Genomic DNA, 683,841 nt, shown 5'->3' on the forward strand with positions numbered 1-683,841 from the left:
GCGGCCAGTACCGAACACGAGACAGATTTGTATGAACGTCAGTGCGATGTGTTTCTCAATCCGCACGATCCGGCGGTCATCGAAGAGGCGCTTAAACAGGGCATCCCGCAAAACGTTATCGACGCAGCCCAACGGTCGCCGGTGTACAAAATGGCGATGGACTGGAAGCTGGCGCTTCCGCTGCACCCGGAATACCGTACCCTGCCGATGGTCTGGTACGTACCGCCGCTATCGCCCATCCAGTCATACGCCGACGCGGGCGGGTTGCCGCACAATGGCAATATTCTGCCGGCGGTGGAGACGCTGCGTATTCCGGTCCAGTACCTGGCCAATATGCTCAGCGCGGGCGATACCGGCCCGGTCATTCGGGCGCTAAAGCGGATGATGGCGATGCGCCACTACATGCGCTCGCAGACGGTTGAAGGCGTGACGGATACCCGCGCCATTGACGAAGTCGGTCTGAGCGTACAACAGGTTGAAGAGATGTATCGCTACCTGGCGATTGCCAATTATGAAGATCGTTTTGTCATTCCCACCAGCCACCGGGAAATGGCGCGCGATGCCTTTCCGGAGCGCAACGGCTGCGGCTTTACTTTTGGCGACGGTTGTCACGGCTCGGATACCAAATTCAACCTGTTCAACAGTAGCCGTATTGATGCCATCAATATCACCGAAGTACGTGATAAAGCGGAGGGGGAATAATGCAAATCCTCAAAGCGATTGGCCTGTTGATGGAGTATCCGGACGACGAGTTGTGGGAATGTCGGGATGAAGCGCTTGTCCTTATCCAACACGATGCGCCAATGCTGGTCGACTTCACTCGCGAGCTGCTTTATGCGCCGTTACTGGATAAACAAGCAGAATGGTGTGAAGTGTTTGACCGCGGGCGCGCCACTTCATTGCTGTTATTCGAGCATGTTCATGCGGAGTCCCGCGATCGCGGCCAGGCGATGGTCGATTTGTTAAGCCAGTATGAAACCGTGGGCCTGCAGCTCAACTGCCGCGAACTGCCGGATCACCTGCCGCTCTATCTGGAGTACTTAAGCGTGTTGCCGGAAGCGGAAGCGCGCGAGGGATTACAGAATATTGCCCCTATTCTGGCGCTGCTGGGCGGTCGTTTGAAACAGCGAGGAGCGCCGTGGTATCAACTGTTTGACGCCCTGCTGACGCTGGCGGGCAGTACGCTTACAAGTGACAGTGTCACCAAGCAGATTGTTCAGGAATCGCGGGATGATACCCGTCAGGCACTGGACGCCGTCTGGGAAGAAGAGCAGGTGAAGTTTATCGAAGATAACGCCACGACCTGTGACAGTTCACCGTTACACCATTATCAACGACGCTTTAGCCAGGACGCGGCGCCGCAGTACGTCGACGTCAGCGCGGGAGGCCCGAAATGATACAGTACCTGAACGTCTTTTTTTACGATATCTACCCCTATATTTGCGCCACGGTCTTCTTCCTCGGCAGTTGGCTGCGCTATGACTACGGACAATATACCTGGCGCGCGTCGTCCAGCCAGATGCTGGATAAGCGTGGGATGGTGATATGGTCGAATCTGTTCCATATTGGCATTCTGGGGATCTTTTTTGGCCATCTGTTTGGGATGCTGACACCACACTGGATGTATGCCTGGTTCCTGCCGATTGCGGTAAAACAGCAGATGGCGATGATCCTCGGCGGCGTGTGCGGCGTATTAACGTTGATCGGCGGCGCGGGATTACTGTGGCGTCGTCTGACCAATCAGCGTGTGCGGGCGACATCCACTACACCTGATATTATCATCATGAGCATTTTGCTGATTCAGTGCCTGCTTGGCCTGAGCACCATTCCGTTTTCGGCGCAATATCCGGATGGCAGCGAAATGATGAAGTTGGTGGGCTGGGCGCAAAGTATTGTCACCTTCCGCGGCGGGTCTTCGGAAATGCTGAGCGGTGTGGCGTTTGTTTTCCGCATTCATCTGGTGCTGGGAATGACTATTTTCCTGCTCTTCCCGTTCACCCGTCTGGTTCATGTCTGGAGCGCGCCGTTTGAGTATTTCACCCGTCGCTACCAGATTGTTCGTACCCGCCGCTAATTCTCTTTGCCCGGGGGTACGCTTACCGGGCAAAGAAAACACATGGGCGTCGTCATTCGGCAACGCACAGGCTATGATGATTCTTCAGTCAAAGGAGAACATCAATGAAACCGCAGATTTACCATGTTGACGCCTTCACCAGCGAACCCTTTCGCGGCAACTCTGCTGGCGTTGTCTTACATGCGGATACGCTAAGCGACGCGCAGATGCAGCTGATTGCCCGTGAACTTCGTCACTCGGAAACCGCCTTTTTGCTAAAAAGCGAAGAGAGTGATGTGCGCATACGCTACTTTACACCGACAGTAGAAGTCCCCATCTGTGGTCATGCCACCGTGGCCGCGCATTATGTTCGGGCAACGGTACTGGGGTTGGGAAACACCACCGTCTGGCAAACCTCGTTAGCGGGCCGTCATCGCGTTGAAATTCATGCCGAACACAACGACTATCGCATCACGCTGGAACAAGGTCAGCCCTCTTTTGAACCACCGCTAGTCGGAGAGATTCGGGCTGCCATCATCACCGCACTGAACCTGACTGAAGATGATATCGTGCCGGGAGCGCCAATTCAGGTGGCTTCAACAGGACATGCAAAAGTGATGATCCTGCTCAAACCAGACGTTGATATTGATGCCCTTTCTCCGAATCTGGCAGCCCTGACGGCAATCAGCCAGCAAATTGGCTGTAACGGCTTTTTTCCTTTCCAGATTCGTCCGGGAAAAAACGAAACCGATGGGCGAATGTTTTCCCCGGCGATAGGAATTGTGGAAGATCCGGTAACGGGAAACGCCAATGGCCCGATGGGGGCATGGCTCGTCCATCATGGCCTGATGGCGCATGACGGTAAAACGCTGCAGATTCAAGGCCATCAGGGGCGCGCTTTAGGCAAAGAGGGTACTGTTGATGTTACCGTCACCATTCGCGATAACCAGCCGGAAAACGTCACCATCTCCGGCCAGGCGGTCATTCTGTTTCATGCCGAATGGGCCATTACTTTTTAATCTTTGTCAGGCCCGCAAACCCTCGCGGCAAAAAATTATTTTCCCGCCTCCGGATGGGTATCAAATGCAGCCATTACCGCGGCCAGCTCCGCCTCGGTAAAACCGTGCTTTACATCATTTACGCCGAGACCAAACTGCTGCTGAAGTAACTGATACAACGACGGTACATCCGGTACATTGACCTGGTCAACGGCATGTCCCTGGTGGTAACGTGTGAAGTGGAAATTCGTTAATGTCAGCTTGCCGCCATCAGGCAAATGGCGGCACATCAACAAATGATGACGAAAATGGGATTGCGGCCAGTGAGCCGACCAGAAATTGCCCATCACATGATCGCTCTGCTGCTGCACCCCCAGATCAAAACAGTACATCGACTGCCAGTGCTCATGGTGGCGGAATTGTAAAATCCATGTGCTCCCCTCCTGCATCAGACGGTATTCGCCATGCGGCGTTTGCTGAGCAATTTCAGCCTGCAGACGAAGCGGCGCGGTTAGCGTTTGGCCGCCAAACCCCACGTCAGCGATCCACTGCTCATCCTCAACATCAACCAGCAGCAAACGGTGCGTGCGCGGCGGTAAACTGGCAGGATGAGACAGAATGACCCGCCCCAATAAGCTTCGGACGTTAAAACCGATGTCGCGTAACGCGCGTTCAAACAGGCCATTCAGTTCAAAACAGTATCCACCGCGTCGGGCATAAAGCAGTTTCTCCTCTAATGCCGTCTCATCGAGCTGTATTTCACGAGGCAGTAGCACATCCAGATTTTCAAAAGGAATCGCGCAGTTGTGCGCTAAGTGAAGCGTTCTGAGCGCTTCAACCGTAGGAACCCCCAACGGCTGACAATGTAATCGCGTAAAATAAGCATGTAAAAAAGAGGTCATCTGAGGCTTCCATTAACATTAATGCTTGCGTTCGGCACACAGGCTGAGGCGGATATCGCTGCGCAACAGGATACCCTATCCGTGGAATAGCGTTGGATACTTTTGAAAAAAATAAGACAGGCCGGCTGTCGCGCCGGAGGTACGTGGAATTTTGGCGTACAAACGGAAATCGGGTTCTGAGAATCTCTTTGCGACACGCCGCCAAAATAGCGGCGTGTTAAAATTTTTAACGCCGGCTCAGCGAGTCTGATTTCTAACAAAACTGGCTAAACATAAACGCTTTTTAATAATTGTCCAAATAGTTATGGTAGCGAGCTTTTATGTCGGCCGCCCATTGCGCTTTCGCCTCCTGCATGTTGCTGGCCCGAGCGATATAATATTCTAAACACGGAATGGCGCCTAATGCCTGAGGTAAGGCATTATATGCTGCCATTCGCTCTCTGACGGTTTTATATTTTTCATCAATATCATAATCATAGTACGCTGGCGCTTCAAAAAAGCCCTCTTCCAGTCTCATACAAATCTCTTCAAAGGTCCCCTCAACCTCAACGGTATGCTTGCCATCCGATATCCTGACGATTGGCTTACCTTCAGCTATCAGCGAGAGTTGTTCGAATGTTAACATCCGACCATCAGAAAGCTCGACATCTATAGTAAACAGTCCATCACGTACAGCATCTGCAAGGTGATTATGGATATTCCCTGCATTGGCACAGAACTCCGCAACTTTAGGCGTAACATTACAATAATGTTCAATTACTCTTGTAAATCCGTAGGCTAATCCTGCTGTAAGCACATACAAGATGCCTTTCATGATTTTTGTTGATAATTTATTTTCATAATCTCCTGCAGCAACATGAGGTAGCTTATTTCCTGATAAAGCTCTGGCATAGGTAGAAACTGATGTATGTGGCATATCCTACTCCTTCAAATTTTGCTCAATAGCTTTATATGTCCTACTCCTCTCTCATTATGACGATATGTCAATCAACAAAATTGCTCAAAGGCATACATTTTCAGGAGGAAATGAGAATAACAGGCGCAACGGCCTGATCTTATGCTGCTTCAATATCGTCAGGTGGTTTATCGTTCGAGGTCATATCTATGACCATAAATCCCTGCAGGGATTAACCCTGATTAATTATTGCGCAACGCAATCACTGCGGATTTGTGCTGGCGTCTTATCTGGCTGAATCGTGACCACACCGCACCACATCTGACCACACAAATAAACTCGACATCCTCATTTTGTTCTTTCCGTATGTTTTGCGTCATTTAACAATTGCAGGTAGGATGCTCCGCCGGCGGTTTTATCCCTGTCACAGAATCAGGGAAAAGCGGCATTCGCCATTGCAGGCAATCGATTGGTGAGCGCCCGTCGCGGCATAAGGAATTTTTCTGTCAGGACAGGCTATAACAGGTAACGTAATGAAAACACAGACTACGCACGCCGCAGAACAACATGCGGCGAAACGACGCTGGCTGAACGCCCATGAAGAGGGGTATCACAAAGCGATGGGGAATCGTCAGGTTCAGATGATTGCTATCGGCGGCGCGATTGGCACCGGTTTATTTTTAGGTGCAGGCGCCCGATTGCAAATGGCCGGACCGGCACTGGCGCTGGTCTATCTGATATGCGGCATTTTTTCTTTTTTCATTTTACGCGCGCTGGGCGAACTGGTATTGCACCGCCCTTCCAGCGGGAGCTTCGTCTCTTACGCCCGTGAGTTTTTGGGTGAAAAAGCGGCCTATGTCGCAGGCTGGATGTACTTTATTAACTGGGCGATGACCGGGATCGTCGATATCACCGCAGTGGCGTTATATATGCACTACTGGGGCGCATTTGGCGACGTTCCGCAATGGGTGTTCGCGCTCGGCGCGTTAACCATTGTCGGTACCATGAACATGATCGGCGTAAAATGGTTTGCCGAAATGGAGTTCTGGTTCGCGCTGATAAAAGTACTCGCCATTGTTATCTTCCTGGTGGTAGGCACGATTTTTCTCGGTACCGGTCAACCGCTTGAGGGTAATGCCACCGGTTTTCACCTGATTACAGATAATGGCGGCTTTTTCCCGCACGGCCTGTTGCCCGCGCTGGTACTGATTCAGGGCGTGGTGTTCGCTTTTGCGTCGATTGAACTGGTCGGTACCGCCGCTGGGGAGTGCAAAGATCCACAGACGATGGTGCCAAAAGCCATCAATAGCGTGATCTGGCGTATTGGTCTTTTCTATGTAGGATCGGTCGTATTGCTGGTTTTACTGCTGCCGTGGAACGCCTACCAGGCGGGGCAAAGTCCGTTTGTCACCTTCTTTTCTAAACTTGGCGTGCCTTATATCGGCAGTATTATGAATATCGTGGTGTTAACCGCCGCGCTTTCCAGCCTGAACTCCGGGCTTTACTGTACGGGGAGAATTTTACGTTCAATGTCGATGGGGGGTTCCGCGCCGAAATTCATGGCGAAAATGAGCCGTCAGCATGTGCCCTATGCGGGTATTCTGGCGACTCTGGTGGTTTACGTGGTCGGCGTGTTCCTGAATTACCTGGTCCCCTCCCGCGTGTTCGAGATCGTTCTTAATTTTGCCTCGCTCGGCATTATCGCGTCGTGGGCGTTTATCATGGTGTGCCAGATGCGTTTACGCCAGGCGATAAAAGAAGGCAAAGCCGCAGACGTCAGTTTTAAACTGCCCGGCGCGCCTTTTACCTCCTGGCTAACGCTGCTGTTTTTACTAAGCGTGCTGGTACTCATGGCGTTTGACTACCCGAATGGAACTTACACTATCGCCTCGTTGCCGCTGATCGCTATTCTGCTGGTCGCCGGCTGGTTTGGCGTGCGACGTCGCGTGGCGGAGATCCATCGCACTGCGCCAGTGACGGCGGATTCGACAGAGAGTGTCGTATTGAAAGAAGAAGCAGCGACATAACATTACCCTTCCCCGGCAGCCCCAGGCCTGCCGGGTTTAATGCGCGTTGCCGCCAACACCGCATCGCGCCCAATGCTTAGTCAGCCTTAATCAACTGCGCCACATCATTGCTGTTAATTTCCCGCTGGTTGCCTTCCTGATCGGTATAACTGGTCATCCCCGTCTCTTTATCTAACTGTGGCTTACCCTGAGTTACGATCGTTTGCCCATTCTTCGTCGTCATTACATAGTTGGTTGTGCAACCCGCAAGCATAAAAAACATCATGCCCAAACCTGAGCATATAAATAACTTTTTCATATTTTCCTCGTGAATATAATGAGTTAACTACAGCAAAAAGGCAGTGTAATTCTCACAGAATCATCAGGCTATCGGCGGGGTGTAACGAGGCGTATCGGTGCGTTTAAAGAGATGACTGGAGGGGTTTCCCCCTCCATACCCTATTTACAAAGCAATGCGAATAACATCATCCGGCTGCGTCGCTTCCTGCTCACGTGTCGATTTCTGCTTCACGCTGACGTAGAGCGTTTTACCGTCTGCCGATAGCGCCAGGCTATTCGGGTACGTCGGCGTATCGAACGTTTTAACAACGTTATAGGTCTTCGCATCGATCACGCTGACCTGACCTGCCTGACGATGTGTCACATACGCCTCGTTACGTGTCGGGTTAAACAGGACGGCCAAAGAAGCAGGCGCCGCGATTTTGGCAAGAATATTGCCATTACGGGTATCGACAACCAGAACCTCAGTCGCCTTCGAGTCGGTGATAAACGCGCGATGACCTGCGGTATCGAGACTCAGGTTAATAAAGAAGTGTTCTTTACCGTCATCCAGCAACTTCTTACGACTGAGAATTTTATTGCTGGCGGTATCGATGGTGATAAATTCGCCATCCGCATTGGTGGTGTACAGGCGTTGCGCTTTACTGTCGAGCGCCAGACCCGTACTCATTTTGCCGGTATTTTCGATCGTCGTTTTCAGTTTGATGGTTTCGCCATCCACTACCCAAATAGCACTCTCTTTACCAACACCGCTAATGTAGATCGTGTTGGTAGACGCATCGGCAACCAGCTCACGGGGCTGTAACGGACGAACCTCTTCAGTACGTTTGCGCGCATCAAGTACCAGACGACCTTTTACATCACCCGTTTTGGCATCAATCGCGGTAACAGCGCTGTTAATGGTATTGCCAAACCACAGCGTTTGGGTCGCGGCATTGATGGTGGCGCCGAACGGCTTGAGATCGTTATGAATCGCTTGCGTGATTTCCAGCGTCACCGGGTCGAGACGATAAACTACGCCGCCTTTATCCAGTTTACGGCTTTGCGATGTAGCCAGCCAGAGCGCGTTTTCTTGCTGACTCCAGGCCATCTCATAAGCGCCTTTGCCTACCGCTTTACGCAGCATGTCTTCCGCCGCCAGCGTGCTAAATGAGGATGCGACGAGGAGCGAACCTAACAATAAAGAACCACGCAGGCGCGGCGAAAAAAGATGACGTAAGTGCATGACGACTCCCTTTGATAAAAACGTGTATAGCTGCTTCACACTACTTCGCTGCGCGGGATCTTCGTTCCGCACTTATTATAAGTTGAGAATAATAATCATTATTTATCAGAAAGTGGAGCTTTTCCTCGCCTGCGAATGTCATGGCTCTTAAATACCGCACATTTTCTTAACTTAATGTGCGATTAAAATTTCAAAACTTTACATATTGACTACGCTTAATGTCACGTTTTCCGTTGATACGCTTACATTTATCCGGCATTTTCATGAAAATTATTTCCGTTAGACAGCGACTTTATCCCGCCCTCTTATTGCCTCTGACCTTCTCCCCGGTCCTTCAGGCCGCCAGCGCGTCCAATGAACAAACCATGATAGTCACCGCAACGCCGCAAACCGTATCCGAACTGGATACACCTGCCGCCGTTAGCGTCATTGAGGGAGAAGACATGCGTCTGGCGACGCCGCGCGTTAATTTATCTGAGTCTTTAACCAGCGTCCCGGGATTGCAGGTGCAGAACCGGCAGAACTACGCGCAGGATCTGCAAATCTCTATCCGTGGATTTGGCTCGCGTTCCGCCTTTGGCGTGCGCGGCATTCGTCTGTATGTTGATGGCATTCCCGCCACCATGCCGGATGGACAAGGCCAGATTTCGAATATTGATATTAACAGCATACAAGACGTTGAAGTGTTACGCGGCCCCTTCTCAGCGCTATACGGCAATGCTTCCGGCGGCGTAATAAATGTCACCACCGAAACCGGGAGACAGCCGCCCACCCTTGAGGCCAGCAGCTACTACGGCAGTTATGGAAGCTGGCGCTATGGGCTAAAAGCCACGGGCGCGATGGGTGACGGCACACAGCCTGGCGACGTGGATTACACGGTATCAACTACCCGTTTCACCACCCACGGCTACCGCGATCACAGCGGCGCGCGAAAAAATCTGGCTAATGCCAAACTGGGCGTGCGCCTTGACGATGTCAGTAAACTCTCGCTGATTTTTAATAGTGTGGACATTAAGGCGGACGATCCCGGCGGACTCACCGAATCTGAATGGAAAGCCGATCCGCAACAGGCGCCGCGCGCTGAACAGTACAATACGCGTAAAACCATCAAACAAACTCAGGCAGGATTGCGTTATGAACGTCAGCTCAGCGCGCAGGATGATATCAGCGTGATGGCCTACGCCGGAGAGCGGGAAACCACGCAATACCAGTCTATTCCCCTGGTGGCACAGCTAAAACCAGCCCAGGCTGGCGGCGTAATTACACTGCAACGCCACTATCAGGGCATTGATTCCCGCTGGACTCACCGGGGAGAATTAGGCGTGCCGGTCACCTTCACTGGCGGAGTAAATTATGAAAATATGAGCGAAAACCGCAAAGGTTACAATAACTTCCGCCTCAACAACGGCACCCCTGAGTTCGGGCATAAAGGCGATTTACGGCGGGATGAGCGTAACCTGATGTGGAATGTCGATCCTTATCTGCAAACCCAGTGGCAGCTTACGCAAAAACTCTCGCTGGATGCTGGCGTGCGCTACAGTTCCGTGTGGTTCGATTCTAACGATCACTATATCGCGCCCGGCAATGGCGATGATAGCGGCGACGCCAGCTATCACCACTGGCTACCCGCTGGATCGCTAAAATATGCGTTAACTGACGCCTGGAATCTCTATCTTGCTGCCGGTCGCGGATTTGAAACTCCCACTATCAATGAGCTTTCTTATCGCGCTGACGGCCAAAGCGGGTTCAACTTTGACCTCAAACCGTCGACCAATGATACGGTGGAAGTCGGCAGTAAAACGCGGATTGGCAATGGCTTGTTGACCGCCGCGTTATTTCAAACCGATACCGATGATGAAATTGTTGTCGCCAGCAGTATGGGAGGACGCACTACCTACAAAAACGCGGGCAAAACGCGCCGCCAGGGCGCAGAACTTGCGTTGGACCAGCGCTTCGCCGGCGACTGGCGGGTGAAAGCATCATGGACCTGGCTGGATGCGACCTATCGCAGTAACGTTTGTCAGGAGCAAAACTGTGATGGAAACCGGATGCCCGGCATCGCCCGTAATATGGGATTCGCCTCATTAGGTTTTATCCCGGATGAGGGGTGGTACGCCGGAACAGACGTTCGCTATATGGGCGATATCATGGCCAATGATGAAAATACCGCCAAAGCGCCTTCGTATACCGTTGTTGGACTAAATACAGGGTATAAATTTAATTACAGTCAGCTTACCGTCGATATTTTTGGGCGAGTAGATAATCTATTTGATAAAGAATATATCGGTTCGGTGATCGTTAATGAATCTAATGGCCGATATTATGAGCCAGCGCCAGGACGTAACTATGGCGTGGGGATTAATCTGGCATGGCAATTTGAATAAATATCCGGCAATAGCGGGGCATCCCCGCTATTGATTAGTCATAGTTTCATGAAAGTTACATGAAGTACTGATTTTTAATCGTCGCTACGTTTTGTTGCAAAACGTTCTGTAGGCAGTGGCGACTGGCTTCTTTATCACCAGTCACTAACGCATTAAGCAATTTTCTGTACAGATTAACGCCGTTTTGATAATCATCAAGTTTAAAATTATCATATAAAAAATGCAGACTTGGCCCCAGGCGTACCCATAATTGCTCGATCATGGCATACAGCGTTGGCATATCCGCGTAGTGGTAGATCTCAAAGCGGAATGCGCGGTTGGCCAAAAGAATTTTCTCCATAACGCCACTTTCCAGCGCCTGTTGAAATTCATCTAATAGCGCATTCAGCGTCTGCTCGCGATCCGGGGTAATCTTACCCGCAGCGGCGACCACCGCCATCTCCTCCAGGGCAGTACGAATCGTATTAATTTCCAGCAAACTTTCCAGCGAGATCTCCGGCACCATAAACGCCTGTGCTGGCGCCACCGCCAAAGCACTGGAAGAGACCAGCCTTAACAGGGCCTCACGCACTGGCGTAATACTGACGCCTAACTCTTGAGCGATATTTTTAGTGATAAGCCTTGCGCCTGGTTTTAATGCGCCAATAGACAATTGATGCTTTAACCGATTTTCAACCTGTGTGGTCAGGCTTATATGTTGTGTTTTTTCCGTACCCGGCATTTTCCTTCCTTCACCTCTTGGCAGAACAACATCGCAATCGAGTCCCGAAGAAGTTTCGGAACTTAATTGTAAAAAAGATAATCCAGGCCTGAACGGCCAAATAAATAAAAGTGATAATTTACTTGCGTGATATTCTCATCTTTTACAACAATACAGGTTTCTTTATGGCAACCGTTTTATCTCCGTCATTCCTTCATGTATCGAGATTTTTGACCGGTTCAGGCCGCTGAGGGAGATAAGCTGCCCCACCGCGATCTGAATGATGAATATAAGTAAAGCCGCAATTTTAAAATTTGCACATTTTTATGGCGACATAATGCCGCCATTTTTTCTTTACGCATCGTCCGCTAAACGTATCACGACTTTGCCAAAGTTCTTCCCCGCCAGCAGCCCCATAAACGCTTCTGGCGCATTTTCCAGCCCATCAGTAATCTGCTCCCGATAATGTATTTTCCCTTCTTTGATCCAACGCCCCATTTCTTGCTGAAACTCATGTATCCGGTGACCATAGTCCTGGTTGATGATAAAACCTTGCAGACGAATACGCTTTTTAAGTAATGTCGCCATCAGCAGAGGCAGTCTGTCTGGACCGTCCGGCAACGCTGTCGCATTGTAGCCGCTGACCAGACCGCAGAGCGGAATCCGCGCCGACGTATTCAGTAGCGGTAAGACGGCGTCAAAGACTTTACCACCGACATTCTCATAATAGATATCGATACCCTGCGGGCAGGCCTGCGCAAGCTGTTGTGGGAAATTATCAGCGTGATGATCAAGGCACAGATCAAATCCCAAAACGTCTGTCGCATGACGGCATTTTTCCGCGCCGCCAGCAATACCCACGACCCGGCAGCCCTTCAGCTTGCCAATTTGCCCAACCGTTGCGCCTACGGGGCCGGTGACGGCGGCGACAACCAGCGTTTCGCCCTCTTTCGGCTGGCCGATATCCAGTAACCCCATATAGGCGGTAAACCCCGGCATTCCTAAAATACCCAGCGACCAGGAAGGATGTTGCGGATTATCACCCAGCTTTACCAACCCTTCGCCATCTGAAATGTCATAATCCTGCCAACCATTGTAACTCAACACCCATTCGTCTGGTCGGTAATCAGGATGGTTTGACGCGACAACGCGACTGACCGTACCGCCAACCATAACGCAGCCAGGTTCAACTGGCGGCGCATAAGAGGGTTCATCGCTCATGCGGCCACGCATATAAGGATCGAGTGATAAAAAAACGGTACGCAATAGCACCTGCCCTTCACCGGGCGTCGCGACGTCATCTTCTTCGAGGCGGAAGTTATCCATCTGCGGCGCGCCGTGGGGACGCGAGGCCAAAACCCAACGACGATTTCGGTTGGTCTGTTGCTTCATTCTATTCTCCTCATGCCTGGCATAATCCATCAATAATAGTCGAACATTAGCTTTCTGAGGGAGTTAAACACTCTCAGATATCAGGCGGCTTTCACCGCGGCGCGCTTTTATGAACGACTTTCTTTCCCCTCTCGCTAAATATGAATTCTTGCGCTAATTCGTTGATTTATGCCGCCTTCAATAGTATTTCTAACACTATCGTAAACATTCCCTGGGGTTCCCTATGACGATTCGCTTTGCCGATAAAGCAGACTGCGCCGCGATTACCGAAATCTATAACCATGCGGTATTACATACTGCGGCCATCTGGAACGATCGGACGGTCGATACGGATAATCGCCTTGCCTGGTATGAGGCCCGTCAATTACTGGGCTATCCGGTGCTGGTAAGCGAAGAAAATGGCGTGGTGACTGGCTATGCATCATTTGGCGACTGGCGCAGTTTCGACGGTTTTCGCTATACCGTCGAGCACTCGGTTTATGTTCATCCGGCGCACCAGGGGAAAGGACTGGGGCGAAAGCTGCTCAGCAGACTGATCGACGAAGCCCGACGCTGCGGCAAGCATGTGATGGTGGCCGGTATTGAGTCACAGAATGCCGCCTCGATACGCCTGCATCATTCGCTGGGATTTACCGTTACCGCGCAAATGCCGCAGGTCGGCGTAAAATTTGGCCGTTGGTTAGATCTTACGTTTATGCAGCTCCAGCTTGATGAACACGCCGCGCCGGACGCTTGCTGATGAACCAGTCGCTGACGCTTATTTTTTTGATCGCCGCCGGCGTCGGGCTGGTGGTACAAAACAGTATTATGGTGCGTATTACGCAGACATCATCGACGATTCTGATCGCTATGCTGTTGAACTCGCTGGTAGGGATCGTTTTATTTGTGACGATATTGTGGTTTAAGCAAGGCGCTACGGGCTTCGGCGAGCTGGTCGCCAGCGTGCGCTGGTGGACATTGATCCCCGGTTTGCTGGGGTCATTTTTTGTATTTGCCAGCATTAGCGGGTATCAGAACGTTGGCGCCGCGACGACTATCGCGGTACTGGTCGCCAGCCAGTTAATCGGCGGGCTGGCGCTGGATATCGCGCGTAGCCACGGCGTCACGTTACGCGCAATGGCCGGGCCGGCGTTTGGCGCGCTGTTGCTGGTCATTGGCGCATGGCTGATTGCGAAGCGCCAGTTTTAAGGGGTTACAGGATCGTGCCGCCTTTGGTGAGCTGCTCGCGGCGCGCGTCCCGATCTTCTTGATATTGCCTGCCGTGATGCGCGATAGCCGTGCGTAAACGCTGCTGCTGCACATAACGATCTTCGCGACGTAATTCAGCGTCATCGCTCAAGGCAATCAGCAATTCATTCATATGGGCAATTACGCTCTCCGCGATGGCGGCATCCACGCGGGCGCTCACTTCCTCCAGGTGCGACATAAGCTCTCCTACTCTTTATTCTGTAATAGCATGATTCGCCTATTATACGCGTTATTGTCGCCCGATGCGGTCATTCGCCGCCGCCATCCTGATTTAACTTACGTCAAGTGAAAACACGGGGCTTAATAGACCGAGAATTCGCGCCTTTTTGCCTTTCTTCCGCCGTTTGCTTGCGTATAGACCCCGTAAAGTAGACGCGTGAAGAAGTCTAAGGGATAACAACGTGGCAAAATCTCTCTTGCGCAGCGGCAATCTGGATGATTATCAGGCCGTGGGCGGCGGCGGTCAGGCCGTATTTGAATCAGCATTGCAAATTCGCGAAACGCTTCGTCTGCGTAAACAGCAGGCGATGGTTGACTGTCTGGCGATTCCGCAACTTAACGATAATGGCGATCGGGTTGACTGGTATTCGCCGATTGAAGGTCAGGCGATAGCGTGGAAAGCGGCTGACGAAGAGACACGTTCTCGGGCTTTACGTTATTTAGCCAGCACTTTTGAAAGCGCGGCTGCACTCAGTCGCAAAAGTCTGCAATCCGGTAAAACAGCGCTCCAGCTATTTGGTTCGCTACTTGAGAAAGCGACGCAATTTCCCGGCGAAAATCATGTTTTCCTGGTTAACGGCAAACCGGTTATCACCTTCTGGGGATTCGTTAATCTCAACGAAAATACACGCGATGATGTGCTGGACTGCCTGCGGGTAACCGAGGCAATCCCCGACATCCCTCTGGTCGAGCCGGAGCCCGAAGAAAAGCCGCTGGTAGAGGCGGCGTTTAGTCAGGCGGATGAACCTTTGTTAACGTCTGTCATTGAGCCGCCGAAAATGCCGGAGGAACCTGTTGCGCCGCCCGTTATCGTTAGCGAGCCGAAGTCGGCCACTCCCATCCCGGTCGCTGAGGCGAAAAGAGCTCGCCGTCTACCGCTGTGGAGCTTACCTGTCGCTGCCGTGGTTATCGCCGCCGTCGCCACGCCTTTTTTCTGGCCATCTTCATCCGTTGACGGGGCCTCTCCTGTTCGCGCCGCGCCTGTCGCTACCGCGAAAACTGACGTTACCCCCTTGCCTGAACTCACCGCGCATTTGCCGCTGCATCGCGCTGAGGTGACGCCCGCCCCCAAAGCGGCGCCGTTGCCGGAAGCGCCTGTTATCATTGCCGCTATCCCCAAAGACGCGCTGGTGATGGACAATACGCAGATGAAGCTTGGAACCACGCGCTTTTTAAACGGTAGCTGGCGCGTCAGTGTGGATGTCAAAGATCCGATTACCGGCAAGCCGCCCTCTCTGCGTTATCAGATCCAAAATAACAAAGGCATCGCGCGCGTAGTACATGGCGATAACGTGGTTTGTCGGGCGGAAATTTTCTCTGGTCTGCATCAAACGGGCGAGCTGATGATTAAAAGTCGCGGCAATGCGCGCTGCACCGACGGTTCACGTTATCCGATGCCGGAAATTACCTGTAAAGCTGGCGTCAATGACGTCGCAACCTGTACCGCCCGTTATGGCGACCACGCGGCAATTCCGTTGACGTTTAAAAAGATAGGTGCCTGATTTTATGTTGGTCAATCTGTGTGATTACAAACAGAGCGTCACGCTCATTGCAAACAGCGGCGTCCAGTTTCTTGATTTTGGCTTAACGCCGCAAGAGTCGGCCCACTACGGACGTTTTGTGCGCAAAACGGCAAACGGCCCGCTACTGCGCCTCGATTTTGATCTGACCAGCGGGCGCTACACGTTGCCAGGACGTGCTGGCGGCCAACCCGAAGTCGTGAAACCGGAAAGCACTCAGACGCTGCACTATTCTCTGGAAGTACTCGACGGAATCTGGCTTCCCCTGCCGTTCCTGCGTTTTAATCCGCCGCGTACCTTTATTGACGGGCCGGATAACTGGGCGCGCATTCAGGTACGTAAACTCAGCGAGCCAGATAGCGCCGGAAACACACACCGCATCACCCTCGCCTTCGACAGTCAGCTGGCAAAAAATATGCCTGCGGCGTTGGCGCCTTGCGAAAACGATCTGCTCAATGGCACACGTTTTGCGCTCGCCTGGCGCGATGAAGAAGTTGCCGATTTTCTTGACCAGACATGGATTGACGGCTGGCTGCGCGAGTCGTTTCTTCAGTATGCCTCACAGGTGGAAAACCGTTCGGAACAGGCCATACAACAAGCGCTGCGTAGCTTTGAGTATCAGGCGCACTGGTTGAATTTACTGACGCTGTTAGGCGAACAGCTTACGGTGCCGGAAGTAAAGTTTGTGACACATACGTTAAGCACGCCCGCAATCCCGGTCGATCTGATTCTGGATGTCGGCAATACGCATACCTGCGGCGTCTTGATCGAGGATCATGGCGACGCGAATGACGGCTTACGCCAGACGGCAGAGCTTCAGGTGCGTTCTTTAAGCGAGCCGCAGTATCTGAACGATCCTTTATTTACCAGCCGGGTAGAATTCTCGGAAGCACGCTTTGGCAAGCAACACTTTTCTGTCGAAAGCGGACGAGACGACGCCTTTGTGTGGCCTTCCATTGTGCGTGTGGGCGACGAGGCTCGCGCCCTTGCTATGCAGCGTGTGGGCACCGAAGGCAGCAGCGGCATCTCCAGCCCACGTCGCTACCTGTGGGATGAAACCCCCGCCTTGCAGGACTGGCGTTTTAGCCAGATCCACGGTAAAACGCAGCGCGAACCGCTTGCCACCGCGTTTCCGCTGATGAATCTGATGAACGATGACGGACAGCCGTTATTCCGCCTGCCGCATGAAGAAAGGCTACCGGTTTTTTCGCCGCAATACAGCCGTAGCACCTTGATGACGCATATGTTGTGCGAAATTCTGGCTCAGGCGCTGGGGCAAATTAACAGCGTCGCCACCCGGCTGCGGCTCGGCTTTCCCGCCTCGCCGCGCCAGCTACGCACCCTGATTTTAACGCTGCCTTCCGCCATGCCGAAACAGGAGCGAGAAATTTTCCGCCAGCGAATGTTTGAAGCGCTGGCGCTGGTCTGGAAAGCCATGGGCTGGCATCCGCAGGATGAGGATTTCACCACGCCTAAGCAGCGTGAAAAAAGCGTGGTGCCGGTACCAGAAATACAGATGGAATGGGACGAAGCAAGTTGCGGCCAACTGGTATGGCTTTATAACGAAGCCATTTCGCATTACGCCGGGCGTACCGAATCCTTTTTTAATGCGCTCGCCAGACCGGATCGCCAGCCTGAACCCGGCGTCGTCCCCGGGCGCGCGTTGCGCGTGGCATCGATTGATATCGGCGGCGGCACGACGGATATGGCGATCGTTCACTATCAGTTAGATGACGGCGTGGGGGCCAATGTAAAAATTACGCCTCATCTCCTGTTTCGCGAAGGTTTTAAAGTCGCCGGGGACGATCTGCTATTAGATATTATTCAGCGTTGCGTACTCCCTTCCCTGCAAACGGCGTTGCAACGGGCAGGCGTTACGGATGCCGCCGCCCTGCTGGCGACCTTATTTGGCGATTCGGGACGAATTGATACTCAGGCCATTTTGCGCCAGCAAACGGCGCTGCAATTATTTATGCCGCTGGGCCATGCGGTACTTTCCGCCTGGGAGCAAAGCGACATTAACGATCCGTTTGCTGGTTTACATGCAACATTTGGCGATCTGCTGATCCGCCGCCCAACAAGCAACGTGATGAACTATATCCAGCAGGCGATCGATCATGCCTTACCGTCTGGTTCGCCGACATTTGATATATTCAATGTGCCGTTGCAAATTCAGTTTAGCCAGCTTCAGGAGGCTCTGCTGGCCGGTCAGTTTACGCTGACAACGCCGCTTCATGCGGTCTGCGAAGCGATCTCCCACTATCACTGCGATATCTTGCTGGTGACGGGGAGACCGACCTGCTTACCCGGCGTACAGGCGCTCATCCGGCACTTACAACCGGTGCCGGTTAATCGCATTGTGTGGATGGATAAGTATCAGGTACATGAATGGTATCCCTTCAGTCAACAAGGGCGTATCGGCAATCCAAAATCCACTGCCGCGGTGGGCGCGATGTTATGCAGCCTGGCGCTGGACTTACGTCTGCCGCGTTTCAATTTTAAAGCGGCTGATATCGGCGCGTATTCGACTGTGCGTTATCTCGGCGTACTGGATAATACCGTTAATACCCTTCGCGATGAAAACATCTGGTATCACGAGATCGATTTGGATAAACCCGGCGCAACGCTGGACGCACGCCTGCATTTTCCGCTACGCGGCAACGTGACGTTGGGTTTCCGTCAACTGGCGAACAGTCGCTGGCCTGCGACCCCACTCTATTGCCTGAGCATTAATTCCGCCGAACTGGCGAAAACCATCGCTGGCGACGGCGTACTGAATGTGCGACTGAAATTACGCGGCAGTAGCAAAGATAGCGCCCCGGAATCGTTCATATTAAGTGATGCCTGGCTTCAGGACGGGACGCCGGTCGCCGCCGATGCGCTGACATTAAAATTGAATACGCTGGCTGACCGTCGCCACAGCGGCAGCCACTACTGGATAGATAGCGGGAGTGTATACCTGAAATGACAAAACCGTTAAACGCCACCCAGGCTGTTATCGAGTGGGTTAACAACACGCGCCGTTACGCAACGCGGCTGGATGACGAAGCCGACGCTCTGCTGGCGCAACTTACGCTTGTCGCAGCGGATGAGTCAGCGCTCAACGCCGCCTGCGCATCACATGGCTGCGTTGGTCTGTACGGGTATGCGCAATCCGCAAAAGCGCATCTGTTAACGACGCTATGCGGTAACGAGAATGGCAAGCTGGAAATTATCACGCCGGACCGTGACTATGATTATTTCAGCCACATCAATCCGGGTCATGCGCCAGCGAATATGGCTATTCGCTTTACGCGCGACATTTTTTCAAACGAGAACGGCTGGCCGTTGCGCCTGCGCTTGATCAGTGAAGCTGAACTGGTGCAGATCTTTATTGCCTGGACCAGCTCGTCCCCCGTTTGTCGCCAGGTCGAAAAATCCATTATCACATCACGCCTGGAGAAATGGCAATCGCTTCGCCAACCGCAGCCCGTCCCCGGCGTTACCGCTGAAGAGGTAGCGACCATCGCGAGTTTCTGGCGCTCTTGCCTGCCGTCCGCCAGACAACATATTGATGATGCGACATGGCAACACTTTGCCTCGCTCTTGCCTGCGCTGGATCTCACGACACGGGCGCACGCCTGGGCATTACTGTGGGGAGAGCAGCCGGAGATCACCCAGCAATGGCTGGCGCTGGCGCATATGTTGCAACAAACCGGCCATGCCGGGGAACTGGCGGCGCCGCTCAGCCTGCTGGTCGATCATTTTGGCTTACCGGCGGAAAACTTCCTGACGCAAATGGCGCTAACCGCCAGCGATACGCAAAGCGATGTGGTGGTGCATCCGGTTAAGGAAGGCCGACTGCTCAATGCGGTCAGCCTTTCGCTTGATTCTCTGGCGCTGCTTACCCGCGAACTGGTGCTAACCGTTGAAAATAGCGTACTGGATAACGTTGATTTACTGGATATTCCGGTCGCGCCAGACAGTCATCCTCATCCGTTATGGCGGGCGAAATTAGGCTGGATGCTGGCCCATTACCGTCAGCAGATACAGCCCGATGTTCTGGTGATTTGCAATGCTCTGGCATCTCGCTCGCAAACGTCCACCGCCGCTCGTCACTTACTGGAGTGGGTTAACGCCACGCAACCGCAGCATGAATCAGCGTTACCCGGCGTCGTCTGGGCTATTACTCCACAGGATGCCCGTTTTGCCACCCAGCAAAATCTGGATGAAGCCGTCCAGCAGTTGATGGGTAAACCTGGCGTGCATTGGGGAACGTTGCAGGCGCTGGATAAACACAGTATGCAGCGTTTGGTGGAGTGGTTATCGCAGGCGACATCGGCACCACAGCGACAGGCGCGCTTACAGGCGTTACGCGCACAACTGCGAGGCCGCGTGCGCGATCTGTTACCGATGTTTGATGACGCGCGGCTACCGGTTGAAACCGTGATCCGGCGTCTTCAGGCCCAGGCCGCCAGACATGGCGACCTGCTGGCCGGGCTGTTACCGCCGGTACAGAATTTCGAAGCGTTGCTGCGCACCCGACAGTCGCGAGAAGAACAGGTCAGCGGTTTATTTAATGACGCGATCGATCTCTTTGCCGACGAACCAACGCGCGCTTCAGCGTCAGAAGGTCATGAAACAGGCTACCAGGCGCACAAAATGTGGATCAATCATCTGCGCCAGTGGGCCCATTGCCGGGATAATGCGCAGCGTCTGGGACTGGAACCGCAGATGCTCAACGCCGTGGCGGAGATTTTAATTACCGCCAGCTATCGCCTCGGTTTACCTCAGCAGTTACAGAAAACCATGCAGCGCGAGGAGGTTAGCGGCGCGCAGCTTCATGCCATCATTGGTAACTTCATCGCCTGGCTCGGCTACGCCAATATCGAGGAGGCCCAACGCCCGGCCAGCCGCGTTCAGAAAGGCGCAGCCATTTTCGCCGCAACACCGCGTTCGACAATGTTGCGTCTAACAAAGCTTGACGAACAGCCCGTTCACGCCGCCAGCCGCTATGTCTATGACTGGCTTGTTGCGCTGTATACCCTGGCCAATGAGAACGCAGGATATCGGCATCCGCAGGACGTTACCAACGTAGACAGAGAGCAATTACTTGCCCTGATAGCCTGACCTGGCGGAAAAACCATGCCCGGTAACCTGTATCGGGCTTGAGGTCAGAAAAGCGAAAACAGCAATGCGACGGGGAAACTTATCGGCCATGTCGCGCCAACCAAAAAGGCGCTCAGGAAACGAATTCGTTTTTTGTCATGAGTCAAAAACCAGGTGATCAGGGATGATATCACCGCCATGACGGCGTAAAAAATTAATATCTTTTGAAAGAGGGTCATATCAGGCATCCGCGCCAACCAGAGGAAAAAACGCGCGCAATATGCTCTTTTTATTTGACACACATCAAGGTTTATCAGCCTTAACAGCAAAACGTTCTCAATGCACGGCTCCGCTCACAGAATATCCTGTTTACGTATTATTGCGGATCTCGCCAACCCGTACTATACCCATAGGGGTTATGATGAAAGGTGGCGAAAATGAATGTTTCCAGTAAAACCGTCGTGCTGATTAATGTCTTTGCTGCTGCAGGACTTTTGGGTCTGATCTCGTTGAGATTCGGCTGGTTTGCTTGAGGTGTTCAACCTTTGAGTACTTGCTGCGCATGTTGGCGGGGAGGTCCCCCTCTCCGCCGACACCCGCCTATTTTTTCATGATTTTTCTGAACAGTAAATGATCCTTAATGCTTAACCATGATGTGGCGGACAAGGGTGTAGTCTTCCAGACCATACAATGACATATCTTTGCCGTATCCCGACTGTTTTTGCCCTCCATGCGGCATCTCGCTAACCAACATGAAATGGGTATTAATCCAGGTACAGCCATACTGCAATCTGGCGCTAAGCCGGTGCGCCCGCCCGACGTCCTGAGTCCAGACGGAGGATGCCAGACCATAGCGAGAATCGTTGGCCCACCTCAGAACCTGATCTTCATCATCAAAGACGGTTATACTGACCACCGGGCCGAAGACCTCGCGTTGCACGATGGCATCTTCCTGTTTTGCGTCTGCCAGCAACGTCGGAGCGAAATAGTAACCTTTACCTTCCGTTTGACTTCCACCAGTAATCACACGGATATGGCTGAGGGCCTTCGCCTCCTCTACTGCCGCTGTGACGCGCTTCAGGTGCGCCAGCGAACTTAACGGCCCCAGCTCTGTCGACTCATCCTCCGGCGCGCCCATTTTCAGGCTGCTCACCGCATTCCCTAGCTTTTCGACCAGCGCATCATAGATACCGCGCTGCGCGTATATACGACACGCCGCAGTACAATCCTGTCCGGCATTATAGAAACCAAAAGTCCGGACGCCCTGCGCCACCGCATCCAGATCGGCGTCATCAAAAACAATCACCGGGGCTTTACCACCGAGTTCCATATGCGTACGTTTTATCGCTGGCGCAGTATGGCGCAGAATATGCTCCCCGGTCGCGATAGAACCGGTTAAAGAGACCATGCGTACTTTTTCATGGCCGGTCAATACATCGCCAACAGTCTGCCCTCGTCCGAACAGGACATTGAGCACCCCCGGCGGAAAGATATCCTTCGCCAGCGCGGCAAGTTTAAGCGCCGTCAGCGGCGTGATTTCAGAAGGCTTAATCACCACGCAGTTACCTGCCGCCAGCGCTGGCGCCAGCTTCCAGGCCGCCATCATGAGCGGATAATTCCACGGCGCGATAGAGGCAACCACGCCAATCGGATCCCGGCGGATCATCGACGTATGTCCTTCCAGATATTCGCCCGCCGCCAGCCCACTCAAACAACGGGCCGCGCCGGCAAAAAAGCGAAAGACATCCACGATTGCCGGAATTTCATCATTAATTACGCAGTGCAAAGGCTTACCGCAGTTTTGCGATTCAAGCCGGGCGAACTCAAGGGCGTTTTGCTCGATGCTGTCCGCCATTTTTAACAGACATTCCGCCCGTGCTTTGGGTGTGGTCTGCCCCCATTCGGCAAACGCGCTATCGGCGGCCAGCACTGCGGCGTCAACCTGCGCGGGCGACGCTTCCGCAATCTCAAGTATGACCTCGCCTGTCGCCGGGTTATAAACAGACTGCCTTTCTCCCTCGCCGTCCACCAGCACGCCATTAATCAGTAATTGATATTGCATAGCATTTTCCCATATCGTCATTAATCGATTTCCGGCGAACGGGCCGCCGCTTTCCTAAAAATAGACGGCGCGCCAGATGCTCACCCGGCACACTCGGGAAATTTAGTCAGGTTGTGAGCTGACACGCATTCCACCTCACACAAGGCTTTTAGCGCTCAGCATCTCGCGAATCAGGCTGCCAAGCTGTTTTACGGCCTGTTCTTCCCGTTCTCCCCAATGCCATGCGGTGTTAAAACGAAAGAAACGCGTCCAGGCGCCGGACGTTGAAAACATTTTCCCCGGCGCGATACTGATAAGGTGTTCAAGCGCTTTGGCGCTAAGTTCACCGGCATCAAGCTGCTCAGGTAGCTCCAGCCAAAGAAAATAACCGCTATCGTTATGGTGAATTTTTACTTCCGCCGGGAGATGGCGCAAAAGGGTTTGCCAGGCTTGCTGTTTACGTTCGGCAAGCTGCCTTCGCAATCGACGCAGATGCGCGTCATATCGACGTGTCGAGAGATAATCCACTAACGCCAATTGCATGGGGGAACTGGTGGATAATGTGCTCATTAACTGCAAACGCTGAATTTGTCTGGCATGGCTTCCTCCCGCAACCCAGCCAATGCGAAAACCGGGAACCAGACATTTGGAAAAAGACGAACAATGCAACACGGTATCGTCGCGATCCCATGCTTTGGCAGGCAGAGGTTTCTCGCGGCCAAAGTAGAGTTCGCTATAAACATCGTCTTCAATTAGCGTCACGTTATGGTGCGTGAGTAACGCAACCAGCCGCGCTTTTTTCTCAGCACTCAGCGTGAACCCTAACGGATTCTGGCTGTTGGTCATTAACCAGCACGCTTTCACCGGATATTCCTGTAACGCCTGTTCCAGCGCCATAAGATCGATACCTTCTTTAACATCGGTGGGTATCGACAACGCTTTCAGGCGCAATCGCTCCAGGGCCTGTAGTGCACCGTAGAAACAGGGGTTCTCCACCACCACCCAGTCTCCCGGCGCCGTCACCGCCTGTAAACTAAGATTCAACGCTTCCAGCGCGCCGGCGGTAATGACAATCTCGTCAGGAGAAACGGTAATCCCCTGCTGCGCGTAACGGCGTGCTATCGCATAGCGCAATTCTGCATTACCTGGCGGCAAGTTTTCGATGACGCTCATTGCCGTCGCGGTTTTACTGACCTGCGCCAGAGAGCGGTTCAATTGCGGCAAGGGAAACAGACGCGGATCGGGAAACGCTGAGGCAAAGGGCACCACAGAGGTATCACGGCTCGCCTGCAGCATCTCAAAAATATAGGTATTGATATCTACGGCTTCATCCCGAATAACGTGCGCTGCCGTCGCGACTGACCGACAAACCGGATGCGGCGCGACATAATAACCAGATTGCGGACGGGCGATAATCCGTCCCTGACTTTCCAGCAACTGGTACGCATGACCGACAGTCATAAAACTCATGCCGCTACTGGCGACCTGCTCCCTCAGCGAGGGTAATCGATCGCCGGGTTGCCAAACGCCAGAGGCGATTTGTTCTCTAATTTGCTCCGCCAGACGTTGATATTTTTTCATTATTCGATCTCATTGAGCGCTGCTTGCAGGTGGCAACCGCAGTGTATATCAGTTGTTAAAATTAACAATGATTTGCTAACTGTTATGGTGCTTTCCAACAGGCGTAATGATTAGATTTCGCAACAAAACGCCGTTTCAGGGTCTCTGCTTAACGGGAAAGTCAAACCAGGTGTTCGGGTATGGTTCATGAGTAAGAGAGAAGTGCCACCATTCAGTATCCAGTGGCGTAAAACCCGCATCACGCATCAATGTTTGTAATAACAACCTATTTGCGCGTTGCTGAGCGGTAAGTATGACATTATCGGGATGGGATAACGGACTAAAACAGTCAAAGCCGGTACCAAAATCCAGACTATTATCTGGCGAGCGTTGCGCCGCGGACGCAGTACAATTCACCAGTGGTCGTCCGGGATCGTATATTGGTATTTTACTGTCAAGTGGAACAATCGTTAGATCAAGCGTACTTCCCCGACTGTGGCCGGATCTGGCGGCAAGATAACCTTCCTCGAACAGACGATTTTTCTCTACCTGCGGATAAAATTCGTTTTTCATTTGGTTTTGAGAAGGATCTTTGGCCCACGCGATAAAGTCGTTCACTGCGCTTTGCGGACGGTAGCAATCATATATTTTTAAGGTAAGTCCGAAGGGGCGTAAACGATCGGCGACCTGCTTCACTGCGTTCGCGGCTGGTCGTGTTAACAGGCAAACAGGCGCGTTATAGCCTTTAATGGGGCGACCAATAAAGTTATGGGAACTGAAGTATCGCATGTCTACCTGTACGTCGGGGGCGACCGTAGTAATATCGACAAAGTCTTTTGGCTGGTGGAGATCAATATGGTTTTCAGCTGACATTGCCTGAACGGACAACAGGCTGAACAGGAGGAAAGAAGATACGCATTTTACCATATGTTACACCTCGCGAGAGTCACAGGGGTGATTATGTATTTGAGCAGGTAAAGATTAGCGGACACCGCTTAAACAGATGGTTAAAATAAACATCATTCCCCCTGTAATCTGTGCCTTATCACAAACGGAGAGGTTATATTTTGCTTATATGACCATGACGCCGCCTGTTCTATACCCAAATAATTCGAGTTGCTTAAAGGCGGCAAGGGAATGAGTCTCAGGAGCACAGATAACGATGTGTTTTCACAAAGGCGAGTCTACCTGACCAGAAAGGTCATTTGATAATCAGTAGTACAGTTGTTGTCGCCTTCCATAACTAAATAACATTGTTTCGCCAAAGATAAGACCACTATATAGTCAGGAAGGCAATTAGTGAGGAACACGTCGATTGTCGGCGATAATGCACTGAAATTACGATTCACTGCAGTTGTGCAAACACATAGAATCCCCCTCGAACCGAGATAATTCGGTCTGCTGGTCATAGCCATTATTCAGTAAGACCGCAGGTTGCAGCGGCGGATCACGGGCGTGAAGAAAAATCCTGTGCCCCAAATTTTTTGGACAAGCGCTGAACCTGCCGTATACTTTTACTTAACGTACACTCCGCCATAAAAATAAACCCTGCGATGATACCGTAATGCCATAGGCATAACTTAAGGATATGCCATAAATCAAGCGAAGCATGATTTAACTTCTCAGTAATTGCGATAGTCTGTACAAATATTATGGGGTGAAATAATAAGATGCCTAACAAAAATATCCCTGCCACGATCATGGCAAGTAACTGAAAAAAAGCCCATCCGATAACGAAACGGTAAAGTAACAGCAATAATAGCCGTCCACATTTCCTTAGCCATTCTGACTGCAAAATGCCCCAGGATGCTGTCTTTTCGTGAATTTCACCATCTGATTTCTTCATTTTGAGCCTCCTCGCAGGTTTTTATAATTTTATCGCCCAACTGGAAATAAAGCCGTCAGCTAATCGTTACAACAAATATAATTAAGACAAAAACTAAAGAGTAAGGTATTTATATCATAAGCACTATCAGTATTGGCCTTCTGCCCTACCGCTAAACATCTCATTGTTGTTAGCCTAATAATACTTTTAGTTTAACTTCTTATAAGACAATTTCTACACGGTTGAGCAACTATTTACTTTCTCTAAAAATAATATAGTGCGTAATTAATCATTACTCATAGTACATGATGATGTGAGAATTAAGAAAACCGTTTTACTTTCATTCGTTTTATCTGACATATTTCATGGCCAGGAGGCGTGGGCATGACTAAAGCTACGGGTCGATTTGAACAATTGAACAATAATGTTGACGGTTCAGGACAAAGCAAAAATCAGGTGTTTCACCGATAGGCAAACCGATGGCAACATGGGATAATATTTCGAATACCACCTATTCCAGTAATGAAGTCTCATATAATCACTTGTGGTCTACATTATGCCAATTACTATCGGGAGAGGGTTTCTAAAGAGTGAGATGTTTTCTCAAAGTGCCATCTCTCAACGCTCCTTCTTTACGTTACTATGGGAAAAGATTAAAGATTTTTTTTGTGACACGCAAAGATCTACTGCCGATCAATATATAAAGGAATTATGTGATGTTGCCTCTCCGCCTGACGCGCAACGTTTATTTGATTTATTTTGTGCGTTATATGAATTATCATCACCGTCATGCAGAGGAAATTTCCATTTTCAGCACTATAAAGATGCTGAGTGTCAATATACAAATCTCTGTATTAAAGATGGCGAAGATATTCCGTTATGCATTGTGATACGTCAGGATCACTACTATTATGAGATAATGAATAGTACAGTTCTCTGTGTTGATACTCAGTCTGCCCACCTGAAAAGATATTCTGATATTACTATAAAAGCTAGCACTTATGTTTGTGAAGAGCTATGTTGCTTGTTCCCTGAGCGGTTACTACTCTCGCTATCCGGCGGTATAACATTTCCCGTTGACCTAAAAAATATAAAAGAGACGCTTATCGCCATGGCAGAAAAGGGTAATTTATGTGACTGGAAGGAACAGGAAAGAAAAGCCGCCATCTCCTCCAGGATTAATCTGGGCATTGCCCAGGCAGATGTACCACCTATTGACGACGCTATCAAAAACAAAATAGCCGCAAAGGTTATTGAGAATACTAACTTAACGAATGCAACATTTGAACCAAATTATGTACAAAGCTCAGTTACTCAAATTGTTTATTCATGTTTGTTTAAGAATGAGATACTAATGAATATGCTGGAAGAAAGTTCCTCTCATGGCCTGCTATGTTTAAACGACCTTGCTGAATATGTAGCGCTACAAGTTCATAACAGCCTTTTTTCTGAAGATTTATCTTCACTCGTTGAAACAACAAAAAATGAGGCTCATTACCAGAGTTGACCACACCATAAATAGTATGGATTTACAATCCCCTGGCAATACCAAAACCCTCTAATACAATAACTTTAAAAATATGCTTCCAGGGAATGATGGATTTACTATGGAACGAATTGGCTCGTTATTTTTATAATTGACATACTGAGTATAAATATATTTTCTCATACAACTTATCGCACTTATTGACAAACCGTTTTCGCTAATTTGAAGTGTTGAATAATAACTCAAAGAAATTATTGGCATCATAGCCTCACGACGTAACTGGAAGGTGGCATGATGCTTACAAAAACGTTATCAGTAGTTTTACTGACCTGTGCGCTGTTTTCAGGCCAGTTACTGGCGAAACAGCAAGACCACGCATTCGTATGGTTTGCGACGGGAGGGCACCAGCTTAGACACGAAGCCGACAGCGATGAATTACGGGCGGCAGCGGAAGAATCCGCGGAAGGCTTGCGCGAGCACCACAACTGGCAGAAATCGCGCAAACCAGAGAGCTATTTTCGTTAATTAAACGCCCCTGCGCTTCGGCAGCGTTTTCATCAGCGCTTCAGGGCTCACTGAAGCGACAACGCTGCCGGGCTGGGGCATTTTTAAGATGTGGTTTTTAATTTTGCCAATGACATGCATTTCGCAAGGGCGGCAGTCGAATTTTAGCGTCAGTACCTCATCGCCATGCACCAACTGCATCGGCGTGGCTTTCCAGCTCTTAATATTTCCTTTCGCCTGCTTTGGACAAAGGTTGAACGCAAAACGCAGGCAGTGTTTGGTGATCATGACCGGTACCTCGCCCTTCTCCTGATGCGCCTCATAGGCCGCATCAATCAATTGTACGCCGTAACGGTGATAAAATTCCCGCGCTTTGTGGTTGTAGACATTAGCGAGAAAGCTGAGATGCGTTTGCGGGTAGACCGGCGCAGGCTGCGCCACGGGTTTCCGACGACCTCGTTGATAATGGGCCAGCCGCGCCGCGTCAAGCATATCAATCGCCTCCCGACGGAACTGATTGAGCAGGCTATTTGGCACGAACAACGCCGCCGGTAATGTCACCTGCATATCACGCGCGTAGTAAGGCGTCTGTCCCAGCTTCGCCAGTCCGGCTTTTAGGTTATTCAACGCTTTTTCAGAGTTGTTGGCTTCCTCAAATACCCCGTCAAGCGTATGCGTGATGCAGACACCGTCTTCACTGGTCAGTGTCAGAATAAGCTGTTCCTGCCAGCCGCCCAGCATGATATCAACCGCCACACGGCGCTCACTGGAGGTTTTTGTCAGCGCTTGCTGCCAGTTATGATCCAGATTACGATTCAACGGATGATGCGGACGGACTTTATGCAGGTCGGCAGGCATATCATTTGGCCAAACGCGGTAGCGGTTATGACCGGTTTTCTCCACCGTATTGGCGCGAAAACCCACCACTTCACGCTTAATCAACACGTTCAGACCATCGCCATTCGCCAACGGCTCCGTAGCTTCTACGTCGAGATAATCCTTCGCCACATTCAGCACCTCGCCTACCGGCAAGCCAATAAATTTTGGTGAATCAAATGCGCCAATATCACCTTTACGCGCGTTAACAAAATAGTCGGTGCTGCCGCGATGGAAAGTTTTCTCCGTGGAGGGAACAAAAAAGTGTTCGGTCCGACCAACCGACGCACGCGCCAGATCGCGACGTTGCTCGATAATCGCGTCCAGCATCTGACGATAATGCGCGGTGATGTTTTTGACATAGCTCATGTCTTTATAGCGCCCTTCAATCTTGAAGGAACGTACGCCTGCATCGATCAACGCGCCGAGGTTAGCCGTTTGGTCGTTATCTTTCATCGATAGCAAATGTTTTTCGTAAGAGACCACCCGCCCCTGATCGTCTTTTAACGTATACGGTAAGCGACAGGCTTGCGAACAGTCGCCCCGATTCGCGCTGCGCCCGGTTTGCGCATGAGAGATATAACACTGCCCAGAATAAGCGACACACAGCGCGCCATGAATGAAGAACTCAATCGTGGCGTCAGTAGCCTGATGAATAGCCGCTATCTGACTCAAATTAAGCTCGCGCGCCAGTACAATCTGTGAAAAACCGACATCGGCAAGAAACTTCGCTTTTTCCACGCTGCGAATATCACACTGTGTACTGGCGTGAAGCTCAATCGGCGGGATATCCAGTTCCAGAATGCCCATATCCTGCACAATCAGCGCATCCACCCCGGTGTTGTACAAATCGGTGATTAACCGCTGCGCGGGCTCCAGCTCATCATCATGCAGAATAGTATTCAGCGTGACAAAAATCCTGGCGCCGTAACGGTGAGCAAACGGAACCAGATCGGCGATATCGCGCAGACTGTTACTGGCGTTATGACGTGCGCCAAAACCGGGTCCGCCGATGTAGACGGCATCTGCGCCATGCAAAATCGCTTCGCGAGCAATTGCGGCGTCACGGGCCGGACTTAACAATTCGAGATAGTGAGGTTGCTGGCGCATACAGTCGTTCTTATCCAATAGAAGCGAAATGGCGGCTATTGTAGTCAGAAGCGCAAACTAACGAAATAGTTTTCCCGCTTAATCACGTGGGTAATGGATCAGCGAGTGAAAATGAACCGTCTGGTCACTGCTGTTGCGATAGGTATGCGCCGTATCGCCGGCAAAACGCAAACCTTTACCGGCGTCTATGGTTTGCCATACCCCACCAGTACACATGTCCAGCCGACCCTGAATCACCACCACATGTTCGATAACGCCGGCTTTATGCGGCGTTGATTCGCTGACCGTGCCAGGCGCCAGCAATAGAGAAAAATAGTCAAAACAGAGTTCAGGGTCCCACGGAAACAGCGGTGTGATTACCATCGCTTGCTGCTGGGGATCGAAGGTTGGCGGAAATTCGGCCTGCGGCGGCGAAATAAACATTGAGAATGGAACGTTCAGGCCCGTCGCAATTTTCCACAGCGTTGCGACTGTCGGACTGGATTCATTACGCTCTATCTGCCCCAACATGGCTTTTGAGACGCCGGAGATCTCCGCCAGACGCGATAAACTCCAGCCTCGCTGATGGCGTAACGTTCTTAACGTGGTCGCCAGATAGTGTGTCAGGTTATCCATTTTCCCCCCCTGTAAGGCCATAGCGTATCACTTGTACGCTATAACGCACAATGCTACATTGACTGACCGTTATAACGCACAAGAGGCGATCATGCGTCTGTTATCACTGCCGTTACCTACTGTATTATCTGGTCTGGTCGCCGTTCTGGTCGGCTATGCAAGTTCCGCCGCCATTATCTGGCAGGCGGCGCTTGCCGCTGGCGCAACACCCGCAGAGATCGCCGGCTGGATGACCGCCCTCGGTATAGCCATGGGCATAAGCACACTAACGTTAACCTTGTGGTATCGTGCGCCGGTTTTAACCGCCTGGTCAACGCCTGGCGCCGCTCTGTTGGTGACAGGGCTTCAGGGATTATCGTTGCCAGACGCCGTGGGCATATTCATTGTCGCCAATGCCCTGATTGTGCTGTGCGGCGTCACGGGATTGTTTGCGCGTTTGATGCGGATAATCCCCCATTCTCTTGCCGCCGCAATGCTGGCGGGAATACTGCTACGCTTCGGCCTGCAGGCGTTCGGGACGCTCAACGGAGAGTTTGTCATGTGCGGCGGTATGCTATTGGCGTGGCTACTCTTTAAAGTATTCGCGCCCCGCTATGCCGTTATTGCTGCCATGGTGATGGGAATAACGGTGGCGCTCATCCAGGGTAAGGTGGCGATGAGCGGTATTCATTTCGCGCCGGTGTGGCCCACCTTCGTTCCCCCCCACTTTTCATTCGCTCAAAGCCTGAGCGTCGCGGTACCGCTCTTCCTGGTGACGATGGCATCGCAAAACGCCCCCGGCGTCGCCACAATAAAGGCGTCTGGCTATCAGCTTCCTGTCTCTCCGTTAATGATTTTTACCGGATTGCTGGCGCTGCTGCTTTCGCCATTTGGCGTTTATTCTATCTGCATTGCCGCCATTACAGCCGCCATTTGTCAAAGCCCGGACGCACACCCCGATCCAACGCGTCGCTGGTTAGCGGCCGCCGCCGCAGGCGTTTTTTATTTACTTGCCGGGTGGTTTGGCGGTTCGATAACCGCGCTGATGGTCGCCCTGCCGGTTAGCTGGGTGCAAATGCTGGCTGGTCTGGCACTGTTAAGTACGATTAGCGGTAGCCTGTATCAGGCGCTTACCCACGAAAGTGAGCGTGACGCGGCAGTTATCGCATTTCTCGTCACCGCCAGCGGGCTAACGCTGATGGGCATCGGATCGGCATTCTGGGGGTTGATCGCTGGCGGGATAGGCTACGCAGTATTAACGAGAACGCGCCGCCCATCGTTGTCTAGCTGATGGTGACCGCTAATCTGCCGGGGTTTGCGCCATCTTGCGATGGCGCCGCAGAATTATTTTTTGTTAACGTCAAACATAGAGGTATCCGTCGCCATATCATCCACGACCTGTTTCAACGTCTCAAACGCCATTGGCGTACTGGAGTTACTCAGGTCTTTACCTTCACCCTGGCGTACTACCTTGACGACCGGCTTGTTGGTCGCGGCATCTATCAGCTCACCTTCAAAATAGAGGTGGGTATCCATGGTCCGGTGGCCCGTCGCCATTTGCGTGCCCGCCACAATCAGCGCTACAGGGATCACCTCATAGAATTGCAGCCCTTCTTTGCTGGTATCCACGCCCGTAATCGCCCCGCGGAAAATCAAACTGCGCGGCCCTGGCGTCGTGACCAGCGGTTTGCGCTGTTCAATTGCTGATTTTACTTTAGTGTTCGTATAAGCCAGCAGTTTATCAAGAACTTGCTGCCCGACCTGGGTCGTTGGTTTGGGGACGGGATAGTATGTTATCGGATTGTAAACAATACTATCATAGTTAGAGTCATTGAAATGTGGATCTACCCAGCGCAACACCGGTTTCCCCGTGGCGGAGGTAGTTTCCTGCAGGTCCGAATAATTTTTTAAGAATCCAGAATACTTATCCGGCTGTGTGACTTTAGACGCACAGCCGGATAACGCCAGCAAGCCAGTAAGCACTGCAACTTTAAATAAAGTATGAGTACGCATGAAACGATCCCTTTAGTCTTCGCAATGATGCAAAGGAAATAATAGCAAAACGAAATCATTCTGGATGCACTAAAAATGGTAACGACAGCACAATTTGAACGCGGCGCCCGACAAAAAAATGCCGAACGCTGCGAGACTTACAGAACTTGCATCGCTCAGGCCGTTTTTCTCGCCAGCATCGTAGCAAAGCGCAGTTTGATACGGTTGCCGTTTTCGTCCGTGCGGTGAAGCTCGCCGACATCTTCGTTGTATTTCAGCATGTCCCATCCTTCGTAATAGCGGCGTAATTCGCCTTCTTTAAAAGCGAACGGGAATCCCACCGTACAGGGAAAGTCCGGCGTATCCATTGCCGCAACAATCAAATTATACCCGCCGGTTTTTGTGCAGCGTTGCATATTGGCAATTAAACCGGGAATGGTTTGCGCCTCAAGAAACATCATAACCACTGTCGAGAGAATAAAATCGTACTCGCCGTCAAAGGTCAGTGTATTCAGATCGACAATGTCGGTTTGCAGATTATCCAGCCCCTCTGCCGCTTTAATACGCTCAAGGTTAGCCATACTGGCCGGATTTTTATCCCACGCGGTAACGTCATAACCGTTCGCGGCCAGATACAGACTATTACGGCCATTGCCACATCCCAAATCCAGCGTTCGGCCTGGCGCGACAACCTTTGCCGCCGCCAGCACATCCGAATGCGTGCGGGTTAATCCGTATTTCTCAGTAAAATAATTTTCGTCACGAACGGTCATTTTTTTCCTCCGTTTTCAACAGTGCAGCGCGCTCAGTGCGAATAAGCAACGTCCCCTGCACCAGCAATAGAAATGTACGAACCAGCAATAAGGCGATAATAGCGTTAGTGAAAATAAACAGCGGGACGGCCAGAATATGGAAAAGCCCTGATTCACTACCGTGACCAAGATGTAACCCCGTGGTCGCCAGCGCGGAAACGCCGAACGAAAAACTCCAGAAGGAAGCATTAAACGGTTGTGATAAATACCAGGGCATTAATCGCAGCATAAATAAAAGCTGTAACAGACCGTAGCCGAATAACATTTTCGCCAGCGTGTCGCCCTCCCCGCCATTGACGCTCAGCCAGGCGCTACAGGCGACCAGCGCGGGCGCCAGTTGGATACCCAGCGACGTACGCAGCACCGCCGGTAATTCGCCGCAGCTACGCAGTCGCTGCAAAATAACCGGCTCCAGACTTAACCACGAAAAGACGCCTGCGCCTAAAAACACCAGTCCTGCATCATTGTAACCGAGCGCTCCACAGGCCATAGCGCTGATAAAATTATTCGCTACCGTGGGCAGATAAAGTCCTGGGGTTGTCGCTTCTTCCGGATGCGCTCCGCGCCAAAGTCCCGCCGTCTGCCAGGCGGCATACGCCAGTTGTATGACGACCCCCACGCTGAATAGCGCAACGGCCAACGGGCGATACCAGGGAACGAAACCGATCGCGACCAGCATCGTGGTGGCGGGAAACAGGCTGACAAAACTGCTCATTACCGGATGTCGCACCTCAGCCATCACGCTATGGGGAAAGCGCACCAGACGGCTAAGGAACGCCAGGGTCAAGAGTGCCCAAATAATCATCGCCAGGATCACCATGATGTCGCCGGGCCAGTGGCTTATTGCCCATATCTGGCTGGCATAACGCCAGGCGAATCCCATACCGATAGTGCCAAGGACGATGCCAAAATAGCCCGCAGGCAGATTGAGCACGCGATCGCTCTGCTTGTGATTACGCATTTTGTTTAATTTATAAAGTATATTTGAAATGCATTTTATGGAATTTCTGGTTGTTTCGCCAGTACCTTTGCTACGGTTATCTTAATCGTTCACACGGAATTTCCCTATGACCAAATATCGACTGAGTGAAGAACCTCGTGCTTTTACTTATCAGGTAGACGGTGAGAAGAAAAGCGTCTTATTACGACAAGTTATTGCCGTAACGGATTTTAACGATGTTAAAGCCGGAACCTCCGGCGGCTGGGTTGATGCCGATAATGTGCTGTCACAACAGGGGGATTGCTGGATTTATGATGAAAACGCGATGGCCTTTGCGGGCACGGAAATTACGGGTAACGCGCGTATCACGCAGCCGTGCACGCTCTACAATAACGTGCGAATAGGCGATAACGTCTGGATTGATCGCGCTGATATCAGCGATGGCGCGCGGATAAGTGACAACGTCACCATTCAGTCCTCTTCCGTGCGCGGAGAGTGTGCGATTTATGGCGATGCCCGCGTGTTAAACCAGTCAGAAATTCTCGCCGTTCAGGGACTAACGCATGAACATGCGCAGATTTTACAAATTTACGATCGCGCCACCGTGAACCATTCGCGGATTGTCCATCAGGTACAGCTTTATGGCGACGCCACTATCACACACGCTTTTATTGAGCACCGGGCGGAGGTCTTTGATTTCGCGCTCATCGAAGGCAACAAAGACAATAATGTCTGGATCTGTGACTGCGCCAAAGTCTATGACCATGCGCGGGTTATCGCCGGCACAGAGGAAGATGCTATCCCTACCCTTCGCTACAGCTCGCAGGTAGCGGAACATGCGTTAATCGAAGGCAACTGTGTGTTAAAACATCATGTGCTGGTAGGCGGACATGCTGAGGTACGCGGAGGCCCGATTTTACTGGACGACCGCGTGCTGATTGAAGGCCAGGCCTGTATACAGGGCGAAATTCTGATTGAGCACCAGGTCGAGATTAGCGGACGGGCGGCGGTGATAGCCTTTGACGGCAATACTATTCATCTGCGCGGCCCAAAAGTGATCAATGGCGAGGATCGTATTACGCGTACCCCCTTAGTCGGTTCCCTTTAATCCGCATCAATAATGCGGGCATACATATTAACGTCGTGATAGTCGCCGTTAAGATACTCCGCCTGCTTCATACAGCCTTCCAGCGTAAAATGGTTGCGCCGTGCGACTGCGTTACTGGCCTGATTATCAACGCGGCATTTAATGACGAAGCGCCGAATATCGCCGCGCCGGGCATAATGTGTCATCAGCGCCTGTAATGATTGCGACATTATCCCTTGTCCCTGGAGGGACTCATCCAGCCAGTAACCGATATAGGCGGCTTTGTTTACCGGTTCAATGACATTAAATGAGAGTACGCCCGCCATCTCATTCTGGCAGAAAATCAGGTACATTTTGGCGTAACCACGCTGGTGCAACAGCATATTACCTTGCACATGCTTACGCGTTTCCTCCTGCGACGTGACATATTGCGGCCAGTCGAGCGACTGTTGTAGCCACGCTTTGTTTTTGAGTACCAGTTGGTGCAGCGCCGGAACATGACTTTCATCTGCCGCTTGTAGTTCCAGCGTCGTGCTAACAGGAATAATTTCCACCATCGCGTTGCCCTTCTTCGTTGTTGGTCGTAATCACATAAATAGCCTGGTTTACCGATAACCCGCAGGTGATATGAGCGTTTTTATTGTATCGCCATCACATTATTTTTTATTGGCCATATTTAGCGTATTTCCGCGTGACACATTTCACACTTATCCAACCATTCTCCGCCTATAAAACGCTCAACGACTGATTGTTTTATCACCACGGAGACGCCAATGACCTTTTCTGTGCAGGAAACGCTTTTTTCTTTACTGCGGCTAAACGGGATTTCAGGACATGAAAGCAGTATTGCAAACGTTATGCAGCACGCGTTTGAACAGCAGGCCAAAGACGTCTGGCGGGATCGCTTAGGCAATGTCGTCGCCCGTTATGGCAGCGACAAATCCGACGCGCTTCGCCTGATGATTTTTGCGCATATGGATGAAGTCGGTTTTATGGTACGCAAGATCGAACCCTCCGGCTTTTTACGTTTTGAACGCGTGGGCGGCCCGGCGCAAATTACTATGCCCGGTTCGGTCGTGACGCTTGCCGGACGTTCAGGCGATATCATGGGCTGTATCGGTATTAAAGCATATCACTTCGCGAAGGGTGACGAGCGCACCCAGCCTCCCGCGCTCGATAAACTCTGGATTGATATCGGCGCAAAAGATAAAGCGGATGCCGAACGAATGGGTATTCAGGTGGGGACGCCAGTAACCCTTTACAACCCGCCGCACTGTCTGGGCAACGACCTGGTATGCAGTAAGGCGCTGGATGACAGACTGGGGTGTACGGCGCTACTGGGCGTCGCCGAGGCTCTCGCCTCCACACCGCTCGATATCGCGGTGTTCCTGGTCGCGTCGGTACAGGAAGAGTTCAATATTCGCGGGATTGTTCCCGTTTTACGACGCGTGCGCCCCGACCTGGCGATTGGTATTGATATCACCCCATCCTGCGACACGCCTGACCTGCAGGATTACTCGGATGTGCGGGTCAACCACGGCGTCGGCATCACCTGTCTGAACTATCACGGACGCGGTACGTTGGCGGGACTGATTACGCCGCCGCGTTTGCTGCGGATGCTGGAGACCACCGCGCACGAAAATAATATTCCCGTACAGCGAGAAGTCGCGCCAGGCGTCATCACCGAAACCGGCTACATTCAGGTTGAACTGGACGGTATTCCCTGCGCCAGTCTTTCTATTCCCTGCCGCTATACCCACTCGCCAGCCGAAGTCGCCAGCCTGCGCGACCTGGCTGATTGTATCCGTTTACTGACTGCGCTGGCCAACATGTCGCCAGAACAGTTTCCCATTGAGCCTGAAACAGGCGCTACACAAGAGGCACGACCATGATGAAAAAGATCCTTGTGGCATGTGGTACCGGCATGTCGACATCAACCATGATTGCACAAAAACTGCAGGACTTTCTCGCGGAGCAAGGCATTGCGGCAACCACGGCGCAATGTTGTCTGAATGAGATCCCGTTGAACTGTAACGGTATGGATCTCATCGTAACGTCCATGCGTACGCACAGTGACTATGGCATCCCGACGCTCAACGGCGCCGCCCTGCTGACAGGCATCAACGACGACGCATTAAAACAAGAAATCAAGGCGCTGTTAACACAATAAAGGGGGCATTATGTTTGATTACATCCTGTCTCTCGGCGGCACCGTTTTTGTGCCCATCATTATGATTATCATCGGCTTAATCTTTCGTATTCCCTGGCTGCAGGCGGTGAAAGCCGGGGTGACGGTCGGCATCGGTTTTGTCGGCATGGGGTTGGTGATCGTCATGGCGATCGACAGTCTCAGTCCGCCGATTAAAGTGATGATTGAGCGTTTTGGCCTGACGCTGCATGTGTTTGACGTCGGCGCCGGGCCCGCATCCGGCGTCGGCTATGCGACGGCCATCGGCGCGATGATCATTCCCGTTATCTTTCTGCTCAACGTCGGTATGCTGGTGACTCGTCTGACCAAAACCATGAACGTTGATATTTATAACTACTGGCACTACGCCATTACCGGAACGGTCGTCCAGTTGATGACCGGCAGTCTGATTTATGGCGTACTGGGCGCGATTTGCCACGCCGCCTTGTCGTTGAAAATGGCCGACTGGACGGCGAAACGGGTACAGAACATTGTGGGTCTGGAAGGGATTTCTATTCCGCAAGGGTATGGCTCCAGCTCCGTGCCGTTGTTCGTATTGCTGGATGCGATATACGAAAAAATACCGTTTATGAAAGGACGCAATATTGATGCTCAGGAGATCCAAAAACGGTATGGGATGGTTGGCGACCCGGTGATCATTGGCGTTGTTCTCGGGCTGATCTTCGGACTTGCCGCAGGCGAAGGCTTTAAAGGGTGCGCAACCTTAATGATTACCGTGGCGGCGATTATGGTGCTGTTTCCGCGCATGATTCGCCTTATCGTTGAGGGATTAATGCCCATTTCCGACGGCGCACGTAAGTTCTTCCAGAAACACTTTAAAGGGCGCGAAGTCTTTATCGGTCTGGATACCGCAGTGACGTTAGGCCACCCGACCACCATCGCGGTTGGACTGCTGTTAATTCCCATCATGTTAATTCTGGCGAGCATACTGCCGGGCAATAAAGTCCTGCCGCTGGCTGATTTACCGGTTGCGCCGTTTTTTATCTGCATGGCCACGGTTATTCATCGCGGCGATCTGATTCGTACTCTGCTCAGCGGCATCATTGTCATGATTACCGTTCTGCTGATCGCCACCCAGTTCGCACCGTACTTTACCGATATGGCGCTCAAAGGCGGCTTTAGCTTCGCCGCTGAAAACGCGCAAATTACCGCGCTGTCGGTGGGAAATATGTTTGGCTGGTCAATATCTGAATTGATGTCGCTGGGCATGATTGGCGTGGTTATTGTGGTCGGCATTGTCGCCAGCATCATACTTGTCTTACGTAAACGTGAACTACCGGAATAAGGAGCAACCCAGAATGAGTTGGCTAAAAGAGGTAATAGGAACGGAAAAAGCCGTTATCGCCATGTGCCATTTACGGGCGTTGCCGGGCGATCCCGGGTTCGATACCAGGAAAGGCATGAACTGGGTAATTGACCGCGCCCATGACGATTTAATGGCGCTACAAAATGGCGGCGTGGATGCGGTGATGTTCTCCAACGAATTTAGTCTGCCTTATTTAACGAAAGTCAGACCGGAAACGACCACCGCGATGGCAAGAATCATCGGTCAGTTAATGAGTGAAATTCGCGTACCGTTTGGGGTAAACGTGTTGTGGGACCCTGTGGCCTCGTTTGATTTGGCAATGGCGACCGACGCAAAATTTATTCGCGAAATTTTCACCGGCGCTTACGCCAGCGATTTTGGCGTCTGGGATACGAATGTCGGCGAAACCATTCGCCATCAGCATCGCATCGGCGCAGGCCACGTGAAAACGTTGTTTAAGGGGTCAGTTTGGATATCGAAAATTATTGTACGTTAAGGTTATTTTTTGACCTTCCTACTTTAGCTGGCCTCAGCCGACGAAACTTGCCGGAAGCCGGTATCCGGTTACTCTTCCAGATATAATCGCCTGTCAGATTGATGTGTTCCCAGCCTAGCGGGGACAAATGCGACAGCAGTTGCTCGTTGATCTTCACCCCTTTACGCTTCAGGGCATCGACCGCTCTTTCCATATAGACGGTATTCCACAGCGAGATAGCTGCCGTCAGCAGCGTCAGTCCACTGGCGCGGTAACTCTGATTTTCCGGTTTTCGGTCCCTGATTTCACCCAGCCGATGCAGGAATACCGCACGCGCCAGCGCGTTACGGGCTTCTCCTTTATTCAGTCCCGCCTGTACCCGCCGACGAAGTGCCGGATCGCGGAACCAGTCGAGCATAAACAGCGTTCGTTCAATACGGCCGATTTCTCTCAGTGCTTTGGCAAGTCCGTTTTGCTTGGGGTAGCTGGCTAGCTTTTTCAGCATCAGGGATGCTGTCACGGTTCCCTGCTTTATCGAGGTTGCCAACCGCAACACTTCACGCCAGTGAATTTCGATCTCTTTCAAATTCAGGCTGGTCGTTGATATCAGTGACTGAAGTGCCGGGTACTGGTCTGCTTTCCCTTTGATAAACAGTTTCTTGTCGTGGAGATCCCTGATTCGCGGACAGAACGCAAAGCCCAGCAGATGCATCAGGGCAAAGACATGATCTGTGAAACCCGCGGTATCGGTGTAATGCTCCCTGATTTCCAGGTCGCTTTCGTGGTACAGCAAACCATCGAGAACATGGGTTGAATCCCTGACCCGACTGATTATGCAGGTGTAAAACGGGCTGTATTGATCCGAAATATGGGTATAAAACTGACGTCCAGGCTCCTGCCCATATTTCGGGTTAACCTGCCCTGCGTAGCGGCCTGAGCTGCCTGTTCTGAAATTCTGTCCATCTGATGATGACGTTGTCCCGTCTCCCCAGAATGCCGCCAGTGGTCTTTTCCCCTGCGCATTTACCAGCTCTGCAAGAGCGGCTGAATAGGTTTCATCGCGGATGTACCATGCCTGAATATCTTCGAGTGATGATTTGGTGCTCCCGGGGCAGGCTTCTGCCATTTTGGTCAGGCCAAGATTGATGCCATCCGCAAGAATGGTGGTGAGGAGCAGGCGGGTATCGGGACGGGTAATATCATTTTTTATATGCGAAAAATGTCGGGTAAACGTTGTCCAGCTGTTTACCTCATCGAGGATTTCCGTGATTTTAGGACGCGGTAGCATGCTGTAAACCAGTTCTGCCAGCGGTGAAACCTGCACCGGAACACAGTTATCCAGCGGAGAGATTTTTACGCCTTTGTCGGATATTTCCACATCGGGCAGTTCACCAAGGGCAGCCATGGCATTGACCTCTTCAAGTCTGGACTGAAGCAGGGTCATACGGCTGGTAATGTACTCATGATAATCAGCAGATACGGGCAGCGGCAGCGCCGGAGTGAGTTTGTCAAAGTCCTTTTCGGGTATGAGGTAATCATCAAAATCTTTGTAGCGGCGCGAGCCTTTAACCCAGATATCCCCGGAGCGCAACGCCCCCTTAAGCTCGCTGAGCGCACAAAATTCATAGTACTGCCGGTCAATACCCGCAGGTGTAATAACCACCTTGCGCCAGCTTTCAGGGACAAACTCAAGCGGCGCTGTCGCCGGAACTTTACGTGACTGCTTCCGGTACATATCCTTGATCACAACCAGCGCATCAGCCAGAGGTTGCGCTGCCGGGGTGGCGACTAACTGTAAAGCGGACAACATGCGCGGGGCATATTTCCGTAATGTGCTGTATTTCTCAGTAATAATATGCAGCGGGTCAAAATTATTTTTTCTGGCGAGATGGCGTGTTTCCTCCAGACTGGCGACAAATTCAGGCCACGGGAGTATGTTTTCTATTGCGAGCCATGGATCGCCACCGGAATCGCGGGCATCAGACAGTGCCTGACCGACATCGATGTACTGCCTCAGTTTGGACTGGATCAGCTTTCCGGTCTGCTGAAGGCGCTCAGCCTGTGTTCTTTTGGCTTTGCTGAAAAGGCTGTTCAGCATTCGCTCATGCAGCTCAATCACTTCGTCTGTCAGTGTGGCTCTGGCTTCTTCCAGCACGCACACCAGGATCGCATGACGGCGGGCTGCTGAAAATCGGGTCAAATCCCGGCTACTCATCTTTCGGCCTTCCCGCGCCAGTTTCAGCAACCGGTTCTGGTGAATGGTACGATCTATACCTTCAGGTAGTGCCAGCGATTCAATGCTGCTGAGCCGATCGAGGTGTTGCAGCACGTTCTTACCATTGATTTTACCCGGCGGTTGCAGAAGCCATGTCAGCCAGGAAGGCTGATTATCTGATGACTCAAGTAAACGATCCAGGGCATCCCTGTGAGCCGGAGTTAACGGGGCATTCAGGGTCTGAAATACGATTTTATCGCCGCCAGCCATGGCCTCCGCACAGGTACGTTCCACGACATCAATCGCGGGGATTATCACGTTGTTCTGCCGGAGCCAGACCAGTAACTCTTCGGCCAGGAGAATACCTTTATCGGTGCGCGTCGCCATCGGCAACAGGTGTGTAATACAGTCCTGCTGTATTTTACCGGTGAACGCCTTTACGCCAAGATAGCGGTACAGTTCGGTTAAATGCTCACGCCGTGTCGTATCCCTGCCGGAAAGGTAAGCAGGCCAGAGATCCCCGGTAAGCTTTAGCCTGCTGGCGATATGCTTCAGCAGCGCATCAGAGGGTGGGATTTTTTTATCCGGGGCAAAGCCGACATTTTTCAGATAGCAAAGAAGGACGGCAAAACCAAAACGGCTGGCAGGTTTACGGTGGGCACTGATAAGTGCCAAATCATGTTCACTGAAATACGCCATTCGGGTCAGCGTTAACTCATCATCCGGTAATGCCAGTAATGATTCTCTTTCCGACAGAGAAAGAATCTGCCTCCTTGCCATATAGTTTCCCTCGTAAATTATTTGATGCGGTATTTTTAACAAAAATGGTTATCGCATAAGGGTACACCCTGACGCTACAACCAAAACGTGACGGCACACAATGAATGACATAACCTATATGCGATAGAGTAAATGCAATAATCTAAATGCGATAATGCGGTGGAAAAATGTTCATCAGAGCTTATTTGAGGGCATCGACGGAAGATCAGTTCGCCGATCGGGCAAAAGAGATGCTGGAGCAGTTCGTTCAGGAACGGGGGCATAAAATTGCCAGCTACTACCGGGAAAATATCAGCGGTACAAAACTTGACCGCCCGGAACTGAAACGCTTACTGATGGACAGTCACCGTAATGATATTTTGCTGGTCGAGCAGATAGACCGCCTGACCCGACTGAGTAACAGCGACTGGATAACGTTGAAAAAGCAGATAGAACAACACGAACTGCGGATTGTCAGCCTGGATGTCCCCACCTCATGGCAGGCGCTGTCAGATAAAGACCCTTCACAGGCAGACCCAATCACCCGCGCCGTGATAACTGCCATTAATAACATGCTTATCGATCTGATGGCCGCGATGTCGCATAAAGACTGGCTGAGCCGCCGCCAGCGGCAAAAACAAGGAATTGAACGCGCACATACGCTGGGTAAATACCGGGGAAAACAGGCCGATCAGGAACGGCATCAAAAAGTCCTGTACTACCGGCAGGTCAAGAAACTGAGTATCCGTGAAACGGCAGATGCAACAGGGTACAGCCCCTCCCAGATATGCCGCATTCAGGCACTGCACCGACAGTCAGAATCGTGAGATTTTGGTTACGCAGGTATGCAGAGCAGAATTTATAATCTATTTCATTCAGAGTGATTAAATGGATTACAGAAGCTAAAAGGTCTCCTTTTTTCAACATGAAAGCAGAAGACCCTTATTATATTTATTAAAAAAGCAATTGAGTCAGATAACCCATAAGTATGGCCATACCCAGGATAACCGTCAGAAACGCCACTATCATGGGCATTCTGAACATGGATTTAAGCAGGATCACCTCTGTTAAACTGGCTCCTGCACTACCGATGATCAGTGCCATTAACGCCCCGAGTCCCATTCCTTTTGCCATCAGTACCGATGCAAGCGGTATCACTGCTTCTGCCCGAATATACAGAGGAATACCCACAACAGCGCTGAGAGGAATGGCTAACGGATTATCCGTACCCGCATGAGCGGCAATCCACTCTGAGGGGATAAAGCCATAAATAAATGAACCAATGAAAACACCCAGTAAAAGATATGGCAGAACATCCTTAAACTGCTGTATGGCATCTTTCATTGCTAACTTTATTGGTGCGGAGGAAGTATTCTTTGTGAAATTTACACTCCCCACAGTCTCGCCACTGCAACAGCTAACAACCGGTTGTTCAGATGATATTGATGTGCAACACGCTGCTACGCTTTGCGCGTTCTTTACCGTCTTTAAATTAATTATGGGTTTTGCTGATGAAGTACAGCAGCTCGTTTTTGCAGGCGATTGTGTCGAATTAGTGCTGCAACAACTGGAACTCGCCGAAGTTTTTGCCGAAACTTCGGAATCATCGCATTTAGTGGCACAACTACTTGATGTTGAGTTTTTATGATCAACAATATGGCGTTCAAATCCCAAAGAATCCAATACGATACTGGCAAGGACTGAGACTGCGGCAGCGATGAAGGCGTACAGCAATGTCACCTTCCAGCCGAAGGTCACCCACATCAAACCCACGATAATGGGATTAAGTAGCGGTGAGACAAACAAAAAAGTGAGTGTCGGGCCGAACCCTGCTTTTGCCGACAACAACCCGCGTAACATCGGGATGGTTGAGCAACTACAGAAAGGGGTAACTGCGCCCAGCAGTGAGGCCAGCAGGTAACCTTTACCTTTTCGCGCCCCCATCATCTGCTGGATTTTATGGTCCGGGATCTTTTGTCGAATCAGACTCACACCGGCACTGATGACAATAAACAGCACTGATAGCTCGACGGCCAGGAACAGAAACATCCCTGCGGCATCTTGCAGCATAGACAACCAACTATTCATGATAAACCTCCTTGATAAAATCTATATTTCCAGAATAATCGAATTGTGTTTCTGGTCAAGATATTTCTGGTAATATCGAAATATCAATTCGTCAGAGGGATGTAACATGCAACTGGAAGAAGTCGCCAAGGCATTGAAAGAGTTAGGTCATCCGACCCGTTTGTTCATATTTAAGCATCTTGTCAAAGCCGGAGAACAAGGTCTGCCCGTGGGTGATTTACAAAAACAGCTTGGCATTCCTGCATCAACGTTAAGCCACCATATCTCAGCACTGGTATCGGTAGGACTCGTCAAACAGAATCGGGAAAGTCGCACGCTTATGTGCGTCTCTCAATACGAAATTCTGGAAGCGATCATTGAATTCTTGCGTGAAGAGTGTTGCGTAAACAGCAAAAACTGATGAAACAAGACTCCGCTGGAGTAAATAGCTAAGTAGTTAAGCGCTCATACCGTCATGATTGACGCGTGCTGCATCGGCTCGCATGAATCTAATCATGCTAATTTCATGAATCTATATGGAAAATTAAAAAATGAATACATTAAATAATATAGTTCCAGATTTATTCGATGCTGCGGTCATAGAGGAAAAACTGGGGGTACCGGCAGTATCTCACCCCCCTCGTATACTCATGCTGTATGGCTCTGTTCGTGAGCGTTCCTACAGTCGCCTGGCCACCGAGGAAGCAGCTCGTTTGTTAACTGCTATGGGTGCAGAAGTTCGCATCTTCAATCCATCAGGCCTTCCCCTTCCTGATGATGCTCCGGAGTCACATCCAAAAGTCATGGAGTTACGTGAACTGGTTCGCTGGTCTGAAGGGATGGTGTGGTGCTCTCCGGAACGGCACGGAGCGATGACCGGTATTATGAAGGCACAAATTGACTGGATACCGTTATCGGAAGGTGCGGTTCGACCATCTCAGGGGAAAACGGTGGCTGTCATACAGGTATGTGGAGGTTCCCAGTCATTCAACACCGTCAATCAGATGCGTGTTCTTGGTCGCTGGATGAGAATGATCACTATTCCGAACCAATCCTCGGTGGCAAAAGCCTGGCAGGAATTTGATGAAGGTGGACGAATGAAACCATCATCATATTACGACCGCATCGTGGATGTGATGGAAGAGCTGATGAAGTTTACCTTGCTGACCCGGGGAAATGCAGCCTATCTTGTTGATCGTTATAGTGAACGAAAAGAATCAGCAGAAGCACTTTCCAGGCGAGTAAATCAGAGCAAGATTTGAAGTTGGTATGGCGAACAATGACAGCATTAGCATCAGCCAGATCATTCTCAACATTCCTGATGGCGAGCGGGTCCATCTGCAGGAAGAAATGGCAACTTAATGATTAAGGGGGCAAATGCCCCCTTAATGTTTATTTCAGTCGTTTACCTGTTTCATCAACAACTTTTTCACCATCTTCCTTGGCGAATGCCCCTTTTTGCGCATCTGTCAGGATATCCAGCACCACTTCAGACGGGCGGCACAGGCGGGTACCCAGCGGCGTCACCACAATCGGGCGGTTAATCAGAATGGGATGTTGCAGCATAAAGTCGATGAGCTGATCGTCAGTAAATTTATCTTCCGAGAGCCCCAGTTCTTCATAAGGTTCAACGTTTTTGCGCAGCAATGATCGTACCGTGATCCCCATATCAGCGATGAGTTTGACCAGTTCATCGCGTGAAGGTGGGGTCTCAAGGTAGAGAATCACGGTCGGTTCAGTACCGCTGTTACGGATCATCTCCAGCGTGTTACGCGAGGTGCCGCAGGCCGGGTTGTGATAAATGGTGATGTTGCTCATATCAGTTTCTCATTACAAAGTGACAGAGAGACGTAGCGCCAGCGCAGCCAGCGTTACAAACAGCACAGGCAGGGTCATGATAATCCCGGTGCGGAAGTAATATCCCCACGTGATTGTCATATTCTTCTGTGAAAGTACGTGCAGCCAGAGCAGCGTTGCCAGGCTACCAATAGGGGTAATTTTCGGTCCCAGATCGCAGCCAATGACGTTGGCATAAATCATCGCCTCTTTGATAACACCGGTCGCGGCGCTGCCATCAATCGACAATGCGCCAACCAGTACGGTAGGCATATTGTTCATAATGGAAGACAGGAATGCGGTCAGGAATCCGGTGCCAAATGTCGCAGCCCACAGTCCCTTATCTGCCAGTACGTTCAGCACGTCGGAGAGATAATCCGTCAGACCGGCGTTGCGCAACCCATAGACCACCAGATACATCCCCAGCGAGAAGATCACAATCTGCCAGGGCGCGCCGTGCAGCACTTTACCGGTATTAATCGCATGACCTTTTTTAGCTACCGCAAACAAAATGACTGCACCCACTGCTGCAATCGCGCTCACAGGAATACCGAGTGGCTCGAGGACAAAAAAACCGACTAACAGAAGGATTAAGACTATCCAGCCGGTTCTGAACGTCGCCGGGTCTTTAATGGCTTTTGCCGGTTCTTTCAGTCGCGCCAGATCATAAGTAGGCGGGATATCCTTGCGGAAAAACAGATGCAGCATCACCAGTGTGGCAATAATCGCAGCAATATCTACTGGCACCATTACCGAGGCATATTCAGTGAATCCCAGATGGAAGAAATCCGCCGAAACGATGTTGACCAGGTTCGAGACGATAAGCGGCAAACTGGCGGTATCAGCAATGAAGCCAGCCGCCATCACGAACGCCAGTGTGGTGCTTTTACTGAAACCCAGCGCCAGCAGCATGGCGATAACGATAGGTGTCAGAATAAGCGCCGCGCCATCGTTGGCGAACAACGCCGCCACCGCCGCCCCAAGCAATACGATATACGTAAACAGCAGGCGACCACGACCATTCCCCCAGCGGGAAACGTGCAGTGCCGCCCATTCGAAAAAGCCGGACTCATCCAGCAACAGACTGATGATAATGACGGCGATAAACGTTGCCGTCGCGTTCCAGACGATATTCCACACCACCGGAATATCAGCAATGTGTATCACACCCGACGCCAGAGCCAGTACGGCACCCAGCGTTGCGCTCCAGCCAATCCCTAATCCTTTCGGCTGCCAGATAACCAACACGATGGTCAGGATAAAAATGGCTCCTGCCAGTAACATAAAACCTCCTGACAGGGCAGCAATGCTGCCCTGCGTGATGACAATAAATTAACCAGCGAGTTGTTTGAGTTTGTCGATGCCGGTCGGCTCTGACGCCAGTACAGGAACAAGTGCGACACGGCTGGCGTGCCGGAGTTTAACGCTCTCGATCTGCGGACGTTCTTGTTGTGCTCGCAGACGAAGCAGCGGCGAACGGGTATCCGCGATGGAAAGGCTGTTATTGATAATCCAGCCCCAAGGGTGAATGCCTGCACGCTCAAGATCGGCCTGTAAATTTGCCGCCTCAAGCACGGGCGTGGTTTCCGGCAGCGTCACCAGTAACACTTTGGTTCGCTCCGGGTCCTGAAGTTGCATCATCGGTGTGGTGAAATCCCCCTTATCGCCCATTTTCTTCGCAATCTCGCGGTGATACGCGCCTGTAGCATCCAGCAGCAATAGAGTGTGCCCGGTCGGTGCCGTATCCATCACCACGAAGCGCTTACCCGCTTCACGAATCACCCGTGAAAAGGCCTGGAAAACGGCAATTTCCTCGGTGCAGGGTGAGCGTAAGTCTTCTTCCAGCAGGAGTTTCCCCGCTTCGTCCAGTTCTTTTCCCTTTGTTTCAAGAACATGCTGACGATAGCGTTCCGTTTCCTCTTGAGGATCGATCCTGCTGACCTGCAGGTTGTTAAGGCTACCGTTCAGGGTTGTGCTGAGATGCGCCGCAGGGTCAGATGTTGTCAGATGGACATCAAATCCCATTTCGGCCAGCCTGACGGCAATGGCTGCAGCCATCGTGGTTTTCCCCACGCCACCTTTACCCATCAGCATGATCAGGCCATGCTCATTACGGGCAATATCATCGACCAACGCAGAAAGTGACGGAATGTCAGGGCGCTGTTGAACGTATTCTTCAGGTGATGACGCAGCTACAGGCTGAGTAGAGAGAAGCCCGCTGAGTGCAGACACGCCGACCATATTGACCGGCTGGAGGAATAACGTGTCAGTGGGCAGACCGGAAAGTTCAGAGGGAAGATTGGCCAGCGCCTCCTGTTCACGGTCCCATATTGCAGCAGCCAGTGTATCGTTTGCCGCTTCAGTTTTAGGCAGAACGCCATTAATAACCAGGCACTGATTTTTAAGGCCGATTGCGGCAAGTTCCAGATGAGTCCGGGCGACTTCCTGCAACGTGGATTTTTGCAGACGAGCAACTAATACCAGTCGGGTACGCTTTGGATCAGACAACGCTTCAACGGCATGGGCATACTGTTCACGCTGCTTTTCCAGCCCCGCCATTGGGCCGAGACAGGACGCGCCCTCGGGATTGCTGTCAATAAAGCTACTCCAGGCGCCCGGCAACTGAAGAAGGCGAATGGTGTGACCCGTCGGCGCGGTATCAAAAATGATATGGTCAAACCGCGTCAGCAGAGAGGCATCTGTCAGTAATCCGGTAAATTCATCAAAAGCCGCAATCTCTGTTGTGCATGCACCTGACAGTTGTTCGTTGATGCTGGAAACAACGTCATCAGGCAGGACGCCTTTAATAGGGTCAACGATTCTGGCCCGGTACTGTTGTGCAGCGGCCTGAGGATCAATCTCAAGAGCCGACAATCCAGGAACAGAGGCTATTGGCTGAATGGTATTGCCAATCGTCTGGCTAAACACCTGGCCTACGTTTGAGGCCGGATCGGTACTGACCAGCAGTACCCGTTTCCCCTGTTCTGCCAGACGGATCGCCGTGGCGCAGGAAATAGAGGTTTTACCAACGCCTCCTTTACCAGTAAAAAACAGATAAGGGGGGATATTCTGTAAGAATTTCATATGTCCTCCTGACATACTTAACAACAAGAAGTATTACCACCACAGCAGCTTGTTGGCGCTAATCCCACTTTCTCCAGTGGAATGCTAAACCAGCGAGCCAGCTCAGCGCGTTTCGGGTAACGCCCGGCCATCACTGTTTCGCCATCCAGTAACAACAATGGCAAACCTTCTGCCCCGGAAGCCTCAATAAACGCTTTGACCTTCTCGTTCTGTACAAAGCTCATCGGCTGTTGTGCGAGATTGAAACGCTCAATTTGTACACCACGTTGTTTGAGCCATTGCACATCCGCAGAAAAATCGACCAGAGCCTGATCAACATCTGTACCGCAGACGCCGGTGCTGCAGCACATCGCCGGGTCAAATACCGTTAACGTTTTCATTTCAATACCTCATATTTGATAAAGCATATATGTTAAGGCAAATTTTTTAGATGCAGACAGCCTTACTGCTACCGGAGCAGTTAACTGAAGCCAGCTTGCGGGCGATGGCCTGAACGTCGTCCTGTTGGCTTAACCAGGCCTGCTCAATAATCTGAGCAGCCCATGAAGGAATATGTGGTGATAAGCGGTAGTGAACCCATTTTCCTTGTTTACGATCGAGAAGAATTCCACTTTCCCGCAGCATTGCAAGATGACGGGAGATTTTGGGCTGCGATTGATCCAGTGTCATGCAAAGATCACACACGCACAACTCTCCCATCTCCCTGAGCAGCAACACGATACCCAAACGGGTTTCATCGGACAGGTTTTTAAATAACTGAAGTGGTGTTAGTTGCAACATTTCCCTCTCCTTTGTAGAAAACAAGTATCCCTCTACTCTGATATTAAGTCAAACAACACATAACCAAAAACATATGTGATAAATCTCACTATTACCTTAAGGTTGGTGCGCTAACTCGGAGGTCAGATGCAAGATTGAACACCAGAGACTGGTATTGACTTCTTATCTGTTTCCGCTGGGGTGGGAACACATCATATCTAAGGGGGGAGGAGATAACGTCTGGAGTTCCAATATTTAATCGAGGGTTTTGAGATTAATTTTTAGCCTTAACGTACAATAATTTTCGATATCCAAACTGACCCCTTTAACATCGTTCCGGAAGCGGCGGTGTATCTGGGAAACCGCGATGTCTGTTCAATTGCGAAATCGACCGTATTTAACAATAACCCCGATGCCCTGTGCGTCTCGGGGCTGACGGCGGGCGCTCGCACGGATAGCGCCATACTGAAGCGAGTAAAAGAGACCGTCCCCGACACGGTCGTGCTGGCGAATACCGGGGTGTGTCTGGAAAACGTCGAGGAGCAGCTCTGCATTGCCGACGGATGCGTAACGGCAACCACGTTTAAAAAAGACGGCGTCTTCGCCAACTTTGTCGACCAGGCGCGCGTGGCGAAGTTTATGGAGAAAGTACGCCATATCCGACAATAAAATGGGGATAAGCAAAACGCTTATCCCCTGCAGAGAGCGATAACTCTTCTGCCGATCTCCGTCGCCTTCGCCAAAAGACACGCCGGGGATCGGTTTCAGAGTAACCCGAACCGGCAAGGAGTCAACGATCGATGATTAATGATGTTAAGTGGGTTCAGGCGCAACGCCATGCCAGCGACTGGCGACACGCGCTAGATATCGCCGTCCGTCCGCTGATTACCTTCGGCGCGGCGGCCCCCTGCTACCTGGACGGTATTATTGAGAACACCCTTAAATGGGGGCCATATTATCTTATCGCGCCGGGGATTGCGCTGCCCCATGCCAGACCGGAGCAAGGCGCCAACCATAATCAAATCAGCGTCACTACGTTATCAACGCCGGTCGCTTTCGGCAATGCGGATTGCGATCCCATCTGGCTGTTGCTTTGCGCCAGCGCCACGGATGCCGAAGCACATATTCGCACCATTCAACGCATCAGCCAGTGGCTCGACTCGCCAGAAAGCGTCGCGATGCTGCAAGATGCGCCAAATGATGCCGCGCTTTTCGCGCAATTAACCGCATTGCGCTGATGGAGGTTTCGATGATCCTGCACCCTTCACTGGCCTCCGCCGATCCGCTGCGCTATGCCGAGGCGTTGACCGCTTTACACGATGCGCCCCTCGGCTCGCTGCATCTGGATATCGAAGATACCAGTTTCATCAACAATATTACCTTCGGTATGAAAACCATTCAGGCAGTCGCACAATACACTCGCCATCCGCTCTCATTTCACCTGATGGTCTCATCGCCGCAACGCTGGTTACCCTGGCTTGCAGCTATCCGCCCCGGCTGGATCTTCATTCATGCCGAAAGCGTGCAAAACCCCCCGGAGATTCTGGCGGATATTCGCGCTATCGGGGCGAAAGCAGGACTGGCGCTTAACCCGGCAACGCCGCTATTGCCTTATCGTTATCTGGCATTGCAACTGGATGCGCTGATGATCATGACCAGCGAACCCGACGGGCGCGGGCAGCAATTTATCGCCGCGATGTGTGAAAAAGTTAACCAGAGCAGAGAGCATTTCCCTGCTGCGGAATGCTGGGCGGACGGCGGTATTACACTTCGCGCCGCACGGCTGCTTGCAGCCGCAGGCGCACAGCATCTGGTGATTGGCCGGGCGTTGTTCACGACGGCGAACTATAATGTGACGTTGTCACAATTCACCGCGCTATAAAGGAGTCATATGCTGATGAGCCAACAGCGCCCCGACCGTATCAAACAGATGTTGCATTACCTTTGGCAACACAGGCACCTCTCAACACAGCAAGCTATTGAGCTTTTTGGCTATGCAGAGGCAACCGTGCGCCGGGATTTTCACTATATTGCCAGCCGTTATCCCGGTATGGTTCGCGGCCATGGTTGTATTGACTTCGACGACAGTACGGAAGATAAAGAATATGTTTTCGACGTTAAGCGAACGTTACAAAGCGAGGCGAAACGCGAAATCGCCGCCCTCGCCCGCACGTTCATCAAGGATGGAGACTGCTTTTTTCTCGACTCCGGCTCCACCTGTCTGGAACTGGCAAAATGTCTGGTCGACGCCAAAGTAAAAGTCATTTGCAATGACATCAAAATCGCTAATGAACTGGGTGGCTTCCCACACGTAGAGAGCTACATTATCGGCGGACTGATCCGCCCCGGCTACTTTTCGGTGGGCGAGAGCCTGGCGCTGGAGATGATTAACGCCTTTGCCGTTGAACGCGCCTTTATCTCCTGCGATGCGCTGTCGATTGAAACGGGCATCACCAACGCTACCATGTTTGAAGTGGGCGTTAAAACGCGCATTATTCAGCGCTCACGCGAGGTCATATTGATGGCCGATCACTCAAAGTTTGATACTGTAGAACCCCATGCGGTGGCGACGCTGTCCTGTATTACTACCATTCTTAGCGACAGTGCGCTCCCGTCTGCTATCGCCCGACGTTATCAGCAAGCAGGATGCCGTCTCATCATGTCAGACCCCTCATCAGGAGCGCGTTAATGGACATCAGGCAAATGAACAAAACCCATCTGGAGCACTGGCGCGGATTGCGAAAACAGCTCTGGCCTGGTCACCCGGATGACGCCCATCTGGCGGACGGCGAAGAAATTCTGCAAGCCGATCATCTGGCATCATTTATTGCGATGGCAGACGGGGTGGCGATTGGCTTTGCGGATGCCTCAATCCGCCACGATTATGTCAATGGCTGTGACAGTTCGCCCGTGGTTTTCCTTGAAGGTATTTTTGTTCTCCCCTCATTCCGTCAACGCGGCGTAGCGAAACAATTGATTGCAGCGGTGCAACGATGGGGAACGAATAAAGGGTGTCGGGAAATGGCCTCCGATACCTCGCCGGAAAATACAATTTCCCAGAAAGTTCATCAGGCGTTAGGATTTGAGGAAACAGAGCGCGTCATTTTCTACCGAAAGCGTTGTTGAGGGAAATCATACAGGAAAAGGTCGGGGATAGTACCCGACCTTTATATTACTGGGGCAGCTCTTTTTCAGTTAACAAGCGTGTCGTTTTCACTTGTTCAATATTCCTGGCGCCACCCAACATCATGTTAATTGTCAGCTCTTTGTTTAGCTGTTCAATCACTGATGCCACACCCTGAGCGCCGCCAAGATTAAGACCGTATAATACAGGCCGGCCAACCGCCACAATATCCGCCCCGCTGGCTAACGCTTTGAATACGTGCGAGCCACGGCGTACTCCACTGTCAAAAATAACAGGCACTCGCTTGTTGACGACTTTTGCAATCGCAGGAAGCATATCGAATGAGGACGGCCCGCTGTCTAATTGACGGCCACCATGATTAGAAACCCATATTCCTGCGGCCCCAGCCTGGATAGCAATTTCAGCATCCTCCGGCGACTGAATGCCTTTTACGATAACCGGCAGACCGGAAATACGATGTACATAGGCAATATCCTCCGGCGTAAAGGCTTGTTTAGCCTGCGCGTAAATTTCACTTATCCCTGCCCCTTTTCCGGTTTTTGAACCATCGTCATTTTTTCTGGCGAACATTTCCAGGTTTGCAAAGCCCAACGGGAACTGGAAGTTATTTTTAATATCTTCTTCCCGATAACCGCCGACAGGCGAATCTACGGTCAGAATAATTGCTTTAGCGCCATGCTTTACCGCTTGTGCAAGAATAAATTCGTTAAATTGATTATTCTTACTCATATAAAGCTGGAAGAAGAACGGATTTTTCCCGGAAACGTTAGCCACCTCTTCGATGGTCTTGTTGCCATAAGTGCTCAACGAGAAAATCGAACCGACCTGCGCCATGCCTTTCGCCGTCGCCAACTCTCCGGAGGCGTGGGCCAGGCCCTGCGCCGCCATCGGTGCCTGGATTATAGGCGTTTTAAGCGGAATACCCAGTAGCTGCGTTGATAAATCGATCTCTTTTAACTCAATGCCCTGTAATACGCGCGGCATAATATATTTTTTGTCAAAGCTTTCGGTGTTGCTGCGAAGGTTATTCTCATCTTCGGCTCCACCGCGAATATAACCAAATGCCCCTTTCTCCATTCTGGCCTGAACGCGCGCTTCCAGGGAGGCTACGTTCGTCATTTTTATTGCTTTTTCGTCCGTGCTGGCTTTGTACTCTTCAGCATAAGCCAGGCCTGATGTTGCCAACATTACCAGCGAGGCCACTACCCGAATGAGGTGATGAGTTTTCATCATTATTCCCTTTATTGCTTAACCGCTTCTGCCTGGATTTTTATATCGACAACTTTCGTCATCCCCATATCGACCAGATAATCTACCCCCCATTGGGTGCGATCTATTTGCGTGACAAAATCACCACCGCAAACCTGCGCCTTGAATATCGGGCTCATATAACAGCCAAACTTGGTGGTGGTTAAGGTGACGGGCTTCGTTACTCCCTTCATTGTTAGCAAACCGTCAATAGAAACCGGTTTATTATCTTCAAAATGCCATTTTGTTGATTTAAATACCATTTCTGGATATTTTTCCGCATCCAGAATATCGCTACTGCGGATATGGTTATCAAACGCATCCACCCCGGTATTTAAGGCGCTTACGGGAATCGTTACGCGCATCTCTGCGACTTGCTTTTCCGGCTGATATTTCAGTTCGCCGCTAATAGCATAAAACCCGCCATGATTGGTTGAGGTCTGGAAATGATCGATATTAAATACCGCATTGGTATGCGTATTATCAAATTTATATACATCTGCATGAGCAGCACTTAATAAACCCAGAGACAGGACAGCACCAAGAAAATTCTTTTTCATTATATTCACTTTATATCTTAAATAAGGTGAAGTTATCTTAATGTTCCCTGTCCGCAGGATCGAGAGGGATAAACAGGAAGGACTGTTGCAAAAATAGAACGATGGAAAGGCCGTGTCACAAAAACAGCGGCTCACGAATGAGTTTATGTCAGGGCTATTTCCGCAACCTGTACCGCCTTTGTGGCGGTACAGAAGGCAAACTGTCTAACGCATGATACGATCGTCAACATAACGGCGCTTATCCGGCGCGGGCGGGAAATACTGATACAGCCAGGTTTCGCTGATAGCCTCCCCCTGGCAGCGCAGGAACATACGCATATCCACCGGTGCCGTAGAATCCGAGGTCGGATACCAGTCAAACTGGATACGATAACCGTTGAAAGGCTCAACGTAGAGGATCTCAATCTGCTTCGCCTCACCGCTGGAGAGCGTAATTACCGGCTCAATGCCTTTTGGCGCGGCCGCTTTCAGATCGCCGCCGACAAAATCAATAGCAAAACGGCGCGCCCATTTATCCGGGTAATGTTCGCCCGGCGCCCAACCCTCGGGAAAGCCACCCATCCCTGTACGGGTCGCCATGACCCGCGCAAGCGGCGATTGTACCGGCGGCTGCGCGCTCCAGTACAAACGATAATTAAACGCCAGCGTATCCCCGGCTTTGATCGCTTTTTCCGGCTGCCAGAAACAGACCACATTATCCAGAGTTTCGCCAGTGGTTGGGATCTCCATCAGGCTAACCGCGCCTTTCCCCCACTTATTGCGCGGCTCCACCCACAGGCTCGGACGTTTGTTGTACCAGCCCATGACATCCTGATAATGCGAGAAATCGCGATCGAGTTGCAGCAGGCCGAACCCTTTTGGGTTATCGTCCATATATGCATTGAACTGCAATTTCTGCGGATTATTCAGCGGGCGGCAAATCCACTCGCCGTTACCCCGCCACATCGCCAGCCGATCGGAGTCGTGAATTTGCGGGTGAATGGTGTCGCATACCCGACGTTCATTATTCCCACAGCTAAACATACTGGTCATCGGCGCAATGCCAAGTTGCTTTATATCTTTACGGGCGTAGAGATGGTTTTCTACATCCATGATCACCTGCGTTTTTTCGCAATGGATCACAAATTTATACGCGCCCGTCACGCTAGCGCTGTCCAACAGAGCGTAAACGGTAAACGTAGTATCGCCCGGCTTCGCGGTGTCAAACCAGAATGCGGTGAAGTCAGGGAACTCTTCCTGACCGTCAGTATAGGTATCTATCGCCAGCCCGCGAGCCGACAGGCCATACTGATAAGTATCATCTACCGCCCGGAAATAACTGGCGCCCAGGAAGGAGACGACATCGCGCCGCGCCAGTTCCGGCGCTTTAAAGACACGGAAACCGGCGAAACCGAGATCGCTCTGCCCTTCCAGTTGCGTCGTATCAACGCCGGCATCGTTGTATTTAAACAGTTCCGGGCGAAAATGAATCTCGCGAGCAAGATGCGTCGTCGTATCAACGGAAAACATGCGTACGCGACGACGGAAGCCCATCCCTACGTGGAAAAACTGAATATCGAGCTGCCGGTTGGCAACACCGTTCCAGAGTGAATGCGCCGCGTCATACTGAATGCTGTTATAGGCCTGCGGCGTCAGATTGGCGAGCGTATCCGGCAAGGGTCCCGGCGCGCCACCCCAGGGCTTTTTCGCTAACGCCTGGGCCATTGATTGCAGACCAGCAAAATCAAAACGGACAATTTTACCATCCGCAATATCGGATTCCGCGGCAAACGCCGCCTGAGAAAAGAGTGAAGCAATACCGCTGGAACCGCACACGGCGGCCATTGCCATTGAACCTTTAATAAATCGTCTACGATTCATACCTGAAAATGAGTCCTTCTGGTCTTGTGAATGGTCCCGCGCTGGTTTTTTCAGCAGCAAGAATGTGCCCGTTTCTGACCGCTCACTCTAGACAAAATTCATTAATAATCCAATTGTTGGTCGCCTGGAAACTGTGCAAAAGCGTAAATATTTTATGTCGATAAGAACCGACCGAATCGGATGTAAACCTCACGCAGCATTCTTCAGGTTATGAAAAGTTTATTCCAGACTAACGTGATGTTTCATGACTCGTTTAAACAGCGCCAGACGCGCACGCATAAAGCGGTTTTCCACTTTAAAACCGGCAAGTTTGTTCAGCCCAATCCGCAACAGACGATCTCGCCCCCGAATGCTGGCGGGCCAGCGAACCGGGCCGTGCAGCACGTCGCGCGTGCGGCTGGCATGACGAGCGAAATTCACCCAGTAATCCGCCACCTGCGAGGCAAAGGCCAGGTCATTCTCATTCACATAATGGCATGTGGGCTCAGCCCGCGTTAACGTATCGAATACATACGGTATTTCATTGCCATGACAGGCGCCATTCGCGTAGGTGTTATGCTCCGCCTCGGCGACATAATCAAACCAGTAACGCCAGCACGGTTCGCCGATCCGCTGCTGCGCTTGCATGACGACATAACCCAACGTGGTAAATACCATATCCCGACAGACCTGCCGCCCTAGCGCTTCGTCGCCTTTCACTCCAGGATAAAGCAGCCGGATTAACCCCAGACCAACACGCCGCTCACGGCGCATTTTTTGAATTTGACCGGCAATATCGACGCCAAAAACGGCCAATACGCTGGCTTCATCGCTATTCGAGCCGATCATCACCGGTATTGGATGCTGTTTCGCCGCAAAGAAGGTTTCCAGCATCGGATGCGGCAGCACGACGTCGCCGGAAATCGGCGTCGGCGCAATTTTAAAAGGCGCGTCCAGCGGCCAAAACGTCTCTGCCGGTAAAGCGCGTAGCTGTTCGGCAGTGGCATGGGCTAAACCAAGATGTTCCGCCAGCGCAACGCCTTTTTTTAGCGCCACCTCGCGGGGCGTATCTGGCAGCGTATAACCACTCTGAATAATCGCTTTATGAAAAAGCCCCTTCGCCAACGGCGAAGCCATCAACGACAGCACGCTGCGGGCGCCGGCGGATTCGCCAAATAACGTCACATTCTGCGTATCGCCGCCAAATGCGGCAATATTGTCCTGCACCCAACGCAGCGCAGCGATTTGATCGAGTAAAGCGAAATTATGAATACACTCCGCCCCTTCGCCTTCCAGCGCCGGATGCGCGAAAAAGCCCAGATGGCCAAGCCGATAATTGACCGTCACCACGATCGCGCCGCGCTTCGCCAGCGCTTGACCGTCATAGGGCGGCAAACTTCCCGCGCCAATAGTGTAACCGCCGCCGTGTAGCCAGACCATGACCGGCAACGGTTCATGACGTACGGCGGGAGCCCAGACGTTCAGGTAGAGACAGTCTTCGGAAAAATTTCCCGGATCGCCGCCGCCGAGTTCACGACACCAGGTAATATCCTGCCAACTGGCGCAGGAGAAACAATCCGCCTGGCGCACATCCTGCCAGGGCGTAACAGGCTGCGGCGCACGCCAGCGTAGCTCCCCTGTTGGCGGCGCGGCATAAGGTATACCGCGCCAGATATGGATTTCTTCCTGTACGACGCCCACGATTTTACCGTGACGCGTCGCCACCAGCGGGATGGAGGGATTCAACATAACGCCTTCCTTTTACAGTATCCTCACAGCCTGTGAAGCTTACCGCTTTTAAAGCAGACCGCAACGGCGTTTACTGCGTTCTTCCGCTTCCTGATATAACGAAAATTCATCCCGTACAGCACATCCCAGCGCCTGTTCAAAGGCGTCGCGGCTGGCATTGCCGTGGCTTCTGGCCAGCGTTTCATTTCCCAAATTCGACTGAAAAATGCCGGCTGCGCTGACCGGAAGAAAATCTTCATAGGTAATCGGCTGCGCGATCACCCAACCGCGCTCAATAAGCGGCTGCGGATCGTCGCCAGGATGGATCGCCTGACGATGCGCCTCGCCGGAAGGCGTTAAGCGATAACGGAACCAGGCAAGCCCCTGCTGGCGAAGCAGAAATTCGCTATCCGGAAAGGCGTTAAAGACCTCCCGCAAATGGAGTTGATGCGTGAAGTTGTCCTTACCCGTTCCCGCCTTGTGCAACAGTTCGTCATATAATCGACGACCTTTTGGCGTCAGCGCGACGCCACGTTGCTCAATTTCGCCGAAGCGCGCCGTGTGCGTACCCTGCTTTTCATCAACGAAGAGCACCTGCTCTTCCAGAGCTTTGAAACTGGTTTGCCGCAACAGAATAGGCACTTCGCGGCGAGGCGGACCTTCGATAAGAATTTTAGGCGTAATGCCGCACTCCGGCATCATGGCCTGTACCCGGTCGATATCCAGAGTACGCGGCGTCAGATGGTTAATGTGGCATCCCGGAAAACAGACCACGTCGGCAATTAAACGATGCTCACGATGCAGGCTGCGGTACGTTTCTTCATCAACGGTAGCCTGACGATGCCAGCGAAAAGTCTCCAGCGTTTCACGGACGAACTCTTCGGCCTGAGCAGCACTAAAACCGCCCTGCTCGTCGTACTCATCCAGCAATTGTCGGCAGCGCGATGTAAAAATATCCCGCTGCGATAAGATTTCCGCCGCCCGCTGGCGTAATGCCGCGTTTTCAATAAGCTCCAGGCGTAATAGCGAAGTGAACATGCGAAAGGGATTACGCGAGAGCGAAGCCTCGTCAATGGGACGAAATGCCGTGGAGTGCACAGGCACGCCCGCCTGAGAGAGATCGTAATAACTTACTGGGTACATCCCCATGATGGCGAATATCCGACGCAAGGTAGAAAGTTCTTCTGCGGTGCCAACACGAATGGCGCCATGTCGTTCCACGTTCAATCGCGCCAGTTCATCGGCATTAGCCAACTGCTCATGCAGTTTGGGATTATTTTCCAGCACCGCCAGATTCACGTCAGCCACAAGCTCCAGTAACGTACCGTACTGCGGAACTTCCTGCTGGTACATTGCCGACATTGCCTGCGAAAAGTGTTCCCGAATCTCATCTGCCGTGATGGTGTTCGCCATAATGTCATGCCTCCAGTGAATGTTACCTGGAGTGTAGAAAACCTCATCCATTCCGGGGAGAAGAATTTATAAAGTGTGATCCGACCTGAATTCATTATGCAGAACGGATTGACATGAGCTGGCATATCCCCGACCAGATCGCGGCTTAACACGCTTAACGGCAGTTGAATCATCAGTAAAATAAAACAGTTGTAACTTGAAATGGTAAAATGTTAATAATATTTTGCTATCAGGTTATCAAAAACAAACAACTTTACTTGTCACCCGCACGGCTCTGTTTTTAACATCGCTTATGGAAAAAAATGGTCTGTTTAGTCAGCGCATTCGGTTGCGCCACCTTCATACATTTGTCGCCGTTGCGCAACAGGGAACTCTGGGGCGCGCGGCTGAAACTCTTAACCTGAGCCAGCCAGCGCTTTCTAAAACGCTGAACGAACTGGAACAACTCACCGGAACCCGTCTGTTTGAACGCGGGCGACTGGGCGCGCAATTAACGGTTCCTGGCGAACAATTTTTGACTCACGCGGTAAAAGTATTAGATGCATTGAATACCGCCGGGCAGGCGCTGAATCGCAAAGAGGACGCCAGCGCCGATGTGGTGCGTGTTGGCGCGCTCCCCACCGCTGCGCTGGGTATACTCCCGGCGGCTATTGGGCGGTTCCATCAACAGCAAAAATCGACCTCGTTACAGGTCGCGACCATGAACAATACGATGTTGCTTGCGGGTCTGAAATCAGGCGAGATCGATCTGGGTATTGGCCGCATGTCAGACCCGGAATTAATGGGCGGTTTAAATTACGAACTGCTGTTTTTAGAATCGCTTAAATTAGTGGTACGCCCCGGTCATCCCCTGTTACAGGAGACGATCACGCTCAGCCGGGTTATGGAATGGCCGGTAGTCGTCTCGCCAAAAGGCACGGTACCGCGCCAGAATGCGGAAGCCCTGTTGCAAAGCCAGGGGTGTAAAATGCCTGCCGGATGTATCGAAACGCTATCCGCATCGTTATCACGACAACTGACCGTAGATTACGATTACGTCTGGTTCGTCCCCTCTGGCGCGGTTAAAGAAGATCTTCGCCAGGCGACGCTGGTCTCATTACCCGTGCCGACCCAGAGCGCAGGCGAACCGATAGGTATTCTTACGCGAGTTGATATCCCGCTCTCAACTGGGGCGCAAATGCTGATTGCGGCGATCCGTAAATCGATGCCGCTGTGATAGCGGCTGTCGGAGAATAAACGCGCCCGCGGCTAAAATAGCCCGCTGGCGCGACGCTTACTAAAGGAAGGATGATCGCATCGTCGCGCCAGTATCCTGTAAACGAAACGCATCAACGGCTTGCGTCAAGCGGGCAGCCTGTTCTTCAAGCGAAGCTGCCGCCGCGGACGCCTCTTCGACCAGCGACGCGTTTTGTTGCGTAACCTTGTCCATCTCAGAAATCGCCTGACTGACCTGAACAATACCGCGACTTTGCTCATCAGAGGCTGCCGCGATATCGAGCATAATATCGGTGACGCGTTTGACGGCATCCACAATCTCATTCATGGTGCTCCCCGCAGCGATAACCTCTTCAGATCCTTGTTCAATCAGGCTGACCGATGCGCCGATCAAGCCTTCAATCTCTTTTGCCGCCTGCGCGCTGCGACTGGCGAGGGTACGAACCTCACTGGCGACCACCGCAAAACCGCGTCCTTGTTCCCCGGCGCGTGCCGCCTCGACCGCCGCGTTCAGCGCCAGAATGTTGGTCTGGAAAGCGATACTGTTAATGACGGCGGTAATTTCCGAGATTTTTTTCGAGCTGGTGGAAATATTCCCCATCGTTTGTACGACCCCGGAAACCATCTGGCCTCCGCGACTGGCTTTACCGGAAGCATCTTCCGCTAGTTTGCTGGCGTGATGCGCATTATCCGCATTCTGCTTAACGGTTGCCGTCAACTGTTCCATACTGGCCGCGGTCTGTTCAATGGCGGCAGCCTGCTGTTCAGTACGAGAAGATAAATCCGTATTACCGGCGGTAATTTCGCTGGTGCCTCGATAAATTTCCTCCGCCCCCTGACGCACCGCCCCTACCGTTTGTTGCAACGCATGCTGCATCTGCTGAAGATGATGACTCAGGCGACCTATTTCACTGCGTCCTGTGGGTTCGTCAGCCATGGTCAGATCGCCCGCCGCAATGCGTTCGATACGTGACGCAGACTGCTGCAAGGGTTGTATCACCGTGCGACGCAGCACCATGAAGGTCATTAACGTCAATACCAGCGCCAACGTAAATGCGCCAATCATAAACATCATACCGAGCCGGGTACGTTGGTAAGCCTGCTCGCTAAGTAGTCTTGCCCGCTCGGTGCGCAGTTCAATCGCTTTCAACAGGACATGGTTATATGCTGCATCCAGTTGTTTTGCCTGCTCGTTTTCATGATTAATGATCGCTTCGAACATGCCATTTTTGGCAAATTTCAGCATCGGTTGCAGGCCGTTGATATAGGCGGTGTAGCGGGCGTTTAACTCGTTATCTAACGCGTCATCGGCGGGTGTTTTCACCGCTCTGGACATATAAGCGTTAAAGCCGTCCTGAGACTGCTTGATCCGCGTTTCCGCAGCGGCAATATTGGCTTTCATTTCATCCATTTCAGCAATCCGGCTCGCCGCGCCAGCGTGGATCATATTGATACGTGCGGTACGTAAGTGGTTAGCGCTGTTGGATAATCCCATCCGTACCTGAATCTCGTCCGTGACATCACGCTGATCGCGATCGGCCTGTAACAGAAAATAGCCTGCCAGCCCGGCGCTCAAAGCAAAAAGAAGAAGGATGCCACCGAGAATGGAGGAAAACAGCGGAACCAGCCGAATATGATGCAGGAAGCCCAGTTTATGCGAGGCTTGCATCGAGAATGTGTTGCCCATGACCGTCGACTCTCTTGTAGGTTTTATGCGTAAAACACGCCCGTTAGATAGTCATCGGCACTTCGTGACGTTTGCTTATCGCGAAAAGCATCGCCTTCGTCACATTTTCACAACATTCATTCCAGAAAATTCAGAAAAGCGCCAGCGGAAAATCCGCTGGCGGATGAATCAGTTATCGCTAAAGTGGATAACAGTACGGATGGATTTACCCTGATGCATCAGTTCAAAGGCATCGTTAATCTGCTCCAGCGGCAGGCGGTGAGTAATAAAAGGATCTAAACGGATTTTACCGTTCATCGCATCTTCGACCATCCCTGGCAGCTGCGTGCGCCCTTTCACGCCGCCAAAGGCGGAGCCACGCCAGACGCGACCGGTCACTAGCTGGAAGGGACGGGTTTTGATTTCCTGCCCTGCCCCCGCTACGCCAATAATAATGCTTTCGCCCCAGCCTTTATGACAACATTCCAGCGCTGCTCGCATCACGTTAACGTTGCCGATACATTCAAAACTGAAATCTACGCCGCCATCAGTAAGCTCAACAATAACGTCCTGGATCGGTTTGTCGTAATCATTCGGATTAATAAAGTCCGTAGCCCCCATTTCGCCCGCCAGCGTAAATTTTTCCGGATTCGTGTCGACAGCTAAAATACGCCCGGCTTTAGCCTGAACCGCGCCCTGAATAACCGCCAGCCCAATACCGCCTAAACCAAAAACGGCAACGGTGTCGCCCGCTTTCACTTTAGCGGTGTTATGGACGGCGCCAATACCAGTCGTCACGCCACAGCCCAACAGACACACTTTATCCAGCGGCGCCTGCGGGTTCACTTTCGCCAGAGAAATTTCCGCGCAAACGGTATATTCGCTGAACGTGCTGGTTCCCATATAGTGATAAACGGGTTCGCCGTTATAAGAAAAGCGGGTAGTGCCATCCGGCATCAGCCCTTTTCCCTGAGTGGCGCGTACGGCCTGACAAAGGTTAGTTTTACCGGACTTACAGAACTTACACTCGCCGCATTCCGCCGTATACAGTGGAATAACATGATCGCCGGGTTTCAGGCTGGTGACCCCCTCGCCGACCTCGACTACCACGCCGCCGCCTTCGTGACCCAGGACTGCCGGGAATACGCCTTCCGGATCATCGCCGGAAAGGGTAAAAGCATCGGTATGGCAAACGCCGGTATGAGTGATTTTGACCAGAACTTCGCCTTTTTTCGGCGGCGCAACGTCAATCTCGACAATTTTTAACGGCTGACCGGGACCAAAAGCAACTGCTGCACGTGATTTCATATATCTCTTCCTGTTACGGTGAGGGAAATTGTTATTTTAGATAAGCGCGAAGAAGATGGCCGATTTCCGCCATCCGAACCGCGCGCTGATCTGGCGTGGTCTCCCCGCTGACCAGCTCATCTTTCAGATGGATTTCAACCATTTCACTCATCAGGCCATTAGACGCGCCGCGCACGGCGGCAATCTGTTGCAGAATCGCCAGACAAGGTTCGCCAGACTCAAGCGCCCGCTCCAGCGCTTCGACCTGCCCGCGTATGCGACGAACACGGGTAAGGATACGTTTTTTATCTTCAGGTGAATGCGGCATTCGACCTCCATATACTATAGGGGGGTATACTATCAGAATTTTATGTTTATGTAATTGTAAAATTACACACAATATAAAAATCAATAGCTTATAGATTTCCGGCATAGACCATCAAGAATCAGTTCACATTCAGCATATTCAGCTCATGGGAACTTTTTCAGGCCACAGACAATAAACACCAAAGCTTTCTTTCTAAGCTGCAATGTTCTGCCCGACTGGGGCACAGAGGTAATGCCGGTAAATCCAGTCCCATTACCCAGAAGTAAATATTTGCTTAATAGTTTTTATTTACTCACCAGGTGGTAATGAATAAAGGTTATGATATGCAGATGTCAGTCTTGTAAGAACGTAACATCACAACTGCGATACACCGCCGACGGGTAGCGAAAATATCTCAACCCTGTGTCTTTCCAGGCTTAGTCAATGTGGACAAAAAATCAAATGAGCGTTATTTGAAAGATTTTTAATACCCAAAAGCGTCATCATTATTGTTAATTTGAAATCAATCTCAGGTAATAATCCATACCTATTTCGATTTGTAAACATGGTGCTCCTTTTGTTGTTCAACATGAAAATCGGTACGGTTCCGGTGCAAGTCAGTCATCATCACTTTCAAAATCAATCCGCCATATTAGCAACTCTCATGAGGAAATAAAATTTATAAGTTGCTATAGTGCAAATGGAGCCTGTTTTTCCAATGCACAGATGCTAGCCAATGCCTCAGGGAGGCCTGTTATAGGTTACTATGGGAAAATAAATAAGTTAACAGCCAGTCTGGATAATAGCGGTCGTATATTCCGCCCACAGCATAAGCTTGCGGCCAATATTTGTTATGTAGGTAATCGGCTTCTGAGCGCTCCAGTTCAACTTGGGTTTGGCCTGAAACATCTGCTAACCTGTCACTCAAATGGTAATGTCAGATAAAGTGTCATGCCATGTCCTTCCCGGCATTGCTATTCCACAGCCTACAGATATGGGCGCTCAGTTCTTTCCTCAATCGTTGCTATGGGAAGTTCTGCCGTCATTTCACGCTCTTGCCAACCAGCATTTTATTAAAGCCTGACTTTTACCAGAGTAATTTCATAAGAGTGCCCATCTTCTGGTCTAAAAATAATAAATCTATTGTTATTTTTAGTAAAGGATTTCGACAAAATAAAACTATCATGATATCTGGCCAGGACGTAGTACCAGCCTCCATCATACAATATCATTTCGTATTCTTTCTTTAATTGTGGTTTATAGATCCCAACAAAAAAAGAAAATATAAAAAAATATATAATAAAACCAAGCATAACTATAGTGAAACAATGCCTTCGCACCCAACTGAGTTGCGTAAAACAAATCACTGGCATCAATTTACTATAAAAACGCATCCCCACCGATAAGCATAAAGCCACCAGTAAAATGATAAAAAAAAGCTCCCACAAAAACGATTCTGTTAAGAGAGAAAACTCGATAACAATTGGAATAAAGAACAAAACCGCTCCCAAAAAAAGACGTAAAAAGCTAAGGTCGTGGATACGTGCTTTTTGCTTTACTAGAAAAAATAATAGAATACCCACTCCCCACGCTATTATGAATATAGCCATCAGGCTAATCGCATGGAATAGACTTCGGGCAATGTTGTCAGGGCCGACGCCTACATACCACCACGGGAAACCATAGTACGCGGAGACGCCCCAGCCATAAAAATAGGCGCTTCCCCATCCCAAACCACCTAAATAGGCCAAAAGCATCGAAGAGTTTTTAATAATTGAATCATCATTCATTATAGTTAACTCACTTAAGAAATATTTAATATGAAAATAGAAATCAAAATGTCACATAAAACACTAGCACTTTAGCAATAATAGTCGGATGATAAGTTTGTCTGTTTTTCCTGAGTATCAAGCCAGCTCATACTCACGCCAGCACACTAAAATCAGGAGTGGCTTCTTTTTTAGATCTTTGCCTTAGCCAAGCGCACACTCAATAATGATAGCAGTCAGATAATATGTACCAGGCATTAACCTCACGTTGTTGATGATATATTTACTTCGTTGAAAAACAATAAACATTGTATGTATTTTATTGGCGACGAAAAACTGTTAAAGAAGCGTAATTCCATATACACCATTTACCTGATTACTTTTCTTGCTAATATTTGCTAATTAATTATTTGCTAAAGCGTGTTTAATAAAGTAAGGAGGACACTATGCCATTGAGTGTTGGACAGGGTTATTTCACATCATCTATCAGTTCTGAAAAATTTAATGCGATAAAAGAAAGCGCACGCCTTCCGGAATTAAGTTTATGGGAGAAAATCAAAGCATATTTCTTTACCACCCACCATGCAGAGGCGCTCGAATGTATCTTTAATCTTTACCACCATCAGGAACTGAATCTAACACCGGTACAGGTTCGCGGAGCCTACATCAAACTTCGAGCCTTAGCGTCTCAGGGATGTAAAGAACAGTTTATTATAGAATCACAGGAACACGCCGATAAGTTGATTATTAAAGATGATAATGGTGAAAATATTTTATCTATTGAGGTTGAATGTCATCCGGAAGCTTTTGGTCTTGCCAAAGAAATCAATAAATCACATCCCAAGCCCAAAAATATTTCTTTGGGTGATATTACCAGACTGGTATTTTTTGGCGACAGCTTGTCTGACTCCTTAGGGCGTATGTTTGAAAAAACACATCATATCTTACCCTCCTATGGTCAATACTTTGGCGGAAGGTTTACTAATGGATTTACCTGGACTGAGTTTTTATCATCTCCACACTTCTTAGGTAAAGAGATGCTTAATTTTGCTGAAGGGGGAAGTACATCGGCAAGCTATTCCTGCTTTAATTGCATCGGTGACTTTGTATCAAATACGGACAGACAAGTCGCATCTTACACCCCTTCTCACCAGGACCTGGCGATATTTTTATTGGGGGCTAATGACTATATGACACTACACAAAGATAATGTAATAATGGTCGTTGAGCAACAAATTGATGATATTGAAAAAATAATTTCCGGTGGAGTTAATAATGTTCTGGTCATGGGGATTCCCGATTTGTCTTTAACACCTTATGGCAAACATTCTGATGAAAAAAGAAAGCTTAAGGATGAAAGCATCGCTCACAATGCCCTGTTAAAAACTAATGTTGAAGAATTAAAAGAAAAATACCCCCAGCATAAAATATGCTATTACGAGACTGCCGATGCATTTAAGGTGATAATGGAGGCGGCCAGTAATATTGGTTATGATACGGAAAACCCTTATACTCACCACGGCTATGTACATGTTCCCGGGGCTAAAGACCCTCAGCTAGATATATGTCCGCAATACGTCTTCAACGACCTTGTCCATCCAACCCAGGAAGTCCATCATTGTTTTGCCATAATGTTAGAAAGTTTTATAGCTCATCATTATTCCACTGAATAAAGTTCCATCGGCTGCGGTACGCCTTGAGCAAAACACAACTCAATATCATAGTGCCGGTGGCATGAAAATATGATGCTATCTTTGCTGCCGATTGGTCAATAAGTGATACATAGTCTATGTTCAGTAAGACAAAAATGGATAGAGTCGATAAATCGCCACCGTAACTAAAATACTCACTATCACACTGACAATAAAGTATGTTTTGAATGGCTGCTTTTGCGTTTTATGACGGAAGAGTTGTTGACCAACAATCGCCCCAGGCCACCCACCGACAACCCCAAACACCAACAAAGTGGATTCCGGCACTCTGCGCCAGGTTTTACGTGCCGCCGTTTTGTCTATACCGTAGATCGCCAGCGTTAGCACATTGGCGAGCAGGAACCACATCGCGACGGGATGCGATGTAAAAATGCTTCCGACCGCAGCGAAGATCAGGAGTAAATAACAAAAGCGGTTAAGATACATATCATTATGTCATAGCAATAATTAGGGGCATCGGAGCCCATTATACGCGATACATGCGCCTATGTGATGTAGAATTTTTTTCACTCAGCCAACGAGTCATTAAGGATTCATTTTTAATTACCATGGTAATCATAAGGTAATTAACGGCTGTGAACACGATTAAAATGGGTAAAGCCACCGAAAATGTTATCACCTTAATCGTTGCCAGGATAACTTAATGAAGAACCCTCTTTATTGCTGTTTGTTATCCGGTTGGCAGTCTCAGTTTTGGATTTATTAATCGTATTTATATTTATTACATAAGATGTACGATGTTAATTTGAGAATTTTATCTCAACAACCGTATATATTCAGATATTTCTGAATTAAGATTATCATCGATTAAAACAAGTTAACGTTTTGATAAACATAACAACATCGTCAAAAATCCTGATTTGTTGTCGTTTGTTCATGAGACAAATAATTTATATGCTTGCAAATATAGATAGCACGCAAATCAACTTAGCTCAAAAAATGTATTTGACAAGAAAAGATAAGTCTTTATATTGGCCCTGGATAGAGTGGTAAGATGATAATTAGAGACATGAAAGGCACCGTCACTGAAGCATTTATCTGCTTATCATGTAAATATGTATGCGTAAATGGAGCATAAACTATGTCCAGTATACTAATGTCTATGGTATCTTTACATTTTCACCTTTCATGGTGTCGCTGCACTCATATCCAGTTGATATCTCATGGTATATTCAATCCATTCCCTTTGATGATTCCTGTCAAACCTCCTGATTAAATTAGTTAACAGCGATGGAATACATAACGTTAAGTACTTTACGCCTGCAAATGTCAGGCTCACGCCCTAATGCTTAATTTATAATACGCATTACCTTACTACAGGAAATAGATAGCATGTTATCCAAAAAATTTGGCTTATCGATGATAGTGTTGGGAATAATGTCGTCTTCAGCGTTTGCTGATAGCATCGTTGAAGGGAGAACACTCAATGTCGCAGTATCACCAGCCTCTCCCCCTATGTTATTTAAAAGTGCTGATGGCAAATTGCAGGGGATAGATCTGGAGCTTTTTTCGTCTTACTGTCAGTCACGGCATTGTAAGCTAAACATCACCGAATATGCCTGGGATGGAATGCTTGGCGCAGTGGCGAGTGGTCAGGCAGATGTAGCATTTTCGGGAATTTCAATCACAGATAAACGTAAGAAAGTTATTGATTTCTCTGAACCTTATTACATCAACTCTTTTTATCTGGTCAGTATGGCCAATCATAAAATAACGCTCAATAACCTCAATGAATTAAATAAATATTCTATTGGATACCCTCGAGGAATGGCTTACTCCGACCTTATCAAAAACGATCTGGAGCCCAAAGGATACTACTCGTTAAGTAAAGTAAAATTGTATCCAACCTATAATGAGACGATGGCTGATCTAAAAAATGGCAATCTTGATCTGGCTTTTATAGAAGAGCCGGTTTATTTTACCTTCAAAAATAAGAAAAAGATGCCGATAGAAAGCCGTTATGTTTTCAAGAATGTTGATCAGCTTGGCATTGCCTTTAAGAAAGGCTCTCCCGTGCGCGATGATTTCAACTTATGGCTTAAAGAGCAAGGGCCACAAAAAATATCTGGCATTGTCGATAGCTGGATGAAATAGTAAGCTATGTCATCAGGTAATATGCTGGCTATCTTTTATTTCCTATTGGAAGGGATTGGTAATACGCTGCTTGTAACATTTACCTGTTTTCTCTCAGCGTTTTTGTTCGGGCTTACAGTCGCCGTATTACGGCGACTATCCCCCCTTCCACTACAGAAGATACTCGACGTACTGGTCTTTATTCTTCGGGGAATTCCAATACTTATTGCTGTTTTTCTTGTTTATTTTGGATTGCCATCGATTGGCATATATGTTTCACCTCTGGTGGCCATGAACCTCAGCGTCGGCTTAATCAGTGGGAGCTATCTTGCCGAGGTGTTCAGAGGGGCGCTTAAATTAGTTGAGCCATACGAAATTACGGTAGCGAAAGTAGCAGGAATGCGTCAATTACAGGTTATAATAAATATTGAACTGCCACAGATGTTGCGATTTTCTGTGCCCGGTATTATCAATGAGTTTTCTTCTGTATTAAAAGCGACGCCCTTTGCTTATACTGTAGGTATCGCTGAAATAACGAAGCAGGCAATGTCACTGACAGCCATCACGCTGAACGGGTTACAGATCTATACTCTTGCCGGGGTATTATATTTCATTATTTATAAAGTTTTTACTCTTCTGGCCGGAGTGTTTGAGAAAAAATATCGCATCAGTTGAACCATAAAAATAGAGGTGATACTCATGGCTTTACTGAAACTAAAAGAGATAAGTAAGGAATATTCAGGAAAAAAGGTTCTTGATACGGTTAGTCTGAAAATTCAATCGGGAGACATGAAAGTAGTCATGGGGCCATCAGGTTGTGGAAAAACGACGCTTTTACGCTGTCTGCTTCGATTAGAAGAACCTGATTATGGCAATATTTATTTTCACGGGAAAAATATTTACGACAAAGAATTTACTATTCTTGAGTTCAGAAAAAAAGTTGGTTGTGTCTTCCAGAATTACGCTTTGTATCGCCATCTTAACGTCATGGATAATATTACCCTTGCCCTATGTAAAGTGTTTGGCATGCCGGGACAACTAGCCCGGGAGAAAGCCTTACATGAGCTACAAAAACTTGATATGGCCTCGCATAGCGCGAAATACCCTTCGCAATTATCGGGCGGGCAGCAACAGCGCGTCGCCCTGGCCCGTACAATGGTCACCGACCCAGAACTCATTATTTTTGATGAGCCGACGTCTGCGCTTGATCCGCTCATGACTCGTGAAGTCGGAATGTTGATCAAGCAACTTCACGACAATGGCGTCACTATATTATGCGTCACTCATGATATTCGCCTCGCCAGATTACTAAGCGATAACGTAACGTTTCTTAATCATGGCAAGATTCGTGCAGAAGGCGCTTTTACCGATCTTGCCTTACGAGAAACGGATCCAGATATCCACTGTTTTTTTAGCGAGGCACAACGATGATCGCTGGCTGGTCTCTCTTCTTTAATGACCTGACTGAACAACTGCCACTTGTTGTGGACGGTATTAAAGAAACCTGTAAACTTGCGCTGATTGTTTCCATCACCGGTTTTTTGTGGGGAATTATTATTTTCTTTCTGAGCCTGAGCCATCGCCCCGTGGTAAAAGCCATAACTCGACTGTACATGGATTTCTTTATCGGTACGCCACTCATTCTTATTCTATTTGTTATCTATTATGGTTTACCTCAATCTGGCATTCACCTGTCCTCTTTTACCGTGGCGGTTACAGGTTTTACCTTGAATGTCGGCGCATATAATGCCGCGTACATGACAACGGCCTATAACGCATTGAATAAGTATGAAACGGAGGCAGCAGTCGTTCAGGGGTTGAACAAACGGCAGGTCTTTTTGTGGATTATACTGCCTCAGGTATTGCTGTCTTCCATTCCAGCCTTAACGAATCAGGTGATTAATAACCTTAAAGACAGCACCATCGTTTTTCTTATCCAATATACTGAGTTTTTCGCGCGAATTCAGGAGGTTGCTGCAACCAGCTTTAAATTCTTCCATGCTTACCTTTTTGCCGCCATAGTGTATCTTATTGGCGTTACCTTTATCGTCGGTTTGACCCGGTTTTTAGAGCATAGACTGCTTCGCCATTACGGTCAGGGTTACTGAGTTGTACTGCACTATTCTGATTAATTCACCACTGACATTATCAAAGTTATTTTTATTTAGCGTTGATTAAGATTTTAACCTTCATTATTGCGTTAGATGTCCATTCTGGTCTAAGTCTTACTCCATTGAGGATATTATGGCGCTACCACAACTATCAATATGGCAGCCCGGCGATGGGTTAAGAAAAATAAAGTATAAATATCATGTTTGTCTCATTGTCATATTCTCCGTCCTTATACGGTTGCTGTTTTTAACTGACCGCTACCTTTGGTGTGACGAAGCGTCCAGCGTGCTGATTAGTCGACATAGCGTAGATAATCTGCTCTTCCATGCCGCTTTTGACGTGCATCCTCCGCTTTATTATCTGTTACTGCATGACTGGATGATATTATGGGGTGATAGCATTGCAGCGGTACGCTCTCTCAGTCTACTCTTTGGGATCCTGACAGTTGTGCTGGTTATCGCGCTTACGCGATGGCTGGCAAATGAACGTACAGCCTTATTGGCGGGATGGTTCGCCGCCCTGATGCCGATGGCAGTCCATTACAGTCAAGAAACGCGCATGTACGCGTTAATGGGAATGCTAACGCTCGCTGCCGCGTTAGCATTGATGATGTGGATAAAAACACCCACCCATAATCGCTATCTTGTCGCGTATGCTTTACTTATGACGTTCAGCTTTTACACCCATTATTTCACCCTATTTACACTTATTGCCCACTGGATCGCAGTAACAATATTATCCTGCCAAAGCCATAAAACGGCCTGCTACCTTAAACTTCCTGGCTGGTGGTTTGCTAACCTGGCGATTGCTGTCGCTTATCTCCCCTGGTTGCCCGTATTGTTTAATTTACTGACTCATCTGGCGCAGTTGAGAGCCGGTAATGATATCGGTTGGATTCCCCCCGTAACATGGCGTGACCTGCCTGCGATGTACTGGCATTTTTTTACCGGAAACAACGGACAGGGTTTTCCGTCGTTCATTCTGTGGCTGGCTGTAGGAGGTTTTATCGGTACTGTGGGGCGAATATCTTTATGCAACGGAGAATATGAAAGATATCAGCTGATATTATTTTGTAATCTGGTCATCCCTGTAATGCTGGTCTTCATCATTTCCTGGTGGATGCCGTTATTTATCGATCGTTATTTCTTCTTCTCATCGCTGAGCATTCCTCCCCTGCTCGCGGTATTACTTACCCGCGCAAAAAAAGCGGTTTGTGGCTTCTGGTTTATCTTATTCACCTTATTATTCGGCTATGGTTCATATCATAATAACCCTGAGCACATAGACGAGTTTAAACCACTGGTAAACTATATTAATACCCGTCACCAGCCTAATGATGCCGTGGTAGTCAGTAAAATGTTCGATTATTTAAGTTATGTGTATTATAATAAGCGAGATTATCGTACGTTTCTTTATACACCGCCTAACGCTCATGGAACATCAGGCAGACCGAATGCCTATGGCTTTGGTTCACTGTTTTATGCGCAAGCCGATCAGACATATATTGATACTCTGACAACGCTTTCAAAAAGTTACCATCGTGTCTGGTTGGTAAGCGGCGGTAACTTTAGTCAGGATTATCCCTTGCCGTCAGAATGGCAAAATATCGCAAACTTCAGAAGTGGTAGATTTCAGGTACAGTTATTTGTAATACCGACTCAACAGGCGCGTCAAATGCAATGATTACCGTTTTTTATCCAGTGCAGTGATAAACAGTACTGCCACTGCCAGACCGCCTAAAAGTAAGGTCCAGCCAAACGCTTCAAAAACCTCAATCATATCGCCTCCAGGTAGGTGATATTAAATAAAGATGGCTATCTCAGCGTAACATTTAAAATATCAATTAATGTGCAATAATCGCTTTATGTGTTTGAATAAATATTGTTCTTCCTGCATTTAATTGCATTGTTATTATCAAAGGGCTTAATACGCGTACATCAACGATTATTAATTATCAGCTTATAATAATATGACTGTTCAATTCATTTATCAGCTATTATTATCCTCTATATTCTTTAAGATAGCCGCTTAATTCATAATATCTCCTTTATTCATCGCATTAAATTACTCACTCACCTGATTAATGCTTGCCTAACGATTGCTTCGTTGTTTTAATTCCAGCGCGAAATTATTTAGTGAGAGAACAATGAAGCATACACAACAATCAGGCGCAAAAGTCTATAACCCATTCACGCTTAGCTTATATGACTGGTGGGTACTCAATATCTCAAACAAATATGCATGGAAGTGTCCTACTGATACGCGACTACTTCCTTTCTTCCTGCATCACATGGGCGAGACTCACCTGGATATTGGCGTAGGTACAGGTTATTACCTGAAACATGCACCTGCGACTCATGCCATTTCGCTGATGGATTTAAATCCGGATAGTCTGAAAATAGCCGCCAGCCGAGTGGGTAATACGAAAATCCGCGCCACACTACAACACGATGTTTTCGACACGTTCCCGGCGGACTGGCACGGGCGCTTCGATTCCGTTTCGATGTACTATCTTCTGCACTGCTTACCCGGTGAGATGACAACAAAAGCGAAGGCAATTAAAAATGCCGGTATGGCGCTTAAACCCGGCGGCACACTTTTTGGCGCCACGATTCTGGGCAAAGAGGTTCCTCACAATGCTTTTGGTAAGAAATTAATGGCTGTTTATAACAAGAAAGGAATATTCAGTAATACCAATGATTCAGCCGATACGTTACGCAGCGTGTTGGACGAGCATTTCGCTAAGGTGACTTTGGAGCAACATGGCGCCGTTGCGCTATTTTCCGCCACTATGCCACGTTCATTGTAAGTGTAGGCACTTCCGGGCGGTCGGCAGCGCGATCATGTGGGTTTAACCCGTTGATTAAACATTGGATTACGGAATAGTAATTGTTTATTTTATTTGTCATACAAATAAGTATAATACCCGCTTCCGATGTAGACCCGTCCTCCTTCGCCTGCGTCACGGGTCCTGGTTAGACGCAGGCGTTTTCTGTATGGAATACGCCATCCCCTCTGATAGATGCCTTGTTTGCCTAAAGCAGTTAACCCCGCCTGTAGCAAACGTCATACAGGACGGTCAGTTACGCTTACGCGGCATCATCCGTAACAGCGTATTGTCTTTCCAGAAATAGTGATGCATCAAAGCAGCGATGGCATGAAGTCCAATAACAAAATAGCCCAGATTCGCCAGCGTGACGTGCCAGGATTTCAGCATATCTACGCGTTCAAAGTTAGCTTCGGCGGCATGCGGCATAGTAATGCCAAATGCGACCCAGGGATTGCCGCGGTTATACATCATGACCAGACCAATAACAGGCAGCACGATAAATAACAGGTAAATCACCAGATGTCCTAAATGCGCCATTCCGGTCATCATCGGTTTTGGACGAGGAACAATGGGCGGCGTGGGATATTTCAGCCGAATAATCAAGCGCGCCACCATTAAAAGCAAAATAGTGATACCACATGAAACATGCGTCATATTAAACCAGGGCCGATAACTACGAGGCGCAAAACCGCGTAGTTCCATCGCGGCGTAAGCCACAATAACCAGAAAAAAGACTAACCAGTGAATACCAATTTGCAGGCCGGAATACTTATTGCCCATAGCGCGTCCTGAATGAAAACCGTAAAGCGACAACATAACCAGCTTTTATAAATAATTCATCAAATTTATGAGATGGTGGTCGCACTTGCCCGTTCACCCTCGCAAACGGGCGATTTTTAGCGTAACGCTCTCTGTTCTAACGCACTGCGCAGCGTCGTATCTGCCTGCAATACCTGCCATGCGTTTTCAATATCGCGTGGGATATCAACGTGAATGATAAAATCTTTACCACGCGGTCCATACCCTGTTTCATCGTCACGCAAACGTGGCAGCTCACCGGCAATCAGAGACAGATAACGCTCCACCGTCCAGATGCCCTCTTCAACATTGGCAAAACGTGTACCGTCATTAAGGTGGCGCAGTACCGGAACAAAACCAGGAAAACTCAGCCAGCGCGGCGCATCGGTGTCGTCGTTTGTCACGCGCCGAAACGCCGCGATAGTGCGCCGCTGCATGGTGGGGTCTTGCACAACGATAGCCGTGTTAATGTTTTCTTTCGCCTGACGGATCAGTGCGCAGGAGAAACGGGCATTTTCGCCGCAATTAGTTGACCGATCTTCCAGCCAAATTTTCTCAGCCGGAATATGCCAGAACTGGTTCGCGATATCCGCGAGGATCGCGGCTTCAGCGCGTCCGGTTGTGCGAATAGTGTGGTAGCGCGGATGCCGGGCAATCACGGCGTACAAAAACGGCGTCGAATGACCTATACCGCCGCTAATCAGTAAAGGAACGCCTTGCGCTTTGGCGATGCGACAGGCCGCGTCGATAGTGGGGATCACCGCATTGCCCGCCAGGACGACGCAATCCGACGAATAAGGTTGTTCGCCGGAAAAATCATTTTGCGCCAGCCACTGTCCGACGGTATTCACCGCCAGCAATGTTTCCGCAGAGAGCGCCGGAAATGGCGTTGTATTCATAATTCCTCCTTTTTGTTCCGAACTTGTACCGGATCGCTTTGAAAGACGTCGTCGCCTGGCTTTTTAGGCCGTAATCTGATCCATGGCCTGTAAAATACGCTTATCAGAAATAGGATAAGGCGTACCGAGCTGTTGGGCGAAATAACTGACACGCAGTTCTTCAATCATCCAACGGATCTCTTTAACATCATCATCTTCGCGACGCGCTGGAGGCAATTTATTTATCCATTGTTGCCACGCCTGCTGGACGCTTTCGACTTTCAGCATTTGCGCCCGATCGCGGTGCGGATCGACAGCCAGTTTCTCCAGCCGCTTTTCAATTGCCTGCAGATAACGCAGCGTATCGCCGAGACGTTTAAAGCCGTTGCCAGTCACAAAACCACGGTATACCAGACCGCTCATCTGCGCCTTGATATCGGAAAGCCCCAACGCCATGCTCATATCCACCCGCCCTTTCAGACGCTTATTGATATTGAATACGGTCGTCAGGATCCGCTCGACCTGCTTCGCGATATCCACCACAGTATCATTCAGCTCGGCGCGTACCTTTTCGTGCAGCGCGGTGAAACCTGCTTCGCTCCACACCGGTCCGCCGTTGGCATCTATCAGCTTATCTACCCCGCAGGCGATACAGTCATCAATCAACTCCAGTACTTTGCCGTACGGGTTAAAGTACAGCCCCAGCTTGGCTTTATTCGGCAATTTCTCATGCAGATACTTAATCGGTGAAGGAATATTGAGCAACAGCAGACGGCGTAAACCGCACCACATCGCCTGTTGTTGTTCCAGCGGATTATCAAACAATTTGATAGCGACGCTGTCACGCTCATCCACTAACGCCGGCCACGCCTTCACTTTATAATTACCGCGTTTCTGTTCGTAGCTTTCCGGCAGCTCGCCGAAACTCCAGATATGCAGCCCGCTCTGCTCGATGCCGTCATCCGCCACCGCCGAGAGCGTCTCCTGCACTTTGCCTTTCAGCGCATTTTTAAGCTCGGCGAGCGAACGCCCTTCCTGCAGTTTCTTGTTTTTGTCATTCACCACGCGAAACGTGATTTTCAGATGCTCGGGCACCTGATCCCAATGCCAGTCTTCCCGATCGACCGTGACGCCGGTCATCCGGCGCAGTTCACGCTCCAGAGCGTCCAGCAGCGGCAGCTCCAGCGGCGTTACGCGACCTAAAAACGCTTCAGCATAGTTTGGCGCCGGAACAAAGTTGCGACGTACCGGTTTTGGCAACGATTTAATCAGCGCAATAACTAATTCACGGCGCAGCCCTGGGATCTGCCATTCAAAACCGCTCTCGTCAACCTGGTTAAGTAGCGGCAACGGAATATGGACGGTCACGCCGTCAGCATCCGCGCCCGGTTCAAACTGATAGCTCAAACGCAGCTTGAGATTGCCCTGGTGCCAGAAATTCGGGTAATCCAGTTTGCTGATTTTTTCCGCGCCTTCTTTAATCAGCATACTTTTTTCAAAGTTGAGCAGATCCGGCGTCTCGCGGCTGATTTTTTTCCACCAACTATCAAAGTGGCGGGCGGAAATAACGTCATGGCTAATACGCTGGTCATAAAACTCAAACAGGGTATCGTCATCCACCAGGATATCGCGGCGGCGAGATTTGTGCTCAAGTTCCTCGACTTCCGCACGCAATTTTAGATTCTCACGGAAGAAGGCATGACGGGTTTGCCAGTCCCCCTCCACCAGCGCATGGCGGATGAACAACTCGCGACACAACGCCGGGTCAATCTGGCTGTAATTCACCTTGCGCGCGGCGACAATCGGCAGACCGTAGACAGTAACCTTTTCCGTCGCCATCACCGCGCCTTGCGCCCGCTCCCAGTGCGGTTCGCTATATGAACGTTTAATCAGGTGCTGGGCTACCGGTTCCACCCATTCTGGCTCAATGCGGGCAGCGATGCGCCCCCACAGGCGGCTGGTCTCCACCAGTTCTGCGACCATTGTCCATTTCGGCGGTTTTTTGAATAAACCGGAACCGGGGAAAATAGAGAATCGGGCGTTACGCGCGCCGGTGTACTCTTGTTTATCGGCATCTTTCATCCCGATATGCGACAACAGCCCCGTTAACAACGCAACGTGAATTTCCCGGTACTCTGCGGGTTCGCTGTTTACCGGAATCCCCAGTTCTTTTACCACCTGACGCAGTTGGGTATAGATATCCTGCCACTCACGCACGCGTAAATAGTTCAGATAGTCGGTGCGACACAGACGGCGGAATTGATTCGACGACAGGGCCTTTTGTTGCTCGCCGAGGTAATTCCACAGGTTAACAAACGCCAGAAAATCGGATTCCTTATCATGGAAACGCCGGTGTTTCTCATCGGAAGCCTGCTGCTTGTCCACAGGGCGTTCGCGCGGGTCCTGAATAGAGAGTGCGGAAGTAATGATCATCGCTTCGCGCACACAGCCATGTTTTTGCGCTTCCAGAACCATACGCGCCAGGCGCGGGTCGACCGGCAGCTGAGATAATTGTCGGCCCAGCGGCGTCAGCTTATATGCCGTTTGCTGTTCGTCGGCGGTAATCGCCCCCAGCTCTTCCAACAAACGCACGCCATCCTGAATATTGCGCTTATCCGGCGCTTCGACAAACGGGAAGGCGGCAATGTCACCCAGCCCCAGGGCGGTCATCTGCAAAATAACCGACGCCAGGTTGGTACGTAGAATTTCCGGGTCGGTAAATTCCGGACGTGACAAAAAGTCATCTTCCGAATACAGACGAATGCAAATCCCTTCCGATACGCGTCCGCAACGCCCTTTACGCTGGTTGGCGGAAGCCTGTGAGATCGGTTCAATCGGCAGGCGCTGCACTTTAGTGCGGTAGCTGTAGCGGCTGATGCGCGCAGTGCCAGGATCGATCACATACTTGATACCCGGCACCGTCAGCGAGGTTTCCGCCACGTTAGTCGCCAGCACGATACGGCGTCCGCTGTGCGACTGGAAAACGCGGTTCTGTTCGCTGTTCGACAAGCGTGCATACAGCGGCAACACTTCGGTATGCCGTAAGTTCAGCTTGTTCAGGGCGTCGGCGGTATCGCGGATTTCCCGCTCTCCGCTCATAAAAATCAGGATATCGCCGGGACTTTCACGCCCCAGTTCATCAACAGCGTCGAAAATTGCCTGTAGCTGATCGCGTTCAGTGTCGTCAGCCTCTTCCACGATGGGGCGATAACGAACCTCTACGGGATACGTTCGGCCAGAGACTTCAATAATCGGCGCGTTATTAAAGTGGCGCGAGAAGCGTTCCGGGTCGATGGTCGCAGAGGTAATAATCACTTTCAGATCGGGGCGACGCGGCAGAAGCTCTTTCAGATAGCCGAGCAAGAAGTCAATATTCAGGCTGCGTTCATGCGCTTCATCAATAATGATGGTGTCATACTGCATCAATAGTCTGTCCTGCTGGATTTCCGCCAGCAGGATACCGTCCGTCATCAGTTTGACCATGGTGTTGCTACTGACATGATCGCTGAAACGAACTTTATAGCCGATGCAGCCGCCTGGCTCCGTTTGCAACTCTTCGGCAATGCGGTGAGCGACGGTGCGCGCCGCCAGGCGACGCGGCTGAGTATGTCCAATAAGTCCTTTAATCCCGCGTCCCAGCTCCATACAAATTTTCGGCAACTGGGTGGTTTTACCGGAACCGGTTTCCCCTGCTACGATCACCACCTGATGATCGCGGATCGCTTCCAGAATGTCCTGTTTCTTCTGGCTAACAGGCAAATTTTGCGGATAAGTGATTGAGGGGCGCGCCGCTTCGCGGAGGGCGACTTGCGCCGCAGCCTGTTCAATTTCTTTCGCCATCGTCTGGAAAATGGCCTGTTGCGCATCAGGATTTTTTACTTTCTTTACGCCATGCAGGCGGCGCGCAAAGCGCTGTTTGTCGCGCAGCATCAGTGCATCCAGCCGCTGCTGTAACACCTGAAGCGTCAACGTAGATTGTTCAGTCATAAAGCTCTTGGGCAGCATTCTGCCTGTTTAAAATCGTTTTAAATGATAGGTATAGAGTACCACATTGGGGCTTTTTTTGTGTTGTTCAATAATTTCGAACAAAGGGTTCGATATATTGCGCTATCCCTGCGACATATTTGTGAATAAAGTGTCAACAAGCAACGGGGCACGCCCCTTCAAACACATAAAAGGAAACACCCATGAGCAAGGTATTAGTTCTTAAATCCAGTATTCTGGCAGGGTACTCTCAGTCTGGTCAGTTGACTGACTATTTTATTGAACAATGGCGCGAAAAACACGTCGCAGATGAAATTACTGTCCGCGATCTGGCGGCCAACCCTGTTCCGGTGCTGGATGGCGAGCTGGTGGGCGCGATGCGTCCGGGCGATGCGCCTTTAACGCCACGTCAGCAGGACGCTCTGGCGCTGTCTGATGAACTCATTGCTGAACTGAAAGCCCACGACGTCATCGTTATTGCGGCGCCGATGTACAATTTCAATATCCCGACGCAGCTGAAAAACTACTTTGATCTGATTGCCCGCGCCGGTATCACTTTCCGCTATACCGAAAAAGGCCCGGAAGGTCTGGTAACCGGTAAACGCGCGGTGGTTCTCTCCAGCCGCGGCGGTATCCATAAAGACACCCCGACGGATTTGATTGCGCCTTACCTGAAAGTGTTCCTTGGTTTTATCGGTATTACCGACGTGAATTTTGTCTTTGCCGAAGGCATCGCCTACGGGCCGGAAGTGGCGGCTAAAGCTCAGGCCGATGCAAAAGCCGCGATTGACAGCGTCGTGGCCGCTTAAATATTTTTGCCTCCCGTTTCGACGGGAGGCAACGTCTCCGGTTCGTAGCGCAAATATCCTACCACGCCGCTACTGCCGCCATCGCTGGGATGCGTTACCCCATCATTGACTTCAACGCAGGCGAAATCAAAAGGCGACACATTTTCGATGCACGCCACATTGACCCCATATTGATCGGGATTGGATCGGCGCTGATGAAAAGTATATATCCCGCATACCGAACAGAAAAAATGCACCGCCTTGCCCGTATTGAAGCGATATTCGGTAAGCTTATCCTGCCCTTTTAGCACTTTAATACCCGATAGCGGCGCAGACACTGCCACCGCTCCGCGCATCCGGCAAAACGAACAGTTGCAGCGCCTGGCGGTATGAAAGCCATCGCTAAGTTGAACGGTAAACACGACGCTGCCACAATGGCAAGCAGCAGATAATTTTTCAGACGTCATACCTGGTTACTCTCGCGAATAGTGATACCAGTCGACAGTATAGAAATAGCCTTCCGGTTCGCCTAATGTAAATACGACCTCCGTATTCAAAAATTACCCATATAAAAATGCATTTTGCGGTAAAAAAATTGTCGGGAAGCGGTTATTTACGCATCCATTTGCCATTAATTCCCTGGACATATTCTCCCGGCCTGGCGCGCTCAACCAGTTTTTGCCCTGCCATCTTCGCCACCTCGTCCACGGGAAGATGATTGCTATCCGCTAACTGCTGATAACTGGCGCGGCGGGCATGATTAATATCAAGCACCAGTTTCTGGGTTTCGGCATCATTCTTTAAGGCCACCAGATAGCCATTCAGCGTTTCCCCGACCCGGCCCTGCGTGCGCGCTTCGTCCAGGGTTAAGGCCCATACAGAAGGTGTGAGCAAGCTCAGCGTCAGCACCCATAGCATTAAATACTTTTTCATTATGGCCTCAGAATAGATCGCTGCGTGATTTCAGGAGTTCTTCAACATCTTTATCGACTTTGATATGTATTTCATGCTCGATCTTTACATTCATGTTGATGGTAATCGGCTGTTCCGGCGCGGCGACTTCAATACGTGGCGTGCAGCCCACCACGATAAATGACGCAAGCGCTGACAGCATGGCAATACTCATTTTCATTATTTATCCTCACAGTCCTTGTCTTTCCGGCAAGGAGGTTGCGGCAACGCTGTATTTTGTTCAAGCCATGCCTGTAAATTGTCGCCAAAACGCAAACTGCGCCACAGCGTAAACACATTTTCTTCATGGGTATAGTTCAAGTTAACGATCGCGGTTTTACCATCTACCCGGCTTTTGCCGGTAATAGCCGCCTGCATCGTTAGTACGCCCAGGTTATCAACGTTAATTTTCGTCCACGAATGCGTAATCTCCATATAACGTAGCCAGTTGATCGCCGAGCCTGCCGTGACATTATCCTTCACCACCGCATCCGCAGTATCTTTATCGATACGCAACGTCATTGGCCCAGGATTCGTAAGCCAGCCATCTTTGATTATCCATTTTTCATTGTTCAGCCATAGCGGCAGCGCGCCGCTAACCGGACCAGACATGGCGAATTGCTTTGGATTTATGGCGCTAATCAATTCGCTGGATGAAATATTTTGCACCCGTAAAAGCGCCGGGTCGTGCTGCGGCATTCGCAACTGTTTCATAATGATTTGACCGCCCAGCACGTCTACGCTGACATCGCTTAGCAGTAATGGATTCGACTCGCTCCAGGGATAACCACCCTGTAAATCGGCGGTGATATTTTTCGCCGTGACCTGGTTGACTATCCCGGCAATACGCAGCGAGACGGGCCCGCGCGTCCCCAATTGCCACGCACCGTTGTGGAAGCGAAATGGCAGAATGAAATCGACGCCGTTGATTTTGTTATCCGGCATCCAGGCGCTACCGCCTTTTAACACGCCGTGTCCACCCGCTTCAAACCCCTGCCCCTGTGCGGCGGAAAAAGCCACCTGCGCATACAGTGAGCCTTCGCGCAGCGTCATTTTCCAGTCCGGTGGAAGCAACGGCTGGAAAACGATAAGCGACTGCTTCGGCCACCAAGCCTGTCCACGAAGGCGTTCGCCATCCCAGCGCCCATTCAGCCGTACCGGCCCTATCGCCCCCGCCCGAAGGTCGCCTTTAAACTGGAACAGGGTTGGCTCTCGCCCTTCAACGCTAAAATTAAGGGTAGAAGGCGGCAGCACGCTCCCACTGGTAAATACGGTTTTCCCCGCCACCAGAGACAGCGCGCCCTGTAGCGACGGCGTTGTGGCGTCGCGAACCCAGACAATAGGTTTATTCAGCGCCAGTCTTGGCGATGTGACAGTCATTGCGCCATAGTGCAACTGATCAAAACCGGTGGACAAACTGGTCAACCTGATGGTGTTATCATGCCATTCGCCCTGTCCGGCAATATCCCAGTGGGCGCGCATTGGCGTAAAGCTTCCTTGCCCCCAATAGCGCCACCGCCAGCGACCAGCATCAGGGAGAAAATCATTGGCCAGGCCATCAAGATGAAGAACGAAATCGCCCATCTCATTTTCGTGCGCCCGTAAAATAGCCTGTAATCGGCCATCAACGCCGCGCGGCGTCACCTTAACGCCCGCCAGCGGCCAACGAATTTCATCAATATCTAACGCATCAATCACCCGCCCGCGCGAGCGTAGCAATGCGCCAGGTGCAAAGGTGAGCTGCGGATCGGCCAGACTGCCGCGGAACATAGCGGGCAATACGGCATAAAAGATTAAATCCTTCTGTTTAGCCTCGCCGGTAAGCTGTAGAGGCATCTCACTGCTATCCATGCTGAGTTTTCCCGGGCCGATAGTCAGTACAGCGTTCGCTTTACCGGCATCGCCCTGGGTCAGAATATTCAGGCGTCCACTGACTTGCGCATTATCCGGCCCGGCTTGCCAGTTATCGATATTAAAAGCCAGACGTCCGCTCAAGGGGAATCCCTGATATGGCCAGTTCCAGCGGCCATCGCTGATGGTAAGCCGCTGACGCGTTACCGCCCAGGGGAGATCGAGAATCGGGTCAGGATTACCTCGCGCCATCACGATGAGCTGTCCGGCGTTATCACGCCACTCCAGTTCCGCATCCACCAGCGACGGTTCCTGCGGCAGACGCAAGGTCGCTGCCGCATGACCGCTGACCGGCAGGCCATCCGGTACCAGCGGCAACACAAATTCCCCCGCCAGGCTAACGGGAGGCTGGTTGGCCAGCGCGGCGATCTCCAGTTGGCTCACCGTCAATGCCTGACCGCGTAGCTGCCCTTGAAATTTTACTTTTGCGCCCTGATAACGTATCTGCTGAATGACCGGCGTCATGGAGATCGCCAGCTTGCCCTGCCATTCCGGCCAAGGCGCGAGAATGACATTATCGATGTTAATCCAGGTATTGGGCAGCATTGACTGCCACTGCGCCAGCGTACGCGGCGCGGCGGGAGAAGCTTCCGTAGCGGGCAGTTTCGCCAGGCACGCGGCATCCAGTTTGAGGCTTTTAATATTCAGCAACCAACGGCTGGGATGCGTCAGTTCCGCCTGGGTAATATGCGCTAACGAACAATCATTGACCAGATAGCGAAGATCGGGAATCACTAACCCATGACGTGTCAGGCGTGGACTTTGTTCCAGAGCGATACGGGTACCGACGGGTAGCCAAATTCCCGCCAGAGTGGGAACCCACAGCCCGAGGGTCATCAGTAGCGTCAGTGGGATAAGAATCAGCAGTAACAGTAGCGCAAGGGCGGCTTTATATTTACCCTTCATGGGCCATTAATTTCCTGATTTAACGAAAAATTCAGTCGGCTATCTCTTTATTTTGGCATGATTGCCCGTACATAGCCTAATAGTTCATGTTGCAGGGGCGCCCTCCGGCTATTTGAGGCGTTGTGGAGAATGATAACCTAAAATTATTCATTATATGTATGACTATCAATTATTTTTGATTTTTTGTAAGATAATTTTAAGCATATTTGTGTGATTCTAACATCACTGGAGAAGGTCATATGAAACTCGCCGTCTATAGTACCAAACAGTATGACAAGAAATATCTACAGCAAGTGAACGAAGCGTTCGGTTTTGAACTGGAGTTTTTTGATTTTCTGCTGACCGAGAAAACAGCGAAAACCGCCAATGGATGTGAAGCAGTGTGTATCTTCGTGAATGACGACGGGAGCCGACCGGTACTGGAAGAGCTGAAAAAACACGGCGTGAAATACATCGCGCTGCGTTGCGCCGGATTTAATAATGTCGACCTGGATGCCGCTAAAGAGCTCGGTTTGCAGGTGGTCCGCGTGCCGGCTTATTCTCCGGAAGCCGTCGCTGAACATGCGATTGGCATGATGATGACATTGAACCGCCGTATTCACCGCGCTTATCAACGCACCCGCGACGCTAACTTTTCCCTTGAGGGACTGACCGGCTTTACCATGCACGGAAAAACCGCTGGCGTCATTGGTACCGGTAAAATCGGCGTCGCCGCGCTGCGTATCCTGAAAGGCTTCGGAATGCGTTTACTGGCGTTTGATCCCTATCCCAGCACCGCCGCACTTGACCTCGGCGTCGAGTATGTGGATCTGCAAACGTTGTTTGCCGAATCAGATGTCATTTCTCTGCACTGCCCGCTCACGCCGGAAAACTACCATTTACTGAACCATGCGGCATTCGATCAAATGAAAAATGGCGTTATGGTCATTAATACCAGTCGTGGCGCGCTGATTGATTCCCAGGCGGCTATCGAAGCTCTGAAGAATCAGAAAATCGGCTCGCTGGGGATGGATGTGTATGAAAACGAACGCGACCTGTTCTTTGAAGACAAGTCAAACGATGTTATCCAGGATGATGTTTTCCGCCGTCTGTCGGCCTGCCATAACGTACTGTTTACGGGGCACCAGGCATTCCTGACCGCAGAAGCGCTGATCAGCATCTCTGAAACCACGTTACAAAACTTAAGCCAGCTTGAGAAGGGCGAAGCCTGCCCGAACGCGCTGTTCTAATCCTGTCGCTCCCCTGCGCTCAGGGGAGCATTTTCGGATAACCCCTGAAGATCTATCCGGTCATATCATTACTATAGTCAGTGTTAACTATCAGATTACAGAGAATATCAATGAAGAAAATCGTCACGCTGGTCGCCCTGAGCATCATAATGGCAGGGTGTGTGAGCAGTGGAAAAGTGTCCGTCAAACGCGAGCAACTGGAGCACCACCGCTTTGTTCTGGAAAGCGTAAACGGTAAAACGGTCACCGGCCCGGAGCTCAGCTTTGGCGAGGACATGACGGTATCCGGCAAAATGTGCAATCAATTCACCGGCGAAGGAAAACTGTCTGACGGCGAATTAAAAGTGAAAAATTTAGCGATGACCCGAATGATGTGCGCCGATCCGCAGCTTAATGCGCTGGACGGCACCCTCAGCGAGCTCTTCAGCAAAGGCGCGCAGGTCGATTTAACTGCGAACCAATTAACGCTGGCGACGGCAGAAACAACGCTAATGTATAAACTGGCGGATTTAGCGCACTAAGCCATTAAGTGAAAAGTTATACGCGTCAGGCGAAACGCCGCGCTTAGTAACTCCCGCAGTTTCCGGCGGCAAGCGACTGTTCGCTACAACGTTTGCCGTTGGGTAGCGCGCACATACCAATTACTGAACCATCAAGCTGCCGGGCCGCTGAAAGCGAACCGCCAATCATAGCGCAATTCGCTTCGCCGGCGCTGGACATCGCCGCTTTCATCCCTGGCGAAACATGTGCCGCGGTTGCCTGCTGAACAGGTTCGCTACTGCAAGCCGACAATAATAACGCGGCACATCCCACCCAAAACGCTGCGCGCATTTCTCTCCCCTCTGTTTATTCATCCAAACGACACCGCCCTAAATAATAGGCAGCAGAAACTGACGCGTCGAGAGGCAAAGCGCGCATTTATGCGCTTCATTAACATTTATTGGCAATTTTTTACGTCTTTTCGGCAAGAAATCGCCATTCTCCTCCCGCCAGGGACACAAAAGCGAAAATGGGGCTTGAAGGGCTTTGCTAAAATAAAAGGATAACTACAGGATGCGCTCACGATTATGCGTGTCCCTCTTTTTTGCGCAATGTAAGGGTGTCATATGCAAACAATTGACGGTAATGGCGCGGTAGCGTCGGTGGCGTTCCGTACCAGCGAGGTTATCGCCATTTACCCGATTACGCCCAGTTCAACAATGGCTGAACAAGCGGATGCCTGGGCCGGTAATGGGCTTAAAAATGTCTGGGGCGATACGCCGCGTGTGGTAGAGATGCAGTCGGAAGGCGGCGCGATCGCCGCCGTTCACGGTGCGTTACAAACCGGTTCGCTTTCTACGTCATTTACATCATCGCAGGGGCTGCTGCTGATGATTCCAACGCTGTATAAACTGGCGGGGCAGCTCACGCCGTTTGTACTGCACGTTGCCGCGCGCACCGTCGCCACACACGCGCTTTCTATTTTTGGCGACCATTCCGATGTGATGGCGGTCCGCCAGACAGGCTGCGCGATGTTATGCGCCGCCAGCGTTCAGGAAGCGCAGGATTTTGCGCTGATCGCGCACAGGGCTACGCTGAAAAGCCGCGTTCCGTTTATTCATTTTTTTGATGGCTTCCGTACATCGCATGAAATCAACAAAATTATACCGCTAACGGATGAAACCATTCTGAACCTGATGCCGCAGGCGGAGATCGACGCTCACCGCGCCCGCGCGCTGAATCCGGAACATCCGGTGATTCGTGGAACTTCAGCGAATCCGGACACCTACTTCCAGTCTCGCGAAGCGACCAACCCGTGGTACAACGCCGTTTATGATCATGTTGAAGAGGCGATGAAGGCATTTGGCGACGCTACGGGCCGCCACTACCAGCCATTTGAATATTATGGCCATCCCCAGGCTGAACGCGTCATCATTATGATGGGCTCCGCCCTCGGCACCTGCGAAGAGGTCGTGGACGAGCTACTGATACGCGGAGAAAAGGTCGGCGTTCTGAAAGTCCGTCTGTTCCGCCCCTTCTCCGCCAAACATTTGTTACAGGCATTACCGGAAACCGTTCGCGCTATCGCCGTGCTGGATCGCACCAAAGAGCCTGGCGCGCAGGCCGAGCCGCTTTATCTGGACGTGATGACCGCACTGGCGGAAGCCTTTAATAATGGCGAGCGCGAAACGTTGCCGCGCACCATTGGCGGCCGTTATGGGCTATCATCCAAAGAGTTCGGCCCGGCGTGCGTACTGGCGGTCTTTAATGAACTCAGCCGCGCGAAACCCAAACCACGGTTTACGGTGGGCATTTATGATGACGTTACTAACCTCTCGCTGCCATTACCGGAAAATACCCTGCCCGGCAGCGCTAAACTTGAAGCGTTATTTTACGGCCTGGGAAGCGACGGCAGCGTATCCGCCACGAAAAATAATATTAAAATTATCGGTAATTCTACGCCGTGGTATGCGCAAGGTTATTTCGTTTATGACTCTAAAAAAGCTGGCGGGCTCACGGTATCGCACCTGCGCGTCAGCGAAAAACCCATTCGTTCCGCTTACTTAATTGCTCAGGCGGATTTTGTCGGCTGCCATCAATTACAGTTTATCGATAAATATCAGATGGCGGAGCGTCTGAAGCCCGGCGGTATCTTTCTGCTTAATACGCCGTACAGCGCCGACGAGGTCTGGTCGCGTCTGCCGCAAGAAGTTCAGGCGGTGTTGAAACAGAAAAAGGCGCGTTTTTACGTGGTTAACGCGGCGAAAATCGCCCGCGAATGTGGACTTGGCGCCCGCATCAATACCGTCATGCAAATGGCTTTCTTCCACCTGACGCATATTCTTCCGGGCGATAGCGCCCTGGTTGAGTTGCAGGGCGCGATTGCCAAAAGCTATAGCAGCAAAGGTCAGGATCTGGTTGAGCGTAACTGGCAGGCATTGGCTCTGGCGCAGGAATCGCTGGCGGAAGTACCGTTGCAGGCGGTTAATCCGCACAGCGCGCATCGCCCGCCGGTCGTCTCCGACGCCGCGCCGGATTTCGTGAAAACCGTTACCGCCGCCATGTTGGCGGGCCTTGGCGACGCACTGCCTGTTTCCGCGCTGCCGCCGGACGGAACATGGCCAATGGGCACCACCCGCTGGGAAAAACGCAATATCGCCGAAGAGATTCCTGTCTGGAAAGAGGAACTGTGTACACAATGTAATCACTGCGTCGCCGCCTGCCCTCACTCGGCGATTCGTGCGAAAGTCGTTTCCCCGCAGGCGATGGAGAACGCGCCAGCCAGTCTGCATTCGCTGGACGTGAAGTCCCGCGATATGCGCGGCCAGAAATATGTGCTGCAGGTCGCGCCGGAAGACTGTACTGGCTGTAATTTATGCGTAGAGGTCTGCCCGGCTAAAGATCGGCAAAATCCACAGATCAAGGCGATTAACATGATGTCGCGCCTGGAGCATGTGGAAGAAGAGAAAGTGAATTATGACTTTTTCCTCGACTTACCGGAAATCGATCGCAGCAAACTGGAACGAATTGATATCCGCACATCGCAGCTTATTACGCCGCTGTTTGAATATTCCGGCGCCTGTTCCGGCTGCGGTGAAACGCCGTATATTAAACTGCTGACTCAGTTATATGGCGACAGAATGTTAATCGCTAACGCCACGGGGTGTTCCTCTATTTACGGCGGTAACTTACCCTCAACGCCTTATACCACCGATGCCAACGGACGCGGCCCGGCATGGGCGAATTCGTTATTTGAAGATAACGCGGAATTTGGTCTCGGTTTCCGTCTGAGCGTGGATCAGCACCGGGCGCGCGTCATGCGTTTACTGGCGCAATTCGCCGATCGCATTCCGGCGGAATTAAACGATGCGCTGCATGCCGAAGCAACGCCTGACGTTCGGCGTGAGCAGGTCGCCGCATTACGCCAACATCTGAAATCGGTTGCGGGCGCAGAGGAACTGTTAAAGGATGCTGATGCGCTGATAGAAAAATCAATCTGGCTGATTGGCGGCGATGGTTGGGCATACGACATCGGCTTTGGCGGTTTAGACCATGTGTTAAGCCTGACGGAGAATGTCAATATTCTGGTTCTGGATACGCAGTGTTATTCCAATACTGGCGGCCAGGCGTCGAAGGCGACGCCGCTTGGCGCCGTCACTAAGTTTGGCGAACATGGCAAGCGTAAAGCCCGTAAAGATCTTGGTGTCAGCATGATGATGTATGGTCATGTTTATGTCGCGCAAATCTCGCTGGGCGCGCAGTTAAACCAGACGGTGAAAGCCATCCAGGAGGCCGAAGCCTGGCCAGGACCGTCGCTGATCATTGCCTATAGCCCCTGTGAAGAACATGGCTACGATCTGGCGCTAAGCCATGACCAGATGCGCCAGTTAACGGCGACCGGTTTCTGGCCGTTATACCGCTTTGATCCCCGCCGTGCGGATGAAGGTAAACCGCTGCTGGCTCTGGACTCTCGGCCACCGTCAGATGCGCTTGCGGAAACGTTGCTTAATGAACAGCGTTTCCGTCGCCTGAATGCGCAACAGCCTGAAGTAGCTGAACAATTATGGCGAGATGCCGCATTGGATTTGCAAAAACGCTATGACTTTCTTGCCTTGCTGGCAGGAAAAGCGGAAAAACCCGGCGCAGATTAAAAAATATTCTAAGGATTAACCTGGAAACAAAAAAAGCCCGAACATTCGTTCGGGCTTGTCAATTTATACGCTGGAAAGCAAAGGTTAACGCAATGGCCCAGCGACAAAATGAATATGTGACAATAAAGGCATATAACAGGCGTAGAATATCGTAACCGAATGATATTGTATAATTTTTATTTCGTATAATACCCCCAAAAGCATTCGTATAAATTATATCTATTTCACTGCAAATTATTTCATTAATTATTGAATTAAACGGTAACATCTCTTTTTAGGTCTTTCCTGACAAGGCATAAATAACGTTTTAACGTCAACTCGCTGATTATTTACGGGGAATGCGCTTAATATTACGCCGTCCTCCCCTGTTGGTAGTCCCCGCAGAGTATCGTGGAGCAGCACCTAAAATGTGACGTATGTCATTGTACATAAAGTGCCTTTAGGGAGTAGAATTTCAGTGGATACTTAAACAGGAGGTTTTATGAACAGAACGATTCTTGTACCCATCGATATTTCAGATTCAGAATTAACTCAACGCGTGATTTCACATGTTGAAGCCGAAGCAAAGATTGACGACGCTAAAGTGCACTTTTTGACTGTAATCCCGTCTTTGCCCTATTACGCTTCCCTGGGACTGGCTTATTCAGCAGAGCTTCCCGCAATGGACGATTTGAAAGCCGAAGCCAAATCTCAACTGGAAGCGATTATCAAGAAATTCAACCTTCCTGCGGACCGCGTGCAGGCGCACGTTGCAGAAGGCTCTCCTAAAGATAAGATTCTGGAAATGGCAAAAAAATTACCGGCCGATATGGTGATTATCGCCTCGCATCGCCCGGATATTACTACCTATCTGTTGGGTTCCAACGCCGCAGCCGTTGTGCGTCATGCGGAATGCTCCGTACTGGTGGTGCGCTAAATACCCGAGCCCGCATAAGAGAGTGCGGGCTCAAATCAATCATCATCATCGCCTAGTGACTGACACTTTTTGAAAACAGATTGATTACGATTACGCCGCAGATAATAAGCAACATGCCAATAATAGCCGGCATATCCAGTTTTTGGCCAAGAAATAACCATCCTATCAATCCAATAAGAACAATCCCTACCCCAGACCAAATGGCATAAATGATACCAGCAGGGATGGTTCGCATTGGGATGGTAAGACACCAGAACGCAATACAATATCCGATGATAGTAACGAGGCTCGGTACCAGACGCGTAAAACTATCTGATAATTTTAATGAGATCGTGGCGATAACTTCTACCACGATGGCGATAAATAGAAAGATTACAGCTTCTTTAGTCATACATCTCTTCGTTCCAATATTTTTCGGGTCGTGATGATATCTTAAGTAATACGGATGACAGAATAAAGACGCTTTTGAACCATTGCGTATCTTGCCATAAAAACGTGCTGGCATTCGTCGCCGTAATCCGTACCATACGCGACATACTTTTGCCTGCTGGCTGTTGACGGCAGGAGCGAACCGGCATTTATCGCCAGCCAAATGGGGCATGAAACTGCGCAGATGGTGTATGAAATTTACGGTATGTAGATTGATGACATGAACGACGAACAGATAGCGATGTTGAATGCGCGGTTATCGTAGTTGCAAAGTTTGCCCCCAATTTGCCCCATTTAGTACCAGAGAACTGAAATAATGCAAGAAATTCAAAAGAATACAAAGAAAGAGCAATACAACCTCAACAAGTTGCAAAAGCGCCTGCGCCGTAACGTTGGCGAAGCGATTGCCGATTTTAATATGATTGAAGAAGGCGATCGCATTATGGTTTGCCTTTCTGGCGGCAAAGATAGCTATACGATGCTGGAAATTTTACGTAATTTGCAACAAAGCGCCCCGATCAATTTTTCACTGGTCGCCGTCAACCTCGATCAAAAGCAGCCAGGTTTCCCGGAACATATCCTGCCAGCCTACCTTGAGCAGCTGGGCGTAGAATATAAAATCGTCGAAGAAAACACCTACGGCATTGTGAAAGAGAAGATTCCGGAAGGAAAAACCACCTGCTCGCTGTGCTCGCGTTTGCGTCGGGGTATCCTGTATCGTACGGCGACTGAACTGGGCGCGACCAAAATCGCCCTGGGCCACCACCGCGACGATATTCTGCAAACCCTGTTTCTGAATATGTTCTATGGCGGAAAAATGAAAGGGATGCCGCCGAAGCTGATGAGCGATGACGGCAAACATATCGTGATTCGCCCGCTGGCTTACTGCCGCGAGAAAGATATTGTCCGTTTTGCTGAGGCCAAAGCCTTCCCTATCATTCCTTGTAATCTGTGCGGTTCGCAACCCAACCTGCAACGCCAGGTGATTGCCGACATGCTACGCGACTGGGATAAGCGCTATCCTGGACGGATCGAGACGATGTTTAGCGCCATGCAGAATGTCGTGCCGTCTCACCTTTGTGACACTAACCTGTTCGATTTCAAAGGAATCACTCACGGTTCCGAGGTCGTCGACGGCGGCGATTTAGCGTTCGATCGTGAAGAGATTCCCTTGCAGCCCGCTGGCTGGCAGCCGGAAGAAGATGACACCTCCTTAGAGGCGTTGCGGCTTGATGTTATCGAAGTGAAATAATCTGCAGGCGTCTCAGCACTCCGCTGAGACGCCATACTATCGATCATTTTAATAGCCGTACCCGGCATGACTTGCCTTTGATCTTCCCGTTTTGCAACTGCTTCCAGGCTTTTTGCGCTACCGCTTGACGTACGGCGACGTAAACGTGCATTGGATGCACATTAATTTTGCCAATATCCGCCCCGTCTAATCCAATATCGCCGGTCAGCGCGCCCAAAATATCTCCCGGACGCATTTTCGCTTTTTTGCCGCCGTCAATGCATAGGGTAGCCATCTCTGCGGCCAGAGGGAGTAACGACTGCCGGGCGGGCGCATTCAGCCAGTTCAGTTTAAGTTGCAGCATTTCTGAAAGAATATTCGCCCGCTGCGCCTCTTCCGGCGCGCAGAAACTGATCGCCAGGCCGCTGCTTCCCGCACGCGCCGTACGGCCAATACGATGGACATGCACCTCCGGGTCCCAGGCCAGCTCATAGTTAACCACCAGTTCGAGCGATTTAATGTCTAACCCTCGCGCGGCAACGTCGGTGGCAACCAGAATGCGCGCGCTGCCATTTGCAAAACGCACCAACGTCTGGTCGCGGTCGCGTTGTTCCAGATCGCCGTGGAGCGCCAACGCGCTTTGTCCTACCGCATTAAGCGCATCACAAACGGCCTGACAATCTTTTTTGGTATTGCAAAACACCACGCAGGACGCTGGCTGATGCTGGCTAAGCAACGTTTGTAGCAGCGAAATTTTTTCATGCGCCGACGTTTCGAAGAACTGTTGTTCGATAGCCGGTAGCGCATCTACCGTATCGATTTCAATACGTATTGGCTGCTGCTGTACACGACCGCTAATCGCCGCAATGGCCTCAGGCCAGGTTGCTGAAAACAATAACGTCTGGCGCGTCTCAGGCGCAAAGCGGATCACCTCATCAATGGCGTCACTGAATCCCATGTCCAGCATTCGGTCTGCTTCATCCATTACCAGAATGTGCAGCGCATCCAGCGATACGGTTTCTTTTTGTAAATGATCCAGCAAGCGCCCCGGCGTCGCGACAATGATATGCGGAGCGTGCTGAAGCGAGTCGCGCTGTGCGCCAAAGGGTTGCCCGCCACACAAGGTCAGAATTTTGGTATTTGGCAAAAAACGGGCCAGGCGACGTAACTCTCCGGCAACCTGATCCGCCAGCTCCCGCGTCGGACAAAGCACTAACGCCTGTGTCTGGAACAGAGTGACGTCAATTCGATGCAAGAGTCCAAGACCAAACGCCGCCGTTTTGCCGCTACCGGTCCTGGCCTGCACACGCACATCATTTCCCGCCAGAATGACGGGTAACGCTGCGGCCTGAACAGGCGTCATCTCAAGATAGCCCAGCTCAGTAAGGTTATTGAGCTGGGCGGCGGGCAAAACATTCAGGGTTGAAAAAGCGGTCACAATTTACTCTCGCGGTAACGACTCATAGTCAGCAGGCGCGTATCCTCGCAGATCCGGGCGTTTGATGCGACATTTTAATCGGTTCTTCGTCCGGCGGCGGGTCGGGCATCGGCTGAGGACGGGGAAGCGGCTCAGGAATGGGAACAGGGTCAGTGGGAATCGGGTCCGACAAGGACGAGTGTAGATATAATAAGGTCAAAAGACAGCTCATATTACCCTCCAGAATGTCATTCAGACTCTTAAAGGGTAGACGCAGATAGTCTACAGGCAAAAAAAAGCCGACTAATCTAAGTCGGCGTCGTACGAATCAATTGTGCTATGCAGTAATTCAAAAAAGGAAGTAAGACAATATGGAGCGCAACGCCCATCGCTTGACGTTGCATTCACCTGCGAGAGAGATATTGCCCCGAATAGGTAGATGGTTTATTGACTTCGCTCAAATTTCTCGGCGTTTTTTCATACGAAATGGTCTGAAAAGCGCTTTTGTTACAACCATTTACTGCGGTGCAACCATAAAGTAACACCACCGATCAGGACAACTAACAGAATACAAAACAGAGAAAAGCCGAACCGCCATCCGCCGCCAGGAATACCGCCCAGGTTAACGCCAAATAATCCTGTTAAGAAGGTGCTGGGCAGAAAAACCATCGCCATAAGCGACATGGTATAAGTTCTGCGCGCCAGAGACTCCTGCATCACCTGGGCAATTTCATCCGCCATGATGCCAGTACGCGCGATACAAGCGTCAATTTCATCCAACCCCCTTCCCAGCCTGTCGGCGATATCCTGCATTCTGCGCCGGTGATCGTCGCTCATCCACGGCAGCCGTTCACTCGCAAGCCGGGCATAGACGTCGCGCTGCGGCGCCATATAGCGGCGCATAACAATTAGCTGTTTACGTAGCAATGCGAGGAAACCGCGCGGTGGGATTTGCTGGTCGAGAAGATTATCTTCCAGATCGATAATTTTATCGTGTAGCTCTTCAATAAATTCACTGGCGTGATCGGTTAACGCATCGCACACATCTACTAACCAGCCGCCGCAATCTACGGGCCCGGTGCCCTCCTGCAAATCACTGACCACATCGTCCAGCGCCAGAACCTTTCGCTGACGGGTAGACACAATGAATCGCTCGTCCATATATAAACGCATTGCTACTAATTGATCCGGGCGTTCGTCAGTACTGCCATTAATACAGCGCAGCGTAATGAGCGTCCCTTCCCCCATACGACTTACGCGCGGGCGCGAGCTTTCACCAGCCAGCGCATCACGCACGTTATTGGGGAGTAAAGGCGTTGAAGCCAACCAGCGGGCGCTGTCCGGGTGGGTATAATTAAGATGTAGCCAACAAGGATGCTGACTATCGATCACATCATTATCTTCGAGCGGTTTTACTCCACCACGACCATCCAGTAGCCATGCGAAAACGGCATCCGGCACGTTCACATCCGATCCCTTAATGGCTTCCACAGCGCCTCCACGTTACAACTCTCATGCCGTTAGTCTAGCTTTCGGGAAAGGTTAAGCAATCTCTCATTTTCTCATTGCGCAAAAAGAATGACGGGAACGTGCGAAAAAAGCGCCTTAGCAACAGGCGCTTACCAAACATGTATTATCAGGCCTGGCCGCGCCTGGTGATGGTCGAAAGAGGTGATACATGAGAGAGCGACAGCGCATGTTCACTGTAACCCGGCTGGCTTAAACGAAATTTGTCGGTTTTAGTCTGTAACTCGATCACCTGCGCCTTTAAAACATTCGAAGAAGCAGATAACGCTTCAACCATTAAAACATTGCTATGGGTTGCGCTTTCCAGATCGCTCAACGCCAGGGTTATCTGGTTAATGCCTTTTTCCTGCTCCCGCGTGGTGGTGGAAATTTCACTCATCAGCACGTTTAATTGCCCGGAGCCGCCAACAATCTCCTGCATATTTTTTTCAGCCTCCTGCACTATGGCGGCCCCCTGCCGCACATTGTCATGCGTAACGTCGATCAGCGCCTTGATATTTTTTGCCGCCTCAGCGCTACGATGCGCCAGATTACGCACTTCCCCGGCCACCACGGAGAAACCTTTTCCATGATCGCCCGCCCGCGCAGCCTCTACCGCCGCGTTAAGCGCCAGAATATTAGTCTGGAATGCGATACCGTCAATCAATGAAATAATCTCCGTCATCTGCGAGGCACAGTCGGTAATAGAACGCATATTTTCTGTAACCCGCACCATTAATTCACCGCCTTTACGGGCGCATTGGGTTGCACAATCCGCCTGTATGCTCGCCATTCGGGTATTATCCGCATTGTTTTTGGTACTCGCCGCCATTTCATCCATACTGGCGGCAGTTTGAATTAACGAGGCCGACTGCTGTTCCGTCTTTACGGATAGCGACATACTGCGCGCCGCCAGTTGTTCGGAAAGGGTCATTGCCGTTTGCGAAGAGGATCTGATTTCACGTACCAGCGCGGAAATATTATCCGACAGACTATTAATCCCGGGGATGAGTCGCCCGGCGCAATTATTGCCAAATTCGGAGATATGAATAGACAAGTTTCCTGCTGCGACCTCTTCAATACTTTTCTTCACGGTATTAATTGGCACTACCAGATAGCAGGTCATATACCACCAAAGCAGTAATGTCGAGATCAGATAAATGATATTACACGTAATTAAAATAGGGAGATCGTGCAGAAAAGCTATTTGTAAAGTATCCACCAAAAGAAACGTACATACCATGAATAGAATAATGCATGTCCTGACGCTGATATTTCTCAACATTTTTGATGGCCTACAACCAGGATAGGAGACAGGTTTTATTTTTATAGCATTTCAGATAGCTATTGCCATTCGTTTCTTTGACATTCTCCATATTCAATACCAGACCATCGTCATTTCCCTTAGTGCAACAGGTAAAATCACCTATATTCGCTATGCCAGGATATTCATCCATCCATATTGACAAGTGATGTACTTATCACCATTTTCTGCTTAATAGTTAAGTCGAAAGCGAGTATATTTTAATAGACGCTTAAATAAGCGAATGACTGTTTCTCCGTGTTATTACCGCGGACAGCGTTATCGCCCGTTCTCTTGCAGAATCCCGAGCGTTTGGATGAGGCGTTATATCAGGCATAAAATCGGGTTCGCGCGAGCTTGCGCTGGCGGTCCTGTCCGCCAGCGGCAACGATTTACCGACTACGCTTCGCATGGCGCTCCCAGTTATCCTGTTTAGCCTGCACCGTTTTACGTAACGCGACATAACATGCCCCGCCGCCGCCATGGTGCGGCAGCGCCGAACAATAAGCCTGTACATCTTCAAACTCTGTCAACCAGCGGGCCACATAGCTTCGGACGATATTGGCATGTGACTTCGCCTCTCGCCCTTTACCATGAATGATCAGGACATTACGCAACCCCTCTTTCTGCGCCTCCAGGATAAAACGAAACAGCATTTTTCGGCACGTTTCGACCGGCTGGCGTAACAAATTGAGGCTGGCCTGCTGAGGGTATTTCCCACTGCGTAACTTGTCGATGACACCCTGCTGCAATCCTTCCCGACGAAATTCCAGCGGTTCATTCAGCGGCAGAATATCCAGAAAGCCCGTCGTCAGGAAATTATCAAGCTGAAGCGTGTCGATACGCTGGGGCGTTTTAAGATTACGCGTTGGCTGCCAGTGTACATCAGTATGGCGTTTCAGCGGCTGGACATCCTCCATGGCGTCAAGAAACAGCGCTTTATCGTCAAGGTTCATGGTTCATCCTCCAGCGTTTTTGCGACTGCCGTTATCATAACCGTGCCCTGTTATACCGACAACGGTTTACAGTTATTTCCAATAACAGCGACAATGTCAGGCAATTAACCGTCTCGCCAGGCTCCCTTTTTCTCCGCCAACGATATTACTGGCGCTAAATGTGTTATCCCTGACTATCTTTTAAGGAGTATGGTTGCGGGTATTCCTGGCATGATATCTTGTCTCTTACGTTAGGCTAAGACGATGTGAGAGAACGGATGCTGAGATTACTTGAAGAGAAGATAGCCACGCCATTAGGTCCGTTATGGGTGGTTTGCGATGAGCAGTTTCGACTGCGGGCCATTGAGTGGGAACAGTACCGCGATCGTATGGAGCAACTGCTAAATATCCACTACCGTCACGAAGGCTATGAACGCGTTTCTGCGACTAACCCCGGTGGACTCAGCGATAAGCTTGCAGATTATTTTGCAGGCAATCTCGCCGTAATTGATACCCTGGAAACCGCCACGGGGGGCACACCTTTTCAACGGGAAGTATGGCAGGCTTTGCGCACTATCCCCTGCGGGCAGGTGATGCACTATGGTCAACTGGCGGCGCAACTGGGACGACCGGGCGCCGCACGCGCAGTCGGTGCTGCGAATGGCGCTAACCCCATCAGTATTGTTGTTCCCTGTCATCGCGTCATTGGGCGTAACGGCACTCTGACCGGATACGCAGGCGGCGTGCAGCGAAAAGAGTGGCTATTACGCCATGAAGGCTATCTTTTATTATGAATATACAGGCAAAAAGTGCCTTATCGGTCACACTTTTATGTAAAGCAACAACAAATAAATTACGTGTTTTCAAATAGATAAAAGTATTCATCAAACTTATACTTGAATTATTCCTTCTCCGGGATAGCTCAGGCTTACGCGCTCACCAAAAAGATGTTAAAATTGACAAATATCAATTACGGCTTGAGCAGACCTATGATCCCGGAAAAGCGAATTATACGGCGCATTCAGTCTGGCGGTTGTGCTATCCATTGCCAGGATTGCAGTATCAGCCAGCTTTGCATCCCGTTCACACTTAACGAGCATGAGCTTGATCAGCTTGATAATATCATCGAGCGCAAAAAGCCCATTCAGAAAGGGCAAACTCTGTTTAAAGCAGGTGATGAACTGAAATCGCTCTATGCTATCCGCTCCGGAACGATTAAGAGCTACACCATTACCGAGCAAGGCGATGAGCAGATTACTGGATTCCATTTAGCAGGCGACCTGGTGGGTTTTGACGCCATTGGCAGCGGTCATCATCCGAGCTTTGCACAGGCGCTGGAAACCTCAATGGTATGTGAAATCCCCTTTGAGACGCTGGATGACCTGTCCGGCAAAATGCCTAACCTGCGTCAGCAAATGATGCGTCTGATGAGCGGTGAAATTAAAGGCGATCAGGATATGATCCTGTTATTGTCGAAGAAAAACGCCGAAGAACGTCTGGCTGCGTTTATTTACAACCTGTCCCGCCGCTTTGCGCAGCGTGGTTTTTCACCGCGTGAATTCCGCCTGACGATGACCCGTGGCGATATCGGCAACTATCTGGGCTTAACGGTCGAAACCATTAGCCGTCTGCTGGGGCGTTTCCAGAAAAGCGGTATGCTGGCGGTGAAAGGTAAGTATATTACTATTGAAAACAGCGATGCGCTGGCGGCCCTCGCCGGTCATACCCGCAACGTCGCTTAAACGTCAGCTAAACCATTGATGTTATCTTCTGCCATATCGTTAAATTTTTCTCATTTATTGATCTGGCAGAAGCGCTTCCTCTGTTTCATTCACCATATTTGAGTTACTCTTTAGTTACAAACTGCGATGACAGTTGTAAGGAGACCCTGTATGGCTATGTATCAAAATATGCTGGTGGTCATCGATCCCAATCAGGACGACCAACCCGCATTACGGCGAGCAGTTTATTTGCATCAACGGATTGGCGGCAAAATTAAAGCTTTCCTGCCTATTTACGATTTCTCGTATGAGATGACCACCCTGCTTTCTCCTGACGAACGCACCGCAATGCGTCAGGGCGTAATAAGTCAACGCACAGCCTGGATACGTGAGCAGGCGAAATATTATCTTGAAGCCGGTGTCCCCATTGAAATTAAAGTGGTCTGGCACAATCGTCCCTTTGAGGCCATCATCCAGGAGGTTATCGCCGGCAGTCACGATCTGGTGTTGAAAATGGCGCATCAGCACGATCGACTGGAAGCGGTCATTTTTACCCCTACCGACTGGCATTTGCTGCGTAAATGCCCAAGCCCCGTGTGGATGGTCAAAGATCAGCCGTGGCCAGAAGGCGGCAAAGCCCTGGTCGCCGTGAACCTGGCAAGCGAAGAGCCCTATCACAATGCTCTCAACGAAAAGCTGGTAAAAGAGACCTTACAATTGGCGGAGCAGGTTAATCATACCGAAGTACACCTGGTCGGCGCCTACCCCGTTACGCCAATCAATATCGCCATTGAGCTGCCGGAATTTGATCCCAGCGTGTATAACGACGCCATCAGAGGCCAGCATTTACTGGCGATGAAAGCGCTGCGCCAGAAATTCAGCATCGATGAAAAAGTTACGCATGTAGAAAAAGGTTTGCCGGAAGAAGTTATCCCGGATCTTGCCGAACATCTCCAGGCGGGGATCGTTGTGCTTGGCACCGTTGGACGTACCGGACTCTCGGCCGCGTTTTTGGGGAACACGGCCGAACAGGTCATTGACCATCTGCGCTGCGACCTGTTAGTCATTAAGCCTGATGAGTATCAAACACCGGTTGAACTGGACGACGAGGACGATTAATCCCTCTTCCGTCCTGCCGGATGGCGCGGCCATCCGGCCAATACCTCATTCCTGTTACTCATCTCCGCCGAGGAAATAGATCCCCAAAGGAATCGCCAGCAGAATAGTGAACACCAGACTGTAAACGAAAATCATTGCCGACTGAATGGCATACATAGAGCTTGTCCACTCGGACAGTGGAATATGATACTGCTCAATCACACCGCCGATAGTCGCGCGCGTTACCACCGATGCCGCAACGATAAACACTGCCAGCAGGCATAACAGAAATTTTTTCCCCTTCGCCGATTTCAGCTTCATCATGATCATAGTATTGTCCTTTACAGATGACTTTGTTACCTGATAGCAACAATACCATGACAATCACGCGATGTCTGCCCTATAAAACGTGACATTGTATTTACATAAAAAGTAAACCGCTGAGATTAAAGCTGATAGCACTATTTCTTCTTTTTACTTATCGATGATCTACGCGTTTATCCTGGGTAAAATACCTGTTAATCAGGTCATTCTGAGCTGTTATCGTAGGAAGGAGCGGAAAACAATAATGTTCACTGAATTTTTTCTCAAAAACGCATTTAATCTGGCGATACTTTTCAGTTGCGGTATGGCGTTGCTGGTCGTGAGATTTTGGCTCAGCCGTAACGTACAGTGGAAGAAAGGATTCACGTTCCATGCGGCACAGTTTTTTATTTATGCAATTATTATTGGGACCATCGGGAGCATCCTGAATAATGCTATTGAAGATTATAATTTGCGTTTTATCTCTTCCGGGATCATTGATTTTATCTGCACCTCGCTCATTGCGCTTATTCTGACGATAAAACTTTTCCTGATTATTAACCAATTTGAAAAAGCACAGGTCAATAAAGGTAGAGATGTCACCAGTACCCGTATTCTGGCACGGGTCATAAAAATAACCATTATTGTCGCGATTGTCTTACTGTATGGCGAACATTTTGGCATGAGTCTGTCCGGTCTGCTGACCTTTGGCGGTATCGGCGGTATCGCTGTTGGTATGGCGGGCAAAGATGTCCTGAGCAATTTTTTCTCCGGTATTATGCTCTATTTCGATCGCCCCTTCAGTATCGGAGACTGGATTCGTTCTCCTGACAGAAATATCGAAGGTACGGTCGCCGAAATCGGCTGGCGAATTACGCGAATTAACACATTCGACCACCGCCCGTTGTACGTGCCTAATTCCGTCTTTTCATCCATTAGCGTTGAGAATCCGGGACGGATGACCAACCGTCGAATAAAAACGGTTATTGGGTTACGTTACGAAGATGCCGACAAAATTGGCCTCATTGTTGACGCTATCAGAAACATGTTGCAGGCGCACAGAGATATCGATCAGAAACAGACGCTGTTGGTCTATTTTAATGAATTCGCCGACTCTTCGCTGAATATTATGGTGTATTGCTTTACCAAAACAACAGTATGGCAGGAATGGCTTGCCGTACAGCAGGATGTTTACCTGAAAATTATTGCGATTGTCCAGGAAAACGGCGCTGACTTCGCCTTCCCAAGCCAGACGCTCTATATCGATAATCCGGAGGCCGCGCCTGCGATAAAATAAAAGATAGCCGGTGCCCGATAACGCTTATCGGGCACCGAGGCTTCCCTGTCCGAATGACGGGTTGTTAGCGCCTTCCTTACGGTGATCAACGGCTCTTTTCATTCACCGTCATGGTAAATTCAAGCACCTCATTCGTGTCGTTAACGTAGGCATGAGGCATGTCGGTTCTGGCTACAGCGGAGCAGCCCTCCCGAATAATAAAGCATCTACCGTCGACTGTTAATGTCAGTGTTCCCTGATTAACAAACAGTAATTCACAGGTGTCTGCCGGATGCCCTGCCGATTCAAACTGTTCACCAGGATGCATTATCCATTGCCAGAGTTCCAGCATATCCGGCCCGCTGGTTCCCGCCATCAGTTTTGCGCTGCCGCCTTTCTCGCCGCGCCACAACACCGGAATAGCATCCCGGTCGATAAGATGGACCATCGGCTCGCTGGCGACGTTGACAAAATCCGCCACGGACACTCCCATTGCCGCCGCGATCTTACATAACAGCGCAATGCTTGGATTGGCTTTACAGCCTTCAATTTCCACCAGCATTCCTTTACTGACGCCGGAACGCCGCGCAAGCTCATCCAGCGACATCTTTTTTTGGCTACGAAATTGTTTGATACGTTGGGAAACAGCTTCATTTATCGTGCTGACGTCGGCGCCCGCCGTGGTCGATAAGTTGACTTTTTTGGTCATTGGTCGATATCATAGAAGAAAATAGTCATTACAGGATTATGCGATGTCTTCTATGTTACCGTCAATCAGCCCGGAACTGGCCCGTATCGCTCCCGGCTTTCGTGCATTAAGTATTAATGTTATTGCCGCTCCGGTTCGCGATGCGCAGGTCGGAGAAATCGCGCTAAAAGAGGCCTGTCAGGCCGTAATTAACGGCCAACCGGCGTGGGCACAGGCGCATATAGACGCCTGGAATGCGGTGTTTAAAGCATTCGGCGCAAAACCAAAGCGCACCCCCTGCTCGGCTGAAGCGCTACGAAAACGCGTGTTGAAGGATGGAACAATGGCGGCGCTGGACCCGGTCGTTGATCTTTATAACGCGGTGAGCCTACGCTATGCCGTACCGGTAGGCGGCGAAAATAGCGCGGCTTATTGTGGATCGCCGCGGCTGGTTTTCGCAGACGGAAGTGAAACATTTGATACCCTGAAAGAAGGACACCCCGTCACCGAGTCACCAGAACCGGGCGAAGTTATCTGGCGCGATGACAGAGGCGTCACCTGTCGGCGCTGGAACTGGCGTCAGGGAGTACGTACCCGACTAAGCGCTTCAGATAAAGCGATGTGGTTTATCCTTGAAAGCTTGCCGGAAATGCCGGTTGATGAATTGTACGCGGCAGGAAACATGCTGACTGACGGCCTTGAAAAAATGATGCCAGGTTTACGTTTTGAATCCACGTTGATGGGTGTTTGATTGATATTGCGTAACAGGAGAAATACCATGTCGCTGTTTCTGACAAGTTTTATTTTCGAAAAAAAAGAGTACGACGAAGAGTTTTATCAACTGGATGGCTGGATTGAGCGCTATACACAGACTATTGATGGCTATATTGGGATGGAAAGCTATACCGATGCCGCCAGCGGAAGAATGGTTAATAATTATTACTGGCAGACCCGCGAATCAATGGAGCTATTGATAAATAATTTACAGCACCAGCAGGCCAAATCACAAAGTCATAAGTGGCTTTCCGGTTACCAGACGATTATTGCAGAAATTCAGGGGTGCCATAACGTTAACCTGCCCCATCCGCTGGCATCATTTTCAGTTCCTTATGCGTGATGCAATAGTATATGTGTTAAATGTGGGGGCACTACAGGAGGATGCCTGCGCCCCTGCATTGCCGGTTATTCGGTTCTCTGTGCAGGGACGGTGCTGATATAAGTGATTAGTAAACAGGAAGATGAGTGATATCTCGTGGTACAATAACACGCGTAACCACATTATTTTCATCGCACTCTATCAACGCTCTGGCAAAAATACTGAGCTCATTAATTTTCAGCCCGGAATTATCCAAAAACTGGCGGCAAGCGTAGTCAGAAACAAAGGTTATGCCGGGATGAATATCATGTTCCCGAATAAAACGGGCCTGAGCAAATGGCGTATCCATACTCAGCACATATACCGCCCGGTTTGAGTGGCTACCCGCTGATTTAAGGCGGTTACTATAGTCTTTTACCTGCCATTCACAAACCGGCGTATCCAGTGACGGGACGACAATAATCCGCTTTTTTATCCCCGGGATACAGTAACCCGGTAATAAATTATGGCTCACCAGCCCCTTTGTGCAGGGTAATGGTTCGCCTTCAGCCAGTATACCGGGTTTGAGGGTCAGTTGCGTTTTGCCAAAGGTGACAGCGTGTTCCTGACCCAATGAAATATAATCTTGTGTTGTTGCTGGTGTCATAAAAACTTCTCCTTTTAACGTTTGTATTCTTTTAGCCATAATAATTATTTAGCAATCTACTAAAGAACCAAGTGAACATCCATAATAAGAGCAGTGAGATAAAAGCCAACCCATTATTCATTGCTGTTTTTACTCTACTTTTTTATTGTCCCGGAGATAGTAAATTTATCTTTAATCAATTCCCCAAAATATTTATATGTCAATTTCAACTCTCCATTTGAACCTCCATTATAAGTTACCGTCTGAAGATACTCTCCGGGATTACCCCCGGCTTTGATATCGCATCGACTATTCCAACTTCCTGTTGGAAAATGCCCACACTGGAGATTGAGATTAGATATGGGGTTATTATTTATATCTTTAACAATAATTTTCACAACAGCACTCTCTCCTGGCATCAGTAAAGATTTATCTGCACTAATGACAGATAAATCTTTACTCAATTTAACTATACGTTTTGTTTCAATAGAATGGATTTCAGAAACCATCGGCACAGGCGTATATCCTGGTGCTGAGACCATATCTGTTTCGTTATAATGCTCAATTCTTATCTTCGAACCTACATTATCCTCGCTGATAACAATTTCATATTTACACGGCTTTTCACGTAGAAGCTCATGCTGTGAGTCATCTTTCTCAACGCGATAATACGTACATACTGTGGTAGCCGTTTCATTAGCTTGATATTTTTCAGTATCAGGATCACTGACTCTCCCAACCATTCTTGATTTTAAAAGCATGCCTGGTATAGGTATATATGATTCAGCATATCCAGAATCCCCATTCAATTCCAACCCATAATCACTCAACGGCGAACCAGGCCTGTGCCCAACGCTCGGCGCCGTAGGAGGAGAAAACATCCCGACGGTTGTCGCGGACGTTGTCGACGAATCCGCCAAGACGCTTATCGGCGCAGCCGCCAGAAGCAGGCTATAGATAATAAGATTATGTTTCGACATACGCACTGTTGATCCTTTTTAAAACATTAATTCGCATCAGATGCTGCGGTAGAACTCTTGGCATTTTCTTTATCAGAAATAATTCTGACGCGGATATATTTATTCTGAAGCGGTTCCCCGTTAAGGCTATAAGGGATAAGCCAGGTGGCCTTTGTCGCCCCCGGTACGGATTTCCAGGATTTCATTTCATCCGAGATTTCCCACTGATAATTAAACGCATCAGTACAGTCCGTGTTATTTACACAAAGTGTTCTGGCTCGCATTTCCGTTCCGACGACTGGCGCGGTAACACTTCCGTTGTCCTCTTCAGTACCCGGCGTAAAAAGCACCTCCACAGAAGTGACCTTCTGCGCAATGCTGTCTGACTGCGCTTGCAGCAGTACGGTCCCCTTCACCGGATGTTTATCGTCTGGTCCGCTTGCTTCAATATGTAATTTGAGCGGGCGGGTATCATCGCCGATATGGGTCACCAGAACCCGTTCAACCCAATGACCATCACGCTCTGTACCACCGAGCGCTTTAAATGCCAGACCCGGCGTATCTGATTGATACTTAATATTACGTGGTTTGAGCGACGCCCACTCCTCTTCAGAACGCTCGCGCACGTAGTGCCACTCAATAACCTTCCCCTCTTCTCCGGCAGGAAGCGGCGTACTGACAACAAAGTTGCCGTCCTCAACCTGAACATCGTCATTGATAACATTTATCCAGGAACGGAAACTGGTCTCATCCTGTGTCACCCTTACCGGGATACGCTCGGAGGTCACGCGAGTACCCCGGCTGTCAGTCACCGTTAAATAAAGGCTATACTCCTGACCGTCGGTCACCGTCAGCGGAAGTTGTGGAAGGATAAGGCCGCTGCCCAGACTCCCCTGAAGCTGGAGCCCGGCGAGAAGCTCCGCATCACCCGACCACTCAACCTTCTCAACCGGGTAACGGCTATCTACCGTCGCCATTAATGTCACCAGCGTCCCGGACAGGCCTGACACCGGCATTGCCGTAATGCGGATTTTGCTGGCCTGCTCCCGATACGCCATGACGATATCGTAATTACGATCAACAAAGGCACGCCGGTTAGTCGTATTCGACGGCGCCCCAACGTTGCGGTAATCAAGCTGTTCATGTAACGGCGTACCGAAGGAATAATTGACTCTCAGACCGCCCTCTGCCTGCGATCCGCCATTACCGGCGTCCCGATATCCTGCTCTGACCTCAAGCAAGGGGACAGGATTCCAGACCAGAGCCGCACCTGCGGCGCGGGGATTCCGGCTTAACGTACCGTTACCCAATAGATCAACTTTATCCCCGTAATACTGTTCATATGTCAGCTCGCCACTGAACCAGGGAAAATCGGGGAGCGTGCCTTTTGTTCGCAGATCAAAGCCATATGCCGGACGCTCATCATGTAACTCATGCGCTGCTGACGTTTTCCAGCCGGTGAGAGGGAAATAATAGTTGCCGGAAAAGGCCATACTGTCTTTATAGACTTCCCCGCCAATGCCGCCACGTAAGTGGGAATAACGGATGTCGGCATCCAGAAACGTATTGACGCCGAGCAGCCATCCATTGACCTCCTGGCGGTAACCGACACCAACGTTAACATAAGTGCGTCCATCGAAACTGCTGTTGTCGTGGTCGCGAAAGCCAAGCTGGCCAAAGAGTAAAGACGATGTTGTTTCCTGGACAGGAATAAACATATCGAACTCTGATGAGCGATATTTCGCGCCATCTTCAAGATTGACGCCACCACGGAAAATAATCTCCGGAAAAGCGTTCTTTATCCCCTCGTTCACCAGATGATTAGCGGCTTGCCCTGGTAACGCCTTGATTTTTCCTTTGGCATAATCCTCCAGCGTCCCCTCCTGCAGGTGCGGAGAAATAGACGATGCCGTCCCCGCAATCCACGACTGAATTTCACTATCGCTATCAGCAATGACCGGGAGTGGAATCTGACTGGTAACAATGGCCCAGGTTATATATTTAGTAATGGGTTTTTTAGAAAAAACCACTGTATTGTCTCCTGCTATATCCCCCTGCCTGGCAGGGGGAGCATTTAAATAAGATGTTTATTTAGCGATAACCATCAGCGACGGATAGCGCGTTTATTCTCCGGCGTGGCTTTCGTCGTTTTAGGCGTAACGTGGACACGGAACAGTTTATTCTGCTCGGTTCCCTTAATAATATATTTATGTTTTTCAGCGTTGGTATTATTCAGATCGGTGAACTTATCTGGTGTCCCGGCATCCGCCATCTGCCAGGTAAAGTTATAATTACTGACATCGCACTCAGCCGCCGCTGTGGTGGCACACTCCAGTACCGCTTCAAGGGTGCCGCCCACCACTGGGGTGTTGGCGTCATTGGTACCGTTGAGTTCATCAGTTGGTTTACCACTTTCATTCACCACATTGATAGTGACAGAACGTAGCTTATTAGAAATTGTACCGTCTGCGGCGGAGTCGCCGCCCACCCCAGAAGATGCAGAAGTTAATAAGACAGTGGCAGGCAAGAATGCACTATCCGGCGTCCCCGTTGCCGTCTTAATTCGGTAAACGATTTTAATTTTTTTACCACCTGCATCAGCAGGAATGGTAAAAGCCGTCCCGGTTGCCGCCGGGGTTCCAGAAGGATCGGCGGCCTCATTATCCACCAGATACCATTTAATATCGTCGGCATTATTCATTTTATCCAGCGATAAGGGATCCCCATCCTCATCCCTAATAAAAACATCCGCTATCTGGAGGGTTGAACCGGTCGTCAGTTCCCCAGACACTTCTATTTTTTTTGCATTAGTAGTTGCCACAGGACGGTGACCAACAGAAGCAGGTGTAGCAGAAGAAGCCATATCATTGGCTCTGGTATTCGCCACCGCCTCTACTGAGACCACGGATGCACAAATTGCTAACGTTAATAAAGATCTTTTGAAGTACAAAACAATTCCCTTTTATTAAATCATTAGAAATAATTACGAGATTTATAATCTCACGGGCTAAAAATTCAGGGTTATTCAATCATTTTAACCGCCTGTGAAATTATGCCCTTCGCCATGCTAATTACTTAGCTTTACTGGCAAAATCCGATCTCCAAGTGTAAAGTTTATTCAGAAACGTCAAGCAATTTAAATCTTTCTTGTTTTGCCAGAAAAGCTAACAACCACCCACCAGTTTAATAACACAGTATATCAAACACCTTAAATGTTTATATTTTCGGCTTCAATAAAGAGGAATGATGATGAAAAAAGCCATAATAATCTCAGTATTAGAGCAAATAGAAAAAAATCTTGAAGAGAGGATTGATATTGAAAAGCTGGTTGTTATAACAGGTTATTCGCGAAGGAGTTTGCAGGATTTTTTTAAAGAAAAGTGTGGCGTCTCTATCGGAAAATATATCAGACAACGCAAGTTGAGCAGAAGCGCCACTCTGCTAAAGCTGACCTCTCAGTCGGTCACAGATATCGCGTTCAGAATGGGGTTTGATTCAGTGCAGTCCTATAGTCGAGAGTTCAAAAAAACATTTGGCGTCAATCCCAATAACTATCGCAAGGCTGATTTCTGGGATCTCAGAAACCTACGGCCTCCCTACTGGCTTGACTGTGATGAGCATTATCAGTTCGAAATTTGTCAGCTTACGTCAAAAGAAATTTTCGGATTTCAAACATCTCATCAGATCGCAACAAATGACCTTCCTAAAAAAGCGTCGCCTATAAAATGGAAAATCATTCATGAGACGCTCAGAACGTGGGGCGAAAATGTGTATTGTCTCTCGTCTTTTAAGCCGGATAATACCAAAGACCAGGTCATCGCCGTAAGCAGTTTTTTTGGTATGGAACATAATTCCGTCGATGGAGGAAAAATACCCATGTCGAGGGTAATAAAATGTGGTAAATATGCAAAATTCCATTTCGTTGGTCATAAGGAACAATATCAACAATTTTCCAATACAATATATATGTGTATATTGCCAAAACTGAATCTTATCAGGAGAGAAGGAGAAGATATTGAATACTTCCATTTGGCATCCGTCCAAAAGCAACAGAGTAATGAATCCATTGTCGATCTTTATTATTACATCCCTGTACTGTAATGACTTCGTACCATCCACGCATTTCATCTGAAAAGTCTTCTCTTTTCAGAACGGTAATAAAACTCTCAGTATTGATTCTGGTAAAATAAGTGACTATTAAATATAGTTAACGTTTTGAAAGAATTTAAAAAAAATAAATTGCGTGCACGCGACACCGGGGACAGATTTCTGACAGTACTGTACGGTGTAGTGATCAGGTAATATTGGCTACAGTTTACGGTAAAAGCAAAGTCCATACTTTAACTATTAATGGGAGTATGCTGGCCGGGCGGCTTGCGGGGCCTTCATGCTCCCACATTTACAATGTTGGTATGATTACATTCTCTCTATATTTTACTGTGCTAACCTTTTATCTCGTTGAGATAACGTTTAATTAAAATGCTCTCTTTTTGATGTACATTATAAGAGGAGACATTATTCATATTTTCGAAATCAGGGCAGACGATATGTATACAACCATCAGAAACACAACGCTAGCAATGGTAGCGTGTTTTTCGTATATCGCACATGCCAGTACCCACCCTCCTCTTATTATCACCAGGGGAGCCGGAGGAGACGCCTCCGGAGCCGCAGTCATTCATAATAATTGGCGGCATGGCACTCCTGACCTGGTCAATCTTACCGATATCCCCATAGATAAAATCAGACCAGAAAAATACCGTTGCGTACTGATTATTGGGCAAGGAGCTATAAAAGAGATGCTTCTTGCGAACAATGCCTCAGCAATACTTTCCGGAAAAACGGTTGGTCTGTATAGTCATCTGATCGATCAGAACACGCTCAGATTACTTCGGCAATTGCAGAACAAAGTGAGATTCAATCTCTTTTTTACCCGCTCGCAGATAACTCTACTAAAACTAAGGAATATTTCAGAATATAATTTTTTGAGTTCTAAAGTAAATAATGTCTGGGGACAAGACTCACTAGCAATTGAAACAGTGGCACCTGACAGGGGTAATATACCGGAAAAAGCGCTTCCCCTCAAAACAACAGATTATGTGATCTGGCTGGGTGGAAACTATACTACTTCCTCTGGTACGCAGCGTATCTTCACAAACGATCAGATTGTTGTAGCCCTGAAACCACTACATAATGTTATTTCATCAAATGCATCGATTGCTATTATGCTTTCACCACGTTTTTTTGATAATAGCATGAGTAAAGAAGCAAAAGTTAAACGACTGAAGGCAGTGCTTAACACCTTTTCGCGAAACAGGGTCACATTTTATATGAATAAGGAGATGCTTGCTAATCTGAAAGAATTTGATTTACCTGTTCAACTATCCCCTTCTTACGCAGAGCTGATGCGAATGCCCTGGGCCAGCGCTACCCGGCATTTTGCCTCTGTGGATCAATATAACCTGTTTGCTGATCTCATACCCAAAGTCACGCCGTTTCTTCTTGAACCGAATGATGCCGATCAAGCTCTCTATGCGACGGATTATCTTAATACCCGGCGTGTAAGTCTGACCCAAAATATTCTTAACCATGGTTGTGACTAAATAAAACGCGCAGAATCCGGGATAGTTAGCAATCCAAAACAGACCGTTAGCCATGAGTACTGTTTATCTTCACTATACAGGGAACAACCAAATAACTGACGACACAAATCAAGCCGAGACCCGGAATTCGGCTATACAGGCGCTCTATTCAATTCAGGCCCAGAAACAGTCCGGTACCCATACTGGACACGGCCTCTCAACTGCTTTAGCGCATTACCAGTCCAGCTTCGATGCGCCTTCTGTCGTCTGCACTATTTCACTGGTTTTAATAACGCGATGATAACCATAAGCATCAGCGTATTTCGTCATTCCGGTTGCGGTGTCAACCTCCGGCTTACCCTGCGTTTCAATAATCTCTCCCGTCCGGGTCGTCATGGTATAGGTCGTTGTACATCCGGCTAGCATCAACACTGATAAGCTAAGTACCGTAATAAGACTACATTTTTGCATTTCTCGTTTCCCTGACACCTCTATTTTTGATGTACTTTACCGAATACCGCAACGGCAAGATGGATGATTAGGGCTATTGCTCCCTGTTTGCCCGTATCTGACTGGCTCAGGTTTTTTGATGCGCTGCGTTAATCCGGCAGTAATCGCTCCAGCACATCCCCAGCCAGAAGCACGCTCTCCTGAAGACGCTCCAGGCCATACCCCGCTCGCGCCTTGGCGGAAAGTCCCGCCATTAGCGTCCCCATAAAGTCCGTCGTCCGGTCAGCCTCTTGCGGATACCGCATGGCGACATAAGTGCGAATCAGGTTTTCAGCAGCGATGTAAAACTCGCAGGCGGCCTCTCGTGCCGGTTTATCGTTACAATGAGCGCCCTCCAGAACCAGACACCCAGTGGCATCAGGATCGGCAGCGTAACGTCTTGCCGCTTCCATCAGCACATCGATAAGGCACTTCGCGGTCGGGCGATCGTGACGCAAAAGCGCCCCGAGCGGAATCGCGTCGGTCATCCTGTAACGCTTTAATACGCGAGTATACAGCCCCAGCTTGCTGCCAAACGCCGCATAGAAACTGGGAGGATTGATCCCGAACGCTTTTGTCAGATCCGCTACGCTCACCGCGTCGTAGCCGCGCGAATGAAATAAGTGTTGAGCGGTTTCAATGGCTTGCTCCGGATCGAACTGGCGAGGGCGACCCGGCGTTCGGCTATGTTTTGTAGTCATTACTACATAACTCCTTGACGGCATGATTTCAGTACGCATATTGTAGTGGTTACTACAATATCATAAAGGACATCCTGATGACGCTATTTCGCAACAAATCTGTACTGGTTTTAGGGGGAAGTCGTGGTATCGGCGCGGCTATTGTACGACGCTTTAGCGCTGACGGCGCATCGGTCGTTTTCAGCTACGCCGGATCGCGTGAAGCTGCCGAAAAACTGGCAGCGGAAACCGGAAGCACCGCCATTCAGACGGATAGCGCCGATCGTGATGCCGTCATCAGCCTCGTGCGTGAGTACGGACCGCTGGATATTCTGGTCGTCAATGCGGGCGTGGCTCTCTTCGGCGATGCGCTGGAACAAGATAGCGATGCGATAGATCGTTTGTTCCGCATTAATATCCATGCGCCTTACCATGCGTCAGTCGAAGCAGCCCGCCACATGCCGGAAGGTGGACGCATTATTATTATCGGTTCCGTGAATGGCGATCGGATGCCCGTACCGGGAATGGCCGCGTACGCCGCCAGTAAATCAGCCCTACAAGGGCTGGCGCGCGGCTTAGCCCGTGATTTTGGCCCCCGCGGGATTACAATAAATGTAGTGCAGCCAGGCCCCATTGATACCGACATCAATCCGGAAAATGGCCCAATGAAAGAGCTGATGCACAGTTTCATGGCGATCAAACGACACGGAAGACCTGAAGAAGTGGCTGGAATGGTGGCATGGCTTGCCGGTCCGGAAGCCTCTTTCGTCACCGGTGCGATGCACACCATCGATGGTGCCTTCGGCGCCTGACGGCCAGGCGAATATCATATGGTTGCCGTCTACGCTCCGGCAACCGTGTTAGAAGCTGTTCATGCGAGAAAACATCCGCAAGCGCCGGGATCAATCGTGGATTTTAACGCCAAGACAACCGCGAACAAATTCAGGATTAAAATGCTTCACCGCTTCGCCAACGTAGCCTAAATCAAGGGCGTTGATTTGAGCCATTTCGTTATCCGTTAGTGAGAAATCCCAGATAGCAAAGTTCTCTTCAATACGTTCTTGTCGAGTGGATTTAGGAATAACCGTGACGCCACGCTGCACGTTCCAACGCAGGACAACCTGCGCGATGGTTTTTTGATGGGCATCGGCAATCCTTTGAAGCATGACATTTTCATACGGTTTATGTCTCCCGCCGCCTAACGGCGCCCACGCTTCAGGCTGAACGTTATAATGCTTCATGGTTTCCAGCGCGGCGGGTTGTGCAAAGTATGGATGCAATTCGACCTGGTTTACCATTGGCGTAATTCTGACGGTTTCACAGAAGTTGGCTAACACATGCGCATAGAAGTTGGACACGCCAATGGCTTTTAGTTTACCGGCTTCATAAGCGTCTTCCAGCGCGCGCCACGCACTAAAATAATCGCCCATTGCCTGATGCAATAAATAGAGATCAAAATAATCTAACCCGGATTTTTTCAGCGACGCTTCAATACCTGCTTTGGCCAGATCGTAGTTAGCCATATCTTGCACCCACAGTTTAGAAGTAATAAATAACTCCTCACGGGTACACAGACCTGTCGCGATGGCTTTACGAACAGCGTCACCAACGGCATCTTCATTGCCGTATACCGCAGCGGTATCGATAAGACGATAACCGCTGCGAATAGCGCTTAACACTGACTGCTGACATTCTTCTTTGTCGGTTACCTTAAAAACGCCAAAACCCACCATAGGCATTTTAAGGTTGTTACTTAATATTGAATATTCCACGCTAAAGCACCCTTTCGTCGTAAAGACGCCATGATAAGAGCAAAATACAGGTACAATGAGTATTGTTAAATCCGATTATATTTATACAAAAAGTTCATTAATAACAGTTGTACAGATTTTTTATTGCATCCAAACGTTCCGTGCTTGCTATATCCTCGCCGTGTAGCACCTGTTTGATAATGCCTTTTACTTATGCGTCAAAAACCAGTACCGTCATTTTGACCGTCTGTGAAAAAGTTTTCTGAACAGGCAATGCGATATCCGGAATAATATTTTTTAGCGAAGAGGCTCCGGCTGGCTCAGCGCCGTTTTGCACCAGTCATAAAAAGCGCGTACCGCAGGCGGCAGAAACCTGTTTTGCGGATAGACCAGCGCAAGCGGCAAATCGTAAGAATGGTTGTCCATGCAGGTCACCAGCGCCCCGCTGTGCAGATACGGCGCAACCAGATAGCTGGCGACGCGAATTAACCCCAGTCCCTGTATTCCGGCCTGAATATAAGCGTCCGTATCATCGACAACCAGCGTCTCCTGCACCCGTATCGCGTAATCCTTCCCTTCACGCGTAAAAAACCAGTCGGTGGTACGCCCGGTGCGGTGGTTCAGGTAGCCGACCGCATGGTGTTTTTGCAGATCATCTAAATTTTCAGGGCTACCGTAACGCTCAATGTAAGTGGGCGATGCTGCTATCACCCAGTTAAAGCTGGCAAGTGGACGGGCAACCAGCGTGGTGGAATCATCGATTCTGCCGGCCCGAATCACGCAGTCATACCCTTGCAGGATAATATCCTCCACGCTATCGCTGGAACAAAGTATCAGCTCCAGCTCCGGATACTGGCGCAAAAAGGCCGGGAGCATGGGAATAATGCAATGCCGGGCGAGAGATTGCGGCATCCCCACTTTAAAACGCCCTTTGGGTTGTGCCGCCCGGCCGGGAAATGACGACTCCATGGCCGCGATATCTGCCAGTACTCTTTTGCACTCTTCGTAGTAACGCCGCCCCTCTGCGGTCACGCTAAGTTTGCGGGTTGTACGTTGCAAAAGCTGAATCTTAAGCCAGGATTCCAGTTCTTTAACCACCCGCGATACCGTTGAGCGCGGCACGCCCAGCACTTCGGCGGCTCTGATAAAACTATGGGTATCCACCACGCAAACATAGACCTGCATCGCTTCCAGCTTGTCCATTTTCCCCCCGCCAATTATCCCATTTATCAGAACAGTCTAACCCGTCTTCGGCGTCTTATCGAACGCAGAACCCTGCCGTAATCTCTATCTACAGGTGAATCAACACAGAGAGGTGCAAATGAAACAATCCAATAATCAGGTGGGTGAAAAAGTATTGGTGCTGGGTGCGGGACAACTGGGGGCGTCAGTGCTGGCGTCGTTGGTTCCGGCGGTCACACAGCGTAATGGTTCCGTTAGCGTTATTGTGTCAGGGCGATCCAGGGATAAACAGAGCAAACGACGTTCCAGCATTCATCAACAACTGGCAGATGCCGGTGCGCGGTTTATCCCGGTCGACATCGCAGGCAGTTCGGTTGCAGCGTTAAAAGATCAATTCCACGGTTTTGATACGATCATCAATTGTATGGGGTTTGTCGCCGGTGCGGGTACCCAGATAAAAATCACCCGCGCGGTACTGGAGGCGGGCGTTAAGCGCTATTTCCCCTGGCAGTTTGGCGTGAATTACGATGTGGTCGGCAAAGGCAGTGGCCAGCCGGTGTGGGACGAACAGTATGACGTCAGGACGCTTTTGCGCGAGCAAAACGTCACAGAGTGGGTGATTGTTTCAACTGGTATATTTACCTCTTTTCTCTTCGAACCAGCCTTTGGTGTGGTCAACTTAGCCAAAAAAACCATCAATGCCCTCGGCGGATGGGAAATGCAGGTCACCGTCACGTCGCCTGCGGATATTGGTCGCCTGACCACTGAAATTTATCTGCATCAGCCGCGTATCACTAACGAAGTCGTCTTTGTCGCGGGGGAAACGACCTCTTATGCAAAACTGGCGGAAACGGTCGAACGCGTGACGCAGCAAACCTTTACCCGAGGCGTATTGACGCTACCTGACTTACAGGAGCAGCTCCGTTTACATCCGCATGATCCAATGCTGCGCTATCGCGTCGCCTTCGCGCGTGGTGACGGTATGTGGTGGCCGATGAGTGACACCTGGAATGCACAACATCATCTGCCGACACAGGATATTGCCGCCTGGCTGAAAACACAGCAATGAGAACGGCGGCATCAGGCGCTCGCTTAATCCCCATGCCTTCTGCCAGCATCAGGCGGCGGGCTTGGCTACCTTGAGTTAACAAGAAACCAGTACGCATCAGTGCTTCACGATATACATTGTACGGCTATAGGCCACATCTTCCGGGTTAGTAATGGGGTATCCCTTTACCCACGGTTTAATTAACCGGCCATTGGTATACTGATAAATAGGCGCTATAGGCGCTTGTTCCGTTAAAATTTTCTCCGCTGCATTGTAATCCGCGTTACGCGCTTCGGCGGTATTTTCCATCGTCGCTTGCGTCAGGATTTTGTCATAAGTCGGATTAGTAAAGCGTGAAATATTCCCCGTATGCGTGGACGTTAATAAGGATAAGAAAGTCGACGGTTCGTTGTAATCACCCACCCAGGAGGCGCGAATAACATCAAAATTACCGGTATTCCGGCTGTCGATATACGTTTTCCACTCCTGGTTTTGCAATTTCACATCCACCCCCAGATTTTTCTTCCACATTGACGCCACCGCAATCGCGATTTTCTGATGGTTTTCTGAGGTATTGTAAAGCAGAGTTAATTTAAGCGGCTTCTGCGATCCGTAGCCTGCTGCACGCAGCAATGTTTTCGCCTGGGCGTTAAGTTCTTCCTGGCTCATTTGTTCAAACGGTGAAGGATCGGGCTTAAATCCTGCCGTGACATCCGGTGTAAAATGCCAGGCCGGTTTTTCACCGGTACCTAAGACTTTTTCCGCCATCAAACGGCGATCAATGGTCATACTTAGCGCCAGACGAACGCGGGAATCCGCCGTCGGCCCTTTCTGCGTATTAAACGCATAATAATAAGTCCCTAATTGCGGCGGCGTATAAACTTGCCCTGGAATATCCTTCAATAATTTCTGGTACATATTTTTAGGGAAAGATTCGGTGATATCAATATCACCGGCAAGATAACGTTTCGTCGCAGCCGACTCCTGGTTAATGGGTAAAAATGTCACTTTTTGCAGTACCGTTTTCGCGTTATCCCAGTAATGCGTATTAGGCACGACCACCAGTTTTTCATTTACCACGCGCTCTTTAAGCACATACGCGCCATTGCCAATCAGTTTTCCCGGCTTCATCCAGTCTTTGCCGCTTTCAACATTCGCTTTTTGGACCGGATAAAAGGCAAAACTGGCGGTCAGACTGGCAAACCAGGGCAACGGCTTGTCAAGCTGAACACGCAAAGTGTGCGCGTCCACGGCACTGACGCCAAGCTGATCCGGCGTGACTTTACCGTCGATAATGGCTTGCGCATTAGTGATGCCAGCCAGAGCGGCAAACCAGGCGAAGGGGGAAAGCGTTTTGGGATCAACCAGGCGTTGCCAGCTATAGACAAAATCCTGGGCGGTCACCGGCGTTCCATCGGCCCATTGCGCATCATCCCGCAACGTAAACGTCCAGATACGATTATCATTGCTCTTCCACTGGCTGGCGACGCCAGGGATAATTTCACCCTTTTCGTTCTGGTTAACCAGCCCTTCAAACAGATCGCGGATCACCTGAATTTCAGGCAGCCCAACGGCTTTCGCTGGATCTAACGAAGCGGGCTCATCTTTGATATGACGCACCAGTTCTTGTTTCTCTGCCAGTACCGTTCCGCCGGGAACATCCGCAGCATATGCCAGGGAAAAGCTGCTAACCAACAGCGCACAACAGGTTACTGAAACAGAATGCCTCATAGAAGTTCCTCAAAGATGAGTTAAATGACAACGTAATTATTTGTTTCAGCAGAAAGAAATGCAATTATCTTCCGCCAGAAAGTTGATATCGCGCCATACAAGAGGGTAAATAGAAACCATTTGATAATCGGCGGGTTTTACACAACACTACGATGATTACCCTACTGGTCTCAGCTTCGGGAAACGCGTATGACTGTCACCCGCCCCCGTGCCGAGCGCGGCGCATTTCCGCCAGGCACTGAACATTATGGACGTTCGCTACTAGGCGCGCCGCTAATCTGGTTTCCGGCGCCTGCCGCCAATCGCGAAAGCGGTCTGATACTGGCTGGCACCCACGGGGATGAAACCTCATCCGTGGTGACGCTCTCCTGTGCGTTACGCACCTTAAATCCAACCCTTCGCCGTCATCATGTCGTACTTGCCGTTAATCCTGATGGCTGTCAACTGGGGTTAAGGGCAAATGCGAATGGCATTGATCTAAACCGTAACTTTCCCGCCGCCAACTGGAAAGCGGGTGAGACAGTTTATCGCTGGAATAGCCGCGCGCAAGAGCGTGATGTCGTGCTGCTAACCGGCGACCATCCCGGCTCAGAACCGGAAACCCAGGCGCTTTGCCAGTTAATTCATCGACTCCAACCCGCCTGGGTCGTCTCTTTTCACGATCCGCTAGCCTGCATTGAAGATCCACGTCGCAGCGAGCTAGGCGAGTGGCTGGCCGATGCTTTTGCGTTGCCGCTGGTGACCAGCGTAGGTTACGAAACGCCCGGTTCGTTTGGCAGCTGGTGCGCCGACCTCAACCTGCACTGCATTACCGCCGAGTTTCCCCCTGTTTCCGCCGATGAAGCCAGCGAAAAATACTTGCTGGCGATGTCGAATCTGCTTCGCTGGCATCCTAAAGATGGAGTTGACCCGTCGTAAAGCGTAGCGCGGGCTCAACATCAACCGCCAGCCATGTTGGGCCATCAAGATCGGCGAAGCTCACCTGCGGCATAAGCGGCAGCGCGGCGCTAATCGCTCTTGATGTACAGAGCATACAGCCCAGCATCAGGCCGAATCCTTGCTCCCGCGCCTCCGTTGCCAGCGCCAGCGCCTCAGTCAGACCGCCGGTTTTATCCAGCTTAATGTTGATCATATCGTAGCGCCCCGTCAGGGCTTTCAGACTACTGCGAGTATGGCAGCTCTCATCTGCACAGATGGGCAACGGATGAATAAAATTTTCCAGGGCGGCGTCATCCTGCGCGGGCAGCGGTTGCTCCAGCATCGCGACATTCAGATCCGCCAGTAACTGGCAACGCGCCGCCAGCCCCTCCGGACGCCACGATTCATTGGCGTCCACAATGAGCGTCGCCTCCGGCACCGCCGAGCGGATCGCCACCATACGTTCGCTAATCAGACGAGCATCGAGTTTAATTTTCAGCAACGTCGCCCCTTTTTCCCATAGTGCCGCCGCACTGGCTGCCATCTGTTCCGGCGTGCCTATCACTACCGTTTGCGCGGTAGTAAAAACCGGGGCCAGCGTCACGCCGAGCAGCCCGGCAAGGCTTTGCTGCTGCTGGCGGGCCTGCAAATCCCATAAGGCGCTATCCACCGCGTTGCGCGCCGCGCCTGCCGGCAACAGTTTCTGCAATGCTTCGCGAGTCAGCCCGTTTTCCAACTGAGGCACAATACTCATGATTTGCGCCATGACCGAGGCATCACTTTCACCATAACGTGGATATGGCGTACATTCCCCGATGCCTTTTACGCCCTCTTCTTCCAGTTCGACAACGACAACATGCGCTTCGCTTCGGCTACCACGCGCAATAACAAAAGGCGTATGTAACGGCCAGGTTTCCTCATATACCTTAACAGATCTCATCTCTTCCCCTCTGATAGCGCCGGACGCGGCTTGCTACAAATAGTATTTGCCGTGTTAATGAATAATGACTTAAACTGGATTTCGATGTTAACTATAAGTAAATAGGAACATAATTATGTCACAGACTGTACATTTCCAGGGTAACCCGGTCACCGTTGCCAACGTTATTCCGCAGGCTGGTAGCAAAGCACAGGCTTTTACTCTTGTCGCAAAAGATTTGTCTGACGTTTCCCTCAGCCAATATGCAGGCAAACGCAAAGTGCTGAATATTTTCCCAAGCATTGATACTGGCGTATGCGCCGCATCAGTTCGTAAGTTTAATCAACTGGCCACAGAAGTGGAGAATACCGTCGTATTGTGCGTTTCTGCTGACCTGCCTTTTGCACAGTCGCGTTTTTGCGGCGCGGAAGGCCTGAGCAACGTTATTACGCTTTCCACTCTGCGTAATAACGAGTTTCTGAAAAACTACGGCGTCGAAATCGTTGACGGCCCGCTGAAAGGTTTGGCGGCGCGCGCAGTCATCGTGCTTGACGAAAACGACAACGTTATTTTCAGCCAGTTGGTGGATGAAATCACCCACGAGCCGGATTACGACGCCGCGCTTAATGTCCTGAAGGCATAAGCCAGCGACTGCTGGCGCTACGTTTGTCAGTGCTACAGGCGGTGCTCTTTTGTCACAAGAAGGCCTCTATCCGGAGGCCTTCTTTTTTTCTACTCTTCACCCTTCTTCTGGCTCAGACCATATTCACGCAGCTTATTGGCAATCGCGGTGTGCGATACCCCCAACCGTTTCGCCAGTTTACGCGTACTCGGATAGCTACGATAAAGCTGGGTCAGGACAGAACGTTCAAAACGACTGGTAATGTCATCCAGCGAGCCTTCCATCGCATCCTCGCCGACTGCCACCGTCGCGGCATCGTAGTCAGGCAGCAGGATATCCTGCGGACGCAGCTCATACCCTTCCAGTTGCGTCAGCGCCCGGTAAATCGCATTTTTAAGCTGGCGAACGTTACCCGGCCAGCCGTAACGAGTGAGGACCGTACTCAGATCGGCAGACAGTTTCGGTCGCGGAACGCCCTGTTCGTCGGCAAAACGCGCCACGAACAGTTCGGTCAACGGCATAATATCCTGCGGACAATCGCGCAACGGCGGCAAATTAAGCGTCAGAACGTTAAGTCGATAATAGAGATCTTCGCGGAACAGTCCTTTTTGCACCAGCTCCACCAGATTTTTCTGCGTGGCGCAGATAACGCGGACATCAACATGAATTTCGTGATCTTCGCCGACGCGACGGAACGTACCATCGTTGAGAAAACGCAGCAGCTTCGCCTGCATACGCGGCGACATTTCGCCAATTTCATCCAGCAGCACCGAACCGCCATTCGCCTGTTCAAAGAAACCTTTTTTACCTTCCGGCGCATGGCCAAATAGTTCGCTTTCTACCGCATCTTCCGGGATTGAAGCGCAGTTGAGCGCCAGATACGGTTTCGCTGAACGAGGGCTTGCCTGGTGACAGGCATAGGCGAAAAGATCTTTGCCGGTTCCCGTATCGCCGGTAATCAGCAGCGGCGCGCTGAGCATCGCCAGTTTGCGCGCCTGCTCAACGACGTGCTTCATCTTTGCGCTCACGGCAATAATCTGACTAAACGCGCTCAGATCCTGCGTGGACAAATTCTGTAGCTGCTGCCCCATACGAATCGTGGAACGCAACATCACTACCGCCCCGGTCAACACGTATTCGTCATTTTCGTTTTGTAAATGTACCGGCGTAATCTCCATCAGGAAGTTTTGCCCGTTGATCACGACATGTTCGTTATGGGAGCTTTGCGGGTTACCGTCCAGCCAGCGCTGAAAATTGAAGCCGTTGATTAATTGTGCGGCGGTATGGTGCCGCATTCGCTCCTGGCTCTGGGCAAAAAGCTGACAACTCGCCGGGTTCGCCATCTCCACTTTACTCTTCATATCCAATGAGAGCACCGGCTCCGGCAACGCCTCAAGCAGCGCGCTCAGGGCCAGATGTTCACGTTCGGACGGCATCCAGGGAACGGTACGGACATCCGTTACGCCGGAAATACGGCGGATTTCGGCCATCAGGCTGCTAAAGTCGGTGAATTCCAGCTCAGCAAAATTAAGATAAATTCGCCCAATGGGATCAATCTCGATTCCGCGTAAATCAATGCTACGTAACACCAGTAAATCAAGTAATTCGCGGGTCAGACCAAGTCGGTCTTCACAAAAGACTTCCAGACGCATGGGAACCTTCACCTGAATAATGAACCATTAAATAGATGATAAGCCACTATTCGGCTGGCAGGAAGGATTCTGTCAACAAATATTGACAGCATGGCGGAAAAACGGGCGCTGCGGCGTAAAGCCAGGCCGTCAGCGCCATGTGAAAGGTCATTTCTCAGGCGACGACTTACTCTTTTGCAGCGTCTCTTTTAGCTGACCGATAAGCTGACGACGAAAATCACCGAGACGTGGTTTATCGTTATCGATCCACGGCAATGGTCGACATAGCTCCATCGCTTTTATTCCCAGTCGAGCGGTAAGGAGACCTGCGCCAATCCCCTGCGCCGCACGCGTGGACAAGCGTGCGGCCAGATCCTGAGACATCCAGTCCATACCGACTTCACGCACCAGCTCACTGGCTCCCGCAAACGCGATATTCAGCAACACCAGACGGAACAGACGAAGGCGGCTGTAATAACCAAGTTCAATGCCATACAGCGTTGCGATGCGGTTAATCAGGCGTAAATTACGCCAGGCAATAAACGCCATATCCACCAACGCTAACGGGCTGACGGCGATCATCAGAGTCGATTCCGCGGCGAAACGGCTAATCTCACGTCGCGCCTGCGCGTCAAGTACCGGCTGTACCAGATGCGCATACAAGCCGACGATTTCCCTGTCGTTTTGCGTTTCGTGAATAGCGGCATACCAACGTTGTAATGCCGGATGTGATTGATCAATCCCCGCCTGCTGCGCCAGTTTTTCGCAAAATGCGCGACCTTTCCCGACGCTATGGCTATGTAACAGTTCACGCGCTTCATCGCGTTCATGCGCCCGCTGGCGCAAGCGCCATAATCGCCGCCACTCCGTGACCACCGATCCCACGCCAGCGCCAACGATCAGCGCGCCTGCGGCACAGCCGCCTAAAGCGACCCAGTCCTGAGTTTGCCAGGCATTCATTGTCCACTGTACGCCTTGCCCGACCACGCTCACGCCAAACAGCGCCAGCCCTCCCATCACCATTTTACGCCACAGGCTGCGTTTGGGGCGCAGCGCGGCATCGACCGCCGCTTCTGCCGCGCCTTCGTCTTCCGGGGGCTCATCGATAGCCGCAGGCGCAAATGTACGCGACTCCGCTTCGCTGAAAGTTTGCTGCGCTTTGAAGGCCGACGTAGACTCCTCCTTTAGCGGTTCTGCAAAATCAATACGCGGTTTTAACGGTTCGCTCATCGCAGCTTATCTCCTATTAAAAACTCCAGCGCAGTGTCCAGACGAATATGCGGTAACGGTTTATCAACATCCATCACCTGCGGACGAAAGGCTTCGAACTGAAAACCCTGACTATCCCAAAACGCTTGCCCCGGCAAACGCGAAGGCACTTCGCCGGGGTACACGGTTAACGGCGCGCCGTCACTCAAACGGTTTCCACGTAAAGCCGGGATTTTTTCACCGTTGACCTCAATCACGCCGCTGGTGGTCGCCTGTACCGACGCCAGCCCCAGGCAATCCATACTAATGCCTTCAAACGCGGCATTTTGCCAGGCATCCTGAATAAGCTGCTGGAGCAAGGCCACCATATTGGCATGTTGGTCGAGGGTGACATGGTCGGCTTTCGTCGCGGCGAACAGCAATTTATCAATCACCGGCGAAAACAAGCGGCGAAACAGAGTCCGCTGGCCATAGTGAAAACTTTGCATCAGCTGCGTTAAAGCGAGACGCATATCATTAAACGCCTGCGGCCCGCTATTAAGCGGTTGCAGACAGTCGACCAGCACAATCTGGCGATCAAAGCGTAGAAAATGATTTTTGTAGAACCCTTTGACCACTTTTTCGCAATAGTAGTTAAAGCGTTCGCGCAGCATTCCAGCGTTGGTCTGCTTATCCGCCTGCGCCAGTTTTGACTCGCCGAAGGCGTCCACATCCGGCCACGGGAAAAACTGCAACGCTGGCGCGCCCGCCATATCGCCCGGCAAAACAAACCGTCCAGGTTGAATAAAATGCAATCCCTGCGATTTACACTGATGCAAATAATCCGTCCAGGCGGCGGCAATCTCCGCCAGCCGATTTTCATCGGCGGGCGCCAGCGGATCGAGCCCGTCGCAAAGTTGCCGCCATTTTGCGGCCCACTCAGCGCGTTGCCCTTGTAACAAGCCGTTCATCTGACGGGACCAGCTTAAATAATCCTGAGCCAGCATGGGCAGATCGAGTAACCATTCCCCTGGATAGTCCACAATCTCCAGATACAATGTCGAGGTATCTTTAAAATGGCGCAGCAGCGAGTCGTTGGAGCGATAGCGCAACGCCAGCCGAATCTCACTGACGCCGCGCGTCGGTGTGGGCCATGCGGGAGGATTGCCATAAAGCTGAAGTATCCCCTCGTCGTAGGTAAAACGGGGAATACCAAAATCACGTTGAGGCACGCGCTTTACGCCAAGCAGGCGTTCTTCACGTACCGCGCTGAGCAACGGTAAGCGCGCGCCCGCGTGGACATTAAGCAACTGGTTAACCATCGCCGTGATAAACGCTGTTTTACCGCTGCGGCTCAACCCGGTTACGGCAAGACGCAAATGCCTGTCTACCCCACGATTGACCAGCGCGTTGAGTTCAGTTTTAAGTCGCTTCATTGACATCCTGTTGAGCCTGAAGAGAAGAAAAAATAATAACGAGCCTGCGTTATAGATATGTGCAAAAACGTTATTATCAACTACCCGGAGAGATCAACAACGGCGCATTAAGCGCCGCGGTTAGTATGAGTATTGAGCAATAGATTATCTATTTTTTTACTTTCGGCATATCAAGACGACTGATGCCGCCCATATTCATCGCGTGCGTATACCCCATATCAAGCAACATTTGTTTTGCCATGCCCGACTGTCGTCCGGAGTTGCAATATAACTTTACCGTATCGTTCCTGTCTGGAACTACCGTTTCGATATGAGATTTAATCTCCTTCAATGGGATATTAATCGCGCCCTGAATATGCTCACGCTGATATTGTTCCGGAATGCGGACATCTATCCAGTATTCTGCGGCATAAAGCGGCATGGCTACGAATAACGCTAACGCAAATATTCCTTTTTTCAACATACTTCCGTCCTGACACGTAATGTATTTCGCACACACTATACGCCAGAGCTTAACGAAATATTATGACCAGACTCGCTATTTGTAACGCTGCGAAATTTTATTCGCCGCCTTACGAAGTACTGGCTCCAGCGCAAACGCCAGCAACATTTTTAGCGGACGACGGGCGACGGATTTTACCGCCCATCCCGCCACGCCGGCAGGCCCGTAGCGTAACGCGGTCAACAGAACCAGCTTACCTGCTATTTTGAAGCCGGGCTTCACCTTCTGCCCGGCGCGTTGCCAGCGAGTATTCATCTTCACCTTCCCGATATATCAGTTACAGTTGACGGAAACGACTACGCAGTGTGAACGTATCTGACGTGACGTAGCGTTCCATTTCTCGCAAACGCTTTTCGCCTGCGGCAAGCTCTCTGTCTACGGTATCCAGCAGTTCGCCGCTGGTCGGCTGCGGTTTGCCTGCGGCCAGATTATCCGGCATAGGGTCCAGTACAAAAGACAGAACGATATAGGCCACTACGGTAAAAAACGCCAGCCCAAAGAAAATCGACAGCACGACCAGAATACGCACCAGTTTTACCGGTACATCAAGGTAGTCGGCGATCCCGGCGCAAACGCCACGCACCATGCCCTTTTGCGGCATACGCCATAGTTTTTTATTCAGATTGATTCCACCCATTAGCGCTCTCTCCAGTTCGGATGCTCTGCATCAAGAATGTCTTCCAGCGCCTGAATGCGCTCGCGCATACGTTGCGCATCGTCTGTGAGTTGCAGTAAGCGTTGCTGCTCGCTTTGCGACAGTTCTCCCCGACCGGCGCGGTTGCTGTAATGCAGCCACAGCCAAATCGGTAACACAAACAACACAAAAATGGTTAACGGGATGGCCAGAAATAGCGCGCTCATGCGTTCTCCTTACACCTAAAGCTGATGAGCGACGGCGCGTATCGGCGCCGCCATTGTCATTATTGATTATCTTGCTTCATTTTGGCTTTCAACTGCGCAAGCTGCTCGCTGATTTCATCATCGGCTTTCAGGTTGGCAAACTGTTGGTCCAGCGATTGCTGCTTACCAAAACGATGACTTTCCGCTTCCGCTTCCATTTGATCGATACGACGTTCAAAGGATTCAAACCGCGCCATGGCTTCATCCAGTTTGCCGCTGTCAAGCTGACGACGGACATCGCGGGAAGAACTCGCCGCCTGATGACGCAGCATCAGCGCCTGCTGGCGAGCGCGTGTTTCGCTGAGTTTGTTTTCCAGCTCGCCAATCTCTTTCTTCATGCGCGCCAGCGTGTCATCCACCAGCGTGACTTCCTGTTCAAGCGTAGCAATTAAATCGGTCAGCTTTTGTTTTTCAATCAATGCGGCGCGCGCCAGATCGTCTTTATCTTTGCGCAGGGCCAGTTCCGCTTTTTCCTGCCACTCGATCTGCTGAGCCGTAGCCTGTTCAATACGACGGGATAACTGTTTCTTTTCCGCTAAAGCTCGCGCGGAGTTCGAGCGAACCTCCACCAGCGTATCTTCCATCTCCTGAATCATCAGGCGCACCAGCTTCTGCGGATCTTCCGCTTTTTCCAACAACGCATTGATATTGGCGTTCACGATGTCGGCAAAACGAGAAAAAATACCCATAATTCAATCCTCACATAATGTTCTGATAACGGGCGATGCCCTGCTACATGATTAATACAATTTGCGTGCCAACTTTTCATGTCACTGATAATAAAGAAATTGTTTCGTTTTACCTCGCCAGCAAAAAAGGATAAAGTGGTGAAAAACACTAACAAGTGGCGATTTTCATCATGGCTGAATTTAAAGATAACCTGCTCGGCGAGGCAAACCGTTTTCTTGAAGTACTGGAACAAGTCTCCCGGCTCGCGCCGCTGGATAAGCCAGTGCTGATTATTGGCGAACGCGGGACGGGTAAAGAACTTATCGCCAATCGCCTGCACTATCTCTCTTCACGCTGGCAGGGGCCGCTTATCTCGCTTAACTGCGCGGCGCTTAACGAAAACCTGCTGGACTCCGAACTGTTTGGTCATGAAGCGGGTGCTTTTACCGGGGCGCAAAAACGCCATCCCGGTCGCTTTGAACGCGCCGATGGCGGCACGCTGTTTTTGGATGAACTGGCGACAGCGCCGATGCTGGTACAGGAAAAGCTGCTGCGGGTGATTGAATATGGCGAGCTAGAGCGCGTCGGCGGCAGCCAGCCGTTACAGGTTAATGTGCGATTAGTATGCGCCACTAATGCCGATTTACCCGCCATGGTGAAGGAAGGGACATTTCGTGCCGATCTGCTCGACAGGCTGGCTTTTGATGTTGTACAACTGCCGCCGCTGCGCGAACGCCAGAGCGATATTATGCTGATGGCCGAGCACTTTGCTATTCAGATGTGTCGTGAGCTACGTCTGCCCTTATTTCCCGGTTTTACCGATCGGGCAAAAGAAACGTTGTTGCATTACGCCTGGCCAGGTAATGTCCGCGAGCTGAAAAACGTAGTCGAACGTTCAGTGTATCGCCACGGCAGTAGTGAACAACCTTTGGATGAAATTGTTATCGATCCTTTTCAACGCCATCCCGCTGAACCGCCCGCGCCCGCCCTGCCAGCGGCATCCGTCACGCCTGACCTGCCGCTCAAATTACGTGAGTTTCAACTGCAACAGGAAAAAGCGCTGCTGCAACGTAGCTTACAGCAGGCGAAGTTTAACCAGAAACGAGCCGCCGATTTGCTGGCGCTCACCTACCACCAGTTTCGCGCCTTGCTTAAAAAGCATCAGCTTTAGCTATTTCTCCGGCTAATTGACGACATTTACGCCAGTTATCCACCGACATTTTTACGTGGCGGGCCGAAGTGCGATACACTTTGCAAATTGAACTTCAAAAACTTAACTATTATGCGCCTGGTTTTATCGTCTCTGATCGTGATAGCGGGTCTACTAAGTAGTCAGGCTACGGCTGCGACTGCGCCCGAACAAACTGCGAGTGCAGATATTCGCGATAGCGGCTTTGTGTATTGTGTCAGCGGGCAGGTCAACACTTTTAATCCGCAAAAAGCGAGCAGCGGCCTCATCGTCGATACCCTGGCCGCCCAGTTATATGATCGCCTGTTGGATGTCGATCCCTATACTTATCGTTTAGTCCCAGAGCTGGCAGAAAGCTGGGAAGTGCTGGATAACGGGGCAACGTACCGTTTTCACCTGCGCCGCGACGTTTCCTTTCAAAAAACAGCCTGGTTTACGCCGACCCGAAAACTCAATGCTGATGATGTCGTCTTTACCTTTCAGCGGATTTTTGATCGTCGGCATCCGTGGCATAACATCAACGGCAGTAGCTTCCCCTACTTTGATAGCCTACAGTTCGCCGACAATGTAAAAAGCGTGCGTAAGCTGGACAATAACACCGTTGAGTTTCGCCTGACGCAGCCAGACGCCTCCTTTTTATGGCATCTGGCTACACACTACGCTTCCGTCATGTCCGCTGAGTACGCCGCGCAGCTTAGCCGAAAAGATCGTCAGGAACTGCTAGACCGCCAACCGGTCGGCACCGGGCCTTTCCAGCTTTCGGAGTACCGTGCCGGACAGTTTATTCGTCTCCAGCGCCACGATGGGTTTTGGCGCGGCAAACCGCTGATGCCGCAAGTGGTAGTGGATTTAGGCTCCGGCGGTACCGGGCGTTTATCGAAATTACTGACCGGTGAATGCGATGTTCTGGCCTGGCCCGCCGCCAGCCAGCTAACTATTTTACGCGACGATCCGCGTTTGCGCCTGACGTTGCGCCCGGGGATGAATATCGCCTATCTGGCCTTTAACACCGATAAGCCGCCGTTGAATAATCCCGCAGTGCGCCATGCGCTGGCCTTATCGATCAACAACCAGCGTCTGATGCAGTCGATTTATTACGGCACGGCGGAAACCGCAGCCTCCATTTTACCGAGAGCCTCATGGGCTTACGATAACGATGCCAAAATTACGGAGTACAATCCGGAAAAATCGCGCGAACAGCTAAAAGCGCTGGGCATTGAGAATCTTACGCTGCATCTCTGGGTGCCGACCAGTTCTCAGGCCTGGAACCCAAGTCCGCTAAAAACGGCGGAGCTTATTCAGGCGGATATGGCGCAGGTTGGCGTAAAAGTGGTCATTGTGCCGGTTGAAGGTCGTTTTCAGGAGGCGCGCCTGATGGATATGAATCACGATCTGACCTTATCCGGCTGGGCCACGGACAGCAACGATCCGGATAGCTTTTTCAGACCGCTGTTAAGCTGTGCGGCCATCAATTCGCAAACCAATTTCGCCCACTGGTGTAACCCTGAATTTGACAGCGTGCTGCGTAAGGCACTGTCGTCGCAGCAGTTGGCTTCGCGCATAGAAGCGTATGAGGAAGCGCAGAATATCCTGGAGAAAGAGCTGCCGATACTGCCGCTGGCATCATCACTACGCCTGCAGGCTTACCGCTACGATATTAAAGGGCTGGTGTTAAGCCCGTTCGGCAATGCGTCTTTTGCCGGCGTCTCCCGCGAAAAACACGAAGAGGTGAAAAAACCATGATTATCTTCACCCTGCGTCGGTTATTGCTGTTGCTGGTGACGCTCTTCTTCCTGACCTTTATCGGCTTTAGCCTGAGCTATTTTACGCCGCATGCGCCGCTACAAGGCGCATCATTATGGAATGCCTGGGTTTTCTGGTTCAACGGTCTGCTGCACTGGGACTTTGGCGTGTCCAGCATTAACGGCCAGCTGATCTCCGAACAGCTTAAAGAGGTGTTTCCCGCCACGATGGAGCTGTGCATTCTCGCCTTTGGTTTTGCGCTGATGGTCGGCATCCCGGTCGGGATGCTGGCGGGCGTGACGCGTAGCAAATGGCCGGATCGTTTTATCAGCGCGCTGGCACTATTAGGTTTCTCAATTCCGGTTTTCTGGCTGGCGCTTCTGCTCACACTGTTCTTTTCGCTCACGCTGGGGTGGCTGCCGGTATCCGGGCGATTTGACCTGCTTTATGAAGTTAAACCGGTTACCGGTTTCGCCATCATTGACGCCTGGATTTCAGATTCGCCATGGCGTGATGAAATGGTGATGAGCGCCATACGGCATATGGTTTTACCGGTGCTCACGCTCTCCGTCGCGCCGACCACAGAAGTGATCCGCCTGATGCGAATCAGCACTATTGAGGTCTACGATCAGAACTACGTTAAAGCGGCGGCCACGCGCGGCTTATCGCGCTTTACGATTTTACGCCGTCACGTGTTGCATAATGCGCTGCCGCCGGTCATTCCCCGTCTTGGTCTGCAGTTTTCAACCATGTTAACGCTGGCGATGATTACCGAAATGGTTTTCAGCTGGCCAGGGCTGGGACGATGGTTAATTCACGCTATTCGTCAGCAGGACTATGCCGCTATTTCCGCTGGCGTGATGGTCATTGGCTCGCTGGTTATTGTGGTCAATGTGATTTCCGATATTTTGGGTGCTATGGCTAACCCTCTGAAACATAAGGAATGGTATGCCTTACGATAGCGTATACAGCGAAAAGCGCCCGCCAGGCACCCTGCGCACTGCCTGGCGTAAATTTTATAGCGACGCGCCTGCGATGGTGGGTCTGTATGGATGCGCCGGTCTGGCGTTGCTGTGTATTTTTGGCGGCTGGATCGCGCCCTATGGTATCGATCAGCAATTTCTGGGCTATCAGCTACTGCCACCCTCCTGGTCACGCTATGGCGAAGTCTCCTTTTTTCTGGGGACTGACGATCTGGGGCGCGATGTGCTGAGCCGCCTGTTAAGCGGCGCGGCGCCCACGGTCGGCGGCGCGTTTATCGTAACGCTGGCGGCTACGCTATGTGGATTAGTCCTCGGCGTAGTGGCAGGCGCGACCCACGGTTTACGCTCTGCCGTACTGAACCATATTCTGGACACGCTGCTTTCCATCCCTTCGCTCTTGCTGGCGATTATCGTTGTGGCATTTGCCGGCCCACATCTGTCACACGCGATGTTTGCCGTCTGGCTGGCCCTGTTGCCGCGAATGGTACGTTCCGTCTATAGCATGGTGCATGATGAACTGGAAAAAGAGTACGTCATTGCCGCCCGTCTGGATGGCGCGACAACGCTGAATATTCTGTGGTTCGCCATTTTACCGAATATTACCGCCGGTCTGGTCACCGAAATTACCCGGGCGCTGTCGATGGCGATTCTGGACATCGCCGCGCTGGGATTTTTAGATCTCGGCGCGCAGCTTCCCTCTCCTGAATGGGGCGCCATGTTGGGGGATGCGCTGGAGCTAATCTATGTCGCGCCGTGGACCGTTATGCTACCCGGCGCGGCGATAACGCTCAGTGTTTTACTGGTAAACCTGCTCGGAGATGGGATTCGTCGTGCGATTATTGCGGGGGTGGAATAATGCCGTTACTGGATATCCGCAATCTCACCATTGAATTTAAAACCAGCGAAGGTTGGGTAAAAGCGGTCGATCGCGTCAGTATGACATTAAGCGAAGGTGAAATTCGCGGCCTGGTAGGTGAATCGGGTTCCGGAAAGAGCTTGATTGCTAAAGCTATTTGCGGCGTCGCGAAAGACAACTGGCGAGTCACTGCCGACCGTATGCGTTTTGATGATATCGATCTGCTGCGCCTCTCCTCACGTGAACGGCGTAAGCTGGTCGGACATAATGTGTCGATGATCTTCCAGGAGCCGCAGTCGTGCCTTGATCCTTCCGAACGCGTCGGCCGCCAGTTAATGCAAAATATTCCCGCCTGGACCTATAAAGGCCGCTGGTGGCAGCGTTTAGGCTGGCGTAAACGGCGTGCAATTGAATTACTGCACCGGGTGGGAATTAAAGATCATAAAGACGCGATGCGCAGTTTTCCCTATGAACTGACCGATGGTGAGTGTCAGAAAGTTATGATCGCTATCGCGCTGGCGAATCAACCGCGACTCCTGATCGCTGATGAACCCACCAACTCAATGGAACCAACGACGCAGGCGCAAATTTTTCGCCTGCTGACCCGACTGAATCAAAACAGTAATACCACCATTCTGTTGATTAGCCACGACCTGCAAATGCTGAGTCAGTGGGCTGATAAAATCAACGTTTTATACTGCGGCCAGACGGTAGAAACCGCGCCAAGTAAAGATCTGGTGACGACGCCACATCATCCTTATACGCAGGCGCTTATCCGCGCGATTCCGGATTTTGGCAGCGCGATGCCGCATAAAAGCCGTCTGAATACGCTGCCAGGCGCGATCCCGCTACTGGAGCAGTTACCGATAGGTTGTCGTCTGGGGCCACGCTGCCCTTACGCGCAACGAGAATGCATTATCACGCCACGCTTAACCGGCGCGAAAAATCATCTCTATGCCTGTCATTTTCCGCTGAATATGGAGAGAGAGTGATATGGTGGAAACTCTGCTTGAAGTGCGCAACCTGAGTAAAACCTTTCGCTACCGGACAGGATGGTTTCGTCGCCAGACCGTCGACGCCGTGAAACCATTAAGCTTTACGCTTCGTGAGCGTCAGACCCTGGCCATTATCGGCGAAAACGGTTCCGGCAAATCCACGCTGGCGAAGATGCTGGCCGGCATGATTGAACCCACCAGCGGCGAGCTTCTTATTGACGATCATCCCCTGCATTACGGCGACTATTCGTTTCGAAGCCAACGTATTCGAATGATTTTTCAGGACCCCTCAACGTCACTGAATCCACGTCAACGTATTTCGCAGATCCTTGACTTCCCCCTGCGCCTTAATACCGATCTGGAGCCGGAACAGCGGCGCAAACAGATTGTCGAGACGATGCGTATGGTGGGGCTATTGCCCGATCACGTAAGCTACTACCCGCATATGCTGGCGCCGGGGCAGAAACAGCGTCTGGGCCTGGCCCGCGCGCTGATTTTACGCCCTAAAGTCATTATCGCGGACGAAGCGCTGGCTTCGCTTGATATGTCCATGCGCTCGCAGCTCATCAATCTGATGCTTGAATTGCAGGAAAAGCAAGGCATCTCCTATATCTATGTCACGCAGCATATCGGCATGATGAAGCATATTAGCGATCAGGTATTAGTGATGCATCAGGGGGAAGTGGTTGAACGCGGCAGCACCGCCGATGTGCTCGCCTCTCCGCTACATGAGCTTACCCGCCGTTTAATCGCAGGCCATTTTGGCGAGGCGCTGACCGCTGACGCATGGCGAAAGGATCGCTAAGCGAAACAAATACCCTCAGTTCGATTCTCTGAGGGTGTTCATGCGACTGCCCAACAGCAATGTTTCAACCTCTTCTAACGCAACGGAAGGAAATAACGTGCCCTGGGTTGCCCAAATGCCTGCCGTTTTTAACACCGGCAAATAGCGTGTGTTTTCCTGGCCCCCCACCACGATCTTGTCACAATAACGCCGGATATGTTTGACAAGCAGCGGAAACGTCATTTTTTCAATTTGTGAGACAAAAAAGCTGCGATCAAGTTTTACGCCGCTAAAACACCCGCAAACTAATGGCGCAGCAGTTGCATTCCCTACGCCCAGGTCGCCCAGCCATAATGGATTAGGTTGCTTATGAAGCGCGTGTATTAAAGGATCGATTAAGGCGTTATCTTGACATGAAAAATGTTCAGCGACCTGCAGCTCCACAAATAGCATGGCGTGTAGTAATGCGCGAATATCTTTATCCTGAAGGACAAGCTGCGCCATACCCCGATCAATATTTACGATACAGAATAGGCCGTGGCGTAGAAACCAGCCATGTTTGGCCGCGATTGTCCGCAACAGATCAAGCAGAAAACGGCGCTTCTGCGAATTGTCCCATGACGAGATAACAAACTCAGGGTGTAGCGGACGAGCGGGCGACGATGCAAAATGGGTAATAATTTCGACACCCAGTAAATCCCCCTCCATTGCCCTTATCGGCTCTGCCATAAAAAAATAGCGCATGTGACCACTCCACTTGATCTTAACTCCCTGATAATGCGCTTTTAACGCAAATCAATCAATAAAAACGATCAATATATAAAAAATGATCGAAAAAAACAATATATGTTAACTTCATGATAACTTGCTAATTTTATGTTTTGAGAATGTTCTTCTATTGCTATAAGGAAATTTACATACTATGCCGAACAACGCTAATACGACGGCATGAGACCATCCGTAAAGTCAGGTTTTTCTTGTCAGGCAGAGGGGAAAAATCAAGGCGAGTTAATGGTGTTGCACCATCGCATGGCATTTCACCCACTATGGCAGCGCGGCATCGCCAACCCTAATGGCGAGTTGCATCTCCGCTACAGGCTGTCCAGATCCCCCGAACGACCTTGAAGCGAATAGCAACTCTCAATAATTGATCGGCAAATCTGTAGCGAATGAGCCCCCGGCGATTCGCAGAAAAGAACTGAACTAAATGCTATTTTTTTAATTCATTCTTTAATACCTTAGCCACAAGAGTCCCTTCCTCAGGCGCGGCTAGTTTAAAACGTCTTCCTGGCGCAGGTGTCTGTTCTTCCTCTCCGATTAACGCATCAAGATCCGCAATAAGTGACTTATAATATTCAATATCTTCAGTATCTCCTTCGGTCTCGGCCCGCTTTAATTTTATCATGTGATGGGCCTTAATTTGCTCTTCCAGTTGCCTTGTTGCAAGAGAAACGCTTCGCTGTTGCCGGGATTCTTGTGACAGCACCATTTGATCGCCATCCACAAAGAAAAGAACCCCTTCTTTAATCAGAATATTACCTAAGATATTTATATCATGCATAAAAACCCCCCGGGATTTAAGAAGCTCCTCCGCCATTCGATAGTTATCTTCATCTTCAACATCGAACTCCTGACCTTGAATATATTTTGAAACTAAAACCGTAACGTCTTTACCATTAATATTCATGATGGCCGAACGAGAAAAATTCTTGTCGCCATTGGCCATATTCAAATACTTACTGACACGCTCAGGATGACAATTACGATGTTCCTGAGAGTTAACATCCACTTTTATTCCCCGCTCATTAACTGGAATCTTAACAACAAAGTCATCATGTAACCGATAGACTGTCCCATAACTTCCGCTACCTATTTTATTTTTTTCAATATCACGCATGCGAATATTTTTCTGAAACTCCGGCGAGTTAATAAACGCCTCTATTGCCGCTGGTTGTGATGCATCCGTCTGATCAATAGCGCCGCTCTCATAACCAGACGCCGTGGCGGGCGTGGTCAGGAAGTCTATCAAACGTTGCTCAAAAGCCTCATAGATTCCATTACTACCTGCCTCGCTCGGCGGTAGATTATCATTACCCAAAGCGGCAAGCGTAATTTCCCCGTTATTATAATTAAACATCGTTTCTTTTAAAAAATCGACGCAACGTTCAGAACACTCCGTCTCGGTCACTAATACTCCATCGTAAAACATCTGTAGTAGTAACATATTTTCTTGATGTGCTAATACCTCTACAGTGTATTTATCTATTGTTTCAGGCCTGGAGACATCAATAAGTTTAATATATCCAAGAAGGGGGCGCCATCGTGTACAGTCTTCATCTCGCTTCGAAAATGGTCCTGGAGAGAAAGGCCCTTTAATATCGGGATGCTCTTTTTTTTGGCACAGTAGATTATAGATTTCTCTATAATCAGAAATTAAACTTCGCCTGGTAAATATATTCCTGAAAAAATCTATAAATTTCTCACACGTTGAAAAAACATGTTCTCTTTTATTATCGATGATATCTCTTAAATACCTTTCTGATATCTGGCAACTATGATTTCCGATATGAAATGTAAACGGCATATGTCTCATCCTCTGAAAATTTATTATAATACACATGCAAACATATAAAAACCTGATTTGTAACTACTGTAATCACCTGATTTCCAAAATTTTTCATATTCAGTATTACTCTGCATCAATAAATAGAGAAAACCTTCAGCACCTAAAAAAGAAATTATTTTTGTTAAGCATTTGCTGGTTAAAATTACATGTCCATAACATCGCTAATAGGTGAGGTAAACCATTTGGATGAATATTCAGGCTTCCTACAGAACCTTTATTTGTCTGGTGGAAAGCGCATCGCTATCGTACTTGCTGTCCGTCCCGGTGTCTCTGGTTGGATGAGGCGAACCTTACACCAGCTGGTATACTGCACCGTAGGGCCTGTCCCATTAGACTCTTTGATTTGCCAGTTTGGCCCCGGGGAGTGCTCAAAATCCTCAGGGACTTCGTTACCGTGTGGTTTTAGAACGTCACCTGCCGGTGATAGCGGCGGAAAAATAGCGTGACACACGGGGCCAGGAGTGGGATATAATTTCAGACTAATTTCGAATAATGTTGAAAAGTTGCTGTTAACCATTGTTCGTAAAAGCAAAAAATAAGCAATGACTATAAGGATTAAAGCTATGGGTTTTCTTTCCGGTAAGCGCATTCTGGTCACTGGCGTGGCCAGTAAACTGTCCATCGCCTACGGTATCGCACAGGCGATGCACCGCGAAGGAGCTGAACTGGCGTTCACCTACCAGAACGACAAACTGAAAGGCCGCGTAGAAGAATTTGCTGCCCAGCTGGGTTCCAGCATCGTTTTACCGTGTGATGTCGCTGAAGATGCCAGCATTGACGCTATGTTTGCAGAGCTGGGTAACGTTTGGCCGAAATTTGACGGTTTCGTACACTCGATTGGTTTCGCGCCTGGCGATCAGCTGGACGGCGATTATGTTAATGCGGTTACCCGCGAAGGCTTTAAAATCGCTCACGATATTAGCTCTTACAGCTTCGTTGCCATGGCGAAAGCCTGCCGCACCATGCTGAATCCGGGTTCTGCGCTGTTGACCTTGTCTTATCTGGGAGCGGAGCGCGCCATCCCGAACTACAATGTCATGGGTCTGGCGAAAGCCTCTCTGGAAGCCAACGTGCGTTATATGGCAAATGCAATGGGGCCGGAAGGCGTTCGCGTCAACGCCATCTCTGCGGGCCCGATCCGCACGCTGGCGGCGTCCGGTATTAAAGACTTCCGTAAAATGCTGGCGCATTGTGAAGCCGTTACGCCAATTCGTCGCACCGTGACCATTGAAGATGTGGGTAACTCAGCGGCGTTTCTGTGTTCCGATCTCTCGGCAGGCATTTCTGGCGAAGTCGTCCATGTTGACGGCGGGTTCAGCATTGCGGCAATGAATGAACTGGAACTGAAGTAAGCGCATTAAGTTTATTAGCGGGCGGCACGGCTGTGCTGCCCCATTCCCCTCACTCACCACTCATCTCGTTATATAGCGTTCTGATATTTGTTATCACCTAACAATCTTTCATCCCTTTCCCGCATACGCCAGGATAATCCAGCATAAACGATCCGACGCCGAATCATTATCGATCGCCATTTCATCCTCGGGAAACCCTATGGAACAATGCCGAAAAGCGGGTAAAAGCCACTGGTATCATGAAACACAATCCACTATGTCGTCACAAACCCCGCTTTCGCTAATGCCGGAAGCCGCGTATGTTAACGATCGTTTTTTACTGGATTTAACGGTAGCAGAAACCGCGTTGACGCCTTTTGAGTCATGGTTAAAGCCCGCTCGCCAGTTGGCGGATGTCTTATTTCCCCGCACGGTTCTCAACGACCGGCTTCATACGTTTAGCACCTATGAACGTATGAGCACCGCGCTGACCGCCGCTCAGGTATTTGGGGTTCAGCGTTTGTGCCGCTATTATGCCGCGCGTCTGGCGCCGCTACCTGGCCCTGATGCCTCAAGAGAGAGCAATCAACGGCTGGCGCAAATTACGCAATACGCTCGTCAGCTTGCCGGCTCCCCCTCCGTTATCAATACGCGAGCCCGCGAACAGCTTGCAGAGGTGGGATTAACCGCCCGGGATACCGTACTCATCAATCAGATCATTGGGTTTATCGGTTTTCAGGCGCGAGTAGCGGCGATATTTCAGGCGTTTTGCCGTCTGCCCGTGCGCGAGCTGCCCGGCCAGGAGATGCAGCGCTTTGCCAGGGCCGCGCGGTTTCAAAACCCCCAGACAACATGGCGGCCCGCCGCCAGTCTGGTAGAATATTCTCCCGCCCATACCAAAGTTCGGCGGCAATATTCGTCTTCACAATGCCAAATAATGGCGCCGGTACTCATGCGCGATCCGTCTTCATTCGCGTTACTCGAACGCATACTGACCAGCACATTACACACTGCGTCGCTCCCTTCTTTACTTCCACTTATCACGCTCCTCACATCACGTATCAACGGCAGCGCCGCCTGCTTTAACGAACAGGCAACCCAACCTGGCGCGTGGCGCCGCGCTGTTATCACGTTACGCCAGGAAGACGATGACATCGCTCGTTGGGAACTTGAGCCTGCGCTGACACAGGCGATACAATGGCTCACCAGAGCGCCCGATCGCTTTAGCGCCGCGCATTTTTTCCCGCTACTCACCAGGGGAGTTTCATCGGAGCAGGCCATTAATATGTTAGGCTGGTGTGGCGTGTGCGGATGGTTAAATCGTTTAAAAATCGCGTTGGGCGAAACCTATTAACTCATCCATTACTGAAAGAGCGCTTGCTGCGCCAGGCAGAATCGCGTAAAACTGTCAGCCGCTCTTTTGGCTACGAAAATAGACGAATATGTTTCAGGACAACCCGCTGCTAGCGCAGCTTAAACAGCAACTGCATTCCCAGACGCCGCGCGCTGAAGGGGTCGTAAAAGCCACGGAAAAAGGCTTTGGCTTCCTTGAGGTTGACGCGCAAAAAAGCTATTTTATTCCTCCGCCGCAGATGAAAAAAGTGATGCATGGCGATCGTATCGTCGCGGTCATCCACACGGAAAAAGAACGAGAGTCTGCCGAGCCGGAAGAACTGATCGAACCGTTCCTGACGCGCTTTGTGGGAAAAGTTCAGGGTAAAAATGACCGCCTGTCCATCGTGCCGGATCATCCGTTGCTGAAAGACGCGATTCCCTGCCGCGCCGCGCGCGGCGTTCAGCATGAGTTCAAAGAAGGTGACTGGGCGGTTGCCGAAATGCGCCGCCATCCGCTTAAAGGCGACCGTTCGTTTTACGCCGATTTAACGCAGTACATCACCTTTGCCGACGATCACTTTGTTCCCTGGTGGGTTACGCTTGCCCGCCACAACCTGGAAAAAGAAGCGCCGAACGGCGTAGCGACGGAGATGCTTGACGAAGGGCTGGAGCGTCAGGATCTGACCGCGCTGAATTTCGTCACTATCGATAGCGCCAGCACTGAAGATATGGATGACGCGCTATATGCTGAGGAATTAGCGGACGGCAGACTCCAGCTTACGGTGGCTATCGCCGACCCTACCGCCTGGATTGCCGAAGGCAGTAAGCTGGATAACGCCGCGAAAATTCGCGCCTTCACCAACTACCTGCCGGGCTTCAATATTCCTATGCTGCCGCGTGAGCTGTCTGACGATCTGTGTTCGCTGCGCGCCAACGAAGTGCGTCCGGCGCTCGCCTGTCGCATGATCATCGCCGCGGACGGCACCATTGACGATGATATCGCCTTTTTTGCGGCCACCATCGAATCGAAGGCCAAGCTGGCGTACGACAATGTCTCCGACTGGCTGGAAAATAACGGCACCTGGCAGCCGGAGAACGAAGGCATTGCCCAGCAGATTCGTCTGTTGCACCGTATTTGTCTAAGCCGCAGTGAGTGGCGTCATCATCATGCGTTAGTCTTTAAAGACCGCCCGGATTACCGCTTTGTGCTTGGCGAAAAAGGCGAAGTACTGGATATTGTGGCGGAACCGCGCCGTATCGCTAACCGTATCGTAGAAGAGTCGATGATCGCCGCTAACCTTTGCGCCGCGCGCGTACTGCGCGATAAGCTCGGTTTCGGTATTTACAACGTACATACGGGCTTCGATCCCGCGAATGCCGACGCGCTGGCCGCGCTGCTGAAAACGCATGGTCTGCATGTCGATGCCGAAGAGGTGCTGACGCTGGAAGGCTTCTGTAAACTGCGTCGCGAACTGGATGCGCAGCCCTCCGGTTTCCTTGACAGCCGCATTCGTCGCTTCCAGTCTTTTGCGGAAATCAGCACCGAGCCGGGGCCGCATTTCGGTCTTGGTCTTGAGGCTTACGCCACCTGGACCTCTCCCATCCGTAAGTATGGCGATATGATTAACCATCGCCTGCTGAAAGCGGTCATCAAGGGGGAAGCTATTGCGCGTCCGCAGGAAGATATCACCCAACAAATGGCGGAACGCCGTCGCCTGAACCGCATGGCGGAGCGCGATGTCGGCGACTGGTTATATGCACGCTTCCTTAACGATAAGGCGGGGACAAATACCCGTTTCGCGGCAGAAATTATTGACGTCAGCCGCGGTGGTATGCGCGTGCGACTGGTCGATAACGGCGCTATCGCCTTTATCCCTGCCCCGTTCCTGCACGCCGTTCGCGATGAACTGGTATGCAGCCAGGAAAACGGTACGGTACAGATTAAAGGTGAGACGGTTTATAAAGTGACGGATGTCATTGATGTCACTATTGCGGAAGTTCGCATGGAAACCCGCAGCATTATTGCCCGACCGGCAGCGTAACCACGTTGAGCTCGCTTAACGGCCTTTGCTGAGAAGGCAAAGGCCGTTTCTTTTCTTCTTCTCCCTTCCGTCATGCTCTAAGTTTAATCTTATTCAAGCGCCCCATTTCTTGTTATTTTTAGCTGGCGACTATGCTTTTTCCAGAATCTGGATTACATATGAATACATAGATAAAACAATACGTTCAGCCATAATTACCCTTATTTATAACATGGCTAACCTTTCTTTTCGGGCACCTGGCGCTTAAATGGGATGGTACGCATGATGAAACAGATTCAGGAACAAACGGCGCTAAATCCCCTTCACTCTCACTGGCGTCTGGCTGATGACCGCAACGTGCTGTATCTCTCCCCGACAGGTGAAACGGATACAGAAAAAACGGTCGAGCTATCGCCGGAACAAGCCGGGCGTATCCGGGAAATAACGGCGATTACGTCCAGTCTGCTGATAACGTTGTTGATAGAAAAACAGGTTACCGCTGTGCACCTGGTAGGCCGTAAGATTAATAACCGTGAATGGGCTGGCAGCCTGGCAACCTGGCCTGATACGCCTGCCGTCGCGCCAACGCAGGCGCAGGAGCTCTCTTTTGCCGAGCAAATCGTATCAGAAGCCAACTCAGTCATTGCGATACTGGATAGTCGGGGAAAAATCTGTCGATTTAATCGGTTATGCGAAGAGTACACGGGCTTAAAAGAGCGAGATGTCATTGGTCAAAGCGTCTTTAAATTATTTATGAGTCGCCGGGAGGCGGTTGCCTCCCGACACTACATTGAGAATTTTTTTCGCAATGGCAATGCCTATGAAATCGAACGCTGGATAAAGACTCGTAAAGGCCAACGCCTGTTCTTATTTCGTAATAAATTTGTCCATAACGGTAGCGGAAAAAACGAAATTTTCCTGATCTGCGCAGGCACGGATATCACCGAAGAAAGGCGGACTCAGGAGCGTTTACGCATACTGGCGAATACAGACACCGTCACCGGCCTGCCCAATCGCAATGCTATTCATGAATTTATTAATCATGCTATTGCCTCGGCTGGCGAGTCGCAGGTGGGTATCGTTTATCTCGATCTGGATAACTTCAAGAAAATTAATGACGCCTATGGGCATATGTTTGGCGATCAGCTCTTACAGGCCGTTTCGCTGGCGCTGTTGAGTTGTCTGGAGGAAGATCAATTGCTGGCCAGACTGGGGGGAGATGAATTCATTGTCCTCGCTGCCCATACGTCTCAGGCCGCGCTGGAAGCAGTAGCCTCACGAATCCTTACCCGGCTGCGGCAACCGTTTCGCATTGGACTCATTGAAGTTTACACGGGATGTGCCATTGGCATTTCGTTGGCCCCCCGGCACGGACAGGACAGCGACAGTCTCATTCGCACTGCCGACACCGCAATGTATAACGCCAAAGAAGGCGGCCGCGGTCAGTTCTGCGTTTTTTCGCCGGAAATGAATCAGCGCGTATTTGACTATCACTGGCTGGATACAAACCTGCGAAAAGCGCTGGAAAACGACCAGTTACTTATTCACTATCAGCCCAAAATTACCTGGCGCGGCGAAGTACGTAGCCTGGAAGCGCTGGTACGCTGGCAATCGCCGGAACGCGGATTAATTCCGCCGCTGGAGTTCATCTCATACGCCGAAGAGTCAGGACTCATCGTCCCGCTGGGCCGCTGGGTGATTCTGGATGTAGTTCGCCAGATTGCGAAATGGCGCGATAAGGGGATTAACTTGCGCGTAGCCGTTAACTTTTCGGCGCGACAACTGGCCGACCAGACGCTTTTTACTGCGCTTAAACAGGCTTTGTACGATCTGAATTTTGAGTATTGCCCGATCGATGTCGAGCTAACGGAAAGCTGCCTGATCGAAAACGACACGCTGGCGCTATCGGTTATCCAGCAATTTAGTCAGCTCGGCGCCCAGATTCATCTGGATGATTTTGGCACAGGGTATTCTTCGCTTTCTCAACTCGCCCGGTTCCCTATTGATGCCGTTAAACTGGATCAGGCTTTCGTCAGAGATATCCATAAGCAACCGCTGTCGCAATCTCTGGTTAGGGCGATTGTCGCGGTGGCTCAGGCGCTAAATTTACAAGTGATTGCCGAAGGTGTAGAAAATGCTAAAGAAGATGCCTTCCTGACAAAAAACGGCGTCAATGAACGACAGGGCTTTTTATTCGCCAAACCTATGCCCGCCGTTTCTTTTGAACGCTGGTACAAACGTTATCAGACGAAAAAAATGCGTTAATGGCGACGATAATAGGGAGAACAGCCTGTGCAGACAGGCATAGCCCTATTTTTCCCTTCTCTTTTCAGATTAATTTCTGCATCATGAATTGAAACCTTTTCTGACATTAAGGATGACAAACATGTCTGATATCGAAGCACAACGAATTGCCGCACGCATTGATACCGTGCTGGATATCCTTGTTGCTGGCGATTACCACTCGGCCATCAATAACCTTGAAATATTGAGAGCAGAGCTGTTAGATCAGGTTAAAGACGGTATCTCGCCATCCCAGGCTCCCGGGTCGCCCTGGGAAATCTGATAGCGATTATTTGTCCGGGATGGCCGTTAGCCCTTCCCGGCTCTCTGACTGTCTGTGACTCCTCTTAACGAATAAAATTAATACTATGAACTCCCGACAACAATCAATTTTGCAAATGGTGGTTGATAAAGGCCAGATGAGCGTTGCTGAACTGGCGAAAATTACCGGCGTATCTGAAGTCACGATTCGTCAGGATCTGAATACCCTGGAAAAGCAGAGCTATTTACGCCGTGCGCACGGTTTCGCCGTTTCGCTTGAGAGCGATGACGTAGAGACTCGCATGATGACGAACTACACGCTAAAACGCCGACTGGCGGAGTTCGCCGCCTCGCTGGTCAGTCCAGGGGAATCCGTTTTTATTGAAAATGGCAGCAGCAATGCGCTATTGGCCCGGACGCTGGCGGAACAAAAAGATGTCACGATCATCACCGTGAGCAGTTATATCGCGCACCTGCTCAAAGAGACCCCTTGCGAAGTCATTCTCCTCGGTGGAATCTATCAGAAAAAAAGTGAAAGCATGGTAGGGTCGTTGACGCGACAGTTTATCCATCAAGTGCATTTCAGCAAAGCATTTATCGGTATTGATGGCTGGCAGGCTGATACCGGCTTTACCGGACGCGATATGATGCGATCGGATGTGGTTAACGCTGTTCTGGAAAAAGGCTCAGAAGCGATTGTCCTCACCGACAGCTCCAAATTTGGCTGTGTGCATCCCTATCCCCTGGGCCCGCTCTCTCGCTTCCATCGTGTCATTACGGATTCCAAAATTTCCGCCAGCGATCAAATGCAGTTAGAACATGCGGGGCTGCTAGTCAATGTTATTGGCTCATCCGTTTAAAATATTTCCCGATGGTTTGCCCTATGGCAAATCATCCTCTCTCTAAGACTTTTCTGACATCCCAATTAAGACTATTTACCTGTTGTAACGAGCGTAACGTCGTAAAATTAATATTAGCGAAATAACAGGAAGTGACTATCACCTGCGTGATATACCCCTGCGCAATCAGGTTTTACGGAAAATCTCTTAACAGGTTTTATTTTAACTATAGTTATAGTGAGCTTAATTCCGTGAATCGTTAATTCAGGAGAGAGTATTATGTTTATGACGAGCAAAAAAATGGCCGCTGCTGTGCTGGCAATCACCGTAGCAATGTCTCTGAGCGCCTGCTCAAACTGGTCCAAGCGCGATCGCAACACGGCTATTGGCGCAGGTGCGGGAGCGTTAGGCGGCGCAGTGTTAACGGACGGCAGTACATTAGGCACCCTGGGCGGCGCGGCGGTCGGCGGCGTGATTGGTCACCAGGTTGGAAAATAATCCAGACGTTTAAATATTGAACGGCTCAAAATAATACGTTTATTCTTTTCAGGTCTGGATTACAAAAATAGACAAAGTTGACTTTTACGCCACGGTAATTTACAACCGTGGCGTTTTCATTAGCCGCCAGCTAATTTTACTTTCATTCCTTTAGCTTCCAGCAATGATTTTATCAAGTCGCGTTTATCACCCTGAATTTCAATAATCCCTTCTTTTACTGCCCCGCCACAGCCGCATTTTTTCTTCAGTTCAGCCGCCAGTTTGGTTAATTCCGCATCATTCATCTCGATACCGGTAATCAAACATACGCCTTTACCCTTACGGCCACTGGTTTGACGCTGAATGCGAACGATACCATCCCCTTTGGGACGAACCGGCTCCGTTTTAGGTTCTTCAATGCGCCCCGTCTGTGTTGAATAAACCAGACGACTATTGGAATCGCTCATTATGCCTCCCGTTTCAGTGACGCGTTAATATCCTTCAGCGTTTGCGCCGGATCTACCGATTGCGTAACCGGGCGGCCAATCACCATATAGTCGACGCCAGCGGATAATGCCTGTTCGGGCGTCATAATGCGTCGCTGGTCGCCTGCCTCGCTGCCTGCGGGCCGAATGCCCGGCGTCACCAGCTTAAATGCAGCGCCAAAGGCCTGTTTAAATCTGACAGCTTCCTGAGCGGAACAGACCACGCCATCCAGCCCGCATTGCTGCGTCAGGCGCGCCAGCCGCTCCGCATGTTCCGCCGGTGACAACGTCACGCCCAGATCGTGTAGATCGCTGGTTTCCATACTGGTCAACACGGTCACGGCAATGAGCAACGGCGCATCTTTACTGAATGGCGCCAGCGCGTCGCGCGCTGCGGCCATCATTCTCGCCCCACCAGACGCGTGAACGTTTACCATCCAGACGCCCAGGTCTGCCGCTGCGGCGACTGCCCGGGCCGTGGTGTTGGGAATATCATGAAATTTTAGATCAAGAAAGACATCAAACCCACGTTGCTGGAGATCCCGAACGAGTTGTGGACCAAACAGCGTGAACATCTCTTTGCCCACTTTTAAGCGACAATCGCGAGGATCGATTTTGTCGACAAACGCCAGGGCTTTATCGCGTTCATGGTAATCCAACGCCACAACGACAGGCGATTCAGTAATAGCGCAGGAAGAAGATGAAGCAGTAAACGTCATGACCAGACCTTCTTGATGATGGGCACCGGAAGTGGCGCAAATTGGATAAACGGCGTGCATTCTACCTGCGGCGCAGGGAAATTAACAGGTTCGATTGACAACCTGATAAGCCCTGGCCGCCGATGCCAGCGTCGTTTCTAGCTTTACGTCATCAAGTATGTTGTAACTAAATTGAAGCTTTTTTTATATACTACTGCCCATCAAGTCCGCGAATAGGTTTAATGGTCGACCATGCCCGGCAGGACGGACAGTGCCAGTACAAGGTATAGGCGGTAAAACCGCATTTCTGACAACGATACCGCGGTTTACTGCGCACCTGCTCGCCAACCATATCACGCAGTACCATCAGGCTTTCTTTCGCTCGCCCTTCTTCCGCCTCGTTGAGATGGTAATCCATCAGCTTATGGAACACCCGCATGGTAGGATGTCGCTGTAGCTGACGCGTGATATAGACTTGAGCTGCGTCACTACCTTCACGTGCTTCCAGAATATCGGCAAGCATTAACTCAGCGCCAGCACCGGTATTCTCCTCAACGGCGCGACGTAAAAACTCCGCCCACTCGGCATTTTTACCGAGCTGTTGATAACAGGTTTGCAGCATCTCCAGCGTTTCGCTGACCAGCTCTTTATCCTGAACGATCACACGTTGCAGGCTTTCGACCGCTTTGGCGTAATCCCCTCTCGCCATATAAACGCGCCCCATCATGATAGACACCCGGGCGCTATTTTTATCTGCGGCGGCACCTTTTTTCAGCAACGCCATCGCGCGATCCATGTCGTCGTTGCCCATCTGCTGTAAAGCTAACTCACAGTAAAAATGGGCGATTTCGATACGCTGTTTATCTTTGCCCAGTTTCACCAGCCGTTCTGCTACTTCGATCGCCTTTTGCCAGTCGCTGGTTAGCTGATAGATTTGCAAGAGCTGCTGTAACGCGCCTACGCGAAATTCCGTTTCGTCGGTAAGTTGGTTAAACATATCTTCCGCGCGGTCATATAAACCGGCGGCCATATAGTCGCGCCCCAGTTGCTGAACAGCCAGTAAACGCTGTTCATAGGTCAATGAAGCGCTTTCCATGAGCGTTTGATGAATACGAATGGCGCGATCGACTTCGCCGCGTGAGCGAAACAGATTACCGAGAGTGAGATGAGCCTCAACGGTGCCCGTATCCTCTTTAAGCATATCGAGGAACAGATCCACCGCTTTATCTTGTTGGTTACTCAGCAGGAAGTTAACCCCTGCGACATAATCGCGCGACAGGCGGTTAGCTTCATCCTGTTTTGTTTGTTGCGCACTTCTGCGACCCATATACCACCCATAGGCAGCGGCTACAGGCAACAGCAGAAATAACAACTCCAACATAAATGATTATTCCTTTACAACCGACGAATCGGCAGGGACCGCAACGTCGGTTGCTGGCGAGAGCTTGTTTTCCAGGCGTTTAATTTTACGTTCAGCGCGGGCAAGGGAAACGCGGACCCGCAGCCAGAACAGGCCGCAAATCAGCCAGCCAATCGCAAAACCGACGGCGAACAATACAGCAAGCAACGTGGAGATACGATACTCCCCTTGCGCCAGCAGGTAGTTAAACGTCACCTGTTGATCATTCTGCGCGCCCAGCGTCACCGAAATAACAAAAATCGCCAATACCAGTAAGAAAATGAGTAAATATTTCACATTACTTCCCGTTATGTGGTTTGCGCGAATAAATCGTGTCCAACTTACCGCATCCAGCCTTCTAAATTACCATTTTCCCGCCTCGCGCGAAATGGAAATGCGCCCGCCATCAGATGATTTAAGGGCAATAGTCAGAAAATCAACCGTTGTCAGCTTTCCTGCTCGCGTTCAGCAATTTCTTGCGCTTCTTCACGAGGCGGCATAAGCGGCCCGCAAATTCGCTGCGCCAGCCAGGTCGCCAGGGTAACTAATAGCCAGGAGATGAGCGTGGCGACCACTAAATCTCGCGGCCAGTGCATTCCCAGAAGCAAACGGCTGCCCATTACGCCGGTCGCCCAGACTAACAAAAACGCGATGGTGAAAGTCCGTCTGCGCGGCCATAACAGACCCACGGCCAAAAGCGCCCAGCTCGCTGCAAACATGGTGTGTCCGGAGGGAAACGCAAAGCCCGTCTCTTTTTGCCAGTGCTGACGCAGGAAAACGGGGATGTTCTGTTGCCCGGCCAACTGCTCTTTCACTAAATGTCCGCGTTCTGTACGCTTTAAAGTGTAGAACTCATCGACGGGAATATGGTGCGTTTTTTCAAGCCAGACCACAAATGGCCGCGGCTCCTGTACGCGCTCCTTTACCCATGACTTCACGCCCTGCCCGACGATAATCGCCCCGCCGAGAATCGCAAACAGCATAATGGCGGCGCGCAGGCGAAATCGCAGGCACCATAAGAACCATCCACAAAGAATCACATGCGTGATAACGCCCCAGGGTTTGGTCACGGTTTCCGTTATCCAGAATAGCGTTTTTAGCCACCAGACCTGATGTCCTGGCTGCCACTGCCAGCCTGATACCCATACGGCAAGCGGCATGATAAGCAACAGGGCGGCGCCTGCCGCGGTGCGCCTCGCAATTGAAAGCATGGATGCTCCTTTTATAAGTAAGTATCACAATCATAACTGAAAATTCTCGCCGGACTGGAAAATTGACAAATTTGTGCCATTCCTGAGCAATTACGTGGTAGTGATTAGGTGATGACCGCTGCCTTATGGCAAAATAGCGGGATACAGGCCAACAGGCGACGACACCGCAGGCGTCAGCATAATCTGGAGAAATACATGCAGCTTAAACGTGTGGCAGAAGCCAAACTGCCAACCCCATTGGGTGACTTTCTGATGGTGGGATTTGAAGAACTGGCAACCGGACACGACCATGCCGCGCTGGTTTTTGGCGATATTTCAGGTAAAACGCCGGTACTGGCTCGCGTTCATTCCGAATGTCTTACCGGGGACGCGCTTTTTAGTCTGCGCTGTGATTGTGGTTTTCAACTGGAAGCCGCGCTGACGCATATTGCGGAAGAAGGACGCGGTATTCTGATTTACCACCGTCAGGAAGGCCGCAATATCGGCCTGCTTAATAAAATTCGCGCTTATGCGTTACAGGATCAAGGCTATGACACGGTGGAGGCCAATCATCAGCTCGGCTTTGCCGCCGATGAGCGTGATTTCACCCTGTGCGCGGATATGTTCAAATTACTGGGCGTAGATGAAGTTCGCCTGCTGACCAATAATCCGAAGAAAGTCGAAATACTGACCGAGGCGGGAATTAATATCGTGGAACGCGTTCCGCTCATTGTGGGTCGTAATCCAAATAATGAGCATTATCTCGATACTAAAGCGGCCAAAATGGGCCACCTGCTAAGCAAGTAAGCCACCGGTATTAAAGCGCGGGCCTGCCTGTTTACGGCAGGCCCGATAAACGGCTTTAGTTCAGCATATTTCTAATGACATAGTGCAAGATGCCGTCATTCTGGTAGTAAGTCAGCTCGGTGGCGGTATCAATGCGACAGCGGCAAGGCACCGTTTCTTTGCTGCCGTCCGATCTCGTTAACGTCACCGGAATGGTCGCGCCAGGGCGTAGGTTTTGCAGATCCGCGATATCAATCACCTCTTCCCCGGTCAGTCCCAGCGTTTTACGCGTTACGCCCTGTGGAAACTCCAGCGGCAGGATCCCCATCCCAATCAGGTTTGAGCGGTGGATACGTTCGAACGACTCGGCGATCACCACGCGAATACCTAACAGCCGCGGACCTTTTGCCGCCCAGTCACGGCTCGATCCCGACCCATACTCTTTCCCGGCAATTACCGCCAGCGGCGTTTTTTCCTGCTGGTAGAGCATCGCGGCATCATAAATCGACATCGCTTCCGTACCCGGTAAATGCCGCGTCATCCCACCTTCGACGCCGGGCAGCATTTCGTTGCGAATACGAATATTGGCGAACGTACCACGCATCATCACTTCATGGTTGCCGCGCCGTGATCCATAGGAGTTAAAATCCTTCCGCTCAACGCCGTGGTTTTGCAGATAACGTCCGGCGGGACTGTCCGGCTTGATACTGCCGGCCGGGGAAATATGGTCGGTCGTCACCGAATCGCCCAGCATCGCCAGGATACGCGCGCCGTGGATATCTTTGACGGGAGCAGGCTGGGCCTGCATTTCATCAAAGAAAGGCGACAGGCGGATATAGGTTGAATCCGACTGCCAGCCGTAGGTATCGGACGATTCAACCTGAATCGATTTCCATTCTTCCGTGCCCTCAAACACTTCCGCATACTCTTTACGGAACATATCTGATGATACCAGTTCAACGGCGCGAGCAATTTCCTGCGCCGAAGGCCAGATATCCTTCAGGTATACCGGATCGCCTTTACGATCGTACCCCAGAGGGTCTGTCGCGAGGTTAACATTCATGTTTCCGGCCAGCGCATACGCGACCACCAGCGGCGGCGACGCCAGCCAGTTCGTTTTCACCAGCGGATGGATACGCCCTTCAAAATTTCGGTTACCGGAAAGCACGGCCCCTACCGTCAGATCGCCTTTTTTAATCGCGGTCTCAATAGGCTCCGGCAACGGACCGGAGTTCCCGATACAGGTCGTACAGCCATAACCGACCAGGTTAAAACCGAGCTCATCCAGATAAGGCGTAAGTTTGGCCTGCGCCAGATAGTCAGATACCACTTTTGACCCCGGCGCCAGAGAAGCCTTGACCCACGGTTGACGCTTCAACCCCAGCGTTACTGCCTTTTTCGCCAGTAATCCCGCCGCCATCAGCACGCTGGGGTTCGAGGTATTCGTACAGGAGGTGATGGCGGCAATGACGACAGCGCCATCCGGAAGCTGATATGGCTGTCCGTTCATCGTATAGTCAACCGGCTGGCGATCTCTTTGCGCGGTATTCAGCTCCAGCTCGGCGCTGGCGGCAAAGGCTTTCGGCACATCGCCTAACGCCACGCGATCCTGCGGGCGTTTCGGCCCGGCCAGGCTGGCCTCGACATCGCCCATATCCAGTTCCAGCGTACTGGTAAATACCGGTTCGTCACCGGGATTACGCCACATTCCCTGCGCCTTCGCGTAGGTTTCAACCAGCTCGACCAGATCGTCGCTACGTCCGCTTAATCGCATATATTCCAGGGTGATGGCGTCAATGGGGAAGAAACCACAGGTGGCGCCATATTCCGGCGACATATTAGCGATAGTCGCGCGATCCGCCAACGGCAGCGAATCCAGACCGTCACCATAAAATTCAACAAATTTACCCACGACGCCATGCTTACGCAGCATTTGCGTGACGGTGAGCACCAGGTCAGTGGCGGTGATCCCCTCCCGAAGCTTACCGGTTAACTTAAAGCCGACGACATCCGGGATAAGCATCGACACGGGCTGACCAAGCATCGCTGCTTCCGCTTCGATACCGCCCACGCCCCACCCCAATACGCCCAGACCATTAATCATGGTCGTATGGGAGTCAGTCCCCACCAGCGAGTCCGGGTAAGCAATCCACTCCCCGTCCTGTAATTCGCTCCAGACGGCTTTACCCAGGTATTCCAGGTTAACCTGATGGCAAATGCCGGTGCCGGGCGGCACCACGCTGAAACGGCTGAATGCCTGCTTTCCCCATTTCAGGAACATATAACGCTCATGGTTACGTTCCATTTCCAGCCGCACGTTTTCTTCAAACGCATCGTCATCGCCGAAATGATCGACCGTCACAGAGTGGTCAATAACCAGATCAACCGGCGATAACGGGTTCACTTTCGACGTATCGCCGCCGAGGCGTTTAACGGCTTCACGCATCGCCGCCAGGTCGACAACGGCAGGCACGCCGGTAAAGTCCTGCATCAGGACACGGGCGGGCCGCCAGGCAATTTCACGATCGGCATGGGCATTTTTAAGCCAACCGGCCAGCGCCTGAATATCTTCATCAGTCACAGACTCGCCGTCCTGCCAGCGCAACAGGTTTTCCAGTAACACTTTAAGTGATTTGGGCAAACGGACGATATCGCCCAGGGATTTGGCAGCCAGCGGCAGACTGTAGTAATGATACGTTTTATCTTTGGCCTGCAATGTATCCTTACTGGCTTCTCGTAGGGTTGACGACATAGCTCCTCCTTAAATGACAGGGTTGCGTTACCCTGATTCTCCACAGGGTTGTATTAAAGATAACACAAACAAAATGTAACGTTTTGATAACAACCCAAATTGCTAAAAGAGGAGAAACCTAACAGGCGAGGAACGAAGATGAAAAAGCCCGATAAATAACGCATTATCGGGCTTTGACGAGATTAGACGGCAATCCAGATTAACTCGGCCCAGAACAGTAGCGATAATATAAACGCGCCAGTCCATGACCAATACTTTATATTTGACGTTAACATAGGCGACACCAACTGTGTTTAATCAATACTGAGAAGCGCTCAGCACACGGTTGCTGCGGTGTAATAAGACAGCGTTAATAAAACAGTAACGCCAATAAAAAGACGAATATTATTTTTGTGACACCTCGTCAGCAAAAGCATCAATAAATGCCCGCTGCTGCGGTGTGAGCGTCCAGTGTTGCGGAACAGACCGAAAAACGGTCGTATCCGGGGTGTTATCATCGTCACCAGATTGAATCGGGGGCGCGACCACGCGCTCGCGTTCCGACGTAATGCTCACTTAGCCCCACCAATGCCAGATAACAAGCGCTACCACTACCCAGAACAACGCAGAACCCACAAAAACCGCCAGCCATGCTTTACGTTTGAGCTCAGGGTCGCGGCGCGGTTCCTGGTTTTCAGAAGGCATTACTAACCTCATGCTATCGGTATCACTTATCATTTCAGCACCAAACAATCGGTACAATTAATCATCAGATGAGACAAATCCTAAATAAACTTTAGTCAAAAATCCAGTCAATTTACGAATCGTTGCCAGTGAATAAATCAATCTTTTGACTCAAGATAACTATTTGGAAAAAGAAACTGGCGGGACGGGTAATTCAACACTATTTTGCTGATCATTACCCGCAATACTTCGAGGGATATTGCAAAAGGCGGCTTTGTCTGCCATGCCACTACGACACAAACCGACGGTGATATTACTTTTCAGGCAGCTTTATATCCTGAAACATCGCTTCAATTTCTTCATTAGAACGCAACGCCACCGCCGTATCCACCACGTCACGCGTCAGATGCGGCGCAAAACGCTGGATAAAATCATACATATAGCTGCGTAAAAAAGTACTACGGCGAAAACCAATTTTTGTGGTGCTGTGGCTAAAAATATCGTGCGCGTCAATCCGCACTAAATCAGGATCGGCAAGCGGATCGACCGCCATGCTGGCAATGACGCCAACGCCCAGCCCCAACCTGACATACGTTTTAATCACATCCGCATCGGTTGCAGTAAAGACGATCCGCGGCGTTAACCCTGCGCGATTAAAAGCGGTATCCAGTTCGGAACGGCCGGTAAAGCCGAAGGTATACGTCACCAGCGGATACTGCGCCAGCGCTTCAATCGTTATGGAAGACGTTGCCGCCAATGGATGATCCGGCGTCACCACTATCGAACGGTTCCAGTGATAGCATGGCAACATCACCAGATCGTCATATAAATGCAGCGCTTCCGTGGCAATCGCGAAATCGGCGTTCCCTTTCGATACCGCTTCCGCAATCTGCGTTGGCGACCCCTGGTGCATATGCAGCGAAACGCGCGGGTAACGCTCGATGAAGCCTTTAATCACGCCTGGCAATGCGTAACGCGCCTGAGTATGGGTAGTGGCAATATAGAGCGAGCCTTTATCCGGCCAGGTGTGCTCGCCGGCGACCGACTTAATGGCATCGACTTTGGAAAGCACCTCACGCGCAATACGAATAATTTCCTGTCCTGCGGGCGTCACCTGAGTCAGATGCTTACCGCTGCGGGCGAAAATCTGGATGCCAAGCTCATCTTCCAGCATCCTAACCTGCTTGCTGATCCCCGGCTGGGAAGTATACAACCCCTCAGCGGTAGAGGAGACGTTAAGGTTATGATTAACCACTTCAACAATGTAACGAAGCTGCTGCAATTTCATAATACATCATCCAGATTAGCGCCATCAGGCCATCGTTTATCTGCAGACTTAATCGGGCTGCTAATACGATTTAATAATAAAAAAGGTGTTAACTATAACCACTATATCATTTATATCTGAACTGTATAGCCAGCGCGATAAAATAATAAGCCCGCTATACCTAAAATAATTCGAGTTGCTTAAAGGCGGCAAGGGAGTGAGTTCCCAGGCGCATAGATAACGATGTGACTGGGGTGAGCGACAAATCTGCCGGGAGCAGATTTGAACGTCGCGTGCGACGGCCCGTCAGGACGAAGCCCATGGATGGGCCGAGTAATCCGTAGCCAACACATAAGCCACTTTAAATATGAAGGGTATATAAAAAAGGGCCGCTTACGCGGCCCGCTTGACTATAGTGACGACAGGCAGGGGTTATTTCTTGCCTTCAACCCACTTGCCGTCGACGAAGAACGCTGACCATCCCGTCGCCTTCCCGTCTTTTTCCGCCGCAACGTACTGCTGTTTTGTTTTGCGGCTAAAGCGAACAACGGTTTTATTACCTTCCGGGTCCTGCTGCGGCGCATCCGCCAGATAACGCAGTTTTTCCGGCAGGCGATCGCGGAACCGGTAAAGCTCCTCGACTAATGGCGCGCGCGTTTCGCGTGATTTCGGGAACGTATTGGCCGCCAGGAATATCCCTGCGGCGCCATCGCGCAGCACAAAGTACGCGTCCGATTTTTCACACGGCAGTTCCGGTAATGGAACAGGATCTTCCTTCGGCGGCGCAACTTCGCCGTTACGCAAGATCTTACGGGTATTTTTACATTCGTCGTTAGTACAGGCCATGTACTTACCAAAACGCCCCATTTTCAGGTGCATTTCGGAACCACATTTCTCACACTCAACGATCGGGCCGTCATACCCTTTGATGCGAAACTCGCCTTCTTCAATCTCGTAGCCGTCACAGGTCGGGTTATTACCACACACATGCAATTTACGCTTCGGATCGATCAGATAGCTGTCCATCGCCGTACCGCACTTCTGACAGCGCCGCTTGGCGCGCAGGGCGTTGGTTTCGGCGTCGTCGCCTTCCAGCACGTTCAGAACTTCATTTTCCGGCACCAGGTTAATGGTCGTTTTACAACGCTCTTTAGGCGAAAGCGCATAACCTGAACAACCAAGGAAAACCCCCGTACTGGCAGTACGAATTCCCATTTTACGGCCACAGGTTGGACAGTCGATGCTGGTCAGCACCATCTGGTTAGGACGCATCCCCCCTTCTTCCGGATCTTTCTCGGCTTTATCGAGCTGCTGAGTAAAATCGCTGAAGAAGTTATCCAGTACCGCTTTCCACTCGGCCTGGTGATTTGCAACCTGATCCAGACTATCTTCCATCTGCGCGGTAAAATCGTAGTTCATCAATTCGCGGAAGTTTTCTTCCAGCCGATCGGTGACGATTTCACCCATTTTTTCCGCATAGAAGCGACGGTTTTCAACGCGAACATAGCCGCGATCCTGAATGGTCGAGATAATCGACGCATAGGTAGACGGACGACCAATACCGCGCTTCTCAAGCTCTTTAACCAGAGAAGCCTCGCTAAACCGGGCTGGCGGTTTAGTAAAGTGCTGAGCAGGCGTCAATTCAAGTAGCGTCAGCGCATCGCCCTTATTCACGGCAGGCAATGTGCGATCTTCATCGCCTTTACGCAGCGCCGGCATCACTTTTGTCCAGCCGTCAAAGCGCAAAATACGCCCACGCGCTTTCAGACGGAATTCGCCTGCGCCAACGGTAAGCGTAGTAGAGTCATATTGTGCTGGCGTCATCTGACAGGCGACAAACTGACGCCAAATTAGCTGATACAACTTCTGCGCGTCAGCCTCCATGTCTTTCAGCGACTCCGCCATGACAGCAACGTCGGAAGGACGGATCGCTTCGTGCGCTTCCTGAGAGTTTTCTTTGCTGGCGTACTGGTTCGGGTTATCCGGCAGGTATTTCTTGCCGAAATTATCGCCAATATAACCGCGCACCATGTTGACCGCATCCTGACTCAGGTTGGTGGAGTCGGTACGCATATAGGTGATGTAGCCCGCCTCATACAGACGCTGCGCCATCATCATGGTTTTCTTCACGCCAAAGCCCAGCCGGGTGCTGGCCGCCTGTTGTAGCGTGGAGGTGATAAACGGCGCGCCAGGTTTGCTGCTGGTCGGTTTGTCTTCACGCTCCAGTACGCTATAGCGCGCTTTTTCCAGCAAGCTGACGGCGGCAAGCGTCTGCTCGCGATTTACCGGCCGGAATGGCTTGTCGTTCTGATGCGTCACCTGTAGCGGTAGTGCCTCGCCAGACGGCGTCGTCGTATTAGCGTCAATTTCCCAGAACTCTTCCGGAACAAACGCTTTAATCTCGCGCTCGCGTTCAACGACCAGACGGACCGCGACAGACTGAACGCGACCTGCCGACAAACCACGGGCGATCTTTTTCCACAGCAGCGGCGAGACCATATAGCCTACCACGCGATCCATAAAGCGGCGCGCTTGCTGGGCGTTGACCCTGTTAATGTTCAGCTCGCCCGGCTGTTCAAACGCCTGGCGAATGGCATTTTTGGTTATTTCGTTAAAGACTACGCGACTGTAGCGCGCGTCATCGCCGCCGATCACTTCCCGCAGGTGCCATGCAATGGCTTCCCCTTCGCGGTCAAGGTCGGTTGCGAGATAGATGTGGTCGGCTTTTTCCGCCAACTGTTTCAGTTCAGAGACGACCTTCTCTTTACCGGGCAGCACTTCATAGTGCGCATCCCAGTTGTGCCACGGGTCAACCCCCATACGGTTGACGAGAGCGCCACGTTCATCCTTTTTGGGCTTTTTAGCCGTTTTGGTGGAGGTAGAGTCGGCGCTCTTTTTAGCTGCTGAGCCACTGGTCGGCAAATCACGGATATGACCCACGCTGGATTTCACCACGTAGTCATTACCCAGATACTTGTTGATCGTTTTGGCTTTTGCCGGGGACTCAACGATGACAAGAGCTTTACCCATATTCACCTTTACCTAAGTTGATTCTTCCAGGAATGCGTCGCACGTTGATTCACCTTCCACTGGCGACGAGACAACGATATATGGTCTCTGCGTCTGCGGATATCAACCCCTTGTACTGGCTTTGTGTACGAAATGTAACCCTCAGGTGACTGAGTTAACAGGCTTTTTTGCACACACGCGCTATAGCACGACGGAATTTTGGTCGAATGTCAAGCAATTCTGTTGCCAGATTGACGAAAGCGTCACACTGTACCTGATAAAATTCGATACGCAACTTTATTAGCATGCAAAAACAAATCTTGCCAGTGAACGCAACATGACAAATCCATCAATTTGCTGTGAGAATATTTGCCCATCAGAAGTGCTCAGCGTAGACTAATCTCCTTGTTTAAGGAGTAAAAAATGCATAAAGAGACGCAACCTATCGATCGCGAAACACTGTTGCTTGAAGCCAACAAAATTATTCGGGAACATGAAGACACGATGGCAGGTATTGTCGCCACCGGCGTAACGCAGAGAAATGGCGTGCTGGTTTTCAGCGGCGATTACTTTTTAGACGAGCAAGGGTTACCGACCCCTAAAAGCACCGCGGTGTTTAACATGTTTAAACACCTGGCGCATGTGCTGTCTGAGAAGTATCACCTGGTTGATTAATCCATGCCGGATGGCGCTGAATGCCATCCGGCAATAGCGGTTTACATCAACGGCTTTTGTCCACGCTGCCACCAGCGCAGCAGCAGCCGATCCGCGCTTTCCGCCGCGCTGCCGGTAACACGATCGATCAGTTTTTTACGCTGCATATAGCGCACATTCAGCACCTCACGCCCTTCCATCAGGCCGAGGATAACCTCATCGCTGGTGTTAATCTCATCAACCAGTCCTTTCTCCAGCGCCTGCTGACCGTACCAGTGTTCGCCCGTGGCGACCTGTTCAATGTCCAGAGCCGGACGCATCCGCTGCACAAACTCTTTGAACAGATGGTGCGTTTCGTTGAGATCTTCACGAAACTTCTGCCGCCCTTCTTCCGTATTCTCGCCTAACAAGGTCAGGGTACGTTTGTACTGCCCTGCGGTATGCAGTTCAATATCAATGTCTTTACTTTTGAGAAAGCGGTTAAAGTTCGGGATTTGCGCGACAACACCAATTGACCCCACAATAGCGAACGGCGCCGCGATAATTTTTTCCGCCACGCAGGCCATCATGTAGCCTCCGCTTGCCGCGACTTTATCCACCGTCACGGTCAGCGGAATATTTTTATCGCGCAGGCGCTGCAATTGCGATGCCGCCAGGCCATAGCCATGCACAACGCCACCTGGGCTTTCCAGACGCACAACCGCCCGATCGCCGGGTTTCGCCACCGCCAGCACCGCCGTGACCTCTTCGCGCAACGCATTAACTTCGTGAGCGTCCATACTGCCTTTGAAATCTATCACCCATACGCGCGGTTTGTCCGATGTCGCAATGTCCCCCAGCTTCGCTTTCGCTTTGGCGGCTTTAGCCTCCTGCTTATGCTTTTTTTTCTGCGCTTTATGCCACAGTTTTTGCTGATGGCCATCCATCAACGCCGCAGCAAGGTCATCCTTCATCTCCTGATACTGCTCGCTCAAATTGGTCACGCGCAGCTCGCCGCGCTGACGTTTGCGTTGCGTAGCATTCACGATCAGCAGCACAATGACGGCAATGGCCACCACAACGGTGACGATTTTTGCCAAAAATAAGCCATATTCAGACAACAATTCCACGACTCCCACCTTGATTAAATAACGCGACTTGCGCTCAGTGTACAACAGGCATCGAAGTCAGTCTCTCTTCATCCGTATGCCTGTTGAGGAAGAAAAAGTATGACAAGACGTTCATTTTACGGCGTTATCGCCCCTGTCTGATTGAAAAAAAAGGCGCTTTCAGGCATAAACCCGAAAAGTTAACGCGAAGATAAGACAACCTGGCAGGACGGTGCACCACGCCGTTGAGGAGTAGCCATGCATTACCAACCGAAACAAGATCTATTGCAAAACCGCATTATTCTGGTCACTGGCGCCAGCGATGGCATTGGGCGGGAAGCCGCGCTCACGTATGCGCGTTATGGCGCAACGGTGATTCTGCTGGGACGCAACGAAGAGAAACTGCGTCGGGTCGCGCAGCACATTGCTGACGAACAACATGTTCAACCACAGTGGTTTACGCTCGATCTGCTGACCTGCACCGCTGAAGAGTGCCGGCAAGTGGCCGACCGCATCGCCGCGCACTATCCCCGCCTGGATGGCGTCCTGCACAATGCCGGGTTACTGGGGGAAATCGGCCCAATGAGCGAACAAGATCCGCAGATCTGGCAGGATGTCATGCAGGTAAACGTTAACGCCACCTTTATGCTCACCCAGGCGCTGTTACCGTTATTGCTGAAGTCCGATGCCGGCTCGCTGGTCTTTACGTCATCAAGCGTTGGCCGTCAGGGACGCGCCAACTGGGGCGCCTATGCCACCTCGAAGTTTGCTACTGAAGGAATGATGCAGGTGCTGGCGGACGAATACCAGAACCGTTCTCTGCGTGTTAACTGCATTAACCCGGGCGGCACGCGCACCAGTATGCGCGCCAGCGCCTTTCCAACGGAAGATCCACAGAAATTAAAAACGCCTGCCGATATTATGCCGCTTTACCTGTGGCTTATGGGCGACGACAGTCGCCGTAAAACCGGTATGACCTTTGACGCCCAACCGGGCCGTAAACCAGGAATCGCCCAATGAGTGATGAACGTTATCAGCAGCGCCAGCAAAAGGTAAAAGATCGGGTTGACGCCCGTGTCGCCCAGGCACAGGAAGAGCGCGGTATTATTATCGTGTTTACTGGCAATGGTAAGGGCAAAACCACAGCGGCTTTCGGGACTGCCGCCCGCGCCGTAGGACACGGTAAAAGCGTAGGCGTGGTGCAATTTATTAAGGGCACCTGGCCCAACGGCGAGCGTAATCTGCTGGAACCGCATGGCGTCGAATTTCAGGTGATGGCAACGGGATTTACCTGGGAGACGCAAAATCGCGAGGCAGACACCGCAGCATGTATGGCCGTTTGGCAGCATGGGAAACGGATGCTGGCCGATCCGCTGCTTGATATGGTGGTACTGGATGAGCTGACCTATATGGTGGCGTATGACTATTTGCCGCTGGAAGAGGTCATAAGCGCGCTAAACGCGCGCCCTGGTCACCAGACGGTGATTATTACAGGTCGCGGCTGTCACCGGGATATTCTTGATCTTGCGGATACCGTCAGCGAACTGCGTCCGGTTAAACATGCTTTCGACGCGGGCGTAAAAGCCCAGATGGGAATTGATTATTAACCGTAGGCCGGATTAAGGCGTTTGCGCCGCCATCCGGCACAAACCCTCTTATCTGATGATTCTCGGCCTATAAACCACGGTAGAGATTACCCGTTGTTATTACGCCCACCGGAGCGGCGTCCGCCAGCTATCTGGCTGTGGCGTTTTACCGCCCGACGGATTTGGTTCGCTTTCATACGACGACGGTCTTTTTCGACGGCAACCTTCGACGAGGTTTCCGGCGGGAGCTCTACCAGACCACGCAGATAGTTCGTTTGCGCGAGGTCGAGCTCAGTCCAGCCACCGCGCGGCAGGCCTTTCGGCAGCGGGATATCGCCGTAACGAACGCGGATCAAACGGCTGACCTGAACGCCTACCGCTTCCCACAGTCGGCGAACTTCGCGGTTGCGCCCTTCCGTCAGCGTCACGTTATACCACTGGTTAATGCCTTCGCCGCCGCTGAATTTAATGGTCTTAAATGCCGCCGGACCATCTTCCAACTGTACGCCACGGCTTAAATCACGCAGTTTCGATTCATCCACCTGACCGAACACGCGCACGGCATATTCACGTTCAACTTCACGACTAGGGTGCATCAGGCGGTTCGCCAGTTCACCGTCGGTGGTAAACAACAATAGCCCGCAGGTGTTGACATCCAGACGTCCTACCGCAATCCACCGCGCGCCGCGCAGTTTCGGTAAGCGATCAAAAACGGTTGGCCGCCCTTCAGGGTCATTGCGGGTACACAGTTCACCTTCTGGTTTGTAATAGGCCAGAACGCGGCAAATTTGTTCCGCCGACTCTTTCACCGAAATCAGGTGACCGTCAATACGGATTTTCAAACCGGGAGTGACTTCAACACGATCGCCAAGCGTGGCGATTTTACCGTCAACGCTGACACGTCCCGCTTCAATAATGGATTCGATTTCACGGCGAGAGCCGTGGCCAGCGCGCGCCAGCACTTTTTGTAACTTTTCGCTCATAGAGCTTCCTTCAGGTGTCGCCTTCACAGGCGTCGAACAGGAGAATGAACGGCGCGTTGCCGCGCCATTTTAAGGCCGCGTAGTATACAGGCTTACGCCCTTATAAGAAAGGTGTAACGTCGCCGACGCCTTCGCGCAGCACCACCGGGGAGTCATTGGTCAAATCGATTACCGTGGTAGGCTGTTGGCCGAGGTAACCGCCGTGGATGATCAGATCCACCTGCTTCTCCAGCCGATCTTTAATCTCCTCCGGGTCCGACTCGGTAAAATCGCTGCCAGGCAGCATCAACGACGTCGAGAGCATCGGTTCGCCCAGCGTATCCAACAACGCCAGCGCAATCGGGTTTGACGGTACGCGCAGGCCGATAGTTTTACGCTTTTCCTGCAACAGACGGCGCGGCACCTCTTTTGTCCCCTTCAGGATAAAGGTGTAGTTACCCGGCGTATTGTTTTTCATCAGACGAAACGCCACGTTGTCGACGTAGGAGTAGGTCGACAACTCGGACAAATCGCGGCACATCAGCGTGAAGTTGTGGCCGTCCGGCAGATGACGGATGCGGCAAATGCGCTCCATTGCGCCTTTGTCTTCAATTTTACAACCAAGGGCATAGCCGGAATCGGTTGGATAAACAATAACACCGCCTTTACGCACAATGTCGACGGCCTGATTAATCAGCCGTTGCTGTGGGTTATCCGGATGGATATAAAAAAACTGGCTCATACTTCCCTCACTGTGATATTTGCGGCTGTTCCCATGTCTGCCATACGCCTTCAACGCCAGCGGGCAGCCAGAGTTTACGCCCCAATTCAATCCACGGGCAGGGCTGATGGAAATCAGATCCAAGCGATGCCCATAAATGATGCTGGCGCGCAAGCGTCGCCAATTGGGTGCGTTCATTGGGCGATTGTTGGCACTGTGCCACTTCCATCGCGTCGCCGTGATGGTCGGCAAAATGCGCCACTAATCTTTTCAGCCACTTAGCGCTAAGGTCGTAGCGTCCCGGATGGGCCAACACCGCCTTACCGCCAGAATGATGAATGACATCAATAGCTTGTTCTATTGTACACCACTGCGGCGGAACGTAACCGGTTTTCCCACGCGCGAGATATTTTTTAAAAACATCCGCCATGGTCGTGGCTTTGCCGCACTCCACCAGAAAGCGGGCGAAGTGGCCGCGCGTCACCGCGCCGCCATTGGCCAGTCTCAATGCCCCTTCCCACGCGCCGGGAATATGGGCTTTTTCCAGACGCTCCGCAATGAGCCGACCACGCGCCTGACGCCGCTGTGTCTGCTGCGCCAGAAAATCGCGCATTGCCGGGTGCGCAATATCAATATTCAGACCCACAATGTGAATCTCATGATTCTCCCAGACCGTTGAAATCTCCACGCCGGGAATAAGATTCAGGGCCAGCCCGCAACGTGAAATTTCTTCTCTTGCCGCAGGAATCGCGGCTGTGGTGTCATGATCGGTAATCGCCAGCGTGCCGACTCGCATCTCTACCGCACGGTGTACTAATGTTTCTGGCGTCAACAGTCCATCGGACGCCGTGGTATGACTGTGCAGATCGTAAATCACTGCGTAATTCGTGTCGCTCAAGGCGGCTCCCATAGAGATAAAGGTATGTCATGTACATCATAACGGTTCCGGCAAATATACTGAAATAGGTGTTGACATTATTCCATCGAACTAGTTAACTAGTACGAAAGTTCACATGAAGAGGGTATCTAAAATGGCAGCGACATTTGCATTACACGGTTGGTGGCGCACTTCCTGATAGCGGGCGGTGTATGAACAGCTGTAATCAGCCAAACGATACCCGGCCCGCCTGTTAAGCGGGCTTTTTTTTGAACAAAATAATGAGAATAACCATGCAAACACCAAAACCCACGCTCGAACTATTGACCTGCGATGCCGCCTACCGGGAAAACCCAACGGCGCTTTTTCATCAGGTCTGCGGCGATCGCCCGGCAACGCTGCTGCTGGAATCCGCGGATATCGACAGTAAAGACGATTTAAAAAGCCTGCTGCTGGTAGATAGCGCGCTGCGCATTACCGCTTTAGGTGACACTGTCACTATTCAGGCGTTATCTGATAATGGCGCCTCGTTATTGCCGCTACTGGATACCGCCCTGCCCGCTGGCGTGGAGAACGAAGTCCTGCCTGCCGGTCGCGTTCTACGCTTCCCGCCCGTCAGCCCATTATTAGATGAAGACGCCCGTTTATGCTCTCTGTCGGTATTTGATGCGTTCCGCCTGTTACAGGGGGTGGTGAACATACCGACGCAAGAGCGGGAGGCTATGTTTTTCGGCGGTCTGTTTGCCTACGACCTGGTCGCTGGCTTTGAAGCGCTGCCACACCTTGAGGCTGGCAATAACTGCCCGGACTACTGCTTTTATTTAGCGGAAACGCTGATGGTGATAGATCATCAGAAAAAAAGCACCCGTATTCAGGCCAGTCTGTTCACCGCCAGCGACCGGGAAAAACAGCGCCTCAACGCCCGCCTGGCGTACCTTAGCCAACAGTTAACCCAGCCTGCGCCGCCGTTGCCGGTGACGCCGGTGCCGGACATGCGCTGTGAATGCAATCAGAGCGATGACGCGTTCGGCGCGGTGGTACGCCAGTTGCAAAAAGCCATCCGCGCGGGCGAGATATTTCAGGTGGTGCCGTCGCGCCGCTTTTCACTGCCCTGCCCGTCGCCGTTGGCTGCCTACTACGTGCTGAAAAAGAGCAACCCCAGCCCGTATATGTTCTTTATGCAGGATAATGATTTCACGCTTTTCGGCGCGTCGCCGGAAAGCTCGCTGAAATATGACGCCGCCAGCCGTCAGATTGAGATTTACCCCATCGCGGGTACCCGTCCACGCGGTCGCCGCGCCGATGGTACGCTGGACAGAGATCTCGACAGCCGTATTGAGCTGGACATGCGTACCGACCATAAAGAGCTTTCCGAACATCTGATGCTGGTCGATCTGGCGCGCAATGACCTGGCGCGCATCTGTACGCCGGGCAGTCGCTACGTTGCCGATCTGACCAAAGTTGACCGCTATTCGTACGTGATGCATCTGGTTTCCCGGGTAGTGGGCGAACTGCGTCACGATCTCGACGCGCTGCACGCCTATCGCGCCTGCATGAACATGGGCACCCTGAGCGGCGCGCCGAAAGTACGCGCCATGCAGTTGATTGCCGATGCGGAAGGACAGCGCCGCGGCAGCTATGGCGGCGCGGTCGGTTACTTCACCGCCCACGGCGATCTGGACACCTGTATTGTTATCCGCTCCGCGCTGGTGGAGAACGGTATCGCCACCGTACAGGCGGGCGCCGGAATCGTGCTGGACTCTGTTCCGCAGTCTGAAGCCGATGAAACCCGTAATAAAGCGCGCGCCGTATTGCGTGCTATCGCCACCGCGCATCATGCACAGGAGACCTTCTGATGGCTGATATTCTGCTGCTCGATAACATCGACTCGTTTACCTGGAACCTGGCAGATCAGCTACGGACCAACGGTCATAACGTGGTGATTTACCGTAACCATATTCCGGCGCAGACGCTTATCGATCGCCTGGCGACAATGAAAAATCCGGTGCTAATGCTCTCCCCCGGTCCGGGCGTTCCCAGCGAGGCAGGCTGTATGCCGGAGCTGTTGACTCGACTACGCGGCAAGTTACCGATCATCGGCATTTGTCTGGGGCATCAGGCGATTGTCGAAGCTTACGGCGGTTATGTCGGTCAGGCGGGAGAAATCCTGCATGGCAAAGCCTCCAGCATTGAACATGACGGTCAGGCGATGTTCGCCGGTCTGGCGAATCCGCTACCGGTCGCGCGTTATCATTCGCTGGTCGGCAGTAATGTTCCTGCCGGGCTAACCATTAACGCCCATTTCAACGGCATGGTGATGGCGGTACGTCATGATGCGGATCGCGTTTGCGGTTTTCAATTTCATCCTGAGTCCATCCTGACGACACAGGGCGCGCGTCTACTGGAGCAAACATTAGCCTGGGCGCAGCAAAAGCTGGAGCCGACCAACACCCTACAGCCGATTCTGGAGAAACTCTATCAGGCGCAAACACTGACGCAACAAGAGAGCCATCAGTTGTTTTCGGCGGTCGTCCGCGGCGAACTTAAGCCTGAACAGCTCGCCGCCGCGCTGGTGAGCATGAAAATTCGCGGCGAGCATCCCAATGAAATTGCCGGCGCCGCCACTGCGTTGCTGGAAAATGCCGCCCCGTTCCCGCGCCCGGAGTATCTGTTTGCGGATATCGTTGGTACCGGCGGCGATGGCAGCAACAGTATCAATATCTCTACCGCCAGCGCCTTTGTCGCAGCGGCCTGTGGACTGAAAGTGGCGAAACACGGCAACCGTAGCGTGTCCAGCAAATCGGGGTCATCCGATCTGCTGGCGGCGTTCGGTATTAATCTGGATATGAACGCCGATAAATCACGTCAGGCGTTAGATGAACTGGGCGTCTGTTTCCTGTTCGCGCCGAAATATCACACCGGATTCCGTCACGCGATGCCGGTTCGCCAACAGTTAAAAACGCGAACCCTGTTCAACGTACTCGGCCCGCTGATCAACCCGGCGCATCCGCCGCTGGCATTGATTGGCGTCTATAGCCCGGAACTGGTGCTGCCGATTGCGGAAACCTTACGGGTACTGGGCTATCAGCGCGCGGCGGTGGTACATAGCGGCGGCATGGATGAGGTTTCGCTCCATGCGCCGACGATTGTCGCGGAGCTGCATGACGGCGAAATTAAAAGCTATCAACTGACGGCGGAGGATTTTGGCCTGACGCCTTACCATCAGGATCAGTTGGCTGGCGGCACGCCGGAAGAAAACCGTGACATTCTGACGCGGTTATTACAAGGTAAAGGCGATGCCGCGCATGAGGCCGCCGTCGCCGCCAACGTGGCGATGCTGATGCGTCTGCATGGTCAGGAAGATCTCAAAGCCAACGCGCAAACCGTGCTTGATGTTCTGCGCAACGGCACCGCATATGACAGAGTCACCGCACTGGCGGCAAGAGGGTAAATAATGCAAACCGTTTTAGCGAAAATCGTCGCAGACAAGGCGATTTGGGTAGAAGCCCGCAAACAGCAACAGCCGCTGACCAGTTTTCAAAATGAGATCCAGCCAAGTACACGCCATTTTTATGATGCGCTCCAGGGCGCGCGTACCGCCTTTATTCTGGAGTGTAAGAAAGCATCGCCATCAAAAGGCGTGATTCGCGATGATTTCGATCCGGCGCGTATTGCCAGTATTTATCAACATTACGCCTCGGCAATCTCGGTGCTAACCGACGAAAAATATTTTCAGGGGAGCTTCGATTTTCTGCCGATCGTTAGCCAAAGCGCGCCGCAGCCGATTCTGTGTAAGGATTTTATTATCGATCCCTATCAGATCTACCTTGCCCGTTACTATCAGGCCGATGCCTGTTTACTGATGCTCTCGGTTCTGGATGACGAACAGTATCGCCAACTCTCCGCCGTCGCGCACAGTCTGAAAATGGGCGTGCTCACGGAGGTCAGTAATGACGAAGAACGGGAGCGCGCGATAGCGTTAGGCGCAAAAGTGGTAGGTATCAACAATCGCGATCTGCGCGATCTGTCGATTGATTTGAATCGCACCCGCCAGCTGGCGCCAAAACTGGGCCACGGCGTGACTGTCGTCAGCGAGTCCGGGATTAACACCTATGGTCAGGTACGCGAACTGAGCCACTTCGCCAACGGTTTTTTAATTGGCTCGGCGTTAATGGCGCATGACGATCTTAACGCCGCCGTCCGTCGCGTGCTGCTTGGCGAAAATAAAGTCTGCGGCCTGACCCGCGCCCAGGACGCTAAAGCGGCCTGTGACGCTGGTGCAATATATGGCGGGTTGATTTTTGTGCCCTCATCTCCGCGCGCGGTTAGCGTTGAGCAGGCGCGAGAAGTGATAAGCGGCGCGCCATTGCAGTATGTCGGCGTTTTCAAGAACGCTGATATCGCCGATGTTTGCCAGAAAGCCGCCGTCCTGTCGCTTTCTGCCGTACAGCTACATGGCAGCGAAGACCAGGCGTATGTCAACGCGCTGCGCGAGGCGTTGCCGCGCAATGTGCAAATCTGGAAGGCGCTGAGCGTTAGCGATGCCCTTCCCGCACGCGATTATCACCATGTCGATAAATACATTTTCGACAATGGGCAAGGCGGCAGCGGGCAGCGCTTCGACTGGTCACTGCTACAGGGGCAACCGCTGGATAATGTATTACTGGCGGGCGGGCTGGCGGCCGATAACTGCGTCCAGGCGGCGCAAGTCGGCTGTGCCGGTCTCGATTTTAATTCAGGTGTGGAGTCACAGCCGGGCATCAAAGATGCTCGTCTTCTGGCCTCAGTTTTTCAGACACTGCGCGCATATTAAGGAAAAAACATGACAACACTTCTCAACCCCTACTTTGGTGAATTCGGCGGCATGTATGTGCCGCAGATCCTGATGCCTGCGCTGAACCAGCTTGAAGAGGCCTTCGTCAGCGCGCAAAAAGATCCTGAATTTCAGGCGCAATTCGCCGATCTGCTAAAAAACTACGCGGGACGCCCCACCGCGCTGACGAAATGCCAGAACATTACCGCCGGTACGCGTACCACGTTGTATTTAAAGCGCGAAGATTTACTGCACGGCGGCGCGCACAAAACCAATCAGGTACTGGGTCAGGCGCTGCTGGCCAAACGGATGGGTAAAAGCGAGATTATCGCTGAAACCGGCGCCGGTCAGCACGGCGTCGCCTCTGCGCTCGCCAGCGCCCTGCTGGGTCTGAAATGCCGTATCTATATGGGCGCCAAAGACGTTGAGCGCCAGTCGCCGAACGTCTTCCGTATGCGTCTGATGGGCGCTGAGGTCATCCCGGTTCATAGCGGCTCCGCTACGCTAAAAGATGCCTGTAACGAGGCGCTGCGCGACTGGTCCGGTAGTTACGAAACCGCGCACTATATGCTCGGCACGGCGGCAGGACCGCATCCCTATCCCACCATCGTTCGCGAGTTCCAGCGCATGATTGGCGAAGAGACGAAAGCGCAAATCCTCGACAAAGAGGGCCGTCTGCCAGATGCCGTTATCGCTTGCGTCGGTGGCGGCTCAAACGCTATCGGGATGTTTGCGGATTTTATTAATGATACCAGCGTCGGGCTAATAGGCGTTGAACCTGGCGGTCACGGTATTGAAACCGGCGAGCATGGCGCGCCGCTTAAACATGGTCGCGTTGGCATCTATTTCGGGATGAAAGCGCCGATGATGCAAACAGCGGACGGGCAAATTGAAGAGTCCTATTCCATTTCCGCCGGGCTCGATTTCCCATCCGTTGGGCCGCAACATGCGTACCTGAACAGCATCGGACGCGCGGATTATGTCTCCATTACCGATGATGAGGCGCTGGAAGCCTTCAAAACGTTGTGCCGCCATGAGGGAATTATCCCGGCGCTGGAATCCTCCCACGCGTTGGCGCACGCTCTGAAAATGATGCGCGAGCAGCCGGAAAAAGAGCAACTGCTGGTGGTCAATCTCTCTGGCCGCGGAGATAAAGACATCTTTACCGTACACGATATCCTGAAAGCGCGAGGGGAAATCTGATGGAACGCTACGAAAAGTTATTTACACAGCTCAACGATCGCCGGGAAGGCGCTTTTGTCCCCTTCGTGACTCTGGGCGACCCTGGCATTGAACAGTCACTGAAAATTATCGACACACTGATTGACGCTGGCGCCGACGCTCTGGAGCTGGGGGTTCCCTTCTCCGATCCTCTGGCCGATGGCCCTACCATCCAGAATGCGAACTTACGCGCCTTCGCCGCTGGCGTCACGCCGGCTCAGTGTTTTGAAATGCTGGCGCTGATTCGTGAAAAACACCCAACCATTCCGATTGGCCTGCTAATGTACGCGAATCTGGTATTCAATAACGGCATAGATGCGTTCTATGCCCGTTGTGAACAGGTTGGCGTAGATTCCGTGCTGGTCGCAGATGTCCCGGTTGAAGAGTCGGCCCCCTTCCGCCAGGCGGCGTTACGGCATAATATCGCGCCGATCTTCATCTGCCCGCCAAATGCGGATGACGATCTTCTGCGCCAGGTCGCATCTTACGGCCGCGGTTACACCTACCTGCTTTCGCGTTCGGGCGTCACCGGCGCAGAAAACCGTGGCGCATTGCCGTTGCATCATCTCATTGAGAAGCTTAAAGAGTACCATGCCGCGCCTGCGTTACAGGGCTTCGGTATCTCCTCGCCGGAACAGGTGTCTGCGGCCGTGCGTGCCGGGGCGGCTGGCGCTATCTCCGGCTCAGCCATTGTCAAGATTATCGAGAAAAACCTCGCGTCTCCCGAACAGATGTTGGCGGAGCTCAGGTCCTTTGTCTCAGCCATGAAAGCCGCCAGCCGCGCATAACGGGTTAAGCCGTCAGCATAACGCTGGCGGCTTAATGAGTGGCTGGCGCCGAACCAGAATCACGATTCAGACGTACATCATCAATCTTTTTGGTGTTATTCCCCGTCCAGCTTTCAAAAAGTCTGAAGTCAATTTTTGCTAAGAAAACTCCTAATCACGCCGAAAAATTTAGCGTTTTCACGTCAATTTCCCCCGCCTTTATGTAAAGAAATGTCAACAAACAATGCATTAACGTTTCTATGGCTGCAGATAGTGACGCTTGTTATTAATAACAATGCAAAGCATTTTCTGTTAAATCGCTTATTCTAAAAGAAAATATAGAATATATTATCTCTAAACCATTTTTTGTGCGTTATTTACGCGGTAAATCACAACTATTTCCGTCAATTTGACTAATCGGTTTAACCAACTAATTTTAATAGGGTGTCGACACGGTTAAAACCGATTTTTTCAGCAAGCAACGAGACAGGAGAAATAATATGGCCGAACATCGTGGTGGTTCAGGAAATTTCGCCGAGAATCGTGAAAAAGCATCTGAAGCGGGCCGCAAAGGCGGTCAGCATAGCGGCGGGAATTTCAAAAACGATCCGCAACGAGCTTCTGAAGCCGGTAAAAAAGGTGGTCAGAATAGTCACGGCGGACGTAAATCCGATAATTCCTGATTTACTGTAATGTAAATACAACACATGCTTTTATCAAGCAATCTGCGAGTCTTCTGGCTCGCAGTATTTTGCCCAGGAGAATTAGATTTATGAATATCAAAACCGTTGAAGACCTTTTTATCCATCTACTTTCAGATACCTATAGTGCAGAAAAACAATTAACCAAGGCTCTTTCTAAACTAGCCAGAGCCACGTCCAATGAAAAATTAAGCCAGGCCTTTCAATCTCATCTTGAAGAAACCCAGGGTCAGATTGAACGTATTGATCAGATCGTCGAATCTGAATCTGGCATTAAACTGAAAAGAATGAAATGCGTCGCTATGGAAGGGCTGATCGAAGAAGCCAATGAAGTCATCGAAAGTACGGAGAAAAACGAAGTACGCGATGCAGCGCTTATCGCCGCGGCGCAAAAAGTCGAGCATTACGAAATCGCCAGCTACGGCACGCTAGCCACCCTGGCCGAGCAGCTCGGCTATAGCAAGGCATTAAAACTGCTCAAAGAAACCCTCGACGAGGAAAAACAAACTGATTTAAAACTTACCGATTTAGCAGTCAGCAATGTTAATAAAAGTGCTGAACGCAAATCGAAATAATATTTTTAATTATCAGCTTGCATGATTCCGATTTTATTATCGGAGCAGATTATCACGCATTGAGGAATGTAAAATGAATTATACTGAACATTATCATGACTGGCTTCGTGACGCCCATGCCATGGAAAAACAGGCAGAATCGATGCTTGAATCTATGGCCAGCCGTATTGAAAATTATCCTGATATAAAAGCCAGAATTGAACAACATATTAGTGAAACCAAACATCAAATTACCATGCTCGAAGAAGTATTGGACCGTAATGGCATTTCCCGTTCGGTGTTGAAAGACTCCATGAGTAAAATGGCAGCAATGGGGCAATCTATCGGTGGCATGTTCCCTTCCGATGAAATTGTCAAAGGCTCAATTAGCGGTTATGTTTTCGAGCAGTTCGAAATTGCTTGTTATACCTCCCTGCTGGCGGCGGCAAAAAAAGCTGGCGACACTGCCTCAATTCCGACGATTGAAGCCATTCTGAAAGAAGAAATGCAAATGGCTGACTGGCTGATCAAACATATTCCGCAGACAACGGAACAATTTTTACTGCGATCTGAAGCAGATGGCGTTGAAGCCAAAAAATAAATAATAAGCAGGAGGCAATATGTTTCGACACGTAAAACAACTTCAATATACTGTGCGAGTGAGCGAACCTAATCCTGGATTAGCGAACCTGCTGCTGGAACAGTTTGGCGGCCCGCAGGGCGAACTGGCGGCCGCCTGCCGCTACTTCACGCAAGGTTTAAGCGATGATGATGCCGGTCGTAGAGAGATGTTAATGGACATCGCCACCGAGGAGCTGAGTCATCTGGAAATTATCGGCTCACTGGTAGGAATGCTTAATAAAGGCGCTAAAGGCGAGCTGGCGGAAGGCATCGAAAGCGAAGCGGAACTTTATCGCTCGTTGACGCAGAATGGTAATGACAGCCATATCACCTCTCTGCTGTATGGCGGCGGCCCTGCGTTGACGAACTCCGGCGGCGTACCGTGGACTGCGGCTTATATTGATACTATCGGCGAAGTCACAGCCGATCTACGCTCAAACATCGCGGCAGAGGCGCGAGCGAAGATTATTTATGAACGCCTGATTAACCTGACCGACGATCCTGGCGTAAAAGACACGCTCAGTTTCTTAATGACCCGTGAAGTCGCGCACCAGCTCTCTTTTGAAAAGGCGCTGTATTCGATTCGTAACAACTTCCCGCCGGGTAAATTACCGCCGGTAGAACAGTATACCGACGTGTACTACAACATGTCGCAAGGCGACGATCCGCGAGGTAGCTGGAATAGCGATGAGAACTTCAACTATGTCGCAGAACCGATGCCTGCTGTTGATGGCGGCGATGGCCTGGCGACAGTGAAATTGCCGCGCGAGCAGATGGCGCTGCTCAAAGCGATGGCAGAAAGAACGAAATCGGACCCCACCGTTGATCCTCTCACTGGCGCAGAACTAGGCTGCGGCGAACCGAAAGAAGACAAGTGAGTTCCGACAAGTAAAATCCGTGTGTCATGTCCTTTTTTGACCCCGCCTGGCGGGGTCTTTTTTCGTCACAACATCACGCGATTAGAAACGATAGCCTGCCGAGAACATAAATACCCATGGGTCCAGACGCACGCTGTCATGATGCTGAACGCCGCCCATTTTATAATTGGCGGTAGTATCAATATCCATGTACCAGACAGAGGCGCCAATTAACCAGTCGCGGTTAATCAGGTAATCTACCCCAACTTGCCCTGCCGCGCCCCAGGAATCCTTAAAGCTCAGATCGGACAGCCCGGCATTTTTACCATTATCGTTAAAGTCGTTATCGAAGAAGGTGGTGTAGTTCACCCCCACGCCGACATAAGGACGCACTTTGCTGCTGGAATCGCCGAAGTACCACTGCGCCATTAACGTTGGCGGTAACAGGTGAACCGTGGCGATATCACCCGTCGCGCCCGTACCCACCTTATGGCGGAACGGCGTGGCCGCCAGCAATTCAACCCCGATATTGTCCGTCGCCATGTAAGTGAATGTCAGGCCGAGTTGCGTGTTATTACTCACATCAAACCCGTTTAAATGCCCCAGCGTACCACCCGCCCCTTCTGTAGGTCTGACGGTTGCCGGACCTGCACGCATAAAGAATTCTCCGGCTTCGTGCGCGAACGCGCTGCCTGAGAGAAGAGTTGTTAACGCCAGTGCCGCCACTGTAAATTTTTTCATACCCGCTCCATCGTTATGGTTATAAAAGCGTGATGAATATACCCACAATGAAGTAATAAGTGATCTAACACAGATCACATTTGTTCTTATAATTTAACATTTATTGATCCAGATTAATTTAGAACTTGTATTGAAAATCCTGGTTATAGGAATTCAGATCAATTTTGACATATTCACGCTATGCAAATATTTGTCTGCTCCTGTTGCCCTGGCGATAAAGGCTGGCTAAGGTAATCAATGTCCCGCAATGGCGCGTGGCGTTAAGATTCGCGAACACTGCGGGACAGATTAATTTCCGTTGTAATCTATTGATACGTGAGTTTTTTGCAGGTGAATCATGAGCGTTCTTAACCCATGCATGACATGCGGTGCCTGTTGTGCCTATTTTCGTGTCTCCTTTTATTGGGCGGAAGGCGACGACGCCAGCGGACGCGTTCCGGCATCATTAACCGAGCCTGTTACTCCTTTTTTACGTTGTATGGCCGGTACCAACCAAAAACAGCCGCACTGTAAAGCGCTAATTGGCACGCCGGGTGAAAACGTCAGTTGCGCTATTTATGAAAACCGCCCTTCAACCTGTCGCGAATTTTCGATATCGGGCGAAGGAGGCGAAGTGAATGAGGCGTGCAATCGCGCCCGCGCGCGATACGGATTACCGCCGCTTTACAAAGATATGCTTTTCCATACAACTGCTGATGCTGCCACTGTAGAGTTATCCAGGGTACAATTGCCCGCAAATTAACACCTGCAAAACTCAAGGAGAGTGCATGTCTATCACGGCGAAGTCCGTTTACCGTGACGCCGGAAATTTTTTCCGAAATCAATTTATTACTATCTTGCTGGTTTCGTTGCTGTGCGCATTTATCACGGTGGTCTTAGGTCATGCCTTTTCACCCAGCGATGCGCAAATCGCGCAACTCAGTGAAGGAGAACATCTGGCAGGCAGCGCTGGCCTGTTTGAGCTGGTACAAAATATGACGCCAGAGCAGCAGCAGATCCTGTTGCGCGCCTCTGCCGCCTCGACGTTTTCCGGGCTTATCGGCAACGCTATTCTGGCCGGCGGTATCATCCTGATGATTCAGTTAGTTTCAGCGGGACATCGGGTTAGCGCGCTGCGCGCTATCGGCGCCAGCGCCCCTGCATTGCCTAAACTGTTTATTCTCATTTTTCTGACTACCCTGTTAGTGCAAATCGGTATAATGCTGATTGTCGTTCCGGGGATTATTATGGCCATTGTGCTGGCGCTTGCGCCAGTGATGTTGGTTGAAGAGAAAATGGGCGTGTTTGCCGCAATGCGCAGCAGTATGCGTTTAGCCTGGGCTAACATGAGACTGGTCGCGCCCGCGGTGATAGGCTGGTTACTGGCTAAAACATTGCTATTGCTGTTCGCGCCCAGCTTCGCTGTACTGACCCCAAATGTAGGCGCTGTACTGGCGAATACGTTGAGCAATCTGATTTCCGCAGTATTGCTTATCTACTTATTCCGCCTGTATATGTTGATTCGCCAATAATCCGCAATGCGCCGTTACGCGGCGCATTCGACGCTCGTTGATGATGGAATCGAAGAATGAAGCAGTTTCTGGATTTTTTACCGCTGGTTGTCTTTTTTGCGTTTTATAAACTTTATGACATCTATGCGGCGACCTCCGCACTGATTGTCGCGACGGCAATCGTGCTGATTTATAGCTGGGTGCGCTATCGGAAAATAGAGAAGATGGCGCTGATTACCTTTGTTCTGGTTGCCGTCTTCGGCGGTCTGACGCTCTTCTTCCATAACGATGAATTTATTAAATGGAAGGTGACGGTTATTTATGCGCTGTTCGCCGGCGCGCTGTTAATAAGCCAGTGGGTGATGAAAAAACCGTTAATCCAACGTATGTTAGGTAAAGAACTGGCGTTGCCGCAGCAGGTCTGGTCAAAGCTGAACCTGGCGTGGGCGCTGTTTTTTATTGCGTGCGGTCTGGCTAACATTTATATCGCCTTCTGGTTGCCGCAAAATATCTGGGTCAACTTTAAGGTCTTTGGACTCACGGCGCTGACGCTCATTTTTACCCTGCTGAGCGGCGTCTATATCTACCGGCATCTGCCACAGGAAGATAAATCATAACCCTCCCGTGACTTATCATCGCCAGACTGCGAACGCCTGGCGATATTTTCTCCGCCTTTACGCCCTGCGCTTTCCCGTCAGTACTTTTATTCCCACTATTCTCCACACAAAATTCATAGTAGCATCGCGGCTGTAATTTTTTCTGATAGTCGGTTTTACAATGACAACAATGGATAATACTCCTCAGGGCGAGCTGGTTTTACGTACATTGGCCATGCCTGCCGATACCAATGCGAACGGCGATATTTTTGGCGGCTGGCTGATGTCGCAAATGGATATTGGCGGCGCGATACTGGCCAAAGAGATCGCGCACGGTCGGGTTGTAACCGTACGCGTGGAAGGAATGACATTTCTGCGTCCCGTCGCGGTTGGCGATGTCGTATGCTGCTACGCGCGCTGCGTTAAACGCGGTACGACGTCTATTAGCATAAATATTGAAGTCTGGGTGAAAAAAGTCGCGTCAGAACCGATTGGGCAGCGCTACAAGGCCACCGAGGCGCTGTTTATTTATGTTGCCGTCGATCCGGACGGTAAACCTCGCCCGCTCCCGGTTCAGGGTTAAGTATACCCGCTTACGCCGCCAGCAGGTGATGGTATATTCCTGGCTGGCGGCGCCAGAGATTACTCAATCTGCGCCGTACCGTTCAGACGGAAGATAATATTGACCACCAGCCCGGAACCCGGCTTGCCTGCTTCATAGCGCCATTTTCGCATCGCATTCTTAACTTCACGCTCAAACATATTGGCTGGCTGCGCGGATAGAATCTGTACATTTTCCACTCGCCCAGCAGAGGTCACATCAAACTTCACCTTTACGCGGCCTTCAATACGTAACGCCTGTGCTCGCGCCGGATACTGCGGCTGGTTACGGCTCAGAGCGCGAGGTCCCGTGGGCACGCTCACCGCCGGCTTGCTGGTCGCCGACGCGGTGCTGCTTGTTGGCCGCGCCGGGGCGCTATTTTCAAACGGTGAGGCAGGACGCGGCGCAGCCGGTTTGACTTCGCGCTTCGGCTGCTCTTCAACCTTTTTCACCGGTTTCGGTTTTGGCTTGGGTTTTGGCTTAGGTTTGGGTTTCTCAATCACCACGGGCGCTTCTTTAGGCGGTTCAGGGATCGGCTCTGGCTCCGGTTCGGGTTCAACCACCGGCTCCGGCGGCGGCTGAACCGCCTGGGGCGGCTCCAGGTCGGCGGGTGAAACCATTGTCACCGTGATAGGCTGCGCTGGCGCAGGCAATTCAATAACCTGATGTACCGAGGTATAGAGCAAACCTGCCACTACAGCACCATGAATGCCTACGGAAAGGAGTGTCGGCCAGGGAAAGCGACGAGGTAAATCAAGGGTCATTGAAGTCATAATCGTTTCAGTTGAAAAACCAGAGCTGAATTTTAAATGCAAATAGCAATCATATTCAATAAGGCATTGCCGATAGCGGCATTTAAAAGATGATATCGCGCAAAAACACCACACAAAATGTGCATGTTTAACAAAGTCGGTATCTTTACATTGCAGTTAAATGCCCTTTCCAATAACGTAATCAGCAACTTTTACCGATTAAGGAGCTCTACCCGTGCTGTATGTTATTTACGCTCAGGACAATGCCAACTCGCTTGAAAAACGCCTCTCGGTACGGCCCGCGCATCTGGCGCGCCTGCAACTTCTGCATGATGAAGGGCGATTATTAACTGCCGGGCCGATGCCCGCAGTGGACAGTAACGATCCTGGGGTAGCCGGATTTACCGGGTCAACGGTCATTGCTGAATTTGAATCTTTAGAAGCAGCGCAATCCTGGGCTGATGCGGATCCCTACGTCGCAGCGGGCGTCTATGCACAGGTTTCGGTCAAACCGTATAAGAAGATCTTTTGAAAAGGATGGCCTGTTGGGCACCGCATACGGTGCCCTTTCTGGCTCACACACCGTGAATCGCAAAGAGTAATGAATTACGCTGACGATTAAAGATGCATTTCCTGATAGTATGGATACGCATATTACGGCGTGATTGCCCTTCAAGCCAACGCGCTTTACGGCGGCTCGCCTGACGTAGCATTCGCCAGCGCCCCACTTCCGTTCTACTACGCTTCATGTTTACGACTCTCACTGTAACAGAAGCGCCATTATACCCCCTCGCCGGATGCAGACCAGCGCTTTTCCCGTGTTTTTATTTGCCATGTGAATCCTGACGCGTAAACTCTTAACAACACGCTTTCTAAAGGATTTTTAAAGTTATGACAACCTTCTACACCGTGGTGAGTTGGCTGGTCATTTTGGGATACTGGGTTCTCATTGCCGGCGTCACATTACGTATTCTAATGAAACGGCGCGCAGTTCCCTCCGCAATGGCCTGGTTGTTAATCATCTATATCCTTCCGCTGGTCGGGATCATCGCCTATTTGTCCGTGGGCGAATTGCATTTAGGCAAACGTCGCGCCGAGCGTGCCCGCGCCATGTGGCCGTCTACCGCCAAATGGTTGAATGACCTCAAAGCCTGCAAACACATTTTCGCGCAAGAAAACAGTAGCGTCGCATCGTCCTTGTTTAAGCTGTGCGAACGACGTCAGGGGATTGCGGGCGTCAAAGGCAACCAGTTGCAATTGCTTACCGACTCCGATGATGTCATGCAGGCGCTTATTCGCGATATCCAACTGGCGCGGCATAATATCGAAATGGTGTTTTACATCTGGCAGCCAGGCGGCATGGCGGATCAGGTCGCTGAATCGTTAATGGCCGCCGCCCGCCGCGGCATCCACTGCCGGCTTATGCTGGATTCCGCGGGTAGCGTCGCTTTCTTCCGCAGTCCCTGGGCGGCCATGATGCGTAACGCTGGCATTGAAGTCGTAGAAGCGCTGAAGGTGAATCTGATGCGCGTCTTTTTACGCCGTATGGATCTTCGCCAGCACCGTAAAATGGTGATGATTGACAATTACATCGCCTATACCGGCAGTATGAATATGGTGGACCCGCGTTTTTTCAAACAGGATGCCGGCGTTGGGCAATGGGTCGATTTGATGGCGCGGATGGAGGGCCCCGTGGCGACAGCAATGGGGATTGTTTACTCCTGCGATTGGGAAATCGAGACGGGTAAACGCATTCTGCCTCCCCCGCCGGATGTGAATATTATGCCGTTTGAGCAGGCCAGCGGGCATACCATTCATACCATTGCTTCCGGTCCTGGTTTTCCGGAAGATCTCATTCACCAGGCACTATTAACCGCCACCTATGCTGCGCGCGAATATTTAATTATGACCACGCCATATTTCGTCCCCAGCGACGATCTGCTGCACGCTATTTGTACCGCTGCGCAGCGCGGCGTGGATGTCAGTATTATCCTGCCTCGCAAAAACGATTCACTGCTCGTCGGCTGGGCCAGTCGCGCCTTTTTTAGTGAGTTACTGGCGGCGGGCGTGAAAATCTATCAGTTCGAAGGCGGGCTGTTACATACTAAAAGCGTGCTGGTCGATGGTGAACTGAGCCTGGTCGGTACCGTGAATCTCGACATGCGTAGCCTGTGGCTTAATTTCGAGATTACGCTGGTCATTGATGATACGGGTTTCGGCGCCGATCTGGCTGCGGTACAGGACGATTATATTTCGCGCTCCCGCCTGTTAGATGCGCGTTTGTGGGTAAAACGTCCGTTATGGCAGCGTATTACCGAGCGATTGTTTTACTTCTTTAGTCCATTGCTGTAAAACGTGACCAACATGAGTAAACAGGTAGTCACTATGGAAATGGATCTGAACAATCGCCTGACTGAAGACGAAACGCTTGAGCAGGCTTACGATATTTTTCTTGAGCTGGCGGCGGATAATCTTGATCCGGCTGATATCATTCTGTTCAATTTGCAATTCGAGGAGCGCGGCGGCGCGGAGTTGTTTGATCCCGCTGAAGACTGGCAAGAGCACGTCGATTTTGACCTGAATCCAGACTTTTTTGCCGAGGTGGTGATTGGCCTGGCGGATACCGAAGACGGCGAAATTAACGACATTTTTGCCCGCGTTCTGCTGTGCCGGGAAAAGGACCACAAGCTGTGCCATATTCTCTGGCGCGAATAAGCGGTTCAGGCCGGATGGCGTCTGATTGCGCCCTCCGGCAAACCTGTTTAATCCGGTAGCTTACTGCCGCATCGGTTACAATATTGCGCGCTATGTTCATGCTGGCTTTGCTGGCACTGCGGACATTTTCGCTGCCAGTGACGTTTTTGAAACGCGCTGCTCATGTGCGTGGTAATCAGTCCTGTAGGAATCGCAATCACCGAATAACCAATCAAAATAAGCACCGACGCGACAATACGTCCCAGCGGCGTATGCGGCGTAATATCACCGTACCCCACGGTTGTGACTGTCACTATCGCCCAATACACCGAGGCATTAAGCGTCGTGAAGCCATATTTCGGTCCTTCAATAAGATACATCAGGGCACCGAAAATAATCATCACGATCGCAATAAATGAATAGAACAGAATAAGCTGATGACGCGCGCTAATAATGGCGCTCCAGAATACGCGCAGGGATGGCATAAAGCGTAGCAGTTTAAGAATACGCAGCACGCGAATCGCTCGCATAGCACGCCAGGCAAACATATAGTTCAGGCTAATTTCCGGCCACAGCCACATGACGTACAGCGGCAAAATCGTCACCAGATCAATAAATCCCCAGAAACTAAAAACGTATTTTGCCGGTTCGGGCCAGCTAAACAGTCTGAGCAAGTATTCACCGGTAAATATCAGGGTAACGCAGAGCTCCAGCCAGACAAAAATATGCCATTCATCAAATGTCAGGTGATATTCCGTTCCTACGCCTGATTCAACAAAAATGACCAGTACGCTAAGCAGCGCAAACAGCGCGCATAACCCTTCAAAACGGCGACCTGAGCGCGTAGTCAAATCGAACAGATTATGATAAAGACGACGGCGAACCGACGACAAAGAAAGTGACACGGTAACCTCACCTAAAAGAAGGGCTGACGAATTGTCAGCCCTTGCGATTATAACGGGTCTACTTTAAGGCAGGAAACGGCATGGCGAAAACTCCCTTCCAACACCGGTCGCGTTTGCGCGCATTCTGGCCCGGCTAGCGGACAGCGTGTACGGAACACGCAGCCGGAAGGCGGGTTAATGGGCGAAGGTAATTCGCCCTCCAGCAATTGTATCTTCTTATTTCGCTCCAGATCGGGATCGGGAATCGGTACCGCCGACATCAGCGCTTTGGTATAAGGATGCAGTGGATTATGGTACACCTCATCATAGGTGCCCAATTCTACCGCATGACCGAGATACATCACCAGGACACGATCGGATATGTGCTTTACGACCGCCAGATCGTGCGCAATAAAAATCAACGACAGCCCCATCTCTCGCTGTAACTGCTGAAGCAAATTCACCACCTGCGCCTGAATAGAAACGTCCAGCGCCGACACCGGCTCATCGCAAATAATGAGCTTAGGTTCCAGGATCAACGCCCGGGCGATACCGATGCGCTGGCACTGTCCCCCGGAAAATTCATGGGGATAACGGTTGATGAGATTCGGCAGCAGCCCCACTTTCAGCATCATGGCTTTCACGCGGTCACGCACGTCCTGGCGCGAAAGCTTAGGATGATAAGTGCGCAGCGGTTCAGCGATAATTTCGCCAATCGTCATTCGCGGGTTGAGTGACGCCAGCGGGTCCTGGAAAATCATCTGGATATCGCTGCGCACCTCGCGCCACTCATCCGCTTTCATGCCCAACAGATCTTTTCCCAGCCAGGCGACTTTACCATCTGTCGCCTTCACCAGACCAATAATGGCGCGCGCAAACGTCGACTTGCCGCAGCCGGATTCGCCCACCACGCCCAGCGTTTCGCCTTCATACAGGCGTAGCGTAACGCCGTCCACCGCTTTCAGGGTTTTCGGCGGTTGCCAGAACCACTGCTTCCCTTCTTTGATATCAAAATGTACTTTCAGATCGGCGATTTCGAGGAGAACTTTACGTTGTTCAATCACAGCATTCATAGCAGTTCCTCCACCGGTTTAAAACAGGCGCGCAAGCGACCAGGACTAAACGCTTCAAGTGGCGGCGCATTATTGCAGATCTCCATCGCATGAGGACAACGCGGCTGGAACGGACACCCTTTAGGCAAACGCAATAAATTGGGAGGATTGCCCGGAATCGTCAGCATTTCCGCCCCCTCGCTATCCAGACGCGGCACCGCATTAAGCAGGCCTATCGAATACGGATGAACGGGCTGATAAAAGACATCGCGCGCCTTACCGTATTCCATGGTACGCCCGGCATACATTACCAGGACCTTATCGCAAATACCCGCGACCACGCCCAGATCGTGGGTAATCATGATAATGGCGGTATTAAATTCGCGCTTTAGCTCATTAAGCAAGGTCATAATCTGCGCCTGCACGGTAACATCAAGCGCGGTGGTAGGCTCATCGGCAATAAGCAGTTTCGGCCTGCACAACAGCGCCATCGCAATCATCACACGTTGACGCATTCCGCCGGAAAATTCGTGCGGGTACATTTTCATCCGTTTGCGCGCTTCCGGCATTTTTACGGCATCCAGCATTCTGACGGACTCTTCAAAAGCTTCCGATTTGCTCATTCCTTTATGCAGCATCAGGACTTCCATTAACTGCTCCCCAACGCGCATATAAGGATTTAGCGAGGTCATCGGGTCCTGAAAAATCATCGAAATCTGTTCTGCGCGCAGCGTATTCAGTTCGCGCTCAGGTAGATTAAGAATTTCACGTCCGTTAAAGGTCGCGGAACCGCCGATTCGACCATTCGTCGCCAGCAGTCCCATTAATGCGAACGCCGTTTGCGATTTCCCCGATCCAGACTCGCCAACAATACCTAACGTTTCTCCAGCGCGAAGCGTAAAGTTCAGATCGTTGACCGCCGTCACATCGCCATCAGGCGTAGCGAACGTAACACGAAGATCGTTTACCTCCAGCAGTACATTCGCCGGTTGCGGCGCCTGAGTTGCGGTTTCTGATAAGCTCATGGCTGTACTCCTTAACGATCTTTCGGGTCGAGGGCATCACGCAGGCCATCGCCAATAAAGTTAAAACAGAATAACGTCACCACGAGAAAGCCAGCCGGAAACAGCAGCAGCCACGGTGAGACTTCCATTGAATTTGCGCCATCGCTCAATAACGCTCCCCAACTGCTTAACGGTTCCTGCGTCCCAAGCCCCAGGAAACTGAGGAAAGACTCAAACAGAATCATGCTGGGCACCAGCAACGATGCATACACTACCACTACGCCCAGGACGTTAGGCACAATATGGCGGATCACAATGCTGGCAGTCGACACACCACCCACCTGCGCGGCTTCGATGAATTCTTTACGTTTAAGACTTAGGGTTTGGCCACGCACGATACGCGCCATATCAAGCCAGGAGACCATGCCGATGGCGACGAAAATCAACAGAATGTTCTGCCCAAAAAACGTCACCAGCAAAATCACAAAGAACATAAACGGGAACGAGTTGAGGATCTCCAACAACCGCATCATCACAGAATCAATTTTGCCGCCCAGATACCCGGACAGCGAGCCATACAGCGTTCCGACAATGACCGCCACCAGCGCGGCGGCAATCCCGACCATCAATGAGATACGCCCGCCGATGGCAACGCGCACCAACAGATCGCGCCCGGAAGAGTCAGTGCCGAAATAGTGGCCGGACGCCATATCCGGCGCGCTGGACATCATGCCCCAGTCGGTATCGAAATAGGTAAATTGCGACAGCATAGGCGCCACTGTCACGAACAGGGCTATCAGAAACAGGACAATAAGACTGGCCACCGCCGCACGGTTATGCATAAAGCGTCGGCGGGCATCTTGCCAAAGGCTGCGACCTTCCACCTCCAGCTTTTCACTGAAATTTTCCAGCGTCTCGCTGTTTTTCTTACTTAACATCATCGCGAGCTCCAGTATCAATAGCGAATTTTCGGGTCGATAACGGCATAGAGCACATCGACAATGGCGTTAAATAATATGGTCAGCGCCCCGACTAGAATGGTCAAACTTAACACCAGCGAGTAATCGCGGTTGAGCGCGCCATTAACGAAAAGCTGCCCAATGCCCGGTAAGCCATAAATAGTTTCAATCACCATTGAGCCGGTAATAATGCCGACAAAGGCTGGCCCCATATAGGATAAAACCGGCAGCAGCGCAGGTTTTAACGCATGGCGGAAGATGATTCTGCGCATCGGTAATCCTTTTGCCCGCGCGGTACGAATAAAGTTCGAATGCAGAACTTCAATCATTGAGCCGCGCGTAATACGAGCGATGCTGGCAATATAGGCCAGTGAAAGCGCGACCATCGGCAGGATCATAAATTTTAACGCCCCGCCGTTCCAGCCGCCGCCAGGCAGCCATTGCAAGGTTATTGCAAAGACCATCACCAGTAGCGGCGCTACCACAAAACTGGGGATAACGACGCCGGTCATGGCAAATCCCATCACCGTATAATCCCATCGCGTATTTTGCTTTAGCGCGGCAATCACGCCAGCACTGACACCAATAATGACCGCCAGCAAAAAAGCGGCAGCGCCAAGTTTCGCCGAAACGGGGAAGCTGGCGGCAACCAGATCGTTGACCGTGTAATCTTTGTATTTAAACGATGGTCCAAAATCGCCATGCGCCAGCTGCTTCAGGTAGCTGAAGTACTGCGTCATGATGGGATCGTTCAGATGATATTTTGCTTCAATATTGGCCAGCACTTCCGGCGGCAATGCGCGCTCGCCAGTAAAAGGGCTACCCGGCGCGAGGCGCATCATAAAGAAAGAGATGGTAATAAGAATAAACAGCGTCGGAATCGCTTCCAGACAGCGGCGTAGAATAAATTTCAACATTGCCCGTACCTTCTGGCCTGTGCCTTTACTTCCCGGACGTGACAAACAGATCCGCCAGGGAAAGTTATAGTGCGATGAAAAAAGACACCATGGGACAACCGCAGTTGTCCCATGTCTTGCCATTAATGTTTGATAATATATAAGTTTTTCACATAAATATTATCCAGCGGGTCTTTACCGGTATACCCGCCCACCCAGGGTTTCACCAGGCGCGCGTTAACGTAGTAATACACCGGCACAATAGCCGAGTCTTTATCTAACTGCTGCTCCGCTTTAGCGTAGAGTTCGCTGCGTTGCGTATCGTCCGCCACTTTCAGCGTGTCGGCAATCAGCTTATCAAACGCCGGGCTCTTATAATGCGCGGTGTTATTTGAACTGTCGGACAACATGGTATTCAGGAACGAGGTCGGTTCATTATAATCTGCGCACCACCCGGCTCTGGCAACATCAAAGGTGCCCTGATGACGGGTATCCAGGAAGGTTTTCCATTCCTGATTCTCCAGATTCACATTGACGCCCAGATTTTTCTTCCAGATAGACGCCACGGCAATGGCCAGTTTTTTATGCAGATCGGAGGTGTTATACAGCAGGTCGAATGTTAAGGGCTTATCCGCCGTAAAGCCGGCTTCAGCCAACAATTTCTTCGCTTCTTCATTACGCTTTTGCTGGGACCATTTGAACCACTCAGGCTCTACCAGTTTTGCGCCATCGGTATACGGCGGCGTGTAGCTATAAGCGGGTAAATCGCCCTGATTTTTAACCTTATTAACAATAATGTCGCGATCTAACGCCAGTTTCAGCGCGGTACGCACGCGGACATCGTTAAACGGCGCTTTTTGATTATTAATTTCGTAATAATAGGTACACAAATAAGGGTCTACGCGGACTTCATTCGGGATCTCTTTTTTCAGTTTCTGGAATAATTCGATCGGCATATTGTTATAAGTCATATCGATCTCGCCGCTGCGGTAGCGGTTGACATCCGTCACCTCCGAAGAGATCGGCAAATAAGTTACCTGATTGATGACGGTTTTGGCGTTATCCCAGTATTGCGGGTTACGCTCCAGCACGATACGTTCGTTCACCACCCAGTTTTTTAACTTATAAGCGCCGTTAGTGACAATATTGGCCGGTTGCGTCCATTTATCGCCAAATTTTTCGACCGCTGATTTCGGTACAGGAGACACTGAAGGGTGGACCAACAATTTGTAGAAATAAGGCACCGGCTCACTTAAGGTCACTTCAAAGGTGTGATCATCAAGCGCTTTTACCCCCAGATCGGTGGCGGGTTTTTTACCGGCGATAATGTCATCGATATTAGCGATATGACCGTATTGCAGATAGCTGGCGTACGGCGATGCCGTATTAGGATCGGCCAGGCGTTGCCAGCTATAAACGAAATCATGGGCGGTGACGGGCGTACCATCTGACCATTTCGCATTTTCACGTAGATGGAATGTCCAGACTTTAAAATCTTTATTCTCCCATTTTTCCGCGACGCCCGGTGAAGGATGCCCCTCGACATCACTAATTAATAAGCCTTCAAAGAGATCACGGCTGACGTTCGATTCCGGCACGCCTTCAATTTTATGCGGGTCGAGAGACTGCACTTCTGATCCATTATTACGTACCAACGTTTGCTTGTCGGCTAACTGAACACCGGCGGGCACGTCTGCCGCAGTCGCGGCGCTGGCGGCGATGAGCGCAGTGAGTATTCCCGCTGCAATTAAACTTTTTTTCGTGATGTTAGACATTGTGTTTGTACTCCACTCATTATAATTACTGGTTTTTACCAGCCTGTTTAATCCCGTCAGGGCTCCTGTACAGCACTGGTGGTGTACTGCCAGGTCTGTCACTGCTTTTGCTATCACCGACTTTATTTATTCTGACGATTCGTTCGATCGCCTTTCGTCGATTCGGTATACGACGTACCTGCCCACGTCGCATGTTATTTCTGACAACCATCTAAATGAAAATAGTTATCAACAATGTGAAATCTTCTGCAAAATGTTTGGCCGAAAAGTATCAAATGCGTTTCTGAACCGCCAATTCATTTTACAATTTTGTTAACCAATTCTCTTTTATGGAAAATTTCCTGCCCAGAAAAACAGTTAAGGAATGTTAAAAAGCTTTAATTTGTTCTTTATAATCAATAAGTTGAAAGAAAGTCGTCTCGCTGTCACATCGTAGGATATACCTGCGCCAGAAAACACACACAAATTTAACAAATGCTCATTATTTAGCACATTCATCTACGATGGAGCTGAAACAACTAATAACATTTCAATAATCCTTCATCAAGCCCCAGAGTATGGTGTGAATAAAATAACAGACCTACCGCTTCTCACGGACTCAGTAATGTTGATAATAGTTTGATTAATAAAAATAAATATCGTTAGATTATATTAGTATTTTTTATCATTAAAACGCTGAATGCTTATCAAAGTAAGAAGTGTTACGTGGGAATGTCACTGGGAATGTCACTGGGAATGTCACAAGGCGGCCCCCTTAGGGCGCCGCCTGTAAATCAACAGGTGGGAGTTTAGTTGAGCAAGCCGGGGAAAATGCCTTTTATTCCTGTGACAATAAATTCGATGCCGAGCGCCATTAACAACAACCCCATGATTCGGGTAATAACGTTGATACCGGTTTGCCCCAGCAAACGAACCAGCCACGGCGCCATACGGAACACGCCCCAGCAGCAAAGCGCAAAAAGCGCAATGGCAACTGAAAAGCCAAGCAAATGCGCGATGCTGTGATAACGCGTCCCCCAGACGATAGTGGAGCTAATCGCCCCTGGCCCCGCCATTAACGGCAGCGCTAACGGCACAACGCCAATGCTCTCGCGTATGGCCGTCTCTGACTTTTCTTGCTTGTTTTGTTTATCTTCCCCCAGCTTCCCGCTGATCATCGACATTGCAATGGTGACAACCAGGATACCGCCCGCAATTCTGAACGAGTCAATAGAAATACCAAACAGCTGCAGGATGCCATCGCCGAGGAATAAGGAACTCCACAAGATAATCGCAACCGACAGATTCGCGGTGAGGTTAGTTTTATTACGCGCCGTGGCCGTCTGGTAGCTGGTCATGCTGATGAAAACGGGGATAATCCCCACCGGGTTAACCAGCGCAAAGAGCCCGATAAAGAACTTAAAGTAAACAGGAAAATCAAAAAGCGGTTGAATCACGGTTAGCTCCGAAGCGTTAGCCGGATGAAGTCAATGTTCGTTAATGATCAAAACGCGCAGAAGATACGCCTTTTATTCGCATAGTTCACCTCTTATCTACACCTAATTTCATCCATTCATCGCTGTTATTTATATGTACTCGTTATGCTAATCCACTTACTCTTCATGACAACGATCTCTTAACAATTTACATAAAAGGCTAAAATGGCCTGCTGAAAGGTGTCAGCTTTGCGTAATCTTGATTTAGATCACACAATCGCTACTCAGAAGTGAGTAATCTTGCTTACGCCACCTGGACGTAACGCGTTAGAGTTAAATGATACTAACGCAGAAGCTCTTTTAGTAAATCAGAGCGAAACGGACGTTAAGTAACCACCTGAATTTCAGGCATTTATACAAAGTATCGTCGATCTGTCTATACTCACGTATCGCGCAGATGATTTACTAAAAAAGTTTAACATTATCAGGAGAGCATTATGGCTGTTACTAATGTCGCTGAACTTAACGCACTCGTAGAGCGTGTAAAAAAAGCCCAGCGTGAATATGCCAGTTTCACTCAAGAACAGGTCGACAAAATCTTCCGCGCCGCCGCTCTGGCAGCCGCTGATGCCCGCATTCCGCTGGCCAAAATGGCCGTCGCCGAATCCGGTATGGGTATCATCGAAGACAAAGTGATTAAAAACCACTTCGCTTCTGAATATATTTACAATGCCTATAAAGATGAAAAAACCTGCGGCGTGCTGTCTGAAGACGACACCTTCGGGACCATCACCATTGCTGAACCTATCGGCATTATTTGCGGTATCGTTCCAACCACTAACCCAACCTCTACCGCGATCTTCAAATCGCTGATTAGCCTGAAGACCCGTAACGCCATCATCTTTTCTCCGCATCCGCGTGCTAAAGAAGCAACCAACAAAGCGGCAGACATCGTTCTGCAAGCGGCTATCGCTGCCGGCGCGCCGAAAGATCTGATTGGCTGGATCGATCAACCTTCCGTAGAACTGTCTAATGCGCTGATGCACCACCCGGATATTAACCTGATCCTCGCCACTGGCGGTCCAGGCATGGTTAAAGCTGCATACAGCTCCGGTAAACCGGCAATCGGCGTAGGCGCAGGTAACACCCCGGTTGTCATTGATGAAACCGCTGATATCAAACGCGCTGTGGCGTCTGTTCTGATGTCTAAAACCTTCGATAACGGCGTAATCTGTGCTTCTGAACAGTCTGTTGTCGTTGTTGATTCCGTCTATGATGCCGTTCGCGAACGTTTCGCCAGCCACGGCGGCTACATGCTGCAGGGCCAGGAGCTGAAAGCGGTTCAAAACATTATCCTGAAAAATGGCGCTCTGAACGCCGCTATCGTCGGTCAGCCAGCCTACAAAATCGCTGAACTGGCAGGCTTCTCCGTACCAGAAACCACCAAGATTCTGATCGGTGAAGTTACGGTCGTTGACGAAAGCGAACCGTTCGCACACGAAAAACTGTCTCCGACTCTGGCGATGTATCGTGCGAAAGATTTCGAAGAAGCGGTAGAAAAAGCAGAAAAACTGGTCGCTATGGGCGGTATCGGTCACACCTCCTGCCTGTACACTGACCAGGATAACCAGCCAGAACGCGTTGCTTACTTCGGTCAGATGATGAAAACCGCGCGTATCCTGATCAACACCCCGGCCTCTCAGGGTGGTATCGGTGACCTGTACAACTTCAAACTCGCACCTTCCCTGACGTTGGGTTGTGGTTCCTGGGGTGGTAACTCCATCTCTGAAAACGTTGGTCCGAAACACCTGATCAACAAGAAAACCGTTGCTAAGCGAGCTGAAAACATGTTGTGGCACAAACTTCCGAAATCTATCTACTTCCGCCGTGGCTCTCTGCCCATCGCGCTGGATGAAGTGATTACTGATGGCCACAAACGTGCGCTCATCGTGACTGACCGCTTCCTGTTCAACAACGGCTACGCAGACCAGATCACCTCTGTGCTGAAAGCGGCTGGCGTTGAAACCGAAGTCTTCTTCGAAGTTGAAGCCGACCCGACGCTTTCCGTTGTTCGCAAAGGCGCTGAGCTGGCTAACTCCTTCAAACCAGACGTGATCATCGCGCTGGGCGGCGGTTCCCCGATGGACGCCGCGAAAATCATGTGGGTCATGTACGAACATCCGGAAACTCACTTCGAAGAGCTGGCGCTGCGCTTTATGGACATCCGTAAACGTATCTACAAGTTCCCGAAAATGGGCGTGAAAGCGAAAATGATCGCCGTCACCACCACTTCCGGTACCGGTTCTGAAGTCACACCGTTTGCGGTTGTGACCGACGATGCAACCGGTCAGAAATATCCGCTGGCTGACTACGCCCTGACCCCGGATATGGCGATTGTCGACGCCAACCTGGTGATGGATATGCCGAAGTCCCTGTGTGCGTTCGGTGGTCTGGATGCGGTAACTCACGCCCTGGAAGCTTACGTTTCCGTACTGGCTTCTGAGTTCTCTGACGGTCAGGCTCTGCAGGCTCTGAAACTGCTGAAAGAAAACCTGCCGGCGTCTTACCACGAAGGGTCTAAAAACCCGGTTGCGCGTGAACGTGTTCACAGTGCAGCGACTATCGCCGGTATCGCGTTTGCCAACGCCTTCCTCGGTGTATGTCACTCCATGGCGCACAAACTGGGCTCTCAGTTCCACATTCCGCACGGTCTGGCGAACGCCCTGCTGATTTGTAACGTTATCCGCTACAACGCGAATGACAACCCGACCAAGCAGACCGCTTTCAGCCAGTACGATCGTCCGCAGGCACGCCGTCGTTACGCTGAAATTGCTGACCACCTGGGCCTGAGCGCGCCGGGCGACCGTACCGCCGCTAAGATTGAAAAACTGCTGGCATGGCTGGAAAGCATTAAAGCTGAGCTGGGTATTCCTAAGTCTATCCGTGAAGCAGGCGTACAGGAAGCTGACTTCCTGGCACACGTTGACAAACTGTCTGAAGATGCCTTCGATGACCAGTGCACCGGCGCTAACCCGCGTTATCCACTGATCTCCGAACTGAAACAGATTCTGCTGGATACCTACTACGGTCGTGATTTCACCGAAGGTGAAGTTGCAGCGAAGAAAGACGTCGTTGCCGCACCGAAAGCAGAGAAAAAAGCGAAAAAATCCGCTTAATTCGTTATCTGTTTTAGCATGACAATAACGGCCTCAATTGAGGCCGTTTTTTTGTTTTACCTGTTTATCTGATGCCTGAAGGCGCTATGCTGATCATCTGGCCTACGTGCTCACGGCACGCCCTTCGTCAGGAGGCCTGAATAATGACCTCCAAAGCGCTACAGGGCGTTTTATAAGCCGATCTTTACCTCAGGTATCATATGTGCCGATGACGCTCCTGAATCGCCGTCAGTGAGCCCTCCTCCAGCGCGTCCTTATAATGCTTACGGCAAACTGAAACGTAGCGTTCATTCCCGCCAATAACCACCTGTTCGCCTTCGTTATAAGGCCTGCCGTCCTGATCAAGGCGCAGAACCATACTGGCTTTACGACCGCAGAAACAGATAGTTTTTAATTCCACCAGCTTATCTGACCATGCCAGCAAGTATTGGCTGCCGACAAAGAGCTCCCCACGAAAGTCTGTTCGTAGCCCATAGCAAAGTACTGGAATATCTAATTTGTCGACAACCTCGGATAATTGATAAACCTGCTGGCGAGTCAAAAACTGGCTTTCGTCGACTAACACGCAATGTATTGTCTGCCGCGCGCTCTCGGCACGAATCTCTTCAAACAAGGATGTATTTTGGTTAAACAATTTTGCCGGCGACGACAAACCGATACGAGAGCTGACTTTGCCTGCGCCGAAACGATCGTCGATTTCCGCCGTATATACGACGGTACGCATCCCGCGTTCCTGATAATTGTATGAAGATTGCAGCAGTGCAGTCGACTTACCCGCATTCATTGCCGAATAGTAGAAATATAGCTGTGCCATTGGTCGCAGGACCTCACCTGAGTGAAATAAAGATTGGCGGGATTGTACCATAATTTACCGACGCGACGGCGCGGCTCGCGCTCCGGTGAGTATTAAGAATTGTACAAACATCGCTCACTATACCCAAAATAATTCGCGTTGCTTAAAGGCGGCAAGGGAGTGAGTCCCCAGGAGCATAGATAACTATGTGACTGGAGTGAGCGAGCGTAGCCAACGCATAAGCAACTTGAAGTATGAAGGGTATATACACATTCCTTCACAAATTATGCCGTTAAAATTCATCAACAATGCTTATCATCACCCGCCAATATGAAAACCTTGTACTTATTGTTACCGTTACTCATACCCGGTGCAAAGTAATAGGGTTTTCTTGTAAGGAAATCTAATACAAGAGATTGATATCTCAGCAATGAGATCGTATTTCATCATGATAAAATGTGACCTGACTCCTAAATTTTTAGCGACAGACGGTGAGTATCCCCCCTGCCAATAAGCTCTTTTTTGTGCGGCGCCTCAAGGAAAATTTAAGTTGAGATAATTAAAACGTGTGCTTAATAAAGCGTAATTTTGAATTCCTTACATTCCTGGCTATTGCACAACTGAATTTATCGCTCTATTATTAGCTCAACAAACCACCCCAATATAAGTTTGAGATTACTACAATGAGCGAAGCACTTAAAATTCTGAACAACATCCGTACTCTTCGTGCGCAGGCAAGAGAATGTACTCTGGAAACGCTTGAAGAAATGCTGGAAAAATTAGAAGTTGTCGTTAATGAGCGTCGTGAAGAAGAAAGCGCTGCTGCTGCTGAAGTGGAAGAACGCACTCGTAAACTGCAACAGTATCGTGAAATGTTAATTGCCGACGGCATTGACCCGAATGAACTGCTGAATAGCATGGCTGCCGCTAAATCCGGCACCAAAGCTAAACGCGCAGCTCGTCCGGCTAAATATAGCTACGTTGACGAAAACGGTGAAACTAAAACCTGGACTGGCCAGGGTCGTACACCGGCTGTAATCAAAAAAGCAATGGAAGAACAAGGTAAGCAACTGGAAGATTTCCTGATCAAGGAATAATTTACTTCCTGGATGCTTAAAATCCCGCCGCTGGCGGGATTTTTTTTGCCTGAGTTCTCCGCTGACGACCCCAGGCATAAAAAAGCGCCGGATTTACCAGCGCTTCTGTTAAAAAATTTATAACGTATCGTTACTTCTTAATACCCATTTCTTCTTCAAGCCAGGCTTTAAATTCAGCACCCAGCGAATTATGACGGATGCCATATTCAACGAATGCCTGCATATATCCTAACTTATTACCACAGTCATGGCTTTTACCCTTCATGTGGTAGGCTTCAACCGTTTCTTTTTCGATCAGCATATCGATAGCATCGGTCAACTGAATTTCATCCCCGGCGCCCGGAGGGGTTTTCGCCAGCAACGCCCAGATATCCGCGCTCAACACATAACGCCCGACAATCGCAAGGTTAGACGGCGCGACATCCGCTTTTGGTTTTTCAACCACGCCAACCATCGGCACACTTTCGCCCGGCGCCAGCTCAACGCCTTTACAATCGACCACGCCGTATGCGGTCACATCTTCTACTGGCTCAACCATAATCTGGCTATTGCCGGTTTCGTCGAAACGGCGGATCATTTCAGCCAGGTTATCCTGAGACAGGTCGGACTCATATTCGTCAAGAATAACGTCTGGCAGAATAACAGCGACAGGTTCGTTTCCGACAACGGGATGCGCGCACAATACGGCATGGCCCAGGCCTTTTGCCAGCCCTTGACGTACCTGCATAATAGTGACATGCGGAGGGCAAATAGACTGAACCTCCTCCAGAAGCTGACGCTTAACGCGTTTTTCCAGCATCGCTTCCAGCTCAAAACTGGTATCAAAGTGGTTTTCAATAGAGTTTTTAGACGAGTGCGTAACAAGCACGATTTCAGTAATGCCAGCAGCGATACATTCGTTCACGACGTACTGAATTAATGGCTTATCAACCAGCGGCAGCATCTCTTTCGGGATAGCTTTGGTCGCTGGCAGCATCCTGGTTCCCAATCCCGCGACCGGGATAACGGCTTTTTTGACTTTCGAATTAAGGGCAGCCATTTAAAATTCTCCTGGACTGTTCATGTATTGAACGTGTTCATTAATCTGTATCGTGTTCCAGTATATCAGTACCAGAACAAGCCTCAGGTCCAAAAAGGACTTATATTGGTATAATTAAGACAAATACTTATAAATCTGCCGCAGATAGTAACACTCGTCGGGAAAGGCCGGTAAAGCAATTTCCGCTCACTCTTCCGTTTGGTCATTCCGCAGACAACATCAATCGCAGACGCCCTCCTGCGCCCCATATTTGACACTGCCACGAGTCGCAACGCTGGCTTAATTGGTTAAGGTAGGCGTTACCCAATGTTCCTAGCGGCACGCCGCTGCTAATTTGAACCTGATGAGCGCCCGTATTTAAGGTGGCGTTCAATCCGGCGGAGACGAGAATCAAATTTTTGAGCTCACTGTGATAGTAGCCGACAAATAGCGGGAATTGCCCAGGTAAATTGGCTTGTCTGAGCAGATGATTTACCTGTTTTAATAGCGCGCCTAACTCCGGTAAACGGTGCTTTTGTTGGCCGAGCTGATCCTGCAATAAGCCGTTAAATAGCGCCCGCAGCAACAATGCGGCTAACACGCCGTTATCGCCCGCCCGGGTGACATCCAGGCAATAAAATGCCAGTTCGTTATCAGATAGCGGCGCAATATCCAGCACCAGTCCAGGCTGATCGGCGGAGACGAGCTGCCGGTAATTAATGCGGCAATGAGAAATCACCTGCTGTACCGGGGGCTGCAATTCCTGCAACAATTGCGCTGCGGCGGTTGGATTACTCACCATTGCATCCCAGTCACGAAACAGGCGTTCTTCTTCTTCAACCCGCGAGTTAAACATATTAGGGTATAAGCAAGCGAATACGGTTTCCCGCAAGCGGTTGAGATCTTTTACCGGCTTCAGCAAGACATCTTCAACCCCAAGGCGTAACGCTTTGGCGATATCCGCCATATTTTCTGTTGCGGAAATAACCAGAATAGGCGTCTGGTCTCCGCGATTACGTAAGTTTTCTACCAGTTTGAGACCGTTCATTCTCGGCATCGCGATATCACATATCATGAGATCAGGGGTAAAACGCCCCATCAACTCCAGGGCATCCACCCCGTCGCCTGCCAATGCCGTTGTCGCTCCCAAAGAGGAAAACCACGAATCCAGAAGCGAGCGAAATACAGGCTCGTCTTCAACAATAAGAATCTGTTTTCCGACCAATGGCTGCGTCATGTTCTCTCCCCTGACTGGCTTTAATCAATAGTGGCATGGTATTGCCGCTTGCGCCTGTCAGAATTTGCTTAAGTGATCGTAAAAGGTACATTAAACGTCGGTACGCACCAAGGGTATAAGTTCGTCCATCTTTTTCTCTACGGCTAACTGACCCGCCGCAATAGCGGCATGGGCGCGATGAAAATCCAGCGTTGAGATTTGCGGACAGAATGGTTGAATGAGAATATCAGGCGGATCGCCAGCCATACGGTTACGTTTAAGACGATTTTCCAACACCTGGATGGAGGTTGTCATGATTTCCATTGCCCCAGGCGAACTCACGCCACGGCGTGAAGTCAGGCTACTGAAACGTTCTTTTAAACGCTTATGCCAGGGCAGCGCATCATCGCTCTCTTCATTGATATTCCCGACATTTACAGAGAGCAAATCTTGCTGCATGAGGTGGGCATCATGTTGCAGGTCTACCGCAATAACGATATCAGCCCCCAGCGCCCTGGTTAACGAAACAGGTACCGGATTAACGACTGCGCCATCTACCAGCCAGTAACCGTTATGCTCAACCGGAGACATCAGCCCTGGCATACTGCACGACGCGCGTACGGCAAGGTGTAGATCGCCTTCAGTAAACCATAGCTCTCGTCCAGTGCTAAGATTCGTCGCGACTGCGCCAAAACGTCTTGAACAGTGGTCAAAATCCGTGACGGGCATAATATCCCGATAGTGATTAAATACGCGTTCGCCGCGAAGCAACCCTCCTCTGCCCCAGGATACATCCATCAGGCGTAAAACATCCCAGTAGCGGAATGAACATACCCACTGTTCAAGCGCCGATAATTTATTACAGGCATACGCGGCGCCGACCAGTGAACCTATTGAGCATCCTGCAACGATATCAATATCAATGCCTGTTTGCTTGAGGGCTTTGATGACCCCAATATGAGACCATCCTCTCGCTGCGCCAGATCCCAGCGCCAGCCCTATTTTCATTTTTCTCATCGTACTTAACGACTTCCCCTGGCTTCAAGACGTAGCAACATCGCCACTGCTCAGTTAACATAATGCCACCCTGGCGTTCAACGCCGTTTTTTATATTCAGGGAGATTATTGTGTCTCAGCCTTGTCCCTGTGGTAGCGCTGACGAGTATAGCCTATGTTGTGGTCGTATTGTGTCCGGAGAACGAGTAGCACCCGATCCGTCACATCTCATGCGCTCTCGTTACTGCGCTTTTGTGATGAAAGACGCAGATTACTTAATTAAGAGCTGGCATCCAACCTGCAATGCGGCCGCGTTTCGTGATGATATCATCGCCGGATTTGCCAATACCAGGTGGCTCGGCCTGACTATTTTTGAACATACCTGGTCAGAAGCAGAAAATACAGGGTATGTTAGTTTTATCGCGCGTTTTTCCGAACAAGGGAAAACCGGGGCGATTATCGAACGTTCTCGTTTTATCAAAGAAAACGGTCAGTGGTATTATATTGACGGTACCCGCCCGCAGTTGGGTCGAAACGATCCCTGCCCGTGCGGTTCAGGCAAAAAATTTAAAAAGTGCTGCGGCCAGTGACGCCTGACAGTATCGATACAGCAAACACTCTCAACAGGATTTTTCCGGCAATGCAATCACTACAACGTAAAGTTCTGCGTACTATTTGTCCCGATCAAAAAGGCCTTATCGCGCGGATTACCAACATTTGCTATAAGCATGAGCTTAATATTGTGCAAAACAATGAATTTGTGGACCATCGCACCGGACGCTTTTTTATGCGGACCGAGCTGGAAGGCATCTTCAATGATTCCACTCTTCTGGCCGATCTGGACAGCGCCTTACCGGAAGGCTCTGTTCGTGAACTCAATCCCGCCGGACGCCGTCGGGTAGTGATTCTGGTTACCAAAGAGGCGCATTGTCTGGGCGACCTGCTGATGAAAGCCAACTATGGCGGGCTGGATGTTGAAATCGCCGCGGTCATTGGCAACCATGAAACGTTACGCTCGCTGGTTGAACGTTTTGAGATCCCTTTCGAACTGGTCAGCCATGAGGGATTAACGCGTGAAGAGCATGACACGAAGATGGCGGACGCCATTGATGCCCATCAACCGGACTATGTGGTGCTGGCCAAGTATATGCGTGTTTTGACGCCAGGTTTTGTGGCGCGCTTCCCGAACAAAATTATCAATATCCACCACTCATTCCTGCCGGCGTTTATCGGCGCGCGTCCTTATCATCAGGCCTATGAGCGCGGCGTGAAAATCATCGGCGCTACCGCGCACTATGTGAATGATAATCTGGATGAAGGCCCAATCATTATGCAGGACGTGATTCATGTCGATCACACTTACACCGCAGAAGATATGATGCGTGCCGGGCGCGACGTTGAGAAAAACGTATTAAGCCGCGCGCTGTATCAGGTTCTGGCACAGCGAGTCTTTGTTTACGGCAATCGGACGATTATTCTTTAATCGTCAGTAATATGAATTGATTAGCTTTAATCCGTTACGGATGAAAAGTACGCAAACAGTTCATTTCAGGCAAAGGAATGCTTTACAGCGGCGTGTCATTTGATATGATGCGCCCCGCTTCCCGAAAGGAAGCGGGCCAGTATTAAGCATTACCCCGTGGTGGGGTTCCCGAGCGATCATAAGGGAGCTGACTGCAAATCTGCCGTCATCGACTTCAAGGTTCGACTCGAGCAATAGTGAGAGAACGTTGCCGCAGGCAACGGCCCGAAGGGTGAGGAGCTTTAGCTCCGAATAATCCTTCCCGCTATAGAATGCAAGCAGCATAATGAATTTATCCCGTGGTGGGGTTCCCGAGCGGCCAAAGGGAGCAGACTGTAAATCTGCCGTCATCGACTTCGAAGGTTCGAATCCTTCCCCCACCACCATTATTCACTACATCGATGTAGTTAACTCGATGAGCAATGCAGAAGTTTGCACTTGTCGGGGAAGGGTGAGAACCTTCGATTAAGGTTCGACTCGAGCGAAAGCGAGAGAACGTTGCCAACGGCAACGGCCCGTAGGGTGAGGAGCGAAGCGACGAATAATCCTTCCCCCACCACCATCTTCAAGCTTTACCTACAATTTGAATTACCCCTGGTGGGGTTCCCGAGCGGCCAAAGGGAGCAGACTGTAAATCTGCCGTCATCGACTTCGAAGGTTCGAATCCTTCCCCCACCACCATCACTCCCGTCGCGTATCTTATCCCCGTTAAGCATAGTGTCTCATATCTCTCTGTACGGGAAGGATGAGAAGCTTCGACTAAGGTTCGATTCGAGCGCAGCGAGAAAGCGTTGCCGCAGGCAACGACCCGAAGGGCGAAGCGCGCAGCGCTGAGTCATCCTTCCCCCACCACCATCACTTCCGTCGCGTATATTATCCCCGTTAAGCACAGTGTCTCATATCTCTCTGTACGGGAAGGATGAGAAACTTCGACCAAGGTTCGATTCGAGCGCAGCGAGAAAGCGTTGCCGCAGGCAACGACCCGAAGGGCGAAGCGCGCAGCGCTGAGTCATCCTTCCCCCACCACCATCACTCCCGTCGCGTATCTTATCCCCGTTAAGCATAGTGTCTCATATCTCTCTGTACGGGAAGGATGAGAAGCTTCGACCAAGGTTCGATTCGAGCGCAGCGAGAAAGCGTTGCCACAGGCAACGACCCGAAGGGCGAAGCGCGCAGCGCTGAGTCATCCTTCCCCCCTCATCCTCTGCTAAACACATCTATTCCAAATCACGTTATTCACATCCGAAAGCCTCTGCCTTCAGATCTTTTTCAACACCTACACCCAATTTCCTCACTACAAATGCATAAAGGTTATTGCTATGAATTCACGCATTATCATTACTGGCGGGCCCGGCGCGGGTAAAACTACGCTGATTACGGCTCTGGAAAAAAGTGGTTTCCACTGTCAGCCCGAATCCGGGCGTGCTGTTATCAAACAACAAATGGACATAAACGGCGATGTGCTGCCGTGGCGTTCTCCGGCGCGATTTGCAGAAGCCATGCAGGCAATGGATATTAATGCCTGGTATCAGGCCGAACAGTCCGATCTTCCCCTCTTCTACGACCGTGCGCTGCCGGATATTGCTGGCTATCTTACGCTGGTGGGCGAACCAATACCCAACCGGTTACATCGTGCTATTAACCAATTTCGCTATGCCACTGACGTTATTATTCTCCCGCCATGGAAAGCGATATATAAGCAGGATAACGAACGAACACAATCGTGGGAGGAAGCGGTACGGACATATGAGGCAATGAGAGAAATATATCCACGTTATGGTTATCGGCTCCACTTGTTGATGCCTGCATCAATTCAGGAGCGCGTAAATCGGCTTCTGGGGCTTATTAACGTCATATTACCCAGCCGAAAATAAGGCGCCGAGCTGTTCAACGTGTGCTTATCCCCGCTCACGCAGGGAAAAATGGGCAAGAAGTGCGAAAAAACGGGCAGGAAGTCAGCCTCCATGCCCGTGCTATTTTTTTCTGCTATATTGCTGAATACATCTCAGTATTACAGTAACTTAAGCTTGCCAACGCACAATCAGTGACGCGCACGTACAATCTGGTATTTGCGGGTCAGGTACTCGACCGGCACGCTCCAGATATGCACCAGGCGCGAGAATGGGAACAACAGGAACAGCGTCATCCCCAGTACCAGGTGCATACGGAAGATAAAGGCTACACCATCCAGATGTGCGGATGCGCCACCGTGGAAGGTCACAACTGACTGCGCCCACCCGACCAGCTTCATCATTTCACTCCCGTCCATATGCTGGGCGGAGAACGGAATGGTCAGCAGACCCAGCGCGCACTGAATCACCAGCAATGAGAGAATCAAAATATCTGCACCGGTAGTGGTGGCGCGGACACGTGGACTGAACAGACGACGCTTGAGCAGTAAAATACCGCCAACCAGCGTCAGCACTCCGCAGGCGCCGCCGGCAATCATCGCCATCTTCTGCTTCACGTCGACCGGCAGAAAAGCTTCATACATCCAGTGCGGCGTTAACATGCCCAGGAAATGACCGGCGAAAATACCCAGAATCCCAATGTGGAACAGGTTTGACGCCAGGTTCATTCCTTTGCGATCCAGCATCTGACTGGAAGCCGCCCGCCAGGTGTACTGGCCGTAGTCGTAACGTAACCAACTACCGATCAGAAATACCGATCCGGCAATGTACGGGTAGATATCAAAGAAGAACATATTCAGGAAGTGCATTAGTGCTGTCCTCCGGTGGTGATATTCAGATATTGCGGCGCCACGGCACCGGCAAAACGACGCTGGTGAGCGGAGATCTCCGACTCGCCACACCCCTGATCGGCGAAGAATTTCACCTGCTCTTCTTCCCAGACCGCATCCAACGCCTGTGGGGTATCATCACGTGCTTCATTCGCAATTTTTTCAGCCACTTTGTCGCTGTCGATAACGGTATTCGCCAGTTTTAACAGCAGATCGAACAGCACCGCATAACGGCTGTCACGCTGTTGCAAACGTGCGCTGAGCAGCGCCAGAATCGGCGCGATATCCTGTAAACCCCCTAACGCTTCGCTTTTCGGCAATTGCGCAAGGTATTCCAGATACAGCGGCAGATGATCGGGAAGTTCGCGGCTGTCGAGCTGCAAACCGTGCTGCTCATACTGTGCCATCAGGTCAACCATCGCCTGACCGCGATCGCGGGATTCCCCGTGTACATGTTCAAACAGCAGCAGTGAAGTGGCGCGACCACGGTCAAACAGTTCGCTATAAGCGGCCTGTACATCCAGCAGGTCCTGCGCGGTTAAATCGCGCAGGAAAACGCCCAGAGTCTGGGCATCCTCTTTATCCAGGTTCTCAGATGACGCGAGCGCATCGAACAACTCCTGCTGATGCTGCCACAGGGCAGCATCCGGGTACTCGAGCAGACGCGAAACAATGACGAGTTCAATCATGCGTGCGGCTCCGTTTTGCTGGTCACATCAACAGCGTCGATGCGGCGGCTGTTGAACAGATTGAATTTGGTATCAGACCCGTGGCAACCATCGCCGAAGGTAAAGCCACAACCGCTTTTCTCCGGGAATGCGTCACGCGCCAGTTCACGATGGCTGCTTGGTACCACGAAACGATCTTCGTAATTAGCGATCGCCAGGTAACGATACATTTCCTGCGCCTGGGCTTCGCTTAAACCCACCTCTTCCAGCGCGCGGGTATCCACTTTACCGTCTACGGTTTCCGCACGTTTGTAGTGACGCATCGCCAGCATCCGTTTCAGCGCCAACAGTACCGGCTGAGTGTCGCCAGCGGTCAACAGATTCGCCAGGTACTGCACAGGGATACGCAGACTGTCTACATCCGGCAGAATACCGTTGCTGCCCAGTTCACCCGCGTCGGCGGCAGACTGAATCGGTGACAAAGGCGGTACGTACCAGACCATCGGCAGCGTGCGGTATTCCGGATGCAGCGGCAGCGCCAGCTTCCAGTCCATCGCCATTTTGTACACTGGCGATTGCTGCGCCGCATCGATCACGCTCTGCGGCACGCCGTCCTTCAGCGCCTGCTCAATGACAGCCGGATCGTTTGGATCGAGGAACACGTCCAGTTGACGCTGGTACAGATCTTTTTCGTTTTCCGTACTGGCGGCGCTTTCAATGGCATCTGCGTCATACAGCAGTACGCCGAGATAACGGATACGGCCCACGCAGGTTTCGGAGCAAACGGTCGGCTGACCAGCTTCGATACGCGGGTAGCAGAAGATGCATTTTTCAGATTTGCCGCTCTTCCAGTTGAAGTAGATCTTCTTGTACGGGCAGCCGGTAATACACATCCGCCAGCCGCGGCACTTGTCCTGGTCGATCAGCACGATGCCATCTTCTTCACGCTTATAAATCGCGCCGCTCGGGCAGGTCGCCACGCACGCCGGGTTGAGACAGTGCTCGCACAGGCGCGGCAGGTACATCATGAAGGTGTTTTCGAACTGGCCGTACATCGCCTTCTGCATGTTTTCGAAATTCTGATCTTTGGCGCGTTTTTCGAACTCGCCGCCCAGAATCTCTTCCCAGTTTGGCCCGCTGGTAATTTTGTCCATCCGCTGGCCGGTAATCAGCGAGCGCGGACGCGCGATCGGCTGATGTTTGCTTTCCGGCGCGGTATGCAGGTTCTGGTAGTCGTAATCAAACGGCTCGTAGTAGTCGTCGATGCCCGGCAGATGCGGGTTAGCGAAGATTTTACCCAGCAGCAGCGCCCGGTTGCCCATGCGCGGCTGTAGTTTGCCGTTGATTTTGCGGATCCAGCCGCCTTTCCATTTTTCCTGATTTTCCCAGTCATTCGGAAAACCAACGCCAGGCTTACTTTCTACGTTGTTGAACCACGCGTATTCCATACCTTCGCGACTGGTCCAGACGTTTTTACAGGTGACTGAACAGGTATGACAGCCGATGCACTTATCGAGATTCAGCACCATGCCGACTTGTGAACGAATTTTCATTTTACGCTCTCCTGTACCTGGTCATTGCCTTCGCCATCCAACCAGTTAATGTTCTTCATCTTACGTACCACCACAAACTCATCGCGGTTGGAGCCGACGGTGCCGTAGTAGTTAAAGCCGTAGGCTAACTGCGCATAGCCGCCGATCATATGGGTCGGTTTCGGCGTAATACGGGTCACCGAGTTATGAATACCGCCGCGCTGCTGGGTAATTTCCGACCCCGGCAGGTTTACGATACGTTCCTGCGCGTGGTACATCATGGTCATGCCCGCCGGTACACGCTGGCTGACCACTGCGCGTGCGGTCAATGCGCCGTTGCTGTTGAAGACTTCGATCCAGTCGTTATCTTCAATGCCCAGATCTTTGGCGTCGGTTTCGCTCATCCACACAATCGGGCCGCCACGCGACAAAGTCAGCATCAACAGGTTATCGCTGTAGGTCGAGTGGATACCCCATTTCTGGTGCGGCGTCAGGAAGTTGAGCGCCTTCTCCGGATTACCGTTGGATTTACGCCCCATCACCGCTTTCACCGAGCGGGTGTCGATCGGTGGGCGATACACCAGCAGACTTTCGCCGAAGTCGCGCATCCACTGGTGATCCTGATACAACTGTTGACGACCAGACAGCGTACGCCACGGGATCAGCTCGTGAACGTTGGTATAACCGGCGTTATAAGAAACATGCTCATCTTCCAGACCAGACCAGGTCGGGCTGGAGATAATTTTGCGCGGCTGGGCCTGAATATCGCGGAAGCGGATTTTCTCTTCTTCTTTATTGGTTGCCAGATGCGTATGGTCGCGACCGGTAAACTCGCTCAGCGCCGCCCAGGCTTTCACCGCCACCTGACCGTTGGTTTCCGGCGCTAACGTCAGGATCATCTCTGCCGCGTCAATCGCCGTGTTGAGCATCGGCTGGCCTTTCGCCGGACCGTCCGCTTTGGTGTAATTAAGCTTACGCAGCAAGTCCATTTCGCTCTGCGTGTTCCAGGCAATCCCTTTCCCGCCGTTGCCGATTTTCTCCATCAGCGGGCCGATAGAGGTAAAGCGTTCGTAAGTCGCCGGGTAATCGCGCTCAACGGTCATGATGTGCGGCGCGGTTTTCCCTGGAATCAGATCGCATTCGCCTTTTTTCCAGTCTTTCACGTCCAGCGGCTGCGCCAGTTCAGCGGCAGAATCGTGCTGGATCGGCAGCGTCACGACGTCAGTCTCTTTACCCAGGTGGCCTACACAGACTTCGGAGAATTTCTTCGCAATGCCTTTGTAGATTTCCCAGTCGCTTTTCGATTCCCAGGCCGGATCTACGGCGGCAGACAGCGGATGAATAAACGGATGCATATCCGAGGTATTCATATCGTCTTTTTCATACCAAGTGGCGGTCGGCAGTACGATATCGGAGTACAGGCAGGTGCTCGACAGGCGGAAGTCCAGCGTCACCACCAGATCCAGTTTGCCGTCCAGGCCATTGTCACGCCACTCCACTTCTTCCGGCTTCACACCGCCCTGTTTACCCAGATCCAGCCCCTGAATACCATGCTCAGTACCCAGCAGATATTTCAGCATGTACTCGTGACCTTTACCGGAAGACCCAAGCAGGTTTGAACGCCAGATGAACAGGTTACGCGGGTGGTTTTTACCGTTTTCCGGCTGCTCGGCGGCAAAGCGAATCGAACCCTCTTTCAGGGATTTGACGGTATAATCTACCGGCGTCATACCGGCTTTTTCCGCTTCACGCGCAATGTACAGCGGGTTGGTACCTAACTGCGGTGCCGACGGCAACCAGCCCATACGCTCGGCGCGCACATTGAAGTCAATCAGATGGCCGCTATAGCGGGATTTGTCCGCCATCGGCGACAGTAATTCCTCGGCGGTCACCGTCTCGTAGCGCCACTGGCTGGAGTGGTTATAGAAGTAAGAGGTGCTATTCATGTGACGCGCCGGACGCTGCCAGTCAAGGGCAAACGCCAGCGGCTGCCAGCCGGTCTGCGGACGCAGTTTTTCCTGGCCGACGTAGTGCGCCCAGCCGCCGCCGCTCTGACCAACGCAACCACAGAACACCAACATATTGATCAGCCCGCGATAGTTCATATCGAGGTGATACCAGTGGTTCAGACCAGCGCCAACGATAATCATTGAACGTCCGTGCGTTTTATCCGCGTTATCGGCGAATTCCCGGGCGATACGGATGATCTGCGCCCGCGGCACGCCGGTGATCTGCTCGGCCCATGCTGGCGTATACGCTTTGGTATCGTCATAACTGGCGGCACAATTTTCATCGTTCAGGCCGCGTTCCAGACCATAGTTCGCCATGGTCAGATCGTAAACGGTGGTGACCAGTGCGGTAGAACCATCGGCCAGTTGCAGACGTTTTGCCGGCAGTTTATGCAGCAGGACGTTATCCAGCGCCACATGATTAAAGTACTCTGAACCTTCGCCGCCGAAATACGGGAAGCCCACGTCAGCAATCTCATCCTGGCTGCCCAGCAAGCTGAGCTGCAATTCAGTTTCTGCACCGGTAGTCCCGTCGCGCTGTTCGAGGTTCCATTTGCCTTTTTCGCCCCAACGGAAACCAATTGAACCGTTTGGCGCCACCATTTCACCGTTGCTGTTGATAGCGACGGTTTTCCATTCCGGGTTATTTTCCTGCCCCAGCGAATCAACGAGATCGGCAGCGCGCAGCATACGACCTGCGGCATAATAACCATCACGCTCTTCAAGCATCACCAGCATTGGCATGTCGGTATAGCGGCGGACATAATCGGTGAAGTACTGGCGCGGGTTGTCGAGGTGGAATTCGCGCAGCATGACGTGGCCCATCGCCAGCGCCATCGCCGCATCGGTCCCCTGCTTCGGTGCCAGCCATAGATCGCACAGTTTGGCGATTTCGGCATAGTCCGGCGTCACCGCGACGGTTTTGGTGCCTTTGTAACGTACTTCGGTAAAGAAGTGGGCATCCGGCGTACGGGTTTGCGGCACGTTAGAGCCCCAGGCGATAATATAGCTGGAGTTGTACCAGTCAGCGGATTCCGGCACGTCGGTCTGCTCGCCCCAGGTTTGCGGGGAGGCTGGCGGCAGGTCGCAGTACCAGTCGTAGAAGCTCAGGCAGGTACCGCCAATCAGCGAAAGATAACGTGCCCCGGAAGCGTAGGAAACCATCGACATCGCCGGGATGGGTGAGAAGCCCGCGACGCGGTCAGGGCCATAGGTTTTCACGGTGTACACGTTGGAAGCGGCGATCAGCTCGTTCACTTCCTGCCATGAGGAGCGAACAAAGCCGCCACGACCACGCGCCTGTTTGAAGCTTTTGGCTTTATCGGCATCTTCAATGATGGAGGCCCATGCCTCTACCGGATCGCGATGCAGTTTTTTCGCCTCGCGCCACATCTTCATCAGACGTTTGCGCATTAGCGGATATTTCAGTCGGTTAGCGCTGTAGAGATACCAGGAGTAGCTTGCGCCGCGCGGGCAGCCGCGAGGTTCATGGTTTGGCATATCAGGACGGGTGCGCGGGTAATCGGTTTGCTGTGTTTCCCAGGTCACCAGACCATTTTTGACATAAATTTTCCAGCTACAAGAACCGGTGCAGTTCACCCCATGGGTTGAGCGCACAATTTTGTCATGCTGCCAACGTTGGCGGTATCCGTCCTCCCAGTCCCGGTTTGTTTCGAGAAGCTGGCCGTGCCCATCGGCAAAGGTTTCGCCCTTCTGCTTGAAGTAGCGAAACCGGTCCAGGAATTTACTCATCGGGTTTCTCCTGTGTGGAACCTTACGGCTCTCTGATAAATCGACATTGCTTAACTAAGGGCGAAGGTAACGCGCTGAATGGGCGTGAGAATTGATAACGATCAAGGCGGACAGGGATGCAAATGGCGCGCAAACCTCCTGCATACTCCTTTGGGAGGAGGAGTTTTATTTATATATATTACTGATTTAATTACATAAAATTAAATTTACGCACGACATGAATGTTAAATTTTCAACAAGTGGGTATTAAGGGGTATCCCCCTGGATGACCGATAAAGATGTGCGTGGTCAGCCCTGTCGCGCCTCACTTCTTGACTATAAGTATGTTGTAACTAAATGCGGGTAAAAAAAGCGCGGTCTAACGCCGCGCAAAGGATAATCAAAAGTTACTTTTTATTTTTAGAATGACGTCCATATACCGCCCAGGTAATAACGACGCAGGCGATATAGAAAATAAGAAAGACTTTCATCGCGCCGACTGGCGAACCGGTTAAGGCTAAAGATGAACCAAACGCTTTCGGAATAAAAAAGCCGCCAATCGCGCCAATCGCGGAAATAAAGCCCAGCGCCGCCGCCGTATCGGTCGCCGCTTCACGCATGGCTCTTTCTTCCGACCCGCCTTCCGCTTTTACCCGGTCCATTGTCAGTTTACGGAAGATAACGGAGATCATCTGGAAGGTAGAACCACTCCCCAACCCAGCCGTCAGGAACAGCGCCAGAAATACCCCGTAGAACGCGATAAAGCTACCGCCAACGCCGCCAGTAGGTAATGTCAGGAACAGCAGACCGCTGAAAATCGCCATCAGGACAAAGTTGATAAGCGTGACGCGAGTCCCCCCCAGACGGTCAGAAATTGCGCCGCCTGCCGAACGCGCCAGCGCGCCGATAAACGGACCGAAAAACGCATAATGCAGGATCTGCACATCCGGGAATTGTGTTTTAGACAGCATAGCGAACCCCGCGGAGAAACCGATAAACGATCCGAAGGTCGCCAGATACAGCAGACTCATGATCCACAGATGACCACGTTTGAGCACCGGCAGTTGCTCTTTTAGCGAGGCCTTAGACGTCGCCAGTTCGTTCATGCCGAACCACGCCGCCAGCGTAAAAATGGCCAGGAAAGGCACCCAAATCCAGGCTGCGTTCGCCAGATAGAGCTGAGAACCGTCCGGCTGCTCTACACCGTGGCTGCCAAAGGCGGCAAAGATAGAGAGCGAAACCACCAGCGGCGCAACCAGCTGCATCACACTCACGCCCATATTGCCCAGACCACCGTTCAGACCCAGCGCGCCGCCCTGCTTTTGTTTAGGAAAGAAAAAGCTGATGTTCGCCATACTGGAGGCAAAGTTCGCGCCGGCAAAACCACACAGCAAGGAAATAATAATGAAAGTGCTAAATGGCGTACTGGTATCCTGAACGGCAAAGCCTAACCATACGCAGGGCACGATGAGGATACCGGTACTGAACGCTGTCCAGCGACGTCCGCCAAATAGCGGCACCATAAAGGAGTAAGGCACCCGTAGCAGCGCGCCGGAAACAGATGGCAGCGCAGTCAACATAAAGAGCTGATCGGTCGTAAAATTAAATCCCACTTTCGGCAGGTTCACCGCCACTGCGCTGAATAGCATCCAGACGCAAAACGCCAGCAGTAAACACGGGACAGAAATCCACAAATTACGGCTGGCGACACGATGGCCGCGCTGCTGCCAGAATGCCGGATCTTCCGGACGCCATTCCGTGATAACAGCGCCAGTTGCCCTTTCCGGGGCGGATGAGTGACTCATAGACACCTCTGATTCTTGATTTGATGTCTGCCACATTAGGGTTTACTGCCGAAGGTAAGTTGATATAAATCAAAGGAAAAGTCGTCATCACCGGCGACTAAAAATAGTTATTACCCTTAATGAGTAGGCTATTTTGGTAAAAAAGCTGTGGTTTTTCACCATGCTGTGTCTGTCTACTCCTTCCCGTCGCAGATACCTCTCTACAGCGGCAATTAAGGAGTAACTCGTTATAGGTATGGGTATACTCCGCTGTATCGTTGAGAATAGCGGCACAGCCGATTGACGCCCCTCTTTTTTGCTACGTTTTTTCGGCGACATTACCCCGAAGAAAGAAGGTAACATGTTTAAACGGTGTTTCTCTCCTCTTACGCTGGTTAACCAACTGGCGCTGATTGTCATGCTCTCTACCGCTATCGGCGTGGCGGGGATGGCGGTTTCCGGCTGGCTGGTTCAGGGCGTACAGGGTAGCGCTCATGCGATTAATAAAGCGGGTTCATTGCGTATGCAAAGCTATCGACTACTGGCCGCTGTCCCGCTGGATGCTAAAGATCAAAAGCTGCTGGATGAGATGGAGCAAACGGCATTCAGCCCTGAACTGACCCGCGCCGCTGAGCGAGACGGGCAGCAGAAGCAGCTTAAAGCGTTGCAGGATTACTGGCATAACGAACTCTCGCCAGGGCTACAGCACGCGCAAAACGCGCACGTGGTCGCAGAAGATGTCACGCGCTTTGTGGCGGGACTGGATCGCCTGGTGACGTCGTTCGACCATACTACTGAATTGCGTATCGAACGCGTGGTATTAGTTCACCGGGTAATGGCGATCTTTATGGCGCTATTGCTGGTATTTACGATTATCTGGCTACGTGTTCGCCTTTTGCAGCCCTGGAAACAGTTGTTATCAATGGCGCGCGCCGTCAGTCAGCGCGACTTTACCCAACGTGCCAATATCAGTGGACGCAATGAGATGGCCGCGTTGGGTTCTGCGCTCAATAATATGTCTGAAGAACTGGCCGAAAGTTATGCGGTACTGGAACAGCGCGTACAGGAAAAAACAGCCGGTCTGGAACATAAAAACCAGATTCTCTCGTTTTTGTGGCAAGCCAACCGCCGACTGCATTCACAGGCTCCGCTATGTGAACGTCTTTCACCGGTACTGAATGGCCTGCAAAATTTAACCCAGTTGCATGATATTGAGCTGCGAGTCTATGACCTGGAAGATGAAGATAATCATCAGGAATTTACCTGTCAGTCGGACATCAGTTGCGATGATAAAGGCTGCCACCTTTGCCCACGTAGCGCCCTGCCGATGATTAACGGCGGCACCACCTTAAAATGGCGGCTCACCGACTCTCACACCCAATACGGTATTTTGCTGGCGACGCTGCCCTATGGACGCCATCTCAGCCACGATCAGCAACAGTTGGTGGACACGCTGGTTGAACAGCTTACCGCGACTCTGGCGCTCGACAGGCATCAGGAGCGCCAGCAGCAGTTGATTGTCATGGAAGAGCGTGCCACCATTGCCCGCGAACTGCATGATTCTATTGCCCAGTCGCTCTCTTGTATGAAGATGCAGGTGAGCTGCCTGCAAATGCAGGGCGACGTGTTACCGGAAAGCAGCCGTGAGTTACTCAGCCAAATTCGCAATGAGCTGAACTGCTCCTGGGCGCAACTGCGCGAACTGTTAACCACTTTCCGCTTACAGTTGACGGAACCCGGGCTACGTCCGGCGCTGGAAGCAAGCTGCCAGGAGTTCAGCGCCCGGTTTGGCTTTACGGTAAAACTGGATTATCAGCTTCCCCCCCGCCTGGTGCCGTCACACCAGGCGATACACCTGTTGCAAATTGCCAGGGAAGCCCTCAGCAACGCCCTTAAACACTCTCATGCCGACGATGTGGTGGTGACAGTGACGCAATGTGGCAAACAGGTCAAACTAAAAGTGCAGGATAATGGCTGCGGCGTCCCGGAAAACGCCGAACGCAGTAATCACTACGGCATGATCATCATGCGCGATCGGGCGCAAAGTTTGCGCGGCGATTGCCAGGTACGCCGACGCGAGACTGGCGGAACAGAGGTCACTGTTACTTTTATTCCAGAAACAAACTTCACAGAAACCCAGGGAGATACCCATGAATAATCAGGAACCGGCAACCATCCTGTTAATCGATGACCATCCGATGCTACGCACGGGTGTAAAGCAGCTTGTGAGTATGGCGCCCGATATCAGCGTGGTCGGAGAAGCCAGCAACGGTGAGCAGGGTATTGACCTGGCGGAATCGCTCGATCCCGATCTGATCCTCCTTGATTTGAATATGCCGGGAATGAATGGTCTCGAAACGCTGGATAAATTACGCGAAAAAGCGCTGTCAGGACGTATTGTCGTTTTCAGCGTATCCAACCATGAAGAAGATGTCGTCACGGCGCTAAAGCGCGGCGCGGATGGTTATCTGTTGAAAGACATGGAGCCGGAGGACTTGCTCAAAGCGTTACAACAGGCCGCCGCCGGCGAAATGGTATTAAGTGAAGCGTTAACGCCGGTACTGGCGGCCAGCCTGCGGGCCAACCGCGCCACCACCGATCGCGATGTAACGCAACTCACCCCGCGTGAGCGCGATATTCTGAAGCTCATCGCGCAGGGATTGCCAAATAAGATGATTGCCCGGCGTCTGGATATCACCGAAAGTACGGTCAAAGTGCACGTGAAACATATGCTCAAGAAAATGAAGCTGAAATCGCGCGTGGAGGCCGCCGTCTGGGTACATCAGGAACGCATCTTTTAATTATTGCTCCTGGAACGGTTGCCAATGCGGATTATCGTCCGGCATCGTGATAAACGGTTCAGTCAGCGCGAGCGTGATCTCATTGGAAGAGACACGCTGACCTTTTTCATCCTCAACCACCACCGATAAACGCCAGCGATTTGCCGCGCCTTCGCGGTGATCCCAGGCCGGCATAATGATTGTCCAGCCCTCGGTACTGCGGGTGTCCGTTCCTGCCGTCAAACTTAATGCCTGTGTATCGCCCTGCCAGCTCAAATGACGAATACCGTGCACGCTGCGCACCTGCAATTTTAACGCAACCGTCTCACCAGGCGTAAGATCCCAGGGCGGCGTCGCCAGAAAAACCGTTAACGTTTTACGCTGCCGATACTCCATTGTCGGCAGCGAGTTACGTTGCGGCGTATCATAGCGGCTACCGCGTAATGACTGGCTTTGCGCCACTTCACTGGCGGCAAGCTGCTTTTTGAGCGGCACGCCGAAGCGGTAGTTAAGCGTCAGCCCCAGGTTATTTTGACTGACCCCGCTCTCGCCCTGTTTGTGCTGGGCGGTCATGGTAAGCAAAGGTACTGGCGTATAGTTGAGACCCAGTTTTAACGCGACAGGATTGTGATACCCCGTTCCGGAGTCAAACAGATCCACGCTATCGCCAAAGTACTGCTCCAGACTAACGCTGGTATTGATATGCTGGTAAAACGGCAGGCGCATTTGCGCGTTGATATCATATCCGCGCGCCATTCGCTGTTCTAAGGTCGCCGTATGCGTCTGCCAGTCGGCAAAAGGCTGATAATAGTTGGCGGATAAACGCAAATATTCTCCCCACGCCTCCGCGCCAAAGCCGGCGCGCTGTAGATTTTCATCCAGCAGATTATCGTAAAAGGTATTATAGCCAAGAAGCCAACCATCCTGCGCCCAGCGCTGTCCTACGCCAATGTTGCTTACCAGTCCGTCAGTCTGTTGCGTAAGACCAAGCTGGCTCCAGGTCAGATAGCGCTGTTTATCCTGTAAAGGGATAAACCAGCTTCCGCGACTGCCGTTAAAATGACCTTCGTTATCGACGTTAATATCCACGCTGGCGCTGCCCCAGGCTGATAGCCAGCTTTCAAGCTGCTGGTTAACCTGCTCGCTGACCACATCGCGTACCTGTCCGAAAGCGAATTGCCGCGCCTGTTCACCGGTATCCAGATCGTTATTTTTCATGCTGGCTTCGCCAAACGCTTTGGCCATCTCGGCAAAATGCTTTTCCCCTTCGTGGGATTCCGGCATCATGCCTAAATCCGGCAGATGGTTTTGCGTGAAAGGGTCTTGCGCCTGCGCACAGATCGTACCGCTGGCAGTCAGCAAGAGAAGCGAGAGTGAGAATGAACGAAAAACAATACGGCTCAACGTGTCGGCAACTTCTACAACAAAAGATAAGAGGAATGGCATCAGAGTAAACCATAACGTGTCCGGACAGGTTTTGCAGCCTTTTCTCGTGCTTCCAGGAATATCCTTATTTTTTCCGCAGAGCGTCCCGGGATTTTATCCACGCATTTGGCGGTACCCGGTTCCCGAGGTAACATAACGCCATTGCCGACAAAATTTCTCAAGGAGAAGGGTTATCCATGCAAAATATCGTCATTATCGCTAACGGCGCCGCCTACGGCAGCGAATCATTATTTAATAGCTTGCGTCTGGCCATTGCGCTGCGCGAGCAGGAAAGCCATCTCGATTTACGCCTGTTTTTGATGTCAGATGCCGTAACCGCAGGGTTACGCGGTCAAAAACCAGCCGAAGGCTACAATATTCAGCAAATGCTGGAAATTCTGACCGCGCAAAACGTACCGGTAAAATTATGCAAAACCTGTGCGGACGGACGTGGTATCACTCCCCTGCCGCTGATTGACGGTGTGGAAATCGGAACGCTGGTCGAGCTGGCGCAATGGACGCTGGCAGCGGACAAAGTGCTGACATTTTAAATCTGTACGCGGGAAAAGCTCCCGCGTCAGGATAGACTTCCGGCAAGAAAATCAGGCTAACACGCGAGTAATACCGCGTTTATTTTTTCTTATGCCATTTATCATCCTCGCCTTTTTCATAATCGTTTTTAACCGCCGCCCAGGCGACTTTGTGTGCGGTTTCCTCGCGGCTGGCGTCATCACGACGATCGGCTTTATCTTTATATTGCTCCCAGGCGCTATTAAACGCTTCTTTGTAAATGTCCTGGGCATGGGCTGGAAGAACATTCCGCACATTATCGGGTAAATCACTTTTGGCTTTATACGGCATCAGCGCCTCCGTCTTCAGGGAAAACATTAAGTGTGGTAAACAATGCGTTATTACGCCAGTCGAGGAGGATTTTTGCTTTTTACGGAAATTAACTTTTTGTTATTTAAACACTGTTAAAACAAGATGCTTGTTTTACTGACCTTGAAAGAAAAAAATCGTCTACGCCGTAAAACTACGTAAAAAACCACTAAAAAAATACAAATTTCTGCTATTTTTACCTTCTTTACTCTTTCCAAAATATTAACACCTGCACAAGGGAGACCCTCATGACACATGCCTGTGAGGCGGTGAAAACCCGCCATAAGGAGACTTCGCTTATTTTCCCGGTTCTTGCGCTGGTAGTGCTGTTCCTTTGGGGAAGCAGCCAGTCACTACCAGTGGTTATTGGCATCAATATCCTTGCACTTATTGGTATTTTAAGCAGCGCATTTAGCGTGGTCCGTCATGCCGATGTATTAGCGCATCGACTCGGCGAACCCTATGGATCGCTTATTTTAAGCCTGTCCGTCGTTATTCTTGAGGTGAGTTTAATTTCCGCGCTGATGGCTACCGGCGATGCTGCGCCAACGCTTATGCGCGATACGCTCTACTCTATTATTATGATTGTCACCGGGGGACTGGTCGGTTTCTCGTTGTTGTTGGGCGGGCGTAAATTCGCAACGCAATATATGAATTTATTTGGGATTAAGCAGTATCTTATCGCGCTGTTTCCGCTAGCGATTATTGTGCTGGTTTTTCCAATGGCATTGCCGCAAGCCAATTTCTCTACCGGTCAGGCATTATTGGTCGCGTTAATTTCCGCCGCGATGTACGGCGTATTTTTGTTGATTCAAACCAAAACGCACCAGAGCTTATTTATCTATGAACATGAAGATGAAGGCGATGATGACAATCCACACCACGGTAAACCCTCCGCGCACAGTAGCGGCTGGCATACGGTCTGGTTACTCATTCATTTAATTGCGGTCATTGCCGTTACCAAAATGAATGCCAGCCCGCTGGAGGCGTTGCTGACCAGCATGAACGCCCCGGTCGCCTTTACCGGTTTCCTGGTCGCGCTGTTAATTCTCTCGCCGGAAGGACTGGGCGCGCTGAAGGCGGTACTGAATAATCAGGTTCAGCGGGCAATGAATCTGTTCTTCGGATCGGTGTTGGCGACGATTTCATTAACCGTGCCGGTCGTCACGCTCATCGCCTGGGCGACAGGTAATGATCTGGTGTTTGGTTTAGGCGCGCCGGAAATGGTAGTGATGGTGGCCTCGTTAGTGCTGTGCCATATTTCGTTCTCTACCGGACGCACCAACGTGCTAAACGGCGCGGCGCATCTGGCTTTATTTGCCGCCTATCTGATGACGATTTTTGCCTGATATAAAAAAGCCGGATAGTATCTTATCCGGCCTACACAAGCTAAAAACCGCAATCAGTTCTCGGTATCCAGCTCGTCGAAGCTTTTCACCAAATCATCAATCGCTTTTATCTGGGTCAGGAACTGCTCCAGTTTCGCCAGCGGCAGCGCGGAAGGACCGTCGCACTTCGCGTTAGCCGGGTCCGGATGCGACTCCAGGAACAGGCCCGCCAGACCGACAGCCATACCGGCGCGCGCCAGCTCGGTCACCTGACCTCGACGACCACCAGAGGCGGCGCCAAATGGGTCGCGGCATTGCAGCGCGTGGGTGACGTCGAAAATCACTGGCGAGTTGCCGGAGACCTTTTTCATCACGCTAAAGCCCAGCATATCCACCACCAGGTTGTCATAACCGAAGTTCGCGCCGCGGTCGCACAGAATCACCTTATCGTTACCGCCCTCATGGAACTTATCCACGATATTGCCCATCTGACCCGGGCTTACGAACTGCGGCTTTTTCACGTTAATCACAGCGCCGGTTTTCGCCATCGCTTCCACCAGGTCGGTCTGGCGCGCCAGAAACGCCGGGAGCTGAATCACGTCAACCACATCAGCCACAGGCTGCGCCTGGCTGGCTTCATGGACGTCAGTGATCACTTTTACGCCAAATGTCTGTTTGAGTTCCTGGAAGATTTTCATCCCTTCTTCCAGGCCCGGCCCACGGTAAGAGTGAATAGAGGAACGGTTGGCTTTATCAAAAGAGGCCTTGAACACGTAAGGAATACCCAGCTTCTGGGTAACGGTTACGTAGTGCTCACAAATGCGCATTGCCAGATCGCGTGACTCCAGCACGTTCATACCGCCAAACAGCACAAACGGCAGGTCATTTGCCACCTTAATGTCGCCAATGTTAACCACTTTTTGTTTCATAGGATCGCCTTACACTTATAGGTAAAATGTCGGTTAATTAATGTAGAACAATTTGCTTGTGCGCAATGGTGTTGATCTGCGCACGAATCATTTCGCTGATCGGGTCTTCCGGACACTGTTCAACGAAGTAGCTTAAATCAGTCAGCGCAACGTGTTCACACTCAAGCTGCGCGTAGATCAACCCGCGGTCACGGATTTCGTAAGGATCTTCCGGGTTAAATTGCAACAATGCTTCGCTAACGCGTAGCGCCAGCTCCATTTGCCGTTCCTCCATCAGCGAGGATTTCAGCGTATCCAGTAGCTTACGAATCACTTCGGCGTTATCCGCCTCGTCCAAATCTTCGTTAAACAACTCGGCGACCGGACTAATATTGCCTTTTAACCAGACTTCCAGAGTATGTTCATCAAGCGTTTCACCGTTGAATGGGTTAATCAGCCACATTTCCCCTTCCAGCGATTCAATACGCAAAATCAACTGCGTTGGGAAGATAACGGGCACCAACGGCAAATCAAGACGGTTTGCTATCCATAATAAAATAGCGCCCAACGATACCGCGCTCCCCTGGCGTTTTTTCAGGACTTTATCGAGCCATAAAGCATCAGAAAGACGGTAGACGCCGCGGGAATCCGTGAACCCCCACTCGCCGTAAAAAAGTGCCAGCAATTTTTCCAGTTGCTCATCCTGAGACAGGAGCTGGCTAATTTCTTCCTGCGCCAGACTGACCAGACGTTCCAGTTCGTCGTAGACAAACTGCGTGGGAAAATCCAGGCGAATCATCTCTGATGCCAGGATCATGCCATCACACAGCGGCGCATTGTTAAATTCGAAATCAGCTAACGACCTCATGACTTACCCCAGTAACGGTATTTTTGTGGTGGCGAGTTTAATGATGATGTACAGCACCACCAGCGCCAGCGGGAAAGCGATAAAACGCGCCTGCTGGCTGCGCGCCTGACGATAATCAAGCGCAATAAAACCCAAAACGATGTAGATGATAACGCCAAACAGTTTTTCAGTCAGCCATGAGCCCGACTCCGTGAATGGCAGGATGTGCGTTTTAACGATTAACCCAATACCGCTAAGCAGTAACAGGGTATCTATGACGGGAGGCACGATTCGTGTCCAGCGCGCGGCGGCCAACGCATGGCCGCAATAGCGCCACCAGTAACGAGCGACAAACAAACTGACGGAGAGCGCAACACAGATAAGATGAAGCGTGAGCAACATTGCAATTGTCATGGCGTAAAACGTCCGCAGGTCACGCGTTCATTACCACCATAATCACGACACGTTTCTACATCCGAGTAACCAGACCGCCTGAAAACCGCTCTTACCGCTTCGCCCTGCTGCCAACCGTGTTCCAGCAGCAGGAAGCCGCCGGGCGTTAACATCTGGCGGGCGTTATCGATAATATGCGTAAGATCCGCCATACCGTTTTCGTCCGCCACCAACGCTGAGCGCGGTTCAAAGCGTACATCGCCTTCGCTAAGGTGCGGGTCCTGCGCGTCAATGTAGGGCGGATTGCTGACAATCATGTCGAACTGCTGCCCCGATAGCGCGCTGAACCAACAACTTTGCAGTATACGCACATTCCGGATAGCCAAATGTTCCGCGTTGCGTATCGCCAGCGCAACCGCATCAGGCATACGATCGACCGCAGTCACCTCGCAATCCGGTCGCTCGCAGGCCAGCGCCAGCGCAATCGCGCCGGTTCCGGTGCCTAAATCCAGAATACGACAGGTTTTTACCGGCAATCGCGCCAACGCCTGTTCCACCAGACATTCGGTATCCGGGCGCGGGATTAGCGTGGCGGGAGAAACGAAGAGCGGCAGCGACCAGAATTCGCGTAAGCCCGTCAGGTACGCAATAGGTTCGCCCTGTTTACGCCGCTGCAGCAGGTCCGCGAGCTGTTGTTGCTGGACGTCGGTAAGCGGCGTTTCGCCAAAGGCCATGATATACGTCCGCCCCTTGCCCGTAACGTACTCTAGCAGGATCTCGGCGTCGCGCCGGGGGCTGTCGCTGTCCCGGAGCTGGTTTACCGCCTCATGCAGCCAGTGCTGAAAATCCATTATTCCTGCTCGGATAAGGCGGCTAACAGGTCAGCCTGGTGTTCCTGAACAATCGGCTCAATCAGCATATCCAGCTTACCTTCCATCGTTTCATCAAGGCGATATAACGTCAGATTAATACGATGATCGGTCACGCGCCCCTGCGGGAAATTATAGGTCCGGTTACGATCGCTGCGATCGCCGCTGCCAAGCAGATTGCGTCGCGTTGACGCCTCGGCCTGCTGGCGTTTTGCCGTTTCGGCGGCGTGAATGCGCGCCCCGAGCACCGAGAGCGCTTTCGCTTTGTTTTTATGCTGCGAACGTTCGTCCTGGCATTCCACCACGATGCCGGTCGGCAAGTGGGTAATACGGATAGCGGAGTCGGTGGTGTTAACGTGCTGACCGCCCGCGCCGGAAGAACGAAACGTATCAATGCGCAGATCCGCCGGGTTAATATCCGGCAGCTCGGCTTCCGGCAGCTCCGGCATCACGGCGACGGTACAGGCGGAGGTATGGATACGCCCCTGCGACTCGGTCGCCGGAACACGCTGTACGCGGTGTCCGCCGGACTCAAATTTCAGCCGGCCATACACGCCGTCGCCGCTGATTTTGGCGATGATCTCTTTATAACCGCCATGCTCGCCTTCGCTCATGCTCATGATCTCCACGCGCCAGCGGCGCGCTTCGGCATAACGGCTGTACATGCGGAACAGATCGCCGGCAAACAGCGCGGCTTCGTCGCCGCCGGTGCCGGCGCGAACCTCAAGGAACGCGTTTCGTTCATCGTCCGGATCTTTCGGCAGCAGCAGTACCTGTAACTGTTGCTCCAGTTGTTCGCTTTTTTCTTTCGCTTCGCGCAGTTCTTCCTGCGCCATTTCTCGCATTTCAGGATCGTCGAGCATCATCTGAGCCGTCTCGATATCGTCCTGAACCTGTTGCCAGTCCGTAAAACAGCGAGAAACGTCGCTTAATTGCGCATATTCGCGCGACAATGCGCGAAAGCGGTCCTGGTCGGCGATAATTCCCGCATCGCCCAGCAACGCCTGAACTTCCTCATGGCGTTCGTGCAGGGCTTCCAGTTTGGCAACGATAGAAGGCTTCATAGGCGTAAATTCACCCTGTAAAAAAGTGTGGTGTGTGCTGCTACTCCAGCCCGAGGCTGTCGCGCAGAATATTCAGGCGTTCGTCATCCCCGTCACGGGCAGCCTGTTGAAGTGATTTCGTTGGCGCATGAATCAGGCGGTTGGTCAGTTTCCATGCCAGATCCTGCAAGATGGCTTGCGCATCACCGCCCTGTTGAAGGGCCGACAGCGCTTTGGTAGTCAGTTCGTCACGAATCTGCTCCGACTGACTACGGTATTCCCGAATGGTCTCGCTGGCCCCCTGGGCGCGTAGCCAGGCCATAAACTCGCTGGCTTCCTGCTCAACAATCGTTTCCGCTTCCACCGCCGCAGCCTGACGCTGCGCCAGATTATGCGAAATGATGCTCTGTAAATCATCGACGCTATAAAGATAAGCGTTCGCCAGTTTGCCGACTTCCGGCTCAACGTCGCGCGGTACGGCGATATCCACCAGCAGCATCGGCTGGTTGCGACGGCTTTTTAATGCGCGCTCCACCATGCCTTTACCGATAATCGGCAGCGGGCTGGCGGTCGAACTGATAATAATATCGGCATCCTGCAAACGGGCGTCGATATCGCTGAGCGAGATAACCTCAGCGCCTACCTCATCCGCCAGGGCTTGAGCGCGCTCGCGGGTTCGGTTGGCGATAATCATCTTTTGTACTTTATGCTCGCGCAGGTGACGCGCCACCAGTTCAATGGTTTCGCCCGCGCCAACTAACAGTACGGTGACCGTCGACAGCGATTCAAAGATTTGGCGGGCGAGCGTACAGGCGGCAAACGCGACGGAGACGGCGCTAGCGCCGATATCGGTTTCAGTCCGCACTCGCTTGGCGACGGAAAAAGACTTCTGAAACATTCGCTCCAGCGCGCTGGCGTTAAGGTGGCCTTTTTGCGAATCCGCAAACGCTTTTTTCACCTGACCGAGGATTTGCGGTTCGCCCAGCACCAGTGAATCCAGACCGCTGGCGACGCGCATCAGGTGGCTGACGGCGTCATTATCCTGATGCCAGTACAGACTGTTGCGCAGATCGTCCTCGTTCAGGTTATGGTAATCGCATAACCAGCGGATCAGCGCTTCTTGCAGGTTATCCTGCTCTTCCACGCTCAGATACAGCTCTGTACGGTTACAGGTTGACAGCACGACCCCGCCCTGCACCATTGGCTGCGCAAGCAGGCTGTCCAGCGCCTGATCAAGCGTGTCCGGCGAAAACGTTACGCGTTCTCGCAGCGATACAGGTGCCGTTTTATGGTTAATACCGAGCGCTAAAAGGGTCATGTCTGCGGGAGTAGTACCAGCGTTGATATGGTTAGTCTGCTTGCATCATACAGGATGCGCGTGGTCAATAAAAGAGAGAGCCCCCTTTTGGAGTAATTGGCAGCGCTCGCTAATTTGATGATTTAAGACAACTTGAAAGTAGACGATGTCACCAGGCGGCGCTAGCATTAAAGGCTATAACTGTAACCGATAGCAAAAATTTGCCGAATCGCGGCGCGAACGTTTTTACAGCCTGCAGGTTCAGTTTTCAGGCCTGATAAGCGTAACGCCATCAGGCAATTATTGCACCGTATCACAAGGATTCGTCATCACTATGACCCTGCCCGATTTTCGCCTGATTCGTCTACTGCCGTTAGCAAGCCTGGTTCTCACCGCCTGTACGCTTCCTGGGCATAAAGGCCCGGGCAAGAGCCCGGATTCCCCTCAGTGGCGCCAGCATCAGCAAGAGGTGCGTCATCTGAATCAATACCAGACGCGCGGCGCCTTTGCTTACATCTCAGATGATCAGAAAGTCTATGCGCGCTTCTTCTGGCAACAGACCGGACAGGATCGCTACCGCCTGCTGCTTACCAACCCGCTGGGCAGCACCGAGCTGGAGCTTAACGCCCAGCCGGGCAACGTCCAGTTGGTGGATAACAAAGGCCAGCGTTATACCGCCGATGACGCCGAAGAGATGATCGGCAAACTCACCGGGATGCCGATTCCGTTAAACAGCCTGCGGCAGTGGATCCTCGGTCTGCCTGGCGATGCCACTGACTACAAACTGGACGACCAGTACCGCCTGAGCGAAGTGAACTATCGCCAGGATGGTAAAAACTGGAAAGTGGTTTACGGTGGCTATGACAGCAAAACGCAGCCTGCCATGCCTGCCAATATGGAGCTTTCAGACGGCAGTCAGCGCATTAAGCTGAAAATGGATAACTGGATTGTGAAATGATGACCCATTGGCCTTCTCCGGCAAAATTAAATCTGTTTTTATATATCACCGGACAGCGAGCAGACGGCTACCACACGCTGCAGACGCTGTTTCAGTTTCTGGATTATGGCGACACACTCCACATCGAACCGCGTCACGATGGCGAAATCCATTTATTAACGCCGGTTAACGGCGTTGAAAATGAAGACAATCTGATCGTCCGCGCCGCGCGGCTGTTGATGAAAGTCGCCTCGGAGAGTGGACGCCTGCCCGCCGGAAGCGGCGCGGATATCAGCATTGAGAAGCGCCTTCCCATGGGCGGCGGTCTGGGTGGCGGCTCGTCTAACGCCGCGACCGTTCTGGTGGCGCTCAATCATCTTTGGCAATGCGGGCTTTCCATTGATGAACTGGCGACGCTCGGCCTGACGCTCGGCGCCGACGTCCCGGTCTTTGTTCGTGGCCACGCCGCGTTTGCCGAAGGCGTAGGCGAAATATTAACGCCGGTGAATCCGCCGGAAAAATGGTATCTGGTCGCGCACCCTGGCGTAAGCATTCCGACGCCGGTTATCTTTAAAGATCCTCAATTGCCGCGTAATACGCCAAAAAGGTCAATAGATACGTTACTAAAATGTGAATTCAGCAATGATTGCGAGGTTATCGCAAGAAAACGTTTTCGCGAGGTTGATGCGGCGCTTTCCTGGCTGTTAGAATACGCGCCGTCGCGCCTGACTGGGACAGGGGCCTGTGTCTTTGCTGAATTCGATACAGAGTCTTGTGCTCGCCAGGTGCTTGAGCAAGCCCCGGAATGGCTCAATGCTTTTGTGGCGAAGGGTGTCAACCTCTCCCCATTGCATCGAGAGTTACTCTAACGCATTCGGGTTTCAGGAAGATGGCGAAATGACGAGTCGCCGGTCATATATGCCGTATTTGACCGGTGTGAGGCATCGATACCAGCGCACATGAAACGTGAATGAAGACGAGTAAGCCGGGCAAGCTGAGCTTCGGTGACAACGTCACCTTGTTCCAGACGTTGCATCGCGCTCTTTAATACACCGCCTGGATAGGATTTTGCCTGGCCCGCACAGTTTTCGGCAGATTCTTTCCACCAATGGACGCATGCCTGAGGTTCTTCTCGTGCCTGATATGAAGCTTTTTGCTGGTAACGCCACCCCGGAACTAGCACAACGTATTGCCAACCGCCTGTACACTTCTCTCGGCGACGCCGCCGTAGGTCGCTTTAGCGACGGCGAAGTCAGCGTACAAATCAACGAAAATGTACGCGGTGGTGATATTTTCATCATCCAGTCCACTTGTGCCCCAACCAACGACAACCTGATGGAATTGGTCGTTATGGTTGATGCCCTGCGTCGTGCTTCCGCAGGTCGTATCACCGCCGTTATCCCCTACTTTGGCTATGCACGTCAGGACCGTCGCGTACGTTCCGCCCGTGTGCCGATTACCGCAAAAGTTGTCGCTGACTTCCTGTCCAGCGTCGGCGTTGACCGCGTTCTCACCGTAGATCTGCATGCTGAACAGATCCAGGGCTTCTTTGACGTTCCGGTTGATAACGTGTTCGGTAGCCCAATCCTGCTCGAAGATATGCTGCAACTGAATCTGGATAACCCGATCGTGGTTTCTCCGGATATTGGCGGCGTGGTTCGTGCCCGCGCTATCGCTAAGCTGCTGAACGATACCGATATGGCTATCATTGATAAACGTCGTCCGCGCGCGAACGTTTCTCAGGTGATGCACATCATCGGTGACGTCGCTGGCCGTGACTGCGTGCTGGTTGATGATATGATCGATACCGGCGGTACTCTGTGCAAAGCAGCAGAAGCATTGAAAGAACGTGGCGCTAAACGCGTGTTTGCCTACGCGACGCACCCGATCTTCTCAGGCAATGCGGCAAACAACCTGCGCAACTCCGTCATTGATGAAGTCGTTGTCTGCGACACCATTCCGCTGACCGACGAAATCAAAGCGCTGCCGAACGTGCGTACTTTGACCCTGTCAGGTATGCTGGCCGAAGCGATTCGCCGTATCAGCAACGAAGAATCGATTTCCGCCATGTTCGAGCATTGATCGAACCCGGATCTGAAACCCGCTGCGGCGGGTTTTTTTGTCTGTAACACCCTTTTGTATGACTTATGCCTCCTTCACCTGCCATTTAGTTGACAGATGATGCGCTCATGGATGAAACATTATTGTGAACAAATTATTTTCCTCACATGTGATGCCTTTCCGCGCTCTCATCGATGCTTGCTGGAAAGAAAAATATACCGCCTCCCGGTTCACCCGTGATGTGATAGCCGGGATCACCGTCGGGATTATTGCTATCCCGCTGGCGATGGCGCTGGCAATTGGCAGTGGCGTTGCGCCGCAGTATGGCCTCTATACCTCCGCTGTCGCCGGGATCGTGATCGCGCTAACCGGCGGCTCGCGCTTTAGCGTTTCCGGCCCTACCGCCGCGTTTGTGGTGATTTTGTATCCGGTGTCGCAACAGTTTGGTCTGGCGGGCCTACTAGTCGCCACGCTGATGTCGGGCTTCTTCCTGATCCTTTTCGGCCTGGCGAGACTGGGGCGATTGATTGAATATATCCCGGTGTCGGTCACGTTGGGTTTTACCTCAGGGATTGGCATTACCATCGGTACCATGCAGATTAAAGATTTTCTTGGTCTGCAGATGGCCCATGTGCCAGAGCACTATTTGCAGAAAGTCGGCGCGCTGTTTATGGCGTTGCCCACCGTCAATATTGGCGATGCCGCCATTGGCGTGGTAACGCTGGGAACGTTGATTTTCTGGCCGCGTCTCGGTATTCGTCTGCCAGGACATCTTCCCGCACTACTGGCCGGTTGCGCCGTGATGGGGATCGTTAATCTGCTGGGCGGCAATGTGGCGACTATCGGCTCACAGTTCCATTACGTTCTGGCTGACGGCACTCAGGGCAACGGAATCCCGCAGCTCCTGCCGCAACTGATGCTGCCGTGGAGTCTTCCTGGCTCCGATTTCACGCTAAGCTGGGATTCACTGCGCGCGCTGCTGCCAGCGGCCTTCTCGATGGCAATGCTGGGGGCAATCGAATCATTGCTCTGCGCCGTCGTGCTGGACGGCATGACCGGCACCAAACATAAAGCTAACAGCGAACTTATCGGCCAGGGGCTGGGGAATATGGTCGCGCCGTTCTTTGGCGGCATCACCGCCACCGCCGCGATTGCCCGCTCTGCCGCCAACGTCCGCGCTGGCGCGACCTCTCCCGTCTCAGCGGTAATTCACGCTATCCTGGTCATTCTGGCGCTACTGGTCTTAGCCCCGCTACTCTCCTGGCTGCCGCTTTCCGCGATGGCGGCGCTACTGCTGATGGTGGCATGGAATATGAGTGAAGCCCATAAAGTGGTGGATCTGTTACGCCATGCGCCGAAAGACGACATCATCGTTATGCTGCTGTGCATGTCATTAACGGTTCTGTTTGATATGGTCATCGCCATCAGCGTGGGGATTGTCCTTGCTTCCCTGCTGTTTATGCGCCGTATTGCGCGAATGACTCGACTTGCGCCGGTCAATGTTGATGTGCCTGAAGATGTGCTGGTGCTGCGTGTTATCGGTCCGCTCTTTTTCGCCGCGGCGGAAGGGCTGTTTACCGACCTTGAGTCACGTATTAAGGGCAAACGTATCGTCGTTCTGAAATGGGACGCAGTACCAGTGCTGGATGCAGGCGGGCTTGATGCTTTTCAGCGTTTTGTGAAGCGTCTGCCGGAGGGTTGCGAATTGCGTATCAGTAATCTGGAGTTCCAACCGCTGCGCACAATGGCGCGTGCCGGTATCAAACCTATTCCTGGGCGTCTGACCTTCTTCCCAAACAGGACGGAGGCGTTAGCGGATTTACTCAGTTAATGGACAATGCCCGGTGGCGATAACGCTTACCGGGCCTGAACCGGTTAGCTATGACGACGATTGTCGCTACGGCGGCAACGTTTGTCATAGTGACGTACCCACCAATATTTGTCGCTCACCTGCTCATGCCCCCCTACACGAGCCCCCGCCAGCCAAAGAACTGCACCGACAAAAATGCTCAGTATTGCGCCATGCGCAAAAAATTGCGGCAAATTAAACTGCGGCAGTTGGTTTAAAATAGAGTAACCCACGCCGACAACCATCACGACCAGCCCCAACCCCATCAGCACGTTACCGAATAACGAAGCGTTTTTGCGTTTCATATGTCACCTCCGGAACTTTTGGGTTGTTTTTAGGAAATCCCCCTAAACTTTATGTGTAAAGTATAGACAACACTTCCATTTGTAAGTGCGGGTGTGATCACAAATGTAAAGTTTCATTTAACAAAACTTTACAAATAACACTCTGAACAGTTTACATTTTTAATAATCAATGCTGGCAATTATTTAATTTACTTCAGAGTGTCGCTGTGTTTTGTCAAGCGGGCAGACAGACAGTAAACTACGCGCCAGTTATGGATCTACTCAGGACAAAAAACGTGGCAATTAAATTGATTGTTGGTCTGGCGAATCCCGGTGCGGAATATGCCGCGACGCGACACAATGCAGGCGCATGGTACGTCGATTTACTGGCGGAGCGCCTGCGCGCGCCGTTGCGTGAAGAGCCTAAATTCTTTGGCTATACCTCACGCATCACGCTGGAAGGGGAAGATGTTCGCCTGCTGGTACCCACCACGTTCATGAACCTCAGTGGTAAAGCAGTTGGCGCAATGGCCAGTTTTTACCGTATTCAGCCGGACGAAATTCTGGTCGCTCACGACGAGCTGGATCTCCCTCCGGGCGTGGCGAAATTTAAACTTGGCGGCGGCCACGGCGGCCACAATGGTCTGAAAGACATCATCAGCAAGCTGGGCAATAATCCCAACTTTCACCGCTTACGCGTTGGAATTGGTCATCCAGGCGATAAAAATAAAGTTGTTGGTTTCGTGCTGGGTAAACCCCCTGTTTCTGAACAAAAATTAATTGATGAGGCCATTGACGAAGCGGCGCGCTGTACGGAATTGTGGTTCAAAGAGGGTCTGGCCAAAGCAACAAGCCGTTTGCATACCTTTAAGGCGCAATAACCAGTGATGTGCGGCATTTTTGCCGCACGCCGTGTATAATAGGCGAAGTTATTTCCATTTCTGCAATCTGTTTTCTATAACAGGTTGATTATTAAGATATTAAGGTGAGTTAAATCATGGGATTCAAATGCGGTATCGTCGGTCTGCCCAACGTCGGGAAATCCACCCTGTTCAACGCGCTGACAAAAGCCGGTATTGAAGCGGCAAACTTTCCGTTCTGCACTATCGAACCGAATACCGGTGTCGTGCCGATGCCCGATCCGCGTCTGGACCAGTTGGCTGAGATTGTTAAACCGCAGCGCATTCTACCAACCACGATGGAGTTCGTGGATATCGCCGGTCTGGTAAAAGGCGCATCCAAAGGCGAAGGGTTGGGTAACCAGTTCCTGACCAATATCCGTGAAACTGAAGCTATCGGTCACGTGGTTCGCTGCTTTGAGAACGACAATATCATCCATGTGGCGGGTAAAGTAAACCCGGCAGAAGATATTGATGTTATCAATACCGAACTGGCGCTGGCTGACCTCGATACCTGCGAGCGCGCTATCCATCGCGTACAGAAGAAAGCCAAAGGCGGCGATAAAGACGCCAAGGCGGAACTGGCCGCACTGGAAAAATGCCTGCCGCACCTGGCCGAAGCGGGGATGCTGCGTTCGCTGGACCTGACGGACGAAGATAAAGCGGCTATCCGTTATTTAAGCTTCCTGACGCTGAAGCCGACAATGTATATCGCTAACGTCAATGAAGACGGTTTTGAAAATAACCCGTATCTGGACCAGGTTCGCGAAATCGCCGCCAAAGAAGGTTCGGTCGTGGTTCCGGTGTGTGCCGCCGTCGAAGCTGATATTGCTGAGCTGGATGATGACGAGCGCGACGAATTTATGGCTGAACTGGGTCTGGAAGAGCCGGGGCTGAACCGCGTTATTCGCGCGGGTTATCGCCTGCTGAACCTCCAGACCTACTTTACCGCCGGGGTGAAAGAAGTTCGCGCATGGACCATTCCGGTTGGCGCAACCGCGCCGCAGGCAGCAGGTAAAATCCATACCGACTTCGAAAAAGGCTTTATCCGCGCCCAAACTATCGCCTTTGACGACTTTATTACCTATAAAGGTGAACAAGGCGCGAAAGAAGCCGGTAAGATGCGAGCGGAAGGCAAAGATTACATCGTTAAAGATGGCGATATAATGAACTTCCTGTTCAACGTCTAAATAACATTTGTTGTCTTATGAGGTTTCATTGAACCTCATGACAGCGGTAAAACCCTATAAAATCCACGCCATTGCGTGGATTTTTCATTTCACAATGTCTCAACTCATCTCGTAACAATGCTGTCAAAAATGAGTACGACATTCTTCCATCTTCATTTTAAGTAAATACAAGAACGGTATAATAAATAAACAAGGCCCCGTTATGCTCACCGATACGCAATGCCGCACTGCCAGGGCCATAGTGTGAATGTTGTTTCGTCTAAGGTTTTGACTCTATACCAGCGAAAAGCTTTTTAGAAAGGTATAGATACCGTATGGCCTGTTTGGGTTAACTCATATCACAGTATCGTACATAGCGTCAGATCTTGTTCAGGTGTTCCCCCCTACACTCACCACCGGGGCTCTTAGGGCAACTGCATGAACTACAAAATTATAATCATTTTGCAATTCTGAAACTAATTATAATTTGCGATTGCACTGCCATTAATTTAATACGCATAATGAATGAATAAAAAATCATTAAAATCGTAGACTGTAATACTCCAGAATCGCGTGAAGGAATTCATATTAAAATATTGAGATGTTTTTTTAACAAAGAATCAACCCTGTTTGCTCTGTGACTATAGAGAAATACCGAAAGTTTTATTTTAGATCAAATCCAACCGGCTGGACGCACCATCATCAATTTTAGATTGACATTCATTAATAATAGTAGAATAGTGACCATAGAAATTTCGGTAGATATACAGGATGATGCCGTGGATAGTTTTATTTATAATTTAATCATTTTCTTATTTATTGCCTTTTTGATAGCATTTTTTATATTCACACAAAGAATAAAAGCTAAAGCAATAGATAAAATTGACAATAGTTTGACGCTTTACAGCATTATCTTTAACAAGGGCGTTCAGGACCATGTCACATCTCCTCAGAATATCATATCACATTTAAAAATCGATCGTTTTTACCCGTTGGTCACTTACCTCCCTGCAATCCCACTCTTTTTTCTTGTTTTATATTGCCAGGAAGGCTTGTCATTAGCAATATTAACAATTTCCATCATAGCATTACTTTCATTTGCTGCATTGAGTCTTACAATGTCACTTGATATATATGAAAATGCTATTGTTCATAATACTTTGCTAAGGAAAAGAGTCTTTTTATTTAGCCAACTTGACTCTATTGATGAAAAAATAGACTATGACGGTGTTCCAAACACAAAAGAAGAAGCGCTAATGTATCCAAGATATTATGCCATAGTAAAAAATGGGCGAGTCATCTTTTGCATACCGAAAACACTTAGCAATTACTCCAGTTTCAAAAAAAATTTCAATCAATCGTCTATTTTTATAAAAGAAATAATAGGCAACGAATATTAACCAGATAATTAACTCATTATTTATCAGGAAGGTATAAAATGTTTCAGAATTCAGGCGAAGTGATTATGTACTTCGGTTGTTTTTTATTTTCCTTACCATTTATTCTTGTTTTAATTAGAAAAGTGCTTTTTTTTGTTGGGCTACAATATAATTTTCTTCATAGCCACAAAGCAGGTGTCGCTTTTGGATTGCTACTTATATATGGACTTATCATCGCATACATAGGGCAGTCGTATAAAGACAGGATCTGCAATGATGTGATGCTTTCTTATTATGAACAAGGTATAAATTATTCTGAGCTAACGCCATCGCAGAGGATAAATATATTATATGCGAGTATTCATATGCCTATAGATTTCAAAAAAGGTAACGACGTCTCTAAGTACTTACCTGCGTTAGAAAAATATACATACCAATCAAAAATATATAAACATAAATCAATAGAAGAGGCCAAAGAAGAGACAAATCAATTTATGAAAACATTCACACAATAATTATACACACTGCATACCAAGCCACAAGTGCGGTAAACACATCGACCTTTGGTGTATTGGTGTACATTAACACTAAGAGCCTATCCCACCAGGCGTTATTGGCGCAGCCAGTTTGGACACGGACAGCGCGCAAAAACCGGAGCGTACACGTAGTACGTGAGGTTTGACTCGCTACGCTCGCCCTTCGGGCCGCCGCTAGCGGCGTTCAAAACGCTAACGCGTTTTGGCGAGCACTGCCCAGGTCCAAAATGGCAAGTAAAATAGCCCTAATGGGATAGGCTCTAAGCGTCAATCCCTCTTACACAGTTATAGCAGCGCACCAGGTACAATGCATTGATACTTAAAGACTGGTGTAGAAATTCATAATTGGAAACATCGAAGATTCAGAGTTTTCGTCAGAGATCGGGCCAGAGTCAATCTGGCCGGGATCTCAAAAATGCATGGAGCTAAAACGAGTCTATTTACAGTAAGTTCTTTTCTTAATTACCAGTCGACATTCACTGTATGGTTATAAAAAGGATGCTGATCCTTTAGCGGCGTCTCATAACTTGGGATCGCATCATAATCATCTTTTCCCCGAACGGAATACCTTCCCGCTTCGATATCAAAACGATGTTTGAGCCATCCCGCGACATGACTTGCGAAAGCCTCTTTTCTTCTTAATGGCCAATCGACAGAAGCCAAATTAACATCTAATAAGTACCGCCCTTCTTTATTAACCTTGATCATTCCAGCCTGCAGTAACGCCCGTACCACCTGGGATTGGTTATCATGAATCCAGACCCAGGCATTTCCAAATTCCATTGCATAGCTATCATTTAAAAAATCTTTTTTTGAAAATAATTCACTTACATAATCATTGATAGAGTCAGCATAATTTTTTACTTTAGATGCAGATAAATCAAAAAAAGATTCAAATTCGAAAGTATTGTCATTAATACAGGACAGTAACGCACCCGGTTCCGAGAGCTGGGTCCATGATTGTAAACTCTCTACAGCTATAATGAATTTGAAAGTATTTCTTCCAATGACACCCCGGTCAATTAAAGTTAAAATATCGTGAGCTACGGTAGGGATATCTTCTGCAAACGGGACGATTATTCCCGCACCACTTATTTCGCTTGATCTAAAATCAAACCCTGGGGTACTTTCAATGTTTTCCGGAATACCATACTCTTTAATATGATTAAGGAAATTATTAATATCGCCACGATATGGCCATCGCCATTCGCGTTCATGTGTCCAGTCAATCTTACCTGGAACATAAGTAACATATCTATATTGTTCAATCAGAGGAAGAGCCGTTTCATCAAGAATGCGTTCCCCATATCTGCCTTGCGAGCATCGAGCATTGTTATGCTGATCCAACCCATATATGACTGGCCTTGCCCCATAATTAAACATTTGCTCTTTAGGTAAAACGATTGCATATAAACCAATATTTTCATTTCGTTCTAATCGGCGAACACCAGTTTCTAAATAAGCTGCAATCGGCATATCTGTAAAGCATACCACCGGGGAATCACCATATACGGTTCGTTGCCCATTTCGGTATGACCAGGACGAGAAAATTTTATGACTGCGTAAAGATAATCGAAGTAAATATTTAGCATCAATGAAACATGCGTGGTGCTGATTATTAAAACCACAGTGCTCAGGCAAATAAATATGGCTACCGGTCTCTAAATTAACGTCCCGAAAAAAATGAATCAAATAATCGGATAAGTCAAATCTGATGTTATTTTTCATGGGACGCCCTCTTTCAAACAGTCTCTTTTTTGCATTCCTTTAAAACCAGCACCACTATTTTATATAAAAATCATCGCGAAGTATGCTTCTTTTAACGATGACATCAAATCCTCCCCCCTTTTGCATCAACTTACGCATCCCTGAAATGGCGAGAACAGGCTAAATCTACCCGAGGTCACTCGCTAAAAACCTCATCCCGGAACAAGCTCAACCGTCCTTCCCCGCCGCGGCCCTTTCGCCGAAAAACCGATAATGGGTATAAATATACCGCTATAAGCTATACCCACACACTTCACATTGTTTCTTATCGTTAATCCGATACGCTTTTTTCACATTATTTCTGGCGGTATACGCCGGTGCAAAGTGAATCGGGCTCGTTTCCGCGCTCGCGCGTAACACAATGATTTACCTTGCTGGCGGAACGTCAACGGACCCGCAAAAGCGCCTTATGCCCCTGGCGGAGCGTGGTGCAAAAAGGAGAAAAAATACGCGTTATGAATAACGAGGAGACCTTTTATCAAGCCATGCGTCGTAAGGGAGTGACCCGACGCAGCTTTCTCAAATTCTGTAGCCTTGCCGCCACATCGCTGGGACTGGGCGCCGGAATGACGCCAAAGATCGCTTGGGCGCTGGAGAATAAACCGCGGATTCCGGTGGTCTGGATTCATGGACTGGAATGCACCTGCTGTACCGAATCCTTTATCCGTTCCTCGCACCCGCTAGCCAAAGATGTGATCCTCTCGCTGATTTCCCTCGATTATGACGACACCCTAATGGCCGCCGCCGGCGCACAGGCCGAAGAAGTCTTTGACGATATTACCACTCGCTACGCCGGGAAATACATTCTGGCGGTGGAAGGCAATCCGCCGTTAGGAGAGCAAGGAATGTTCTGTATCAGCGGCGGCCGCCCGTTTATTGAAAAACTGAAGAAAGCCGCCGCAGGCGCCAGCGCTATTATCGCCTGGGGAAACTGCGCCTCCTGGGGTTGCGTCCAGGCCGCCCGCCCCAATCCAACCCAGGCAACGCCTATCGATAAAGTGATCACCGACAAGCCGATCGTGAAAGTCCCTGGATGTCCGCCAATCCCGGATGTCATGAGCGCCATTATCACCTATATGGTGACGTTTGATCGTCTGCCGGAACTCGATCGCATGGGCCGTCCACTGATGTTCTACGGTCAGCGTATCCACGATAAATGCTACCGCCGCGCCCATTTTGACGCCGGTGAATTTGTCGAGAGCTGGGATGATGATGCCGCCCGCAAGGGATACTGTCTGTACAAGATGGGCTGTAAAGGGCCAACCACCTATAACGCCTGCTCCTCCACTCGCTGGAATGACGGCGTCTCCTTTCCTATCCAGTCCGGTCACGGATGTCTGGGATGTTCAGAAAATGGTTTCTGGGATCGCGGCTCGTTTTATAGCCGCGTGGTGGATATTCCCCAGATGGGTACCCATTCAACCGCCGATACGGTGGGGCTGACCGCGCTGGGCGTGGTCGCGGCGGGCGTTGGCGGTCACGCTGTCGCCAGCGCGCTCAACCAACGTAAACGCCACAAACAACAGTTAGCGCAAGCCGAACAACAGCCGGACAATGAGGATAAACAGGCATGAGTAACCAGTATCAAACCCAGGGTTATACCGTTAACGACGCCGGCCGTCGTCTGATCGTGGACCCGATTACCCGCATCGAAGGGCATATGCGCTGCGAAGTGAACATTGATGAGCAAAACGTCATTACCAATGCCGTTTCCTGCGGCACAATGTTCCGCGGGCTGGAGATCATTCTGCAAGGCCGTGACCCGCGTGACGCCTGGGCGTTTGTTGAACGTATTTGTGGTGTATGTACCGGGGTACATGCTCTGGCATCGGTGTACGCTATCGAAGATGCGATTGGTATCCAGGTGCCGGATAACGCCAATATTATACGTAACATCATGCTGGCTACGTTGTGGTGTCACGATCATCTGGTCCATTTTTATCAGTTAGCCGGTATGGACTGGATTGATGTTCTGAATGCGCTGAAAGCCGATCCGCGCGCCACCTCGCAGTTGGCGCAAAGCCTTTCCGCCTGGCCGATGTCATCGCCGGGCTACTTCTTTGACGTACAAAATCGATTAAAGAAATTTGTCGATGGCGGCCAGCTTGGGATATTCCGTAACGGCTATTGGGGACATCCACAGTACAAAATGTCGCCAGAGGCTAATCTGATGGGGTTTGCCCACTATCTTGAAGCCCTCGACTTCCAGCGCGAGATCGTCAAAATCCATACCATATTTGGCGGTAAGAACCCCCATCCTAACTGGATCGTCGGCGGAATGCCGTGCGCGATCAATCTCGATCAAAGCGGCGCGGTTGGGGCTATCAATATGGAGCGCCTCAACCTGGTGCAGTCGATCATCACCCGCACCGCCGACTTCATTAACAACGTGATGGTTCCGGACGCGCTGGCTATCGGCCAGTTCAATAAAGCATGGAGTCAAATTGGCACCGGTCTGTCGGATAAATGCGTGCTGAGCTACGGCGCATTTCCGGACATTGCCAACGACTTCAGCCAGCAAAGCCTGTTAATGCCGGGCGGCGCGGTGGTCAATGGCGACTTTAAAAATGTCATGCCGGTAGATTTGGCCGATCCGCAGCAGATACAGGAGTTTGTGGATCACGCCTGGTACCGCTATCCGGACGATCGGCTGGGGCGTCATCCTTTTGACGGCATTACCGATCCCTGGTACAACCCGGGTGATGTCAAAGGCAGCGATACGCATATCCAGCAGCTCAACGAGCAGGAACGTTACTCCTGGATTAAAGCGCCGCGCTGGCGGGGTCATGCCATGGAAGTCGGCCCGCTTGCCCGAACGCTTATCGCGTACCACAAAGGGGATGCCGCCACCATAGAGTCGGTAGATCGCATGATGTCCGCCCTTAAACTGCCGCTCTCCGGTATCCAGTCTACGCTTGGCCGTATTTTATGCCGCGCGCACGAAGCGCAATGGGCCGTCGGTAAGCTGCAGTATTTTTTCGACAGGCTTATGACCAACCTGAAAAACGGCGACCTGGCCACCGCCAATACCGAGAAATGGGAACCGGCCAGTTGGCCGCAGCACTGCCGCGGCATCGGTTTTACCGAAGCGCCTCGCGGAGCGTTGGGACACTGGGCGTCAATACGCGATCAGAAGATTGAACTCTATCAGTGCGTGGTCCCCACCACCTGGAACGCCAGCCCGCGCGATCCTAAAAAACAGATCGGCGCCTATGAAGCGGCATTGATGGGAACGCAAATGGCGATTCCCGACCAACCGTTAGAAATCCTGAGGACGCTGCACAGCTTCGACCCCTGCCTCGCCTGTTCAACCCACGTGCTCGGCGACGACGGCAGCGAACTGATTGCCGTCCAGGTACGCTAAGCGTTAAGGAAAAGAACGATGACTGGAAAGCTATCTCCACGCGTCGGGGAGGCGCGTGATACTGCCGTCAGCCACTATGTGTTTGAAGCGCCGGTACGCCTGTGGCACTGGCTAACGGTGGCCTGCATGTTGGTACTGATGGTAACAGGCTACTTCATTGGCCGACCGCTGCCGTCGGTGAGTGGCGAGGCGACCTATCTGTTTTACATGGGCTATATCCGGCTGATCCACTTTGCCGCCGCGATGATCTTTACCGTGTTACTGCTGGGGCGAATTTATTGGGCCTGTGTCGGCAACCGCTATTCGCGAGAGCTGTTTATCGTCCCGGTCTGGCGTCGCAGTTGGTGGCAAGGCGCTTTCTCCGTGGTCCGCTGGTATCTGTTTCTGGAGAAAAAACCGGGGAGCGACATCGGACATAACCCTGTCGCGCAGGCCGCGATGTTCGGCTATTTCCTGTTGTCGGTATTTATGATCCTCACCGGTTTCGCTCTGTTTGGCGAGCATAGCCAGTACGCCATCTTTGCGCCGTTCCGCTATGTAGTTGAATTTTTCTACTGGACCGGCGGCAACTCCATCGATATTCACAGCTGGCACCGACTGGGCATGTGGCTGATCGCCGCCTTCATCGTCGGGCACGTTTACCTCGCTATCCGGGAAGACATTATGTCCGACGATACGGTGATCTCCACCATGATCAATGGCTATCGCAGCCACAAATTCCCCAAACCGCACGACAAGGAGCCCTCATGAATGCGCAACGTGTAGTGGTGATGGGATTAGGAAACCTGCTGTGGGCCGATGAAGGATTCGGTATCCGGGTCGCGGAGCGTTTGTATGCCCGATATCACTGGCCTGAAGAGGTAGAAATTGTGGACGGCGGTACGCAAGGGCTAAACCTGTTAGGTTATGTTGAGCAAGCCAGCCATCTCCTGCTCCTTGACGCGATCGATTACGGCCTGGCGCCGGGCAGCCTGCGAACCTATGCCGGCGAGAAAATCCCCGCGTATCTCAGCGCCAAAAAAATGAGCCTGCATCAAAACAGTTTTTCCGAAGTTCTGGCGCTGGCCGACATCCGCGGGCATCTGCCCTGTCACATTGCGCTGGTCGGCCTGCAACCGGCGCTACTGGACGACTACGGCGGTAGCCTGAGCGAAATAGCTCGCGGCCAGCTACCGGCGGCGGAACAGGCCGCCCTGGCGCAACTGGCCGCCTGGGGGATCGTACCGCAGGCAAACGAGGTCGCACGCTGCCTGAACTATAAATGCCTGTCGATGGAAAATTATGAGGGAGTGCGCATACGTCAGTATCAGACACGTCTGGAGGGCAAAAGAAGTGGCGAATGACACCCCGTTCTCTGCGCTATGGCAACGCCTGTTAACCCGTGGATGGCAACCGGTAGAGGCTTCCACGGTAGACGACTGGATCAAACGGGTTGGAGATGGCGTCATCCTGTTAAGTAGCGATCCGCGGCGTACGCCGGAAGTCAGCGATAACCCGGTGATGATTGCCGAACTCCTGCGTGAGTTCCCGCAGTTTGACTGGCAGGTGGCGGTGGCCGACCTTGAACAAAGCGAAGCTATCGGCGATCGCTTTAATGTTCGTCGGTTTCCGGCGACGTTGGTTTTTACAGACGGCGAGCTACGCGGCGCGCTCAGCGGCATTCATCCCTGGGCTGAACTGCTCACGCTGATGCGTTCGATGGTTGACACTCCCGCAGCGCAGGAGACAGCACAATGAGCAACGCCTTTTTTCATCTGCTGGGGCCAGGTACGCAGCCTGATGACGCCAGTTTCTCGATGAATCCCTTACCGCTCACCTGTCAGGTCAATGGCGACCCAAGTATGGCGGCGCTGGAGCGCTGCGCTCACAGCCCGGCGGTGATGGCATTGTTGACCGATCTGCGAGGTCAGCTTGCCCGGCGCATTCCGGAAGTCGGCGACGTGCTGGGATGGGAGTTATCTCCCCTGAATGCCGATGATCTCTCATTCCTCAATACGTTATTGGGCGAAGGCGAAGTCTCGGTACGCATTCAGCATCCGGACGGGAGTGAAAGCGAGATCCAGGAGACCATCTTCTGCGGCCTGTGGCGGGTACGCCATCTGCATAACCGACGTCTGCTGACGGATCGTCTGGAAGCAGGTAGCGCGCCCCTGACATTGTGGCAAGCGGCGACTGCCGATACGTTGCCTGACGACTCTCTGCTGCCTCCGCCTGTCGCTGGCCTGATGAATGGACTGCCGCTGGCCCATGAATTATTGGCGCACGTACACGATCCAGCGTTGCAACCTCACAGCATCAATTTGACCCAACTGCCGCTCAGCGAAGCCGATCGTGTTTTTCTGGCGCGTTTATGCGGACACGGGAACATCCAGATTCGCATCTCCGGGTATGGCGAAAGCCAAATCAACGCCACAGCATTGCGCCATCTCTGGCATGTGCGCTGTCTGGACGCCCTTAAAGGGCCGTTGCTCGATAGCTATGAGATTTGTCCTTTGCCGGAGCTGGTACTGGCGGCCCCGGAAGATCTGGCCGATTCGCGCCAGCGCCTGGATAAAGTCTGCCGATGGCTGGAGACGCGCTAACGCTCTCAACAGGAACGTCACCGGTGTCCGGTACTGATTAGCTTTTTACTCTCTTTCTGCCTACAGGAGTTAGCATGTGGGATGTCATTGACTTATCGCGCTGGCAGTTTGCGCTGACCGCGCTGTATCACTTTTTATTTGTTCCTCTTACGCTTGGGCTGATTTTTTTGCTGGCCGTCATGGAGACGATCTATGTGGTGACGGGGAAAACCGTCTACCGCGATATGACGCGTTTCTGGGGCAAGCTCTTCGGGATCAATTTTGCTCTCGGTGTGGCTACCGGCCTGACCATGGAGTTTCAGTTCGGGACTAACTGGTCGCTCTATTCCAACTATGTGGGCGATATCTTCGGCGCGCCGCTGGCGATGGAAGCGTTACTGGCCTTCTTTCTCGAATCCACTTTTGTCGGCCTGTTCTTTTTCGGCTGGCAGCGGCTGAATAAATACCAACACCTGCTGGTCACCTGGCTGGTGGCCTTCGGCTCCAATATTTCAGCATTATGGATTCTGAATGCCAATGGCTGGATGCAGTATCCTACCGGCGCTCATTTCAACATCGATACGTTACGGATGGAAATGAGCAGCTTCAGCGATCTGGTCTTTAACCCGGTGAGCCAGGTGAAATTCGTCCATACCGTCATGTCCGGTTATGTCACCGGCGCCATGTTTATTATGTCCATCAGCGCCTGGTATCTGCTACGTGGCCGCGAGCGTGAGGTGGCCTTGCGCTCGTTTGCTATCGGCTCAGTATTCGGCACCCTGGCCATTCTGGGAACCCTGCAACTGGGGGACAGTTCGGCCTACGAGGTCGCCCAAATTCAGCCGGTGAAACTGGCTGCGATGGAAGGCGAATGGCAAACCGAACCCGCGCCCGCGCCGTTTCATCTGATTGCCTGGCCGCAGCAGGAACAGGAGCGTAATGCGTTTGCCGTGAAGATCCCTGCTCTGCTGGGTATTCTGGCCACCCATTCGCTGGATACGCCGGTTCCGGGGTTAAAAAACCTGATGGACGACGCTCTGCCGCGCCTGAAGCGTGGCCGGGAGGCCTGGCTGCTCATGCAGGAGATAGCGCAAGGCAATCGCTCGCCGCAGGTACTGAATGCGTTTCACGCCGTTGAGGGCGATCTGGGGTACGGCATTCTGCTGGCGAAATATGCCCCGGATATGAACCATGTGACGCCGGAGCAGTATCGTGCGGCCCAGCGTGGCGCTATTCCTCAGGTGGCGCCGGTGTTCTGGAGTTTCCGTATTATGGTCGGCTGCGGTTCGCTGCTGTTAGTGGTGATGTTGATTGCGTTGATACAGACGCTGCGAATGCGTATCGACCAGCATCGCTGGGTATTGCGTATGACGCTGTGGAGCCTGCCGTTACCGTGGATTGCCATTGAAGCCGGTTGGTTTATGACGGAGTTTGGCCGTCAGCCCTGGGCGATTCAGGACATTCTGCCGACCTGGTACGCTCACTCCGCGCTGACGCCGGGCCAGTTGGCCTTCTCAATGGGGCTTATCCTCGGACTTTACACCCTGTTTTTAATCGCGGAAGTCTATCTGATGCAGAAGTACGCGCGTCTTGGGCCGAGCGCCATGCAACATCAACAACAAGCGCAACAACAGGGATAAAGGAGACAATCATGTTGGATTATGAAACGTTGCGGTTCATTTGGTGGCTGCTGATCGGCGTCATCCTGGTGGCATTTATGGTAACTGACGGGTTTGATATGGGGGTCGGTTGCCTGCTCCCGCTGATAGCGCGTAACGATGACGAACGCCGGGTGTTGATCAATAGCGTCGGCGCCCACTGGGAAGGAAACCAGGTATGGTTGATCCTCGCGGGCGGGGCATTATTCGCCGCCTGGCCACGGGTCTATGCCGCCGCGTTTTCCGGTTTTTATGTGGCGATGATCCTGGTGCTGTGTGCCCTCTTCTTTCGCCCGCTGGCCTTTGATTATCGGGGAAAAATCGCCAATGCCCGCTGGCGCGCGCTGTGGGATACCGGTCTGGTTATCGGCAGCCTGGTTCCCCCAGTCGTATTCGGCATCGCGTTCGGCAACCTGTTTTTAGGCGTGCCGTTTGCCTTCACGCCGCAGCTTCATGTTAACTATTTTGGCACCTTCTGGCAGTTACTCTCGCCCTTTGCCCTACTGTGTGGATTATTGAGTCTGTCGTTGGTGATTATGCAAGGAGGCGTCTGGTTACAGTTGAAAACGGAGGGCGTTATTCGTCAACGGGCTCTGTCGGCCACCCGCCACAGCGCGCTGCTGATCGTGATCTGCTTCCTGCTGGCCGGTTACTGGCTGTGGGCCGGCGTTGATGGCTTTGTCTTACTCACGCAGGATGCCAACGGTCCTTCCAATCCGCTCTTAAAAGGCGTGGCGATACTCCCTGGCGCATGGATGAACCACTTTATACGCTCGCCGCTACTGCTCATCATCCCGTTGCTCGGTATGATCCTGCCGATTCTGGCTTTCTATGCCTGCCTTCGCGGTCAGACTATTCGTGGATTTCTGTTCGCTTCCCTGACCCAGGCCTGCGTCATCTTTACCGCCGGCATAACGCTATTTCCTTTTGTGATGCCGTCGAGTGTTAGTCCTCTCTCCAGCCTGACGGTGTGGGACAGCACCTCCAGCCAGATGACGCTCGAAATCATGCTGGTGATTGTGCTGATTTTTCTGCCGATCGTACTGCTCTATACGCTATGGAGCTATTACAAAATGTTGGGGCGTATCAACCTGGAGACCCTCCGCCGCAACGATCATGAACTTTATTAGGGAGCGGGAGCGATGTGGTATTTACTGTGGTTTGTCGGCATTCTGCTGATGTGCTCACTGTCGACACTGGCGCTGGTATGGCTTGAGTCGCGTCAACAATAAAGAGGTAAACCGGGGCCAGCGCCGTCTGACTCCGGTTATTTTTATCTTTTTACGCGCCTGGCGAAGACGTTTCCCCGCCGACAGGACGACATAACATTGATACATGTCGTTATCATAACGTTTACTTTTAGAGGTGCGTCATAATTATGACAAATAGCCGCCTTGCACATATTGCGCATATTTAAGCAAATAATTGCATAATTAGTGATATATCACCTCTTATAACGGATAGTTAACCACTTCTCATCCAAAAACATAACGAAAATCCAACTGCCTGCCATTTTTGATCTGAGTTAATTGTTTAAAAAAGTGTTAAATTTATCGCTACATGGTGTGATCTACTATGTACCACGGTCAATTAAAGAACATATTACTTTTATCACTAAGGTTTATCATGGATAAGTTATCTTACGCTTCAGATAGCAGCACATCTGCCTGGAATACCTACCTGCAACAAATCGAGCGTGTGGCCCCTTATCTGGGCGAGTTATCCCCCTGGGTGGATACTCTGCGCCACCCAAAACGCGCTCTGATCGTCGATATTCCGGTACAAATGGATGATGGCACTATTCGTCATTTCGAAGGATATCGCGTGCAGCACAACCTCTCCCGAGGTCCGGGTAAAGGCGGTGTTCGCTACCATCCTGACGTTGATCTCAATGAAGTGATGGCCCTGTCAGCATGGATGACCATCAAATGTGCCGCGCTGAATCTGCCGTACGGCGGCGCCAAAGGCGGCATCCGCGTCGATCCGTTCTCGCTGTCGGAAGGTGAACTGGAGCGTTTGACCCGCCGCTATACCAGCGAGATCGGCATTATCATCGGGCCGCAGAAAGATATTCCTGCGCCGGATGTCGGCACCAACGGTAAAGTGATGGCCTGGATGATGGATACGTATTCCATGAATCATGGCACGACGGTCACTGGCGTCGTCACCGGTAAGCCTATCCATCTTGGCGGTTCGCTGGGCCGTGAAAAAGCGACGGGGCGCGGCGTTTTCGTCAGCGGGCTGGAAGCCGCGCGTCGGGCGAATATCGCCGTTGAAGGCGCTCGCGTTGCGGTTCAGGGTTTTGGTAACGTCGGCAGCGAAGCCGCGCGTCTGTTTGCAGGCGCTGGCGCCCGTGTCGTGGCGATTCAGGATCATACCGCGACGCTGTTTAACGCCACCGGTATTGACATGAAGGCGCTCACGGCATGGCAGACAGAACACAAACAGATAGCCGGTTTCCCGGGCGCGGAAACTATCGCCAGCGATGCGTTCTGGCGTCTGGAGATGGATATTCTGATCCCGGCGGCGCTTGAAGGTCAGATAACTCGTCAGCGCGCGGAAGCCCTGACGTGTAAGCTGGTGCTGGAAGGGGCTAACGGCCCGACCTATCCGGATGCTGATGATGTTCTGGCCAGCCGTGGTATCCTTGTGGTGCCTGACGTGGTCTGTAACGCAGGCGGCGTAACCGTCAGCTACTTCGAATGGGTACAAGATATGGCCAGCTTCTTCTGGAGCGAAGAAGAGATCAACGCGCGCATGGACAAAATCATGACCGACGCTATCGTCCATGTCTGGGAGAAAGCGACTGAGAAATCCTGTTCTCTGCGCACCGCAGCCTATATTGTCGCCTGTGAGCGCATTCTGTTGGCCCGTAAAGATCGCGGTATCTATCCGGGTTAAGGCGACAAATCATTACGCTAAAATCCACGTCCCGGCGTGGATTTTTTGTCTGTATACCCCGTTTTCCACGCGCGCGCCGATAAATTCTGTCTCAATAAAATGTCTGTTTGTTCGCAAAATAGCGGTTCAATCACGCGTATCTGGTCATCGTAGACTAAGGTTTTGTCATGGTAAATGCCGTTGGCTTTGGCTCACCGCTAAGGAGATAACTTGATGATACCCCCAGAGATTCGCCGTTCTGTTCTACTGCAGAAAGCCATAAAACTAGCGCTGGCAGGGACGCTGCTGACGTTTGCATCGTTTTCGGCGACTGCCGCAGACCCGTCTTCCGACACTGAAACTCCGCAGCCGCCGGATATTTTGCTTGGCCCGCTCTTTAATGATGTCCAGAATGCAAAACTCTTCCCCGATCAGAAAACCTTTGCTGACGCTATACCTAATAGCGATCCGCTCATGATTCTTGCGGATTATCGTATGCAGCGGAACCAGTCCGGCTTCGATTTGCGCCATTTTGTTGATGTTAACTTCACCCTGCCGAAAGCGGGTGAAAAATATGTCCCGCCTGCCGGGCAGTCATTGCGTGAACATATTGATGGCCTGTGGCCGGTGCTGACCCGTTCAACTAAAAACGTCGAAAAGTGGGACTCGCTCTTGCCGTTGCCTGAATCCTATGTCGTGCCGGGTGGTCGATTCAGAGAGATTTACTACTGGGACAGCTACTTTACGATGCTGGGGCTGGCGGAAAGCGGGCACTGGGATAAGGTGGCGGATATGGTGGCGAACTTTGGTTACGAAATTGACGCCTGGGGGCATATTCCTAACGGCAACCGTACCTACTACCTGAGTCGTTCGCAGCCGCCTTTCTTTGCGTTTATGGTTGAGTTACTGGCGCAACATGAAGGTGACGATGCGCTGAAAGAATACCTGCCGCAACTGCAAAAAGAGTACGCCTACTGGATGGAGGGCGTTGAGACATTGCAGCCAGGGCAACAAAACCAACGCGTCGTCAAACTGGAGGACGGCAGCGTTCTCAACCGCTACTGGGACGATCGGGATACGCCCCGCCCTGAATCCTGGGTTGAAGATATCGCTACCGCCAAAAGCAACCCCAACCGCCCGGCAACGGAGATCTATCGAGACCTCCGATCTGCCGCCGCCTCCGGCTGGGATTTCAGCTCCCGCTGGATGGATAATCCGCAGCAGCTCAGTACCATCCGTACCACCACGATTGTCCCTGTCGATCTTAACGCTCTGCTGTATCAGCTGGAGAAAACCCTCGCCCGCGCCAGCGCTGCGGCGGGCGATCGGGCCGAAGCCTCGCAATATGACGCGCTGGCCAACGCGCGGCAAAAAGCCATTGAAATGCATCTGTGGAATAACAAAGAGGGTTGGTATGCCGACTACGATCTGCAGAACAATAAAATCCGTGACCAACTCACCGCTGCCGCGCTGTTCCCGCTCTATGTAAACGCCGCCGCGAAAGATCGCGCCGCGAAAGTGGCGGCGGCGGCCCAGGCGCATCTGCTACAGCCTGGCGGGCTGGCTACCACCTCGGTTAAAAGCGGACAGCAATGGGATGCGCCAAACGGCTGGGCGCCGTTACAATGGGTCGCTGCCGAAGGATTGCAAAATTATGGGCAGGATGACGTGGCAATGGAAGTCACCTGGCGCTTTTTAACCAATGTGCAGCACACCTACGATCGCGAGAAAAAACTGGTCGAAAAATATGATGTCAGCAGCACCGGAACCGGCGGTGGCGGCGGCGAATATCCACTTCAGGACGGCTTTGGCTGGACCAACGGCGTGACGCTGAAAATGCTCGATCTGATTTGTCCGCAGGAAAAACCGTGCGATAGCGTACCGTCTACTCGTCCGGCATCGTTAAGCGCAACGCCGACAAAAACGCCGTCTGCAGCGACGCAGTAACGCGTGTTTATAGTAGGTTGACCCGGTGCTGACCGGGTCAACGCTTACACGTTCTGCAGCGGTTAGCCGCGTCGCAGAAGGCGGAAAATCACCAGCACCACGATCGCGCCCACCACGGCGACCAGGAAACTGTGCAGATTAAAGCCGCTGATACTGCCGCCAATACCAAACATCGTCGCCAGCCATCCGCCAACGACCGCCCCGACGATACCGAGAATACAGGTCAGGATAAATCCCCCGCCATCGCGCCCCGGCATAAGCAATTTGGCGATAACGCCGGCAATCAAACCAAAAACAATCCAGGCGATAATTCCCATTTGCGAACCCTCTTTCCAGTAAAAACGTTTTAAGTATAGGCAAAGTCGAGCGTCGCATTTCTGAACACTGATTTATCTCGCGGACATAAAAATTTATTTATCGCTATTAAGTTCTTTCTACTGATGCCGATAACCCAACGATAGTCTGCGTATCAGGGGTTATTTCGTGTGAGTGGTTACAATGAGCAGTTCCTGAAAAAAAATCCATTAGCGATATTAGGCGTGCTACGGGATTTAAATAAAAATCAGGTTCCACTGCGTATTTCATGGGCGCATGGTCAATTCATCAGTAAAATTTTGGCGGTAGACCCGGAAAAACTCATCGTGGATTACGGCAGCCAGGAATATGAAAATAGCGCCGTATTACGTGCCGGGCAGGTAACCATTATCGCAGAAACGCAGGGCGCAAAAGTCGAGTTCACGTTGCCGCAACTCGTTACAGGCGAATATCAGCGGCTGCCGGCCTTTATCACGCCCCTGCCGTCGTCACTGTGGTTTGTCCAGCGCCGGGAGTATTTTCGTATTGGCGCGCCGCTGTATCCGCCTTATTACGGCGTCACCACGCTACCGGACACCCGTACGTTACGTTTTCGCCTGTTTGATCTTTCCCTGGGCGGCATGGGCGCGCTACTGGAATCCGCCATCCCCGACGGACTAATCGAAGGCGCGCGCTTTTCGCAGGTTGAACTGAACATGGGGCCATGGGGGATTTTTCACGTTGACGCCCAGCTTATCGCCATCAGCGAGCGTAAGGTGATTGATGGGAAAAATGAAACGATCACCACTCCCCGCCTGAGCTTTCGTTTCCTTAACGTTAGCCCGGCGGTGGAGCGGGAGTTGCAGCGGATTATTTTTTCGCTTGAGCGCGAGGCCCGAGAAAGGGCGAATAAAGTGCGAGAATAATCTTCACGCTAAACTACATGGCGTCCAGCGCCTGCTGAAGCTTCCAGATATAGCGCGGCGCCTGCGGCGCGGGATGATTATCAACAACATGTTCAAAAAACTCGTCCGCATCCAGATCGTTAATTTTTTCTATCGCCTTCTTCCTGTCGGATGAAAAAGTACGCAATAACGCGCCTGCGCCGTTAGCATAAGAGACGACCAGCGCATATTGCATCACCTGCGGATCTTTGATGCCGGCCAGCGGCCCATTTTCCAGAATGCTCAGATACGCCGCGCCCATTGAGATGTTACGCTCAGGGTTTTTCAGCTCGCTGGTGGTCGGTTCGCCACGCCAGCCCATACGACGGTAAACGTCGCGCCCGGAGGTCGACGCCTTTAACTGCATCAGGCCAATCGCATTGGACTTACTAACCGCGTTAGGGTTGCCGCCGGATTCAATGGCGATAATCGCGGTGATTAAATGTGGATCAACCCCCCATGCCGCCCCGGCTTTTTCACTGATGGGCATCCACTGCATCGCACGCTTTACAGGCACTTCGGCATTCCACGGCGGATTCCTGTAATCCTGTTTTGAGCTACAGCCAGCCAGTATTACTACCAAAAAAGCAAACCATCTTAATTTCACGTCATCTATCCTTATAGCCGTAACTTATCTGTCGAAGAGGTCATACCGCCCCGGCCAGGCACTTAGGTTGCCTCCCTGGCGTGCATCCAGAAACGTCGCACAACGAGGGACATCGCCTAATATATGCGGCATGATATACATTTGCATTCTATTGTCAGCAAGGAATTACCATGTCTCTGTTTCATTTAATCGCCCCCTCGGGCTACTGTATTAACCAACAGGCCGCGTTACGCGGCGTTCAGCGCCTGACTGACGCTGGTCATCAGGTGGAGAATGACGAGGTGATTCGTCGCCGCTTTCAGCGTTTTGCCGGTACGGACGCGGAACGGCTGGCCGATGTTAATTCGCTGGCCTCGCTAACGTCGCCGGATACAATCGTCATGCCGGTTCGCGGCGGCTATGGCGCCAGCCGCTTGTTGGATCGTATCGACTGGCAGGCGCTCGCCTCCCGGCAACAGCGCGATCCCTTACTGATTTGCGGTCATAGCGATTTTACGGCAATTCAGGCTGGACTCCTGGCGCAGGCCAATGTCATCACCTTTAGCGGTCCTATGCTGGCGGCAAATTTTGGCGCCGAAACGCTGAATACGTTCACCGAGCAACATTTCTGGCTGGCGCTACGCAAGGCGCAATTTACCGTAGAGTGGCAAGGTGACGGCCCTCAGTGCGATGTACAAGGCACCTTATGGGGCGGAAATCTGGCGATGTTGATTTCCCTTATCGGTACGCCCTGGATGCCGACTATCGATAAAGGAATTTTAGTGCTGGAAGATGTCAATGAGCATCCTTTCCGGGTGGAGCGTATGCTTTTGCAACTGGAGTACGCCGGAATTTTAAACCGCCAGAGCGCCATCGTTCTCGGCAGCTTTAGCGGCGCGGCGCCCAACGAGTATGACGCCGGCTATTCTCTGGAGAGCGTCTACGCGTTTTTACGTTCCCGTCTGTCCGTTCCGCTGATTACCGGTCTCGACTTCGGGCATGAACAGCGTACGGTGACGCTCCCTATCGGGGCAAACGCGACGCTTAAAAATACGCGCCAGGGGACTCAACTCACTTTATCTGGTCATCCTACGCTGCAATTGTAAAAAAAGTCCCCGACAGGCTAAGTAAAACGCTGCCCTGGCCGTTATTATGTTAATGTTAAATAATACGAAGTCGTGTGAGTCAGGAGATATAAAACGTTGGATGCTGCAACAATTATTAGTCTATTTATTTTAGGTTCCATCCTTGTAACCAGCAGTATCCTGTTAAGTTCATTCTCATCGCGACTGGGTATCCCGATTCTGGTCATTTTCCTCGCCATTGGGATGTTAGCGGGTGTGGATGGCATTGGCGGTATTCCTTTCGATAATTATCCTTTCGCTTATATGGTCAGTAACCTGGCGCTGGCGATTATTTTACTCGATGGCGGCATGCGCACCCAGGCCAGCTCTTTCCGGGTAGCGCTGGGCCCCGCGCTGTCGCTGGCGACGCTCGGCGTACTGATCACGTCGGGGTTAACAGGTATGATGGCCGCCTGGCTGTTTCATCTGGATCTTATCGAAGGTCTGCTTATCGGCGCGATAGTCGGTTCCACTGACGCCGCAGCGGTCTTTTCTCTGCTTGGCGGCAAAGGGCTAAACGAACGTGTAGGCTCCACGCTGGAGATCGAATCGGGAAGTAACGACCCGATGGCCGTTTTTTTGACCATTACATTAATTGAGATGATCCAGAAACATGAAACCGGCCTGGACTGGATGTTTGCCGTCCATATTATCCAGCAGTTCGGTCTCGGTATTGTTTTTGGCCTCGGCGGCGGTTACCTGCTACAGCAGATGATCAACCGTATTTCTCTGCCCAGCGGCCTGTATCCGATGCTGGCGCTCAGCGGCGGTATTCTGATTTTTGCTTTGACGACCGCGCTTGAAGGCAGCGGCATTCTCGCGGTCTATCTGTGCGGATTCCTGTTAGGAAACCGTCCGATTCGCAACCGTTATGGCATCCTGCAAAACTTTGACGGACTGGCCTGGCTGGCGCAGATCGCGATGTTCCTGGTCCTGGGGCTGTTGGTGACGCCTTCCGATCTGTGGCCGATTGCCGTCCCTGCGCTTATTCTCTCCATCTGGATGATTTTCTTCGCCCGCCCACTGTCGGTGTTTACCGGCCTGCTGCCATTTCGCGGCTTCAATCTTCGGGAGCGCATTTTCATCAGTTGGGTCGGACTGCGCGGCGCAGTGCCGATTATTCTCGCCGTTTTCCCGATGATGGCCGGGCTTGAAAACGCTCGCCTGTTCTTTAATGTCGCTTTCTTTGTGGTACTGGTGTCGCTGCTCCTGCAGGGAACATCGCTGTCATGGGCGGCGAAAAGAGCTAAAGTGGTCGTGCCTCCGGTTGGCTGGCCAGTATCGCGCGTGGGGCTTGACATCCATCCTGATAATCCGTGGGAGCAATTCATCTATCAGTTGAGCGCCGACAAATGGTGCGTCGGCGCGGCGTTGCGCGACCTGCATATGCCGAACGAAACCCGCATTGCCGCGCTATTTCGCAATAATGAACTGTTTCACCCCACGGGTAGCACTCGCCTGCAGGAAGGCGACGTACTCTGCGTGATTGGCCGGGAGCGCGATCTGCCAGCGCTGGGCAAATTGTTTAGCCAGTCGCCGCCGGTTTCGTTAGATCAGCGTTTCTTTGGCGATTTTATCCTCGAAGCGAACGCGAAATTCGCCGACGTGGCGCTTATCTACGGGCTGGAAGAAGGAACGGAATACCGGGATAAACAACAAACTCTGGGTGAAATCATACAGCAGCTGCTGGGCGCTGCGCCGGTCGTTGGCGATCAGGTGGAGTTTGGCGGCATGATTTGGACGGTAGCTGAAAAAGAAGATAACGTGGTACGCAAGATTGGGGTACGCGTCGCCGAAGACGAAGCAGAATAAGGTCGCCGGACAACGTCGACCCGCCCCCGGTGGACCGGTCGACGCCTTAGCCTGAGTTAGGTTACGTTGTCACAAACGGCACGCGCGGCGCTACGGCGCACAGTAGCTCATAGCCCAGCGTGCCTGCCGCAGAGGCGACATCATCGACCTTAATTTCTTTGCCCCATAATTCAACCGGCGTGCCGATTCCCGCCTGCGGACACGGCGTCAAATCCACCGCCAGCATATCCATTGAAACGGTGCCTACTGTTCTGGTACGGATACCGTCCACCAGCACGGGCGTCCCGGTCGGCGCATGGCGTGGATAGCCATCGGCATAACCCGCCGCGACGATGCCAATGCGTTGTTCCTGAGTCACAGAATACCTTCCGCCATAGCCTACCCTTTCACCCGCGCTCAGCGTCTGCACGCCAATAATTTCGCTACTCAGCGTCATCACGGGTTTTAGTCCGGTATCGGCAATATCCCGCCACTGTCCTGACGGCGACGCGCCGTACAAAATAATGCCCGGCCTGACCCAGTCATAATGCGCCTGGGGATGCCACAGCGTCGCTGCCGAATTTGATAACGAGTATGAACATTGAAAGCCTTCCGTCGCCAGCGCAATACGCCTCATCGCCTCCCCGATACCTTCCGGATGATCGGCCTGAGCAAAATGTGACATCAGGGTCATTTCACCGACATTGCGCATTGCCCGCAATTGCTGCCAGACGGTCTGCGCCCGCTCAGGCTGAAAACCGAGTCGGTTCATGCCGCTGTTGACTTTGACATAGATATCCAGCGGCGCGTTAAGCCGCGCATTTTGCAGCGCTTTCAACTGCCAGTTACTGTGGATGCAGGTGGTCAGCCGATAAGTGTCATACGCCTCCAGGTCTTGCGCATGGAAAAACCCCTCCAGCATCAATATCGGCCCTTTCCACCCGCGCTCACGCAGGGTAATCGCCTCTTCAAGGTTGAGCATAGCGAAACCATCTGTGGCGCCCAGCGCGCTCCAGACGCGTTCAATACCGTGGCCGTAGGCGTTGGCTTTCACTACCGACCAGACGCGCGCCTCTGGGGCCGCCCGGCGCACAATAGCCAAATTTTGTTTCATTACCTGTAAATCAAGGCTGGCCTGTATAGGGCGGGTCATTTCACTTCCTTTATCAGTTATGCGCGCTATGCAAACGTTGCGGGGGGGTGGGCGTAAAATCGGAACGGTATCGCGCCACGCTCAGATCGTCGTAGGGTATCGCTGGCGTGCGACCCGACAAGATATCGCTTAACAACTGGCCTGAACCGCAGGCCATCGTCCAGCCTAAGGTGCCGTGTCCAGTATTAAGCCACAGATTTTTATAACGGGTGCGTCCTACTACCGGCGTGCCGTCCGGCGTCATGGGGCGCAGGCCGGTCCAGAATGTGGCCTGCTCAATATGACCGCCGCGCGGAAAGAGATCGCGCACAACCATCTCCAGCGTCTCGCGGCGCGGTTGCAGTAATTCGGTATTAAAGCCCACGATTTCCGCCATTCCCCCCACGCGAATACGCTTATCAAAACGCGTAATAGCGATTTTGTAGGTTTCATCAAGAATCGTCGATACCGGCGCGCCGTCTGGCTCGACGATTGGGATGGTTAATGAATAGCCTTTCAGCGGATACACCGGGATATCAACAATGCCTTTAAGCATCGCCGTCGAATACGATCCAAACGCCATAACATACGCATCTGCTTTAATGATCTCATCGGCGCATTTCACGCCGTAAATCTGATCATTTTCGTACAGTAATTTTTCCACGGGAGTATTAAAGCGAAAGGTTACGCCCGCCTGCTCCGCCATGCGCGCCAGACGCTGGGTAAAGAGCTGACAGTCCCCGGTTTCATCATTCGGTAAGCGCAGTCCGCCGGTTAATTTATGCGCAACCTCAGCCAGAGCGGGTTCAACTTCCGCCAGTCGGCTGGATTCCAGGAGCTGATACGGCACCCCGGCATCTTCCAGCACGGCGATATCACGGGTGGCGTTCTCATACTGTTGCGCGGTGCGGAAGAGTTGTAGCGTTCCCCCCTGGCGGCCTTCATATTCGATACCGGTCGCGGCGCGTAGCGTTTTCAGACAGTCGCGACTATATTCCGCCAGGCGCACCATGCGGCCTTTATTTTCCATATAATGCCGGGTATCGCAGTTACGCAGCATTTGCCACATCCACTTCAGTTGAAATGGGGTGCCATCCAGACGCACCGCCAGCGGCGCATGGCGCTGGAACATCCATTTTATCGCCTTCAGCGGTACGCCAGGGGCCGCCCAGGGCGCCGCATATCCCGGTGAAATTTGTCCGGCATTCGCCGCGCTGGTTTCTTGCGCCGGGCCGGATTCGCGATCGATGACGGTGACATCATGCCCCGCCTGACTCAAGTACCAGGCGCTGGTCACGCCAACTACGCCACTCCCCAGGATGACAACTCGCATAGCCACTCCGTTAATAGTAAAAGAACAATCTTCTGATTACATCTTGATAACCCAGATGAAAATATTATTCAACATATGACTTTTTTATGGTGACGTGCTTCACATATACCCTAAAGACAAGCGATCCCACTGGTTTGGGATCTCCTGCTACGCGGCATGGCTATACAGCATAAAATGATGCCAATACCCGATTTTTTGCCGTTCAATGTGGAGGAAATCGCAAAGAAAAGTTTTCACGATCAAGTCGTTTTTTAACATGGTGTTCTATGCTTGAAAGGAGGCGCTCCATACAGAGAGCGTCGCCAACAATGAGGGTGCGCGAATGGCAACGATTGATTCCATGAACAAGGACACCACACGTTTGAGCGATGGACCCGACTGGACATTTGATCTGCTGGATGTCTATCTGGCAGAGATAGACCGCGTGGCGAAACTCTACCAACTGGATACTTACCCGCACCAAATTGAAGTCATCACTTCCGAACAGATGATGGACGCCTACTCCAGCGTCGGGATGCCGATCAACTATCCGCATTGGTCGTTTGGCAAAAAGTTCATTGAGACGGAACGTCTGTATAAGCATGGTCAACAAGGACTGGCTTATGAAATTGTGATTAACTCTAATCCCTGCATTGCCTACCTGATGGAAGAAAACACCATCACCATGCAGGCGCTGGTCATGGCGCACGCCTGTTACGGCCACAACTCCTTTTTTAAAAATAATTATCTCTTCCGGAGCTGGACGGATGCCAGCTCTATCGTCGACTACCTGATTTTCGCCCGAAATTACATTACCCGCTGTGAAGAACGCTACGGAGTGGATGAAGTAGAAAAACTGCTCGACTCCTGCCACGCGCTGATGAATTACGGCGTCGATCGCTATAAGCGCCCGCAGAAAATCTCGTTGCAGGAAGAGAAAGCGCGACAAAAAAGCCGGGAAGAGTATCTACAAAGCCAGGTGAATATGCTGTGGCGCACGCTGCCAAAACGCGAGGAAGAAAAAACTGTCGCCGAAGCACGCCGCTTTCCCGCTGAACCGCAGGAAAACCTGCTCTATTTTATGGAGAAAAACGCCCCGTTGCTCGAGCCGTGGCAGCGCGAAATTCTGCGCATCGTGCGTAAAGTCAGCCAGTATTTTTATCCGCAGAAACAGACGCAGGTCATGAACGAGGGCTGGGCGACCTTCTGGCACTACACCATCCTGAACCATCTGTATGATGAAGGCAAAGTGACGGAACGCTTTATGCTGGAGTTTTTACACAGCCATACCAATGTCGTATTTCAGCCGCCCTATAATAGCCCCTGGTATAGCGGAATTAACCCCTATGCGCTCGGCTTTGCCATGTTCCAGGATATCAAACGTATTTGTCAGTCGCCCACGGATGAAGATAAATACTGGTTTCCGGATATTGCCGGTTCCGACTGGCTGGAAACGCTGCACTTCGCCATGCGCGATTTTAAAGATGAAAGCTTTATCAGTCAGTTCCTGTCACCAAAAGTGATGCGTGATTTCCGTTTCTTCACGGTACTTGATGATGACAGGCATAATTATCTGGAGATCTCCGCCATTCATAACGAAGAAGGTTATCGGGAGATTCGATCAAAACTGTCGTCACAGTATAACCTGAGCAACCTGGAGCCGAATATTCAGGTCTGGAATGTGGATTTACGCGGCGACAGATCGCTGACGTTGCGTTATATCCCGCATAACCGCGCGCCGCTGGATAAAGGCCGCAAAGAGGTGCTGAAACATGTGCATCGGTTATGGGGCTTTGATGTGATGCTGGAGCAACAAAATGAGGATGGCAGCGTAGAACTGCTGGAGCGTTGTCCGCCGCGCATGAACATGCTGTAATCGAGATGCTGCCCGGTAGTGTTTGCGCTTACCGGGCATCGCGGGATTATCGTCCCTGAATCGCTAAATCGCCGGGCAGATTTTTCTGCATCCGATGCCAAATCTCACCGCTGTCATGCCCGTAACGTCGCACCGTTTCATACACCTGGTCGTGCGCGCCCTGCTCGCATAACGACGATAATTTATGATAGAAACCCAGTGCCAGACTGCGCGCTTCCGGATTGGCGAAATAGTGGCGACCAATGCGGGTGTATAACCCTTTCATGCCGTTCAGGATCAAGCCGTAAATAGGATTGCCGGAGGCGAATGCCAGACCACGAAAGATGTTATAGTCCAGATCGGCGAATGCATCGGCATGGTCGGCCACTTCGTGGGCAGTGGCCAGCACTTCCTGCGCCTTATCCGGGTGTTGACGCAATGCGGTACGAATAAAGATAGTAGAAATATTGGTACGCACCGACAACAAATTGTCGATCAGTTGCGGAACGCTTTCATGGTCAAGGCGGGCCAGCGTTTCAAGGATATTCAGCCCTGACGTTTCCCAAAAATTATTAACCTTTGTCGGTTTGCCATGCTGAATGGTCAGCCAGCCATCTCTCGCCAGCCGCTGTAACACCTCGCGTAATGTCGTGCGCGTCACGCCGATCAGTTCGGAGAGTTCTCGTTCTGCCGGTAAGATCGTGCCAGGAGGAAAGCGGTTATTCCAGATACTTTCAATAATATACTCTTCCGCGAAACCCGCCGGGCTCTGCGCCTTAATGACCATAGTGAGATTTCCATTACACAGCAAAACATAGTTGCACTCATCATACCAGACGGGCGTAACACCTGATAGCGGACGCAATGAAGAAAAAGGGGATCAAGGCACCATTTCTGATATCGCCTGCCAATATCGTTAAGGACTTGCTTGCATTCGTCGCGCTCGCTACTCTCTGTGTTTAAACATAAAAACGCTATTTCATTTTTCTAGGTAAGGAAAAATTTCATGGAGATCTCATGGGGTCGCGCCATGTGGCGCAACTTTTTAGGCCAGTCGCCCGACTGGTACAAACTGGCACTACTTGTCTTTTTAATTGTTAACCCATTCATTTTCTTAGCTAATCCCTTTGTTGCCGGTTGGCTGCTGGTGGCAGAATTTATCTTCACCCTGGCGATGGCGTTAAAGTGTTACCCCCTGCTGCCCGGCGGGTTACTGGCCATTGAAGCCGTTATCATCGGCATGACCAGCGCCGCCCATGTACGTGAAGAGGTTGCCGCCAACCTGGAAGTCTTGCTGCTGCTGATGTTTATGGTGGCAGGCATCTACTTTATGAAGCAGTTATTGCTGTTTATTTTTACCCGTCTGTTACTCAGTATCCGCTCGAAGATGGTTCTGTCGCTGGCCTTTTGCGTCGCCGCCGCGTTCTTGTCGGCTTTCCTTGACGCGCTTACCGTCGTTGCGGTGGTGATCAGCGTCGCCGTCGGTTTTTACGGGATTTACCATCGTGTGGCCTCATCGCGCGGCGAAGAGAACGATATGCTGGACGACAGCCATATCGATCCGCATTACAAAACGGTGCTGGAGCAATTCCGCGGATTCTTACGTAGCCTGATGATGCATGCGGGCGTGGGGACGGCGCTGGGCGGCGTCATGACCATGGTCGGGGAGCCGCAAAACCTGATCATCGCTAAAGCGGCTGGCTGGCATTTCGGCGACTTCTTTTTGCGGATGTCGCCTGTCACCGTCCCGGTACTGGTATGTGGACTGTTAACCTGTATGCTGGTCGAGAAAATGCGCTGGTTTGGCTATGGCGAAACGTTGCCCGAAAAAGTCCGCGACGTTTTACAGCAATTCGACGATCAAAGCCGTAAGAAGCGCACCCGCCAGGATAAAATTAAACTAATAGTCCAGGCGATTATTGGCGTCTGGCTGGTTACCGCCCTCGCCCTCCATCTCGCGGAGGTGGGACTGATTGGTCTGTCGGTCATTATTCTGGCCACCGCGTTAACGGGTGTCACCGATGAACACGCCATCGGCAAAGCGTTTACCGAGTCGCTGCCGTTTACTGCGCTGTTAACCGTTTTCTTCTCTATTGTGGCGGTTATTATCGATCAACATCTTTTCGCGCCGATTATTCAGTTCGTCTTGCAAGCCTCTGAACACGCGCAGCTAACGCTGTTCTATCTCTTTAACGGCCTGTTGTCTTCCATCTCAGATAACGTCTTTGTCGGCACCATTTATATCAACGAAGCGAAGGCGGCAATGGAAAACGGCGCAATCAGCTTAAAACAGTTTGAGCTGCTAGCTGTGGCCATCAATACCGGTACTAACCTGCCATCAGTAGCGACGCCAAATGGTCAGGCGGCATTCTTATTCCTGCTGACCTCCGCGCTGGCGCCGTTAATCCGTCTCTCCTATGGCCGTATGGTCTGGATGGCGTTACCGTACACTATCGTACTGACCCTGATAGGGCTACTGTGCGTCGAATTCACTCTTGCGCCGGCCACCGAATGGATGACTCAGGCAGGATGGTTAGCAACGCTTTCGTAACGTTTGGCCGGGCAATACACCGCCCGGCTCCGATTTTTGCCTGATAATTATCCAATTACACATTATTTCATTTCCCGCTAGTGGCGCACGAATTGAATTGGTTTACACTGCGGTCTCTACGCATGTTGCAGGGAAATTATTATGTTGCGATTTTTAAACCAGTGCTCACGGGGTCGGGGCGCATGGTTACTGATGGCGTTTACCGCCCTGGCGCTGGAAATGGTGGCGCTGTGGTTCCAGCACGTCATGTTACTTAAACCTTGCGTGCTATGTATTTACGAACGTTGCGCCCTGTTTGGCGTGATGGGCGCGGGTCTGGTCGGCGCAATAGCGCCGAAAACGCCGCTGCGATACGTGGCAATGGTTATCTGGATTTACAGCGCCTGGCGGGGTCTACAACTGGCGTATGAACATACGATGATTCAGTTGCATCCCTCGCCGTTCATGACCTGTGACTTTATGGCGCGCTTTCCAGACTGGTTGCCGTTGGGTAAATGGCTGCCGCAGGTGTTTGTGGCATCCGGTGATTGCGCCGAACGCCAGTGGTCGTTTTTAACGCTGGAGATGCCGCAATGGCTGTTGGGGATCTTTGCCGCTTACCTTGTGGTGGCGATAGCCGTCGTCATAGCCCAGGCATTTAAGCCTAAAAAACGCGACCTGTTCGGTCGTTGATACACACGCTCCTTCGGGAGCGTTTTTTTTGCCCGAAGCGTTGTTTGCCAGTGATTAAAAGGTGTATATTAAATACATCTTTTAATCACCACATCAGGGAGATGTCTTATGTCCCACTTACGCATCCCGGCAAACTGGAAAGTTAAACGCTCTACCCCCTTTTTCACCAAAGAGAATGTTCCGGCGGCACTGCTCTCTCATCACAACACAGCGGCAGGCGTTTTCGGACAACTCTGCGTGATGGAAGGCACCGTGACCTACTATGGCTTTGCGAATGAAACCGCGACAGAACCCGAAGTGAAAGTGGTGATTAATGCCGGGCAATTCGCCACCAGTCCGCCGCAATACTGGCATCGGGTAGAGCTGAGCGAGGATGCGCGGTTCAACATTCATTTTTGGGTAGAGGAAGACCATCAGGGCGAGGAAATGTATCAACAGAAAAAAGCCTGACATCGGTAAACCAGTCACCACTGGGCGGCGTCCCGCCCAGTAGCCAGGTGATTAATGGCGCTAATTAAACGCTAGAGTAGTTTAATTTTAACGTGGTAGCCCTCAAGCCCTTTCATCGTTTCTCGCGGCACGAACTCTATTTCGGAAACCTCTTGCCCGGTTTTCTTCCGTAGTTCGGCGACCTTTTTGCTAATGAGTGCCGCGATTTCCTCTTCTGCTTTATGTGTCAACTCTTCGCTGTTCATTGATTTCCTCCTTTGAACTCGCAAACGGCTAAGCGCAATAAGACAGTGTCGTCATGGACGCGCTACTATTTTAACGTACAAAAAATTATAGGCTATCTTTCTGAGGATTATCAGGATGTTTCGCTTTAGAAGATGTAAAAAACCGCCTGGCACAGACGGTGCATCAGGCGGTTGGTTAATAGCACAAGACGCTATCTACGAGGATCTTCAACCTCATTCTGGGTATCCGGGTCGAGAGGATCGTCTCCCTCTGGCGTATCCGGAATATTTTCACCAGGAAGCGGCTCATCCTCTGGTAATGGATCGACTAAATCAGGACGTTCAGACATAAAGCCTCCAACGAACCATAGTTATTAAAGATACCCTACAGCACTACTTTTGGTTTTTCTTTGGATTTTTTCCTTCGTCTTCGGGTGTCTTATCAGGCTTCCTGGGCTGATCCTTTGAAACGCGCAACGGTTGGTTATTCATGGGGTAACTCCTCAGGATAGGCAGCGATATACTGCTTTGAAAGTATAGAGTCGCCACCATACGTGCGCGAGCGCAGCGACAAGGCGCGTCAGGGAGGAGTAGAAGGCAGTGATAACGCCAGGTGACGGAATTTGCACGCAATTCCTGATTTCAGGGGGCGCCCGGCGTAAATTAAAGAATTGTAAACAATCAGCCGTTTTGCCGAAGACTTATTCTGCCCACGACGGTTTATTTAAAATATGATCCTGCCAGTCCCGTACTTCAGATTCTTTAACCGCGATATGACGGACAGAAATTCGCTCGCCATGCATAGCAGCTTTCGATCCAGTCAGCAGCGGATGCCACGTCGGCAAGGGCTTACCTTCCGCCAACAAACGGTAGGCGCAGGTCATCGGCAACCATTCAAAGTCTGGCAAGTTTTCGCGAGTGAGTTTGATACAGTCGGGTTCAAATTCAAAACGGCGCTCATAATGACGGCACTGGCACGTTTTAATATTTAATTGCCTGCACGCCACGTTGGTGAAGTAGATTTCATCTGTATCTTCATCCATCAGCTTATGCAGGCAGCATTGACCGCAGCCATCGCACAGCGACTCCCACTCGGCATCGGTCATTTCATCCAGGGTTTTACGTTGCCAGAAAGGTGTATCGCTCATTAAAGTATCCGCCATTGCACTAAAGCTGCACCTTATAACCAGTCTGGCCTGCAGATGCAAGTTTTACCGCCGCTGAAGGCGGCAAGCAGATTTTACAGAACGCGGGTAGACAATGTTTCGCCATTAAAACGAATGTCCAGCTCATCGCCGCTCAATAATGGCCCCACGCCTGCCGGCGTGCCGGTTAGCACCACGTCCCCGGCTTTGAGCGTAAAATAGCGGCTCATATAGGCGATAAGGGGCACAATAGGATGAATCATATCCGCGGTCGACCCTTGCTGGCGAACCTCGCCATTAACGTTAAGTCCGATAACCGTATTTTGCGGATCGCCGCAGAAGGCCGCGACAGGGATGAAGCCTGAAATCGGACATGCGTTATCAAAACCTTTGGCTTTTTCCCAGGGCTGTCCGGCCTTTTTCATTTTCCCTTGAATATCGCGCAGGGTTAAATCAAGCGCCACGCCATAACCGGCTATCGCTTTACATACATGATCTTCGGTCGCCTGGCGGAGCGTTGCGCCAATCAGCACGGCAAGCTCAACTTCATGATGAACAGCGCCCATATCCGCCGGAATCGCCAGCGGCTGGCGAATATCACACAATGCGGTTTCCGGCTTGATAAAAAGCACGGGTTCTTCCGGCGTCGCGCTGCCCATCTCCTTGATGTGATTTGCGTAATTACTGCCCACGCAGACCACTTTACTTACCGGGTAATCAAGCAAGGCACCTTGCCAGTTACGATGTTGATACATATTTTCCCCTAAGATCATGATGGAATTCAGGCGCGGCGCCGAATACCGTTTAACGGTCAGCGTGCGACGTATTTTGTCCCACCGAAGAAAGATGTTGTTTCAGCAAATCTTCCGGCGGCGGCGGCAATTGTAAATAATAGCCCTGCTCGCTTAACGCCTGTTTTACTTTTTCGAGCTCGGCATTGACTAATTTTTTACGTCCATCAAGCGGCAGCATCATCGCTAACTGCGGCTGACCGAATCCTTTCATCAACGCTTCAGGCACCCGTGAAAAATCGTCTTTTTTTTCGACATACAAATAGGTTTGATCGCGCTTGCTACTTCTATAGATCACACAAAACATACTTTTACTCTGAATTAACGGGATGGTGACTTGCCTCAATATAATACTGACTATAACATGCCTTCTGGACTTCGGAATATCACTCCGTATCGGAGATGATAAATAGCAAATTGAGTAAGGCCAGGATGTCAAACACGCCAATCGAGCTTAAAGGCAGTAGCTTCACCTTATCAGTGGTTCATTTGCATGAAGCGGAACCAGAGGTTATTCGTCAGGCGTTAGAAGACAAAATAGCGCAGGCTCCTGCGTTTTTAAAACACGCCCCTGTCGTTATTAACGTTAGCGGTCTTGAAAGCCCGGTAAACTGGCCGGAACTGCATAAGATCGTGACCTCAACCGGCTTACGCATTATCGGCGTGAGCGGCTGTAAAGACGCCAGCCTGAAAGTAGAAATCGATCGGATGGGTCTTCCTTTACTGACTGAAGGTAAAGAGAAAGCGGTTCGGCCTGCGCCCGTTGAGCCGGCAACGCCCAGCGAACCGCCGCAAAACGCTAATCCCATCACAAAAACGCGATTAATTGATGTTCCGGTTCGTTCCGGTCAGCGCATTTATGCTCCACAATGTGATCTGATTGTTACAAGTCACGTCAGCGCTGGCGCAGAGCTTATCGCTGACGGCAATATCCATGTCTATGGCATGATGAGAGGTCGCGCGCTGGCAGGGGCGAGCGGCGATCGGGAAGCGCAAATTTTTTGTACCCATCTGACGGCAGAACTGGTCTCTATCGCAGGTGTTTACTGGCTGAGTGATAAAATCCCGGCAGAATTTTATGGCAAAGCGGCGCGCCTGCGTTTAGCAGACAACGCTTTGACAGTTCAACCGTTGAATTGATCCCTTTTTAACAAGGAATTTTTATGGCACGCATTATTGTTGTTACTTCGGGTAAAGGGGGCGTTGGCAAGACCACCTCCAGCGCGGCCATCGCTACAGGTTTGGCCCAGAAGGGAAAGAAAACTGTCGTCATTGATTTTGATATCGGACTGCGTAACCTCGATCTGATTATGGGGTGCGAACGTCGTGTCGTTTACGATTTTGTAAACGTCATTCAGGGCGATGCGACACTGAATCAGGCGCTGATCAAAGATAAGCGTACTGAAAATCTCTTCATTCTTCCGGCGTCGCAGACCCGGGATAAAGACGCGCTAACGCGCGAAGGCGTCGCTAAGGTACTGGACTCACTGAAAGCGATGGACTTTGAGTTCATCGTTTGCGACTCGCCGGCGGGTATCGAAACCGGGGCGCTGATGGCGCTCTATTTTGCCGATGAAGCGATCATCACGACTAACCCTGAAGTCTCTTCTGTCCGTGACTCGGACCGTATTCTGGGTATTCTGGCATCGAAATCTCGTCGCGCAGAAAATGGCGAAGAACCGATTAAAGAACATCTCCTGTTGACGCGCTACAATCCAGGCCGCGTCAATAAAGGCGACATGCTCAGCATGGAAGATGTACTGGAGATTCTGCGTATTAAACTCGTCGGTGTGATCCCGGAAGATCAATCCGTACTGCGCGCATCGAACCAGGGCGAACCGGTGATTCTTGACGCCACTGCGGATGCGGGTAAAGCCTATGCAGATACCGTAGATCGTCTGTTGGGAGAAGAACGTCCTTTCCGCTTCATTGAAGAAGAGAAGAAAGGTTTCCTCAAACGCCTGTTCGGAGGATAAATTATGGCATTACTGGATTTTTTTCTCTCGCGGAAAAAGAGTACCGCTAATATTGCAAAAGAGCGGTTGCAAATCATTGTCGCGGAACGTCGCCGTAGCGATGCCGAACCGCATTATTTACCGCAGTTACGTAAAGATATTCTTGAGGTCATTTGTAAATACGTACAAATCGATCCGGAAATGGTTACCGTCCAGCTTGAGCAAAAAGATGGTGATATCTCCATCCTTGAACTTAACGTAACGCTGCCGGAAGCCGAAGAGTCAAAATAAGCTCTTTTATGGGAAAATTCCTGGATTAAAAAAGGCAGAAGAATCTGCCTTTTTTATTTTTTTACATTATTCCGAATACGGACATTTATTTCACTGGCCGTTTTCCCGGCAATTACCGTCGTTAACGCGGATACTCCTGCAACAGAAGAGTTAACTTCTCCGCCATCAGTTCGGCGCGCCAGCCGGAAATCAATTCCGGTTGCCCATTTTGCGGTTTTAATTTCCAGTGCCAGTTAAGCAACTGATTAATCTGCCGACGCGATGCCAGTAGCTCGCCGCTGACGTGATGCGACGCGCTCACCTCCGCCACCAGCGCTTTGATGGCCTTAAACGCTTTGCGATAGCCCGGCATGTCCATCAGATTCAACAGGGGTTCCGGCAATGCCTCTTCCGGTAGCGCCTGTGCTTTCGCCACCAGCGATATCAACGTCTTGCCGTGAAAACGAATCTCGCTGCCGGAAAGCCCCAGGCTATCCAGCTCACCGAGACTGCCCGGCATATAACGCGCGACCGCCCACAGGTTTTCTTCACGCACAACAAAGTTCACCGCCATATCGCGCTCACGCGCCTTACGTAGCCGCCAGTCAGCTAAAAGTTGCAGACAGGCTAACTGGCGAGTACGCAGTTGCCAGGCATTGGTGATATCCCGCCATGCCTCTTCCGGCGCCTGAATCTCCTGACGGCGCTGCTGCATCAACCGACACTCATCAAGCGCGGCAGGCAGCCATCCTGCGGCTTCAGTTTCAATCATCAGCTTTTTGGCGATCGGTAACAGATACCAGACATCCGCCGCCGCGTATTCACACTGACGTTCGCTTAAAGGCCGGGCTAACCAGTCGGTACGAGACTCGCTTTTGTCCAGCGCCACGCCCGTATACTCTTCTACCATCGACGCAAAACCCCACGACAGCGGACGCCCGCAAAACGCCGCCAGAATTTGCGTATCAATCAGGGGTTCCGGCAGTTCGCCAAACGCATTCAGAAATACTTCCAGATCTTCGCTACCCGCGTGCAGAAATTTGGTGATTCCCGTATCGCGCAACACCGCTTTTAACGGCGACCAGTCGCTGATGCCGAGCGGATCGATCAGGGCGACATTTGCCCCGTCAAATAACTGGATCAATCCTAACTGCGGGTAATAGGTGCGGGTACGGACAAATTCCGTATCTAAAGCAATAGCCGGACATGCGCGGACAGCCTCACACAGGCTCGCCAGCGCATCGTCCGTTTCAATCATTTGGTAATTCAAATCGTGTTCTCTTTGGTTCGCGCCAAAAAAAACGCCGGCTTAACCGGCGTCTCTCGTTAGCTGACTTAACGCTCAGGCTTTATTGTCTACTTTGCCACGGGCTTCGTCACGCAGTTCTCGTCGTAAAATTTTCCCAACGTTAGATTTTGGTAATTCCTCGCGAAACTCGACCTGTTTGGGCACCTTATATCCGGTCAGATGGCGACGGCAGAAGGTGATCAACGCATCGTCAGTCAATGCCGGATCTTTCTTAACCACAAAAAGCTTCACCGCTTCGCCGCTACTACCGGAAGGCACGCCAACCGCCGCGACTTCCTGCACGCCAGAATGCTGCATCACCACATCTTCAATTTCGTTTGGATAAACGTTGAAACCAGAAACCAGAATCATATCTTTCTTACGATCGACAATCCGCAGAAAGCCGTCTTCATCCATAACCGCAATATCGCCCGTATGCAGCCAGCCATCTTTAATGATTTCATCCGTCGCGTCAGGACGCTGCCAGTATCCCAGCATAACCTGCGGGCCTTTCACGCAAAGCTCTCCGGCCTCACCCGGCGCGACTTCGTTGTCATCGTCATCCACCAGTTTGGCTTCTGTTGACGGTACTGGCAGGCCGATACTGCCGCTGTGATAATCAATATCATGCGGGTTGACGCTCACCAGCGGGGCGCACTCGGTCAGCCCGTAGCCTTCCAGCAGGTATTGCCCGGTCAGCTTTACCCAACGTTCCGCAACGACGTTTTGCACCGGCATCCCGCCGCCGGCTGACAGATGCAGCGAAGAAAAATCCAGCTGTTGAAACTCTTTATTATTGAGCAGGGCGTTGAATAGCGTATTAACGCCAGTCATCGCCGTAAATGGATATTTCGCCAGCTCCTTGACCAGGCCGGGGATATCACGCGGATTGGTAATCAGCAGGTTTTGCCCACCCAGCTCGATAAAAAGCAGACAGTTCATGGTTAAGGCAAAAATGTGATACAGCGGCAGCGCGGTCACTACCAGCTCTTTCCCCGGGTGCAGCAGCGGCCCATAGGTCGCTTTCACCTGCTCCAGATTCGCCAGCATATTGCGGTGGGTCAACATCGCGCCTTTCGCCACGCCCGTCGTACCGCCGGTATATTGCAGGAAAGCCAGATCTTCAGCGACAACCTCGGGTTTGACATACTGCATACGGTAGCCATGCTGTAGCGCGCTGCGAAACGAGATCGCATCTGGCAAGTGGTATTTTGGCACCAGACGCTTGATGTATTTCACGACAAAGTTAACAACCGTACCTTTGGCGGTAGAAAGCTGGTCGCCCATCCGCGTCAGAATAACGTGCTGTACCGACGTTTTCTCGACTACTTTTTCCAGCGTATGGGCAAAGTTAGAAACAATAATGATTGCCGCCGCGCCGCTATCGTTAAGCTGATGCTCAAGTTCGCGCGGCGTGTACAGCGGGTTAACGTTCACCACAATCATGCCAGCGCGTAAAATACCAAATAGCGCGACAGGATACTGCAACAGGTTTGGCATCATCAGCGCCACACGGTCGCCTTTTTTGAGTCCCAGCCCTTGTTGTAAATAAGCCGCAAATGCCCGACTACGTTCTTCTAATTTACGGAAGGTCATTACCTCCCCCATATTGACGAACGCAGGCTGATCGGCATAGCGCGTCGCCGCATGTTCAAACAGTTCAACCAGGGATTGATAACGGTCAGGGTTGATCTCCGCCGGAACATCAGCAGGATAACGGTTAAGCCAAACCTTCTTCAATGCATCACCTCTAAAATGAGTGTTCGTCGTCATCACAACCCCAGTTAATAAACAAGTCGTTAACATTATATTAACTCAGCGTACCAGTTTATTAATTACGCAACTGAAAGGTTGCGAAGCGCGTCACTATTTATTTTTATTATGTCTCTATGAATGCAGAAACAGCGGACCAGCCGCTGTTTCTTTTATTGATAAAACAAAGAGTTACTCTGTTACTATCGTCTGAACCTCTGCGGGTCCAGGGTTATACCACCCCCAACCGCCATAGCCATAAGGCCAGGCGCGTCCGCCGTAAAACCACGGATCGATCGGCTGTGGAGGCATGACGACCTGCTGAACAAGATGCCAGCGTTTATAGCCGGTAGCCTGCATCAGCATAAATTTATACGGCGTATTGCCGATTTTACCGTCAACCGTGCCGGTTATCGGGCCGACAACGGTAACTAACTGGCCACGGAAGTCCACCGGGTCCAGAAAACCGTTCACATCGGCAAAAATTCTGCCGCGCGAGGCTTCGCCCAGAACAGGACGCGCGCCGCTGTCGAGCGGTACGGTCGCGATTTCAAGCCGGGTTTTTCCCTGCTGATTTTGCACCGCCACAACTTTGCCGCCAAAACGCGCCTCTTGCCCGATATAGAGCTGCGGCGCATTCATCACCCGCACCAAATCCTGCTGCGGCGTCGGACTCGAACCTTTAATGGCATCCGGGATAGTCACGCAACCGCTCAGCATAAGCGCAAAAGCGCACGCCAGCGCCCCTTTTATTAACCGTTTTTGAACCGCCATGATGCGACTCCTTTTTCTCGACCTCTATTCCACCCTACAGCATAAAGTATGGGGGGTAATAGTAGTGAGAGTCATTCCTTGCCGGGAAGTTTCTTCCACGCCACTTCGTTACGCAAATAAACCGGCTCGGCATGTTCCACGGCAACGGTCTCTCCTGCCGCCAGCTTTTGACTGGCGATGGGCAACATATCTTCCGCTGCCGGGAGCGACACCTCCCCATCATGAAGCGTCAGGCCGCACTCCTTCGCCAGATCGGGCCATGCGGACCAACCCGTTCCTACGGTCGCCCACTCGCCGGAAAGCTGTTTCAACCGCTCGCCGACTCGTTCCGGTTTCAGCACCGCTTCCGTCTCTTCGCTCTGCCAGACGCCCTGCGCATCACGCTGGTATTCCGCCCAGTACACTTCGCCCATCCGCGCATCAATCGCGGCGAGTACGCGGGTCGCGCCGGTTTTACGCCACGCGCCCTGCGCCATCGTGGCAAGCGTCGAAACACCGATCATCGGCAGATTTGCCCCTAACGCCAGCCCTTGCGCAATACCAATGCCGATACGCACGCCGGTAAAGCTGCCCGGGCCGCGCCCAAACGCCAGCGCATCTATCTCATTGAGCGAGACGCCGCTGGCGGCCAGAATCTCCTGCACCATGGGCAGGATACGTTGAGTGTGTTCTCGTGGACAAAGCTCAAAGTGAGCATTGATAGTACCGTTGTTCCACAGGGCGACAGAACAGGCCTCTGTGGCGGTATCGATAGCCAGAATTCGCATGAGGTTTCGTGCTTAGATCAATAAAATAGCGCGCATCTTACCATACTCCGTAACAAATTACTCGGCGGATGGAATCGCAAGAAAGCGAACGGCACGGGCGATATCACGCGTGCGCGGCGCAGGAGGCAGGCTGGCGAGAAACGTGGCGCCATAGGGCCGCATCACCAGCCGGTTATCACAAATCACTAACACCCCGCGATCGTCCGCATCGCGAATCAGCCGCCCCACCCCCTGCTTCAGTGTAATCACCGCGTCGGGCAGTTGAACCTCATCAAACGGATCGCCGCCGCGCAAACGACAGTCTTCCATTCGCGCTTTTAACAGCGGGTCGTCCGGGGAGGTAAACGGCAATTTGTCGATAATAACCAACGATAACGTATCGCCGCGCACGTCCACCCCTTCCCAGAAGCTGCTGGTGGCGACGAGCAGCGCGTTGCCGGCGCTAACAAATTGCTGTAACAGTTGGCCTTTACTGGTTTCCCCTTGCAACAATACCGGCAGCGTCATGGTGGCGCGAAACTGCTCCGCCAGATCGCGCATCATGGCGTGTGAGGTGCACAGCATAAAACATCGCCCGTTATTGGCTTCGATAATCGGCCTGAGCATAGCCGCCAACTGTCGCGCCGCGCCGGGCTGGTTGGTTTGCGGTAGGTTACGCGGTACGCAGAGTAACGCCTGGCGCGTATAGTCGAATGGGCTGGGCAGCAGCATGGATTCTGCCTGTTCAATTCCCAGACGGGCGGTAAAGTGGTGAAGATCATCATTTACCGATAACGTGGCCGAGGTAAAAATCCAGCTACCGGGTTTCTGTTCCATCACCTCTTTGAATTTGTCCGCCACGGTGAGCGGCGTCAGCGCCAGGGTGAAATGGCGCGAGGTGCACTCATACCAGTAGCTGTATCCCGGCTGATTGATCTCTTTTAAGCGTTTCAGCCGTGAACGGTATAGCGTGGCGCGTTCAAAAGCCGCATCCAGCAGCGCCGAACGGCCCAGCGACAGCTTCGCCACGTCGTAACAAAGCTCCAGCGTATCATCCAGCAGTAAAAATGCCCGTTGGATACGCGAGTCGGCTAACAGTTCACGCAAATTTCCCCGGTAGCCGGGCTCCCCCAGTTGCAGACGAAAATCCTGGGCGCTCTGGGCAAGGCGATCGGCGCATTTTTGCAACTGTTGAGTGTCTTTCAGTTCCGTCCGGTAGGCGATGGTGATGTCTTTTGCTAAATCCAGCAACTGACGGCTGGAGAGCGATTGTCCGAAATACTGGCTGGCGATGTCAGGCAGTTGGTGGGCTTCATCGAAGATCATTACTTCAGCCTGAGGGATAAGTTCGCCAAACCCGCTCTCTTTAACCACCATATCCGCAAGAAAAAGGTGGTGGTTTACAATCACCACATCCGCGTCCATCGCCTTTTTACGCGCTTTCACCACAAAGCACTCTTTGTAGAGCGGGCAATCGCTGCCAAGGCAGTTGTCGTTGGTACTGGTGACCAGCGGCCAGGCCTGGGAATCTTCCGCCACGCTGACGCAGGTGCTGATATCGCCATCCCGCGTCTGATTTGACCAGGAGCGCAGCAATATCACGTCGCTTAACGTTTGTACCGGTAAATCGCCGCCCGCCAGCGCTTGTTGTTCCAGACGCTCCAGGCAGAGGTAGTTTGAACGTCCTTTCAACAGGGCCGTCTTACCGGTAAACGCCAACGCTTTTGCTACCGTCGGCAGATCGCGGCTGTAGAGTTGATCCTGCAACGCTTTCGACCCGGTCGAAATAATGACTTTTTTCCCGGCGCGCAACGCCGGAGCGAGGTAAGCATAGGTCTTCCCGGTTCCGGTGCCGGCTTCAACAACCAGAGGCTGCGCATTTTCAATCGCTTGTGTTACGGCAACCGCCATTTGTCGCTGTGGTTCGCGCGGTTTAAAGCCGGTTATCGCTTTGGCCAGTTGGCCATCTGCTGCAAAATCGTCCGTCACACTGCCCCCTGTTAATTTGCACAGGGGATTATGTCAGGGTAGAAAGGCTTACGCCAGTTACAGAGGTGACGGCGGCGCCACATTGTGGCAGTCTTGAGCCATTCAAATGGAAAGCAAATGAGGAATAAGTGATGTCTATCGTGCGTATTGATGCCGAAGATCGTTGGTCAGACGTGGTGATCTACAATAATACGCTGTGGTATACCGGCGTGCCGGAAAACCTGGACGCCGATGCTTTTGAGCAAACGGCGAATACTCTGGCGCAAATTGATGCGGTGCTGGAAAAACAGGGCTCCAGTAAGTCACGTATTCTGGATGCCACTATTTTCCTGAGCGATAAAGCGGATTTTGCCGCCATGAATAAGGCGTGGGATGCGTGGGTCGTCGCAGGCCATGCGCCGGTACGCTGTACCGTACAGGCCGGGTTAATGAATCCGAAATATAAAGTTGAGATTAAGATTGTCGCGGCGGTATAAGCCGGTTATTCGTCTTCATCCTCAAAACGCGCCACTATCCGTTCGCCGGTATGGTTGGCGCGAAGTTCGCCCGCCACCTGGGCAATCGCTTCTCCGCTACTCATACCTTGCGACATCAATTCCTGGATACGTTCTACGGCTTTTTGCTGTTGTTCATGACTGAGTGAAGGTAAACCTGCAAACATGATTAACTCCTGCTAAATTGTTAGCGCTAATTATTTCACGCTACCCGGCGGTAAGCCAGTAGTGTTGTAACGAGTCAGGAATGATGAAGACGTTATCTCCCACTGTTATCACCTTACCCTGGCGTCCGGACGCCGCTGAACACTATTTTGCGCCCGTAAACCATTTGCCCTGGGCGATGCTGCTGCATTCAGGTGATGCTATTCATCCCTATAACCGCTTTGATATTCTGGTCGCCGATCCTGTCACCACACTGACCACGCGCGCGCAGGAAACCACGGTATGTACTGCGCGCACGACTACCGTCACTCTCGACGATCCGTTACACGTTTTGCAGACTCAACTGGAGGCGCTGCCTTTTCATCCTCAGCCTGACCCTGACTTACCCTTTCAGGGCGGCGCGCTGGGTCTGTTTGGTTATGATTTAGGGCGGCGTTTCGAAATTCTGCCCGATACTGCCGCGCGCGATATCGCTTTACCCGATATGGCGATTGGCCTTTACGACTGGGCGCTGATTGTCGATCACCATAAACAGGTAGTGTCGCTGATAAGCTATCACGATGCAGACGCCCGATATCGCTGGCTCACCAGCCAGCGCGCGCCGACCCGCACGCCCTTCAGGCTTACCTCAGCCTGGCAATCCAATATGACGCGTTGCGAGTATGGCGAGAAGTTTCGTCAGGTGCAGGCCTGGCTGCACAGCGGGGACTGCTATCAGGTCAATCTTTCCCAGCGTTTTCAGGCGAGCTACGAGGGTGATGAATGGCAGGCTTTCGAACGCCTTAACCGCGCCAATCGCGCCCCGTTCAGCGCCTTTCTTCGTTTACATGACGGCGCCATATTGAGCCTTTCTCCCGAGCGTTTTATCCAACTGGAGAATGGTCATATCCAGACGCGCCCGATCAAAGGTACGCTTCCACGGCTTAACGATCCGCAGGCGGATCGTCAGCAGGCGCAGAAACTGGCCAACTCAATGAAAGATCGCGCTGAAAATTTGATGATCGTCGATTTGATGCGTAACGATATTGGCCGGGTCGCCGTACCGGGTTCGGTGAAAGTGCCGGAACTGTTCATCGTCGAACCATTTTCTGCCGTTCACCATCTGGTTAGCACCATTACCGCCCGTTTACCGGACTCGCTTCATGCCACCGATCTGCTGCGCGCGGCTTTCCCCGGCGGCTCCATTACCGGCGCGCCTAAAGTGCGGGCGATGGAAATTATCGACGAACTGGAGCCGCAGCGACGCAACGCCTGGTGCGGTAGCATCGGTTATCTGAGTTTCTGCGGCAAGATGGATACCAGTATTACTATCCGCACCGTCACGGCAACGCAGGGCCAACTCTATTGCTCAGCCGGCGGCGGTATCGTGGCCGATAGCAACGAAGAAGCGGAATATCAGGAAACTTTTGATAAAGTTAATCGTATCCTGCACCCACTGGAGAACTAATACGTGGATACCAGCCGTCTGACGCTCGATCATTTCTTATCGCGCTTTCAGCTTTTGCGCCCGCAGATGACTCATGAAACGTTAAATCAACGTCAGGCCGCCGTACTGATCCCTGTGGTTCGCCGCCCCCAGCCGGGGCTGCTGTTGACCCAGCGGGCTATTCATTTGCGCAAACACGCCGGACAGGTCGCCTTTCCCGGCGGGGCCGTGGACAGTACCGATGCTTCGCTTATCGCCGCAGCGCTTCGCGAAGCGCAGGAGGAAGTCGCCATCCCGCCGCAAGCCGTGGAAGTGATTGGCGTTTTACCGCCGGTAGACAGCGTGACCGGTTTTCAGGTCACCCCGGTGGTCGGCATTATTCCGCCAAATCTCCCCTGGCGCGCCAGTGAAGATGAAGTGTCTGCGGTGTTTGAAATGCCGCTGGCGCAAGCGTTGCAACTGGGGCGATATCATCCGCTTGATGTTTACCGTCGCGGCAATTCGCACCGCGTATGGCTCTCCTGGTATGAGCATTATTTCGTCTGGGGCATGACCGCAAACATTCTTCGTGAGCTGGCGCTGCAAATTGGCGTAAAGCCCTGACTGTACACAACGCCATTCACGTTGCCTCAAGGCGGTAACAATCGCCTCCCCCAAAGAGGCAGCCTGAAGGGCAACGTGTATATACTTAACTTTACGTGCGCAAGACACGACTTGAGATTACTGTCGCAATATTAGTAAAAACGCGGTTATTCATTAGTTTAATTCATGTGAATAGTTAAGCTGATGCCAGCGTTCCCTCTTACACTATGCGCAGTTATAACATCGTAACCGGAAACCCCGGTTGCCCTGTCAGGAGTATTATCGTGATTAGCCTATTCGACATGTTTAAGGTAGGGATTGGTCCCTCCTCTTCCCACACTGTTGGCCCGATGAAGGCCGGTAAACAGTTCGTCGATGACCTGGTCGAAAAAGGATTACTGGATAACGTTACCCGCGTCGCTGTCGATGTCTACGGCTCGCTGTCGCTGACGGGGAAAGGTCACCATACCGATATCGCCATTATTATGGGTCTGGCGGGTAATGAACCCGCTACCGTGGATATTGATAGTATCCCCGGTTTTATTCGCGACGTCGAAACGCGCGAGCGTCTGTTACTGGCCCAGGGACGTCACGAAGTCGACTTCCCGAAAGATGACGGAATGCGTTTTCACAACGGCAATTTGCCGCTGCATGAAAACGGGATGCAGATCCACGCCTGGCATGACGACACGGTCATTTATAGCAAGACGTACTATTCCATCGGCGGCGGCTTTATCGTTGATGAAGCACATTTCGGCCAGGAAGCGACGAATGAGGTTACTGTACCTTATCCGTTTAAATCGGCGAAAGAAATGCTGGAGTATTGCAACAGCACCGGCCTTTCACTCTCCGGCATGGTGATGCAAAACGAACTGGCGCTGCATAGCAAGAAAGAGATTGAAGAGTATTTCGGTCACGTCTGGCAAACCATGCAGGCTTGTATTGATCGCGGTATGAATACCGAAGGCGTTCTGCCGGGGCCGCTGCGCGTACCGCGTCGCGCCTCCGCGCTGCGTCGTATGCTGGTTTCCAGCGATAAGCTTTCCAGCGATCCGATGAACGTCATTGACTGGGTGAACATGTTTGCTCTGGCGGTGAACGAAGAGAACGCCGCAGGTGGTCGCGTCGTGACGGCGCCAACCAACGGCGCGTGCGGCATCGTGCCTGCGGTACTGGCTTACTACGACCATTTTATTGAGTCTGTCAGCCCGGATATTTACACCCGCTACTTCCTGGCGGCAGGCGCTATTGGCGCGCTGTATAAGATGAACGCGTCTATTTCCGGCGCGGAAGTCGGCTGTCAGGGCGAAGTCGGGGTCGCCTGTTCGATGGCGGCGGCAGGCCTTGCTGAACTGTTGGGCGCCAGCCCGGAACAGGTTTGCGTTGCCGCTGAAATCGGCATGGAGCATAACCTGGGGCTGACCTGCGACCCGGTTGCCGGTCAGGTGCAGGTGCCGTGTATTGAGCGTAACGCCATTGCTTCGGTTAAAGCGATCAACGCTGCGCGTATGGCCATGCGTCGAACCAGCGCGCCGCGCGTCTCGTTGGATAAAGTCATCGAAACGATGTACGAGACCGGAAAAGACATGAACGCCAAATACCGTGAAACGTCGCGCGGCGGGCTGGCTATTAAAGTCCAGTGTGATTAAACGCCGTTTCCCCTCCCTTCGCCCATCTGCTACGGATGGGCGAAATTTTTATCTCTTCCTCGTCGACTCCACGTTTCCCCACTACACTTGCTGTGTCGCGGTTGGCTTTTGTCGCCAACGCTTATTGGGCGGCCCGCATGCAAACAGCACAACGGATCATCAATCATTATCGCCGTAATCGTTTCATTGTTTGCACGATTTGTGCACTGGTCACGCTCATTCTTACGCTGAGCATCCGATTTATTTCGGAGCGGAACTTAAATCACCATCGCACGGTGGCATTCGCGAATCATGCCGTTGATGCGCTGGATAATGTGCTGCATCCTCTCCTGGTCGGACGAAACATACTGCTACCCTTACTTGAGCTTCCGTGCGCGACCGCGCATTTGCCGTTGCGTAAGCAAGCCGCCCGCCTGCAAACCATTCGTTCTATCGGGCTGGTAAAAGAGGGAATTCTCTACTGCTCAAGCATTTTTGGCGCCCGTAACACTCCCATACGCCAGCTTCAGCCCGATCTTCCCGCAGCTGGCGATCTGCTGCTACTTTCCACGGACCAATCGTTACTCAAGGGAAGCCCGATCCTCATTCAGTGGTATCCCGCCTCTGCCGATGGCCAGGATGGCGTGATGGAAATTGTGAATATTGACTTGCTGGCGACTATGCTACTTGAGCCGCAGCAGCCGCAAATTACCAGCGCCAGCCTGACGGTCGGCAAACGGCACCTGTTATATGGTCGGGGCGTGGTCGATACTCTTCCGGAATTAAAAAAAGATGAAGAGCGTTACCAGCTTTCATCGCGGCATTTCCCTTTTACTATCAGCGTCAGCGGGCCGTCGGCAGGCGTACTGGCGTTCAAACATCTCCCGACACAGTTACCGCTGGCCGTATTGCTTAGCCTGTTGATCGGTTATATCGCCTGGCTGGCAACGGCCAGCAGAATGAGCTTTTCCTGGGAGATTAATCTGGCCCTTGCCGAACGGGAGTTTGAGCTATTTTGTCAGCCGTTGCTTAATGCCCGCACGCAGCAGTGTACCGGCGTTGAGATCCTGTTACGCTGGAATAACCCGCGCCAGGGCTGGATCTCACCGGATGTTTTTATTCCTATCGCCGAGGAGCATAACCTGATAGCGCCGCTGACCCGCTATGTGATTGCGGAAACCATTCGGCAGCGGCACTACTTCCCCATCAACCATCAGTTTCATATCGGCATCAATGTGGCGGCAAGCCATTTCCGACACGGCGTGCTTCTCAAGGATCTTAATCAGTACTGGTTTAGTGCGGAACCTGTTCAGCAACTGGTGCTGGAGCTCACGGAACGCGACGCGTTGCTTGACGTTGATTACCGCCTGATGCGCGAGCTGCATCGTAAAGGCGTGAAGTTAGCCATCGATGATTTTGGCACAGGAAACAGCTCGCTCTCCTGGCTGGAAAAACTGCGGCCGGATATTTTGAAAATCGATAAATCCTTCACCGCCGCCATCGGTACCGATGCGGTCAATTCAACGGTGACCGATATTATTATCGCGCTGGGGCAAAGACTGAATATTGAACTGGTTGCGGAAGGGGTCGAAAACCAGACGCAGGCACAGCATTTGCGCCAGCATGGCGTGCAAATGTTACAGGGCTATCTCTATGCGAAGCCGATGCCCATTAGCGAATTTCCACAGTGGCTGGCGGGCAGCGCGCCGCCGCCCGCCCGGCATAACGGACAGATTATGTCCGCGATGCCGCATCTATAGACTTGATTCCTGCGTGTGACGTCATTCCTCTTCGTCGTGGGCAGGCTGTTCTTTAACAATTCGAACCAGATCGACACGATAGTCGTTGGCCTCGACAATGGTGATCCGCAGGGGCGGAACATCAATGACATCGCCAACACGAGGAATATGGCCATTAGCGGCGATCACTAACCCCGCGACCGTCGCAATATCGCCCTCTTCGTTCACCAGATGGTCAACTTCCAGCGCCTGCTGTAGCGCATGGAGATCGGTGCCGCCCTTCACTATCCAGCCCTCGGCATCGGCAACGATTTCCGGCGTTTCATCGGCATCCGGGAACTCACCGGCAATCGCTTCCAGCACATCCAGCGGCGTAACCAGCCCCTGCACCACGCCGAACTCGTTAGTGACGATAACGAAACTGCCGCGCGCGCGACGCAAAACGCCTAACAGATTGATAGGATCAAGCGTTTCCGGCACCACTATCGCCGGGGAAGACGCGGCGATAGCCGCAACGTCCGCGCCCTCTTCCAGCGCCACCAGCAACTCTTTCGCGCGAACGATACCGATAATTTCATCCAGCTCGCCCCGACATACCGGGAACAGGCTATGCGGAGAAGAGAGTAACTGCTGACGGATTTCAGCTACGCTGAGATTCGCATCCACCCAACTAATTTCGCCTCGCGGCGTCATAATGCCGCGCAGGGAGCGCGACGCCAGAGTCAGTACGCCGTTAATCATGTAGCGTTCTTCTTCGGCGAAGGCGCCTTCCGACACCGATATCGCGGCCGGGCTATCCGTCTCATGTTGCGTACTCGCCTGGCGTTTACCGCCCATCAGACGCAGGATAGCGTCCGCAGTACGCGCGCGCAGCGGCAACGTGGACTGATGACGAATAAAGTTGCGGCGCGCAATCTGGTTAAACACCTCGATAACTATCGAGAAACCAATTGCCGCGTACAAGTAGCCTTTCGGAATATGGAAACCAAACCCTTCCGCCACCAGGCTCAAGCCGATCATCAGCAGGAAACTCAGACAGAGCACCACCACCGTCGGATGCTGGTTGACAAAACGGGTCAGCGGTTTTGACGCCAGTAGCATCACCGCCATCGCAATCACCACCGCCGCCATCATAACAGGCAGATGGTTTACCATACCTACCGCCGTAATCACGGCGTCCAGCGAGAAGACCGCATCCAGGATGACAATCTGCGTGACTACCACCCAGAAGCTCGCATAGCCTTTACCGTGTCCGGTGTCATGCTCGCGGTTTTCCAGACGTTCATGCAGCTCGGTGGTCGCTTTAAACAGCAGGAATATACCGCCCAGCAGCATAATTAAATCGCGGCCGGAGAAGGTAAAATCCCAGACGGTAAAGAGCGGCTTTGTTAAGGTCACCAGCCACGAAATAATGGACAGCAGCGCCAGACGCATAATCAGCGCCAGCGAGAGCCCGATAAGACGCGCTTTGTCACGCTGCTTTGGCGGCAATTTATCGGCGAGGATCGCGATAAAGACCAGGTTATCGATACCCAGAACAATTTCCAGGACGACGAGCGTGAGTAAACCCACCCAAATTGAGGGATCCATTAATAATTCCATGACAAGCTCCTGCTTAAGGAATGACTAAACGGCGCCCACAACATCTCAAAGGATGCAGGCGGTAACGCAATAAACAAAGTAAGGCTATGGCAAGATATGCCAGATTGACAGGCGCAAAACGGCCAAAGAGTGAAATGACGTCGGTGACGATCCATACAACGGGCTGCTGCCCTGTACCCCATTCTAATTAAACGGAAGCTAAACATAACAGAGACAACTGGTTTTTGGCAAAGATTTACCTTCCTTTGCAAAGAGATGTAACCAGGATATTTTACACTTCGAAATTTCTCATTATCGAAAACAAAATTACGGATCTCCATCACACAAAATATTTTTTTCGATATCTAAAATAATTCACGAAAATCATGCGTTTTTCGTTGTAACCCTCATCTGAATCGATTCGCTTGCGGACGGCGATTCAAAAAATACATCTGTCAAGTTGATGTGTTGACAATAATAAAGGAGGTAGCAAGTGACCATTGCTATTGTTATAGGCACACATGGTTGGGCTGCAGAGCAGTTACTTAAAACAGCCGAAATGCTGTTAGGCGAGCAGGAAAACGTCGGCTGGATCGATTTCGTTCCAGGCGAAAATGCCGAAACGCTGATCGAAAAGTACAACGCTCAGTTGGCTAAACTCGATACCAGTAAAGGCGTGCTATTTCTCGTTGATACATGGGGAGGCAGTCCGTTTAATGCTGCCAGCCGCATTGTCGTCGATAAAGAGCGCTATGAAGTTATTGCCGGCGTCAACATCCCGATGCTGGTCGAAACGTTTATGGCTCGTGACGACGATCCGAGCTTTGACGAGCTGGTCGCACTGGCGGTAGAAACCGGTCGTGAAGGCGTAAAAGCGCTGAAAGCGAAACCGGTAGAAAAAGCCGCGCCAGCGCCAGTCGCCGCCGCGCCAAAAGCGGCCACGCCGGCAAAACCGATGGGCCCGAATGATTATATGGTTATCGGGCTTGCCCGTATTGATGACCGCCTCATTCACGGTCAGGTCGCTACCCGCTGGACCAAAGAGACCAATGTCAGCCGTATTATTGTTGTGAGCGATGAAGTCGCGGCGGATACCGTACGTAAAACGCTGCTGACGCAAGTTGCGCCGCCGGGCGTTACGGCGCATGTGGTTGACGTCGCGAAGATGATTCGCGTCTACAATAACCCGAAATACGCCGGCGAACGCGTGATGCTTCTGTTTACCAATCCTACCGACGTCGAGCGCATCGTTGAGGGCGGCGTGAAAGTCACCTCCGTGAACATTGGCGGTATGGCCTACCGTCAAGGTAAAACGCAGGTGAACAACGCCGTTTCCGTCGATGAAAAGGATATCGAAGCCTTTAAAAAGCTCAACGAGCGCGGCATCGAGCTTGAGGTGCGTAAAGTTTCCACCGATCCGAAACTGAAAATGATGGATTTAATTGCCAAAGTGGCGAAATAACCGCCGGCATTTAATTAGCTTTCACACTTAAGATAGCAATAGGAGAAGTACAATGGAGATTACCACTCTTCAGATTGTGCTGGTGTTCATCGTCGCATGTATCGCAGGTATGGAGTCGGTACTTGATGAATTTCAGTTCCACCGTCCGCTGATCGCCTGTACCTTAATCGGCGCCGTTCTGGGGGACATGAAAACCGGTATTATCATCGGCGGTACTCTGGAAATGATCGCTCTGGGCTGGATGAACATCGGTGCTGCCGTTGCGCCTGATGCCGCACTGGCGTCCATCATCTCTACCGTTCTGGTCATCGCCGGGCATCAAAGCATTGGCGCCGGTATCGCGCTGGCGATTCCGCTGGCGGCGGCAGGCCAGGTACTGACCATTATCGTTCGTACCATCACCGTGGCATTCCAGCACGCGGCGGACAAGGCGGCTGAAAACGGCAACCTGACGGCGCTCTCCTGGCTGCACGTTTCTTCTCTGTTCCTGCAGGCAATGCGTATCGCTATCCCGGCGGTTATCGTTGCCATCTCCGTAGGCACCAGCGAAGTACAGGGGATGCTGAATGCGATTCCTGAAGTCGTCACAGGCGGTCTGAACATCGCCGGCGGCATGATCGTCGTGGTTGGTTATGCGATGGTTATCAACATGATGCGCGCAGGCTACCTGATGCCGTTCTTCTACCTCGGTTTCGTCACCGCGGCTTTCACAAACTTCAACCTGGTCGCACTGGGTGTCATCGGCGCAGTGATGGCTATTCTTTACATCCAGCTGAGCCCGAAATACAACCGTGTAGCGGGCGCGCCTGCAGCGGCTGCTGGCAATAACGATCTCGATAACGAACTGGACTAACAGGTGAGCGAAATGGTTGATATGACTAAAACTACCACCGAGAAAAAACTCACTCCGAGCGATATTCGCGGCGTATTTCTTCGTTCTAACCTGTTCCAGGGGTCATGGAACTTCGAACGTATGCAAGCGCTAGGCTTCTGCTTCTCTATGGTGCCGGCGATTCGTCGCCTGTATCCGGAGAATAATGACGCGCGTAAACAGGCGATTAAACGTCACCTGGAGTTCTTTAACACCCATCCTTACGTTGCGGCGCCGGTACTGGGCGTGACCCTGGCAATGGAAGAAAAGCGTGCGAACGGCGCAGAGATTGACGATGGTGCTATCAACGGTATCAAAGTCGGTCTGATGGGACCGCTGGCAGGCGTCGGCGACCCTATCTTCTGGGGTACCGTCCGTCCGGTATTCGCGGCGCTGGGCGCAGGTATTGCAATGAGCGGCAGCCTGCTTGGTCCGCTGCTGTTTTTCATCCTGTTTAACCTGGTGCGTCTGGCGACCCGTTATTATGGCGTAGCTTATGGCTACCGCAAAGGCGTCGATATCGTTAAAGATATGGGCGGCGGCTTCCTGCAAAAACTGACTGAGGGGGCGTCAATCCTCGGCCTGTTTGTCATGGGGGCATTGGTTAACAAGTGGACGCATGTGAATATCCCGCTGGTGGTCTCCACCATCACCGGTCAGGATGGTCAGACCCGCGTTACCACCGTGCAAACCATTCTCGACCAGCTGATGCCGGGTCTGGTTCCGCTACTGTTGACCTTTGCCTGTATGTGGCTGCTGCGTAAGAAAGTTAACCCGCTGTGGATTATCGTGGGCTTCTTCGTCATCGGTATCGCCGGCTACTCCGTAGGACTGCTGGGTCAGTAAGGCTGTTGTACACTACCGGGGCCAAACGGCCCCGTTTTTTTATTTCTCTGGAGGATAAATGACTATCACGGACCTGGTGCTGATTCTCTTTATTGCCGCATTATTGGCTTACGCTCTCTACGATCAGTTCATCATGGCCCGTCGCAATGGCCCCACTCTGCTTTCTATAGCCCTGCTCCGCCGCGGTCGCGTAGACAGCGTTATCTTCGTTGGGCTGGTCGCCATCCTTATTTATAACAACGTAACCGGCCACGGAGCGCAGATGACCACATGGTTATTAAGCGCGCTGGCGTTAATGGGGTTTTATATATTCTGGATCCGCACGCCACGGATCATCTTTAAACAACGTGGCTTTTTCTTCGCCAATGTCTGGATAGAATATAACCGTATTAAAGAGATGAATTTATCGGAAGACGGCGTACTGGTGATGCAATTAGAACAACGACGCTTGCTTATCCGTGTACGCAATATCGACGATCTGGAAAAAATATATAAACTTCTTATTGAAAATCAATAGATTAAGATATATCCTCAACTATGTTTTTCGAATTTTATTTCGAATCATAATATAGCTAAGGCTATATTTTCTATTGACCAATTGTTATTTAATTTAACGTTTTATTGATGAATAAATCTAAATGAAAATCGTTTTCAATTAGAAGGCAAATAATATTTTATCGCTGTTGTTTTATATTCTAAAAATATGTTAATGTTGCGCCGTCAATTGGGGAGTAGCCGATTTCCAGACTCCGGAAATGTACGCGTCAACATACTCGTTGCGAAACGTGGCGCGTACGGACCAGCAGCCGCTGGTCAGGCGAGACCATAGGCGCATCAACTGCTGTGTATTTCGTCACAGAATGGCGACATGCATGTTTGCTGGGGGCAGTGATGTGTTTAATGGATACCCCGGTCAGGACGCTGTCATGCACTTTACTGCTACTGTTCTTCTCGCTTTCGGCATGTCGATGGATGCTTTCGCGGCATCAATTGGCAAAGGCGCCACCCTACATAAACCCAAATTCTCAGAAGCGTTGCGTACCGGTCTTATCTTTGGCGCGGTTGAAACGCTGACCCCGTTGATCGGCTGGGGGCTGGGGATATTGGCGAGTAAATTCGTTCTGGAATGGAACCACTGGATAGCCTTTGTTCTGCTGATCTTTCTGGGCGGACGCATGATCATCGAAGGTATCCGCGGCGGTAGTGATGAAGATGAAACACCGTTACGTCGCCACAGCTTTTGGCTATTAGTCACGACGGCTATCGCGACCAGCCTCGATGCGATGGCGGTTGGCGTCGGTCTGGCGTTTTTGCAGGTAAACATCATCGCTACCGCATTAGCTATCGGTTGCGCCACGCTTATCATGTCCACCCTCGGAATGATGATCGGTCGCTTTATCGGCCCAATGCTGGGTAAGCGTGCTGAAATTCTCGGCGGGGTCGTACTGATAGGAATTGGCGTCCAGATCCTCTGGACGCATTTTCACGGTTAACGGTTACGCTGCCAGAGATGAAGGTTGAAATCCGTCTGGCAGCTAAGTCCGGCGCTGGCAGCCAGTTGTTCCCACACGTCTGGCCTGGCGCGCCAGGCAAATGGCGTCATTTGCAACAGTGCTACAGCCGCTTCGGCGGTGAGCTGCATGTGATAAGCAAGGCGGGTACTCTGCTGCAATGTGAATCCGTCGAGCTGCTCGGTATACGGCGCATGTAAACGCACCTCATCATAAATGAGCCCTTTTAGTTCCATCAGATGATGCGGCCCCGGCGTGGCGGTAACGACCCAACCACCAGGTTTCACCACGCGCGCCAATTCCTGCGCCTTACACGGGGCGTAGATTCTGATCACCGCATCCATTGACGCATCGGCAAAGGGCAGTCGATGGCTTGACGCCACACAAAACTTCACCTGCGAATAGCGTTTCGCCGCCGCTTTGATCGCCGTTTTAGCAACGTCCAGTCCAAACGTGGTGACTCCCGGCAACGCCTCGGCAAAAGCATGAGTGTAATACCCCTCGCCGCAGCCGATATCCAGAATCGCCGTGGCCGACTGATCCAGCCGCTCGCGCAACAGGTTAATCACGGCATCGCGCAGCGGCTGATAATGGCCTGCATCAAGAAACGCTCTCCTCGCCTGCATCATTTCGGCGCTGTCGCCCGGATCGCGCGAACGTTTATGCTGTACCGGCAGCAGATTGATGTAACCCTCTTTCGCCACATCAAACTGATGGCGCTGTGGACATATAACGCTGTTATTAATCTGCGTAAGCGGCTGATGGCAAAGCGGACAGGTAAACGACATGACAACTCCGGACTGGGGCGCTAAAGGGCGCAAGTGTAACGCGAATTGCGCCCCGGGAAAATCCTTTACGAACCCGGAACCGCAACGTGGCTGCCATGCATCACCAGAAGGTGATCTGAATCGGCTGGCATACCGTCTGGCTCAACATTTTCCAGCCGCAGCACATCGCCCATGATCTGGCTGAATACGGGCGCAGATACCGCGCCGCCATAATAAGCCCCGTTTTGCGGATTATTAATCACCACCACCAGCGCAAATCTGGGGTTACTTGCCGGCGCGACGCCTGCGGTATATGCCACATATTTATCGACGTATTTACCATCATCGCCAATTTTTTTCGCCGTCCCGGTTTTGACCGCAATACGGTAGTCTCTTACTGCGGCTTTTGTTCCGCCGCCGCCAGGCAACGCGACGCTCTCCATCATATGTTCCACCTCGTGCACCAGTTCTTCCGGCATTACCCGCGTGCCGATCACGGGCGGATCAACTTTGGTGATCGATAACGGACGGTAGATACCAAAGCTGCCAATCGTGGCATAAACATGCGCCAGTTGCAGCGGCGTCACCATTAATCCATAGCCAAAAGCGAAGGTAGCGCGATCTAAATCACTCCAGTAACGGCGTTTCGGTAATAACCCGCTGCTCTCTCCGGTGAGACCCAGTCCGGTAGGCACGCCGAAACCAAAGCTTTTATAAGTATCCATTAATTTCTGCACCGGCATCGCCAGAGAAAGGTGAGAAACGCCGGTATCGCTGGATTTTTGCAAAATGCCGGTTAATGTCAGTTCCGGATAGTAACCGACGTCGCGGATACGGTGTCCATCGAGAGTAAAAGGATGGGTATCGATAACGCTGTCCGGCTGCACGATGCCCTGCTGTAACGCAGTCATAATGACCAATGGCTTCACAGTAGAACCGGGTTCGAAGGTGTCGCTAATCGCGCGGTTACGAAAATCGTCCAACTGCGCGCCTTCACGGTTGTTCGGGTTGAAATCCGGGTAGCTCGCCATCGAGAGAATTTCACCCGTTGGGATGTTAATCAATACGGCAGCGCCGGATTCCGCTTTGTTCCAGATGACGGCGTTATCCAGCGCATCTTCGGTAACCGTTTGCAGACGTTCATCAATGCTAAGCTGAAGTTCATGAGCAGGAACCGGATTCACTTCCGTAATGTTCTCAATAACGTGACCAAATTTATCTTTACGCACCAATCGGGAGCCCGGTTTTCCCGTCAGTTGCGCGTTAAAGCTCTTTTCAATACCTTCTATTCCCTGCCCGTCGATATTGGTAAAGCCGATCAAATTGGCCGCTACGTGTCCGGCAGGGTAAAAACGGCGCGACTCTTCCCGCAGGTTAATACCCGGTAGATTCAGTTTATCTATCCATTCGGCTTGCTGGGGTGAAACCTGGCGCGCAAGGTAGATAAAACGGCCTGCCGGGTTACTGTTTACCCGTTCCGCAAGCGTACTGAGAGACAGATGCAGGGCGCTGGCCAGCGCCTGCCAGCGCTCATTGTAGCCAACGCCGCCTTTGCTTATGATAGTCTTCGGATCGGCCCAGACAGCATTAACCGGAACGCTCACCGCTAAGGGTCGCCCTTCTCTGTCGGTGATCATGCCGCGTGGAGAGGCCGTGGTCACTTCACGAAGCGAGCGCATATCTTCTTGTTTCACCAGTTTCGACGGCGTAACAATTTGCAGCCATGCCACCCGCCCTAACAACAATGCCATACTGAGCAGAATGGCAGTGCAAAGTAGTGCAAAACGTATGGGCGTAAAATTACGGGTATCGCCGTCGCTTTTCTTTTTCACCTGATCTCCAGCCGAATCATTTTTCAGGTGATTGATTTAACGGGAAACGGCCGGAAAAACCAGAAAAAACAATGCTAATAACATCGCGCCTTTGCAACAAATCGCTAACGAGAGCGCATCCAGACACATTTTGAAGGATATTGAATTAAAAAGCCCCGCTTTTAGCGAGGCTTTATATCTGAGGCTGACGCGACAAACGCATCAAATCAGTGGTGTCGATCAGATAGCTGTTACGTTAACAGCAGCCGGACCTTTCTGGCCGTCCTGAATTTCGAACTCAACGTTCTGGCCTTCAGCCAGAGTTTTGAAACCATTGCCCTGGATAGCGGAGAAGTGTACGAACACATCTTTGCTGCCGTCAGCCGGAGTAATGAAGCCAAAACCTTTGGATTCGTTGAACCACTTAACTTGACCTTTAATCTTTGCCATTTGCAAAATTCCTTAGAGTGTTTTCTTTGCCCGTAGGCATAACATAGATAAAACTGAGACATTACTGCTTGAGGCACTAATATAAGGTTCGGCAGAGAAGCGGTATTCAACGTCAACGTGTTTACTCAGGACTTCTTTACTGAAAATGCCACACATAAACAGAACTGTACCTCGTTTAACCCAAAGCCTGTTATCACATACAACGTTAATTATGGCAAGCCATTTTTAAACGTGTCTCGATCCGTCGCACAAATTACGAGAACCTTCACAAATTGACAGCACGTTTATGCAACAAAATTGCGAAAGATATATCCTCACGCGCTGACGGACTCCTGACAACGTCACTGCTGAAAAGCCATTTTTCTACCATAGCTCAATAACTTCGCTTCTTCCAGTGCATCAAATCACATTTAAAAGCTGTATTTTTCATATCACTTTTTATGCTGAGTTATGCATAAATTGTCACAATGATAAAAAACACCTTTTAATCAAAATAATAGAAAAGAAAAGCGATTTTCGACACCGCTTTTTGTGATGTTCTGCGTCTTTACAGAATGCCTTAAAATAATGAACAAACAATGACAATCCATAAAGAGAGAGAAACGTTTCGCTTTTAATAGAGAATGAGCGGTATCACAAAATTGACATATGTCCATTTGTTATACATATAAAACTATGTTGCATATAAAGCCATATATTAGGTAAGGTGTTGATGCTGTAGTATCAGTTGCAAACGGCAACGCGGAGAGATCCGACGGGGAAATGGGGCGTATGGCACTGGCGCCATTTGCGCCCCGGTAAGCATTATCGTTCAGCAACCAGACGAATGATGTCCTCATCCTCTTTCGGTTCGCTTGCCGCTGTTGCGGGTTCCGCTTCTTTTTCTGGTTCGTTTGCTTCGCAAAGGCGGCGTAACAACGCGTTTTGCCGCTTCTGTTGATCCAATAACGCTTCGAGCAGTTCTATCTGCTCGTTGGCACGGGAACTTGCCCGGTTGACAAAGAACCAGAGCGCCAGCCCCACCACCAAAACCACCATTGATACTATTAAAGATGCAAGAGAAAACGCACCAGAGTTTAAAACGTCGTTCATTTCACCACCTCGATGTAGAGACGTCATTCTACCACTGCTACACGGGAAGGAAATCTCTGGTGTAAAACGTTTACCAGGGAATAAATTTATTGATGGCGCAAATACCGCTGAAAAATTGTACATCCTGATCGCACATGATATTAAACACCTGCGCCCACAGCAACAGGCATACTACCACCACGATGCCGAGAACGACCCATCGAAATTTTTTCACTCCACTCTCCGATTTTACATCTTATGTCGCTAAATTATCATGAGTTACTTAAACCAGGAGTAACTGTAGCGGCATTATATGTTTTTAGGAATGATTCACTTGTTTCAATCAATGTACACGCTACTCTTATTCTAACTAAAAAAGAAAAGAGGTAGTAATGCGTTTGATCATTCGCGCAATTGTATTGTTTGCCCTGGTGTGGATAGGCCTGCTGATGAGCGGCTATGGCATCCTGGTGGGAAGTAAAGTGAACGCTGCGGGGCTGGGTTTACAGTGCCATTACCTGACCGCACGCGGCACCAGCACGGCGCAATATCTCCATACCAACAGCGGCATTATCGGCTTTTCCGACTGTCCCATTTTCAGAAAAATCGCCACCGTGGTGGATAATGGCTAAGCGGCAATAAATAATTTCACAGTGAAACTATCACCAATAATTCCCCTATATTGGCTGTTGTTCATAAGTACTGTTAAATAATATTTTAATAACCGTTAAATAAGCCGACAGATATTATCTACTTTTACGATTTCATCCCACCCGATGTTATAAAAAAAGCAGCTACATTTTTCGTAGCTGCTTTTTTTTAACGTCATGCTAATAACGTTGCTTAGAAGGGATAATCGTTGTAACCCATTTGTTCAGAAATTTTACGCGCGGCGGCGTGTAACATAGCCACATATTCCTGTAGGCGTTCTTCTGAAAAACGCAGCGTCGGGAACGAAATGCTTAACCCTGCGATGACTACGCCAAAACGGTCAAATACCGGTACGCCGATACAACGTAATCCTTCTTCCTGTTCTTCGTTATCTTCACCGTATCCTTGCGCACGCACTTCATCCAACAGCGGCAGCAACGCTTCAGTGCTGGTAATCGTGCGTCCCGTGCTTTGCTTATACTCTACGCCGTCGAGAATCTGCTTAACCTCATCACGGTCGCGCCAGGCCAGAAGCACTTTACCGATGGCCGTACTGTACAGCGGATTACGACGCCCAATACGTGAGTACATCCGCAGATTGTACATAGAGTCAATTTTATGGATATAGACAATGCTGTCTTCATCCAGCGCGCCAAGATGGATAGTTTCTTTTGTCAGACGAGACAGTTCGCGCATCTGAATGTCCGCACTGCGGATGAGATCAACATTTTGCAAAGCTCGCGCGCCCAGCTCAAACAGCTTTAGCGTCAGAGAGTATTTTTCAGACTCCCCCTCCTGAGCCACGTAGCCCAGCGTTTTCATGGTTTGCAAAAAGCGATAAACGGTGCTTTTCGACATCATGACGCGCTGCGATAGCTCGGTAATCCCTATTTCACGCTCTTCACCCAGCGCCTGCAGAATGCCGAAAACTTTCAGCACAGAAGATACAGAATCAGGCTGCTTATCCAGATCTGCGTTTGCCATTTATCACCTCATTACGAGCGTTTTATAAAATTCAGAACGAGTTTTTATTATAATTTCACGCCAGGTCGCCCGCAATCCATCTTTGCTTACTTCGTTACAAATCTGCGACATAACAACTCAGTATTAATGCTAACATTATTATTCAGCTCATAATTCCCCTTATTACAAAATACTTATGGAAAAAACACGGGCCGATGGCCTGCCCCTCCCGCAGAGATACGGCGCTATCCTGACGATTATTATCGGTATTTCGATGGCGGTTCTGGATGGCGCAATCGCTAATGTCGCGCTGCCAACCATTGCGACTGATTTACATGCCTCCCCTGCCAGCTCTATCTGGATTGTCAATGCGTACCAAATCGCCATTGTCGTCTCACTGCTTTCCCTGTCTTTTTTAGGCGACATGTTTGGTTATCACCGGATCTATAAATGTGGTTTAGTGGTATTTCTGCTTTCATCATTGTTTTGCGCGCTTTCAGACTCGCTGCAGATGCTGACGCTGGCGCGCATCGCGCAGGGATTTGGCGGCGCGGCGCTCATGAGCGTAAACACGGCGCTGATTCGTCTTATCTATCCCCAGCGTCATCTGGGACGAGGCATGGGAATTAACTCTTTTATCGTCGCAGTCTCTTCCGCCGCGGGTCCGACGATCGCCGCGGCGATTTTATCCATCTCATCATGGAAATGGCTGTTTCTGATTAATGTCCCGTTAGGTATCATCGCGTTAATTCTGGCCATCCGCTTTTTACCAGCAAACATCGCCCATGACACTAAGCCGCGCTTTGACTTACCGAGCGCGGTAATGAATGCGCTCACATTTGGCCTGCTGATTACCGCATTGAGCGGCTTTGCCCAGGGACAGTCGCTAACGTTGATTGGCGCAGAGCTGCTCGTTCTGGTCGTGGTCGGGTTTTTCTTCGTGCGCCGCCAGCTTTCTTTGCCCGTCCCTTTGTTACCCATCGACTTGTTACGCATTCCGCTTTTTTCACTCTCGATCGGCACGTCAATTTGCTCGTTCTGCGCGCAAATGTTAGCCATGGTCTCGCTACCTTTTTATCTGCAAACCGTGCTGGGCCGTAGCGAAGTAGAAACCGGCCTGTTATTGACGCCCTGGCCGCTGGCAACGATGGTGATGGCGCCGCTGGCGGGATACCTGATAGAACGTCTTCATGCCGGTTTGCTGGGGGCGCTGGGAATGGTGATAATGGCAGCCGGGTTGTTTGCGCTGGTCATGTTGCCAGGCACCCCCTCCGATCTGAATATTATCTGGCCGATGATCCTTTGTGGCGCAGGGTTTGGCCTGTTCCAGTCGCCGAATAATCACACCATTATCACTTCCGCGCCGCGTGAGCGCAGCGGTGGCGCCAGCGGGATGCTGGGCACGGCGCGACTGTTAGGCCAAAGTACTGGCGCCGCGCTGGTAGCGCTGATGTTGAACCAGTTTGGCGATAGCGGTACGCATCTTTCTCTGCTCGCAGCGGCGATCCTGGCGACTCTCGCGGCGGTGGTGAGCGGTTTACGTATTACGCAACCACGCGTTCAGGCGTAAAAAAAGCGCGTCATTCGACGCGCTTTTCATACTTGCCAGTGGGCTTATTATTTCAGGTACTCACCGCTACGCAGCGCTTCAATGCGTTTATCCAGCGGTGGGTGCGTCATAAACAGCTCGCTTAACGATTTCGATTTACCGTTAATACAAAACGCCATCATGCTGGTCGCTTCTTGCGGCTCGTAGCTGGTTTTCAGGCGCTGCAACGCGGCAATCATTTTTTCACGGCCAACCAGCTTCGCCGATCCCGCATCGGCATGAAACTCACGGTAACGGGAGAACCACATGGTGATGATGCTCGCCAGAATACCGAAGACCAGTTCCAGCACCGTCGCAACGGCGAAATAGATTAGCGGATTACCGTTACTTCCTTCGCCTTCATCGCGGTTGCCGCCCAGAAAACCAGCAGCAATTTGCGCGATAATGCGCGAAATAAAGATAACGAAGGTGTTAACCACCCCCTGAATCAACGTCATCGTCACCATATCGCCATTGGCAATATGGCTGATTTCATGCGCAATGACGGCTTCCGCTTCGTCAGGGCTCATGTTTTGCAACAAACCGGTGCTCACAGCGACCAATGAGGCGTCACGGCGTGCGCCCGTCGCAAACGCGTTAATGTCCGGCGCATGGTAGATAGCAACCTGCGGCATGGCGATACCGGCCTGGCGCGCTTGCGTTGCTACGGTGTTCATCAACCAGCGTTCTCTTTCATTGCGAGGCTGTTCAATAACTTCCCCTCCTACGGATTTTAACGCCATCCATTTGGACATCAGCAATGAAATAAAAGAACCGCCAAAACCAAACAGCAGCGCCATGATCAGCAAGCCTTGCACGCTGCTCGACTGTATCCCTGTCAGGCTCAGAACCAGCCCGAAAACGACCATCACGGCCAGGTTCGTCAGCAGGAAGAGCGCGATTCGCATCATAATTTTCTTTTAACCTCAATTTAACAAAGCGCACTATGCGATTACCCACATCGTATGGGTCTTATGGCTATTTTCAAGCATCACCAGGCGGTAAGTCACGAGAAAAACACAACTTTACATTTTGTAGCATTATCCTGACGACTTCTGCGCTTGTTAAAAAAAAACAGGCACAATTTTTTGTGCCTGTTTAGCGTTACTTATTGGCTGCCGCCTGCTCCGCTGGTTTTTCTTTTTCAAGATGCGCCAGGTCCAGAGCAATCTTCACCGTTTCATCAAGGTACGGGTCCGGCTCCTGGTAATCCTTTGGCAGATCGTCCAGTTTCTTCAGCAACGGTTTACCCTCACGTTTAAACCGATCGTTAATACGCGCCAGACGCAGAGCGTCTTCTTCATTGTTCTCTTTCTCACGCTGCGCATAATTCAGAGAGACGATGTTGCGCTTATCCTTCATGGCATTGAAACGTGCGATATCCTTCATGATGTACTGAAACTCAGGATCTTTGGCGATACGCGCGTTGTGTTCTTTCAATAATTCCGGGCCAAACGGGGCCAAATCGTCCGATTTCACGTATTTCGCCGCATCAATGCTATCCCACGGCAAGGCGTTATCTTCAAATTTTTCTCCGGTTTCCGTCTCTTCATTGCCGGTCGGCATGATGATATCCGGCGTGACCCCTTTACGCTGCGTACTACCGCCGTTGACACGGTAAAACTTCTGAATGGTGTACTGCACCGAACCCAGCGCAGGCCATTCCGGGCGAAGCATCTGATCGTAAATTCGGTTTAGCGAACGATATTGCTGTACCGTACCTTTACCGAAGGTCGGCTCACCGACAATCAGCGCGCGGCCATAATCCTGCATCGCGGCAGCGAAGATTTCCGATGCCGAGGCACTGAAACGATCGACCAGCACCACCAGCGGGCCTTTGTAGTAGACCACGCCGTCGGTGTCGCTATCCTCACGCACTTTGCCGTTATTGTCGCGCACCTGAACTATCGGACCAGAAGGGATAAACAGACCGGAAAGCGAAACGGCTTCCGTCAGCGCCCCACCGCCGTTTGAACGCAGATCGATAACGATGCTGTTAACGTTCTGTTTTTCCAGCTTCTGAAGCTGAACTTTGACATCATCGGTCAAGCCAACATAAAAGCCTGGAATATCCAGTACACCAACTTTTTCCTTGCCGACGGTTTTCACCGACATTTTAACCGCGCGATCTTCAAGACGAATCCGTTCACGCGTCAGCGTGATAATACGCGTTTTCGTCCCTTTGCCAGCCGGCAGTATTTCCAGTCGAACCTTGCTGCCTTTCGGCCCTTTGATCAGCGCCACCACATCGTCAAGACGCCAGCCAATAACGTCGACCATCGGTTTTCCGGCCTGCCCTACGCCGACGATACGATCGCCGACGCTAATCGACTTGCTCTTCGCTGCCGGGCCGCCGGCAACCAATGAGTTAATGACAGTATAATCGTCATCCATTTGCAGCACCGCGCCGATACCTTCCAGAGACAGGCTCATTTCGGTATTAAACTGCTCGGTATTGCGGGGAGAAAGATAATTCGTATGTGGGTCGATTTCACGCGCAAAAGCGGTCATCGCCAGCGAGAACACATCTTCACTGTTGGTCTGCGCCAGGCGGCGAATAGCGAATTTGTAGCGACGCGTCAGCGTTTCGCGAATTTCTTTGTCGCTCTTGCCGGTGAGTTTCAGACTGAGCTCATCGAATTTCACTTTACCATCCCACAGCGCATTTAGCTCAGCCTCATCTTTCGGCCAGGGCGCTTTACTGCGGTCCAGGTTAAACGTATCGTTTCCGGTGAAATCCATTGGCCGTTCCAGCACTTTTAGCGCGTACTGGTAACGTTCAAACCGGCGCTTTTGCGCCAGGTTATAAAGATCGTAAAAAACATCCAGCTTACCCGTGCGCAGCTCATCGCCCAACACGGTTTTCTTTTTCGCAAACTGCTCGACATCGCTCGCCAACAAAACGTTGTGGCTATAGTCGAGAAGATTCAGATAGCGATCAAAAATCTTTGCCGAAAATGCCTCATCCAGATCGAACTGGCGATAGTGGGAGCGGGTAAAACGCGACGTTACGCGCTCGCTCACCGTCGCATGTTGCGTCTCTTCCTTTAGTACGGGAATTTGATCGGCACGCGTAATATCTTCCACGGCGAAGGACTGGCCTGCTAATGCAAGCAGGCCAGCTAACGCGGTAAGCCTAAAAAAAGTGTTCATGCCAGGCCTGGCCTCCGTTTCAGAACACCAGGTGTTCTGCGCGTACAATCAAAGACATACCCGAATTCAGCTGTACACGGACACCATCTTTGGTGATTTCTAATACGGTGGCATCCATCGCATTATTACCCGCTTTCACCTTGAGGGACTGCCCTACGGTCAATACTGAAATATCAGAAACCGGCGTGTGCTTCTCTTCGCGAGGCGCACGCGGCGCTTTCGTCGTCGGTTTATCAGCGCGAGGTTTACGTTCAGCGCCTTCTTTACGACGCGCTACCGGGCGAGGTTTACGCTCGCGTCGCGGCGCGTCTTCTTTTTCGCCAGCCGCCGCGGCAGCTTCGCGTTTTTTCGCTTGCTGCTCTGCGCGCTGCGCCTGAACACGGGCTTTGGCTTCTTCAAGCTGCTTACGCGCATGTTCGACATGCTGTTCTTCCAGCTCGCCGCACGGATTGCCATCAAGGTCGACGCGCGTTGCGCCCGGCTTAACGCCGTACAGGTAACGCCAGCTTGAAGTATAAAGACGTAAAGCGGAACGAAGTTGCGTTTTGCTGAGGTTCATTTCGCCCCCAACTCGCTCTACCAGATCCTGAAAAATACCAATTTTCAGCGGGCGAGCTTCGCCTTCCGCACTAAAACAGTGAGGAAAACGCTCGGCCAGAAACGCGATAACTTCTTTACTGCTATTCAACTTAGGTTGATTTTCCATGAAATTTCCTGATTACAACGGACGTAGCCAACAAGCAGCAGGCATGAACAGGCGTCATTATAATGACGCCATCAGTAATTGCTACGTTATCCGTTGATTATCCTGCAACGCTCGCAAAGAATTTTTTGTAATCCGTCGTTGCAAGCACGGTTTCAAGCTGTGCGACCAGCGTACGCAGGCCGTGTTCATCTTCTTCGGTAAAACGGCCAAACGCTGTGCTATCTATATCCAGCACGCCGATAATCCGTTCGCCAACCGTGACAGGCAGCACAATTTCGGCGTTGCTGGCGGCATCACAGGCAATATGGCCGTCAAACGCATGAACATCATCAATACGTTGAACCTTATTCTGCGCTACCGCTGCGCCACACACGCCGCGACCAACCGGAATCCGCACACAGGCGATTCGCCCCTGAAACGGCCCCAACACCAGCGTATCGCCTTCGAGGAGATAAAATCCCGCCCAGTTCACCTCGGTAAGGCGTTCGAACAGTAGCGCGCTGGTATTCGCCAGCGTGGCCAGAAAGCTGGTTTCACCTGCCATTAACGACTGAAAATCGCGGTTTAACGCCGCGTATAGTTCTGTTTTGCTCATTATATAATCACTTCGTGGTCTTACTCCTAAACACAGGCTATTAAAATAAGCATTAAATGCGTTCTTGCTCAAGATTATTCCTGTCATGAGTTAAGATTACATTATTCTAACACTTTGATTCACGATACATGGCTCTGAACACCTCACACGTCACGCCAACAAAAAAGCTAACGATCAGGTCAATTAGCGAAGCGCTGCCGCGCAGCCACTACCAGCGCTGCCCTGAATGCGACATGCTGTTCAGCTTGCCGGAGATGAGCGCTCATCAAAGCGCTTATTGTCCTCGTTGCCAGGCCAAAATTCGCGATGGGCGCGACTGGTCGCTGACGCGGCTGACCGCGATGGCAGTAACCATGCTGCTATTGATGCCGTTTGCCTGGAGCGAACCGCTACTCCATATCTACCTGTTGGGCGTACGCATTGATGCCAATGTGATGCACGGCATCTGGCAAATGACGCAGCAGGGCGATCCGTTAACCGCCGCAATGGTGCTCTTTTGCGTGGTGGGCGCGCCGCTTATTCTGGTTTTTTCAATTGCTTATCTGTGGTTTGGCAGCCTTCTCGGCATGAATCTGCGTCCAGTCCTGCTGATGCTGGAAAAACTGAAAGAGTGGGTGATGCTGGACATCTATCTGGTTGGTATTGGCGTTGCCTCTATCAAAGTGCAGGACTATGCCTTTCTGCAGCCGGGCATCGGGCTTTTAGCGTTCGTTTCGTTGGTGGTTCTTAGCATTCTGACTATGATTCATCTGAATGTGGAGCAACTATGGGAACGATTTTATCCGCAGCGCCCTGCTCAACGTGCGGACGAAAGATTGCGCGTCTGTCTTGGCTGCCACTTTAGCGGCTATCCGGATGCGAAAGGACGCTGCCCGCGTTGTCATATTCCGCTACGGTTACGCAGAAAACAGAGCATACAGAAGTGTTGGGCGGCCTTGCTGGCGTCTATTGTCTTTTTGCTGCCGGCAAACCTGCTGCCTATCTCGGTAATCTACATTAATGGCGGGCGTCAGGAAGATACTATCCTGTCGGGCATTATGTCGCTTGCCAGCAGCAATATCGCCGTCGCCGCCGTCGTTTTTATCGCCAGTATTTTGGTGCCGTTTACCAAAGTCATCGTGATGTTTACGCTACTGTTGAGTATCCATTTTAAATGCCAACAGGGACTGCGGACGCGAATTCTGTTGCTGCGTCTGGTGACATGGATAGGCCGCTGGTCGATGCTTGATCTTTTCGTTATCTCGTTAACCATGTCTCTGATTAATCGCGATCAGATTCTGGCTTTTACTATGGGACCGGCTGCGTTTTATTTCGGCGCAGCGGTAATTTTGACTATTCTTGCAGTGGAATGGCTGGATAGCCGCTTACTTTGGGATGCACATGAGTCAGGAAACGCCCGCTTCGAAGACTGAAGCGCAAATTAAAACCAAACGCCGTATTTCACCTTTCTGGCTGCTACCGCTTATCGCGCTAATGATCGCGGGGTGGCTGGTATGGGATAGCTACCAGGATCGCGGCAATAGCGTGACTATCGATTTTATGTCGGCGGACGGTATCGTACCGGGCCGTACTCCCGTGCGTTATCAGGGAGTAGAAGTCGGCACCGTGGAAGATGTCAGTCTGAGCAAAGATCTGCGCAAAATTGAAGTTCGCGTCAGTATCAAATCAGATATGGAAGATGCGTTGCGCGAAGAGACGCAATTCTGGCTGGTGACGCCCAAAGCCTCGCTGGCGGGCGTTTCCGGCCTGGATGCGTTGGTCGGCGGGAATTACATCGGTATGATGCCAGGTAAAGGCAAGCCCAGAGATCATTTCGTCGCCCTGGATACACAGCCTAAATACCGGCTTAGCAACGGCGATCTGATGATTCATCTCAATGCGCCGGATCTCGGTTCGCTTAATAGCGGTTCACTGGTCTATTTCCGTAAAATCCCTGTCGGACGGGTGTATGACTATTCGATTAACCCTAACAAACAGGGCGTGACGATTGACGTTCTGATTGAGCGACGGTTTACCGATCTGGTGAAAAAAGGCAGCCGTTTTTGGAATGTCTCCGGCATTGACGCCGATCTCAGCCTGAGCGGCGCGAAGGTGAAACTGGAGAGCCTCGCGGCCCTGGTCAATGGCGCGATTGCGTTTGACTCACCGGACAATTCCAAACCCGCCGCCCAGGATGACACGTTCGGCTTATATAAAGATTTAGCCCACAGCCAACGAGGGGTAATCGTTAAACTTGAGCTGCCCAGCGGAGACGGTCTGAAAGCGGAATCTACGCCGCTAATGTACCAGGGACTGGAGGTGGGTGAGCTTTCTAAACTGACGCTCAACCCTGGCGGTAAAGTCACCGGAGAGATGACCGTCGATCCCAGCGTTGTTCCGCTGATGCGGGAAAATACGCGTATTGAGTTACGCAATCCCAAACTGTCGCTGAGCGACGCGAATATCAGTTCGTTGTTAACCGGAAAAACCTTCGAGCTGGTGCCGGGCGACGGCGAACCGCGCAGTGAATTTGTGGTGGTGCCGGGTGAAAAGGCCCTGCTGCATGAGGCGAATGCCTTAACCCTGACGCTGACGGCCCCGGAAAGTTACGGTATCGAACCGGGCCAGCCGTTAATTTTACATGGCGTAAAAATTGGCCAGGTCATTGAGCGCAACTTATCCAGTAAAGGCGTGTCATTCATCGTCGCGATTGAACCGCAGCACCGGGATTTGGTACAGGGCGACAGTAAATTCGTGGTCAACAGCCGGGTGGATGTCAAAGTCGGCCTTGACGGCGTAGAGTTCCTCGGCGCCAGCGCCAGCGAGTGGATTGACGGCGGAATTCGTATTTTACCCGGTACGAGCGGGAAGATGAAATCCACCTACCCGCTCTATGCTAACCTGGAAAAAGCGCTGGAAAATAGTCTCAGTGACTTACCGACTACCACCCTGACGCTGACAGCCGAAACGTTGCCGGATGTCCAGGCAGGTTCCGTCGTGCTGTATCGAAAATTTGAAGTAGGCGAAGTCATCACCGTTCGCCCACGCGCCAATACCTTTGACATCGACCTGCATATTAAGCCGGAATATCGCCACCTGTTAACCAGCAATAGCGTGTTCTGGGCGGAAGGCGGCGCGAAGGTGCAACTTAACGGCAGCGGCCTAACGGTACAGGCCTCGCCACTCTCCCGCGCGCTGAAAGGGGCCATTAGTTTTGATAACCTGAGCGGCGCCAGCGCCAGTCGGCGCAAAGGCGATAAACGCATTCTTTATGCTTCAGAAACCTCCGCTCGCGCGGTAGGCGGACAAATTACGCTGCACGCGTTCGACGCCGGAAAATTGGCGGAAGGGATGCCCATTCGTTACCTCGGTATTGATATCGGCCAGATCCAGACGCTGGAATTGATCACCGCACGTAATGAAGTGCAGGCAAAAGCCGTACTTTATCCGGAGTATGTACAGACATTTGCCCGCGCCGGGACACGTTTTTCCGTTATTACGCCACAAATTTCCGCGGCGGGCGTCGAGCATCTGGATACGATTCTCCAGCCCTATATTAACGTTGAGCCAGGACGCGGCGCGGCACGGCGCGACTTTGAACTGCAGGAAGCCACGATTACCGACTCACGCTATCTGGATGGGTTAAGCATCGTCGTGGAGGCGCCAGAAGCAGGCTCGCTTAATATTGGTACCCCCGTCCTGTTTCGCGGTATCGAAGTGGGAACCGTCACCGGAATGTCCCTGGGGTCGCTCTCCGATCGCGTGATGATCACCTTGCGCATCAGTAAGCGTTACCAATATCTGGTGCGTAATAACTCCGTATTCTGGCTTGCCTCCGGCTATAGTCTCGACTTTGGTCTGACAGGCGGCGTGGTGAAAACGGGGACATTTAATCAGTTCATCCGTGGCGGTATCGCCTTCGCTACTCCACCAGGTACGCCGCTGGCGCCAAAAGCGCAAGCCGGTAAGCATTTCCTGTTACAAGAGAGCGAACCGAAAGAGTGGCGTGAATGGGGTACCGCTCTGCCACGTTAAACACCCGGCTCCGGCGTACTCGCGCCGGAGCGTTTTATGCTACACTGCGCGCCTGTTTTTTTGCCGGCGATACACCTGTGGCTCAACACGCTGTCTATTTTCCTGACGCTTTTCTGACGCAAATGCGTGAAGCAATGCCTTCCACGCTCTCTTTTGATGAATTTATTTCGGCCTGCCAACGCCCGTTGCGCCGCAGTATACGCATCAATACGCTTAAAATCTCCGTGGCTGATTTCCTTGCCCTAATCGCGCCCTACGGCTGGTCGCTCACGCCAATTCCGTGGTGTCATGAAGGATTCTGGATCGAGCGCGATGATGAAGAGGCATTGCCGCTTGGCAGTACCGCTGAGCATTTAAGCGGCCTATTTTACATTCAGGAGGCCAGTTCGATGCTGCCGGTCGCGGCCCTGTTCGCCGATGATAATCATCCGCAGCGGGTCATGGATATGGCAGCGGCGCCTGGCTCCAAAACCACGCAGATCGCTGCCCGCATGGGGAACCGCGGCGCCATTCTGGCCAACGAATTTTCGGCCAGCCGCGTCAAAGTTCTGCACGCTAATATCAGCCGATGTGGAATCGCCAATACCGCACTGACGCATTTCGATGGCCGCGTATTTGGCGCTGCGTTACCGGAGATGTTTGACGCTATCCTGCTGGATGCGCCCTGCTCTGGCGAAGGCGTAGTACGTAAAGATCCTGATGCGCTAAAAAACTGGTCGCCAGAAAGCAATCTGGATATCGCGGCGACACAGCGGGAACTGCTCAACAGCGCTTTTCATGCTTTACGACCCGGCGGCACGCTGGTCTACTCCACCTGCACGTTAAATCGCCAGGAAAACGAAGAGGTCTGCCTCTGGCTGCAAGAGACCTACGCCGACGCCGTTGAATTTTTGCCGCTGGGTGATCTGTTTCCTGACGCTGACCGCGCCCTCACCCCGGAAGGCTTCCTGCACGTCTTCCCGCAAATTTACGACTGCGAAGGATTCTTCGTCGCACGTCTGCGTAAAATGTCATCCCTTCCAGCCATGCCCGCGCCGGGGTATAAAGTGGGGGCGTTTCCTTTTACCCCCCTCAAAGGCCGCGAAGCATTACACGTTACCCAGGCGGCCAACGCCGTCGGACTGTTATGGGATGAAAATCTCCATCTTTGGCAGCGTGAAAAAGAGGTCTGGCTGTTCCCGGCAGAGATTGAATCACTGATCGGAAAAGTCCGTTTTTCCCGGCTCGGCATTAAACTGGCTGAAAGTCATAATAAAGGCTATCGCTGGCAACATGAGGCGACGATAGCCCTTGCCTGCCCGACTCATGCTCACGCATTCGAACTCTCTGCGCAAGAGGCGGAGGAGTGGTATCGCGGTCGGGATATTTATCCGCAAACACCCCCTGCCGCTGATGATGTCCTGGTGACGTTCCAGCGTCAGCCGCTTGGTCTGGCAAAACGTATCGGCTCAAGAATAAAGAACAGTTACCCGCGTGAACTGGTGCGGGATGGCAAACTCTTTACTGGTAATAGTTAAAAGGCGCACAAAAAAACCGCACTTTTTGACTGGCGCTTTTGCGTACGTTGACTACGCTGAAAAATGGACGACTAAACTGGTCGTACCACAATTAGCGTATTAACGGAGAGCACGATGATGAAAACCAGTGTGCGCATTGGCGCTTTTGAAATCGACGATGCCGAATTACATGGCGAATCGCCGGGGGAGCGAACGTTAACTATCCCCTGTAAATCCGATCCGGATTTATGTATGCAACTGGATGCCTGGGATGCCGAAACCAGCGTTCCCGCCATTCTCAACGGGGAACATTCCGTTTTGTTCCGTACTCATTACGATCCTAAATCTGATGCCTGGGTCATGCGTCTTGCCTGACTCAAAAAGAACCCGTCGCCAGGCGGGTTATTTATTCTTCCTTTTCTCATTTCCCCCCTGCGCTAACCTCTCCTACACTATCGTGTAAAGTAGTTAACATTGAGGATGTAATGTTCGCGCTGGTACTTTTTGTATGTTACCTGGATGGAGGATGCGAGGATATTGTCGTGGACATCTACGATACCGAGCAGCAATGTCTTTATTCGATGGACAATCAACGGATTCGCCATGGCGGCTGTTTTCCGGTAGAGGATTTTATCGACGGCTTCTGGCGACCTGCGCAGCAATATAGCGATTTTTAACCCTGGTCGCTGATACCGCTATTGTATCCGCGCTAACGTCAATTGCCCGCCAAATACCGCGCCCGTATCAATATAGTGTACGTTGGCGAAATCCATGCGCCGGCGCAACGGCGTATGGCCAAACCAAAAATGATCGGCTCCGCTAATCCCACCGCGCTTATTTATGAGCCGTTCGCGGCTCCAGAGAACCTGATGTAAGTCGACCTTTTTTTGCCATTGATAGGTTGACGCTGGATAATCAGCATGAGCGATCACATGCGTGCTATGGCGGCAGCGAACTTCCAGTATCCAGGGCAGTCGCTGACAAAGGATAAAAAGCGCTTCAGCTTGCGCAGCGTGTTCAGCGGTCAGGCGGGTAAACCAGTCGCCACCATTCATCAACCACAGCGTCGACTGCGATGAGGCCCGCGCATCCAGCGCCATTTGTTCATGATTGCCGCGAACCGCCGTCATCCAGGACTCACGCAGTAAAGCCAGGCAACCCAGGCTGTCCGGGCCTCTATCAATGAGATCGCCCACAGAAACTAACAAGTCTTGTTGCGGATCAAATCGACACTCACGTAACCTTTTCATTAACATTGAAAAACAGCCGTGAATATCGCCAACCACCCAGACATGCCGCCAATTCTTTGCCTCTATTCGCTGATAAATCTCTTCAGGCCGCATCATGTTTTTCCTGTCGTTCATTATCCAGGACAGATATAAAAAGATAGCGTGTGCAGATTTTTTTGCTTAGTAAGCGTGCGCTGTTGTAAATAGCGAATTTCACCATTAGCGAGTAAATGCTTTGTTATCATCGCAATAAAATATAACTGGCTGCGCCAGGGGAGGGTTATCCCCTGGCGCAGCGAGCTACTCACTATCGCCTGTTCACCTTCAATACTCTTCCTCCTTAAAAACATATCGGAAACATAAACCACATCGCCTCAGCACACGATATAGCACACTCTTTAGCGGAGTGATCCTCAAGGCAAACCAGCGCCAATGCAGGTGTCGTTACCGTGGCGACCATCGCCCCCACAAACAGGCGCAGCACAATTTTTTTTAAAGGCGGCATAACCTCTCCTGACAGTTAACAGACCATTAATCCTTATCGAGACATCATCCGTGCGCGGGTATCATAAACTTAACAACACGCAGCGTTTCAAAAAAAGCTGTCTGGTTATACCGGCATTTAGAGTAATAACAATTATTTTAAGTTTTAAGTGTATCCATTTGATTTTTATATTAAAATAAATATGACGACGTTTTGTTAAAAGCGTCGCCATAAAAAATGAATATATAGTTTCAGAAAATCTGCTATTAATTCATATGGTTAATAGCAGTATTGTATTTACTACCTTCAGGAGGCATTCTGAAGATACTTATTCGCAATATTTTCTATAGTTAACTGAAATTGTTGTGGCGTTGGCATCGTCCCCTTATTAAACAGCGGCGTAACCTCTTTCATAACGATTTTCTCAGCATACGCTTTAAAAGATACCTGCTGATTATGATTTATAAACATATGCGGATATTTAATACTCGCTGCAGCAATGAGGGGGACGACAAAAGGATTCGCCCCTGCCCCACCTGGAGTAAATACGCCATTTTTTATCTCCCCAGGTAGCCCCGCATTCTGCGCAGCCTCTCCTATCTCTTTCAGAAAGGGGGTAATACTGACCCCTTTACTGATGAGTAATTTACAACAGTGATCTTTATTATTACTGTACACGGCTGATAATATGGCTTCGCATGTCTGACGAGCATAGGCCGGATCTTTACTCGCATTACCTTTGATATCCAGGCTATTGAGCTTTTGCAGCATAAAATCTTTAACAGTTTTACTGGTTAATACTGCCCTACCCTCAGAGGCGCTCCCACGATGAAAATGGGTAGTCGGTATGTCTGTTTGTTGATGCAGGCTAAAACGATCTGACAGACTCGTCGACAGGCTGATAAAGCTATTTCTAACGGCAGTAATACTTTTCGCAAAAATGTCCTTCTCCGTTGTTTTTTCTTTTACTGGTTCAACGTCACTTCTATGGATTCTGTAGTGCTGGGTGGATAGTGTTATGTTAGTCACGGTAGTTCTCCTTTTAGATAACTATGCATAGCTACACTTTGTTTATATTTCTTGCTTTCAAAAAATAGCCACCTTCTCCACAACCATTTTTACTCATTGATATTTATAAATTTTATTTTCCTGATGGATTTTGTTCTTCTGTCACTTAGCCTGTTTTTTTTCGGCGCAAGGTGATCGACTTTTATCGAGGAACATTTTTATCGGGACAATCCTGAACAGGTAAAACATCACTTCAATTCAACTGCTGCGTCACATAAAACATTCATGAATATTATTATTTATGCTGATGTTATTACGATTTTGCCCCCATTCGCAGGCTGGCTACCAATTATCCTGCCAGCGAGTTAGCCGCTTTTTCAAAACCTATAAAGTCGCCACGCCAAACCTCTCCGTCACTGTAATCCTTATCTAAACATCAATTAATTAACTGATTTTTATATATTATGACTTTTCATGACGTTCAGAAAAACTACAAATGAAATGGATTGACGCATCTATTAGTGGTCAAAAAAACGCGCTACGAGAAATAATCAGTAACAATTGCAACACTATTCCAATCATAACGTAAACTATATGATACCAGGCGATTATTATTGCTTTTAGGTAACATCTTTGTATGGCTGCTTTTAAGCAACAATACTCTAACACAACATATAACATTATAACTTACAATAGGTTAACAAATGGAATTACAGCTTATGCTTAACCACTTTTTCGAGCGCGTCAGAAAGGATGCAAATTTCAACGCATTTCTAATCGATCTGGAATATAATAATATCGCTTATTACATCTATTTTGTTGCTACCGGCAATGTGAAAATTATCACTCATGCAGGCCACTTCATTTCTATTAAAAGCAATAGAAAGCTGATTAAAGTCAATTCAACACCGAATACGCAATTAATAAAATTGACTTCAGATAAACACTTTTCGGGGGAGCATTCCTATGAAAAATACTGTACTGATCTGGCAACGGCAGGCGTTTTTAAATGGATTGTTGAATTAAACCAAAAAACTCGACAATACTGGTCGAAAGACAACCAATTATTATATATAGAAAATGTGGTCATGCCGCTTTAACAAGCCAGGGTAATAATAGCGTCAGTCGTGACATCCGGCGTGTTACGACTGCGGGTTATCCAATTTAGAGACCATAATGAGAGTCTGACTGCGAGAGTTACCCTGTGCAGTCCGACCGACGCAGCAACGTTTGACACGATTCTCGACAACAGCATCTCCTGGTGCAGGAGAAATGATATTCAAAGCGATATAGACTAAAAGCTCAAAATATTTGCCTTCTATTTATATTCTATCTAATTAATACCCTCCAGGAAGTGTGGCATAATTGCAGAATCTGTCAGGATTCCGGGAGCATACCGGAGCGTAATCGAAAAAACATCTGGAGATGTATGAGCAAGGATGAAATCAGTTATCAAATTCTTTACCGGTACTCTCTGGAAAAGCTATACAGTACTCTTACCAGAAGAGTAGATAACGTGCTGTCATTCGCCCTCGTTTTTCTCGGGGTCGGCGTCACCATAAACGTCGGGAGTCCCTTTATTCTGGGGCCAGGCATTGTGGGTATCGCCATACTAAAAAGAGTACTCCGCTTCGGCACGCGATCAGCACAGGCCGACCGGCAGTCCCGCGCCTGGCTGAAACTTTTTAATACTCAGCACCGCTTTCCTTCAGATAAAACACTGTTCCTTGCCTTCACATCGCTTGAGCAAGACGCGAGTGAAGTATGGTCCATGCTTATTGGTCCTGCCATCGTCATGACTGAGACCGCCCTCGGAAAAACGCCCATTGAGCCATTGACGGCGGGTGAAAAACTCTGTGCATTTTTGAGCGGCGCGACGAAATCCCAGCCAGCAGATCGCAATTGAACTGTCTTCTAAACGCCTGTGCCATACCACAGAGATTCAGTATAAAATTAATTAATGGAGTACTAACGCTGTCAGCAGGTTTCTCTGAGTGAAAGATTCGTATTATACGCACAGCCCAGTTTACAGTTTATATAACAGCGCAATATGTTTTTGTATCCGCACCATACCGCCTACAAGCGGCTGTCTGAGTACCTCTAGCCGTGCCAGGGGGTATTAGCTCAAATGTGAGCTGACAGCCAAACCTAATCTGACTGTCCGCCCTGTGCCAGAAGCGGACGCTGATCATGGTGTGTACAGGCCAGCAATACGATATATTTTAAAGCTACCTGATTGCAGCTTTCATAAAGCCAAGGTATTCAAATGCAGCAAAGCTATAAACCAGGCTTAATTAAATAATGCCTTTGCGAACCTACTTTAGGAAAGTCCGGTAGCGACATTTGAAGTATATAACCCTGTTTTTCATAAAAAGGGAGAGCCTGGAAGCTAAAGGTATCTACAAGTCCATGAACACAGCCTTTCCGCAAACCTTCTTTTTCGGCCATCTCCATAAGTTTACTACCCAGACCGTTGCTCCTTGCAGATTCACTTACCCAAAGATAGTCGATGCAGAGCCACGGACCTTTTCTGTCAGCAATTAATCCGCCTACCATTTCGCCGCTTTCGTTTCTGCAGTAGACCCCAAGCTGCCCATTTTTACTAAAATCGACGAACTGAGCATTGTAGCTTCTTAATCCGGCTAATAGTTCTTCTTTATCAAATTCAGTAACTTGATGTGTGATTTGAATGTTCATACTTATCCAATTGAACAAGTTTGCATTTGGAATATAACGTTATAAATAAGTTAATTAAATGTATCAATAGAAAGTTTGTTTTTACTCCTGGGGGCAGGCCACGTCCGCTACTCGCTTAAAGCAGACTGTCAGCTGGAGTCTGAGCCGGTACAATTAATGTGCCACTGGTTAGAAATCAGTAATACGATTTTATCAGGCTGGTGCTCTGGCCTGTCAGGATTTGAGGTATCTACCCGGTTTACCAGCCCCCTGTATTTGGCACCAGTGGAACCCACTTCCCGATCCAGGATATCCAGTACCCACCACCGAACCTCTTTCCCCAAAAGACATGAGCAACCTCAAGCGCCTTGTCTGGATGATAACCACGGTATGAAGTTTGATAACACGTGGAATCAGGGCGTATGGTTCGCTCTCCGTTCAGCAACTGGACGCCCTTCTCCCCAGCCTTTCAGCGTTGAAGATTTGCCAGCGCTGGGTGAAGAGTATAGGCGAATTATGAAAATCATTTCTGCCGTTTATACTTCGAAAAAGACGTTATCAAAAAGGTGGTTCGCAAGCGCGGAGTTATTAAACCTTTACTTAACGAAATACGGTTTAAGTTGCTTGAATTGCAGCAGAAAGAAAACGACGGCTTGCTGATGCTGGACAAATTAAGCAAGCATGGCATCAATGGACTGATACGCCGTCAATAAAAGGAAGGGTGCATGGACGATCCCGTCACATCACCAATCACAACAGAAGAGCACAAAACAACATTTCACAGTGTAAAGGATAAAACACGATGCCATTTTCAATCAAAAACATATGTTCAGGTCCAAAAGGACATTGCCCAGAAATCTCCAGCCCTATACAGGACAAGCCAGTACCGAGGAATTGCACACTGACCTCAACAACATGCGATATACAGAGCTATACAGTATTCAGCAGATGGTCCTGCAGTTATGAAATGCGCCCACCCGGTGCAGAAGAAAGAACCCCACGACTAAAATTCTCAGCGACGGAGCTCTCATGGCTATCTAAAACAATAGAAACAGAGAGGCGCAACACAAAAGAATGAGCCTGTCAGTAATTCTGTGTAACTGCCCAGTTATTAAAGGTGATCGCTCAGGCGGTCACCGAACTCGATAATAAAACGGCTCATCGCCAGCCGCCAGTTCTGGATCGGCATACTCCATTTTTTGACGCATCCTTGATCGCCAGATAAATAACTTTTCGTACTGAGTCATCCGTCGGGAACACCTTGCGTTTCTTAATCGCGGCACGGATCACGCAGTTCAGGGATTCGATTGCGTTTGTGGTGTAGATGGCCTTGCGGATATCCGGCGGATAACTGAAGAGCGTATTGAGGTTTTCCCAGTGCGCACGCCAGCTTTTGCTGATTTGCGGATATTTATCGTCCCGGGCTTTCGCGAACGCATCCATCGCCATCAGTGCCGCCTCTTCGGTCGGGGGCTGATAGACCATCTTCCGGCCGCTGGTGACGGCTTTGTAGTCTTTCCAGGCTACGTATTTCAGGCTGTTACGCACCATATGGATAATGCACAGCTGGATATGGGTTTGCGGGAAGACGCTGTTTATCGCATCCGGGAAGCCCTTCAGACCATCCACACAGGCAATCAGGATGTCCTGAACGCCCCGGGTTTTCAGCTCCGTCAGCACGCTTAGCCAGAACTTTTCGCCTTCATTTTCGGCCAGCCACATACCCAGTAACTCTTTCTGGCCTTCGGTGTTGATACCCAGTGCCAGGAAGACGGCTTTGTTGATTACGCTGCCATTCTGACGGACTTTGACGACAATGCAGTCCATATAAACAATGGGGTACAGCGCATCCGGTTGCCGGTTTTGCCTCTCAGTGACCTGCTCTTTTACGGCGTCGGTGACTTTAGATATCAGCGAGGGTGACACATTGGCGTCGTACATCTCTTTGCAGGTGGCGACGATTTCGCGGGTAGTCATGCCTTTGGCGTAGAGGGATAAAATTTGGCTGTCCATCTGCGTAATGCGCGTCTGGTGCTTCTTAAGCAGCTGTGGTTCGAAGGTGTTTTCACGGTCACGCGGTGTGTTGAGTTCTATCTCGCCGTCATCGCACAACACCGTTTTGGACGAGTAGCCATTACGGGTGTTTGAGCCTGTTTTGGGCGCATTTTTCTCATACCCGGGGTGGTCAGCCAGCTCCGCATTGAGCGCCGTTTCGACGGTTAATTTCGTCAGCATACGGGAAAACGAATTGAGGTCGGCTTCGGTTTTAAGGCCTTTAGCCAGTTCAACCGCAAGGGCTTTGAGTTTCTTTTCGTCCATAATTGCCTGTCTCCGTTACTGGAGTGAACATATCAAAAACAGGCAATTACACAATTTTACTTACAGTCTCAGTTCAGTCACATTATTGATGAGCGACTGTACGTTAAGCAAATCAAGACCGGGATGAAAATCGCTCTGCCACTTTCGCTCAACCTTCCTTCCATGGGTTTACGCCTCAGTATGGTGATTGAGCGTTGCCGTCTGGTAAGCCGTAGCGAATACCTTATCAGCGCTGGCATACGCAAAAACAGCCCGAACGGGAGTATTCATCCTGATAGCCTGACTAAAAAATTTGTTGCGGCACGAAAATTGACCGGAATAAATTTCAGTGAAAACCCACCGCCGTTTCACGAGATCCGCAGCTTATCCGGACGACTGTATAAAGACGCTTACGGCGAAGGGTTTGCTCAGAAACTCCTGGGACATACTTCAGAGAACACAACAAAAATATACCTTGATGGACGTGACGAAAAGGCATACATGATGCTCTGATTTTCTGTTTTAAAAATGTTAAATCAGGTTTTATCGTGGTATAAAGAAAAAAGACCGAATACAGAAATTCGGACATATTTCGGGCCATTTTGCGTATAAATCCCCCGACCAAACAAACTCACTGCCCAATACATCACTCCCCTCTTCCATTGGGGGACTCTCGATGCCAAATGCCCATGTAGACGAAGGCTTAATAGTGATGCCAACAAAAGCGATCGCGAAAAGTTGAACAGGTGGCTAGTTTCAGATTAAACACATTGGTTAGTCATCCTGAACAAGTAAAATCCGCCGCAACTGGCAACCATTCAATACTCGCACTATCGAACGATCGCCAGCTTGCCGCAGCCCGTTCTTGCATACGATGTGGCTGCGGTTCCATTACATCAGGAATGTGAAAATCGGGATAAACCTGCCACTTAACCTGAAGCAGGTCTTCATAGCGGGTGGTATACCGAGGCGAAAGCATTTCTCGCTTCATAGCCCACGGTTGCGGCATCCCCCACCCGGCGAAGTACAGCGTCCCCTTCCCGTCTTTTGCGTTAAGATGGTCCAGTACTTCCATCAGCTTCGCACTACCGGCGCGCGGCGCGTTATGTAAAATCACAGATTATCCTGCGATCGTGAAAATTCCCCCTGTCGCCGTCGGCGTATTAGCCGCCGGGGGGAGTAGCCAGGTACCTTTCCACGTCAGCCTGGAATGTGAGTCCGGCGCCGTATCCAGCCCCCGTCCAACCATTAGTGCCGCCAATGTCGCAATGGGGTTTGTCGTTAATCAACCAACCGCCGTGGCGGTGGCTCGTCGCCTGGGGATAACCGCATCCGCAGGCGGTCTGTCGTGGCTACTGGACGCCCATTATGGCGACCCCGGCGTAGCTTCCGGAGTGGGAATTCGCATCTATAACGATGCCGGTACGCCGATTAATCTGTTGCCCGATCGTATCAGGACGGGCATCGGCAACGCCCGAGGCTGGTATGGCTATAAAGATTTAACCACACGGGTATCATCCGGTTCAGTAGAAATCTACAGCGGTGATTTTACTGCCTCACTTGAGGCGATCGGCGGACAAACAGTAACAGCAGGAAGCGTTAATGCGCAATTACAGGCATCGCGTCGTAGTGTGTCTGGCATCTATATTACGTTATAAACTGTTTTGCTCTGGTAACCCATTATGTTCTGCGGCTACGTAATGGGTTTTACAAGCTCTGGTGATGAATCTGACTCAGAACAAATTCTTCCAGGTAGCCGTACGGCCAGGAGAAGTAATTTAGAAGCGGATCACAATTTTGTTAATTGATTATATTTTATCCCAAATGGCGCCAGTATTAAGGTCGCCATATAAAAACATTCTATTACAACGAGTTATCTCCTCCTGCCTCCGCCCCGGCGCAAAGCTATAGTTTTTTCTATCTCCTTGTGAAACAAACAATTATTCTTGCTATGGCGCTGATTAACAATCGTTCGCGGGCAACGTACATTCAGCGAGTTTCAGAGCTTCCTGACGGAATTCAGCCGGTGCTGTTTCTGGGGCTTCTTACTGGTTGATACAGATCCTGCCTCTTACTTGAGAATTTACTCATTTAGCCGTATGTCCATTATGGGTGGATAAGATCATTTATCATCGTAAGGGTTGAAAGCGATAAGTTAAACTTGTCCTGGCTCAACAAGGGACCCGACTAATGATGAGCTCTTCATCTTCAAGGCGTTTTATGCCTTCCAGCAAGAATAGACATTAAATCGACAACTGCTGCCAGGTCTTACAGGCGCAGTGGACAATCGTGTGGTAACAGCCTGAGTCATTTATTATTTTTCTCATTCAGCATAACTGCGTCTTCTGATAGAGAAATTTTTATCTAAACATATAAAAAACACAGTGAAGAAAACGCTACTTTTTTCTAGCTAAAAAGCTAAATTAATTTTTTTACGGAGAGGATCTTATGCGCAAGGTGTCGATATCTATATTATTCATGCTAGTTTCACTGACTTGGGGGACTACATGGTTGGCCATGCGAATTGCCGTTGAAACTATCCCTCCAGTGTTTGCAACCGGAATGAGGTTTATGTTTGCAGCACCTTTTTTAATCATCATTGCATGGTTAAGAAAAAAAACACTGTTGTTTCCTCCCGGACAACGATTATTCCAGTTTGTGATATGCATCTTTTATTTTTGCATTCCTTTCTCACTAATGATTTATGGTGAAACCTATGTCAACTCTGGGCTTGCCGCCATTATCTTTGCGAATATGCCTGTGGCCGTTTTGATAGCATCGGTTTTGTTTCTAAATGAAAAAGCGAAACTAATGCAGATCGCGGGCTTAACTATCGCAATCACTGCATTGACGGGGATACTTCTTGAAGAAACGAATACAAGTACAGAGAGTCACTGGCAGGGTATCACTGCGCTTATTTCTGCTGTGTTAATCCATGCCATAATATATACACAATGTAAGAAAAGAAGTTGTACTGTCTCTGTTATCACATTTAATGCGCTCCCGTGCCTTTTAGCTGGGTTGATACTTTCTGCGACAGGATGGTTTTTTGAAAGACCACAAGTATCAACCTTCTCAGTACACTCAATATTAGCTACCCTGTATCTCGGGGCTTTTGCCGGAGTTTTTGGTATCCTGTGCTACTTTGCACTTCAGCAAAAGGCTAATGCCTTCCAGGCTTCGCTTGTATTTCTTATCTTTCCGCTGATTGCGGTAAGTCTGGAAGACTATATTTATGGATATGCTATTTCAACACACTCAATGCTGCTTATTATACCATTAGTTATCGGGATATTTCTTACTCTTGTCGCCAGAAATATCCCTGTAACCAGCAGATGCCGGGATAACTCATCACAGAAATAATCGATTTATAATAACGCAAATAATTCCTGATGCCTTACTGAGCTCCGGCTAATGCGGGGTGGATAAGCTGGAATACAGACCCGGTAATACACAGCGATTATATTAACAAGCAATGTAATAAAGGAGTTTTTTATGTTCATGTTTCTGCCATTCTTGCTTGCACTGAGCGTGGCAATGGGGGCCATAAACAGAAAGGATAAAGTCAGCTACATTCTGTGGGCCGTTTTACTCATCGTCACTATTTTATCATTCATTCATCATATGACCAATTCGCTGACTTTGTCATTTTAAGGAGTGTGTATGAAAACGCATCATCATCCAACAACATTTGTTCATCTGATTAATCAGATGGGACTCCTTGGGATATGCGTTGCTCTGGTTGTAGCCTTTTATTATCAACTCGTTAGGCATGAGCTGCCTTGTCCAATTTGCTTATTACAGCGGGCTGGCCTCATCATCACCGGTTTTGGCTTTTTATTTAACCTCTGCTTTGGTCTACGAGGTATACATTACGGGATGGTAATTATTGGCAGTATCCTGACCGGAGTTATGGCATCCCGGCAAATATGTTTGCATATCATGCCCGGTGACACAGGATATGGTTCTGCATTTTTTGGATTACACTTTTATACCTGGACTCTGATTACGTCAATTCTCATTATTATTGCTGTTGCGGTAGTTCTGGCAATCAGTAGCATGAATGTTGCATTTCGTTCATTGAATATTAATCCGAACCTGTTCAGTATTGTCGGTTGGGTATTTCTATTACTGATTACTGCCAACCTTATTTCAACTGTACTGGAATGTGGCGGAGGGGAATGTGCTGCTAACCCGGTCACATATAAGCTACTGTCGAAACAGGATATTGCCTTTCTGAAAACAGGCCTCCTGACGAGGGCAGTTCTCCGGTTATGACGCACTTTTAAAATGACTGATTGGTAAATATATAGCAAGCACCTGTCTTGTAGAAATTGGAATGGTTATGGGCTAACACGGAAGTTACAGTAACATTGAAATGTTGCAATAACAGGAATCAAACTTACAACCTTCGCATTACGAATTAGTAGAATCACATTTAACTAACTGTTTCAAATACACATTTCCGCATTCCCATTGCTCAACTCAATGGCACATGATGTTAGAAATAGAATGATGCTTCACCATGTTTGACACAAAAATGGCACACCCTATAAAGCATCCACAGCACATATTTGGGTGGCACGCACCGTGGAAATACTGCATTACCCTAACACAGGGAATTTTCTGTACAGCGTCGACAGCCCCGCATCATAAATAATCGCTACCTGCTGTCGCGGTACTCCTGCCCTAATAAGGCACCCTGCCTGCGCCCATTGCTCCGGCGTCAGTTTTGGCCTACGGCCACCAATGTAGTGGCACTGTAGTGGCACACTGGGTACTGAAGCAATGGCCACAACTGGCGCTTGATGCTATCAGCCAGATAACCTTCCAGATGGATAACAAACATAGCAGCTATCCTGCCTGTATCGGAATTGTAAAACCAGACGTTGACCATCTTCATCAAGGTTAAAGGAACAAAGAGCTCTTTAAAGTAACTCTTTGTTCCATTACGATAGTTTAAATATGATGTTCTGAATGGGCCTTCACTACATGAACAGGAAAGGCTCAGGATAACCACTTCTCAGACATTAAAAGCAAATGAGAAAACCAAGGGGGCCTAAACCTGCCGCCAGGGAACAAACCTTTGCACAGTCTGCAGTGCTACCACCGTCCCCTATGCACCCCAGGGCGAACGCTGGCTGGGCAGCAGACGACAACAGCAGAAGAGTTGTTATGAATAAAACTTTACGTGATTTAATAAGAGAAAACATATTATTACCCTCATAGTAAGCAGTATTAAATAAGCCGGGATATATCTGATGTTCAATCAGTCCCTCATATAGGGTTAGCACCATAGCGAGTCGTTTTCACAAAAAACACAGACTGTTGAAACTTTATTTATCACTTTGACATTTGCAATACATGACACATGATTAGCTTCAGCCGCCATTATAGGGAAAGCTCCATTTCCATACTCATTTACTCACTTCTCCCTGCGGAAAAAGAAATGCAGTATAGCCAGCGTGATGCTTTTGCTGAAACCAGGCGCGAGCAACACGGCAATGATGATCGGCGTCAGAATGAGTTCGGAATCAGCATTGGCAAACAAGGCGCACAGTCGTTAATACCCACCAGCAGTTCCGGCAGGACTGCGACAATGTCGTAAGAGAGGCCTTCAGCCAGGCAAAACAGCGCTACGGTGCGCCCCGGCTTGCTGAGGAAGTGAACCTGGGGCCTGAGGTACAATGTAAAACGATAGCGTCCAGCCTGCGCCGTCAGGGTCTGCGGCGATCTCAGTCCGGAACAATTTGAAAACCAGAACCTCGCTTAAGGCTGTGTCCACAATACGCGGACAGGATCAAAACTGTTAGTGTGGCTGGCTTACAAGAATGAAGTGAAGTTGATTGATATAACAAACACTCCTGATAATGTTAACTGGCCTGTTCCTCCGGGGGGGCGAGCCAGCCATGATTTGAAAAGCACATGAAATCACTTTCACATGAATTAATTTACATTGAAAATAAAATATAATAGTGCTTATCATTTTTATTTAAGTTAAATATTTTATAAATGGTTTTTATTTACTCACCTGATGGTAATGAATAACGTTTAATATCTATAGTAAAGGATGCTGTAACCGTAAGGATAGTGTGCCACAATTTAACAGGTAAAATATTATGAAACACGTTAAGAGCGTATTTTTAGCAATGGTTTTAATATTACCATCTTCACTATATCCTGCTCTTACAATAGCGGCAGACTCTCAAGATCATAAAAAAGAAGAAACAATTAAGCCAATGCCTAAAAAGTGGTGTAATCTTTGGCCTGCTGACATACCCTTCCCTGAAGATTGGTTTAAAATGTGTAGAGGTTATTGAGTATAAATTTAATATACTAGCCAGTAACCATATCAGTTATGACAGACAGGCCTTCTTCATATTTGCTATAAATAAGGCCTGAGCTTTCCTGACAAATTATAAACTACTGGCTGGTTTCTCCGGCCAGACAGGCTTTAAAGTATCAACACGGTTTACCTGTACCCGGTACTTTCTCCATGCCAGAAGAGAAGCTTTTTCTTTATTGGTTGCTTCGTCCAGATCCACTGCATCCTGTAACGGCGCGATTTTTTCAGACGCTATTTGCAGGAGTCTGTTTTTCGTTCCTTCAGCTTCACGAAGTCTGGCTGCGGCCTCCGCAGCTTCATCATTCATCCAGACCTGAGCCTTACTATCCCATTTTTTGTATCCACCACCTGGTGAAACTGATGTGACGTTTTCAGGTAGCGGACCAAGATCGGAGATATAAACCTGATTGCCGGTTGTTGTGTCGTAAACCGTCTCGCCGCGGTGATCCTCCTGCAGACTCCACGTTTGGGTTTCAGCGTCAAAAACAGCAATATGACTGGAGGGAATATCAGGAGGGGCTATATCAGTACAATTTGCCGGGCGACGCTGTCCGGGGGGGACCTGACCACATCCGGCCCCCATTGCAGGTAATGCAACAGATGTAATTTTCCGGTCTTCTCCGGCGCTTTTATTGTGCTGAAAAATTGCCAGTAACGCAGCCCGTGTTGCATTATAAACCGCGTCGGTGCCGTCAATAATCAGCGGAACGCGCATCGTCGGGGCGTGAACCAGCCACGGATGTTTACTGTTACCCGTTTCAATAACAAAGGCGGTGCCGACGGGCTGTTCCCCCAGGTATTCACGGATGATATTTTGCTGTACCCGTTCCTGTAATTGCGACCCGAAATATGCCGTAATAGCAGCATCCACACCGCCGTCCATAAGACCAAAGGTTTCCGCATTACCGTCTGCGTCCACAATAACGACGTGTCCGTGTGGACCGATATACATGGTGTGCTCGTGTCCTCCGATATAAACTGTATGCGCATGGTCGCCAGCGGCCTGTGTCCACGCACCACCTCCAGGCTGAAATGAAGTGTGATTGGAATCTCCCCAGTATGAATTGATATAACCGCCGAACTGGTTAGTATGATTGCCCGTGGTATTAACGCCCCTTTTCGGAGTCAAACCAGTTCTTACGCTCTTTTGGAGTCATTTTATTCGGGTCCTGATGTTCAGCAGCCTGGGAAACGGGCGTTTCCATCAGTACGCGGATCACATCCGTCAGGAGATACAGCTTGTTTTTTTCATTGCTTCCCAGTGCCAGGGGAACGCCCGAGAGGCGACTGACAACCGTCTGTCGATGTAACCCTGTAATAGCGGCAAGCTGACAGATATTGCATTTGAGGTTCTTCAGTTCGTCATCCATTTTTACCTCTGGGGCTGTTTCTTAGCGCGCCCTCCCCCGGAAAAACAAAATATAATGAACAAAAAACATACAAACCATCATCTTTTAAAAATAAATGACATTAAAACAGAGGGTTACAACATGATGATGATGCATGAAAAATCAAAAATGCGCCAAATCCCGCGCCGCTGCCGTCCCGTGGCAGACCGCCCCGCCGGGAGTACCTTTTTAAAATGCGAACAATTATCAACAACTACCACTTAATGATTATTTATTTCATTTTGCGATATTGATTATCATTTTCAATAACAACACACAGAGAACATAAATGAAAAACATCATCACTATTATCGTAGCCATTATTATCGTTTTTTATGCAGGTATGTGGTCGCAGAAATTCCTGATGGAAGATGAGTGCCTTGATTCAGGTGGTTCATACAATGAAAATGGAATTTGCAATATTGCAGGCAGTCATCAGGATGTTCCCCCTAAGTAAGCAGAATGCTTTTTAAATTCGTTACCCACCTCTACAGATAAGGAGGCGAATGGTCACTAAAAGTAAAATCCATTGCAGAAGAATTTCCGGAAAGTTGTTATTCCAGCACCCCGACAGGTTATTCAGACAGATTTCAGCTATATCAAAACTGAGTGAGTACTTATCAGTTTCATCTGGTGAAAAACCTGTTCTTATTCATCTGGTTCCATCTGATGATATGTAGTCACTTTTTTACAGCAATATTACAGGGGGAGTTTCAATGCCTCCTGTAATTATTTGACTCTCTCACCGAATCATATACTCGTTCACACGTCATTCCTGCCCGGTAGCGCTCGTCAGCGATTCCAGCATAATGTTTAGCTTCTTCTGCAATATCTCCGAGCATGTTGGCAAGCATTCTGGCGTCGGCGTTGGTTGTTTTGCTTCTGACTGCAGCGGCAAGATTTGCGGTGTGCTTTGCGGCGTCCAGGCGGGTGGCAAGTTTTTTTGCTTCGGTACGCAGCTGGCTAACAGTGGCAGACAGGCCAGCAGCAGTGGCAGCAGATTTAGCGGCTTGCGCTTGTGCATCTTTCACAGCCTCATCACGGGCAATAACGCGGCCCTGTTCAATAATACGGGCGGCGGTCTGGGCGTTGACTTCCTGAGAGGATTCAGCGCTGTCGCGATCTGCCCATTTTTTTTGCCAGCCCCTGTCACTCCAGACATTACCGGCGATAAACGCACCAGCCATCAGCAAAATAAACACCAGCTGCAACCAGTATCTTTTCAGAAGAGCAGATAACAGACTCATACCAGCACCGATTTTGCTTTCTCAAAGCGCTCCCGCCGATCACCGATGCCGTTCCGCCCTCCGTTGATGATCTGCGTAACTCGTACCAGGTCGCCGGAATATTTCAGACACCCTTTAGTCACAAAAAGCCACGCTGCGGATCGGGCGGCATGACGTTCTAGCTCAAGCTGTCCTGGATTCGCCACTAGATCCAGTTTCAGTGCAACGCCACATCTGGTGTAATTCTCCAGCCCGGTAATCCTGATCTTCGCCGAACGTGGTGCGAAAGCTTTCTTGCCGTTCATGGCGTTCGCGATCCGGACTGGTACGAATATGTGCCTGATAACACCCCAACAACCCATTAAGAAAATGCAGCAAGGCTTAGTCAGGCGGGCAAATGTCTGCGGGATATTGAGGCAGGGAGATTTCAGTGTGATGAAGAAAAACAGCAACCGACAGGCGAACTGGCAGATGAACCAGCAACGCCTGAAGCAGTGGAACAGGACACAACTGAACATCATCCGGACCCACAGCCGCTGGAGAATGAACCACCTGTAAGCCAGACAGAAGCAGGCTACCAGAAAATACGGGCAGAACTGCACGAAGCACGTAAAAACATTCCACCCAAAAACCCGGTTGATGTTGGTAAACAACTGGCAGCCGCGCGCGGTGAATATGTCGAAGACATCAGCGACCCGAACGATCCGAAGTGGGTTCATAACAATTACAGCGCCTCAAATCAGGGTGAAAAAGAAGAAGTGGTGCCGGAGGAAAAACAACCAGCAGCAGAGCCGGAGGCTGTCACCAGAAACGCGGACGGGACTTTCGATGTATCAGCGCTATTCCCGCCCCCCTCAAACCAGACCGAAAAAACGGAAGCCAGAACAGAAAGAGATGGAGAAACGCCGAAAGAGAGCAACCAGCAGGAAACGGCTGGCGATACAGGACAGGAAATTACAACGGACGGTGGATCAGGTACAACTTCATAGCGCAAAACCACACGCCAGTGGCGCTTATTGAAAAACTAAAAGGAACGGACTCATTCACTGTGTCCGCATGGATTGATCGCTATGAGGTTTTATTACAGCGCCGGAGTCTGTCGGTTAATACCTACAAGATTCGCAGTAATCAATTAGCGACCGTACGCGAAAAAATGGGAGAAATAATACTGGCAGAAGTAACAACCCGGCACATTGCCAAGTTTCTTGAGTCGTGGATAACCGAGGGAAAAAACACTATGGCGGGAGCAATGAGATCAGTTCTATCTGACATGTTCAGAGAGGCTATTGTCGAAGGGCATATTGTGAAAAACCCGGTGGAAGCAACCCGGATACCAGAGATTAAGGTTGCCAGGGAACGCCTGCAACTGGAAACATATAACGCCACGCGGACGGCGGCAGAATATCTGCCTGTGTGGTTTCCTCTTGCGATGGATCTCGCGCTGGTTACTGGCCAACGCCGTGAGGATATAGTTAACATGAAGTTTAGTGATATCGTTGATGGTCGCCTACACGTAACCCAGATAAAGACAGGAATGAAGATAGCATTCCCCCTATCCCTGACCCTTCAGGCGCCAGGGTTACGTCCGGGACGGTTATCGATCGCTGCCGACTGGTAAGCAGAACCGATTTCATGATCAGTGCCGGAATCAGGAAAAATAGCCCGACCGGGAATATTCACCCGGATGGGCTGACAAAGAAATTTGTAAAAGCCAGAAAAATTTCAGACGTTAAATGTAGTGATAACCCACCGACATTTCACGAGATCCGTAGCCTGCTCGGGCGGTTGTACAAAGACGAACGCGGCGAGGAATTCGCTCAAAAACTCCTGGGCCACACCTCAGAGAACACCACGAAACTCTATCTCGATGAACGCGATAATAAAGCTTACGTGATGCTCTGATTTTGTTGTAAAAGAAATGTTAAACTGGATTTGGATGTGATATAACCAAAAAGACCGGAATACAGAAATTTGAGGAAATTTCGAGGGGAAACACATAACCCATTGATTTATAATCCAAATAAAAAGAGACCGAATACGATTCCTGTATTCGGTCCAGGGAAATGGCTCTTGGGAGAGAGCCGTGCGCTAAAAGTTGGCATTAATGCAGGCTAAATCGCCTTGCCCTTTAAGAATAGATGACGACGCCAGGTTTTCCAGTTTGCGACGAAGGTGATTGAAAAAACCTGGCGTTTTGTCTGTTATCAGAGATAAAAAAACCGTAAGCCTTTTCGTGAAGGTTTACGGTTTTTTATTAAAAATCAGTCAGCTATTGGATGGATCACAAAGCTTTTGCGCACGTTCGATAAACGGCGCCAGACTCATTTTCTCACCGGGCTTCGCCGGGTTATCGATTTGAATGACGGCAATAGGCTGAGCGCGCGTTTTACCCTCCGCTACTTGCTGTTCGGCAATGGCATTCAAGGGATACTGCACCAGCGTACTGGGGTTGATCACATAGAGCGCCTGGCCAGGCCGACAGGTCAACATGACCTCTTCCCGATTAAACGCCCACTTGTCTTTTCCTACTTCAAAACGACTTACGGTAATCACCTGCGGCGCCGCCAACGCTACGCCCGAAGTGGCCAGCAGAAGCGCCGGAAGGAGTATTTTTTTCATTCGTTATGCCAGTCCATCAGAAAGGTTCGAGGGTTGCAAACAGGCTGACGATCGCCAGAACTATGCCTCCAACTCCCCATTCAATTTGCGTCATCCTGACAAACCATAGGTCAGTCCGGGGATTTTCCTGTCGCATACGTGGTACGAAAACATACCGATTCGTCAGCGCAATTGCTACCATAAGCACGACCAGCGCACATTTTAACAAAAGCAACTGTCCATAGGTGGTCTGCCAGATAGCGGTAAATCCCGTGATAAATAGCGTGTTGCCAATGCCTGTGAGCAATACGCCCGCCACAAAAAAGTGACCATAACGAGAAAAACGCATCATGGCGCTAATAGCATGTTGACGCCAGCGTCCCTGAGCCATGCGCATACAATAAACCACTGGCAACAGCCCACCAAACCAGGCTGCGGCACAGAGTAAATGCAGAGCATGGTTAATCTGCTGTAATGTTCCCACTACACCGTCGCGCATCGTCGCATGTCCAACGCCTGCCAGCAGGATAAACTGAGCAACGGTGAGAATAAGAAGCCGTCGTTGCATTTTTACCGGCGCAATGACTACCACCGCCAGCGTGACCAGCGCGAGGATAATTTGCCATATCCAGACCGCGCCAAAGCGGGTTTGCAGTACCGCGCCCCACACCGAGACGGAAAAAACATCGGGCCAGCCGCCGCCCATCAGTCCGCCCTGAATCGCCAGCATAAAAGCCGCGCTGATAACGCTCCAGGCGGCGGCATGTCGTTGCAGATGTAAAAATCGACGCGTCATTAAACGACGAATTGATGCGGGTGCCAGCCAGGCGCCGTAAAGCGCGCAGCCGTAGACCAGCATCAAACTAGCAAAATGAATAAATCGGAGAGTTATCCAGACGAATGTCAGCATCATTTATTTCACGCTGAAGGTGTATTTCCCTTTTGTTTTATGTCCATCCACCGACACAACGTGCCAGTCTACCGTGTAAGCGCCAGATTTTAACGGCTGCTCAAGCGGGATAATCAACTGCGTTTTATCCTGTTCATTTCGCTTTGCCGGGCGCGTTTTGATGAGCTCTTGCTGAGGGCCAGTAATGGTTGCGCCGCTGAACCCTGGCTCAATCCCTTCAGAAAAGTTCAGGGTCAGCGCCTGTGGCGAGGCCGTAACGGCAGCATTCGCCGCTGGATACTGATGCGTCAGGTGCGCATGTGCCCAGGCCGCTGGCGTCGCAAATGTCGATGCCAGCAGCAGTAAAGCTAAACGTCGCGATGGTGCAGAAGAAGCCATATTCACTATTCCTTTTTGTTATACCTACGTTACAAAGAATAACCTTCAACAATCAATGAGTCGAGGATCATCATTTCCATCTTGCCATTACCGCGGACTCTTAGTACCTTCTGGCGGCAACAAAAAAGGAGACGCGTATGAAAACGAATCTGGCTCAGCTTGAACAAGCGGAAATGGATAAAGTCAATGTGGACCTGGCGGCAGCCGGGGTGGCATTTAAAGAGCGCTACAATATGCCAGTTGTCGCGGAGGCGGTCGAACGTGAGCAGCCAGAGCACCTACGCGCCTGGTTTCGCGAGCGGCTGATTGCCCATCGTCTGGCTTCCGTATCACTATCCCGACTCCCTTACGAACCCAAAGTTAAATAAAAATTATATAACGTTACACTTCCTTACATGCAGACGACTACATTATAAGGTGATTCTTAACCTATGCTTTTTAGAATGGCTGTAGAGACTATGAAAAGGAAGTCATTATGTCCTCCTGGAAAATTGCTGCTGCGCAGTATGCGCCCCTGAACGCCTCGCCGGCGGAGCATGTCGCCCATCATCTGGAATATATTGAGCTTGCGGCTCGTCAACAGTGCGAACTGCTGGTCTTTCCGTCACTGTCGCTATTAGGCTGCGACGAAAGGAATAAATCGTTGCCCGCCCCGCCTGACGAGGCGCTTTTACAGCCGCTCACTCATGCGGCCGATACCCACCATATGACTATCATTGTGGGTATGCCTGTTGAGCATAACTGCCGCTTCGTAAAAGGCATCGCTATTTTTGCCCCATGGCTAACGTCGCCGCTCATGTTTCACAAAAGTCATGGCGCCTGTATTGCCAGGCAGCGAAGCGCTATCAACGTGGTGGATGAGCAGCCAGAAGGTGGTGATATAGATCCCTCATTTACGTTATTCACAACCAGTCAATGTCTTAACGAACCTGAACTCCATGCTTCTACCTCACGCTTACAACGTTTTTCGCATAAATATGCGCTGGCCGTACTGATGGCCAATGCCTGTGGAAGTAGCGCGCTGTGGGATGAAAGCGGGCAACTTATTGTTCGTGCCGATTGCGGTTCGCTATTACTGACGGGCCTGCGCACAACGGAGGGTTGGCAAGGCGATATCATTCCATTACGCTAAGGTCTTTCGGTGAGGAATGAATCATGTTGCGGATTATAGACACGGAAACCTGCGGGCTGCAGGGCGGGATCGTAGAGATAGCCTCTGTTGATGTCATTGATGGCAACATTGTCAATCCCATGAGTCACCTGATACGCCCCGATCGCCCTATTACGCCGCAGGCGATGGCAATACACCGTATTACCGAAGCCATGGTCGCCGATAAGCCGTGGATTGAAGATGTCATACCGCTTTATTACGGTAGTGAGTGGTATGTCGCTCACAATGCCAGTTTCGACAGACGCGTATTACCTGAATTGCCGGGTGAGTGGATCTGTACCATGAAGTTGTCGCGACGCCTGTGGCCGGGAATAAAATACAGCAATATGGCGCTCTATAAATCGCGCAAACTAAGCGTACAAACGCCACCGGGGCTGCATCATCACCGGGCGCTTTATGATTGCTATATCACCGCCGCCTTGCTGATTGATATTATGCGAACCACCGGCTGGACCGCGGAAGAGATGGTCAATATCACGGGCCGTCCTGCGCTGTTAACCACTTTCTCGTTCGGTAAATACCGCGGTAAGGCGGTATCTGAAGTCGCAAAACGCGATCCGGGCTATTTACGCTGGCTTTTTAATAACCTTGATAATATGAGCCCGGAGCTTCGCCTGACGCTTAAACACTACCTGGACGATGTTCAGGCTGGCGAGCAACGCAGCAATGGAACACCACAATAACCCGCGACGCTCACAAGCCATTGCGGGCGCGCGTCTATGCGCTATGTAAGGTTCCCTGCGCCAGGCCGATTAAAAAGGCGAACTCCAGCGCGACGCCTTCGTAGGATTTAAACCGCCCCGACTTACCACCGTGCCCGGAGTCCATATCCGTACATAACAGCAGCAGACGTTGGTCCGTTTTTAGCTCGCGTAATTTTGCCACCCACTTCGCCGGTTCCCAGTATTGCACCTGGGAATCGTGCAATCCTGTCGTCACCAGCAGGTGCGGATAGTCCTGCGCTTTGACATTGTCATAAGGACTATAGCTTTTCATATAGTCATAATACTCAATATCCTGCGGGTTCCCCCACTCTTCAAACTCTCCTGTCGTTAGTGGGATCGACTCATCCAGCATCGTGGTTAATACATCAACAAAGGGTACCTGGGCAATAACGCCGTGAAAAAGCTCGGGACGTTCGTTGATAGCGACGCCCATTAGCATTCCGCCCGCGCTCCCGCCCATCCCATAACACAGCGACGGCGAACCGTAACCCAGTTTTAATAAGGCATCGCAGGCATCAAGATAGTCATTAAAAGTATTCCGCTTTTTGAGGAATTTGCCATCTTCATACCACTGCTGCCCCAGCTCACCGCCGCCGCGAACGTGTACGATTGCGTAAACAAAGCCACGATCCAGCAAGCTCAGTCGGCTGCTGCTGAAGTCGGCGTCAATACTGGAACCGTAAGATCCGTAGCCGTAAACCAGAAGCGGATTTTGCCCTTTACGAAAATACTTCTGATGATAAACCAGCGATACCGGCACTTCGACGCCGTCGCGCGCGGTGATCCACAGGTGTTCGCTCTGATAACAGCCAGAATCAAACCCAGGCACTTCCGTCTGTTTAAGTACCCGTCGTTCTCCGGTATCCATATCCAGTTCAAACAAGGTATCTGGCGTCGTCATTGAAGAATAGCCGTAACGCAGCCGGGAGGTCTCAGGTTCGGGATTATAGGCAAGCCACGTCACGTAAGCCGGATCGTCAAAGGCGATGCCTATCACTTCACGGGTTTTACGGTTAATTTGCCGCAGGCTGGTAAGCCCCCGTTGACGCTCTTCGACCACTAACCAGTCGGTAAACAGGGTAAACCCTTCCAGCATAATATGCTCGCGCGGAGGGATCAGCTCTTCCCAGGCGTTTTCATTGCGCACGCGGGTACGGTACAACCCAAAGTTTTTACCGTTCCGGTTAGAACGCAGGTAAAACTTATGTTGATAGTGATCGAGACTATATTCATGGTCTTTGCGACGCGGTAAGAATGAAAACGGCTCGGCATCGGCCAGTTCCGCGTCAAGTAATAGCACTTCGCTAGTGGTGGCGCTGGCAAGATGAATCACCACATAATGCTGCGAAGTGGTTTTATGCAGGCTGACATAAAAGGTATCGTCTTTTTCTTCATATACCAGTTCATCTTGCGATGACGGAGTGCCAATCGTGTGCCGCCAAACCTGATAGGGCAGCAGCGTCTTCTTATGCTTACGCACATAGTAAAGGGTCAGGGAATCATTGGCCCAGACAAACTCAGGCGCAACGTTATCCAGCAGTTCCGGATACCAGTTACCGCTTTCGAGGTTACGAAAACGCAACCCATACTGACGACGGGATAAATAATCTTCTGCCAGCGCCATGATGGTATTATCCGGCGTAATGGCAAGCCCGCCGAGCGTATAAAATTCGCTGTGCGCGGCCCGCTGGTTCGCATCGAGCAAGGTTTCCCACACATCCCACTCTTCGCTTAACGCCGATTGTCGTTGATAGATGGCATATTCGCAGCCGGGTTCATAGATATAACGGTAGCGATAGCCATTTTTCACATACGGAGCGGAAACTTCTCTGGGCGGGATGCGATCGATAATTTCTTTTAGAATGCGGTCCTGTAACGCCTGCTGAGAGGACATGACCTTCCGGCCATACTCATTTTCCTGATGCAGGTAATCAAGGACTTCCGGCTGCGAGCGAGTGTCATCTCGCAGCCAGTAATAATTATCAATGCGCGTATCGCCATGTACGGTCATGGCATAGGGAATTCGATTGGCTTTTGGCAACATGTCGTTTTTTCTTTTGCGTTAATATTTGTTATATATCACGCGGCAAACACAGCGGCGTAGCATGGTAGTCCCGGTCGCTCACCTCGGTAAGCGCCTGAGATGTCACTGCTTCGCCGCTATCTTGCAACATGAATGACGTAAACTATCCATCCTATAAGGGTGGCAAAAGACACGCATGATGCAAGCGAAACATGTTACTTAATGGCAGGTTATCAGCCTGGTAGCGCCTGTTTTTGCTGCTGCAAGTCCTGCTCGATACCGTCCCGAACCTCCTGAGGAATTTTTAGTGCGTCTCCTAACGCATTCAGATAGCTACGTTCCATAAAGTGGTCAATATCAATGGCGGCGCAGCTCAGGAAGTAGATTTCCAGGGCTTCTTCTTCATTACGAACGCCCTGTGCCAGACGTTGTGGATCAAGCGGCTGCTCAATAGCTTTCTCGATAAACACACGCCCTTGCTCTTCCACACCTGATTCTCGCAGTTGGTGCTCAATCGCCGCGCGTTCTTTGGCATCAATATGCCCATCGCTTTTTGCAGCAAAAACCAGCGCCAGGATCAGTCGCTCAGTGCGAACATCCAGCGGCGTACTTTGGCTGCCGAATTGCGGCTCCCCCTGATGCGCAGCGCGTACTTTATCTTTGTACTTATTCCACAATACGGAACCCGCCACCGCGCCGCCGCCCACCAGCAAAGCGCCAGTACCGTATTTAGTTAATAATTTGCGCGAAGACTTATTGGCGACCAACAGTCCAGCCAGACCGCCCAGCGCGCCGGGAACCAGCAGTTTATTTAACCCCTGTTCACCGGAAGACGATGCGGAAGCGCCTTTTTGCCCAAGAAGTGATTGTAATTGGTTCAACCAGTTAGCCATAGTACCCCTCAAATACAGACCAATAATGGTCAAGCGTACCTGAGGGGATGTCAGGAATTGTCTGTTCCGGCAAAAGAAGCGCAAATTACGCTGCTAGCGGGGCTTATATTCCGCCTTGCCGGCTTTGCAATCAACGATAACCTGATAATGAATATCGGCACTTTTACCGCGAACGGTTAGCGGAACTGTCCATTTATCATTTTGACCTACAACGTCCTGCACATTAACCCACGCGACCGGGTCAGCCTGCCCGACCTTTTTTTGGTCGTCGGCCCACCGCACGATACGATTTTGCTGGTAGTCGCGCTTCACGCTTGCCGCAATCCCGGCGGCATCCAGCCCTTCGCACTGCGGAAACTTAACCGATTTACTCTCGGTGGATGCCGCAAATGCCGATACGCTGGCGGATAACAACAGCAGGCTCAACAACGCTCCTCTTTTATTCATACTTTTCTCCTTAGCACAATGATTCAGGAAAAGCATGGTACAAAACGCCGGGAGCGCAAGTGTGGGTTCAGGCGGCTTGCTTTTTCGTTTTACTCGCGGCGTCCTTTTCAACCGCCTGCGGAGAAGGCAACTTACCGGTTTTGAGGATCGTGCTTAACACCTCTTTGTGTTCCGCCAGCCACAGAGACAACGCCTCGCGCTGCCCATCTTCCAGCACGACTGGCGACTGCTCAAGCCAGGTATCAAGAAGATCGGCAGTATCGAGCATTTTGTCCCAGGCGTCGGCTTCCTTTTTACTGGTAAATGACATCTTCTCCTCACCCTCGCGAATGACTACGTATTTAACTTCAACCGCCATTTTGCAGCCCCTTATTTACCTGTGTTTATATACAGTGTATTGCAAGGCAGCAAGAAAAGCAATTTATTCGAAAAGACATACGCAAACGTTTTCGTATATACTGCGCGCAGGTAAATAAGGGGACAGAAATATGACGCTATTAGGCACTGCGCTACGTCCGGCAGCAACGCGGGTGATGTTATTAGGGGCAGGTGAATTGGGAAAAGAGGTGGCGATTGAATGCCAACGCCTGGGGATCGAGGTTATCGCCGTCGATCGCTATCCTGATGCTCCCGCCATGCATGTGGCTCACCGTTCACACGTCATTAATATGCTGGACGGCGAGGCGCTACGTCATGTGATTACAGAGGAAAAACCGCATTATATCGTGCCGGAAATAGAAGCGATCGCCACCGATACGCTGCGCGAGCTGGAGGGCGAAGGGCTGAATGTCGTGCCTTGCGCCCGTGCAACGCAGCTCACGATGAACCGCGAAGGGATCCGTCGCCTGGCCGCAGAAGAATTAGGACTGCCGACATCGACGTATCGCTTTGCCGACAGTGAGGCCAGTTTTCATGATGCGGTAGCCGCAGTGGGTTTTCCTTGCATCGTCAAACCGGTCATGAGCTCTTCCGGCAAAGGCCAGAGCTTTATCCGCTCGGCCGAACAGCTCGCGCAGGCATGGGAGTATGCTCAACAGGGCGGACGCGCTGGCGCGGGTCGCGTGATTGTGGAAGGTGTGGTTAAATTTGATTTTGAAATTACGCTGCTCACCGTTAGCGCCGTCGATGGCGTGCATTTCTGCGCGCCAGTCGGTCATCGTCAGCAAGATGGCGACTATCGCGAATCCTGGCAGCCACAGCAGATGAGCGAACTGGCGCTGAAGCGGGCGCAAGAGATTGCGCGTCATGTGGTACTAGCGTTAGGCGGTCATGGTCTGTTCGGCGTTGAACTCTTCGTCTGTGGCGATGAAGTCATTTTCAGCGAAGTCTCCCCTCGCCCGCACGATACCGGAATGGTGACGTTGATTTCTCAGGATCTTTCTGAGTTTGCGCTGCATGTGCGCGCCTTTCTGGGAATGCCCATAGGCGCTATTCGCCAGTATGGTCCCGCTGCCTCGGCCGTGATTCTGCCGCAGCTTACCAGTCAAAATGTGACGTTTGATAATGTACACGCGGCGGTAGGAGCCGGAGTACAGGTACGGCTGTTTGGTAAGCCTGAGATCGACGGCACTCGTCGTCTTGGTGTAGCGTTAGCGACAGGTGAAAACGTTGAAGAAGCGGTGATAAGAGCGAAAAAGGCCGCCAGCCGCGTGACGGTAAAAGGCTAATGCGCCATCGCCTGATGGCGACGTTAGCGCATTTTTATCAGACCTGCCTGATCGCCACTCGTAAGCCCGATAAGCAAGCGCCATCGGGCATTTAACGGCTTACTGCTTCGCGCCTTCTACCGCTTCGCGCGCCAGTTTGGTGATGCGATCGTAATCACCCGCTTCCAGCGCGTCAGCCGGCACCAGCCAGGAACCGCCGATGCACAACACGCTTTTCAGCGCCAGATAGTCACGATAGTTTGCCGGAGAGATGCCGCCGGTTGGGCAGAAACGTACCTGAGAGAACGGACCGGCAATCGCCTGCAACGCTTTGGTGCCGCCATTTGCTTCCGCCGGGAAGAATTTGAACTCTTTCAGACCATAGTCCATGCCCAACATCAGTTCAGAAACGGTGCTAATACCGGGAATCAATGGGATAGTGCCTGCCGTCGCGGCTTTCAGCAGTGGCTCAGTCAGTCCCGGGCTAATCGCAAACTGCGCGCCCGCTTCCGTCACCTCCGCCAACTGCTGCGGATTGAGAACGGTTCCGGCGCCGACAATCGCTTCCGGCACGTCTTTAGCGATAGCGCGAATAGCATCCATCGCGCAGGCCGTACGTAAAGTCACTTCCAGAACGCGAACGCCCCCGGCCACCAGCGCTTTAGCCATCGGCACCGCGTGCTCCAGTTTATTGACTACAATGACCGGGACAACCGGGCCGGTGGTCAGGATTGCTTCTGCACTTGTTTTCCAGTTTTTCATCGGAATTCTTCTCTCGCCTGATTACTAGTGTGTCATCTTAAAAAGTGATACAGGTTGCGCCCTGCTCCGCACCCGACAGCTTTTCGCGCAGCGCGCCAAACAACTCACGCCCCGTTCCGACGCGCGACGCGCTCAGGTCAGGAATATGAGGCTGACGAGCGGCAAGTTCCGCCTCGTCGACCAGCAGAGTTAACTCACCTGTCTGCCCATTCACGCGAATGATGTCGCCATCGCGCACTTTTGCCAGTAAGCCGCCATCGTAGGCTTCCGGCGTTACGTGGATAGCTGAAGGCACTTTACCCGAAGCGCCTGAAAGTCGTCCATCAGTAACTAACGCGATTTTGAAACGGCGGTCCAATAATACACCAAGTGGCGGCATGAGTTTATGTAATTCTGGCATTCCATTCGCTTTTGGTCCCTGATGACGCACGACAACGACACAATCCCGGTCAAGCAGGCCCGCGTCAAACGCAGGCAGCACATCATGCTGACTTTCAAATACCATGGCAGGCGCTTCAATGATCTGGTTTTCAACCGGTACCGCAGACGTCTTCATTACTGCGCGCCCCAGATTACCGCTTAGCACCTTAGTACCGCCGTGAGGAGAGAACGGCTTATCAAAAGAGGCAATGACATCGTTATCCAGTGACCTTTCCGCGCCTTCACGCCAGTCCAGCTCGCCGTTGTTGAGCCAGGGCTCCAGCGTATAGCGTTTCAGGCCGAAGCCTGCGACAGTATTAACGTCTTCGTGCAGCAATCCGGCATTGAGCAGCTCACGCATCAATACCGGTACGCCGCCCGCCGCCTGGAAGTGGTTAATGTCCGCCGGACCGTTCGGATACAGACGCGCCATCAACGGAACCACTTCCGACAAATCCGAGAAGTCATCCCAGTTGATCAGAATGCCCGCCGCGCGCGCCATTGCAACCAGATGCATGGTGTGGTTGGTGGAGCCGCCGGTAGCCAGCAGCGCGACAATGCCGTTCACCACGACTTTTTCGTCGATCATTTTACCGAGCGGCATCCACGTATTGCCGTTGCCGGTAAGACGTGTTACCTGACGTGCGGCAGCGGCAGTCAATGCCTCGCGCAGCGGCGCATCCGGATGCACAAACGAAGAACCCGGCAACTGCATTCCCATAAACTCCACCACCATCTGGTTGGTGTTGGCGGTGCCGTAAAATGTACAGGTGCCCGGCGCATGGTAAGAGGCGGCTTCCGACTCCAGCAGCGCCATTCTGTCTACTTTTCCTTCCGCATATAGCTGACGAATACGGACTTTTTCTTTATTCGGCAGGCCGCTCGCCATCGGGCCTGACGGAACAAAAATCGCGGGTAAATGACCAAAAGAGAGCGCGGCCATCGCCAGCCCCGGAACGATTTTGTCGCATACGCCGAGGAATAACGCGCCGTCAAACATATTGTGAGAGAGGCCTACTGCTGCCGACATCGCTATCACTTCGCGGCTGAGTAATGACAACTCCATGCCATCCTGCCCTTGCGTAACGCCATCGCACATTGCCGGTACGCCGCCTGCGACCTGACCTACCGCATTCACGGAATGCAGGGCCTGACGAATAATCTGCGGATAATGTTCATACGGTTGATGCGCAGAGAGCATGTCATTGTAGGAGGTAATAATGGCGATATTATTGCGCAACATACTTTTCAGCGAGGCTTTGTCCTCTGGCTGACAGGCGGCGAAGCCATGCGCCAGGTTGCCGCAGGCCAGTTGAGATCGGTGGACCGTGGCGGTTTTCGCCTGCTCAATGCGGGCAAGATAGGCTTTTCGGGTCTGCTGCGAGCGTTCGACAACGCGCTGTGTTACGCGTAACAAATTAGGATTCATAGAGGCTCCTGAAATTTATCTGTCCGGCTACCGGGTTTACCATGCGTTTCATCAATGTGGAAAGACAGTGAAATACATGATGTCCGGTGATAATGGGGCAAAATCGTTTCAGGCAGTGTAATAAAAAAAGCCTCGCAGGTGAATCCACACGAGGCTTAAAAGTGCAAAAATGATTCTACAATCTGTGTTAGATCATGTTACCGGTAAAATACCACCTAAGAGTGAGTGGCAAATTTACTCAAACTCATTCCACGAACGACCGTCACGGGTAATCATCGCCACGGACGCTACCGGTCCCCAGGTGCCCGCCTGATACGGCTTCGGCGCGTCGTTGTCCATCGCCCATGCTTCGGTAATGGAGTCCACCCACTTCCAGGCTTCTTCCACTTCGTCACGGCGGACAAACAGCGCCTGAATGCCACGCATCGTTTCCAGCAGCAGGCGCTCATATGCATCCGCCAGGTGCGTCTGATTAAAGGTCTCGGAGTAGCTCAGATCAAGCTTCGTGATCTGCAGATTATGCTTATGATCCAGCCCCGGTACTTTGTTAAGCACCTGAATATCTACGCCTTCATCCGGCTGCAGGCGAATCGTCAATTTGTTCTGCGGCAGGTCTTGCCAGGACTCTTTAAAGAGATTCAGTTCAGGCGTCTTGAAATAAACCACGACTTCAGAGCACTTAGTTGGCAGACGCTTGCCGGTGCGCAGATAGAATGGCACGCCCGCCCAACGCCAGTTATCGATGTCGACGCGGATCGCGACGAAAGTTTCGGTGTTGCTGCTTTTATTCGCGCCCTCTTCTTCCAGATAGCCCGGCACCTTTTGCCCCTGCGCAAAGCCAGCGGTGTATTGACCACGAACCGTTTTTTCACGCACGTTGGAGCGATCAATACGGCGCAGCGATTTCAACACTTTGACTTTTTCATCGCGAATACTGTCGGCGCTCAGGTCAGACGGCGGTGACATGGCAATCATGCAGAGAATTTGCAGCAAGTGGTTCTGGATCATATCGCGCATCTGACCGGCCTGGTCAAAGTATCCCCAGCGCCCTTCAATCCCCACCTCTTCCGCTACGGTAATCTCAACGTGATCGATAGTGCGGTTATCCCAGTTATTAACGAATAACGAGTTGGCAAAACGCAGCGCCAGCAGGTTGAGAACCGTTTCTTTACCCAGATAGTGGTCGATACGATATACCTGGCACTCTTCAAAGTATTCGCCGACCCGATCGTTAATCTCACGCGAGGTCGCCAACGAAGTACCCAACGGTTTCTCCATCACGACACGCGCCGGTTTGGCGTTGAGTTTAGCCTCCCCTAACCCTTTGCAAATAGCGCCAAAGGTGCTGGGCGGCATCGCAAAATAGTTAATGGTGGTGCGGTTTTTTTGATCCAGCATATCGCCCAGGCGACTAAACGCAGGCGTATCGTTAACGTCAAGATTACAAAAATCCAGACGGCCGCTCAGCGTATCCCACAAGCCTTCATCAATTTTTTCCTTCATGAAGGTTTCCAGCGCTTCACGCACAACGTGGGTATAAGCTTCTTTATCCCAGTCCGCGCGCCCCACCCCAATGATCCGGGTATCCGGATGGATCTGGCCGGCTTTCTCAAGCTGATACAGGGAAGGCAGCAGTTTCCGGCGCGCCAGGTCGCCTTTCGCGCCGAAAATGACCAGGTCACATGCCTGGGCTGTTTGCGTTACCGCCATGTCATTCTCCTCAGTTAATCTCCTGGTACTTTAGCCAGGATATCGTTGTAATTTTATTACACAGCACTGTACTGCTTTTACGAGATTACGGAAACCGTAAACGCCTTTTCATGGATGAACCGGCGTTTGATTGGCAATATAATCGGCAAAACGCCTAATAAAATTGTCGCTTTTCCACACAAGCTGGAACTTAAAATCCGACGTCGGTCATGTAATGAAAAAAAACGACACCTTTTTTAGCCATTTTGCCCCCTTTGACAGCCGCCAGGAGTAATATCTAACAAAACGCGCTCGGTTTCGCGCATCATTGAAATCGCTAATACCCATGAGCCTTGCTAATCATGAATATGCTGGAAAAAGTCCAGTCTCAACTGGAACATTTAAGCAAATCTGAACGAAAAGTCGCCGATGTTATTCTGGCCGCCCCAGGCAGATCGATTCACTTAAGCATTGCCATGCTGGCCCAGGAAGCTAACGTTAGCGAGCCAACGGTGAACCGTTTCTGTCGCAGCATGAATACCCGCGGCTTTCCTGATTTTAAACTGCATCTGGCGCAAAGTCTGGCAAATGGCACCCCCTATGTTAATCGCAATGTGGATGAAGATGACAGCGTCGAGGCCTATACAGGAAAAATCTTCGAGTCCGCTATGGCCAGTCTCGACCATGTTCGCCAGTCGCTGGATAAATCGGCCGTCAACCGCGCGGTCGATTTACTGACCCAGGCAAAAAAAATCGCCTTTTTTGGTCTTGGTTCCTCCGCCGCGGTCGCGCATGACGCCATGAATAAGTTTTTTCGCTTCAATGTGCCGGTGATTTACTCCGACGATATCGTGCTGCAACGGATGAGCTGTATGAATTGTAGCGATGATGACGTCGTCGTGCTCATTTCGCATACTGGCAGAACCAAGAGCCTGGTGGAACTGGCGCAGTTGGCGCGGGAAAACGATGCGATGGTGATCGCCCTGACCTCCGCTGGAACGCCGCTGGCGCGCGAAGCCACGCTGGCCATTACCCTCGACGTACCGGAAGATACAGACATTTATATGCCCATGGTCTCTCGACTTGCTCAGCTGACCGTGATAGATGTGCTGGCAACGGGATTTACTTTGCGTCGCGGGGCAAAATTCAGAGATAACTTGAAGCGTGTCAAGGAAGCGCTCAAGGAATCGCGTTTTGATAAAGAATTACTCATCAAGAGTGATGACCGCTAAAAGCAATAACAATGTTCTACCCTTTTCGTCATCCGGGGACGTTCATTTTATACCGTTAAGGTTTCAGAACGACCGGATCAATGTTCACGCAACACCAAGTTGTTTTAGTCAACGGAGTATTACATGTCCAGAAGGCTTCGCAGAACCAAAATCGTTACCACGTTAGGCCCGGCAACTGACCGCGATAACAACCTTGAGAAGGTTATCGCCGCGGGCGCAAACGTCGTACGTATGAACTTCTCTCACGGCTCGCCGGAAGATCATAAAATGCGTGCTGATAAAGTCCGTGAGATTGCCGCCAAACTGGGGCGTCATGTGGCTATTTTAGGCGACCTGCAAGGGCCAAAAATTCGCGTTTCCACTTTTAAAGAAGGCAAAGTGTTCCTCAACATCGGGGACAAATTTCTGTTAGACGCTAACCTGGGTAAAGGCGAAGGCGACAAAGAAAAAGTCGGCATTGATTACAAAGGGTTGCCGGCAGACGTCGTTCCTGGCGATATCCTGCTGCTTGACGATGGTCGAGTGCAGTTGAAAGTGCTTGAAGTCCAGGGCATGAAAGTCTTTACCGAGGTCACCGTCGGCGGCCCGCTGTCTAACAATAAAGGCATTAACAAGCTCGGCGGCGGGCTTTCTGCTGAAGCGCTGACCGAAAAAGACAAAGCCGATATTCAAACCGCTGCGCTGATAGGCGTTGACTATCTGGCCGTCTCCTTCCCGCGCTGCGGCGAAGATCTGAACTACGCACGCCGCCTGGCACGCGACGCCGGCTGCGACGCGAAAATTGTGGCTAAAGTCGAACGCGCCGAAGCGGTATGCGACCAAAACGCCATGGACGATATCATTCTGGCCTCTGACGTTGTGATGGTCGCACGTGGCGACCTGGGCGTTGAAATCGGCGATCCGGAGCTGGTTGGTATCCAGAAGGCGCTGATTCGCCGTGCGCGTCAGCTAAACCGTGCAGTCATCACCGCAACGCAGATGATGGAGTCGATGATCACCAACCCGATGCCGACCCGCGCGGAAGTGATGGACGTGGCGAACGCCGTCCTGGATGGCACGGATGCAGTTATGCTGTCTGCCGAAACCGCAGCCGGTCAGTATCCTTCTGAAACCGTTGCCGCAATGGCGCGCGTCTGCCTGGGCGCAGAAAAAATCCCCAGCATCAATGTGTCTAAACACCGTCTCGACGTGCAGTTCGACAACGTTGAAGAAGCTATTGCCATGTCTGCGATGTATGCGGCAAACCATCTGAAAGGCGTTACCGCGATCATCACCATGACGGAATCCGGTCGTACCGCGCTAATGACTTCCCGTATCAGCTCCGGCCTGCCGATTTTCGCCATGTCGCGCCATGAACGCACGCTGAACCTGACCGCGCTCTACCGCGGAGTAACGCCGGTGCATTTTGACAGCGCGGCTGATGGCGTTGTCGCGGCACATGAAGCTGTTAATCTGCTGCGCGATAAAGGGTATCTGGTTTCCGGCGACCTGGTTATCGTGACCCAGGGCGATGTCATGAGCACCGTCGGTTCAACCAATACCACGCGTATCTTGACCGTGGAGTAAAACTCCCCCACGCCTGTTCATCAGGTAGTACAGGGTTTGTCAGCATAAAGCCTCTCTTACGAGAGGCTTTATTTATTTGATGGGATAAAGATCTTTACGCTTATACGGCTGAATCTCGCCTGGCTTGCGGGTTTTGAGCAGCTTCAGGATCCAGGTGTACTGTTCCGGATGCGGGCCGACAAAAATTTCGACCTCTTCGTTCATCCGTCTGGCGATAGTGTGGTCGTCAGCCGTGAGCAGATCGTCCATTGGCGGGCGAATCTGGATAGTCAGGCGATGCGTTTTACCATTATACACCGGGAAAAGCGGTATCACGCGTGCGCGGCACACTTTCATCAGCCGACCAATCGCAGGCAGCGTTGCTTTGTATGTCGCAAAGAAATCAACGAATTCACTATGCTCCGGGCCGTGATCCTGGTCCGGCAGGTAGTAACCCCAGTAGCCCTGACGAACAGACTGAATAAAGGGTTTAATCCCGTCATTTCGCGCATGCAAACGTCCGCCAAAACGCCGACGCACGGTATTCCAGATATAGTCAAAAACCGGATTACCCTGATTATGAAACATCGCCGCCATTTTTTGCCCCTGAGAGGCCATCAGCATGGCCGGAATGTCGACGCCCCAGCCATGCGGTACGAGAAAAATGACTTTTTCGTCGTTACGACGCATCTCCTCGATAATCTCCAGACCTTCCCAGTCAACACGCTGTTGAATTTTTTTCGGACCGCGCATCGCCAACTCAGCCATCATCGCCATTGCCTGCGGCGCGGTGGCGAACATCTCATCGACAATCGCTTCGCGTTCAGCTTCGCTACGCTGCGGAAAGCACAATGACAGATTAATTAGCGCCCGGCGACGAGAACTCTTCCCCAGCCGTCCGGCAAAACGCCCCAGCGTCGCCAGCAAAGGGTCGCGGAATGATGCCGGCGTTAATGCGATCCCCGCCATTGCCGCAGCGCCCAACCAGGCGCCCCAATACTGCGGATAGCGAAAGGATTTTTCGAATTCAGGGATATACTCACTATTATTTTTTTTGGTTTCCATGCTTTTCCAGGGTCTGCTGACGCGAAAAGGAATTGTGAATAGTGTAGCGACGTCTGCGCCGCACACAAAACAAAAAAGCCGGCACACATCGCGTACCGGCTCTGTCAGCGCATTTGTTAATCGAAGCGCAGTTGTGGCAGAACCTCTTTCACCTGTGCCAGGTATTCACGACGATCTGACCCCGTCAGACCTTCCGTGCGCGGCAATTTTGCTGTTAGAGGGTTAACGGCTTGCTGGTTGATCCATACCTCATAATGCAGATGCGGCCCTGTGGAACGCCCGGTGTTACCAGAAAGCGCAATACGATCGCCACGTTTCACTTTTTGCCCCGGTTTCACCAGCAGCTTACGCAAGTGCATGTAACGTGTGGTGTAGGTGCGTCCATGACGAATCGCAATGTAGTAACCAGCAGCGCCGCTACGTTTAGCGACCACGACCTCGCCATCCCCCACCGACAGCACCGGCGTACCCTGCGGCATCGCAAAGTCAACGCCACGATGCGGCGCAACGCGTCCGGTAACCGGGTTCAGACGACGCGGATTGAAGTTGGAGGAGATGCGGAACTGTTTGGCGGTCGGGAAGCGTAAAAAGCCTTTCGCCAGGCCAACACCGTTACGGTCATAGAATTTACCGTCAGCGGCGCGAATGGCGTAGTAATCTTTACCATCGGAACGCATACGCACGCCCAACAACTGACTCTGTTCACGCTTGCCATCCAGCATCTCGCGCGACATCAGAACCGAAAATTCATCGCCCTTTTTCAGCTTGCGAAAATCCATCTGCCACTGCATGGCTTTTATCACTGCGCTGATTTCGCTGCTGGTTAAACCGGCCTCTTTCGCGCTGGCGACAAAGCTACCCCCTACCGTGCCTTTCAGCAGACTGTTAACCCAGTCCCCCTGCTGCATTTCACTGCTCATTTTAAAACCGTTGGCAGTGCGATCGTAGGTACGCGTTTCACGGCGGGAGACTTCCCATGTCAGACGCTGTAAATCGCCATCGGCGGTCAGTGTCCAGGAAAGCTGTTGGCCAATTTTCAGATTGCGCAGCTCCTTATCAGAAGCGGCAAGTCGGCTAATATCGCTCATATCGATGCCGTACTGATTCAGAATGCTGCTTAACGTATCGCCTGTGGAGACGACGTATTCATGGACGCCGACTTCGCCTGCGGTTTTATCGTCCAGCTCATCCTGAGGAATAGCTTCATCTTCCTGCGCGGCCTGATCGATGGGTTCGCTGGCCTCCGGTAAGAGGGAACGAATCTCGCTTTTCTCCAGTTCAATAGTTTTAACGATTGGTGCGGATTCTGGGTGGTAAACATAGGGCCGCCATACGGCGACGGCCAGTGTCAGAACGGTAAGTGACCCCAGCATAACGCGGTGGGGTCGGGGCAGATTATTAAATGCCAGGGCGACAGAGCGGGCTATCTGTTGCACGTATTCACTTCCTCGTTAATCTCCTTTCAGGCAGCTCGCATACTGGTTGGCCAATTGGCTTAAAAACGCTGAATAGCTTGTTTTACCCAGTTTAATGTTCGTCCCGAGGGGGTCCAGTGTTCCCATTCGAACGGATGTCCCTCTCGCCACGGCTTCCACGACCGCTGGCCTGAATTGTGGCTCAGCAAAAACGCAGGTTGCTTTTTGCTCAACCAACTGTGTTCTTATTTCATGTAAACGCTGCGCGCCAGGTTGTATCTCAGGGTTCACGGTAAAGTGACCGAGCGGGGTGAGTCCGTAGTGTTTTTCGTAGTAACCGTAGGCGTCATGAAAAACGAAATACCCTTTCCCCTTGAGCGGCGCGAGCTCGTTACCGACCTGTTTATCGGTTGCGGCTAATTGTGCCTCAAAATCCTTCAGGTTGGCGTCGAGTTTGGCTCGACTTTGCGGCATAAGTTCCACTAATTTTTCATGGATTGCAACCGCTGTAGCCCGCGCTATCTCTGGGGAGAGCCAAAGATGCATGTTATATTCGCCGTGATGGTGATGTACGTCACCTTTTTCCTCATCGGCGCCCGTATGCGCATGTTCATCCTCATCATCATCCGCGCCCTTCATGAGTAACGGTTTTACATCGGCAAGTTGCGCAATGGTAACCTGCTTATTATCAGGGATATTCCTGACCGACTTCTCCATAAAGGCTTCCATTTCCGGGCCAACCCAGACGACTAAGTCCGCGCCCTGTAAGCGTTTTACGTCTGATGGACGCAATGAATAATCATGCTCGGAAGCCCCATCCGGAAGTAATACTTGTGTATCCGTAACGCCATCAGCAATGGCGGAAGCGATAAACCCAAGCGGTTTAAGCGAAGCGACAACGGCGGCGTCGGCAGCCTGGGTTGCACTCCCCCAAAGCGCGGCGGATAATGCTGCGAAAAGAAGCGTATTTTTCTGTAACATAATGCGACTAATCATCGTAATGAATGTGTGAAATGTGATATTATAACATTCTATCACTTCTGCAAGCCTAAAATTAACATGACAAGTTTAGTTTCACTGGAAAACGTCTCGGTCTCATTTGGTCAACGCCGCGTCCTCTCTGACGTGTCGCTTGAATTGAGCCCCGGAAAAATTTTAACGCTTCTCGGTCCTAACGGCGCGGGGAAGTCAACGCTTGTACGCGTGGTTTTAGGACTGGTAGCCCCTGATGAAGGGGTGATCAAGCGCAACGGGCAACTCCGTATCGGCTATGTCCCGCAAAAGCTCTATCTCGATACCACGCTTCCGCTGACGGTAAACCGGTTTTTACGTTTACGTCCGGGCACGCAAAAAACGGATATTCTCCCGGCGCTTAAACGCGTTCAGGCCGGACATTTGATTGACGCGCCCATGCAAAAACTCTCCGGCGGCGAGACACAGCGCGTACTGCTGGCGCGTGCTCTGCTTAACAGGCCGCAGTTGCTGGTACTTGATGAGCCGACGCAAGGCGTGGATGTCAACGGCCAGGTCGCGTTATACGACCTTATCGATCAGCTGCGCCGTGAACTCGATTGCGCCGTGCTGATGGTGTCGCATGACCTACATCTGGTCATGGCAAAGACGGATGAAGTGTTATGCCTGAACCATCATATTTGCTGTTCCGGCGCGCCGGAAGTGGTGTCTATGCATCCGGAATTTATCTCTATGTTTGGCCCGCGAGGCGCGGAGCAATTAGGGATTTATCGCCATCATCATAATCATCGCCACGATTTACAGGGCCGTATTGTACTGCGCCGGGGAAATGGTCACTCATGATTGAATTATTACTGCCCGGCTGGCTGGCCGGGATGATGCTGGCGTGCGCCGCTGGTCCTTTGGGCTCATTTGTGGTCTGGCGTCGGATGTCCTATTTTGGCGATACGCTGGCTCACGCGTCGCTTCTGGGCGTGGCGTTTGGCCTGTTGCTGGACGTTAACCCCTTTTATGCGGTAATCGCCGTTACGCTGCTGCTGGCCGCCGGTCTGGTATGGCTGGAGAAGCGTCCTCACCTCGCGATTGATACCTTACTGGGCATTATGGCGCACAGCGCCTTGTCTTTAGGACTGGTCGTGGTCAGCCTGATGTCCAACGTCCGCGTTGATTTAATGGCTTATCTGTTTGGCGATTTACTGGCCGTCACACCGGAAGATCTTATCTCGATCGCTATTGGGGTCGTTATTGTGCTGGCCATTCTCTTCTGGCAGTGGCGCAACTTGCTGTCAATAACTATCAGTCCGGATCTTGCCTTTGTCGATGGCGTGAAGTTACAGCGCGTGAAGCTACTATTGATGCTGGTAACAGCGTTAACCATTGGTGTGGCGATGAAGTTTGTCGGAGCGCTGATCATTACGTCGCTGCTGATTATCCCCGCCGCAACCGCGCGTCGCTTTGCCCGTACGCCGGAACAGATGGCGGGCGTCGCCGTTGGTGTAGGTATGATAGCGGTTACAGGTGGACTGACCTTCTCAGCCTTTTATGATACCCCGGCAGGGCCATCCGTAGTGCTGTGTGCCGCGCTGCTGTTTATCTTCAGTATGATGAAAAAGCAGGCAAGCTAAGCGTGTGTTGCCCGGTGGCGCTGCGCTTACCGGGCCTACAAAATCGCCCAGGTCTGATGAGCGCAGCGACTTCAGGCGCTAAGGCATCTCTGGCGGCGTGATCCCGAAATGGTTCCAGGCGCGCACCGTTGCCATACGCCCACGCGGCGTGCGCTGCAAAAAGCCTTGCTGAATCAGATACGGCTCCAGCACATCCTCAATGGTTTCACGCTCTTCGCCAATCGCCGCCGCCAGGTTATCCAGGCCGACCGGTCCACCGAAGAATTTATCAATAACCGCCAGCAGCAGCTTGCGATCCATATAGTCAAACCCTTCCGCATCGACGTTCAGCATATCCAGCGCCTGCGCGGCAATTTCCGCTGAAATAGCCCCGTCATGCTTCACCTCGGCGAAATCACGCACACGTCTGAGCAGGCGGTTGGCTATACGCGGCGTACCGCGCGCCCGACGCGCCACTTCCAGCGCGCCGTCATCGCTCATCTCAAGCCCCATGTGCCTTGCGCTGCGCCCGACGATGTGCTGCAGATCGGGCACCTGGTAGAACTCCAGGCGCTGCACAATACCAAAACGGTCGCGTAGCGGGGACGTTAACGACCCGGCGCGCGTCGTCGCGCCAATGAGCGTAAACGGCGGCAGATCGATCTTAATTGAACGTGCGGCAGGCCCTTCGCCAATCATAATATCCAACTGGTAATCTTCCATCGCCGGATAGAGTACCTCTTCCACCACCGGTGAAAGCCGGTGAATCTCATCAATAAACAGCACATCATGCGGTTCAAGATTGGTGAGCATAGCCGCCAGATCGCCTGCTTTTTCCAGCACCGGGCCGGACGTGGTTCGGAGATTGACGCCCATTTCATTGGCAACGATATTCGCCAGAGTCGTCTTACCTAACCCTGGCGGGCCGAAAATCAGCAAGTGATCTAGTGCGTCGCCACGCAGTTTTGCCGCCTGAATAAAGATCTCCATCTGGGAGCGCACCTGCGGTTGGCCGACATATTCCGCCAATAACTTCGGGCGAATGGCGCGATCGGCGACGTCTTCTGCGATCGTGGCGCCTGCTGAAATCAGGCGATCTGCTTCTATCATCCTTTACCTCATAACGCGGCGCGTAACGCGTCGCGAATCAGTGTTTCACTGCTTGCATCCGGACGGGCGATCTTGCTTACCATCCGACTGGCTTCTTGCGGTTTATAACCCAGCGCCACCAGCGCAGCAACTGCTTCTTGTTCTGCATCTTCCGAGGTTGGGCTGGCCGGCGACGTCAATACCAAGTCGACCGCTGGCGTAAAGAGATCGCCATGTAGCCCTTTAAAGCGGTCTTTCATTTCGACAATCAATCGTTCGGCAGTTTTCTTGCCGATACCCGGCAGCTTCACCAGCGCACCAAGCTCTTCGCGCTCAACCGCATTGACGAACTGTTGCGCCGACATGCCGGAGAGGATCGCCAGCGCCAGCTTAGGCCCGACGCCATTCGTTTTAATTAGCTCTTTAAATAGCGTGCGCTCTTGCTTATTGTTAAATCCGTACAGCAACTGCGCATCTTCACGCACCACGAAGTGGGTGAAGACGATTGCCTCCTGCCCGGCCTCCGGCAGCTCGTAAAAGCAGGTCATAGGCATATGTACTTCATAGCCTACTCCCCCTGTCTCCAGCAGCACGATCGGGGGTTGTTTTTCGAGAATAATGCCTCTGAGTCTGCCTATCACATGACGCTCCTGCGTAAAGGGCTGAAAAGATAATGCACTATCATAAAAAAAGACTGGATGTTTATCCAGATGAAAAACACGTTATTCGCCTATCTCAATGGCCTTCCCTTCGAATCGGTCGCGCAACACCACCGGGTGCCGTCGCGCCCCATGATGTGGAGATATAATAAGTGTCTATAATAAATATAATTCAATAACATTTTCTGTAAGAATAATAAATAAAAAGTCCAGATACGCATTATCACTATAGCTTGAATTTCCTCCGGTGAAAGCACATCCTTTATAAACATTTTTAATCATCTTGTTATTTAATCATTCAGGACAGAAATTCAATGTTATTGAAAAATATTGTCATAGGTACATTAATGGCTATTCCTGCGCTGGCGTCAGCTAATAGCCTCACGGAAACACGGGAAAGAATGGCCATTGAGCAACAAGCTATCGCCTATACTGTCAGCCAAAAGTGGGACAAGCTGGACGCTATGTTTCAGGAATACAATACCGGATTCCCGACAACCAGCGGCGGAACTCATAAACTGGTTATCGCATGGGGAGGGATCTATAATCTTTTTTCAGTAGATGTTTCCGACAATGGTATTTCTGGCGTGGCAAAAGAGTGGCTTAAAGCAAACCCCAAATCCACGGGTGCAAGGCTGCTGCAAGCAATGGTTTTTGATGCTAAAGCCGTGAATTTACGCGGTGAAGGTGCGGCCAGCACGGTGGACTCTGATATATGGCCGAAATATAAGAAGCTGATGATTCAGGAAAAAGAGTATCTGTTAAAGAACAAAGATATTGCCGACAAAGATGTGACATGGTATCAGGAAATGGAAATGGTCGCACGCAATCTTGAGGATAAAGAGTTGCTCTATAGCACTTTGGAAGAAGCCAGCAAAAAATATCCCGCCTATCAAAATATTTATATCGAGGCCATGGTCGCTCGTTTGCCTAAATGGGGTGGTTCTCCGGAAGAAGTCGAAAAAATCGCCAGAATGGCCGCAGAAAAAAACAAAAATCAATCGGGACTTTCTTACTACGCTTATATCTGGAGTAATGCAATCCATTACCAACCTGAATTAATGGCTTTACTGAATAAACGTCAGATTGTCTCCTGGGACGATATGCTGCAAGGTTGGAGAGATCGCTACAAACAGTTTCCATCAACCCGCACGCTTAATAATATTCTGATAAGCTCCTGCATTGCCCGCGATAAAGACTCCTTTGTGAAAGCAGATAAAATGATTCAAGGGGAAACGGAGCGGGATACCTGGCCACAAGGGTTAAATTATCGGGAATGCCAGCAGTCCTTCCAATAATTGCCAGATTACCATCACAGTTTAATGCACAGCATTAATTGAATTAAGCCGCCTCAGCCGTTATATGCAGAGGTGGTTTAATGGAAAATGTCCTTCAACCTCTGGACCATGAACGAGATAAACGGTACCGTTGTTAATCACTTCCTTACCCTTTACAACAATAATAATCAGCGATTGATGAACAGTACAAACTCGATATTTTTTGCATTGCAACCTAACCTTTTGCACTTTCGCCTCCTGTTCCCCCTGGCGCTTAATATAACGCAGAGTCAGCCAAATATTTGCGCCAACCACTCTTGCCAGATCACACCTCAAATGCCTATTAAAAACAAAAGCAATAAGCATGAAGAGAAACACAACCAGACAATAACATAGACTCAAGAAAAATATATGGCGATACAAACAATTATATAATATGGAAAGGACAGTCCACTTATTCCCTGCATTCGTCTATTTTCCCTTTCACTTTCACCTCTGGAAAGAGGTAAAAACATTATCACCGTAAATTATAATATTCATGATGGATATTTATTGATAATAATATCTTGTCATTATGTGAGTATAATGCTAATTATCCAATAGCGTAAAATAAAGGATATTATTTTAGGTAATAATGGAACGTGAACATGAAAAAACATTATTCTGTCCAATATGAAACCGGGGATATCGTCTTTACCTGTATAGGTGCCGCGCTTTTCGGCCAGATATCCACCGCTTCACAGTGCTGGAGCAACCATGTTGGGATTATTATTGGTCATAATGGTGATGACTATCTGGTGGCGGAAAGTCGCGTCCCCCTCTCAACCGTCACCACGCTGTCACTGTTTATACAACGTTCAGCCGGACAACGTTACGCCGTTCGCCGTCTGCGCGGCGGCCTGACGGTCGAACAGAAACTCGCCATCATGGAACAGGTTCCCGCCCGGCTGAATAAGTTTTATCACACGGGGTTTAAATATGAGTCATCGCGCCAGTTCTGCTCGAAATTTGTGTTTGATATCTATAAAGAAGCATTGTGTATTCCGGTAGGCGATATTGAGACATTCGAAGAATTGCTTCACAGCAATCCTGATGCGAAACTCGCCTTCTGGAAGTTCTGGTTTTTAGGTTCAATCCCGTGGGATCGTAAGACGGTGACGCCCGCCAGCCTGTGGCAACATCCCAATTTAGAATTAATTAGCGCCTGTGGAATTGAAACCCCTCAACGCGAGGCTGAGGGAGAATGATTTAGCGCAACCTTCCCCGCGCCAGATTGAGTCGGCTCTCGCTCATTTGCATCGCGTTCTGGCTAACGTGGCAATGCGTAATGGCGATAGCCAGCGCATCCGCGGCATCGGCCTGCGGGTTAGCGGGCAGTTTGAGCAACGTGCGCACCATATGCTGTACCTGGCTTTTTTCCGCGCTACCAATACCGACGACGGTTTGCTTCACCTGACGCGCCGCGTATTCAAACACGGGCAGTTCCTGATTGACCGCGGCGACAATCGCGACGCCGCGCGCCTGTCCCAGCTTGAGGGCTGAGTCGGCATTTTTCGCCATAAACACCTGTTCGATAGCAAAATAGTCCGGCTGGAACTGCGTGATGATTTCCGTCACGCCTGCGTATATGAGCTTCAAACGAGACGGCAAATCATCGACTTTGGTGCGAATACATCCGCTGCCCAGATAGGTCAGTTGTCTGCCTACCTGGCGGATAACGCCATAACCGGTAATGCGCGAGCCGGGGTCAATACCGAGAATAATCGACACGCTATCCCCCCTGCCCGCCGGCGTTTAACAGCACCATTACAGGGTCGCCGCCACCTCATCAGAGATCTCACCGTTATGGTAGACTTCCTGGACATCGTCACAGTCTTCCAGCATATCGATCAGACGTAGCAGTTTCGGCGCGGTTTCCGCATCCATATCCGCTTTGGTTGACGGGATCATGGACACTTCGGCGCTGTCCGCTTTCAGACCCGCCGCTTCCAGCGCGTCACGCACTTTGCCCATCTCTTCCCAGGCAGTGTAAACATCAATCGCGCCATCATCATAGGTCACAACATCTTCCGCGCCAGCTTCCAGAGCGGCTTCCATGATGGTGTCTTCATCGCCTTTCTCAAAGGAGATGACCCCTTTCTTACTGAACAGGTACGCCACTGAGCCATCGGTACCCAGATTACCGCCGCACTTGCTGAAAGCATGACGCACTTCCGCTACGGTACGGTTACGGTTGTCACTCAGACACTCAATCATAATGGCCGTGCCGCCAGGACCATAACCTTCATAGATGATGGTTTCCATGTTCGAGTCTTCATCACCACCCACACCGCGAGCGATGGCACGGTTCAGAGTGTCGCGGGTCATGTTGTTGGCCAGCGCTTTATCTACAGCCGCGCGCAGACGCGGGTTGGCATCCGGATCGCCGCCGCCCAATTTAGCTGCCGTTACCAGTTCACGAATAATTTTAGTGAAGATTTTACCGCGCTTGGCATCTTGCGCAGCTTTACGATGTCTGGTGTTGGCCCATTTACTATGACCTGCCATAAATATTTCCTCAAAAAAAGCGCGCCTTTTCAGGCGACGTTAATGACAAACTCTTCAATCGCTTGCCGGTTACTCCAGGACTTGGTAAGCGCCGCCGCGTCAGGCGCATCAAGCCACTGGTACGTCAGATGTTCAGTGAATATCACCTGCCGCTCATGCGGTAACGCAAGGCAGAACCAGAATTCTGTATTGTGCATGACGCCCGGCGCATAGCGATGACGTAAATGTGAAAAAATTTCAAACTCCACCGTACGTTGGCAGTCGATTAAGGTCAGTTGCTCTGCCGCAACATCAATCGTGACCTCCTCTTTGACTTCACGTACGGCGGCCTGCAACGCGGTCTCCCCTTCTTCTATGCTGCCAGTCACTGACTGCCAAAAATCCGGGTCGTCGCGTCGCTGCAACATTAGCACCCGTTTCGTATCCTGCGCGAAAATAACCACCAGGACCGAAACGGGGCGCTTGTACACTTTATCCTTCACGCGACCTCGTTGTTGGCTGTTGAGTGACGCCGCGCATTGATGAGACTCGCCCTTGCGGGCCGCCGCGATATCACGCGAATGATGTCGTGTACATTGTTCATATCAGTTATTCTCGGCTTTCTTCACAACCTGAATCCCCAACTCCGTCAACGCTGCCTGGTTGGCGAAACTCGGCGCTTCGGTCATCAGACACGCGGCGGCGGTCGTTTTCGGGAAGGCGATAACATCACGAATATTGTCGGTGCCGGTCAACAGCATGGTCAGACGGTCCAGACCAAACGCCAGGCCCGCATGCGGCGGCGTACCGTATTTCAACGCATCCAACAGGAAGCCGAACTTCTCGCGCTGCTCCTGTTCATTGATACCGAGAATACCAAATACGGTTTGCTGCATTTCACCGTTGTGAATACGCACCGAACCGCCGCCCACTTCATAGCCGTTAATCACCATATCGTAAGCGTTAGCGACGGCTTCTTCCGGCGCAGTTTTCAGTTCAGACGCCGTCATGTCACGCGGGGCGGTGAACGGATGGTGCATCGCGGTCAGACCGCCTTCGCCGTCGTCTTCGAACATCGGGAAGTCAATCACCCACAGCGGCGCCCATTTGTCTTCGTCGGTCAGGCTCAGGTCTTTGCCCAGTTTCAGACGCAACGCGCCCAGCGCATCGGCAACCACTTTTTTGTTATCTGCGCCGAAGAAGATCATGTCGCCGTCCTGCGCGCCGGTACGTTCAAGGATAGCGTCGACAATGTCGGCGGTCAGGAACTTGGCCACCGGACTGTTAATCCCGTCCAGACCTTTCGCGCGCTCGTTAACTTTGATATATGCCAGGCCTTTCGCGCCGTAGATCTTAACAAAGTTACCGTAATCGTCGATCTGCTTACGGCTAAGCTGTGCGCCGCCAGGCACACGCAGCGCTGCCACGCGGCCTTTCGGATCGTTAGCCGGGCCCGCGAAGACCGCGAACTCTACCGATTTCAGCAGGTCAGCGACATCTACCAGTTCCATCGGGTTACGCAGGTCTGGCTTGTCGGAACCGTAGCGACGTTCCGCTTCGGCAAACGTCATGACCGGGAAATCCCCCAGATCCACGCCTTTCACTTCCAGCCACAAATGGCGCACCAGCGCTTCCATCACTTCGCGCACCTGTGGCGCGGTCATGAAGGAGGTCTCGACGTCGATCTGAGTAAACTCCGGCTGACGGTCAGCACGTAAGTCTTCATCACGGAAGCATTTGACTATCTGATAGTAACGATCGAAACCGGACATCATCAGGAGCTGTTTGAACAGCTGCGGCGACTGCGGCAGCGCGTAGAATTTACCTTTGTGCACGCGCGAAGGCACCAGATAGTCGCGCGCGCCTTCCGGCGTGGCTTTGGTCAGCATCGGCGTTTCAATATCAAGGAAACCGTGATCGTCCATAAAACGACGCACCAGGCTGGTAATTTTGGCGCGAGTTTTCAGGCGCTGCGCCATTTCCGGACGACGCAAATCCAGATAGCGGTACTTGAGACGCGCCTCTTCGGTATTAACGTGGTTAGCGTCAAGCGGCAGTGAGTCTGCGCGGTTGATGATAGTGAGAGAGGACGCCAGCACTTCAATTTCGCCGGTCGCCATATCCGCATTGACGTTTTTCGCGTCACGCGCACGCACGGTGCCCGTAACCTGAATGCAGAACTCATTACGCAGTTCAGAGGCCAGCTTTAACGCGTCCGCACGATCCGGATCGAAGAACACCTGCACAATACCTTCGCGGTCGCGCATATCGATAAAGATCAGGCTGCCAAGATCACGACGACGGTTGACCCAACCACACAGAGTCACCTGCTGCCCCACGTGGGACAGACGTAGCTGTCCGCAATATTCTGTACGCATGAGATATCCCTTAACTTAGCCGCAGGCGGATTGTTGCCTGCCATGTAGGCGACGAAGTCGCAGCTTTAGCTGTATGTCACAACTGGATGAAAAAAGGCGGCTATTATACTGGAAATTCTGCCGCACGATAAGAGTCAATCCAGCATGGGAGCGATAACTTGCCCGTTTCATGCGGTATCGACGCCTGGTTCATACTGACTGTACCCGGGTTTTTCACGCGGGTATTGCGTATGCTCACAAAAATTAACAATATTTATCACCGCTTTCCTCTTTAATCGCGCTTAAGGTGTAGTGAAATCCGCTATTTTTAGGAGAGTGATTATCATGCTGAAACTCAACGCGACCACAACCGCCCTGGTGGTTATTGATTTACAGGAAGGAATTCTTCCGTTTGCCGGCGGCCCGTATACGGCAAATGAGGTGGTCGCCCGCGCCGCGCGGCTGGCGGAAAAGTGTCGCGCCAACGGCTCGCCCGTGGTTATGGTACGCGTTGGATGGTCTGATGATTATGCCGAGGCGTTAAAACAGCCGGTGGATGCCGCAACGCCTGCGCACGCATTGCCGGAAAACTGGTGGACCTGGCCTACGGCATTGGGTAAAAAGGACAGCGATCTGGAAGTGACTAAACGCCAGTGGGGCGCGTTTTACGGCACCGACCTGGAATTACAGCTTCGCCGCCGGGGTATCGACACCATCATATTGTGTGGGATCTCAACCAATATCGGCGTCGAATCCACAGCGCGTAACGCCTGGGAGTTGGGGTTTAACCTTATTATTGCCGAAGATGCCTGTAGCGCCGCCAGCAGTGAGCAGCATCAGAGCAGTATGACGCATATTTTCCCGCGCATTGGCCGGGTACGCAGCGTAGAGGATATTTTAAACGCCTTATGATCTACATTGGCTTGCCGCAATGGTCGCACCCGAAATGGGTGCGGCTCGGCATCACCAGTCTGGAAGAGTATGCCCGCCACTTTAATTGCGTAGAGGGCAACACCACGCTTTACGCGCTGCCGAAAGCGGAAATTGTCGATCGCTGGTATGCGCAAACTACGGACGATTTCCGTTTTTGCTTTAAATTTCCCGCGACCATTTCTCACCAGGCCGCGCTGCGCCATTGCGACGATCTGGTACAGGCGTTTTTTACCCGCCTGGCGCCGCTGGAAACGCGTATTGGCCAATACTGGCTGCAGTTGCCCGCCGCCTTTGGACCGCGCGATCTCCCCGCCTTATGGCAGTTTCTTGATGCGCTCCCCGCCACGTTTACCTATGGCGTAGAAGTTCGTCATCGGTGTTTTTTTGACAAAGGTGAGGATGAACAGCAGCTCAATCGCGGGTTACACGCGCGCGGCGTAAACCGCGTGATCCTGGATAGTCGTCCGGTACATGCCGCCCATCCCCACAGCGAGGCCGTCCGCGACGCGCAGCGAAAAAAACCCAAAGTCCCGGTACATGCGGTCGTGACGGCTAGCCATCCGATGGTGCGTTTTATCGGTAGCGATAATATGGCGCAAAACCGTGAGTTTTTCGCCGCCTGGTTGCAGAAACTCCCGCAGTGGCGGCAGACCACCACGCCTTTTCTGTTTTTACATACTCCGGATATCGCGCAGGCGCCGGAACTGGTGAATACGCTTTGGCATGATTTACGCAGCGTCTTACCGGAAATCGGCACTGCTCCGTCCATTCCACAGCAATCTTCTCTTTTCTGAAAATGCCCCCTATCATAGACAGTGCCATCAGCCATTTTAAAAGGGAGTTTGTATGGTAAGCGCGCTGTATGCCGTTTTGGGTGCGTTATTATTAATGAAGTTCTCTTTTAATGTCGTTCGCTTGCGAATGCAGTACCGTGTCGCCTATGGCGACGGCGGTTTTAGCGAATTACAAAGCGCCATCCGTATTCATGGCAACGCGGTGGAATATATTCCTGTCGCGCTGGTGCTGCTGCTGTTTATGGAAATGAACGGCGCCGAAACGTGGATGGTGCATATCTGCGGCATCATTTTAATCGCCGGTCGGCTGATGCATTATTACGGTTTTCACCACCGCCTGTTCCGCTGGCGGCGGGCGGGGATGAGCGCGACCTGGTGCGCATTGTTGCTGATGGTGCTGGCAAACCTGTGGTATATGCCCTGGGAGTTGGTTTTCTCCCTGTATTAGCGCACAATACGCGCCTTTATTTTTCCCGGATGTATACGTTATGTCTCACCGTGACACGCTTTTTTCTGCGCCTATCGCCCGTCTCGGCGACTGGACTTTTGATGAACGAGTAGCCGAAGTTTTCCCCGACATGATTCAGCGTTCGGTACCAGGCTACTCCAACATCATCTCCATGATCGGCATGTTAGCTGAACGCTTTGTGCAGCCGAACACGCAGGTCTACGATCTGGGCTGCTCGCTGGGCGCCGCGACGCTGTCTGTTCGGCGTAATATCCGCCATGAGCATTGTCGGATTATCGCCGTCGATAACTCCCCGGCCATGATTGAACGCTGCCGCCGTCATATTGATGCGTATAAAGCGCCTACGCCGGTTGAAGTCGTTGAAGGCGATATCCGCGATATCACTATTGAAAACGCCTCGATGGTGGTGCTGAATTTTACCCTGCAATTCCTTGAACCTGCCGAACGCCAGGCATTGCTGGATAAGATTTACCAGGGGTTGAATCCCGGCGGCGCGCTGGTACTGTCGGAAAAATTTAGCTTTGAAGACGCGAAAGTGGGCGAGCTGTTATTCAACATGCACCACGATTTTAAACGCGCTAATGGGTACAGCGAACTGGAGATCAGCCAGAAGCGCAGTATGCTGGAAAACGTGATGCTCACCGACTCGGTGGAAACACATAAATCGCGCCTGCGTAAGGCGGGTTTCGAACACAGTGAACTGTGGTTCCAGTGCTTTAATTTCGGGTCGCTTGTCGCGTTAAAAGCCGGAGTTGCCGCATGATCGAGTTTGGTAACTTTTATCAGCTCATTGCTAAAAATCATCTCTCCCACTGGCTGGAAACATTGCCCGCGCAGATTGCCGCCTGGCAACGCGAGCAGCAGCATGGCTTGTTTAAACAGTGGTCGAACGCGGTAGAATTTTTACCGGAAATGACGCCCTGGCGGCTGGATTTACTGCACAGCGTCACGGCTGAAAGCGAAACGCCGCTCAGCGAAGGTCAGCTAAAGCGTATTGATACATTGCTGCGTAATCTGATGCCGTGGCGTAAAGGCCCGTTCTCGCTTTATGGCGTAGATATTGATACCGAATGGCGCTCCGACTGGAAGTGGGATCGCGTACTGCCGCATCTGTCAGATTTAACCGGCCGGACGATCCTTGATGTCGGCTGCGGCAGCGGCTATCACCTGTGGCGGATGATTGGCGCGGGCGCACATCTGGCGGTCGGCATCGATCCTACACAGCTTTTCCTCTGCCAGTTTGAGGCGGTGCGTAAACTGTTGGGTAACGATCAGCGCGCGCATCTGCTGCCGTTGGGCATTGAACAACTCCCGGCGCTGAAAGCATTTGATACCGTCTTCTCGATGGGGGTGCTTTATCACCGTCGCTCGCCGCTGGAGCATCTGTGGCAGTTAAAAGATCAGTTGGTCAACGAGGGTGAACTGGTACTGGAAACGCTGGTCGTCGACGGCGATGAAAATACCGTTTTGGTGCCGGGTGATCGCTATGCCCAGATGCGTAATGTCTATTTTATTCCTTCCGCGCCGGCATTAAAAAAATGGCTGGAAAAATGCGGCTTTATTGATGTGCGTATCGCCGATGTCTGCGTCACTACCACCGAAGAGCAGCGCCGTACCGAATGGATGGTTACCGAGTCGCTGGCCGATTTCCTCGACCCGAACGATCGCAGCAAGACGGTGGAAGGCTATCCCGCCCCGCAGCGCGCGGTGCTGATTGCGCGTAAACCGTGATGGATTGTCGAATGATCGTTACGTATAGCACCGTTTCTCCAAAATAGTTCAAGTTGCAGCAAGGCGGCAACGCAGCAAATCCCCGGGAACGTAGGTAGCTACGTGACCGGGGTGCGCGAGGCGGCCAACGCTGCTGCGGCTTGAAATATGAAGGAGAAAAAAAGGCCCCTGTTGAATTGGCAGGGGCCTGGTACGAGCAAGCATCATATTGGGCGACATGATGCAACGGTAAAAATCATTTGGCCTGATGGCGAACAATGATTCCTTTCATTTCAGCGACCGCCGCACCCTCTACCCTATAGCGAGAATACTCGTCCGCCTGTATATCGGCAGACATCGATAACCCCTGATTGCGATAGCGCATCGGCGAAGGCAGTAAGACTCCGGCGGAACTGTGTACTTCCCGTACTCCGGCATCGAGGAAATTCTGCAGGTTATTTGCACGAACCCCCGCACCAGCCATAATGGTTGGAGCATCCCCCTGGGCAATAAGTTCCATAATTATTGATAAACCTTGCGCCGCATCGGCTTTTTGTCCGGAAGTCAGTACTCTTGCTACGCCTGCGTCAGCCAGATTCTTTAGCGCATTGAAGGGATTAGCGCACATATCGAAGGCGCGGTGGAATGTCACCGCCAGAGATCCGGCCGCCGCCATTATTTTTTCCATTCGCGACATATCGACATCCCCATCAACGGTCAACACGCCAGTAACCAGCCCGGGAAACCCCAACTCTCTGACGAGGCGGATATCTTCCAGCATGGCGGCAAATTCGCCGTCAGTGTAGTAAAAATCCCCGCCGCGAGGACGAATAATCGGATGTACGGGAATCGTAATATGCTCGCGCACGCTGCGTAAGACGCCGAAAGAAGGCGTAAGCCCCCCTTCTTTCGGCGCGGCGCACAGTTCGATACGATCCGCGCCGTTTCGCTGCGCGGTGAGCGCGCATTCCATGCTGTAACAACAGATCTCAAGTAACGCCATATTCACTCCGCTCGGCAGGTTAATGGGCCGCCTGTTCGCTGGCGACAATCGCTTCAATCGACCATGGATGAAATTTTACCGTGACGCGGCCATCGGTCACGGCCAGCGTAGGGTTTGGCAAACGTTCATGCTCGCCCTGTGGCGAACTGGTTTTAACCACGATCCCCGGCTGACTAAGCCCCTCATCCGACAACAACGCCAGCGCCCTCGCGTTCAAGGTCTCCGGCTCGCCGGGCAGCACGATTTCAATATGCTCCCACCCTTCGTGTGGATAGCGTTTTTCTCCCGGCCACGGTAATTCAATAACAGAAAACCGCCAGTGTTCCACACATACCGGTTCATGCAGTTTAAACAGACAAATCGGCCTGCCGTTGATGATATTTTCCGACAGTAGCTCGCCGCATTGTTCAAAACCGCGACGCCAACGCTCCGCCGTCGTATTCTGGTGACAGCGCAATGAAATGTGATCGGCCTCAAGGGCGCTAATCTGCAGACCAAGGCGAGTGGAAAGTTCTCTGAACGCCAGAGTGAATCGCGGTAAATCTGCGGAAATATCATGCAGTTCATCAATGTGTTGCCAGTTCGCCATATCAGGACGCTCTTCTTGCTGTGAAAACCGCTAATTTACGCTGTTGCGCCCCGGCAACCAACCTTTGATTTGGTTGGGCGTTTATTGAATGCTTATGCAGATTATTGTTGCGTATATTTCAGGCGACGCGCCGCGCGCGCAATGCTGACGCCAACGGGCATTTGCAGTATACTCCCGCCCTAATTCTTAAACTGGCGCGGGCAATACAGCCCGCTTCATAAACGTAAGGTATTCCGGTGAATATTCAGGCTCTTCTCTCAGAAAAAGTTAGTCAGGCCATGATTGCTGCAGGCGCGCCTGCAGATTGCGAGCCCCAGGTTCGTCAGTCAGCCAAAGTTCAGTTCGGCGACTATCAGGCCAACGGCATGATGGCAGTTGCGAAAAAACTGGGTATGGCCCCCCGACAACTTGCAGAGCAGGTGCTGACTCATCTGGATCTCAGCGGCATCGCCAGCAAGGTTGAAATCGCCGGCCCTGGCTTTATCAATATTTTCCTCGAACCGGCTTTTCTCGCTGAACAGGTGCAGCAGGCGCTGGCCTCCGATCGTCTGGGCGTTTCTCAGCCGACTCGCCAGACGATTGTCGTCGACTACTCCGCGCCCAACGTCGCGAAAGAGATGCACGTCGGTCATCTACGCTCCACGATTATCGGCGATGCGGCAGTGCGCACGCTGGAGTTTCTGGGCCATCATGTTATTCGCGCTAACCACGTCGGCGACTGGGGTACCCAGTTCGGTATGCTTATCGCCTGGCTGGAAAAACAGCAGCAGGAAAACGCGGGCGACATGGCGCTGGCGGATCTCGAAGGATTCTACCGCGATGCGAAAAAGCATTATGACGAAGATGAAGCGTTTGCCGAGCGCGCGCGTAACTACGTCGTCAAATTGCAGAGCGGTGATGCCTATTTCCGTGAGATGTGGCGTAAGCTGGTTGATATCACGATGACGCAAAACCAGATCACCTATGATCGCCTGAACGTCACTTTGACGCGTGACGATGTGATGGGCGAAAGTCTGTATAATCCGATGCTGCCGGGCATCGTCGCCGATCTGAAAGCCAAAGGCCTGGCGGTTGAAAGCGAGGGCGCAACGGTGGTTTTCCTTGATGAGTTTAAAAACAAGGAAGGCGACCCGATGGGCGTCATTATTCAGAAGAAAGATGGCGGTTATCTGTATACCACTACCGATATCGCCTGCGCCAAATACCGTTACGAAACGCTGCACGCCGACCGCGTGCTCTACTACATTGACTCCCGTCAGCACCAGCACCTGATGCAAGCCTGGACCATTGTGCGCAAAGCCGGTTATGTGCCGGATTCCGTTCCGCTGGAACACCACATGTTCGGCATGATGTTGGGTAAAGACGGTAAACCGTTTAAAACTCGCGCGGGCGGTACGGTGAAACTGGCGGACCTGCTGGATGAGGCGCTGGAGCGCGCGCGTCGTCTGGTGGCGGAGAAGAACCCGGATATGCCGGCTGACGAGCTGGAAAAACTGGCTAACGCCGTCGGTATTGGCGCGGTGAAATACGCCGATCTGTCAAAAAACCGCACCACTGACTATATCTTCGACTGGGATAATATGTTGGCTTTCGAAGGCAATACCGCTCCTTATATGCAGTATGCCTATACGCGTGTGCTGTCTGTTTTCCGTAAAGCGGATATCGACGAGCAGGCGCTGGCGAGCGCGCCGGTTATCATTAGCGAAGATCGCGAAGCGCAGCTCGCCGCCCGTCTGCTGCAGTTTGAAGAAACCCTGACGGTGGTCGCGCGTGAAGGTACGCCGCACGTCATGTGCGCGTATCTGTATGACGTCGCCGGGCTGTTCTCCGGCTTCTACGAGCACTGCCCTATTCTCAGCGCCGAGAATGACGCGGTTCGCAATAGCCGCTTAAAACTGGCGCAACTGACGGCGAAGACGCTGAAACTGGGTCTGGATACGTTGGGTATCGAAACCGTAGAACGCATGTAAACGCGCCGTCGTTAACATCATCAGGCCTGACTCCGGGTAACGGACTCAGGCCTTTTTATTGCCACAGCGGTATATCTGTAACAAATCACAAGGAATGACACATTTCTATAGAGAGATGGAACATCTTTTACCTGTGCTGGCGCTGACCGCCCCGTATCATTAGGCGGCGGATTGTTCAGGTACAGGTAATGACTTTTAAAGACTTTGATGCGGAAGAGAAACTCTTCCTGAGACGTGTGATTGTGGCGTTTGGTGTAGTGGTTGTCTGCTTTGGTATCCTGATCTTCAACCTCTATAACTTGCAAATCCGCCAGCACCACTACTACACCACCCGTTCGAATGAGAACGATATCAAGATGCTACCCGTCGCGCCCACGCGCGGCATCATTTACGATCGCAACGGCATTCCGCTGGTGCGTAACGTAACCTGGTATGATATCGCGGTTACGCCCTATAAAATTGCCGATATGGATGCGCTGCTAAAACAGCTCACCCCTATTGTTGATCTCTCCCCCGATGATATCGCCGACTTTCGCCATGCGCTAAAATCCAGTAGCCGCTATCGTCCGGTGGTGCTCAAAAACGCGCTAACGGATGTTGAAATCGCACGCTTTGCGGTCAATCAGTTTCATTTCAACGGCGTCACGATCAATAGCTATCAGGATCGGCAGTATCCTTACGGCGCGGAGCTGGCGCATGTTCTCGGTTACGTGTCAAAGATAAACGATAACGACCTTAAAGCGCTGGATAAAAAAGGGCTGGCAGAGAATTACGCGGCGGACCATAACATCGGTAAACAGGGGATTGAGCGTTACTACGAAAACGATCTTCATGGCAAAACCGGTTATCAGGAGGTCGAGGTGGATAATCACGGGCGTATTGTCCGCCTGCTGAAAGACGTTCCTCCCATCGCGGGTAAGAACATTCACCTGACGCTGGATCTCCATTTACAAGAGTACATTGAAAGTTTGCTGGCCGGGCAGCGTGCTGCCGTACTGGTTGAAGATCCGCACGATGGTTCAGTGCTGGCGATGGTATCTATGCCCAGCTACGACCCGAACCCCTTTGTAAAAGGCATTAGCTATCAGGATTACGGCAAACTGCTGCACGATAAAAATCTGCCGCTGATCAACCGCGTGACGCAAGGGCTTTATCCCCCGGCGTCAACGGTTAAACCCTATATGGCGATGTCCGCGCTGTTATGCGGGATTATTACGCCGCAAACCACCTTCTTTGGCGCGCCAACCTGGACGCTTCCCGGCACGCAGCGGCATTACCGGGACTGGAAAAAAACCGGACACGGTATGCTGGATGTCACTAAAGCGATTGAGGAATCTGCGGATACCTTTTTCTATCAGGTCGCTTATATGATGGGTATTGACCGTATCGACACGATGTTGTCTCAGTTCGGCTATGGCAAACCGACGGGTATCGACCTTAATGAAGAGTATGACGGGCTGCTTCCCAGCCGCGCATGGAAACAGCGGGTCCATAAAAAAGCCTGGTATCAGGGCGATACCATCTCTGTCGGCATCGGCCAGGGCTACTGGATTGCCACCCCCATCCAGATGGTAAAAGCGATGGTGGCGCTCATCAACAACGGTAAGGTGATTGCCCCTCACCTGTTACTCAATGAAGAGAGCGGCAAAACGGTGGTTCCGTATCGTCCTTCAGGAACACCGGCACAGATAGCCGATCCGGCGTCGCCATACTGGGGACTGGTGCGTCAGGCGATGTATGGCATGGCGAATGCACCCAACGGAACGGGCTATAAGTTCTTTCACACCGCGCCCTACGGCATTGCGGCCAAAAGCGGCACGTCGCAGGTATTTAGCCTGAAAGAAAATCAGACCTACAACGCGAAAATGATCCCCATTCGCCTGCGCGATCATGTGTTTTATACCGCTTTTGCACCGTATAAAAACCCTAAGGTCGCTATTGCCTTGATTCTGGAAAACGGCGGAAGCGACGGCGTTACCGCCGCGCCCATCATGCGAAAAATCCTTGACCACCTGTTTGATCCACAGGCTGATACCACGCAGCCGGGTCAGGCGCCATAGTCAAATAAGCAAAGCGCCATCAGACAAGGATACGGCCGGAATATCTGCATACATCAGAAATAGTTACGCAGATATTCCGTCAAACACAGCATTGCCATCGCCTGCCCGTAAGGCATAGAGGTCAACGGAATATGACGGTAAAAATCGAGATCGTGGCCCATGCCAGTGCCAAATGACGTTTGCAGCAGTTCGCCTTCCGGCGAGATATGTTTCACTATCCCCCGAATAGCTTTTTCCGCCACCTGCGCATAGTGCCGTTCGACATAGCGTTTGCGCACCGCTTTAAGAATACCGTAGGCAAAACCCGCCGTCGCCGACGCCTCAAGATAAGAGTGCGGATCGTCAAGCAGCGTATGCCACAAACCGCTTTCATCCTGACATTTCGCCAGCGCGGCGATCTGCGCATTCAGTACCTGGACCAGATAACGGCGCACGGCATTATTTTCCGGCAAGTCCAGCAGTTCAAGAAAATCCGGGATCACAATGGTCAGCCAGCTGTTGCCGCGCGCCCAGCGAGCGTTAGCGAAGTTATGATGACCGTCATAGCTCCAGCCGTGGAACCACAGCCCCGTCTCTTTATCCATCAAATTCTGCACGTGCAGCAGGAACTGATAGGTTGCCTCTTCCACATATTCCGGCCGGTTCAACAGTTTACCGATTTTCGCCAGCGGCAGCACCGTCATCATTAGCGTGTCGTCCCACATCTGCTGATGATTTTCCTCCGCCAGCGTGATGTGCTGCATTCCGCCGTGATCGGTACGGGGCATTTCATTCATCGCCCATTCGGCCCACGTTTCCAGCCACGGTAAATACGCTGGATTACGCGTCTCTTCATAGCGATACGCCAGCGTTAAAAATGGCGCCATCGTATTAACGTTTTTCGTCGTCGCGCCTTCCGCAAAACGATCGGCAAACCAGTCATCAATGATCTTACGCATCGTCTGGTCGCCGGTCTGTTGGTAATAGTGATACATTCCGTACAGGCCCACGCCGTGCGTCCACTCCCATCCGGCCCAGCCTTTAGTATCGATCACGCGTCCATCGTCCAGTCGCAATAAAAATTCGCCTGTCTCATCTTTAATATTGACCAGGTTATGCGTCACCTTTTGCACCAGGGCTTTTAGTTCATCTCTGGCGATAAAATGCTCAGGCTGACGCAATAGCGGACTGTGTTTGACTGGATAAACCATCATTTGCTTAACCTCTGTGTAATGTCGAATTCAGTGCTGCGTGCAGTTTTACCGCCGACGCAGTCGATTCGCTACAGTAAAAGCTAAGCTGGGCGGAAACCTTTTTGTTTCTGCCATTGCCAGAGCGTAAATGGCAAAAACGCAAAGAGTCCGGCAACCTACCTCACCATTTTATAAAACAGCGTTTCTATTTATTCAAAAAGAGAGTCAGGTCTGCTACCTGGCAAAGAAAGGGGCGGTTAGCGGTAGTTCACAATCACCTGATTGCTCCGCACTTTTAACGCCGGGATAAGTCGGCCGCCGCCGGGGACTTCCCAGACAAAGCGGAGCGGCTCGACTGCGGGAACATGAGCAAAACCGTGGGTCGTGCCACTCTGACCATCAAGTTCTACGCAACGGGACTGGGAACATAAACGTACCCGTAAGCCCGCGGGAGTCGGGCCATTCAGTTCATAACGCCAGGCGACCAGCGTCATCACACCGGAAACCGGCTGGCGCGCCGACAATGGCGAAGACGATGCGGAAACACCCCGGTAATTTAAGGTTACACCCATACCGCTATCCTGCCACGCGCCTTCGCCTGCGGCCTGAACCGTCAGGGGAAAGAGCAACAACGCCAGCCATTTACGCATTATTTTCCTCCAATGGTCGCCGTCATGCGGATATGACGGTTATCGGAAAGCTCAAGGTTCGACAACACCACCAGCTGCGGTAAACTGCGCCGCAAAAAGCGGGACAATAATGGACGTAGCGCATGGTTAACCAGTAATACCGGCGGCGCACCAAGCATTTCCTGGCGAGAAAGCGCTTCTTGCGTCTGCGCCAGCAGGCGATCCGCCAACCCAGGCTCAAGTCCACCGCCGCCCTGCAATGCCTGAAGCAGCAAACGCTCCAGCGCGGTATCCAGGCCAATCACCTGCACTTCTTCATTACCGGGGAACCACTGTTGCGTAATCGCTCGCCCTAATGCCACGCGTACCACGGCGGTTAATTCATGCGGATCGCTTTGTAACGGCGCATGTTCCGCCAGCGTTTCCAGAATGGTGCGCATATCGCGAATAGGGACTTTTTCCGCCAGTAAGTTTTGCAGGACTTTGTGTAAAGTCGTGAGGGTCACGACGCCGGGGACCAGATCTTCCGTGAGTTTAGGCATCTCCTGAGAGACACGATCCAACAGTTGCTGCGCTTCCTGGCGGCCAAACAGTTCGGCGGAGAATTGGCCAATCAAGTGGTTAAGGTGCGTCGCCACAACGGTACTGGCTTCAACGACGGTAAAGCCCTGAATTTGTGCCTGCTCTTTCAGGGCGCTTTCAATCCAGATGGCATCAAGGCCAAAAGCTGGATCGACGGTTTTCTCGCCCGGTAGCGTTCCCGCCGCCGTGCCGGGGTTAATAGCCAGCCAGCGTCCCGGATAGGCGTCCCCGCTGCCGATCTCTACCCCTTTCATCAAAATACGGTAGCGCGCAGGCTGTAAATCCATATTGTCGCGAATATGGACAACTGGTGGCAGGAACCCCATATCCTGCGCGAATTTTTTACGAATGCTGCGAATACGTCCGAGCAATTCGCCATCCTGTTGAAAATCCACCATCGGGATCAGGCGGTAGCCCACTTCCATTCCCAGTGAATCCTCAAGCTGTACGTCATTCCAGGTGGCTTCGACCACCGAGTTATTTTCCGGCATTTTTACCGGCTGCGGCTCCTCTGGCGCTTTTTCTTCGCGCCCGCGCAGCCACCATGCTAGGCCGAGCAAAGCGGCGGTAAAGAGTAAAAATACCAGGTTAGGCATTCCAGGCACCATGCCAAGCAGCCCCAGCACCGCCGCCGCCAGCAGCATTACCCTTGGATTACTGAACAGTTGGCCAACCATCTGCTCGCCTACATCCTGATCGGTACTGACGCGGGTCACAATGACGCCCGCCGCCGTGGAGATAACCAGCGCCGGGATCTGGGCGACCAGGCCGTCGCCAATGGTCAGCAGAGTGTAGCTTTCCGCCGCGCTGCCTATGCTCATTCCGTGCTGCAATACGCCGACCAGCAGCCCGCCGACCACGTTAATGACCATGATGAGAATACCGGCGATGGCGTCGCCGCGTACAAATTTACTTGCCCCGTCCATCGAACCGTAGAAGTCGGCTTCCTGAGTGACTTCCGAACGCCGTTTTTTGGCCTCGTCTTCACCAATCAGACCGGCATTAAGATCGGCGTCAATCGCCATTTGCTTACCGGGCATACCATCCAGCACAAAGCGCGCGCCGACTTCGGCAATACGTCCGGCGCCTTTGGTGATGACCATGAAGTTGATAATGACGAGGATGATAAAAACCACAATCCCGATCGCGAAGTTACCGCCGACCAGGAAATGACCGAACGCCTCCACCACCTTTCCCGCCGCCGCCGCGCCGGTATGCCCTTCCATCAAAATAATGCGCGTTGAGGCAACGTTAAGCGCCAGACGCAGTAGCGTGGTAAACAGCAGAATGGTTGGAAACGCGGCAAAATCCAGAGTGCGCTGGGTAAACATCGCCACCAGCAGCACCATGATCGATAGCGCAATATTAAAGGTAAACAATAAGTCGAGGATAAAAGCAGGCAGCGGCAGCACCATCATCGACAAAATCAGCAGAATGAGGATCGGCCCGGCAAGAATTTGCCATTGCGTCGATTTCAGGTTGCTGGGCAGGCGCAGCATCGCGACCAGATTAGCCATCAGTATTCTTCTCGTTCATAAAATCCAGCGCTTCTGGCACCGGAAGGTTCTCAGGTTGTGGAGGACGTTGCCCGCCCGCAAGCCGCCAGCGTTTAAGCTGCCAGACCCAGGCCAACACTTCCGCAACGGCAGCATATAACTGCCCGGGAATTTGCTGACCGATTTCGGCGTGGCGATATAATGCCCGCGCCAGCGGCGGCGCTTCTAAAGTGGGAACCCGATGTTCAGCGCCGATCTCGCGAATGCGCAGCGCTATTAATCCAGCCCCCTTCGCGACCACTTTCGGCGCGCTCATTTTGTTTTCGTCATACTGCAGCGCCACGGAATAGTGCGTCGGGTTAGTGACAATGACGTCCGCTTTCGGCACATCTTCCATCATGCGGCGCTGCGCGGCGGCGCGTTGCATCTGGCGAATTTTGCCCTTAACATGCGGATCGCCTTCGCTCTCTTTAAATTCGTCGCGAATGTCCTGCCGCGACATGCGTAATTTTTTCAGGTGGCTAAAGATCTGGAAAAACACGTCAAATCCCACCATCGGAATCACGCCCAGTACCACCAGTAACGCGCAGAGTCCAACCAGATCCAGCGCATTCCCCATTGCGACGATCGGCGACTCCGCCATCAGGCGCATCATTTGTGGCCAGTGATACCAGAGATAAAAGCCGGTAACGCAGCCGACCAGCGTGGATTTCAACACCGCTTTTAGCAGTTCCGCGCCGGTCTGCGCCGAAAACATGCGCTTAATTCCCGGCAGCGGGTTTAATTTAGAAAATTTTGGCTGTAGCGACTTACCGCTAAAAATCAGGCCGCCAAGCATAACCGGCGAGATAAGCGCCACCAGCACCACGCCCGCGATGAGCGGTAGCAACGCCATCATCGCCGCTTTAATCAGCAAAATTATCTGCCCCAGGATCAGGTTAGGATCGTTCACCATACGGTGATCGAAGTGCAGGCCTGCTGAGAGCATTCCCGCCAGTTGCCGCGCTAACGACTCGCCGCCGAACCAAATAATACAAACGCCCACCAGCAATATCAGCAGTGAGGTCAGTTCTCTGGAACGGGGGATCTGCCCTTCTTCCCGCGCTTTTTCAAGTCGGTGGGGTGTGGGGGCTTCTGTTTTGTCGTCGTCGCTCTCTTCTGCCACGCAGCAAACCCTGGATAGATTGATAAGCGAGAATGATGCCAGAACCGATTTACGCCAATGGGCAGAGTAAGCGGTAAAAAAGGCGGGGTTTATGGCGTTAATAGAGATAGCCGGATACGATAAGAAAGTCTCGTATCCGGCCGGGTTGACGGATTCGAACCCGATAAGCGCAGCGCCATCAGGTCAAAAAAGCTTAAAACCCAAGACTGTCCAGCAGGTCGTCCACCTGATCCTGACTGGCGACGACGCCAGCTTTCGAGGTATCTACCTGCGGGCCGTTGAGTAAGCTTTCGTTCTCGCGTTTTGGTCGTGCGCTCTGTTCCGGGATGTTTTCCAGCAGTACCATTAATAACTGGCGCTCAATCTCCTGAATCACGTCCATCATGCGTTTGATCACCTGACCCGTCAGATCCTGGAAATCCTGCGCCATCATGATGTCCAGCAGTTGCGCGTTAGTAAAGCTGGTATGGCCCGGGACATCCCTGAGAAACTGGCGCGTATCCGTCACCAGTTCACGGGCGTCGGCAAGCTCGATCGGATTGTCAAACCACTCGTCCCAACGTTGGGTTAGCGCTTTCGCCTCTTTCTCCATCGCATCCTGATGCGGCTGCGAGGCTTCGACACTGTTTAGCGCGCGTTCCGCCGCCTGCGCCGTCATCTGGACGACGTAATCCAGACGGTCGCGCGCATCAGGGATCGCCTCCGCCGCTTCGGCAATCGCCTGGTCCAGCCCCAGCTCACGCAGGCTGTCGCGCAGCATTCGGGTCAGACTACCGATGCGCGCAATGATGTCTCCTGCTGAACCTTCATCAGCAGGCTTGATAGATGGTTGCATCATCATCGCATCCTCACATGCCCAGTTTCTCAAAGATTTTGTTGAGCTTCTCTTCCAGAGTCGCTGCGGTGAACGGTTTTACGACATAACCGCTGGCGCCAGCCTGTGCGGCGGCGATAATATTCTCTTTTTTGGCTTCCGCCGTGACCATCAACACGGGTAACGCCGACATGGCGCTATCGGCGCGAATGGTTTTCAGCAGCTCCAGGCCATCCATGTTCGGCATGTTCCAGTCGGAGATAATAAAACCAAAGCCGCCCGCCTGGAGCTTGTTCAGCGCATCGACGCCGTCTTCGGCCTCTTCCACATTGTTAAATCCAAGCTCTTTTAAGAGGTTGCGCACGATACGACGCATGGTCGAAAAGTCATCCACAACCAAAAATTTAAGCTCTTTATCCGCCATAAAATACTACTCCTGGTTCAAATACGTATCGCCTGTCCGGCACTGATTTTCGCCAGCATCTGCTGGCTTACCTGGCTAAGATCGACCACTTCGCTTACGCCACCCATATTGATGGCCTCGCGCGGCATGCCGAACACCACACAACTTGCTTCGTTTTGCGCAATGGTCCAGGCGCCAGCCTGGTACATCGCTAACATTCCAGCGGCGCCATCGTTGCCCATCCCCGTAAGAATGACGCCTACGGCGTTGCGCCCCGCGTGTTTCGCCACCGAATGAAACAGCACATCCACGGAAGGCCGATGCCGGTTTACCGGCGGGCCATCATGAATTTTGATTTGATAATTCGCCCCGCTACGCGCCAGCTCCATATGCTTGTCGCCGGGTGCAATGTAGGCATGACCTGGCAATACGCGTTCGCCGTCCTCGGCCTCCTTAACGCTGATTTGACAGAGTTTATTCAGGCGCTCGGCAAACGAGCGGGTAAAGCCAGGCGGCATATGCTGCGTAATAATCACTGCCGGACTGGAAAGCGGCAGCGGTTGCAGCACATGTCGGATAGCTTCAGTACCGCCCGTTGAAGCGCCGATAGCAATCAGTTTTTCCGAACTGAGCAGCGGACCGGCTTTTAAGGTTGCCGGGGCCGCCATCGGTTTATGTGCGGCGATGCGGGCCCGCGCGGCGGTACGCACTTTTTCGGCGATCATCTCGCTATACGCCAGCATACCTTCACGAATACCAAGCTGCGGTTTGGTGACAAAATCGATGGCCCCCAACTCCAGCGCCCGTAGCGTCACTTCGGAACCTTTCCCGGTCAGCGAAGAGACCATCACCACCGGCATCGGTCGCAGGCGCATCAGTTTTTCCAGAAAATCGAGGCCGTCCATACGCGGCATCTCAACGTCCAGGGTCAATACGTCCGGATTAAATTTTTTGATGAGATCCCTGGCGACCAACGGGTCCGGCGCAGTCGCCACCATCTCCATATCGCTATGGCTATTAATAATTTCAGTCATGATTTGGCGCATTAGCGCGGAATCATCAACTGACAATACCCTGATTTTACTCATGCTTTATCCTTACTTAGCGCATACACCGTCTGTCCGCGCAGGCTAAACTCGCGCACGAGGTTGCTAAAGTTTTCTGAGTGACCGGCAAACAACAGTCCGTCAGGTTTAAGGAGTGGAACAAAACGGCGCAGAATGTCCTCCTGAGTCGTTTTATCAAAATAGATCATGACGTTACGGCAAAAAATCGCGTCAAAGGGACCGGGTACGTTGTACTGCTTTTCCAATAAATTAACGGAGGAAAATTCAACATAATTGGCCAGTTCCTGACGCACGCGCACCAGTCCTTCATGCGGCCCCGTACCGCGCATGAAGTAACGTTGTAGCTGCTGCGGCGATAACGTTTTCAGTTCGCTGAGGCGATAAATACCGCTTCTCGCTTTTTCCAGCACTTCAGTATCAATATCGCTGGCGAATACTTTCCAGCGACCGGGGGCCATCCCTAACGCATCCGCCAGCGTAATGGCGATACTGTAAGGTTCTTCTCCTGTCGATGCCGCCGCACTCCAGACGCGGTACTCGCCGTGGCGGCGACGCGCATGTTCCGCAAGGATGGGAAAATGGTGCGCCTCGCGAAAAAAAGCGGTCAGGTTGGTAGTCAGAGCGTTGATAAAAGCCTGCCACTCAGCGCTGTTTTGATTAGCCTCCAGCATACTGAGATAACGGCCAAAATCATCCAGTCCCAGGGCACGCAGCCGACGGACCAGGCGGTTATAAACCATATCCCGCTTATGGTCGGCCAGCACGATCCCTGCGCGCTGGTAGATTAATTGACATATCCGACGAAAATGCGCGTCGGACAGCGCGAGGCGCTGTGTCATCTGTAACAATACTGACGTTTGCCCGGAGGGCAGAGATGATGTCATAGCGCCTTCTTAATCACATTCAAAGTACAACGGGCGCGCCCTGCGGCAGCGCCATGCTTCCCGTATTACACATTTTTTGCTTTTATCTATGCGAACCAGACGAAATGTATCGGCGGGTTCGCAAATTAATCGAGAACCGACAGCGCACGTCGATCAGAAGGTTTCCCAGTTCGCATCATCCCCGGCGGCTACTGACCGCGGCGTATTGCCGGACTGAGCGTCCACTGACAAACGCATCTCAGGTTTATTTGCCACCAGCGGTCGCGATGCCAGGCGGAAAGCCGATACCGCCTGGGTCAGACGGCTGGCCTGCTCTTCCAGCGCGGCGGCGGCCGCTGCGGATTCCTGAACCAGCGAGGCGTTCTGTTGCGTTACGCGATCCATTTCGGAAACGGCCAAAGCGACCTGATCGATACCCCGGCTTTGCTCATCCGAGGCGGAGGCGATTTCGCCCATGATATCCGTGACGCGCGTAACGGCATTGACGATGTCAGTCATGGTTTCCCCGGCGCTTTCCACCAGCACAGAACCGGTATCGACACGCGAGACGGAATCTTCAATCAACGCTTTTATTTCTTTCGCCGCCTGGGCGCTGCGGCTGGCCAGATTACGCACCTCGCCTGCCACGACCGCAAAACCGCGCCCCTGCTCTCCCGCGCGCGCCGCTTCTACCGCCGCGTTCAGCGCCAGAATGTTAGTCTGGAAGGCAATACCGTCGATAACGCTGATAATGTCAGCGATTTTTTTCGAACTGTCGGCAATTTCGTGCATGGTGTTTACTACGCCGTCGACCACTTTGCCGCCATGGCGTGCGGTCTCGGAGGCGCTTTGCGCCAGTTGCGAAGCCTGACGGGCGTTATCGGCGTTTTGCTTCACGGTGGCCGTCAGTTGTTCCATGCTGGCCGCCGTCTCCTCCAGAGCGGAGGCCTGCTGTTCGGTACGGGAAGAGAGGTCGGTATTACCGGCGGCAATTTCACTGGTGCCGGAATAAATCGCATCCGAACCTTCACGAACCTGCGTTACGGTGTCAATCAACGAGCGTTGCATATGTTCAACCGTTCCCGCCAGTTCGCCAATTTCATTACGCCCTGAGACGGTGAGCGTTTTCGTCAAATCGCCGCTGGCAATTTCACGGATATGAGTAATCACTCGCGCTAATGGGTTAAGCAGGGCATGACGAATGCCGAACCAAACCACCATCAAAATCAGCACCAGCACGACCGCAAGCCCCCCCAGTTGCCATTGCGCAAAACGGTAGTCATGAGCGCTTTGATCAAATGTCTGGCGGTACAGGCTTTCGCTCACCCGGGCGTAATTGCCCAGCGCCTCGCCCAACGCGTTTTGCATTCCCTGGGTTGGCTGGGCGAAGTAGGCATCCATATTGCCATTGTCCAGAAACTGAATAAGTTCGGCTAATGCGGCCTGATAGCGCTGATATTTTTCATCGACGTTCGCGCTGGCCTCCGCCATCGCTGGCAATGGCGTCATGTTTTTGAAATTGGCGTAATGCGCCGCCGCCTGTGCGAGGGTCGTTTTTGCATTCTGGAGTAAATCCGTTTTGGCGCTGCTCTGCTGGTTAGAAGCGTCCATCATCATGCGTGCGGCGGAACGGCTCAGGTTAATGCGCGTTTGCAGCATTAAGTCCCATGTCGACGTGAGTTCGCTTTGTTGCTGGCGTAATTCGTTAGAAATAACAAAACCTTGCTGGTTATGCTGTAATGAAGAAAACAGCAAACCACCGGAAACAAGCTGTAGCAGTGCGAAAACCCCCAGCACCATCATCAGCATTGTGACAACGCGGATACGGTTAAACATAAGGCACCTTCCTGATAACGAGTTATCAACGTTATCGGCACCTGCGGTGATAACTTTACTTTTGCAAAAAGGAAATACGCTGTTCCGGAAGACGACATTGCCAATGACAGTGTCGCAGCGGCGATGCCGGCGCAAAATGCAGGGGCTGGGCGCGGGCGATGAAGAGGCACTCTCACCGCTGGCGGAAGCATAACGGTGAATATTGCCGGATGGCGCGACGCCATCCGGCAACGTTATTACGCGACGTGTGATGCTGCGATATCCAGCAGCGCCATCTCTTCGCTGTTAAGCAGTTTTTCGATATTCACCAGAATCAGCATACGCTCGCCGAGCGCGCCCAATCCCGTCAAATATTCTGTTGACAAGGTCACGGCAAATTCTGGCGCCGGACGGATCTGTTCCGCCGTTAACGACAGTACGTCAGACACGCCGTCTACCACTATCCCGACGACGCGTTGCCCCAGATTCAGTACGATCACTACCGTATTGTCATCGTACTCTACGTCGCCTTCGCAGAATTTCACGCGCAGATCGACAATGGGGACAATCACGCCGCGCAGGTTAGTCACCCCTTTTATAAAGGCCGGTGTATTGGCGATGCGCGTCACCTGGTCATAGCCACGGATCTCCTGCACTTTCAGGATATCGATGCCGTACTCTTCATTTCCCAGTGTAAACACCAGGAATTCCTGACCTGACGGCTCGCCGGCCAGTTTGCTTACATTACTCATACCGGTCATATTATTCCCTTCTCACTCAATCAGGCGGCTGTGATCGCCATACGTTGTTCGCGGTTTAAACCCTGCAATGCGGAAACATCAACAATCAGCGCGACGCTGCCGTCGCCCAGGATCGTCGCGGCGGAAATCCCCGGTACCTTGCGATAATTGCTTTCCAGATTTTTGACCACCACCTGGTGCTGACCGATGAGCTGATCGACCAGCAGCGCGTAACGGCGTCCCGCGCTTTGCAGGATCACAACAATGCCCTGCGTGGCTTCGGTTTTCGCCCCGTCCACGTCAAACACTTTCCACAATTCGACCAGCGGCAAATACTCGCCGCGAACTTCCAGAACCCGTTCGCCGCCCGCCAGCGGATGAAGATCCTCTTCACGCGGTTGCAGCGACTCCATCACCGCATTTAACGGCAGGATAAAAACTTCCCCCGCCACGCGAACCGACATCCCATCGAGGATGGCCAGCGTCAGCGGCAGCAGAATACGAATCGTGGTGCCGGAGCCTTGTTTTGACTGGATCTCAACGTGACCGCCCATCTCCTGAATGTTACGTTTCACCACATCCATGCCAACGCCGCGACCGGAGACATCCGTGACCTGTTCCGCAGTTGAGAATCCCGGCGCGAAGATCAACATGCCTACTTCATCGTCGGTCATGTTTTCATTCACCGCCATCCCCTGCGACATGGCCTTCGCCAGGATACGCTCACGGTTAAGCCCCGCGCCGTCATCGGTCACTTCAATACAAATATTCCCGCCCTGATGTTCTGCGGAAAGAATCAGATTGCCGACAACATTTTTCCCCGCCTCAAGGCGTTTTTCCGGCATTTCAATCCCGTGGTCGAGACTGTTGCGCACCAGGTGCGTCAGCGGGTCGATAATGCGTTCGATCAGGCTTTTATCAAGTTCAGTGGAGCTCCCCACCAGCGTCAGCTCTACCTGCTTGCCCAGTTTGCCCGCTAAATCGCGTACCAGACGCGGGAAACGGCTGAAGACGTACTCCATAGGCATCATACGAATCGACATCACCGACTCTTGTAAGTCGCGGGCGTTACGTTGTAACTGACCCATACTGGTAATGAGATCGCCGTGGTTTACCGGGTCCAGCTCGTTAGAACGCTGGGCCAACATTGACTGGGTAATCACTAACTCGCCGACCAGGTTTATGAGCTGATCCACTTTCTCTACCGCCACGCGAATGCTGGTGGACTCGCGTTCACGCGCAGGTTTTTCACGCCCCGCATGATGTTCATGGGCCGCGCTTTTGGCGGCTGGCGCAACGACTGCCGGAGGCGCTACCGGCGCTACCTCGGTTTTCTCTTGCGCTTTTTCCACGGGCGCGGCGACCACTTTTTCAAAAGCGATCTGATCGGCCTCGATGACAAAACAGAGCACCGCGACAATGTCATCTTCCGCGACGCTGCCATCCAGAGTTGCCGACAGTGAATCCGCTCCCTTAACGACATCCGTCAGAGTAGCCAGATTGCCCAACTCTTCTTCAAGCAGATCGACCTCATTGGCTTTCAACCGTGAAAGTACAATGCGCAGTTTACTCTCGTCACGAGGCGATTCAGTTTCGGCTACGCTCTCTTCCTGGATCGCCGCGCTTAGTGCCGCGGTTTCTACGACCGCCGGCGTGGTTTCGCCTTTCGCCTCCAGCGCCAACTGGCGTAGCGCATTGCAGATATATTCGAAGCTTGCGGCATCCGGCTCTTCGGAGTTTTTATAGGCGTCGAGCTGTTCCTGCATAATATCTTTCGTTTCCAAAAACAGGTTGATAATGTCGGTATTGAGCTGCATTTCACCGCGTCGGGCTTCATCCAGCAGGTTTTCCATTAAATGTGTGGTTTCCTGCAGAATAGTGAAGCCGAATGTGCCCGCGCCGCCTTTAATGGAGTGCGCCGCGCGAAAAATGGCGTTCAGTTGTTCAGCGTCCGGGGATTCCGGCACCAAATCCAGCAGATGCTGCTCCATATCAGCCAACAGCTCGTCAGCTTCATCAAAAAATGTCTGATAAAAATCGCTAATATCCATGCTCACGCTATCACCTCGGTTCCGCTTTTGGCGATGTGGGTACGCTTGCCGGCGGGGCTGCCGCAGGCTGTTGTAATACACTTACCGGCTCATTCTGGCTTTCAGCGTTTTCATGCAAAATGGCCTGTTCCGCCTGTTTGTTTAACACCAGCAGGCTTATACGGCGGTTGATGGCGTCATCAGGACCGCGATCGCTCAGCCGCATCGTGGCGGCCATGCCAACCACCCGTAATACTTTTCCGTTATCCAGCCCACCGGCGACCAGTTCGCGACGCGAGGCATTGGCGCGATCGGCGGATAACTCCCAGTTGCTATAGCCTTTTTCGCCGTTCGCGTAGGGAAAGTCATCGGTATGGCCGGCCAGGCTAATGCGATTAGGTATACCGTTTAACACTGGCGCAATCGCACGCAGGATATCGCGCATATACGGCTCAACTTCGGCGCTGCCGGTTTTAAACATCGGGCGGTTCTGGCTGTCGATAATCTGGATGCGCAACCCCTCCTGAACTAAATCAATTTTCAGATGCGGACGTAACGCGCGCAGTTTGGGATCGGATTCGATCAGTTGATCCAGATCGCCGCGCAGTTTGTTTAAGCGACTCTGCTCCATCCGTTTTTTCAGCTCGTCGATATTCGGCTGCTTTTCCACTTCACCCTGCTGTTGGGTGTAATCATCGCCGCCGCCTGGTATCGGGCTCTCGCTATTGGCAATCCGATTCCCCCCCGTTACCGCGGTGGCCAACGGCGTACGAAAATATTCGGCAATCTGAATTAATTCTTTAGGGCTGGAGATGGAAATCAGCCACATCACCAGAAAAAAAGCCATCATCGCCGTCATAAAATCGGCGTAGGCAATTTTCCAGGAACCGTGCGCCCCGCCGCCGTGCGGTTTGTGCCTGCGGCGTTTTACGACGACAATGGGATGAGCCTGATTTTTCATGCTTCCTCAGTCGTCTGCTGCTGGTTTGGGTTTCTCACTGCGCGAACGTGTTCTTCCAACTCAATAAACGATGGACGCTCACTGGAATAAAGCGTTTTACGACCAAATTCCACGGCAATCGGCGGCGCATAGCCGTTCAGATTAGACAGCAGTGTGATTTTTACGCACTGCATCATCTTGGTGGTTTCGGCGCTCTTCTGGCGCAAAACGGTCGCTAACGGTGAAATGAATCCATAAGCCAGTAAAATACCGAGGAACGTACCTACCATGGCATGGGCAATCAGCGCCCCCAACTCCGCTGCCGGACGATCGGCTGAAGCCAGAGCGTGAACCACCCCCATTACCGCCGCGACGATACCAAAGGCAGGCAGCGAATCCCCCACCATCGCCAGACTGTTGGCCGGGACTTCCGCCTCGCTTTCATGGGTTTCAATCTCTTCATCCATCAACGCTTCAATTTCGAACGTATTCATGTTGCCGCTGATGATCAGGCGCAGATAATCGACAATAAAATCAAGCATTACCGCATCGGCCAGAATACGCGGATAACTGGCGAAGATTTCACTCTCTTTTGGATTTTCAATATCGCGTTCAAGGGAGAACATCCCCTGCTGGCGTGATTTGGCCATCAGGCGATAGAGCAACGCCAGCAAATCCATGTACATAGATTTTGTGTATTTCGAACGACGAAATAACAACGGGATCGCTTTCATCGTGCCTTTGATGGCCTTCCCGTTGTTGCCGACAATGAACGCCCCTATCCCCGCGCCGCCAATGATGACCAGTTCAGCAGGTTGATAGAGTGCCCCAAGGTGTCCGCCGGTCATGACATAACCGCCGAAAACTGTACCGATAACCACCAGGTAACCTAATAAGATAAGCACGACATCATCCTTCCGCTGTTGACTATGACAGGATGCGCAGTCGGGCGATTAACGCGAAGGCAAGGCAAAAAAAAGCAGCGGTAATGACTTACCGCTGCTGGAGTGTTTGTCCACACCGTTTCGGTTAAACAGCCTGTTCGATCTGTTCATCCAGCAGTTGTGGAATAATATCGGCAGCATCTCGGGAAAGTTTACGTCTTTTTACTGCGCGGGATGGCGGCTGGCATAAACTACACGCAAAGCTGCCCGCGGGCTGATGCGCATGGGTAATAAAGTTCCCACCGCAGCAGTTACAGCTCGACAATTCAAGCAACCCACTTTCAACAAAACGCACCAGCGTCCATGCGCGAGTCAGCGCCAACAACGGCCCTTCAGGCGGTTGCGGACACTGCTCAAGGTAAAGCCGATAAGCTTTAATCACCGCATCCACACCGCTGCATAAACCGGTCTTCAGTAAAAATTGCCAGGCGTTGCAGAACATGGAGGCATGAATATTTTGCTCCCAGGTCATAAACCAGTCTGTCGAAAATGGCAGCATCCCTTTAGGCGGCGGGCTACCGCGTAATTCTTTGTACAGCCTGATGAGGCGACCACGGCTGAGCTGTGTTTCGCTTTCCAGCATTTGTAGACGAGCGCCAAGATTAATCAACTCCATCGCCAACTGGATATCGCGAGCTTCCTGAACAATGCTTTTTTCACTCATTATCATGCCCTTTTCTTACGCGCCGTATCGTCCACTTCATTGAGCAGACGCGTTGAAAGCATGATACCTGTGTGAATCTGCTGTAAATCATCGACACGCGAATCCTGAGTCAAACGGGTGATCGTCTGATGATCGTCAAACCGGAAATGACAAACTAACTGGTTCGTCTCCGCCAGTTTGACCATCTGCGGCAGGGTCAACGCGCCCAGTGTGTTTGCCATCTCTTCGTTGATACCGAGGCGGAACATCGCAGATGCTTTGTCCTGGACGATCAAACGCTGTGCAAGGAGTAAATATGACAAATTGATGTCATAAATGTGTTTTAGCAACTCGGATGTATGCATTGTTCCCATCCAGAATAACCAACTTTATTTTTGTGCGACGTAGCCGCACCCCGTGATGTCGCCGGGAAGGCCCGGTAAAAGAAGCAAAAAGGTCAAATGCATAGCAGCGCTCAGACATTATGGACATTGTGACGTATAACGCAGCCTCCCACTGAGATTCGCCTTACACGTTTACATCAATTTTTACAAATGCCTAAGATTTTTCCTAATTCGACGCAACTCTACTCGTCAGCTTCGTGACATACAACGGAGCGGGACGGCGATTTTAGAAAATATGTGATGTAGATCACATAATTTAACGGAATACTTACGATAAAACCATCAGCATGGCTTTTACTTTGTTTAATTAATAACCTAATGTTCACTTTTTCTATTCCACACTGCTGAATAGGGGTACGTCAACACCAAATTCTTTTTTGTTTCTCTCTGTTAAAATAACGCCAGGATAATAGATAACAGGCTATTATTTCTATTTTAGAAACGCTTTTATTTTACCTTTAGTAAACAGTAGCTTAAATATTAAACGTTATTAATTAATCTCGTCACAGCATACGCCCTCCTCTGTTAAAAATAAGCTCATTTGATTTAACTTTTAGCTTTCCTTGTTCACCCGTTTAAATAAAGCATCCTGGTAGTGTGTAAAAAGTGTCTTATGCCACGATTCTTTACATAAGAATAATTAATGATTAATTATGATGTCCTTCACATTAATGTGGCATTAGCGCATTGCAGAAATGCGATAAACAGAGTAAAGCTAAAGCACAATCTCATATTCTTGCAATCAAGGAGCGAGTTATGAGCTACACCCATATTCTTGTCGCCGTTGCCGTCACCCCGGAAAGTCACCAGCTACTGGCTAAAGCGGTCTCTATCGCCCGCCCTGTCCAGGCGAAAGTAAGCCTGATTACTCTCGCTTCCGATCCTGAACTGTATAACCAGTTCGCCGCGCCCATGATGGAGGATTTACGCGCGGTTATGCATGAGGAAACCGAGAATTTTCTTAAGATGCTGGGGGAAAAGGCGGATTATCCGATTGAACAAACTTTCATCGCATCAGGTGAGTTAAGCCAGCATATTTTGGCTGTGTGCCGCAAACACCATGTTGATCTGGTCATTTGCGGCAACCATAACCACAGTTTCTTTTCGCGCGCGTCCTGCTCGGCAAAAAGTGTCGTCAGCGCCAGCCAGGTAGATGTGTTGTTGGTGCCGTTAGCGGGCGACTAGTCGCCGCTCGCGATATTTCAGGCCAGCTTAGGGAACGTCGCCACGTTGTTCTGCTGCTGACGCTCAGGGCTACGCGGCGTGACCTCCTTTAGGTCATGAATAAAACGTTCCTGCCAGCGGTTAATGTCATTTTTAACGATCACGTCCAGCATTTCCGCATGGCGCGAAATACGCTCGGCAAGGGGCATCGTTAACGCACGATTGAGCGCCGCCGCCACGTCATCCCGATCGTAAGGATTGACGATTAACGCCGACGTCAGTTCATTCGCCGCGCCGGCAAACTGTGACAGTACCAGTACGCCAGGATTAGCGGGGTCCTGCGCGGCGACAAACTCTTTCGCCACCAGGTTCATCCCGTCACGCAACGGGGTGACGAGCCCGACGTCTGAATAACGGAATATCTTCATTAACAGTTTACGGTCGAAATGCTGATTCAGATAATAGAGCGGCGTCCAGCCCAATTGTCCATATTTCCCATTAATCCGGCCTGCTTCCGTCTCAAGCTGGTGGCGAATATCCTGATATGCCTGTACTTCGCCGCGTGACGTAGGCGCAATTTGGGTATAACGAATTTTTCCCCGATGCTGCGGGTAGTTTTCCAGTAGCGCTTCATACGCCAGAAAACGTTCCGGCAGCCCTTTCGAATAATCCAGCCGCTCAACGGAAAAAATATTCTTCACATTTTTCAGTTCCGCCTTGAGCTGCGCCAGTTTAGGCGGCAACGGCCCGGCAGCCTGCAGAGCAATCTCATCGGGCTCAATACCGATAGGATACACTTCTGTCTGGAAGTCTTTACCCCACGCGATATGCTGCTTGCCGCTGCGAGTCGTGACTCGCGTTTGACTCGAAAGGCTATCCAGAAAAGCCAGGCGATCATTTTCGGTCTGGAACCCTAGCAGATCAAAGTCACACAACTGCTCCAGCAGTTCATCATGCGGCGGTAAGGCGTTAAAAATCTCCGGGGTCGGGAATGGAATATGCAGGAAAAAACCAATTCGGTTGTTCACGCCGCGTTTACGCAGCTCGCTGGCGAACGGTAACAGGTGGTAGTCATGCACCCAAATGATGTCGTTCTCTTTAATGAGGGGCAATAACTTATCCGCTAATAACGCATTCACCCGCATATAGCCTTCCCATGCAGGACGCTGAAACTGTACCAGGTCCAGACGATAGTGGAACGCAGGCCAGAGAACCGCATTGGAAAATTGACAGTAATAATCTTCGTAATCTTGTTCACTCAGGTTAAACGATGCCCAGGTAATATTACCTTTTGTCACCTTTTTTAATGGCTCATCCTCGTTACCTGTCTCGCCACTCCAGCCGAACCACAACCCGCCAGCCGCTTTTAGCGCGCCAAGCACGCCAACGGCGAGGCCGCCGGCGCCGCCTTTATTATCCGGGGGGGCAATTCGATTAGATACTACGACTAAACGACTCATAGCCATCTCTCCTGTTATTCATTACTTGTTGTTCTTGTTGTGGATAATTGATTTGCTCCAGCCAGCGCCAGACATCGGGTACGCTTTCCAGCCGCCATGCCGCCTGGGTTGCCCCGACGCCCACTTTTACGGAAATTCCGCCAGCGTGATTCACCACGCCAAAGCCAGCCTCATCGGTCAAATCGTCGCCCACAAAAACGGGAATCCGTCCCGCAAAGGGCGCCTCCTGCATAAAGGCAGCAATGGCTTCGCCTTTATTGGTTCCCTTAGGTTTGATTTCCACAACACATTTACCAGGCTGCAACGCCAGTTGCGGCCAGTGCTGCGTAACGTGTTGCGCAAGTGCCAACAGCGCCGCTTCATGTTCCGGAGCCTGACGGTAGTGCAGCGCAAACGCCATCCCCTTCGTCTCCAGCTCCGTTCCGGGCAGCGCTACAAGCGTCGAACGTAATAACGCCTCCACCTCACGGACTACCGCTTCAGGAAGGCGCACGATATGGGTTTTACCATTGATGTCACGACGCTCTGCCCCGTGAACGCCAGCGAGCGGAAAGCGAAAAGGCTTCGCCAAAGCATCCAGCTCAGTCATTGAACGCCCTGAAATCAATGCCAGTGCCCCTGCGTTGTGCGCCGCGAGACGGTCTAACAACTGAAGGATTTTATGCGGTACCACTACCTGATCGGGATGAGGCTTTATCTCTGCCAATGTGCCATCAAGGTCAAAAAAATACGCATAGTTCGCAGTGAGTTCGGGGGATACGGTTAACGGTTCTGCCACCCTGGTCTCCTCCTTATCATCATATTGAGACTCACAAACGGTCTCATTAGTCATGTAAGTATAGACAGTGTGACGCTGCTCGCCATTTAGAAAGACCATCGCCAGCCGGGGTAGCGGCTGGCGATGACGTGAAGCTATACTGTTTAGTTGAGTGTTAATTCATCAAATCGTACGCTTCGCTTTTTGCTTATAATGGTCGAAGATAACTGCTGCCAGAAGGATTCAGCCGCGAACCACGTACTGTGCAAAAGGTGAAATGTTGAGCAGGTTCATCGCGTTCTCCACCGTTCCTGATATCAGTACGCTCGCCACCACATATGAGATTTTTCCGAGGCCGCCTCTCAGGAAAACGCCCCCTAATACGCACGCAGAAATAACGATTAACTCATAACCCAGGGAAGTCATTGACCTGCTTTAGCGTTTTTTATGTAGGGTAAAATCAAACGATTTTTGTTAGAGAAGACGTAAAACGGTGCACTGTCTTTCATTCATTAGATAAATGCTGATGGCGGGAATAGTTTTAGCGGAAAATGACATAACCCAGAGCGAATTCATCAGCCAAAAGGCAGGAAAGCCAGCCCATTAATCCATAACATCAGCCAGCTAATCCTTATGGCCCTGGGTGAATAACGATTACCAGGGATAATAGATATGTTCAGCCTGTTCGCGAACCGGCGCATCGTCTCCCAGCAGTCTGGCGGAAAGGGTTAGCCCGAAATCAAAGACATGACCCAAGCCTTTGCCGCTAATTAAATTACCATCTTCAACAACGGGCGCATCCACATAGACACCTTCCGGAACCGCTTTCCACAGGTCGCCGGAACAGACATAACGACGCCCCTTCAGCAATCCGTGAGCACCCAGCACCCTTGCCGCCGCGGAACAGATAGGACAAATAAATTTGCCTGCCGCATCATGACGCGCAACGAAAGCGATCACCGCCGGATTAGCCGTCAGATTAGCGCTCCCCTGCGGACCGCCCGGCAGCACTACCGCATCAAAAAGCGCCTGCTGGCGTTCACTCAGCGTGCTGTCCGCAACCATAGGAATATCATGGTAACTCACCACCGCCCGTGATTCAGCACACGCCAGCGTTTCGACGTCGATATGCAAACGTCGCAGAATATCAAGAGTAACAATGGCCTCTGCTTCTTCAAATCCTGGCGCCAACAGCACCGCGACCTTTTTCATTGACTGCTCCTTGTTAACGAGTCACCCAGCAAAACTGCGCTTAACCGAATAACGTGCTCGTATGATTAATGACATTAAAAATGATCTACCGCAAAATCGGCTAGTTTATAAAAACAGGCATATTTGCTCTCAACCGTTTATGCGTGTGATATCCAGACTGACTAATGTTTATTTTATTGAAATTAACATACTTAAAAGGCTTAACCCATGATCTGAAACAATGTTTCATAAATTACAAATCTATATAATATCATTTAACTTTCAAATGGTTGCAACTGTTCCTCATCCAAAATCATTACACCTGAAAAAATCACACCGCTGAAAATGTAAAAAAAGATAAACAATTGCATTTAAGGATTTTCTTATTTTTATTGACGCGCTATTCTCATTACCGATCGATAAACAGGAAATGAGATCGCATAAGGGACTGGCGGAACGGAGTTCTTCTGCTAAGAGTATTTATTGTGCATAGAGGTAAGAATGTGACAACGGCCCGTTGCATTCTCGTCTGTCATGCACATCAACACTTTCTGGAAATAAGGATATTGTTATGGCAGCTGTAGGAATGGTTCAAAAGCTCAACACGCCAATGAACCTTGAGTTTTACGCATCAAATCTTTACCTCCATCTAAGCGAATGGTGTTCTGAACACAGTTTAACAGGCACCGCCACCTTTCTTCGTACCCAGGCGCAAGGCAACGTGACGCAAATGATGCGCATGTTTAATTTTATGAAAAACGCCGGCGCCACCCCTATCGTTAAAGCCATTGACGTTCCGGGTGAAGAGCTCTGCTCTCTGGAAGAGTTGTTCCAGAAAACCCTGGAGGATTATCAGCAACGCGCCAGCACGCTGTCGCGTCTGGCAGATGAAGCGAAAGCGCTGAATGATGCCTCAACGCTTGATTTTCTCCATACCCTGGAAAAAGAGCAGCAGCAGGATGGCGTACTTTTACAAACTATTCTCGAAGAAGTTCGCAGCGCTAAACGAGCAGGGCTATGCCTGGCGCAAACCGATCAGCATCTCCTTAACGTCGTGACCTATCAGCATCACTGATAGCGGCACCCCGAGCGACAATATTGAGACGTTATTAGCCGGATAGCAACGCGAAGCAGCTTATCCGGCCTACACCGTTTCTGATCTGTTTGCCAGAGGTGGTGCCTGTCGCTACTGGCGTATTATCGGCACATCATGCCAGCCGACAGGCGCGAAACGCCTCTGTCTTGTCCAGGCATTACCCCAGCATCTCACGTACAAACGCTTCTATTTCTTTATTCTGGCCGTTTTCAAACAAACATTGCTGGAAACGCGGCCCTGAAACCGCCGTTTTAACCAGTTCAGGATCGATAGCCCGTAGTGTATCCAGATAATTCTCTTTGACGACCGCGGCCTTAACCTGATTCAAAATGCCCGCATTGCGTACCTGCGGCGCTTTGCGCTCAGGCGGATACCCCTCGCCTTTACGCCCGGTAAACGCTTTTTCAAAGATGAAACGCACGTTCAGCTCAGCGCCCCAGCCAAAGCCTTTCGCAAATGGCAGGGACAACGCATTGCCGTTGTTGATCTGCGCAAACAGAAAAGCATCTGCCGGATCGATGCAATAGCCACAAATGACACCTGGATGAATATTTAACGACATCAGCGCGCCCTGACCGGTGCCACAGCCAGTAACCACAAAATCAACCGCGTTTGCATTAAGCAGAATACTCGCCATGATGCCTAAATGAATGTACGTCAGGTGATGGTCATTTTCGTCGCACATGCCAACGTTAAAAACGGGAAATCCCTTTTCATTGGCGACGGCGCTAAGTTCGTTATAAATGATGGCATTTTTGCTGGCCTGGCTATTTTCCATCATCAGTGCAATTTTCATCGTGTTCCTCCTGAATGCAGACGGTCGCGTCTGCGTAAATCATGACGTTTTGCCCACACTACACACTTAAGAACACGCATTCAAATTTAATGAAACCAAGTTTCATTAAATGAAGAGACGCTCACACATTTTCTGTTCCCGCTGTAAACCCCCTGCCGTTACCTTTAATCAAGGCGAATCCGTAAGTTATTCCAGCCATTGACGGTGCAAGACACGAGGTAGCATGGTCTGATACCGAACTGTCGGAGCGATTTTATGAAGCCTCTTATTTTTACTCTTTCACTGCTAGCCCTGACGGGATGCACCATTACTCGACAAGCGCAGGTCAGCGAAGCCAGCCCGATAAGCGGCATCGTGCGCTTGACGTATAACCAGCCGCTATTTTTTACTTCACGGACAGATGACTATGTATCTCACGGGACCGCAACACGCGAATGCCAGCAGATGGGCTATGCCGATGCCGTTTCGTTTGGTCAGCCGGTAGGAACCTGTAGCATTTATGCGGGCTCGTTGTGTCTGAACACCCGATTTACCCTCTCCTGGCAGTGCCGGGGCGTTGCCGTCCCGCAAATCATGCCGCTTTATTATTAAGGCGGCTGGCTTAACGCCGACACCATGTACAATGGAGGAGAGTGCAAGGTCGCTATTGCCAGCATGAAGGTGCTGGCTTTCCTTTATTTTTATACCCTATACACTGGCGTTAATGCGTTTTATTCCCATTCGTATTTTTAATAATTAAATTTAATATTTTACCTTTTGCAAATAATAAAATAACAAATTATAGTGGCGCCACATTACCGTATATCTTTTGCTATTTGTGGAGCGGAACCATGCTGAAAACAGAAATGATCGACAAACTGAATGAGCAAATGAATCTGGAGTTGTACTCCTCCCTGCTCTATCAACAAATGAGCGCGTGGTGTAGCTATCACAGTTTTGAAGGCGCGGCCGCATTTCTTCGTCGCCATGCGCAAGAAGAGATGACGCATATGCAGCGCCTGTTTGACTACCTTACCGATACCGGAAGCCTGCCGCGCATTAATAGCGTTTCTTCGCCCTTCGCTGAGTACACCTCACTGGATGAACTGTTCCGCGCGACCTATGAGCATGAGCAGCTTATTACGCAAAAAATTAATGAACTGGCTCATGCCGCAATGACCAGCCAGGATTATCCGACATTTAATTTCTTGCAGTGGTATGTGGCAGAACAGCATGAAGAAGAAAAACTGTTCAAATCTATTATTGATAAATTAACGCTGGCGGGAAAAAGCGGCGAAGGGCTTTATTTCATTGATAAAGAACTCTCCACCCTGGATACGCAAAATTAATCCAGCACGTCCTTACACGGTGAGACGCGCTCTCACCGTGGCGTATTAATGGCGGCAGATTTTACTCTCATGCGTTGAAAAACCGTCCTCCACCGCAATAAACTTTCCTTTCGCCGCCAGAAACGCGACCAGTTCCGCCGCCGTCATATCTGACGCTGAACAGGTGTGAAATCGTGCCCGCTCGCCAAAGCGCGCTTTTATTGCCGCCTCCAGCGAGGTATGCGTGTACTGCTCGCCAGACTCAATCATCATGTTGAGTACTTCGTGACCGTGAATGGAATCCATAACCCCTCCTGAATAAAACTCGTAGCCTAATGTGTCCGTGTGCGAGCGACTTTGCGCTAGCGCAGGTTTGCGGCGGTTGCCCGCGTCTCCTCCCATATTCGCTTTTATGCCCGGAACTGTAAATTTTACAGTACACCCATTGTAACGACCATTTGACGAAAATAGCGTAATGCCTTACCCTGCGCCGCGGATATCACCGTTCTTTGTTACCGGGGTAGTAGAAAGCGTGAAAAACAGAACTCTGGGCAGTATTTTTATCGTGGCAGGCACCACTATCGGCGCCGGGATGCTGGCAATGCCGCTGGCAGCGGCTGGCGTTGGTTTCAGCGTCACGCTGGGATTGTTGATTGGCCTGTGGGCGCTGATGTGTTATACCGCGCTACTATTACTGGAGGTATATCAACACGTTCCGGCGGATACCGGACTGGGCTCGTTGGCAAAACGCTATCTTGGACGTTACGGACAGTGGCTTACGGGATTCAGTATGATGTTCTTAATGTATGCGCTCACCGCCGCCTACATTTCCGGAGCCGGAGAATTACTGGCATCCAGTATTAATAACTGGCTTGGCGCCACGCTCTCGCCCGCTGCCGGGGTGCTGCTGTTCACCTTTGTTGCCGGTGGGGTGGTGTGTGTGGGCACCTCGCTGGTCGACCTTTTTAACCGCTTCCTGTTTAGCGCAAAGATCATTTTTCTGGTCATCATGCTTGCGTTGCTCACGCCACATATTCATAAAGTAAATCTTCTTACGCTTCCTTTACAGCAGGGGCTGGCATTGTCCGCCATACCGGTCATTTTCACCTCGTTTGGTTTTCACGGAAGCGTACCGAGTATTGTGAGTTATATGAACGGCAACATTCGCCGGCTGCGTTGGGTCTTTATGACGGGTAGCGCCATTCCGCTAGTGGCCTATATTTTTTGGCAGCTCGCCACGCTGGGAAGTATCGACTCGCCGACATTCAGAGTGCTACTGGCCAGCCATGCCGGGTTAAATGGCCTGCTGCAGGCGCTCAGAGAAGTGGTCGCTTCGCCACATGTCGAACTGGCGGTCCACCTGTTCGCCGATCTGGCGCTGGCGACCTCTTTTCTGGGCGTAGCGCTAGGATTATTTGATTACCTGGCCGATCTATTCCAGCGCCGCAGTACGGTGTCCGGACGCCTGCAAACCGGGCTGATTACCTTTCTGCCGCCGCTGGCGTTTGCGCTTTTCTACCCACGTGGATTTGTGATGGCATTAGGCTATGCCGGCGTAGCGCTGGCAGTGCTGGCACTACTCATCCCTGCCATGCTGGTCTGGCAATGCCGTAAACAGAGCCCTCAGGCGGGATATCGTGTGGCAGGCGGCACGCCAGCGCTGGCGCTGGTGTTTATCTGCGGCATTGTCGTGATTGGCGTCCAGTTTTCGATCGCACTGGGGTTCCTGCCCGATCCAGGTTAACGCCAGGCAAAGATTACCGGGCCCGGACGCCGTCCAGGCTCGATAATCATCACGCTATGGCCGTTTACGAGCCATTAATGCAGGCAGCACTGCTTAAATTTTTTGCCGCTCCCGCATGGACAAGGATCGTTACGCCCCACTTTCACCTCTGCTTTTATCGGCATCTGTAGCGGCGTCGTGTGCGGATGCGCCATCCACCAGGCATGCAGCTCAAGCGCCGCGATACGGATAGCGTCAACGCTTTTATCGAACGCTTCCGGGCTCATTTTATCCAACAGCGCAAAGTTTTCTTCCGTGCCGTGTAAGGCAATCGCTTCCAGCGCCGGTTTTAGCGTATCCGGCAAGTCAGACCAGTCGGACAGCGACACTCCGCGCATGTAACCAAAGCACCATTCTTCAACAATCGTTAATTCATGGCCATCAACTTCTCGCAGGCCAAACAGCGGCTCGAACTGTTCTGGATAGTCTTCAAGCCGGGCGGCTGTGTCCGCCATGTGCTGGAACACCAGATCCATAAATCGCGTCATTTCTTTTTCAGATGTCCAGCGCGGTACGTACGCGGGTCCCCCCCATATCGCGACCAGCCACTGTTCCGGGTCGATGGGACGCGGAGAACTTAGTACCGCAGTAATCAGACCGTCCAGCTCCGCGACATCCAAAATGGCCTGATCGGTATTGTATTTCGTCAGCACATCATCCAGCCATTCCAGCTCGTTCTCGTTTAATGGTTCCATTTTCATAACGCTTTTCCTCAGTGATGACTTCCGCCTGTAGGCCTCTTACATTGCAGCGGATAAAAATAATTTTTTTGCAGGCAGTTGGATGGCAACCATCAGGGGCCAGATTAACACGAAATGAGGAGGATTCCGGAAGTTAACGCACAAAAGGAGGATCAGGGCGCAGATTTTCCGCCAGGAAGCGCTCGCCCCACACAAAAGCGAGAGATGGGTTTCTCGCTATATTATACTCATGCTAACTTATACCACCGCCGCGGACAGATAAAACCGCCCTCTCAAATAGAGCTTATTTTCAGTAAAAAAGTGTTTAATGAGTTCGTCTACCGCTTCTCTGTCAGCAGAAAAGGTTATTTCCATAAACAGCGTATCGTACCCTATTTTGATATTTTTTTTCTTACAGTAAACACGGATCTCATCCTGCACACTCAGCAACGGCAGGCTAAATGTGTATAGCGGTTGCGGTTCTTTTTTCGCCGCTTTCTCAAAAACTTTAGTGACCAGATCCCCAAGATCGCGCTCTGACCGGGCACCGTTATTAAAATGCAATAAATTACGTCTTTTTACCACCCAGCCTCCAGCCAGATACCGCCAACAATAACTCTCACTTCAATGTGTGAGGCACATAATCACATCCAGAATCAGCTCCAGATAGTATTTCAAATAAACAGCCCGCACTATAGCGCATACTTTTTTCAGACACAGTTTACAGGGATACTCTCTTTATATCCACGCGCACGGTTGCCTTAATCATGTCTTCCGCGATAACACAGTTTGTCAACCTATTCTATATAACCAAGCTTAAACAGAACCTTACCAGCCAGTGATATCAGCTCAGGATTTTCAGGATAAAAACGCAGTAACGGCAAAAATACCGCCTCACCGATAATGCTCCGGCTATTAGCATGGTTTGGGCGCAATCCCCAGATATTCTGATAAGTCATCGGCACGACCTGCCCATTCATGGTTGTGTTACCGATATACAGCATAATATGCCCTGGAATATAGACCAGCGTAGTAAACGGTTTTCCGTATCTGGTGAGATAATCGATCCGCATTTGGGGACTTTTATGACTAAGATCGACCACCCGTCCAGCAGCCTCTACCTGCGCGGATGAATGTCTGGGCAGGAATATGCCAAACGGCATTAACAGGCTGCGGACTTCGGCTGAACAATCATTATAAAAGTTAAAATTTCCCCAACCGTAGGGGGCGCCGTGCATTGCTTTCATTAGCACGGCGATATTTTCCGGCGTCATTTTCCACGGCATAGCCGTAAACTCGTTACCGCTTAGCCAGACCCAATGGATAAACGCGCGACCGTTGCTGCCGCGAACTGGCGCCGCAATCAGGAACTGGCCCGCCCGTTGATGTCGGAACGGTAAAATAGTGCCCGGTCGCCCGGTGAAATAATAGACGCCTGCGACATGGACAGAAACCGGCGCGTTGATAAATGCCCCCAGTTGCTTATGAGCAAGCAAAACCCACTGTGTTATAAATTTCTGATCCGTACTGGCAATATCTTCACTATGAACCCAGCCAGTTACCGCTGGTGAAACGACATATTGCCAGCGTTGGTCTTTGCTCTTCGTCAGCGTATAGACCGGCGTACCGGGACGCAGCGAAGACATTTGTAAATTATCAAACGGATACCCCTCGCCTGCCTGACGGGGATCGTTAAAGAGCGGGTCGTCCGTTGGCAGCGCTCTGACTAAACTTTCTCTGACCATAATGCCTCGCCGGGAGGCATGATAGATATTGTCAATCTGCGTATCCGTATTCCCTCTAACCTCCTCTTTCCAGCGAGAGGTATAAAGTCTGAAGTTTTCCCCCCAATAAGCACTGCCGTCGCTAAGAAACTGCTTAATACTGGCATCCCGGGCCTGTGCTGCATTTTTTTTCAGCAATGCGGTAATATAAAAACCATTCCACGGCGAGTGCGCTTCACTGTCCATTCCGAAATAATGAGATTTTAGTGCGTGAAAGTAGCGCTGTTGGGTAGCACTATCAATAACCGGAATAGTGTAATCAGCCGAGTCCGGAGGTATCCATTTATCAACCGACTGTGAATAATCCGCTAACGGAAAGCGTGTTTTTGTCGGGTCAATATAGCTCCCTGCGACAATTTCATCTTTGGCTGTTGATCGGTAGGTCGTCTGGTGGCAAGAGGTGAGGCACAATGGTATCAATAAAACGGCCCAGGTTTTCTTTTGCATCATCATCTCCGTAAAGCGGGGAAAGCATAATATAGAGACTGACCAAAACCGCCATTCACGAAAACCCGAAATTATCTGTAGTTGACCTGTTATTAAGACAATATTGCAAAACGTGATTAAAGCATGAAGCGGATCACATTACCTAGTGATGAATATTAGTTCGCTATCTACCTTTAATTAAATTGTGCAGAAAACACCCCTGAACAGTTATATACTCGTTTAATTTGCATAAATACTCCACTGGCCCGCCCCTGTTTTTTTCAGACAATACATATTGTAGCGCGTCAGTTCTACTTTTTTTATATACTCTGCAAAGTCGTTTTCATCGACGTAGCCAATAAAATTACGCGCATCACATGTTGAAGAGGAAGGCTCTCCTGGAAGAGAGTAGGTTACGATTGCACTCTCAGGCTCATACAAAATAAAAAAAAGTAAAAAAGCGCAACCTACAATCCCAATATTAATGAAGCTAATAAATAATTTTGCATTATCGGTATATTTCACTGGCAGACCTACTCTCTTTAATAAAGCAGGCATAAAACATATCAGCATTTTTTATAGAGATTAATGGATTTTATCGGCTGATTTACCCGACGTTTAGTATTTACCAGGCATAAGTTCTTGCGGGTCGGTAGCACATAACTGTTGTACTGGCAGAAATGCCGCTACCGATGTTTTTTACTGTATATCGCACTGGAGAGTTCACGCTCGCGGTCGGCATACAAACTGAAGGCACAAAAAAACCACCCGTAGGTGGTTTCACGACACTGCTTATTGCTTTGATTATTCTTGTCTTTCCCATGGTACCCGGAGCGGGACTTGAACCCGCACAGCGCGAACGCCGAGGGATTTTAAATCCCTTGTGTCTACCGATTCCACCATCCGGGCTCGGGAAAAATTGGAGGCGCGTTCCGGAGTCGAACCGGACTAGACGGATTTGCAATCCGCTACATAACCGCTTTGTTAACGCGCCAAATTTTTTGGCCTTTCAGCCAGCATCCGCTTTACGCCAATGCTTTCAAACTGGAGCGGGAAACGAGACTCGAACTCGCGACCCCGACCTTGGCAAGGTCGTGCTCTACCAACTGAGCTATTCCCGCAGTATCAAGCAACTTTGTTAATCACTTGATTTTGTTATCGTCTGGCAATCAGTGCTGCCGTTCGATGCGTTGCATTCTACTTACCTGACGCACTGAGTCAACGATATTTTTCGTCACTCACGATCGTTTGCTGAAATTTGCGGCGAAACGATCACTGATCAAGCAAATCTCCACGTGCAGCGCTCAAATATTGCAACATGGACCACAATGTTAGCACCGCTGCGACAAAGAAAAGCGCGATCCCGGCATACTCTACCCAGATATTCGGACGCCACAAGAGCCACGCCAGCGCCACCATCTGCGCGGTAGTTTTGACTTTACCGATCCAGGAGACCGCTACACTACTGCGTTTGCCCAGCTCCGCCATCCATTCACGCAGAGCAGAGATAATAATTTCGCGGGCTATCATCGTCGCCGCAGGTAACGTCACCCACCAGCTATGATAATGCTCGGTGACCAGCACCATGGCGATCGCCACCAGCACCTTGTCGGCGACGGGGTCGAGGAAAGCGCCGAAACGCGTACTCTGGTTCCAGCGTCGCGCCAGAAAGCCGTCAAACCAGTCGGTAATCGCGGCAATACAGAAAATCAGCGCGCTGACCATCGGCGCCCAGGCGAACGGCAAATAAAACACCACGACAAAGAATGGAATCAGGATGACGCGAAACAGCGTGAGCAACGTAGGGATATTAAATTGCATAGTGACGGGTAACTATCTGTTGTCAGTGAAATTACCCCTATGTTGCTACAGTGGCCTCAATGTTTCAACGACCAGAAGATCTTTTCTGCCAGACCTTGCGAAATACCCGGCACTTTTGCAATTTCTTCTACGCTGGCGTTACGTAGTCCTTGCAAACCGCCCATATATTTCAGCAGCATCTGGCGACGTTTAGGCCCAACGCCTTCAATAGTTTCCAGCGTACTGGTATTTTTAACCTTCGCGCGTTTTTTACGGTGCCCGCCGATCGCGTGATCGTGCGACTCATCGCGAATATGCTGAATAACATGTAGCGCCGGCGAGTCCGGCGGCAGGCTAAACCCCTCGCCTTCCGGTTCAAAAAAGAGTGTTTCCAGACCGGCCTTTCTGTCCGCGCCTTTGGCGACGCCAAGCAGCAAAGGGCGATGCTTATCCCAGGGGACATCCAGCTCAGCAAAAACGGCTTTCGCCTGGGCGAGCTGCCCTTTTCCGCCGTCGATCAGAATAACATCCGGAATCTTACTTTCTTCTATAGCCTTGCCATAACGCCGACGTAGCACCTGATTCATCGCCGCGTAGTCATCACCCGGCGTGATACCCGCGATATTATAACGACGATACTCGGCGCGTAACGGCCCGTTAGCGTCAAATACCACACAGGATGCGACCGTTTGCTCCCCCATGGTATGGCTGATGTCAAAACATTCCATCCGCTTGATCGCAGGAAGTTTTAATACCGCCGCCAGCGCGGTCAAACGCTGCGTGATGGTGGACTGCTGCGAAAGTTTAGTGATTAAGGCCGTTGCCGCGTTGGTCCGCGCCAGCTTGAGATAACGGGCGCGATCGCCACGCGGTTTTGTCTGGACATGAATACGCCGTCCGGCAAGTTCCGACAACGAGTCGGCCAGCAGCGTTTTATCACTCAGATTAAAATCGAGCAGTATCTCGCCCGGTAGCGTGCGCATCTGGCTACCCTGCAGGTAAAACTGCCCGACAAAGGTTTCCACCACTTCGCCCAGTTCCGTACCGCCAGGCACTTTTGGAAAATAGCTGCGGCTGCCCAGCACCTTACCCTGGCGAATAAACAACACATGCACACAGGCCATACCCGCATCAAAAGCCACACCGATCACGTCGAGATCGTCGCCCGCATTGGAGACAAACTGTCTCTCCGTGACCCGGCGTACCGCCTGGATCTGATCGCGAATACGCGCCGCCTCTTCAAATGCCAGATCCTGGCTGGCCTTTTCCATCCGGGCAATCAGCTGTGTTAAGACCTGGTCGTCCTTGCCGGACAAAAACAACCGGACATACTCCACCTGTTGCGCATACTCCTCCTCGCTGACCAGTCCTGCAACGCAGGGGCCTAAGCAGCGGCCAATCTGGTATTGCAGGCAAGGACGCGAGCGGTTGCGATACACGCTGTTTTCGCACTGGCGGATAGGGAAAATTTTCTGTAACAGCGCCAGCGTTTCCCGCACGGCATAGCCATTAGGAAATGGGCCGAAGTACTCGCCTTTCGCATGTTTGGCGCCACGGTGCATCGCCAGACGCGGATGGGTATCGCCGCTCAGAAAAATAAAAGGATAGGATTTATCATCACGCAACAACACGTTGTAACGCGGTTGATACAACTTGATGTAATTATGCTCAAGCAGCAGCGCTTCCGTTTCGGTATGCGTTACCGTGACATCAATGTGTTGAATTTGCGCAACTAGCGCTTCGGTTTTACGCGAAGCCAGGTTGCTGCGAAAGTAGCTGGAAAGACGCTTTTTCAGGTCTTTTGCTTTACCGACATAAATAACCGTACCGCCGGCGTCATACATACGATAGACACCGGGTTGGCTGGTAACGGTTTTCAAAAACGCCTTTGCGTCAAATATTTCACTCACTGGCTTGTTAACGTCTCCGCATTACACAGGCCATGGCGGATTGCCAGGTGAGTCAGCTCAACATCACCATGAATGTTTAATTTACTGAACATACGATAGCGATAGCTGTTCACCGTTTTAGGACTGAGATTCAGCTGTTCTGAAATCTCATTGACCTTCTGACCCTTGGTGATCATCAGCATAATCTGCAACTCGCGTTCAGACAAACTGGCGAACGGCGTTTCCGTTTTTGCAGGCTCAATCTGACTGAGCGCCATCTGCTGAGCGATATCGGAGGCGATATAACGTTGTCCGGAATACACCGAACGAATAGCGCTCACCACCTCCTGAGGCGCAGCGCCTTTGCTGAGATAGCCAGCTGCGCCAGCCTGCATCACTTTGGCGGGCAACGGGTTTTCCGTATGGACGGTCAGCATGATCACTTTGATATCCGCTGTCGAGCGGGCAATTTTACGCGTCGCCTCAAGGCCGCCAATACCGGGCATGTTCATATCCATCAGCACGACGTCAACGGCGTTAGTACGGCACCATTTTACCGCATCCTCTCCGCAGCACGCTTCACCGACAACTTTAATGCCCTTTATATCTTCAAGAATGCGTCGTATCCCTGCGCGCACCAGTTCGTGGTCATCAACAAGAAGAACGTTGATCAAAGGAATATCTCCAGAATAGGGATAACGCTACTGATAGTTAATCGCCCTTATATTAGCTGGTTTTATCTCAACTTTGAAACGTAAAAAAACACCGGGTATTCGATTTTGCTCTCGTTTTTGGAAATTATGTTGTACGTCGTGTGGCAACTGCCAACGTTGTAGCCCCTTCTGACGGCGCTGTCCCGGGCTGCTATTTCATAATGGTGACAAAAATTTCACGTTCCGCTGTCTAAACACTAATTAGGGAATCAACTTTGTAACAATAATTAACGAGTAAAATACGCGTAATAAACAAAGAATGAAGAAAATATATGCATCACGCGGCAACGTTTATTTTGTGGGTAACCCCTCCGCTTTTTGATCAAAAAACAACCACTGCTATTTTTAGCGTAGCTTATGGTATACTCCGCCGCCTTAACATCTGCTATCGCACATTTTCACTGAAACATAACGAGGAAAATAAATGAGTACGCCTGATTTTTCCACCGCTGAGAATAATCAAGAACTGGCTACTGAAGTCAACTGCCTGAAAGCCATGTTAACGCTGATGCTGCAGGCGATGGGCCAGGCCGATGCAGGGCGCGTGATTCTTAAAATGGAAAAACAGATCGCGCAGATGGATGATGAAGCACAAGCGGCGGTATTTTCCAGTACGGTTAAGCAAATTAAACAGGCTTACCGCCAGTAGTAAAAAACCGGCTGTTAGCATCGCTTTCAGCCGGTTTCGCGTCTGGCGCGAAGCATCGTCAGCACGTCATATCAGACCTGTCGCCGCAGCGTAGCAGGCAATCTGTGTTTTATTTGGCGCATTGAATTTCTTCTGCATGTTTTTCTGATGGAAGTTAACGGTATTTTCAGAAATCGACAGAATAATGGCGATCTCCGATGAGGTCTTCCCTTCCGCCGTCCACTTCAGAATCTCTTTCTCACGTTTACTGAAACGCATCTCAGGCGCCATCACCATGTCGTCTTCAAATCTTGTCAGCGCCGAAAGACTCTCCCGCGCCAGCAGTTGCAACCTCAGCTCCACTTCATCGTAGGTAAACGAGGAGCAGCGTAAACTGCTACGAGAGAAAGATAAAAAGCCCAGCGCCCGGTTCGGCAACATCACACACTGGGTTACGCCTCTGCGTAATCCGAAACGCTGGGCGGCATCCCACATCGCCTGCGCTTCATGAAATAGCACGTCATCCCAATGTAAATGACCCTGCCTGAAATTTTCCGGCTTTAATACCGGATCGATCGCAAAATAGTTTTCGGACTGGTAATGCGTTACCCACGCCGGAGGATAAGTGGTACGAAGCGATATTTTAGGCCGGGTAAAGGGGACGGGATGACGAACACACAGGGCATAATAATCAAATTCCAGCCGCTGTGTCTGATATTGCAATTCAGTATAAACATCCTCTGCTGCCGCCATCTCCTGAAAGCGTAACAACATTGCGCGTCGCCAGGTGAAGAAATCATTTTCCTGCATATTTTATGGTCACGCCTTTGATATTGATAATCATTATTATGAATAGCTTAAATTAACACATAAATAGTATTTATATATAAGAAATATCGGACGAAACGTAGAATACTTGAGCGGCATTACAGTTTTTTGGCTTCCGCCAGAGAGCGAGGTTAATAATCTGGCAGAATGACTTCATAATTATTCATTGCGCTCGCCCAAGGCGCGGCTAATTCGGGCGAGCGTTGAAAAGGTATTATTTCACTAAAAATTTCTCAAGGAACTGGCGGGTACGCGGATGCTGAGGATCGGCGAACAAGGTTTTCGCCGGCCCCTGCTCGACGATTTGCCCCTGATCCATAAATATTGCCCGGTCAGCCACGTCACGCGCAAAGCCCATTTCGTGAGTAACGATCACCATCGTGCGCTTTTCCTGCGCCAGCTGGCGAATCGTATTAAGCACCTCGCCGACTAATTCAGGATCAAGCGCCGACGTGGGCTCATCAAACAGAATCACTTCCGGGCGCATCGCCAGCGCGCGCGCAATCGCTACGCGCTGCTGTTGCCCGCCCGACAGGCGGCGCGGATAACGGGTCTCTTTACCGGCCAACCCGACTTTGGCTAACAGTTCCCGCGCCAGCGCCGTCGCCTCGGCTTTCGGCTCTCCCTTTACAATCACCGGACCTTCAATGATATTTTCCAGCACGGTACGATGCGGGAACAGGTTAAAACTCTGAAAAACAAAGCCGATATGCTGACGTAGCTGGCGAATCAACCCTTTTTGCTGGCTGAATGGGCGGGCGGTATCGATGATAATATCGCCCACTTTAATGGTGCCCGCTTCCGGTTGTTCCAGCAGGTTAATGCAGCGTAATAACGTTGTCTTCCCTGAGCCGCTCGGGCCGATAATGGCGACGACTTCTCCGGGCTTTACCTCAAGGTCGATACCGTGCAGCACCGTTTGACCATGAAATTTTTTGACCAGGTTGGTGACTTCGATCGCACTCATTTTGGCTCTCTCTCCTGGCGGTTAAGCTGGTTTTCAAAATAGTTTTGCAGTGCCGATAAGACGGTCGCCATTACCCAGTAGATTAACGACGCGGCCAGATACATGGTAAACACCTCCAGCGTTCGCGAGGTAATTAACTGCGCCTGGCGGAACAACTCCGGCACCTGAATCGTCGCGGCGAGCGACGTATCTTTCACCAGGCTGATAAAGCTGTTGCTCAACGGCGGAAGCGCGACGCGAGCCGCCTGCGGCAAAATAGCGCGACGTAGCGTTTGCCACGGCGTCATGCCAATGCTCGCCGCCGCTTCCCATTGCCCCTTGTCGATAGCCGAGATCGCCGCGCGCAGCGTCTCGGACGTGTAAGCCGCGGTATTGAGCGATAAACCAATCATCGCCGCCGGGATAGGGTCCAGCTCAATCCCAAATTGCGGCAGGCCGTAATAGATCATAAATAACTGGGCGATAAGCGGCGTACCGCGAAAAATCGAGATATAAAAGCGCGCCAGCCAGCGAACCAGCCATAGCGGAGACATCCGCATCAGCGCCAGCACAAATCCCAGCAGCAGACCAAAAAACATACCGCCAATACTCAGTTGCAGGGTAAAGACGGCGCCTTTAAGCAAATACGGCAGCGATTCAATAACCAGTTGGATACTTTCTTGCATTCGCGTTGATTACCTGGAGGTTATACATGAGGATGGTAGGCAAACAGCGCAGGCGCCCCACCGGTGTGAATAAAGAGAATCGGCCCGTCATCGTTAAAGCGTTTCTGGCTGATGCCGTCTATCAGACCCGCCATCGCTTTGCCGGTATATACCGGATCCAGCAACACCCCCTCCAGGCTCGCCAGCAGTTTCACCGCCTCCATCCCCGCGTCATTTGGCACGCCGTAACCCGGGGCAAAATAGTCATCCCATAAATGAATATCCGCCGTCGCCGTCAGCGCCAGCTGACCGGCAATAGCCTGCTGCAAGGCAATCACTTTGGGTTTCTGCTCGGCGACAGAACGTGAAACGGTCACGCCAATCAGTTCGACGTCAGGCATCAGATGTTCCAGCCCGACAGCTAACCCGGCGTGCGTTCCGGCGCTGCCGGAGGCCACCACCACCGAAGAGAGCCCGACAACTTCTTCACACTGCTGGGCGATTTCCAGGGCGCTCTCTACGTATCCCATTGCCCCCAGCGCGCTGGAGCCGCCGACCGGAATCACATAGGGCCTGAACCCTTGCGCTTCAATGCGCGTCGCCAGCGTTTGCAGCTGCGCATCCGGATCGGTTAGCGCATCGCACATCTCAACTTGCGTATTAAATAAATCCAGTAACAGGCGATTACCATTCGTCAGGTAATTTTCCTCGGTGGTACCGATTGGATTTTCCAGCAAGGCGACGCAATGCAGTCCCAATTTGGCCGCGACTGCCGCCGTCTGACGGACATGGTTCGACTGAATCGCCCCTGCGGTTATCAGCGTATCCGCCCCTTCTCGCAGCGCGTCGGCCACCAGAAACTCCAGCTTGCGCAGTTTATTGCCGCCCATTGCAATGGGCGTAACGTCATCGCGCTTAATGTAAATCTCACGGCCAAGATAATCAGACAATCGCGGCAGGTATTCGAGCGGGGTCGGCGCGCCAATAAGCTCCAGGCGAGGAAAGCGCGTTAAGTGATGTAGTGGCATTGAGCCTCCGGTAACGTTGTGGTGTGTTCTTTTTATTATGCACGTTGATCTAACGGAAATAAAAAAGGCGCCGATTCACGCGCCTCCGTTTGCTGACATAGTATGAGGTTGATATTGCCCGGCGGCGCACTGCCTGCCAGGCAACGTAGAGCATTATTGGGTCACGTCAGCGCCAAACCATTTTTCGGAAAGCGCTTTTAAGGTGCCATCTTTTTGCATTTCCGCAATGGCGTTATCTACCGCCTTCAACAAGTCTTCGTTGCCTTTACGTAACGCAACGCCGGACTCCTGACGCGAAAACGCATCACCGGTGACGGCCAGCGTACCTTTGGTTTTTTTCACCAGATCCAGCGCCGCCAGACGATCGACTAAAATCGCGTCAATACGGCCTACGCGCAGATCCTGATATTTTGTAGGATCATCGTCATAGGTACGGATATCCACGCCCTGCACATGTTGACGTAGCCACTCTTCATAGTTAGTCCCCAGCCCAACGCCGACTTTTTTGCCCTGCAGATCGGCCGCCGTTTTGATCGTGCCTTCATTGCCTTTTTTCACCAGCGCCTGAACGCCGGAGACAGTATAAGGCGTAGAGAAATCATATTTTTTCTTGCGGACGTCTGAAATCGTGACCTGGTTTATCACTACATCAATGCGTTTAGAGTCCAGTGACGCCAGCATTCCGTCCCATTTGGTCGGCTTCAACGACGCTTTAACGCCCAGATGTTTTGCCAACGCCTCGGCGAAATCGACTTCAAAACCGGTTAATTTGCCGTCGTCGCCCTGAAAGCTAAACGGCGGATAGGTACCTTCCAGCCCTACCAGCAGCGTGCCGCGTTCTTTAACTTTGTTCAGCAAACCCTCATCGGCAAAGCTCTTCGCGCTCATTCCCGCCACCAGAGCTACAGCCATTACTCCCATCAGTGCCTGACGTCCCAGCAGTGCTAATTTCATAGTAACCCCGAATATTGCCGTTAATGACCATAGACTGTGTCCCGCCATGGCGCATCGTCACGTCTCGCGAACCTTTGGGGGACTCAGCCTAATGTAGAAGGTTTGCCACGTTTCACCAACACGACTCTGCTACATCTTATGCTTTTTTAATATATATCAGAACTGGCGGTAAAGGGGGATTTCTGTCTGGGCGCAATCTGCTGATGCGCTTTATATTGCTGGTATTTACGTAGTGCGATACGGTAATTATTGGTGCTGGTTTCCGGCAACCATGGTGCCAGGCTTTCATCGAGAAAACCGTCCTGCAGCAGATCGTGGGAAATGTTTTGCTCGCTGAGGTAATTGCCAAGACGTCGTAAACGCACGACATATTCCCGCACCGTGCCATGACTCATCTCGGTTTGTTCAAACAAATACTGTTTGAAACCGATAATATCGAAAAAATCACTCTGCTTTTTGCAGTGCAAATCGCCGCAAAAGCGACACAGCGCCACCCACTCCTTCTGCTCCCGCTGCCAGGCAGCGTCGTCAAGTAGCATATCCAGTTGTGAAATAGCGATTTTATTAACGATCTTGCCACGGCGAACCAGCGTAATGCGGTCGAGCAGTTTGTGACAATGCGCGCAATGCGTCTGGCTGTGTTTAAAGTCTTTAAGATAGCGGCTCAGGGGCCGCCTTTTAGGTTGCTGCACCGTCATGAGAACTCCTGGTAGTCTATACGTTGTGCGGCACTTTTCGGGTGCGACCATGCGCGACCTATAACTTACCCAGTTTGGTGCGTAATCGTTTGATGGCCTGACTATGCAACTGGCTGACCCGCGATTCGCCAACTTCCAGTACCGCGCCAATCTCTTTGAGATTGAGCTCTTCCTGGTAATACAGCGTTAACACCAGTTGCTCGCGTTCCGGCAGCGATTCAATCGCATCCATTACCCGCTGTCGCAGGTCGCCCTCCAGCAGTTGATGTAACGGGTTTTCCTGTTGATGTTCTTCAGTCACCAGTTCGATGCTATCGCCATGCTCTTCCCGCCACTCATCGTAAGAGAAAAGTTGGCTGTTGTTGGTATCGAGCAACATCTGACGATACTCCGCAACAGGGATGCCAAGACGTTCCGCCACTTCGGTTTCCGTCGCATTACGCCCCAGTTCCTGCTCCAGTTGTCCCATCGCCTGCGCCACTTCGCGGGCATTACGCCGGACGCTACGCGGCACCCAATCGCGGCTGCGTAATTCATCCAGCATCGCCCCACGAATACGCTGCACTGCGTAAGTGGTAAATGCCGTTCCTTGCAAAGCGTCATATCGGTCGACCGCATTTAATAACCCGATGCCGCCCGCTTGTAGCAGATCGTCCAGTTCCACGCTCGCCGGCAATCGCACCTGCAGGCGCAATGCTTCGTGACGCACCAGCGGTACATAACGCTGCCACAGCGAGTGTTTATCCATTACACCTTCAGCGGTATACAGTGAATTCACGATAAACAGCCCTGCGTTAAATGAGTTATCGGCATGATTATCCGTTTCTACAGAGGGTTCTATCGAAGGAATAAGGCTATAAAAGAAGGGTTATTTCACTTATGTAACCTGTAGCACCTTTTTAGCGGCTCAAAGAGCAGAATAAAATCAGCCAGATAGGATAAACGGGATGCGCAAGCGCCCACCCCGAATAAAACTATGTCAGAAGATGAATCATCGACAGATCGTCGCCAGTACGCACCGTTTCTATATGGCGATGAAAATTCGCCGCCACCTCGCTGTTATGCTGGCTGCGGGAGTGAAAGCTATACACAATATTAGTAACGTCATCCCACTCAAGCCGCCCGCGCTCATGCACGCTGGCTGCCGTTAATAGCTTAATAAAGGCATATTCCGCCACGATAATATACAGCGCGCGTAACGGGTCGACATTCGGCTGGTTGGGGAAATTATTTTCCCAAATTTTATAGAGAATTAAATTTCTGAAAGCCCAGTTCTTCTGCTGCTCATCCGCCTGTAAACAGCGCGCTAATGAGGACTCAATATCGCTAACCTTCTGCTCCATTGAAACACCCTCTTCCGCCGTCAGCACCCGCAGAAGGCACTGGATATAGTGATCGAGGATAACACTGCCACGATTAAGCGGGAGCGAGCGGAAATAGTTCTGCATCTGCAATACCAGCGAGGTTTTTACCTTGCTGTCCGGCGCGATATTCATCAACTCCTGCGCCAACACGCCGGTCTGCAACTGTTCAAGTAACGCGGCATACACCTGTTCCAGTTCGCCCAGCGCGGCATCATCAATTTTGGCAAATTTCTGTGCATACATGACGAATTTAATCAACGCATAGAGCGCGGCTTCCGTACTGCTGTTGGCATGGTTGATCAGACTCAGGCAAAACAGATTGAGTAACTTTTGCTGCGCTGGGAATAACGGCGCAGTATTGAATGTCTGCTGAATGATTGTTTTTTCGCTGAGTGCCATTGCGTCAGGATCGTTTAAAATGCGGGACGTCACCTCCGGGCAGGCAAGACTCAGAGAGTTACGCACCTCATTTTTATAGGTATGATGCGCCCGCGGGAAAGAGGAACAGGTATGACTTAATGCCTTTGCGCCTAACGTTTTTTGCACCCGGCACAGACGGTCCTCATCCAGATAAGGGCAATTCCCCAGCGCCGAAGGCAGCTTAATTTCGCCCCAGTGGCTGTTGTTCTTTTTCAGCAGGATAATATGGTCTTGCGCGATGGTACGAATCGTCGCGTCTTTACTGGCGAGATACTTTTTAACCGTCGTCTTATCCAGCGTGATTTTCCAGCCTTTACAACAGTGGTCGCGACAGGCCGAGCCAGAACAGGAAAAGCGGGTGACAAAGGCAGGTTCAGTGACGGTGATTTCTTTCATTACACAGGCTCCGGAATTAAAAAAGGCAGCTTTCGCTGCCTTGATTGTGTACCACGTGTCGGTGAATCAATCGCCGGATTAACGCAGTAAAGAGAGGACGTTTTGCGGAACCTGGTTCGCCTGCGCCAGAACGGAGGTACCGGCCTGCTGCAGAATCTGCGCGCGAGACATGTTGGAAACTTCGGTCGCGTAGTCGGAATCTTCGATACGGCTACGGGCAGAAGTCAGGTTGTTTACGGTGTTGCCCAGGTTGGTAATAGCGGAGTTGAAACGGTTCTGTACCGCACCCAAGTCAGAACGTAACGTGTCAACCTGTGCCAAAGCAGCATCAATTTTCTGCAGCGGGTTTTCGGTGGTTGTAGCAGCCGCTTCCGCCAGATCAGGCTGTGCTTTAAAGTTGTGACCTTCGGCTTTACTTGCAGCGTAAGTTTTACCACCAATAGAAACAACTTCGGTTTTGCCGTCTGCGCCACCCAGTTTGTTTAGTGCAGTTTTGGATGTACCGTCATCTGCAGTGTATTTCGTAGTATTAATACTTATGGAACCATCTTTATTTTGAGTTGCAGAATAGTAATCATCGCCTACCTTAACTGCTAAACCACCATCAATAGTTTTACCGTTATTATCAGTATAAGACATCTTAACAACAGATGCTGTGCCGGTAACACCTGCTGCTGTCAATGCGGCTTTAGCCTCTGTCAAATCAGCATTTGCAACTTGTACATTTTTCACATCCTCAGTTGCTGTCGCAGGTAGTCCACCTGTAAGCGGGGAAGTCGCACCGCCAGCAAGAGTCACCTCACCGTTCGTCTTATCAACGGAAACTTCATAATAGCCATCTTTACCAGTTCCCCCCGTAACGGTAACTTTGGCGTAATATTTTCCAGTCGTATCATCAAATTTTAAATCGCCATCAATTTTCTGGTCAGTACCACCAAGACCAGTAGCCGAGGCTTTAAAAGTACTATTGTCTAAAGCAATCGTAGTATCGGCATATCCTGTAACAGTTGCAGCCGTATCGCTGACCTTATATTTTTGTTGCACATTCAGCGTATCCAGACCCAGGGTCTGAGAGTTGATCTGCTTCAGATCGATATCGATAGTTTCACCGTCGTTCGCGCCAACCTGGATGGTCAGGGTGTTGTCCTGCGCCAGGACTTTCACGCCGTTGAACTGGGTCTGGCCAGAAACACGGTCGATTTCGTTCAGACGCTGGGTGATTTCAGCCTGGATGGAGTCGAGGTCAGACTGGGAGTTGGTGCTGTTAGCAGACTGAACCGCCAGTTCACGCACACGCTGCAGGTTGTTGTTGATTTCGTTCAGCGCGCCTTCAGTGGTCTGCGCAATGGAGATACCGTCGTTAGCGTTACGGGAAGCCTGAGTCAGACCTTTGATGTTCGCGGTGAAACGGTTAGCAATTGCCTGACCTGCCGCATCGTCTTTCGCGCTGTTGATACGCAGACCGGAAGACAGACGCTCGATAGCGGTACCCAGAGCAGACTGGGATTTGTTCAGGTTATTCTGGGTCAACAGCGACAGGCTGTTTGTATTAATGACTTGTGCCATGATCTTTTCCTTATCAATTACAACTTGATGTTATTGGGCTGTTGCCCACGGTTTCTCACCGTAACCCTTGTATCGGCACCTGAATTTCGAACTTTAGAAAATTTTTCACTTCCCCCGATCTTTTTCTTAGGCGGCGAAATAGCCGCTTTATGCATCATTATTCCGCGCATTATTTTTGCAAAATTATCATTAAACTTTGCCTCCAGATTGCCGATAACGCGCTTAACTACTGTTTGCAATCAAAAAGGAAGAAGGCATGGCTTCAATTTCATCATTAGGTGTGGGATCAAACTTACCGTTAGACCAGTTGTTGACAGACCTGACAAAAAACGAAAAAGGACGCTTAACGCCAATTACCAAACAGCAGAGCGCGAATTCGGCAAAGCTAACCGCCTATGGCACATTGAAAAGCGCATTAGAAAAATTCCAGACGGCAAATACCGCGTTAAATAAAGCGGATTTATTTAAGTCTACCGTGGCGTCCAGCACGACAGAGGACCTCAAAGTCAGTACTACCGCTGGCGCTGCCGCAGGGACTTATAAGATTAACGTAACCCAGCTTGCCGCCGCACAGTCGCTGGCGACAAAAACCACCTTCGCAACTACCAAAGAGCAGTTGGGCGATACGTCGGTCACGTCCCGGACAATTAAAATTGAACAGCCGGGACGTAAAGAGCCGCTGGAAATTAAGCTGGATAAAGGCGACACCTCCATGGAGGCGATCCGTGACGCCATCAATGACGCCGACAGCGGTATCGCCGCCAGTATCGTTAAGGTCAAAGAGAACGAATTCCAGTTGGTGCTTACCGCCAATAGCGGTACCGACAATACGATGAAGATCACGGTGGAAGGCGATACAAAACTTAACGATTTACTCGCTTATGACAGCACCACCAATACCGGCAATATGCAAGAGCTGGTGAAAGCAGAAAACGCGAAGCTGAACGTAAACGGCATCGACATTGAGCGTCAGAGCAATACCGTAACCGACGCCCCTCAGGGAATTACGCTCACCCTGACGAAGAAAGTGACCGACGCGACCGTGACGGTAACGAAAGATGATACCAAGGCGAAAGAGGCGATTAAATCCTGGGTGGATGCCTATAACTCGCTAGTGGATACCTTTAGCTCGTTAACCAAATATACCGCCGTTGAGCCGGGCGAAGAAGCCAGCGATAAAAACGGCGCGCTGTTAGGCGATAGTGTGGTTCGTACTATCCAGACCGGGATTCGGGCACAATTTGCCAATAGCGGCAGTAATTCTGCGTTCAAAACAATGGCGGAAATTGGCATCACCCAGGATGGGACTTCCGGCAAACTGAAGATTGATGATGATAAGCTGACCAAAGTACTGAAAGATAACACAGCCGCAGCGCGTGAGCTGCTGGTGGGCGATGGTAAAGAAACGGGGATCACCACCAAAATTGCCACCGAAGTGAAAAGTTATCTGGCGGATGACGGCATTATTGATAATGCGCAGGACAACGTTAACGCCACGCTGAAAAGCCTGACAAAACAGTACCTGTCCGTTAGCAACAGCATCGATGAAACCGTTGCCCGTTACAAGGCCCAGTTTACCCAACTGGATACCATGATGAGTAAGCTGAATAACACCAGTAGTTATTTGACCCAGCAATTTACAGCTATGAACAAGTCCTGATAACAGAGGTCACCATGTACACCGCGAGCGGTATCAAAGCTTATGCGCAAGTCAGCGTGGAAAGCGCCGTGATGAGCGCCAGCCCGCATCAGTTGATTGAAATGTTGTTTGATGGCGCGAATAGCGCTCTGGTGCGCGCTCGCCTGTTTTTAGAACAAGGCGATGTTGTCGCGAAAGGTGAAGCGTTAAGCAAAGCCATCAATATTATCGATAACGGGCTGAAAGCCGGCCTCGATCAGGAAAAAGGCGGTGAGATTGCGACGAATCTTTCCGAGCTATACGACTATATGATTCGCCGTTTACTGCAGGCTAATTTGCGTAACGACGCTCAGGCCATCGAAGAAGTGGAAGGGTTACTCAGCAATATTGCAGAAGCCTGGAAACAGATTTCACCGAAAGCATCTTTCCAGGAGTCTCGTTAATGACCTCAACCGTGGAGTTTATCAACCGTTGGCAGCGTATTGCGCTGCTCAGTCAATCGCTGCTTGAACTTGCGCAGCGAGGTGAATGGGATCTCTTACTGCAACAAGAGGTCTCCTATCTGCAAAGTATTGAAACGGTGATGGAAAAGCAAACTCCACCGGGCATTACGCGAAGTATTCAGGATATGGTCGCCGGATACATCAAACAAACGCTGGATAATGAGCAGCTCCTGAAAGGGCTGCTGCAACAGCGACTGGATGAACTGAGTAGTTTGATCGGACAATCCACCCGCCAAAAATCACTCAACAACGCTTATGGGCGTCTTTCCGGTATGTTACTCGTGCCAGATGCGCCTGGCGCCTCATAATATTTTCCCGTCTCGTATGAAAATTCTTCCATACTCCAGAGGTCGGCTAAACGACTTCTGGAGCACGGAAGATGAAAAACCCCACGTTATTGCAGTACTTCCACTGGTATTATCCCGACGGCGGTAAACTCTGGTCTGAGCTGGCGGAACGTGCTGATGGGCTGAATGATATCGGTATCAATATGGTCTGGCTACCGCCCGCCTGTAAAGGCGCCTCCGGCGGCTATTCCGTAGGCTATGATAGCTACGACCTGTTTGACCTCGGCGAATTTGACCAAAAAGGAACTATCGCGACAAAGTACGGCGATAAACGCCAGTTACTGACGGCGATAGACGCGCTCAAAAAAAATAATATTGCGGTGCTGCTCGACGTCGTCGTGAACCACAAAATGGGCGCAGACGAAAAAGAACGTATCCGCGTTCAGCGCGTGAATCAGGATGACCGCACGCAAATCGATGACAACATCATTGAATGCGAAGGCTGGACGCGCTACACCTTCCCTGCCCGCGCGGGCCAGTATTCCAACTTTATTTGGGACTATCACTGTTTCAGCGGCATTGATCACATCGAGAATCCCGACGAAGACGGCATTTTTAAGATCGTCAATGACTATACCGGCGATGGCTGGAACGATCAGGTTGATGATGAGCTGGGTAATTTCGACTATCTGATGGGTGAAAATATCGATTTTCGCAATCACGCGGTTACGGAAGAGATTAAATATTGGGCTCGTTGGGTCATGGAACAAACCCACTGTGACGGCTTTCGCCTGGACGCGGTAAAACATATACCCGCCTGGTTTTATAAAGAATGGATTGAGCATGTACAGGCGGTTGCACCAAAACCGCTGTTTATTGTCGCAGAATACTGGTCGCATGAAGTAGATAAACTGCAAACGTACATCGATCAGGTCGACGGGAAAACCATGCTGTTCGACGCGCCGTTGCAGATGAAATTTCATGAAGCCTCGCGCCAGGGCGCGGAGTATGACATGCGCCACATTTTCACCGGCACGCTGGTAGAAGCCGACCCTTTTCATGCGGTGACGCTGGTCGCTAACCACGATACACAACCGTTACAGGCGCTGGAAGCGCCGGTAGAACCCTGGTTCAAACCATTGGCCTATGCGCTGATCCTGCTTCGTGAAAACGGCGTGCCGTCGGTGTTTTATCCCGATTTATACGGCGCCAGCTATGAGGATAGCGGCGAAAATGGCGAGACCTGTCGGGTCGACATGCCGGTGATTAACCAACTGGATCGGCTGATCCTCGCTCGTCAGCGTTTTGCGCACGGTATACAAACACTCTTTTTCGATCATCCTAACTGTATCGCCTTTAGTCGCAGCGGTACTGAAGAGAATCCAGGCTGTGTGGTTGTACTTTCCAATGGCGACGACGGTGAAAAAAACCTCCTGCTCGGCGACAATTACGCTAACAAGACCTGGCGTGATTTTCTGGGAAACCGCAGTGAGCATGTTGTAACTAATGATCAAGGCGAAGCGACGTTCTTCTGCAACGCTGGCAGCGTCAGCGTGTGGGTCATTGAGGACGTGTGATGAGCGTTCCCGGCGGCAGAGCGCTGCCGGGAAGCGAAATTACGGCAGCGGCGTCGGCAGCGGCGTTTTTTCTAACGCAGCGGCGCACTCCGGCGTCGGACGAGCGACCCGTTGCAGCGTCATGCCATCATATTCCAGGGTATTCCCGTCGCGCTCAATCTCATAGAGCTCACGCTTAACCGTAACATTGGTTAAGTCATCGGAGAGCATGGTCAGCTTGCCCGGCAGAGCAATAACGCGCTGCCACTGGCGGCAGTCCAGCGTGTCGCCTTCTTTAGTCACTACCAGGCTGGCGATAGCTTCAGGGCTCACCAGCTTACGTTGCGGGCCTTTTGACTGCCAGTACCCTTCCAGACCGGCCGGCGCGGGCGTTTTCACCACATCATTATAGTTTTCCACCTCGGCGCATCCGGCCAGAACCAGCAATGCGCCAACGATCGCTACTTTTTTCATCATTCATCCTGCATCAGAAGAAAGAGGAATTGTGGCATTAAAGCCCTGACGCCGCCAGCCTTTCCAGGCGCTGGCCGCAATTTGATCCAGTCGGTATTACCGCTTATTAGGTGTAGGCAAATTCTGTGATCGGTGTAGTATGCGCACTTCTTGTTTCACACCTTCTGAGTTCAGAGGCTAAACACATGTCATGGCAACACTTCAAGCAAACCTGGTTAATTAAATTCTGGGCGCCGGCCCCTGCGGTGATCGCAGCCGGTATTCTCTCTACCTACTATTTTGGCATCACCGGCACGTTTTGGGCCGTGACGGGCGAATTTACCCGCTGGGGCGGGCAAATTTTGCAGCTTTTTGGCGTTCATGCCGAACAGTGGGGCTACTACAAGCTGATTCATCTGGAAGGTACGCCGCTGACGCGTATCGACGGCATGATGATCCTCGGCATGTTCGGCGGCTGTTTCGCCGCGGCGCTGTGGGCCAACAACGTAAAACTGCGTATGCCGCGCAGCCGAATCCGTATCGTACAGGCGGTGGCCGGAGGCATTATCGCTGGCTTCGGCGCGCGTCTGGCGATGGGGTGTAACCTGGCCGCCTTTTTTACCGGGATCCCGCAGTTCTCCCTACACGCGTGGTTCTTTGCGCTGGCGACCGCTATCGGCTCCTGGTTCGGCGCCCGCTTTACGTTGCTGCCGATATTTCGCATACCGGTGAAAATGCAAAAGGTCTCCGCGGCTTCGCCACTGACGCAGAAACCGGATCAGGCAAGACGGCGTTTCAGGCTCGGTATGCTGGTCTTTATCGGCATGATTGGCTGGGCGTTATTAACGGCAATGCATCAGCCGAAACTGGGGCTGGCGATGCTGTTCGGCGTCGGGTTTGGGCTGCTGATCGAGCGCGCGCAAATCTGCTTTACCTCGGCCTTTCGCGATCTGTGGATCTCCGGACGCGCCCATATGGCGAAAGCGATTATTTTCGGCATGGCGGTCAGCGCCATTGGTATTTTCAGCTACGTGCAGTTGGGCGTTGCACCTAAAATTATGTGGGCTGGCCCGAATGCGGTCATTGGCGGACTGCTGTTCGGTTTTGGCATCGTGCTGGCGGGCGGCTGCGAAACCGGCTGGATGTACCGCGCCGTAGAAGGCCAGGTGCATTACTGGTGGGTGGGCCTCGGCAATGTCATCGGTTCAACCATCCTGGCTTACTACTGGGATGATTTCGCGCCCGCGCTGGCGACCAGTTGGGATAAAGTTAACCTGCTGAACACCTTTGGTCCGCTGGGCGGTCTGGTGGTCACCTACCTGTTATTATTTGCCGCGCTGATGTTAATTATCGGCTGGGAAAAACGTTTTTTCCGCCGTGCGGGGCTGACGCCTGCTAAGGAATCTGTATGAAAAATATCGTCCCTGATTACCGTCTGGATATGGTTGGCGAACCTTGCCCGTACCCGGCGGTCGCCACTCTGGAAGCGATGCCGCAGCTAAAAAAAGGGGAGATCCTGGAAGTGGTGAGCGACTGTCCGCAATCCATTAATAATATTCCACTGGATGCGCGCAATCACGGTTATACGGTGCTGGATATCCAACAGGATGGCCCGACAATTCGTTATCTGATTCAAAAATAAGCGCATACTCCCGCTGTACGTTACGGCGGGAGACCTTTTTACGGCATAACCGGCAAAAATCTACAACGCATAAAAGAAATCAGACAAGGTCGTCTTGTGCGCCGTGGCATAAATCTATTATATAACGTATACCGTTTTAATTTTGTCTGAGCCGATGAAAAATCCAGGGTTATTTTAAGCAAAACATAAAATAATTATTATTTTCCCTCTACGTCATAAAAGACTATCAGGTATTTATATTTTTACTCACTGACATTATCAGGTGATCATTTATTTATGCACAGCAGAAGCCAAAAAAATGATAAAAATTATTTTCATCTCCATTATTGGAGTCGTCTGTCTTGCCGCTGCCCGTTACTCACCCGTCACAGTAGTCAATGCACATCCGAGCGCCATTGCCCGCTGTCTCGCTGATAATCTGTCCCCGTATGGGTATATACTGGATCTCCATGAAACAGATATTCCAGGCATTAATAAAGAATTTACCGTGTATTATCGCAACGGCGCATATATTGCAGGAACATTCTGGATTGCAAACTCAATGACAATCGCGTCAGAACGAATAGTAGGAATGAATGGCGTCAGTAAACAGGCGTACCCTATTTTTAATAAGTCCCTGCAACAATGTGCAACCCGCTTATCAATAAAATGAGCGCGCCTCGCAAAAAACAAGCCCACATAATCACGCACTGGTTGCATGGGCGTCGCGTCCCCCGCCGCTGACTTAGGTAAGCGCCCGGGAGTTCGCTGCGGATGTGTTGTCAACCCTGGCTTAAACCTGCATGGACATGACTTCCTGGTACGCGGCGACCAGCTTATTGCGCACCTGAATCCCCATTTGCATGGAAACGGACGCTTTTTGCATATCAGCCATCACGTCATTAAGCGCAATGCCCGGCTCACCCAGAGTGAATTTTTCCGCCTGAACGCGCGCCGCCGTCTGTCTGTCGCTAATACGATCCAGCGCAGCATGTAGCTGGCCGGCAAAACTCACCGTCGACTGCGAGTGCGTGTCTTGCCCGCGCGCGGCCATCGCCGTCGCCTGTAACTGGCTAATAACCCCTTCAATCCCCTGTATTGCTGCCATGCTATTCCCCTGGATGATTTTTTACGCAGCAGAGATTACCAGTTTGTCAATAAGATAAAGGCGTTAAATAACGATAAAAAACCTCGGTTTTTAGCGCATAGAAAAATTCGAAACCACAAATAATGAGACCGTCAATTTTTCGAGTTTGCTGACCCGGGAGTGAGTCTTGTTCCACTTTGCAAAAAACGCCGTCCACGATCAGTCACGAGGTGCGAGATGAGTGCGACTGCATCGACTGCAACCCAACCTAAACCTCTCGAGTGGCTTAATCGCCTACGCGCGAATCCCCGAATTCCGTTAATTGTGGCGGGTTCCGCCGCCGTGGCGATCGTCGTTGCGATGGTGCTGTGGGCCAAAACGCCCGATTACCGCACGCTATTTAGCAACCTTTCCGATCAGGACGGCGGCGCGATCGTCGCGCAGTTGACCCAGATGAATATCCCCTATCGCTTTGCCAATGGCAGCGGCGCGATTGAAGTGCCCGCCGACAAAGTGCATGAACTGCGTCTGCGTCTGGCGCAGCAGGGGCTGCCTAAAGGCGGCGCGGTAGGCTTTGAACTGCTTGATCAGGAAAAATTCGGTATCAGTCAGTTCAGCGAGCAGGTGAATTATCAGCGCGCGCTGGAAGGTGAACTGGCCCGGACGATCGAGACGCTGGGTCCGGTAAAAAGCGCCCGCGTTCACCTGGCGATGCCAAAGCCGTCGCTATTTGTGCGGGAACAAAAATCCCCTTCCGCCTCCGTCACCGTCACACTGGAACCGGGCCGGGCGCTGGATGAAGGACAAATTAGCGCCGTGGTACATCTGGTTTCCAGCGCTGTCGCCGGTTTGCCGCCAGGAAACGTCACTCTGGTCGATCAATCCGGTCATCTGCTCACGCAATCCAATACCAGCGGTCGCGACCTTAATGACGCGCAATTAAAATTTGCTAATGATGTGGAAAGCCGCATCCAACGCCGTATCGAAGCCATTCTGTCGCCTATCGTCGGGAACGGTAATGTTCACGCTCAGGTAACCGCCCAGTTGGATTTTGCCAATAAAGAGCAGACGGAAGAGCACTACAGCCCGAACGGCGATGCGTCGAAGGCCACCCTGCGTTCACGTCAGTTGAATATTAGCGAACAGGTAGGCGCGGGCTATCCCGGCGGCGTGCCTGGCGCGCTGTCGAACCAACCAGCGCCGCCTAACGAGGCGCCGATCGCCACGCCGCCGACCAATCAACAAAACGCGCAGAATACGCCACAAACCAGCACCAGTACCAACAGTAACAGTGCTGGCCCGCGCAATACGCAGCGTAACGAAACCAGTAACTACGAAGTGGACCGCACCATTCGTCACACCAAAATGAATGTAGGCGATATTGAGCGTCTCTCCGTAGCTGTCGTGGTGAATTACAAAACGCTGGCGGATGGCAAACCGCTGCCATTGACCGCCGATCAGATGAAACAGATCGAGGATTTAACCCGTGAAGCGATGGGTTTTTCTGATAAACGCGGCGATACGCTAAACGTGGTGAATTCACCGTTTAGCGCAGTGGATGACACCGGCGGCGAACTGCCCTTCTGGCAACAGCAGTCCTTTATCGATCAGTTGCTCGCGGCAGGTCGCTGGTTGCTGGTACTGGTGGTGGCCTGGATTCTGTGGCGCAAAGCGGTACGTCCGCAGTTGACGCGCCGTGTTGAAGAAGCGAAAGCGGCGCAGGAACAGGCGCAGGTTCGCCAGGAAACCGAAGAAGCCGTGGAAGTACGCCTTAGCAAAGACGAGCAGCTCCAGCAACGCCGGGCTAACCAGCGTCTGGGCGCCGAGGTGATGAGCCAGCGTATTCGCGAAATGTCAGACAACGATCCGCGCGTGGTGGCGCTGGTCATTCGCCAGTGGATGAGTAACGATCATGAGTAATCTTAGCGGTACCGATAAAAGCGTCATTTTGTTGATGACCATTGGCGAAGACCGGGCGGCAGAGGTGTTTAAGCACCTCTCCACCCGCGAAGTGCAGGCGCTAAGTACAGCGATGGCTAACGTGCGTCAGATCTCCAACAAACAACTGACGGACGTACTATCAGAGTTTGAGCAAGAAGCGGAGCAGTTCGCCGCGCTGAATATCAACGCCAACGAATACCTGCGCTCCGTACTGGTTAAAGCGCTGGGCGAAGAACGCGCCTCCAGCCTGCTGGAAGATATTCTGGAAACGCGCGATACCACCAGCGGTATCGAAACGCTCAACTTTATGGAACCGCAGAGCGCCGCCGACCTGATTCGCGACGAACACCCGCAGATTATCGCCACCATTCTGGTCCACCTCAAACGCAGTCAGGCCGCCGATATTCTGGCACTGTTTGACGAACGACTGCGTCATGATGTGATGCTGCGTATCGCGACATTTGGCGGCGTACAGCCGGCGGCGCTGGCGGAATTGACCGAAGTGCTGAATGGCCTGCTCGACGGTCAGAACCTGAAACGCAGTAAAATGGGCGGCGTAAGAACCGCGGCGGAAATTATCAACCTGATGAAAACGCAGCAGGAAGAAGCGGTTATTACCGCTGTGCGCGAATTCGACGGCGAACTGGCGCAGAAAATCATCGACGAGATGTTCCTGTTCGAAAATCTGGTGGATGTGGACGATCGCAGTATCCAGCGTCTGTTGCAGGAAGTGGATTCCGAATCGCTGCTGATCGCTCTGAAAGGCGCCGAACCGCCATTACGCGAGAAGTTCCTGCGCAATATGTCCCAGCGCGCCGCCGATATCCTGCGCGACGACCTTGCCAACCGTGGCCCGGTTCGTCTGTCTCAGGTGGAAAACGAGCAGAAAGCGATTCTGCTTATTGTGCGTCGTCTGGCGGAAACCGGCGAAATGGTGATTGGCAGCGGCGAGGATACCTATGTCTAATGAATTGCCGTGGCAAGTCTGGACCCCCGACGATCTCGCCCCGCCGCCGGAGACGTTTGTGCCGGTTGAGGCTGATAACGTGACCTTGACAGACGATACGCCGGAGCCCGAACTCACTGCCGAACAGCAGCTGGAGCAGGAGCTGGCGCAGCTAAAAATACAGGCCCATGAACAAGGTTATAACGCCGGGCTGGCGGAGGGACGGCAAAAAGGACACGCGCAGGGATACCAGGAAGGGTTAGCGCAGGGGCTGGAGCAAGGACAAGCCCAGGCGCAGACGCAGCAGGCACCGATTCATGCCCGTATGCAGCAGTTAGTGAGCGAGTTTCAGAACACGCTTGACGCGCTCGATAGCGTTATCGCCTCACGGCTGATGCAAATGGCCCTGGAGGCTGCGCGTCAGGTCATCGGCCAAACGCCGGCGGTGGACAACTCGGCGCTGATTAAACAGATCCAACAACTGTTGCAGCAAGAGCCGCTCTTTAGCGGCAAGCCGCAGTTGCGCGTGCATCCGGACGACTTACAGCGGGTGGAAGAGATGCTGGGCGCCACGCTCAGTCTTCACGGATGGCGGTTACGCGGCGATCCAACGTTGCATCACGGCGGGTGTAAAGTCTCTGCCGATGAGGGCGATCTGGACGCCAGCGTCGCTACTCGCTGGCAAGAGTTGTGTCGCCTGGCGGCGCCGGGAGTGCTCTGATGACCACGCGTTTGACCCGCTGGCTTACCGCGCTCGACAACTTTGAAGCCAAAATGGCGTTATTGCCGGCGGTGCGTCGTTATGGACGTTTAACCCGCGCCACGGGCCTGGTACTGGAGGCCACCGGTCTCCAGCTTCCGCTGGGCGCCACCTGCATTATTGAGCGCCAGGACGGCCCTGAAACCAAAGAGGTGGAATCGGAAGTCGTCGGTTTTAACGGCCAGCGTCTGTTTTTAATGCCGCTGGAAGAGGTCGAAGGCATTCTGCCCGGTGCCCGCGTTTACGCCCGTAACGGACATGGCGACGGTCTGCAAAGCGGCAAACAGCTACCGCTCGGCCCGGCCCTGCTTGGTCGGGTGCTGGATGGCGGCGGTAAACCGCTCGACGGACTGCCTGCGCCGGATACGCTGGAAACCGGCGCGTTAATCACGCCGCCGTTTAACCCGCTACAGCGAACGCCAATCGAACATGTGTTGGATACCGGCGTACGCGCTATCAACGCGTTGTTAACCGTAGGGCGCGGTCAGCGTATGGGACTCTTTGCCGGTTCCGGCGTTGGTAAATCGGTTCTGCTTGGCATGATGGCGCGCTACACGCGGGCGGACGTGATTGTCGTGGGACTTATCGGCGAACGTGGCCGCGAAGTTAAAGATTTTATCGAAAATATTCTCGGCCCCGACGGTCGCGCGCGTTCGGTGGTGATTGCCGCCCCGGCGGATGTCTCGCCGCTGCTGCGGATGCAGGGCGCCGCCTATGCCACCCGTATCGCCGAAGATTTTCGCGATCGCGGACAGCATGTGTTGCTGATTATGGATTCGCTGACGCGCTATGCGATGGCGCAGCGTGAGATTGCGCTGGCAATCGGCGAACCGCCAGCCACCAAAGGTTATCCGCCTTCGGTGTTCGCAAAGCTGCCGGCGCTGGTCGAGCGTGCCGGTAATGGCATCCACGGCGGCGGCTCTATCACCGCGTTTTATACCGTGTTGACCGAGGGGGACGACCAACAAGATCCCATTGCCGACTCGGCACGCGCAATCCTCGACGGACACATTGTCTTGTCCCGCCGTCTGGCGGAGGCCGGGCACTATCCGGCCATTGATATCGAGGCGTCAATCAGCCGGGCGATGACCGCGCTCATTACCGAGCAGCACTATGCGCGGGTACGGCTATTTAAACAGTTGCTTTCCAGTTTCCAGCGTAACCGCGATCTGGTCAGCGTCGGCGCTTATGCCAAAGGTAGCGATCCAATGCTTGATAAAGCCATTACCTTATGGCCGCAACTGGAAGCGTTTTTACAGCAAGGCATTTTTGAACGGGCCGACTGGGAGGACTCTCTGCAGGCGCTCGATTTAATTTTCCCGACGGTGTGATAAAGCAGGAGGGCGACGATCATGGCACAACATGGCGCTCTGGAAACACTCAAAGATCTGGCCGAAAAAGAGGTAGATGATGCGGCGCGTTTACTGGGCGAAATGCGTCGCGGCTGCCAACAGGCGGAAGAACAGCTCAAAATGCTGATCGATTATCAGAATGAGTATCGCAGTAATTTGAACACCGATATGGGCAACGGCATCGCCAGTAATCGCTGGATCAACTATCAGCAGTTTATTCAGACACTGGAAAAGGCGATAGAGCAGCATCGCCTCCAGCTTACGCAGTGGACGCAAAAAGTCGACCTGGCGCTGAAGAGCTGGCGTGAGAAAAAGCAGCGACTTCAGGCCTGGCAAACCTTACAGGACCGACAAACCGCGGCAGCGCTGTTAGCTGAAAACCGCATGGATCAGAAAAAAATGGATGAATTTGCTCAGCATGCAGCAATGAGGAAACCCGAATGATCACCCTGCCCCAACTGATCACCACCGATACCGACATGACCGCGGGTCTGACGTCAGGAAAAACCACCGGTTCAGCCGAGGACTTTCTGGCGCTCCTGGCGGGCGCGTTAGGCGCAGACGGCGCACAGGGCAAAGACGCCCGCATCACGCTGGCCGATTTACAGGCGGCAGGCGGCAAATTATCGAAAGGGTTACTGACCCAACATGGCGAGCCGGGCCAGGCGGTGAAGCTTGCCGACCTGCTGGCGCAAAAAGCGAATGCGACGGATGAAACGCTTACCGATCTGACACAAGCGCAGCATCTACTGTCTACGCTAACGCCATCGTTGAAAACCAGCGCTCTGGCCGCATTGAGTAAAACGGCGCAGCATGATGAGAAAACGCCCGCGCTGAGCGATGAGGATCTTGCCAGTCTGAGCGCCTTATTCGCCATGCTGCCCGGACAACCTGTCGCGACGCCTGTCGCCGGAGAGACGCCGGCTGAAAATCACATCGCCTTGCCGTCACTGTTGCGCGGCGACATGCCATCGGCGCCGCAGGAAGAGACACATACGCTCTCTTTTAGCGAGCATGAAAAAGGGAAAACCGAGGCGTCGCTTGCGCGCGCCAGCGACGATCGCGCCACGGGGCCATCACTGACGCCGCTGGTGGTCGCTGCCGCCGCGACCAGCGCGAAAGTGGAGGTGGATAGCCCGCCCGCGCCAGTAACGCATGGCGCGGCAATGCCGACGCTCAGCAGCGCCACGGCGCAACCGCTACCTGTCGCCTCAGCCCCGGTACTCAGCGCGCCGTTAGGCAGCCATGAATGGCAGCAAACGTTCAGTCAGCAGGTCATGTTATTTACGCGTCAGGGACAGCAAAGCGCGCAGCTTCGATTGCATCCGGAAGAGTTAGGTCAGGTGCATATTTCGCTCAAGCTGGATGACAATCAGGCGCAGCTCCAGATGGTATCGCCGCACAGCCATGTCCGCGCCGCGCTGGAAGCCGCCCTGCCCATGTTGCGCACCCAGTTGGCGGAAAGCGGCATTCAGTTGGGACAAAGCAGTATCAGTAGCGAAAGCTTTGCCGGACAGCAGCAGTCTTCGTCGCAACAACAGTCTTCCCGCGCCCAACACACGGACGCGTTTGGCGCTGAAGATGACATAGCGTTAGCGGCGCCGGCCTCGCTTCAGGCCGCCGCGCGCGGCAATGGCGCAGTGGATATCTTCGCCTAACGCCAGAGGTAGCATGATTATCCGCGTCTTTTCCACGCTTTGTCGTGGACAGGACACGGGATAATCAGCCAATAAGCAGTACCGAAACAGGAAGCCCGTATCAGATGACTGACTCCGCGATTAACAAAAAGAGCAAACGCTCGATTTGGATACCTTTGCTGGTGTTGATTACCCTCGCCGCCTGCGCGACCGCCGGTTATAGCTACTGGCGTATGCAGCAGCAACCGACCACGAACGCTAAAGCGGAACCGGCTCCGCCGCCCGCGCCGGTATTTTTTGCGCTGGATACGTTTACCGTCAATCTGGGCGATGCGGATCGCGTGTTGTATATCGGCGTGACCCTGCGTCTGAAAGACGAAGCGACGCGCGCGCGATTAAATGAATATCTGCCGGAAGTGCGCAGCCGTCTGCTGTTGTTGTTTTCCCGTCAGAATGCCGCCGAGCTCTCAACAGAAGCTGGCAAACAAAAACTGATTGCCGCCATTAAAGAGACGCTGGCCGCGCCGCTCGTTGCCGGACAACCAAAACAGGTCGTCACTGACGTGCTTTATACAGCTTTTATTCTGCGGTAACGATATGGGCGATAGTATTCTTTCTCAGGCTGAAATCGATGCGCTGTTGAACGGCGACAGCGACACCAAAGACGAACCCACTCCCGGTATCGCAAGCGATAGCGATATTCGCCCTTACGATCCCAATACCCAGCGTCGCGTCGTGCGTGAACGCTTGCAGGCGCTGGAGATTATTAACGAGCGTTTCGCACGCCAGTTCCGGATGGGATTATTTAACCTGCTGCGCCGCAGCCCGGATATTACCGTGGGCGCCATACGTATTCAGCCGTATCACGAATTTGCGCGTAACCTGCCGGTACCGACCAACCTGAACCTGATCCACCTGAAGCCGCTACGCGGCACCGGGCTGGTGGTGTTCTCGCCGAGTCTGGTGTTTATTGCCGTCGATAACCTGTTCGGCGGCGACGGCCGCTTTCCGACCAAAGTCGAGGGCCGCGAGTTTACCCATACGGAACAGCGTGTCATCAACCGTATGCTGAAACTGGCGCTGGAAGGCTATAGCGACGCATGGAAAGCCATTAATCCGCTGGAAGTGGAGTATGTGCGTTCCGAAATGCAGGTGAAATTTACCAATATCACCACCTCGCCGAACGATATCGTCGTTAATACGCCGTTTCATGTGGAGATCGGCAATCTGACCGGTGAATTTAACATCTGTCTGCCATTTAGCATGATCGAGCCGCTGCGTGAGCTGCTGGTGAATCCGCCGCTGGAAAACTCGCGCCATGAAGATCAGAACTGGCGTGATAACCTGGTCCGCCAGGTTCAGCACTCTGAACTGGAGCTGGTAGCCAATTTTGCCGATATTCCGTTACGTCTTTCCCAGATTTTGAAGCTGAAACCCGGCGATGTACTGCCGATTGAAAAACCCGACCGCATTATTGCTCATGTGGACGGCGTTCCGGTACTCACCAGCCAATATGGCACCGTAAACGGACAGTATGCGCTACGCGTAGAACATTTGATCAACCCAATTTTGAATTCGCTGAATGAGGAACAGCCCAAATGAGTGACATGAATAATCCGTCCGATGAGAATACTGGCGCATTGGATGATCTGTGGGCTGACGCGTTAAACGAGCAAAAAGCGACCACCAATAAAAGCGCCGCCGACGCGGTTTTCCAACAGCTTGGCGGCGGCGATGTCAGCGGTGCTATGCAGGATATCGATCTGATTATGGATATCCCGGTTAAACTGACCGTAGAGCTGGGCCGCACGCGAATGACCATTAAAGAACTGCTGCGTCTGACGCAGGGGTCGGTCGTCGCGCTGGACGGGCTGGCGGGCGAGCCGCTGGATATTCTGATTAATGGCTACCTGATTGCCCAGGGTGAAGTGGTCGTTGTGGCGGATAAATACGGCGTACGTATCACCGATATTATTACGCCATCCGAGCGTATGCGTCGTTTGAGTCGTTAATGATGAAGACAGAGGCCACGGTTTCTCAGCCCACCGCGCCAGCCGGATCGCCGCTCATGCAGGTGAGCGGCGCATTAATTGGCATTATTGCGCTCATTCTGGCGGCGGCCTGGGTGATTAAGCGTATGGGATTCGCACCAAAAGGAAATAGCGTCCGGGGACTCAAGGTGTCAGCCAGCGCCTCGCTTGGCCCACGCGAACGCGTGGTGATTGTCGAGGTCGAAAATGCGCGCCTGGTACTGGGCGTGACCGCCTCGCAGATCAACCTGCTGCACACCCTGCCGCCCGCGGAGAATGACACGGAAGCACCCGTTGCCCCACCGGCGGATTTCCAGAACATGATGAAGAGCTTACTCAAGCGTTCCGGGAGATCCTGATGCGCCGTTTGTTATTCCTTTCTCTGGCGGGTCTGTGGCTTTTTAGTCCCGCCGCCGCTGCGCAACTGCCGGGGCTTATCAGCCAACCATTAGCGGGCGGAGGCCAAAGCTGGTCATTATCCGTCCAGACGCTGGTTTTCATCACCTCGCTGACGTTTCTGCCGGCGATTTTACTGATGATGACGAGCTTCACGCGTATCATCATTGTTTTTGGCCTGTTGCGTAACGCGCTGGGCACGCCCTCGGCACCGCCAAATCAGGTGTTACTCGGACTGGCGTTGTTTTTGACCTTTTTTATTATGTCGCCCGTCATTGACAAGATTTACGTGGATGCTTACCAGCCGTTTAGCGAGCAGAAAATTTCTATGCAGGAAGCGCTGGATAAAGGCGCGCAACCGTTACGCGCGTTCATGCTGCGCCAAACCCGCGAAGCCGATCTGGCGCTGTTTGCCCGTCTGGCCAATAGCGGTCCGTTACAGGGACCGGAAGCAGTACCGATGCGTATCCTCCTGCCCGCTTATGTCACCAGCGAATTAAAGACGGCGTTTCAGATCGGTTTTACGATTTTCATCCCTTTTTTGATTATCGACCTGGTGATCGCCAGCGTACTGATGGCGTTAGGGATGATGATGGTGCCGCCAGCGACAATCGCCCTGCCGTTTAAGCTGATGCTGTTTGTGCTGGTCGATGGTTGGCAATTGCTTGTGGGGTCGCTGGCCCAAAGCTTTTACAGTTAGAGGCGCAAAATGACTCCTGAATCCGTCATGATGATGGGGACCGAGGCGATGAAAGTCGCTCTCGCCCTGGCTGCGCCGCTGTTACTCGTCGCGCTGATTACCGGCCTCATTATCAGCATCTTGCAGGCCGCGACTCAGATTAATGAAATGACGCTGTCGTTTATCCCTAAAATCGTCGCGGTATTCATCGCAATTATCGTTGCCGGCCCGTGGATGCTCAACCTGCTGCTGGACTACGTACGCACTCTGTTCAGCAATTTACCTTATATCATCGGATAAACAGAACGATGATACAGGTTACAAGCGAGCAATGGCTATACTGGCTGCATCTCTATTTCTGGCCTTTGCTGCGCGTACTGGCGCTGATTTCAACGGCACCCATTCTCAGCGAGCGCGCTATTCCCAAGCGGGTAAAACTGGGGTTGGGAATAATGATTACCCTCGTTATCGCGCCGTCGCTACCGGCAAACGATACGCCGCTTTTTTCTATTGCCGCCTTATGGCTGGCGATGCAACAAATTCTGATCGGTATTGCGCTGGGATTTACCATGCAATTTGCCTTTGCGGCGGTGCGTACCGCAGGTGAGTTTATCGGTCTGCAAATGGGGCTTTCCTTTGCCACCTTCGTCGACCCGGGCAGCCACCTGAATATGCCGGTTCTGGCGCGTATTATGGATATGCTCGCCATGCTACTGTTTCTCACCTTTAATGGCCATTTGTGGCTTATTTCGCTGCTGGTCGATACCTTCCACACTCTGCCCATCGGTAGTAACCCGGTGAACAGTAATGCATTTATGGCGCTCGCCAGGGCCGGAGGGCTCATTTTCTTAAACGGACTGATGCTGGCATTGCCGGTCATTACCCTCCTGCTTACGCTCAACCTGGCGCTGGGGCTATTAAACCGCATGGCGCCGCAGCTCTCGATATTTGTTATCGGTTTCCCGCTTACCCTCACCGTCGGCATTATGCTGATGGCCGCGCTAATGCCATTAATTGCGCCGTTTTGCGAATATTTATTCAGCGAAATTTTCAATTTGCTTGCTGATATTGTTAGCGAGATGCCGATAAATAATAACCCATAATTTTTATCCTGTTTTACTAAGGTTTATCCGAAAATAAATTTTAAAAAACATTCACCAGGATATATCCACTGCCCCTTATTTGTTTTTACTTCACTCACATAACGCAACATTCACTTTACTTTAAGATGATTCCTGGCAAATTATATGTAACTTTACGGGATAGTAAGTTCGCCTGAAAAACCGCGTAAGCGTTGTCTAAGGTGACTATTCGTGTTCCGTCTGATTATGGTGAGTTATTCAGGTAAGGGGAATTATCGTTACGCATTGAGTGAGGGTATGCCATGTCAACGATTATTATGGATTTGTGCAGTTACACCCGGCTAGGGTTAAGCGGGTATCTGGTCAGCAGAGGGGTGAAAAAAAGGGAAATCAACGACATCGAAACCGTTGACGAACTCGCTATCGCTTGTGGCGCGCATCAGCCTTCGGTGGTGTTTATTAATGAGGACTGTTTCATTCATACGCCTTCAGACAGTCAACAAATAAAGCAAATCATTAATCAACATCCTGACACGTTATTTATTGTTTTTATGGCAATTGCTAATGTGCATTTTGATGAATATTTATTAGTAAGAAAAAACTTATTGATTAGCTCGAAATCGATTAAACCTGACTCGCTGGATACCCTTCTTGGCGATATTCTGAAAAAAGAGTCGGGTATTTCAGGAACCATAAATTTACCAACATTATCGTTAAGTCGAACTGAATCCAGCATGTTGCGAATGTGGATGGAAGGTCAGGGAACCATTCAGATTTCTGACAGAATGAATATTAAAGCAAAAACAGTATCCTCCCATAAGGGGAATATAAAAAGAAAGATAAAAACGCATAATAAACAAGTGATCTATCACGTAGTACGGCTGACAGATAACGTCACTAACGGCATTTTTGTTAACATGCGCTGAGACATCCGGACTGGCAATGTACCTCCAGTCCGGCTCAATTAGTCCTGCTCCGCCTTCTCGACAAAAATACCATCCTGGTGACCTGACTCATTGAAGAACCAGATGCCGAGCGGGTAATCCTCCAGCGAAACCAGGTACATTGTGCCTTCACTAAATTCTTCCACTGCCAGTACCACGCCCGGTCGGCGGGGACCGCCGTCCGTTTTAACGGTTACCCGATCATTCACCTTCATCATTTTCCTCCTGTCGCTTTGTGCCAGTGTAGAACAATTTTCTGCGTCTGACAGCGCCTTGCCGGCGTGTTTGCTGGTTTTCTCAACGGTCTATACTTAGGCTGTCAGGAACCCGTGAGGTAGTGAAGATGAAAACGGCAAAAGAGTACAGTGATACGGCCAAGCGCGAAGTGAGCGTCGATGTAGATGCGCTACTGGCGGCCATCAATGAAATCAGCGAAAGCGAGGTTCACCGTAGCCAGGAAGATCCTGAGCGGGTGAGCGTAGACGGACGGGAATATCATACATGGCATGAATTAGCTGAAGCATTCGAGCTGGATATTCATGATTTTAGTGTAACAGAAGTAAACCGTTAAGAATGGCCGAAAAAAATCCCGGCCCTACGGGTCGGGATCAAACTTGCTTATGCAAGAAGCACTTGAAAATTCGTTACACCAGGAAATCTGATGTGAGATTTACCTTATCTGCAATTTTTTTGCATGACAAGTAAATATTTTTTACATGAATGATTAAGCGCGCTAATAGTTCGGTAGCAAAAGTGTGACAACGCATGTGCTGCCTGGAAGCGACGGGATCGGTTCCAGTTAGCGTTCGACTTCTTTCGGGTGTGCTTTAGGACTTTTCCTGGAAATAAGCCCGCCGTTGCAACGGAAAATGAGGAAAAAATGCTCTCAATCCATGACCCCTTGCTGATTTTTACCGATCTGGACGGCACATTGCTGAACAGCCACACGTTTGAGTGGCAGCCCGCGGCTCCCTGGCTTACACGCCTGCATGAAAGCGGCGTGCCCGTGATCCTCTGTAGCAGTAAAACCGCGGCTGAAATGCTCCAGCTCCAGACGACGTTAAATCTACAGGGACTGCCGCTGATTGCGGAAAACGGCGCGGTGATCCAACTGGACGTTCACTGGGAAGACCATCCCAACTATCCCCGCCTGATAGCCGGTATTTCTCACAACGAAATCCGCCTCGTCCTGCATAAGTTGCGTGAAAAGGAACAGTTTAAGTTCACCACGTTTGATGACGTTGACGATCAGGTGATAAGCGAATGGACGGGCCTAAACCGGGCACAGTCTGCCCTAACCCGTCTGCATGAAGCGTCGGTGTCGCTGATCTGGCGCGATAGCGATGAACGCATGGCGCAGTTTGTCGCCCGTTTAAATGACCTGGGACTGCAATTTGTCCATGGCGCCCGTTTCTGGCATGTGCTGGACGCCTCCGCTGGTAAAGATCAGGCTGCCAACTGGCTGATTGAAGCATATCGTCGGCAGTGGCGCGCGCGTCCTCTGACGTTGGGACTAGGAGACGGCCCCAATGATGCGCCTTTACTGGATGTGATGGATTATGCGGTTGTCGTCAAAGGGCTAAACCGGGAGGGCGTACATTTGCGTAACGACGATCCTCAGCGCGTCTACCGTAGCCAGAACGAAGGGCCGGATGGCTGGCGCGAAGGAATGGACTATTTCTTTTCCCGCTCCTGAGTCGCGTCGCTGGCGCAAATACGGTTACGTCCGGACTGTTTGGCGTAATAAAGCCGTTTGTCGGCCAGCGACTGCAACTGCTCAAAATCATAGTCGCCGTATTCCTCCGCGCTACTGATCCCCATTGACGCGCTGATACGAAGCGTCGTGCTTTTCGTCACCAGAATCTCTTTGTCATTAATGCGCTGGCGTATGCGTTCGGCAATCTGCAGCGCCTGCGCTTTCGTCGCGCCGGGCAGCACGATACAAAACTCTTCGCCCCCTACCCGTCCGGCGATGTCGTGCGCTCGAATGGTGCTGCCAATGAGCCCAGCGGCATGGGACAACACGCGATCGCCTGCCTGATGACCAAAGCGATCGTTAACGCTTTTAAAATAATCTAAATCCAGCTGTATCACAGAAAATGGCTGGCGGGCTTCCCGATAGCGCTTTGCCAGCCTGGACGCTTTTTCAAACAGCGCGCCACGGTTATATAGTCGGGTCAGCGGATCGTGCCATGCCTGCCATTGCAGCGAATTTTGCAGAACAAACATATTTTTGACCATATGTCGAATAACGCCCCAGGAGATCAACAGCATCGCCGTAAAAAGCACCCATAACAGCGTCAGCGCGATACTAATACTGCCAAAATTCCCTTGTATGCCTTCACGTAATGTATGCACGCGCAGCAGGACACCATCAAAATGATCCAGCCGCTCCCAGCTTACATAATGCGTTCCTAAACGCAGCCCGCCCAGGGTATCTTTTTCTATTTCACGCGCCAGTAAGGCGCGCTCACGGTCATTTAACGTATTCGCGGTTTGTTGTTCCGGCGCGGAGTCCGTCAACAAACGGAGATGGTTATCGTATAGCTGATATTCCCCTTCAATATCCTTTTCGGCCGCATCGCGCAGGAACCGCTGTAATGACGCGACGGGAATATCCATTGCCAGTACGCCATACCAGTAATTATCGTGATCCAGCGGTAGACTGGCTGTCACTTTTTTCTGCTCGTCAGCAACATAGGACTGTGCGGAGGTAAACCACCGCACGCCGCGCTGTGGGTTACGCCGTTGGCTTTGCTCGATAAACCAGGGCTGGGTCACGTACTGATAGTAACGGGAGACAATATCGCTACCGTACGCCGTAGGGAGAGTTGAGAGGTAAAACCCTGAGCGAGAAACATACATCGTCTCCAGCGTCAGCATGGCGGATGAGCGCGCCAGACGCGCCAGATACCCTAACTCCAGCGTGGCGGTTAATTCATTTGCCAGGTCACGACTCTCCCGCGAAAGAAGCGTCGTCCGGGCGACAAATTGATCGGAAACGCCATATAACGGCAATGTCCGCCGCTTATCCAGCTCCAGTTGCCAGAAATGTCTGACGCGTCGTTGCTCAAACTGCGTCACCGCGCTTTGCAATGCGGAAAAAGCCAGCGGCGCCACCAGCGCTTCATGCATACCGTTGCGTAAAAAGATCAACCTGTCCATGTTGAATTGCAGTTGGCGGTCAAGGACATTCGCGACGCTCCCCAGATGATTGCGCTGACTGGCGACATACGCGTCTTTCAGTATCATCACTTCCCGCCAGGTAAGTAGCGTCGAGAACAGCATCACGATCAGAAAACAGGTGTTGACGACATGACCGGGACCAAAACGCCGCGCCAGCTTTTTAAACCAGCCTTGATTGTCTAACAGTGTTTCGTGCGGCACCCTGGTAACTCCTGGTTATTGATACAACTCCCCCTGATGGCTTACGGTAGCCAGACCTCATCAAGGGATACCACTCAATCCTGGCATAACCAGGTAGCAGCATGTCGCAGCGCGACGACTCTTTTTCTCCACAGCAAAACGCCCGGCATTAACCGGGCGTTTTGTCATCGGGCTTCGTCCCGCCCGCGCCTTTCCTTGCCTGGCACGAGCTCATTCTCATGGAATGCCTCCCGCTTTACGCCAAAACCATCATACCAGCGACACTCTACCATTCCGCTGGAATAACCGGTGACGATCATCCGGGGCCCACCCTCTTTCACGGTAACTTCCTCACTGACAGAAAAGACCATACCTGCCTCCTGTATCAGATGAAACGTTTTCACCTTAGACGAGGATGGGCAATTTTGCATAATTCATTGTAGAAAATCAGTGCGAAACACCGCGAATTTTCGCCACACCTTTCACCAGCGCCACCACAATGGCGCCGATAATAAAGCCGAGCACCAGATTCAGCCCCGCAGGGATCGTATGCGCCATGAAAGCCCCCTGCTGCTGCGCAAAATGTTCAATGGCATGGTGTAGCGGCACAATACCGTGTACGACAATCCCGCCGCCGACCAGAAACATCGCCAGCGTACCGACAATGGATAATGCTTTCATTAACCAGGGCGCGATAATCAGCAATCCTTTACCGACGCCCTGCGCCAGCACGCTACGCTTTTCCGCCAGCCAGTACCCCATATCATCCAGTTTGACAATAATACCCACCAGGCCATACACGCCAATGGTCACAACCAACGCAATCCCCGCCAGCACCAACACCTGATTAAGCAGCGGCGCCTGCGCGACAATCCCCAGGGTAATGGCCACAATTTCAGCGGACAGAATGAAATCGGTACGGACCGCCCCTTTTACTTTATCTTTTTCAAAGGCCAAAGGATCTTGTGCAGCCAGCGCCTCAAGACGTTTTTGCCGCTCCGCCGGGTCTTCTTTGTGTTTTCGCGCCTCAAAGGTATGCAGGACTTTTTCTACCCCTTCAAAGCAGAGAAACGCGCCGCCTAACATTAATAAAGGCGTGATGGCCCACGGGATAAATGCGCTTATCAGCAGCGCCAACGGCACCAGAATAACCTTGTTGATTAATGATCCTTTCGCCACGCTCCATACCACCGGCAGCTCGCGATTAGCGCGAACGCCGGTCACCTGCTGCGCATTGAGCGACAGGTCATCCCCCAGTACGCCCGCGGTTTTTTTCGCGGCCAATTTGCCCATTACCGAAATATCGTCCAGCAGCGTGGCGATATCGTCGAGTAATGTCAGTAAGCTACTTCCTGCCAAAATGATTTCCTCGGTCTTTTCTTCTAAGACGTTAAGTATGTAGCAAAATGCGTAATGCCGAAACCGGCGGCGCGGGTCAACGCCTTTTTATTCCAAAAGGACAATTATAATGCTCGCCAGCATAATAATTTTGACGTTTACTATATCCACCCTTTTTATTTCACCGTGAGTGATTATGCGTTTCCGGCAGTTATTACCTCTTTTTGGCGCGCTTTTTGCCTTGTACATCATTTGGGGGTCTACCTATTTTGTTATCCGCATAGGCGTTGAAAGCTGGCCGCCGCTGATGATGGCAGGCGTACGTTTTCTCTCGGCGGGGATGTTGCTCATGGCGTTTTTGCTGCTGCGCGGCGAAAAACTTCCGCCGCTGCGCCAGACCATCAACGCCGCGCTGATTGGTCTACTGCTGCTGGCGGTGGGTAACGGCCTGGTGACGGTGGCGGAGCATCAAAACGTGCCATCGGGCATTGCTGCCGTCGTGGTCGCCACTGTCCCGCTATTTACGCTGTGCTTTAGCTACTTTTTTGGTATTAAAACGCGCAAATTAGAATGGGTGGGGATTGCCATTGGACTTGCCGGGATTATTCTGCTGAACAGCGGCGGCAACTTAAGCGGCAATCCGTGGGGCGCGATTTTGATCCTGATAGGTTCGATGAGCTGGGCATTTGGTTCCGTTTACGGCTCGCGCATCGCCCTCCCTGTGGGCATGATGGCGGGCGCGATTGAAATGCTGGCGGCGGGCGTGGTATTGCTTTGCGCGGCATTTCTTTCCGGCGAAAAGCTCGCCACGCTGCCTGGCTTATCGGGGTTTATGGCCGTCGGCTACCTGGCGTTGTTCGGTTCTATTATCGCCATTAATGCCTATATGTACCTGATTCGCAACGTCAGTCCGGCGCTGGCGACCAGCTACGCCTATGTGAATCCGGTTGTCGCCGTGTTGCTTGGCACTGGCCTGGGCGGCGAGAGGTTATCGCCCGTTGAATGGGCCGCGCTGGGTGTGATTGTGTTTGCCGTAGTGCTGGTGACTCTGGGTAAGTACCTGTTTCCCGCCAGGGCGGTGGTCACGCCGTGTAAAACGGAAGATTCACGCCAGTAGATGAATCCCCTGGGTGTCGATCTGCGCGCTGGCGCCGCCGCCGCAGATCCACTCTTCCAGGCGCTCCGCCAACGCCGCGTCGCTCAATTTCGCTCGCCCGCGCAAGGCGCACTCCCAGACGATCAGCACCCGCCAGCCAAGCGCCTGTAAACGCTGAATATCGCGCTCATCGCGCTCAACGTTCTTACCGATTTTTTCCAGCCAGAAAGCCGTTCGCGTGGCCGGTACTTTGAACAGATAACAGTGGTGATGATGCCAAAAGCAGCCGTGAGTAAAAATCACACAATCATAGTCATTCACCACAAAGTCCGGCTTGCCCGGTAATGTCGCGTCCTGAGTATGAAACGTAATCCCCTGCGCGCTTAGCAGGCCGGCAAGACGTTTTTCAATAGCCGTATCGCGGGTCGCTATCGCGCGCATATTTTTACTGCGCGTGGCTTTATCGTGAACGTCCGCCATCTACCGTCTCTCTCTGACGCAGCGTCACCGCCTGGTGAATTTTGGGTTCCAGCAGCTTTGCTACCGCGGCAAATACCGGCACCACCACGGAGTTGCCAAACTGGCGATAGGCCTGCGTATCCGAGACAGGTATCCTGAACTGGTACGTTTGAGGCGCCTCAAATCCCATTAAACGCGCGCACTCTCTCGGCGTGAGTCGGCGGGGACGATGTTGTTGGTTGCCAGCATCGTCGAAATTCACTTCGCCTTTCGCCATATCCCAACCACGATCGATCAGAATTTCGGCGCCATCTTTGTAGTAGCGAGCAGATAACGTGCGCGCCACACTTTCCGGATTGTCAGGATAAACCATGCCATAGCCAAAACCGTTTCCCCGCGCCTGGTGCTTTTTCGCGTAGCGATATAAATATTTCCACAGCACCGGCGTCAGGATATATTTGGCTTCGACGACGGGCTCCAGCAGTTCTGCCAGCGTCGGACGGCGCGGTGGATAACAACGGGCGATATTGCGTAACGTAAAATCGGTTTTCAGGTTTAAATCGCGACGGAAGCCCACCAACACAATACGTTCCCGATGCTGAGGAAGAAAGTGCTGCCCGTCGATAATTTTCGGATCGTCCGGGCCATTGTCAGCGGCATCCGCCACGTCATATCCCAGTTCATCGAGCGTTTGCATAATAATGCGGAAGGTGTTGCCCTGGTCGTGACTTTTAAGGTTTTTCACGTTTTCCAGCACAAACAGCGCGGGGCGGCGAGCGTCGATAATTCTTACGACATCAAAAAATAACGTCCCCTGAGTCTCGCAGGCAAAGCCGTGGGCGCGGCCCAGCGCATTTTTCTTGGAAACGCCCGCCAGAGAAAATGGCTGACAGGGAAAGCCCGCCAGCAGGACATCATGTTGCGGAATATGCTGGCGAATGTGTTCCGCCGCCTCATCATCGCTGACCCCTTCCCGGTGGCTCAACGTGATATCGCGGATATCTTCATTAAAGCGATGTTGCAGCGGATCGCAAAAATAGTTCGCTTTATATGTCCGTACCGCGTGCTTATTCCATTCGCTGGTAAACACGCACTGTCCGCCTATCGCTTCAAATCCGCGGCGAATGCCGCCGATGCCCGCGAAGAGATCGATAAAACGAAAGGCGTAATGTGGATGATGCGATGGCGGCGTCGGCAACTCTGTTTTAAGACAGGTGAGTTCATTGTCGCTCAAACGATGCCATGCCGCGTTCATTATTACGCGCTTTAAGATGGCCGGGCTCCAGTGCTGCTCGCCCAGGCCGTTAAGGTGCGCCACCAGCGTTTTAACATCATAGATTTCCAGCAATTGACTCAGCATCGCCTGGATCTCGCTTCCGGCGTCGTCGGCGATGAGGTTCCGGGCGTGTGTTACTGAAATATTTTCCTGCATACATTTAACCGGCCAAAAATAATTGCCGACAGACTAACATAAAATGACGCGGTTTACGTTTCAGCGGCAGGGGTTACTGATGCGTAGCAAACATCTGGATGACCGCCTCATCCCGTGTTTCATAGTCGCCTTTCAGCTCAGCGCTCAGTTTCGCCATGTACGACACCAGAAAATCCGCATTACGCTGCGCCAGGCACTTGCCCCGTTCAGTCTGCATCGTCAGCGGCAGTTTCAGCAGCTTGGTTTGAAAATGGTCGAGCGCGAATTGCTTATCGTTAAGAGGCCGTCTGTCGGCAAAGGGATCGTCGGCATCAAACAGCGCGACGCCCAGCGCGCCGGAGACCGCGAAGACCCGCGCCAGACCAATGGCGCCCAACGCCTCCAGCCTGTCTGCATCCTGCACGATTTTTGCCTCTGGCGTGGTGGGCGCAATTTTTGCGCTGAAACTATGCGCTTCGATAGCATGACAAATGCCCGCCAGTTTTTCTGCCGGAAAGTCAGGAAAATCCCGCAGAAAAATACGCCGGGTTTCTGCCGCCGCCAGAATGGAAGAACGATGCCGCTGCGGATGATTTTTCGCCAGGCTGACGATGTCATGGAAATAACATGCCGATAGCACCACCAGCCAGTCGACAGGACTGTTTTCCCCGAGCGTTTGCGCGGTTGCCCAAACACGACGAAAATGGAAGATGTCATGGGCGGCATCCTGTTCCTGGTGGTGGTGACGTAGCCAGTCTTCAAACTGCGATTGCCAGTATCCTGAGTCCATACGCCCTCTCTTTATAGCAGACCATTTTTATTACATGCCTGAGCACAGGGTTCGCTATCCTGACATATCCGCCACCACTTTACATCCTTGCGTGCTTGCGCGTTTCTGGCTGAGTGTCGGCGGGATACCCCCTGTTTTTGCGAGGCCGGGTGTACCAGGCAATACTCCCCAGAATAAGCCAGACGACGCCCAGCGAAAGCGCGTTAAGCCATTTTTCCGTTGCGCTGCCAGGAGTGCTGATTGGGCCGAGAACCGGCTCGGTTTGTATGGCGGACATCAGCCACACGCAACGCGCCATCGCCCAGATGAAGTAGCCGCAAAAGGTATAAAAAACCCATAACGCTAATTTACCGCCCATGCTACGGGTGGCGTTGTCCTCCCTGGTACTCAAACTTTACTCCGCTTTTGTGATGTAAGTCATATGACATTAATTACATTATAATGTGATATTAATCACATTTCGACCATGGAATACCTCATCCACCTGTTCTGGCTATTCATTCCACAAATAGTTTATTCTCAGTTAATGTTACGTCTGGCGCTGAACCTGCTGTTAAATAAGGGAATGGTGATTGAATCGCACTCTGATGCAGAATAACCTATAACCAGAACAACTTATTTTTACGCACCGCGATAGCGTTTTATTTTATTAGCATTAAATGTCAGAATGATTCGGTTATTAGCCTTTTATCATTTATTTTATCATTACCCACATTACCGGCATTTATGCCGGTTTTTTTTATGCTTTTTCATAATCAAAGCATCAAATGCATATAAAAAACAAATTATATTCACGCCAACAGCCATCAAACCAAAACACATAACCCATTGATAAAAAATGATAATTATAGAATATATATTCTTAATTACTTATATACTCTGTATTATAAAAAACCAAACAGAAACAAATTGAAATATTTTAAATACCTTTGTTACATGTTATTTTTTAAATTCCATGAACTCCATAGAATAGTATCAATTTGTAGTTTTGTTGAAGTGGCTACATATTCATATAAATTATTATCATAAGGGAATACATAATGAACAGAAAAGTTCTGGCACTGCTTGTCCCGGCGTTATTAGTGGCAGGCGCAGCAAATGCGGCTGAAGTTTATAATAAAAATGGCAACAAACTCGACCTGTACGGCAAAGTTGATGGTCTGCGTTACTTCTCTGACGATGCAGGCAGCGACGGCGACCAGTCCTACGCCCGTATTGGCTTTAAAGGCGAAACGCAGATCAACGATATGCTGACCGGCTATGGTCAGTGGGAATACAACATGCAGGCGAGTGGCACTGAAGGTAACAGGGATACGTCCTGGACTCGTCTGGGCTTTGCCGGTCTGAAATTCGGCGAGTACGGCTCTTTCGATTATGGCCGTAACTATGGTGTTATCTACGACGTTGAAGCCTGGACCGATGTGCTGCCGGAATTCGGCGGTGATACTTATACCCAGACCGATGTATATATGCTTCAGCGTGCTAACGGCCTGGCCACCTATCGTAACACCGACTTCTTCGGCCTGGTGGAAGGCTGGAACTTCGCGCTGCAATACCAGGGTAATAACGAAAGTGGCAATAACGGATTTGGCCAGGAAGGCTCCGGTAATGGAACTAACCGCGGTACAAATAAAGAAAACGGTGACGGTTTCGGCCTCTCTACCTCTTATGACTTTGACTTCGGGTTAAGCCTGGGAGCTGCTTATTCAAGTTCTGACCGTACCGATGCCCAAGTAGGTAATGGATATGGTGATGGTCATCGTTACTATGGCAACAATGATGCCGGCGGTGAAACTGCCGAAGCCTGGACCGTAGGTGTCAAATATGACGCCTATAACGTATACCTGGCGGCGATGTACTCTGAAACCCGCAATATGACCTCTTATGGAGACAGCGACTATCACTCTGCAGACGGTAAGTTGGGTGGCGGCGGTATCGCTAACAAAACCCAGAACTTTGAAGTGGTTGCGCAGTATCAGTTCGATTTCGGTCTGCGTCCGTCCATCGCCTACTTGCAGTCTAAGGGCAAAGATTTAGGCGGCCAGGATATGGATAGCCATGGTAACTATCGTTACACCGACAAAGATCTGGTTAAATATGTTGACGTTGGTATGACTTACTACTTCAACAAAAATATGTCCACCTACGTTGATTATAAAATCAACCTGCTGGACGAAGATGATGACTTCTACGCAAACAACGGTATTGCAACCGATGATATCGTAGGTGTTGGTCTGGTCTACCAGTTCTAAGACGCCTTATGTTAGTCAAGCCCGTGCTTAGCGCGGGCTTGTTATTATAGGGCAAGAATTAAATAACGGATAACGGCGCAAAGACAGGTGACCTGGTTTCATTGGATAGATGAGGACAACGTCGCTTTTTTCAGGCGCTGTCTGCAAGAGAAATAACACCTTTGGGGAAAGGTAAATGCCACTATAGATGATGGATGTCAGCGTCTATAGATGATAATCATCCGGGCATAAAAAAGCTCCTGTACGGAGCTAATATGAATTATTTTCTAAAATCTAGCGGAACCTGCCCTGAGCGAATGTATAATCCAACATTATCAAAAGTGATCATGGTTGACTTACAAAAAATACATTTCGCGCCAAACGGGTTTTGCTCAGTAACATCGAATGTCGATGTTCTGTATTGTGAACCATGGCAACATGGACACCGGAAGTGAATTTTATTAGTAATATCAGTTGCCTTAAAGCGCCACAACGTTAACCGCTGATGGACCTTTTGGTCCCTGCTCTACTGAAAACTCCACTTCCTGATTTTCATTCAGAGTGCGGAATTCATTACTTTGAATGGCTGAAAAATGCACAAACACATCTTTGCTGCCATCTTTAGGCGTAATGAAACCAAAGCCCTTTTCAGGGTTAAACCATTTTACTAAACCAGTGATTTTCGTCGTCATAATATTGTTACCTTTCGAATGAGCCCTTGGGCAAAATGGCCTGAAGAAAATTATCAGAGAGAAAAAAACCTAAAGGAGATCTCAAGAGGAACAAATGATGAGAAATATTACAATCACTACTTCAGATAAGTTTGTATCAAACCGCACAACCATTAACGCACGGTTAACAGAACATAGCAAGCTTTAGTTTTGTTAAAAAAATATTAATTGTTTTTTTAGCATTATCACGCTGATTGCCATACTCTTTTTATCCATGCCCGGCGCTACGGCTGAAACCTGGCGTAAATAAGTGACGTCTCACAACGCCTACCTGGCAATAAACGCGCCACATTTCCTGATGTCGTAAACCAGGATACATGCGCCTCATCGTGAGAGGTTCCTGTGATCTTGTGCGACCAAAACCGGTTAGAGAACGGGGATGATTTGGCAACTATCTCATGCATTGATCGCACAAGTTACTTAACACGCAGTAGATCAGAGTATCTTGTGGTGTACCGAGGCGAAAGCATTTCTCGCTTCATAGCCCACTGTTGCGACATCCCCTGCCCAGCGAAGTACAGCGTCCCCTTCCCGTCTTTTGCGTTAAGATGGTCCAGTACTTCCATCAACTTCGCACTACCGGCGCGCGGCGCGTTATCGTCGAAAAGGTTGAGTTGCGCTACGCCCTGACTGAAGAAGTCACCCAGCATCACCCCCGCTTTCTGGTAGCGATGGCCGTCGCGCCAGATTTTATCCAGGCATTTCACAGCCGCATTGATAATGTCGCGTGAATCCTGCGTGGGGGTGAGAAGCGTCACCGCGGCGCTGTTACCGTAGTAGGGCTCGTTCAGGGCAAAGGGTGATGTTTTGACGAATGTTGAAATGAAACGGCAGTACTGGTGCTCGCCGCGGAGTTTTTCTGCCGCGCGCGCAGCGTAGCTGTAAACAGCCTGGCGCATTTCCTCATAGTCTGTGACCCGCTCGCCGAAAGAGCGACTACAAACGATTTCCTGCTTTGCCGGCGCAAACTCTTCGAGCTCCAGACATGGCTCTCCGCGAAGCTCTCTCACGGTACGCTCCAGCACGACATTGAAGTGTTTCCTGATGATCCAGGTACTTTGTTCAGAGAGATCGAGAGCAGTCTTGATGCCCAGGGCATTGAGCTTCTTACTGATGCGCCTGCCGACACCCCAGACATCCTCCACGGGTATCAGGGCCAGCAGCCGACGCTGGCGATCGATGTTCGACAAGTCAACCACCCCGTCGGTCTGGCGCTGCCACTTTTTCGCAGCATGGTTAGCCAGCTTGGCAAGGGTTTTCGTCTGGGCAATGCCTACACCGACAGTCAGGTGCGTGCGCTTCAGGACCGTCGCTCTTATCTCACGCCCGAAATCTGTCAGATCCCGGCAGTTTCGTACCCCCGTCAGATCACAAAAGGCCTCATCAATGCTGTAAATTTCTACCCGCGGCACCATCTCCTCGAGTGTGGTCATTACCCGGTTCGACATATCAGCGTAAAGCTCGTAATTACTGCTGAAGCAAACAACACCGGATCGCCGGAAGCGTTCTTTCTGTTTGAAGTATGGCTCACCTGGTGCGATACCGAGCTGTTTCGCCTCGACGCTACACGCGATAACGCAGCCATCATTGTTTGATAACACCACCACTGGTCGGCCACATAAATCAGGACGAAAGACCGTTTCGCAGGAGGCGTAAAAGCTATTAACATCGCAGAGCGCGAACATAATCAACTGACCGCTTTAATGATAAAGGTCACCACCCCGAATATGTCGAGCGTGTCTTCACTGCCGACAGGTATAGGTCGATAGGCGCCGTTCATGGGGATTAACTGCACTGTCGGGCGCAACTGCAACCGTTTTACGGTGAACTCTCCTTCAATTGCCGCAATTACAATGTCACCGTGGTCAGCGTTCCGTGAGCTATCCACCACCAGCAGGTCGCCGTCGCTGATGCCTGCTTCAATCATTGAATCACCCGTGGCTTTGACAAAATATGTTGAGCTGGGATGAGAAACGAGCAACTCATTAAGATCGATACGCTGCTCAATGTAGTCCGCTGCGGGGCTGGGGAATCCACACGGCACTAAGTAACTGAAAAATGGGAGAGGAATAATTTCGCGCAACTCTGTAGGTCTGAAAAATTCCATAATCCATACCTCGAATACTGTTTTTATATACAGTAGTATTATTTAAACATGCGCGCAAGATACTGGAGTCGCTGCGGCTGTTGAAATCTTCGTCGCTTCGTTTGTAAGTTTCTCTCTCAGTTCAAATTATGCGTTTTGTAAATTTTCCGGTTGTATTGTCATGTGTGCATATTTTAGCCAGTCTGGAGGCCACATTTTCTGTACAGCGTCGACAGCCCCGCAGCGTAAGTTATCGCCACGCGCCAGCGCGTTTCCCTGACAGCAATTAATCTTTCGCCCTGCGCCCATGTCTACAGGGGAACATGTCGGGCAACAGGCCGGGTGCGACGATGACCGAGGACGACGGCGTTAAGTCGCCGCGAGTGACATCACTGTGAATCCCGATGGGGTACAGCGAGCTTCATGAATTTACTAAAAATATAACAGACACAAAAAATAGTTTTATTTTTCATTATGATTAATATCAGTTTGCATATTGGAAATAAGAATAACTGACCAGAACACCATGATAAACACTGACAACAAATTAAAAGCGTAGTATTTTTGATTTACGGCAACAAAATTAATAAGAGTCATGGCAGCTAAAAAACTCTTTTTCTTTTCCTGTACAAATAAGATAAAAATCGCTTCATCCACCACCGCAAGAATATGTATATTATCTGTTATTACTATTTCGATAACACAATATCAAATTAAATATATCTCTATTACCTATCCATTAGTGTAATTTTCTTAAACTGAAAATTTATCATTTACAGCCCAAACTCTTACGCATTTTTTCTTTTAATGGCTCGGCTACTTCTGGACGTAATTTTGAGTATAAATTTTGTACATTTTCACAGCCAGCAGGTTGGCCTGATGATAAAGGTTCTATTTTCGTCAGGATATTCCACAAAATATAAATTGCAAATGCGATTAGCATTATACTTAAAAAATAAATACGGATACCCCGAGCATTAAACAACGCAGGGACATTTGATGTTTCTTGTTTAACGGATGGCACATAATTTACGACTGGAGCAGCAACCTCAGGAATAACAAGTTGTTTTCCATACGGAACGAAGTATGCAGAAATATGCTCTGGGCTATAACGCTGTTCAACACGTTTCCACTCATCTGACGGAATGAGTAAGAACGATAATGTATCACTAAAAGTGCTGTTCTGATATACCCGCAAAGTATATCCATTATTAGCCAATATATGCTCAATGCGCACCAGCTCTGCATCAAAACCATCACTTCCCATTGGGTAGTGATGAAACACATACTGCGCATCAACCAAATTTATCGTTGCTGTTTCAATCTCACTATCATAATCGAATTTGACCGTGACAGGCTTCTCTCCCTGATTATCTGAAAGTGCCTCAAGCAGGCTAAAAGTTCCCTCTTTCCAGTCAATATTAATTCCGTAGATACTCATAAACAGCGCCTGGTAGTCCTCTAATGCAGACTCAGACAGCCACGGCTCTTTATGTTTCTCCAAAAAAAATTTACGCCTTAAAGAGGCTTGTTCATCATCATTGGCAGCAAAAAAATCAAAAAACTCATCCTGTTCTGGTAATTGCATCGTGGTTCCATCCAGTATTTTATTAATCAAAAATCGATCCCAGCAGCTAATTTCCCCTGCTGTCTATGATAGAATAGAATATGTGATCTCAAAGCGTCAAGATGACAAGACCAAACGAGCACGCATCCATTCAATAAATGAATAAACCCTGTTAATACAAATAGTTTTAAAAATGATTCATCTGGACAACTGAAATTATCTTTATACTGATAGCAGTACAGCCATTTCTGTAAGTTTAAATGACAAATAAAAAACACGGACAAATCGTTTTACGTTATTTCCAATATTTTTCAATGTCTGCCCTCTGTTTTTTTACGTAATCTCTATGTTGTCGCGACGGGAACAATAATAGCGAATTCGCGTATGACGTTTTAGGGGCATTCATAAAAGAGTTTTTTGAAAAACATGAAGGGAGATGAACGGAAAAAGGTTCGTTAAGGCTGGATGCGATCACGTTCGCTTACGGCGAACGTAACCCTTTTTACCTGGCTGCATTTTTCTTCTTCTTTTCGTCCTCAACATGCTTATCAACAGGTGAGTCTTTTAAGCGATTGTTTTGCATGATGTCATCTTCAAGCGATTTTAGATAGCTTGCATCAGTCAGCAAGGCTATTGCCAGCGTTTTCGCATAAAATTGCGCGTGGCTTCGTGTCGTAGGATTTACCGCGTAGGTTCTGGCAAGCTCATGTCCAGGGGAGGCGGTATCACCACTGAAAAAGATTTCGCCTCTTTTCCTCCATCCTCCAGCAATCCATTTCCTTTAAGATACCCTTACAAGATCCGTGTGAAGCAACGGCAGTTAAACTGTTTTGTCACCAGAGATGTGAGATGGGCGTTGCAAAAGAGTGTGAGCTTGTGAGCTAAAGAAGATAAAAGTGGATGCCCGACGCGCAGCAAAATGGTAAAAAACAGCATCAGTAGTAAGAAAAATCGAGCGAGTGAAAGAAATTTTAATGCAGGGATTTATGTATGACGAAATCAAAAACGCTTTGTCAGTGATTGATTTTGTTGAATGATTGGCGGAGAGAGGGGGATTTGAACCCCCGGTAGAGTTGCCCCTACTCCGGTTTTCGAGACCGGTCCGTTCAGCCGCTCCGGCATCTCTCCGTATATTGCAATGATGCCAGGTAATTTGGCATTTTAACAGACCCTATTCGGGTAATTTTGTTCAAGTGACGAGTTTACGAGCAAAACGATGATTAAGTGGCCCTGGAAAGCACAAGAAATAACCCAGAACGAAGACTGGCCGTGGGATGATGCGCTGGCTATACCTCTTCTGGTAAACCTCACCGCGCAAGAACAGGCTCGGCTTATTGCGCTAGCCGAACGTTTTTTGCAGCAGAAAAGACTGGTAGCGCTACAGGGATTTGAGCTCGACTCGTTAAAAAGTGCACGTATTGCGTTAATTTTTTGCTTACCGATCCTGGAGCTCGGTATTGAGTGGCTTGATGGTTTTCATGAAGTGCTCATTTATCCCGCGCCCTTTGTGGTAGATGATGAATGGGAAGATGACATAGGTCTGGTGCACAGCCAGCGTGTCGTACAGTCGGGGCAAAGCTGGCAACAAGGGCCCATTATTCTGAACTGGCTGGATATCCAGGACTCGTTCGATGCTTCGGGTTTCAATCTCATTATTCATGAAGTCGCGCACAAACTGGATATGCGTAATGGCGATCGCGCCAGCGGCATCCCTTTCATCCCGTTGCGCGATGTGGCTGGCTGGGAACACGATCTCCACGCGGCAATGAATAATATTCAGGATGAAATCGATCTTGTTGGCGAAAGCGCTGCCAGTATAGATGCCTATGCCGCCACCGACCCTGCTGAATGTTTTGCCGTGTTGTCAGAGTATTTTTTCAGCGCGCCAGAACTGTTTGCTCCACGTTTCCCGGCACTATGGCAGCGTTTTTGCCAGTTCTATCGCCAGGATCCTTCTCAGCGCTTACGGGTAAGCGCTGCCGAAGGCGACTACGGCGAGGAATCCGAACATTAATTCCTCACTTTGTGGGTTAATTAACCAATTGAATTGGCGCGTTAATTTTACTGTTGACACGTTATAGCCGGCCCAGTATTATGCGCCTCGTTGAAACAATTCCTCTGTAGTTCAGTCGGTAGAACGGCGGACTGTTAATCCGTATGTCACTGGTTCGAGTCCAGTCAGAGGAGCCAAATTTAGGGAAGCAGACGTTCACTGACGTCTGCTTTCTGCATTTATATCAACTGATTAACCCCTTCTTCAGGTTCACTCTCATTTACTAAAAACCACTCGAAGCTATACCCTTTTGCTGGTAAAGCTGGTTCGATTTGCGTTTTACCAGCACGCGGAGGGAACCGTCATGTCACTGACTGATACTAAAGTAAAAAATGCCAGACCAGCGGAAAAGGCCGTCAAGATCGCTGACGGGTTTGGCCTCTATCGATTCAAAATACTGGCAGTCAGGCTATCGCTTTAATGGCAAACAGAAGGTGTTTTCTATTGGGGTTTACCCTGCGGTTTCTCTTGCTGATGCCAGACAACGCCGTGACGAGGTCAAAAGGCTGCTGGATCAGGGGATTGACCCGAACGCAAAAAACAGGCTGATGAAAAAATCCTTCAGGAAAAGCGCGATAAAACCCGCTCGTTCCGTGTCGTCGCCAAAAGCTGATGCACCATAATTCTGCCTATGATATTGACGGAAATCTTTTCGCCTGCACCAGAAATTTATCTGCCATTTCCGCTACCGGCGTCAGACTGCCTGTATCAACCATTTTCACAAAATATTTCACGTCTAAAGTTCATTCTACTCCCTGCCCTTAATCTCTACGGCGTTATGTCTCAGAATTATTTGCCAAGTGCCTGCCAGTTTTTCACGTTTCATCAGACGCTGGTACATAGCCATTGCGGTAAGGTCACAGCATTTGACTTGTGCAATTACAGACAAAGTTGCGCCATGCCGGAGCAAAGTAGGAATTAGATCAAAACTTCAACGCTTTGTTGTTTTTGTCAGCAAACAAACGCGCAACCTTATTTCCCCCTTTGACAAGCCGATCGCACATCGTTACTATGCGCCCCGTTCACACGATTCCTCTGTAGTTCAGTCGGTAGAACGGCGGACTGTTAATCCGTATGTCACTGGTTCGAGTCCAGTCAGAGGAGCCAGATTTTAGTTTCGGGACATCCTGGCGAGTCCGGAGACGTTTAAAAAACAAGAAATTATCTTTACCCGGTTGATCTGATAAGGTTTGCCGGGTTTTTTGACATCCATAGTTTTTGGGGCTTAATCGGGCCTCACGGTTCGTTGAGTAAATGGAGCCCCCTCCTATGGCATTAACCGATACCGCTGGCGGCACGCAGACCGATCCGGGTACAGGAAAACCGTCAGAAAATCCACCCGCCGCTCCCAATAAGCCCACTCCACCGAAAGAAGAAACGCCGCCCGGCGCGCCGGAGAAATACGCGTTCACCGCCCCTGAAGGTCAGGAACTCGATACCAGCGCGCTGGCGCAGTTCGAACCAGTGGCGCGTGAACTGAACCTGACGCAGGAGCAGGCGCAGAAGCTGGTGGACGTCTATCCGAAAGTGCTGGCGGGAGTGCAACAACAGCAAGCGGAGTCATGGCAGAAGCAAACAGAAGACTGGGCGGAGGTGGTAAATATCAGGCTGCATTACCTTCCCCCTTACAGTCCAAACCTGAATCCGATAGAACGAATGTGGAAATTAATGAACGAACATGCCCGGAATAATCGCTACTTCAGCAGTACGCGAGAGTTCAGGGACGCAATATCTGTCTTTTTTAACCAGACGCTGCCGGATATAGCGGACTCACTGACATCCCGAATTAAAGATCACTTTCAGGTGCTCACTCCCGCATCTTGAGGTTTATTGGGTATATAATCGTTAATAATCATCAGCGCGTTATTATCAAATTAAAAACAACGCGCTCGTAATACTTAAATTATTCTTACTGGTAACTGAAGAAAACTCTCTCCTGCCAGAATATGCTCCTCGCATCCTTTACATTAACTCTTTGTTTCTATAGCATGAAATAAGTTTCAGGGAGTTATTATTCATACAAGGAGAACATCTTGAAGAAAATATTCATAACAATTATAGTTTCATTATATTGCGCGAATATATGTGCAAAACAATCCCCCAGTACAGAATCCAAACCCGTTAATTTCATCGCCCAAATTGAAAATATCGATTTTAATAAAACCGCCATTAGCAGTGACCTGAAACTTTTACTCGCCGACCGTTATTATTTTAAAGATAAAACACCCTGTAATACTAATACCCTTTCTGCGCGCGCAGAATCAATGGGACTGACGACAGAAGAATATATTAATAAAATACGCAGTTTAAGACCGGCTATTCTCGATGACCGTTATTTTTACCTGACGGTCGATCAGTGCGATGCTGGCGGCACGCCCATGCTGACTGGAATCGAGCTATGTACCGAAGCGCTGTGCGGTGCCGAATACATGAAAAGATCGTCTGACTTGTGGCTGGATGATGAACTGCAACCGACGGTTAAACGTCAGGCAACAACAGTAGTCCATATGCCTCTCCCCTATGACAAAGAGAAAAAATTATGGAAAGTCACCGGCTGGTATCTGGAATCCTCAGAAGAAACAGGGGAGGTGATGCAGAGTAAACAGATAGCCTTTGAAGGCTATACCAACGAAGAAAACTTCGCTAACCGACAACGTGTTTCTGTATTTAAGTCTTTCTATGAAAGCGGCAATCTCAAAAGTATTTATCATTATAATGCGCAAAATAAGCGTGACGGAAAAGCTGAAACTTACTTTGATGAAAAAGACAAAATAGCGGAAACGCTGACGTTTAAAGATGGTCAACCCGAAGGGGAATACATCGTATACCATGAAAACGGAGCCGTTGAAAGTAAACGTTACTTTGCCCAAGGTAAAATTAAAGATGGCGAATGCCCACATTTTTATGATAACGGCGTTTTAAAACAAAAACACAGCTATTTAAATCAGAAACTGGAAGGCCCGGCATTTGAATATTTCCCTGATGGGAAAATAAAGGAGAAATATTCATACAGTAAAGGCACCATTGTCGGCACCAGTACGGAATATTATTCTACCGGTAAAATTCGTGGTGTTTACCACAGAAATAACCAAGGTGAAAACGACGGAACGTTCGAACAATACAGTGAAGAGGGCAAACTCCTTTCTAAAGCGACCTATAAAAATGGCAAACAGCTTTCTGCTCAGAGCTGGTATGGAAATGGGCATCCCAAAGAAGAATCCTCTTTTGATAGTGAAGGCCGTAAACATGGTGCGGTCAAAGAATGGTTCAGCAACGGAAAGCCTGCCTCATCCAAAATGTATAAACATGATGTGTTAGACGGGGATTCCGAAAAGTGGTACGAAAATGGTCACCGCGAATCAGTCTATCCCTATAAAAACGGTATGCTAAATGGGGACGCTAAGCACTGGAATGAACAGGGCAAACTCACCTATACCACCGAATATAAAGACGATAAAAAGCAGGGAGCCGATCGCCGCTGGAGCGAACGTACCGGTAAACTTGTTGAAGAGGTTATGTTTGCTAATGATGAAAGAAACGGCCTGAAAAGAGAGTTTAACGATCGTACGGGTAAGGTCTTAAGTGCGCTGCCCTATGTCGATGGCGACAAGGAAGGTACAGAAGAAGCCTATGATGAAGACGGCATAAAATACATCCGTTGTTACCACAACGATGAAGAGCTTTCAGAGCTATATGCGCCGACTGACCTCACCAATAAGGCAAAGCAGGGTGACAGCACTGCGCAATATCATTTAGGTAAGTATGAGTTTGAATGCACAAACTACGATGCGGCGATGAAATGGTTAACTCAGTCCGCAGAGCAAAATCATCCCGGCGCGCTTCTCTTTTTGGCCTATGCGTACAACGACGGTGATGGCGTAGCGCAAGACAGCAAAAAATATCTCTCCTATTTATTCAAAGCGGCAGAGCTTGGCGAAAGTGATGCGCAGTTAGAAGTGGGATATTTAAATCTTATCGGCGAAGGAATGCCGAAAAACCTGCCGGAAGCCTATAAGTGGATTAAAAAATCCGCTGACCAGGGAAATGCTCAGGCGCACTATAACCTTGGACTCATGTACAGGAATGGTGATGGCGTTGAGAAAGACCTCAACAAAGCCAAACTTCATCTTACAGCGGCGGTAAAAGGCGGCGTCAAACCTGCACTGGCAGCCTTAAAGGAATTAACGCCTCAAACTAAGTAAATATGACTTTGCTGTAAAGAGGCTATTCAAACGGAACTGAAAGGATACACGTTGCTATGAAATTTAAATTCGCCACATTACTCACAGCCGCCACGGTTTTTTACTCTTATCAGAGCGTTGCACAAAGTCAGCAATCGCCTGATGTCTGGTCAGTTGTCGAACAGAAACTGCAAAATGCCGTCCCTTTAAATGAAAACACTACTTTTAAATCGCAGGCAGCCTGGTTTGAATTACACAGGGAACTGTTTATGTACGGCCCGATGAGCCGTGCGGATGCATTACTGAAAAAGCTGGACACACAATCGAATGATGCGAAGTTTTCGCTAAACCATGAGGCCTCGTGGATCGCTGAAAATAATAGCCCGGATGCCGCGATGGTTTTCCTGTCCAAAATTGGTCTCGATAAACCGTCGAGCATTACCGCCTACGAGAGCTACGTTGATGGCTGGGTTAATCGCAAACAGCCTGAAAAAGCCTTAGCCCTTCTTAGCAAAAATGCCGACGCGAGGAATTTTTATTTAGCCACGGTTTTAGAATCCTGGCACTCAGAGCCTGATAAAACCGCCACTATTTATAATGAAAATTACGCTGATAAAATTGTTGTTCCTTATACTCAGCTAAAAATGCTGCTTATTATTGCGAAGCAGTACCATGCCAAGGGCGACACCGCAAAGGCGTTGGTTTACGCAGATAGCGCGCTGAAAATGTTTGATACGGCTATTGCTCAACAACCGAGTGCTGAAGCCTACCGTTATCAAGAGTATCTCGACCTGATGGAGATCTATTACGCCACGGGTAATAAAGAGAAGGCGATGGCGTTGTCTGCGAGATTGCGCAAAGCAACCGGCAATAAAGGAAGCTATTTCCAGTATTCATTACCGGGATTGCTCTCTTTTTATAAGAAAAACGAGCTGACACAGAATTATCAGGAGACGCTTTCAACCTATGTGACGCAGGTCGATAAAATATTCAATTTTGCCCCTTCGCCGCGCATTGAAATGGAGCTGATTGATTTATTAAGCAAGCTTGATGATGTTGCGCTGATGAATAAGCGTATCGATTTGCTGATGAGCGCGCCGGAATATACCTGCTACGACGACAGGTATTGCTACGAGTACAAAATCAAAGCGCTGAAGAATCTCTTTCAGCATAAGCAGAATGCTGTGGCGGAAAAGCATATCGCAACCCTCTCCGCCGAGGCGCAAACCCTGACGTTCGCCGAATGGGAAGATGCAACAAATGAAATGGGTGAAGTACTCAAAGAAATTGGTCATCCTGAGGCAGCGCAAAAATTAGCCGTCAGCGCCGAGGCGATTTACCTCAGCCAGGCAAAAGCCTGGCCTGATGAAGATATGTCGCGTTCCTTTCAAAGACTTGCGGAGCTTTACGGCTATGGCAACGACACGGTGAATGCCAAACGGGTGTTACACCAGCACGTTCCCTCTCTCGAAGAGGAGGCGATGATCGACCACTACATGAATGCAAAACAGTGGAGTCAGGCAAGGGAATTGATGATTAACGCAGATAGGGTCGATAATAAAAACCTGATGCTGTTACGCCAGATTTGTTCTGAAAACACGCCCGAGTGTCAGGAACATATTACCTTTACGCTGAAAAAATTAACCACGCAGGCGTCGATTACCCGCCAGGACGACACCGGTAATCAGCAGCTTTATCAGATTGGGAATATTTTTCACAGATTGGGTATCATACCGGGAGCGGAACAGCAGGCGCTGATTCAGGCGTTGTATAACAAGGCCGCAGAGACTAAAAAAGCCACGCCTTAATCGATTTACCCGCCCGGCCACCTTTCTCACATGCGGGAAGGCGGCGGGCGGGAAAAATCAATCGCGGAAGTTTTTGAACTGGAACGGCTGGCCCAGATTGCCGCCGCGCATCAGCACCATCGCTGCCTGCAGATCGTCGCGGGATTTACCGGTCACACGCACTAACGTAAATTCGAATCCAAACCCACAGAGATTACCGCAAGATATTAATGTTGACCCAACACCGCCTGCCGGAAGACCCGCGCTGGAACGCCCTGCACGAGGAGTTCAGCTTTGACGACGACGACAACCTGCTGGGCATGAACATGCCGCCCGAAGGTGGCGAGCATCAGGCGAAAGTCAAAGGCGACCGCCTGCTGCTACAGGGCAGACCACCACTATGAGTACGACGAGTTCGGCAATCCCATCGCTGACCGCTGGGGCAAGGCGCAGTGCCGGGAGCACCGATTTGAATGGAACGGCGAGCACCGGCTGGTGCGCTTTACCGACGTGCGCCACTATGATGATGAAGGCTTTCCGCGCCACTCGTGGCGCTATGAGTTCGATAATGGCGTGACCACCCTATATCCCTGTCCGACGCGAAAATCCTCAGTATCAAGCCTTCTGATAACCCCTTTAAGCTGATCGATTCTCACGGTCGGTATCTGCTTGTTAATCCGGGCTTGTGGGTCAGGCGCTCAAGGAGCGTGAAGTGTGGCGCAATGTTTTCGCCTTCCGGCGCGTTTCCTGGCATAGACGCGGTTATCGGCGACAGGTATCCGGCGATGGTGATGAAGCTCGCGGCACAATAAGGCCTTAGCGGGATGCAGAATCGCCTCCCGCTAAGGCTTCATTCAGCCGCTTTCCATATCACATAAATACGCCTCTTCCACTCCTGTCCAGCAGCAGGCGACAGCTCATTTCGTTAGCGAAACGGTGGCTCATTAAACGTGCGTAATTTACGTGAGTGCAAACGATCACCTTCTGCGCGTAGTAAATCAATAGCACGAATACCAATTTGCAAATGTTCTGAAATAGCCCCCTCATAAAACCGGTTTGCCTGCCCGGGCAGTTTAATTTCACCGTGTAAAGGTTTGTCAGAAACACAAAGCAGCGTGCCGTAAGGCACGCGGAAGCGATAGCCCTGGGCTGCAATCGTCGCGCTCTCCATATCAATCGCGACCGCGCGGCTAAGGTTGAATCGCAGCGCCGATGCGGAATAACGAAGCTCCCAGTTACGATCATCCGTGGTGACGACTGTTCCCGTGCGCAGTCGCTGTTTCACCTCTTCGCCGGGCATTCCGCTAACCGCTTTGGTAGCGTCGTACAGCGCACGCTGTACTTCCGCAATGCTTGGAATAGGAATATCAGGCGGCAGAACAGCATCCAGCACATGATCATCGCGTAAGTAGGCATGGGCCAGCACATAATCACCAATCGCCTGACTTTCTCGTAACCCTCCACAGTGCCCAATCATAAGCCAGACGTCAGGCCGCAACACGGCCAAATGGTCGCAAATCGTTTTAGCATTTGAAGGGCCGACACCGATATTTACCAGCGTAATCCCCTGCCCATCTGCCGTTACCAGGTGCCAGGCGGGCATCTGATGCTTCTTCCAGGCCAGATCGGAAATAGCCTCTTCCGGCGCTTCCGTTTCTGCCGTGATCCAAATTCCGCCGGCACAGGAAAGCGCGATATAGGGACTGTCAGGATCAAGAATTTGGCTGCACCCCCAGCGCACAAACTCATCGACATAGCGGGTGTAGTTGGTAAACAAAACGAAGGGCTGAAAATGTTCAACCGGCGTACCGGTATAGTGCCGTAACCGGGCCAACGAGAAGTCAACACGACGCGCGTCGAAGTGCGATAGCGGATAGAATTCGCCGGGGTGGAACAGACCGTCTGCCGTCTCATCGCCAATCTGCGCCAGTTCTGTGGTAGGAAAATGGCGCGTTAGCCCGGCGCTCATAGAACGATCCAGCGTCAGAGCCGAGCCATCGATCACATAAGGATACGGGATCTCATGGTGCGAGGCCTCTACCGCAATATGCGCGCCATAATCATGGTAAACGAGGTTAAGCTGTTCCAGAAGATAAGCGCGAAATAGCGCAGGCCGCGTAACGGTAGTGGTATAACAGCCAGGATGAGTAAAGCGTCCAAAAGCGCGTGTTTTAGGCGGGTTCGGTGTCGCGCCATCCCAGCTTACAGACAGCGAAGGATAAACAAACAGTCCGTTAAGCCTGGCGTGGGGATCGGGCAGCGTACCGTTATCAACATAGTCAGCGATGGCTTCACGGAGCGCGTTAACCGACTGCTCGTATAGCTCCTCCAGGCGATCCAGCGCCTGCTCGGGCGTTAGGTTTGTGCCTTTATTTTCCATATTATTCTCCTTAGCGTTCACAGGTGAGGCACGTCATTCGATAGTATGACAGCAAAGGAGGAAACTAAAGGGGTTAGCGTAGGGGTGGCGACAGTAAACATGAACCCTTTAAAAAGAAAAGAGAACTATCTTAGCGCCACCATCATCGCTCAAAAAGAAGGGTACTGGTACAGCCATTTGTTAAGTTCATTACAATTAGTCATATAACCATTTCCCGGCTTTTGCTGACTCGATCAGCATGCTGATAGTGAAATCTGGGACGGGTACAGGTTCCGTTTTCTTGAACGGATGCCATGAAAAAGGGTGATTAGGAAAATAGGTTTCTATTCTGAAGTTACCTCGCTCGACATTGAGTTTCTCGAAGAATTTATTCATGAGATCTTCGGCTTCAAGTTCATCAATGCTCAGATCAGTATCAAGGTCAATCTCTGGTGTTAATTCCACTTGCTTAATGTTGAACAGATATGTGCCAGCATAAGGCCGTACAAGCTCGTAAACTTGCTGTTCAATATTGTCTACCATAACTTATCATTGCCCCGAGCAATGGTATTGTAGTCGCGTATAGTGAGATATGTTATTTGTGACACATCTGCGGCAAGGATAATTTCCCCGATCAAAGGAATGAAACGTCCAACAAACGGCGCAATGTTACGAACCATAACACGTCTGGCTGTCCACGGGGTGTAACCGCCTAACCATGTCGGAAGGAATATTCCAAAGGGAAATTTTGACTTTTTAAACACTGCACGTGCAGTCCTGGACGCGTATGATGTGCCTTTAGTCGCTCCAGCGGGTTTCGCCCTTGTCCAAAGATTATTACGACCTGATGCCAAAGCAACAACAGCCCCGAAATCTGCAACACCAATCCCAAACTGGCTTGCGGTATTCTCACAAAAAATCATAACAGAAGTTCGGCAGCAGTCAGATTGGATTTTCCTGCATAGAAGTATGTTCCATTTAGTTCTTCTACTGTATCCATTAGAAACTCTATAGTTACTATTTTGGTTTACTTATTGTACGTCCTTGTTTCGAATGAAAGAAATCAATCTTTTGGGAAAGAACGGATCAAGATCACTGGAAATATCTGAAATCAGATGAAAGAGACAGTCGCGATTCCCACCAGGGGCATCACCTGGCAAGCTTGTGTAATCGCTCCGTTTGAACCGAACACATCTATATGTCAGCATACTGATACGGGTTTGATCTTGCGGATAGCGGTATCGGTTAATGCCATACGTGGGGGCTCCATTTTCTCAGCGAACCGCGAGGCCCCGATTAAGCCCCTAAAAACTATGGATGTCAAAAAACCCGGTAAACCTTCTCAGGTCAACCGGGTAAAGATAAGTTCTTGTTTTTTAAACGCCTCCGGACTCACCAGGATATCCCGAAACTAAAATCTGGCTCCTCTGACTGGACTCGAACCAGTGACATACGGATTAACAGTCCGCCGTTCTACCGACTGAACTACAGAGGAATCGTGTGAACGGGGCAAATATTAACGAGGTGCCCCTGGCTTGTCAAAGCCTGTTTTCACAAAAAAAGTTCGTTTGCTGCTTTATTCCACACTTCGGTTAAAATTCACCGTTTCCTGATGATTTTCACAGCAAAAAGCGCTTACTCCCTCTTTACGCGCGGGTATCTCCACAGCCAGCGCCCGCTTATCAGACGCCAGTAAAACAGTGCGCCACGCACGGCCCAGTCAAGAAACATCCCCAGCCAAACCCCTACAACCCCCATACCCAGCACAATACCAAGCGTATACCCTGCCACAACGCGACAGCCCCACATCCCCAGCATCGATACCCACATCGCAAATCGCACATCGCGCGCGCCTTTAAAACCCGACGGCAACACCCACGCGGCCGCCCAAATTGGCATAAAGGCAGCATTAAGCCAGAGCAGAACTTTCACTACCTCTTTTACGTCCTGCTCCTGGGTATAAAATGAGGCAAACAGACCCGCAAACGGCGCCGTCCCCCAGGCAATTGCCGTAAGTACGATAGTCGACATCCAGAATACATGGCGCAGTTGACGCTCTGCCTGACCAATTTGCCCGGTACCAAGACGCTTACCGGTGATAATAGTCGACGCCGAACCAAGGGCGTTACCCGGCAGGTTGATAAGCGCCGCCACGGAAAAGGCAATAAAGTTACCCGCAATAACGTTAGTGCCCATTCCGGCGACAAACATTTGCGTCAGTAGCTTGCCACCGTTGAACAGCACTGATTCAATGCTCGCCGGAATACCGATACCCATCACTTCCCAGATAATGCCGAAATTCAGCGGCTTCAGATAGCTTTTCAGCGGAATGCGCAGCGCCGGATTAAAACCAATCATCAGCACCCAAATAATCGCTACCGCGCCGATGTAGCGCGAAATGGTTAATCCCAGCCCCGCGCCGGCAAAACCCAGCCCTTGCCAGGAGAAAGCCCCGTAAATCAGGATGCTGCTGATAATAATATTGAGAATGTTCATCCCGCCGTTAATCATCAACGGGATTTTCGTATTCCCTGCCCCACGCAGCGCGCCGCTACCGATTAGCGCAATTGCCGCAGCCGGATAACTCAGCACCGTCAGTTCAAGGTACGTTAACGCCAGCCCCTTTACTTCTGGCGTCGCCTCGCCTGCGACAATATTAATAATTTCACTGCCGAAATAATGAATGACCACTGCCAGCACAACGGCAAATAGCGTCATAATCACCAGCGACTGGCGCGCCGCCGCCCTTGCGCGTCGCCTGTCGCGCTTGCCGAGGCTAAAGGCGACCACCACCGTAGTACCAAGATCGATAGCCGCAAAAAAAGCCATAATTACCATATTAAAACTGTCGGCAAGCCCCACGCCCGCCATTGCTTCCTTGCCCAGCCAACTGACGAGAAAAGTACTGAGCACGCCCATTAGCAAAACACAGGTATTTTCCAGAAAAATAGGGATAGCAAGTGGGGTGATTTCACGCCAGAACAACACTTTGTAGCTCTTGCGTTTGGCATACCAGGGCGTACGGACGACAGCCTGGCGTAAGGCAGTGGAGACGTTCAAAATGGACCTTAAAGAAGAGAGTTGAAACCACATTTCAATAATGAGCGAGAAATCGTAAGGCTGCAAAGCTTTTTGCAGAAAAAATGTCTGCAAATGCAACAAAGTGATGAGATAACCCGCAATCGAATCTGTAAGAGGTTAAATGGGGTTTGACAAAAATTTTTCCGCCGCTAATATACGACCCCACACGATTCCTCTGTAGTTCAGTCGGTAGAACGGCGGACTGTTAATCCGTATGTCACTGGTTCGAGTCCAGTCAGAGGAGCCAGATTTTAGTTTCGGGACATCCTGGTGAGTCCGGAGACGTTCAAAAAACAAGAACTTATCTTTACCCGGTTGACCTGATAAGGTTTACCGGTTTTTTTGATACCCATAGTTTTTTGGGACTTAATCGGGGGCCTCACGGTTCGTTGAGAAAATGGAGCCCCTGCCATGACACTCACTACTAATACAGATACTCCAGCCCATGAAAACCAGCAATGTGGCAGGATATTTAAAGGCCAGACCTGCCTGCGCTAATGTTGACCGGCATTCCGGAACGGCGCTCCAGCACCTCATTAACCCGCGAAGTATCAACGTCATCCCCTTTGATAAACGTGCGCAGCACTGGCGTAACGGGCAATGGAACTTTTTTGTCTGACTCAAATTCAGCACGGTTACGAGAAAGCGGTTCGTGTACCTCCAGCCAACGACTGCCATCCGGCTCTACCGAAAATTTAACGGGCCTGTCGATAATCTGAACGCGGGTTCCTACAGGAACATGGTCGAATAAATATTTAATATCGTCATTGCGTAAACGGATACAGCCCTGACTGACGCGAAGGCCGATGCCAAAGTTAGCATTAGTGCCATGGATGGCATATAACCTGCCGATATATATTGCGTATAGCCCCATAGGGTTATCCGGCCCCGCAGGCACCATCGCGGGCAGCGTTTTTCCCTCTTTAGCATATTCCCGGCGCGTATTAGCCGTTGGCACCCAAACCGGGCCATCTTGTTTGCGTTCAACCGCAGTTACCCAGTTGCGCGGCGTTTCACGGCCAGCCTGACCAATACCAATGGGTAGCACCTCAACCGTATTCGTGCCTGCGGGATAATAATAAAGGCGCATCTCGGCGACGTTTACCACAATACCTTCACGAACGGTGTCAGGCAGAATCAACTGCTGCGGCACTACCAGTGTGGAACCAGACTGAGGTAAAAACACATCCACGCCGGGATTCGCTTCAAGCATATTACTCAGCCCCTGACCGTAGCGGGCGGCAAATGACTCTAAGGGCTGAGTATTGTTCTGTGGTACGGCGATTGTGACAGGCTGTCCTACCAGACGACTGCCTTCGGGCGGCAACGGATAGCTTATAGCCAGCGAGAAATGGCTTACCAACAAGACGAAAAACGGAAAAAAAGGTGTGATACGACGCATTATATCCCTTCCTTTGTCGCGGCAGGTGTGCGTTAAGTATAGCTTTTTTCTCACATGGCTGGTGTTGTGCGCCCGGGTTATGTTGCGTTTGCGTTCCCCTCCGGCAGGACAATATTACTGGCCGCCAACTCCCCCATGTTGTGGAACATGGCGCACGCGGCTTCCACGATCGGCATCGCCAGCGCCGCGCCGCTTCCTTCACCTAACCGCATCGCCATATGCAAATAGGGTTCCATAGACAAATGCGCGAGCGCGATGCGGGCGCCCTTTTCCGCCGAAAAGTGCGACGGGATCAGATAAGGTCTCACCGCAGGCGCAATCTGACAGGCCGCCAGCGCTGCCGAGTAGGAAAGAAAGCCATCCAGCAATACGGGTAAGCCACACCTTGCCGCGCCAAGCATCACGCCGGTCATCCCGACCAGATCAAAACCACCCACCTTCGACAACACATCAATGCCGTCGCGCGGATTGGGCTGATTAATCGCAATCGCCCGCCGCACGACGTCCACTTTATTATCGATGCGGGAAGGCGGAAGATTCGCGCCAATCCCCACCACCTCTTTTGCATCACTTCCTGTAAAAACGCTGACCATCGCGGCGGCTGGCGTAGTGTTCGCCATTCCCAGCTCCCCTACGCCAAATAAGGTCACGCCGCGTTGCGCCAGGTCGCAGGTGTAGCGGGAAACCTCCAGCAAAAGCGCCTCAGCCTGCAAGCGACTCATCGCCGGGCCAACGGCAATATTTCCGCAGCCGCGCGCGACGCGCATATTAACTACGCCAGGAATAGGTTCGGCATCAATACCGACATCAATGACATGCACCTTCGCACCGGCCTGAGCGGCAAGCACGCATACGCCGGTTGTTCCCCGCGTCATATTCGCCGCCTGAATCGCCGTCACGATTTTGGGCGAAACCGCTACGCCTTCATCCCAGACGCCATGGTCGGCGCACATCACCAGCACCGCCTTTTCACCTACCTGCGGCGTACCGTTAAGACCCGGCATACCCGCGAGCTGAACGGCTAAGGTTTCCAGTCTGCCCAGGCTGCCCGGCGGTTTGAGCAGGCCGTCAATATGTTGCTGCGCACGCGCCATCGCCTCGGCGTCCGGCGCAGGAATGTCACGGAGTAAAGCGTGTAGTGTCTGCATAAGATGTCTCGTCCGTAATAATCGGCTCATAACAGAGCCAGCAGAAAGATCAATTCGCCAAGTTCGATCGCCGCGCCCAGCGTATCGCCGGTTTGACCGCCAAGCGTACGTTTAAGCAACTGGCCAAGGATGAAAATCGCCGCGCATGTGACCACCATTGCGGCCAGTCCTTGCATACCAGGCAGTAATACCGTGGCGATGATTATCGCCAATCCCAGAGTAATGCAGGTTTGCCGTCCGCTGACTTTACCGATAAATACATTGCCAAGCCCCTCTTCACGGGCGTAGCGATGACGGTACATCAATAAAACGGCGCTGCCGCGTCCGGCCGCACAGGCCGCTGCCAGCGCCGCCAACATTGGCGTTCCACGTAACGCCAGTTCGCTGACCACCAGAATTTTTGTCAGGAGCACAAAAATAAGCGCCAGCCCGCCATGGGTTCCCAGACGACTATCGCGCATAATCTCCAGCATTCGCTCACGGCGGCGCGCGGAAAAAATGCCATCGCAGGTATCGGCCAGCCCATCCAGGTGAAAACCACCGGTCAGCAGCGCCAGCGCCAGAATACAGAACAACGCCGCTAGCGGAATACCGCACCAGGGTTGCAGGAGGATGAAAATCAGGCCGCTTACGCCCCCCAGAATCAACCCGATAAAGGGAAACATCACGATCCCACGCGAATACTGCTCGAAATCCAGTCCCTGCGACCAGCGTGACGGCACGGGCAAGCGGCTAATAAAAGCGAGCATGGCCCAAAACAGCTTACTCATTTAATTTTGACTCCAATACCTGAGACCACCAGCCAGACCTCATCCGCCGCTGCCGCCAGTCGTTGGTTGACCCGACCGGCAATATCACGAAAATGGCGCGCCAGGCGGTTTTCCGGGACGATCCCCATTCCCACTTCATTTGTCACCAGTACCACTTTCGCCGGGCAGCGCTGGCAGGCTGCAATTAAAATCTGAATTTCATCGTCAATGGCGCGCTCCATCGCCGCGTAATCCCACTGTTCGGGATCGTTTTCGCCTCCCAGCGCAAACAGCAGATTCGTCACCATGGTGGTAATACATTCCAGCAAAATCGCGTCGTCAGGGGCAAGATCCGCGGTAATCAACGTATCAAGATGCCGCCAGCATTCTGCGGTCCGCCAGTGTGCCGGCCTGCCATCTTTATGATGCTGAATTCTCGCCGCCATCTCGTCATCAAGAATCTGCGAGGTGGCGATATACAGTACCTGCGGCGCATCGCCAATTAAGGCTTCAGCATGACGGCTTTTACCACTACGCGCCCCGCCCGTCACCAGAATCATCATACCGGCTCCTGATGCTGTTGCATGATGGTATAAATTTTATCAATATCAATATGTTGCCGCATCGCTTCCGCCAGCAGATCAAATTGCCGCGCTTTATGCTCCGCATAACAAAAAGTCGTTTCCCACGGCGCAAGTCCTTTTCGCGCCCGTAACCCATTGACCACCGCACGGGTAAACGCATCGCTGTCAAACAGGCCGTGAAGGTAAGTGCCAAACGCCAGTCCGTCGGCGGTGACCGCGCCATCCGCCACAGAGCATCCATTTTTCTGTAACGTCATGGCCGTACAGCATCCTTCCTGCAGCACCGTTTCCCCCATGTGAATTTCATAACCGCGTACCGGTAGCCCCGCCGCGGCAGCCAGCCAGCCGGGCAGCTCGCCTGACATTGTCGCGTTAACCTGCGTCGTGGTTTTATCCTGTGCAAAGCGAGTGATCGTATTAAGCAGCCCCAGGCCCGGCTGCGTACCCAGCCCCGACTCCACCTCATCCACAATGGTGTCGCCCAGCATCTGGTAGCCGCCGCAAATCCCCATCACCGGCACGCCCTGCCGATGTGTCTGCAATACCGCATCCGCCATCCCGCTTTCACGCAGCCAGGCGAGGTCGCTCAGCGTATTCTTACTGCCCGGCAGGATCACCAGATCAGCGTCAGTCAACGCTTCCGGGCGGCGAATATAGCGTATGCGCACATCCGGCTGCGCCGCCAGAGCGTTAAAATCCGTAAAGTTAGAAATATGTGGCAGTTGCACAATGGCAATAGTGATATCACGGGGGGCGTTACCGCGATATTTATCGTTTTGCAGCGCGACGCCATCTTCATCTTCCAGATCCACATCCAGCCACGGCATCACTCCCAGGACCGGGACGCCGGTAAGCGATTCGATTTGTTCGATACCGGAATAGAGTAGCGCCACGTCGCCGCGGAATTTGTTGATAATGACGCCCTTTACTCTGTCACGCTCCTGTTTATGCAGCAGCGCCAGCGTGCCATAAATAGCGGCGAATACGCCGCCCCGGTCGATATCCGCCACCAGAATAACCGGACACTGGGCCATTTCCGCCATTCCCATATTGACGATATCGCGATCGCGCAGATTGATTTCCGCCGGGCTTCCGGCGCCTTCCAGCACAATAACGTCATATTCCTGCGCCAGGCTGTTATAGACCGCAAGGATTTGCTCACGCAAACGCGGTTTATAGTCATGGTAACTAACCGCATCCATATTGGTCGCCACTTTCCCCATCAGCACGACCTGCGCCTGGCGATCGCTGGTCGGTTTGAGCAGCACCGGGTTCATACGCACATCTGGCGTGATCCCCGCGGCTTCCGCCTGAAAAATTTGCGCCCGCCCCATCTCTTTACCATCCGGCGTAATACCAGAATTAAGCGCCATATTTTGCGATTTAAACGGCGCGGTACGCAGACCATCCTGATAAAAAATGCGGCATAAACCCGCCGCCAGCACACTTTTGCCGACGTCGGATGCCGTCCCCTGCAACATAACTGCCTGCGTCATGACGCCTCCCTGAATGCGCACTTTTGCATTCGATGAAAAAACTCCGTTTCTGTTTTACACAGCGGCAGTCCCAGTTGAGTATGAAGTTTGACCAGCCAGGGCTGGGTTAGCCCCGCGTGTTCCATCGCTTCCGTACACGCGAAAACCTCGCCAGGCGCGCCATGCATCAGGATCTGGCCCTGGCGTAATACGTATACGGCATCGCTAATTTCATAAATAAGATCGATATCATGGCTGGAGATAATGACATGATTTCCCTGCGCCACAATCCGCCTGATGATAGCAAGCATCTGAGTGCGCCCAGCGGGATCGAGACCAGCAGTGGGTTCATCCAGCAATAGATAGCGCGCCTGTAGCACCAGCGCTCCGGCGATAGCCACACGTTTTTTTTGCCCATGACTCAAACACTGAATGGGCTGATGGCGAAAATGTTGGGCGTCAACCAGCGTTAGCGCCTCGTCGACGCGGCGCGTGATTTCCGCCTCCGGCACCCCCAAATTACGTAAACTAAACGCAATGTCGCTATCGATATCAGTATAAAAAATCTGCTGTTCAGGGTCCTGAAAAACCGTCGCAACTTGCTGGCGCAGCGCCAGTAGTCCGCGCTTGCTGTAATCCAGCGGTTTTCCCTGCCACAACACGGCCCCTTTTTGCGGACGCAACAGGCCGCTCAGGTTCATAAAAAGCGTAGACTTCCCACAGCCGTTCGCGCCCACCAAACCGGTAACAGGCGAAAGCGAAAAATCCAGATTTAACCCTTTAAGTACCGGCTCATCCTGATAACGAAACCACAGGTCTGAAGTGGCAAGCATAATAGTCCTTACAGGTGAAAATCACCCTGATACAGTTTGATATCCAGCGTGGTAGTCATTTGCTGATAACGCATTAACACCCGCGTAAACAGGAGTCCAGTTAGCATTGCCAGAGATCGATAGCCGTTCGGCAGGCTGCAATAACCAAAACGCAGCGTTTGCGAGCGACGAATTGCCGCCGCCTCATCCAGAAGAATAAAGAGAAAGCGCCACGTTAACAGGATTTGCTCGGTAAGCAGGCGTGGAATATGCGCGCGCTTAAGCAAGCTAATTAACTGCGGAAACGGTAGGTTCATCACCAGCCACAACGTCGCGGACAGCGCCGTCAGGCTACGCCAGAACGTTTCATTCGCCGTAACCACGCCCGCACGGGTAATCCCGATCCAGTACGGCCCGACAGATATGCCAGCCAGCAGCATTTGCGGCTCGCGGCTGATGCTGAAGATAATCGTTATCACGCCGACCAACAAAAATCCAAAAGGTATCGCCATCCATCGACACCAGCGCCAGAGGGATATGCGCAATAGCCAACAGCTCAATCCGGCAATGATCAGCAGCTCAATGCCCTGCCCTACAGGCGGCAGAGCAAACGCCAGTATCATCATCGCCAGCCACAGCAAAAACTTGCGCTGCGGCGCAACGTGTGCCCAGCGGCTTTGATAGCTGAGTCGATCAAGCCCGGTCATCACGGCGTTGTTTACCTTTGCAATACCCCAGGATATAAAAAATCACCGCCGCGCCAAGAGAGCCCTGAAGGGTAAACAGCAGGCTTTCAATTTCACCGCTGGCAGGTTCATATAACGGCTGAAACCAGGGTTTATACTGCGGCGCAATAGCCTGAATCTGGCTTTCCGCTTCGCCGTCTGAACCGCCATATTCACCGCCGTGGTTAATAAAAAACGGCAGAATCACCAGCGCCACCACCATCGCTAACAACATCAACGTTTTTTTCATTTTAATGTCCTTGTACGGTAATCACTTGCCGTTTGGTTAACTGGTCATAAATCATGACGGTTAATAAACCTTCGGCAATGGCGACAGGAATCTGTGTGAGGCAGAAAATCCCCATAAACTTCACAACAGACCCTGTCGCTCCGGCATGGGGATCGGGAAACGCAACGCCAAGCTGGACTGAAGTCACAAAATAGGTCGCCAAATCCGCCAGCATCGCGCACAGAAAAACGGCGACATCACGGCGCAGTCCGGCACGGCAGGCCATTTTCCACACCAGATAACCGACAACCGGGCCAATCACCGCCATCGACATTCCATTTGCGCCAAGCGTCGTCAGGCCACCGTGCGCCAGCAATAGCGCCTGAAACAACAGCACAACCGCGCCGAGAATCGCCACCACCCCGGGCCCGAACAAGATAACCGCCAGACCAACGCCGGTCGGATGTGAACAACTCCCCGTTACCGACGGAATTTTGAGCGCGGACAGGACAAAAATAAACGCGCCGCACAGCGCCAGCAGTACCTTCTGATGATTATCCTCCTGCACAATACGCCGTAAGCGCACCAGCCCATACCACAAGCAGGGTAAAAACAGTAACCACCAGGCCAGCGCCCACACTGGCGGTAAAAAGCCCTCCATGATATGCATCGCAAACGCCTGTTGCGGGACAACCATCAGCAATAGCGCTGCAGCCAGTCCACTGAAAGACAACTGTCGAAGCTGCTGTTCAAGTTTCATTCTGCATACTCCCACTGTTTATTGACCAGAATGGTCGAAAAATAGGGCAACGGTCGATCATCGTTGACCTCGTGGAGATGGCGCCAGCACTGCTCGCCGGGCAGCGTGGCCTCGGACATCATTAAGGCGCATTCCAGCAGGCCAGCCTGCGCCAGCAACGCTTTAATACGAGCGAACCGGCCATACACTTTCATCAGCACCAGGCTATCATGCTGTTGTAGCGCCTGGGCTATTTCCGCTTCCGGCGCGGTACAAGAAATAACCGCCAGCGATTGCTGTTCTATGGCGAGCGGCATTTTCGCGCGGGCGGCTATCGCGGCGAAGGACGTGACGCCGGGGACAATCTCCAGCCACTCCGGGCAGCCGATACGCTGGAGTAAAAAAATCCAGGTACTGAATAGCATCGCATCGCCCAGGGTAATAAAACCGACCTGTTTACCCGCTTTCACCTCTGCGGTAAGCGCGGCGGCAACCTCGTTCCAGACCGCTTCTTTCTCGGCGCCGTCAGCGCTCATAGGGAAATGGCAACAACGTACTTCCGTCTGCTCGCCGAGATAGTCGCGCACAATCGACAGCGCCAGACTATCGCCCCCCTTACGACCGGCGGGCGCATACAGAATGTCCAGCGAGCCAAGAATCCGCGCTGCGCGGACGGTTATCAGGTCGGGCGCGCCTGGCCCGGTACTTAATGCGTATAATTTACCGTTCATGCCGCCTCCTCTACCGCCATGTTCAGCGCCTGGTGCAAATGCGCGACAAACATCGCCCGGATAGCCGGGTTTTCTCCCAGCCCGCTCAGCCACGGCGTCGCCGGAATGCCCGCCGCGTTAAAGCGCATTTTCCATGAGTCGCCGTCGTCTGAAGCCATATCATTAATGGCGTGATCGCCCGCCACCAGCATTAATGGCATCAAATGTACGCCGGTGACGCCTTCGTCACGCAGGCTGTCGATCAGGATGTCGACCTCCGGGTAGCTTTCTACGGCGCCGACGCGCGCCGGGAAGCGCTGCGCGGTCATCATATGATCGAGACAGGCATAAGCTGCGAATGCGTGATGGCTGGCGCCGTGGCCCATAAAAACGACTTTCTCCGTTTGTCTGAGCGATGGCATCTGTTGTCGCAACGCCTGCATTAGCTGCACATAATCGTTATGGCTGCTCAGCAGCGGCACGCCCAGCGTCAGGCGAGTGAATAACGGACGCAAGAGTTGTACCTCACGGACAATTTTTTCATATTCGACGCCGTTAATAATGTGCAACGACTGAATCGCCACGTCCTGATATCCCTGTGCGGCAAGCTTTTGCAAAGCCTGTAATGGCGTATCGATGTCGATACCGTCACGCTGGCGAAGCTTGCGAATGATCATTCCGGAAGTGAAGGCGCGAAACAGGTCGCGATCGGGACAGGACGCCGACAGATCACGTTCGCACGCCACAATGTTTTTTTCACAGGTGTCGTGATAGCTGGTGCCAAAACTGACCACCAGAAGCGCTTTTTTCATTTTTACTCCTTAGCTGCGGCCAGCCAGCGCGATAAACGCTGCGCAAAGGCGGCCTGGCTTTCCAGTAACTCATCACCCGTCACAAGCGGCGTCGGGCGCGCAATAACGATGCAAGGAATGCCCGCATCCAGACAGGGCTGAACTTTTTCCTGATATCCCCCCTCCGCGCCGGACGCTTTGGTAATGACCACGTCGGCCCGGCACTGGTGGTAAAACGCGGCGTTAAAATCAGCGCTGAACGGCCCACACAGAGCGAAAATTTCTCCAACGCCGAACCCCAGTTCGCTGCAGCGTTGAATCACCTCCGCCACGGGCAGTACGCGCGCCAGCAACGTTTTTTCCGCCAGCCCGGCACGCCAGACGGCCAGATCTTTACTGCCGGTCGTCAGTAACACGCGCGGACCAAAACGCCTCGCTATCTCGCAGGCATCGGCAATACTGCGCGCCGTATAGAGAAGCGGATGCGTCAGATTGCTAAGCTGCTCCGGACGCTGATAACGACTTAACAACACGCCTGCCGTTTCACAGGCGCGAAGGAGGTTATGGCTGACCATTTCTGCATAAGGATGCGATGCATCTATTACCCAGCGAGTACGGTTTTCTTTTAGCCAGGCGACCATCTGCCCGTACTCCAGACGACCACAGCGCACCTGCCCTTTAATGTCGCCCGCCAGCGCTTTTCCGGCTGGCGTCGCCACGGATAAGGTGTACGCGACGTTCGCCGCATCCAGTTGTCGGCATAACGCGCGCGCATCGCTGGTGCCGCCCACCACCAGCACATCCCCCTCATTCACAGCGTGTAACCTCGCGGCGTTATCATCAGCCCATCCTGAACATAGGTCGTTTTATTACCGACGATGACCAGACTGGTCATATCTACCGGTTCAAAATCCATATCGCCGAGCGTAGTCAGCCATTTTTCCTCTTTCTTACGTCCGGCGGATTTCACCACGCCAACCGGCGTTTGCGCGCTTTTACTGGCGGCAAGCAGGTCAAACGCGCGCGCCAGATGCCCTTCGCGGCCGCGGCTGCGCGGGTTGTAAAAACAGATAACAAAGTCTGCCTCTCCGGCGGCAACAATACGTTTTTCAATTACCGGCCACGGGGTCAGCAGGTCGCTGAGGCTGATATGACAGAAGTCGTGCATCAGCGGCGCACCCAGCAGCGAGGCGGCTGCGATACTGGCGGTCATCCCCGGAATAAGGCGAACCTCTACATCCAGCTTCTGCTTGCTCACCAGCTCCAGCACCAGTCCCGCCATGCCGTAAATACCGGCGTCGCCGCTGCTAATCAGCGCCACGTTATGCCCGGCCTGCGCCAGCTCAATCGCCGCCTGGCAGCGTTCAATCTCTTTGCACATCCCGGTTTTGATCACCTGCTTATCGCCGGTAAAGGCTTTCACCAGGTGGGTGTAGGTTTTATAACCGACGACGATTTCCGCCGCCTGAAGCGCCTCAATCGCCTCCATCGTCATCATTGCCTGCGAACCGGGGCCAATACCAATTACGCTCAACATCAGTGTGCAACTCCTAAAGTAATAGTGACGCCCTGTTCTCGCAGGGTCTCGCCTAACAATTGTCCCTGGCTTAATAACCACGCTGCCGGGCCGGATACGCTGCCAACGCCCACCGTTTTTCTGACGAAGCCAGAACCGGGAAAATGGTGTTCGAATTCGCGTAACGCTTCGGCGGTAAAGGTTTTAAAAGGCACGCGGCAGCAGGAGGCGAGCTGAATAAGCCCCGGCTCCCCTTTTTTGAGCGTGACGCTGCCAATCGCTTTTAACGCCAGCGGATCGAGTTTCTGCGCTTCAAGCTGGCGCGCCAGTAATGTCGCTAACAGGGGAAATGGCGTATCGCGGCGGCAGCCAATTCCCGCCACCACGCGCTGGGGCACCAGTTTCCAGTGCAGTACGGGAAGCTCAGGGAGGTCATTACGCAAAGAGACGCAGATAAGCGCATCCAGTTCAGGCAATCGCTGCAAATCATCAACAGGGATAAAACCACGAATATCGCACTGGCCGATCTCTTCCGTTAGTTCGGCATCCCACCATAACCCCACCCGTTGATGACTGACCAACATCTGGTTAACGGTTTTTACCGCCGTGCGAAGATCGGACATGCGGGCGTTAAGCTGGAAAGCTAAGGTGTCCAACGCGGACATCTCATTGACATCCGTTGCCGTGGTAATCACCGGATCGGCGCCTAACATTCCTGCCAGGTAGCGCGTCAAGGCATTGGCCCCGCCCGCATGACCGGAAAGCAGGCTAATGACATGCTGACCACGTTCATCAATGACGACCACCGCCGGATCGCTGAACTTGTCGTTCACTAACGGCGCCAGGACACGAACGGCAATGCCGGTCGCGCCGATAAAAATAAGCGCGGTATAAGTGGTAAAAGCCTGCCGGGCGGTATTAGCGAATCCGCCATCGAAGGGAATAAATCCCTCTTCCCGCAGTTTTTCACTGGTAAAGCAGGTTAACGGCAGCATCGCGGAGAGTCTCTTTGCCAGCGCCACGCCGCCGGGCGTCAGGCAAAACAACGCAATGGATTCAGGCTTTACGGTATTCATGGCTAAAGTCCGCTGCATAAAGTCTTGAGTAGTGATACTCCTTACCCAGAAAATTCCCGACCAGGATTAGCGCCGTCTTACGGATGCCAGCATCACGTACTTTGTCGCTAATATCCGCTAACGTGCCGCGAACGGTCTGACTTTCCGGCCAGGTAGCCTTATAGATGACTGCGACAGGCGTAGTTGCCGGATAACCGCCGGCAATGAGACGTTCCGCCACCCGATGAATACGCTGAACGGAGAGATAAATCGCCATTGACGTCTGGTGACTGGCGAAAGCCTCCAGTTGTTCGCGCGCCGGTACTGGCGTACGCCCTTCCAGACGGGTAATAATGAGACTCTGCGATACCTCCGGTACGGTATATTCCACACCCAGCTCTGCCGCAGCGCCGAGAAACGCGCTGACGCCAGGCACTACCTGCCAGTCGATACCACGGCGAGTTAACTCTTCGCCTTGCTCACGCACGGAGCCGTACAGCGAAACATCGCCCGTTTGCAAACGCACCACCGTTTTTCCCGCTTTCACGCCCGCGGCCATCAGCTCGATAATCTGCTCAAGATGCAGTTCGGCGCTGTCGTAGCGTTCTGCCTGCGCGGGGCAGTAATCCAGCAGTTCGGTATTGATCAGCGAACCGGCATAGATAACTACCTGCGCCTGTTGCAGCAGGCGGTAGCCTTTAAGCGTGATCAGCTCGCGATCGCCCGGCCCGGCGCCGACGAACCATACACAGCGTGGATCAAATGTCTCTGACATGGTTTTCTTCCTTCTGACAGGCGATAACAAAAACAGGATTGTTCGGTTTGAAATAGTGTCCCGCCCCCAGCGGCGTTAACGATGAAAGCTGAAGCTGTACACAGTCCATTCGACATGCGCCGATGTGGGCAATATGCGCCAGCGCGCTATGGAGGTTTTCCTGCAAGATAAAGGTCATCACCAGACGGCCACCGGGATGCAGATGACCCATCGCCCAGTCAATCAGCGCCGTCAGATGCCCGCCGCTGCCGCCCATAAACACCGCATCGGCTTTCCCGGTTATGGTCATTGGCGCTTCGCCGGGGAGAATATCGATATTGCCGCAGGCAAAGCGCTGACGATTCTCATCAAGCAGCCGTAGCGCGGCAGGATTACGCTCGATAGCCGTCACCTGCAACGAAGGAAATTGCAGCGCCGCTTCAATTGAGACGCTTCCCGTTCCCGCCCCGACGTCAATCAGGTGACTGGCGCGGTGGAGCTCAAGTTTCGACAGTGCCAGCGCCCGTACCGCCTCTTTGGTCATTGGCACGTTCTCGCCGCGCAGAAAAAGCTCATCTTTCATCAAGGATCACCACTGCATTCATTTCATAGTCGGCGTTGACCGCACTGACGGGTAGCCAGTGGATCCGCTCATTTTCCATCGCCAGATTTTCACCAATCACCATTAAGCGATGCCCTTTACCGCGCGCGACCAGTTCCCGGGCGATTTCCCGCGGCCCGCAGCGGGCATCCGTGACCATCGCCACTTTGCGATGGCTCGCCAACTGATCGAAGCTGACGCAACGACCGTGGCTACTGGTCAACCACATGTCATTCATATCAATTCCAGCCTGTGCGCACAGATACTGTACGGCGCTGATGCCAGGGATAATGCGAACCTGTTCGATACCAAAATGCGCCACCAGGCGTGTACCGATGCCATAAAACAGCGGATCGCCGGAGGCCAGCACCACGATCCCTTTATCCCAGCGGGCGGCAATCCAGGACAACAACGCGCCAATATCCGCGCCCAGCGTAAATCGTTCGCCGCCAAACGCCGGAAACTGCGCCAAATGCCGTTTACCGCCTGCCAGCGCATCGGCGTGGTCTATCGCTTCCAGCGCCGCAGGCGTCATCAAATGCCGTCCAGCGGGCCCCATTCCCACGACCGTTAGCATTGCAGCTCCTTAGCAATCTCGTCGACGGGACGATTACTGCCGAGAATATGGTTATCAAAAGAAAACAGGATGGCGTCGCAGACAGGCGGCGTTTTGGTAAAACGCAGCATCTGCATGACTCGCAAACAAATACGCCTGGCAAGATGGTTATAGATATGCCCGAAGCCATATGCTTCAATGTGCTCCATTGCCGCTTCAGTGGTATCGCAATCGCCGACCAGGGTGAGTAACTCCAGCGGCGCGCCCAGTAAAGCTAAATGCGCGACCAGCGTTTCCATGCGCGCATCGGCAATATGGCTATGGGTATGAAAGATCCCGGCGGCGATTTTGATCAATTTTCCAGGATGCCCCACCAGCACTATCTGGCAAAATCCCAGCCGTACCGCCTCTTCAATCATGTAGCCGACAAAATTGCTCATGGTGACGACCGCCTGTGTGTCGACGCCCATTTGTTCGCGAACAAACCGTTCGCCGTGGTTGCCCGGCACGAGTATCACCCGCGTTAATCCTGACGCCCGTTTGATCTCCAGTTCCAGCGATAGCGAGCGTTTCCAGCTTTCTTCCGACATCGGTGTCACAATGCCGGTAGTGCCAATAATGGAAATGCCGCCAAGAATGCCAAGCCGCGAGTTATACGTTTTTTGCGCCCGCGCTTCGCCTTCCGGGGCAAAAATCTCCACATCGGCCCCACGCGCTGGGCCTATCGCTTCGCGCACCGCAGATTCAATGGTATGACGCGGCGTACGATTGATGGCAGCGCTCCCGAGCGGTAGTCCAACCCCTTTACGCGTTACCGTACCAATACCTTCGCCGCCAGTGAGCGTAATCTCACCGCTGTCGTTGAGCGTAACGCGGGCAAAAATCAGCATTCCGTGCGTGGCATCCACATCATCGCCGCCATCTTTACGAATTGCGGCTATCGCCTGCTGGCCTTCAATGTGCGGCGACTCCACGTTCAGGCATAGCGTGACGCCCGACGGCGTGACGATGGAGACCTGATGAATCAGATGTTGACGCAATACCATCAGCGCGGCGACTTTTGCCGCCGCCGTCGCGCAGGAACCGGTGGTATATCCTTTACGTAACGCTTTACCGTGGTGCCAGACCGGCGCGTCAAAAGAAAGCTCGCTCATCAGGCCTCCCGGAGATGATAGAGCAGCGCATTGACGATAGCGGCAGCCACGTTACTGCCGCCTTTACGCCCTAACGCGGCAACCGCGGGGAAATGGCTATGGGTGAGCGCCTCTTTGGACTCCGCCGCGCCGACAAAGCCTACCGGTACGCCCACCACGCCGCTCACCGTCACGTTATGTTCAAGCAAACGGAACAGGGCCGTCGGCGCATTACCGAAAACAAAGAGCTTGTTTTTCTCCTCCTCGGCGATAGCGATATCGACGGCGGCCATTGAACGGGTAATCCCCTGCGTTTGTGCGGCGCGCACCACGCGCGGATCGCTGATATAACAGCGACACTCGCCGCCAAACGTCGCCAGTAATCTTTTATTAATGCCGGACAGCGCCATCGTGGTATCGGTATAAATAATGCACGGATGGCGTAACGCATCACAAAGCTGTTCCAGCGCATCGGCAGAGAACCACAAAATGTCCAGCCAGTCGAAATCGGCGGTGGTATGAATAACCCGCTTGATAATGGCCTCATGGAGCGGACTGGCGAAACGGTAATCAGGACGCGTTTCGCGAATAATGTCGCTAATAATGGTGAAACTGTTGGCCTCAATGGTTTGGGGCTGCTGGATATAATGCATACTGTCGTCCTCAGGCCACGCCAGATAACCCGCACCGCGCCGCAATAAACAGCGCCAGCGCCAGGGTTGAAGCGACCCACATCAATCGAATCGTTCGGGAAATATCGTCCACGGAAATATCGCGCTGCGCGTCGCCTATCCAGGGCTTGTCCACACGCTCGCCAAAGTAGTTATTTGGGCCGCCGAGCTGGATACCTAAGGCGCCGGCCACACACGCTTCCGACCAGGCGCAATTTGGGCTACTGTGGTTATAACGGTCACGCCAGCCAATACGCAGCGCACGCCAACCACTCAGGCGACACAGTCCTGCCGCAATGCCCAGCAACAGCCAGCTCAGTCGGGCGGGAAGATAGTTCGCTACGTCGTCCATACGGGCGCTGACCATACCAATCGCCCGGTATTTTTCATGTTTGTAGCCCACCATTGAATCCAGGGTATTGACGGCTTTGTAGGCCATCGCCAGCGGCGCGCCGCCGAGAAAGAGGAAAAAGAGCGGCGCGATAATGCCGTCAACGGTGTTTTCTGCAACCGTTTCCACCACGGCGCGATTGATCTGCGCTGGCTGAAGTTGCGACGTATCGCGCCCGACGATCCAGGAGAGTTTTATTCGGCTTTCCGCAAGGTCGTTCTTCCGTAACGGTCGTTCAACCTCCTGCGCGGCGTGGGCCAGAGAGCGTCCGGCCAGCGTGGTAAAGATCATCCAGACTTCGACGCTCCAGCCAAACCAGGGGTGAATCCGCTGCGCCAGCGCCAGTACGCCCCATGCCACGCCCCAGGTCGCCCCGACAACCACAACCCACATTACGCCGCCGCCAATCCGCAGCGCTTTATCGCCGGGACAATAGCGACGCACAATACGCTGCACAAACGTGATTAAACGACCTATCCAGCGTACCGGATGGGGCCAGTGTTGAGGGTCGCCGATGATAAAATCCAGCACCCAGGCGATACACCAGGCAAGAATCGTCATAATACGCGCCTCGCCGCCGCCAGCCAGTGCTGCAACATTTCCGGACGCTGGGCGAAATGGACGTGCAGATAGCTGGCAAACGTGTTGCCTGTCTGCCAGCCGCCAGTCCATTCCTGTAACACGCGGCCATCGCGAACCTTACGACAGGCCATAACGGCGGGTGTTTCGGGGATAAAATCTGAGTAGTGAAATTCATGGCCGCGCACTATCTCGCCAGGCGCCGCCAATAGCGTTGGCTGCATAGCCTGCGCCTCACAGTAGCCAAAGCGGGTAAGTCGCTTACCCATTTTGCTGTGACCGGGGATAATATTCGCCATCTGATGAATTTCCCCGCCGCTATCCTCCAGAGTGCTCCCCAGATACATCAGACCACCACACTCCGCGTAAATCGCCACGCCGCGCTGATGCGCCGCCCGCAAATGTTTTAACATCACCGTATTTGCCGCCAGATCCGCGGCGTATAATTCAGGATATCCACCGCCCAGCCAGATCATCTGACAATCAGGCAATGCGCGGTCATGCAGTGGGCTAAAACGCACAATGTTAACGCCGGCACGCTCCAGCAAATCGATGTTATCGGGGTAATAAAAGTTAAAGGCCTCATCATCCGCCAGAGCAAGCGTCAGCCCTGCCCCCGCTGTGTTATCGGGGCGTTCAGGCCACATTCCCGCCGGAAGCGCTGATAACACGCTCAGCGAGAGTAGCGCATCCACATCCACTGTTTGTTCCAGCGAGGCGGCAAAATCATGCCATGATTGCTGATTGACGAGGGATTCTCTGGCGGTAATCAACCCCAGGTGGCGTTCAGGTAATGCGACGCCGTCGCAAGGAGGGACATACCCCAGTACCGGCAGTGAGCAATAATGTTCAATGGCATTTTTGAGGAGCTGATAGTGGGCGTCGCTAGTGACGCGATTCACAATCACGCCCGCGAGGTTGAGGGTCGGGTCGAAGTGCTGAAATCCCATAACGGTAGCCGCAAGCGACGTTGAAACAGCCTTGCCGTCCACCAGTAGGATGACCGGGCAACCAAGCTGTTTGGCCATCGCGGCTGTGCTGCAGTAATTGGGGTCGACGCCATAGCCGTCATACAGCCCCATGACGCCTTCAATGACAGCGATATCCGCCTGCCGCATTTGTTCGCAAAATAAGGCGTTGAGAACAGGAGGAGGAAGAATGAAACTGTCAAGATTACGGGACGCCACGCCACAGATAGCGGTATGCCAGCCGGTATCAAGGTAATCTGGCCCAACTTTAAACGGCTGTACGCGCAGCGCGCGTTTTTGCAGCAGCCTCAACAAACCAAGCGTCACCGTGGTTTTGCCGCAACCGCTTCCTGTGCCTGCAAGAATAAATGCGTGATGCCTTGCCGCCATTACCCTGATCCTGTTCAGGGTGGTAGGGGTATACAGGTACGCGCATGTTCAGTCTTTCGACTGTACGCGTCTTCGCAACCCACTTCCCACCGAAGTTGTTGGTTATCACCGACAGGCAGGTCTTCTGGCTTAGCGTCCTCCTCGCCCGTCCTTCCCAATCTTGCGATCAGTGGTCTTTACGGGGTCGTCAGCATCACAGCAGCGGGGGCTGCGGGGGATTTTCACCCCCTTCCCTACCACAAATGTGGCAAACCTGTTGGTTTACGTTATGGCTGTACGGCACACCCATAACGGCAATTAATAATGTGCTACGTTTTACATTTCTGTGAGCAATAGCCTGAGCGGTTGCTCATCTGACGTTAATCTACTCATCCTTATCGGTATATTGACTATAAAACGTATCGACAAAGCGTAATAAAACTTATCTTTCCTGACACTGTACTTCATCACAAAAATAAAAACTGGTGCAGTTTATGCCCTAAATTTTATTATTTTGTTGCGCTATGACAATTTATTGTTACACCAGATAAATTTTCTTTCTGAAATGATTAAGATACAAAAGACTATCAAAAATCGGCAATAGCAAAATATTGCTATTCATAACGATGGAGGATGAGAATTCTCATTTATCTGCTGGCGATAAGCCTGCGGCGTAACCTGATAGGTCTGGCGGAAGACTTTGCAAAAATAGCTGGTTTGCGAAAAGCCTAAATTACGCGCAATACTGGCAATACTCCAGTCACTATGGCAAAGCAATTCTCTGGCGCTAACCATTCTCTGGCGGTTTACCCACGCATTAAATCCGATTCCCTGATATTTCTTGAATAGCTTACTGAAGTAATAGGGGCTGAGATAGACATGTGAGGCGACATCCTCAAGACGAAGATCGTCGGACAAATGCGCATCAATATAGCGAAGCGCTTTTTTCATTTTACTGTCATGCGGAGTGGGACCACGAGTGGTTTTATTTGCCTCCGATTGCTGCGGATTGTCTTTGATAACCACGAAATTGAGCTGTTTTTTCAGGCAATTCTCAACAATCAGTTTAAGAAGATCGGCGGAAGCGATAACGCGTGAATAGTCCATCTCTGGCACATTCCGAAATTCATTCAAGAGCTCAGGGTCAGCCTGCCAGCGATCGTCAACATTAAGAATGTTTACCAGCTCCACGTCATTACTTAAACGAACCTGCCCGCATAAAACAAAGCCAACTAAATGCCCTGCGATTACCAGCGGAATAGAAAAATCCGTTAGACCGGCATGACAACGATAAATACAGGGTTGATCGGACTTCGATGCCTCCAGTCCCCCGCAGCGATCGCTCATACGACAACGTGTACTATGCTGGGGATGCTGCCGCATCAACTGACAAAACGGCGTGAAATTGAATAGCTCAGATATTTCATCACCATGAATATTGACAACCACAACCGCCAGACCGGTGGCTTGTGCAAAATCCTGTGCGATTTTATTAATGAGTTCTGAGTTCAGAGCGCTCGCAGAAATCATGATAAAACCCCTCAGTTAATTTATTGTTATAAACAAAACACATTATTTACATTCACTTTTTATTAGCATTATCCTGGCCCTGATAAAAAGTACAATGACAATATCAAAAGTCTCCCATTGCTGGGAGACGTTTTGATCAGTTCGTGAAAGCAGATCACGAAATTATCTCACCTGTTTTTACGATACATCATTGCTGTGAATCTGGTTCGCATTTTCTTACAGTTCACAGCGGTTACAAGGTAAATTCTTACCAATAAAATAGCGATATATGGCTGCTCCGGCACAGGCGCCGATAACAGGCGCGACAATCGGCACGATAAAATAAGGGATCTCTCGCCCACCGCTCATCGCCATGTTCCCCCACCCCGCTAACCATGTGAACAGTTTGGGACCGAAATCACGCGCCGGGTTCATTGCAAAACCGGTAAGGGGTCCAGTAGACGCGCCGATAACGGCAACCAGTATCCCAATAAGCAAAGGCGCAAGCGGCCCTTTAGGAATGCCATTGCCATCATCCGTCAATGCCATGATCATGCCCATCAGAATCGACGTAATGACCACTTCCACCAACGCAGCCTGCCATACATTTAGCGCTGCGGCCGGATAGGTACTGAAAATGCTGGCTAATTGCAAACTTTCGACGCTACCGCGCACCATATGATGCGCAGTCTCAAATTCAGTAAAAAGGCTACTATAAAGCACATACGCCAGCAGAGCGCCGCCAAAAGCGCCGGCAAACTGGGCAATAATATAAGGCAATACTTTCTGTTTGGGGAAGCAGGCAAACAGCCACAGCGCAATCGTCACCGCAGGGTTAAGATGTCCGCCGGAGATTCCGGCAGTAAGGTAAACGGCCAGTGAAATTCCAAGCCCCCAAATAATGCAAATCTCCCATAATCCGAGGCTGGCGCCTGCGACTTTGAGCGCGCTCAAACAACCGATACCAAAAAACAAAAAGAGTCCGGTGCCTAAAAATTCCGCACCACATTGCGCCTTTAGAGAATCATTCATGTGACACCTTCTGAGCAAAGTTCGTGTCCTGGCCAGCGCAAGTTTCGGCTGGCGGTAGAGTACAGCTAACCTCACTATAAAAAGTGCCGCCTGTAAATTGTTGGCAACCTGCGAACCTGTCTCCCGGAAAAATCGTGTTGCGATAGCAAAATTTTGCTTTTCCGATATTTTTAGCAGCCCATCATACGGGAGATTCGAGCTATAAAATACGCCTGTGAAAATAATAAAATATTGCACAAGCCAACTTATCAATTTCGAATAAGCATCACATTTTGCGTCTTTCGCCATATCAAATAAAAATACTCTAGTCACTAACAAAAATGTAAAAATGAAATAATAAAAACAAAATAATCATATAGACAATAATAAATTAAATGTAATTTATCAATAAGTTATAAAAGCAAAAGACAATTTAGTCATATTGCTTTCCCATTATTTTCTGATGCTCAACAGCAAGTCAGCCATTCTTTTTCCTCGCATCTTCTTATAGTCCCAACTATCGGAACACTCCATGCGAGGTCTTTATGCAACAAGAAGCACTAGGAATGGTAGAAACCAAAGGCTTAACCGCAGCCATAGAGGCCGCTGATGCAATGGTTAAGTCAGCCAATGTGATGTTAGTGGGCTATGAAAAGATTGGCTCCGGGCTGGTAACCGTCATCGTGCGCGGCGATGTTGGCGCGGTCAAAGCGGCCACCGATGCAGGTGCCGCAGCCGCACGCAACGTGGGTGAAGTGAAAGCCGTACACGTCATCCCACGCCCTCACACCGATGTAGAAAAAATCTTACCGAAGGGAATTAGCCAATGAGCAGCAATGAGCTGGTGGAACAGATCATGGCGCAGGTGATTGCCCGTGTGGCAACGCCGGAACAACAGGCCATCCCTGGTCAACCCCAACCTATACGAGAGACGGCTATGGCAGAAAAAAGCTGCAGTTTAACGGAATTTGTCGGGACCGCCATTGGCGATACCCTGGGCCTGGTTATCGCCAACGTCGATACCGCCCTGCTGGACGCGATGAAGCTTGAGAAGCGCTATCGTTCCATCGGCATTCTCGGCGCCCGCACCGGCGCAGGCCCGCACATTATGGCGGCGGACGAAGCGGTGAAAGCCACCAACACCGAAGTGGTCAGCATTGAGCTGCCGCGCGATACCAAAGGCGGCGCGGGCCACGGTTCGCTGATTATTTTAGGCGGTAACGATGTATCCGACGTCAAGCGCGGTATCGAAGTCGCGCTGAAAGAGCTGGACCGCACCTTCGGTGATGTTTACGGCAACGAAGCCGGGCATATCGAGCTGCAGTACACCGCTCGCGCCAGCTACGCGCTGGAAAAAGCGTTCGGCGCACCGATTGGCCGTGCCTGCGGCGTCATCGTCGGCGCTCCGGCTTCCGTCGGCGTACTGATGGCCGATACCGCCCTGAAGTCAGCCAACGTTGAAGTCGTGGCGTACAGCTCTCCGGCGCACGGCACCAGCTTTAGTAACGAAGCCATTCTGGTGATTTCCGGCGACTCCGGCGCGGTCCGTCAGGCGGTGACCTCCGCCCGCGAAATCGGCAAAACCGTCCTTGCGACCCTCGGTTCTGAACCGAAAAACGATCGCCCGTCCTACATCTGATACCCACGAGGCTGATTCATGAGATCGAAAAGATTTGAAGCACTGGCGAAACGCCCTGTGAATCAGGACGGCTTTGTTAAGGAGTGGATCGAAGAAGGCTTTATCGCAATGGAAAGCCCGAACGATCCGAAACCGTCGATTAAAATCGTTAACGGCGCGGTGACCGAGCTGGACGGAAAACCGGTTAGCGAATTCGACCTGATCGACCACTTTATCGCCCGCTACGGCATCAACCTGAACCGCGCCGAAGAAGTGATGGCGATGGATTCGGTCAAGCTGGCTAACATGCTCTGCGATCCGAACGTCAAGCGCAGCGAAATCGTCCCGCTAACCACCGCGATGACCCCAGCGAAAATTGTTGAAGTGGTTTCGCATATGAACGTGGTTGAGATGATGATGGCGATGCAGAAAATGCGCGCCCGCCGTACTCCATCTCAACAGGCGCACGTCACCAACGTTAAAGACAACCCGGTGCAAATTGCCGCCGATGCCGCCGAAGGCGCATGGCGCGGGTTTGACGAACAAGAGACGACGGTTGCGGTAGCGCGCTATGCGCCGTTCAACGCCATCGCGCTGCTGGTTGGTTCTCAGGTAGGTCGTCCGGGGGTACTGACTCAATGCTCGCTGGAAGAAGCCACCGAGCTGAAGCTCGGCATGCTGGGCCACACCTGCTACGCCGAAACCATCTCCGTTTACGGCACCGAGCCGGTCTTCACCGACGGTGACGATACCCCATGGTCGAAGGGCTTCTTAGCCTCTTCCTACGCCTCTCGCGGCCTGAAAATGCGCTTCACCTCCGGCTCCGGCTCCGAAGTGCAGATGGGCTACGCCGAAGGCAAATCCATGCTGTATCTGGAAGCGCGCTGCATCTATATCACCAAAGCCGCGGGCGTTCAGGGGCTGCAAAACGGCTCCGTAAGCTGTATCGGCGTACCGTCTGCCGTGCCGTCAGGTATTCGTGCCGTGCTGGCGGAAAACCTGATCTGCTCGTCACTGGATCTGGAATGCGCCTCCAGTAACGACCAGACCTTCACCCACTCCGATATGCGTCGTACCGCGCGCCTGCTGATGCAGTTCCTGCCGGGTACCGACTTTATCTCCTCCGGTTATTCCGCGGTGCCGAACTACGACAACATGTTCGCCGGTTCCAACGAAGATGCGGAAGACTTTGACGACTACAACGTTATCCAGCGTGACCTGAAAGTGGACGGCGGTCTGCGCCCGGTTCGTGAAGAGGACGTTATCGCCATCCGTAACAAAGCCGCCCGCGCGCTGCAGGCCGTGTTTGCCGGAATGGGACTACCGCCGATTACCGATGAAGAAGTTGAAGCCGCGACCTATGCCCACGGTTCGAAAGATATGCCGGAGCGTAACATCGTCGAAGACATCAAGTTCGCCCAGGAAATCATCAATAAAAACCGCAACGGTCTGGAAGTCGTTAAAGCGCTGGCGCAGGGCGGGTTTACCGACGTGGCCCAGGACATGCTCAACATCCAGAAAGCCAAGCTAACCGGCGACTATTTGCACACCTCCGCCATTATCGTCGGCGACGGACAAGTGCTCTCTGCGGTTAATGACGTCAATGACTATGCCGGTCCGGCAACAGGTTATCGCCTGCAGGGAGAACGCTGGGAAGAGATTAAAAACATCCCTGGCGCTCTTGATCCCAACGAGATTGATTAAGGGGTGAGAAATGGAAATTAATGAAAAATTGCTGCGCCAGATAATTGAAGACGTGCTCCGCGATATGAAGGGCAGCGATAAACCCGTCTCGTTTAATGCGCCTGCGGCATCCACAGCACCACAGACCGCTGCGCCTGCGGGCGACGGCTTTCTGACCGAAGTGGGCGAAGCGCGCCAGGGTACTCAGCAGGACGAAGTCATTATCGCCGTCGGCCCGGCATTTGGCCTGGCACAGACTGTTAATATCGTCGGCTTACCGCATAAGAGCATCCTGCGCGAAGTCATTGCCGGTATTGAAGAAGAAGGTATCAGGGCGCGCGTGATTCGTTGCTTTAAATCTTCCGACGTGGCGTTCGTCGCCGTTGAAGGTAACCGCCTGAGCGGCTCCGGCATTTCCATCGGCATCCAGTCGAAAGGCACTACGGTTATCCACCAGCAGGGACTACCGCCGCTCTCCAACCTGGAGCTGTTCCCGCAAGCACCGCTGCTGACGCTGGAAACCTACCGTCAGATTGGTAAAAACGCCGCCCGTTATGCGAAACGCGAATCACCGCAGCCGGTCCCTACGCTGAATGACCAGATGGCACGCCCGAAGTACCAGGCAAAGTCGGCCATTTTGCACATTAAAGAGACCAAGTACGTCGTGACGGGCAAAAACCCGCAGGAACTACGCGTGGCGCTTTGATAAAGGATAACTCCATGAATACCGACGCAATTGAATCGATGGTTCGGGACGTATTGAGCCGCATGAACAGCCTGCAGGGCGATGCGCCAGCCGCGGCTTCGGCGGCAGGCGGCATGTCCCGCAGCGCAAAGGTCAGCGACTACCCGCTGGCGAACAAACACCCGGAATGGGTGAAAACCGCCACCAATAAAACGCTGGACGACTTTACGCTGGAAAACGTGCTGAGCAATAAAGTCACCGCTCAGGATATGCGTATTACCCCGGAAACCCTGCGCTTACAGGCGTCTATCGCCAAAGATGCGGGCCGCGACCGGCTGGCGATGAACTTTGAACGCGCCGCCGAACTGACCGCGGTACCGGACGATCGCATTCTTGAAATCTACAACGCCCTTCGCCCCTATCGCTCGACGAAAGAAGAGCTGCTCGCTATCGCCGACGATCTCGAAAACCGTTATCAGGCGAAGATTTGCGCAGCTTTCGTTCGTGAAGCGGCAGGGCTGTACGTTGAGCGTAAAAAACTCAAAGGCGACGATTAAGGATTTCGTATGCGATATATAGCTGGCATTGACATCGGTAACTCATCAACGGAAGTCGCACTGGCGCGGCAAGATGAGACTGGCGCACTAACGATTACACACAGCGCGCTGGCGGAAACCACCGGGATCAAAGGCACGTTGCGTAACGTGTTCGGCATTCAGGAAGCGCTCGCCCTCGTCGCAAAGCGCGCGGGGATCAATGTCAGCGATATTTCGCTCATCCGCATTAACGAAGCCACGCCGGTGATTGGCGATGTGGCGATGGAAACCATTACCGAAACCATCATCACCGAATCGACAATGATCGGCCATAACCCAAAAACGCCGGGCGGAGCAGGCCTTGGTGTGGGTATCACGATTACGCCGGAGGAGCTGTTAACCCGCCCGGCGGACTCGTCCTATATTCTGGTGGTATCGTCAGCCTTTGATTTTGCTGATATCGCCAATGTTATCAACGCCTCAATGCGCGCCGGATACCAGATTACCGGCGTCATTTTGCAGCGCGACGATGGCGTACTGGTCAGCAACCGGCTGGAAAAATCGCTACCGATTGTCGATGAAGTTCTGTACATCGACCGCATTCCGCTGGGGATGCTGGCGGCGATTGAAGTCGCCGTGCCGGGAAAGGTTATCGAAACCCTCTCCAACCCTTACGGCATCGCCACCGTATTTAATCTCAACGCCGATGAGACGAAAAACATCGTCCCGATGGCGCGCGCGCTGATTGGCAACCGTTCCGCCGTGGTGGTTAAAACGCCATCCGGCGACGTCAAAGCGCGCGCAATACCCGCCGGTAACCTGGAGCTGCAGGCTCAGGGTCGTACCGTGCGCGTGGATGTTGCCGCCGGTGCCGAAGCTATCATGAAAGCGGTGGACGGCTGCGGCAAGCTCGACAACGTCACCGGCGAGGCCGGGACCAATATCGGCGGCATGCTGGAGCACGTACGCCAGACCATGGCCGAGCTAACCAATAAGCCCAGCAGCGAGATTTTCATTCAGGATCTTCTGGCCGTTGACACCTCGGTTCCGGTGAGCGTCACCGGCGGTCTGGCCGGGGAGTTCTCGCTGGAGCAGGCCGTCGGCATCGCCTCAATGGTGAAATCAGACCGTCTGCAGATGGCGATGATTGCCCGTGAAATTGAGCAGAAGCTTAATATCGACGTGCAGATCGGCGGCGCTGAGGCTGAAGCCGCCATTCTGGGCGCGCTGACCACGCCGGGTACCACCCGACCGCTGGCGATCCTCGACCTCGGCGCGGGCTCCACCGATGCCTCCATCATCAACCCTAAAGGCGAAATCATCGCCACCCATCTCGCCGGAGCAGGCGACATGGTCACGATGATTATTGCCCGCGAACTGGGGCTGGAAGACCGCTATCTGGCGGAAGAGATCAAAAAATACCCGCTGGCTAAGGTCGAAAGCCTGTTCCACTTACGCCACGAGGATGGCAGCGTCCAGTTCTTCCCGACGCCGCTGCCTCCTGCGGTGTTCGCCCGCGTCTGCGTGGTGAAACCGGACGAACTGGTGCCGCTTCCCGGCGACTTAGCGCTGGAAAAAGTGCGCGCCATTCGCCGCAGCGCTAAAGAACGCGTCTTTGTCACCAACGCCCTGCGCGCGCTGCGTCAGGTCAGTCCAACCGGCAACATTCGCGATATTCCGTTCGTGGTGCTGGTCGGCGGCTCGTCGCTGGATTTCGAAGTTCCGCAGCTGGTCACCGATGCGCTGGCGCACTACCGCCTGGTCGCCGGGCGAGGAAATATTCGCGGCAGCGAAGGCCCAAGAAACGCGGTGGCCACCGGCCTGATTCTCTCCTGGCACAAGGAATTTGCATATGGACAGTAATCACAGCGCCCCGGCCATCGTCATTACCGTTATCAACGACTGCGCCAGCCTCTGGCACGAAGTGCTGCTGGGTATCGAAGAGGAAGGCATCCCTTTCCTGCTTCAGCATCACCCGGCTGGAGATGTCGTTGACAGCGCCTGGCAGGCGGCGCGCAGCTCGCCGCTGCTGGTCGGCATCGCCTGCGATCGCCATACGCTGGTCGTACATTACAAGAATTTACCCGCATCGGCACCGCTTTTTACGCTGATGCATCATCAGGACAGTCAGGCCCAACGCAACACCGGTAATAACGCGGCACGGCTGGTCAAAGGGATCCCTTTTCGGGATCTCCATGCTTAATCACAGGAGAACGGCAGTATGAATAACGCACTGGGACTGGTTGAAACAAAAGGGCTGGTCGGCGCCATTGAAGCCGCCGACGCAATGGTGAAATCCGCCAACGTACAGCTGGTGGGCTACGAAAAAATTGGTTCTGGCCTGGTTACCGTCATGGTTCGCGGCGATGTCGGCGCGGTTAAAGCAGCCGTAGATGCCGGCAGCGCAGCGGCAAGCGTCGTGGGTGAAGTGAAATCCTGCCACGTTATCCCGCGTCCGCACAGTGATGTTGAGGCCATTTTACCGAAATCAGCCTAATCGATGGCGAATAAGGAGCACCGCGTGAAGCAATCACTGGGATTACTTGAAGTTTGTGGTCTGGCACTGGCTATCAGCTGCGCCGATATCATGGCGAAATCCGCTTCTATCACGCTGCTCGCCCTCGAAAAGACCAATGGTTCAGGCTGGATGGTGATTAAAATTACCGGTGATGTGGCCTCCGTGCAGGCGGCCATCACCACCGGTGCGCAATTTGCCGAACAGCGGAATGGTCTGGTGGCCCACAAGGTTATTGCCAGGCCCGGAGAAGGGATCCTGCTCGCAGAGACACCCTCCCCCTCCGTCATTGAACCTGAGCCTGAAGCGTCAGAGATAGCTGATGTCGTTTCTGAAGCGCCAGCCGAAGAGGCCCCGCAGGAATCAGAACTGGTCAGCTGCAATCTGTGTCTGGATCCAAAATGTCCGCGCCAGAAGGGCGAACCTCGTACGCTTTGCATTCATTCCGGCAAGCGAGGTGAAGCGTAATGGATAAAGAGCTTCTGCAATCAACGGTCCGTAAAGTTCTCGACGAGATGCGCCAGCGGCCTATTCCGCTGGGCGTCTCAAACCGTCATATCCACCTGTCCGCGCAGGATTATGAGCGGCTGTTTCCCGGCCATCCCATCAGCGAAAAAAAAGCGCTACTGCAGCCGGGACAATATGCTGCGGAGCAAACCGTCACCCTGGTAGGGCCGAAAGGACAGCTCAAAAATGTGCGCCTGCTCGGCCCGCTGCGCTCGGTAAGCCAGGTAGAAATATCGCGTACCGATGCCAGAACACTGGGGATTGCCGCGTCGCTGAGAATGTCCGGCAACCTGAAGGGCACACCTGGCATCCGCCTGGTCAGCCCCTTTGGCGAACTGGAGCTACCTTCCGGGGTTATCGTCGCGCAGCGGCATATTCATATGTCGCCGCTTGATGCGCTGATCCTGAAGGTCTCCCACGGCGATAGGGTTTCGGTAGCGATTGAAGGCGACGAGCGCGGGCTGATTTTCAACAATGTGGCGATTCGCGTTTCACCGGACATGCGCCTCGAAATGCACATTGATACCGATGAAGCCAACGCCGCTGGTGCCGATAACCCGCAGGCCTTTGCCCGGCTGGTAGGCCCGCGATGAACGGCGAAACTCTGCAGCGCATTGTCGAGGAGATTGTCTCCCGACTGCAGCGCCGTGCCCAGAGCACGGTAACGCTGAGCGTTGCGCAGCTTCGCGATGCCGACTGCCCAGCGCTGTTCTGTCAGCACGCGTCGCTGCGCATCCTGCTCGTCGACCTGCCGCTGCTGGGTCAGCTTGCGGATGCAGAAACCGACGATGCCGCCGCCCGGAAAATTCACGACGCGCTGGCGTTTGGCATCCGCGTACAGCTCAGCCTGCACAGCCAGCTGCTGCCGGTTATCCCGGTAAAAAAACTGGCTCGTCTGCCGGTGGTATTCACCGATGAGCGCGGACTGCCGCTGGTTCTGCATGCGGGTTCGGTGCTGAGCTATCGCGATGTCGCGCTGCTAAACCGGGGGCGTCTGGTTATCCACCGCAAATGCATCGTGACCGCCCTGGCGCGCGAAGCAGCTAATGCGCGGAATATTCAATTAATTAAGCAGGAGTAAATCATGCATCTGGCACGAGTCACGGGCGCGGTTGTCTCCACGCAAAAATCACCTTCTTTGATTGGGAAAAAGCTGCTGCTGGTGCGTCGGGTCAGCGCCGATGGCGAACTCCCCGCCTCGCCCACCTCCGGCGATGAAGTGGCCGTGGACTCCGTCGGCGCGGGCGTCGGCGAACTGGTTTTGCTCAGCGGCGGCTCCAGCGCCAGGCACGTTTTTTCCGGGCCAAATGAGGCCATCGACCTCGCCGTTGTCGGCATTGTAGATACGCTTTCGCGTTAAGGGGCGGTTATGGCGATTTATACCCGAACAGGTGACGCTGGCACCACATCACTGTTTACCGGCCAGCGGGTGAGCAAAACCCACCCGCGGGTTGAAGCCTACGGCACGCTGGATGAGCTGAACGCCGCGCTGAGCCTGTGCGCCTGCGCCGCTGCGGATGAAAATCACCGCACCTTACTCGAGGCCATCCAGCAGCAACTTTTTTGGTTTAGCGCAGAGCTGGCCAGCGACAGCGAGCAGCCGTCGCCCAAACAGCGCTACATCAGCAGCGAAGAGATTTCGGCCCTGGAAGCCGCTATCGATCGGGCAATGGCCCGCGTCGAACCGCTGCACAGCTTTATTTTACCCGGACGCTGCGAAGCCGCGAGCCGATTACATTTTGCCCGCACGCTGGCGCGCCGCGCCGAACGCCGTCTGGTTGAACTGGCAACTGAAGTCAACGTACGCCAGGTGCTGATGCGCTACATCAACCGCTTATCGGACTGCCTGTACGCCCTGGCCCGCGCGGAAGATAGCGATGCGCACCAGGCCAACATCATCCGCGAAGTTAGCAAGCGCTATCTGGCTGCCAGCCAGCCGACCCGCAGCAAGGAGACAACGCCCGTGGCCCTCTCATTCCACGATCTGCACCAGCTCACCCGCGCCGCCGTTGAACGCGCGCAGCAACTGCAGGTTCCGGTAGTCGTCAGCATCGTTGACGCGCACGGCACGGAAACTGTGACCTGGCGGATGCCGGACGCCCTGCTGGTCAGCAGCGAGCTGGCGCCGAAAAAGGCCTGGACCGCAGTGGCGATGAAAACGGCGACCCATGAGCTGAGCGATGTCGTTCAGCCGGGCGCCGCGCTTTACGGTCTGGAAAGTCATTTACAGGGAAAAGTGGTCACCTTTGGCGGCGGTTACGCCCTGTGGCGCGGCGGCATATTAATTGGGGGTCTTGGCATCAGCGGCGGCAGCGTTGAGCAGGACATGGACATAGCACAGACCGCCATCGCGGCTATTAACGTGGGAACTCATCAATGAATACTTCTGAACTCGAAACCCTGATTCGCACCATTCTTAGCGAGCAATTAACCACGCCGGCGCAAACGCCGGTCCAGCCTCAGGGCAAAGGGATTTTCCAGTCCGTGAGCGAGGCCATCGACGCCGCGCACCAGGCGTTCTTACGTTATCAGCAGTGCCCGCTAAAAACCCGCAGCGCCATTATCAGCGCGATGCGTCAGGAGCTGACGCCGCTGCTGGCGCCCCTGGCGGAAGAGAGCGCCAATGAAACGGGGATGGGCAACAAAGAAGATAAATTTCTCAAAAACAAGGCTGCGCTGGACAACACGCCGGGCGTAGAAGATCTCACCACCACCGCGCTGACCGGCGACGGCGGCATGGTGCTGTTTGAATACTCACCGTTTGGCGTTATCGGTTCGGTCGCCCCAAGCACCAACCCGACGGAAACCATCATCAACAACAGTATCAGCATGCTGGCGGCGGGCAACAGTATCTACTTTAGCCCGCATCCGGGAGCGAAAAAGGTCTCTCTGAAGCTGATTAGCCTGATTGAAGAGATTGCCTTCCGCTGCTGCGGCATCCGCAATCTGGTGGTGACCGTGGCGGAACCCACCTTCGAAGCGACCCAGCAGATGATGGCCCACCCGCGAATCGCAGTACTGGCCATTACCGGCGGCCCGGGCATTGTGGCAATGGGCATGAAGAGCGGTAAGAAGGTGATTGGCGCTGGCGCGGGTAACCCGCCCTGCATCGTTGATGAAACGGCGGACCTGGTGAAAGCGGCGGAAGATATCATCAACGGCGCGTCATTCGATTACAACCTGCCCTGCATTGCCGAGAAGAGCCTGATCGTAGTGGAGAGTGTCGCCGAACGTCTGGTGCAGCAAATGCAAACCTTCGGCGCGCTGCTGTTAAGCCCTGCCGATACCGACAAACTCCGCGCCGTCTGCCTGCCTGAAGGCCAGGCGAATAAAAAACTGGTCGGCAAGAGCCCATCGGCCATGCTGGAAGCCGCCGGGATCGCTGTCCCTGCAAAAGCGCCGCGTCTGCTGATTGCGCTGGTTAACGCTGACGATCCGTGGGTCACCAGCGAACAGTTGATGCCGATGCTGCCGGTGGTAAAAGTCAGCGATTTCGATAGCGCGCTGGCGCTGGCCCTGAAGGTTGAAGAGGGACTGCATCATACCGCCATTATGCACTCGCAGAACGTGTCGCGCCTGAACCTCGCGGCCCGCACCCTGCAAACCTCGATATTCGTCAAAAACGGCCCATCTTATGCCGGGATCGGCGTCGGCGGCGAAGGCTTTACCACCTTCACTATCGCCACGCCAACCGGTGAAGGGACCACGTCAGCGCGTACTTTTGCCCGTTCCCGGCGCTGCGTACTGACCAACGGCTTTTCTATTCGCTAACTGAGGTCGCGATGAATACCTTCTCACTACAAACGCGGTTGTACAGCGGTCAGGGCAGCCTGGCGGTGCTCAAGCGCTTTACCAATAAGCACATCTGGATAATCTGCGATGGCTTTCTGGCGCGCTCTCCGCTGCTGGATACCCTGCGTAACGCGCTGCCCGCAGATAACCGCATCAGCGTCTTTAGCGAGATAACGCCGGACCCCACCATCCACACAGTGGTTCAGGGCATTGCGCAAATGCAGGCTCTGCAACCGCAGGTGGTGATTGGTTTTGGCGGCGGCTCGGCAATGGACGCGGCGAAAGCGATTGTCTGGTTTAGCCAGCAGAGCGGGATCAACATCGAAACCTGCGTGGCGATCCCGACCACCAGCGGCACCGGCTCGGAAGTGACCAGCGCCTGCGTAATTAGCGACCCGGATAAAGGCATCAAGTATCCGCTGTTCAACAATGCGCTGTATCCGGATATGGCGATCCTCGACCCGGAGCTGGTGGTCAGCGTACCGCCGCAGATTACCGCCAACACCGGCATGGACGTGCTGACCCACGCCCTGGAGGCCTGGGTGTCACCGCGCGCCAGCGACTTTACCGACGCGCTAGCGGAAAAGGCCGCCAAACTGGTGTTCCAGTATCTGCCCACGGCGGTGGAAAAAGGCGACTGCGTGGCGACGCGCGGGAAAATGCACAACGCTTCAACGCTCGCCGGGATGGCCTTCAGCCAGGCGGGGCTGGGGCTTAACCACGCGATAGCCCACCAGCTTGGCGGACAGTTTCATCTGCCGCACGGGCTGGCCAATGCGCTGCTGCTCACGACGGTGATCCGCTTTAACGCGGGTGACCCGCGCGCCGCCAAACGCTATGCGCGGCTGGCCAAAGCCTGCGGTTTTTGCCCGGCAGAAGCCAATGACGTTGCGGCAATCAATGCGCTGATTCAGCAAATCGAACTGCTTAAGCAACGCTGCGCCCTTCCCTCACTGGCCGTTGCGCTTAAAGAAGGAAGATCCGACTTTTCCGCACGTATTCCGGCGATGGTGCAGGCCGCGCTGGCGGATATCACGCTGCGCACCAACCCGCGCCCGGCCAGCGCCGAGGAAATTCGCGAGCTGCTGGAGGAACTGCTATGAGCGCCGCCATCAATAGCGTTGAAATGTCCCATAGCGCCGATGAAATTCGCGAGCGCGTCCGCGCAGCGGGCGTTGTCGGCGCGGGCGGCGCAGGTTTTCCCGCTCACGTCAAACTACAGGCGCAGGTAGAGATTTTTCTGGTGAACGCCGCCGAGTGTGAACCGATGCTCAAAGTTGACCAGCAACTGATGTGGCAGCAAGCTGCGCGCCTTGTGCGCGGCGTACAGTACGCCATGACGGCAACCGGCGCGCGCGAAGGGGTGATAGCCCTGAAAGAAAAATACCGCCGGGCCATCGACGCCCTCACCCCACTGCTGCCAGACGGTATCCGCCTGCATATCCTGCCGGATGTTTATCCTGCGGGCGATGAGGTGCTAACTATCTGGATGGCAACCGGCCGCCGGGTCGCCCCGGCTGCGCTACCGGCCAGCGTCGGCGTGGTCGTCAATAACGTGCAAACGGTGCTGAATATTGCCCGGGCGATCGAGCAGCAGTTTCCGGTCACTCGTCGCACGTTGACCGTGAACGGCGCGGTCGCCAGACCGTTGACCGTTACCGTTCCTATCGGCATGTCACTGCATGAAGTGCTGGCGCTGGCGGGCGGCGCAACGGTCGACGACCCTGGTTTTATTAACGGCGGCCCGATGATGGGTGGTCTGATTACCTCTCTTGATAACCCGGTGACGAAAACTACCGGCGGCCTGCTGGTGCTCCCAAAAAGCCATCCGCTTATCCAGCGCAGGATGCAGGACGAGCGCACAGTGCTTTCCGTCGCGCGCACCGTCTGCGAACAGTGCCGACTCTGTACCGATCTCTGCCCACGACATCTGATCGGCCACGAACTCTCTCCGCACCTGCTGGTGCGGGCGGTGAACTTTCATCAGGCTGCCACGCCGCAACTGCTGCTGAGCGCCCTTACCTGCTCGGAATGCAACATTTGCGAAAGCGTGGCCTGCCCGGTCGGGATCTCGCCGATGCGCATCAACCGCATGTTAAAACGCGAGCTGCGGGCGCAAAACCAGCGCTACGAAGGGCCGCTGTATCCAGCCGACGAGATGGCGAAATATCGCCTCGTGCCAGTGAAGCGGCTGATCGCCAAACTGGGACTAAGCCCCTGGTACCAGGAAGCGCCGCTGGTTGAAGAAGAGCCGTCAGTAGAAAAAGTCACTTTGCAGCTGCGCCAGCATATTGGTGCCAGCGCAGTACCGACTGTTGCCGTCGGCGAGCGCGTGACGCGCGGGCAATGCGTTGCCGATGTCCCGCCTGGCGCGCTCGGCGCATCCATTCACGCCAGCATCGACGGCGTTGTATCGGCCATCAGCGAACAGGCCATCACGGTTGTAAGAGGTTAACCATGTCTCAGGCTATAGGAATTTTAGAACTCACCAGCATTGCCAAAGGGATGGAACTCGGCGATGCGATGCTGAAAAGCGCCAACGTCGATCTACTGGTCAGCAAGACCATCTGCCCGGGGAAGTTTTTACTGATGCTCGGCGGGGATATCGGCGCTGTCCAGCAGGCCATTGAAACCGGTACGTCGCAGGCCGGCGAGATGCTCGTCGACAGCCTGGTGCTGGCAAATATTCATCCCAGCGTACTTCCGGCCATCAGCGGCCTGAACAGCGTCGATAAGCGTCAGGCGGTCGGCATCGTCGAAACCTGGAGCGTGGCGGCCTGCATTAGCGCCGCAGACCGGGCGGTGAAAGGCTCAAACGTCACCCTGGTGCGGGTGCATATGGCCTTCGGTATCGGCGGTAAATGCTACATGGTGGTGGCGGGCGACGTTTCTGACGTCAATAACGCCGTGACGGTTGCCAGCGAAAGCGCGGGCGAGAAAGGGTTGTTGGTTTACCGTTCGGTGATCCCACGCCCGCATGAAGCCATGTGGCGACAGATGGTGGAGGGATAATGGAAAGACAACCGACAACGGATCGCATGATTCAGGAATACGTGCCGGGAAAACAGGTCACCCTCGCGCACCTGATTGCCAATCCCGGCAAAGCTCTCTTTAAGAAGCTGGGCCTGCCGGATGCGGTGTCCGCCATTGGCATCCTTACCATCACGCCGAGCGAAGCCTCGATTATCGCCTGCGATATCGCTACCAAATCCGGCGCGGTGGAGATTGGTTTTCTTGACCGCTTTACCGGCGCGGTGGTGCTGACTGGCGATGTTTCCGCCGTGGAATATGCCCTTAAGCAGGTGACGCGCACACTGGGCGAGATGATGCAGTTCACCACTTGCTCGATCACCCGGACGTAACGTCATGAAGCGTCTGATGTTTATCGGTCCCAGCCAGTGCGGCAAAACCTCGCTGACCCAAAGCCTGCGCGGCGAAGCGCTCCATTATAAGAAAACCCAGGCCATTGAATGGTCGCCGATGGCTATCGACACGCCGGGCGAATACCTGGAGAACCGCTGCCTGTACAGCGCCCTGCTGACCAGCGCCTGCGAGGCCGACGTCATCGCCCTGGTGCTGAATGCCGACGCCCAGTGGTCGCCCTTTTCTCCGGGTTTTACCGCCCCGATGAACCGCCCGACGATTGGCCTGGTCACCAAGGCCGATCTCGCCGAGCCGCAGCGTATTTCGCTGGTTGCGGAGTGGCTTACGCAGGCTGGCGCACAGCAGATTTTTATTACCAGCGCGCTGAATAACTCGGGTCTCGACGCCGTGCTGGATTTTCTGAATTCGAAGGAACCTTTATGTCTTACAAAATAATGGCCATTAACGCCGGTAGCTCATCGTTAAAATTTCAGCTGCTGGAGATGCCGCAGGGCGACATGCTCTGCCAGGGACTGATTGAACGTATCGGTATGGGGGATGCGCAGGTGACAATTAAGACGCACAGCCAAAAATGGCAGGAAACCGTCCCCGTTGCCGATCATCGCGATGCGGTAACGCTGCTTCTGGAAAAGCTGCTGGGTTATCAAATCATTAACAGTCTGCGGGACATTGACGGGGTGGGCCATCGTGTGGCGCACGGCGGTGAGTTTTTTAAAGACTCGACGCTGGTCACGGATGAAACGTTAGCGCAAATCGAACGTCTTGCTGAACTGGCCCCGCTTCACAACCCGGTAAACGCGTTGGGTATTCACGTTTTTCGTCAACTGTTGCCTGATGCCCCTTCCGTAGCCGTGTTTGATACGGCATTTCACCAGACGCTGGATGAACCCGCCTATATTTACCCGCTTCCCTGGCATTATTACGCGGAACTGGGGATTCGCCGTTATGGCTTTCATGGCACCAGCCATAAGTATGTCAGCGGCGTTCTGGCGGAAAAGCTGGGCGTACCACTCAGCGCATTACGGGTGATTTGTTGTCATCTTGGAAACGGTAGCAGCATCTGCGCCATCAAGAACGGGCGTTCGGTCAATACGTCGATGGGCTTTACGCCGCAGTCAGGCGTGATGATGGGCACCCGTAGCGGAGATATTGATCCCTCTATTCTGCCGTGGATAGCCCAGCGCGAAAGCAAAACGCCGCAACAGTTGAATCAGTTATTAAATAATGAGTCAGGCTTGCTGGGCGTTTCTGGCGTGTCGTCTGATTACCGCGATGTCGAACAGGCAGCCAATACCGGTAACCGGCAGGCTAAACTCGCTCTCACTCTGTTTGCCGAACGCATTCGCGCCACCATTGGCAGCTATATTATGCAAATGGGAGGACTGGATGCGCTGGTATTCACTGGGGGCATTGGCGAGAACTCAGCGCGCGCCAGATCGGCGGTGTGCCATAATTTGCAATTTTTAGGCTTAGCCGTTGATGAAGAGAAAAATCAGCGTAATGCGACATTTATCCAGACGGAGAACGCCCTGGTGAAAGTCGCCGTCATCAACACCAACGAAGAGTTAATGATCGCACAAGACGTTATGCGCATTGCGCTACCGGCCACGGAAGGGCTTTGTGTACCAGCCTGAGAGGGTTAAACGACGCATTGCGGCAAGTCATGGTAATAATGCTTTTACCATGACACTATGCGCGCACACTATTCGTACCTGAAAGGTGATAACGTGGCTGTTGCGCAATGCCCCGCCTCATGCGGGGAACTTATCCAGGGATGGATTCTGGGCAGTGAGAAACTGGTCTCCTGCCCCGTTGACTGGTACAGCACCGTAGCAGTCACGGCTGCGCCGCCGTTGGTAAACGAACGCCCATTGTCGCGGGCGATGGTGGAGCGCGTTCTGGCGCACTGGCAGTATCCTGCGCACTGGAGTAATGAGATTCGCGTCGATGTGCGTTCGTCAATTCCCGTTGCCAAAGGCATGGCCAGCAGCACCGCAGATATTGCCGCTACGGCAGTGGCAACGGCGCATCATCTTGGCCATTCGCTGGATGAAACTACCCTTGCACAGCTTTGCGTCTCAATCGAACCCACTGATAGCACCGTTTTTCATCAGTTAACGCTGTTTGATCATAATAATGCGGCCACGCAAATCGCCTGCGAGCCACCGCCGCCAATCGATTTGCTGGTACTGGAAAGTCCGGTCACACTGCGCACGCAAGATTACCACCGTCTCCCTCGCCAGCAGAAATTAATAGCAAGTTCACCAACCTTGCAGCAGGCCTGGAATCTGGTGCAGGAAGCCTGTATAACGCAAAATCCGCTCCAACTGGGTGAGGCGGCTACGCTTAGCGCTATCGCCAGCCAGACGCTGTTACCTAAGCCAGGATTTACCGCCCTGCTGTCGCTGGTCGAAGAGTGTGATTTATACGGATTGAACGTGGCACATAGCGGTAGCGTGGTGGGTCTGATGCTGGACCGGAAACGTCATGACATTGCGCGCCTGAAAGGTAAGCTGGCAGAGAAAAAACTTACCCGACACTGGCCAAAACAACATTTACTCAAGATGGTCACAGGCGGAGTCAAACTGCAGTGAGAGCCTGATATACGCTCCCACTGCCGTAGCGCATTATTCGGCTTTTACATCGGCGTGTTTCATTTCGCCCATCGCTTTCAGCTTTTTGGAAATGTCGCGACGCTCTTTGGAGATTTCGGCATTTTTAATGATGTAGTCATCAACGCGATCTTCATAGTCGCTTTTCATACTGGCGATGATACCCTGAATCGCCTCAACGCTCATACCTGGCTTGATGTAGTCGCTCAGGTTGTCCAGCAGCAGCACACGCTTCTGGTTGTCACGGATCTTCTTCTCAATGTCCTGAATTTCACGCTGCAGTTTATTTTTACGACGGAACAGACGAACAAACTCCAGCACGTCCTGGAAAGAAGGCTTGGTTGTTTCCATTTTTACACCCCTGATAATGTGAGATTCGGATTCGTTAAGCAACTGCTAGTGGATAAACATTACGTTTATCCCCGTCATACTTCAAGCCGCCAGAGGAAACACCGTTACGTCGCCGTCTGGGGAAACCTGAAGGTTCGGGGATAAAATCGTTGCCAGTAGCACTCATTTTATCCTTATATTAGTATCATACTCTTAATCTTTGCTGAATCGAAGCAGCAACAAATTCATTCGCCCCATCTGCTTTTTATTTGCGCAAAGCCCGGCAGATCAAGTGTGAAAGCAGTTCCAACTGTCGGGCCGTTTCCATACTTAGCCAAACATAGCCGTGGATGGGGGTTTCAGCCACCGCGTCGCCCTGCTGCTCGTTCATTAGCTGCCGCAACTCGGCAGCAATATCATTCAGTTTACCGGTGTTTGCCAGTACCGGCTGCGGGTTGCCTTCAAACAACGCGTGGGCGATCGTTAGCAAGGTTTGCTGCGTCATCTGCTGGGTTTCACGCAATGTGTGCGCGTTAAGCATCACAAAATGGCTGGCGCGCGTCGCCCAGTGGGCATTGATTTGTAATTCAAGCATACAAACCAAGTTGCGGTTGATGGTCTGAATGGCCTCGAAAATAGATTTTTGTATCCGGGTTTCTTTACTGGCAGGCGTTATCAGCCCGCGCATTTTGACGACATCGTTCAGCAACCGTTGCAAATGTTTATCCAACCGGGGGCGCTCCAGCAAATTCGGCGACAGCGCTGCCTGATACACCCGATTATACGCCGTGACGCAATGCGCCAGTTGGATGCGCCAGTGCAAAAAGGCGCGCTGTGGCCAGATGCCGGTAAACAACATCGCCAGTAGCGACCCCAAAATCACATCCCCGCCACGCCATAATGCCGTATCCATATCACCAGCGGGAGCACCGACAACAACGGCAAGCGTTATGCCTATCAGTAGCGCCTGATACGGTTTTTTCCCTAAGGCCAGCCAGCCGCACAAAAACATCGCTATCGCACACCACACCAGCATCAGCGGTAAGGAAAAGAGCTCCAGGCGTAACGCCACCAGCCCTAACGCCGCGCCCAGGATCGTACCGCCTATGCGCTCAAAAGCACGAGGCACTACATTTCCCCAGAATGAGATGGGCCCCATAATCACTACTAACGTGATTAGCGGCCATGTGCCCTCGGGAATAGAAAACAGACGAACCAGCAGAAAGGTAAGAATGAACGCCAGGGCGATACGTATGCCATGCACGATGCGATAATGACGGTACAACCGTATTTCAAAAGGGCTTAATGACTTATCGGCACGCACGCTTGCGCTCCTTACGGGAATGGCAAAAAATGCATTGTACCTGCTTTATAGCAAAAATAGCGCACTGGCGGACGGAACACATTATCCGTCCGCTCTTTTCAGCCAGGAAACCAGTCGATCACTTCCGCTGTACCGGAATATACATTTCAATATCCCAGTATCCATCTTCCATGCCGTTATTCAGATAGGTTTCAAAACAGGGCGCAGAGGCTATCTGATAAGCGCTATCCTGCTCGAGGACATCAAAAAACCGTTCCCACGGCTTCGCAAAGTCACGGTCTTCCACACGCGCGACAGCAGTGGCATATTCGCCGCCTTCAATGGCGGTCACGATTACGCCTTCGCTATTGTCCGGCAGGATGAAATTCTCTGCCACGGACACCACGGTATCGCAGCGGAGTTTTTCCGCAGGTACGACATCTGGATTGTCGTAATAGACGGCAATCCATTCAACTGGCACGATCCGCTGTCGATCCACCCACGTCATCAGTTGTTCAAAACCCTGCTTCACGGTGTGTTCCCATGGACCGACCATGTGGAAGCCGGCTATCTTGCGTTTTTGTTCCTGCCTGATTTCGTAATCCATGCTGCCTCCGTTACTTTATCATGCTGTATGTATATACAGTATAATTGCGGCATTTTACGGTCACAAGGACAGAGTGATCATTTTGTGAGCAACCTCGCGCTCCCGCCCTTTTGACACTTCAGGTGACGGTGAACGGTATGTGACAACGGCTTACGCTTTATGCTGAAAATAGTCGCTCAGACGAGAGAACATACCGCCTTTACCCACCGATTCCAGAGTGACCAGCGGCCACTGAGCGATCAGTTTATCTCGATCGTAGAGCTCTATTTCACCTACCCGCTGATGAGCGGCGATTGGCGCCTCCAGATCTTTTCTATCCAGCACATATTTTGCTTTGATATGCGGAATTTCCGCTTTAGGCAGCGCCATCCAGAAGTCCTGTTCCGTACCCAGCGCAATCTTTTCTTTATCTCCATACCAGATTCGCTCGCTGCCCACTTTTTTACCGCTGTGCAAAATCTGCACCGTCGCAAAGTTTTGCTGGCCCCACTGCAACAGTTTTCGCGCCTGTTCCTCACGGCCTTTCGAACTTTTCGCCCCCATCACGACGGCGATAAGTCGACGCTGCCCGTCCACCGCCGATGCGATAAGATTAAACCCCGCCCCCGATGTGTGTCCGGTTTTAAGCCCATCAATATGCATGGTCTTATCCCACAACAAGCCGTTGCGGTTCTGCTGTGTGATGCCGTTCCAGGTCAGGCTCTTCTCGCTGTACATGTGATAAAATTCAGGTTCACCGTGAATAATCGCCCGGGAGAGTACGGCCAGGTCATACGCGGAGCTATGTTGTCCCGGCGCATCCAGACCGTGGACGGTTTCAAAATGGGTATCCTGTAAATTGAGTTTTTTCACATAGCTGTTCATCATCGCCACAAACTGCGGCTGCCCGCCCGCGATATAATCCGCCAGCGCCACACAGGCATCGTTACCGGAATCCACGATTAAGCCACGGCTTAAATCACGCACCGACACGCGATCTCCTTCTTTTAAAAACATCAACGAGGAGCCGACAAACACCGGATTATCCTTCGCCCAGGCGTCGCGCCCAACGGTGACGATATCGTCAGGGCTGATACGATGACTATCGATGGCGCGATCGACGACGTAGCCCGTCATTAGCTTGGTAAGGCTGGCGGGATTACGTTGCTGGTGTTCATTACCGGCGGTAAGAACCTGTCCCGTAGTGTAATCCATCAACACCCAGGCGCCTGCATCAATGGCTGGCGGTTGGGGAGCAAAACTTACGGCATCGGCCGCAAGCGCAGGAGAAAGGTGCATCGCGAATAAAGAAGCGGCAATAAACAAACGGCGTTTCAACAGCATGTCCTCAGGATGGTCTCAATTTGCCGTTCTTTTTACGGAAGTTCAGTTAAACAAACATGGATAAATTGCAAGAAAATGTGACACAAGGCACATTTTCTTGCTGACATTATTTTATGGATACGCTCAGACGGCGGACTTATCCCCGCGCGGCGCGGTACGATGACGATGATAGCCGTCAACCATGCTACGGAAAATTTGTCCCGGCGTGTCGCCAAGAGTACACAGATAGAGATGCGCGCAAATAAACAGTAAGCCGATGATAGCAAGCGCCATATGCAGCACCAGCATCACAGGGCCCAGACCCGCAACCTGCGGATAGAGACACAGCAAACCGGTGATGATTAACAGCGGTACCAGCGCGTACATAATCGCCAGATATGCCAGTTGTTGCAGTGGATTGAACTTATTCTGCTCTGTTGCCGCGAACGGATGCGCTTCCCCTTTCATAATGCCAAAAAGGTAAAAACGCGTCTGGCGTATGCAGCGCGTTACCAGTCCGGAAAAATTTACCCGATAGTGACGCCCGTTACCTGTGGTGAGGTTGATCAGCACAAACCCGACCCAGAAAGCCAGTAAGGCAAAACCACACCAGGTATGCACTTGTACCATTAGCGCTACAGGGCCGAGAGAAAAATGACCAAATAAACCGCTTAACAGTAATAAAACAAACAGTAACGCATTTCCCCAATGCCAACGGCGAATCGCCAGCGAGTAGAGATAGTCACGATGCTCTTCGCCGCCTGCCGTTTTTGGCGCCAGCATCCGGCGCAATAACGCATGGATAACCAACCCAACAAGCATGAGCAGCACCACGACGCCTGCGTAAATTAACCACAGCGGCCAATAATCTGGCGCATAATGTAGTTCCGCTCCCCAGATAGTATTCATGCTTTACCCTCCTGATGGACTTCTTTACGACGGTACAGACTGACCGCGCCGCTACGCGCCTCCTGCTGGCGATAGACCTCTTTCTGACCGACCCAGCGCTGGATCTCGCTCTCATCCAGTCTGCCGAATTTCAGCGCGTCCGTTGGGCAAACGGATACGCACGCCGGAGACTGGCCAGCCGCCAACCGCGTGTCGGCGCAGAAGTTACACTTGTCGGCGACACCGGTTTGCGGATTCAAATAGCGCACATGGAAAGGACACGCGGCAACACAATAATCGCAGCCAATACAGCGCGATTTATCCACCTGCACGATCCCGTTTTCATCACGATATGACGCTCCGGTAGGACAAACGCTGACACATGGCGCATTTTCACAGTGCTGACAGGAGACGCGGACAAATTGAAAATGGGTTAGTGCGTTGGATGCCTGTTCAGGGGCGCGAATTTGTACCTGTACGCGGCTAAATCCCTCCGGTACGTCATTAAGCACTTTGCAGGCAACGGTACACGCCTGGCAGCCGATACAACGTTTTTCATCATGCAGCATGACGTACTGATTCGTTAAATGATTCATGGTTCCCTCCTCCCTCATGCCCGGCTCAGCGTCACGCCTGCGGTATGCACTACCGTACCGGATACCGGACTCGTCACGTGCGGCAGTAAATTTCCGCAGTGGATACCGTGTGTCGTCGCCGCCGTTTTGGCCCCAGCTTTAGCGCCAAATCCCATATAGACAAAAAGCGTGTCCGGGCGGATACCGGGCGTCACCAGCGCCTTACCTTTCTCTTTACCCGTGGCATTTTCCAGCCAGATCTCATCGCCGGTCTTAATGCCTTTTTCTTGCGCCGTTTGCGGATGAACCCAGACCGCGTTATCCCACATTAGCTCGCTGAGTAAAGGTACGTACTGCGTCGCGCCATTGGTATGCACGGCCACCTTGCCCTGAATGAAGTAAAGCTCATTCTCTTTTTTCAGCGCAAAGTCACGAACGCGCGGAACGCCGTAGCCAGGGAGCAATTCCTCCAGGGTTGCGGAATAAAGTTCGATTTTGCCGGAGGGCGATTTGAAGCGAAGCTGTTCGCCATAGGTGTTGTCACTGTCCGTCGCGATAGCGCTGGGGTAACGCGCCGTAAACTGACGAACGGATTCTGGTTCGCGTAATAGCAGCGAAACGCCCCATTCGAGATACCCTTTCTGTCGCAGTTCCTTCGCTAAGGCATGGTCGCCGTTCAACTGATAGAGTTGGCGCGTCTGCATATCCTGCCACGGATAGTACTGCCCTAATCCCAACTGCTCGCCAAGTTCTTTCCAGATTTGCCAACTCGGACGCGCCTCGCCAATCGGCTCTACGACCTGTTGGCGCAGAGCGTAAGCCGGGTGCAGTCCCGACATATCGGATACCTCTTCGTCCCGTTCGAGATAGGTGCATTCCGGCAGCAGATAGTCGGCATATGCCGCGCTCTCGCTCAAATAGACATCGCAGCTGACCACCAGATCCAGTTGCTCAACGGTTTTTACCAGGTCCGAACGACAGGTGACGGTCTGGAAAGGATTATGCCGCGACATAATCCACGCCTTTATCGGGTAAGGCTTCTGGGTTAACGCCGCGTCAATAATGCTTTGCACCACGCCGCCGCCAGCGGCGATATATTTAAACTGCGGTGCGACCAAATCGATGCGTTGCGCCGTCGGTTTCGGCATATTTTTAATGTTGAGTTTCGCCAGCGTTGGCGCGACCTTTTCTCCGGCCAGTTTATTGTAAACAGACGCGTTTTTTTTCTGATATAGCCCGCCTTCGCGCTCAATATTACCGAGCAGCACATTAAGCGTAAAAATCATACGCCGCATATCGATCTCTTCCTGCGAGAACGTCGCGCGATGACCAGGACTGACAATAGCGTGAGGCGCGCAGGCAGCCAGTTCGCGTGTCACCCGGACAATAACGTCGGCTGGGACATCGGCCTGCGCGGCGGCCCATTCCGGCGTCGTCTCTTTTACCGCCTGTGCTAACTGTTCAAATCCGCTGGTATAACGCTCAACAAAAGACGCATCGTAGAGCTGTTCATCAATCATGACATGGCACATCGCCAGCAGAACCGCTAAATCCCCCCCGGGACGAATAGCGTGCCACTCATCCGCCTTGCTGGAAAATATCGACAAACGCGGATCGAAGCTCACCATTTTGGCCCCCTTCTCCTGCGCGGTCATTAACTCATGGGTATCGGCAACTTCAATCCCTTCATACAAATTGTGGCCAAACGAAACCAGATAGCGCGTGTTAGCGATATCCATCGCCAGATCGCCGCCCATCATCACTTTTGCCGCAATGGCTTTCCCGGCAGGGCATGTTGAGGCGTGAGTAAAGGTATTAGGCGAACCAAAGGCCGTAGCCAGATGGAAAAGATGGCTGGAGAGCGAGCCCGATTTGGAAGAGAAAGCCACGCTCTCGGGGCCATGCTGCGCTTTGATGGCATTCATTTTCGCCGCGATTTCCTGGTAAGCCTGTTGCCAGCTAATCACCTGCCATTCACCGTCGCCGCGTGGCCCGGTGCGTTTCATAGGTTTTACAATCCGTTGCGGGTCATTGACCAGGCTGACGCCGCTCCCGCCCCTGGCGCATATGCGCGTCCCCTGCTGCGGCGCAGAAGGATTGCCCTGGATAAAAACGGTCTTGTTATTGACTACCTGCGCCTGAATAGGGCAACGAAAGGAACACATTTCGCACAAACTTGGCGTTAGCGTGGTTTTACCGTTAATGCCGGCAATCGGGTTGCGCGCCAGCGCCCCGGGCGGAAAAGCGCCCAGCGCGCAGGCAGAGCAGCCTATGCCTACCCCCTGCAAAAAAGAACGACGACTAATGCTCATATAACCTCCTGTTATTAGATATAGCTGAAGATTATATTTAATTTGTATTATGAAATGTCGGCTTCAATCACAATTTGAAATAGTTGTTAAAATGAGCATGCCAACACGATAAAACCTTTTATTTTATAAATATTTTACATTTCCTGAACACGCACATGGACTGTCATCGAATAATCAGCAGAATTACCAAACAACCCGCTGTTAATTATAAAAATGATACAATTCCAATAACACGTAATAATATTTAAAAGAAAACGATTATTTCCTGAAAAGCGATTTCACGCGCTTTACGCAGTTCTTTTTCATACGCGCCGGAACGTCCGCCGACGATATCCCAAATGCCGGCGAAAAACGCTGGTTGAGCATCGAAGCGGGTTTACTTTTGCGTGCATACGGGCTCCGTTACCCGACCCGCTCTCTTATGCCTGGATTTTTCCGCAGATACGCCAGCGTCCCACAATACGGTGACATGATGACAGGATGGACACTTTCTGAAAGAAACCTGCCAGATAGCATGGTGAATTGTGATCTCCATCGCCATACCGACATATGAAGCTTACTTTTAAGGCGTTAAAAATCCAGACCGTTTTTCCATAATGATGTTGATAAGGAATTCTAATGAAGATATCATCAGGCGCAATTAATTTTTCTACTATTCCTAACCAGGTTAAAAAATTAATTACCTCTATTCGTGAACATACGAAAAACGGGCTCGCCTCAAAAATAACCAGTGTTAAAAACACGCATACATCTTTAAATGAAAAATTTAAAACAGGAAAGGACTCACCGATTGAGTTCGCGTTACCACAAAAAATAAAAGACTTCTTTCAGCCGAAAGATAAAAACACCTTAAACAAAACATTGATTACTGTTAAAAATATTAAAGATACAAATAATGCAGGCAAGAAAAATATTTCAGCAGAAGATGTCTCAAAAATGAATGCAGCATTCATGCGTAAGCATATTGCAAATCAAACATGTGATTATAATTACAGAATGACAGGTGCGGCCCCGCTCCCCGGTGGAGTCTCTGTATCAGCCAATAACAGGCCCACGGTTTCTGAAGGTAGAACACCACCAGTATCCCCCTCCCTCTCACTTCAGGCTACGTCTTCCCCGTCATCACCTGCCGACTGGGCTAAGAAACTCACGGATGCAGTTTTACGACAGAAAGCCGGAGAAACCCTTACGGCCGCAGATCGCGATTTTTCAAACGCAGATTTCCGTAATATTACATTCAGCAAAATATTGCCCCCCAGCTTCATGGAGCGAGACGGCGATATTATTAAGGGGTTCAACTTTTCAAATTCAAAATTTACTTATTCTGATATATCTCATTTACATTTTGACGAATGCCGATTCACTTACTCGACACTGAGTGATGTAGTCTGCAGTAATACGAAATTTAGTAATTCAGACATGAATGAAGTGGTTTTACAGTATTCAATTACTACACAACAACAGCCCTCTTTTATTGATACAACATTAAAAAATACGCTTATACGTCACAAAGCCAACCTCTCTGGCGTTATTTTAAATGAACCGGATAATTCATCACCTCCGTCAGTGTCAGGGGGCGGAAATTTTATTCGTCTAGGTGATATCTGGCTGCAAATGCCACTCCTTTGGACTGAGAACGCTGTGGATGGATTTTTAAATCATGAGCACAATAATGGTAAAAGTATTCTGATGACCATTGACAGCCTGCCCGATAAATACAGTCAGGAAAAAGTCCAGGCAATGGAAAACCTGGTTAAGTCATTGCGGGGTGGCCGCTTAACAGAGGCATGTATCCGGCCAGTTGAAAGTTCGCTGGTAAGCGTACTGGCCCACCCCCCCTATACGCAAAGTGCGCTTATCAGCGAGTGGCTCGGGCCTGTTCAGGAACGTTTTTTTGCCCACCAGTGCCAGACCTATAATGACGTTCCCCTGCCGGCTCCTGACACATATTATCAGCAGCGCATACTGCCTGTGTTGCTGGATTCGTTTGACAGGAACAGCGCCGCCATGACCACTCACAGCGGACTCTTTAATCAGGTGATTTTACACTGTATGACAGGCGTGGACTGCACTGATGGCACCCGCCAGAAAGCTGCAGCGCTTTATGAACAGTATCTTGCTCACCCGGCGGTGTCTCCCCACATCCATAATGGGCTCTTCGGCAATTATGACGGCAGCCCGGACTGGACAACCCGCGCTGCAGATAATTTCCTGCTGCTTTCCTCCCAAAATTCAGACACGGCGATGATGCTCTCCACTGACACGCTGTTAACAATGCTAAACCCTACTCCTGACACCACATGGGACAACTTTTACCTGCTGCGAGCCGGAGAGAACGTTTCCACTGCGCAAATCTCTCCGGTAGAGTTATTCCGTCATGACTTTCCGGTGTTTCTCGCCGCATTTAATCAGCAGGCCGTGCAGCGACGCTTTGGGGAACTGATTGATATCATCCTCAGCACTGAAGAGCACGGGGAACTGAACCAGCAGTTTATTGCCGCCACGAACCAGAAACATTCCACCGTAAAGTTGATTGATGATGCCTCAGTGTCGCGTCTGACCAGCATTTTTGACCCCTTGCTTCCTGAAGGCAAACTCAGCCCGGCACACTACCAGCACATCCTCAGTGCTTATCACCTGACTGACGCCACCCCACAGAAGCAGGCGGAAACCCTGTTCTGTCTCAGTACCGCATTCGCACGCTATTCCTCCAGCGCCATTTTCGGCACTGAGCATGACTCTCCGCCGGCCCTGAGAGGCTATGCGGAGGCGCTGATGCAGAAAGCCTGGGAGCTGTCTCCGGCGATCTTCCCGTCCAGCGAACAGTTTACCGACTGGTCCGACCGTTTTCACGGCCTCCATGGCGCCTTTACCTGTACCAGCGTTGTGGCGGATAGTATGCAACGTCATGCCAGAAAATATTTCCCGAGTGTTCTGTCATCCATCCTGCCACTGGCCTGGGCCTAGTCCAGCCTCAACCCGCATGAAATTAAGGGACACAGCGTTGTGTCCCTCTGTACATAGACCCGTTTTAGTCCATGCATTTTTTGAGATCCCGGCCAGATTGCCCCTGGCCTAAATTCCATACAGTACTAAATCAGAATCAGTAATTTCAGATGGACCGGAATATGGTTTACCATAGAGGGAGCGTAGTTTAGTGTCGCTGATGGTCATTTTAGTATTTTGTACTCAATGATTTTAATGTTTATGTACTCACCATCGCATGTACGAACATTAGCAACAATATCAATTGGTGTACAAATACAATCAATCAACGACAAAATAAAAGAATAAAATATTTCATATACAGATAACATCAGGCGTGTACATCAAGTGACAGTTAAAAACGACAGCATACAGAGCACATTCCTCTTCCACGATTACGAAACCTTCGGTACGCATCCGGCCCTCGACAGACCTGCGCAATTCGCCGCGCTCCGTACGGATAACGACTTCAACGTTATTGGCGAGCCGGAGGTGTTTTATTGCAAACCCGCCGATGATTATCTACCGCAGCCCGGCGCGGTGCTGATTACCGGCATCACGCCGCAGGAAGCGCGTGAGAAAGGAGAAAACGAAGCCGCTTTCGCCAGACGCATTCATGCGCTGTTTACCGTTCCTAAAACCTGCGTTGTGGGCTACAACAATGTGCGCTTTGATGATGAAGTCACGCGCAATATTTTTTATCGCAACTTTTACGATCCCTATGCCTGGAGCTGGCAGCATGATAATTCACGTTGGGATCTATTGGATGTCATGCGCGCCTGTTATGCGCTGCGCCCGGAGGGAATTAACTGGCCGGAAAACGACGACGGCCTGCCCAGCTTTCGTCTGGAACATTTAACCCAGGCGAACGGGATCGAACACAGCAACGCGCATGATGCGATGGCGGATGTCTACGCCACTATTGCGATGGCGCAACTGGTGAAAACACGCCAGCCGCGACTGTTTGATTATCTTTATAGCCACCGCAGTAAACATAAACTGGCGGCGCTGATTGACGTTCCGCAGATGAAGCCGCTGGTGCATGTCTCCGGCATGTTTGGCGCGTGGCGCGGTAATACAAGCTGGGTCGCGCCGCTGGCGTGGCATCCTGAAAACCGTAACGCGGTGATCATGGTCGATTTAGCAGGCGATATTTCTCCTCTTCTTGAGCTGGACAGCGACACCCTTCGCGAGCGGCTTTATACGGCCAAAGCCGATCTTGGCGATCACGTCGCAGTGCCGGTAAAGCTGGTGCATATCAATAAATGTCCGGTACTGGCGCAGGCGAATACCTTGCGCCCGGAGGATGCCGACCGGCTGGGAATTAACCGCCAGCACTGCCTGGATAACCTGAAAGTGTTGCGTGAAAACCCGCAGGTCCGCGACAAAGTGGTGGCGATTTTTGCCGAAGCCGAACCTTTTGCCGCCTCGGATAACGTTGATGCCCAGCTCTATGATGGTTTTTTCAGCGATGCCGATCGCGCAGCCATGAAAATCGTACTCGAAACCGAGCCGCGTAACCTGCCCGCGCTGGATATTACCTTTGTCGATAAGCGCATTGAGAAGCTGCTGTTTAATTACCGCGCACGCAATTTTCCCGGTACGCTGGATGACGCAGAGCAGCAGCGCTGGCTGGAGCATCGCCGTCAGGTGCTGACGCCGGATTTTTTACAACAGTATGCCAATGAATTGCAGATGCTTTCTCAGCAGTATGCGGAAGATAAAACGAAGCTGGGGTTGCTGAAATCACTGTGGCAGTACGCAACCGAGATTGTGTAATTGACCAATGCCTGACGGGCATTGTTAATCCAGAGCGGATAAATAGTGACATCGCCATCCGGCAAACGTGCTGGATGACAGACAAAAAACCGGAGGCACTGCCTCCGGTTTTACTATTGCCGATAATACGCGCGATTACGCGACGTCTTCGTACTGTGGAACCGGGTTGCGGAAGCTTTTAGTTACGCACGCCAGATAAATCAGCCCGATACCCGCCCAGATCAGGCCCAGTACCATTGAGCTCTCTTCCAGGTTAACCCACAACGCACCAACCGTGAGCGCGCCGCACATCGGCAGGAACAGATACTGGAAGTGATCTTTCAACGTTTTATTACGCTTCTCACGGATCCAGAACTGCGAAATCACCGACAGGTTAACAAAGGTAAACGCGACCAGCGCACCAAAGTTAATCAGCGCCGTCGCCATCACCAGGTCAAAATTAATCGCCAGCAGCGCGATCGCCCCGACCAGGATGATGTTCATCGCTGGCGTACGCCATTTCGGATGAACGTAACCGAAGAAGCTTTTCGGGAATACGCCGTCGCGCCCCATTACGTACATCAGGCGCGCTACGCCTGCATGCGCAGCCATACCGGAAGCCAGCACGGTGATAGTAGAGAAGATCAGCGCGCCCACCTGGAAGGTTTTACCCGCCACGTACAGCATGATTTCCGGCTGAGACGCATCCGGATCTTTAAAGCGAGAGATATCCGGGAAGTACAATTGCAGGAAATAGGTTGCAAAGATGAAGATCAGGCCGCCAATCAGCGCGGTCAGGAAAATCGCACGCGGGATCACGCGCTCAGCATCTTTGGTCTCTTCCGACAGGTTACTGATGCCGTCAAAGCCGGTAAAGGAGAAGCACAGGATCGTCGCTCCCGTAATCATCGGGATAACGTGCGCATCGCCGGACCAGAACGGACGGGTGCTCGCCAGCGTACCGGCGCCTTCGCCTTCAAATACGCCATAAACCACCATGCCCAGAATGACCGCAATCAGCACCACCTGTAGCACTACAATCACGGTGTTGAAGTTAGCGACCGATTTGAGGCTGCGCAGGTTAAAGGCTGTCATAAAGGCCACCAGCGCCACGACAAACACCCATGACGGAATGGAGGGCACCAGCGCTTCAAAATAAATTTTCGCCAACAGAATGTTGATCATCGGCGCGAACAGATAATCGAGCAGAGAAGACCAACCCACCATAAAGCCAACGGTCGGGCTGATGGATTTCTGGGCATAGGTGTACGCCGAACCCGCGGAAGGGTAGCGACGCACCAGTTTCCCGTAGCTTAACGCCGTAAACAGAATCGCGATTAACGCGAATGCATACGCCGTCGGTACGTGACCGTCAGTGAGGCCTGAAACGATACCAAATGTATCGAACAGCGTCATCGGCTGCATATAGGCAAGACCCATCATTACAACCGGAACTAACGTAAGCGTTTTACGTAATTCCACGCGAGAGGTGTTTGGAGTAACGTTATGCGACATGGTCATTCTCCTTTACGGCGAATGCCGTCGCGTAAGCAAAAAATTGCCCCATTTTCTGGATTCCTCAGCGACAACAACTGTCGATTTTTAAGTAAGTATCTATCCGGTACGAAGCCCGGCCTCTTGGTATTGAATGATGTGTTTGAAGCAAAAAAATAACCGACGCGTATTAAAACGTCGGTTAGTGTCATTTTTTGCAAGCGGCGTATTCTGCCCTAAATTGAAGTGAAATGACAAGAGAATGCGAGCGCGTTCAAAAAATTATTTTTCATAAGCGATTGATTTTTAAACCGGCGATTTTGCATACACCCCAGCAATAGCATTATTTGCTAAAATTTCATCCCGCCACCAGCCGCTGGCCAGCCCGGCGGTCTGTTCATTCCAGCCAACCCACACCGGTTCATAGACGATTTGCGCCACAACTTTCTTCTCTATAAGCGCGCCGCTTTCCAAAAATCGCTGCGCCAGATAACGCGGTAAATAGCCGCATCCCAGGCCACTAATTTGCAGCTCCAGCTTGGTTTTAAAATCAAACACGGTAATCGCTTCCTGAGCGTCGAGCAGTTCAGACCCTATTGATCGCGAGGAATGGACGCTATCGCCAACCACAATCGCGCGAAAACGTTTGATCGTCTGGCGGCTAAGCGGTTCCTCTTCATGAACCAGCGGATGATGCGGAGCGACAGCAAACACCAGTTCAAGATCGCCCAGTCTTGCAAAGCCAAAGCCGGTGTCAGGCGGCGGCGCGCGCATGGCGCCAACGATGATATCCGCCCTTCCCTGCGTCAGCGTCTCCCATGAACCGCCGAGAACGCCATTGACAAATTTAAGGCGCGTCACGCTGTGGCGTTGATAAAAAGCGTCGATAAGCGGGGCCAAAAGAGAAAAGGGAAAGGTATCATCCACACCGATGACCAGTTCGTTCTCCCAGCCTTCATGCAGTTTAATCGCCTGCTTTTCCAGCTCGCGAACGGTGTGCAGCACTTCACGGCCTTTTTCCAGTAGCATCTTACCGGTTCGCGTAAATCGCGCGCGATGCCCGCTACGGTCGAGCAATTGGATATTAAGATCGTTTTCCAGCTTATGAACGGTATAACTGAGGGCGGACGGCGTTTTAAATAATTTTGCCGACGCCGCCGCGAAGCTGCCTTCTTTTTCTAACGCATCAAGAATAATCAGAACGTCCAGCAGTGGTTTCATACTCGTCCCCTTGCGCTATATGGCGACCACCTGCTGGACAGCGACTCACTCCATCGGCATCACCAGCGGATCGGGATATTGATATTCAAATCCCAGCTCATTACAAATCCGGCTACCGTCGATAATCTTCCCTTTGCCGTTGTCCGGTGCGTTACGAAAATGCGGCGGCGCCATTCCCAGCAAGCGCGTCATTTGCGGATAAAACACGTTGCGGGCTGGATGCGCCGGCGCACATATATTATAGATGTGCCCCCCTTTTGGCGCCTGTAGCAAGAGGGTAATTGCGCCAACCACGTCTTCAAGATGCACCAGATTGACCCCGTGTTGACCATCCGGCGCGGTTTTTCCGGCAAAGAAACGACCGGGATGGCGTCCAGGCCCGACCAACCCCGCCAGCCGCAGAATATCTACTGACGTGCCCGGCAGATTATGCAGCCAATCTTCCAGTTCCTTCAGGGTACGCCCGCTGGCCGTGACCGGATTACGCGGCGTATTCTCTTTCACCACGCCTTGCGCATCGCCGTAAACAGACGTCGAACTGGTAAAAATAATACGCGGGATACGATAAGCCAGCGCGCTGTCGACCAGCTCCTGCATCGCCTGCAGATAAAAATCCTCTCCTGGACCGCTACGGCGCGCGGGCAGTGTTATCACCAGCGCATCGACATCCAGCAGAGCGTCAAGATCGTCCGCCTCACAGACCAGCTCCGGCTCCAGACGCAGCGGATAGCTTTCAATTCCACTCATACGGGCCGCTTCCACCCCGTCAAGGGTGGTTTTGCTGCCGGTAACCTGCCAGCCTCTCGCTGCCAGCGACATTGCCAGCGGCATGCCTAACCAACCTAAACCGACAATTGCGACCTTTTTCATCCATTTTCTCCTGACTTTAACGCCTTATACATAAGGCTACGCCAGCCCGCCGTGACTGACAATTCATACTATAAATGCGAAATGAAAAAAGCGCTTGCTTTAAGGCGTAAAAGTGGTTTAGGTTAAAAGGTATCAAATGAATAAGCATTCATCGGAATTTTTATGACACGCGTTCAATTTAAACACCACCATCATCACCATCATCCTGACTAGTCTTTCAGGCGATGTGTGCTGGAAGACATTCAGATCTTCCAGTGGTGCATGAACGCATGAGAAAGCCCCCGGAAGATCATCTTCCGGGGGCTTTTTTTTGGCGCGCGATACAGACCGGTTCAGACAGGATAAAGAGGAACGCAGAATGTTAGACAACACCCGCTTACGCATAGCTATTCAGAAATCAGGCCGTTTAAGCGATGATTCACGAGAATTGCTGGCCCGCTGCGGCATAAAAATTAATTTACACACTCAGCGCCTGATTGCGATGGCGGAAAACATGCCGATTGATATCCTGCGCGTGCGTGATGATGACATTCCGGGTCTGGTGATGGATGGCGTGGTCGATCTCGGCATTATCGGCGAAAACGTGCTGGAAGAAGAGCTACTCAACCGCCGCGCGCAGGGCGAAGATCCACGCTATTTAACCCTGCGCCGTCTTGACTTCGGCGGCTGCCGTTTATCACTGGCAACGCCGGTTGACGAAGCCTGGGACGGCCCGGCGGCGCTGGACGGTAAACGTATCGCTACCTCTTATCCGCACCTCCTCAAACGCTACCTCGACCAGAAAGGCGTCTCTTTTAAATCGTGTCTGTTAAATGGTTCTGTCGAAGTCGCGCCGCGCGCAGGGCTGGCCGACGCTATCTGCGATTTGGTCTCTACCGGCGCGACGCTTGAAGCTAACGGCCTGCGTGAAGTCGAAGTTATCTACCGCTCTAAAGCCTGTCTGATTCAGCGCGACGGTGAGATGGCACAGAGCAAGCAGCAGCTGATCGATAAATTGCTGACCCGTATTCAGGGCGTGATTCAGGCGCGCGAATCGAAATACATCATGATGCACGCGCCAAGTGAACGCCTGGAAGAGGTTATCGCCCTGCTGCCAGGCGCTGAAAGGCCGACAATTCTGCCGCTGGCGGGCGAGCAACAGCGCGTGGCGATGCACATGGTCAGCAGCGAAACGCTGTTCTGGGAAACCATGGAGAAACTGAAAGCGCTTGGCGCCAGCTCGATTCTGGTACTGCCGATCGAGAAGATGATGGAGTGATCTGACGCCTGATGGCGCTGCGCTTATCAGGCCTACGTAATGCGTTGATATTTTGGGTTCTGTAGGCCAGATAAGGCGGAACCCTGTGATGGAGTAAAGACCATGAGTTTCAATACCCTGATTGACTGGAACAGCTGTAGCCCTGAACAGCAGCGTGCGCTGCTGACGCGTCCGGCGATTTCCGCCTCTGACAGTATTACCCGGACGGTCAGCGATATTCTGGATAATGTAAAAACGCGCGGTGACGATGCCCTGCGTGAATACAGCGCTAAATTTGATAAAACAGAAGTGACAGCGCTACGCGTCACCCCTGAAGAGATCGCCGCCGCCGGCGCGCGTCTGACCGACGAATTAAAACAGGCGATGGCCGCTGCCGTCAAAAATATTGAAACGTTCCATTCCGCGCAGACGCTACCGCCTGTAGATGTGGAAACCCAGCCAGGCGTGCGTTGCCAGCAGGTTACGCGTCCCGTCGCGTCTGTCGGTCTGTATATTCCCGGCGGCTCGGCTCCGCTCTTCTCAACGGTGCTGATGCTGGCAACACCAGCACGCATTGCGGGATGTCAGAACGTGGTTCTGTGCTCGCCGCCGCCCATCGCTGATGAAATCCTCTATGCGGCGCAACTGTGTGGCGTGCAGGAAATCTTTAACGTCGGCGGCGCGCAGGCGATTGCCGCTCTGGCCTTCGGCAGCGAGTCCGTACCGAAAGTGGATAAAATTTTTGGTCCCGGCAACGCCTTTGTAACCGAAGCCAAGCGTCAGGTCAGCCAGCGCCTCGACGGCGCGGCTATCGATATGCCAGCCGGGCCGTCTGAAGTACTGGTGATCGCCGACAGCGGCGCAACACCGGATTTCGTCGCGTCTGACCTGCTCTCCCAGGCTGAGCACGGTCCGGATTCGCAGGTGATCCTGCTGACGCCTGATGCTGACATTGCCCGCAAGGTGGCGGAGGCGGTAGAACGTCAACTGGCGGAACTGCCGCGCGCGGACACCGCCCGGCAGGCCCTGAGCGCCAGTCGTCTGATTGTGACCAAAGATTTAGTGCAGTGCGTCGCCATCTCTAATCAGTATGGTCCGGAACACTTAATCATCCAGACGCGCAATGCGCGCGATTTGGTAGATGCGATTACCAGCGCAGGCTCGGTATTTCTCGGCGACTGGTCGCCGGAATCCGCCGGTGATTACGCTTCCGGAACCAACCATGTCTTACCGACCTATGGCTATACTGCTACCTGTTCCAGCCTTGGGTTAGCGGATTTCCAGAAACGGATGACCGTTCAGGAACTGTCGAAAGCGGGCTTTTCCGCTCTGGCATCAACCATTGAAACATTGGCGGCGGCAGAACGTCTGACCGCCCATAAAAATGCCGTGACCCTGCGCGTAAACGCCCTCAAGGAGCAAGCATGAGCACTGAAAACACTCTCAGCGTCGCTGACTTAGCCCGTGAAAATGTCCGCAACCTGGTACCGTATCAGTCCGCCCGCCGTCTGGGCGGTAACGGCGATGTCTGGCTGAACGCGAATGAATTCCCGACAGCGGTGGAGTTTCAGCTCACCCAACAAACGCTTAACCGCTACCCGGAATGCCAGCCAAAGGCCGTGATTGAAAACTACGCGCAATATGCTGGCGTAAAGCCGGAGCAGGTGCTGGTCAGCCGCGGCGCGGATGAAGGGATCGAGCTGGTGATCCGCGCCTTCTGTGAACCGGGGAAAGACGCCATTCTCTACTGTCCGCCCACTTACGGTATGTACAGCGTCAGCGCCGAAACCATTGGCGTAGAGCGCCGGACGGTTCCCGCGCTTGAAAACTGGCAGCTGGATCTACAGGGGATTTCCGACAACCTTGACGGCACAAAAGTGGTGTTCGTTTGTAGCCCCAATAATCCTACCGGACAACTTATCAACCCGCAGGATCTGCGCACGCTGCTGGAGTTGACACGCGGTAAAGCGATAGTCGTCGCCGACGAAGCTTATATTGAGTTTTGCCCGCAGGCCACGCTGACAGGCTGGCTGGTTGAATATCCTCATCTGGTTATCCTGCGCACATTGTCGAAAGCTTTTGCGCTGGCGGGTCTGCGCTGCGGCTTTACACTGGCTAATGAAGAGGTGATCAACCTGCTGTTAAAAGTGATCGCCCCTTATCCGCTTTCTACGCCAGTGGCGGATATCGCCGCCCAGGCGCTGAGCCCGCAGGGAATAAACGCAATGCGCGATCGCGTGGCGCAGACAGTGCAGGAACGTCAGTATCTGGTGAATGCCCTGCAACAGACCGCCTGCGTAGAACACGTCTTTGACTCTGAAACCAACTATATTCTGGCGCGGTTTACCGCCTCCAGCAGCGTGTTTAAATCCTTATGGGATCAGGGCATTATCTTACGCGATCAGAATAAACAACCTTCTTTAAGCGGCTGCCTGCGGATTACGGTCGGCACCCGCCAGGAAAACCAGCGCGTCATTGACGCCTTACGTGCGGAGCCAGTATGAGTCAGAAGTATCTTTTCATCGACCGGGACGGAACCTTAATTTCCGAACCGCCGAGCGATTTTCAGGTAGACCGCTTTGATAAACTGGCCTTTGAGCCAGAGGTGATTCCCGTATTGCTGAAGCTGCAAAAAGCCGGTTTTAAGCTGGTGATGATCACTAACCAGGATGGACTTGGCACGCAAAGCTTCCCGCAGGCGGACTTCGACGGACCGCACAACCTGATGATGCAGATTTTCACCTCTCAGGGCGTATGCTTTGATGAGGTGCTGATCTGCCCTCACCTGCCCGCAGACGACTGCGACTGCCGCAAGCCCAAAGTGAAGCTGGTGGAGCGTTATCTTGCGGAACAAGCGATGGATAGCGCCAACAGCTATGTGATTGGCGATCGTGCGACCGATATCCAGCTCGCTGATAACATGGGCATTACTGGTTTACGCTATCACCGTGAAACGCTGAACTGGACGATGATTGGCGAACAGCTAACGAAACGCGATCGTTATGCGCATGTGGTCCGCAACACCAAAGAAACACAGATTGATGTCAGCGTCTGGCTGGATCGCGAAGGCAACAGCAAGATTAATACCGGCGTCGGCTTCTTTGACCATATGCTCGATCAAATCGCCACCCACGGCGGCTTTCGCATGGAGATTACCGTTAAGGGCGATCTCTATATCGACGATCACCACACGGTAGAAGATACCGGACTGGCGCTCGGTGAGGCATTAAAACTGGCACTCGGCGACAAGCGCGGTATCTGCCGTTTTGGCTTTGTACTACCGATGGATGAATGTCTGGCGCGCTGCGCGCTGGATATTTCCGGTCGTCCGCATCTGGAATATAAAGCTGAATTTACCTACCAGCGTGTGGGCGATTTGAGCACAGAGATGATTGAACACTTTTTCCGCTCACTCTCTTACACGATGGGCGTCACTCTGCATCTCAAGACTAAAGGTAAGAACGATCACCACCGTGTCGAAAGTTTGTTTAAAGCCTTTGGTCGGACGCTACGCCAGGCTATTCGCGTGGAGGGCGATACATTACCGTCCTCGAAAGGAGTGCTGTGATGAACGTCGTCATCCTTGACACCGGCTGCGCCAATTTAAGCTCGGTAAAATCCGCCGTGGCGCGCCACGGTTACACCCCGGTGGTCAGCCGCGAAGCGGAAATCGTATTACGCGCTGACAAACTCTTTCTGCCCGGCGTCGGCACGGCGCAGGCCGCTATGGATCAACTGCGCGAACGTGAACTGATCGACTTAATTAAAGCGTGTACTCAGCCGGTACTGGGTATCTGCTTAGGGATGCAACTGCTGGGTCGTCGCAGCGAAGAGACGCGCGGCGTGGATCTGCTGAACATTATCGAACAAGACGTGCCGAAAATGACCGACTTTGGTCTGCCGCTGCCGCACATGGGCTGGAATCGCGTGTATCCGCAGGCGGGCAACCGGCTGTTTCAGGGCATTGAAGATGGCGCCTATTTTTACTTTGTTCACAGCTACGCGATGCCGGTCAACCCGTGGACTATCGCCCAGTGCAATTACGGCGAGCCGTTTACCGCGGCGATACAGAAAGATAATTTCTTCGGCGTACAGTTCCACCCGGAACGTTCGGGCGCGGCGGGCGCACAGTTGCTGAAAAACTTCCTGGAGATGTAATGATTATTCCGGCATTAGATTTAATTGACGGCACCGTGGTGCGTCTACACCAGGGCGACTACGCCCGGCAGCGGGATTACGGTAACGATCCCCTGCCCCGTTTGCAGGATTACGTCGCCCAGGGCGCCGGGGTGCTGCATCTGGTAGATCTGACCGGCGCTAAAGATCCGGCTAAGCGACAGATACCGCTGATTAAAACCCTGGTCGCGGGCGTGAACGTGCCTGTTCAGGTCGGCGGCGGCGTGCGTACCGAAGAAGACGTTGCGGCATTACTGAAAGCTGGCGTTGCCCGTGTGGTCATCGGTTCAACGGCGGTGAAATCCCCTGACGTGGTGAAAGGCTGGTTTGAACGTTTTGGCGCGCAGGCGCTGGTGCTGGCGCTGGACGTTCGTATAGACGAACACGGCAACAAGCAGGTGGCGGTTAGCGGCTGGCAGGAAAATTCCGGCGTCTCGCTGGAACAACTGGTGGAAACCTATCTCCCCGTCGGCCTGAAACATGTACTGTGTACCGATATTTCTCGCGACGGCACGCTGGCGGGCTCTAACGTGTCACTGTATGAAGAAGTATGCGCCAGATATCCGCAGATCGCCTTTCAGTCCTCCGGCGGTATTGGCGATATCGATGATATTGCCGCCCTGCGCGGCACCGGCGTGCGCGGCGTGATTGTCGGACGCGCTCTGTTAGAAGGGAAATTTACCGTTAAGGAGGCCATCCAATGCTGGCAAAACGTATAATTCCGTGTCTGGATGTTCGTGATGGTCAGGTGGTGAAAGGCGTACAGTTTCGCAACCATGAGATCATTGGCGATATCGTTCCGCTGGCCAAACGCTATGCCGACGAAGGCGCGGACGAACTGGTGTTCTATGACATTACCGCCTCCAGCGATGGTCGCGTAGTCGATAAAAGCTGGGTGGCGCGCGTTGCCGAGGTGATCGACATTCCGTTTTGTGTAGCGGGCGGTATCCGGTCAATTGACGACGCCGCCAAAATTCTCTCTTTCGGGGCGGATAAGATCTCTATCAACTCCCCTGCACTGGCTGACCCAACGCTGATTACCCGTCTGGCTGACCGTTTTGGCGTACAGTGCATTGTCGTCGGGATTGATACCTGGTTTGACGACGCCACGGGGAAATATCATGTTAACCAGTATACCGGCGATGAAAACCGTACCCGCGTGACGCAGTGGGAGACGCTGGATTGGGTGCAAGAGGTACAACAGCGCGGCGCGGGGGAAATCGTCCTGAATATGATGAACCAGGACGGCGTGCGTAACGGTTATGATCTGACGCAGTTGAAAAAAGTCCGTGACGTTTGCCGCGTGCCGCTGATCGCCTCCGGCGGCGCGGGCACGATGGAACACTTTCTTGAGGCATTCCGTGATGCCGATGTCGACGGCGCGCTTGCCGCCTCCGTTTTTCACAAGCAAATCATCAATATTGGCGAATTAAAAGCGTACCTGGCAGGCCAGGGCGTGGAGATCAGGATATGTTAACAGAGCAACAACGCCGCGAGCTGGACTGGGAAAAAACCGATGGCCTGATGCCAGCCATCGTGCAACATGCGGTATCCGGCGAAGTATTGATGCTGGGCTATATGAACCCACAAGCGCTGGACAAAACCATTGAATCCGGCCATGTCACGTTCTTCTCACGCACGAAACAGCGTTTATGGACCAAAGGCGAAACCTCAGGCCATGTGCTGAATGTCGTCAGCATTGCGCCGGATTGCGACAACGATACACTGCTGGTGCTGGCAAACCCTGTCGGGCCGACCTGCCACAAAGGTACCAGTAGCTGCTTTGGCGACGCCAGCCATCAGTGGTTATTCCTGTATCAACTGGAGCAGCTACTGGCAGAGCGCAAAACCGCCGATCCGGCCAGCTCTTACACGGCGAAACTGTACGCCAGCGGTACTAAACGTATTGCGCAAAAAGTTGGCGAAGAAGGTGTAGAAACCGCGCTGGCGGCCACCGTCAATGATCGTTTTGAATTAACCAATGAAGCGTCTGATTTGATGTACCACCTGCTGGTGCTGTTGCAGGATCAGGATCTCAACCTCACCACCGTGATCGACAATCTTCGTAAGCGTCATCAATAAGCGTAATAAACCGGGCAATGCCCGGTTTTTTAATGAGAAATTTTACCTGTCGTAGCCGACTACCATCCGGCAAAGAAGCTTACAAGGCTTTTGGCTTATAGCTACGTAGCGCATTGCGTCCCAGCACAATCCCGGCACCGATCATCCCACCCAGCAATACAGCCAGCACAAGGGTAATGGCTTTTTTCGGGCTATCGCGACGGACCGGCAGCGTCGGCTTCATCACATAACGATAGACGTGCACCGTATCGGCAGTCACTTTCAGATTTTTAATGTCCAGCAGTGTCTGCTTCGTCTGGAAATAGGCCGGAGAAAAGACCAGTGGACGCGTCGCTTCGTTCTGTATCATCGATTTTAGCGCATCGCTCCCCAGCAGGAACATCGTGTCCTGGGTAACATCCTGGGTTTGCTGAATCTGCGGCTGCGTGATTTTGGCCTCATCCGCATAGCGCAACGCTTCTTCGATTTGCTTAATACGCAGATCTTTTTGCTCCTGCGCCACAACTTCCTGCGTCTCAAGGGACTCCTGCAACGTTTTGGTTTGCAGCGTGATGTTATCTTTCAGGTCAACTTCCAGTTCCTTAGCGACCTCTTCATCCACCTGTTGGATATATTCCGCCAGCCGACGCTGCGCCCCTTCAGCGGTAGTACTCACATAAGAAACCGAGAGTGGCAGCGCCTGCCCTTTTACCGACTGTTCAATGGTAAGCTTTTCCCGCTCTTTCTGATTATCCAGCACTTCCGATAATGCGGAAAACGCAGAGCTAAAGCGGCTTATAAAATTCGCCTGCACTTCAGAGATTTTGGGGGCATTCCCACCATACAAGACGTTGAGCGCGTTGGTATAGGTGGCAACCTGCGCGGCATCAGGTTGGGTAATAATCGCCGTGGATGTCCATTTTTCTTTGGCTATCATCAGGTAGCCTACAGCCAGCAAAATGGCGATAATAACGGCTACAATAATGGTCATCTTCCCACGCCATAACTGTAGCAATAACTCAATCAAATCAATCTGTTCCGGATCGTTCCCACGCCCGGAAGACGTATTACTATCCACTGTCATAGATACCCTAACTAAAAAAAGGATGAAGCTGGAGACAGTGTAGCCATAAAGCAAATATATGCCATAGGATTAATGATAAAAATCAGACATTATTTCCATTTGGTCAATAAATCATCGGGACTCATCAGCCCCGATTGCCTTATTAATCACTACCGAAAAGATCGCGGGTATACACTTTTTCAGCGACATCCAAAAGCTCTGCCGCCATCCTGTTGGAAATAATGACATCCGCCTGCTGTTTAAAGCAGTGCAAATCACGTTCAAGACGTGAGTTAAAGAAAGTATCTTCTTCCATTACCGGCTCATAGATGATGACCTCTACGCCTTTCGCTTTAATGCGCTTCATAATCCCCTGAATCGATGAGGCGCGGAAGTTATCGGAGCCACTCTTCATAATCAGGCGATAAATGCCCACCACTTTAGGCTTTCTGGCGAGGATAGCGTCGGCAATAAAATCTTTACGCGTACGGTTTGCTTCAACGATAGCGGAGATAATATTATTAGGCACCGACTGATAATTGGCCAGCAACTGTTTGGTATCTTTTGGCAAACAATATCCGCCATAACCAAAAGAGGGATTATTATAATGATTGCCAATACGCGGGTCGAGGCACACCCCTTCAATAATTTGTCGGGTATTTAATCCTAACGTTTCAGCATAGCTGTCTAATTCATTAAAATAAGCGACTCGCATAGCGAGATAAGTATTGGCGAAAAGTTTAATAGCTTCCGCCTCAGTGGAGTCCGTAAACAGCGTTGGAATCTCCTGTTTAATAGCGCCTTCCTGGAGTAATGCGGCAAATTCTCTGGCGCGCTCAGACTGTTCCCCAATCACGATACGGGAGGGATAAAGGTTATCGTAAAGGGCTTTACCTTCACGTAAAAACTCCGGAGAGAAAATGATATTTTCTGTCGCAAACTTCTGACGCATTGCCGCCGTGAAGCCAACCGGCACCGTAGACTTAATAATCATCACGGCTGCGGGGTTGATGCTGATCACATCCTGAATGACCGATTCCACACTGGACGTATTAAAATAGTTGGTTTTGGGATCGTAATCCGTAGGCGTAGCAATGATGACGTAATCTGCATTCTGGTACGCATCAAACTTATCCAGCGTTGCCCTGAATCTGATGTTATCTTCCTTTAAAAATTGCTGAATTTCTTTATCAACAATCGGAGATATCCGATCATTTAACAGTTCAACACGGGAAGGAACAATGTCTAACGCCACCACATCATGATGTTGTGCAATAAGCAAACCATTAGACAAGCCAACATAACCCGTCCCGGATATCGTGATTTTCATTATTCGCTCTCAGAATTAACTTAATTATGAATCATGATGTATTTCGCATCCTGATAAGATATTAAAGTTTTAACGCCTGAGTATATAAAGTGCAACGCAGACGAAAACAATTCAGATTATCTTCATTACGATAAACACAGATTATTAAGTTAATATTAAGCAAAAGCGATAAATCAATAAGAATAGAGATAAAAAAAAGCCCGGTATTAAACCGGGCTTAAACATTTTTGCAGAAATTATTCCAACCATTCGGTATGGAAAATGCCTTCTTTATCAGTACGTTTATAGGTGTGCGCACCAAAGTAGTCACGCTGCGCCTGAATTAAGTTAGCTGGCAGTACTGCGGCGCGATAGCTGTCATAGTAGGCCACTGCCGCAGAGAATGTCGGCACCGGAATGCCGTTCTGCACCGCGTAAGCCACAACATCACGCAGCGCCTGCTGGTACTCATCAGCAATTTTCTTGAAGTAAGGCGCTAACAGCAAATTGGCAATACCAGCGTTTTCTGCGTAAGCATCGGTGATTTTCTGCAGGAACTGAGCGCGAATGATACAGCCCGCACGGAAGATCTTAGCAATCTCGCCGTAGTTAAGATCCCAGTGATATTCATCAGACGCGGCGCGTAGCTGCGAGAAGCCCTGCGCATAGGAGACGATCTTGCCAAGATACAGCGCGCGACGCACTTTCTCGATAAATTCCGCTTTGTCGCCTGCCGGTTGCGCTTTCGGCCCGGAGAGCACTTTAGATGCGGCAACACGTTGTGCTTTCAACGAAGAGATGTAACGCGCAAAGACAGATTCGGTAATCAGCGACAGCGGTTCGCCCAGATCCAGCGCGCTCTGGCTGGTCCATTTACCAGTCCCTTTGTTGGCGGCTTCATCAAGAATGACATCCACCAGGTAGTTTCCGTCTTCATCTTTTTTAGTGAAGATGTCTTTAGTGATGTCGATCAGATAACTGCTCAGCTCGCCGTTATTCCACTCAGTAAAAGTGTTCGCCAACTCTTCATTGCTGAGGTTCAGGCCGCCTTTCAGCAGGGAGTAAGCTTCAGCGATAAGCTGCATATCGCCATATTCAATACCATTGTGGACCATCTTGACGTAGTGACCCGCACCATCGGCGCCGATATAGGTCACGCACGGTTCGCCATCTTCTGCCACAGCAGCAATCTTCGTCAGGATCGGCGCCACCAGTTCATAGGCATCTTTCTGACCGCCAGGCATGATAGATGGCCCTTTCAGCGCGCCCTCTTCACCACCGGAAACACCGGTACCGATAAAGTTAAAACCTTCCGCAGACAGCTCGCGATTGCGACGGATTGTGTCCTGGAAGAAGGTGTTACCGCCATCAATAATGATATCGCCTTTTTCCAGATACGGTTTCAGCGAATCGATAGCTGCATCGGTACCTGCGCCCGCTTTCACCATTAACAGGATACGACGAGGCGTTTCGAGGGATTCAACAAACTCTTTCACCGTGTAATAAGGCACCAGCTTTTTGCCGGGATTCTCGGCAATCACTTCTTCGGTCTTTTCACGGGAGCGGTTGAAAACGGAGACGGTATAACCACGGCTTTCGATGTTGAGCGCGAGGTTGCGCCCCATCACTGCCATACCGACGACGCCGATCTGTTGCTTGGACATTACATACTCCTGTCAGGTGTGGAAGTTATATATATTTCACCATTATGTGCTACAAATTTTACAGCGTAAAGCATATTAAATACTTGTCCATTAATAGCACATTATGGTTCGGCGGATATTTTCCCGCCTAGTTAACTTAAAATACCACGCGTAAAATTCTTTTAACAAAAGACCTAAAGTTAGCATCTGCATAAAAAACCGCAAAAACTATAATCATACTTACCAGTGATACAATAGTAAGCTTACTCATAAAGTCAAACCAGTTGGAAGCTTTAAAGAAAATTATTTGTTCCCTTGCAAAATAAAAAACAGCAAAAATAACAAATGAGAATATTAAAGGTTTCAGTACAAAGGACAAGTACTTTTTTAATGCATTAAATCTACCAAACATTTTACCATATAGATATAATGGCTTTGCAATTAATGTAATTAATACATTGGATATAATCGTGCCTATAATAATACCAGGAAGACCAATATAAAAAGCTAAGAGCGCGGAAAAAAATAAATTACTCCCCCCCTCAAGCAAAGGATAATATACGTCCCCAAAAAAGCCAGTTGCGTTTTTAAAAATATCACAAGGAATCCTAATGACACTTATAAATACATTAACAAGCATTAATATAACAATACCATTACCTAGTATGAATTTTTCGCCTATCCAGTTGGTAATAAAGTCATTAACCAAAAAATACATATTCAAAGAAATGAAGGTAGCCAATGCTATAAATACTGTGTTAAATTGTTTTGCAATACTGGTAACTTCATCATCATTTTGATTGATTAAAAAATTACCCACACTAGCTGTAATAGCATTAACAAAACTGGACATAAGCACAGTCACAACCTGGAAGACCATCATATAACTTCCATAAATCGTGACGTAGCTTAAATTAAGAAATTTTGAAACTAGCAAATAATCAGTATTTAAAACTAATACACCACCAATCTTATGAAAAAACATGTTTTTTATTTTTATTTTTAATTCATTTTTTAATATTGTTTTTTCATCATCGCTAATAGATTGTGGAACTACCTTAAAATAGATGTCGTTATTAATAATATTTTTAAATATAAAATACTGTACTATCACACCAATAGTTTCAACGAGCAAATAAAGTAAGAAATTATGTGTGGTGACTAATAGCAATATTTGCAGCGCAATAATTAATATTTTCCCGCCACCCTGTATTTTACGGACGACTGAATATTGCTGATTTGCAGTTAATAGAGTTGAATGCTTTGCATAAGAATAAGTTAAAGATGTATTTATTACAAAAAATGCCCAATAAATAAAAACGTGACTTACTGCATTAACAGAATCGATGAAAAAGTAAATACCAAAGCCAATTACTATACCTATCAATAAAACTAAAAGCGAGATATATCTATAGATTGCAGACAGCAATAAAGTTAAGTATTTTATTTTTGCATAATCCCCCTCACTCAGCGGCTTGTATAAAAGGCTTGCTGCAGCCACCCCTATGCCAAGCTCGGCGAGATTTAAATAAGCAGTCAGTTGTGTAAATAACAACATCACACCTGTTAAGTCAGCGCCCATCTTAGAGACAAATATAGTTCGAAGATAAAACCCTAGCGCAATAAGAAAAAAAGTAATAAATAAATCAACTTTAAAGTTGTTAATCGCTTTTATAGTTCGCATTTTTACTTTCCGGATGTAAACTTAAAGTAAATAAATATTCGTGGGAAGTTACAGGATTACATCAATTATTATTAGCCCCATAATAATTAATATTACCAGGAAGGTAAAATAAATAATCATATCAATAATTATTTATACTGTCCGAAAAGAACATAGTGAAAACCTTATATTTATTAGAAATGGAAACCAACAACAATCAAACACACTTAATATTTATTGGCTTTATACTACGAATTGGTTAGAGAATATCCGAAAAGTTAGCCCTCCATAAAGAAGGGCTGCTTTTTATGAATTGAGTAGCTGAAGAATTTCTTTCGTTCGCGCTTCCATCAGCGGAATATGGCCGCGTGATTCCACATTCAGGCGCACCACCGGTTCGGTGTTTGACGAGCGCAGGTTGAAACGCCAGTCCGGGAACGACATGCTGAGGCCGTCCGTGCGGTCCACCGCCTGCGCCTCTTCCGCAAAGTGCGCTTCCACCCGCGCCATGGCCGCCGCCGGCTCCGCCAGCCTGCTGTTGATTTCCCCGCTCGCCGGGAACGCCGCCATCCGGTCGCGGACCAGCTCACCCAGCGACTGCCCCTTCAGGCACACCAGCTCCGCCACCAGCAGCCACGGGATCATCCCGCTGTCGCAGTAGGCAAAATCACGAAAATAGTGATGCGCGCTCATTTCCCCGCCATAAATGGCATCCTCCGTACGCATCCGCTCCTTGATAAAGGCATGTCCGGTTTTTGACATCACCGGCGTCCCGCCCGCCGCCGTCACCACTGCCTCCGTGTTCCAGGTCAGGCGCGGGTCGTGGATAATCTTCGCCCCCGGGTGTTTTTCCAGAAACGCTTCCGCCAGCAGCCCGACGATGTAGTACCCCTCGATAAACTGCCCTTTCTCATCGAACAGGAAGCAGCGGTCGAAGTCGCCGTCAAAGGCGATGCCCATGTCCGCCCCGTGTTCAATAACGGCCTTACGGGTGTCGTCGCGACACTCCGGCAGCAACGGGTTGGGAATGCCGTTCGGGAAGGTGCCGTCCGGGGTGTTGTGGATTTTGATGAACTCCACCGGCGCGCCCAGCGCCTTCAGGCGTACTTCGATGGCGTCAATGACCGGCCCCGCCGCCCCATTGCCGGCGTTAAACACCAGCTTCAGCGGGGTGAGATTTTTAACGCTGATATAGCCGAGCAGGTGGCCGATGTAGGCGTCGCGCAGGCTGATTTGTCTGTAGCTGCCGCGCGCGGCCTCGTTCACCGGCGGGAAGTCGCCCGCTTCCGCCAGACGCTGAACGTCGCGCAGACCGGTGTCGCCGCTTATCGGGCGGGCGCCCTCGCGCACCAGCTTCATACCGTTGTAGTCCATCGGATTATGGCTGGCGGTCACTTCAATACCGCCGTCCACGCCGAGGTGGAAGGTGGCGAAGTAAATCTCTTCGGTGCCGGACATACCGATATCCAGCACGTCGACGCCCGCGTCCTGTAACCCTTTCGCCAGCGCCAGCTTCAGCGCCTCGCTGGTCAGGCGCACGTCGCCGCCCAGCACGATGGTTTTCGGTTTTAAATATTCGCCGTAAGCGCGGCCAATCCGCCACGCGATATCTTCATTGAGCTCTTCGCCCAGCCTGCCGCGAATGTCGTAGGCCTTGAAACAGGTTAATTTTGTCATGTTCTTACCCTTCTTCAGGCAACAGTTAGCCCTGACCGTAAATGGCCAGCATCGTTATTGTTATTCATTGCCGGATGGCGCGTTGCGCTTACCGGGCATAATTGCAGGCGTCAGACCCGCCCGTAACGGTCCTCGAACCGCACCACGTCGTCCTCTTCGAGATACGAGCCGGAACGCACTTCAATTAAATCGAGCGGTATTTTTCCCGGATTTTCCAGGCAGTGAGTCGCCCCCAGCGGAATATAGATGGACTCGTTTTCACCGAGCAGCTTAACCTCGCCGTTGATGGTGACTCTGGCGGTCCCCGCCACCACCACCCAGTGCTCGGCGCGGTGATGGTGCATCTGCACCGACAGTCCTTCCCCCGGCTTGACGGTAATACGCTTCACCTGATAGCGCTCGCCCGCGTCGATGGAGTCGTATTTGCCCCACGGACGGTAAACCTCACGGTGCATGTGGTGCTCATGGCGTCCGTCGGCCTTGATCTTCTCCACCACCTTTTTCACGTCCTGCACCGCGTGGCGATCGGCAATCAGCACGGCGTCTTTGGTCTGCACCACCACCAGATCCTTCACGCCGACGGTGGTCACCAGGCCGGATTCGGCGTAAACGTAGCTGTTTTCCGTTTTATGGCTGATGACGTCGCCGTGGTGGACGTTTCCCTCCGGGGTGTGGGCGCTGATTTCCCACAGCGAGGACCACGAGCCGACATCGCTCCAGCCCGCGTCCATCGGCATCACCACCGCGTCCGCCGTCCGCTCCATCACCGCGTAGTCAATGGACTCTTCCGGACAGGCGAGGAAGGCCTCTTCATCCACACGAATGAAGTCAAGATCCGGATCGACGCCGCGCATCGCCTGTTCACAGGCGGCCAGAATATCGGGGCGGAACTTTTTCAGCTCCTCCAGATAGCGGCCGGCGCGGAACAGAAACATGCCGCTGTTCCAGTAGTAATCGCCGCTGGCGACGTAGGCCTGAGCGGTTTCCAGCCCCGGCTTCTCAACGAACTGCGCCACCTCAAAAGCCACCGCATCCGTCGCGCCCGGCACGACATCACCACGCCGGATATAGCCATAGCCGGTTTCCGGTTTAAAGGGAACTATCCCAAAAGTAACAAATTTGCCCTTATTAGCTAAAGGAGCAGCTTTTTTTATAAGATTACAGAAAATCCTGTCATCCTTAATAATATGGTCAGCGGCTAGAATTAAAATCAAAGGGTCCTTATCAGGAAAACGTTGTTTAACCGCCAATGCTGCAAGAGTAATAGCAGGAGCTGTGTTACGCCCATGAGGCTCAAGGATAATATTATTAGAAAGCTTTCCAATTTCTCTTAATTGCTCTGCTACAATAAATCTATGTGCTTCATTGCATATTACGATAGAGTTTTTATAATTTAAGTCATTGAGGCGAGCAAAAGTAGCTTGTAGCATTGTTAGTTCGCCAGACAATTTTAAAAATTGTTTTGGAAAAAGCTCTCTTGAAAGAGGCCAGAGTCGACTACCAGTCCCACCAGCTAAAATTACTGGGATCATATACACACCTATATTCTTTAAAGCATCTTATCATTTTTTATTTATCGTTAAGAAGCCGTTTTTATACATTAAAAATAATATAATGCTTTTTATATGCCATAAAAAATGACGAGATAATATTTTACGATTATTAAATTGAGCCAAATGAACACCAACATACTGGGGTAAATACAAAACCGAAGTATTGTAAATTTTATTTGCTCGCCAACATATATCTATATCCTCACAATACATAAAGTATTTTTCATTAAATCCATTTAGCTTAGAGAAAAACTCAGCTTTAAATATAAGAAAAGAACCTGCTGCCCAATCAACATATAAAGGTTCATTTATCCCGGCTTTATCAATTGAACATTTATTTTTTCCAAATAAAAAGGAATGGATAAAATCCATTACACAAGGGAATTTCCTAATGGAATTGTCATATTCCTTTTTATCAAAATCTCTATATAAATTAACTGTGGCCACGTATGCATTAGACTTATCGCATTCATAAACAGCCTCCAACAATACATTAGCATCTATAAAAACATCAGGATTCATTACTACGAAAAAATCATCCGTCTTTATATTGTGCGCTATGGTATTAAATACTTCATTATTATTTTTACCAAATCCTTTTTTAACACTATTTTTTAAATAAGTTATGTTATTAACATAGCAAAACTCTTCCAAACCTTTTTCACCTAAGTTATCTTTTATAATAATTTTAACAAGACTATTTTTAGTTAAATTTGATAATGTCCCTAATTTCTTTATAATCTCATAATGCCCATGCGAGACTATCGATATATATATCATTTTAAATCTCTTATTAATAAGGAAGAGTACAAGTCGCCATATAATGCAGCCATTTTTTCATCAGAAATATTGAAATAAATTTCATCACTTATATCACATATCTTTGATATATATAACGGCAGTTTCAATTTATTATTCCCTCCGGCCAAACTAAAAAATTCAATTGAGTTATTCTTTAATAAGCTTGCAACTTCCCTATGAGGGGGAATATCACTTACATATAAAAAGCAACCAGCAGAGACTGCCTCCAACAATGCCAAGGGAAGACCTTCAGATAAAGAAGCTGAAACAAAAAAATCAGATAACTGATAGTATTCTAAAGGAGACTCAATTTTTCCTGTAAAAATGTATCTATTGTCTATAAAATGGCTCTTTTTACAAAAATCAAATAATGGACCATCACCAATAATAATAAATCTATCATTCTTACCTAAAGATAAATGTTCTAAAAGGTAGGATACATTCTTTCTTTGAGATAAGGAACCACAATATACGTATATATTTTCTACATCATAGAAACCATATTTTTTTCTTAGTAAGATTTTTTTATCAGTCGAAACGGGATGGAATTTATTAATATCAATTCCATTTTGGATTACAGAAACATTTTTTGTTATTTTTGATTGGTATAGTTTTGTAGCAACCGATTCTGAGCATGCAACTAAATGAGTAAAACTCTTCAATAACAACAAATGTGCGTAATATAACAAATTGCCTTTGAGGAGACCAAAAAGCGGTACGTAATCCTCATTCAATCTATTATGGATAGTTGATATTTTTATGCCGTTTAAAAAAAACATAAAAACATCCGCTGTAATACCATGTGAATGAAAAACATCATGTGGATTTTTTTCTATATATTTTTTTAAAAAATAAATTTTACTAACTTGGTTGCCACCCGGAACCATTATAATCTTAACGCCACGCTCTAATAATTCTTGTGAAATTTCTTCATTTATATCATCTGTTAAACAAAAAATAGTGTAATTAAAACGAGAACTATTTTTAACTATACTACGAACTACATTTACAGGTCCAAGATTCTGGAGTCTCGAAATTAGGATTCCTACTTTAATTTTTGACACTTCACTTTATCCAAATATAAAAAGAGAGAGTTTCGGATGTACGTTTGAAATTAACAAATCATATCCCATTTGTATGAAAGTTAATAATAAAAAGAAAACAAAACCTACCGAGATATTTCTTTTATAAAAAATACAATATACGATTAATATGCTTTCACCTAGTGTTAAAAATGATGAGAGACGTCCTGAAAGTATAGCCATCTCACTTAACCCAACCATTGCTAAAACACCTAAAACATATAAATTATATAATATAACCACCTTATCCTTTTCATTATTTATATTTATTTTAATATATTTTTTCATTAAAAAAACTATCATTACCCCTTTAATAAACACTGGATTAGTGAAAATATTAATTCTATAATCATATTCTTCCCACCCAATATAATTTGCAACAGCATCTGGCAGAAGATTATAATGAATAAGGGTATTTAATATAAAGTCGAGCCCATGTAAATAAGAAAATATTAAGGCAACCAGAAAAAGAGAAAATATTTTTTTTAACGATAAATATCTTTTTCTTACAAATGGGTAGCAAATAGCAATTATAATTGCTCCAGAATGAATCAGCGATGCAAGCAGTATCCCTGTGATCACATTTCGATTCTTCTTATATGTCACAATTGTGTATAGAGACATACTCACAGCTAATCCAGCTCTTATTTGTATCATATCCCTAACAATAAAAGCATGACTTAAATAAAAGACTAGAGATAATATTGGTATAATACTTGCTTTTTTAAAAGAAAAATAAGTAAACATCAAAGATAACGATGCTATAAAGAATAAAAAAAACTGAAACGGTAGATCAAATGTTTTAAAAAAAGATGAAAGGAAAAGATAGCCAATCTCTCCATGAATATCTTTTATCGCAGATAACGTAAAATTGTATAATGAAGGAACTTCATTATACATTTTATTATACTCAAGATAATCACTATCATTAACTCTAAGGCCTGACATTAATATCATCAGGACGACAAGCATAAACATGATACTATCATTTATATTTTTATTTTTTTTAGTATATGCGAGGGAAAATAATAGCCCAACACTTAGAAGCAAAAAAAATAATATATTCATACTGAATCACTTAGAGTACGCTCTAAAAAGTTATTAATTTCTCTTATAAATGTTGAATCCTTATTATCGTCCCCATAAAAACATAATAAAGAGTCTATTCCCTTTGATGCAAACTTGGTTGTTACTACAGGGATTCCTTTTTGCACGGCCTCAAGAATCTTAATTTTAATCCCTGTACCCGTTGTTATAGGAGCAATAACACCTAAACATGCAGAACAAAGCTCGTTAAATTCAATAACATCCAACTCTCCAGAAAAATATATCTCACCTCTAACCTTTAACATCTTTATTTTTTCTTGAGATGCTTTACCTGTTACTATTACTTTTATTTTTTTATTAAGGTGAGGATATATATTTTTAACAAACCAGTTTAGTCCATGATAATTTTGAGCAAACTCTATACTTCCTGGAATTAATAGAAATGGAGTCTTATGATTTATTTTTCTTTCAATTTTTTCAACATATAGATGATTAGAGGCGAGAGAACAAAGTTGCTTGATATTATATTTATCTTGGTACCACTCTTTGTCTTCTTCAGTTAAAAAAACAAACTCATCAATTTTTACACGATTTAAAATATTAACTTCTGTAAATTGCAATTTAATATAGTCATTAAGATAACACAATCTCCTTAACATTCCCCTTTGGGATTTAAACATTTCTCTAAAAAAATCAATAGCTACATCATGTATAACACAACGAACTTCCCCCTTAACATCACGAGGTAAAGCATGTAATGCCCATAATGATTCTACAACAACTATTGATGGCTTTTCAATTTCAAGAATATCTTCTATTCTATTGCGGATGTTTTTATCTGAAAATAATTGTTCATGTCGAGTTTTAATATTAAGTAATGATTTTATTTCATGCACAACCGTCCTTTTATTACATCGAATTTTGTATCGTTTAATTCTCTGAAAGCGTTCGGAAATTACCTCATCATTTTTGTTGATGCTATTTTCAAAGTTTAGCTCTACTAATATAATTTTATTTCCAAGCGCTACCATTTCATCCAACCGACCTAAAACCGAACTTTTATATCCATTATTTGTTGGAAAAACTGGAGCTGTAGTAATCACAAGTGTTTTATACATAAATATACTATCTCTTTAAAATAAAGATGAATCAACCTTGCTCCAACATCATATAGAATAACTTATTATTATTGATAGGCATGGTCATAATGACTCATAAAAAATGATTGCTGAGTTGAAAATATTACAATCATATACCTAATAAAATATAGCGTTGTATATTAAAACAAGAAACTCAATTGAGCAATTTCAAAATAGATTGCGTCTATAATCTCCCTAAAATACTTTAATAAAACATTTGTAATAATTTAATGATAAATTATTATCATTCTACTTATTACGCAACATTGATAAATTTTGGTAAAATAGTGTCTTTTTCCGATAGTATTTTATCAATATTAATCGGCCAATTAATGTTTATCGTTGGATCGTTCCAAACGATACCTCTTTCATGGATAGGAGAGTAATAATTCGAAGTTTTATAAAGAAAATCTGCACTATCGCTTAAAACAAGAAAACCATGAGCAAAACCTTCAGGTATCCACAACTGCCTTTTGTTTTCAGAAGAAATATTGACACCAACCCATTTACCAAATGTTTCGGAATCTTTGCGTATATCTACGGCAACATCAAAAACTTCTCCTGCTATACAGCGTACAAGCTTCCCTTGAGCATAAGGTTCAACTTGATAATGTAAACCACGTAACACACCTTTAGTTGATTTTGAATGATTATCCTGAACAAATTCAATCTTTCGACCAACCGCTTCCTCAAATACTTTCTGATTAAAACTTTCCATAAAGAACCCACGTTCATCACTAAACACTTTAGGTTCAAAAATTAATACATCAGGAATTTCTGTTTTAATAACGTTCATTTTATTAATAACCTTTAATCATGTTCAGGAGATACTGCCCATAAGCATTCTTCGACAACGGTTTAGCCAGATTTTTAATCTGCTCCGCATCAATAAACCCTTTTCTATAAGCGATTTCTTCCGGGCAGGACACTTTTAGTCCCTGGCGTTCTTCGATGGTTGCAATAAAATTACTGGCCTCTATCAAACTCTGATGCGTCCCTGTATCCAGCCAGGCATAACCGCGCCCCATCATAGCGACAGACAATCTTCCCTGATCCATATAGATACGGTTAATATCCGTGATTTCTAACTCACCGCGAGCGGAAGGCTTAAGATTTTTCGCCATCTCCACCACGCTATTATCATAAAAATACAGCCCCGTTACCGCGTAATTACTCTTCGGTTGTAACGGTTTTTCCTCCAGACTAACGGCTGTGCCACTTTGGTCAAACTCAACCACACCGTAGCGCTCCGGATCGTTTACATGATAAGCAAAGACGGTAGCACCACTTTCTTTATTAACGGCAGCTTCCATTAACTTTGGTAAATCATGACCATAGAAGATATTGTCACCTAGTACTAATGCACAATCATCATTACCAATGAACTCTTCACCAATAATAAACGCCTGTGCTAAGCCATCCGGGCTTGGCTGTACTTTATATTGAAGATTCAGCCCCCACTGGCTGCCGTCTCCCAGTAGTTGTTGAAAACGCGGCGTGTCCTGTGGCGTACTGATGATCAGGATATCCCGAATGCCTGCCAGCATAAGCGTGGAAAGGGGATAGTAAATCATCGGTTTATCATAAATTGGTAGCAATTGCTTACTTACCGCCATGGTCACCGGATAAAGACGGGTGCCGGAGCCCCCCGCTAAAATAATGCCCTTACGCGTTTTCATTTCCATTTCTCATTCATAGAAAATGCCCTGATGGGCATTTAAATTTATCAGATGGTTGTCGTCGTAAACATTTCAGTCAGCATGCGCTTAACTCCTAATTCCCATTGCGGCAGAATAAGGCCAAAATTACGCTGAAACTTTTCAGTATTGAGACGCGAATTGCCAGGTCTGCTCGCCGGCGTCGGGTAGGCGCTGGTCGGCACAGCATTAAGCTCAGTCAGCGCAAGCGTTATCCCTGCTTTGCGCGCCTCGTCAAAGACTAAGGCCGCGTAGTCATGCCAGGTTGTGGTTCCCCCGGCAACCAGATGGTAAAGACCTGCAACTTCTGGTTTATTTAACACCACACGGATCGCATGGGCCGTGCAGTCAGCCAGTAATTCCGCACCGGTTGGCGCACCGTACTGATCGTTAATGACTGAAAGTGTCTGACGCTCTTTCGCCAGACGAAGCATTGTCTTTGCGAAATTATTGCCCTTACCTGCATAAACCCAACTGGTGCGGAAGATAAGGTGCTTAGGGCAGTTATCCTGCAGGGCCTTTTCTCCCGCCAGTTTGGTTTTGCCATAGACATTCAGCGGCGACGTAGCGTCCGTTTCCTGCCATGGGATATCGCCGGTACCAGGAAATACATAGTCGGTTGAATAATGCACTACCCATGCGCCAGTTTCGTTGGCCGCTTTAGCGATGGCTTCCACACTGGTGGCGTTAAGTAACTGCGCCAGTTCTGGTTCAGACTCTGCTTTATCTACTGCAGTATGTGCGGCTGCGTTAACAATCACATCGGGACGAAGCTTACGAACGGTTTCGGCAACGCCTTTCGGATTACTAAAATCACCGCAAAACTCTTTTGAATGGACATCCAGGGCAATCAGATTCCCTACTGGTGCCAGAGAACGTTGCAACTCCCAGCCTACTTGCCCTGTCTTACCAAAAAGTAAGATATTCATTACTGGCGTCCTTCATAGTTCTGTTCTATCCAACTCTGATACGCCCCACTTTTAACATTGTTTACCCATTGAGTATTTGCAAGGTACCATTCCACTGTTTTACGAATACCGCTTTCAAAGGTCTCCAGCGGTTTCCAGCCTAATTCGCGGCTAATTTTACCTGCATCAATGGCATAACGACGATCATGGCCCGGACGATCCGCGACATAAGTGATTTGTTCACGATAAGAAGTCGCTTTGGGTACAATTTCATCCAGCAGATCACAGATGGTAAATACCACATCGAGATTTTTCTTCTCATTGTGTCCACCAATGTTATAAGTCTCCCCTGCCTTGCCTTCAGTCACTACCATATGAAGCGCGCGAGCGTGATCTTCTACATATAGCCAATCGCGAATCTGATCCCCTTTGCCATAAATTGGCAAAGGCTTTCCTTCCAGTGCGTTCAAAATGACCAACGGAATCAGTTTTTCAGGGAAGTGATAAGGGCCATAGTTATTAGAACAATTGGTAACGATCGTTGGTAGACCATAGGTACGCCGCCAGGCACGGACTAAATGATCGCTGGATGCTTTTGACGCAGAATAGGGGCTACTTGGCGCATATGCCGTCGTTTCAGTAAATAACGGCAGCGTAACGCTGTTTTCAACTTCATCAGGATGCGGTAAATCGCCGTAAACTTCATCAGTGGAAATATGATGAAAACGGAAATTATTTTTTTTATCTTCGCCAAGCGCAGACCAGTATTTACGCGCAACTTCAAGAAGTACATAGGTGCCGACGATATTGGTTTCAATAAATGCTGCCGGCCCGGTAATCGAACGGTCCACATGACTTTCCGCAGCCAAATGCATCACCGCGTCCGGCTGGTACTGCTCAAAAATACGCGTTATTTCAGCGGAATCACAAATATCCGCGTGTTCAAAATTGTAGCGATTACTTTCAGAAATATCAGAAAGGGATTCAAGATTACCGGCGTAGGTTAATTTATCAATATTAACTACAGTGTCCTGTGTATTCTTAATAATATGGCGGACAACAGCTGATCCAATAAAACCTGCCCCGCCAGTAATAAGTATCTTCACTTTTCTATTCCATAAGGCGTATTTAATGTGGTATTTAATTTGCCAATAAAAATTAATTGCTCAAGTCGTTACACACGCTACCGCCCCTGGCTCATCAGCTACCAGTGCACTGCATACATATCGACTTGTTACAAACCTTGCCCAGCAGGGCAAAGCTCACTAAAACTTAAACGCTAATTGTCTTATTAATTGCATCCGGAAACAAGGATTAATCTTATAAAATCAGCATTAAAATGCTCCAGATAACCCCTTGTTACTTAAGCCCTTTATACAAAACTAAAACGGCAGTCAACACTCGTTTCAGCCAACTTGCCGCTTCGAATGTTCACTGCCGTTATTATGTTTATCACCAACCATTTATCACGGTTGTTAATACTTATTCATGCAGAAGCTGCTCTATGCTCTTACGGAACTTCGCTCCTTCTTTCAGGTTGCGCAGCCCGTACTTCACAAATGCCTGCATGTAGCCCATTTTTTTACCGCAGTCATAGCTGTCACCCGTCATTAGCATCGCGTCAACCGACTGTTTTTTCGCCAGTTCAGCAATGGCATCGGTGAGCTGGATGCGGCCCCAGGCGCCCGGTTCGGTTCTTTCCAGTTCCGCCCAGATGTCGGCTGAAAGCACATAACGGCCTACCGCCATCAAATCGGAATCCAGCGTCTGCGGCTGATCCGGTTTTTCGATAAACTCCACAATCCGGCTGACTTTGCCTTCATTATCCAGAGGTTCTTTCGTCTGGATAACGGAATACTCCGATAAATCACCTTTCATGCGCTTCGCCAGCACCTGGCTGCGACCCGTTTCATTGAAACGCGCCACCATCGCCGCAAGGTTATAGCGCAGCGGATCGGCGGTAGCATCATCGATAATAATATCCGGGAGTACCACAATGAAAGGGTTATCGCCCACGACCGGACGCGCGCACAGAATAGAGTGCCCCAGCCCTAACGGCTGCGCCTGGCGAACGTTCATAATCGTCACGCCCGGTGGGCAGATAGATTGCACTTCCGCCAAAAGCTGGCGCTTAACGCGCTGCTCAAGAAGTGATTCAAGTTCATAAGAGGTGTCGAAGTGGTTCTCAACGGCGTTTTTAGACGCGTGAGTCACCAGCACGATTTCTTTGATCCCTGCAGCCACAATCTCATCGACAATGTACTGAATCATTGGCTTGTCGACGATCGGTAGCATCTCTTTTGGGATTGCCTTGGTGGCAGGCAACATATGCATACCCAACCCCGCTACCGGTATAACTGCTTTCAAATTCATCATTGTTTCTTCCACCTGTAAAATGGTTGCTGAATTATAGCTCTTTAGCTTGTTTTCGCCAGCATGAATTACTCTGCTGCCAGGGATAATGATGGCACGCTCTACATTACGTCTTAGTCGGCACCATGACATTAAGTATGAACAACTTTTTCCCAGGAATTTTCGTAAAAATAGCGGTACTTACCCTCCCCGCTTCGGCAGCGAAAAATTCACTGCTTCGACATTCACGGTTTGGTGATTAATCCTGTCGATATCCACGGAACTCTGCCCGTTTTCATTGATGGCATGAACATTAGCGAGGGAAAGCAGCGTGTCCTGGCGGGCCATAAATTGACCACGGACATCTTTACGCAAATCGAAATGCATTTTTAACGCCGGGCCAATCGCTGAAGTTTGCATCACGTTGATATTACGCAGAAAGAGGTGCTGCGGTTGATTATGCAGTTCCAGCGTAGCACGCGTCATCCGTACATTGGTGATGGCGACAAAAGAGGGGGCGTTGCCGGAGGAAATTTGAATGCCGCGTAATTTATAAGCAACCTGGCGATTATCCAACCGAATAGCGTTTAATTTAAAGTTTTGCGGAATTGACAGGTATTTTCCTTTAACGACGCCATAGCCGATGAGCATCCCGGCACTATTCGTCATATCAATATTATCAATGACGAAATTATCACAGCCATAAATTGCGATCGTTGCGTTATCAATACCCGCATTTTTACTGAAATCGGGCGTGATGTTTTTGGCTTTGACATTGCGAATGACGAAATGTTTGCCATTTTCTACGTGCACAAGCTGTCGGCAATCAGATCCGGTAATATTGGCCACCACAAAGTTTTTTACTGCCTGGTCTTCAGGATAACTGTTGTCATAGGTGCTACCCGCCAGCCCGATGCCGATCCCCCAGTTGATTTTGCCATTGGTACAATCAATGCGTTCGATGACATGATCGGAAATCAGGATGTCGCGGTCGTGAATCGCGACATTCCACTCAATGGCGTCCCCCTGCAAATCGCTAAAGCGGCTATGCGTAATCCGCGCGCCGTCCATTTGGTTATGAAATCCCTGGCGGAGAATGGCGTAGTTGGCGTGGGTAACGGTGATGTCATCGATAATGAGATTACGCATCACCTGCGGTTCCTTACCACCGATGAAAATTTGCGCGACGGGGCCAAAGCCGCTCATCGCCACGCCTTTAATCACACAGTCCGACCCGCGAACATCCAGCGTCACATTGTGCAGACTGCCGCCCTGCTCCCCCACCACCTGACACCCGTCCTGCAAAATAAACCGTCCCCGGCCATTCCCACGCACCGCGCCCTGTACCCGCAGCGTTTTTCCCGCCGGAATCGTTATCGCCGCATTGATATTTTCACACACCCATCCTGGCGGTACGACCACGGTCTGTCCGTCGGCGAAGGCCTGTTTGAACGAGGCGATACCGTCATCCGCCGGATAATCCTTAATATCGACGGTCTCGCGAGGTTCACGCGCCTGTACCGGCAAGGCGCGCAGAAAAGGAAGAACAGCAAGCGCAGAACCTGCCGTCAGGAGGGTACGTCGGGAGAATTTAGTCGCGGGCATACCACCTCGTTTATATCGTTTGTAGCAGGCTGGCTAACTGGCGATTAATCGCCTGCTGATTAAAATCTTGCGCCACTTTTTCACGGGCGCGCGTGATCACCGACTCCAGCGTGTCATGGTCAATCCAGCTGAACTCAGCGAGTCGGGCCGCCAGCGCCTGCGCATCGTTTTCCGGCACCAGCCAGCCGGATTTGCCGGCCTCCACCAGTTCCGGAATACCGCTATGCACGGTAGATACCACGGGAATCCCTACCGCCATCGCCTCCATCAGCGCTACCGGAATACCTTCCATATCGCCATCCGTACCGGTAATCGACGGCAGCAAAAAAACATCGGCGTCATCCAGCATCGCCTTCACTTCATGGCTCGGTTTAAACCCCGGCATCTCAATGACATCCTCTAGCTGATACTGCTCGATGAGCGTGCGCAGCCGACGTTCCCACGGGCCAATGCCCAGAATGCGGTAGCGAAACGCCACGCCCTGCGCTTTCAGTTGCCGACAGGCTTCAATCGCCACATGCAGGCCTTTTTTCTCAGTCAGGCGCGCGACGGAAATCATCTCCAGCGGCATCCCTGGCGCTTTCACCGGACGATGGGTAAAACGCGTCATGTCGACGCCCATGCGCGAAACGGCAATCTTCTCTGGCGGACAGCCCATACTTTTCAGGCGACCAGCCCACAGGTCGCTGATGGGCAGCATCAGATCGCCACGACGAAACAACTGCTGATACTCCGGCGTGTAATGACTGAGCACCTCGCGGCTGGAAATATCAATCCCGTGGAAAATAGTCGCGATTTTGCCGCGAAGCACGCCCAGTTCGCGCAGTTTGGCCGCCGTCACGCCCGCCGGACCAAAGTGCGCGATGAACACATCCGCCACAAAAGGTTGGCCCGCCTGCGCGCAAATCGCGGAAAGGATCAAATTGCGTGATTCATCGCCGTAGCGGGTAAAATTGAGCGCTTTCCAGGTCGCCGCCCGATGCAGCCCCGGCAGCGTTTTACATGCCCGGTAGCGCAGCTTCGCCAGCCGTCCCTGGGGCTCATCCTGTAACCAGCGGGTTTTCGCCGCCAGGCCATACTTCTCCCAGGCGGCGTGAGTATGTTGGGTATCGCCTTTTTGTAACGCGACAATCTCGACCTCATGGCCCATATCAATAAACGCAGTAATCTGATTCAGCACAAAGGTTTCCGATGAGAGTGGAAATTTCAGCAGAAAAAAGCTGACTTTCATTGTTCCTCCCGAATTCTGTCGAGAACGGATTTGATCATCGTGAACCCTTTCGCCCGCTCCTCGGTGACGGCGTTAGCCACTTTTGCCTTTAGCGCAGGCAATTGATTGAGCGTATCGGCCACCACGCTTTGTAATGAACCGTTCAGCAAGTGACGGATATCGATGGCCAATTCCGCCAGGCCTAGCTGCTGCATAATCCCGGCGGATTTATGTTCATAATTAATGGCGATAGCGGGCGTGCCAAAATTCATGGAGATAATGGCGGAATGCAGGCGCGTCCCGATGGTCAGTACGCAGGAGGCGAGGATCTTTCCGATTTCCACGTCATTGAGTTCGTCCATCGCGATATGGAAATGCTCTGAGTCGTTTACATACTTCGCCATCCGTAACGCAACCATCCGGTCATCGCGGTTATAGCGATCGATACTGGTGCAGGTTGACAGCGCCAGTACCTGATAACCGTCCGCAATCAGGCGATTCACGACCTGGGCAAATGCCTGCTCATAGGCCTGCTGAGTGGTGCCCAGGCGTTTATCAAACGGCTCCAGATCGCGCAACGTAATCGCGACGGTTTTGCGGCGCGCGGTGACGTCCAGCCAGTGCTGCACAGCATAACTGGCGACAAACTCGTCGTGACGGCGTTCGACTAACCAGGCGGTATCCACCCCCTGCTCCACTTTCCGGGTATCGATCTGCGCGGCGGTCATCAGATCGCGGCTGACGGTTTCACGCAGGATCAGCGCACTGGTGCGCCCAAAAACATAATTGGCGAGCTGGTTAAAGTCAGGGTTCTGGAAAGGGCCGACGCTATGTCCCACCATATAAATTGGTTTGTTCGCCATAAACGCGCACAGCGGATATTCAAAGTGAGTCAAACCGTATAAGTCGACATAGTTTGAACCGCCCACCTGAATGACGGCGTCATACTGCGCAATAAATTGTGCGAATTCGGCAAATTCCGGCGCGATAGCAAAATTACGCAGCGATCCTTCCTGGGCGACTTTAGACAATAAAATTTTATGCTGAAAACGACGGCGTAATACTTTTTTTACCCGACCGTTAAGCCCTGCCGCCGCCTGCTGTTTCTGGCTTAACTGATACAGCGGGTCGGCAATAATCGGGCGCCCCTGCAACCAGGCGGAACTCACCGGGAAACGACTCATTACATCCATTTCCGCCTCTGGCGCCTGTTGACGGATGGCATCAAGCAAACCGCGCATAATGGCACTATCACCACGGTTGCCGCATGTGTGGTTGCCTAAAATTAATAATTTCATAAATAGCCTCTTATATCCCCGTCATCCGACACGTAATAACTTTTTCAGTTTTGCACTGCCAACAAGCTGATTTTTTATTTCCATCACCAGCGCATTGCGTGAAAAAATAATCATTAAAATAAAACTCAAAATACCGACCATAACCTGTAGTGCGAATACCCCCGACAACGGTAGATAACCGTCGACCAGCTTTCCTGCGCCGTAGCTGGTAATAAATGTTGGCAATGAGAGATAAAACGGTAGCCACAGGCTGAGAATATACTGACGATAGCTGGAGCCGAGTACCGGCTTAATCATCACGAAATAGCTCAGAATGGTGTTGATGATTTGCACCACCAGGAACCCCAGCGTCACGCCAATCGCCCCCGCCAGATGGCCGCCAATGAGAATTGCCGGGATAAACAGAAACGTTTTAAAGATGTTGAACTTAAAGCTGATATCCACGCGCGCTTTTGCCATCAGCAGCGAACCAATCGGGTTGCCGACCGAGCGCAACAGCCCCACCACGCACAGCAATTGCAGGATCGGGATAATGCTGTTCCACTTCTCGCCAAACACTAACGGCACAAAATTGTTCGCCACTACCATCAGGCCCAACAGCGCGGGAAAATTGATAATTCCCACCACGGAAAGCAACTTATAGAAGTTGACGCGCAGCTTCTCGGTATCGTCCTGGATTTTGGCGAATGCCGGAAATAGCACGCGAGTAATGATGGGATTAAGCTTCGCCGGCGGCACAACCGCCACGTTGTACGCGAGGTTATATCCCCCGGCGACGCTTGCGCCGAGAATTCTCGCCAGTACCAGCGTCGATAAATTCGTGTTGATGTAATTGACGATACTGTCCGCCGTCAGCCACGCGCCAAAACGCAGGTTCGTGGACACCGATGCCAGCGAAAAATGCAGCCCCGGACGGTAAATCTTGCGGCCAAAGTAACCAAACAGCAGCGTTCGCACCGCGCTGTTCACCAGATAGCCGAGAATCGCGGTTAACGCCAGCGGCCAGTAATGGGCGCTAATCACCGTAAAGGTGAACCCCGCCAGCACGGAGGTCGTTTCGATCATGCCGATCTTATTGAACTCCAGCTCTTTTTGCATCAGCGCGCGGAACTGCTGCCCGTGAGGGATCACGATGAACGCCAGCGACAACGTTTTGATTAACGGCGCGAGATCCGGGTTATGCAAAACATGGGCAATCGCATCGCTCAGCCAAAAGACCACCGCAAATACCACAATCCCAAGCCCAACGTTTAGCCAGTAAAGCGTGGTCAGCTCCAGATGCCCAATCGTTTTACGCTGGATAATCGAGTTCGCGATGCCAAAGTCCGAGATCGTGTCGGCCAGCGCGATAATCACCAGCGAGACGGTCAACAGGCCAAACTGGTGGTTGTCGATGATCCGCGCCAGCACCGTCATCTGAATTAACCCCAGACCGATAATCACTATCGTGGCGATAGCCGACCATTTAGCGCCGCTGATCGTTTTTTGTCGTAAACTCATTCTTTTCTCCAGAACCTGTTCACAAGGCGTCATTGGCGCAGCCAGATTGAGCACTGCCCTGGTGCAATATGGCAAGTAAAATAGCCTTGTGGGTCAGGTTCTTAATACGCCGCTTTATTAACAAACCCTTTAAAAATCGTCAGAAAAACGATTTTGATATCGAACCAAATACTCCATTCGCGGATGTATTCCAGGTCGAATTCCACGCGTTTTTCCATTTTCTCCAGCGTATCGGTCTCACCGCGCCAGCCATTAATTTGCGCCCAGCCGGTGATGCCCGGCTTCATCTTGTGGCGTAGCATGTAACCTTCAATCAACTGACGATACTGTTCGTTATGCGCCACCGCGTGCGGGCGAGGACCGACGATGGACATCCCGCCGGTTAATACGTTGATAAACTGCGGCAATTCATCCAGCGAGGTACGACGCAAAAAGTTACCTACCCGGGTGACGCGCGGATCGTTTTGCGTCGCCTGGGTAACGACCTTATCGTTCTCCATCACCTTCATTGAGCGGAACTTCCAGACTTTGATCGGCTTGCCGTCCATCCCGTAGCGCGTCTGACGGAAAATCACCGGCCCGGGCGAGCTCAATTTGACCGCCAGCGCAATGCAGCACAGTACCGGTGAGATGAGCAGCAGAATCAGCGACGCCAGCACGATATCTTCTGCCCGTTTAAGCAGACGGTTAATCCCTGATAGCGGCGTGTCATACAGCGGAACGACCGGAACGCCGCTCATCTCCTCCACGCGCGAGTGGAGAATATTAAAGGTGAACACATCGGGAATAAGGATCACCGAGCAGGTGGTGTCGGCCAGCTCGCGCACCAGTTTTTTCACCATGGCGCCGTCGCTCATTGACATGGCGATATAAACATTGTGAATTCGCGAGGCTTTCGCATCGTCAATTAACTGCTCGAAGTTCCCGGCCCAGTCAGCAGAGACGCCGCCCGGTTTAGGATCGTGATAGACGCCCACCACCTCAAAACCCAGCCACGGCTCATTACGGAAGCTATCCAGCAACGCCTGGCCCGCAGGCAAATCTCCGGCGACAGCGACCCGGCGAGTGTTATAACCACGATTGCGTAGCCAGCCCGCGCCGAAACGAATAAATGAACGGCATAACACTAAGCCCAGGCTGGACAACGCATACCAGGCCAGCCAGGTGGCGAGGCGGTTGTCAAAGTCATCATTAAACGCCACCAGACCGGCGCTGAAGATCAGGCTCAGCGTCCAGTTTTGCAGTAACAGCGTTAACTCTGTCGACATTTTGACGCCGCGCCAGGAGCGATAAAAATCGGTCATCCCGCCCAGCATTTGAAAAACAACCAGCGTAATCAGCGCCACCAACAGGTGCATGTACAGGAATGGCAGTCCACTGACTTCACAGATGAACCACAGCCCGCCAAACATGATGGTGATATCTGAAAAGCGTTGCACCATAGAGATTAACGATGCATTGGTTTTGGCTCGTTCGCGCTTTTTTAGATTTGTCATCGTTGTTCCTGTGATTGGCCCCTTACCCGCAGGCGGTAAGGGGAGATCTGACGTTACTGATTCAGCAGCGCCAGCAGAGTGCGTGTTCGCGCTTCCATCAGCGGTATATCGCCGCGTGATTCCACATTCAGGCGCACCACCGGTTCGGTGTTCGACGAGCGCAGGTTGAAACGCCAGTCCGGGAATGACATGCTGAGACCGTCCGTGCGATCCACCGCCTGCGCCTCTTCCGCAAAGTGCGCTTCCACCCGCGCAATGGCTGCCGCCGGCTCCGCCAGCCTGCTGTTGATTTCCCCGCTCGCCGGGAACGCCGCCATCCGGTCGCGGACCAGTTCACCCAGCGACTGCCCCTTCAGGCATACCAGCTCCGCCACCAGCAGCCACGGGATCATCCCGCTGTCGCAGTAGGCAAAATCACGGAAATAGTGATGCGCGCTCATTTCCCCGCCATAAATGGCATCCTCCGTACGCATCCGCTCCTTGATAAAGGCGTGCCCGGTTTTTGACATCACCGGCGTCCCGCCCGCCGCCGTCACCACTGCCTCCGTGTTCCAGGTCAGGCGCGGGTCGTGGATAATCTTCGCCCCCGGGTGTTTTTCCAGAAACGCTTCCGCCAGCAGCCCGACGATGTAGTACCCCTCGATAAACTGCCCTTTCTCATCGAACAGGAAGCAGCGGTCGAAGTCGCCGTCAAAGGCGATGCCCATGTCCGCCCCGTGTTCAATAACGGCCTTGCGGGTGTCGTCGCGACACTCCGGCAGCAACGGGTTGGGAATGCCGTTCGGGAAGGTGCCGTCCGGGGTGTTGTGGATTTTGATGAACTCCACCGACGCGCCCAGCGCCTTCAGGCGCGCTTCGATGGCGTCAATGACCGGCCCCGCCGCGCCGTTGCCGGAATTCACTACCAGCTTCAGCGGGGTGAGATTGCTGACGCTGATATACCCCAGCAGGTGGTCGATGTAGGCGTCGCGCAGGCTGATTTGTCTGTAGCTGCCGCGCGCGGCCTCGTTCACCGGCGGGAAATCGCCCGCTTCCGCCAGACGCTGAACGTCGCGCAGACCGGTGTCGCCGCTTATCGGGCGGGCGCCCTCGCGTACCAGCTTCATACCGTTGTAGTCCATCGGGTTATGGCTGGCGGTCACCTCAATACCGCCGTCCACGCCAAGGTGGAAGGTGGCGAAGTAAATCTCTTCGGTGCCGGACATACCGATATCCAGCACGTCGACGCCCGCGTCCTGTAACCCTTTCGCCAGCGCCAGCTTCAGCGCCTCGCTGGTCAGGCGCACGTCGCCGCCCAGCACGATGGTTTTCGGTTTTAAATATTCGCCGTAAGCGCGGCCAATCCGCCACGCGATATCTTCATTGAGCTCTTCGCCCAGCCTGCCGCGAATGTCGTAGGCCTTGAAACAGGTTAATTTTGTCATGTTCTTACCCTTCTTCAGGCAACAGTTAGCCCTGACCGTAAATGGCCAACATCGTTATTGTTATTCATTGCCGGATGGCGCGTTGCGCTTACCGGGCATAATTGCAGGCGTCAGATCCGCCCGTAACGATCCTCGAACCGCACCACGTCGTCCTCTTCGAGATACGAGCCGGAACGCACTTCAATTAAATCGAGCGGTATTTTTCCCGGATTTTCCAGGCAGTGGGTCGCCCCCAGCGGAATATAGATGGACTCGTTTTCACCGAGCAGCTTAACCTCGCCGTTGATGGTGACTCTGGCGGTCCCCGCCACCACCACCCAGTGCTCGGCGCGGTGATGGTGCATCTGCACCGACAGTCCTTCCCCCGGCTTGACGGTAATGCGCTTCACCTGATAGCGCTCGCCCGCGTCGATGGAGTCGTATTTGCCCCACGGACGGTAAACCTCGCGGTGCATGTGGTGCTCATGGCGTCCGTCGGCCTTGATCTTCTCCACCACCTTTTTCACGTCCTGCACCGCGTGGCGATCGGCAATCAGCACGGCGTCTTTGGTCTGCACCACCACCAGATCCTTCACACCGACGGTGGTCACCAGGCCGGATTCGGCGTAAACGTAGCTGTTTTCCGTTTTATGGCTGATGACGTCGCCGTGGTGGACATTTCCCTCCGGGGTGTGGGCGCTGATTTCCCACAGCGAGGACCACGAGCCGACATCGCTCCAGCCCGCGTCCATTGGCATCACCACCGCGTCCGCCGTCCGCTCCATCACCGCGTAGTCAATGGACTCTTCCGGACAGGCGAGGAAGGCCTCTTCATCCACACGAATGAAGTCAAGATCCGGATCGACGCCGCGCATCGCCTGTTCACAGGCGGCCAGAATATCGGGGCGGAACTTTTTCAGCTCTTCCAGATAGCGTCCGGCACGGAACAGAAACATGCCGCTGTTCCAGTAGTAATCGCCGCTGGCGACGTAGGCCTGAGCGGTTTCCAGCCCCGGCTTCTCAACGAACTGCGCCACCTCAAAAGCCACCGCATCCGTCGCGCCCGGCACGACATCACCACGCCGGATATAGCCATAGCCGGTTTCCGGCAGATCCGGCACGATACCGAAGGTCACCAGTTTGCCCGCGTCGGCATAGGGCATGGCGCCGCGCACCGCGTCGCGGAAGGCCTCTTCATTGGCGATCGCATGATCCGCCGCCAGTACCAGCATCAGCGGATCGCAGTCCGTATGCTGACGCGTCGCCGCCAGCGCCGCCAGCGCAATCGCCGGCGCGGTATTGCGCCCGGCGGGCTCAAGAATAATGTTCTCCGTCAGCTTATTGAGCTGGCGGAGCTGTTCGGCAACGATAAAACGGTGCTGTTCGTTACAGATCACCACCGGGCTTTCGCACTCCACGCCGTTCAGACGGCAAATGGTGGTTTGCAGCATGGTGAGATCGCCTTTCAGGCACAGAAACTGTTTTGGATAAAGCACGCGAGAAAGCGGCCACAATCGGCTACCGGAGCCACCGGCCATCACAACCGGGTAAAGTTTTGTCTGACGCATTATCATCCCCGAATATCTGCAATAAATTGGCGTAGCACGTTCTCTTTATTGAGCGTGCGTTCGGCGTATTCACGTGCCGTCATGTTGTTTTTCGGCATGGCGAGCGCCTGGCTAATCCCGTCGACCAGCGCGTCGGTCGATTCCGGTTCCACGCAAACGGCGATGCCCGGATAGCGCGCGCAAAGTTGTCCTAATTCGGTGTGCGGCTCAGCGGTAATCACCGCATTACCGCCGACCGCCAGAATGTTAGTCAGCTTGGAGGGCAGTACCGCATCCGCTGCGCCGCGCTTTTGCACCACCAGATGGCAGTCGCCCATTTTCAGCAGCGCGGGTAAGGCGTCGTAAGGCTGCAGCGGGAGGAATTTAATATTTGCCAGGCCGCGTTCGCGGGCCATGTTCTCCATCCGCGCCTTGCCGCCCCCCTGGCCGACAATCGCGAAAATCAACGGTCGATCGCGTAATCGTTCCGCGGCGTCAATTACCTTTTCCAGCCCTTGTTTTTCGCCGATATTGCCGGAATAAAGCACAATTTTTTTGCCCTCTGGCAAGCCAAGCTGCTGACGCAAAGCCGTCACGTCAGCGTCATTAACGTCCTGAAAGCGCGCCACTTCCGACCAGTTCGGAAAAAAGAGGATTTTTTCCGCCGCGACGCCCTTTTCCCGCGCTTTATTCATCATGGAGCGAGAGATGGTCGAAACATTATCAACGTTACGCAGCGCGCTGCGTTCAAAGGCCGTCGCTAACCGCGCTACGCTGCCGCGCTTGCCTTTTCCCGCCATTCCTAAGCCGAGCATGGCGTCCACTTCGTAATCCTGAATATGCAGTACGGTACGCGCGCCGGAGAGTGTCGCCAGCAGACGCATTCCCGGCGTACAAAAGAGCGTCGGTACAACGCCGATAATCCGATCCGGCTTCCAGCGACGCTGCGCCATCAGTGGGAAAAAACTGCTCAATGCAAAGCTCCCCAGATGAAGCAGTCGTTTTAAGGTGGAGGGCTGTTTCGGCACATACAGCGGGCAGCGCCAGACGGTAACCTCGCCCTCTTCCCGGCGATAGCGCCAGGCGGAATAGCGCTCACCGACCTTCCACTGCGGGTAGTACGGCGGCGCAGTAATGACCCGCACCTCATGGCCTTCCTGCGCCATCCACGCCACCATTTCGCCGGTATATTTGCCGATACCGGTCAGTTCCGGCGAATAGTTAATGCCATAGACCAGGATCTTCATAGGCCCACCGCCGGCGCGTCAGGAGAGAAGTAGGCCCGACTGTTCTCATGAACATTGTCGCTTGCCAGAAGCTGTTCCGGCGTCAGCCAGCGGTAACTGCCATGCTGCGCGTCAGGCAGGAGTAAATCGCTCTCCGCCACGCGCAGACGAAAGCCGAGCACGATGTAGTGAGTTGAAAAATCCTCACCGGAAAAGTTGTCGTCATAGAAGTGCTGCCAGACGCCATAAAACGTCCCTGCCGCCAGCGGCAGACGCACGCCCAGTTCCGCCTGCGTCAGGCGTGCAAAGGCGGCCTCCAGCGTTTCGTCTTTGCGCACCCGTCCCCCCGGCACAAACCAGTAGCCCTGCGCCGGACGGTTGAGACGCTGGCCCAGTAAAATTTCCCCCTGGCCGTTTTCCACAATGAAATCGAGGGAGATGAGGGGCGTGGCCCGCACCACGGCGGCGAAATCTTCCTGACGTAAAAACATTGTCACCCCCGGAACCGTTGCTGATTCTCAAGGAACCACTGGTAAGTACCGGCAAGCCCTGCCTCCAGTGAAATTTCGTGATACCAGCCAAGCTGATGCAGGCGCGTGACGTCGAGCAATTTACGCGGCGTGCCGTCCGGCTTCGCGGCGTCGAACACCACCCGGCCCTGGTAACCCACCACCTTTGCGATGGTCTGCGCCAGCTCGCTGATGGTGCAGTCCACGCCAGTGCCGACGTTAATGTGCGACAGCATCGGGGCGGTGTTCTCCTGCCACACTTCGCGCGCCAGCTCCATCACGTGAATACTGGCCGCCGCCATATCGTCAACGTGCAGAAATTCACGCATCGGCGTGCCGCTGCCCCACACCACCACCTCCGGCGCGTGGCTCTGCGCAGCCTCATGAAAGCGGCGCAGCAGCGCCGGGATCACATGTGAATTGTCCGGATGGAAATTGTCATGCGGGCCGTACAGGTTGGTCGGCATCACCGAACGGTAGTCGCGACCGTACTGCCGGTTGTAGGACTCGCACAGTTTAATCCCGGCGATCTTGGCGATGGCGTACGGCTCGTTGGTCGGCTCCAGCGTTCCCTGCAGCAGCTCGCTTTCCGCCATCGGCTGCCTTGCCAGTTTCGGATAGATACAGGACGAACCGAGAAACAACAGTTTGTTCACGTTGTGCAGGTGCGCGGCGTGAATAATGTTGCTCTCTATCATCATGTTTTCATAAATAAAATCCGCCGGATACGTGTTGTTGGCGACAATGCCGCCCACTTTCGCCGCCGCCAGATAAACCTGGTCGATACCCGCCCCGGCAAAGAACGCCTGTACCGCACGCCCGTCGAGCAGATCCAGCTCATCGCGGGTGCGCAGCACCAGCTCCACGTCGCCGCGCTGCGCAAGCTGCCGTACAATGGCGGAGCCCACCATCCCGCGATGGCCCGCCACAAAAATTCGTTGCTTATTCATTCTCAGGACTCCAGCGCGATGGCCACCTCGTAACCGTGAGATTTCAGCAGTGAGTGTTTTTTCGCGGCCTCCAGATCGTTCGCCACCATCTCGGAGACCATCTCCGACAGGGTGATTTCCGGTTTCCAGCCCAGTTTCTCATGCGCTTTGGACGGGTCGCCCAGCAGGGTTTCCACTTCCGCCGGACGGAAATAACGCGGATCAACGGCCACAATCACATCCCCCGGTTTCACGCCCGGCGCATCGTGTCCGGTAACGGATACCACGATCCCTTTCTCATTAATGCCTTCGCCTTCAAAGCGCAGTTTTATCCCCAGTTGCGCCGCCGCCAGCTCCACAAACTGGCGCACGGAATACTGCACGCCGGTGGCAATCACGAAATCTTCCGGCTGCTCCTGCTGTAACATCATCCACTGCATCCGCACGTAATCTTTCGCATGACCCCAGTCGCGCAGCGAGTCCATGTTGCCGAGATACAGGCAGGACTCCAGTCCCTGGGCGATATTGGCGATGGCGCGGGTGATCTTACGGGTGACGAAGGTTTCGCCGCGACGCGGGGACTCATGGTTAAACAGAATGCCGTTACAGGCGTAAATACCGTAGGATTCACGGTAGTTGACGGTGATCCAGTAGGCGTACAGTTTCGCCACCGCATAGGGGGAACGCGGGTAGAACGGCGTGGTCTCTTTCTGCGGGATCTCCTGCACCAGACCGTACAGTTCAGAGGTGGAGGCCTGGTAGAACCGCGTTTTCTTTTCAAGACCGAGGAAGCGAATAGCCTCCAGCAGGCGCAGCGTGCCCATCGCATCCACATCGGCGGTATATTCCGGCGACTCAAACGACACCGCCACGTGGCTCATTGCGCCCAGGTTGTAGACCTCATCCGGCTGCACTTCCTGTAAAATGCGGGTCAGGTTGGAGGCGTCGGTCAGGTCGCCATAATGCAGATGAAATTTCGGGTTGCAGCTGTGCGGGTCCTGATAAATATGGTCCACGCGCTCGGTATTAAACGATGACGCGCGGCGCTTGATACCATGCACCTCATACCCTTTTTCCAGCAGAAATTCTGCCAGGTAAGACCCATCCTGTCCGGTTACGCCAGTAATGAGAGCGACTTTTGACATTTTCATTTCCTCAAATAGTCCCGTTAGGGAGTAACTTTCTGAACGCGCTGGCGCGTTACCACTGCGGGATTGCCCCGACAAATCGCATTTGCCGGTAATGATTTAAATACGCTGCTGCGCGCGCCGACGACGGTGCCATGACCTATCATCACGCCGGGCGCGACAAAAACATCGGTTGCCAGCCAACATTTTTCGCCAATAACAATCGGCGCGGCGTTAATATCGAAATGGGCGCTGGTATAATCATGGCTACCGGTACACAAATACCCTTTTTGTGAAATGACCGCATGTGCGCCAATATTAATTTCACCCAACGTATATAACACCGCGTCGTCGCCTACCCAGGCATAATCGCCGACGGTTAATTTCCACGGATAGGTAATTTTTACTGACGGTCGAATAACCACATTCTTTCCAATTTTGGCGCCAAACAGACGCAGCAAAAAGGCTCGCCAGCGATACAATATTTGCGGCGACCCGGCGAATAATGTCGCCTGTACCGCCCACCATAATTGTACTTTTAGCGCATTAGCGCCGCGGAACCCCTTCGGCACCGTAAAGCCGCTAAGATCCTGCATAATAACTCCCGGTGATTAGACTTTGTTATACCGCGCTTTTGTTTTACCCGTCGTTTTCAGACGTAATAAATAGGATAATTGCGCCCAAAAACCTGGCACACGTAATATTTTTCGCTGTACATTTTTTGCATCCTGACATAATTCCAGATTATTCGAGGTTGACACGCCGCCCATCGAAAATTCAGATACCAGTCCGTTAATTCGCCGAAAAGGATAGCCTGCTTTATAAAGACGGGCCGCCAGCGCATAATCTGAAGAGACATGATATTGCAGATCATAAGGATACTTTTTTAACGCTGCCGTCGGGAAAAATATCGCCTGATGGCTGGCTGGCAAACTATGGTAGATATAATACCCGGGTTTAGCCTTCCGGCGTATTTTATGCCCGCCGCCGAAATCCAGCAGCGCGTCGCCAATATACATCGCCTCGCCCTTTTGCCGCGCCAGTTGGCGGACAAACAGCGCGGCATCATCATGGAACGCATCACCGGAATTAAGAAACAGGGTATAGCGCCCCTGCGCCAGCGCAATGCCTTTGTTCATGGCATCATAAATACCGCGATCCTTTTCACTGATAAAACGCAGGTTAAACTCACCGTGACGTTTTTGCAGAAATTCGCGCGTGCCGTCCTCCGAACCGCCATCCACTACGATCCATTCAAATGACAGACCCGGATCGCGCGCCAGATTGCGCAGCGAGCGCCAGGTTTTTACCACCCCTTCGTAATTGCGAAAGGCGACGGTAACGACGCTTAAAAACATGCCACCACCCCGTTATGAAATTTTTAACGCCTTGCGCAAAATGAACGGACAGACGATTAAAAAAGCATATTCCGGGCTAAATATTGAACCGGTAAAAAACAGCGACACCGGCGTAAAAAGATAGAGCTGCACCCGAAAATTACGATTATCGCCAAACGCATTTAGCGCCATTTTTAAAACTTTCCCCATATACCACAGCGTCATTAGCACTGCGAACCAGGAAAAATAAATAATCAGCAGATACAATCCATTGTCTATGGTTTTCCCGACATCCGCACCGTTAAAGATTCCGAATGATGCAACATATTCATAAAGTGAGCCAAATCTGACTACACCATCAATATGGGTCAAGGAATATCCGACCATGACTAACGGGCCCACAATACGATAATAAGAAGATGAGCCTTCCGTCCCTAAATCGCCAAGTCGTGTCGCGATATAAGGAAATGCAATAATTACCCCAACCAAAAACAGGGTTAATGAGACCAGCGCCAGTGGAAGTTTTTTCTTTATCGCATCCTTATTCAAATATTGGAACGCCCACTCCAGAAGGTAAAACAGGATAAAGGTCATTACCCCTGAAAATGATCCTGATAATATTATCCCTGCCAGAATCATAGCATCGCTTTTCGGTGTTTTGATACCAAACTGTTTGATGCTCAGCCAAATTGAGATTAGTGCCAAAGCGAAAAATGCCGGTTCAAAATAAAGCGCAGTGGTACGCTTACCGCCAAATTTTATGAAGTTCAGTACGTAGCTATTACTGTAAATGAGATATTTCGAAATTCCTTCCATAATACTGCTGCCGCCGGTAAGGATAATTTGCGCCATCTCAACCGCGGCGAGCGCGACCACTATACCCACCACCAGATAAAAAAAACGCAAAATCTTTCGGTGGTTATGCGCGGAAATGGTTTTGAATCGGATACTCCAGACCATCCCGATAATGACCACAATATAGACAAACAGCATCGTGGATGTGACATATTTACCGGCATTCAGCGACTGGCCGAACAGGAAGTTAAATGCCGTAAGCCCCGCGCCGATGCCTAAGGCGATCATTAATTTTTTTACGCTAATGCGTTCCACAAATAACAGCAGCAACAGCGGTAAAAAAGTGACGATGGTAATGGGAAAGCTTTCCCCCAGTTGGCCAATCTTGACATTGACCAGTAGGTAGATCAGCGGCAGCAGCAGATAGCTACAGATTCTGATAGAACGAGACATACTCCTCCAGCATCTGTTGACCGCTGTACGCGACGCGGCTACGCATACGAAAGGCGTCCAGCGTGGCGCCAAATACCGCCTGAGCAATCTCTGGCTTACGCCGCTGCGACAGGCGCAGTACATCTGTAGCGGCAAAGGTCTGGCCGCCGGATTTCGCCAGCACCTCCTGCGCCGCCTCGCTGTGGGTGGCGAGCACCGGTACACCGATCGAGAGCGCTTCACACAAGATCAGCGGATAGTTATCGACCCGCGAGCTAAAGACCAGCGCATCCATCTCATTGAGCGCGCTCATTAATTTGCGCTTATCGGTTTCAAAACCGTGATTAACAACGTTTTGGCCGGTAAAAGGCGAAAATTTACCAAAGGTATGCAGTTCAATTTTTTCGCCCAGCGCCATCATGTCGTGTACCAGACGCTGGTCAGTTTTGCCGTCGTAACGCAAGTCATGCGCCACAATGGCAATTCGCGGTTTGCCCGGATTCAGCGGCACAGGTGATAGCTGCGCGAGAATCGCCTCGGTCGCCAGATCGATACCGTTGTTAATAATCTGGCAGCGCCCCGCGCCATAAACGCTGTTAAAGGCCTCGGCCACGTGCTGGCTCGGCGAAATAAACCGGCAGCCCAGCCGCAGCATGTCCCGAAAGCGCTGACGTTTGCCGTCAATAAGCTGGTGCGCCCGATCCACCCTGACCGGCGGATAATTGCTTAGGGTCGGACATTTTTGGCAGCCGCTTTTCCAGCCCTCGCAACCGTCGGTGAAGGCGCAACGCCCGGTAACGCTCCAGTGATCGTGCAGCGTCCAGACCAACGTGACGTCCGGTTTTTGCGCTTTGACTTTTTCGCAAAACGTCACGATGTCCGCCAGGTTTAGCCAGTAACTGTGGAGAACATGAAAATGCAGCACCAGCGGGCCGGATGTCTGGATAACCGTGCGGTAAAGATTGTCGAGATTGCCAAACAGATCGCGATTCAGGAAACGAAATAGCGCGATATTGGCGATTGCCGTGCCGCGCGGCGTCTGTTTTATCACCTGCGGATAGCGGTGGTGACTGACGCTTTTTTTTCCGCCTTTGCCATAACCATAAACAAAATGCGACGTCAGCCCTTTTTGCAGCGCCCGCAGATGGAGATCCAACGCCACTCCCGCCGCGCCGCCTTCCGCCAGCCGTACATTAAATTGCAGAATATTCATGTGCTGACCTTCACCCGTGCTTTTTCTCCCACCACCAGCGCATGGTCCGGAATACTGTCAAGCACCACGCTACCCGCGCCAATCGTGACGTGATTACCAATAGTAATATCGCCAAGCAGGATGACATTCGCCCCCAGCTCAACGCCGTGACCAATCACCGGACAAGCCAGGCTGTCCGCGCCGCGATTGCCAATAGTGACGCCGTGGCGAATGGTAAAATCGTCGCCGGCGACGACATGTTTGTTAATCACTACCGCGTAACCATGATGGATAGTGAACCGCCGACCAATGGTCGCGGCGGCCTGGATTTCATACCCGAACAGGCATTCCGTGATCACGCGATACAGCACCAGCACCGGCGCGGCCCACAGATTATTCAGCACATTCTTTTTGCGCCAGACGGAACAAAAATGAGCGATACGGTAGGCCAGCACCATGCAACAGGGGCGTAAGCTCCAGCTATTCGCGCGTAAGTCTTCCAACATCGTTATCGCCCCCGCAGCCCGGCCGCCAGGCGTTTGCTGTTACGCACGGAGAGCAACGTCAGCAACGTGCGCCAGGTCATTCGCTTATTGCGAATTTGGTACAGGGTAAAAAGCTGGTATTTTTTGCTGGCGCGATCGAATTTATCTTTGTGCTTACGATAAAAATGGAAATAGCCGGAGAACTTTTTCGGCGAAGAGGTAATCTGCATCTCGCCGTGGTTGATATGTAAAATTTGCGTCGCCTCTTCGACTTTCCACGGTTCGCCATACTCCACCACCATGCGCAGAAAAATGTCGTAGTCCTGCGCCGCCTTGAGTTCGGTATCGAACAAACACGCTTTAAAACGCCAGGCCCAGGTAAAAACCTGATTGCCAATAATATTGCGCTTGTAGAATAAGCGGCGCGAATAAGGGGATTTCGGATACAGCGGCAGGCTGGCAGGCTGAGAGTAGACCTCGCCCTCGCACACATAGTCGTTGGCATACAAAAAGGCGTGCGTAGTCAACTGGTGTTTATGGGCCAGAAACACGCTCAGACGGTTTGGCGTCCATTCATCGTCATCATCAATACCGGTAATGTAGTGCCCTTGCGCCTGCATAATGGCCTGGTTGCGAACCGCGCAGGCGCCGGTATTCCTGGCGTTATGAGTATAACGAACGCGCGGGTCGTTCAGCTCCTCAACAAATTGTTGTAGCTGCTGATAAGACGAGGAGCAATCATCCACGATGATCATCTCCCAGTGACGGTAGTCCTGACGTAGTACTGATTTAATCGCCCGGATAGCCAACTGCTGCCTGTTCCAGGTTGGCATATAAATTGAGATCAGCGGATTGTCTGTTGTCATGCTTATTCCCCAGATAGTTTTGCCGCATGGCGCTACGCTTGTCCGGCCTACAGTCTCAGGCCGCGCCATCCGGCACGCCTTATTTTTTATTTGGAATCTGACTGGTATTCATACTCGTAATAGCCATAATCCTGGTAGCCCGTCGCCCGGCGGAAAATGGAGTTGAGAATGACGCCTTTGACCTGAATGCCATTCTGGTCAAAACGGCTCAGACTGGTTTCCACCTCTTTTAAGGTGTTGACGGCATAACGCGCCACCATCAGCGTCGTCCCGGCGTGGCGACCCACAATCGCGGCGTCCGTCACGGCCAGAATCGGCGGCGTGTCGATTAATACCAGGTCGTAGCGGCTGCTTGCCCAGGCGATCAGCTCGCCGAAGCGCTCGCTCATCAGCAGTTCCGATGGATTAGGCGGCACCTGACCGCGCGGAATAAGATCAAAATTAGCAATCGCCGTGGGTTTCGCGCAGGAGGCTATCTCACCTTTGCCCGCCAGAATGTCAGATAAGCCGTCCACGTTATTGGTGCCGAGCAGTTCATGGGTGTAGCCCTTGCGCATATCGCAGTCGATCAGTAATACCCGTTTATGCGTCTGGCTGATGACGGCCGCCAGGTTGGCGCAAACAAAGGTTTTACCGATAGAGGGGCTGACGCCTGTGAGCATGAGTACATTATTTTGCGCCTGCATCATGGCGAAATGCAGGCTGGTGCGCAGGCTGCGAATCGCCTCAATCGCCAGATCGGTCGGATTGCCCACCGCCAACAGTTGGCTCTGCTTATAACGCTTAATCCCTTTAATGGTTTTGACGCTATCGCGCGCTTTTTGCCATTCCGACAGCGGAATACTGGCATAGACGCTGATTCCGTGCTCCTCCAGCGCCTGCGGGCTTTCAATACCGCGATTAAACAGCGAGCGCAGCAGCACGCCGACAATCGATAACATTAATCCCAGAATAATGCTGCCGAGAATAATCAACGCCTTTTTCGGCTTCAGCACGCCCGGCTGGGTAATCGCCGGGTCAACGATGCGCACGTCGCCAACGGTGCTGGCTTCGGTGATTTTCAGCTCCTGCTGTTTATTAAGCAGTTGCATATAAACCTGCTGGCCGGACTCCACATCGCGGGTCAAACGCACAATCTCCTGCTGGGTTTTCGGCATTGCCGTCACCCGCCCGTTCAGTTTGGCTTTTTCATCTTCCAGCGCTTTACGTTTTTCCAGCAGGGTGCGGTAAGCCGGATGCGCTTTGGTAAAGAGCTTGGAAATTTCCGCCTCTTTAAACGTCAACTCATTCAACTGGGCGTCGATATTAACCATCGAATCGAGCACCGCCTTCGCCTCCAGCGGTAAATCCACCGAGTCTTTATCCTGGCGGAAAGCGTTTAGCTTGTTTTCCGCCACATCCAGACGGCTGCGGACTTCCGGCAGTTGTTTTGCCAGAAACGCCAGGCTCTTCCCCGCCTCTTCAGATTTCCGCGCAATATCCTGTTGCAGATAGTTACGGGTAATACTGTTGAGAATTTCGCGGATCTGGTCGCGATCCTCTCCCGTGAACGTCAGGCTCAGAACGCCGGTATCTTTGCCGGTTTCCGTTACGGTGAGGTTATTTTGCAGGTTATTAATCATGCCAAGCGTTGAGAATTTACTCACCGTAAATTCCGTATCAGGACGGGCGTCAATCGCCTCTACCCGCATCGTCACGCCGTCTTTATTGAGTGGCTGGCCCACAACGCCCTGCGCGCTAAATCCGCCGTCGCTAACCAACTGATAACGTTTGTCGCCCAGCACTTTGAGGGTGAAGATCTGTCCGCTCATCGTCTCTGGTCGGGTGAATGTCGTGACTTTCACCATTTCATTCTGACGTCCCATCAGCCGTTCCCACCCGGCGCCAAACAGCGGAAAGGTGTTTTTGGTGACGGCAATATCCAGATCCAGATCGTCAACGGTCTTCCCCAGCACCAGGCGCGATCGAATGAGCTGAATTTCCGCATCGGAAGCCGGCGGCTTATTCGCTAATGCGCTGTTGATATCCTGTACCAGCGAATTACCGGCGTTTTGTTCAATCTGCACCAGCGCATCGGCGCTATAGATGGGCGTGGCGAAGAACGTATAAATTACCGCGCACAGCGCAAATATGGCCGTCGTCCCCAACACCCACCAACGCGCTTCAATCACCGTTCCGACCAGGCGCCCGATATCGATTTCATCGCTACCCGTAACCGCCGCAGATTGTTTTACTTTTTCTGTCATGGTTTTCCCTGCTCTGCATTCAGTGCCTGCGCCCACTGGCGGGCAGACCTTTCCAGTAATGTGTACACCGCCTCAAACGCATCGCGGCTTTTGCGATACGGGTCCGGTATTTCACGCTCGCTGTCCCAATGACCAAACAGCATTACCTTGCCGCGCATTTCCGGCGCAATGTCGCACAGGGCGGCGATGTGACGTTTCTCCATCGTCAGAATCAGGTCATATTCCCGGCACAGACGCGCGGAAATTTGCCTTGCGCAGTGATTTTCCAAAGACAGATCGTGGGCGCTCGCCACGCTCGCCGCCGCAGGATCGGCGCCTTTGCCGACCAGCGCGCCTAACCCGGCGGACGCTACCGTCAGCGAAGGATGAAAGCGCTTTAGCAAACGTTCTGCCGTCGGGGAACGGCAAACATTCCCCACACAGACCACTAAGATTTTGTTAAACATAACGATTACCAGGAATGAATGTCGCTGGCCGTATCCGTCATATAACGGACACCGCTAATGGTCGGCAGCAACTGATTGATCAGACGGTTCCAGCGAGCAACCGGCGCGGTCGTGACGTACACCACATCGTAAGGCTGAAGTCGGAATTCCGTCGCCATCACCAATGACGTGGCGTCAGACATATCAAGCTGGTAGATATTGGCGATCTTGCCGCCGCGTCCCCCCTCGCCTTTCAACGGACGAATCACAAAAATGCCGCTGGCGTTGGAGGTGGTCAGATCGATGCCTTCCGCATTGCCTAATGCTTCGGTGAGCGTCATGCCGCTGAAATCCATTTTGAGGGTGCTCTGTTTTTTCACTTCGCCCATGACAAAGACTTTCAGATCGTCATTGCGCGGCACATACAGAATGTCGCCAGGGTAGAGCAAGCGGTTCTGGCTAAGATCGCCATTTTGCATCAGCGCCTGTAGCGAAATGCGCTGTTCTTTGCCGTTGTGCGTCAACACGACGTTGCGCCAGTCCGCCATATCGGTCAGGCCGCCCGCAGCGTTAATCGCATCCAGGACGGTTAGCGGTACGTTAGTAATGGCCTGCTGACCGGATTTATTCACCTGGCCGGAGATGTACGCTTTTTGCGAGCGGAAAGCGGCGATATTGACATCCACCTGCGGGTCCGCGATGTACTTCGCTAAACGCCCGGTAATATCGCTGCGAATCTCTGACAAAGTTTTACCGACGACGCTAACCTTGCCAATGTAGGGATAAAACATGGTGCCGTCCGGCTGTACCCAGTTGCCGGTATCGCTTGAGCTACGGTACTGGCCCGCTGGCGTGGTCAATTCCGGGTGATCCCAGACGGTGACATTCAGCACATCGCCAGGCCCGACGCGATACTGATAGCTGGCGATCTCCTGGTCCAGCGACATATTCGGTTGCGCGACATTGGGCCGCGGGCGTAATTGCTCAACCAGCCGTGGCGTCAGCGGATACACATTGACCATCCGGTCGAGATCAAAGTCAGCGTCTTGCTGTTTGATCACATCTTTCCCCATCGTAGACATATTGCTGCCCGGAAGTACTGTGCAACCACTTATCAAGCTGAGCGACGCCAATAATGGCATCAATTTCATTTTGGATTTCATCATTGATTATTTATCACTTTGGCAGAGTCATTATCCTGTGCAATTTAAATAGCGGCTTCGTCCGTGCACATTTACCTTGCAGTTAATGGCAGAGAAAATTAACTGGCATCATTCTGAAAAAAAATCAATTCATCCGCAGGCTATTGACAGAATAATAAAGGCTTATATTCAGGCTTTCAGGCACGCTACCGCCCCTGGCTTCTTAGCTACCAATACACTGATTATTCTAAATTTTCGCATTCCCCTCCGATTTCATCCTCGTTCAGATAAAAATCTTCAGCGAAATAAAGGTTACGTATTAATAGTTTTCTCGATGTCGTGACAGGATATTTAAGAGCGCTATCTTAATCCTGCAAGAATTGTTGCAGCTAACCTAATGACAGGCAAGGTAACAAACCCGCCATTCTATATTTTTAAGATTAATATTAAATGAATTAACAGATGATTTTAGGATTTTATTGATGTTGACAATATTTATTTACTTCACTCCGCCTGCGATATTTCCTAAATATATTCTTGACATTATTTAGTTTCCGACAGAAACATTACGGCTATTTTAAAGTTATTTTATAGCCGCGTAACAAAGATAAATTGCTCTGCGGCATTGCATTTTTCCGCCGTATTATCCATGATCGAATTGTGACAATTGTCATATTACAGAAGGTATTGCTCTTACTATGGAATGGATTGCCGATCCGTCAATCTGGGCCGGACTGGTAACGTTAATCGTTATCGAACTTGTTCTCGGCATTGATAACCTGGTCTTTATTGCCATCCTCGCTGAAAAACTACCGCCGGGGCAGCGCGACCGCGCGCGCATTACCGGCCTGATACTGGCGATGATCATGCGCCTGCTGCTGCTGGCGTCAATCTCGTGGCTGGTCACCTTGACTAAGCCGCTCTTTAGCGTACAGGCGTTAAGCTTCAGCGCCCGCGATCTGATTATGCTGTTCGGCGGCTTCTTCCTGCTCTTTAAAGCCACCATGGAGCTCAACGAACGGCTGGAAGGGAAAGATAGCGCCAACCCTACCCAGCGTAAGGGGGCGAAATTCTGGGCGGTGGTCGCGCAAATCGTGGTGCTGGACGCTATCTTTTCTCTCGACTCCGTGATTACCGCCGTGGGGATGGTCGATCACCTGGCGGTCATGATGGCGGCCGTGATAATCGCCATTAGCCTGATGCTGCTCGCCAGCAAGTCACTGACCCGATTTGTGAACAACCATCCCACCATTGTCATTTTGTGCCTTAGCTTCCTGCTAATGATCGGCTTTAGCCTGGTGGCGGAAGGGTTTGGTTTCCACATTCCGAAAGGGTATCTGTATGCGGCTATCGGCTTCTCGGTGATGATCGAGGCGCTCAACCAACTGGCTATTTTTAACCGCCGCCGTTTTCTTTCCGCTAACCATACGCTGCGCCAGCGCACAACGGAGGCCGTGATGCGGCTGATTAGCGGTAAAAAAGAGGATGCCGAACTGGATGCGGAAACCGCCGCGATGCTGGCAGACCATGACGACAGCCAGATTTTTAATCCGCAGGAGCGCAGGATGATTGAGCGGGTGCTGAATCTCAACCAGCGCACCGTAAGTAGCATCATGACGTCGCGTCACGATATCGAGCATATCGATCTCAACGCGCCGGAAGCGGAAATCCGCGCTCTGCTGGAAAAGAACCAGCATACGCGTCTGGTCGTGACGGGTGAAAATGAACAGGAAGATTTACTCGGCGTCGTCCACGTCATCGATCTGTTGCAACAATCGCTGCGCGGCGAACCGCTCAACCTGCGGGCGCTGATTCGCCAACCGCTGGTTTTCCCGGAAACATTGCCGCTGCTGCCTGCGCTGGAGCAGTTCCGTAACGCCAGAACCCATTTTGCCTTTGTCGTAGATGAGTTTGGCTCGGTTGAAGGCATTGTGACATTAAGCGATGTCATGGAGACTATCGCCGGTAATCTGCCGAATGAAGTCGAGGAAATTGACGCCCGCCACGATATTCAGAAGAACCCGGACGGTTCCTGGACAGCAAACGGCCATATGCCGCTGGAGGATTTGGTGCAGTACGTGCCGCTACCGCTGGATGAAAAACGGGAATACCATACGATTGCCGGATTATTGATGGAATATTTGCAACGCATACCGCAAACCGGTGAAGAGGTTCAGGTGGGCGATTATTTGCTGAAAACATTGCAGGTAGAAAGCCATCGAGTGCAGAAAGTGCAGTTAATTCCGCTGCATAACGGCGAGCCAGACCAGGAGATGTAACGTCTGTTCGCCTGCCCCGGCCTGCTTACCAGGCAGGCCGGAGGCGCGTTAGCCTCGCCATCCGGCTCTGCCCTTTGGCCAAAAACTACAGCTTATTCAGCAGCTTCTTCACATCTTTACCGTTGCGGGTATCTTTATTGCGATCCGCCCAGTCATTGAGCCGACGCTTCGCCTCATCCTGTAAATGCTTACGCAATAACTGATCCACTTGCAGGGTATAGTTCAGCTCCTGCCACTTGCCATAGACGCGCAACGGCACCGGCGTCTCTTTCAGGAAGGTGATCAGGTTGCTATCGCCGTTCCAGCCGCCCAGCACACGCAGATTAAATTGTGTATCACAGCTCTGCTTAACCAGATCCAGCGTTCCGCTGCCGGTTAACGCCAGCATAGAAGATTGCCCGACCATGTCGTCGAGTGTCAGCGTGCCCTTATTTAGCGTCAGATCGGTCGTGAAGCGATCCAGTCGGGTCGCGTTGTCCATATTTTCCTGCGACTGCTGCGCGTCGCCGCCGCTTCGCTCTACGGCCTGCTGCACCAGTTGCTGGAAATTCATTCCTTCGAGGCGCGTATTGCTCATGTCAACATGCGCTTTTCCTTTCCAGCTGTGGCGAAATGCCTCCGCGTCAATATCCGCCCCGGAGAAATCGCCAACCAGCGACATCTTACCGGTCAGGCTAATCGGATAATTGAAGGCTTTCAGGATAGTCCCAATCTCAACATGGTTGAGGCGAGGGTGGAATTCGATGCGCGGACTGGCGGTGCGGGCGTCCAGCGTGCCGGGCAGCGACATCTCTCCGTCGGCCAGTTTCCCCTGCAACTCGGTGATATCCAGCAATCCGGCCTGATTAGACATCTTCGTCGAAACCTGGGTAAAGTCCATTCCCCGCCAGCGAACTGAATCCGCCTGTAAAACAATCTCCGCCGTAAAGCTTTGCAGCCCCTGATAAGGCGGCGCACCAACACGCGACGCGATAACTGGCCTGGTCAGGGGGAGCGTATTTTGCCCCTGCGACACCGCGCCGCCCGTCTGTGCCACGGCGCTATGATGCGGCAACAGGTTGTCCAGATTAAGCTTGCTGGACCGGAGGTCAATTTGCCATTCCGGCTGCTCCGCCAGCGTTACCTGAACATGCCCGGTCAGCGAACTGTCATTCGCCGTTAAATTTAAGTGGTTAAATGAAAGACGTTTTTGCGCCTCCTGCCACTGCGCCTGCAATTGTCCCTGCCCCTCAATCCCCTGCGCCGGTAGATCCGCGCCCTGCAATTGCCAGCGCAGTTGCTCAATACCCGCGGTTAAATTATGCGGATAATCGGAAGCATCCACCGTTCCGCTGAACGATAAAGCAAGATCCCGCTGATCGCGGTTCACGCGTCCCGAAAAATCAAACGTGCCGCGATGCTCGGCATCTTGTTCCATATTCAGACGAATATCGCGCACCGTGACCTGATCATCATTTTCATGCTGGAAAACCAGCACGCTGTCGGCAACGCGCAGGCTACGAATATCAAACGACCAGCCGCGATCTTCCGCTACGTCCGGCAAGGTATTATCTTTCGGCGCGACCGGCGCATCATCACTGCGTACCGCTTCCGTTTGCGGCGTCAATTGAATCACCCCGCCTTTCAGCATCACCTGCTTAACATGAAGCTGATGACTCAACAGCGGCCATAAAGCGACATCCAGGCGCATATTGTCAGCCCGCACCAGCGGTTCGCTGGCGCCTCGCGCCGTTAGCGTCATTCGCCCGGAAAGGATGCTGAGTTGCGGCCATACGTGCCAACGCAGCGGCCCGTCCAGTTGCAACTGATATTCACTACGCGCGGCAACCTGCTGCACCATATAGGCGCGGAAATCATTCGGATTGACCAACAATACCAACGCAGAGAATCCGGCCACCAGCACGACCAGGAGAATCATCAGCGTCGTCAGAAATCGTCTCATGCTACCCTCAATGGACCGGCAGTATTGCGCCGAATGGCTCAGTCTTTATCAATCCGGCTGGCAACAGCGCCCTGCTGATCGCGATATTTGGCATCCTGACGGCGGTTATAAGGCCGCGCCGCCGGGCCGGACAGCGGCTCAAAGCTCAGCGCGCCGATGAGCATACCCGGACGCAACGCCAGCGGCAGCTTCCCGGAGTTGTAAAACTCAAGCACAATGCAGCCCGACCAGCCGGGATCGATACGGTGCGCCGTCACATGCACCATCAATCCCAGACGCGCCAGCGAGGAGCGACCATCCAGCCAGCCCACTAAATCCGGCGGCAGGGTAACGGATTCAAAGGTGACGGCCAGCGCCAACTCGCCCGGATGCAGATAAAATGCCTCGCCGTCCGGCAAAACGATTTCATCGCTCATCACGCGATCCAGCGCCGCGCTGACCTCGTCTTTCGGCCCGCTCAGATCGATAAACGCCGCCGTATGGCCACGGAAGGTTCGAAATTTATTGCCAAGACGTACATCGACCGTCGCGCCGTTAATGCGCTCTACGGGAGGTCGCGGGGTGATAGACAAACGGCCTTCATCCAGCCAGGCTTCAATATCTCGGTCGCATAAACGCATGGCACTTTCTCCTTTCGCGCATCAAGCCCTTAAATCAAGCACATCAAGGGCTAACCAGGTTATCACTGAACGGTACACAATTCGCCAGATTTATTCAAAGAACTGGCTGATTTTCGCTTTCAGAATATCAATAGCGATGCGGTTTTTACCGCCGCGCGGCACGATAATATCCGCATATTGTTTGGAAGGCTCAATAAATTGCAGGAACATCGGACGCACCGTTTTCTGATATTGCGCCATCACCGAATCCATTGAGCGACCACGCTCGTTCACATCGCGTTTGATACGGCGCATCAAACAGATATCCAGCGGCGTATCGACAAAAATAGAGAAGTTCATCTCTTCACGCAAACGCGCGTCGGTCAGTAACAGAATACCTTCAAGAATAATCACTTTCTTCGGTTCTACGCGAACCGTTTCCTGCATACGGGTATGCTCAACATAACTGTATACCGGTAATTCAATCGCCGAACCGCGCTTGAGCGCCTGAAGATGCTGAAATAGCAGGCTGTGATCCATCGCATTCGGATGGTCATAGTTAGTTTTTACGCGTTCTTCCATCGACAGATGGCTTTGATCTTTGTAATAACTGTCTTCGGGAATAACGCCAATATGTTCGTCACCCACTTGTTCACGCAATTCGCGGTAAAGGGTACTGGCAATAAGACTCTTGCCGGAAGCCGATGCGCCAGCGATACCGATAATGACGCACTGATGAGACTGATCAGTCATAAATTTAGCGACCTGATTAACCTGGATGTAAGGAAGGGGGGCGCCGAAACGCCAAACGCGGCAATTATAGGGATTTCAGCAGCGCGATACCAGTCCGGCGCTATGCCACGGTGAATTTGTTGGCGGCGCATTCGACGTCGCGACGTAAAAGCGTTCAGTTTTAACGCGGGCAGCGGTTTTATCGACCCGTCTGGAGGAGGAATACGCCGGGAGCCACAATTTATATTCAGCCAGCGTATAAATCATTACGCGTTTATACTAGCATAATCACAGAGTAAACTGACGCGTCCGGTATTCCGCGACGTTACCGGCGATTCGGATAGAGTGGTAATGAGTAAACCATCCCAACATGTTTTCGTTACCGTCCCCCACCCGCTATTGCGTCTGGTCAGTTTAGGCCTGGTCGCGTTTGTCTTTACGCTCTTTTCGCTCGTATTATCGCGTGTCGGCACCCAACTCGCGCCGCTGTGGTTCCCCACCTCCATTATGATGGTCGCGTTTTACCGCCATGCGGGCCGTCTGTGGCCAGGGATCGCGGTCGCCTGCTCGCTCGGCAGCATCGGCGCCTCACTGACTTTATTTCCTGCCGCCTCGCTTAACTTTAGCTGGACGGCAATAAATATTATCGAGGCGGCCACTGGCGCGATACTGCTGCGAAAACTGCTCCCCAGCTACAACCCCTTACAAAATTTGAATGACTGGTTTCGTCTGGCTATCGGCAGCGCCGTGATTCCGCCGCTACTCGGCGGCCTGTTATTTTGGCTAATAGCGCCGGAAGCGGTCGCCTCGAAAGCGTTTCTGATTTGGGTATTATCGGAAGCCATCGGCGCGCTGACGCTGGTGCCGTTAGGTTTACTGTTTAAACCACACTATCTGTTGCGTCATCGCGACCCGCATCTGTTGCTGGAAACGCTATTGACGCTGGTCATTACGCTGGCGCTAAGCTGGCTCGCTATGCGCTATATTCCGTGGCCGTTTACGTGCGTTATCGTCCTGTTGATGTGGAGTGCGGTGCGCCTGCCGCGAATGGAGGCGTTTTTAATTTTTTTAGCTACCGTTATCGTGGTCTCGCTCATGCTGGCCAATGACCCCACGCTGCTCGCCACGCCGAAAACCGACGTGATGGTCAATATGCCGTGGCTGCCTTTTTTAATGATCCTGCTGCCTGCCAATATGATGACGATGGTGATGTACGCGTTTCGCACGGAGCGTAAACATATCACCGAGAGCGAATCCCGCTTTCGCAACGCGATGGAGTATTCCGCCATTGGTATGGCGCTGGTCGGTACGGAGGGTCAGTGGCTACAGGTCAATAAATCTCTGAGCCATTTTCTTGGCTATAGCCAGGATGAATTACGCACGATGACATTTCAGCAATTGACCTGGCCGGAAGACCTGAATAACGACCTTGAACAGCTAAACATGCTGGTGCGCGGCGACATCAACAGCTATTCCATGGAAAAACGCTACTACACCCGCAACGGCGATGTCGTCTGGGCGCTGCTGGCCGTCTCACTGGTTCGTCATAAAGACAATAAACCTCTCTATTTTATTGCTCAGATTGAAGACATTAACGATCTCAAGCAAAGCGAGCAGGAAAACCAGCGGTTGATGGAGCGTATTACACAGGCGAACGAGGCGCTGTTTCAGGAAAAAGAACGGTTGCACATCACGCTTGACTCTATCGGAGAAGCGGTGGTGTGTATTGATGTCGCGATGAATATCACCTTTATGAACCCGATCGCCGAGAAGATGAGCGGCTGGCGGCAAGAGGATGCTTTAGGCGCGCCATTATTAACGGTTCTGCGCATTACGTCAGGTAATAAGGGGCCGCTGCTGGAGGATATTTATCGCGCCGACAGGTCGCGATCGGACATGGAACAGGAGATAGTGCTCCATTGTCATAACGGCGGTAGCTACGATATTCATTACAGTATCACGCCGCTCAGTACGCTTGACGGCGATAAGATTGGTTCGGTTCTGGTTATCCAGGACGTTACCGAATCACGAAAAATGTTACGCCAGCTCAGCTACAGCGCAACGCATGACGCCCTCACCCATCTTGCCAACCGCGCCAGTTTTGAAAAGCAGCTTCAACAGCGCCTGCAAACAATACAGGAATCGCCTCAACATCATGCGCTGGTGTTTATCGATCTGGACCGTTTTAAAGCGGTTAACGACAGCGCGGGACATGCCGCTGGCGATGCCTTATTGCGCGAGCTCGCGTCACTGATGCTCAGTATGCTTCGATCCGGCGATCTCCTGGCCCGTCTGGGTGGCGATGAGTTTGGCCTGTTGCTGCCGGATTGTAATAGTGACAGCGCGCGCTTTATCGCGACGCGGCTTATCAACGCCATTAATGAATATCACTTTATGTGGGAAGGACGCCTGCATCGGATCGGCGCCAGCGCCGGGATCACAATGATAAATGAACATAACTGCCAGCTCACAGAGGTCGTGTCTCAGGCCGATATTGCCTGCTACGCCGCGAAAAATAGCGGTCGAGGCCGTCTGACCGTGTACGAACCGCAGCACGCATTAACCTCCTCAAAGGGAATGATGCCGCTGGAAGAACAGTGGCATATGATTAAAAATAACCACCTGCTGATGCTTGCCAGAAACGTCGCGCCGCCGCGTACGCCGGAGGCCACCAGCTTTTGGCTGGTCTCACTCAGGCTGTGGACCAGCGAAGGGGAAGTGTTGGAAGAGCGCGCGTTCCGGGCAGGGTTAGCCGACCCCGCGCTGCATCACGCGCTTGACCGACGGGTATTCCATGAGTTTTTCCACCATGCGGCGACCGCCGTCGCCAGCAAGGGATTAAGCGTTGCGCTGCCGCTGTCCGCCGCAGGATTATACAGCGCGACCCTTATTGATGAGCTGCTGGAACAACTGGAGCATAGCCCACTACCGCCACGGTTATTACACCTGATTATCCCGGCTGACGTTATCGTTAAGCAGGCGCAGACCGCCGCTGCGACTCTGCGAAAACTGCGGCAACGCGGCTGCCAGGTTATTCTCAGCCATGTCGGGCGCGATTTACAGCTGTTTAATTTACTGCCCCCGCATATCGTCGATTATTTACTGCTGGATAGCGACCTTATCGCCAACGTTCATGAGAGTTTAATGGATGAAATGCTGACCTCGATCATCCAGGGACACGCCCAGCATCTGGACATCAAAACGCTCGCCGGGCCGGTACAAAACCCACAGGTGCTGGATACGCTCTCCCGTATTGGCGTGGATCTGATTTATGGCGACACTATCGCCGAAGCGCAACCGCTGGATTTATTACTGAATACCAGCTATTTCGCTATCCATTGACGGTTGCCAGCCGTGGGTATACCAGATATGCAGTAGCGCGTAGGAACGCCACGGTTTCCAGCGCTCCGCGTAGCGACGGATCTGCGCGGCCGTCATCCCGGCGAAGCGCTGCTTAATTAAGTAATCATCGGGTAAAAAGATATCTTTTGCCTGCCAACCGCGCAGGGCGAAATAGTTCGCCGTCCAGCGGCCAATTCCCGGAAACGTTTGTAAATTTTTAACGCTCTGCTCAATATCCGGCGGCGCGGCGAGCGCCAGTTTTCCCGCCAGCGTCGCCTGCGCCAGATGAATCAGCGCTTCGGCGCGCCGCAGCGGCATCCCCAGAGCTTTAAGCGCCAGCGGATCGGCCAACGCCAGCGTTTCCGGACCGGGAAAACAGACATAATCGGGCGCATCCGGCAACGCCTCGCCATAGCGGCGCGCCACTTTCGCCGTCAACCTGGCCGCCATCGCAACACTCACCAGTTGCCCCAGTATCGCCCGCACGCCTTGTTCAAACGTATCAACCGATCCCGGTAAACGCAGCCCCGGTCTGTCCTCGCCCAGTGGCCCCAGCACGGCGGCAACCTGCGCGGGCTGGCAGTCAAGATCAAACAGACGCGAAACCTTCGCCAGACACGCCGGCGCGACGGGAAGTAATCCGGCGCTCACGCTGACCTGCACAGTGTGGGTGGGCAGATGGGGGCTCACGATGATCAGTCCGCGATGCTCGCCCACCACCAGGCTGCGCGCATAAAAGCCCTCGCCTACCGTTTCCACGCCGTCCACCGCACGCGCGGCAAGAAAGCCCAACATCCACGACCAGTCGTAAGGCGGCTGCCAGCTCAGGGTAAACATACTTTTCTCCTTTATTTGACCTTTCAGCATAAACGCTAATCGCACGTAACGCCTTGCTTTCATATTCCAGTTGTCGCCGCGACGACATTTCGCTAAAGTCACGCCCCTTCTTCACTGGCATGGGGATTTTAAGGTGTTTATCGGATTTGATTACGGTACGGCAAACTGCTCGGTCGCCATTATGCGCGACGGGCATCCACAGTTGCTGACAATGGAGAATAACAGCGCATTACTGCCGTCTATGCTGTGCGCGCCGACGCGCGAAGCGGTGAGCGAGTGGCTGTATCGCCATCATGATGTGCCGGCAACGGACGAAGAAACCCAGGCGCTGCTACGCCGCGCGATACGCTACAACCGCGAGGAAGATATTGAGGTTGGCGCGCAAAGCGTACAGTTTGGTCTGGCGTCGCTGGCGCACTATATTGACGATCCCCAGGAGGTCTGGTTTGTCAAATCGCCGAAATCCTTTTTAGGCGCCAGCGGCCTGAAACCGCAGCAGGTCGCGTTGTTTGAAGATTTGGTCTGCGCCATGATGGTACATATTCGTCATACGGCGCACAGCCAATTGCCGGAGGCCATTACCCAGGCAGTGATCGGTCGCCCGATCAACTTTCAGGGACTGGGCGGCGATGACGCGAACCGCCAGGCGCAGGGTATTCTGGAGCGGGCGGCAAAACGCGCCGGTTTTCAGGAGGTGGTATTCCAGTACGAACCGGTCGCTGCGGGCCTGGACTACGAGGCTACGCTGCGGGAAGAAAAGCGTGTGCTGGTCGTGGATATTGGCGGCGGCACCACCGACTGTTCCATGCTGCTGATGGGGCCGCAGTGGCGTCAGCGCGCCGATCGTGAAAACAGCCTGTTGGGGCACAGCGGTTGCCGCGTGGGCGGAAACGATCTGGATATCGCGCTGGCCTTTAAAAATCTGATGCCTTTGCTGGGCATGGGCGGCGAAACCGAAAAAGGTATCGCCCTACCGGTGCTGCCGTGGTGGAACGCCGTCGCGATTAACGACGTCCCGGCGCAAAGCGATTTTTACAGTAGCGCGAATGGTCGTCTGTTGAACGATTTGGTTCGCAACGCGCGTGAAGCAGACAAGGTCGCGTTGCTGCTCAAGGTCTGGCGTCAGCGGCTTAGCTACCGCCTGGTACGCTGCGCGGAAGAGAGCAAAATCGCCCTTTCCGGCCAGGCGGATGTTACGGCGAGGCTGCCATTTATCAGCGACGACCTGGCGGTCGCTATCAGCCAGCAAGGACTGGAAGCGGCGCTGGATCAACCGCTGACGCGCATTCTGGAACAGGTGCAACTGGCGCTGGACAGCGCGCAGGAAAAACCGGATGTCATCTATCTGACCGGCGGCAGCGCCCGTTCGCCATTGATTAAAAAAGCGCTTTCCGAACAGCTACCGGGCATACCCGTCGCTGGCGGCGATGATTTCGGCTCCGTCACCGCAGGACTGGCGCGCTGGGCGGAGGTCGTTTTCCGCTAAGCGCCTCGCAAGCCCAGCGCTGATGGATTGACATTATTTTTGATGTGGCTTAACGTCAGGAGTGAGGGTAAGGGAGGATTCCTCCTCCCCCTGGTGTCTTAGTAAGCCTGGAAGCTAATCACTAAGAGTATCACCAGTATGATGACTAACTTCATCATAACCCTTTCCTTATTTTGGCCCCTTCCTCGGGAGGGGCTTTCCCGTTTCAGCGTCCTGCTGAAATCGGTGGCTTACCTTCATTGCCGTGCCGCCACTTTACCGCACTCCGGCGCGTTAACGATTTTCACCGATGAGAGTTGCGTAGCGCCTCGCAAAGCGGGTCGCCATTCAGAATAATCCCGACCGTGTTCCATAATTCCTCCATTTTTCTCCCTTCCCTGCTGACTACAATAGAGGGAGCAACATTCCGCAAAACGTTTCAGGATGAGAAACTTATACCGATGAAAGGCAGTAATACTTTCCGCTGGGCAATCGCGATTGGGGTTGTAGTGGCCGCCGCCGCATTCTGGTTCTGGCATAGCCGTAGCGAAAGCCCGACCGCCGCGCCGGGCGTCGCCGCGCAAGCGCCGCATACCGCCGCCGCAGGTCGCCGCGGTATGCGCGACGGCCCTCTGGCGCCGGTACAGGCCGCGACCGCGACCACGCAGGCCGTACCGCGCTATCTGAGCGGGCTGGGTACCGTGACCGCAGCGAATACCGTTACGGTGCGTAGCCGCGTGGATGGTCAACTCATCGCCCTGCACTTTCAGGAAGGTCAGCAGGTCAACGCAGGCGATCTGCTGGCGCAAATCGATCCCAGCCAGTTTAAGGTCGCCCTGGCGCAGGCTCAGGGACAGTTGGCGAAAGATAACGCTACGCTGGCGAATGCGCGTCGTGATCTGGCGCGCTATCAGCAACTGGCAAAAACCAATCTGGTTTCTCGTCAGGAACTGGATGCGCAACAGGCGCTGGTCAACGAAACCCAGGGAACCATTAAAGCGGATGAAGCCAATGTCGCCAGCGCGCAGTTACAGCTCGACTGGAGTCGTATCACGGCCCCGGTCTCGGGACGCGTGGGTCTGAAACAGGTGGATGTCGGCAACCAGATTTCCAGCAGCGATACCGCAGGTATTGTCGTCATTACGCAAACGCACCCGATTGATCTCATTTTTACTCTGCCGGAAAGCGATATCGCGACCGTGGTTCAGGCGCAGAAAGCGGGGAAAACGCTGGTCGTAGAAGCCTGGGATCGGACTAACTCGCACAAATTGAGCGAAGGTGTGTTGCTCAGTCTGGACAACCAGATTGATCCCACAACGGGAACGATCAAAATTAAAGCGCGCTTTACCAATCAGGACGATACGCTGTTCCCCAATCAATTTGTGAACGCCCGGATGCTGGTCGATACCGAACAAAATGCCGTTGTGGTGCCTGCCGCGGCGGTGCAAATGGGCAATGAGGGCCACTTTGTGTGGGTGCTGAACGACGAAAATAACGTCAGCAAGAAGCGGGTAAAAATCGGTATTCAGGATAACCGAAACGTGGTGATCAGCGCTGGCTTGTCGGCAGGCGATCGCGTCGTTACCGATGGTATTGATCGGCTGACGGAAGGCGCAAAAGTCGAGGTCGTTGAGCCGCAAACCACCGTGGCGGATGAAAAATCCCCTTCCCGCCATGAAGGTCAAAAAGGAGCGCGCGCCTGATGCAGGTATTACCTCCGGGCAGCACGGGCGGCCCCTCGCGTCTGTTTATTCTGCGCCCCGTGGCCACCACTCTGCTGATGGCGGCGATTTTACTCGCCGGGATTATCGGCTATCGCTTCCTGCCCGTCGCCGCTTTGCCGGAGGTCGACTACCCCACTATTCAGGTTGTTACGCTCTACCCTGGCGCCAGCCCGGATGTCATGACCTCCGCCGTCACCGCGCCGCTTGAGCGCCAGTTCGGCCAGATGTCAGGACTTAAGCAGATGTCGTCGCAAAGCTCCGGCGGCGCATCGGTGGTAACGCTACAGTTTCAGTTGACGCTGCCGCTGGACGTTGCCGAGCAGGAAGTACAGGCGGCGATTAACGCGGCCACCAATTTATTGCCTTCCGACCTGCCAAATCCGCCGATTTATAGCAAAGTCAATCCGGCGGACCCGCCGATTATGACGCTTGCCGTCACCTCAAACGCGATGCCGATGACCCAGGTAGAGGACATGGTAGAAACCCGCGTGGCGCAGAAGATCTCGCAGGTCTCCGGCGTCGGGCTGGTGACGCTTGCCGGCGGGCAGCGCCCTGCGGTACGCGTAAAACTGAATGCTCAGGCTGTCGCCGCGCTCGGTCTGACCAGCGAAACGGTCCGTACCGCAATTACCGGCGCCAACGTCAACTCGGCGAAAGGCAGTCTGGATGGCCCCGAACGGGCGGTGACGCTTTCTGCTAACGATCAGATGCAGTCTGCCGACGAATACCGCAGGCTTATCATCGCATATCAAAACGGCGCGCCGGTACGGTTGGGCGATGTCGCCACCGTCGAACAGGGGGCGGAAAATAGCTGGCTCGGCGCATGGGCGAATCAAGCGCCGGCTATCGTGATGAACGTTCAACGCCAGCCCGGCGCCAATATCATTGCGACAGCGGACAGCATTCGCCAGATGCTGCCCCAGCTTACCGAAAGCCTGCCGAAATCGGTGAAGGTCACGGTCCTGTCCGATCGCACCACCAATATTCGCGCTTCCGTGCGCGATACCCAGTTTGAACTGATGCTGGCGATCGCGCTGGTCGTCATGATTATCTATCTGTTTTTACGTAATATTCCCGCCACAATTATTCCCGGCGTCGCCGTACCGCTGTCGCTTATCGGCACCTTTGCGGTGATGGTATTTTTGGATTTTTCCATTAATAACCTGACGCTGATGGCGCTCACTATCGCCACGGGTTTCGTGGTGGACGATGCGATTGTGGTGATCGAGAACATCTCGCGCTACATCGAAAAAGGAGAAAAACCGCTGGCGGCGGCGCTCAAAGGCGCGGGCGAAATCGGCTTTACCATTATTTCCCTCACCTTTTCACTGATTGCGGTGCTGATCCCGTTGCTCTTTATGGGCGATATTGTTGGTCGACTGTTCCGCGAATTTGCGGTGACGTTGGCGGTAGCGATTTTAATCTCCGCCGTCGTCTCTTTGACGCTCACGCCCATGATGTGCGCGCGTATGCTCAGCCAGCAGTCTCTGCGTAAACAAAACCGCTTTTCCCGCGCCTGCGAGCGGATGTTTGACCGCGTGATCGCCAGCTACGGACGCGGATTAGCGAAAGTGCTCAACCATCCGTGGCTTACATTGAGCGTGGCATTCGCCACGCTCCTGCTCAGCGTTATGCTGTGGATAGTCATCCCGAAAGGGTTCTTTCCGGTACAGGATAACGGCATTATCCAGGGGACGCTGCAGGCGCCGCAATCATCATCGTATGCCAGTATGGCGCAACGTCAGCGCCAGGTGGCGGAGCGGATATTACAGGACCCGGCGGTGCAAAGCCTGACGACTTTTGTTGGCGTAGACGGCGCTAATCCCACGCTGAATAGCGCGCGCCTGCAAATTAACCTCAAGCCGCTGGATGCGCGTGATGACCGCGTGCAGCAGGTGATCTCCCGGCTGCAAACCGCCGTGGCGACGATTCCCGGCGTGGCGCTGTATCTCCAGCCGACGCAGGATTTAACCATCGACACGCAGGTCAGCCGCACGCAGTATCAGTTTACCCTGCAGGCCACGACGCTCGATGCGCTCAGCCACTGGGTGCCAAAACTGCAGAACGCGCTACAGTCGTTGCCACAGCTCTCTGAGGTAAGCAGCGACTGGCAAGATCGGGGATTAGCGGCCTGGGTGAATGTCGACCGCGACAGCGCCAGCCGTCTGGGTATCAGCATGGCGGATGTGGATAACGCGCTCTACAACGCGTTCGGACAACGCCTGATTTCAACGATTTATACCCAGGCGAACCAGTACCGCGTCGTGCTGGAACATAATACCGCCAGCACGCCGGGCCTGGCGGCGCTGGAGACGATTCGCCTGACGAGCCGCGACGGCGGCACCGTACCGCTCAGCGCGATTGCCCGCATTGAGCAGCGCTTCGCCCCGCTCTCCATCAATCATTTAGATCAGTTCCCGGTTACGACATTTTCGTTTAACGTGCCGGAGGGCTATTCGCTCGGCGATGCGGTGCAGGCGATTCTCGATACGGAAAAAACGCTCGCCCTGCCAGCGGATATTACAACGCAGTTTCAGGGCAGTACGCTCGCCTTCCAGGCGGCGCTGGGCAGCACCGTCTGGCTTATTGTCGCCGCCGTGGTGGCGATGTATATCGTGCTTGGCGTGCTGTATGAGAGTTTTATCCATCCGATCACGATTCTCTCAACGCTGCCTACGGCGGGCGTCGGCGCGCTACTGGCGCTGCTCATCGCCGGTAGCGAGCTCGATATTATCGCCATTATCGGCATTATTTTACTGATCGGCATCGTGAAGAAAAACGCCATCATGATGATTGACTTCGCCCTCGCCGCCGAACGCGAACAGGGGATGAGTCCGCGCGACGCTATCTTCCAGGCCTGTCTGCTGCGTTTTCGACCGATTCTGATGACCACGCTGGCTGCGTTGCTCGGGGCATTGCCATTAATGTTGAGTACCGGCGTTGGCGCGGAATTACGTCGCCCGTTGGGGATCGCAATGGTGGGCGGCTTACTGGTCAGTCAGGTATTAACTCTGTTTACCACACCGGTGATTTATCTCCTGTTTGACCGCCTGTCGCTGTACGTGAAAAGCCGCTTTCCGCGCCATAAAGAGGAGGCGTAGATGCGCTTTTTCGCCCTTTTCATCTACCGCCCGGTCGCCACCATTTTGATTGCCGCCGCCATTACGCTGTGCGGCATTCTGGGCTTTCGTCTGCTGCCGGTCGCCCCGCTGCCGCAGGTCGATTTCCCGGTGATTATGGTTAGCGCCTCGCTGCCGGGCGCCTCGCCGGAAACCATGGCTTCGTCGGTGGCGACGCCGTTGGAACGTTCTTTGGGACGCATTGCAGGCGTCAATGAAATGACCTCCAGCAGCTCGCTCGGTAGTACGCGCATTATTCTCGAATTTAATTTCGATCGTGATATTAACGGCGCGGCGCGCGACGTGCAGGCCGCCATTAATGCCGCGCAAAGCTTGTTGCCAGGCGGAATGCCCAGCCGCCCGACTTATCGCAAGGCCAACCCGTCCGACGCGCCGATTATGATTTTAACGCTCACCTCGGAGAGCTGGTCACAGGGCAAACTGTATGATTTCGCCTCTACCCAACTGGCGCAAACCATCGCGCAAATTGACGGCGTCGGCGATGTTGACGTCGGCGGCAGCTCCCTGCCCGCAGTACGTGTAGGCTTAAACCCGCAGGCGCTCTTTAACCAGGGCGTCTCGCTGGATGAGGTCCGCGAAGCGATCGACAGCGCCAACGTACGCCGACCGCAAGGCGCAATTGAAGATAGCGTCCACCGCTGGCAAATCCAGACCAACGACGAACTGAAAACCGCCGCCGAATATCAGCCGCTGATTATTCACTATAACAACGGCGCGGCGGTACGCCTGGGCGACGTCGCCAGCGTCACCGACTCGGTGCAGGATGTCCGTAACGCCGGGATGACGAACGCTAAACCCGCTATTTTGTTGATGATCCGCAAGCTGCCGGAGGCCAATATTATTCAGACGGTCGACGGCATCCGGGCAAAACTGCCGGAACTGCGGGCAATGATCCCCGCCGCTATCGATTTACAAATCGCCCAGGATCGTTCGCCGACGATTCGCGCGTCGCTGCAAGAGGTAGAAGAGACACTGGCTATCTCTGTTGCGCTGGTGATCCTGGTGGTGTTTTTATTCCTGCGCTCCGGGCGCGCCACGCTAATTCCCGCCGTCGCCGTTCCCGTTTCGCTCATCGGCACCTTCGCCGCCATGTATCTGTGCGGCTTCAGCCTCAACAATCTGTCGCTGATGGCGCTGACTATCGCGACCGGATTTGTCGTTGATGATGCCATTGTGGTGCTGGAAAATATCGCCCGCCATCTGGAGGCGGGAATGAAACCTTTGCAGGCGGCATTACAGGGTACGCGAGAAGTTGGGTTTACGGTCATCTCCATGAGTCTGTCGCTGGTGGCGGTATTTCTGCCGCTGCTGTTAATGGGCGGCCTGCCAGGACGATTATTACGGGAATTCGCCGTTACCCTCTCGGTGGCGATTGGCATTTCGCTGGTGGTCTCGCTCACACTGACGCCGATGATGTGCGGCTGGATGCTTAAATCAAGCAAACCGCGCACCCAACCGCGTAAACGGGGCGTTGGCCGTTTGCTGGTCGCCTTGCAACAGGGTTACGGCACGTCGTTAAAATGGGTGCTTAACCATACGCGTCTTGTCGGGGTGGTTTTTCTTGGCACCGTTGCGCTGAACATCTGGCTTTATATCGCCATCCCTAAAACATTCTTTCCGGAGCAGGACACCGGCGTGTTGATGGGCGGTATTCAGGCTGACCAAAGCATCTATTTCCAGGCCATGCGCGGCAAGCTGCAGGATTTTATGAAAATTATTCGCGACGATCCGGCGGTGAATAATGTCACTGGTTTTACCGGCGGATCGAGGGTGAATAGCGGCATGATGTTTATTACGCTGAAGCCGCGCGGCGAACGCAAAGAGACGGCGCAGCAAATCATTGATCGACTGCGGGTCAAACTGGCAAAAGAACCTGGCGCCAGGCTGTTTCTGATGGCGGTACAGGATATTCGCGTCGGCGGGCGGCAGGCTAACGCCAGTTACCAATATACGTTGCTGTCTGACTCTCTGGCGGCGCTGCGCGAATGGGAGCCGAAAATACGCAAAGCGCTCTCGGCCCTGCCGCAACTGGCGGACGTAAACTCCGACCAGCAGGATAACGGCGCGGAGATGAACCTTATCTACGACCGCGACACCATGTCACGGCTGGGTATTGATGTTCAGGCCGCAAACAGTCTGTTAAATAATGCTTTCGGCCAGCGGCAAATTTCCACCATTTATCAGCCGATGAACCAGTATAAAGTGGTGATGGAAGTCGATCCGCGCTATAGCCAGGATATCAGCGCGCTGGAGAAAATGTTCGTTATCAACCGTGACGGAAAAGCGATTCCCCTCTCTTATTTCGCCCAATGGCGGCCCGCCAATGCGCCGCTGTCGGTGAACCATCAGGGACTTTCCGCGGCGTCCACGATTGCCTTTAACCTGCCGACCGGCACATCGTTATCGCAGGCGACAGAGGCCATTAATCGCACCATGACGCAGCTTGGCGTCCCCTCGACGGTACGCGGCAGTTTTTCCGGAACGGCGCAAGTCTTCCAGCAGACCATGAATTCACAGCTTATTTTGATAGTGGCGGCGATCGCTACCGTCTACATTGTGCTGGGGATACTGTACGAAAGCTACGTCCATCCGCTGACCATTCTCTCTACTCTACCATCGGCGGGCGTTGGGGCGCTTCTGGCGCTGGAACTCTTCAATGCCCCTTTCAGCCTAATCGCCCTGATAGGGATCATGCTATTAATTGGCATTGTGAAGAAAAACGCCATTATGATGGTCGATTTTGCGCTTGAAGCGCAACGAAGCGGCGGCCTGACGCCGGAACAAGCCATTTTCCAGGCCTGCTTGTTACGCTTCCGTCCAATAATGATGACCACGCTGGCGGCGCTGTTCGGCGCACTGCCATTGGTGTTATCTGGCGGAGACGGTTCGGAATTACGGCAGCCGCTGGGGATAACCATTGTCGGCGGTTTGGTCATGAGCCAGCTCCTGACGCTCTATACCACGCCGGTGGTGTACCTCTTTTTCGACCGTCTGCGGCTGCGTTTTTCGCGTAAAAATAGCAAACCGGTAGTAGAGATATGACAGAACTTCCTGACAACACCCGCTGGCAACTCTGGATTGTGGCATTCGGCTTTTTTATGCAGTCGCTGGATACCACCATCGTCAACACTGCGCTACCCTCCATGGCGAAAAGCCTGGGGGAAAGCCCGCTGCATATGCACATGGTAGTGGTGTCATATGTTCTTACCGTCGCCGTGATGCTCCCCGCCAGCGGCTGGCTGGCAGACAAAATCGGCGTGCGTAATATTTTCTTTGCCGCCATCGTGCTGTTCACGCTGGGTTCGCTGTTTTGCGCCCTCTCCGGTACGCTTAATCAACTGGTATTAGCGCGGGTTTTACAAGGCGTAGGCGGCGCGATGATGGTGCCGGTTGGACGCCTGACGGTCATGAAAATCGTGCCGCGCGCGCAATATATGGCGGCAATGACCTTCGTCACCCTACCGGGACAGATCGGGCCGTTACTCGGCCCCGCGCTGGGCGGGGTGCTGGTGGAATATGCTTCATGGCACTGGATCTTTCTGATCAATATCCCGGTGGGAATTGTCGGCGCTATGGCGACCTTTATGCTGATGCCAAACTACACCATAGAGACCCGGCGCTTTGATCTGCCGGGGTTCCTGCTGTTAGCTATCGGCATGGCGGTACTCACGCTGGCGCTGGACGGTAGTAAAAGCATGGGGATTTCGCCCTGGACATTAGCCGGACTTGCTGCGGGTGGCACGGCAGCCATTCTGCTCTATCTCTTCCATGCCAAAAAAAACTCAGGCGCGTTATTCAGCCTGCGATTGTTCCGCACGCCCACGTTTTCACTGGGGTTGCTGGGCAGTTTTGCCGGGCGTATCGGCAGCGGTATGCTGCCGTTTATGACGCCGGTCTTTTTGCAAATTGGTCTTGGTTTTTCACCGTTTCATGCCGGTTTGATGATGATCCCCATGGTGCTGGGCAGCATGGGAATGAAGCGGATTGTAGTGCAGATAGTTAACCGTTTTGGCTATCGTCGGGTTCTGGTGGCGACTACGCTCGGACTGGCATTGGTTAGCCTGTTGTTTATGTCGGTCGCGCTGCTCGGCTGGTATTATCTCCTGCCGCTGGTACTGCTTTTGCAGGGAATGGTGAACTCGGCGCGCTTTTCTTCCATGAACACCTTAACGCTAAAAGACCTTCCCGATACGCTGGCCAGCAGCGGCAATAGCTTATTATCGATGATTATGCAGCTCTCGATGAGTATCGGCGTCACTATTGCCGGAATGCTGCTGGGTATGTTTGGCCAACAGCATATCGGGATAGACAGTAGCGCCACACATCACGTCTTTATGTACACCTGGTTATGTATGGCGGTTATTATCGCGCTACCGGCGATAATTTTTGCCCGCGTGCCGAACGATACACAGCAAAACATGGTCATTTCACGGCGTAAAAGGAGCCTGTAATGAAAGTCTGGCGGCCCGGAATCACCGGCAAGCTGTTTCTGGCGATCTTCGCCACCTGCATCGTGCTGCTGATCAGTATGCATTGGGCCGTGCGCGTCAGTTTTGAACGCGGATTTATTGACTATATCAAACACGGCAACGAGCAGCGGCTACAAATGCTGGGCGATGCGCTGGGCGACCAGTACCAGCAACACGGCAACTGGCGTTTTTTACGCAACAACGATCGCTTCGTTTTCCAGATTTTGCGTTCATTTGAGCATGACAACGACCGCGATAAACCCGGCCCCGGTATGCCGCCGCACGGTTGGCGCACCCAATTCTGGGTCGTCGATCAAAATGGCCGGGTGCTGGTCGGCCCACGCGGTCCGGTGCCGCATGACGGTACTCGTCGGCCCATTCTGGTCAATGGCGCCGAAGTCGGCGCGGTTATCGCCTCTCCTGTCGAGCGGCTGACGCGCAATACGGATATTAATTTTGATATGCAGCAGCGGCGCGCCAGCTGGATGATCGTGGCGTTATCAACGTTGCTGGCCGCGCTGGCGACATTTTTGCTGGCGCGTGGCCTGCTCGCCCCGGTCAAACGGTTGGTCGAGGGTACGCACAGACTGGCGGCGGGGGATTTTACCACGCGCGTGACCCCAACCAGCGCCGATGAGCTGGGAAAACTGGCGCAGGATTTTAACCAGCTTGCCAGCACGCTGGAAAAAAACCAGCAGATGCGCCGCGACTTTATGGCGGATATTTCCCACGAACTGCGCACGCCGCTGGCGGTATTGCGCGGCGAACTGGAAGCCATTCAGGATGGCGTTCGCCAGTTCACGCCAGAATCGGTTACCTCGCTACAGGCGGAAGTCGGTACGCTTACCAAACTGGTTGACGACCTGCATCAGCTGTCGTTGTCTGACGAGGGCGCGCTGGCTTATCAAAAAACGACCGTCGATCTTGTTCCCCTGTTGGAAGTCGCTGGCGGCGCGTTCAGAGAGCGCTTTACCAGCCGGGGGCTAACGCTACATTACGCGTTGCCGGATAGCATGACCGTCTTCGGCGACCCGGATCGCCTGATGCAACTGTTTAATAATCTACTGGAAAACAGTCTGCGCTACACCGACAGCGGCGGCGGCCTGCATATTTCCGCCGAACAACGCGACAAATCATTATTCCTGACCTTTGCCGATTCTGCACCGGGCGTCAGCGATGAGCAGTTACAAAAGCTTTTTGACCGTTTTTACCGCACGGAAGTGTCCCGTAACCGCGCCAGCGGCGGTTCTGGACTGGGGCTGGCGATATGCGTCAATATTGTACACGCGCATAACGGTCATCTTCACGCCGCTCATTCGCCTTTTGGCGGGGTTAGCATTACAGTAGAGTTACCGCTGGATCGCGATTTACAGAGAGAAGTATGACTGAATTACCCATTGATGAAAACACGCCACGCATTTTGATTGTTGAAGATGAACCCAAGCTGGGTCAGCTGCTTATTGACTACTTACGCGCGGCGAGTTACGCCCCCACGCTCATCAATCATGGCGACAAGGTACTGCCGTATGTGCGTCAAACGCCGCCGGATCTAATCCTGCTGGATCTGATGCTGCCGGGTACCGATGGTCTGACGCTATGCCGGGAGATTCGCCGTTTTTCCGACATCCCCATTGTGATGGTCACGGCCAAAATCGAAGAGATCGACCGGCTGCTTGGGCTGGAAATCGGCGCCGATGATTATATCTGTAAGCCTTACAGCCCGCGCGAAGTCGTGGCCCGCGTGAAAACCATTTTGCGCCGCTGTAAACCGCAGCGCGAACTCCAGCAGCAGGATGCCGAAAGCCCGTTAATGATTGATGAAAGCCGCTTTCAGGCCTCCTGGTGTGGTAAAGCGCTGGATTTAACCCCCGCTGAATTCCGTCTGCTAAAAACCTTATCGCTTGAACCGGGTAAAGTTTTTTCCCGCGAGCAGTTGTTAAACCACCTCTACGACGACTACCGTGTGGTGACCGATCGTACTATCGACAGCCACATTAAAAACCTGCGCCGTAAACTGGAATCGCTGGATGCCGAACAGTCATTTATACGCGCGGTCTACGGGGTGGGATATCGCTGGGAAGCGGATGCGTGTCGCCTGGTATAATGATTATTGGCATAACAATAACAAGGTCGTAAGACGATATTTTCCGCCAACGCTATTCTGGCGGAATTAACACACTGCCCTCTTTCATTTGGCCGAGCGGTATCCCGAAAACCACGACGAACGCGATCGGGGACAATAAATTATTTGGCCGCTCTTTTTAGTTTACCGATATACTGTGAGTAGTTTTTTAAACTTATTGCGCATTAATTCATTAAGTGAATCTAAAAATACATAAACATAATACCAGCTTAATTATACATGGATTTTTATGACAGAAACGTCATCTCACCGCTATAAACCACGCAATATAATAAATGCGCCAAATGTAAAATCGTCTATTTTTTCCCGGAGCCAACAACGCGGCGACAGCGAAATTACCCAGCGCTGGTTAAGCAACCATTTTTATCGTTGGATCATTGGTGACTTTCCTCATGTTTATCCTGTGCGCTCCGTCGCCGATTATGCCGTTTATTTTAGCGCTGATGCAGAAATCCCCGCCTGGCTGGCGCCAAAGCTGGGTGGCGATGAGCGCTTTTACTACCTTAACGTTCAGCACCCGCAACTTGTGGCGATGGAAAGAGATTTAGTGGAATTTCTTTCGCGTCAGGAAGGAACGCGGCTGGAAACTAAACTACAGCGTATCAACTGCTTTACCGTGCTGGCAATGCGCGAAGCGGAGCATCAAAAAATGCAGCGCCTGCGTGAACAAGGTTGGTATCCCTCCAACAGCGAGGCGCTAAAACCGGTGATGACGGTGAATAACGGCGTACTGGTTGAGCTTGATGCAACAAACCCCGGCCTGCGCAGTGAGATGGCGTATGAATCCTGGCATATGCAACACTGCGTCGGAGATTTTGATAATAAAGGCGCGCTTTCCGGCGGCTACGGCGATTACTACGCCCGGCAAATTGAACAACAGAAACTTCGCCTGTTCAGCCTGCGCGACGGCAATAATATTCCCCACGTTACAATAAGCCTGGTGGTTGGTAATAACGGCCTGAGCATTGATCAGATTAAAGGTAAGCAAAATCGCCATCCTATTAAGAAATATGCTAACGATGTTTTATCTCTGTTACGCCATCTGCAACCACCTCCTGAGCGCCACGCTGATTGCGAAGGGATGGGAATAGTTTATGAATCGACGCCGGAATATTCAGGTTGGAAATTTATTACGCATATTCATGACCTCAATTTTCTGCTCAATGTGCTGCATGACAATTTTCATTTAATGGAACACTTCCCCACTCCCCCGGTAGCTTTACAGTGGCTGCTGCTGCACAGCGCCCCGGAGGCACTGCGCTACCTTCAGGTTGTTGATCCTAACGTGGCGACGGCTGCGGAAATGCTGTTTCCACGACATGAATGGCACCCTACGCTTGCCGGAAAAAACACCAGTAGCGAACCTTTCGAAATTGAAAGCCTGACGCTACAAACCACGCGCTACCTCCCTGTCATCAAGGAGGTGCAATAATGTTCTGGATTGTTCTTATTATAGCCGCCCTATTTTTTAGCTGGCGCAACTACAAAAAAAACAAACCGCTGATTGCGGCCCGTATCGCCGAGGAGAAAGAAAAAGATCGCCTGAAAGACCTGCGTCGCGATACCCGACGGCGGCAATGGGCGCTGGCGCTAGCTGATATCCTCGCCCGGCGCAACGGGCTACCGATCAAAGGCGTTGAGCTGGTATTTAAACTTGACGATGACAAACGCCGCTATCTGGCGCAGCAGGTAAAAAAAGAGCTGGGCTTGAGCGAAAACCTCGACGGCGCGGCGTTACGCCACAAGGTTGAGGATATCTTACGCCGCTGGCCTGCGGGCATCGGCAGCTCGCCGCGCACGTTTTATCATCATCTGGCGGCCCAGGGCCAGGTCCGCGACGCGCTGGCTTTCGACTGCATGCGCACCGCCTTTCTGACCCGCTGTATCGCCGGGCTCGGCTGGTGCGACGTACATCAGGCCTGGCTGGTGTTATTACTTAACGCCCAGCGCGCTCAGGACTGTTTTGATTCCTGGGAGGATTACGCCACCGCCTACGTTCGCGCCCGCCGGGTATGGCTCACGCTACGTGACACGCCAACAGCGCTTGCCGGACGGGATTTACAGGAAGCCACCAATTATTTGCAAGACCCGGTCAGCCGCTGGCGACAACTGCCGTGGAATGAATTCAAAATTTTCGAGCCGATTTAAAGGACGCTTTATGGAACAGGATGATCGTCTGCTCAACGCTATGTTTGAGATGTGCAACCACAAAAATCCCCTCAATGACGGGCAACGAGAGTGGCATATCGCCGATATTTCCGGCCTGCTGCGCGAAGAACGCTATGACGAACTGGACGAACGCTACAACCAGGCGCTGACGGAGAGCTTTACCAGCCGCGAAGCGGAAAAGCGCTATTTCTTCGCCTGGAATCAAATGGACAACCCTTTTTACGATATGGACACGCTGGTTGAGGCTGGGCCGCAAGGATTAGCGCTGATCAAAAACTGGCAGCGCGCTCGTCCCCGCTCCACTCACGCCTGGCTTGCCGAGGCGCAATACTGGAATCACCGTGCGTGGCTGTATCGCAGCTATGGCTGGGCGAGAGAAACCACCCGAGCGATGTGGATCTGCGCCGCCGCCTGCAACGAACGGATGGTCATCGCCGTGCTCAATGCTATCGACTGTGAACCGCGCCAGTGGATGGCGGCGGCCCTGACCAGCACCAACTCCAAAGTCTTCGGCCAGCCCGACTGGCTGGTTGAGTTCCTCGAGGGCGCGGATGTTGCCGGGCAGCCATTAATGGAAGATCTGGCTGAATATCATCGCCATTCACCGCAGGAGGTGGATGCGCTGATGGCCCATTCCGGGCTGTCGTTTGCCGACGCGGTTTGCCCAAATTTGCCGCGCCCGTCCGTGCTGCCGGAGTGCAATGACGATGCCGGGCAAAAATACTGGCTCGCCGTCTGCCTGGCTATTTTCCCGACGGCATTTTACGTGCTGGATGAATATATCCCGTTTCGTATGCCACGCTGGAGAGGGTCTCACGAGGAAATCCGCGAATTTCTGGAATCAAGCGTATGCGATCACCTTTCTGCCGCAGAACGTGAACATCTGGAGCTATTAATCTGGTGGGACGATCACCGCGATCTGCGCATTAAAGAGGTTGACTCCCCGGCAGAACAGAAACGCATTATCGCCAAAGCCGAAGAGATTAGCCTGCGAGCGCATATCCAGGAATCTCGCCACAACGCGCTGGAGTGGCTGCGGGTCTGCTATAGCGATCTGGACGATAATGACGCGCTCTGGCGAACCCTTCAGCGTTCGATCGTGGAAAAAGTTAAACTCAACAATTACTTCTCTGATGACACGATAAAGTTCGCCCTGCGCGATTTTCCTGACACCTGGTGGATGTATAATTTTCTCTGTCAGAATGCGCAGCAAACGGAATTCGCAGTGCCGAAAATCCGTCGTGGCTACTTTCAGTACGCCGGGCTATTGGGTTTCGAAAAGGATGAGGCGCAAGGCCTCGCCTGGCTCGATAGCGTCGCCGACATTCAATATAACCATAGCTGGCGGGCGGCGATTAAAAATTTCAACTGGTTCGGGCTCCCGGAACATTTCGTGCCGCTGGCAGAGCTGGGCGCACAAAGAAATATACCCGCCGCGCTAAACCTGCTGGGCCTTGAACACAATAATAAAGAGAACAACGGCCTACTACCTTACGATCCTGCCATCGCGTTAGGGTATTTTCAGCGCGCGGCGGAGATTTTGCACCGGCAGTTAGCGCTGCGCGAGAGCACCCCGTACAAATTAATAGATAACGGAGGCTATACCGACTATGAAAATGACCTGCAAAATATTCATTTCAGCATTGGCATCTGCAACCAGCGTCTGAGTAAACAAGAACCTGATACCGAAAAACGTTCCGCTTATGAAAAAGAACTGCTCGATAATCTCTGGCTGGCGCATCAGTACGGGCATAAAGAGGCCTGGGGCTTGTTCCTGCTGAATATTTTTGAAGTGAAGGATATTACGCTGGCGCATAAGCATCTGGAACTGGTGCAACAAGAAGCCAACAAAGGCACGCTACACGCTATGGTGACCCTATCGCGCCTGCATGGTAATAAACACGATCGAACGCTGTTTAATATGAGGCTAAGCGCACGCTGGGCGCATTTTGCCTTCACGCTTTACCCGGATAATGAAATCGTTATGGACTGCCTGGACCACCTGCATTTCGATTCTTTCTGGAAACGCTTCCGTTTCGCGTGGTATACCGTCCGCATCCCGAATTCAGAGCTGCCGGGACAGGTCAACTCAATGGTGTAAGGTGGTTTACTCCCCTCTCCCACGGCGCTACAATGCCCGCCCTTAAAGTGAGGACTCTCCTCAAGCCGCCTCATCAGGTGAGGCGGATCTGACCTGTCATCAGAACGAGAAAATGATGTTTAAACCAGAACTTCTTTCGCCGGCGGGAACGCTGAAAAATATGCGTTACGCTTTCGCTTACGGTGCCGATGCCGTCTATGCGGGCCAACCACGCTACTCTTTACGCGTGCGTAATAACGAATTCAATCACGAAAATTTGCAGCTTGGCATCAACGAAGCCCACGCGCTCGGAAAAAAATTCTACGTGGTGGTGAACATCGCCCCGCATAACGCCAAGCTCAAAACCTTTATCCGTGACCTGAAACCCGTCGTCGAGATGGGCCCGGATGCGCTGATCATGTCCGATCCAGGGTTGATTATGCTGGTACGCGAGCACTTCCCGGCAATGCCGATTCACCTGTCGGTACAGGCTAATGCCGTAAACTGGGCGACGGTAAAATTCTGGCAGCAGATGGGGCTGACCCGTGTGATTCTCTCCCGCGAGCTGTCACTGGAAGAGATTGAGGAAATTCGCCAGCAGGTGCCGGATATGGAAATAGAAATTTTCGTCCACGGCGCGCTATGCATGGCCTATTCCGGCCGCTGCCTGCTTTCCGGCTACATCAATAAACGCGATCCGAACCAGGGCACCTGCACCAATGCCTGCCGTTGGGAATATAACGTGCAGGAAGGAAAAGAAGACGTTGTCGGCAACATCGTGCATAAGCACGAACCGATTCCGGTACAGAACGTTGAGCCGACGCTCGGTATCGGCGCGCCGACGGATAAAGTGTTTATGATAGAAGAGGCCCAAAGACCGGGCGAATACATGACCGCGTTCGAAGACGAGCATGGCACCTATATCATGAACTCAAAAGATTTGCGCGCTATCGCCCACGTGGAGCGCCTGACGAAAATGGGCGTCCACTCGCTGAAAATCGAAGGCCGCACCAAATCCTTTTATTACTGCGCCCGTACCGCGCAGGTCTACCGTAAGGCCATCGACGACGCCGCCGCGGGTAAACCCTTCGACCCTACGCTGCTGGAAACGTTGGAAGGTCTGGCTCATCGCGGCTATACCGAAGGTTTCCTGCGTCGCCATACGCACGACGATTACCAGAATTACGAGTACGGGTACTCCGTTTCCGAACGCCAGCAATTTGTCGGCGAGTTCACCGGCGAGCGTAAAGGCCAACTGGCGGCCGTGGCGGTGAAAAATAAATTCTCCGTTGGCGATAGTCTGGAGCTGATGACACCGCAGGGAAATATCAATTTCACCCTGGAACAGATGGAGAACGCCAAAGGCGACGCTATGCCGGTGGCACCTGGCGATGGCTATACCGTCTGGATGCCCGTCCCGCAGGACGTTACGCTGGATTACGCACTATTGATGCGTAATTTCTCAGGCGAATCAACGCGTAACCCCCATGCTAAGTAGTTAATTGCGGTTATTTTTTCATGGCGGGAAGATTCTTAGAAATTGATCACATACCGCTTCGCTCAATGCGGGTATTATTTAACGCGCTGAAAAACATAACCCATAAATGCTAGCTGTACCAGGAACCACCTCCTTGGCCTGCGTAATCTCCCTTACGCAGGCTTATTTTTTGCGTATAATCCATAAAAAAGTGGTACTTCCCGCCATATCCAAAATTGACCACACTAACCAAAGCGCAAATGGGCGCTTAGGTTTAGAGACCTCCCCTATCCATTGCCAGCCAGCAAGTCACAATCCTCCCCGCATCCGGTCGGACTCAGGACTTAGCATTGTGACGTTAACGTTTAAAATCAGTGAATTAAATCAATAACTACTTTGTGAGCACTTACACAAAAAGTTTCCAGGTTATTAAATTAAGGTTAAAAACTGATAATTTAAGCGTGTAAAAATATGGCACGTTTTAATGCCGCTTTTACAAGGATTAAAATAATGTTTTCCCGGATTAGAGGTTTGATTTCATGTCAAAGTAATACTCAAACCATCGCACCTACGCTCAGTCCACCTTCATCAGGCCATGTAAGTTTTGCTGGGGTTGATTATCCTCTATTACCACTAGATCACCAAATCCCCTTCCCACCGTCACGTATAATCGGTATCCAGAGTTATTCCTTTATCCTGTAAAATGTGATACAGATTCTCCATTGATCTAATAACAACCTCAATTTCACATTCAAGTTTCTCTACAGAACTTTCATTTAGTGAGAAGTTGAGAGCCAATAATAATGATTGTGAGTTATTATCATAACACAAATGTGGTCCATTATTCTCTGCAAACCATAAATTAGCATTGAGAAATTCAAAAGCAAGATTATTATTATCCGGAGGTCTTCCGCAAAAACCGTATATCATTATATACTCACTGTTAGTGCTTGTTAGTAAGATACGGTAACGGTTATCTATAATAAATGAGCATAATCTGTTTTCGTCAAAGACAATTGAATCGGTATTTAATTTTAGTGAAAACTGTCTTAATAAGCGATCGGCTCTTGAATACATAACACCCCATACTCTATCTAAAGCGTTCCTATATAAGTCATAAGCCTCTGGTCTGGACGCTTAACACCCCGTGTCATCGTCGGAATTCGTCTTTTCCCTATGACTTGCTGTGTTTGCTCATTTATGGCCAGGCTGGCCGGGTTCTGATGCCATTTGCGCTAAGGTATAGTCCGGCGCATATTCCCATCATACCAATTCCCCCCATGCCAAACGATGCGCCTAAAACCGTCAGGGCGGTAGTATATGCAGTACCACTACTGACACTGGCGACAGCCCCTGAGCATACCCCACTGAAAACACCTGTAAACAATGCCGTGGTTCCCAGGCACATTAAACATCTGGGTTTATTGCCGTAAGCGTTAAAATCAACGATTTCAGCTACCGGTTTTTCGTCATTACCCCGTTCAGAAGGAGCGAGCAATGGCGTTTGCGCATTCACGCCTGAAGTGACATTCATATAAACCTCTTCATGCACATGCCTGTTTATGTTTATGAGAAAAGCGATACATCAGGCAACGGTACGACTATAGGACACCGCGCTAAGCCATCATCTAAATAGGTTTTATTTGATATATAGTAGCGTGCTTCTAATAGTGCGCCGTGTTTCTGCTAAAGAGTCTAAAGAACATTTCGATTTTATGCTATTAAAAAGTATGTTTGGTAATAAATATCAGGTTTTTATCTGATATTATGAAGTTTGAAATTAATACTGATAACTGACGTATGTTCGTCTTGTTAATTCTCCGTTTCGTTATTAAAGGCGCTATATCGGAAAGCGTCTGACTACCCCTTGAGGTTTCCTTGCACTCTTACAAGCGATACTCAATGCGCATACCGGCATCTCTCTTGTCGCCATTTGCCTTAAACCATGCTTCGCTTACCGCTGCGTACAGTAGGAAGAAAAACGGTAAAGCAATAAGTGCGCAACATTTCAATTTTCATCCTGTTCTGACCTCGCTTTTTCATTTCTGCTATACACTTTCTGGAGATTGTTGTTCAACCTATTAAGGCATAACGGATGGCTAACTTTCCCGCCAGCTTACTGATCCTCAATGGCAAAAGCGCTGATAACCAGCCGCTACGTGAGGCCATTACTCTACTTCGCGACGAAGGCATACAGATTCACGTTCGGGTAACCTGGGAAAAAGGCGACGCGCAGCGTTACGTTGATGAAGCCCGTAGACTGGGCGTTGAAACGGTGATTGCCGGCGGCGGAGACGGTACCATTAATGAAGTGTCGACCGCGCTCATCCAGATCCGCGACGGCGTAGCCCCTGCACTGGGCCTTTTGCCGCTCGGCACTGCCAACGATTTTGCCACCAGCGCCGGTATTCCTGAAGCGCTGGACAAAGCGCTGAAACTGGCGATTGCCGGAAACGCGATGGAAATTGATATGGCCAGGGTCAATGATAAAACCTGTTTTATCAATATGGCGACGGGCGGTTTTGGCACCCGCATTACCACCGAAACGCCGGAAAAACTTAAAGCCGCGTTGGGCGGCGTCTCCTATCTTATTCACGGTCTGATGAGAATGGATACGCTGACCCCTGACCGCTGCGAAATACGTGGCGAAAACTTTCACTGGCAGGGAGATGCGCTGGTGATCGGCATCGGCAACGGTCGTCAGGCCGGCGGCGGGCAGCAATTATGTCCCACCGCGCTGATTAACGACGGACTGTTACAGCTACGGATTTTTACCGGCGAAGAACTGCTGCCGGCGCTGTTTTCCACACTCACGCAGTCAGATGACAATCCGAATATTATTGACGGCGCCTCAGCGTGGTTTGATATTCATGCGCCGCATGAAATCACGTTCAATCTGGATGGCGAACCACTCAGCGGGCAAGAATTTCATATTGAGGTGCTGCCTGGCGCATTACGCTGTCGGCTGCCGCCAGACTGCCCGTTGCTACGTTAATAACACCAGTCGCTGGCCGGATGCGCTCACATCCGGCTTTTCTTCGTTAAACTCAGGCGATGGTGACTTTGCTATCCAGATAGACATCCTGTACGGCGTTAATCAACTTCACGCCGTCAGCCATCGATTTCTTAAAGGCTTTACGTCCCAGAATTAGCCCCATTCCACCGGCTCGTTTGTTGATCACCGCGGTACGAACCGCGTCGCCGAGGTCAGTGTCGCCGCCGTCCGCGCCGCCGGAGTTGATAAGCCCGGCGCGTCCCATATAGCAGTTCGCCAACTGGTAACGTACCAAATCAATCGGGTTATCGCTGGTCAGTTTGCTGTACACGCGGTCGTCGGTATAGCCGAAGTTGACCGCTTTATAACCGCCATTATTCTCGGCCATTTTCTGTTTCACGATATCCGCGCCAATCGTAGCGGCCAGATGGTTGGCTTGCCCCGTCAGGTCAGCGGATACATGGTAATCGACGCCGTCTTTTTTAAAGGAAGAATTACGCAGGTAAGCCCACAATACGGTCACCATACCCAGCTCATGCGCACGCTCAAAAGCGGCGGAGATCTCTTCAATCTGGCGACGGGACTGTTCCGAACCGAAATAGATCGTCGCGCCTACCGCCACGGCGCCCATATTGAACGCCTGCTCAACGCTGGCGTACAGGGTCTGATCGTACTCTGTCGGATAGCTCAATGTTTCGTTGTGATTCAGTTTGACCAAAAACGGAATACGGTGCGCATAGCGCCGTGAAACCGAGGCCAGTACGCCGTAGGTAGAGGCCACGCAGTTACAGCCGGCCTCAATCGCCAATTCAACAATATTTTTTGGGTCAAAGTAGCGCGGGTTGGCCGCAAAAGAAGCGCCGGCGGAGTGCTCCACTCCCTGATCGACGGGCAGTATCGAAAGGTATCCTGTTCCCGCCAGGCGTCCAGTATTATAGAGCGTCTGCATATTACGCAGAACGGCTGGTGGACGATTATTGTCAATCATCACCCGGTCAACGTAATCCTTGCCGGGTAGATAAAGCTGATCGGAAGGAATGGTCATACAACGATGCTGTAAAAGGCTGTCGGCGTCTTTGCCAAGCAACTGCGCAATATCAGTCATAGCTATGCTCCCGTAAGTTCCGATAGGGTATCGGAAGGTGAATAGTCCTGCCCCGCAGATTGCGGGTCGCAATAAGCCTGGTACTGACCGACCATTTTTGCCAACTTTAGCGCATTTTTTCGGCGCTATCTGCTGACTCGATTCACGTCCGAAAAAGTGTTAGATCGGTCAAAATTAATGCTCAATGGTATTTAAAAGGTATTATTAAGTGGTATTGTCGTGGCGTACCTTACCTGTCATGAAGGATTCAAAAATGAAAACGACCTTTAAACTGTCGTTCATGATGTTCGTGGAGTGGTTTATCTGGGGCGCCTGGTTCGTCCCCCTGTGGCTATGGCTAAATAAAAGCGGGTTTTCCGCCGGTGAAATAGGCTGGTCTTATGCCTGTACCGCCATTGCGGCGATCCTGTCGCCGATTCTGGTCGGCTCCGTTACCGACCGTTTTTTCTCAGCGCAAAAAGTCCTGGCGGTACTGATGTTTGCAGGCGCCGTGCTGATGTATTTCGCGGCGCAGCAAACCACCTTTGCCGGATTCTTTCCGCTGCTCCTGGCCTATTCATTGACCTATATGCCGACCATCGCGCTGACAAACAGCATTGCCTTCGCTAACGTACCGGACGTTGAACGCGATTTTCCACGCATTCGCGTTATGGGAACCATTGGGTGGATTGCCTCCGGCCTCGCCTGTGGATTCTTGCCGCAAATGTTAGGCTATAACGATATTTCCCCCACCAACATTCCACTGCTCATAACCGCCGCAAGTTCAGCGTTGCTGGGCGTATTTGCGTTCTGTCTGCCAGACACGCCGCCAAAAAGCACCGGCAAGATGGATATTAAAGTGATGCTGGGGCTGGATGCGCTGGTTCTGCTGCGCGATAAAAACTTTCTCGTTTTCTTCTTCTGTTCCTTCCTGTTTGCGATGCCGCTGGCCTTCTACTACATCTTCGCTAACGGCTATCTGACAGAAGTGGGAATGAAAAACGCCACCGGCTGGATGACGCTCGGCCAGTTCTCTGAAATCTTCTTTATGCTGGCGCTACCCTTTTTCACTAAGCGCTTTGGTATTAAAAAGGTATTATTACTTGGTCTTATTACCGCCGCGATCCGCTACGGCTTTTTTGTCTATGGCGGCGCGGAGACGTACTTCACTTACGCCCTGCTGTTCCTCGGTATTTTGCTGCACGGCGTAAGTTACGATTTCTACTACGTCACCGCCTACATTTATGTCGATAAAAAAGCGCCGGTTCATATGCGTACCGCTGCGCAAGGGCTTATCACCCTCTGCTGTCAGGGATTCGGCAGCCTGCTGGGCTATCGTCTCGGCGGCGTGATGATGGAAAAAATGTTTGCTTATCCGCAACCGGTTAACGGTCTGACATTCAACTGGGCGGGCATGTGGACGTTTGGCGCAGTGATGATTGCCGTCATCGCGCTACTGTTTATGATTTTCTTTCGCGAATCGGACAAAGAGATCACTGCTATTGACGATCGCGATATTGCGTTGACACAAGGGGAAGTAAAATGAAAGCAGAACGTATTCTCGGTGCTCTTTACGGGCAAGCGTTAGGGGATGCGATGGGAATGCCCTCTGAGCTGTGGCCGAGAACGCGCGTCAAAGCGCATTTCGGCTGGATTGACCGCTTTCTGCCCGGGCCAAAAGAGAATAATGCCGCCTGCTATTTTAACCGCGCGGAGTTTACGGATGATACCGCAATGGCGCTCTGCCTGGCCGACGCGCTACTCGAATGCGAAGGCAACATTGATCCCGAGATTATTGGGCGTAACATCCTCGCCTGGGCGGAACGCTTTGATGCGTTCAATAAAAATGTACTCGGCCCGACGTCAAAAATTGCGCTGAACGCGATTCGCGACGGCAAACCCATCGCGGCGCTGGAAAACAACGGCGTGACTAACGGCGCGGCCATGCGCGTTTCGCCGTTGGGCTGCCTGTTGCCGCCAACTAACCTGACAGCCTTTATAGCAGAAGTAGCGTTAGCCTCCAGCCCGACGCATAAATCCGATCTGGCGGTGGCTGGCGCCGTGGTTGTCGCCTGGGCCGTCTCGCGAGCGGTTAACGGCGACACGTGGCAAAGTATTGCCGACTCGCTCCCCGCCGTCGCCCATCAGGCGCAGACAGCGCGTATTACCACGTTTAGCGCCTCGCTATCGGCACGTCTGGAACTGGCGCTAAACATTGTCCGCCACGCCGACGGCGTCGAATCTGCCAGCGAACAGCTCTATCAGATCATCGGCGCGGGAACCAGCACCATTGAATCGGTTCCCTGCGCTATCGCCATGGTGGAGCTGGCGAATACCGATCCTAACCGCTGTGCCGTGCTGTGCGCTAACCTCGGCGGCGATACCGACACTATCGGCGCGATGGCTACCACCATTTGCGGCGCGTTGCACGGGGTAAGCGCCATTAACCCCCAGTTAAAGCAAACGCTGGACGAGGTTAATCAGCTGGATTTTGCGCGCTATGCCGTTGCGCTGGCGAGTTATCGTCAACGGCGGGAGGCACTATGAACGGCGCACGGTTGCTGACATTATTACCGACCCTGCATACCCGGCGTCCGCTCACCGTTATCGGCGCGGCAGTAATCGATATCATTGCCGACGCCTGGACGTTGCCGCGTCGCGGAGGCGATCTTGAACTGCAACAACAAAGCGTCAATGTCGGCGGCTGTGCGCTGAATATTGCCGTGGCGTTGAAACGGCTGGGGATTGACGCCAGCAATGCGCTGCCGCTGGGCCAGGGCGTGTGGGCGGAGAGGATTCGCCGCCGTCTGGCAAAAGAGGGATTATCCAGCGTGATTGACGCGGTTGAAGGAGATAACGGCTGGTGTCTGGCGTTAGTCGAACCGGATGGCGAACGCACGTTTATGTCTTTTAGCGGCGTGGAAAACCAGTGGAATGCGGACTGGCTGTCGCAGCTCAGGACACCGCGGGGCAGTCTTGTCTACCTGTCCGGCTATCAACTGGCCTCGTCCTGTGGCGAGCCACTGATCCAGTGGCTGGAAACCGTCGACGATGTCACGCCTTTTATCGATTTTGGCCCACGAATCGGTGATATTACAGACGATGTAATGGCGCGCATTATGGCCTGCCGACCCATCGTCTCCCTCAATCGCCAGGAAGCCATCATCGCTGCGGAACGCGCCGGGCTTGCGACCGATACGCGCACTTTCGGCGAAGCATGGGTAAACCGCTTTTCCGCGCCGCTGGTGGTGCGCCACGATAAAGACGGAGCGTGGTATTTTAGCGCGCAATCTTCCGGCGTTGTGCCAGAGTTTCCGGCAACCGTGGTGGATACCATCGGCGCAGGCGACAGCCATGCTGGCGGCGTGCTGGCAGGACTGGCGTCAGGCTGGCCGCTCGCGGATGCCGTACTGCTGGGAAATGCGGTGGCAAGCTGGGTGGTCGGGCATCGCGGCGGCGACTGCGCGCCCACGCGCGAGGCGCTACTCCTCGCACACAAAAACGTATAGGTCGCTACGACAATAACTGATGCTGTATTCAATAGGCCGCTGCTGCTGATCGAGCGCCACCTGCTTAATCACCAGCACCGGCACTTTACCATCCATTTGAATATGCGACTGAAACTCATCATCCGGCATCCGGGCGCTGACGCGGGATCGGGTACGCTGAGGGTAAATGTGCTGGCGACGAAAATAGTCATACAACGAAATGCCAATCGCGTCGACATCATGAATCAGATGCGCGGGCACCCAGGACTCTTCAATCGATACCGCATCCTCATCAACATAACGAATGCGTTTGAGTAAAAAGACGTCGCTGCCTGCGGGGATCGCCAGATGCTGCGCGACCTCATCCGGACAACTTACCACGCGTTTGTTAACCCATAGCGTATCCGGTTTTTTGCCGCGCAAGACAACCTGCTGAGAAAATCCCCGCGCCTCTTTCAGGGAATATTCAAAGATATTATTGACTTGCGTACCGTAGCCGCGGGCGCGCGTGACGACACCCTCTTCTTCCAGCGCCTGCATCGCTTTCCGTACCGTGATACGCGAGACGCCGGTAAGCTGGCTGAGATCGCGTTCGCCAGGCAAAATATTACCGTGCTCAAGAATACCGCTGCGCACGGCATCCTTTACCGTCTGGGCAAATTTCATGTATAGCGGCGTATTATCCGCCGCTGAAATTCGTTCATTCAGTTGCGCGATGAGCCGGGTATGCGCTTGTTCCATTTATCTTTCCTGACGACGGGTCTGTAGGCAGTATACTACCACCACGCGTGGAAATGATGTACCGGACCAATGCCCTTCCCCACTTCCAGCGTGTCCGCCTGCGCCAACGCCGCCGAAAGCCATGCCTTCGCCTCGTTTACCGTCTCTCCCCAACAGCGATGCCGGGGCCGTAACGCCGCCAGCGCCGCCGACAGCGTACAGCCCGTCCCATGCGTATTTTTGGTGTTCACACGCGGCGCGCTAAAACGTTGCTCGCCCTCACGGGTAAAGAGCCAGTCCGGGCTTTGCGCATCCTCTAAATGCCCGCCTTTCATCAATACCGCTTCACACCCCATCGCCAGTAACGCCCGCCCCTGCGCCAGCATCTCCTGTTCCGTACGCGCATGGGGCGCATCCAGCAACGCTGCGGCTTCCGGCAAATTAGGCGTAATCAGCGATACCTGCGGCAACAGCCGGACGCGTAATGTTTCTATCGCAGAGGGCGAGAGCAGCGGATCGCCGCTTTTCGCCAGCATCACCGTATCCAGCACCACATTACGTACATGATGACGCTGTAACCGTTCCGCCACGGTCTCGACAATATCGGTTTCCGCCAGCATCCCGATTTTCGTGGTATCAATGCGCACATCGCTGAACACGGAATCAAGTTGAGCGGCGACAAAGCCCGGCTCTATCCGGTACACCGACTGTACGCCACAGGTATTTTGCGCCACCAGCGCGGTGATGACCGAACAGCCATACGCGCCCAGCGCGGAAAAGGTCTTGAGATCCGCCTGGATACCGGCCCCGCCGCTGGGATCGGTACCAGCAATCGTCAGCGCGTTAATTCGTTGCATTGGCCGCCTCCACATCCAGATGATAGAGCGCATCAAGAAAAGCCGGGATGAAGCTACCCGGTCCTTCGCTACGCTCTGCCGCGGCCTGTCCAGCCAGTTTCATCCAGCAGCAGGCCGACGCGACATTGTCCAGCGCGGCGCCCGGTAACGCGCAACTGGCGGCGACGACCGCCGACAACGCGCAGCCGGTGCCTACAATGCGAGTCATTAACGGATCGCCGCCGGGAATGCTCAGCGTGCGCTGACCATTAGTGACGTAATCTATCTCTCCGGTAACCACAACGATGCAGTCTATCTGACGCGCCAGCGCCTGCGCCGCAGGCAGTGCGGCCAACGCCGCCTCGGTGGTATCTACGCCACGTCCGCCCAGCGCCATGCCGGATAACGCCAGGATTTCCGAGGCGTTGCCGCGTATTGCCGCCGGGCGCAGGGACAAGAGATCCAGGCAAAATCGCCGACGAAATTCCAGCGCGCCCACCGCGACAGGATCAAGGGTCCACGGCGTTTTGGCATCATAAGCGCTTTCTACCGCCGCACGCATCGCGTCAGCGCGTGAGGCGGTTAATGTTCCGACATTAACCAGCAAGGCGTTGGCGATGGCGGCAAACGGTCTGGCCTCGACAGGATCAATCACCATGGCGGGTGAAGCGCCCAGCGCCAGCAACGTATTGGCGGTAAACGTTTGTACGACGTCATTCGTCATACAGTGCGTAAGCGGGGAGAGCGCGCGAAAGTGTTTTAACGTATGCGCCGCAAGCGTGCGGCAGTGCAGGTCAGGCTGCATGGTTCAGCTCCTGCCCGCGTGAAGAAGAGACACGAGCAGTGTCAGACTTCCCTACGCTGGCATTATCCAGATCAGGTGGTACGGGTATTTCTCAGCCTTCACAAAGAAGGGCACCCCGAGTCGTCAAGCCCCACCGTGTTAAGCGGGGTTTCGCTATTAAGCATACTGTCTGCGCCAGACAATGTAAATTTACAGCCAGCCGCGGACGATAATTTCAGCGTTATCAGATAGTTCTCAAAACCTATTCGGTTCTGGCAAACTTGCTGGCGGATATGTTGCTGCACGACGCTTTCGTTTACACTTTTTACGAAAAGGGGCGTGAGATAACAAAATAGCGCTTGTCAGATACGCCACCAGCAGAAATGATACACACGATGTTAACTGACCCGCATATGTGGAGGGTAAAAATATGAAAAGTAAGTTGCTGCCTTGCGCGCTGTTGCTTGCAACCAGTTTTGCATGGGCCGCCCCCGCGACAACGGGCATTGATCAATATGAGTTAAAAAGCTTTATCGCCGACTTCACCCACTTCAAGCCCGGCGATACCGTTCCGCAAATGTACCGCACCGATGAGTATAATATTAAACAGTGGAAATTACGTAATCTGCCCGCGCCAGATGCCGGTACTCACTGGACCTATATGGGCGGCGCGTATGTACTGATTAACGATACCGATGGAAAAATTATCAAAGCCTATGATGGCGAGATTTTTTATCATCGATAAAAAAAGCCCCCTCATCCAGAGGGGGAAATACAGCCCCATGTTACTTTTTTATTAGCCCTTAATCACTCTATCCCCTTCAAACTGCCTTTTTGTTGACTGCCTTCACTACCCGATTCGCTCTGGATCTCGCCCTTTTGAAACTACCGCATACCACATTAAAATTTATTGCAGAAAGATTGTCATCCCGGTCACTTATTATTGTAAGTGACCGGAAGTTCATTCACCTATCGCGCCATATATCTTAAATGTTTTTCATATATATTAATCGTATTTCACATAGATCAGCGCAGTCGCTTTTAGATCGCCTGGTTTTATATTGTCTCGGTCATAAACATAATAACTGGCGATAATAGGGATTGTTATCATATCACTGTTGAGCGGCGTGCCTACTTGATCCACTTTCCATAACGTTGAAGCATTACCCTGCTCTGCTGTATTTGAAATATTCACCGTTTTTCCACCGCTCTCCAGTATAAATCCGACGCCATTATTCACAGCACCACGCAACACAGAATAGCTATCTGGTATTAAATCACTGCTGGAGAGATAAACCGTCATTTTACGCGATGTTTGTTTAGCATTACCAAAAAGATTATCACACTGGAGTCGAATATTATCCGCGGCATTTTTGTTGCTGACCTTGCCTGTGTTATATAATTCAGAAAGCGCAATATTCGGTAGCGTGATCGTCAGATCTTCAGGTTTGCAGGTTGTCTGCTTGCGATCGTAGGACACAAACAGATCAAATGAATATAACCCTGCACCTCTAAGATAACTATTATAATCTGCGGCACAGGCATTCCAGCCTCTTCCTGCTAGCAGGCACCCTAAAAACCGCAAACCGGCCGTAAACTGAGTTGCAGAAGAAGCGCTTGTTATTGATACCACCCCGTTGATTAGGACACTGTTCCCACTACCGGCAGAAATATTTACATTCGCCCCAGAGGAAGCGGGTTCAACCGTTACCGTATAGCCCGTTGTAAACGGCATTGTGAGAGTATTATTATCTGCCCAGGCGATTTTTAACTTCAGTTTTACTGTATCATTGTATAATCCCACGATGATATCGGAAGGATCCATACGCGTTATCTTATAAGTCCCTGAACAAGTTGTATCGTTAAAATTATGGCTATAAGTTGCGGACTGATTAGGGTTAATCGTAAAATCCTCACGAATAATTAAATTATCCTGATAAGTAATTTCTCCCGTACAGGCTGCGTATGTTTCAGGTAAAATCAATAACATCACGATAAAAAGAAAGAGTTTCATTTCACCACCTCACCACTACCGACAAATATAAACTTTACTTTCATCAACCGTTTTACCAAAGGTGATTGAACATGAAAGCCCCTGCTCTTTATCTACTGGTACACTGACTTCGGGCGGAATATCATTCGTTCGAATAAATAGCTGACTACCTTGTCCAACAATGCCCACATTATGACCATGATGATCTACTACATCATAACCAAAAATAAGAGGCGAGCCATCAGGACGCTGCGCTTTAATAAACCATGGTTTACGCTGGTCGGTATCAAAATTCACTAGCACGACGGCCCCTCGGTACGGGGCGGCAACTTTACGGTTACCGCGTAATTCCGTTTCACTGCTACTTTGCGACACATCAAGCATAAGATGGTTTTCGCGATATGGCGTAAGGTTGTCATAAACCACCGTTCCTTTTTTATTGGTGGTCCGATATTTTTGGCCGTTAACGTAGGCTCCTTCAAGTCCCGGAGCCTGCATAATCGCAAAGGTATCTGAAAGCCGGCTGGATAAATTCAACCCGCCACTCCAGGCTACAACCCCACCGGAAATACTTCCGCCGGTCTGAGTATAATTGGACGACTGGCTGTAACTACCATTAAGCGTTGCAACGGGCGTATTCCAGGTTAAATTCGTCCCCGCAGTGGTCTCACTATCGTGTCGCTGATGACTAACATTCACGCCGTAATTAAATTGATCGCGACTGCCTGCCGTACCGGTTAAACCAATATTGTTTGAGGTAAATCCATCATCATCAAAGGTCGTCGAGTTCGACACATTCAGATGACGCCGCGGGGTAGTAATACCGTCCCCCCAGTCAAAGGGAATTGAAATAAACAGGTTAAAACGTTTATCTTCATTATGATCCTCGTCGTAAGTCTGACTGGCGGATAACGTATAATTAATTTTCTGGAACGTATTGGAATAGCTTATTTGATAATCTTTACTGGTGCCGCTACGTCCCCAGTAATCACGCCATAATGCACTCAGTGATACTGCGCCCCATCCTTCTGGCAAGGATTGGCTCACATTAGCTGAAAACGTATTTTTACGCCCAAAATCGTTTTGATAATAATCAGCAATATCGTATACATCATTCTTATCGCGACGATAGTTATTTTTATTATTGGCCCAGACATGATCGTTAAATGTGCGGTAATCCTGTGATGAATACCGATACGCAGCCAGACCAAACCGAGTTAATGTTTGGGTCAGGTATTTATTATAAGCAATCTGATAACTCTGACCATCAAATACATCGCCATTATCCTGTTTACTGTGCGCTCGCGTAGCGTCAAGCGAAATGGCGCCAATCCGGGTATTCCACCCCGTGCCGAGGGTAAACGCATTATAATGGTTCGATAGCATCGTACCGCCATAAAGCGTCAACAGGTTATTAAGGCCATACTGATAACTGATTTGTGTAAAATCGGCCTGATTATCGGCGCCTTCAATATGACTACGGCCGGCGGAAAAATCATACTTAGAGACGCCAGGCTGCAACATGTTCGGTACGGAAGCGTAAGGCACCAGCCAGGTATTTATCGAACCATCCGCCTCACGCACGGTGACATCAAGATCCGCGCCACCGCCCGCGAGTTGCAGATCCGCAATGGAAAAGGGGCCAGGAGGAACCTCTTTCTGATAAACAACGAATCCGTTCTGTTCGATGGTTACCAAAGCGTTAGTCTGTGCAATCCCCTGCACCAACGGCGTAAAATTCTGTTTCGAGTTTGGCAACATTTGCATATCGCGAAACAGGCGAACGCCGGTAAATCTCACAGAATCAAAAATCTCTGACGAGGTATACTGATCCCCGGCGCGTAATGTGCCGAGGAGCTCAGCGATACCGCGCTCCAGATACAATGTGTTGCTTTTCCACTCACCGCTGCTGCCATCGGTTTTATTAAATGTGGTATCCGCATGCGCTTGCCAGCCCAACAGATTGAAACCGCTATTGAACCGAACGTAAGTACTTTCACTACTGCCAGAATTCTTATAGTCACTGTAATACTGGCTGGCATAGTAAGAAGTATAAAATGCATTGATGCCGCGATCCCAGTTTTCAGGCAATACATAACCCGCCTCGACCTCATTTACATAGGCCTGGGGAACGCTCAAATCCAGCCGAAAAACTCCAATATTAAAAGTATAGCCACCGCTTCTCACGACATCTTTTAACGCAATACAATCCGTTGCTCCCTGCGGTTGCAGACCATCGCTTATCACTCCAATATTTTTCAACAACTCAGTTGAAATACACGTGCTACCGGGTTCATCGGCAACAATGATATCGTATTTACCTCGCCATTGATTGTTGACATAAATATCCAGTTCGTACTGTCCCGGAATTGGCTTATTCTCATCCAGATGGAAATTTGTTATTTTTTGATCTCTCATTCCCCCCACCATAAAATGGGTATCAAACGTTTCCGTCGCGATAGCCTGCGTTTGCCAGGTAAACAGAGTCAATAAAACAAGCGAAGCGATGGGCGTCATCCTTAGCATGATGAACTCCTGTTTATTTTACATTGATTTTGCTACTAATATAGTTACCATTATCATCAATAATTGTTACTTCATACTGGCTTGTTGACGCATATTTCATGTTAATATTTTGCGTCGATAGCGGTGGCAGCATGATAGTTTGATCATTAATCTTAGTATTTCCTGCTTTTACATCCGTCACGGTAATCCAGTTTGCAGTATCATTTTTCATGATGACAGTTTTATTACTGCGAAATAAACCAATCCGCTGAAAACTGTCTTTGGTTACGGCGGCAATTCGACTGGGGCGCCATATTAATTTTATTCGATTCTGCATTGCGAATTTAAGCACATTTTTACCGGCGTTTTCCTGGCTGTTTGGTGGAATATCAAGCACATTCAGATAAAACAGACTTTCTTTGTTGTCCGGTAAGCTATTAGGCATTTTCTTGATTTTGATCTGCTGACCAGACTCAGCGGCAACGCGCACCACTGGCGGCGTCAGCATAAATGGCACCTGAATTTTTTCTGGCGGTAATGAAGTGTTACCGTCATCAATCCAGGACTGTACCAGCGAAGCTTGCTCGCCCTGATTCACCAATTGTACAACGACTTCTTTCTTCTCTGCCGGGTAAATCACACGCGTACCATAAATAACAATACCAGCATGCGCAGGCAAAATTATGGCAGATAATAATACTGCAGATAATATTTTCATATTTACACGGCCTTGCTTATAAAAAACCGGCGACGAACGCCGCCGGTTGAATAAATTAGTCAGTAACAACCGTTAAAGTCAGTGTTGAGCTAACATCACCAGAAGCAACATCACCGTCTAAACGCGCATAGCGTGCTAAAAAAGTCAGGTCGTATTCACCGCTGCTATTTGGAGCTAGTGTCACCCCCGTCTCTGGATCAATCTGATTATCCGTACTTCCGTAGTAAACCGCAAAACCGACACCTTTGGCAGACCCGTTATTAAATGTGATATCGTGGCTATCAAATTGCGTTGAAGAGAAGGTAATACGCGGCGCTACACCCTGTTGACATTTTATTTTCAACGGCATCTGAGTTTGATTAGTTACTGCGTCATAAATCTGACCCGGGGTTAAATTAATTATTTTATCCGCACCAATTTCATTCAGTCTAATTTCAGCGGTGTTCGTACCCAAAAATTGACAGGTAGTACCAACCACCTTTCCGTTAATATTCAGAACGCCTGAATCATACTCATCAGCAGCAAAAACCCCAGCGCTCATAAATACAGCAGACAATACAGAAGCAGCAATAAGTGAACGTTTCATAATCTCTTCCTTAATGAAGTAATTTCTATTTGTTAAGAGTTATTAACCCTTGCAACGAAAATTCTCATAGACAGGAAGTTATCGCAATGTAAACACGATGTTTTGTTGATTTAAAACAATTTACAGATTGCAATATAATTGCAACAAATAATCATTGCTTATCATTATTTTGTAAACTTATTAATTTCCGAAATTTACTGCCCTTAAACATAAACACAACAAATAAAAAAGCCCATATCATTGATATCAATGATATGGGCCTGCGGAATTAATAAGAATTAGTCGTAATGATTAACAACAATCTGTCGGGTGCTATCACCAGGCACCGTGTATAGCTGCGTTGTCACACCTCTCATCGGCGTAGCGGCGGGTGTTTGCAGCGTTGAAACGTGGATAGTGTTGCCGCAACGCTGCTGCAACTGTGCGTTTACCACTTCTGTACTGCACGTTGGCGCGGTCACTTTTCCACTGATGGTTAATGTTGCGGTGTCGGAGGCAAAAACGGGTACGCTTATCCCATAAGCCGAAACTATAATTCCCATCAGCAAATATTTTTTCATAGTGAGCAATTGTTCCTCTGGTGAACGTCAAACAGTATGCAGGCCGTCCTGATGAGCAGTATGAACGTATCGATACCTTAAAACCAATTGAAAAAATAAATCAGTAGGATAGGTATGATCAATTCAAATAATGTTTTTGCCGATTATTTCAGATAAACACCTGTCTGTTTAAGCAGGAATTAACAATGCGGGGGCTATTATTTTATTAATACATTCACTGCATCAATATATATTAATGCAGTGAATGTCATATTCTCTTTGGAATACGTCAGGAGGATTACACCGCGCGGAAGGCGATTTCTCCCGGAATCACTTCACCCTGCCAGTAAAGCTGTGCCGCAACGCGATCGGCCAGTTCGCGATAGATCGCGGTAAACTCGCTCTCCGGACGGCTAACCACCGTCGGCGTACCGCGATCGAGATCTTCACGCAGACTAATATGCAGCGGCATCTGACCCAGAAGCTGAGTATGGTATTTTTCCGCCAGCTTCTGCGCGCCGCCCGTGCCGAAGATCGGTTCGTGATGGCCGCAGTTGCTACAAATATGCATACTCATATTTTCCACAATGCCGAGCACCGGCACTTCCACCTTCTCGAACATCACGATACCTTTTTTGGCGTCGATCAGCGCGATATCCTGCGGCGTAGTCACCACCACCGCGCCGGTAACAGGAATGTTCTGCGCCAGCGTTAGCTGAATATCCCCGGTTCCCGGCGGCATATCCAGTACCAGATAATCCAGATCCGGCCACAGCGTCTCCTGCAACATCTGCATCAGCGCCTTACTGGCCATTGGGCCGCGCCATACCATCGCGTTATCGTCAGTCACCAGATAGCCGATCGAGTTGGTCGCCAGGCCGTGAGACATAATCGGCGCCATATGCGTACCGTCTGGCGATGTTGGGCGCTGATCTTCTGCGCCAAGCATGGTTGGGATCGACGGACCGTAAATATCGGCATCGAGAACCCCGACCTTTGCGCCTTCAGCCGCTAACGCCAGCGCCAGGTTTACCGCCGTGGACGATTTCCCCACCCCGCCTTTACCGGAGCTCACGGCAATGATGTTTTTCACGCCATTAATGCCAGGCTGATTTTTGACGCGTTTCAGCGTCGCAATGTTGTACGACAGTTTCCAGTCGATCGCTTTTGCGCCCGTAATACGTAACAGATCGGCGCTGCATTGCTCTTTTAATACCTCAAACGCGCTGTTCCAGACGAACGGCATGACCAGCTCAACGTGCAGCGTATCATCCATCCAGGCGACGTGGTGCAACGCCTTAAGCGTGGTGAGGTTATGCTTCAGGGTTGGGTGCTGAAAATTCGCCAGCGTCCCGGCGACCATCGCTCGCAGGGTATCTGGTGATTTGGCCTGGGATTGTTCGTTCATCCCGACTCCTTTTGTAGTTCTGAAAAGTACGATTGTAACTTTGTAGTTTACTCCAGCGGTAACAATTATTCATTTACGGATAAATGCCCTTATCGATTGGCGCAGTAATTACCATTTTGGTACTATCAAAGCCCTTTTTTACAACAGAAGAAGTAATACCCACTATGACTCAAGTCGCGAAGAAAATTCTGGTAACGTGCGCGCTGCCGTACGCCAACGGCTCTATCCACCTCGGCCATATGCTGGAGCACATCCAGGCTGATGTCTGGGTCCGTTACCAGCGAATGCGCGGCCATGAGGTTAACTTCATCTGTGCCGATGACGCTCATGGCACGCCGATCATGCTGAAAGCGCAGCAGCTTGGTATTACGCCGGAGCAAATGATCGGTGAAATGAGCCAGGAGCACCAGACCGATTTCGCCGGTTTTAATATTAGCTACGACAACTACCACTCAACGCACAGCGACGAGAATCGCGAGCTGTCCGAGCTGATTTATACGCGCCTGAAAGAGAACGGTTTTATTAAGAACCGCACCATCTCTCAACTCTACGATCCGGAAAAAGGCATGTTCCTGCCGGACCGATTTGTGAAAGGCACCTGCCCGAAATGTAAATCCGCAGACCAGTACGGCGATAACTGTGAAGTGTGCGGCGCGACCTACAGCCCGACCGAACTTATCGAACCGAAATCCGTGGTGTCCGGCGCGACGCCGGTAATGCGTGACTCCGAGCACTTTTTCTTTGATCTGCCGTCATTCAGCGAAATGCTGCAGGCGTGGACCCGCAGCGGCGCGCTGCAGGAGCAGGTGGCGAACAAAATGCAGGAGTGGTTTGAATCCGGCCTGCAACAGTGGGACATTTCCCGCGACGCGCCGTATTTTGGTTTCGAAATCCCGAACGCGCCGGGCAAATATTTCTACGTCTGGCTGGACGCGCCGATTGGCTATATGGGCTCCTTCAAAAATCTGTGCGATAAGCGCGGTGACACGACCAGTTTTGATGAGTACTGGAAAAAAGACTCCGACGCCGAGCTGTACCACTTTATCGGCAAAGACATCGTCTATTTCCACAGCCTGTTCTGGCCTGCCATGCTGGAAGGCAGCCACTTCCGTAAGCCGACCAACCTGTTCGTTCACGGTTACGTGACGGTGAACGGCGCGAAGATGTCTAAGTCTCGCGGCACCTTTATTAAGGCCAGCACCTGGCTGAAACACTTTGACGCCGACAGCCTGCGCTACTACTACACCGCGAAGCTTTCTTCACGCATTGATGACATCGACCTGAACCTGGAAGACTTTGTCCAGCGCGTCAATGCCGATATCGTCAATAAAGTAGTCAACCTGGCCTCGCGTAACGCCGGTTTTATCAATAAGCGTTTCGACGGCGTGCTGGCGGCTGAACTGGCCGATCCGCAATTGTATAAAACCTTTACTGACGCCGCTGCGGTGATTGGCGAAGCATGGGAAAGCCGTGAATTCGGTAAAGCTATCCGTGAGATTATGGCGCTGGCCGACATCGCTAACCGTTATGTTGACGAGCAAGCGCCGTGGGTGGTGGCTAAACAAGAAGGCCGCGACGCGGACCTGCAGGCCATTTGCTCAATGGGCATCAACCTGTTCCGCGTGCTGATGACGTATCTGAAACCGGTACTGCCGACGCTTTCTGAACGCGTTGAAGCCTTCCTGAACAGTGAGTTGAACTGGGATGCCATCGAACAGCCGCTGCTCAGTCACAAGGTCAACACCTTTAAGGCGCTCTACAATCGCATCGACATGAAGCAAGTTGAAGCGCTGGTTGAAGCGTCTAAAGAAGAGGTGAAAGCCGCAGCCGCGCCGGTTACCGGCCCGTTAGCCGACTTCCCGATTCAGGAAACCATCACCTTTGACGATTTCGCCAAAATTGACCTGCGCGTAGCATTGATTGAAAACGCTGAGTTCGTGGAAGGCTCCGACAAATTGCTGCGTCTGACGCTGGATCTGGGCGGCGAGAAGCGTAACGTCTTCTCCGGCATTCGTTCCGCCTACCCGGACCCGCAGGCGCTGATTGGCCGCCAGACGGTAATGGTCGCCAACCTCGCGCCGCGCAAAATGCGCTTTGGCGTCTCCGAGGGAATGGTGATGGCCGCAGGACCTGGCGGGAAAGATATCTTCCTGTTAAGCCCTGATGACGGCGCGAAGCCTGGCCAACAGGTGAAATAAGCAACAAGCCGGAGCATGCTCCGGCTTTTTTAACCGCTTAATCCTGACTGGCATATCACCCCATCCGCGTGTTTTAACTTTTTCCTTAATAAGCAATAGCGTTAAGACTCCATATCCGGACTGCTAAATAACGGCTAAAAGTCATATTCTATCTCTCCCTGATACATTGCTATTACTGGGTTAAATTAATTCATTGAAATTATTTTAAAAACCCAATCATTATATAAAATGGAGTTTTAGATGAAAATTTCTGGCAAGTTATTGTCCGCGGCTTTGGCTTCCGTACTGGTGTTCTCTCTTGCTGGCTGTGGCGATAAAGAAGAATCAAAGACCTTTAACGCAAACCTGGCGGGGACAGAAATTTCAATTACCTACACCTATAAAGGTGACAAAATCATTAAGCAGACGTCTGAAAGTAAAATCAGCTATGCCACTGTAGGCGCTAAAACGAAAGAAGATGCCGCCAAAATTCTCGATCCGCTGAGCGCGAAATATAAAAATATCGCCGGAGTGGAAGAAAAATTAACCTATGAAGATACCTATGCCCAGGAAAACGTCTCTGTGGATATGGAAAAAGTGGACTTTAAAGCGTTACAGCAAATCTCAGGGACGATGGTGTCCGGCGATACCAGCAAAGGTATCAGCATGAAACAAACCCAGACGCTGCTGGAAGCTGCTGGTTTTAAAGAAGCGAAATAACTGGCAGGCATAATGTATTGCATCGACTGGTAAAGTCGCTCAGGGCGCTGCTTCGGCAGCGTCTTTTCTTTATGAATTCCGAAAAAAGACAGCCTCGCTGTAAGTCCCCTCGCCAAAGCCTATAATCCCTGAATTCCTGGCCACACCAATACTTAACGACAAGGAATTGTTATGCAGGTTCTACGTCTTATGGCACTGCCACTATTCGCGCTCTCTCTATCGGTTAGCATAACTGGCTGCGATCAGAAAAACGATACTCTCCAGGGAAAGCAAAATAACATGACAGCGTTTATCAAGAAGATAGCCGCTAGCAAAGAGTCAGAGGAAACACAACGCTATGTAGGTAATCTCAACGGTATTGAAATCAAGTTAACCTATTACTACAAAGGGGATATCGTTTTACGTCAAATATCTGAACATAAACTACTTTATAAGACCCTGAAAGCCAATAATAAAGAAGAAGCACAAAAAATGCTGAGTCAAGTCGGCGAAGCTTATCAGGGTATGCCGGGTTTGACTGAACGAATCGACTATTATGATAGCTATGCTACGGAATATGTGGATATTGATTTTACCCAGGCAAAAATAAGCGACCTCTGTAAATTGCCAGGATCATCAATTGACAACTGTTCCGCGTACTATCTGTCAATGATTCGCTCGCAGAAACTGTTGGAAGAGAGCGGGTATCATAGAATCAATTAGTATAATAATGCGTTTTCCCGGTCAGACAGGACGCTGCCGGGAACAATACCGCAGAATTACTTCGCCGCGTGTTCACGGGCCGCCAGACCGCGCAGAAAATAACGCATAAACTGATCGCCGCATTCGCGGAAGTTCTTATGGTCCGGCGCGCGCATCATCGCGGTGATCTCTGGCATTGAGACACGAAACAACTGACCGGTAAGTATCGCCAGGATATCATCTGTTTTTAGCGAAAAGGCAATACGCAGCTTTTTCAGCACAATATTGTTGTTGATACGACGTTCCGCCGTCAATGCAGGCGCCGCCTCATCTTTGCCGCGTTTTTCATAAATGAGGCCATTGAGAAATGAGGACAACACGATATCCGGGCAACGCTGAAACCCCTCTTCCTCTTCTTTGCGCAACCAGATTGCAATCTGCTCCGGCGTAGCATCAACGTTACCCAGCGCCAGGATACGCGCCAGATCGGTATTATTAGCTTTTAAAATGTAGCGCACGCTACGCAGAATATCGTTACTCAGCATGAGGCCTTCGGTCGTTTCTATGGCAAAACGATATTCTAACAGTCTTTTACAGGCCAATCGCCTCTTTTAAACTTTTCAGATAGCGACGGCTTACCGGCACCGTCAGGCCGTTGCGTAAAATCAGCTCTGCCTGCCCATTATCCTCCAGCCGAATTTCCTGCAAATGGGCCATATTCACCAGAAACTGACGATGACAACGCAGTAGCGGCGTCCGGCTTTCCAGCGTGCGCAGCGTCAGCTCGGTAAACCCCTCTTTCCCTTCACTGCTGGTCACATAAACGCCGCTCATACGGCTACTGACAAAGGCGACATCATCCATTTGCAACAAATAGATCCGGCTGTGTCCGGTACAGGGAATGAATTTAAGCGCCTGCTGGTTTTCCGGCAACAACGAAACATCCTGTTTACTGCGCTCCTGACGCAGACGATGTAACGTTTTTTCCAGCCGTTTCTCCTCTATCGGCTTGAGCAGATAATCAAAAGCGTGTTCTTCAAAGGCTTTGATGGCGTATTCGTCAAACGCGGTTAAAAAAACGATATACGGGCGGTGTTCCGGATCAAGCATTCCTACCATCTCCAGTCCACTGATACGCGGCATCTGAATATCCAGAAACAGCACATCAGGTCGCAACTTATGTACCGCGCCAATCGCTTCTACCGCGTTCGCGCACTCTCCCACAATCTCAATGTCATCCTGCCCCTGGAGCAAAATCCGCAGATTTTCCCGCGCTAACGGCTCATCATCCACAATCAGCACTTTAATCATGCGTCCTCCTCCAGTGGAAGTCGTAATGTAATTCGGGTAAAACAGTCCGGCTCGCAGGCCACGCTAATACCATAATCATCGCCAAAGTGTTCGCGCAGACGTTTATCCACCAGACTCATCCCCAGCCCGCTACTGCCGGCGGAAGGCTGATACAGTCCCGCATTATCCTCAATATCTAACATCAAATGCTGCCCTTCGCGCCGGGCGCGAATAGCGACGTTGCCGGTATCAAGCAGTTGCGACGTGCCATGTTTAATGGCGTTCTCAACAATCGGCTGTAATGTAAACGCAGGCAATTTCTGACGTGAAAGCGTCGATGGAACATCAAGCTGTACCTGCAGACGCGACTGAAAACGCGCTTTTTCAATTTGCAGATAAGCGTTTACGTGTTCAATTTCATCCGCCAGCGTGACGATTTCCGACGGGCGTTTTAAATTTTTGCGAAAAAAGGTCGACAAGTACTGCACCAGTTGGCTGGCCTGTTCGCTGTCGCGGCGAATCACCGCTTTAATGGTATTGAGCGCGTTAAACAGAAAATGCGGGTTCACCTGCGCGTGCAACAGCTTGATCTCTGACTGCGTCAGCAACGCCTTCTGCCGTTCATACTGCCCGGCCAGGATCTGCGCGGATAAAAGCTGCGCAATACCCTCTCCCAGGGTACGGTTAATTGAGCTGAACAGTCGGTTTTTCGCTTCGTACAATTTAATGGTGCCCATGACTCGCTGATTTTCGCCACGCAGCGGGATCACCAGCGTCGAACCGAGTTTACACTGCGGGTGTAGCGAACAGCGATACGGCACTTCGTTGCCATCGGCATAAACCACCTCTCCGGTTTCAATTGCTTTCAGCGTATAACCTGATGAAATGGGTTTGCCCGGTAGATGGTGATCGTCGCCAATACCAGTAAAAGCCAGCAGTTTTTCGCGATCGGTGATGGCGACGGCGCCAATATCCAGCTCCTGATATAACACCTGCGCCACCTTCATACTGTTCACTTCGTTAAATCCCTGACGCAGAATCCCCTCCGTTGACGCGGCGACCTTCAGCGCGGTAGCAGAAAATGCCGAAGTATATTTTTCGAACATGGCGCGCTTATCGAGCAAAATACGCATAAACAGCGCGGCGCCAACGGTATTCGTCACCATCATCGGCGCGGCAATATTACTGACCAGATGCAGGGCATCGTCAAACGGCCTGGCTATCAGTAAAATGATCAGCATCTGCACCAGTTCGGCAACACACGTAATTGCTCCCGCCGTCAGCGGGCTAAACACTTTGTCCGGGCGTCCGCGACGTATGAGAACGCTGTGTACCAACCCGCCCAGCAGCCCTTCGACGATGGTGGAAATCATACAGCTCAGCGCCGTCATGCCGCCCATAGAATACCGATGTAACCCACCGGTCAGGCCGACCAGCCCGCCGACGACCGGCCCGCCGAGTAGGCCGCCCATCACCGCGCCAATCGCGCGGGTATTGGCAATCGAATCTTCGATATGTAGCCCAAAATAAGTGCCCATAATGCAGAAGATAGAAAACGTGACGTAACACAGAAGCTTGTGCGGCAGACGAACCGTGACCTGCATAAGCGGGATGAACAGGCGCGTTTTACTCATTAGCCACGCAATGACCAGAAACACGCACATCTGCTGAAGCAGCAGCAACACCAGATTAAACTCGTACATACCCGCAAACCACACTTCAATTAAAAGCGCGTAACATACATTGAGTACGAGTAACTTTCTTTGAACTGTTGCATAAAAATATGAATTCGTGAATACGATCACTTAAACGCCGCGCCGCAACCCGCTACTTCGCGTTTTAATGCATAAAAAACAGGCAAAACTTCCTGGTTCCTAAAAGAGCGTCTAAAGTTAAACCGGGACCTCGCGAGCAAGGGTGAAACGATGGCGCTTTACACAATTGGTGAAGTGGCTTTGCTTTGTGATATCAATCCTGTCACGTTGCGCGCGTGGCAGAGACGTTATGGACTTTTAAAACCACAGCGAACGGATGGCGGTCATCGTCTGTTTAACGATGCCGATATCGACAGAATCCGCGAAATCAAGCGCTGGATAGATAACGGCGTCCAGGTCAGCAAAGTCAAAGTGCTGCTCAGTAGCGACAGTAGCGAACAACCTAACGGCTGGCGCGAACAGCAGGAGATCCTGCTGCACTACCTGCAAAGCAGTAATCTGCACAGTTTACGGTTATGGGTCAAAGAACGCGGTCAGGATTATCCTGCCCAAACATTGACCACTAACCTGTTCGTCCCACTGCGGCGACGATTACAGTGCCAACAACCCGCCCTTCAGGCGCTGCTCGGCATTCTTGACGGTATCCTGATCAACTATATTGCGCTCTGCCTGGCGTCTGCGCGTAAGAAACAGGGAAAAGATGCGTTGGTGATCGGCTGGAATATCCATGATACCACCCGCCTGTGGCTGGAAGGTTGGGTCGCCAGCCAACAGGGATGGCGAATCGACGTGTTGGCGCATTCGCTTAGCCAGTTCCGCCCGGAACTTTTTGACGGCAAGACGTTACTGGTATGGTGCGGAGAAAACCAGACGCTGGCGCAGCAGCAGCAACTCCTGGCATGGCGCGCCCAGGGACACGACATTCATCCCCTTGGCGTTTAAACAGCAGCTAACAAATTCGCTTTAATGTATACTCCTTTTATTAACATAAGGAGTACATAATGCGCGTAGCGAAAATCGGGGTGATCGCCCTTTTCCTGCTGATGGCTATTGGCGGTATCGGCGGCGTGATGCTGGCAGGTTACAGTTTTATTTTGCGTGCCGGGTAAGCGCGCGCGTCAGCCTTTCAAACAGGCGATCGATAATGATCGCCGCCAGCGCCACCAGCAGCGCCCCCTGGATAACATAGGCCGTATTAAAGCCGCTAAGCCCGATAATGATCGGCGTGCCTAACGTACTGGCCCCCACCGTTGAAGCGATGGTCGCCGTACCAATATTGATAATCACCGAGGTTCGGATGCCCGCCAGAATCACCGGCGCGGCCAGCGGCAGCTCAACCTGATACAACTGTTGGCGACGGCTCATTCCCATACCGCTGGCAACGCTCATCACGCTGGCAGGCACCGCGCCCAGCCCGGCCAGGGTCGCCTGCAGGATGGGCAACACCCCATACAGGATCAAGGCGATAATGGCCGGTTGCTGACCAAAACCCATGACGGGTACCGCGATCGCCAGTACCGCGACCGGCGGAAAGGTCTGCCCGACGGCGGCGATAGTCTCCACCAGGGGACGAAACTCTTTCCCACTTTCTCGCGTGACCGCCATCCCTGCGCCGACGCCCACCACGACGGCAAACAGACTTGAGATGCCCACCAACCAGAAATGGGCGAGCGCGAGGGCGGCAAAACTCTCCTGTTGGTAGACCGGGCGCGGTAAATCGGGAAACAGCGCGGCGAAGAACGGCTGGCTATAAGGCAATCCAAACAGCAGAAGCAAGAACAGAACAATAAGCCAGAGAAGCGGATCACACAGTCGTTTCACGGGGGGACGTCTCCGAAAGCAGATCGCGGAAATGGAGCGTACCGCAGGGCTCGCCCTGCTGATTCGCCACCGGCAGGACGTCGCACCGACGGGCGACAAACATCGATAGCGCATCGCGTAGCGTCATCTCTTCCACCAGCGCGTCGCCGCTGAGCTGTTCATGCCGACGTACATAATCGCCTACGTTACGTAACGAAAGCAGCCTTACGCCCAGCTCGCTGCGGCCAAAAAATGCCTGCACGAAATCATTTTCCGGCGAGGTCAGCATAGAAAGCGGCGATCCCTGTTGGATAACGTGGCCCCCGTCCATCAGCACCAGATGGTCGGCGAGGCGTAGCGCCTCGTCGATGTCGTGCGTCACCAGTACGATGGTGCGCCCCAGCAGCTGATGAATGCGGGTCATCTCCTGCTGCAATGCGCCGCGCGTTACCGGATCAAGCGCGCCGAAAGGCTCGTCCATCAGCAATACCTGCGGATCGGCAGCCAGCGCCCGCGCAACGCCGACCCGCTGCTGTTGCCCGCCGGAAAGCTGATGCGGATAGCGATCGCGCAGCGCGCTTTCCAGACCCAATAATGCCATCAGTTCGTCAATACGATCGTTAATCCGTGCACGCGACCACTTTTGTAGTTGCGGTACGGTGGCGATATTTTGCGCCACCGTCCAGTGGGGAAAAAGGCCGATAGACTGAATGGCATAGCCCATGCGACGACGCAGTTCAAGCACCGGCAGGCTGCGGATCTCTTCCCCGGCAAAACGGATCGTTCCGCTATCATGCTCTACCAGCCGGTTAATCATCTTCAGAGTGGTCGATTTTCCCGAACCGGAGGTGCCAATTAACACCGAAAAGCTGCCTTCGCTAAAGTGCAAATTGAGGTCGCTAACAGCCTGTTGATCGCCGAAGGTTTTACTAACATGGTTAAATTCAATCATCGGTTGCTCCCTTCAAAAACGCGATCCATAAATCAAACAGCGCGTCGATCACTACCGCCAGCGCAATCACCGGAATGACGCCCAACAGGACTAAATCAATGGCGCTGCTCAATAGCCCCTGAAACACCAGCGCGCCGAAACCTCCCGCGCCAATCAGCGCGGCGACGACGGCCATTCCCACTGTCTGGACCATGACTACCCTCAGGCTACGTAAAAAGACCGGCAGCGCCAGCGGCAGTTGCACATGCCTGAAGCGCTGGCCGCTACTCATTCCCATGGCTCTTGCGCTCTCCAGCACATCGCGCGGCACCTGATTGAGCCCGGCGACCACGCCGCGCACCAGCGGCAATAACGCATAGAGCACCAGCGCTATCAGCGCAGGCGTCATGCCGGTTCCCGCGACGCCGAATTCGGCAAGCCACGGAAACTGTTTCACCAGCCCGGCCAACGGCGCGATCAGCAGGCCAAACAGCGCGACGGAAGGAATAGTCTGGATCACATTCAGTACGGTAAACACCGGCCCCTGGCGTGAGGCGGAAAAATAACACCAGACGCCCAACGGTAGTCCGATCGCCAGCGCCGGCAGCACCGTGCCCGCCAGTAACATTAAATGTTGCACCAGCGCGGCATCGAAAACATCCTGGCGGTTGGTATACTCTTTCAGAAGCGAGAGGTTGTCGAACGTGCCTGAAAACAGCAGCGCCAGCGGGACAATGACAATTTGCGCGTGCAGCAACCAGCGCCACAGCGGCCCAACGGTAATACGGCGGATCGCATCGCTACAGGCCAGCAGCATCAGACCGAGGCCCAGCCACAATCCACTTCCCAGACTGGTACGCGCCAGCGGGCTGCCCTCCTGCGCCAACTGGGTCGCCGCCCTGCCGACTCCCCACAGCATGACAATAAAAAGCGTCTGCGCCATCATCAGCGTCAGTACGCTACCGCGTTTACCGGGTACAAAGCACAACGTAAACAGCGCGCATCCCGCGCCAGTCAGCATCCAGATGGTCGCCGGCCAGATCTCCCATAACTGGCGCCCCTCGCCGCTCACCAGACGATTCGGGGCGTAATTAATGAAAGGTAGCGCGACAGCAAGCAGGGTCAGAACAACCAACAGCAACAGCACACGATTAACCGTAATTTTTTTGGCAGCATCACTCACAGATTACTTCACCCACCCTTTTTGTCGGAGGTAATCTGCGGCGACTTTTTTCGCATCCAGCCCTTCTACGGCGATTCTGGCGTTCAACTGTTGCAGCGTTTTCTCATCAAGGCTGGCGAAAACGGGCTGCAGCCAGTCGGCTATCTGCGGATAGGCCTGTAACACCGATTCACGCACTACCGGCGCGGGGGCATAGATAGGCTGGACGCCTTTCGGGTCGCTCAGGGTTTGCAGACCCAGCGCGGCGACCGGGCCGTCGGTGCCATACGCCATCGCGGCGTTAACGCCGGATGTTTGTTGCGCGGCGGCTTTGATCGTGACCGCCGTATCGCCGCCCGCCAGCGACAAGAGCTGGTTCTGATTCAAGGTAAAATCATAGGCTTTTTCAAATGCCGGCAGCGCATCCGCCCGTTCGATAAATTCCGCAGACGCCGCCAGTTTAAAAGTGCCGCCCTCTTTCAGATAACGGCTGAGATCGGCAAGCGAGGAGAGTTTATTTTTTTCCGCGATGTCCTGACGTATCGCGATGGTCCAGGTGTTGTTGGCCGGCGCAGGCGTCAACCAGACCAGCTTATTCTGCTCCGCATCCAGTTTTTTGACTTTCTCAAAGCCTTGCTTTGCATTTTTCCATGCCGGATCGTTTTCATCTTTAAAAAAGAACGCCCCGTTACCGGTGTATTCCGGATAGATATCCAGCTCTCCGGCGGTAATCGCGCCACGAACGACTGGCGTCGTCCCGAGCTGAATTTTATTGACCGTTTTAACGCCGTGGCTTTCCAGTACCTGCAAAATCATGTTGCCGAGCAGTGCGCCTTCGGTATCAATCTTTGACCCGACCGTCACGGGCGATGCCGCCTGTAGAGGTAAACTCACCGTCGCCAGCAACGCCAGCGAACTTACCCATAGCTTTGAGATCGTCATGATGCTTTCCTCATCCTTTTACGGCCTTTTTCAGAGACTTGAGAAAAAAGCATAGTTGAAAAGTCTGCGTTTAACCTGGGATTTTCCGGCAGTTTAAGTGACGTGGCAGGCAATAAAAGGGGGGACAGGAAAAGTCATTGCCAGACAGGGCGCTGCTATCGCGCCCTGTTGACGGCAGGCTTACAGTAGTTCGAACGATCCTTGTTTAACGCGAGCGGAATCCACGCCGATAAAGACGTTGAACTTGCCGGGTTCCGCGTCATATTTCATCTGCTGATTCCAGAACTTCAACGCCTCGATATCAATCGGGAAACTCACGGTTTTACGTTCGCCGGGCTTGAGGGTGATTTTTTCAAAGCCTTTTAATTGCTTCACCGGGCGGCTCATTGATGCCGTGACATCCTGTAAGTACATCTGGATGACCGTGGCCCCTTCGCGTTTACCGGTGTTCGTGACCTCTACGCTGGCCGTGACTTTGCCGTCGCGTTGCATTGTCGGTGAGGAGAGCGTGACGTCAGACACCGTAAATGTGGTGTAGCTCAGACCGTAACCAAACGGATAGAGCGGGCCATTCGCTTCGTCAAAATAACGTGAGGTGTATTTGTTTGGCTTTTCAGGATTATACGGGCGTCCCGTATTGAGATGGCTGTAATAGACCGGAATTTGTCCCACCGAACGCGGGAAGGAGATCGGCAGTTTGCCTGACGGGTTGTAATCGCCAAACAGCACATCGGCAATGGCGTTGCCGCCTTCCGTCCCGGCAAACCAGGTCTCCAGAATCGCATCGGCCTGTTGATCTTCTTTTACCAGCGCCAGCGGTCTGCCGTTCATTAATACCAGTACCAGCGGCTTACCGGTGGCTTTCAGAGCGGTGATTAAGTCGCGCTGACTCTGCGGAATGGTGATATTGGTACGGCTGGAGGCTTCATGCGCCATCCCCTGCGACTCGCCTACCACTGCGACCACCACATCGGCCTGTTTCGCCGCCTGTACGGCCTCATCAATCATCGCCTGCGGTGAGCGCGGATCGATTTTAACTGCCTCTTCATACAGGTTTAAGAAATCGACGATGTCTTTATCGTTAGTGATATTCGCCCCTTTGGCATAGAGGATCTTCGCCCCGTCGCCGACGGCATTTTGAATACCCGCCAGCACCGTCACCGACTGATTCGCGACCCCAGCAGCAGACCAGCTCCCCATGACATCACGTTGACTGTCGGCCAGCGGCCCAACAACGGCAATGGTGCCCGATTTTTTCAGCGGCAGCGTTTCCAGCCGGTTTTTCAGCAGTACCACACTTTCCCGCGCCACTTCCCGCGCCTCTTTACGATGCAGGCGGCTTTCGGCATTGGTGTCCGCCGGGTCGCTCTCTTTCGGCCCCAGATGGCTATAGGGGTCGTTAAACAATCCCATGTCATATTTTACGTTGAGCACATGGCGCGTCGCGTCGTCCAGTTCCGCCATCGTCACTTTGCCCGACTTAATCAGACCCGGCAGATATTTGCTGTAATACTCATCCGCCATGCTCATATCCACCCCTGCCTTTAGCGCCACGCGCACCGCATCTTCCGGGTCGGCCGCGGTACCGTGTTTAATCAGTTCTTTAATAGCGCCGTGGTCGGAAACGGTAATTCCCTTAAAGCCCCACTCATCGCGCAGGACATCTTTCAATAGCCAGGAATCTGACGTCGCAGGCGTGCCGTTCAGCGAGTTCAGCGCCACCATCACCGCGCCGCTCCCCGCATCCAGCCCCGCTTTGTACGGCGGCATGTAGTCATTAAACAGACGCTGGGAACTCATATCCACGGTGTTGTATTCTTTACCGCCTTCAACGGCGCCATAGGCGGCAAAATGTTTCACGCTGGTCATCACCGAATAGCGGTCCGCCGGGCTTTTGCCCTGCATCGCTTTCACCATGGTTTCGCCCATGATAGAGGTTAAATATGTATCTTCGCCAAAGCCTTCGGAGGCGCGTCCCCAACGCGGATCGCGGGAGACATCCACCATCGGCGCCCAGGTCATATTCAGGCCGTCGTCCGCCGCTTCATACGCCGATACGCGTCCTACGGTTCTTACCGCATCCAGATTAAAAGAAGAAGCCAGACCGAGGCTTATCGGGAAGACGGTTCGCTGGCCGTGTACCACGTCATAGGCAAAAAAGAGAGGAATTTTCAGGCGGCTCAACGCCATCACCTGATCCTGCATTTGACGGATATCCTGGCGGGTGACGGTATTGAAAATCGCCCCTACCTGCCCGTCTTTGATCATCTCGCGAATCGCTTCTTTCGGGTTATCAGGGCCGACGCTAATCAGACGTAACTGACCAATTTTTTCATCGACAGTCATTTTCTTGAGTAAATCCGTGACGAACGCGTCGCGCGCTTCGGGCGTCAGCGGGTGATTGCCAAACAGGTTTTCCGCCAATGCTGGCTGCATCGCCAGACTCACAGCAACACCTACTGAACATAACCATTTCATGTTGAGTCTCTCTTTATCTTTATCCCGACGAGGCGGTAAAAACAGAATAAAAACCGCAGTTTGCCATAAGCCTAAACGCGAGAGGAGAAGAAAGCGAAGGTTATTCTCCTAATTTTCCGCACAGTCGAATACACAACCGCCAGCAAATGGTATCAAGGCGGCAAATGAATACCACCAACACAGAAACAATTTGAATGAGAAAGCGTATTGTCATACAAAGCGCTATGCTTAACGCTGATATTTTGTCCCACCACAAGGAGTGGAGAATGTCTTCCATAACAATGACTGATAATAAAACGTTCCTGAATGAGCTGGCCCGCCTGGTAGGCCATTCTCACCTGCTGACAGACCCCGCCAAAACCGCCCGCTATCGCAAGGGTTTCCGTTCCGGTCAGGGCGACGCGCTGGCCGTTGTTTTCCCGGGTTCATTACTCGAACTGTGGCGTGTGCTCAACGCCTGCGTTAACGCTGACAAAATTATTCTGATGCAGGCCGCCAACACCGGTCTGACGGAAGGCTCCACGCCGAACGGCAACGACTACGATCGCGATATTGTGATTATCAGCACCCAGCGGCTGGATAAGCTGCACTTACTGGATAACGGCCAACAGGTTCTGGCCTGGCCCGGTACGACGCTCTATGCGCTGGAAAAAGCGCTTAAACCGCTGGGCCGTGAACCGCACTCGGTGATTGGTTCGTCGTGCATCGGCGCGTCGGTCATCGGCGGTATCTGTAATAACTCCGGCGGCTCGCTGGTGCAGCGCGGCCCGGCCTATACCGAGATGTCGCTCTTTGCCCGTATTGACGACCAAGGCAAACTGCAACTGGTCAATCATCTGGGTATCGATCTTGGGCATACGCCGGAGCAGATCCTGAGCAAGCTGGATGATGAACGGATTAAAGATGAGGATGTGCGTCACGATGGTCGTCATGCGCACGATCACGACTACGTGACGCGGGTACGAGATATCAACGCCGATACGCCCGCCCGCTATAACGCCGACCCGGACCGTTTGTTTGAATCTTCCGGCTGCGCCGGAAAACTGGCGGTTTTTGCCGTTCGCCTTGATACCTTTGCAGCGGAAAAAAATCAGCAGGTTTTTTATATCGGCACCAATCAGCCCGCGGTACTGACTGAAATCCGTCGGCATATTCTGGCGAACTTCGTCAATCTGCCAGTGGCGGGAGAATATATGCATCGCGATATCTACGATATTGCGGAGCAGTACGGTAAAGATACCTTTCTGATGATCGATAAACTCGGCACCGACAAGATGCCGTTCTTTTTCACGCTAAAAGGCCGAACCGATGCGATGCTGGAAAAAGTAAAATTTTTCCGTCCGCATTTCACCGACCGCGCGATGCAGAAATTCGGCCACCTGTTTCCCAGCCATCTGCCGCCGCGAATGAAAAACTGGCGCGATAAATATGAGCATCATCTGCTGTTAAAAATGGCGGGAGACGGCGTCGCAGAAGCGCAACGCTGGCTGAATGAATTTTTTAAATCCGCTGAGGGCGGTTTCTTCACCTGTACGCCGGAAGAAGGCAGCAAAGCCTTCCTGCACCGCTTCGCCGCTGCTGGCGCAGCGATTCGTTATCAGGCCGTACACGCTGATGAAGTGGAAGATATCCTGGCGCTGGATATCGCCCTGCGCCGCAACGATACCGACTGGTTCGAGCATCTGCCGCCGGAAATCGACAGCCAACTGGTACATAAACTCTATTACGGTCACTTTATGTGCCACGTTTTTCATCAGGACTATATCGTGAAGAAAGGCGTCGACGTCCATGCGCTGAAAGCGCAAATGCTGGAGCTGTTGCAGGCGCGCGGGGCACAATACCCGGCGGAGCACAACGTTGGACATCTGTATAAAGCGCCGGAAACGCTGACGCGTTTTTATCGGCAAAATGACCCGACCAACAGTATGAACCCCGGTATCGGCAAAACGAGTAAGCGGAAATTCTGGCAGGAAAATACGCCCGACGAAACGCATTAACACCGTGCGGTTTACCGTGAAGCCCGGCGGCGCGATGCCTGCCGGGCCTGCGGCGACTTAATCGTTCTGTGCGGTTTGCGCTCCGGCACTGGCGCTGGCTGCCGCCATTTGCGCGGCTTTTTGCTTTTTATAGCTCAGCGCGGCAGCCGGAACGGGCATGACTTTACCGGTTTCAATCCATGTACGCAGGCGGCTGGCGTCCGCAAAGTGGGTATATTTGCCGAACGCGTCCATGACCACCAGCGCGACCGGTTTGTTATTGATCACGGTACGCATCACCAGGCAATGCCCCGCCGCATTGGTAAATCCGGTTTTCGTTAACTGGATATTCCAGTTATCACGGTAGACCAAATGGTTGGTATTGCGAAACGGCAGCGTATACGCCGGATGCGAGAATGTCGCCATGTCTTCGCGCGTGGTGCTTAGCTGGCCAATCAGCGGGTATTGCTTCGTGGCAATCAGCAATTTTGTTAAATCCCGCGCGGTCGAGACGTTATGAATCGACAGCCCCGTCGGCTCAACGAAGCGGGTATGCGTCATGCCCAGCGCTTTCGCCTTCGCATTCATCGCTTTAATAAATGCGTTATAACCGCCAGGATAATAGTGCGCCAGGCTTGCCGCCGCACGGTTTTCGGATGACATCAACGCCAGCAGCAACATATTTTTGCGGCTAATTTCGCTGTTCAGGCGCACGCGGGAGTAAACCCCTTTCATTTCCGGCGTCTGGCTGATATCGACCTTCAGTATTTCATCCAGCGGCAATCGCGCGTCGAGCACGACCATCGCCGTCATTAATTTGGTTATCGAGGCAATCGGACGCACCAGATCCGGGTGGTTCGAATAGATCACTTTATTGGTGTTGAGATCAACAATCATTGCGCTACCGGAGGCAATCTCAGGTTGAGACGCCGCGGTTGTCGCTGCCGTTTTCGCCACGGCCTGCGGGGCAAAAGGTACGGCCAACATCAGAGCAAGGCTCAGGAATGAAGCTCGGAATTTCAGCATGATGAGATTTCTGATAATGATTCACGCGCGTCGTAACGCACACCGCCTGAGCTAAGATTATACTCAAGCTAGCAGTGGCATCATAGCGGCACGCCAGCGTTGCCGCTACAGAAGAATCGTCAGCAAATGCTGCATTGCTGGCTTTTGCGCCAGCCCTTTTTCTCATCAGAACAGGCGGTAGCCGTATCCCCACAGGATCACGGTGATCGCCAGTAGCACCTCCAGGACCAGCACGCCGATAGCGAGCGTCGAACTGGAGAAGCTTAATCCTTCCTCTCTATTAATGTTAAGGAAAGTCGGAATACCCAAATACAGCAAATAGCCGGTGTAAAAAAGCGCGACAGCGCCGACCAGTGCGCATAGCCATACCAGGGGATAGAGCGCCACCAGACCACTTAAAAACAGCGGCGTCGCGACATAGCCGGCAAAAACCATACAGCGCGCAAGCGATGGCCGTTGCGGATAGTTTCGCGCCATCCACCAGATGACGCGTCCCATCACCGCGACGCCCGCCAGCATCACGCCGTAGAACAAGACCGCCAGCGCAAAAGCGGTAAACAGCGAGAGTTGTAACACGTTGCCGTCGCCAAAATTCCAGCCGATTTGCGTCGTGCCGATAAAGGCGCAGACGACGGGAATCGCCGCCATCAGCAAAACATGGTGCGTATAGTGATGCGAAACGGTTTCGTTTTCGCTTTTGATCACCTGCATTTCCCGATCGGGATGGGAAAAAAGCCCCCATACATGGTTCATACTGCCCCCTTCTGCTGCCTCAGATGCCAGTATGTTCAAGTATAATTCAGTTTCTGGTTATTTTATGAACAATGGCAAAATAGTCTCCGGCAAAACGTCGGCTTTGCCGCGCACGCCTCTTGCCAGGGTGTATGCTTAATGCCGGAGGTGGTTTACGCATGGATATCAACACGCTTATTACGCATTATGGCTATGCGGCGCTGGTTATCGGCAGTATGGCCGAAGGTGAAACCGTTACCCTGTTGGGGGGCGTCGCGGCGCATCAGGGATTGCTCAAGTTTCCGCTGGTGGCGGCGGCCGTCGCGCTGGGAGGGATGATGGGCGATCAGCTACTTTACCTGTTAGGACGATGCTATGGCGGGAAGATCCTGCGTCGTTTCCCCCGTTATCATACGAAGATTCGTCGCGCGCAGAAAATGATCCAACGCCATCCGTATCTGTTTGTGATCGGCACGCGTTTTATGTATGGCTTCCGGGTGGTTGGCCCGCTGCTGATTGGCGCCAGCCGCCTGCCGCCTAAAATTTTTCTGCCGCTGAATATTGTAGGCGCGCTGATCTGGGCGCTGCTGTTTACCACGCTGGGATATCTTGGCGGCGAGGTGATCGCGCCATGGCTGCACGACCTCGATCAGCATCTCAGGCACGGGGTCTGGCTGATTCTGGCCATCGTCCTGGTGGTGGGCGTGCGCTGGTGGCTGAAAAGACGCGGCAAAGCGGAGGCCCGTTAAACCCGATGGTATCCGGATGGCATAACGCCGCCATCCGGCACCCGGCGTTTATTTTGCGTTGAATTGCGGATTCGCCAGCATAAACCCGCCGTCGACAATCAGCGACTGACCGGTGGTGTAGCTTGCTCCTTCCGAACACAGCCAGGCGACGAGGCTGGCTATTTCATGCGTAGAACCTGGTCGGGCGATAGGGATTGAGGGTTCCGATCCCGGCTCAATGTCGCTGTCATCCATATCATTCATCGGCGTGGCGATAGCGCCTGGCGCGACGGCGTTGACCAAAATATGATGCTCAATCAGTTCCAGCGCCATGGATTTAGTCAATCCGCCCAGCGCATGTTTCGCCGCGGTATAGGCGCTGGCTTGCGGAAGCGGCGTATGCTCATGGACGGAGGTGATGTTGATAATGCGCCCTCCCTCTCCTTGTTTAATCATATGCCGGGCGGCGATCTGCGCGCAGAGAAACGCGCCGTCGACATCCACGGTAAAAATTTGCCGCCACTGCGTAAACGGCATATCAATAAACGCGGATTTGGTCATCGCCCCGGCATTATTGACCAGCACGTCAACGCGCCCCAGGCGCTGGATAAGATGTTCAATGGCCTGCGCGCCCTCGGGTAACTGGCTCAGGTCAAGATGAATGGTCTCTGCCCGCACACCAAACTGCGCCGCTTTTTTTGCCGTCTCCTGCGCGCCGCGTTCATCGGAATGCCAGGTGATACCAATATCAAAACCGTTTTGTGCTAATAACAACGCACACGCTTTGCCAATTCCCGAATCTGATGCCGTTACAATTGCGACTTTGGTCATATTCCTCTCCGGATGAATCATACACAGCCTAAGTATAGGAACCCTGTCTGAATCATCCGGAAAAATCAGGAATGATAACCGCCGCCCAGCGCGCTGGTAAGCTGAATAGAGGCATCCAGCCACTGGCCCTGCAACAGCAAGCCGTTACACTGCTCGCGCAGTGCCGGGATTTTGGCCTCGCTCACGCGGGAACCCGCAATAATACCGGCATTAAAGCGCGCTTGCGCCAGACCGACCACACGCTGCGCGTCATGCTCAATCTGCTGCTGATGCTGATTTTTCTGCGCCAGCGTCTCTACCTGACTGGCGGCGCGCGCCACATCATTAACCGCATCTACCACCGCTTTGTTGTAGTTGGCGATAGAAAGGTTGCTTTGCGCTTTGGCGATATCGAGGTTGGCATTCAGCCTGCCGCTGTCGAAAATCGGCAGCGTCAGCCCGCCGGTAATGCCATATTGCTGTGCGGAATGGCGGAACAGATCGCTCAGATGTAACGCATCCTGCTGTAAAAAAGCCATCAGATTGATATCGGGATAAAACGCGGCCTTCGCGGCGTCAATGCTGCTCAACGAGGATTCAATGTACCAGTGCGCGGCCTGTAGATCCGCCCGGCGCGCCAGCAGCGAATACCCCAGTTGCGATGGTAACCGGCTTTCAACGGCGGGGAGACTCACCTGACGCAGCTTGAGCGCCGCCGATTGCGTATTGGTTAACGCGCTGAGCCGCGCTTCAATAACCTTCATTTTACCGTTAACGTCATTCAACTGCTGCTGGGTTTTGCTGGCGTCGATATCGGTCTCGACCCCTTCAACAGAAGAAGTAATGCCGTGTTGATACAGCTCCCGGTTTACCGTCACCACGTTTTGCTGCTCATGCTCGATTTGCATCAGCACATTTTTCAGCGCCGCCTGCGTCTGCCACTCCCAGTAGAGTCGCGCCACGCCGCTTGCCAGCAGTTGTCGGGTCTGCTCCTGCTCCGCTTCGCGCGCTTTGACCGCCCCGATCCGCGCGGTAACTTCAGCGCGGTTTTTCCCCCATAAATCCAGATCCCAGCCCGCCGTCAGGCCGAATGTACCGTTGGTATACCACGGCCCGGTCGTTCCCGCCGCGGGGTCGGTAATCGCGAATGGCCCCATAAGCCCTTCCGCGGACATTCGCTGGCGCTCAATGTCGGCAGAAAAGTCGAGCTGCGGGCCGTCCTGCGCCTCAACCGCTTTCGCCTGCGCTTCCGCCAGTTGAATACGCTGTTCAGCCACCTGCATATCCGGCGAATGCTGTATGGCATTATCAATCAGCGCGTCAAGCTGCGCATCGTGATACGCCTTCCACCACTGGCTATCCGGCCAACCGTTTTTCAATGCCGCCGGCAGGCTGGAATCAACATGAGAAGAGGGCGTCTGCTGGGTCAGCGACTGGCGGGTATCGTGCATAGGGGCGCAGCCCGCCAGCAAAATAAAAAGCGGTAAGCTCGCTGTCGCGGCAAGGAAAGAATTACGATTCATGGAGGTGTTCTGATAAAAAAAGGTGCGCAGAGAGTACGTCTTACGGCGAACTATTTTTTAGTTACGCGTGGCAATACATCATCAGACAACAAAAGACATATTTTGAAATTTATATGATTAGCAAATAATTTCATCTGATACATTTTTTGATGTAATACTTCAATGAAAAGTCCCACTAACCCGTTCATAAATGAACGATTTTGCTGCAATACGCGCCAGCAGCCTTCATGAGTTAAACGTCGCCGCGCCCAACAAAGCAGCAGATGGCTTAATACTTTCCTATACTTTGTTTGTATTTACCAATAAAGGGACAAACAATGAAAATTCTTCTATGGGCAATCTTAATTATTTTTCTGATTGGGCTGTTGGTGGTAACGGGCGTGTTTAAGATGATTTTCTGATTCCTGCGCCGGGCAGCGATAGTATCTGCCCGGCACACGTTCTGGACGCTGTAGAGATTAGATTTTAATAGCCTGAATCACCCGCGCAATCTCGGACGAACGGTTTAACGCCCGAATCGACTGAAAAAGTTCTATCGCCTCAATATATTCCTTACGTAAATATCCCAACCACTGTTTAATACGCGCGACATGGTATAAACCGGTATCGCCCTGCTTTTCCAGTCGGGTATATTTTTGTAATAACGTCACCACTTCCGGCCACGGCATACGCGGTTCGTTATACTTCACCACCCGACTCAGGTTAGGAATATTTAACGCCCCACGGCCAATCATCACCGCATCGCAGCCGCTGGTCGCCATACATGCCTGCGCGCTCTGCCAGTCCCAGATTTCGCCATTCGCGATAACCGGAATAGTCAAACGCTGGCGTATTTCGCCGATCGCCTGCCAGTCGATATGCTCGGCGCGGTAGCCCTGCGCTTTGGTACGACCATGCACCACCAGTTCACTGGCGCCGGCCTGCTGCACCGCATCGGCGATTTCAAATTTTCTATCGCCGCTATCCCAGCCGAGACGCACTTTTACCGTCACCGGCAGATGCGACGGTACCGCGGCCCGCATCGCTTTCGCGCCCTGATAGATGAGTTCGGGATCTTTGAGCAATGTCGCGCCGCCGCCGCTGCCGTTCACCACTTTTGACGGACAGCCGCAGTTCAGGTCCACGCCATACGATCCCAACGCCGTCGCCCGCGCGGCGTTTTCCGCCAGCCACTGCGGATGCTGACCCAGAAGCTGAATACGCACCGGCGTGCCGGACGGCGTGCGGCTGGCGTGATGCAACTCCGGGCAGATGCGATGAAACACTTTTACCGGCAGCAGCTGATCCACCACGCGCACAAATTCGGTGATGCAGAGATCGTAATCATTCACTTCGGTCAGCAGCTCGCGCACTAACGCGTCGAGCACGCCTTCCATCGGCGCCAGTAAAACACGCATATCGGTATCCACAGCAAAAAAAGAGGCGCTATCATAACGCCTCTCTGCGATGAGCAAAACTTTTTGCCGGGTGGCGGCGCAAACGCCACGCTACGTCACGTAAAGTGCTCAACGCGGCTCAAGACAGTTATCTTCTTTCCAGCCGTACAGCCATTCGATACCGCGATAAAACGCCTCCTGCGATTTCCCTTTCCACAACAGATTACGCACCTGACGCTCCACCCCGGCGGCGTGATAGAGACGCCCCATCTCGCGGGTAGACCAGACGATACGCGCCGTGCGGGGAATACGCACCGACTCATACAGCGCAAATGCCTGCTGCGCGTCGCCGTCGCAGCGTTCCAGCGCTTTGCCTAGCGTGACGGCGTCTTCCAGCGCCATACAGGCGCCCTGGGCCATATATTGCGCCACCGGATGCGCGGCGTCGCCCACCAGAGTGATACGCTCGGTTCCCCATTTCGCGACCGGCTCACGATCGGCGGTCGACCAGCGACGCCAGGAGGTCGGCTTATCCAGCATCTGACGCGGGCGGGGATGAATGCCGGCAAAATAAGAGAGCACCTCTTCTTTACTGCCGTCTTTCACGCCCCACTCTTCTTGCTGGCGGCTGTGGAATGTCACCACCAGATTGTACTGTTGACCTCCACGGAGCGGATAATGGACCAGGTGACAATGCGGGCCTGCCCATAGCACCGGTGCGTTAATACGTAAATCGTCCGGCATATCGTCGCAATCAATCACCGCCCGATAAACTACATGCCCCGTTACGCGCGGCGCATCGCCGAGTAAACTTTGCCGCACGACCGATTTAACGCCGTCGCAGCCCACGAGAATATCCGCCGTCCAGCTATTTCCCTGCTCATCAAACACCGTAACGTCATCCGGCGTCTGGCGGATATCGACAATATGGGTCGAGGTACGATACTCCACGCCAGGGTGCGTCAGCACCGCTTCCCATACCGTTGCATGAATATCTACCCGGTGAATTACCGCATACGGCCCGCCAAAATGGTCGCGGAACGCCTGTCCGGTTTCAATGCATACCACTTCTTCGGCATTCACGGCATCCATCATGGTAATGTGATCGGTAAACACCGCACGCTGGCGGGCAACATCGCCCACACCGAGACTATCCAGCGCCGAAAAAGCGTTCGGCCCAAGCTGAATACCCGCGCCAATCTCGCCAATTTCGTGCGCTTTTTCCAACAGCATGACTTTTATTCCCTGGCGCGCCAGCGACAGCGCGGTCGCCGCGCCGCCGATTCCGCCACCTACAATAATTGCGCTTGTCACGTGAGTCATGGTCATTCTCCTTTTCAGGCCGGGATTTTATCTTGTTGATTTTCCGGCGCGGCGGCAATAAACGCCGGTAGCTGTACGCAGGCGTCATAAACGGCTTTACAGCGCGGATAGCCTGATAAATCGCAGCCCATCCTGAGCGCATTCGCCCACTGAGGAATCAGGCAGCAGTCCGCAAGGCCTGGCGCGTCGCCCACGCAGAATCGTCCGGACTGACTTTTACGCAATAGCTGCTCTACCGCGCTTAACCCTTGTTGTATCCAGTGGGCGTACCAGCGTTTTTTATCCTCTTCTCTAACCTTCAGCTCATCGGTCAGGTAGCGCAACACGCGCATGTTATTGATTGGGTGTATATCGCAGGCGATAGCGTAGACAATTTCCAGCGCCTGGCTGCGCGCCGGGTCGCTCGTCGGCAGCAGCGGCGTTTGCGGAAAATGTCGGTCCAGCCAGTCGACGATGGCCAGCGATTGCCCCAACGATTCGCCGTCATCAGTGACCAGCGTCGGCACCAGGCCTACCGGATTCATCCGTCGGTAGGCCAGCGCATTCTGCTGGCCGATACGAATATTGACGCCCACCGTCTGGTAATCAATCCCCTTTAACGCCAGCGCAATACGTACACGATAAGACGCCGAACTATTAAAGAAACTGTACAGCTTCATCGTTCACCTCAGACAATTTTCACAGCAATCGGCGTCAGACCTTCTACGTTCCCGGTGATGACATCCCCTTTCACCACGGCGCCCACCCCCTCTGGCGTACCGGTGAAAATCAAATCGCCTGGCTGCAATTCAAAAAAGCCGGACAAATAGCTGATGGTTTCATTCACCGACCAAATCAGGTGACGAATATCGCTGCGCTGATGGTCTTCGCCGTTAACCTGTAGCCAAATAGGGGCGTTATCCACATTATGCGTTTCAGCGGCTTTGTGTAATGGCGCAATGGGCGCGGAGAGATCGAACGCTTTGCCGATTTCCCACGGGCGTCCCATCTGACGCATTTCCATCTGACGATCGCGACGCGTCATGTCCAGACCGGTGGCGTATCCCCAGACATATTCATGGGCTTTTTCCAGCGGAATATCGCTCCCTTTTTTACCAATCGCCACCACCAGCTCAATTTCATAATGGTAGTTATCGGTCTGCGCCGGATACGGCAGTTCCAGGGTATCCCCCGCCGCTACCGGGACGACAGCGTCCGCTGGTTTACAAAAGAAGAACGGCGGTTCGCGATCGGGATCAAAGCCCATTTCACGGGCATGGGCGGCATAGTTGCGACCCACGCAGTAAACGCGACGTACCGGAAACTGCTCATCACTGCCCGCCACGGGTACTGTCACCGGGGCCTGCGGCTGGAATACATATTTGGTCATGTTCTCTCTCCCTAATTAATAACGTGCTTCGCGGAACAGCCCCAGGGCTTCCTGAACCGGCTTGTCCGAAAAGCTGAATAACACCGTGTCTTCGCTGCTGCGAAACGACACCTCATGCCAGGTCGGCGCCACAAAAATGTCTTTTGCGGAAAAATGAAAAGTTTCGTTGCCGATAGTGACCTGCCCTGCCCCTTCAACGACGTGGTAGATAGTGCTGTCGGTGCTCCGCGCCACACGCGAGGCAAAGCCTTTTGGCAGCAGTTGCAGGAACGCGCCCATCGACGGCATCGGATAACCGCCGGTGACGGGATTAACGTAACGCAGCTTGTAGCCTTCCCACTCATCCGGATCGCCCATACGGGTCAGATCGTGCAGCGCCTCGCGACTGCGGTCGTAACGGTAGTTGAAAATCGGCGACGAGTTCCCGCGCTGGTGGCGCAGCGGCAGCATATTCGCTGCATAGCGCGGCAGATAATCGCCCTCTTTTCGCGTCACCGGCTGCTGATCTTCGGGATAGTCTTCCGCAAACCCACAGCCCAGGAGGTTGACTAACGGCAGATCCAGACCATCCAGCCATACCACCGGCTCTGATCCCGGATTACCATGATCGTGCCAGCGCCACTGCGGCGTCAGGATAAAATCGCCGGTATGCATTGGCGTGCGCTCGCCGTCCACCGCGGTAAATGCGCCTTTACCTTCGACGATAAAACGCAGCGCCGACTGGTTATGGCGATGACTCGGCGCGACTTCGCCGGGCAGGATCAGCTGTAAACCAGCATATAAGGTCGCCGTGATCGACGACTGACCGCGCAATGCCGGATTTTCCAGCACCAGCACCCGGCGGATCGCCTCTTTCGCGCCAATGACATTGCCGCTTTCCATCAGTAGCGGACGAATTTCCTGATAATTCCAGTAGGCCGGCGCGCAGTTGGCGTTTGGCGTCTGCGGTACCAGGTGATGTAACGATTCCCACAGCGGCGTCAGATTCTGCCCGGAAATATGCTGGTAATACTGCTGACGGCTATCTTTTACGTTCTGATTTATTTCAGACATGGAGATTCTCCTTATTCGTTTACGACGCTGGCACGCGGCAGGTCGTCAGGTACAGAAATCGAAAGGCGGACAACCACCGTCAGCAGGGTAAGCATTACCGCGCTGATAGCCGCCGGAATAGCAATGACAAAAAACAACGTATCGAAAGAGAAATTGAGGGCCATCATCATGCCGCCGGAGAGCGAACCGACAATCGCCCCGCAGCGTCCAATGGCGTTCGACCAGCTCACGCCCGTCGCCCGGCTTTGGGTGGGGTACAGCGTCGCCGTCAGAGCATTAAGCCCTACCTGGGAACCGCTAATACCGATGCCAGTACCAAAAATCGCCAGCGCCATCAGCCAAAGGCCGTTTTCGCTCAGGCCTATCATGACAATGCAAACCGCGCCCAGCGCATAGCTCACCGCCAGTACCCGGAACGGGTTAAGCCGATCCATCAACACGCCGAGTAACAGCGCGCCAAGCGTGCCGCCAACCTGGAATGCGGCAGTCACCCACGACGCCTGTTGCAGATCAATACCGCGATGGTTAAGTAACGTCGGCATCCAGCTGGAAAGCAGATAGATAATGAGCAGGCTCATAAAGAACACCACCCATAACATCAGGGTAATGACAAGCTGTCGCCCGGCAAAAAGCTGGCGAATACTGCCTTTGGCGACGGCTGCCGTCTCATGCAGAAAGAATTGCGTATCGTGATAGCGCTCGCCGGTAATGGCGCTGACCGTCCGGGCGACAACGGCTTGCGGTAGTTGGCGACGTACCTGCCAGCGGGGAGATTCCGGCAGCGCGAACAGCAGGCCGAAAAACAGCATCAAAGGCAAGATGCCGCCTAGCGCCAGAATTCCGTGCCAGCCAATCAGCGGCACCAGTTGCGCGCTCACAATCCCGCCCATCGCCGACCCCAGGGTAAAACCGCAGAACATCAGCGTGACCAGCGCTCCGCGTCGACGAGCGGGAAGGTATTCCGACGTCATGGTGATGGTATTCGGCATCGCTCCGCCCAGTCCCAGACCGGTTAAGAAGCGCAGCAACACCAGGGTTTCTATATCCGGCGAGAAAGCGGAAAGCAGGCTCAATGCGCCGAATAGCGCCACGCAAAGCTCAATGACCCGCTTGCGGCCAAAGCGATCCGCCAGCGGCCCGCATAGCAGCGCGCCGGCCGTAAGCCCCAGCAGCCCTGCGCCAAACAGCGGCGCAAGTTCGCTGGCGCTTAGCTGCCAGTGAGTACGAATATCCGGGGCGATGAAGCCAATCGCGGCGGTGTCAAAACCGTCGAGCATAACCACCAGAAAACAGCAGATGATAACGCGCCACTGCATTTTGCCGACGGGCGCGGCATCAATAAGGGCTTGTAGATCACGTCGTTGAGTCATAGCTAATGCCTCAGTGCAGGGAGATAGATGTTGTTTTTATGTTTGCTATGTTACGAGTTTGTAGAGTGAGCGATAAAATGTACAATGGCTTTTCAGGCAGAGACATAACCTGGAGGTTATAGCGAATGGCGAACTGGGCGCAGAAATTGAAATTACATCACCTGCAAACGCTGGTTGCGCTGGGCGAACAGGGCAACCTGACGCACGTCGCCCGGATGATGAATATCTCCCAGCCGGCGCTATCGAAGTGGCTATCTCAACTCGAAGATGAGATAGGCATCACGCTTTTTGAGCGCCACAGTAAAGGACTACGCCCCTCGGAAGGCGGTAAATTACTGCTCCAGCACGCCCAGCGCCTAATTAACGATCTGGAGCGTTCACAGTATGAAATCGCCCGTTTCAAGCAGGGCGGCCTGGTTGGCAGCCTGAAGATCGGCTGTTCGCCCGTGGCGACTGACTGCGTATCACAGGCGATTCTGAGCCTGCTTAACGAAATGCCGACGCTGCATCTGAATATTGAAGAGAAGGTAATGACGCCGCTGCTGCACGATTTGCTTGCCGGTCAGGTGGATGTGGTGGTAGGGCGTGTCGGCGGCCGTGCCCTGCAACTGCCGCTTAATTATCAGGTACTTTATACCGAGCCGGTCTGCTTTGTGGCGCGTCCGCACCATCCGCTGGCCGCGCGAGCGCAGATCGCCTGGAGCGATCTGGCGCACTGGCGGTGGATAGTCTGGCCAACCGGCACCCCTATTCGCATCAGTATTGATAACGCCCTCGTCGATAATGGCGTCATGCTCCCGGAAAACACCATTGAATCGGCGTCAATGAACGTCAGCACCAATTTGCTGCAAAGCAGCGATATGATCTCTATTCTTTCTTTACGGCTGGCGCAACGCTATGCCAGCCAGGGGCAACTGGCGATTTTAAACTTGCCAAAAATTGAGCAAAAAGGCAGCGTAGGGATGTTCTGGCGTAAGAATGAGACGCCGTCTTTGGCCCTGAGTCGCTTTTTGTATTTTTTAGCCCAGGTTTAGCGCCGCCGACCAGGGGCATTGCCCGATGTTCCTGCTGTCTATACCCACTATGCTAAGAATTCATGATGTGATCGGTAGCACGTTTTAACGTTTAATTGTATGATGAATCCATCTCATCAAGGGCTTTAAACATGAGTAAGTCACTGAATATTATCTGGCAATATATACGCGCTTTTGTATTGATTTATGCCTGTTTGTACGCAGGCATTTTTCTTGCATCACTGCTTCCTATCACTATTCCCGGCAGCATTATCGGGATGTTAATTCTGTTTGTATTGCTGGCGCTGCAAATTCTGCCGGCAAAGTGGGTTAACCCCGGCTGTTATGTGCTGATTCGTTATATGGCGTTGCTGTTTGTGCCAATTGGCGTTGGGGTCATGCAATATTTTGACTTACTGCGCGCGCAATTCGGCCCGGTGGTGGTCTCTTGCGCTATCAGTACGCTGGTCGTTTTTGTGGTCGTAAGCTGGAGTTCACATCTGATACACGGTGAGCGTAAAGTGGTTGGGCAGAAGGGAACGAAAAAATGATGACATATATCTGGTGGTCGTTACCGCTGACGCTGGCGGTATTTTTCGCCGCCCGCCGACTGGCGGCGCATTTTAAAATGCCGTTGCTGAATCCGCTGCTGGTGGCAATGGTAGTCATTATTCCTTTTCTGTTGCTGACCGGTATTCCCTACGAGCACTACTTCAAAGGCAGCGAAGTACTTAACGATCTGCTGCAACCGGCGGTAGTGGCACTGGCCTATCCCCTTTATGAACAATTGCACCAGATTCGCGCGCGTTGGAAATCCATTATTAGCATCTGTTTTGTCGGCAGTCTGGTAGCGATGATTACCGGGACATCCGTTGCCTTGCTGATGGGCGCAACGCCTGAAATCGCGGCATCGGTACTGCCTAAATCCGTGACTACGCCTATCGCGATGGCGGTGGGCGGCAGCATCGGCGGCATCCCCGCGATCAGCGCGGTATGCGTAATTTTTGTCGGTATTCTGGGCGCGGTGTTTGGCCACACGCTGTTAAACGCGATGCACATCCGTACTAAGGCCGCACGCGGGCTGGCAATGGGGACCGCCTCACATGCGCTCGGTACTGCGCGCTGTGCCGAGCTGGATTACCAGGAAGGCGCGTTTAGCTCCCTGGCGCTGGTGATCTGCGGCATTATTACCTCGCTGGTAGCACCCTTTTTGTTTCCGCTCATTCTGGCGGTAATGCACTAACGACGGGACAAAAGACCGGGTTAAAATTTGCGATACGTCGCGCATTTTTTATTTAAGTTTCACAAGTTGCATAAGCAATGAGATTTAGATCACATATTAAGACATAGCAGGCCCGTAAACTACGGTTCCATTACATTGTTATGAGGCAACGCCATGCATCCACGTTTTCAAACTGCTTTTGCCCAGCTTGCGGATAATTTGCAATCAGCGCTGGCCCCTATCCTGGCGGACCACCATTTTCCCGCCATGCTGACCGCAGAGCAGGTCTCGACGCTTAAAAATACGGCGGGACTGGACGAAGACGCGCTGGCTTTCGCACTGTTACCTCTGGCGGCGGCCTGCGCCCGTACCGATTTGTCCCATTTTAACGTCGGCGCGATTGCGCGCGGCGTTAGCGGCAACTGGTATTTCGGCGCGAATATGGAGTTCCTGGGCGCCACCATGCAACAAACTGTGCATGCTGAACAAAGCGCGATTAGCCACGCCTGGCTACGCGGCGAAAAAGGGCTCGCCGCCGTCACCGTTAACTACACGCCTTGCGGCCACTGTCGCCAGTTTATGAACGAGCTGAACAGCGGTCTGGATCTGCGCATTCATCTGCCGGGCCGCGCGCCGCATACGTTACGCGATTATCTGCCTGACGCTTTCGGGCCAAAAGATCTGGAGATCAAAACGCTGCTGATGGACGAGCAGGATCATGGCTTTACGTTAACGGGCGATACGCTAACGCAAGCGGCGATAACGGCAGCCAATAAGAGCCATATGCCTTATAGCCACTCACCGAGCGGCGTGGCGCTGGAATGTAAAGATGGCCGTATTTTCACCGGCAGCTATGCGGAAAACGCCGCCTTTAACCCTACGCTTCCCCCGCTGCAAGGCGCGCTAAACCTGCTGAGTCTCAATGGCTATGACTATGCGGATATTCAGCGCGCGATTCTGGCGGAAAAAGGCGATGCAGCATTAATTCAATGGGATGCCACCGCCGCAACGCTGAAAGCGTTAGGTTGCCATAATATTGACCGCGTGCTTCTCGGCTAAGCAAATGTGCCGGATAGCGACGCACTGGCGTCTTATCCGGCCTGACTCTCCTCTCCCGCGACCCGATACAAGGGAAATCATGCTGAAAATCTCCGCAATCAGACGGCGGTTTCTTGCGCTACGTCTTCGGGTACAGTAGCCTGATCGTACTTTCATCCTGGTATCGAGTTTCCTGCATGTTAAAGCGCGTGTTTTACAGCCTGTTGGTCCTGGTAGGCTTGCTGCTGTTGACGGTGCTTGGCCTCGATCGGTGGATGAGCTGGAAAACAGCGCCCTATATCTATGACGAGCTACAGGATCTCCCCTACCGCCAGGTTGGCGTCGTGTTAGGGACAGCCAAATACTATCGCAAGGGTGTCATTAATCAGTACTATCGTTACCGTATTCAGGGCGCGTTAAACGCTTACAATAGCGGTAAAGTCAATTACCTGCTGCTCAGCGGCGACAATGCCCTGCAAAGCTATAACGAACCGATGACCATGCGCAAAGACCTTATCGCGGCGGGCGTCGATCCTGCGGACATTGTGCTTGATTACGCTGGCTTCCGTACGCTTGACTCCATTGTGCGTACCCGCAAAGTGTTTGATACCAACGACTTTATTATCATCACTCAGCGCTTCCACTGCGAACGCGCCTTGTTTATTGCGTTGCATATGGGCATTCAGGCGCAGTGTTACGCGGTACCTTCGCCCAAAAATATGCTGACAGTGCGCCTGCGCGAATTTGGCGCCCGCTTTAGCGCGCTGGCGGATCTCTATATTTTTAAACGCGAACCGCGTTTTTTAGGCCCGCTGGTACCTATCCCCACGCAGCATCAGGTGCCGAATGACGCCCAGGGGTATCCGGCCGTTACGCCGGAACAATTGCTTGAACTGGAAAAGAAAAAAGGGAAATGATCATGGATGTACAGACGATATTTGTCATATTAGCCTTTCTGCTACTCCCGCTTTTTTGCTTCCGTGAGGCCTGGAAAGGCTGGCGAACCGGCGCGGTAGATAAAGTTGTCAAAAATGCGCGAAAACCGGTTTATGTCTATCGCCATGCCGATCCCGTACAATATTGGTCTTATCTTTTTCTTTATACCGGTTGCGGTTTTTTATTTACTGGAATGATTATTTATCTTCTTTTTTATCGTTAATCTATTTATTATCCCTTTAAAATTGAGAATAGTTATTATTATGATATAAGGAACAAATGCTGTTTTGCATTCTGGTTTCATTTTTTTGTGAATTCTTTCACAGAATACCCTTCTTTCAATGCTTAGGCTGGCGGTAGATTTTGGATCATTAAAACGCGTTATTTGCGTTTCGCCTTAATTTATTCAAGCATTAAGGAAGATTATATGCCGCAACAAAATTATCTGGATGAACTCACGCCTGGTTTTACGCCATTACTGGCAATAAAAGAGGCTTCACGTTGTTTATTATGTCACGATGCGCCCTGTAGTCAGGCTTGCCCGGCGCAAACCGATCCGGGGAAATTTATTGGTTCTATTTACTTTCGCAATTTTAAAGGCGCAGCGGAAACTATCCGGGAAAATAATGCGCTTGGCGCCGTCTGCGCCAGAGTCTGTCCGACGGAAAAATTATGCCAGCGCGGATGTACACGTTCCGGAATAGATAAACCTATTGATATTGCACGCCTGCAACGTTTTATTACCGATTTTGAACAGCAGACTGCCATGCAGATTTATCAGCCCGGGAGTAAAACACACGGGAAAGTCGCGATTATTGGCGCGGGTCCGGCAGGTTTGCAGGCAAGCGTGACGCTCACGCATTTAGGCTATGACGTCACCATTTACGAAAAACAGCCGCAGCCCGGCGGATGGCTGCGTCACGGCATCCCGGCATTTCGTCTGCCGCAAAGCGTACTCGATCAGGAAATTGCCCGCATTGTAGAAATGGGCGTCAATATTAAATGTAATTGTGACGTGGGCGGGTCGCTATCGCTTGCGCAACTCAAAGCCGAATATCGCGCCGTGCTGATGACCGTCGGGATGTCCTGTGGCTCTGATTTACCGTTATTTGAGCAAGCCAGTCACGTAGAGATTGCCGTTGATTTTTTACAGCGCGCCCGTCAGGCCGACGGCGATATTAGCGTTCCGCGTAGCGCATTAATTATTGGCGGCGGCGACGTAGCGATGGATATCGCCAGTACGTTAAAAATTCTCGGCTGTCCTTCCGTCACCTGCGTGGCGCGGGAAGAATTAGCCGAATTCCCCGCCAGCGAAAAAGAATTTACCAGCACGCAGGCATTAGGCGTATCGATTATTGATGGCTTTACGCCTGTCGCCGTCAGCGGAAATAAAGTGACCTTCCACCATGTACGCCACTCAGGAGAACTGACGCTGGAAGCGGAAAATATTATTTTGGCCGTGGGGCAGCACGCGCGACTGGATGCCTTTGCGGAGATAAAAGCGCAGCGTAATATTATCGACACGCACAATTATCAAACCGACGACCCGGCGATCTTTGCCGCTGGCGATATTGTTAAAGGTGATAAGACCGTCGTTTATGCGGTAAAAACCGGAAAAGAAGCCGCTCAGGCTATTCATCATTATTTAGAGGAGGCCTGCTCATGTTAACAAAAGATTTGTCTGTTACCTTTTGCGGCGTTAAGTTTCCCAATCCGTTTTGTCTCTCTTCTTCTCCGGTAGGCAATTGTTATGAGATGTGCGCCAAAGCCTATGATACCGGTTGGGGCGGGATCGTTTTTAAAACCATTGGTTTTTTTATTGCCAACGAAGTCTCTCCACGTTTTGACCACCTGACGAAAGAAGATACCGGTTTTATTGGTTTCAAAAACATGGAGCAAATTGCTGAGCATCCGCTGGAAGAGAACCTGGCCGCCATTCGACGGCTAAAACAGGATTATCCGGATAAGGTGCTGATTGCTTCCATCATGGGGGAAAATGAGCAGCAGTGGCAGGAACTGGCGCGTCTGGTTGAAGAAGCCGGCGCGGATATGATTGAGTGTAACTTCTCTTGCCCGCAGATGACCTCGCACGCCATGGGAAGCGATGTAGGGCAAAGCCCGGAGCTGGTTGAAAAATACTGCCGCGCCGTAAAACGCGGTTCATCTTTGCCAATGCTGGCGAAAATGACGCCGAATATTGGCGATATGTGCGAAGTCGCGCTGGCCGCCAAACGCGGCGGAGCCGACGGTATCGCCACCATCAACACCGTGAAATCCATTACTAACATCGACCTGAACCGCAAAATCGGGATGCCGGTGGTTAACGGTAAATCCAGTATCTCCGGTTATTCAGGAAAAGCGGTGAAACCCATTGCGCTGCGTTTTATCCAGCAGTTGCGAATGCACCCTGAACTGCGCGATTTCCCGATTAGCGGTATCGGCGGCATTGAAACCTGGGAAGACGCTGCCGAATTTCTGCTGCTGGGCGCGGCGACCCTACAGGTGACGACAGGCATTATGCAATACGGTTACCGCATTGTAGAAGATATGGCGAGCGGCCTCAGCCACTATCTGGCCGATCAGGGATTTGCCTCATTACAGGAGATGATCGGGCTGGCGAATGGCAATATTATCCCGGCGGAAGACCTGGATCGCAGCTATATCGTCTATCCGCGGATTAATCAGGAGAAATGCGTCGGCTGCGGACGTTGCTATATCTCCTGCTATGACGGCGGCCATCAGGCGATGGAGTGGGATGAACACAGCCGCACGCCGCATTGCAATACGGAAAAATGCGTCGGTTGTCTGCTGTGCGGTCATGTCTGCCCGGTCGCCTGTATTGATTTAGGCGAGGTCAAATTTAAAAAAGGCGAAAAAGAGCACGCGTTAACGCTGTAGCTCGCGGTATGAAGCCCGGCGCGCAGTTTCGCTGCGCCGGGTTATCTGATAAGCAAAGTAATAGGTCTGGATAACTACTTCTTACGCGCGTATTTCAGCGAGTCCAGCGCCACGGCGAAAATGATAATGCCGCCTTTGATAATGTACTGCCAGTACGGGTTTACCCCGATATAGGTCAGGCCATAGTTGATGACGGTAAAGATAATGACGCCGGTCACCACGCCGAAGACCGTCCCCACTCCGCCGCTAAACGATACGCCCCCGACAACGCATGCGGCAATCGCATCCAGTTCATACATAAAGCCGAGGTTGTTGGTGGCAGAACCAATACGCCCTGCTTCCAGTAAGCCGCCGAAGGCATAAAACACGCCGGAGAGCGCATAAATCATCAGCAGGTTCAACGCCACGTTTACTCCGGAAACTTTCGCCGCTTCCGGGTTGCCGCCAATAGCAAAAATGTTTTTACCAAAACGGGTCTTATTCCACAGCACCCAGACAAACGCTACCGCAATCAGAGCGTAAAAGGTGATGTATGAGAGCCGGAAACTGCCCATCGCCACAAAGCCCTGCGCAAAGGTGGAAAAGCCGCTGTCAAAGCCGGAAATGGGCGAAGCGCCGACAAAGTCATAGTAAAGGGAGTTGATCCCATAAACGATAATCATCGTGCCAAGCGTGGTAATAAACGGCGTCACGTTCAGGTAAGCAATGATGATACCGTTCACCAGGCCAATCACCGCGCCAATCGCGCAGACAATCAGGATGACCAGCGCAATCGGCATGGTCGCCATTTCCGGAAACACTTTATTGGCGTTTTCCATTGATTGCAGTAATGTTGCCGCTACGACCGCCGCCAGCCCTACCTGACGCCCCGCCGACAGGTCTGTCCCCTGGGTGACGATGAGTCCCGCCACGCCCAGCGCGATAATAATACGTACCGAAGATTGCGTCAGAATATTACTTAAATTCAGCAAACTTAAAAAAGTCGGGTCCTGGAAAATAATAATCGCCAGCAACACTAAAAGAACGACGTAAATTCCGCCCTCTTTCAGCCAGGTCAAAAAGCTTTTCTTGTTTAACGCACTCATAAGGAGCCCCTGATCTTAAAGGTGCAAAGAAGCAAGACGCAAAATTTCGTTTTGCGTTGTTGTTTTAGTATCGACAATGCCGGAAACGAGACCGTTACTCATCACCAGGATACGATCGGTAATCCCTAACAGCTCCGGCATTTCAGAAGAGATAATGATGATCCCCTTGCCTTTTTTCGCCAGTTCCGCAATAAGCTGATAAATTTCAAATTTTGCGCCGACATCAATGCCGCGGGTCGGTTCGTCCAGCATTAATATTTCCGGCTGCGTTAATAGCCAGCGACCAATGATCACCTTTTGCTGATTGCCGCCGGAAAGCGAACCAATTTGCGTGCGATGCCCCGGCGTTTTTACCCGCATGGAATCAATGACCCATTGGGTGTCGCTTTTCATCCGGGAATTATCCAGTAACCCCACTTTATTTTTATAATTACGGATATTCGAAATTAATGAGTTAAATCCGATATCCAGATAGGCATAAATTCCGGTGGAACGACGCTCTTCCGTCACCAGCGCAAAACCGTGGTTAATCGCTTCGTTCGCAGTGTGATTATTAATTTTCTTGCCATGTAAAGTGATTGTCCCGGACGACTTCTCACGAATGCCAAACAGCGTTTCGACGATATCGGTACGCTTTGCCCCAACCAGACCGGCAATGCCCAGAATTTCGCCCTTGTGCAAATCAAAGGAGACATCGCGAATGGAAGGCTGGCGCAGCGAGGTCAGGTGACGAACCTCCAGAATCACGTCGCCCGGCTTATTTTCTTTATCCGGAAAGCGCTGGTTCAGGGAACGCCCGACCATCATCGCAATGATCTTATCCATATCCAGCCCTTCCAGCGGCTGGGTGGCAATCCACTGACCGTCGCGCAAAATAGTAATTTCATCGCACAATTGAAAAATTTCTTCCATTTTATGCGAGATATAAACAATACCGCAGCCGCGTTCTTTCAGCTTGCGAATAATGGTGAACAGATGATTAACCTCTTTCTCAGTTAACGATGAGGTCGGTTCATCCATAATAACGATCTTAGCGTTATAGGAAAACGCCTTCGCAATTTCGATCATCTGCATTTGCGAAACGGATAACGTTCCTACGCGCGCGCGCGGGTCAATATCGATATCCAGTTCATCAAATATCGCTTTGGTATCCTGGTACATTTTATCCTGGTCGACAAACATACCTTTGGTGGGATAACGTCCCAACCACATGTTATCCATGACCGAACGTTGTAATACCAGATTTAACTCCTGGTGTACCATCGAAATCCCATTCTCCAGCGCTTCTTTCGCCGAATGGAAGTCCACTTCTTTTCCCTGAAATACAATGCTGCCGGAGTCTTTTTGATAAATACCGAAAAGACATTTTAATAATGTTGATTTGCCTGCGCCGTTTTCACCCATTAATGCATGAATAGAATGCGGACGAACGTTTAAGTTGACATTATCAAGCGCTTTCACGCCGGGAAATGATTTGTTAATGCCACGCATTTCCAACAAATATTCACCCGACGGCGGAGAAATCGTGCTGCCCATAATGATACCCTGTCGGCCTTTTTAATTATGACTATCCGCGCCGGATGGCAAAAGAAATACGTTATCCGGTCTGCGGCGCGTCACCCTTCCACGGTTTCAGGGCGCAACAAAATTGCGCCCACAGACGGAAAAGTTATTTTTGGGTAAATTCGCTCAGATTGTCTTTGTCCACGCCGACATAAGGCACGCGCACGATTTTGTTCTCAATCTTCCAGCTGGTGCCGTCAGCCGCGCCCTTGCCTTCGGCGAGGTTTTTCGCCAGATCGAATGTCGCTTTCGCCTGATTGTTGGCGTCATTCAGTACCGTACCGGCCATCGCGCCCGATTTCACCAGCGCCAAAGCTTCCGGTAACGCATCGACGCCAAAGACCGGAATCGACGATTTATTATGCGCTTTCAGCGCCTCTACCGCGCCCATCGCCATCGCATCGTTATTCGCGATAACCACTTCAATCTTGTTAGCGTTCGGGCCAGATAGCCAGGCATCCATCTTATCTTTTGCCTGCGCGGTATCCCACATGGCGGTGTCTAACGCCAGTTGCTCGGTCTGAATACCTTTATCATTTAACTCTTTCACCACATACGTCGTACGGGCTTCAGCATCCGGGTGCCCCGGCTCGCCTTTCAGCAGAACATACTGAATTTTACCGTCTTTATTCAGATCCCAACCCTGATTCGCCTGCCAGTGTTTGGCAATCAAGTCGCCCTGAATCACACCGGATTCTTTAGAGTCAGTCCCGACATAATACGCCTTGTCATAGCTGTCCAGCGCTTTGCGGGAAGGCTCTTTGTTAAAGAACACCACCGGCACATTTTGCCCGCGCGCTTTCTCAATCACCGTACCGGCAGCTGCCGGGTCGACCAGGTTAATCGCCAGAGCTTTAACCCCTTTCGCCAATAAAACGTCAATTTGATCATTCTGTTTGGATTGATCGTTTTGCGAGTCATTCATCAGTAGCTGAACATCCGGCGCGGATTTGCCATCTTTTTCAATAGCCTTACGCACCACGGACATAAAGTTATCGTCATATTTATAAATCGTCACGCCAATACGAGTATCAGCCGCGTGCGCGTGCGCGCCGAATAACAGACTTGCCATCACGGCAGAAAGGGTCAGTACCTTCTTATTCATGGTAGCTCCGGTTTTATTATGTAGGGTATAGCGTAAAAAAATGCCCGGCTGTTCAGCACGTTAACGCGTGTTACTGAACGCCGAAGCGTATTTAGAGCCTATCCCACCAGGCGTTATTGGCGCAGCCAGTTTGGACACGGACAGCGCGCAAAAACCGGAGCGTACACGTAGTACGTGAGGTTTGACTCGCTACGCTCACCCTTCGGGCCGCCGCAAGCGGCGTTCAAAACGCTAACGCGTTTTGGCGAGCACTGCCCAGGTCCAAAATGGCAAGTAAAATAGCCCTAATGGGATAAGCTCTTATTCAACTCTTTATTTTTGTCCGGTAGTCGCGGGATATTGTGATAACGGTTTTTATAAGCGAAATACCCCAGCAAAACTGACAACTAACTGTTACACATTAGTTACAGTGCGACAAACGTTGTCATCATAGCTATCACAATGTTAATAAACTGTGAATTTACTCACAGATTGAAAACGGTTACATGCGGGGCGTAATCAGTTAGTGATCAGTACCGCATTCTGTCGCCATGCCACCGAATGGCGCCGCACCAGGGTCGGCATAAAGCAGTGCGTCGCCGTGATATCCAGCGTGCCTGCGGCCCCCTGTAACGCCAGCTCGGTCGCGATTTTCGCCATAGAAGCAATAGGATAGCGCACGGTAGTCAACTGAGGATCGGTATAACGAGCAATAGGGATATCATCGAAACCGATGACAGACAGATGCAAGGGAATGGCGATGCCGTTATCTTTTAACGCCGTCAGCGCGCCCGCCGCCATGTTATCGTTATAGGCAAATACCGCCGTCAGTTGCAGATTGCGTCCCAGCAACTCAACCATTGCCGACTCGCCGCCCTGCATGTCCGGCGTGCCGGTGCCTATCCAGCTCTCCGACGCAGCAATCCCCTGCTCTTGCAGCGCGTGTAACCACCCTTCTCTGCGCATCGCGTCATCTTCAATACGGTGGCTGGAGGCCAGGTAGCCGATGCGTTGATGTCCATTATTCAGCAACATTCGGGTCGCTATTCTGGCGCCGCTCACATTGTCGAGACAAACACAACGATGCGCATAACCCGGCACGATACGGTTAATCAGCACCATACCGGGGATCTGATCCATAAAGTCGCTCAGCTCGCGATCGGTTAAGGCTTTTGAGTGAACAATCAATGCGTTACAACGCTGACGGATCAAGACTTCAATCGCATGGCGCTCTTTTTCCGCCTCATGATAACTGTTGCCAATGAGAACATATTTCTGGTGCTGCTGCGCGACCAGATCTACGGCTTTCACCAGAGCGCCGAAAAAGGCATCGGAAACATCCATAACCACGACGCCGATGGTGTCGCTCACCTGAGTGGCCAGCGCTTGCGCATTCGCATTTGGCCGATATCCCAGCAGGGTGACGGCCTGCATAACGGCGTCACGGGTGTCGGGACTGACCAACACGCTGTTATTCAGTACGCGGGAAACGGTCGCTACAGACACGCCAGCCTGGCGCGCTACATCACGAATGGTGATCATATTCACTGCCCTGTTTGAGTTCAAAAATGCTCACAAATGCCCCGTTAGCAGGCGGCTATTTTGTCAGCACCCTGCCCAGGGCTGCGTGAGAAACATCACAGGGATGGAAACGGTTACAGCCATTTTGTTAATGAATGTGATCCAGATCGTTATCTGAGCGATCCTGACGCGCGCAACGTGAGTTGACGCCATAACCACTCGACCGGTCCCTGTTGCCAGAAACGTAGCCAGATGACGGAAAAGAGAAGGTTTATTGCCCATACCGGAACGACAAAGAACAAGAGTTCCAGTCGATTGAATTTCATAAATAAGCCAAACTGATAAAACAGCGTGGTACAGATGATCGTCTGCAGCAGATAATTGGTCAGCGCCATTCGCCCTACGCAGGCAATGGCAAGCGTCAGTCTGCATCGGCTAAGCTGCGGCCAGAAGCCAAACATCAGCGCGGCATAGCCCAGCGTTTGCAACGGCGCGCTCAGTTCGCGCGGCGCCTGCAATAAGAAGGCGCACCAGCGGTACGCCCAGTCCAGCCGCCATTGTAAAATGACCGCAGGCAGGTTGATCAGTAGCCCTAACGCCACCAGCAGAGCCCCGGTACGGCGATAGTGCCGCAGACTGTACTGACCTTTCAGCCAGCCGCTACGCATTAGCGCGGCGCCCAGCAGCATCATACCCGCCAGTTGCCAGCCATACTGCGCGCCGAGCGCCAGTAAACTATTTGACAGCATCTCTGCCCGGTTGCTGATAGCCTCCATGCCGCCGTTCAGCTTCCAGTATTTTTCATACAATATTGCCGACGCATCCGGCGTCCAGGCGCGGCTGGTTTCGCTACTCGATACCACGCCCAGCAGCAGTAGCACGCCAATCCCGACCAGATAAAGGAGTATGCCGGTATTGAACAGGCTTTTTACCGAAGGCGCGTCGCGTACCAGTCGCCAGCAAATTAACCCGACCAGACCGTAGGCCAGCAGAATGTCGCCGTCCCAAAAGAATAACGCATGGATAAAACCTAACAGTACCAATAGCGTTAAGCGCGACTGAATCCACTGTTTACCACGCGGAAGCAGCATTTGTAGCCCCGCGCCAAACAACAACGCGAACAGCGTAAGAAACTTAGCCTGCGCCACAATATCGAGAATCGCCCAGGACCAGGCGTCTTCGGGAACGATCGCGCCGTACCAGGCGGGATTGAGATAAGCCGCCTTCGGCAATCCAAAGGCGCTAATGTTAAGAAGCAGGATACCGAGGATAGCGACGCCACGTACAAAATCCAGCGTGACATTACGCTCCATCGTCTCCGCCTTAATCATGGATGATGGCGAACGGCACGCAGAAACTCCTGGCGCGTATTCTGGCTGGACTTAAACAATCCGCCCAGCGACGTCGTCGTCGTGGCGCTGGTTGCGTCACGAATACCGCGCGCTTTCACGCAGTAATGCACCGCATCAATCGATACCGCTACATTATTGGTGCCGAGCAAAGTTTGCAGCGCCGTCAGAATTTGTTGGGTCAAACGTTCCTGAACCTGCGGACGCTGGGCGAAGAATTGCACGATGCGGTTAATTTTCGACAGGCCGATCACGGAATCTTTGGGGATATACGCGACGGTCGCTTTGCCATCAATGGTCACGAAGTGATGTTCACAGGTGCTGGTCAGCGTGATATCGCGGACGGTGACCATTTCATCCACCTTCATTTTATTTTCAATGAGGGTAATTTTCGGGAAATTGGCATAGTCGAGGCCGGCGAAAATCTCGTCAACGTACATCTTAGCGATACGATGCGGCGTTTCCATCAGACTGTCATCGCTCAAATCGAGATTCAGCAACTGCATAATCTCAGTCATATGCCCTGCGATAAGGCTTTTTCGCGTTTCATTATCCAGTTCATCCATAGGCGGGCGCAGCGGCGTTTCCAGCCCCCGGGCAACCAGCGCGTCATGAACCAGGGCCGCTTCTTTACTGAGTGATGGCATTAATCGTGTTCTCCTGCAGGTGTGGCGCCTCTGCCCTGCATGGGGCAAAGTTTGTCAATATTGTGACAGTGTGATTATTGTGCGTGAGGTAGCGCACATAATCCAGTATTCACGCCCATAATTGTTGAAATTGTCGCTGCCTTTCATGACATCTTTTCCGGTGCGAGAATGATGGCAGGACAAAGGGCATATTTGTTAACGCAACGTTATTTAAATGATGAAGCATGTTTATGTATTACGGAAGTGAAAGTTACTCACAACGCGGTGAATAATCTGTATTATGAAGAATCTGCATACCTTATCAGGTTCACTATAAAAGGAGCCCCCGCATGGAAATGCTCGAAGAGCACCGATGTTTTGGCGGCTGGCAGCAGCGCTGGCGTCATCATGCCGCCACGCTAAACTGCGCCATGACATTCAGCATTTTTCTTCCGCCGACTCAGGATAATGAACCGCCTCCGGTACTGTACTGGTTGTCCGGGTTGACCTGCAATGATGAGAACTTTACCACCAAAGCAGGCGCGCAGCGTATCGCAGCAGAACTGGGCATTGTATTGGTGATGCCGGATACCAGTCCACGCGGTGAACAGGTCGCCGACGATAGCGGATACGATTTAGGCCACGGCGCCGGGTTTTATCTCAATGCCACACAGCCGCCCTGGGCCAGCCATTATCGCATGTACGATTACCTGCGCGATGAGCTTCCGGCGCTTATCCAGACACAGTTTAACGTCAGCGACCGTTGCGCCATCAGCGGGCACTCGATGGGCGGCCACGGCGCATTAATCATGGCGCTGAAAAATCCGGGCAAATACACCAGCGTCTCTGCTTTTGCGCCTATCGTCAACCCCAGCCGCGTGCCGTGGGGAATCAAAGCGCTTACCGCTTATCTCGGCGAAGATGAATCAGCCTGGACTGAGTGGGATAGCTGCGAATTAATGCTGGCCAGCCAGCCGCAGGACGCCATTCCTGTGCTCATCGATCAGGGCGACAGCGATCAATTCCTCGCCGATCAGCTTCAGCCCGCCGTACTGGCGGAAGCCGCGCGGCAAACCGCCTGGCCGATGACGCTACGAATCCAGCCTGGCTACGATCATAGCTATTATTTTATTGCGTCCTTCATCGAGGACCATCTGCGCTTTCATGCCCGGTATTTACGGGACGAGCGTGAGACGTCACCAACATAATGAATTTTCCAGCGCCGCGCTGTAATTCACCTCCTCCGACTGCGGCGCGGAAGATTTATTATTTAAATCCGCGGCCTGCTGGCGTACCTGAAGGCGGCCGCTCCCCTCTCCGCCTTCATAACTTTCGTGAAAATTACGCAGCTCGGATTCAAACAGCACCGCATCGAGATTATGCAACTTATCCAGCGCCCGCAGGAGAGAAATTAACGTATCAAGATTGAGCCCTCCCCCCTTCTCGATACGCTTGATGGTAGCGATGCCAATGTGCGCGCGATCGGCAAGCTGCTGCTGGGTCATCGAAAGAGACAGACGCGTCTCCTTTAAGCGGGCGCACAACGACAGGATAATCTCGTCGTTATTCATCGTATTGTATTTCACGCTGTTACCCTCTCTTGCGCGGCTGAATTTTCCCCAGCGAACCATGATACGTTTCACGGTATTTAGCGCTCATGTCTTTACCGGTCTCGTACATCGCAGCAATGATCTCATCGAGCGAAATACAGGGTTCGCTTACGCGACTCATCGCCATCGTCGCCGCGTTTATCGCTTTCACGGCAGAGATGGCATTTCTCTCTATGCAGGGAATTTGTACCTGCCCGCCCAGCGGATCGCAGGTCAATCCCAGATGATGTTCCATGGCAATTTCAGCGGCGCTCAGCGTTTGCTCCACGGATGCGCCCATCAGTTCAGCCAGGCCCGCCGCCGCCATTGAGCACGCCACGCCGATTTCCCCCTGACAGCCAACTTCAGATCCCAGAATAGAGGCGTTTTGTTTAAACAATATCGCGATAGCGGCGGCGGTCAGGAAGAAACGGGTCAGAGCACCGGGCTCCAGCGGCGTGACAAATTTATCATACCAGCAGAGCGCTGCCGGAATGATGCCGCACGCGCCATTAGTTGGCGCGGTAACAATCTGTCCGCCGCTGGCATTTTCTTCGCTTACCGCAATCGCGAAGGCATTGACCCAGTTCAGCGCGGTTAAAAAATCGCTGGCGGAGCGGTTAGCCTGTAACGTCTTATGTAACGCACAGGCGCGCCGCGGTACCTGATAGGGACCGGGTAATACCCCCTCAGTATGCAGGCCGCGATAAACCGCCTGCTGCATCACGTCCCATATTTGCGCCAGATAATTCTGCAACGTCTGTGGCGAGTGGCGGCACAGCTCATTTTTCATCATCAGCGCCGCCACGGACAGGCCATTACGTCGGCACAGCGCCAGCAACTGCGCGGCATGACTAAATTCAAAGGGCGACACTGTACGCAAAGGAAGCGATGGCGTCAGCGGCTCGCCATGTTTGCGAACCTGTCCGGCGCCGGTCGAAAACCAGGTCTCTTCATACACCGTGAAATAATCATCTCTGGCGCGAAACGTCATGGCATAAGGATGGCCTGGATGCGCCTGGTGATTGGCGATAATCTTGACTTTTATCGTGATTCCGCCCGCGTCGGAGAGCGGGAGTTCGATTTTGTTTTCATTTTCCGCACGCTTAATCACCGCCATATGCGAACGGAGATCGACATTCTCCGGCTGGCAACCCAGCAGCCCAAGATAAAGGGCGGTATCCACATTGTGGCACTTGCGGCTTAACGATAACGCGCCATACAGCTCGATTTCAATTTCCCGAATTAGCGGCAACGTCTCTTGTTCTCTGAGCAATGAAATAAAGTGACAGGCGGCGCGCATCGGCCCTACGGTACGTGAGCTGGATGGACCTATTACTATTTTGAATATATCAAGGCAACTCTCCATCGTTATATCAATCCTTTCAGTGTCATTCGCGTTCAGTAATAAATAACATCCTCGCACAGTTGGCATATCAAAAGTGATACCTTTTGTGTCTGAACTTTACCTGGTATCAAAAACAACGCTTTTTTAGCCCTTTTCTGGCTGTGATATCTGTGATAGCACGAGATTCCACGCCACAAAAGAGCCATTATAATACCCGTAAATTAAGGGAGTTATCATATGAGCATTATTTATTTTATTACTACACAGGATATCGATACGTTTCAGAAAAAATTACAGGAAACGTTATTTAATGCCGTCACCATGCCGTTTCCGCTATTATTTGATAAACGTTATGCCGCGCTTATCAATACCGCTTATTTAAAGCTTACGCTGCCAGCGGAATGTCTGACGCCTGAATTTTATCGCTATTTACGCGAACTCTCATTGCAATGGCAGTTTGATTTTTTTATTAAGCCGCAGCCACTGCCTGCTAACGGTATTATCGCGTTTGATATGGACTCGACATTTATTGCGGAAGAAGGCGTGGATGAAATTGCCCGCGAGCTTGGCATGTCGACGCAAATCACCGCCATTACCCAACAGGCGATGGAGGGCAAGCTTGATTTTAACGCCAGTTTTACCCGACGTATCGGAATGTTGAAAGGCACACCGAAAGCAGTGCTGAACGCCGTATGCGATCGCATGACCCTTTCGCCAGGCCTGTTAACTATTCTGCCAGTCATCAAGGCCAAAGGATTTAAAACCGCGATTATCTCCGGGGGACTGGATATATTCACCCAGCGTCTAAAAGCGCGGTATCAACTGGATTATGCCTTTTCGAATACGGTTGAAATACGCGATAACGTTCTGACGGATAACATTACCTTGCCGATTATGAATGCCGCAAACAAAAAACAGACTCTGGTTGACCTGGCTGCCCGGTTAAATATTGCCACGGAGAATATTATTGCCTGCGGTGATGGCGCCAACGATCTGCCGATGTTAGAACATGCTGGCACCGGTATTGCCTGGAAAGCGAAGCCGGTTGTACGGGAAAAAATCCACCATCAGATTAATTATCACGGTTTCGAATTGCTTTTTTTTCTTATTGAAGATGAATTATAACGCGACTCACCTCGCCGGAAGGGAATTTTAAAATGAGTATAAAAACATTTATTTTCAGCCAGCCCGATAAGCCGATTGTAAAAGAGAAAAAAGAGATAGACCAGACCTATAAAAAATTTCGTTTTGAGATTATCGCCTCGGTCTTTATCTCTTATGCCGTCTTTTATCTTACCCGTAAAAACTTCTCCGCCGCGATGCCGGCCATGCTGACGGAAACGTCGCTGACCGCAGAAGACTTCGCCATTATGTCTTCTATTTTTTACATTCTTTATGGCGCGATGAAGTTTGTCGGCGGGATGCTGGTCGATAAAATTAACCCGAAAGCCATGACCGGCCCGGTGCTGATTGGCGTGGGGATTGTAAATATTCTGTTCGGCTTTTCCGATAGTGTGGCGGCATTCTACGTACTGTACAGCCTCAACGCGATCTTACAGGGCACCAGCTTTCCGCCGATGGCGAAAATTATGGCCTCGTGGTTTTCGAAAAACGAACGGGGACGCTGGTGGGCTATCGTTGAAGCGGCGCACAATATCGGCGGCAGCCTCGCGCCGCTGCTGACCAGCTTTGCTATCGCCTTTAGCGGTAGCTGGAAAATGGGGTTTTATGTTCCCGGCGCCATTTCGCTGCTGATGGGGATAGTGGCGCTATTTACCATTAAAGATCGTCCCGGTACGTTAGGTTTGCCCAACGTGGGGCAGTGGCGTAACGACCCGACAGAACTGGCCCAGGTCAAGGCCAGCCCGGTCAACCTGAGCTTCTGGCAGATTTTTGTAAAATATATCCTGACCAATCCACTGGTATGGATCATTATTATCGGCGATATGTCAGTTTATATTGCGCGCACCATCCTTAACGACTGGCCGCAGATTTACTATTCGCAGGTTCACGGCTGGAGCCTGATAAAAGCGAACTCGATTATTTCCTGGTTTGAGGCGGGCGGACTGGCAGGTGGGTTGCTGGCAGGCTACTTGTCTGACTTTATGTTCAAAAGTAACCGCTGGATGACCGGATTAATCTTCGCGTTAGCGCTGTGCATATGCATCGTGCTGGTGCCGCTGGTTCAGGATACCTCTTACACCCTCACCGCGATTCTGTTCACCATCATGGGCTTCGCCTTATACGGACCGCATATGCTTTTTGCCGTCGGCTGTCTGGATGTGACCCATAAGGATGCGGCGGGATCGATTACCGGCTTTCGAGGATTGTTCAGCTATGTCGGCGCGGCAATGGCCGGTGTGCCGGTAATTATGGTGAAAAATAGCTGGGCGTGGTCGGGCGTTTATATCTATGCGGTGATCGCCATTCTGCTAACGACTCTGTCGCTGGCGCTGCTCTCCAGGCTGCATCGGTTATAACATTCTGGCGACAGCGGCAAAACGCGGCTGTCGCCAGTCTCTGTCAGAAACGGTAATCCACCGCCATAAAGTAACGACGTCCGTCTTCGGTATAACCGTAGTCGTCGCGTTTGAGATCTTTATCGCCCACGTTCAGAACGCCCGCACGCAGTTTAACGTTTTTCGTCGCCTGCCATGCCGCGCCGGTATCCCAGACCACGTACCCGCCCGGCGTTTTCGCTGTTGCGCTGTCGGCCCGCTTACGCCCGGTATAATTCCCTGATACGTAGAATGACCAGTCTTCGAGCTGCACCGGTTTCCAGTCCAGCGTACCGTTCGCGGTGTGGAACGGCAGATCGGAAAGCGGCTTGTTCCCGCCATTACTGACGTCGCGCCCGTCGTTATAGGTGTAATTCAACGACAGTTTCCACGCCTCGTTAAACGGAACTTTCAACTCGGTTTCCACGCCCTGAATACGCGCTTTATTCACGTTGTAATAACGGAAGACCGGAACGCGCTGTCCCCGACTGTTGGTTTCGAAACCGACAAAGTTGGAATAGCCGGGCGCGGCGTTAACGTCAGGGGTACGGCTAATGCTGATGCGATCGTCCACATCGTTACGGAACGTGGTAACGCTCGCTTCCACGCCCTCCAGTATGCCTTCTTCGCCACGGTAATAAAGGCCGAGCTCCCAGCTTTCACTGGTTTCAGGTTTCAGATCCGGGCTACCGATAATGCGGCATCCGCCACGGCAGGAGTTGGTCGCCCAGTCCGGACTTAATTGCAATAGCGACGGCGCTTTAAAGGCCGTGGCCCACCCACCTTTCACCGTCAGGGTATCCGTTGCGTTATAAACCAGATAAGCACGCGGGCTCCAGTGATCGCCATAGGTTTCATGGTCATCCATACGAATACCGGTGGTCAGCGCCAGCGGTTCGAAGATGCGCCACTCATCTTCAAGGAACAGAGCATACTGGCTGGCGGAGGTTTTAGTACTGGAACCGCCGGTCAGGTTCACCGCATCGCTCAGTTTATCGTGACGCCATTCGCCGCCGAAGGTAAGGAACTGGTTGACAGCCGCTAACGGCAGAACGTATTTCCCGTCAATCGAATTGCTTTCTGACGTGATAGGGCTACTGTTGCCGGGGTTTTTGTTTTCCACTTTTTCGCCGTAGAACTTGAGCTCGCTGTTGCCGAGATCCCAACGTCCGTTATGGCTCAACGCGTAGTTTTGCCGTTCCAGTCGGTTTTTATCCAGCGAGTCGGAGTCCCGGTCCTGGCGATCAAAACCGTAGCCTGCGGTAACGTCATGATTTTCGTTTGGTGTCCAGGCAAACTCGACGTTTCCATCCCGGCTGGTAAATCCTTCAATGCGCGGCGTTTCACCCGTAGCGGTGGTGGCGGAACTCTGCTGCTCGTCTTTTTCGCGTTTCGCCAGGCTACCGTAGGCTTTCATTCCCAGCACGCCGTCGATCAGCGGACCGCTGGTAAAGAACTGACCGTTATAGGTATCGCCACGGTCGCGATGTTCCTGAATAGTGGAGTCAACCGTGACGCTGCCGTGCCATTTCTGACCAATTTTTTTGGTGATAATGTTGACCACGCCGCCCAGCGCATCGGAGCCATACAGCGAGGACATGGGGCCACGCACCACTTCAATACGTTCGATAGCGTCAACCGGTATCCAGTTCAGATCAAAATCATTATGGCGGAAGACCGCGTTACGGGAGTTAACGCGCTTACCGTCGATCAGGATCAGCGTATAACTGCTGTCCAGACCACGAATACTCACGCCTTTACGGTTATCCCCTTCGTTAGTGAGCTGTACGCCCGGCACCTCTTTCAGGACATCTTTCAGGTTTTGCACGGGCCTGCGCTGTAAATCTTGCTGGGTAATGACGCTGATACTTGCTGGCGCATCTTTCAGATTTTGTTCGATGGCGGACGCGGTAACGACCATGGTTTCACCATCATCCGTTGCCGCGGCAACCGGCCAGGCCAACGTAACTGCGGACATACAAAGCCCTACCCGAACGAAAGGGTTAAACCTAAACATTCCATTTCTCCATGAGGTAAATACGACAAAAAAATCGGTTATCGCTCACAACGCATTACGTTTCGCCTGCGATAACGGTTATCACGGCGAACTCTTTTTATGCAGGCGAGTCGGGCTCATTAGTGACGGTCGCGCCCGAATCTTCATCCTTTCTGATTTCGAGCGTAACGATAAAGCAAACGATAATAATTATCAATTTAATTGTTAATAATTATGTCATTTGAACCAATCATGAAGAAAAAACAAAAAACCCTCTCGAATGAGAGGGTTAGAAGGGTCAGGTTCAGGCAGTCCGTACCGGATGGCGGCATAAAGCCTTATCCGGCCTATGACGAGAATACTACGTTACTTTTTAACGCGTTCCGGGAAGTGCATTTCGCTATAGCGCACGAAATGCGTACCTTTTATCAGCTTGTAGCCGAACCAGATAAGCAGGAACAGCGGAATACCGATATAGGTCGCCGCGACGCCGCCCCAGTCGATGGTATCTTTCAGGAACGCTTCATAGTTCTGCCCCAACGTAATAATCAGGCACAGTACAAAGGCGAAAATCGGCCCCAGCGGGAAGAACCCGGAACGGTACGGCAAATCATTCACATCATACCCTTGTAACACGTAACCGCGACGGAAGCGATAATGGCTAATGGCAATCCCCAGCCAGGCGATGAAGCCCGTCATACCGGAGGTGTTCAACAGCCACAGATAGACCGTCTGGTTGCCGAACATTGAGGTCAAAAAGCAAAGACCGGCAATCACGGTGGTGGCATAAAGCGCATTGCGCGGTACGCCGCCGCGGGACAATTTCGCAAAAATACGCGGGGCCTTACCGTCACAGGCCAGGGTGTAGAGCATACGGGTCGAGGCATACATCCCGGAGTTACCCGCAGACAGTACCGCCGTCAGGATAACCGCATTCATTATCGCCGCCGCAGACAACAAGCCCGCATGCTGGAACACTAAGGTAAACGGACTGACGCTAATGTCTTTGACGTCGTTACGCAGCAGGTTTGGATCGGTATAAGGAATGATCAGGCTGATAATCAAAATCGCGAAAACATAAAACAGCAGAATACGCCAGAACACCTGACGCACCGCGCGCGGAATATTCTTCTCCGGGTTTTCAGATTCCCCAGCGGCAATACCAATCAGCTCAGTTCCCTGGAAAGAGAAGCCCACTATCATCGCGACGCCAATCATTGCCGCAAAACCGCCAGCGAAAGGCGCATCGCCCGTCGTCCAGTTGCTCCAGCCGACCGGCTCGACACCTTTAAAGATACCGATAATCATCGCTACGCCAACGATGATGAAGATAATAACGGTCGCGACTTTAATTAACGAGAACCAGTACTCCGCTTCGCCAAAACCGCGCACGGAAATGTAGTTCAGCAAGAAAATGACGCAGAGGAATAGCGCGCTCCAGATCCAGCCCGGCGTGTCCGGGAACCACCAGCCCATCACCAATTGCGCGGCAACCAGGTCAACAGCGATAGTCACCGCCCAGTTGTACCAGTAGTTCCAGCCCAGCGCGAAACCAAAGCCTTCTTCCACATAGTTCTGACCATATGTCGCAAACGAGCCAGATACCGGCATATAGGCCGCCAGCTCGCCAAGACTGGTCATCAGGAAGTAGACCATCAAACCAATCAGAATATAAGAAAACAGCGCGCCGCCTGGCCCCGCCTGAGAAATTGTCGCACCAGATGCAACGAAAAGACCTGTCCCGATGGAGCCGCCAATGGCAATCATCGTCAGGTGACGCGCCTTTAATTCGCGACGTAGCGCGGGCGCTTCTGTGGTTTTAGTTTTGGAACCCATGTGAAAATGCTATCCATCCAAAAAATGAGGCGCGATTGTAACAGACGAAATACTATCCTTCCGACACAAATGCGCGGTTATAAGAGACCTTCATGACCGGCCACGGATTATAAGTAAAGCAGAGAATAACGTATACGTAAGCGGATACTAAAAATGGCGATGCCGCCCGGGCAGCCCTCCTCTTCACCTTTATTCACAGTAACTCAAAAAACGCTGCAACGCGTTAGAAAGATGTTTCTGCCGATGATGAACACGCCACAACGTGCGCACCAGGCGCGGTAACGGCACCGCGACTTCGCCCAGGGTTCCCGCCTGAAGTTGTTCAGCAATCACCCGGCGCGATAAACAGCTTATCCCCAGTCCATGACGCACCGCATGTTTGATCGCTTCTGAATTCCCCAACTCCATCGCCATATGAAAGCGCGGCAAATGCGACAACAGCAAATAATCGACAATTTCCCGCGTACCGGAACCGCGCTCGCGTAAAATCCATGGGGATGCCGCAAGCTGTTCCAGCGTCACCGGCCCCTGCGTCAGCGGCGAGGACGGCGCGGCAAAGACCACCAGCTCATCTTCCAGCCACGGCTCAGAAATAATCTCTGTACTGTGACATGGTCCTTCAATCAGGCCGATATCAACCCGAAAATCCAGCACCGCGTTAATCACGTCCTGGCTGTTTCCCACGCTGAGTTCCAGCGGTAAGGCCGGATAATGCTGGCGATAGCGGGCAATCATGGCGGGTAAAATGTAATTGCCGATGGTGCTACTGGCATAAACCCGTATCGCGCCGTTATCTTCACGAAATAGCTGCTCAATTTCTACCGCTTGCTCCAGCAACGCCAGCGCGCGCGGGTATAACAAGCGCCCATGTTCGTTGACCACCAGCCGTTTCCCCACCCGATCAAACAACTGTACGCCGAGCTGACCTTCCAGATCGGTGAGCGCGGCGCTAACGGCGGACTGCGATAATGACAGCATGACCGACGCCTGGGTTGTTGAACCGCTTTTCAGTACTTCAGCAAACACTTCAAGTTGTCGTAGCGTAATATGCATAGTCGTATCCCACCGATAGCGTTTCACTTACCACTTATAAAGATTAATTATAAATATATAATCAATTTTATTTTTAAACCAGATCACCGTAACCTTATTGTCCATATACAGGAGAAGGTTATGACAGAACTCACCTTGCAGAATCATCGTCGTACAATGTGGCATTTTATACCGGGGCTCGCTCTGAGCGCCGTCATTACAGGAGTCGCCCTGTGGGGCGGCGCTATCCCTGCCGTTGCAGGCGCGGGGTTCAGCGCCCTGACCCTGGCTATCCTGCTGGGTATGGTTATCGGGAATACCGTCTATCCACAAATATGGAAACAATGCGACGGCGGCGTGCTGTTTGCAAAACAACATCTGCTGCGTTTAGGGATTATCCTTTACGGCTTCCGCCTTACCTTTTCACAAATCGCCGACGTGGGCATTAGCGGCATTGTGATTGACGTATTAACGCTTTCCAGCACGTTCATGCTGGCCTGCTTCTTAGGCCAAAAAGTCTTTGGTCTGGACAGGCACACCAGCTGGCTGATTGGCGCCGGTAGCAGTATCTGCGGCGCGGCGGCGGTACTGGCGACAGAACCGGTGGTAAAAGCGGAAGCCAGTAAGGTTACTGTAGCCGTCGCGACTGTCGTTATTTTCGGCACCATCGCTATTTTCCTTTACCCGGCAATGTATCCGCTGCTGGCGCACTGGTTCAGCCCGGAAACTTACGGCATCTATATCGGCTCAACCATGCATGAAGTCGCGCAAGTGGTCGCAGCGGGTCATGCCGTTAGCCCGGATGCGGAAAATGCGGCAGTTATCGCTAAGATGCTGCGTGTCATGATGCTGGCGCCGTTCCTGATCATTCTGGCGGCGCGCGTTAAACAGCTTTCACCGGCGACCGGCGCGGAAAAAAGCAAAATTACCATTCCGTGGTTTGCTATTTTCTTCATCGTAGTGGCGATCTTCAACTCTTTCCACCTGCTGCCGAAAGCCGTGGTGGATATGCTGGTGACGCTGGACACAGTGCTGCTGGCGATGGCAATGGCGGCGTTGGGTCTGACCACTCACGTTAGCGCATTGAAAAAAGCGGGGGCGAAACCGCTGCTGATGGCGCTGGCATTATTCGCCTGGCTGATTATTGGCGGTGGCGCCATTAACGTCCTAATCCATAGCCTTATCGCATAAATTATTACGTTTCACGCCTGTTAACCCGTTATCATAGCGTTCGTAATGAACCGTTAGCGGGTTTAACAGGAGTCTTTTATGAAATACATCGGAGCGCACGTCAGCGCTGCTGGCGGTCTGGCTAACGCCCCTGCCCGCGCGGCTGAAATTGGCGCAACGGCCTTTGCGCTTTTCACAAAAAACCAGCGTCAGTGGCGTGCCGCCCCCCTTACTCCCCAGGTCATTGATGACTTTAAAATCGCCTGTGAAAAGTATCATTTCTCGGCGGCGCAAATTCTTCCCCACGATAGTTACCTGATTAATCTGGGCCATCCGGTCAGTGAAGCGCTGGAAAAATCACGCGATGCCTTTCTCGATGAAATGCAGCGCTGTGAACAACTCGGCTTAACCTTGCTTAATTTTCATCCCGGTAGCCATCTGATGCAGATTGCACAGGAGGATTGCCTGGCGCGGATCGCGGAATCCATCAATATCGCCCTCGCGCAGACCGAGGGCGTTACGGCGGTTATCGAAAATACAGCCGGTCAGGGCAGTAATCTGGGGTTTGAGTTTGAACAGTTAGCCGCCATCATCGACGGCGTGGAAGATAAGTCGCGCGTTGGCGTCTGTATCGATACCTGCCATGCCTTTGCCGCCGGATACGATCTGCGTACGCCAGAGGCGTGCGAAAAAACATTCGCCGAATTCGGGAAAATTGTCGGATTTCAGTATTTGCGCGGAATGCACCTGAACGACGCCAAAAGCGCCTTCGGTAGCCGCGTTGACCGCCATCACAGCCTGGGTGAAGGCAATATCGGCCACGATGCGTTTCGTTGGATTATGCAGGATGCGCGTTTTGACGGTATTCCGCTGATACTGGAGACCATCAATCCTGATATCTGGGCGGAAGAGATTGCGTGGTTAAAAGCCCAGCAAATTGCCGAAGCGGTGGCCTGACGCTCAATGTTCTTCAGGCAATAAAAAAGGCAGAGCGCGCTCTGCCTTTTTTAGCGTGTTTCTCTTACGCCGCTTTTGCCGCGACTTCCGTCTCCGGACGTTTCAGGACGGCATAAGCCAGCCCTGCCACCAGCGTACCGGCCACAATTGCCAGCAGGTATCCCAATACCGGCGTAATTGCGCCTGGGATAAGCAGAACAAACAGACCGCCATGCGGCGCCATCAATTTTGCGCCTACCGCCATAGAAATAGCCCCGGTCAACGCGCCGCCAACGATACAGCACGGCAGTACACGCATCGGGTCGCGCGCCGCAAACGGAATAGCGCCTTCAGTGATAAAGCACAGCCCCAGCACCAACGCCGCTTTACCACCTTCCTGCTGCGCTTTGTCGAACTTACGACGCGCCACCATCGTCGCCAGACCCAGCGCTAACGGCGGTACCATACCTGCGGCCATGATCGCCGCCATCGGCGCGTAAGTTTGCGTACTCAGCAGACCAACGCCAAACGCATACGCCGCTTTGTTCACCGGGCCGCCCATGTCGGTACACATCATCCCGCCGAGAATCGCGCCCAACAGCACTGCGTTTGCGGTTCCCATGGTTTGCAGCCAGTGAGTGAGCCCTTCCAGAATCCCGGCAACCGGTTTACCGATCAGGTAAATCATTGCCAGCCCCACCACCAGACTGGAAATTAACGGGATGATCAGGATTGGCTTCAGCGCTTCCATACTTTGCGGAAGTTTCAATTTGGTACTGATAAGCTTCGCCATATACCCGGCAAGGAAGCCGGCAATGATCCCGCCGATAAAACCGGAACCGGTGCTAACCGCCAGCATACCGCCAATCAGACCTGGCGTAAGGCCGGGGCGATCCGCGATGGAGAAAGCGATATAACCCGCCAGTACCGGCACCATCAGCGCAAACGCCGAACCGCCGCCAATCTGCATCAGCGCCGCCGCCAGCGTGTCCGGCACCTTAAAGGCTTCAATACCAAAGGCGAAGGAAAGCGCAATACACAGTCCCCCGGCAACCACCATAGGCAGCATGTAAGAAACGCCCGTCAACAGATGCCGGTATGCGCCAGCGCTCTCTTTCTTCCCTTCGGTCGCCGCTTGCGATGCCTTACCCGCCGGTTGATACGGCGTCGCTTCCGCTACGGCTTTATCCAGCTCCTGCGCCGTCTTTTTCAGCGCCAGGCCGGTCGACGTGCGGTACATCGGGAGACCGGCAAACTTCGCCAGATCCACTTCGATATCCGCCGCCACAATCACTAAATCCGCTTCCGCCACCTCTTCCGGGGTGATGGCATTGCCGGCCCCCACGGAGCCGCGCGTTTCGACTTTTACCCACCAGCCGCGTTTTTTCGCTTCTGTTTCAATGGCTTCAGCCGCCATAAAAGTATGGGCGACGCCGGTCGGGCAGGCCGTTACCGCGACCACGCGTTTCGGACCGCCGCTCGCCGCAGGAGCAGCCGCAGCAGGGGCGCTGTAAAGGGTCGCATGGCTTTTGGCTTCACTCAGAAACAGTTCCGGATGCGCGACGGCGCGACCAATATCCCCCAGCCAAACCTTTTTGCCGTTCAGAGCATTGTCGTTCGGCAGAGATTCGCCCAGCACGATCGCCAGCTCAGCATCATTCGGATTGTCGATAATTTCCAGATTTGCTTTATGCGCCGCCGCTCCAAGCAGGGTTTTCGCCATGTAAGCGCGAGCCTGGCCGAGATTAGCGTCAATTATCAGCAGCGTTTTCATTATGCCTCTCCTGCTGTCAGTTAAACGGTTGTAAGTCGACACGCGCCATCATTGCGGCCAACTGAGGACGATCGGTAATACCCACATTGCTCTGGCTGACCGCCAGCGCGGCAACCGCCGTCGCCAGACGCAGCGTATGTTCGCTGGACTCGCGCATCAGCAGGCCGTAAATCAATCCGCCAACCATGGAATCGCCTGCGCCGACGGTACTTACCACGTCAACTGCCGGTGGTTTAGCGATCCATTCTCCTGAGGCGTTAACCCACAGCGCGCCTTCCGCCCCCAGCGAAATCACCACATGGGCGATACCCTGTTCGCGTAACGCGTGCGCCGCATCAATCACATCTTTCATTTCCGGGAGCTTACGACCCGCCCAAATTTCCAGTTCGCGGCGATTCGGTTTCACCAGCCACGGCGCAGCTTTAAGACCGGCGACTAACGCTTCACGGCTACTATCAAAGATAATGCATGGACACTGGCTGCGCAGACGCGTCATCCAGTCGGTGAACGCTTCCGGACTCACGCCAGCCGGTAAGCTACCGCTGACGCAGACCATATCGAACTGGCCCAGCCAGCTCAGGGAGTCGTTAACAAAGCGTTCCCAGTCTGCGGGGGTCACGTCAAAGCCGGAAAAGTTGAAGTCGGTCACTTCGCCATCTTTTTCCGTCAGCTTCACGTTGATGCGGGTCCGGCCCTGAACCACCTGAAAGCGGTTAGCGATGCCCAGTTCGCTGAATAATTGCTGAAAACCGTCCTGGTTATCTTTACCGAGAAAACCGCCGACGGTGACGTCGATGCCTAAGTCTTTCAGCACTTTGGCAACGTTAATGCCTTTGCCCGCCGCGTGCAGACCCGTGGTTTTCACCAGGTTCACTTCGCCGCGTTCGATTTCAGGGCAAAACCCAACCAGATCGTAAGCCGGATTAAGGGTAATGGTGGCGACACGCCTGCTCATTATGCGCCCTCCCCGAGACCGGCGGCGATCGCATCGCCAATCGCTTTCAGCGCCTGTTCAGCATCTTCACCCTGCGCGGTAAAGCGCAGACGATGGCCTTTCTTCACGCCTAATGCCACCACTTTCATCAGACTACGTCCGTTTGCCGGTTTGCCGGTTCCATCAAGGTTTGTCACGGTAATTTCACTGTTAAATTGTTTAATCGTATTCACCAGCATGGTGCCCGGACGGGCATGGAGACCATGCTCATTACGCACTACAAATTCCGCGCTCAGTACGTCATCCGTCAGCGCATCATCACTGGTCAGCAACGCCAGCAGCGTCGCGGCGTCAGCGCTCAGCAGACGATCGGCTTTATTGTTCAGCAACAGGTCGCCGAGGCGTTTTAGCACGGCAATCGGCTGCTCGTCGTTCATCGCGACAGTGACTAATAAGGCTGCTTTTTCACCCTCTACGTCAAACGCCTGGGTCGCACGGCTTACCGCAACAGCGCTGCGCAAATTGCCTTCCGCGCTGTCGTTCAGCCAGATGCCTTGTCCCAGATTCATCGGACTATCGTTAATCGTTTTTGCGACGAACGCCGCATCAACCGCTCCCGCCTCTTTCAGACGCGCCGCATTTAGCGCCTGTAATGTGACCAGCGAGCTGGCGATGACATCCAGCGTCATCGTCTCGTTATCAAGTTTTAATTGTTCACTTTGCTTCTCGCCCATCAGCAATGCGCGCAGCTCTTCCGCCGTTGTCGCGGATTTCAGCTGTTCAGCCACGGAGTCATCGCTCAGCACATGCGTCAGCTGACGCAGCAGGCCAAGGTGTTCGTCCGAACTGGCGGCAATACCAATCGCCACGTAGGCGACCTGGCCTTCTCCCCAGGTAACGCCCTGCGGAAATTGAAAGACCTGGACGCCGGTTTTCAGCACCTGATCGCGCGTGTCTGTTGTGCCATGGGGAATCGCAATACCATTGCCAAGAAAGGTCGAGGTTTGCTGTTCGCGCGCCAGCATACCGTCAACATAGCCGCCCGCCACATTCCCGGCCTGCGCTAACGCGGCGGCGATTTGCCGAATGGCCTCTTCTTTATTTCCGGCCTGCTCGCCCGGATGAATGTCCTGAACCGATAACTGGAACATGTGTCTCCTCTCCTGCTGAATTGAAACGATTCAGCCACTATGAGAAAAAAAGCGCCAATCTGAGTTATCAAAAAAACCAGATCGCGCTGAAACGTTTCAAGAAGTCTGGATCTTTCTGCTTCAGCACGCAAGAAAAGTTACCGGTTTTGTAGCAATTTTTTGAGGTGAAGCACATTTTTTCTCCAACAGTCCCTCAATAGCTGACGCATAAAAGGCTTCAGCTTTTTCTTTCAGCTTGCGTCAGCACGCCCTGGTAACAAACTGGAATGCTATTTTGATTTTTCGTGTCGATTTTGATTCAGACGCCTGTTTATTTTCTGACGGGCAGCGTAAACTCCGCCTCTCTTCACACCACTGATATAGAAACATGCACAACAGTCCCGCCGCCGCTGCGCCTAAATCGTTTGACCTGACGTCTACCGCCTTTTTGATCGTCGCTTTTCTCACCGGTATTGCCGGTGCGTTACAGACGCCGACGCTCAGTATTTTTCTGACGGATGAGGTTCACGCCCGCCCCGGCATGGTGGGATTCTTTTTTACCGGCAGCGCGGTTATCGGCATTATCGTGAGCCAGTTTCTGGCGGGTCGCTCAGATAAAAAAGGCGATCGCAAAAAACTGATCGTTTTCTGTTGCGTGCTGGGCATGTTGGCCTGCGTGCTGTTTGCCTGGAACCGCAACTACTTTATTTTGCTGTTCATCGGCGTCTTTCTCAGTAGCTTCGGCTCTACCGCCAACCCGCAGATGTTTGCGCTGGCCCGAGAACATGCCGATCGTACAGGTCGTGAAGCGGTGATGTTCAGCTCAATCCTCCGCGCCCAGGTCTCGTTGGCCTGGGTCATTGGGCCGCCGCTGGCCTATGCGCTGGCGATGGGTTTTAGCTTTACGGTGATGTATTTGAGCGCGGCGGTAGCTTTTATCGTCTGCGGCGTCATGGTGTGGTTCTTTTTACCGTCAATGCGCAAAGATGCGCCGCTGGCAACCGGCACGCTGGAAGCACCGCGTCGTAATCGCCGCGATACTCTGTTGCTGTTTGTCATCTGTACGTTAATGTGGGGGACTAACAGCCTGTATATCATTAATATGCCGCTGTTTATCATCAATGAGCTGCATCTTCCGGAAAAACTTGCAGGCGTGATGATGGGCACCGCCGCCGGGCTGGAGATTCCCACAATGCTGATTGCAGGTTACTTCGCCAAACGGTTGGGAAAACGCCTGTTAATGTGCATCGCCGTTGTCGCCGGACTGTGCTTTTATGTGGGTATGTTGCTGGCGCACGCACCGGCAACGTTACTCGGCTTGCAGTTGCTGAACGCGATTTACATCGGCATTCTTGGCGGGATTGGCATGCTCTATTTTCAGGATCTCATGCCAGGCCAGGCGGGTTCAGCCACCACGCTGTATACCAATACCATTCGCGTCGGCTGGATCATTGCCGGTTCGCTGGCGGGAATCGCCGCAGAAATCTGGAATTATCATGCGGTCTTCTGGTTTGCGTTAGTCATGATTGTCGCCACCATGTTCTGCCTGGCGCGTATTAAAGATGTTTAACTTGCAAGCCTGATACTTTTACTCTTCGACACATTCAGCGCAGAGTTTATCTCTGCGCAATGTTCATGCGCGGTCATTCATTGTCTTTTTCTCAAAACGATATTCTGTAAGCGCCCTCCTACATAAAAGACCGGTTATTGAGAAAATTACGCCCATCAGTCCGCAAAGAACCAACACCAGCCGCATCTTATATTTTGGTGTGACAGCAACATCTATCACTTCAATGTTAGCATTATTTTTAACCGCCTCCGACAACAAGGATAGCTTTGCATATGTTTCCGTTTGTAACATATTTTTATGCACGCTATAACGTTTAATGTCACCATCATCGATATACCATGCCGCCATTTTATCGACACTATTTTTCAGGGTGGAAATAATATTATTGACGCTTTCTTCCCTCCCCTGCGCCTTAAAAAGAACAAGCTGATTTTTCGCGTCAAAACTTATTTTATTTTTATATTCCGCAGGCAAGAAACGGCTAAACTGGTTAAGGATAACCGTTGTTTTACATTGAATATCATTAGTATAGCCACATAACGCATAGGTAGCAGGCGTATCCAGATTAGGTTTGATTGTAATACTCACAACCTTTGTATCATGCTGCACGCTCACAAAAACATAGCCAATGGCGACAAAAATAAAGGTAACGATCACGATACTTAGCCATTTTCTTATAAGGAATAAGGAAACGTCGACTAAATCAATTTCACTATTTTCTCCCCGCATTTCACATCCCTTTTAAAACGCTAATAGTCAACCCGAATACTGAAATAACAAAAAGCAACACCAGCGTAAAAATAAACGCCCTGGCTGCGAACGTATATTTCTTCATAAGATAAAACCCACACATAAGAATTCGAGTATTTTAAAGGAAAATAACAACACATTCACACTGGTTATATCGATCGGTAAATACATCAATGATAGATATAAACTATCAAATTCATGATATCGATCGTTATAAATAATTAAAATCGATCAAAATTCCTCTTTTTAATAGATAAAAACTATCATATAAATAAAATTGATCGTTTTTGTTTTATGTGACGGTTTATTCGGTACACGTTCAGGCACCAACGGGGTTGAGCGGCGACATCTACCGCTTCAGAAGCCACGAAATAAGGGAAGCATGTATTACGCTATTTAATGGTAAAAGGAGGTAATTTGATGCGCAGCTTTTGCAGACTATTTCGGGATATAACGTAAGCCCCTGCACATTTATCAAAAGCGGCTTAGCTCATGGTAAGGTTTTCTGTTCGAGTTCCAGCAAATAAATAATGGCCTCTTCCCGGGTCGTTAAACACATGTCCCCTGTCGGTTGCAAACCAGAGCACACTTTTGGGCGTAAAGGCGAGCCAAAGATAAGGCACAAGTTATCTTCCGAAAGCTGCACGCATCTGGTATTCATCGGCTTGCCATTCGGCATTCCGGGTATCGGCGACGAAATTGAAGGCGCAATACAGCAAGCGCCACAACCGCTACGACAGTCCATGCTCAGCCCTCTATTTATAACCAAATGAAAGATAACAGAATTTGTCCAAAGAAAAATCCAGATTTAAAATGTGGACGTCATCATGATCAGGCCTGCCCTCAGACATTCCGAAGACAAGGCTGGAAACAGAAGGGACAACACAGCACACTTCCCCCCTCCGGGCGACATGCCATCGCCTATTCTCGTTGAACGCGGAGCGGAAAGCGGGCGAACAGTATCACCTTTTTTGCACCAGCAAAAGTGACAATTCCACTTGCCTGGACGGCCCGCCGCGAGTAGTTTTACGCGATATTTTAGATAATCTCTACAACAGGATCTCCTCGATGCCAAGAGCGAACGAAATCAAAAAAGGTATGGTACTGAACTACAACGGCAAATTGCTGATTGTGAAAGATATCGACATTCAGTCACCTACCGCCCGTGGCGCCGCCACACTGTATAAAATGCGTTTTTCCGATGTCCGCACCGGTCTGAAAGTGGAAGAACGTTTCAAAGGCGACGATATCGTTGATACCGTCACCCTGAGCCGTCGCGGCGTTGACTTTTCTTATGTCGATGGCAACGAATATGTGTTCATGGATAAAGAAGACTATACGCCGTATACCTTCACCAAAGATCAGATTGAAGAAGAGTTGCTGTTTATGCCTGAAGGCGGAATGCCGGATATGCAGGTTCTGACCTGGGACGGCCAACTGCTGGCGCTAGAGCTTCCGCAGACCGTGGATCTGGAAATCGTCGAAACCGCGCCGGGTATTAAAGGAGCGTCCGCCAGCGCACGTAACAAACCCGCGACATTAAGCACCGGTCTGGTGATTCAGGTTCCCGAATACCTGAGCGCAGGTGAGAAAATCCGCATTCATATCGAAGAGCGCCGTTATATGGGGCGCGCGGATTAAGTTTCACATTTTTCGGCTGCGCCCCAGGGCGCAGTCTGCCCCTTTTATTTATTGACTGTTCTGCACCAGGCAAGAGAAACGTTAAAAATTTAACATTTTCTGCTCTTAAGATGGCAGAAGCACGACTTCGTCAACTCAGCCCTTCTCTTTTTCACGTTTATTCGCCAGGATTATTAAAGTTGTTATGTTGTATCAATATTCTGGAGCTGACGTGACCAAAACCAATCTTATTACTGGATTTCTCGGTAGCGGAAAAACCACCTCTATCCTTCATTTATTAGCTCATAAAGATCCGGCTGAAAAGTGGGCCGTCCTGGTTAATGAATTTGGTGAAGTGGGTATTGACGGCGCGCTGCTTGCCGACAGCGGCGCACTGCTAAAAGAGATCCCCGGCGGCTGCATGTGCTGCGTCAATGGATTGCCTATGCAGGTGGGGCTCAACACGCTGCTGCGCCAGGGCAAACCTGACCGGTTGCTGATTGAACCAACCGGACTGGGGCACCCAAAACAGATTCTGGATTTATTAACTGCGCCGGTTTATGAGCCGTGGATTGATTTACGCGCTACGCTCTGCATCCTTGACCCTCGCCTGCTACTGGACCAACAGAGCGTCGCCAATGAAAATTTCCGCGATCAGCTCGCCTCAGCCGATATTATCATCGCCAATAAGACCGATCGCGCCACGGCGCAGAGCGATGCCGCCTTGCAACAGTGGTGGCGACAGTACGGCGGCGATCGTCAACTGATTCATGCCGAACATGGACAGATAGACGGTAAGCTTCTGGATTTACCACGACAAAATCTGGCGGAACTGCCGGCCAGCGCCGCGCATTCTCACACTCATGCCAGTAAAAAAGGACTCGCCGCGCTAAATCTGCCCGCCCAGCAGCGCTGGCGACGCAGCCTCAATAGCGGACAGGGTCATCAGGCCTGCGGCTGGATTTTCGATGCCGATACCGTGTTTGACACCATTGGCCTCCTTGAATGGGCGCGTCTGGCGCCGGTGGGCCGGGTGAAAGGCGTTATGCGCATACAAGAGGGGCTGGTACGCATCAATCGCCAGGGCGATGACCTGCACATCGAAACACAGAGTGTCGCGCCGCCGGATAGCCGGGTTGAACTTATCTCAAACACAGAAACCGACTGGAATACGTTACAGACGGCCTTGTTGAAGCTTCGTTTAGCGACGCACGCGTAAGGTTGCCACCGTTTAAAAACTATGGCGAAATGACGATGAAAACCCGCTATTCCTTGATAATTCTGCTTAATGCCGCCGGTCTGGCGCTGTTTTTGTCATGGTATCTTCCCGTCAATCACGGCTTCTGGTTCACCATTGATTCCGGCATATTCCACTTCTTTAACCAGAAACTGGTGGAAAGCCACGCGTTCCTCTGGTGGGTCGCTATTACCAATAATCGGGCGTTTGACGGCTGTTCGCTGCTGGCGATGGGCGGACTGATGCTCAGTTTCTGGCTAAAAGAAAACGCGTCGGGCCGGCGGCGCATTGTGATAATCGGATTGGTCATGCTGCTAACAGCGGTGGTGCTTAACCAACTCGGTCAGGCGCTGATCCCCGTCAAGCGCGCCAGCCCAACGCTCTCTTTTGAGCATATTTATCGCGTCAGTGAGTTGCTGCACATCCCGACAAAAGACGCGTCAAAAGACAGTTTCCCAGGCGATCACGGTATGATGCTGCTGATATTTTCCGCCTTTATGCTGCGTTATTTCGGCAAAACGGCGGGGATTATCGCCCTTATTATATTTGTGGTTTTCGCGTTTCCGCGCGTTATGATTGGCGCTCACTGGTTCACCGATATTGTGGTCGGTTCGCTCACGGTTATTTTGATTGGCCTCCCCTGGTGGCTGATGACCCCGCTCAGCGACCGGGCGATAGCGCTTTTTGAGAATTATCTCCCGGGCAGAAATAAACAAATTTTAAACAAATAACCCATACAATTAACATTACCTTCAGCGATAGTTTTACATCGTTGAAGGTAATTTATGATGATATTCCCCCAGCCCATCATTTTTCGGTCATATTATTCCTCTGCAAAATGAACAGGTTGCACGATTTTTAAACGATTTGCGCTTAATTTGACCCGTGCTGAAAGTTCACTTTTCGTATCATAAATTCTTATAAAAAATCACGCGAAATCGCTCGCAATGACAGCAACAATCGGGTAATCTCAAACTCGTTTTGCCTCGCCAGATAATTATTCTCATTGCGAATAAATTTGTGCGTTCCGCCACAGATTTGTGCACAAAGAATTGTCTCAAGCTGTGCAGGTAATTAGTCTCATCACGTTTGGCATTTTTATAACGATATTTATCGTTAAGGACTTCAAGGGAAAACAAACAACATGGTCAAATCTCAACCGATTTTGAGATATATTTTGCGCGGGATTCCTGCGATTGCAGTTGCGGTTCTGCTTTCTGCTTGTAGCACAACCACCAATACCGCAAAGAATATGCATTCTGAGACGCATGCTGTGGGCAATAGCGATAGCTCTTCACTGCAAGCCTCTCAGGATGAATTTGAAAATATGGTGCGTAACCTTGACGTTAAGTCGCGGATTATGGATCAGTATGCTGACTGGAAAGGCGTGCGTTACCGCCTGGGCGGCAGCACTAAGAAAGGCGTCGACTGTTCCAGCTTTGTACAGCGCACCTTCCGTGAACAGTTTGGTTTAGAGCTTCCGCGTTCAACCTATGAACAGCAGGAAATGGGCAAAGCAGTTTCACGCAATAACCTGCGTACGGGCGATCTGGTTCTGTTCCGCGCCGGTTCCACTGGTCGCCATGTCGGTATTTATATCGGCAATAACCAGTTTGTCCATGCGTCTACCAGTAGCGGCGTCATTATCTCCAGTATGAACGAACCGTACTGGAAAAAACGCTACAATGAAGCGCGTCGAGTTCTGAGCCGCAGTTAATCTTCATCAGGCAGCACCTCCCTTGGCTTACCTGATGAGACGACATAAAAAGCACTGCTTCGGCAGTGCTTTTGCTTATTATCCCTTCTGAACCCGTTTTGCCGAATGGCGACGTGTCGCCTCTTATCCAGCCTACAACACACGAACGTAGGCCTGATAAACATAGCGCCATCAGGCATTCAGGTCGTTTCCCCCAACGCCTACTGCGACAGTACGCTTTCCTGCGCATCACAGAAAAGCATGACTATCCGGGGTAATCCAGGCTATAGTCTTATAAATCAACCAGTTTAACCGGCATCCGCCTTTTCAGGTCACACCAGGAATTATGCTTACACGCGACTCCTCTTCCGGTCGGAAAATCCTGCTTACCTGTATCATTACGGGGATGGCGGCAGCATTACTTATAGGTAGCCTGCAATTTTTCCTGTCGTGGCATAAACGGGATGTTAAATACAATACGCTCCTTTCTGATGTACAACATTACCTGGCCAGCTATTTCGCCGACCTGAAAGCCACCACCGATATTCTTCAGCCGTTGACGATCAACACCTGTCAGCAGGTTGGCGCAGAACTCACCTCAAGAGCCGCTTTTAGCCTTAATGTCCGCGCCTTCTTATTGATTAAAGATAAAAAAGTGTTCTGCTCTTCCGCCACTGGCGCCATGAATATGCCGCTTCAGCAACTGGTACCGGATATAGATATCCGCAAAGACGTTGCTATGGCGATTCTGCCCGGCACGCCAATGATGCCCAACAAACCGACAATGGTGATTTGGTATCGGAACCCATTATTAAATGACAGCGGCGTATTCACATCGCTGAATATTAACCTGACGCCCTACTTACTCTATACCACGCGCCAGGACGATTTTAACGGCATCGCGCTGATTGTCGGCAATACCGCGCTGTCGACCTTTTCTTCGCGTCTGCTGACCGTCGCGGAGCTGCCGGGCACGCCATCACGACAGGCAACTATCAACGGCCTGCCGCTTAAAATACAGCTTTATGCCGATAGCTGGACCTACAATGACTTGTGGTATGCGTTGATGCTGGGCTGCATTAGCGGCATCGTAGCAGGGTTTATCTGTTACTTTATCTATGCCCTCCGGACGCGACCGGGCAAAGAGATTTTAACGGCGATCAAACACGAGCAGTTTTATGTGGTTTATCAGCCCGTCGTCGATACTCGTACGCTGAGCGTCACCGGGCTTGAAGTCTTACTGCGCTGGCGTCACCCTACGGCAGGCGAGATTCCGCCGGATGCCTTTATCCACTATGCCGAAGCGCAACAACTTATCGTACCGTTAACGCAGCATCTGTTCGAGCTGATCGCCCGCGACGCTCCTACGCTACAGAAGGTGATGCCCGTCGGTGCCAAATTTGGCATTAACATCGCGCCGGAACATCTGCACAGCGACAGTTTTAAAGAGGATATGCACCGGCTCAGGGACGCCCTGCCCGCGCACCATTTTCATATCGTGCTGGAAATCACTGAACGCGATATGCTTCAGCAGTATGAAGCGGCCAAACTGTTCGAATGGCTGCATTCCGCCGGGTTTGAAATCGCTATAGATGATTTCGGTACAGGCCATAGCGCCCTGATTTATCTGGAGCGATTTACTTTAGATTATCTGAAAATTGATCGCGGCTTTATCCAGGCGATCGGCACGGAAACCGTCACGTCTCCGGTTTTGGATACCGTGCTGACGCTCTCCAGACGCCTGAATATGCTGACGGTGGCCGAGGGCGTTGAAACGCCGGAGCAGGCCCGTTGGCTACGCGATCACGGTGTTAATTACTTGCAGGGGTACTGGATTAGCCGTCCTTTACCCCTAAAAGATTTCGTGCTGTGGATGTCGGCGCCTTCCGTGCCTGAATGGTAGTCCCCTTACGGTTTTAACGGATTCACATCAGACGCAACGTCACTTATTATTCAGCGAAACGCCTGCCGGTTTGCAGCGGGCAATACGATAAGGAAACCGCCTTCAGATGATTGCGCGCGTAATGCTTCTGCTTGTCGCACTGGTTAGCGCTGGCGCCCAGGCCCAGGAAATCAAAGAAAGCTACGCTTTCGCCGTACTCGGCGAACCTAAGTATGCTTTTAACTTTGATCACTTTGATTATGTGAATCCTGCTGCGCCGAAAGGCGGTCAGATGACGCTTTCCGCCATTGGTACGTTCGATAATTTCAATCGCTATTCGCTGCGCGGCAATCCCGGCGTACGTACCGAAGCCCTTTACGATACGCTTTTTACCACCTCGGATGATGAACCCGGAAGCTATTACCCGCTGATTGCCGACCATGCCCGCTATGCCGCCGACTATTCCTGGGTGGAAATCTCGATTAATCCCCGCGCTCGTTTTCACGATGGCACGCCCATTACCGCCCGCGATGTGGCCTTTACCTTTCATAAGTTTATGACCGAAGGCGTACCGCAGTTCCGTCTGGTCTATAAAGGTACTACCGTGAAGGCGATTGCGCCTTTAACCGTGCGAATTGAACTGGCGAAGCCTGGTAAAGAAGACATGCTTAGTCTGTTTTCACTACCGATCATGCCCGAAAAATTCTGGAAAAATCACAAACTCAGCGATCCACTTTCAACGCCGCCCTTAGCCAGCGGGCCATACCGGATTACTCAGTGGAAAATGGGCCAGTACATTGTCTATTCACGCGTCAAAAACTACTGGGCGGCTAATCTGCCGGTCAATCGTGGACGTTTTAACCTCGACACTATCCGCTACGATTACTACCTTGATGATAATGTCGCTTTCGAGGCGTTTAAAGCGGGCGCATTTGATCTACGGCTGGAAAACGACGCTAAGAACTGGGCAACGCGCTACATCGGTAAAAATTTCGATAATCATTACATCATTAAAGAAGAGCAGAAAAACGAGTCGGCGCAGGACACACGCTGGCTGGCCTTTAATATTCAGCGCCCGGTATTTAAAGACCGGCGGGTACGTGAAGCTGTCACCCTGGCCTTCGATTTTGAGTGGATGAATAAAGCGCTGTTCTATAATGCCTGGAGCCGAACCAACAGTTACTTCCAGAATACCGAGTACGCCGCCAGAAATTATCCTGACGCCGATGAGCTGGTATTACTCGCGCCGATGAAAAAAGATCTTCCTCCTGAAGTCTTCACTCAGATCTATCAGCCGCCGGTCTCTAACGGCGACGGCTACGATCGCGAAAATCTTCTTAAAGCTGACGCCTTGTTGACGCAGGCCGGATGGGTGATCAACGGACAGCAACGGGTCAATAGCGTCACCGGTAAGCCCCTGACGTTTGAACTTCTCCTTCCTGCCAGCAGTAATAGCCAGTGGGTTCTGCCCTTCCAGCATAATCTTCAGCGTCTGGGCATTACGATGACTATCCGTCAGGTTGATAATTCTCAACTCACCAACCGGATGCGTAGCCGCGACTATGACATGATGCCGAGGCTATGGCGGGCGATGCCCTGGCCCAGCTCCGATCTACAAATCTCATGGGCGTCGGAATACATTGACTCCAGTTATAACGCTCCCGGCGTACAAAGCCCGGTGGTGGATAAACTGATCGCGCAAATTATCGCAGCGCAGGGTGATAAAGCGAAACTGGTGCCGCTGGGACGGGCGCTGGATCGCGTGCTGACCTGGAACTATTACATGCTGCCGATGTGGTATATGGCGCAAGACAGGCTCGCCTGGTGGGATAAATTCTCCCATCCGGCGATTCGCCCGGTATATACCATCGGGTTAGATACCTGGTGGTATGATGTCAACAAAGCCGCCAAACTACCGGCAGCCAGGAGGTAGTAAGAATCAATGGGCGCCTATCTTATCCGCCGTCTGTTACTGGTGATCCCCACGCTATGGGCCATTATTACCATTAACTTTTTTATCGTGCAGATCGCTCCCGGCGGCCCTGTCGATCAGGCGATTGCCGCGATTGAATTTGGCCAGGGCGGCGCGTTGCCCGGCGCCAGCGGCGAAGGCGTTCGCGCCAGTCATGCGCAAACCGGCGTCGGCAATATCAGCGACAGCCATTATCGCGGCGGCCGGGGACTCGATCCGGAGGTGATCGCGGAGATCACCCATCGCTACGGCTTCGACAAACCGCTGCATGAGCGTTATTTCAAGATGCTACGGGACTATCTCTCTTTTGACTTCGGCGACAGTCTGTTTCGCAGCGCATCCGTACTGACGCTGATCAAAGATAGCCTTCCCGTCTCCATTACCCTGGGATTATGGAGCACGCTGATTATTTATCTGGTGTCTATCCCGCTGGGGATCCGCAAAGCCGTCCATAACGGCAGTCGCTTTGATGTGTGGAGCAGCGCGTTTATCATTATTGGTTATGCGATCCCCGCCTTTCTGTTCGCTATTTTATTAATCGTCTTTTTTGCCGGCGGCAGCTACTACGATATCTTTCCGCTACGTGGCCTGGTCTCCGCCAACTTTGACACGTTACCGTTGTACCAGAAAATCACCGATTATTTGTGGCATATTACGCTACCGGTGTTGGCGACCGTCATCGGCGGTTTTGCCGCCCTGACGATGCTGACGAAAAATTCGTTTCTCGACGAGGTGCGTAAACAGTATGTCGTTACCGCTCGCGCTAAAGGCGTGAGTGAAAAAAACATTCTCTGGAAACATGTTTTTCGTAACGCCATGCTGCTGGTGATCGCCGGGTTTCCCGCCACTTTTATCAGTATGTTTTTCACCGGCTCGTTGCTAATTGAAGTCATGTTCTCGCTCAACGGCCTGGGGCTGCTGGGTTATGAAGCAACCGTTTCGCGCGACTATCCGGTGATGTTCGGCACGCTTTATATCTTTACCCTGATTGGCTTATTACTGAATATCCTGAGCGATATCAGCTATACGCTGGTCGATCCACGCATTGATTTTGAGGGACGATAATGCCGCGATTAAGCCCGGTCAATCAGGCCCGCTGGGCGCGTTTCCGCCATAATCGCCGGGGCTACTGGTCACTATGGATTTTCCTGGTCGTGTTCAGCCTGAGCTTATGCGCGGAACTGATTGCTAACGATAAGCCATTGCTGGTGCGCTATGAAGGCCAGTGGTATTTTCCGCTGGTAAAAAATTACAGCGAGCGCGATTTCGGCGGCCCGCTGGCGACAACGGCAGACTATCAGGACCCATGGCTACAACGGCAGCTTGAGAATCGGGGCTGGGTGTTGTGGGCCCCCGTACGCTTTGGCGCCAATACCATTAATTTTGCCACCACGCAGCCTTTCCCCTCCCCGCCTTCGGCGAAAAACTGGCTGGGCACCGATGCGAATGGCGGCGACGTTTTCGCCCGCATCCTGTACGGCACTCGCATTTCTATTTTATTCGGCCTGATGTTAACGATTTGCTCCAGCGTCATGGGCGTACTGGCGGGCGCGCTACAGGGCTATTATGGCGGCAAAGTCGATTTATGGGGACAACGTCTCATCGAAGTCTGGTCGGGGATGCCGACCCTGTTTCTGATTATTTTACTTTCCAGCGTAGTGCAGCCTAACTTCTGGTGGCTGCTGGCCATAACCGTACTGTTTGGCTGGATGAGTCTGGTGGGCGTGGTGCGCGCCGAGTTTTTACGGACCCGCAATTTTGACTATATCCGCGCCGCGCAGGCGCTTGGCGTCAGCGATCGTGACATTATCCTGCGCCATATGTTGCCTAATGCGATGGTCGCTACCCTGACATTTTTACCGTTCATTTTATGTAGCTCCATCACCACCCTGACGTCGCTGGATTTTCTGGGATTCGGTCTGCCGCTTGGCTCCCCTTCTCTCGGCGAACTTCTTTTACAGGGGAAAAACAACTTACAGGCTCCCTGGCTGGGGATCGCCGCCTTTCTGTCTGTCGCCATTCTGCTATCGCTGCTGATTTTTATCGGCGAAGCGGTACGCGACGCCTTTGATCCTGCTAAGGCGGTATAAGATGACATCTCCATTGCTTGCGATTGAAAATTTATCGGTAGGTTTCCGTCAGCAACAGCACGTGCGCCCTGTCGTTAACGCCATTTCGTTACAGGTGAACGCCGGGGAAACGCTGGCGCTGGTCGGCGAGTCAGGGTCAGGGAAAAGCGTGACGGCGCTTTCCATTCTGCGTCTTTTGCCTACCCCTCCCGCCGTCTACCTCTCCGGCGATATTCGCTTTCACGGCGAATCATTGCTTCATGCCAGCGAGCAGACGCTACGCGGCGTGCGCGGCAATAAAATCGCCATGATTTTTCAGGAACCGATGGTTTCACTTAACCCACTGCATACGCTGGAAAAACAGCTCTATGAAGTGCTGTCGCTCCATCGGGGAATGCGTCGGGAGGCGGCAAGGGCGGAGATGATCGGTTGTCTGGATCGGGTCGGTATCCGCCAGGCGAGCCAGCGTCTGCGCGATTATCCGCATCAGCTTTCCGGCGGCGAACGCCAGCGCGTCATGATAGCCATGGCGCTGTTAACACGGCCGGAATTACTGATCGCCGATGAGCCGACCACCGCCCTCGACGTCTCCGTACAGGCGCAGATCTTATCTCTACTGCGGGAACTCCAGCGTGAGCTCAATATGGGATTGCTGTTTATCACCCATAACCTCAGCATTGTAAAAAAACTGGCGGATTCAGTGGCGGTAATGCAACACGGCAAGTGCGTAGAGAACCAACGCGCCGACACGCTGCTCTCCGCGCCGACCCATCCGTACACGCAAAAACTACTCAACAGCGAACCCACTGGCGATCCGGTTCCGCTCCCCGCCGGGCAGGCGCCGTTGCTGGAAGTGGACAAGCTGCGCGTCGCCTTCCCAATCCGCAAAGGCATTCTGAAGCGCGTCGTGGATCATAATGTGGTGGTTAACAATATCAGTTTCACCCTGCATCCAGGCGAAACGCTGGGTCTGGTCGGCGAGTCAGGATCGGGAAAAAGCACCACCGGTCTGGCGCTGTTACGGCTTATCCGCTCCGAAGGCCGCATCGTGTTTGACGGTCAATCGCTGGATACGTTAAACCGCCGCCAGCTTTTACCTGTTCGCCACCGTATCCAGGTCGTATTCCAGGACCCAAACTCATCGCTAAACCCGCGTTTAAACGTGTTGCAAATTATCGAAGAAGGCCTGCGCGTCCACCAGCCTACGCTTTCAGGCGCGCAGCGCGAACAGCAGGTGAAAGCGGTCATGATGGAAGTCGGCCTGGACCCGGAAACACGGCATCGTTACCCCGCTGAGTTTTCCGGCGGCCAGCGTCAACGTATCGCCGTCGCCAGGGCGCTGATTTTAAAACCGTCGCTTATTATTCTGGATGAACCGACCTCATCGCTGGATAAAACCGTTCAGGCGCAGATTCTTGCCCTCCTGAAATCGCTCCAGCAAAAGCACCGTCTGGCCTATATCTTCATTAGCCACGATCTGCATGTAGTACGCGCGCTGTGCCATCAGGTTATCGTGCTGCGGCAGGGGGAGGTGGTTGAACAGGGGCAATGCGAGCGCGTGTTTACCGCACCGCAACAGGCCTATACGCGTCAGCTACTCGCGTTAAGCTGACGCCTAAAAAGGATTATTGTTAGAAAAAGGTTCCGCTATCGCCACGCCGAAATTTTTCAGCCGACAGGTGGCGGCAAACTCATCCTGACGATTAACGAACAGGCACGGCTCCCCTTCGCACTCCAGCACGGAGCAAGGAACTTCAATATCGCTTAGCGCCTGGCTGAGCTTATGCATCACTGACCACGCGCTATCGCCTGCCGGACTCAACAGTTTAAGCGCCACCAGACTATTCTCGGTGCTCTGCCCGTTTTGCGGAATCGGTTCAACCTTTGACCCCGCAAAACCCGCCGACCAGCGATAGTTTTGCGGCAGACGGTGAACAATTGAGAGCTGTAATGTATTCACTTTCTTTCCCCGGAAGCACAATTACTTCACAATTTAATTACATTTATATTAACACATCATTGACAACCCGTCCTTAAACAGATTGCTAACGCCCTTCTCTCCGTCAGTGGCTCTACAGCAAGCGGGAGTTAAAATAGTTTTACCGACGCGGAGATAGCGGCGGGCTATATGTACCCGTTTCTGCGATCTAACTCAACCTTTTTAACTACAATGATGTGACTTTTTACATAAATGGATTTTACATAAAATAAACATAAAGGAGGAAAATGATGAATTGGTAATTGATATACATCAACTATGAAAGCCGTTTGGCTTTGCCATCGTGTAGCGGATAGCGTCCCCCAACGCCGCCTGCGCATTCTTCGGCGCCATTGAGGGGCAGCGCGCCCGTCACCGTTTTTTGGGACGGCTGGCGTAGAGATAAAACAGAATGGAACAGGCGGCGCAAAGCGCAATCGACCAAATCATCGGCCACGCACTGGTAAAGGTAGCCAGCGACAGCAACGCGCCGACGATAGCGCCAATACCAAAGCGGAAAGTGCCCGCCAACGAAGACGCCGTTCCGGCCATATGCGGAAACTCATCCAAAATGACCGCCATCGCATTGGACGAAACCATCGACACACAGCCGACAAACGCCGCAACGCCGACCACCAGCGCCCAGAATCCAATGCCCATCAGCGCGCTGAAAACCATCCACACCGCCATCGCAAACTGAATCCATAGCCCGGCCCGAAACATGTTTAGCGCCCCTACCCGTCTGACAAAACGGCTGTTGATAATCGTCATCACAAACAGAAATACGATGTTCAACGCGAAGTAGTAGCCGAAATCCTGCGGCGGAACATGATTAATTTCGATATAAACAAACGGCCCCGCGCTCAAAAAAGAGAACATACCGGCAAAACTAAACCCGCTCGCCAGCATATAGCTCAGTACGCGTTTGTGGCGAAACAACGCGGCAAAGTTACCTATTGTGGTACGAATATGAAAAGGCTGACGCCGCTCAACGGGCAGCGTCTCTTTAATCAAAGCAAAGATCATGACTGACGCCAGAATCGCCGCAATGGCCAGTATCCAGAAGATATAGTGCCAGCTTAACCATACCAACACCCAGCCGCCGACAATGGGCGCCATTAACGGCGCTATCGTAGTGACCAGCATGACAAATGACATCATGCGCGAAAACTCTTCCTTTGGATAAATATCCCGCATCAGCGCATTGATGACGACGCTTGCCGCCGCGGCCGCCAAACCGTGAAAGAAACGCATCACGATCAGTTGATCGATAGTCTGCGCCAACGCACAGGCGACCGCCGCAGCGGCAAATACCAGCGTCCCGCCCAGGATGACCGGCTTACGCCCGAGGCTATCCGCCATCGGTCCATAGATAAGCTGACCCAGCGCAAACCCCAGAATATAGGTGCTGAGCGTCATCTGCGCGCTACCGGCAGGCACGCCGAATTGCGCAGAAATCACCGGCAGCGCAGGAAGATACATATCAATCGACAGCGGCATTAACATGGCCAACAGGCCAAGGATAAAGACAATGGCAAAGGAAGAGTGCTGCCGGGTGGTCACATCGAACTCCTGAAATTAACGAGATAGTTAGCCGACGCTGGCGATTTCTTCTTCAGTCAACGGGCGGTACTCGCCGGGAGCCAGATTCTCATCCAGCGTAATGACGCCAATCCGTTCGCGGTGCAGTTCCACAACGCGATTGCCTACTGCGGCAAACATCCGCTTCACCTGATGATAACGGCCTTCGCTGATGGTCAAACGGACCTGCACAGGCGTTATCACCTCCAGCGTAGCGGGTTTAGTGAGATCTTTTTCATTATGCAACTGCACGCCTTTCGCAAATTGCGCTGCCGTATCGTCGGCCACCGGCGACTCCAGGGTCACCAGATAGGTTTTTTCACAGTGATGGCGCGGCGACGTAATGCGGTGCGACCACTGACCGTCATCTGTCATTAACACCAGACCGGTAGTATCGATATCCAGACGTCCTGCGGCATGCAGCTTATACGCCACCGGCTCATCCAGGAAATACAGTACCGTTGGATGATCGGGATCATCGGTTGAACAAACGTATCCCTGCGGCTTGTTAAGCATAAAATAGCGTGGCCCGTGTTGCTGCGCTAAGGGATTGCCGTCATACGCAACCGCATGTTCCGGGAGCAGTTTGAAGGCCGCATTTTTAATGATGTCGCCATCGACGGTAACGCGGTTACCACGAATTTCACGCCCGGCAATAGCGCGGCTGACGCCAAGCTGCTGAGCGATAAATTTATCAAGTCGCATGTGTGTGATTTAGCCTGTAATAATACGGAAATCGGGCATTCTACCCGAAAAAAGGGAATTGCTATCCGCTCAGTATAGCGGGCTAACTATATCCCTCAAGGGAAATGATTCATGGCATACTATTCCCGGAACCGTTTAACGTAGTGAGACCATGATTTTTACACTCCGCCCCTACCAGCAAGAAGCCGTAGACGCCACGCTCAGCCACTTTCGCCGCCACCGTACGCCCGCCGTGATTGTTCTGCCGACCGGCGCAGGTAAAAGCCTGGTGATCGCCGAACTGGCGCGCGTCGCCCGCGGACGGGTACTGGTGCTGGCGCATGTGAAAGAGCTGGTCGCGCAGAACCACGCCAAATATTGCGCGCTGGGGCTGGAAGCGGATATTTTCGCCGCCGGACTCAAACGTAAAGAGAGTCAGGGCAAAGTCGTGTTCGGCAGCGTACAGTCGGTGGCGCGTAATCTTGACGCCTTCCAGGAGGAGTTTTCGCTGTTGATTGTCGATGAATGCCACCGCATCGGTGACGATGAAGACAGTCAGTATCAGCAAATCCTCACTCACCTGAGTAAAGTTAATCCTCACTTACGTCTGCTTGGGCTCACCGCCACGCCCTTCCGCCTCGGAAAAGGCTGGATTTATCAATTTCATTACCACGGTATGGTGCGCGGCAACGACAACGCGCTGTTTCGCGACTGTATTTATGAACTGCCGCTGCGCTATATGATTAAACACGGCTATCTGACGCCGCCTGAGCGGCTTGATATGCCAGTGGTCCAATACGATTTCAGTCGCCTGCAGGCCCAAAGCAATGGGCTGTTCAGCGAAGCCGACCTGAACCGCGAGCTGAAAAAGCAGCAGCGGATTACGCCGCACATCATCAGCCAGATTATGGAATTTGCGCAAACGCGCAAAGGCGTGATGATTTTCGCCGCCACGGTCGAACATGCGAAAGAGATTGTCGGTCTGCTTCCGGCGGACGACGCGGCGCTGATTACCGGCGATACGCCAGGGCCCGAGCGCGACGCGCTGATTGATAATTTCAAGGCGCAGCGTTTTCGCTATCTGGTTAACGTCTCGGTGCTGACCACCGGCTTTGACGCCCCACACGTTGATCTCATCGCGATTCTACGTCCCACGGAGTCAGTTAGTCTTTACCAACAAATTGTCGGGCGTGGTCTGCGCCTTGCGCCGGGAAAGACCGATTGCCTGATTCTTGATTACGCAGGCAACCCGCACGACCTGTATGCCCCGGAGGTCGGTAGCCCGAAGGGAAAAAGCGATAACGTCCCTGTCCAGGTATTTTGCCCGGCCTGCGGCTTTGCCAACACCTTCTGGGGGAAAACCACTGCCGACGGCACGCTGATTGAACACTTTGGCCGTCGCTGCCAGGGCTGGTTTGAGGATGACGACGGCCATCGCGAGCAGTGCGATTTTCGCTTTCGCTTCAAAAACTGCCCGCAGTGTAATGCCGAAAACGATATTGCCGCCCGACGCTGCCGGGAATGTGACGCCATTCTGGTCGACCCGGACGATATGTTAAAAGCGGCGCTCAGGCTCAAGGATGCGTTAGTCCTGCGCTGTAGCGGAATGACGATGCAGCATGGGCAGGATGAGAAAGGCGAATGGCTGAAAATCACTTACTATGACGAGGACGGCGCGGATGTCAGTGAGCGCTTCCGCTTGCACACGCCCGCCCAGCGTACCGCTTTCGAACAGCTATTTATTCGCCCGCATACCCGCACGCCCGGCGTTCCTTTACGCTGGATCACGGCGGCGGATATTGTCGCGCAGCAGGCGCTGTTGCGGCATCCCGATTTTGTGGTCGCGCGGATGAAAGGCCAGTACTGGCAGGTGCGTGAAAAAGTGTTCGACTATGAAGGCCGCTTCCGCCGGGCGCACGAATTACGTGGTTAATTGTACTTTTCATTGATGTAACGGCGATTTGAGTATAGAATCCCGCCCGCCTTTGCATACGCAAAGCAGATCACTTACCTGTTGCTGGGTCGCCTGTAGCAGGAATTATTAAAGAGAGATTTAAATGTTTACTATCAACGCAGAAGTACGTAAAGAGCAGGGTAAGGGTGCGAGCCGCCGCCTGCGCGCCGCTAACAAGTTCCCGGCAATCATCTACGGCGGTTCTGAAGCCCCGATTGCTATCGAACTGGACCACGACCAGGTGATGAACATGCAAGCTAAAGCTGAATTCTACAGCGAAGTTCTGACCCTCGTTGTTGACGGTAAAGAAGTAAAAGTTAAAGCTCAGGCTGTACAGCGTCACGCTTACAAACCGAAGCTGACTCACATCGACTTCGTTCGCGCGTAATCGCCTGGAAGTTGAAGAAAAACCCCGCTCCGGCGGGGTTTTTTTATGCGTTTAATTGAATTTGACGACATGCAGAGCAACGAGAACCCACTTTGCTTTTCTGCTTTCTTACACCTCGCCACATTCAATTAGCGCCTCCCCTAATCGAGGATCTGTAGTTTCCGACGCGGTATTCATACCTTTAAGCCGATTGAATAATGCCCGTTGACGAACGCTGGCACTTTCCGGTTTCCATGGCAAAATTCGTATTGGTATCGTTTGTCCGTCATTCAACGCATCAAATACCTTTTCATTGGTCAGTAAGTCGCCGCAGCTCCATGTCTTGCTATCAAACTGAAAATCAAATAAGACATGGAGCTCCAGTTCATCTACACGCACTTGACGCTTTGCATTATCGATGCGTATTTCCACCTTCTCTTTATGCGTCAAAGTTGCATCAAGATTGAGTCCATACCGTTTCAACTGCCCCTTGTCGTAATAGTAACGTATGCTGGACCAGGTTGATTTAAAAGCAAATCCAGTAATGAATAAACCACTTAACAAGAACAGCGGGCATATGAACAAGCTCAGTAACCAGTTGGCACCATAAGTATAAAACAGTACCAACGAGAGAACGGTGAACACCATGCCGAGCACCAACATCATCAAAAATGCGACAATGTGCGCATACAAAACCTGCCGAAATAAACTGAAATTAACAGGCGGCTTCTGTCGTATTCCTTTACTCACTACGGCGTCCTTTTATGTCGTATGCCTTTATTTCCCGCCCGACGTGCGTCGCTGCAACTGATCGCGCAAATTCGGCGGCGTCCCTTTGATAGTCAGGGTATCGGTCGCCGGGTCCCAGAAAATCCGCTCACCCAGCAGCATCGCATCAAAGTTAATCGTTAACCCGCCGCCGCTGCCGGCATATTTGGTTAGCTGGCGCAGCGTACTGCGATCCGCCGGAAAGCTCTCTTCCAGCTCATAGCCTTTTTCGGCGGTAAATTCGCTGAAGCTGACTTCACTGACGCCGGAAAGCTCTTTAGACAGCGATTCCAGCTCAATCTCTTCCCCGGCTTGTAACTGCTCGTTGCAGTAGCTGTACACCTGCTGACGCACGTTCTGACGTTCTGCTTTATCCAACTGCGCTTCTGCGGTGAAATCATCCACTGCCTGCAACAGGCCGCGATTCTGCGCTTTGGCGTTCAACCCTTCGCTGGCGCCGAGGAAATCCATAAAGAAGTCAGCGACCTTGCGCCCTACCCGACCTTTCAGGAACGTCAGATAGCGGGTCGATTGCGGATTAGTTTCCCACTCGGTAAGATCGATACGCGCCACGATATCCGCATGGTTGATATCAAGATAATGCGTCGGGTTAATGTCCAGATTTTCATTGACCCGCATACTGCTCAGGTTGTTCAGTACCGTAACCAGCAGATACTCCACCGCCAGGTAGCGATAATGGCAGAACAATACAATGCCGCCGTCCGCAAAGGGATATTTCGCCAGTTCGTCACGCAGGCGTCCGGTCGCCGCCCGGCTAAAGGCAAGAAAATCTTCTTCCCCCTGACGTTGCAACCGCAGCGCTTGCGCCAGTTCACTCTCTTCATTAAACAGGCCATACGCCTTATTCTTGGCGCTATAGACCCGATGCAGTTCAGCCACCATCTCGACAACGGTGGTTGTCGGCTCCAGCAATGAATCGCGCAAGACCAGCTCAAGATTTTGCTCATCGCGCTTGATAAGCTGGTGCAGGGCAATCTGGTTGATATCCAGACTCATGATAAACTCTCCTTTAAGACCGGGCGGTATTCAACCACCGCCTGCCGGAAGACGCAAGCAATCGCCCTGTCATTTCAGGCGTTATCCGTAACGCGAATGATTTAGGGGATAAAAATGCAGAAAAAAAACTGTTGCTACGGTAATATGTTGCCCTTTCATGAACAAACAGATTTTGATTTATGCCACAACTCTCCCGCTATAGTGATGAACATGTTGAACAACTGCTGAGCGAACTGCTCAGTGTACTGGAAAAACATAAGGCGCCGACCGATCTTTCCCTGATGGTGCTGGGAAATATGGTCACCAACCTTATCAACACCAGCGTGGCGCCGGCTCAACGCCAGGCGATTGCGAACTCTTTTGCCCGCGCCTTGCAGTCTTCGATTAGCGAAGACAACGCGCACTAAAAAGCCGACTCCGGAGAAACAAGCGACAGGTATGGTAACTCATCGTCAGCGCTACCGTGAAAAAGTCTCCCAGATGGTTAGCTGGGGGCACTGGTTCGCTCTGTTCAATATACTGTTGGCTACGTTGCTCGGCAGCCGTTACCTGTTTGTCGCCGACTGGCCGACAACGCTTGCGGGTCGCATATACTCCTACCTGAGCATTGTCGGGCACTTTAGCTTTCTGGTGTTCGCCAGCTATTTGCTTATTCTTTTTCCGCTCACGTTTATCGTGATGTCCCAGCGGCTGATGCGGTTTATATCAGCCATTCTGGCGACCGCGGGTATGACGTTGTTGCTTATCGACAGCGAAGTCTTTACCCGTTTTCACCTGCATCTTAATCCCATTGTCTGGGAGCTGGTCATCAACCCTGACCAGAACGAAATGGCGCGCGACTGGCAGCTTATGTTTATTAGCGTGCCGGTTATCTTATTGATTGAGATGCTATTTGCGACATGGAGTTGGCAAAAGCTGCGCAGTCTCACGCGCCGTCGCCATTTCGCAAGGCCGCTTGCGGCATTCTTTTTCGTCTCCTTTATCGCATCGCATCTTATCTACATCTGGGCAGATGCTAATTTTTACCGGCCGATTACCATGCAGCGGGCAAACCTGCCGCTCTCTTATCCGATGACGGCGCGACGTTTTCTTGAAAAACACGGTCTGCTGGATGCGCAGGAATATCAGCGCCGTCTGGTAGAGCAAGGCAATCCGGAAGCGGTCTCCGTTCAGTACCCGCTCAGCAATTTGCACTATCGCGATATGGGCACCGGTCAGAATGTGCTGCTCATTACCGTAGACGGCCTGAACTATTCTCGCTTTGAGAAGCAGATGCCGGAGCTGGCTACATTTGCCGAGCAAAACATCGACTTCACCCGTCATATGAGTTCAGGGAATACCACTGATAACGGTATTTTCGGCCTGTTCTATGGCATATCGCCAGGCTATATGGATGGCGTGTTATCCACCAGAACGCCTGCGGCGCTCATTACCGCGTTGAATCAGCAAGGCTACCAACTGGGACTGTTTTCTTCGGATGGCTTCGCCAGCCCGCTTTATCGTCAGGCATTACTGTCCGATTTCTCGATGCCGGCAGCGCAAACGCAGTCTGATGCGCAAACGGCCAGCCAGTGGATAGACTGGCTTGGGCGCTACGCACAGGAAGATAACCGCTGGTTCTCATGGATATCGTTTAACGGTACTAATATTGATGACAGTAACCAGAAAAATTTTGTTAAGCGTTACGCCAGTGCCGCCAGCGACGTGGATGCGCAAATCAATCGGGTTCTGAACGCGCTGCGAGAGGCCGGTAAATTCGACAATACTGTCGTGATCATTACCGCAGGACGCGGCATACCGTTGACGCCGGAAGAAAATCGCTTCGACTGGTCGCAAGGTCATCTGCAAGTACCGCTGGTGATCCACTGGCCGGGGACGCCTGCGCAGCGTATTAATGTGCTTACCGATCATACCGATGTGATGACCACGTTGATGCAACGCCTGTTACATGTCAGCACGCCAGCGAACGAATATTCACAGGGCCAGGACATCTTTACCGTTCCACGTCGTCATAACTGGGTAACGGCGGCAGACGGCAGTACGCTGGCAATCACGACGCCGCAAATGACCCTGGTGCTCAATAATAACGGTCATTATCAGACCTATGACTTACACGGCGAGAAGATCAAAGATCAGAAGCCGCAGCTCAGTCTGCTGCTGCAAGTGCTAACAGAAGAGAAACGTTTTATCGCTAACTGATTAATTATAAATCAGTTAGCACCGTTTCCCCTTGCATTCGCGTTGGAAAGAGGTAGTATTAGCACCCACAAGTCGGCACGTAGCGCAGCCTGGTAGCGCACCGTCATGGGGTGTCGGGGGTCGGAGGTTCAAATCCTCTCGTGCCGACCAAAATTCCCCTTAAAAACCAGCCTGCCAGGGCTGGTTTTTTTATATATCCAATTTGCAAATGGTGAAATGATGGTGAAATAGCTATCGAAGGTCACTGCAAATTGACTTCAAGCTCCCTCCAACGCGAAAAGTTGAACAGATGACTTAAATACATTGATTAGTCATCCTTAACCAGTAGAATCCGCCACGACTGGTAACTATTCAATACACGCACTATCGAACGATCGCCAGTTTGCCGCAGCCCGTTCTTGCATACAATGTGGCTGCGGCACACCATCACATCAAAAATTTGAAAATCAGGGTAAACCTGTCACTTAACCTGAAGCAGGTCTTCATAGCGGGTGGTATATCGGGATGACAGTATGTTTCTCTTCATAGCCCACTGTTGCTGGATACCCTCCCCGGCAAAGTACAGCTTTCCCCTGCCCTTCTTTGCATTCAGGTGATCCAGTACTTCCATCGGCTTCTCGCTACCGGCGCGCGGCGCGTTATCATCGAAAAAGTTGCGCCGCGCCCTGACTGAAGAAGTCTCCCCTATTTCACCTGTACATCATCCGTACTGTCTGATGTTGTTCGTCCGGGAATATCTTTGTCGCACCGCACCTCATTCACCTGGTGCATCAGTTACGACGCCACTGAACGTTCAGATAGCTCCCCAGCATCTCCTCCACAAGAGGTCGCAGGCCATCCAAAAATGTCTTTTTCGCGCTCTCCATCGCTCTTGCTCCGATAGTGCGCTCTGCATCGGTATTACCGACCAGCCCAGACGGTCTCAGCTCTGTGTCAGACAGCATCCGGTACGTTTCCTCATAATCCGATATTTGCTTTTCACGAAGCGCGTTAACGCGTTCCGGCGCTTTGCGCTCCAGCACTCTGTGTAACGGCCCCCACTGCAGTATCCACTCCCTGAACTCGCTTTTTTCAGCGGCTTTCACCTGAAGCTCCGCGTCCTGAAGGTCTGTAACCGTCACGCCGGATACGTCAAAGAAACGCATTTCTGACGTCACGCTGGTCAGCCCGAGTGATTTCTTCAGCTTATTCTGATACGCCAGCCAGACCTCAATTTCATCAACGAGAGCCAGCGTTCTGACCTTTTCCCGGGCAATCTGTTCCAGTTTTCCCAGACGGAACATCTCACGCCCCGTGGCAACCAGCGCCGCGAGATCGTTATCGTATTGCCCTTTTTCTGCATTATGTACCAGCTGTACGTTCTTCATCTGGTGCAAAAAAAATGTGACCCGGTCCTCGCAGCTTGAGGTTGCCTCTGTTGCCATAGCAAAGGTGTTTGCTCTCAACGCCTCATCTTCAGCCAGTTGTGCCAGCCAGGACGATATCTGTGCCTTAAACCCCGCGTCCTTTATGAAGTTTTCCGTCTCACTCAGTCTGTCCAGGAAGAGGCTGAAGGCGTCGGCGTTATCTTCCTGTCCGAACATATGCCATCTGTCTGCAGGAGCCGGTTCCCCCTCCCGGGCAGGCACCAGCCAGTCAGCGGCCGCCAGGTGCAGTGCCCGAGTTTCCCGGGGGGCGGAGGCTCCCGCCATATCGAATTGTATTATGGGGCCTGAATAGCCAGGCGCGCTGGTGATCTCCCGCAGCGCCTGCAAAGTACGTTCAGACAGTGGGTTCCCTTCCAGATTTACGGTTGTCTCTGAAGACAGATGAATGAGACTTTCCGGCAGGCGGGTCAGCTGGTTACGATAGACCGACAGCGACAGTAGTCCTGACGGCAGCATCGGCAGGCTGGTCAGCCGGTTACCAGATACCATCAGCTCCTTCAGTTCTGACGGCAGCACCGGCAGACTGGTCAGCCGGTTACCAGATACAATCAGCTCCTTCAGTCCTGACGGCAACGCCGGCAGGCTGGTCAGCCGATTATTATAGGCCCACAGCTTATATAATTCTGACGGCAGCGTCGGCAGGCTGGCCAGTTGGTTATCAGATACCGACAGCTCCTGTAGCCCTGACGGCAACGTCGGCAGGCTGGTCAGCTGGTTATTATAGGCCCACAGCTTACATAATTCTGACGGCAGCGCCGGCAGGCTGGCCAGTTGGTTATCAGATACCGACAGCTCCTGTAGCCCTGGCGGCAACACCGGCAGGCTGGTCAGTTGATTACCAAAGATCCACAGCTTACATAGTCCTGACGGCAGCGCCGGCAGGTGGGTCAGCGGGTTACTAAAGATCGACAGTTCCAGTAGTCCTGGCGGCAGCACCGGCAGGCTAGTCAGCTGGTTACCAGAGACCTCCAGCGTCCGCAGTTCTGGCGGCAGCGCCGGCAGGCTGGTCAGATTATTATCAGGAATAACCAGTGTGGTAATATGCGCGGGTAAACAGTCTGGCAAGGTGGTAAGACCTGATTCTCCCACGTTAAGCACTGCATTGCCATTATTCAGGCAGGCACGCATTTTCTGTACCACTGCTGCACGGCCGCGTGACTCTTCTGCGGGTGCAGCCCTTCTCCACGCTGACCAGACAGCATCATACTCTGCTGGCGTCTGTGGAGCCGTTGTGGCAGGGAGGAAGGATGTCCTGAATGTCCCGGATGCCCCTTCCGCGTGTCCTGTGCCCTCCTCACCCTGTGCTGTGTCCAGGGTGAGGCGATGTGTTTCACTGTACCCCTGGCAATTTACGGTATAGTTCCCGGCATCATCAAGGGTGACTGACAATATCTCCTGACTGTCTTCATCCAGAATACAGAAGTAATTTTCCCCGTGCTGGCCGGAATGAATGCTTTCCTCCCATCCGGCATACGCGAGCGTCCTGAGCAGTTCAAATCTGTTGATCACATCCTCCCGCGTCGTTCCGGCCGGCGGGTGACAAATCGCCCAGATGCACTCCAGCGCTTCAGTCTGGTGCGTTGAGCAAAAAAATTCCTTCATTTTTTCCCAGGAACTCATTTCAGGGGGGGTATCAGACCAGGCAATACGATAAATGCGACGGTTACTGATGGTGGCGGGAAGACATCCGCTTCCAATATGAAAGGGCATAACAAAAAACCTTTATAAATTTACATATAGTATCTGTCCGGCAGACATCATCTCTTCCTGGTCTTAATTTCACAATAAGGTTATCGGCGGATTCATGGTCGTCCTGACATGGCGGGCTTCAGAAGGTGCAGAAGAAAAATCCGTTATGATGACCGGATGGCGGGACTGTCATTTTACAGCTAAAGTGTCGATTTTTTCAGGGTCGCTTTCCACGATGACCAGATCATCCGGTATCAACGCCCGGGCGTTCAATTTTCGATTCTGCCTGCCTGCGCAGCTCTTCCGGCGAATAAACCCTTTGAACGACTTTACCGTCTTTAAACTGCCAGCAGCATGAATATCAGCGCGACGGTTTTCATCCGTATCAGGCAACTCTGCAACGCTCTGGCCAGCAGGCCACAGCCCGGAAACATCACGCGTAATACACGTAATAACATCGTTATCGTCGTAGGTAATTTTCAGCGTGTCTGCTGAAAATAATTGCTGGCACCCATACCAGTCCTGACCATCCTCTGATTTAAGATACGCCGCATCGGCGAATAATGTGTCATCTGGTTCCGGTGCATACGGAATGAAATTTTTAATATTTAAAAACTGTTTGTTCTTTTTATTTTTTTTCCGCTGTCATAATTATTCCTTCTTATACACTTGGGGCTGTCACCCACGTATCACCAACCAGATACTGAATGGGACGTTGTCACCCGAATAGTCATCGCGCCACGCACTCCCATTACCTCAATCACTGCGCCAGCGAGACAGATATTACCGCAGCCAGTATCCGTGATGATTTTGTTATAAGCGTAAGACCAGGAGCCACGACACATCCAGTAAGGGTGATTGAATGCGCCCTGAGACTCCAGCCAGACGATAAACTCCGCCGTCGTCCACGGATTATCATCACAGCCGATAATACGCTCGCGCGGCACCGATACGACGCACAAACAAATCCTTGTCCGGAATATCGCCGCCATTCTGTGATTTTTGTAATGCATCGGCGGCACGACTTATGGTTTCTCGCAAACCAACGTATTCGATAAGACCGTCAACACTTTTTCCTGACAGCGCCGTCAGGGTTTCGTCCAGCGGCTGCTTGCCCGCCAGTTTATTCAGTACCGTGGTGGCAAAGTTCGGATCATTTCCCAACGCGTCAGCCAGTTCCTGCAGGGTGTCCAGTGGCTCCAGTACGGAACCAACCAGCGCGGCAATCAGTTTGCGGACAAACTCCGCGTTTGTTGTCTGAAGCCCTTTAGCATCGCCTGGCGGCGTCGGTGTGGTCGGCGTTCCAGTGAATGCCGGGCTGTCCAGCGGCGCTTTGGTCCGTACCTCACCCATAACGGTTTTTACCGCCTTTGGTGTGGCCGCCAGCGCTTCGCTGTCACTGTCCGTGGCACTGCTTAATTTAACGATACCTTTTTTCGTCAGGCTTGCATCTTCCAGGGAAATCACGTCTGCGATATCCTCGGCCCGTTTCGCGGCCTCTTCGGCTCTGGTTGCCAATTCTCCGGCTGCAGCTCTGCTTTGCGCTGCCAGTGATGCGCTGGTATCAGATGCGGCGGCGTGGGTGGATGCCTCCGATGCTGATGACGAGGCGGCTGCCGCCGTTCTGGCTGTGTCAGCCGACGCCGCGCTGGCTGATGCCTCCCCGGCTTTTGTGGTCGCCGTACCTGCGCTGCTCTCCGCAGATGCTGCGGATGAAGCTGCCGACCAAAATTCCCCTTGAAAACCAGCCTGTCAGGGCTGGTTTTTTTTATGCCTACAATTAAAAAGTTAGCTGATGCCAGAGACGTTATTTTGCATGAACTGATTTTGCATGAACTGATTGGACATCTTTCCTGTGCAGTGGTCAACGTAAAGTCAATGCAGGCAACTAACGTAAACCATGTTTGTACTAAAACAGAAAAAGCGCATCTACACCCTATGCTGGAAGAAATGTTTGCAGTGGCAGGTAAATGAGTAAGCAATCTGTTGCAGCAATAATAAAACGTTCTGGTAAGGTAAACGGCTTACCACTTCTTTGTCACTAACAATTAGCCTCCCTGTCGCCATAGGGCCGATAATGATCGGCTAGTCACAACACGTTTTTGTAGACAACGTACGGTGATTAATTACTCCTTCAGCCAGCAACTCGCTAATTGTTATTCAACTTCAGAAATTATAACTAATTGAAGCACCTACAAAATTATGCCCTGAATTTTTATCCGTGAGTGATCCATTCGAGAAATGCCGAATATAAGCTTCTGTAGAAAAAGCCCCAAAGTTCCAGCCAAGAAACGCTTTTTCTCCAAAGGTAAATGCAGAATTGACACGCATATCATCTCGCGACTTAGATTTTATATAAGCCCCCAGACCAATACCGGTATAGATACCAGCGAAATGAACCAGCGCCACATCCTTCGAGATACCCAATACGCCCTGGTTATATTTATTGCAGGGAACGCTGCCAGAATGTTTACTGCAATCATCGATACCCTTAGCCTTAAATCCTCCTAACTCCAGATTATTTCTTGCCTGTAAAAAGAAAAAATCGCTGGGTTCACTGTATGTCAGAAATGCCGTATATAAGTGCTCAACCCCTCCTCTTCTTATACTTTCTCCCGCAGCAAAAGAGATCTGATGCTTGTTGCCCTTGCCAAAAAAAACATTATCATTAGCAGAACATGCGAATGCACAAAGTAATAATATATATATAAATATTCTCTTCATATACACTCCACCACCATTTCAATGTCAATAATTATTTTTAACCGGCTAACATATTTAAAATTTTCTACGCCACGCTTACGCTCACAGAAACGGCTGATATAGCATCCAGTATTAATATTATTGTCATAATTACTCCAACCAGCATTTTTGATGCAAACAGGCTGGACATGGACTGTGTGCAGAAATCAAAACATACTCACTACGCTTTCCCCTTGAGTCGCCCCAACGGGTGCTCAAAACGCCGCGAGTGTTGTTCAGGCACATCCAGGATAAGTTATAAGTGAATGACTCTCATTCCTGACCACATTTTCATTTATGATAAGAATATCGTCAGAATCTCTTTATCGCATAAAAATACCTCTGCTATTGACTTAATATTTAATTTAACAGATGTCGCGGTTTATTCGTTCTGCTCAGATGTATTTCATTGGCATTAATAAAACCATAAATAAATTCAATTAAAATAATTTGTTAATAATGAAAATCTTTAGACGCTATGACTTTTAATAAGGAATTTCCTGCCAGTAAAGATAGTCTGGACTTACGGGCGCAAGGGCGCAGCTACATATGCCACACTTCTGTTATGTCACATTGTCCGAAAAAAGCGTCCAGACCAGTATTCAACTTCAGGGAGTATTCTGTTTTCTCTCACAACAGGTTGTTTTATCCTTTCTATCGTTCAGCTAATGACTCGCCTGTCACAGGTTTTACTACTTACCCATGCACTAATTAAGGTAAAATTTACGCGCTTGACAATGTGGCAAATCTGGACGATTTCCGCGCTGAAAACAATAATCATTCTAATAAAACTCAGGAGATATAGCATGCCTGAAGTAACACCTTTTCAGGTGCTTATTGTGGACGACCATCCACTTATGCGGCGAGGTATTCGTCAATTACTGGAACTGGACCCGGCTTTTTATGTCGTTGCCGAAGCGGGTGACGGGGCGAGTGCGATCGATCTGGCGAATCGCATTGAGCCCGATCTGATCCTGCTGGATCTGAATATGAAAGGTCTGAGCGGGTTAGATACCCTGAACGCGCTACGCCGGGATGGTGTAACGGCGCAAATTATTATTCTTACCGTCTCGGATTCCGCCAGCGACATCTACGCGCTGATCGACGCCGGCGCCGACGGTTATCTGCTCAAAGATAGCGATCCGGAAGTGCTGCTGGAGGCCATTCGCAAAGGCGCTAACGGCGGTAAAGTCTTTAGCGATCGGGTCAATGAATATCTGCGTGAGCGCGAACGGTTTGGCGCGCAGGAAGATCCCTTTAGTATCCTGACCGAACGAGAGTTAGATGTCTTGCATGAGCTGGCGCAGGGGCTTTCTAACAAACAGATTGCGTCAGTACTGAATATTTCTGAGCAGACGGTTAAGGTGCACATTCGTAATCTACTTCGCAAGCTAAACGTGCGCTCGCGCGTCGCGGCGACCATTCTATTTTTACAAACACGCGGAATGCAGTAACAAGCCAGGCCCGGTGGCGCCACGCCACCGGGCCGTCAGGGCATTATTTCTCCTGCGCCAGCCGGATACTGCGCTCTATCACCGCCCGCCGGGTATCGTCTGCCGGCAACAGTTTCAGCATCATCTCCCAGGCCGCCACCGCCTCGCCAAAGCGCTGCTGCTCAAAGGCGCTGAACGCATACAGGCTTAACACCCGGATATCCGTGTGGTCGCGGCTCACCAGCCGGCGCAGCAGCTCCCCGCCGCGGCGGTTATCCTCCGGGTCGGACGAGCGCGTCAGCGCCTCCGCGTAGCCCAGCGCTGCATCGCGGTTTTCCGGGTCCAGCCGGTAGGCGTTCGCATACGCCCCGGTGGCGGTACCGGCATTACCCAGTACCATACCGGTGCGTCCCAGCATAAGCCAGCCCTCAACATTGCCGGCATCATTCTGCAGGCGGGTGCGCAGCCCCAGCGCCAGCCGCGCCATCTCCTCTTCATTCAGCGGCTGCGCCTGCGGGTCCAGCGCCCGCGCCAGCAGCCCGGGCGTCTGCGCCGTTGCCTGCTGCCAGGCCCTCACCTGCGGATAGCTGCCGGTCAGGACGTAGCTGCCGGCGCCGACCGCCAGCGCAATGACGGCCCCCGGCACATAAACGCCCCACCCGGCGCGCGCGCCGCAAACCGGGGTGTCCGCCGGCAGCGGCTCCCGGCGCAGGCGCACCCGCCGGCGCGTGCGGGCGACGATTATCCACCCGCCCGCCACGATGGCGGCCAGCGGCAGCACCCACAGCAGCACCGTCAGCGGGGTCAGCGGCGGGTCGTAGGTGACAAAGTTGCCGTAGCGCGCCACCATGTAATCGATGATTTCCTGGCGGCTCTTCCCCTCCTGCATCAGGTCATACACCCTGCGGCGCATGTCGGTGGCTATCATCGCGTTCGAGTCCGCAATGCTGTTGTTCTGGCATTTCGGGCAGCGCAGCTGCTCCGTGAGCTGGCGGAACTGCTGCTCCTGCGCTTCATCTTTAAACGGCATCACGTCGGTGGTTGCCCGCGCTGACCCGGAGATAACCAGCACCAGCATCAGCATCACCATGCCCGGTAACAGTCTCATTGCGCCGCCTCCCGGCTGTATCTGTCCCACAGCGGTTTCAGTTCACTTTCCCATACCCGGGCATTCAAATCGCCCGCATGGCGGTAGCGGATAATCCCGTTGCCGTCGATGAGGAAGGTTTCCGGCGCGCCGTACACGCCCAGGTCCAGCCCCAGCATCCCGTCGCTGTCCGATAAACTCAGCGCATACGGGTTGCCCAGTTCCTTTAACCAGGCCACCGCCTTCGTCCGGTCGTCCTTATAGTTCAGCCCGACCACCCGGATACCCTGCGCAGAAAGCTGGTTCAGGTACTGATGCTCGGCGCGGCAGGTCGGGCACCAGGTGGCCCAGACGTTAAGCAGCACCGGTTTCCCCTGCGTCAGCACCTCCGCCTCATAGTACTGACCCGGCGTCTCCAGCGATTCCAGGCGGAACGCCGGCACCGGCTTCCCGGTCAGCGCCGATTCGAGATTCGTCGGGTCATCCCCCTGCGCGTTGCGCGCCAGCTGCCACAGCAGCGCCGCGGCAATCAGCAGAAAAATCAGCAGCGGTAATAACAGTACGTTGCGTTTCATCCGGCCTCCGGCAATGGTTTACGGCGGCGGTAGCGCGGGTCCGCCAGGCACAGCAGCCCGCCCAGCGCCATCAGCAGTCCCCCGGCCCATATCCAGCGGACAAACGGTTTGTAGTACAGGCGCACGGCCCACGCGCCGTTGTCCAGCTCCTCCCCGAGCGCGGCGTACAGGTCGCGGGTCAGCCCGCCGTCAATCGCCGCCTCGGTCATCACCATCCGGCTGGTGTTGTAGAGCCGTTTCTCCGCGTGCAGCACCGCCTCCGGCTCGCCGTGGCGCGTCACCCCGATGAGGGCCACCCCGCCGCGGTAGTTGGGGCCGGTGATGTCCCGCACCTCCCGGAAGGTGAAGCGGTAGTCGTGAATGGTCACGCTGTCGCCCGCCCGCATCCGCACGTCACGCTCCACGCTGTAATTCTGGCTGAAGGCGATGCCGGTAATCGTCACCGCCAGCCCGAGGTGCGCCGCCACCATCCCCAGGTAGCTGAGGGAAATCCTGGCGCCGCGGGACACGCGCTGTACGGCTTCGGCCACCGCCAGCACCGCAATCCAGCAGGCCATCGCCATCCCCACCGCCGTCATGGCGATGATTTTATCTTCCAGCAGCCATGGCAAAAGTACCGACAGCACCAGGGTGGAGACCAGGGCGGTGAGCAGCAGTTTCCTGATGTTACGCGGCCGGTCCCGGCCCCAGCGCACCAGCGGCCCCACCCCCAGCAGCAGGGCAAAGGGGACCATCAGCCAGGTGAACATGGTGTTAAAGAACGGCTCCCCCACCGAAATGCTGCCCAGCCCCAGCTGTTTGTGCACCAGCGGCAGCAGGGTGCCCAGCAGTACCACCAGCATGGCGGCCATCAGCAGGACGTTATTGCCGAGCAGCAGCGACTCGCGCGACCACAGCGTGTTGTTCACCCGCGAACGCACCCTGTGCCCGCGCACGGCGAACAGCAGCAGCGAGCCGCCGGTGACCAGCACCATAAAGGCGAGGATAAACATTCCGCGCGCCGGGTCGGAGGCGAAGGCGTGCACCGACACCAGCACCCCGGAGCGCACCAGGAAGGTGCCCAGCAGGCACAGCGAGAAGGCGCAGATGGACAGCAGCAGCGTCCACGCCCTGAAGCCGGCGCGCTGTTCCGTGACCGCCAGCGAGTGCAGCAGGGCGGTGCCCGCCAGCCACGGCATAAAGGAGGCGTTCTCCACCGGGTCCCAGAACCACCAGCCGCCCCAGCCCAGCTCGTAGTAGGCCCACGCCGAGCCGAGCACGATGCCCAGCGTCAGGAACACCCACGCCGCCAGCGTCCACGGGCGGGCAAAACGGGTGAACGCGCTGTCCAGACGCCCGCTCAGCAGCGCGGCGATGGCGAAGGCGAAGGCCACCGAGAAGCCGACATAGCCCATGTACAGCAGCGGCGGGTGGAAAATCAGCCCCGGGTCCTGTAGCAGCGGGTTCAGGTCGCGCCCCTCCACCGGAAAGGCCGGCAGCGTGCGGGCGAACGGGCCGGAAGTGAACAGGATGAACGCCAGAAAACCGGCGCAGACCATCCCCATCACCGCCAGCACCCGGGCGACGATATCCGCCGGCACCCGCCGGCTGAACACCGCCACCGCCAGGGTCCAGCCGCTCATCAGCAGCACCCACAGCAGCAGCGAGCCCTCGTGCGCTCCCCAGGTGGCGGCCACCCGGTACCACACCGGCAGCTGCGTGTTCGAGTTGCCGGCGACATAGGCCACGGTGAAGTCGTTAACCACAAAGGCGTGCACCAGCACGAAAAACGCGCCCGCCACGCAGATAAACAGCAGCCAGGCGAACACCCCGGCCGACGCCATCATCCGCGCGTCACCGCGCGCCACGCCCCACAGCGGGTAAACGGACAGCAGCAGCGCCACGCCGAGCGCCAGGCACAGCAGCGCGTGGCCGTATTCAGGCATCATGATGAGGTGTCCTTATCAGCGCGTTGCGGGCGGCGGTGGTTTTCCTGCATCGCCTTTTCCACTTCCGGCGGGGTGTAGTTCTCGTCATGCTTGGCCAGCACCTCGTGCGCCAGGACGTGGTTGCCCTTCTCCAGGGTGCCCTGCACCACCACCCCCTGCCCCTCGCGGAACAGGTCCGGCAGTATCCCCTCATAGCTCACCGTCACCGACCCTTCGGCGTCGTAGAGGCTGAAGTTCACCTTCAGCGAGTCCGGGTCGCGCCTGACGCTGCCGGGCATCACCATCCCGCCGACGCGCAGGCGCTGGCCCGCCGCCGGCAGCTGCTGCGTCTCGCGCTTGCCGTAGAGGATTTCGCCGGGGGTATAGAACAGGTCGATATTCGCGCGCAGCGCGTACAGGACCAGAGCGGTGGTCAGCGCCAGGCCCGCCAGCACCGCGCAGACCACCCATAGCCGGTTTTTACGTCGCAGGTTCACGCGGCCTCCTGTTGCGCCTGTGCGGCACGCATCCGCGCCTCGCGCGCCCGCTGCTGCGCCACGCCGCGCAGAATGGCCCGGCGCTGCAGCACCGTGTGCAGCGCCAGCAGCGCCAGCGGCGCCACGGTCATCGCCACCGCCAGCCAGACAAAAAAGGCGTACCCGCCCATGGCGAA

At 51.7% G+C, this 683,841-nt stretch carries 656 protein-coding genes, 11 tRNA genes, 5 other RNA genes, 31 pseudogenes, 3 riboswitches and 2 other annotated features (1 of these 708 only partly in view); of the genes and pseudogenes, 323 read left to right on the forward strand and 380 right to left on the reverse strand.

Translation table 11 applies throughout. The annotated features are described in order from the left end of the window. The 4 genes from narH (J4613_RS02615) to J4613_RS02630 all read left to right on the forward strand — a co-directional run. On the forward strand, positions 1–702 hold the 3' portion of the coding sequence (narH, locus tag J4613_RS02615) for a nitrate reductase subunit beta (protein ID WP_000702603.1). 843 nt of this gene lie to the left of the window's left edge; the window shows 702 of its 1,545 coding nt (coding positions 844–1,545); its start codon lies beyond the left edge, outside the window; it ends in the stop codon at positions 700–702. Beyond that, positions 702–1,397, forward strand: coding sequence for a nitrate reductase molybdenum cofactor assembly chaperone (narW, locus tag J4613_RS02620; RefSeq protein ID WP_001166300.1), 696 nt, complete (start codon positions 702–704; stop codon positions 1,395–1,397). Before narH (J4613_RS02615) ends, narW begins: the two co-directional genes overlap by 1 nt. Beyond that, positions 1,394–2,074, forward strand: a complete 681-nt coding sequence (narI, locus tag J4613_RS02625; protein WP_000617104.1) for a respiratory nitrate reductase subunit gamma — start codon at positions 1,394–1,396, stop codon at positions 2,072–2,074. The genes narW and narI (J4613_RS02625) overlap by 4 nt, the downstream gene beginning before the upstream one ends. Before the next feature lie 104 nt (positions 2,075–2,178). After that, positions 2,179–3,072 carry a PhzF family isomerase gene (locus tag J4613_RS02630; RefSeq protein ID WP_000804298.1) on the forward strand — a complete coding sequence of 298 codons (894 nt, stop codon included), beginning with the start codon at positions 2,179–2,181 and terminating at the stop codon, positions 3,070–3,072. 35 nt (positions 3,073–3,107) lie between these two features. On the opposite strand, the gene nhoA is transcribed toward J4613_RS02630, so the two are convergent. Further along, entirely contained in the window at positions 3,108–3,953 is an 846-nt protein-coding gene (gene nhoA / locus J4613_RS02635; protein WP_000200326.1) for an N-hydroxyarylamine O-acetyltransferase, read from the reverse strand. A 283-nt stretch (positions 3,954–4,236) separates the two neighbouring features. Next, positions 4,237–4,869 (reverse strand): type III secretion system effector SteA, encoded by a 633-nt coding sequence (steA, locus tag J4613_RS02640; protein WP_001120858.1) that lies wholly within the window; start codon positions 4,867–4,869, stop codon positions 4,237–4,239. A 512-nt stretch (positions 4,870–5,381) separates the two neighbouring features. Here steA and ansP point away from each other — a divergent pair. Further along, positions 5,382–6,875, forward strand: coding sequence for an L-asparagine permease (gene ansP, locus J4613_RS02645; protein WP_000857112.1), 1,494 nt, complete (start codon positions 5,382–5,384; stop codon positions 6,873–6,875). Between the two features lie 76 nt (positions 6,876–6,951). On the opposite strand, the gene J4613_RS02650 is transcribed toward ansP, so the two are convergent. Together J4613_RS02650 and J4613_RS02655 are read right to left on the reverse strand one after the other, a co-directional pair. Continuing rightward, entirely contained in the window at positions 6,952–7,173 is a 222-nt protein-coding gene (locus J4613_RS02650; RefSeq protein ID WP_000732362.1) for a YgdI/YgdR family lipoprotein, read from the reverse strand. A gap of 144 nt (positions 7,174–7,317) precedes the next feature. Next, positions 7,318–8,379: a YncE family protein gene (locus J4613_RS02655; RefSeq protein WP_000550641.1), complete on the reverse strand. Its 1,062-nt coding sequence runs from the start codon at positions 8,377–8,379 to the stop codon at positions 7,318–7,320. A gap of 263 nt (positions 8,380–8,642) precedes the next feature. Between J4613_RS02655 and pqqU the strand changes: the two genes are divergently transcribed. Further along, positions 8,643–10,763 carry a TonB-dependent receptor PqqU gene (pqqU, locus tag J4613_RS02660; RefSeq protein WP_111742350.1) on the forward strand — a complete coding sequence of 707 codons (2,121 nt, stop codon included), beginning with the start codon at positions 8,643–8,645 and terminating at the stop codon, positions 10,761–10,763. Positions 10,764–10,818: 55 nt separating this feature from the next. Here the strand turns inward: pqqU and mcbR are convergent, their stop codons facing one another. Both mcbR and J4613_RS02670 read right to left on the reverse strand, forming a co-directional pair. Next, positions 10,819–11,484 carry a colanic acid/biofilm transcriptional regulator McbR gene (gene mcbR, locus J4613_RS02665; RefSeq protein WP_001119592.1) on the reverse strand — a complete coding sequence of 222 codons (666 nt, stop codon included), beginning with the start codon at positions 11,482–11,484 and terminating at the stop codon, positions 10,819–10,821. A gap of 333 nt (positions 11,485–11,817) precedes the next feature. After that, positions 11,818–12,855 (reverse strand): NADP-dependent oxidoreductase, encoded by a 1,038-nt coding sequence (locus tag J4613_RS02670; protein WP_111742349.1) that lies wholly within the window; start codon positions 12,853–12,855, stop codon positions 11,818–11,820. A 223-nt stretch (positions 12,856–13,078) separates the two neighbouring features. Here J4613_RS02670 and mddA point away from each other — a divergent pair, with 223 nt between their 5' ends. Next, positions 13,079–13,594 carry an L-methionine sulfoximine/L-methionine sulfone acetyltransferase gene (gene mddA / locus J4613_RS02675; RefSeq protein WP_000155373.1) on the forward strand — a complete coding sequence of 172 codons (516 nt, stop codon included), beginning with the start codon at positions 13,079–13,081 and terminating at the stop codon, positions 13,592–13,594. Then, complete coding sequence (locus tag J4613_RS02680) at positions 13,594–14,043, forward strand: DMT family transporter (protein ID WP_001076570.1); 450 nt, start codon at positions 13,594–13,596, stop codon at positions 14,041–14,043. Before mddA ends, J4613_RS02680 begins: the two co-directional genes overlap by 1 nt. A 4-nt stretch (positions 14,044–14,047) precedes the next feature. Here J4613_RS02680 and J4613_RS02685 read toward each other — a convergent pair whose 3' ends face one another. Then, positions 14,048–14,281, reverse strand: a complete 234-nt coding sequence (locus tag J4613_RS02685; protein WP_000018720.1) for a YdcY family protein — start codon at positions 14,279–14,281, stop codon at positions 14,048–14,050. Between the two features lie 223 nt (positions 14,282–14,504). On the opposite strand from J4613_RS02685, the gene srfA reads away from it, so the two are divergent. From srfA to srfC, 3 genes are read left to right on the forward strand one after another with little or no spacing between them, the layout of a single operon-like run. Further along, the gene (gene srfA / locus J4613_RS02690; protein WP_001129953.1) at positions 14,505–15,824 is read left to right on the forward strand and encodes a virulence-associated effector SrfA; all 1,320 of its coding nucleotides are present in this window, start codon (positions 14,505–14,507) and stop codon (positions 15,822–15,824) included. 4 nt (positions 15,825–15,828) lie between these two features. Beyond that, positions 15,829–18,810, forward strand: a complete 2,982-nt coding sequence (locus J4613_RS02695) for a virulence factor SrfB (RefSeq protein ID WP_111742348.1) — start codon at positions 15,829–15,831, stop codon at positions 18,808–18,810. After that, complete coding sequence (gene srfC / locus J4613_RS02700) at positions 18,807–20,951, forward strand: virulence-associated effector SrfC (RefSeq protein WP_111742347.1); 2,145 nt, start codon at positions 18,807–18,809, stop codon at positions 20,949–20,951. Before J4613_RS02695 ends, srfC begins: the two co-directional genes overlap by 4 nt. 44 nt (positions 20,952–20,995) lie before the next feature. Here the strand turns inward: srfC and J4613_RS02705 are convergent, their stop codons facing one another. Beyond that, positions 20,996–21,169 carry a GhoT/OrtT family toxin gene (locus J4613_RS02705; protein ID WP_000171943.1) on the reverse strand — a complete coding sequence of 58 codons (174 nt, stop codon included), beginning with the start codon at positions 21,167–21,169 and terminating at the stop codon, positions 20,996–20,998. 198 nt (positions 21,170–21,367) lie between these two features. Here J4613_RS02705 and yncL point away from each other — a divergent pair, with 198 nt between their 5' ends. Next, positions 21,368–21,463 carry a stress response membrane protein YncL gene (yncL, locus tag J4613_RS02710; RefSeq protein ID WP_001103198.1) on the forward strand — a complete coding sequence of 32 codons (96 nt, stop codon included), beginning with the start codon at positions 21,368–21,370 and terminating at the stop codon, positions 21,461–21,463. Positions 21,464–21,567: 104 nt separating this feature from the next. Here yncL and patD read toward each other — a convergent pair whose 3' ends face one another. The 5 genes from patD to J4613_RS02735 all read right to left on the reverse strand — a co-directional run bounded on the left by patD (position 21,568) and on the right by J4613_RS02735 (position 26,377). Then, on the reverse strand, positions 21,568–23,013 hold the full coding sequence (gene patD / locus J4613_RS02715; protein ID WP_001529392.1) for an aminobutyraldehyde dehydrogenase: 1,446 nt from the start codon (positions 23,011–23,013) through the stop codon (positions 21,568–21,570). A gap of 114 nt (positions 23,014–23,127) precedes the next feature. Further along, the gene (gene ycdR, locus J4613_RS02720; RefSeq protein WP_000760692.1) at positions 23,128–24,552 is read right to left on the reverse strand and encodes a GntR family transcriptional regulator YdcR; all 1,425 of its coding nucleotides are present in this window, start codon (positions 24,550–24,552) and stop codon (positions 23,128–23,130) included. Positions 24,553–24,687: 135 nt separating this feature from the next. Further along, entirely contained in the window at positions 24,688–25,458 is a 771-nt protein-coding gene (locus J4613_RS02725; RefSeq protein ID WP_000237715.1) for a M15 family metallopeptidase, read from the reverse strand. A 257-nt stretch (positions 25,459–25,715) separates the two neighbouring features. Further along, the gene (locus J4613_RS02730) at positions 25,716–25,946 is read right to left on the reverse strand and encodes a hypothetical protein (RefSeq protein ID WP_001597849.1); all 231 of its coding nucleotides are present in this window, start codon (positions 25,944–25,946) and stop codon (positions 25,716–25,718) included. A gap of 32 nt (positions 25,947–25,978) precedes the next feature. Then, entirely contained in the window at positions 25,979–26,377 is a 399-nt protein-coding gene (locus J4613_RS02735; RefSeq protein ID WP_000747895.1) for a hypothetical protein, read from the reverse strand. A 535-nt stretch (positions 26,378–26,912) separates the two neighbouring features. Here J4613_RS02735 and sifB point away from each other — a divergent pair. Together sifB and J4613_RS02745 are read left to right on the forward strand one after the other, a co-directional pair. Further along, positions 26,913–27,863: an SPI-2 type III secretion system effector SifB gene (gene sifB, locus J4613_RS02740; RefSeq protein WP_111742346.1), complete on the forward strand. Its 951-nt coding sequence runs from the start codon at positions 26,913–26,915 to the stop codon at positions 27,861–27,863. A 273-nt stretch (positions 27,864–28,136) separates the two neighbouring features. Beyond that, positions 28,137–28,367, forward strand: a complete 231-nt coding sequence (locus tag J4613_RS02745) for a DUF2554 family protein (RefSeq protein ID WP_000956438.1) — start codon at positions 28,137–28,139, stop codon at positions 28,365–28,367. On the opposite strand, the gene J4613_RS02750 is transcribed toward J4613_RS02745, so the two are convergent. Then, a complete protein-coding gene (locus tag J4613_RS02750) occupies positions 28,368–30,332 on the reverse strand; it encodes a U32 family peptidase (RefSeq protein ID WP_021000359.1) in 1,965 nt (654 codons plus the stop codon). Between the two features lie 78 nt (positions 30,333–30,410). Continuing rightward, positions 30,411–30,947: an XRE family transcriptional regulator gene (locus J4613_RS02755; protein WP_000369552.1), complete on the reverse strand. Its 537-nt coding sequence runs from the start codon at positions 30,945–30,947 to the stop codon at positions 30,411–30,413. Positions 30,948–31,038: 91 nt separating this feature from the next. Here J4613_RS02755 and J4613_RS02760 point away from each other — a divergent pair, with 91 nt between their 5' ends. Next, a complete protein-coding gene (locus J4613_RS02760) occupies positions 31,039–32,217 on the forward strand; it encodes a benzoate/H(+) symporter BenE family transporter (protein ID WP_111742345.1) in 1,179 nt (392 codons plus the stop codon). Positions 32,218–32,270: 53 nt separating this feature from the next. Here J4613_RS02760 and J4613_RS02765 read toward each other — a convergent pair whose 3' ends face one another. The 3 genes from J4613_RS02765 to tehA form a co-directional block, all read right to left on the reverse strand. Beyond that, positions 32,271–32,939, reverse strand: a complete 669-nt coding sequence (locus J4613_RS02765; RefSeq protein ID WP_001259025.1) for a DUF3313 domain-containing protein — start codon at positions 32,937–32,939, stop codon at positions 32,271–32,273. A 155-nt stretch (positions 32,940–33,094) separates the two neighbouring features. Next, entirely contained in the window at positions 33,095–33,691 is a 597-nt protein-coding gene (gene tehB, locus J4613_RS02770; protein ID WP_000218277.1) for a tellurite resistance methyltransferase TehB, read from the reverse strand. Further along, positions 33,678–34,691 (reverse strand): dicarboxylate transporter/tellurite-resistance protein TehA, encoded by a 1,014-nt coding sequence (gene tehA, locus J4613_RS02775; RefSeq protein WP_001243996.1) that lies wholly within the window; start codon positions 34,689–34,691, stop codon positions 33,678–33,680. The genes tehB and tehA overlap by 14 nt, the downstream gene beginning before the upstream one ends. Before the next feature lie 106 nt (positions 34,692–34,797). Between tehA and ydcK the strand changes: the two genes are divergently transcribed. Further along, on the forward strand, positions 34,798–35,778 hold the full coding sequence (ydcK, locus tag J4613_RS02780) for a YdcK family protein (protein WP_020438126.1): 981 nt from the start codon (positions 34,798–34,800) through the stop codon (positions 35,776–35,778). Here the strand turns inward: ydcK and rimL are convergent. Beyond that, positions 35,775–36,314 (reverse strand): 50S ribosomal protein L7/L12-serine acetyltransferase, encoded by a 540-nt coding sequence (gene rimL, locus J4613_RS02785; RefSeq protein ID WP_000229298.1) that lies wholly within the window; start codon positions 36,312–36,314, stop codon positions 35,775–35,777. The genes ydcK and rimL overlap by 4 nt on opposite strands. A gap of 216 nt (positions 36,315–36,530) precedes the next feature. Between rimL and J4613_RS02790 the strand changes: the two genes are divergently transcribed. The 4 genes and pseudogenes from J4613_RS02790 to sgcQ (J4613_RS02805) all read left to right on the forward strand — a co-directional run. Further along, entirely contained in the window at positions 36,531–37,649 is a 1,119-nt protein-coding gene (locus tag J4613_RS02790; RefSeq protein ID WP_000144629.1) for a M42 family metallopeptidase, read from the forward strand. Then, positions 37,646–37,927 carry a PTS sugar transporter subunit IIB SgcB gene (gene sgcB, locus J4613_RS02795; protein WP_000976132.1) on the forward strand — a complete coding sequence of 94 codons (282 nt, stop codon included), beginning with the start codon at positions 37,646–37,648 and terminating at the stop codon, positions 37,925–37,927. The genes J4613_RS02790 and sgcB overlap by 4 nt, the downstream gene beginning before the upstream one ends. 10 nt (positions 37,928–37,937) lie before the next feature. Beyond that, the gene (sgcC, locus tag J4613_RS02800) at positions 37,938–39,251 is read left to right on the forward strand and encodes a PTS sugar transporter subunit IIC SgcC (RefSeq protein ID WP_000460835.1); all 1,314 of its coding nucleotides are present in this window, start codon (positions 37,938–37,940) and stop codon (positions 39,249–39,251) included. 13 nt (positions 39,252–39,264) lie between these two features. Further along, positions 39,265–39,729, forward strand: a pseudogene (gene sgcQ, locus J4613_RS02805) (BtpA family protein SgcQ); the annotation flags it as partial. Between the two features lie 25 nt (positions 39,730–39,754). On the opposite strand, the gene J4613_RS02810 reads toward sgcQ (J4613_RS02805), so the two are convergent. Next, positions 39,755–42,742 carry a Tn3 family transposase gene (locus J4613_RS02810; protein WP_208293643.1) on the reverse strand — a complete coding sequence of 996 codons (2,988 nt, stop codon included), beginning with the start codon at positions 42,740–42,742 and terminating at the stop codon, positions 39,755–39,757. A gap of 167 nt (positions 42,743–42,909) precedes the next feature. Between J4613_RS02810 and J4613_RS02815 the strand changes: the two genes are divergently transcribed. Then, positions 42,910–43,548: a recombinase family protein gene (locus J4613_RS02815; protein ID WP_130954601.1), complete on the forward strand. Its 639-nt coding sequence runs from the start codon at positions 42,910–42,912 to the stop codon at positions 43,546–43,548. Between the two features lie 127 nt (positions 43,549–43,675). On the opposite strand, the gene J4613_RS02820 is transcribed toward J4613_RS02815, so the two are convergent. Next, complete coding sequence (locus tag J4613_RS02820) at positions 43,676–44,809, reverse strand: permease (RefSeq protein WP_130055037.1); 1,134 nt, start codon at positions 44,807–44,809, stop codon at positions 43,676–43,678. Between the two features lie 106 nt (positions 44,810–44,915). Between J4613_RS02820 and J4613_RS02825 the strand changes: the two genes are divergently transcribed. Together J4613_RS02825 and arsH are read left to right on the forward strand one after the other, a co-directional pair. Continuing rightward, on the forward strand, positions 44,916–45,209 hold the full coding sequence (locus tag J4613_RS02825) for a metalloregulator ArsR/SmtB family transcription factor (RefSeq protein ID WP_080213601.1): 294 nt from the start codon (positions 44,916–44,918) through the stop codon (positions 45,207–45,209). 130 nt (positions 45,210–45,339) lie between these two features. Continuing rightward, positions 45,340–46,050 carry an arsenical resistance protein ArsH gene (arsH, locus tag J4613_RS02830; protein ID WP_208293644.1) on the forward strand — a complete coding sequence of 237 codons (711 nt, stop codon included), beginning with the start codon at positions 45,340–45,342 and terminating at the stop codon, positions 46,048–46,050. A 130-nt stretch (positions 46,051–46,180) separates the two neighbouring features. Here arsH and arsC read toward each other — a convergent pair whose 3' ends face one another. Genes arsC through J4613_RS02855 form a run of 5 tightly spaced genes read right to left on the reverse strand, consistent with a single transcriptional unit; the run spans position 46,181 to position 50,488 of the window. Continuing rightward, entirely contained in the window at positions 46,181–46,606 is a 426-nt protein-coding gene (gene arsC, locus J4613_RS02835; protein WP_019213439.1) for a glutaredoxin-dependent arsenate reductase, read from the reverse strand. A 12-nt stretch (positions 46,607–46,618) separates the two neighbouring features. Then, positions 46,619–47,908, reverse strand: coding sequence for an arsenite efflux transporter membrane subunit ArsB (arsB, locus tag J4613_RS02840; protein WP_096200178.1), 1,290 nt, complete (start codon positions 47,906–47,908; stop codon positions 46,619–46,621). Between the two features lie 48 nt (positions 47,909–47,956). Beyond that, complete coding sequence (gene arsA / locus J4613_RS02845; protein WP_208293645.1) at positions 47,957–49,708, reverse strand: arsenite efflux transporter ATPase subunit ArsA; 1,752 nt, start codon at positions 49,706–49,708, stop codon at positions 47,957–47,959. A gap of 17 nt (positions 49,709–49,725) precedes the next feature. Then, positions 49,726–50,088, reverse strand: coding sequence for an arsenite efflux transporter metallochaperone ArsD (arsD, locus tag J4613_RS02850; RefSeq protein ID WP_011817072.1), 363 nt, complete (start codon positions 50,086–50,088; stop codon positions 49,726–49,728). A 46-nt stretch (positions 50,089–50,134) separates the two neighbouring features. Next, on the reverse strand, positions 50,135–50,488 hold the full coding sequence (locus J4613_RS02855; protein WP_019213436.1) for a transcriptional regulator: 354 nt from the start codon (positions 50,486–50,488) through the stop codon (positions 50,135–50,137). A 303-nt stretch (positions 50,489–50,791) separates the two neighbouring features. Between J4613_RS02855 and sgcQ (J4613_RS02860) the strand changes: the two are divergent. The 5 genes and pseudogenes from sgcQ (J4613_RS02860) to aac(6') form a co-directional block, all read left to right on the forward strand. After that, a pseudogene (gene sgcQ / locus J4613_RS02860) lies at positions 50,792–51,136 on the forward strand (BtpA family protein SgcQ); the annotation flags it as partial. A gap of 131 nt (positions 51,137–51,267) precedes the next feature. Next, the gene (sgcA, locus tag J4613_RS02865) at positions 51,268–51,705 is read left to right on the forward strand and encodes an SgcA family PTS sugar transporter subunit IIA (RefSeq protein ID WP_000606458.1); all 438 of its coding nucleotides are present in this window, start codon (positions 51,268–51,270) and stop codon (positions 51,703–51,705) included. Between the two features lie 11 nt (positions 51,706–51,716). Further along, positions 51,717–52,349 (forward strand): ribulose-phosphate 3 epimerase family protein, encoded by a 633-nt coding sequence (locus J4613_RS02870; RefSeq protein ID WP_111742344.1) that lies wholly within the window; start codon positions 51,717–51,719, stop codon positions 52,347–52,349. A 15-nt stretch (positions 52,350–52,364) separates the two neighbouring features. Beyond that, positions 52,365–53,156 (forward strand): DeoR/GlpR family DNA-binding transcription regulator, encoded by a 792-nt coding sequence (locus J4613_RS02875; RefSeq protein WP_001670738.1) that lies wholly within the window; start codon positions 52,365–52,367, stop codon positions 53,154–53,156. Beyond that, entirely contained in the window at positions 53,156–53,593 is a 438-nt protein-coding gene (gene aac(6') / locus J4613_RS02880; protein ID WP_000354853.1) for a cryptic aminoglycoside N-acetyltransferase AAC(6')-Iy/Iaa, read from the forward strand. Before J4613_RS02875 ends, aac(6') begins: the two co-directional genes overlap by 1 nt. A gap of 46 nt (positions 53,594–53,639) precedes the next feature. Here the strand turns inward: aac(6') and J4613_RS02885 are convergent, their stop codons facing one another. From J4613_RS02885 to J4613_RS02905, 5 genes are all read right to left on the reverse strand, one after another. Next, positions 53,640–54,842, reverse strand: a complete 1,203-nt coding sequence (locus J4613_RS02885) for a lactate oxidase (protein WP_000848090.1) — start codon at positions 54,840–54,842, stop codon at positions 53,640–53,642. Positions 54,843–54,853: 11 nt separating this feature from the next. Continuing rightward, positions 54,854–55,429 carry a YceI family protein gene (locus tag J4613_RS02890; RefSeq protein ID WP_023221353.1) on the reverse strand — a complete coding sequence of 192 codons (576 nt, stop codon included), beginning with the start codon at positions 55,427–55,429 and terminating at the stop codon, positions 54,854–54,856. 195 nt (positions 55,430–55,624) lie between these two features. Further along, a complete protein-coding gene (locus J4613_RS02895; protein ID WP_023228341.1) occupies positions 55,625–57,280 on the reverse strand; it encodes a glucan biosynthesis protein in 1,656 nt (551 codons plus the stop codon). 219 nt (positions 57,281–57,499) lie between these two features. Continuing rightward, positions 57,500–59,008, reverse strand: a complete 1,509-nt coding sequence (locus J4613_RS02900) for a carboxylesterase/lipase family protein (RefSeq protein ID WP_000933983.1) — start codon at positions 59,006–59,008, stop codon at positions 57,500–57,502. A gap of 48 nt (positions 59,009–59,056) precedes the next feature. Continuing rightward, positions 59,057–60,400, reverse strand: coding sequence for a VOC family protein (locus J4613_RS02905; protein ID WP_000024092.1), 1,344 nt, complete (start codon positions 60,398–60,400; stop codon positions 59,057–59,059). Between the two features lie 292 nt (positions 60,401–60,692). On the opposite strand from J4613_RS02905, the gene J4613_RS02910 reads away from it, so the two are divergent. Beyond that, positions 60,693–61,616, forward strand: a complete 924-nt coding sequence (locus J4613_RS02910) for a LysR substrate-binding domain-containing protein (protein WP_000414259.1) — start codon at positions 60,693–60,695, stop codon at positions 61,614–61,616. A 60-nt stretch (positions 61,617–61,676) separates the two neighbouring features. Here the strand turns inward: J4613_RS02910 and J4613_RS02915 are convergent, their stop codons facing one another. From J4613_RS02915 to J4613_RS02925, 3 genes are all read right to left on the reverse strand, one after another. Further along, a complete protein-coding gene (locus tag J4613_RS02915) occupies positions 61,677–63,302 on the reverse strand; it encodes a methyl-accepting chemotaxis protein (protein ID WP_000528481.1) in 1,626 nt (541 codons plus the stop codon). A gap of 168 nt (positions 63,303–63,470) precedes the next feature. After that, positions 63,471–64,589 (reverse strand): S-(hydroxymethyl)glutathione dehydrogenase/class III alcohol dehydrogenase, encoded by a 1,119-nt coding sequence (locus tag J4613_RS02920; protein WP_000842142.1) that lies wholly within the window; start codon positions 64,587–64,589, stop codon positions 63,471–63,473. Positions 64,590–64,620: 31 nt separating this feature from the next. Continuing rightward, positions 64,621–64,896, reverse strand: a complete 276-nt coding sequence (locus J4613_RS02925) for a metal/formaldehyde-sensitive transcriptional repressor (RefSeq protein WP_001120770.1) — start codon at positions 64,894–64,896, stop codon at positions 64,621–64,623. A gap of 522 nt (positions 64,897–65,418) precedes the next feature. Here J4613_RS02925 and steB point away from each other — a divergent pair. Beyond that, positions 65,419–65,820: a type III secretion system effector SteB gene (gene steB, locus J4613_RS02930; protein ID WP_001540100.1), complete on the forward strand. Its 402-nt coding sequence runs from the start codon at positions 65,419–65,421 to the stop codon at positions 65,818–65,820. Between the two features lie 128 nt (positions 65,821–65,948). On the opposite strand, the gene J4613_RS02935 is transcribed toward steB, so the two are convergent. Further along, positions 65,949–66,665, reverse strand: a complete 717-nt coding sequence (locus J4613_RS02935) for a hypothetical protein (protein ID WP_208293646.1) — start codon at positions 66,663–66,665, stop codon at positions 65,949–65,951. Positions 66,666–67,090: 425 nt separating this feature from the next. Between J4613_RS02935 and sseJ the strand changes: the two genes are divergently transcribed. Further along, positions 67,091–68,317 carry an SPI-2 type III secretion system effector SseJ gene (sseJ, locus tag J4613_RS02940; protein WP_001131430.1) on the forward strand — a complete coding sequence of 409 codons (1,227 nt, stop codon included), beginning with the start codon at positions 67,091–67,093 and terminating at the stop codon, positions 68,315–68,317. Between the two features lie 120 nt (positions 68,318–68,437). Here sseJ and J4613_RS02945 read toward each other — a convergent pair whose 3' ends face one another. Continuing rightward, positions 68,438–68,782, reverse strand: coding sequence for a DUF1294 domain-containing protein (locus J4613_RS02945; protein WP_000281185.1), 345 nt, complete (start codon positions 68,780–68,782; stop codon positions 68,438–68,440). 906 nt (positions 68,783–69,688) lie between these two features. On the opposite strand from J4613_RS02945, the gene J4613_RS02950 reads away from it, so the two are divergent. The 6 genes from J4613_RS02950 to J4613_RS02975 all read left to right on the forward strand — a co-directional run bounded on the left by J4613_RS02950 (position 69,689) and on the right by J4613_RS02975 (position 75,350). Further along, positions 69,689–70,450: a transporter substrate-binding domain-containing protein gene (locus J4613_RS02950; RefSeq protein WP_000949370.1), complete on the forward strand. Its 762-nt coding sequence runs from the start codon at positions 69,689–69,691 to the stop codon at positions 70,448–70,450. Between the two features lie 6 nt (positions 70,451–70,456). Next, positions 70,457–71,104, forward strand: coding sequence for an amino acid ABC transporter permease (locus J4613_RS02955; protein WP_000094446.1), 648 nt, complete (start codon positions 70,457–70,459; stop codon positions 71,102–71,104). A gap of 24 nt (positions 71,105–71,128) precedes the next feature. After that, entirely contained in the window at positions 71,129–71,860 is a 732-nt protein-coding gene (locus J4613_RS02960) for an amino acid ABC transporter ATP-binding protein (RefSeq protein ID WP_001196340.1), read from the forward strand. Continuing rightward, positions 71,857–72,537 carry an amino acid ABC transporter permease gene (locus J4613_RS02965; RefSeq protein WP_000560166.1) on the forward strand — a complete coding sequence of 227 codons (681 nt, stop codon included), beginning with the start codon at positions 71,857–71,859 and terminating at the stop codon, positions 72,535–72,537. Before J4613_RS02960 ends, J4613_RS02965 begins: the two co-directional genes overlap by 4 nt. 136 nt (positions 72,538–72,673) lie before the next feature. Beyond that, positions 72,674–74,224 carry a glycosyltransferase family 39 protein gene (locus J4613_RS02970; protein WP_001532476.1) on the forward strand — a complete coding sequence of 517 codons (1,551 nt, stop codon included), beginning with the start codon at positions 72,674–72,676 and terminating at the stop codon, positions 74,222–74,224. 463 nt (positions 74,225–74,687) lie between these two features. Next, the gene (locus J4613_RS02975; RefSeq protein WP_000683309.1) at positions 74,688–75,350 is read left to right on the forward strand and encodes a class I SAM-dependent methyltransferase; all 663 of its coding nucleotides are present in this window, start codon (positions 74,688–74,690) and stop codon (positions 75,348–75,350) included. A gap of 270 nt (positions 75,351–75,620) precedes the next feature. On the opposite strand, the gene cybB is transcribed toward J4613_RS02975, so the two are convergent. The 3 genes from cybB to hrpA form a co-directional block, all read right to left on the reverse strand. Beyond that, on the reverse strand, positions 75,621–76,151 hold the full coding sequence (gene cybB, locus J4613_RS02980) for a cytochrome b561 (RefSeq protein ID WP_000527280.1): 531 nt from the start codon (positions 76,149–76,151) through the stop codon (positions 75,621–75,623). Positions 76,152–76,267: 116 nt separating this feature from the next. Then, positions 76,268–77,068 carry a YdcF family protein gene (locus J4613_RS02985; RefSeq protein ID WP_001098503.1) on the reverse strand — a complete coding sequence of 267 codons (801 nt, stop codon included), beginning with the start codon at positions 77,066–77,068 and terminating at the stop codon, positions 76,268–76,270. A 63-nt stretch (positions 77,069–77,131) separates the two neighbouring features. Next, on the reverse strand, positions 77,132–81,034 hold the full coding sequence (gene hrpA / locus J4613_RS02990) for an ATP-dependent RNA helicase HrpA (RefSeq protein WP_024136401.1): 3,903 nt from the start codon (positions 81,032–81,034) through the stop codon (positions 77,132–77,134). A gap of 200 nt (positions 81,035–81,234) precedes the next feature. On the opposite strand from hrpA, the gene azoR reads away from it, so the two are divergent. Beyond that, positions 81,235–81,840: an FMN-dependent NADH-azoreductase gene (gene azoR, locus J4613_RS02995; protein ID WP_000048924.1), complete on the forward strand. Its 606-nt coding sequence runs from the start codon at positions 81,235–81,237 to the stop codon at positions 81,838–81,840. Here the strand turns inward: azoR and J4613_RS03000 are convergent. The 4 genes from J4613_RS03000 to J4613_RS03015 all read right to left on the reverse strand — a co-directional run bounded on the left by J4613_RS03000 (position 81,837) and on the right by J4613_RS03015 (position 85,587). Next, positions 81,837–82,286, reverse strand: a complete 450-nt coding sequence (locus J4613_RS03000) for a GFA family protein (RefSeq protein WP_001531579.1) — start codon at positions 82,284–82,286, stop codon at positions 81,837–81,839. The genes azoR and J4613_RS03000 overlap by 4 nt on opposite strands. Positions 82,287–82,428: 142 nt before the next feature. Further along, a complete protein-coding gene (locus J4613_RS03005) occupies positions 82,429–82,752 on the reverse strand; it encodes a YdbL family protein (protein ID WP_000760414.1) in 324 nt (107 codons plus the stop codon). A gap of 7 nt (positions 82,753–82,759) precedes the next feature. Then, on the reverse strand, positions 82,760–82,951 hold the full coding sequence (locus tag J4613_RS03010; RefSeq protein WP_000784063.1) for a YnbE family lipoprotein: 192 nt from the start codon (positions 82,949–82,951) through the stop codon (positions 82,760–82,762). Then, positions 82,951–85,587, reverse strand: coding sequence for a YdbH family protein (locus J4613_RS03015; protein ID WP_111742343.1), 2,637 nt, complete (start codon positions 85,585–85,587; stop codon positions 82,951–82,953). Before J4613_RS03015 ends, J4613_RS03010 begins: the two co-directional genes overlap by 1 nt. A 239-nt stretch (positions 85,588–85,826) precedes the next feature. Between J4613_RS03015 and ldhA the strand changes: the two genes are divergently transcribed. Further along, on the forward strand, positions 85,827–86,816 hold the full coding sequence (gene ldhA / locus J4613_RS03020; RefSeq protein ID WP_000762206.1) for a D-lactate dehydrogenase: 990 nt from the start codon (positions 85,827–85,829) through the stop codon (positions 86,814–86,816). 110 nt (positions 86,817–86,926) lie between these two features. Further along, positions 86,927–87,337 carry a heat shock protein HslJ gene (hslJ, locus tag J4613_RS03025; RefSeq protein WP_079951418.1) on the forward strand — a complete coding sequence of 137 codons (411 nt, stop codon included), beginning with the start codon at positions 86,927–86,929 and terminating at the stop codon, positions 87,335–87,337. 43 nt (positions 87,338–87,380) lie between these two features. Here hslJ and J4613_RS03030 read toward each other — a convergent pair whose 3' ends face one another. Then, a complete protein-coding gene (locus J4613_RS03030) occupies positions 87,381–87,647 on the reverse strand; it encodes a DUF333 domain-containing protein (protein WP_001200679.1) in 267 nt (88 codons plus the stop codon). On the opposite strand from J4613_RS03030, the gene J4613_RS03035 reads away from it, so the two are divergent. The 3 genes from J4613_RS03035 to uspF all read left to right on the forward strand — a co-directional run bounded on the left by J4613_RS03035 (position 87,563) and on the right by uspF (position 92,363). After that, positions 87,563–87,862 (forward strand): hypothetical protein, encoded by a 300-nt coding sequence (locus tag J4613_RS03035; RefSeq protein ID WP_001137722.1) that lies wholly within the window; start codon positions 87,563–87,565, stop codon positions 87,860–87,862. The genes J4613_RS03030 and J4613_RS03035 overlap by 85 nt on opposite strands. A gap of 60 nt (positions 87,863–87,922) precedes the next feature. After that, the gene (gene nifJ, locus J4613_RS03040; protein WP_111742342.1) at positions 87,923–91,447 is read left to right on the forward strand and encodes a pyruvate:ferredoxin (flavodoxin) oxidoreductase; all 3,525 of its coding nucleotides are present in this window, start codon (positions 87,923–87,925) and stop codon (positions 91,445–91,447) included. Positions 91,448–91,928: 481 nt separating this feature from the next. After that, positions 91,929–92,363, forward strand: coding sequence for a universal stress protein UspF (gene uspF / locus J4613_RS03045; protein WP_001082296.1), 435 nt, complete (start codon positions 91,929–91,931; stop codon positions 92,361–92,363). A gap of 52 nt (positions 92,364–92,415) precedes the next feature. On the opposite strand, the gene J4613_RS03050 is transcribed toward uspF, so the two are convergent. Together J4613_RS03050 and J4613_RS22845 are read right to left on the reverse strand one after the other, a co-directional pair. Next, entirely contained in the window at positions 92,416–92,754 is a 339-nt protein-coding gene (locus J4613_RS03050) for an SMR family transporter (RefSeq protein ID WP_000159240.1), read from the reverse strand. Continuing rightward, positions 92,747–92,899, reverse strand: coding sequence for a hypothetical protein (locus tag J4613_RS22845; RefSeq protein ID WP_000089155.1), 153 nt, complete (start codon positions 92,897–92,899; stop codon positions 92,747–92,749). The genes J4613_RS03050 and J4613_RS22845 overlap by 8 nt, the downstream gene beginning before the upstream one ends. On the opposite strand from J4613_RS22845, the pseudogene J4613_RS03055 reads away from it, so the two are divergent. After that, a pseudogene (locus J4613_RS03055) lies at positions 92,855–93,057 on the forward strand (tyrosine-type recombinase/integrase); the annotation flags it as partial. The gene J4613_RS22845 and the pseudogene J4613_RS03055 sit on opposite strands and share 45 nt — an antisense overlap. Before the next feature lie 51 nt (positions 93,058–93,108). Then, positions 93,109–94,044: a tRNA 2-thiocytidine(32) synthetase TtcA gene (gene ttcA / locus J4613_RS03060; protein ID WP_001156218.1), complete on the forward strand. Its 936-nt coding sequence runs from the start codon at positions 93,109–93,111 to the stop codon at positions 94,042–94,044. Positions 94,045–94,087: 43 nt separating this feature from the next. On the opposite strand, the gene dbpA is transcribed toward ttcA, so the two are convergent. The 4 genes from dbpA to smrA all read right to left on the reverse strand — a co-directional run bounded on the left by dbpA (position 94,088) and on the right by smrA (position 99,205). Next, complete coding sequence (gene dbpA / locus J4613_RS03065; RefSeq protein WP_000123699.1) at positions 94,088–95,461, reverse strand: ATP-dependent RNA helicase DbpA; 1,374 nt, start codon at positions 95,459–95,461, stop codon at positions 94,088–94,090. Between the two features lie 486 nt (positions 95,462–95,947). Next, on the reverse strand, positions 95,948–96,931 hold the full coding sequence (zntB, locus tag J4613_RS03070) for a zinc transporter ZntB (RefSeq protein WP_000387373.1): 984 nt from the start codon (positions 96,929–96,931) through the stop codon (positions 95,948–95,950). Between the two features lie 145 nt (positions 96,932–97,076). Further along, positions 97,077–98,231 carry a methyl-accepting chemotaxis protein gene (locus J4613_RS03075; RefSeq protein WP_111742341.1) on the reverse strand — a complete coding sequence of 385 codons (1,155 nt, stop codon included), beginning with the start codon at positions 98,229–98,231 and terminating at the stop codon, positions 97,077–97,079. A 410-nt stretch (positions 98,232–98,641) separates the two neighbouring features. Further along, a complete protein-coding gene (smrA, locus tag J4613_RS03080) occupies positions 98,642–99,205 on the reverse strand; it encodes a DNA endonuclease SmrA (protein ID WP_001046799.1) in 564 nt (187 codons plus the stop codon). Between the two features lie 257 nt (positions 99,206–99,462). Here smrA and ogt point away from each other — a divergent pair, with 257 nt between their 5' ends. The 3 genes from ogt (at position 99,463) to uspE (ending at position 102,024) form a co-directional block, all read left to right on the forward strand. Beyond that, positions 99,463–99,978 carry a methylated-DNA--[protein]-cysteine S-methyltransferase gene (gene ogt, locus J4613_RS03085; protein WP_000945037.1) on the forward strand — a complete coding sequence of 172 codons (516 nt, stop codon included), beginning with the start codon at positions 99,463–99,465 and terminating at the stop codon, positions 99,976–99,978. Between the two features lie 195 nt (positions 99,979–100,173). After that, entirely contained in the window at positions 100,174–100,926 is a 753-nt protein-coding gene (gene fnr, locus J4613_RS03090; protein ID WP_000611914.1) for a fumarate/nitrate reduction transcriptional regulator Fnr, read from the forward strand. 150 nt (positions 100,927–101,076) lie between these two features. Beyond that, positions 101,077–102,024 carry a universal stress protein UspE gene (uspE, locus tag J4613_RS03095; protein ID WP_001262138.1) on the forward strand — a complete coding sequence of 316 codons (948 nt, stop codon included), beginning with the start codon at positions 101,077–101,079 and terminating at the stop codon, positions 102,022–102,024. Between the two features lie 54 nt (positions 102,025–102,078). On the opposite strand, the gene J4613_RS03100 is transcribed toward uspE, so the two are convergent. Beyond that, the gene (locus J4613_RS03100) at positions 102,079–102,333 is read right to left on the reverse strand and encodes a DUF2534 family protein (RefSeq protein WP_000605645.1); all 255 of its coding nucleotides are present in this window, start codon (positions 102,331–102,333) and stop codon (positions 102,079–102,081) included. A 238-nt stretch (positions 102,334–102,571) separates the two neighbouring features. Here J4613_RS03100 and J4613_RS03105 point away from each other — a divergent pair, with 238 nt between their 5' ends. After that, entirely contained in the window at positions 102,572–103,603 is a 1,032-nt protein-coding gene (locus J4613_RS03105; protein ID WP_111742340.1) for a mechanosensitive ion channel family protein, read from the forward strand. An 85-nt stretch (positions 103,604–103,688) separates the two neighbouring features. On the opposite strand, the gene J4613_RS03110 is transcribed toward J4613_RS03105, so the two are convergent. Then, the gene (locus J4613_RS03110) at positions 103,689–104,291 is read right to left on the reverse strand and encodes a helix-turn-helix transcriptional regulator (protein ID WP_000163365.1); all 603 of its coding nucleotides are present in this window, start codon (positions 104,289–104,291) and stop codon (positions 103,689–103,691) included. Between the two features lie 43 nt (positions 104,292–104,334). Here J4613_RS03110 and J4613_RS03115 point away from each other — a divergent pair, with 43 nt between their 5' ends. Further along, positions 104,335–105,021, forward strand: coding sequence for a B3/4 domain-containing protein (locus J4613_RS03115; RefSeq protein ID WP_017465581.1), 687 nt, complete (start codon positions 104,335–104,337; stop codon positions 105,019–105,021). A 27-nt stretch (positions 105,022–105,048) separates the two neighbouring features. Beyond that, positions 105,049–105,387: a hypothetical protein gene (locus J4613_RS03120; RefSeq protein WP_000051816.1), complete on the forward strand. Its 339-nt coding sequence runs from the start codon at positions 105,049–105,051 to the stop codon at positions 105,385–105,387. Between the two features lie 106 nt (positions 105,388–105,493). Here the strand turns inward: J4613_RS03120 and J4613_RS03125 are convergent, their stop codons facing one another. From J4613_RS03125 to zirU, 4 genes are all read right to left on the reverse strand, one after another. Then, complete coding sequence (locus J4613_RS03125) at positions 105,494–106,051, reverse strand: peroxiredoxin (RefSeq protein WP_001119109.1); 558 nt, start codon at positions 106,049–106,051, stop codon at positions 105,494–105,496. Between the two features lie 95 nt (positions 106,052–106,146). Continuing rightward, the gene (locus J4613_RS03130; protein WP_001652734.1) at positions 106,147–106,971 is read right to left on the reverse strand and encodes a ZirS family two-partner secretion-like system exoprotein; all 825 of its coding nucleotides are present in this window, start codon (positions 106,969–106,971) and stop codon (positions 106,147–106,149) included. Between the two features lie 26 nt (positions 106,972–106,997). Then, positions 106,998–108,980: a two-partner secretion translocator ZirT gene (gene zirT / locus J4613_RS03135; RefSeq protein WP_017465583.1), complete on the reverse strand. Its 1,983-nt coding sequence runs from the start codon at positions 108,978–108,980 to the stop codon at positions 106,998–107,000. Positions 108,981–109,054: 74 nt separating this feature from the next. Further along, a complete protein-coding gene (zirU, locus tag J4613_RS03140) occupies positions 109,055–109,900 on the reverse strand; it encodes a two-partner-like secretion system exoprotein ZirU (protein WP_017465584.1) in 846 nt (281 codons plus the stop codon). 293 nt (positions 109,901–110,193) lie between these two features. Here zirU and J4613_RS03145 point away from each other — a divergent pair, with 293 nt between their 5' ends. Continuing rightward, complete coding sequence (locus J4613_RS03145; protein WP_012543356.1) at positions 110,194–111,051, forward strand: GyrI-like domain-containing protein; 858 nt, start codon at positions 110,194–110,196, stop codon at positions 111,049–111,051. Positions 111,052–111,443: 392 nt separating this feature from the next. Next, positions 111,444–112,553: a hypothetical protein gene (locus J4613_RS03150; protein ID WP_111742339.1), complete on the forward strand. Its 1,110-nt coding sequence runs from the start codon at positions 111,444–111,446 to the stop codon at positions 112,551–112,553. Between the two features lie 213 nt (positions 112,554–112,766). Here the strand turns inward: J4613_RS03150 and J4613_RS03155 are convergent, their stop codons facing one another. Further along, positions 112,767–113,003 carry a YgdI/YgdR family lipoprotein gene (locus J4613_RS03155; RefSeq protein WP_001168016.1) on the reverse strand — a complete coding sequence of 79 codons (237 nt, stop codon included), beginning with the start codon at positions 113,001–113,003 and terminating at the stop codon, positions 112,767–112,769. 128 nt (positions 113,004–113,131) lie between these two features. Next, a complete protein-coding gene (locus tag J4613_RS03160; protein ID WP_000208473.1) occupies positions 113,132–113,722 on the reverse strand; it encodes a TetR/AcrR family transcriptional regulator in 591 nt (196 codons plus the stop codon). A gap of 77 nt (positions 113,723–113,799) precedes the next feature. Here J4613_RS03160 and bdcA point away from each other — a divergent pair, with 77 nt between their 5' ends. Further along, positions 113,800–114,513 carry an SDR family oxidoreductase gene (gene bdcA / locus J4613_RS03165; RefSeq protein ID WP_000171959.1) on the forward strand — a complete coding sequence of 238 codons (714 nt, stop codon included), beginning with the start codon at positions 113,800–113,802 and terminating at the stop codon, positions 114,511–114,513. Positions 114,514–114,603: 90 nt separating this feature from the next. On the opposite strand, the gene J4613_RS03170 is transcribed toward bdcA, so the two are convergent. Beyond that, positions 114,604–115,473, reverse strand: coding sequence for an aldo/keto reductase (locus tag J4613_RS03170; protein WP_000456780.1), 870 nt, complete (start codon positions 115,471–115,473; stop codon positions 114,604–114,606). A gap of 276 nt (positions 115,474–115,749) precedes the next feature. Beyond that, entirely contained in the window at positions 115,750–116,655 is a 906-nt protein-coding gene (locus J4613_RS03175; RefSeq protein WP_111742338.1) for a LysR family transcriptional regulator, read from the reverse strand. A 118-nt stretch (positions 116,656–116,773) separates the two neighbouring features. Between J4613_RS03175 and J4613_RS03180 the strand changes: the two genes are divergently transcribed. Next, entirely contained in the window at positions 116,774–117,703 is a 930-nt protein-coding gene (locus tag J4613_RS03180) for an aromatic alcohol reductase (RefSeq protein ID WP_000814362.1), read from the forward strand. A gap of 96 nt (positions 117,704–117,799) precedes the next feature. Here the strand turns inward: J4613_RS03180 and J4613_RS03185 are convergent, their stop codons facing one another. Beyond that, positions 117,800–119,413 carry a peptide ABC transporter substrate-binding protein gene (locus J4613_RS03185; protein ID WP_001216553.1) on the reverse strand — a complete coding sequence of 538 codons (1,614 nt, stop codon included), beginning with the start codon at positions 119,411–119,413 and terminating at the stop codon, positions 117,800–117,802. A 189-nt stretch (positions 119,414–119,602) separates the two neighbouring features. On the opposite strand from J4613_RS03185, the gene mpaA reads away from it, so the two are divergent. Next, positions 119,603–120,331, forward strand: a complete 729-nt coding sequence (gene mpaA, locus J4613_RS03190; RefSeq protein WP_000219108.1) for a murein tripeptide amidase MpaA — start codon at positions 119,603–119,605, stop codon at positions 120,329–120,331. On the opposite strand, the gene ycjG is transcribed toward mpaA, so the two are convergent. Next, positions 120,306–121,271, reverse strand: a complete 966-nt coding sequence (gene ycjG / locus J4613_RS03195; protein ID WP_001258067.1) for an L-Ala-D/L-Glu epimerase — start codon at positions 121,269–121,271, stop codon at positions 120,306–120,308. The genes mpaA and ycjG overlap by 26 nt on opposite strands. A 115-nt stretch (positions 121,272–121,386) precedes the next feature. Between ycjG and tpx the strand changes: the two genes are divergently transcribed. Then, positions 121,387–121,893, forward strand: coding sequence for a thiol peroxidase (tpx, locus tag J4613_RS03200; protein WP_000084401.1), 507 nt, complete (start codon positions 121,387–121,389; stop codon positions 121,891–121,893). A gap of 89 nt (positions 121,894–121,982) precedes the next feature. Here tpx and tyrR read toward each other — a convergent pair whose 3' ends face one another. The 8 genes from tyrR to pspA all read right to left on the reverse strand — a co-directional run bounded on the left by tyrR (position 121,983) and on the right by pspA (position 128,218). After that, on the reverse strand, positions 121,983–123,524 hold the full coding sequence (gene tyrR, locus J4613_RS03205; RefSeq protein ID WP_001235493.1) for a transcriptional regulator TyrR: 1,542 nt from the start codon (positions 123,522–123,524) through the stop codon (positions 121,983–121,985). Positions 123,525–123,671: 147 nt separating this feature from the next. Further along, positions 123,672–124,733, reverse strand: a complete 1,062-nt coding sequence (locus tag J4613_RS03210; RefSeq protein WP_001294479.1) for a TIGR01620 family protein — start codon at positions 124,731–124,733, stop codon at positions 123,672–123,674. After that, positions 124,730–126,127 carry a YcjX family protein gene (locus J4613_RS03215; protein WP_023244932.1) on the reverse strand — a complete coding sequence of 466 codons (1,398 nt, stop codon included), beginning with the start codon at positions 126,125–126,127 and terminating at the stop codon, positions 124,730–124,732. Before J4613_RS03215 ends, J4613_RS03210 begins: the two co-directional genes overlap by 4 nt. Positions 126,128–126,275: 148 nt before the next feature. Continuing rightward, positions 126,276–126,590, reverse strand: a complete 315-nt coding sequence (pspE, locus tag J4613_RS03220; protein WP_000913432.1) for a thiosulfate sulfurtransferase PspE — start codon at positions 126,588–126,590, stop codon at positions 126,276–126,278. 75 nt (positions 126,591–126,665) lie between these two features. Further along, positions 126,666–126,884, reverse strand: coding sequence for a phage shock protein PspD (gene pspD, locus J4613_RS03225; RefSeq protein WP_001097607.1), 219 nt, complete (start codon positions 126,882–126,884; stop codon positions 126,666–126,668). 22 nt (positions 126,885–126,906) lie between these two features. Beyond that, positions 126,907–127,266, reverse strand: coding sequence for an envelope stress response membrane protein PspC (pspC, locus tag J4613_RS03230; protein WP_000508938.1), 360 nt, complete (start codon positions 127,264–127,266; stop codon positions 126,907–126,909). Continuing rightward, positions 127,266–127,490, reverse strand: coding sequence for an envelope stress response membrane protein PspB (pspB, locus tag J4613_RS03235; protein ID WP_001274953.1), 225 nt, complete (start codon positions 127,488–127,490; stop codon positions 127,266–127,268). Before pspB ends, pspC begins: the two co-directional genes overlap by 1 nt. Before the next feature lie 59 nt (positions 127,491–127,549). Next, positions 127,550–128,218, reverse strand: a complete 669-nt coding sequence (gene pspA / locus J4613_RS03240) for a phage shock protein PspA (protein WP_000510996.1) — start codon at positions 128,216–128,218, stop codon at positions 127,550–127,552. A gap of 170 nt (positions 128,219–128,388) precedes the next feature. On the opposite strand from pspA, the gene pspF reads away from it, so the two are divergent. The 6 genes from pspF to sapF all read left to right on the forward strand — a co-directional run bounded on the left by pspF (position 128,389) and on the right by sapF (position 134,769). Continuing rightward, positions 128,389–129,369 carry a phage shock protein operon transcriptional activator gene (pspF, locus tag J4613_RS03245; protein ID WP_001738297.1) on the forward strand — a complete coding sequence of 327 codons (981 nt, stop codon included), beginning with the start codon at positions 128,389–128,391 and terminating at the stop codon, positions 129,367–129,369. A gap of 111 nt (positions 129,370–129,480) precedes the next feature. Beyond that, positions 129,481–131,130, forward strand: coding sequence for a peptide ABC transporter substrate-binding protein SapA (sapA, locus tag J4613_RS03250; RefSeq protein WP_001241628.1), 1,650 nt, complete (start codon positions 129,481–129,483; stop codon positions 131,128–131,130). Next, entirely contained in the window at positions 131,127–132,092 is a 966-nt protein-coding gene (gene sapB, locus J4613_RS03255; protein ID WP_000583298.1) for a peptide ABC transporter permease SapB, read from the forward strand. The genes sapA and sapB overlap by 4 nt, the downstream gene beginning before the upstream one ends. Further along, positions 132,079–132,969, forward strand: a complete 891-nt coding sequence (gene sapC / locus J4613_RS03260; protein WP_001146150.1) for a peptide ABC transporter permease SapC — start codon at positions 132,079–132,081, stop codon at positions 132,967–132,969. The genes sapB and sapC overlap by 14 nt, the downstream gene beginning before the upstream one ends. Beyond that, positions 132,969–133,961: a peptide ABC transporter ATP-binding protein SapD gene (sapD, locus tag J4613_RS03265; RefSeq protein WP_001128869.1), complete on the forward strand. Its 993-nt coding sequence runs from the start codon at positions 132,969–132,971 to the stop codon at positions 133,959–133,961. Before sapC ends, sapD begins: the two co-directional genes overlap by 1 nt. A 1-nt stretch (position 133,962) precedes the next feature. Next, a complete protein-coding gene (gene sapF / locus J4613_RS03270; protein ID WP_000230462.1) occupies positions 133,963–134,769 on the forward strand; it encodes a peptide ABC transporter ATP-binding protein SapF in 807 nt (268 codons plus the stop codon). 15 nt (positions 134,770–134,784) lie between these two features. Here sapF and J4613_RS03275 read toward each other — a convergent pair whose 3' ends face one another. Both J4613_RS03275 and steC read right to left on the reverse strand, forming a co-directional pair. Beyond that, on the reverse strand, positions 134,785–135,492 hold the full coding sequence (locus J4613_RS03275) for an EAL domain-containing protein (protein WP_001268395.1): 708 nt from the start codon (positions 135,490–135,492) through the stop codon (positions 134,785–134,787). 466 nt (positions 135,493–135,958) lie between these two features. After that, the gene (gene steC, locus J4613_RS03280) at positions 135,959–137,332 is read right to left on the reverse strand and encodes an SPI-2 type III secretion system effector kinase SteC (protein WP_063044338.1); all 1,374 of its coding nucleotides are present in this window, start codon (positions 137,330–137,332) and stop codon (positions 135,959–135,961) included. Positions 137,333–137,366: 34 nt separating this feature from the next. Here steC and J4613_RS03285 point away from each other — a divergent pair, with 34 nt between their 5' ends. The 9 genes and pseudogenes from J4613_RS03285 (at position 137,367) to osmB (ending at position 145,942) form a co-directional block, all read left to right on the forward strand. Next, positions 137,367–137,546, forward strand: a complete 180-nt coding sequence (locus tag J4613_RS03285) for a hypothetical protein (protein ID WP_010989024.1) — start codon at positions 137,367–137,369, stop codon at positions 137,544–137,546. Continuing rightward, positions 137,521–137,820 carry a hypothetical protein gene (locus J4613_RS03290; protein WP_031604207.1) on the forward strand — a complete coding sequence of 100 codons (300 nt, stop codon included), beginning with the start codon at positions 137,521–137,523 and terminating at the stop codon, positions 137,818–137,820. The genes J4613_RS03285 and J4613_RS03290 overlap by 26 nt, the downstream gene beginning before the upstream one ends. Positions 137,821–137,937: 117 nt before the next feature. Next, a complete protein-coding gene (gene fabI / locus J4613_RS03295; RefSeq protein WP_000506501.1) occupies positions 137,938–138,726 on the forward strand; it encodes an enoyl-ACP reductase FabI in 789 nt (262 codons plus the stop codon). Positions 138,727–138,925: 199 nt separating this feature from the next. Then, positions 138,926–139,903: pseudogene (locus J4613_RS03300) on the forward strand (CMD domain-containing protein); the annotation flags it as partial. Positions 139,904–140,147: 244 nt separating this feature from the next. Further along, positions 140,148–142,082, forward strand: a complete 1,935-nt coding sequence (locus J4613_RS03305) for an exoribonuclease II (protein WP_017465589.1) — start codon at positions 140,148–140,150, stop codon at positions 142,080–142,082. 261 nt (positions 142,083–142,343) lie between these two features. Further along, positions 142,344–144,326, forward strand: coding sequence for a cyclic di-GMP phosphodiesterase (gene pdeR, locus J4613_RS03310; RefSeq protein ID WP_077946215.1), 1,983 nt, complete (start codon positions 142,344–142,346; stop codon positions 144,324–144,326). 121 nt (positions 144,327–144,447) lie between these two features. Next, positions 144,448–144,627, forward strand: a complete 180-nt coding sequence (locus tag J4613_RS03315; RefSeq protein ID WP_001279854.1) for a hypothetical protein — start codon at positions 144,448–144,450, stop codon at positions 144,625–144,627. 85 nt (positions 144,628–144,712) lie between these two features. After that, positions 144,713–145,465 carry a DNA-binding transcriptional regulator YciT gene (locus J4613_RS03320; RefSeq protein ID WP_058107151.1) on the forward strand — a complete coding sequence of 251 codons (753 nt, stop codon included), beginning with the start codon at positions 144,713–144,715 and terminating at the stop codon, positions 145,463–145,465. 258 nt (positions 145,466–145,723) lie between these two features. Then, positions 145,724–145,942, forward strand: coding sequence for an osmotically-inducible lipoprotein OsmB (gene osmB, locus J4613_RS03325; protein ID WP_000481166.1), 219 nt, complete (start codon positions 145,724–145,726; stop codon positions 145,940–145,942). Positions 145,943–146,061: 119 nt separating this feature from the next. On the opposite strand, the gene yciH is transcribed toward osmB, so the two are convergent. The 5 genes from yciH to pgpB all read right to left on the reverse strand — a co-directional run bounded on the left by yciH (position 146,062) and on the right by pgpB (position 149,714). Further along, positions 146,062–146,388 carry a stress response translation initiation inhibitor YciH gene (gene yciH, locus J4613_RS03330; RefSeq protein ID WP_058653168.1) on the reverse strand — a complete coding sequence of 109 codons (327 nt, stop codon included), beginning with the start codon at positions 146,386–146,388 and terminating at the stop codon, positions 146,062–146,064. Beyond that, on the reverse strand, positions 146,388–147,125 hold the full coding sequence (pyrF, locus tag J4613_RS03335; RefSeq protein ID WP_001542125.1) for an orotidine-5'-phosphate decarboxylase: 738 nt from the start codon (positions 147,123–147,125) through the stop codon (positions 146,388–146,390). The genes yciH and pyrF overlap by 1 nt, the downstream gene beginning before the upstream one ends. A gap of 190 nt (positions 147,126–147,315) precedes the next feature. Continuing rightward, positions 147,316–148,485 carry a lipopolysaccharide assembly protein LapB gene (lapB, locus tag J4613_RS03340; protein WP_000891378.1) on the reverse strand — a complete coding sequence of 390 codons (1,170 nt, stop codon included), beginning with the start codon at positions 148,483–148,485 and terminating at the stop codon, positions 147,316–147,318. 6 nt (positions 148,486–148,491) lie between these two features. Further along, on the reverse strand, positions 148,492–148,800 hold the full coding sequence (locus J4613_RS03345) for a LapA family protein (protein ID WP_000876301.1): 309 nt from the start codon (positions 148,798–148,800) through the stop codon (positions 148,492–148,494). A gap of 149 nt (positions 148,801–148,949) precedes the next feature. After that, positions 148,950–149,714, reverse strand: coding sequence for a phosphatidylglycerophosphatase B (gene pgpB, locus J4613_RS03350; RefSeq protein WP_000948651.1), 765 nt, complete (start codon positions 149,712–149,714; stop codon positions 148,950–148,952). A gap of 195 nt (positions 149,715–149,909) precedes the next feature. Here pgpB and ribA point away from each other — a divergent pair, with 195 nt between their 5' ends. After that, on the forward strand, positions 149,910–150,500 hold the full coding sequence (gene ribA / locus J4613_RS03355; protein WP_001176284.1) for a GTP cyclohydrolase II: 591 nt from the start codon (positions 149,910–149,912) through the stop codon (positions 150,498–150,500). Positions 150,501–150,555: 55 nt separating this feature from the next. Here the strand turns inward: ribA and acnA are convergent, their stop codons facing one another. From acnA to topA, 6 genes are all read right to left on the reverse strand, one after another. Beyond that, positions 150,556–153,231 carry an aconitate hydratase AcnA gene (gene acnA / locus J4613_RS03360; protein WP_111742337.1) on the reverse strand — a complete coding sequence of 892 codons (2,676 nt, stop codon included), beginning with the start codon at positions 153,229–153,231 and terminating at the stop codon, positions 150,556–150,558. A 182-nt stretch (positions 153,232–153,413) separates the two neighbouring features. Next, positions 153,414–153,506: a small membrane protein YmiC gene (gene ymiC, locus J4613_RS22540; RefSeq protein WP_223148964.1), complete on the reverse strand. Its 93-nt coding sequence runs from the start codon at positions 153,504–153,506 to the stop codon at positions 153,414–153,416. Between the two features lie 109 nt (positions 153,507–153,615). Continuing rightward, entirely contained in the window at positions 153,616–153,786 is a 171-nt protein-coding gene (locus J4613_RS03365) for a hypothetical protein (RefSeq protein ID WP_000029027.1), read from the reverse strand. After that, positions 153,787–153,927: a YmiA family putative membrane protein gene (locus tag J4613_RS03370; protein ID WP_213083417.1), complete on the reverse strand. Its 141-nt coding sequence runs from the start codon at positions 153,925–153,927 to the stop codon at positions 153,787–153,789. Positions 153,928–154,207: 280 nt separating this feature from the next. Then, the gene (cysB, locus tag J4613_RS03375; RefSeq protein WP_000776230.1) at positions 154,208–155,182 is read right to left on the reverse strand and encodes an HTH-type transcriptional regulator CysB; all 975 of its coding nucleotides are present in this window, start codon (positions 155,180–155,182) and stop codon (positions 154,208–154,210) included. Between the two features lie 411 nt (positions 155,183–155,593). After that, on the reverse strand, positions 155,594–158,191 hold the full coding sequence (gene topA / locus J4613_RS03380) for a type I DNA topoisomerase (protein WP_000513593.1): 2,598 nt from the start codon (positions 158,189–158,191) through the stop codon (positions 155,594–155,596). A gap of 402 nt (positions 158,192–158,593) precedes the next feature. On the opposite strand from topA, the gene J4613_RS03385 reads away from it, so the two are divergent. Beyond that, on the forward strand, positions 158,594–158,845 hold the full coding sequence (locus J4613_RS03385) for a YciN family protein (RefSeq protein ID WP_000548616.1): 252 nt from the start codon (positions 158,594–158,596) through the stop codon (positions 158,843–158,845). Positions 158,846–158,886: 41 nt separating this feature from the next. On the opposite strand, the gene sohB is transcribed toward J4613_RS03385, so the two are convergent. Next, positions 158,887–159,933: a protease SohB gene (gene sohB, locus J4613_RS03390; RefSeq protein WP_000422082.1), complete on the reverse strand. Its 1,047-nt coding sequence runs from the start codon at positions 159,931–159,933 to the stop codon at positions 158,887–158,889. Positions 159,934–160,170: 237 nt separating this feature from the next. On the opposite strand from sohB, the gene J4613_RS03395 reads away from it, so the two are divergent. Beyond that, entirely contained in the window at positions 160,171–160,932 is a 762-nt protein-coding gene (locus tag J4613_RS03395) for a YciK family oxidoreductase (RefSeq protein WP_000559310.1), read from the forward strand. Then, a complete protein-coding gene (gene cobO, locus J4613_RS03400; RefSeq protein ID WP_001278865.1) occupies positions 160,929–161,519 on the forward strand; it encodes a cob(I)yrinic acid a,c-diamide adenosyltransferase in 591 nt (196 codons plus the stop codon). Before J4613_RS03395 ends, cobO begins: the two co-directional genes overlap by 4 nt. An 86-nt stretch (positions 161,520–161,605) precedes the next feature. Here the strand turns inward: cobO and rluB are convergent, their stop codons facing one another. The 3 genes from rluB to rnm form a co-directional block, all read right to left on the reverse strand. Beyond that, complete coding sequence (rluB, locus tag J4613_RS03405) at positions 161,606–162,481, reverse strand: 23S rRNA pseudouridine(2605) synthase RluB (RefSeq protein ID WP_001291233.1); 876 nt, start codon at positions 162,479–162,481, stop codon at positions 161,606–161,608. 100 nt (positions 162,482–162,581) lie between these two features. Further along, positions 162,582–163,202, reverse strand: a complete 621-nt coding sequence (locus J4613_RS03410) for an L-threonylcarbamoyladenylate synthase (RefSeq protein WP_000077250.1) — start codon at positions 163,200–163,202, stop codon at positions 162,582–162,584. Positions 163,203–163,209: 7 nt separating this feature from the next. Further along, entirely contained in the window at positions 163,210–164,091 is an 882-nt protein-coding gene (rnm, locus tag J4613_RS03415) for an RNase AM (RefSeq protein ID WP_111742336.1), read from the reverse strand. Positions 164,092–164,212: 121 nt separating this feature from the next. Between rnm and trpL the strand changes: the two genes are divergently transcribed. The 10 genes from trpL (at position 164,213) to J4613_RS03465 (ending at position 173,613) form a co-directional block, all read left to right on the forward strand. Then, on the forward strand, positions 164,213–164,257 hold the full coding sequence (gene trpL, locus J4613_RS03420) for a trp operon leader peptide (protein ID WP_010989026.1): 45 nt from the start codon (positions 164,213–164,215) through the stop codon (positions 164,255–164,257). After that, positions 164,234–164,329 (forward strand) — a sequence feature (Trp leader region). Its footprint overlaps the gene before it by 24 nt. Before the next feature lie 22 nt (positions 164,330–164,351). Next, a complete protein-coding gene (locus J4613_RS03425; protein ID WP_001194386.1) occupies positions 164,352–165,914 on the forward strand; it encodes an anthranilate synthase component 1 in 1,563 nt (520 codons plus the stop codon). After that, positions 165,914–167,509, forward strand: coding sequence for a bifunctional anthranilate synthase glutamate amidotransferase component TrpG/anthranilate phosphoribosyltransferase TrpD (trpD, locus tag J4613_RS03430; protein WP_000763492.1), 1,596 nt, complete (start codon positions 165,914–165,916; stop codon positions 167,507–167,509). The genes J4613_RS03425 and trpD overlap by 1 nt, the downstream gene beginning before the upstream one ends. A gap of 3 nt (positions 167,510–167,512) precedes the next feature. Continuing rightward, entirely contained in the window at positions 167,513–168,871 is a 1,359-nt protein-coding gene (gene trpCF / locus J4613_RS03435; RefSeq protein ID WP_111742335.1) for a bifunctional indole-3-glycerol-phosphate synthase TrpC/phosphoribosylanthranilate isomerase TrpF, read from the forward strand. Between the two features lie 9 nt (positions 168,872–168,880). Further along, a complete protein-coding gene (gene trpB, locus J4613_RS03440; RefSeq protein ID WP_000209485.1) occupies positions 168,881–170,074 on the forward strand; it encodes a tryptophan synthase subunit beta in 1,194 nt (397 codons plus the stop codon). Then, on the forward strand, positions 170,074–170,880 hold the full coding sequence (gene trpA, locus J4613_RS03445) for a tryptophan synthase subunit alpha (protein ID WP_058145069.1): 807 nt from the start codon (positions 170,074–170,076) through the stop codon (positions 170,878–170,880). The genes trpB and trpA overlap by 1 nt, the downstream gene beginning before the upstream one ends. Positions 170,881–171,359: 479 nt before the next feature. Further along, positions 171,360–171,542 (forward strand): general stress protein, encoded by a 183-nt coding sequence (locus J4613_RS03450; protein ID WP_000807657.1) that lies wholly within the window; start codon positions 171,360–171,362, stop codon positions 171,540–171,542. A gap of 89 nt (positions 171,543–171,631) precedes the next feature. After that, positions 171,632–172,135: a ferritin-like domain-containing protein gene (locus tag J4613_RS03455; RefSeq protein ID WP_001022826.1), complete on the forward strand. Its 504-nt coding sequence runs from the start codon at positions 171,632–171,634 to the stop codon at positions 172,133–172,135. A 73-nt stretch (positions 172,136–172,208) separates the two neighbouring features. Beyond that, positions 172,209–172,715, forward strand: coding sequence for a ferritin-like domain-containing protein (locus J4613_RS03460; protein WP_001109977.1), 507 nt, complete (start codon positions 172,209–172,211; stop codon positions 172,713–172,715). 19 nt (positions 172,716–172,734) lie between these two features. Then, entirely contained in the window at positions 172,735–173,613 is an 879-nt protein-coding gene (locus J4613_RS03465; RefSeq protein WP_000488346.1) for a manganese catalase family protein, read from the forward strand. An 81-nt stretch (positions 173,614–173,694) separates the two neighbouring features. Here the strand turns inward: J4613_RS03465 and ompW are convergent, their stop codons facing one another. Beyond that, on the reverse strand, positions 173,695–174,333 hold the full coding sequence (gene ompW / locus J4613_RS03470) for an outer membrane protein OmpW (protein WP_000714799.1): 639 nt from the start codon (positions 174,331–174,333) through the stop codon (positions 173,695–173,697). Between the two features lie 337 nt (positions 174,334–174,670). Between ompW and J4613_RS03475 the strand changes: the two genes are divergently transcribed. From J4613_RS03475 to yciA, 4 genes are all read left to right on the forward strand, one after another. After that, entirely contained in the window at positions 174,671–175,075 is a 405-nt protein-coding gene (locus tag J4613_RS03475) for a YkgJ family cysteine cluster protein (RefSeq protein WP_000114955.1), read from the forward strand. A gap of 25 nt (positions 175,076–175,100) precedes the next feature. After that, on the forward strand, positions 175,101–175,844 hold the full coding sequence (locus J4613_RS03480; protein WP_000028507.1) for a YciC family protein: 744 nt from the start codon (positions 175,101–175,103) through the stop codon (positions 175,842–175,844). Positions 175,845–175,900: 56 nt separating this feature from the next. Continuing rightward, complete coding sequence (locus J4613_RS03485; protein WP_000808682.1) at positions 175,901–176,440, forward strand: septation protein A; 540 nt, start codon at positions 175,901–175,903, stop codon at positions 176,438–176,440. Positions 176,441–176,600: 160 nt separating this feature from the next. After that, on the forward strand, positions 176,601–177,002 hold the full coding sequence (yciA, locus tag J4613_RS03490; RefSeq protein ID WP_000210317.1) for an acyl-CoA thioester hydrolase YciA: 402 nt from the start codon (positions 176,601–176,603) through the stop codon (positions 177,000–177,002). Between the two features lie 59 nt (positions 177,003–177,061). On the opposite strand, the gene tonB is transcribed toward yciA, so the two are convergent. After that, positions 177,062–177,784: a TonB system transport protein TonB gene (tonB, locus tag J4613_RS03495; protein ID WP_001517937.1), complete on the reverse strand. Its 723-nt coding sequence runs from the start codon at positions 177,782–177,784 to the stop codon at positions 177,062–177,064. A gap of 223 nt (positions 177,785–178,007) precedes the next feature. Here tonB and J4613_RS03500 point away from each other — a divergent pair, with 223 nt between their 5' ends. Beyond that, positions 178,008–178,304 carry a YciI family protein gene (locus tag J4613_RS03500; protein ID WP_000967605.1) on the forward strand — a complete coding sequence of 99 codons (297 nt, stop codon included), beginning with the start codon at positions 178,008–178,010 and terminating at the stop codon, positions 178,302–178,304. Positions 178,305–178,347: 43 nt separating this feature from the next. Here the strand turns inward: J4613_RS03500 and J4613_RS03505 are convergent, their stop codons facing one another. Continuing rightward, positions 178,348–178,521, reverse strand: a complete 174-nt coding sequence (locus tag J4613_RS03505; protein ID WP_001531561.1) for a YciY family protein — start codon at positions 178,519–178,521, stop codon at positions 178,348–178,350. Between the two features lie 142 nt (positions 178,522–178,663). On the opposite strand from J4613_RS03505, the gene cls reads away from it, so the two are divergent. Further along, the gene (cls, locus tag J4613_RS03510; protein ID WP_000206886.1) at positions 178,664–180,124 is read left to right on the forward strand and encodes a cardiolipin synthase; all 1,461 of its coding nucleotides are present in this window, start codon (positions 178,664–178,666) and stop codon (positions 180,122–180,124) included. Positions 180,125–180,157: 33 nt separating this feature from the next. Further along, positions 180,158–180,487: an HI1450 family dsDNA-mimic protein gene (locus tag J4613_RS03515; RefSeq protein WP_000425070.1), complete on the forward strand. Its 330-nt coding sequence runs from the start codon at positions 180,158–180,160 to the stop codon at positions 180,485–180,487. 47 nt (positions 180,488–180,534) lie between these two features. On the opposite strand, the gene J4613_RS03520 is transcribed toward J4613_RS03515, so the two are convergent. The 7 genes from J4613_RS03520 to J4613_RS03550 all read right to left on the reverse strand — a co-directional run bounded on the left by J4613_RS03520 (position 180,535) and on the right by J4613_RS03550 (position 188,472). Continuing rightward, complete coding sequence (locus J4613_RS03520) at positions 180,535–181,371, reverse strand: ion transporter (RefSeq protein ID WP_000059074.1); 837 nt, start codon at positions 181,369–181,371, stop codon at positions 180,535–180,537. Positions 181,372–181,418: 47 nt separating this feature from the next. Further along, the gene (gene oppF / locus J4613_RS03525; RefSeq protein ID WP_000994698.1) at positions 181,419–182,423 is read right to left on the reverse strand and encodes a murein tripeptide/oligopeptide ABC transporter ATP-binding protein OppF; all 1,005 of its coding nucleotides are present in this window, start codon (positions 182,421–182,423) and stop codon (positions 181,419–181,421) included. After that, on the reverse strand, positions 182,420–183,427 hold the full coding sequence (locus tag J4613_RS03530) for an ABC transporter ATP-binding protein (RefSeq protein WP_111742334.1): 1,008 nt from the start codon (positions 183,425–183,427) through the stop codon (positions 182,420–182,422). Before J4613_RS03530 ends, oppF begins: the two co-directional genes overlap by 4 nt. Before the next feature lie 11 nt (positions 183,428–183,438). After that, on the reverse strand, positions 183,439–184,347 hold the full coding sequence (oppC, locus tag J4613_RS03535; RefSeq protein WP_000979653.1) for an oligopeptide ABC transporter permease OppC: 909 nt from the start codon (positions 184,345–184,347) through the stop codon (positions 183,439–183,441). 14 nt (positions 184,348–184,361) lie between these two features. After that, complete coding sequence (gene oppB / locus J4613_RS03540) at positions 184,362–185,282, reverse strand: oligopeptide ABC transporter permease OppB (RefSeq protein WP_000911097.1); 921 nt, start codon at positions 185,280–185,282, stop codon at positions 184,362–184,364. 122 nt (positions 185,283–185,404) lie between these two features. Next, entirely contained in the window at positions 185,405–187,036 is a 1,632-nt protein-coding gene (gene oppA / locus J4613_RS03545) for an oligopeptide ABC transporter substrate-binding protein OppA (RefSeq protein WP_001521098.1), read from the reverse strand. Positions 187,037–187,824: 788 nt separating this feature from the next. Beyond that, positions 187,825–188,472 (reverse strand): YchE family NAAT transporter, encoded by a 648-nt coding sequence (locus J4613_RS03550; protein WP_000615840.1) that lies wholly within the window; start codon positions 188,470–188,472, stop codon positions 187,825–187,827. A gap of 476 nt (positions 188,473–188,948) precedes the next feature. Between J4613_RS03550 and adhE the strand changes: the two genes are divergently transcribed. Beyond that, positions 188,949–191,627: a bifunctional acetaldehyde-CoA/alcohol dehydrogenase gene (gene adhE, locus J4613_RS03555; RefSeq protein ID WP_208293647.1), complete on the forward strand. Its 2,679-nt coding sequence runs from the start codon at positions 188,949–188,951 to the stop codon at positions 191,625–191,627. Positions 191,628–191,823: 196 nt separating this feature from the next. Here adhE and tdk read toward each other — a convergent pair whose 3' ends face one another. Further along, on the reverse strand, positions 191,824–192,441 hold the full coding sequence (tdk, locus tag J4613_RS03560; protein ID WP_000068097.1) for a thymidine kinase: 618 nt from the start codon (positions 192,439–192,441) through the stop codon (positions 191,824–191,826). A gap of 662 nt (positions 192,442–193,103) precedes the next feature. Here tdk and hns point away from each other — a divergent pair. Further along, positions 193,104–193,517 (forward strand): histone-like nucleoid-structuring protein H-NS, encoded by a 414-nt coding sequence (hns, locus tag J4613_RS03565; protein ID WP_001287383.1) that lies wholly within the window; start codon positions 193,104–193,106, stop codon positions 193,515–193,517. Positions 193,518–193,647: 130 nt separating this feature from the next. Here hns and galU read toward each other — a convergent pair whose 3' ends face one another. The 3 genes from galU to rssA all read right to left on the reverse strand — a co-directional run bounded on the left by galU (position 193,648) and on the right by rssA (position 196,768). Then, the gene (gene galU, locus J4613_RS03570; RefSeq protein ID WP_000729450.1) at positions 193,648–194,556 is read right to left on the reverse strand and encodes a UTP--glucose-1-phosphate uridylyltransferase GalU; all 909 of its coding nucleotides are present in this window, start codon (positions 194,554–194,556) and stop codon (positions 193,648–193,650) included. Between the two features lie 202 nt (positions 194,557–194,758). Next, positions 194,759–195,772, reverse strand: coding sequence for a two-component system response regulator RssB (gene rssB, locus J4613_RS03575; protein WP_000193432.1), 1,014 nt, complete (start codon positions 195,770–195,772; stop codon positions 194,759–194,761). A gap of 90 nt (positions 195,773–195,862) precedes the next feature. Further along, the gene (gene rssA / locus J4613_RS03580) at positions 195,863–196,768 is read right to left on the reverse strand and encodes a patatin-like phospholipase RssA (RefSeq protein ID WP_001230575.1); all 906 of its coding nucleotides are present in this window, start codon (positions 196,766–196,768) and stop codon (positions 195,863–195,865) included. A gap of 110 nt (positions 196,769–196,878) precedes the next feature. On the opposite strand from rssA, the gene J4613_RS03585 reads away from it, so the two are divergent. The 10 genes from J4613_RS03585 to J4613_RS03630 all read left to right on the forward strand — a co-directional run bounded on the left by J4613_RS03585 (position 196,879) and on the right by J4613_RS03630 (position 200,143). Next, positions 196,879–197,337: a YchJ family protein gene (locus J4613_RS03585; RefSeq protein ID WP_001540172.1), complete on the forward strand. Its 459-nt coding sequence runs from the start codon at positions 196,879–196,881 to the stop codon at positions 197,335–197,337. Positions 197,338–197,387: 50 nt separating this feature from the next. Then, a complete protein-coding gene (gene purU, locus J4613_RS03590) occupies positions 197,388–198,230 on the forward strand; it encodes a formyltetrahydrofolate deformylase (protein WP_001191156.1) in 843 nt (280 codons plus the stop codon). Positions 198,231–198,400: 170 nt separating this feature from the next. Then, positions 198,401–198,542, forward strand: a non-coding RNA gene (locus J4613_RS03595) — RtT sRNA. 28 nt (positions 198,543–198,570) lie between these two features. Next, positions 198,571–198,655 (forward strand) — tRNA-Tyr (locus J4613_RS03600). A 44-nt stretch (positions 198,656–198,699) separates the two neighbouring features. Next, positions 198,700–198,831, forward strand: a non-coding RNA gene (locus J4613_RS03605) — RtT sRNA. A 34-nt stretch (positions 198,832–198,865) separates the two neighbouring features. Continuing rightward, positions 198,866–198,950, forward strand: a tRNA-Tyr gene (locus tag J4613_RS03610). Between the two features lie 43 nt (positions 198,951–198,993). Then, a non-coding RNA gene (locus tag J4613_RS03615) (RtT sRNA) lies at positions 198,994–199,124 on the forward strand. Between the two features lie 43 nt (positions 199,125–199,167). Further along, a non-coding RNA gene (locus tag J4613_RS03620) (RtT sRNA) lies at positions 199,168–199,298 on the forward strand. A 43-nt stretch (positions 199,299–199,341) separates the two neighbouring features. Beyond that, positions 199,342–199,472, forward strand: a non-coding RNA gene (locus tag J4613_RS03625) — RtT sRNA. 116 nt (positions 199,473–199,588) lie between these two features. Beyond that, entirely contained in the window at positions 199,589–200,143 is a 555-nt protein-coding gene (locus J4613_RS03630; protein ID WP_052932112.1) for an AAA family ATPase, read from the forward strand. Between the two features lie 167 nt (positions 200,144–200,310). Here J4613_RS03630 and narI (J4613_RS03635) read toward each other — a convergent pair whose 3' ends face one another. The 5 genes from narI (J4613_RS03635) to narK form a co-directional block, all read right to left on the reverse strand. Continuing rightward, a complete protein-coding gene (narI, locus tag J4613_RS03635; RefSeq protein ID WP_000545594.1) occupies positions 200,311–200,988 on the reverse strand; it encodes a respiratory nitrate reductase subunit gamma in 678 nt (225 codons plus the stop codon). After that, complete coding sequence (gene narJ, locus J4613_RS03640; protein WP_000571667.1) at positions 200,988–201,698, reverse strand: nitrate reductase molybdenum cofactor assembly chaperone; 711 nt, start codon at positions 201,696–201,698, stop codon at positions 200,988–200,990. The genes narI (J4613_RS03635) and narJ overlap by 1 nt, the downstream gene beginning before the upstream one ends. Beyond that, positions 201,695–203,230, reverse strand: coding sequence for a nitrate reductase subunit beta (narH, locus tag J4613_RS03645; RefSeq protein ID WP_000702629.1), 1,536 nt, complete (start codon positions 203,228–203,230; stop codon positions 201,695–201,697). The genes narJ and narH (J4613_RS03645) overlap by 4 nt, the downstream gene beginning before the upstream one ends. Beyond that, positions 203,227–206,970 carry a nitrate reductase subunit alpha gene (locus tag J4613_RS03650; protein ID WP_000032887.1) on the reverse strand — a complete coding sequence of 1,248 codons (3,744 nt, stop codon included), beginning with the start codon at positions 206,968–206,970 and terminating at the stop codon, positions 203,227–203,229. The genes narH (J4613_RS03645) and J4613_RS03650 overlap by 4 nt, the downstream gene beginning before the upstream one ends. Before the next feature lie 386 nt (positions 206,971–207,356). Further along, complete coding sequence (gene narK, locus J4613_RS03655) at positions 207,357–208,754, reverse strand: nitrate transporter NarK (protein WP_000019850.1); 1,398 nt, start codon at positions 208,752–208,754, stop codon at positions 207,357–207,359. 340 nt (positions 208,755–209,094) lie between these two features. Between narK and narX the strand changes: the two genes are divergently transcribed. Together narX and narL are read left to right on the forward strand one after the other, a co-directional pair. Next, complete coding sequence (gene narX, locus J4613_RS03660; RefSeq protein WP_052944125.1) at positions 209,095–210,891, forward strand: nitrate/nitrite two-component system sensor histidine kinase NarX; 1,797 nt, start codon at positions 209,095–209,097, stop codon at positions 210,889–210,891. Next, positions 210,884–211,534 (forward strand): two-component system response regulator NarL, encoded by a 651-nt coding sequence (gene narL / locus J4613_RS03665; protein WP_001064598.1) that lies wholly within the window; start codon positions 210,884–210,886, stop codon positions 211,532–211,534. The genes narX and narL overlap by 8 nt, the downstream gene beginning before the upstream one ends. Here narL and J4613_RS03670 read toward each other — a convergent pair whose 3' ends face one another. Further along, positions 211,535–212,959 (reverse strand): YchO/YchP family invasin, encoded by a 1,425-nt coding sequence (locus tag J4613_RS03670; protein ID WP_111742333.1) that lies wholly within the window; start codon positions 212,957–212,959, stop codon positions 211,535–211,537. 176 nt (positions 212,960–213,135) lie between these two features. On the opposite strand from J4613_RS03670, the gene J4613_RS03675 reads away from it, so the two are divergent. Next, positions 213,136–213,489 (forward strand): DsrE/DsrF/TusD sulfur relay family protein, encoded by a 354-nt coding sequence (locus J4613_RS03675; RefSeq protein WP_001179794.1) that lies wholly within the window; start codon positions 213,136–213,138, stop codon positions 213,487–213,489. A gap of 79 nt (positions 213,490–213,568) precedes the next feature. Here the strand turns inward: J4613_RS03675 and chaB are convergent, their stop codons facing one another. Beyond that, on the reverse strand, positions 213,569–213,799 hold the full coding sequence (gene chaB / locus J4613_RS03680) for a putative cation transport regulator ChaB (protein ID WP_001146392.1): 231 nt from the start codon (positions 213,797–213,799) through the stop codon (positions 213,569–213,571). Between the two features lie 266 nt (positions 213,800–214,065). On the opposite strand from chaB, the gene chaA reads away from it, so the two are divergent. Continuing rightward, entirely contained in the window at positions 214,066–215,166 is a 1,101-nt protein-coding gene (chaA, locus tag J4613_RS03685) for a sodium-potassium/proton antiporter ChaA (protein WP_000148418.1), read from the forward strand. A 53-nt stretch (positions 215,167–215,219) separates the two neighbouring features. Here the strand turns inward: chaA and kdsA are convergent, their stop codons facing one another. From kdsA to hemA, 6 genes are read right to left on the reverse strand one after another with little or no spacing between them, the layout of a single operon-like run. Continuing rightward, positions 215,220–216,074 carry a 3-deoxy-8-phosphooctulonate synthase gene (kdsA, locus tag J4613_RS03690; RefSeq protein WP_000811046.1) on the reverse strand — a complete coding sequence of 285 codons (855 nt, stop codon included), beginning with the start codon at positions 216,072–216,074 and terminating at the stop codon, positions 215,220–215,222. 37 nt (positions 216,075–216,111) lie between these two features. Further along, positions 216,112–216,921 carry an invasion regulator SirB1 gene (gene sirB1, locus J4613_RS03695; protein WP_001257065.1) on the reverse strand — a complete coding sequence of 270 codons (810 nt, stop codon included), beginning with the start codon at positions 216,919–216,921 and terminating at the stop codon, positions 216,112–216,114. A gap of 3 nt (positions 216,922–216,924) precedes the next feature. Beyond that, a complete protein-coding gene (gene sirB2 / locus J4613_RS03700; protein ID WP_000150667.1) occupies positions 216,925–217,314 on the reverse strand; it encodes an invasion regulator SirB2 in 390 nt (129 codons plus the stop codon). Next, positions 217,311–218,144, reverse strand: a complete 834-nt coding sequence (gene prmC, locus J4613_RS03705) for a peptide chain release factor N(5)-glutamine methyltransferase (protein WP_000347310.1) — start codon at positions 218,142–218,144, stop codon at positions 217,311–217,313. The genes sirB2 and prmC overlap by 4 nt, the downstream gene beginning before the upstream one ends. Further along, a complete protein-coding gene (gene prfA, locus J4613_RS03710; RefSeq protein ID WP_000804703.1) occupies positions 218,144–219,226 on the reverse strand; it encodes a peptide chain release factor 1 in 1,083 nt (360 codons plus the stop codon). The genes prmC and prfA overlap by 1 nt, the downstream gene beginning before the upstream one ends. A 40-nt stretch (positions 219,227–219,266) precedes the next feature. Next, the gene (gene hemA / locus J4613_RS03715; protein WP_000173208.1) at positions 219,267–220,523 is read right to left on the reverse strand and encodes a glutamyl-tRNA reductase; all 1,257 of its coding nucleotides are present in this window, start codon (positions 220,521–220,523) and stop codon (positions 219,267–219,269) included. A 313-nt stretch (positions 220,524–220,836) separates the two neighbouring features. Between hemA and lolB the strand changes: the two genes are divergently transcribed. The 4 genes from lolB (at position 220,837) to dauA (ending at position 225,331) form a co-directional block, all read left to right on the forward strand. After that, positions 220,837–221,460: a lipoprotein insertase outer membrane protein LolB gene (lolB, locus tag J4613_RS03720; RefSeq protein WP_000174484.1), complete on the forward strand. Its 624-nt coding sequence runs from the start codon at positions 220,837–220,839 to the stop codon at positions 221,458–221,460. Beyond that, positions 221,457–222,308: a 4-(cytidine 5'-diphospho)-2-C-methyl-D-erythritol kinase gene (gene ispE, locus J4613_RS03725; protein WP_000988246.1), complete on the forward strand. Its 852-nt coding sequence runs from the start codon at positions 221,457–221,459 to the stop codon at positions 222,306–222,308. Before lolB ends, ispE begins: the two co-directional genes overlap by 4 nt. Positions 222,309–222,573: 265 nt before the next feature. After that, the gene (gene prs / locus J4613_RS03730; protein ID WP_001518537.1) at positions 222,574–223,521 is read left to right on the forward strand and encodes a ribose-phosphate diphosphokinase; all 948 of its coding nucleotides are present in this window, start codon (positions 222,574–222,576) and stop codon (positions 223,519–223,521) included. A gap of 124 nt (positions 223,522–223,645) precedes the next feature. Continuing rightward, positions 223,646–225,331 carry a C4-dicarboxylic acid transporter DauA gene (gene dauA, locus J4613_RS03735; RefSeq protein ID WP_001037188.1) on the forward strand — a complete coding sequence of 562 codons (1,686 nt, stop codon included), beginning with the start codon at positions 223,646–223,648 and terminating at the stop codon, positions 225,329–225,331. 44 nt (positions 225,332–225,375) lie between these two features. Here dauA and ychH read toward each other — a convergent pair whose 3' ends face one another. Next, positions 225,376–225,654, reverse strand: a complete 279-nt coding sequence (gene ychH, locus J4613_RS03740) for a stress-induced protein YchH (protein WP_000823879.1) — start codon at positions 225,652–225,654, stop codon at positions 225,376–225,378. Positions 225,655–225,929: 275 nt separating this feature from the next. On the opposite strand from ychH, the gene pth reads away from it, so the two are divergent. The 4 genes from pth to J4613_RS03760 all read left to right on the forward strand — a co-directional run bounded on the left by pth (position 225,930) and on the right by J4613_RS03760 (position 229,595). Then, entirely contained in the window at positions 225,930–226,514 is a 585-nt protein-coding gene (pth, locus tag J4613_RS03745) for an aminoacyl-tRNA hydrolase (protein WP_000985595.1), read from the forward strand. A gap of 116 nt (positions 226,515–226,630) precedes the next feature. After that, on the forward strand, positions 226,631–227,722 hold the full coding sequence (ychF, locus tag J4613_RS03750) for a redox-regulated ATPase YchF (RefSeq protein WP_000505850.1): 1,092 nt from the start codon (positions 226,631–226,633) through the stop codon (positions 227,720–227,722). A gap of 758 nt (positions 227,723–228,480) precedes the next feature. Beyond that, positions 228,481–229,101: a hypothetical protein gene (locus J4613_RS03755; RefSeq protein WP_198871391.1), complete on the forward strand. Its 621-nt coding sequence runs from the start codon at positions 228,481–228,483 to the stop codon at positions 229,099–229,101. Positions 229,102–229,139: 38 nt separating this feature from the next. Continuing rightward, positions 229,140–229,595, forward strand: a complete 456-nt coding sequence (locus J4613_RS03760) for a hypothetical protein (protein ID WP_000487337.1) — start codon at positions 229,140–229,142, stop codon at positions 229,593–229,595. Between the two features lie 483 nt (positions 229,596–230,078). Here the strand turns inward: J4613_RS03760 and J4613_RS03765 are convergent, their stop codons facing one another. Then, complete coding sequence (locus J4613_RS03765; RefSeq protein ID WP_111742332.1) at positions 230,079–231,344, reverse strand: DUF4427 domain-containing protein; 1,266 nt, start codon at positions 231,342–231,344, stop codon at positions 230,079–230,081. 494 nt (positions 231,345–231,838) lie between these two features. On the opposite strand from J4613_RS03765, the gene hyaA reads away from it, so the two are divergent. The 11 genes from hyaA (at position 231,839) to J4613_RS03820 (ending at position 243,793) form a co-directional block, all read left to right on the forward strand. Further along, entirely contained in the window at positions 231,839–232,957 is a 1,119-nt protein-coding gene (gene hyaA / locus J4613_RS03770; RefSeq protein ID WP_001058312.1) for a hydrogenase 1 small subunit, read from the forward strand. Continuing rightward, positions 232,954–234,747, forward strand: a complete 1,794-nt coding sequence (gene hyaB / locus J4613_RS03775; protein WP_000070988.1) for a Ni/Fe-hydrogenase large subunit — start codon at positions 232,954–232,956, stop codon at positions 234,745–234,747. The genes hyaA and hyaB overlap by 4 nt, the downstream gene beginning before the upstream one ends. 18 nt (positions 234,748–234,765) lie before the next feature. Further along, on the forward strand, positions 234,766–235,497 hold the full coding sequence (gene hyaC / locus J4613_RS03780) for a Ni/Fe-hydrogenase b-type cytochrome subunit (RefSeq protein ID WP_000147031.1): 732 nt from the start codon (positions 234,766–234,768) through the stop codon (positions 235,495–235,497). Further along, the gene (gene hyaD, locus J4613_RS03785) at positions 235,494–236,090 is read left to right on the forward strand and encodes a hydrogenase 1 maturation protease (protein ID WP_000993801.1); all 597 of its coding nucleotides are present in this window, start codon (positions 235,494–235,496) and stop codon (positions 236,088–236,090) included. Before hyaC ends, hyaD begins: the two co-directional genes overlap by 4 nt. Beyond that, positions 236,080–236,484, forward strand: coding sequence for a hydrogenase-1 operon protein HyaE (gene hyaE / locus J4613_RS03790; RefSeq protein WP_001579618.1), 405 nt, complete (start codon positions 236,080–236,082; stop codon positions 236,482–236,484). Before hyaD ends, hyaE begins: the two co-directional genes overlap by 11 nt. Further along, entirely contained in the window at positions 236,481–237,329 is an 849-nt protein-coding gene (locus J4613_RS03795) for a hydrogenase expression/formation protein (RefSeq protein WP_111742331.1), read from the forward strand. The genes hyaE and J4613_RS03795 overlap by 4 nt, the downstream gene beginning before the upstream one ends. Positions 237,330–237,403: 74 nt before the next feature. Next, entirely contained in the window at positions 237,404–238,948 is a 1,545-nt protein-coding gene (gene appC, locus J4613_RS03800; RefSeq protein ID WP_000263613.1) for a cytochrome bd-II oxidase subunit 1, read from the forward strand. 11 nt (positions 238,949–238,959) lie between these two features. Beyond that, entirely contained in the window at positions 238,960–240,096 is a 1,137-nt protein-coding gene (appB, locus tag J4613_RS03805) for a cytochrome d ubiquinol oxidase subunit II (RefSeq protein WP_000888118.1), read from the forward strand. 12 nt (positions 240,097–240,108) lie between these two features. After that, positions 240,109–240,198 carry a cytochrome bd-II oxidase subunit CbdX gene (cbdX, locus tag J4613_RS03810; RefSeq protein ID WP_000270301.1) on the forward strand — a complete coding sequence of 30 codons (90 nt, stop codon included), beginning with the start codon at positions 240,109–240,111 and terminating at the stop codon, positions 240,196–240,198. A gap of 394 nt (positions 240,199–240,592) precedes the next feature. Next, positions 240,593–241,867: a Glu/Leu/Phe/Val dehydrogenase gene (locus tag J4613_RS03815; protein WP_001519734.1), complete on the forward strand. Its 1,275-nt coding sequence runs from the start codon at positions 240,593–240,595 to the stop codon at positions 241,865–241,867. Between the two features lie 213 nt (positions 241,868–242,080). After that, complete coding sequence (locus J4613_RS03820; RefSeq protein WP_023261196.1) at positions 242,081–243,793, forward strand: alpha,alpha-trehalase; 1,713 nt, start codon at positions 242,081–242,083, stop codon at positions 243,791–243,793. A gap of 62 nt (positions 243,794–243,855) precedes the next feature. Here the strand turns inward: J4613_RS03820 and J4613_RS03825 are convergent, their stop codons facing one another. Beyond that, positions 243,856–244,110 carry a GlsB/YeaQ/YmgE family stress response membrane protein gene (locus tag J4613_RS03825; RefSeq protein WP_000511323.1) on the reverse strand — a complete coding sequence of 85 codons (255 nt, stop codon included), beginning with the start codon at positions 244,108–244,110 and terminating at the stop codon, positions 243,856–243,858. A gap of 168 nt (positions 244,111–244,278) precedes the next feature. On the opposite strand from J4613_RS03825, the gene ycgR reads away from it, so the two are divergent. Beyond that, the gene (gene ycgR, locus J4613_RS03830; protein WP_079798330.1) at positions 244,279–245,013 is read left to right on the forward strand and encodes a flagellar brake protein YcgR; all 735 of its coding nucleotides are present in this window, start codon (positions 244,279–244,281) and stop codon (positions 245,011–245,013) included. Positions 245,014–245,026: 13 nt separating this feature from the next. Here the strand turns inward: ycgR and emtA are convergent, their stop codons facing one another. Beyond that, positions 245,027–245,638: a membrane-bound lytic murein transglycosylase EmtA gene (gene emtA, locus J4613_RS03835; protein ID WP_000776974.1), complete on the reverse strand. Its 612-nt coding sequence runs from the start codon at positions 245,636–245,638 to the stop codon at positions 245,027–245,029. 170 nt (positions 245,639–245,808) lie between these two features. Between emtA and ldcA the strand changes: the two genes are divergently transcribed. Both ldcA and J4613_RS03845 read left to right on the forward strand, forming a co-directional pair. Then, positions 245,809–246,723, forward strand: a complete 915-nt coding sequence (ldcA, locus tag J4613_RS03840; protein ID WP_000051603.1) for a muramoyltetrapeptide carboxypeptidase — start codon at positions 245,809–245,811, stop codon at positions 246,721–246,723. A 96-nt stretch (positions 246,724–246,819) separates the two neighbouring features. Then, positions 246,820–248,553, forward strand: coding sequence for a potassium/proton antiporter (locus J4613_RS03845; protein WP_000338376.1), 1,734 nt, complete (start codon positions 246,820–246,822; stop codon positions 248,551–248,553). 61 nt (positions 248,554–248,614) lie between these two features. Here J4613_RS03845 and dadX read toward each other — a convergent pair whose 3' ends face one another. Then, positions 248,615–249,685 (reverse strand): catabolic alanine racemase DadX, encoded by a 1,071-nt coding sequence (gene dadX / locus J4613_RS03850; protein ID WP_111742330.1) that lies wholly within the window; start codon positions 249,683–249,685, stop codon positions 248,615–248,617. A gap of 13 nt (positions 249,686–249,698) precedes the next feature. Then, the gene (locus tag J4613_RS03855; protein WP_111742329.1) at positions 249,699–250,997 is read right to left on the reverse strand and encodes a D-amino acid dehydrogenase; all 1,299 of its coding nucleotides are present in this window, start codon (positions 250,995–250,997) and stop codon (positions 249,699–249,701) included. A 322-nt stretch (positions 250,998–251,319) separates the two neighbouring features. On the opposite strand from J4613_RS03855, the gene J4613_RS03860 reads away from it, so the two are divergent. Next, a complete protein-coding gene (locus tag J4613_RS03860; RefSeq protein WP_000190831.1) occupies positions 251,320–252,852 on the forward strand; it encodes a SpoVR family protein in 1,533 nt (510 codons plus the stop codon). Between the two features lie 46 nt (positions 252,853–252,898). Here the strand turns inward: J4613_RS03860 and fadR are convergent, their stop codons facing one another. After that, the gene (fadR, locus tag J4613_RS03865; protein ID WP_000234826.1) at positions 252,899–253,618 is read right to left on the reverse strand and encodes a fatty acid metabolism transcriptional regulator FadR; all 720 of its coding nucleotides are present in this window, start codon (positions 253,616–253,618) and stop codon (positions 252,899–252,901) included. 219 nt (positions 253,619–253,837) lie between these two features. On the opposite strand from fadR, the gene nhaB reads away from it, so the two are divergent. The 3 genes from nhaB to J4613_RS03880 all read left to right on the forward strand — a co-directional run bounded on the left by nhaB (position 253,838) and on the right by J4613_RS03880 (position 256,504). Then, complete coding sequence (nhaB, locus tag J4613_RS03870) at positions 253,838–255,382, forward strand: Na(+)/H(+) antiporter NhaB (RefSeq protein WP_000406444.1); 1,545 nt, start codon at positions 253,838–253,840, stop codon at positions 255,380–255,382. A 141-nt stretch (positions 255,383–255,523) separates the two neighbouring features. Further along, complete coding sequence (gene dsbB, locus J4613_RS03875) at positions 255,524–256,054, forward strand: disulfide bond formation protein DsbB (protein ID WP_000943475.1); 531 nt, start codon at positions 255,524–255,526, stop codon at positions 256,052–256,054. A gap of 108 nt (positions 256,055–256,162) precedes the next feature. After that, entirely contained in the window at positions 256,163–256,504 is a 342-nt protein-coding gene (locus J4613_RS03880) for a DUF1971 domain-containing protein (protein WP_000018968.1), read from the forward strand. Positions 256,505–256,575: 71 nt separating this feature from the next. Here J4613_RS03880 and J4613_RS03885 read toward each other — a convergent pair whose 3' ends face one another. From J4613_RS03885 to J4613_RS03905, 5 genes are all read right to left on the reverse strand, one after another. After that, a complete protein-coding gene (locus J4613_RS03885) occupies positions 256,576–256,749 on the reverse strand; it encodes an addiction module toxin, GnsA/GnsB family (protein WP_001083583.1) in 174 nt (57 codons plus the stop codon). A gap of 191 nt (positions 256,750–256,940) precedes the next feature. Then, positions 256,941–257,078 carry a hypothetical protein gene (locus J4613_RS03890; protein ID WP_001519337.1) on the reverse strand — a complete coding sequence of 46 codons (138 nt, stop codon included), beginning with the start codon at positions 257,076–257,078 and terminating at the stop codon, positions 256,941–256,943. A 351-nt stretch (positions 257,079–257,429) separates the two neighbouring features. After that, entirely contained in the window at positions 257,430–257,876 is a 447-nt protein-coding gene (locus J4613_RS03895; protein WP_001285703.1) for a YcgN family cysteine cluster protein, read from the reverse strand. Between the two features lie 92 nt (positions 257,877–257,968). Next, positions 257,969–258,628 (reverse strand): fumarylacetoacetate hydrolase family protein, encoded by a 660-nt coding sequence (locus J4613_RS03900; RefSeq protein ID WP_001537367.1) that lies wholly within the window; start codon positions 258,626–258,628, stop codon positions 257,969–257,971. A 49-nt stretch (positions 258,629–258,677) separates the two neighbouring features. Continuing rightward, the gene (locus tag J4613_RS03905; RefSeq protein ID WP_001537109.1) at positions 258,678–258,971 is read right to left on the reverse strand and encodes a YcgL domain-containing protein; all 294 of its coding nucleotides are present in this window, start codon (positions 258,969–258,971) and stop codon (positions 258,678–258,680) included. A gap of 125 nt (positions 258,972–259,096) precedes the next feature. Between J4613_RS03905 and minC the strand changes: the two genes are divergently transcribed. The 3 genes from minC to minE are packed head-to-tail and all read left to right on the forward strand — an operon-like array spanning position 259,097 to position 260,910. Next, a complete protein-coding gene (minC, locus tag J4613_RS03910) occupies positions 259,097–259,804 on the forward strand; it encodes a septum site-determining protein MinC (RefSeq protein WP_000072527.1) in 708 nt (235 codons plus the stop codon). Between the two features lie 23 nt (positions 259,805–259,827). Next, positions 259,828–260,640 carry a septum site-determining protein MinD gene (minD, locus tag J4613_RS03915; protein WP_000101047.1) on the forward strand — a complete coding sequence of 271 codons (813 nt, stop codon included), beginning with the start codon at positions 259,828–259,830 and terminating at the stop codon, positions 260,638–260,640. A 3-nt stretch (positions 260,641–260,643) separates the two neighbouring features. Continuing rightward, entirely contained in the window at positions 260,644–260,910 is a 267-nt protein-coding gene (minE, locus tag J4613_RS03920; RefSeq protein WP_001185666.1) for a cell division topological specificity factor MinE, read from the forward strand. A 121-nt stretch (positions 260,911–261,031) separates the two neighbouring features. On the opposite strand, the gene rnd is transcribed toward minE, so the two are convergent. From rnd to J4613_RS03945, 5 genes are all read right to left on the reverse strand, one after another. Then, a complete protein-coding gene (gene rnd / locus J4613_RS03925; protein ID WP_001109128.1) occupies positions 261,032–262,159 on the reverse strand; it encodes a ribonuclease D in 1,128 nt (375 codons plus the stop codon). Positions 262,160–262,231: 72 nt separating this feature from the next. Next, complete coding sequence (gene fadD, locus J4613_RS03930; protein ID WP_000758418.1) at positions 262,232–263,917, reverse strand: long-chain-fatty-acid--CoA ligase FadD; 1,686 nt, start codon at positions 263,915–263,917, stop codon at positions 262,232–262,234. 204 nt (positions 263,918–264,121) lie between these two features. Beyond that, complete coding sequence (locus J4613_RS03935; protein WP_000290594.1) at positions 264,122–264,703, reverse strand: Slp family lipoprotein; 582 nt, start codon at positions 264,701–264,703, stop codon at positions 264,122–264,124. A gap of 71 nt (positions 264,704–264,774) precedes the next feature. Next, positions 264,775–265,470, reverse strand: coding sequence for a tRNA (adenosine(37)-N6)-threonylcarbamoyltransferase complex dimerization subunit type 1 TsaB (gene tsaB / locus J4613_RS03940; RefSeq protein ID WP_079962628.1), 696 nt, complete (start codon positions 265,468–265,470; stop codon positions 264,775–264,777). Between the two features lie 57 nt (positions 265,471–265,527). Further along, the gene (locus tag J4613_RS03945) at positions 265,528–267,438 is read right to left on the reverse strand and encodes an ATP-dependent DNA helicase (protein WP_000128807.1); all 1,911 of its coding nucleotides are present in this window, start codon (positions 267,436–267,438) and stop codon (positions 265,528–265,530) included. 131 nt (positions 267,439–267,569) lie between these two features. On the opposite strand from J4613_RS03945, the gene J4613_RS03950 reads away from it, so the two are divergent. Then, a complete protein-coding gene (locus J4613_RS03950) occupies positions 267,570–267,914 on the forward strand; it encodes a RidA family protein (RefSeq protein WP_000029550.1) in 345 nt (114 codons plus the stop codon). Between the two features lie 5 nt (positions 267,915–267,919). Here the strand turns inward: J4613_RS03950 and J4613_RS03955 are convergent, their stop codons facing one another. Beyond that, complete coding sequence (locus tag J4613_RS03955; protein WP_000457328.1) at positions 267,920–268,099, reverse strand: YoaH family protein; 180 nt, start codon at positions 268,097–268,099, stop codon at positions 267,920–267,922. An 80-nt stretch (positions 268,100–268,179) separates the two neighbouring features. Between J4613_RS03955 and pabB the strand changes: the two genes are divergently transcribed. The 4 genes from pabB to J4613_RS03975 all read left to right on the forward strand — a co-directional run bounded on the left by pabB (position 268,180) and on the right by J4613_RS03975 (position 273,493). Continuing rightward, positions 268,180–269,544, forward strand: coding sequence for an aminodeoxychorismate synthase component 1 (pabB, locus tag J4613_RS03960; protein ID WP_111742328.1), 1,365 nt, complete (start codon positions 268,180–268,182; stop codon positions 269,542–269,544). A 3-nt stretch (positions 269,545–269,547) separates the two neighbouring features. Beyond that, complete coding sequence (locus J4613_RS03965; protein WP_000381544.1) at positions 269,548–270,126, forward strand: CoA pyrophosphatase; 579 nt, start codon at positions 269,548–269,550, stop codon at positions 270,124–270,126. 263 nt (positions 270,127–270,389) lie between these two features. Next, positions 270,390–271,754, forward strand: a complete 1,365-nt coding sequence (gene sdaA, locus J4613_RS03970) for an L-serine ammonia-lyase (protein WP_000624274.1) — start codon at positions 270,390–270,392, stop codon at positions 271,752–271,754. Positions 271,755–271,891: 137 nt separating this feature from the next. Beyond that, entirely contained in the window at positions 271,892–273,493 is a 1,602-nt protein-coding gene (locus J4613_RS03975) for a cyclic diguanylate phosphodiesterase (RefSeq protein ID WP_001192519.1), read from the forward strand. Between the two features lie 21 nt (positions 273,494–273,514). On the opposite strand, the gene yoaE is transcribed toward J4613_RS03975, so the two are convergent. Continuing rightward, positions 273,515–275,074, reverse strand: a complete 1,560-nt coding sequence (gene yoaE, locus J4613_RS03980; RefSeq protein ID WP_000421815.1) for a CNNM family cation transport protein YoaE — start codon at positions 275,072–275,074, stop codon at positions 273,515–273,517. A gap of 472 nt (positions 275,075–275,546) precedes the next feature. Here yoaE and manX point away from each other — a divergent pair, with 472 nt between their 5' ends. The 5 genes from manX (at position 275,547) to mntP (ending at position 279,725) form a co-directional block, all read left to right on the forward strand. Further along, positions 275,547–276,515: a PTS mannose transporter subunit IIAB gene (manX, locus tag J4613_RS03985; RefSeq protein WP_000150523.1), complete on the forward strand. Its 969-nt coding sequence runs from the start codon at positions 275,547–275,549 to the stop codon at positions 276,513–276,515. 52 nt (positions 276,516–276,567) lie between these two features. After that, the gene (manY, locus tag J4613_RS03990) at positions 276,568–277,368 is read left to right on the forward strand and encodes a PTS mannose transporter subunit IIC (protein ID WP_000406918.1); all 801 of its coding nucleotides are present in this window, start codon (positions 276,568–276,570) and stop codon (positions 277,366–277,368) included. A 12-nt stretch (positions 277,369–277,380) separates the two neighbouring features. Then, positions 277,381–278,232, forward strand: a complete 852-nt coding sequence (locus J4613_RS03995; RefSeq protein WP_001518647.1) for a PTS mannose transporter subunit IID — start codon at positions 277,381–277,383, stop codon at positions 278,230–278,232. A gap of 58 nt (positions 278,233–278,290) precedes the next feature. Further along, positions 278,291–278,749, forward strand: a complete 459-nt coding sequence (locus J4613_RS04000; RefSeq protein WP_111742327.1) for a DUF986 family protein — start codon at positions 278,291–278,293, stop codon at positions 278,747–278,749. 196 nt (positions 278,750–278,945) lie between these two features. Then, positions 278,946–279,047, forward strand: a riboswitch (yybP-ykoY riboswitch). Positions 279,048–279,158: 111 nt separating this feature from the next. Then, positions 279,159–279,725 (forward strand): manganese efflux pump MntP, encoded by a 567-nt coding sequence (gene mntP, locus J4613_RS04005; RefSeq protein WP_001518359.1) that lies wholly within the window; start codon positions 279,159–279,161, stop codon positions 279,723–279,725. Here mntP and rlmA read toward each other — a convergent pair. The 6 genes from rlmA to mgrB all read right to left on the reverse strand — a co-directional run bounded on the left by rlmA (position 279,722) and on the right by mgrB (position 284,077). Beyond that, positions 279,722–280,531: a 23S rRNA (guanine(745)-N(1))-methyltransferase gene (rlmA, locus tag J4613_RS04010; RefSeq protein WP_000010923.1), complete on the reverse strand. Its 810-nt coding sequence runs from the start codon at positions 280,529–280,531 to the stop codon at positions 279,722–279,724. The two genes, mntP and rlmA, sit on opposite strands and share 4 nt — an antisense overlap. A 65-nt stretch (positions 280,532–280,596) precedes the next feature. Next, positions 280,597–282,342 (reverse strand): peptidoglycan glycosyltransferase FtsI, encoded by a 1,746-nt coding sequence (gene ftsI, locus J4613_RS04015; RefSeq protein ID WP_000730322.1) that lies wholly within the window; start codon positions 282,340–282,342, stop codon positions 280,597–280,599. Between the two features lie 219 nt (positions 282,343–282,561). Continuing rightward, the gene (gene cspE, locus J4613_RS04020; protein ID WP_001062678.1) at positions 282,562–282,771 is read right to left on the reverse strand and encodes a transcription antiterminator/RNA stability regulator CspE; all 210 of its coding nucleotides are present in this window, start codon (positions 282,769–282,771) and stop codon (positions 282,562–282,564) included. A 12-nt stretch (positions 282,772–282,783) separates the two neighbouring features. Beyond that, entirely contained in the window at positions 282,784–282,927 is a 144-nt protein-coding gene (locus tag J4613_RS04025) for a DUF2627 domain-containing protein (RefSeq protein ID WP_001537930.1), read from the reverse strand. A gap of 648 nt (positions 282,928–283,575) precedes the next feature. Then, positions 283,576–283,863: a YebO family protein gene (locus tag J4613_RS04030; protein ID WP_001000660.1), complete on the reverse strand. Its 288-nt coding sequence runs from the start codon at positions 283,861–283,863 to the stop codon at positions 283,576–283,578. Between the two features lie 70 nt (positions 283,864–283,933). Then, positions 283,934–284,077, reverse strand: a complete 144-nt coding sequence (gene mgrB, locus J4613_RS04035; RefSeq protein WP_000714547.1) for a PhoP/PhoQ regulator MgrB — start codon at positions 284,075–284,077, stop codon at positions 283,934–283,936. Positions 284,078–284,234: 157 nt separating this feature from the next. Between mgrB and yobH the strand changes: the two genes are divergently transcribed. Then, positions 284,235–284,474, forward strand: a complete 240-nt coding sequence (gene yobH, locus J4613_RS04040; RefSeq protein ID WP_001236777.1) for an invasion protein YobH — start codon at positions 284,235–284,237, stop codon at positions 284,472–284,474. Positions 284,475–284,685: 211 nt separating this feature from the next. Here the strand turns inward: yobH and kdgR are convergent, their stop codons facing one another. Continuing rightward, positions 284,686–285,477: a DNA-binding transcriptional regulator KdgR gene (gene kdgR / locus J4613_RS04045; protein ID WP_001262195.1), complete on the reverse strand. Its 792-nt coding sequence runs from the start codon at positions 285,475–285,477 to the stop codon at positions 284,686–284,688. 175 nt (positions 285,478–285,652) lie between these two features. On the opposite strand from kdgR, the gene J4613_RS04050 reads away from it, so the two are divergent. Beyond that, complete coding sequence (locus J4613_RS04050; RefSeq protein ID WP_000416130.1) at positions 285,653–287,026, forward strand: MFS transporter; 1,374 nt, start codon at positions 285,653–285,655, stop codon at positions 287,024–287,026. 47 nt (positions 287,027–287,073) lie between these two features. Here J4613_RS04050 and htpX read toward each other — a convergent pair whose 3' ends face one another. From htpX to J4613_RS04070, 4 genes are all read right to left on the reverse strand, one after another. Next, positions 287,074–287,955 (reverse strand): protease HtpX, encoded by an 882-nt coding sequence (gene htpX / locus J4613_RS04055; RefSeq protein WP_000984498.1) that lies wholly within the window; start codon positions 287,953–287,955, stop codon positions 287,074–287,076. Between the two features lie 193 nt (positions 287,956–288,148). Next, positions 288,149–290,197 (reverse strand): carboxy terminal-processing peptidase, encoded by a 2,049-nt coding sequence (gene prc / locus J4613_RS04060; RefSeq protein WP_001091237.1) that lies wholly within the window; start codon positions 290,195–290,197, stop codon positions 288,149–288,151. 19 nt (positions 290,198–290,216) lie between these two features. After that, positions 290,217–290,903 carry an RNA chaperone ProQ gene (gene proQ / locus J4613_RS04065; protein ID WP_000431401.1) on the reverse strand — a complete coding sequence of 229 codons (687 nt, stop codon included), beginning with the start codon at positions 290,901–290,903 and terminating at the stop codon, positions 290,217–290,219. 97 nt (positions 290,904–291,000) lie between these two features. Further along, on the reverse strand, positions 291,001–291,498 hold the full coding sequence (locus J4613_RS04070) for a GAF domain-containing protein (RefSeq protein WP_001518229.1): 498 nt from the start codon (positions 291,496–291,498) through the stop codon (positions 291,001–291,003). A gap of 128 nt (positions 291,499–291,626) precedes the next feature. Here J4613_RS04070 and yebS point away from each other — a divergent pair, with 128 nt between their 5' ends. From yebS to J4613_RS04095, 5 genes are all read left to right on the forward strand, one after another. Further along, positions 291,627–292,910: a membrane integrity lipid transport subunit YebS gene (gene yebS / locus J4613_RS04075; protein ID WP_001207294.1), complete on the forward strand. Its 1,284-nt coding sequence runs from the start codon at positions 291,627–291,629 to the stop codon at positions 292,908–292,910. Next, positions 292,879–295,512, forward strand: a complete 2,634-nt coding sequence (locus tag J4613_RS04080) for a PqiB family protein (protein WP_001521100.1) — start codon at positions 292,879–292,881, stop codon at positions 295,510–295,512. The genes yebS and J4613_RS04080 overlap by 32 nt, the downstream gene beginning before the upstream one ends. 77 nt (positions 295,513–295,589) lie before the next feature. After that, the gene (gene rsmF, locus J4613_RS04085) at positions 295,590–297,029 is read left to right on the forward strand and encodes a 16S rRNA (cytosine(1407)-C(5))-methyltransferase RsmF (RefSeq protein WP_079898836.1); all 1,440 of its coding nucleotides are present in this window, start codon (positions 295,590–295,592) and stop codon (positions 297,027–297,029) included. Positions 297,030–297,146: 117 nt separating this feature from the next. After that, positions 297,147–297,383 (forward strand): YebV family protein, encoded by a 237-nt coding sequence (locus J4613_RS04090; RefSeq protein ID WP_024131108.1) that lies wholly within the window; start codon positions 297,147–297,149, stop codon positions 297,381–297,383. 110 nt (positions 297,384–297,493) lie between these two features. Further along, positions 297,494–297,685: a YebW family protein gene (locus tag J4613_RS04095; protein ID WP_111742326.1), complete on the forward strand. Its 192-nt coding sequence runs from the start codon at positions 297,494–297,496 to the stop codon at positions 297,683–297,685. An 18-nt stretch (positions 297,686–297,703) separates the two neighbouring features. On the opposite strand, the gene pphA is transcribed toward J4613_RS04095, so the two are convergent. From pphA to sopE2, 4 genes are all read right to left on the reverse strand, one after another. After that, positions 297,704–298,354 (reverse strand): protein-serine/threonine phosphatase, encoded by a 651-nt coding sequence (gene pphA, locus J4613_RS04100; RefSeq protein ID WP_000986176.1) that lies wholly within the window; start codon positions 298,352–298,354, stop codon positions 297,704–297,706. A 17-nt stretch (positions 298,355–298,371) separates the two neighbouring features. Continuing rightward, positions 298,372–298,587 (reverse strand): hypothetical protein, encoded by a 216-nt coding sequence (locus tag J4613_RS22850; protein WP_001574231.1) that lies wholly within the window; start codon positions 298,585–298,587, stop codon positions 298,372–298,374. Beyond that, positions 298,578–298,742 (reverse strand): membrane protein, encoded by a 165-nt coding sequence (locus tag J4613_RS04105; RefSeq protein WP_001134856.1) that lies wholly within the window; start codon positions 298,740–298,742, stop codon positions 298,578–298,580. The genes J4613_RS22850 and J4613_RS04105 overlap by 10 nt, the downstream gene beginning before the upstream one ends. Before the next feature lie 285 nt (positions 298,743–299,027). Then, on the reverse strand, positions 299,028–299,750 hold the full coding sequence (sopE2, locus tag J4613_RS04110; RefSeq protein ID WP_064047387.1) for an SPI-1 type III secretion system guanine nucleotide exchange factor SopE2: 723 nt from the start codon (positions 299,748–299,750) through the stop codon (positions 299,028–299,030). A gap of 683 nt (positions 299,751–300,433) precedes the next feature. On the opposite strand from sopE2, the gene J4613_RS04115 reads away from it, so the two are divergent. Together J4613_RS04115 and J4613_RS04120 are read left to right on the forward strand one after the other, a co-directional pair. Then, the gene (locus J4613_RS04115) at positions 300,434–300,829 is read left to right on the forward strand and encodes a DUF1398 domain-containing protein (RefSeq protein ID WP_000422890.1); all 396 of its coding nucleotides are present in this window, start codon (positions 300,434–300,436) and stop codon (positions 300,827–300,829) included. A 329-nt stretch (positions 300,830–301,158) separates the two neighbouring features. Then, entirely contained in the window at positions 301,159–301,635 is a 477-nt protein-coding gene (locus J4613_RS04120; protein WP_000030946.1) for a hypothetical protein, read from the forward strand. Between the two features lie 371 nt (positions 301,636–302,006). On the opposite strand, the gene J4613_RS04125 is transcribed toward J4613_RS04120, so the two are convergent. Continuing rightward, entirely contained in the window at positions 302,007–302,426 is a 420-nt protein-coding gene (locus J4613_RS04125) for a GNAT family N-acetyltransferase (protein WP_001025517.1), read from the reverse strand. 369 nt (positions 302,427–302,795) lie between these two features. Here J4613_RS04125 and J4613_RS04130 point away from each other — a divergent pair, with 369 nt between their 5' ends. Next, positions 302,796–303,065: a hypothetical protein gene (locus tag J4613_RS04130; protein WP_001752421.1), complete on the forward strand. Its 270-nt coding sequence runs from the start codon at positions 302,796–302,798 to the stop codon at positions 303,063–303,065. A 165-nt stretch (positions 303,066–303,230) separates the two neighbouring features. Continuing rightward, positions 303,231–303,371 carry a hypothetical protein gene (locus tag J4613_RS04135; RefSeq protein WP_001617922.1) on the forward strand — a complete coding sequence of 47 codons (141 nt, stop codon included), beginning with the start codon at positions 303,231–303,233 and terminating at the stop codon, positions 303,369–303,371. Between the two features lie 145 nt (positions 303,372–303,516). Here the strand turns inward: J4613_RS04135 and J4613_RS04140 are convergent. Next, positions 303,517–304,724, reverse strand: a pseudogene (locus tag J4613_RS04140) (IS256 family transposase). A 69-nt stretch (positions 304,725–304,793) separates the two neighbouring features. Between J4613_RS04140 and J4613_RS04145 the strand changes: the two are divergent. Next, positions 304,794–305,216: pseudogene (locus J4613_RS04145) on the forward strand (tyrosine-type recombinase/integrase); the annotation flags it as partial. Between the two features lie 415 nt (positions 305,217–305,631). Here J4613_RS04145 and J4613_RS04150 read toward each other — a convergent pair. Further along, positions 305,632–305,808 (reverse strand): annotated as a pseudogene (locus tag J4613_RS04150) (DUF4113 domain-containing protein); the annotation flags it as partial. On the opposite strand from J4613_RS04150, the pseudogene J4613_RS04155 reads away from it, so the two are divergent. From J4613_RS04155 to J4613_RS04170, 4 genes and pseudogenes are all read left to right on the forward strand, one after another. Continuing rightward, positions 305,741–306,361 (forward strand): annotated as a pseudogene (locus tag J4613_RS04155) (fimbrial protein); the annotation flags it as partial. The pseudogenes J4613_RS04150 and J4613_RS04155 overlap by 68 nt on opposite strands. A gap of 790 nt (positions 306,362–307,151) precedes the next feature. Continuing rightward, positions 307,152–308,066 carry a DMT family transporter gene (locus tag J4613_RS04160; RefSeq protein WP_001233445.1) on the forward strand — a complete coding sequence of 305 codons (915 nt, stop codon included), beginning with the start codon at positions 307,152–307,154 and terminating at the stop codon, positions 308,064–308,066. A 132-nt stretch (positions 308,067–308,198) separates the two neighbouring features. Further along, a complete protein-coding gene (locus J4613_RS04165; RefSeq protein ID WP_000480735.1) occupies positions 308,199–308,357 on the forward strand; it encodes a DUF5993 family protein in 159 nt (52 codons plus the stop codon). 9 nt (positions 308,358–308,366) lie between these two features. Further along, positions 308,367–308,981, forward strand: coding sequence for a disulfide bond formation protein B (locus J4613_RS04170; RefSeq protein ID WP_111742325.1), 615 nt, complete (start codon positions 308,367–308,369; stop codon positions 308,979–308,981). 326 nt (positions 308,982–309,307) lie between these two features. On the opposite strand, the pseudogene J4613_RS22855 reads toward J4613_RS04170, so the two are convergent. Together J4613_RS22855 and J4613_RS22550 are read right to left on the reverse strand one after the other, a co-directional pair. Beyond that, positions 309,308–309,540 (reverse strand): annotated as a pseudogene (locus tag J4613_RS22855) (helix-turn-helix domain-containing protein); the annotation flags it as partial. A gap of 588 nt (positions 309,541–310,128) precedes the next feature. Continuing rightward, entirely contained in the window at positions 310,129–310,254 is a 126-nt protein-coding gene (locus J4613_RS22550) for a hypothetical protein (protein ID WP_001574229.1), read from the reverse strand. On the opposite strand from J4613_RS22550, the pseudogene J4613_RS22555 reads away from it, so the two are divergent. Further along, positions 310,254–310,433, forward strand: a pseudogene (locus tag J4613_RS22555) (IS3 family transposase); the annotation flags it as partial. The gene J4613_RS22550 and the pseudogene J4613_RS22555 sit on opposite strands and share 1 nt — an antisense overlap. Positions 310,434–310,822: 389 nt before the next feature. Further along, positions 310,823–311,023 (forward strand): PagK family vesicle-borne virulence factor, encoded by a 201-nt coding sequence (locus J4613_RS04185; protein ID WP_001751604.1) that lies wholly within the window; start codon positions 310,823–310,825, stop codon positions 311,021–311,023. Positions 311,024–311,119: 96 nt separating this feature from the next. Here J4613_RS04185 and J4613_RS22560 read toward each other — a convergent pair. The 4 pseudogenes from J4613_RS22560 to J4613_RS04195 form a co-directional block, all read right to left on the reverse strand. Beyond that, positions 311,120–311,590 (reverse strand): annotated as a pseudogene (locus J4613_RS22560) (tail fiber assembly protein); the annotation flags it as partial. 9 nt (positions 311,591–311,599) lie between these two features. Continuing rightward, positions 311,600–311,944 (reverse strand): annotated as a pseudogene (locus tag J4613_RS22565) (macro domain-containing protein); the annotation flags it as partial. After that, a pseudogene (locus J4613_RS22570) lies at positions 311,942–312,157 on the reverse strand (tail fiber protein); the annotation flags it as partial. The pseudogenes J4613_RS22565 and J4613_RS22570, both read right to left, overlap by 3 nt. Position 312,158: 1 nt before the next feature. Then, positions 312,159–312,419, reverse strand: a pseudogene (locus J4613_RS04195) (DUF1441 family protein); the annotation flags it as partial. A 54-nt stretch (positions 312,420–312,473) separates the two neighbouring features. Here J4613_RS04195 and J4613_RS04200 point away from each other — a divergent pair. Beyond that, the gene (locus J4613_RS04200) at positions 312,474–312,662 is read left to right on the forward strand and encodes a hypothetical protein (protein WP_001034748.1); all 189 of its coding nucleotides are present in this window, start codon (positions 312,474–312,476) and stop codon (positions 312,660–312,662) included. Positions 312,663–312,726: 64 nt separating this feature from the next. Next, positions 312,727–312,894 (forward strand): lytic enzyme, encoded by a 168-nt coding sequence (locus tag J4613_RS04205; RefSeq protein ID WP_000789530.1) that lies wholly within the window; start codon positions 312,727–312,729, stop codon positions 312,892–312,894. Between the two features lie 256 nt (positions 312,895–313,150). On the opposite strand, the gene J4613_RS04210 is transcribed toward J4613_RS04205, so the two are convergent. Further along, the gene (locus tag J4613_RS04210; RefSeq protein ID WP_000055326.1) at positions 313,151–313,684 is read right to left on the reverse strand and encodes a DUF2514 domain-containing protein; all 534 of its coding nucleotides are present in this window, start codon (positions 313,682–313,684) and stop codon (positions 313,151–313,153) included. Further along, positions 313,681–313,929 (reverse strand): annotated as a pseudogene (locus tag J4613_RS04215) (glycoside hydrolase family 19 protein); the annotation flags it as partial. The pseudogene J4613_RS04215 and the gene J4613_RS04210, both read right to left, overlap by 4 nt. Here J4613_RS04215 and J4613_RS22575 point away from each other — a divergent pair. Together J4613_RS22575 and J4613_RS04225 are read left to right on the forward strand one after the other, a co-directional pair. Further along, positions 313,918–314,379 (forward strand): annotated as a pseudogene (locus tag J4613_RS22575) (DNA breaking-rejoining protein); the annotation flags it as partial. The pseudogenes J4613_RS04215 and J4613_RS22575 overlap by 12 nt on opposite strands. A 263-nt stretch (positions 314,380–314,642) precedes the next feature. Then, a pseudogene (locus J4613_RS04225) lies at positions 314,643–315,565 on the forward strand (tyrosine-type recombinase/integrase); the annotation flags it as partial. A gap of 363 nt (positions 315,566–315,928) precedes the next feature. Here J4613_RS04225 and J4613_RS04230 read toward each other — a convergent pair. The 3 genes from J4613_RS04230 to yobA are packed head-to-tail and all read right to left on the reverse strand — an operon-like array spanning position 315,929 to position 317,549. Beyond that, on the reverse strand, positions 315,929–316,282 hold the full coding sequence (locus tag J4613_RS04230; RefSeq protein ID WP_000722368.1) for a YebY family protein: 354 nt from the start codon (positions 316,280–316,282) through the stop codon (positions 315,929–315,931). A gap of 16 nt (positions 316,283–316,298) precedes the next feature. Further along, positions 316,299–317,174, reverse strand: a complete 876-nt coding sequence (gene copD, locus J4613_RS04235) for a copper homeostasis membrane protein CopD (protein ID WP_111742324.1) — start codon at positions 317,172–317,174, stop codon at positions 316,299–316,301. Next, positions 317,175–317,549 carry a CopC domain-containing protein YobA gene (yobA, locus tag J4613_RS04240; RefSeq protein ID WP_000168393.1) on the reverse strand — a complete coding sequence of 125 codons (375 nt, stop codon included), beginning with the start codon at positions 317,547–317,549 and terminating at the stop codon, positions 317,175–317,177. It lies immediately after the preceding gene. A 137-nt stretch (positions 317,550–317,686) separates the two neighbouring features. On the opposite strand from yobA, the gene J4613_RS04245 reads away from it, so the two are divergent. From J4613_RS04245 to exoX, 3 genes are all read left to right on the forward strand, one after another. Then, positions 317,687–317,917: a DNA polymerase III subunit theta gene (locus J4613_RS04245; protein WP_000856224.1), complete on the forward strand. Its 231-nt coding sequence runs from the start codon at positions 317,687–317,689 to the stop codon at positions 317,915–317,917. A 107-nt stretch (positions 317,918–318,024) separates the two neighbouring features. Next, positions 318,025–318,681 (forward strand): carbon-nitrogen hydrolase family protein, encoded by a 657-nt coding sequence (locus J4613_RS04250; RefSeq protein WP_000100257.1) that lies wholly within the window; start codon positions 318,025–318,027, stop codon positions 318,679–318,681. Between the two features lie 23 nt (positions 318,682–318,704). Then, positions 318,705–319,403, forward strand: coding sequence for an exodeoxyribonuclease X (gene exoX / locus J4613_RS04255; protein WP_000944284.1), 699 nt, complete (start codon positions 318,705–318,707; stop codon positions 319,401–319,403). Positions 319,404–319,437: 34 nt separating this feature from the next. Here the strand turns inward: exoX and ptrB are convergent, their stop codons facing one another. The 4 genes from ptrB to yebG all read right to left on the reverse strand — a co-directional run bounded on the left by ptrB (position 319,438) and on the right by yebG (position 323,166). Continuing rightward, on the reverse strand, positions 319,438–321,489 hold the full coding sequence (ptrB, locus tag J4613_RS04260; protein WP_000936990.1) for an oligopeptidase B: 2,052 nt from the start codon (positions 321,487–321,489) through the stop codon (positions 319,438–319,440). Positions 321,490–321,701: 212 nt separating this feature from the next. Further along, a complete protein-coding gene (locus J4613_RS04265; protein WP_000024715.1) occupies positions 321,702–322,361 on the reverse strand; it encodes a tellurite resistance TerB family protein in 660 nt (219 codons plus the stop codon). A 93-nt stretch (positions 322,362–322,454) separates the two neighbouring features. After that, positions 322,455–322,808, reverse strand: a complete 354-nt coding sequence (gene yebF / locus J4613_RS04270; RefSeq protein ID WP_001042123.1) for a protein YebF — start codon at positions 322,806–322,808, stop codon at positions 322,455–322,457. A gap of 67 nt (positions 322,809–322,875) precedes the next feature. Next, complete coding sequence (yebG, locus tag J4613_RS04275; RefSeq protein WP_000257723.1) at positions 322,876–323,166, reverse strand: DNA damage-inducible protein YebG; 291 nt, start codon at positions 323,164–323,166, stop codon at positions 322,876–322,878. A 130-nt stretch (positions 323,167–323,296) separates the two neighbouring features. Between yebG and purT the strand changes: the two genes are divergently transcribed. Beyond that, on the forward strand, positions 323,297–324,475 hold the full coding sequence (purT, locus tag J4613_RS04280) for a formate-dependent phosphoribosylglycinamide formyltransferase (RefSeq protein ID WP_000173428.1): 1,179 nt from the start codon (positions 323,297–323,299) through the stop codon (positions 324,473–324,475). 99 nt (positions 324,476–324,574) lie between these two features. Here the strand turns inward: purT and kdgA are convergent, their stop codons facing one another. From kdgA to zwf, 3 genes are all read right to left on the reverse strand, one after another. Then, positions 324,575–325,216: a bifunctional 4-hydroxy-2-oxoglutarate aldolase/2-dehydro-3-deoxy-phosphogluconate aldolase gene (gene kdgA / locus J4613_RS04285; protein WP_000800494.1), complete on the reverse strand. Its 642-nt coding sequence runs from the start codon at positions 325,214–325,216 to the stop codon at positions 324,575–324,577. A gap of 37 nt (positions 325,217–325,253) precedes the next feature. After that, a complete protein-coding gene (edd, locus tag J4613_RS04290; RefSeq protein WP_001524363.1) occupies positions 325,254–327,065 on the reverse strand; it encodes a phosphogluconate dehydratase in 1,812 nt (603 codons plus the stop codon). A gap of 234 nt (positions 327,066–327,299) precedes the next feature. Then, a complete protein-coding gene (zwf, locus tag J4613_RS04295) occupies positions 327,300–328,775 on the reverse strand; it encodes a glucose-6-phosphate dehydrogenase (RefSeq protein ID WP_000301711.1) in 1,476 nt (491 codons plus the stop codon). Between the two features lie 341 nt (positions 328,776–329,116). Between zwf and J4613_RS04300 the strand changes: the two genes are divergently transcribed. Together J4613_RS04300 and pyk are read left to right on the forward strand one after the other, a co-directional pair. Continuing rightward, entirely contained in the window at positions 329,117–329,986 is an 870-nt protein-coding gene (locus J4613_RS04300) for a MurR/RpiR family transcriptional regulator (RefSeq protein WP_001056720.1), read from the forward strand. A 123-nt stretch (positions 329,987–330,109) separates the two neighbouring features. Next, positions 330,110–331,552, forward strand: coding sequence for a pyruvate kinase (gene pyk / locus J4613_RS04305; RefSeq protein ID WP_000091156.1), 1,443 nt, complete (start codon positions 330,110–330,112; stop codon positions 331,550–331,552). Between the two features lie 72 nt (positions 331,553–331,624). On the opposite strand, the gene lpxM is transcribed toward pyk, so the two are convergent. From lpxM to znuA, 3 genes are all read right to left on the reverse strand, one after another. Then, positions 331,625–332,596 (reverse strand): lauroyl-Kdo(2)-lipid IV(A) myristoyltransferase, encoded by a 972-nt coding sequence (gene lpxM / locus J4613_RS04310; RefSeq protein ID WP_000448401.1) that lies wholly within the window; start codon positions 332,594–332,596, stop codon positions 331,625–331,627. A gap of 116 nt (positions 332,597–332,712) precedes the next feature. Continuing rightward, entirely contained in the window at positions 332,713–334,032 is a 1,320-nt protein-coding gene (gene mepM / locus J4613_RS04315) for a murein DD-endopeptidase MepM (protein WP_001184028.1), read from the reverse strand. Positions 334,033–334,047: 15 nt separating this feature from the next. Then, positions 334,048–334,992 (reverse strand): zinc ABC transporter substrate-binding protein ZnuA, encoded by a 945-nt coding sequence (znuA, locus tag J4613_RS04320; RefSeq protein WP_000939597.1) that lies wholly within the window; start codon positions 334,990–334,992, stop codon positions 334,048–334,050. A 78-nt stretch (positions 334,993–335,070) separates the two neighbouring features. On the opposite strand from znuA, the gene znuC reads away from it, so the two are divergent. Further along, positions 335,071–335,826 (forward strand): zinc ABC transporter ATP-binding protein ZnuC, encoded by a 756-nt coding sequence (znuC, locus tag J4613_RS04325; RefSeq protein WP_000203023.1) that lies wholly within the window; start codon positions 335,071–335,073, stop codon positions 335,824–335,826. Beyond that, positions 335,823–336,608: a zinc ABC transporter permease subunit ZnuB gene (gene znuB, locus J4613_RS04330; RefSeq protein ID WP_111742323.1), complete on the forward strand. Its 786-nt coding sequence runs from the start codon at positions 335,823–335,825 to the stop codon at positions 336,606–336,608. The genes znuC and znuB overlap by 4 nt, the downstream gene beginning before the upstream one ends. 78 nt (positions 336,609–336,686) lie before the next feature. Here znuB and ruvB read toward each other — a convergent pair whose 3' ends face one another. Both ruvB and ruvA read right to left on the reverse strand, forming a co-directional pair. Further along, positions 336,687–337,697, reverse strand: a complete 1,011-nt coding sequence (gene ruvB / locus J4613_RS04335) for a Holliday junction branch migration DNA helicase RuvB (protein WP_000568504.1) — start codon at positions 337,695–337,697, stop codon at positions 336,687–336,689. 8 nt (positions 337,698–337,705) lie between these two features. After that, positions 337,706–338,317, reverse strand: a complete 612-nt coding sequence (ruvA, locus tag J4613_RS04340) for a Holliday junction branch migration protein RuvA (protein ID WP_000580335.1) — start codon at positions 338,315–338,317, stop codon at positions 337,706–337,708. 419 nt (positions 338,318–338,736) lie between these two features. Between ruvA and J4613_RS04345 the strand changes: the two genes are divergently transcribed. Together J4613_RS04345 and J4613_RS04350 are read left to right on the forward strand one after the other, a co-directional pair. Then, the gene (locus J4613_RS04345) at positions 338,737–339,633 is read left to right on the forward strand and encodes a DUF4034 domain-containing protein (protein ID WP_001659582.1); all 897 of its coding nucleotides are present in this window, start codon (positions 338,737–338,739) and stop codon (positions 339,631–339,633) included. A gap of 626 nt (positions 339,634–340,259) precedes the next feature. Beyond that, positions 340,260–340,859, forward strand: a complete 600-nt coding sequence (locus tag J4613_RS04350; protein WP_000716753.1) for a YebB family permuted papain-like enzyme — start codon at positions 340,260–340,262, stop codon at positions 340,857–340,859. Position 340,860: 1 nt separating this feature from the next. Here the strand turns inward: J4613_RS04350 and ruvC are convergent, their stop codons facing one another. The 4 genes from ruvC to aspS all read right to left on the reverse strand — a co-directional run bounded on the left by ruvC (position 340,861) and on the right by aspS (position 344,516). Continuing rightward, a complete protein-coding gene (ruvC, locus tag J4613_RS04355; RefSeq protein ID WP_000022509.1) occupies positions 340,861–341,382 on the reverse strand; it encodes a crossover junction endodeoxyribonuclease RuvC in 522 nt (173 codons plus the stop codon). A 36-nt stretch (positions 341,383–341,418) separates the two neighbouring features. Next, a complete protein-coding gene (locus tag J4613_RS04360) occupies positions 341,419–342,159 on the reverse strand; it encodes a YebC/PmpR family DNA-binding transcriptional regulator (protein ID WP_000907242.1) in 741 nt (246 codons plus the stop codon). Between the two features lie 29 nt (positions 342,160–342,188). Then, positions 342,189–342,641 (reverse strand): dihydroneopterin triphosphate diphosphatase, encoded by a 453-nt coding sequence (nudB, locus tag J4613_RS04365; RefSeq protein WP_000653693.1) that lies wholly within the window; start codon positions 342,639–342,641, stop codon positions 342,189–342,191. Positions 342,642–342,743: 102 nt separating this feature from the next. Further along, complete coding sequence (gene aspS / locus J4613_RS04370) at positions 342,744–344,516, reverse strand: aspartate--tRNA ligase (protein WP_001258629.1); 1,773 nt, start codon at positions 344,514–344,516, stop codon at positions 342,744–342,746. 324 nt (positions 344,517–344,840) lie between these two features. On the opposite strand from aspS, the gene J4613_RS04375 reads away from it, so the two are divergent. The 5 genes from J4613_RS04375 to cmoB are packed head-to-tail and all read left to right on the forward strand — an operon-like array spanning position 344,841 to position 348,422. Then, entirely contained in the window at positions 344,841–345,407 is a 567-nt protein-coding gene (locus J4613_RS04375; RefSeq protein WP_000916144.1) for a hydrolase, read from the forward strand. Further along, positions 345,404–346,222 carry a DUF72 domain-containing protein gene (locus J4613_RS04380; RefSeq protein WP_080192152.1) on the forward strand — a complete coding sequence of 273 codons (819 nt, stop codon included), beginning with the start codon at positions 345,404–345,406 and terminating at the stop codon, positions 346,220–346,222. The genes J4613_RS04375 and J4613_RS04380 overlap by 4 nt, the downstream gene beginning before the upstream one ends. Positions 346,223–346,274: 52 nt before the next feature. Next, entirely contained in the window at positions 346,275–346,670 is a 396-nt protein-coding gene (locus J4613_RS04385; protein WP_000252975.1) for an MAPEG family protein, read from the forward strand. 40 nt (positions 346,671–346,710) lie between these two features. Then, entirely contained in the window at positions 346,711–347,454 is a 744-nt protein-coding gene (gene cmoA, locus J4613_RS04390) for a carboxy-S-adenosyl-L-methionine synthase CmoA (protein ID WP_000019615.1), read from the forward strand. Beyond that, positions 347,451–348,422 (forward strand): tRNA 5-methoxyuridine(34)/uridine 5-oxyacetic acid(34) synthase CmoB, encoded by a 972-nt coding sequence (cmoB, locus tag J4613_RS04395; RefSeq protein WP_000569035.1) that lies wholly within the window; start codon positions 347,451–347,453, stop codon positions 348,420–348,422. Before cmoA ends, cmoB begins: the two co-directional genes overlap by 4 nt. 235 nt (positions 348,423–348,657) lie before the next feature. Here cmoB and cutC read toward each other — a convergent pair whose 3' ends face one another. Both cutC and J4613_RS04405 read right to left on the reverse strand, forming a co-directional pair. Beyond that, positions 348,658–349,404 carry a copper homeostasis protein CutC gene (gene cutC, locus J4613_RS04400; protein ID WP_001185774.1) on the reverse strand — a complete coding sequence of 249 codons (747 nt, stop codon included), beginning with the start codon at positions 349,402–349,404 and terminating at the stop codon, positions 348,658–348,660. Between the two features lie 19 nt (positions 349,405–349,423). Then, positions 349,424–349,993: a VOC family protein gene (locus J4613_RS04405; RefSeq protein WP_000024796.1), complete on the reverse strand. Its 570-nt coding sequence runs from the start codon at positions 349,991–349,993 to the stop codon at positions 349,424–349,426. Positions 349,994–350,229: 236 nt separating this feature from the next. On the opposite strand from J4613_RS04405, the gene argS reads away from it, so the two are divergent. Together argS and mrdA are read left to right on the forward strand one after the other, a co-directional pair. Then, complete coding sequence (gene argS, locus J4613_RS04410; protein WP_001025358.1) at positions 350,230–351,963, forward strand: arginine--tRNA ligase; 1,734 nt, start codon at positions 350,230–350,232, stop codon at positions 351,961–351,963. Positions 351,964–352,151: 188 nt separating this feature from the next. Further along, positions 352,152–354,023 carry a penicillin-binding protein 2 gene (mrdA, locus tag J4613_RS04415; RefSeq protein ID WP_000142855.1) on the forward strand — a complete coding sequence of 624 codons (1,872 nt, stop codon included), beginning with the start codon at positions 352,152–352,154 and terminating at the stop codon, positions 354,021–354,023. A 53-nt stretch (positions 354,024–354,076) separates the two neighbouring features. On the opposite strand, the gene J4613_RS04420 is transcribed toward mrdA, so the two are convergent. The 15 genes from J4613_RS04420 to flhD form a co-directional block, all read right to left on the reverse strand. Beyond that, positions 354,077–355,216 (reverse strand): glycoside hydrolase family 105 protein, encoded by a 1,140-nt coding sequence (locus tag J4613_RS04420; protein ID WP_000989908.1) that lies wholly within the window; start codon positions 355,214–355,216, stop codon positions 354,077–354,079. Positions 355,217–355,452: 236 nt separating this feature from the next. Next, positions 355,453–355,845 (reverse strand): flagellar protein FlhE, encoded by a 393-nt coding sequence (gene flhe, locus J4613_RS04425; protein WP_001233619.1) that lies wholly within the window; start codon positions 355,843–355,845, stop codon positions 355,453–355,455. After that, complete coding sequence (gene flhA, locus J4613_RS04430) at positions 355,845–357,923, reverse strand: flagellar biosynthesis protein FlhA (protein ID WP_000002386.1); 2,079 nt, start codon at positions 357,921–357,923, stop codon at positions 355,845–355,847. The genes flhe and flhA overlap by 1 nt, the downstream gene beginning before the upstream one ends. Next, positions 357,916–359,067 carry a flagellar biosynthesis protein FlhB gene (flhB, locus tag J4613_RS04435; protein WP_000797089.1) on the reverse strand — a complete coding sequence of 384 codons (1,152 nt, stop codon included), beginning with the start codon at positions 359,065–359,067 and terminating at the stop codon, positions 357,916–357,918. The genes flhA and flhB overlap by 8 nt, the downstream gene beginning before the upstream one ends. Before the next feature lie 193 nt (positions 359,068–359,260). Next, the gene (gene cheZ / locus J4613_RS04440; protein WP_000983585.1) at positions 359,261–359,905 is read right to left on the reverse strand and encodes a protein phosphatase CheZ; all 645 of its coding nucleotides are present in this window, start codon (positions 359,903–359,905) and stop codon (positions 359,261–359,263) included. 10 nt (positions 359,906–359,915) lie between these two features. Continuing rightward, positions 359,916–360,305: a chemotaxis response regulator CheY gene (cheY, locus tag J4613_RS04445; protein WP_000763861.1), complete on the reverse strand. Its 390-nt coding sequence runs from the start codon at positions 360,303–360,305 to the stop codon at positions 359,916–359,918. A 17-nt stretch (positions 360,306–360,322) separates the two neighbouring features. Beyond that, on the reverse strand, positions 360,323–361,372 hold the full coding sequence (gene cheB / locus J4613_RS04450; RefSeq protein ID WP_000036389.1) for a protein-glutamate methylesterase/protein glutamine deamidase: 1,050 nt from the start codon (positions 361,370–361,372) through the stop codon (positions 360,323–360,325). After that, complete coding sequence (gene cheR / locus J4613_RS04455; protein WP_000204362.1) at positions 361,369–362,235, reverse strand: protein-glutamate O-methyltransferase CheR; 867 nt, start codon at positions 362,233–362,235, stop codon at positions 361,369–361,371. Before cheR ends, cheB begins: the two co-directional genes overlap by 4 nt. Positions 362,236–362,388: 153 nt before the next feature. Further along, complete coding sequence (gene tar, locus J4613_RS04460) at positions 362,389–364,050, reverse strand: methyl-accepting chemotaxis protein II (protein WP_000483278.1); 1,662 nt, start codon at positions 364,048–364,050, stop codon at positions 362,389–362,391. Positions 364,051–364,286: 236 nt separating this feature from the next. Continuing rightward, the gene (cheW, locus tag J4613_RS04465) at positions 364,287–364,790 is read right to left on the reverse strand and encodes a chemotaxis protein CheW (protein WP_000147295.1); all 504 of its coding nucleotides are present in this window, start codon (positions 364,788–364,790) and stop codon (positions 364,287–364,289) included. 20 nt (positions 364,791–364,810) lie between these two features. Next, a complete protein-coding gene (gene cheA / locus J4613_RS04470; RefSeq protein WP_000061302.1) occupies positions 364,811–366,826 on the reverse strand; it encodes a chemotaxis protein CheA in 2,016 nt (671 codons plus the stop codon). 4 nt (positions 366,827–366,830) lie between these two features. After that, on the reverse strand, positions 366,831–367,760 hold the full coding sequence (gene motB / locus J4613_RS04475; RefSeq protein WP_000795653.1) for a flagellar motor protein MotB: 930 nt from the start codon (positions 367,758–367,760) through the stop codon (positions 366,831–366,833). Beyond that, complete coding sequence (gene motA / locus J4613_RS04480; protein WP_000906312.1) at positions 367,757–368,644, reverse strand: flagellar motor stator protein MotA; 888 nt, start codon at positions 368,642–368,644, stop codon at positions 367,757–367,759. Before motA ends, motB begins: the two co-directional genes overlap by 4 nt. A gap of 124 nt (positions 368,645–368,768) precedes the next feature. After that, the gene (flhC, locus tag J4613_RS04485; protein WP_000605986.1) at positions 368,769–369,353 is read right to left on the reverse strand and encodes a flagellar transcriptional regulator FlhC; all 585 of its coding nucleotides are present in this window, start codon (positions 369,351–369,353) and stop codon (positions 368,769–368,771) included. Further along, entirely contained in the window at positions 369,350–369,691 is a 342-nt protein-coding gene (gene flhD / locus J4613_RS04490) for a flagellar transcriptional regulator FlhD (RefSeq protein WP_001518146.1), read from the reverse strand. Before flhD ends, flhC begins: the two co-directional genes overlap by 4 nt. A gap of 682 nt (positions 369,692–370,373) precedes the next feature. On the opposite strand from flhD, the gene J4613_RS04495 reads away from it, so the two are divergent. Together J4613_RS04495 and uspC are read left to right on the forward strand one after the other, a co-directional pair. Continuing rightward, positions 370,374–370,490 carry a hypothetical protein gene (locus J4613_RS04495; RefSeq protein WP_001617301.1) on the forward strand — a complete coding sequence of 39 codons (117 nt, stop codon included), beginning with the start codon at positions 370,374–370,376 and terminating at the stop codon, positions 370,488–370,490. Then, positions 370,487–370,915, forward strand: a complete 429-nt coding sequence (gene uspC, locus J4613_RS04500) for a universal stress protein UspC (RefSeq protein WP_000122606.1) — start codon at positions 370,487–370,489, stop codon at positions 370,913–370,915. The genes J4613_RS04495 and uspC overlap by 4 nt, the downstream gene beginning before the upstream one ends. A gap of 17 nt (positions 370,916–370,932) precedes the next feature. On the opposite strand, the gene otsA is transcribed toward uspC, so the two are convergent. The 4 genes and pseudogenes from otsA to J4613_RS04520 all read right to left on the reverse strand — a co-directional run bounded on the left by otsA (position 370,933) and on the right by J4613_RS04520 (position 374,323). Continuing rightward, positions 370,933–372,354, reverse strand: coding sequence for an alpha,alpha-trehalose-phosphate synthase (gene otsA, locus J4613_RS04505; RefSeq protein WP_000089042.1), 1,422 nt, complete (start codon positions 372,352–372,354; stop codon positions 370,933–370,935). After that, positions 372,329–373,132 (reverse strand): trehalose-phosphatase, encoded by an 804-nt coding sequence (gene otsB, locus J4613_RS04510; RefSeq protein ID WP_000840114.1) that lies wholly within the window; start codon positions 373,130–373,132, stop codon positions 372,329–372,331. Before otsB ends, otsA begins: the two co-directional genes overlap by 26 nt. 222 nt (positions 373,133–373,354) lie before the next feature. Continuing rightward, positions 373,355–373,537, reverse strand: a pseudogene (gene araH / locus J4613_RS04515) (L-arabinose ABC transporter permease AraH); the annotation flags it as partial. 228 nt (positions 373,538–373,765) lie between these two features. After that, positions 373,766–374,323 carry a DJ-1/PfpI family protein gene (locus tag J4613_RS04520; protein ID WP_111742320.1) on the reverse strand — a complete coding sequence of 186 codons (558 nt, stop codon included), beginning with the start codon at positions 374,321–374,323 and terminating at the stop codon, positions 373,766–373,768. A gap of 550 nt (positions 374,324–374,873) precedes the next feature. Here J4613_RS04520 and J4613_RS04525 point away from each other — a divergent pair. Beyond that, on the forward strand, positions 374,874–375,377 hold the full coding sequence (locus J4613_RS04525) for a non-heme ferritin-like protein (protein WP_000741707.1): 504 nt from the start codon (positions 374,874–374,876) through the stop codon (positions 375,375–375,377). 178 nt (positions 375,378–375,555) lie between these two features. On the opposite strand, the gene J4613_RS04530 is transcribed toward J4613_RS04525, so the two are convergent. Further along, on the reverse strand, positions 375,556–376,194 hold the full coding sequence (locus J4613_RS04530; RefSeq protein WP_000684804.1) for an RpiB/LacA/LacB family sugar-phosphate isomerase: 639 nt from the start codon (positions 376,192–376,194) through the stop codon (positions 375,556–375,558). Positions 376,195–376,449: 255 nt separating this feature from the next. On the opposite strand from J4613_RS04530, the gene J4613_RS04535 reads away from it, so the two are divergent. Then, positions 376,450–376,785 (forward strand): YecR-like lipofamily protein, encoded by a 336-nt coding sequence (locus J4613_RS04535; protein ID WP_000803229.1) that lies wholly within the window; start codon positions 376,450–376,452, stop codon positions 376,783–376,785. Between the two features lie 239 nt (positions 376,786–377,024). After that, entirely contained in the window at positions 377,025–377,522 is a 498-nt protein-coding gene (ftnA, locus tag J4613_RS04540) for a non-heme ferritin (RefSeq protein WP_000920615.1), read from the forward strand. 45 nt (positions 377,523–377,567) lie between these two features. Here the strand turns inward: ftnA and J4613_RS04545 are convergent, their stop codons facing one another. Continuing rightward, positions 377,568–377,807: a YecH family metal-binding protein gene (locus tag J4613_RS04545; RefSeq protein ID WP_000377238.1), complete on the reverse strand. Its 240-nt coding sequence runs from the start codon at positions 377,805–377,807 to the stop codon at positions 377,568–377,570. A gap of 226 nt (positions 377,808–378,033) precedes the next feature. On the opposite strand from J4613_RS04545, the gene tyrP reads away from it, so the two are divergent. Next, entirely contained in the window at positions 378,034–379,245 is a 1,212-nt protein-coding gene (gene tyrP, locus J4613_RS04550; protein WP_023204702.1) for a tyrosine transporter TyrP, read from the forward strand. Between the two features lie 74 nt (positions 379,246–379,319). On the opposite strand, the gene J4613_RS04555 is transcribed toward tyrP, so the two are convergent. The 10 genes from J4613_RS04555 to uvrY all read right to left on the reverse strand — a co-directional run bounded on the left by J4613_RS04555 (position 379,320) and on the right by uvrY (position 386,537). Beyond that, positions 379,320–379,985 carry a YecA family protein gene (locus J4613_RS04555; RefSeq protein WP_000781520.1) on the reverse strand — a complete coding sequence of 222 codons (666 nt, stop codon included), beginning with the start codon at positions 379,983–379,985 and terminating at the stop codon, positions 379,320–379,322. Between the two features lie 237 nt (positions 379,986–380,222). Further along, positions 380,223–380,549, reverse strand: a complete 327-nt coding sequence (locus tag J4613_RS04560; protein ID WP_000240837.1) for a glucose-6-phosphate dehydrogenase — start codon at positions 380,547–380,549, stop codon at positions 380,223–380,225. A 212-nt stretch (positions 380,550–380,761) separates the two neighbouring features. Continuing rightward, positions 380,762–382,201, reverse strand: coding sequence for an SH3 domain-containing C40 family peptidase (locus J4613_RS04565; RefSeq protein WP_077910363.1), 1,440 nt, complete (start codon positions 382,199–382,201; stop codon positions 380,762–380,764). A gap of 213 nt (positions 382,202–382,414) precedes the next feature. Then, positions 382,415–382,747 carry a hypothetical protein gene (locus tag J4613_RS04570; RefSeq protein WP_023209714.1) on the reverse strand — a complete coding sequence of 111 codons (333 nt, stop codon included), beginning with the start codon at positions 382,745–382,747 and terminating at the stop codon, positions 382,415–382,417. A 249-nt stretch (positions 382,748–382,996) separates the two neighbouring features. Continuing rightward, a tRNA-Leu gene (locus tag J4613_RS04575) sits at positions 382,997–383,083 on the reverse strand. Between the two features lie 11 nt (positions 383,084–383,094). Next, positions 383,095–383,168 (reverse strand) — tRNA-Cys (locus tag J4613_RS04580). Positions 383,169–383,219: 51 nt separating this feature from the next. Beyond that, positions 383,220–383,295 (reverse strand) — tRNA-Gly (locus tag J4613_RS04585). A gap of 151 nt (positions 383,296–383,446) precedes the next feature. Continuing rightward, complete coding sequence (pgsA, locus tag J4613_RS04590) at positions 383,447–383,995, reverse strand: CDP-diacylglycerol--glycerol-3-phosphate 3-phosphatidyltransferase (protein ID WP_001160192.1); 549 nt, start codon at positions 383,993–383,995, stop codon at positions 383,447–383,449. 56 nt (positions 383,996–384,051) lie between these two features. After that, positions 384,052–385,884: an excinuclease ABC subunit UvrC gene (gene uvrC, locus J4613_RS04595; protein WP_001289468.1), complete on the reverse strand. Its 1,833-nt coding sequence runs from the start codon at positions 385,882–385,884 to the stop codon at positions 384,052–384,054. Beyond that, complete coding sequence (uvrY, locus tag J4613_RS04600; protein WP_000611323.1) at positions 385,881–386,537, reverse strand: UvrY/SirA/GacA family response regulator transcription factor; 657 nt, start codon at positions 386,535–386,537, stop codon at positions 385,881–385,883. Before uvrY ends, uvrC begins: the two co-directional genes overlap by 4 nt. A 311-nt stretch (positions 386,538–386,848) precedes the next feature. On the opposite strand from uvrY, the gene J4613_RS04605 reads away from it, so the two are divergent. Beyond that, positions 386,849–387,004 (forward strand): hypothetical protein, encoded by a 156-nt coding sequence (locus J4613_RS04605; RefSeq protein ID WP_000546186.1) that lies wholly within the window; start codon positions 386,849–386,851, stop codon positions 387,002–387,004. Beyond that, positions 387,001–387,225, forward strand: coding sequence for a DUF2594 family protein (locus J4613_RS04610; protein WP_000106483.1), 225 nt, complete (start codon positions 387,001–387,003; stop codon positions 387,223–387,225). The genes J4613_RS04605 and J4613_RS04610 overlap by 4 nt, the downstream gene beginning before the upstream one ends. A 66-nt stretch (positions 387,226–387,291) precedes the next feature. On the opposite strand, the gene sdiA is transcribed toward J4613_RS04610, so the two are convergent. The 9 genes from sdiA to J4613_RS04655 all read right to left on the reverse strand — a co-directional run bounded on the left by sdiA (position 387,292) and on the right by J4613_RS04655 (position 396,069). Then, positions 387,292–388,014, reverse strand: coding sequence for a transcriptional regulator SdiA (gene sdiA, locus J4613_RS04615; RefSeq protein ID WP_001157167.1), 723 nt, complete (start codon positions 388,012–388,014; stop codon positions 387,292–387,294). 232 nt (positions 388,015–388,246) lie between these two features. Continuing rightward, positions 388,247–388,999, reverse strand: a complete 753-nt coding sequence (tcyN, locus tag J4613_RS04620; protein ID WP_023242958.1) for an L-cystine ABC transporter ATP-binding protein TcyN — start codon at positions 388,997–388,999, stop codon at positions 388,247–388,249. Further along, the gene (gene tcyL / locus J4613_RS04625; protein ID WP_001158234.1) at positions 388,996–389,664 is read right to left on the reverse strand and encodes a cystine ABC transporter permease; all 669 of its coding nucleotides are present in this window, start codon (positions 389,662–389,664) and stop codon (positions 388,996–388,998) included. Before tcyL ends, tcyN begins: the two co-directional genes overlap by 4 nt. A gap of 20 nt (positions 389,665–389,684) precedes the next feature. Beyond that, positions 389,685–390,671, reverse strand: a complete 987-nt coding sequence (gene dcyD / locus J4613_RS04630) for a D-cysteine desulfhydrase (protein ID WP_023242957.1) — start codon at positions 390,669–390,671, stop codon at positions 389,685–389,687. A 153-nt stretch (positions 390,672–390,824) separates the two neighbouring features. Then, positions 390,825–391,625 (reverse strand): cystine ABC transporter substrate-binding protein, encoded by an 801-nt coding sequence (tcyJ, locus tag J4613_RS04635; protein ID WP_000761628.1) that lies wholly within the window; start codon positions 391,623–391,625, stop codon positions 390,825–390,827. A 146-nt stretch (positions 391,626–391,771) separates the two neighbouring features. Next, the gene (gene fliZ / locus J4613_RS04640; protein ID WP_000218080.1) at positions 391,772–392,323 is read right to left on the reverse strand and encodes a flagella biosynthesis regulatory protein FliZ; all 552 of its coding nucleotides are present in this window, start codon (positions 392,321–392,323) and stop codon (positions 391,772–391,774) included. A gap of 58 nt (positions 392,324–392,381) precedes the next feature. Further along, the gene (locus J4613_RS04645) at positions 392,382–393,101 is read right to left on the reverse strand and encodes an RNA polymerase sigma factor FliA (protein ID WP_001087453.1); all 720 of its coding nucleotides are present in this window, start codon (positions 393,099–393,101) and stop codon (positions 392,382–392,384) included. A gap of 196 nt (positions 393,102–393,297) precedes the next feature. Beyond that, the gene (fliB, locus tag J4613_RS04650) at positions 393,298–394,503 is read right to left on the reverse strand and encodes a flagellin lysine-N-methylase (protein ID WP_080180946.1); all 1,206 of its coding nucleotides are present in this window, start codon (positions 394,501–394,503) and stop codon (positions 393,298–393,300) included. 78 nt (positions 394,504–394,581) lie between these two features. After that, positions 394,582–396,069 carry a FliC/FljB family flagellin gene (locus J4613_RS04655; protein WP_000079805.1) on the reverse strand — a complete coding sequence of 496 codons (1,488 nt, stop codon included), beginning with the start codon at positions 396,067–396,069 and terminating at the stop codon, positions 394,582–394,584. Between the two features lie 256 nt (positions 396,070–396,325). On the opposite strand from J4613_RS04655, the gene fliD reads away from it, so the two are divergent. From fliD to amyA, 4 genes are all read left to right on the forward strand, one after another. Then, on the forward strand, positions 396,326–397,729 hold the full coding sequence (fliD, locus tag J4613_RS04660; RefSeq protein WP_000146802.1) for a flagellar filament capping protein FliD: 1,404 nt from the start codon (positions 396,326–396,328) through the stop codon (positions 397,727–397,729). 14 nt (positions 397,730–397,743) lie between these two features. Then, complete coding sequence (gene fliS / locus J4613_RS04665) at positions 397,744–398,151, forward strand: flagellar export chaperone FliS (RefSeq protein ID WP_000287764.1); 408 nt, start codon at positions 397,744–397,746, stop codon at positions 398,149–398,151. Next, a complete protein-coding gene (fliT, locus tag J4613_RS04670) occupies positions 398,151–398,519 on the forward strand; it encodes a flagella biosynthesis regulatory protein FliT (protein ID WP_000204899.1) in 369 nt (122 codons plus the stop codon). Before fliS ends, fliT begins: the two co-directional genes overlap by 1 nt. A 71-nt stretch (positions 398,520–398,590) precedes the next feature. Continuing rightward, positions 398,591–400,075, forward strand: coding sequence for an alpha-amylase (amyA, locus tag J4613_RS04675; RefSeq protein WP_079791654.1), 1,485 nt, complete (start codon positions 398,591–398,593; stop codon positions 400,073–400,075). Between the two features lie 39 nt (positions 400,076–400,114). Here amyA and yedD read toward each other — a convergent pair whose 3' ends face one another. Further along, entirely contained in the window at positions 400,115–400,528 is a 414-nt protein-coding gene (gene yedD, locus J4613_RS04680) for a lipoprotein YedD (protein WP_000754694.1), read from the reverse strand. A 128-nt stretch (positions 400,529–400,656) separates the two neighbouring features. Between yedD and yedE the strand changes: the two genes are divergently transcribed. From yedE to J4613_RS04695, 3 genes are all read left to right on the forward strand, one after another. After that, a complete protein-coding gene (gene yedE, locus J4613_RS04685) occupies positions 400,657–401,919 on the forward strand; it encodes a selenium metabolism membrane protein YedE/FdhT (RefSeq protein ID WP_336313972.1) in 1,263 nt (420 codons plus the stop codon). Further along, a complete protein-coding gene (yedF, locus tag J4613_RS04690; protein WP_000790504.1) occupies positions 401,916–402,149 on the forward strand; it encodes a sulfurtransferase-like selenium metabolism protein YedF in 234 nt (77 codons plus the stop codon). The genes yedE and yedF overlap by 4 nt, the downstream gene beginning before the upstream one ends. A gap of 265 nt (positions 402,150–402,414) precedes the next feature. Beyond that, on the forward strand, positions 402,415–402,801 hold the full coding sequence (locus J4613_RS04695; protein ID WP_000639596.1) for a hypothetical protein: 387 nt from the start codon (positions 402,415–402,417) through the stop codon (positions 402,799–402,801). A 120-nt stretch (positions 402,802–402,921) separates the two neighbouring features. Here the strand turns inward: J4613_RS04695 and fliE are convergent, their stop codons facing one another. Then, positions 402,922–403,236, reverse strand: a complete 315-nt coding sequence (gene fliE / locus J4613_RS04700) for a flagellar hook-basal body complex protein FliE (protein ID WP_000719037.1) — start codon at positions 403,234–403,236, stop codon at positions 402,922–402,924. A 216-nt stretch (positions 403,237–403,452) separates the two neighbouring features. Between fliE and fliF the strand changes: the two genes are divergently transcribed. From fliF to rcsA, 14 genes are all read left to right on the forward strand, one after another. Beyond that, positions 403,453–405,135 carry a flagellar basal-body MS-ring/collar protein FliF gene (fliF, locus tag J4613_RS04705; protein ID WP_001276830.1) on the forward strand — a complete coding sequence of 561 codons (1,683 nt, stop codon included), beginning with the start codon at positions 403,453–403,455 and terminating at the stop codon, positions 405,133–405,135. After that, entirely contained in the window at positions 405,128–406,123 is a 996-nt protein-coding gene (gene fliG / locus J4613_RS04710) for a flagellar motor switch protein FliG (protein WP_000067735.1), read from the forward strand. Before fliF ends, fliG begins: the two co-directional genes overlap by 8 nt. Next, positions 406,116–406,823 carry a flagellar assembly protein FliH gene (gene fliH, locus J4613_RS04715; RefSeq protein ID WP_000064158.1) on the forward strand — a complete coding sequence of 236 codons (708 nt, stop codon included), beginning with the start codon at positions 406,116–406,118 and terminating at the stop codon, positions 406,821–406,823. The genes fliG and fliH overlap by 8 nt, the downstream gene beginning before the upstream one ends. After that, positions 406,823–408,193 (forward strand): flagellar protein export ATPase FliI, encoded by a 1,371-nt coding sequence (fliI, locus tag J4613_RS04720; RefSeq protein WP_000213257.1) that lies wholly within the window; start codon positions 406,823–406,825, stop codon positions 408,191–408,193. Before fliH ends, fliI begins: the two co-directional genes overlap by 1 nt. Before the next feature lie 21 nt (positions 408,194–408,214). Next, positions 408,215–408,658: a flagellar export protein FliJ gene (fliJ, locus tag J4613_RS04725; RefSeq protein WP_111742319.1), complete on the forward strand. Its 444-nt coding sequence runs from the start codon at positions 408,215–408,217 to the stop codon at positions 408,656–408,658. After that, positions 408,655–409,872 carry a flagellar hook length control protein FliK gene (fliK, locus tag J4613_RS04730; protein WP_057394408.1) on the forward strand — a complete coding sequence of 406 codons (1,218 nt, stop codon included), beginning with the start codon at positions 408,655–408,657 and terminating at the stop codon, positions 409,870–409,872. Before fliJ ends, fliK begins: the two co-directional genes overlap by 4 nt. Before the next feature lie 104 nt (positions 409,873–409,976). Then, positions 409,977–410,444 carry a flagellar basal body-associated protein FliL gene (fliL, locus tag J4613_RS04735; protein ID WP_000132169.1) on the forward strand — a complete coding sequence of 156 codons (468 nt, stop codon included), beginning with the start codon at positions 409,977–409,979 and terminating at the stop codon, positions 410,442–410,444. 4 nt (positions 410,445–410,448) lie between these two features. Continuing rightward, complete coding sequence (gene fliM / locus J4613_RS04740) at positions 410,449–411,453, forward strand: flagellar motor switch protein FliM (protein WP_000502811.1); 1,005 nt, start codon at positions 410,449–410,451, stop codon at positions 411,451–411,453. Further along, the gene (gene fliN, locus J4613_RS04745) at positions 411,450–411,863 is read left to right on the forward strand and encodes a flagellar motor switch protein FliN (RefSeq protein ID WP_001282111.1); all 414 of its coding nucleotides are present in this window, start codon (positions 411,450–411,452) and stop codon (positions 411,861–411,863) included. Before fliM ends, fliN begins: the two co-directional genes overlap by 4 nt. Continuing rightward, positions 411,863–412,240, forward strand: coding sequence for a flagellar biosynthetic protein FliO (fliO, locus tag J4613_RS04750; RefSeq protein ID WP_000978276.1), 378 nt, complete (start codon positions 411,863–411,865; stop codon positions 412,238–412,240). The genes fliN and fliO overlap by 1 nt, the downstream gene beginning before the upstream one ends. After that, positions 412,240–412,977, forward strand: coding sequence for a flagellar type III secretion system pore protein FliP (gene fliP / locus J4613_RS04755; protein ID WP_001253411.1), 738 nt, complete (start codon positions 412,240–412,242; stop codon positions 412,975–412,977). The genes fliO and fliP overlap by 1 nt, the downstream gene beginning before the upstream one ends. Before the next feature lie 9 nt (positions 412,978–412,986). Further along, on the forward strand, positions 412,987–413,256 hold the full coding sequence (gene fliQ / locus J4613_RS04760) for a flagellar biosynthesis protein FliQ (protein ID WP_000187355.1): 270 nt from the start codon (positions 412,987–412,989) through the stop codon (positions 413,254–413,256). A gap of 8 nt (positions 413,257–413,264) precedes the next feature. After that, positions 413,265–414,059, forward strand: a complete 795-nt coding sequence (gene fliR, locus J4613_RS04765; RefSeq protein ID WP_111742318.1) for a flagellar biosynthetic protein FliR — start codon at positions 413,265–413,267, stop codon at positions 414,057–414,059. Between the two features lie 281 nt (positions 414,060–414,340). Continuing rightward, entirely contained in the window at positions 414,341–414,964 is a 624-nt protein-coding gene (rcsA, locus tag J4613_RS04770) for a transcriptional regulator RcsA (RefSeq protein WP_000103974.1), read from the forward strand. 38 nt (positions 414,965–415,002) lie between these two features. Here rcsA and dsrB read toward each other — a convergent pair whose 3' ends face one another. Beyond that, positions 415,003–415,197 (reverse strand): protein DsrB, encoded by a 195-nt coding sequence (gene dsrB, locus J4613_RS04775; protein ID WP_000867218.1) that lies wholly within the window; start codon positions 415,195–415,197, stop codon positions 415,003–415,005. A gap of 128 nt (positions 415,198–415,325) precedes the next feature. On the opposite strand from dsrB, the gene yodD reads away from it, so the two are divergent. Both yodD and J4613_RS04785 read left to right on the forward strand, forming a co-directional pair. After that, a complete protein-coding gene (gene yodD / locus J4613_RS04780) occupies positions 415,326–415,553 on the forward strand; it encodes a YodD family peroxide/acid resistance protein (protein WP_000844798.1) in 228 nt (75 codons plus the stop codon). Between the two features lie 309 nt (positions 415,554–415,862). Beyond that, a complete protein-coding gene (locus J4613_RS04785) occupies positions 415,863–416,678 on the forward strand; it encodes a mannosyl-3-phosphoglycerate phosphatase-related protein (protein WP_000948794.1) in 816 nt (271 codons plus the stop codon). Here the strand turns inward: J4613_RS04785 and dgcQ are convergent. The 3 genes from dgcQ to J4613_RS04800 all read right to left on the reverse strand — a co-directional run bounded on the left by dgcQ (position 416,657) and on the right by J4613_RS04800 (position 419,713). Further along, a complete protein-coding gene (gene dgcQ / locus J4613_RS04790) occupies positions 416,657–418,369 on the reverse strand; it encodes a cellulose biosynthesis regulator diguanylate cyclase DgcQ (RefSeq protein ID WP_001119834.1) in 1,713 nt (570 codons plus the stop codon). The two genes, J4613_RS04785 and dgcQ, sit on opposite strands and share 22 nt — an antisense overlap. Positions 418,370–418,533: 164 nt before the next feature. Further along, on the reverse strand, positions 418,534–418,719 hold the full coding sequence (locus J4613_RS04795) for a YodC family protein (protein WP_001521741.1): 186 nt from the start codon (positions 418,717–418,719) through the stop codon (positions 418,534–418,536). A gap of 76 nt (positions 418,720–418,795) precedes the next feature. After that, positions 418,796–419,713, reverse strand: a complete 918-nt coding sequence (locus J4613_RS04800) for a DUF808 domain-containing protein (protein WP_176203387.1) — start codon at positions 419,711–419,713, stop codon at positions 418,796–418,798. 169 nt (positions 419,714–419,882) lie between these two features. Between J4613_RS04800 and yedA the strand changes: the two genes are divergently transcribed. Then, on the forward strand, positions 419,883–420,803 hold the full coding sequence (gene yedA, locus J4613_RS04805) for a drug/metabolite exporter YedA (protein ID WP_001212263.1): 921 nt from the start codon (positions 419,883–419,885) through the stop codon (positions 420,801–420,803). Here the strand turns inward: yedA and J4613_RS04810 are convergent. The 4 genes from J4613_RS04810 to drpB form a co-directional block, all read right to left on the reverse strand. Then, on the reverse strand, positions 420,792–421,262 hold the full coding sequence (locus tag J4613_RS04810) for a very short patch repair endonuclease (protein ID WP_000785978.1): 471 nt from the start codon (positions 421,260–421,262) through the stop codon (positions 420,792–420,794). The two genes, yedA and J4613_RS04810, sit on opposite strands and share 12 nt — an antisense overlap. Next, the gene (locus J4613_RS04815; protein WP_001623639.1) at positions 421,243–422,673 is read right to left on the reverse strand and encodes a DNA cytosine methyltransferase; all 1,431 of its coding nucleotides are present in this window, start codon (positions 422,671–422,673) and stop codon (positions 421,243–421,245) included. The genes J4613_RS04810 and J4613_RS04815 overlap by 20 nt, the downstream gene beginning before the upstream one ends. A 73-nt stretch (positions 422,674–422,746) precedes the next feature. Continuing rightward, positions 422,747–423,442, reverse strand: coding sequence for a phosphohydrolase (locus J4613_RS04820; RefSeq protein ID WP_000377038.1), 696 nt, complete (start codon positions 423,440–423,442; stop codon positions 422,747–422,749). Between the two features lie 79 nt (positions 423,443–423,521). Further along, positions 423,522–423,833: a cell division protein DrpB gene (gene drpB / locus J4613_RS04825; protein WP_000107435.1), complete on the reverse strand. Its 312-nt coding sequence runs from the start codon at positions 423,831–423,833 to the stop codon at positions 423,522–423,524. A gap of 649 nt (positions 423,834–424,482) precedes the next feature. Between drpB and ompC the strand changes: the two genes are divergently transcribed. After that, positions 424,483–425,694: a porin OmpC gene (gene ompC / locus J4613_RS04830; RefSeq protein WP_017465542.1), complete on the forward strand. Its 1,212-nt coding sequence runs from the start codon at positions 424,483–424,485 to the stop codon at positions 425,692–425,694. A 259-nt stretch (positions 425,695–425,953) separates the two neighbouring features. Here the strand turns inward: ompC and J4613_RS04835 are convergent, their stop codons facing one another. The 7 genes and pseudogenes from J4613_RS04835 to J4613_RS04865 form a co-directional block, all read right to left on the reverse strand. Continuing rightward, on the reverse strand, positions 425,954–426,142 hold the full coding sequence (locus J4613_RS04835; RefSeq protein WP_024131163.1) for a hypothetical protein: 189 nt from the start codon (positions 426,140–426,142) through the stop codon (positions 425,954–425,956). 10 nt (positions 426,143–426,152) lie between these two features. Next, positions 426,153–426,365 carry a cold-shock protein gene (locus J4613_RS04840; protein ID WP_000208509.1) on the reverse strand — a complete coding sequence of 71 codons (213 nt, stop codon included), beginning with the start codon at positions 426,363–426,365 and terminating at the stop codon, positions 426,153–426,155. Between the two features lie 455 nt (positions 426,366–426,820). After that, the gene (locus J4613_RS04845; RefSeq protein WP_086812112.1) at positions 426,821–428,089 is read right to left on the reverse strand and encodes a Y-family DNA polymerase; all 1,269 of its coding nucleotides are present in this window, start codon (positions 428,087–428,089) and stop codon (positions 426,821–426,823) included. Positions 428,090–428,091: 2 nt separating this feature from the next. Continuing rightward, on the reverse strand, positions 428,092–428,511 hold the full coding sequence (locus tag J4613_RS04850; protein WP_000394197.1) for a translesion error-prone DNA polymerase V autoproteolytic subunit: 420 nt from the start codon (positions 428,509–428,511) through the stop codon (positions 428,092–428,094). 748 nt (positions 428,512–429,259) lie between these two features. After that, complete coding sequence (locus J4613_RS04860) at positions 429,260–430,078, reverse strand: hypothetical protein (RefSeq protein ID WP_023238927.1); 819 nt, start codon at positions 430,076–430,078, stop codon at positions 429,260–429,262. A 481-nt stretch (positions 430,079–430,559) separates the two neighbouring features. Beyond that, positions 430,560–430,805, reverse strand: a pseudogene (locus J4613_RS22860) (hypothetical protein); the annotation flags it as partial. A 290-nt stretch (positions 430,806–431,095) separates the two neighbouring features. Next, positions 431,096–431,185: transfer RNA gene (locus J4613_RS04865), tRNA-Ser, on the reverse strand. A gap of 88 nt (positions 431,186–431,273) precedes the next feature. Between J4613_RS04865 and mtfA the strand changes: the two genes are divergently transcribed. The 8 genes and pseudogenes from mtfA to J4613_RS04905 all read left to right on the forward strand — a co-directional run bounded on the left by mtfA (position 431,274) and on the right by J4613_RS04905 (position 438,099). Next, entirely contained in the window at positions 431,274–432,071 is a 798-nt protein-coding gene (gene mtfA / locus J4613_RS04870; RefSeq protein ID WP_000598920.1) for a DgsA anti-repressor MtfA, read from the forward strand. A 100-nt stretch (positions 432,072–432,171) separates the two neighbouring features. Next, positions 432,172–432,247, forward strand: a tRNA-Asn gene (locus J4613_RS04875). Between the two features lie 167 nt (positions 432,248–432,414). Further along, positions 432,415–432,720 (forward strand): annotated as a pseudogene (locus J4613_RS04880) (Arm DNA-binding domain-containing protein); the annotation flags it as partial. 421 nt (positions 432,721–433,141) lie between these two features. Then, positions 433,142–433,217, forward strand: a tRNA-Asn gene (locus tag J4613_RS04885). A gap of 162 nt (positions 433,218–433,379) precedes the next feature. Then, a pseudogene (locus J4613_RS04890) lies at positions 433,380–433,700 on the forward strand (peptidase); the annotation flags it as partial. Then, positions 433,689–433,934: pseudogene (locus J4613_RS04895) on the forward strand (transposase); the annotation flags it as partial. The pseudogenes J4613_RS04890 and J4613_RS04895, both read left to right, overlap by 12 nt. A 683-nt stretch (positions 433,935–434,617) precedes the next feature. Beyond that, a complete protein-coding gene (locus J4613_RS04900) occupies positions 434,618–436,312 on the forward strand; it encodes an SEL1-like repeat protein (protein ID WP_111742543.1) in 1,695 nt (564 codons plus the stop codon). 56 nt (positions 436,313–436,368) lie between these two features. Further along, positions 436,369–438,099, forward strand: a complete 1,731-nt coding sequence (locus tag J4613_RS04905) for a hypothetical protein (protein WP_111742317.1) — start codon at positions 436,369–436,371, stop codon at positions 438,097–438,099. Between the two features lie 57 nt (positions 438,100–438,156). Here the strand turns inward: J4613_RS04905 and J4613_RS04910 are convergent. Beyond that, a pseudogene (locus J4613_RS04910) lies at positions 438,157–438,261 on the reverse strand (DUF520 family protein); the annotation flags it as partial. Positions 438,262–438,308: 47 nt separating this feature from the next. Here J4613_RS04910 and J4613_RS04915 point away from each other — a divergent pair. Together J4613_RS04915 and J4613_RS22580 are read left to right on the forward strand one after the other, a co-directional pair. Beyond that, positions 438,309–438,482, forward strand: coding sequence for a hypothetical protein (locus tag J4613_RS04915; protein WP_000957535.1), 174 nt, complete (start codon positions 438,309–438,311; stop codon positions 438,480–438,482). Between the two features lie 180 nt (positions 438,483–438,662). After that, positions 438,663–438,761, forward strand: a pseudogene (locus J4613_RS22580) (DUF4102 domain-containing protein); the annotation flags it as partial. A 242-nt stretch (positions 438,762–439,003) separates the two neighbouring features. Here J4613_RS22580 and J4613_RS04920 read toward each other — a convergent pair. Further along, positions 439,004–440,458: an AMP nucleosidase gene (locus J4613_RS04920; protein ID WP_000428191.1), complete on the reverse strand. Its 1,455-nt coding sequence runs from the start codon at positions 440,456–440,458 to the stop codon at positions 439,004–439,006. A 45-nt stretch (positions 440,459–440,503) separates the two neighbouring features. Between J4613_RS04920 and J4613_RS04925 the strand changes: the two genes are divergently transcribed. Continuing rightward, the gene (locus J4613_RS04925) at positions 440,504–440,665 is read left to right on the forward strand and encodes a hypothetical protein (RefSeq protein ID WP_001536381.1); all 162 of its coding nucleotides are present in this window, start codon (positions 440,504–440,506) and stop codon (positions 440,663–440,665) included. On the opposite strand, the gene J4613_RS04930 is transcribed toward J4613_RS04925, so the two are convergent. From J4613_RS04930 to J4613_RS04945, 4 genes and pseudogenes are all read right to left on the reverse strand, one after another. After that, positions 440,654–440,980: a DUF1493 family protein gene (locus J4613_RS04930; protein ID WP_000228159.1), complete on the reverse strand. Its 327-nt coding sequence runs from the start codon at positions 440,978–440,980 to the stop codon at positions 440,654–440,656. The two genes, J4613_RS04925 and J4613_RS04930, sit on opposite strands and share 12 nt — an antisense overlap. After that, positions 440,974–441,437 (reverse strand): annotated as a pseudogene (locus tag J4613_RS04935) (STM2901 family protein). Before J4613_RS04935 ends, J4613_RS04930 begins: the two are co-directional and overlap by 7 nt. 419 nt (positions 441,438–441,856) lie before the next feature. Further along, a tRNA-Asn gene (locus J4613_RS04940) sits at positions 441,857–441,932 on the reverse strand. Positions 441,933–442,072: 140 nt separating this feature from the next. After that, positions 442,073–443,530, reverse strand: a complete 1,458-nt coding sequence (locus J4613_RS04945) for an EmmdR/YeeO family multidrug/toxin efflux MATE transporter (RefSeq protein WP_001669456.1) — start codon at positions 443,528–443,530, stop codon at positions 442,073–442,075. Positions 443,531–443,689: 159 nt separating this feature from the next. Between J4613_RS04945 and J4613_RS04950 the strand changes: the two genes are divergently transcribed. Further along, positions 443,690–443,765, forward strand: a tRNA-Asn gene (locus tag J4613_RS04950). Positions 443,766–443,990: 225 nt separating this feature from the next. Here J4613_RS04950 and ldtA read toward each other — a convergent pair. From ldtA to pduF, 23 genes are all read right to left on the reverse strand, one after another. Continuing rightward, entirely contained in the window at positions 443,991–444,920 is a 930-nt protein-coding gene (gene ldtA / locus J4613_RS04955) for a L,D-transpeptidase (RefSeq protein WP_001252817.1), read from the reverse strand. A 77-nt stretch (positions 444,921–444,997) separates the two neighbouring features. Further along, on the reverse strand, positions 444,998–446,068 hold the full coding sequence (cobT, locus tag J4613_RS04960; RefSeq protein WP_001193983.1) for a nicotinate-nucleotide--dimethylbenzimidazole phosphoribosyltransferase: 1,071 nt from the start codon (positions 446,066–446,068) through the stop codon (positions 444,998–445,000). Positions 446,069–446,094: 26 nt separating this feature from the next. Continuing rightward, positions 446,095–446,838: an adenosylcobinamide-GDP ribazoletransferase gene (cobS, locus tag J4613_RS04965; protein WP_023204217.1), complete on the reverse strand. Its 744-nt coding sequence runs from the start codon at positions 446,836–446,838 to the stop codon at positions 446,095–446,097. Then, a complete protein-coding gene (gene cobU / locus J4613_RS04970) occupies positions 446,835–447,380 on the reverse strand; it encodes a bifunctional adenosylcobinamide kinase/adenosylcobinamide-phosphate guanylyltransferase (RefSeq protein ID WP_000973145.1) in 546 nt (181 codons plus the stop codon). Before cobU ends, cobS begins: the two co-directional genes overlap by 4 nt. Beyond that, a complete protein-coding gene (locus J4613_RS04975; RefSeq protein WP_000189656.1) occupies positions 447,377–448,897 on the reverse strand; it encodes a cobyric acid synthase in 1,521 nt (506 codons plus the stop codon). The genes cobU and J4613_RS04975 overlap by 4 nt, the downstream gene beginning before the upstream one ends. After that, a complete protein-coding gene (locus J4613_RS04980; RefSeq protein WP_000881540.1) occupies positions 448,894–449,709 on the reverse strand; it encodes an energy-coupling factor ABC transporter ATP-binding protein in 816 nt (271 codons plus the stop codon). Before J4613_RS04980 ends, J4613_RS04975 begins: the two co-directional genes overlap by 4 nt. Before the next feature lie 8 nt (positions 449,710–449,717). Next, complete coding sequence (locus J4613_RS04985) at positions 449,718–450,395, reverse strand: energy-coupling factor ABC transporter transmembrane protein (protein ID WP_000147127.1); 678 nt, start codon at positions 450,393–450,395, stop codon at positions 449,718–449,720. Beyond that, entirely contained in the window at positions 450,382–450,663 is a 282-nt protein-coding gene (locus tag J4613_RS04990) for an energy-coupling factor ABC transporter substrate-binding protein (protein WP_000753212.1), read from the reverse strand. The genes J4613_RS04985 and J4613_RS04990 overlap by 14 nt, the downstream gene beginning before the upstream one ends. Position 450,664: 1 nt before the next feature. Then, on the reverse strand, positions 450,665–451,402 hold the full coding sequence (gene cbiM / locus J4613_RS04995; protein ID WP_000764336.1) for a cobalt ECF transporter S component CbiM: 738 nt from the start codon (positions 451,400–451,402) through the stop codon (positions 450,665–450,667). Further along, positions 451,399–452,112, reverse strand: a complete 714-nt coding sequence (locus tag J4613_RS05000) for a cobalt-factor II C(20)-methyltransferase (RefSeq protein WP_001748552.1) — start codon at positions 452,110–452,112, stop codon at positions 451,399–451,401. Before J4613_RS05000 ends, cbiM begins: the two co-directional genes overlap by 4 nt. Then, positions 452,109–452,903, reverse strand: a complete 795-nt coding sequence (locus J4613_RS05005; protein WP_111742316.1) for a sirohydrochlorin cobaltochelatase — start codon at positions 452,901–452,903, stop codon at positions 452,109–452,111. The genes J4613_RS05000 and J4613_RS05005 overlap by 4 nt, the downstream gene beginning before the upstream one ends. Before the next feature lie 2 nt (positions 452,904–452,905). Then, a complete protein-coding gene (locus J4613_RS05010; RefSeq protein WP_001001975.1) occupies positions 452,906–453,697 on the reverse strand; it encodes a cobalt-precorrin-6A reductase in 792 nt (263 codons plus the stop codon). Beyond that, a complete protein-coding gene (locus J4613_RS05015) occupies positions 453,694–454,419 on the reverse strand; it encodes a precorrin-3B C(17)-methyltransferase (protein WP_000953643.1) in 726 nt (241 codons plus the stop codon). The genes J4613_RS05010 and J4613_RS05015 overlap by 4 nt, the downstream gene beginning before the upstream one ends. Continuing rightward, a complete protein-coding gene (gene cbiG, locus J4613_RS05020) occupies positions 454,419–455,474 on the reverse strand; it encodes a cobalt-precorrin 5A hydrolase (protein WP_001098927.1) in 1,056 nt (351 codons plus the stop codon). Before cbiG ends, J4613_RS05015 begins: the two co-directional genes overlap by 1 nt. Next, on the reverse strand, positions 455,455–456,228 hold the full coding sequence (locus J4613_RS05025; RefSeq protein ID WP_000004870.1) for a cobalt-precorrin-4 methyltransferase: 774 nt from the start codon (positions 456,226–456,228) through the stop codon (positions 455,455–455,457). Before J4613_RS05025 ends, cbiG begins: the two co-directional genes overlap by 20 nt. After that, a complete protein-coding gene (locus J4613_RS05030) occupies positions 456,212–456,790 on the reverse strand; it encodes a decarboxylating cobalt-precorrin-6B (C(15))-methyltransferase (RefSeq protein WP_061383541.1) in 579 nt (192 codons plus the stop codon). The genes J4613_RS05025 and J4613_RS05030 overlap by 17 nt, the downstream gene beginning before the upstream one ends. Next, a complete protein-coding gene (locus J4613_RS05035; RefSeq protein ID WP_000958839.1) occupies positions 456,780–457,385 on the reverse strand; it encodes a cobalt-precorrin-7 (C(5))-methyltransferase in 606 nt (201 codons plus the stop codon). Before J4613_RS05035 ends, J4613_RS05030 begins: the two co-directional genes overlap by 11 nt. Further along, a complete protein-coding gene (cbiD, locus tag J4613_RS05040) occupies positions 457,379–458,518 on the reverse strand; it encodes a cobalt-precorrin-5B (C(1))-methyltransferase CbiD (protein WP_001292914.1) in 1,140 nt (379 codons plus the stop codon). The genes J4613_RS05035 and cbiD overlap by 7 nt, the downstream gene beginning before the upstream one ends. Then, positions 458,518–459,150 carry a cobalt-precorrin-8 methylmutase gene (locus J4613_RS05045; RefSeq protein WP_000558988.1) on the reverse strand — a complete coding sequence of 211 codons (633 nt, stop codon included), beginning with the start codon at positions 459,148–459,150 and terminating at the stop codon, positions 458,518–458,520. The genes cbiD and J4613_RS05045 overlap by 1 nt, the downstream gene beginning before the upstream one ends. A gap of 10 nt (positions 459,151–459,160) precedes the next feature. Next, complete coding sequence (cbiB, locus tag J4613_RS05050) at positions 459,161–460,120, reverse strand: adenosylcobinamide-phosphate synthase CbiB (protein WP_000153647.1); 960 nt, start codon at positions 460,118–460,120, stop codon at positions 459,161–459,163. After that, positions 460,117–461,496 carry a cobyrinate a,c-diamide synthase gene (locus tag J4613_RS05055; protein WP_111742315.1) on the reverse strand — a complete coding sequence of 460 codons (1,380 nt, stop codon included), beginning with the start codon at positions 461,494–461,496 and terminating at the stop codon, positions 460,117–460,119. The genes cbiB and J4613_RS05055 overlap by 4 nt, the downstream gene beginning before the upstream one ends. Positions 461,497–461,592: 96 nt before the next feature. Beyond that, positions 461,593–461,768, reverse strand: a riboswitch (cobalamin riboswitch). Positions 461,769–462,093: 325 nt separating this feature from the next. After that, positions 462,094–463,005: a regulatory protein PocR gene (gene pocR, locus J4613_RS05060; RefSeq protein WP_000622326.1), complete on the reverse strand. Its 912-nt coding sequence runs from the start codon at positions 463,003–463,005 to the stop codon at positions 462,094–462,096. A 216-nt stretch (positions 463,006–463,221) separates the two neighbouring features. Next, the gene (pduF, locus tag J4613_RS05065; protein WP_001000023.1) at positions 463,222–464,016 is read right to left on the reverse strand and encodes a propanediol diffusion facilitator PduF; all 795 of its coding nucleotides are present in this window, start codon (positions 464,014–464,016) and stop codon (positions 463,222–463,224) included. A 524-nt stretch (positions 464,017–464,540) separates the two neighbouring features. Between pduF and pduA the strand changes: the two genes are divergently transcribed. From pduA to pduX, 21 genes are all read left to right on the forward strand, one after another. Then, positions 464,541–464,825: a propanediol utilization microcompartment protein PduA gene (gene pduA, locus J4613_RS05070; RefSeq protein WP_001183618.1), complete on the forward strand. Its 285-nt coding sequence runs from the start codon at positions 464,541–464,543 to the stop codon at positions 464,823–464,825. Then, positions 464,822–465,634 (forward strand): propanediol utilization microcompartment protein PduB, encoded by an 813-nt coding sequence (pduB, locus tag J4613_RS05075; RefSeq protein WP_000097500.1) that lies wholly within the window; start codon positions 464,822–464,824, stop codon positions 465,632–465,634. Before pduA ends, pduB begins: the two co-directional genes overlap by 4 nt. A gap of 18 nt (positions 465,635–465,652) precedes the next feature. After that, entirely contained in the window at positions 465,653–467,317 is a 1,665-nt protein-coding gene (gene pduC / locus J4613_RS05080) for a propanediol dehydratase large subunit PduC (RefSeq protein ID WP_001256896.1), read from the forward strand. A 10-nt stretch (positions 467,318–467,327) separates the two neighbouring features. Beyond that, a complete protein-coding gene (gene pduD, locus J4613_RS05085; protein WP_000405049.1) occupies positions 467,328–468,002 on the forward strand; it encodes a propanediol dehydratase medium subunit PduD in 675 nt (224 codons plus the stop codon). A 14-nt stretch (positions 468,003–468,016) separates the two neighbouring features. Beyond that, positions 468,017–468,538 (forward strand): propanediol dehydratase small subunit PduE, encoded by a 522-nt coding sequence (gene pduE / locus J4613_RS05090; RefSeq protein ID WP_111742314.1) that lies wholly within the window; start codon positions 468,017–468,019, stop codon positions 468,536–468,538. 9 nt (positions 468,539–468,547) lie between these two features. After that, positions 468,548–470,380 carry a propanediol dehydratase reactivase alpha subunit PduG gene (pduG, locus tag J4613_RS05095; RefSeq protein ID WP_023202810.1) on the forward strand — a complete coding sequence of 611 codons (1,833 nt, stop codon included), beginning with the start codon at positions 468,548–468,550 and terminating at the stop codon, positions 470,378–470,380. Beyond that, a complete protein-coding gene (gene pduH, locus J4613_RS05100; RefSeq protein WP_000377974.1) occupies positions 470,370–470,720 on the forward strand; it encodes a propanediol dehydratase reactivase beta subunit PduH in 351 nt (116 codons plus the stop codon). The genes pduG and pduH overlap by 11 nt, the downstream gene beginning before the upstream one ends. An 18-nt stretch (positions 470,721–470,738) precedes the next feature. Then, on the forward strand, positions 470,739–471,014 hold the full coding sequence (pduJ, locus tag J4613_RS05105; protein ID WP_001057755.1) for a propanediol utilization microcompartment protein PduJ: 276 nt from the start codon (positions 470,739–470,741) through the stop codon (positions 471,012–471,014). Between the two features lie 3 nt (positions 471,015–471,017). Then, a complete protein-coding gene (pduK, locus tag J4613_RS05110; protein WP_001284393.1) occupies positions 471,018–471,500 on the forward strand; it encodes a propanediol utilization microcompartment protein PduK in 483 nt (160 codons plus the stop codon). Continuing rightward, the gene (locus J4613_RS05115) at positions 471,500–472,132 is read left to right on the forward strand and encodes a phosphate propanoyltransferase (RefSeq protein ID WP_111742313.1); all 633 of its coding nucleotides are present in this window, start codon (positions 471,500–471,502) and stop codon (positions 472,130–472,132) included. Before pduK ends, J4613_RS05115 begins: the two co-directional genes overlap by 1 nt. After that, the gene (gene pduM, locus J4613_RS05120) at positions 472,129–472,620 is read left to right on the forward strand and encodes a microcompartment protein PduM (RefSeq protein ID WP_001012970.1); all 492 of its coding nucleotides are present in this window, start codon (positions 472,129–472,131) and stop codon (positions 472,618–472,620) included. The genes J4613_RS05115 and pduM overlap by 4 nt, the downstream gene beginning before the upstream one ends. 3 nt (positions 472,621–472,623) lie before the next feature. Further along, positions 472,624–472,899 carry a propanediol utilization microcompartment protein PduN gene (pduN, locus tag J4613_RS05125; protein WP_000549825.1) on the forward strand — a complete coding sequence of 92 codons (276 nt, stop codon included), beginning with the start codon at positions 472,624–472,626 and terminating at the stop codon, positions 472,897–472,899. A 9-nt stretch (positions 472,900–472,908) separates the two neighbouring features. Beyond that, positions 472,909–473,919, forward strand: a complete 1,011-nt coding sequence (pduO, locus tag J4613_RS05130; protein ID WP_001029488.1) for a two-domain cob(I)yrinic acid a,c-diamide adenosyltransferase PduO — start codon at positions 472,909–472,911, stop codon at positions 473,917–473,919. Continuing rightward, positions 473,916–475,310 carry a CoA-acylating propionaldehyde dehydrogenase PduP gene (pduP, locus tag J4613_RS05135; RefSeq protein ID WP_001097680.1) on the forward strand — a complete coding sequence of 465 codons (1,395 nt, stop codon included), beginning with the start codon at positions 473,916–473,918 and terminating at the stop codon, positions 475,308–475,310. Before pduO ends, pduP begins: the two co-directional genes overlap by 4 nt. A gap of 11 nt (positions 475,311–475,321) precedes the next feature. Beyond that, the gene (gene pduQ, locus J4613_RS05140) at positions 475,322–476,434 is read left to right on the forward strand and encodes a 1-propanol dehydrogenase PduQ (RefSeq protein WP_001091465.1); all 1,113 of its coding nucleotides are present in this window, start codon (positions 475,322–475,324) and stop codon (positions 476,432–476,434) included. Beyond that, on the forward strand, positions 476,431–477,786 hold the full coding sequence (pduS, locus tag J4613_RS05145; protein ID WP_001271293.1) for a cobalamin reductase PduS: 1,356 nt from the start codon (positions 476,431–476,433) through the stop codon (positions 477,784–477,786). The genes pduQ and pduS overlap by 4 nt, the downstream gene beginning before the upstream one ends. Before the next feature lie 2 nt (positions 477,787–477,788). Then, complete coding sequence (gene pduT, locus J4613_RS05150; protein WP_000075774.1) at positions 477,789–478,343, forward strand: propanediol utilization microcompartment protein PduT; 555 nt, start codon at positions 477,789–477,791, stop codon at positions 478,341–478,343. Then, complete coding sequence (gene pduU / locus J4613_RS05155) at positions 478,343–478,693, forward strand: propanediol utilization microcompartment protein PduU (RefSeq protein ID WP_000441098.1); 351 nt, start codon at positions 478,343–478,345, stop codon at positions 478,691–478,693. The genes pduT and pduU overlap by 1 nt, the downstream gene beginning before the upstream one ends. A gap of 4 nt (positions 478,694–478,697) precedes the next feature. Next, positions 478,698–479,150: a propanediol utilization protein PduV gene (pduV, locus tag J4613_RS05160; RefSeq protein WP_000826277.1), complete on the forward strand. Its 453-nt coding sequence runs from the start codon at positions 478,698–478,700 to the stop codon at positions 479,148–479,150. Further along, positions 479,135–480,349: a propanediol utilization propionate kinase PduW gene (pduW, locus tag J4613_RS05165; protein WP_023204607.1), complete on the forward strand. Its 1,215-nt coding sequence runs from the start codon at positions 479,135–479,137 to the stop codon at positions 480,347–480,349. Before pduV ends, pduW begins: the two co-directional genes overlap by 16 nt. A gap of 93 nt (positions 480,350–480,442) precedes the next feature. Beyond that, positions 480,443–481,309, forward strand: coding sequence for an L-threonine kinase PduX (gene pduX, locus J4613_RS05170; protein WP_001673791.1), 867 nt, complete (start codon positions 480,443–480,445; stop codon positions 481,307–481,309). A 33-nt stretch (positions 481,310–481,342) separates the two neighbouring features. Here pduX and J4613_RS05175 read toward each other — a convergent pair whose 3' ends face one another. The 8 genes and pseudogenes from J4613_RS05175 to J4613_RS05210 all read right to left on the reverse strand — a co-directional run. After that, a complete protein-coding gene (locus tag J4613_RS05175; protein ID WP_000450405.1) occupies positions 481,343–481,678 on the reverse strand; it encodes a DUF496 family protein in 336 nt (111 codons plus the stop codon). A 244-nt stretch (positions 481,679–481,922) separates the two neighbouring features. Beyond that, on the reverse strand, positions 481,923–482,981 hold the full coding sequence (locus J4613_RS05180; RefSeq protein WP_001200854.1) for an FUSC family protein: 1,059 nt from the start codon (positions 482,979–482,981) through the stop codon (positions 481,923–481,925). Positions 482,982–483,099: 118 nt separating this feature from the next. Then, positions 483,100–483,567 carry a DNA gyrase inhibitor SbmC gene (gene sbmC / locus J4613_RS05185; RefSeq protein ID WP_000384326.1) on the reverse strand — a complete coding sequence of 156 codons (468 nt, stop codon included), beginning with the start codon at positions 483,565–483,567 and terminating at the stop codon, positions 483,100–483,102. Positions 483,568–483,717: 150 nt separating this feature from the next. After that, positions 483,718–484,890: a serine-type D-Ala-D-Ala carboxypeptidase DacD gene (dacD, locus tag J4613_RS05190; RefSeq protein WP_050067710.1), complete on the reverse strand. Its 1,173-nt coding sequence runs from the start codon at positions 484,888–484,890 to the stop codon at positions 483,718–483,720. A 123-nt stretch (positions 484,891–485,013) separates the two neighbouring features. Then, a complete protein-coding gene (phsC, locus tag J4613_RS05195) occupies positions 485,014–485,778 on the reverse strand; it encodes a thiosulfate reductase cytochrome B subunit (RefSeq protein WP_001092553.1) in 765 nt (254 codons plus the stop codon). Then, on the reverse strand, positions 485,775–486,353 hold the full coding sequence (gene phsB, locus J4613_RS05200) for a thiosulfate reductase electron transport protein PhsB (protein ID WP_001016236.1): 579 nt from the start codon (positions 486,351–486,353) through the stop codon (positions 485,775–485,777). The genes phsC and phsB overlap by 4 nt, the downstream gene beginning before the upstream one ends. A gap of 14 nt (positions 486,354–486,367) precedes the next feature. Beyond that, positions 486,368–488,644 (reverse strand): thiosulfate reductase PhsA, encoded by a 2,277-nt coding sequence (gene phsA, locus J4613_RS05205; RefSeq protein WP_080192424.1) that lies wholly within the window; start codon positions 488,642–488,644, stop codon positions 486,368–486,370. Positions 488,645–488,903: 259 nt separating this feature from the next. After that, a pseudogene (locus J4613_RS05210) lies at positions 488,904–488,996 on the reverse strand (heavy metal-binding domain-containing protein); the annotation flags it as partial. 266 nt (positions 488,997–489,262) lie between these two features. Here J4613_RS05210 and sopA point away from each other — a divergent pair. After that, positions 489,263–491,611 carry an SPI-1 type III secretion system effector HECT-type E3 ubiquitin transferase SopA gene (gene sopA / locus J4613_RS05215; protein WP_111742312.1) on the forward strand — a complete coding sequence of 783 codons (2,349 nt, stop codon included), beginning with the start codon at positions 489,263–489,265 and terminating at the stop codon, positions 491,609–491,611. Positions 491,612–491,740: 129 nt separating this feature from the next. On the opposite strand, the pseudogene J4613_RS22585 reads toward sopA, so the two are convergent. Then, a pseudogene (locus J4613_RS22585) lies at positions 491,741–491,818 on the reverse strand (hypothetical protein); the annotation flags it as partial. A gap of 159 nt (positions 491,819–491,977) precedes the next feature. Between J4613_RS22585 and sbcB the strand changes: the two are divergent. After that, positions 491,978–493,408 carry an exodeoxyribonuclease I gene (sbcB, locus tag J4613_RS05220; RefSeq protein WP_058805761.1) on the forward strand — a complete coding sequence of 477 codons (1,431 nt, stop codon included), beginning with the start codon at positions 491,978–491,980 and terminating at the stop codon, positions 493,406–493,408. Positions 493,409–493,543: 135 nt separating this feature from the next. Here the strand turns inward: sbcB and plaP are convergent, their stop codons facing one another. The 4 genes from plaP to J4613_RS05240 all read right to left on the reverse strand — a co-directional run bounded on the left by plaP (position 493,544) and on the right by J4613_RS05240 (position 496,972). Beyond that, the gene (plaP, locus tag J4613_RS05225) at positions 493,544–494,902 is read right to left on the reverse strand and encodes a putrescine/proton symporter PlaP (protein WP_001519005.1); all 1,359 of its coding nucleotides are present in this window, start codon (positions 494,900–494,902) and stop codon (positions 493,544–493,546) included. Continuing rightward, a complete protein-coding gene (gene yoeI, locus J4613_RS05230) occupies positions 494,892–494,954 on the reverse strand; it encodes a membrane protein YoeI (protein WP_096335044.1) in 63 nt (20 codons plus the stop codon). Before yoeI ends, plaP begins: the two co-directional genes overlap by 11 nt. A gap of 233 nt (positions 494,955–495,187) precedes the next feature. Further along, positions 495,188–496,102 (reverse strand): LysR family transcriptional regulator, encoded by a 915-nt coding sequence (locus tag J4613_RS05235; RefSeq protein ID WP_000803316.1) that lies wholly within the window; start codon positions 496,100–496,102, stop codon positions 495,188–495,190. Between the two features lie 45 nt (positions 496,103–496,147). Then, positions 496,148–496,972, reverse strand: a complete 825-nt coding sequence (locus J4613_RS05240) for an SDR family oxidoreductase (RefSeq protein WP_000754713.1) — start codon at positions 496,970–496,972, stop codon at positions 496,148–496,150. Positions 496,973–497,134: 162 nt separating this feature from the next. Here J4613_RS05240 and hisL point away from each other — a divergent pair, with 162 nt between their 5' ends. From hisL to hisIE, 9 genes are all read left to right on the forward strand, one after another. Further along, positions 497,135–497,185: a his operon leader peptide gene (hisL, locus tag J4613_RS05245; RefSeq protein WP_001364200.1), complete on the forward strand. Its 51-nt coding sequence runs from the start codon at positions 497,135–497,137 to the stop codon at positions 497,183–497,185. Beyond that, positions 497,161–497,284 (forward strand) — a sequence feature (His leader region). It overlaps the preceding gene by 25 nt. A 46-nt stretch (positions 497,285–497,330) precedes the next feature. After that, the gene (gene hisG, locus J4613_RS05250; RefSeq protein WP_000886604.1) at positions 497,331–498,230 is read left to right on the forward strand and encodes an ATP phosphoribosyltransferase; all 900 of its coding nucleotides are present in this window, start codon (positions 497,331–497,333) and stop codon (positions 498,228–498,230) included. 102 nt (positions 498,231–498,332) lie between these two features. Beyond that, complete coding sequence (gene hisD, locus J4613_RS05255) at positions 498,333–499,637, forward strand: histidinol dehydrogenase (RefSeq protein WP_208293648.1); 1,305 nt, start codon at positions 498,333–498,335, stop codon at positions 499,635–499,637. Further along, on the forward strand, positions 499,634–500,713 hold the full coding sequence (gene hisC, locus J4613_RS05260) for a histidinol-phosphate transaminase (protein ID WP_000102715.1): 1,080 nt from the start codon (positions 499,634–499,636) through the stop codon (positions 500,711–500,713). Before hisD ends, hisC begins: the two co-directional genes overlap by 4 nt. After that, on the forward strand, positions 500,710–501,777 hold the full coding sequence (hisB, locus tag J4613_RS05265; RefSeq protein WP_000080044.1) for a bifunctional histidinol-phosphatase/imidazoleglycerol-phosphate dehydratase HisB: 1,068 nt from the start codon (positions 500,710–500,712) through the stop codon (positions 501,775–501,777). Before hisC ends, hisB begins: the two co-directional genes overlap by 4 nt. Beyond that, a complete protein-coding gene (gene hisH / locus J4613_RS05270) occupies positions 501,777–502,367 on the forward strand; it encodes an imidazole glycerol phosphate synthase subunit HisH (RefSeq protein ID WP_063809125.1) in 591 nt (196 codons plus the stop codon). Before hisB ends, hisH begins: the two co-directional genes overlap by 1 nt. Continuing rightward, positions 502,367–503,104: a 1-(5-phosphoribosyl)-5-[(5-phosphoribosylamino)methylideneamino]imidazole-4-carboxamide isomerase gene (hisA, locus tag J4613_RS05275; protein ID WP_111742311.1), complete on the forward strand. Its 738-nt coding sequence runs from the start codon at positions 502,367–502,369 to the stop codon at positions 503,102–503,104. The genes hisH and hisA overlap by 1 nt, the downstream gene beginning before the upstream one ends. Further along, complete coding sequence (hisF, locus tag J4613_RS05280; protein ID WP_000880125.1) at positions 503,086–503,862, forward strand: imidazole glycerol phosphate synthase subunit HisF; 777 nt, start codon at positions 503,086–503,088, stop codon at positions 503,860–503,862. The genes hisA and hisF overlap by 19 nt, the downstream gene beginning before the upstream one ends. Further along, positions 503,856–504,467: a bifunctional phosphoribosyl-AMP cyclohydrolase/phosphoribosyl-ATP diphosphatase HisIE gene (gene hisIE / locus J4613_RS05285; RefSeq protein WP_000954846.1), complete on the forward strand. Its 612-nt coding sequence runs from the start codon at positions 503,856–503,858 to the stop codon at positions 504,465–504,467. The genes hisF and hisIE overlap by 7 nt, the downstream gene beginning before the upstream one ends. 79 nt (positions 504,468–504,546) lie before the next feature. On the opposite strand, the gene wzzB is transcribed toward hisIE, so the two are convergent. The 35 genes from wzzB to J4613_RS05460 all read right to left on the reverse strand — a co-directional run bounded on the left by wzzB (position 504,547) and on the right by J4613_RS05460 (position 545,174). Next, entirely contained in the window at positions 504,547–505,530 is a 984-nt protein-coding gene (gene wzzB / locus J4613_RS05290; protein WP_000215258.1) for an LPS O-antigen chain length determinant protein WzzB, read from the reverse strand. 142 nt (positions 505,531–505,672) lie between these two features. Then, a complete protein-coding gene (ugd, locus tag J4613_RS05295; protein ID WP_000704825.1) occupies positions 505,673–506,839 on the reverse strand; it encodes a UDP-glucose 6-dehydrogenase in 1,167 nt (388 codons plus the stop codon). Positions 506,840–507,075: 236 nt separating this feature from the next. Next, positions 507,076–508,482 carry an NADP-dependent phosphogluconate dehydrogenase gene (gene gndA, locus J4613_RS05300; protein WP_000043532.1) on the reverse strand — a complete coding sequence of 469 codons (1,407 nt, stop codon included), beginning with the start codon at positions 508,480–508,482 and terminating at the stop codon, positions 507,076–507,078. A gap of 136 nt (positions 508,483–508,618) precedes the next feature. After that, on the reverse strand, positions 508,619–510,145 hold the full coding sequence (locus tag J4613_RS05305; protein WP_111742310.1) for a hypothetical protein: 1,527 nt from the start codon (positions 510,143–510,145) through the stop codon (positions 508,619–508,621). A 285-nt stretch (positions 510,146–510,430) separates the two neighbouring features. Further along, complete coding sequence (cpsG, locus tag J4613_RS05310) at positions 510,431–511,801, reverse strand: colanic acid biosynthesis phosphomannomutase CpsG (RefSeq protein ID WP_111742309.1); 1,371 nt, start codon at positions 511,799–511,801, stop codon at positions 510,431–510,433. Between the two features lie 110 nt (positions 511,802–511,911). Beyond that, on the reverse strand, positions 511,912–513,333 hold the full coding sequence (gene cpsB / locus J4613_RS05315) for a mannose-1-phosphate guanyltransferase (protein WP_070800794.1): 1,422 nt from the start codon (positions 513,331–513,333) through the stop codon (positions 511,912–511,914). Between the two features lie 30 nt (positions 513,334–513,363). Next, entirely contained in the window at positions 513,364–514,134 is a 771-nt protein-coding gene (locus J4613_RS05320; protein ID WP_111742308.1) for a glycosyltransferase family 2 protein, read from the reverse strand. Continuing rightward, positions 514,131–515,219 carry a glycosyltransferase gene (locus tag J4613_RS05325; protein ID WP_272709624.1) on the reverse strand — a complete coding sequence of 363 codons (1,089 nt, stop codon included), beginning with the start codon at positions 515,217–515,219 and terminating at the stop codon, positions 514,131–514,133. The genes J4613_RS05320 and J4613_RS05325 overlap by 4 nt, the downstream gene beginning before the upstream one ends. 6 nt (positions 515,220–515,225) lie before the next feature. Then, positions 515,226–516,305, reverse strand: coding sequence for an EpsG family protein (locus J4613_RS05330; RefSeq protein WP_111742307.1), 1,080 nt, complete (start codon positions 516,303–516,305; stop codon positions 515,226–515,228). After that, positions 516,302–517,402 carry a glycosyltransferase family 4 protein gene (locus J4613_RS05335; RefSeq protein ID WP_111742306.1) on the reverse strand — a complete coding sequence of 367 codons (1,101 nt, stop codon included), beginning with the start codon at positions 517,400–517,402 and terminating at the stop codon, positions 516,302–516,304. Before J4613_RS05335 ends, J4613_RS05330 begins: the two co-directional genes overlap by 4 nt. A 277-nt stretch (positions 517,403–517,679) precedes the next feature. Then, the gene (gene rfbC / locus J4613_RS05340; protein WP_111742305.1) at positions 517,680–518,219 is read right to left on the reverse strand and encodes a dTDP-4-dehydrorhamnose 3,5-epimerase; all 540 of its coding nucleotides are present in this window, start codon (positions 518,217–518,219) and stop codon (positions 517,680–517,682) included. A gap of 4 nt (positions 518,220–518,223) precedes the next feature. Next, on the reverse strand, positions 518,224–519,102 hold the full coding sequence (gene rfbA, locus J4613_RS05345) for a glucose-1-phosphate thymidylyltransferase RfbA (protein ID WP_001612007.1): 879 nt from the start codon (positions 519,100–519,102) through the stop codon (positions 518,224–518,226). A 47-nt stretch (positions 519,103–519,149) separates the two neighbouring features. Continuing rightward, the gene (rfbD, locus tag J4613_RS05350; protein WP_111742304.1) at positions 519,150–520,049 is read right to left on the reverse strand and encodes a dTDP-4-dehydrorhamnose reductase; all 900 of its coding nucleotides are present in this window, start codon (positions 520,047–520,049) and stop codon (positions 519,150–519,152) included. After that, positions 520,049–521,134: a dTDP-glucose 4,6-dehydratase gene (gene rfbB / locus J4613_RS05355; RefSeq protein ID WP_000697846.1), complete on the reverse strand. Its 1,086-nt coding sequence runs from the start codon at positions 521,132–521,134 to the stop codon at positions 520,049–520,051. Before rfbB ends, rfbD begins: the two co-directional genes overlap by 1 nt. A 376-nt stretch (positions 521,135–521,510) precedes the next feature. Beyond that, the gene (gene galF, locus J4613_RS05360) at positions 521,511–522,404 is read right to left on the reverse strand and encodes a GalU regulator GalF (RefSeq protein WP_000981469.1); all 894 of its coding nucleotides are present in this window, start codon (positions 522,402–522,404) and stop codon (positions 521,511–521,513) included. Between the two features lie 177 nt (positions 522,405–522,581). Beyond that, the gene (gene wcaM, locus J4613_RS05365) at positions 522,582–523,985 is read right to left on the reverse strand and encodes a colanic acid biosynthesis protein WcaM (RefSeq protein WP_001111837.1); all 1,404 of its coding nucleotides are present in this window, start codon (positions 523,983–523,985) and stop codon (positions 522,582–522,584) included. Between the two features lie 10 nt (positions 523,986–523,995). Beyond that, entirely contained in the window at positions 523,996–525,216 is a 1,221-nt protein-coding gene (gene wcaL / locus J4613_RS05370) for a colanic acid biosynthesis glycosyltransferase WcaL (RefSeq protein WP_023228421.1), read from the reverse strand. Beyond that, positions 525,213–526,493, reverse strand: coding sequence for a colanic acid biosynthesis pyruvyl transferase WcaK (gene wcaK / locus J4613_RS05375; protein WP_000770902.1), 1,281 nt, complete (start codon positions 526,491–526,493; stop codon positions 525,213–525,215). Before wcaK ends, wcaL begins: the two co-directional genes overlap by 4 nt. A gap of 21 nt (positions 526,494–526,514) precedes the next feature. After that, entirely contained in the window at positions 526,515–527,993 is a 1,479-nt protein-coding gene (wzxC, locus tag J4613_RS05380; RefSeq protein WP_111742303.1) for a colanic acid undecaprenyl disphosphate flippase WzxC, read from the reverse strand. A gap of 101 nt (positions 527,994–528,094) precedes the next feature. Beyond that, entirely contained in the window at positions 528,095–529,489 is a 1,395-nt protein-coding gene (gene wcaJ, locus J4613_RS05385) for an undecaprenyl-phosphate glucose phosphotransferase (RefSeq protein WP_000183163.1), read from the reverse strand. A gap of 53 nt (positions 529,490–529,542) precedes the next feature. Further along, entirely contained in the window at positions 529,543–530,913 is a 1,371-nt protein-coding gene (gene cpsG / locus J4613_RS05390) for a colanic acid biosynthesis phosphomannomutase CpsG (protein WP_111742302.1), read from the reverse strand. Positions 530,914–531,023: 110 nt separating this feature from the next. Beyond that, a complete protein-coding gene (gene cpsB / locus J4613_RS05395) occupies positions 531,024–532,466 on the reverse strand; it encodes a mannose-1-phosphate guanyltransferase (protein ID WP_000605945.1) in 1,443 nt (480 codons plus the stop codon). Beyond that, positions 532,463–533,686 (reverse strand): colanic acid biosynthesis fucosyltransferase WcaI, encoded by a 1,224-nt coding sequence (gene wcaI / locus J4613_RS05400; protein ID WP_111742301.1) that lies wholly within the window; start codon positions 533,684–533,686, stop codon positions 532,463–532,465. The genes cpsB (J4613_RS05395) and wcaI overlap by 4 nt, the downstream gene beginning before the upstream one ends. Continuing rightward, positions 533,683–534,156 (reverse strand): GDP-mannose mannosyl hydrolase, encoded by a 474-nt coding sequence (locus J4613_RS05405; RefSeq protein ID WP_023194015.1) that lies wholly within the window; start codon positions 534,154–534,156, stop codon positions 533,683–533,685. The genes wcaI and J4613_RS05405 overlap by 4 nt, the downstream gene beginning before the upstream one ends. Before the next feature lie 2 nt (positions 534,157–534,158). After that, on the reverse strand, positions 534,159–535,124 hold the full coding sequence (locus J4613_RS05410; RefSeq protein ID WP_001041703.1) for a GDP-L-fucose synthase: 966 nt from the start codon (positions 535,122–535,124) through the stop codon (positions 534,159–534,161). 2 nt (positions 535,125–535,126) lie between these two features. Next, positions 535,127–536,248: a GDP-mannose 4,6-dehydratase gene (gmd, locus tag J4613_RS05415; RefSeq protein ID WP_000048160.1), complete on the reverse strand. Its 1,122-nt coding sequence runs from the start codon at positions 536,246–536,248 to the stop codon at positions 535,127–535,129. Between the two features lie 23 nt (positions 536,249–536,271). Next, positions 536,272–536,826, reverse strand: coding sequence for a colanic acid biosynthesis acetyltransferase WcaF (wcaF, locus tag J4613_RS05420; RefSeq protein WP_001153601.1), 555 nt, complete (start codon positions 536,824–536,826; stop codon positions 536,272–536,274). Positions 536,827–536,841: 15 nt separating this feature from the next. Beyond that, positions 536,842–537,588: a colanic acid biosynthesis glycosyltransferase WcaE gene (wcaE, locus tag J4613_RS05425; protein WP_000480132.1), complete on the reverse strand. Its 747-nt coding sequence runs from the start codon at positions 537,586–537,588 to the stop codon at positions 536,842–536,844. A gap of 12 nt (positions 537,589–537,600) precedes the next feature. Next, positions 537,601–538,815, reverse strand: a complete 1,215-nt coding sequence (wcaD, locus tag J4613_RS05430) for a colanic acid polymerase WcaD (RefSeq protein ID WP_023210703.1) — start codon at positions 538,813–538,815, stop codon at positions 537,601–537,603. Beyond that, complete coding sequence (gene wcaC / locus J4613_RS05435) at positions 538,790–540,007, reverse strand: colanic acid biosynthesis glycosyltransferase WcaC (protein WP_023194013.1); 1,218 nt, start codon at positions 540,005–540,007, stop codon at positions 538,790–538,792. Before wcaC ends, wcaD begins: the two co-directional genes overlap by 26 nt. Continuing rightward, on the reverse strand, positions 540,004–540,492 hold the full coding sequence (gene wcaB / locus J4613_RS05440; RefSeq protein ID WP_000888724.1) for a colanic acid biosynthesis acetyltransferase WcaB: 489 nt from the start codon (positions 540,490–540,492) through the stop codon (positions 540,004–540,006). The genes wcaC and wcaB overlap by 4 nt, the downstream gene beginning before the upstream one ends. 2 nt (positions 540,493–540,494) lie before the next feature. Further along, the gene (gene wcaA, locus J4613_RS05445; protein WP_000205695.1) at positions 540,495–541,337 is read right to left on the reverse strand and encodes a colanic acid biosynthesis glycosyltransferase WcaA; all 843 of its coding nucleotides are present in this window, start codon (positions 541,335–541,337) and stop codon (positions 540,495–540,497) included. An 86-nt stretch (positions 541,338–541,423) separates the two neighbouring features. Then, the gene (wzc, locus tag J4613_RS05450; RefSeq protein WP_020437420.1) at positions 541,424–543,583 is read right to left on the reverse strand and encodes a tyrosine-protein kinase Wzc; all 2,160 of its coding nucleotides are present in this window, start codon (positions 543,581–543,583) and stop codon (positions 541,424–541,426) included. Continuing rightward, a complete protein-coding gene (wzb, locus tag J4613_RS05455) occupies positions 543,580–544,029 on the reverse strand; it encodes a low molecular weight protein-tyrosine-phosphatase Wzb (RefSeq protein WP_000482224.1) in 450 nt (149 codons plus the stop codon). The genes wzc and wzb overlap by 4 nt, the downstream gene beginning before the upstream one ends. Before the next feature lie 5 nt (positions 544,030–544,034). Continuing rightward, positions 544,035–545,174, reverse strand: a complete 1,140-nt coding sequence (locus J4613_RS05460; RefSeq protein ID WP_000978077.1) for a polysaccharide export protein — start codon at positions 545,172–545,174, stop codon at positions 544,035–544,037. A gap of 674 nt (positions 545,175–545,848) precedes the next feature. Here J4613_RS05460 and J4613_RS05465 point away from each other — a divergent pair. Further along, positions 545,849–547,429: a TerC family protein gene (locus J4613_RS05465; RefSeq protein ID WP_000454713.1), complete on the forward strand. Its 1,581-nt coding sequence runs from the start codon at positions 545,849–545,851 to the stop codon at positions 547,427–547,429. A gap of 85 nt (positions 547,430–547,514) precedes the next feature. On the opposite strand, the gene asmA is transcribed toward J4613_RS05465, so the two are convergent. From asmA to udk, 3 genes are all read right to left on the reverse strand, one after another. Next, on the reverse strand, positions 547,515–549,371 hold the full coding sequence (asmA, locus tag J4613_RS05470; RefSeq protein ID WP_021294058.1) for an outer membrane assembly protein AsmA: 1,857 nt from the start codon (positions 549,369–549,371) through the stop codon (positions 547,515–547,517). Positions 549,372–549,409: 38 nt separating this feature from the next. Next, on the reverse strand, positions 549,410–549,991 hold the full coding sequence (gene dcd, locus J4613_RS05475) for a dCTP deaminase (protein ID WP_001234783.1): 582 nt from the start codon (positions 549,989–549,991) through the stop codon (positions 549,410–549,412). A gap of 90 nt (positions 549,992–550,081) precedes the next feature. Continuing rightward, the gene (udk, locus tag J4613_RS05480) at positions 550,082–550,723 is read right to left on the reverse strand and encodes a uridine kinase (RefSeq protein ID WP_000132082.1); all 642 of its coding nucleotides are present in this window, start codon (positions 550,721–550,723) and stop codon (positions 550,082–550,084) included. A gap of 330 nt (positions 550,724–551,053) precedes the next feature. Between udk and J4613_RS05485 the strand changes: the two genes are divergently transcribed. Beyond that, positions 551,054–554,044, forward strand: a complete 2,991-nt coding sequence (locus tag J4613_RS05485) for an MASE1 domain-containing protein (RefSeq protein ID WP_023197841.1) — start codon at positions 551,054–551,056, stop codon at positions 554,042–554,044. Here the strand turns inward: J4613_RS05485 and alkA are convergent. Next, complete coding sequence (gene alkA / locus J4613_RS05490) at positions 554,012–554,881, reverse strand: DNA-3-methyladenine glycosylase 2 (RefSeq protein WP_023197840.1); 870 nt, start codon at positions 554,879–554,881, stop codon at positions 554,012–554,014. The genes J4613_RS05485 and alkA overlap by 33 nt on opposite strands. Before the next feature lie 133 nt (positions 554,882–555,014). Here alkA and yegD point away from each other — a divergent pair, with 133 nt between their 5' ends. Continuing rightward, positions 555,015–556,367, forward strand: coding sequence for a molecular chaperone (yegD, locus tag J4613_RS05495; protein ID WP_000469629.1), 1,353 nt, complete (start codon positions 555,015–555,017; stop codon positions 556,365–556,367). 98 nt (positions 556,368–556,465) lie between these two features. On the opposite strand, the gene ibsA is transcribed toward yegD, so the two are convergent. Then, positions 556,466–556,525: a type I toxin-antitoxin system Ibs family toxin gene (ibsA, locus tag J4613_RS05500; protein WP_074430376.1), complete on the reverse strand. Its 60-nt coding sequence runs from the start codon at positions 556,523–556,525 to the stop codon at positions 556,466–556,468. A gap of 282 nt (positions 556,526–556,807) precedes the next feature. Here ibsA and mdtA point away from each other — a divergent pair, with 282 nt between their 5' ends. The 11 genes and pseudogenes from mdtA to J4613_RS05555 form a co-directional block, all read left to right on the forward strand. Next, the gene (mdtA, locus tag J4613_RS05505; protein WP_000678816.1) at positions 556,808–558,049 is read left to right on the forward strand and encodes a multidrug efflux RND transporter subunit MdtA; all 1,242 of its coding nucleotides are present in this window, start codon (positions 556,808–556,810) and stop codon (positions 558,047–558,049) included. Then, positions 558,049–561,171, forward strand: a complete 3,123-nt coding sequence (mdtB, locus tag J4613_RS05510) for a multidrug efflux RND transporter permease subunit MdtB (protein ID WP_001197799.1) — start codon at positions 558,049–558,051, stop codon at positions 561,169–561,171. Before mdtA ends, mdtB begins: the two co-directional genes overlap by 1 nt. Further along, a complete protein-coding gene (gene mdtC, locus J4613_RS05515) occupies positions 561,172–564,252 on the forward strand; it encodes a multidrug efflux RND transporter permease subunit MdtC (RefSeq protein ID WP_111742300.1) in 3,081 nt (1,026 codons plus the stop codon). Next, positions 564,249–565,661 (forward strand): MFS transporter, encoded by a 1,413-nt coding sequence (locus J4613_RS05520; RefSeq protein WP_001523543.1) that lies wholly within the window; start codon positions 564,249–564,251, stop codon positions 565,659–565,661. Before mdtC ends, J4613_RS05520 begins: the two co-directional genes overlap by 4 nt. After that, a complete protein-coding gene (gene baeS / locus J4613_RS05525) occupies positions 565,661–567,064 on the forward strand; it encodes a two-component system sensor histidine kinase BaeS (RefSeq protein WP_000870077.1) in 1,404 nt (467 codons plus the stop codon). The genes J4613_RS05520 and baeS overlap by 1 nt, the downstream gene beginning before the upstream one ends. Then, positions 567,061–567,783, forward strand: coding sequence for a two-component system response regulator BaeR (gene baeR, locus J4613_RS05530; protein WP_000137854.1), 723 nt, complete (start codon positions 567,061–567,063; stop codon positions 567,781–567,783). Before baeS ends, baeR begins: the two co-directional genes overlap by 4 nt. 268 nt (positions 567,784–568,051) lie before the next feature. Further along, positions 568,052–569,254 (forward strand): cytoplasmic protein, encoded by a 1,203-nt coding sequence (locus tag J4613_RS05535; protein WP_138010412.1) that lies wholly within the window; start codon positions 568,052–568,054, stop codon positions 569,252–569,254. Then, entirely contained in the window at positions 569,254–569,970 is a 717-nt protein-coding gene (locus J4613_RS05540) for a DUF1266 domain-containing protein (protein WP_111742298.1), read from the forward strand. Before J4613_RS05535 ends, J4613_RS05540 begins: the two co-directional genes overlap by 1 nt. Positions 569,971–569,980: 10 nt before the next feature. After that, on the forward strand, positions 569,981–572,092 hold the full coding sequence (locus J4613_RS05545; protein WP_111742297.1) for a DUF4034 domain-containing protein: 2,112 nt from the start codon (positions 569,981–569,983) through the stop codon (positions 572,090–572,092). A gap of 115 nt (positions 572,093–572,207) precedes the next feature. Further along, the gene (yegQ, locus tag J4613_RS05550) at positions 572,208–573,569 is read left to right on the forward strand and encodes a tRNA 5-hydroxyuridine modification protein YegQ (protein WP_001517981.1); all 1,362 of its coding nucleotides are present in this window, start codon (positions 572,208–572,210) and stop codon (positions 573,567–573,569) included. Positions 573,570–574,019: 450 nt separating this feature from the next. Further along, positions 574,020–574,193: pseudogene (locus tag J4613_RS05555) on the forward strand (non-LEE encoded effector protein NleB); the annotation flags it as partial. 15 nt (positions 574,194–574,208) lie between these two features. Here the strand turns inward: J4613_RS05555 and J4613_RS05560 are convergent. Both J4613_RS05560 and steD read right to left on the reverse strand, forming a co-directional pair. Further along, positions 574,209–574,625, reverse strand: coding sequence for a CesT family type III secretion system chaperone (locus tag J4613_RS05560; RefSeq protein WP_001540404.1), 417 nt, complete (start codon positions 574,623–574,625; stop codon positions 574,209–574,211). A gap of 121 nt (positions 574,626–574,746) precedes the next feature. Beyond that, entirely contained in the window at positions 574,747–575,082 is a 336-nt protein-coding gene (gene steD, locus J4613_RS05565) for a type III secretion system effector SteD (protein ID WP_111742295.1), read from the reverse strand. A gap of 561 nt (positions 575,083–575,643) precedes the next feature. Between steD and yegS the strand changes: the two genes are divergently transcribed. After that, entirely contained in the window at positions 575,644–576,543 is a 900-nt protein-coding gene (gene yegS / locus J4613_RS05570; protein ID WP_001273393.1) for a lipid kinase YegS, read from the forward strand. 52 nt (positions 576,544–576,595) lie between these two features. On the opposite strand, the gene fbaB is transcribed toward yegS, so the two are convergent. Then, positions 576,596–577,648 carry a class I fructose-bisphosphate aldolase gene (fbaB, locus tag J4613_RS05575; RefSeq protein ID WP_000129590.1) on the reverse strand — a complete coding sequence of 351 codons (1,053 nt, stop codon included), beginning with the start codon at positions 577,646–577,648 and terminating at the stop codon, positions 576,596–576,598. 253 nt (positions 577,649–577,901) lie between these two features. Between fbaB and J4613_RS05580 the strand changes: the two genes are divergently transcribed. Genes J4613_RS05580 through J4613_RS05590 form a run of 3 tightly spaced genes read left to right on the forward strand, consistent with a single transcriptional unit; the run spans position 577,902 to position 581,136 of the window. Continuing rightward, positions 577,902–579,173, forward strand: coding sequence for a nucleoside permease (locus J4613_RS05580; RefSeq protein ID WP_000858692.1), 1,272 nt, complete (start codon positions 577,902–577,904; stop codon positions 579,171–579,173). Beyond that, positions 579,170–580,174, forward strand: coding sequence for an ADP-ribosylglycohydrolase family protein (locus J4613_RS05585; protein ID WP_111742294.1), 1,005 nt, complete (start codon positions 579,170–579,172; stop codon positions 580,172–580,174). Before J4613_RS05580 ends, J4613_RS05585 begins: the two co-directional genes overlap by 4 nt. Continuing rightward, positions 580,171–581,136 (forward strand): PfkB family carbohydrate kinase, encoded by a 966-nt coding sequence (locus tag J4613_RS05590; protein ID WP_111742293.1) that lies wholly within the window; start codon positions 580,171–580,173, stop codon positions 581,134–581,136. Before J4613_RS05585 ends, J4613_RS05590 begins: the two co-directional genes overlap by 4 nt. On the opposite strand, the gene J4613_RS05595 is transcribed toward J4613_RS05590, so the two are convergent. Genes J4613_RS05595 through thiM form a run of 3 tightly spaced genes read right to left on the reverse strand, consistent with a single transcriptional unit; the run spans position 581,110 to position 583,476 of the window. After that, positions 581,110–581,856 carry a GntR family transcriptional regulator gene (locus J4613_RS05595; protein ID WP_001728489.1) on the reverse strand — a complete coding sequence of 249 codons (747 nt, stop codon included), beginning with the start codon at positions 581,854–581,856 and terminating at the stop codon, positions 581,110–581,112. The genes J4613_RS05590 and J4613_RS05595 overlap by 27 nt on opposite strands. Positions 581,857–581,891: 35 nt before the next feature. Next, on the reverse strand, positions 581,892–582,692 hold the full coding sequence (gene thiD, locus J4613_RS05600) for a bifunctional hydroxymethylpyrimidine kinase/phosphomethylpyrimidine kinase (protein WP_001749141.1): 801 nt from the start codon (positions 582,690–582,692) through the stop codon (positions 581,892–581,894). Then, entirely contained in the window at positions 582,679–583,476 is a 798-nt protein-coding gene (gene thiM / locus J4613_RS05605) for a hydroxyethylthiazole kinase (protein WP_001182163.1), read from the reverse strand. Before thiM ends, thiD begins: the two co-directional genes overlap by 14 nt. Positions 583,477–583,507: 31 nt before the next feature. Then, a riboswitch (TPP riboswitch) is annotated at positions 583,508–583,604 on the reverse strand. Between the two features lie 281 nt (positions 583,605–583,885). On the opposite strand from thiM, the gene rcnB reads away from it, so the two are divergent. After that, positions 583,886–584,200 carry a Ni(II)/Co(II) efflux transporter accessory subunit RcnB gene (rcnB, locus tag J4613_RS05610; RefSeq protein ID WP_000837534.1) on the forward strand — a complete coding sequence of 105 codons (315 nt, stop codon included), beginning with the start codon at positions 583,886–583,888 and terminating at the stop codon, positions 584,198–584,200. A gap of 261 nt (positions 584,201–584,461) precedes the next feature. On the opposite strand, the gene J4613_RS05615 is transcribed toward rcnB, so the two are convergent. From J4613_RS05615 to apbC, 6 genes are all read right to left on the reverse strand, one after another. Then, the gene (locus J4613_RS05615) at positions 584,462–585,469 is read right to left on the reverse strand and encodes a putative fimbrial-like adhesin protein (protein WP_000765279.1); all 1,008 of its coding nucleotides are present in this window, start codon (positions 585,467–585,469) and stop codon (positions 584,462–584,464) included. A gap of 15 nt (positions 585,470–585,484) precedes the next feature. After that, positions 585,485–587,974: a fimbrial biogenesis outer membrane usher protein gene (locus tag J4613_RS05620; RefSeq protein WP_000945367.1), complete on the reverse strand. Its 2,490-nt coding sequence runs from the start codon at positions 587,972–587,974 to the stop codon at positions 585,485–585,487. Between the two features lie 13 nt (positions 587,975–587,987). Next, positions 587,988–588,671, reverse strand: a complete 684-nt coding sequence (gene stcB / locus J4613_RS05625; RefSeq protein ID WP_145980415.1) for a fimbrial biogenesis chaperone StcB — start codon at positions 588,669–588,671, stop codon at positions 587,988–587,990. 55 nt (positions 588,672–588,726) lie between these two features. Continuing rightward, positions 588,727–589,257 (reverse strand): fimbrial protein YehD, encoded by a 531-nt coding sequence (gene yehD, locus J4613_RS05630; protein ID WP_000830693.1) that lies wholly within the window; start codon positions 589,255–589,257, stop codon positions 588,727–588,729. Between the two features lie 278 nt (positions 589,258–589,535). Beyond that, on the reverse strand, positions 589,536–589,817 hold the full coding sequence (locus J4613_RS05635; RefSeq protein ID WP_000760404.1) for a YehE family protein: 282 nt from the start codon (positions 589,815–589,817) through the stop codon (positions 589,536–589,538). Positions 589,818–590,094: 277 nt separating this feature from the next. Next, positions 590,095–591,204 carry an iron-sulfur cluster carrier protein ApbC gene (apbC, locus tag J4613_RS05640; protein ID WP_001005424.1) on the reverse strand — a complete coding sequence of 370 codons (1,110 nt, stop codon included), beginning with the start codon at positions 591,202–591,204 and terminating at the stop codon, positions 590,095–590,097. Positions 591,205–591,368: 164 nt separating this feature from the next. On the opposite strand from apbC, the gene metG reads away from it, so the two are divergent. The 3 genes from metG to J4613_RS05655 all read left to right on the forward strand — a co-directional run bounded on the left by metG (position 591,369) and on the right by J4613_RS05655 (position 594,803). Beyond that, positions 591,369–593,402, forward strand: coding sequence for a methionine--tRNA ligase (gene metG, locus J4613_RS05645; RefSeq protein WP_086811971.1), 2,034 nt, complete (start codon positions 591,369–591,371; stop codon positions 593,400–593,402). A 240-nt stretch (positions 593,403–593,642) separates the two neighbouring features. Then, complete coding sequence (locus J4613_RS05650) at positions 593,643–594,101, forward strand: YehR family lipoprotein (RefSeq protein WP_000703137.1); 459 nt, start codon at positions 593,643–593,645, stop codon at positions 594,099–594,101. 171 nt (positions 594,102–594,272) lie between these two features. Further along, complete coding sequence (locus J4613_RS05655) at positions 594,273–594,803, forward strand: YehR family lipoprotein (protein ID WP_001197951.1); 531 nt, start codon at positions 594,273–594,275, stop codon at positions 594,801–594,803. Between the two features lie 56 nt (positions 594,804–594,859). On the opposite strand, the gene J4613_RS05660 is transcribed toward J4613_RS05655, so the two are convergent. From J4613_RS05660 to J4613_RS05670, 3 genes are read right to left on the reverse strand one after another with little or no spacing between them, the layout of a single operon-like run. Further along, positions 594,860–595,327 carry a DUF1456 family protein gene (locus J4613_RS05660; RefSeq protein WP_000950413.1) on the reverse strand — a complete coding sequence of 156 codons (468 nt, stop codon included), beginning with the start codon at positions 595,325–595,327 and terminating at the stop codon, positions 594,860–594,862. Positions 595,328–595,373: 46 nt separating this feature from the next. Then, entirely contained in the window at positions 595,374–596,093 is a 720-nt protein-coding gene (gene btsR / locus J4613_RS05665; protein ID WP_000598637.1) for a two-component system response regulator BtsR, read from the reverse strand. Beyond that, complete coding sequence (locus tag J4613_RS05670; protein ID WP_000272850.1) at positions 596,090–597,775, reverse strand: sensor histidine kinase; 1,686 nt, start codon at positions 597,773–597,775, stop codon at positions 596,090–596,092. The genes btsR and J4613_RS05670 overlap by 4 nt, the downstream gene beginning before the upstream one ends. A 222-nt stretch (positions 597,776–597,997) precedes the next feature. Between J4613_RS05670 and mlrA the strand changes: the two genes are divergently transcribed. After that, entirely contained in the window at positions 597,998–598,729 is a 732-nt protein-coding gene (gene mlrA / locus J4613_RS05675) for an HTH-type transcriptional regulator MlrA (protein WP_001240417.1), read from the forward strand. Between the two features lie 59 nt (positions 598,730–598,788). Further along, entirely contained in the window at positions 598,789–598,896 is a 108-nt protein-coding gene (locus J4613_RS05680; protein ID WP_001261696.1) for a protein YohO, read from the forward strand. On the opposite strand, the gene J4613_RS05685 is transcribed toward J4613_RS05680, so the two are convergent. From J4613_RS05685 to bglX, 5 genes are all read right to left on the reverse strand, one after another. Beyond that, entirely contained in the window at positions 598,877–599,608 is a 732-nt protein-coding gene (locus J4613_RS05685) for an ABC transporter permease (RefSeq protein WP_000824857.1), read from the reverse strand. The two genes, J4613_RS05680 and J4613_RS05685, sit on opposite strands and share 20 nt — an antisense overlap. Next, positions 599,592–600,539, reverse strand: a complete 948-nt coding sequence (locus tag J4613_RS05690) for an ABC transporter ATP-binding protein (RefSeq protein ID WP_000569165.1) — start codon at positions 600,537–600,539, stop codon at positions 599,592–599,594. The genes J4613_RS05685 and J4613_RS05690 overlap by 17 nt, the downstream gene beginning before the upstream one ends. Continuing rightward, on the reverse strand, positions 600,532–601,701 hold the full coding sequence (locus J4613_RS05695) for an ABC transporter permease (protein ID WP_001278120.1): 1,170 nt from the start codon (positions 601,699–601,701) through the stop codon (positions 600,532–600,534). The genes J4613_RS05690 and J4613_RS05695 overlap by 8 nt, the downstream gene beginning before the upstream one ends. A 3-nt stretch (positions 601,702–601,704) precedes the next feature. Continuing rightward, entirely contained in the window at positions 601,705–602,622 is a 918-nt protein-coding gene (locus J4613_RS05700; RefSeq protein ID WP_000155869.1) for an ABC transporter substrate-binding protein, read from the reverse strand. Positions 602,623–602,802: 180 nt separating this feature from the next. Then, positions 602,803–605,100: a beta-glucosidase BglX gene (gene bglX / locus J4613_RS05705; protein ID WP_000871543.1), complete on the reverse strand. Its 2,298-nt coding sequence runs from the start codon at positions 605,098–605,100 to the stop codon at positions 602,803–602,805. A 266-nt stretch (positions 605,101–605,366) separates the two neighbouring features. Between bglX and dld the strand changes: the two genes are divergently transcribed. Further along, positions 605,367–607,097: a D-lactate dehydrogenase gene (gene dld, locus J4613_RS05710; protein ID WP_000095233.1), complete on the forward strand. Its 1,731-nt coding sequence runs from the start codon at positions 605,367–605,369 to the stop codon at positions 607,095–607,097. Between the two features lie 57 nt (positions 607,098–607,154). Here the strand turns inward: dld and pbpG are convergent, their stop codons facing one another. Then, the gene (pbpG, locus tag J4613_RS05715) at positions 607,155–608,102 is read right to left on the reverse strand and encodes a D-alanyl-D-alanine endopeptidase (RefSeq protein ID WP_000911555.1); all 948 of its coding nucleotides are present in this window, start codon (positions 608,100–608,102) and stop codon (positions 607,155–607,157) included. A 165-nt stretch (positions 608,103–608,267) separates the two neighbouring features. Further along, positions 608,268–608,855, reverse strand: coding sequence for a Yip1 family protein (locus J4613_RS05720; protein WP_001017057.1), 588 nt, complete (start codon positions 608,853–608,855; stop codon positions 608,268–608,270). A gap of 158 nt (positions 608,856–609,013) precedes the next feature. Here J4613_RS05720 and J4613_RS05725 point away from each other — a divergent pair, with 158 nt between their 5' ends. Next, the gene (locus J4613_RS05725) at positions 609,014–609,583 is read left to right on the forward strand and encodes a DedA family protein (RefSeq protein ID WP_001523476.1); all 570 of its coding nucleotides are present in this window, start codon (positions 609,014–609,016) and stop codon (positions 609,581–609,583) included. A gap of 48 nt (positions 609,584–609,631) precedes the next feature. On the opposite strand, the gene J4613_RS05730 is transcribed toward J4613_RS05725, so the two are convergent. Both J4613_RS05730 and mdtQ read right to left on the reverse strand, forming a co-directional pair. Next, positions 609,632–610,393, reverse strand: a complete 762-nt coding sequence (locus tag J4613_RS05730; RefSeq protein ID WP_000169608.1) for an SDR family oxidoreductase — start codon at positions 610,391–610,393, stop codon at positions 609,632–609,634. Between the two features lie 65 nt (positions 610,394–610,458). Then, positions 610,459–611,895, reverse strand: coding sequence for a multidrug resistance outer membrane protein MdtQ (gene mdtQ, locus J4613_RS05735; RefSeq protein WP_001081461.1), 1,437 nt, complete (start codon positions 611,893–611,895; stop codon positions 610,459–610,461). Positions 611,896–612,212: 317 nt separating this feature from the next. Between mdtQ and yohP the strand changes: the two genes are divergently transcribed. Then, the gene (gene yohP / locus J4613_RS05740; RefSeq protein WP_000698460.1) at positions 612,213–612,296 is read left to right on the forward strand and encodes a small membrane protein YohP; all 84 of its coding nucleotides are present in this window, start codon (positions 612,213–612,215) and stop codon (positions 612,294–612,296) included. Between the two features lie 57 nt (positions 612,297–612,353). Here the strand turns inward: yohP and dusC are convergent, their stop codons facing one another. The 6 genes from dusC to J4613_RS05770 form a co-directional block, all read right to left on the reverse strand. Beyond that, positions 612,354–613,292 (reverse strand): tRNA dihydrouridine(16) synthase DusC, encoded by a 939-nt coding sequence (gene dusC, locus J4613_RS05745; protein WP_001264838.1) that lies wholly within the window; start codon positions 613,290–613,292, stop codon positions 612,354–612,356. Positions 613,293–613,400: 108 nt separating this feature from the next. Next, positions 613,401–614,594, reverse strand: coding sequence for a 3-hydroxybenzoate 6-monooxygenase (locus tag J4613_RS05750; RefSeq protein ID WP_000150103.1), 1,194 nt, complete (start codon positions 614,592–614,594; stop codon positions 613,401–613,403). Between the two features lie 14 nt (positions 614,595–614,608). After that, positions 614,609–615,253: a maleylacetoacetate isomerase gene (maiA, locus tag J4613_RS05755; RefSeq protein ID WP_000781182.1), complete on the reverse strand. Its 645-nt coding sequence runs from the start codon at positions 615,251–615,253 to the stop codon at positions 614,609–614,611. 8 nt (positions 615,254–615,261) lie between these two features. Beyond that, complete coding sequence (locus J4613_RS05760; RefSeq protein WP_000170621.1) at positions 615,262–615,963, reverse strand: fumarylacetoacetate hydrolase family protein; 702 nt, start codon at positions 615,961–615,963, stop codon at positions 615,262–615,264. 15 nt (positions 615,964–615,978) lie between these two features. Then, a complete protein-coding gene (gtdA, locus tag J4613_RS05765; protein ID WP_001289857.1) occupies positions 615,979–617,016 on the reverse strand; it encodes a gentisate 1,2-dioxygenase in 1,038 nt (345 codons plus the stop codon). An 11-nt stretch (positions 617,017–617,027) separates the two neighbouring features. Further along, positions 617,028–618,386: an aromatic acid/H+ symport family MFS transporter gene (locus tag J4613_RS05770; protein WP_000194222.1), complete on the reverse strand. Its 1,359-nt coding sequence runs from the start codon at positions 618,384–618,386 to the stop codon at positions 617,028–617,030. Positions 618,387–618,511: 125 nt separating this feature from the next. Here J4613_RS05770 and J4613_RS05775 point away from each other — a divergent pair, with 125 nt between their 5' ends. From J4613_RS05775 to preA, 8 genes are all read left to right on the forward strand, one after another. Further along, positions 618,512–619,420, forward strand: coding sequence for a LysR substrate-binding domain-containing protein (locus J4613_RS05775; protein ID WP_000024658.1), 909 nt, complete (start codon positions 618,512–618,514; stop codon positions 619,418–619,420). A 131-nt stretch (positions 619,421–619,551) separates the two neighbouring features. After that, complete coding sequence (locus J4613_RS05780; protein ID WP_000045719.1) at positions 619,552–619,950, forward strand: CidA/LrgA family protein; 399 nt, start codon at positions 619,552–619,554, stop codon at positions 619,948–619,950. Continuing rightward, entirely contained in the window at positions 619,947–620,642 is a 696-nt protein-coding gene (locus J4613_RS05785; protein ID WP_000989295.1) for a CidB/LrgB family autolysis modulator, read from the forward strand. Before J4613_RS05780 ends, J4613_RS05785 begins: the two co-directional genes overlap by 4 nt. A 153-nt stretch (positions 620,643–620,795) precedes the next feature. Then, positions 620,796–621,680 (forward strand): cytidine deaminase, encoded by an 885-nt coding sequence (gene cdd, locus J4613_RS05790; RefSeq protein ID WP_000553526.1) that lies wholly within the window; start codon positions 620,796–620,798, stop codon positions 621,678–621,680. Between the two features lie 176 nt (positions 621,681–621,856). Then, a complete protein-coding gene (sanA, locus tag J4613_RS05795) occupies positions 621,857–622,576 on the forward strand; it encodes an outer membrane permeability protein SanA (protein ID WP_000920081.1) in 720 nt (239 codons plus the stop codon). Next, the gene (locus J4613_RS05800) at positions 622,573–622,818 is read left to right on the forward strand and encodes a DUF2542 family protein (RefSeq protein WP_000605187.1); all 246 of its coding nucleotides are present in this window, start codon (positions 622,573–622,575) and stop codon (positions 622,816–622,818) included. The genes sanA and J4613_RS05800 overlap by 4 nt, the downstream gene beginning before the upstream one ends. Before the next feature lie 204 nt (positions 622,819–623,022). Continuing rightward, complete coding sequence (locus J4613_RS05805; RefSeq protein WP_111742291.1) at positions 623,023–624,264, forward strand: NAD(P)-dependent oxidoreductase; 1,242 nt, start codon at positions 623,023–623,025, stop codon at positions 624,262–624,264. Further along, a complete protein-coding gene (preA, locus tag J4613_RS05810) occupies positions 624,258–625,493 on the forward strand; it encodes an NAD-dependent dihydropyrimidine dehydrogenase subunit PreA (RefSeq protein ID WP_000956095.1) in 1,236 nt (411 codons plus the stop codon). Before J4613_RS05805 ends, preA begins: the two co-directional genes overlap by 7 nt. A gap of 74 nt (positions 625,494–625,567) precedes the next feature. On the opposite strand, the gene mglC is transcribed toward preA, so the two are convergent. The 6 genes from mglC to folE all read right to left on the reverse strand — a co-directional run bounded on the left by mglC (position 625,568) and on the right by folE (position 632,742). After that, the gene (gene mglC / locus J4613_RS05815; RefSeq protein WP_001275101.1) at positions 625,568–626,578 is read right to left on the reverse strand and encodes a galactose/methyl galactoside ABC transporter permease MglC; all 1,011 of its coding nucleotides are present in this window, start codon (positions 626,576–626,578) and stop codon (positions 625,568–625,570) included. A 15-nt stretch (positions 626,579–626,593) separates the two neighbouring features. Beyond that, positions 626,594–628,114: a galactose/methyl galactoside ABC transporter ATP-binding protein MglA gene (gene mglA / locus J4613_RS05820; RefSeq protein WP_000535907.1), complete on the reverse strand. Its 1,521-nt coding sequence runs from the start codon at positions 628,112–628,114 to the stop codon at positions 626,594–626,596. 133 nt (positions 628,115–628,247) lie between these two features. Next, positions 628,248–629,246, reverse strand: coding sequence for a galactose/glucose ABC transporter substrate-binding protein MglB (mglB, locus tag J4613_RS05825; RefSeq protein WP_001036943.1), 999 nt, complete (start codon positions 629,244–629,246; stop codon positions 628,248–628,250). A 498-nt stretch (positions 629,247–629,744) separates the two neighbouring features. Continuing rightward, positions 629,745–630,767, reverse strand: a complete 1,023-nt coding sequence (galS, locus tag J4613_RS05830) for an HTH-type transcriptional regulator GalS (RefSeq protein ID WP_208293649.1) — start codon at positions 630,765–630,767, stop codon at positions 629,745–629,747. A gap of 149 nt (positions 630,768–630,916) precedes the next feature. Beyond that, positions 630,917–632,059 carry a DUF418 domain-containing protein YeiB gene (gene yeiB / locus J4613_RS05835; protein WP_111742542.1) on the reverse strand — a complete coding sequence of 381 codons (1,143 nt, stop codon included), beginning with the start codon at positions 632,057–632,059 and terminating at the stop codon, positions 630,917–630,919. 14 nt (positions 632,060–632,073) lie between these two features. Continuing rightward, positions 632,074–632,742 (reverse strand): GTP cyclohydrolase I FolE, encoded by a 669-nt coding sequence (gene folE, locus J4613_RS05840; RefSeq protein ID WP_001139611.1) that lies wholly within the window; start codon positions 632,740–632,742, stop codon positions 632,074–632,076. Between the two features lie 329 nt (positions 632,743–633,071). Here folE and fghA point away from each other — a divergent pair, with 329 nt between their 5' ends. Beyond that, positions 633,072–633,929 (forward strand): S-formylglutathione hydrolase, encoded by an 858-nt coding sequence (gene fghA / locus J4613_RS05845; RefSeq protein WP_000425488.1) that lies wholly within the window; start codon positions 633,072–633,074, stop codon positions 633,927–633,929. Here fghA and J4613_RS05850 read toward each other — a convergent pair. Both J4613_RS05850 and J4613_RS05855 read right to left on the reverse strand, forming a co-directional pair. Further along, on the reverse strand, positions 633,918–634,307 hold the full coding sequence (locus tag J4613_RS05850) for a helix-turn-helix transcriptional regulator (protein ID WP_111742289.1): 390 nt from the start codon (positions 634,305–634,307) through the stop codon (positions 633,918–633,920). The two genes, fghA and J4613_RS05850, sit on opposite strands and share 12 nt — an antisense overlap. Before the next feature lie 4 nt (positions 634,308–634,311). Then, positions 634,312–635,679, reverse strand: coding sequence for an L-serine ammonia-lyase (locus tag J4613_RS05855; protein WP_000443206.1), 1,368 nt, complete (start codon positions 635,677–635,679; stop codon positions 634,312–634,314). A 216-nt stretch (positions 635,680–635,895) separates the two neighbouring features. Here J4613_RS05855 and serB point away from each other — a divergent pair, with 216 nt between their 5' ends. Further along, the gene (gene serB, locus J4613_RS05860) at positions 635,896–636,783 is read left to right on the forward strand and encodes a phosphoserine phosphatase SerB (RefSeq protein WP_000022910.1); all 888 of its coding nucleotides are present in this window, start codon (positions 635,896–635,898) and stop codon (positions 636,781–636,783) included. A 32-nt stretch (positions 636,784–636,815) separates the two neighbouring features. Further along, on the forward strand, positions 636,816–638,138 hold the full coding sequence (locus J4613_RS05865) for an MFS transporter (protein ID WP_000023807.1): 1,323 nt from the start codon (positions 636,816–636,818) through the stop codon (positions 638,136–638,138). A 43-nt stretch (positions 638,139–638,181) separates the two neighbouring features. Here the strand turns inward: J4613_RS05865 and cirA are convergent, their stop codons facing one another. The 3 genes from cirA to yieE form a co-directional block, all read right to left on the reverse strand. Continuing rightward, entirely contained in the window at positions 638,182–640,173 is a 1,992-nt protein-coding gene (gene cirA, locus J4613_RS05870; RefSeq protein WP_000488244.1) for a catecholate siderophore receptor CirA, read from the reverse strand. A gap of 345 nt (positions 640,174–640,518) precedes the next feature. Then, complete coding sequence (gene lysP / locus J4613_RS05875) at positions 640,519–641,988, reverse strand: lysine-specific permease (protein WP_000535000.1); 1,470 nt, start codon at positions 641,986–641,988, stop codon at positions 640,519–640,521. Between the two features lie 189 nt (positions 641,989–642,177). Then, positions 642,178–643,041 (reverse strand): DNA-binding transcriptional regulator YeiE, encoded by an 864-nt coding sequence (yieE, locus tag J4613_RS05880; protein ID WP_000548316.1) that lies wholly within the window; start codon positions 643,039–643,041, stop codon positions 642,178–642,180. A gap of 120 nt (positions 643,042–643,161) precedes the next feature. On the opposite strand from yieE, the gene J4613_RS05885 reads away from it, so the two are divergent. Together J4613_RS05885 and nfo are read left to right on the forward strand one after the other, a co-directional pair. Then, complete coding sequence (locus J4613_RS05885) at positions 643,162–644,211, forward strand: YeiH family protein (RefSeq protein WP_000137966.1); 1,050 nt, start codon at positions 643,162–643,164, stop codon at positions 644,209–644,211. Between the two features lie 78 nt (positions 644,212–644,289). After that, the gene (gene nfo / locus J4613_RS05890) at positions 644,290–645,147 is read left to right on the forward strand and encodes a deoxyribonuclease IV (RefSeq protein ID WP_000873906.1); all 858 of its coding nucleotides are present in this window, start codon (positions 644,290–644,292) and stop codon (positions 645,145–645,147) included. A gap of 64 nt (positions 645,148–645,211) precedes the next feature. On the opposite strand, the gene fruA is transcribed toward nfo, so the two are convergent. Genes fruA through fruB form a run of 3 tightly spaced genes read right to left on the reverse strand, consistent with a single transcriptional unit; the run spans position 645,212 to position 648,985 of the window. Continuing rightward, positions 645,212–646,900, reverse strand: a complete 1,689-nt coding sequence (fruA, locus tag J4613_RS05895) for a PTS fructose transporter subunit IIBC (RefSeq protein WP_000854395.1) — start codon at positions 646,898–646,900, stop codon at positions 645,212–645,214. Positions 646,901–646,916: 16 nt separating this feature from the next. Further along, positions 646,917–647,855 (reverse strand): 1-phosphofructokinase, encoded by a 939-nt coding sequence (gene fruK, locus J4613_RS05900; protein ID WP_000091249.1) that lies wholly within the window; start codon positions 647,853–647,855, stop codon positions 646,917–646,919. Next, positions 647,855–648,985 (reverse strand): fused PTS fructose transporter subunit IIA/HPr protein, encoded by a 1,131-nt coding sequence (gene fruB, locus J4613_RS05905; protein ID WP_000487287.1) that lies wholly within the window; start codon positions 648,983–648,985, stop codon positions 647,855–647,857. The genes fruK and fruB overlap by 1 nt, the downstream gene beginning before the upstream one ends. A 367-nt stretch (positions 648,986–649,352) precedes the next feature. On the opposite strand from fruB, the gene setB reads away from it, so the two are divergent. Further along, positions 649,353–650,534, forward strand: coding sequence for a sugar efflux transporter SetB (gene setB / locus J4613_RS05910; RefSeq protein ID WP_000551937.1), 1,182 nt, complete (start codon positions 649,353–649,355; stop codon positions 650,532–650,534). Between the two features lie 63 nt (positions 650,535–650,597). Here setB and J4613_RS05915 read toward each other — a convergent pair whose 3' ends face one another. The 3 genes from J4613_RS05915 to J4613_RS05925 form a co-directional block, all read right to left on the reverse strand. Next, positions 650,598–651,263, reverse strand: a complete 666-nt coding sequence (locus tag J4613_RS05915) for a GNVR domain-containing protein (protein ID WP_001213897.1) — start codon at positions 651,261–651,263, stop codon at positions 650,598–650,600. A 1-nt stretch (position 651,264) separates the two neighbouring features. Then, positions 651,265–651,387 carry a membrane protein gene (locus tag J4613_RS05920; protein ID WP_001519564.1) on the reverse strand — a complete coding sequence of 41 codons (123 nt, stop codon included), beginning with the start codon at positions 651,385–651,387 and terminating at the stop codon, positions 651,265–651,267. A 387-nt stretch (positions 651,388–651,774) separates the two neighbouring features. Next, the gene (locus J4613_RS05925) at positions 651,775–652,029 is read right to left on the reverse strand and encodes a YkgJ family cysteine cluster protein (protein ID WP_001523448.1); all 255 of its coding nucleotides are present in this window, start codon (positions 652,027–652,029) and stop codon (positions 651,775–651,777) included. 323 nt (positions 652,030–652,352) lie between these two features. Between J4613_RS05925 and yeiP the strand changes: the two genes are divergently transcribed. The 9 genes from yeiP to yejF all read left to right on the forward strand — a co-directional run bounded on the left by yeiP (position 652,353) and on the right by yejF (position 663,372). Beyond that, complete coding sequence (gene yeiP, locus J4613_RS05930; protein ID WP_001136822.1) at positions 652,353–652,925, forward strand: elongation factor P-like protein YeiP; 573 nt, start codon at positions 652,353–652,355, stop codon at positions 652,923–652,925. 211 nt (positions 652,926–653,136) lie between these two features. Beyond that, a complete protein-coding gene (locus tag J4613_RS05935) occupies positions 653,137–654,123 on the forward strand; it encodes a GTP-binding protein (protein WP_000169350.1) in 987 nt (328 codons plus the stop codon). 29 nt (positions 654,124–654,152) lie between these two features. Continuing rightward, entirely contained in the window at positions 654,153–654,872 is a 720-nt protein-coding gene (locus tag J4613_RS05940) for a phosphatase PAP2 family protein (RefSeq protein WP_000178096.1), read from the forward strand. 413 nt (positions 654,873–655,285) lie between these two features. Further along, positions 655,286–655,858 (forward strand): bifunctional murein DD-endopeptidase/murein LD-carboxypeptidase, encoded by a 573-nt coding sequence (gene mepS / locus J4613_RS05945; protein ID WP_000241015.1) that lies wholly within the window; start codon positions 655,286–655,288, stop codon positions 655,856–655,858. A gap of 325 nt (positions 655,859–656,183) precedes the next feature. Next, positions 656,184–657,740 (forward strand): cyclic di-GMP phosphodiesterase, encoded by a 1,557-nt coding sequence (locus J4613_RS05950; protein WP_000957763.1) that lies wholly within the window; start codon positions 656,184–656,186, stop codon positions 657,738–657,740. Positions 657,741–657,846: 106 nt separating this feature from the next. Next, positions 657,847–659,652 carry an extracellular solute-binding protein gene (locus tag J4613_RS05955; protein WP_000561742.1) on the forward strand — a complete coding sequence of 602 codons (1,806 nt, stop codon included), beginning with the start codon at positions 657,847–657,849 and terminating at the stop codon, positions 659,650–659,652. A gap of 9 nt (positions 659,653–659,661) precedes the next feature. Further along, positions 659,662–660,756: a microcin C ABC transporter permease YejB gene (locus J4613_RS05960; protein ID WP_023217966.1), complete on the forward strand. Its 1,095-nt coding sequence runs from the start codon at positions 659,662–659,664 to the stop codon at positions 660,754–660,756. Continuing rightward, complete coding sequence (locus J4613_RS05965) at positions 660,756–661,781, forward strand: ABC transporter permease (RefSeq protein ID WP_001137761.1); 1,026 nt, start codon at positions 660,756–660,758, stop codon at positions 661,779–661,781. Before J4613_RS05960 ends, J4613_RS05965 begins: the two co-directional genes overlap by 1 nt. A 1-nt stretch (position 661,782) precedes the next feature. Next, the gene (gene yejF, locus J4613_RS05970) at positions 661,783–663,372 is read left to right on the forward strand and encodes a microcin C ABC transporter ATP-binding protein YejF (RefSeq protein ID WP_000203612.1); all 1,590 of its coding nucleotides are present in this window, start codon (positions 661,783–661,785) and stop codon (positions 663,370–663,372) included. 3 nt (positions 663,373–663,375) lie between these two features. Here the strand turns inward: yejF and J4613_RS05975 are convergent, their stop codons facing one another. The 3 genes from J4613_RS05975 to rsuA form a co-directional block, all read right to left on the reverse strand. Next, positions 663,376–663,720 (reverse strand): YejG family protein, encoded by a 345-nt coding sequence (locus J4613_RS05975; RefSeq protein WP_001094639.1) that lies wholly within the window; start codon positions 663,718–663,720, stop codon positions 663,376–663,378. Between the two features lie 390 nt (positions 663,721–664,110). Beyond that, a complete protein-coding gene (locus J4613_RS05980) occupies positions 664,111–665,301 on the reverse strand; it encodes a Bcr/CflA family multidrug efflux MFS transporter (RefSeq protein ID WP_000213349.1) in 1,191 nt (396 codons plus the stop codon). 27 nt (positions 665,302–665,328) lie between these two features. After that, positions 665,329–666,024: a 16S rRNA pseudouridine(516) synthase RsuA gene (gene rsuA / locus J4613_RS05985; protein ID WP_111742288.1), complete on the reverse strand. Its 696-nt coding sequence runs from the start codon at positions 666,022–666,024 to the stop codon at positions 665,329–665,331. 151 nt (positions 666,025–666,175) lie between these two features. Between rsuA and J4613_RS05990 the strand changes: the two genes are divergently transcribed. Both J4613_RS05990 and rplY read left to right on the forward strand, forming a co-directional pair. Beyond that, a complete protein-coding gene (locus tag J4613_RS05990) occupies positions 666,176–667,936 on the forward strand; it encodes a DEAD/DEAH box helicase (RefSeq protein WP_000578121.1) in 1,761 nt (586 codons plus the stop codon). Between the two features lie 124 nt (positions 667,937–668,060). Further along, positions 668,061–668,345 (forward strand): 50S ribosomal protein L25, encoded by a 285-nt coding sequence (gene rplY, locus J4613_RS05995; protein ID WP_000494192.1) that lies wholly within the window; start codon positions 668,061–668,063, stop codon positions 668,343–668,345. Between the two features lie 108 nt (positions 668,346–668,453). Here the strand turns inward: rplY and J4613_RS06000 are convergent, their stop codons facing one another. Next, positions 668,454–669,074, reverse strand: coding sequence for a hypothetical protein (locus J4613_RS06000; protein ID WP_000033432.1), 621 nt, complete (start codon positions 669,072–669,074; stop codon positions 668,454–668,456). 27 nt (positions 669,075–669,101) lie between these two features. Further along, positions 669,102–670,109 (reverse strand): nucleoid-associated protein YejK, encoded by a 1,008-nt coding sequence (gene yejK / locus J4613_RS06005; protein WP_000050806.1) that lies wholly within the window; start codon positions 670,107–670,109, stop codon positions 669,102–669,104. 179 nt (positions 670,110–670,288) lie between these two features. Here yejK and J4613_RS06010 point away from each other — a divergent pair, with 179 nt between their 5' ends. The 4 genes and pseudogenes from J4613_RS06010 to J4613_RS22590 form a co-directional block, all read left to right on the forward strand. Continuing rightward, positions 670,289–670,516, forward strand: a complete 228-nt coding sequence (locus J4613_RS06010; RefSeq protein ID WP_001135904.1) for a YejL family protein — start codon at positions 670,289–670,291, stop codon at positions 670,514–670,516. A 31-nt stretch (positions 670,517–670,547) separates the two neighbouring features. After that, positions 670,548–672,308, forward strand: a complete 1,761-nt coding sequence (yejM, locus tag J4613_RS06015) for an LPS biosynthesis-modulating metalloenzyme YejM (protein WP_000256140.1) — start codon at positions 670,548–670,550, stop codon at positions 672,306–672,308. A 73-nt stretch (positions 672,309–672,381) separates the two neighbouring features. Then, positions 672,382–672,458: transfer RNA gene (locus tag J4613_RS06020), tRNA-Pro, on the forward strand. Beyond that, a pseudogene (locus J4613_RS22590) lies at positions 672,414–672,512 on the forward strand (hypothetical protein); the annotation flags it as partial. The gene J4613_RS06020 and the pseudogene J4613_RS22590, both read left to right, overlap by 45 nt. Positions 672,513–672,768: 256 nt before the next feature. Here the strand turns inward: J4613_RS22590 and J4613_RS06025 are convergent. From J4613_RS06025 to J4613_RS06040, 3 genes and pseudogenes are all read right to left on the reverse strand, one after another. Continuing rightward, a pseudogene (locus tag J4613_RS06025) lies at positions 672,769–673,066 on the reverse strand (DUF4113 domain-containing protein); the annotation flags it as partial. A 12-nt stretch (positions 673,067–673,078) separates the two neighbouring features. Continuing rightward, positions 673,079–675,445 carry an SPI-2 type III secretion system effector E3 ubiquitin transferase SspH2 gene (sspH2, locus tag J4613_RS06030; RefSeq protein ID WP_080192482.1) on the reverse strand — a complete coding sequence of 789 codons (2,367 nt, stop codon included), beginning with the start codon at positions 675,443–675,445 and terminating at the stop codon, positions 673,079–673,081. Positions 675,446–676,113: 668 nt separating this feature from the next. After that, positions 676,114–676,891 (reverse strand): annotated as a pseudogene (locus J4613_RS06040) (tail fiber protein). Between the two features lie 115 nt (positions 676,892–677,006). On the opposite strand from J4613_RS06040, the gene J4613_RS06045 reads away from it, so the two are divergent. Together J4613_RS06045 and J4613_RS06050 are read left to right on the forward strand one after the other, a co-directional pair. Then, a complete protein-coding gene (locus tag J4613_RS06045; protein WP_000340080.1) occupies positions 677,007–677,165 on the forward strand; it encodes a hypothetical protein in 159 nt (52 codons plus the stop codon). A gap of 29 nt (positions 677,166–677,194) precedes the next feature. Beyond that, entirely contained in the window at positions 677,195–677,398 is a 204-nt protein-coding gene (locus J4613_RS06050; protein WP_111742541.1) for a virulence protein MsgA, read from the forward strand. A gap of 192 nt (positions 677,399–677,590) precedes the next feature. On the opposite strand, the gene pagL is transcribed toward J4613_RS06050, so the two are convergent. Next, positions 677,591–678,154: a lipid A 3-O-deacylase PagL gene (pagL, locus tag J4613_RS06055; protein WP_000281867.1), complete on the reverse strand. Its 564-nt coding sequence runs from the start codon at positions 678,152–678,154 to the stop codon at positions 677,591–677,593. A gap of 818 nt (positions 678,155–678,972) precedes the next feature. Here pagL and narP point away from each other — a divergent pair. Next, the gene (gene narP / locus J4613_RS06060; protein WP_001115500.1) at positions 678,973–679,620 is read left to right on the forward strand and encodes a nitrate/nitrite response regulator protein NarP; all 648 of its coding nucleotides are present in this window, start codon (positions 678,973–678,975) and stop codon (positions 679,618–679,620) included. 43 nt (positions 679,621–679,663) lie between these two features. Here the strand turns inward: narP and J4613_RS06065 are convergent, their stop codons facing one another. From J4613_RS06065 to ccmD, 5 genes are all read right to left on the reverse strand, one after another. Beyond that, positions 679,664–680,707: a cytochrome c-type biogenesis protein CcmH gene (locus J4613_RS06065; RefSeq protein WP_208293650.1), complete on the reverse strand. Its 1,044-nt coding sequence runs from the start codon at positions 680,705–680,707 to the stop codon at positions 679,664–679,666. Then, positions 680,704–681,261 carry a thiol:disulfide interchange protein DsbE gene (gene dsbE / locus J4613_RS06070; protein ID WP_063814174.1) on the reverse strand — a complete coding sequence of 186 codons (558 nt, stop codon included), beginning with the start codon at positions 681,259–681,261 and terminating at the stop codon, positions 680,704–680,706. Before dsbE ends, J4613_RS06065 begins: the two co-directional genes overlap by 4 nt. Continuing rightward, positions 681,258–683,189: a heme lyase CcmF/NrfE family subunit gene (locus tag J4613_RS06075; RefSeq protein WP_111742286.1), complete on the reverse strand. Its 1,932-nt coding sequence runs from the start codon at positions 683,187–683,189 to the stop codon at positions 681,258–681,260. The genes dsbE and J4613_RS06075 overlap by 4 nt, the downstream gene beginning before the upstream one ends. After that, entirely contained in the window at positions 683,186–683,665 is a 480-nt protein-coding gene (gene ccmE / locus J4613_RS06080; RefSeq protein ID WP_001053600.1) for a cytochrome c maturation protein CcmE, read from the reverse strand. The genes J4613_RS06075 and ccmE overlap by 4 nt, the downstream gene beginning before the upstream one ends. Beyond that, positions 683,662–683,841, reverse strand: a 180-nt coding sequence (gene ccmD, locus J4613_RS06085; protein WP_238704085.1) for a heme exporter protein CcmD, incomplete at its 5' end; no start/stop codon positions are given. The genes ccmD and ccmE, both read right to left, overlap by 4 nt.

It is taken from the genome of Salmonella sp. 32020114201800008SM (genome assembly GCF_017572025.1).
In the GTDB taxonomy this organism is placed as follows: Bacteria; Pseudomonadota; Gammaproteobacteria; order Enterobacterales; family Enterobacteriaceae; genus Salmonella; species Salmonella enterica.

Coding starts and splice junctions, on each gene's coding strand:
- narW (WP_001166300.1), top strand. CDS start 702: ATGCAAATCCTCAAAGCGATTGGCCTGTTGATGGAGTATCCGGACGAC.
- narI (WP_000617104.1), top strand. CDS start 1,394: ATGATACAGTACCTGAACGTCTTTTTTTACGATATCTACCCCTATATT.
- J4613_RS02630 (WP_000804298.1), top strand. CDS start 2,179: ATGAAACCGCAGATTTACCATGTTGACGCCTTCACCAGCGAACCCTTT.
- nhoA (WP_000200326.1), bottom strand. CDS start 3,953: ATGACCTCTTTTTTACATGCTTATTTTACGCGATTACATTGTCAGCCG.
- steA (WP_001120858.1), bottom strand. CDS start 4,869: ATGCCACATACATCAGTTTCTACCTATGCCAGAGCTTTATCAGGAAAT.
- ansP (WP_000857112.1), top strand. CDS start 5,382: ATGAAAACACAGACTACGCACGCCGCAGAACAACATGCGGCGAAACGA.
- J4613_RS02650 (WP_000732362.1), bottom strand. CDS start 7,173: ATGAAAAAGTTATTTATATGCTCAGGTTTGGGCATGATGTTTTTTATG.
- J4613_RS02655 (WP_000550641.1), bottom strand. CDS start 8,379: ATGCACTTACGTCATCTTTTTTCGCCGCGCCTGCGTGGTTCTTTATTG.
- pqqU (WP_111742350.1), top strand. CDS start 8,643: ATGAAAATTATTTCCGTTAGACAGCGACTTTATCCCGCCCTCTTATTG.
- mcbR (WP_001119592.1), bottom strand. CDS start 11,484: ATGCCGGGTACGGAAAAAACACAACATATAAGCCTGACCACACAGGTT.
- J4613_RS02670 (WP_111742349.1), bottom strand. CDS start 12,855: ATGAAGCAACAGACCAACCGAAATCGTCGTTGGGTTTTGGCCTCGCGT.
- mddA (WP_000155373.1), top strand. CDS start 13,079: ATGACGATTCGCTTTGCCGATAAAGCAGACTGCGCCGCGATTACCGAA.
- J4613_RS02680 (WP_001076570.1), top strand. CDS start 13,594: ATGAACCAGTCGCTGACGCTTATTTTTTTGATCGCCGCCGGCGTCGGG.
- J4613_RS02685 (WP_000018720.1), bottom strand. CDS start 14,281: ATGTCGCACCTGGAGGAAGTGAGCGCCCGCGTGGATGCCGCCATCGCG.
- J4613_RS02695 (WP_111742348.1), top strand. CDS start 15,829: ATGTTGGTCAATCTGTGTGATTACAAACAGAGCGTCACGCTCATTGCA.
- srfC (WP_111742347.1), top strand. CDS start 18,807: ATGACAAAACCGTTAAACGCCACCCAGGCTGTTATCGAGTGGGTTAAC.
- J4613_RS02705 (WP_000171943.1), bottom strand. CDS start 21,169: ATGACCCTCTTTCAAAAGATATTAATTTTTTACGCCGTCATGGCGGTG.
- yncL (WP_001103198.1), top strand. CDS start 21,368: ATGAATGTTTCCAGTAAAACCGTCGTGCTGATTAATGTCTTTGCTGCT.
- patD (WP_001529392.1), bottom strand. CDS start 23,013: ATGACGATATGGGAAAATGCTATGCAATATCAATTACTGATTAATGGC.
- ycdR (WP_000760692.1), bottom strand. CDS start 24,552: ATGAAAAAATATCAACGTCTGGCGGAGCAAATTAGAGAACAAATCGCC.
- J4613_RS02725 (WP_000237715.1), bottom strand. CDS start 25,458: ATGGTAAAATGCGTATCTTCTTTCCTCCTGTTCAGCCTGTTGTCCGTT.
- J4613_RS02730 (WP_001597849.1), bottom strand. CDS start 25,946: ATGGCTATGACCAGCAGACCGAATTATCTCGGTTCGAGGGGGATTCTA.
- J4613_RS02735 (WP_000747895.1), bottom strand. CDS start 26,377: ATGAAGAAATCAGATGGTGAAATTCACGAAAAGACAGCATCCTGGGGC.
- sifB (WP_111742346.1), top strand. CDS start 26,913: ATGCCAATTACTATCGGGAGAGGGTTTCTAAAGAGTGAGATGTTTTCT.
- J4613_RS02745 (WP_000956438.1), top strand. CDS start 28,137: ATGCTTACAAAAACGTTATCAGTAGTTTTACTGACCTGTGCGCTGTTT.
- J4613_RS02750 (WP_021000359.1), bottom strand. CDS start 30,332: ATGCGCCAGCAACCTCACTATCTCGAATTGTTAAGTCCGGCCCGTGAC.
- J4613_RS02755 (WP_000369552.1), bottom strand. CDS start 30,947: ATGGATAACCTGACACACTATCTGGCGACCACGTTAAGAACGTTACGC.
- J4613_RS02760 (WP_111742345.1), top strand. CDS start 31,039: ATGCGTCTGTTATCACTGCCGTTACCTACTGTATTATCTGGTCTGGTC.
- J4613_RS02765 (WP_001259025.1), bottom strand. CDS start 32,939: ATGCGTACTCATACTTTATTTAAAGTTGCAGTGCTTACTGGCTTGCTG.
- tehB (WP_000218277.1), bottom strand. CDS start 33,691: ATGACCGTTCGTGACGAAAATTATTTTACTGAGAAATACGGATTAACC.
- tehA (WP_001243996.1), bottom strand. CDS start 34,691: ATGCGTAATCACAAGCAGAGCGATCGCGTGCTCAATCTGCCTGCGGGC.
- ydcK (WP_020438126.1), top strand. CDS start 34,798: ATGACCAAATATCGACTGAGTGAAGAACCTCGTGCTTTTACTTATCAG.
- rimL (WP_000229298.1), bottom strand. CDS start 36,314: ATGGTGGAAATTATTCCTGTTAGCACGACGCTGGAACTACAAGCGGCA.
- J4613_RS02790 (WP_000144629.1), top strand. CDS start 36,531: ATGACCTTTTCTGTGCAGGAAACGCTTTTTTCTTTACTGCGGCTAAAC.
- sgcB (WP_000976132.1), top strand. CDS start 37,646: ATGATGAAAAAGATCCTTGTGGCATGTGGTACCGGCATGTCGACATCA.
- sgcC (WP_000460835.1), top strand. CDS start 37,938: ATGTTTGATTACATCCTGTCTCTCGGCGGCACCGTTTTTGTGCCCATC.
- J4613_RS02810 (WP_208293643.1), bottom strand. CDS start 42,742: ATGGCAAGGAGGCAGATTCTTTCTCTGTCGGAAAGAGAATCATTACTG.
- J4613_RS02815 (WP_130954601.1), top strand. CDS start 42,910: ATGTTCATCAGAGCTTATTTGAGGGCATCGACGGAAGATCAGTTCGCC.
- J4613_RS02820 (WP_130055037.1), bottom strand. CDS start 44,809: ATGAATAGTTGGTTGTCTATGCTGCAAGATGCCGCAGGGATGTTTCTG.
- J4613_RS02825 (WP_080213601.1), top strand. CDS start 44,916: ATGCAACTGGAAGAAGTCGCCAAGGCATTGAAAGAGTTAGGTCATCCG.
- arsH (WP_208293644.1), top strand. CDS start 45,340: ATGAATACATTAAATAATATAGTTCCAGATTTATTCGATGCTGCGGTC.
- arsC (WP_019213439.1), bottom strand. CDS start 46,606: ATGAGCAACATCACCATTTATCACAACCCGGCCTGCGGCACCTCGCGT.
- arsB (WP_096200178.1), bottom strand. CDS start 47,908: ATGTTACTGGCAGGAGCCATTTTTATCCTGACCATCGTGTTGGTTATC.
- arsA (WP_208293645.1), bottom strand. CDS start 49,708: ATGAAATTCTTACAGAATATCCCCCCTTATCTGTTTTTTACTGGTAAA.
- arsD (WP_011817072.1), bottom strand. CDS start 50,088: ATGAAAACGTTAACGGTATTTGACCCGGCGATGTGCTGCAGCACCGGC.
- J4613_RS02855 (WP_019213436.1), bottom strand. CDS start 50,488: ATGTTGCAACTAACACCACTTCAGTTATTTAAAAACCTGTCCGATGAA.
- sgcA (WP_000606458.1), top strand. CDS start 51,268: ATGATTAATGATGTTAAGTGGGTTCAGGCGCAACGCCATGCCAGCGAC.
- J4613_RS02870 (WP_111742344.1), top strand. CDS start 51,717: ATGATCCTGCACCCTTCACTGGCCTCCGCCGATCCGCTGCGCTATGCC.
- J4613_RS02875 (WP_001670738.1), top strand. CDS start 52,365: ATGAGCCAACAGCGCCCCGACCGTATCAAACAGATGTTGCATTACCTT.
- J4613_RS02885 (WP_000848090.1), bottom strand. CDS start 54,842: ATGAAAACTCATCACCTCATTCGGGTAGTGGCCTCGCTGGTAATGTTG.
- J4613_RS02895 (WP_023228341.1), bottom strand. CDS start 57,280: ATGAATCGTAGACGATTTATTAAAGGTTCAATGGCAATGGCCGCCGTG.
- J4613_RS02900 (WP_000933983.1), bottom strand. CDS start 59,008: ATGTTGAATCCCTCCATCCCGCTGGTGGCGACGCGTCACGGTAAAATC.
- J4613_RS02905 (WP_000024092.1), bottom strand. CDS start 60,400: ATGGCGAACACCATCACGGCAGATGAGATTCGGGAACACTTTTCGCAG.
- J4613_RS02910 (WP_000414259.1), top strand. CDS start 60,693: ATGGAAAAAAATGGTCTGTTTAGTCAGCGCATTCGGTTGCGCCACCTT.
- J4613_RS02915 (WP_000528481.1), bottom strand. CDS start 63,302: ATGGGCAACACATTCTCGATGCAAGCCTCGCATAAACTGGGCTTCCTG.
- J4613_RS02920 (WP_000842142.1), bottom strand. CDS start 64,589: ATGAAATCACGTGCAGCAGTTGCTTTTGGTCCCGGTCAGCCGTTAAAA.
- J4613_RS02925 (WP_001120770.1), bottom strand. CDS start 64,896: ATGCCGCATTCACCTGAAGATAAAAAACGTATCCTTACCCGTGTTCGT.
- J4613_RS02935 (WP_208293646.1), bottom strand. CDS start 66,665: ATGAATGATGATTCAATTATTAAAAACTCTTCGATGCTTTTGGCCTAT.
- sseJ (WP_001131430.1), top strand. CDS start 67,091: ATGCCATTGAGTGTTGGACAGGGTTATTTCACATCATCTATCAGTTCT.
- J4613_RS02945 (WP_000281185.1), bottom strand. CDS start 68,782: ATGTATCTTAACCGCTTTTGTTATTTACTCCTGATCTTCGCTGCGGTC.
- J4613_RS02950 (WP_000949370.1), top strand. CDS start 69,689: ATGTTATCCAAAAAATTTGGCTTATCGATGATAGTGTTGGGAATAATG.
- J4613_RS02955 (WP_000094446.1), top strand. CDS start 70,457: ATGTCATCAGGTAATATGCTGGCTATCTTTTATTTCCTATTGGAAGGG.
- J4613_RS02960 (WP_001196340.1), top strand. CDS start 71,129: ATGGCTTTACTGAAACTAAAAGAGATAAGTAAGGAATATTCAGGAAAA.
- J4613_RS02965 (WP_000560166.1), top strand. CDS start 71,857: ATGATCGCTGGCTGGTCTCTCTTCTTTAATGACCTGACTGAACAACTG.
- J4613_RS02970 (WP_001532476.1), top strand. CDS start 72,674: ATGGCGCTACCACAACTATCAATATGGCAGCCCGGCGATGGGTTAAGA.
- J4613_RS02975 (WP_000683309.1), top strand. CDS start 74,688: ATGAAGCATACACAACAATCAGGCGCAAAAGTCTATAACCCATTCACG.
- cybB (WP_000527280.1), bottom strand. CDS start 76,151: ATGGGCAATAAGTATTCCGGCCTGCAAATTGGTATTCACTGGTTAGTC.
- J4613_RS02985 (WP_001098503.1), bottom strand. CDS start 77,068: ATGAATACAACGCCATTTCCGGCGCTCTCTGCGGAAACATTGCTGGCG.
- hrpA (WP_024136401.1), bottom strand. CDS start 81,034: ATGACTGAACAATCTACGTTGACGCTTCAGGTGTTACAGCAGCGGCTG.
- azoR (WP_000048924.1), top strand. CDS start 81,235: ATGAGCAAGGTATTAGTTCTTAAATCCAGTATTCTGGCAGGGTACTCT.
- J4613_RS03000 (WP_001531579.1), bottom strand. CDS start 82,286: ATGACGTCTGAAAAATTATCTGCTGCTTGCCATTGTGGCAGCGTCGTG.
- J4613_RS03005 (WP_000760414.1), bottom strand. CDS start 82,752: ATGAAAAAGTATTTAATGCTATGGGTGCTGACGCTGAGCTTGCTCACA.
- J4613_RS03010 (WP_000784063.1), bottom strand. CDS start 82,951: ATGAAAATGAGTATTGCCATGCTGTCAGCGCTTGCGTCATTTATCGTG.
- J4613_RS03015 (WP_111742343.1), bottom strand. CDS start 85,587: ATGAAGGGTAAATATAAAGCCGCCCTTGCGCTACTGTTACTGCTGATT.
- ldhA (WP_000762206.1), top strand. CDS start 85,827: ATGAAACTCGCCGTCTATAGTACCAAACAGTATGACAAGAAATATCTA.
- hslJ (WP_079951418.1), top strand. CDS start 86,927: ATGAAGAAAATCGTCACGCTGGTCGCCCTGAGCATCATAATGGCAGGG.
- J4613_RS03030 (WP_001200679.1), bottom strand. CDS start 87,647: ATGCGCGCAGCGTTTTGGGTGGGATGTGCCGCGTTATTATTGTCGGCT.
- nifJ (WP_111742342.1), top strand. CDS start 87,923: ATGCAAACAATTGACGGTAATGGCGCGGTAGCGTCGGTGGCGTTCCGT.
- uspF (WP_001082296.1), top strand. CDS start 91,929: ATGAACAGAACGATTCTTGTACCCATCGATATTTCAGATTCAGAATTA.
- J4613_RS03050 (WP_000159240.1), bottom strand. CDS start 92,754: ATGACTAAAGAAGCTGTAATCTTTCTATTTATCGCCATCGTGGTAGAA.
- J4613_RS22845 (WP_000089155.1), bottom strand. CDS start 92,899: ATGTCGCGTATGGTACGGATTACGGCGACGAATGCCAGCACGTTTTTA.
- ttcA (WP_001156218.1), top strand. CDS start 93,109: ATGCAAGAAATTCAAAAGAATACAAAGAAAGAGCAATACAACCTCAAC.
- J4613_RS03075 (WP_111742341.1), bottom strand. CDS start 98,231: ATGTTGAGAAATATCAGCGTCAGGACATGCATTATTCTATTCATGGTA.
- smrA (WP_001046799.1), bottom strand. CDS start 99,205: ATGAACCTTGACGATAAAGCGCTGTTTCTTGACGCCATGGAGGATGTC.
- ogt (WP_000945037.1), top strand. CDS start 99,463: ATGCTGAGATTACTTGAAGAGAAGATAGCCACGCCATTAGGTCCGTTA.
- fnr (WP_000611914.1), top strand. CDS start 100,174: ATGATCCCGGAAAAGCGAATTATACGGCGCATTCAGTCTGGCGGTTGT.
- uspE (WP_001262138.1), top strand. CDS start 101,077: ATGGCTATGTATCAAAATATGCTGGTGGTCATCGATCCCAATCAGGAC.
- J4613_RS03100 (WP_000605645.1), bottom strand. CDS start 102,333: ATGATCATGATGAAGCTGAAATCGGCGAAGGGGAAAAAATTTCTGTTA.
- J4613_RS03105 (WP_111742340.1), top strand. CDS start 102,572: ATGTTCACTGAATTTTTTCTCAAAAACGCATTTAATCTGGCGATACTT.
- J4613_RS03110 (WP_000163365.1), bottom strand. CDS start 104,291: ATGACCAAAAAAGTCAACTTATCGACCACGGCGGGCGCCGACGTCAGC.
- J4613_RS03115 (WP_017465581.1), top strand. CDS start 104,335: ATGTCTTCTATGTTACCGTCAATCAGCCCGGAACTGGCCCGTATCGCT.
- J4613_RS03120 (WP_000051816.1), top strand. CDS start 105,049: ATGTCGCTGTTTCTGACAAGTTTTATTTTCGAAAAAAAAGAGTACGAC.
- J4613_RS03125 (WP_001119109.1), bottom strand. CDS start 106,051: ATGGCTAAAAGAATACAAACGTTAAAAGGAGAAGTTTTTATGACACCA.
- J4613_RS03130 (WP_001652734.1), bottom strand. CDS start 106,971: ATGTCGAAACATAATCTTATTATCTATAGCCTGCTTCTGGCGGCTGCG.
- J4613_RS03145 (WP_012543356.1), top strand. CDS start 110,194: ATGATGATGAAAAAAGCCATAATAATCTCAGTATTAGAGCAAATAGAA.
- J4613_RS03150 (WP_111742339.1), top strand. CDS start 111,444: ATGTACATTATAAGAGGAGACATTATTCATATTTTCGAAATCAGGGCA.
- J4613_RS03155 (WP_001168016.1), bottom strand. CDS start 113,003: ATGCAAAAATGTAGTCTTATTACGGTACTTAGCTTATCAGTGTTGATG.
- J4613_RS03160 (WP_000208473.1), bottom strand. CDS start 113,722: ATGACTACAAAACATAGCCGAACGCCGGGTCGCCCTCGCCAGTTCGAT.
- bdcA (WP_000171959.1), top strand. CDS start 113,800: ATGACGCTATTTCGCAACAAATCTGTACTGGTTTTAGGGGGAAGTCGT.
- J4613_RS03175 (WP_111742338.1), bottom strand. CDS start 116,655: ATGGACAAGCTGGAAGCGATGCAGGTCTATGTTTGCGTGGTGGATACC.
- J4613_RS03180 (WP_000814362.1), top strand. CDS start 116,774: ATGAAACAATCCAATAATCAGGTGGGTGAAAAAGTATTGGTGCTGGGT.
- J4613_RS03185 (WP_001216553.1), bottom strand. CDS start 119,413: ATGAGGCATTCTGTTTCAGTAACCTGTTGTGCGCTGTTGGTTAGCAGC.
- mpaA (WP_000219108.1), top strand. CDS start 119,603: ATGACTGTCACCCGCCCCCGTGCCGAGCGCGGCGCATTTCCGCCAGGC.
- ycjG (WP_001258067.1), bottom strand. CDS start 121,271: ATGAGATCTGTTAAGGTATATGAGGAAACCTGGCCGTTACATACGCCT.
- tpx (WP_000084401.1), top strand. CDS start 121,387: ATGTCACAGACTGTACATTTCCAGGGTAACCCGGTCACCGTTGCCAAC.
- tyrR (WP_001235493.1), bottom strand. CDS start 123,524: ATGCGTCTGGAAGTCTTTTGTGAAGACCGACTTGGTCTGACCCGCGAA.
- J4613_RS03210 (WP_001294479.1), bottom strand. CDS start 124,733: ATGAGCGAACCGTTAAAACCGCGTATTGATTTTGCAGAACCGCTAAAG.
- J4613_RS03215 (WP_023244932.1), bottom strand. CDS start 126,127: ATGAAGCGACTTAAAACTGAACTCAACGCGCTGGTCAATCGTGGGGTA.
- pspE (WP_000913432.1), bottom strand. CDS start 126,590: ATGTTGAAAAAAGGAATATTTGCGTTAGCGTTATTCGTAGCCATGCCG.
- pspD (WP_001097607.1), bottom strand. CDS start 126,884: ATGAATACTCGCTGGCAACGCGCCGGGCAGAAGGTGAAGCCCGGCTTC.
- pspC (WP_000508938.1), bottom strand. CDS start 127,266: ATGGGTGGAATCAATCTGAATAAAAAACTATGGCGTATGCCGCAAAAG.
- pspB (WP_001274953.1), bottom strand. CDS start 127,490: ATGAGCGCGCTATTTCTGGCCATCCCGTTAACCATTTTTGTGTTGTTT.
- pspA (WP_000510996.1), bottom strand. CDS start 128,218: ATGGGTATTTTTTCTCGTTTTGCCGACATCGTGAACGCCAATATCAAT.
- pspF (WP_001738297.1), top strand. CDS start 128,389: ATGGCTGAATTTAAAGATAACCTGCTCGGCGAGGCAAACCGTTTTCTT.
- sapA (WP_001241628.1), top strand. CDS start 129,481: ATGCGCCTGGTTTTATCGTCTCTGATCGTGATAGCGGGTCTACTAAGT.
- sapB (WP_000583298.1), top strand. CDS start 131,127: ATGATTATCTTCACCCTGCGTCGGTTATTGCTGTTGCTGGTGACGCTC.
- sapC (WP_001146150.1), top strand. CDS start 132,079: ATGCCTTACGATAGCGTATACAGCGAAAAGCGCCCGCCAGGCACCCTG.
- sapD (WP_001128869.1), top strand. CDS start 132,969: ATGCCGTTACTGGATATCCGCAATCTCACCATTGAATTTAAAACCAGC.
- sapF (WP_000230462.1), top strand. CDS start 133,963: ATGGTGGAAACTCTGCTTGAAGTGCGCAACCTGAGTAAAACCTTTCGC.
- J4613_RS03275 (WP_001268395.1), bottom strand. CDS start 135,492: ATGCGCTATTTTTTTATGGCAGAGCCGATAAGGGCAATGGAGGGGGAT.
- steC (WP_063044338.1), bottom strand. CDS start 137,332: ATGCCGTTTACATTTCATATCGGAAATCATAGTTGCCAGATATCAGAA.
- J4613_RS03285 (WP_010989024.1), top strand. CDS start 137,367: ATGCAAACATATAAAAACCTGATTTGTAACTACTGTAATCACCTGATT.
- J4613_RS03290 (WP_031604207.1), top strand. CDS start 137,521: ATGTCCATAACATCGCTAATAGGTGAGGTAAACCATTTGGATGAATAT.
- fabI (WP_000506501.1), top strand. CDS start 137,938: ATGGGTTTTCTTTCCGGTAAGCGCATTCTGGTCACTGGCGTGGCCAGT.
- J4613_RS03305 (WP_017465589.1), top strand. CDS start 140,148: ATGTTTCAGGACAACCCGCTGCTAGCGCAGCTTAAACAGCAACTGCAT.
- pdeR (WP_077946215.1), top strand. CDS start 142,344: ATGATGAAACAGATTCAGGAACAAACGGCGCTAAATCCCCTTCACTCT.
- J4613_RS03315 (WP_001279854.1), top strand. CDS start 144,448: ATGTCTGATATCGAAGCACAACGAATTGCCGCACGCATTGATACCGTG.
- J4613_RS03320 (WP_058107151.1), top strand. CDS start 144,713: ATGAACTCCCGACAACAATCAATTTTGCAAATGGTGGTTGATAAAGGC.
- osmB (WP_000481166.1), top strand. CDS start 145,724: ATGTTTATGACGAGCAAAAAAATGGCCGCTGCTGTGCTGGCAATCACC.
- yciH (WP_058653168.1), bottom strand. CDS start 146,388: ATGAGCGATTCCAATAGTCGTCTGGTTTATTCAACACAGACGGGGCGC.
- pyrF (WP_001542125.1), bottom strand. CDS start 147,125: ATGACGTTTACTGCTTCATCTTCTTCCTGCGCTATTACTGAATCGCCT.
- lapB (WP_000891378.1), bottom strand. CDS start 148,485: ATGTTGGAGTTGTTATTTCTGCTGTTGCCTGTAGCCGCTGCCTATGGG.
- pgpB (WP_000948651.1), bottom strand. CDS start 149,714: ATGCTTTCAATTGCGAGGCGCACCGCGGCAGGCGCCGCCCTGTTGCTT.
- ribA (WP_001176284.1), top strand. CDS start 149,910: ATGCAGCTTAAACGTGTGGCAGAAGCCAAACTGCCAACCCCATTGGGT.
- acnA (WP_111742337.1), bottom strand. CDS start 153,231: ATGTCGTCAACCCTACGAGAAGCCAGTAAGGATACATTGCAGGCCAAA.
- ymiC (WP_223148964.1), bottom strand. CDS start 153,506: ATGTTAACGTCAAATATAAAGTATTGGTCATGGACTGGCGCGTTTATA.
- J4613_RS03370 (WP_213083417.1), bottom strand. CDS start 153,927: ATGAGGTTAGTAATGCCTTCTGAAAACCAGGAACCGCGCCGCGACCCT.
- cysB (WP_000776230.1), bottom strand. CDS start 155,182: ATGAAATTGCAGCAGCTTCGTTACATTGTTGAAGTGGTTAATCATAAC.
- topA (WP_000513593.1), bottom strand. CDS start 158,191: ATGGGTAAAGCTCTTGTCATCGTTGAGTCCCCGGCAAAAGCCAAAACG.
- J4613_RS03385 (WP_000548616.1), top strand. CDS start 158,594: ATGCATAAAGAGACGCAACCTATCGATCGCGAAACACTGTTGCTTGAA.
- J4613_RS03395 (WP_000559310.1), top strand. CDS start 160,171: ATGCATTACCAACCGAAACAAGATCTATTGCAAAACCGCATTATTCTG.
- cobO (WP_001278865.1), top strand. CDS start 160,929: ATGAGTGATGAACGTTATCAGCAGCGCCAGCAAAAGGTAAAAGATCGG.
- rluB (WP_001291233.1), bottom strand. CDS start 162,481: ATGAGCGAAAAGTTACAAAAAGTGCTGGCGCGCGCTGGCCACGGCTCT.
- J4613_RS03410 (WP_000077250.1), bottom strand. CDS start 163,202: ATGAGCCAGTTTTTTTATATCCATCCGGATAACCCACAGCAACGGCTG.
- rnm (WP_111742336.1), bottom strand. CDS start 164,091: ATGGGAGCCGCCTTGAGCGACACGAATTACGCAGTGATTTACGATCTG.
- J4613_RS03425 (WP_001194386.1), top strand. CDS start 164,352: ATGCAAACACCAAAACCCACGCTCGAACTATTGACCTGCGATGCCGCC.
- trpD (WP_000763492.1), top strand. CDS start 165,914: ATGGCTGATATTCTGCTGCTCGATAACATCGACTCGTTTACCTGGAAC.
- trpCF (WP_111742335.1), top strand. CDS start 167,513: ATGCAAACCGTTTTAGCGAAAATCGTCGCAGACAAGGCGATTTGGGTA.
- trpB (WP_000209485.1), top strand. CDS start 168,881: ATGACAACACTTCTCAACCCCTACTTTGGTGAATTCGGCGGCATGTAT.
- trpA (WP_058145069.1), top strand. CDS start 170,074: ATGGAACGCTACGAAAAGTTATTTACACAGCTCAACGATCGCCGGGAA.
- J4613_RS03450 (WP_000807657.1), top strand. CDS start 171,360: ATGGCCGAACATCGTGGTGGTTCAGGAAATTTCGCCGAGAATCGTGAA.
- J4613_RS03455 (WP_001022826.1), top strand. CDS start 171,632: ATGAATATCAAAACCGTTGAAGACCTTTTTATCCATCTACTTTCAGAT.
- J4613_RS03460 (WP_001109977.1), top strand. CDS start 172,209: ATGAATTATACTGAACATTATCATGACTGGCTTCGTGACGCCCATGCC.
- J4613_RS03465 (WP_000488346.1), top strand. CDS start 172,735: ATGTTTCGACACGTAAAACAACTTCAATATACTGTGCGAGTGAGCGAA.
- ompW (WP_000714799.1), bottom strand. CDS start 174,333: ATGAAAAAATTTACAGTGGCGGCACTGGCGTTAACAACTCTTCTCTCA.
- J4613_RS03475 (WP_000114955.1), top strand. CDS start 174,671: ATGAGCGTTCTTAACCCATGCATGACATGCGGTGCCTGTTGTGCCTAT.
- J4613_RS03480 (WP_000028507.1), top strand. CDS start 175,101: ATGTCTATCACGGCGAAGTCCGTTTACCGTGACGCCGGAAATTTTTTC.
- J4613_RS03485 (WP_000808682.1), top strand. CDS start 175,901: ATGAAGCAGTTTCTGGATTTTTTACCGCTGGTTGTCTTTTTTGCGTTT.
- yciA (WP_000210317.1), top strand. CDS start 176,601: ATGACAACAATGGATAATACTCCTCAGGGCGAGCTGGTTTTACGTACA.
- tonB (WP_001517937.1), bottom strand. CDS start 177,784: ATGACCCTTGATTTACCTCGTCGCTTTCCCTGGCCGACACTCCTTTCC.
- J4613_RS03505 (WP_001531561.1), bottom strand. CDS start 178,521: ATGAAGCGTAGTAGAACGGAAGTGGGGCGCTGGCGAATGCTACGTCAG.
- cls (WP_000206886.1), top strand. CDS start 178,664: ATGACAACCTTCTACACCGTGGTGAGTTGGCTGGTCATTTTGGGATAC.
- J4613_RS03515 (WP_000425070.1), top strand. CDS start 180,158: ATGGAAATGGATCTGAACAATCGCCTGACTGAAGACGAAACGCTTGAG.
- oppF (WP_000994698.1), bottom strand. CDS start 182,423: ATGAATGCTGTGATTGAACAACGTAAAGTTCTCCTCGAAATCGCCGAT.
- J4613_RS03530 (WP_111742334.1), bottom strand. CDS start 183,427: ATGAGCTTATCAGAAACCGCAACTCAGGCGCCGCAACCGGCGAATGTA.
- oppC (WP_000979653.1), bottom strand. CDS start 184,347: ATGATGTTAAGTAAGAAAAACAGCGAGACGCTGGAAAATTTCAGTGAA.
- oppB (WP_000911097.1), bottom strand. CDS start 185,282: ATGTTGAAATTTATTCTACGCCGCTGTCTGGAAGCGATTCCGACGCTG.
- oppA (WP_001521098.1), bottom strand. CDS start 187,036: ATGTCTAACATCACGAAAAAAAGTTTAATTGCAGCGGGAATACTCACT.
- adhE (WP_208293647.1), top strand. CDS start 188,949: ATGGCTGTTACTAATGTCGCTGAACTTAACGCACTCGTAGAGCGTGTA.
- tdk (WP_000068097.1), bottom strand. CDS start 192,441: ATGGCACAGCTATATTTCTACTATTCGGCAATGAATGCGGGTAAGTCG.
- hns (WP_001287383.1), top strand. CDS start 193,104: ATGAGCGAAGCACTTAAAATTCTGAACAACATCCGTACTCTTCGTGCG.
- galU (WP_000729450.1), bottom strand. CDS start 194,556: ATGGCTGCCCTTAATTCGAAAGTCAAAAAAGCCGTTATCCCGGTCGCG.
- rssB (WP_000193432.1), bottom strand. CDS start 195,772: ATGACGCAGCCATTGGTCGGAAAACAGATTCTTATTGTTGAAGACGAG.
- rssA (WP_001230575.1), bottom strand. CDS start 196,768: ATGAGAAAAATGAAAATAGGGCTGGCGCTGGGATCTGGCGCAGCGAGA.
- purU (WP_001191156.1), top strand. CDS start 197,388: ATGCAATCACTACAACGTAAAGTTCTGCGTACTATTTGTCCCGATCAA.
- J4613_RS03630 (WP_052932112.1), top strand. CDS start 199,589: ATGAATTCACGCATTATCATTACTGGCGGGCCCGGCGCGGGTAAAACT.
- narI (WP_000545594.1), bottom strand. CDS start 200,988: ATGCACTTCCTGAATATGTTCTTCTTTGATATCTACCCGTACATTGCC.
- narJ (WP_000571667.1), bottom strand. CDS start 201,698: ATGATTGAACTCGTCATTGTTTCGCGTCTGCTCGAGTACCCGGATGCT.
- narH (WP_000702629.1), bottom strand. CDS start 203,230: ATGAAAATTCGTTCACAAGTCGGCATGGTGCTGAATCTCGATAAGTGC.
- J4613_RS03650 (WP_000032887.1), bottom strand. CDS start 206,970: ATGAGTAAATTCCTGGACCGGTTTCGCTACTTCAAGCAGAAGGGCGAA.
- narK (WP_000019850.1), bottom strand. CDS start 208,754: ATGAGTCACTCATCCGCCCCGGAAAGGGCAACTGGCGCTGTTATCACG.
- narX (WP_052944125.1), top strand. CDS start 209,095: ATGTTTAAACGGTGTTTCTCTCCTCTTACGCTGGTTAACCAACTGGCG.
- narL (WP_001064598.1), top strand. CDS start 210,884: ATGAATAATCAGGAACCGGCAACCATCCTGTTAATCGATGACCATCCG.
- J4613_RS03670 (WP_111742333.1), bottom strand. CDS start 212,959: ATGCCATTCCTCTTATCTTTTGTTGTAGAAGTTGCCGACACGTTGAGC.
- J4613_RS03675 (WP_001179794.1), top strand. CDS start 213,136: ATGCAAAATATCGTCATTATCGCTAACGGCGCCGCCTACGGCAGCGAA.
- chaB (WP_001146392.1), bottom strand. CDS start 213,799: ATGCCGTATAAAGCCAAAAGTGATTTACCCGATAATGTGCGGAATGTT.
- chaA (WP_000148418.1), top strand. CDS start 214,066: ATGACACATGCCTGTGAGGCGGTGAAAACCCGCCATAAGGAGACTTCG.
- kdsA (WP_000811046.1), bottom strand. CDS start 216,074: ATGAAACAAAAAGTGGTTAACATTGGCGACATTAAGGTGGCAAATGAC.
- sirB1 (WP_001257065.1), bottom strand. CDS start 216,921: ATGAGGTCGTTAGCTGATTTCGAATTTAACAATGCGCCGCTGTGTGAT.
- sirB2 (WP_000150667.1), bottom strand. CDS start 217,314: ATGACAATTGCAATGTTGCTCACGCTTCATCTTATCTGTGTTGCGCTC.
- prmC (WP_000347310.1), bottom strand. CDS start 218,144: ATGGATTTTCAGCACTGGCTGCATGAGGCGGTAAACCAGCTCCGGGAC.
- prfA (WP_000804703.1), bottom strand. CDS start 219,226: ATGAAGCCTTCTATCGTTGCCAAACTGGAAGCCCTGCACGAACGCCAT.
- hemA (WP_000173208.1), bottom strand. CDS start 220,523: ATGACCCTTTTAGCGCTCGGTATTAACCATAAAACGGCACCTGTATCG.
- lolB (WP_000174484.1), top strand. CDS start 220,837: ATGACCCTGCCCGATTTTCGCCTGATTCGTCTACTGCCGTTAGCAAGC.
- ispE (WP_000988246.1), top strand. CDS start 221,457: ATGATGACCCATTGGCCTTCTCCGGCAAAATTAAATCTGTTTTTATAT.
- ychH (WP_000823879.1), bottom strand. CDS start 225,654: ATGAAACGCAAAAACGCTTCGTTATTCGGTAACGTGCTGATGGGGTTG.
- ychF (WP_000505850.1), top strand. CDS start 226,631: ATGGGATTCAAATGCGGTATCGTCGGTCTGCCCAACGTCGGGAAATCC.
- J4613_RS03760 (WP_000487337.1), top strand. CDS start 229,140: ATGTTTCAGAATTCAGGCGAAGTGATTATGTACTTCGGTTGTTTTTTA.
- J4613_RS03765 (WP_111742332.1), bottom strand. CDS start 231,344: ATGAAAAATAACATCAGATTTGACTTATCCGATTATTTGATTCATTTT.
- hyaA (WP_001058312.1), top strand. CDS start 231,839: ATGAATAACGAGGAGACCTTTTATCAAGCCATGCGTCGTAAGGGAGTG.
- hyaB (WP_000070988.1), top strand. CDS start 232,954: ATGAGTAACCAGTATCAAACCCAGGGTTATACCGTTAACGACGCCGGC.
- hyaC (WP_000147031.1), top strand. CDS start 234,766: ATGACTGGAAAGCTATCTCCACGCGTCGGGGAGGCGCGTGATACTGCC.
- hyaD (WP_000993801.1), top strand. CDS start 235,494: ATGAATGCGCAACGTGTAGTGGTGATGGGATTAGGAAACCTGCTGTGG.
- J4613_RS03795 (WP_111742331.1), top strand. CDS start 236,481: ATGAGCAACGCCTTTTTTCATCTGCTGGGGCCAGGTACGCAGCCTGAT.
- appC (WP_000263613.1), top strand. CDS start 237,404: ATGTGGGATGTCATTGACTTATCGCGCTGGCAGTTTGCGCTGACCGCG.
- appB (WP_000888118.1), top strand. CDS start 238,960: ATGTTGGATTATGAAACGTTGCGGTTCATTTGGTGGCTGCTGATCGGC.
- cbdX (WP_000270301.1), top strand. CDS start 240,109: ATGTGGTATTTACTGTGGTTTGTCGGCATTCTGCTGATGTGCTCACTG.
- J4613_RS03815 (WP_001519734.1), top strand. CDS start 240,593: ATGGATAAGTTATCTTACGCTTCAGATAGCAGCACATCTGCCTGGAAT.
- J4613_RS03820 (WP_023261196.1), top strand. CDS start 242,081: ATGATACCCCCAGAGATTCGCCGTTCTGTTCTACTGCAGAAAGCCATA.
- J4613_RS03825 (WP_000511323.1), bottom strand. CDS start 244,110: ATGGGAATTATCGCCTGGATTGTTTTTGGTTTGATTGCCGGCGTTATC.
- ldcA (WP_000051603.1), top strand. CDS start 245,809: ATGTCTCTGTTTCATTTAATCGCCCCCTCGGGCTACTGTATTAACCAA.
- dadX (WP_111742330.1), bottom strand. CDS start 249,685: ATGACCCGCCCTATACAGGCCAGCCTTGATTTACAGGTAATGAAACAA.
- J4613_RS03855 (WP_111742329.1), bottom strand. CDS start 250,997: ATGCGAGTTGTCATCCTGGGGAGTGGCGTAGTTGGCGTGACCAGCGCC.
- J4613_RS03860 (WP_000190831.1), top strand. CDS start 251,320: ATGGCAACGATTGATTCCATGAACAAGGACACCACACGTTTGAGCGAT.
- fadR (WP_000234826.1), bottom strand. CDS start 253,618: ATGGTCATTAAGGCGCAGAGCCCGGCGGGTTTCGCGGAAGAGTATATT.
- nhaB (WP_000406444.1), top strand. CDS start 253,838: ATGGAGATCTCATGGGGTCGCGCCATGTGGCGCAACTTTTTAGGCCAG.
- dsbB (WP_000943475.1), top strand. CDS start 255,524: ATGTTGCGATTTTTAAACCAGTGCTCACGGGGTCGGGGCGCATGGTTA.
- J4613_RS03880 (WP_000018968.1), top strand. CDS start 256,163: ATGTCCCACTTACGCATCCCGGCAAACTGGAAAGTTAAACGCTCTACC.
- J4613_RS03885 (WP_001083583.1), bottom strand. CDS start 256,749: ATGAACAGCGAAGAGTTGACACATAAAGCAGAAGAGGAAATCGCGGCA.
- J4613_RS03890 (WP_001519337.1), bottom strand. CDS start 257,078: ATGTCTGAACGTCCTGATTTAGTCGATCCATTACCAGAGGATGAGCCG.
- J4613_RS03895 (WP_001285703.1), bottom strand. CDS start 257,876: ATGAGCGATACACCTTTCTGGCAACGTAAAACCCTGGATGAAATGACC.
- J4613_RS03900 (WP_001537367.1), bottom strand. CDS start 258,628: ATGTATCAACATCGTAACTGGCAAGGTGCCTTGCTTGATTACCCGGTA.
- J4613_RS03905 (WP_001537109.1), bottom strand. CDS start 258,971: ATGTTTTGTGTGATCTATAGAAGTAGCAAGCGCGATCAAACCTATTTG.
- minC (WP_000072527.1), top strand. CDS start 259,097: ATGTCAAACACGCCAATCGAGCTTAAAGGCAGTAGCTTCACCTTATCA.
- minD (WP_000101047.1), top strand. CDS start 259,828: ATGGCACGCATTATTGTTGTTACTTCGGGTAAAGGGGGCGTTGGCAAG.
- minE (WP_001185666.1), top strand. CDS start 260,644: ATGGCATTACTGGATTTTTTTCTCTCGCGGAAAAAGAGTACCGCTAAT.
- J4613_RS03935 (WP_000290594.1), bottom strand. CDS start 264,703: ATGGCGGTTCAAAAACGGTTAATAAAAGGGGCGCTGGCGTGCGCTTTT.
- tsaB (WP_079962628.1), bottom strand. CDS start 265,470: ATGCGAATTCTGGCTATCGATACCGCCACAGAGGCCTGTTCTGTCGCC.
- J4613_RS03950 (WP_000029550.1), top strand. CDS start 267,570: ATGTCTATCGTGCGTATTGATGCCGAAGATCGTTGGTCAGACGTGGTG.
- J4613_RS03955 (WP_000457328.1), bottom strand. CDS start 268,099: ATGTTTGCAGGTTTACCTTCACTCAGTCATGAACAACAGCAAAAAGCC.
- pabB (WP_111742328.1), top strand. CDS start 268,180: ATGATGAAGACGTTATCTCCCACTGTTATCACCTTACCCTGGCGTCCG.
- J4613_RS03975 (WP_001192519.1), top strand. CDS start 271,892: ATGCAAACAGCACAACGGATCATCAATCATTATCGCCGTAATCGTTTC.
- yoaE (WP_000421815.1), bottom strand. CDS start 275,074: ATGGAATTATTAATGGATCCCTCAATTTGGGTGGGTTTACTCACGCTC.
- manY (WP_000406918.1), top strand. CDS start 276,568: ATGGAGATTACCACTCTTCAGATTGTGCTGGTGTTCATCGTCGCATGT.
- J4613_RS03995 (WP_001518647.1), top strand. CDS start 277,381: ATGGTTGATATGACTAAAACTACCACCGAGAAAAAACTCACTCCGAGC.
- J4613_RS04000 (WP_111742327.1), top strand. CDS start 278,291: ATGACTATCACGGACCTGGTGCTGATTCTCTTTATTGCCGCATTATTG.
- mntP (WP_001518359.1), top strand. CDS start 279,159: ATGCACTTTACTGCTACTGTTCTTCTCGCTTTCGGCATGTCGATGGAT.
- rlmA (WP_000010923.1), bottom strand. CDS start 280,531: ATGTCGTTTACCTGTCCGCTTTGCCATCAGCCGCTTACGCAGATTAAT.
- cspE (WP_001062678.1), bottom strand. CDS start 282,771: ATGGCAAAGATTAAAGGTCAAGTTAAGTGGTTCAACGAATCCAAAGGT.
- J4613_RS04025 (WP_001537930.1), bottom strand. CDS start 282,927: ATGTGTGGCATTTTCAGTAAAGAAGTCCTGAGTAAACACGTTGACGTT.
- J4613_RS04030 (WP_001000660.1), bottom strand. CDS start 283,863: ATGAACGACGTTTTAAACTCTGGTGCGTTTTCTCTTGCATCTTTAATA.
- yobH (WP_001236777.1), top strand. CDS start 284,235: ATGCGTTTGATCATTCGCGCAATTGTATTGTTTGCCCTGGTGTGGATA.
- kdgR (WP_001262195.1), bottom strand. CDS start 285,477: ATGGCAAACGCAGATCTGGATAAGCAGCCTGATTCTGTATCTTCTGTG.
- J4613_RS04050 (WP_000416130.1), top strand. CDS start 285,653: ATGGAAAAAACACGGGCCGATGGCCTGCCCCTCCCGCAGAGATACGGC.
- htpX (WP_000984498.1), bottom strand. CDS start 287,955: ATGATGCGAATCGCGCTCTTCCTGCTGACGAACCTGGCCGTGATGGTC.
- prc (WP_001091237.1), bottom strand. CDS start 290,197: ATGAACACTTTTTTTAGGCTTACCGCGTTAGCTGGCCTGCTTGCATTA.
- proQ (WP_000431401.1), bottom strand. CDS start 290,903: ATGGAAAATCAACCTAAGTTGAATAGCAGTAAAGAAGTTATCGCGTTT.
- J4613_RS04070 (WP_001518229.1), bottom strand. CDS start 291,498: ATGAGCAAAACAGAACTATACGCGGCGTTAAACCGCGATTTTCAGTCG.
- yebS (WP_001207294.1), top strand. CDS start 291,627: ATGGCTCTGAACACCTCACACGTCACGCCAACAAAAAAGCTAACGATC.
- J4613_RS04080 (WP_001521100.1), top strand. CDS start 292,879: ATGAGTCAGGAAACGCCCGCTTCGAAGACTGAAGCGCAAATTAAAACC.
- J4613_RS04090 (WP_024131108.1), top strand. CDS start 297,147: ATGAAAACCAGTGTGCGCATTGGCGCTTTTGAAATCGACGATGCCGAA.
- J4613_RS04095 (WP_111742326.1), top strand. CDS start 297,494: ATGTTCGCGCTGGTACTTTTTGTATGTTACCTGGATGGAGGATGCGAG.
- pphA (WP_000986176.1), bottom strand. CDS start 298,354: ATGATGCGGCCTGAAGAGATTTATCAGCGAATAGAGGCAAAGAATTGG.
- J4613_RS22850 (WP_001574231.1), bottom strand. CDS start 298,587: ATGTTTTTAAGGAGGAAGAGTATTGAAGGTGAACAGGCGATAGTGAGT.
- J4613_RS04105 (WP_001134856.1), bottom strand. CDS start 298,742: ATGCCGCCTTTAAAAAAAATTGTGCTGCGCCTGTTTGTGGGGGCGATG.
- J4613_RS04115 (WP_000422890.1), top strand. CDS start 300,434: ATGGAATTACAGCTTATGCTTAACCACTTTTTCGAGCGCGTCAGAAAG.
- J4613_RS04120 (WP_000030946.1), top strand. CDS start 301,159: ATGAGCAAGGATGAAATCAGTTATCAAATTCTTTACCGGTACTCTCTG.
- J4613_RS04125 (WP_001025517.1), bottom strand. CDS start 302,426: ATGAACATTCAAATCACACATCAAGTTACTGAATTTGATAAAGAAGAA.
- J4613_RS04130 (WP_001752421.1), top strand. CDS start 302,796: ATGAAGTTTGATAACACGTGGAATCAGGGCGTATGGTTCGCTCTCCGT.
- J4613_RS04135 (WP_001617922.1), top strand. CDS start 303,231: ATGTTCAGGTCCAAAAGGACATTGCCCAGAAATCTCCAGCCCTATACA.
- J4613_RS04160 (WP_001233445.1), top strand. CDS start 307,152: ATGCGCAAGGTGTCGATATCTATATTATTCATGCTAGTTTCACTGACT.
- J4613_RS04165 (WP_000480735.1), top strand. CDS start 308,199: ATGTTCATGTTTCTGCCATTCTTGCTTGCACTGAGCGTGGCAATGGGG.
- J4613_RS04170 (WP_111742325.1), top strand. CDS start 308,367: ATGAAAACGCATCATCATCCAACAACATTTGTTCATCTGATTAATCAG.
- J4613_RS04185 (WP_001751604.1), top strand. CDS start 310,823: ATGAAACACGTTAAGAGCGTATTTTTAGCAATGGTTTTAATATTACCA.
- J4613_RS04200 (WP_001034748.1), top strand. CDS start 312,474: ATGAACAAAAAACATACAAACCATCATCTTTTAAAAATAAATGACATT.
- J4613_RS04205 (WP_000789530.1), top strand. CDS start 312,727: ATGAAAAACATCATCACTATTATCGTAGCCATTATTATCGTTTTTTAT.
- J4613_RS04210 (WP_000055326.1), bottom strand. CDS start 313,684: ATGAGTCTGTTATCTGCTCTTCTGAAAAGATACTGGTTGCAGCTGGTG.
- J4613_RS04230 (WP_000722368.1), bottom strand. CDS start 316,282: ATGAAAAAAATACTCCTTCCGGCGCTTCTGCTGGCCACTTCGGGCGTA.
- copD (WP_111742324.1), bottom strand. CDS start 317,174: ATGATGCTGACATTCGTCTGGATAACTCTCCGATTTATTCATTTTGCT.
- yobA (WP_000168393.1), bottom strand. CDS start 317,549: ATGGCTTCTTCTGCACCATCGCGACGTTTAGCTTTACTGCTGCTGGCA.
- J4613_RS04245 (WP_000856224.1), top strand. CDS start 317,687: ATGAAAACGAATCTGGCTCAGCTTGAACAAGCGGAAATGGATAAAGTC.
- J4613_RS04250 (WP_000100257.1), top strand. CDS start 318,025: ATGTCCTCCTGGAAAATTGCTGCTGCGCAGTATGCGCCCCTGAACGCC.
- exoX (WP_000944284.1), top strand. CDS start 318,705: ATGTTGCGGATTATAGACACGGAAACCTGCGGGCTGCAGGGCGGGATC.
- ptrB (WP_000936990.1), bottom strand. CDS start 321,489: ATGTTGCCAAAAGCCAATCGAATTCCCTATGCCATGACCGTACATGGC.
- J4613_RS04265 (WP_000024715.1), bottom strand. CDS start 322,361: ATGGCTAACTGGTTGAACCAATTACAATCACTTCTTGGGCAAAAAGGC.
- yebF (WP_001042123.1), bottom strand. CDS start 322,808: ATGAATAAAAGAGGAGCGTTGTTGAGCCTGCTGTTGTTATCCGCCAGC.
- yebG (WP_000257723.1), bottom strand. CDS start 323,166: ATGGCGGTTGAAGTTAAATACGTAGTCATTCGCGAGGGTGAGGAGAAG.
- purT (WP_000173428.1), top strand. CDS start 323,297: ATGACGCTATTAGGCACTGCGCTACGTCCGGCAGCAACGCGGGTGATG.
- kdgA (WP_000800494.1), bottom strand. CDS start 325,216: ATGAAAAACTGGAAAACAAGTGCAGAAGCAATCCTGACCACCGGCCCG.
- edd (WP_001524363.1), bottom strand. CDS start 327,065: ATGAATCCTAATTTGTTACGCGTAACACAGCGCGTTGTCGAACGCTCG.
- zwf (WP_000301711.1), bottom strand. CDS start 328,775: ATGGCGGTAACGCAAACAGCCCAGGCATGTGACCTGGTCATTTTCGGC.
- J4613_RS04300 (WP_001056720.1), top strand. CDS start 329,117: ATGAATATGCTGGAAAAAGTCCAGTCTCAACTGGAACATTTAAGCAAA.
- pyk (WP_000091156.1), top strand. CDS start 330,110: ATGTCCAGAAGGCTTCGCAGAACCAAAATCGTTACCACGTTAGGCCCG.
- lpxM (WP_000448401.1), bottom strand. CDS start 332,596: ATGGAAACCAAAAAAAATAATAGTGAGTATATCCCTGAATTCGAAAAA.
- znuA (WP_000939597.1), bottom strand. CDS start 334,992: ATGTTACAGAAAAATACGCTTCTTTTCGCAGCATTATCCGCCGCGCTT.
- znuC (WP_000203023.1), top strand. CDS start 335,071: ATGACAAGTTTAGTTTCACTGGAAAACGTCTCGGTCTCATTTGGTCAA.
- znuB (WP_111742323.1), top strand. CDS start 335,823: ATGATTGAATTATTACTGCCCGGCTGGCTGGCCGGGATGATGCTGGCG.
- ruvB (WP_000568504.1), bottom strand. CDS start 337,697: ATGATAGAAGCAGATCGCCTGATTTCAGCAGGCGCCACGATCGCAGAA.
- J4613_RS04345 (WP_001659582.1), top strand. CDS start 338,737: ATGGCCATTGAGCAACAAGCTATCGCCTATACTGTCAGCCAAAAGTGG.
- J4613_RS04350 (WP_000716753.1), top strand. CDS start 340,260: ATGAAAAAACATTATTCTGTCCAATATGAAACCGGGGATATCGTCTTT.
- J4613_RS04360 (WP_000907242.1), bottom strand. CDS start 342,159: ATGGCAGGTCATAGTAAATGGGCCAACACCAGACATCGTAAAGCTGCG.
- aspS (WP_001258629.1), bottom strand. CDS start 344,516: ATGCGTACAGAATATTGCGGACAGCTACGTCTGTCCCACGTGGGGCAG.
- J4613_RS04375 (WP_000916144.1), top strand. CDS start 344,841: ATGCTGAAACTCAACGCGACCACAACCGCCCTGGTGGTTATTGATTTA.
- J4613_RS04380 (WP_080192152.1), top strand. CDS start 345,404: ATGATCTACATTGGCTTGCCGCAATGGTCGCACCCGAAATGGGTGCGG.
- J4613_RS04385 (WP_000252975.1), top strand. CDS start 346,275: ATGGTAAGCGCGCTGTATGCCGTTTTGGGTGCGTTATTATTAATGAAG.
- cmoA (WP_000019615.1), top strand. CDS start 346,711: ATGTCTCACCGTGACACGCTTTTTTCTGCGCCTATCGCCCGTCTCGGC.
- cmoB (WP_000569035.1), top strand. CDS start 347,451: ATGATCGAGTTTGGTAACTTTTATCAGCTCATTGCTAAAAATCATCTC.
- cutC (WP_001185774.1), bottom strand. CDS start 349,404: ATGGCGTTACTTGAGATCTGTTGTTACAGCATGGAATGCGCGCTCACC.
- J4613_RS04405 (WP_000024796.1), bottom strand. CDS start 349,993: ATGGCGAACTGGCAACACATTGATGAACTGCATGATATTTCCGCAGAT.
- mrdA (WP_000142855.1), top strand. CDS start 352,152: ATGACTTTTAAAGACTTTGATGCGGAAGAGAAACTCTTCCTGAGACGT.
- J4613_RS04420 (WP_000989908.1), bottom strand. CDS start 355,216: ATGATGGTTTATCCAGTCAAACACAGTCCGCTATTGCGTCAGCCTGAG.
- flhe (WP_001233619.1), bottom strand. CDS start 355,845: ATGCGTAAATGGCTGGCGTTGTTGCTCTTTCCCCTGACGGTTCAGGCC.
- flhA (WP_000002386.1), bottom strand. CDS start 357,923: ATGGCTAATCTGGTCGCGATGCTGCGCCTGCCCAGCAACCTGAAATCG.
- cheZ (WP_000983585.1), bottom strand. CDS start 359,905: ATGATGCAACCATCTATCAAGCCTGCTGATGAAGGTTCAGCAGGAGAC.
- cheY (WP_000763861.1), bottom strand. CDS start 360,305: ATGGCGGATAAAGAGCTTAAATTTTTGGTTGTGGATGACTTTTCGACC.
- cheB (WP_000036389.1), bottom strand. CDS start 361,372: ATGAGTAAAATCAGGGTATTGTCAGTTGATGATTCCGCGCTAATGCGC.
- cheR (WP_000204362.1), bottom strand. CDS start 362,235: ATGACATCATCTCTGCCCTCCGGGCAAACGTCAGTATTGTTACAGATG.
- tar (WP_000483278.1), bottom strand. CDS start 364,050: ATGTTTAACCGTATCCGCGTTGTCACAATGCTGATGATGGTGCTGGGG.
- cheW (WP_000147295.1), bottom strand. CDS start 364,790: ATGACCGGTATGAGTAATGTAAGCAAACTGGCCGGCGAGCCGTCAGGT.
- motB (WP_000795653.1), bottom strand. CDS start 367,760: ATGAAAAATCAGGCTCATCCCATTGTCGTCGTAAAACGCCGCAGGCAC.
- flhC (WP_000605986.1), bottom strand. CDS start 369,353: ATGATAATGAGTGAAAAAAGCATTGTTCAGGAAGCTCGCGATATCCAG.
- flhD (WP_001518146.1), bottom strand. CDS start 369,691: ATGCATACATCCGAGTTGCTAAAACACATTTATGACATCAATTTGTCA.
- J4613_RS04495 (WP_001617301.1), top strand. CDS start 370,374: ATGATTAATTATGATGTCCTTCACATTAATGTGGCATTAGCGCATTGC.
- uspC (WP_000122606.1), top strand. CDS start 370,487: ATGAGCTACACCCATATTCTTGTCGCCGTTGCCGTCACCCCGGAAAGT.
- otsA (WP_000089042.1), bottom strand. CDS start 372,354: ATGAGTCGTTTAGTCGTAGTATCTAATCGAATTGCCCCCCCGGATAAT.
- J4613_RS04520 (WP_111742320.1), bottom strand. CDS start 374,323: ATGAAAAAGGTCGCGGTGCTGTTGGCGCCAGGATTTGAAGAAGCAGAG.
- J4613_RS04525 (WP_000741707.1), top strand. CDS start 374,874: ATGGCAGCTGTAGGAATGGTTCAAAAGCTCAACACGCCAATGAACCTT.
- J4613_RS04530 (WP_000684804.1), bottom strand. CDS start 376,194: ATGAAAATTGCACTGATGATGGAAAATAGCCAGGCCAGCAAAAATGCC.
- J4613_RS04535 (WP_000803229.1), top strand. CDS start 376,450: ATGAAGCCTCTTATTTTTACTCTTTCACTGCTAGCCCTGACGGGATGC.
- ftnA (WP_000920615.1), top strand. CDS start 377,025: ATGCTGAAAACAGAAATGATCGACAAACTGAATGAGCAAATGAATCTG.
- J4613_RS04545 (WP_000377238.1), bottom strand. CDS start 377,807: ATGGATTCCATTCACGGTCACGAAGTACTCAACATGATGATTGAGTCT.
- J4613_RS04555 (WP_000781520.1), bottom strand. CDS start 379,985: ATGAAAATGGAACCATTAAACGAGAACGAGCTGGAATGGCTGGATGAT.
- J4613_RS04565 (WP_077910363.1), bottom strand. CDS start 382,201: ATGATGATGCAAAAGAAAACCTGGGCCGTTTTATTGATACCATTGTGC.
- J4613_RS04570 (WP_023209714.1), bottom strand. CDS start 382,747: ATGCTGATATGTTTTATGCCTGCTTTATTAAAGAGAGTAGGTCTGCCA.
- pgsA (WP_001160192.1), bottom strand. CDS start 383,995: ATGCAATTTAATATCCCTACGTTGCTCACGCTGTTTCGCGTCATCCTG.
- J4613_RS04605 (WP_000546186.1), top strand. CDS start 386,849: ATGCATCACGCGGCAACGTTTATTTTGTGGGTAACCCCTCCGCTTTTT.
- J4613_RS04610 (WP_000106483.1), top strand. CDS start 387,001: ATGAGTACGCCTGATTTTTCCACCGCTGAGAATAATCAAGAACTGGCT.
- sdiA (WP_001157167.1), bottom strand. CDS start 388,014: ATGCAGGAAAATGATTTCTTCACCTGGCGACGCGCAATGTTGTTACGC.
- tcyN (WP_023242958.1), bottom strand. CDS start 388,999: ATGAGTGCGATCGAAGTCACCAACCTGGTCAAAAAATTTCATGGTCAA.
- tcyL (WP_001158234.1), bottom strand. CDS start 389,664: ATGCAAGAAAGTATCCAACTGGTTATTGAATCGCTGCCGTATTTGCTT.
- dcyD (WP_023242957.1), bottom strand. CDS start 390,671: ATGCCACTACATCACTTAACGCGCTTTCCTCGCCTGGAGCTTATTGGC.
- tcyJ (WP_000761628.1), bottom strand. CDS start 391,625: ATGAAATTAGCACTGCTGGGACGTCAGGCACTGATGGGAGTAATGGCT.
- fliZ (WP_000218080.1), bottom strand. CDS start 392,323: ATGACGGTGCAGCAACCTAAAAGGCGGCCCCTGAGCCGCTATCTTAAA.
- fliB (WP_080180946.1), bottom strand. CDS start 394,503: ATGAAAGAAATCACCGTCACTGAACCTGCCTTTGTCACCCGCTTTTCC.
- J4613_RS04655 (WP_000079805.1), bottom strand. CDS start 396,069: ATGGCACAAGTCATTAATACAAACAGCCTGTCGCTGTTGACCCAGAAT.
- fliD (WP_000146802.1), top strand. CDS start 396,326: ATGGCTTCAATTTCATCATTAGGTGTGGGATCAAACTTACCGTTAGAC.
- fliS (WP_000287764.1), top strand. CDS start 397,744: ATGTACACCGCGAGCGGTATCAAAGCTTATGCGCAAGTCAGCGTGGAA.
- fliT (WP_000204899.1), top strand. CDS start 398,151: ATGACCTCAACCGTGGAGTTTATCAACCGTTGGCAGCGTATTGCGCTG.
- amyA (WP_079791654.1), top strand. CDS start 398,591: ATGAAAAACCCCACGTTATTGCAGTACTTCCACTGGTATTATCCCGAC.
- yedD (WP_000754694.1), bottom strand. CDS start 400,528: ATGAAAAAAGTAGCGATCGTTGGCGCATTGCTGGTTCTGGCCGGATGC.
- yedF (WP_000790504.1), top strand. CDS start 401,916: ATGAAAAATATCGTCCCTGATTACCGTCTGGATATGGTTGGCGAACCT.
- fliE (WP_000719037.1), bottom strand. CDS start 403,236: ATGGCAGCAATACAGGGGATTGAAGGGGTTATTAGCCAGTTACAGGCG.
- fliF (WP_001276830.1), top strand. CDS start 403,453: ATGAGTGCGACTGCATCGACTGCAACCCAACCTAAACCTCTCGAGTGG.
- fliG (WP_000067735.1), top strand. CDS start 405,128: ATGAGTAATCTTAGCGGTACCGATAAAAGCGTCATTTTGTTGATGACC.
- fliH (WP_000064158.1), top strand. CDS start 406,116: ATGTCTAATGAATTGCCGTGGCAAGTCTGGACCCCCGACGATCTCGCC.
- fliI (WP_000213257.1), top strand. CDS start 406,823: ATGACCACGCGTTTGACCCGCTGGCTTACCGCGCTCGACAACTTTGAA.
- fliJ (WP_111742319.1), top strand. CDS start 408,215: ATGGCACAACATGGCGCTCTGGAAACACTCAAAGATCTGGCCGAAAAA.
- fliK (WP_057394408.1), top strand. CDS start 408,655: ATGATCACCCTGCCCCAACTGATCACCACCGATACCGACATGACCGCG.
- fliL (WP_000132169.1), top strand. CDS start 409,977: ATGACTGACTCCGCGATTAACAAAAAGAGCAAACGCTCGATTTGGATA.
- fliM (WP_000502811.1), top strand. CDS start 410,449: ATGGGCGATAGTATTCTTTCTCAGGCTGAAATCGATGCGCTGTTGAAC.
- fliN (WP_001282111.1), top strand. CDS start 411,450: ATGAGTGACATGAATAATCCGTCCGATGAGAATACTGGCGCATTGGAT.
- fliO (WP_000978276.1), top strand. CDS start 411,863: ATGATGAAGACAGAGGCCACGGTTTCTCAGCCCACCGCGCCAGCCGGA.
- fliP (WP_001253411.1), top strand. CDS start 412,240: ATGCGCCGTTTGTTATTCCTTTCTCTGGCGGGTCTGTGGCTTTTTAGT.
- fliQ (WP_000187355.1), top strand. CDS start 412,987: ATGACTCCTGAATCCGTCATGATGATGGGGACCGAGGCGATGAAAGTC.
- fliR (WP_111742318.1), top strand. CDS start 413,265: ATGATACAGGTTACAAGCGAGCAATGGCTATACTGGCTGCATCTCTAT.
- rcsA (WP_000103974.1), top strand. CDS start 414,341: ATGTCAACGATTATTATGGATTTGTGCAGTTACACCCGGCTAGGGTTA.
- dsrB (WP_000867218.1), bottom strand. CDS start 415,197: ATGAAGGTGAATGATCGGGTAACCGTTAAAACGGACGGCGGTCCCCGC.
- yodD (WP_000844798.1), top strand. CDS start 415,326: ATGAAAACGGCAAAAGAGTACAGTGATACGGCCAAGCGCGAAGTGAGC.
- J4613_RS04785 (WP_000948794.1), top strand. CDS start 415,863: ATGCTCTCAATCCATGACCCCTTGCTGATTTTTACCGATCTGGACGGC.
- J4613_RS04795 (WP_001521741.1), bottom strand. CDS start 418,719: ATGGTCTTTTCTGTCAGTGAGGAAGTTACCGTGAAAGAGGGTGGGCCC.
- yedA (WP_001212263.1), top strand. CDS start 419,883: ATGCGTTTCCGGCAGTTATTACCTCTTTTTGGCGCGCTTTTTGCCTTG.
- J4613_RS04810 (WP_000785978.1), bottom strand. CDS start 421,262: ATGGCGGACGTTCACGATAAAGCCACGCGCAGTAAAAATATGCGCGCG.
- J4613_RS04815 (WP_001623639.1), bottom strand. CDS start 422,673: ATGCAGGAAAATATTTCAGTAACACACGCCCGGAACCTCATCGCCGAC.
- J4613_RS04820 (WP_000377038.1), bottom strand. CDS start 423,442: ATGGACTCAGGATACTGGCAATCGCAGTTTGAAGACTGGCTACGTCAC.
- ompC (WP_017465542.1), top strand. CDS start 424,483: ATGAACAGAAAAGTTCTGGCACTGCTTGTCCCGGCGTTATTAGTGGCA.
- J4613_RS04840 (WP_000208509.1), bottom strand. CDS start 426,365: ATGACGACGAAAATCACTGGTTTAGTAAAATGGTTTAACCCTGAAAAG.
- J4613_RS04845 (WP_086812112.1), bottom strand. CDS start 428,089: ATGTTCGCGCTCTGCGATGTTAATAGCTTTTACGCCTCCTGCGAAACG.
- J4613_RS04850 (WP_000394197.1), bottom strand. CDS start 428,511: ATGGAATTTTTCAGACCTACAGAGTTGCGCGAAATTATTCCTCTCCCA.
- J4613_RS04860 (WP_023238927.1), bottom strand. CDS start 430,078: ATGCAATTACCAGAACAGGATGAGTTTTTTGATTTTTTTGCTGCCAAT.
- mtfA (WP_000598920.1), top strand. CDS start 431,274: ATGATTAAGTGGCCCTGGAAAGCACAAGAAATAACCCAGAACGAAGAC.
- J4613_RS04900 (WP_111742543.1), top strand. CDS start 434,618: ATGCCTCTCCCCTATGACAAAGAGAAAAAATTATGGAAAGTCACCGGC.
- J4613_RS04905 (WP_111742317.1), top strand. CDS start 436,369: ATGAAATTTAAATTCGCCACATTACTCACAGCCGCCACGGTTTTTTAC.
- J4613_RS04915 (WP_000957535.1), top strand. CDS start 438,309: ATGTTGACCCAACACCGCCTGCCGGAAGACCCGCGCTGGAACGCCCTG.
- J4613_RS04920 (WP_000428191.1), bottom strand. CDS start 440,458: ATGGAAAATAAAGGCACAAACCTAACGCCCGAGCAGGCGCTGGATCGC.
- J4613_RS04925 (WP_001536381.1), top strand. CDS start 440,504: ATGACAGCAAAGGAGGAAACTAAAGGGGTTAGCGTAGGGGTGGCGACA.
- J4613_RS04930 (WP_000228159.1), bottom strand. CDS start 440,980: ATGGTAGACAATATTGAACAGCAAGTTTACGAGCTTGTACGGCCTTAT.
- J4613_RS04945 (WP_001669456.1), bottom strand. CDS start 443,530: ATGTGGTTTCAACTCTCTTCTTTAAGGTCCATTTTGAACGTCTCCACT.
- ldtA (WP_001252817.1), bottom strand. CDS start 444,920: ATGCGTCGTATCACACCTTTTTTTCCGTTTTTCGTCTTGTTGGTAAGC.
- cobT (WP_001193983.1), bottom strand. CDS start 446,068: ATGCAGACACTACACGCTTTACTCCGTGACATTCCTGCGCCGGACGCC.
- cobS (WP_023204217.1), bottom strand. CDS start 446,838: ATGAGTAAGCTGTTTTGGGCCATGCTCGCTTTTATTAGCCGCTTGCCC.
- cobU (WP_000973145.1), bottom strand. CDS start 447,380: ATGATGATTCTGGTGACGGGCGGGGCGCGTAGTGGTAAAAGCCGTCAT.
- J4613_RS04975 (WP_000189656.1), bottom strand. CDS start 448,897: ATGACGCAGGCAGTTATGTTGCAGGGGACGGCATCCGACGTCGGCAAA.
- J4613_RS04980 (WP_000881540.1), bottom strand. CDS start 449,709: ATGCTTGCCACTTCAGACCTGTGGTTTCGTTATCAGGATGAGCCGGTA.
- J4613_RS04985 (WP_000147127.1), bottom strand. CDS start 450,395: ATGACCGGGCTTGATCGACTCAGCTATCAAAGCCGCTGGGCACACGTT.
- J4613_RS04990 (WP_000753212.1), bottom strand. CDS start 450,663: ATGAAAAAAACGTTGATGTTGTTAGCGATGGTGGTGGCGCTGGTGATT.
- cbiM (WP_000764336.1), bottom strand. CDS start 451,402: ATGAAACTTGAACAGCAGCTTCGACAGTTGTCTTTCAGTGGACTGGCT.
- J4613_RS05000 (WP_001748552.1), bottom strand. CDS start 452,112: ATGAACGGTAAATTATACGCATTAAGTACCGGGCCAGGCGCGCCCGAC.
- J4613_RS05005 (WP_111742316.1), bottom strand. CDS start 452,903: ATGAAAAAAGCGCTTCTGGTGGTCAGTTTTGGCACCAGCTATCACGAC.
- J4613_RS05015 (WP_000953643.1), bottom strand. CDS start 454,419: ATGTTGAGCGTAATTGGTATTGGCCCCGGTTCGCAGGCAATGATGACG.
- cbiG (WP_001098927.1), bottom strand. CDS start 455,474: ATGAATACCGTAAAGCCTGAATCCATTGCGTTGTTTTGCCTGACGCCC.
- J4613_RS05025 (WP_000004870.1), bottom strand. CDS start 456,228: ATGTCAGAGACATTTGATCCACGCTGTGTATGGTTCGTCGGCGCCGGG.
- J4613_RS05030 (WP_061383541.1), bottom strand. CDS start 456,790: ATGAAAGATGAGCTTTTTCTGCGCGGCGAGAACGTGCCAATGACCAAA.
- J4613_RS05035 (WP_000958839.1), bottom strand. CDS start 457,385: ATGCTAACGGTCGTGGGAATGGGGCCCGCTGGACGGCATTTGATGACG.
- cbiD (WP_001292914.1), bottom strand. CDS start 458,518: ATGAGCGAGCTTTCTTTTGACGCGCCGGTCTGGCACCACGGTAAAGCG.
- J4613_RS05045 (WP_000558988.1), bottom strand. CDS start 459,150: ATGCATTATATCCAGCAGCCCCAAACCATTGAGGCCAACAGTTTCACC.
- cbiB (WP_000153647.1), bottom strand. CDS start 460,120: ATGACGATTCTTGCCTGGTGTATCGCCTGGGTGCTGGATTTTATCATC.
- J4613_RS05055 (WP_111742315.1), bottom strand. CDS start 461,496: ATGGCGGCAAGGCATCACGCATTTATTCTTGCAGGCACAGGAAGCGGT.
- pocR (WP_000622326.1), bottom strand. CDS start 463,005: ATGATTTCTGCGAGCGCTCTGAACTCAGAACTCATTAATAAAATCGCA.
- pduF (WP_001000023.1), bottom strand. CDS start 464,016: ATGAATGATTCTCTAAAGGCGCAATGTGGTGCGGAATTTTTAGGCACC.
- pduA (WP_001183618.1), top strand. CDS start 464,541: ATGCAACAAGAAGCACTAGGAATGGTAGAAACCAAAGGCTTAACCGCA.
- pduB (WP_000097500.1), top strand. CDS start 464,822: ATGAGCAGCAATGAGCTGGTGGAACAGATCATGGCGCAGGTGATTGCC.
- pduC (WP_001256896.1), top strand. CDS start 465,653: ATGAGATCGAAAAGATTTGAAGCACTGGCGAAACGCCCTGTGAATCAG.
- pduD (WP_000405049.1), top strand. CDS start 467,328: ATGGAAATTAATGAAAAATTGCTGCGCCAGATAATTGAAGACGTGCTC.
- pduE (WP_111742314.1), top strand. CDS start 468,017: ATGAATACCGACGCAATTGAATCGATGGTTCGGGACGTATTGAGCCGC.
- pduG (WP_023202810.1), top strand. CDS start 468,548: ATGCGATATATAGCTGGCATTGACATCGGTAACTCATCAACGGAAGTC.
- pduH (WP_000377974.1), top strand. CDS start 470,370: ATGGACAGTAATCACAGCGCCCCGGCCATCGTCATTACCGTTATCAAC.
- pduJ (WP_001057755.1), top strand. CDS start 470,739: ATGAATAACGCACTGGGACTGGTTGAAACAAAAGGGCTGGTCGGCGCC.
- pduK (WP_001284393.1), top strand. CDS start 471,018: ATGGCGAATAAGGAGCACCGCGTGAAGCAATCACTGGGATTACTTGAA.
- J4613_RS05115 (WP_111742313.1), top strand. CDS start 471,500: ATGGATAAAGAGCTTCTGCAATCAACGGTCCGTAAAGTTCTCGACGAG.
- pduM (WP_001012970.1), top strand. CDS start 472,129: ATGAACGGCGAAACTCTGCAGCGCATTGTCGAGGAGATTGTCTCCCGA.
- pduN (WP_000549825.1), top strand. CDS start 472,624: ATGCATCTGGCACGAGTCACGGGCGCGGTTGTCTCCACGCAAAAATCA.
- pduO (WP_001029488.1), top strand. CDS start 472,909: ATGGCGATTTATACCCGAACAGGTGACGCTGGCACCACATCACTGTTT.
- pduP (WP_001097680.1), top strand. CDS start 473,916: ATGAATACTTCTGAACTCGAAACCCTGATTCGCACCATTCTTAGCGAG.
- pduQ (WP_001091465.1), top strand. CDS start 475,322: ATGAATACCTTCTCACTACAAACGCGGTTGTACAGCGGTCAGGGCAGC.
- pduS (WP_001271293.1), top strand. CDS start 476,431: ATGAGCGCCGCCATCAATAGCGTTGAAATGTCCCATAGCGCCGATGAA.
- pduT (WP_000075774.1), top strand. CDS start 477,789: ATGTCTCAGGCTATAGGAATTTTAGAACTCACCAGCATTGCCAAAGGG.
- pduU (WP_000441098.1), top strand. CDS start 478,343: ATGGAAAGACAACCGACAACGGATCGCATGATTCAGGAATACGTGCCG.
- pduV (WP_000826277.1), top strand. CDS start 478,698: ATGAAGCGTCTGATGTTTATCGGTCCCAGCCAGTGCGGCAAAACCTCG.
- pduW (WP_023204607.1), top strand. CDS start 479,135: ATGTCTTACAAAATAATGGCCATTAACGCCGGTAGCTCATCGTTAAAA.
- J4613_RS05175 (WP_000450405.1), bottom strand. CDS start 481,678: ATGGAAACAACCAAGCCTTCTTTCCAGGACGTGCTGGAGTTTGTTCGT.
- sbmC (WP_000384326.1), bottom strand. CDS start 483,567: ATGGATTACGAAATCAGGCAGGAACAAAAACGCAAGATAGCCGGCTTC.
- dacD (WP_050067710.1), bottom strand. CDS start 484,890: ATGCTGTTGAAACGCCGTTTGTTTATTGCCGCTTCTTTATTCGCGATG.
- phsC (WP_001092553.1), bottom strand. CDS start 485,778: ATGAATACTATCTGGGGAGCGGAACTACATTATGCGCCAGATTATTGG.
- phsB (WP_001016236.1), bottom strand. CDS start 486,353: ATGAATCATTTAACGAATCAGTACGTCATGCTGCATGATGAAAAACGT.
- phsA (WP_080192424.1), bottom strand. CDS start 488,644: ATGAGCATTAGTCGTCGTTCTTTTTTGCAGGGGGTAGGCATAGGCTGC.
- sopA (WP_111742312.1), top strand. CDS start 489,263: ATGAAGATATCATCAGGCGCAATTAATTTTTCTACTATTCCTAACCAG.
- plaP (WP_001519005.1), bottom strand. CDS start 494,902: ATGTCGCATAACGTTACTCCAAACACCTCTCGCGTGGAATTACGTAAA.
- J4613_RS05235 (WP_000803316.1), bottom strand. CDS start 496,102: ATGAAACCACTGCTGGACGTTCTGATTATTCTTGATGCGTTAGAAAAA.
- J4613_RS05240 (WP_000754713.1), bottom strand. CDS start 496,972: ATGAAAAAGGTCGCAATTGTCGGTTTAGGTTGGTTAGGCATGCCGCTG.
- hisG (WP_000886604.1), top strand. CDS start 497,331: ATGTTAGACAACACCCGCTTACGCATAGCTATTCAGAAATCAGGCCGT.
- hisD (WP_208293648.1), top strand. CDS start 498,333: ATGAGTTTCAATACCCTGATTGACTGGAACAGCTGTAGCCCTGAACAG.
- hisC (WP_000102715.1), top strand. CDS start 499,634: ATGAGCACTGAAAACACTCTCAGCGTCGCTGACTTAGCCCGTGAAAAT.
- hisB (WP_000080044.1), top strand. CDS start 500,710: ATGAGTCAGAAGTATCTTTTCATCGACCGGGACGGAACCTTAATTTCC.
- hisH (WP_063809125.1), top strand. CDS start 501,777: ATGAACGTCGTCATCCTTGACACCGGCTGCGCCAATTTAAGCTCGGTA.
- hisA (WP_111742311.1), top strand. CDS start 502,367: ATGATTATTCCGGCATTAGATTTAATTGACGGCACCGTGGTGCGTCTA.
- hisF (WP_000880125.1), top strand. CDS start 503,086: ATGCTGGCAAAACGTATAATTCCGTGTCTGGATGTTCGTGATGGTCAG.
- hisIE (WP_000954846.1), top strand. CDS start 503,856: ATGTTAACAGAGCAACAACGCCGCGAGCTGGACTGGGAAAAAACCGAT.
- wzzB (WP_000215258.1), bottom strand. CDS start 505,530: ATGACAGTGGATAGTAATACGTCTTCCGGGCGTGGGAACGATCCGGAA.
- ugd (WP_000704825.1), bottom strand. CDS start 506,839: ATGAAAATCACGATATCCGGGACGGGTTATGTTGGCTTGTCTAATGGT.
- gndA (WP_000043532.1), bottom strand. CDS start 508,482: ATGTCCAAGCAACAGATCGGCGTCGTCGGTATGGCAGTGATGGGGCGC.
- J4613_RS05305 (WP_111742310.1), bottom strand. CDS start 510,145: ATGCGAACTATAAAAGCGATTAACAACTTTAAAGTTGATTTATTTATT.
- cpsG (WP_111742309.1), bottom strand. CDS start 511,801: ATGACAAAATTAACCTGTTTCAAGGCCTACGACATTCGCGGCAGGCTG.
- cpsB (WP_070800794.1), bottom strand. CDS start 513,333: ATGATCCCAGTAATTTTAGCTGGTGGGACTGGTAGTCGACTCTGGCCT.
- J4613_RS05320 (WP_111742308.1), bottom strand. CDS start 514,134: ATGATATATATATCGATAGTCTCGCATGGGCATTATGAGATTATAAAG.
- J4613_RS05330 (WP_111742307.1), bottom strand. CDS start 516,305: ATGAATATATTATTTTTTTTGCTTCTAAGTGTTGGGCTATTATTTTCC.
- J4613_RS05335 (WP_111742306.1), bottom strand. CDS start 517,402: ATGTATAAAACACTTGTGATTACTACAGCTCCAGTTTTTCCAACAAAT.
- rfbC (WP_111742305.1), bottom strand. CDS start 518,219: ATGAACGTTATTAAAACAGAAATTCCTGATGTATTAATTTTTGAACCT.
- rfbA (WP_001612007.1), bottom strand. CDS start 519,102: ATGAAAACGCGTAAGGGCATTATTTTAGCGGGGGGCTCCGGCACCCGT.
- rfbD (WP_111742304.1), bottom strand. CDS start 520,049: ATGAATATCTTACTTTTTGGTAAGACAGGGCAAGTAGGCTGGGAGTTG.
- galF (WP_000981469.1), bottom strand. CDS start 522,404: ATGATGAATTTGAAAGCAGTTATACCGGTAGCGGGGTTGGGTATGCAT.
- wcaM (WP_001111837.1), bottom strand. CDS start 523,985: ATGCCCGCGACTAAATTCTCCCGACGTACCCTCCTGACGGCAGGTTCT.
- wcaL (WP_023228421.1), bottom strand. CDS start 525,216: ATGAAAGTCAGCTTTTTTCTGCTGAAATTTCCACTCTCATCGGAAACC.
- wcaK (WP_000770902.1), bottom strand. CDS start 526,493: ATGAAATTATTAATTTTAGGCAACCACACATGCGGCAACCGTGGTGAT.
- wzxC (WP_111742303.1), bottom strand. CDS start 527,993: ATGAGTTTACGACAAAAAACGATCAGCGGCGCTAAATGGTCGGCTATC.
- wcaJ (WP_000183163.1), bottom strand. CDS start 529,489: ATGACAAATCTAAAAAAGCGCGAACGAGCCAAAACCAATGCATCGTTA.
- cpsG (WP_111742302.1), bottom strand. CDS start 530,913: ATGACAAAATTAACCTGTTTCAAGGCCTACGACATTCGCGGCAGGCTG.
- cpsB (WP_000605945.1), bottom strand. CDS start 532,466: ATGATAATGCGTCAGACAAAACTTTACCCGGTTGTGATGGCCGGTGGC.
- wcaI (WP_111742301.1), bottom strand. CDS start 533,686: ATGAAGATCCTGGTCTATGGCATTAACTATTCGCCGGAACTGACCGGT.
- J4613_RS05405 (WP_023194015.1), bottom strand. CDS start 534,156: ATGTTTTTACGTCAGGAAGATTTCGCCGCCGTGGTGCGGGCCACGCCC.
- J4613_RS05410 (WP_001041703.1), bottom strand. CDS start 535,124: ATGAATAAGCAACGAATTTTTGTGGCGGGCCATCGCGGGATGGTGGGC.
- gmd (WP_000048160.1), bottom strand. CDS start 536,248: ATGTCAAAAGTCGCTCTCATTACTGGCGTAACCGGACAGGATGGGTCT.
- wcaF (WP_001153601.1), bottom strand. CDS start 536,826: ATGCAGGATCTTAGCGGCTTTACGGTGCCGAAGGGGTTCCGCGGCGCT.
- wcaE (WP_000480132.1), bottom strand. CDS start 537,588: ATGTTTTTAAGCGTCGTTACCGTCGCCTTTCGCAATTACGAAGGGGTG.
- wcaD (WP_023210703.1), bottom strand. CDS start 538,815: ATGTCTCGTTCTATCAGAATCTGTAGCTATCTGCTGCTGCCGCTGATC.
- wcaC (WP_023194013.1), bottom strand. CDS start 540,007: ATGAATATTCTGCAATTTAATGTACGGCTGGCGGAAGGCGGCGCGGCG.
- wcaB (WP_000888724.1), bottom strand. CDS start 540,492: ATGTTGGAAGACTTACGCGCGAATAGCTGGAGCTTACGCCCCTGTTGC.
- wcaA (WP_000205695.1), bottom strand. CDS start 541,337: ATGACAACAGACAATCCGCTGATCTCAATTTATATGCCAACCTGGAAC.
- wzc (WP_020437420.1), bottom strand. CDS start 543,583: ATGACAGAAAAAGTAAAACAATCTGCGGCGGTTACGGGTAGCGATGAA.
- wzb (WP_000482224.1), bottom strand. CDS start 544,029: ATGTTTAACAAAATCTTAGTGGTCTGTGTGGGGAATGTTTGCCGTTCC.
- J4613_RS05460 (WP_000978077.1), bottom strand. CDS start 545,174: ATGATGAAATCCAAAATGAAATTGATGCCATTATTGGCGTCGCTCAGC.
- J4613_RS05465 (WP_000454713.1), top strand. CDS start 545,849: ATGGAATGGATTGCCGATCCGTCAATCTGGGCCGGACTGGTAACGTTA.
- asmA (WP_021294058.1), bottom strand. CDS start 549,371: ATGAGACGATTTCTGACGACGCTGATGATTCTCCTGGTCGTGCTGGTG.
- dcd (WP_001234783.1), bottom strand. CDS start 549,991: ATGCGTTTATGCGACCGAGATATTGAAGCCTGGCTGGATGAAGGCCGT.
- udk (WP_000132082.1), bottom strand. CDS start 550,723: ATGACTGATCAGTCTCATCAGTGCGTCATTATCGGTATCGCTGGCGCA.
- J4613_RS05485 (WP_023197841.1), top strand. CDS start 551,054: ATGAGTAAACCATCCCAACATGTTTTCGTTACCGTCCCCCACCCGCTA.
- alkA (WP_023197840.1), bottom strand. CDS start 554,881: ATGTTTACCCTGAGCTGGCAGCCGCCTTACGACTGGTCGTGGATGTTG.
- mdtA (WP_000678816.1), top strand. CDS start 556,808: ATGAAAGGCAGTAATACTTTCCGCTGGGCAATCGCGATTGGGGTTGTA.
- mdtB (WP_001197799.1), top strand. CDS start 558,049: ATGCAGGTATTACCTCCGGGCAGCACGGGCGGCCCCTCGCGTCTGTTT.
- mdtC (WP_111742300.1), top strand. CDS start 561,172: ATGCGCTTTTTCGCCCTTTTCATCTACCGCCCGGTCGCCACCATTTTG.
- J4613_RS05520 (WP_001523543.1), top strand. CDS start 564,249: ATGACAGAACTTCCTGACAACACCCGCTGGCAACTCTGGATTGTGGCA.
- baeS (WP_000870077.1), top strand. CDS start 565,661: ATGAAAGTCTGGCGGCCCGGAATCACCGGCAAGCTGTTTCTGGCGATC.
- baeR (WP_000137854.1), top strand. CDS start 567,061: ATGACTGAATTACCCATTGATGAAAACACGCCACGCATTTTGATTGTT.
- J4613_RS05535 (WP_138010412.1), top strand. CDS start 568,052: ATGACAGAAACGTCATCTCACCGCTATAAACCACGCAATATAATAAAT.
- J4613_RS05540 (WP_111742298.1), top strand. CDS start 569,254: ATGTTCTGGATTGTTCTTATTATAGCCGCCCTATTTTTTAGCTGGCGC.
- J4613_RS05545 (WP_111742297.1), top strand. CDS start 569,981: ATGGAACAGGATGATCGTCTGCTCAACGCTATGTTTGAGATGTGCAAC.
- yegQ (WP_001517981.1), top strand. CDS start 572,208: ATGTTTAAACCAGAACTTCTTTCGCCGGCGGGAACGCTGAAAAATATG.
- J4613_RS05560 (WP_001540404.1), bottom strand. CDS start 574,625: ATGTATTCAAGAGCCGATCGCTTATTAAGACAGTTTTCACTAAAATTA.
- steD (WP_111742295.1), bottom strand. CDS start 575,082: ATGAATGTCACTTCAGGCGTGAATGCGCAAACGCCATTGCTCGCTCCT.
- yegS (WP_001273393.1), top strand. CDS start 575,644: ATGGCTAACTTTCCCGCCAGCTTACTGATCCTCAATGGCAAAAGCGCT.
- fbaB (WP_000129590.1), bottom strand. CDS start 577,648: ATGACTGATATTGCGCAGTTGCTTGGCAAAGACGCCGACAGCCTTTTA.
- J4613_RS05580 (WP_000858692.1), top strand. CDS start 577,902: ATGAAAACGACCTTTAAACTGTCGTTCATGATGTTCGTGGAGTGGTTT.
- J4613_RS05585 (WP_111742294.1), top strand. CDS start 579,170: ATGAAAGCAGAACGTATTCTCGGTGCTCTTTACGGGCAAGCGTTAGGG.
- J4613_RS05590 (WP_111742293.1), top strand. CDS start 580,171: ATGAACGGCGCACGGTTGCTGACATTATTACCGACCCTGCATACCCGG.
- J4613_RS05595 (WP_001728489.1), bottom strand. CDS start 581,856: ATGGAACAAGCGCATACCCGGCTCATCGCGCAACTGAATGAACGAATT.
- thiD (WP_001749141.1), bottom strand. CDS start 582,692: ATGCAACGAATTAACGCGCTGACGATTGCTGGTACCGATCCCAGCGGC.
- thiM (WP_001182163.1), bottom strand. CDS start 583,476: ATGCAGCCTGACCTGCACTGCCGCACGCTTGCGGCGCATACGTTAAAA.
- rcnB (WP_000837534.1), top strand. CDS start 583,886: ATGAAAAGTAAGTTGCTGCCTTGCGCGCTGTTGCTTGCAACCAGTTTT.
- J4613_RS05615 (WP_000765279.1), bottom strand. CDS start 585,469: ATGAAACTCTTTCTTTTTATCGTGATGTTATTGATTTTACCTGAAACA.
- J4613_RS05620 (WP_000945367.1), bottom strand. CDS start 587,974: ATGCTAAGGATGACGCCCATCGCTTCGCTTGTTTTATTGACTCTGTTT.
- stcB (WP_145980415.1), bottom strand. CDS start 588,671: ATGAAAATATTATCTGCAGTATTATTATCTGCCATAATTTTGCCTGCG.
- yehD (WP_000830693.1), bottom strand. CDS start 589,257: ATGAAACGTTCACTTATTGCTGCTTCTGTATTGTCTGCTGTATTTATG.
- J4613_RS05635 (WP_000760404.1), bottom strand. CDS start 589,817: ATGAAAAAATATTTGCTGATGGGAATTATAGTTTCGGCTTATGGGATA.
- apbC (WP_001005424.1), bottom strand. CDS start 591,204: ATGAACGAACAATCCCAGGCCAAATCACCAGATACCCTGCGAGCGATG.
- metG (WP_086811971.1), top strand. CDS start 591,369: ATGACTCAAGTCGCGAAGAAAATTCTGGTAACGTGCGCGCTGCCGTAC.
- J4613_RS05650 (WP_000703137.1), top strand. CDS start 593,643: ATGAAAATTTCTGGCAAGTTATTGTCCGCGGCTTTGGCTTCCGTACTG.
- J4613_RS05655 (WP_001197951.1), top strand. CDS start 594,273: ATGCAGGTTCTACGTCTTATGGCACTGCCACTATTCGCGCTCTCTCTA.
- J4613_RS05660 (WP_000950413.1), bottom strand. CDS start 595,327: ATGCTGAGTAACGATATTCTGCGTAGCGTGCGCTACATTTTAAAAGCT.
- btsR (WP_000598637.1), bottom strand. CDS start 596,093: ATGATTAAAGTGCTGATTGTGGATGATGAGCCGTTAGCGCGGGAAAAT.
- J4613_RS05670 (WP_000272850.1), bottom strand. CDS start 597,775: ATGTACGAGTTTAATCTGGTGTTGCTGCTGCTTCAGCAGATGTGCGTG.
- mlrA (WP_001240417.1), top strand. CDS start 597,998: ATGGCGCTTTACACAATTGGTGAAGTGGCTTTGCTTTGTGATATCAAT.
- J4613_RS05680 (WP_001261696.1), top strand. CDS start 598,789: ATGCGCGTAGCGAAAATCGGGGTGATCGCCCTTTTCCTGCTGATGGCT.
- J4613_RS05690 (WP_000569165.1), bottom strand. CDS start 600,539: ATGATTGAATTTAACCATGTTAGTAAAACCTTCGGCGATCAACAGGCT.
- J4613_RS05700 (WP_000155869.1), bottom strand. CDS start 602,622: ATGACGATCTCAAAGCTATGGGTAAGTTCGCTGGCGTTGCTGGCGACG.
- bglX (WP_000871543.1), bottom strand. CDS start 605,100: ATGAAATGGTTATGTTCAGTAGGTGTTGCTGTGAGTCTGGCGATGCAG.
- dld (WP_000095233.1), top strand. CDS start 605,367: ATGTCTTCCATAACAATGACTGATAATAAAACGTTCCTGAATGAGCTG.
- pbpG (WP_000911555.1), bottom strand. CDS start 608,102: ATGCTGAAATTCCGAGCTTCATTCCTGAGCCTTGCTCTGATGTTGGCC.
- J4613_RS05720 (WP_001017057.1), bottom strand. CDS start 608,855: ATGAACCATGTATGGGGGCTTTTTTCCCATCCCGATCGGGAAATGCAG.
- J4613_RS05725 (WP_001523476.1), top strand. CDS start 609,014: ATGGATATCAACACGCTTATTACGCATTATGGCTATGCGGCGCTGGTT.
- J4613_RS05730 (WP_000169608.1), bottom strand. CDS start 610,393: ATGACCAAAGTCGCAATTGTAACGGCATCAGATTCGGGAATTGGCAAA.
- mdtQ (WP_001081461.1), bottom strand. CDS start 611,895: ATGAATCGTAATTCTTTCCTTGCCGCGACAGCGAGCTTACCGCTTTTT.
- yohP (WP_000698460.1), top strand. CDS start 612,213: ATGAAAATTCTTCTATGGGCAATCTTAATTATTTTTCTGATTGGGCTG.
- dusC (WP_001264838.1), bottom strand. CDS start 613,292: ATGCGTGTTTTACTGGCGCCGATGGAAGGCGTGCTCGACGCGTTAGTG.
- J4613_RS05750 (WP_000150103.1), bottom strand. CDS start 614,594: ATGACTCACGTGACAAGCGCAATTATTGTAGGTGGCGGAATCGGCGGC.
- maiA (WP_000781182.1), bottom strand. CDS start 615,253: ATGAAGCTGTACAGTTTCTTTAATAGTTCGGCGTCTTATCGTGTACGT.
- J4613_RS05760 (WP_000170621.1), bottom strand. CDS start 615,963: ATGACCAAATATGTATTCCAGCCGCAGGCCCCGGTGACAGTACCCGTG.
- gtdA (WP_001289857.1), bottom strand. CDS start 617,016: ATGTCTGAAATAAATCAGAACGTAAAAGATAGCCGTCAGCAGTATTAC.
- J4613_RS05770 (WP_000194222.1), bottom strand. CDS start 618,386: ATGACTCAACGACGTGATCTACAAGCCCTTATTGATGCCGCGCCCGTC.
- J4613_RS05775 (WP_000024658.1), top strand. CDS start 618,512: ATGGCGAACTGGGCGCAGAAATTGAAATTACATCACCTGCAAACGCTG.
- J4613_RS05780 (WP_000045719.1), top strand. CDS start 619,552: ATGAGTAAGTCACTGAATATTATCTGGCAATATATACGCGCTTTTGTA.
- J4613_RS05785 (WP_000989295.1), top strand. CDS start 619,947: ATGATGACATATATCTGGTGGTCGTTACCGCTGACGCTGGCGGTATTT.
- cdd (WP_000553526.1), top strand. CDS start 620,796: ATGCATCCACGTTTTCAAACTGCTTTTGCCCAGCTTGCGGATAATTTG.
- sanA (WP_000920081.1), top strand. CDS start 621,857: ATGTTAAAGCGCGTGTTTTACAGCCTGTTGGTCCTGGTAGGCTTGCTG.
- J4613_RS05800 (WP_000605187.1), top strand. CDS start 622,573: ATGATCATGGATGTACAGACGATATTTGTCATATTAGCCTTTCTGCTA.
- J4613_RS05805 (WP_111742291.1), top strand. CDS start 623,023: ATGCCGCAACAAAATTATCTGGATGAACTCACGCCTGGTTTTACGCCA.
- preA (WP_000956095.1), top strand. CDS start 624,258: ATGTTAACAAAAGATTTGTCTGTTACCTTTTGCGGCGTTAAGTTTCCC.
- mglC (WP_001275101.1), bottom strand. CDS start 626,578: ATGAGTGCGTTAAACAAGAAAAGCTTTTTGACCTGGCTGAAAGAGGGC.
- mglA (WP_000535907.1), bottom strand. CDS start 628,114: ATGGGCAGCACGATTTCTCCGCCGTCGGGTGAATATTTGTTGGAAATG.
- mglB (WP_001036943.1), bottom strand. CDS start 629,246: ATGAATAAGAAGGTACTGACCCTTTCTGCCGTGATGGCAAGTCTGTTA.
- galS (WP_208293649.1), bottom strand. CDS start 630,767: ATGATCACCATTCGTGATGTAGCGCGCCAGGCTGGCGTGTCTGTAGCG.
- yeiB (WP_111742542.1), bottom strand. CDS start 632,059: ATGGAGCGTAATGTCACGCTGGATTTTGTACGTGGCGTCGCTATCCTC.
- folE (WP_001139611.1), bottom strand. CDS start 632,742: ATGCCATCACTCAGTAAAGAAGCGGCCCTGGTTCATGACGCGCTGGTT.
- fghA (WP_000425488.1), top strand. CDS start 633,072: ATGGAAATGCTCGAAGAGCACCGATGTTTTGGCGGCTGGCAGCAGCGC.
- J4613_RS05855 (WP_000443206.1), bottom strand. CDS start 635,679: ATGGAGAGTTGCCTTGATATATTCAAAATAGTAATAGGTCCATCCAGC.
- serB (WP_000022910.1), top strand. CDS start 635,896: ATGAGCATTATTTATTTTATTACTACACAGGATATCGATACGTTTCAG.
- J4613_RS05865 (WP_000023807.1), top strand. CDS start 636,816: ATGAGTATAAAAACATTTATTTTCAGCCAGCCCGATAAGCCGATTGTA.
- cirA (WP_000488244.1), bottom strand. CDS start 640,173: ATGTTTAGGTTTAACCCTTTCGTTCGGGTAGGGCTTTGTATGTCCGCA.
- lysP (WP_000535000.1), bottom strand. CDS start 641,988: ATGGGTTCCAAAACTAAAACCACAGAAGCGCCCGCGCTACGTCGCGAA.
- yieE (WP_000548316.1), bottom strand. CDS start 643,041: ATGCATATTACGCTACGACAACTTGAAGTGTTTGCTGAAGTACTGAAA.
- J4613_RS05885 (WP_000137966.1), top strand. CDS start 643,162: ATGACAGAACTCACCTTGCAGAATCATCGTCGTACAATGTGGCATTTT.
- nfo (WP_000873906.1), top strand. CDS start 644,290: ATGAAATACATCGGAGCGCACGTCAGCGCTGCTGGCGGTCTGGCTAAC.
- fruA (WP_000854395.1), bottom strand. CDS start 646,900: ATGAAAACGCTGCTGATAATTGACGCTAATCTCGGCCAGGCTCGCGCT.
- fruK (WP_000091249.1), bottom strand. CDS start 647,855: ATGAGCAGGCGTGTCGCCACCATTACCCTTAATCCGGCTTACGATCTG.
- fruB (WP_000487287.1), bottom strand. CDS start 648,985: ATGTTCCAGTTATCGGTTCAGGACATTCATCCGGGCGAGCAGGCCGGA.
- setB (WP_000551937.1), top strand. CDS start 649,353: ATGCACAACAGTCCCGCCGCCGCTGCGCCTAAATCGTTTGACCTGACG.
- J4613_RS05915 (WP_001213897.1), bottom strand. CDS start 651,263: ATGCGGGGAGAAAATAGTGAAATTGATTTAGTCGACGTTTCCTTATTC.
- J4613_RS05920 (WP_001519564.1), bottom strand. CDS start 651,387: ATGTGTGGGTTTTATCTTATGAAGAAATATACGTTCGCAGCCAGGGCG.
- J4613_RS05925 (WP_001523448.1), bottom strand. CDS start 652,029: ATGGACTGTCGTAGCGGTTGTGGCGCTTGCTGTATTGCGCCTTCAATT.
- yeiP (WP_001136822.1), top strand. CDS start 652,353: ATGCCAAGAGCGAACGAAATCAAAAAAGGTATGGTACTGAACTACAAC.
- J4613_RS05940 (WP_000178096.1), top strand. CDS start 654,153: ATGACGATGAAAACCCGCTATTCCTTGATAATTCTGCTTAATGCCGCC.
- mepS (WP_000241015.1), top strand. CDS start 655,286: ATGGTCAAATCTCAACCGATTTTGAGATATATTTTGCGCGGGATTCCT.
- J4613_RS05950 (WP_000957763.1), top strand. CDS start 656,184: ATGCTTACACGCGACTCCTCTTCCGGTCGGAAAATCCTGCTTACCTGT.
- J4613_RS05955 (WP_000561742.1), top strand. CDS start 657,847: ATGATTGCGCGCGTAATGCTTCTGCTTGTCGCACTGGTTAGCGCTGGC.
- J4613_RS05960 (WP_023217966.1), top strand. CDS start 659,662: ATGGGCGCCTATCTTATCCGCCGTCTGTTACTGGTGATCCCCACGCTA.
- J4613_RS05965 (WP_001137761.1), top strand. CDS start 660,756: ATGCCGCGATTAAGCCCGGTCAATCAGGCCCGCTGGGCGCGTTTCCGC.
- yejF (WP_000203612.1), top strand. CDS start 661,783: ATGACATCTCCATTGCTTGCGATTGAAAATTTATCGGTAGGTTTCCGT.
- rsuA (WP_111742288.1), bottom strand. CDS start 666,024: ATGCGACTTGATAAATTTATCGCTCAGCAGCTTGGCGTCAGCCGCGCT.
- J4613_RS05990 (WP_000578121.1), top strand. CDS start 666,176: ATGATTTTTACACTCCGCCCCTACCAGCAAGAAGCCGTAGACGCCACG.
- rplY (WP_000494192.1), top strand. CDS start 668,061: ATGTTTACTATCAACGCAGAAGTACGTAAAGAGCAGGGTAAGGGTGCG.
- yejK (WP_000050806.1), bottom strand. CDS start 670,109: ATGAGTCTGGATATCAACCAGATTGCCCTGCACCAGCTTATCAAGCGC.
- J4613_RS06010 (WP_001135904.1), top strand. CDS start 670,289: ATGCCACAACTCTCCCGCTATAGTGATGAACATGTTGAACAACTGCTG.
- yejM (WP_000256140.1), top strand. CDS start 670,548: ATGGTAACTCATCGTCAGCGCTACCGTGAAAAAGTCTCCCAGATGGTT.
- sspH2 (WP_080192482.1), bottom strand. CDS start 675,445: ATGCCCTTTCATATTGGAAGCGGATGTCTTCCCGCCACCATCAGTAAC.
- J4613_RS06050 (WP_111742541.1), top strand. CDS start 677,195: ATGCCTACAATTAAAAAGTTAGCTGATGCCAGAGACGTTATTTTGCAT.
- narP (WP_001115500.1), top strand. CDS start 678,973: ATGCCTGAAGTAACACCTTTTCAGGTGCTTATTGTGGACGACCATCCA.
- J4613_RS06065 (WP_208293650.1), bottom strand. CDS start 680,707: ATGAGACTGTTACCGGGCATGGTGATGCTGATGCTGGTGCTGGTTATC.
- dsbE (WP_063814174.1), bottom strand. CDS start 681,261: ATGAAACGCAACGTACTGTTATTACCGCTGCTGATTTTTCTGCTGATT.
- J4613_RS06075 (WP_111742286.1), bottom strand. CDS start 683,189: ATGATGCCTGAATACGGCCACGCGCTGCTGTGCCTGGCGCTCGGCGTG.